This is a genomic window from Sphingomonas faeni, assembly GCF_030817315.1.
In the GTDB taxonomy this organism is placed as follows: Bacteria; Pseudomonadota; Alphaproteobacteria; order Sphingomonadales; family Sphingomonadaceae; genus Sphingomonas; species Sphingomonas faeni_C.
In genome coordinates this window covers 1,717,108-2,635,455 of sequence record NZ_JAUSZF010000001.1, presented here as the reverse complement: position 1 = coordinate 2,635,455, position 918,348 = coordinate 1,717,108, and the positions used below count along the sequence as shown (strand labels likewise).

Genomic DNA, 918,348 nt, shown 5'->3' with positions numbered 1-918,348 from the left:
TAGGCCTTCGCACCAACCGAATCCCGCGCTAGGACAAAATCATGCAACCCGTCCGCATCGCCCCCTCGATCCTCTCCGCCGATTTCGCCAAACTCGGCGAGGAAGTCCGCGCCATCGACGCGGCCGGCGCCGACTGGATCCATATCGACGTGATGGACGGCCATTTCGTCCCCAACATCTCGTTCGGCCCCGCGGTCATGAAGTCGGTCCGCGGCGTCACCACCAAGCCGTTCGACGTCCACCTCATGATCTCCCCCGTCGACGCGTATCTCGACGCGTTCGCGGAGGCCGGCGCCGACTGCATCACCGTGCATTACGAAGCCGGCCCGCACATCCACCGCTCGCTTCAGCACATCAAAGGGCTCGGCAAGCGCGCGGGTGTCGTGATCTGTCCCGGCACCCCGGCAAAGATGCTCGATTACCTGCTCGACATGGTCGACCTCGTCCTCGTGATGAGCGTCAACCCAGGCTTCGGCGGCCAGAGCTTCATCCCCAGCCAGCTCAAGAAGATCTCGGCGATCCGCACGATGATCGAAAAGAGCGGCCGCGCGATCGATCTCGAAGTCGATGGCGGCGTCGACGCGGCATGGGCCAAGCGCTGCATCGAGGCCGGCGCCGACGCGCTGGTCGCGGGCACTTCGGTCTTTCGTGGCGGTCCCGACCACTACGCCGCCAACATCGCCGCGTTACGGGGGTGAATGACACGCCTGATCCCGTGACCGATCCCGCCCCCGACGGGATCGACGAAGGTCGTCGCCTGATCCGTCTCGGCGGCGACAAGGGGCTGTCGCTCGCCGATCGCCTCGCCGAGCGCTTTCACCGGCTGACGTGGCGCACGCCGCTGCACACGCTGCGCCTCAAGGGTCGCTATCCGCTGAAGCTGATCGCGGTTCCCGAAGACCCGATCCTCGGCGACATCCCCCGCGGCACGATGCTGCTGGAGGGCGTCCTCTCGTTCCGCGGCGAAGCGCGCGATATCGAGACGCTCGACCTTTCGAAGCCGCTTCCCAAACCGTTCGCCGAATATTTTCACGGTTTCGCCTGGCTGCGCGACCTGTCGACTGTCGCGACCCGCTCGCGCGGCGCACCGATCGCCGAATATCTCATGGGCCTCTGGCTGACCGCGCACGCCGACACGCAGGGCGGGATCGCGTGGCGCCCCGACATGTGGGGCCGCCGCATCCTCGCCTGGACCGCGCACGCGCCGCTGATCCTGTCGTCGTCCGACCAGATCTACCGCTCCAAGGTATTGAACGCCCTCGCCAAAGGCGCGCTGCACCTCGATCGCACCGCCGACAAGGCCCCCGCCGGCGCGCCCCGCATCGCCGCATGGTGCGGAGTCGTTGCGGCCGGACTGCTGATCCCCGGCGGCGAGCCACGCCAGGCATTTGGTGAGGCAGGCTTGCTCCGCGCGCTCGGCACCGGCCTGTTCGACGATGGCGGCTCGGTCTCGCGCAGCCCGGCAATGCTGCTCGATTCGATCCAACTGCTGACGTTGCTCCAGGAAAGCTACGCCGCCCGCGGCCTCGAACTCCCCGAGACGGTCGCGGTCACGCTCACCCGGATGGTCGCGGCCCTGCTCGGCGTCGCCCACGCCGATCGCGGCCTGTCGAGCTGGCAGGGTGGCGGTCCGGCCAGCGAAACGCAGGTCGCCGCCGTCATCGAAGCAAGCGGCGTCCGTACCCGTCCGCTTCGCCAAGCGCGCGACTGGGGCTATCAACGCCTCGCCGCCAGCACTGCCGTCCTGATCGTCGACGCCGCCCCGCCGCCGATCGCGCGCCTCGTCGAAGGCGGTTGCGCGTCCACGCTCGCGTTCGAATTCTCCGACGGTCCTGCACGCATCGTCGTCAATTGCGGCGGCGCGAGAGCCGGCATCGCCCAACTCCCGCCAGCAATGGTCGAGGGCCTGCGCTCGACTGCCGCGCACTCCACGCTGACGATCGCCGACAGCAATTCCACCGCGATCCACGCCGACGGCACGCTTGGTCGGGGTGTGGCGGAAGTGGAACTCAGCCGCCAGGAGTCGGACGCCGCCAGCCGGATCGAGGCGAGCCACGACGGCTATGTCCGTCGCTGGGGCTTCCTCCACCGCCGCCAGCTGATGCTCACCGGCGACGGCCGCGAACTTCGCGGCGAGGACGCGCTGTTGCCGCATGGCCGCAAGCGCCGTGTCGGCCTGTCGCTGTTCGCGATCCGCTTTCACTTGGGCGAAGGCGTGCAGGTATCCCCCACCGCGGACGGCCTGGGCGCGATCCTTCGCCTCCCCGGCGGCCCCTTGTGGCAATTCCGCTGCCGAGGCGGCGCGCTGGTGGTCGACGACAGCGTCTGGATCGACGCCGACGGCCGTCCGGTCGCGACGCAGCAACTGATGATCACGGGTGAAGCTGCCGCCGGCGGGGCGAGCGTGAGCTGGGCCCTGAAAAAGGCCTGACCTCTTCCCCCCTCCCTGAAAGGGAGGGGCCGGGGGTGGGTAGGCTCGCTCGAGCCCCAACGGTTCGACCACATGGAACCCGACCCACCCCCAACCCCTCCCCCCAGAGAGGGGAGAAGCACACCCCTCTGTTCCCAAACCGCAACCGACGCTAAGGCACCGCCGCACGGTGGCCCCCCGGAACACGAAAGACCCTCATGACCAGCATCCCGATCAAGCGCGCGCTCCTGTCCGTCTCCGACAAGACCGGGATCGTCGATCTCGGCGAGGCGCTCGCGTCGCACGGCGTTGAGCTCGTCTCCACCGGCGGCACCGCCACCGCCCTGCGCGCCGCCGGCCTCGACGTGCGCGACGTCAGCGAACTCACCGGCTTCCCCGAGATGATGGACGGCCGCGTCAAGACGCTCCACCCGATGGTGCATGGCGGCCTGCTCGCGGTGCGCGACGACGCCGGCCATGCCGCCTCGATGGCCGAGCACCAGATCGGCGCGATCGATCTCGTCATCGTCAACCTCTACCCGTTCGAGGCCACCGTCGCGAAGGGCGCCGACCGCGACACCGTGATCGAGAACATCGACATCGGCGGACCCAGCATGGTGCGCTCGGCCGCCAAGAACCACGTTTACGTCGCGATCGTCACCGACCCCGCCGACTACGCGCTCGTCTCGGGCGGCACCACGACGCTCGAAGACCGCAAGAAACTCGCCGCGAAAGCCTTCGCCACCACCGCCGCCTATGACTCCGCCATCGCAACCTGGTTCGGCACGGTAGATCAGGCCGAGGAATTCCCCGCCACGCTGCCGATCACGCTCAAGCGCGGCGATACGCTCCGCTACGGCGAAAACCCGCACCAGTCCGCCGCCTTCTACACCGCGACCGGCAACGTTCGCGGCATCGGCCAGGCGCGCCAGCTCCAGGGCAAGGCGCTCAGCTACAACAACCTCAACGACGCCGACGCGGCGCTCGAACTGATCGCCGAATTCCGCGACGCCGAGCCCTCGGTGGTGATCGTCAAGCACGCCAACCCCTGCGGCGTCGCCACCGGCGCCACGCTCGCCGAAGCCTATGCTGCCGCCTTCGCCTGCGACACCGTCTCGGCATTCGGCGGCATAATCGCCGTAAACCGCACGCTCGACGCCGAGACCGCGCGCGCAATCACCGGCATCTTCACCGAAGTCGTCGTCGCCCCCGACGCCGACGAGGAGGCGATCGCGCTGTTCGCCGCCAAGAAAAACCTCCGCCTGTTGCTGACCGGCGAATTGCCCGACCCCGCCCGCACCGGTCTGACGGCCAAGTCGATCGCCGGCGGGTGGCTCGTCCAGGGCCGCGACAACGGCACGCCGGGTGAGTTGAAGGTCGTCACCAAGCGCCAGCCAACCGAGCAGGAACTGATCGACTGCCGTTTCGCCTGGACCGTCGCCAAGCACACCAAGTCCAACGCGATCGTCTACGCCAAGGACGGCAGCACTGCCGGGATTGGCGCGGGCCAGATGAACCGCCTCGAATCCGCGCGCATTGCCGCGTGGAAGGCGAAGGACGCCGCGGACAAGGCCGGCTGGTCCACCCCCCGCACGATCGGCTCGGCAGTCGCGTCGGATGCGTTCTTCCCGTTCGCCGACGGGTTGCTGGCAGCAGTTGAAGCAGGCGCGACGGCGGTGATCCAGCCCGGCGGCTCGATCCGCGACGCCGACGTGATTGCGGCTGCAGACGAAGCCGGCCTCGCGATGGTCTTCACCGGCATGCGCCACTTCCGGCATTGATAGCCTGACGCTCAGTACGACCGTCATCCCCGCGAAGGCGGGGACCCATACTGGCTGACCTCGGAGAGTATGTCGCCAGCTAGCCAATATGGGTTCCCGCCTCCGCGGGAATGACGAAGGTGGTGAGACTGCCCATAAAACGGGCACCTCCACCGCACTGCACAAGTTTTAACCCACAAACCCCTTTCGCCCGCTCTTCGAGCACTCCTCATCCCTCCACACCGCAATTGGCACGCACATTGCTAGGCATCTTCCGTAACAAGGGGGAAGGGCCGCGATGAAACTCGTCATTGCCATCATCAAGCCGTTCAAGCTCGATGAGGTGCGCGAAGCGCTCACCACGATCGGCGTGGCCGGCATGACGGTCACCGAGGTCAAGGGTTTCGGCCGTCAAAAAGGCCAGACCGAGATCTATCGGGGGGCCGAATACAGCACCAACATGGTGCCGAAGATCAAGATCGAGGTGGTCTGCGCCGCCAGCCTGGCCGACCGTGTGGTCGAGGCTGTCCAGGCGTCGGCGAACACCGGCGCGATCGGCGACGGCAAGATCTTCGTGCTCGACGTCGGCCAGGCGGTCCGCATCCGCACCGGCGAAACCGACGATTCTGCGCTCTGAGGGGGGACATGATGAAGCATGACATGAAGACAGCCGCCTCGGCGGTTCTAGGGTTCGGAGCGGCGATGATCGCCGCCGCACCCGCCTGGGCACAAGAGGTTGCAGCTCCTGCAGTCGCACCCGTCGTGGCTACGGTAAATAAGGGCGACACCGCCTGGATGATGACCTCGACGGTCCTCGTCCTGATGATGATCCTGCCGGGCCTCGCGTTGTTCTACGGCGGCCTTACGCGGTCGAAGAACATGCTGTCGACCATGACCCAGATCGGTGCCGTCGCGGCGCTCGCGATGCTCGTCTGGGTGATGTGGGGCTATACGCTGGCGTTCGGTCCGGACGTGAGCAGCCCGTTGCTCAGCAACTTCATCGGCAGCTTCGACAAGGCGTTCCTGAAGGGCGTCACGCCCGCCTCGCAGGCGGCGACCTTTACGGCGGGTGTCGAGATCCCCGAATATGTCTTCATCTGTTTCCAGATGACCTTCGCCGCGATCACCATCGCGCTGGTACTGGGCTCGGTCGTCGAGCGCATGAAGTTCTCAGCGGTGATGGTGTTCGGCCTGATCTGGCTAACGATCGTCTACTTCCCGATCGCGCACATGGTGTGGGCATCGTCGGGCTATTTCTTCAAGGCGGGCGCACTCGATTTCGCCGGCGGCACCGTGGTCCACATCAACGCCGGCGTCTCGGCGCTGGTCGCGGCGCTGATCCTCGGCAAGCGCATCGGCTACCCGAAGGAGCCGATGGCACCGCACTCGCTGGTCATGACCGGCATCGGCACCGGGCTGCTCTGGGTCGGCTGGTTCGGCTTCAACGCCGGCTCGGCACTCGAGGCGAACGGCTCGGCCGCCCTCGCGATGCTCAACACCTTCGTCGCCACCGCGTCGGCCGGCCTGTTCTGGATGCTTGCCGAGAAGCTCTCGGGTCACAAGGGTTCGGCCTTGGGCTTCTGCTCGGGCATCGTCGCCGGCCTCGTCGCCGTCACGCCCGCTGCGGGCAACTCCGGCCCGTTCGGCGCGATCATCCTGGGCGCGATCGCTTCGATCATCTGCTTCATGGCGGTCTCGAAGCTCAAGCCGATGCTCGGCTATGACGACTCGCTCGACGCCTTCGGGATCCACGGCATCGGCGGCATGGTCGGCGCGATCGGGACCGCGGTGGTCTACGCCCCGTCGCTCGGCGGCCCTGGGGCTGCAGACTATGCGATGGGCGCCAAGCTCTTCGTGCAGCTCCAGGCGGTGATCGTGACGATCATCTGGGCCACGATCGGCACCACGATCGCGATCTACGTCGCCAAGGCCGTCACCGGCCTGCGGGTCTCGCCGGAAGTCGAGCACGAGGGTCTCGACATCGGCGAGCACGGCGAACGCGCTTACAACTGAACACCTGATCGGTAGCGGGCCGCCCGAGCCCGCACCCACGACGTTCCTCCTGCGGACATCCTAAGCCCGGTGCGCAAAACGCATCGGGCCTTTTTTTGTCGGTCGGGAAAGGGCAGTCTACACGACCTCGTACGGAACTGCGCCGCGGCGGTCCGGATCGACCCGGATCCCGCTGGCCGCCGGGGGAAATGCGCGCTGGTCGCAATCCGTGCGCAGGCAGATACGGCATGACGACCCGATCGGCGTCGCGATCCCGCCGGTCCCCAGAGCATCGGCATAGATGAACTCCGACGCGTTCGCCTCCTCGCACCCGAGCGCCACGGCATAGCGGCGCGCCGGCCGCGTGTACGTCTCGGACGGCTTCACCAGACCCTTCGCCATCGAGACGTAGCGGATGCCGTCGGTCGTCTCGATCAGCTGCGTCAGGATCCGGTCGGGGATCGCCACTGCCTCATGGACGATCCACAACGGGCACGCGCCGCCGAACCGCGCGAACTGCAACCGCGTGGCCGAGTGCCGCTTCGTGATGTTCCCCGCCATGTCGACGCGGCAGAAGAAGAACGGAATGCCGAGCGCGCCCGGCCGCTGCAACGTCGAAAGCCGGTGACAGGTCTGTTCGAAGCTCGTCCCGAAGATTCGCCGAAGCCGGTCGATGTCGTGGCGGACAGTGCGCGCCTCGGTTCGGAAGCGGGTGTAGGGCATGACGATCGCCCCGGCCGCGTAATTGGTCAGCCCCGCGGTCAACAGCGCGCGCGCCGTCTCCGATGCCATCTCCGACGCAGCGACGATCCCGCCGATGACGTCGCCGAACTCATGCCGCGCGACCTGATGCGCGAGCGAGAACAGCGTGGTCTCTCCCGGCTGCGAGCCATCGAGCCTCAGGGTCGCGCCGTCATAATCGCGCAACGGTGCGGCGAGCGCGCCCGAGATCGCAATCGAAACACCTTTTGTCGCAAGCCGAGCCTCCAGCGCCGCGATCCGATCCGCCCCCAGCGTTTCGCCAATCTCCTCCGCCCGCCGATCGAGCGCATCGACATAATTGCCCGCCGCGTGAAACCAGTCGCGCACGTCCTCCCAAGGCAGCAATCCCGGCGCCCCAGATCCCGCCACCAGCCGGTCGTCGAGCGCGCGCAACTGCTCCTGCGCGCGGCGGTACGCGTCGTGCATCGCGACCAGCCGCTGCGCCAGCAACGGCTGGTGCTTCACCGCGCGCCGCACCGCGGTCTCGTCGAGCGCAGGCGCCTCGACGCTGGTGTCCGACACCGCCTCCAGCGTCGCGATCAGCAACGCGGTATCGTCCGCCGCGTCGATGCTCCCCCAATCCGCCGGAAACTCGCGGGCGAGCGTGATCAGCACGCCCTCCGTCACCGGCCGGTCGCCATTCTCGATCTGCGAAAGATAGCTCACCGACAGCCCGATCCGCGCGGCCATCGCCGCCTGGCTGATGCCTAGAACGCGGCGCAGGTCGCGCAGGCGGTGTCCGACGAAGAGGCGACGTGCGGGGAGGGTCATGCCTCCACCTAGTTTGCAAACATGCTCCGTGCAACTTTGCAACATTGCATTTGCGCATCGCATCCCGCTCTGTGAAGGCAATCAGCAGGACGGAGAGACGATGTCATCGACGATCGAAGAGCTTGAACGACGCCGCGAAGCCGCAAGAGTGGGCGGGGGTATCAAGCGGATCGCAGCGCAGCACGCCAAGGGTAAGCTCACCGCGAGGGAGCGCCTTGACGTGCTGCTGGACGAGGGGTCGTTCGAGGAGCTCGACATGTATGTCGAGCACAACTGCGTCGATTTCGGCATGCAGGACCAGGTGATCCCCGGCGACGGCGTGGTCACCGGATCGGGCACGATCAACGGCCGCCTCGTCTTCGTCTTCAGCCAGGATTTCACCGTGTTCGGCGGATCGCTCAGCGAACGTCATGCGCAGAAAATCTGCAAGGTGATGGACAGCGCGATGAAGGTCGGTGCGCCGATCATCGGCCTGAACGACAGCGGCGGCGCGCGTATCCAGGAGGGCGTGGCTTCGCTCGGCGGCTATGCCGAAGTGTTCCAGCGCAACGCGCTCGCATCCGGCGTCGTGCCGCAGCTTTCGCTGATCATGGGGCCCTGCGCCGGCGGTGCGGTCTACAGCCCCGCGATGACCGACTTCATCTTCATGGTGAAGGATTCGAGCTACATGTTCGTTACCGGCCCGGACGTGGTCAAGACGGTGACCAACGAGGTCGTGACTCAGGAGGCGCTCGGCGGCGCCGTGACGCACACCACCAAGACGTCGGTAGCCGACAACGCGTTCGAGAACGACATCGAGGCGTTGCTCGCGGCGCGCGATTTCTTCGATTTCCTGCCCGCGTCGAACCGTGACGGCGTTCCCGAACGCCCGACAGCGGACGAGTGGGACCGGATCGAGGAAAGCCTCGACACGCTGATCCCGGCATCGGCTAATCAGCCCTACGACATGCACGAACTGATCCGGAAGACCGTCGACGAGGGCGATTTCTTCGAGACCCAGCCGGCGCATGCGGCCAACATCATCACCGGTTTCGGCCGGATCGAAGGGCGCACGGTCGGTTTCGTCGCGAACCAGCCGATGGTGCTCGCCGGCGTGCTCGACATCAATTCTTCGAAGAAGGCGGCGCGGTTCGTGCGCTTCTGCGATGCGTTCGAGATCCCGATCGTGACCTTCGTCGACGTCCCCGGCTTCCTGCCCGGCACCGCGCAGGAGCATAACGGCATTATCAAGCACGGCGCGAAACTGCTGTTCGCCTATGCCGAGGCGACCGTGCCGAAGATCACCGTCATCACGCGCAAGGCTTACGGCGGCGCGTACGACGTGATGGCGTCGAAGCACCTGCGCGGCGACCTCAACTATGCGTGGCCGACCGCCGAGATCGCGGTGATGGGGGCCAAGGGCGCGGTCGAGATCATCTTCCGCGGCAAGACGCCGGAAGAGATCGCCGAGCGCACCGCGGAATACGAGGCACGGTTCGCCAACCCGTTCGTCGCGGCGAGCAAGGGCTTCATCGACGAAGTTATCCAGCCCCACTCGACCCGCCGCCGCATCGCGCTCGGCCTACGGAAACTCCGCGGCAAAGCGCTGGAGAATCCGTGGAAGAAGCATGATAACATCCCGTTGTGAGCCCGCCCGTCACGCGTTCCGGTCTGCCCTGCGTCACCCCGGCGAACGCTCGGGTCTGACGCGGCAGGCGGCCGGTTTGCTTGCTGAAACGCTAGTATCCTCTGGCGTGACGACGTGGCGGGGGACGGAGGTATAATGCTAGCGTTTCTCCTGCTCCTGCAAGCTGCTGCACCAGCCCCGGCACCAATCTGGAAGCTCGCCGATCGCACCAATCCGGCGGGCGTGCGGAGCATTTCCGCATCGGTCACCGGCAATGACGGGCTTTCGCGGTTTGTCGTAAAGTGCGACGTTGGATCCGAGCCGATCGTGTCGATCCAGTTCATCCAGCCGCAACCGCTCGGGTCGGGCGCGGACAAGCCGGTTGCGGTGCGCTTCGATGGCGGGCCCGCGTTCACCTATAACTGGCAGTTTCCGGGAACCGGCACCTATGTCACCGATCCCGAGGCGATCACCAAGTTGACCAGTTTCCTGGTGAAGTCGAAGACGGTGCGGGTCGAGACAACCAACGGCGCGAACTTCGCGGTGCAGGCAAACTTCGTCGCGCCGACCAGCGATGCGATGGTGCGGCAGGTGCTCGGCGTCTGTGGCTATACGCTCGGCGTCGTCCCCCCGCCGCCCGCTAAACCCGCAGCAGAGCCAGCGGAATGACGCGTTGTATCGCGATCATCCGCACATTATCATGTCATGATAAGGAGTCGTGACATGCAGACCGAACGCGTGACGTTTCTGACCTCGCCCGATCACAAGGCGGCGCTCGATGCGTTTGCCGCCAGCAATGGAAAATCCGTGGGCCACGTACTGCGCGCCGCCTCGACGCGCTATCTCGTCGAAGGCGAAGCGGACGAGGAGGCTGCGCTGGCATTGCTCGTCCGCGAAGTCGAGGCTGCCGTTCCCTTGATGCGCGCCGATATTCGCGACACGATCGCCTCGATTCAGCGCGCCAACGATGCCGTCGACGCGGTCCTCGCCGGTGAGAGACCTCGCGCATGAGCGTGGTTGGCGATGCGTTGAAGGCGATGCGGACAGTCCTGCTGATGCAGGAGGATCTGCGCGTGATGAAGGACGCTATGCACGCGCAGGGCGACCGGCTCGCACGTCTTGCCGAGGCGCATGGCGCATTGCGCGACCGAGTCAGCCGGCTCGAAGGGATCATCGAAGGCGCCGCTATGGCACGCCGCATGCCCGATCAGCCGAGGATTGAAGGATGACCGCCACGCTGGGCCGCCTCAACCATGTCGGGGTCGCGACGCCGTCGATCGCGAAGTCGGTCGAGACGTATCGCCTGTTGCTCGGCGCGACTGCGATTGGCGAGCCGTTCGACCTGCCCGCGCAGGGGGTGAAGGTGTGTTTCATCGATGCGCCGAACACGCAGATCGAACTGATCGAGCCGTATGACGAGAGTTCGCCGATCGCCGGCTTCCTGCGCAAGAATCCGGCGGGCGGTCAGCATCATGTCTGTTTCGAAGTCGCCGACATCTCCGCGGCGGTTGCCGACCTGAAGGCGAAGGGCGCGACCGTGCTCGGCGAGCCCCGCATCGGCGCGCATGGCACGCCGATCGTGTTCGTGCACCCGAAGGACTTTGGCGGCATGCTCGTCGAGTTGATGGAGACGCCGGGCGATACCGGCGCGCACTAGGAGAGATCTGATGGCCGCGTACGAGCATATCCTGAGCGAGCGGCGCGGCGACGTGCTGGTGCTGACGCTCAACCGGCCCGACCGGCTGAACGCAGCGCCGCCAGCGATGTTCGAGGAATTGCGCGCGGCGTTGCGTGATCTGGATGGGGCGCGGGCGGTGCTGATTGCGGGCGCGGGGCGTGCGTTCTGTTCGGGGGCGGATGTTGGGGGCGGAGCGCTTGGTTCGGACAATCCGGGCGAGGCGACGTTCGCGGCGCTGACCGAGAGCTATAATCCGACGATGGCGGCGATCGCCGATCTGTCGGTGCCGGTGGTGAGCGCGGTGCGCGGGCCGGCGGCGGGGATCGGCTGCAGCCTCGCGCTCGCCGCCGATTTCTGCGTCGCGAGCGAGACCGCGTATTTCCTCCAGGCGTTCGTGAATATCGGGCTGGTGCCGGACGGCGGCGCGTCGTGGATGCTGCCGCGGCTGATCGGCAAGGCCCGCGCGACGGAGATGATGATGCTCGGCGAGCGGGTGCCGGCGGCGAAGGCGTTGGACTGGGGCATGGTGCACAAGGTCGTCGCGGACGATGCGCTCGATGCGGAGGCGTTCGCGCTGGCCAAGCGGCTGGCGGCGATGCCGACGGTCGCGCTTGGGTTGATGCGGCGGGCGATTACCGCCGCGTACGAGACGGATTATGCGACCGCGATGCAGGCGGAGGCGGCGAACCAGCGCGATGCGCGGGGCTCGGTGGACTCGATGGAGGGCGGTCGTGCTTTCCTGGAAAAGCGCAAGCCGGTGTTCACGGGGAAATGAACCGCTTCTCTTCTCGTTCCCCGGCGAAGGCCGGGGCCCAGGCTCGATGCGGAGCATCGAACGCGCTCCCGCGCGCGGTGTATTTGAGGGGCTGGGCCCCGGCCTTCGCCGGGGAACTAGGTGCTAGGTAATGACTGACAATCCGAACCCAACGCTCGCCGACTGGCAGGCGCTCGCCGCCAAGGAAGTAAAGGGCGCCGACCTAATCTGGCCGACCCCCGAAGGCATCGACGTCAAGCCGCTCTACACCGCGGACGACGTCACCATCGATCCCGGCCTCCCGGGATTCGCCCCCTTTACCCGCGGCGTCCGCGCGTCGATGTACGCGGGCCGCCCCTGGACGATCCGCCAATACGCCGGCTTCTCCACCGCCGAAGCGTCGAACGCGTTCTACCGCCGCAACCTCGCCGCCGGCCAGAAGGGCCTGTCGGTAGCGTTCGATCTCGCCACGCACCGTGGCTACGACTCCGACCACCCCCGCGTCACAGGCGACGTCGGCAAGGCAGGGGTCGCGATCGATTCGGTCGAGGACATGAAGATCCTCTTCGACGGCATCCCGCTCGACAAGATGTCCGTCTCGATGACGATGAACGGCGCAGTGATCCCGATCCTCGCGTTTTTCATCGTCGCCGGCGAGGAGCAGGGCGTCGACCGCAAACTCCTCGACGGGACCATCCAGAACGACATCCTCAAGGAGTTCATGGTCCGCAACACCTATATCTACCCGCCCGAGCCGAGCATGCGGATCATCTCGGATATCTTCGGCTACACCAGCCGCGAGATGCCCAAGTTCAACAGCATCTCGATCAGCGGCTATCACATGCAGGAAGCGGGAGCGACGCAGCTCCACGAGCTCGCCTTCACGATCGCCGACGGCATGGAATATGTGAAATACGGCGTCGCGAGCGGCCTCGACATCGACAAGTTCGCCGGGCGCCTGTCGTTCTTCTTCGCGATCGGCATGAACTTCTTCATGGAAATCGCCAAGCTGCGCGCCGCGCGCGTGCTCTGGCACCGGGCGATGACGCAGCTCGGCGCGCAGGACGAGCGCTCGAAGATGTTGCGCACGCACTGCCAGACGAGCGGAGTCTCGCTCACCGAGCAGGACCCGTACAACAACGTCATGCGGACGACGATCGAGGCGATGGCGGCGATGCTGGGGGGCACGCAGTCGCTCCACACCAACGCGCTCGACGAGGCGATCGCGCTGCCGACCGACTTCTCCGCGCGCATTGCCCGCAACACGCAGATCGTGATCCAGGAAGAGACGGGGATGACCAAGGTCGTCGATCCCCTGGGTGGCAGCTATTACATCGAGAGCCTGACGCAGTCGTTGGTCGACGGTGCGTGGGCGCTGATCGAGCGGATCCAGTCCGAGGGCGGCATGGCGAAAGCGGTCGCGGCAGGCTGGCCTAAGGCGATGATCGAGGAAGCCGCCGCCGGACGCCAGGCGCGCGTCGACCGCGGCGAGGACGTCATCGTCGGCGTGAACAAGTACAAGCTCGCCGAACAGGACGCGATCGAGATCCTCGACGTGGACAATGTGGCCGTGCGCGCAGGCCAGATCGAACGCATCAACCGGGTAAAGGCCACGCGCGACGAAGCCGCGTGTCGAGCAGCGCTCGATGCCCTCCGCGAAGGCGCCCGGGCCAACTCCAATCCTCCCCCGGCGGGGGAGGTGGCATCGCGCAGCGATGACGGAGGGGTTGCGCCCCATCGACAGGCCGATACCCCTCCGTCAGTCGCCAGCGCGACTGCCACCTCCCCTTCCAGGGGAGGATCGGAAACGAACCTCCTCGCCCTCGCCGTCGAGTGCGCCCGCGCCCGCGCCACGCTAGGCGAAATTTCCTCCGCAATGGAAGACGTATTCGGCCGCTACGGCACGCAACCCACCCCCGTCTCCGGCATCTACGGCGGCGCCTACGAGGACGACGCCCGCTGGACCCGCCTCACCGACGGCGTCGAAGCGACCGAACGCCGGCTGGGTCGCAAACCTCGCATGCTCGTCGCCAAGATGGGCCAGGACGGACACGACCGCGGCGCCAATCTCGTCTCCTCGATGTTCGGCGACCTCGGCTTCGAGATCGTCCCCGGCCCGCTGTTCCAGACTCCCGCCGAAGCCGCCGCGCTCGCGCTCGCCAAGGACGTCGACATCGTCGGCGCCTCGTCGCTCGCCGCCGGCCACAAGACGCTGATCCCCGAGCTGATCGACCACCTGCGCGAGGCGGGCCGCGCCGACATTAAGGTGATCGCGGGTGGCGTTATCCCCGCACAGGACTATCAGGCGCTGCGCGATGCCGGGGTCCAGGCGATCTTTGGCCCCGGCACCAACCTGATCCAGGCCGCCGAGGACGTGTTGAAACTCCTCGGCCACAACATGGCCCCGCAAGAGGAAGCCGCCGAATGACCGATACCCTCCTCCGTACTCTCGTACATGCAGTGGCCCCGAACATAGCGCGCGATGCTCCCGTTTCGCGTACCGACTGGACCCGCCCCGAAATCGCGGCCCTCTTCGACCTCCCGTTCGACGAACTCATGTACCGCGCACAGACGATCCACCGCGCGCACCACGCGATCGGCGAGGTCCAGCTCTGCACGCTGCTCTCGATCAAGACCGGCGGTTGCCCCGAGGATTGCGGCTATTGCTCGCAGTCCGCCTCGTCCGACTCCGGCCTCAAGGCGGAAAAGCTGATGGACGTCGACGCGGTCCTCGCCGACGCCGCCCAAGCCAAGGCCGCAGGTTCGCAGCGCTTCTGCATGGGGGCCGCCTGGCGCAACCCGAAGCCGCGCGACATGCCGAAGGTCGTTGCGATGGTCGAAGGCGTCCGCGCGATGGGGCTAGAGACCTGCATGACGCTCGGCATGCTCGACGCGCAGCAGGCAAAGCAGCTCGCCGACGCGGGCCTCGATTACTACAACCACAACATCGACACCTCGCCGGAGAATTACGGCAACGTCATCACCACGCGCACGTTCGGCGATCGGCTGGAGACGCTGGCGAACGTGCGCGATGCGGGGATCTCGGTCTGCTGCGGCGGGATCGTCGGGATGGGCGAGACGCGCAGCGACCGCGTCGGCTTCGTCCACGCGCTCGCCACGCTGCCGCGTCACCCGGAGAGCGTGCCGGTCAACGCGCTGGTCCCAGTCAAGGGCACGCCGCTTGGCGACATGCTCGCGGGAACGCCGATGGCGCAGATCGACGATATCGAGTTCGTCCGGACGGTCGCGGTCGCGCGCATCACGATGCCGCTCAGCATGGTGCGCCTGTCGGCCGGGCGCGAGAGCATGTCCGAGGCGACGCAGGCGCTCTGCTTCATGGCGGGCGCGAACTCGATCTTCACCGGCGACAAGCTGCTGACCACCGGCAACGCCGGCGACAGCGCCGACGCTACGCTGCTGGCGAAGCTGGGCATGAAGCCGATGGTCGGCCCCGAACCGATGCGGGCCGCGGCGGAGTAAAGACTTAGCTCCCCTCCCGTATGCGGGAGGGGTTGGGGGTGGGCTCGCGCTCACCGCAGACGATACCGTAGCAGGAGGCCGGGCGCCCACCCCCGACCCCTCCCGCATACGGGAGGGGAGTAGATAGTTTGTTCAAGAAAATCCTGGTCGCCAATCGGGGCGAGATCGCGTGTCGGGTCATGCGGACCGCCAAGGCGATGGGCATCAAGACCGTCGCGGTCTATTCCGACGCCGACGCGCGCGCGCCCGCATGTGCTGATGGCCGACGAGTCCGTCCGGCTCGGACCGGCACCCGCCGCCGACAGCTATCTCAAGGCCGAGCTGATCCTGCTCGCGGCCAAGGAAACCGGCGCGGACTGCATCCACCCCGGCTACGGCTTCCTGTCCGAGCGCGAGAGTTTCGCGCTGGCCTGCGCCGAGGCCGGGATCGCATTCGTCGGGCCACCCGCGAATGCCATCGCCGCGATGGGCGACAAGATCGAATCGAAGAAGCTCGCCAAGGCCGCGGGCGTCAACGTCGTCCCGGGCTATCTCGGCGAGATCGACAGCACCGATCACGCGGTCGAGATCGCCGGCGGAATCGGCTATCCGGTGATGATGAAGGCGTCGGCCGGCGGCGGTGGCAAGGGCATGCGGCTCGCCTATAGCGAGCAGGACGTCCGCGAGGGCTTCGAGGCGACCAAGCGCGAGGGGCTGGCCAGCTTCGGCGACGACCGCGTGTTCATCGAGAAGTTCATCGAATCGCCGCGCCATATCGAGATCCAGCTGATCGGCGACCAGCACGGCAACATCGTCTATCTCAACGAGCGCGAATGCTCGATCCAGCGTCGCCACCAGAAGGTCGTCGAGGAGGCGCCGTCGCCGTTCGTGACGCCCAAGATGCGCAAGGCGATGGGCGAGCAGGCGGTCGCACTCGCGCAGGCTGTGGGGTATTATTCGGCGGGCACGGTCGAGCTGATCGTGTCGGGCGCGGACACGACGGGGGAGGGGTTCTACTTCCTCGAGATGAACACCCGGCTCCAGGTCGAGCATCCGGTGACCGAGGAAATCACTGGGCTCGACCTTGTGGAGCTGATGATCCGGGTTGCTGCCGGCGAACCGCTTGGGTTCGGGCAGGACGAGGTTAAGCTGAACGGCTGGTCGATCGAGAACCGCGTATATGCGGAGGACCCCTATCGTGGGTTCCTGCCGAGCATCGGGCGGCTGGTGCGGTACAACCCGCCGATCCCGTTCGCCCTGACCGAAGTCGAAGGGCAGGCCCCAAGCAAAGGTGCTTCGACTTCGCTCAGCACGAACGGTGGAGAGGTGGCAGACGCCGCAGAGCCTCGCGTCCGTGTCGACGACGGCGTCCGCGAGGGCGGCGAGGTCAGCATGTTCTACGACCCGATGATCGCCAAGCTCATCACATGGGCCCCCAACCGCGACGGCGCGCTCGCCGCGCAGATCGCCGCGCTCGACGCGTTCGAACTGGAAGGCCCCGGCAACAATATCGATTTCCTCTCGGCGATCATGCAGCACCCGCGCTTTCAGTCGGGCGCGCTCACCACCGGATTCATCGCCGAGGAATATCCCGAGGGTTTCCACGGTGCACCGGCCGACGCCGAACTGCTGAAGACGCTCGCCGCCGTCGCCGCGTTCGCCGCCACCGCGGAAGCCGACCGCGCCCGCCGCATCGACGGCCAGCTCGGCAAGCGCCTCCGCCCGCCCGCCGACTGGGCCGTGACGATCGACAAGATAGACCACGCGGTGACCGTCTCAACCGAAGGCATCGCGGTGGACGGCGAGGACCTCGACCTCTCGCTCGAATACACGCCGGGCGATCGCATGGTGGTCGCGGACGGCCACGGCGCAGATGGCGAAGACCATCTCACGATCCGCATCGCCAAGGCGCGTGCCGGGTTCAAGCTCACGACCCGCGGCGCAAGCCACGTCGCGCGCGTATTGCCCGCCCGCGTCGCGCCCTACACCGCGCACATGATCGAAAAGGTCGCGCCCGATCTGTCGAAGTTCCTGATCTGCCCGATGCCGGGTCTGCTGGTGCGGCTCGACGTCGCGGCGGGGGACAAGGTCGAGGTAGGGCAGCCGCTCGCGGTGGTCGAGGCGATGAAGATGGAGAACATCCTCCGCGCCGAGAAGACGGGCACGGTGAAGTCGGTCGCCGCGAAGACAGGCGATAGCCTGGCGGTGGATCAGGTGATCCTCGAACTCGACTGAGTTTATGCTCCCCTTGTCTCCCCGCGAAGGCGGGGATCCAGACTGGGCTTCCGCCTTCGCGGGAGAACAAGGGGGCGACGATCGTGTGTGCGGGATAGCGTTCCGATCACACCACCCCGGCGAAGGCCGGGGCCCAATTGGAACGGCCGTCATGACGGAAGCGCGACCTTAATAACCACCGGCCCCAATTGGGCCCCGGCCTTCGCCGGGGTGGTGCCAGCAGGCGCACGTTTCCCCACCCCCTCCCGTTTCCGCCCCCATCGCTGTACAGCACCCCGGATGACTCTCTTCCGCTACCTCGCCGCGTTCCTTCTCCTAGCCTCCGCGCTCCCAGCGATCGCGCAGGACGAGCCCAAGGTCGCAGCCGTCGCCGCCAGCCTCACCCAGGCGTCGACCGAGCTCCAGGCGATCGACGACGCCACCCCCGCCGCGCGCGACGACAAGGCGCGGCAGGCGTTGCGGGATCGCGCGCAGGTCGTGCAGACCACCGCCGCCGATGCGGTCCGCACGCTCACGCCCGAGATGGCGCTGGTCCAGGCGCGTGTCGCGGAACTCGGCGCCGCCACCCCCGGCGTCGTCGAGGCGCCCGAAATTCGCCAGCAACGCAAGCTCCTCGCGCAGAGCCAGTCGGCGATCGATTCCGCCATCAAGCGCGCGCGCCTGATCGGGATCGAGGCCAAGCAGCAGATCGACGACATCGGCGCGGCGGAGGCGGAGGAGCTCGGCCAGCAATTGTCCGAAAACACCGGTTCGCCGCTGTCGCCCGCGCTATGGGCGGCGATCGTCGATCACCTGCCGCGGGACACCGCGCGGCTGATGCGGTTCGCCAATGTCGAGATCCGACAGTTCGGCGCACGGTTCGACATGCGCGCCGGCACCGGTCTGCTCGTCGGGATACTCACCGCGCTGGTGTTGATCGTGCCGTTGCGGCGCTGGCTGCACGGCGTCGGCCGGCGCTACGCGACCGACCACGCGCCCGGCGGGCGGCTGCGGCGCTCGGCCTATGCGCTATGGCTCGTCGTGATCGGCACCGCGCTGCCGGGCCTCGCCGCCTGGGCGATCGTCGCGTCGCTGCGCTGGGCCGGGTTGGTCTCGCCAGCCTGGAGCCGGTTCGGCGCGATCTTCGTCGGGATCTCGTGGTTCTGCGCGTTCGTCTCGTCGCTCGGCGGCGCGCTGCTGTTGCGCGGCCAGTCGACGTGGCGCCTGTTGCCGATCGGCGACCCCGCGTCGCACGCGCTGCGGCCTTACACGTGGATGGCGGCCGGGTTGATCTTCTTCGGCCAGTTGCTGATCGCGACCAACGCGCTGATCGGCATCAGCGCGCCGGCATCGAGCGCCGCCAACGCAGTCGTCGCGCTGCTGCACATCGTCCTGATCGGCGCGGTCCTGGTGACCCTCGGACGCCTGCGCGCCGCCGCGCTGCCCGATCCGACGAAGCCCGCGCGCAATACCTTGCTGGCGATCGTCGCGACGATCGTCTGGCTGGTGCTGCTCGTCACGCTGGTCGCCGGGCTGGTCGGCTATGTGAACTTCGCGCTGAAGGTCGCGACGTGGCTGCTGTGGGGCGCAATCGTCGGTGCGACCTTGTACCTGATGATGACCTTCACCGACGATGCGTGCCGGACGTTGCTGTCGAGCGGCAACCGCCTCGGACGCTCGGCAAACAGCGGCTTCGGCGTCGACAACAAGACCGTCGACCAGATCGGCGTGCTGCTGTCGGCGGTATTGCGGCTGTTGCTGATCATGCTCGCGGTCGGCGCGGTGATGGCGCCGTTCGGGGCAGGCGTCGGCTCGGCGTTCGAGCTGTTCGGAACGGTCGCGAACGGCATCACGATCGGCCAGATCACGATCTCGCCGGGCGCGGTACTGCGCTCGATCGCGGTGCTGTTCGTCGCGCTCGCGATCATGCGCGGTCTGCAGCATTGGCTGGTGAACAGCTACCTCCCGACCACCGCGATGGATGCCGGCGCGCAGAATTCGGTGACGATGGTCGCGCGCTATGCCGGGATCATCGCCGCGGTGCTGTGGTCGCTCGGCGCTCTCGGCATCGGCATGGAGAAGCTGGCCGTGGTGCTCGGCGCGCTGTCGGTCGGCATCGGCTTCGGTCTTCAGGCGATCACGCAGAACTTCGTCTCGGGCCTGATCCTGCTCGCCGAGCGCCCGGTGAAGATCGGCGATCTCGTCCGGATCGGCAACATGGAGGGCGACGTGAAACGGATCAACGTCCGCTCGACCGAGATCCAGGTCGCGGATCGTTCGACGCTGATCGTGCCGAATTCCGAACTGATCACCAAGACGATCCAGAACATGACGCTGGCCGCGCCGATCGGCCGTATCCAGCTGCAATTCTCGGTACCGCTCGAGGAGGATCTGGACGCGGTGCGGACGATGCTGTTCGCGGCGTTCGCCGAGAAGCACGAGGTGCTCGACGATCCCGAGCCCAAGGTGTTCATCGACTCGATCGACGCCGGCCGAGCCAAGTTCAACTGCTTCGCCTACGTCGCGTCCCCCCGCGACGCGTACCCGATCCGCAGCGAACTGCTGTTCACCCTGCTCCGCCAGTTCCGCGAGGCCGGGATCGAGGTCGGCTCCACCGCGACCAAGATGGAACTGGTCGGTTCGCTGCCAGGCTCGCCCGTTGCCGATCCGAACGCCGATCAGAACCCCGATCAGAATAGGGTGTAGGGCAACGACACGCTGAAGCTCGACCCCGCCGCCATCGTCCCGCGGGGGCGGATCCGGACGTTGGTGACGGATCTCGGCGTGGTGGTCGGATCATAGGTCCAGCTGGTGCCGCCGTTCGACGAGAAATCGACGTCGTCGGTGGTGCTCGCAGGCGCGGCATAGGTCACTGCCAGCGACGATGCGGGCGATCCTTCCGCGGTGGTCACGAACGCGGGTGACGCGGTCCCGTCGCCGTCCAAGGCAACGGCCCCTCGCCCGGGGGTGGGCAGTACGACGTTGAGCGAGTTGGCATCGACCGGGATGATGTCGGTATTGGTCAGCGTGATCGTGGTCCGCTGTTTGCTGCCCGGGATCGAGCGCGGATTGTTCGTGGACGATATCGGGTCGTAGGTCGTGCGTGTGGTGATGACGACCGCGACGGGTCTCGACGTCACCACCATCGATACGGAGACGGTGGCGGTCACTGGCGTCGCGCTCTGCGTGTATCCGGTGCACACGACGGCGGAAAGCGACGTGCACAGGTTCCAGTCCCAGGCGAGTTTGAACGATCCCGTATAGGTCCCTGTGGCGAGGGTAGCGGTCGCCGATGGCTTTACGTAAATCTGCACGTTGCGCGTGCTGTTTCCAAGCAACCCGGCGAGGTTGATCAGGCTGCCCCTCAGATAGAAGAACCTGATGCCCGCTGCGATCGGGGTAGTGCCGCCGGCGTCTGCGGCAAGCACGTAGTCGGCGGTGTCGGTGCCGCCGGTCAGTTTCAGTTTGAAGTTGGTGGTGCTGGTCGCGGTCACGCTGAGGGTGTTGTTGCTGAGAAGGGACAACAGCGCATCCTGGCAATCGAATCCGGCGGAAACCCTGGCATAGGCTGCTGCGCTTTTCTGCAAAGCGGGCGAGGAATAGGTGCCAAGCGACGTGTTCGGAGTATCGCTGACGGTGCAGGCTGCCCAAGCGGAGCCCGGCATCACCATCGCCACGACGGCAAAGGCCAGCTTCCTGAATCCGGTCCGCAACGCTTCGCCCCTTTTACGACTGTCACCGTCAGCGGTATTCCCGCATTCGTTAATGCGTTTTGAAGAACCGGAAACGGGTGTTTTCGTTTGTCGAAACGACACGCGTTGGTCTTGCGAAGCCTCGCAAAACGTTCACAACGCGGCGATGACGATCATTCCTTCGCGATACCGCGCCCCATGAGCGCCCACGCCGAAACGACGCGCTCCAGCACGATCCTGATTGCGAGCGTCGCCACCGCCGCGCTCTCGGGCCTGTTGTTCGGTTTCGACACCGCGGTCATCGCGGGCGTCACCGGCGCCTTGAAGGCCAAGTTCGCGCTCAGCGAGGCGTGGCTCGGCTTCACCGTCTCGTCGGCCCTCTGGGGTACGCTGATCGGCGCGCTGTTCGTCGGTATGCCCGGCGATCGCTACGGCAGTCGCAACGTACTGCGGATGCTCGCCTTCCTGTACGTCGTCACAGCGCTCGGCTGCGCGCTGGCGTGGAACTGGCACAGCTTCCTCGGCTTCCGCTTCATCAACGGCATCGCGATCGGCGGCTCGTCGGTGCTCGCGCCTGCCTATATCGCCGAGCTCGCGCCACCGGCTCAGCGCGGCAAGATGGTCGGCGGGTTCCAGTTCGCGGTGATCCTCGGCATCCTGCTCGCCTATGTCTCGAACGCGGTCATCGGTTCGCTCGATCTCGGCGATGTCGAGTGGCGGTGGAAGCTCGGGATCGTCGCGGCGCCGTCGCTGGTGTTCTTCGCGCTGCTGTTCCGTATCCCTAATTCGCCGCGCTGGCTGCTCGCCAAGGGCCGTGACGTCGAGGCGAAGCAGGTGCTCGCGCTCGTCGGCATGAGCCCCGACGTCGCGCGGGCCGAGCTGAATGCGCCCAAGGGCGAGGCGTCGCTCTCCTGGTCGCGCCACCGCAAGCCGATCACGCTCGCCTTCCTGGTCGCGATGTTCAACCAGTTCAGCGGCATCAACGCGTTCCTCTATTACCTCAACGACATCTTCAAGGCGTCGGGCGGCAGCCTCTCGCCCGATCTCCAGGCGGTGATGATCGGTGTCGCCAACATGGTCTTTACGCTGCTCGGCATGCTGCTCATCGACCGGATCGGCCGCCGCACGCTGCTGCTGTGGGGCTCGGCCGGCATGACCGCGGCGCTTACCGTCGGCGGACTCGCGCTGCTGGGCGTATTGCCCAACTGGCTGCTGCTGCCGTCGCTGATCGTCTTCATCATGTTCTTCGCCCCCGGTTCGGGCGCGGTGATCTGGGTCTATATCTCGGAGGTATTCCCGCAGAACGTCCGCGCGCGCGGGTCGAGCATCGGCTCGTCGAGCCACTGGGGCTGGAACGCGGCGATCGCGCAGGTCTTCCCCGTAGCCGCGGCATGGTCCGCAGGCGCGCCGTTCCTGTTCTTCGCGGCAATGATGGCGGTCCAGTTCGTGACCGTGTTCTTCTATTTCCCAGAGACGAAGGGCGTGCCGCTGGAGGACATGGAAGCGCATATGTCGCGATAAGCGGCGGGTGCGACGAAAGCGCCGCGGAACGGGCACAATCCTGCGACAATTGCCGCCTAATCGACACGCTCGATCATCGGGGTGGAATGGGTATGCGTAGTTTGGGTCTGGTTCTGGCAGTGAGCATGCCCGCAATGGTGGCCGCGCAACAGGCACCGTCGTCGCCCGCCGCTACCTCCGCCGCCACTACCTCCGCCGACGCTGCCGCCGCCGACGCTGCCGCCGCCGACGCGCAGGCATCGGAGCAGGACGAGGGCGCCGAATCCGGTGAATCCGAGGAGATCGTCGTCACGGGTTCGCGGAAACTCCCCGGCGCAGTGGTCGGCGACATCCCGCCCGACCAGACGCTGGGCCAGGCCGAGATCCGATCCTACGGCGTCTCCACGGTATCCGACCTGCTTAACGAACTCAGTCCGCAGACCACCAGCGGTCGCGGCAGCGGCGGTGCGCCCGTCGTCCTGCTCAACGGCCGCCGCATCTCCAGCTTCAGCGAAATCCGCGACATCCCGACCGAGGCGATTCAGCGCGTCGAGATCCTGCCCGAGGAGGTCGCGCTCAAATACGGCTATCGCGCCGACCAGAAGGTCGTGAACTTCGTCCTGCGCCGCCGCTTTCGTGCGGTGACCGCAGAGGCCGTCGACGCCCAGGCGACTGATGGTGGCGGCAATACCCCGAAGGGCTCGCTCGACCTGCTCAACATCGCGCGAGATCGCCGCCTGAACCTGCATGCCGAATACACGTCGAGCGAGCCGCTGACCGAATCGCAGCGCGATATCCTCCAGCCGGATCGAACCGCGAACAGCGCGCTCGGCGCGGATGGCAGTGTCGTCGACCAGCGGCCGTTCCGCACGCTCCAGTCCGCGACCAGCACCTTCACCGCGAACAGCGTGTATGCGCGCGACATCTTCGGCAATATCGGCGCGACGATCAACGGCCGCCTCGAATCGACCGACAGCCGCAGCCTCAACGGACTGCCCTTCGTCACACTGAATCAGCCGAACAGCACCCCCATCAACCGCGCGCTCGAGGACGATGGCGTCCTGCCGCTGACCCAGCGTACCTCGTCGATCGCCACGCATCTCGGCACCACGCTCAACGGCGATGTCGGCACGTGGCGCTGGAACGTGACGGGCAATTACGACCGCAGCGACACGCAGACCTTCACCGAGACCGGCCTCGACGCGAGCGACTTCAATGCCCGCATCGGTGCCGGCGATCTGACCGCGAACCCGCTCGGCCGCCTCCGCGCGAGTGACTTCGGCGCGCTGCCGGGCAACCGTGCCTACGCGTCGCAGAGCACCGGCGGAGTCGACGCGGTCGCGAACGGCACCCTGTTCTCGATGCCCGCCGGCGCGGTGTCGACGACGATCAAGCTCGGCGCCGAGACCGCCGACTTCAAAAGCCGCTCGTATCGCACCATCAACCTGGTCGGCGTCGATACGCAGGGCCGGGTCTCGCGCGATACGGTCAACGGACAGGTCAATGTCGACGTGCCGCTGACGAGCCGGTCCAAGGACGTGCTGCCGTTCCTCGGCACGCTGTCCGCGAACTTCAACCTCGCCGAGGATCATCTGTCGGACTTCGGGACGCTGCAGACGCTCGGCTACGGCGCGAACTGGTCGCCGATCGAGGGCGTTCGCGTGATCGCCTCGGTGACCGACACGGACGAGGCGCCGACCGCGCAGCAGCTTGGTAACCCGTCGATCACCACGCCCAACGTCCGCGTGTTCGACTATGTGCGCGGCGAAACCGCGACCGTTACGACGATCAGCGGCGGCAATCCCGGGCTGATCGCGGACAACAAACACGTCAAGAAAGTCGGGCTTACCCTGAAGCCCTGGTCCGCGAAGACCCTGTCGATCACCGCCAACTATGTCGAGAGCCGGGTCGACAACCCGATCGCGGCCTTCCCCGCAGCGACCGCGGCGATCGAGGCGGCGTTCCCCGATCGGTTCCAGCGCGACGCAGGCGGCGCGCTATTGCAGGTCGATCGCCGCCCGATCAATTTCGCCCGCAGCGACCGCTCCGAACTGCGCTGGGGGATCAACTTCTCCGCACCGCTCAAATCGAAGGTCCAGCGCGAGCTGGAGGCATACCGTGCCGGCACCGGCCCCAACCCGTTCGAGGGCTTGCAACCGCCCGGTGGCGCGCGCCGTCCCGGTGGTGCGGGCGCTGATAGGCCGCGTGGCGACGGTGCGCGGGCCGGTGGCGGTCCCGGCGGCGGCAGTCCAGGCGGTGGCGGCGGCGGCGGTCGTGGCTTCGGTGGCGGCGGGCGCGGCGGGCAGGCCGGTGGTCGCGTCCAGTTCGCGGTCTACCACACCTGGCACTTCACCGACCGCGTCCTCGTCGCAGACGGCGGCCCGAGCCTGAACCTGCTCGACGGTGACGCGATCGGCAACAACGGCGGGCAGGCACGGCACGAACTGGAGGCGCAGGCGGGCTACACGAACAACGGCCTCGGCGCGCGAATCTCCGCCAACTACGCGACCGGCACGCGCGTCGACGGCGGCACGATCGCGGCACCCGAGACGCTCAACTTCGGCGGCCTCGCCACCGCCAACTTGCGGCTGTTCGCCGATCTCGGCCAGCGGCTTGAATGGGTAAAGGCGCATCCGTGGCTGCGTGGCACGCGCATCAGCCTGTCGGTGAACAACGTCTTCAACACCCGCCAGCGCGTCACCGACGCGACCGGCGTGGTGCCTAACACCTACCAGCCAGACTATCTCGACCCGCTCGGTCGCACCGTTCGCCTCAGCATCAGGAAGTTGTTCTAGGACGCGGCCGGCGTCCCCCGCGAGCGCCGGCCAGCGCCCCAGTCCACTCGAAATCGATATATCTATCCTGTTGCCCGGCGACGAAGCGCGCTTATGGTGCGACGATATCGTCCGACACCGAGGGTAATGTTCGCCTATGACTTTGAAATTGACCGCGCTTGCCGGCGTCGCTGCAATCGCTCTCGTCTCGCCCGCAGCCGGTCAGGGTCAGCGCCCGGCGGCGACCGCGGCGAAGCCCGCGCCGGTCGCGGATCTGGTCAAGTCGGTCGACATTCCCTACCAGCAGTTCACGCTGAAGAACGGCTTGCGCGTCGTCGTGCACACCGATCGCAAGGCGCCCGTGGTGGCGGTTTCGGTCTGGTACAACGTCGGCTCGAAGTTCGAGCCCAAGGGCAAGACCGGCTTCGCGCATCTGTTCGAGCATCTGATGTTCAACGGCTCCGAGAACGCCCCCGGCGATTTCTTCGAACCCTTGAAACAGGTCGGCGCGACCGACTTCAACGGCACCACCTATTATGATCGCACCAATTATTTCGAGACGGTGCCAACTGCGGCACTCGACCGCGCGCTGTTCCTCGAATCCGACCGCATGGGCTATCTCACCGGCGCGATCACGCAGGGTGTGCTCGACGAGCAACGCGGCGTCGTCCAGAACGAAAAGCGCCAGGGCGACAACCAGCCCTATGGCCTGAAAGAGTACAAGATCACCGAGGGGCTGTTCCCCGCGACGCATCCCTACGGCCACACCACGATCGGCTCGATGGAGGATCTCGATGCGGCGTCGCTCCAGACGGTGAAGGACTGGTTCAAGGATCATTACGGCCCGAACAACGCGGTGCTGGTGCTTGCCGGCGACGTCGACACGGCCACGGCAAAGCGGCTCGCCGAGAAGTATTTCGGCGGCATCCCCAGGGGCGCGGAGAGCATCGTCCCACCCGCACCGATCCCGACGCTGCCGGCACCGGTGAGCGAGACGATCAAGGACCGCGTCGCCGCGGTGATGATCAGCCGCAACTGGGTGGTCCCCGGCCTCAACGACAAGGACGGCACCGCGCTCAGCGTCGCGGCGGGCGTGCTCGGCGGTCTGGCGAGCAGCCGGTTCGACACCGCGCTGGTCAAGAAGGAGAAGCTGGTCACGCGCATTTCCGCCTCGAACAACAGCTTCAGCCAGCTCGGCATGTTCGAGATCCAGGCGATCGTCCGGCAGGGTGTCGATCCGGCGCTGGTGACCAAGCGGATCGACGAGATCCTCGCGGACTTCCTGAAGAACGGCCCGACCGCCGACGAGGTCGGCCGCGTCGCGACGACGACCGCGGCTCGCACGATGGAAGGGCTCGAATCGGTCGGTGGCTTCGGCGGCGAGGCGGTGACGCTGGCCGAGGGTGCGCTCTATTCGAACGATCCCGGCTACTACAAGAAACAGCTGCTGCAACTGGCGGCCGAGACACCCGCGAGCGTGAAGGCCGCCGCGGCGAAGTGGCTCTCGCGTCCCGCCTATTCGCTGACCGTCGTGCCCGGGCCGCGCGATGCCTATGCCAACGCGGTCGTGCCGCCCAAGGTCGACGTCGTGCCCGCACCCGAGGCGCCGCCAAAGGGCACGCGAGGACCGTTGCCCGGCGTCGGCACCGTCGCCGGCCTGAGCTTCCCGACCGTCGAGCGCACGCGCCTCGCGAACGGTATCGAAGTGGTCTACGCACAGCGTACCGCGGTGCCGGTGACGCAGGCGGTATTGAGCTTCGACGCCGGTACCGCGGCCGACGTCGCGGACAAGCTCGGGACGCAGCAGCTGACGCTGGCTATGATGGACGAGGGCACGCCGACCCGCGATTCGGTTGCGCTGGCCGAGGCCAAGGAGCGGCTCGGCGCGGATATCGGCTCGGGGGCGTCGAGCGACCGGACCTTCCTGTCGTTGCAGGTGCCGAGCGCCAACCTCGCGCCGGCGATCGACCTGTTCGCGGACATCGCGCAGAACCCGGCCTTCGCCGATGCCGAGGTCGCCCGCGTGAAGAATCAGCAGCTCGCGCAGATTTCGCAAGAGCTGACCAGCCCGGGTGGGATCTACGCGCGCGTAATGCCGCCGCTGCTCCAGGGGCCGACTTCGCCCTATGCCAAGGCGATCGGCAGCGGCGATCCGAAGGCGGTCGCTTCGCTGACCCGGTCGGACCTGGTCGCGTTCCAGCACGCATGGTTGCGGCCCGACAAGGCGAAGATCTTCGTCGTCAGCGATCGTCCGCTCCCGGAGGTGAAGGCGGCGCTCGACGGTCGGTTCGGCACGTGGACGCCGACCGGCGCGGCTGGCGCGAAGGTGTTCCCGGCGACGGTCACGCCATCGGGGCCGAAGATCGTGCTGGTCGATCGGCCGGACAGCCCGCAATCGGCGATCTTTGCCGGCATCCCGACCGGCCTGAAGGGCACGCAGGACCTGTTGCCGATCGCGACCGCGAACGATGCGCTCGGCGGCAGCTTCCTCGGCCGCGTCAACATGGACCTGCGCGAGACCAAGCATTGGTCCTACGGCGTGTCGGGGCGATTCCAGCAGGTCGAGAACGCCGCGCCCTACATCCTGTCGGCGCCGGTGCAGGCGGATCAGACCGGTCCGTCGATCGCGGCCCTGCGCAGCGATATCGGTGCGTTCCTCGGCAAGGAGCCGATGACGCAGGTCGAGTTCGATCGTGCGATCAACGGCGCGATCCGGTCGCTGTCGGGCAATTTCGAAACGTCCGATGCCGTGTTGAGCGCGATGCAGCAGAACGACCTTCTGAAGCGGCCTGACAATTACTACGCGACGATCACGCAGCGTTACCAAGGGCTTACCCTGCCGCAGCTCAACACGGCGATCCAGCAGGCGATCGATCCGAAGAAGACGATCTGGGTCGTGGTCGGCGATGCGAAGACGGTGCGGCCACAGCTTGACAGCATCGGCCTGCCAGTCGAGGTCATTCCCGCGGCGTCGGTTGCCGACGCCAAATAACTTTCAGAGCCCCGGCGTTCGGGGCGGTAATTCAGGAGAGAAAGCAATGGCAAACGTCGATGGCAGCTGGGATTGCGTAGTCAAATCGCCGCTGGGCGACCAGAAGATGACGCTGACCGTGAACAGCGCCGGCAGCACGTTTACCGGTGCGGTGTCGGGTGCGATGGGCGGCATGGACGTCACCGGTGACGTCGATGGCGACACGATCACCTGGAAGCAGAGCATGACCGTGCCGATGCCGATGACGCTCGACTGCAAGGCGACCGTCGAGGATGACGTCCTCAAGGGCAGCGTCGCGGCGGGTGCGTTCGGCAGCTTCCCGCTGACCGGCACGCGGACAGCCTGACGCTTTCCAGCCGATGACGAATCAGCTCGCCGTTCCGACCGGAACGGCGAGCTTTTTTGTGTCCGTTCCTTTCCGAACTCGAAGCCGTGATCCCCGCGAGAGCCGCAATTTCGTCGATGACTCCTCCCCGTTACCGCGTTGCAATCGCTCGTTAAACTGTAAAAAAACTCTTCATCGACACGGTGTAACTGCTTCTTAGGAGGCTGTACGCCAGGGTCTGCGGCACAACAGACCGGATCGCCGATGATACGCCTCCCCCTGATCGCGCCGAACCCGCCCCGTCTGAGCGAACACCTCGATGCGTTGCGCCGGGTCGAGGCGTCGGGCGTGTTCAGCAACAACGGTCCCGAGGTTCGCGCGTTCGAGGCCGGGGTCACCGCCGGGACGCCGACCTGGTGATCGCGGCGCTCGGCTATCGACCGATCGCAATGCCCATCGCCGACCGCGACGGCGTGCAGATCCCGCTCGCCGCGCATGATGGCGAGCCGATGGTCGACCGTCATTGCCGGATCGTCGACGCCGACGGCACGCCGATCCCGGGCCTTTACGGTCTAGGCCTCGCCGCGGGTTTCGTACCGTGGGCCCCGCTGGGCGGCGAATGTAGTTTTACCGGGCAGGCCAACGGTTTGTGGCTGTGGCAAAACGATGTGGGGCTGATGATCGTGGATCAGGTGATGGCATCGAAAGCCATGGCGGCAGCGTGACGTCGAGCGATGGAACAGCCGATCCCGCCGTCAGCGTCGTGATGGCCCGCGTATAACGGCGCCGGTTTGATCGGAGAGACGCTCGCCAGCCTCCAGGCGCAGACCTTCGCCGATTTCGAGGTGATCGTCGTCGACGACTGCTCGACCGACGATACGCGCGACGTGGTGCGTGCCTGGCCCGATCCGCGCGTCCGACTGGTCAAGGTGGCGAGGAACGGCGGCCCGGTGCTCGCCCGCAATCGCGGGTTCGCCGAGGCGCGCGGGTGCTATATCGCCGCGCTGGATCACGACGACATCTGTCGCCCCGATCGCTTGGCCCGTCAGGTCGCGTATCTCGACGCGCATCCCGGAACCGTGTTGCTGGGCACCGGCGCCGAACTTCTCACCCAAGGCGTCGTCGCCCCGTCGCGCTACGCGCCGACCACGACGCCCGCGCTGGTCGCGTGGCTGACCTGTATCGAGAACCCGCTGGTCTGGTCGTCGACGATGATGCGGACGGAGGTGGCCCGGCGGCTCGATCCGGTGACCCGGCCCGAGCTGCTCTATGCCGAGGATTTCGACCTGTATCAGCGGATCCAGCATTTCGGGGCGATCGCCCGGCTCGACGAGGCGCTGGTGCTGTACCGCGTCCATCCGGGCGGCGTATTGAAGCGCTTCGTCGACACGATGGAGGCCGCCTCGGTCCGCGTCCTGACCGAACGCTATGCCCGGTTGTTCGACGATCGTGCCGAACGGGTCGCGCAGTTGATCGTGCTGCACAACATGGCCAAGCGGCCCGTCCCCGATCGCGCCGCGCTGGCGATGCTCGGCAGTGCATTGAGCGTGATCCAGGCGGACTTTCTCGCGACGCAGGACTGTTCTGCACACGACATCCGCCTGATCCGCTGTGAGACCGCGCGGCGCTGGGGCGACATCGGACGTGCTGGCGGTCCGCCCCGATCATCTCGGGCTCGGCTACGCCGGACTGGAGGCGTTGCTGTGGTCGGGCGTCATCGGCGGCGTAAGGCGCGCGCGCCGCAGGATAGAACAGAGCCGGATGGCCCAGACCGCCGGGTAGACCGCGGTCCGGGCCGGTATCTCAGACCTTCGCGGCGTAGATCATCCGGCCGGCACCGAGGCGTGCGAACACCTGGTCCAGGTCACGTTCGCCGACCGCGAAGCAGCCCTGGCTGCGACCGAGCATGCCATGGCTCTCGATCATGTCCTTGTTGGCGTACCACGCCGAATGCACGACGATCGCACGGTCGAGCGCGTTGTTGTTGGTCGGATCGAGCCCGATCAGGCGCTGCGAGCGACCATGCTTGCCGACGTAATAATCGTCCGTGACGAACGCGCCCTCGGACGAGGCGTTCGAGCCGAAGCGGTTCGAGAAGCGCTCCAGATACCCGGTATGCGCCGGATCCGACCCGCTGCCATGCGCGACCAGCAACGACGTGCTGCGCCCGCTGGCGAGGTCGATGAAGTGGAAGCGCGGCTTGCCCGACGGTGCCGCGAAATCGGCGATCGCGATCCGGTCGTGATGCTGGATGCGGCTGCCGTGGCGGCTGAGCGATGCCATCGCCTGGCGCAGCAGGTCGGGCCGAACCACCTTCGGCGACGTGACCGCGACCGTGGTGCGCGGCAGCGGCGGCTGCGTCATCGGCTTCAGATCGCGTGCCGTCAGTGGCCGCGAGAAGCGAGTCGTTGCGGATACCGCACCTGGCACCGCCAGAGCCCCCGCCAATACCAAACTATTCTTCAGAAGCGCGCGTCGTTCGCGCACAAGACCTTGCTCGTCGTGCATCGATTTTCCCGAAATTGCCCCGTTTCTTGCAACATCGTATAGCTGATTTTTTGTAAATATTCTGCAACCATTTCCACCGGTTGTGGGTCTGTTCCCTCGAACTACCCCGGCTTGGGGTCGGTTCGTCGACTCATCTTCGCTGCGGCATGTTTTAGAGAATCGCGCATTAGGCGAAATTACGGGGATTCGAGGACGGACGTAACGATCAGGATAATCGCGGTCCGTCAGCATCGTGTTACCTCCCGTCATCCTGACGAAAGTCAGGATCCAGAGCCGCGAGTGCTGGCGTTCTTTATTCTGAATCCCGACTTTCGTCAGGATGACGCCTAAGCCGCGATCGGGAGCCCAAGCTCGACCAACCGCGCGCGAAAACTCGCGGCATCCGTGAACAGCACCGATTCGATCCCCAACGCCCGCGCCGCCGCGACGTTCGCCGCATTGTCGTCGACGAACACAGTCTCCTCCGCCGCCAGCCCGAATCGCGCCAGCGCCAGCAGATAGATCGCCGCATCGGGCTTCACCATCTTCTCCTCGCCCGACACGACCACGTCGCGGAACCGGTCGAACAGATGCGCTTCACGCGCGCGGAAGGGTGGCCAGAACTCGTGGCTGAAGTTCGTGATCGCGAACAGCGGTACGCCGGCCGCGTCCAGTTCCTCGACGATCTCGTGCATCCCGGCGATTCGCGCACCGATGCTTTCGTTGAACCGCGGCCCCCAGGCAGCGATCAGGTCGGCATGGTGCGGATGCAACGCCGACAGCTCCGCCGAGGTGTCGGCGAAGTCGCGGCCAGCGTCGTGCTGGAAGTGCCAGTCGATCGTCACGACATCGCGCAGGAACGCGTCGAGCGCCCGATCGTCGTCGATCAGGCGCTCGTACAGGATCCGGGGATCCCAGTCGTAAAGGACACGACCGACGTCGAAAATGACGGCGGTCTTCAGGAGTTTAACCCTGGCGTGCCTTGAAGCGACGGTTGGTCTTGTTGATGACGTAGGTACGGCCACGACGACGGATCACGCGGTTATCGCGGTGACGATCCTTGAGCGACTTCAGGGAATTGCGGATCTTCATGATCGATTCGCTTCTTTTCAAATCTAGGTGTGCGGAAAGACGGGATCGCCTAATGGCGGGGTGTGTCCAAGTCAAGCAACGGACACGCTCTTACCATCCGGGAACCCACTCGGCTGGTCGGAGCGTTACTATAGCGCAACATTCTAAGGAAGTCCCGATGGCGGTACGTTCGATCCTGGTCCTGGCGCTGGCAAGCGCATCCCTCACCGCGTGCGCGACCGGCCCGTCGCTGCCGCCGACCGAGGTGCTGCGCTATCATCTGGGCGAGCCGATCGACCGCGGCACCATCGCGGTCCAGCCGCTGACGGGCGGCGGCCCGGCCAGCATCGAGTTCAAGACCTATGCCGCCGCCGTGCAGGGTCAGTTGCTCCAGGCTGGCTATAGCGTGCCGGCGCCGGGCGCGAAGCCGCTGCTGGTTGCTACCGTCGGCTTCACCCGTACCACGCAGGCGGGGCCGCCCCGGCAGTCGCCGATCAGCATCGGCATTGGTGGCGGCGGCTTCAGCGGTGGCGGCGGTCGTCGCGGCGGCGGTGGCGGCGTCGGGCTCGGCGGTGGCGTCGGCTTCCCGATCGGCGGCGGCGGCAGCACTGCGATCCTCGTCTCCGAGTTGTCGGTGACGATCAAACGGACCGCCGACCAGTCGCCCGTATGGGAAGGCCGCGCGCAGTCGTTCGCCGATGCCCGCAAGGAGGATGCGACGACCGATATCCAGGCCGGCAAGCTCGCCCGCGCGCTGTTCATGGGGTTCCCCGGTGAGTCCGGTCGCACTATTCAGGTGAAATGAACGCCCAAACAATGAGCCCGGTCACCATCAACGCAGCCTTCGATGGCGGCAACATCCGCGTTGTCGCCATCGAAGGAGACCGAATCGACCTGGAGATCGTCACCGATTTCCAGTCCGACTTTTTCCAGTGGTTCTATTTCCGCGTGGCGGGAGCGGCTGGACGGACTCTCACCTACCGCATCCTGAACGCTGGCAAGTCGGCCTACCCGTTCGGCTGGCCGGGCTACAAGGCGCGTGCCAGCACCGATCGCCAGGCGTGGCGGATGATCGAGACGCGGTACGCCGACGGCGTGCTCGAATTCGACTTCACCGCCGATACCGATCTCGCCTGGTTCGCCTATTTCGCGCCGTACACGATGGAGATGCACGAGGCTCTGGTCGCACGCACCGCGTTGCTGCCGGGCGTCGCGCACCGCGAACTCGGCCAGTCGCTCGACGGTCAGGCGATCGACTGCTTCACCATCGGCAGCGGTCCCAAGCAGGTCTGGATCTACGGGCGCCAGCATCCCGGCGAATCGATGACCGAATGGTGGATGGAAGGCGCGCTGGAGCGGCTGACCGATTCGGCCGATCCGGTCACCGCCGCGCTACTGGCGAAAGTTACCTTCAACGTCGTCCCCAACATGAACCCCGACGGTACGCGTCGCGGTCACCTGCGCACCAATGCCGTGGGGGTGAACCTCAATCGCGAATGGCACACGCCGACGCTAGAGAAGAGCCCCGAAGTCCTGTGCGTCCGCAACGCGATGGACCAGACCGGCGTCGACGTCGCGATGGACATCCACGGCGACGAGGCGATCCCCGCGAACTTCATCGCCGGCTTCGAAGGCATCGCCTCCTGGACCGACGCGCACGGCGAGAAATTCTACGAATACGGCCGGCGGCTCGCAGCGCACACGCCCGATTTCCAGACCGAGAAGGGCTATCCCAAGTCCGCGCCGGGCTCGGCGAACCTGTCGATGTCGACCAATCAGGTCGCCGAGCGCTTCGGTGCGGTGTCGATGACGCTGGAAATGCCGTTCAAGGATCACGACGCGAATCCCGATCCCGAGTTCGGCTGGTCGCCCGAGCGCTCGAAACGGCTCGCGCACGCGATGCTTGAGACGCTCGCCGACATGATCGATGAAATCTGAACTGGTTAGCGTGGATCTTGTTGGGCTGGTCATCGAGACATCGGACCGTGCGTTGGCCTAACCCTGCCTAACCTTCTTTTTACAGGAGCCCCGAATGCCGACCCTAGTCCTGATCCGCCACGGCCAGTCCACCTGGAACCTCGAGAACCGCTTCACCGGCTGGTGGGACGTCGACATGACCGAGAAGGGCGAGGCCGAGGCCAAGGCCGCGGGCGAACTGATGGCCGCCAAGGGTCTCGACTTCGACCAGACCTTCGTCAGCCTCCAGACGCGGGCGATCAAGACGCTCAACATCGCGCTCGAGGCGATGGGCCGGCTCTGGCTCCCGGTCGAGAAGGACTGGCGCCTGAACGAGCGGCATTACGGCGGCCTCACCGGGCTCGACAAGGCCGAGACCGCGGCCAAGCATGGCGATGCGCAGGTCCACATCTGGCGCCGCAGCTTCGACGTCCCGCCCCCGGCGCTCGACGACGGTAGCGAATTCGACCTGTCGAAGGACCGGCGCTATGACGGCATCACGATCCCCAAGACCGAGAGCCTCAAGGACACCATCGCCCGCGTGCTTCCATACTGGGACGAGCGCATCGCCCCCGCGCTGAAGGACGGCCAGCGCGTCTTGATCTCCGCCCACGGCAACTCGCTGCGCGCGCTGGTCAAGCACCTCTCCAACATCCCCGACGACGAGATCACCAGCCTCGAGATCCCGACCGGCCAACCGATCGTCTACGAACTCGACGCCGACCTGAAGGCAACGGACCGCTACTACCTCAGCGAGCGGTAAGCCCCTCTGAAGTAGCACCTCCCCGGCGAAGGCCGGGGCCCAGTTGGAAAGGTGGCAATAACGGAGCGTCGTCCCTCGTTAGCAACCTCTCCCAACTGGACCCCGGCCTCCGCCGGGGAGGTGCAGTTTTGCGTGGCAGGTACCATCCACCCACCAACAACATTGCCCTAACCCCCGCCCATCGCTAGGCACGGCGCTCCTTTGATCCGGGGACGGAAATGGCTCTAGTCGGCATCATTATGGGCAGCACCTCCGATTGGGAGACGATGCGCCACGCCGCCGAGACGCTCGACGCGCTCGGTGTCGCCTACGAGACCAAGGTCGTCTCCGCCCACCGCACTCCCCAACGCCTCTACGACTACGCGACCACCGCGGCGGACCGCGGCCTGAAAGTCGTGATCGCAGGCGCAGGCGGCGCGGCGCACCTCCCCGGCATGGCCGCCTCGATGACGCATCTCCCGGTGCTCGGCGTGCCGGTCGAATCAAAGGCGCTCAAGGGCATGGATAGCCTGCTCTCGATCGTCCAGATGCCCGGCGGCATCCCGGTCGGCACGCTCGCGATCGGCAAGCCCGGCGCGATCAACGCTGGGCTGCTGGCGGCTGCGATCCTCGCCACCTCGGACGATGCGCTGGCCGAGCGCCTGAAGGCCTGGCGCGCCGCACAGACCGATGCCGTCGCCACCGACCCCGCCTGAAGGACGCCGAGACATGACGCCGCTTCCCCCCGGATCGACCATCGGCATCCTCGGTGGAGGCCAGCTCGGCCGCATGCTCGCCACCGCCGCGGCGCAGCTCGGCTATCACACCCACGTCCTCGCGCCCGACCAGGAGAGCGTCGCCGCGCAGTCCGCCTCGACGATGACGCGCGCCGACTATTACAACCGCATCGTGCTGGCCGACTTCGCCGACGCCTGCGACGTTGTGACCTACGAGTTCGAGAACATCGCGGTCGAGCCCGTCGAATGGCTCGCCGACCGCGTCCCCGTCCATCCCAGCCCCCGCGCGCTCCGCGTCGCACAGGAGCGGATCGGCGAGAAACGCTTCGTGGAGAGCGTCGGCGGTCGTCCGGCACCGTGGGCCGCGGTCGACAGCTTCGAAAGCCTGCAAGCGGGCCTGGAGGCGATCGGCACCCCCGCCATCCTCAAGACCGCCCGCTTCGGCTATGACGGCAAGGGGCAGGTCAAGCTCGACACACGCGCCGCAGCGCACGCCGCCTGGGACGCGATCGGCGGCCCCGCGGTGCTCGAAGCCTTCGTCCCGTTCGAGCACGAGTTCTCGATCCTCATCGCCCGCGGTCTCGACGGCAGCATCGCCCGCTACGATTCGCCGCTCAACGTCCACCGCGACGCGATCCTCCGCCATTCGACCGTCCCCGCACTCGCCGCAGTGCTGGGCCAGGCCGACGAAGCCGCAGCGTTGGCGCAGCGGATCGCCGCCGAACTCGACTATGTCGGCATGCTGGCCTGCGAGTTCTTCGTCGGCGCCGATGGCCCGGTGTTCAACGAGATGGCCCCGCGCGTGCACAATTCCGGTCACTGGACGATTGAAGGCGCCGAATGCTCGCAATTCGAAAACCACATCCGCGCGATCTGCGGCCTCCCGCTAGGCGCGACGACGCTGACCGGTCGTGAAGCGACGATGGAGAACCTGATCGGCGACGACGCGGACCGCTGGGCAGAGTTGCTGGCCGAGCCCGGCGCGCACCTGCACCTGTACGGCAAGGGCACCGCGCGGGCAGGGCGGAAGATGGGGCACGTCACGCGGATCCGGCGCTAAAGGCCCATCAAGGATACCCCCCAATTCCGTTCGGCCCCCTTCCGTTCGCCCTGAGCGAAGTCGAAGGGTTCGACCCAAGCGAAGGTGATTCGACTTCGCTCAGCACGAACGGAATTTGGGGTCCAAGCTCGCTGCCTTGCGAGTGAACCGACAGCTTAAATCACGTGGTAAGAAAATGGTGCCCGGAGACGGGGTCGAACCGCCGACACTGCGATTTTCAGTCGCATGCTCTACCAACTGAGCTATCCGGGCACGTCCGGTCTGGGACCGGAGAAGCGTCCGACCTTGCGATCGGAAGGGCGCGTTTAGTCGGGGTCTTCGGCGCTGTCCAGCCCCGTTTGCGAGATTGGCCGCCCAGGAATGCGATAGCCTTCGCCGAGCCACTGCAACAGGTCGCGGTCGCGGTGGCGGCTCGAGCAGAACGGCTTGTATTCAGGCACCGCGGGCTGGTCGCAGATCGGGCATTTGACGGTCGGGGTGGTTGGGGCGGTCATGGGCATCAGGCGCTCTCCAGTTCGTGGACGACGCCCGTGCGGCGCGCGACTTCCGCCAGCCACTCGGGACGCGCCATGAGGCGTGAGTGGACGGCGGCGGGCAAGGTGTGGCGGCGCGATGCGGTCGGTGGGGTGCGTTCGAGCGTCCGCAGCGTCGCGCGGGCTGCTGCACCAACTGGATCGGCGCGTAGGATCTCCGGGATCGACACACGCGGACGAGGTCGGACGATCTGGAGGAAGCCGAAGCCGTTCATCGCAGTGCGCTCGAACGGTTGGAGGAGCGATTCGTCGATCGCGGCAGCGACGGCGTTGCGCTGAGCCTTGCCGGCGATGGTCGGGAAATCGATGCCGATCGAGCCGCCGATGCCGTGTCGGCGAATCGCGCTGGCGACGGCATGCGCGGCGGCGATGGCGAGCGTTTCGAGCGGCGGCGCACCGTCGACGTCGAACAACGTCATCGCTGGTGTCGGCGACAGTCGCAGCGCGCCGAGCGGAAAGACGATCTCGCCACTGACAGCCTCGTCGAGCAGTTCGGACCAACCCGCCGCTTCCAGTGCGTCGGGTTCGTGCGCTCGCGGACTGCGGACAGGCAGGCCGGTCGCCACGAGGCGTTCGTACAGCGTCGGTGCGGAGCAGGGGGCCAAGTCGGTCGGGACCGCCTTTGCGAGTTTGGCACGACCGGTCTCTGGCAGGGCTTCACGGACGATCTCGACGGTCAGGCTCGCGCCTTGCGTGATGCCCGTGGGGAGATGATTGATCAGAGCCTCTCCGCCCTCGAGAACGACGCGACCGCGTCGGCCCGGCAATAACTCCACGAGCCTTGCGCGGGCGACGAGGCCGACCTTCAACGCGCTACCGTCGTCGAGTTCGATCGCGGCTTCGATAATCTGATCATCGTGAACCAGCGCGGCGCGCGCTTCGCCGATACCGGCTTCGTAAAGCCACTCAGGCAAGCGCGACGCCAGCGGTCTTCAACAGTGCGCGCGTCTCGAACAGCGGCAGACCGACCACACCCGAATGACTGCCAGACAGGAAGCGGACGAACGCCTCCGCCCGGCCCTGGATCGCGTAGCCGCCGGCCTTGCCGAGCCCCTCGCCGCACGCGAGATAGTCGTCGATCTCGGCTGGGGACAGCGGCTTGAACGCCACGATCGTGTCGGCGATTCGGGTGCGGACCTTGCCGGTCGCGTCGATCACGCAGACCGCGGACAGGCAATGGTGGCGCCGGCCCGACAGCTTGCCGAGCAGGTCGCGCTGGATTTCCAGCGTGTCGGCGGGCGGAAGGATGCGGCTGCCGAGCGCGATCGTCGTATCGCCAGCGAGCACGATCTCGCCCTCCGCGCGCGCAACGGCACTGGCCTTCTCGATGGCGAGGCGCAGAGCATAGGCGCGGGGCGGTTCCGCCTTGCGCGGGCTCTCGTCGATGTCGGGAGATTCCACGCGCGACGGCACGACGCCGAGCCGTGCGAGCAGATCGCGGCGGCGGGGCGAGGAGGAGGCCAGGACCAGCATTGGTGCCTCGATGTTTGGGCTACGCACCGCGCAAACGGCGCGTGGCGCTTATTTGAAGCGGTAGGTGATGCGACCCTTGGTCAGATCGTACGGCGTGAGTTCGCACAGCACCTCGTCGCCGACCAGCACGCGGATGCGGTTCTTGCGCATCTTGCCGGCGGTGTGACCGAGAATCTCGTGGTCGTTTTCGAGCTGAACCCGGAACATCGCGTTGGGGAGGAGTTCCACCACGCGGCCGCGCATCTCGAGCAGTTCTTCCTTGGCCAAATATAATCTCTGAATTGGGGGAATTTCGGGACGAGCGCCCTTACCGCAGGTTCGCGAAAAAGGAAAGCACGGCCGAAGGCGGACACGGACGTTATGCCCGAACCCGCTTGCTTACCTCTCATATCGGCCGTCGGTGGTCATTGAACAAGGGCATGGGTCGGGGACAACGGACGTGCGCCGTCATAGCAAACTCGGTTGGAGCGCGATGGCTTCCCGCGCCGCACGCCGGAATGCGGCGCGGTCGACATTGGGAATGCGTGGCCGCTTGCCCTGGAACAGGTCGGCGAGCGTCAGGATCTGGAGTTTGGGGAATGCCTCGTCGACACCGGCGCGGTAGATCCCGACGGCGGCGGCACGGCGCTCCATCTCGCGGGTCGGCTTGGCGTTCATGATGAGGATACCGATGGGCGCCTTTTCGCGCGCGATCGTCGCGGCGAGCGTCTCGACCATCGCATTGTCGGGATTGAGGCCGCCCTTTACCGACACGATCGCGCGGTGCGTCACCATCTTGCCCGACGCCTGATCATGATCGTTGAAATAGATCAGCCCGTCGATCCCGCCATCCGCGCCTTTCTTCCGGCCGCCGAACGGCAGCGCATCGACCATCGAGACCGCCCACCACTGGAACTGGTATTTGTCGCGCAGCGCGAGGTCATAGGCCGAAGCGAGATCCTTCGGCGTACCCTCGACGGTAAAGGTGACGCCGGGAAACGCATCCTTCATCCGCTTTTCGATCAGCGAAATGGCGAGATGCGTCACGTCGATCCCGATCCATTGCCGCTTGAGCTTTTCCGCCGCGTGCACTGCGGTGCCGCAGCCGCAGAACGGGTCGAGCACGACGTCGCCTTCGTTCGACGACGCGGTGATGATGCGCTCGAGCAGTGCCGAGGGTTTCTGAGTCGGATATCCCAGACGCTCCTTCGACGACGCGTTGATGATCGGAATGTCCCACCAGTCGCCCAGCCTGACGCCGTCAGCCAGATAGATGCGATACGGCTCGGCGCCCTTGCGCTTCTGCCAGCGAAACCAGCGTCCGTCATCGTCCTCGCGGTAATGCGAATCGCGCTTGCCCGATGTCTCGCTATACGGGACGCGGATGTCGTTGAAGCGCCGCTGGTCGGTCTTGCCATAGAAGAGCAGCGTGTCGTGGAGCCGCTGGAACCGGTTGCTGGCTGCGGTATAGCGCCGGTAGCACCAGATGATCTCGTTCGCGATCTGGCGCTTGCCGAAGATCGCGTCGAGCAGCAGCTTCAGGTAATGGCTCGCGGTCGGATCGCAGTGGAGATACAGGCTCCCGGTCGACTTCAACACGCGGTGCAACTCCAGCAGTCGCACCGCCATCATCGCCAGATACGCCATCATGTCGTTGTCGCCGAGGAATCCGCGCATCGCGTTGAGCAGGTCGAACGCCTTGGTGCTACCGCTGCGTTGCACTTGGTCGAAGGCGTCCTCCGCAGTCTCGTTCCAATGCCAGGTATCCTCGAACGCCTCTATCTGCGCATTCGACGACTTGCCGTCGGGTTCCTTGAACAGGATGCCGTAATTGGCGTTCGAATTGAACGGCGGATCTAGATAGATCAGGTCGACGCTCTCGTCGGCGATTTCCTTGCGGAGGACTGCGAGATTGTCGCCGTAGAAGAGGTGATTCTCGGGACGATTGCGCATCGTCGGAAGATGCGGGGATAATCTCACCCGCGTCCAAGCGAGATGCATCCGTAGTCGGCCGATATGCTCCGATGTGGCGCTTTCGACGTGCAGTAACGCCCACGCTACGCCGGATTATACTTTGCCAGGAACGTGCCCATCGCCTTCAGGAATTCGAGCCGGTCCTCGCCGCGCGTGAAATGATGATCGCCGAGCGGTTGTTCGATATACTCGTACGGCTTGCCCGCCTCCTTCAGCGCGGCGGCCATCATCCGCGATTGCTTCACGGGCACGCGCTTGTCCTCTTTGCCGTGCAGCATCAGGATCGGGATCGAGAAGGTCGGTGCGCCGAAACGCGGAGAGACGCTGCGATAGTCCGGCGCCTGTTTCTTAAGCCAGTCGCCGCGGGTCTTTCCGTACAGGAACTTGCCATCGTAGCGCTGCATCGCCTGAAGATCGGACACGCCGGCATAGGAGATCGCGCAACGATACGGCGCCGCGTCGCCGGTCCCGTTCCGCTGCGCCGCGCGCATCGCCGCATAGCCACCATAGGACGCGCCGGCCATGCAGACGCGCTTCGGATCGGCGATGCCGAGCTTGGCCAGATGCGTGATCGCATCATCGAGATCGTCCTGCATCTTCAGGCCCCATTGCCCCTCGCCAAGCTTTGCGAAACTGGTGCCATAGCCGGAGGAGCCGCGGTAATTGGGCTGGACGACGGCATAGCCGGTCTCCGCCAGATACTGCGTCCACCAGTCCCAATCCTCCGAATCGCGCGCGAACGGGCCGCCGTGCGGCAATACGATCAGCGGCAGGGTCTTCGGGCTGTGCCCGCGCGGCAGGGTCAGCAGCGCCTCGATCTCGACGCCGTCGCGTGCCTTGTACCGGATCGTCGATACCGGGGACAACGTCCGCGCCTTCAGGTCGTTGTTCTGCCAGGAATAGCGCTGCATCGATTCGTTCGCAGGATCGTAGAAATACAGCGCCCCCGCCTGCGAAGGCGAGCCGACCTGCACCAGGAATTTGGACCGGGTGCGATCCCAGGAGACGATGCGCGCGCGTCGCTCGCCGACCGCCTTGTCGACCGCGTCCTGGATTTCCTTCAGATTGGGGTTCAGCCAGACGGTATGGCCGAAGCGATCGGTGACGGTGATGCCGTCGATGTCGTCGCCGGTCGCGTTCTCGACCACGCCATCGACGTCGTAGCCGTCGGCACCGTACAGCTTCTTGCCGAGCTTCAGGTTGGGCAGCGAGACCTCGAACACCTCGTCCCGACCGCCTGAATCGTCCGTCGCGATCGCCGTACCGTCGGCGCGGAACGTGACGGGGATGACGATATCCTGCTTGCCGCGGGTCGAGGCGATGACCTTGAACGGATCGCGATTGGCGCTGCGGTACAGAAGCGAGCTCTTGCGGGTGTCGTCGTCGTAGCGATAGCCCATCCGGACGACGCCTGCGCCATCGGCATACCAGTCGAACACGTTCGTCTGGCCGCCGGCGACGGTTTTGGCCTTGCCTGTCGACAAATCGATCTCGGCGACCGCGGGATACCATTGGCTTTCGCTTTCGATCCCGGTCTGGCGCGACAGCAGGACACGCGGTGTGCCGTCGCGTGCCGCCCAAAGGATGTCGTCCGCGCGGACGCCCGAATTCTTCCAGTCGATCCGGTTGATCTTGGTCATGTCGGCTTTGACGCCCAGCGTGCGCGTGACGTAGATTTCCTCGCCATACAGCATGTCCTGCGAACCGATGCCGACCGCCAACCAGTCGTCACCGACCCAGCGCCACCAATTGATGTCGACGGTCGAGCCGACCTTGGCCGCGACGACCTTGCCGCCGGGGAACAGCGGCGCGACGACCAGCACCTGCGCCCCGTCGATCGCCATCTTCGCCGCTATGCGCGTGCCGTCGGGCGACAGTTTGGGATTCGCGATGGTCGGAAGCTTGGCGAAGGTTTCGACCGGCACCCGGTCCGACAGCGTGGCGCTCGTTTTCGGCGTCGAGGCGGGCGGTGGCGCGGTCTGCGCCGCCACGATCGCCGGTATCATTGCGCCGGCCAGCAGGCCCATACGCCACGTCATGAATAGTCTCCCCCCGGCCATTCCCCAACGACCGTTTGGACAGAGTATCGCGTTCGGTAGCCGGTACAAGAGGAGGTCGCAGCGTATCGGCGCAATGCCGATGTCGATCGGACTGGGCGGAAATCGCTCAAGCGGCGCATAGCCTTGGTATCGCGCGGGAATGAACGAGAATATTCAGGTACCGGGCGATAAATGGATCGCCGAGCGGTCAGCGTAACTTGGCCGCGCGGCGATCTCTTTTAGATCAGCCGACCCCGCTGCCGGCCAGTGCTGCGAGCAACAGCAGCGCGACGATGTTGGTGATCTTGATCATCGGGTTCACCGCGGGCCCCGCCGTGTCCTTGTAGGGATCGCCGACCGTGTCACCGGTGATCGCGGCCTTATGCGCCTCGGACCCCTTGCCGCCGTGGTTGCCGTCCTCGATGTATTTCTTGGCATTATCCCACGCACCGCCGCCGCTCGTCATCGAGATCGCGACGAACAGCCCGGAGACGATCACGCCGAGCAGCATCGCACCGAGCGCGGCGAAGCCGGCGGCCTGGCCGGCGACCGCGGTGATGATGAAATACACGGCGAGCGGGGACAGCACCGGCAGCAGCGAGGGCACGATCATCTCGCGGATCGCCGCCTTGGTGACGAGGTCGACGGTGCGCGCATAGTTCGGGCGGCTGGTGCCCAGCATGATGCCGGGGTTGTTGCGGAACTGCTCGCGGACTTCCTCGACGACGGCACCGGCTGCGCGACCGACTGCGGTCATGCCGAATGCGCCGAACAGATACGGGAGCAGCGCGCCCAGGAGCAGCCCAACGATGACGTACGGGTTGGACAGGCTGAAATCGACCGTGACGTCGGGAAAGTAGGTCGCGAGGTCGGTGGTATACGCGCCGAACAACACGAGCGCGGCAAGTCCCGCCGAGCCGATCGCATAGCCCTTGGTCACCGCCTTGGTGGTGTTGCCGACCGCATCGAGCGCATCGGTGCGCTGGCGGACGTCGTCGGGCAGGCCGGCCATCTCGGCGATCCCGCCTGCATTATCGGTGACGGGGCCATAGGCGTCGAGCGCGACGACCATGCCGGCCTGCGCGAGCATCGCGGTCGCGGCAAAGGCGATGCCGATGATCCCGGCGAGCTGGTACGCGACGATTACCGCGACGACGATCACGAGCGTCGGCATAGCGGTCGATTCGAGGCTGATCGCCAGGCCCTGGATGACGTTGGTACCGTGGCCCGTCTCCGACGCCTTGGCGATCGACTGGACCGGGCGGTGGTTGGTGCCGGTGTAATATTCGGTAATCCACACGATCAGCCCGGTCACGACGAGGCCGATCATCATCGACCAGAACAAGTCCATGCCTGTGAAGCTCTGCGTCAGCGACGGTGCGGCCTGCGTCGTCAGGTCGTCGGTGGCCGGATCCAGGAACCCGGCGCCGCCGATCACGCGGTGGAGGTCGCCGAGCACGTGCTGCGTGGCGAGGTAGATCGCCGGGATCGACAGGACCGTCGAGGTGAAGAAGCCCTTATAGAGCGCGCCCATGATCGAGCCCTTGCCGAGCCGGACCATGTACGTGCCGATGATCGAGGTGACGATGCACACCCCGCCGACGAGCAGCGGGAGGGTCATCAGCCGCATCAGCTCGGCGCCGCTCGCCTGGATCAGCAGCGCGATCGAGATCATCGTGACGCCGAGCGTGACGACGTAGGTCTCGAACAGATCGGCCGCCATGCCCGCGCAATCGCCGACATTGTCGCCGACATTGTCCGCGATCACGGCGGGGTTGCGGGGATCGTCCTCGGGAATGCCGGCCTCGACCTTGCCGACCAGATCCGCGCCGACGTCCGCCGCCTTGGTGAAGATGCCGCCGCCCAATCGCGCGAAGATCGAAATCAGCGATGCGCCGAATGCGAGGGCTGTGAGTGCCTCGACGATGATCCGGTCGTTGGGGGCGTGGCCTGCGGGACCGGTGAGGTACCAGAAGAACGCGCTGATCGCGAGTAGGCCGAGACCCGCCACGAGCATGCCGGTGACCGCGCCCGAGCGGAACGCCATCGTCAGCCCGGCTTGCAGCGACGTCCGCGCGGCCTCGGCGGTGCGGACGTTGGCGCGGACCGAGATGTTCATGCCGACATAGCCCGCGACACCCGACAGCACCGCGCCGATGACGAAGCCGATCGTCGAGATATAGCCGAGCGTCACCATGAGGATCACCGCGACGATGACGCCGACGATCGCGATCGTGGTATATTGTCGCCCGAGATACGCCTTCGCGCCCTCTTGGATGGCGGCGGCGATGTCCTGCATCTTCTCGTTGCCGGGGGAGGCGGCGAGCACCTGTCGACTGGTGACGAAACCATATAGGACGGCAATTACGCCGCAGATCATGGCCAAATAGACGATCGTCATACGGCGCTATCCCTCTTTTCAGGTCCTCTCCGGTCCCGACTTTGCCGAGTCCCGATGTAAGGAACCTACCAGTGCAGGGGCATTGCGCAAGTTATCCGCGAGGGGCGTGCTCGTAGCCTAGACTTGAGGGGAGCGGGACGGGCTTTCCCGAGTCGTGGAGCGTGAGCCCGAAGCCGGCTGAGAACGTACCGACGGGGGTTGCGTCGGTGACGAAATCTTGCGGTGCAGCGAACAGGAGTTGGTAGTCGTCGCCGGCGGTCGCTGCGGCGAGGCGGTCGCCCGAGAAGGCGCGGTAGGCAGCCGACAGGGGAATCCGGGCGAGGTCGATCGCGACCGCGACGCCGCTGGCGCGCGCCATGCGGGCGGCATCGATGAGGAGGCCATCGGACACGTCCATCATCGCGTGGACATGGGGGGCGAGGATGCGGCCGTCAGCGAGTCGGGGCTGCGGGCGACGGTAGGCGGCGAGCAGTTCGAGCGAACCATCCTTGCCCAGCGCGATCGCAAGTCCTGCGCCTGCGTCGCCGATCGTACCGGTGACGTAGAGAGCGTCGCCGGCTTTCGCGCCGCCGCGGGCCGGGGCGGCGGCGTCGCTCCCGAATGCGGTGACGGTGAGGATGCGCGGCGCGTTCGGGGGAAGCGTGACGGTGTCGCCGCCGATGATGCGCGTGTTGAATTTGGTCAGGACGTCGGCGAGCCCTTCGAGGAACGCGCGATCCCACGCGTCGTCGCCGAGCGGGTAGTTGAGGAGGATACCCTCGGGGTTCGCGCCCTTGGCGGCGAGATCGGAAAGGTTGGTCGCGACCAGCTTCCATGCGACGTCGTGCGCAGGGTCGGTCGGGAGGAAATGCATGCCCTCGACCAACGTGTCGGTGGTGACGACCAGCGGGCCCGCGTCGAGCAGCGCCGTATCGTCGTCGAGGCCGCGCGCCGCCGGATGCAGCGGGAGCTGGCGGAGAGCGGCAATGAACTCGGCTTCGGTCATTCTCTGCTCCCTCTCCCCTCCGGGGAGAGGGCTGGGGTGAGGGGCCGTTCCAGGTGCCGCACTGCTTGGCAGCCCCTCACCCCGACCCTCTCCCCGGAGGGGAGAGGGAGTTCGTCAGGCTCGCACGTCCTTGGCGATCCCATCGAGCAGCCCGTTCACGAAGCCCGATTCGCGCTTGTCGTAGAACGCATGCGCGACGTCGACATATTCGCTGATCACTGCGGCCACCGGCACGTCCTTGCGCGCGAGCAGTTCATACGTGCCGACGCGAATGATCGCCTTCATAGGCTTGTCGAGCCGCGCGAGCGTCCAGCCTTTGGCGAGCTTGCCCTCGATCAGCACGTCGATCTCGCCGGCGCGGGCGTTGGCGCCAGTGACCAGATCGTCGAAGAAATCGACGTCGGCCTCGGCATATTCAACGTCTTCGATGGTCGCGCCGAGGCGGTGCTGGTGGAATTCGTTGAGCAGGACAGGCATCGCGGTACCCTCCATCTCGTGCTGGTACGTGGCCTGGACGGCGGCGAGGCGAGCGGCGGCACGCGCCTTGGTGCGGGGGGCGGTTCGAGTCATAAGCGGTTGCCTGTAGGCGCGGGGCGGCTTTGTGTCAGCCCTTTGCGTTCCCGTGCGGGTTGGCGAAGAAGGTTTGTTCACGCGGAGGCGCGGAGGCGCGGAGGCGCGGAGATGTTGCGTGCGGCGCAGCCGCTTCTATCTCTTCATCCGCCGATGATCGAAGGGCCGCTACGCGGCAAGGTCGACACCTCCGCGTCTCCGCGTCTCCGCGTGAACCAATCTAACTGTTGAGCCGCAGCCGCAAAGCCACCGATTTTGCATGGGCAGGCAGGCCTTCGGCGTTTGCCAAAGCGACCGTGGCAGGTCCAAGCTCGCGCAAGGCGGCTTCGTCCAACGCTAGGAAACTGGTGCGCTTCATGAAGTCGAGCACCGACAGCCCGCTGGCAAACCGCGCGCGGCGGCCGGTAGGGAGGACGTGGTTGGGGCCGGCGACGTAATCGCCGATCGCTTCCGGAGTGTAGCGTCCGAGGAACACCGAGCCGGCGTGGCGGATGCGGTCAAAGAATCCTTGCGGGTCGGCGATCGCCAGCTGGAGATGCTCGGCGGCTAGACGGTCGACCAGAGGAATCGCATCCGCCAGCGTATCGACCACGACGATCGCGCCATTGGTGTCCCAAGCGACGCGCGCAACGGCTTCGGTAGCGAGGTCGCGCAACTGGCGGTCGACCGCATCTGCCACCTTGTCGGCGAACGCGGCATCGTCGGTGAACAGGATCGACTGCGTGGTCACGTCATGCTCGGCCTGGCTGAGCAGGTCGGCGGCGGTCCACTCGGGGTCGTTGAGCGCATCCGCGACGACGACGATCTCGGACGGACCCGCGACCATGTCGATGCCGACGACGCCGTAGACCTGGCGCTTGGCCTCGGCGACCCAGGCATTGCCGGGGCCGGTGATGACGTCGACCGGTTCGATCCTACCCGCGCCATATGCCAGCGCTGCGACCGCCTGTGCACCGCCGACGCGCCACACTTCGTCGACCCCCGCGAGGTGCGCGGCGGCGAGGACTAGCGGGTTGATCTGGCCGTCCGGGGTCGGTGTGACCATCGCAAGGCGTCCAACGCCGGCCACTTTGGCGGGGATCGCGTTCATCAGCAGCGACGAGGGATAGGCAGCGCGACCACCGGGAACATAGATGCCGGCAGCATCGACGGGCAACCAGCGCGCGCCAAGCCTCACACCAGCCGAGTCGACCGAGTCGCTGTCGAGCGGGCGCTGTTTCTCGTGATAGGCGCGGATGCGGGTGGCAGCGAGTTCGAGCGCCGTGCGGAGGTCCGGATCAAGCGCGTCGAACGCGGCCTTGCAGTCGGCGGCGTCGATCTGCCAGCCCGTAGCTTCCAGATCGTGGCGGTCGTGCTTCTGCGTGAGGTCGCGGACCGCGGTTTCGCCATCGCGGCGGACGGATGCAATGATCGCAGCGACGTCCTGCGTGACGCCAGCGTCGGACTCGCGGCGGTCCTCGACGAGCGCGGTGAAGCGCGTCGCAAAGTCCGCGTCGGATGTAGATAGACGGATCACTTGCCCCCCTCCCGCAAGCGGGAGGGGCTGGGGGTGGGCACGCGCTCGCCGCGGGCATCACGCCGGAGGATAGCGCGAGCCCAACCCCCGATCCCTTCCCCCACGCGGGAAGGGGAGCAGAAGAGCGCGCTCATGCTGCGATCTCCTGCGCTTCGACAGCGCGACGGAACGCCTCGACCAGCGGCACGACCCGAGCACGCGTTTTCATCGCGGCGCGGTTGACGACCAGGCGGCTGGTGACTTCCATGATCGTCTCGACCTCGACCAGGCCGTTCTCCAAAAGCGTGCGGCCCGACGACACGAGATCGACGATCCGCGGCGCCAATCCCAAGGTCGGCGCCAACTCCATCGCACCGTTGAGCTTCACGCACTCCGCCTGCACGCCGCGGCTAGCAAAATGCGCTGCGGTAACATGCGGGTATTTGGTCGCGACGCGGACATGGCTCCAGCCGCGCGGATCGTCCTTCGCCGCCATTTCGGCAGGCTCGGCGACCGACAGGCGGCAATGGCCGATGCCGAGATCGACCGGCGCGTACAGTTCCGAATAGCCGAACTCGGCGATTACGTCCGAGCCGACGATGCCGAGTTGCGCCGCACCGTGCGCGACGAAGGTGGCGACGTCGAACGCGCGCACCCGGATCAGCGAGATCGCCGGATCGTTGGTCGCAAAGCGCAACGCCCGTGAGTTCTCGTCCGAGAACGACGCTTCCGGATGCACCCCGGCGCGCGCGAGCAGCGGCAGGGCCTCGGCGAGGATGCGTCCCTTGGGGACGGCGATGATGATTTGGGGGATGATTTGAGAATCTGGCACGCGCCCGGCTTTACGGTTGGGCCGGAGCGGGTGCAACCGTCGCCAGACGGCTACCGGCCCGGGATCGCTCCCGGGCCGGTGATCGAGATCAATAGAAGAAGCCGTTGTTGACTTGAGCGACGCGGCCGTTGCGCGTGTCGACCAGGACGACGTCGCGGCCGTAGCGGACCCAGCGTTGATAGCCATAGCCCGGACGGGGCAGGCGATACGTCTGGTAGTCGTTGATCCAGTAGTTGCGACCGTAATAGGCCGGCGCGAAGCGATAGCCGACGGTCACGGGGCGATAGCGATAGCCGCGCGGGCCGACATAGGCGGGGCGGCGATAGACATTAGCGTGGGTGCGCCGATAGTCGCGCCAGTCCTCGCGCGCTTCACGACGATCTTCGCGCAGTTCCTGACGGGCTTCGCGGATGTCACCGCGGTCGCCGTAGCGGCGTGCGCGCTGCAGGTCGCGCTGGCTCTCGCGGATTTCGCGCTGGTCGCGGCGGACTTCGCCGTAGCTTTGCGCGGTGGCGAAGGTGGGGACAAGGGTGGCGGCGGCAACGGCCGCGAGGATCATCTTACGCATGACTGCTCTCCTGTATCTGGCGCCGTTCGAAACGGCATGACACGGGTTTTGCTCCCGCGCCGCTGAACGATCGCAGAATGTGGTCGTCAGGATTTAGACAGGTGGCAAAGGTTTGGAATTATATGCGGATATGCAGCGGGATACGCCCCCCCCGGCAAAGGCCGGGGTCCAATTGGAGAGGTTGCAGTAACGTAGCGCTGCCCTGAGTTACGACCGTCCCCAGTTGGGCCCCGGCCTTCGCCGGGGGGTATCGTAGGTGAAGGGTACGTACATCGCTGACCGGCGCTTGGATCAGATCCCCCAGCGGCGCATCGCGGCGATCACCTCGTCGGGTTTTTGCCAAGGCACGAAATGACCCGCATCGATCTTTTCGATCGTGAGATCGGGGACATAGCCGGCGAGGTCGAGCTGGCTTGGGAGCAGCGCGCTGTCCTCCATACCCCAGATCACCAGTACCGGCATCGCGGTCGGGGGAAACGGTGCATCGAGAAAGGCGGGGCGCGGCGGGGTCTCGTCCATTGCGGGGACGACGATCGCGCTGGCGCGGTACCAGTTGAGCATTGCGGTGATCGCGCCGGGCTGGCCCCATTCGTCGAGATAGGCGGCCTTGTCCTCGGCCATCGCGGCGAGATCGGCGTGTTTGGAAAAACTCGTGTCGAAGAAGGTTTCGAGGCCGATAGACTCGATGTGCTTTTCGAGATCGGGGTTGCGGAAGGCGCGGATATACTGGCTGGCGGCGCGCTGTTCGAGGTCGTCGAACATGGTCCGCTGGAAGACGAGCGGGTGGGGGGCGTTGATGATGACGAGCTTCGCGATGCGCTCGGGGTGGCGCAGCGCGGCCATCCAGGCGACCGCGCCGCCCCAGTCGTGACCGACGAGCGTGAACCGTTCAATCTTCAGGTGATCGGCGAGCGCGATCAGGTCTGCGACGATCTTGTCGGGGGTGTAGCTGTCGACGCCCTCCGGTTTGGAGGAGCGCGCGAAGCCGCGTTGATCGGGGGCGATGACGTAATGGTCGCGGGCGAGGTCCGGAGCGATGGCGCGCCAGGTGCGATGGGATTCTGGGAAGCCGTGGAGGAGGATGACGGGCGGGTTGGCCGGGTCGCCGGTGATCGCGACGTCGAGGGTTACGCCAGTGGACAGCGTGATGCGTTGTAAGTCCGACATTATTCCCCTCCCGCTTGCGGGAGGGGTCAGGGGAGGGCCTGCCCGTCGCGCTGCCTGCTGGTCATGCCCTTACTCGACAAAGCCCGCAAGCTGACTAAGCCAAGGGAGCAGGCGCTGGTGCTCCCCTCTCGCTCGCGGGAGGGGCTGAGGTCGCGGTCAGTCGCAAGCGGATCACTCGTTGATGGCGCGTGCCCACCCCCTGCCCCCTCCCGCTTGCGGGAGGGGAGGAGTCACGGATAGCTGACCGTCTTGGGGATCGCGGGGATCTCGATCCATTCCTTTTCGTCGCCGGGCACTTTCGGGAAATTGCCCGCGTTCCAGTCGCGTTTCGCCTGTTCGATGCGGTCGCGGTTCGAGCTGACGAAGTTCCACCAGACATGGCGCGGGGTCGTGAACGCATCGCCGCCGCACAGCATCGCGCGGCCGCCATGCGCCGACCGCAGCGTCGCCGAGATACCAGGCCGGAGCACGTACAGCACCTGCGGCTCGAGCTTTACGCCTTCCAGCGTGGCCTCGCCCATCGCGAGATAGATCGCGCGCTCCTCCGCCGCCGCATCGATCGGCACGCTCGCGCCGGGATCGAGCGCGATGTCGGCGTAGATCGTCCCCGAATAGGTCGTCGTCGGCGCGGTCTGGCCCCAGAGGCTCCCCATGATGATCCGCGAGCGAGCGCCGTGCGCCTCGATCGTCGGCAGCTGTGCCTTGGTGACGTGCTCGAACGCGGGATCGATCTCCTCGACCGCCTCGGGCATCGCCAGCCAGGTCTGGATACCCGACAGGTTCGGCCCTTCGGCACGCTCGTCGCCGGGCGAGCGTTCGGAATGGACGATGCCGTGGCCCGCGGTCATCAGGTTCACCGCGCCCGGCTCGATCCGCGCCTGCGTGCCGAGCGAATCGCGGTGATCGATCGCGCCGTCGAACAAGTATGTGACGGTCGACAGGTTGATATGCGGATGCGGGCGCACGTCGATGCCCTGGCCGATTTCGAGATGCGCGGGGCCCATCTGGTCGAAGAACAGGAACGGACCGACCATCGTCCGTTCCTTGTTCGGCAGCGTGCGGTGGACCTTGAACCCGCCGAGATCGTGCGTCGACGGCAGGATGGTCTGGAGGACGAAATCGTCGAGCATGCGCGTTATCCCTTGGCAGGTTCCGTGGCGTCGAGGAGCTCGACCAGGTCTGCGGGATAGAGCGTTTCGTGAAAGCCCGCGATGTCGTTTCGGGAAAACCAGCGGTGACCGACGAGCAGTTGCTTCTCCTGTTCGGTGAGATTGCCCGCCTTCACCTCGCAGGTGTCGACGTCGATCCGGAAATAGCGTTCGTCCGCGGTCACCTCGACGCCTTCGAAGGTCAGGAAGTCGATGGTGCGTTGCGCGACTTCGGGGCCGCAGTCGATGTCGAGGCCGACTTCTTCCCACAGCTCGCGGCGAGCGGCGGCGGCGTAGCTCTCGCCCGGATCGACCGCGCCGCCGGGCGTGCACCAGAGCGGGGGGCGATCGGCGGGGGTGAAGCGGAACATCAGCACGCGGCCCTCGCGGTCGACGAGCAGAATGCGCGCGGCCGGGCGCAGAGTTCTCATAACCCGATGCACCTCCCCGGCGAAGGACGGGGTCCAGTTGGAAAGGTCGATATGGCGAAGGGCCGTCCATCGTTACCCCTGTCTCCCAACTGGACCCCGGCCTTCGCCGGGGAGGTGCTGGGTGTGGGGATGCTGCCAAAACTCATACGGCGTCGAGCTCGGGATAGGCGCGGAAGATGCCGTCGGTGCTGAAGGCGAGACGCCGATCGCTTCTCAGATACGCCTTGATCCCCGGCAGCTCGGCGACCTGATCGTGGAGGCGGACGAGGTTCGGGTACTCGGACTCGAGCGTCTTCATCCGCTTGGGGAACATGTACCGCAGCCCCTCGACCAGCTGGAACAGCGAGGTGTCGGCATAGCTCCACTTGTGATCGATCAGCCAATCGCCCGGATTGGCCTGCGCCGCATCCTCGAAATGACCGAGATATTTCGGCATCCGCTCTTCGCGGAACTGCTTGGCGGCCCGCGCGGCTTCGGGTTTCTGGTCGTCGTAATAGTCCATCATCGCGACAGGATGGTGGACGTTGTGGACCTCCGCGACGAGGTCGGCGATCGTCAGCTGGAGCTGGTTGAGCCAGAGCCGGTCCGCCATGGCCGACGGCGCGAGGCCGTGGCGCTCGCCGAGATACATCAGGATGTTGGCGACCTGCGCGATCACCAGACCGTCCAGCTCCAGATAGGGCGGCGCGAACGGCGTCCGGCCGGTGCGGTCGTTGAGATCGGCCATCAACCCGTCCTCGCCCACCGCTCGCGCGCAATCCTCATACGCAATCTCCGCGCCTTCGAGCGCGAGGCGGACGAACTCGCCGCGCCCCTGCAGCGAGGGCCAATACCAGAGCTTATACGCCATCAGATTTCCCCGGGCGCGCGGGCCTTGATGGCGAGCGCATGGATCTGCGTGCTCAACAGATCGGCCAGCGCTTGGTTCACCAGCCGCTGGCGGGCCACTCGGTTAAGCCCCTCGAACTTCGGCGTTTCCACCTCGACCCGGAAATGCGTCTCGCCGGTGCCGTCGTCGCCCATATGGCCGGCATGAAGGCCGCTCTCGTTGACGACGGTCAGGTGCGTCGGGGCGAGGGTCGCCGTGAGGCGGGCGGTGATCTGGTCCTGAACGGAGCCGGTGGCGAGGTCTGTCATGGTCCCTATATAGCCCGTTTTGGAAGCGCGGGGAGCCGGTGGCGGACGACGATCGAAAAGAGCGGAAGGAACGCCCCAGCCCACGGTTTCACGGCCGCGTGGAAGGGACGGGCCGCGTCTGCATGTGGCGCGACTGCAAGGAGCCTGGCGAATTTCGCGCGCCACCTTTGGAAGGCCCGAGCGACAGCGGCCCGCCGCAGTTCCGCTGGTTCTGCCTCGAGCATGTCCGTGCGTTCAACTCCGGCTATAATTTCTTCGACGGGATGACCGCTGATGAAATCCACTATGCCCAGCGGCCGATGGCGGGCTGGGAACGTGAGACGCGGGCGTTCGCGCACGGCGGCGGCGACACCCCGCCGAAATGGGCGGACTTCGCCGATCCGATCGATGCCATCGGTGCACGGTTTGGCGAGCGCATGGCGGCGGCGCGCAAGGACGGCCGCGTGCTGTCCGATGGCGAGCGCCGCTCGCTGCGCGTGCTCGGATTGGGTACGGACACCGACCGGACACAGCTCCGCAAACGCTACAGCGAACTCGTCCGGCGCTACCACCCTGACCGCAACGGCGGCGACCGCGCGCATGAATCGGAATTGCAGAAGGTGATCGCGGCCTACCAGCATCTGAAGGGCGCCGCCGCGTTCGCGTAACCACGTCGTCATCCTGGGCTCGACCCAGGATCCAGAGCCAAGCAGGATGTCGATCGTTGCTCTGGATCCCAGCCTTCGCTGGGATGACGGAGAAAGGGGCGACCGATATTACTGTGATCGATAAATCGCTGCTCTCTGCGGGGGAACTCGTCTTCGGCCGGGCGGTTCGTCCAGTTCATCCACGTTACTCATCCGCGCATTCGTACAGCGGGCGGTTGAGTAACAGCCCGCGCTTGGCCTAGAGCTACCGGGAACACGAGGCCAACATGACCGATATCCCGAATACCCAGCCCGACAGCCGCGAGACCACGATCCTCGACGCCCCCGACCGCATGGTGAAGGTGCGCGAGATGTTCGGGATCGATTCCGACATGGAAGTCCCGGCCTTCTCCGAAGCCGACGAGCGCGTGCCCGATCTCGATCCGGCGTACGTCTTCGATGCGGACACGACGCTCGCCGTGCTGGCGGGCTTTGCGCATAATCGCCGCGTGATGGTCCAGGGCTATCACGGCACCGGCAAGTCCACGCATATCGAGCAGGTTGCGGCGCGTCTGAAATGGCCATGCATCCGCATCAACCTCGACGCGCATATCAGCCGTATCGACCTGATCGGCCGCGACGCGATCGTGCTGAAGGACGGCCAGCAGATCACCGAGTTCCGCGAAGGCCTGCTGCCCTGGGCGTTGCAGACCCCGACCGCGCTCGTGTTCGACGAATACGACGCAGGCCGCCCGGACGTGATGTTCGTGATCCAGCGTGTGCTGGAGACCGAGGGCAAGCTGACGCTGCTCGACCAGAACCGCGTGATCCGCCCGAACCCGTGGTTCCGCCTGTTCGCGACCGCCAACACGGTCGGCTTGGGCGATACGAGCGGGCTGTATCATGGCACGCAGCAGATCAACCAGGGCCAGATGGACCGCTGGAACATCGTCGTGACGCTCAACTATCTGCCCGCCAAGGTCGAGGCGCAGATCGTGCTCGCCAAGTCGGGCGAATACGACAAGCCCGACGGCAAGAAGGTCGTCGAGAACATGGTGCGGGTGGCGGACATGACCCGCAAGGGGTTCGTCAACGGCGACATCTCGACCGTGATGAGCCCGCGTACGGTCATCACCTGGGCACAGAACGCGCTGATCTTCGGCGACGTCGGCTTCGCGTTCCGCCTGTCATTCCTCAACAAGTGCGACGAGGCGGAACGGCCACTGGTTGCCGAATATTACCAGCGCGTGTTCGGCAAGGACCTTCCCGAGAGCGTGGTGGGTAAGGCCTGAGCCTTTGGCCAACGAAACCCCTCTCGATCGCTTCAAGGCGGTCCTTGCCGGTACCGCGCGTGCGATCGCGGAGGAGCCGGAGGTCGAGCTCGCCTTCACCGCGGATGCTCCGGCGCAAAGCGGCAAGCACATCAAGGTGCCTATGCCCGCGCGTGCTCTACCGGCCGAGCAGGTGGCGGAAGCGCGCGGCTTTGCCGACGGGTTCGCACTACGATTGAAGCATCACGACATCGCGTTGCACAACCGTGCGGCGCCCGTTGAAGCGGTGGCTCGGGCGGTGTTCGATTCCGTGGAGAACGCCCGCGTCGAGGCGCTCGGCGGACGCGGCTATCTGGGAATTTCGGACAATCTCAACAGTGCGCTCGACGTGCGGCTGCGCGCAGACCCGATCACGCGCGCGCGCAACCGTGACGAAGTGCCGCTGTCGACCGCGCTCGGCCTGATGGTGCGCGAGCGGCTGACCGGGCAGGAATCACCCGCGATCGCCGCGCCCGGCCTCGCGCTGGTCCGCGAGTGGATCGAGAGCAAGACCGACCTAGACGCGTTGGCCTATGCGCTCGACGACCAGAAGGCGTTCCAGGGTCTCGCGCGGAAGATGCTGCAGGAACTGGAGCTGGTCGAGGGCGATCAGGTCCCCGAGGAGAGCGACGAAGGCGGCTCCGAGGACGAGGGCACCGACGAGCAGCAGCAGGACGAGGGCGACGAAGGCGACGACCAGGGCGAGGACGGCCAGGGCGAAGTCGAGGCGCGCGGCGAACAGGCCGAGCAGCAGAACGAGGAAAGCGACGGCCAGGATCAGAGCGACGAGTCGATGGACGACATCGACGGCGAGCCCGGCGACGACGGCGAGGAAGGCATGCAGCCGGTCCGCCCGAACCGTCCCTTCGCGGACATGGGCGGCGCGTTCGACTACAAGCCGTGGACGACCCAGTTCGACGAGGTGATCGCCGCCACCGAGCTGTGCGACGCCGATGAACTCGCGCGCCTACGCGGTTATCTCGACCAGCAGCTGGTGCACCTGCAATCGACCGTGTCGAAGCTCGCCAACCGGCTCCAGCGGCGGCTGATGGCACAACAGTCGCGGTCGTGGGATTTCGACCAGGAGGAGGGCATCCTCGATGCGGCGCGGCTCGCACGCGTGATCGTCAACCCGACTCTGTCGCTAAGCTACAAGGCCGAACGCGAGACCGACTTCCGCGATACGGTCGTGACGCTGCTGATCGACAATTCGGGGTCGATGCGTGGTCGCCCTATCTCGATCGCGGCGATCAGCGCGGACATCCTCGCGCGCACGCTGGAGCGGTGCGGCGTGAAGACCGAGATCCTCGGCTTCACGACGCGTGCGTGGAAGGGCGGGCAGAGTCGCGAGACATGGCTGGCCGCCGGGCGTCCGCCGCAGCCGGGGCGGCTCAACGACATCCGCCACATCGTCTACAAGCGCGCCGACGAGCCGTGGCGCCGCGCGCGCAACTCGCTGGGCCTCATGATGCGCGAGGGGCTGCTGAAGGAGAATATCGACGGCGAGGCGCTGATGTGGGCGCATGCCCGGCTGGTCGCGCGGCCCGAGGAACGCCGCATCCTGATGGTGATCAGCGACGGCGCGCCGGTCGACGATTCGACGCTCAGCGTGAACTCGGGCTCGTATCTCGAACGCCATCTGCGCCAGGTGATCGGCTGGATCGAGAGCAAGTCGCCGGTCGAGCTGGTCGCGATCGGCATAGGCCACGACGTCACCCGCTATTACGCGCGTGCCGTGACGATCATGGACGTCGAACAGCTCGGCGGGACGATCATCGAACAGCTGGCGTCGCTGTTCGACACCGAATGATACGCTGGTGACCGCGGGCGGTGGTGTTACGCCGCCTGCGGGTGGGTTCCACGGACCCGTCAAACGCTCGATCACGATCGCCGGCCACCAGACCTCAATCAGCCTCGAACCGGTCTTCTGGCAAGCGCTAGAGGCCGCTGCGACGCGTCTTTCATTGCCCCTGTCTGCACTCGTCGCGGAGATCGACGCGATCCGCATCGTAGCCGACGATCCGCCCAATCTGGCTAGCGCCTTGAGATCATGGCTATTCTCGAATGCCGCATGAGAATCAGTCGCAATAGCATTGACAGTGAGAACGAGTCTCAATAGCGAACCCGCAACAATAAGGGGTTTCGCATGTCTGGTTTCTCGTCGCGTTCGTCTGCCGCGCCTGCATTTCTCGCGCTGTCCTGCGTAGGATTCATCGCCAGCGCCCCCGCCTACGCGGCCGATAAACCTGCTGATTCCGCGAAGACTTATGCGGTCGACGACCAGGATAAACAGCTCGTTCGCGACGAGATCGTCGTCAACGGCAAAACCGTGCCCGCGACGACGCTGGAGAGCCCGAAGGCCACGCGCAGCCTGCTCGACACCACGCAGACCGTCACGATCATCGGCGACCAGACGATCCGCAAGCAGAACCTTCTGACCTTGCGCGACGTTTTGCAGACGATTCCGGGCATCACCTTCGGCGCGGGCGAAGGTGGCGGCGGCTATGGCGACAGCATCAACCTGCGCGGCTATTCCGCCAACAACGACATCACGATCGACGGCGTCCGCGACAGCGCGCAGTATAGCCGCAGCGAGACGTTCAACCTGCAACAGGTCGAGGTCTATAACGGCGCGAACAGCGTGTTCGGCGGCGGCGGTTCGGTCGGCGGTACGATCAACCTCATCACGAAGCGCCCGCAGGCGGAGACGCTGACGGTCGTGTCGGGCGGCGTCGGCACCGACGATTACTACCGCACGACGCTCGACTCGAACGTCCGTGTCAGTGACTTGGTCGCGGTCCGCCTGAACGCAGTCGCGCACAAGAACGACATTCCCGGCCGCGACGTCGAGAACAACAAGCGTTGGGCGGTTGCCCCGTCGCTGACCGTCGGCATCGAGGGCCCGACGAGCCTGACGCTGCAATATCTGCATCAGGAGGACGAGAACGTCCCCGTCTACGGCGTGCCCTATTTCCGCAATGCGGTGAATAACGGGCCGCTGCCGGGGGCCGACAACTCTGGCTATTACGGCATCCGGAACCTCGACAAGCAGGACATCACCGTCGATCAGGCGACCGCGACGGTCAGCCACAGCTTCTCCGACAAGGTCTCGATCCGCAACCTCAGCCGCTGGCAGCGCGTGCAGCAGGACTCTCTGACGAGCGCGCCGCAGGGGGTGTTCTGCCTGTCGACCGGGTTCCAGCCGCTTCCCTTGACCAACGTCGCGACCACGCCGCTCACATGTGCGGCTGGCCAGGCCACACCCGGTTCCTATTATCCAAGTGGCCCGCGCGGCTTCGTACGGAACCAGGAGAACCAGATCCTCTATAACCAGACCGATCTCCGTTCGGTCTTCGATACTGCCGGGCTGGAGCATACGCTTGTCCTCGGCGCGTCGATCTCGCAGGAAGATTACACGATCGTCACGGGCAACACGCTGCGTACCGCGACCGGTGCGACGGTACCCCAGTCGCCAATTAACCTCGCCAATCCGAACACCGACTACACCGGCCCGTTCAACTTTATCCAGGCCGGCCGTTCGCAAGGCACCACCAGCAACGCCGCCGTCTACGCGTTCGACACGATCAAGGTGATCCCGCAGATCGAGGTCAATTTCGGCCTGCGCTACGAACATGCCAAGGGCCGCTTCCGCGCCGATACCTTCTCGGTCGTACCCGACGCGACGCTTGGCACCTATGCGCGCGGCCTGAACCAGACGAGTGACGAGACGCTGTTCTCGTACCGGGGCGGCATCAACTTCAAGCCGATCGAGACCGTCAGCCTGTACGCATCGTACGGCAACGCCACCACGCCAACGTCTGCGACCGTTCGACTCGGTTGCGGTACGTTGATCAATGCGCCCGCGGGACAGCTCGACCCGTGCGACGTAAAGCCGGAAAAGGCGGTGAACTACGAACTGGGCGCGAAGGCCGACCTGTTCTCGCGCAAGCTGCAACTGACCGCGGCGGTGTTCCGTAACGAGCGCACCAACTACCGCGTCGCCACGAATGACCCGATCGTCACGACGCTCGGCGTCAACGACGGCCGTTCGCGCGTCGACGGAATTGCGCTGGGCGCGAGCGGCAGCATTTCGCATGCCTTCTCGATCTTCGCCAACTACACGTATCTCAAGGCGAAGATCATCCAGAGCGTCTCGAACTTCTGTCTCGCCAATCCGGGTCCGGTGCGTACGACCACGACGACGACCAACGCCTGTGGCAACTCGGCCGCGATCCTCGATACGCAGGCAGGGCAGGCGCTCGCCAATACGCCCAAGCATTCGGGTAGCATGTTCGCGACCTACACGCTGCCGTTTGGCCTGCAGCTGGGCTACGGCCTGACCTATCAGGGTGCGTTCCCGTTGAACCAGAGTGCCTTGGCCACCCCGCTCGCGCCGACGACGGTGGTGACGCCGGTGTTCCATTCGGCGGATTACCTGACGCATCGCGCGTTCCTGTCCTACACCGTCGGCAACGGGCTGACCGCGCAGCTCAACGTGCAGAACTTCACCAACGAGAAATATTACACCGGCATCCGCAACAATGGCTGGGCGACGCCGGGCGAGGCGCGCTCGGTGCGGTTGACGCTGTTCTACAGCCTGTGAGGCTCGGCGGCGGTGCGGGCAGTTTGCCGGTATCGCCGCCGCATTCTAGAGTGATGCCATGTTGATCGCGATCCCCGACGTCCTCGATGCTGCCGGCGTCACCCGTGTCCGCGCGCTGATCGACGCGGCGGACTGGATCGACGGCAATGCCACGTCGGGGCCGCAATCTGCGCTGGCCAAGCGGAACGAGCAATTGCCCGAGGATTCGGCGGCCGCGCAGCAGGCTGGCGGGATAATCCTCGACGCGCTCGGCCGGTCCGCGCTGTTCGTTGCGGCCGCGCTTCCGCTGAAAGTGTTCCCGCCGCTGTTCAACCGGTACGCTGGCGGACAGGATTTCGGGCTTCACATCGACAACGCGATCCGGATGAAGCGCGGCACCGACTTTCGTATCCGCAGCGACCTGTCCGCAACGCTCTTCCTCGCCGATCCCGAGACCTATGACGGCGGCGAACTGGTGATCGAGGATCAGTTCGGGCCGCAGAGCGTCAAGCTGCCTGCGGGGCATATGGTGTTGTATCCGGCGTCGAGCCTGCACCGCGTCACGCCAGTCACTCGAGGAGTCCGCACCGCGTCGTTCTTCTGGCTGCAGTCGATGGTCCGCGACGACGGTGCGCGGCGGATCCTGTTCGATCTGGATCAGGGCGTGCAAGCGGTCGCGGCCACACAAGGCCAGGGCGATCCGGCGACCGTGCGGCTGACAGGGGTGTATCACAACCTCCTGCGCCGCTGGGCCGACGCTTGATCCCTTCTGCTCCCCTCCCTGGAAGGGAGGGGCCGGGGGTGGGTCGGTTTCCGCATGTCCAGACGTCGCGACCAAAGCCGGCCGACCCACCCCCAACCCCTCCCTTCCAGGGAGGGGAGCAGTTGCATGTGGGGCGACGGTTGTGGACTTGCGCCTAGTCCCCATGCCACGCTCCACGCCCTTGGGGAGTAGATAATGAGCAAGCTGGCGATGCGACGGGCGTGGTTCCAGGTCCACAAGTGGATCGGGCTGGCGCTGGCGATCCTGATCATTCCGCTGTCGCTGAGCGGCGCGGCGCTGGTGTGGCACGACGCGCTCGACCGGATCGTCGATCCGGCGCGCTATGCAGTTACCGGAAAGACCGTGGTCGGGCCCGACAGCTATGTCGCGGCGGCGCGCGCGGTGCTAAAACATGGCGAGCGGATCGCGACGCTGACGATGCCCGAAGACGGCGGCCCCGTGATCGTCGCTGCAAGCGCGGTCAGTGCGCCTTCCCGGCCGGGGCCGCCGCAACGAACGATGGTGTATCTCGATCCGCCGACCGCGCGCGTGCTGGAGGTGTCGCCGTCGAACGGCGGGCTCGTCCGGTTCCTCCATGTCCTGCACGGGAGCCTGCAACTGCCCGGCGTCGGCCGCTCGATCGTCGGCTGGATCGGCGTGGCGATGATGGTGTCGTGCTTCACCGGGCTCTGGCTGTGGTGGCCGACGGTCGGCAAATGGACGCGCGGGCTTCGGTTCAGGCGGCACCGCGACGTCGAGACCAACCTGCACCATCTGTTTGGCTTCTGGATCGCGCTACCGCTGTTCGTGCTGTCGCTGACCGGCGCGTGGATTTCGTTTCCGCAGTTCTTCGGGAAGATCACGGGCGAGGCATTGCGGCCGAGAAGCGGGCCCGATCGTGGAGCGATAATGCGGGCGCGGCCCTTGGCGTCGCCCGCGCAGCCGCTGGCGGTGGCGATCGGCAAGGCGCGGGGTATCGTCGATAATGCACCGTTGCGGAGCGTCGCGTGGCCGACCAGCCTCAGCGCCGATTGGACAGTTACGTTTCAGGGTAGGGGCTCGCCGATCGGCGTGAAGGTGGCCGACGACACCGGCGGCGCGACCGCGGCACCCGCGCGACCTCAGGGTGGCGTAGCGCGGTGGATGCGACGGATCCACGATGGCACCGACATGGGCGCGCTGTGGCAGGCGATCATTTTTCTGGGCGGGATCTTGCCGGCCGTGCTGGCGGTGACCGGAGTGATCATGTGGTGGCGTGCGCGTGGGTGGAAGGCGGAACTGGCAGCACGACGCGCGGCATAAGCTTTCCCTCTCCCTTAGGGGAGAGGGAAGGAGGAGCTCTTGCGACGGGAGGGTGAGGGCACGTGCCTTGGCTGGCGTGCCCTCACCCTCTCACGCGCAAGCGCGCGCGGGCCCCTCCCTCTCCCCTGAAGGGAGAAGGGTTTACCGCCCCAACAACACGCGCGCTTGCCCGGCGATCTGCGCCAGCATCGCCGCGTTGGGAACCGCCGCATGACGCGCGCGGTCGATGACTGCCTTGAACTGCGCGACGCGGGTGGCGTTCGCCAGCAGCCAAGCCTCCACCGCACCCTGCGGATCCTGCGCCCCGCGGCGCGCCAGGAACTCCAGCCGCAACTGCTGGAAATCACGCGCGAGACCGGCGATCAGCAACCGCTCCCAAGGATCGGTCGGGCTGATCCGCGCCGCGTTCGCCTGCGCCCAATCCAGCCCCAGCGCCTGCCCGAGATGCGTGAACGCGCGCGTGAGGACCGCCTCGTCGAGCGCCATCCGCTGCCCAAGATCGGCCAGCCCGACCGCGCCATCCATCTCGAACAGGCGGACAACCTTCCGCACAAGATCACCGGGCGCGCCGACCGCTTCGAGCTGGCCCGCGATGCGGCTGCTCTGCGCGCTCGCCTCTTCGAGCAGCAATGCCGCGGTCTGGCTGTCGAGCTGCGTGATCCCCTTTGCCAGCCGTGCGAGCACGTCGCCCGGCGCAGTGCCCGGCGCCGACACGCGCAACAGATCGGCGATCTGCGAGCGGGTCGCGACCGCCACCTCGTCGAACAGCGCGATCCGCGCCGCCTCGGGCATCACCGCCGTCTCGATCTCCGCCCACAAGGCGGGTAGGTCGAACAGGCGTTCGGCGACGACGAACATCGCCGCGATATCGCCCATCGCCGCGCCTTCCTCTTCCGCCAGCTCGAACGGGTAGAGGATCCCCAGCCGGTTGACGATTCGGTTGGCGAGCTTGGTCGCGACGATCTCGGGCCGCAGCCGGTGCTCGTCGATTGCCGTCGCGAAACGCTCGCGCATCGCCGCCGGGAAAGCGGCGTGCAGATCGGGCTTGAGCGCATCGTCCTTGGCGATGTCGCCATGCTCGATCGCATCCTGCAACCCGAGCTTGGCGGTTGCCAGCAGCACGGCGAGTTCGGGACGCGTAAGGCCCAGCCCGTCCTGTCCGCGACGGAGCAGGATGTCGTTCGACGCGAGCCCCTCGACCGCCCGATCGAGCCGGCCCGCGCCCTCGAATATCTCGATCACGCGCACATAGCTCGGCACCGCGACCGCGCCGTCCGCCTCGGCTATCGACAGCGCGAGCGTCTGGAGGCGGTTGTCCTCCAGCACCAGATGCGCGACGTCGTCGGTCATGCTGGCGAGCAGCGTATTGCGGTCCTCGTACCCCAGGCGCCCCTCGATCATCTCGCGGTTGAGCGCGATCTTGATGTTCACCTCGTTATCCGAGCAGTCGACGCCTGCCGAATTGTCGATGAAGTCGGTGTTGATCCGCCCGCCGCGCGCCGAGAACGCGATGCGCGCCGCCTGCGTGACGCCCAGGTTCGCGCCCTCGCCGATCGCGATCACGCGCAAATCCTCGGCATTGACGCGCAACCGGTCGTTGGCCGGATCGCCGACCGCGACGTTCGCCTCGGACGCGGCCTTCACATAGGTGCCGATGCCGCCGAACCAGAGCAGGTCGGCCGGCGCCTTGAGGATCGCAGAGATCAGTGCGCCGGGCTCCATCTCGCTCACGGTCACGCCGAGCGCAGCTTGGACTTCCGGCGAGAGTTTCACGACCTTGTCGGTGCGCGCGAACACGCCGCCGCCCTTCGAGATGAGCGCGGTGTCGTAATCTGCCCAGCTCGACCGCGGCAGCGCGAACATCCGGTTGCGCTCGTCCCAGCTGGTCGCGGGATCGGGATCGGGATCGAGGAAGATGTGGCGGTGATCGAACGCCGCGATGACCTTCAGCGTCTTCGATAGCAGCATGCCGTTGCCGAACACGTCGCCCGACATGTCGCCGCAACCGACGACGGTGATGCTCTCGCTCTGCACGTCGAGGCCGCGTTCGGCGAAGTGCCGCTGCACGCTGAGCCACGCGCCCTTGGCAGTGATCCCCATCGCCTTGTGGTCGTAGCCGACCGAGCCACCGGAGGCGAACGCGTCGCCCAGCCAATAGCCGCGTTCGAGTGCGAGCGCGTTCGCCACGTCGCTGAACGTCGCGGTGCCCTTGTCGGCGGCGACCACGAAATACGGGTCCTCGCCGTCGAGGATCGTCACGCCGTCGGGATGGACCACCTTGCCCTCGACGATGTTGTCGGTGATCGACAGCAAGGTGCGGATGAAGATCCGGTAGCTCTCGGTGCCCTCGGCCAACCATGCATCGCGGTTCGACGGGGCAGGGAGTTGTTTTGGATAGAAGCCACCCTTCGCACCGGTCGGCACGATGACGGCGTTCTTGACGCGCTGCGCCTTCATCAGCCCGAGAATCTCGGTGCGAAAATCGTCGCGACGATCGGACCAGCGCAGGCCGCCACGCGCGACCGGGCCGGCGCGGAGGTGGATGCCTTCGACACGAGGCGAATAGACCCACACTTCGCGCCACGGCACGGGGGCAGGGAGGCCGGGGATCAGATGGCTGTCGAGCTTGAACGCGAGCGCTTCCGACGCGGCAGGCGTGAACGCGTTGGTGCGCAATGTCGCCGCGATCAGGTTGCGATAGGCGCGCAGGATACGGTCGTCGTCGATCGCAGTGACCGCGTCGAGGCCCGCTTCGATCGCCTGGTCCGCCTCGATCGCATTGCCCGGATGATCGGGATGATGGACCGCGGTGAAGCGCGCGATCAGGGCGGCGGCGACCTTTGGTGCACGTCGCAGCGCGTCCACCACGGTGGTCAGCCCGTACGGAAGTCCCGCCTGGCGCAGATACCGGAACCACGCGCGGAACAGCACGATCGCCTCGGGACGCATGCCGAGTTCGACGATCAGCCGGTTGAACGCATCATTCTCGGCCGCGCCCTCCAGCACCGCCGCGATCGCGCCTTCCAGGATGCTCGCGTCGCTCTGCTGCGCGGCGGCGTTCGCCTCCAGCACGAAATCATGCACGAACGGCACGCTGTCGTCGCGCAACCGCGTCGGCAATTCGCCGATCACGCGGAAGCCAAAATTCTCCAGCACCGGGACGGCGTCGGACAGCGGCAACGCGCCGCCGAGCTTGTAGATCTTAAGCTGCGGATCGGCGCCGGCTTCGCTGGGTACGAGACGCACACCACGCGCATCCGGGTCGGTCAGCGCGGCGATCCGCTGGATATCCTCGGCGGCCTCGGCAGGCGTGCTGAGGTTGCGGTAATTCTGGGGGAACGCGGCCGCCCATTTCAGCGCAAGCCGCGCGGCGCGCGGGGGCGGCAACGTCTCGATCAAGGCTGCCTCGACGTCGGACACCCAGCCGCGCACCATCCGCTGCAACCGGAGCGCGAGCGGCGCGGCGTCGGGCATCCGTCCCTCGCCGCGCAGATCGAGCGTGTAGCGGATCATCGCGACCTCGCCGTCCTCCAGCGCGATCGACCAGTTCAGGATGCTCGCATTCGCCGCCTCGGCCAGCATGTCGCCGATCGCGACGCGGCGGCTGGTGGTGACGTCGTCGCGCGGTAGCCAGACGAACCCGAACAAATGACGCCCGAGCGCCGACTGGACCAAGACGAGCGCGGGCCGCGGCCGATCCGCGAGGCTCATCGCGGTCAGCGCGAGGTCTTCCAGCGCATCGGGTGCGAACGCGATCACCAGGTCGTGCGGCAGCGCGGTGAACGCATGCGTCAGCGCCTTGCCCGCATGACCGCGCGGATCGAACCCGAACTTGGCCTTCATCGCGGCGAGGCGCGTGCGCAGCACCGGCACGTCGCGCGGCATAGCGGCCAGCGCGGCGCTGGTCCACAGGCCGCTGTAGATCGACAGCCCGGCAACCGTCGCGCCCTCCATCACCGGCACGACAACGAGGTCGAGCGGCACGGCGCGGTGCACCGTCGAGATCAAATTCGACTTCAGCAGCAACGGCGCATCGTTGCCCGCCTCGAACCACTCGATCGCCAGCGCACGCGAGGCTTCGGCGAGGATCGGCACGCGGTGTTCGTTGCGCGCAATACCGAGCGCCGCGCCGCTGCTGCCGTCGCGATGCCAGACCTGATGGCCGAGCAGCGTAAGATGCCCGTCGAGGAACCACTGCAGCAATGCCGCGCCTTCGCCCTCGGGCAGCTTGGCGATATCGTCGTCGAGCGCGGCCTGCATCGCGCGCCAGTCGGTCACCGCCGCGCGGACGTCGGCCAGCACCGCGGTCAGGTCCTCGATCAGTCCGCGACGGTCGCGTGCGTCGGCGCGCTCCATCTCCAGATAGATCATCGATTCGGGGCGGCCTGCGCCCTGGCCGTCCGCGTCGATCGCGTGCAGCGTGCCATCGGGCGTCCGCGTCGTTCGGACGACGGGGTGGATGATCCGATCGACCGCGATATCCTGCGCGCCGATTGCCGCAGCGATCGAATCGACCAGGAACGGCATGTCGTCGTTGACGATCGCGAGGCGCATGCGCCGCCGCGTGTCGTCCGCACTGATCGGCTCGATCGCGATCGCCGGCGCACCGTCGTCGCGGTGCGCAGCGGTCGCGGCCACGAACGCCGCGGCCTGCGCGACCTCCGCTGCCCCGAAGTCCTTGAGTTCGCCCGGAAGGGCCCGTTCGGTCAACCGGCCCGCAAGGGTTTCGGTGAGCGTTTTCAACGATTGGTTCGCCATAGGTCCGGGCCTATGCGCCCGCTATTCGCCTATCTCAAGGCTTGTGGCAGGTGCGAAGGGATATGCTGCGCCGCACCTAAGCCGCGGCGCGCTCCGCGGTGGCGATCGCGGTCAGGTCGCCATCATAGCCGTCGAGAAAGCTCGGCAGCCCGCCGATCGGCACATGGAGACGCCGGGCATGCCGCAGCACGTCGGTGAACGTCGCGAGTCGGCCCGCATCGAAATTGGCGCCGAAGACGAGTTTGACGATCTGCGCCATCGCCGCAGCCTCGCCCGGCAGGCACGCGGTGGACAGCAGGGCAGCGAGATCGTCGCCTTCATGCTCGGCCGCGACGGCAAAATCATGGGCCCGGCCCAATGCCCGGTGGAGCGCGGCGCGGCTGCGGGCTTCGGCGGCACGGAAATGCGCGGCGTTTTCACGCGCCATCGCCAGTTGCTCGCCCAGCGGTCCGGTCGGCACTGTCCCCGAGGGCAGCGTATCCGAGGGCAGCGTATCCGAGGGCAGCGTATCCGAGGGCAGGGGTTCGTCGAGCACGAGATCCTGCATGACCGGCGCCGCGCTCGCGAAGCCACCGCTCGGTCCATCGGCCCAGACCTGCGCGGCGTCGCCCGAGACCTCCGGCGTCGCGCGGACGGCGGCGTCCAACTCGGCCGACAGCATCGCCTGCAGGTCGGCGTCCGCGAGTTCCTTCCAGTTGATCACGCCGAAGATGAAGTCGATCGTCTCGCCGCCCGATGCGAACGGCATCAGGATCCCACGGTACAGCGTCGTGCGCCCCCGGCTGCTGACGAATTCCGCCTCGAACCCGATAGGCGCGCGATTGGCGATGATCTGGAGGTAATGATCGGTCAGCCGCGACAGCAACGACCGGTTCGGCACGTCGGCGATCGTCGCGATCGGCCCCTCCAGCCCGCATTCCTCGCGCAGGGCGCGACCGAGATACGCGATCTTCGGGTCGCCCATGCCGTGGCTGAAATCGAGCAGCACGCTGTGCGGGCCGAAATCGGTGATCGTCTCGGGCTCGAGGTTCGCGATCGGCGGATAGGGGTGTCCGTCGAGCAGCGACACCCAGTGATTATAAGCACGCACATGCATCCGACGCTCGTCGCCGCCGAGATCGAACATAACGTCGTTGACGCCCGCGTCCGCCGAATCGCGCGCATCGCCATCTACGGTTCCCGCCGTCGCGCCCACAAGCGCAACGCCAGCCACGCCCGCTGTGCGTCCGCCCTCTACGCCGCGTGCCGTCGTCATGCCCAAACATCCCCGTATCGTCGCCACGTTTGTGCATCGCGTCTGGTAAAGACCGAGTAAACTCGCAAACCGCTTGTCAGCCCGCAAAACCGCTGGTAGTTGCCGCCCCCTCGACCGGGTACATCCCCGTCATCGGGCCGCTTTAGCTCAGCTGGTAGAGCATCGCATTCGTAATGCGGGGGTCACAGGTTCGAGTCCTGTAAGCGGCACCACTTCGTTAAGCATTGCGTGTTGTAGCCGATAGGCTGCGCATCAGCGCATGCCGTCGCCAACGCCTCGTCGCGGGACATCGGTCGCGCCACGGGAAAGGTTGCTGGGAACGTTGCACTGGCGGTAGCGCCGGGGGCGGTGCTCTCCAAGGCTGCCGCATTGCACCGATTCCCTATCGCGAAGCCGCGTGTAACCTTTGACCCGCCGCAAATCGGCTGGGTCAAGGAGGCGACCAAGTCAAACAAGCCCTGGAAGTCCTATAACGACTCGGCGCCCGGCGCGCGTGCCGGGCAGGCGCCAACGTTGATGCGGACGATGGCCGACGGTTCGAAGCGGCCGGTGAAGTTTGACGGCATTCAGGGCGATTATATGATCGACCGAAAATGGGCTGTCGTAAACAGGCCTCGCTCGCGGGCTCAGATCTTGCGGCAGTCGGAGGTATTAGCACAACACCGTCTGATCGGGACGTGGGAGGTCCCCACGCCCGTTGAGAAAACCAAGGCACTGAACTGCTCAAGCAGATGAGCATCACCAACATCCACGTAAGGGTTGTGAAGCCATGATCGCTATGCAGGTTGCAGAAATTATCGCGGAGTATGCCGTGTTCCTCGAACTGACCGGCGACGAGGAACTTAACCCTGACACCGCCGTGAAGATGATGGAAGCCTTGGCTGGCCATCTTCAAGAGATGGACAAGAGATTTCTCCGCGAGCTCGTGAACGCGTTCCCGATCATAGCGGAAGAATACAGTGGTGAGGCGCAAGAGGTGGTGCGCAACATATCTTATGGCTACTATCTTGAAGAGTCTCTTGCAGTTGACGACCCGGTCAAGCTGGCGGCATTGGAAGCTTTGCGCGACGCGAGGGGCTGAACGGAAGGATGCCCGCGTCCGAACGACGGAAACATCGAAGCGTCTTGGTAACAACACCCTGTTTAGATCGCGGGCCCAAGCGGATCGTTGCATGGCAGTGTCGCACGCCTGCTGTGTAGGGAGGTGAGTTGGTATCGCGCTTCTTAAGGGCAGGTCGCACAAGCCCGTGCATCCGCTGCCCGATCGAGACCGTTCGATCTAGCCTTCCTTGCATACCCGCGCGACGGCCCCGCCCGCTTAGCGAACGACTTTGGCCCGCCACGTTTCGATGTAGTCGATGTTGCCACGGCATTCGCCCATGTCGGCTTGTCCGGACAGGCGGAAGCGGGTGCCGTCCCAGACGAAGCTCTGGTGCGAGCCACAGTCGCCCAGACCGCGGCCTTTTGCGTAGCTGGTCAGGACGCCGTTCTCGAAGCCGCCATTGATGACGCTTTTCACGCGGGTGCCGGTGTCGGCGCCGGTCGCTTCGAAGCCTGAGGGGGCGTCGATTTGCGCTGCGGCGATCTTGGCGCCGTCGACGATGAAGAGCGCGCCGATCAGATTGTAGGCGCCGGTCGAACAGGGGAGGATGACGAGCGACTTTCCACCGCCCAGTGCGTGCGTTTCGGGGGTGAAGCCTTCGAGGTCGCAGGTGCCGAGTTTGCGCATCGTTGCGATCTGCGCGGGAGTGAGTTTGGCCGGGGAGCCCGTCGGGGCGATCGCGGCGATGATCGGAAGCGGCGGCGTTGGTGCGCGCGACGGGGCGGGGCCCTTGGCGACGATCGCGTCGATGCTGCCCGCACGGCCTTGCTGCGCGTCGACGTAGCGGAGCGCGGCGGCGGCGCCCTTGAGCGATAATGTGGCCAGCGTGCCGCCCTTCGCGTCGAGAATCTCGAGCGATTGAGCATTGGCGATCGCTGCGGCGAGCGCGGCGGCGTCGCGCAGGGCGATGGGTTTGCCGTCGACGGCGAAGCTGGCGGGCGGACGCTTGGTGGCGGCCTGATCGTTGCGGGTTTCCAACGCCAGCGAGATTTTGCCGCCGTCGTTTGCCACGGCGCCAGGCTCGCGCGTCAGGTTGAGCGTGATCATGTCCTCGCCGCCACCCATTTCGGGAAGAAGCGATCCGAGCGTACAGCGGAGCGTGTTGTCGCAACCGACGGTCCAGTCGGCGAAGGTCTTCAGCGTGCCGGGCTTCGGCGTCGCGTGCGAGTCGGTGGCGGGCCTCGCCTGATGTGCTGTCGGCGCGATGGGGGCCGGATCAGTCTTGGGCACCGGCTCGACCTTGGGCCGGGGGGTAGGTTGGCTCGGCGAACAGGCCGCCACCAGGGGCAATACGACGACGGACGCAAGCGCGTAAAAGATCGGTTTGCATAGCATTGCTGCAGCCTAGCGCTCTGGCCGCGCGGGGAAAAGCAGCTAGGGAGGGGCAAACATCTAGGAGAGAGACATGCAGACGATCGGCGTGATTGGTGCGGGGCAGATGGGCGCGGGGATCGCGCAGGTGTCGGCGCAGGCAGGATACCGTGTGCTGTTGGCGGACGTGTCGCTGGACGCTGCGAGCAAGGGCAAGGCGGGGATTGCCAAGGCACTGGCGCGGCTGGTCGAGAAGGAAAAGATCGGCACGGACGCGCGCGATGCGGTGCTGGCGCTGATCGAGCCCGTCGCTAGCGTGGCGGACATGGGCGAGTGTGCGATCGTCGTCGAGGCGGCGACGGAGCGCGAAGCGGTAAAGCGCGCGATCTTCACCGAGGTCGGCAAGGTGCTGGGACCGGACGCGATCCTGGCGTCGAACACGTCGTCGATCCCGATCACGCGGCTGGCGCAGGCGGCGCCCGATCCGGCACGGTTCATGGGCGTGCATTTCTTTAACCCGGTGCCGGTGATGCGGCCGATCGAGTTGATCCGGGGGCTGGCGACGTCGGACGCTACGGTAGCGGCGGTTGAGGCGTTTGCGGAAAAGCTCGGCAAGCAGGTGGTGCATGCGAACGACGCGCCGGGCTTCATCGTCAACCGCGTGCTGATGCCGATGATTAACGAGGCATGCTTCGCGCTGGGCGAAGGCGTGGCGAGCGTGCGCGATATCGACCTGGCGTGCCAGTTGGGGCTGAACCATCCGATGGGGCCGCTGACGCTGGCGGATTTCATCGGGCTCGACACGTGCCTGGAGATCACGCGCGTGCTGTTCGAGGGGACGGGTGATCCGAAGTTCCGGCCGGCGCCGGTGCTGGTGAAGTATGTCGAGGCTGGCTGGTTCGGGCGTAAGACCAAGCGCGGCTTCTATGATTATTCGGGCGCGGAGCCCGTGCCAACTCGGTGAGACATGCGCGCCGCGGCCGGGCGGCGCGTCGATCTTCCGTCGATAGGGTAGGTTAGGCTCGGCGAGGCGCAGCGAACTCGGCGAGTGCGATGCCCCGATCGTTAGCGGGACGGTGCAAAGACCATAAGCGACCTTATATCAGGCGCATGAACCCCATTCGTCATGCCATCCGGGCCCAGGTGCAGTCGGTAATGCGCCCGGGTGGCATGAGCGAGGACCCAGGGTTGATCCGTCCCCCTGGTGACGACGGATTGTTCGGCCCCGGGTCCGCGGTCTGGGTGGTCCATAGCGATTTTACGGCGATGATGATCGGCGGCGTATCGTCGCTGTTGCTGCAGATGTTGCATCCGGCGGCGCTGGCTGGCGTATGGGACCATTCGAATTTTCGGGCCGACATGCATGGTCGGCTGCGACGGACCGCGCGGTTCGTCGGCATCACGACGCGCGGATCGACCGAAGCTGCTGAGGCGGCAATTGCGCGTGTGCGATCGATCCACGACCGGGTGACGGGCGTGTTGCCGGACGGCACGCCCTATGCCGCGAACGATCCAGCGTTACTGACCTGGGTGCACGTCGCGGAGGCGTACAGCTTTCTTGGCGGGTATCTGCGGTACCGGGATCCGAGCTTTCCTGCTGTTCGGCAGGATACGTATCTTGCCGAGATGGCGATGCTGGCCGAGCGGCTCGGCGCGCGCGACGTGCCGGCTACCCGTCGCGACGTGGCGTCGTACCTGCGCGACATGCGTCCTGCGCTGCGGAGCGACGCGCGGACACGCGACGTGGCGCAGACGCTGCTGGGCCAGCCGGCAAACAGCGTATCCGCGATGCCGTTGCAACGCGTACTGCTCGACGCGGGTGTGGAGCTGCTACCGGACTGGGCCCGAACGATGCATGGTTTGCCAATGCCGATGGGGCGGCGGCTGGCGGTACGGGTCGGGGGTGTAGGCGCTGGTCGGATGCTGCGATGGGCGCTCAAATAAGCTGGCATTGCCGACGCCCAGCTGGCGACTCTCGGGAGCTTACGTTCGGGGAGATGCGGACGCTTGCCGACGTCCGCACCTCCAAGCCATCGGCGACTGGATCTAGTCGACCCCCTGCTTCCGTGCGCCGATGATCATCTTGCGGGCGATCTGACGGACGGCTTCGTCGTCCTTCGTGGCGTCGGTTGCCGGATCGCCGAGGTGGTCCAGGCTCTTTTCCATGAAGTCGAGCAGGCCGCTGTGGCGATCCTCGACATATTCCATCAGTTTGAACAGCAGGTGTTCGGTGGCCATCTCACGCTGTCTCGCGTGCGTTGCGGTGTCCGGCGTGGTCACTTCGCCACCTGCTCGGCCGCATCGAACTCGTCGAATGCCGCGCGTACTTCGTCGGCAACGGTCTCGTCGCGTACGTCGACCGTCACAAGGACCCGGCCGTTCAGCACCGCATCGTTCCGAGCCTCGGGGCTCGGTGCGCCTGCTTCGTTGTCGGATCCGGCTTCCTCGATGCCTGCGGAGTTTGCGCTCCCTTCCGGTGTGACGACGACCTTTGCGCGGTCGATGCCGAACTGCTGCACCAGCCGTTCGACGGTCATCTCGGCTTCACGCCGCGTGTCGAATTTTCCGATCAATTTCATGGTGCTAACTCTCCAGCCGATATGGCACGAAGCAAGAACCCCTCAACGCGCGGCCGGTGCCATCCCTTTTACGGCGTTTGGTTTCAAAGCCCGTAGATTGCCCTCGCATCACGCTTGAACGCAGCGCCGCTGTCCTCGCGACTGTAGAACATGTGCCCGCCCGGATAGACGTTCAGCTTCACGCGCTCGGTCGCGCCGAAGCTCGGCATCTGGTCCACGATCAGCCGCGAGGCGAAGAACGGGCAGGACAGGTCGTCCCAGCCGTGCACGATCATCACCGCCATCTTGGGATCGTTGGCGATCGCTTTCCGTAGGTCGGTGACGGGCGTGTCGTCGGGCTTGCCGCGATCCCAGGCCGCGTTCACCTCGTACGACAGCGCATGATAGCGCGCGTCGGTCTTCCAGCCGACCACGCGCGTGACGAAATCGACCATCGCGCTGGTCGTCGGTGCGATCAGCGCGTCGAGGATCGGATCGTTCGACTGGCGCTGCGCCGACCACGGGAAGGGATCGAACGCGGTGACGTTCGAATCATAGACGCTGCCGATCGTGCCGTCTGCCCGGTGGATCTCGCGCAGGAACGTGGCGGAATCGACCCGCCCGCCCATTTTCTGCACCAGCGCCGGATCGAGCCCCGTCAGCCGGCTCACGTTGGTGACGAGCCGCGACACCGCCTGGGGATCGGTCCGCCCGCGCAGCAGGTCGGTCGCGAACGCCCCGCGCGTGTAAGCCTCGACGTCGACCATCGCGGCAGGGGTCAATTGGTGCTGTTGCTCGAGATGCGCCGCCGCCATCGACGGCAGGTCGATCATCCAGGGCAGCGGCGACAATGCGGTCGCGCCGTCGCCCGAGGCGGGATCGAGGTACGGCGAGACCATGACGATCCCGTTGACCCCGACGCCGATCTGGGACTGGAGTTCATACGCGATCCGCGGCGCGCGGTAGCCGCCATAGCTTTCGCCCATCACGTATTTCGGCGAGCGCAGCCGACCGGCCTTCACCAGCCAGTCGTAGACGACCTTCGACAGATACTTGATGTCGGGATCGTTGGCGTAGAACGCCTTCTTGGTCTTGTCCTCGTCGACCAGGCTCCGGCTGAAACCCGTGCCGACCGGATCGATGAAGACGAGATCGGTGAAGTCGAGCCAGCTGTTGGGATTGTCGGTGGTGATCGGCGCGTCGGACGGTGCATTGCCCTGCGCTCCGAACTGGACGCGCTTCGGGCCGACCGCGCCAAGGTTGAGATAAACGGACGATGCACCGGGGCCACCGTTGAAGGCGAACGTCACCGGACGGTTTGTAGCCCCACCTGTCGCTACATAGGACGTGTAGACGACCTGGCCGATCTCCTTGCCTTTGTCGTCGCGTACCGAAATCGTGCCGATGGTGGCGTCGTAGGCGATGCTCCGGCCGCCGATCGTCGCCGACTGACGCACCGTCTTGTCGGCGGGAAGCGGCGGGAACTTGACCTCGTCGTCGATCTTCTTCTCGACGGTCGATGTCTCCTTCTTGTCCTGCGCCGCGATTGGTGAAGCGATCAGGCTGACTGCGGCTACTGCGGTGAGGATACGCGCGATCACTTCGCCGCTCCTCCGCCAGCGGCGATCCAGGCGTCGATCTTGCGTTCGAGCACCGGCATCGGCAGCGATCCGGTATCGAGCACCTGCGCGTGGAAATCGCGCGGATCGAACTTCGCGCCCAGCGCCGCCTGCGCCTTTGCCTTGGTCCGCGAGATCGTCAGCTGGCCGATCTTGTAGGCGAGCGCCTGCCCGGGAATCGCGATGTAGCGCTCGACCTCGGCGGTCGCATCTGTCCGCGCCATCGGCGAATTGGCGAGCATATATTCGATCGCCCGATCGCGCGTCCAACCCTTGGCATGAATGCCGCTGTCGACGACCAGCCGCATCGCGCGCAGCATCTCGTCGTTCAGCCCGCCCATCCGCTGGTACGGATCGGTCTCCATGCCGAGCTCCTTCCACAGGCTTTCCGCGTAGAGCGCCCAGCCCTCGACATAGGCGGTGTTGCCGCCGAACCGCATGAACGCCGGCAGCGCGGTATTCTCCTGCGCGAGGCTGATCTGGAAATGATGCCCCGGCACGCCCTCGTGGAGGAACAGCGTCTCCATTTCCCACATGTAGCGCGAGGGCAGGTCGTAGCTGTTGTAATAGAACACGCCGGGCCGCGATCCGTCCGGGGTGCCGCCTTCGTACGAGCCCCCGGCCTCGGTCTTTTCCTTGAAGGCCGGCACCGGGCGGATCTCGAGCGCGGTCTTCGGCGTCAATGAGAACTGTTCTGGGATGCGCTGGTAGATGCGCTTCTCGATCACCCGATATCCGTCGCTCAGCTGCGCGGTCGAGCTTGGCTGGAACTGCTTGTCGGTCCGCAGGAAGGTGAAGAACGCGGGGAGGTCGCCCTTGAACCCGACCGCCTGCTTCTGCGCCTCCATCCCCTTCAGGATTCGCGCGACCTCCGACAGGCCCAGCTCGTGGACCTGCTCGGCGGTCATGGGCAACGTCGTGCGCTGCTGGATCAGATAAGTGTAATAGGCATCGCCACCGGGCAGCGCGGACAGCCCGACCGTGTCGCGCGCGACCGGCAGGTACGTCTTGGCGAGGAAATCGCGCATCCGCTGGTGCGCGGGCGTGATGACGTCACGGATCTGCGTCGCATACGCCGCCTTCAACCGCGTCTGGTCGGTTGCGGAAATCGTCGCGGGGAAAGTCTTTACGGGACCGTAGAAGGTCGAGCCCTCGACGCCTTCCGCGATAAGGTTGTCGAACTCGTGGATCATGTTCGTCACGACCAGCTTTGGCTGGACGATCCTGTCCTTCATGCCCCGGCGGAACAGCCCGATCGCGCGATCCATCACCGCGGCATATTGCGCGTTGCGCTTCAGGTTGTTCTCATAGTCGACGAGCGTCTTGAACGGCGCCGCGCCCTTGCCCGACGCGAAGTCCGGATAGAAGGTCTGGAACCCCTGGAAATGATCGATCGGCAGGTCGCGCTGGACCTTGAGGATCGCGGGCGTGTAGCCGGCGAGATCGGTCTCGTTGCGGGTCTTGAACACGTCGTAGGCGATCTGGTCGGTCGGGGTCAGCTTCGTCCGATCGATCGTCTTGAGCGCGGCGAGATCATGCTCGATCGCCGCACGCTCGGCCGCCAGATACGCATCGGTCAGATAGTCGCCGAGCCGGTCGGCATAGCGCAGGTCACCGCGAAAAATCGCCTCGACCGGGTTGCGCTTCAGGCTCGCTTCGTCGCTGTCGTAGAACAGTTGCTTCAGCCGTGCGTCGTCCTTGCTCTCGCCGGGTTGCGCGACGGGCGGGGGAAGCGCCTGGGCCGTTGCTGCGGTGGCGAACGTCGTGGATAGGAGAGCGGCGATCACCAGTTTGATAGACAACATGCGTTCCTTCGGATGCGATGAACCGGGCGTAGATTGCGGCATGTTTTCCCGCAAGCGCACACTGTTTTCCGCCTTGGCGCTGTCGCACATCGAAAGATGGGAGGGGGCGATCAAGCTCGTGAAGCGCGCTGCCCCGTGAAACGGAGGGCTCGCCGACCAACGCGTTGCGTACCAGTGAGACGTTCGGCCGAAACACGATCGATGTGTGACCGACAGGCACTTCAGAGGTTAGCCACGAACAGCGATGGAACAGGTAGTTGAATTGATCCGGCGACGGCAAGCTTTAGATCGCAGTCGGTAGTCGATGGCCGTTGATGAAGCTTCATCAACGGCCCGACCTGATCACGCTTCCTGGTAATAGTCGGAATATTGCTTCGAATAATAATAATATGAACCGACCGCCTGCGAACTGGTGTCGACCATCGTGAACATGGAGCCGACGAGGTTCGCGCCGTCCGACTTCAGCCAAGCGGCCGCCGATGTCACGGCGTGCTTCGGCGTGTTGTTCCAGCGGATCACGAGCGCCACCGCATCCGCCAGCGCCGACAGGAAGCGACCGTCCGCCAGACCGACGAGCGGTGGCAGATCGAGGATGATCGTGTCGTAGCGCTCCGAAAGCTGCTCGAGGATCTTCGGCATCAGGTCGTTGCCGAACAGGTTCTCGGACGAGAAGAACGGCTTGTGGATGATGATCTGGTCCAGGCCCTGCAACCCGCTCGGCTCGATCGCTTCGTCGAGCGTGACGTCGCCGTGGAGCAATTCGACCAGACCGACGCCGTCGGGCTTCGTCTGCGTGATCATCCGCAACTGTGCGCGCCGGACGTCGGTATCGATGATGATCGTCTTGTCGCCGTTCATCGCCATGACGCGCGCCAGTGCCAACGCGGTGGTGGTCTTGCCTTCGCCCGGCAGCGCCGAGGTGAGCGCGATGATCTTGGGCCGGGTCTGGCCGCGGACGCCGAGCAGCGATGCACGGGCGTTACGAAGCGCTTCGGCATATTGCGACGTCGGCTTGTCGATCACGATGTCGGCAGGATGGTCCTGCCGGATATTTGGGATCGCCGCGATCAACGGCACGCCCAGCTCGCTTTCGACTTCGTCGATGCTGCGCATGCCGGTTACCAGCATTTCCTGCGTGACGATGACTGCGATGCCGACGCCGAACCCTGCGATTAGCGACAACAGGAACAGCAGCGGGCGGTTCGGCCAGCTGGGCGACTGCGGTGGCTCGGCATTGTCGATGATCTGCGCCTGCGCGATCGAGTTCTGCGCAGCCTGACGCGATTCGAGCGCCATCTGCGAGATCTTCTCGTACGCGTCATGCTTGCTGTCGGCATCACGCTGGAGGCTGGCCGCGATGACCGACGCGCGGGCGTTACCGGCCTGCTTCTGTTCGAGCTGTAGCGGCCATGTCGCGCCAGGTCGCCACGTCGCGCGCCGCGATCGCCTGTTGCGCGAGCCCGATCAGGATCACGAACGCGCCCAACACCGCGACCGCGACCGCCAGGTAATAGCCATGCGCCCAGATCGCCCGCAGCCAGAAGCCATAGATGACCGTGACGACCACGACGATCAGCGCCACCAGGCAGATAGCATCGATGAGGCGACCAATCCGCTTGGGCCACCGCGATTGATTGAGGCCATGGTGAAGAGGGTCGGGCACGTCGCAATCCTGTCAGAGAAGATCCGGATCGGCAACCAACCGGGCGTGCTTCGCTAGCGACGCTTTCGTTACCCGCGTGACGCCCGGACGGATCGTTCAGATTTGTACAGTCGCGGACGATAAGGCGCGGGTTGCGGCGTCTCGCTCGGGCGCGGTCAGCGCCAATGCCGTCGTGGCGCCGGTCTTCGCGGACAGGAACGCCGACTCGACGACCGCCATCACTGCCAGCGCTTCGACGGGTTCGACCGGGTTCTTTGCCGTTCCCCGAACCGCCGCCGCGATGCCGCGGTAATATTGGCGCTGATCGCCGGGTAGCGCGCGCTGTTCGCGTTGCCCGTTGGCGGCATGGATCACGAGCGGATCGAGGTCCTCGCCCCAACCCGCATCACCCGGCCGCATTCCGCCTAGAAGTTGCGTCTCCTGTCGGTCGGCGTAGTGCTTCGTCATGCTGCCCGCGGTGCCGTGCACGGTGAACCGGTCGACGCCGCCCGCCACCAGCATGCTCGCCTGGAGGATCACGCGGCGCTCGCCGTAGGACAGGACGACGTGCGCCCAGTCGTCGGTCATCGCGCCCGGCCGCTGGGTCGCGATCGAGGCCTGCACCGCGTCCGGAAGGCCGAACAGGAGCAGGGCCTGATCGACCAGATGCGGACCCAGATCGTACCAGACGCCGCTGCCGGGCTCGGACCGCTCGCGCCAGCGGTCGCGGACGTCGGGCCTGAACCGATCGAAATGCGACTCGAAATGCGTGACATCGCCGACGATAGCTTCGTCGATCGCGGCGCGAACGGTAAGGAAATCGCTGTCCCATCGCCGATTGTGGAAGACGGACAGCAGCACGCCCCGATCGTCCGCCAGCGCGAGAAGCCCGCGCGCTTCGTCGAGGTCTAGCGTGAACGGCTTGTCGATCACGACGTGCTTCCCGGCCGCGATCACTGCCCGCGCGAGCGGTGCATGCGTCTCGTTCGGCGTCGCGATCACGACGAGGTCGATAGCGTCGGCCGCGATCAGTGCGTGCGGATCGGCGTGGACCGCCATGCCCGGAAAGTCCGCATTCACCTTGCCGGCATCGCTGGACGCCACCGCACAGAGTTCGAGCCCCGCGACGGACCGTATCAGCGGAGCGTGGAAGGTCTTGCCCGAGAACCCGTAGCCGATCAGTCCGATGCGAACGGGGTTGTCTTGTTCGTCGGTCATGCTCATCGCCTCAGTCCATGCCGGCACGGATCGCCGCCGCGGCCAGGAACGGCGCGCCCGCGACCAGCACGAGGCTGACCGCGGCGAGCAACTTGACCGCGCCCGCGCCGCCGGCCGGATCGAGCGAGCCTGCGCCGAAGATGAGCAACGGCACCGCGAGCGGGAGCATCACCAGCCCGGTCACCGCCCCGCCGCCGCGCACCCCGGCTACCAGCGCGCTGGTGGCGACCGCAAGCGCGGCGAGGCCGGGCGTGCCGATCAACAGGCCGATCTCGACGCGGAGCAGCGTGTCGGCCGACAGGTTGAGCAACCCCGCGGCGATCACCGCGGCCAGCATCAGCGGCGGGCCGAAGCTCAGCCAGTGCGCGATCGTCTTCGCCAGCGCGACTAGCGCAAGCGACATCCCGCGGACGACGAACTGGTCGAACACGCCAGCCTCCAGATCGGGGCCGACAAGGCGCTCGACCGGCAACAAAGCTGCGAGCAAGGCCGCGGTCCAGATCACCCCGCCGCCGATCCGCGCGAGCAGCGCGCCGTCGGGGCCGATCGCGAACGGGAATAGCGTCGCGACCAGCAGGAAGAACGCGACCACCAACGTCGCGCCGCCACTCGACACGCTGCGGCGCAGATCGCGACGGATCAGCGCGATCACAACGCGATCTCCTGCGCGTGGGGAATCGCCAGCGGCAGGTGCGTGGCGACCAGCGCGATGCCGCCGGTAGCACGGTGCTCAGCGATCAGCGTCTCCAGTCGAGCGATCGAAACCGTGTCGAGTCCGTTGGCCGGTTCGTCGAGCAGCCAGACCGGCGCCCCGCTGGCGGCAACCCGCGCGATCGACGCGCGGCGGCGTTGCCCGGTCGACAGCAGGCGGACGGGAATGTCCGCCAGCGCGTTCAGATCGAGCGCGGACAGCGCTCGGGCGATCCGGGTATTGGCGACGGGCTTATCGTCCAACGCAGCCCAGAAACGCAGCGCCGCGATCAGCGTGCGGTCGGGGTCGAGCGCACTCGCCTCGGTCAGCAACGCCTGCGCGGTATCGCACGTCACACTACCCTCGAACGGCGCGAGCAGGCTTGCAGCGATGCGGATTAGACTGGACTTCCCCACGCCATTGGGGCCGGTAACGACCGCCGCATCGCCAGACTGCAGGTCGAACGACACGCCCGAGAACAGCATCCGCCCGCCCCGCACGCACGCGACGTCGCGAAACGCGAGACTCACGGTGCCCGATCTTCGGCCGAGTCCTCCAGCGCGTGCATGTCGTCGTCGCTCAGCCCGAAATGATGGCCGATCTCGTGGATCGTCACATGCGCGACGAGGTCGTCGAGGCGCACCCCCGTCTCGATCCATTCCTCGAGAATCGCCCTGCGGTACAGCACGATCCGGTCGGGCATCGTCCCTGAATCCATCGACGATTTCTCGCCGAGCGGGCGGCCGTGATACAGGCCCGACAGGTCTAGCGGATGCTCCAGGCCGAGTGCCGCCAGCGTCTCGTCGTCGGCATACTCCTCGACCGCGAACACGATGTCGCCGAGATGCTCCGCGAACTGCGCGGGCAGCTTGGCGATCGTCGCGCGGCAGATCGCCTCGATCGTGTCGGCGTCGGGTGCTTCGCCCCGGCCCCCCTCGTGCATTGTCGCTTGCCCGCTCATCCTGCCAGCCATACGCGTTGGCAAACGATGGCGGCAAGGGACACGCGAATGATCGAAGCGCTGAACGATACGGAACGGGCCGAGGCACTCGATGGGCTCGACGAGTGGGATTATGACGATGCGCGCGACGCGATCACGCGGACGATCGTGTTCGCCGATTTCGTCGAGGCGTTCGGCTTCATGACTCAGGTCGCTCTGATCGCCGAGCGCGCGAACCACCACCCGGAGTGGAAGAACGTCTGGAACCGCGTCGAAATCCTCCTGACCACGCACGACGCTGGCGGCCTCTCGCCACGCGACATCGAAATGGCCGAAGCGATCGACGCCATAGTCGGCGACACCTAAGCCTTATGTTTTGCCCCTCCCTGAAAGGGAGGGGTTGGGGGTGGGTTGGCCAGCTTGAGCCTTAGGTTCGGGTATGCGAAAGCCGACCCACCCCCTAACCCCTCACTTCCAGGGAAGGGAGTAGTCAGCCCTTCCGCACATCCCGCCGCATACGCTTGCGCAGCGCCCCCGGCATCCACCGCGCGGCGAACGCCATCCGGTGCGCGGTCTTCCCTACGAAGGTATGCACCTTGTCGCCGTGCACCGCCGCCCAGGCCGCCTCGGCCACCTTGTCCACCCCGGTCAGCTCCAGCCCCGCGCCCGTCACCGTCTCGCGGATCGAGCGGTTACTGCCCCCCGCCGCGGAGTCGAGCAGCGGCGTGTCGATGAAGCTCGGCACGATCGACCGCACCTTGATGCCGTCCGCCGCCCATTCGCCGTCGAGCGCCTCGGTGATCGCGCGCACCCCGAACTTGGTCGCCGAATAGGGCGCTAGACCCGCCGAGCCATAGATCGCCGACGCCGACGCGGTGTTGAGCAAACACGATCCCGGCGTCCGCTTCAGATACGCATGGCCGATCCGCGCGCCGTTCAGCGCACCGACCAGGTTGATCGCGATCACCCGGTCGATCTCGGCGAAGTCGGTCTCCGCCAGCGGTCCGCCCGACCCGATCCCGGCATTGTTGAACAGCACGTCGAGCCGGCCGTCGGTGGTCGCGACGAACGCATCGAGCGACGCTACCCACGCATCGCGGTCGCGCACGTCCATCCGATAGGTGCTGACCATGCCCGCAGGCAGTAGCGCGGCGGTCTCGGCAAGTCCCGCGACGTTGACGTCGGCGAGCCCGACCCGCCAGCCTTTCCGCGCGAACAGTATCGCGGTGGCGCGACCGATCCCCGATCCGCCGCCGGTGATGAAAATGCCCTGCTGGCTCATACCCTCTCCATTTGATTTTCCGGTATGTTTCCCGCATCCTGCGCACAGATGCCAGACAATTCCCCAGCGCTCGTTTTCGAACGCGTCACCAAGCGGTACCCCAGTGATGGAGGTGCGACGATCGCCGTCGACGCGGTCTCGCTGGAGATAGCACGCGGCAGTTTCGTCGCGCTCGTCGGCACGTCCGGTTCGGGCAAGTCGACGCTGCTCAAGACGCTCAACCGCCTGGTCGAGCCGAGCGAAGGCCGCGTGACGATCGACGGTACCGACGTCGCCGCAGAGCCCGCCCCCGAACTGCGCCGCCGGATCGGCTACGTCTTCCAGAATATCGGCCTGTTCCCACACATGACGATCGCCGAGAACATCGCGATCGGGCTCCGAATCGCCGGGCGCTCCGACGAGGCGAAAGTGGGCGAACTACTCGATCTCGTCGACCTTCCGCGCGACATCGCGAGCCGTATGCCCGACGCACTCTCGGGTGGTCAGCGCCAGCGCGTCGGCATCGCCCGCGCGCTCGCACCCGGCGCCAAACTGCTGCTGCTCGACGAGGCGTTCGGCGCGCTCGACCCGGTCACGCGCGACGCGCTCGGCACGCGGATCCGCGAACTCCACGACCGGCTCGGTCTTACCACCATCCTCGTCACGCACGACATGGCGGAGGCGCTGCTGCTCGCCGACCGCGTGCTGGTGATGAAAGCCGGACGCATCGTCGCCGACGCCACGCCTGCCGAACTCGTCGCCGGCCAGGGTGGCGACGATGCGCAAGCGCTGGTGCAAGTGCCGCGCGCGCAGGCCGAACGCCTCCAGGCGCTAGTCGCATGAGCGCCTTCCTAGACGCGCTGAGCCGCGTGCCACCGCTGCTCGCCAACCACGTCCTGCTCTCCGCGGCGGCGCTGCTGCTCGGCATCGCGATCAGCCTGCCGCTCGGCATCTGGTCCGCCCGTAACGCGACCGTCGCGCGCGTGTCGCTCGGCTTTGCGAGCCTCGTCCAGACCATCCCCAGCCTCGCGCTGCTCGCCTTGTTCTATCCGCTGTTGCTCAGCCTCTCCGCGCTGGTCGGCGGCGGCATCCCCGCATTGGGCTTCCTCCCGTCCTTGATCGCGCTGACGCTGTACGCGCTCCTCCCGATCATCCGGAACGCGGTGACCGGCCTGCACGGCATCGACCCTGCGGTAATTCAGGCGGCGGATGCGGTCGGCATGACGCCCGCGCAAAAACTACGGCTGGTCGAGGCACCTTTGGTCGCGCCTGTGCTGATCGCCGGCATCCGCACCGCGGCGGTCTGGACGATCGGTGCCGCGACCTTGTCGACGACCGTCGGCCAGCCGAGCCTCGGCGACATGATCTTCGCCGGCCTCCAGACGCAGAACTGGGCGCTGGTCCTCGCCGGCTGCGTCTCGGCAGCCGCGCTCGCACTGGCAGTCGACGCGCTGATCGGGGCGATCGAATACGGCATCCGCTCGCGCCGCCGCTGGCTCTGGATCGCGAGCGCCGCGGTGCTGCTCGTCGGAACCGCAACGGCGACCGCCCCGCTATGGCCGAAGAGTGGCGCGGACCGCACCGTCGTGGTCGGCGCGAAGAACTTCTCCGAGCAATATATCCTCGCGCGGCTGATCGGCGACCGGCTCGAACACGCGGGCTACACCGTCGAATACCGCGACGGCCTCGGCTCGGCGGTCGTCTTCGGCGCGCTCTCCGGCGGCGATATCGACGTCTATGTCGATTATGCCGGGACGATCTGGGCGAACGAGATGAAGCGCAACGACGTCCCCGAACGCCCGGCGATGGTCGCTGCGATCGGCGACTGGGCCAGGCGCGAGCACAATGTCGGCCTGCTCGGTTCGCTCGGGTTCGAGAACGCCTATGCCTTCGCGATGAAGGGCGACGCGGCCAAGTCCAAGCGCATCGCCAGCCTCGACGATCTGGTGAACGCAGCACCCGGCATGACGCTAGGCAGCGATCTCGAATTCCTCGAACGCCCCGAATGGGCCGCGGTGAAGCGCGCCTATCCGCTCCGCTTCGCCAAGACGACGCCGTACAGCCCGACCTTCATGTACCGCGCGCTGCAAAGCGGCAATGTCGACGTCATCTCAGCCTTCTCGTCCGATGGCCGGATCGCGGCGGACGGTCTCACCGTGCTGACCGACCCGCGTCGTGCGATCCCCGGCTACGACGCGATCCTGATGGTCGCGCCGAAGCGGGCAGGGGACGCGAGGTTCCTCACCGCGCTGAAACCGATGGTCGGCCGCATCCCGGTCGAGGCGATGCGCGCCGCGAACTACCGCGTCGACCGCGATACCGACAAGCAGACGCCGGAGGCCGCAGCGAAATGGCTCGCCGCGAAAGTCGGCCTTCAGGAATAGGCGCGCCAGAAGAATACGATCGTCGTCGCGATCGTCACCAGCAGCGTCCACACCCGGATCACCTGCGGGGACAGCAACAGGCCCAGCTTAGCCCCGTAATGCCCGCCGACGATCCCGCCGATCAACATCGGCACGCACAGCGCCCACACCACCATCCCGGTCGCGATGAAGATGATCGTCGCGGCAAGGTTCGCAACCGCCAGCATCAGCGTCCGCGGCGGTGCGAGCGTCGCCGGCGTCGCGCCAGACAGCAGCCCCCACGCCGCCGTCAGCATCAGCCCGACTCCGCCCCCGAAATAGCCGCCATAAATTCCCAGCAACGCCTGCACACCGACCAGCGACTTCGGCCCGATCTCGACCCGCGAGCGCAGCCACAACGACGCCCGCGTCCCGAACGCGATCGCCAGCGTCGCGAACAGCAGCAGCCAAGGTACGATCAGGTCGAACGCGCGCGCGGACGTGGCCACCAGCAACAAGCTGCCGATCAGTCCGCCGACGAAGGTGATTCCCGCCATCGTCTTCATGCTGACGCCTGAGATCGGCTGGAGCCCGTGCCGATACGCCCAGGCGCTGGCCATCGCGCCCGGCTGTAGCGACACGTTGCTGGTCGCGTTGGCGAAGGTCGAGGGCAAGCCAAGCCCGATCAGCGCCGGCATCGTCGCGAAACTGCCGCCGCCCGCCAACGCATTCATCGCCCCGCCGAGAGCGCCTGCCCCTGCCGCCAGCGCAACCGCACTCCACTCAAGCAAAAGCGTCGGACTCGGCAGCAGCCTCGCGATCGAGCTGCGCCCGGCTCTTCTTCTCCGACGCGGTCTTCAACTGGCCACACGCCGCATCGATGTCGCGACCGCGCGGCGTCCGTACCGGTGCCGAAATCCCCGCACCGAACACGATACTGGAGAACGACTTGATCCGCTCCGGCGTCGAACACTCATATGCCGCGCCCGGCCACGGGTTGAACGGAATGAGGTTCACCTTCGCCGGCAGTTCATACTTCCGCAGCAACCGAACGAGTTCGCGCGCGTCGTCGTCGGAGTCGTTCTTGTCCTTCAGCATCACATATTCGAACGTGATCCGCCGCGCATTGTTGGTGCCCGGATAGTCCGCGCACGCCTGCAACAGCTCTTCGATGCCGTACTTCCGGTTCAGCGGCACGATCTCGTCGCGCACTTCCTTGGTCACCGCGTGCAGCGATACCGCGAGGTTCACGCCGATCTCGGCCCCCGCGCGCGCCATCATCGGCACCACGCCCGACGTCGACAACGTGATCCGCCGCCGGCTGAGCGCCAGCCCTGCGCCGTCCATCACCAGCTTCAACGCATCGCGGACGTTCTCGAAATTATACAGCGGCTCGCCCATCCCCATCATCACGATGTTGGTGAGCATCCGCCCCTCGGGCTGGCTCGGCCATTCGCCCAGCGAATCGCGCGCGAGCATCACCTGGCCGACGATCTCGGCGGGCGTCAGGTTGCGCACCAGTCGCATCGTGCCGGTATGGCAGAAGGTGCAGTTCAGCGTGCAGCCGACCTGGCTCGATACGCACAGCGTGCCGCGATCCGCGTCCGGGATGAACACCATCTCGTAATCCTGCGCGTCGTCCGACCGCAGCAACCACTTCCGAGTGCCATCGGTCGACACCTGCGCCTCGACCACGTTCGGCCGGCTGATCACGAAGCGCTGCTCGAGCCAGGGGTGCATCGTCTTCGAGATATCGGTCATCGCCGAGAACTCGGTCGCGCCGCGATTGTAGATCCAGTGCCACAGCTGCTTGGCGCGCAGCTTGGCCTGCTTCTCCTCGAGCTGCGACGTCTCCAGCGCCATCCGCAGATCGGCGAGCGACAGCCCGAGCAGGTCGATCCGCCCATCGCTGCGCGGCACGAAGCTGCGGGGAACGGGCACGGGATCGATGTGCCCCGGAATAGGCATGAGGTTCGCGGCGGTCTGCATGGCGCGGCCCTTAGCGGAATTCTGCTGATTTTTCTACTGGCTGTAGGGACGGGGGTCAGCTGGGAGCAGGGCGGGCGCAGATACGCCGAAATTACAAACCACCACTCGAGAAGAAAACGCCACCCCGGCGAGGGCCGGGGCCCGGTTGGGGGACGACAGTGACGAGGTTCAGCCCTTCGTTACGACCACCTTGCCAACTGGGCCCCGGCCTTCGCCGGGGTGGCGGTTTATAGTATACAGGTGCCCCCTCCCAATTCAGGAGGTCACCCCCCGCTACACCCCAACACAGCCGCATCGATCGCCGTCGCCGCGCCCGACAGCGCATAGACATCGACAAACGGCCGCCCCCCGACGCCGACCGCCTCCACACTCATGCTCCGACCCGACCGCATTGCCGCCACGATCGCATGATCGCTCGGCGCATCGCTCGCCCAGGCATCCAGCCCGTTCGCCACCAACGCGAATCGCCGCTCGCCGACCGTCAGCGTCACCCCCGCCGACCGGTCCCGCTCCCGACTGAGCCGCACATACAGCGACGCCCGCAAACCCCGCTTCGGCCAAGTGGCGATGCTGGCAAAACCAGTCGCCCGCCCACCCGCCATGATCGGCCGCGCGATCGCGTAACACCGGGCGGGCGTAGCGTCCCGGAACGCACCCCAGCCCTTGAAGATACCGATCGTATCACGCGCAGAGACCGGAGCAGCAACCGCAAGCAACCCCATCGCCAACCCCAAACGCCACAGAACCCCCCTCCCTGAAAGGGAGGGGCAGGGGGTGGGTAGGCCCGCTTTAGCCCCAACGATCCGAACATACGGAAGCCGACCCACCCCCAACCCCTCCCTTTCAGGGAGGGGTGCAAAAGTCCGCACCCCCGATAAGTGGCCTTCCACCCAACCAGATCTCACGCCGGAGCAAACCCCGTACCCAGATGCGGCACCGTCGCCCGCCCGTTCTCGACCAGCGTAACCGACCCCTGCGGCAACCCCTTCGCAACCGGCGCGCCAAGCACTGGATCGACCGCCGCCCCGGTCATCACTCCCAGCATCACCCGACTCGAAATTCCGTGCATGACCACCAGCCGATCGCCCGGATCTTCCGAAGTATCAGCAAGCCACCCACCAACCCGAACCGCAATCTCCGCATAGGTCTCGCCATCCGGCGAAGGTTTCAGCGCCCCACCCGGCAGCATCACCGGCCCGACCTCGTCGATCACGTCCGCATAATAGCGCCCGCCCCACGACCCCATGTCGATCTCGACCAGGCGAGCATCGGTCCGCGCACCATGCCAATCCAGCTCCAGATGCTCGCAGATCACTGCCAGCGTCTGCAAGGCTCGCCCCGTCGGCGACGCCCACAACGCCAACGCCGGCTTCACCCCCAGCAACGCCCGCAACGCTCGCCCAAGCTCGTCGGCCTGCGCGAACCCCGCCCGCGTCAAAGGCGTATGCGGCGCATTTCCCTGCAACCGGTGCGCCGCGTTGAACACGGTTTCGCCGTGCCGCGCGACGAAATCGCGACCTTTCCGCGGGGCCGGAATGTCGGTTGATCGGGCGTCCGCTTCACCCTGCCGATGGCTTGGAATCATAGGCCGCGTTTCAACCCCCTGTGGCGCAAAAGCAACGGATTTCCGTGTTTATCTGGGGTTCATGCAACGTCCGCGCGGTTAGTCCATTGGAGCGGTCCACCCCGCGTTTTGGGGTGCCCAGATAGTAAGGAGTAACCCCAATGCGTACGCTTATCGCCGTCTCGCTGCTCGCCACCACCGCAGTCGCAGCACCCGCCCTCGCACAGACCAACCCGACCTTCACCGGCCCTCGCGTAGAGGCCACGCTCGGCTACGACCACACCGGCGCCGGCAGCAGCGTGTCCAACAACAACGGGCGCGACGACCAGAAGATCGACGGCCTGCTGTACGGCGGCGGCATCGGCTACGACATCGCGACATCGGACAACATCGTGCTCGGCGCAGAGGCCGAACTGACCGGCTCGACCGCGAAGAGCGACCGCAACGACTACACGAGCGACTTCGGTTATGGCCGCGTCAAGCAGGGTCGCGACATCTATGTCGGCGCACGCGCAGGCTATGTCGTCGCACCGACGACGATGCTGTACGTCAAGGGCGGCTACACCAACTCGAAGCTCAACGTCCTCGCCGGCAGCACCAGCCAGACCACCGACAACAACTTCAAGCTCGACGGCTGGCGCATCGGTGCCGGTGCCGAGCATGCGGTCGGCCCGAACAGCTATGCCAAGCTCGAATATCGCTATTCGAACTATGAGCGCGGCAACATCGACTATGCGACCGGCGGCACCAGCAGCCGATTCGACGTCGACACGGATCGTCACCAGGTGGTCGCCAGCTACGGCTTCCGCTTCTGATCGAACCGGCGCACGGGTTTAACGCGACGTTTACCGTGATCAAAGAAGGGTCGGGGCGCTTGCTCCGACCCTTTGTTGTTGGGTAAGCCATCTGCGGATTGCCCCCAGCCCCGATTCTGGCTGCGGTGGCGGGGGGAATTACGATGAAGGCGACGATCGAACGCGCAACGCTCCTCAAGGGGCTGAGCCATGTCCAGTCCGTGGTGGAGCGGCGCAACACCATCCCCATCCTGTCGAACGTGCTGATCGAGGCGACTGCCGAGGGCACGCTCAAGCTGATGGCCACCGATCTTGATCTCCAGATCAACGAATCGATCGCGGCGGCAGTCGACCAGCCCGGCGCGACCACCGTGTCCGCGCACACGCTGTTCGACATCGCCCGGAAACTCCCCGAGGGTAGCCAGGTCCAGCTCGCCGCGTCGGAGGGCCGGATGAGCATCGTCGCAGGTCGCGCGCGCTTTTCGCTCGGCACGCTGCCGCGCGACGATTTCCCGGTGATCGCCGAGGGTGAACTGCCGACCCAGTTCGAGCTGCCCGCCGAGACGCTCAAGCAGATCATCGACAAGACGCGATTCGCGATCTCGACCGAAGAGACGCGCTATTATCTGAACGGCATCTTCCTGCACGTGGCCGACGGCGACAGCTCGAACCCGGTATTGAAGGCCGCCGCGACCGACGGCCACCGTCTCGCCCGCGTCACGCTGCCGCGCCCAGAGGGTGCCGAATCGATGCCCGACGTGATCGTGCCGCGCAAATGCATCGGCGAGCTGCGCAAGCTGCTCGACGAGGTCGACGGCTCGGTCGGCGTCTCGCTGTCGCCGACCAAGATCCGCTTCGACCTCGGCCAGGCGATCCTGACCTCGAAGCTGATCGACGGCACCTTCCCCGATTACAGCCGCGTCATCCCGACCGGCAACGACAAGATCCTCAAGATCGACCCCAAGAGCTTCATGGAAGGCGTCGACCGCGTCTCCACGATCGCGACGGAGAAGACCCGCGCCGTGAAGATGGCGCTCGACCGCGACAAGATCACGCTGTCGGTGACCTCGCCCGAGAACGGCACCGCGGCGGAGGAAGTCCCCGGCGATTACGTCGCCCTGCCGTTCGAGATCGGCTTCAACAGCCGCTACCTGATGGACATCCTCGCCCAGATCGACGGCGACATGGTCGAGGTACATTTGGCGGACGCGGCAGCCCCGACCCTGATCCGCGAAAACGACAAGTCGCCCGCGCTCTATGTGTTGATGCCGATGCGTGTGTGAGTTGATTGCCGATCGGCTCGCTCGGGACTAAGTTGGTCATCCAACTGGTCAGGAGCGAGTCGTGGAGGCTTTCAAGCTTGCGGATGCCAAGGCGCATCTGAGCGAACTCGTCAGCCGCGCCGAGGCTGGCGAGACGCTGGAGATCACGCGACGCGGCCGGCCCGTTGCGCGGCTCGTGCCGGTAGAAAAACCGCGTCCGGCCATCGATTGGGACGCCCTCCGCCAAGTTCGCGCCGGGACAGTCGCCGACGATGCTACCACGGTCGAGGAATTGCGCCGACAGAACCTCCTTTGATGATATACTGCGACGCATCGTTGATCGTCGCGCTAATTGTAGAAGAGAGTCGCAGCGATGTTGCCGCCGCCTGGATCGAGCAGCGATCTCAAGACGATCTGGCGGTAAGTGGCTGGGTCATGACCGAAGTCGCTAGTGCGTTGGCGATGAAATTCCGCATGGGCGTGCTTTCGCGGGCGCGTCGTGATGCGGCGGAGGATGTGTGGCGCAGGACTGCGATCGGCATGACGATCGTCGAGGTCGTTGCGGCGGATTTCTATCGCGCCGTGACGTTGGTCGATGCCGGACCGCATGGCTTACGTGCCGGTGACGCACTTCATGTTGCGATCGCGCAGCGACGAGGCTTCAGCCTTGCAACATTCGACAAGGGTATGATCGATGGCGCCCGCGCCGTGAACGTCGCCATCGCGACGATTGATGGTGCTTGACGTCGTACCGACGCGCCATTACTAACAGCAATGTCAGTAAGGAGCCGACTCGATGGCGAAGCTTCCCCCGTTTCCCGGTACGACCGGTCGTCGCGATTGGCGTACGGCGTTCGATGCGATCAAGAAATTGCTCGCGAACGGCGACGACACGACGCAGGTGTTTCGGATCATGCGCGCGTTGAACGTCGGCAATGCACCGATGAACTACGCGCGGCTGATCGCCACCGAGCAAGGCGGGCGAATCGCCTATGACCGCGTCGAGTTGGCGCAACGTTTCTCCGACCCCGCGTTCGTCGCGAGCTTCGCGCCCGGCACCGTCGGGGCGGCGTATCGCAATTTTCTCGAGACGACGGGCTATTCCGCGGACGGCTTGGTCGAAGTCTCGCGGCTCGAGCCGAGCGAGGACGATCTGGCGCATCCCTATGCGTGGTTCGGCCGGCGGGTACGCGACACGCACGACATCTGGCACGTGCTGACCGGCTACAAGGCGGACGAGAGCATGGGCGAGGCGGCACTCGTCGCGTTCAGTTATGCGCAGGTCGGCGGGCTGGGCTGGGCGCTGATCGGCTCGGCGGCGGCGTTGAAGAGCATCCGCGTCACCGGCAGCCGGCTGTTCGCGAAAGCGGTCTGGGAAGGCTATCGCAACGGGCGCAAGGCGAAGTGGATCTCAGGCGAGGATTACCTGTCTCTGCTCCACGAACCGCTGGACGCCGCACGCGCAAGGCTCGGCATCGTCATCCCGGTCGCCTATTTGCGGGCGCAGCGCGAGCTCGGGCCGGCGCTCGCGTCGTATCTCAGCACGCAGAAGGCGGCGACTGCGCCGGCTGCACCCGCGATCGCGCCGGAGCGCATCGCCGCCTGATTGGAGGCTGATACGGCGCGGCAAGCGTCGCTGGCGGGGAGTTGGATCAAACCGCCCCACCTCCGCCGTTCGTGCTGAGCGTAGTCGAAGCACCGTAGCTTGTGCCATGACCTTCGACTTCGCTCTGGCCGAACGGGAAAAGGGCGATGCAATCGGCTGCGAAACTCCTCTAAGGCCGAGGCGATGCTGTCGCGCCTGGTCCTTACCGATTTCCGCAATCATGCCGACCTGACGCTCCAGCCGGGCTCAGGCTTCGTCGTGCTGACCGGCGAGAACGGTGCGGGAAAGACGAATATCCTGGAGGCGGTATCGCTCCTCGCGCCCGGCCGCGGGCTGCGGAGAGCGGCTCTCGGGGAGATGGCGAGGCAGGGCGGCGCAGGCGGCTTCGGCGTCGCGGCCACCTTATCCCCACAACGCGAACGAGAGGTCGTTACCTTATCCCCCTCCCGCTTGCGGGAGGGGTCAGGGGAGGGCGCGACGTACGTACCGGCGCCCGCTCCCGAGGAAAACGCGTCCCTCCCCCAACCCCTCCCGCAAGCGGAAGGGGAGCTAGAAGCGAAACAGGACGCTCCCGCAGCCGGCGAAGTCGACGTCGCCACCGGCACGCTGGCCTCAGCCCCCGAACGCCGCATCGTCCGCATCCAGGGCGCCACCACCACCGCCAACGCGCTCGCCGAGTGGCTCACGATCCTCTGGCTCACCCCCGCGATGGACCGCCTGTTCGTCGCCCCCGCCGGCGAACGTCGAGGCTTCCTCGACCGCCTCACGCTCGCCCTCGCCCCCGCCCACGCGCACCACGCCGCCCGCTACGATGCGGCAATGCGCGCCCGAAACCGCCTGCTCGCCGACGAAGGCCGCCCCGACGGCGACTGGCTCTCAGCACTCGAAGCCCAAATGGCTGAGCACGGCGCCGCGGTCGACGCCGCCCGGCGCGAGACCGTCGCGCTGCTCGGCACGAGGCTCGCGCACCAGGACGACGGCCCGTTTCCCCGCGCTGGCCTCACGCTCGAAGGGTGGGCCGGCGACACCACCCGCCTCCAAGCCGACCTCGCGCAAGGCCGCGCACGCGACGCCGCCGCCGGCCGCACGCTCGTCGGCCCGCACCGCGTCGACCTCGCGGTAACGCATCTCGACAAGGCCCGCGCGGCCTCGCTCGCCTCGACCGGCGAGCAGAAGGCGCTCCTCCTTAGCATCGTCCTTGCGCATGCCGAACTGGTCGCCGAGCGGACCGGTCAGTCGCCGATACTGCTGCTCGACGAGGTCGCCGCCCACCTCGATCCGGCGCGCCGCGCGGCGCTGTTCGAGCGGCTGTCGGGGCGCGGGCAGGTGTGGATGACCGGGACCGAAGACGCGCTGTTCGACGCGATCGGTGGCGGCGCGACGCGCATCGCGGTCGGCCCCGCTCACTAAAAGGACGCGCTACCTACTGAAAGAAACACACAATCTCCGACTGAACACAGGCTGTCGATCGAGGTCACTGCGCGTTCAAGCGACCGCGGGCAGAGCCCGTCGCATCGAAGATCACGGAGAGTTCACGATGGCCCTAAATCTTACCCGCACCGCCCTCGGCATCCTGATGGCGACCGCGACCGTCGCACCCGCGCTGGCGCAGGACCAGGCGCGTTTCGACCCGCGTACTGCACCATGGACGCGCCCGGGCTATCGGCTGGTCGGTGCCGGCGTGCCGATCCTGTTCCCCGAACTCCGCGACAGCCCACGCGGTCGTGCGTTCGTGATGCCGAACTTCGATGCGAACGGCGACGGCCGGATCAACCGCCAGGAAGCCGACGACGCCAACCGCGAATTCGCCCGCATCGCGGGGCCCCGCCGCGACCGGTTCGACTGGGATGCCTATGGACGCGATCCGCGCGGCTATCGCGGCGGCGGCACCACGGTGGTCGAGACGACCACGACCTGGGATCGCGGCGCGATGCGCAACTACGGCTTCCGCCAGACCCCGCGCGGCGCCACGCTGACGCTGCAGGAGGACGTGCTGTTCCGCACCGACAGCGCCGTGCTTCGTCCCGGCGCGATCGAGAAACTGCGCCCGCTCGCCCGCTATCTGCGCGCCAACCCCGGCGTCCGCGTGTCGATCGACGGCTTTACCGATTCGCGCGGCACCGACGCACACAACCAGGACCTGTCCGAACGCCGCGCAGCCAGCGTCCGCCAGGCGTTCGACGACATGGACGTCGTCCGCGCCCGCTTCAGCGTAGTCGGCCACGGCGAGCGCGACCCGGTCGCGACCAATGCGACCGCAGCCGGCATGCGCCTAAACCGCCGCGTAGAGGTAACCCTACTAGGCCAACGCGCCGACCGCTTCTGAGGCAATCCTCCCTCTCCCCGCCGGGGAGAGGGAAGGGGCCCGCCGCCTTTGCGGTGGGAAGGGAGAGGGGAATGAGGCTCGGGAGTGCGCCCCAACTTCCCCTCACCCTCCCGTCGCCTACGGCTCCTCCCTCCAAGTCCCAAAAGGGAGAGGGACAAGGGAAAAGCTGCCCCCCTCCCTGGAAGGGAGGGGCCGGGGGTGGGTCGGTTTCCCCAAAGTCCGACCGGCATGGCTCAAGCCAGCCAACCCACCCCCAACCCCTCCCTTCCAGGGAGGGGGGGCAAGGTGCCACCTTCGAACTGCTGTCCTACACGACCCCACCCTGTCACCCTCCCCGCATGGCGAACCCAACCCCCTCAAATCCAACCCGCCCGACACCCGAACACCACACCCCCGACAAAACGCTCCCAGCGTCTATACTTCCTATACTTCACTCCAGCGCACCCCAGCCCGCCCCGGCCATTTCGCTTCCGTTTCGGCCGTCCGATGCCTATATACTTGTCATGGCATCCAACCCTGAATCCAATAATCCCAACCTCCCGAACATGGGCGATTACGGCGCCGACTCGATCAAGGTCCTCAAGGGCCTCGACGCGGTGCGCAAGCGTCCAGGCATGTACATCGGCGACACCGACGACGGTTCGGGCCTCCACCACATGGTGTTCGAGGTCAGCGACAACGCGATCGACGAAGCGCTCGCCGGGCATTGCGACCGCATCGACATCGTCCTCAACGCCGATGGCTCGGTCAGCGTCACCGACAACGGCCGCGGCATCCCGACCGGCATCCACACCGAGGAAGGCGTCTCCGCAGCCGAGGTCATCATGACTCAGCTCCACGCCGGTGGTAAGTTCGAGAACACCAGCGACGAGAACGCGTACAAGGTCTCGGGCGGCCTGCACGGCGTCGGCGTCTCGGTCGTCAATGCGCTCAGCGAATGGCTCGACCTGACGATCTGGCGCAACGGCGAGGAGCATTACATGCGCTTCGCATTCGGCGATGCGGTCGCGCCGCTCAAGGTCGTCGGCCCCGCTACCGACGGCCAGAAGGGGACGCGGGTCACCTTCTTCCCGTCGCCCGCCACCTTCAAGATCACCGATTTCGACTTCGACAAGCTTGAACATCGCTACCGTGAACTCGCCTTCCTGAACTCGGGCGTCCGCCTGTTCCTCACCGACGCGCGGCACGAGGAACTGAAGACCGTCGAGCTCTATTACGAGGGCGGAATCGCCGCGTTCGTGAAGTATCTCGATCGCGCCAAGGTGCCGTTGATGCCCGAGCCGGTCGCGATCAGCGGTACGCGCGACGACGTCACGATGGACGTCGCGCTCCAGTGGAACGACTCCTACTACGAAAACGTCCTCGCCTTCACGAACAACATCCCGCAGCGCGACGGCGGCACGCACATGGCCGCGTTCCGCGCCGCGCTGACCCGCACGCTCAACAACTACGCCGAGAAATCCGGCATGTTGAAGAAGGAAAAGGTCCAGCTCACCGGCGAGGACATGCGCGAAGGCCTTACCGCGATCGTCTCGGTCAAGCTGCCCGATCCGAAGTTCAGCAGCCAGACCAAGGACAAGCTCGTCTCGTCCGAAGTCCGCCAGCCGCTGGAAAGCCTGATGGCCGACAAGATGGCCGAATGGCTCGAAGAGAACCCGGCGCACGGGAAAGCGATCGTCGCCAAGATCATCGACGCAGCCGCAGCCCGCGAAGCCGCCAAGCGCGCCCGCGAACTGACGCGCCGCAAGGGCGTGATGGACATCGCCTCGCTCCCCGGCAAGCTTGCCGACTGCCAGGAGCGCGATCCCGCCAAGTCCGAACTGTTCCTGGTCGAGGGTGACTCGGCAGGCGGCTCGGCGAAGCAGGGTCGCGATCGCCATTTCCAGGCGATCCTCCCCTTGCGCGGCAAGATTCTGAACACCGAACGCGCGCGCGAAGATCGCATGTTGTCGAGCCGCGAGATCGGCACGCTCATCACCGCGATGGGCACCGGCATCCGCGACGACTTCAACGCGGACAAGCTGCGCTACCACAAGATCGTCATCATGACCGACGCAGACGTCGACGGCGCGCACATCCGCACGCTGCTGCTGACGCTGTTCTACCGCCACATGCCGAAGATCATCGAGGGCGGGTATCTCTACATCGCCCAGCCGCCGCTCTACAAAGCGACCAAGGGCCGGTCCGAGGTGTACCTCAAGGACGACGCGGCGCTCGACGAATATTTGGTCGATGCAGGCGTCAATACGATGGTGCTCGACGGCCCCAGCGGGGGTCGTTCGGGTCGCGACCTCAAGGATCTGGTCGATCACGCGCGCCGCATGCGGACGCTGATGCGCTACGTCCCCAAGCGCTACGACGCCGGGATGATCGAGGCATTGGCTCTCGGCGGCGTGTTCGATCCCGAGGCGTCGGTCGAGGACCGGACCTCGCGTCTGGAGATCGTCACGCGTCGTCTCGAACTCGACGACGGCGATGCACGCTGGACCGCGGTGCTGACCGAAGACGGCGGCATCCACTTCCAGCGCGCGTGGCGCGGCGTCACCGACCACCACATCATCGAGGCCAGCTTCCTGGTGTCGGCCGAGGCACGCAAGCTCCATGCGCTGTCGGGCGAGCACGCCGAGAGCTATGCCCACACCTCGAACCTCGTCCCTGCCAGCAAGGCGTCGCAGGCCGAAGAGCCCGAGGCTGAGGAAGGTGCTGAGGCTGGTGCCGGCGTGATCGGCTCGGTCACCGCGGTCGCCGCACGCGGTTCAACGCAGGTTTCGCGTCCGAGCCATCTGCTCGACGCGATCCTGACGGCAGGGCGCAAGGGCCTCGCAATCCAGCGCTACAAGGGGCTAGGCGAGATGAACGCGGAGCAGCTCTGGGAAACCACGCTCGATCCGTCGGTCCGCTCGATGCTCCGCGTCACCGCGGTCAACGCCGAGAGCGCGAACGAAATCTTCACCCAGCTGATGGGCGAAGTCGTCGAACCCCGCCGCGAGTTCATCCAGGACAACGCGCTCAACGTCGCCAACCTCGACGTCTGAGTGCGGTTTTCGCATAGACCGTCGGAAGGCGGTCTATGCGGAACAGTCGGGGTAGCTGGTGGTCCGAACTGCGCGTGCCAAGCGAGGCAGCGAGTCAGAGGCGCCGCAACTCAAGATAAGCCACGGTAACAGGCCAAAGTTTCTACGACCGGCAAGTTAAGCCACGCGCCTCAAAAACCCCGTCATCCTGACGAAAGTCAGGATCCAGAGCCCAGACGATCGACGCCCGTTACCCTGCATCCTCACTTGCGTCAGGATGACGGGGACTGAATGCGCCAAACGACCGTCGAACGCGAACGACGGTGCCCAGCCAAACGCCCTAGTTGAGCGTCGTCATCTCAACCGGCTTACCCTTGGTGGTCGGGTTCGACGCATTCGCCTTGGGCGCTTTTTCGGCCTTGGGTTTGCGAACTTCCTTGCTCGATTTCTTCTGGCTCTTGGCCATGACCACACCTCACGGGGCGGAAGGCCCCGGGGCGATGCTACACCTTTCGCCAACGATACACCCGTCTTATTGAGGCGTCTTATCGCGGCGTCGACGCAAGCAGGTCCAGCGTCGCCCGGTCGTCTTCGCCACCGAAGAACCGGTCGAGCGCGGCGCGGAACAACGTCGGGTCGTCGGCAACCGCTGCGAACAGCGTCATCGACGACCGCAACTTCACTGCGTCGATGCCGCCAAGGATCGTCTGGGCCGAGCCAGGCGCGGCAGTCACCGCCTGCGTCACCGCCATCAGTCGCGGTCCAAGTACCGGATGCGCGAGATACGCCCGAGCCTCGTCCGCCCCGGCAATCGCATAGGTTCGCGCCATTTCGCTTTGCCCCAGTCCGGCGATCTGCGGGAAAATGAACCACATCCAGTGGCTGCGCTTCGCCCCGCGCTCCAACTCCGCCAGCGCTTGCGGATAGACGCCGTCCTGCGCCGCAACGAAACGATCGAGATCATGCTTCATCCGCCCGACATGGTCGCACCGCATAGCCTCCGCAACCACGCTGCCGGTCGATGCGTTGCAGGAGAGGTTCAGGAGATCAGGCAATGACGACGGTGCGATCATGAGGACGGCAATCGCGGTCGCGCTGCTCGCGGCGCCCCTGCTCGTCGGCGGATGCGGTCGCAACGACGATCCCACCAAGACCGCGTCGCCCAGCGGTTTTGTTCCCCCTGAAACTCGCGCGCCAAAGCCGATCGCAGGGCAGGCGCAGACCACGCCGATCACCGCCTATGTCGGGAAATACCCCCATGATGCGGTCGGCGGCGTCGATTTCTTCGATCGCACCGATGTTGCGACCGGCCTCGTCAACGCAGTCGGCGATGCGAAGCTGCGCGAGATGATCCGCGGTCGCTCCGGGCCAGCGACGCCGGTTTTCAATATGGGTGACCGAGTCGCATCCTGGGGCTGCGAAGAGAATAATTGCGGCAACCACAACTGGACGGTGATCGTCGACCCGAAGCGCGGCAAGACTCAGGTCTGCTACCACGACGCGGCCAAGATGGGCCCGCAGAGCGACTGGTATGATGGTGCGGCGCCTGCGCGTCGAGCCGAAACCTGCCCTTCCGAAGGATAAGCCATGCTCGAACATATCCCCACCTGGCTGGGCCACGCGATGAGCGGCCTGCGCGCCGGTATCGATAAGCTCGCGATCGTCCAGCTCGGCGAAAACTTCGACACACTGAACCTGACCAGCCCGGCGTTTGCGCACGAAGCGCGGTTGCCGCCTCGCTTTACCGCGGACGGAGAAGGCATATCGCCGCCACTCGTGTGGAGCGAACCGCCCGCCGGAACCGAACGCATGGTGCTGATCGTTGAGGATGCCGATGCCCCGACCCCGCAGCCGCTGGTCCACGCGATCATCTGGGGCCTTGAAGCGGACGCGGGTAATCTGGCGGAGGGCGCGATCGCCGCGGACGGTGAGGGCGACGCGAACGGTCACGACGTCGGCCGCAATTCCTATCTGCGCGAAGGCTGGTTGCCGCCCGATCCGCCCAGCGGTCATGGCGAGCACCGCTATGCGTTCCAGGTTTTTGCGATCGGCGCGGGGGCAGGGGAGGTCGGCGCAACGCCCGGGCGTTCGGCGGTGATCGAGGCCATCACCGGCCATGTGCTCGCGGCGGGGCTGTTGATCGGTACCTATTCGCGCGAGGAAGAAGCACCGGTCGGCCCGGTGGGGGTCGGCGCGCCTGCCTGAACCTGTCGCCGGTCGGCGCCTTGGTTTTCAGGCGAGCGCGCCGCCGGTATGCGTGGCGATCAGCAGGACGGTGGTCGAAAAGGCGATCAAGCCTATGAGGATGCTGCGGTTCATGATGTATCTCGATCAGGCGATGGGGATGATCGGGACGGCGGTGCCGACTGCGATGGCTGCAAAGAACAATGCGCCGACGAGCGAGAAGGCGATGCGCTGAGCGGTTTCGAAACGGATCGACATGAAATATTCCTTCGATGGTCGGGCGCCGGACCATCCGGCTGCCGATATCGAATGATTTGCATGGCCCGTGCCAGTTTCTTACTTCGTTGATTTCGTGGGACTTCTCGATTTTATGAAGATCGAGTTGGTAAAACTCACCACCTCTTCGTCGCACATTGCGCCAATTCCCGGGATCACCCCGAGCAAATCCGATCGCGACCATCTTTCTTGGCAGTAATAGAGTAACTGGGCAGCACGCTGGAACGGGGTTTCGGCCGCCATCGCTGACCGATCACGGTCAGCACGCGGTCGCCGACGCCGTGACCGTGCAGGTCGTTGGCGTCAGCATAATGTCACCGGACGGCAGGTATTTGCCGGTCCGGTATCGATCATTACTTGCCCCTGAGCTTCTGGACTGCGGCAAGCGTCGTTGAGACATGCGCCTCGGGGTTCATCTCGTCATGTACGAACGCGATGCGGCCATCCTTGGCGATGACGTAGCTGGTGCGCTTGGTGATGTCGCGCCCTGCCATCTGCTTGCCGAGCGCGACGTCGTAGCCCTTGACCACGTTCGGCCCGGCGCTGGCGACCGCGAACTTGCCCGCGCACTTCTCGGCCGAGAACTTGCTGAGCGTCTCGACATTGTCGGCCGACATGCCGATCACGGTCGCGCCCGCCTTGGTGAAGGCGGGGATCGCCTCGGCGAAGGCATGTGCCTCGGCGTTGCAGCCGCCGGTGTATGCCGCTGGGAAGAAGTAGAGGACGACCGGGCCCTTCTTCAGCTGTTCGGCGAGGTGGACGGTGAACACCTTGCCGGCGATCGCGCCGCGCGTGGTGAAATCCGGAGCCTTGGCACCGGGCGCGAGCGCCGCCAGCGCAGGCGCTGCGACTAGGAGAGCAGCGGCGGTTGCAAGTGTCGAGACGAGGCGCATGGATGATACTCCGGTTGGATCGCAATGACCTACGCCGACACGAACGATCCGTCCATTGCCCGTAACGGCTGCGCTCGATAGGCTGGAAATATGCCAGTAACCCAAGCCGATATCGATCTCGCGCACCGCCTCGCGGATGCTGCGGGCAACGTCATCCGACCCTATTTCCGCCAGGAGCACGGCGTCGAGATCAAGGACGACCAATCCCCCGTCACCCGCGCCGACCGCGAGGCCGAATCGGCAATGCGCCGGCTGCTCGATGCCGAGCGCTCGGGTGACGGCATCGTCGGCGAGGAGTTCGGCGAGAAGCCAGGCGTCACCAACCGCAAATGGGTGCTCGACCCGATCGACGGCACGCGCAGCTTCACCGTGGGGCGCGCGATCTTCGGGACGCTGATTGCACTGGTAGAGGATGGCTGGCCGGTTCTCGGCATCATCGACCAGCCGATCCAACGCGAACGCTGGGTCGGTGTCGCGGGGCGTCCGACCACTTTGAACGGGGTACCGGTCCGGACCCGCACCTGCCGCGAGCTGGCAGGATCGACGATCGCCACCACCAGCCCGCACCTCTTCGACGAGGTCGACGTCCCGCACTACCTCGCACTCGTCGCTGCGATCTCTGGCGGTAACCCGCGCCAGGGGCCTGTGTATGGCGGCGACTGTTATAATTACGGCCTGCTCGCGAGCGGGTATCTGGACGTGGTGTGCGAGTCGGGACTGAAGCTCTACGACTTCGCGGCGCTGGTGCCGGTAGTCGAGGGGGCGGGCGGCCGCATGTGCGACTGGAACGGCGACCCGCTGACGGCTGAGAGCGAAGGCCATGTCCTAGCGATCGGCGACCCGGCGCGGATGGACGAGGTGCTCGAAGCGATGCACCGATTGCAGGATGACGGGCACGCCCATGAAGGACACGACGGCCACGACCACGGATAAGGATTCCCCTCCCGCTTGCGGGAGGGGCTAGGGGAGGGCGCGACGTACGTACCGGCACCCGGCCCGCGATCAGCTCTGCTCAAAACCGCAAGTGGGAGGGGGCACAAAAGCGGTATCGCAAACCGCAACGCCCCACATCATCGCCCCCCACTCGTCATCCCCGCGGACGTCGGGGCTCGCGAACATGGAGCGCTAGCCGTCTACGCGCACCTAACCATGGGCCCCGGCGTCCGCCGGGGTGGCGGGGTTGGTGTGGTCAGCAGTAAGTGCTTCGCAACGACAGCGTCGTAGCCAAGCCGCTATTCAACGCGAACGCCGCGATTCCGCCCGAGCAGCGGATGTGCTTCATATCCATGAGCAACAACTGGCGAGCAACAACTGACCCGCATGTCCACCACCAAACCCCGCTTACGCCCCCATCCGTCATCCCGGCGGACGCCGGGACCCACGGACACGCAACGCTAGCCCTCTGAACGCGCCCAGCCATCGAGCCGGCGCTCGCGTGACGCGAGGAAGAGCAAGGTAGGGAAGGGGGCGTACCGTCCCTCACGCCCTCAGAAGATCCCCAGGAACTTCTTCCGCTGCCCCTTCTTCTCCGCAGAATTCGTCTTCCCATCCTCGGCCTTGGCGGTCGTGCCACGCCCGACGTCATCCCGCGGCTGGCCCTTGGTGGTCCGCTGCGCTGCCGCCGTAGCCCCAGAGAGGACCGGCCCGCACGCGGTAGACTTCGCATCGCCGACATCGACGAACGCGAGGATCCCCGCGACCGGCGTCGCCACCAGCGCAAGTCCAAGCCCACTACCGACCCGCGCAAGCAAATCCTTCGAAATCACGTTCAATTTCGGTGCTGCGAACATCCCTTCGACGCCCACCGGCGATTGCCCGGCAAACAGGCTGAACTTCTTCGAATCCGCACGGAAGGCCAAGTCGACCGCCTCGTTGCGGAAGCTGAACCCGCCGCGGCCGACGATCACGTTCTTGCGCGTGTCGATCAGGATCGGGTCCGCCGCCGCGACCCCGCCGCGCACGGTGAAGCCGATCAGTCCGCAATTGATCTGTACCGGCTCGTCGAGCTTCCCCTGGAACATCCGCTGCGCAAACGTGCCGATATCGAGTTCTGCAAGCTGCACGTTGCGCACCGATAGCGCCCCTGACGGCAGCACGAACGCGATCCGCCCGCGCGACGACGCCAGCGAATCATGGATCGAGTCGCCGCGTCCGTCGAGCTTGATCCGACCCTTGACCGTGCCAGTGGTCCCGGCCTCGGTCAGGCCATAGCCCTTCAGCAGTCGACCAAGTGGCGTCGGCGCGAGGCGGATGTCGTAGGACACCGCGCTCGGCCGCGCGCGCGTATTGAAGATGACGTCCGAGGCCACGTTGCCGCGGGCCATCGAGAAAGTCAGCGGCGACAGCGCCAGCCGACCGCGCTCCAAATCGAGCGTCAGATCGACGTTGGCGATCGGCAGGTTGCGCGACTTGACCATGCCGATCGTCCATTTCAGGTCGGCATCGAAGATCTGCATCGTCGCGACCGGGAGGTTTCCGTCAGGCAACAGCCGTTGCGGAGCGGCGCCCGTCGCGGCGGCAGCGGCCACCGCGCCGCGCGTTTCGACGATGTCGGGATTGAAGCCGATGAACGGGGCCGCGTCGATGATGTCGAGGCTCTTGGTCGTGAGCACCGAATCGAGATGGATGCGCTCGCCGTTGGTAATGGTCAGCTTGCCAGCGAGATCGGTCCGGCCCGCCACACCCCGCAGCCGGGTAAAGGCGTACTCGTCACCCTGTTTGATGAGTTGCGCACGCAGCTTGTATTTCCGCGTGTTTGGGATCGCGACATCGATGATGCCAAGCAGCGTCGACAGGTTGGCGCCACGCGCGGTGACCGCCAGCGGCACGTTCTCGACATCGGCGATGCTCGGCAGCGTACCCGCGACGTCGATCACGTTGCCCGCCGCCCTTGCCCGCGCAACCAGCTTGTTCTGCCCCCGATTGGCGGTCGCATCCGGCGACAGCAGTTGCGCGGTCAGCGTGAACGGCGTCTCGCGCAGCCGGCCTCGGCCTGTCACCCCCACGGCACGCCCGATCGTCGCGTCGACCGATCGAATGTCGGCGATGTTGAGGTCCGCGACGATCCGCATCCGCGGGTCGAGATAGCGCACCGACGTGCCGGTCACCGTCGCGACGTCGATCCGCGGAAACTCGAGCGGCTTGCCCCCCTTCTTCTCGGAGAACGTCCACGTATTCGCGCTGTGCGCCTTGTTCCACTCCAGATCGACGTCACCGTTGACGAGATCGAGCCAGTAGAGCCGCCGCTTGCCGAAGATCAGCGACAGCGGCGCGATCCGCGTATCGAGCTTGTCCGCGCGGAACAGGTTCGGCCGGCTCGCCCAATCGGGGTTCGAGAGCGTGAAGTTCTCCGCGTTCAGCTTGATGCGGAACGGCGCGAAATAGAGCTGGAAATCGCCGCGGACCTTGAGCGTGCGGTGCGTCAGCGATCCGACGACGCGCTCGAACGGATGCTTCAGGAAGCGGCCCTTGGTGATATACAGCACCAGCCAGATCGCCACGAGGACCGCGACGATCCCGAGCAGGATGTTGCGCAGTATCCGCCACTTGCGACGTTTTTGCGTGTCGACGGGTTCGGGCCCCGAAAAGGGGGCGTCGATCGGCTGGGTCGGGCTGGCGTCCATGCAAAGCCTATCGCATGACCCGCCCAGCGGTTCCACCATGAGGTTGCGTCTCGTCGCACACCCGTCTATGCGGCCCGCTTCCTCGAAGGGAACGCGTTCGACGAATCGCCCGGCCAGTGTGGGCTGCCGCGGCGATTTCAGCGTTCCTCTCGTCAACCGAAAGGATAAAAATGCCCAAGCTGAAGACCAAGAGCGGCGTCAAGAAACGCTTCAAGCTCACCGCCACCGGCCTGCTCAAGCACGGCGTCGCCGGCAAGCGTCACCGTCTGGCGCATCACAACGGCAAGTACATCCGTCAGAACCGCGGCACCAAGCTGCTGTCGAAGGCCGATACCGCAGCGGTTAAGGCCTGGGCGCCTTACGGCCTGCGTTGAGCTGAGAAGGAATTAGACAATGGCACGCGTAAAACGGGGTGTTACCACCCGCGCCAAGCACAAGCGTATTTTGGTTCAGGCGAAGGGCTATTATGGCCGTCGCAAGAACACCATCCGCATCGCCCGTCAGGCCGTTGAGAAGGCCGGACAGTACGCATATCGCGACCGCAAGGTTAAGAAGCGCACCTTCCGTGGCCTCTGGATCCAGCGCATCAACGCCGGCGTCCGCGCCGAGGGTCTGACGTATTCGCAGTTCATGCACGGCGTGAAGCTTGCGGGCATTCAGCTCGACCGCAAGGTCCTGGCCGACATCGCCATGCACGAGGGCGCAGCCTTCAGCGCGATCGTCGCTCAGGTGAAGGCGGCACTTCCCCAGGCCGCGTAATTCGCGACTGAGGTGAGTTTCGGGAGGGCGTCGGTGGGAGACCACCGGCGCCTTTTCTGCGTTTGGGGTGGATCGCGGCGCGGCACGCGGATCGCTCGTCTGCCCTTAAATCGTCATTCCCGCGAAGGCGGGAACCCATAAACTCCGAACCATTGTGATCACCCCCGACGTCAGCCAGTATGGGTTCCCGCCTCCGCGGGAATGACGGCGGTGTCGGGAGGGGAAAAACGGATGGACTGGCAGCCCTGCGTCTACATCCTAGCCACCGGCCGCCACGGCACGCTCTACATCGGCGTCACTTCCAATCTGCTCGGCCGCATCCACCAGCACCGCGAAGGCTTGATCAAGGGCTTCACCTCCCGCTACGGCATCTACCGGCTGGTGCACTACGAGATGGCCGACACGATGGAAGCGGCGATCACGCGCGAGAAGCAGCTGAAAAAGTGGAACCGCGACTGGAAGCTTCGGCTGATCGAAGAAAGCAATCTGGACTGGGACGATCTGGCGATAGGGTTGGGCCTCCCGCCTTTCCGTCATTCCCGCGCAGGCGGGAAACCATAACCGCTACGGTGATGACGACCGAACCGGTAGCTCATATGGATCCCCGCCTTCGGGGATGACAAGTAGAGCGATAGAGACGCGCGAAGTTAGGATGGCGAAACAGTGACCGAAGACCTGAACCAGATGCGCGACCACATGCTGACGGCGATCGCCGCCGCATCCGGGCTCGATGCGCTCGACGCGTGCCGGGTCGAGGCGCTCGGCAAGCAGGGCACGATCACGCTGCTGCTGAAGACGCTCGGCAAGATGACGCCCGAAGAGCGCCTCGTCCAAGGCCCGCAGATCCAGGGCCTCCGCGAAGCCGTCGCCAACGGTATCGCCGACCGCAAAGCCACGCTCGAACGCGCCGCACTCGACGCGCGCCTCGCCAGCGAAACGCTCGACATGACGCTCCCCGCGGACGCCACGCCCGCCGGCACGATCCACCCGGTCAGCCAGGTCATGGACGAACTGGCCGAGATCTTCGCCGACCTGGGCTTCGCGGTCGCCACCGGCCCCGAGATCGAGACCGACTGGCACAATTTCACCGCGCTCAACATCCCCGAGACGCACCCCGCGCGGGCGATGCACGATACCTTTTATCTCCAGCAGGGGATCGACGCGAAGGCTGCCGGCACCGCCGACGAGAAGACCACCTTCTCGCTCCTCCGCACGCACACGTCGCCTGTCCAGATCCGCACGATGCTCTCGCAAAAACCGCCGATCCGCATCATCGCCCCCGGCCGCACCTACCGCTCGGATTCCGACGCGACGCACACGCCGATGTTCCACCAGGTCGAGGGCCTCGTGATCGACAAGGGCATCACGCTCGGCCACCTCAAATGGACGCTCGAGACGTTCGTGAAGGCGTTCTTCGAGCGTGACGACATCGTGCTCCGCCTGCGCCCCAGCTACTTCCCGTTCACCGAGCCATCGGTCGAGATCGACGTCGGCTACACCCTCGTGAAGGGCAAGCGCGTCGTCGGTGGCGCCGAGCCCGATGGCTGGCTCGAAATCCTCGGCTCGGGCATGGTCCACCGCAAGGTGATCGAAGCGTGCGGGCTCGACCCCGACGAATGGCAGGGCTTCGCGTTCGGCTGCGGGATCGACCGCCTGGCCATGCTCAAATACGGCATGGACGACCTCCGCCCGTTCTTCGACGGCGATATCCGCTGGCTCAAGCATTACGGCTTTTCGAGCCTCGACGTCCCCACTCTGTCCGGCGGAGTCGGCGCATGAAGTTCACCCTCAGCTGGCTCAAGCAGCACCTCGAAACCACCGCCACGCTAGACCAGATCGTCGAGGCACTGACCCGCATCGGCCTCGAAGTCGAAGGCGTCGAGAACCCCGGCGAAAAGCTCGCCGCGTTCAAGATCGCCAAGGTCCTCAGCGCCGAACGCCACCCGCAGGCCGACAAGTTGCAAATCCTCTCGGTCGACGCCGGTAACGGCCCGCTGCAGGTCGTCTGCGGCGCCCCCAACGCGCGCGCCGGCCTAGTCGGCGTGTTCGGCGCACCCGGCGCCTACGTCCCCGGCCTCGACGTCACGCTTAAGCTCGCCAGCATCCGCGGCGTCGAATCCAACGGCATGATGTGCTCGACGCGTGAGCTCGAACTCGGCGAAGATCATGACGGCATCATCGAACTCCCCGAAGACGCGCCGATCGGCACGCCGTACCCCGACTATGCCGGCCTGACCGACCCGGTCATCGACGTCGCGATCACCCCCAACCGCCAGGACTGCATGGGCGTGCGCGGCATCGCCCGCGATCTTGCCGCAGCCGGGCTCGGCATGCTTACGCCGCTGATCTTCGACCCGATCGCCACGCAAGGCGAAGGCCCGTCCGTCCGCACCGACGACACTGCCGGCTGCCCCGCCTTCTTCGCCCAAACCGTCACCGGCGTGACCAACGGCGAATCCCCCGACTGGATGCGCCGCAGCCTCATCGCGATCGGCCAGAAGCCCATCTCCGCACTCGTCGACATCACCAACTACCTGATGATCGACCTCGGCCGCCCCTTGCACGTCTACGACCGCGCCAAGCTCTCCGGCGGCCTCGTCGCGCGCAAGGCCAAGCCCGGCGAACAGGTCGTCACGCTCAACGGCAAGACCTACACGCTCGACGAAACCATGACCGTCATCGCCGACGACACCGCCGTGCACGACATCGGCGGCATCATGGGCGGCGAACATTCGGGCGTTGCCGCCGACACCACCGACGTGCTGATCGAATGCGCCTATTTCGATCCCGACCACATCGCCCGCACCGGCCAGAAGCTCACCCTCACCTCCGACGCGCGCAGCCGGTTCGAACGCGGCGTCGACCCGGCGTTCCTCGATGACGGCCTCGCGATCGCCACCGCCCTCGTCCTCCACATCTGCGGCGGCACGGCCAGCGAAGTCACGCGCTCGGGCGAACCCCCGCTCGAACCCCGCGTAATCCACTACGACCCACGCCTTAGCGCAGACCTCGGCGGGCTCCACGTCGCCCCCGAACGCCAGGCCCGCACGCTGTTGTCGCTCGGCTTCACGATCGGAGCGATTAAGTCCGCGGATGCGTTCAGCGACGCGTTGTTCTCGACGATCGAAGGCAAATGGCCGGTCACGATCCCGACCTGGCGCCGCGACGTCGACGGCCCCGCCGACCTCGTCGAGGAAGTCGTCCGCATCGAAGGCATCGACAATATCCCCTCGACGCCCCTCCCGCGCATGCCCGGCGTCGCGAAACCGACCGCCACCCCCGAGCAGAAGCTCGAACGTAGAGCGCGTCGCGCTGCCGCAGCCCGAGGCCTCGACGAAGCGGTGACGTGGAGCTTCCTCTCCGACGCCGAGGCAGCCCCCTTCGGCGGCGGCGCCTGGACGCTCGCCAACCCGATCAGCGAAGACCTGAAGGTCATGCGCCCCTCGCTACTCCCCGGCCTGCTCGCGGCGACAGGACGCAACCTTAAGCGCGGGGCACAGACGGTGCGCCTGTTCGAGATCGGCCGCCGCTACCTCGCCGATGCCGAACGCGCGACGCTAGGCGTGGTCCTGGCGGGCGACCGCCGCCCCCGCGGCTGGCGCGAGGGCAAGGCGGCCAGCTTCGATGCGTACGACGCAAAGGCCGAAGCTCTTGCGCTGCTCGCCGCATCGGGTGCGCCGGTCGACAACCTGCAAGTCATGGGTGAAGCGGGCGACGCTTGGCACCCCGGCCAGTCCGGCACGCTCCGCCTCGGCCCCAAGACGGTGCTGGCAAGCTTCGGCATGCTCCACCCTTCTGTCCTGAAAGCGTTCGATCTCGACGGCGCGGTCGCCGCGGTAGAAGTCTACCTCGACGCGATACCGCCCAAGCGTGCGAGCGGCTTCACCCGCTCAGCCTACACGCCCCCGGCCCTCCAAGCCGTCCGCCGCGACTTCGCGTTCCTAGTGCCCGCGGCGCTCGCCACCGACACGCTGGTCCGCGCGGTCAAGGGTGCAGACAAGGCCGCGATCGTCTCCGCCCGCGTGTTCGACGTGTTCACCGGCGCTGGGGTGGAAGACGGCCACAAGTCGGTCGCGGTCGAGATCGTCCTGCAACCAACCGCCAAGAGCTTCACCGACGAGGAACTCAAGGCCATCGCCGACAAGGTGGTAGCCGCGGCAGCAAAACAGGGTGCGAGTTTGCGCGGATAGTAGGCATCGCCCATAGCACCCGTTTCGTCATCCCCGCGAAGGCGGGGACCCATACTGGCTGACCAATCGCTTCTATCGAGAGCGCTGCCACTCTGGGTCCCCGCCTTCGCGGGGATGACATGAAGTGTAATGTACAGAGTGGCCGACCGTACCGGAGTGCAGACATGACCGACCTGATCACCATCGCCAACGACCGCCTCACCGCCCGGATTAACCCCCACGGCGCCGAACTCACGCACCTCAACGACGCCGACGGCCGCGAGCTGATGACCAACGCCGACCCGGCCTTCTGGACCGGCCACGCGCCGATCCTCTTCCCCGTCGTCGGCGTCGTCAACGAAGGCGTGATCCGTCTCGACGGCAAATCCTACCCGATGCAGAAGCACGGCTTCGCCCGCCACTCGACGTTCGACGTCGTCGCGCAAACCGAAACCTCCGCCACCTTCCGCCTCACCGACGGCGAAGAAACGCACTCCGCCTACCCCTTCGCGTTCGCGCTCGACATCGTCTTCACGCTCGACGGCGCGACGCTCGCGATCGAAGCCGTCATCCACAATCGCACCGACGCAGCGATGCCGGCAAGCTTTGGCTTCCACCCCGCCTTCGCTTGGCCGCTTCCTTACGGCGAGCCCCGCGCCGATCATCGCATCACCTTCTCCGCTGACGAGCCCGGCAAGCTGAAGGCGATCAGCCCCGACGGCCAGATCGCCATCGACGAGCGGCCCTCGCCGGTCGAGGGCCGCGTAATTGCCCTTCGCGACGAACTGTTCGCCAAGGACGCGCTGGTCTGGGACCCGATCCATTCCGACGCCGTCACCTACGGCGCGAAGATTGGCCCGCAACTCCACATCACCTTCCCCGACACCCCCAAGCTCGGCATCTGGACCAAGCCCGGCGCGGCCTATGTCTGCGTCGAACCCTGGCACGGCATCGCCGACCCCGAAGGTTATACGGGAGACTATCGCGACAAGCCCGGCGTGTTCGAGGTGGCTGCGGGCGATACGAAGCGCATCACCATGAGCGTGACGCTGGCCGCCGAGCACTGACGAACTCCCCTCCCTGAAAGGGAGGGGCAGGGGGTGGGTAGGTTTCCGCATCATGGCACGGTCGCAGCTCAAGCTGACCGACCCACCCCCAACCCCTCCCTTTCAGGGAGGGGAGAGCGCTAAGGTGCAGGCTAGGGCAGCGTTCCTTTCATAGAGCGAGCAGTTCGCGCCACAATGCGACAGGCATCCCGCTCCAAGCCCCCTCTGTCCTACACGCCCCACATCTGCCAATAGCGGCGCCAAGCCCGCCGCGTTTTCCAACTGCATCCCGCCGCACCGCGCGCGGACTGCATCTTGGCCTAACCCGGCCTAACCTTCTTTTTCCAAGCGAGCCAAAACTCGCGCCCCGGACCACGCCATGACCCAATTCCCCCGCCGCACCTTCGCGATCATCTCGCATCCCGACGCCGGCAAGACCACGCTGACCGAGAAGCTCCTGTATTTCGGCGGCGCGATCCATCTCGCCGGCGAGGTGAAGGCGCGCGGCCAGACGCGTCGCGCGCGCTCCGACTGGATGAAGATCGAGCAGCAGCGCGGGATCTCCGTCACCTCCTCGGTGATGACGTTCGAGCGCCAGGGGATCACCTTCAACCTGCTCGACACGCCGGGCCATGAAGACTTCTCCGAGGACACGTATCGCACGCTGACCGCGGTCGACTCGGCGGTCATGGTGATCGACGCCGCCAAGGGCATCGAGCCGCAGACACGGAAGCTGTTCGAGGTGTGCCGCCTGCGCAACGTGCCGATCATCACCTTCGTCAACAAGGTCGACCGCGAGGGCCGCGATCCGTTCTCGCTGCTCGACGAGGTGGCCGAGATGCTCCAGCTCGACGTCTGCCCGATGAGCTGGCCGGTCGGCATGGGCGGCGAGTTCGAGGGCGTCTACGACCTCTACGCCAACACGCTCAGCCGCCCCGAAGGCGACAGCCGCGAGTTCATGGGCAAGGCGATCCCGTTCACCGGCATCGACGATCCCGAACTCGCCAAGATCCTCAGCCCCGAAGCGATGATCCGCCTGAACGACGAAGCCGAACTCGCGCAGGGCGGCTATTCGAGCTTCGACCCCGAGGCCTATCGCGCGGGCAACCTGACGCCGGTGTATTTCGGCTCCGCGCTGAAGGACTTCGGCGTCGCCGAACTGATCGCGGCACTCGCCGACTACGCCCCGCCACCGCGCGCGCAGCCGGCAGAACCCGCCCCCATCTCGCCCGACGAGCCCGAAGTCACCGGCTTCGTGTTCAAGGTGCAGGCGAACATGGACCCCAACCACCGCGACCGGATCGCGTTCATGCGGCTCTGCTCGGGCGTGTTCAAGCGCGGCATGAAGCTCACCCCCACGGGCCACGGCAAGCCGATCGCGGTCCACTCGCCGATATTGTTCTTCGCGCAGAACCGCGAGCTCGCGGACGAGGCGTTCCCCGGCGACATCATCGGCATCCCCAACCACGGCACGCTCCGGGTCGGCGATACGCTCAGCGAAAAGGCCGCGATCCGTTTCACCGGCCTGCCGAACTTCGCGCCCGAAATCCTGCGCCGCGTGGTGCTGAAGGACTTCACCAAGACCAAGCAGTTGCGCAAAGCGCTCGACGACATGGCCGAGGAGGGGGTGACGCAGGTGTTCTACCCCGACATCGGCTCGAACTGGATCATCGGCGTGGTGGGGCAGCTCCAGCTCGAAGTGCTGCTCTCGCGCCTGGATGCGGAATACAAGGTCGCCGCCGGACTCGAACCCGCGCCGTACGAGACCGCCCGCTGGATCTCCGCGGAAGACCCGCTCGAACTCAAGACCTTCGCCGAGATCAACCGCGGCGCGATGGCCAAGGATCGCGACGGCAACCCGGTCTTCCTCGCGAAAAGCGCGTGGGAAGTGAACTACATCGCCGAACGCTATGCCAAGATCCGCTTCGCCGCCACGCGCGAGCGGTAATATGCCGGACCGACAGACTAAGTCCTGAATTGTTTTTTCGAAGCATTACTCTGTCGGTCGCTACTATAGGATTACAATGTCTGATCGGTCCTGCTCGGCGACCTGTAGCGGCGCTTGTCGATCATGCGACGCGCAGGATTTTCTCGCAACCAGGCCTTTGCCCAATTGTCGTGGCGAATAGCTTTGCGTTGCCGATGTCGGCGCTCGCCATAGCGTTTCGCGCGTGCAAGTTTGCGCCGCCACCGCAGCACCGCTGCAACCGCAGCAGCGAGCATTAAGCTCGCCACTATAACTTTGATATTCATCTAACGACCCCGACTTCTGGCACGACGAATAGCAAAATTACGGTCGTTTTGGGATTATATTTTACATCATAGCCGTTCTATTGGCTAAGCCCTTGGCGTTACTTAGGTAAAACTGGTGGGAATAGACCCGAAGTTATCCGAGCGCAGGGGCCTTTCGCCGTCGAAGCGCACGAGTGCTAATCCCCGGCGCAAGAAATCTCATCCCCAGTTGAGGTCGGACTACTGCCTGTGACTTGAAGCGAGGGAATTGAACCACGCGTTCCAGATACCTCGCCGGGGCTGCGTGCCCCGGCCGTCAGCGCACTTCGTCTATCGGTGCGCTCAGGATCACGCGCAGGCCCGGCATGTTGTCGTCATGCTCGATCGTACCCGACAGTCCGGCAACGATCGCGGTCATCATTCGGCTGCCGAACCCTACTCGGTTGCCCGACTTGCCGACGCCGTGATCCGCGACGATCAGCCGCAACCGGTTGCGATGTTGTTCCAGAATGATCTGGATCGGGCCGGCCTGTCCGCGATACGCATATTTGCTGGCGTTGATGACGAGTTCGGTCAGCACCAGGCCGATGTTCACCGCACGATCGGTGGCAACCAGGACGGGTGCCAGATCGAGCGTCATCTGCGACGCCCAGTCGTCGCCGAGCGAAGTCTTCATGTCCCCCGCCAGTTCTTCGATATAGCGCGACAGGTCGATCGACTCGACCTGATCGTCGCGATATAACCTGCGGTGCACCAGCGCGACGGCAGCCAATCTCGCCTGCGCTTCGGCAAGGTGCTCCTTCACTTGCGCGTTGTCGGACGATTTCGCCTGCAACGACAGGAAGGCTGCAACCAGCTGGAGACTGTTCTGGACGCGGTGATTGACCTCTTTCATCAACACGTCCTTCTGCGCGATCAACGCGTCCTTGTCGGCGAGCGTACGCTGCAGATCGACGTTCAGCGACCGCAGCCGCTGGTTCACGTGCGCGTCGTGGAATGCCCGACGCAGACGGTGTGCAGCCTCGATCTCCTCGCGTGTCCAGCGCCGCGAACGGCCGCTGACCGACTGCGTCCAGGACTCGAACGACGTACGCGGCGTCAGCATCGCATTCGGATCGACGGACACGGCCTTGTGCGGATTGCCCGCCCATTTGACTTCTTCGATATGCTCGGCACGGAACCACAAAAGCATCGCGCCCTCGTCGACCAAGGGCAGCGCGAGAATACCACTCGCCGTAGAAGAATAGGCGCGCGCACGAGGTAAGACCGAGAACAGTTCGTGCGTCGAGAAAGGCTCGATCCCCCCGCGCGTGCGCACCCAGGCAGCCAAATCCAGAATGTCGTCCTTGGACGGACACCGGCCATCGGTATCGACGATGCCGCCCTCGACATAGGCAAACCCGTCGCCGTCGAACATTCGTCGTAGATCGTCTCGCAGCGCGGTAACGATACGGCGCGGGGCTGGTTCGGTCGCCAGCTGGGGGGTTACCATATCCTCCGCAGCGCGTAGCCGCAGCCGTTCGCGGTACGTCTCGGCCTCCTCCTTCGCGCGGATCTGGCGCGCAAGACCACTGGCCAGCGTCGCCGACGCCGCGCGAATGTCCGGGGTCAGGGCCTTGGGTGAGCCGTGATGACAGGCTATTAACCCCCACAACAACCCGTCCTTGACGATCGAGATCGATGCCGACGCCGCTACGCCCATGTTGGACAGATAGCGCAGGTGGATCGGCGACACGCTGCGCAGCGTGACATCGCTCAGATCAAGCGTCTCGAACCCGGCGGGTCGCAACATTGCAGGCGTATACTCGATCTGTGGGATCGTCCGTGTCCGGTTTCTCACGTACAGCGCGCGCGCCTGTTTCGGGATGTCGGAGGCGGGAAAGTGGTGATTGAGAAACGTCCCCAACTCAGGCGCGCGATCCTCCGCCATGACGCGGCCGGCTTCGTCGTCCAGGAAGCGGTAGACCATGACACGATCGAAACCGGTCAGTTGCCGGAATGCGGTCGCAGCCCGTTCGCACAACGCCTGGAGATTACTGGCGCGCTCGAACCCGGTCGCCATCGCGTTTAGCAAGCCGAGCATCTGCGCCGCAGTCGGCGGGACCGCCTCGACAGGTTCGAGTTCTACCAGCAACCGATCGCCGTCGCGGTGGATCGTTACGTCGAGCCGTTCGGTGAGCCCTGTCACCGGTGCCGCCACGATCGTCCCGCTGCGCCCTGTCTGTTCGGCAAGCAACGCACCAACGTCCTGCGCAATCAGGACCGAAAGATCGCCACCGAGCCAGCTGGCCGACAGACGGGCCTCTAGATCGCCCGCGCCCGCAATAATCCTGCCCGAGTCAGCGTCTGCTACCAGCAACAGCCCGTGCGGCTGGATTGCGCCGGGAATATGGATCGGCTCCCGGTCACACGCCGTCAGGTCCAGGCCAATGTCGTTGGGCGCATTCGTCGGCACCATCGTCTCCTAGTCAGAGACGATGCCTTGCCGATACGGGCGGAACAAAGCAAATACCAGTCAGGTCCGGTTATGCTGATCGAAATCAATACTATCGGGCGCGCTCTCGGCATAGCGGCGCGCGATCACGGCGCAGGCGATCAGCTGCAACTGATGGAACAGCATCACGGGCAACAGGATCACGCCGACCTGCGCGGGCGGGAACAGCACGCCGGCCATCGGCACCCCGGATGCGAGGCTCTTCTTGGAGCCGCAGAATTGCAGCACGATCGCATCTTCGCGCGGCAGTTTCATCAGCCGCGCGACCGCGAAGGTGAGCGCGAGGACGAACGCGAGCAGCGCGGCGCACAGCAGGCCGATCAGGATCAGGTCGCCGAGCGACAATTTGGTCCACAGCCCCTCGACCACAGCGGCACCGAACGCGCTGTAGACGACCAGCAGGATCGAGCCGCGATCGACCACGGTGAGCATCGCTTTCTGCCGCGTGACCCACGTGCCGATCCACGGACGCAGCAGATGCCCGGCGACGAACGGCACGAGCAGTTGCAGGACGATTGCCTCGATGCTGTCGATCGAGATCCCGCCGCTGCCCGACGTCTCCATCAGCAGCGCGACCAAAGCGGGGGTAACGAGGATGCCGAGCAGGTTGGAGAACGACGCGCTGCACACCGCCGCCGCGACGTTGCCGCGCGCGATCGCGGTAAAAGCAATAGACGACTGGACGGTCGAGGGGAGCAGCGTCAGGAACAGCAGCCCGGCAGCGAGCGGTCCATTCACGAACGGCAGTGCGCTGAGCCCCAGGCCGAACAGCGGGAACGCAACGAACGTCACCGCCAGCACCGCGAGATGCAGCTTCCAGTTGCGCAGGCCCGACAGGATCGCCTCGCGCGACAGCTTCGCGCCGTGCAAGAAGAACAGCAGGACGATGCCGATATCCGCCGCGTAGCCGACGATCGTCGCCATCTCGCCGCGGGCCGGCAACAGGCTCGCCAGCACGACGGTGCCGAGCAGCATCAGGATGAACGGCTCGAAGACCGCCAGGAAACGTCCGATCATGGATGCGCTTTGACGTATGCATCCAGCGTCGCGAGATGGCCGCTGAGCGCCTCGTCGTCGAGGAAGCTGCCGAGGAAGCTGTTGCGCGCGAGCGTCACCACCTGCTCGCGCGACAGATTCTTGGCGCGCGCGGTCTGGCGGAAATTCTCTCCGATATAGCCGCCGAAATAGGCCGGATCGTCCGAATGGATCGTCGCGCGCAGGCCGAGATCGAGCATCCGGTCGATCGGGTGATTCTCCAGCCGGTCGACGTTGCGCAGCGCGACGTTCGACAGCGGGCACACCGTCAGCGTCATCGCATCGCGGGCGAGGCGGGCGACCAGCGCGGGATCCTCAAGCGCGCGATTGCCGTGGTCGATCCGGTCGACCTGGAGGATGTCGAGCGCCTCGTGGATATACGCGGGCGGGCCCTCCTCGCCGGCATGCGCGCACAGCATCAGCCCGGCATCCGCGGACGCCGCGAATACGCGCGCGAACTTCGACGGCGGATGGCCGACCTCCGACGAATCGAGCCCGACGCCGATAAACTGGTCGAGCCACGGCTCCGCCTGCGCGAAGGTCTTGAACGCGTCTTCCTCGTCGAGATGGCGGAGGAAGCTCATGATCAGCCCGACCGACATGCCGTGCTTCTCCTGCGCTTCGTCGATGCCGGCGAACAGCCCGCGCGCGACGACATCGAAGGGTATGCCGCGATGCGTGTGGGTCTGCGGGTCGAAGAAGATCTCGGCATGGACCACGCCGTCCTGCGCGACGCGGTCGAAATAGGCGACCGCCAGATCGCGGAAATCCTCCTCGGTCTGGAGCACTGCGGCGCCGGCGTAATAGATGTCGAGGAAGGTCTGCAGATTGGTGAAGCTGTACGCCGCGCGGACGTCCTCGACGCTCTTGAACGGGATCGCGACCTTGTTGCGCTCGGCCAGCGCGAACATCAGTTCGGGCTCCAGGCTGCCCTCGATATGGAGGTGGAGTTCGGCCTTGGGCAGGTTCGTGATGAAGTCGTCGTTCGGGGAGGGGAGCATGGCGGATCCTGTCGCTTGGGTCGTCGTGGCCGCAACCATTCCGCCCGCCGTGCACTACCGCAAGTGCGAAAGCCGTTGCATGACAATCCTGTCACGTTACCGAGCGCGTAAACCTACGCTAAGGACAGACTCGATGCCCACAGGACTGGTCGCACTGCTCGACGACATTGCCGGGATCACCAAGCTCGCCGCCGCCAGCCTCGACGATATCGCCGCGACCACCGGCAAGGCGGGCAGCAAGGCGATCGGCGTGGTGGTCGACGATGCCGCGGTGACGCCGCGCTACATGGTCGGGTTCGAGCCGAAGCGCGAACTGCCGATGATCGGCAAGATCGCGCTCGGCTCGTTCCGCAACAAGCTGGTCTTCATTCTTCCCGCGGCGCTCGCGTTGAGCGCGTTCGCACCGTGGCTGCTGACGCCGTTGCTGATGCTCGGCGGCACGTATCTGTGCTTCGAGGGCGCGGAGAAGATCCTCGAGGCGTTCGGCGGCGGTCATGCCGAAGAGGTCGTCGAGGCGCCGGTCGATGCGGCGACGCTCGAAGCGCAAAAGGTCTCGGGCGCGATCCGCACCGACTTCATCCTGTCCGCCGAGATCATGGTAATCGCGTTGTCGGACGTCGCGACCAAGCCGATCTGGGAGCAGGCGATCGTGCTCGCGCTGGTCGGCATCGTCATCACGATCGCGGTGTACGGCGTGGTCGCGCTGATCGTGAAGATGGACGACATCGGCCTGCATCTGGCGCAGCGCAACGGCGCGGCGGTGCAGGCGCTCGGGCGCGGGCTGGTGAAGGGCATGCCGCTGGTGATGTCGGCGCTGTCGGTGATCGGGACCGCGGCGATGGTGTGGGTCGGCGGCCAGATCATCGTCCACGGCGTCGAGGATTTCGGGTTCACCGCCGTGCCGCACTGGATCCACCACACCGCCGAGAGCGCCGCGGCGGCGGTGCCGGTCGCGAAGGGGGCGGTGAACTGGGCGGTGAACGCGTTCTTCTCGGGGATCGTCGGGTTGATCCTGGGCGGCGCGATCGCGCTGGGGTTGCATGCGGTGAAGGGCAAGAAGGCGCACTAAGCGGGAGAACGCCGCCCGCCCTTCCTTGTTCTCCCGCGAAGGCGGGAGCCCAGTCTGGGTCCCCGCCTCCGCGGGGAAACAAATGAGCATAAGAAGCCGGGGACATGGGCTGCCGGGGCAGCCCGAACCTCCCCACTAAGGCACTCCCCCACTAACGCACCTCCCCGGCGAAGGCCGGGGTCCAGTTGGGCAACGTGGCTAACTAAGGGTGCGCTCCGTTACTGCCACCTTCCCAACTGGCCCCCGGCCTTCGCCGGGGAGGTATTCTGTGGGATAGAGGGAGGTATTTTGTGGGAGAAAGCGGCGCTTATTTCGCCGTCCACTTGTCCATCCACCCCAGCACTTCGCCATACCATTGCCGCGAGTTCTTCGGCTTCAGCACCCAGTGGTTCTCCCCCGGATTTACCAGCAGCCGCGACGGAACCCCGCGCCGCTGCAACGCGGTGAACGTCGCCAGCCCCTGCGTGTACGGAATCCGGAAGTCCTTCTCGCCGGTGATCACCAGCATCGGCGTCTTCCACTTCGCCACGTAATTGACCGGGTTCCATTTCTCGAACGCCTGCGGGTCCTCGTAATAGGCCTTCCCGCCATGCTCCCATTCGTCGAACCAGAGCTCTTCGGTCTCGTACGCCATCGCGCGCGCGTCGAACACGCCGTCATGCTGGACGATGCACTTGAAGCGATCCGGCCACTGCCCCTCGAACCAGTTCATCATATAGCCGCCATAGGACGCGCCGAGCGCGCAGGCATTGTCGGCATCGAGCCACGCGAACTTGTCGGTCGCGGCCTTCAGCCCCTTTTGCAGATCCTCAAGCGGCCAGCCGCCCCAATTGTTGCTGATCGCATCGGTGAAGGCCTGGCCGTAGCCGGTCGACCCGTGGAAATCGACCGCGACCAGACCATAGCCCGCGCCCGCGAACACCGCCGGATTCCAGCGATAGGACCAGCTGTTGTTGCTCGATCCCTGCGGTCCGCCGTGCACCATATAGGCGATCGGCACCTTGCCCGCCGAGCCGTACGGCTTCACCGCATAGCCCCAGACGGCGTCAGCGTTCGCGCCCTTGAAATTGAACCGCGTGACGGTCGGCATGTCGATCCCGGCAAGCTTCGTCGCGTTGACCTGCGTCAGCCGCTGCGGTGCGCCGGTGCCGAGACGAAAGAAATCGGCGGGTGCGGTGAGGCTGTCCATCGCCACCACCGGCCCGCGCGGCGTGATCGCGACGGCGCCGACATGGCCCTCTTGCGTGAGCCGCGTGACGGCGCCGCTCGCCGCATCGACGCGGAACAGCGGCGTCTCCTGCGTGTCGTCCGCGGTCACGTAGAGCGACTTCGAATCGGGCGCCCAGGCGATCGAGCCGACCGACCTGTCCCAGCGCTCGGTCAGCGCCACCGTCTTGCCGCTGGCGATATCGCGCAGCGTCAGAACCTGGCGATCCGCCTCGAACCCCGGCCGCCGCATCGCGAAATAGGCGAGCGTGCGGCCATCGGGCGATACCGTCGGGAGGTTGTCGGTCGCCTTGTTCGCGGCGGTGAGGTTGACCGGTGCGGCCGAGCCGTCCGCCGGCACCGAGAAGATGTCGAGATTGGTCGACAGCGCCTCGATCCGGCCGGCCTCGCGCAGTGCGAAATAGACGGTGCGGCCGTCCGGGCTCCACGACACTTCCTCGCCGCCGCCGAACGGCTTGGACGGCGCATCGCCGACCAGCGCGCCGACCAGCGGAACGCCGTTCCCGGTCGCACCCGCAGCAGTCAGCGGCAACACGAACAGCTGCGAGCGCGTGCCGTCCGCCCACGTATCCCAATGCCGCACGAACAGCTGGTCGTAGGTCCGCCCGGCCCCCGCGTTCGGATCCTTCTTTACCATCGCCGGCTCCAGGCTCGGCGCGCCCGGCCGGCGATCCGCCCAGACGAGCAGCTTGTCGCCGGTCGGCGCAACCTTGAAACCGCTGAACCCGCCCTTGAAGCTGGTGACGCGCCGCGGCGTGCCGCCCGTCACGGGCACCGACCAGATCGCATCCTCGCCGCCCTTGTCCGACGTGAAATACACGGTCGAACCGACGATCTGTGGGTCGTTCTCGTTGACTTGCGGATCGGCGAGCAGCTTCACCGGCGTCGCGCCCGGCGTGGTCAGGTCGAGCCGCCAGAGGTCGAAACGGCCCTTGTCCGCTGCGAGATCGGTCTCGCGCTGCGCCCAGACGAGCCAGCGTCCGTCCCGCGACGTGGTCGGCGCACCGACGCGGCTGAGCATCGTCACGTCGTCGATGGTGAGTTGCCGGGCGGCGGCAGGGGCACTCGCAAAGGCGAGCACGGCGAGGCTGGCGGAGAGCAGGATCTTCATGGCGTGCTTGATAGGACGCTTGCGAGATCGCGCGCAATCACCCCGATCGCTTGCATGCCCCGGCTTCGCTTGCATGACAGCATCGGTTCAGATCATGGCAGTATCAGGTCATGATCGCCCAACGCCTCCAGGATCGCCTTGCATGTTGAAGTCTTTGATCCGCGGGACGGCGAGCGCGCTGCTCGCGGTTGCCATGGCGACCGCGTCCGCCGCGCAGGTCGCTCCCCCGCCCGCCGGCGGCGCGGCGCAGGTGCAACTGCCGGTCGATGCGCTGATGCAGGACGCGGGCGAGTATGCGCGGCGGTTCGGTGTGCCGTTCGACGAGGCGTTGCGGCGGCTGCGTGCGCAGGGCGACAGCGTGCCGGCGACCGACGCGCTGCACGAAACCTTCAAGGATCGCTGGGCCGGGATCGCGATCGAGCATCTGCCGACCTACCGGATCGTCGTGCTGCTGACCGGTACCGTTCCCGTGCCCGACCAATCGGTAGTCGCTGGCGGCATGACCGTTCCGATCGTCTTCCGCACCGGCGCCACCGCGACGCGCGACGCGGTGCTCGCCGCGATCACCACCTATCAGGCGAAGATCCGCGACTCCCTGCCGCATCCGCCCGGACTCGGCGTGGACCAGCGGACCGGCGAGCTCGTCGTGATGACCGCCAGCGCCGACGCCGATCTCGACCGGAACGGCGAACTGCGCGCGCGGATCGCGGCGATGACGGGCGTGCCGGTGCGCATCGATGTCGTCGATCGGCCGCCGGTCGACATGCAGGTCGAGGCTGCTCCCGCCGTGAATCAGGTAACCCCTGCACCAATATCAGGCAGCGCGATCGAGGGTGGTGCGCGTGTGGTCGGTACCGTCGATGGCAAGCGCTATGCCTGCACGACCGGCTTCGTCGTGTCCGACGGCGTGCGCAACGGCGTGGTCACCGCAGCGCATTGCCCGGACACGCTCTCCTATGTCGGCAAGCGCCCTTCGGACGGCAGCCGCGAGGAATGGCCGCTGGCGTTCGTCGGGCAATGGGGCTGGGGATATCAGGACGTACAGGTCAACGTCGCGACCGCCCCGGGCATCGCCTACGCGCCGCTGTTCTACGCGGACACCGCCAAGACGCTCGCGCGGCCCGTCGCGACATGGCGCTACCGCACCAGCACGCGCGCGGGCGACTTCGTGTGTCATCGCGGCGAGCGGACCGGGTATAGCTGTGCGGTGGTGGCGATGGTCGATTTCGCGCCCGCGGGCGATCTGTGCGGCGGCGCGTGCCTGCCGACCTGGGTCGCGGTCGAGGGGCCGACGTGCAAGGCGGGCGACAGCGGCGCGCCGGTGTTCGAGGGCACCACCGCGCTCGGTCTCGTCAAGGGCGGGACTTATCGCCGCGACGGCACGTGCCTGTTCTATTATTACATGTCGACGGACTATCTGCCGCAGGGCTGGACGTTGCTGCATCGGTAACAGGGTGCCGGGCGGGTCGATTGTGTCTCTCCGCCAAGCGCTGTACGTCCCGCCGGGAACACGGCGCCGTCGAGCGCCGATCGGCGGCCTATCGACACGGGCGGAACATGGACTCCTCGGGCCTTGAGGCCGTTTTCCTCGCGAACCGCGACACGCTGCTGCGGTTTCTCCGATCGCTCGGTGCGGGCGATGCGGCGGAGGATCTGCTGCACGAGCTGTGGATGCGGATACAATCGGCACCGACCGGGCCGATCGCGTCGCCGCTGTCGTATCTATACCGGATGGCGAACAACCTGATGCTCGACCGCCACCGCGCGGTGCGTCAGGCGGAAAAGCGCGATCGCGAATGGACAGAGGCGACCGGCCGCGCTTCGCTCGATCGGTCCGAGGAGCCGTCCGCCGAGCGCGTCGTGATCGCGCGCGAGCAGGCGGCGTTGGCGGAGGCGGCGTTGCAGTCGGTCGGCGACCGGGCGGCACGGATATTCCGTCGCCACCGGATCGACGGGGTCGAGCAGCGGACGGTCGCGGCGGAGTTCGGCGTGAGTCTCAGCACCGTCGAGGGCGACCTACGAAAGGCCTATCGCGCGATGATCGATGCAAAGCGACGTTATGATGAGGTCTGATACGATCGTCTCCGTCTTCAGCTATAGGAGGCCATGATGGCGGAGCATGACGACATCGAAGGACACGCGCTGGACTGGGTCGTCCGGACCGGCAGCGATGCGTTCGACGACTGGCCGGCGTTCCACGCGTGGCTGGAGGCGGACCCGCGTCATGCGGCGGCGTATCATGCGATGTCGGCGGATATCGAGGAGATGACGGCGTCCGTGCCGGCCGAGGCGGCGGCACCGGTCGTCGTGCCGATGCCGAAGCGGCGTTGGCCGGTCTGGACGGGCGGCGCGATCGCGGCGTCGCTGGCGTTGTTCGTCGGCTATGAGGCGATCGAAACGCGCGCGCACCCTTATGCGGTCGAGACCGCGGCGGGCGCCATGCGGACCGTGCAGCTCGCCGACGGGAGCAGCATCGCGATGGGTGGTGCGACACGCCTGATGCTCGATCGCGACGACCCGCGGGTCGCGAAACTGGAGCGCGGCGAGGCGATGTTCGTGGTCCGGCACGACGACAGCGATCCGTTCGAGGTGAGCGTCGGCGGCGCGCGACTGGTCGATGTCGGGACCGCGTTCGACGTGAAGTTCGCGCGTGGCGAGACCCACGTCGCGGTGTCCGAGGGCGCGGTCGACTATAACCCGGGACGCGACGGCATCCGGCTCGTGAAGGGGCAGGGGTTGGTCGTCCGCGACGGCGAGGCGACCGTGACCAATGTCGACGTCGCCAGCGTCGGGTCGTGGCGCGACAGCGTGCTGGCGTATGAAGGCGCGACGCTGGCGGAAGTCGCAGACGACCTGTCGCGCGCGCTCGGCGTCGACCTGCGCGCCGACCCAGGCGTCGCGAAACGTCCGTTCAGCGGCAGCATCGCCACCGCCAAGCTGGTGGGCGATCCGAGACTCGCCGCGCCGCTGCTGGGGGTGGCGATCCGCAAGCGTGGCGGTCACTGGGTGATGTCCTCCCGCTCGTGAGGATGCGCGGATGTCTGGTCGTCGCGGCGCTCGCCGTCGCCGCTCCCGCGCAGGCGGGGCAGGGGGCGGTCGACCTGCCGGCAGGGCGTCTCGGCGATGCGGTGCTGGCGCTCGGGCGTCAGTCGGGGACGAGCATCGTCGTCGGCGATCCGGGACTTTGGGCGCGGCGTGTGCCGGCGGTGCGCGGGCGGATGAGCGCACGCGAGGCGCTCCACCGGCTCGCAGTCGCGGCAAACGCTGACGTCGCAGCGGCAGGACCGTTGGGATGGCGGCTCGTCGCGCGCGCGCCGCACGTCGCGATAGTCCGGGTGAAACGTCCGAAGATCGTGCCCGTGCCGGCACCGGCGGTCCAAGGCGCGGACATCATCGTCACCGGCAGCAAGCGCGACGTCCGGTTGCGCGATTTCGCGGGGCAGGTGGCGTTGCTCGACGGCGTCGATCTCGCGCTCGGCGGCGCGGGCGGGACCGAGGCGATTCTCGCGCGGCTGGCCAGCGTATCGTCGACGCATCTCGGCGCGGGGCGAAACAAGCTGTTCATCCGGGGCATCGCTGACTCCAGTTTCACCGGGCCGACGCAAACCACGGTGGGGCAATATTTCGGCGACCTGCGGCTGAGCTACAATGCGCCCGATCCCGATCTGCGGCTGTACGATATCGGCTCGGTCGAGGTGCTCGAAGGGCCGCAGGGAACGCTGTACGGCGCAGGCTCGCTCGGCGGGATCATCCGCACCGTGCCGAATGCACCGGAGCTGGGCGCGGTGTCGGCGACGATCGCAGGCGGTCTCTCGGCGACGTGGAACGGCGATCCGGGTGCTGACCTCGGCGCGACGATGAACGTGCCGCTCGGCGAGCGCGTGGCGCTGCGCGCCGTCGGCTACGGCGTGAGCGAGGGCGGGTATATCGACAATCCGGTACTCGATCGCCGCGACGTGAACCGGACGCGGATCGGCGGCGGCCGGGTGGGGCTGCGGCTCGATGCGGGGAATGGCTGGACGGTCGATGTCGGCGGGATCGGGCAATGGACCAAGGGCGACGATAGCCAGTACGCGGACCGCGACGCGCCGCCGCTGACGCGGTCGAGCGCGATCGTGCAGGGCTTCTCCGCGGACTACACGATGGGGCAGGTCGTCGTGTCGGGCTCGATCGGCGGGCTGAAGGTCAAATCGTCGACCGGGATCGTCAGCCAGACGCTGACCGAACGGTACGACGCGACCCTGCCAGCAGTCGATCCGACGCTACCGACTACCAACTGGCCTGCATTCGGCAGCCCCCTGACGTCAGCCCTTGGCAGCCCGCGTGTTTTCGCGCAGCGCAACGCGACCGACATGATCGCGAACGAGACGCGGGTATGGCGGCCTGTGCGGAACGGGTTCGGCTGGGTCGTCGGCGGCAGTTTCACGCATAACCGGACGCGCCTGTCGCGCTCGCTCGGTCCGGTCGATGCGCCCGCGCCAGTCACGGGCGTGACCAACAGCATCGACGAGGCGACGCTGTACGGAGAGGGGAGCGTGCAGTTGGTGCGTGGTTTGACCGCCACCGCCGGCGCGCGGGTCACGCGGGCATCTCTTGCAGGAACCGGAGAGGACGTCGCGCCGGCGCGGCTGGAGACGGTCGCGCTTGCCCGCGCACGCGTAACGGCCGACCGGATCGAGACGAGCGTACTCCCGTCCGCCTCGCTGATCGCTGCGGTGCTGCCGAAGGTGTCGCTGTACGGGCGGTATCAGCAGGGATTCCGCCCGGGCGGACTGGCGATCGAGAGCGATTTCGTGCGGCGGTTCGTGAACGATCGCGTGCGGACGTTGGAAAGCGGCATGCGCTTCGGGCTGGCGGGGGTCGATAGCGCGTATCTGTCGGCGAGCGTGTCGCATACGATCTGGCAGGATATCCAGGCCGACTTCATCGACGCGACGGGTCTGCCTAGCACGGCGAACATCGGCGACGGGCGGATCTGGACGTTCAGCGCGGCGGGTGGGTGGAAGCCGGTCGCCGGCCTGACGCTCGACGCAGGCTTCACCTACAACGACAGCCGCGTGACCGAGCCCAGCCCGGCGCTGTTCGTAGCGCTCGCGCGGATGAGCCAGGTGCCGAACATCGCGCGCTACGCCGGGCGGCTGGGGGCGGATTATCGGCGCGACGTCGGGCGTGACCTGGAACTGCGGGTCTATGGTTGGGCGCGCTATGTCGGCCGGTCGCGGCTCGGCGTCGGGCCGGTACTCGGCGAGGAGCAGGGGGATTATCTCGACACCGCGCTGACCGCACGGGTCGGGCGCCCATCATTGGGCCTGACGCTCGGTATAACGAACCTGACCGACAGCGTCGGCAACCGGTTCGCGCTCGGCACCCCGTTCCAGGTGGGGAGCGGGCAAATCACCCCGCAACGCCCGAGGACGGTGCGGGTCGGACTCGACGCCACCTTCTAACTCCCATCCCTGAAAGGGAGGGGTAGGGGGTGGGTCGGCTTCCACACATTCCAACGGTAGTGGCTCGAACGGGACTACCCACCCCCAGCCCCCCCTTTACGGAGGGAAGCTAGACGACGCCGTCGTTCACCCCTTCGCGTTGACCAACGCCCGCTGATCCGCGGGGAGCAGTGCAAGCGCCGTCTTGTAGCAATCTTCCACATGCGAATTGCCGACCAGCTTCATCGCGCCGAAGCTGATCGTCGCCGCCACCGCGGAACCCGCGAAGGGTACGAACTTCGCCATCGATCCCACCGCCACGCGAGCCCCGACGCGGCGGAGGAGCGCGACGACGATGCGCTTCGTCACCATCCGGCCGATCATGGTGTTCCCCAGGCTCGACGCCATCACCAGCGCCTGCTGCGCGATCTGCGGCTCCAGTTTCTGCACCTGCTCGTGATCGAGACCGAAGCGCTTGCTGATCTCGGGTAGCAGCTTGGTCAGCAGCCCGATGTCCGCGACGATATCCGCGCCGGGGATCGGCACGACCGCCGCGCCTGCCGACATCATCGAGCGCGTCGTGACGAGGCGCTTGCTGTCGTCGCGGATGCGGTCGAGTTCGGCGATGGTGGTGATCATGCTGGCATTTCCCTGAAGATCTCCGCCGCACAACGCGCCGCCTCGGCCATTGTGCCGCACGATAATACAGCACCGTTCAAGGTTCGCGGGCCGCGTCTCCGTCCTCTTCTCGAAAACACATCGAAAAGGGTTCCGTATGCGTCGTCTTCTGCTGACCACCACCTGCCTGTTCGCGGTAACGACGGGCGCCCAGGCACAGACCGTGATCGACACCAAGCGGACCGACACCGTGCGGACCTCGACGATCAAGGCTGGGGCGCCCGACAATATCCGCATCGCCGCCGCCGGTTCGGTAACGCCCACCACCGGCACCGCCGTAACGGTCGACAGCGTCAATTCGGTCGCCAACGAAGGCACGATCCAGGTCACCAACGCCGACGGCTCGACCGGCATTCTCGCCAACGCAGGCACCGGCGGCGGGATTACCAACGCGGCGACCGGCAAGATCATCATCGACGAAAGCTATGTCGCAACCGACACGGACAAGGACGGCGACCTCGACGGCCCGTTCGCGGCCGGCACAGGGCGGACCGGAATCCGTACCGCGGGCGCGTACACGGGCGCGATCGTCAACAGTGGCGCGATCACGGTGAAGGGCAATAATTCCGCGGGCATCTGGCTCGGCGGACCGCTGACCGGCGCGTTCACGCATGACGGCCAGACATCGGTCACCGGCAACGGATCGACCGGCGTGCGGATCGCCGACGTCACCGGCAACGTCCGGCTTGCAGGCACGATCGCCGCGATCGGGCAGGGCGCGGTCGCCGCGCGCGTCGATGGCGACATCACGGGCGCGCTGGTGGTACAGGGCGCGCTCGGTTCGACCGGCTATCGCTATGCGACGGCACCTGCCGACGTATCGAAGCTCGACGCCGACGACCTGTTGCAGGGCGGCTCCGCGCTCGTCGTCGCGGGCAACGTGTCGGGCGGCATCATCTTCGCGATCCCGCCGAAGGACGCGAGCACGACCGATACCGACGAGGACAAGGACGGTCTTCCCGACGCAACCGAAGGCTCCGCGGCGATCACCTCGTTCGGTGCGGCGCCAGCGGTACAGATCGGATCGGCCACGCGTGCCGTTGCAATCGGCGCGGTCGCGGGTACCGGGACCGGCTTCGGCCTGATCGTCGACGGCGGCATCGCGGGCAGCGGCGTCTATGGCGGGGTCGAGGGCAATGGTCTCGCGATCGGTGGTCTCGGCGGTGCCGTGACGATCGCAGGCGGGATCGGCGTCAACGGGACCGTATCGGCAACTGCGAACGGCGCGAGCACGACCGCGCTGAAGCTCGGTGCGGGTGCGTCGACCCCTGAAATCCGCAACGCCGGCACGATCTCCGCGGCAGGCGGCGGCACGGCGGCATCGCGCTCGACTGCAGTCTTGGTCGACGTAGGCGCATCGGTCGGCACGATCCGCAACAGCGGCACGATCAAGGCGACCGCGCAGGCTGCCGACGGCACCGCGATCGGTATCCTCGATCGGTCGGGCACCGTCACGCTGGTCGAGAACAGCGGCGGGATCGGCGCATCCGGCGCGCTGGCGACGTCCGAGCGCAACGTCGCGATCGACCTCTCGGCGAATACGACCGGCACCATCGTCCGCCAGACCGCGGTCGCGACCGGCATCACGGCGCCCGCAATCGTCGGCGACGTGCGCTTCGGCAGCGGCAACGACGTGTTCGACGTCGCAGATGGCACCGTCGCCGGTACCGCGCGCTTCGGCAGCGGCAACAACCGCCTCGCGCTTTCGGGCGATGCCAACTTCACCGGGGGCGCAGTGTTCGGTGCAGGCAACGACGCGCTCACGCTCGCGGGCACGTCGGTGTTCAGCGGCGCGGCGGACTTCGGCGGCGGCAGCGACACGCTGACGCTCGGCGGCACCTCGCGCTTCTCCGGCACGCTCGCCAATTCAGGCGGCCTCGCGGTCGCGGTCAACGGCGGCACGCTCGACATCACCAAGGCCGCCTCGATCGCGTCGCTGTCGGTCGGCGGCGGCGGTATCCTCGCCGTGACGCTCGACAAGACCGGCGGCACCAGCACGGCGATCCAGGTCGCGGGCACGGCTGCGTTCGACAAGGACTCGAAGCTCGCGCTGAAACTCACCAGCGTCGTCGATGCCGAGGGCCGCTACACCGTCCTGCGCGCGGGAACGCTGACGGGTGCCGCAAACCTCACCGCGACCACGACGCTGCTCCCGTTCCTCTACAAGGGCAGCATCGCGACCGGCACGGGCAACGATCTCGCGGTCGATGTCGCACGCAAATCGTCGACCGAACTCGGCCTCAATCGCTCGCAGGCGTCGGCGTATGACGCGATCTACAAGGCGCTCGGAAACGACGCGAAGGTCGGCGGCGCGTTCCTCAACATCACCGAGGCCGACGCGTTCCGCGGCTCGATCCGCCAGATGCTGCCCGACCATGCGGGCGGCACGTTCGAAGCCGTAACGATGGGGTCGCGTGCGACCGCTCGCCTGCTCGCCGACCCGCACGGCCCGTTCAAGGACGAAGGCAAATGGGGCTATTGGGTGACCCAGGTCGCCTGGGGAACGTCGAAGAGCATCGCCGATACCGCGGGCTACGACATAAGCGGCTGGGGCGTCTCGGCAGGCGCCGAGTACAAGACCGGCGTCGGCAATTTCGGTACCTCGTTCGCGTATCTGAACGGACAGGACGCCGATGACGGCACTAACAACGAAGTGCGGTCGAACCAGTATGAGCTTGCCGGATACTGGCGTGGGCATTGGGGCGGTCTGCAGGCAAACGCCCGTGCGTCGGGCGCCAAGATCCAGTTCGCAGGTTCACGTGATTTCAGCGGTGCGATCGGGACCGAGGCGGTTGCGCGCACCGCCAACGGCGACTGGGACGGTACGCTGTACGCGGCGTCCGGCGGCCTGTCGTACGAGGCCGGCACCGGCGTGTTCACCTTCCGCCCGGTCCTTGCGATCGATTACTACAAGCTCAAGGAGGACGGCTATAGCGAGACCGGCGGCGGCAAGGCGATCGACCTGGTCGTTCAGTCGCGCAGCAGCGACGAGCTGGCGGTCACCGGCAGCGGCGCACTCGGGCTGAACTTCGGCGGACCTAAGTTCGAGAATGGCTGGTTCCGCGTCGAAGCCGAAGGCGGCCGTCGCCAGATCGTCGGCGGCGGTCTCGGCGCTACCACCGCATCGTTCGAAGGCGGCCAGTCTTTCACGCTGACCCCCGACAAGCGGACCAGCGGCTGGGTCGGCAAGCTGCGCGGCGTCGGCGGCAACGGCATCTTCCGGATGGGTGGCGAGTTCAACGCCGAGCAGCAACAGGGCCGCGTCGCGCTGTCGCTGCGTGCCAGCCTGCAGATCGGACTGTAAGACGGCGGCACTTTCCGGGGGCGGGGCATGGCTCGATTCCGCCCCTGGACTGTTGTCGGCGCATAGCAGGAGCGAAGATATGGCCGAAGACCGTTTGAACATCGACGTGAAGACTCTCGAGGACAACAGCGACCTGCGCCAGGTCGAGTTCGAGGCCGAAGTGAGCGAAGAACGCTATCAGTTCGCAGTCCAGTACGACGTGCTCGAAGCGCTCAGCACGGTATCGCCCGAAGGCGACGCCGTGACGATCTTCAAACAGCATGCCGAAGAGATCGCCGAACTCGGCGTCGTCGCACTGGCGCGCGATCCCGACCAGGAGATCGTCGTCATCAGCGAAAACGATCTGGACTAGCGCCGGCTTCCGGCCGATCCTGCCTATCGATCCGGCACTGTCGTCGGGAGGGTGGGGAGACGGATGATGAAATCGATCTGGACGAGCGTCGCGGTTGCGATGACGATCGCGGCGGGCACTGTGGCGGGCACGACCGCGGCGCAGGCGCAGAAGGTCAGTCCCGCGGTAACCAGCGCGCTGGCCAACCCTGCACGCGCCGATCAGCAGGGCGACGATGCCCGCCGCAAGGCCGCCGACGTTCTCGCGTTCTCCGGTGTGCGGCCGGGCAACGTCGTCATCGATTACCTGCCAGGCGCGGGATATTGGACCCGGATCTTCACCGGTGTCGTCGGACCCAAGGGGCATGTCTACGCAGTCTGGCCAGCAGCCGGCGCAAAATACGCCGAGAAGACGCTGCCGGCACTTCAGGCGCGTAACCTCGCCAACGTCACCGCCGTTGTCCAGACCACCAACCTGCCGACCTCGCCCCAAGCCGGTCGACCTGTTCTGGACCGTGCAGAATTACCACGACATCGCCAATAACGGTGGCGGCGAGGGCGCGTTGAAGGCATTCGATAAGGCGGTGTTCAACATGCTCAAGCGCGGCGGCATCTACGTCGTTATCGATCATGCGGACGCCCCCGGCAGCGGCCTGAGCGGCACCGAGACGCGGCACCGGATCGATCCGGCCGCGGTGAAGGCGCAGGTCCAGGCGGCAGGGTTCAAGTTCGTTGGCGAGTCGACCGCGCTGCGTAATCCGGCCGACGATCATACCAAGCCGGTGTTCGACCCCGCAATCCGCGGCACGACCGACCAGTTCGTCTACAAGTTCAAAAAGCCGTAAGCGCATCGGCGACTGGTCGACGGCATCCGTGCTCGTCGATCAGTTGCCATCGCAGATAAGCCGCCACCGTCGTTCGGGCGTGGCGTTCGAGACGGGACAGTCCTAAGCGACGTCGATGAACGACAAAATTGCTGCCCCATTGATGCGTCCAGGCGAGTTCGTCGCCTTCATCGCCGCGCTGATGGCGGTCAACGCGCTCGGCGTCGACCTGATGCTGCCGGCGCTCGCCGATATCGGTCACCAGCTCGGCATCGCCACTGCGAACCATCGCCAGTGGATCATCACCGCCTACATGCTCGGTTTCGGCGCAGGGCAGCTCGTCTACGGGCCGCTCGCCGATCGCTACGGCCGTCGCATCATCCTGCTCGTCACGCTCACCGGCTTCGTCGCGGCGAGCATCTTCGCGGCTGGATCGCAGACGTTTGCAGCCTTGTTGGGCGCACGCGTTCTCCAGGGGCTGATGTCGGCATCGACGCGCGTACTCGCGGTCGCGATCGTGCGGGATCGGTATTCGGGTCGCCAGATGGCGCGCACCTTGTCCGTGGCGCAGATGATCTTCTTCCTGGTGCCCATCATGGCGCCCAGCCTCGGGCAGGTGTTGCTCGCATTCGGTCCGTGGCGGTTCATATTCTACGCGCTGGCAGGCTTTGCGGCGTTCGTCCTCGCCTGGTCGGTAACGCGGTTGCGTGAATCGCTGCCGATCGAGCGCCGGTCGCCGCTGTCGCTCGCGTCGCTCCGTCAGGCATACACGCTGACGCTGACCAATCGGTATTCGGCTGGCTATGCGGTCGCGGCGTCGATGACGTTCGGCGGGATCATCGCATTCGTCTCGTCGGCGCAGCAGATCTTCGTCGACGAGTTCCATGCCGGCGAGCGGTTCACGATCCTGTTCGCGGTCTGCGCGTTTTCGATGGGCTGCGCGTCGTTCGCCAACAGTCGGCTGGTCGAGCGGCTCGGCACGCGGCTCATATCGCAGGCTGCGGTGCTCGGGTTGATCGCGCTGTCGGTGATCCACATCGGCGTGATCGCGGCGGGGTCGGAATCGTTGTGGACCTACATGCTGTTCCAGGCGCTGAGCATGACGTGCATCGGCCTGTGCGGCTCCAATTTCGGCGCGATGGCAATGGAGCCGGTCGGGCATATCGCCGGCACCGCGTCCTCGATCCAGGGGTTCATCACCAGCGTCGGCGCGGTGATCGTCGGGTCGCTGATCGGCCAGTCGTACAATGGCACGACCTATCCGCTGGCGATCGGCTATCTTGCGATCGGACTCGGCGTGCTGGCGGTGGTGTACGTGGTCGAAGGCGGCAAGCTGTTCCACGCGCACCACAAAGCCTGATGCGCGTTACGCCCCGACGCCGCGTTCGTGCGCCCAGACGATCGCGGCGCTGCGCCGGTTGACGCCGATCTTGGCATAGAGCCGCGCGACATGGTTTCGGACCGTGTTGCGTGAAAGATCGAGCCGGGTGGCGATCGCGGCATCGTCGAGGTCCTGGCAGATTAGTTCGAGAACCTCGCGCTCGCGCTTGCTGAGTTCGGTGGTCGGGGGCGTGGCGCCAGAGCCAGCGCGCGGATTTCGCAGGGTCGCCAGCTTGTCCATGATCGACCGGCTGAGCCAGTTGGCGTCCTTCATCACCGCGTCGATCGCCCCGACGAGTTCGAGTTCGCCGCGGCGGCGTGCCGATATGTCCTGATACAGCCACAAGACGCAGGGCGTGCCGTCGATGCTGATCCGTTCGGCGGAAACCAGGCAGTCGAGTATTTCGCCGTTCTTGTGGAGCAGGCGGACGTCGTGGCCGCGAATACCGTTCCGCTCGCGGATCTCGGTTTCCAGCTCCACGCGCTGAGCGGCATTGTTCCAAAGCTGGAGATCGTCCGCGATCCGGTCGACGACCGCGTGATCGGTGTAGCCGGTGAGGCTCTTGAACGCGGCGTTCACCTCCACGATGCGGTTCTCGTCACCCTTGGTGATGACCATCGCGACCGGGGCCATCTCGAACACCGACGCGAAATGCCGTTCGCTGGCCTGCAACGCCATTTGTGCGCGACGTCGGGGTTCGAGGTCGGCGAACGTGAACAGCAGGCAATCTTCGTTGGCGAGTTCGATCGGCTGGCCCGCGAGGATGACCAGCGTCTTGTCGCCCCCCGCGAGCGGCAGCTCCGCCTCCAGTTGCGGGACGGTCTTGCCCGCGGCGACGCGTTCCTTGACGAACGGTTTGCGCTCGACCTCGGCGAGGAAGTCGAGATCGAACAGCGTCTTGCCGACGATCTGGTCTCGGTCGTAGCCGGACAGATCGAGGAACCCCTGGTTGACCAGCACATAGCGCTGGTCGGCGACCCGCATGATGAGGGCAGGGGCGGGGTTCGCATGGAACATCGCCTCGAACCGGTCTTCCGCATCGAACCGTTCGGAGACGTCGTTGATGACCATCCCCAGGCAATCGGGATCGCCGCCGTCCTCGTCCATGACGATGTCGCGGACCTGATGCACCCAGCGCGGCTCGTCCGCATTCGGCGACGAGACCTCGACGATCAGGTCGGGAAAGCTTTCGCCGGCTAGCAGCCGCATCAACGGGTATTCGCGGCGTGGCAGCTTGCGACCGTCTCGGTACCGCAACCGGAAGCGCGCCGCGTAATCGTCCGCGGTCTCGCCCAGATCGGCCAACGCCTTGACGCCGTGCATCTTCAGCGCGGCCGGGTTCGCGCTGAGGATCATGCCGGTCGGATCCATCAGGATCACCCCTTCGAGCAACCCGGTCATGAGCTGTTCGAGGTGATGCAGCGTCGGGGCATGAAGCGGCTTGCCGTTGGTCTTGGTCATGCCTGTCCAGCGACCAAAAGGGGGCTCCGGTTCCGCGCCGGCTGCCACATTTGTACCAACGCACCCGGTATGTGAGCACCAATCACAAAACCCGGCATATCGGCCGAAACTGAACGGATCGACGATCCCGACTGTTGAGCCTCCTGTACAATCACCATCCAGGAACCTCACTATGAACCTCATCATCCTCCTAATAGTCGGCGGCCTCATCGGTTGGGTCGCCAGCATGATCATGCGCACCGATGCGCAGCAGGGTATCTTCCTCAACATCGTCGTCGGTATCGTCGGCGCGCTGCTGGCCGGCTTTCTGATCACGCCGCTGATCGGTGGCGCATCTATCATGGACGGCGCGGTCAATATCCAGTCGATCCTGATCTCGCTGGTCGGCGCGGTGATCCTGCTCGCGATCGTCAACATGTTTCGTCGCGGTACGGTTCGCTGATCGGACCGGGAGGCGGCGTGGTCGACATGCCGCCTCCCCCCCGCCAACGCCCCCGTTTCAAAAACCAAAGGCTTAGGAGAGTATCATGGCCGTTCGAGCATCCATGGCATGCGGCGCAATACTGCTGGCCTCCAGCGCCCTCGCCCAGACCGCGACGCACGCCGGCGCACACAACCCCGCCGTCAAGAACAACGATGCCGCCCATGTCGCGGCACCGGCCAAGGGGGCCAATTCCTTCTCTGAGGACCAGGCCCGTGGTCGCCTGACCAAGGCCGGTTATCAGTCGGTCTCGCGCCTGACGAAGGACAAGGACGGCGTCTGGCGCGGCAGCGCGACTAAGGCCGGCAAGAAGGTCAATGTCGGGCTCGACTACAAGGGCAACGTGACCGCGCGCTGATCCATTTTCCCAGGAGAGAAACGATGACCAAGACCCTTACCCGCCTGTTCGACGATTACTCGGATGCCAAGGCCGCGCTGAACGATCTGGAGCGCATCGGCGTATCGCATGACTCGATCAGCATCGTCGCGAACAACGCCGACGGCGCGCACGGCGATCACGACACGTCGCTAGACGACGTCAACGATCGCGGCGACGTCAGCCGCGGTGTCTCGACTGGTGCGGCCGTGGGCGGGGTCGGTGGCCTGCTCGCTGGGCTCGGCCTGCTCGCGATCCCGGGCTTGGGACCGATCGTCGCGGCTGGTTGGCTCGCATCGACCGTGGTCGGTGCCGGCATCGGTGCGGCTGGCGGTGCTGCAACCGGTACGATCGTCGGTGCACTGAAGGACGCGGGTCACACCGATGACGAAGCCCATGTCTATTCGGAAGGCGTCCGTCGCGGCGGTACCTTGCTGAGCGCACGCGTCGACGACAGTCTGGCCAACGAGGCCGAAGCGGTGCTCGATCGCCATCGTTCGGTCGATGCGACCACGCGTGGTGCGGCGTATCGCCAGGATGGCTGGTCGCGCTTCGACGAGGCGGCGCCTGCGTACACGCGCGACGAAGTGGTTGCCGAGCGTGGCCGCTATGGTTCGGTATCGTCGACGAACTCGACGACCTACTGAACGACGCCTTCACCATCCTTGCCGCCAGCGTATCGGGCGGCGGGCGTGACAGCGTCCAAATAGCGAAGGGGTCGGTTTGGGCTCAACCAAACCGACCCCTTCGTCGTTCAACTGCAGGCCGAAAACCCTAGCCGTGCAGCGACCTGCGGAACGTCTCGGGCAGGAATACGAGCCCCACAACCGCCGTCACCGCGCAGGCGAGGATCGGATACCAGAGGCCGTAATAGATGTCCCCGGTCGCCGCGACCATCGCGAACGCCGCCGTGGGCAGGAACCCGCCGAACCAGCCATTGCCGATATGATAGGGCAGCGACATCGACGTGTAGCGGATCCGCGTCGGGAACAGCTCGACCAGCAACGCCGCGATCGGGCCGTAGACCATCGTCACGTAGAGCACGAGCAGGACGAGGATCGCGATGACCATCGGCTTGTTGATCTGCGCCGGGTCCGCCTTTTCAGGGTAGCCGACCGCGGTAAGAGCGGTCTTCACTTCGGTACCAAACGTCTTGATGGCCGCCGCCTTTTCGGGCCCCGAAACCACCGCCGGGTTGACGACTGGGATGGTCGCGCCGCCGATGTTGATCTGCGCGACGGTGCCGGCCGGTGCGATCACGTTGGTGTACGAGATGCCGGCCTTTGCGAGATACGACTTGGCGATGTCGCACGAGCTGCTGTCGAACTTGTTCTTGCCGACCGGATCGAACTGCACCGAACACTCGTCGGGGTTGGCCACAACCGTCACCGGCGAATTCGCCTGTGCTGCATAAAGTGCGGGGTTGGCGGCCTTCGACAGCGCATGGAACAACGGCATGTACGTGAGTGCCGCGAGCGCGCAGCCGGTCAGGATGATCCACTTCCGCCCGATCTTGTCCGACAGCCAGCCGAAGAAGATGAACGCGGGCGTGGCGATCAGCAGTGCGATCGCGATCAGGATGTTGGTGGTCGGCCCGTCGACGCGGAGATTCTTCTCGAGGAAGAACAGCGCATAGAACTGGCTCGTGTAGAACACGACGCCTTGGCCGACGACCGCACCGAATAGCGCGATCAGCACGACCTTGAGGTTGCTCCATTGCCCGAACGCCTCGGTCAGCGGTGCCTTCGACGTCTTGCCCTCGTCCTTCATCTTCTGGAACACCGGGCTCTCTTCGAGCTGCATGCGGATCCACAAGGACACCGCCAGCAACGCGATCGAAACGATGAACGGGATGCGCCAGCCCCATGCCGCGAACGCCTCTTCGCCGACCAGGGTGCGGACGCCGATCACGATCAGCAACGCCGCGAACAGGCCGAGCGACGCGGTGGTCTGGATGAAGCTGGTTGAACAGCCCGCGCTTCTTGTCAGGCGCATGCTCGGCGACATAGGTCGCGGCACCGCCGTACTCGCCGCCGAGCGCGAGGCCCTGCAATAGGCGCAATACCACCAGCGCGATCGGCGCGGCGACGCCGACCGACGCGTAGCTCGGGAGCAGGCCGACCAGGAACGTCGACAGGCCCATGATCGCCATCGTGACGAGGAAGGTATTCTTGCGCCCGACGACATCGCCGATCCGCCCGAACACCAGTGCGCCGAACGGCCGCACCGCGAACCCGGCTGCAAACGCGGCAAGCGCGAAGATGAACCCGGTCGTCTCGTTGACGCCAGAGAAGAACTGCGCGGTGATGATCGTCGCGAGCAGGCCGTAGAGATAGAAATCATACCATTCGAACACCGCACCCAAGGAAGATGCGATGATGATCAACGGCTGGCTCTGCTTCACGTGACCAAGGGGCGATGCGTCCCCGGTTGTCGTTGCCATGGCGGTATCCTCTCAGGTGGAGCGGTGGGGATTCTGGAGCGTTGGGCAATCAGAACCCGTATTTGAATGCGAATTCGAGGCGGTCGAGCGCGCCGGTGTCACCCGAGACGAGCTCACGGACGGCGTGGCGGTACTCCATGCCGATGTCGAAGCCCTTGCCCGGCGACCAGAACAGATTGGCGGCGCCGCCATAGGACTTGGCGTTGGCCAGCCCGGTGACGATCACTCCGGCCGGATAATTGGCCGACTGGTAGCTGCCCATCACCGTCGAGTGGATCGCATCGGTCCAGCCGATCCGCAGCGCCGCGAAACCCGCGAAATTGTCGATCCGCTCGAGCTGGGTCGCGGTGCCGCCGTAGATCGCGTCGGGGACGTATCCCAAACCCAGGTACCGGCCGATGCCTTGCCCATAGGTCGCCATGAAGCGGAGGTCGTGACGCTTGCCGATCGGAATCTTGCCCGACCCGGAAACACCCCAGCCGAAGGCGGTGTCGCCGCTGCCCAGCGTATCGGTACGCAGTTCGCGCGCGATGCCGGCCAGCGCGAAATCGCCGAATGTCGGCTTCCAGTTCACCCGTGCCACCACATCGGGCAGGCGATCGTCGTCCGTGTCGACCAGTGCCGCGTTGGCCGGCAGCGCGGTTTCCGTTTCGGGGTTCTCGGCCGCGATCTGCAACGTCAGCCCGGCCCGCAAGGGTATCGAGTAACGGACCAAGGCTTGACGATTGAACACCGTGCCGTCCAGCGGTCCGACGAAATCGGTCGTCTCCGGCAGCACTGCGATGTTCTGGAAGGTCGACCATTCCTGCCCGACCAAAAGATTGCCATATTCGATGAAGCCACGGCGGAAGGTGGGCGTGTAGGGATTGGTCGCACGCTGCGCCCCAACCGGCGCCGTCGCGAGCGCGAAATCGAACTCCACGAGCGTCTTGATGTCGGTACCGTTCATCGGGGTCGCGGTGCTGAACAACAGGCGGGTCTGGCGGGCGGAGAGGAGCAGATCCTGGCTCGAGAACCCGCCGCCGACCGGAATCTGCTGCGGTAGAAAGAACTCCTTACCCAGCCCCCCGACCGCGGCCTCGCCATCGTTATAGCGGCTGGCAATGACGTTGAGGCGAACGAAGCCGCCCAGCTTGACCGTGGTGTTACCGACGCGAAAACCGTCGGTCGGTGCCGAGTTTGCTGCGACAGGCCTAGCCTGGGCGACATTGGTCGCGCCGGGCGATCTGCCGGGCGACTCGGGTGCCGCGCTCATCGAAGACGCGGTCATGGGATTGGTGGTCATGGGAGACGCGCTCGTCGGAGCAGAGGCAATCGGCGCAGGCGCAGACGTCGCGCGTGCCGCGTTCAACTCGCCGCGCAAATCCTGTACCGCTGCTTCGAGCATCTTCAGTCGTGTCTCGAGCTCGATCTCGCGTGCCGTCTGCGCCTGCGCCATACTCGGTACCAGCGCAGTTCCCGCAAGCAACGCGGTCAAGGCCAGCCTCGTCTTGAATGCCATCGGTGTCATCCCCGTCTCCGCGCCCTCCCACTGGTCTTACGCGTGGGATAAGCGTCGTCATCATGGCGCATTGCGTCCGCCCGTCCATCCCTTACTTTGGTTAGGGATGATCGCCCGAACGCGACCGCGTAGAGCGCGGCAAAAGGAGAGCCAGATGACCGAGGCCAGCTATCCCGTCCCCGCGGAATGGGCGACGGACGCCCTGATCGACGCCGCCGCCTATGACCGGATGTATGCCGAGGCCGCGACAGATCCCAACGCGTTTTGGGCGAACGAAGCCAAGCGGCTCGACTGGATCGTCGCGCCGACCAAGATCAAGGACACCTCGTTCGACGAGAGCGACTTCCACATCCGCTGGTTCGAGGACGGGCAGCTCAACGTCGCTGCGAATTGCGTCGATCGCCACGCCGACGCCCGGCCCGACGCGACCGCGATCCTGTGGGAAGGCGACAACCCCGATGAGTCCCGCAAGATCAGCTATACCGAACTGCGCGACGAAGTGTCCAGGCTCGCCAACTGCCTGAAGGCGCGCGGCGTCCAGAAGGGCGACCGCGTCACGATCTACATGCCGATGATCCCCGAGGCGGCGTTCGCGATGCTCGCCTGCGCGCGGATCGGCGCGATCCATTCGGTGGTGTTCGGCGGCTTCTCGCCCGAGAGCCTGTGCAACCGCATCCACGACTGCGACAGCCGCATCGTCATCACGGCCGACGAAGGCCTGCGCGGCGGCAAGACCGTGCCACTTAAGGCTAACGTCGACGCCGCGCTCGACCACGGCGACCTCGCGGTCGAGGCGGTCATCGTGGTCCGTCGCACCGGCGGCAAGGTGACGATGACCGAGGGTCGCGACTATTGGTATCACGCGTGCGTCGAGGGTCAGTCGACCGACTGCGCCCCCGAGCCGATGAACGCCGAGGACCCGCTGTTCATCCTCTACACCAGCGGCTCGACCGGCCAGCCCAAGGGCGTGCTGCACACCAGCGGCGGCTACTTGGTGTGGGCGTCGATGACGCACGAATACGTCTTCAATTACCGGCCCGGCGAGATCTTCTGGTGCGCCGCGGATGTCGGCTGGGTCACCGGCCACACCTATTCGCTGTACGGCGCACTCGCGAACGGCGCGACCACGGTGATGTTCGAGGGCGTGCCGAACTATCCCGACCACAGCCGCTTCTGGCAGATCGTCGACAAATATAACGTCAACATCCTTTACACCGCGCCGACCGCACTGCGTTCGCTGATGCGCGAGGGCGACGACTGGGTGAAGCGCACCAGTCGCAAGTCGCTGCGCCTGCTCGGCTCGGTCGGTGAACCGATCAACCCGGAAGCGTGGAACTGGTATCACAATGTCGTCGGCGACGGTCGTTGCCCGATCGTCGACACCTGGTGGCAGACCGAAACGGGCGGCCACATGATCTCACCATTGCCCGGTGCCACTGCGCTCAAACCCGGCAGTGCTACCAAGCCATTGTTCGGCGTACTCCCCGAACTGGTCGATGCGGACGGCAAGGTGCTGGAGGGGGCGGTCGAGGGCAACCTCGTCATCGCCGACAGCTGGCCCGGCCAGATGCGGACCGTGTGGAACGACCACGATCGCTTTTTCCAGACCTATTTCTCGACCTATCCCGGCAAGTATTTCACCGGCGACGGCTGCCGCCGCGACGAGGACAGCTATTACTGGATCACTGGCCGGGTCGACGACGTCATCAACGTCAGCGGCCATCGCATGGGCACCGCCGAGGTCGAGAGCGCGCTGGTCGCGCATTCGAAGGTCGCCGAGGCCGCGGTCGTCGGCATGCCGCACGACGTGAAGGGCCAGGGCATTTACGCCTACGTCACCTTGAACGCGAACGCCGAACCGAGCGACGACCTGCGCAAGGAACTCGTCCAATGGGTCCGCCGCGAGATCGGGCCGATCGCGACGCCCGACATCCTCCAGTTCGCCCCCGCGCTCCCGAAGACTCGTTCGGGGAAAATCATGCGCCGCATCCTGCGGAAGATCGCGGAGAACCAGCTCGACCAACTCGGCGACACCTCGACGCTCGCCGATCCTGCGGTGGTCGACGCCCTGATCGCCGGCCGCGAGGAGGCCATCCCCGTACCGACATGACGCGCACGATCCTCATCGCCGACGATCACCCGCTGTTCCGCCAGGCGCTAAAACTGGCGGTCAGCCGCGCCGCGCCCGATGCGGTGGTGGTCGAGGCGGGGCAGCTCTGCGAGGCAGTCGACGCGGTGCGCGGTGCCGAGCGGCTCGACCTGATCCTGCTTGACCTGCGGATGCCGGGCTCGGAAGGCTTTGCCGGTGTCGCGCTGCTCCACGCCGAACGCCCCGACACGCCGATCATGGTCATCTCTTCAGCCGACGAAGCCGAGGCGGCACCGCGTGCAAGGGCCTATGGCGCGATCGGCTTCGTCTCAAAAACCGCCGAACTCGCGACTCTGGAAAACGCGGTCGCCCGCGCGCTGGCCGGTGAACGCGACGCGCCGACCGAAGGCGCCCCCGTCGACGAAATGTCCACTTGCGTCGCCAGCCTCACCCCTACCGAACTCAAAGTCTTGCTAGGTGTCCTCGCCGGCCGCCTCAACAAGCAGGTCGCTTTTGATCTCGGTATCTCGGAAGGCACGGTAAAGGGTCACATGACGGCGATATTGCGTAAACTTGGGGTGCAGAACCGTACGCAGGCGGTGCTGGCGGCCAGGGCGATGGACATCCACTTCGCCGATTAGCCGCGCCGTCTGCCGCACCGTCATGGTGACTTTCGTCAGGATGACGGTGGGGAGCCGCGCCCCCTTGATCCTCCCGCAAGGAAGAGGATCTCGAAGGCTCAATTCCCTCGCGCCGCCGCCGCCGAGGCCTCCTCGATAAACCGCCACAGATCCGCCGGCACCACCGGCTTCGTCAGCACGACAAGCCCCGCACACCGCACATCCTCCACAACCGCCCGATCCGCGGTCACCAGCGCAATCGCCGGCGCCGGCATCATCGCCCGCAACCGCGCGACCACGTCGAGCCCGTCCTCCACCTCGTCCAGATGATAGTCGATCAGCGCCACATCCGGCTCCTCGTCCGCCGCCAGTTCCATCGCCTCGGCGATCGTCGCTGCCAGCAACGGCGCGCACCGCCGCGCGCGCAACGCCGCATCCAGCGCCGCGAGGATCGTCGCGTCGTTATCGAGACACAGCACCCGCAACCCCGGCACCAGCGCGCGCGCCGCCGAGGGCGTCGGCAACGGCACGTCGAACCCCGCGGGCGCAAGCGGCACACGGACCGCAAACGTCGTTCCCTGCCCCGGAGCCGACCGCAACTCCACCGCCACCCCGAGCAACCGCGCGATCCGCCGGACGATCGCCAGCCCCAGCCCAACGCCGCCGCCCGCGCTCCCCTTGCTCTCCAGCCGCTCGAATTCCTCGAAGATCCGCTCGCGGTCGGCAGCCGCGATCCCAGGCCCATTGTCGCGAACCTCGATCAGCACGTCGCCACCCCGCCGTCGCGCGCCGATCCAGATCCGCCCATCCGCCCGAATAGCGCACCGCATTCGACAGAAAATTTTGAAGGATCGACCTGAGCAACGACCGATCCGTCGCCACGCTGAACGCCCCCGGATGCGACGCCAGCACCAGCCCACGCTCGCACGCCAGCGGCGCGAACTGCACCGTCAGTTCCTGGATCAACGCCCCCAGCGCAAACCGCTCGACTTTGGGCACCACTCCCCCCGCATCGAGCCGCGACACGTCGAGCAGCGCACGCAGCAACGTGTCCGCGGACCCGATCGCACCATCGATCGCCCGCAGTAGCTCGCCCTGATGCGGCGCCTTCCCCTCGTCGAGAGCCGCGCAGAACAGCCGCGCCGCGTGCAACGGCTGCAGCAAATCATGGCTCGCCGCGGCCAGAAACCGCGTCTTGTCGCGCGTCGCAGTCTCCGCCACCGCGCGCGCCTCGTCGAGCATATGGTTCGACTGCGCCAGATCCTGCGTCCGCGCGACGACCCGCGCCTCGAGATGGGCCTGCGCCTCCTTCTCCGCGGTAATGTCGGTGAAACTCTGAACGTACCCGCCGCCCGGCATCGGTCGCCCGACCATCTTGATCCAACGCCCAGACGGCCGCTGCCGCTCGAAACTGTGCGGCGTCCCACGCGCGAGGTGCGCCACCCGCCGCCCGACATGCGCCGCGATATCGCCGACCCCCTCGCGCTCGGCATTGTAGCGGATCAGGTCGGCGATCGAGCGCCCGACCACGACATAGCCCTCGGGATAGTCGAACATCTCGACATAGCGCGGATTCCAAGCGACCAGCCTCAGGTCCGCATCGATCACGCTGACCCCCGGATCGATCGTCTCCAGCGTCGCCGACAGCAAGGTGCGCGAGAACCGCAGCGAGCGCCCACGCTGGTCGAGCAGCCGCACCACGTCGCTGACATCGATCGCCGACCCGGCAATACTCGACGCGACGATCTTCCGCGCCGACGGTGCACCGATCACGCCCGCGATCAGCCGCTCGGCAGTGCGTGCGGCGGGGCCATCGATCGGCGCACGCAGATCGGGCGACGCCATACCGATCGCCTCCGCCTCGCCGTCGCCGACGAACCGCGCGACGAGCATCCGCAACTCGCCGAGCGTCGTGACGTGGTCGAGCGCGGCGTTCCCCCGGTGCCGCTCGCGCACGTGCAGCCCGGCCATCAGCGCGACGTTGACACTTAGGCTCCACACCGTGCCGTTGACCAAAGGCGAGCCCATCCGCCAGCCGAGCAACGCATCGGGATCGAGCCAACCGCGTGTGAACTGCGCCAAGGCTGGCCCGACACCTTCGCCGATGGACGGCAGCAACAGGCAGTAGATCCAGACGACCACGCCACCGATCAGCCCAGCGCGCGCCGCTGTGTGATTGGCGAAGTTCCACCCGACCGTCGCGATCAGCGCAGGCGCGAACTGCGCGACGCCCGCGAACGCGATCAACCCGATCGATGCCAGCGGCAGGTCCGCACCGAGACTCCGCCCATACAGCAACGCGACGGCAACGATCGCGGCGATGATGACCCGCCGGACGCGCAGCATCCGCCGGCCGAGCTCACCCTCGCCCGCGTCGCCGTGCCGCCGGAGTAGCAACGGCGCGAGCAAATCGTTGGTCGCCATCGTCGACAGCGCGATCGTCTCGACCACCACCATCGCTGTCGCTGCCGAGAACCCGCCGATGAACGCGATCAGCGCGACGAGGTTCTCGCCCTGCTGCAACGGCACCGCGAGCACGTACAGATCGGGCTCGGCATCACCCGGCAGCAGCGTCATCCCAGCCAGCGCCAGCGGCAGGACGAGCAGCGAGATGACTACCATGTACGCGATGAACGGCCAGCGCGCCCGCGCCACCGCATCGGGGCCGCGCGCCTCGATCACCCCGACATAGAATTGCCGCGGTAGGCACAGGATCGCCAGCGCCGACAACACAGTCCGCACCCAGAAGTCGGAGGTCAGCGCGCCCCATGTGAAGCCTGCCTCGAGCCGCCCCAGTGGTGCCGCCAGCGTCGCCGCCGGGACGTCGCCGAGCAGCGCCACGGTCACCACGCCGAGCACCACGAAGCACAGCAGCTTGATCAGCGACTCCGCCGCAATCGCCGCGACCACGCCGGGATTGCGCCCCGCAACTTCATATCGTCGGGCGCCAAAGACGATCGCGAACACCGCGAGCAGCAGTGCGACGAACGTGCCGACCTCCGCCGAACTCCCGACACCGGCAATCGCACCGAAACTGAGCGTCACCGACCGCAACTGGAGCGCGATATACGGCACCGACGCGAGCAGCGCCGTTCCCGCGACGATCGCCGCAGTCCCCCGACTGCGTCCATAGCGCGCGGAAATAAAGTCCGAGATCGAACTCGATCCCTCCTCGCGCGCCAGCTGCACCAGCCGCGCGAGAAACTTCGGCGCTAGCAGGAACACCAGAGCCGGCCCGAGATAGATGGCGAGGTAATCCCACCCCCGCGTCGCCGCCGTGCCGACCCCGCCGAAGAACGTCCAGCTGCTGCAATACACCGCAAGTGACAGCGGATAGGCGATCCGCTGGAGCCGCGTCGACAGCCCGCGACGGTCGACGATCCAGGCAATCCCGAACAACAGCGCGCCGTAGGTCAGGATCGCGACGATGACACTTGGCCCGACGATGGCAGCGCTCCGGTTCAGGATGGAACCGACGATCTAGCACAGGACACGCGTCCGCCGTCGATAGGTATGTGAGGGGACGCTGTGGCTAGCGGCTTGCACCGGTCATCCGCCCGCGCTATCGCCGCACCGCTCCCGTGTCGGAACACTACCGGGAGCCTGCTTGGAAATTCAACGGTTTCAAGCGCGTGCGGGTATAGTACAATGGTAGTACAGCAGCCTTCCAAGCTGAATACACGGGTTCGATTCCCGTTACCCGCTCCACGCCATCCGTAAAAAGCCGCTGCGTGCCTACGGGTCAGACCCGCAGGTAGCGGTAGTACCAGACCTCATGGTCCTGCCGTCGGGCTTTCCGCTCGTAACGGGTCTCGGGCCAGTCGTCGGGGCGAGTCAGGAAATCGTGTGGCGTCTTCGCCTGCCATTCGAAATCGCGGCGCGCGTTCATGATCATCATCGACCAGCGGCAATAGGTCGGGTCGTCGGTGCCGAGGCGGAACTCCGCGCCGGGTTTCAGCTTGGCGGCGATCGTGTCGAGTGGACCGTGATTGACCATGCGGCGCTTGGCGTGGCGCGCCTTCCGCCACGGATCGGGGTGCAGCAGATACAGCCGGTCGAGGCTCGCGTCGGGCAGGCGCTCGATCACCTCCAGCGCATCGCCCATGTGCAGCCGCACGTTGGTCAGTTCGCCATCGCGGATGTGTGCGAGCGCGCCGACCACGCCGTTGAGGAATGGCTCGCAGCCGATGAAGCCGACGTCGGGGTTCATCGCGGCCTGGCCGGCGAGATGCTCGCCCGCGCCGAAGCCGATCTCGAGGTGGAGCGGAAGGTCTTTGCCGAACAGCGTCATCGCATCGATCGGCCCTTCCTCGGGCACGGACAGGTCGGCAAGCGTTTCCTCGACGAGCGCGGCTTGGCCGAGACGCAGCTTGTGGCCCTGGCGACGGCCATAGAGGCGGCGGATAACAGAAGGATCGTTCATCGCCGCGTGCCCTAGCGGGCGATTGCGTCGGAGCAAAGCACCGCGCAAACCGTTGCACCCTCGTAATGGTCGACAACGCTTCCGATCCGCCCGGCGAAAACGTCGAGGATCTCAAGGCCGCCGATGCGCAGGACCTGCACAAGGCCGTCCGCGAGGCTGGCGAGGATGAGCTCGATCGTTCTATATCCTCGCTGTTCTTTTCCGGGCTCGCTGCGGGCATGGCGATCGCCAGCTCGCTGATCGCGGAGGGGGCGCTCCACGCGGCACTTCCCGATACGCCGTGGCGATCGATCGTCGTGTCGCTCGGCTATCCGATCGGCTTTCTGGTCGTGGTCCTCGGCCGGATGCAGTTGTTCACGGAGAGCACGATCACCGCGATGCTACCGCTGGTGGACCAAGCCGTCGGGCTGGGCATTGCGGCGGACCTTGCGGCTCTGGAGCGTTGTGCTGGGCGCCAACTTGATCGGGACCGCGCTGGCCGGCGGGATGATCGCGGCAGGCCTGCTCGGCGGCAACGAGCTTCGTACTGCGATGATCGAGGTGTCGATGCGGATCACCGAACTCTCGCCGGGTGCGACGTTCGTCAATGCGATCCCGGCCGGATTCATGATCGCGATCCTCGCTTGGTCGCTGCCGAATGCGCGCGAACAGTCGTTCCTCGTGATCTTCGCTATCACCTATGTGGTCGCGATCGGCGCGTTCAGCCACTCGATCGTCGGATCGGTAGAGGCATGGCTGCTGCTGTTCTCGGGCAAGGTCGGCGTCGGCGAAGCGCTCGGCGGCCTCATGCTGCCGGCGATCCTCGGCAACTTGCTGGGCGGTGCAGGGTTGTTTGCGCTGTTGGCGCATGCACAGGTGCGTGGCGAAATGGACGGACAGGGTGAGACGTGATGGGCAAGACCAAGGAAGCTGCAAAAGCCGTCGAGAAGGCGGACCGCAAGGCAACGCACAAGGCCGCCAAACACCGCGACGAGCCCCTGGTCAAGGCGACCGGTTTGCTCGCGGAAATCGGTGACCAGCCGCAGCTCGTCGCTACCTCGATTGGTACGGTCGTGATCGGCGCGATCGCACGCAGGCCGGATGTGATCCGTGGCGGCGTGCGGATGCTGGCGGCACATGCAGCAGCGACCTTCGTCAAGTCCGCGATCAAGGCATCGATAGATCGGACGCGTCCTGAAAAGGCGATTGAGGATGGCAATGCGCGGTTTGAGCCGGGTGAAAGCCGTGACCACGACCAGAACTCGTTTCCTTCCGGCCATACCGCCGGCGCGGTTGCGGTCGCCCGTGCGGTGTCGCGTGACATTAAAGGCGCGGGTGGGCCAGCCGCGTTGATTTCAGGTGCGGTCGCAGCAGCGCAACCGGTGAACGGGAAGCATTATCTGTCCGATCTCGTCGTCGGTGCCGCCGTCGGCTGGATCGCGGAAGCGCTCGTCAGCGCGGTGTTCGACCGGGTTGCTCCATTGGTCGAGACGGCGGTAGCGGACAAGGCGCCCTTGCTGATCGAGCATGCGAAGGCCTGAGCCGCCTTGGGTAGCGCGGTGTGGCTTGTTGACCACAGATGCTGGCGAGAATGAATATTCGTATTGATGCGCAAGGGGATAGCGGAACCGTTACGCGGGCGTGACGGTTGCTGCCGCATCGTAACCAGAACGGACTATCCCTATGAAGAAGATCTCCATCGCAATCACGCTCGCCGCTATGGCCGTCTCGCTTGCAGCCTGCGGCGGGAAGGGCGACGACACGCTCGGCAGCCAAGTCGAGAAGTCCGCCGACAACCGTGCCGACGCTCTCGAAGCGACCGCCGACAACCTCGAAGATCAGGCCGAGGCCGTTCGCGATAACGCCGAGCAACAGTCGGACGCGATCGACGATGCCGACGTGAACGCACAGGCGATGCCGCAGGCGCAGAAGGACGCTCTGGTCAACGGCAGCGAAAAGCTCCGCTGACCTTCTAGGCGCAAACTCGCGCCAGCGTTAGAGCCGCCCTTCGGTACACCGGGGGGCGGTTTTGACGTTTGAGTGGTTGGCTTTGAACGGCCCGGCTCGACGGGTCGATACAAGAGGGACACGGCAATGATCGACAGGCGTCGACTGGAAACGGGGGGCTTCATCACCTTCCTGGTGGCGATCACGATTGCGCTATGCGTGGTCGTATCGTCGTTTGCGGCGGCGCTGCTCTGGAGCGCGCTGGCGGCGATCCTGTTCCAGTCCCTGTATCACTGGCTACTCAAGCGCTGGCCGGAACGCCGCAATCTCGCCGCGGCGCTGACGCTGCTGATCATCTTCGTCGCGGTGATCGTGCCGACCTTGTTCATCGGCAGCCTGGTGATCGACCAGTCCGCCTCGGTCTATGCCAAGCTGCAAAGCGGGCAGATCAACTTTGGCGCGTATTTCCAGCAGATCCACGACGCCCTGCCCAACCGGATCCAGGGCGCGCTCGACAAGGCCGGGCTCAACAGCTTCGAACAGGCGCAGTCGCGCGTGTCGACCATCCTCGGCAATAGCGTCCGCTCGATCGCCGGGCAGGCTCTGTCGATCGGCCGCAATGCCGCTGCGTTCCTGCTGTCGTTCGGTGTCGGGCTGTACGTGACCTTCTTCCTGCTCCGCGACGGCGACAAGGTCGGGCCGGCGATCCGCCGCACGCTGCCGTTCGAGCATTCGGTGGCGGAGAAACTCGTCGACAAGTTCGTCGCGGTGGTGCGTGCGACGATTAAGGGATCAGTGATCGTAGGGCTCGTCCAGGGTGCGCTCGGTGGCCTGACGTTTTGGCTCGTCGGCGTACCGGCAGCTCTGCTATGGGGCCTGCTGATGGCGCTGACCTCGCTGCTGCCAGCGCTGGGCCCCGCGATCGTTTGGGTACCGGTCGCGGTGTACCTGCTGGCGACGGGCGCCATCTGGCAGGGTGTGGTCGTCATCGTCTCGGGCGTGGTGGTGATCGGCCTGGCCGACAACATCCTGCGTCCGATCCTGGTCGGCCGCGACACGGGGATCCCGGATTACGTCGTGCTGGTGACGACGCTCGGCGGGATCGAGCTCGTCGGTCTGAGCGGCATCGTCGTCGGCCCTCTGGTCGCCGCGCTGTTCCTGACCGCGTGGCAGATCCTGACCGAGCAACGGCACGCGCAGCCGATCAAAAGCCTCGAAGAGTGATCAACTCGTTCTCCTGCGAACGCAGCAGCCCAGGATACCAAGCGTAACGATCGTGACCCTGGAATCCTGCGTTCGCAGGAGAACAAACTAAAATGCCTCCCGCGGATCTGTCCGCGGGAGGCATTTTCACAACTGCAAACCCGTCGCTATCAGGCGATGGCAGCCTTCAGCGCATCGACCAGATCGGTCTTCTCCCAGGTGAACGTGTCACCCTGTGGCTCGCGACCGAAGTGACCATAGGCCGCGGTCTTCTTGTAGATCGGCGCGTTGAGCTTCAGATGCTCGCGAATGCCCTTCGGCGTCAGGCGAACGAGCTTCGGCAGGACCGCCTCGAGCTTGGCTTCCTCGACAGTGCCGGTGCCATGGGTGTCGACATAGACCGACAGCGGCTCGGCGATACCGATCGCATAGCTCAGCTGGATCGTGCAACGACGCGCGAGACCGGCCGCAACGACGTTCTTCGCGAGATAGCGTGCGACATAGGCAGCCGAACGATCGACCTTCGTCGGATCCTTGCCCGAGAATGCGCCGCCGCCATGCGGGGCCGCGCCGCCGTAGGTGTCGACGATGATCTTACGACCCGTTACGCCGGCGTCGCCGTCTGGGCCGCCGATCTCGAACTGGCCGGTCGGGTTGATGTAGATCGCAGTCTCGTCGGTAATGAAGCCGTCGGGCAGCACGTCCTTGAACACGCCCATGACATAGTCGCGCAGCACCGCGTACTTGGCGGGATCGGCGTTGTCGCCCTTCTCGCAATAGCCCGGCGCATGCTGCGTCGAGACGACCAGGGCGGTCGCGCCGACCGGCACTTCGTTCTCGTACGACAGCGTCACCTGGCTCTTGGCGTCGGGCTCGAGGAACGGCGCCGCGCCCGAGTGGCGGTCTTCGGCCATCTTTGCGAGGATCTTGTGGCTGTAATACAGCGTCGCAGGCATCAGGCCCGGGGTCTCGTCGGTCGCGTAGCCGAACATGATGCCCTGGTCGCCGGCGCCCTCGTCCTTGTTGCCGCTCTCGTCGACGCCCATCGCGATGTGCGCGGACTGGCCGTGGAGGTTGTTCTCGAAGCGGAACGTCTCCCAGTGGAAGCCGGTCTGTGCGTAACCGATTTCCTTGACGGTGTTGCGGACGGCCGCCTCGATCTCCTCGAGCACGCCGTCGGCCCACTGGTCGTTCTCGTAGATGCCCTTGCCGCGGATTTCACCGGCCAGGACGACGAGCTGCGTGGTCGTCAGCGTCTCGCAGGCGATCCGTGCCTGCGGGTCCTTGGCGAGGAACAGGTCGACGATCGTGTCGCTGATCTGGTCGGCGACCTTGTCGGGATGGCCTTCGGAGACCGATTCGGAAGTGAAGAGGAAAGATTTGCGCATGCGGGCCTCTTTGCCATGCTCTGGAGCGAGCGTCATATAAGGAAAGCTTTATATGACCCTAGCGCTGGCGACGGCGCAGGGCAACCGCGGTGACGAGCATCAGCGCGGCAACGATCGCCGCCATCGCGTTGCCGACGCGCGAGAACAAAGTGGGGGGCATCGCAGACGGCATCGGTTGCTCTATTGCGCCAGCGGTCTCGTGTGGGACGGTCGCTACGAGGCGGCCATCGGCGGCAATGATCGCCGAGATACCGGTCGGGGTCGCGCGGAGGATCGGCAAGCCTTCCTCGATCGCGCGCATCCGGGCTTGCGCGAGATGCTGCGGCGGTCCCCATTTGCCAAACCACGCATCGTTCGACGGATTGAACAGGATACGGGGACGATGCGCGCGGTCGACGACCTCGCCCGAGAAAATTATCTCGTAGCAAATCTGCATCCCGATCGAACCGAAGCCGGGCAGCGTCAGGTTCGCTGGGCCCTTGCCGGAAGTGAAGTCGATATCGCCGGGCACGAGCCGCGCGAGCCCAAGCGGCTTCAACAGCCACGGCATCGGCAGGTATTCGCCGTACGGCACCAAGTGCGCCTTGTCGTACCGCCCGCGCAGCCGGGCCTGTGCGTCGAGCGCGAACACCGAATTGGCCGCGCCGGAAATCTGATCCTTGGCGTCGAACTCAAGCGCCGTGCCGCCGATCAGCAGGATGTCCTCGGGGCCCAGCAGCCGCGCCATCCGGCGGCGGAGGTAGAGCGGGCTCGACCAGCCATAGGCGTAGAACGGATAGCCGTCCTCGACGTAATCGCGCACTACGCCCTCAGGCCAGACGACAAGGCGCGGGATGGCGCCGCCCCGGCCGGACAGCTTCTCCAACGCCGACAGCACCCGCTCACCGTCGGTCTCGCTACGGTCTTCCTGGCCGATGTCGGGCTGGACCACGCGGACCAAAGGCGTGCCGGGCGCTGGCGGCGGCGCGTTGGTCCAGAGGGCGGATAGTGCGGCGATACTGAGTGCAGGGATAGCGATGGCGGAGAGAGTCCAGCGGCGTACTGAGAGCATCAGCAGCGCGCCGGCGGCGAGGACCGTCACGCCGGACAGCGCGTAGGTGCCGATCCACGCGGACAGTCGTGCGACGCCGATCGCGGGAAGCCAGACGACGCCGAGCGGATCCCATGCGTAGCCGGTGAACAGGGTCGCGCGGAGCCACTCGGTCGCGATCCAGGTGGCGGCGAAGACCATTACGAACGTCGCATCGGGCGCGGCGGGCCGTCGCGCGATCCGCCAGGCGACGCCGCCCGCCAGCATCGGGAACAGCGCCAGATACAGCGCGAGGCCGACCGCCGCGAAATACCCGAGCACCGGCGGCATCGCGTCCTGGAAGTCAAACGCGTGCTGGAACCAGTTGTTGTTGACGGTGAAATGCCCAACCCCGAACACCCACCCACGCCACAACACGCTGCGCAGGGTCGGCGCATCGTGGACGAGCTTCATCCACACCGCGAACGCGACGAGGGTGAGTGGCCAGAGGTCGAGCGGGGCGAAGCCGGTCGCGGCGATCGCGCCGAGGACGAGGCAGGCGAGGGCGGGGTAGCGGGTCACGGTCGCGCTATGGCGTGGTGAAGGGGGTGGGGCAACGTCTTCCCTTAGTCCTGCATCAGTCACCGCTCCAACCGCCGACGATTCACCACCCCGGCGAAGGCCGGGGCCCAGTTGGAAAGGTCGCAGTAACGAAGTGCAACACCCCGTTAGCGACGTTTCCCAACTGGGCCCCGGCCTTCGCCGGGGTGGTGCGATCTATGTAGGTCCACCCCCACCAAGAAGGCGCATGCTCGCATGTCCACGTGGAAAATCCCCCACCGAATCCCGCGGGTCGACGAACCCAACCCCACGACCTATCTTCCCCCAATGACCCTACGCCCCTTCCACCTAGCCTTCCCGGTCCACGACCTCACAGCCGCCCGCACCTTCTACGGCGCCACGCTAGGCTGTCGAGAAGGCCGGTCCAGCGACCAGTGGATCGACTTCGACCTGTTCGGCCACCAGATCGTCGCCCACCTCGACCCCTCGGCAAAACCCGTCGCGGTCGAGAATGCAGTCGATGGCCGCGCGGTCCCCGTGCCGCATTTCGGCGTCGTTCTGACGATGGACGACTGGACCACGCTGTCGGAACGCGTCACCGCCGCGGGCGTCAAGTTCGGGATCGCGCCCTATGTCCGCTTCAAGGGCCAGCCCGGCGAGCAGGCGACGATGTTCTTTTGCGATCCCAGCGGCAACGCTCTCGAGTTCAAGGCGTTCGCCAACGACGACATGCTTTTCGCGACTTAAGGACTATTCATGGCCAACCCCATCACCGTCGACGTTCCCCATCAGCTCGGCAAGGCGGCAGTCCGCGCGCGGCTCGATGGCGGGATCGACAAGATCAGCGCCAGCATCCCCGGTGGGTCGGTGACCGACCATCGCTGGGACGGCGACACGCTGCACTTCACCATCCAGGCGATGGGCCAGACGATCGCCAGCGCGGTCACGGTGTTCGAGACCAATGTCCACGCGGTTGTCGACCTGCCCGGTATCCTTGGACTGTTCGCGAGCAAGATCCAGGACATGATCCGCAAGGAAGCGCCGAAGCTCCTGCGCTGATCCGACTAGCCGACATCGACTACTAGCTGACACAGACAGGGCGCCGGGGGCGGATCAGGCCTCCGGCGCGCGCCGATACAGTGCGAACGCAGCCTTGGCGCCTGCGATCGCGTCTGCGATCCAGGCCTCGTCGGCAGGCTGCCGGTCGATCGCGGCCAGCAACGCGCGCCATTCGCCGGACAGGTGTTTGGCGCCGAGATATGCCGACGGCATGTCGTCGGGCACCGATCGCGACAACATGATGCCGCCGAGCCGCGAGCCCTCGACCACGTACATCGCACCCCAGCCGGCCGCTTCGCTCGGCGCCAGGTCGAAGGCCATCGGCGTCGGCATCTCCTCGCCCAGCGCGGCGAGATCGGCGGCAAGCGCCTCACTCCGAGATCGGACCGCGGCAAGACCCGGAATGCCGTCCAGCCAAGCCTCCACGGCCGGCAACGCCCTGGCATGCGCGAGCAGGAACGCGAGGTAATCGTCCGCATCGTTCAGATCATAGCGCCCGAACCCGGCATCGACAGCGTCGTGATCGCTCGCCGTCGCTGCCCGGAGTCGTGCGACGGTCGAAAGCCCGTCCGTCAACAGCAGCGTCCCCCGCCCTTGCTGCCGTACCGCGCCTCCTGCCGATCGCGGAAGAACGCGCGTTCGTCCATCGGCACGTGGTCGGGATGGCGCTCGGCCATGTGCTGGCGGTAGGCGTCATAGGACGGCACGCCGACCATCAGCAGCGCGGTCTCGCGCGCCTTCGCATAGAGCGCGCGGATCATTCCGCGGCCACCAGTTGCGGCGGGACTTCGGTGACCGTCGGCCGGTCGATCTTCAGCGCGGCGAGACACGTGCGGATGCCGAAGAACACGATCGACAGCACCACGGCGAGGAACAGCGCGCACAGCCCCGCGTCGATCCGGTCGTTGAGCACGATCCGCTGCATCTCCGCCATCGTCTTGGCCGGCGCGAGCAACTCACCGCGCGCCGCGGCATCGGCGAATTTCGATGCATGTGCGAGGAAGCCGACCTTCGGATCGCTCGCGAACAGCTTCATCAGCCCGGCGGTGATCGTGCACAGGCACAGCCACGCGGCGGGAAGGATCGTCACCCACGCGTAACGCTGGCGCTTCATCCGGAACAGCACGACCGTGGCCAGCACGAGCGCGACCGCGGCGAGCATCTGGTTCGAGATCCCGAACAGCGGCCACAGCGTATTCACGCCGCCGAGTGGATCGGTGACCCCCTGGTACAGGAAGAAACCCCAGGCGGTCACGCAGAGCGCGGTCGCGATCAGGCCGGGCACGATCGCCGAGGCATTGCGGAACGACGGTACCGCGAGCCCGATCAGGTCCTGCAGCATGAACCGCCCGGCGCGGGTGCCCGCATCGACCGCGGTGAGGATGAACAACGCCTCGAACAGGATCGCGAAATGATACCAGAACGCCTTCATCGCCTGTCCGCCGATCAGGTTGCTGAAGATCTCCGCCATCGCCACCGCGAGCGTCGGCGCGCCGCCTGTCCGGCTGACGATCGTGGTCTCGCCGACGTCCTTCGCGGTCTGCGCGAGGAGTTCGGGCGTGATCGGGAAGCCCATCGCGGTGACCGCGGTCGCGGCGGAGGCGAAGTCGGTCCCGACCACCGCCGCCGGGCTGTTCATCGCGAAATACACGCCGGGATCGAGGATCGACGCACCGACCAGCGCCATGATCGCGACGAAGCTCTCCATCAGCATCGCGCCATAGCCGATGAACTGCGCGTCGCCCTCACTGGCGATCAGCTTCGGCGTGGTGCCGCTCGCGATCAGCGCGTGGAAGCCGGACACCGCACCGCACGCGATCGTGATGAACAGGAACGGGAAGAGCCCGCCCGACCAGACCGGGCCGCTGCCGTCGATGAACGGGGTGAGCGCCGGCATCCGCAGCGGCGGCGCGACGACCGCGATACCGATCGCCAGCGCGACGATCGCGCCGATCTTGAGGAAGGTCGACAGGTAGTCGCGAGGTGCGAGCAGCAGCCACACCGGCAGGACGGAGGCTACCGCGCCGTAGCCGACCATGAGGACGCAGAGCTGGACCGGGGTGAGCGTGAACAGCGGCGCGAGCGTCGGCGAGGCGGCGACCGTGCCGCCATAGACGATCGCGGCGAGCAGCCCGATGACGCCGAGCACGGAGACTTCGCCGACCTTTCCGGGGCGGATCCAGCGGGTGTAGATGCCCATCAGGAAGGCGAGCGGGATCGTCGCGGCGACGGTGAAGAGGCCCCACGGGCTGCCGGCGAGCGCGCGGACGACGATCAGCGCGAGCACGGCAAGGATGATGACCATGATCGCGAACGCGCCGATCAGCGCGATCACGCCGGGGATCGCGCCCATTTCCATGCGGATCAGTTCGCCGAGCGACCGCCCGTCGCGGCGCATCGAGATGAACAGGATCATGAAATCCTGCACCGCGCCCGCGAGGACGACGCCGGCGAGGATCCAGAGCGTGCCGGGGAGGTAGCCCATCTGCGCGGCGAGCACCGGGCCCACGAGCGGGCCGGCACCGGCGATGGCGGCGAAATGGTGGCCGAACAGGACGTTGCGGTCGGTCGCGACATAGTCGAGGCCGTCGGCTCGGCGGAGAGCGGGGGTTGGGCGGCTCGGGTCGAGCTGCATGACGTGGCGGGCGATGTAGCGTGCGTAGAAGCGGTACGCGATCAGCTGGACCGAGACCGCTGCGGTGACGATCCACAACGCGTTGACGTGCTCGCCCCGCTCGAACGCGACGACTGCCAGCGCGCAGGCTGCGAGCAGGGCGAGGGCGCCCCAGCCGATCTTCTCGCGTAGTGTCATTGCGTTCGCCCTCCCTTGCGGTCCGTGCTGGCGACATCGCGTATTCGGGAGGCGAGCGCTAGCCTAGATTGGGTTGGCTCTGGCTGCGAGCCCCGCCCCGGTGGCGAACTCCACCCCGGCGGAGGCCGGGGCCCAATTGGAAAGGTTGCCGCAACGGAGTGGGGAGCGTCGCCATTGCCGTCCCCCAATTGGGCCCCGGCCTTCGCCGGGGTGGTTGCGTTTGTGATCCATACCGAGGCCGTTCCCCCGCGGATGCGGGGGGTCAGTTGAGTACCGTGGTATGCCGCCATCCTGGACCCCCGCCTCCGCGGGGGAACGGTAGATGTTCGGGTTTCCGTTGAGGCGGATGCCCGTTGAGGTGCTTCTACGATTGGGGCTGCCGGCGTGAGGCCTGTTCGAGAGGGGGGCCACCTTTTGTGGTGTCGACCACGAACACCGCCAACCGCCCTTACTTCGCTCCCCTCCCTGGAAGGGAGGGGGTGGGGGTGGGTTGGGTGGTTTGAGCCACTACGGACGGCGTATGTGGAAGCCGACCCACCCCTACCCCTCCCTTTCAGGGAGGGGGAAGCATGGTGCCGCGCCTTGGCCTCGCGGCGGGCGATTACGCTCGCGCCGAACTCAAACCTGCGAGTGATGGCCTTTCAGCTCGTCGCCGACGATGCGGACGACGTGCAGGACGTTGGTCGAGCCGGGCGTGCGGAAGGGTACGCCGGCGAGGACGATGACCCGGTCGCCGGCCTTCGCCATGCCGTGGCGCAGCGCCATCCGCTTCGACTTGGCGACCATGTCCTCGAACGATTCGACGTCGCGCGTGTGGACCGCGTGCGTGCCCCACAGCAGACCGAGGCGGCGCGCGGTTTCCTGGCTGGGGGTCAGTACGAGGAGCGGCACCGATGGGCGCTCGCGTGCGATCCGGCGGGCGGTCGAGCCCGAGGTGGTGAAGCAGATGATCGCCACTGCCGATACGGTCGCGGCGATGTTCTTTGCCGCCTCGGCGAGCGCATCGGCGGTCGTCGGGTCGGGCTTCATCACGGTGAAGTGCATGCGGTCGCCGTGTTCCGGGTCTGCCTCGACCGACACGCCGATCGCATCCATCATCGCGACCGATTCGACCGGCCATGCACCCGCCGCGCTTTCGGCCGACAGCATGATCGCGTCGGCGCCGTCGTATACCGCGGTGGCGACGTCGGACACTTCGGCGCGGGTCGGCGAGGGCGAGGTGATCATCGACTCGAGCATCTGCGTCGCGACCACCACCGGGCGGCCCATCCGGCGCGAGACCTCGACGATGCGCTTTTGCAGCGGCGGCACCTGCTGCGGGGGCAGTTCGACGCCGAGATCGCCGCGCGCGACCATCACGCCGTCGCAGGCCTCGACGATCTCTTCCAGCCGCTCGATCGCGGCGGGCTTCTCGATCTTCGCCATCAGCGCCGCCTTGCCGCCGATCAGCTTGCGCGCTTCCCAGAGGTCTTCCGGGCGCTGGACGAACGACAAGGCGATCCAGTCGACGCCCTGGTCGACCGCGAAATCGAGGTCGCTGCGATCCTTCTCGGTCAACGCGGCCATCGGCAGCACGACGTCGGGGACGTTCAGCCCCTTGCTGTTCGACAGCGCGCCGCCGACCTCGACCCGAGTCGTGATCTCGCGCGGGCTGTGCGACACGACGCGCAGGACCAGCTTGCCGTCGTCGAGCAGCAGGCGTGCGCCCGGCTCGATCGCCGCGAAGATCTCGTCGTGCGGGAGTTCGACGCGCGTCGCGTCGCCCGGCGTCGGGTCGCGATCGAGCAGGAAGGTGGAGCCGGTTTCAAGCACGGTGCGCCCGCCCTCGAACTTGCCGACGCGCAGTTTCGGACCCTGGAGATCGGCGAGGATAGTCGAAGGGCGACCGAATTCCTTTTCGAGCGCGCGAATCGCTTGGATCACGGCGATCTTCGACTGCTGGTCGCCGTGGCTCATGTTGACCCGGAACGCGTCGGCGCCGGTGTGGAAGAGCGTTGCGATCATCTCGGGGGTGCTGCTGGCAGGGCCGAGCGTCGCGAGGATGCGGACTTTCCGCGAACGGGGTGCGATGGCCATGGTCATGCGTTGCGTCTTCCTCGGCGTTTCCTGGGGGAGGTCTTTGCCGCGACGGGCCTTAAACCCTATCTCGGCGGGATCAACCACGGAGCATATGAATGAATCCCGAATCCGACTCGCTCGACACACTCGACGATGCCGTAGCGGCACAGGCCTTCCGCCGCCTGATCCGCCATCTGCGCCACCGCGAGGATGCGCAGAACGTCGACCTGATGGGGCTCGCCGGTTTTTGCCGCAACTGCCTGTCGGACTGGGTCGAGGAGGCGGGCGGCCTGTCCAAGGATGCCGCGCGGGAAACGGTGTACGGGATGCCGTATGCGGAGTGGAAGGCGCATCACCAGGGCGACGCGACGCCCGAGCAGCTCGAACGAATGAAGGCGAGCGTCGCGAAGAACGCGCCCAAAAACGAGGCCGTCTGATTCAGGCGATTGAGCCCAACCCGGTAAACGCCTAGACGCCGGTCCGCACCCAAAGCGGCATGATTCAGGACGTCTCCGGACGGCGATCACCGGTGCGGGCTTGTATCTTGATTGGCTTTTGACCGGCGCGTGGGCGCTGGCGAGTGGGGAATTTTCGATGTCTGACGAACGGCAACACGGCATGGGCGGCGGCGCGGTCGCAGCGGACGAACTGCGCCTGCTGATCGAGCGCGCCGAGCGTCTCGAAGAAGAGAAGAAGGGTATCTCGGACGACATCAAGGACGTGATGGCCGAAGCCAAGGGCCGTGGTTACGACCCCAAGGCGATCCGCAAGATCCTGTCGATCCGGAAGAAGAAGAAGGAAGAATATCAGGAGGAAGAGGCGATCCTCGAGGTGTATCTCCAGGCGTTGGGGATGATCTGAGGAGCACCGGCACGGCGGAACACGTACGTTTGGTGCGTGTAACGAAATTGTCGTCATTGCTGGATTAGTGTTCGGTCATGACCATTCCTGTTTTCGCCATGCTGATAATCGCTTCGATGGCCGCCCCCGCTCAGTCGGGCGAGGGGGCGGCCACCGTCAGCTTCTGCCAGCGGCTCGCCGGCGAGCTAGGCATGAAGCCGGCAAAGCCAGCCGATGGCCATGCAGCGTGGGAGTTGAAGACACTCGGTGGCTTGGGCGTCGCGCTGTTTGGCGGATCGAGCTATGTTTCGATGGGGCTCGGTCCGGCTGAAGACTCGGTCATTACGAACGCACGCCAATATGTCGATGCGTGCGCCAGTATCGCCAACGGGATGACATGCACGGTCACCGGGCCGGCAGAATTTCAGATTGGTGTGAAAGACCACATGGTCAAGATGCGCGCGATTGCAGGCGAGCGTGCACAGGTCAGCATGGTAAAGATGCGCATCCGATGCGAGAATCGTTGACGGTCGTTCTCGCAATGGTCCTTGGCGCGAGAGTCCTTCCGACCCGGCCTGTATCCCGTTCTACGCAGCTTCCGCCGGCAGAGTAGTCCAGCCTAGTCCGGGTATGGTGATCGAGCGTTTGCCGGCGAGATCGGTGCGGCAGACGATCAGTTCGCGGCTCTCTATATAGCCGATCAACCGCTTTACCCGACCCAGTGAGCTTGTCCCGTAGGTCGCCGCGATCCGCGCGTCTGACGGACAGGGTTCGCCTTCGCGCGCCGCACGCGCAACCAGCAGGAACGCGCCGAGCATGTCGTCGGGGAGGCCGCTCGCCACGTCCAGCGCCGCCGTCCAGGCTTCGTCGGTCATGTCGAAGATGCCGGCGCGGGCGCAGCTCAGGCGGCGGACGAAGCCGGGGAGATCGAGCGGTGGCTTGGCGAGGCCGCCCATCCGGCAGCGGACCTGGAAATCCTGGAACAGCACCGACGGCGGGCGCAGCGTCGATTCCGGATCCTCGACGATCGCGCGGAAGACGTCGGCGTAGACTGCCTCGACCTCGTCGTCGGTCTTTTCCGGCGGCGGCGGTGCGGCGGTGCGCGGCTCGGGCGGGCGGGCGATGCCGTCGAGCAGCTCCTCCGCCGGCACGCGACGTGGGCGCGAATCGAACATCAGGCCAAGTTCGGGGGCGTCGACCACCGGCTCGGACAGCAGATCCTGCAGGTCCATCGGCGCGGCGCTGGGGAGGGGGGTGAGCTTGGGGCTGCCGCTGCGCGCGGACGTGGCGACGTCGCCGATCTTCACGGTGATCGGCCGGCGCGAGACTGCGGGGCCGAGCGCCATGAACGTGCCGCGCTGGAGATCGCGAATCGCTTCGGCCTGGCGCCGCTCCATGCCGAGCAGGTCGGCGGCGCGGGCCATGTCGATGTCGAGGAAGGTGCGGCCCATGAGGAAGTTCGACGCCTCCGCGGCGACGTTCTTTGCCAGTTTCGCGAGACGCTGCGTCGCGATCACGCCGGCGAGGCCGCGTTTACGGCCGCGGCACATCAGGTTCGTCATCGCCGCCAAGGACGCGCGGCGCACTTCCTCCGACACCTCGCCGCCAGTGACGGGCGCGAACATCTGGGCCTCGTCGACCACCACCAGTACCGGATACCAATGCTCGCGCGGGGCATCGAACAGCGCGGACAGGAACGACGCGGCGCAGCGCATCTGGCCCTCGACCTCGAGCCCTTCGAGGCTGAGCACGGCGGACGTCCGGTGTTCGCGCAACCGCGTGGCGATGCGGGCGATCTCGCGTTCGCTATAGTCGCCCGCCTCGATCACGACATGCCCGTGGGGGCCGGCGAGCGTCACGAAGTCGCCTTCGGGATCGATCACGATCTGCTGGACATGCCCCGCCGATCGCTCGAGCAGCCGGCGCAGCAGATGCGATTTTCCCGATCCCGAATTGCCCTGCACCAACAGGCGGGTGGCGAGTAGTTCCTCCAGGTCGACGCCGACGGCAGTACCATTGCCGTCGGTGCCCATATTCACGCTAACCGTCATGCCGCGCGTTTGGCAGGTGCGGGCGTGTGGGAGCAAGGAGTCTTTGTCGCTTCCGTCGCAAGTCCGGCTTTGCGCGCTGGCATAATCGCCGATCCCGGTTAGGGCGAAGGGATGGCCACACACTCCCCGCTCGCCGATCTTTCGCAACGGCTGCTCGGCAAGGCGCCGGGCGAGCTCGACGAGGAGGAGCGCCGGGTCCTCGCCGGGATCGAGGCGGGGACGACGGTCAGTCGCGATGCGGCGGACGTGTCGGACGAGCGTGCGACATTCGGCGAGCGGTTGTCGGACCGGGTGGCGAAGATCGGCGGGTCGTGGGGGTTCATCATCGCGTTTACGCTGGTGCTGATCGGCTGGATGCTGCTGAATTCGGACATCCTCGTGCATTTCGGGCGGGCGTTCGATCCGTATCCCTACATCTTCCTCAACCTGCTGCTGTCGACCGTGGCCGCGATCCAGGCGCCGGTGATCATGATGAGCCAGAACCGGCAATCGGCGAAGGATCGCCTCGCCGCGAGCCTCGACTACGAGACCAATTTGCGTGCCGAACTCGACATCCTGCGCGTGCATCACAAGATCGATCACCTGGTGCTGGCCCGCCTCGAAGCGATCGAGGCGAAGATCGACGGTCTGGCGAAATCCGCGCCTGACGCCTAAGAGCGGGCGCATCAGCTAAAGAGGCACCGATGGCAGGCCATTCCAAATACAAGAATATCATGTACCGCAAGGGCGCGCAGGACAAGAAGCGCTCGTCGGCGTTCAGCAAGCTCAGCCGAGAGATCACGGTCGCGGCCAAGATGGGCCTGCCCGATGTCGACATGAACCCGCGCCTGCGCGCGGCAGTCAACGCGGCCAAGGCGGCGTCGCTGCCGAAGGAGAACATCCAGCGCTCGATCGACAAGGCGAGCCGCGGCGATGCGGAGAATTACGAGGAGATCCGCTACGAGGGCTTCGGCCCCGGCGGCGTGTCGCTGATCATCGAGGCGCTGACCGACAACCGCAACCGCACCGCGACCAACGTGCGCGTCGCGGTCGGCAAGAACGGCGGTAATCTGGGCGCGGGCGGTTCGGTCAGCCACGCGTTCGACCGCGTCGGGCTGATCTCGTATCCGGCGAGTGCGGGCGATGCCGACACGGTGTTCGAAGCGGCGCTCGAAGCGGGCGCGGAAGACGTCACGTCGAGCGAGGACGGCCACGAGGTCTGGACCGCGCAAGGCGACCTGCACGAGGTGGCCAAGGCTCTGGAAGCGAAGCTTGGCGAGGCCGAGGGCGCCAAGCTCGCCTGGCGCCCACAGGTCATGGTCGCGGTCGACGCGGACGATGCGGCTACGCTGTTCAAGCTGATCGATGCGCTGGACGAGGACGACGACGTGCAGACCGTCTGGGGGAATTACGAGGTCTCGGACGAGATCATGGAGTCGCTGGGTTGATCCTCTCCCCTCCCGCAAGCGGGAGGGGCCGGGGGTGGGCACGCGCTCACCCCCAGCGATCCGCTGAAGGCTGGGGGCGATCCGCTCGCGGCTGCCGGCGATCCGCTTCCGATAAGCAGCGTTGCGCCTCTGATTGGCCGGGCGCCCACCCCTCGGTCCCCTCCCGCATGCGGGAGGGGATGCAGTGATTATTCTTGGTCTCGGACGAGATCATGGAGTCGTTGGGTTGATCTTCTCCCCTCCCGCAAGCGGGAGGGGCCGGGGGTGGGCACGCGCTCACCTCCAGCGATCCGCTGACGGCTGGGTGCGATCCGTTCGCGGCTGCCGGCGATCCGCTTCCGATAAGCAGCGTTGCGCCTCTGGTTGGCCGGGCGCCCACCCCTCGGTCCCCTCCCGCTCGCGGGAGGGGAGGCAGTGATTATTCTTGGTCTCGATCCCGGCCTCGGCACGACCGGCTGGGGCGTCATCCGCGCGGACGGCAACCGCCTGAGCCATATCGCAAACGGCCAGATCAAGACCGATCCGTCCATGGCGCTGCCCCGTCGCCTGACCGCGCTGTATAACGCGCTGATCGATGTCATCCGCACCGAGCGTCCGGACGGCGCTGCGGTCGAGGAGGTGCTGGGCAACACCAATGCGCAGTCGACGTTGAAGCTAGGCCAGGCGCGCGGCGTCGTGTTGCTCGCCGCGGCGGGGGCGGGGTTGCATATCGGCGAATACCACCCCTCGACCGTCAAGAAGGGCGTGGTCGGCACGGGTGGCGCGGACAAGAAACAGATCCAGGCGATGATGGCGGTCCTGCTGCCGGGCGCGAAGCTGGCCGGCCCCGATGCCGCCGATGCGTTGGCCGTCGCGATCACCCATGCTCACCACGTTGCGAGTGCCGCCGCCCTGGCGCGTCGCAGCGGTATCGGAGCCTGATCTTTTCGATCAGGGCGCCGAAAAACACGTTCCAGACCCGGCTATCGACCAAACTGCCATCTTCGGCGAGCGACCTTCGCGCCGACGTCGTATTCGCTCGGACAAATCCGGTTCATTTTGAACTGAATCGATGGGCGGCCCGTATAATTTCACATCAATCAAGTTTTAATAGCCAAGCCTCTAGCGCTGTGGCAGCGGCGCTCATGAATTTATAATTTGGATTAAGGGCGGCATATGCTTGTCGAACACGTTCGGGGCGGTACGAACAGCATCAATGTTCCGCCCACGGCGTTCGCGATGCCCGCTGGCATGGCGATGCGATACGACCTGCCCGATCCAGCCCTGTCGGACTATTTGACGGGATATGCGATCTACGCGTCGAGCATCCGCGCGCCGATGCTCAACTGGTACCTGCCTGCCCCGGCGATGATCTCCGTGCTGGTCGACGCCGGACCGCTGACGGTGTCGATCGGCAACCACCGGTTCGGGCCGCTCGACCGCGCGAGCTTCTACGGGCCGACCAGCCGCGCCTTTCGGACCGAGACGCATGGCGGGATCGCGGTCGGCATCGGCCTCAGCGCGCTCGGCTGGTCGCGGCTCACCACGCGGTCGGCGGGCGAATTCCACAACCGCGTCGTGTCGCTCGGATCCGCGCTGGGGACGGAACTGTCCGCACGGCTGATCGAAGGGCTCGACGCGCTCGACAGCGACGCGCTCATCAAGCCGTTGCTCGACGAGGTTTTCGGATCGTTGTTCAACCGGCCGCATCCGCGGGACGACCTGATCCGCGCGTTCACGGCGCTGAGCGTCACCGACGGCGTGATCGAGATGAAGGACGTCGCCGACCGCCTCGACATCCCGACGCATGAACTGCGACGCATGGCGACGCGCCATTTCGGCATGCCGCCAAAGCTGTTGCTCAGACGCGCGCGGTTCCTGCGATCGTTCATCAGCCTGATCCGGACGGACGGCATGGCGGACTATTCGAAGATCGACAGCAGCTATTTCGACGCCTCGCACTTCCTGCGCGATGCCGGGACGTTCCTGGGCACGACCCCGCGTCGCTTCATCGCGTCCGACACGGTGTTCCTGAGGGCCAGCCTGCGTGCCCGCGCGATGGTGATCGGTGCGCCCACCCAGGCGCTGCACGAGGCCGCGAAGGCCGCTGCGATCGTCCTGAATCGTCCGACTGGCGAGTGGGATCGTCCGCAGCCAACCGCCTGACGGGCTTCCGGCGAGCGGATCGTCGACGTCGAGCGCCAGCGTGCTTTGACGGGATGACGCCGCGGTGCCGATGTTCTACCGCGTGACCCAATGATCGTGCATCTCAAAGGACGGCTGGACTCGACCGGCATCGACCATGCCGTGATCGACGTCGGCGGCGTCGGCTACCTTGTCGGCGCGTCGGCGCGCACCTTGTCCGCGCTGGGGCCGGTCGGCGAGGCGTGTACCGTCTTTACCGAATTGCTGGTCGGCGAGGATTTCCAGCGACTGGTGGGGTTTTCCAGCGCGGACGAGCGCGACTGGTTCCGGTTGTTGACGGGCGTGCAGGGGGTCGGCGCGCGGGTTGCGCTGGCGATCCTGTCGGCGTTGGAGCCGGTCGATCTGTCACGCGCGATCGCGAGTGGCGACAAGGCGATGGTCGCGCGCGCGAACGGGGTGGGGCCAAAGCTCGCCCAGCGGATCGTGATGGAGTTGAAGGACAAGGTCGGCGGTATTGCGCTCGGGCTCGGGCCGGCGGTGGTCAACGCCGCGCCGGGGGCGTCCGCGGATGCGGTGTCGGCGTTGCTCAATTTGGGGTTCCGGCCGAACGAGGCGAGCGTGGCGGTGGCTGCGGCGGACGAGGAACTGGGGGCGGGGGCCTCGCTCGATGCGCTGGTGCGGTTGGCGTTGCGGAAGGCTTCCAAGTCTTAGGGTTCGGACCGGCTCGGTTCGTTCTTAAGCCTTCGCTCGTTCCCATCCTCCGTTCGTGCTGAGCGAAGTCGAAGCACCTTCACTTGGGGCACACCCTTCGACTTCGCTCAGGGCGAACGGAAAAGGGGGGCGCTTGGTTTCTCAAAGTCCCTGTTTCAGAGTGCAGTCGGCAGCGGTCGTCTGGCAAAATGCGCGTCCAGATTGGCAACGACCAGTGCCGCCATCGCCGCCCGCCCGTCGACGGTCGCGCTGCCTTGGTGTGGTGACAGGACGACCTGATCCATCGTCTTGAGCGTTTCGGGGACGGACGGTTCGTCGGCGAACACGTCGAGTCCCACGCCTGCGATCGTCCCGGCCTGGAGTGCCGTTACCAGCGCCGGTTCGTCAACCAGGCTGCCGCGAGCGATGTTGACGAGGATGCCGTCCTTGCCGAGCGCTGCGAGAACGCCGGCATCGACGATATGATGCGTTGCGTCGCCGCCGGGGGCGGCGATGATCAGTACGTCGCACGCCGCCGCGAGGGACGCGATGTCGGCATGGAACACGCCCGCGAAATCGGGCTTGGCGGAGCGTGCCGTATAATGGAGTTCGCTCGCGAAGGGCGCGGCGCGCCTGGCGATGGCCTTGCCGATCCGGCCAAGCCCGAAGATGCCGATCCGCCGCCCGCTTGCCCGGCGCGCGAGGTCGACCTGCCAGCCGCCATCGCGTACCGCGCGGTCGTTGGCGACGATCCGCCGCTGCACCGCCAGCATCAGCCCGAGCGCGAGGTCCGCGACGTCGTCGGTCAGCACGTCGGGTGTGGTGGTGACCGCGATGCCGCGCGCCCTGGTCGCGGCGAGGTCGATGCCGTCGTAACCGACGCCGTGGATCGCGACGATCTCCAGCGCGGGGAGGCGATCGAGCAACGCCGTGTCGACCACGCTGCTCCCGCCGCCGACGATCGCGCGCGTCGTCGCCGGCGGATTCTGGCGGTGTAGCGTGAAGCGCTCGGCGAGCGCGGCCTCCAGCGCGGGCGAAACTCCGGAGAGCAGATACAGGTCGGGCTGCGCGGTGTCGTTCGTCATCCCGCACCCATAGCCGCCTTGCCCCCTTCGCCGCGAGCGCGCTAACGCAGGGTGTGACCGATACAGACCGCATCCTGACCGCCGCCAAGCGTCCCGAAGACGTCGACGCAGCGCTGCGCCCGAAGACGCTCGACGAATTCGTCGGGCAGAAGGCCGCGCGCGAGAATTTGCGGATTTTCATCCAGGCGGCGAAATCGCGCGGCGATGCGCTGGATCACGTGCTGTTCTTCGGGCCGCCGGGGCTGGGCAAGACGACGCTCGCGCAGATCGTCGCGCGGGAGATGGGGGTGGGGTTTCGCGCCACGTCGGGGCCGGTGATCGCGAAGTCGGGGGATCTCGCGGCGTTGCTCACCAATCTCGAGGATGGCGACGTGCTGTTCATCGACGAGATCCACCGGTTGCAGCCGGCGGTCGAGGAGGTGCTGTATCCGGCGATGGAGGACCGTGCGCTGGACCTGATGATCGGCGAGGGGCCGTCCGCGCGCTCGGTGCGGATCGATTTGCCGCGGTTCACGCTGATCGGCGCGACGACGCGGCAGGGGTTGCTGACGACGCCGCTGCGGGATCGGTTCGGGATTCCGGTGCGATTGCAATTCTACACGGTCGAGGAGCTGGAGCGGGTGGTCACGCGCGCGGCGGGGCTGCTCGGGTTGGGGATCGCGAAGGATGGGGCGATGGAGATCGCCCGGCGCGCTCGGGGGACGCCACGTATTGCTGGGCGATTGCTGCGACGGGTGCGCGATTTCGCCAATGTGGCGGGGCATGACACGGTCGATGCGCGGGCGGCCGATGCGGCGCTGAACCGGCTGGAGGTCGATTCGCTTGGGCTCGACGCGATGGATCGGCGGTATCTGATGATGATCGCGGATATTTATCGCGGGGGGCCTGTGGGGGTGGAGACGCTGGCGGCGGGGTTGAGCGAGCCGCGCGATACGATCGAGGAGGTGATTGAGCCGTATCTGATCCAGCGTGGCCTGATCGCGAGAACGGCGCGGGGGCGGTTTCTGAACGCGGGGGGGTGGAAGCACCTAGGCCTGAACCCACCGACCGGCAGCCAGGACGGCCTGTTCGACGCCTGATTCTTCCCCCTCCCTGGAAGGGAGGGGCAGGGGGTGGGTCGGCTTCCGCATGTCCAGACCGTGGTGGCTCAAGCGGGCCGACCCACCCCCGACCCTTCCCTTACAGGGAGGGGGGAAGCGAGGGAGTGTTCGACGCTATCGATCCTCGCTTGTAAGAATCCCCGCCAACAGATCGATCGAACTTCGCCCCGACACTGCTTTTGTTGCGTGGCACCCAAGCGCTTCATCTGATAGCCAACGCGAATGCCCCTTTCGGCCGCCGCCTCCGCCCGCGAAATTCTCACCAGCCTTCACGACGTGATGGCGTCGCGCACGTCCGCGCAAGCCAAGCTGAACGCCGTAGTCGGCATTATCGCCACCGCGATCGACAGCGAGGTCTGTTCGATCTACCTGTTGCGCGAAGGCGTGCTCGAACTGTTCGCCACCCGCGGCCTCGACCAGGCGGCGGTCCACGTCACCAAGCTTGCGCTGGGCGAGGGGCTTGTCGGCACGATCGCCGAGGACGTCGAGGTGCTCAACCTCGACGAAGCCGCCAGCCACCCCGATTTCGCCTACAAGCCCGAGACCGGCGAGGACCGTTTCCACAGTTTCGCGGGCGTGCCGATCATCCGCCGCGAGCGGTCCGTGGGGGTCCTGGCCGTCCAGCACACCGATCGTCGCAAATATGCGGACGTCGAGATCGAGGCGTTGCAGACCGTCGCGATGGTGCTGTCCGAACTGATCGCCAATGCGGGGCTCATCGACACCACCGGCGGCGGCGCGGATCGCCCGCAGTCGACCGCGGCGATGCGCATCCCCGGGCAAAAGCTGGTCGACGGCATGGGCGCGGGCTTCGCGGTCTATCACCAGCCGCGGATCACCATCGAGCACACCGTCGCCGAGGACACCGACGCCGAGCGTCACCGCGTCTACGCGGCGTTCGACAAGATGCGCGAAGGCATCGACCGGATGACGCGCGAGGCCGAGTTCGGCGTCGGCGGCGAGCATGTCGAAGTGCTCCAGACCTACAAGATGTTCGCGTACGACGAGGGCTGGGCGCGGCGCATCAACGAGGCGATCGACTCCGGCCTCACCGCCGAGGCGGCGATCGAGCGCGTCCAGCAACGCACTCGCCAGCGCATGCGCCAGATCGACGATCCGTTGCTCGCCGACCGGATGCACGATCTGGAGGACCTGTCGAACCGGCTGCTCCGCATCGTCTCCGGGCAGATGGGCACCGCCGCGCAGATGGGCTTGCGCCAGGACACCATTCTCATTGCGCGCAACCTTGGCCCCGCCGAACTGCTCGAATACGACAAGCGGCGTCTGAAGGGCGTGATCCTGGAAGAAGGGTCGCTGACCGCGCACGTCACGATCGTCGCGCGGGCGATGGGCGTACCGGTTCTCGGTCGGGTGCGCGACATCCGCCGCCTCGTGGCGGAGGGCGACATGCTGTTGCTCGACAGCGCCGAGAGCAACGTCTTCGCACGACCCTCCGCGGCGATGGAGGAGGCGTTCGATGCGCGGCTCGCGATGCGGCAGAAGCGCAAGGCTGCGTTCGCGGCTTTGCGCGACGTGCCGCCGATCACCAAGGACGGCCACCGGCTGACGTTGATGGTCAACGCGGGCCTCCGCGACGACGTCGCCGCACTCGACGTTACCGGTGCCGACGGCATCGGCCTGTTCCGCACCGAGTTCCAGTTCCTCGTCTCCGCCACGCTGCCGCAGCGCGAGCGCCAGCAGCGGCTTTACCGCGAAGTGCTCGATGCCGCAGGCGATCGCCCGGTGATTTTCCGCACCGTCGATATCGGTGGTGACAAGGCGCTGCCGTATCTCAACAAGGAAGATTCTGACGAGGAGAACCCGGCGATGGGCTGGCGTGCGCTGCGCCTCGGCCTGGAGCGAGACGGGTTGATGAAGGTGCAGGCGCGGGCGTTGCTGGAGGCGGCTGCGGGCCGCACGCTCAACGTGATGTTCCCGATGGTCAGCGAGCCATGGGAGTTCGACGAGGCGCGGGCGCTGTTCGAGGCGCAGCGGACCTGGCTAGAGGGACGCGGGCGGAAAATGCCGCTGGCGATCCGCTATGGTGCGATGCTGGAGGTGCCGGCGCTCGCCGAGATGCTCGACATCCTGTTGCCGAGGATCGAGTTCCTGTCGATCGGTACCAACGACCTCACGCAGTTCCTGTTCGCCGCCGATCGCGCCAACCCGAAGCTTGCCGAGCGTTACGACTGGCTCAGCCCGTCGATCCTCCGCTTCATCGCGCGGCTGGTCGCACCGGTCCGCGCAGCGGGCGTCGACCTGGCGGTGTGCGGCGAGATGGGCGGGCGTCCGCTGGAGGCGATGGCGCTGATCGGGCTTGGGATCGATAGGTTGTCGATCACTCCTGCGGCCGTCGGTCCGATCAAGGCGATGACGCGTTCGCTCGATCGCGCGGCGCTCACCAAATACATGGCAGGGCTGCTGGCCGATCCGCCGCGCGACATGCGCGGTGCGCTGACCGCCTGGGCGACCGAAAACGGCGTCGAAATCGTCTGATCCGCGGAAAGCTGCGGTTAAGGCGCGCGGTGCGTTGACACGGCTGGGGGCCTCTGAAAGACGGGTGACATGGCGGGCAACGCTACGCGCCCGCGTTCGGAGATAAGAATGGACGAGGTCGAAACCGGCCAGAACGCAGCACCGGCTCAACCAGAGCGTGCTGGCGACATTCTCCGCAAGGCGCGCGAGACGCAGGGATTGACCGTCGCGGACATCGGGACGCGGACCCGTGTACCGTTGCGCCACCTCGAAGCGATCGAGGCGTCCGATTATTCCACGCTGCCGTCCTCGACCTACGCAGTGGGGTTCAGCCGTGCCTATGCGCGCGCGATGGGCATCGACGAGGTACAGATCGCAAACCTCGTCCGTAGCGACGTCGCGAAAATGGGCAGCAAGAAGCCTGAGTACGAACCGTACGAGATGACCGATCCGTCGCGCGTGCCGTCACGCGGGATTGCGATCGTCGCGCTGGGGCTGGCGATCGCGGTGCTCGTGCTGGTCGGCCTCTGGTACGGGACCGACATGTTCCGAGGTTCGAGCAATTCCTCGACCACGACGCCAATCGCCGAAACCGTGCCGAACCCCGCCGCGCAGACCGCGCAACCGGTGCCGGCGCCGGCTACACCTGCCGATGGACAGGTCACGCTGACCGCCTCGGACGAGGTGTGGATGCGGGTCTACGATGCCGACAACAAGACGCTGTACCTCGGCACGATGAAGCCCGGCGAGAAGTTCGACGTGCCGAAGGATGCCAAGGACCCGAAGATCAACATCGGTCGTGCGGACAAGCTGGCGGTGACGCTCAACGGTTCCGCGGCGCCGGCGCTGGGTACCGGCGAGCGTGCGATCAAGGACGTGCGCGTCGGTGCGCCGGCGATCGCCGCGCGGATCGCCGGCACGCCCGAGCCCCAGTACACGCCGTCCGACGTCGAAACCACCTCGACGCGCCCGTCGGATCGCGCGCGCCCGATGCGTCCGCGCACGCAGCGTCCTCGGATGAGCGAAACGCAGCGCGCCAACCTGGACGCGGCCGCCAACCCGCCGTCCGCCGCCACGGCAACGCCCAATCCGTGATTGGAGCAGATATTCGCCGGGGCCTTAAGGCTGGCGACAGGAAGGGTAGCGCAGGTATACCCGGACGATTAACCAATCCACCGGGGGGTGTGGCCCATGCGTAAGTCAATTCTGGTCGGCGTCTGCCTCGCGGCGCTGCTGCCCGCTGCCGTACAGGCACAAAATGTCGAGGGTCGCGTCGGCAAGCTCGAAAGCGAAATGCGCGCGGTTCAGCGGAAGGTCTTCCCGGGTGGTGCCGGCCAGATGCTCCAGCCCGAAGTGCGCGCGCCGCAGAGCGAGCAGGGTCCTGGGCCTGGCTCGCCCGCGACCAGTGCGCTCGCCGACGTGAACCAGCGCGTCACGTCGCTGGAGCAGCAGATGACGTCGCTGACGGAGCAGATCGAGCAGAACCAGAACCGTACGCGCCTGTTGCAGGATGCGTTCGACAATTACCGCCGCTCTAACGACGCGCGGATGAAGACGCTGGAGACCGGCCCCGCGCCGATCGCGACAGGGGCCGGCGGCCCGATCGAGTCCGATGACCAGTCGAGCGACGGTCCTTCGCGCCCGACGACACGCCCCGAGACGGCGTCCCGGCCGACCACTCCGGCACCGACCAAGGTTTCGGTCGAGAAGCCGTCGACCGGCGATCCGGCGGAAGACGAATATATGTACGGCTATCGCCTCTGGGCGGCCAAGCAATACCCGCAGGCGGAGGCGCAACTGAAGAAGGTCGTCGCCGAATACCCGAAGAGCAAGCGCGCCAGCTATGCGCAGAACCTGCTCGGCCGCGCGTATCTCGACGAGGGCAAGCCGAGCCTCGCCTCGATGGCGTTCTACGACAATTACAAGAAGATGCCCGAGGGGGAACGCGCGCCGGACAGCTTGCTGTACCTCGGCCAGGCGCTGACCAAGCTCAACAAGTCGGCGGATGCGTGCAAGGTGTATGACGAGCTGAACGACGTCTATGGCGCCAAGATGGCGTCGGCGATGAAGGGGCAGGTCGCCGCCGGGCGCAGCGCGGCGAAGTGCAAGTAAACTGTGCTTTAGTGCGCGTGGGTCTCCGCCTGTCTGTGACGTCACGTCACACATCAGCACCACCCCGGCGGAGGCCGGGGCCCAATTGGCAAGGTCGTCGTAACGGGGGGCCGCGCTCGGTCATTACCGTCCCCCAATTGGGCCCCGGCCTCCGCCGGGGTGGTGGACTTTCTACGATGACGGCCAACCCCGCATGACCGAAGAAGGCCGCCGCTTCGCCGCCGACTTCGCGCGGATCGCCAGCGACATCGTCAATCCGTTGTTCGCCGTCTCCGGCGGCCCCGACAGCATGGCGATGCTCACCCTCGCGCATGAAGCGCTACCGCCCGGCTTTACGGTCGCGAGCATCGACCACCGCCTCCGCCCCGAAGCGGTGGAGGAGTCCGCGATGGTCGCCGCGCACTGCGCGACGCTCGGCGTTCCCCACGCCACGCTCGCGCCGAGCGAACCGATCACCGGCGCGAGCATCCAGGCGCAGGCGCGCACCACGCGGTACGCCCTGCTCACCGATCACGCCCGCGCGATCGGGGCAGGGGCGCTCGTCACCGGCCACCACGCCGACGATCAGGCCGAGACTTTCCTCATGCGCGCCGCCCGCGGTTCAGGCCTCGCCGGCCTCGCCGGAGTCCGCGCGCGCACCGAAATCCACGGCGTGACGGTCGTCCGTCCGTTGCTCGACTGGCGCCGCGCCGAACTCCGCGCGATCGTTCGCCGCGCCGAAGTGCCGTTCTTCGATGATCCCTCGAACCACGACGATCGTCACGATCGCACGCGTTTCCGCCGGTTGCTTGGCGAGAATGAATGGCTCGGCACGCCCAACCTCGCGCGCGCCGCCGCTGCGCTCGCCGAGACCGATACCGACGTCCGCGCGATGGTCGAGTGGATCTGGGCCGAACGGGCAAAGGTCGGCGGGAGCGAGGTGAAGCTCGCGGTCGAGAAGCTGCCCCGTGAAATCTTGCGCCGCCTCGCCCGCCGCGCGATCGGCACGGTCCGCACCGAGGCGGGCATCGTCGCGCCCGAATGGACCGAGGCGGCCAACATCGAAAGCCTGCTCGACTCGCTGATGGCGGGCAAGCGCACCACGCAGGCCGGAATTATCGCCAGCGTCCGCGGCGACGTGTGGCGCTTCCGCGAGGCGCCCCCTCGTAGAGGTCCCGCGTAGAAGCTTCACGTGACGTGCCCGTCCGTTCACACTGATCAACGCAAGTCGCGCGTTGTTCCATTGCCATTAACCCGCGCACGCTTATCTTGTGCGGTGAAAGGTATCGTGCACCCATGAGCGACAACGACAACCGCGGTCAGAAGCCCCAGGGCCCCGGAAACGGCGGCCCCGGCAATGGCGGTCCCGAAAACGGCGGCGGCAATCCTTGGATGAAAAGCCTGCTGATCTGGGTCGGCATCCTGCTCGCGCTGGCGCTGTTCGTGACCATGTTCGACGGCCGCACGGCCGCGTCGTCCGGTAACACGATCGCCTATTCGGCATTCCTCGACAAGGTCGATGAGGGCACCGTCAAGGACGTCAACATCTCGCGCGATATCATCTCGGGGACGTTGTCTTCGGGCGAGAAGTTCAAATCGTATCCGATCCCCGACTCGACGCTGGTGCCGAAGCTGCGCGACAAGGGCGTTTCGATCAGCGCGAAGCCCGAAGAGGGTCCGTCGATGCTGGCGTTGCTCCTGTATCAGTCGCTGCCGTTCCTGCTGTTCCTCGGCATCGCGTTCTTCGTGCTCAAGCAGATGCAGAAGAACTCGGGCTCGGGCGCGATGGGCTTCGGCAAGAGCCGCGCGAAGATGCTGACGCAGAAGGAGGGTAAAGTCACCTTCCAGGACGTGGCCGGCATCGACGAGGCGCGGGAAGAGCTGGAAGAGATCGTCGAGTTCCTCAAGGATCCGACCAAGTTCGCGCGCCTTGGCGGCAAGATTCCCAAGGGGGCATTGCTGGTCGGTTCGCCGGGTACCGGTAAGACGCTGCTCGCCCGCGCGATCGCGGGTGAAGCCGGCGTGCCGTTCTTCACGATATCGGGTTCGGACTTCGTCGAGATGTTCGTCGGCGTCGGCGCGAGCCGCGTCCGCGACATGTTCGAGCAGGCTAAGAAGTCCGCACCGTGCATCGTCTTCATCGACGAAATCGACGCGGTCGGTCGCCATCGTGGTGCCGGTCTCGGCAACGGCAACGACGAGCGCGAGCAGACGCTGAACCAGCTGCTGGTCGAGATGGATGGCTTCGAGGCCAACGAGGGCATCATCATCATCGCCGCGACCAACCGTCCGGACGTGCTCGACCCTGCGCTGTTGCGTCCGGGCCGTTTCGATCGCCAGGTTACCGTGCCGCGGCCGGATATCGAGGGTCGCATCAAGATCCTCGAAGTGCACATGAAGAAGGTGCCGCTGGCGCCCGACGTCGACGCTCGCGTAATCGCGCGCGGCACGCCTGGGTTCTCGGGTGCGGACCTCGCCAACCTCATCAACGAAGCGGCGCTGCATGCGGCACGCAAGGGCAAGCGCTTGGTGGCGATGGCCGAATTCGAAGAGGCCAAGGACAAGGTCATGATGGGCGCCGAGCGTCGCAGCATGGTCATGACCGACGACGAGAAGCGGATGACCGCGTATCACGAGGCCGGCCATGCCGTCGTCGCGATGCACGAGGCTGCGTCGGATCCGATCCACAAGGCGACGATCATTCCGCGCGGTCGTGCGCTGGGTATGGTGATGCGTCTGCCCGAGCGTGATTCGTACAGCTATCACCGCGACAAGATGTATGCGAACCTCGCGGTATCGATGGGCGGTCGCGTCGCCGAGGAAGTCATCTTTGGGTACGACAAGGTTTCGTCGGGCGCTTCGGGCGACATCCAGTACGCGACGGGTCTGGCACGCGACATGGTCACGCGCTGGGGCATGTCGGACAAGGTCGGGCCGCTGGAATATGGTGAGCCTGAAGGCGAGTCGTTCCTCGGCTACTCGTCGAGCCGTCCGTCGCGCATGTCGAACCAGACCGCGCAGTTGATCGACGACGAGATCAAGCGGATCGTCGAAGGCGGTCTCGACCGCGCCAAGCAGGTGCTGAGCGATCATGTTGACCAGCTCCACACGGTGGCCGGTGCGCTGCTCGAGTTCGAGACGCTGACGGGTGACGAGATCAAGAAGCTGATCGCGGGCGAAGACCTAGATCGTCCGGATCCGGGTGCGAAGGCGTCGACCGTCCCGCGTGCGGGTACGTCGATCCCCAAGACGCGGCGTCCGTCGGGGCCGTTCGGTACGCCGACACCGCTGGGGGCGTGATCCGGTTCACTCGTCAGTCACTTAAGTAACTCTATGGGCGGTCTTTCTTAGGAAAGGTCGCCCATGTCGTATTCGCGTTTGAAGGCTGTAGTCGCAGCATTGCTGATGGTCGGCGTGGCGATGCCGGCGGGCGCGGCGATGACCGTCGGTACGTTTCTGGCCCGCGCCAACGCGCTTCGCGACCAGGGTCCTATGGCACTGATGTCGCCGGATCTTCCTGCGCTGAAGGCCGAAGCCAAGGCCGCGACCAACCAACTCAAAGCGGAACGCGCCGCCCGCGCCGCAGCCGGCAAGCCACCGATCGCCTGCGTTCCGGAGGGCCAATCGGTCGGCATCATGGACATGCTCGACGGCTTGAACGAACTCCCCGCCAGCTACCGGAAACGCCCTCTCAAGGACGGCTACGCGCGTGTTCTGGCGAACCTGTACCCCTGCCGCTAAAAGAGTGCTCCTTTCTCCGTTCGCCCTGAGCGAAGTCGAAGGGCATACCCCGCATGCAGGCGCTTCGACTTCGCTCAGCACGAACGGAGGTTGGGAGAGGCCGCCTTACTGCGCTCAGTCCGTCAAACCGTGCAGCAACAACAGCACGATAAACGCCAACAGGACCGTGAACGCGAACGTCAGCAGCGCGACCGTCCGCCACGCCGCCGAACGCTTGCGCAGTGAATACGCCCCCCGGAGCTGCGCGAACATATGCACCGGCGGCACGCACAGCGCCGCCATTACGATCCAGCCCTCCGCGACGCCGATGACGCCCGCGACGATCAACACGATCGTGAGCAGCATCATGAACGCCAGCGAATAGGTCACGAAGATCGCGTGATCGTAGAGATGATGCCGCCGCCGCCACAGGAACAGTAGCGCCATGAACGGCACAGAGAGCGGAATGAGCCCCCAACTGTATTTATACGCGCTGGTCTGGAGTTTGTAGAGCATCAGCCCCGGATTGCCGTTCGCCTTGGCGATGCCGTGATCGAGCCGTTCCCAACCGGTCTTGAAGTCGCCGAGATCGATGACCGTGCCGTAGGCGGCACCGTCCTGCATATCCGCCGCCACGCCGAGTGCCCGAACGGTGGTGCGTAGCGCGCTTGCCTGCTGGTCGAGGGCGGCGATCGACTCTCCCGAATAGGTCGCACCCGCCTTTACCGCCGCTGCCTTTTGCGCCTCGACCCTGTCGAGCACGACGCGAGCCTTCGCCGCCTCGTGCGCATAATCCGACGTCTTCCCGGAGCGCTTGTCCTGGAGGAAGTCCTTGGTCATTGCGCCGCCGACCGCGCCGATCGTCGCGAACATCAGGAAGACGGTGAACAGGAACAGCGCGAGCGGCGACACGAACCGCGCGCGCTCGCCATTGACGTATCGACGCGTCAGTGTGCCGGGATGCAGGATCAGCAACGGCAACGTCCGCCAGATCTTGCCCTCGAAATGGAAGACCCCGTGCGCGATCTCGTGCCCGATCCCGCCGAGCGAACGGTGGACGTGCGCGGACTGCCCACAGGCGTGGCAATGCTCGCCGATCAACCGAGTCCCGCAGTTGAGACAGAGCGCATCGTCCGGACCATGGCCGGCACGCGCATCATGGGCGCCCCCCGCCTTCGGTTCGAACGCGCGCCCGACCAGGGCACCCGTGGCGATATCCGCCGCTGCTTCGATATCTCCGGTCATGAGCCCCCCTGTAATATCGGTAGCGTAACGAGTTCGCGGCGTTGGCGCGAGGGGTTTCGCATGCTAGCGCGCGGGCCATGGCCGACGTAGAAAATCCGACCCAATTGATCGCCGAAATGGGGCGCCGCGCGCGCTCGGCCGCGCTGGTGCTAACATCGATGCCGTCTGCGCGGAAGGCTGCGGCGCTCGTGTCGGCGGCGGAGTCGATCCGGGCGGCATCGGCGGGAATCGTTGCAGCGAACGCGGAGGACATGACGCGTGCAGCGGACGCCGGTCTGTCGGGCGCGCTGCTGGATCGGTTGCGGCTGGACGAGGCGCGCGTCGCGGCGATGGCGGACGGCGTGGCGGCAGTCTCGGCGCTCGTAGATCCGGTCGGGCAGTTGATCGACGCCAGCGAGCGTCCGAACGGTCTGAAGCTCTCGCGCGTCCGCGTACCGATCGGCGTCATCGGCATCGTCTACGAGAGCCGCCCGAACGTCACCGCCGACGCTGCAGCGTTGTGCGTGATGGCCGGCAACGCAGCGATCCTGCGTGGCGGGTCCGAAGCGGTGAACAGCAATCGCGCGATCCATATGGCGCTGGTCGAGGGACTGAAAGCGGGCGGGGTGCCCGTAGATGCGGTGCAACTCGTGCCGACCACCGATCGCGCGGCCGTCGGTGCCATGCTGAAGGCGGACGGGATGATCGACCTGATCATCCCCCGCGGCGGCAAGAGCCTGGTTGCCCGCGTTCAGGCAGAAGCGCGCGTTCCCGTCCTTGCGCATCTGGACGGCATCAATCACGTCTATGTGGATGCGTCTGCGGACCCTGCGATGGCGGCGGCGATCGTCGTCGATGCTAAGATGCGCCGCACCGGCGTTTGCGGATCGATGGAGACGCTGCTGATCGACCGCGCCTATGCGAACGCACCCGCCTTGATCCGAAGCCTCGCGACGACGGGGTGCGAGGTCCGCGGTGACGCAAGCGCGCGGGCACTCGTTCCCGAGATTGCCGCCGCCGCCGCCATCGACTGGGATACCGAATATCTCGACGCAATCGCGTCGGTTGCGATCGTGGACGGCCTCGACGCAGCGGTAGCGCACATCGCCCGCCACGGCTCGCACCATACCGATGCGATCGTCGCAGAAGATGCCGCCGTTGCCGAACGCTTCCTGACTACGGTCGATAGTGCGATCGTTCTGTGGAACGCCTCCACCCAGTTCGCCGATGGTGGCGAGTTCGGTCTCGGCGCGGAGATCGGCATCGCCACCGGTCGCCTCCACGCCCGCGGCCCGGTCGCGCTCGAAGGCCTCACCACCTACAAATGGATCGGCCGCGGCACCGGCCAGGTGCGCGGTTGATTGTGAGGGGTGGAAAGCGCATGTTCGCGGCATGACGAACGCATCGACCTTGATTATCGCGATCGAGCCAGGCGTTGCCGACAAACTCGCGACACTCGCGCAGCGCCGCGGCGTCGACGCTAGTACTATCGCCGCCGAAGCGATCGCGCGTCGCGTCGACGAAGAACTTGAATTTCTGGACTTCATTCAGGCCGGCGAGGATTCGATCGCGCGAGGCGATTATCTGACTCAGGACGAAATGGAGGCCTGGTTTGCGCAACGGCACAAGACCGCCGACGCTGCATGAGGGGCGTAAGATGGTCGCGCGACGCGCAGGCCGATCTTGCGACGATCGATGACGAGTTCGACAAGATCGATCCGAATACCGCGAGCCGGGTTGGGTCCTCTGCGGTAAACGCGGCTAGATTTCTGATGGATTACCCGGGCGCGGGGCCAGCGGTGCCAAATACCCGACTGCGTAAATGGCGCGTCGCAGGTACGCCTTACATCCTGCTCTATCGGTTGGCGGGCGACGATCTGTTCATCGTCCGCGTCATTCATGTCGCGCGTGACCGGCAGCAGTTCCTATGACCCACGTCGGCATTCTCGGCGGGTCGTTCAATCCCGCGCACCGCGGCCACCGCGGCATCACGCTTGCGGCGATCGATGCGCTCGCGCTCGACGAGGCGTGGTGGCTGGTGTCCCCCGGCAACCCGCTCAAGGACGCCGCGAACGACATGGCGCCGCTCCCCGCGCGTCTCACTTCCGCCAAGCGCATGGCCCGCCGCGCGCCGATCCGAGCGACCGATATCGAGGCGCGGCTCCACACCCGGTACACGCTCGACACGATCCGCAAGCTCAAGCGGCGTTACCCGAAAATCCGGTTCATCTGGCTGATGGGCGCGGATAATCTCGCCGACTTCCACCGCTGGAAGAACTGGCGCGCTATCGCCCGCGAGGTTCCGATTGCGGTAATCGCGCGTCCGGGATATGACGGGCGCGCCCTCGCGGCCCCCGCGATGGGTTGGCTGCGGCGCTTCCAACGGCGCACAGACCATGCGAAGAGCTGGACGACGTGGAGATTGCCGGCCCTCGTGCTGTTGCGCTTCCGACCCGACCCGACCTCCGCAACCGGCCTGCGTGCCAAAAATCCCGACTGGGTTCAGCATGTTGCTGGTCCGGTAGTTTTACCCAGGAGCTGACTTGGCCACTTCCCCTACTGCCCCTCGCGCGACCGACCCCGAAGAGGTTGAGGCGCTGCATCGCCTGATCCTCGCGTCGCTCGACGACGACCAGGCGGTCGAGACCATCTCGATCCCGCTCGCGGGTAAGACCAGCATCGCCGACTACATGGTGATCGCCAGCGGTCGTTCGACCCGCCAGGTTGCCTCGATGGCGCAGAAGCTGGCCGAGCGGATCAAGGCCGAGTTCAAGCGCCCGGTGAAGATCGAAGGCCTGCCGACCGCCGACTGGGTGCTGATCGACGCGACCGACGTCATCGTCCACCTGTTCCGCCCCGAAGTCCGCAGCTTCTACAATCTGGAGCGGATGTGGGCATTCGGCGACGCACCGGCGCCGCCCGTGCCGACCTTCACCGACGAAGATTAAGCCGGTTCCGAGGCGGCCCCAGGTCCGATCATGCTGCTGCACATCGTCGCCCGCGGTCGGATCGGGCGCTCGCCCGAGGCCGACCTCGTCGACCGCTATCTGAAGCGGATCGTCTGGCCGACCAAGGTGTCCGAGCTGCCGGACACCGGCGGCAAGATCCCGCTGGTCGGCGAGCAGACCAAGCGCATCCTGCTCGACGAGAAGGGCGAGACGTTGTCGTCGACGCAGTTCGCGCGACACCTCGAGCGGTGGCGCGACGACGGCGTACGCGAGGCACGGTTCATGATCGGCGCCGCGGATGGCTTCGACGACGCGGCGCGCGACGAGGCCGACCTGCTGTTCTCGTTCGGTCGCGCGACCTGGCCGCATCTGCTCGCGCGCGCGATGCTCGCCGAGCAACTCTTCCGCGCTACCAGCATCCTTGCCAACCACCCCTATCACCGCGAAGGGTGATGGATGAGGATGCGGACGGGGCTCGTCGCGGCACTGCTCGCCGTAGCGGCTGGCGTAACCGCGCAAACTAAAGCGCCGGAGCTATCGGTCGAGCAGCAACGCCTGGTCGCGGCGAAACGCGATGCCGCGATCGCCACTGCCCGTGCCGCGAGGCTCGCCGCTGCTGCCACCCAGGAACGCAATGCCGCCGACAAGGCACGCCGCGAGGAGCAGGCGCTGGCCGCCCGCGTCACCGCCGCCGAGGCGAACCTTGCGACCGCCAGTGCCCGCGTGACACTCGTCGAGCGGCTGCTGACCGACCAGCGTGTCAGGCTGGCGCGCGCGCAAGCCCCGGTTTCCCAACTGATCGCGGCGCTGGAATCGCTGGCTCGGCGCCCGACGATCGTCGCGGTCGCGCAGCCGGGGTCGATCGACGACCTCGTCCACGTCCGCGCGGTGCTGGGCAGCGTGCTCCCCGTCGTCCGCCAGCGTACCGAGGCGGTCCGAATCGAAATCGCCGAAACGCGTCGCCTGCGGGCGAGTGCGACACTCGCTGCCAAGGCGCTCTCGGATGGGCGCGCACGCTTGGAAAACGACCGCATCGCGCTGGCCGAGCTCGAGGCACGCCATCGACAGCGTAGCCAGGCCCTTGGCCGCGGCGCGCTCAGCGAGTCCGACCGCGCTCTGGCGCTCGGCGAACGCGCACGCGATCTCGTAGACGGGATGGCGGCCACCACCGATGCTAAGGCAACCGCGGCAAGCCTGATCGCACTCGCCGGACCGATTCCCCGCCCGATCGCGCCGGGGGTAACGCCTCCGGCGCCACCACGCGGCGTGTACCGCATGCCGGTAGCGGGCAGGCTCGTCACGGGTTTCGACGAACTCTCGGACTCCGGCGTCCGATCGCGCGGGTTGACCTTCGCCACTGCTCCGCGCGCGCGCGTCGTCGCTCCCGCCGCGGGGACGATCCGTTACGCGCGCCGGTTTCGCGATTACGGGGTCATCGTCATCATCGATCATGCCAATGGCTGGACCAGCCTCGTCACGGGCCTCGCCGCAACGTCGGCAAAGACCGGCGACCGCATCGCGATGGGTACGCCGATCGGCACCGCCCCCGGCGAAGAGCCGCGCATCACCGTCGAACTCCGGCGCCGCGGCCGGCCGGTCGATGCGGCATCACTGATAGGACCACGCTGATCGGCCAACCCGGTGGGCAGCTGCTTTTCGATCCTTCCCCTTGGAGGGGGAGGATCGGAAGCCCCCAGTCAGCCCCCATTAACCCCCACCGGTCTTCACTCCGCGCGCGCGTTGCCGCCAGCGTTCCGCTACGCTACGCCGTTACGACTGTACGACACGTTTTTTCTCAGGTTGCAGGACCATCGATGCCCCGTCCTATTCGTGCTCCTATGCTTACCGCGACGGCGATCGTCGGCGCGCTGACGCTGATCCCGCTCGCCACCTCGGCGATGGCGGCGGTCGACACCGACACCTATCGCGAGTTCGACCAGTTCCTCGACGTGTTCAACCGCGTGAAGGCGGAATATGTCGACAAGGTCGATGACAAGACGCTGATCAAGGGCGCGATCCAGGGCATGCTCGCCAGCCTCGATCCGCACAGCTCGTATGTCGACGCGCTCGACTACGAGAACCTCCGGATCATGACCGAGGGCAATTACGGCGGCTTGGGCCTGACGGTGCAGATGGAAGACGGCGCGATCAAGGTCGTGTCGCCACAGGAAGACTCGCCGGCAGCTCGCGCGGGCGTCAAGTCCGGCGACTACATCACGCATATCGACGGCAAGCTGATCTACGGTGACTCGCTCGACGAGGCGGTCGGCAAGATGCGCGGCAAGCCCGGCAGCAAGATCACGCTGGGCCTCGTCCGTCCCGGCCGCGACAAGCCGCTCGACGTGACGATGATGCGCGAGATCATCGTCCAGAAGCCGGTGAAATGGGAAGTCCGCGGCGACGTCGGCTATATCAACATCAATACCTTCAGCGAGAATACCGGCGCCGACACGCGCGCGGCGATCATGGCGATCGACAAGTCGCTCGGCCACCGCCCGCTCGGCTATGTCGTCGACCTGCGCGAGAATGGCGGCGGCCTCCTCACTCAGGCGATCGAAGTCAGCGATGCCTTCCTCGATCACGGCGAGATCGTCTCGCAGCGCGGCCGCGAGAAGACCGATATCGAGCGCTATTACGCGAAGCCCGGCGACGACGCGCATGGCCTGCCGGTCGTGGTCCTCACCGATCCCGGCACCGCCTCCGCATCCGAGATCGTCGCCGGCGCGCTGCAGGATCATCACCGCGCGCTGATCATGGGCGAGCGCAGCTTCGGCAAGGGCTCGGTCCAGACCGTGCTCCCGCTCGGGCCTCAGACGGCGCTTCGCCTCACCACCGCGCGCTATTTCACGCCGTCCGGCCGGTCGGTGCAGGAGGGCGGGATCGAGCCCGACATCAAGGTGCCGCAGCTCACCGATCCCGACTACAAGTCGCGCCCGGTGTTCCGCGAGGCGGATCTGCGCAAGCACCTTATCAACGAGGTGAAGGCCGACAACGCGGTGCTCGAGGAGGATACCAAGACCGATCCGCGCTTCTCGCAGACGCCCGAGCAGTTGAAGAAGCAGGGAATCGACGACTTCCAGCTTTATTACGCGCTGAAGACCGTCGCGCGTCTCGGCGGCCCGGTTCAGGTTGCCGCCGCGACCAAGCCACGCCCGATCAAGCCCGATCCTACCGCCCCCGACGCCACAAAGGCGCCCACCAAGTGAGCGTGCGTCGCGGCCTTGGCATGACCAAGAACGAAGAGATCGCGCGCGCCATCGCGCTGTTGCTGCCGGCGTTCCTGCTGCTCGGTGCGCTCGGCTCGCAATATCTCGGCGGGCTGTACCCGTGCGAGATGTGCCATTGGCAGCGCTGGCCGCATTATTCCGCGGTGCTAATCGCCGGCGCCACGTTCTTCGTGCCGGGCCGTTCGTTGCGCGCATCGCTGGTCATCATCGCCGGGCTGCTGATCGGGCTCAGCGGCTTGATCGGCGTCGCGCATGCCGGTGTCGAATATCATTGGTGGAACGGCTTCACCGCCTGCACGACGACCGTCTCGATGGCCGGCACGACCGCGGCCGAGCGTCTTGCCGCGATCATGAATGCGCCGATGGTACGGTGCGATGCGCCGCAGTGGAAACTGTTCGGAATCTCGCTCGCCGGCTTCAACGCCATCTTTTCCCTCGCCGGTGCGTTCACCATATTCGCACTCATGAGGAAGACGAGATGAGCGGCTGGAAGCCAGGAGACGCCAAGCGGGCGACGGACTCGATGATCCGTGTCGACCAGGCCGGTGAATACGGCGCGATCCGCATCTACGCGGGCCAGTTGGCCGTGCTCGGCGACCGCCACCCGGCGTCGCGATCGATCCACCACATGGCGCAACAGGAGGAGCGCCACCGCGCGTTCTTCGACAAGATGATCGTCGAACGCCGCGTGCGCCCGACGGTGTTGCAGCCGATCTGGAAGGTCGCCGGCTTCGCGCTCGGTGCGGTGACCGCGGCGATCAGTCCGCGCGCGGCGATGGCGTGCACGGCGGCGGTCGAGACCGAGATCGACAAGCATTACGAAGAACAGCTCGTTCAGCTTGGCGCCAGCGACCCTGAGCTATCGGCAGCCATCCTCGATTTCCAGGCCGAGGAACTCGAGCACAAGAATACCGCGATCGCCGCGGGTGCCGAGGAAACGCCGGGCTATCCGGTGCTGAGCGGCCTGATCCGCCTGGGCTGCAAGGTCGCGATCGCTACCGCCAAGCGGATTTGAGATACGGTCGAGAAGAAGACCGGCGGGTAATGAGAATACGGATTGTGGGAGTGATGCGTATGAAGATGCTTTTTGCGGCGGCGTTGATCGTCGCCGGGCCTGCGGTGGCGCAGACGGCCCAGCCGGCGCGTCCTGCACCGCCTACGCTGGCGCAGTTGCCCGCGAAGGCACCGACGCTGGCCCCCGCCTTGCCCGGCGCGACCGGTGACGCAAAGACGATCTCCGCCCCGGGCGAGGTTTCGCGCAGTGCGCCGATCAACGGCGTGCTGACTCTGTTCGGTAACGAACGCTGCCCGACCAACCAGAACGGCGAGGAAATCGTCGTGTGCGTCCGCCGCAGCGCGCAGGAGCAATACCGGGTGCCGAAGGAACTCCGCGAGTTCGTCGTCACTCCCGAGAATGCGAGCTGGGCAACCAAGGCGCAGGGCACGATGGACGCAGGGTCCGGCGTCAACACGATCGGCAGCTGCTCCGCCGTCGGTGCGGGTGGTGCAACCGGCTGCTTCGGCCAGCGCGTTCGTGAGTCGCGCCTGGAGAACAAGACGCGCGCTGCGGAAGTGCCCGTCCTCCCATAAGGCCTTCGCGAAACAGCGCCTTCTTCCCCCCTCCCTGGAAGGGAGGGGCAGGGGGTGGGTCGGCTTCCGCGTGTGCGAACCCGAGCGGCCCAAATTGGCCAACCCACCCCCAACCCCTCCCTTTCAGGGAGGGGAGCATGTTCCGATTCTCTGGTTATCGGTTTGCGCACACCCGCTTGCGCGATCGCAGCGGTATGCGCGGTATGGCGCCGACGCCTTACCTACTCGCCAAGCGCCCACGCGCGCCACGCGGCTGCTCGCCTGACGCCGTCAGCCCCCTGCTGTCCTACATGGACCGAGCATGACAGGATGCGTGAATGCCGTCAGCAGCCACCCCGAGCACGATCGCCGAGACTGCCACCAATCGTGCGTTGGTCGACGACGAGAATGCTGCGCGAGCGTCTATACTTCCTATACTTCACTCGCGCGCGCGCCTTGGCCGATTCTGGATTGGCGTGATTTCCCCGGGCCTTAGGCTGATCGGGGAAGACGTCTCGATTCCCGGCCCCAAGAACCTCTCGCTAGGAATTTCGGCATGACCAAACCCCTGCGCATCGCCTTTCTGCTGTTCCCGAACGTGACGCAGCTCGACCTGACCGGCCCCGCGCAGGTCCTGTCACGGCTCGGCAACGCTCGGCTCGATCTCGTGTGGAAGACGCTCGACCCCGTCCCGACCGACGCCGGTTTTTCGATCCTGCCGACCGCAACCTTCGCCGACGTGCAGCACGCCGACATCCTCTGCGTGCCCGGCGGTTTTGGCACCAACGGCGTGATCGCCGACGACGAAGCGATGGCGTGGGTCCAGGCGATCGGCGCAACCGCGACCTGGGTGACGAGCGTCTGCACCGGCTCGTTGATCCTCGGGGCGGCGGGACTGCTCGATGGTTACCGTGCTGGCTGCCACTGGGCGCAACGCGACATGCTGCCGCTGTTCAATGCGATCCCGGTCGACGCGCGCGTCGTGGTCGATCGCAACCGCGTCACCGGCGGCGGCATCACTGCGGGGATCGACTTCGCGCTGACGCTGACCGCGATGATCCGCGGCGAGGCACATGCGCGAACTGTTCAGCTCGGTCTGGAATATGACCCCGCGCCGCCGTTCGACAGCGGTTCACCCCCCAGCGCCGGTTCGGAAATCGTCGCGGCGTATCAGCGCCGCATGCACTCGCTAGTCCCTACGCGCGACGACGACCTGCGCGCGCTGGCAAAGCGTCGGGGGTATGCCCGGGATATTCAAGGGTGACGCTTCAGCCCGCGTACCCGGTGCCAGATGTAGAAGGCGACCAGCGCGATCAAGACGATGCCGATCAGCAGGTCGGCGCTGTGGAACGCGGCCTTTACGCGCGGGTCGCTGTCCCATTTGTCGCCGAGCTTCATCCCGACCCAGGCGAGTCCGAAGCACCACGGCCACGACCCGATGAAGGTGTAGAGGTGGAACGGCACCAGCTTCATCCGGGCAACGCCGGCGGGGAAGGCGATGAACGAGCGGATCACTGGCAGCAGCCGCCCGATCAGCACCGCCATCGAGCCCCAGCGCGCGAAGAATCGGTCGGCCGCGTCGAGCTCGCCCGGACCGATCAGGACGAACCGGCCCCAGCGTTCGGCCATCGGGCGACCGCCACGCTTGCCGACTTCGTACGCGACGATCGAGCCGAGATTGCACCCGATCGCGCCCGCGGTCGCGGCAAGATACAGGTCGAACCGGCCGGTCGAGACCAGGTAGCCGGCGAACGGCATGATGATCTCGGACGGCAGCGGGATGCACGCGCTCTCGATCGCCATGAGCAGGGCGATGCCGACATAGCCACCGGACGAGATGACGCCGATCGTGAAGGTGGCCAGCACGGCCAGAATCTTTTCGAACATGGTTTTGCGAGTTGCGCGAAGCTGGCTCCGAAGGGAAGCCCTAAAGCGGAACCGGCGCATCGGAACCGGCACGCGCCTCGTTCGCTGGTGTGGCATGACAGATCTCACACTCAACGACGACCGCACGATGCCCCAGCTCGGTATGGGCACGTGGCAGATTCCCGACAGCCAGGTTGCGGCGATCGTTCGCAGCGGGCTCGATATCGGCTTTCGGTTGGTCGACACTGCCGCGATCTACGAGAACGAACGCGGCGTGGGTGATGGCTATAAGGGGTCGGATGCGTTCCTGACGACCAAGCTCTGGAACGACCGGCAGGGCGATGCCGAAGCGGCGATGGACGAGAGTCTCGCGCTACTGGGGGTCGAATCGGTCGATCTGTACCTGATGCACTGGCCGGTGCCGAGCGAGGGCAAATACGTCGACGCGTGGAAGGCGATGATTGCGCTGCGCGACGCGGGGAAGGCCAAGTCGATCGGCGTGTCGAACTTTTTGCCCGAGCATATCGACGCGATCGTTGCCGCGACCGGGGTAACGCCGGCGGTCAACCAGATCGAGCTTCATCCGAACTTCCAGCAACGCGAGCAGCGGAAATATCATGAGGCGCACGGGATCGTGACGCAAAGCTGGAGTCCGTTGGGGCAGGGGAAGACGCTGTTGCAGGACGAGGCCATCGTTCGGATCGCCAATAAGCATGGGCGGAGTGCGGCGCAGGTGATCCTTGCGTGGCATCTGGCGAACGGCTTTTCGGTTATTCCGAAGGCTTCGGATGCGGAGCACCTCGCGGACAATTTCTCGGCGTTGGATCTGACGTTGGATGACGAGGACATGGCTGAGATCGGAGCGCTTGACGATCCGGCGGGTCGTTTGGGACCTGAGCCTAACAGCATGTGATTATTGAAAGGTCTCTCCAACGTCTTCCGTCATCCTGACGAAAGTCAGGACCCAGGGAACGGACGTTGCGCTGTGGCTCTCGATCCTGACTTTCGTCAGGATGACGGAGGGGATTGCTCGTTCGGTGATCAAGCAATCCGGCTGCCGACCGTCCGCAGATCCTCTACGAAACGCGCATATTCCTCTGTTGCTTGCGCCGGATCGGGCAACCGCAGTAGGTAGCTTGGATGCACCGTGATCCAGGCTTCGCCGCCGTCGGGTAGCTGCAACGCACGGCCTCGTTCTCGGCCTATCGTCATTACCTTGCCGAACAGCGATCGGGCTGCCGTGGCGCCCAGCGCCACCGTCACCTTCGGCTTGATCAGCATCTGCTCCTGCTCGATCCACCAGCGGCAGGCGTCGATTTCGCCCGCTCCCGGCTTGGCGTGGATGCGGCGTTTGCCGCATTGTTCGAACTTGAAGTGTTTCACCGCGTTGGTGACGTACGCGCGGGAGCGATCGACGCCTGCCTCCGCCATCGCCTTGTCGAACATCTGGCCGGCGGGGCCAACGAACGGTCGCCCGGCGATGTCCTCCTGGTCGCCGGGTTGTTCGCCGACGAACATCAGCGGCGCGTCGACCGGGCCTTCGCCGAACACGGTCTGGGTCGTGGGCTTGTAGAGCGGGCAGCGAGTGCAGCCGGTGGCCTCGTCACGCAACGCTTCCCACGCGATCAGGCTGTTGCCGCCGATGGTGTCTCTTGCCTTGGCGATCATCCCGCTCTCCCTCGCCTGCGCTGCCGCGAGCAGACCCGGCACCAGCGCGGTTTCGGGCATGTTCTTCCAGTATTTCTTCGGCATCTCCTTCAGCATCGCGCCGATCTTAACGCGGGCCGGGTTGAAGATGCTGGCGTAATAGGTCTTCCAGACCTCTTCGGTCGGATCGCCGTCGGGGGCGTCGGCCTTGCTCGCGCCTGGGCCTTCGCTGAGCGCCTTGCCGTCCCAGTGTATCGAGACTTCGGGTGTGAGGATCGACCAGCGCATGCTGGCGAAGCGGTTGACGAAGAAGGCTGCGTTGGCGCGGACGATGTGGTTGTCGGGTTCGAACCAGGCGACGAAGCGGGTGCCCCCCTCGTCTGAACCGGCGCCATCCTCGACCTCGCGGAAGCGGAGGAAGGCGCGCATCTTGTGGATGTCGCGGCGGACGTCCTTGGCGATGCGGTCGAGCCGGCGGACGAGCGGGTCGGCGCGGTCTTCGATCAGTTTGGGTTCTTGGCGAAGGCGGGTTAGCAGCGTGTAGAGCAGGGCGAAACGCTCGGGGTCTGTGCCGAGGATGGCGCTGCGGGCTAGATCTAGAAATGCGCGGGGAACTGAGATGCCGCCGGGGGTTGGGGTCGGGGCGGGGTCCGCAGCGGTAGCGAACAGGTCTGTGGGCTCGTTGCCGACTTGCCAGACGACGTCATCGGGGGGGACGTTCTCGGCAACGAGGCCGCGGGCTGCGTCGCGCCAGCCGTCAAAATCGTCGGGTTCGGTTAGGGTTACTACGCGCACTTCTACTCCCCTCCCGGGAGGGGAAGGGGCGGGGGTGGGTTGTTTTCGAGGGAATGCTGCGCGTGCCTCTGGCCAACCCACCCCCAACCCCTCCCTTTCAGGGAGGGGAGCAGGTTCCGCGCAGTCTTCACGCGAACATTTCCATTTGTTTGGGTTTGGGGGCGACGAGGGGGCGGAGTTCGGCTCGGTCCGCCAAGGCCACCGGGCGCCAGTCTTCGGCAATGATGAAGGGGCGGAGCTTGGCGACCGAGACCGTCAGGCGGGCAATGTCGGCCAAGTGGAGGCGGCGCCAGCGGCGGCTGGTGAGAATGCCGTTGACCGCTTTCACGCCGAGACCGGGGACGCGGAGGAGCATTTCGCGGGGGGCGCGATTGACGTCGACCGGGAACGATCCGCGGAATTTGAGGGCCCAGGCGAGCTTGGGGTCGATGTCGAGCGGGAGCATGCCGGTGGCGTCGTCGGCGGCGGCCATGACCTCATGCGGCTGGAATTCGTAGAAGCGCATCAGCCAATCCGACTGATAGAGGCGGTGCTCGCGCATTAGGGGCGGGCGTTGCAGGGGCAGAACCGCGCTCGCGTCGGGGATCGGGCTGAACGCGGAATAATAGACGCGGCGCAGGCCGAAACGGTCGTACAGGGTCGAGGCCTTCCGCACGATGTCGCCGTCGGTCGCGGCATCGGCGCCGACGATCATCTGAGTCGACTGGCCGGCGGGGGCGTAGCGGGGCGCGGACTTGTACTTGGCCTTGGCGTCCTTGCCGTCGATAATCGAGGCCTTCACCTCGGCCATTGCGGTTTCGATGCGGACGCCGTCCTTCTCCGGAGCGAGGCGCTTGAGGCCGTTCGCGGTCGGGAGCTCGACGTTGATCGAGACGCGATCCGCATAGAGCCCGGCCTGGTGGACGAGTTCGGGATCGGCGTCGGGGATCGTCTTTAGGTGGATGTAGCCGCGGAAATGATGATCCTCGCGCAGGCTTCGCGCGACCTCGACCATCTGCTCCATCGTGTAGTTGGACGAGGCGATGATGCCCGACGAGAGGAACAGGCCCTCGATATAATTGCGTTTGTAGAAGGCGATGGTGAGATCGACGACTTCCTTCGCCGTGAAGCGGGCGCGGCGGACGTTCGAGCTCTTGCGGTTGATGCAATAATGGCAGTCGAAGATGCAGCTGTTGGTCAGCAGGATCTTCAGCAGAGAGATGCATCGGCCGTCGGGCGCATAGGCGTGACAGATGCCCATGCCTTCGGTCGAGCCAAGCCCCTTGCCGTCTTTCGAATTGCGCTTGGTCGTGCCCGACGAGGCGCAGGACGCATCGTATTTGGCGGCATCGGCCAGGATCTCGAGCTTTTCACGGGTGTCGAGTTGGGCCATTCGTTCGTCTTACGTTCCGCGAAAAGAGGTGTCGAGTGATGGAGATCAACTTGTCGCTATGTCGCTGATACGGGCCGGTTCTCGGTAATGCAGGCAGAGTGAAGTATAGAAAGTATAGACGCTGGGAGAGTTTCGTCGGGGTCGGTTTCGGAGGTATGAATTCCAGCGGTCGAGGCGTCGGGACGCTGGCAGGATCCGCGCGTGTAGGACAGCGATCGATCAGTCGATCAGGTAGCGGATCAGATCGACCATGCCGCCGAGGCTGACGGGCAGGAACAAGAGCAGGAAAAGGTAGACGAAGATCAGGCGGGTCAGCGCCTTCTCATGCCGATACACGGGCTTGCGGGGAGGCAGGTCCTCCTTGCGCGGCCAGATGCTTGATTCGTCCAGGAACATCGTGTTTATATAAAGCGATACGCCGCACGGTTGCGGAAAAAATGCGCGGAAAAATCGATCTGTGTCACTCGGAGGCGATCAGTCCCGTGGCGGCTTGCAGGTCGACCGAAACGAGGCGGCTGACGCCGCGTTCGATCATCGTCACGCCGAACAGGCGGTGCATGCGGCTCATCGTGACGGCGTTGTGCGTGACGACAAGGTAGCGCGTGTCGGTATCGCGCGACATGCGATCGAGCAGGTCGCAGAAACGCTCGATATTGGCGTCGTCGAGCGGCGCGTCGACCTCGTCGAGCACGCAGATCGGCGCGGGATTGGTGAGGAACAGGCCGAAGATCAGCGCGACCGCGGTCAAAGCCTGTTCGCCGCCCGACAGCAGTGTGAGCGACTGGAGGCGTTTGCCGGGCGGTTGCGCCATGATCTCGAGTCCGGCTTCGAGCGGGTCGTCGGAGTCGATCAGTTCGAGGTGGGCGGCGCCGCCGTCGAAGAGGGTGGTGAAGAGGCGTTGAAAGTGGCCGTTCACCGCCTCGAATGCGGCGAGCAGGCGTTGGCGACCTTCGCGGTTGAGCGTGCCGATCGAGCCTCGGAGGCGATTGACCGCCTGGCCGAGTTCGTCGCGCTCCACTGCGTTGCCGCGCGCGGCGTCTTCTAGGGCGGCGAGTTCGGTTTCGGCTACGAGGTTGACCGGGCCGATACGTTCGCGGTCGGTGGTGAGGCGGTCGTGGGTGGCGGACTCCTCGGCTGGGTCGCGGACTTCGGCGACTGCGAAGCCGAGGCGTTCGGGGAGGACGGGGGCGGGGCATTGGAAGCGTTCGCCGGAAAGTTTGCCTAGGTCGAGGCGGCGGGCTTCGTGGTTTTCGACGCGGGCTATCGCGCCGGCGCGGGCTTCGCGCGCTTGGGACAGGGCTTCGGTGGCGGCGCGGTGGGCGTCGTCGGCGGTACGGGCGGCGGTTTCTGTGGCGCGTTCGGTGTTTAGTAGCGCTTCGGCGATTGTGCGCGCTTCTTGGTGTTCACTGTCGAGCGTGGCGATTTCGGTTGCCAGCGTCGCGGGGCGATCGGCGATAGCGGCGAGGTCGACGCCGAGGGTCGCTTCCCGCGTGTCCATAGCGGCGATGCGTTTGGCGGCTTCCCCGGCGCGCGCGCGCCAGCTTCGGGTGTCGGCTTGGGCGGCGGCGAGGCGTTCGCGGTGCGTGGCGATGCTGCGGTCTAGCGTGGTGCGATCGGCGCGGGCCTGTGCGACGGCGGCGCAGGCACGTTCGACGTCGTATTGGAGCGTGGCGACCTGACGCGCGTTGGCGGTGCCGTCGGGGACGGTGGCCATCGCGGCTTCTGCGCGGGTGCGTTCAGCGTGGGCCTCGGCGACGTCGTCGGCGATGCGGTGCGCGCGGACGTCGAGGTCTGCGCGTTGGGTGGCGAGGCGTTCTAGCGCTGATGTGGCGCGGTCTTCGTTGCGGGTGGCGTCGCGCGCGGTGGTTTCCGCGCGTTGCAGGGCGGCGCGGGCGGTTTGCGACTGGCGGCGGGCTTCGGCGATCTGGTGGTCGATCGCGGCGCGGGTTTGTTCGGCGTGTTCGAGCGCCGTGGCTGCGGTGGGGCGTGCGCCTTGAAGCGCGGTGAGGCGGTTACGGCGGACCAGGCGTTCGGCGGCGGCCGCGCCGGTGCCGGTTGCGGTGAACCCGTCCCAGCGGCGGAGTCGGCCGTCCCGGGTGACGATGCGCTGGCCGACGGCGAGGTGTTGGTTGGTGTCGGTGTCGACGACGAAGACCTGTGCGAGCCTGCGGGCGAGCGCGGGGGGGGCCTCGACATGCTTCGCCAGCGGTTCGGCGTCGGCGGGCGCTTTGGGGTCTTCGTCGCGGGGCTCGGCACCGGTCCATGCGTCGAGGCCGGTGTCGAGATCGTCGCCGAGCGCCGCCGCCAGCGCGCGTTCATAGCCTGTGCTGGCCGAGACGTGGTCGAGCAGTCGGTTGCGGCCTGAACTTTGCGTGGCTTTGGTGAGCGCGGCCACTTCGCTGTCGATCGCGGCGAGGTCTGCGCGGGCGGTGGCGCGGGCGGTTTCGGCGGCGTCGCGCGCGTTGGTCGCGGCGGCTTCGTCGGTATCTGCGCGGGCGATGGCCTGGCGGGCGGCCTCGGCATCGGCGGTCGCGGCGCGTCGAGCTTCGGCAGCGGTTTCGCGCTCTGCGGCCAGCGGGGCGGGGTCGCCGAGGGCGCGGAGGGCGGCGGCGATCTGGGCAGCGTCGCGGTCGGCGCGGTCGGCGTGGGTGCGGGCGGCGGCGAGGGCTGCGCTGGCGACGCGGACTTCTGCGGCATCGCGGGCCTGGGTGGCGAGCGCCTGGGCGAGCGAGACTTCGGCGTCACGGGCTTTGCGTTCGGTGTTGGCGAGCGCGGCGTCGAGATCGGGGATCGCGGCGGTGGCGTCAGCGATCGCGGTGTCGAGCGCCTTGGCCTCGTCGGCGAGGCGGGCGAGCGCGGCGGCGGCGTCGCTGGCGAGCGATCCTTCGCGGGCGCGGTCGTCGGCGATGCGGGTGCGCGCGTCGGCGAGGTCGGCGATCCTGCGTTCGACGCCGGCCTTTTCGGTTTTCAGCGCGGTGAGGCGGTGGGCGAGGTCGCCGACGTGGTCGCGGGCGGCGAGGGCGGCGGTGCGGGCGGCGGCGACGGCTTCGACGGCGCGGTGCTGGTCTGCGGCGGCTGCGCGTTCGGCGTCGGTGCCGGCGCGGACGCGGGCTTCGGCGGCGGCGGCTTCGGCCTTGGCGGCGTCGGATGCGGCGGCGGCTTCACGCCAGCGGGCGAAGAGCGTGCGCGCTTCGGCGACGCGGATCTGAGCGGAGATCAGGCGATAGCGTTCGGCGGCGCGGGCCTGGCGTTTCAGCGTGGCGGCGCGTGCGTCCTGGTCGGAGATGATCTCATCGAGCTTGGCGAGGTTGGCTTCGGTGGCGCGGAGTTTGCCCTCGGCGTCTTTGCGGCGGACGTGGAGGCCTGCGATCCCGGCGGCTTCCTCCAGCATCGCGCGGCGGTCGGCGGGCTTGGCGGCGATGACGGCGCCGATCTTGCCTTGGCTGACGAGCGCGGGCGAGTGCGCGCCGGTAGCGGCGTCGGCGAAGAGGAGGCCGACGTCTTTCGCGCGGACGTCTCGGCCGTCGATCCGGTAGGCAGAGCCTGCGCCGCGTTCGATCCGGCGGACGATTTCTCGCTCGTCACCGGCGATTTCGGCGAGGATCGAGACTTCGGCGAAGTCGCGCGGCGGGCGGGTCGCGGTGCCGGCGAAGATGACGTCTTCCATGCCGGCGCCGCGCAGGGATTTGGCGCTGGCCTCGCCCATCGTCCAGCGGAGGGCTTCGAGGAGGTTGGATTTACCGCAGCCGTTGGGGCCGACGACGCCGGTGAGGCCGGGTTCGATGCGGAGGTCGGCGGGGTCTACGAAGCTCTTGAAGCCGGTGATGCGGAGGCGCTTGATCTGCATTTCTTGCGCCCCCCGGCCATAAGCGGTGTTGATCTTATCCCGAACCGTTGCGCCGTTGTATCCCCGCGAAGGCGGGGACCCAGACTGGGCTCCCGCCTTCGCGGGAGAACAAGGAGGCGTGGGCTGCCCAAACCCACTTGCCTCCCCGGCGGAGGCCGGGGCCCAGCTGGAGAGGTGGCATTAACGGAACGCAGCGCTGATCAGCGACGTCCCCCAACTGGGCCCCGGCCTCCGCCGGGGTGGCGCCGTGGGTTAGGTTGCCGTCTATACTCTCCGGAAGCGGGGCTAGCTTACGCGCCAGCCGCCTTCAGCGCCTTCTCCATCTGATCCCAGCTCACGACCTGGTCGAGCTTCTTGTCGTTGATCAGGAACGTCGGCGTGCCCGTCACCGTCCCCGCCTGCATCGCATTCTCGGTAGGCTTGGCCATCACCTCAAGCTGCTTCTGATCCGCGAGGCAGGCGCGCGCCTTGGCTTCCGGGATCCCGCGCTGCTTGACGAAATCGATCGCGCCCATCTGTTCGGCGAGCTTGGTCGCGACGACCGTCGGGGGCTGGTTGGCGAGCGCCTTTTGCTGGTCGGGGGTCATCGTCTGGAGCTTGTCGAGGAAGGCGATCTGGTTGCCGTACATCTGCTCGAGGAGCGGGAAGAACGGCGCGACGCCACCGCACTGGCCGAGCAGCGTCAGCGCCACGTCGGGGGCGCCGTGGACGAGGAAGTCGCGGAATTCGAAGCTGACTTTCCCGGTCGAGACGTACTTCTCGGTCAGCGGCTTGTACGCCTCGCGGGCGAATGAGCCACAGGTCGGGCACGAGCGCGCGCCGTATTCGACGAGCTTGATGGCGGCGTTGGGGTTGCCCATCAGATAGCCCTCGGGGGTCTTCACGACCGTCTCGGTCCAGCTCTGGCCGGCAGGCGCGGCGGCGGCGGCGACGGGGGCCGCGGCAGGCGCGTCGACGTTGCCGGTCGAATCGTTCTTCGAGCAGGCGGCGAGCGCGAGCGGCAGGGCGGCGAGGGCGATTACGAACTTCATGCTGTTACTCCAGTGGATCATTTGCAAACGTTACCGGGCGCCGGCCTTGCGGAGCGCGGGTTCGAGCTGTTCCCAGCCGACATGGGGCACGATCTTGCCGTTGAGGTAGAAGGTCGGGGTGGAATCGATTTCCTTGGGCGCGTCGGCGGTCAGCTTGACGATGCGGTCGATCTCGGGCTGGTTGGCGAAGCAGGCGTTGATCGCCGCATCCGACAACCCGCGAGCCTTGACCATCGCGGTCAGGCCGGAGCCGTCGGCGTTGGCGCGGATCTGCGCGGCGGTTGAATACATCGCGAGGCGCGCGGCGTTGCCCTGCTGATACTCGATTCCGCGCTGTAGCCATTGCGGTTGTGCGGCGAAGATCGCGGACGATGTCGCGGAGAAGCCTTTCGGGCCGGTGCAGCGTGCGAGGATCGCTGCCGACAGGTCGAGGCGGTCGCGGATGAAGTGGCGGAATTCGAGGCTGGTGGAGCCGGATGCGATCATCTGGCGCTTCAGCACAGGTTCGGACTTCACCGAGAAGTCGGCGCAGTGCGAGCAGGTGTAGCTGGCATATTCGACCAGCTTTACGCGGGCCGCGGGGTTGCCGATCAGGTACGCGCCCGAGGGGAGTTGCCGCGCGGTCTGCGACCAGTCGCGCGCAGGGGTCGCGCCGGTGAGCAGGAAGAGGGCGAAGACGGCTAGGAGGACGCGCATCAGTTGATCCTGGGAAGGCCGTGCGTCGAGGCGACGCCGGCGGCGAGGGATTCGAGGACGGCGCGCAGTTCCGGATCGGCGATGCCCTTCAGGCTCGCACCGAGATCGACGGGGACCGGGCGGATCGACGGTGGGGCTTTGCGCGGCACGGGGGCGGCGACTTCGCCCTGGCGGATCGCGACTTTCACGATGGCGGCGTAGCCGAAGAAGCGGTTTACGCGCTCGATGATCTCGGGGGCAATGTGCTGCATCATCGGGGCGTGCGCGCCGCGGACGGTGAGGGTGAGGACGCCGTCCTGCTTCTTGCCGAGCGGGAAGCGGATCGATTCGGGGATGCTCGCGCCCGCCAGTTTCGCGCCGACGATCTCCGGCCAGCGGCTGACGATCGACGACTGGACGAAGCCGAATCGCCGGAACGCCGCGCCGCCGATCGCGGGCAACAGCTCGGCGACCGCGCGCGAGCGATTCTCGCGCGGGGCGTCGGGATCGGTCTTGCCTTTTATGCGCTTCGTCGCCGGCTTGGGCGTCGCAGCTTTGGGCAGGGAAACGGGCGGCTTGCTCATCCGCGAACCCATGCCATAGGCGACGCGTGAACGCCAAGCGCTCTTCGGTCTCCGGGGCCCTGCTCGGATGGTATGACGCGCATCGTCGCGACCTGCCGTGGCGCGCGAAGCCGGGCGAGGCGGTCGATCCGTACCGGGTGTGGCTGTCAGAGGTGATGTTGCAGCAGACTACGGTGGCTGCGGTGACGCCGCGGTTCCTGGCGTGGACGGCGCGGTGGCCGGATTTCGCGAGTCTGGCGGCGGCGGACGATGCCGATGTGATGGCGGCTTGGGCGGGGCTTGGGTATTATGCTCGGGCGCGCAATCTGGTGAAGGCGGCGAAGGCCGTGGTGGCGGAGCATGGCGGCGTGTTTCCGGGTACCGAGGCCGAACTGCGCGAACTGCCGGGGCTGGGCGCGTATACCGCGGCGGCGGTGGCGGCGATCGCGTTCGGGGAACGGGCGGTGGTGGTCGATGCGAATGTCGAGCGGGTGGTCGCTCGGGTGTTTGCGATTCAGACGCCTTTGCCGGGTGCGCGGCCTGCGATTCGGGTGGCGGCGGATTCGATTACGCCCGACCTCCGCGCGGGGGATTTTGCGCAGGCGATGATGGATCTGGGGTCGGGGATTTGCACGACGCGGAGTCCGAAGTGTTTGCTGTGTCCTATCCGTGAATTTTGCGAGGGCTTTGCTCAGGGCGCGCCGGAGCGGCTGCCGGTGAAGGCCAAGAAGGCGGCCAAGCCTCAACGGTACGGGACGATCTTCTGGCTGGAGCGCGACGGTCAGGTGTTGCTGGTGCGACGGCCGGATTCCGGTTTGCTGGGCGGGATGCGGGCGTTTCCGACCGGGGCCTGGGGCGAGGCAACGCCCGGTTTCGAGGATGCGCCGGCGCAGGCGGAGTGGCGGATGCTGGACGAGACCGTCGCGCACGGATTTACGCATTTCGATCTGCAACTGACGCTTGCGGTGGCGACGGTCGAGGCGCATCAACCGCGCGTTCCAACGGCAAGCGAATGGTGGCCGATCGACGACCTGGATACCGCCGGGCTGCCGACCGTTTTCGCCAAGGCCGGGAAAGCCATTCTGAACTGGGCCACACGGAGATCTGCATGAAACTGGTGCACTGGATTTCGACGGGCGGCCTCGCCGCGCTGGCCGCGGCTACGGGCTATGCCCAGCAGGCTCAGCCTTCCCCGCAGGCTCGGCCTGCGCCGCGGATGACGATTCCGGTCAAGGCGCTGCTGCCTGCGACGACCGCGCTGTTCGACGGCTATGTCGCGCAGGACAAGATGCCGGGGATCGTCGGGGCGTTCGGTGTCGGCGACGGTCCGACGCTGTTCCCTTCGGCGGGCAAGATCAGCGACGATCCGAATGCTCCGGCTGCCGGCCCTGACTCGCTGTGGCGCGTCTACTCCATGAGCAAGCCGATTACCGGCATGGCGGCGATGATGCTGATCGAGGACGGCAAGCTCAACCTCGACGATCCGGTCAGCAAATATATCCCGGCGTTCAAGGACATGAAGGTCGCGACCAGCCCCGACACGTCGCTTGCCACGCGGCCGGCGACGCGGCCGATCACGATCCGCAACCTGCTGACGCATACCGCCGGGCTAGGTTACACGATCGTCACCAAGGGGCCGTTGCTCAAGGAGTATGAGCGGCTCGGCATCCTGCCGCTGTCGGTCAGCGCGGCGATGGAAGAGAAGATGCGGCCCGTCCGGCCTGCGTCGCTCGAGGAGTTCGCGAACCGCGTCGCGCTGCCGCTGATCGCGGACCCCGGCACCAAGTGGAGCTATTCGATCGGGCTCGACGTGATGGGCCGCGTGATCGAGGTCGCGAGCGGCATGAGCTTCGAACGGTTCGTGCAGACGCGGCTGTTCGATCCTCTCAAGATGCGGTCGAGTTTCTGGCAGGTGCCGCAGGGCGAAGTCGGGCGGCTGGCGACCAACTATGCGTTCATCGGCGACACGCAGACGCCGCTCGATCCGGCGGCGAACTCGGTGTTCTTGCAGAAGCCCAGCTTTCCGTACGGCGGCGCGGGGCTGGTGATGTCAGCGCGGGATTACGATCGGTTCCTGCACATGATCCAGGACGGCGGCACGCTCGACGGCGTGCGCGTGATGAAGCCCGAGACGATCGCGCTGGCGACGTCGAACCTGCTGCCGACGGGCGTGGTGTTCGGCGGGGTCGGCGGCGGTACCGGGGGGACGCAGGGGAGCAACATGGGCTTTGGTGCGGGCGGTTCCGTCGTACTGGCGGATACGCCGAACGGGCCGGGCAAGGGGACTTACGCCTGGGGTGGTGCTGCGGGGACGATCGCCTGGGTCGATCCGTCGAAGCATTCGCGGGGTAACGTGATGGTCAATTACTTCCCGGCGGACCGGATACCGCTCCGCCAGCAGGTGGTCGCGGCGCTGATGCAGGATGCGGCGAGGTTGCGCCGATGAGCGTGATGGACGCGCCCGGCTTCACGGGTGGGACGCTAGACCGGTCAGATGCGCTGCGTCACGATCCCGAGGGGTTGGCGGCGGCGCAGCGCGACTGGCGTGCGCGGTTGCTGGTGCTCGACGGGTTGCTGCCGAGCACGACCGACGACGGTCGTCTTGCCTGGACGTCGATGGCGGACATGCCCGACGATGCCGATCCAATCCTGCTCGGGCTGGACGAGAGCGGACGGCCGCATTTCGCGGCGTTGCTGAACGGTATGCGGGTCGATAACGCGCCGGCGATGCGGTCGCCTGCACTGATGGCGGTGCTGGCTGCGCTCGCGTCGGGTGAGGCGGCGACCTATGCCGGCGCGCGCAGTGTGATCGACTGGCACGTCCGACATGGGTTCTGCGCGAAGTGCGGGTCGCCGACCGCGGTGTTTCGTGCCGGGTGGGCGCGGAAATGTCCGAACTGCGCGACCGAGCATTTCCCGCGGGTCGATCCGGTGGTCATCATGATCGCCGAGCATGACGGGCGCGCGCTGCTCGGGCGCGGCAAGGGCTGGCCGCCGGGGCGGTATTCGGCGCTCGCGGGTTTCGTGGAGCCCGCGGAGTCGATGGAGGAAGCCGTAGCGCGTGAGATTCTCGAGGAATCGGGCGTGCGGGTCGGCAAGGTACGGTACGTCGCGAGCCAGCCTTGGCCGTTCCCCTCGTCGCTGATGATGGCGTGCGTCGCGGAGGCCGAGGACGATGCGATCACGCTCGACGTGAACGAGTTGGAGGATGCGATGTGGGTGCCGCGCGAGATGGTGCGCGCGGTGCTGCGTGGGGAGGACGGGCCGTTCGTCGCGCCGCCGCCCTATGCGATCGCCTACACGTTGCTGAAGGAATGGGCGGGGGAATAGGCGCGGAGTCAGCTTCGGATGGACGGCGCGGGGTATAGTCTCGTAACGGCGAGCCATGACCCCGCTGACCTTCGATCGCCCGGACGAGCAGACTCGCGCTCGCCCCGATTGCCACCAGGCGATCAGCATTCTCGACCTGTTCACGATCGGGATCGGGCCGTCGAGTTCGCATACCGTCGGGCCGATGCGCGCGGCGTGGTTGTTCGCGGATCTGGTCGCGGACGAGAAGCCGGTGGCTGTGCGCGTCGACCTGTACGGCTCGCTGGCGCTGACCGGGCGGGGGCATGCTACCGACAGCGCGGTGATGCTCGGCTTGAGTGGCGCGCAGCCCGAGACGATCGATCCCGACCTGATCCCGGTGCGGCTGGCGGCGATCCGGTCTAGCGGGCGGCTGATGCTGGCGGAGCGGGTGGAGATCGGGTTCGAGGAGAGCCAGCATCTGCTGTTCCATGCGCAGACGTTTTTGCCGGGGCATCCCAATGCGGTGACGTTCACCGCGTCGTTCGGCGACGGGCGCAGCGTCGAGCGGACCTATTTCTCGATCGGTGGCGGCGCGATCGTCGAGGCTGGGTCGGGCCCGGTGAAGGCGAACATCCTGTTGCCGCGGCCGTTCTCGTCGGGAGCGGAACTGCTCGCGACCGGTGATGCTACGGGGATGACGATTGCCGACATCGTTCGCGAGAACGAGATTGCGTGGCGGCCGGAGAGTGAGACCGATGCGTTCCTCGATGCGGTGCAGGGCGCCATGTTCGCGTCGATCGATCGCGGTTGTCGGCAGGGCGGCATCTTGCCCGGCGGGCTGAAGGTGCCGCGTCGGGCGAAGGCGCTGTTCGAGGGGCTGGAGGCGCGGGATACTGCGGCTGATCCGTCCGCGGTGTTCGAGTGGGTCAGCCTGTATGCGCTGGCGGTGAACGAGGAGAATGCGGCGGGTGGCCGCGTCGTGACCGCGCCGACCAATGGCGCGGCGGGTGTGCTGCCGGCGGTGCTGCGGTTCTACGAGACGTTCACCAAGGAGCCGACGCCGAAGGGCGCGCACGACTTTCTACTGACCGCGGCGGCGATCGGGTTTCTCTACAAGAAGCGCGCGTCGATCTCGGCGGCGGAGATGGGCTGCCAGGGCGAGGTCGGCGTCGCGTGTTCTATGGCCGCTGGCGCGCTGGTCGCGGCGCTCGGCGGGACCAACGCGCAGATCGAGAATGCGGCGGAGATCGGCATGGAGCATAATCTCGGCCTGACCTGCGATCCGATCGGCGGGCTGGTCCAGATCCCGTGCATCGAGCGCAACACGATGGGTGCGATCAAGGCGATCAACGCGGCGTATCTGGCGCTGCGGGGGGACGGTCGCCATATCGTCAGCCTCGATGCGGTGATCGAGACGATGCGCCAGACCGGTGAGGACATGCGCTCGCAATATAAGGAGACGTCGCTTGGTGGCCTGGCCGTCAACGTCGTCGAATGCTGAAGGATCTTTGATGGCTGCCCCGACGAACCCGCTGCTCGATACGCTTTCGCTGCCCCGTTTCGCGGAGCTCTCGCCCGACCAGATCGCGCCGGCACTCGACGAGGCGATCGCGCGGCATGAGGCGATGGTCGAGGCGCTCACGACCGCGCGGCCGACCGATTTCGCGAGCGCGTGGCTGCCATACGAGCGCGCGAATACCGAGATCGGCGCGATATGGTCGGCGGTGTCGCACCTGCACGGCGTCGCGGACACGCCCGAGCTGCGCGCGGCGTATTCGGAGGGGCAGAAGCGGCTCGTCGAGAACGACATGAAGGTGGGGCAGAACCGCGATTTGTACGAGGTGTTCGTGGCGTTGAGCGTGTCGCCTGAGTTTGCCGACTTGGCCGTCGAGGACCGGGTCGCGGTCGAGCAGGCGATCCGTGACTTCACGCTCTCGGGTGTCGCGCTTGAGCCCGAGGCACGTGACCGGTTCAGCGAGATTTCGGTCGAGCTGTCGGGCTTGTCGAACGAGTTCGGCAGCGCGGTGCTCGATGCGACCGATGCATGGTCCGAACTGGTGACGGACGAGGCCGATCTTGCGGGGATTTCGGACGCGGACAAGGCGATGTTCGCGGATGCCGCCAAGGCTAAGGGGCTGGAAGGTTGGCTCGTTACTTTGCAACAGCCGAGTGTGAACGCGGTGCTGACCTTCGCCGAGAACCGCGAGTTGCGCGCACGCATCTACCGCGCGTTCGCGACGCGGGCGTCGGACCAGGGGCCGAATGCAGGCGAGTTCGACAACAGCGCCCGGATCGCGCGTATCCTCGAACTGCGGCACGAGGGCGCGAAGTTGCTCGGGTTCACCGACCCGGTCGCGTGGTCGCTGGAGACCAAGATGGCCCCCAATGGCGCCGAGGTGATTGCGTTTCTGCGCGATCTGGCGCGGCGTGCAAAGCCGGCGGCGGAGCGTGACCTCGCCGAGCTGAAGACGTTTGCGGCCGAGCAACTCGGGATCGCCGATTTCGAGCCCTGGGATGCGGGCTTCGTCTCGAACCGTTTGCGGCAGGATCGCTACGCGGTCGATGCGCAGGTGGTGAAGGCGTATTTCCCCGTCGAGCGCGTGATGGAGGGCTGGCAGACGCTGATGCAGCGGCTGTTCGGGATCAAGCTGGTCGAGCGCGACGACGTGTCGCTGTATCACGAGGACGCGCGGTTCTTCGACGTGGTGGACGAGAGCGGGACGGTGTTCGCGGGGCTGTATCTCGACCTTCATGCGCGCACCGGCAAGCGGGGCGGCGCGTGGATGGCGCAGGCGCGGCCTCGGCTGCACGACGGCAATACCGTGACGGTGCCGGTCGCGTACCTGGTCTGCAACTTCGCGCCGGATGGGGGCGAGACGCCGTCGCTGCTGAGCCATAACGACGTGACGACGCTGCTGCACGAGACCGGGCATTGCATCCATCTGCTCTTCACCAAGGTGAACCGGCCGAGCATCGCAGGGACCAATGGCTTCGAATGGGATGCGATCGAGCTGCCGAGTCAGCTGATGGAGGATTTCGCCTGGGATCAGGGCGTGCTGACCGGCATGTCCGGCCACTACAAGACCGGCGAGACGCTGCCCGCCGACCTGTTCGAGCGGATGGTGAAGGCGCGGCATTTCCAGGCGGGGATGTTCATTCTGCGCCAGGTCGAGTTCGCGCTGTTCGACCTGCTGCTGCATCTCGGCACGATGGGCAGCGATCCGATCGAGGTGATCGAGGCGGTGCGCGACGAGGTGGCGGTGATCCGCCCGCCCGCATGGCACCGCTTCCCGCACGCGTTCAGCCACATTTTCGCTGGGGGCTATGCGTCGGGCTATTACAGCTATCTGCACGCCGAACTGCTGGCGGCGGATGGCTTCGAAGCGTTTGCGGAAGCGGGCCTCGTCGATCGTAAGACCGGCGACCGGTTCCGCGAGGAAGTTCTCGCGCGGGGTGCGACGCGGCCCGCCGCGGAGAGCTTCCGCGCGTTTCGTGGGCGTGATCCCGAGCCAACCGCGATGCTGGTCCGTCACGGGCTGCAATGACGCCTGCAGTGACGGGGAAGCGCGTCGACCGGCGCTGGTTGTCGGAGGCGGTGCGGCGGATCGAGGCGGACTATAACCGGTCCGCCGACACGCATCTGATCCGTGTCGATTTGCCGCGGTATCCCGGCATCGTGCTGTACCTGAAGGACGAGAGTTCGCACCCGACCGGCAGCCTCAAGCACCGGCTCGCGCGCTCGTTGTTCCTGTATGCGCTGTGCAACGAATGGATCGGGCCGGAGACGACGGTGATCGAATCCTCGTCTGGATCGACCGCGGTGTCGGAGGCGTATTTCGCCAGGATGCTGGGGCTGCGCTTCATCGCCGTAGTGCCGGCGACGACCGCCAAGCCGAAGCTCGACGCGATCCGCTTTCACGGCGGCGAGATCCACATGGTCGACGATCCGCGCACCGTCTACGCGGTCTCGCACCGTCTCGCCGCGGAGACCGGCGGGCATTATCTCGACCAGTTCACCTATGCCGAGCGCGCGACCGACTGGCGCGGCAACAACAACATCGCCGAGAGCATCTTCGCACAGATGGGCGAGGAGGAGCATCCGTGCCCGTCCTGGATCGTGTGCGGCGCCGGTACCGGGGGGACGTCGGCGACGATCGGGCGCTTCATCCGCTATTGCCGGCACGACACCAGATTGTGCGTCGCGGACCCGGTGCATTCGGTGTTCCACCGGCATTTCGCGGATCGCTCTGTGGTCGCGTTGCCAGAGGGGTGCGCGTCACGGATCGAGGGGATCGGGCGGCCGCGCGTCGAGCCGAGCTTCGTGCCGAGCGTGATCGACCGGATGATCGCGGTCGAGGATGCGGACAGCATCGGTGCAATGCGCGCGCTGTCCGACCGGCTGGGGCGGCGCGTCGGTGGCTCGACCGGGACCAACCTCTGGGCCTGTGCGCAGATCGTCGAGGAGATGGCGGCGACGGGCGAGACGGGGAGCATCGTCACGCTGTTGTGCGATGGCGGCGACCGCTATGGGTGCACCTATTACGACGATGCATGGCTCGACGACCGCCAGGTGGCGTGGACCGATGCCGCCGCACGGATGACCGCTTTTCTGGGCTGATTGACCGATGACCGCATGGCAGTTCTGGATCGACCGCGGCGGCACGTTCACCGACGTCGTCGCGCGGCAACCGGACGGGCGGATCGTCACCGCCAAGCTGCTGTCGGAAGATCCCGAGCGCTACGGTGACGCGGCGGTCGAGGCGATCCGGCGGCTGACCGACGGCGCCGATGTCCCGCTCGAACTGCGGATCGGCACGACCGTCGCGACCAATGCGCTGCTCGAGCGCAAGGGCGAGCCGACGTGCCTCGTGATCACGCGCGGGTTCGGCGATGCGCTGCTGATCGGGCACCAGGAGCGGTCCAATATTTTCGCGCGCGACGTGAACCGCCCGCCGCCACTGTTCGCGCATGTCGTGGAGATCGACGAGCGGGTTGGCGCGGAAGGCGATGTGCTACGCCCGCTCGACGTCGATGCGGGGCGTGCAGGTTTGAAAGCGGCGTTCGATAGTGGGCTACGCGCGGTCGCGATCGTCTTGATGCACGGCTATCGCTTCACCGCGCACGAGAAAGCACTGGCGGCAATCGCGGCCGAGATCGGCTTCACGCAAATCTCGGTCAGCCACCGCGTCGCGCCGTTGATCAAGCTGATCGGCCGCGGCGATACCACGGTCGTAGATGCGTATTTGTCGCCGGTCGTCGATCGCTATGTCGCGGGGTTAAGCGACGCGCTGGGGCAGGGCGCGCTGTTCATGCAGTCGTCCGGCGGGCTGGTCGACGGCGCAGGCTTTCGCGGCAAGGACGCGATCCTGTCGGGACCGGCAGGCGGGATCGTCGGGATGGCCGCGACCGCGCGCGAGGCCGGGTTCGAGCACGTCATCGGCTTCGACATGGGCGGTACATCGACCGACGTGTCGCACTACGCCGGGACGTACGAGCGCGACACCGAGACGCTGATCGCCGGCGCCCGCATCCGCGCGCCGATGCTGCGAATCCACACCGTCGCGGCGGGCGGCGGCTCGATCTGTCGGTTCGATGGCGAGCGGCTTATCGTCGGTCCGGAGAGCGCAGGCGCTGTACCTGGGCCTGCGTGCTACCGGCGTGGCGGGCCGCTGACCGTCACCGACTGCAACGTGATGCTCGGCAAGGTGCGCCCGGAGTTCTTTCCGGCACTCTTCGGACCGACCGGCGATGCGCCGCTCGATGCGGAGGCGGTGGCGGCGCGGTTCGCGGCGTTGCCGCTCGATCCACAGGTTGCGGCCGAAGGGTTCGTCGCGGTCGCGGTGGCGAACATGGCGAACGCGATCCGCACGATTTCGGTCGCGCGCGGGCATGACGTGACGCGCTACACGCTCGCCTGCTTCGGTGGAGCCGGAGGACAGCATGCGTGCCTCGTCGCCGACGCGCTGGCGATGGACCGCGTGATGATCCACCCGCTGGCCGGCGTGCTGTCCGCCTACGGCATGGGGCTCGCCGATCGACGGGTTCTGCGCGAGGCGACCTCTGGTGCGGCGTTCGCGAATTACGCTGAGATCGTCAAAGCGATGGACGGGCTGGCGGAGGCCGCGCGCGAAGCATTGGTAGCGCAGGGCGTCACGGCGGACGGCGTTCGGATCGAACGCCGCGTGCATCTCCGTCGAGGCCAGACCGACCACACCATCGAACTCGATCTCGACGAACTGCCAGCGATGATCGCCGCGTTCGACGCCGCGCACATCGCGCAGTTCGGCTTTGCCAGCGAAGCACCGCTGATCGCCGACCGGATCGTCGCCGAGGCGATCGCCGAAAGCCCGCCGATTGACGCGGCACTAGTCGCCTTCCCCGACGAGCCAGCCTCACCGCTGGCGGTCGCCCAAGTCTACATGGCCGGCGCATGGCACGACACGCCGGTACTCGCGCGCGAAGGCCTCCCGGCAGGACACGGCGTCGACGGCCCCGCGCTGATCCTCGACAGCGTCTCGACTACCATCGTCGAGCCCGGCTGGCGCGCGCGCGTCGATCCGATCGGCAACCTGATTCTCGACCGCATCGCACCTCGTGTCGGCGCCAGCATCGGCACCGAGTCCGATCCGGTCCGGCTGGCGATTTTCGCCGGGCTGTTCATGAGCATCGCCGAGGAGATGGGGGCGGCGCTCCAGCGCTCCGCTGCCTCGGTCAACATCCGTGAACGGCTCGACTTCAGCTGCGCGCTGTTCGACGCACACGGCAACCTCGTCGCCAATGCGCCGCACATCCCGGTCCATCTGGGCTCGATGGGCGAGAGCATCCGCACGATCATCGACGCACGCGGCGGCGGCGCAGACGGCCGCGGGATCCGCCGCGGCGACGCCTACGCGCTCAACGCCCCCTATCGCGGCGGTACGCATCTGCCCGACATCACCGTCATCATGCCGGTCTTTGCAGGAGACGACGACGCGCCGGCGTTCTTCGTCGCAGCGCGTGGCCATCACGCCGACGTCGGCGGAATCACCCCCGGATCGATGCCGCCCGAAAGCCGCTCGGTCGAGGAAGAGGGCGTGCTGCTCGACGACGTGCTGGTGGTTGACGAAGGGCGGTTCCTCGACGCCGAACTGCGCGCGGTGTTCGCGAGCGGGCTCTATCCCGCGCGCAACATCGACCAGAACATCGCCGATCTCGCCGCGCAGTTGGCGGCCTGCACCCGCGGCGCGACCGGGCTCGCACGGCTGGCGGACGAATACGGCACGGACGTCGTTGCGGCGTATATGGAGCATGTCCAGGCCAATGCCGACGCCGCGGTCCGCCGCCTGATCGCGACACTCGACGACGGCGCGTTCGCGTATGAGATGGACGACGGCGCGGTCGTCCGCGTGGCGGTTCGGGTGGACCGCGAGGCCGCGACGATGGTCGTCGACTTCGCCGGTACCAGCGAGCAGCGCCCGACCAACTTCAACGCCCCCGTCTCGATCGTTCGCGCCGCGGTGCTGTATGTCGTGCGCGCGCTGATCGACGAGCCAGTACCGCTCAACGACGGTTGCCTGCGCGGCGTGACGATCCGCGTGCCCGAAGGCTCGATGTTGAACCCGCGCTATCCGGCCGCAGTCGTCGCCGGCAACGTCGAGACCAGTCAGGTCGTCACCGACGCGCTGTTCGGCGCGCTCGGCGCGATGGCGGCGAGCCAGGGGACGATGAACAACTTCACCTTCGGCAACGAAACGCACCAATATTACGAGACGATCGCCGGGGGTGCGGGTGCTGGCCCCGGCTTCGACGGCGCGTCGGTAATCCAGACGCACATGACCAACAGCCGGCTGACCGACCCGGAAATCTTCGAAACGCGCTTCCCGGTGCTGCTGGAGGAATTCTCGATCCGTCGCGGCTCGGGCGGGGTAGGCGTGCACCACGGCGGCGACGGGGGGACGCGGCGTGTGCGGTTCCTCGACGACATGACCGCCTGCATTCTTGCCAACCGGCGGCGCGTGCCCCCTTTCGGTATGGCCGGCGGCGAGGCGGGCGGGCTGGGATCGGCGGCCGTCGAGCGTGCGGATGGCAGTGTCGAACGGCTTGGCTCTACCGCCAAGATCGACATGCACGCGGGCGACGTGTTCGTGATCGAGACGCCCGGCGGGGGTGGCTTCGGGAAGGCGTGACCGCATCCGCGCCGCGCGGGGGAAGGGTTTTCGGCTGATGGCGGAGGCGCTGGACGTGCAGTGTAGTGCTGCGTCTACTGCTCCCCTCCCTGAAAGGGAGGGGTAGGGGGTGGGTAGGCCGGCTTGGGTCGGCGGCGTTTCATGATCCGGAAACCGACCCACCCCCCAACCCCTCCCTTCAGGGAGGGGAGCCATTTCAGGAAGGGGTGGCCCTATCAGGAAGGGGTGGCCCTTTCAGGGAGGGGGCGTTGCGACGGCTGGTTGCGATACTGCGACGAACGCGGCACACATGCGATAACCGATCAGCCTGAAAGTGAAGTCCATGACCGCATTCCGTTCCCGCGCCCTGTTCATCCGTCTGCTCGCGGGATCGGTGCTGGCGATCGCCGCGCCCGCCGTCGCGCAGACCACCAACAACGCGCCCGGTGCCGCGGCGGCGCGGACCGAGGCTCCCAAGGTGCGGCCTTGGATGAACACCGCGCTGAGTGCCGATGCGCGCGTCGATCTGCTGCTGAAAGAGATGACGCTCGACGAGAAGTTGCAGCTCACCTTCGGCTATTTCGCAACCAATGCCGACTGGCTGAAGACGCCGGTCAAGAACTGGGTCTATCCGAAGGACGGCTTGCCCGCGTCCGCCGGGATCGTGCCTGGCATCCCGCGGCTCGGCATCCCGAACCAGTGGCAGACCGATGCCGGCGTCGGTGTCGCCAGCCAGCGCGGGCCGACGCCGCGCCTGCGCACCTCGCTGCCGTCGGGGATCGCGACCGCGTCGACCTGGAACCCGGAACTGGCGCAGGCCGGTGGTGCGATGATCGGCCGGGAGGCGTTCCTGTCGGGCTTCAACGTGCAGCTCGCTGGCGGGATGAACCTGACGCGCGAGCCGCGTAACGGGCGCAACTTCGAATATGGCGGCGAGGATCCGCTGCTGGCGGGTGTGATCACTGGGCACGAGATCAAGGGAATCCAGTCGCAGCACGTCGTCTCGACGATGAAGCATTACGCGTTCAACGGGCAGGAGACGAACCGCTTCACGATGGATCACCAGATCGGCGAACAGGCGGCGCGCCAGTCCGATCTGCTCGCGTTCGAGATCGCCAACGAAGTCGGGCAGCCCGGCTCGGTGATGTGCTCGTACAACCGCGTGAACGGCCATTATGCGTGCGAGAACGACTGGTTGCTCAACAAAGTCCTGAAGCGCGACTGGGGCTTCAAGGGCTATGTCATGTCCGACTGGGGCGCGGTGCACTCGACCAGCGAGGCGGCCAATGCGGGACTCGACCAGCAATCGGGCTGGGCGTTCGATCGCTCGGCGTATTTCGCAGATGCGCTGCGCGAGGCGGTCAACAACGGCCATGTCAGCGAAGCGCGTGCGACGGACATGGCGCGGCGCGTGCTGTGGGGGATGGTCTCGGTCGGCGCGTTCGACACGGTCGTGGGCGGCGATCAGGCAACCAAGATCGACTATGCCGCGCATGCCGCGGTGACGCGCGCGGATGCGGAGGAGGGCATCGTCCTTCTCAAGAACAGCGCAGGGTTGTTGCCGATCGCCAAGACCGCGAAGTCGATCCTACTGATCGGCGCGCATGCCGATGTCGGCGTGCTGTCGGGCGGCGGCTCGAGCCAGGTCTATTCGCACAACGCGCCGACCAATGGCCTGATCGTGGCAGACGAGTTTCCGAGCGGCTTCCCGGGGCCGAAGACCTATCACGCTTCGTCGCCGATGAAGGCTTTGCAGGCGCGGACCGGGGCGACGGTGACGTATCTCGACGGCAAGGACGTGAAGGCGGCGGCCGCGGCGGCGCGTCGGGCGGATATGGTCGTCGTGTTCGGCGAGCAGTGGACAGGGGAGTCGATCGACGTGCCCGACCTGAACCTGCCGGCTGGCCAGAACGCGCTGATCGAGGCGGTCGCGGGGGCGAACAAGAAGACCGTGGTCGTGCTCGAAACCGGTGGGCCGGTGGTGATGCCGTGGCTGGGGAAAGTCGGCGCGGTGCTGGAGGCGTGGTATCCCGGCACGGCGGGCGGCGAGGCGATCGCGCGCGTGCTGACCGGCGAGGTCAATCCGTCGGGGCACCTGCCCGCGACATTCCCCGCGTCGCTCGCGCAGACGCCGCGGCCGGTGCTGGAGGGCGATCCGAAGCTCGACCGCGACGCCCATCCGATGGGCAATTACGACATCGAGGGGGCCGCGGTCGGCTATAAGTGGTTCGACAAGACCGGCGCTAAGCCGCTGTTCCCGTTTGGCTATGGGCTGTCCTACACGACTTTCGCGATGACCGGGCTGACCGCGGCGCCTGCGGGCAAGGGGATCAAGGCTGGGTTCTCGGTGAAGAACACGGGCGCGGTGCAGGGCAAGGCGGTCGCGCAGGTCTATGTGTCGGGCGCGGGTTGGGAAGCGCCGAAGCGGCTGGGGGCGTTCCGCAAGGTCGACCTCGCGCCGGGGGCCGAGCAGGCTGTTTCGGTGACGGTGGACCCGCGGTTGTTGGCGACGTTCGACGTTGCAAGTGGTGGGTGGAAGATCGCTGGCGGGGACTACAAGGTGATGCTGGCGACGTCTGCGGCGGACGTGGTGCAGACGGTTACGGTGCGGGTGGCGGCGCAGACTTTGGATCGTGGGGGGAAGTAGGGCTCCCTACGCTCCTTCACCCGTTCGCCTCTGGTCCGTTCGTTGGCGTATCGAAGGATAGATTTCCGCGCGCAACCTGTACCTCGATACGAGCCCTCGATACGCAAGGGGGCTACTCGGTACGAACGGGTTTGGGACACGAACGGGTCTGGGGGTAACGGCCACGCAGACGGGGTGAGAGGGTGCGGAAGGTAGCGCCGACGGTGGCGGAGGGAGACGGGACCGCACGGAACCTGCGGTGTCGCCCCCTCCCCCTCCGTCTGGCGAGTGCCAGCCACCCCGCCCTGGCGGGGGAGGATCTGGGCGCTCGGGTTAGCTCCTCGTCTTCATCGCAGCGATGCGCTCGTCGACGCGGCGTTCGAGGATGGTCAGCGGCATTGCGCCTTCCTTCAGGATGTCGTGGAACTGCTTCAGGTCGAAATTGTCGCCGAGTTCAGCCTTCGCCTTCACCCGCGCGCGCGTCCAGGCCATGTGGCCGACCTTGTAGCTGCATGCCTGACCCGCCTGGGTGCAATAGCGCTCCACCTCGCGCTGCGTCCGCGGTCGGGCGAAGCCGGTCGTCGCGACCATGTAGTCGGTTGCCTTTTCGCGGCTCCAGCGCTTCGCGTGGATGCCGGTATCGACCACGAGGCGCGTCGCGCGGAACAGAAACGACTGGAGATAGCCTGCGCGCTCCAGCGGTGAGGCATACGCCCCGAGTTCGTCGGCAAGCTGTTCCGCATACAGCGCCCAGCCCTCCGAATAGGCCGAGAAGAAGCCGATCTTCCGCAGCGTCGGGATGTCCTTGGACTCCTGCGCGAGGCTGATCTGGAGGTGATGCCCCGGCACGCCCTCGTGATAGGTCAGCGAGGGCAGCGTGTATTTCGGCCAGTCGCCGACGTCCTTCAGATTGACGAAGTAGATCGCCGGGCGGCTGCCATCCAGCGAGGCGCGGTTGTAATAGCCGTTCGACGCGCCGTCCTGGATCTCGACCGGCACCGCGCGGATTTCGAGCGGCTGCATCGGCACCTCCGAGAACGCCTGGGGCAGCTTCGCATACATCGCTTTCACGCTGTCGTTGAGCCCCGCGATCAGCTCGGTGCGACCCTCAGCGGTGTTCGCATAGAGCTGGTCCGGCATCACGTTCAGCTTGGCCAGCCGCTCGCCGACCGTGCCCGTCGTCAACCCTTGCGATTTCAGGATCGTGTCGAGCTGCGCGGTGATCTCGGCGACTTGTGCGAGGCCGATGCGGTGGACCTCGTCGGGGCTCATCGTCGTCGTGGTCGCCTGGTTGAGCGCCATCGCGTAGATCGCGTCGCCGTTCGGCACGCGCCAGATCCCGTCGCCGGGCTTGGTGGTCGGCTTGAGGCGTTCCATCAGCGCGATCTGGCGGTCGAGCGCGGGATAGACCTTGTCGTCGACGATCTTCGCGCCGCGCGCCTGCCAGTCGCCGGTCAGGCCCTTGGCCGCGGCGCGCTTGACCAGCGACTGGACGATGCTCGACGTCGCCGCCGGCTGGCCGCGCAGCTTCCGCATCTGGCCCAGCGTCAGGTCGAGCGACCACCCGGGCGCGAGCAGGCCGCGTGCCGCCTCCGCCTGCTGCATCGCGCTTTCCTGATCGAGTACCGTGCCGAACTGGTCGAGCCGCGACAGATATGCCTCGGCATCCGGCGTCGCGTTGATCGTGTGCGCGGTGTTGAGGAAGTCGGGCACCTGGAAATAGGCGCCACCCTGCTGGAAGATCCGGTAGGGGCGGATCGGGCTGTCCATGCCGAACTTCTCGGGCGCAGCGATCTGCGTGTTGAGCGAATAGCGCACCACTTCGAGGTTGAGCTTGGCGGCAGGCGAGAGGCCGGCGCCGTCAAAGCGCGCGAGGCTGGCGAGCGCCGCCTTCGTCTCGGCGACATCGCGGGCGCGCTTGGCGTGGGTGCGCGGCGAGAGCTGGCTTTTCAGGCGGGCGAGCGGCCCCTTGTCGAGACCCAGCGACGTCGCGAGTTCGGGCGACCGCGCGACGCTCGCCTGGAAGATCCGCTCGAAATCCGCGTTGAGCGCGGTGTCGCCGCTCGATTGCGCGAAGGCCGACGACGGCAGCAGCGTGGTGGCGAGCGCGGCGACGCCTCCCGATGCGAGGAACTGGCGACGATCCATGACGAATTCTCCCGTGAACTTTCGCGCATCTAAGCCGATCGTCGCGCGGACCGCCAGCGCTTCCACGATCGGAATTTTGGCGCGTCCGTGGCCGGATCCGGCGCGTAACGGTCATGCGTGGCGAAACCGCCGGAACAAGCGCGGATATCGTCGGTTTGACCTGAGAGCCCGGCGGTGTCCTTACCCCCCCGAAGGATGCCGTCGGGTGTATGCGTAGGTGAGGTAGACGTGCGAAACGAGACATCCAGGCGTGGAGCCGGCGCACGATTGCACGACGTCGGCGAAACGCTGCGCTCGTCCTGGCAGACGCCGACCGATACGATGATAACCGAGGACATCCCGACGCTGCTGACTCGTCTGTCGCAGGTGCCGAAGACTCGCAGGAAACCCTAGTTCGATCGGTCCGGCGCGCGGCCGGACCGATCGCCGAACCGATCCCCACCCCCGATATCAGCTCGTCGGCGCGGCGTCCTTCTCGGCGTTCTTCGCAATGGTCTTCATGGCCTCGATCAGCTTCTTCACTTCCTGGCTGCGACCGCGTGGCATGATCAGCACGTCGTTGCCGCTGGCGACCACGATCAGATCCTCGACGCCGACCAGCGATACGCGGACGCCATCGCTGCGGACGAAGCAGTTCTTCGTATCGATCGCGAGCACGTTGCCGTCGCCGTGGCTGCGATGCGCGTTGCCGTCGCTGTCGGTTTCGCTGATTGCGTGGAGCGCATCCCAGCTGCCGACGTCGTTCCAGCCCATCGCGACCGGCACGACCGCGACCCGGTCAGCCTTTTCCATGACCGCGTAATCGATCGATTCGTCGGGCGAGGCGGCGAACGCGACCGCGTCGGGGTAGATCCGAGCGCCCTCGGTACGGGCCTTGTCCATCGCCTCCTGCGTGGCGGTCAGGATGCCGGGATCGAACTGCGCGAGTGCCTCGAGATAGGCGTCGGCGAGGAACAGGAAGATGCCGCCGTTCCAGGCGTGATCGCCGCTTGCGAGCATCGACTGCGCCTTGTCGAGCGGGGGCTTCTCGACGAACCGTGCGACGCGATTGACGCCGGGCTGGAGCTCGTCGCCGATCTGGATCCAGCCATAGCCGGTTTCGGGTGCGTCCGGCGCGATCCCGAACGTGACGAGCCAGCCCTGCGTGACGAGCGGCATCGCCGCCTCGATCGCGGCATGGAAGGCGGCGACGTCGCCGATGACATGATCGGACGGCATCACCAGCAGCGCGTCGCCGCCGCCGCCCGCGGCGATTGCCGCGAGCGCGATGGCCGGCGCGGTGTTGCGGCCGATCGGCTCCAGGATCAGTGCCTGCGGAGTCGCGCCGGCCTCTGTCAGTTGCTGCTCGACGAGGTCCGCATGACGCGCATTCGCAACCACGATCGGCGCGGCGAAACGATCGCCGAACGCGCGGCCCGCGGTCAGTTGCAACATCGTCTCGTCCGCGGTGAGAGCTAGCATCTGCTTGGGCATCTCGGGCCGCGACATCGGCCAGAGGCGCGTGCCCGAACCGCCTGAAAGAATTACGGGAACGATCTTACGTACGGTCATGGAGCCTCCTGCTGGTGCCGAGCTATAACGCGGCAATTTCGCACGCCAATCGCCGAATGATCGGATTGGCATCCCGTCTTCAGGCTTTTTTCGTGATTTGCTGCAAACGTGACGTCCAGGCGTCGGAAGCGTTTACACTGGCGCGTCGGGATAGCGGACGATGATACGGCTCTTCAAGCATTACGTACCCTATGCCGTCCTGCTGCTCGGCCTGGTCGACGCGGTGTTGCTGATCGCGTCGGCGGAGATCGGCTGGATCGTTCGAGCGCGCCAGATCGGCATGGCCGTCGCGCCAATCCATACCCGGATCGCGCAGTTGGTGACGTTCGCGCTCGCGTTGCAGGTCTCGCTGGTCGCGGTCTCGGGGCGTATGGCGTCGCGTCGTTCCTGTCGCTGCGCTTTGCCGCCGCGCGGCTGGCGGTGGCGCTGTCGCTGGGCGTGATCTTCCTGTCGCTGATCTTCTTCCTCGTGCCGCCGCTCGCGCTGTGGCGATCGAACCTTCTGTACGCGACGGTGATCGCGACGGTCCTTCTGGTCACGGTTCGCGCGCTGCTCGGCAAGACGCTGGGGGGCGAGACGTTCAAGCGGCGCATCATCGTGCTCGGCGCCGGCATGCGCGCTGCCCGGATCGAGGCGCTCGCCGCGCAAAATGAGGGGTATGAGATCGTCGTCGCGCGCGATCGGGCGCGAGCGCTCGACGCGGTGCGCGCGCATGAGCCCGCGGTCGCCACGCTCGACCTCGGCCTGCCGCCCGATCCGGACGCCGTCACCGAAAGGTTCGCCACCTTGTGCGATATCCTGGCGATGAAGCCGGATACCAAGGTGATCGTCGCGTCCGGGCACGCCGCGCGCGACAGGGCGTTGGGGGCGATCTACGGCGTCGCCTTGGCAGCGAGCGGACATATCGACGGTGCGCGCCAACTGCTCGACAAGGCGGTCCGCCTTGCACCGGGGGACCCGGCGATCGCGGGGCACCGCCGCCAGCGTGGCTGAACGACGCGGGTCTTGGCGCTCGAACCCTTGCCTCCAAGGGGGCGTGTCGTCAGAAGCCGCGCATGACCGATCCGCTCGACCGCATCGCCGCCGCACTCGAGCGCCTGTCGCCACCGCCGCCGCCGGCCGCCGATCCGCGCGCGCATCCTGCCTATGTGTGGCGTGGCGGCGTGCTTCAGCCGGCCCGTGGTTTTGCGCCGTTGCCGCTGGATACGCTGATCGGAGTCGATCGGCAGAAGGCGTCGCTGATCGCCAATCTGCGTCACCTCGCGGAGGGTCATGCCGCGCAGGACGTTCTGCTGTGGGGCGCGCGGGGAACCGGCAAGTCGGCCCTCGTCAAAAGCGCCGTGGCAGACGTGCAGCGGACGGGCGGCGATATCGCGCTGGTCGAGGTGACCGAGCTTGATGGGTTGCCGACGCTGTTCGCGGCCCTGACGCAAGTCGATCGGGCGTTCGTCGTATTCGTCGACGATCTGGGATTCGATGTTCCGGCCGAGGCACGTGCGCTACGGTCGATGCTGGAAGGCGGGGCGGAGCCGCGACCTGCCAATGTGCGATTGCTGGTCACTGCCAATCGGCGGCACCTGGCGCCGCGGGACATCGCAGAGCAGGAAAGCGCGATCAATCCGCGCGATTCGGCGGACGATCATCTGGCACTGTCGGATCGCTTCGGCCTAAGCTTGGGCTTCCATGCGCTCGATCAGGAGGGGTATCTGGCGATCGTTGCAGCCTATGCGGCGATACATGATCTGGAGTTCGAACCGGGCGAGGCCATCGGTTGGGCAACACGTCGAGGTAGCCGGTCAGGCCGGGTCGCGTGGCAGTATATAGTCGATCTAGCCGGTCGTGCTGGCAAGGCTTTGTAGAAAACAAAACGGTGGGCCGGCGCCGAAGCACCGGCCCGGCAACATCAGTTGCTGTCCGAATCGTTGTCGTTGTCGTCCTTGACGATCGCGATAACGCCGATCGCTGCAACGCCAGCTGCGATCAGGATTGCGAAGATGCCGCCGCCGCCAGCGAGCTCGTTCTTGCCGGACGTTGCCGAACCGGTGCGTGCGTTCGCAACCGACAGGCTGGCAGGAGCAGCCGACGCTGCAACCGAGGTGGTCATCATTGCAACGGCAAGTGCGCCGCCGGTAAGGGCCTTGAGCTTCATATACATCTCCGCGTAAAACAAACAGAACTGCCGCAACGCAGCAATTGCAAGATGGTTCCCGTATTGACTAAAGACAGGAACGTCCAGCTAAATCTAGTTCAAGACGCGCCTTCGACCATTTCGGCGAGCTCCAGCCAGCGTAGTTCGGCCGCTTCCTTCTCCGCGCGAGCAGTTTCGATCGCCTTCGTCAGTTTCGCGAACGTCGCATTGTCGCGCATATACAGATCCGGTTTGGCGAGCTTGACCGCGTCGGCTGCCATCTGCGCGTCGAGTTCCTCGATCCGCTTGGGTAGCAGTTCATAGTCGCGCTGGTCCTTGTACGTCAGTTTCGCGCGGGGAGCGGCAGCGGCCGGCGCCGTCGCCGAGACCTTCTTCGACGCACGCTTGCCGGTGGTCGTCGAGACGCGACGCTTTTCCCAATCCTCGTAGCCGCCCGCGACGACATCGACTGTTCCCGAGCCGTCGAGCCCGAGCGTGATCGTCACGGTCCGGTCGAGGAAGTCGCGATCGTGGCTGACGATCAGGACGGTGCCGTCATAGTCGCCGATCACTTCCTGCAACAGGTCGAGCGTCTCGAGATCGAGATCGTTGGTCGGCTCGTCGAGCACCAGCAGGTTCGACGGCTTGGCGAACTCGCGCGCGAGCAACAGGCGTGACCGCTCGCCGCCGGACAGCGAGCCGATCTTCGCGTCGACCATGTTCGGGTCGAACAGGAAGTCCTTCAGATACCCGTGGATGTGTTTCCGAACGCCGAGCACGTCGATCCACTCGCCGCCGTCGACGACGACTTCGCGCACCGTCTTCTCGGGCGCCATCAGGCTGCGCTGCTGGTCGATCACGACTGCGTCCAAGGTCTTCGCCAGCTTGATCGTGCCGCTGTCCGGTTCGATCTCACCGGTCAGCAGCTTCAACAGCGTCGACTTGCCCGCGCCGTTGCGGCCGACGATGCCGATGCGGTCGCCGCGCGTTACCCGGAGCGTCAGGTCGCCGATGATCGTGCGGTCGCCGTAAGCCTTGGTGACGTTCTTGGCGTCGATCACGACCTTCGACTTGGTGTCGTCGCTGCTGGTGGTGAGGTTCGCCGAGCCCTGCGGCCCGATCATCGAGGCGCGTTCGGCGCGCATCTCGTGCAGCTTGGTCAGGCGGCCCTGGTTACGCTTGCGCCGACCGGTGACACCGCGGAGCAGCCAATGCTCCTCCAGCTTTAGGCGCGCGTCGAGCTTCTCGGCCTGACGCTGTTCCTCGGCATAGACCTGCTCGGTCCATGCCTCGAACCCGCCGAAACCGATTTCCGCGCGTCGGATCGCGCCGCGATCTAGCCACAGCGTCTGCTTGGTGAGACGTGTTAGGAAGGTGCGGTCATGGCTGATGACGACGAATGCGCCGCGGAAGCGCTTGAGCCAGTCCTCGATCCATTCGATCGCGCCGATGTCGAGATGGTTGGTCGGCTCGTCGAGCAGCAGCACGTCGGGATCCTGCGACAGCGCGCGGACGATCGCCGCGCGACGCCGCTCGCCACCGGAGGCCGAGGCGGCCTCGCGCGACAGGTCGATGCCGAGCTGATCCGCAATCGAATCCGCCTCGTAGTTCACCGGCGCATCGTCGCCTGCCATCACGTAATCGCGCAATGTTGCGAAGCCGCGCAGGTCGGGCTCCTGCTCCAGGATCACGACGCGGGTGCCGGGAACGATCGTCCTGCGCCCCTCGTCGGCGATCACGCTGCCGCCAAGCAGCTTGAGCAAGGTCGTCTTGCCGGCGCCGTTGCGGCCGATCAGCGCGAGCCGGTCGCGCGGTCCGATGTGGATGTCGAGGTTGCGAAAGAGCCATCCCGAGCCCTGGACGAGTCCGAGGCCTTCGAATGCTAAGATTGGTGCTGCCATGTCCGCGCCACGTAGGGGGGCGAAGTGATGCAGGCAAGTTACACTGTGTCGCGACTGTGAGAGCGCCACCATTCACAGGCTGTTCAACGCGTGGCGGCTATGCCACGGCCATGAAGATGTTGCTTTTCCCTGCGACCTTGGCGGCGACCCTGGCTGCTGCGCCGTTCCTGATGGGCGCCGCGCCGATGCTGGCGGGCGGGGATCAACGCCGCAGCGACCAGATGTCGGCGTTGCAGGCGCGCAAGACCGGAGCGCCGTCGTTGCGGGAGATCGAGTCGCGCGTGATCCCGACGATGCGGGGCGCCCAGTATCTCGGGTCGGACTATGATTCGGGCAGCGCCATTTACACGCTGAAATTCCTGCGCGATGGAACCGTCATCTGGGTCGACGTCGATGGCCGCAACGGCCAGATCGTCGGCCGCACGGGTCGCTGAAAACCCCAATCGAGAGGATTATCATGCGCGTTCTGATCGTCGAGGACGAGCCGAATCTCGGCCAGCAATTGAAGAATACCCTGGAAGGGGCCGGCTATGCGATCGATCTCGCGGTCGATGGCGAGGAGGGGCATTTCCTCGGCTCGACCGAGAATTACGACGCGGTCGTGCTCGATCTCGGCCTGCCGGAGATCGACGGGCTGACGGTGCTCGATCGCTGGCGCAAGGAGGGCAAGACGATGCCCGTGCTGGTGCTGACCGCACGCGACAGCTGGTCCGACAAGGTGGCCGGACTCGATGCAGGCGCGGACGATTATGTCGCCAAGCCGTTCCAAAGCGAGGAGCTGATCGCGCGTCTGCGTGCGCTGATCCGTCGTGCATCGGGCAACGCCTCGTCCGAGCTGACCGCGGGCGACATCCGCCTGGATACGCGCAGCGGCAAGGTCACGCGCGCCGGCGAGCCGGTGAAGCTGACCGCTCAGGAATACAAGCTGCTGAGCTACCTGCTGCATCACAAGGGCAAGGTCGTCAGCCGCACCGAGTTGATCGAGCATATCTACGACCAGGATTTCGATCGCGATTCGAACACGATCGAGGTGTTCGTGACGCGCATCCGCAAGAAGCTCGGCCAGGACGTGATCACGACGATCCGCGGCCTCGGCTATAGCCTCGAAGATCCGGACGCCTGATCGGTCCGGTCATGGACAGCGCGCCGACCCTTGCTCCCCTCAACGCGGAGGCGCCACTTCGCGTGCCCGCCGCAGTGAAGGGTTCGCTGTCGCGGCGGATGATCCTGATCGCGGCGGTGTGGATCGTCGTGCTGCTCAGCGGTGGCGGGTTCGCGCTGGACCGGGTGCTGTCGGCGGCGGTGACGCGGAATTTCGACGACCAGCTCGAATATGTGCTGCGGTCGCTGCTCAATTCGTCCGAGATCGGTCCCGATGGCGAGGTGATCTTCTCACGCGAGGCCGCCGCCGACCAACGCTTCGTCGAGCCGTATTCGGGGCTGTATTGGCAGGTGTCGGGCAAGGGGCGGGAGGATTTCCCGTCGCGCTCGCTATGGGATCGCCGGCTCGCGTTCGGCGGCCCGCATGACGACCGCAACGCGCATTTCTATGACAGCACGCAGTTTCCGGACGAGAAGCTGCGCGTCGTCGAGCGTGACGCGGTCATCCCCGGATCGAAGGTGCATTGGCGCTTCCAGGTCGCGCAGAGCCGCGACGGCCTCGACGCGCAGATCACGACGTTGCGCCGCACGCTGGTGCGCAGCTTCGCGCTGCTCGCGCTGGGGTTGATCGTGATGGCGGCGCTCCAAACTTTCTACGGGCTCTGGCCGTTGCGGCGGGTCCGCGAGGAGATCGCCCGGATGCGCGCCGGCCAGTCGAACCGCGTGTCGAGCGCGATGCCGGTCGAGGTCGCGCCGATGGTCGAGGAACTGAACGCGCTGATCGAGCATAACGAGCGTCAGGCCGAGGAAGCGCGGCGTCATGCAGGGAACCTCGCGCATGCGCTCAAGACGCCGCTGACGGTCATCATGAACGCCGCGACGGCGCAGTCGGACGATCTCGCCGACACGGTGATCCGCGAGGCGCGGACGATGCGGCGGCAGGTGGATCACCACCTAGCGCGGGCGCGGGCGGTCGGGCGGCGTGGGTCTGCGCACAGTCGCGCTGACGTTTGGCCGAGCCTCGAATCGGTCGAGCGGGCGGTCGGGCGGCTGTACCGGCATGTCCGGATCGACGTGACCGGGCCGCGCGGGTTGCAGGTCCATGTCGAGCGGCAGGATCTCGATGAGATGCTCGGTAATTTGATCGAGAACGCGGCGAAATATGGTGGCGGCAGCGTGTTCGTGACGGTCGGCGCGCAGTCGGGCTTCGTGGAGTTCCTGGTCGAGGACGACGGCGTGGGGATTCCGGAGGAGGAGCGGGTGCGTATCTTCGATCGCGGCGTGCGGTTGGATACGGGGAAGCCGGGGACCGGGCTGGGGCTCGCGATCGTGCGTGACGTGGCGGAGATTTATGAGGGGACGGTAGCGCTTGAGGAGAGCGAGGACCTGGGCGGGTTGCTGGTGCGGCTGAGGTTGCCCGCGGCGAACTGACCTGCTCCCCTCCCTGAAAGGGAGGGGCAGGGGGTGGGTCGGCCAGCTTTAGCCCCAACGGTCGGGATGTGCGGAACCCGACCCACCCCCAACCCCTCCCTTCCAGGGAGGGGAGAAAGAAGGTCAGCCCCGCGGGCGCGCTTGGCTGTAGGTGCCCAGCACCCGCAGCCATTTGGAATGGAAGCCTAGTTCCTCCAGCGCATGGTCGAGATTCGCGTCGCCCGGCTTTCCGACCACGTCCGCGTAGAATTCCGTCGCGGAGAAGCTGCCGTTGCGTTGGTAGCTTTCCAGCTTGGTGATGTTCACGCCGTTGGTCGCGAAGCCGCCTACCGCCTTGTAGAGCGCGGCCGGCACATTCCGCACTTCGAAGATCAGCGTCGTCATCCACTCGGCCCCGACCGGTTCCTGCGCCGCGGGCGGCTTGCTGCCGCGTGCCAGCACCACGAACCGCGTCGTATTATGGTCCGCGTCGGCGATATCCGTCGCGAGCAGGTCCAGCCCATAGAGCCCGGCCGCGGCAGGCGGCGCGAGCGCGGCGATCGCCGGGTCGCCCAACTCCGCCACCACCGCCGCAGCCCCTGCGGTGTCGGGATAGCTCACCGGTTCGATCCCGTGCGCCTTCAGCCAATGGCGGCATTGGCCGAGTGCCTGCGGGTGGCTCATCGCCTGACGGATACCGTCGCGGGGACCCGGCCCCATCAGCGCATGGCGGATCGGCAGGAAATGTTCGCCGGTGATCACCAGCCCCGATTCGGGCAGAAGGAAATGAATGTCCGCGACGCGGCCATGCAGCGAATTCTCGATTGGAATGATCGCGCAATCGGCGCGGCCGTCCTTCACCGCGTCGATCGCATCGGAGAAATCGAAGCAGGGCAGGGGCAGGCCGTCCGGGAACGCCTCGACCGCAGCGACATGGCTGTTCGCGCCCGGTGCGCCCTGGAACGCGACGGCGCGCGCCGGCTCGGCGGCGGCGGCCTCGGTCATCCTCGCGACAATCGGGCGGGCGGGTGCGGCGAAGTTTTCCATGCCTCCAGCGCCTAAGGCGGGCTGCTTGCCTGTTCAAGCCGCGTGAAGTGCCGGCCACCCCATACACGCGCGCCATAGACGCGCGCCATACAAGCGCGGCTTGCGGTGCGCGTCTGCGTTTTCTATGGCTGTCCCAAACAGAACAGGGCGGATGCGCAAGATGGACAATCGGACCAATACGATCGCCGGCTGGGTGCTCGCAGGCTGTGGTGCGGCACTCGGGCTGTCGATCGTCGGTGGGATGATCTTCCACGGCGAGCGCCCCGAGAAGATGGGCTATGCGATCGAGGGTGTCGCGGCCGAGGGCGCGGAGGGCGGCGCTGCCGAGGTTCCGATCGCTTCGCTGCTGCCGACCGCCGACGCCGCCAAGGGCGCCGAAGTCTTCAAAAAGTGCGCCGCGTGCCACACCATCAACCAGGGTGGCGCGAACGGTATCGGGCCGAACCTGTACGGCACCATCGGCGAGGCTATCGCCAAGGGCAAGAACGGGTTCGCGTTTTCCGCGGCGCTGGCGGGCGTCGGGGGAACCTGGGACTTCGACAAGATGAACGCGTGGCTGACGTCGCCGCGCAAATTCGCACCGGGTACCAAGATGACGTTCGCCGGGCTGGGCAATGCACAGGATCGCGCGAACGTGATCTTGTATCTCAACCAGCAGGGTTCGAACCTGCCGCTGCCGGCGGCACCTGCGGCTGGCGCTGCACCGGCTGCCGGTGCGGACCAGCCCGCAACCGCGAACGCGGCCGAGGCTGCGGTGGAGAACGGCGCGGACACGGCGGACATCGCCAACACCGGTACGCCGGCTTCGGGTGCGCCGTCGGTGGATCCGGAAGCTGCGCGCAAGGGCGCCCTTTCGGAGAAGTAGGGCGACGGACTCCCTCTCCCCTCCGGGGAGAGGGTCGGGGTGAGGGGCTGCCAAGCAGTGCAGCGCCCGGTACTGCCCCTCACCCCAGCCCTCTCCCCGGAAAGGGGAGAGGGAGCAGGAGGTCAGCCCTCCGCGGCTTCCTTCTCGGCGCGCTCGCGGTAGAACGACTGCACTGCGTCCCAGGCCTCGTCGGCCGTCTCGACGTAGCGGAAGATCCCGAGATCCTTCTCGCTGACGACGCCTTCCTCGACCAGCGCATCGAAATTGACGACCCGCTCCCAGAACTGGCGCCCGAACAGCAGCACGGGGATCGGCTGGATCTTGCCGGTCTGTATCAGCGTCAGCAGCTCGAACAGCTCGTCGAACGTCCCGAACCCGCCCGGAAACGCGGCGAGCGCGCGGGCGTGGAGCAGGAAGTGCATCTTGCGCAGCGCGAAATAGTGGAACTGCACCGACAGCGACGGCGTGACATACGGGTTCGGCGCCTGCTCGTGCGGGAGGACGATGTTGAGCCCGATCGACTCGGCACCGACGTCGTCCGCGCCGCGGTTCGCCGCTTCCATGATCGATGGACCGCCCCCTGAGCAGACCACGAACTGCCGCCAGCCACGCTCGTCGCGCGGCAGCACGCTGACCTTCGCCGCGAGTTCACGCGCGACATCGTAATATTTCGACTTCTCGACCAGCCGCTCGGCGATCTTCTTCGACTTCTCGTCGGTCGCGAGTTTCAGCAGCGCCTGAGCCTTGGACGGCTCGGGAATGCGCGCGGAGCCGTAGAACACGAAGGTCGAACCGATCTTCGCCTCGTCGAGGACGAGTTCGGTCTTGAGCAATTCGAGCTGGAACCGCACCGGCCGCAGGTCTTCGCGCAACAGGAAATCCATGTCCTGGAAGGCGAGACGGTAATGCGGGTGCTGCGTCTGCGGGGTGGAAACGGAGTCCTTGGCGGTCTCGGCGTCCTGGCTGGCGTTGGGGAAAACGCGTGTCGGTATACGTGTATCGGTCATTCAGGCGCGATTAGTGGAAACGGGAGGGCAGGGCTAGACTGCGTCACCCAAAGTCCTGTCATTCAAGCAACCGTCATCCCAGCGAAAGCTGGGATCCAGAGTTGCGGACTGCAACGCTTTTGGCTCTGGATCCTGGGTCAAGCCCAGGATGACGGAGTTGTTCGGGCTAGCGGCAAAAGCCAGCGCGATCGTCTTCGAGGTGGAGGTGGTTGCGGTGCGCGGCGTTGTAGTCCGGGCTCAGCACCGTGCCGAACCGCTTGCACGCCGACGCGCGAACCGTCTGGAGAAACTGCCGGACCTGCGGATCGGACGAATTCCAGTCGTTGAGCATGGTGATACGCCGCCCGTCCTTCAGCACGAACCCGCCGACATCGATCGCGTTGGCGATCGCATGCCCCGACCGCCGGCTCGCGTTGCGCGCCGAGCCGACGACGTTGCGGCAGGAATAGCTCCCCATGCTGTCGATTCGCGCCAGTTCGCTGCCGAGCATCTGGTACGCCGCCGGCGCGACCGCGTTGCGGGTCCAGCCGATCAGCGCGCGCGCGGCGCCGCAGCGGACCGCGGTGAGGTTGGCGACCGGCACGCCGATGTCGACCAGCTTGACCGTGCCGGCGAGACCGCAACCGGGACCGGTCTCACGGTCGGGCAGGAGCTGGAACGATACGTGGAGTTGGCGGAGATCGGCGAGGCATTGCGCGGTCTCGCGATTGCTCGGCACCGACAGGTTGGGGCGGGCCTTGGTGGGGGCAGTGGGCCGATCGGCGCGTCCGCAGGCGGCGAGCAGAAGGGTTACGATAAGGGAACAAAATACGCGATACATGGGCGTATAATCCTCGCCTTGGGTATGATTGTCACCCTTTCTCCGTTCGCCCTGAGCGAAGTCGAAGCATCTCGCCGCAGGGACGGGTCGCCGCAGGGACGGGACCCTTCGACTTCGCTCAGGGCGAACGGCAGGGAGAAGAGTTGACACCCCGGCGAACGCCGCTAGGGCCGGCGACGGGCCACGCGGTCCCAACGCCGCGCGTGCTCTCTGTGAGGAGAGATACATTGACGGATACGACCTACGCACCGGCTACAGGTGCGCCTGCACTGCCTGCCACCAAGCCGGCACGTCCCTTTTTCAGCTCCGGTCCCTGCGCGAAACCTCCGGGTTGGTCCGCGGACAAGCTCGCCACCGAATCGCTCGGTCGCTCGCATCGCTCGAAGATCGGCAAGACCCGCCTCCAGTACAGCATCGACCTGATGCGCGAACTGCTGAAGCTCCCCGATACGCACCGCATCGGCATCGTCCCCGGCTCCGACACCGGCGCGTACGAGATGGCGATGTGGACGATGCTCGGCGCGAAGCCGGTGACGGCGCTCGCCTGGGAAAGCTTCGGCGAAGGCTGGGTCACGGATGCCGTGAAGCAGCTCAAGATCGACCCGACCGTCGTGCGCGCCGATTACGGCCAACTGCCCGATCTGAACGCGGTCGACTGGTTGAACGACGTGCTGTTCACCTGGAACGGTACTACCAGCGGCGTGCGCGTCCCCAACGCGGACTGGATCCCCGACGACCGCGAAGGCCTTTCGTTCGCCGATGCGACCTCCGGCGTGTTCGCCTACGACATCGACTGGACGAAGATCGATGTCGCGACCTTCTCGTGGCAGAAGGTGCTCGGCGGCGAGGGCGCGCACGGCGTGCTGATCCTCGGGCCGCGCGCAGTCGAGCGTCTGGAGACCTACACCCCCGCCTGGCCGTTGCCGAAGGTGTTCCGCCTCGTGTCGAAAGGCAAGCTGGCCGAGGGCGTGTTCAAGGGCGAGACCATCAACACGCCGTCGATGCTGGCGGTCGAGGACGCGATCTTCAGCCTCGAATGGGCGAAGTCCCTCGGAGAAGATGGTCTGATCAAGCGCTCGGATGCGAATGCGGCGGCGTTGGACAAGATCGTGGCGGAGCGCGATTGGCTCGGTCATCTGGCGATCGATCCGGCGACGCGGTCGAAGACCAGCGTGTGCCTCACGGTCGAGGGTGCGGACGAGGCGTTGATCAAGGCGATGGCCTCTGCGCTGGAGAAGGCCGGCGCGGCGTATGACGTGGCGGGTTACCGCGACGCGCCTCCGGGCTTGCGGATATGGTGCGGCGCGACCGTCGACACCGCCGATATCGAAGCGCTCGGCCCCTGGCTCGACTGGGCCTACGCGACCGCCAAGGCCGGCTGATCTAAAGTCCTCTCCCCCTCGGGGAGAGGGTTGGGTGAGGGGCTGCCACGCAGCGCTCCGCCCGGAACAGCCCCTCACCCCAGCCCTCTCCCCGACGGGGAGAGGGAGCGATAGCGCCACCTCCCCGTACCACCCCTCACCCCGACCCTCTCTCCGGAGGGGAGAGGGAGAAGAAGGAAATCCCATGCCAAAAGTCCTCATCTCCGACAAAATGGATCCCCGCGCCGCCCAGATTTTCCGCGAGCGCGGCGTCGAGGTCGACGAGATCACCGGCAAGACGCCCGCCGAACTGATCGCGATCATCGGCGAGTATGACGGCCTCGCGATCCGCAGCTCGACCAAGGTGACCAAGGAAATCCTCGAGCACGCGACCAACCTCAAGGTCGTCGGCCGCGCCGGGATCGGCGTCGATAACGTCGACATCCCCGCCGCCTCGGCAAAGGGCGTGGTCGTGATGAACACCCCGTTCGGCAACTCGATCACCACCGCCGAGCACGCGATCGCGCTGATGTTCGCGCTTGCCCGGCAACTCCCGGAAGCTGACGCTTCCACGCAGGCCGGCAAGTGGGAGAAGAATCGTTTCATGGGCGTCGAGCTGACGTCGAAGACGCTCGGCCTGATCGGCGCGGGCAATATCGGTTCGATCGTCGCCGACCGTGCGCGCGGTCTGAAAATGAAGGTCGTCGCGTTCGATCCGTTCCTGACGCCCGAGCGCGCGATCGAGATCGGCGTCGAGAAGGTCACGCTCGATGACCTGCTCGCGCGCGCCGACTTCATCACGCTGCACACGCCGCTGACCGACCAGACGCGCAACATCCTCTCGGCCGAGGCGCTCGCCAAGACCAAGAAGGGCGTGCGGATCATCAACTGCGCCCGCGGCGGCCTGATCGACGAGGTCGCGCTGAAGGCGGCGCTAGACTCGGGGCAGGTCGGTGGCGCCGCGCTCGACGTGTTCGTGGAAGAACCCGCCAAGGCGTCGCCTTTGTTCAACACGCCGAACTTCGTCAGCACGCCGCATCTGGGTGCGTCGACGACCGAGGCGCAGGTCAACGTCGCGATCCAGGTCGCCGAGCAGATGGCCGATTTCCTGATGTCGGGCGGCGTTACGAATGCGCTCAACATGCCGTCGCTGTCGGCCGAGGAAGCGCCGAAGTTGAAGCCGTACATGGCGCTGGCGGAGAAGCTCGGCTCGCTGGTCGGCCAGCTGACCACTGGTGCGGTGTCGCGGATTTCGGTGCATACCGAGGGCGCTGCGGCTGAGCTGAACGCTAAGCCGATCGTGAGCGCGGTGCTCGCCGGCTATCTCCAGACCCAGACCGCAACCGTCAACATGGTCAACGCGCCGGTGCTGGCGCGCGAGCGTGGCCTGGAAGTCCGTGAAGTCCGCACCGAGCGCGAGGCGGACTACCACACGCTGCTCCGCGTTTCGGTGAAGACCGAGGATGGCGAGCGATCGGTGGCCGGCACGCTGTTCGGCGATTCCGCGCCGCGTCTGGTCGAGCTGCTCGGGATCAAGATCGAGGCCGATTTGGCGGGTCCGATGCTGTACGTCGTCAACGAGGATGCGCCTGGGTTCATCGGTCGTCTTGGGACGGCGCTTGGCGAGGCTGGGGTGAATATCGGCACGTTCCATCTCGGGCGGCGTTCGGCCGGTGGCGAGGCAGTGCTTCTCCTCTCGGTCGACGAAGCCGTGACGCCGGACCTCTTGACGAAGGTCCGCGCGCTGCCAGGCGTGAAGACCGCAATGGGCCTCAACTTCTGACAAGACTCCCTCTCCCCTTGGGGAGAGGGTTGGGTGAGGGGCAGTTGGAGAGGACAACGCTTGCGGCGCCCCTCACCCCGACCCTCTCCCCGGAGGGGAGAGGGAGCAGTGAAGGTCGACGACCTACTCTTGGACCGTGCCAAGCGAATGCGGCGCGAGCCCACCCCCGGCGAGGCTAAGCTCTGGCGCCATCTCCGCGACCGTCAGATCGCCAACACCAAATTCACCCGCCAGTTCGTCATCGGCGCCTACATCGCCGACTTCGCCGCGCGCGACGCCAAACTGATCATCGAGGTTGACGGCGATACGCATGTTGACCAAGCGCGCGACGAAAGCCGAACGGATTGGCTGCAAAGACAGGGATATCGCGTGATACGGTTCAGCAACGCCGACATCATGTCCGGGATGGACGGGGTTTGGTGCGTCATATCGGCAGCCCTCTCTGCGGAGCATGCGCAGTGACCGCACTCCTCCCCGAAGGTTTCCGAGATCGCCTCCCCCCGTTCGCCGATTCGGCCGCGGCGCTAGAAGCTCGCGTGCTCGAAGCTGCGCGGCTGCACGGCTACGAGCGCGTCGATCCACCGCTCGCCGAATTTGCCGACGGGCTCGAGATGCGGCTGAAGGCAGGTGGACTCCACGATGCGGTGCGCTTTGTCGATCCGGTGTCGCAGCGCACGCTCGCGATCCGGCCCGACATCACCGCGCAGGTAGCGCGGATCGCGGCCACGCGCATGGGTCATCACCCGCGGCCGGTCCGCCTCAGCTACGCCGGTTCCGTGCTGAAACTCCGCGCCTCGCAACTCGCGCCCGCCCGTGAGACCCGGCAGATCGGGTGCGAGCTGATCGGCCTCGACTCGGTTGCCGCAGCCCAGGAACTCGTCGCTGTCGCGGTCGACATGATCGCCGCCGCGGACGTCACCGGCGCCTCGATCGACTTCACGCTGCCCGATCTGGTGTCGACGCTCGCCGCTGGGCCGCTCCCCGTGGCGCCCGAGCAGATTGCCACCTTGCGCGATCGTCTCGACGCGAAGGATGCAGGCGCCGTAGCCGCACTCGCGCCAGCCTACCTCCCGCTGATCGAAGCCGCCGGGCCGTTCGACCAAGCGATGGACCGCCTCCGGGCCTTCGACACGACTGGTGCGCTGGCGTCGCGCCTCGATGGTCTCGCGCGGATTGCCGCGGCGCTCGACGGGCGCGTGGCGCTCACGCTCGACCCGACTGAGCGGCACGGCTTCGAATACCAGAGCTGGCTCGGCTTCTCGCTCTTCGCCGACGGCAGCGCGCGTGAAGTGGGGCGGGGTGGCACCTACACCGTCGTTCACGAGAACGGCGCCGAGGAAGCCGCGACGGGCTTTTCGCTGTTCGCCGATGCACTCGTCGAGCGAGTCGCCACCGTCGATCGCCGCCGCCTCTTCCTCCCGTTCGGCACCCCCGCCACCGAAGGCGCCCAAATGCGCGCGCAAGGCTGGGTCACCGTTGCGGCACTCGAAGCCGGCGACACCCCCGAAGCACAAGTCTGCACCCATCTATGGGTAGCAGGCGAGCCCCGCGCGCTGTAGGCGCTGCGCGTAATCCTCAGGAGATAGAGTTTGGCCAACGTAGCAGTCATCGGCGCGCAATGGGGCGACGAAGGCAAGGGCAAGATCGTCGACTGGCTCGCCGAGCGTGCCGACATGGTCGTGCGGTTCCAGGGCGGGCATAACGCCGGCCACACTTTGGTCGTCGGCGAAAACGTCTATAAATTGTCGCTGCTGCCGTCCGGCATCGTGCGCGGCACGCCGTCGTTCATCGGCAACGGCGTGGTGCTCGATCCCTGGGCGCTGAAGGACGAGATCGCCCGGCTTGGCGCGCAAGGCGTCACCGCGACGCCGGAAACGCTGCGGATCGCCGATACCTGCGCGTTGATCCTGCCGTTCCACCGCGATCTCGATGGTCTGCGCGAGGACGCCAGCGGCGCCGGCAAGATCGGCACCACGCGTCGCGGCATCGGGCCTGCGTATGAGGACAAGGTCGGTCGCCGTGCGATCCGCGTCTGCGATCTCGCGCATCTCGACGATCTCGGCCCGCAGCTCGATCGCCTCACCGCGCATCACGACGCACTCCGCGCTGGGTTCGGCGAACCGCCGATCGATCGCGAGCGCCTGATCGCCGAACTCCGCGAGATCGCTGGTTTCGTCCTCCCGTTCGCCAAGCCCGTCTGGCGCGACCTCAATGCCGCGCGCTCGGCCGGCAAGCGGATCCTGTTCGAGGGCGCGCAGGGCGTGCTGCTCGACGTCGATCACGGCACCTATCCGTTCGTCACCTCGTCGAACACCATCGCAGGCGCAGCGGCCGGCGGGTCGGGCCTCGGGCCATCCGCGGTCGGCTTCGTGCTTGGTATCGCCAAGGCTTATACGACGCGCGTCGGTTCGGGGCCGTTCCCGACCGAGCTGGAGAACGAGACCGGCGAGCGGCTTGGCGTTCGCGGCCATGAGTTCGGCACCGTCACGGGACGGAAGCGCCGCTGTGGTTGGTTCGACGCGGTTTTGGTGCGTCAGGCGGCGGCGGTCGGTGGCATCACCGGGATCGCGTTGACCAAGATCGACGTGCTCGACGGGTTCGAGACCGTTTCGATCTGTACCGGCTACAAGCTGCGCGGCGAGACGCTCGATTATTTTCCCGCGCACGCGGCTGACCAGGCGCTGGTCGAGCCGATCTACGAGACGATGGAAGGCTGGCAGGAGACGACCGCCGGTGCGCGCAGCTGGGCCGACCTGCCCGCGCAGGCGATCAAGTATATTCGCCGCATCGAAGAGCTGATCCGCTGTCCGGTTACGTTGGTCTCGACCAGCCCGCAGCGTGCCGATACGATCCTCGTCCGCGATCCCTTCTCTGACTGAGACCCACGCCGACACAAAAAAGCCGGGCGATCGCTCGCCCGGCTTTTATCAGTCGAAAGGGGTAGGATCAGCGCGGCGGGGTGGTGCCGGTCGCTCCGCCCGTGGTCGAACCCATGGTCCCGCCGGCGGTCGTCCCACCCATGGTACCACCGGTGGTGCCGCCCATCGTTCCGCCCGTAGTGCCACCCATCGTCCCGGTCGTGGTACCCGTGGTGCCGCCCATCGTGTCGGCACCCATCGTGCTGCCGGTCGTGCCCGACATCGTGCTGCCCGTCGTACCGGTATCGCCTGTCGTGCCACTCATGGTGCCCGACGTCGTACCCGAAGTCGTGCCACGCGTACGGTCACGTGCCTTGGTGCCACGCTGCGTGCGCGTCGTCGTGGTCGACTGTGTGGTCGTCGAAGGATTCGCCTGGTCCATCGTGCCGGTCGACATGCCGCCGGTCGTGCCGCCCATGGTCGAACCGCCGCTCATGGTGCCACCCGTAGTGCCGCCCATCGAGCCACCGGTACCGCCGGTCGTCTGTGCCATTGCCATGCCCGGAATGATAAGGGCTGCTGCTGCGATCGAAGTAAGAATACGCATTTCGCTCTCCTATGTTATTGAAGACAAAGCGCTTCAGTCCTTCATATGTTCCGTCGTCAGCCGCACTGACCCCTATGCAACAACGCCTGGTCGGCGAGAACGAGGGCGACCATCGCCTCTACGACGGGGACTCCGCGGATGCCGACACACGGGTCGTGACGCCCCTTTGTGGCGATCGTAGCGGCCTCGCCGGTTGGGCTGATCGTCTCGACCGGGGTGAGGATCGAACTGGTCGGCTTGAACGCGACGCGCAGCCGGATCGGCTGGCCGGTCGCGATCCCGCCGGCGATTCCGCCAGCATGGTTGGCGAGGAATTCGGGACCATCGACGCCTGGGCGCATCGGATCGGCGTTCGCTTCGCCCGACAGAGCGGCGGCGGCGAACCCGTCGCCGATCTCGATCCCCTTGACCGCGTTTATGCTCATGCACGCGGAGGCGAGTTCGGAATCGAGCTTGGCGTAGAGCGGCGCGCCCCAGCCGGCGGGGACACCGGTCGCCTCACATGCGATCACCGCGCCGAGCGACGAGCCGGACTTCCGCGCGGCGTCGATCAGGGCCTCCCAGCGGACCGCGGCGTCGGCATCGGGGCAGAAGAACGGGTTCTGATCGATCTGCGCATCGTCGAAGTTCGCCGGATCGATCGAGTCGCCGCCGATCGCCTCGACCCACGCGCGGACACGGACCTGCGGGACGACGAGGCGTGCGACCGCGCCGGCTGCTACGCGTGCCGCAGTCTCGCGCGCGGAAGAGCGTCCACCGCCGCGGAAATCGCGGAAGCCGTATTTCGCATCATAGGCATAGTCGGCATGGCCGGGGCGATACGCCTTGGCGACGTCGGAATAGTCCTTCGAGCGCTGGTCGACATTCTCGATCATCAGGCTGATCGGCGTGCCGGTGGTGCGGCCTTCGAACACGCCCGAGAGAATGCGGACGGTATCGGGCTCGCGTCGCTGCGTGGTGAAGCGGGACGTGCCGGGGCGACGCTTGTCGAGCCAGGGCTGGATGTCGGCTTCGGTCAGCGGGATGCCCGGCGGGCACCCGTCGACGACCGCACCGAGAGCGGGACCGTGGGACTCGCCCCAAGTGGTGAAGCGGAACAGCCGCCCGAACGTGTTGAAGCTCAAAACCCTCTCCCCTTGGGGGAGAGGGAGGGGCCCGCCGCAACGCGGTGGGAGGGTGAGGGTTCGTTGGCGACCGCAACAATCGTCGCAGCCACGCCATCGATATTGGTCATCACGTCATCGTTCCCGAAGCGGCATACCCGGTAGCCTTCGGTCTCTATTAGCGCGGTTCGGCGTTTGTCATAGTCCTGTGCTTCGGGTGAGGCGTGCGTGTCGCCATCGACCTCGATGACCAACCGGACTTCGGCACAGAGGAAATCAACGATGTAGGGGCCAAGCCATACTTGTCGTCGAAACTTCAGGCCGCAGACCTGACGGTTGCGCAGGACTTGCCATAGCCGGTATTCGGGTTCGGATGACATCTTGCGCGCACCGCGTTGACGATCGCGCGGGGCGTTGCCGGGTGGCCGTTTCATTCCCTCACCCTCCCATGCTTTGCATGGGCCCCTCCCTCTCCCCGGAGGGGGAGAGGGGTTAGGCCAGTGCGATATCGGGGGCGTCTTCGGCTTTCATGCCGATCACGTTGTAGCCGGCGTCGACGTGGTGCGTCTCGCCCGTGACCCCAGAAGCGAGGTCGCTCAGCAGGTACAGCCCCGCGCCGCCGACGTCGTCGATCGTCACGTTACGCTTCAGCGGCGAGTTCAACTCGTTCCACTTCAGGATCAGGCGAAAATCGCCGATGCCGCTGGCGGCCAGCGTCTTGATCGGACCTGCCGAGATTGCATTCACGCGGATGTTGTCGCGGCCCAGGTCGACCGCCAAGTACTGCACGCTGGTCTCGAGCGCAGCCTTCGCCACGCCCATCACGTTGTAATGCGGGATGACCTTTTCGGCGCCGTAATAGCTGAGCGTCAGCATCGCGCCGCCCTCGGTCATCATCTTGGCCGCGCGCTGCGCCACCGCGACGAACGAATATACCGAGATGTTCATCGTCATCAGGAAGTTGTCGAGGCTGGTATCGACGAACCGCCCGCGCAGCTCGTTCTTGTCCGAAAAGCCGATCGCGTGGACGACGAAGTCGATCGTCGGCCATTCTTCCGCCAGCTTGTCGAAGGTCGCGTCGAGCGCGCCCATGTCCGACACGTCGCAATCGAACAGCCGCGCGACGCCAAGCTGCTCGGCGAGCGGGCGGACGCGCTTTTCCATCGTCTCGCCCTGGTAGCTGAACGCGAGTTCGGCGCCCGCTTCGGACAGCTTCTTGGCGATCCCCCAGGCCAGCGACTTATCGTTCGCCAAGCCCATGATCAGCCCACGCTTGCCCGCCATCAAACCGTTCACGCCATCCCCGCCTATACCTGCATATCCGTAGCGGGTTGCTCTAGCGTTGTTTCGGGTGGTTCCGCCAGTGCCGCGTTCAGATGCGCGCCGAATACCAGCCCGAGCCCGATGACGTAGAAAAACAACAGCATGATGACAACGCCGGCGAGACTGCCATAGGTCAGGTCGTAGCCGCCAAGGCTGGAGAGCACGATCGGCAGCAGCGCGGTGGCGCTGACCCACCAGGCGGTCGTGAACAACGCACCCGGCCATTTGCGGCATTTCGAGTAGCGATAACGCGACGGCGTCACCGAATAGAACAACAGGTACAGCGCCCCGAACATCAGCAGGCCCGGGATCAGGCGCGACAACCCGACCCAGCTCGCGGCGTTCTGCGCGAAGGGGAGGAGACGGTAGATGAACTGCTCGGCGGCGGTCAGGATGCCCTGCACCAGGAACGAGAGCAGTGCGATGATCACCGAACAGACGATCACGAACGACGATCCCAGCCGCGACTTCCAGAACGGTGCGGTCGCCTTGATCCCGTAGGCGCGGTGGAAGATGTCGCGGATCGTCTCGACGAAGCTGCCGACGGTCCACAGCCCGACCAGCGCCCCCAGCCACAGCAGCGACCCGGTCCGCGCAGCGAGCACGTCGGCGATCGGCTTGCGGAGAAGGTCGCCGACATTGGGCGGCAGGACGTTGAGGAAGGACTCGACGGCGCGCACCGTCTCGACGCTCTGCCCGAAGACCGACAGGATCGCGGCGGCGACGATGAAGAACGGGAACACCGTCATCAGCGCGAGATACGCCAGATTGCCCGCGTGGATGAAGCCGTCGTTGAAGACGCCGACCGCCGCGCGCTTGGTCACTTCGAACGCATAACTGCCCGGTCTGACCTTCGCCATGCCGCGATCGAGTCGGTTGCGGGCGGTGCCATGGTGGTGGCTCCGTGCTTCGGGCGTAAGGGTGCTTTCGTTCACGTGGGCTCAGACGCCCATGGCCCCTCGCGGGTTCCCGGCGTCGCGACCGTCCCAGCTTTCGACGAACGCGGTCAGCGCCGCATCGCTGGCGGGAATGTCGATCATCAGCGTGACCAACTGGTCCCCCCGCGTGCCGCCCTTCTTGTGGAAACCCTTGCCCTTGAGGCGCAGCGTCTTGCCCGACGTCGTGCCCTTGGGGATCGTCAACATCACCGGCTTGTCGACCGTCGGCGCCTTGATCGAACCGCCCAGGACGGCCTCGGCCAGCGTGATCGGCAGCTCCAGGCGGACGTCGTCGCCGTCGCGCGTGAAGAATTTGTGTGGCTGGACCTCGATCGTCAGGATCGCGTCGCCCGCGCCGCCCGGACCCTGCTCGCCCTTGCCGGCGAGCTTCATCTGCGTGCCGGTCTCGACGCCGGCGGGGAGCTTCAGGTCGAGCGTCTTGCCGTCCGCGAGCGTCACGCGCTGCGGCTCCAGCGTCGCGGCTTCGACGAACGGGACCTGCAGGCGATACGCGGCATTCTCGCCCTTGGGCTGTGGCCGGCGACCGAACCCGCCGGAGAACCCGCCGCCGCCGCCACGCTGCGCGCCGCCGAACAGCCCTTCGAAGATGTCGCTCATGTCCGGGCTGCCGGCGCCGGTCTCAAAGCCTTCGTTGCGGAAGCCGCCGGGCTGGGGACGTCCGCCGCCACCGCCGAAGCCGAACGGTGCGGCCGGATTGCCGTCACCGTCGATCTCGCCGCGATCGAACCGCGCACGCTTGTCCTTGTCGTTCAGCAGGTCGTACGCGTTGGTGACCGTGCTGAACCTCTCCGACGCTTTCGGATTGTCCTTGTTGCGATCGGGGTGAAGCTCCTTTGCGAGCTTTCGGTACGCCTTCTTGATGTCGGCTTCGGTTGCGTCGCGCGCTACACCCAGAGTCTTGTACGGATCGGCCACTTACGTCCCCATTCTTACTTGCGCGTCTATGTGGGGCGAGCGCCCGCGCAACGCAATTGCGCGTGTGCGTATGACTTGGGCTGGGGCGCTCAGATCGCGACGGCCTCGTCCAGCGGCGCCACGTCCACGCTGACATCCATGTTCTGCGCCCCCGACCCGAGCACCACGCCGTCGACCGGCGCGATCTCGGCATAGTCCCGGCCGACGGCCATGACGATGTGGTCGCTCGCCATCCAGATCCCGTTGGTCGGATCGACGCCGACCCAGCCGCGGACCGGCCCGCACCACAGCAGCACCCAGGCATGCGTCGCATCCGCCCCGACCAGCCGCGGCTGACCTTCGGGCGGGATCGTCCGGATATAGCCCGACGCGTACGCCGCGGGGAGCCCCGCCGCGCGCAGCCCGGTGATCATGATCTGCGCGAAGTCCTGGCACACGCCCTTGCGTTGCAGGAACGCCTCGTGCGGGGGCGTATCGACTAGAGTCGCGTCGGCATCGAACACGAACTCCTCCTGGATCCGCCGGGCGAGCGCGATCCCGGCCTCCAGCGCGCCGCGTGACGGATCGAGATCGACCGCGCAATAGTCCGCGATCGCCTGGTCGAGCGGGATCAGCGGGGATGGGTAGATATAGTTCGCCGGGCTCGCGGCAGAGAGATCGGTGCTCGCGCGCGCCATCGCCGCGACTTCGCCGAGCGTCGGGTCGCTTGTGTCGGGCACGGGTACGAGGCGGTCGACCGTCATCCGTGAACGGCTTTCGATCGTCAGGTGACGAACCGGGCTGTCGACCACCAGCCGCGTGACGTTGGCAAGTCCCGCCTCGGCCCGCGCGGCGCTGGTGCGGCCGGCGGGGTGGACCGACAGCGCATAGGAATCGAGGTGTTGTCCCGGCCAGTCGATCGGTTTCAGCCGCAGGTTGCAGCGCGCGAACTTGACGCTCGCGCCGTAGTCGAACGTCGTTACGTGGCGGATATCGTAGATCATGAACGCAACCTGGTAGTGCACTTAGTCTTCTGGCTCCCTCTCCCCTCCGGGGAGAGGGCTGGGGTGAGGGGCTGTTCCAGGCGCAGCACTGCTTGGCTGCCCCTCACCCCGACCCTCTCCCCGGAGGGGAGAGGGAGTTCGGTCGCCCTCATCGCGACGCTCCTCACGCTAAAGTCAGCCCGCTGGTTCGCAGCGGCTCCGCACCCTGCAGAAAATACCGCCGCGCCAGCGCATCCGACACCGCCCCGAGCCGCCGCTCGATATCCCCCAGCGTCTCCGCATCCAGCTCCGCGGCGGTCGCGGTCATCACGATCGCCTGCAACCCGGTGGCCTGCGCCTGCTGCGGCTCCGCCATCTCGTCGTCGCTTAGCACCGGCAGCTCCGCCAACCGCGCCGCGATCCGCTCTGCCGAAAACGCCAACGAACGCGGGTTGCCCGGATCGAGCGCCACGAGATCCATCACCGGCACGCGTGCGATCCCCGTCGGATAACGCTGCCGATAACTGATCTGGCTGTCGGCCAGGTCGAGCAGCACCGACAGGTCGTCGGGCGACGCCCCCGGCATCCCGAACAACCGGATCGCGCGCGCCATCGCCATCGCCCGCTCCACGCGCCGCCCGAGATCGTGGAACCGCCACGCCGCGGTCCGCCCCATATGCTCCGCCGACAATCCCGCGATCGCGGCATAGCGCCGTTGCAGTGACCCGGCGCGCTCCAGCATCCCGCGGTGGGTCGGGAAGGGCGCTTCGAGCAATCGCACCATGTCCGCCGACAACCGATCGCGCGAGCCTTCGCCGATTTCGCGCGCGTGGCGGTTGAGCGTCAGGATCGACTGCCACGCCCCGTCCTCCATCGCGGTCCGCGCGAACGCGGTCAGGTCGGCGCGGCGCAGCGACGGCGGATGCGGTGCGCTGCCGGTGCCGACGATCAGCCCGACCAGCTTGCCGACGGTGGTGGGGGACAGCACCGCACCGCCATCGACGTCGATCGAGTTGCCGAGCATTACGCGGATCGCGCCGAGCAGAGCCTCGCCCCGCTCCAGATAACGCCCGAGCCAATAGAAATTGTCGGCTACCCGGCTCGGCAACGTCCCCGGATTGCGACGGACGTGGAGCGAGTCTGGCGCGGTCAGCAGCGACACCGGCGCGACAGGCTCGGCGCCGTAGATGCACACGTCGGCGGACCAGATGCCTTCGCCCATCACCGCCGCGCGCGCGTCGGGGTGCTCGCCGATCCGCGCGAACCCGCCGGGGAGGACGGTCCATTCGCCCTCGCCGTTACGCGCCGCGAACACGCGCAGGGTGAAGGGGCGGGGGACCAGCGCATCGCCTACGACCACCGGCATCGTCGAGAGCTGGACCAGCTCCTGCCCGACATAATCCTGCGGCCTGTTCGCCATGTCGGCGAGCAGGCGCGTCCGGTCTTCGCCGGTGATATCGGCGCCGGTGGTCGGGCCGCCGGTCATGCCGAGCGGACGCGCATGGAACGCCGGGCCAATCAGCAGGCGATCGAAATTCGCCTCGACCTGCGCCCGTGCGCCGTCCTGCCCGCACCACCACGTCGCGATGTTGGGGAGGCGCAACTCCTCGCCGAGCATTGACCGCGCCAGCTGCGGCAGGAACGCGGAAAACGCAGGCGCCTCCAGCACCGCCGAGCCCGGCGCGTTCGACAGTACGACGTTGCCGGCGGCATAGGCGTCGATCAGCCCAGGTACGCCGATCTGCGAATGCGTATCGAACGCCAACGGATCGAGCAGCCGCGGATCGAGCCGCCGCCACAGCGCGTCGATCCGCTTGAGCCCACCGATCGTGCGGACATACACCTTGTCCTCCAGTGCGGCGAGATCGGCGCCCTCGACCAGCAACAGCCCGAGATAGCGCGCGAGATGCGCCTGCTCGGGATAGCTTGGGTTGAACCGGCCGGGCGTCAGCAAGCCGATCCTCGGGTCGCTGCGCTTGCACAGCGCCGCGATTCCGGCTCGGAAGGCGGCGAAGAACGGCGCGTGCCGCTGGACGTTCAATCGATCCTGCAACCCGCCAAGGGTACGGCTGACCGCGATCCGGTTCTCCAGCGCGTAGCCGGCGCCGGCGGGTGCGCGCAGATGATCGGCGAGCACGCGCCACTCGCCGGTAGGGCCGCGACCCAAGTCGATCGCGATGAAATCGAGATGGCGGCCGCCGGGCGGGGCGAGCCCGACCATCGGCCGCAGGAAGAACGGACTGCCGGTGACCAGCGCGGCGGGGATGTGGCCGTCGGCGACCAGCGTTCCCTCGCCGTACAGGTCGGCGATCACCGTCTCCATCAGCGTCGCACGCTGGATCACGCCGCGCTCGATGTCCGCCCACTCGCCGGCTTCGATCAGCAAGGGCACGGGAGAGACGGGCCAGGGGCGCTCGTCGGGTTCGTCGGCGATGCGGAAGCCGGTGCCGATGTCGACCGCATGCCGCTGAACGCGTTCGCGCGCGTGGCCGAGGTCGTCGGACGCGACCGTCGCAAGCTCGGCGAACATTGCGGCCCAGGCGGGATCGGCACTGCCGTCCTCGGCCGGGCAGAGCACGTCGGCGCTCGTGCTGCGCGCGCAATAATCGGCGATCCAGCGCTCGGCATGGATCATCGCGTCGAAAAGGGGCGCGGTTTGCGTCGCCGTGTCCAATGCCTCAAGCCCCCGAATACAGGCCGCGGTGTTTCACCTTTCGACGCGGCGGTGCAACATAAATTGTCGTGTGTGCGCCGTGTTACTTCTGTTCCCTCGCGAACGCGGGGGGCACAAATTATGAAGGCTGCGTGTCGTTACCCTGGACCCCCGCGTTCGCGGGGGAACAGTAAGGGTGTTGGACCGCCGCTCCACCACGACGCCACCCCGGCGGAGGCCGGGGCCCAGTTGGAAAGGTGGTCATAACGGAGCGCTGCCCTTCGTTAGCAATGTTCCCCAACTGGGCCCCGGCCTTCGCCGGGGTGGCGGCTTGGGGGGAGGCGAGGCTCACAAATCCGGCAGCACCTGATCCGCCACACCCCATCCCGCCAGCGCCCGCGAACCAGCCCGCGCGATCAACTCGGGGCCATCTTTCACACCCCAGCGCGCGGCAGTCTCGATGTCGCGCAACTCGGTCCACGACACCGGTGCCGCCACCGGCGCCCCCGCTCGCGCCCTCGCCGAATACGGCATCACCGCGGTCGCGCCGCGCTGGTTGCGGAGCCAGTCGATAAAGATCCGCCCCTTGCGCTTGGCCTTCGCCATCGTCGCGACGAAGCGCTCGGGCTCCGCCCCCGCCATCGCCCGCGCGAACCGGTCCGCGAAGTCCTTGACCGCCGGCCATTCGGCGTCAGGCGTGAGCGGCACGACGACATGCACGCCCTTGCCTCCCGACAGCATCGGAAAACTGACCAGCCCCAGTTCGGCCAACTGATTCTTCAGATGCTCGGCGGCCTTCTTGGTGTCGCCGAAGTCGAGCCCCTCGTCGGGATCGAGATCGAACACCAGGCGGTCGGGCTTCTCCAAGGTCGCGTTCGACGAGCCCCATCCGTGGAACTCGATCGTTCCCATCTGCACGCACGCGACCAGTCCGTCCGCGTCGTCGACATACAGATAGTCCTCGGTCGAGCCGTCCTTTTCGCGGATCGGCACCTGGTGGACCGCGTCGCCGAAGCTGCCGGCGTCGTGTTTCTGGAAGAAGCACGCGCGCGAGCGGCCCTGGGGGCAGCGGACGAGGCTGATCGGGCGGTTGGCGGCGAACGGCAGCATGATGCCGGACACCGCGACGTAATAATCGGCGAGATCGCCCTTGGTGACGTCCGACTTGTCGAAGATCACGCGGTCGCGGCTGCTGACCTTTATGCTGGTTTCCGGTGCGGCACTCTCGGCTACGTCCGGCAGCGGGGCGGGGGTTTCGGCGACGACGTCCTTCGCCGCCTTGTCCTCGCGCAGGCCGATGAAACTCGAATGCCGAAGCACGCCGTCGGGGGTGACTTCGGCAAACGCGACCTCGGCGACCAGTTTCGGCGTCACCCACTTCGCGCCGCGCACCGCCGCTTTCGGCGCATCGACCGTCGGCGTTTTGCGGTCGAGCGCGTCAAGCTTGTCGCGGATTTCGTCCATGAGCGCCTGGTCGAACCCGGTGCCGACTTTCCCCGCATACCTGAAGCCTTTGCCCTCGCGGACGCCGAGCAGCAGCGACTTGAACCCGCGCTTCTTGTCGGACGGCAGCCAGCCGACGATCACGAATTCCTGGCGGTGCGTGCATTTGACCTTGAGCCACGCCTTGGTGCGCTTGCCGGCATAGGGCGCGTCGGCGCGTTTCGAGACGATGCCCTCCAGGCCCTCGCGGCACATCGTCTCGAACAGTTGCTCGCCCGCGCCGATGACGTGGTCGGAGTAGCGGAGGCGGTCCTCGTCGTCGGGGATCAGCGGTTGGAGGCGCGCCTTTCGGTCGAGGTTCGACAGGGAGGTCAGGTCTTCGCCGTCGAGTGCGAGCAGGTCGAACGCGAACAGCGTCATGTCGCCGCCGGCGGAGATCGCGTCCTTCAGTGTCGAGAAATCGGGGTGGCCGTCCTTGAACGCTACGATCTCACCGTCGATCAGCGCGGACTTCACCGGGAGCTTGGCGGCGGCTTCGGCAATCGCGGCGAACTTGGTGGTCCAGTCGAGGCCGGTGCGGGTGAAGACCTTTGCCTTGCCGTTGGCGATGGAGATAAGCGCGCGGTAGCCGTCGTATTTTACCTCGTGGAGCCAGGCGGAGCCGGTGGGGACGGCGTCGACGAGGGTGCAGAGTTGGAGGTCCCTGAAATCCTCCCCGGCACGGGGAGGGGGACCGCCGCGTGCTTTCGCGGGGGTGGAGGGGGGGCTGCCCCGAACGTTACGCTTGCCAGTAGCGGTACTCTTGCGGCCCGCCCCCTCCACCAGCTTCGCTGGTCCCCCTCCCCGTGCCGGGGAGAATTTGCCCTCTTCGATCTCTACCATCGTGCGGCCGGTCGAGACGCTGGTGAGGGCTTCCTCGACCAATGTGTCCGTACCGCCCGCCGCGGCATCATCGATCTTGCGCAGGAGCCAGTTTTCGCGCTTCTCCTTCGCGCGGGGCTTAAGGCGGATCAGCAGCCATTCGCCCTTCATCCGCTCGCCATCGAGGACGAAGTGGAGGTGGCCCTTGTCGAGATCCTTCGCCGACTTGCCCTTGATCGGCGACCATGTGCCGCGGTCCCACAGCATCACCGTGCCGCCGCCATATTCTGACGGAGGGATCGTGCCTTCGAAGGTGGCGTAGCTGAGCGGGTGATCCTCGGTGCGGACGGCGAGGCGTTTTTCGTTGGGGTCGAGGCTGGGGCCGCGGGTGACCGCCCAGCTTTTGAGGACGCCGTCGATTTCGAGGCGGAAATCCCAGTGGAGGCGGGTGGCGTCGTGCTTCTGGACCATGAAGCTGTTGCCGTGGCCGGGGGCCAGCGTGCCGGCGGGTTCGGCGGTCTTGGTGAAGTTCCGCTTGGAATTATAGAGGGCTAGGGGATCGTCGACCATCTTTCACCCCTCCCTGGAAGAGAGGGGCCGGGGGTGGGTCGGCCGGTTGGCGGGCGAGACGCTGGTTCGGTGGGCGACCCACCCCCAACCCCTCCCTTCCAGGGAGGGGAGTTCAAGCACGCTTCTTCGCCGGCGCGCGTTTCGCAGGCGCCTTCTTCGCCGGCGTTTTCTCCTCCGCAGCCTTGGCCGGCTCCTTCGCTGCCATCGACTTCTTCAACGCCGCCATCAGGTCGACGACGTTCGAGCCACTCTTACCACCCGTGTCCTTGTCCTCGATGATCTTCTTCCCGTTCGCCTTGCGCTTGCGTTCGATCAGGTCCTTCAGCGCGTCGACGTAGCGATCGTGGAATTCCTGCGGGTGGAAGTCGGCGCTGCGCTTCTCGATCAGGGCCTCGGCGAGTTCGAGCAGTTCCTCGGACGGCTTGTCGTCGGGGATTTCGCGGAAATAGCCTTGCGCCTTGTGCACCTCGTCGGCGTAGCGGAGCGTCTCCAGCACCATGCCGCGCCCGCACGGCTTAAGGCTCACGACATATTCCCGGCCGCGCATCGCGAGCTGGCCGAGGCCCACTTTCTTCGTGCGTTTCAACGCCTCGCGCAGGACGATGAACGCTTCCTCCGCGAGGTCGTCCGCGGGCACCACGAAGTATGGCTTCTCGTAATAGAGCACGTCGATCTCGCTCGCGTCGACGAACTGGGTCAGCTCCAGCGTTTTCTTCGATTCGAGCTTCACTGCGTCGATCTCGTCCTGCTCCAGCAGCACGTATTCGCCCTTCGAGACCTCATAGCCCTTCATGATCTCGTCGGCGTCGACCGGGCCCACGCCGGTGACGACCTTGTCGTAATGGATCGGCTGGCCGGAGGGCTCGTGGATCTGCTTGAACGACACCGCAGCGCCGGACTTGGTCGCGGAATAGATTTCGACCGGGATCGAGACCAAGGCCAGTCGGATCTGTCCCTGCCAATACGCGCGCGCTGCCACCTTGCGTGTTCCTTCGTTGCGGAAACGATTCGATTACCTGGATCAATCCTCGGCGAGGTAGAGTCGTTCCAAAGTTTCGTTCCGGGCCAAATCCGGCTATGGCGCGCGGCATGTCAGACGATCCCTTCACGCTGTTCGATAGCTGGTACGCCGAAGCCAAGGAGTCCGAGCCGAACGACCCGAACGCGGTCGCGCTCGCGACGGCCAATGCCGAGGGGCGGCCTTCGGTTCGGATGGTGTTGCTGAAGGGCCATGGGCCGGACGGTTTCGTGATCTATACCAACCGCGAAAGCCGGAAGGCGGGCGATCTCGGCGCCAACCCGCACGGTGCGCTGCTGTTCCACTGGAAGTCGCTGCGTCGCCAGGTCCGGATCGAGGGGCCGGTGACGCACGCGACGGACGCCGAGTCGGACGCCTATTTCGCCTCGCGCGGTCGTGATTCGCGGATCGGTGCCTGGGCGTCGGAGCAGTCGCGCCCGCTAGACAGTCGCGAGACGTTCGAGCGTCGCGTCGCAGAGATGACCGCGAAGTTCGAGGGGCAGGACGTGCCGCGGCCGCCGCATTGGGGTGGCTACCGGATCGTACCGACCCAAATCGAGTTCTGGCAGGATCGCGCGCATCGTCTGCATGAGCGTCGGCTGTTCACACGCCGGGACGGCGACTGGAGCGAGGGGCTGCTGTTCCCATGACGCAGGACGAACGCCGCAAGTTCATCCCGTTGGCGACGCGCGCGGCGCTCGCCAGCGTTGCGATGGCGTGTTTCCTGCTGTTGCTGAAGGGCTTTGCGGCATGGTCGACGGGGTCGGTGGCGATGCTCGGGTCGCTTGCGGATACCGCGCTCGACCTGCTCGCGTCGCTGGTGACGCTGTACGGCGTGCGGCTGGCGGCGACGCCGGCGGATCACGACCACCGCTTCGGGCACGGCAAGGCGGAGGCACTCGCCGCGCTGTTCCAGGTCATGCTCATCACCGCGTCGGCGGTCGGCATCGCCTGGCGCGCGATCCTGGCGTTCAGCGATCCGCAGCCGACCACCGGCGCGGAGTTCGGCATCGGCGTGTCGATCATCGCGATCGTCGCGACAGTGTTCCTGCTCGCCTATCAGCGCAAGATCATCCGCCAGACAGGATCGGTCGCGATCCTCGCCGACAACGTCCATTACCAGTCCGACGTGCTGCTCAACGGCTCGGTGATCGTCGCGCTGGTGCTCGATCAATATGTCGGGTGGAGCGGGGCGGATCCGATCTTCGGCATCGTCATCGCGCTGTGGCTTGCATGGGGTGCATTCCAGGCATCGTCGAACGCGATCGACCAGTTGATGGACAAGGAATGGCCGGAGGATTTGCGGTCGCAGTTCCTCGACGTCGCGGCGCGCCAGCCCGGCATCCGCGGCATCCATGATTTCCGCACGCGCCGTTCGGGCAGCCACGATTTCGCGCAGTTCCACATGGAGGTCGCGCGCGACCTGACGGTGGCCAACGCGCACGACATCGTCGAGGCGGTCGAGCGAAACTTGCGCACCGCGTTCCCCAAGGTCGAGGTGCTGATCCATCTCGATCCAGAAGGGCATGTCGACACCGACAATCCGCCTGGTCGAGGCGGACGTGACGCCGCATTGGTTTGGGAAACGCATATGAGAATACCGTTCGCGCAGATCGATGCGTTCGCCGACACGCCGTTCGGCGGCAACCAGGCGGCGGTGATGCCGCTGTCGGCGTGGCTCGACGACGCGGTGCTGCTGAACATCGCGCAGGAGAACAACCTGAGCGAGACGGCGTTCATCGTCGCGTCCGATGAGGAAGGCGTGGATTTCGACCTGCGCTGGTTCACGCCGGGGGCGGAGGTTGCGCTGTGCGGCCATGCGACGCTGGCGAGCGGGCATTTCGTGCTGTCGTCGGACACCGCGCTCAACCGGGTGCGGTTCCGGACGCGGCAGGCGGGGATGCTCGAGGTCGCGCGGGCGGACAGCGGGTACACGCTGGAACTGCCGGCGTGGGGTCCGAGCCCGAAGGCGATGCCGGAGATCGTCACGGCGTTGAACATCGCCGAGCCGGTCGAGACATTGTGGCACGAGAAGGGCTATGCGCTCGTGGTCGTCGACGATGAGGCGATTGTCCGGGACCTGAAGCCCGACTTCGTCGCATTGGCGAAATTCCCGATCGTCGCGATCGTCGCGGCGCGCGGGGCGGCTACGGACATCGTGAGCCGGGTGTTCACGCCCTATTATGCGATCGCCGAGGATCCGGTGACGGGGTCGGCGCATGCTGTGATGGTGCCGTATTGGGCGCCGACCCTGGGGAACAGTTTCACGGCGTATCAGGCGAGCGCGCGGGGCGGGAAGCTGACGTGTCGTCTCGAGGGGGATCGAGTCGTGTTGGGCGGCGCGTGCGTGACGACGATCGAGGGCACGTTCCTGCTGCCTTGACGATCAGGTTCTGAGTGAAACTGATCCCGGCTAATATCTTCCCCCATCCCTGGAAGGGAGGGGCCGGGGGTGGGTCGGCCACTTGGCGAGCGTGACACCCGCCCCAAACCAACCCACCCCAACCCCTCCCTTTCAGGGAGGGGGGCTAATACAGCTACCGCTTCCGCCCTTTGGTCATCGGGTCGGGCTTCTTGGGTTTCACCCAGCCCGGCGGCGGGGTCATGCGTTGCTGGCTCGTCCCGAGGCCCATCGCGCCGGGCTGTTGCCGCGTTAGTCCGGCCGTGTCCACGACCTCGCCACCACCTCGCAACACGCTGATCTGATCGCGCAGCCGACCCGCGGTCTCGAAGTCCATCGCGGCGGCGGCGGCTTCCATCTGGCGGCGTAGGTCTTCGATATCCATGCCGCCCCAACGCACCAGACCCGCAAAGGGCGCGCGTCAGGCGGCTACGAGTGCCGCCTCGGTGTCCGCGATCCAGCCACCGCCAAGCACGCGCTCGCCGGCATACAGCACCGCCGCCTGACCCGGCGCCACGCCGTATTCCGGCGCGTCGAACACTACGCGGTCGCCGACCAGACGGGCAGGGACGGGCTTGGCCATCGACCGAACCTTGGCGGTCAGCGGCCCGGCGAAGTCGCCGCCGAGCCAGTTGATATCGGTCATCCGTGCCGCCTCTACTGCGAGCGCGCGGCGGGGACCCACGACGACTCGCTTCGTCTCGGGCTCGACGCGGACGACGTAGAGCGGCTCGGGGCTGCCCCCGATCTCCAGTCCGCGGCGCTGGCCGACGGTGAAGTGGATCAGCCCGCGATGCTCGCCGAGCTTCGCGCCGCCGAGATCGACGATGTCGCCTGCCGTCTCCGCCGCTTCGGGGCGCAGTTTCTTGACGAGCCCTGCATAATCGCCATCGGGGACGAAGCAGATGTCCTGGCTGTCCGGCTTGGCCGCGACGCCGAGCCCCAATTCTGCGGCGATCTCGCGCACGCGAGCCTTGGGCAGGCCACCCAAGGGAAAGCGCAGGTAATCGAGTTGCGCCTGCGTGGTCGCGAACAGGAAATAGCTCTGGTCGCGTGCGGGATCGGCGCCACGGTGGAGTTCGGCACCGTTCGCACCCTCGACCCGACGGACATAATGTCCGGTCGCGAGGCAATCCGCGCCGAGATCGCGCGCGAGCTTCAGCAGGTCGGTGAACTTCGGCCCCATGTTGCACTGGACGCAGGGGATCGGCGTGCGGCCGGCGAGATATTCGTCGGCGAACTTGTCGACGACCTGCTCGCGAAAGCTGGTCTCGTGATCGAACACGTAATGCGCGATCCCGAGTCGGTCGCATACCGCGCGCGCATCGCGGATGTCGCGACCGGCGCAGCACGAGCCTGCGCGGCCGACCGCCTCGCCGTGATCGTAGAGCTGCAACGTCACGCCGATCGTCTCGGCGCCGGTGGCATGCGCGAGCGCGGCGACGACCGAGCTGTCGACTCCGCCCGACATCGCCACGACGATGCGCTTTCCGGCCATGCCTGTACCGGCATTGGCCCCGAGCTGAAAATCGGTCTGATCCATGGGGCGCTACATAAGCGCGGAGGCACCACGTTGCAAAAAGATGCGTCGATTAACCTCGATCAGGCCGAAGCGAGTGAAAAATGCGACCGAGGCAGGCCGGAACATGACAAATCGACCGCTTCGCGCCGGTTGCTTTACCCGGTCTTCATCCCCTTGGCCTAGACAGGGGTTTCCGAGAACGAAGCGAGTATCCCGTTGGACCTGAGTTTTCCCCGTTTCGATCGCGACGCAGAGGTCACCGTTCTGCCGGGGGACCTGGCCGTCCTGATCGTCGGTATCGCTGCCCGACAGGCCGCGAGCCCGACAGCGGCGGTGCAGGCGGGATTCGCGCGCAGCACGATCGATCCGAAGCTGTTCGCGCCGCTCCATGGTGCGTTCAATGGGACGATGGCCGCGACGTTGGCCCGTTGGAAGGAGGAATGAAGATGCTGTTTACCGCAGCGTTTCAGCCGATCTTCAGAACCTGCGATTATGGGTCGAACGCGCATATCGAGAGGGGGCCACCCGCCCCGATCAGAGGTTTCAAATGATCGAGAGCCAGAAAACGCATCCCGGCAAGGTCATCGGGCCCTTGGGCGAACAACTGACGCTGGACAGCCTGCCGCCGCCGAGCACCACGCGCTGGGTCGTGCGGCGCAAGGCCGAAGTGGTCGCCGCGGTGAATGGCGGACTGCTGAGCGTCGACGATGTCTGCGCGCGCTATGGCCTGACGGTCGAGGAATTCGCAAGCTGGCAGCGTGCGATCGATCGGTCGGGCATGCCCGGACTGCGGGTTACGCGGATTCAGCACTACAAGTCGTTGTACGAGCGCCAACAAAAGTATTGATCGGCAAAACTCAAAACGCGAGCGGAACAAAAAACGCCGCTCGCACGTCTTTCCGCCATCGCCCGGATACGGGTTCAACGGAGGGAAAATATCATGGGTCTCATTCTTTGGCTGATCATCGGCGGCGTCATCGGCTGGATCGCTAGCATGATCATGCGCACCGACGCGCAGCAGGGCATCTTCCTGAACATTGTCGTCGGCATCGTCGGCGCGTTCATCGGTGGCCTGATCCTGTCGGGTGGTTCGATCAACAACCAGCCGCTCACGCTGACCTCGTTCATCGTGTCGCTGCTGGGTGCGATCATCCTGCTCGCGATCGTGAACCTCGTGCGTCGCGGTAGCGTTCGCTAAGAGTTCGCTTCGTCACGCGAAGTCGAAGAAGGGCCGTCCGGGCAACCGGGCGGTCCTTTTTTTGTGTGTAGGGTTTGAGCGAACATCGGGGGTCTCCCCTCCCTGGGAGGGAGGGGTCGGGGGTGGGTCGGTTTCATTTGTCGGAACGGTCGCGGCACAAGCGAGCCTACCCACCCCCAGCCCCTCCCTTCCAGGGAGGGGAGCAGTCGGAGGTCAGTTCAGCAGGAAACGTACCGACAGCGTCACCGTCACGTCTTTCTCACCCGGTGCGATCTGGGTGCTGTCCTTCGCCATTGCCCCGCGCGCCATCATGAACATCGGCTGTGGCGAACCGCCCGTATCCTGGCCCGATTCGGTGATCGAGACGATCCGTGACACGCGCAGCCCCGCCGCCTTGGCGTAGAGATCCGCGCGACGCTTCGCCTGTGCGATCGCATCGGTCCGTGCCTCGTCGAGCGCCGCGTCGGGTTTGTCGATCGACAGGTTCGGCCCGTCGATCTGGTTCGCACCCTGCGCCACCAGGGCATCCAGGATCGTCCCCGACTTTGCGACGTCGCGGAAGCGGATCGAGACGGTGTTGGTGGCCTGATAGCCGGTTATTACCGGCGGCTGGTTCTCGGCATAGCGATATTGCGGGGCAAGCTGGACGTTCGAAGTGGCGACGTCGCGCGGTGCGACGCCTGCACGCTTGAGCGCCGCGAGAACCTTCGCCATCCGCTGTGCATTGTCGGAGAGCGCGGCCGCGGCGGTCGGCGACTGCGACACGACACCAGCGCGAATCGTGGCGAGATCCGGAACGCGCGTCGTGCGCCCCTCCGCGGTCACGTCCAGTACGGTCCCGGCGGCGGGCACCATCGGCTCGACGGTCGTCGGCGCGGTCTGGGCGTTGGCAGCGACGGCGGGCAAGCCGATCGCCACGGTGGCGAGGGCGCTCAAGAACGATGCTGTCTTCATTGTTTGTCTCCGGTAGGTCACGGCCTGCCTTTCGTCCTGCACAGGTCAACGCAAGCTGAACGGCATTGCGGATAGATCGGAATCGAAGCATGTCTGCGCGCCGCAATGGCCAAAGGGCTTGAGCGCGGTGACCTATTCATATAACACAGCGTGCGAATGGCGAAGCGGGTCGAGACAAGACCGGTCGGAATTGGGATTGTGACGCGCATGGATTACGAGACGAAGATGATCGGTAGCGAGAGCGAAGACCAGCTGGCGTTGCCGGACTATAGCGCGCCCTCGCATCGCCGCCGCAATATCATCATCCTTATTTTCGTCGTGCTGGCGATCGCGGTGGCGGTCTATGCCTTCAAGTCCGGCAAGAAGGACGTCGCGGCCGCGACGCCCGGCGCGCAATTGCCGACCGTGTCGGTGGTCGTGCCGGGCCGGCAGGCGGTCGACCGGACGATCTCGGCGACGGGCACGCTGGCGGCGCGACGCGAGATGCCGGTCGGCGTCGCGGGCGAGGGCGGGATGATCACGCGCGTGCTGGTCGAACCCGGCACCTGGGTTTCGGCGGGCCAGGTGCTCGCGACGGTCGACCGCTCGGTCCAGAACGAGACGGCGGCGTCGCTTGCCGCTTCGGTCAGCGTCGCGCGCTCTGACGAGACGATCGCGCAGGCCGAACTCGACCGTGCGAAGCAGCTCGTCGATCGCGGCTTCATCTCGAAGGCCGATCTCCAGCGCAAGGCGGCGACCCGCGATGCCGCGGCCGCGCGCGTGAAGGTGGCGCAGGCGACGCTCGGCGAGGCGCGTGCGCGCAACGGGCGGCTCGATATCCGCGCCCCTGCCGCGGGCCTCGTGCTGACCCGCGGCGTCGAGGCCGGCCAGATCGTCGGGCCATCGGCGGGCGTGCTGTTCCGCATGGCGATGGGCGGCCAGATGGAGATGCGCGCACAGTTGAGCGAAGCGGACCTGACCGGGCTGCATGTCGGGGCGCGCGCGACCGTCGTGCCGGTCGGCACCACGCAGGGCTATCCCGGCGAAGTATGGCAGGTCTCGCCCGTGATCGATCCGCAGACCCGCCAAGGCATCGCGCGCATCGCGGTAAAATACGATCCCGCCCTGCGCCCCGGCGGGTTCGCCGCGGCGACTATCGTCGGCGGCGTGACGCAGGCGCCGCTGCTTCCCGATGCCGCGCTGCAGAGCGACGAGAAGGGCAATTACGTCTATATCGTCGGACCGGGCGACAAGATCGTCCGGCGCAACGTGAAGATCGGCCAGGTCTCCGATGCCGGCGTGACGATCATCGGCGGCCTCGACGGTTCGGAGCGGGTCGTACAGTCCGCGGGTGGCTTCCTCGCCCCCGGACAGACGGTAAAGCCGATCACCAAGAAGGCGAGCTGAGCCCATGAACTTCCGCAACATCTCGGCCTGGTCGATCCGCAACCCGGTTCCGCCGATCGTCCTGTTCCTGGCCCTGATGCTTGCGGGCGTCGTCAGCTTCATGCGGATGGACGTCAACCGCGATCCCGACATCGATTTCCCGATCGCGATTGTCGTCGTCAACCAGCCCGGCGCCGCGCCGACCGAGATGGAAACGCAGGTCACGCAGCGCGTTGAGGCGGCGGTGCGCTCGCTCCAGGGCATCGACGAGATCAACTCGACCGTCACCGAAGGCAATTCGGAAACGGTGATCCAGCTCACCATCGGAACCCCGATCGACCGCGCAGTGAACGACGTGCGCGACGCGATCGCACAGATCCGCAGCGACCTGCCCGACGGCATCCTCGAGCCGCAGGTCTACCGCGCGAACACCAGCGGCAACGACGTCGCGAGCTTCGCGGCGATCACCACCGACATGACCGTCGAACAGCTCTCCTGGTACATCGACGACACCGTCACCAAGGAATTGCTGTCGATCCCCGGCATGGCGACGATCAGCCGCAACGGCGGCGTCAGCCGCGAGATTCGCGTGATCCTCGATCCGCTGAAGCTTCAGAGCCAGGGTCTGACCGCAAGCCAGGTCAATTTGCAGCTGCGTCAGGTCAATCTGAACGCGGCGGGCGGTCGTGCCGAGATCGCCGGGTCCGAACAGTCGATCCGCGTGCTCGGCAACGCGCGCAACGCGAGCGATCTCGGCCAGACGCAGATCAACGTGGGCAATGGCCGCACCGTCCGTCTTGCCGACATCGCGCAGGTCCGCGACCTCTATGCCGAGCAGCGCAGCCGTGCGACGGTCGACGGGCGCCAGGCGATCACCTTCGATTTCCAGCGGGCCAAGGGCGCGTCCGACGTCACCGTCTATCATCAGGCCGTCGACAAGCTGCGCGCGCTCGAAAAGCGCAATCCCTCGGTCAAGTTCGTCCAGCGCTACACCACCACCGAATATACCGAAGCGCAGTATGAAAGCGCGATCCATGCGATGATCGAGGGCGCGATCCTCGCCGTCATCGTCGTCTTCATCTTCCTGCGCGACTGGCGTGCGACTGCGATCTCCGCGCTGGCGATCCCGCTGTCGGCGATCCCGGCCTTCTGGTTCATGGACCTGCTCGGCTTCGACCTGAACGGCATGACGCTGCTCGCGCTCAGCCTGGTCGCGGGCGTGCTCGTCGATGATGCGATCGTCGAGATCGAGAACATCGTCCGCCACATGCGAATGGGCAAGTCCGCCTATCAGGCATCGATCGACGCCGCGGACGAGATCGGTCTCGCCGTGCTGGCGACGACGATGGCGATCGTCGCGGTGTTCATGCCGGTCGCGCTGATGCCGGGTATCGCAGGCCAGTTCTTCAAGAATTTCGGCCTGACGGTGGTCGCGGCCGTGCTGATGAGTCTTGCGGTCGCGCGTCTCGTGACGCCGATGATCGCCGCGTATTTCCTCAAGTCGTTCGGCCATGCCAGCCACGGCGAGGGCAAGATCATGGACTGGTACGTCCGCACGCTCCACTGGACGCTCGACAGCCGCAAGGCCGCGGCGTGGCGCGCGCGCGGCGGCATCCGGAAGATGTTCAACCGCGTGATGGATCACCGGATGTGGGCGATCGGCGCGGGCGTGGTCGCCTTCGCGCTGACGCTGTTCATGTTCACCGTCATCCCCTCGCAGTTCCAGCCGACCCGCGACGAGGATGATTCCACCGCCCAGATCGAGATGGTGCCCGGCACCACGCTGGCGCAGACCGATGCGGTGGTCGCGCGGGTCGGCGAGATCCTGAGCCAGCAACCCGAAGTCGCCACCGTCTATGCCCGCACGCGGGTCGGCAGCGGGATCGTGACCGCGAACCTGCGTCCCGATCGCAAGGAGAAGTCGGTCGATTTCGAGCGCCGGCTCGCACCGCAGATGACCGCGATCCCCGATGCACGCGTGTCGTTCCGCTCGCAGTCCGGCTGGGGCGGCAGCGGGCGTGACGTGACGATCGTCCTCGGCGGCAGCGATCCCGCCAAGCTGCAACAGGCGGCGGACAAGATCGTCGCCGAGATGGGGTCGCTGAAATCGCTGACCGCACCGCGCGTGTCGGGCGGCATGCAGCGCCCGGAAATCGTCATCCGCCCGCGCTTCGATCTCGCCGCCAATCTCGGCGTGACCACGCAGGCGCTGTCGTCGGCGATCCGGATCGCGACGCTCGGCGATATTGACCAGAACTCGGCGCGCTTCTCGCTCTCCGATCGCCAGATCCCGATCCGCGTCGCGCTCGACCAGTCGGCGCGGACCAGCCTGTCGACGATCCAGAACCTGCCCGTGTCGACCGCGTCGGGCGGCTCGGTGCCGCTCAATCTCGTCGCGGATATCGGCCTCGGCTCGGGCCCGACCAAGATCGACCGCGTCAACCAGCAGCGCCAGATCACGCTCGGCGCCGATCTTGCGCCCGGCGTCGTGATCTCGAACGCGATGAAGCAGGTTCATGCCCTGCCCGCGATGAAGAACCTGCCGGTCGGCGTCAGCGAACTCACGCTCGGCCAGAGCAAGTGGCAGGCCGAGATGATCACCAACTTCATCACCGCGGTGATCGCGGGCACCTTCCTCGTGTTCGCGGTGCTGGTGCTGCTGTACCGCCGCGTGCTGCCGCCGTTCGTCAACATGGGGTCGTTGCTGCTCGCGCCGCTGGGCGGGTTGCTTGCGCTGTGGGCGACCGGACAGCCGCTGTCGCTGCCGGTGTATATCGGCCTGCTGATGCTGCTCGGCATCGTCGCCAAGAACTCGATCCTGCTGATCGACTTCGCGCTCGACGAGATGAGCAAGGGCGTCGACGCCTTCACCGCGATCATCGATGCCGGGCACAAGCGTGCGCAGCCGATCGTGATGACCACGGTCGCGATGGTCGCCGGCATGGTGCCGACCGCGATGTCGCTCAGCGGCGATTCGTCGTCGCGCGCGCCGATGGGCACGGTCGTGATTGGCGGCCTCGCGCTGTCGACGCTGCTGACCCTGCTGATCATCCCCGCGGCGTTCAGCCTGGCGGTCGGGATCGAGCGCTATGTCGGGCCACGGCTGAGCCGTCGCCTGCTCACCTATCGTCCGGGCGACAATGGCGACGACGTGATCGGTATCGCCGGGCGCAATCCGGGGCCGTTGCTCGGGCCGGCGACCGGCAAGCTCGGGCACGGCGGCGAACGGGGTGACGGCACGCAACCCGCCGAGTGATCGACCTACGACACGCCCCCCTGCACGCGCGCATCCGAACCGCCGCAACGGCGTGAACATTCGGGGCGCCCGGGGATTGTTACGGGTATGACGCTTTTACCCCGTATGCGCCCGGCCGGCGAAGCACCTCCACCGGCGCTCGTCCGCATGCGGATCGTCGCCACCGGCCTGCTCGTGCTCATGGCCGCGACGTTCTTCGCCAGCCGCGCGCTCGTCCCCGTCCACCCGGCGTTCGGGTTCGTCCGCGCCTTTGCCGAGGCGGCGATGGTCGGCGGTCTGGCGGACTGGTTCGCGGTCACCGCGCTGTTCCGGCACCCGCTCGGCCTGCCGATCCCCCACACCGCGATCGTGCCGCGCAACAAGGACCGGATCGGCGATACGCTCGCGCAGTTCCTCCGCGCGAACTTCCTGATCCCGGTCGTCATCGCGCGGCGTACCCGTCGGCTCGACGTGGCGGGGGCGATCGCCCGCTGGCTCACCGATCCTCCGGAGGGGGCAGGGGGCCGCTTCCGGCAGGGCGCGTCGAAGCTGGTCGCGCAGATTCTCGAAGGGCTCGATCCGGCGCGGCTTGGCGGGATGGTCAAGGCCGGGATCGGTGCGCGCCTGCGGGAAACCGAAGTCTCGCCGATCCTGGGTCAGTTGCTCAAGGCGGCGATCGCCGAGCGCCGTCACGCGCCCCTGCTCGAAAGCGCGATCCGCTGGGCGGCCAAGACACTGGCGGCGAACGATCATCTCGTCCGCGCGATGGTTCACGACAAGGCAGGCTCGATCCTGCGCTGGACCGGTCTCGATACGACCGTCGCGGACAAGCTGATCAGCGGCTTCGACAAGCTGCTCGCCGAGATGGCCGAGGACACCGAGCATCCTTTGCGCCTGAAGGCGGAAGAGGGGCTCGATCGCCTCGCCTGGGATCTTCAATACGACCGCCGCATGCGCGAGCGGGTCGAGACGATGAAGAACGACCTGCTCGACAACCCGGCGATGCAGCGCTGGCTGGACGGCCTCTGGGAACAGGCGCGCGGTGCGCTCCTCGCAATCGCCCGCGATCCCGAGCGCGCGATGGCCGGCAAGCTCGGCGACATCCTGCGTCAGCTCGGCGAGACGCTGCAGCACGACCCGCGCATGTCGCGCACGATCAACCGCTTCGTGCGGCGCGCGGCAGTCGGCGCGGCGGCGGATTACGGCGACGGTATCGTCAAGCTGGTGTCCGAAACCGTGCGCAGCTGGGACGCGGACACGATCACCAGCCGCCTGGAAAACGCGGTCGGGCGGGACTTGCAGTATATCCGGGTGAACGGGACGATCGTTGGCGGTCTGGTTGGGCTGGTGATCCACAGCGTGGACGTGCTGCTGTAGGATCGCGGCGGGGGAGACGGTCCCGCCGCTCTCCCTCTCCCCCTCGGGGAGAGGGAAGGATGAGCCGTTAGGCGATGGGAGGGTGAGGGGTGGTTGGAACGGGTGTTCCGTGCCTCACGCCCCTCACCCTCCCACACGCAAGAGCGCGCGGGCCCCTCCCTCTCCCCGGAGGGGCGAGGGCAATATTGGGCGGTTTTGCACGACGATGCCGCCTCAGCGCCGTCCCGTGCGATCCTCGCGTCGCAATTGTCAGGAGCCCCCCGTGAGCTTCTCAGCCAAGCCCTACCGCTCCCAATCCGGCATAGGCCAGCCCTTCGCCGTCGCCAGCAACCGCAGCGGCCCATGCGCATTCACCGCGAACGGTTCGTCCGCCCAATTGAAGGTCGGCGCGTCCGATACATGGTCCGAATAGAAGCGGACATGCGCGTCCTCCCGCGCGATGCCCTCGCGGTCCATCCAGGCCTCGATCATCCGCAGTTTGGCCGGGCCGTAGCAATTCTCGCCTTCGATGCCGGCTAGCAGTACGCCGTCGCCGTCGCGCAGGCTTTCCGTCCCGATCACCGCGTCGAAGTCGAGCCGTCGCGCGATCGCCTCGACGTAGAAGCGGTAGGACGCGGTCGCCATTACGAGGCGGTAGCCGGCCGCGCGGTCTGCTTCGATCTGAGTCCGGGCGCTCGCAAAGACGCCGTCGCGCAGGACTCGGTCGGCAAAGGCGTCGGCTGCGCGCCGTTCGTCGGCGGCGGACATGCGCTTGCCCAGCAACATGCGCTGCATCACGTATTTCAGTCGTCCCCGGCTGATCAGCTTGCCGACATAGCCGAGCGCGGCGACCCCTGCGAACGGTACCAATGCCAGGCGCCACGGGGAACCACCCCGGCGCGCGGTGTGGAGCAGGAACGGCGTCCAGGTCGGCGCGTGCGTGATGGTCTTGTCCATGTCGTAGATCGCGATACGGACGGATGGGGTGGCGGGGGAAGCCGGTGAAGAAAGAGTCATCGTCGTGGCTTACGCCGCATTCATCTTGCCGATCCAGTCACTTTGCCGCAAAGGTGCCCCCGATGAGCGCGATGGCCGATTTCCAGCAGGACGGTGCCGATACCGGCACGCTTCGCTTTACCGGCGATCTGTCGCTCGCAAAGATCGGCAATCTGCCCGATCGGCTCGAGGCGATCGATGCGGCTTCGGTGAAGCGTGTCGACCTGAGTGGCGTCGACCGGATCGACACGATCGGCGCGTGGGTCGTCCACCGGTTCGCGGCGCGCAACGACGCGACGATCGAGGGGCTCGACGAGAACGACCAGGCGCTGTTCGACCAGGTCGTCGCGTCCGATCAGCCGATCGCCGCCAGGCCTGTAAAGGTCGGTGCGCTCTCCCGCGTGGTCGGCGAGATCGGCGATGCGGTCGTGCTGTCGGGCAAGACGATGCTCGGCCTGCTCGGGTTTCTCGGCGCGACGACGATCGCGTTCGGCAGCGTCATCCGCCACCCGCACCGCTTCCGGTTCAACGCCGTGGTCCAGCGGTTCGAGGTGGTCGGCGTGGCTGCGCTCGGCATCGTCGGGCTGATGAGCTTCCTGATCGGCATGGTCATCGCGCAGCAGGGCGCGGTTCAGCTCCGCCAATTCGGCGCAGAGGTGTTCACGATCAATCTGGTCGGCCGCCTGACTATCCGCGAGCTTGGCCTGCTGATGACCGCGATCATGGTCGCCGGCCGTTCGGGTTCGGCGTTCGCGGCGCAACTCGGGACGATGAAGCTCACCGAAGAGATCGACGCGATGCGGACGATCGGCGTCTCTCCGATGGAGGCGCTGGTGTTGCCCCGCGTGCTCGCCGCGATCGTGATGATGCCGCTGCTTGGCTTCTACGCGTCGATCATCGCGATCATCGGTGGCGGGCTGCTGTGCTGGGTCCAGTTGGGTATCCCGCCGGTGACGTTCATCGCGCGTATCCGCGAAGTCGTGCCGATCACCGATCTCTACATCTCGCTGATCAAGGCGCCCGTATTCGGCGCGATCATCGCGATCGCCGGCTGTTTCCAGGGCATGCAGGTCGAATCGGACGCCGAACAGGTCGGCCTGCGCACCACCTCCGCGGTCGTCCAGGGCATCTTCCTGGTGATCGTCCTCGACGCATTTTTCGCGGTGTTCTTCACCTGGCTGGGTTGGGATTGATGGCCCGCACGACGAACAACAAGACGGACGACTTCATCATCTCCGTGAAGGGGCTGAAGAACGCGTTCGGCGATTCGGTGGTGCACGAGGGGCTCGATCTCGACGTGCGGCGCGGCGAGATCCTCGGCGTGGTCGGCGGCTCGGGGACGGGAAAGTCGGTGTTGATGCGCTCGATCATCGGCCTCCAGACTCCGGTCGCGGGCGAGGTTACGGTCTTCGGCGAGCCCAATATCGGCCGTGAAGAAACCGAGGCGACCGAGATCCGCAAGCGCTGGGGCGTGCTGTTCCAGGGAGGTGCGCTGTTCTCGACGCTGACGGTGGCCGAGAACGTCGAAGTGCCGTTGCGTGAGTTCTATCCGGACTTGTCGCCGGCGCTGCTCGCGGAGATCGCATCGTACAAGGTGGTGATGACCGGCCTGCCCGCCGATGCCGCGAACAAGTTTCCGGCCGAGCTGTCGGGCGGCATGAAGAAGCGCGCCGGCCTCGCCCGTGCGCTGGCGCTCGATCCCGAACTGCTGTTCCTCGACGAGCCTACTGCCGGGCTCGATCCGATCGGTGCGGCGGCGTTCGACGGGCTGACCCAGTCGTTGCAGAAGACGCTCGGACTGACGGTGTTTCTGATCACGCACGACCTCGATACACTGTATGCGATCTGCGACCGGGTTGCGGTGCTGGCCGACAAGAAGGTCATCGCGGTCGGTACGATCGACGAGCTGATCGCACTCGATCACCCGTGGATCGAAGAGTATTTCAAGGGGCCACGCGGCCGTGCCGCGGTCGCGACTCAGGAGGCGCACGAGCGCGCCGACGAAGAAGCAGCCCGACACCCTACTGAAGTCCAGTCCAAGCAGTCCGCGCCGGACGACGCCGACGCGACATACGCCGAGAAAGAAGCAAGGACGCGCTGATGGAAACCCGTTCGAACCACGTCCTAGTCGGCGCCGTCGTGCTGATCCTGCTGGCCCTGCTGGCGCTGTTCACCGTGTGGATCGCGCGGATCGGCGGCAAGGAAGAGAAGGAATACGACATCTTCTTCCGGCAGTCGGTCGATGGGCTCGCGCGCGGCTCGGCCGTGGTGTTCTCGGGCGTGCCGTCGGGTCAGGTGAAGACGATTTCGCTGTGGAAGAACGATCCGCAGTTCGTTCGCGTCCGGATCAGCGTCAACGACGAAACGCCGGTGCTGCAGGGTACGACCGCGTCGATTTCGGGCGTTGGTTTCACGGGCGTCAGCCAGATTTCGCTCGATGGCGCACGTAAGGGCGCGCCGGCGATTGGCTGCCCGGAGACGAAGACGCCGACCGAGTGCCCGTACGGCGTGCCGGTGATCCCGACCAAGCTTGGTGGCCTGGGCGCGATCCTGAACTCGGCGCCGCAGTTGCTCGAGCGCTTGTCGACGTTGACCGAGCGCCTGACCGGCTTGCTGACCGATCGTAACCAGGCATCGATCGCGGGTATTCTCGAGAACACCAATCGTTTGACGGATGCACTCGCCGATCGTGGGCCCGAGATTGCCGCGACGCTCGCGCAGACGCGGGTTGCTATCCAGCAGGCGGGCGATGCCGCACAACAGTTCGGCGTACTGGCTCAGACGACCAACGGTGTCCTGTCCGAGGACGTGAAGCCGGCAATGGCGAACCTGAACAAGGCGATCGTGTCGGCGCAGACCAGCGCGGAGACGCTCAACGCCGCGATCGGCGACGCGCGGCCTGGCTTGCAGGCATTCTCCAAGACGACGATCCCCGAGGCCAACCGTCTGGTCCGGGACCTTCGGACGACTGCGGCAGCGCTGTCGTCGGTCGCCGAGAAGGTCGACCAGCAGGGTGCGAGTTCGCTGATCGGGCAGCAGAAGCTCCCGGATTACAAGGGTAAGTGAGGCACGCCATGAAGACACCGCTCATCCTGATCGCGATGCTGCCACTTGCCGGGTGCATCAGCTTCGGCGCGAAACCGCCCCCCACGCTGCTGACGTTGACGAGTGCATCGTCGGTGCCGGTCGGCCAGAACCAGGATTCAGCGACCGCGAAGTCGATCACGATCCAGGTCCCGGTCGTGCCGCAGTCGCTGGCGACCGCGCGCGTGCCGGTGCAGGCGACGCCGACCTCGATCGCGTACGTGACCGACGCGCAGTGGGCCGAGCCCCCGGCGCGGCTGTTCTCGCGGCTGGTGTCGGATACGGTTGCGGCGCGCACCGGGTTGGTGGTGTTGTCGACGGCGCAATCGGTCGGCGATCCGGGTGGGCTGCTCGGCGGCGAACTGCGGTCGTTCGGACTGGATGCGACGACTCGCGAGGCCGTGGTGACGTTCGATGCGTCGCTGACGCGCGTGGGCAAGACGACGGTCGAGAAGCATCGTTTCGAGGCACGCGTGCCGGTTTCGGCGATCGACGCACCGTCGGCTGCGGCTGGGATCAATCAGGCGGCGAATACCGTTGCGACGCAGGTGGCGGACTGGATCGGTCGGTGAACGCTGTCCTGGGTTGAGCGTTGACGCTTTCTGACGAGGAGAGCGACGATGCCACAGGGCGACAAGAGCGCGTATACCGACAAGCAGAAGCGCAAGGCCGCGCATATCGCGGACGGCTATGAGGAGCGCGGCGTTCCTGAGAAGGAAGCCGAGGCGCGGGCTTGGGCTAGCGTGAACAAGGATTCGGGCGGGGGCAACAAGTCCGGCTCGGGTCGCGGCAAGGCCGATACGCATGCGGCATCGCATGAGGGCGGGAAGCGGGCGGCGGGGCGTAGCGATGCTGCGAAGTCGGCGGCTGCGAAGAAGGGTTGGGAGACTCGGCGGAAGAATGCCGGGTAAAGCTGGAGGGCATCGTCCAAGCGATCCGTCATCCTGACGAAAGTCAGGATCCAGGGTTACTATAGCTGAGCTTTGTGGCTCTGGATCCTGACTTTCGTCAGGATGACGGAGCCAATCGGTAGACACGGCTTTTCAGCCGAAGCTGGCCAACGTCGCCTCCGCCTCGGCAAGATGCAGGCGTTCCACCATCTGACCGCCTAACCGGATCGCACCCTTGTCGGCATTCTCGGGCGCGGAAAAGGCGGCGACGATCGTGCGCGCCCAAGCCAACTCGTCTTCGCTCGGTCCGAAACCTTCGTTCGCGGCGTCGATCTGACTGGGGTGGATCAGCGTCTTTCCGTCGAAGCCGAGCATCGCGCCTTGCAAGCACTCGGCGGTGAAGCGGGCCGGGTCGTCGAGGGCGTTGCATACACCGTCTAGCGCCACGATGCCGGCGGCTCGGGCGGCCATGATCGTCGTGGTGAGCGCCGGGATCAGCGGCATGCGGTCGGCGCCGAGGCGGCAGCGCATCTCCTTGGCGAGGTCGTTGGTGCCGGCGACCAGCGCGGTGAGGCGCGTTTCGGCTGCCGCTGCGGAGAGGGCGGGGAAGGCCAGGATCGCGGCGCAGGTCTCGATCATTGCCCAGATTGGCGGGCCATCTTCGCCGAGCGATGCGCAGACTGCGATCAGGTCCGCGACCGACGACACCTTGGGGACGAGCACCGCGTCCACGCCTATTGAGCGGAGCGCGGTGATATCGTCGGCATACCAGGGGGTATCGAGGCCGTTGACCCGTACGACCAGTTCGCGCTCGCCGAACCCACCTTCGCGGACCGCCTTCACCACGCGGTCCCGCGCCGCGGCCTTTTCGTCCGGCGCGACGGCATCCTCGAGGTCGAGGATGACGACGTCGCAATCGAGTGTGCGCGCTTTCACGATCGCACGGGCGTTCGAGGCGGGCATGTAGAGCGCGCTGCGGCGGCGTCTGATCGTCATGCTATCGGCCGTCGCGGATCAGGTGATGACGTCGGGCGCGGTGCGGCCGGTGTGTGCCGCGATTCCCGCAATCGACTCCGCGGCGGCGACGATGCTGGCGAGCATCTCGCCGGTATCGCGGTCGAGATCGCCACCGACGGGTTCGTAGCGTTCGAGATACACGCGGAGTGTCGCGCCGGTGGTGCCGGTGCCCGATAGGCGGAACACCACGCGGCTGCCGCCTTCGAACAGGATGCGGACGCCCTGGTTGCGGCTGATCGAGCCGTCGGTCGGGTCGGTATAGGCGAACTCGTCCGCGGTCTCGACAGTGAGGTCGCCGAACTGCCGGCCGGGGAGGGTAGCAAGGCTCGCGCGCAAGGCCGCCATCAACGCGTCGGCGCGCGGCGTCTCGACGCCCTCGTAATCGTGGCGGGCGTAATAGTTGCGGCCGAACTTCGCCCAGTGATCGCGGGCGATCGTGTCGACGCTTTCACCGCGTACCGCGAGAATGTTGAGCCAAAGGAGCACCGCCCACAGGCCGTCCTTCTCGCGGACATGGTCGGAGCCGGTGCCCGCGCTCTCCTCGCCGCAGATCGTCGCCATGTCGGCGTCGAGCAGATTGCCGAAGAACTTCCAGCCGGTCGGTGTCTCGTAGGCGGGGATGCCGAGCGCTTGCGCGACGCGGTCGGCGGCGGCGCTGGTCGGCATCGAGCGGGCGATGCCCTTCAGGCCGCCTGCGTAGCCGGGCGCGAGGTGTGCGTTGGCGGCCAGCATCGCGAGGCTGTCCGAGGGGGTGACGAAGCGGTGCTTGCCGATGATGAGGTTGCGGTCGCCGTCGCCGTCCGATGCCGCGCCGAAATCGGGCGCGTCGGGCGCCATCATCGTCTCGTACAATGCGTGGGCGTGGACGAGGTTGGGGTCGGGGTGATGGCCGCCGAAATCGGGGAGCGGTTCGCCGTTGCGGACCGTGCCGGGCGCGAAGCCCAGGCGACGTTCGAGGATTTCCTTAGCGTATGGCCCAGTGACCGCGCTCATCGCGTCGAACGCCATCGTGAGCTTGGCCGCACGGATCGCGTCGAAATCGAACAGCGTTTCCATGAGGGCCGCGTAATCTTCGACGGGATCGACGATCTCGACGGGCATGTCGCCAACCGTGACTTCGCCGTCGCTGTCGAGATCGATGTCGTCGGCGTCGACGGTCAGCCAGCGGTCGATCTCGAGCGTCCGCGCGTTGATCGCGTCAGTGACGCCCTCGGGCGCGGGGCCGCCATTGGCGATGTTGTACTTGATCCCGAAATCTTCGTCGGGACCACCAGGGTTGTGGCTTGCCGAGAGGACGAGCCCGCCGATCGCGCCACGCTTGCGGATCATGTGGCTCGCGGCGGGCGTCGAGAGGATGCCACCGCGGCCGACGATCACGCGGCCGAAGCCGTTCGCCGCGGCCATGCGGATCGCGACCTGAATCACTTCGCGGTTGAGGAAGCGGCCGTCACCGCCGATGACCAGCGTCGCGCCTGCCTTGTCCTCCACGACGTCGAACACGCTCTGGACGAAATTCTCGGCATAATTGGCCTGCTGGAAGACCTTCACCTTCTTGCGCAGGCCCGACGTGCCGGGCTTCTGATCGGTGTAGGGCGTGGTCGAAACGGTGCGGATCATGCGGGCTCCAGGAGGCTCGAATAAAGGTTTGCGTAGCGGCGGCCGCTCTCGTCCCACGAGAAGTCCGCGCGCATTGCGTTGCGCTGCAACATGGCCCAGCGATCGGGGCGTGCATAGAGGGCGAGCGTTCGGCGCAGCGCGTGGCTGAGCGCTTCGGGCGTGACGCCGTCGTGCTGGATTCCGGTGGCGACGCCGGCTGCAATCGCGGCTTCGTTGGCGTCGATCACCGTATCGGCGAGACCGCCGGTGCGCGCGACGACGGGGATGCAGCCATAGGCGAGCCCGTAGAGCTGCGTCAGGCCGCAGGGTTCGAACCGCGACGGGATCAGGATCGCGTCGGCGCCGCCTTGGAGCAGGTGCGAGACGGGTTCGTCATAGCCGATGCGGACGCCGATCCTGCCGGGGTGGCGTTCGGCGGCGTCCAGGAACGCGCGCTCGAGGTCCGTGTCGCCTGAGCCGAGCAATGCGAGCCGGCCGCCTAGTGCGACCAGTTCGTCGAGCGCGCCGGCGAGCACGTCCATGCCCTTTTGCCCGGTGAGGCGGCTGACGACGGTGAAGAGCGGACCGTCTTCGGTATCGAGCCCGAACAATGTCTCAATCGCGCGCTTGTTGGTGCGTCGGCGGGCGAGCGTGCGCGCGGTGTAGCGGGCGGGGAGCGCCGCGTCGGTTTCGGGGTTCCAGACGGCGGGGTCGATGCCGTTGACGATACCCGTCACGCGGTTCGCGCGATCGTTGATCAGGCCTTCGAGACCCATGCCGAACTCCGCGCGGCGGATTTCGGCGGCGTAGGTCGGGCTGACGGTGGTGATCGCGTCGGCGGCTTCGAGACCGGCCTTGAGGTAGCCGACACCGCCATAATATTCGACGCCGTCGAGCGCGAAGGCGATGTCGGGCAGCGCGAGGTCGGCGAAGATGTCGTAGCCGTAGCGCCCCTGGAACGCGATGTTGTGGATCGTCACGACGGTTTTGGCGGCGTTGGCAGGACCGGGGGCGTAGCGGAGATAGGCCGGGGCCATCGCCGCCTGCCAGTCGTGCGCGTGGAGGATGTCGAACGCGTAACCGGGGACGGTGCCCGAGGCGAGATCGGCGGCGGCGCGGCTGAACGCGGCGAAACGGCGCCAGTTGTCGGGCCAGTCCGCACCGGTCGCGTCGCCGTAAGGGCCGCCGCCTCGGGCGAAAAGGGCAGGGGCGTCGAGGACGAGGAGCGGGTGGTCGCCGATCTTGGTCTTGAGGATACGGGCTTCGGTGCCGAGCAGGTCGGTATAGCGGTGGACGACTTTCGCGCGCTTGGTGACGGCGGCGAGCGCGGGGTAGCCGGGGAGAAAGGTGGTCAGGGCGACGTTGTGCGGCGCCAGCGCAGCCGGAAGCGCGCCGACGACGTCTGCGAGACCGCCAGTTTTTATGAGGGGATAGGCTTCGGAAGCTACCGAGAGGACGCGCATCATCGAGGCGCTCCGGTTGGTATGAGGCGGCTGCACCCCTCCCTGAAAGGGAGGGGCTGGGGGTGGGTCGGCATCGGGCGGGCGAACCGGTGGCCAATAGGCTGACCCACCCCCAACCCCTCCCTTCCAGGGAGGGGAGCAGGTCTCGGCAAGTTGCTCACGCGATCAGCCGGTCGATCATGGACTTCGTTACCAGCGTCACACCGCTGTCGGTACGGCGAAAGCGTTGAGCGTCCGCCTCCGCATCCTCGCCTACGATAAGGCCGTCGGGAATCTCCACGCCGCGATCGACCACCACCTTTGACAGACGCGCACCGCGGCCGATCACGCAGTGGGGCAGGATTACGGCTTGATCCAGCATCGAATAGCTATGCGCTCGCGTACCGGTGAAGATCAGGCTCCGGTGGATCGACGAGCCCGAGATAATGCAATCGCCCGACACGAGCGACGACACTGCCTCTCCGCGGCGGCCGTCGTCGGCGTGGACGAATTTTGCCGGCGGCGTGACCTCCGAATAAGTCCAGAGCGGCCAGCTACGGTCATAGAGGTCGAGCTTCGGCACGGGGTCAGTGAGGTCGATATTGGCCTCCCAATAGGCATCTACCGTGCCGACGTCGCGCCAATAGGCCTCGACCTCCAGCCCGGAACGGACGCAGCTATCGGAGAAACGGTGCGCGACCGCCTTGCCGTTCTTGACGAGGTACGGAATGATGTCCTTGCCGAAATCGCGCGCGGAACCGGGTGTCGCGGCGTCGCGGCGCAATTCTTCGAACAGCAGCTTGGTCGTGAAGACGTAGATCCCCATCGATGCCAGCGCGATGTCCGGATTGCCGGGTACGGCGGGCGGATCGGCGGGTTTCTCGACGAAATCGGTCACGTTGTCATGCTCATCGACCGCCATCACGCCGAACGCGACCGCCTCCATCCGCGGCACTTCGAGGCAGGCGATGGTGACGTCCGCGCCGGTCTCGCAATGCTGCTGAAGGATCAGCTCGTAATCCATCTTGTAGATGTGATCGCCGGCCAGAATGACCATGTATTCGGGCGCGTGGCTCTCGATGATGTCGATGTTCTGGTAGACCGCGTCGGCGGTGCCTTCATACCATTGGAACTCGCTGATCCGCTGTGACGCGGGCAGGATGTCGAAGCTCTCGTTGCGCTCCGAGCGGAGGAAGTTCCACCCGCTCTGGAGGTGGCGGATCAGCGAATGCGCCTTGTACTGCGTCGCGACCCCGATCCGGCGAATGCCCGAGTTGATCGCGTTCGACAGCGCGAAGTCGATGATGCGCGCCTTGCCGCCGAAATACACCGCGGGTTTCGCGCGCGTATCGGTCAGCTCCATCAGGCGACTGCCGCGGCCGCCGGCCAGCACATACGCCATCGCGTCGCGCGCCAATGGCTGTCCCCGCCGTTCCACCATGTCGTCTCTCCCGCCTTCGTTACCAGTTCGTTAGTACAACGCCTCGTGACCCCGAACCGGTTCCGGTCCTATTGGTCGAGCTTATTCCTCGAACTCCAGCATGATCGTCGCGAGCGGGGGCAAGGTGACCCAAGCCGCGCCATCCTTGGCGACGACGCCGCCGAGATTGCCGAGGCCGCTGCCCCAATATTCATGCGCGTCGCTGTTGATGATCTCGCACCAGCGGCCGTCGAGCGGCAGCGGTATGCGGTAGGGGGCTCGCGCAATCGGCGTCATGTTGGCGATGATCGCGACCGGCTTTGCGCCCGGGGCCTTGCGCAGCCACGCGAATACCGAGTTGGCAGCATCGTCGGCTATCAGCCATTCGAAGCCTTCGCCCTCGCAATCGCGCGCATGCAGCGCCGGCTTCTCGCGGTAGACGGTGTTAAGGTCGCGGACGAGGTTGCGGACGCCCTCATGGCTGCGACTGTTGCGCAGGCACCAGTCGAGCGCGCGCGCTTCCGACCATTCGCGGCGTTGCGCGAATTCCTGCCCCATGAAGAGCAGTTTCTTGCCCGGATAGCCCCACATGAACGCGTAATAGGCGCGCAGATTGGCGAATTGCTGCCAGTCGTCGCCGGGCATCTTGGTCAGCAGCGAACCCTTGCCGTGGACGACCTCGTCATGGCTGAGCGGCAGGACGAAATTCTCGCTGAACGCGTAGACGAGGCCGAAATTGATCTCGCCGTGGTGGTGCTTCCGGTGCAGCGGATCGCGCGCCATGTACTGGAGCGTGTCGTGCATGAAGCCCATGTTCCACTTGAACCCGAAGCCTAAGCCGCCGCTCTTGCCGTCGTCGCTGACGGGCGCCGACACGCCCGGCCACGACGTCGATTCCTCGGCGATCGTGAAGACGCCGGGGTGTTGGCCATAGATCTCGCGGTTCATGTCGCGGAGGAACGCGACGGCTTCCCAATTCTCGCGACCGCCTTGCTCGTTGGGGATCCATTCGCCGGCCTTGCGCGAATAATCGCGGTATAGCATCGAAGCGACCGCATCCACGCGGAGGCCGTCGATGTGATAGCGCTCGGCCCAGAACAGTGCGTTGTTGACGAGAAACGACGCAACTTCGCGCCGCCCGAAATTGTAGATCGCGGTGTTCCAGTCGGGGTGGAAGCCGAGCCGTGGGTCCTCGTGTTCGTACAGCGCGGTGCCGTCGAAATGCGCCAGCCCGAACGCGTCGGTCGGGAAATGCGCGGGCACCCAGTCGAGCAGCACGCCGATCCCGGCGAGATGCGCGCCGTCGACGAACCGCGCGAACCCTTCGACGTCGCCGAACCGCGCGGAGGGCGCGTAGAGGCCGGTGGTCTGGTAGCCCCAACTCGGGTCGTACGGGTGTTCGCTGATCGGCAGGAATTCGATGTGCGTGAAGCCCATCTCGACGACGTACGGGATCAGACGGTCGGCAAGCGCGTCCCAGGTGAGGAACCAGTCGTTCTCGTCACGGTCCCATGAACCGGCGTGGACTTCGTAGATGCTGATCGGCACGCGGCGGGGATCGACCGAGGACCAGTGCTTGCGGTGATCGGTGTCGGCCCAGTCATGCGCTAGCTTGCGCGTGATCGAGGCGTTGGCGGGGCGGAGTTCGGACGCAAACGCGAACGGGTCGGCCTTGAGCGGTTGAAGCTGGCCATCGGGGCCGACGATCTCGAACTTGTACGCGCGATATTCGGCGATGTCGGGGATGAAGATCTCCCACACGCCGACGTCGCCGCGCTTGCGCATCGCGTGGCGGCGGCCGTCCCAGTCGTTGAAGTCGCCGACCACCGACACGCGTTGCGCGTTGGGCGCCCAGAGCGCGAAATGGACGCCGTGCGCGCCTTCGTGCTCGATCAGGTGCGCGCCCATCTTGTCGTGGAGACGTCGGTGCGTGCCCTCGGCCATCAGCAGGTCGTCGATCGGGCCGAGGACGGGGCCGAAGCTGTAGGGGTCGGTGACCCACCACGACGTGTCGCCTGCCTCGGCGTGATATTTCACGGGCTGCGGATCGCCCTCAATGGGCCCCTCGAACAGGCCACGATCGTCCATGCGGGGCAGGGTGCCGAGTGCAGTGCCGTCGAGTGCGTGCGCCTCCGCCTTGTCCGCGCCGGGCAGCCAGACGCGCGCGAACACGCCGGTCGGCCCGTTGTGGACGCCGAGCAACGAGAAGGGATCGTCGTGACGCCCTTCGAGGAGGGCAACAATGGCGCCTTCGGGTGGCTTCACATCACCGTCCAGATTTCGCGCGCATATTCGCGGATCGTGCGGTCGGACGAGAACCAGCCGACGCGCGCCACGTTGCGCACGGTCGAGGCGACCCACGCGTCGCGGTCGTTCCAGCGCGTGTCGACCGCACGTTGGGCGGTGGCATAGCTGTCGAAATCGGCGGCGAGCATGAACCAGTCTCCCTCGTACAGCCCAACCATCAGCCCGGCATAGCGCGTCTTGTCGTCGGGCGAGAACACGCCGGACGCGATCGCCGACACCGCCTGGCGCAGTTCGTTCGAGCCGTCGATCACGCTGCGCGGATCATAGCCGTTGGCGCGCTTCGCCTCGACCTCGTCCGCAGTCATGCCGAAGATGAAGATGTTGTCGTCGCCGACGCGATCCTTGATCTCAATGTTCGCCCCGTCGAGCGTGCCGATCGTCAGCGCGCCGTTCATCGCGAACTTCATGTTGCCGGTGCCCGACGCCTCGAGTCCGGCGGTCGAGATCTGTTCGCTGAGATCGGCGGCGGGAATGATCTTCTCCGCCAGCGACACGTTGTAATTGGGCAGGAACGCGACCTTGAGCAGGCCACCGACCGACGGATCGGCGTTGATCCGGCGCGCGACGTCGTTCGCCAGTTTGATGACGAGTTTCGCGTTGTGATAGCTCGACGCCGCCTTCCCTGCGAACAGCTTCACGCGAGGCGTCCAGTCGCGTTCGGGATGGCTGCGGATCTGGTCATAGAGCGCGACCGTCTCGATGATGTTGAGCAGCTGGCGCTTATATTCGTGGATGCGCTTGATCTGCACGTCGAACATCGCGTCCGGATCGACGCGGAGCCCCATGCTCTCCTTGATGTGATTTGCCAGTGCCACCTTGTTCGAACGCTTCACCCCCGCAAAGCGCTCCCTGAAACCGGAATCCTCGGCGAAAACATCCAGATCGACGAGCTTTTCGGCATCGTCGAGGAAGCCGTCGCCGATCGCATCGCGGATCAGCGCGGTCAGGCCGGGGTTGCACTGCTGGAGCCAGCGGCGCGGGGTGATGCCGTTGGTCTTGTTGTTGATTCGCGTCGGATACAGCTTGTGGAGATCGGCGAAGACCGTCTTCTTCATCAGCTGCGTATGCAGCGCGGCGACGCCGTTGACGCTGTGCGAGCCGGCAAAGGCGAGGTTCGCCATCCGCACGCGCCGCTCCCCACCTTCGTCGATCAGGCTGATCGCGGATATCGCGCGGTCGTCGATACCTTCGACACCGCGCGCTTCCCGCAACAACTTGGCGTTGATCGCATAGACGATCTGCATGTGCCGCGGCAGCAGGCGCTCGAACAGCGGCAATGGCCAACTCTCCAGCGCCTCGGGCAGCAGCGTGTGGTTGGTGTAGCCGAAGGTCGCGCGCGTGATCTTCCACGCTTCGTCGAACGCGAATTCGTGATGGTCGATCAGGAGCCGCATCAGTTCCGCGACCGACACCGCGGGGTGCGTGTCGTTGAGCTGGATCGCAGCCTTGTCGGGCAAGGTGCGGATGTCGCCGAAATACTGGACGTGGCGGCGGACGATGTCCTGGATCGACGCGGAGGAGAAGAAGTACTCCTGGCGCAGGCGGAGTTCCTGCCCGGCGGCGGTGGAGTCGTTGGGGTAGAGGACACGGGTCAGCGTTTCGGCGCGCGTCTGATCGGCGAGGGCGCCCGAGAAATCGCCCGCGTTGAACCGGTCGAGCTTGATCGGATCGAACGCCCGGGCGGTCCAGAGGCGGAGCGTGTTGACGTGCTTGCCGCGCCAGCCGACCACGGGCGTATCGACGGCGGTGGCCTCGACCGCCTCGGACGGACTCCAATGGATCTGGCCGCTGTCGGATGCCGTCACTTCGCCGCCGAAGCTGACGAAATAGGCACTCTCGCGACGTTCGAACTCCCAGGGGTTACCGTGCGCGAGCCAGTTCTCGGGCATCTCGACCTGCCAGCCATCGTCGATCCGCTGGCGGAACATGCCGTTCACGTAGCGGATGCCGTAGCCGTATGCGGGCAGCTCGAGGCTCGCCATGCTCTCCATGAAACACGCCGCCAGCCGCCCCAGACCGCCATTCCCGAGCGCTGCATCGGGCTCGATTTCCTCCAGCTCGGCAAGGTCGACGCCGTGCAGCGCGAGCGCGCGCGTGACTTCGTCGTTGCGCTGCAGATTGGTCACCGCGTCGCGCAGCAACCGGCCGATCAGGAATTCGAGGCTGAGATAATAGACGCGCTTGGCACCCGCCGCATGTGCCGTCTTGGTCGATGCCATCCAGCGCTCGACGATATCGTTGCGGACCGTCAGGATCGTCGCGGCCAGCCAGTCGTGCGGCCGCGCGGCCTGCGCATCCTTGCCAATGCGGTGGACGAGCGTGTCGAGGATCGAGTCGGCGAGATCTTGGGCGGGCTGCTGTACGGCGGTGTCTGAGGTCACGCGGCTTCCGAAATCGTTACGGTCGCCGTGATCCTAACCCTCCGCGAGCCGATGTCACGCGCACTTCCTTCCGGGGGTGGAAGAACTTGCTCTCGAAAGTTTTGGGATCGTGTGCATCACCGCGCTGGGGCGGTGGTGGACAGGGTAGGGTTCGAACCTACGTAGGAGAAACTCCGGCAGATTTACAGTCTGCTGCCTTTAACCACTCGGCCACCTGTCCAGGCCGCTCTTGCGAACGTCGCTCTCTCAAGCGAGGCGGCTCAATGGCGAAGCGCGCCCGGTGTGTCAACGCAGCTTTTGCGAAGTTTCGTGGTTCATAGTTGCCGCGGGAGCCGAATGCCGACAAGGACGCGGCATACATTGACACGATAGAGAGCGAATATGGCACGCAAGGGACACAGGCCGAGCAAGGCACCGGCAGGCCGCCCCCGCTTCTGGGGCAAGCACGCGGTGGGCGCGGCGCTCGCCAATCCGGAGCGCACGGTGCGGAAAATCCTCGGCACGCGCGAGGCACTGGCCGGATTCGACCTGCCTGCCGACGTGCCGGTGACCTATGCCGAGGCCGCCGATCTGGCGCGGCTGGTGCCGGGCGACGCGCCGCACCAGGGCGTGGTGATCGAGGTCGAGCCGCTCGAGGACATGTGGCTCGCCGACCTGCTCGAGCACGGCAAGGACGACAACCGCCCGCTGGTGATCCTCGACGGGGTGACCGACCCGCACAATGTCGGCGCGATCATGCGCTCGGCGGCGGCATTCGACGCACTGGGGATCATCACGCCGGATCGTAATGCGCCGCCGGAGTCGGGGACGATCGCGCGGGCTGCCTCGGGGGCGTTGGAGTCGGTGCCGTGGATCCGTGTCGTGAACCTAGCGCGCGCTCTGGAAGAGATTGCGGCGGCTGGCTTCTGGCGGATCGGGCTCACGGGCCACGCTACGCAGACGCTGTCGGAAGCCATGGGCACGCAGCGCGTCGCGATCGTGCTCGGCGCGGAAGGCGAGGGCATGCGCCAGAATACCGAGCAGCATTGCGACGAACTTGCGAAACTGCCGATCTCGGAAAAGGTCGAGAGCCTGAACGTCTCGAACGCGGCGGCGATCGCGCTCTACGCGATTACGACTAGGTGACCCAAACTCCCTCGCCCCTACGGGGAGAGGGAAGGGGCCCACCGCGCTTGCGGTGGGAAGGGAGAGGGGAGTGAGGCTCGGGACGGTTCACTCCAACGCCCCTCTCCCTTCCGCAGCCAAGTGGCTGCTCCCTCCCTCTCCCCGTAGGGGCGAGGGACTCGATCAGTCAGTCTTCCGCTGCAATCTTTACCTTCAACCCATCCAGCCCGTCGGTCAGTTCGATCTGGCACGACAGGCGCGAAAACTCGTCGCGATCACTCGTCGAATCGAGCAGGTCATCCTCGTCCGGCCCCATCGGCTTTAGTTTGGCCGCAAAGTCCGGGTCGACATGGACGTGGCAGGTGGCGCACGAGCAACAGCCGCCGCACAGCGCCAGGATCTCGTCGATCCCGGCGTCGCGAATGACTTCCATCACCGATAGGCCCGCCTCGCCGATGATCTCGCGTTCTTCCCCTTCGCGCGTCACGACGATAAGCTTGGGCATGTCATTCTCCGAAAAATCTTCTTGCGTTCATGCCGTTGCGCGGGCCCGGGATCAAGCATCATGGAGCCGAGTCTTATGGGCCTGAGCGCAGACCAACTCGAAACCGCGATGGCAGCGTTGTGCGCGATCGAGCCGGCGTTCGCGGTCGCGGTCGGCAATGCCGGCCACCCCGCGCCGCGGATCAGCGAACGCGGCTTCGCGACGCTGCTGCGCACGATCGTAGGCCAACAGGTTAGCGTCGCCTCGGCGGCGGCGGTGTGGAACAAGCTCGACGCGGCGGTGGGCAATGCGGGCGATCCTCTGAAGATCGCCACCGCTAGCGACGAGTTGCTAAAGAGCGCTGGCCTATCGCGCCAGAAACTGGGGTATGCGCGCAGCCTCGCCGAGGAGGTGACGAGCGGCCGGCTCGATCTCACCAACCTGCCCGAAGACGACGAGGAGGCGATCGCCGCGCTGGTCCGCGTCAAGGGCATCGGCCGCTGGTCCGCGGAGATCTACCTGTTGTTCGCGGAAGGGCGAACGGACATCTGGCCGGCGGGCGATCTCGCGATCCAGATCGAGGTCGGGCGTATCCTCGGCCACGAAACCCGCCCGAGCGAGAAATTGACACGCGAAGTGGCGGAAGCGTGGCGTCCACACCGCGGCGCGGCGGCGATCTTCGCATGGCATCATTATCAAGCGGACATGAAAGTGATCTGACGGCCTTCTCCCCTCCCTTTCAGGGAGGGGAGAAGCGTGGCTGCTCTTCTTTCACACCTGCCCACCCGTCATCCAGCGAAAGCCGGGATCTCCACGATCGGGTAGCGATACCTGCCAACCGGGATACCCCAGCTTTCGCTGAGGTGACCGGGTAGGGGGGGAATGCATTTGGCGCCTGACGTGCCAGCCACGCCTTGTCCCACCCCGCCCGTTCCGGCAAAGCACCCCCCGATGTCAGCCCCCAATCTTCCCGCATCCGGCTTCGCCAACTCGCTCGCCGAGAGTCACCGCACCGTCGTCATCCCGGAAGGTGCGTCCTTCTGGCGCCGCCTGTTCGCGTTCGTCGGGCCGGGCTATCTCGTCGCGGTCGGCTATATGGACCCTGGCAACTGGGCGACCGACATCGCCGGTGGCTCGGCATTCGGCTACACGCTGTTGTCGGTCGTGCTGCTGTCGAACCTCATGGCGATGGTCCTGCAAGCCCTCTCCGCCCGCCTCGGCATCGTCGCCGGCCTCGACCTCGCCCAGGCCTGCCGCGCGCAGTATTCGAAGCCAGTCTCGCTCATACTCTGGTTCCTCTGCGAAATCGCGATCATCGCTTGCGACCTCGCCGAAGTGCTCGGCACGGCGATCGCCTTGAAGCTGCTGTTCGGATTGCCGTTGGTCTACGGCGTCGTCCTCACCGCGCTCGACGTGTTCCTGATCCTCGCGCTGCAACGTTTCGGCTTCCGCAAGCTGGAGGCGTTCGTCGTCGCGCTGCTCGTGATCATCGCCGGCTGTTTCATCTTCGAGCTGTTCCTCGCGCAGCCCGAATGGGCAGGTGTGCTCGGTGGGCTGGTGCCGACCACCGAGATCGTGACCAACCCGGCGATGCTCTACATCGCGATCGGCATCCTCGGCGCGACCGTAATGCCGCATAACCTGTATCTCCACTCGTCGATCGTCCAGACCCGCGCGTTCGCCAAAGACAAAGCGGGCAAGCGCGACGCGATCACGATGGCGACGATCGACGGCACCGTGGCGCTGGGCCTCGCCTTCTTCATCAACGCCTCGATCCTGATCCTCGCCGCCGCGACCTTCCATGTCGCCGGCCGCACCGACGTCGCCGAGATCGACCAGGCCTATGAACTGCTGGCCCCGATGCTTGGCATGGGCGCGGCAAGCGTGCTGTTCGCGGTCGCGCTGCTCGCGTCGGGCCAGAACTCGACGGTGACCGGCACGCTCGCCGGCCAGATCGTGATGGAGGGCTTCCTCAACCTGCGCATGCCCGTCTGGGCGCGCCGGCTGGTGACGCGCCTGCTCGCGATCGTCCCCGCCGTGATCGTCGTCGGGGCGACCGGCGATGCGGGGGCGACCAAGCTGCTGGTGCTGAGCCAGGTCGTCCTCAGCCTCCAGCTCCCGTTCGCCGTCGTACCGCTCGTCAAGTTCACCGGTGACCGCACGATCATGGGCGAACTGGTCAGCCCCGCGTGGCTGAAGATCCTCGCCTGGGTGATCGCCGCAGTGATCATCGGCCTGAACGGCACGCTGCTCTACGGCATGCTCTGAATACGAAAGCGGCGGCCGATCGCTCGGCCGCCGCTTCGTCAATCACCTAAGCTTCGGTCGAAGCTCAGCGGCACTTCACGTTGCCGCGGTCGACCGACCGGCCGAGCAGCGCGCCACCACCGGCACCCGCCAACGTCCCGAGCGTACCGCCACCGATCAGGTTTGCCAGCGCGCCGCCGCCGAGCGCACCGATCACCAGACCGGTCGTGCCGTCGTTGCGCTTGCAATATGCGCGGCCATCCTTGCCGCGATAGATCCTATCGTTGCGGCTGAGGCGACGCTCACGATAGTTGCCGTTCTGATAGCTGCGCGACGGATCCCAGTTGCGGTCACTGCCACGCCAGTTGCGATCGTTTCCACGACGATCGTTGTTGAAACGGCGATCGTCTTGGCGCTGTGCCGTTGCTGCGGTGGGCATCATCGTGGGGGCCACGACGGCGACGGACATCAACGCGGCGATAAGATGCTTCTTCATGAACTCACTCCTGATCTATGTTGAGGTAACTTGCATCATGGTGATAAAGTTCATTCCGGTGTGCCGGCATGTGAAGTTGGAGCCTGGGCTTGCGCCGGTCCACGCCGGTCGATAGCCCTCGTCGCATGCAGGTAAAAGGCAGTTACAGCGACAATGGGTTCGCGCATATTCAAGGACTTGTACCGGTCGAGGTGACCGATGCGTTCCTGCGCCGGTTGAAACAGGATCTCGGTTTGGCGAGCGTCGACCTGAGCGGTATCACGCAGCATCCCAATTTGCTGAAACGGGCCGCGTTCGAGGTTTACGGCCGGCAATATCCGCCGATGCTGCAGTTCCTGTGGGGACTGACACCGATCGTCAGCCAACTCGTCGGGCGCGCGCTGTTGCCGACCTATGATTATTTTCGGATCTACCGCGAGGGCGACGTCTGCATGGTGCATTCCGACCGGCTGGCATGCGAGCACAGCCTGTCGCTGACGCTCGATTACAGCGACGATGCACCCTGGGATCTCGAAGTCGGGACGCAGCGGACCGAACCGAGCGCACGCGTTACGAACGACTTCGGCGCCGAGCCGCACGCCGCGATCACGATGGAGGTCGGCGATGCCGTCCTCTACCAGGGCGTTCACCATCGTCACGGACGAATGACACCGAACCCGAACGGCTGGTCGGCGCATCTCTTCCTGCACTGGGTCGACCGCGATGGACCTTATCGCGATCAGGCGTTGGAAGGCGAAACCAGTCGCGCAAAGGCCGATTTCCACTTCATCTGAAGCGCCACGTTGTCCGAAGCGCGTCAGACCTTGTCCGGACTTGCCATCGCGCAGTCATGGTCATTGCCCGTCTCGACCTGCAACGTGGCGTGGCCGATGCCGAATTTCTCGTGAAGCATCGTCCTGGCGTCGCTCAGGAAGCGATCGCCGGGGTGACCGGCGGGCATCACCAGGTGCGCGGTAAGCACTGGCTCGGTGGTGCTCATCGGCCAGATATGGAGATCGTGGATCTCGGTGACGCCGGGCAGACCGCACAATGCGTCATCGACATTGTCGAACTCGATCCCGCGGGGGACCGCCGAAAGCGACATCTCGACGGTTTCGCGGAGCAGGCCCCAGGTCTGCCAGAAGATTAGGACGGCGATGATGATGCTGACCGCGGGGTCGATCCAGGTGAGGCCGGTGCGCCAGATCACGAGGCCGGCGATCACCACGCCGGCCGAGACGAGCGCGTCGGCGGCCATGTGGAGATACGCGCCGCGGATGTTGACGTCGCCTTTGCGCCCGCGTGCGAACATCCACGCGGTGATCGCGTTGACGGCGATGCCGACGCCCGCGACCATCGAGACGGTGAGGCCGGCGGTCGGGGCCGGGTCGGAGAAACGCTGCGACGCCTCCAGCACGATCGCGCCGAGTGCGACCAGCAGGAGCAATGCGTTGGTTAGCGCGGCGAGGATCGTCGAGCCCTTCAGCCCGTAGGTGAAGCGCTTGGTCGGCGCGGTGCGCGCGAGCATCGTGCCGCCCCAGGCGACGACGAGGCCGAGAACGTCGGATAGATTGTGGCCGGCGTCGGCGAGCAACGCGACCGAGTCGATCCGCAGGCCGACGATCGCCTCGACCGCGACGAAGACGATGTTGAGGCCGATCCCGATCGCGAACGCCCGGTCGAACGATGCCGGGGCGTGGTTGTGGCCTGCGTGCGAATGGCCGCCGCCGTGGCCCGCGTGCGCGTGGCCATGTGAATGCCCGTGATGATGTCCGCCCAAAGCCCGCGCTCCGCTAATCCGGCCGCCGCCTAGCATTAGCGTATCGTGAGATACTAGGACGCGAACGCGATTACGAGGACGCAACGGACTCCCCTCCCTGGAAGGGAGGGGCAGGGGGTGGGTCGGCCAGCTTGTGCCACAACGCCGGGGATATGCGGAACCCGACCCACCCCCAACCCCTCCCTTCCAGGGAGGGGAGCGGTCACCCCTCGTTAGCGAGCGCCTTCAACCGGTACAGCGCGTCCAGCGCCTCCCGCGGGCTCATCGCGTCGATATCGAGCTTGGCCAGATCCTCGCGCAGCACGTCGCACGCCACCTCTTCCACCTGCGCAGCCGCCGCGAACAACGGCAGGTCGTCCAGCCCAGCCGCCAACCCGCCAGTCTTCGCCCGCCCAGCCTCGAGCTTCGCCAGCACCGCCTTCGCCCGCGCCACCGTCACCGGCGACATCCCCGCCAGCCGCGCGACCGCCAGCCCGTAGCTCCGATCCGCCGGCCCGTCGGCGAGTTCGTGGAGCAGCACCAGCTCCCCCTTCCACTCTCGCGCGCGGACATGATGCAGCGACAGTGCCTCGCACCGCTCCGCGAGCCGCGTCAGCTCATGATAATGCGTCGCGAACAGGCAGCGGCAGCGATTGTCCTCATGGATCGCCTCGACCACCGCCCACGCGATCGCCAGCCCGTCATAGGTCGACGTGCCGCGGCCGACCTCGTCGAGGATCACGAATGACCGCGGCGTCGCCTGCGCGAGGATCGCCGCGGTCTCGACCATCTCGACCATGAATGTCGACCGACCGCGCGCGAGGTTGTCGGATGCACCGACGCGGCTGAACAGCCGGTCGACCAGCCCGAGGGTGGCCTTGGTTGCGGGCACGTACGACCCGGCTTGCGCGAGGACTGCGATCAGCGCGTTCTGGCGGAGGAAGGTCGACTTACCGCCCATGTTCGGCCCGGTGACGAGCCACAATCGCGAGCTTTCCGACAGGTTGCAGTCGTTGGCGACGAACCGGTCGCCCGACTTCGCGACCGCGGCCTCGACCACCGGATGCCGCCCGCCCTCGATCTCGAAGCAGGCATGATCGACCAGCGACGGCCGCGCCCAGGCACCTTCCGCGGCACGCTCCGCTAGCCCGGCGGCCACGTCCAACCGCGCCAATGCATCCGCCGTCGCCGCAATCGCCTCGCCCCCGGCCAGAGCCTGCGCGGTTAGCTCCTCCAGATGCGCCGCCTCCGCCGCGAGCGCATGTGCGCCGGACTGCGACACCTTCGCCGCGACCTCGTGCAGGGCAGGCGTATTGAACCGCACCACGCCGGCCAGCGTCTGGCGATGCGTGAAGCCGCTCTCGGGCTTCATCAGAGGATCCGCCGCCCGCGCCGGGACCTCGACATGATAGCCGAGCACGCCGTTATGCCGGATCTTCAGCGCGGTGACGCCGGTCGAGGCCCGGAACTCCGCCTCCAGCGCGGCGATCGCGCGTCGCCCACCAGCGCCCGCATCGCGCAGGTCGTCGAGCGCCGCGTCATAGCCCGCCGCGATATATCCGCCGTCCGATGCCTCGATCGGCGGCGACGGCACCAGCGCGCGCTTGAGCAGGTCGATCAGCGCGCCATGGCCACGCAATCTTGGCGCGATCTCCCGCAACAGCACCGGCGGATCGACGATCGCGTCCATCCGCTCGCCAAGGCTCCACGCGCCGTCGAGCCCATCGCGCAACTGCCCCAGATCGCGCGGGCCACCACGCCCCGCCGCCAGTCGCCCGAGCGCGCGGCCGATGTCCGGCAAAGCGCGCAACGTCGACCGCAACTTCTCCCGCGCCGCCTGATCGTCATGGAACAACCGGACCAGATCGAGCCGCGCATCGATCGCAGCCTTATCCATCAACGGCGCGCCGAGATCGGCGCCCAGCAGCCGCGCGCCGGCCCCCGTCACGGTCCGGTCGACCGCATCGAGCAAACTCCCTTTCCGCACGCCACCGGTCGTGCAGGTCAGCTCCAGGCTCTCCCGCGTCGCGGCATCGATCGCCATCGTCTCCGCCGCCCGACCTATCCGCGGCGGGCGGAGGAAGGGCATCGCGCCCTTCGCATTATGCTCCAGATACGCGACCAGCCCGCCCGCCGCGGCCAGCCCCGCGCGCCCGAACTGCCCGAACCCGTCGAGCGTCGCAACGCCGTACACTCGCTTGAGCCGAGCCTCGCCAGCGCCGCTGTCGAAGTCGATCTTCGGCCGCAGCGTGGTAGCGGAATCCTCGAAAGCGCTAGCCTCTGACGCGACAACCTCGGCCGCCCCAAGCCGCGCCAGTTCCGCCTCGACCGCGTCGCCCGCAACCTCGACGATCTCGAACCGTCCGGTCGACACGTCCGCCGCCGCGATCGCCACCGACCCGCCCGCCTCACCGATCGCCACGCACCAATTGTCCGAGCGCGCGTCGAGCAACGCCTCCTCGGTCAGCGTCCCCGCCGTCACCACCCGGACGATCGCGCGTGCGACGAGCGCCTTCGATCCGCCGCGCGCCTTCGCCTCCGCGGGGCTCTCGACCTGCTCGGCGATCGCCACGCGGTGGCCGGCCTTGATCAGTCGCTGCAGATACACCGTCGCCGCATGCACCGGCACGCCGCACATCGGGATCGGCTTGCCCTCATGCTCGCCGCGCGATGTCAGCGCGATGTCGAGCACCGCCGCCGCGATCCGCGCATCGTCCATGAACAATTCGAAGAAATCGCCCATCCGGTAGAACAACAGGCAATCCTGCGCCTCCGCCTTCAGGCCGAGATACTGCGTCATCATGGGGGTAGGGGCGGGATGCAACATCAGCGGCGGGTAGCGAAAAGCCCGGCCTCATAAAACCCCTCTCCCCTCGGGGGAGAGGGAGGGGCCCGCGCGAAGCGTGGGAGGGTGAGGGGAGTGAGGCTCGGGCGCGCACCCCCAACCGCCCCTCATCCGGCGCATGCGCGCCACCTTCTCCCCGAGGGGGAGAAGGACGTTGTCACCACCCCGCACTATCACCACCCCGGCGGAGGTCGGGGCCCAATTGAGGGACGGTAATAACAGAGCGCGGTCCGTCGTTACTTCGGCCTTGCCACTTGGGGCCCGGCCTTCGCCGGGGTGGTGTTGGTAGGCGGCGGCCACCCACTAGGGCGAAGTGTCCGGGGTGACGAACGGCGACCACCTGCTTAGAAGGTCTCCCAGATCCCAACGACCGTGCGAGGCCCCCGCCCATGTCCGACGAAACGCTCCAATTCTCCGAACGCGAAGCCTTGCTCTTCCACTCGGAAGGCCGCCCGGGAAAGATCGAGATCATCGCGTCGAAGCCGATGGCGACGCAGCGCGATCTCGCGCTCGCCTATTCGCCCGGCGTCGCGGTGCCGGTGCAGGCGATCTACGACGATCCCGCCACCGTCTATGATTATACCGCGAAGGGAAACCTCGTCGCGGTCATCTCGAACGGCACCGCGATCCTCGGCATGGGCAATCTCGGACCGCTCGCATCGAAGCCGGTGATGGAAGGCAAGGCGGTGCTCTTCAAGCGCTTCGCCGATGTCGACGCGATCGATATCGAGCTGAAGACCGAGGACGTGAACCGTTTCATCGACGCGGTCGAACTGATGGAGCCCACGTTCGGCGGGATCAATCTCGAGGACATCAAGGCGCCCGAATGCTTCATCATCGAGCAGGCGCTGCGCGAGCGGATGAACATCCCGGTCTTCCATGACGATCAGCACGGCACCGCGATCATCACCGCCGCCGGCCTGATCAACGCGTGTTTGCTGACCGGGCGGAAGCTGTCCGAGGTCAAGATCGTCGTCAATGGCGCCGGCGCCGCGGCGATCGCCTGCACCGAGCTCGTCAAGGCGATGGGCGTGCGCGGCGACAACGTGATCCTGTGCGATCGCAAGGGCGTGATCTACCAGGGCCGCGACGGCGTCGACCAGTGGAAGTCCGCGCATGCCGCGGTCACCGAGACGCGCACGCTGACCGAGGCGCTGGTCGGGGCCGACGTGTTCCTGGGGCTATCCGCAGCGGGCTCGCTGACGCCGGAGATGGTCAAGGACATGGCCCCTGCGCCGATCATCTTCGCGATGGCCAACCCCGAGCCGGAGATCCGCCCCGAACTGGCGATGGCCGCGCGCCCCGATGCGATCGTCGCGACCGGGCGTTCGGATTATCCGAACCAAGTCAACAACGTGCTCGGCTTCCCGTTCATCTTCCGGGGTGCGCTCGATGTGCGCGCGACGGGGATCAACGACGCGATGAAGATCGCCGCCGCCAACGCGATCGCCGAACTCGCCCGCGAACGCGTCCCCGAGGAAGTCGCGGCCGCCTACGGCGTCAGCCACAGCTTCGGCCCCGCTTACATCATCCCGGCGCCGTTCGATCCGCGGCTGATGGAAGTCGTCCCCGTCGCGGTCGCGAAGGCGGCGATGGCCTCGGGCGTCGCGACCAAGCCGATCCTCGATATCGAAGCCTATCGCCACTCGTTGAGGGCCCGCCTCAACCCGACCACCTCGGTCCTCTCGATGGCCTATGAAGGCGCCCGCGCGCACCCGAAGCGCGTGATCTTCGCGGAGGGCGAGGAGGAAGTCGTTCTCCGCGCCGCCATCGCCTTCAAGGAAGGCGGCTACGGCACCCCGGTGCTGGTCGGTCGCGACGACGTGCCCGAGCGGTTGCGCGCGCTGGGAGTCACCGACCCGGAAAGCTTCGAACTCCACAACAGCCGCGTCTCGCCGCTGGTGCCGCGGATGGTCGACTTCCTGTATTCGCGGCTCCAACGTCGCGGATATCTGCGCCGCGATTGCGAGCGGATGGTCAACCAGGACCGCAACATCTTCGGCGCGCTGCTGCTCCAGCTCGGCGAAGGCGACGCGATGATCACCGGTATCACGCGCACCTACGGCGAGACGATGCGCCAGATCCGGCGCGTGATCGATCCGGTCGCGGGGAAGACGCCGTTCGGTATTCATCTGCTGGTCGGGCAGAGCCACACGGTGTTCATCGCCGACACCACGGTCAACGAGCGGCCCACTGCCGAGCAACTGGCTGACTTCGCGGAACAGACCGCGGCGGTTGCGCGGCGGATGGGGCATGAGCCCCGCGTGGCGTTCCTGAGCTATTCGAACTTCGGTAATCCGAAGGGGGAGTGGCTCGACAACATCCGCGATGCAGTGACGGTGCTGGATGGGCGGCAGGTCGGGTTCGAATACGAAGGCGAGATGGCGCCGGACGTCGCGCTGAACCCGAAGCAACTGGCGAACTACCCCTTCGCGCGGCTTTCCGGCCCGGCGAACGTCCTGATCATGCCGGGGCTCCAGTCGGCGCATATCTCGGCCAAGCTGCTCCGCGAACTGGGCGGGGACTCAGTCATCGGCCCAATGCTCATCGGCATGGAAAAGCCCGTCCAGGTCGCCCCGATGAGCAGCACGGCGAGCGAACTGGTTACGCTGGCCGTCCTCGCAGCAGGAGGTATCGCCCGCTAACTCCCTCGCCCCTACGGGAAGAGGGAAGGGGCCCGCGGCGCTTGCCGTGGGAAGGGAGCGGGGAGTGAGACTCGGGACGGTTCATCCCAACGCCCCTATCCCTTCCGTCGCAAGCGCTCCTCCCTCCCTCTCCCCGAAGGGGCGAGGGAAAGAAGATTATGCGTCGATCGATGTCCCCAGCGACGCGTGCACCAGGCCACCATCCACCGTAATCGTCTCGCCGATCACATAATCCCCCGCACGGCTCGCCAGGTAGATGGCGGCGCCCGCCATATCCTCGTCCACCCCGACGCGCTTCGCCGGAATCCCTTGCGCCACCGCATCGCCATGATCCCGCGCGGCCTTGTTCATGTCGCTCGCAAACGCCCCCGGCGCGATCGAGGTCACGTTGATCGAATCGGTCACCAGCCGCGCCGCCATCCGCTTGGTCAGGTAGATCAGCGCCGATTTCGACGCATGATAGCTGTACGTCTCCCACGGGTTCAGCCGCTGCCCGTCGATCGACGTGATGTTGATCACCTTCGCCGGCCGCTCCCGCGATCCCGACGCCTTCAACGCCGCATGGAGCGCCTGCGTCAGGAAGAACGGCGACTTCACGTTGAGGTCCATGACCTTGTCCCAGCCGACTTCCGAAAACTCCTCGAACGGCACGCCCCACGCCGCGCCCGCGTTGTTCACGAGGATATCGAGCTTGCCCTCATGCTCGGCGAACTGCGCGGCCAGCGCCTTGCACCCCGCTACCGTCGAGACGTCCTGCGGCAACGAGATGCAGTTCGGCCCGAGTTCCGCGGCGGCCGCCTCGCAGACATCGGCCTTGCGCGACGAGATATACACCTTCGCCCCCTGCGCGATGAAGCCGGCGGCGATCATCTTGCCGATCCCGCGGCTGCCGCCGGTGATCAGCGCGACGCGGCCGTCAAGCCGGAACAGGTTGGTCGTATCCATCACGCATCCTCCGAATGTTTGGCCGCTTGGTATCGCCGAGCGACGCCCGCTGCAAACCCGTTCTTCTAACCAGCATAGATTGACGGTAGCGAATGCCATACTATGCTCGCAAAAAAGAGCAGGAGAGTGCGTGTGAGGTTTTCAGGCAAGCGTGCCGTCGTGACCGGCGGCGCGTCCGGTATCGGCCGAGCGACCGCGCTCCGACTCGCCGACGAAGGCGCCACCGTCCTGATCGGCGACATCGACGAAGCCGGTGGCCACACGATCGCCGACGCATCCGGCGGCCGCATCATCTTCCAGCGCACCGACGTGCTGCAAGCGGATGACATCGAGGCGCTGATGCAGGCCGCCGACGATGCAGGCGGGCTCGACATCCTGTTCAACAACGCCGGCGCCGGCGGCTCACGCGATCCGATCGGTGAAATTTCCCCCGAGGACTGGGACCGCACCCAAGCGCTCCTGCTCCGCTCGGTCGCACTCGGCATTCGCTACGCAGCGCCACTGATGGCCAAGCGCGGCGGCGGCGCGATCGTCAATACCTCGTCGGTGTCCGCGCTCGGCACAGGCTACGCACCGACCGCCTATGCCACCGCCAAGGCCGGCGTCCTCCACCTCACCAAGCAAGCCGCCGCGGATCTCGCGCAGCACAGAATCCGCGTGAACGCGGTCGTGCCCGGCTTCATCGTCACCAACATCTTCACGCGCACGCTCGATCTCGACGAAGCGAAGACGACCAAAGCCGACGCGATGATCGCGCATATCGCCGCCGACGCACAGCCGATCCGCCGCCCCGGCACCGGCGACGACATCGCCGCCGCGGTCGCATTCCTCGCCAGCGACGATGCGAGCTTCATCACCGGCACGCACATCCTGGTCGACGGGGGCATGACGATCGGCACGCGGCCGAGCTGGGACCCTGCGCAACCCTCGCTGTTCGCAATTCTCGACAAACTGAAATGACCGCCGCGTCATGAGCGCTCAGGGCCGCCGCCTCTCGAACGGCACGATGGCGAGCTACGGCTTCGGCGCGGTAGCTTACGGGGTGAAGGACGCCGGGTTCGGCACGTTCCTGCTGTTGTTCTACAATCAGGTCGTCGGGCTGCCCTCCGCCACCGTCGGCCTCGTCATCATGATGGCGCTGCTGATCGACGCGTTCGTCGACCCGGCGGTCGGCTTCTTCTCCGATCGCACGCGGACGAAGTGGGGCAGGCGGCATCCGTGGATGTACGCATCTGCGCTGCCGATCATGATCGGCTGGCTGCTGCTGTGGAACCCGCCCTCGGTGATGTCGGAGCCGCAGACGCTGATCTGGCTGTTCGTGATGGCGGTGCTCGTGCGCAGCGCGGTGAGTTGCTACGAGGTCCCCTCGGTCGCGCTGACCCCCGAGCTCACCTCCGGCTATGACGAGCGCACGCGGATCATGGCGTATCGTTATCTGTTCGGCTGGGTCGGCGGGTTGCTGATGCTGCTGTCCGCGTACAAATATTTCCTCGCGCCCACCGCCGCGTTCCCCAATGGCCTGCTCAACCGCGCCGGTTACAGCGGCTTCGCGCTCGCGGGCGCGCTGCTCATCGGCGTCGCGATCCTCGTGTCGGCGCTCGGCACGCACCACGAGATCAAGCATCTCCCCAACGCCCCGATCGCCCGCCAGACCCTGCGCGATTCCTTCGCCGAACTGCGCGAAACGGTGAAGAACCGCGCCTTTGCGATCCTCATGGCGGCGGGCGTCTGCGCCTACACGATCCAGGGCATCAGCTACGCGATGTCGAATTACCTCTATATCTACGTATGGGGCTTCAAGGGCCCGACCTTCGTATATCTGACCATCGCGTTGTTTTCGGGCGTCTTTCTCGCATTTCTGGCGGCGCCCCGGCTCGGAAAGTCGGCCAGCAAGCCCAAGGCGGCGATGACCGCGGTGTTATGCGGTGCGGCGCTCAATACCACGCCCTATTGGCTGCGCATGCTCGGCGTGTTTCCGGAGGTCGGCGAGTCCACGCTGTTGCCGATGCTGTTCGGGTTCTTCATCCTCGGCACCGCGTCGAACGTCACCGGGTTCATCCTTGGCGCGTCGATGATGGCGGACGTGGTCGAGGATTCGGAGGCGAAGACGGGCCGGCGGTCCGAAGGCGTGTTCTTCGCGGGCTCGTTCTTCGTCCAGAAATGCACGAGCGGGATCGGGATATTCTTCGCGGGCATGATCCTCGCGGTGGCGGGCTTCCCGGCCAAGGCTACGCCGGGCACGGTGCCGGTCGGGACGATCGACCGCCTCACGCTGATCTACGCGGGGCTCTACATCGCGCTAGCCTGCGTGTCGGCGTTCTTCTTCTCGCGCTTCCCGTTCGGGCGGGTGGAGCACGAAGCAAGGCTGGCAAGGCTGGCAGCGGGTCCGACGACCACGCCCTAACTCTTCACCCCTCCCTGGAAGGGAGGGGCCGGGGGTGGGTCGGCCGCTGGGGAAGCGCTTCGTCAGCCAATAGGCCAACCCACCCCCAACCCCTCCCTTCCAGGGAGGGGAGTACAACGATGACCGCCGCTCTTCCAGTGAGAGTGGCAGGGCGGTAGGACCGACGCTTGGCCTTTCCCTTGGAACGGCACCATCGGAGTTCCCATGCGCATCCCCGCACTAGCCACCGCCCTGACGCTCGTCCTCGCATCGCCCGCAGCCGCCCAGACGATCGCCCCGATCCTCACCACCCCCGACGCACGCGACCCGCACAGCTATGCCCGCCCCACCGAAGCCCGCGTCACGCACGTCGCGCTAGATCTCGCCGCCGACTTCGACACCCACGTCATCCGCGGCATCGCCACCCTCGACATCCTCGCGGCCCCCGGCGCCAAACAGGTCGTGCTCGACGACAACGGCCTCAAGATCGTCAACATCACCGACATGGCCGGCAAGCCGCTGCCCTATGAAGTCGCCGCGGTCGACAAGATCCACGGCGCACCGCTGACCGTCACGCTGAACGGCGCGAAGAAGATCCGCATCGCCTACGCCTCGTCGCCCGACGCGAAAGCGCTGCAATGGCTCACCCCCGCGCAGACCGCGGGCAAGAAACAGCCCTTCCTGTTCAGCCAGGGCGAGGCGATCCTCAACCGCAGCTGGATTCCGACGCAGGACTCCCCCGGCATCCGCCAGACCTGGGAAGCCAAGATCGCCGTCCCCAAGCAGCTGACCGCGGTGATGAGCGGGGACCGTGTCGCCGATGCTGCGGGTAAAACCTGCACCGCAGACCGCTGCACCTTCGCATACAAGATGGACAAGCCCGTCGCGCCGTACCTGATCGCGCTCGCGGTCGGCGACATCGCGTTCAAGTCCACGGGCCCGCGCACCGGCATCTGGGCCGAACCCGCGACGCTCGCCAAGGCCGCGTATGAATTCGGCGAGCTGGAGAAGTTCGTCGCCGCCGCCGAGGGTCTGTACGGCCCGTATCGCTGGGGCCGCTACGACGTGCTGGTCCTGCCGCCGTCGTTCCCGTTCGGCGGCATGGAGAACCCGACGCTCACCTTCGCCACGCCGACCGCGATCGCCGGCGACCGCAGCCTCGTCTCGCTGATCGCGCACGAACTCGCGCACAGCTGGTCCGGCAACCTCGTGACGAACGCGACGTGGGACGATTTCTGGCTCAACGAAGGCTTCACCAGCTATTTCGAGAACCGGATCATGGAGGCACTCTACGGCAAGCGCCGCGCCGACATGGAGGCCGACCTCGCCTGGACCGACATGCTCGCCGCGGTGAAGGAGGCCGGCGGCCCCGCCGCGAAGGACACGCAACTCCACCTCGAGCTAGACGCCTCGCGCGATCCCGACGACGGCATGACGCAGATCGCCTATGACAAGGGCGCGGCCTTCCTCCGTACGATCGAGAAACAGGTCGGCCGCGCGCGGTGGGACGCATACCTCCGCAGCTATTTCGACCGCCACGCCTTCCAGCCGCAGACCAGCGCCGGCTTCCTCGCCGACCTCAAGTCGAAGCTGCTGACCCCCGCGGAGGCGAAGACGATCGGCGTCGACCCCTGGGTCTACCAACCCGGCATCCCGGCGAACGCGGTTCACATAACGTCCGCCGCGTTCCCTGCGGTCGATGCGGCGGCCAAGGCGTACGCAGCGGGTGGACCGGTGTCCGCGGTTCCCGGAAAAGCGACCACGCAGGAGATCACGCGCTTCATCACGCAACTCCCGCGCAAACTCCCGGCCGAGCGGTTGAAGACGCTCGACGACGCGTTCGGCTGGAACACCACCGGCAATTCGGAAATCCGCTTCGCCTGGCTGCAACTCGCACTTGCCAATCACTATGCGCCCGCCGACGCCTCGGCCGAGCAGTTCCTGACCTCGCAGGGGAGGCGCAAGTTCGTCGCGCCGCTGTTCCAGCAGATGATGGACTCGGGCGACTGGGGCCACAAGCTGGCGATGGACATCTACGGCAAGGCGCGGCCGGGCTATCATGCGGTCACGCAGGTCACGGTGGATCGCATAACCGGCTGGAAACTGATGAACTGAGCCTTACGGAGCCATGTTCGGGGCGTTGGTCGGCGCGGTAACACGCTTCGTCGGATATGGTTCCCGACCGGGTTTCAATTAATTCGAACCTCCCGTAGCCAGACTGTGACGAACGGGTTTTGGCCGGGGGGTCTCGATGAATTTCAAGGCGTTAGCAGCGCGTTTTGCGCTGGTGGTATCGTGCGGCCTGATGACGGCCACACCGGCAGCAGCCCAGTTCTGGCAGTGTGTCACGTTCGCCCGCTCGGTGTCCGGCATCGAAATCCGTGGCAACGCAAACACTTGGTGGAGCCAGGCCGAGGGTCGCTACGAGCGCGGCCACACCCCGAAGGCCGGCTCCGTCCTCGCCTTCTCGCCGACCTCGCGGATGCGCGTCGGCCATGTCGCGATGGTCTCGAAGGTCGTCAGCGACCGCGAAGTCCTCCTTACCCACGCCAACTGGTCGCGTCGCGGTGCCGTCGAGACCAACGTCCGCGCGGTCGATGTTTCCGATGCCGGCGACTGGAGCATGGTCAAGGTCTGGTACGGCCCGCAGGGCGGCCTCGGCACCTCGGCTTATCCGACCAAGGGCTTCATCTATTCGGGCCACGCGCCTGCCGGCGACACGCTCGATGCGCAGCCCTCGTATCAGATGGCCAGCGCCACCCGCACCATCACCGCAACGCAGCGCGCCAACGCCGCACAGCTTGCGACGATCCAGCACGGCCCAACCGATCCCCGCGGCATCTTCACGCTGGTGAACGAGGCGAACTGAGGTTTGGGTTTTGCAGGGTGATGCCAGGCTATTCCGACGTCGACGACAAATAGCCATTGGGCCACGCCTGAGCTATCCGGGACAGCCAAGCGCAGCAATCTAACCCGATAAACGCCTCCCCGGCGGAGGCCGGGGCCCAGTTGGAAAGGTCGCTGTAACAGCGCGCCACCCCCGTTAGCGACGTCTCCCAACTGGACCCCGGCCTTCGCCGGGGAGGTGTTGAGGGGAGGGTGGTGTGAGAACTATTTGAGCGAGCTAGCTCCCAATAGCCGCTACGTCCGCCACCTTGTTCTCCCGCGAAGGCGGGAGCCCAGTCTGGACTCCCGCCTTCGCGGGAGAACAAGTCTTACGTGCTTAGTAAGATACGTGGTGGCCACCTCAGGTCGAGCGCCCTCAAGCAGCCCTAAACGTCAGCGCATCGCCATTCATGCAATACCGCTTGCCCGTCGGCTTGGGCCCATCATCGAACACGTGCCCCAAATGCCCCCCGCACCGCCGACAATGCACCTCGGTCCGCGCCATCCCCAGCGTCGAATCCACCCGCGTCCGCACCGCGTTAGGCAACGGCTGCCAGAAGCTCGGCCACCCCGTCCCACTCTCGAACTTGGTCTTCGACGAAAACGCCGGCAACGCACACCCGCCGCACGAGAAGATCCCCGCGCGATGCTCGCCGTTCAGCGGGCTGGAATAGGGCCGCTCGGTGCCCTCCTTGCGCAACGTATTATACGCATCCGGCGACAGCTTCTTCCGCCACTGCGCGTCGGTCAGGTTGACCTCGAACCGCTCGGCCGCCTGCGCAGGCTGCGACGAACATCCCCATAGCGCAAAGCCGGCGACACCCGCCCCGGCAAGCGTGAGGAAAGCGCGGCGATCTGGGGACGTGTTGGTCATGGACATGATATAAGTACGATTCCGTCGGCGAACAGGATGCGACACAGGCCCCGTCATCCTCACGAAAGTCAGGATCCAGAGTATCGGGCGCGCCATGCGTGGCTCTGTATCCTTGGTCGAGCCAGGATGACGGGGTCGGCCGTCAGTATTTGCTGATTTCGACCGGCAGCGTCCGATACCCGTGCACGAAGCACGCGGCGACCCGCGTAGGCTCCGCCAGCACGTTGATCCGCATTCGCCGCGCCGCCATTTCCTCCAGCAAAATCGCGATCTGCATTTCGGCCAGCCGTGCGCCGACGCAGCGGTGGATGCCGTGCCCGAACGCCAGATGCCGTCGCGCGTTCGGCCGATCCACCACGATCACGTCTGCATCGTCGCCGAACACGCTCTCGTCGCGGTTTGCCGAGATGTACCAGAGCGCGAGCTTGTCCCCCGCCCTGATTTGCTGCCCCATCAATTCCGCATCCGCCGTTGCGGTTCGCCGCATATGTGCGAGCGGTGTCTGCCAGCGGAGGATCTCGCTTACCGCGTTGGGGATCAGCGTCGGGTCCGCCTCTAGTTTCGCACGCGATTCCGGAAATTTGTCCAGGCCGTACGCCAGCGCGGACATCGAATTGCGCGTCGTGTCGTTGCCGCCGACGATCAGCAGGATGAGGTTCCCGATGAACTCGTTGTGATCCATGTGGCTCATCGCGTCCGAATGGATCATCATCGATATCAGGTCGGGCGTTGGATCCTTGTCGATCTTCGCGTCCCAGAGGTTTTTGAAATACGAGCCGCATTCGAACATGTGCGCGAGCCGCTGACCGCGCAGTTCCTCGTTCTTCACGATCTCGATATCGCCCGCCCAGTCCGACCACAAAGTCAGTTTCCGCCGGTCCGCCCAAGGGAAGTCGAACAGGATCGCGAGCATCTGTGTGGTCAGTTCGATCGCGACGGTGTCGACCCAGTCGAACGGCGTATTCCACGGCAGGCTGTCGAGCATATCCGCGGTCCGCCGCCGGATATCGCCTGACATCCGGGTCATTTCGCTCGGCGTGAAGGCAGGCGCGACGGTGCGGCGCTGACCCGTATGCACTGGGCGGTCCCGCGCGATGAACATCGGCATGCGGACATCGCGCTCGGCGACGAAATCCGCGATCGTGATTCCACCCGCTTCGGAGGAATAAAGATCGGGGAGCGACTCGACCTCGACGATGCCCTTGTAGGTCGAGACGGACCAGTACGGCCCGTAGTCGGAATGCTCGACATAGTGGACCGGAGACTCGGCCCGCAGCGTCTTGAAAGGCGCCTGCCACACATCGTCGCGGTACAGCTCTGCACGGCTTACATCGAGCGGATCGACCGCATCCTGCGTCACGTCTCTCACCAGAGTCGCCATCGTCTCTCTCCCGTGTTTTGCCATAGGAGAGGCTCTGCTGACACCTATGTCAATAGGGCCACAATTTTCGTTCGTGCTGAGCGAAGTCGAAGCACCTGTGTGCGGGACTTACCCTTCGACTTCGCTCAGGGCGAACGGGAGAGGGAGCGGGGAAGGTTTGCAAAACCTACGCCGCCCCTTTCGCCTTCCGCCGCCAGAACGGCCGCGCACTGCCCGATTGCAGCACCCCGCGCCGGAACAGCCGTGCGCCTACCGTGATGAAGATCGTCACCCACAAGGCCTGCCACGCCAACGCCGCGACATGCGGCCACAGTTCCGGCGCGTTCGCCGCACGCCCGGCCATCGCGAACGGCGACGACAGCGGGAACAGTTCGGCAAACGTTGCGATCCAGCTTCCCGGACGCGAGACCGCGGCGGACGAGAGCCCGAACATCGCCACCTGCAGGATCGTGATCGGCAGCGACAGCATCTGGATCTCGCGCATCGTCGACGCCTGCGCGCCGACGCCGAGGAACACCGACCCCAACAACAGGTACGCCATGCTGAAATAGCCTGCGAACAGCAGCGCGAACATCGGACCCCCGACCGCGGGCGTCAGGTCGCCCAGCGCGACCGCGGCGGCGGCGGGCATCAGCGACGTGATCTGCGTGACGACCGTGCCCCAGAACGCGACGAACAGCACCGCCACGCCGAACATCCCGATCAGCTTGCCAAAGAACACGGACTCCAAGGGTACCGCAGCGGCCAGCACCTCGATCACCTTGTTGTTGCGCTCCTCGGCCATCGTGCCGACGACCTGGCCCGACAGGAACAGCGTCAGGAAGAAGATCCCGAACACCGCGAAGAAGGCGGATTGGTGCTGGCCCCCGACCGACGTGGTCGAACGCGTGATCCGCGTCTTTGTCGCCGCGATCGTCGGCAGCGTGCCGCCGAGCTTCTGCGCGGCCAGCGTCGTCTGCGCGAGCAACCCGAGATAATCCGCCGAGCGCTTCCCTCGCGGACCGTACAGGATCTGCGGCGCGTCGAGCGGGCCGTACAGCACTGCGGACGCATCGATGTCCTTCGTCTCGAATGCCGCGCGCGCTTGCGCTGCCGGATCGGCAGTCGGTGCGACGATCGACAGTTCGGGGGGAGCTTCCTCGTCGCGGAACATGCCGCGCAGCCGGGCGTCGGCCTCGTCGATCGGCCGCGCGGTGGAGGCGGGGACGATCGCGATGATCCGCGTCTTGTCCTGCGCACCGCCGCTGACGCTCGCCGCGCCCAGCCCACCGATCGCGCCGAACGATCCCATGATGACCGGCGCGAACAGGAACAGCAGGAAGATCGGCGTGAAGACGGTAGCGATGAAGTCGCGCCGCGCGATCGTGAAGGTCTGGCGGAGCGTCCGACGGAAGCGCGTCATGCCGCCTGCTCCTGCGCGACGTCGCCATGCTGGCCGACGATCCGGACGAACGCCTCATGCAGCCCGGGCCGTTCGATCGACAGCCCCGAAATCCCGTACCCCGCGTCGATCAACCTCACGAGCAAACTCTCGATCCCCTCGTTCGGCAGTTCGAACCGCCAGCTATCCCCGTCCGCCACGGCATCCGCCGGCAACACGCCGCGGATCGCCTGATCGGGCCGATGCGGCGTATAATGCACACGCTGCGGCAGGATTCCGCGCGCGTCCGCCACGGTCCCCTCGAACCGCCGCTTGCCGCCGGCAATGATCGCCAGCCGGTCGCACAGACGCTCGGCATGGCTCATGATGTGCGTCGAGAACAGGATCGTCGCGCCGCGGTCCCGCTCGGCGAGGATCAGCGCCTCGAGCCGCTCCTGGTTGACCGGATCGAGCCCCGAAAACGGCTCGTCCAGCACGAGCAGATCGGGCTGATGCACCACCGATCCGAGCAGCTGCACCAGCTGCGCCATGCCCTTCGACAATTTCCGGATCTTCTCGTCGACCGCATGGCCAAGGCCAGCGGCCTCCATCAGCACCACCGCACGCTCGCGGCCGGTCTTCCAGTCGAGCCCGCGCAACGCCCCCAGGAACGCGATCGCCTCGCGCGCCTTCATCGCCGGATACAGCCCGCGCTCCTCGGGCAGATAGCCGACCCGGTCGCTCGCCTCGCGCGGATTGTCGTAGCCGAGCAGCGTGCGCGATCCCTCGTCGGGCTCGATGATCCCGAGCAGCATGCGCAGCGTCGTCGTCTTGCCCGCGCCATTGGGCCCGAGCACGCCGTACACCGAGCCGCGCGGCACCATGATATCCACCCCATCGACCACGCGCCGATCGTCGAACCGCTTCACGATCCCGCTCGCAGTGACCGCCCATTCATCGTTCACGCGCAATCTTCCTCCCGAGGGTGACGTCGTGGTAGCGGTCGGACGTGGCGCAAGACAAGCTGGAACACCGACTTAAGGCCAAGGCGGCCGAATTGGGTTTTGCGGCCTGTGGAATCGCGCACGCCGATGCAGCGCCACGTGCCGGCGAACGGCTCCACCAATGGCTCGCGGATGGGCGGCACGGCGACATGATCTGGATGGAGGAGCGCAAGCACCACCGCGAGAGCCCCGCCGGCCTCTGGCCCGAGGTCCGCAGCGTGATCGCGCTCGGCATGAGCTACGCCCCGAAGGACGATCCGCTGCGGCTGGCGGACGAGGGCGGGGTGGGGCGCATCTCGGTCTACGCGCAGGGCCCGGATTATCACGACGTCGTAAAACGCCAATTGAAGGCGCTCGGCCGCTGGTTGGCGCAGGAAGCCGGGCGCGATTTGCCGCCGTTCGACCTGAAAGTGTTCGTCGACACCGCCCCGGTCATGGAGAAGCCACTTGCCGAAGCCGCCGGGCTGGGCTGGCAGGGCAAGCACACCAATCTCGTCAGCCGGGAGCATGGCAGCTGGCTGTTCCTCGGCGCGATCTACACGACGCTCGACCTGGAGCCGGACCGCGGCGGGGTCGACACCTGCGGCAGTTGCGACGCCTGCCAGACCGCCTGTCCCACCGCGGCCTTCCCACGGCCGTACCAGCTCGACGCCCGTCGCTGCATCTCCTACCTCACGATCGAGCATGCCGGCCCGATCCCGCACGAGTTCCGCGCCGCGATCGGCAACCGCATCTACGGCTGCGACGATTGCCTCGCCGTGTGCCCCTGGAACAAGTTCGCCGTTGCCGCCAACGCGAACCTTGCCTTCCACCCCCGCGCGGAACTGGTCGCGCCCGAACTCGCCGACATCCTCGCGCTCGACGACGCTACCTTCCGCACGGTCTTCGCCGGCTCCCCGATCAAGCGCATCGGCCGCACCAAGATGATCCGCAACGCCCTGATCGCGGCGGGTAACAGCGGCGATCCGGCGCTGGTCGCTGCGGTCGCCGCGTTGCTCGACGACCCCGCCCCCTCGATCCGAGGCGCGGCGATATGGGCACTGGCCCGGCTCGACGACCTACGCTGTCGGACCGAGCGCCGCCGCCGTCTACCCCAGGAAGTCGACGACTCCGTCATCGCCGAATGGACCTGCGCGGCGTAGACGCGTGACGATCAAGCGACGTCCGTGATGGAGAGGTTAGCGGAAGAGCTGTTTCGAGAAGGCAGGTGGCAATAACCGACATTGCGGGCCTACCGTTTTGACTGGTATTATTGGGAGCTTGGGAATGGCAGGGTTTGGGCATAACGTTCCCCGCCTGTCGCAACCAATCTCAGTTCTAGTGATTTTAGGACTAGGGTTATTTGATACGGTCCATCTAGGAAGGGCGCTCAAAATGAGGACTCTGATTGGCTTAGCTTTTGTGTTGGTGACAGTCCCGGCTTCCGCACAGATTACGGGCCCCGCCATGAGCATGAACGGTCCTAATTACAGCATGTTGCTTCCTAGCACGACTGGTAGACTTGGTCTTTCAGAGACACCGACTATGCGAGCAAACAAGCTGGAACGTGCTATTGCCTTACGTGCTGAAGCAGACTCCCTGTTAGAACAAGATGGTGGCAAGCTCACCGCTACCCACGAAGCTTATGTGCGTCGAAAGGCTTGCGCTATTCTTGGCGACTCGCGCTTGCCGGCAGGATCACTCGTTCCCGAACGGCGCTGTACCTAACTCGCCTACAGTACGTGCGCTAGATATCCTCTCATTGGCGCAGTTGCCAAGGCAGGCGCGGTAATTAGCTCCCCGACTGGTTGCCTGCTCAGGCCGCCTTCGCAGGCAATTAGCTGCTATCTGAATGAACGACCGCTTGTGAGAATATCCCGAGGCGCTTGAATGTCGGGACTCTGGGCGATGCCTGCCGCTACTTGCCCCCCTCGCGCCTAGTCAGCGCGGCGACACAACTCGCGCGGTCGATCGTGCTGCCGTCGGGTTCGCGGGCGTCGAGGTAGGTGACGCGGGGGGCGTCGGATCCCTTGGGATACAAATACGCGTCGAGCACGCAGATCCCGCTCTGGAACTGGAGTTTTCGTGCCGAGCCCTCACGCACGTCGGCATCGGGTTGGCCGAACAGCTTGGTCAAGCCGGCGGCGTCCTGGCCCAGCACGCGTTCGAGGCCGACGCTCGTATAGGGGATCGCCGGGCGTCCAACGGCGGGCTTGGCGACCGGGGCCGCGCAGCCCGCCAGTCCGCCGCCGAGCGCCACCGCGACGGCTATAGTGGTCAATCGCGTCATGGCCGGCCTTTGCGAGAATATCGGGCGTGGAAGTAATGCGTCGCCATCGCCGCGCCGAGAACCGGCGCGGCGATGTTGAGGACCGGAACCACGAACAGCCCGGTGTTCGCAAGCCCCAGCACGAACCGCCCGCTCTTGGTCGTCGCACGCCAGCCCCGCATCGCCGCCGCATCCATATGCCGTGCCGCCACCATGTCGCCGAGATCGCGCCCGAGCAGCCAGCCATTCACGACGAAGAACGCGGCCGCCGTGCCGACCCCGGTGACAAGCAGCGCGATGTAGACCGGCAGCATCACCAAATTGACGAGAACGACGCGACCCGCCGAGCGGAGCCCCATGGCGAGGCTGCGCGCGAAGGGCACGGGGCGGGCGGTGCGCAGGGCTTCGGGATAATGCCGGGCCTCGACCGCCGCGACCACCTCGTCGGCGAAGATCCCGACTACGGCGATCGCGACCGCGCGGAACAATAGCCACAGCGCCAGGATCGTGACGAACAGCGCGAACGCCGCGGCGAGGCCGTCGGCATGCCAGTTAAGCCACGCGGCCAACGCGGCTTGCGTGCCCCACCACGTACCGACGCCGAGCAGCGCGAAGACGAACAGCGTGGTCAGCATCGACTTCACGAACACGCGCAGAACGGGCGGGTCGGTGAGTTGGCCGAGCGAGAGGGTAAGGGCACGGAGCATCGGCTCTGGATGGCGCTGCGTCGATGGAAGGTCAACGCGGGTTTCCCGATGATGGAGCGCAGCACCTCGCTTACCCGTTCCCCCGCGGACGCGGGGGCCAGCTAAACCACAGACACCGTCCGAGACCCTAGACCCCCGCGTTCGCGAGGGAACAGCAGAGTGCGGTGCTGCAATGCGCGCATGGAGCGACCAATCCCACAACATCGCCGTAACCGCGAGAACCGCGTAACCGCGAGAACAGCCGCGACGGCTAGAACCGATTAGATCGCGGAAACCAGCAACCAAAAACCACCACCCCGGCGAAGGCCGGGGCCCAAATGGGGGACGCCAATGACGTAACGCGGCGCTCCGTTACGACCACCTTTCCAATTGGGCCCCGGCCTCCGCCGGGGTGGTGCTTATCGGGACGGCATCCGCTCCGGCAGCTCCACAGGCCCCGCCTCCGTACGCCCCCTCATCCCCACACCAGTTGCACCAATCCCCCCCGCCATTTACGGCAAGGCTTTCCCGCATCCCCGGAGTTCCCCCTTGAGCACACCCACTTACGACGTCGTCGCGATCGGCAATGCCATCGTCGACATCCTCAGCACCGCCGACGACGCGTTCATCGAAGAGATCGGTGTCGCCAAAGGCTCGATGCAGCTCATGTTCTCGTCGGAGGACGCCGACGCGCTCTACGCCAAGATGGGCCCGGGCATGGAAATCTCCGGTGGCTCCGCCGCCAACACCGTCGCCGGCATTGCCGCGCTCGGCGGTAAATGCGGGTTCATCGGCCAGGTCGCCGACGATCAGCTCGGCCAGGTCTTCGCGCACGACGTCCGCAGCATCGGCATCGAATTCGCCACCCCGGTCCGCGAAGGTGCGCCGACCACCGGCCGCTGCCTGATCTTCGTGACCCCCGACGGCCAGCGCACGATGAACACCTTCCTCGGCGCAGGGCAATTCCTCCCCGCCGCCGCGATCGACACCGCGATGATCGCCGACAGCGCGATCCTGTATCTCGAAGGCTATCTCTGGGATCCCGAAGAGCCACGCGCCGCGATGCGCGCCGCGATCGATTGCGCACGCGGGGCAGGGCGCAAGGTCGCGTTCACGCTCAGCGACGTGTTCTGCATCTCGCGCCATGGCGCCGATTTCCGCCAGCTGCTGAGCGACGGCCTGATCGACATCCTCTTCGCCAACGAGAGCGAACTCGCCGCCCTCGCCGAGACCGACGACTTCGACGCCGCCGTCGCCAAGATCTCGGCCCAGGTCCCCACTTTGGTCGTCACCCGCGGCGAGCACGGCGCCTGCGCGATCCAGAACGGCAATCGCGCCGAAGTGAAGGCCGAGCCGATCGCCAAGGTCGTCGACACCACCGGGGCCGGCGACCTGTTCGCAGCGGGCTTCCTCCACGGCCAGGCGCAGGGCTACGACCTGCACGCATCGCTGAAGCTCGGTGCAGTCTGCGCGGCCGAGATCATCAGCCATGTCGGCGCCCGCCCGATGGTCGACATGAAGGCGCTCGCCGCCAAGCACATCGGCTGACCCAAGCTTGTGTCCCCGCGCAGGCGGGGACCCAGACTAGGCTCCCGCCTTCGCGGGAGAACAAGCTTTGGTGACGAGACACAAAAAAAGGGCCGCGGGAGTTTCCTCCCGCGGCCCTTTTCGCGTCCGGTCTCAGTGCGCGCCGGGCGGCGCCATGTCGATGTCGGTCTCGCCGCCATCGGCCATCCCGCGACCCAGATAGCTCTTCCGGTAGCCGTACAGGAAGTAGATCACGAGCCCGACCGCGCCCCAGATCGGCAGCACCGCCATCGCCTCGTACGGCAGCGAGAAATACAGCCCGATGCAGCCGACGATCGTCAGCGGCGCGACGATCCAGGCGGCCGGCGTGCGGAACGGACGATGCCGGTTCGGCTCGCGCTTGCGCAGGATCAGCAGCGCGATCGCGACCATCATGAACGCGTACAACGTGCCCGCATTGGCGATGTCCGCCAGCTGGCCGACCGGCAGGAACGCCGCGGCGAACGCCACGAACACGCCGGTGATCGCGGTCACGATATAGGGCGTCTTCCACTTCGGATGCACGCGGCTCAGCACTTCCGGCAACAGGCCGTCGCGGCTCATCACGAAGAAGATGCGGGTTTGGCCGAACATCAGGATCAGGATCACCGACGGCAGCGCGAGCCCCGCCGCATAGCCCATCCAGTTGCCGACGTTCGCATAGCCGATCTGGCGCAGCACGTGCGCCAGCGCCTCGTTCGAACACACCAGAGCCTGCGCATTTGCAGGAATAAGGCAGGCGCGCGCCAGTTCGGGCGAGCCCGTCGTGAACGGTACGCCCGCCGCATCGAACAGTGGCTGACCACCGATCGTCCCGATCGCGCCCGCCGCGACCAGCATGTAGAACACGGTGCAGATGCCGAGCGACGCGATCAGGCCGATCGGTACGTTGCGCTGCGGATCCTTGGTCTCTTCCGCGGCGGTCGAAACCGCATCGAAGCCGACATAGGCGAAGAAGATCGTCGCCGCCGCACCGACCACACCGAGGCCGTTGCTGCCGAGGATGCCGGTGGGAAGGAACGGTTCGAAATTACCGCCATGCGTCTTGGGCAGGGTCAGCGCGACGAACGCGGTCAGCGCGACGACCTTGATCGTCACCAGCACCGCGTTCACGCGGGCGCTCTCCGTGGTGCCGATCATCAGCAGCCACGTGACGAGCAGCGAGATGACGACCGCGGGCAGGTTGATGAACCCGCCGGGCACGTACGGCCCCGCTGCCAGCCAGAGCGGCAGGTCTATCCCGAACGTTTCTCGCAGGATCGAGCCCGAGAAATAGCCGGACCACCCGACCGACACGGCGCTGGCGGCGACGGCATATTCGAGGATCAGGGCCCAGCCGACGGTCCAGGCGAGCAGCTCGCCCATCACGGAATAGGTATAGGTGTAGGCGGAGCCGGCGACCGGTGCCATTGCCGCGATCTCGGCATAGCAGAGTGCCGCGACGACGCAGACTGCGCCGGCGACGATGAAGCTCAGGATCATGCCCGGCCCGGCCTTCTGCGCGGCGGCGGACGTCAGCACGAAGATGCCCGTCCCGATCACGCAGCCGATGCCGAGCATGGTAAGCTGGAACGCGCCCAGCGATCGGTGGAGCGATTTCTTCTCCGCCGTCGCCAGGATGGCGTCCAGTGATTTCACGCGACCAAAAATCAATTCGGTACCCCCCGGGGATTACAGGGGCCCGGTCAGAAGGCCCCCTTGCTCAATCCCGCGAGCCTAATGGCAATTTTATTACGTGCAATCCTTTAGTGGCCGAAAGCTGCCCTATCGCGTGAGCATCGGACCCAGAGGACGCCCGCCGAAGACATGAACGTGCAGATGCGGCACCTCCTGGTGCCCGTCCTGGCCGATGTTGGCGAGCAGACGATAGCCCGGCTCGACCAGCCCAGCGGCCCGCGCCACGGCACCGACTGCGCGAATGAACCCGGCGATCTCCACATCGGGCGCCCGCGCGGAGAAATCGTCCCACGACACGTACGCGCCCTTGGGGATCACGAGCAGATGCGTCGGCGCCTGCGGATTGATGTCGTGGAACGCGATCGCGACGTCGTCTTCGTACACCCGCTTCGACGGGATCTCGCCGCGCAGGATCTTCGCGAAGATGTTCTGGTCGTCATAGAGCTGGGTGGCGTCGATCGGCATAGATTCCCTTCCCGCTTGCGGGAGGGGTTTAGGGGAGGGGCTTGGCCCTCCCGATCCCGACGGAGCGTGTGCCTCATGCCCTCCTCCGACCCCTCCCGCAAGCGGCAGGGGAGCGAGTTCGCCGGCCAACCGGCACTCGACCGCCGCCGTCGCCTCAGACTGGTTCGGTGCCATCTTGATCGGACATAAACGCCAACGCGGTCACCACCACGTCCTTGTTCTCCCGCGAAGGCGGGAGCCCAGTCTGGATCCCCGCCTTCGCGGGGAAACAAGGTCTGCAAGTCGGAGGGGAGTAATCGCCCACTCGGTCGGGGACCGTCGTTCCGCAAACTTAGCGCCCAACACTGTGTCGTTCCGTAAGTGCCGAAAGCAGCCCGGCACGAAGGGTTTACCCCGCCCGCCCAGCCTTCTCGACCAGTCCGCCGACACCCTCGCGCCGTTCCAGTTCAGCCCGCACATCGTCAAGACTGAGCCCCGCATCTGCCAGCAACACGGCGAGATGAAACATCAGATCCGCCGCTTCCGGCACGATGCTCGCCTCGTCGCCCGAGCATGCCGCGATCACCGTCTCGACGGCTTCCTCGCCGAGCTTCTGCGCGATCTTCGGGCGGCCCTTGACGAACAGGCTCGCAGTATAGGAGGTGTCGGCGGGCGCATCGCGACGCGCGCGGATGGTCGCCTCGAGGCGGTCGAATACGGGGTCCATACGCTGCGTGCTGACGCAGCGGAGAGGGCGGGTCAATCCTTCGCGGCCGGTTTGCTCTTGGCAAACCGCTTGCGCAACGCCCGCCGCACCAGCCACACGCCGACCGCGGCAAACCCAAAGAGCGCGATGTCCGACAGTTCCGGCCTGGTCCGCGGATGAACGATGCCGCTATGCCCCGACTGCACCGCGAGGACGGGCAGGGCGATCATCGGATCAGGCCGGATGGTACCGTGGAGGGCGAACCGGCGAACGAACCGGGATCCCTGCAGCCGCCAGCGCGGCATGCGCGTCGCCGATCGACGCCTGCCCGAAATGGAAGATCGACGCCGCCAGCACCGCGCTCGCATGCCCGTCGCGGATGCCCGCGACCAGATCGGCGAGCCCGCCGACCCCGCCACTCGCGACCACCGGCACGCCGACGCGGTCCGAAATCGCCCGGATCAGGTCGAGGTCATAGCCACTGCGCGTCCCGTCGCGGTCCATCGAGGTGACGAGCAACTCGCCCGCTCCGAGTTCGGCAAGCTTCAGGGCATGGGCGATCGCGTCGATCCCGGTCGCCCGCCGGCCGCCATGCGTGAACACTTCCCAGCCGTCCCCGGACCGCCGCGCATCGACTGAGGCCACGCAGCACTGGCTACCGAACCGCTCGGCGATATCCGCGACCAGTTCCGGCCGCTCGACCGCCGCGGAATTGACCGCCACCTTGTCCGCCCCCGCCAACAACAGCGCGCGCGCATCGTCCGCCGTCCGCACACCGCCGCCGACGGTCAACGGCATGAAGCACACCGCCGCCGTCCGTCGCACCACGTCGAGGATCGTACCCCGACCTTCATGGCTCGCCCCGATATCGAGGAAGCACAATTCGTCCGCCCCGGCCGCATCATACGCCCGCGCCTGCTCGACCGGATCGCCCGCATCACGCAACTCGACGAAATTCACGCCCTTCACGACACGGCCATCGGCAACATCGAGACACGGAATGACGCGCGCGCGAACCGTCATGCGCCGAGCCGAAGAAATAGTTCACGCGCAGACGCGGAGACGCGGAGACGCGGCAAAGCCGCTAAGAATGATTCACGCGAAGGCGCAAAGGCGCGAAGAGTGAGCAGAAGAGCGGGCCTACTTACCTTCTCACTCTTCGCGCCTTTGCGCCTTCGCGTGAACAAATCTCTGCCTGCGGCGCCAAGCGACACTCCGCGGCTCTGCGCGAAAATACTATCTCCGCGTCTCCGCGTCTCCGCGTGAATCATCCTGCTGCCTTCGCTACACTCAACGCCGCCGCAAGATCGAGCCGGCCGTCATACAACGCCCGCCCGGTGATCACGCCCTCGACGCCATCCCGCACATGCAAAGCCAACACGTGGATCTCCGCAATCCCCTTCACGCCACCACTGGCGATCACCGGAATGTCCACCGCCCGCGCCAGATCGACGGTAGCTTCGACGTTGCACCCCTTCAGCATCCCGTCACGCCCGACATCGGTGAACAGCAAAGACGCCACCCCAGCATCCTCGAACCGCCGCGCCAGATCGACCGCGGTCGTCGTCGAAACATCCGCCCAACCCTTGGTCGCGACCATGCCATCCTTAGCGTCGACCGCGACCACGATCCCGCCCGGAAAATCCTTCGCCACGCCGCGGACGAACTCGGGGTCCTCCAGCGCCGCCGTCCCGATTACGACGCGCGACACACCCAGATCGAACCAGCCCTCTACGCTAGCCCGCGTCCGGATGCCTCCGCCAAGCTGCACATGCCCCGGAAACTGCGAAACGATCGACCGTACCGCATCGCCGTTGACCGAAGCCCCCGCAAATGCGCCGTCGAGATCGACCACGTGCAGATGCTCCGCGCCCGCGTCCGCGAACAGCATCGCCTGCGCGGCGGGATCGTCGCCATAGACGGTCGCCCGGTCCATATCGCCCTCGGCAAGCCGTACGACCTGACCCGCCTTGAGGTCGATCGCGGGGAAAATAATCAGGCTCACGGCCGCCACTCCAGAAATCGTTCGAGCAAGGCCAGGCCGTAGCGCTGGCTCTTCTCGGGATGAAACTGCACGCCGATCATCGTGTCGCGACCGATCGCCGCGGTGACCGCGCCGGCATGCTCGGTCGTCGCAAGCACATCGGTGCCTTCAAAGGCGAAGCTGTGCAGGAAATACGCCTCGCCCGGCTCGATCAACGGATGCGGCGTGGTCGGAACGACGTCGTTCCACCCCATATGCGGAACCTTGGCTTCCATCGTCCCCGGCTCCAGCCGCCGCACGCGTCCCGGCACCCAGCCAAGCCCGGCATGCGTCCCCATCTCTTCGCCCGCATCGGCCATCAACTGCATGCCGACGCAGATCCCGAGAAACGGCGTAGCCTCGTCCCGCACGCGTCTGTTGAGCGCCTCGACCATTCCCGGCACCGCCCGCAACGCCGCAGCACACGCGCCATAAGCCCCAACACCCGGCAACACGATCCGTTCGGCCTTCGCCACCACGTCCGCGTCAGACGTCACGACCAGATCGACACACCCGGCCGTCCGCAACGCGTTCTCGACCGAGTGCAGGTTCCCCGCGCCGTAATCGATGAGCGCTAACATAACCCCCCTCCCTGGAAGGGAGGGGTAGGGGGTGGGTCGGCCAGTTGGCAGGTGATGAGCGTCCCTAGCGGCCGACCCACCCCCGGCCCCTCCCTTCCAGGGAGGGGGGAAGTCACAACATCCCCTTGGTCGAAGGAATCGCGTCCGCCTTCCGAGGATCGATCTCGATCGCTGTCCGCAACGCGCGCGCGACACCCTTGAACGCAGCTTCGGCGATGTGATGGTTGTTCGAGCCGTACAGCGTCTCGACGTGCAGCGTGATGCCGGCCGCCTGCGCGAAGCTGTGGAAGAAATGCTCGAACATCTCGGTATCCATGCCGCCGAGGCGCGTCTGCGAGAACAGGTCCTTCCACACCAGCCAGGGCCGCCCGGAAATATCCAGAGCAACCCGAGTCAGCGTCTCGTCCATCGGCGACAGCGCATCGCCGTACCGCGTGATGCCGCGCTTGTCGCCGAGCGCCTGCGCGAACGCCTGCCCGATCGCGATGCCGGTATCCTCGACGGTATGATGCTCGTCGATGTGCAGGTCGCCCTTGGTCCGCACGCGCAGATCGATCAGCGAATGACGCGAGAGTTGCTCGAGCATGTGGTCGAAGAAACCGACCCCGGTCTCGACGTCGTACACGCCGGTCCCATCGAGGTTCACGGTGACGTCGATCGCCGTCTCGGCGGTAGAGCGGGTAATCGTGGCGGTGCGCATGCCACCTCCCATAACGTGCGCCACGACGCATGCAATCTTGACCGCCAATCGAATGACGCTACCCAAGGGAAATGACCGATGGACTGCCCGATAGCCTGATTCCCTACGACGAGATCGTACAAGAAGCCCTGCGTGCCGTGGTCGGCCGCGTGCTTGGCTCCGTTGCGGACGCCGGCGGGCTTCCCGGCGAGCATCATTTCTACATCACCTTTAAGACGCAGGCGCCCGGCGTCGACATCCCGAAGCGCCTGATCGAGCGCTTCCCGGACGAGATGACGATCGTCATGCAGAACCGCTATTGGGACCTCATCGTCGACGACGAGCGGTTCTCGATCGGGCTGTCGTTCAACCAGGTGCCTTCGAAGCTGGTCATCCCCTATTCGGCGATCACCGCGTTCCAGGATCCCGCGGTAAGCTTCGAACTCCGCTTCCAGGCGCAGGACGGTGCGGACGACGCGCTCGGCGACCATGACGAAGCGGAAAACGACGGCCCCACCGCAGTCCCGATCGAAGACGGCTCGAACGTCGTAGCTGTGGATTTTAAACGGAAGAAGTGACCCTCTAAACTCCCTCTCCCCGCCGGGGAGAGGGAAGGGGCCCGCCGCACTTGCGGTGGGAAGGGTGAGGGGAGTGAGGCTAAGGCCGTTCCTCCCAACGCCCTTCACCCTTCCGTCGCCTGCGGCTCCTCCCTCCCTCTCCCCTGAGAGGCGAGGGATCCAGCACACGCCCCGGAAGGTTCTCCCCCCATGACCCAAACCCGCCCAGAAACCACCCGCACAGAAACCGACACGATCGGCCCGATCGAAGTCCCCGCCGACGCCTATTGGGGCGCCCAAACCGAACGCTCGATCGAAAACTTCCCCTTCGCCTCCCGCGAACGCATGCCGATCGAGATCGTCCACGCGCTCGCCCTCGTCAAACAAGCCGCCGCCCGCGTAAATCGCTCGCATGGACTCGACGAGAAAATCGCCGCCGCGATCGACTCCGCCGCGCAGGAAGTCATCGACGGCAAGCTCGACGACCAGTTCCCCCTCGTCATTTGGCAGACCGGCAGCGGCACGCAGTCGAACATGAACGCGAACGAGGTCATCGCCGGCCGCGCCAACGAGGTCCTCACCGGCGCCCGCGGCGGCAAGTCGCCGGTCCACCCCAACGACCACGTCAACATGAGCCAGTCGTCCAACGACAGCTTCCCAACCGCCCTGCACATCGCCGCCGCCATCGCCACGACCCACCGCCTGATCCCCGCGCTCGACAAGCTCCACGCGGCGCTCGACGCCAAGGCCAACGCTTGGGACGACATCGTCAAGATTGGCCGCACGCACCTGCAGGACGCGACGCCGCTGACGCTCGGGCAGGAATTCTCCGGCTACGCGAACCAGCTCTACCGCTGCCGTCACCGCATCGAGCCCGCGATCAGCCACGGCATGGTCATCCTCGCACAGGGCGGCACCGCGGTCGGCACCGGCCTCAACGCCCCCGCCGGCTTCGGCGACGCGATCGCGGCGGAACTCGCCAAAATAACCGGCCTGCCGTTCGTCAGCGCGCGCAACAAGTTCGAAGCACTCGCGTCGAACGACCCGCTCGTCCACCTCTCGGGCACGCTCAACACGCTCGCGGTCGCGCTGACCAAGATCGCCAACGACATCCGCCTCCTGGGCTCCGGCCCTCGCTGCGGCTTCGGCGAGATCGACCTCCCCGCGAACGAGCCCGGCAGCTCGATCATGCCGGGCAAGGTCAATCCCACCCAGTGCGAGATGCTGACGATGGTCGCCGGGCAGGTGATGGGCAACCACGTCGCGGTCACCGTCGGCGGCATGCAGGGCCATCTCGAATTGAACGTCTTCAAGCCGCTGATCGGCGCCAACGTGCTCCGCTCGATCGACCTGCTCGCCACCGCGATGGAAGGGTTCGCGGAACGCTGCGTCGACGGCATCGAACCCAATCGCGGCCGCATCGCCGAACTGCTCGACCGCTCGCTGATGCTGGTCACCGCGCTCGCCCCGGAGATCGGCTACGATGCTGCCGCCAAGATCGCCAAATACGCGCACGCCGAGGGCCTGACGCTGAAGGAAGCCGGCCTAGCGCTGGGCTTGGTCGACGCCGAAACCTTCGACCGGGTCGTCAAACCCGAGTCGATGCTCGGCCGCTAACGCGCATGCGTACGTCCCAAATCCGTTCGTGCTGAGCGAAGTCGAAGCATCCCTGCTTGGGGCACACCCTTCGACTTCGCTCAGGGCGAACGGAAATTGGAGGGGTGACCGCGCCACTCAGTCGGGAACCCAAACGCCCGTCGCGCGCTAACCCGCCACACGAGCAGGAGAAATTACGTGGGCGCAACGACCATAGGCGCGCTGATCGGCGCAGGGATCGACTCGCTCAGCGGCGACGACGGCAACGCGGACGGCGCGATCATCGGTGCGATCACTGCCAACGTACTCAAGATCGTCGTGCCCATGGCCGTGACCTACGCGATCGGCTGGGCAGTGCTGCGCGGTGCAGCGGAACTCAAGGACCAGGTTTTCGGAGAGGTGAAATCATGATCGGACGTATTATCAGCGCATTGGTTGGCCGCGAAATGGGCCGTCGCGACGGTTCGGGCGGCACCTCGGGTGCGGTCAAGGGCGTGGTCGCAATGAGCGTACTTCGTCGCATGGGTCCGCTCGGCATGGTTCTCGGCGGCGGCTATGCAGCCAAGAAGGCCTATGACCGTAACAAGGCGCGCAAGGCAGGCTATTAATCCGCCTTCGTAATACCTCGCGCGGGCCGCGCATGGGTTGACGCCCATGCGCAGTCCGCGGCAAGGGCGCGCATGCCCCACACACTTCCGTCCGACCCACATGGTTTCCGTCGCCGCGGAGTCCTGTTCGTCCTGTCCTCGCCGTCCGGTGCCGGCAAGTCGACCATCGCGCGCAGATTGCTCGCGGACGAGCACGAGCTGGAGATGTCGGTCTCGGTCACAACGCGGTCGATGCGACCCGGCGAAGTCGACGGCAAGGATTACCATTTCACCGATCTCGAGGGCTTTCGCGACATGGTCGCGAAGGACGAATTCCTCGAATGGGCGCACGTCTTCAACCACCGCTACGGCACGCCGCGCGCGCAGGTCGAGGAGATGCTGGCCGCCGGCAAGGACGTCCTGTTCGACATCGACTGGCAGGGCGCGCAACAGCTGTTCCAGATCGCCGGCGGCGACGTCGTCCGCGTCTTCATCTTCCCGCCATCGATGGAGGAACTCCACCGCCGCCTCACCAGCCGCGGCACCGACTCGACCGAAGTGATCGAAGCCCGCATGTCGCGCGCGGCCAACGAAGTCAGCCACTGGGACGGCTATGATTACGTTCTGGTCAACGACGACGTCGACAGCTGCATCCGCGGCGTGAAGACGATCCTGGCCGCGGAACGCCTGAAGCGCTCGCGCCAGACCGGCCTGATCGGCTTCATCCGCAGACTGACCCGCTAACTTCCCCCCTCCCTGAAAGGGAGGGGCCGGGGGTGGGTCGGCTGCTTGGGAACCGGTGCTTCAGCCAACAGGCCGACCCACCCCCAACCCCTCCCTTCCAGGGAGGGGAGCGAATTACAGCAGCCCCAGAAACTCCACGCCGACCCCGAACTCCTTGCGCTTCAATTCCCGCAACTGAGTCGCCTGCCAGTCCTCGCCCCACATCTCGACCGACCAGTCCTCGTCGATCCCCGCCGCAGCCCACGCCGCATCCGCATCGATCTCGCCCTCGATCAGCGCCAGCCCGATCACCAGCGACCCGGTAAGCGTCACGACCGGCGACAACCCCGCCAGCCGAAAATCGTCATACGCCGCCACCGCCTCATGCAGCCGAGCAGTCGTCGCCGCCGGCTGCGCGACGTGCATCACGCCCGCCGTCACCGCGAACGTCACGTCGTACCGCCCCCGCGCCCACGCCAGCAACGGATCCCAAGATGCTGCCTGCCGCTCGACCAGCAACGGCGGTCCCTCAGCGCGGTAGCAGAGCAGGTCGCTCTCGCCATACGCCGCCAGCCGCGCGGCGAACTGCGCGGGATCGTTCGCGATTGGATCGGTCGCCGCATTGGCCAAGCCCGTCAGCGGCATCGTTCGCGGATCGATAGTCTCGCCGACCGCACGCCATTCCTCCGCCACCGCCTCGGCCAGCGCATCGCTCGGCAATGCCAGCGGTCGCCGCCCGGGCGTCCGCACCGGCTTGCCGTCGAGCGTCACCACCCGGTCGGCATCGATCACCACGTCTTTCCAGAACCGCTTCATGCGCCCATTCCGTTCATTCAGGCGTCCGCCAGCGATGTGCCAGGCTGCGCGGGACGAGTCCGATCATCAGCAGCGCCGAAAATACGATCGCTACCCCTAAGATTTTCGGTGCAAGGTCATGCGCGCGCGCCACCAAAATCAGCCCGAGCAATGCCCCCGCCACGCCGGCCAGTCGTATCCCGACGAGCACCATCCAGCGCCGCTGCGCTACCTTGTCCACCTCGGTCATGGCCGCGCCACCATGCGCAGCAAATCCGGCACGGCGGTCGCGACGACGTCCGCCCCCGCATCCGACAACTCATGCACCGCGTGATACCCCCAAGCGACCCCGACCGCCCGCACCCGTGCCGCCCGCGCCATCGCCATGTCGAAGCTAGTATCGCCGATCATCGCGGTCGTCTCCGCGCTCGCGCCGGCCTCCGCGATCGCCGCCAGCAACATCGCCGGGTCGGGCTTCGACGGATGCCGGTCCGCAGTCTGCAACGTCACGAACCGATCGGTGATCCCGTGCGCGGCAAGGATATGCGCAAGCCCGCGATCCGACTTCCCCGTCGCCACGCCGAGCATCCAGCCGTCGTCGGCCAGCGTCTCGATCACCTCGGCGATCCCCTCGAACAACGGCTCGTCGGCCAGTTCGCCACTCGCCCGCATCGCATGGAACGCGCCCTTATAGTCGCTGGCGAGCGACCGGTGCAGCGCCTCGTCCGCCTCCGGCAGCAAGACCTGCATCGCCTCGACCAGGCTGAGCCCGACGATCCGCCGAATGGACGCTCGAGGCGGCGGGATCAGCCCGGCGCCCTCGAACGCCCGTTCGCACGCGACGCAGATATTCGCCTGGCTGTCGACGAGCGTCCCGTCGCAATCGAACACGGCAAGACGGGTCATGAGATTTTCCAACGCATCCCCGCCCCGTAGATCACGCGTGCACGCGAGGGAACGCCAAACCGGAACGGGCGCGTTTGCGAACGGTTCGTGCTGGATACCTCTGGAGACTGACGATGGCGCACGCACCGATCGACACCCCGAACATCCGGGCCGCCGCTGCTGCCGGCCTGGTCGCCGGCCTCGCCGCGTCGTTGGCGATGGACCTGTTCCAGGCCGGCATCGCCGCGCTGTCCTCATCGGAAAGCGATGCGGAACCCGCGACGCAGAAGGCGGCGGACAAGGTGTCGCAGGTCGTGGTCGGGCATGAGATCCCCGAAGATCGCAAGCCGATCGCCGGACAGGTCGTACATTACGCTCTCGGGGCAGGGCTGGGAGTCGCCTACGCGGTGGTGGCGGAATACCGGCCGACGGTGACGGCGGGGTTCGGGACGGCGTTCGCGGCGGTGACGACGGCTTTGCTCGACGAGACGGCGGTTCCGGCGGCAGGGCTCGGCGATGCGCCGTGGAAGACGTCGCCGACCACGCATCTGTATAGCGCGACGTCGCACATGGTGTTCGGAACGGTGACCGAAGGTGTGCGGCGGTTGCTGCTAGGGTGGCTGAAGTAAGGCGCGATCTACACTAGTTCCCCCGCGCAGGCGGGGGCCCAGGAATCAAGCAGCACTACGATCATGGTCCCTGGACCCCCGCCTTCGCGGGGGAACTAGAGTCGGACGACGTCCAATCATTCAAACCACCCCGGCGAAGGCCGGGGCCCAATTGGGGGACGTCGCTAACGAAGGACAACGCTCCGTTACTCCGACCTTTCCAATTGGGCCCCGGCCTTCGCCGGGGTGGAGTAAGAGGCCGGGCGACCGTCAGCTTCTCAATCCCGTCACTGCCTCCAAGTCTCCCTCTCTCCCCCGGGGGAGAGGGAAGGGGCCCGCGGCCACTCGGCCTTGGGAAGGGTGAGGGCACGCGTCACCCGATAGGCGTCACCGAGCCCCAGGACCAGTCCGAGGCTTCCCAGCCCCACCCGGACGTCCCCGCCCAGTCGGCTTGGCCCCCTCGACCCGAGGCCCGCTCCGAGGCGCGCCGAACTTCGACCCAGCCCCGGTCCGAGGCCCACCCGTCTTAGGCGCCCCCGGCTTGGCAGCCACCTTCTTGTCCTCGACGACCCCGCGCCCACGCCGCTCCCCACGACGCTCCTTCCGCACCGATTTCGCATGCGCCTTGGCCCGCGACTTCACCTGCTCGCGCGTCGGTGCGGTCTTCTCGTCGAGCACCAGCGCATCGCCCAGCGACTCCTCGAAGCCCAATTGCTTCAGGCTCTCCTCGAAATGCGTAGGCAACCCAGCCGTCACGTCGATCGACCCGCCATCCGGATGATCCACCTTGATCCGCCGCGCATGCAGATGCATTTTCCGCGAAATGCCGCCGGTCAGGAACGCCGCCGCGCCGCCATACTTGCCGTCACCGACGATCGGATGCCCGATCGCCGCCATATGCACGCGCAACTGGTGCGTCCGCCCCGTAAACGGCTGCAACTCGACCCACGCCGCGCGGTTGCCCGCACGCTCGATCACGCGGTACCGCGTCCGCGCCGGTGCGCCCTCGGCCTCGTCGATGTGCATCTTCTCGCCACCGGTGCCCGGCTGCTTGGCGATCGGCAGCTCGATCATGCCGTCCTCGATCGACGGCACGTCGACCACCAGCGCCCAATAGACTTTCCGCGCAGTCCGCCCCGAGAACGCCTTGGCAAAAAAGGCCGCAGCCCGCGACGTGCGCGCGACCAGCAGCGCACCCGACGTATCCTTGTCGAGCCGGTGGACCAGCTTCGGCCGACCCTCGTTGTCGTACTGGAGCGCATCCAGCAGCCCGTCGACATGCTGCGTCGTCTTGGTCCCGCCCTGCGTGGCGAGGCCCGGCGGTTTGTTCAGCACGAACGCCTGGAAATCCTTGTGGATGACCATGCCCTGCGCCAGCTCGGTTTCCTCGTCGGACAGGATCACACGTTCGCGGACGCGCTTGGGCTTGTCCGGGTCGGCGGCGGCCTTGTCGGCCTCGGGCGGCGGTACGCGGAGCATCTGGCCCGCCGCGATCCGGTCGCCCGGGGTCGCGCGCGCGCCGTCGACGCGCAGCTGCCCGGTGCGCGCCCACATCGCGACCGTGGTGTAGCTCGTATCGGGCAGATGCCGCTTGAACCACCGGTCCAGCCGGATGCCGTCATCGTCGAACCCGACGTTGAACTCGCGGAAACCCATATCGCTATCGCTTTTGCCCGCAGTCATGCGACGGCCCTTACTGCGGAGAGACCCGCGAACAACGCGGCGACCGAACCGATCACCGACACCAAAACATACCCGAGCGCGACGCCGAATGCGCCTCGCTCGATCATCGTGACGACCTCCAGCGAGAACGCCGAAAAGGTCGTGAATCCCCCAAGCACGCCGACCGCGAGCAACAGGCGCCAGTTGTCCGACGCGCTGTTCCGCGCCAGCACGCCGACGAGCACGCCCATCAGCAACCCGCCGACGATGTTCACCGCCAGCGTCCCGAAGGGATAGTCGGGCCCGAGCAGCGACGTCATCGCACTACCCGTCAGATAGCGCGCGCCGGAACCGACCGCACCACCGACCATGACGTAGAGAAGGGGAAGCATCCCCGCGCCCTAGCGTGAATCGGGCAAAACGGAAAGGTGCGGTTGGAGAGGGGTGCGAACCACCCTCGCGCACTCTCCTTGTTCTCCCGCGAAGGCGGGGACCCAGCCTGGACTCCCGCCTTCGCGGGAGAACAAGGAGAGGGAGGGGGAGTCACCCCCAATCGGCACCACCCCGGCGAAGGCCGAGGCCCAATTGGAAAGGTCGCAGTAACGAAGGACTGCCCTCAGTTAGCGACGTTCCCCAATTGGGCCCCGGCCTCCGCCGGGGTGGTGCGCCTGGATAAACGGGATCTCGCGGAACAACTCACCCCCCAGCGTTGGAAACCAAATCCTCATCGCTCCCACCACCAGCCCGCGCCGTCACATACACCACATAAGCGTCGTTCCCCCGAACCCCGCCCAGCACATGCTGCCTGCCGTCACTGCTATGCCCGTCGAATACCCAGCCGTCGTCGCCTTCGTAAAATACCAGTCGAGCATCTTCTGCATCGGCGCAGCGCTGGCAAAACTCACCACGCGCAGCCGGCACCCGTCCCGATCCGCCCCCGCAGCCTCTGTCAGCCGCGCCGCCGGATACAGCGGCAGGTCCGCCGGCGACCGGTTCGCCCACCTCGCCGAATACCCGATCTTCTGCGCACAGGCCCCCGCGTCCGGCGTCTTCGGCCGTGCCGCCAGCGCCCCCAGCGTCAATGCGTCGTCCGCCGCTTTGCATTCCGGACAGTCGTGCGATGCCGCCGGCGCGCGCTTCAACGTCTTCGCATCGATGGGATCCGCCGCGAGCGCGCTATCGGGGACCGCCCCGCTCTCGGGCGGGGTAGGCGGACGCACCGCATCGGTATTCGACGATTGCGCAAGCCGCGGCAATCCTCCCCCGCCAGGGGGAGGTGGCTGGCCCCTGCCAGAGGGAGGGGGAGGTAAGGGAAACGCCGGTTCCGTGTTCTCCTCTTTCGTAACCTTCCTCCGCCAAGGGAGGATCGTAAGACTCCGCCACATACCCGAAGACTTGTCCCAACCCCTGCAACTCGCCATGTTCACGCCATGCTGAACATCGCCTCGATCCTCATCGGCCTCGTCACTCTGGTGCTCGGCCTCGTCGCCTTCATTCCGCTGCTCGGCTGGATGAACTGGCTCGTCATTCCGATCGGCATCGTCGGTGCAGCCGTCGGCGCGCTCTCGTCGAGCAACGGCGGCCGCAACCTCAACATCGTCCTGATCATCATCTTCGCGATCCGCCTGAGCCTCGGCGGCGGCATAATCTGACGCAGCAAGGGCCCGGCGTTTCCACCGGGCCCGCCCAACTCACGCTAACGGTCGCTCAACGGCAGCGGACGTTGCCGCGGTCGATCGACGATCCGAGCAATGCCCCACCGCTGCCGCCGATCAGCGTGCCAAGCAGGCTGGAACCTCCGCTCGAGATCAAATTGCCGAGGACGCCGCCCGCCAGGCCGCCGATGATCAACCCGGTCGTTCCGTCGCTCCGGCGGCAATAATAGCGCCCGTTACTCCCGCGATAGATCCGGTCGTTCCGGCCCAGGCGTCGCTCCTGATAATAGCGGCCGTCACGGTAATAGCGGTCGGCGAAATAGCCACGCTGGCCGCGCTCGTACCGATTGTAGTCATAGCCGCGATACTGCTGCCAATTCCCGTTGCGGCCCCCATTGCCGACACCGTCGCGGCGGATGTCGCGAATATCCCCGCGTCGATCCTGCCGCACGTCGCGTACCTCGTCGCGGTATTCGCGGCGAGCATCGCGCACAGTCGACTGCGCGGTCGCCGGGATCGTCCCGAACGCGCTGGCGGCCAAAGCTACCGAAAGAATGGCGATACGCGGCATGGGGTCTCCCGGTACTGTAGGTAGAGATCGGCCGGCCGCATGCTACGTCGCATTCAGCCGGCCGACAGGTCGTCAGGCGCTTCTATGCGGCCAGATTGTGCTCCAGCGTGATCTCGGCGTTGAGCACCTTCGACACCGGGCAGTTCGCCTTGGCATCCGCGGCGATCGCCTCGAACTCGTCCTTCGAGATGCCGTCGATCTTCGCGTTCAGCGTCAGCGCCGACTTGGTGATCTTGAACCCGTCGCCATCCTTGTCGAGCGTCACCTTGGCCGACGTTTCCAGCGTGCCCGCCTCATAACCCTTGCCGGCGAGCGCGAAGCTCAGCGCCATCGTGAAGCACGACGCATGCGCGGCCGCGATCAGCTCCTCGGGGTTGGTGCCGGGCCCGTTCTCGAACCGCGTGTTGAAGCCGTAGGGGCTGTCGGACAACACGCCCGACTGGGTCGAGACATGACCCTTGCCGCTCTTGCCAAGGCCTTCATACTTTGCCGAACCGCTGCGTGTGGTCATCGTTTTGATCCTTCTGGACAAGAAAAAAGGCGCCGCGGTTTCCCACGACGCCCTTCCTGAACGCGCAACTACCGAAATAGCGGCGCATTTTCTTTTAGCGGCAACGACGGTTGTTGTTGCTGGTGCCCTTGTCGACCGCGCGACCGGCAAGACCACCGAGTACGGCACCGCCCAGCGTGCCGACAGTACGGTCGCCGCGGGTGTCGACCGTGCGACCGAGCAGTGCACCGCCGACGCCGCCGATGATCGTGCCGGTCGTGCCGTTGTTCTTCTTGCAATAGACCCGGCCGTCGCGACCACGCCATTCGCGACGATCACGCGCGTCCGCGGCCGAAACCGGGATCAGGACGGTCGGCAGGACCATCGCGCTGCAGCCGAGTGCTAGGATGAACTTACGCATGATTAAACTCCCAAGTGATTTGATCTGATGGTGTAACGAGCCTTGTATACGGCCGGTTGCATGAACGAAAAACAACACTTCGTTCATGCTGGCGTTCATGTTCGCTACCGCGTCGAATGCTACCGTAGGGCGATGCAGGGTCATTCGGTGGTCGCGCTTTACGCTGGATAGCCGGCCGGTTACGCCGCCCTGATGTTGCCCGTCCCGCTCCCCGTCGAGATCCTGCCCGTCGCGGCACCCTGGTTCGACCTCGCCGGTCTCGCGGTGTTCGCCGCCTCGGGTGCGCTCGCGGCGGCAAAACGCGGCCAGACCTTCGTCACGCTCGTGTTCTTCGGGCTGATCACCGGGGTCGGCGGCGGCACGGTCCGCGACCTGCTGATCGGCGCGCCGGTGTTCTGGGTCCACGACGCCCGCGCCGCCACCGTATGCCTGGGCATGGCACTGCTGATCTGGGTAACGCCCGAGCGCTGGTGGAAGGGCGAGGCACTCGGCTGGTTCGACGCGGTCGGGCTCGCGGCGTACGCGGTGTACGGCGCTGCCAAGGCTTTGGGCTACGGCGTGCCCCCGGTTCCCGCCGCGCTGATGGGTGTGATGACCGCCTGCGTCGGCGGCATCATCCGCGACGTGCTGGCGGGCGAGCCGTCGATCCTGATGCGGCCGGAACTGTACGTGACCGCTGCGGCACTAGCGGCGGCGAGTTACGTCGGGCTGGTGTTGCTGGGGGTCCCGCTGGCGTGGGCAGCGGTGATCGCCGCGAGCGCGGGGTTCACATTGAGGGCTGCGGCCATCCGCTTCCATCTCGCGCTGCCGGCGTATGGTGGGCGGCGCTAACTCACGCAGCTTGTTATTCTATCACTTGTTTCCCCGCGAAGGCGGGGACCCAGCCTGGGATCCCGCCTTCGCCGGAGAACAAGGAGGGTAGGGCCGCGTTCGGACTTGAACTGCCGGTTCGACCTTACTCGCCCTGATTTTGCGCGCCTAATCTCTACTCGTCGACGGTAGCACCCCCCGACACCACCACCCCGGCGAAGGCCGGGGCCCAATTGGGGGACGTAGCCAACGGCGGACTGAGCTTCGTCACAGCAGCCTCTCCACTTGGGCCCCGGCCTCCGCCGGGGTGGTATCTTTGTCTACGCTGGAACTCACGCGAGCGTCGGATGCAGCCGAGCACGGGCACAAAAGGAATGATAAGGAGCAAACACACCCAACACCCCAAACCGCTCCCCTCCCTTCCAGGGAGGGGCGAAGCAGAAGCCCGCTACTCACCAAGGAGGACCTGCTCGGGCGGGTATGATCAGGGAGAATCAGGCGGGGGCGATCAGGCAGAAACTGCTAAGTCGGGCACCGCCCGCTCCCAAGATCGTATCAAGTTTCCGCAACCGAGAAGCTGGGGACCGGCCTAGCACAACACATCAGACCGCCCGCGCCAAACCAAACACCGACCCAGCCACTACCCCCGCACAACCCCAACATCCGCAAACCGCCGCGGCTCGACCGGCGGCACCGCAGGTTCGTTCAGCTCGCACTGCCAGTGCCCCACGTCGATCCACTGCCCGTTCTTGTACCCGACCTCGCGGTACACCCCCGCGCGACGAAACCCGACCGCCTCATGCAGTTTGATCGACGAGTCGTTCGGCAGCGCGATCGCTCCGATCGCCTGCGTAAACCCTTGAGCCCGCAGCGTATCGATCAGCGCCTCGTACAACAGCCGCCCCGCGCCCTGCCGCTGCGCCGCGTCCGCGACATACACCGTGGTCTCGCACGCGAACCGGTACGCCTCGCGCTTGTGGAACGCCGAGGCATAGGCATAGGCCAGCACGCCGCCCTCGGTTCCGATCGTCGCGACCAGCCAGGGATACAGCCCGTCCGACGCCGCCATCCGCGCGCGCATCTGCCGCGCATCGGGCGCCTCGGTCTCGAACGACACCGTCCCGACCAGCACGTGCGGCGCATAGATCGCCGCGATCGACGTGGCATCCTCGGGCCGCGCGGCCCGGATCACGATCCCGCCCCCGTTGCCAGTTGCGGTCACCACCATCAGAACCCGATCCGCGCCAGCAGCAGGTCGAGCAACTTTGCATCGCCGATGCCCGCCGTCGTCGGCCCCATCCCGCCACATTCCAGGCACCGAGCCTGGATCGAACCCGACGTCGCCAGCCGCTTCATGTCGCCGACCGCCCGCGCGAGCATCTGGCGCCGGTCCGCCGCGACGTGCTCGAACGCGTCGCCGCCGGTCGCTCCATCTGCGGCATCATCCTCGTCGCCACCGAAATCCTGCGCGATCGTCGCGAGGAAGCCCGGCTTCTTCTCCAGATACTCCGCGTGCACCTTCGCCGGATCGAGCTTGGCGCGCTTGGCCGCCTCGTCGATCGCGTCCTTGAGCGTCCCGAACCGGTCGACCAGCCCGATCTGACGCGCGGTGCCGCCATCCCAGACGCGCCCCTGTCCGATCGCGTCGACCCGCGCCGGCGTCATCTTCCGCGACGCGGCGACGCGCGAGACGAACTGTCGATACCCGTTCTCGATCCCCGCCTGTGCAATCGCATCGAACATCGGCGTCGTGCCGCCGGTGATGTCGGGCTGCCCTGACAGCGGCGTGGTCTTCACGCCGTCGCTGGTCACGCCGATCTTGGCGAGCGCGTTCTCGAAGGTCGGGATTACGCCGAAGATGCCGATCGAGCCGGTGATCGTGCCGGGTTCGGCAAAGATCACGTCGGCCGGCGTCGACACCCAGTATCCGCCGCTCGCTGCCAAGCCGCCCATCGACACGACGATCGGCAGCTTCTGCCGCTTGGCCTCCAGGATCGCGAGCCGGATCTGTTCCGACGCCAATACCGAGCCGCCCGGAGAATCGACGCGCACGACCAGCGCCTTCAGCGTCTTCTTGGCGAGCCCGTCGAGCACCGCCTTCTCGATCGTCTTGCCCGCCGCCTTGCCGGGGCCGCTCTCGCCGTCGACGATCTCGCCGGCGATCGTCAGCACGCCGATCGATTCGCCCGCGGTCGGCAGGGGGTTGGCCTTCACCCAGGCGTCGTATTTGATCGTCGTGAAATTGCCTGCCGGTTTGGAATCGTCGCTGCCGGCATATTCCGCCACGCGGCGCCCGAACGCGGTCCGGTCGCCGAGCTTGTCGACGATACCCGCGCGCAAATTCGCTTCGGCGATGTTGCCGTTCGACGCGAGAATCACCTTGTCGGGCGCGCTCATGAACTGCGCGATCTGCGCCTTGGGCCGAGCCTTCGCGACGGCCTCGCGCCACTGCGAGAACAGCGTACCGTACAGCGCGGTGCTGGCGGCGCGCGCGTCGTCGCTCTGGTCCGTCCGCGTGTAGGGCTCGACGAACGACTTGTATCGGCCGACGCGGTAGACGTGCGCGTTAACCCCGAGCTTGTCGATCAGGCCTTTGTAGTAAAGCTGGTTTCCGCCCGGTCCCATGAAGATCGTGCCGCCCAGCGGGTTGACCCAGACCTCGCTCGCATTCGCCGCAAGACGGTAGCCGCTATCGGTGTACGCAGTCGCATAGGCGAGTACCGGCTTGCCGCTCGCCCGCACCCGCGCCAGCGCATCGCCGACTTCGCCCAGGACCGCAGGATACGCACCGCCGAAGCTGTCGAGATCGAGCACCACCACCTTCACGCGCGCATCGGTCCGCGCGGTATCGATCGAGCGGACCACGTCGCGCAGGCGAAACTGCCGCGTCCGGCTCTGCCCCGACAGCGCGGCAAACGCGGCCTGCTCTTCCGGCTGCTCGACGATCGAACCGTTCAGGTCGAGCACCAACGCACCGTCCTTGATCGCCGTGGTGCTCTGCCGCGCATTGAGCGCCGCGAAGATCAGCCCGAAGAACAACAGCATCGCGATCAGGACGAGCGCATCCTTGATCGCCACGAGGAACTTCCACACGCCCCGCACCAGCCGCCATTTCTTCCGCGGCGGCCGGGCTGGATCGACATAGGAGGGGGCATAGGACGGCGCAGCGGTATCGGTCATGACACGAGAGCTAGAGCATGCGCGGACGGAGGTAAATGCCCTGTATTACCGTGCCAATACAGACAGCGTTCTAGCCCGAACAGCGCTCCGAACGCCACAAAGTCCCCCTCCCGCCTGCGGGAGGGGTTAGGGGAGGGGCGTCCCCCAAACGCCCCGCCTTGGAAAAGCCCCTCCCCCGACCCCTCTCGCAAGCGGAAGGGGGGCAGAAGTAAAGGTTCGCCGAGCTTGTTCTACTGCGAACGCAGGAGCCCAGGATCCCAAGCGCCGCCCTCCGTTCCCCCGGGACTCCTGCGTGCGCAGGACAACGGCAGCACTCATCACCACCCCTCAGCCACGACGCCCGAAACCCAAGCTCGCCCGAAAAAATTTCACCCGCGGAACCTTTGACATGAGCTTGGTGCAGGCACATATGCCTTCCGTTGGCACTCGATAACCTCGAGTGCCAGAAATCTGTCACAATCCAAAAGGACATGGACCCCATGAACTTTCGTCCGTTGCATGACCGCGTGCTGGTGAAGCGCCTCGAAGCCGAAGAGAAGACGGCTGGCGGCATCATCATCCCCGACACCGCCAAGGAAAAGCCGCAGGAAGGCGAAGTCGTCGCCATCGGCACCGGCACCCGCGCCGAGAACGGCACGATCACCCCGCTCGACGTCAAGACCGGCGACAAGATCCTGTTCGGCAAATGGTCGGGCACCGAGGTCAAGGTCGACGGCGAAGACCTTCTGATCATGAAGGAATCTGACATTCTCGGGATCGTCGGCTAACCCCGATCGACCTCAGGGATCGGTTTTTCAGACCTGATCTTGGCCTAACCCGGCCTAACCTTCTTTTTCTATATCTCATCTGAAAGGGCAGCTGACATGGCTTCCAAGGACGTGAAATTCGGTCGTGACGCGCGTGAGCGCATCCTCCGCGGCGTCGATATCCTCGCCGACGCGGTCAAGGTGACCTTGGGCCCAAAAGGCCGTAACGTCGTCATCGACAAGAGCTTCGGCGCACCGCGTATCACCAAGGACGGCGTCACCGTCGCCAAGGAGATCGAGCTCAAGGACAAGTTCGAGAACATGGGTGCGCAGATGCTGCGCGAAGTGGCCTCGAAGACCAACGACATCGCCGGCGACGGCACGACCACCGCAACGGTCCTCGCTCAGGCGATCGTCCGCGAAGGCATGAAGTCGGTCGCAGCGGGCATGAACCCGATGGACCTGAAGCGCGGCATCGATCTCGCCGTCATCAAGGTCGTCGAGGACGTCAAGGCACGTTCGAAGCCGGTTTCGGGTTCGAAGGAAGTGGCGCAGGTCGGCATCATCTCGGCAAACGGCGACCGTGAAGTCGGCGAGAAGATCGCCGAAGCCATGGAGAAGGTCGGCAAGGAAGGCGTGATCACCGTCGAGGAAGCGAAGGGTCTCGAATTCGAGCTCGACGTCGTCGAGGGCATGCAGTTCGACCGCGGCTATCTGTCGCCGTACTTCATCACGAACCCCGAGAAGATGACCGTCGAGCTTCAGGATCCCTACATCCTGATCCACGAGAAGAAGCTCTCGAACCTGCAGGCGATGCTCCCGATCCTGGAAGCCGTCGTTCAGTCGGGTCGTCCGCTCCTGATCATCGCCGAGGACATCGAGGGTGAGGCTCTGGCCACGCTCGTCGTCAACAAGCTGCGCGGCGGCCTGAAGGTCGCAGCGGTCAAGGCACCCGGCTTCGGCGATCGTCGCAAGGCGATGCTCGAGGACATCGCGATCCTGACCAAGGGTGAGATGATCTCGGAAGACCTCGGCATCAAGCTCGAGACCGTCACGCTCGGCATGCTCGGCACCGCCAAGCGCGTCACGATCGACAAGGACAACACTGTCATCGTCGACGGTGCCGGTGATCACGACACGATCAAGGGCCGCACCGAAGCGATCCGCCAGCAGATCGAGAACACGACCAGCGACTACGACAAGGAGAAGCTCCAGGAGCGTCTCGCCAAACTTGCCGGCGGCGTTGCCGTGATCAAGGTCGGTGGTTCTTCGGAAGTCGAAGTCAAGGAGCGCAAGGACCGCGTCGACGACGCCCTGCACGCAACCCGTGCAGCCGTCGAAGAAGGCATCGTCCCCGGCGGCGGTACGGCTCTGCTGTACGCAACCAAGGCGCTTGACGGCCTCGAGGGTGCGAACGACGACCAGACGCGCGGCATCGACATCGTCCGCAAGTCGCTGACGGCTCTGGTTCGCCAGATCGCTCAGAACGCAGGTCATGACGGTGCGGTGGTTTCGGGCAAGCTGCTCGACGGCAACGACTCGAACATCGGCTTCAACGCCGCGACCGACACCTACGAGAACCTGGTGGAAGCCGGTGTGATCGATCCGACCAAGGTCGTCCGCACCGCGCTGCAGAACGCAGCATCGGTCGCAGGCCTCCTGATCACGACCGAAGCGGCCGTGAGCGAGATGGCCGAAGACAAGCCCGCCATGCCCATGGGCGGCGGCGGCATGGGCGGCATGGGCGGCATGGGCGGCATGGACTTCTGATTTCGGACGGGGCCAGCGAGAGCTGGTCCCGACACGAAATCAGAACGGCCGGCGGGCTGGCGGCGAAGCCACCAGTCCCGTCCGACGAAAAGGGCCGGCTTTGCCGGTCCTCCGTTCCGAACAGACGACCAAAGCAAAGGGCCAGGGAGCAATCCCCGGCCCTTTGTTTGTCCGCCCAACCAGCGTATGTCCCGGACATGGCGAGCGACCCGCACTATCGGCTGCTGACGGCCGAGGAATTCCTCCAGATCGACTTCGGCTCCGACATGAAGGCCGAACTCGACAACGGCGTCATTCGCATGATGGCCGGTGGCACCCGAGAGCATTCGCGCGTGCAGGTAAACCTGACGGCGTTCGTCCGGTCTGCTCTACGCGGCTCAGGCTGCACACCCTACGGCTCCGACATGGCAGTCCGCACGCGAGACCGGTCGGTACGCTACCCCGACCTCACCATCGACTGTGGTGCGCCCGGCGACCGACCCGACGATCTGACCCTGTCCGATCCCCGCGTTATAATCGAGATTTTGTCCCCCTCGACGCGACACTTCGATCTGACCGTCAAGAAGGACGAATATCGTGCGATCGATTCGGTTGACACGCTCGCCTTCGTAGACGTCGATGCCGAGGCGCTGTCGGTTCATCAGCGGATCGAGTGCGGCTGGATCGAGACGTTATTCTCAACCTCGTTAGATCTCGTCATTCCCTCGCTAGGCCTGACCATTCCGCACACCGAGATCTTCGCCCGGGACTAAAAACCCGCTACCGGCCGCCGCTTGGTGTCCGGCGCTCGCCAAACTACCAGCGCTATGCATCAGCAGCACCGGCACAAGCTGGATCGCCGCAAGATTGTCGAACGCGTCCACTACGGTATCGATCATCTCAACGCAGATACGAGGCTAACCCCCTCTCCCGACCACCAGAACCTCCCTCCGATTCAACGGTTTGTAATTCTGTTTCCTTGATCGCCACGCGAAGGGTGCAACCGTCATAGGTTCACGCTACCATCACGGCATGACCGCAGGACGCATCGATCAGTTGACCGAAGCCCAACGCGCCTGTCTCCGGCTCGTACTGACGCATCACAACTCCAAGGAAATCGCACTGATCGTCGGCGTGTCGCCGTCGGCGATCGACAAGCGGATCGAGCGTGCGATCCAGATCCTCGGCGTCGGCACGCGGTTCGAGGCTGCGCGCCGGTTGCAGGACCATGAGCGTGGCGGGACCGAGCATCAGCGGGGCGGGACCGAGTATGCCACGCCGGTCCGCAATCGCCCGTCATCCGACCCTCGCGCCGCTGCCCACACGCGCGCCGCTACCGACCCTGCGTCGCCCTTCGAACAGGCGTCGACATACGAACGGCTACCATCCGAACCACTCGACATTCCCTTCCCCCTCTCAACGTCTGCAAGCAGTGTTCAGATCGAGCCGTGGGGGTTTGTTCGCCGCTTCCTCGGACTATCCGGTGGCAGCGGATCGGCGGGGGTGGCGCGCAATCGGTTTTCGCTCGGCGACAGAATATTTCGACTGCTCGCACTCATGGGATTGATCGCCGTCACGTCGATGGCGGTCGTCAACATGGCGATGACGTTGACCACGCTGTTACGATCGAACCGAGACCAGAGCGCTCCCGTACACGGCACCGCAACGTCGGTGCCTAGGGGAGGACTTTCGATGTTGAGGGAACGACGCCGCGCTGCCGACAGGGTAGCCAATGACTTTCTTGAGGCAGAGGCCGCGGTCGACAAGGCCGCGATGCTCACCGCTTCCTGCATGGCGACGCTGATGCAACAGCGCGTCGCGGCGAACCTGCCGCTCGGCACCGGCGCCGCCGCGTTGCAGATGGTATCGCAGGCATCGTTCGAGATGGTCGCCGTCCGTCAGCGCTTCATCGAAGCGCACCGCGCACTGGTCGATGTCCGTACCGAGATCGGCCTCGGCCAGTTCTATGGCTATGGCGACACCGCGGAATGCCCGCCGAACGAGGGCGCGATACGGATCGCTACCGGCTTCGACGCCCCCGTCCATCTGGCCCCGATCCACCTGGCTCCGGTCCATCTGGCCGCGGCCGCCTGAACGACCGGCTACGGTCCTGCGGAGGTAAGAGTTGGATCGGGTCTGGGTGTTCTACGCGATACAGTTGACTGCATCCGGCTATGCGCTCCTGCGGGGCGGGGCGCCGGAGCGGTTGACGGGTCTGGCCCTGTTGCTGGCGGCGCTCTCCACCAGCGTCATCCAGCGCGACATCCCGGTGCTGTTCGCCGGGATGGAAGTCGGGGTGATGATCGTCGACCTGATCCTGCTCGTCGTGATGATCGTGATCACGTTGCATGCCGATCGCTTCTGGCCAGCCTGGGTCACTGCGCTCCACGCGTTGGGGACGGGGGCCCATCTGGCCAAGGCGATCAGCCCCGACGTCATCCGCCTCGTCTACGCCGTCCTCTCTGCCGTCTGGAGCTATCCCATCGTCCTGCTTCTCGTGATCGGGACGGTCAGGCATTCGCGACGGATCCAGGCCAAGGGCTGGGATCTCGACTGGAGTCGCCAGGACCAAACTATCCGATAAGCGAATTCGGAAGACGTTTATGACTTACGCACTTGCCGTAACGCCGATCAACATCGCCAAGCGCACGGCGCCGTTCGCCGTACCAGACACTATTCTGGTCGATATGGCGCGGCGGCTGTACGAACTCCGCAAGGTCCGCGATGCCATGCTCGGCGACGCGCTGTTTTCGGAACCTGCCTGGGACATCCTGCTCGACCTGTTCATCTCGGAACACGAGCAACGCCGGCTGAGCGTCTCGGCGGTCTGCATCGGTGCGCGCGCGCCATCGGCCACCGCGCTACGCTATCTGACGATGTTGCAGGACGCCGACCTGGTCGAACGCATCCGCGACGCGCGGGACGGCCGCCGTTCGCACGTCCAGCTGACCGCGCTCGGTCGATTGCGCATGACGAACCTGCTCGGACGCTTGATCGAGGCGTAGCAGAGCGTGAAGGGCAGGTTCGTCCCCGGGAGACCGAACCTGCCCTTCGTCAGCCCTAACGTGCCGCCGCCGCCGGTTGGCGCGGCGCCACGATCTTCACCAGCGTATTGACCGCCTGGCGGGTCGGCAGGGGCCCGGACGCCGTCAATGTCTTCGCCGCATCGTTCCAACGAAGAACAGCGCTAGATCCGCCACCCTTCTTGTAGCCATTGGTCACGCCGTCATCGTCGTACAGCGTGAAGCTCGCGTCGCGGCCCGGATAGACCTTGATCGTCTCGAGCGCCTGCTTCGTAGCCGTGCTCGGCATCTGCACGCCCATCGGCACGATCGACCCGGCACGGACGAACAGCGGAATGCGGTCGATCGGCGCCGCGGCCTCGATCGTCTGGCCGCCGGCATGGCGCTCATCGGTCCAATAATCATACCAGTCCGAACCAGCGGGCAAATAGACCTTGCGGCTGGTGACGCCCTGTTCGGTGACGGGCGCGACCAGGAAGGCCGGGCCGAACATATATTCGTCGCCGATCGTCGCGACCGCCGGATCGTTGGGGAAGTCCATGAACAGCGCGCGCATGAACGGCGCACCGGTCCGATAGGTCTGGTACCCAAGCGAGTAGAGATACGGGATCAGTGCATATCGCAGCTTCAGGAAGCCCGCGAGCACCGGTTCGGCCGCCGCACCATAATCCCATAGCGCCGTCGCCGGGCGCTGGCCGTGGATACGCAGCGTCGGCGTGAAGCTGTTATACGCGAACCAACGCGTGAACAGCTCGGGATAGTCGGTGTAGCTCGGCGACATCGCAGTCGCACCAGCCGGATCGAGCAGTGGTGCATGCTCGGCCTTCGGCCCGTTCGGATACTGCCAGCCGCCCGTGTCGCTGCTCCAATACGCCATGCCGCTCGCGGTAAAGCCGAGCCCGGCGGGAACCTGGCGGTGCAGCGTCTCCCAGTTCGCCTGCACGTCCGACGACCAGAACAGCGCCCCGTTGCGCTGCGTACCCAGATACGCCGCGCGGGCGAGGATCAGGTTTCGGAAGTCCGGCCGATCGCGTGCGGAGCCCTCCGCGACGCCGTTGGTGTGCACCAGCGGATAGAGGTTGTGGTACCGATCGCCCGATCCGATCGAGAAGAAATTGCCGTCCGGCACGAGGTCCGGCTCGGTCTCGTCGAGCCAGAACCAGTCGAAGCCCTGGCTCGCGATATTGTCGCGGACCCGGTCCCAGAACCAGCCGCGCGCATCCGGGTTGGTCGAATCGAGCAGCGCCCCGGCACGGTCCGAACGGATCGGCAGGCCGTCCACGACTTCGCCGTCCTTGTCCTTCAGCAGCCACCCCTTCGTGCCTAGGAAATTGAAATAGCGCGATTCCTTCTCGAACCGAGGCCACACGCTGATGATCGAATGCATCCCCATGCTCTTCAGCGTGTCGTTCATGCCCTTGGGATCGGGGAAATAAGTCCGGTCGATGTCGAGCTGGCCCATGCGCGTCCAGTAGAACCAGTCGAGCACCATCACGTCGAGCGGCAGGCCGCGTTTGCGGTAGCCATTCGCCATGCCGAGCAGTTCGGCCTGCGTCTCATAGCGTGCCTTCGACTGGATCAACCCGAACGCGGCCTTCGGCGGCAATGGCGTCGCGCCGGTCAGCTTGGCATAGCCGGCATAAAGTTCGTCGGTGGTGTTGCCGGTGATGACAAAGAACGACACGCGCTCGCCGACGTTCGACTGCCAATGCGTCGAGTTCGACAGGCCGGGGGATACGGTGGTCGCAGACGGATTGTCCCAGACGATGCCATAGCCCTTGTTGGTGACCATGAACGGCACGCACACCGTCTCGCCGGCGGGCGCATCGTAATTGTGACGGCAATCGATCGTGCGACCCTTGAGATCGAGCACGCCTTCCTGGTTTTGGCCGAGCCCGTAATAATGCTCGTTTGGCTGCACCGCGAAGCTCGCGCCGACGCGGAACGTCTTCTCGCCGTTGACGGTCTGCGGCGACATCTCCCAACCGGTCATCTCGGCGATCGTCGAGCCGTCGGGCTTGCGCACGGCGATCGAAACAGGCGGCAGCGACGGCGCGAAGTAACGCTGCATCTGCGATGGTGCCTTGGGCCAGGGCTGTGCCTTCACGGTCAGCGCCATCGCGCTCGAGGCGAACACGTCGCCGCTCGCATCGGTACGGTGCGTCCAGCCGGTCGAATCGGACTTGGCATTGGGGCCTTCGCCCGGTGGTGCATCCGCCAACGCGCGATCGAGCGAAATCGTGACGCGGACGATGTTCGGCGCATAAGGTTCGATCGCGACGAGGCTTCCGTTCTGGTCGAGCGTCGCGATCGGATCGGCCGTCGCCTGCATCGTGAATGCCGACGTCAGGCAGGTGCCGATCAGCAGAAGGCGCGCAGTGGAGAGAAGGGTCGGCATAGGGTCGGGTTTTCCGTCAGCTAAAGCCTGCACAGACGCGCAAGGTTCGTCTGCGAACATGTTCGGTTTGCGATCGGAATGCCAGCCGTCACGTGGTCGTATAATTAGACCGAACTCTGCCGGTCTGACCGGGCATAGTGCGACGAGCGGGACACGGCGATGTATCACGGGGTAGGCTAGGTGCTGCCGATCAGGCATGGCGTCCGCGTCTAACGAGGTGAGCGAGCAGATGGACGACCGAGCGACGATGCCGCGGATTGCGGGGCCCGAGGATCATGTCGTCGTCGTCGGGGGCGGGTTCTCCGGTGCGTTGTTCGCGGTCAATCTGATCCGGCACGAGGGGCCGCGCGTGACGCTGATCGAGCGACGTGACCGGCAACTCGCACGGGGCGTTGCCTATAGTGCGGCGCATCCTGATCACCTGCTCAACGTCCGCGCCGGGAACATGAGCGCGCTCCCCGACGATCCCGATCATTTCGTTCGCTGGCTGGAGGCGCACGGCAAGGGCGACCGCAAGACTTTCGTCCCGCGTACGACGTACGGCGCATATCTGCGCGAACTGCTCGATAGGGCAATCGCGGAGTCGAACGGGCGGCTGGTTCATGTCGAGGGAGAGGTCTGTGCGATCGATCCGGTGACCGGCGACGGCGACGGCGACGGCGACGGCGTCACGCTAACGATGGCTGACGGGCGGAAAATCACCGCCGACACCGCCGTGCTCGCGCTCGGCAATCTGCCACCACACACGCCGCCGGGCTTGAAGCCGGAGGCCTTGCCCGCGGGCGTGTATTGCGCGGACCCGTGGGCAGCCGATCTCGCCGAAGGTCTAGGCGCCGACGACACGGTGGTGCTGATCGGAACAGGGCTGACCGCGATCGACGCAGCGCTGTTGCTCGATGCGCAGGGATTTGCAGGCCACATCCTCGCCACCTCGCGCCGTGGACTGTCGCCGCGCCGCCATGTCGACGGCGCCCCCGCGCACCGCGGCGTGTCGGACAAGCCGCAGGGCGGGCTGACCGACCTCGTCCGTCATGTCCGTGCGCGGACCGAAGACGGTGGCTGGCGGGCGGCGGTGGACGAACTTCGTCCCGTTACGCAGATGCTGTGGGCGGCAGCGTCGCAAGACTTGCGCAGCCGTTTCCTCCGTCACCTGCGCCCCTATTGGGACGTCCACCGCCACCGCCTCGCGCCTGCCGTCGCCGACCGCGTCGAGGCGCTTGTCGCAACCGGTCGACTGACGTTTGCAGCGGGCAAGATCGTCTCCGCCGAGGCCGACGGGCCGCACGCAAAGCTGACCTGGCGACCCCGCGGCAAAACCGCGACCGTCGTCACGCACGCCGCGCGGATCGTGAACTGCACCGGGCCGCAGGGCGACCTGTTGCGATCGGAGGAGCCGCTCGTGAAGCACCTGCTGGCTACGGGCGCGATCCGGCCCGATCCGCTGCGGCTCGGTGTCGACGTTGACGCGCAATCGCGGGCGATCCGGCGCGATGGCACGCCCGACGACCGGATCCACTGCATCGGTCCGATGACCCGCGGCGGGCTGTGGGAGGTCGTCGCAGTGCCCGACATCCGCGTCCAGAGCTGGGACCTCGCCCGCCGCCTGTCCAACGCACAATGGGTCGGCGGCGAGGGCCTGTAATCGCGGCGGCAAAAGAGGGCCGCGCCACTTAATAATTCCGACAATACTACGCGAAACATATGCTCCGGCCCGGCAATCGATCTCGAATTGCTACGTCGCCGGAGCCTAATTGCCAGTCCTCGCGAACCGCTATCCTTTCGGCGGCGCTCGCATGGGGACCATATGCACATTCTTCGTTTCGTCGCCGCCGCCGGTATCCTGACCGGCCTCGCCACGCCCGCGTTCGCACAGGATACCGCGCCGCCCGCTCCCGTCACCGTCAGCGGGGCGGTCACGCTCGCGACCGACTACCGCCTGCGCGGCGTGTCGCAGTCGGACAAGGACGGCGCGATCCAGGGCGGGCTGACGATCGCGCACCAGAGCGGCGTGTATGTCGGCGCCTGGGGTTCGAACCTGTCGGGTTGGGGCACGTTCGGTGGCTCGAACATGGAGCTCGACCTGATCGGCGGCTACAAGCACAAGCTCGCGGACAACGCGACGATCGACGTCGGCCTGACCTGGTACATGTATCCGGGCGGCGCCTCGAAGACCGACTATGCCGAGCCCTATGTGAAGCTGAGCGGCACGACCGGCCCGGCCACGCTGACCGCCAGCGCCTTTTATGCGCCGAAGCAGCAGGCACTCGGCAAATGGTATCGCACCGGCGCCGATGCGGCCGCGGGCGTCTACACCAATCCCGGCGGCAAGACCGACAATCTCTACCTCACCGGCGACGGCGCGTTCGCGATTGCCGGCACGCCACTGACTGCCAAGGCGCATATCGGCCATAGCTGGGGCAATGACGGCCTCGGCCCCAACGCGACCAGCGTGACGCCGACCGGCGAGTACTGGGACTGGTCGCTCGGCGCGGACGCCACGTACAAAAACCTGACCTTCAACGTCAGCTATGTCGACACCGACATCACGCGTCGTAGCGCAGCGCATCTCCAGCCGAGCTTCTCGCGCGGGCAGGACGGCACCGGATCGATCGCCGACGGCACCGTGGTTGCCTCCCTTACCGCCGCCTTCTGACGAGGAACGACCGATGCAGGATCTACTCTGGATAGCGATTATGGTCGGGCTGGTGGCGGCGACGCTCGCCTATGTCCGTCTGTGCGATAACGCGTGAGGACGCAGCCATGACCCTCGACCTCTGGCTCGCCGCGATCGTCGCGCTCGGGCTGCTGTTTTACCTCGTGGCGGTGCTGATCCGTCCCGAACGCTTTTAGGAGCGCGCTCCCATGACATTCCAGGGATGGATCCTGATCCTCGGCTTCGTCGGCATATTGCTGGCGTTGACCAAGCCCGTCGGCCTGTGGCTGTTCGCGCTGTACGAAGGCCGCCGCACGCCGATCCACGCCGTCCTCGGCCCGGTCGAAACGGGCTTCTACAAGCTCGCCGGGATCGACCCGAACCAAGAGCAGGGCTGGCGCCGCTATGCGCTGCACATGCTCCTGTTCAACGCGACGTTGATGGCGCTGACTTACGCGGTGTTGCGCCTGCAGGGCGTGCTGCCGGGTAACCCGCAAGGCCTCGCAGGACTCGCACCGCACCTCGCGTTCAACACCGCGATCAGCTTCACGACCAACACCAACTGGCAGAGCTATGGTGGCGAATCCACCATGTCGAACTTCAGCCAAATGTTCGGCCTGACGATCCACAACTTCCTGTCGGCCGCGACCGGCATCGCGCTGGCGTTCGCGCTGTTCCGCGGGTTTGCGCGGCGCTCGGCCACGACGATCGGTAACTTCTGGGCGGATGCGACGCGCGTCACATTGTACCTGCTCCTGCCGATTTCGATCGTCTACGCGCTGTTCCTGATCGCCAGCGGCGTGCCGCAGACTCTCGCGGGCGTCGTCGACATCCAGACGCTGGAGGGCGCGAAACAGTCGCTGCTGCTCGGCCCGGTCGCCAGCCAGGAAGCGATCAAGATGCTCGGCACCAATGGTGGCGGCTTCTTCAACGCGAACTCGGCGCATCCGTTCGAGAACCCGACCGCGCTGACCAACCTGATCCAGATGCTGTCGATCTTCGTGATCGGCTTCGGCCTGACCTGGACGTTCGGCAAGGCGGTCGGCAACACGCGCCAGGGCTGGGCGATCCTCTCGGCGATGCTCGTGCTGTTCCTCGCCGGCGTCACCGTAACCTATGCCCAAGAAGCTGCGGGTAACCCGATCCTCCACCAGATCGGCGTCGCAGGCGGCAACATGGAAGGCAAGGAGGTCCGTTTCGGGATCGCCGCGTCCGCGCTGTTCTCGGTCGTCACGACGGCGGCATCGTGCGGTGCGGTCAACGCGATGCACGACAGCTTCACCGCGCTCGGCGGCATGATCCCGCTGCTCAACATGCAGCTCGGCGAAGTCGTCATCGGCGGCGTCGGCGCCGGCATCTACGGCTTCCTGCTGTTCGCCATCCTCGCGGTGTTCGTCGCAGGCCTGATGGTCGGCCGCACGCCCGAATATGTCGGCAAGAAGATCGAGAGCCGCGAAGTGAAGCTCGCGGTGCTGGCGATCGCGATCCTGCCGCTCGTTATCCTGGGCTTCACCGCGCTCAGCGCCGTGCTGCCCGCCGGACTAGCAGGGCCGCTCAATAAGGGGCCGCATGGGTTCACCGAGATCCTCTACGCCTTCACCAGCGGGGTCGGGAACAACGGCTCGGCGTTCGCGGGCCTCACCGCCGCGACGCCCTATTATGACGGCCTGCTCGGGGTCGCGATGTGGCTCGGGCGCTTCTTCATCATCGTGCCGATGCTCGCCATCGCCGGGTCGCTCGCCGCCAAGAAGCACACGCCGGAAAGCACGGGCTCGTTCCCGACGACGGGTGCGCTGTGGGTCGGCCTGCTGGTCGGGATCATCCTGATCGTCGGTGGCCTGACCTTCCTGCCGAGCCTCGCGCTCGGTCCCATCGCCGATCATCTCGCGATGATCAGCGGCAAAACCTTCTGACGGGACAAGCCAAAATGGCACGCACCCCTACCAAGTCGCTGTTCACGGCCGACTTGATCATCCCGGCGATCGGCGACGCTTTCCGGAAACTCGATCCCCGGCAGTTGATCCGCAACCCGGTGATGTTCGTCACTGCCGTCGTCGCCACGCTTTTGACGATCCTCGTCAACGTCGGCGGCGACGGGCTGTCGGTCGGCTTCAAGATCCAGCTGGTGATCTGGCTGTGGCTGACGGTGCTGTTCGGCACCTTCGCCGAAGCGCTCGCCGAAGGCCGCGGCAAGGCGCAGGCCGCGTCGTTGCGCGCGACCAAGGCCGAACTCACCGCCCGCCGCATGAAGGGGGATCAAGTCGAGTCCGTCCCCGCGAGCATGCTTCGCTCGGGCGACATCGTGCTGGTGACGATGGGCGACCTGATCCCGGCGGACGGCGAAGTCGTCTGGGGCGTCGCCTCGGTCAACGAAGCCGCGATCACCGGGGAGAGCGCACCCGTGATCCGCGAGGCTGGCGGCGATCGCTCCGCCGTCACCGCGGGCACGCGCGTCATCTCCGACGAGATTCGTGTGAAAGTCACCGCCAACCCCGGCGAAGGCTTTCTCGACCGCATGATCGCACTCGTCGAGGGCGCCGAGCGGCAGAAGACGCCGAACGAGATCGCGCTGACTTTGCTGCTCGTCGGGCTGACGATCATCTTCCTGATCGCGGTCGGCACGATCCCGGGGTTCGCCAGCTACGCGGGTGGCCGCGTGCCGGTCGCGATCCTCGCGGCGCTGCTGATCACGCTGATCCCGACGACGATCGCCGCACTGCTGTCGGCGATCGGGATTGCGGGAATGGACCGTCTGGTGCGCTTCAACGTGCTGGCGAAGTCTGGCCGTGCGGTCGAGGCGGCGGGCGATATCGACGTCCTGCTGCTCGACAAGACCGGCACGATCACGATCGGCGACCGCCAAGCGAGCGAGTTCCGCAGCGTTGGCGGCACGCGCGACGAGGAACTGGCCGAGGCAGCATTGCTGGCGAGCCTCGCGGACAAGACGCCCGAAGGCCGCTCGATCGTCGTGCTGGCACGAGAAAAGTTCGGCGTCACGACCAATGAACTCCCGAGCGATGCGGAAGTCATCCCCTTCACGGCTCAGACTCGCATCTCGGGCGTGAAGGTGAATGGCTCGCTGATCCAGAAGGGCGCGGTCGACTCGATCCTGAAGGCCAATCCGGGGGCTGGGGCAACCGCCGCCGCAACCGAACTGCGCCGCATCACCGACGAGATCGCCCGTGCTGGCGGCACGCCGTTGGCGGTGGCCCGAGATGGCCGGTTGCTCGGCGCGATCTTCCTCAAGGACGTTGTGAAGGCTGGCATCCGCGAGCGTTTCGGCCAGCTGCGCGCGATGGGCATCCGCACGGTGATGATCACCGGCGACAACCCGCTCACCGCCGCTGCGATCGCTGCCGAAGCAGGGGTCGACGACTTCCTCGCGCAGGCGACGCCGGAGGACAAGCTCGACCTGATCCGCAAGGAACAGCAGGGCGGCAGGCTGGTCGCGATGTGCGGCGACGGCACCAACGACGCGCCGGCACTCGCGCAGGCCGATGTCGGCGTGGCGATGAACACCGGCACGCAGGCGGCGCGCGAGGCCGGCAACATGGTCGACCTCGACAGCGATCCGACCAAGCTGATCGAGATCGTCGGTCTCGGCAAACAGCTGCTGATGACTCGTGGTGCGCTGACGACCTTCTCAGTGGCGAACGACGTCGCGAAGTATTTCGCGATCATCCCGGCGATGTTCGTCGCGCTCTATCCGGGGCTCGGCGTGCTCAACGTGATGCGGCTAGGGTCGCCCGAAAGCGCGATCCTGTCGGCGATCATCTTCAACGCGATCATCATCCCGATGCTGGTGCCCCTCGCGCTGAAGGGCGTCGCGTACAAGCCGATGGCTGCGGGGCCGCTGCTCGCGCGGAACCTCGCGGTGTACGGCCTGGGCGGCCTGATCGCGCCGTTCGTCGGGATCAAGCTCATCGACCTTCTGGTCGGCGCGCTGGGGCTGGCATGATGACCAAGCCTGACCCGTGGCGTGCACATGCATCCTCAGCGCAACCCTTATTACCACCCCGGCGGAGGCCGGGGCCCAGGTGGAAAGGTTGCGGTAACGAAGCGCACCCGTCGTTAGCGACGTCCCCCAACTGGACCCCGGCCTCCGCCGGGGAGGTGCTGAGTGGGTGGCCGCATGCTTCGACGTGTGATCTGACCCCAAAGAATTGTTCACCCGCGAAGGCGGGTGCCCAGACCGTGTCCCCACCTACGCACGGACACATGGAGACGACAGAATGACCTCCGATTTCACCTCCGCCCTCCGCCCGGCGTTCGTCATGACGATCCTGTTCGCGCTCCTGCTCGGGATCGTCTACCCCCTCGCCATGACCGGCATCGGGCAAGCCATCTTCCCAACCCAGGCGAACGGCAGCCTCGTCATGGCCAACGGCAAGGCGATCGGTTCGACCGTCGTCGGCCAGGCCTTCACCACCGATCGCTATTTCCAGACGCGCCCCTCCGCCGCCGGCAAGGGCTATGACGGCCTAGCCTCCTCCGGCTCCAACCTCGGCCCGACCAGCCAGGCACTCGTCGATCGCACCAAGGCCGACGTCGCCAAGCGCCGCGCGGAAGGCGTGACCGGGCCGCTCCCCGCCGATCTCGCCACCGCATCGGGTTCCGGCCTCGACCCCGATCTGTCGCCAGCCTCGGCCTATGCTCAAGTCATCCGCGTCGCGCGTACCCGCGGTCTGGCCGCAGACCGTGTCCGTGCGCTCGTAACCGCCAACGTCGATGGCCCGCTGCTGGGCATCCTCGGCGAGCCGCGTATCAACGTCCTCGCCTTGAACCGCGCGCTGGACGCGACGGGCGCACGTTGAACGACGACGGACGACCATCACCCGAAGCCCTCTTGCGACAGGCGTCGCAGGAGGGTCGCGGCCGTCTGAAGATCTTCCTCGGCGCCGCCCCCGGTGTCGGCAAAACCTATGAAATGCTCTCCGAAGGCGCCGAACGCCGCCGCGCCGGAGTCGATATCGTCATCGGCGTCGTCGAGACGCACGGCCGCGTCGAAACCGAAGCGCTCACCAGAGGCCACGAGATCGTCCCGCGCAAAGCGATCCCCTACGAAGGCCGCACGCTCGACGAAATGGACCTCGACGCCATCCTGGACCGCGCGCCCACGCTGGTCCTTGTCGACGAACTCGCCCACACCAACGCCCCCGGCAGCCGCCACCCGAAACGCTACCAGGACGTCGAGGAACTGCTGACCGCCGGCATCGACGTCTATTCGACGATCAACATCCAGCACATCGAGAGCCTCAACGACGTCGTCGCCTCGTTCACCCGCGTCCGCGTCCGCGAGACCGTCCCCGACAGCATCGTCGAGGCGGCGGAGATCGAGGTCGTCGATATACCGCCCGACGAACTGATCGAGCGGCTCAAGGCGGGCAAAGTCTATCTCCCCCAAGAGGCCACCCGAGCCCTCTCGCATTTCTTTTCCAAGTCGAACCTGTCCGCGCTACGCGAACTCGCGCTGCGTCGCGCCGCGCAAGCCGTCGATGCGCAGATGCTCGAACACGTCCGCGCGCTCGGCGTCGGCGGCACCTGGGCGGGTGGCGAGCGGATCGTCGTCGCAATCAGCGAACTGCCCGGCGCACTCGGCCTCGTCCGCGCCACCAAGCGGATCGCCGACGCGATGCACGCGCCATGGACGGCCGTGTATATCGAGACCCCGCGCGCGCAGACCTTCGGCGAGCCCGAGCACCGTCAGCTTGCCGCCGTCTTCAACTTGGCGACCCAACTCGGCGGCGACGTCGCTACCGTTCCCGCGACGTCGGTGGTCGACGGCTTGAAGACGTTCACCGCCGAGGCGCGCGCGACGCAGCTGGTGGTCGGTAAGTCGACCCGCTCGCGCTGGTTCGAACTCCGCCACGGCTCCGTCGTCGACCAGATGGTCCGCGAGACGCCGGGGATCGCCGTCCACGTTCTGCCGATGGAGGCGGGCACCGCCACCCTCAGCAAGCGCACGCACAGCGGCGGCTGGGGCAGCAAGGCGGGATATGCCTGGACGACAATGATGGTGGCCAGCGTCACCGGCATCGCGAGCGCGCTGTTCCACATCCTCAACCTCGGCAACGTCGCGCTGCTGTATCTGCTTCCGGTGATGGCCGCGGCGAGCCTGTTCGGCCTGCGCACCGGACTGTTCGCGGGGATCGCCTCGTCGATCGCATACAACTTCTTCTTCCTGCCGCCGACCGGCACGCTGACGATCAACAATCCCGAGAACGTGATCTCGATCCTAGTCCTGCTCGGCATCGCCTTCGTCACTAGCCAGCTCACGTCGCGGGTCCGCGCACAGGCCGATATCGCCGCCGCCAGCGCTCGCACCAACGCCTCGCTCGCCGGGTTTTTGCGCCAACTGACCTCGCTCAACGAGCCGGTCGCACTGGCGCGCGCGATCTGCGAGGAAATCGGCCGGTTGTTCGGCGTGCGCGCGGTGATCCTCGTCGCGGAGGATACCGGTCTCGCGGTGCAGGCGGCGAACGGCGCGGATTACCGGCTCGAGACGATAGAGATGGCGGCCGCGCAATGGGCCTATGACAGCGGCGTGCCGGCGGGTCGCGGGTCGGGCACGCTGGCGGCGTCGGAGTGGTTCTTCCAGCCATTGCGCTCGGGCGAGCGGACGCTGGCGGTACTCGGGCTCGCGCGTGAAGCAGGTGGCGATCCGGTACGGTCGGACCAGTTGCCGCTGCTGATGAGCCTGGTCGATCAGGCATCGCTTGTGCTTGAGCGCGCGCGGCTCGAGGTCGAGATGCGCGACGTCGACGCGGTGCGCGAACGCGATCGGTTGCGGCAGGCGTTGCTGTCATCGGTCAGCCACGACCTGCGCACGCCGTTGACGTCGGTGATGGCGGCTGCCGCCGAGCTGCACCGCGGCGTCACCCCCGAACTGATCGCGACGATCGAGAGCGAGGCGGCGCGGCTCAACCGGTTCGTCGGCAATCTGCTCGACATGGCGCGGGTCGAGGCTGGCGCGCTCCGGTTGCGACTGGAGCCGACCGACCTGACCGACGCCGTTGCGGGCGCGGTGCACGATACGAAGCGCGTGCTCGAAGGTCATGCGATCGAGCTCGACGTTGCGCCGAACCTGCCTTTGGTCCGCGTCGATCCGCAATTGCTCCACCATTGCCTGCTCAACCTGCTCGACAATGCCGGCCGCTATGCCGATCCCGGCACGCCGATCATCGTGCGTGCCGAGCACCGCTTCGGCATGCTCCGGCTGTCGGTGATCGACCAGGGGCCGGGCTTGCCGCCCGGCCGCGAGAACGAGGTGTTCGAGACGTTCCGCCGCCTCGAAGGCTCCGACCGCGCGATCGGCGGCACCGGCCTCGGACTTGCGATCGTCAAGGCCTTCGCCGAAGCAATGGAAATGACCGTTGAAGTCACCAACCGCGAAGACCTGACGGGCGCGCAGTTCAGCCTGTGCTTCCCCGTGGCCCTGCTCGTCCGCGACACCGATGGAGCGAATCTATGAGCGCGCAGACGGTCCTGATCGTCGATGACGAGCTGCACATCCGGCGGCTGTTGAAGAACACGCTGGAGCGCGCGGGGTACGGCGTCGAGGAAGCGGTCAACGCGCGCGAGGCTTTGCGGGTTGCGGCGAACCGGCCGTTGACCGCGGTGCTGCTCGACCTGGGGTTGCCGGATCGCGATGGGCTGGAGCTGGTACCGTTGCTGAAGAAGCTCGGCGATCCGATCATTCTCGTCGTGTCCGCGCGCGAGGCGACCGACCAGAAGGTGGCGGCGCTCGATCTCGGCGCGGAGGATTATGTGACCAAGCCGTTCGATACCGAGGAATTGCTCGCACGGTTGCGGGTGGCGTTGCGGGGGCGGGGCGAGGCTACATCGCGGCCGACGGTATTGCGTGCGCATGGGGTGGAGATCGATTTCGAGCACCGGCTCGTCCGGCGGGGGAACGAGGAAGCGCATCTGACGCGCAAGGAGTTCGATGTGCTGTCGGCGCTGGCGGCGCATCCTGGGCGGGTGGTGACGCACCAGCGGATTCTCGAGGCGGCGTGGCCGACCGATCACGACCGGCGGATCGAATATCTCCGCATCGTGGTGCGCAACCTGCGGCAGAAGCTGGAGGGGGCGGGGGGCGTCGGCACGGTCATCGCGAACGAGCTCGGGATTGGGTACCGGCTGCTCGTCGACGCTTAACGTGGCGAAAAAATGCTCAGCCCACCGTATTCGTCATCCCCGCGCAGGCGGGGACCCATATTGGCTGAACCCGCGATTGATTTGCACCCTTTGAGGATCTGGATCCCCGCCTGCGCGGGGATGACTAGAGTTGGACAAGATGACGGGCGCGTGGCGGAGCATCCGCAGCTCGGCGTAAGTACTACGCGAACACTATGGCTCCCCTGCGAAATCGATCTCGAACGCTTATGAGCAAGCGATAGCTCAAGCGTCGCATGACCGACGCTCGCCGCCTTCGCACCGACCTCAGCCTCCGCGCGAGCGGCGTCCTGGCGCTGACGATCGCCGCCACTGCGATCCACACGCTCGTCCGCCTCCACCCACAAACCGGCGCACTCGCATTCCTGCTCGCCGCCATCGGCTTCCTCTGCGCGAGTGCCGGCGCGATGCTGGTGATCGTCGGCAGCCATATCCACGACCGCGTCCAGGTCAGCGCTCGCTGGCAGCGCGCGGCGAGGTAGGGCGCGCCGGGGGCGGGACCTGTCGACGCGCGCGCGCGATGTCCTTATGCTACCGCGTTGCAGCATGATGACGAGGGAGCGCTCTGCATGATCGGTCGACGCGAAGTAATGACCGCGCTGGGTTTGTTGGGTGTCCTCCCGCAGGCCGCCGCGGCGATGCGTGCAGCGCCTGGCAAGGCCGAGCCCTTTTCGTGGGCGGCGCTGCAGCAGCGCGCCGCCACGCTGGCCACCAAGCCGTACCAGGCCCCCGCAAAGGTCGCCGCCGCCGCCGCGATCGATTACGACAAGGTCGGCAGCATCCGCTTCCGCGCCGACAAGACGCTGGCGGGCGGCATCCGCCTGTTTCCGCTCGGCCGCTATGCGCCGATGCCGGTCGCGATCAACGTCGTCGAGAACGGGCAGGCACGCCGCATCGCGTTCTCGCGCGATCTGTTCGAGGCTGAAGAGGGCCATGCCGCCGCGCTCGGCATCGCCGGGTTCCGCGCGATGGCGCCGGGTGGGACCAGCGACTGGATGGCGTTCCAGGGCGCGTCCTATTTCCGTACCGCCGGCTCGCAGGACCAATACGGCCTGTCCGCGCGCGGGCTTGCGATCAACACCGGGCTGCCCGGCCGCGAGGAATTTCCCGACTTCACCGAATTCTGGATCGAGCGGACCGGCACCGACGCCTACACGATCTACGCGCTGATGGACGGCGCCAGCGTTACCGGGGCGTACCGCTTCCAGTCGCGCCACGTCGCGGGCGCGGGGGTCGAGCAGCAGGTCTCGTCGGTCCTGAACATCCGTCGCGACATCGAACGGCTCGGCGTCGCGCCAGCGACCAGCATGTTCTGGTACGGTGAAGGCAACCGCGCCGCCGCGGTCGACTGGCGGCCGGAGATCCACGATTCGGACGGGCTCGCGCTGCTCACCGGCGCGGGCGAGCGCATCTGGCGGCCGCTCAACAACCCGCCGCACGATACGCTGGACAGCTTCGCGGATCAGGCGCCGAAGGGGTTCGGGCTGATCCAGCGCGATCGGAACTTCGATCACTATCAGGACGACGGCGCGTTCTACGATCGCCGGCCCAACCTGTGGATCCAGCCGCAGGGTGACTGGGGCAAGGGCGCGGTGATGCTCTACGCGTTCCCGACCAACAGCGAGACGGTGGATAACGTCGTCTCGTTCTGGACCCCGGCCGCTTCTGCAAAGGCAGGCCAGCGGTTGCAGTTCGATTACACGCTGTCGTGGAAATCGAGCGACCCGACCGCGGTTGCCAGCGCGGCGCATGTCGTCGATTGCTGGCAGGGTGTCGCCGGCCGACCGGGCGCAGAACCGGTCAAGGGCGCGCGAAAGCTCGTGGTCGACTTCATCGGCGACGGTCTTGCCGGGCTCGACCGACAGAGCGGCGTGACCGCTAAGATCGACGTCGTCCGCGGCAAGGTGCTTGCCAACGCGGCGTATCCCGTGGTCGGCCAGAAGAACCGCTGGCGGGTGACCGCCGACGTCGCGCCCGATGCGCAGGGCCCGGCCGACGTCAGGTTGTTCCTCACGCGCGGCGGTCGCGCACTCAGCGAAACCGTGCTGACGCCGATCTTCTGATGCCCGACCTTCCCGCCATGATGCCGAGCGAGTCGCCGATCGAGATGCTCCCGCAGCGCTTCGACGGGCCGCCGCCGCCCTGGTCCGCGCCCGAGCCGGGGCCGGGCATGGTCGTCTCGAACGACGATATGCTCGCGCGCCGGATCATCCTCATCCTGATGACCGGGCTGCTCGCCACCGCGGCATCGTCCGCGGTGCAGGAATCGCTGCTCGCCGACGGGCTGAGCCTGTGGGACGCGGTGTTGCTGGCGCTGTTCTTCCCGTTGTTCGCGTGGATCGCGTTCGGTTTCATGAACGCGGCGATCGGCTTCGTCCTGCTGATGACCGGCGGCCATCCGGGCTTCGTGCCGACGCCGCGCCAGTCCGAACCGCTGGAGGGTCGCACCGCGATCCTGATGCCGGTGCACAACGAGGACATCGACGCGGTGTTCGAGCGGATCGCCTGGATGGCGCGCGCGATCGCGGCTGGTGGCGTCGCCGACCGGTTCGATATCTTCATCCTGAGCGACTCGGGCGAAGCGGCGGAGGCGGCCGAGGTGGCCGCGTGGCAAAGGCTCGCTCCGACGCTCGACTGCGCGCTCTATTATCGGCGCCGGACCGTGAACGTCGGCCGCAAGCCGGGCAATGTCGCCGAGTGGATCCGGCGGTTCGGTGGCGGCTATCGCTACATGCTGATGCTCGACGCGGACAGCCTGATGGGCGGCAACACGATCATCGGCATGGCGCAGGTGCTCGAACGGCGGCCGGCGGTGGCGCTGCTCCAGACCGTGCCCGCGGTGATCAACGGCGTGACGTTCTTCCAGCGCTGGATGCAGTTCGCCAGCCGGCTTTACGGCCCGATCTCGACCGCGGGACTCGTCTGGTGGTCGGGCTCGGAGGCGACGTTCTGGGGGCACAACGCGATGATCCGGATCGAGGCGTTCGCGTCGAGTTGCGGCTTGCCCGATCTGCCGGGCCGCGCGCCGTTCGGCGGCGTCATCATGAGTCACGACATGGTCGAGGCGGCGCTGTTGCGGCGGCGCGGCTGGCGCGTCCACATGCTGATGACCGAAGAGACGTTCGAGGAATATCCGCCGACGCTGATCGACGCGGCGGTGCGCGATCGGCGTTGGGCGCAGGGGAATATCCAGCATCTGAGCTTGCTGACGTCGTCGGGGTTCCACTGGGTCAGTCGGCTGCAATTGCTAATGGGCGCGTCGGCGTTCATCACCTCGCCGGTGTGGCTGCTGATGATCGCGACGAGCGTGGTGCAGGCGCTGATCGGCGAGCGCAACATCGTCGAGGCGCAGACCTCGCTGCAAGTGCTGGTGGTCACGCTGCTGCTGCTGTTCGGGCCGAAGCTGCTGAGCATGATCTGGGCGATCTCGAATGCCGAGCGGCGCGAGGGGTTTGGCGGGCGGCGGGGGATCGTGCGGTCGGTGTTGGTCGACGTGCCGTTCTCGATGCTGTCTGCGCCGGTGATCGCGCTGACGCAGACGATGGATCTCGCGGGGATATTGATGGGGCGCAAGTCGGGCTGGGCACCGCAGAACCGCGACGCGCATGAGTTGTCGCTGGCGGACGTGATGCCGCGCTATCGCTGGCATGTCGGGGTGGGGGTGGCGCTGTTGCTGGTTACGCCGTTCGCGCCGATCACTGCGGCGTGGCTCGCGCCGGTGACCTTGGGGCTGTTGCTCAGCCCGTTCCTGACGATGCTGACGGCGAGCGAGAAGGCGGGGAAGTGGGCGGAGTCGCATGGGATGTTCGTCGAACCCGGCGAGCATGTGTCGGTGCTGTCGCGGCCTTCGCTGCCGGCGCACAGCGGCTGAAGATCCTCCCCTGGCAGGGGAGGTGGCAGTCCGAAGGACTGACGGAGGGGTTTCGCACTATCGAGAGGGTGTCACCCCTCCGTCTGGCAAGCGCCAGCCACCTCCCCTGTTAGGGGAGGATCACCTCGCCCGATGCCCGCTCAGCTCCGCCCCGGCATCCACCGCGAACCGCCGGTTCCAGATCGTCGCCGACGCCGACACCGCGGTCACTACCAGGAACGCCAGCGTGAAGTTCGCCAGCGCCGGCTGCGTTGCACCCGTGCCGAGCACCCCGACGTGCAGCGACGCCGCCCCTACGCAGATCCCTAGCGACAGCATCAGCTGCTGGAACGTCGCGTAGAAGCTGGTGGCGCTGCTCATCCGCGACGACGGTATTTCGTCATAGGCGATCGTGTTGTACGCCGAGAACTGGAACGACATGAAAAACCCCGAGATCATCAGCACGGCGAAGATGACGGGGATCGGCCAGTCGGGGCGGAACAGGCCGGCGACCGCATAGCCCGAGCTCGCGCACAGGCCGCCGACGATCAGGCTGTTGCGGAAGCCGAAGCGGCGCAGCACGCGCGGTGCGAGGCTCTTCATCATCAGCGAGCCGATCGCGCCGGCGATGGTGATCGCGCCGCTTGCCGCTGCGGTCATGCCGAAGCCCAATTGGAGCATCATCGGCAGCAGGAACGGCTGCGCGCCCTGCGTGATGCGAGTCAGCGATCCGCCGATCACCGATAGCCGGAACGTCGGGATACGCATCAGAGACAGATCGAGGATCGGGTCACTGCGATGCTTGGCATGGTGGATGTAGGCGACGCCTGCGACTAGCCCGACCGCAATCAGCACGACGGCCCGCGCGAGTTCGCCGGTGCGGCTCGTCATTTCGAACCCGAACAGCAGGCAGCCGAGCGACACGCCCGACAGGATGAAGCCGGGGACGTCGAAACGCGCCGGTTTGTCCTCGCGGACCTCGCCGATGTAGCGCGTCACCAGCACCACCCCGAGCAGCCCGATCGGTACGTTGAGGTAGAAGATCCAGCGCCAGTCGAGATAGGTGACGATCGCGCCGCCGACCGGTGGGCCCAGGATCGGGCCGATCAGCGCGGGCATGATCAGCCACGACATCGCCTGGACCATGTCCTCCTTGGCGACGCTGCGGAGCAGGACGAGGCGGCCGATCGGGATCATCATCGCGCCGCCGAGCCCTTGCAGGAAGCGGGCAAACATCATGAACGGCAGGCTCGTCGCCTGGCCGCACAGCATCGATCCGCCGACGAAGATCAGGATCGCCGCGCGGAAGATCGTGCGCGAGCCGAACCGGTCCGCGAGGCGACCGCTCGCCGGGATGAAGATCGCCAGCGCCAGCAGATACGAGGTCAGCGCCGAGCTCATGCTGGTCGCCGGCACGCCGAAATCGCGCGCCATCGTCGGCAACGCGGTCGCGAGCACGGTCGAGTCCATCTGCTCCATGAACAGCGCGCAGGCGATGATCAGCGCGGTGACGCGGTAGTTGCTCGGGGTGTGCGGCAGCGCATCCGGGTCCTTCGCCACCCGCGCGATGGTATCGGCGGCGGGCATGATGCCGTCGCGGATTTCGCTGTTGATCGACGCCAGCCCGCGGCGACGCAGCCTCAAGTCTGCCAACCCCCGCCGAGCGCCTTGAAGACGTCGACCTGGCGGTCGACCAGCAACGCATCGGACGCGGCGAGGTTCGCCTGCGCGGTTGTCAGCGCGGCCTGTGCGGTCAGCAGCGAGAGGAAATCGGTGCGGCCGAACCGGTAGAGCGTGCCGGCCTGATCCGCGGCGCGCGCGGCGCTGGACTGCGCACGGCGGAGCGCGGCGTTGCGATCGCCTTCGCGGGCATAGGCGGACAGTGCGGTCTCGGTCTGGCGGAGGGCTTCCAGCGTGGTCGAATCGAACTGGGCGAGCGCCTGGTCGGCGGTCGCGCCGGCCTGCGCGATCTGCGCGCGGACGACGACGCGGTTGGGGAAGCTCCAGCTGATCAACGGCCCGAGCCCGAGATGGAATGCGTTGGTCGAGCCGAGCGACGAGACCGGTCCGGTGAACCCGGCCGATCCGCCGAGGCTGACTTGTGGGTAGAGGTTGGCGGTCGCGATGCCGATCCGCGCGGTCGCGGCGGCGAGCGAGCGCTCGGCACCGCGAATATCGGGGCGGCGGCGGATCAGCGCGCTGCCGTCGCCGATCGGCAGCGGACGGTTCAGCGCGGGCGGCTTTGCGCAGGTGGCGACGTCCTTGGGATAGTCGGCAGGCGCGCGGCCCATCAGCGTGGCGAGCCGGTAGAGCGCGGCAGTGCGCGTCGCGACCTGCGACGGGATCAGCGCCTCGCTCTGGTCGACCGCGGTTCTTGCGCGCGTCACGTCGAACGCGGTGCCGCGGCCGCCGCGTTGCAGGCGCTGGGTGACGTCGAGCGTCTGGCGTTGCAGCGTGAGGATCCGGGTGTTCGCGGCGAGCACCATGTTGGCGGTGCAGGCGGCGGCATAGCTGCGCGCGGTTTCCGCGGCGACGGTGACGCGGACGTTGTCGCGCGCGGCGGCGACGGCCTCCGCATCGCCTTGGGCCGCCTCGATCCCGCGGCGGATGCGGCCGGAGAGGTCGAGCGGGTAGGCGAGCGTGATGCCGAGGTTGTAGTCGAGCGTACCGGGGAGATTGCCGCCGGTCGTATAGGGCCGGTCGAGCGAGGTGTCGCCGCCGAGCATTGTCGACAGCGTGCGGCCAGCGGCGACTTCGGCGACCACCGCATCGGCGCGGCGCAGGTTCGCGTCGGCGGCGCGCAGGTCGGTGTTGGCGGCGAGCGCTTCGGTGACGAAGCCGTCGAGGCGGGGGTCGCCGTAGAGCTGCCACCAGTGATCGGGGAGCGGGGTGTCGACGAACGCCTTTTCGTGGCCGCTGTCGAACTTGCCTCGCGCGGACAGGCGGTTGACGGCAGCGGACTCGGGGAGCGCGTAGTTCGGGCCGGCGGTGGTGCAGGCGGCGAGCGCGAGGGCGCAGGCAGCCGCAACTGCCCCCCTCCCCGGAAGGGAGGGGTTGGGGGTGGGTTGGTCGGCTCGTGGCACCACGGTTCGGATTTGCGGAAGCCGACCCACCCCCGGCCCCTCCCTTTCAGGGAGGGGGGAAGAGGGCGCGCTGCTGAGCGAAGCGTGGCGGGTATGTGCTCGCATCACGCCGTCGTCCCCGCCGCGACCCTTGGTTCGACCGTTACCGTCGCGGTGCGGCCAACGATCAGTTGCACCCCCTTCGGCACTTGCGTCAGCTTCACCCGCACCGGGATGCGCTGCGCCAGGCGCACCCAGTTGAAGGTCGGGTTCACGTTCGGCAGCAGGTTCGTCGTGTTCGTCCGCTCGCTGTCGTTGATCCCCGCGGCGATGCTGTCGACGCGGCCGTGCAGCGCCTGCGGTTCGCCCATCAGGTGGACGATCACCGGGTCTCCGAGATGGATGCTGCCGAGTTTGGTTTCCTCGAAATAGCCCTCGACGCGCAGCGAGTCGGTGTCGACCAACGCCATCGCCTGTGCGCCGGTCGCGATGTAGTCGCCCGGGTGGAGATCGAGGTTGGTGACGATCCCGTGCACCGTCGCGCGCACCGTCGTGCGGGCGAGGTTGAGCGCGGCGGTCGAGCGTGCGCTCTGTGCTTGCGCCAGCGCTGCCGATGCTGTCGCGACACGCGCGACGTTCTGCTCGTGCGTCTCCTTCGCCACCAGATCGCCGAGCGCGAGATCGCGCTGCGCTTCGCGGCGGGCCTGGAGCAGCGTCGCACGGGCGCTCGCGATCGAGGCGTCCGACTGCGCCAGCGTCAGTTCGAAGCGCGGGCGATCGACCACGAACAGTACGTCGCCGGGCTTCACCGCCTGGTTGTCGTGCACCGCGACCCGCGTGACGAGGCCGGCGACGTCGGGCGTCACGCGGACGATGTCGGCGCGGATATGCCCGTCGCGCGTCCACGGATCGGTCTCGTACCGCTTCCACAGCCACAGCGCGACCAGCACCGCGAGCGCGACGATGATAAGCGTAACGGCCGAGCGACCCAGCGGAGCGAACAGCGATTTGAGGCGGGAAGAGGTCATGCGGAAGGTCCGGTCAGCAGGGCGAGCAGCCCGAGGATGAGGATGAACAGCGCGAGGTCGACGAGCGGTCGATACGTGACGGCGCGATAAGCGCCGACGAACGCCAGCAGCCGCGTTGCGATGCCGGTGAGGATGACGGCAGCGACTGCGAGCAGCAGGATACTCGGCAGATATACCCCGCCGATCGAAATTTCGCCGGTCATGCGGCTGCTCCATATGCTGGTGCGGAGTAAGGAGGCGCTTGCGGGAACAGGTTGCGGCGTAGCGAAGTGAGGGCGAGCACGGCCGTGCGGCGGCGATCGGGCATGCTGGTCGCAAAACCGGTCATCGCGGCGTCGATTCCGGCGAGCAGATCGGGTTCGGGTGGCGCGGGTTCATCGGGACGCAACGCACGATAATGGGCGCCGACACCACGCAGGACAGGGGTAATCGCCGCAGCGTCGTCGACCGAGCCGTCTATTCGCAACTGCTTGAGTTCACCAACCGCGACGCCGACGCGCAGGTCGGTCAGCGCGTCGAGCAGGGGCTTGCCGGGATCCTCGCCTTGCAAGGCGAGGCGAGGCGCGAGCAGGCCGATGCGGTCGAGCATCGTCGCAATCCAGCCTGCAGCATCGGGGCGACGCGCCGAATCGCTGCGCGCCGCCAGCTCGCGCCAGCCGGCGCGGATCAGTCGCCGTGCGCTAGTGTCCGCGCCGATCGTCTGGAACAGCCCGACGGTAACCACCGCGAACAACGTGCCGATCAACTGCGCAATCGCGCCGTTTAAGAATGCGTCGAAACTGCCGCCGAACCGGTCGTTGAGGCCGACCGTATTTAGCGCGCCGAGCAAGGCGCCTAGCGTCACGAGCAACGTTGCCGGCCGCGCGAGATACATCCCACCAATCAGCATCGGCGGTGCGAGGACGGCGGCCAGCGTCACGAAATCTGTCACGCGCGGCAGGATCGCGAAGGCATAGACCGCGGACACGACCAGCCCCAGGATCGTGCCGTAGAAGAACGCCTTGATCGCCGGGGCCGGATTGTCACTGTTGCCGAACAGCGCGCAACAGACGCCCGCAATAAGCACTGCGCCGGCTCCGTCCGCCCACCCGGTACCGATCCAGAAGACGCAGCCGAGCAGGATTGTTGCAACGGTGCCGGCTGCGGCGCGAAGTGCGATACCCCGGTCGCGGTGAAGAGGTCGCTTGGCGATCCGGGCAAGCAGTCGTGCGACCGCGGGCGTGACCGGCGCGCGCGACGGCGAGCGCATCTGGTCGCGCAGGTCGCGTGCGTTGCGGTGCGCGTCGACCAGTTCGCCAAGTCGCGCGAGCAGGCTGAGCCGCAACGCATCGCGCCAGATCAGCGTGTCACCCATCACCGGCTCGAGGACGCGGGCGCGTTCAATCAGTGCGTCCGCGGTCGGACCTCGCTCCGCCACGGGCGGCGGATCGCGCAACCATTCGCGGACGTCCTCGATCAGCGCGAGCGCCTCGGGGCGGGGAGCATCGGCACCGCGCTTCAGCTCGACGATCCGGTCGTCGACTGCGCTCGCCAACGGCAGCAGCATCGACAATTCCGCCTGCAGCGCACGAAGCGTCCGCGTGCGGGGAAGCAGGCGCGCGGTGTCGAACGGGAGGTGGATCGACAGCTGGTGAAGCTCGTTGATGTCAAGCGCGAGCCGCCGACGATCGCGGTCGAGTGCGGCATCGGATGCGCCGGCGAGCGAATCGCGGGACCAGCGCTCGGCATCGGCCAGGATCGCGTCAATCCGCGCGAGCAGCGTTGCGGTCACGGTCTGCGGAAAGACGAACCCGTGGATCAGGCTTCCGCAGAGAATGCCTATCGTGATCTCCTGCACGCGCAGGGCGGCGATCGTGAACACCGCGCCGGGCGTCGTGACCGCGGGAAATCCGATGATGCTCGCGGTATAGCCCGCCAGCAGGAACAAATACGCACGCGGTGTTCGGTCGAGCAGCGAGATATATAGGCACAGCCCCAACCACAGCGCGAGGCCGAGCGAGAGAAGCTCCGGTGCGTTGACCAAATTGGGGACCAGCACGACGGCCGCAACTCCGCCGAGGACCGTCCCCGCGACGCGGAACACAGCCTTCGACAGCACCGCACCCGCGAGCGGCTGCGCTACGATGTACGACGTCGTCACCGCCCAATAGGGCCGCGTCAGCCCGATCCGGAGCGCGATATAATAAGCCAGTATCGCAGCAACGAAGCATTTAACGGAGAAGAGCGCTTCCTTCCCACCGAACCGGGTGAAGTTCATCGCCCGCGATCCGCCGAAAACCGCGCACCGAGATGCTCCGCGACGCGTAGCGCGGTGGCAAGGTCTTCGTCGGTAACGCCATCGAGCATATCATGGCGCAGCGTGCCGAACTTTGCCTCGATCGTCGAGACGAGCGTGCGGCCACGCTCGGTCAAACGGATACGGCTGACGCGCGCATCGGCTGTATCGCGGTGGCGCTCGACCAGACTGGCAGCGACCATCTGATCGATCGAGCGGACTAGCGAGGCCTGCGTCACGTCGAGCTTGTTGGCGAGATCGGTCTGGCGCACATCGTCGCCGAGTCGCCCGACCTGGACAAGCGCCCATCCCGTCGATGCGGACACGGACATGTCACTGAGCGCCCGATCACCTGCTTGGCGCCACATGCGGGCGAGCGGCAGGAGGGTGCGTGCGTAGGAAGCTTCGAGGAAGGAACGATAGGAAGTCATTAGCGTGCTAAGTAATGGCGTTTAATTGTGCTGCAATGCGGAATTCGTAGATGAAAAATAAGTTAGGAAAGGCTGGCGACTAACGTAGTGCCGCTCTGTTTGGCTCTGGATCCTGACTTTCGTTAGGATGACGGGATGAGCAGTTGGAACGGATCAGTCGAGCAACGCGAGGATTTCAGCGGCGATCTCGGCGGGCAGTCGCGAACCACCGTCCGCCACGGTCGAAACAGTCGCCCACCGCCCAAGCAGCCCCGCCTGCGCCATCGCCGCGTAGTTCGTCCGCACACGGTCTTGCAGCCCGGTATCCGCCTCATACGCATCAAACGCATCGTCGGTGTACGACCGCTTGCGCTTCTTCAGGATCAGTCCGCGGGCGATGGCGGCAGGCGTATCGAGATACACCGACAGGTCGGGCTTGGGCAGCGCGAAAGACCCCGTCTCCAGGTCGGCGATCCACGCCATCATCGCGTCCGCCTCGTCCGCCGGGACCTGCGCCGCCTGATACGCCATGTTCGAGGCGATGTAGCGATCGAACACCACGATTTCGTTCGCCGCCATCGTCGCCAGCAGGTGATCGCGCGACTCCATCCGGTCGAGCGCGTACAGCACCGCCGCTGCTTTCGGCGACGTGCCGCGCGGGAGCGTCCCCGCCAGCATCGCGCCGAGCGCCCAGCCGCCGACCGTCTCGGTATAGCGCGGGAACGACACGACGTCGGCGGTGCGGCCGGCGGCGCGCAACTGCTCGACGACCAATGCCGAAGCGGTGGCCTTGCCCGCGCCGTCGGCGCCTTCGATTGCCAGGAGGAAGCTCATGGCGTCTGCCCTAGCAAGGCGGGGGCCCCTAGCAAGCCTTACCGGCTCACCAAAGCCTGCAAATCGATCAGCCCGCGCAGAAGCGAGGTGCCGCCCGGAGAGGCGATGTAGCGCGGCGTCCAGTTCGGGCGGAATTTCTCCTTATAGGCGCGCAGGCCGGCAAACCCGTAGAACCGCTCGCCGTGGCGGAACAGGAACGCGGCGACCTTCGACCAAGTCGGCGACAGCCGTCGCGCCTCGATTCCCGACAACGGCGCCATCCCCAGCGAGAAATTGCGATAGCCGTGTTCGTGCCCCCACAGCATCAGCCGCGTGAACAGAAAGTCCATGCCACCCTGCGGCATCGACTCGGCGTGGCGCATCAGGTCGACCGACAGCTCCTGCTTGTTCGGCGTGCCCCAGACATTGGCGAAAGCGACAATGCGGCCATCGATCCGCACCACCGCGCAGTCGAACTTCGCCATATACCCCGGCTCGAACCGGCCGACGCTGAACCGCTTCTCGGCGTGGTTCTTGTCGGCCAGCCACCAGTCGGAGATCGCGTGCAATTCGGGCATGATCGCGGGCATCTCGGCGGCGGGGACGACCGCGAACTCGGCGCCGGCCCGCTCGGCGACGCGGCTCGCCTTGCGCACGCTGCGCATGTCGGGCGTGTCGAGCGTGAAGCCTTCCAGCTCGACGGTGGCTTCCTCGCCGTATTTGACGAGCTTCAACCCCATCTCGATCGCGTTCGGGACGATCCTGAGGCCGATCTGGTACAGCAGCAGCCGACCTTGCGCAGCGTCGGCACGCGCGCGGATCGCCCAGAGGAGTTCGGACCACGCTTCAGCAGGGCCGACCGGATCGCCGATCACGATCCAGCTCGCGCCCTTCACCTGGTACATCAGGAACGCGTCGCCACTGTCCGACACCAGGAACCGCTTGTCGCCGGTGAAGGCCAGCATAGCATCGGTGCGGTCGGCATGCGCGAGCGCCGCGTCGGCGACGTCGCGCGGCAGTTCGTCGTGGACCATCGGCACGGGCGCGGCCGCGAAGAGCCGCCAGATCGCCGCGCCGATCAGCAACAGCCCGACCGCCAGGCTGGTGCGCAGGAAGCGCGAGGGGTTCGCGTCTGTCTCGAACCGCCACCACAGATCACTCGAATAGCCGACATGGCGATAGGCGAAGAAGCCGATCAACACCGACAGGCCGATCGCGGCGCCGACGCCAACCAGCCATTCGGGCGACAGCGGCTCCGCGGTCAGCCGTGTCCGGCGATAGAAGGCCGCCCGCGTCCATTGCAGCGCGGCGGCGGTTAGTACGAGCACGGTCGCCTCCTCGTAATCGAGGCCCTTGGCGATCGACAGCAGCGTCCCCGTGACCAGCAGCAGCCGCGCCGCCCAGAACGCGCCGTCGAGCCGCCGGTACAGCCCGAGCGCGACGAACAGCAGCATGACGCCGACGAGGCTCGCCGCGACATGCGCCATCTCGCTGATCGGCAGCGGCAGGACGCCCGCCAGCACGTCCATCCGGCCCGGCGCGGCGGGCAGCGCGCCCGAGACGAGCAGCATCGCGCCGCACAGGAAGACCAGCACGCCCAGCAGCAACGGCGCCAGCGGCAGCGCGATCGCCAGTGGATCGGTGCCGCGACGCTCCTGTCCGGCGGTGCGGTCGCGACGGCGCCATTGCCGGCCCTCGTGGAACGCGAGCAACACCGCCGCCAGGATCAGCGGCGCGACGTAATAGATGATGCGATAGGCGAGCAGGGCCGCGAGGATGGTCGCGTTGTTCTGCGGCATGGTTGCGATGATCACCGCCTCGAACACGCCGAGCCCGCCCGGCACATGGCTGATCAACGCGACCACGATCGCCACCGCATAGCCGAGGAACAGCACCGGATAGAGATCGGGCGAGGCACCCGGCAACAGCACGAACAGCGCTGCGCTCGCCGCGGCGAGGTCGACCGTCGAGACCAGCACGAGCGCCAGCGCCTGCCGTGCATCGGGCAAGGGCAGGCGCCAGCCGAACAGCCCGATCGCCCCGCCGCGGCGATAGCGCAGGACGATCGCCAGCATCGCCAGCGGGATCGCGATGCCGATCGACCGCTCCAGCAGCGGCGGCATGGTCCAGCGGACGATCGGCAACATGCCCGGATGCAGCGCCATCGACAGGCAGGCGACGGTGATCACGCCCGCCCAGAACGTCACGCCGGCGATCAGGACGACGCGCGCGACGGCGGCTTCGTCGAGGCCCGCGCGACTGTAGACCCGGTAGCGCGCAGAGCCGCCGGTCAGCATCGCGAGGCCGAGATTGTGGCTGATCGTGTAGCTGGTGAACGAGGCGACCGCCGCGGTGCGCCACGGCAGCGGGTGGCCGATCACCCGGAGCGCGATCGTGTCGTAGAAGGTGAGCGCGATGTAGCTGACGACCGTCAGCGCGATCGACGCGGACAATTCGGGCCAGCCGAGCGCCGCGAACGCCGCGAGGACCTCCGACAGGCGGATCTCCGCGGTGAGCTTGTGGATCGCCGCGAAGCCGAGCACCGCGACCACCAGCACCGCGAGCGCGATCAGCGTGCCGCGGCGATGTGCGATCCAGTCGCGGATTCGGGCCCAGTCGCGGATCCTGGTCACGCGCGTCAACCGCGTCGCCACGTCTGCGTCTTGCACAGGAAGCCGCCGATCACGCACCCCTTCACGTCGATCGTGTCCGCGTCGACCAGCGTCAGCGTCGATCCGAAGGTGCGGCCCATGTCGGGCACGAAGATCTGCCCGGACCATCGGTTGCGACCGTTCGGACGGTATTCGCGGAGCAACGCGGTGCCGATCAGCTTCGGGGTGCCGCCATCGCGCGCGTCGGCCTGCGCCTCGTCGTCGGCGCGGACGACCCAGCCACAGAGTTTGCTGCCGCCGGTCTCGTCGGGGCAGGCACCGGTCTTCACCGCCACGCTGTTCTTCGGATTATGCCAGACGCCTTCCAGCGGGAAAGCCGGAGCGGGGGAAGCGGGAGCGGGGCTGCCCGCGGCCATCGCGAGCGCCATCAGTGCAGCAACCATCGGTCGATCCTCAATCCGCGAATACGAACCGCGATAGCACGTCGTAGAGCGCATCGGCGTCGCGGTGAAGCGGGTGTCCGCCGGGCAGGGCGACCCGCCGTGCATTGGCCTGGGTCAGCAACGGACACAGGCTCTCGGCCTCCTCGACGCCCTGCACGCACAGCAGCGGCGTCCAGGTGAGACGGCGTGCGGTCGGCAGCGCATCGGTGGTCGGCGTCCAGTAATCGAACACTTCGTTCGGGGACGCGCGGAACTGGACGGTGTTCTCGGGCACGATCAGCGCCAACTTCGCAATCTTCGCGCGCAATTGGGGGGCGAGGTCGACCAGCCCGACGTGCAGCATGTCCGCGCCGAACGACTGGCCGATCAGCACGACCCGGTCGGTCTGCCCGAACCGCAGCGCCCGTTGTTCGGCGCGCGCGATCAGCGTCGTGATGTCCGCCGGCGTCCGCGTCTTGCGCAGATAGGTGAGCGTGTTGACCGCGACCACCGGCACGCCGTCCGCAGCCAGCCGCCGCGCGATCTGCGGCGCCATGCCGATCTTGTAGCCGAGATCGCCGGTCAGCAGCACCGCGGCGAACGGGCGGCGGGACTTTGCCGGGGTCGTGATGGCGGGGACGTCGGTGAACAGCGGGCCACCGAAATAGCCGAGCCAGGCCATCAAACCGGTCGCGCCGATTGCGAGCACGGCAAAAGCGAGCAACGATCGTCGAAACCACGTCATTCGCAACCGATTGCACGCCTTTGAATGATCGACAAATGGAGCAAGGGTGACGTTTTCGTCATTCTGCTGCTCCCCTCCCTGAAAGGGAGGGGCTGGGGGTGGGTCGGCCAGCTTGTGTTGCAGCGGTCCGATATGCGGAAGCCAACTTACCCCCGAACCTCCCCTCCCTGGCAGAGAAGAGAATCATCTCTCAGGTGGGATCGTGCGCCAGCCGCTCGTGATGCCGGATCACCTCGTCGATGATGAAGCGGAGGAATTTTTCCGAAAACTCCGGGTCGAGCTGCGCCTCCGCCGCCAGATGCCGCAATCGGGCGATCTGGCGTTCCTCGCGGCCGGGATCGGCGGCCGGCAGGCCGTGCGTCGCCTTGTGCCGGCCGACCGCCTGGGTCACCTTGAAGCGCTCGGCGAGCATGTGGATCAGCGCCGCATCGATATTGTCGATGCTCTGGCGGTATCCGGTCAACAGGTCGTCAGCCACCTACCTACCCTTTCCTTGGTTCGGCGCGCCTTTTGCGGGGCCGCGGCCGGATCGGCAAGGTGTCGCACGGCAGACTGGGGCAGGCCGGGGCACGCCGAGGGTCGGCAAGGGTTGCTTTGCAGGGGCATAGGCGGCAGAGGCACGGGCAGATGAGCGCTACCGTCCACCGCCTCGACACCCTTCGTCCCAATCCCGAGTCACAGCCCTCGCTGGACCCGATGGTCAAGCTCGTCACCGGCGATATGGACCAGGTCAACGCGGTGATCCGCGGCCGGATGCAGTCCGAGATACCGCTGATCCCCGAACTCGCCGGTCACCTGATCGCGGGCGGCGGCAAGCGGATGCGGCCGATGCTGACGCTCGCGAGCGCGCAACTGATCGATTACAGCGGTACGCAGCACCACCTGCTCGCCGCCGCGGTCGAATTCATCCACACCGCGACTTTGCTCCACGACGACGTCGTCGACGGATCGGACCTGCGCCGCGGCAAGCGCACCGCCAACATCATCTGGGGCAACCCGGCAAGCGTGCTGGTCGGCGATTTCCTGTTCAGCCGCAGCTTCGAACTGATGGTCGAGGCGGGCAGCCTCAAGGCGCTGAAGATCCTGTCCTCGACCAGCGCTGTGATCGCCGAGGGCGAGGTGAACCAGCTCACCGCCGCGCGCCGCGTCGATCTCGGCGAGGAGCGCTATCTCGATATCATCGGCGCGAAGACCGCCGCGCTGTTCGCCGCGGCCTGCCGGATTTCGGCTGTCGTCGCCGAGCGCCCGGAAGCCGAGGAGGCCGCGCTCGACGCCTATGGCCGCAACCTCGGCATCGCGTTCCAGCTGGTCGACGATGCGATCGACTATGTCTCGGACGCGGACACGATGGGCAAGGACGCGGGTGACGATTTCCGCGAAGGGAAAATGACGCTCCCGGTGATCCTGGCTTACGCACGCGGCTCGGCCGAGGATCGGGCGTTCTGGAAGGATGCGGTCGAAGGACGCCGCGACAGCGACGCCGACCTGCAACACGCGGTCCGCCTGATCCGCTCGACCCGCGCGATCGACGACACGTTCGCGAGGGCCCGCCATTACGGCCAGCGCGCGATCGACTCGATCGGCGGCTTTGCCAATGGCGACGCCAAGGACGCGATGGTCGAGGCCGTCGAGTTCGCGGTAGCGCGCGCTTACTGAGGACCTAGAGGACCGGCGATCCGGTCTGCGGTAGCGCGGGTTCGACGGCTTCCGGCTTCTTGCCGAACAGCGCGCGGTCCGCGGGGCCGAACGCGTATTTCCACAGGATGTAGAGATAGGTCGCGGCGATCGCGGGTTCGCCGATCGCGAGTTCGACCCATTCGTAGCGCTTGGGCAATGCGGTGAACGCGCCGCCGACGACGATCGCGGCGCCGGCTGCCCAGACCAGCGGCCAGCGCCACGGCGAGACCTTCGCACCGAGCAGATGGCCGAGCAGCTTCGCCTTGATGATCGAGGTCACGCCCACCGATAGCATCAGTGCGATCGCCGGGCCTGCCGCCTGGTAATTGACCGGATAGCCGAGCGCGCGGATCGTGAAGATCAGCGCGAAGCTGAGCCCGACCTGGAACGCGAGCATCGCCGCGGAGATCATCAGGTTACGGTGGCGGGCGATGTAGACGAGCGCGGATTCGCTGACCGCGCCGGTCGAGGCGAGCACTTCGGCAGTCAGCAGGAACGCGAGCGCGGCGGTGCCGGCGACGAACTGCGGCCCGACCACGCCCATCACCGCTTCGCCGGGGATCGAGCCCATCAGCGCAAGTCCGCCTTGCGCAGCCATGATCCAGAATGCGACCTGACGCACTTGGTTGGCGATCGCCGCGCGGTCGTTGATCGCGAGGCTGTGGGTGATGACGGGCCCGAGGATCGGGTCGAAGCTGGTCTTGAGCTTCTGCGGCAGGCTCGCGACCTGTTGCGCCATGTAATAGATGCCGACGATCTTGGGCTCGAACATCACGCCGAGGATGAAGCGGTCGACGTTGCGGCTGCCCCATTCGAGGATGTCCGCACCGGCGAGCGGCACGTTGGCGCGGGCGAGCGCATAGAGCGAGCGGAGTTGCGGCGACCAGCCGCGCGGGATGCCATAGCTGCGGAGGAAGGGCACGAGGCTGGCGATCAGCGCCGCGGTCATCGACGCGACGTAGCTGAGCACGAGGCCGTCGCGGATCGTGAAATAGGAGAACGCCCAGGCGGCGATCGAGATCGTCCACGGCTCGACCACCGCGCGGGCGGTGACCGCTGCCTTGACGTTGAGGCGGTATGCGAGCGCGGCGAGGCTGACGTCGGACCAGGCGACCGCGACGATGATCAGCGGCAGGAATCGGTCGAGGCCGGTGATCGCGCTGTTCGGATACATGATCTGCGGGAACGTACAGAGGACCGCACTGGCGATGAGCGACGCCACGAAGGCGACCGCCATCGCGTCCCAGACCACGTTGGCATGGGGGCGGTCGGCGCTGCTGAGCGCCTGGGCGAGGCCGCGTTTCAGGCCGAGCGTCGCCAGCAAGGCCGCGAGTTCGACGACCACGACCGCGATGGCGAACCGGCCGACGAGGTCAGGTCCGTAGATGCGGCCGGCGATGAACAGAAACGGGATGCGCGCGGCTAGGCGGAGGACGAAGCCGGCGATGTTGGTCCGACCGCCCTTGGCGAGCGTGTCGATATCCTGCGTGGCCTCGGTCACGCTTCCCCCCTCCCGGAAAGGGAGGGGTAGGGGGTGGGTCGGCCCGTGAGGTTCGGTTGCGCCTGCCTCAGGCCGACCCACCCCCGGCCCCTCCCTTCCAGGGAGGGGGGAAGGTTTTCGGGCATCGACTGGCTCAATGCGCGGCGCCCCAGCTGAGGCCGGTGCCGATCTCGATGCCGAGGGGTACGTCGAGCGTCACCGCGGGCTGCGCGGCATTGGCCATGACCTGCTCGATCACGGGCTTGGCTGCCTCGACGTCCCCTTCCGGCAACTCGAACACGAGTTCGTCGTGAACCTGGAGGAGCATGCGAACGTTCGGGAGGCCGGCTTCGAGCAACGCGGGGCCCATGCGGACCATCGCGCGCTTGATGATGTCGGCGCTCGTGCCCTGGATCGGGGCGTTTATGGCTGCGCGTTCGGCACCCTGGCGTTCGTGCTGGATCTTCGAACGGATTCTCGGGAAGTGGGTTTTTCGGCCGAACAACGTGGTGGTGTAGCCGGTCGCGCGGACGCTCTCCGTCGTCTCGACGATGTAGGTCGAAATGCCGGGGAAGCGGTCGAAATAGCGGTCGATCATTGCCTGCGCTTCGTCAGCGGACACGTCGAGGCGTCCGGCGAGGCCCCAGCGCGAGATGCCGTAGAGGATCGCGAAGTTGATCGTCTTCGCGCGGCCGCGTGTGTCGCGGTTGACCTCGCCGAACAGTTCCTGCGCGGTGAGGCTGTGGATGTCGTCGCCGTCCGCGAACGCCGCCTTCAGCGCGGGGACATTGGCCATGTGCGCGGCCAAGCGCAGCTCGATCTGCGAGTAATCGGCGGCGAGAATGACATTGCCGGGTTCCGCCACGAACGCGTCGCGGATCTGGCGGCCGATCTCGGTGCGGATCGGGATGTTCTGCAGGTTCGGATCGGTCGACGACAGGCGGCCAGTCTGCGCGCCGGTGAGGCTGTACGACGTGTGGACGCGGCCCGTCGCCGGGTTGATCTGCGCCTGTAAAGCGTCGGTGTAGGTCGATTTCAACTTCGACAGCTGGCGCCAGTCGAGCACTTTTCGCGCGATGACCGCGCCGGGCGAATCCTTGTCGGCGGCGATCCGTTCGAGTTCGTTGACGTCGGTCGAATAGACGCCCGACTTGCCCTTTCGGCCGCCCTTGATGCCCATCTTCTCGAACAGCACGTCGCCAAGCTGCTTGGGGCTGCCGATCGTGAACGGCGCGCCGGCGAGCGCGTGGATTTCGGTTTCCAGGCTCGCCATCTGGCCGGCGAACTCGGTCGAGAGCTTCGACAGTTTCGCGGCGTCGACCTTGATCCCATGCATCTCCATTTGCGCGATGACGGGCACGAGCGGGCGGTCGACCATCTCGTAGACGCGGGTCGAGCCTTCCGCGGGAAGGCGGCGCTTGAAGCGGCGCCACAGGCGAAGCGTCACGTCGGCGTCCTCGGCGGCGTAGCGGGTGGCGGCCTTGAGGTCGATTTCGTCGAAGGTGCGCTGCGTCTTGCCGGTGCCGACGACGTCCTTGAACGCGATGCAGCTGTGCGAGAGGTGTGTTGCCGCGAGTTCGTCCATACCGTGGCCGTGCAGGCCGGCGTCGAGATCGAAGCTCATCACGATCGTGTCGTCGAACGGGTCGATCTGCACGCCGCCGGTGGGCGCGTAGGCGCGGCCGAGGACGATCATGTCGTATTTGAGGTTGTGGCCGATCTTCAGGACGTTCGGATCCTCCAGCAACGGCTTCAGTCTTGCGAGCACGAGCGCGCGATCGAGCTGGACCGGGTTTTCCGCGAGCAAATCCGTGCCGCCATGCGCAATAGGTACGTAACAGGCGAGGTTCGGATGCAGCGCCATGCTGATCCCGACGAGATCCGCGCGGGTCGCGTCGATGCCAGTCGTCTCGGTATCGATGGCGATCCAGCCCTGGTGCTTGGCCACGGTGATCCAGCGATCGAGTGCGGCTTCGTCGACCACGGTCTCGTAGTCGTCGTGCTTGCACGGCTCGTCGTCGTCCATGTCGGCGACGACGGGCGACTCGGCGACCGGCACGTCGGCGACCGCGGAGAGCTTGGCGAGCAGCGACTTGAAGCCGTGATGCTCGAGGAATGCACGCAGCGGCGCGTCTGGAATGCCCTTGAGTTCGAGATCCTCCAGCGGTTCGGGCAGCGCGACATCGCATTTGAGCGAGACCAGCACCTTGGATAGCCGTGCCATCTCGGCATGCTCGATCAGATTGTCGCGGAGCTTGCCTTTCTTCATGCCGTCGGCGGCGGCGAGTACGGCTTCGAGATCGCCGTGTTCGAGGATCAGTTTCGCCGCGGTCTTGGGGCCGACGCCGGGCACGCCGGGGACGTTGTCGACGCTGTCGCCCATCAGCGCGAGCACGTCGCCGAGTTGCGCGGGGGTGACGCCGTGGAATTTCTCCGCGACATGCTCCGCGCCGAGCCGGCGGTTGTTCATTGTGTCGTACATGTCGAGCCCGGGCTCGATGAGCTGCATCAGGTCCTTGTCGGAACTGACGATCGTGACTTCCCAGCCCTGCGCGAGCGCGGCCTTCGAATAGCAGGCGATGATGTCGTCGGCTTCGAGTCCTTCGGTCTCGATGCAGGGGAGGCTGAACGCGCGCGTGGCGTCGCGGATCATCGGGAACTGCGGGACGAGGTCCTCGGGCGGGGGTGGACGCTGCGCCTTGTACTTGTCGTAGAGATCGTTGCGGAAGGTCTTCGACGACTTGTCGAGGATGACCGCCATGTGTGTAGGGCCGTCGGCGGCGTGGACCTCGTCCGCGAGCTTCCACAACATCGTCGTGTAGCCATAGACCGCGCCGACCGGCTCGCCATGCTTGTTGGTGAGCGGCGGCAGCCGGTGATAGGCGCGGAAGATATAGCCGGAGCCGTCGACGAGATAGAGATGGGGCATCGCGCGCGGTCTAGCGGATGCGGGGGCCCGGACCAATGGGCGAAGCGTGGTTGTTGGGTATCAGGTGGAGAGAAAAGCGGTGGGGGGATGGCCCGCGCTCGAACCGCCCTGAGAGATGGCACCACCCCGGCGGAGGCCGGGGCCCAGTTGGGGGACAGTTATAACGAAGCGACGTACGTCGTTACTGCAACCTTTCCAACTGGGCCCCGGCCTTCGCCGGGGTGGTGCAGTGGTCAGGGTGAACGCTACTTTGTTCTCCCGCGAAGGCGGGAGCCCAGTCTGGATCCCCGCCTTCGCGGGGAAACATGCTTCTTTGGTTCGAGAGGAGCGGAGGATTAGGGCGGTTAAACCCGGCTTACTTCTTGATCAGCCCGATCTCGACCAGCCGCTCGTACAGGTAATCATGCGCAGTGATCGGGGTCGGATAGCGGTTCGCGTTGTCCGGCGTGATCGTGCCGGGCAGCGTCTCGATCAGGAAATCGGGTGCCGGGTGGAGGAAGAACGGCATCGAATAGCGCGAGTGGCCGCGGCGTTCGGGGGGCGGGTTGACGACGCGGTGCGTGGTCGAGGGCAGCAATTTGTTGGTCAGGCGCTGGAGCATGTCGCCGACGTTTACGACCATCGCACCTTCGGGCGGCTTGATCGACAGCCAGCGGCCGTTGGCGCGGTCGAGCAGTTCGAGGCCGGCCTCCTCGGCGCCGAGCAGCAGCGTGATGAGGTTGATGTCCTCATGCGCGCCGGCGCGGACGCCCTCTGCATCGGCGGGGATCGGCGGGTAATGCAGCAAACGAAGGATGCTGTTGCCGTCCTTCACCGCCGGATCGAACCAGTCGGGCTTGAGCTTCAGGTGGCGCGCGATCGCGGACAGGAGCTTGTCGCCGGCACGGTCAAATGCGGCGAAGAGTTCGAGGAAGACCGGCTTGAAACCCTCGGGGCGGGTCGGCCAGACGTTCGGCGCCATCGTGTCCGCATAGCGATGACCCTCGGGGAGTTCGCGGCCGACGTGCCAGAATTCCTTGAGGTCGACGACCTTCGCGTCTTTGGCGATCTCGGTCTTGAACGGCGTGTAGCCGCGCGCGCCACCGCCGCCGGGGATGTGATAGCCGCGCTTCTCGTCTTCGGGGAGGTCGAACAGGAGCTTCGTCTCGGCCCAGGCGCGCTCGATCAGGTCGGCGGGGATGCCGTGATCGGCGACGATCGCAAAGCCGTATCGCTCGAACGATTCGCCGAACGCGGCGGCGAAACCATCGGGGTCGGTGTCCTGCGTGGCGAGGCTGAGCGTCGGGACCTGGGCGGCGGGGGTGTCGAGCATGGGGTTCGTGTCCGGATTTGGGGACTGCTGATATAGGGGATCGGCGATGCCGTGCCAAATGCTTGGGTTAGGGTGAGTTGAGATTTACGTATCCCTCTCATCCCCCTTACGCCTTACCCGCTGATGACGATCGTCCCGGTCGCTTGGTCCTTGCCATCCGGAGCCAGTTCGAGGCGGAAGGGTTTGTTTTCGTCGGTCGTGCCGATCAGGTTCGCCCCCTCGGGATGCACCTGATAGCCGACCTTTCCGAGCCGTTGTGCAAACCAGTCGCGCACGACTAGCGGCGTCGCAGGGCTGGCGAAGGCCACGCGGAGACCGCCGCTCTTGTCGTTGCCGACGATGTTGAGAGTCTTGATCGTCGAACCCGGGTAGAGCCGCACGCCGTTGAGATCGAAGTTGCTCGTGTCGATCTTGATCTTCGGCAGCTTCACCGAGCCTTGAAAGCCGGGGACGTCGATCTTCATCTCTCCGGTCTCGCCGTTGATTGCGCCGAGCACATTGCCGCCATCGGCGTTGATCGAGACCGACGCGCCTTCGTTAGAGCGGTCGCACGCGGACATTGCGAGCGCGCCGACGAGACCGACGGTGGTGAGCAGGAGCGGGCGGATCATGGCTATCTCCGAAGTGTGTTGTTCTGGCAATACAGATAGGAGGCATCAGCGCATCGTGCAATCATCGCGGAACCGCGCCGGTTAGCGGGTTCCGTGCGATCGCCCGAGCGGGTAAAGGCGCACGCATCATGCAGACCCAGGATCCCCAATCCGACGCGCTGGCGATGCGTGGCGCGCCGATCGGTTTCGTCGAATTCGTCGCGCTCGTCGCCTCGCTGATGTCGCTCACTGCGCTCGGTATCGATTCGATGCTCCCCGCGCTGCCGGCGATCGGCGACTCGCTTGGCGTCGCGTCGGAGAACGGTCGGCAGTTCGTGGTGACCGCGTTCGTGATCGGCTTCGGCGTCGCGCAGCTCGTCCATGGGCCACTCGCGGATCGTTTCGGGCGGCGGACGGTGCTGTTGTGGTCGCTGGTTCTGTACATCATCGCGAACGTCGCGTGCGCGACCGCGGGCAGCTTCACGCTGCTGCTGGCCGCGCGGGCATTTGGCGGGGCGGTCATTGCCGCGGCGCGGGTCGCGACGATCGCCTTGGTCCGTGATTGCTATCATGGGCGGGCTATGGCGCGGGTCATGTCGATTGCGTTCATGGTGTTCATGATCGTTCCCATTCTCGCGCCGACGTTCGGATGGACGGTGCTGCAGTTCGGCGACTGGCGGGCGATCTTCTGGACGGTCGCGGTGCTGACACTGGGCGTGCTGATCTGGTTCTACCTGCGGATGCCGGAGACGCTGGCGGCCGAGAACGTCCTGCCGATCACACCGGGGCGGATCCTCGGCGACTGGCGCCAGACGCTCGGCGACCGCAATTCGCTTGGCTATACACTCGCCTCGACCGCGTTGCTGGGATCGTTGTACGGCTATCTCAATTCGATCCAGCAGATCATGGCGGACGTGTTCCACAAGCCGTCGCTGCTCGCGCTGATCTTCGCGACGACGTCGGTGACGATGGCAATCTGCAATCTCCTCAACTCGCGGATCGTGATGCGGCTGGGCACCCGCCTGATCAGCCATGGTGCTCTGTCGCTGATGATCCTGGTCTCGCTCGTCCATTTGTTCGCGATCGAGATAGGCTTCGAGACTTTGGTCAGTTTCGCGGTTTTCCAGGCGCTGACGCTGGGCTGTTTCGGGCTGGCGACGTCGAACTTCTCGGCGATGGCGATGGAGAATATGGGGCGGATCGCCGGCACCGCGTCGAGCGTGCAGGGGTTCCTGAGCGTCACCGTCGGCGCAGTGTTCGGCGCGCTGATCGGGCAGGCGTTCGACGGCACCACCGTGCCGCTGGTCGGCGGGTTCCTGATCGCGGGGCTCGCCGCGCTCGTTTCCATCCTGGTCACCGAGCGGGGTCGCCTGTTCCGGCCGGCGTCACCCGCACCCACGCGCGCTTGAAGGAACCACCGCGCACGTCCACCGTTCGCATCCGGTAGGCCCGCAACGTGCGGGCGTCCTGGAACGAGGGAGTGTGACCATGGGCGGACATCAGGTGCCGAGTGCCGGTTCGGGCGACGACGGCTATGACGAAGAAGGCTATGACGAGAGCCAACGCGCCGAGATCCTCGAGGCCACGCGCAACGGGCCGAGCGACGGCATCATCCTGACCGACCTCGAACCCGACCTGGGCGAAGACGACACCGACGACGAGTCGATCGACGAGACCGGGATGGACTCCGAAGAAGTCGGCGAGACGGATTCGTCGGTCACGATGGACGAAGCCGACATGGACGAGGACGACGTCCAGGACGAACTCGACGACGACACCATCGACGACGACGAAGACCTGAAGGACGCCGACGACGTCGCGCTGAAGCCCTGAACGATCCGCGACGCGCCCGTGATGGGCGCGTCGCTCCTAGCCTGCACGTTTCCCGACGGTGCGTTACAGGGCTCTTCGTAGGTCGCCCACAGGATCTCCGCTGCCCGGAACCGAGCCGCCCGGCGGCTGCGGAAAAGGCGGGAAAACTCCATTCATGCTGCACCGCACACAGCAGATCACCAGCATCTAAGCAGATGGCTCCCAAATCCGAGCGAACTGCTTTTTGCCGCTTTTCCGCTGTATTCCTGCCTAGTCTGCCCCAGCGCTGCCATGCTTCGTTCATGTAAATGACAGGAACCGTTGCTGTAACGCAACACAGCCGAACAGTTCCCCGAATGTGACATTTTTTGTGCAACCATGTGCCCGCCGGCCTGTTTCGACTTGCCTGGACCAACCGACGCACCGTGCAGTCGGGGATCCACGCAACACACGGTATAAGGTCAAACTCATGCGTAAGCTTTCCCTGGCAATCGCCCTCGCCGCCGCAACGGTCGCAGTTCCCGCCTTCGCGCAGGACATGTCGGCACCGGCACCCGTCGACAACAGCGCACAGCCCGGCGAAGCAGCAGCTCCCGACGGCTCGAAGGCATTCGGCATCGAGCCGTACTTCGGCGTGATGGGCGGCTGGGAGCAGTTCGACAACGAGCGCGGCCACGGCATCCCGCAGGCGCTGAACGCTGACGGTTCGACCCGTCGCGGCTACAAGCCATCGGGCTCGCTGGTCCAGGGCGTGCTCGGCGTGAACGTGCCGCTTGGCCCGGTCTTCGTCGGCGCAGAAGGCAACGTGATCAAGGGCATCGAAGGCAACATCGACTGGGAATACGGCGCAGCAGGCCGTTTCGGCTTCCGCGCTGGCGACAGCGGCCTGATCTACGGCAAGGTCGGCTACCAGTGGGTCAACTTCGACAAGTTCTCGGCACGGTCGACCAACGGTGGCAACACCAACCGTGACTACAGCGCGATCACCTACGGCATCGGCGCAGAAGTCGGTCCGCAGAGCATCGGCCTGAAGGGCATCACCGGCAACGCAGGCTTCCGCATCCGCGCCGAGGTCAACACTTTCGGCGACGCGCAGAGCTTCCGTCCGATGCTCGGCATCATCACGCACTTCTAAGCCTGTGCCTCGCAAGAGGTTCAAGCTGGACGCGTAACGGGGGCGGGGAGTGGCTAGGGCCATTTCCCGCCCTTCGTGTGTCTAGCGTTTCCAGTGGGTTGGTGAGTGAAGTATAGGAAGTATAGACGCTGGCGTGATGATCGCGGGAGGGGGCGCAGGGCGCACGAAGGGCGGGGGGTGGCAGCACTTTCCCGCCCTTTGTGCGTCCGGCGGCTGCGGGCGTCGGCGAGTGAAGTATAGGAAGTATAGACGCTCGCGTGGTGATCGCGGGAGGGCTCGTAGCGCGCACGAAGGCCGGGGGGTGGCAGCACTTTCCGCCCTTCGTGTGTCTGGCGTTTCCAGTGGGTTGGTGAGTGAAGTATAGGAAGTATAGACGCTGGCGTGGTGATCGCGAGAGGGCGCAGGGCGTCCGAAAGGGCGGGGAGTGGCAGCACTTTCCCGCGCTTCGTGCGTCCGGCGGCTGCGGGCGTCGGGAGTGAAGTATAGGAAGTATAGACGCTCGCACGATGATCGCGGGAGGGCGCAGGCCGGTAGGATCGCGGGGGTGTGTGCTCGTCGCGCTGGGGTGGGGTGAGGGCTGGCACGCGTCGAACTGGGCATGGCGGCCCCGTGTAGGACAGCGAAAACTGGCGCGTTTGCGGGACGGGTGCATTGCCGGTCCGATTCCTCCGAGACGGGACAGGTGCGATGTTCACGATGCGTTCGCCTCGTTTCCGACTCCGCTCGCCGCAAGTCGGGGTTGCGGTGAGGTGACTTCCGCGCGCGCGCGCGCGTAGGCGCGGGCGATGATGGAGTATGTGTTTGATTTCATGCGGTTGCTGGGCGGCAATCGCGCTGGCGCCACGCGTGGGCGCGGGAGTGCCGGACGCGCGGGTGCCGGGCGCGGCGCTAAGCCGGGAGTCCTGCTGCAACTCCGCCTGGTGTTCTACGGCGTGCTGCTCGGGTTGATGTTTCCGGTGATCCGCCAGATCGACTGGTCCCCGTTGCTGCCGCCGGGGTTGAAAGTCGAATGGCCGACCGGGTTCGGCATCGCCTGGCCCGCCGGGCATCTGCGCGTGCCGGGTGGCTGGGGTTGGGGTGGAGACGTGGCCAAGGCGGGGGCGGCGTCCGATGCGGCCGCCGCCGGAACTGCGAGGAATGGCGGTGCCGCCACGAGCGGGGTCACCACAGGGACCTTGGCCACCGCAGCGGGTGTTGCCAGCGCGGCGTCCACCGCCGCTGCCGCCGCATCCGCGCTATCGGGTGGCAAGTCGGTTTCGGCGCGCTTCACGATCTGCGGTCGTGCCAAGCGGATTAACTGCATGGTCGATGGCGACACCTTCTGGATGGCCGGCACCAAGATCCGCATCGCCGACATCGACACCCCGGAAACCCACCCGCCTCGCTGCGCGCGCGAGGCGCGGCTGGGGCGGGCGGCGACGGTGAAGATGCAAGGGATGCTGAACGCCGGTCCGTTCAAGCTGGTCCCGATCAAGCGTGACGTCGATCGCTACGGTCGGAAACTCCGCATCGTCGAGAGGGGCGGGGTGTCATTGGGCGCAGTGCTGGTCAGGCAGGGCCTCGCGCGGAAATATGGCGGGGGCAAGCGCTCGCCTTGGTGTTAGCGGGCATGAGTTGTCGCTGGTCGTGATCGCCATCGAGGTGTATCCCTCAACGATGGCCCGCGAGGATGCCCTGTTCGATACGAGCGATCCCGCTGCGGAGGCCGAGGCCGATGCGCGGGCTGACATGGCCATGCGCAACGGTCGGTTGATCAATCACGACGCGGTCAAACGCTGGCTATCGTCGTGGGGTTCGACCGGACCTTTACCCCGACCGCGGGTTGCAAGCTAACTTTTCACCTTACTTGCCGAAAGTCTTGGAGCGCCGTTAATCTCGATAACTTTTGGCGCATTTCCTGTTGCAGCTATTTGCTTGTCTCTAGCCGCAGTTAGACTTTGCATCTTTTTGCCCATCGAGCCGACGTTTATTACGAGATAGCGGCTGTCGAAGGACTTCTCTGCCGCATTATAAATATCTAACTGTTTTGTATATCCGGTAACTAATTGACCGTTTTTTGAAAGTTTGATTTCAACTAAAATACGGCCATCTAGTGAGTTGGAAAACTTAAAATCAACAGGGCCCCTGCCTGTTTCCGCCTCTGGCGTGATGTCCAGATTATTTGCCTCGCAATATGACAGTGCAACCATATAAAACAGTCTTTGAGCCGCCTTCTCTAAGCGAGGCGTGCCATCGTCTGTGTATAAATCTTTCCACAGATCTCGATCTTCAACTAAATGGCGGAACTGTTCTATAATCTTATCAACAACGTCCAGTGCTGAATTGTGATCTAGCTTTTTAGGCCTTGCAATAGAAAAGGGGTAGTCTCGGATCACCCGATCGTACAGATCTCTCCACACCAATTCGCCAAGTTTATCGCCAGCAAAGTCGTAAGCTTTTCCGTCCATGCCGTGGATCAGATCTAGCAGATCCGCAAAAGAACCTGAACTAGACAACGCCCAAGTCTTTAATTGGCCCTTGCTTTCTAAGCTCTTCCGAGACCATAGCGAGGCTACTGAACCATTCAGGCTATCGCGGAACGCTTTGTTTTCTTCGCTAACTGCCTGAACGCCACGCCAATCGATTGCTACTGGTAGCGCTCGTAGAATGTCGAGCGGCAGAAGTATGATTGGAACGTCATGGCCGTTCGCGGTCGGGTTTTGTGCAAATGATGCTGAGAACGCTGCGCCGCTTTTAAGCGTAATGGAGTAGGATTTCGTGGCGACGGAAAGCTCTCCGTATACCCTCTGATTAAATGCTATTATATTTTTGAAGCATACGTTGGTGAACATGTCGCCAATCAGATCAGGGCCGAAGTCTTCTTCAAACAAGCCCATGGCCATGAACAGATCAGGATCGTCGATGCCGAGCTTGGCAATCTGGTGGCCGGTAATCATTATCTGGTTGGTCATTTTGGGACCAGCTCCTGATCCCGATATTGAGTTGGCGCCATATCCCAAGCAGGTTCCGGGAATCTCCGGAAATAAGAGCATCCTGTAAGCGGACCTCCATGCAATGTGGGCTTTATCACCGTTGCTATGCAGAAGTAGGCGCCGAACTTTTTCGAAGTGTTCGTCGAATATGACTTTCGCGTGTTGCATTTCGGGGTGGCTGCTCGTCTCAAGCAGCATGGGATCTGGGAAAAGCAGCGTATCTACATTTAGGCTGGGGTCAAAAACCCCAGCCTTCGTCATTAATGCCGGTGGGACATTAAAATGACGACTAAATAAATGCGGTTTAACGCTGCTTTTCTTCACTCAGCCGCGACCGAATCGCTGAACATGTCCCGGACCTCGCTCAAGTCCACGTTCGCAGCAGGCCCCTTCTTCGCGGTCTGGCGCTTGTCGAACGAGTCCCAGACGTCGTTCCACTGGCCCTTGGTTGCGGCCTTCGAATACTCCGTTGCGCGCTGTTCGAAGAAGTTGGCGTGCTCGACGCCGTTGAGCATCGGGGCGAGCCAGGGCAGCGGGTGCTCGTCGATCATGTAGATCGGCTTCAGGCCGAGTTGGGTCATGCGCCAGTCGGCGATGAAGCGGATGTACTTCTTGATTTCCTTGGGGGTCATGCCGTTGACCGGGCCCATCTCGAAGGCGAGGTCGATGAAATTGTCCTCGAGGCGGATCGTCGTCTGGCAGACGTCGGCGATGTCGTCCTTGACCGCCTTGGTCAGGCACTGGCGCTCCTGACAGAAGGTGTGGAACATCTTGATGATGCCCTCGCAGTGGAGGCTTTCGTCGCGGATCGACCAGGTGACGATCTGGCCCATGCCCTTCATCTTGTTGAAGCGCGGGAAGTTCATCAGCATCGCGAACGAGGCGAACAGCTGGACGCCCTCGGTGAAGCCGCCGAACATGGCGAGCGTGCGGGCGATGTCCTCGTCGTTGTCGACGGTGAACTTCTGCATGTAATCATGCTTTTCCTTCATCTCGGCATATTCGAGGAAGGCGCCGTACTCGCTCTCGGGCATGCCGATGGTGTCGAGCAGATGGCTGTAGGCGGCGATGTGGACCGTCTCCATGTTGCTGAACGAGGTCAGCATCATCTTGATCTCGGTCGGCTTGAACACGCGGCCGTACTTTTCGTGGTAGCAATCCTGCACCTCGACGTCGGCCTGCGTGAAGAAGCGGAAGATCTGCGTGAGCAGGTTGCGCTCGTGATCGCTGAGCTTCTGCGCCCAATCGCGGCAATCCTCACCCAGGGGCACTTCCTCGGGAAGCCAGTGGAGCTGCTGCTGGCGCTTCCAGAACTCGAACGCCCAGGGGTATTCGAACGGCTTGTACTGCTTGGAGGCGTGAAGGAGGGACATGGGGTAAGCCTTTCGGGGAATGGGTTTTATATCGGAAAACTGGGGAAATCAGGAGGGCGGCGTCATTCGGTGCTCCACTGCCACATCGCGGCGGCGGACATGGCGAGGACGATCGCGCCCGAGGTGAGCATGATGCCGATCATGCGGAACGCGTAGGTCTGTTGCTCGGTGACGCTCGGGCTGCGCAGACGGAGCAGCATCGCGGTGCCGACGATTCCGAGCACGCCCGCGACCACGAACATGATAGCTGAACCATATGTCATGCGGCGAACTCGCATGACATGCGTTGAGATGCCGAGCCCCGTATCGGGGAACCCACCACAGGAGAACGACCATGGTCGATGCAACCCAGATCCAGGAACATGCCGAAGTCATCGGCGCGGACGGCGTCCATGTCGGCACTGTCGACAAGGTCGAAGGCAACCGCATCAAGCTGACCAAGAAGGACTCGGGCCCGCAGGTCGTCGAGGGCAAGGGCCGCCATGAAGGGCATCATCACTTCATCTCGCTCGGGCTGGTTGCGGATATCGAGGACGGCAAGGTCCGCCTGTCCGCCAACGCCGACGTGGCGGTGACGTTCGAAGAAGAGGCCTGAACTCTTAGCGGCGCGTGTCGTACGCGCCGCCGAGACTGCCCGAGCCCCGGTCCGCTTCATGCGGGCCGGGGTTTTTTGCGTCAGGCGCCCCCCGGTCCGTGTTTCACGGGCCGGGGTCACCTTTGGCAGCCGAGGCGCCTTACTGGCAGGCAAGGCACTCATCGTAATCCTTCGACTCGACGTCGATCTGGCGCAGGTCGATCGTGTTGTCCGCCTCGACACCACCGGCGAACCCTGCACGCTGGACCGACTTCGAGCGGAGGTAATAGAGCGACTTGATGCCGAGCTCCCACGCGCGGAAGTGGAGCATCAGCAGGTCCCACTTCTCGACGTCCGCCGGGATGAACAGGTTCAGCGACTGCGCCTGGTCGATGTACGGCGTGCGATCCGCCGCCAGCTCGAGCAGCCAGCGCTGGTCGATCTCGAACGACGTCTTGTAGCAGTCCTTTTCCTCGACCGAGAGGAAGTCGAGATGCTGGACCGAACCACCCTGTTCGAGGATCGAGTTCCAGACCGCGTCCGAGTTCTTCGACTTCTCGCTCAGCATCTTTTCGAGATACGGGTTCTTGATCGAGAAGCTGCCCGAGAGCGTCTTGTGCGTGTAGATGTTCGCGGGGATCGGCTCGATGCACGCGCTGGTGCCGCCGCAGATGATCGAGATCGATGCGGTGGGGGCGATCGCCATCTTGCAGCTGAAACGCTCCATCGCGCCGACGTCGGCGGCATCGGGGCAGGGGCCGCGCTCGATCGCGAGCTGCATCGAGGCTTCGTTCGCCTGGCTGCTGATGTGCTTGAACATGCGGAGATTCCACGACTTCGCCATCGCGCCCTCGAACGGGATGCCGCGCGCCTGGAGGAACGAGTGGAAGCCCATCACGCCGAGCCCGACCGACCGCTCGCGGCCCGCGCTGTAGGCGGCGCGTTCCATGCCGGGTTCGTGGCGGTCGATATAGTCCTGCAGGACGTTGTCGAGGAAGCGCATGACGTCCTCGATCAGGCCCTTCTCGTCCTTCCACTGATCCCACGTCTCGAGGTTCAGCGACGACAGGCAGCATACCGCGGTACGCTCGTTGCCGAGGTGATCCTTGCCGGTCGGCAGCGTGATCTCGGAGCACAGGTTCGAAGTCGAGACCTTGAGGCCGAGTTCGCGGTGATGCTTGGGCATCGCCTTGTTCACGTGATCGGCGAAGACGATGTACGGCTCGCCGGTCTGGAGACGAGTCTCGACGAGCTTCTGGAACAGCGAGCGCGCGTCGACGGTGGCGCGGATCGCCTGATCCTTCGGCGAACGCAGGTGCCATTCGTCGCCGTTGCGGACGGCTTCCATGAAGTCGTCGGTGATCAGCACGCCATGGTGGAGGTTGAGCGCCTTGCGGTTGAAATCGCCCGAGGGTTTGCGGATTTCGAGGAATTCCTCGATCTCGGGGTGCGAGACGTCGAGGTACACGGCGGCCGAGCCACGGCGCAGCGAGCCCTGCGAGATCGCGAGCGTCAGCGAATCCATGACGCGGACGAACGGGATGATGCCGCTGGTCTTGCCGTTGAGGCCGACCGGCTCGCCGATGCCGCGGACGTTGCCCCAATAGGTGCCGATGCCGCCGCCGCGCGAGGCGAGCCAGACATTCTCGTTCCAGGTGTCGACGATGCCGCCGAGGCTGTCGGGGACCGAGTTGAGGTAGCACGAGATCGGCAGGCCGCGCCCGGTGCCGCCGTTCGAGAGAACGGGGGTGGCGGGCATGAACCAGAGCTTCGAGATCGCGTCGTAGAGGCGCTGTGCGTGGCCGGCGTCGTCGGCGTAGGCGGAGGCGACACGGACGAACAGGTCCTGATAGCTTTCGCCCGGGAGCAGGTAGCGATCCTTGAGCGTGTCCTTGCCGAATTCGGTGAGGAGCGCGTCGCGGCTGTGATCGACCTCGACCGGGTAGATCTGCGCGCGCACGGAGTGGCTGTCCTGCGCCTGGCGCGGCGCCTTGGGAGCCTCGGCTTCAGGCGTGGCAGTGGTTTGTTCGATCGTGTCTGTGGTCATGTCGCTATCCCGGCTGCTGTCTCTGAAATCCATCGAAACCGCTCCTAGTGTTCTGTATTCGTTCGAATCGGCGTCATGTCGCCATGCTACCATCGGACGGCCCCTAACGGGAGAACAAAAAGTGACCATCGCGGCGGTGGAAGGCGCGCTTACGGTCATATCGCATATGGCTATGCGAGGGTTGTTCTACCAGCGATTGGGTCCGCCCCCGAACGCAACCCCAAGAGATTGTGCCAAAGCGCCAAGAGACGCAAGGGGGTTGGGGGTGCGATCGGGGCTCGGTTCGTCGCGTTCACGTGCGGGTTGGACGAGCGGGATATTCGCGACGCGTGGAGTTCTGCGGGGTTCGCGAAGCGCAAGGGGGCGAAGGGGGAACGAAAAATTATTTAAGGGCGGGAAGTGGCAAATGTTGCTTTGTGGGAGGGGTACGAGGGGGGCTCGATTTTTTGTTAGGTGCCGTACCTTTCAGTTCTCCCGCGGAGGCGGGGGCCTAAGAGTCACGAACGTCGTCCTGCTTGATTCCTGGGCCCCCGCCTTCGCGGGGGAACGGGATGGGGGGGTCTTTCTCTTTCAAAACGAGAGCACCGGCCCACCCTCGCCAAAGTTCACCACCCCGCCGAAGTCCCACCACCCCGGCGGAGGCCGGGGCCCAGTTGGGGGACATTGCTAACCGAGCGCGGCGTGTTGTTACTGCGACCTCTCCAACTGGGCCCCGGCCTTCGCCGGGGTGGTGGTGGTGATTGGGTGGGGGTGTTCTGCCTCAGCCCCCAATCATCGTCCGGATCTGCGTTGCGAGCGCTTCCATCGCGAACGGTTTGGTGATCATCGACATCCCCGGTTCGAGGAAGCCCGATGCCAGCGCGGCGTTTTCGGCGTATCCCGTCATGAACAGGACGCGGAGGTCGGGGCGGAGTGCGCGGCCGGCGTCGGCGACTTGGCGGCCGTTCAATCCGGGGAGGCCGATGTCGGTGACGAGCAGGTCGATACGGTCCATCGTCTGCAGCTTGTCGAGCCCGGCGGGACCGTCATGCGCCTCGACCGCCTGATAGCCGAGTTCGCCCAGCACCTCGACGATCAGCGACCGGACCACCACGTCGTCCTCGACCACCAGCACGATCTCGCCCGCGTCGGTGACGTGCTCCTGGGTCAGGCCTGGAAGCGCCTCGTCCTGTTCCGCCACGCCGTAGTGGCGCGGCAGATACAGCTTGATCGTCGTACCCTGGCCGACCTCGCTATAGATCCTCGCATAGCCTTCGGACTGGCGCGCGAAGCCGTAGACCATCGACAGGCCAAGCCCGGTGCCCTGGCCGAGCGGCTTGGTCGTGAAGAACGGCTCGAACGCCTTGGCGATGGTATCGGCGGACATGCCCGTGCCGGTGTCGGACACGCAGACGCAGACGTAATGGCCGGGCCGGACATCGCGCTGGCTGGCGGCGAAATGGTCGTCGAGTTGTGCGTTTCGGGTCTCGATGGTCAGCGTGCCGCCGTGCGGCATCGCGTCGCGCGCGTTGATGGCGAGGTTCAGCAGCGAATTCTCGAGCTGGTTGGGATCGCACAGCGTCGTCCAGAGCCCCGTCCCGAGCACCATCTCGAGTTCGATCTGCTCGCCGGTCGTGCGACGGATCAGGTCCTCCAGCGATGCGACCAGCGGATTGACCTTCACCGGGCGCGGATCGAGCGGCTGGCGGCGCGAGAAGGCGAGCAGCCGGTGGGTGAGTGCCGCGGCGCGATTGGCGGCGGCCGTAGCGCCTGAGATGAAGCGATCGAGTTCGCCAACCCGCCCTTGCGCGACGCGGCGCTGGACGATCTCCAGGCTGCCGGTGATGCCTTGCAGCAGATTGTTGAAATCGTGCGCGATGCCGCCGGTGAGCTGTCCGACCGCTTCCATCTTCTGCGCCTGGCGGAGCGCCTCCTGCGCCTCGACCAGTTCCTGGGTCCGATCGCGGACGCGCTGTTCGAGGTCGGCGTTGAGCGATTGCAGGTCGCGTTCGAGCATCTTGCGATCGGTGACGTCCGCGCCCTCGACGAAGATGCCGACGACTGCGCCGTTCGCGTCGCGGATCGGCTGGTAGACGAAATCTAGATAGCGATCATCGACCGAACCGCCCGGTGCGGCCTGTACCGCGTAAAGCATGCCGGACGCGGTAAACGGCTCTCCGGTCGCGTAGACATGGTCGAGCAATTCGAGAAACCCTTGTTCGACCGCGTCGGGCAACGCCTCTGCGACGGTGCGGCCGAGTACCTCGCGGTGGCCGACGAGCTTGCTGTAGCCGGGGTTGGCCAGCTCGAACCGGTGCTCGGGCCCGCGCAGCATCGCCATGAAGGTCGGCGCCTGCGCGAACATCTGGCCCATCCGCTCGCGTTCGTCGCGCAATGCGCGCTCCGCCACGACCCGTTCGGTGCTTTCGTAGGTCGAGCAGAACATGCCCGCGACCGCGCCGCTCTCGTCCCGCACCGGCGAGTAGGAGAAGGTGAACCACGCCTGCTCGTCATAGCCCTTGCGATTGGTGACGAGAGGCAGGTTCTCGAAGAACGAGGCTTCCCCCGCCAACGCCTTGTCGACCAGCGGGCTGATGTCCGCCCACACGTCGCCCCAGATGTCGTTGAACCGTCGGCCCAGCGCATGCGGATGCTTGTCGTGCAGCAGGCGCGCATAGTGATCGTTGTAAAGGAAGCCCAACTCCGGCCCCCAGGCGGCGAACATCGCGAATTCCGACGCGAGCATCAGCGATACGATCGAGCGAAGCGATTGCGGCCATTGCTCGATCGGCCCCAGCGGCGAGGCCGACCAGTCATGCGCGCGGATCATCGCGGCCATCTCGCCGCCGCCGGTCAGGAAATCGGCCTCGGCCGTCTGTGTCGTCATCTCAAGATCCTGCCGGGTCGCACGCCGGTTCGAATTCCACGTCCGTGGTCGGTGGACACGGGGTCGGTCGATACGAGGTCGGTCGATACGAGGTCGGTCGATACGAGGTCGGTGGATACGGGGTGGGGCCGCGCGTTACCATCGGTGCGCGCGGCGGGTCGGCGGGTCATCGGCACAGTTCGTCGGCCAATCGCGTCAGGCTGTCGACGCCGAACTCCCAATCCTGAGCGGCATCCGCATCGGGCGCGGGGCGGCCGCCATATTCGTGCGGGCGATCGACATAGGCGGTCTGGAGACCGGCAGCGCGGGCGGCGGCAAGGTCGCTATGGTGCGCGGCGACGAGGCAGAGCTCGGACGGTTCGATCGCCAGCATCCGCGCGGTGGCGAGGTACGCTTCGGGGAGTGGCTTGTAGACACGGCTGACTTCGGCCCCGAGGATCGCGTCCCAGGGGAGGCCGGCGCGGCGTACCATCTCCAGCATCAGCGCGATGTTGCCGTTGCTCAACGTGACGATCGGGTAGCGGGTCTTGAGGCGGGTGAGACCTTCGACCGAGTCGGGCCAGGGTTCGAGCCGGTGCCAGGCGTGCGTCAGATCGGTTAGCGTCGCCCCATCGAGCGCAGCGGGGTCGATGTTGTGGTGGCGGAGCAGGTCTTCGAGCGCCTCGCGGTGAAGCGTGTCGAGGATCACGAACGGACGCCGGCCGCTCCGCACCTCCTCCAGCGCAGGCTGATAGCGTTTGCGCCAGCCGTCGGCGAACGCGTGCGGGTCGATATCGGTGCGGCCGAGGCGGGCGAGGATCGGGGCGGCATCGCGTGCGATCCCCGAGCGCCAGTCGACCACGGTGCCGAACACGTCGAAGGCGAGGGCTTTGATCGGGGGGCGGTGTACCATGCGGGAAAGACGGTGGGGGGCGGCGGTTGGTTCCCGGGAGCGGGGGGCTTCTGGGTCTTTGTGGAGGCTGGCGGTGAGCGGGGGTTCGGCATTTTATTTACCACCCCGGCGGAGGCCGGGGCCCGATTGGGAAACGTAGATTGGCGAACGCCGTCCTTTGTTACGGCGACCTTTCCAATTGGGCCCCGGCCTTCGCCGGGGTGGTGGGAACTTCCGTTTTCCTCCGAAGGCGGGAGGCCAGGAGTTTCGGACGGTGGCGCTGCTCGGTCTTGGGCCCCGCCTTCGCGGGGGAACCAGGAGCGGACGTCGGCGACGCTTCAGTCCGTTTCCGCTCTTGGTGCGCCGCTCATCGTCACTGGGCGCGGACCGCCTGCCGTAGCCTCGAGCGTCGAATCGCCACCCAGCACCCGGTACAGAGCGACGCGATTGCTGGCCCCGACGAGTTGTGTCGCGACGAGATTGCGCTGCGCGGTGTAGAGCGAGCGCTGCGCATCGAGCGAGGTGAGGAAGGTGTCGATCCCGCCGCGGTAGCGCGCGTCCGACAGGCGGTAGGTGTCGAGGGCCGCCTCGGAGAAGTTTTGGTTCGCCCGGAGCTGCTCGGCGATCGTGCCCTGGCGGGCCAGCGCGTCGGCGGTTTCCTGGAACGCGGTCTGGATCGTGCGCTCGTAGGTCGCGAGCGCGGCATCGCGTTGCGCCTGCGAATAGGCGACCCCGGCGATCCCGGCTCCCGCACGGAAGATCGGGTAGCTGACCGACGGCGCGACCGAATAGTTGAACGCGCCGCCGCTGAACAGCGAGGTCAGCGACGTGCTGGCGAACCCGAGGATACCGGTCAGCGAGATGCGGGGGAACAGTTCCGCACGCGCCGCGCCGATCTCGGCGTTGGTGGCGCGGAGCTGGTACTCCGACTCGACGACGTCCGGACGCCGCAGCAGGATGCTGCTATCGAGTCCGGCCGGCAGCGTTGCGACGGTCGGGAATGCCTGCTCGATCGAGGCGGGCAACAGGCTGGCGTCGACCGGCGCGCCGACGAGCAATTGCAGCGCGTTGACGTCCTGCGCGAGCGCGGTGCGCTGTTGCGCGAGGTCGGACTGCGCGGTGAACAGGATCTGCTGCGCCTGGCGAAGATCGGTGCGCGGAGCGACGCCGCCGCGCAGCCGTGCGTTGGTCAGCGTGACGCTGCGCTGCGAACTGGCGACGGTGTCCTGCGCGATCTTGAGCAGGCTCTGGTCCGACGCGTAGGTGAGCCACGCATCGGCGATGTCGCCGACGAGCGTCAGGCGGGTGGCCCGCGCGGCGGCTTCGGTCGCGAAATAGCGATCGAGCGCGGCGCTGGTGAGCGAACGGATGCGGCCGAACAGGTCGAGCTCGAACGCCGTGGTGCCGAGGTCGACCGAGAAGGCGCTGTTCGAGCTCGACGAACTGACTACCGAGCCGGTGCCGGTGCCGGTGCCCGTCCCGGTGCCGACGCCGGTGCCCGTACCGACGCCGCCCGTGCCGGTACCGGTTCCGGTTCCGGTGTTACCGGTGCCCGTATTGCCGCCCGTTCCGCCGCTCGTAACCGTGTTGCGGGTGCCGTTGCCGCCGCCCGAATAGCTGTAGCGACCGCTGGCATCGACCTGCGGCAACAGGTCGGCGCGCTGGATGCGGTATTGCGCGCGGGTCGCTGCGATGTTGGCGGCGGCGACGCGGAGATCGCGGTTGTTCGCCAGCGCCTGGACGATGATCTGCTGGAGCCGGGGATCGCGGAAGACGTCGCGGTAGGTGATCGCGGGCAGCGTCGCCTCGGACTGGCGAAGGTACGCATCGCCGACCGGAAGGGCCGGCGGCACCGGGAGTTCGGTCCGCGCGTATTTGGGCGCGAGCGAGCAACCGGCGAGCGCGGTTGACGCGGCGAGGATCAGGACTAGCGAGCGCATCATGCGGGCTCCGGCCGGCGAGGGCCCTGTGGTTCGGGCGGGCCCAGATGTTCGTTGTTGTCTCCGTCATGACCGTGGTCGTCGTCATGGCCTTGGAAGCCGGTCGGGCGCCCACGCAGCTTGGCGATGCCGTCGCGCGCGCCGCGGCGGACGAGGACGAAGAACAGGGGGATGTAGAAGATCGCGAGGATCGTCGCGGTCAGCATGCCGCCGACCACCGCGGTGCCGATCGCGATGCGGCTGTTGGCACCCGCACCGGTCGACAGCGCAAGCGGCAACACGCCGAGGATGAACGCGAACGAGGTCATCAGGATCGGGCGCAGACGAATCTTCGCGGCGGACATTGCCGCCTCGATGACGCGCTTGCCCTTCTTCTCCTCCTGCTCGGCGAATTCGATCATCAGGATCGCGTTCTTCGCCGCCAGCCCCATCGTCGTGAGCAGGCCGATCTGAAGATAGACGTCGTTGATGAGGCCACGCAGCGTCACCGCGAGGATCGCTCCGACGAGGCCGAGCGGAATGACGAGCAGCACCGCGATCGGGATCGTCCAGCTCTCGTAGAGCGCGGCTAGGCACAGGAAGACGACGAGCAGCGACAGGCCGTAGAGCAAGGGGGCCTGACCCGAGGACAGGCGTTCCTGATACGACAACCCGGCCCACGCGATCGAGGTGCCCGGGATCTGGCCGGCGAGTTCGGCGATCCTGGTCATCGCGTCGCCCGAGCTGACGCCCGGCGCGCCGGCTCCCTGGATCTCGTAGGACGAGATGCCGTTGAAGCGCGAGAGCGTCGTCGGCGCCTGGCCCCAGCTGGTCTTGGCGAAGGACGAGAACGGCGCCATCTGGCCGTTCGACCCGCGGACGAACCATTGGCTGAGATCGGACGGCTGCGCACGGAACTGCGCATCGCCCTGGACGAACACGCGCTTCACGCGACCGCGGTCGATGAAGTCGTTCACATATTGCCCGCCCCAAGCGGTCGACAGCGTCGAGTTCACGTTGGCCTGCGTCAGCCCCAGCGCGGACAGCTTCTGCTGGTCGGCATCGACGCGCAGGGTTGCGACGTCGGGCAGTTCGGTAAGGCGGATCGCGGTGAGCGACGAGTCGGCGCGGGCGAGCGCGAGCAACTTGTCGCGCGCGGCGTTGAATTGGACCTGCGAGAGGCTGCCGCTGTTCTGCAGCTCCATCGTGAAGCCGTTCGACGAACCAAGGCCGCGGATCGCGGGGGGGACGAGCGAATAGACCTGCGCGTCGCGGAAGCCGGCAAACGCCTGAGAAGCGCGACCGGTGATCGCGTCGGCGGTGTTTTCCTTGCCCTTGCGGTCCTCCCAGGGTGCGAACGAGATGAAGCCCTGGCCGGTGTTCTGGCCGCTTGCGCCACCGCCGCCGCCGCCGCTGACGGTGAACATCGTCCCGACGTTCGCCTTCTCGTTGGTCAGGTAATATTGCTCGATCCGCTTTTGCAGCGCGAAGGTGCGGCCTTGCGTGGCGCCGGCGGGAAGCTGGAACTGAACGATGCCGGTGCCCTGATCCTCGGTCGGCAGGAAGCCCGTCGGAAGGCGCAGGAACAGCACCGCCAGCAAGGCCACGGTTCCCGCGTAGATCAGCAGGAACAGCCATTTCCGGTTGATTACCGATTGCACGCCACGGGTGTATTTCTGCGTGCCCTTCTCGAACGCCGAATTGAACTTGTCGCCGGCGCGCGTGAAGACATGCGCGACCTTCGGGAATTTGCGTTCGCCCCAGCTCTTCTCGTTGTTGCCCTCCGCGTCCTTCTTCTTCTGCTTGAGCAGGGTCGCGGTGAGCGCGGGGCTGAGGATCAGCGCGACGAGCACCGACAGCACCATCGCCGAAACCATCGTCAGCGAGAACTGGCGGTAGATCACGCCGGTCGAGCCGCCGAAGAACGCCATCGGCAGGAACACCGCCGACAGCACGAGCGCGATCGCGACCAGTGCGACGGTGATCTCGTTCATCGACTCGATCGTCGCCTCCCGAGGCGTCATCTCGGGATTCTCTTCCATCAGGCGCTCGACATTCTCGACCACGACGATCGCGTCGTCGACGAGCAGGCCGATCGCGAGCACGAGCCCGAACAGCGTGAGCGTGTTGATCGAGAATCCGGCGAGATAGAAGATGCCGAACGTGCCGAGCAGCACGACCGGCACGGCGATCGTCGGGATGAGCGTCGCGCGCCAGCTTTGCAGGAACACGAACATCACGATGACGACGAGGATGACCGCCTCGATCAGCGTCTCGACGACCTCGTCGATCGACAGCTTGATAAAGTTCGTCGTGTCGTTGGCGTAGGCGTATTTCAGGCCGGGCGGGAAGCTCTTTGCCGCGTCGGCGACATAGGCCTTGACCAGCTCGGCGGTCTTGAGCGCGTCGGCGCCGGGCGCGAGCAGCACCGCGATGCCGGCACCAGGATGCGCGTTGATGCGGCTGCGTGCGTTGTAGTTCTCGGCGCCCAGCTCGATCCGAGCGACGTCACGCAGCTTCACGGTGGCGCCGTCGTTGGTGGTCTTCAGGATGATGTTGGCGAACTGCTCGGGCGTCTGGAGACGCGACTGCGCGGTGACGGTCGCGTTGAGCATCTGCGTGTCGGGCTGGGGCTGGCCGCCGAGTTCGCCGGCGGCGACCTCGGTGTTCTGCGCCTGGATCGCGGTCGTCACGTCGCTCGGGATCAGCTGGAAGCTCGCCAGCTTGTTCGGGTTCAGCCAGATCCGCATCGCGTACTGCGCGCCGAACACGTTGCTGTCGCCGATGCCGGGAATGCGGCCGAGCGGATCCTGCAGGTTCGAAACGAGATAGTCGGACACGTCCTGGTTGGTCAGCTTGTCGGTCTCGTCATAGACGCCGACGATCAGGAGGTTGTCCGGGTTCGACTTGCGGACGACGAGGCCTTGTTGCTGGACCTGTTGTGGCAGGCGCGAGATCGTCTGCTGGACCTGGTTCTGGACCTGGACCTGCGCGATGTCGGGATCGGTGCCCTTTTCGAACGTCACGGTGATCGACACCGAGCCGCGCGACGACGAGGACGAGCTGAAATAGATCAGCCCGTCGATCCCGGTCAGCGATTGCTCGACGACCTGCGTGACGCTGTTCTGAATCGTCTGTGCGTTGGCGCCGGGGAAGCTGGCGCGGATCGAGACCTGCGGCGGCGCGACGTCGGGATATTGCGCGATCGGCAGCGCCATGATCGCACCGATGCCGCCGAGCATCACGATGATCGCGAGCACCCAGGCGAAGATCGGGCGATCGATGAAGACACGGGATAACATAAGGGCTTAGCCGGCCTTTTTCTGGCTGGACTGGCCGCCTGAGGAATCACCCTTGGGCGCTTCGATCTTTTGCTCGGTGTTTTCCGGCACCGGCTTCACGCCCTGGTTCGGGGCGATCTTCGACAGCCCCTGCGTGATGATCCGGTCGCCGGGGTTGAGCCCGCTGGTGACCACCCAGAACGCGCCCTGCGTGCGGTCAGCCTTGATATTCTTCTGCACCGCCTTGTTGTTCGCATCGACGACATAGACCGTCGCGTTGCCCTTGGCATCACGCGAGACGCCCGCCTGCGGCACGAGGAACGCGCGCTGGTTGATCGCCTGCGCGAACTTGGCCTGGACGAACATGCCGGGGAGCAGAAGCCCCTGCGGATTGGGGAAGCGCGCGCGCAGCGTCACGGTGCCGGTCTGGGTGTTGACGAGCGCCTCGGCGAACTGGACGGTGCCGGTCGCGCCATATTCGCTGCCGTCTTCCAGCGTCAGGTGAACCTGGGCCTCGGTCGGGACGATGCCGTTCTGACCGAGCGACCGGCGTAGCGCGAGCAGGTCGCCGGACGATTGCTGGATATCGACGAACATCGGATCGAGTCGCTGGATCTGCGCGAGCGGATCGGTCTGCGTCGCCGAGACGAGCGCGCCGACGGTGAACAGCGAACGGCCGATGCGGCCGGTGATCGGCGCGGGGACGGTCGTGAACTTCAGGTTGATCTGCGCGGTCTCCAGCGCGGCGCGGGTCTGCGCGACCGAGGCGGTAGCCTGGCGCGAGGTCGCGACCGCGTTGGTGTAATCCTGTTTGCTGATCGCCTCCATGTCGGCGAGCGGCTTGTAGCGCTCGGCGAGGATGGTCTGCGCCTGCTGGTTGGCGCGCGCGCTCTGGAGGTTGGCCTGCGCTTCGTTGGCGGCGGCGCGATAGAGGCGCGGGTCGATCTCGTAAAGCGGCTGGCCCTTCTTGACGAGCGTGCCCTCGGTGAAGAAGCGGCGGCGGATGATGCCGGTGACCTGGGGCCGGACGTCCGAGCTTTCGAATGCGGTGGTGCGGCCGCTGAGTTCGGTGGTCATCGCGACGCTGGTCGGCTGGACGACGACATAGCCGACGGTGGGCGTGCCCTGGCCGGGCTGGCCGCCGCGACCGGCCTTGCCTTGTGCCTTATCGTCGCCGCCGCCGGAACAGGCTGCGAGCGCCAGTGCGGGCACCAGCAGGACGGCGCACCGCCGTGCAGAGAATCGTGTGGCTATCAAGTTTGGTATCCGCTCGCGATCGGTGGGGGCAGCTGTTGGTCGGGCTAAACCACGAGGATGTACCAGAAGTGTGTCAGTTGAAAAGCGGGGGTGAGAAATAGGGTAGAAAGAGTAACCTGGTTTGTTTGTGCGAGGGGTGGTTCGTGGGGCTTCCGGCAATCTGCATGAGATTTTTTCCTTGCGAAGGCGGGGGGCGAGACTGGGCTCCCGCCTTCGCGAGAGAACAAGGAAGGGATGCGCTCCCGCAATTAGAAGCGCAGCCCGTGGCCCGCGGCCACCGCCACCCCGGCGGAGGCCGGGGCCCAGTTGGGCGACGTTGCTAATGGAACGCGGTCCGTCGTTACTGTGACCTTTCCAACTGGGCCCCGGCCTTCGCCGGGGTGCTGGCGGTGGCATGGTGATGGTGGTGTGGCGGTGTGGCGGTGTGGCGTTGGCGGGGCTCGGACGGACTTTCGCGCACGCCGTCATCCTGACGAAAGTCAGGATCCAGAGTTGCGAGGGGATCGTTTGTGGCTCTGGGTCCTGACTTTCGTCATGATGACGGATGGTACGTCGAGGTGACGGATGGTTCGTCAGGATGACGGGTGGTTCGTGCGGATGGCGGATGGTTCGTCAGGGTAACGGGTGATTCGTCAGGATGACGGACGGGCTTTTTGGGGCGGCTGCGATGATCGACGATGACAAGAAGGCGGCGGCAGTCGCTGCCGTGCAAGAGGTTCGGGCCGGGATGCTCGTCGGCCTTGGCACCGGTTCGACCGCTGCGTTTGCGATCCGGGCGCTTGGTGAGCGGGTCGCTGATGGCTTGGCGATCCGGGCGGTGGTGACGTCTGACGCCAGCGGCAAACTCGCGCGCGAAGTCGGGATCGATGTCCTCGACTTCGCCGACATCGCCGCGGTCGACCTGACGATCGACGGTGCGGACGAGATCGACTCGCGGTGCTTCGCGATCAAGGGCGCGGGCGGGGCGATGTTGCGGGAGAAGATCGTCGCCGCGTCCTCGGCACGGATGATCGTGATCGCGGATGGGTCGAAGCAGGTCGAACGGATCGGCGCGGTCAAGCTGCCGGTCGAGGTGCTGCCGTTCGCGTTGGCCTATGTGATGCGCGTGCTGACCGACATGGGTGCGGCGCCGGTCATCCGCGACAACTACCGGACGGATCAGGGCAATCTCGTCGTCGACTGCCACTTCGCCACGCTTGAAGACCCCCGCGCAACCGCCGCCACGCTGTCGGCGATCCCTGGTATTCTCGGCCACGGGCTGTTCCTCGACGAGGTCGACGCAGCATATATTGCAACGAATGGCGTTGTTACGCGACTGGAACGGGTGGGTGCATCCGACTAAAGGCGTCCTATGTTGGCAACCAGATCGGATGCGCGGCGTTCGGTCACCGTCTAGAGCGAGGCTTTTCCATGACCGATACCGCAACCGCCGCCCCCAAGGCGGACCCCATGCTGCACGAGGACGGCTCCCCCGAGCGTCTAGCGATCGATACCATCCGCACGCTGTCGATGGACGCGGTGCAGAAGGCGAATTCGGGCCATCCCGGCACGCCTATGGCGCTGGCACCGGTCGGCTACACGCTCTGGTCGAAGTTCCTGCGCTACGATCCCAAGCATGCCGACTGGCCCAACCGCGACCGTTTCGTGCTGTCGGTCGGCCATGCGTCGATGCTGCTCTATGCGCTGATCCACCTCGCCAAGATCGAAGAGATCGGCGCGGACGGCGAGAAGAGCGGCAAGGAAGCCGTCAGCCTCGACGACATCAAGCAGTTCCGCCAGCTTTCGTCCAAGACCCCCGGCCACCCCGAATATCGTCACACCACCGGCGTCGAGACGACGACCGGCCCGCTCGGCCAGGGTTGCGGCAATTCGGTCGGCATGGCGATCGCCGAGCGTTGGCTCGCCGCGCGCTACAACAAGGATGGCTTCACGCTGTTCGACCATGACGTCTACACGATCTGTGGCGACGGCGACATGATGGAGGGCGTTTCGGCCGAGGCGGCGAGCCTTGCCGGTCACCTCAAGCTTAGCAATCTGTGCTGGATCTACGACAGCAACCACATCTCGATCGAGGGCGCGACCGATCTGGCGTTCGACGAGGATGTCGGCCTGCGCTTTGATGCGTATGGCTGGAACGTCATCCATGTCGACGATGCGAACGATACCGCCGCGCTGACCCGTGCGATTGAGACGTTCAAGGCGACCAACGACAAGCCGACCTTCATCGTCGTGCATTCGGTGATCGGTTACGGCAGCCCCAAGGCGGGCAGCGAGAAGGCGCACGGCGAGCCGCTCGGCGAGGAAAATATCCGCCTGACCAAGCAGGCCTATGGCTGGCCCGAGGACAAGTCGTTCTACGTGCCCGACGGCGTGATCGAGCATTTCAACGGTGCGATCGCCGAGCGTGGCGCGAAGCTGCGCGACGAATGGGTCGCGCTGACCGACAAGTATCGTGATGCCTATCCCGAGCTGTCGGCCGAGTTGGACCTGCTGCTCAAGGACGAGCTGCCCGAGGGCTGGGATGCCGACATCCCGACCTTCGAGGCGGATGCCAAGGGCGTCGCCAGCCGTGACTCGGGTGGCAAGGTGCTTAACGCGATTGCCAAGAACGTGCCGTGGCTGATCGGCGGTTCGGCCGATCTCGCGCCGTCGACCAAGACCGACATCAAAGGCCAGCCATCGTTCGAGGGCGACAACTACGCCGGCCGGAACTTCCATTTCGGCATTCGCGAACATGGCATGGGCGCTATCGTCAACGGCATGGCGCTGTCGCACCTGCGCTCCTACGGCTCCACCTTCCTGGTGTTCGTCGATTACATGCGCGCCCCGGTGCGCCTGTCGGCGATCATGGAAGTCGGCGCGATCTGGGTGTTCACGCACGACTCGATCGGCGTCGGCGAGGACGGCCCTACGCACCAGCCGATCGAGCATCTTGCCACGCTGCGCGCGATCCCGGGGCTCGACACGATCCGTCCAAGCGATGCGAACGAAGTCGTCGCGGCGTGGAAGGCGGTCCTGAAGGACGCCAGCACGCCTGCCGCATTGATCATGTCGCGCCAGGCTCTGCCGACGCTCGACCGGACCAAGTATGCGAGCGCGGACGGGCTTGAGAAGGGCGGCTACGTGCTGGCCGACAGTGACGGCACGCCCGACGTGATCCTGATTGCGAGCGGCAGCGAAGTGTCGCTTGCGGTCGACGCGCACGAGAAGCTGAAGGCGGACGGCGTGAAGAGCCGGGTCGTGTCGATGCCGAGCTGGTATCGCTACGAATTGCAGGACGCGGCGTACAAGGAAAGCGTGCTGCCACGTGAAGTGCGGGCGCGCGTTGCGATCGAGATGGCCGGGTCGATCGGTTGGGACCGCTATGTCGGGCTCGACGGCGCGACCGTGACGATGTCGACCTTCGGTGCTTCGGCACCGCTCGCCAAGTTGCAGGACAAGTTCGGGTTCACCGTCGACAATGTCGTCAAGGTCGCCCGCCAAGTGATGGAGACCAAGTGATGGGTGCGCTCAACAATCTCGAAGGCTTCGGCCAGGCGGTATGGCTCGATTTCGTCGATCGGAAGTTCCTGGAGGCCGGCGGTCTCCAGAAGCTGGTCGACGAGGACGGCCTGACGGGTGTCACGTCGAACCCGTCGATCTTCGAAAAGGCGATGGGGCATGGCGACGCCTATGACTCGACGCTGGCGAAGTACGACGAGGAGAACCCCGGCGCGGCAACCATCGACCGCTACGAGCATCTCGCGATCCAGGACATCAAGGCAGCGGCGGAGACGCTGAAGCCGGTGTACGACAAGCTCGACGCGAAGGACGGCTATGTCAGCCTGGAGGTGTCGCCGTACATCTCGGACGATACCGACGCGACGATCGCCGAGGCGAAGAAGCTGTGGGCTGCGGTTGATCGGCCGAACCTGATGATCAAGATCCCGGGAACGCTTGCGGGCGGTCCGGCGATCTCCTCGACGATCGCGAGCGGGATCAACGTCAACGTCACGCTGCTGTTCGCGCTCGACGCGTATATCCGCGTTGCCGAGGCGTATGCGGCGGGTCTCGAGGAGCGCGTCAAGCAGGGGCAGCCGATCGACAAGATCGCCAGCGTCGCCAGCTTCTTCGTCAGCCGTATCGATGCATCGATCGACAAGGAGATCGATGCGCGAGTCGAGAAGGGCGATGCCGAGGCGGAGGCGCTCAAGGCGATCCGCGGCAAGGTCGCGATCGCCAACGCCAAGATGGCCTATCAATGGTATCTCGACTTCCTGAAGTCGGACCGCTGGCAGGCGCTCGTCGCCAAGGGCGCGCAGCCGCAGCGGCTGTTGTGGGCATCGACCGGTGTGAAGGATCCGAGCTATCCGGATACGCTGTATATCGACACGCTGATCGGCAAGGATACGGTCAACACGATGCCGCCGAAGACGATGGACGCGTTCCGCGACCATGGCACTGCGGCGGAGACGATCACGCAGGACGTCGATCAGGCGAAGCATGTGCTGGCGGAAGCCGAGCGGCTGGGGCTCGACCTCAACGGCGTGACCGGCAAGCTGGTCGAAGAGGGCGTCGCATCGTTCGTGAAGGCGTTCGACGATCTGCTCGGCTCGATCGCAAAGAAGCAGCCCGCGACGGCGTAAGTCTTTCTGCACCCTCTCCCCTGCGGGGAGAGGGCCGGGGTGAGGGGCGCCGCGAGCGCTGTCCTCGCCAACTACCCCTCACCCCAACCCTCTCCCCGGAGGGGAGAGGGGGTAAGTAAGGAATTATCCATGAAAATCGGACTGATCGGCCTCGGCCGGATGGGCGGCAATATCGCGCGCCGGTTGATGAAAAACGGCCATGAGGTCGTCGCCTATGACCGCGACGCCGAAGCCGTGAAGACGCTCGCGGCCGATGGCGCGGAAGGCGCGGATTCGCTCGACGACATGCGCGCCAAGCTCGACACGCCGGCGATCTGGTGGGTCATGGTGCCTGCGGGCGAGCCGACCGAGAGCACCGTCCAGGCGATCGCGGCCAAAGCTAACGACGGTGACATCATCATCGACGGCGGTAACAGCTTCTACAAGGACGACGTCCGCCGCGCGAAGGAACTGGCCGAAAAGGGCATCCATTACGTCGACGTCGGCACGTCTGGCGGCGTCTGGGGCCTCGAACGCGGCTATTGCATGATGATCGGCGGCGACAAGGAAACGGTCGATTACCTCGATCCGATCTTCGAGACGCTCGCACCGGGCATGGGCGACATCGTCCGCACGCCGGGCCGCGTCGAGGGTCAGGCCGATCCGCGCGCCGAGAAGGGCTATATTCATGCAGGCCCCTCGGGCGCCGGGCACTTCGTCAAGATGGTCCATAACGGCATCGAATACGGCCTGATGCAGGCCTATGCCGAGGGCTTCGACATCCTCAAGGGCAAGTCCGGCGAGCATGTCGCGGAGGAGGAGCGCTTCGACATCAACCTGACCGACGTCGCCGAAGTCTGGCGTCGGGGCAGCGTGATCTCGTCGTGGCTGCTCGACCTGTCGGCGATCGCGCTGGCGAAGGACGGCACGCTCGAAGGATTCAGCGGCAGCGTCGCGGACTCGGGCGAGGGCCAGTGGACGATCGACGCGGCGATGGAGGAGAAGGTGCCGGCCAACGTGCTGAGCGCGGCGCTGTATGCGCGCTATCGCAGCCGGGTGGACCATACGTTCGGCGACAAGCTGTTGTCGGCGATGCGCTATGGCTTTGGCGGGCATGTCGAGATGCCGCAATGAGCGCCGACATGAGTGGTGCGATCAAGCTGCTGGTTTCCGATGTCGACGGCACGCTCGTCGACAAGGAGAAGAAGGTCGCGCCCGCTACCGTCGATGCGGTCAAGCGACTGAAGGCGGCGGGTCTCGGCTTCACGATCATCAGCGCGCGGCCGCGCTCGGGGATGATGCCGATCGCGGATCTGCTCGGCATCGACGAGCCCATGGGGGCTTTCAATGGCGGGATCGTGTTCAAGCGCGACGGCACCGTGATCGAGCACCACATGATCGACGTCGACGTCGTGCGCGGCGCAATGGAGATCGTTGGCGATGCGCCGGTCGATACGTGGTTCTTCGCGGACGACGTCTGGTATGCGAGCACCGATCAGGGCGGGCATGTCGGCAGCGAGCGGAAAGCGTCGGCGCAGGATCCGGTGATCGTCTCCGACTTTTCCGATCTGCTTGCCAAGGCTGACAAGGTGACGTTCGTCAGCGACGATGAGGACCTGTTGCGCGACCTGCATGCCAAGGTCGCCGCCAAGTTCGATGCGCAGGCGACGATCGTCCAGTCGCAGACCTATTATCTCGACATCACGCCCGTCGCCGGCAACAAGGGCAGCGGAATCGAGGAACTGGCGGACGCGTTCGGCATCAGCTTGACGCAGACCGCGGCGATCGGCGATCAGGCCAACGACATCGCGATGCTCAAGCGCGCCAAGCTGGCGATCGCGATGGGCAATGCGCCGCAGAATGTCCGCGACGTCGCGCACGAGATTACCAGCGCGAACGATGCCGACGGCGTCGCACACGCGATCGACAATTTTATCCTTACTGGAGTTTCCGCATGAAAGAGTTGGTTGCCTTCGACCTCGATGGAACGCTGGCCGAGAGCAAGCAGCCCTTGCAGGAGCCGATGGGCGAGGCGCTGGCGAACCTGCTCGACGTCGCGCATGTCGCGGTGATCTCGGGCGGCGACTGGCCGCAGTTCGAAAAGCAGGTCGCGTCGCGCCTGCCCGAGCGCGCCGATCGCACCAAGCTGTGGCTGATGCCGACCACCGGCACCAAGCTGTACCGGTTCGACGGCGAATGGCGCGCGGTGTATGCCGAGCTGTTCGAGGACGACGAGAAGCAGAAGATTCTCAAGGCGTTCGACGAGTCGTTGGAAGCCACTGGGTTCGTGCCGGAGAAGACTTGGGGCGAGCGGATCGAGGATCGGGGCAGCCAGATCACGTTCTCGGCACTCGGCCAAGAAGCGCCGATCGATGCCAAGCACAGCTGGGATCCGGATTTCGCCAAGCGGAAGGTGATCCAGGCCGATCTGCGCAAGCGCCTGCCGGGGCTGTCGATCAACATGGGCGGCGCGACCTCGATCGACATTACGCGTGAGGGGGTCGACAAGGCTTACGGGTTGAAGAAGCTCAACGAGGCGAGCGGCATTGCGCTCGACAAGATGATGTTCATCGGCGACGCGATCTTCCCGGGCGGGAATGATTATCCGGCGGAGCAGCTTGGGCTGGATGTCGTGAAGGTGAAGAACGTCGACGGGACGCTGGCGGCGATCGCCGGGATCGTCGCGTGCCTGAAGTAAGGTCATGAGCGTCGCGTTTCGTCGCGAGAGTGACGAGGAACATCTCGAACCGAAGTTCGAACAGCCGATCGCGCCGGGGCCTAATCTGGTCACGGCGCGGGGGCTGCGGTTGATCGGTGAGCGGGTGACCGAGATCGAGGCTGCGGTTGCTGCTGAGACGGACGAGGAGGCGCGGAAGCTTCTGCTGCGTGACTTGCGGTACTGGCATACGCGGCAGACGACCGCCGAGATCGCACCGTCGCCCGAAGAGGACGAGGTCGGGATCGGCTCGCGGGTTCGCGTTCGGATGAACGGGGCGGAGCGGGTTATCTTTATCGTCGGTGGTGACGAGGCCGAGCCTGGTGATGATCGGTTGGCGTTCTCGGCACCGTTGGCGCGCGCGCTGATGGGGGCTGCGGTGGGCGAGACGGTCGCGTTTGCGGACAAGGCGGATGCGATCGAGGTGCTGGCGATCGACAAGGATGAGGGCTGATGGCTGAGGCGAAATTCGAGCGGCATCGTCAGGCTTGGACTCAGGACGAGATCCAGAAGCTGCATACGCTTGCCAAGAAGGGCATGGCGCTGAAGGCGATCGCCAAGGCGCTGACCCGGAGCGAGGAGTCGGTGAAGGTTCGGGCGAAGGAGGATTCGCTGAATATCGCTAAGCTGCGGTAGGCTTATGAGGCGAGAAGTCCTCTCCCCTCCGGGGAGAGGGAGCAGAAGGGGGCTGGCGCTCGCTACGCTATGTTCCACGATGCAGTCGAAGGCTGTTGCTCTTTCACACGTCACCATCTCAGTTGCCACCACCCCGGCGAAGGCCGGGGCCCAGTTGGAAAGGTCGCTGTCACGAGGGGCAACCTGCGCCACTGCTGGCCCCCAACTGGGCCCCGGCCTTCGCCGGGGTGGGGCGACTTCCGTGCGCGGCATTTGTGGACGTGCGAGCAGATCACCACCTATGTGGCTGATCTTGAACGCGCTACAGCGGCCACCCCTTCTTGTTCTCCCGCGAAGGCGGGAGCCCAGTCTGGGTCCCCGCCTTCGCGGGGAAACATTCTAATTGGCGGCTGCTGACCTGAGCCGCACGGAGCTACACTTGGCTGAATACGACGCGATCATCCTCGGCGCAGGCGCGGCCGGCCTTATGTGCGCCGCCGTCGCGGGCCAGCGTGGCCGGAAGATCCTGCTCGTCGATCATGCGGAGAAAGCGGGAAAGAAAATCCTCATTTCCGGTGGTGGCCGCTGTAATTTCACCAACGTGCACACCGCCGCCGACCGCTACATCTCCGCCAACCCGCATTTCGCCAAGTCCGCGCTCGGCCGTTACACCGCGCAGGATTTCATCGCGCTCGTCGAGTCCTACGGCATCGCGTGGCACGAGAAGACGCTGGGGCAACTCTTCTGCGACGGTTCCGCGAAGCAGATCGTCGAGATGCTGCTCGACGAATGCGACAAGGGGCGCGTCGACCTGTCGCTCGGCCGCGCGGTTACCGGGGTCGAGCATGCGGACGGGCAGTACCGCGTGTCGCTCGACGGCCGCACCGTCACCGCGCCGGCCTTGGTGATCGCAACCGGCGGCCCTTCCATCCCGAAGATGGGGGCCACCGGGTTCGCCTATGATCTCGCGCGGCAGTTCGGATTGAAGGTCGTCGAGCCACGCCCCGCACTCGTCCCGCTGACGCTGGGCGGCGACGAAATCCTGTTCCGCGAATTGTCCGGAGTCGCTGCCGACGTGGTCGCCACCGCCGGGAAGACCAAGTTCCGCGAGGCGGCGCTTTTCACGCACCGGGGGTTGTCGGGCCCCGCGATCCTCCAGGCGTCGTCCTATTGGCGCCACGGCCAGCCCGTCGGGATCGATTTCCTTCCCGATCGCGAGTCCGGCTGGCTACCCGCCGCCAAGCGTACCACGCCGCGCGCGACTCTGCGGAAACTGCTCGGAAGCACGCTGCCGGACCGACTCGCGGAGACTTTGAGCGAGCGATTGGGCATGACAAACGAAATTTCCACGCTCACCGACCGCAAGCTCCAGGACGCCGAACGTGCGCTAAGTCATTGGCAATTCACGCCAAACGGCTCGGAGGGCTATGCCAAGGCCGAGGTCACCGCTGGCGGAATCAGCACTGCGGACCTATCTTCACAAACAATGCAAGCCAAACGCGTACCAATGTTGTATGCGGTCGGCGAAGCGGTCGATGTCACAGGGTGGCTCGGCGGCTACAACTTCCAATGGGCATGGGCGAGCGGGTGGGCCGCGGGCCAAGTCCTGTAGGGACCACCACGCCAGTGCTTTGCCGTAGCGTCAAGCCGGCCACCAATTAGGACGTACATGCCTTTTACAAATATTCCGTCGCTTCTTTCCGAGGCGCTCGAAGCGCGCGGCTATACCGCGCTCACCCCCGTCCAGGCTCATGTGATCGAGGACAATGCGATCGGTCGCGATCTCGTTGTGTCGGCGCAGACCGGCTCGGGCAAGACCGTCGCGTTCGGTCTCGCGATGGCCGGCGAACTGCTCGGTGAAGCGGGTGAGGACGGCGTCCAGCGCCTGCCCGCGCCGCACAAGCCGCTCGTGCTTTGCATCGCGCCGACTCGCGAGCTTGCGCTCCAGGTCAGCCGCGAGTTGATGTGGCTTTATGCCAAGGCCGGCGCGCGGATTTCGACCTGCGTCGGCGGGATGGACGCCTCGAAGGAGCGTCGTTCGCTCGCCCACGGCGCGCATATCGTCGTCGGCACGCCGGGGCGTCTGCGCGATCACCTCGAGCGTGGCGCGCTCGACCTGTCGGCCTTGAAGGTCGCGGTGCTCGACGAAGCCGACGAGATGCTCGACATGGGCTTCCGCGAAGACCTCGAGCAGATCCTCGACGCATCGCCCGAGCAGCGCCGTACGCTGCTGTTCTCGGCGACGATGCCGCGGCCTATCGTCGCGCTCGCCAAGCGCTACCAGAAGGACGCGCTGCGGATCTCGACCGTCGGCGAAGATCGCGGTCATGGCGATATTTCGTACCAGGCCGTCACGGTCTCGCCGTCCGAGATCGAGCATGCGGTGATCAACCTGCTGCGCTTCCACGAGGCGGAGACGGCGATGCTGTTCTGCGCGACTCGCGACAACGTGCGCCATCTGCATGCGAGCCTTGTCGAGCGTGGCTTTGCCGCCGTCGCCTTGTCGGGCGAGCATTCGCAGAACGAGCGTAACGCGGCGCTTCAGGCGCTGCGCGATCGTCGTGCGCGCGTCTGCGTTGCCACGGACGTTGCGGCTCGCGGGATCGATCTGCCGACGCTCAGCCTCGTCGTGCACGTCGAGCTGCCGCGTGACGCCGAGACGCTCCAGCATCGCTCGGGTCGTACCGGTCGTGCGGGCAAGAAGGGCACGGCTGTCCTGATCGTGCCGTTCCCGCGTCGTCGTCGCGTCGAGATGATGCTCCGCGGGGCGAAGATCAACGCGGAGTGGGTCAACGCCCCGACCGCGGAGGACATCCGCAAGAACGATCACGAGCGACTGATCGGCATGCTGTTGCAGCCTGTCGAGGTCGAGGAGGAGGATCGCGCACTCGCCGTCCGCCTGATGGCCGAGAAGACGCCGGAGGATATCGCCGCGGCACTGGTGCACATGCACCGTTCGACGATGCCGCAGGCCGAGGATCTGATCGACCAGAGCAAGCAGCCGACGCAGGACGAGCGTTCGCAGGGGCCGCGCGCTGGCTTCGAGGACACCGTCTGGTTCCGGATGGACATCGGTCGTCGCCAGAACGCCGATCCGCGCTGGATCCTGCCGCTGATCTGCCGTCGCGGGCACATCACCAAGTCCGAGATCGGGGCGATCCGGATCGGGCCGAACGAGACTGCGTTCGAGATTCCGCGTACGGTTGCGGGGCGCTTCTCGGCGGCGATCCAGCGGACTGCGCAGTCAGGTGAAGAAGAGAGCGGCGTGGCGATCGAGGCTATGCAGGGCGCGCCGGAGAGTGGTGCGCGGCATGATGGCGGTGGCGGTCGCAGCAATGCGAGCGGCCCGCGCTCGACGCTGCACCGTGCGGCACCGCGTGGCGGTCCGGCTCCGACGCGGAAGCCGCCGTATCGTGGGAATCGCGAGCGGAGCTGAGCTACCTGCCATCTTCCGTTTGTGCTGAGCGAAGTCGAAGCACCCCGGATTGGGGCATGCCCTTCGACTTCGCTCAGGGCGAACGGGTGGGGGGTGAGAAGCGCGGAATGCCTCCAGCCTCGTCATCCTGACGAAAGTCAGGATCCAGAGTAACGAACGCCGCCCTGCTCGATCCTGGATCCTGACTTTCGTCAGGATGACGGGAGCGGGTGGGGCGGTTTGGGACGTGTACGATGACGAACGTATCCCCAACCATCCGGATCCTCGTCGACGCCGACGCGTGCCCGGTGAAGGACGAGATCTACAAGGTCGCGTGGCGCCACGAGGTGCCCGTCACGATCGTCGCCAACAGCCATTTTCGCATCCCCGTCCACCCGCTGATTTCCCGCGTCGTCGTCAGCGACGGGTTCGACGCGGCGGACGACTGGATCGCCGAACAGGCCGATGCGAGATCCGTCGTGATCACCGCCGACATTCTGCTCGCCGATCGCTGCGTGAAGGCCGGTGCGACCGTGCTCGCCAATACCGGCAAGCCCTTCACCACCAGCTCGATCGGCGGCGCCATCGCGACGCGTGCGATCATGGCGGACTTGCGTGCGGGCGGCGACATCATCGGCGGTCCGGCACCGTTTTCGAAGGCGGATCGGTCGAGCTTCCTGTCGGCGCTTGATGCTGCGTTGGTGCGGCTGAAGCGACTTTAGGCCGGATCGCCATCGATCTCTCCCCTCCCTGAAAGGGAGGGGCTGGGGGTGGGTAGGTCGGCTTGCGACAACCCGCTTGCCGCTGGCGTTCGATGATGCGGAACCCGACCCACCCTCGACCCTTCCCTTTCAGGGAGGGGAGAAGCGTGGCGCTTATGGCGTGCACGCACGGGGTTGCCATCACGCACCCCGTATCGCCATAGGCGCGCGTTCACGGAGAACATGCGATGCACACGAACGCTGGCGGCCCCGCGCTGGGGCTGGATTTCGGCACGACCAACAGCGTCGTGGCGCTCGGGACCAAAGACGGCACGCCCGAGCTGGTGACCTTCGCGGCGCCAGCCGAGACGAGCCCGGTATTCCGCTCGGCGTTGTGTTTCTGGCAGGACGACAGCGGCAAGGGGCTCGCGTCGGATGCAGGGCCGTGGGCGATCGCCGAATATATGGAGTATCCGCTCGACAGCCGGTTCATCCAGTCGTTCAAGTCGGTCGCGGCGATGAAGACGTTCGAGCAGGCCTCGGTCTTCGACAAGCGCTATCGCTTCGAAGAAATGGGCCAGCTGTTCCTCGAAAAGCTGATCGCGCATGCGGGCGGCAAGCTCGACACGCGGCCGCACCGGATCGTCGTCGGGCGGCCGGTGGAATATGCCGGCGCGCGGCCCGACGAGGCGCTCGCCCGCACGCGTTACGACGCGATGTTCAAGGGCTTTGGGGCGGAGATCCATTACGTCTACGAACCGCTCGGCGCGGCGTACAGCTACGCGACGCGGCTGACCGAGCCGGCGACGATACTCGTGGCGGATTTCGGCGGCGGTACGAGCGATTTTTCGGTGGTCCGCGTTGCCGAACCGGGCGCGGCGCGGCGGTGTACGCCGCTAGGGCATGCGGGCGTCGGGATCGCGGGGGATCGGTTCGATTACCGGATCCTCGACCGGCTCGTGCTGCCGATGCTGGGCAAGGGTGGCGCGTACAAGTCGTTCGGCAAGGAGCTGGAGATTCCGCGCGCGTATTTCGCCGATTTCGCGGACTGGTCCAGGCTCGCGCTGATGCGCAACCGCAAGACGATGACCGAGCTGGAGCGGTTGCAGAAGACCGCGATCGATCCGGACGCGATCGGGCGGATGATCGCGGTGATCGAGAACGAACTTGGCTATCCGCTGTATGATGCGGTCGGGTCGCTCAAGCGCGCGCTGTCGAGTGGCGAGGATGCGGCATTTCCACTTCGCGGGCGCGGGGCTGGAGATCGAGGCGGACGTGACGCGGGCGCAGTTCGAGGGCTGGATTGCCGACGACGTCGTGCGGATCGAGGCGGCGGTCGACCGGGCCTTGGAGGTCGCCAACGTCGGCGGCGGCGAGATCGACCGGGTGTTCCTGACCGGCGGTTCGTCGCTGATCCCGCGCATCCGCCGGATCTTCGTCGAGCGGTTCGGCGAGGCGGCGATCATGAGCGGCGGCGAACTGACCTCGATCGCGCACGGGCTGGCCTTGATCGGCGAGCAGGACGATATCGCGGCGTGGTCCGCATGATCCCTCGCGTGCTTCTCGGTACGGCGCAGGTGCCGGGTGGGGGCGAGCTTCGGTTGCTCCAGCGGGGCGCGGAGTTCTCGATCATGCTCGGTGCGAGCGAGTTGATGAACAGCCGGTTGAGCGGGTCGGAAGAGGCACTGGCGGAGCAGGCGTGTGATCGGATCGGTGCGCGGCCCGGCGTGCGGATGCTGATCGGTGGGCTCGGGATGGGGTTCACCTTGCGGGCAGCACTGGCGCGGCTCGTCGCTGATGCGGAGGTAGTGGTCGCGGAGATCGTGCCGGCGGTGATCGAATGGGCGCGGGGGCCGATGGCGGCGTTGCATGGCGATAGCCTGACCGATCCGCGGACCCGGATTTTCGAGGGCGACGTCGCTGCGGCGATTGCGGAGGGCGATTGGGACGCGATCCTGCTTGATGTCGATAACGGGCCCGACGGGATTTCGCGGCCGGGTAACGATCGGCTTTATGGCGCGCGCGGATTGTCGTTGGCGCGGGCGGCCTTGCGACCCGGTGGCGTACTCGCCGTGTGGTCTTCCGCGCCAAGCAAGCCGTTCGCTACCCGACTTGCCGAAGCGGGGTTCGCGGTCGACGAGGTGATCGCGCGGGCGACGCGGAAGGGCGGGGCGCGGCATATGATCTGGTTCGCTACCAAGGCATGATCTGGCGCTGGGCCGTATTGATCGCGCTGTCGGCGGTGATCGCGGGGGTGCTGGAACTGGTCGGGTTGCCCGCAGGCCTGCTGCTCGGACCGATGGTCGCGGCGGTCGTGCTGGCGGTGCGAGGATGGTCGCTGACCGTTCCCACGTCTGCGTTTCGCGGTGCACAGGCTGCGGTGGGAACGCTGATCGCGGGCTCGATCACGACCGGGATCGTCGCGACGGTGGCGGATCACTGGCCGGTATTCCTGATGGTCAATTTCGTCACGCTCGCGGCGAGCAGCGTACTCGGATATTTGCTGAGCCGGTGGCAGGTGTTGCCGGGCACGGTCGCGGTGTGGGGATCGACGCCCGGCGCGGCGAGCGCGATGGTGTTGATGGCGCAGGCCTACGGCGCGGACTCTCGGCTGGTCGCGGTGATGACCTATACGCGGGTCGTGAGCGTGGCCGTGGTCGCGTCGGTGCTGGCGGCGGTAATGGTCGGTGGTGGGAGTGGGCATCATGTCGCGGGGGCGTGGTTCGCATCTGTAGACCCGCTCGCCGTGCTGCGGACGATCGCGATTGCCGGTGTCGGGGCTGGCGTGGGTGTCGCGTTGAAGCTTCCTGCCGGCGCCCTGCTCGGGTCGCTGGTTGCGGGGGCGGCGCTCAATGTTACCGGTGTTGCGCAGCCGGTGTTGCCGCAGTGGCTGCTCGCTATCAGCTATGCGGTGGTCGGGTGGCGGATCGGACTGTCGTTCACGCGCGATACGCTGCGGGTGGCGGGGAAGGCGATGCCGCGGATCCTGCTGTCGGTGGCGCTGCTGATCGCGTTCTGCGGCGGGATCGCGGCGGCGTTGACGCGGTGGTGGGGGATCGATCCGGTTACCGCGTATCTGGCGACTAGCCCCGGCGGGATGGACTCGGTGGCGATCATCGCGGCGTCTAGCCCGGTGGATGTGCCGTTCGTGATGGCGTTGCAGGTGCTGCGATTTCTGGGCGTGTTGCTGATCGGGCCGCCGCTCGCGAAGTTCGTGGCGACGCGGCAAGGTGGAGTGCCTCCGCCGGTAATCCCGACTTAGCGCTGCTCGGGCCTCGCATACTGCCGTCATCCTGCCGTCATCCTGACGAAAGTCAGGACCCAGAGCCACAACCGCTATCCTCCGTAACCCTGGGTCCTGACTTTCGTCAGGATGACGGGGAAGGTTTGGTCGGGCGGTATGCCTCCACGTCGATGTCGTGGCGCTTGAGTTTGTCGTAGAACGTCTTTCGCGGGATGCCGAGCGCGGCGAGTGCGGATCGCACGTCGCCGCTGACCTGTTGCAAGGTCGCGCGGATCGTGGCTTCCTCGAACTTGTCGACGCGGGCGGGGAGGGGAATTTCGCTGTCCTCGTCGACCGCCTCCTCCGCCTCGACGCGGAGGACGAGGCGTTTGGCGAGGTTGTCGAGTTCGCGGACGTTGCCCGGCCAGTCGTGCTGGGCGAGGTAGGCCAAAGTTGCGGTATCGATGGTCGGGACCTCGCGGCCGAACCGTTCCGCCGCCTGGTGGAGCAGGTGGCCGAACAACAGCGGTATGTCGTCGCGGCGTTCACGCAACGGCGGGATGCGGAGGCGCACTGCGTCGAGGCGGAACAAGAGGTCGGCGCGGAAGCGACCTTCCTCGACCGCGTGGTCAAGGCCGGGTTTGGCGGCGGCGATCACGCGCAGGTCGAGCGCGCGCGGGAGGTCGCCACCGACCGGCATCACCTCGCGTTCCTCCAGCACCCGTAGGAGTTTTGCCTGGAAGGCGGGAAGCGTGCTTTCGATCTCGTCGAGGAACAGCGTGCCACGGTTCGAAGCCTCGATCCGGCCGGTACGGGGCAGGCGGGAGTCGCCGTCATGGCCGAACAGTTCGATCTCGGCGACCGCTTCGGGCAGCGCGGCGCAGTTGACCGCCACGAAGGGCCGCGAGCGGCGGTTACTCCAGCGATGGAGCAGGACCGCGACCAGTTCCTTGCCGGTGCCGGTCTCGCCCTCGACCAGCACGTCGATGTCGGCTTGCGCGATCTGGCGCATCGTTTCGCGGAGGCGGACCATGACCGGGGTTTCGCCGATCAGCGGTTCGGCGCCGATCGTTTCTTCGGCGGCGGCGCGGAGACGGCGGTTGTCGAGGACGAGGCGGCGCATTTCGAGCGCACGCCGGGCGCCCGCGATCAGATGATCGGTCGCGAACGGTTTGGGGATGAAGTCGAACGCGCCGTTCTTCAGCGCGGCGACCGCCATCGCGACATCGCCGTGGCCGGTCATCAGCAGCACCGGGATCTCGTGGTCGATCGCGGCGATCCGGCGGAAGAGTTCGAGGCCGTCCATCTTCGGCATACGGATGTCGGACACCACCGCGCCGTCGAACCCGGCGGTCACGCGGGCGAGCGCGACGGTCGGGTCGCGCTCGGCTATCACAGCGATGCCGGCGAGTTCGAACGATTGTTCGAGTGCACCGCGCAACACGTCGTCGTCGTCGACGAGCAATACCGCTTGCTCGCTCATGCCTTCACCAGGATCATACGGAAGATGGCGCCTTCGGGTGCTGGGACGAGGTCGAGCGTGCCGCCGAACTCGGTCATGATGTCGCGCGCAATGCCGAGGCCGAGCCCGAGGCCGTCCTTCTTGCTCGTCGCGAACGGGGTGAAGAGGTGGTCGGCGATCGCCGCATCGATGCCGGGGCCGTTGTCGGCGACGGTCAGCACGACGTCGCGGCCTTTCCGACCGACGGTGACGCTCACGCGCGCATCGCGGCGATCAGCGACCGCGTCGAGCGCGTTCTGGAGGAGGTTGACGAGGACCTGCTCCAGGCGGACGCGGCCGGCGATGACCGTCAGCCGCGCCTCGGGCCCGGTGGGGAGGTCGAGCGTCACGCCCTTCGCGCGGAAGCGGTCGCCGATCAGCAGGCGTACGCCGTCGATCGCCTCGTCGAGCGCCACGGGGCCGATCGAGCCTGCGCCGCGCCGTGCATAACGCCTGAGCCCAGCGGTGATCGTGCCGATCCGGCTGGTGAGGTCGACGATCGACTGGAGGTTGGTCGCCGCGCGCGCCGGTTCGCCGCGGTCGAGGAAGGCGGCGGCGTTGTCGGCGAAGGTGCGGATCGCGGCGACCGGCTGGTTAATCTCGTGCGCGACGCTGGCGGTGATCGTGCCGATCGAGCCGACCCGGTTGGCGTGCGCCAGCTCCTCGCGCGCCTGGCGGAATCGCTGGTCGGACGCCTCGCGCTGCTCGACCTCGATCTGGAGACGATCGGCCGTAGCACGTAGCTCGGCGGTCCGGCGCGCGACCTCCGCCTCGAGTTCGGCGCGCGCCCCTGCGTTGCGCTTGCGACGTTCATAGAGCCACCACGCCGCCAGCATCGCCGCGATCGTCGCCAGCGCCGCGATCGCGGTCGCCCAGCGCGTTCGGGCGGCGGCAGTGCGCAGCGCGGCGTCGAGCGGCTCCATGTGCACCAGTCGCCAGCCCGCGATCGGCACCGGTAGCGACACCGTCGCCGCCGGCGTTCCGTCCGAAAGACGCGCGCGATCGTCGTCGAGAAGGAGCGGCGCGCGCGCGAGCGGCGAGTTTCCGAACTGGCGGGTGGCGACCAGCGCGGCGCGGCGCGCCGGGGCCAGCGGGCGGGTTGTGCGGAATTGCAGCGCCGGGTCGCTCGAGATCAGGATGATGCCGTCCGCATCGGTGACGAAGGTCGCCATGTGATCCTGGATCCACGCGCGGGCGATCTTCTCGAACTCGACCTTCACCACGACCACGCCGAGCGGCCGTCCGTCACGGTCGATCCGTCGCGAGAGATACAGGCCGGGGCGCCCGCTGACGCTGCCGAGCGCGAAGAACTCGGTCGCACCCGAGGCCATCGCCTTGGTGAAATACTCGCGGAACCGATAGTCGTGGCCGAGGAAGCTGTCGGGCCGCGCGGCGTTCGAGGCGGCGATCGTCATCCCCTGCGTATCGAGCGCGTAGATCACCGGTGCGCCGGTGCGCTCCGCCAGCATCGCCAGCTTTTCGTTGAGCGCCGGGTCGACTCGTCCCGATGCGAGCGCGGCGCGCACCGCGGGATATTCGCCTAGCATGACCGGGAGCAGGCGATAGGTCTGCAACTCGGCTTCGAGCAGGCGGAGGTTGCTCCGCGTCTGCTGCACCGCGCGCATCCGGACGCTCGCGGTGACGTCGGCGACGGCGCGCGGACCATAGATCGAGGCGACTCCGGCGACGATCACGCCGAGCGCGGCGAACGCCAGCAACACCGTCAGCGCGGTGATGAACAGGGGGGATCGGAGCCGCGCCATTTGTGCGGATTATCACACACGAACAGGGTTCGCCATCACCGAAACACGGCATTTTCCACACATCTGAAAACCCGGTATGCCGACAAAGTACGCAAAACCAACGTTTTATGGTGAATGCGGCGTGGTCTTGTAGTCCTCGGTTCGGCCCGGCATTACCGTCGCCATAAACGTCCCGTGGCAGTGGACTAGGTTTTCAGGAGACGATGTTGACCCTACCCACCCAGACATATGGCGTTGCGGAAACGCCGGCGCGGAAGCGCTGGAGCAGTCAGCTCTATATTCAGGTGCTGATCGCGATCGCGCTCGGCGCGGCGCTCGGGCATTTCTATCCGACGTACGGCGCGGCTTTGAAGCCGCTCGGTGATGCGTTCATCAAGCTGGTGAAGATGATCATCGCGCCGGTGATCTTCTTGACGCTCGTCACCGGTATTGCCGGGATGAAGGAACTCGGTTCGGTCGGCCGCGTCGCGGGCAAGGCGTTCGCGTACTTCCTGTTCTTCTCGACGCTGGCGCTGATCGTCGGCCTGATCGTGGCCAACGTCGTCCAGCCGGGCGCGGGGATGAACATCGACGCCGCTACGCTCGATACCAAGGGCATCGCGGACTATACCGTGAAGGCGCACGAGACGACGATCACCGGGTTCCTGATGAGCATCATCCCGGACACGATGGTCAGCGCGTTCACCGACGGTAACATCCTCCAGATCCTGCTGATCGCGATCCTGTTCGGCATCTCGCTGAGCCTGGTCGGCGAGCCTGCCAAGCCAGTGCTGAACTTCCTCGAGCGCCTTAGCCTGATCGTGTTCAAGCTGGTCGGTATCCTGATGCGGGCCGCCCCGCTCGGTGCGTTCGGTGCGATCGCCTTCACGATCGGCAGATACGGGATCGGCAGCCTCGCCAACCTCGGTGCCCTGGTCGCGACCTTCTACCTGACCGCGGCGCTGTTCGTCGTCGTCGTGCTCGGCACCGTCGCCCGGCTGACGGGCTTCTCGATCTTCAAGCTGATCAAGTATCTGAAGGCCGAACTGCTGCTGGTTCTCGGCACCTCGTCGTCGGAAGCGGCATTGCCGAACCTGATCCAGAAGATGGAGGCGGCAGGCTGCGAGAAGTCGGTCGTCGGGTTGGTCGTGCCGACCGGCTATTCGTTCAACCTCGACGGCACCAACATCTACATGACGCTGGCGGCGCTGTTCATCGCGCAGGCGACCAACACGCACCTGACGCTCGGTCAGGAACTGTTGTTGCTCGTCGTGGCGATGGTCTCTTCCAAGGGCGCGGCCGGCGTTACCGGCGCGGGGTTCATCACCTTGGCCGCGACGCTGTCGATCGTGCCGACCGTGCCGATCGCCGGCATGGCGTTGATTCTCGGCGTCGATCGCTTCATGAGCGAGTGCCGCAGCCTGACCAACTTCATCGGCAACGCGGTCGCGACGATCGTTGTGGCCCGCTGGGAAGGTGCCCTCGACCGCGACAAGCTCGACGCCGCCTTGTCGGGCAAGCTGCCCGAACTGCCGCCGGCGCAGACGTCCGCGCCTATGACGGCCCCCACGACGGTCCCCACGACGGCTGGGCCCGCAATCGTCTAAAATGAGGGTGGCTTTCGCCCGGTAGCGGGCAGCCACCCCAGCAGTTCGAGGTGCTTTTATGATCCGTCCGTCCATCGGTGGAGCGCTGTGCGCGCTCGCCTCCTCCTTGCTCGCGTCCACCGCTATCGCCCAGACGGCTATAGCCCAGACGGCGGGAGTTCAGACTGCCCCGGCAACCGATCCCGTGGCGGCAGAGCCCGCGGCCGATCCCGCCCCTCTCTCCGATGGCGTCTCCGCAGGCGCGCCCGCAACGGCCCCGCGCCAGCTGCGGGCGCGACGCAATCCCGTTTCCAAGGACCAGTCGGCCAGCGCTGCGGCGTCGCCGATCGCCGAGAGCTATCCCAACGCCGCGATCGGCGACGGGACGACCGCGGGTGGCTACAATCAGTCGCGCTGGGCTGAGGATTGGTCGAAGCTGCGGGATCCGGCCAAGCGCAAGGACATCGTCGACCAGCTGAAGTTCATCCCGATCGCCGCGGACGGCGAGGTGTATCTGACGCTGTCGGGCGAGGCGCGGTTGCGCGTCAACCAGACCACCAACCCCAATTTGCGCAATGCCGAAGCTCAGCGGCAAGATATTCTGCGCCTGTTCGGCGGTGCCGATCTGCATGTCGGCGAGCATTTCCGGTTCTATGGGGAATTGGCGCACGGCACGCTGGAGGGGCAGAATCTCGGCACCGCATTGCCCAATCTGCGCAACAAGCTGGCGGTGCAGCAGGCGTTCGTCGACGTGACCGGGACGGTCGCCGATGTCGATCTGGGCGTGCGCTATGGTCGCCAGACCTTCGCGGACGGGCCGAACCTGCTGGTCGTGCCGCGCGACAACAACACGTTGTATTTCGGGTTCAACGGCTTCCGCGCCTGGGCGCGGACGGCCGGAGTCCGCGCCGACGTGTTCGATTTCAAGCCGACCGCGTATGGCAATGGCGGAACACAGGACGATAATGCCGAGAGCGATCGGCGGTTCACGGGCATCTCGACCGGCGTCGTCGTGCCCGAATCGCTGTTTGGCGGATCGAAGCTGTACGTCGATCCCTTCCTCTGGCGGCTGCGCGATCGCTCGGCGACGTGGGGCACCGGCACGGCGCGCGAGGTGCGTAACTTCTATGGCCTTCACATCTGGGGCGATGCGGGGCCGGTCAACCTCGACTGGACGATCAACTATCAGGGCGGCAGTTACGACAACCGCTCGATCAAGGCGTGGCTGTTGCTGGCGGGGCAGACCTATCGGCTCGGCAAGGCTAAGAATGCGCCGCGCGTCGGCTTCCATGCGGATTATGCGAGCGGTGGCGGGGCGTATGGCACCGGCACGTTGCGCAACTCGCTCGCGCCGTTCGGCAACAACATCTATTACAGCTATCAGCTGTTCGCGACGCCGACCAATCTGATTGCGGTGGCGCCGAACTTCAGCTTCACCACGCTCGGCAAGCTGCGGCTGACCGCGGAATACCAGCTGTCGTGGCGCGATACGACGAGCGACGCGGTGTACCGTGCGAACGGGTCCGCGTTCGCCGGCACGCAGAATTTCGGGGGCAAGAAGATCGCCGATACGATCCGGTTTCAGGCGGTGTATCCGATCAGCTCGCGGCTGTCGTTCACCGGTCGCTACGAGCATCTGATCGCGGGGCCGGCGCTGACGAACGCGGGGTATAAGAACTCCGACTTCCTGGCGGGCTGGATCAGCTACCGGTTCTGATGTGCTCCCTCCTTGGAGGGGAGGTCTGGCAATTGCTCCCCTCCCTGGAAGGGAGCGGCTGGGGGTGGGTCGGCTTCCGCATAATCGAACTGTGATGGCCCGAGCTGGCCGACCCACCCCCGACCCCTCCCTTTCAGGGAGGGGGGAAGACGTTGGATACCGGGTGGATTAACCTGCGTCGTTCCATCCGGCGTTTTCTGCGATTTTGACCATACCGGTCCTTCAATTCTGCGATCGACTGTGGCACATGGGCTCCAACATCAGGAGCACATGGCCATGGATCTCAGCTTCACGCCCGAGGAAGAATCGTTCCGCGACGAAGTCCGCGCGTTCTTCCGCGACAAACTGCCTGCCCGCCTCTCGACGCTGGTCCGCGAAGGCAAACGCCTGCGCAAATCGGACATGGAGGAGTGGCACGCGATCCTGAACGAACGCGGCTGGCTGGCGAACCACTGGCCCGAGGAGTGGGGCGGTCCAGGCTGGAGCGTGATCCAGCGGTTCATCTTCGACAATGAATCCGCGCTTGCGCACGCGCCTCGCGTGGTCCCGTTCGGCGTCAACATGCTCGGTCCGGTGCTGATCAAATACGGCTCCGAGGAGCAGAAGAAGCATTGGTTGCCGCGTATTCTCGATGGCTCCGACTGGTGGTGCCAGGGCTATTCGGAGCCGGGCGCAGGGTCCGATCTCGCCGGGCTGAAGACGACGGCTGTCCGGAAGGGCGACGTCTATGTCGTCAACGGCCAGAAGACCTGGACGACGCTCGGTCAGCATGCCGACATGATCTTCTGCCTCGTTCGCACCGACCCCGCGGCGAAGAAGCAGGAGGGCATCTCGTTCCTGCTGATCGACATGAAGTCGCCCGGCATCGAGGTCCGCCCAATCACGCTGATCGACGGCGAGCAGGAGGTGAACGAGGTGTTCTTCACCGACGTCGAGGTGCCGGTGGCGAACCTCGTCGGCGAGGAGAATATGGGCTGGACCTACGCCAAGTATCTGCTGACCTACGAGCGGACCAACATCGCCGGCGTCGGCTTCTCGATCGCGTCGTTTGAGCGGCTGAAGGAAGTCGCGCAGATGCAGAAGAAGGGCGGGCGGGCGCTGGCCGACGATCCGTTGTTCGCGGCACGGATGGCGCGGGTCGAGATCGATCTGGCGAACATGCAGACGACCAACCTGCGCGTGCTTGCGGCGGTCGCGGGCGGCGGTGCGCCGGGTGCGGAAAGTTCGATGCTCAAGATCAAGGGCACCGAGATCCGCCAGGAGATCACCTCGCTGACCCGTCGCGCCTACGGGTCGTATGCGGCGCCCTACATACCGGAGGCTCTGGAAGCCGGGTGGAACGGCGAGGATGTCGGGCCGGAGGACGCGGCGATGGCGGCACCGAGCTATTTCAACAACCGCAAACTGTCGATCTTCGGCGGGTCGAACGAGATCCAGAAGAACATCATCTCCAAAGCTATCCTGGGTCTCTGATCACATGAACTTCGAACACTCCGACGACCGCCGCATGCTCGCCGACACGCTCGTTCGGGCGCTGCGTGACGGCTATGCGATCGATACGCGCAATGCCGGCGCGTACAGCGAGGCGGGGTACGACCCGGCGGTCTGGACGCAGTTGAACGAGCTGGGCATCGTCTCGGCCTTGTTCGACGAGGCGGCGGGCGGTTTCGGCGGCAGCGGGTTCGACATCATGGTGGTGTTCGAGGCGCTTGGTCGTGCGCTGGTGGTCGAGCCGTTCCTGGGCGCGCTGATGGCCGGGCGGGCGTTGGCGAAGGCCGGCGGACAGGACGAGATGCTGGCCGGGATCGTGTCGGGCGAGACGATCGCCGCTTTCGCACTCGATGACGGCGCCACGCCGGTGACCGCGGCGAAGAGCGGCGATGGCTGGACGCTCAGCGGGACGAAGGCGGTCGTGCCGCAGGCCGGTGCGGCGTCGGTGTTCGTGGTGGTGGTCGAGCAGGACGGCGATCCGCTGGTGCTGCTCGTGCCCGCGGACACGGCGGGCGTGTCGGTGCGAAGCTACAACACCGTCGAGGGCGGTGCGGCCGGCGACGTGACGTTCGATGGCGTGACGCTAGGGGTTGAGGCGCGGCTTGGCGGCGACGGGCAGGGGCAGGCGATCGTGGACGCGGCGGTAGGGGCGGGCCTGCTTGCGCTGTCGGCCGAAGCGGTGGGCGCGATGGAGTTCGTCAAGGAGGCGACGCTCGGCTATCTCCGCGACCGGAAGCAGTTCGGCGTCCCGATCGGCAAGTTCCAGGCGCTCCAGCACCGCATGGCGACCGTTCTGCTCGAGATCGAACAGGCGCAGTCGGCGGTGATCAACGCTGCGTCGGCATTCGACGGCGACGACGCGAAGGCGCGCGAACGTGCTTTGTCGGCGGCGAAATACACGATCGGGCGGACCGGTGCTCTGGTGGCGGAGGAGTCGATCCAGCTGCACGGCGGGATCGGCATGACGTGGGAATATGCGGTGTCGCATTATGCCAAGCGGCTGGTGATGATCGACCACCAGTTGGGTGATGAGGATTATCATCTGCAACGGTATATTGCGCTTGGCTGAGGTGGGTTGGCTGGCGAAGTTCAAGCCGGACCACACGGTATTTGCGGCTAAGTTCAGCCCAGACCACGACGCGTTCCCCTCCCTGGAAGGGAGGGGCTAGGGGTGGGTAGGCTGCTTGGGATCTTCGGCACTCGCCAACTGGCCGACCCACCCCCAAACCCTCCCTTCCGGGGAGGGGGGCAGGTTAGTGCGCGGTCTCGACCGGCACGCTTTCTCCCGGAACCGCATCCGGCCCGGTCTCCATCGCGTCCGGCTTAACCGTCACCCTCTGCGCGATCATCGGCCGCAACCGCACGCCGAGGCAGATCACCGTCGGCCATAGCAGCGTGTTGATGATATCCAGCGAGGTGTCCTCCCAACGCCACGCCCCGAAGTTCAACCGGTCCATGATCTCGTTGAACGCTTCGCCAGCGGCCACGACGTACCACGGAATGAACGTCCCGAACGACCGCCGCGTCACCAGCCGCGCGAGCATCAGCAGCGCCATGCCGGCATGGATATGCAGGATCGTGTCGGGCAGGCCGGTGCCGTCGCCGATCGCGTCGATCATCTGGTGATAGAGTTTGGGGATCAACACGCTGCTCCGGGCCGGCGATGCTGCCGTGCAACATCGATCTATACGGCGCTCAGTTCGGGGCGGCAATCGGCGCGGAGGGCACGCCCAGCATCAGCGGCTTCAGCTCGCCGATCGTCGTGTCCAGCCAGGCGATGAACCTGTCGATCCGCGCAATCCGGCGAACGTCGCGGTGGACGACGAGCCAGAATGAGCGCTGAATATCGACGGCTTCGGGCAGGACGCGGACCAGTCCCGGTACGCGGGCGCCGATGAAGCAGGGGAGGATTCCGCACCCGGCGCCGGCCGCGATCAGTTCGGCTTGTGCGACGATGCTCGAACTGCGGATCGAGGCATCTAGGCGGCCGTCGATTTCGGCCAGATAGCGGAGTTCGGGGGCATAGATCATGTCCGGGACGTAGCCGATCAGGCGGTGGAGCATCAGGTCTGCGGTGGTGGCGATCGGTCCGGTCCGCGCGAGGTGATCGGGATGCGCATAGAGGCCGAGGTGATAGTCGGTCAGCTTGCGTGCCACCAAGGGTCCGCTTTTCGGTCGTGCGAGCATCACCGCGATATCCGCCTCGCGCCGTGACGGGTTGAGGAAGCCGGTCGATGCGATCAGGTCGACGGCGATGCGCGGATGCTGGTTGGTGAACGACGCGAGGCGTGGCGCTAGGATGCGGCTGCCGAAGCCTTCCGACACGCTCAACCGGATCGGTCCCGCGAGCACGCCGGCATCGTTGCCGACCACTTCCTGGATGCCGAGCGCGGACGCCTCCATCGTCTCGGCATGCGCGAGCAGCGCTGCGCCGCGCTCGGTCAGCGCGTAGCCGGCCACCGTTTGTTCGAACAACGTGGTCTGGAGTCGCCGCTCGAGCCTTTGCAGGCGTCGTGACACCGTGGTCGCGTCCTGCCCGAGCAGTTTTGCCGCTGGCCCAAGTCGGTGCGTGCGCGCCAGCGCGAGGAAATACCGGACGTCGTCCCAATCCATGAACGCCTCACCTTATGCTGCATATCTGCAGAGCGAATCTGCAAACAGCCCCACTTGGCTGCGAAAGCCTTATGGCCGACGGTGCGGATAACTAGAAGAGGATGCCCATGCGGACGATCGAGAATTTCGTGAGCGGTGCGGCCAGCACGGCCGAGCGCTTCGGCGACGTGTTCGACCCGAATTCGGGCGAGGTGCAGGCGCGGGTCCGGCTGTCGGGTGCGGTCGATCTGGAGGCCGCGGTCGCCGCCGCGCAGAAGGCGCAGCCGGCTTGGGCCGCGACCAACCCGCAGCGCCGAGCCCGCGTGATGTTCGAGTTCAAGCGGCTCGTCGAAGCCAACATGGACGAGCTCGCGCGGCTGCTGTCGTCCGAGCACGGCAAGGTGATCGCGGATTCGAAGGGCGATATCCAGCGCGGGCTCGAGGTGATCGAGTTCTGCTGCGGCATCCCGCACATTCTCAAGGGCGAATATACGCAGGGCGCCGGGCCGGGGATCGACGTGTATTCGATGCGCCAGCCGCTTGGCATCGGCGCGGGCATCACGCCGTTCAACTTTCCGGCGATGATCCCGCTGTGGATGTCGGGCGTCGCGATCGCCACGGGCAACGCGTTCATCCTCAAGCCGTCCGAGCGCGATCCGTCGGTGCCGGTGCGGCTTGGCGAGTTGTTCGTCGAGGCGGGGCTGCCCGAGGGCATCTTTCAGGTCGTCCACGGCGACAAGGAGATGGTCGACGCGATCCTCGATCACCCGGCGATCTCGGCGGTGAGCTTCGTCGGATCGTCCGACATCGCGCATTATGTGTACCGTCGCGGCGTCGAGGCGGGGAAGCGCGTCCAGGCGATGGGCGGCGCGAAGAACCACGGTATCGTCATGCCCGACGCGGACCTCGACCAGGTCGTCGCAGACCTGTCGGGCGCGGCTTTCGGCTCGGCGGGCGAGCGTTGCATGGCGCTGCCGGTGGTGGTGCCGGTGGGTGAGAAGACCGCGATCGCGTTGCGCGAGAAGCTGATCCCGGCGATCGCTGCTTTGAGGGTTGGCGTGTCGACCGACAACGATGCGCATTACGGTCCGGTGGTGAACGCGGCGCATCGCACGCGGATCGAGAACTGGATCCAGACCGGTGTCGACGAAGGCGCGGAACTGGTCGTCGATGGGCGCGGGTTTGCGCTTCAGGGGCATGAGAAGGGCTTCTTCATCGGGCCTTCGCTGTTCGATCACGTCACGACCGAGATGTCGGCGTACAAAGAGGAGATCTTCGGACCCGTTCTCCAGATCGTCCGCGCCGCCGATTTCGAGGAGGCGGTGCGCCTGCCGAGCGAGCATCAATACGGCAACGGCGTCGCGATCTTCACGCGCAACGGCCACGCCGCGCGGGAGTTCGCGGCGCGGGTGAACGTCGGGATGGTAGGGATCAACGTGCCGATTCCGGTGCCGGTGGCGTACCACACCTTTGGCGGATGGAAGCGCTCGGCGTTTGGGGACACGAACCAGCATGGGATGGAGGGCGTGAAGTTCTGGACCAAGGTCAAGACGATCACGCAGCGTTGGCCGGATGGGTCTGCATTGCCGGCGATGGCCGAGGATGGCGGTCCGGCGCGGAATAACGACGCTTTCGTTATTCCGACGATGGGGTGAGTGGGGTGGGCGCTCCTTCTCCCGTCATCCTGACGAAAGTCAGGACCCAGAGCCATGAGCGTAGGGGCTCGTGGCTCTGGGTCCCGGGTCAAGCCCGGGATGACGGTTGGGGGAGCGGATCGAAGCCCCAATCCTCTGCCAGATCGCGCCAAGCAGGGTTGCCGGCCTCGATCAATTCGATCTTCCACGCACGGCGCCAGTTCTTCGATTGCTTCTCGCGTCCGATAGCGCCCTCCATCGTGTCGGCCATCTCGAACCAGACAAGCCGTTTGACGCCGTACATTCGGGTAAACCCGCCAAAGGATCCGGCACGATGCTGAACGATCCGCGCCATCAGATCGGACGTCACGCCGATATACAGCGTTCCGTTGCGCCAGCTTGCGAGGATGTAGACAGCCGGTTGCCGATCCACGTCATTTCCCCCAATCGTCATCCTGACGCACGTCAGGACCCAGAGCCACGAACACCGGCGTCGGTGGCCCTGGGTGCCGGGTCAAGCCCGGCATGACGGAGATAGGACCACGATGAACCAGTTCACCTCCAACCAGTTCGACCTTACCGACGACCAGCGCGAAATCCAGGAGTTGGCGCGTCGCTTTACCGCCGACCGGATCACGCCGCACGCGGCCGAGTGGGACGAGAAGCACATCTTCCCGCGCGACACGATCAAGGCGGCGGCCGAGCTCGGTTTCGCGGCAATCTATGTCAGCGAGGAGAGCGGCGGGATCGCGCTCGGGCGGCTCGAGGCAGCGCTGATCATGGAGGCGATGTCCTATGGGTGCCCTTCGACGTCGGCGTTTATCAGCATCCATAATATGGCGGCTTGGATGATCGACCGGTTCGGATCGGCCGCGGTGAAGGACAAGTATCTTCCCGATCTGGTGACTATGGACCGGCTGGCGAGCTATTGCCTGACCGAGCCGGGGTCCGGGTCGGACGCGGCTGCGTTGAAGACGCGCGCGGTACGCGACGGTCACGACTGGATCGTGACCGGCTCAAAGCAGTTCATCTCGGGTGCGGGCGAGAATGAGGTGTACGTGACGATGGTCCGCACCGGTGAGGACGGGCCGAAGGGCATTTCCTGCCTCGTGATCGAGAAGGACATGCCGGGCGTATCGTTCGGCGCGAACGAGAAGAAGCTCGGCTGGCACTCGCAGCCGACGCGACAGGTGATCTTCGACGGCGTCCGCGTGCCGGGTGCGAACATGGTGGGCGGCGAGGGCGAGGGCTTCCGGATCGCGATGATGGGGCTCGACGGCGGGCGGCTGAACATCGGCGCGTGCTCGCTCGGGGGGGCACAGCGGTGTCTCGACGAAGCGATCGCGTACACGAAGGATCGCAAGCAGTTCGGGAAAGCGATCGCCGATTTCCAGAACACGCAGTTCATGCTGGCGGACATGGCGACCGAACTCGAAGCGGCGCGCGCGCTGCTCTACATGGCGGCCGCCAAGGTAACGGCGAATGCGTCCGACAAGACCAAGTTCGCGGCGATGGCGAAGCGGCTTGCGACGGACACCGGTTCGTCCGTCGTGGACCGCGCGTTGCAGCTGCATGGCGGGTATGGGTATCTGCAGGATTACCCCATCGAACGCTTCTGGCGCGATCTGCGCGTGCATTCGATCCTCGAGGGAACGAACCAGGTGATGCGGATGATCGTCGGTCGCGAACTGACGCGACAGTGATGAATATCGTCGTCAAGCGTCAAACAGCAGTCACCCCGGCGAAGGCCGGGGCCCAGTTGGGGGACGCATATCGGCTTGGGGCCGTCCTTCGTTACATCGACCTTTCCAACTGGACCCCGGCCTTCGCCGGGAAGGTGTTTTATGAATGACCTGATCACGACCGTCGGAGGCCCGATCGGCCGTATCCGTTTGAACCGGCCCAAGGCGCTGCATGCGTTGAACCTAGCCATGTGCGAAGATGTGCTCGAAGCGCTCGAAGCTTGGCGGGGCGATGCCGCTGTTGAGGCGATCGTGGTCGATCATGCCGAGGGGCGTGGTTTTTGTGCTGGCGGGGATATCCGCATGTTGGCCGCGTCGGGCGCTACCGATGGTGTCGAGGCGCGGGCGTTCTTTCATGCCGAGTACCGGATGAACCACCGGCTGTTCACCTATGCCAAGTCGATCGTCGCTTTCATGGACGGGATCACGATGGGCGGCGGCGTCGGGCTTGCGCTGCCGTGCCGTTTCCGGGTCGCTACCGAGAACACCAAGTTCGCGATGCCGGAGACGGGGATCGGGCTGTTCCCCGACGTTGGCGGCGGCTGGTATCTGTCGCGACTGCCGGGGCGGATCGGGCACTATCTGGCGCTGACCGGGCATCGGCTCGATGGTGCGGAGTGCCTTGCGCTCGGGCTGGCGACGCATTTTTTGGCTGGCGAGACGCTTGATACCGCCAAGGCGCGGATCGCCGCGACGCCGCAGGAGATCGCCGGCGTACTGGACGCTTTGGCGACTGTGGCTCCCGAGGCGAAGATCCTCGCGCGCAAGGACGACATCGACCGGCTGTTCGCGTCGGACGTGCTGGAGGACATCTACGCTGCGCTCGAAGCCGATGGTGGCGAGTGGGCGACGCAGACGCTCGCGACGCTGAAGACCAAGTCGCCGCAGACGATGAAGGTGTCGTTGCGCTTGCTCCACGAGGGCGCGGGGATGGCGAGTTTCGCGGACGAGATGCGGCAGGAATATGCGGTTGGCGCGCATGTCGTGCAGCGGCACGACTTCATCGAGGGCGTGCGGGCGGTGATCGTAGACAAGGACAATGCGCCGCGTTGGGATCCGGCGGCGCCCGAGGATGTGACCGATCACGTGATCGACCAGATCTTCGCGCCGTTGCCGGAGAACGAGGCTTGGACGCCGGGCTAACTCGTCATCCTGACGAAAGTCAGGATCCAGGGTTACAGGCGGCAGCGTTGCGGGCTCTGGATCCTGGATCGAGTCCAGGATGACGATGTTTTTGGAGAGTAAGATGGCCGATTACGAAACGATCCTCGTCGAGCAGCGCGGTGGCGTTACGCTCGTCACGCTGAACCGGCCTCAAGCGCTGAATGCGCTCAATTCGCAGGTGCTTGCCGACCTGATCGCCGCGTTTGCCGCGTTCGATGCGGATCCGTCGCAGGGCTGCGCGGTGCTGACCGGGAGCGCCAAGGCGTTCGCGGCGGGGGCGGACATCAAGGAGATGCAGTCGCAGGGGTTCGCCGACATGTATGCGAGCAACTTCTTCGCCGGCTGGGAGAATTTCACGCGGACGCGCAAACCCGTGATCGCGGCAGTGGCGGGCTATGCGCTGGGCGGCGGGTGCGAGCTGGCGATGATGTGCGACTTCATCCTCGCGGCCGATACCGCGAAGTTCGGGCAGCCGGAGATCAAGCTGGCGGTGTCGCCGGGGATGGGCGGATCGCAGCGGCTCACGCGCGCGGTCGGCAAGGCCAAGGCGATGGAGATGTGCCTGACCGGGCGGATGATGGATGCCGAGGAAGCGGAGCGCGCGGGGCTGGTCTCGCGGATCGTGCCGGCGGACGAGCTGGTCGAGGAGGCGGTAAAGACCGCCGCGACGATCGCGGCGATGGCGCCGCTGGCGGTGCTGGCGAACAAGGAAATGGTCAACGCTGCGTTCGAGACGGGCCTCGCGATGGGTGTGCAGTTCGAGCGGCGGCTGTTCCACGGGCTGTTCGGGACGGCGGACCAGAGCGAAGGCATGGCGGCGTTTGTCGAGAAGCGCGCCGGGACCTGGACGGGGAAGTAAGCCAATTTCCCCTCCCGCTTGCGGGAGGGGTCAGGGGAGGGGCGTGCCGCGACCACTCGCGACGTATTTGCGGCACTGCCCTCCCCCAACCCCTCCCGTGAACGGGAGGGGAGCAGAATTAGGAGAGAGAACATGGCACGGATCGCATTTATCGGGCTTGGCAACATGGGCGGGGGGATGGCGGCGAACCTCGCCAAGAAGGGCCACGACGTTCGTGCGTTCGACTTGAGCGCGGACGCGCTGGACAAGGCGAAGACCGCCGGCTGCCTCCCCGTCGCGTCCGCTGCCGAGGCTGCGGACGGTGCCGAGGCGATCGTGACGATGCTGCCGGCGGGCAAGCATGTCGCCGAGGTCTATGATGCGCTGTTCGGCGTCGCCCCGGCGTCCGCGATCCTGATCGACTGTTCGACGATCGACGTCGCCACCGCCAAGCAGGTCGCCGAAGCCGCGCAGGCCAAGGGACTTGTCGCGGTCGATGCGCCGGTGTCGGGTGGCATCGGCGCGGCCAATGCGGGCACGCTCACCTTCATGGTCGGCGGTTCGGCCGAGGCGTTCGACCGGGCTCAGCCCATCCTCGCGGACATGGGCAAGGCCGTCATCCACGCGGGCGCGAACGGCGCGGGGCAGGCGGCAAAGATCTGCAACAACATGATCCTCGGCGCGACGATGATCGCGACCTGCGAGGCGTTCGTGCTGGCAGAGAAACTTGGGCTCGATGCGCAGGCATTCTACGACATCGCGAGCGTGTCGTCGGGCCAGAGCTGGTCGATGACCACCTACGCGCCGCTGCCGGGGATCGGTCCCGATACGCCCGCCGATCACGACTATCAGGGCGGCTTCGCGACGGCGCTGATGTTAAAGGACCTGCGGCTCGCGATGGCGGCGGCGAAGGATGTCGGCGCGGATACGCCGATGGGCGCGAAAGCTGCTGAGCGGTACGAGGCGTTCGCCGCAGCTGGGCAGGGCAATCTCGACTTCTCGGCGATTATCCGCACGCTACGCGACTAAAATTGCGACGGGCGCGCTTGATCTTCGAACGCCGCTAGCGCGCTGGCGGTGAAACCTTGATCTGCGGATTGGCAGGCGATTGGCCGGCATCCTGCGCGCGGTGGAACGCGCGGTCGGCGTCGTCGACCGCGCCGAGCAACGCGCCGAAGCAGGGGGCATCGTCAATCGGATAGACGCGCGACAGATCATGCCCGAGCGCGAATACGTCGCGTTGCGTAAGAAGTCCGATCGCGACGATACGGTCTGGGTCGGACATGTTAGGCTCCCGTTATGCAATATATGTTAACGCACCCAACGTGTTATCGGTACCGGCCCGTCGAAAAAACGGGTCCAGCGGAGCGTCAACCTAGGTCGAGACGCTCGCGCGCGTGCCAACGGGCCATCATCAGCACCGATACCACCGCCAAGCCGGTCGCGAGACCCGTCCAGATGCCGACCCCGCCCCAGCCGCGCGCGAACGCGAGCCATGCGCCGACGCCGATGCCGATCCCCCAATAGCCGACCGCCGCGAAGATCATCGGCACCGTGGTATCCCCCAATCCGCGCAACATGCCCGCACCGATCACCTGTGCGCCGTCGACCACCTGAAATATTGCAGCGACCGCGAGCAGCGAGATCGCGAGCGCGACGACGGGTGCGTTCGCAGGCGCATCGACGTCGAGGATGATGCCGATAAGCAGTTGCGGGGCGAGTACGAGCAAAGCGGCGGTCAGCACCATGAACCCCTCGCCGATCGCGAACGCCGCCCAGCCGGCGCGGCCGATGCCGGCGCGGTCGCCGCGACCCGACGCGAGTCCGACGCGGATGGTGGCAGCCTGGGCTATGCCGAGCGGGACCATGAAGGTGACGCTGGCGATCTGGATCGCTATCGCGTGGGCGGCGAGCGGCACGGTGCCGAGCAGCCCCATCAGGAAGACGGCGGCGATGAACACGGTCGACTCGAACCCGAGCGTGATCGCGATCGGCAGGCCGAGTTTCCACACGGCGCGGTATCGTGGCCAGTCGGCGCGCCAGAACCGGCCGAGCAGATGGTAGCGGCGGAACGGTCTTACGTAGACGATGACCGAGGCCATCGCGACGAAGCTGAGGCCGTTGGCGATGCTGCTCGCCATGCCCGAGCCGAGCAAGCCGAGCGCGGGCAATCCTGCGTGGCCGAATATCAGCAGCCAGTTGAGACCGGCGTTGACGACCAACAGCCCGACCATCACCACCAGCGACCAAGCGGGTTTCTCCAGCGCGGCGACGAATGCGCGCAGCACGAGGAAGCAGAGGCTCGGCAACATTCCCCACATGACTGCGCGCACGAACCGCGCCGCCTCGTGCGCGAGCGCCGGGTCCTGGTCGAGCAGGTGGACGAGAATCGCTTCGGCGTTCCACAGGACGGTCCAGGACGGGATGCAGAGCGTGGCGGCGACCCAGATCGTCTGGCGCACGGTCCGCCGGATATCGCGCACCGCGTGCGACCGCGCGCCCGCGCTCGCGCGCGATCATCGGCACAGCGGCGGTGGTGAGGCCCATCCCGAAGATCAGGAAGACGAGGTAGAGGTTCAGCCCGAGCGTCGCTGCCGCCAGCGTGTCCGAGCCAAGCCGCCCGAGCATCGCCACGTCGGTCGCCCCGACCAGCGCCTGCGCGAGGTTGGTCGCGACCAGCGGCCAGGCGAGTTTCAGCGTGGCGGCGAACTCGGTGCGCCAGGGGCGGGGCGGGGTGGACGTCATGGGCTGGCTTTAGTGGGATTGAACTGGTTGTCGATTACCTACCAATGCTTCCCCAGAAGGAGGATTGGCGCGGAGCGGTCGGGCGCGATTGGCTCGCGGATACGGTCAGGACTTCACCACCACCACCCCGTCATCCTGACGAAAGTCAGGACCCAGGGTAACGAACGGTGCCTGTGTGGCTCTGGGTCCTGACTTTCGTCAGGATGACGGTGGGGCGTTTGGCGCGCACTCAACTCCCCACCGTCCGGTATCCTACCGCATCAGTCCAGCAGCGCGGAGGGCGTTTTCGATCGTCGCCTGGATTCCGGTAGGTGCCTCGGCGCGAGGCTTCGGCGCAGACTTTGGCGCGGGTTTCGGCGACACGGGAATCGCGATCTTCGCGACGCGTTCGACCGGCGCCGGCTTGGCCGCAGTCTCCGCCTTTGCCGCCGAAACCAGACCCCAGGACTTCGCGATCACCGTCGTGCTCGAAATTCCGACGTCAAGCATGAAGGGCCCCGCGGCGCCCAGTCGCTCGCCGCGCAACGGATCGATCGGCGTCCCGTGGCCCATGCCCGGCACGGTCCAGTCCTCAACGACGTCGCGCCCTTCCGTGTCGGACCAGATCCGGTGGACCGCGGTTCCTACCCGTTCCGTGCGCACGGCTTTTGCGTCGACGCCGTGGATGCCGCGCCACTGCCGTGCGATCGTGTCCGCGTTCGCGACGCTGACCGTCGCATCCGCGCCGCCGTGCCAGATCGCCAGCGTCGGCCAGCGCCCGTCATGGCCGCGCGCGCCGCTGCGGACCATGTCAACCAGCGCGGTGTCGCTGGTGTCGCCATGCCCGCGCATCCGGTCGAGCGCCTGCGACACGCCGGTCGCGGTTCCGTAGGCTAGCCCACCGATTACCGCGCCGCCGGCGAACAGGTCCGGTCGCGTAACCAGCATCGCCATGGTCATCGCACCGCCTGCCGACAGCCCGGTGACGTAGATTCGGCTGCGGTCGAGGCCGTGGCGCGCGATCATCGTCTCGGTCATCTGCGCGATCGATTCCGCCTCGCCGCCAGCCTGCGCGGTGTCCTCCGACGCGAACCAGTTGAAGCACAGATTGGGGTTGTTCGCGCGCGTCTGCTCGGGGAAGACCAGCGCAAAGCCGGCGCTGTCCGCTAGCTTCGACCAGCCCGAGCCGTGGTCATAGCCTGCCGCTGTCTGCGTGCAACCGTGAAGGACGACGACCAATGGCGCGCCGGATGGCAAGTCCTTGGGCACGTAGCTATGCCCAAGCAGCGCGCCGGGATTGGTCCCGAACTCGATCAGTGGCGTCAGGCGGCTCGGCACGGTGTTGCGGGGCGTCGGCGCTCCGGCGCGCGCCATCCGGGCAATGGTATCGGCGATGTTTCTCACGTAATCGGACCTTTTCGTCGCCAGCGTACTAGGCCGCGATCTTATCTCAACGTCGCACCTACATCATTTGTTGCTGCAGTGCAGCAAGAACGTCTGGATCAGTGTCCGACTGCATCGCAGGCTTCGGCGATCGCAGCGTAGATTTGGTCGAGATCGGCGTCGTCGATGCAATAAGGCGGCATGACGTACACGGTGTTGCCGAGTGGGCGGAGCAGCAGGTCGCGGTCCCGGAAGAAGGCGAGCAGGCGCGGGCCGATCTGCGATAAATAGCCGTCCTCGCCGCGCAGCTCGACCGCGGTGATGGTGCCGATCTGGCGCGCGTTGGCGATGCGGGGGTGCCGGGCGAGTGCCTCCAGCTGCGACGCCTGCCGAGCGGTGAGATCTGCGATCCGCTCGCGCACCGGCTCCTCGCGCCAGATAGCTAGGTTCGCATTGGCGGCGGCGCAGGCGATCGGGTTGGCGGTGTAGCTCGACGAGTGGAAGAACATCCGCGCACGGTCGGTGCCGTAATGCGCCTGGTAGATCGCCTCGGTCGCCATCGTCACCGCGAGTGGAACCGCGCCGCCGGTCAGGCCCTTTGACAAGCACAGGATGTCGGGCACGACGCCCGCCTGTTCGCAGGCGAGCAAGGTGCCGGTGCGGCCCCAGCCGGTCATCACCTCATCGGCGATGAACAGGACGTCGTGCGCTGCGCAGATCCGTCGCATCTCGGCGAGGATATGCGCGGAATAGATGTGCATCCCGCCCGCACCGAGCAGCAACGGCTCGACGATGAACGCGGCGGGGTGCGCGGCGCAGGCCTGCTCCAGTGCGTCGAGCGTCGTCTGCTCGTGGCCGGCGGCGGGAAAGGGGATCGTGCCGACGTCGAACAGCAACGGGGCATAGGCGCGGTTGTAGACGCCGCGTGCGCCGACCGACATCGCGCCGATCGTATCGCCGTGATAGCCGTGTTCGAGCACGAGAATGCGGTGGCGATCCTCGCCGCGGTCGAGCCAATAGCCGAGCGCCATCTTCAGCGCGCACTCGACGCTGGTCGAGCCAGAGTCCGAGAAGAAGACTCGCGTAAGGTCCGGCGGCATGATCGCGGTCAGGGCCCGTGCGAGGTCTTCGGCGGGCTGATGCGTCCAGCCGGCGAAAATGATCTGGTCGAGCTTGCCCGCCTGTTCGGCGATCGCCGCCATGATCCTGGGGTTGGCGTGACCATGCGTGGTGACCCACCAGGACGAGATCGCATCGACGATCCGTCGGCCGTCCGACGTGTAGAGCGCGGCGCCGTCGGCATGCGTGACGAGCGGGATCGGCTCGCGCAGGCCGTGCTGCGTGAAGGGATGCCAGACGGGGGAGTCGCTCACCGGAACGCCTCCAGATCGAAGTTCGCGGCGAACGCCTCGGACAAGGTTGCGGCGTTCAACGGGGCTAGGCGGGGCATGCGGCCGAGCCGACGGACCTTGCCGATCGTCGCGATCGTCGCCTCGCTATCTTCGACCGCGTCGCCGACGAAGGCGATGCCGAGGATCGGTACGCCGCGGCTGCGCAATGCCTCGATCGAGAGCAGGCTGTGGTTGATCGTGCCGAGGCCGGTGCGGGCGACGAGCACGACCGGCTTGCCCCACCGTGCGAACAGGTCGGCGAAGATCAGCTCGCGCGTGACCGGCACCATCACGCCGCCAGCGCCCTCGACGACCAGCGGGCCATCGACCTGCGGTAGCGCGAGCAGGTCGGGATCGATCGTGACCCCGTCGATCTCGGCGGCGAGATGCGGCGAACACGGGGTCGTCAGCCGGTACGCTTCGGGCAGGACGTGGTCCGCGGGCACGCCGAGCGTGACGACCGACGCCGCGTCGCTACCGTCCGCGAGTCCGGCTTGCACCGGCTTCCAGTAGCGCGCGCCGAGTGCCGCGGTGAGTCCGGCGGCGAAGACGGTCTTGCCGATATCGGTGTCCGTTCCGGTGACGACGATCGTCATTGCAGCGCTTCTCCCATGACCGCTCCCAGAGCTTCGATATCCGCGACGGTCGCGTTGAGCGTCAGCGATATCCGCAGCCGCGACCCACCCTCAGGTACGGTCGGTGGCCGTATCCCGCGCACGTCGAACCCCGCCGCCTGGATCGCGCCTGCCACACGCATCGTCCGTGCGGCATCGCCGAGGACGAGCGGCAGGATCTGAGACCCGGTTGCCGCGACGCCGTATGGTGCGAACACGCGTTCCGCCGTGGCGATCGACGTCCAGAGCCTCTCCCGCCGCGTCGGTTCGTCCGCGACGATGCGCAGCGCCTCGCCGACAGCCAGCGCCATGAGCGGCGACGGCGCGGTCGAGAAGATGAACCCGCGCCCGCGATTGACGATGAAGTCGCGCATGACCATCGGTCCGCACAACAGCGCGCCTTCGCATCCCAGTGCCTTGCCACAGGTGCGCAGGGTGATGACGTTTTCGCGACCGTCGAGTCCATCGGCGAGGCCGCGGCCGTCGGTGCCGAACACGCCGGTCGCGTGCGCCTCGTCGATCAGGAGAACGGCGTCGTGCCGGTCGGCGATCTCGGCGAGCGCCGCGAGCGGGGCCTGGTCGCCGTCCATGCTGTAGAGGCTCTCGACCGCGATCCACACGCGGCCCGTGCCGCCCGATGCGCGCCACGCGACGATCACGTCCTCGAACGCGTCGGCATCGTTATGCGCCGCGGCAGCGAAGGTTGCTCGCGTGAGACGCATGCCTTCGTGCGCGCTCGCGTGGATCAGCGCGTCGTGGACGATCAGGTCGCCGCGCTGGGGCAGGGTCGCGAACAGGATCGTGTTGGCGACATAGCCGCTGGCGAAGAACAGCGCCGCCTCGGTCCCGAAGAACCGCGCGGCCTCTGCTTCCAGCGTCTCGTGCTGGGGCGCATTGCCGCGCAGCAACCGCGACCCGCCCGATCCGACGGGCACGCCGCGCTGCAACGCATCGGTCATTGCCGCCCGCAGCCGCTCCGATCCTGCGAGTCCGAGATAGTCGTTCGAGGCGAAGTCCACGCCTTGGCGCGGGCGGAGCGATCGGTACCGGTCGGCAGCGGTCAGTTTGGCGAGGTCTCGTTCCTGGTCGGCGAACATCATCGCGCCGCCCTAAACGTTACGGGTCGCGAAGACGATAGCGCGTGGATCGCGCCGTTACCCCGCGTTCCACGTCTCGATGAACCTGCGCGCCCGTGCACCGACGTCCGCTGCCGTCATGCCGGGTGCGAACAGGGCGGAGCCTAGGCCGAAGCCTGCCGCGCCGGCCTTGCGCCAGTCCGCCATCAGCGCCGGCACGATCCCGCCGACCGGCAGCACGCGTGTGTCCCTGGGGAGGATCGCGCGCATCGCCTTCAGCACCGCGGGGCTGGCGGCTTCGGCGGGGAACAGCTTCAATGCGGCGGCGCCTGCGTCGAGTGCCGCGAATGCCTCGGTAGGCGTGGCGATGCCGGGGAGCGCGACATAGCCCTTGTCCGCTGCCGCAGCGATCACGCGCACGTTTGCGTTCGGGGCGATGATCAGCGTGCCGCCCGCAGCGCCGACCGCCTCGACGTCTTCGATGTGCAACACCGTGCCCGCACCGACGACCGCGCGGCCCTCGAACCGGCGCGCCAGTCGCGCGATGCTGTCGAGCGGATCGGGCGAGTTCATCGGCACTTCGAGGATCGTGAAGCCCGCCTCGACCAGCGCATCGCCGATCGCCTCGACCTCATCCGGCTTCACGCCGCGCAGGATCGCGATCAGCGGGCATTTTACGAAAGCGTCGTCGAACGCCTGGCGATGTGTGGTCATGCTGCAAGATCCTGGATGCGGGTGATGCCGGCCACGAACGCGGCTTGGCTGTCGATATGGTGCGAGGTCCCGCCGAGCGCATCGATCGCGCTGGCGTATAGCGCCCCGAGTGCGGGATCGGCGAGGATGTGGACGGTCGTGCCGGCCTCGATCCGCGCGGCGGTATCGGCACCGATCAGCAGCCCACTCGCGAACGAGGCTGCGTGCGCGTCGTCGACAAGTCCGAGCACGCCGCGCGCGCGGATCACGAACAGGCTGGCGGCGAGATCGCGCTTTGCGCCTTCCGCGACGCCCTCGAGAAAGGCTGCGCCCGGCTCGACCGGATGGCCGAGTTGCCGCGACAGGACGCCGTGCGCGCGGAGCAGCGCGAAGAGTTCGCCGGTCATCGCGGTGGTGAACCGTTCGATCCGGCCACGCTGGACGGTTGCCCATTTGCAATGCGTGCCGGGCTGACAGAGCAGTGCGTCGGCCGGGACGAGTTCGGCGGCGACTGCGCCGAGCAGCTGAACTTCCTCGCCGCGCATCACGTCGGCGTGCAGCCCGTCTCGGTACGACAGGCCGGGCACGATTGCGGTTCGGTCGTCGATCCGGTCGACCGCGGCGGCGATGTCCGGAAGTCCGGCGGGGGCGGCGACATAGGGTACGCTGCGCCAGCCGATGTTCGATCCGACCATCCCGGCAAGCAACATCGGCAGGTCGCCCAGCCGATCACGGATGCCGGCTACTTCCGCCTCGTACTCGCCCGCGCCGACGGTAGCGGCGCCGCGATCGTCCCGCTCGGACGCAACCACGACGCTCTCCTCGATCCGGAACGCGCGGCGGTTGCTGGTGCCCCAGTCGACCGCGATAAAAGCATTCATCGTCATCACCTCGACCCCATCACAGCGTGATTATACGACAAATCGCGGGAGCTGCCATGAAGGATTGGCAATACGGCCTTGAAGGCACGTGACAGCGTGGTTCCGTTGCGCCAGAACCTGCGGCGATGAATATCGACATGACAGATACTGACAGTCTTCCCGTCGTCGGTGCGACGGGGCGCAACCTGACTCACGGCATGCTCGATACGCTGGGACGTGCCATCGTCACCGGACGGTACGAGACGCGTCCATTCCCGACCGAGGCGGAAATCGCCAAGACCCACGGCGTCAGCCGGTCGGTGACGCGCGAGGCGGTCAAGATGCTGACGGCCAAGGGGCTGGTCAGCGCACGCCCGCGGCAGGGCACCGTGGTGCAACCGGCAAGCTCGTGGAACCTGTTCGATACCGACGTGCTGCGCTGGACGCTGGAACGCAAGTTCTCGGTCGAGTTGTTGCGACACTTCAATCAATTGCGGGTCGCGATCGAGCCGGAGGCCGCGGCATTGGCGGCGCGGTTCGGCGATGCCGCCGACGAGGCGGCGATCCGCAACGGACTGGCACAGATGGAGGCGGGTGAGGCGGGAACGACCGATCCGCTCGAAGCCGACATCGCGTTTCACATGGCGATCCTGCGCGCGTCGAAGAATCCGTTCTACGCGCAGTTCCAGTCGGTGGTGTCGACTGCGCTGCGGACGTCGATCCGCTTCACCAACCGGATCAAGGGCCGTTCCGCAAATATCCCCGATCACGCCGCGGTGGCGGACGCGATCATCGCACGTGATCCTGCCGGGGCGCGGATCGCTATGACGCGGATCATCGGCGATGTGCTGACGCTGATCGGCGACGAGTAAGCCCTGTCACGTGATGGCGGACCGAGCGGAAGCGTGCACGCCACCCCTGTTCTAATACGATAACTGAGAGGATTTCGAATGGCGACCGAGGCAATGTCCGCAAAGCCGATCCGGCTGGCGATCGTCGGCGTTGGCAAGATCGCGCGCGACCAGCATCTGCCGGCGATCGCGAACGATCCGCGCTTCGAACTGGTCGCGGCGGTCAGTCGCAATGCGGTGGTCGACGGCGTCGACAATTATCACGACATCGCCGAACTCCTTGCGGCCGGGCATGAGCTGGACGCGGTGTCACTCTGCACGCCGCCGGTGGGGCGGTCCGCGATCGCGATGACGGCGCTCGATGCCGGGCTGGACGTGATGATGGAGAAGCCGCCGGCCGCAACGCTGTCCGAGGTGGCGCGGATCGAGGCGCATGCGGTTGCCGCGGGCCGTTCGCTGTTCGCGACCTGGCATTCGCGTGAGGCGGCCGGCGTCGCACCGGCGCGGGCGTGGCTTGCCGATCGCAAGGTCCAGCGCGTCGCGATCGCGTGGCGCGAGGACATTCGCCGCTGGCACCCCGGGCAGGACTGGATCCTGGAAGCCGGTGGGTTCGGCGTGTTCGATCCCGGCATCAACGCGCTGTCGATCGCGACCGAGATCCTTCCCGGCGATTGGGTCGTGAACAATGCCGACCTGCATGTGCCGGAAGGTCGCATGTCGCCGCTGGCCGCCGATATCGATCTCACCTGCGGCGACATTCCGGTCACGGCGGCGTTCGACTTCCTCCACGAAGGCCCGCAGCAGTGGGACATCGTCGTCGAGACCGACGGCGGTACGCTCAAGCTGAGCATGGGCGGGGCGGTGCTGGACATCGACGGCAAGGTCACCGAGGCGACGGATGCCGAATATCCAGGACTCTACGCCAAGTTCGCGGATCTGGTCGGTTCGCGGTCCAGCGACGTGGATGTGACTCCGCTGCGGCTGGTGGCGGACGCGTTCCTGGTCGGGCGGCGGACGATCGTTCCAGCCTTCGAATGGTGAAATCCGATTTAGCTGATCGAAGATAGGATCGCCGGAACGCGTCTGGCCGGGACCACGTTCATCCTCGAAAGAAGGATGTCTATCGGTGCTTCAGGTCAGTCGGCAGGTCGAAAACGAGAATATTGCGCCGGCGGCAGCGGCGACCGCTGCCGCAGCTCCACCACTGGCGGCTGCGATCGTCGAGCGGTTGTCCGACGGGAACCTCGTCTACGTCGCTGCCGACGATCAGCGTGCGACAGAGATCGCGACGATCGCGGCGGCGTTCGCGCCCGATGCGCTCGTCGTCCACGTGCCGTCGAGCGACGCTCTGCCGGGCGACGATGCCCCGGCATCGCCGGCTAACGTCGGACGTCGGGTTGCTGCGTTGCGACGGCTGCGCGCGGGGTTGGAGAGTCGCGCGGCACCGATCCTGGTCGTCACGACCGCCGAAGCGACTGCTGTACGATATCCGCCGCCACAGATGTTCGACGTTGCTCCACCACGGCTGAAGGTCGGCGATCCGATCGATATCGACGCGTTTGCCGCGATCGCCGAAGAGGTCGGCTATATGACCGACGACCGGATCGACGAACCCGGCGAGATCGCGGTGCGCGGCGGGGTGATCGACGTCTTCCCGGCCGATCGCGAAACTCCGGTGCGGATCGAGTTCGCCGATGGCCACATTACGGGCCTGCGCGATTACGATCCGGTGTCGCAGCTAGGCTTGGGCGACGTCGAGGTCGTGGAGATCGGACGAGCCACGGAGCCGGTCGTCGAAAAGGGCGTGTCGATCCTGGCGCATCTGCCGGACGCTGCGATCGCGTTCGACCGGGACGCGGGGAAGCGGCGTAGTCGCTTCCTCCACATCGCGTCGGATGGGCTGCCCCGGCGTCGTGCCGCTGTCGACCTGGTCCTGGACAAGCCCTGGGCTACTGAGACTGCGGGTCGTGAAACGGTAACGTTCGACGTTGCCGCCGACGTGCCGCCACGGTTTATCGAGCGGCGCGATCCGGCGCGGGCATTTGCGCGGTTCGCAAAGAGTGCGCTCGCCGATGGACGTCTGTTGGTGGTCGGTTCGCCGCGCGATCTGCGGTTCCTCCAGCCAAGGCTAGAGCGCGCGGCTAAGATTAATTTCGTGCAGGTCGATCGTTGGGCGGACGTTGCATCCGCCAAGCCGGGCACGGCAATGCTGCTGGTGGCACCCATCGACCGCGGGTTCGTTGCGAGCGGTACCGACATCGTCGCTAGCGCGGACCTGCTCGGCGGAAGGGCGCGTGGGGACGAAACCGCCGGTGGCGGCGCCGGCAGGTTGCCGGGACTGACCAGTGAGTTGCGGTGCGGCGACGTGATCGTGCACGAGGAGTTCGGGATCGGCGTCGTCCGCGGGCTGGAGATGCTGCCGGGCACCGACGGCGACGCGATCATACTTGAATATGCGAAGGAAGGCCGCCGCCTCGTCCCCGTGCGCGAGGCCGACCGGATCTGGCGATACGGCGCGGAGATCGACGCGGTCACGCTCGATTCACTCGACGGCGCGTCTTGGCAGAAGCGGCGGGGTGCGATCGATGCCGCAATCGCCGAGAGCGCACGAGATCTGGCGGCGATCGCGGCAGAGCGCGATGCCCGGACGACCGATCCGATCGTGCCCGATCGGGCCCGCTACGAGACGTTCGCCGCCGGGTTCGCGTTTACCGAGACGCCCGACCAGGCACGCGCGATCACGACGACGCTGGCCGATCTCGCGAGCGGTAAGCCGATGGACCGGCTGATCATCGGAGACGTCGGCTATGGCAAGACGGAGGTCGCGTTGCGTGCCGCGGCTGCGGTCGCGCTGGCCGGGCGACAGGTCTCGATCGCCGCGCCAACGACGGTGCTGGTTCGCCAGCATATCGAGACGTTTACGAGGCGGTTCGAGGGGACGGGGGTAGTCGTCGCCGGGTTGTCGCGGCTGTCGAGTACCGCAGAGAAGGCGCGGGTTCGGGCGGGTCTTGCGGATGGCTCGATCGGGGTCGTGATCGGCACGGGGGCGATCGCCGGCAAGGGTGTCGAATACAAGGATCTCGCGCTTGTCGTGATCGATGAAGAGCAAAGGTTCGGCGCGGCGGACAAGGCGAAGATGCATGCGCTCGGGGCGGGGCACGTCCTGACGCTGAGCGCGACGCCGATCCCGCGCACGCTGCAATCCGCGATGATCGGGTTGCAGGGCTTGTCGGTGATCGCCACCCCGCCGGCGCGTCGCCAGCCGATCCGTACCTCGGTGGCACGGTTCGACGATGCGATAGTGCGCGCTGCATTGCGTCGCGAGCGAGCGCGGGGCGGACAGAGTTTCGTCGTGGTGCCGCGGATCGACGACATGGCGCCGCTGGCCGAGAAGCTTGCCAAGCTCGTGCCCGAGCTCGGCGTCGTGCAGGCGCATGGGAAAATGCTGGCAGGGGACATCGACGAGGCGATGGTCGCGTTCGCGGCTGGTGACGGAGACGTGCTGCTCGCGACCAACATCATCGAGGCCGGACTCGACGTGCCCCGCGCGAACACGATGATCGTGCATCACGCGGACCGGTTCGGTTTGTCGCAACTGCACCAGTTGCGAGGGCGGGTCGGCCGTAGCGGGCGGCGCGGGCAGGTAATGCTGTTGACCGATGGCGAGGCGACGATCGCGGAGGCGACATTGAAGCGGCTGCGGACGCTTCAGGCATTCGACCGGCTCGGTGCCGGGTTCGCGATCAGTGCGCGCGATCTCGATCTGCGTGGCGCGGGCGATCTGGTCGGCGAAGCGCAGGCCGGTCACATGAAGCTGATCGGGATCGACCTGTACCAGCATCTGTTCGGTCGCGCGTTGCGGCTGGCGAGGATCGACCGAGAGGGCGGTTTGCCAATCGACGACTGGATTCCCGAACTGCACCTGGAATTGGGCGGCAGCCTTCCCGAGGCGTGGATCCCCGAGATGGAGGTGCGGATGTCGCTATATGGACGGCTTGCGCGGCTGGAGGACGTCTCGGCGCTCGACCTGTTCGAGGCGGAGCTCGACGACCGGTTCGGCAAGGCACCCGATGCCGCGCTGCGACTGTTGCAGGTCGCGCGTATCCGCATGATGGCGCGCGAGGCTGGTATTCGCCGGATCGACGCCGGTCCCGCGGCGATCGCGCTTACGCCGCACGACCGCACCGCGGCGAAACCGCTCGACGATCTGGTCGAGAAGAACGGGCGCTGGATCGCCGCAGAAAGCATCGCTGACCCGATCGCGCGGGCAGGACGGATCGAAGAATTGCTGGATGCGCTGATCGGCTAGACGCGTCCGGTTACTCGGCGGCGGCGGCCAGCGGGGCGGACAAGGCCTCGTCGGTGAGCGCCGCCAGTATCGACCGCACCAGGTCGACGACGCGCGCGAAGCCTGCGCCGGGCGCGTGGAGCTTGCGATCGAGATAGAGCGTGCGATCAAGTTCGAACTGCACCGCGTGAATGTTGTCGACGGGCCGCGCATGGCGTTCGAGGATATGCCCGCCTGCATAGGGTGCGTTGATCGCGGTCGAGAAGCCGCGTGCGGTACATTCCGCTTCGATCCGCGCGACGAAGCGTGGCTCTGCGGAATGGCCGAACCGGTCACCGATCACGATTCGCGATCCACCCGGCCCGAGCGGCGGCATCGAATGCACGTCGAGCAGCACCGCGACGCCGAATCGGTCGTGCGCGGCCTTCAACGCCGATGCGAGGGCGGAATGGTAAGGGCGGTGATCGTTGGCGATGCGCGCGGTGACGTCGGCATCGGTGAACCGGCGCGCCCAGAGATCGCCTGAACCCGATGCCCGGCGCGGGACGAGGCCGAGCCCGCTGCGCAGCTTGGCGGATTGCTGGGCGAGCGGCATCGACGGTGCGCCCTCGTCGAGCAGTGGGTCGCGCTCGTCCTCGCGGCGGTTGAGATCGATCCAGGCGCGCGCGCGGGTCTGGACGATGGTCGTCTGGTCGGTCCGTGCCGCCCGTGCCACCGCGTCGACGAGCCGGTCCTCGAGCGGGAGCAGCCCGGCGAGCGGCACACGCAACGCCGTCTTGAGGGCGAGCGGATAGTCCCGACCCGCGTGCGGGACGGACACCACCACCGGGCTGACGGGCGGCATTGCGCCCAGACGCTCGAAGGAAGAAGACTGCATGCCACCACGCTAGGGCCAGCACCGGGCGCGGGCAATCGACCTGGATATGTTAACCACTTTCAGGTTAGGGCAGCCGCAGAATGTACGTGTAAAAACGGGACTTTAGATCGATGTTGCGAATTCTGCTGGCCGAGGACGATCAGGTCATGCGCGAGTATCTGACCCGCGCGCTCGAACGCTCGGGCTATGCCGTGACCGCGGTCGATCGGGGGACGGCGGCGATTCCGTTGCTTGAAACCCAGACGTTCGACCTGTTGCTGACCGATATCGTCATGCCCGAGATGGACGGCATCGAGCTCGCGCAGAAGGCCGGCGAGATGTGTGCGGACCTGCGCGTGATGTTCATTACGGGCTTTGCAGCGGTCACGTTGAAGGCCGGACGGGCGATGCCGCAGGCGCGCGTTCTGTCCAAGCCGTTCCACCTGCGCGACCTGGTCGCCGAGGTCGACCGGCTGTTCGAGACGGATAATGTGACGGGCGTGCATTGAGGGCTTGCACGCCGCGAAGACCGCGGCTAGTGGAGCCCTCCGGCGGGCGTGTAGCTCAGTGGTAGAGCACTGTGTTGACATCGCAGGGGTCGCAAGTTCAATCCTTGCCACGCCCACCATTGAAAACCCCGCTAGTCCCACGGGCTAGCGGGGTTTTTATTTGCCTGGAGCGCAAGCGGGGTTGCCCGGGGAACCCGCAGGTTAGGCCCTCACTGTACCGGAGCGAACGAGAATAGCTGGGTCTGGATCGAGGCCGGTGCACCCGGCTTGAACCAGTTGGTGTCCTGGATGTGGCTGGCGGTCACGTAGATGCGGCCGTCGGGACCTTCCGAGAAGGTGTCGGGCCAGCGCAGGCGGGCGTCGGTCAGCACCGGCTCGACATGATCGCCGACCAGCCGGGTGATGCCGTTGTTCGTCGGCGAGGTCAGGTACAGCGTGCCCGCCTTGCTCATCCACAGGCCGTCGGCGACGTGCGTTTCCGCGACCGTCTTCACGCCCGCCGCACGCGTCGCCTCGCTGACGCCGTCGCGCAGCAGGGCGGTGTCGATCGAGTAGAGCGTCTTGCCGGTGAGCGCCTGGTAATACAGCGTCTTGCCGTCGTTGGAGATCGCGATGCCGTCCGCGGCGAACGCGGGCTGACGACCATCGGGGCGGACGAGCGGCTTGCCGTCGGTCATCACCTTCACGGCCTTGTCGACTTGCGTCGAGCCATGGCCGTCGAGCGCGCGGAAGCCCTTTCCGGTTTCGAGATCGATGACGATGATCGCGCCGCGTGTCCCGGAATCGGTGATGTAGCCGGTCTTGCCGTCGGGCGAGAAGCGGATGTCGTTGAGGTAGGTGCCCTGCAGTGCGACGTCGAGCGGCACCTTGATGACCTTGGTCACGCGGTTGGTGGCGAGGTCGACCTTGACCAGCTTGGGTGCGCCTTCGAGGATCTTCTCGTTACCGGGAGCGCCGGGATCGAGCACCCACAGGTTGCCATGGCCGTCGGGGACGATCGACTGCACGCAGACGAAGTAATCGCCGACCGGCATTTCCGCGGACTTGGCGTTGCGCCAGCTGTTCCACTTGGCGTCCGGATAGGGTTTGAGCGAGCCATCCTTCATCACTTCGGCGACCGAGATCGGCGCGTCGTCGGTCCAGCGCGGGAAATTGACGAAGCGGCGGCCATCGGCCGTTACTGCGACGCCGGTCACCTGATGATCGAACTGCGCGACCTGGGTGAGTGGAAGGCCGCTGGTCTGCGCCGCAGTCTGCGCGCTGGCGACACCGATCGCCGCGGCGGCGAGGACGGCGATCGCGGCAGCGCTGGCGAGTAAGGGCTTGGTCTTGGACATAGTAAGGCTCCGGTCGATGGTGTCGGACAGGTCGGCAGGATTGCCGGTGAATAGCTGGATGAGATGGCGCGCGACCGCGTCGGGGGCTTCGCGCTGGATGAAGTGGCCGACGCCGTTGAGCGTCACGAACGCGAACGGACCGGTGAACTTGGCTGATACCGCCGTGCTTGCCGATGGCGGGTTCACGCCGTCGACCGCGCCCTGGAAATACATCGTCGGTAGGGAGAGCGTTTGGGTCGCCTTCACCTTGTCTTCGAGCCACTGGCTGCGCGGATCGGGTTCGGCTTCGTTCCAGCGTGCGCGGTAGCTGTGCAGCGTGACGTCCGCCCAGTCGGGGTTCTCGAACGAGCGTGCGACACGGGCGAAGGTTGCTTCGTCGAACCAGCCGGGGGGCGACCAATTGACCCAGTGGATGTGCGCGAAGCCCTTGTGGTCGTCGCGCACGGCCTGCGCACCGCGCGCGGTGGCCATGAACCAGTGATACCATTGGCGCTGTGCCTGGTCGAACGGCGGCGTCGGCATGCCGCCGAGACGGGGCGGGGTGGCGAGCATCGCCATCCGCTCGACGCGGTCAGGCCAGCCGACCGCGATCGCCTCCGCGGTGTTCGAGCCCCAGTCGTGCCCGGCGATCATGAACGTCTCGATCCCGAGCCCATCCATCAGCGCGATCATGTCCATCGCCAGGATCGCACTGTTGCCCGTACACGGCGCGTCGCCCACGAACCGCGTTTCGCCAAAGCCGCGCAAGGTCGGGACGATCGTCCGTAATCCGGCGGCGTTAAGCGCGGGAGTGACCTCGTCCCAGGTCGACGCGTCGTCTGGCCAGCCGTGGATCAGCAGTATCGGCTGGCCGTCGCGCGGCCCGGTATCGGCGTAGGCGAGTTCGAGATCGTCGGTTTTCTGGATCGGCATGATGGTCCTCGTCGGATCGCGGCGTCGGACGCGCAGTGGACGGGCCGACACGAACAGTCCTGCTGTCGAAACAGTCTCGGGAGGCTGCTGTTCCGGCGGCTAGGCCAGTGATCCGCAACGACGTTCAGGCGATAAGATTGATAGGCCGGAACCTGATCTGCACGACCACGCGGTGTTCGGGTAGGTCACGACGTTGGGTGCGAAGCTCGCCGCTGGGCGCTGAATGGAGCGCATTTTAGCCGTGACGGTGTACCTGTGTGGCACACCGTCGCGCGGTCAATCAGCCCGCCGCGTCTACCTGTGGCAGGTAAGCGGCGTACCCGTTGGCTTCCATCTCGGCACGCGGGACGAACCGCAGCGACGCCGAGTTGATGCAATAGCGCAAGCCGCCCTTGTCCTGCGGGCCATCCTCGAACACGTGGCCGAGATGGCTGTCGGCGCCTGCCGAACGGATCTCGGTGCGGACCATGCCGTGGCTGCGATCGTGGAGTTCGGCGACGTGCTCGGGCATGATCGGCTTGGTGAAGCTGGGCCAGCCGCAATGCGAATCGAACTTGTCGGCGGACGCGAACAGCGGCTCGCCCGAGACGATGTCGACGTACAGACCGGGCTCGCGCGTGTTGAGATATTCGCCGGTGCCCGGCCGCTCGGTGCCGCTCTGCTGCGTGACGTGGAACTGCTCGGGGGTGAGCTTGACGATCGCCTCGTCGGTCTTCTTGTAGTCGGTCATGGTGATCCTCTCGCGCTCGGGAGAGCGCCGGTTGGCCGTTCGAGGCGGAGGGGCCGCCGTCGACCGGCAGGTTGACCCCGGTTATATAGTGCGCGTCGGCACCAGCCAAAACGCGGTGGCGTCGGCGATGTCCTCAGGCCGTGCGTGAAGTGCCTTTGGCGGACCTTGGATGGCACGGCGCGCGTTGATGCGCTCAAACCTGTTCTCGGAGATCATCATGCTCGCATCCTTCCTGATGGGCCTCGTCGGCGGCCAACGTGCGATGACGCCGCTCGCCGCAGTCGCCATCGCCGCCGCTCGCGACGAACTGCCCGCCGACAATGGCGCGCCAAAGCTGCTGTCGCATCCCGTCGTCGCAGCGGGCGCGCTGGCGCTCGCGATCGGCGAGATGGCGGGGGACAAGCAGAAGACGGCGCCCGACCGGATCGTCGCGATCGGTCTTGCGGCGCGGTTCGTAACCTCGGCGATCGCGGGCGCATCGCTCGTCCCGCGGCGGCAGCGATGGTTGGGTGCGGCGGTCGGCGGATTGACCGCGGTGGCGGCGTCCTATCCCGGCTGGCGTGCGCGGATGGCGGCAATGTCGAAATACGGCCAGACGCCGACCGGGTTCGTCGAGGATGTGGCGGTTCTCGCGGGCGCGGCGGCAATTGCGCGAAACGCCGCGAAACTTGGGGCTGCCTGACGTCGGAGGCGTATTCCGGGCGAGCGGAAAAGCTGCCATGCCGCGGCGATGATACGTATCTCACTCTCTACGCTCGCCTTCGTGTTGATTTCGTCTGGTAGCGCCGTCGCGCAGACGACCGCGACGCCTGCCGACCAATCGGCTGACATCGTCGTTACCGGGCGCGGACTTGCCGATGCGCCCGGTGATCGCGCCTACGACATCGTCACGATCGACCGCGATCGGATCCAGGCGAACGCAAGCAACCGGCTGGAGAGCGTGCTGGCCGACGTCGCGGGGCTCCAGCAATTCCGGCGCTCGGACTCGCGCAGTGCCAACCCGACCAGCCAGGGAATTTCGCTGCGCGGGATCGGCGGCAATGCGTCGAGCCGGGCGCTGCTGATCTTCGACGGTGTACCGCAGGCGGATCCGTTCGGAGGGTGGGTCGCGTTTCCGGCGTATGCGACGGGGCGGCTCGGGCGCATCCGTGTGACGCGTGGCGGCGGGAGCGGGTATCAGGGGCCGGGTGCGCTGGCCGGGTCTGTCGAGCTGGAAAGTGCGGCGCCGGATCAGGCGGCACCGTTCCAGGGCAGCGTTGCGTATGGCAGCCGCGATTCGGTCGATGCGCAGGGCTCTGCGGCGCTGGTGCGGGGCTCGGGGTTTGCGACCTTGTCCGGAGCTTACGCGCGAGGAGATGGCTTCACCCCGACGGTCGATGAGAGCCGCGGGATCGTCGATCGTCCGGCGCCATATGAGCAGGCGTCGGGGGCGCTACGGACGGTGGTCGGTATCGACGCGAAGACCGAACTGCAGATGAATGCGAGTGCGTTCACCGATCGGCGCGACCGGGGGAGCGACTTCACCGACAATAAGAGTGAGGGGGCGGATGCGAGCGTCCGGCTGATCGGGCGCGGGCGCTGGGGGTATTCAGCGCTGGCGTATCTGCAGACGCGGGCGTTCGCGAGCAGCTTCAACAGCATCAATGCCGCGCGGACGACCGCGATCCAGTCGCTCGACCAATATAATACGCCGGCGACCGGGCTCGGCGGGCGGATCGAGGTCCTGCCGCCGCTGGGCGAGAGCATTACGCTTCGCCTCGGGGCGGATGTTCGCGATGTCAGCGGCAAGACGCAGGAGCTTTATACCTTCGTCAACGCGGCGCCGACGCGGCGGCGCGAGGCTGGGGGGAGCACGACGACGACGGGCGTGTTCGCGGATGGGAGCCTGGTGGCGGGCGACTTCACGTTCAGTCTTGGCGGACGGGTCGATTGGTGGTCGATCGATGGCGGCTATCTGTCCGAACGGCCGCTCGTGGGCGGCGCTGCGTTGACCGATCTTCGGTATGCGGATCGAGACGGCAGCGAGACCACCGGCCGGGCGGGCGTGGCGTACCAGCCGGTCGAGGCGATTACGCTGCGGGTTGCCGGGTATCGCGGGTGGCGGTTGCCGACGCTCAATGAGCTGTATCGGCCGTTCCGGGTCGGCAACGACGCGACCGCGGCGAATGCGCTGCTGTCGCCGGAGCGGCTGACCGGCGTCGAGGGCGGGGTCACGCTGACGCCTGCGCCGGGGGTGAGCATCGCCGCGACGTATTTCTACAACCGGCTGAAGGATGCCGTGGCGAACGTCACGACGACCAATCCGGTACAGGTGTTGCCGGGGGTAGCAACCTACCGCGTTCGCCAGAACCTTGATGCGATCCGCGCGCATGGGTTCGAGCTGGATGCGTCATATCGGCCCGGTCCGGTCGGCATGCAGGCGTCGTGGTCGCATACGAACTCGACGGTCGAAGGGTCTGGGATCACCGCCGCGTTGGATGGCTTGCGACCGGCGCAGACGCCGCGCGATCAGGTGTCGGGAACGGTCGACTGGCGGCGCGATGCGGCGGCGGTGTCGCTGACGGTGCGGCATATCGGACAGCAGTTCGACGACGACCAGAATACGCGGGTGCTCGATCCGGCGACCACGCTGGATGCGTATGCGGCTTTGCCGATCATGCGGTCGCTGGTTGCGGAGTTCCGGGCGGAGAATTTCCTGAACGAGCGTGTCGAGGCGGGCATCAGCGGCGCGAACATCGTCGAGCGCGCGACGCCGCGGACGATCTGGGTAGGGTTGCGCTACGGGCTTCGGTAAATTCAACTCGCCCCGCCAATAAAACGAAGGCAGCGTGTTTCCCCGCGAAGGCGGGGACCCAGACTGGGCTCCCGCCTTCGCGGGAGAATAAGGAAGGGAAAGCGACGTCCCGACCAACACGCCACCACCCCGGCGAAGGCCGGGGCCCAATTGGAAAGGTGGCAATAACGAGCCACCGTGCTCCGCTATCGACGTCTCCCAATTGGGCCCCGGCCTTCGCCGGGGTGGTGCGATGGACCGTGAACCTGCTGACCCAGCGCTACCCGCCCTCAGGCGGGGGAGGATGAGTAGGCTCCGCGTTGACCCGTGCATACGCTGCGACTAATGCCACCACCGTGAAGGGTTCCCGGCGACGGGATCAAAAGGGAAGTCGGTGCGCGGATATGTCCGCAAGACCGGCGCTGTACCCGCAACTGTGACCGGATAGCGGCCACCCCGATATGCCACTGGGTTTCGACCTGGGAAGGCGGGGTGGGCGCGGTGACCCGGAAGCCAGGAGACCTGCCTCTCACGGTCGATCCACTGCGCGGGCGGGTGTCCGGCGCGGACGAGTGCTCCGGTCCAGCCGGGTTTCCTCGAGCGAGAGACGTCTGCCGCTCCCGCGAATGGTCGCGGGCGGTTCTGCCAGGACGTGCCCCATGACGAAATTCTTCCTTCTGCTGAGCGCCGCGGCGATTGCAGCGCCTGCTCATTCCCAGACTAGTCCCGATAGCGACGCCCCCGAAGTCGTCGTCACCGCGACCCGCGCCGCGCAACCGCTAAGCGAAATCGGCCAGGCGGTAACGGTCATCGACCGTGCCGAAATCGAGCGTCGGCAGACCACCGTGCTATCCGACCTGCTCGCGACCACGCCCGGCGTCACGGTGACCCGCAACGGCACGGTCGGCGCGCTTACCAGCGTCCGCATCCGCGGCGCCGAGGCGGACCAGACCTTGGTCGTGATCGATGGCGTCCGCGTCAACGATCCGTCGTCGACCGGCGGTGGCTTCAACTTCGGCAATTTGCTGTCGAGCTCGGTCGAGCGGATCGAGGTGTTGCGCGGGCCGAACTCGGTGCCGTGGGGCAGCCAGGCGATCGGCGGCGTCGTCAACATCATCACCGCCGCGCCGACCGAAGGCGTGCAGGCGCGCGCCAACGCCGAATACGGCTATGCCGACAGCGTGTTCGCGAGCGCCGGCGTGTCGGGCAAGTCGGGTCCTGTGTCCGGATCGCTGACCGGCGGATATTTGCGCACCGACGGCATCTCGTCGGCGACTAGCGGCACCGAGCGCGACGGCTATCGCCAATATGGCGCTACCGGGCGGGTCGGCGTCGAGTTCGCGCCGGGCATCGGCCTCGACCTGCGTGGCTATTTCGCGGACAGCCGTGTTGCGATCGACGGATTCCCGGCACCCGATTACGTGTTCGCCGACACCCCCGAATATTCGAAAACGCGCGAGGCGTACGGTTATGCCGGGCTGCACGCGAACCTCGCCGATGGTCGGTTCAACAACCGCGTGGCGTTCACGATCGCCGATATCAACCGCGACAATTACGACCCGAGCTTTGGTAACGATCCGTCGTTCATCGGTCGCGGCCGTAGCGAGCGCTATGAATATCAGGGTGACTTCCGGCCACTCGACCAGGTGCGCGTCGTTGCAGGCGTCGAGCGCGAAGACAGCCGCTTCAACGACGGCTTCACCTTCGCGGATACCGGGATCACCAGCGTGTATGGCCAGCTGATCGTCAAGCCGCTCGACGTCCTTACGATCACCGGCGGCGTCCGCAACGACGATCACGACGATTTCGGCAGCCACACCACGTTCGGCGCGAACGCCGCGCTGGCATTGCGCACCGGCACCACCGTCCGGGCAAGCTACGGCGAAGGCTTCAAGGCACCGACCTTGTACCAGCTCTTCTCCGACTACGGGAATCGCGACCTCGATCCGGAGACCGCGCGCAACTTCGATATCGGCGTCGAACAGGCGTTTCTCGGTAATCGTGCCCGCGTCGGCGTTACCTATTTCAATCGCCGCACGCGCAACCAGATCGACTTCCGGGATTGCAGCCCGAGCGAGCTGACGACGCCCGGTTCGATCTGCGCCAACCGTCCGTTCGGCGTCTACGACAACGTCGCGCGTGCCGAAGCGGACGGCGTCGAATTCACCCTCGCGCTGCGCCCGGTCGATGCGCTGACGCTGACCGCGAACTACAGCTATATCGACACTGAGAACCGCTCGGTCGGCGACGATTTCGGCAATGACCTCGCGCGCCGTCCCAAGCAGACCGCGAGCGTCAATGCCGATTACCGGTTCGCGTTCGGCCTGTCGGTCGGTGGCACCGTGACGGTGGTCGGCGACAGCTTCGACGACGTCGGCAACACCACGCGCCTCGACGGCTATGCACTGGCCGGCGTGCGTGCGGAACTGCCGATCTGCGAGCGGTTCGCGGTCTATGGCCGCGTCGATAACCTGACCGACACGCGGTACGAGACGATCGCGGGCTACGGCAATTACGGCCGCGCGGCCTATGGCGGCGTGCGGTTGCGCCTGAAGTGAGGCACGGGGCGATCCTACTCGCGCTCCTGCTCGGGGGCTGCGCACAGTCCCCCATATCGGGCGGCGGCGGGGGGATCGTCTCGACCAATCCGTGCGTGGACGCGGTGCTGATCCGTATCCTGCCGCCCGCGCAAATCGCTGCGATCAGCCATTATTCGCAAGACCCATCCGCGACCTCGATCCCGATCGCCGTCGCGCGGCGGTTTCGCGGGATCGCCGGGACTGCGGAGGAAGTGATCGCGCTGCACCCCGATCTGGTCATCGCCAGCACCTACACCCCGCCCGCGACCCAGGCGGCGTATGCGCGGGCCGGTCTGAAGACGCTTCTGGTGGGCATCCCGGACTCGATCGCCGAGAGCCAGGCGCAGGTTACCCAGATCTCGGAAGCTGCCGGCGCACCGATGGGCGGCGCGCGGATCAATGCCGAGATCGATCGTGCAGTGACGCGCTGGAGCCGCACGAATGGACCCTCGCCGAACGCTCTGCTCTACATCAGCGGCGATCTTGCGACCGGGGGAAGCACGTTGCTGAACGAGATGATGACCCGCGTCGGCTTCCGTAATGCCGCCGCGAGCTATGGCCTGACGCATACCGGCACGTTGTCTGCCGAGACGATCGTGACTCAGCCGCCCGCCGTCGTGATCGCTCCCGAACGCGTCGGCCGCGGTACCGCGCTGCGCCGCCGTCTGCTGCCGACCACGCCGCAAGCCGTTTTTCCGCGCGTCCTGATCAATTGCGGCGGGCCTACGATCCCGCATGCTCTCGAACGCCTTGCCGCGATAAGGGCGGGGCTGTGATGCGAGCGTTTGAAATTGCGAACGGTTCACCATCCGTGCTCCTCCCCGGCGAAGGCCGGGGCCCAGTTGGCAAGGCTGGAGTAATGGAGCGCTGTCCGCAGTCACGATCGTCTCCCATCTGGGCCCCGGCCTTCGCCGGGGAAGTGGCTATGCGTAGAGCGCACGCAGGTAAGGAGATGTTGGGATGACCCGCACGGTCAAACTCGTCACCCTCGGCCTGCTGGTGATCCTCCTATTCGGCCTCTCGCTCGGCTGCGGGAAAGTCTGGGTACCGCTCGACGCCTGGTTCTCGAGCGACCCGCGCTGGTGGATCATCCTCGAACTGCGCCTGCCGCGTGCGGTGCTGGGGCTCGCGCTCGGCGCGGCGCTTGGCCTCTCGGGGGCGGTGTTGCAGGGCTATCTCCGCAACCCGCTAGCCGACCCCGCAGTCGTCGGTGTGTCGTCGGTCGCAGCGCTAGCAGCGGTTGCGGCGATCGTGTTCGGGTTGGGCTCCGGCCCCGCGATCTTCGCAGCCGCGATGCTGGGTGCAGGCGGCGCGGTCGCGTTGCTCGCCGCGCTGACATGGCGGTCGCCGAGCGCGATCACCTTCATCCTCGCGGGCACGGTGCTGTCGAGTCTCGCCGGCGCGATGACCGCGTTCCTGATCTCGATCGCGCCGAACCCCTATGCGGTCGCGGAGGTGATCGACTGGATCATGGGCGCGCTGACCGATCGCGGCTGGGACGACGTGACGCTCGCGCTGCCGCCGATGGTGGTCGGCGCGGTGTTGCTGTTGCTCACCGGTCGATCGCTCGATGCGCTGGCACTGGGTGAGGCCGCGGCGCGGTCGCTCGGCATACGGATGGGGCGCGTCCGGTTGTTGGTGGTGCTGGGCACAGGGCTCGTCGTCGGTGCAGGCGTCGCGGTGACCGGCGTGATCGGCTTCGTCGGTCTCGTCGTGCCGCATCTGCTGCGACCGATCTTCGGCCACCGCCCGAGCGCATTGTTGTTGCCCTCCGCACTCGGTGGTGCGGCGCTGGTGCTGGCGGCCGACAGCCTCGTCCGGCTCGCGCCCGGCGCTGGCGAAGTCCGGCTCGGTGTCGCGATGGCGATGATCGGCGCGCCGTTCTTCCTCGGGTTGCTTGTCAGGGAACGAGGTCGCGCATGGATCTGATCATCGACGCGCTGAGCGTGAAGCTCGGCAAGCGGACCGTCCTCGATGACGTATCCGCGCATCTCCGCCCGGGCCGCGTAACCGCGATCCTCGGCCCCAACGGTGCCGGCAAGAGCACGCTCGTCAAGGCCGCCGCCGCGCTCGTTGACCGCAGCACCGGCAGCGTCCGGCTCGACACGCAGGACCTGGCGACGATGGATGCGCGCGCCCGCGCCAGAGCGATCGGTTATCTACCGCAGGACGCGACGGTCCACTGGAACATCGTCGCCGGCGATGTCGTCGCGCTGGGCCGCCTGCCGCACCTCGGCGCACATGCCGCCCCGTCGCCCGAAGACCGCGCCGCCGTCGACCGCGCGATGCACGACACGGAGACGTCTCATCTCGCCGATCGCCCGGTCGGAGAACTCTCCGGTGGCGAACGTGCGCGTGTGCTGCTGGCGCGCGTGCTGGCGGGCGAACCGCGCTGGTTGCTGGCGGACGAACCGCTGGCCAGCCTCGACCCGTCGCACCAGATCGACCTGCTCGCCCGCTTGCGCGGCTATGCGCTGGGTGGGGCAGGGGTAGCGATCGTGTTGCACGACCTCGTCCAGGCACAGCGCGCGGCCGACGATGCGCTGCTGATCGCCGACGGGCGCGTCGTCGCGTTCGGTCCGGTCGCCGAGGTGATGACGGCGGACATGATTGCCCGCGTGTTCGACGTCCGCGTCGCGCCCCTCGACGATGGCGATCGCCGCCTGCTCGTGCCAGTCGGACGCATCTACGCGGCATAGACGGTCGACGTGCCCCGCCGGGGGCACTATCCCGCGCCGGTGATCGACATTCCCGCCCCGCTCCGCCTGCGCCTAGACGGCGACGCCCTGGTCCATAACTGGCGGACACTCGACCGCATGAGCGGCACCGCGGCGTGCGGCGCCGCGGTAAAGGCGAACGGCTACGGCCTGGGCGCGATCGAGGTTGCACGGCGGCTCGCCGACGCCGGCTGCCGCGACTTCTTCGTCTCCAACTGGCAGGAAGCCGCCGAACTCGCGCCGCTGGGCCTGACGGTGTCCGTCCTCCACGGCGTTCGCGAAGAGGACATGGCCGCCGCCGTTGTCGGTTTCGCTCGGCCGGTCCTCAATACCCCCACCCAGGTCGCGCGCTGGAAAGCCGCAGGCGGCGGCCCGTGCGACGTGATGGTCGACACCGGGATGAACCGCCTCGGCGTATCGGCGGACGACATCGCAGCAGGCCTGCTCGACGGGCTCGAAATCGAAACGCTGATGAGCCATTTGGCTTGCGCCGACGAGGATGTGCCGATGAACGGGGTTCAGCGCGACCGGTTCGCCGCGATGGCGGGCCGCACGTCGGCGAAGCGGATGAGTCTCGCCAACTCCGCCGGCATCGCCCTCCAGGGCTATGCGTTCGACCTGACGCGGCCTGGGCTGGCGCTTTATGGCGGGGTCCCGCGAGGTGAGTTTAGCGATACGATCCGACAGGTCGTCTGGCCCGAAGCGCAGATACTCCAAGTTCGCAGTGTCACTGCGGGTGCGACTGTAGGCTACAACGCGACCTGGACTGCACCCCGACGCACCCAAGTCGCGATAATCAACCTGGGCTATGCCGACGGATATGGCCGATCATTTTCTGGACGGGGTGTTGCCCGTACGGGGGACATCGACTTGCCGGTGCTGGGTCGTGTGTCGATGGACCTTCTGGTGATCGACGTCGATTCCATCCCCGGTCTGCGAGAGGGTGATTGGATCGGGCTTGATTATGCATTGGTCGTCGCGGCCGATCAGTCGGGGCGATCGCAGTATGAATTGTTGACAGGTCTCGGTGCGCGTTTCGATCGTCATTGGGCTTGAACAAAAAAAGGGGCCGCCTGACAGGCAGCCCCAGGGGTATCTCAAAGCCTAAAGTTCAGAACTTGAATTCCGCACCAGCATAGAAGTACCGACCCGTGTTCGGATAGATCGCGTCGTTGCCAGTTCCGGTCAATTCGTACGGCGGCAATTCGTTGGTGAGGTTGTCGACGCCGAAGAAGAAGCGGTACTTGTCGTTCGCCCGAACGTTGATGCGTGCATTGTGATAGACGATTGGATCGTAATACACGAACGGACGCGCGTCGGGATTAAGCGCGGGGCGGCCCTGCGATGCGAAGAAGGTTTCGTACACCAGACCTGAAACGATCTGCTTCCCGACGTATCGCGCATTGTAGGACAGTTCGATCGGTCCCGAATGAACCGCAGCATTGAAGGCACCCTGCCAACGCGGATCACCCAGCGTGCTGTCCAGACGATCGTACCGCTCCGGCTCGGTGATGTAGGCGTAGTTCAGCCGATCCATGACGTAGCTAACCTGGAACCGGACGTTCACACCCCAGTTTTCGCTAAACTCTCGCGCATAGCTGGCATCGAAATCGATACCCCGCGTCTTCAGCTGCGCAAAGTTGAACGGCTGGTTGATGAAGCCGATGCCGTTGCCCGTGGTCGGGAAGGTGAACTGCGCCTGGTCGATCGTTCGCGACGTCTGGCCGTTGAAGGTCAGGTTGGTTGTGGGATCCCCCGTTGCGCGACGGAAGACTGCGGCGCAGAACGTGTTGTCGATGCCGTTCGTGTCGTCATAGCAGCGGTTGATAATCGCCTGTCCGGTCAGGCCGGAGATAACGTTCTTTACGCGGATGTTATAATATTCGACCTTGAGGCTCAGACCCGGAACCTGATGCGGGGTGTAGATTGTGCCGACTGTAAAGCTGTAGCCGATTTCAGGGGTCAGGCCGAGATTGCCCTGATTGACGCCAGCGACACCCGATGGCGACTGGTTCGTCCAGGGACGAACCAGCTGCGCGCCCGACTGTGGGTCGGCGAACGTGATCGTCGTCGGGATCCCGGCCGCTGCGCAGTTTGCGACGCGGTTGGGATTGGCGGTAATGTTATTGCCGGAGTTGGTGCCGCCGGGCTGATCGCAGGGGTCAGTCAGACCGTTCACGAACGTTGTCGCCGCGGTCGCGTACAGGTTGGACAGATTTGGCGCCCGGACCGACCGCGCCAACGTGCCACGGAATCGCAGGTCGCGGAATGGCGCCCAGATACCGCCCGCGTTCCATGCAACGACCGAACCGGTGTTGCCGCCATAGTCGGAAACGCGTCCGGCGCCCTCGATCGTCAGTTCGTGGATGAACGGAATGTTCGCGAGCAGCGGTACGCGAAGCTCGCCGAACAGTTCCTTGATGTTGACCGATGGGGGATCGAACGTCGAGGCGGGGTTGAGGAAGGTCGCGCCCGATGCCGTAACCGGATCCTGTCCCGAGAACGCGTCCTCGCGGCGATATTCGCCACCGAAGGCGAAGCCGACGGGGCCGCCAGGCAGGCTGAACAAGCCGGACGAGTCGCCGGACAGCGAAGCCGTCACGTCGATTTCCTCGGCCCACTGATCGCGGGTCGACGTGTACAGCGTGTAGCCTAGCGCGCGGCTGTCGTAACGGTTCGCACCGAACAGGTTCAGCGGGACGCAGTTGGCATCGTCGTTAGCTGCGTTGGCATCGGCATTGACGCTGCAAACCACGCGTTGCCCAGCTGCGTTCTGCACGAAGTTGCTACCGGCATAGTTGGCGGGCGCGACGACGGCATTGATGGCGCGCCCGTAATTGGCGAGCAGGACGTTGCCGCCCGTCCGATATCGGTTCTCAGTGCGACCGTAGTTTCCAGCAACTTCGTAGTGCAGGTTACCGGTCTTGCTGATGTCGCCCTCGACCCCGATCACACCACGATAGGTTTCGCGGTTGTGGAACTCCGAGCGCGTGCCGAAATCGTTGTTGAAACGGTTCAGCGTGAAACTGGTCGCGCCCGGTGCCAGGATCGACGTCAGCGTTGCACGGTTCGCTGCGGACAGGAACGGGTTGTTGACGCTGAAGGTGGATGACAACGTGCCCCCGGTGAAGGTCGGCTGGGTCGACTGCTGCTCGACATCCACCTTGACGTACGTCGCTTCGATGAACGGCTTGAAAGCCGGCGAGAAATTGCCGCTCAAATTGATGTTGGCGACATACCTTTCGTTCTTCGGCAGCAGCATCGCATCCTCGACGCCTGTGGCGCCGAAGCCGCCCAGCACGCCACCGCCGATCGAGCGAAGGTCGGTGATGTTGCTGTCACGAGCGAGTGAGCCATCGGGCTGGAAGACATAGGTATAGGCGATCGGACCACCGGTAGGCGACAACTGCCCGGTACAGACATTGGTCCGCTGAGCAAGGTTTGCCGCGGTTGCCGTTGCGGGGCATGACGTGATGACGCTGCCACCGGTCGAGCGATTGCTGAATACGCTGCCACGGGGGACGAACGACGTATTCGGTACACCATCGAAATTGCGATTAGGGGCAGACGTGCTTTGTGTGGTGATGAAGGCCGGGGTTCCACTGAACGCACCGAGATAGTCGCGATCCTTGTAGAAGACGGAGTTTGCGCGGGAATACTCGCCCGAGGCGGTAAGATTGATCTTCCCGTCGAAGAAATTGTGGCCGGCAACGCCGCTGACGAGATAGGTGCCGCGGTCGCCGTACGATGTCACGCCGCCCTGGCCGCGAAGTTTCAGGCCTTCGTAATCCTTGCGCAGGCGGAAGTTAACGACGCCGGCGATCGCATCGGATCCGTAGATTGCCGAGTTGCCACCGGTGACGATATCGACCGATTCCACGAGATCGTAGGGGATCGTGTTGACGTCTGGCGTATAGTTGCCGGGAACCGCTGTCACGACGCGACGTCCGTTGACCAGCGTCAGCGTCCGCGCGGTACCCAGCCCGCGCAGATCGAGCAGGCTGAGACCCGCGGTGCCGATGCTGCCCGTCGAGTTCGCCTGGCTGAACGTCGAGCGAAGCTGCGGCAATTGGTTGAGCGCGTCACCGAGAGAAACGTCGCCTCGCGTACCGAGTAACTGTGCCGCCGTGATCGTCGTCACGGGTACGGCGGCGTCGATCTTGCGGCTGACGCGAATGCGCGACCCGGTGACCGTGATTTCATCGTCGGGAGCCGCTGTCTGGTCCGTGCTGTCAGATGATCCACTCTGGCCCGTCGCAGGCGCGGGTGGAGTCGTAGCGGCACCTGCCTGAGCCGGACCATAGGGTACTTCGACGCTGTTCGGCTGTGTTTGTGCAGCCGCCAGGCCAGGTACGAAAAACAAAGTACCGGCGAGCGCAGTCGCGCTCGCTAAGCGAGAAATCACCATCAATTAACCCCCGTTTACAGGCCTTTATGGCGCTGAACGGGGGCAAGTTGCCGCTAAAGCCAGCGGATGCGCAATGGTTAATGGCTGAATGTTAAATTTTTTTGCCACTTTAGTATATTACTGTCACATTCCCGCAACATAAGGTCAGTTTTCTACCTCTCCAGACACATAGCAATCCCCATGCCACCACCGATGCACAGCGTCGCCAAACCCCTCTTCGCATCACGCTTCTGCATCTCGTAGATCAGCGTCGTCAGGACGCGCGCGCCGCTCGCGCCGATCGGGTGGCCGATCGCGATCGCGCCGCCGTTGACGTTGACCTTGCTCGCATCCCAGCCGAGTTCCTTGCCGACGGACAGGGCCTGCGCGGCGAAGGCTTCGTTGGCTTCGATCAGGTCGAGGTCGGCTAGCGTCCAGCCGGCTTTCTCCAGCGCGCGCTTGGTCGCTGGGACGGGGCCGATGCCCATGATCGACGGGTCGACGCCGGCCGAGGCCCAGCTTTTGATCGTTGCGAGGATCGGCGAGCCGCGGCGTTCGGCTTCGTCGCGGCGCATCATCACGAGTGCGGCGGCGCCGTCGTTGAGGCCGCTCGCGTTCGCAGCGGTGACCGTGCCGTCCTTCTTGAACGCGGGCTTCACGCCCGAAACGCTCTCGATCGTCGCGCCGGCGCGGATGTATTCGTCGTCCGACACCACGGTGTCGCCCTTGCGGCCCTTGATCGTGACGGGGGCGATCTCGTCCTTGAACCTCCCTGAGCCACGTGCGGCCTCGGCCTTGTTCTGCGAGGCGACCGAGAAGGCGTCCTGTTCGGCGCGCGTGACCTGGTATTGCTCGGCGAGGTTCTCGGCGGTGATACCCATGTGATAGCCGTTGAAGACGTCGGTCAGGCCGTCGCTGACCATCGTGTCGACGAGGCTAAGGTTGCCCATCTTCTGGCCGCCGCGGATCGACTGGGCGTGCGCGGACAGCGACATCGACTCCTGGCCGCCCGCAACAACGATGGTCGCGTCGCCGGTCTGGATTGCCTGAGCGGCAAGTGCGACCGCGCGGAGGCCTGAACCGCAGACCTGGTTGACGCCCCAGGCAGGGATCTCCTTCGGGACACCGGCCGCCATCGAGGCCTGGCGGGCGGGGTTCTGGCCCTGCGCGGCGGTGAGGACCTGGCCGAGGATCACTTCGGATACGTCTGCGCCCGTGACGCCCGCCTGTTCGAGCGCGGCTTCAATCGCGATGCGACCGAGTTCGTGGGCCGGGGTGGTCGCGAACGCACCCAGGAAGCTGCCGACGGGCGTGCGCTTGGCGGCGGTGATGACGACGTCGCCGGGGAGAGGGGCGGTTGGACGTGGGTCGGTCATGTCGGGATCCTCTTTGTTTGGATCCCATGTAGGTCAGCCGAGCGCCGTGATCCAGTTGGCTAACGGTTCCCAGAGCTGCGCGCGGGCACGGCGACCGACGACCATCCCGACATGGCCTGCGCCGAGATCGCGGCGGTCGGCCAGGCCGATCGCGGTGGCGGCGGGGACGATACGGTCGGTCAGCGAGACGAATTCGACGGTCGGGCAGGCGAGTGCGAGCGGATCGACCGGTGTGCCGGCGATCATCCATTCACCTTTGCCGGGGAGGTCGTTGGCGATGCAGTCCTCGAACAGCGAGGCGGCGGCGGCGTAGGGGAGGGGGGGGCCTGCGTTTGCCCAATCCTCGAGTCGGACGAACGCGCGCGCCGCGCCGCTGTCGGGGGCAAGGTCGGCGAACATTTCGTATTTCGCGATGGTGCGTGTCGGGTCGAGTTGCCAGAAGCCGGCTTGCAGGACTTCCATCGGCAGCAGTCCGAGCATCGTCGCGGCGGGTTGCACGGCGGCCCAGGTCGCGGCGAGTGTGGGGCGGCCTTCACCGTAGCCCTCGAAATGCCAGGGGGCGGCGATCGTCGCGACTCCGGCGGTCGGCGTGATCGCAGCAGCACCGAGCGCTAGCGTCCCGCCGAGGCAATAGCCGATCAACACCGGCGGCTCGGGCAGCGCCCGCAGCAGCGGGACCAGCAACCGCTCGACATGCGCCGCCAGATCGAGGTCGCGGTCCTCGCTGCCGGGGGATCCCCAGTCGATCAGCCAGGCATGAAACCCCTGCGCGGCGATCCATTGCACCAGCGAAGACGCAGGCGAATGATCGAGGATATCGGGCGGGTTTATCAGCGAGGGGACGAACACGACGGGACGACCTTCGCCGCCGTAATCGCGTAACGAGACGCGGCCGGCACGGTGGATCGCAGGGTTCGGATCGGGGCGTTTCTCTCGCGGTGCGGCCTGATAGGCGCGCAAACCCGCTAGGGCGCGGGCCATCCGTTCGGGCGATGCTGCGGTCTCGCTGCGCAGCACGGATAGGAACAAGGGCAGGGGTCTTGGACCGTGTTGCGGTGCGTCATCAAAGACTGTAGCCTCTGTTTCAAACATAAGACGGGGGATCCATGAAGAAGCAACCGGCTGCCGACGGAATCGTCATCATCAAGAAATACGCCAATCGGCGGCTCTATAACACCGAGTCTTCATCCTACATCACGCTGGATCATCTGGCGACGATGACCCGCGAAGGCCGCGACTTCAAGGTGGTCGATGCGAAGACGGACGAGGACATCACGCATAACGTCCTGACGCAGATCATCATGGAAGAAGAGAGCCGCGGCGAGACGATGATGCCGGTGAATTTCCTTCGCCAGCTGATCTCGATGTACGGTGATTCGATGCAGACGATGGTGCCTGGCTATTTGGAAGCGTCGATGGACAGCTTCCGTCGGAACCACGACCAGTTCAAGTCGGCGGTCGAGGGTGCATTCGCGAACTCGCCGTTTGCCGATATCGCCAAGCGCAACCTTGCGATGTTCGACGTGGCGGCACAGGCGATGACGCCGCCCGCCCCCACACCCGCAGCCGCACCCGCCGCCAGCAAGGACGACGAGATCGCGGCATTGCGCAGCGAACTCGCGAAACTCCAGGAAAAGGTCGAGAAGCTCGGCTGAACGATGAGTCCCGTGTTGTGGAGTGCGAGCGGCGGACTGGCCGCGCTCGCCGTCGTCGCCGGGCTGGGCGAACGCAGACGGCGACGGCGGCGCGATCCGGATTCGGTAGGCTGGGTGGACTGGCCGACCGTCCAGATGCTGGCACTGATCGGGCTGGCGGTCACGGTTGGGCTCGCGTTCAAGACTTGAGGCTTGCTCGTTCTAGCCGATTGACCGGTAGGCTGGGTTAGACCGTGCGCGCCTTACCGGGGCGACTAGCGGTAAAGCTTTCCTCCGCAATGTTGTCTCGTCCAAGATTGGGGGGGGCTTCCCGGTCCGCCCTAGTAAAAGCGCCGGAGCGTCAGCGGCCGTATCGTGCCGTCGCAGAGGCCGAGCGTAACGATACGGCCGGGTTCGCCCGCCGACCAGGACGCGAGCGGACTGGTCGCATAGCTGGTCGTGATACGCGTGCCGTCGATCGTGCAGATCAGGTCGCCGTCCTTCCAGCCGGACGCCGCCGCAGGGCCGCCGCGCATGACATGGAGGACTTTCAGGCGCTCCTTTTCGATACCGACGAGCAATCCGCTGGTCGAGCGAAGCGGCGGCGTATCGGCATCGTTGCTGCGGCTAAACACCATGCGGCGCGCACCAGGATCGAGCAGCACGCGGTAGTTCTGGAGGAAGCCCGACCCGATCCGACCGGCCGCGCCGATCGCTTGCGAGAAGCCGCCCGCGGGTTCGATCCGGACTTCGGTGGAGCGCGCCGTGAGTTCGCCGACGCGAAGCTCGGGAACGATCGCAAGGCCGCTGACCGCCGGTCCGGCGAGCCCGAACGAAATCGCCGTGGTCGATGGGACGGTCAGCGCGGCCGCCTTCCAGCCGGCCGCCGTGACCGTGACCGAGGACCCGTCGCCGGTGTCGACGATCATCGGCGTCAGCCGCCGACGGCCCAGCGTCGCGACGCTTTCGTACACGCTGCGTTCGGTGGAAAGGCGTAGCGGCGCCGTCGCGCCCTTGAACGGAAGGCGGCCTGAGGGGAGCAGGCGAAAACGATGCGCGGCGTAATCTATGTCGAGCGCATGCCCAGCCAACAGGTCCGCGCCGACGAGCAGGTCCACCGCCGAGGCGCTACCGGTGGCGATCGCCGGAAGATCGGTGACGGTGACACCGCCGCCGGTTCGGGCGAGGCCGCCGATCGCGAGCGTCCGCGTCGGCATCCAGCCCAGCTCGACCGACCCGCCGATCGCCCGCGCACTGCCGCCGGCGACAAGCTTGGTGGTGTCGACGGCGGGAGAGGCCTTGGCGAGCAAGGTGTAGCTGACGCCGCTATCGAGGATCGCGGTGACCGCGCGGCCTTCGAGCCGCATCGTGAAGCGCATCTGATTGCCGGGGGTGAGATCGAAGGGCACCCAGTGGGCTTCGGCGTCGTCGGCGAGGTAGTAGACGCCGCGGTCGCGTGCTGCGGGGGAGATGCTGGCGACCGGTTTCGCGGGCTCGCGCGCGGAAACGATGAGGACCGCCAGCAGCGGGACGAGCATGAAGAGGGCGCGGCGCATGTCGGCTTGTCCCTAACGGGTCGGGGGATCGGTACAAGCGGGCGCTTGGTCCAGGCGGGGTCGGGTGAGGGGTGGGATGCAAGACTCGTTGGCAGGACCGGCTCGATTGCGCGCTGCAAGCTTTCTTTCGATGTGACTCTGCTGGCTCGGCTTAACAATCCTTGTTCTCCCGCGAAGGCGGGAGCCCAGGGTCACGGGTGTCGGTGTTCGTGACTCCTGGACCCCCGCGTTCGCGAGGGAACGTTAGACGGGGCGAGCGCTTGCTCCGATCAACATTGCGCGACTTGCGCGACCCATACCAGCCCAGCGAAGATCAACTCAGGATGTGGGCAACGGACGCAAACTACTCCCCGGCGGAGGCCGGGGCCCAGTTGGAAAGGTGGGAGTAACAAAGCGCCGTTCGCAGTTATTACTGTCCCCCACCTGGGCCCCGGCCTCCGCCGGGGTCGAAACCTTAGCCTGTGCCGCCGCAGCAATTTTCATCGGGGAGGTGGGCGCCGATAGCGACGTCCGCTACAGGCACGCCTCCAGATACGCCTGGTCGAACCCGAACTGCTTGGCCTTCTCCAGCGTGTACGGCCGCAATCCCATCGACCGGTATTCGCCCAGAATTTTCCCGTCCGCCGACTCGTCCAGATACTCGAACTTGAACAGTTCCTGCGTGACGATCACCGGGCCCTCCATCCCGATAACCTCGGTGATGTTGGTCACCCGGCGCGAGCCGTCGCGTAGGCGCTTCACCTGGATGATCAGCTCGACCGAGTCGGCAATCTGGCGCGAGATCGCTTCCTTCGGCACCTTGATGTCGGACATCATCACCATGTTCTCCATACGCGCCAGCGCCTCGCGCGGGGAGTTAGCGTGGAGGGTGCACATCGATCCGTCGTGACCCGTGTTCATGGCCGCGAGCATGTCGAAACACTCCGCGCCACGTATCTCGCCGAGGATGATCCGGTCGGGACGCATACGCAGCGCGTTCTTGACGAGGTCGCGGATGCTGATCTCGCCCTGGCCCTCCAGATTGGCCGGGCGGGTTTCGAGCGGGAGCCAGTGCGGCTGTTGCAGGCGAAGCTCGGCGGCGTCCTCGATCGTCAGCACGCGTTCGCCGGGGTCGATCATCTTCGAAAGCGCGTTGAGCATCGTCGTCTTGCCCGAACCGGTACCGCCCGAGATCACGACGTTGAACCGCGATGCGCCCGCGATCTTCAGCGCGGTGGCCATCTTCGGCGACATCGACCCAAAGCCTGCCATCATGTCGAGCGTGATCGGTTTCGCGGAGAACTTACGGATCGAGATCGCCGTGCCGCGCAAGCTCAGCGGCGGGACGATCACGTTGACGCGCGAGCCATCCTTGAGGCGGGCATCGGCAAGCGGGGTAGTCTGGTCGACGCGGCGGCCGACCGAGTTCACGATCCGCTGGGCGATCTGGAACAGATGCTCTTCGTCGCGAAACTGGATCGGTGCGAGTTCGAGCTTGCCTTTGCGCTCGACATAGGTCTGGTCGGGGCCGTTCACCATGATGTCGGTGATGTTCGGATCCGCCAGCAGCTCTTCCAACGGCCCGAGCCCGAGCAGTTCGTCGACCAGCACCTTTTCCAGCGCGAACTGCTCGCGGCGGTTGAGCGTCAGCTTCAGCTCGGCGAGCACTTCGCCGATGATCGGGCGAAATTCCTCGGCCAGCTCGTCCTTGTTGAGCGTCGCCGCCGCCTCCGGATCGACGCGTTCGAGCAGGCGCGGGAGGACCTGTTCCTTGATCTTGTGGATCGACTGTTCGAAGCCCTCGGTCCGGCTGTTGGCGGCCTCGCCGCTTGCATTCTGGCGGTCGGACAGGCGCTGCATCGCGTCGAGTTGGCCGGCGGGCATCGTGCCGGGGTCGAAGCCTTCGGTTTCGCCGGGCATCGGCAACGAATCGATTGGCGGGAATTGTGCGCCGCCTTCGGGTTCGGCGCGCGCCACCGGACTGCCGCCCGGGATGGAGCTTCCCTGCATCGGACGCGCGACGCCGAATGCGGGACGGGCCGACTGCCCCCCGCCGATGCCATTACGACGCCCGAATGCGCTCATGCCTGTGTCCCTGGATGAATGCCCACCGGGTTAGGCGCGAAGACTTGATAATTTGCTAACCAAAACAGGCACGTGAAAGGGCCGGTGTCGTGCGGTGCGATGGTCAGGGTTGATCGCCGCCGCGAACTCCCCGAAGGCAGGCGCATGATCCGCCTGCTGCTCCTTCTCGCGCTCACCTTCGGGTTGGCCAGCTCGGCATCGGCCGACGACATCGCCGCCACCGGGCGCGGCGTGGTGCGCGTCGTCACGATCGCGGTGGTCGACGACCAGGTGGTCGGCTTCGGCCATGGCAGCGGCTTCGCGATCGCCCCCAACCGGATCGTCACCAACGCGCACGTCGTCGACCTTGCCGAGCGCTACCCCGACAACGTCGTCGTCGGCATCGTCCCGACCGAGGGCAGCAAATCCTACCAGGGCAAGGTGATCGCGTATGATTCGCAGCGCGACCTGGCGCTGATCGAGTTCACCGGCGCGCGCTTGCCGCCGAGCGCGCTCTATACCGGGCCGATGAGTGAGGGCGACGCGGTGGTGTCGCTCGGCTTCCCCGGTAACGTCGACTTGGCGACCGCGCGATCGGCGGCCGATTACATCCGGCCGATGACGCCGGTGCGGTCGGAAGGCGTGCTTTCCGGGCGGCGGGTGCTGAGCAACGTCGAGGTTCTGCTGCACACGGCGAGCATCGCGCGTGGTAATTCGGGCGGCCCCTTGCTCGACCGCTGTGGGCGGGTGATCGGCGTGAATTCGGCGATCACCCGCGGCGAAGAGGGCGATTCGACGTTCGGCTTCGCGATCGCGGATACCGAGCTGGCCGGTTTCCTGCGCGATGCGAAACAGCCTTATGCGTCGATCGGGACCGGGTGCACGTCGATCGAGGATCGCCTGCGACAGGACGCCGATGCGGATGCGCGGGCGACGGCCGATGCTGCATCCGCCAAGCGCGATGCGGCGACGCAGGATGCGATGACTCGCGAGATTGCGTTGGAGAAGGCGCGGACCGAGGCGGGACGCGCGCGCGAGAACGTCATGGCGATTGCCGGGCTGCTGCTGGTCGCCGGTGCGCTGGTGATCGGGAGCGCTGGGTTGCTCGAATCGCGTGGCCAGCGGCGGCAGGCGGTGTGGGCGCTGGGTATCGGCGGACTGAGCGTGTTGGTCGCGATCGTCGTGTTCGTGCTGCGGCCTTCGGGCGAAGTCGACGTGCCGCTGTCCGCGCTGCCTAAGACGCGGATATCGACGCCGGATGCTGCGCTCGGCAAGCTGATCTGCACGCTGATCCCGGAACGAAGCCGGATTACGATCTCGTCCAGCGAGGACGTGCCGATCGACTGGGGTGCCAAGGGCTGCATGAACGGCAAGACGCAGTATGTCGGCGCGAACAGCCGCTGGGACCGCGTGTTGGTGCCCGATGCAGAGCAGACCGTATCCGTCCTGTCGTTCGATCCGGCGACACGCATCTATTCGAACACGCGCTATCTGCTGTCGGCGGCGGGGATGGACGCGGCGCGGACCGCGCGGGGTGTCGTGCCGAACGTCTGCAACATGGACGATGCCGCGCTGGCACGGCTCGCCGGGCAGCAGGCGGCGGTCCGCGCGGTGCTGCCGCCTCTACCGAACGAGAAGCTGGTCTACTCCTGCAAGTCGGCGCGCTGAGCTTCCGCCGCCAGCAGCGCGCGCTTGCGGTCCAGCCCGTACGCGTAGCCGCCGAGCGCACCGCCGATGCGTTGTGCACGGTGGCAGGGGATGACGATCGAGACCGGGTTCTGTCCGCACGCGGTGCCGGCAGCGCGGACCGCGGCGGGGCGGCCGGCGAGCGCTGCGAGTTCGCTGTAGGTGCGGGTCTCGCCGATCGGGATGGTGCGCAGGGCTTGCCAGATGGCTTCCTGGAACGCGGTGCCTCTGACGTCGAGCGGGAGGTCGTGGTCGCGTTCGGGGGACTCTACGGCCGCAACGACCTGCGCGGCTAGGTCGGCAAGCGATTTGTCGCCCTGCTCGATATGGGCGTTGGGGAAGCGGCGTCGGAGTACTTCGGCATCCTCATCGAAGGATACGCGGCACAGGCCCTTGTCGGTTGCCGCGACGAACAGTGGGCCTAGGCTCGTGTCGGCGACCGTCCAGCGGATCGTGACGCCTTCGCCGCCGCGCGCCCACGCGCTGGGGGCCATGCCCAGCCGTTTCGCATCCGCCTCGTAGAAGCGGCTCGGGGCGGAATAGCCCGCGTCGTAGATCGCTTCGGTCACGGTCGAATCCTCCGATAGGGCGTCGACCGCGCGGCCGGTGCGCAGTGCGCGGGCATACGCGGCGGGCGTGACGCCGGTGGCGCGCTTGAACAGGCGGTGGAAATGATGCGGCGCGTAGCCGACTTTCGCCGCGATCGCGTCGAGCGAGAGGCGGTCCTCGGCGGCTTCGAGCAGCGCGACGGCGGCGGCGACGGCGATCCGGTCGCGGCCTACCTCGTCCGGGGTGCAGCGCAAACATGCGCGGAAGCCGGCGGCACGTGCGCTTGGCGGATCGGGGTGGAAGGTGACGTTCTCGCGCTTGGGGTGGCGCGCGGGGCAACTCGGCTTGCAGTAGATGCCGGTGGTCTTCACGCCTACGACGAACCGGCCGTCCCACGCGCGGTCGCGGGCTTCGAACGCGGTCCAGGCGGTGTCGTCGTCAGGGGCGGTGCTCATTGGATCGGTATAGCCGGTCGCGACGCGCGCGCATCCCGCGGCTTGCGATCAAAGCGGACCCGAATGGGCGGCCCGGCCGTTCTTCCGTGCATACCCCATAACGAAAGATGTCTCATGGCCTCCGACACGCCCGTCTGGTTCATTTCCGGCTGCTCGACCGGTTTCGGTCGCGAACTCGCCAAGCTCGTGCTCGCGCGCGGTTGGCGGGCGGTGGTTACCGCGCGGGATGCGGGGCGGGTTGCCGACCTTGCAGACGGCGTTGAGGATCGTGCGCTCGCCGTGTCACTCGACGTCACCGATCAGGCTCAGATCGACGATGCAGTCGCGCAGGCCAAGGCCAAATTCGGGCGGATCGACGTGCTCGTGAACAATGCGGGCTATGGTTATCAGGCGTCGATCGAGGAGGGCGACGACGCCGAGATCCGCGCGCAGTTCGATGCGAACGTGTTCGGGCTGTTCGCCCTTACGCGCGCCGTTCTGCCGGTGATGCGGGCGCAGAAGAGCGGGCATGTCATCAACATCACTTCGGTCGCGGGGTTGGTCGGGTTTCCGGGCTCGGGCTACTATGCTGCGTCGAAGCATGCGGTGGAGGGGTTCTCGGATTCGCTGCTCGCGGAGGTTGCGCCGCTGGGGATCGCCGTGACGTGCGTCGAGCCGGGGCCGTTCCGGACGGATTGGGCGGGGCGGTCGCTGAAGCAGACTCCGGTGGCGATTGCGGATTATGCCGAGACGGCGGGCAAGCGGCTCGACAGCACGCGCGAGGTCAGCGGGACGCAGGCCGGCGATCCGGTGCGGGCGGGCGAGGCGATGATCGCACTGACCGAGGATGCGAACCCGCCGCGGCATCTGGTGCTGGGACGCTGGGGGTATGATGCGGTCGTCGAGAAGATGGCCGGGCGGTTGAAGGAGATCGAGGCGCACAAGGCGGCGAGCTTGGGGGCGGATTTCCCGGCGGAGTGAGCGGCGCTTACTGCTCCCCTCCCTGGAAGGGAGGGGGGGCAGAAGTGAGGAGGGGAGCAGAAGAGCGCTCAGCCCCCATTCGCGCGGAACAGCTCCAGCGTGCGCTGCTTCGCCAGGTCCGCACTCGGCTCGTGATAATCCTTCCGGCGGTCCGAGTTGAACCCGTGGCCAGCCTCGTAGACATACACCGTCGCGTTCGGCCAATCCTTGGCGATGACCTGCTCGACGCCTTCCATCGGGATGCCGTGGTCGTGGCGACCGAAGTGCAGGATCACCGGCACCTTGGGTTCCTCGTCCGCCGCGGCCGGAATCATGCTCCCGTAATAGCCGCTCGCCGCCGCGACGCCGGTGAGCTTGGTAGAGGCGAACCACGCGACCGAACCGCCATAGCAATAGCCGACCACGAACACCGGGCCTGCCGGTGCCAGTGTGTCGATGCAGGTCTGGACGTCCTTCAGCGACAGCTCGAACGGGTGAAGCTGGCGGGCGAGTTCGACACCGCGCGCGAGGCCATCACCCGAATAGTCCGCCTCGAAACCGGGATGCTCGCGATCGAACAAGGCCGGTGCCAGCACCTCGTAACCGTCGGCGGCGTATTCGTCGCACAGGTCGCGGATGTGGTCGGTCACGCCGAAAATCTCCTGCACCAGCACGAGGCCACCGCGGCGCTCGCCGGTTGGCTGCGCGTGATAGACCGCAACGCTCGCGCCGTCGGACATCGTCATCGTTTCCATCATGCCGGTCATGCTCTCGTCCTCGTCGTGTGATCCAATTCGTCACCATTATCGTCATTCCCGCGGAGGCGGGAACCCATAGTGGCAGGCCGTGTGGTGAAAGCGCTGGGTCCGGAGGATAGGGATCCCCGCTTGTGCGGTGATGACGGCGAGGGGCAAGGTTGGAGCCTTCCAACCTTCGGCGAATGACAAAACAGTCACAAACCGCTCGCCCCGACCCTCCGGCCGGGTTGCCAATCCGCGAACCCGATGCTACCCGCGCCGCGTCCCATGAGAGGTGCTTTCGCGCCCTCTTCCCCCATGGGGCGGCACTATTTTCGGTTTCAGGCGAGGATTCAAAGGTCCGTGGAGACATCCCCCGGTAATGTCGGCGGCGCTATTCAGGCGAGCTTGGGCGGGCGTTATGCGCTGGCCCTGTTCGAACTGGCACGTGACGCGAAGACGATCGACGCGGTCGAGTCGAGCCTGGCGAACGTGCGCGACGCGCTGACGCAGTCGGAAGACTTCCGTACGCTCACGTCCAGCCCGATGGTGTCGCGTGGCGCCGCCGTGAAGGCAGTCTCCGCGGTCGCCGACGAACTCGGTGTCGATGCGACTACCAAGAGCTTCCTCGGTGTCCTCGCCGAGAACCACCGGCTGGGCGCGCTGCCGAAGATCATCAAGGCATTCCGTACACTTGCCGCGCAGCATCGCGGTGAGATCGCCGCCGAGGTGACGTCCGCGCATCCGCTGACCGACGAGCAGGTGATCGAGCTGAAGCATCAGCTCCGCCAGCGGGTCGGCCGTGAAGTTTCCGTCGACCTCAGCGTCGACCCATCGTTGCTGGGTGGACTCGTCGTCCGCGTCGGCAGCCAGATGATCGATTCGTCGATCAAGACGCGTCTCAACACTCTCGCGCACGCGATGAAGGGCTAAGCTAATGGATATCCGCGCCGCAGAAATCTCGAAGATCATCAAGGATCAGATCGCCAATTTCGGCACCGAGGCCCAGGTCAGCGAGACCGGCCAGGTGCTGAGCGTCGGCGACGGCATCGCGCGCATCTTCGGCCTCGACAACGTCCAGGCCGGCGAGATGGTCGAATTCTCGAACGGCGTGCAGGGCATGGCGCTCAACCTCGAGGCCGATAACGTCGGCGTCGTGATCTTCGGGAGCGATTCCGAGATCAAGGAAGGCGACATCGTCAAGCGCACCGGCACGATCGTCGACGTGCCGATCGGCAAGGAGCTGCTCGGCCGCGTGGTCGATGGCCTCGGTAACCCGATCGACGGCAAGGGCCCGATCCACACCACCGAGCGCAGCCGCGTCGAAGTGAAGGCGCCGGGCATCATCCCGCGCCAGTCGGTCAGCGAGCCGGTCCAGACGGGCCTCAAGGCGATCGACGCCCTCGTCCCCGTCGGCCGCGGCCAGCGCGAACTGATCATCGGCGATCGCCAGACCGGCAAGTCGGCCGTCGCGATCGACGCGTTCATCAACCAGAAGATCGCCAACGCCGGCGACGACGAGTCGAAGAAGCTGTATTGCGTGTATGTCGCGATCGGCCAGAAGCGCTCGACCGTCGCCCAGCTCGTCAAGACGCTCGAAGAGAATGGCGCGATGGAATATACCATCGTCATCGCCGCGACCGCGTCGGACCCCGCACCGCTCCAGTATCTCGCGCCCTACACCGGCGTCGCGATGGGCGAGTATTTCCGCGACCGCGGCATGCACGCGCTGATCTGCTACGACGATCTGTCGAAGCAGGCGGTCGCGTACCGCCAGATGTCGCTGCTGCTGCGTCGTCCTCCGGGCCGTGAGGCATATCCCGGCGACGTGTTCTATCTCCACAGCCGCTCTGCTCGAGCGTGCGGCGAAGATGTCGGACGCGAATGGCGGCGGCTCGCTGACCGCGCTGCCGATTATCGAGACGCAGGCGGGCGACGTTTCGGCGTACATCCCGACCAACGTGATCTCGATCACCGACGGCCAGATCTTCCTCGAGACGGACCTGTTCTTCTCGGGCGTACGTCCGGCGATCAACGTCGGCCTGTCGGTGAGCCGCGTCGGTTCGGCCGCACAGACCAAGGCGATGAAGAAGGTATCGGGCTCGATCAAGCTCGAGCTGGCGCAGTACCGCGAGATGGCGGCGTTCGCGCAGTTCGGGTCGGATCTCGATGCGTCGACGCAGAAGCTGCTCAACCGCGGCGCGCGCCTGACCGAGCTGCTGAAGCAGGCGCAGTTCTCGCCGTTGCCGTTCGAAGAGCAGACCGTGTCGATCTTCGCCGGCACCAGCGGCTATCTCGACAAGGTGCCGGTCGCCGACGTGACCCGCTACGAGCAGGCGCTGCTGGCCGACATGCGCGCGAACCACGCCGACGTGCTGAAGCTGATCCGCGATACCCGCGATTTGGGTAACGAGGCGAAGGACAAGCTGAAGGCAGCGCTCGAAGCGTTCGCGAAGACGTTCGCTTAAGTAAACTCCCTCTCCCCTGCGGGGAGAGGGTCGGGGTGAGGGGCAGTACCGCGAGGTGCCGCCCCTGGCAGCCCCTCACCCCAACCCTCTCCCCGGAGGGGCGAGGGAGCAGGAAGAGACGATGGCATCACTTAAGGCCCTCAAGATCCGCATCGGCTCGGTGAAGTCGACGCAGAAGATCACCAAGGCGATGAAGATGGTCGCCGCTGCGAAGCTGCGCCGGGCGCAGGACGCGGCGGTTGCCGGGCGTCCGTATGCCGAGCGTCTCGAAGCGGTGATGGCGAGCCTCGCGGGGCGTGTCGGCATCGCGCCGGGCGCTTCGCCGCTGCTCGCGGGCACCGGCAAGGACCAGGTCCACCTGATCGTCATCGCGACATCGGAACGCGGCCTGGCCGGTGCGTTCAACACCAACATCGTCCGTGCGGCACGTCGCAAGGCAGAGGAGCTGATCGCGGCCGGCAAGACTGTGAAGTTCTACGTCGCGGGCAAAAAGGGGCGCGTGATCAAGCGCTTCTTCCCGAACGACATCCTCGCCGACCACGAGATGGGCCAGATCAAGCGGCTCGCGTTCAGCGACGCGCAGGAAATCTCCGAAGACCTGATCAAGCGCTTCGGCGAGGGTCAGTTCGACGTCGCCCATCTGTTCTACGCGAAGTTCGTGTCGGCGCTGGTGCAGGTTCCGACCGGCATCCAGATCGTGCCCGTGCCCATTTCGTCCGTCCCGGGTGCAGAAGGCGCAAAGGCAGGCGGGCCCAACGCCCCGGCCGAAGCCGTGACCGAGTATGAGCCCGACGAGGAAGCGATCCTCGCCGATCTCCTGCCGCGCAACGTCGCGATCCAGATTTTCCGTGCGCTGCTCGAAAACGCGGCGTCTGAGCAGGGTTCGCGCATGAACGCGATGGACAACGCCACGCGCAATGCCGGCGACATGATCACGCGCCTCTCGATCCAATACAACCGTACCCGCCAAGCCGCGATCACGACCGAGCTGGTCGAAATCATCTCGGGCGCCGAAGCGCTCAAGTAAGTCCAAGGAAGCAGACAATGGCAACCGCCCCAGAGACCCTCGGAACCACACTCGCCCCCAAGGCCACCAACAACACCGGCCGCATCTCGCAGGTCATCGGTGCGGTCGTCGACGTGCATTTCCCCGACAATTTGCCCGCCATTCTGTCGGCGCTCGAAACCAATAACAACGGCAACCGGCTCGTCCTCGAAGTCGCGCAGCATCTCGGCGAGAACACCGTTCGCACGATCGCGATGGACGCCACCGAGGGTCTGACCCGCGGGCAGACCGTCACCGACACCGGTTCGCAGATCCGCGTTCCGGTCGGCCCGAAGACGCTCGGCCGCATTCTCAACGTCATCGGCGAGCCGATCGACGAGCGCGGCCCGGTCGGCGCAGAGACGACTGCCCCGATCCATGCCTCGGCGCCGCTGTTTGTCGATCAGTCGACCGAGAGCGCGATCCTGGTTACTGGCATCAAGGTCATCGATCTGCTCGCACCCTATGCGAAGGGCGGCAAGATCGGCCTGTTCGGCGGCGCAGGCGTCGGCAAGACCGTGCTGATCCAGGAGCTGATCAACAACATCGCCAAGGGTCACGGCGGCACTTCGGTGTTCGCAGGCGTCGGCGAGCGTACTCGCGAGGGTAACGATCTGTACCACGAGTTCCTCGACGCAGGCGTCATCGCCAAGGATGCCGACGGAAATCCGCAGTCGGAAGGCTCGAAGGTCGCGCTCGTATTTGGCCAGATGAACGAGCCGCCAGGCGCGCGTGCCCGCGTCGCGCTGTCGGGCCTGACGATCGCCGAGTATTTCCGCGACGTCGAAGGCCAGGACGTGCTGTTCTTCGTCGACAACATTTTCCGCTTCACGCAGGCGGGCGCAGAGGTTTCGGCACTGCTCGGCCGCATCCCGTCGGCGGTGGGCTATCAGCCGACGCTGTCGACCGACATGGGCGCGCTGCAGGAGCGCATCACGTCGACCAACAAGGGGTCGATCACCTCGGTGCAGGCGGTGTACGTGCCGGCCGACGATCTTACCGATCCGGCGCCGGCCACGTCGTTCGCGCATCTTGATGCGACGACCAACCTCAACCGTGCGATCTCGGAGCTGGGCATCTATCCGGCAGTCGATCCGCTCGACTCGACTTCGCGTCTGCTCGAGCCACGTGTGGTCGGCCAGGAGCATTACGACACAGCGCGTGCCGTTCAGTCGACGCTGCAGAAGTACAAGTCGCTGCAGGACATCATCGCGATTCTCGGCATGGACGAGCTGTCGGAAGAGGATAAGCTCACCGTCCAGCGTGCGCGTAAGATCCAGAAGTTCCTGAGCCAGCCGTTCCACGTCGCCGAGGTCTTCACCGGCATCAGCGGCAAGTTCGTCCAGCTCGAGGACACGGTCCGGTCGTTCAAGGCGGTGGTCGAGGGCGAGTATGATCACTTGCCAGAGGCGGCGTTCTACATGGTCGGCGGCATCGACGAAGCCGTCGCCAAGGCCGAAAAGATGGCCGCGGAAGCGTAACTTCTACTGCTCCCCCTCCCGCAAGCGGGGAGGGGGCTGGGGGGTGGGCACCCGCCCTCCACGTCGCGCGACGCTGAAGGCGCGAGCCCACCCCCGGCCCCTCCCGCATGCGGGAGGGGAGTGAGACACAGACATGCTGCATTTCGAACTCGTCACGCCAGAAAAGCTCGTCCGCTCGGAGGAGGTCTACATGGTCGTCGTCCCCGGCACCGAAGGCGATTTCGGCGTCCTCGAAGGCCACGCGCCCTTCATGTCGACGGTCCGCGACGGTGGCGTCCAGATCTTCCGCACGGAGAACGGCACCCCCGAGGTCATCGCGATCAAGGGCGGTTTTGCAGAGGTCAACGCCAAGGGCCTGACGGTGCTTGCCGAGCACGCCGGCGAGTAAGCGTACGAACTGACCTTAAGGTTGTGTCCCCGCGAAGGCGGGGACCCAGTCTGGCCACCCGCCTTCGCGGGTTAGCAACCTTAGTTCTCACTTTTCTGCTTCCACCCTGGCGAAGGCCGGGGCCCAATTGGAACGGTCGAAGTAACGAAGCGCGGCGCATATCACCTGCGTCCCCCGATTGGGCCCCGGCCTCCGCCGGGGTGGCATTACCTCGCGGGGGTCGGAGCCCCGCCCTTACAAGAAATTATACGGGTCGACGTCCACCGTCACTCGCACCTTGGACGGCCAGTCCAGCTTCCCCAGCCAATCCCGAATGACGTCCTGCACGTCCAGTGCCCGCCGCGCATGGACCAGCAGCCGATACCGGTGTCGCCCCCGCAACATCGCCAACGGCGCCGGCGCGGGGCCATAGACGTGCATCCCCTCAACCTCGGGCACACTCCGCCCCACCAGCTTGGCCGTCTCGTGCGCGCAGGACTGGTCCTCCGACGACACCACGATCGCGGCATATCTTCCGAACGGCGGCGCGCCCGCGTCCTTCCGTGCGTCCGTCTCCGCGGCATAGAACGCATCCGCGTCGCCGGTGATCAGCGCCTGCATGACCTGCGCGCCCGGACTATGCGTCTGGATGAACACGTGCCCCGGCTTCTCGCCACGCCCCGCGCGCCCCGACACCTGCCGGATCTGCTGGAATGTCCGCTCGGCCGCGCGGAGGTCACCACCGTCTAGCCCGAGGTCGGCATCGACCACGCCGACCAAGGTCAGGTTGGGGAAGTGATACCCCTTGGTAACAAGCTGCGTGCCGACGACGATATCGATGTCGCCCGCCTCCATCCGCCCAACGAACTCCGCCGCCTTGGCCGGCGACCAGATCGTGTCGGACGTCACCACCGCCGTCTTCGCCTCGGGGAACAGCGCCGTCACCTCGTCCGCGATCCGCTCGACCCCCGGCCCGCAGGCGACGAGCGTGTCCTCGCCCTTGCACTCGGGGCAGACGCGAGGCGTCGGTTCGGCATGCCCGCAATGATGGCACGCCAACCGCCGCGTCAGGCGATGCTCGACCATCCAAGCGGTACAGTTCGGGCACTGGAACCGGTGCCCGCATGTCCGGCACAGCGTCAGCGGTGCGTACCCGCGCCGGTTGAGGAACAACAACGACTGCTCGCGCCGCTCCAGCGTCGCCTGCATCGCCTTCACAAGCCGCGGTGCGAGCCAGCGACCACGCTCGGGCGGCTCCTTGATGAGATCGATAGGCTCGATCGTCGGCATCTCTGCCGCCCCGAACCGGCCCGGGAGCTTCAACTCCGCGTACCGCCCCGTCGCGACCTGTTGCCGCGTTTCGATCGCCGGCGTGGCGGAGGCGAGGATGACCGGACAGCCCTCAAATTTGCCGCGCATCACCGCGACGTCGCGCGCATGATAATGCACGCCTTCTTCCTGCTTGAAGCTGGTCTCGTGCGCCTCGTCGACGACGATCAGCCCGAGGTCGCGGTACGGGAGGAACAGGGCCGAGCGTGCGCCTACCGTCACCAACGCCTCACCACTGGCGATCGCCCGCCAAGCCCGCCGCCGCTGGGTCGAGCGCAGTCCCGAATGCCACGCGATCGGCTCGCACCCGAACCGGTCGTGGAATCGCTTGAGGAACGGCTCGGTCAAGGCGATCTCGGGGAGCAGCACCAAAGTCTGGCGCCCGTCGCGGATCGCCTGCGCCACCGCCTCGAAATACACTTCGGTCTTGCCGGACCCGGTGACGCCGTCGAGCAGCGTCGGATGGAACGCATGCTCTGCCACACCCGCCACCAGCGCATCGGCCGCCGCACGCTGGTCTTCGGACAGCGTCGGCTCGTGGTGCTGCGGATCGGGCACGGGGTAGGGGCTGTCGATACTGACCTCGACCGCCGCGATCGCACCGACCTTTGCCAGTCCCCGGATCACCGCGTCGCTGACCTCGGCAAGCGTGGCGAGTTCGCGGATCAGACCCTGGCGATCGCCGATCCGCTCCAGCGCCTGCTCACGCTGCGGTGTGAGGCGTGGCGGAACGACGCCCGTTGCCCGGTACTCCACGGCAGTCCGCGCACCTTCCAATGCCGAAGTCGACGCCAGCGTCATGCGCAACACCGACGCCGCCGGGGCGAGGTAATAATCCGCCGTCCATTCGACCAACCGCCGCAACGGCGCCCCCAGCGGCGGCACGTCGGCGACCGCGAGCAGGTTGCGCAACCGGTTGTCGCCGACCTCCGCATCGGAGGGCATCCGCTCCGCCTCCCACACCACGCCGAGCAACTGCCTTGGCCCCAGCGGTGCGACCACGACCGAGCCCGGCTCGACGCTCATGCCGGCGGGCACGCGGTAATCGAGCGGCCCGAGGGCGGCGTTGAGTATCAGGACACGGGCTCGGGACGACATCATGTCGGTATATGGGGACAGATCGACTCCGCGTGAACCGTCTACGTCGGAGTGGTCGACGCGACGTTACGCAGCGTTCCGGTTCGGCCGCCGGCGTTCGCCTACGCGGGCGCGCTTCGCCTTGTACAGGATCGTGTCGGCGCGGTGGATGAAGTCGCGGACCGAATGGCAATCGCGGTCGAGGGCAGTGATGCCGACCGTGCCTGCGCTGACCATCGCGAGGCCGTTCAGCGCGACCGGAAAGCGCAACGCTTCCTCCAGCCTGCTGCTGATATACTCCGGATTCGCGGTCATCCCGGGATCCTCGATCAGGATCGCGAACTCGTCGCCACCGATGCGTGCGGCAAAGCTGTTCTTCATCCAGGAAGATTTCAAGATCCGGCCGACGCCGCGCAACACGTCGTCGCCCGCCGTATGACCAAGCGTATCGTTGATCGCCTTGAACCCATCGAGATCGACCAGCGCGAGCAACAGCGGTGTACCGTCCGCATGCGACCGCGTCATCGCGGCATCCAGCGCGCGATCGAAGGCAGCGCGGTTGCCTATACCGGTCAGCGAATCCGTATTCGCCGACCGCCGGAGGTTGACCTCTAGCGCGTGGCGTTCGGTCACGTCCTGAAAAACGCCGACCAGCGCAACGGTCTGACCCTCGACGGTTTCGCACTCGCCGAGAACCCGGACGCGGCGCTGTTCACCCTGCGCGGTCTTGAAGTCGACTTCGATATCGAACGGTGCGCCCGTTTCGATCGTTTGCCGAAGCGCCGCGTTCAACTCGTCGCGCGCGTGCGGCGGGTAGAACCCCATCGCGACGGGCATGTCGAGCATGTCGCCGACGGGCAGGCCGTGGATACGGTATACGCCGTCCGACCATTGCAGCTTGTCGTCGGCCAACGTGACTCGCCACGATCCGATCGCCGCCATTCGCTCCGCCTGCCGGAACACACGGTCCTGCCGCGCGAGCGCCGCCGCCTGGCGATCGGCAGTAGTGGCAATCGCGATCGCTTGGCGTGCAGCGGACCGCGCCGCGATCATCGCCTCGGCCAGCGTCGCGAGATGCGTCAGCGCCTTGCGACCGGCGTCGTTCAGCGAACGCGGGACAGTGTCGACGACACAGATCGAACCGATCGCATATTGTTCGCCATGCTCGTCCTTGGCATGAACGGGAGCACCCGCGTAGAATCGTATGCCATCGGGTGGCTGCGTGAAGGGATTGGCGGCAAACCGCATATCGCCCGCCAGATCTTCGATCACCAGCGGCGACTGGCTTTGGATCGTGTAGCTGCACATGCCGACTTCGCGCGAGATTTCCCCGCGTTCCCCGTCGCTTGCGGCTTTTATCCAAAGACGTTCACTATCGACGAGCGTCAGTAGAGCGTTAGGGCAACCGAGCATTTCCGCGGCGAGCGCTACCAGCGCGTCGAATTCGCGTTCGGGCTCGCTATCGAGCAATGCAAGTGCGTGAAGCGCTTCTACGCGTTGTGCTTCATCTGAAAAGTTGTTCGTCATGAGATCGACAGCCGGCATGAGGCTCGAATATAGTGATCGGGTTAATTTTTGTTTGCCTGTTCCGGGTGTTACTGTCGACCTGATGCAGGTTGATACAGATATCGTAACCGAAACGCTGCCCCCGTCGATGCTGTGGGCGACGCATCTCGAGCGTGATCGGCGGCGATCGGTCCATACCGTTCGCGCCTATCGCGCTGCTGCCGAACGGCTGACGGCGTTTCTGAACAGGCATTGGGGTGAGCGCATGGATCGCGCCGCCCTGTCGCGAGTGACCGCGGCGGACCTCCGTGGGTATCTTGCATTTCGGCGCGAGAATGGTCTCGGCAACGCATCGGCGGCGCGCGAATTGTCGGCGGTGCGGGGGTTCCTCGCCTGGGCGAACGAGGCCGCCGAGCAGCCGCGGTTGCGCGGGCCGCGGGTCAAGCGGGGCCTGCCGCGACCGATCTCGCCCGCCGAGGCGGTCGCCTTGGCGGAGGACGTCGCCGACGATGCCAGCGAGCCGTGGATCGGTGCGCGCGACTGGGCGGTGTTGCTGCTGCTGTACGGCGCAGGGTTGCGCATTGGCGAGGCGCTGACGCTGCCGGGTGGCATCCTGCCGCTCGGCGAGACGGTGCGCGTGCTCGGCAAGCGCGCCAAGACGCGAGTCGTGCCGCTGCTGCCGCAGGTGCGGGAGGCGATCGAGGCCTATGCCGCGCAAACCCCGTGGCCGATCGAACGAGACACGCCCCTGTTCCGGGGTGCGAAGGGCGGTCCGCTATCCCCCGTGATGATCCGTCGCGCGGTGCGCATGGCGCGGGCGCGGCTGGGGCTGGGCGAGCGGACTACCCCGCATGCGTTGCGGCACAGCTTCGCGACACATTTGCTGGGGCGGGGGGCGGATCTGCGCGCGCTACAGGAACTGCTTGGTCATGCGAGCCTGAGCTCGACCCAGGTCTATACGCAGGTGGACGCGGCGCATCTGATGGACGTGTATCGGAGCGCGCATCCGCGGGCCTGAGATACTCAGGCCGAGCCCTTGGGCTTCCACGTGACGACGCGCCAGACATAGCCGACGATGATGACGGCGAACGTCGCGACCGCTACCGGCCCGACATAGCGGTCGAGTTCCTCGAAGTGCGAACCGAGCAATATCCCGGCATAGGTCAGCACGGTGTTCCAGATCGCGCTGCCGGCCGCGGTCCAGATCACGAACTGCCAGATCGGCATGCACGTCATGCCCGCGGGAAGCGAGATGATCGTGCGGAAGGTAGGCATGAACCGGAACACGAAGATGACCCAGCCGCCGCGCTTGACGAAAAAACGGTGGATCTTCTCGACGTCGGACCATTCCATCGTCAGCCAGCGGCCGTTGCGCGCGATGAAGGGGCGGAAGCGTTCGTAGCCGATGTTGCGGCCGATATAATACCAGAAGTAATTGCCGACCACCGAGCCTGCTGTGCCCCACGCGATCAGCGGCACGACGCTCATGTTACCCCGCGCGACCGCCATGCCGCCAAGCCCCATGATCACTTCGGAGGGCACGGGCGGCACGATATTCTCGAGCGCCATCAACAGGAAGATACCGAAATATCCGCCCCAGGCGATGAGATCGAGGATGAATTCGGTCATGGGTATGAGATACTGCCGGGACGCCGGATGGGTTCCGCGAGGCGTTCCACCATTGCACTACCCCGGCCCACCATTGCACCACCCCGGCCTTCGCCGGGGTGGTGATCTTCTGATAGTTCGGCGTACCAGCACCACCTCGCGCCGAAATTACCGCGCCGCGACTTTCGCCTCGATCGCATCCCAGATCATGCCGGCGACATCGGTCCCATCGAACTTCTCGATCGCCACGATCCCCGTCGGCGAGGTCACGTTGATCTCGGTCAGCCACGTGCCGCCGATCACGTCGATGCCGACGAACAGCAGCCCGCGCTTCTTCAGCTCCGGCCCGAGCACCGCGCAGATCTCGCGCTCCTTGTCGGTCAGTTCCGACTTCTCCGCCGACCCGCCGACCGCGAGGTTCGAGCGGATCTCGCCTTCGCCCGGCAGGCGGTTGATCGCGCCCGCGACTTCGCCGTCGATCAGCACGATCCGCTTGTCGCCCTTCGCCACGTCGGGGAGGAACGCCTGCACCATGTGCGGCTCTCGCCACGTCATGTTGAAGACCTCCATCAGCGCCGACAGGTTCGCACCGTCCGACTCGACCTTGAAGATCGCCTTGCCGCCATTGCCGTGCAGCGGCTTGATGACGATCGCGCCGTGCTCGGCCAGGAATTTCCGGGCTTCGTCGAGCGAGCGGGTGACCAAAGTCGGCGGCATGAACTGCGGGTAGTCGAGCACGAACACCTTTTCGGGCGCGTTCCGCACCTGCGCGGGATCGTTCACGACGAGCGTCTTGTCGGCGATCCGTTCGAGCAGATGCGTCGCGGTGATATAGCCGAGATCGAACGGGGGATCTTGCCGCATGAGCACGACGTCGGCCTCGTCGCCAAGGTCGAGGTTCACGGGCTCACCGACGCCGAAATGATCGCCGACGACACGCTGCACGGTGACCGGATGCGCCTTCGCCCAGACGCGGCCATCACGGTAGTTCAGGTCCTCGGCCGAGTAATGGAAGAGCGTATGGCCCCGGTCCTGCGCGGACAACATCAGCGCGAACGTCGAGTCGCCGGCGATGTTGATGCTGTCGAGCGGGTCCATCTGGACGGCGACGGTGAGGCTCATGCGTCTTCCTTCTGTTCGGTCGAGCGCATGTAGGCGCGGGCGGGCGCGAAGTCATCGGGTGACGTCGTTTCAATCAGCCCCGTCATCCTGACGAAAGTCAGGACCCAGAGCCATGAAGGATGCCCTCAATTACCCTGGATCCTGACTTTCGTCAGGATGACGGAATGTTGCGGGTTGCTACCCGATCCAGGCATTCTCGATGTGCCGCGGCCGCGTACCGGGTGCGAGCAGGATGACGTCGACGCGGATGTCGTCGCCTGGCCCGGCATAGCGCGGCATCAGATATTCTGCCGCCGCGGCCACCCGCGCGAGGCGGCGTTCGTCGATCGCGAAGTCGAGTTCGGCCGCGGTCGCGCGCGTCTTGACCTCGACGAACGCGATCAGGTTTCCTTTGCGCACGACGAGGTCGACTTCGCCGGCGGGAGTCCTCACGCGACGATCGAGGATGCTCCAGCCCTTCAGCCGCAGCCACCACCCCGCCAGCCGCTCGCCGCGACGCCCGGCAATCTCTGCGGAACGACGGTCACGCATGCCTGCTCCCATCCCTGAAAGGGAGGGGTCGGGGGTGGGTTGGCCGATTGGCTGTTGCTGCGGACCCCAAGCAGCCGACCCACCCCCGTCCCCTCCCTTCCAGGGAGGGGGGAAGAAGGGCGATCACCCTTTTTCCGCCTTCAGTTCCAGCGCCCGCGCGTAGAGAGCCTTCCGGTCGAGCCCGAGCTTCTTCGCGACTTCGCTTGCGGCTTGGCCAGTAGACAGGCGTGTGAGCGCTTCGGTCAACGCCGCATCCCCATCCTCAGCACTAGCAGGCGGAGCCTCGCCCGGCGGTGCCACGACGATCACGATCTCCCCACGAGGCGGCGCGTCCGCATACCGTTCGGCCAGCGTCGAGAGCGTCCCCGTCACGGCCTCCTCGAACTTCTTGCTGATCTCGCGCGTCACCGCCGCCTCGCGGTCGCCGAGCCCTTCCAGCAGCGCCGCCAGACACGCCCCCAACCTTGGCCCCGACTCATACATCACCAGCGTCGCGCGAATGGTGGCCACTTCGGCGATCGCCTCCGCCCGCGCATGCATCTTCGACGGCAGAAACCCCACGAACAGGAACCGGTCGGTCGGCAGCCCCGCCAGCGTCAGCGCCGCCACCGCTGCGCACGGCCCCGGGATCGTCACCACCAGATGCCCCGCCGCGCGCGCATCACGCACCAGCTTGAACCCCGGATCGGAAATCAACGGCGTCCCCGCGTCGGACACCAGCGCCACCGCCTGCGTCGCCATCCGCGCGATCAGCGCCGGGCGCACGCCCTCCGCGCTGTGATCGTGATACGGCACCATCGGCGTCTTCGTGCCGATGTGGCGGAGCAAGCCGGCGGTCACGCGGCTGTCCTCGACCGCGATCACGTCGGCGCGGCGTAGGATGTCGGCGGCGCGCGGCGACAGATCGCCAAGATTGCCGATCGGGGTCGCGACGATGTAGAGGCCGGGATCGAGAAGAGTTTCAGGGTTCATGGGGACGGTCATGGCAGACGCGACGACGATAGGGCAATCCGGCCCGCTTTCGATGGGCACATTCGGGCGATGGGCGACGCTTGCCGCGGCGTGCCTGCTCAGCGCGTGCCAGACGATCGTCCCGCGTGGTCCCGTCGAACCGTCGCAGCAGCGCCCGACCACGCGCCCCGTCGATCGTCCCGACATCGGTGTCGAGACCGGCATCCCGCGCGATGCCGAGCGTAACCGCGTCGCGCTGCTCGTCCCGCTGTCGGGCAGTAACGCGGGCGTCGGCACGTCGATCGCCAACGCGACGATGCTCGCCCTGCTCGACACGCAGAACCAGCGCGTCCGGATCACCAACTACGACACCGCGACCGGTGCCGCCGCCGCCGCCCAGCGCGCGATCGCCGAGGGCGCGCAACTGATCCTCGGGCCGTTGCTCGCCGACGACGTCCGTGCGGTCGCGCCGATCGCACGCGCCGCGAACATCCCGGTGCTGAGCTTCTCCAACGATCTCGGCGTGGCGGGCAATGGCGCGTATCTGATGGGCTATGTCCCGACCCAGTCGATCGCCCGGGTCGTCGATTTCGCCAAGGAGCGCGGCGTCAGCAACTTCGCCGGCCTCGTCCCCAACGGGCTGTACGGCGAACGCGCCTCGACCGCGTTCCTCCGCGCGGTCGAAGGCGCGGGTGGCCAGGTCGTCTCGCTCCAGACCTACGCGCGCGGTCCCGGCGGCGTTTCGGGTGCCGTCACGCGGTTGGCAGCAAAGGCCCCCTATGACGCGGTCCTGATCGCCGACGGTGGCGCCACCGCAGCCTCGGCGGCGGCGATGGTCAAGCGCGGCGTCGGCGCGTCGACGCGCATCCTCGGCACCGAACTCTGGAATTCGGACACTGCGATCGCCGCGAAGCCCGCGCTTTCCGGCGCCTGGTATGCCAGCGTCTCGGACACGCTCTATCGCCAATACGCCGCCAAATACCGCGCACGGTTCGGGGCCGGGCCGTACCGCCTGTCGAGCCTCGGTTACGACTCGGTCCTGCTGACGGTTCGCATCGCCCGCGATTGGAAGCCCGGCACGCCGTTCCCGGTGAACCGCCTGCGCGACGGCGACGGCTTTGCCGGCATCGACGGCGCGTTCCGCTTCGGCAAGGACAACGTCGCCGAGCGTGCGCTCGAGGTAAAGGAAATCCGCGGCGGCACGACGACGGTGGTCTCGCCCGCGCCGGCTGGGTTCGGGAAGTAGCAACTTCGCCCCTCCCTGGAAGGGAGGGGTAGGGGGTGGGTTGGCCGATTGGCTATCGACGCACCCGCCCCATACCGACCCACCCCCGGCCCCTCCCTTTCAGGGTGGGGGGAAGAATAACGCAGCCGCCTAGGCGGTGACGATTTCCGGCAGGATCGCGTCGAGGAGTAGCGCGCCGGCTTCGGTAACTCGCAGCCGTCCCGGCGTATGGGCAATCAGCCCCAGCGCCTCCAGCCGCGCCACCGCCGCCAGATCGACCGGCACGATACCCGCGTTCAGCGCAGTGATCCGGTCCAGATCCACCCCTTCCGCCAACCGCAACCCCATCAGCAAAGCCTCGGTCGCCCGCGTCGAGGGGGTCAGCGGATCCTCGACCTCCATCCCGTGGCCATTCCGTTCGATCGCCGCCAGCCAGTTCTCCGGCTTCTTCCGCCGCACCGTCGCCAACCCGCCGCGCCGCCCATGCGCACCCGGGCCGATCCCGGCATAATCCTGATACCGCCAGTAAGCGAGGTTGTGACGGCTTTCCGACCCCGGGCGTGCGTGGTTCGACGTCTCGTACGCCGGCAACCCCGCCGCGGCGGTATCCGCGCGCGTTGCCTCGAACAGATCGGCGGCGGAATCGCCGTCCGGGATCACAATCCGCCCGGCCAGGGCCTCGGTCGCGAACCGCGTGCCGGCTTCGATGGTCAGCTGATACAGCGAGAGATGTTCCGTCCCCAGGCTCAGCGCGCGCGCGAGTTCCGCACGCCAGTCGTCGAGCCGCTGGCCGGGGAGCGCATAGATTAGGTCGAAACTCACGCGGGGAAACACACTCTGCGCGGTGGCAAGCGCCGCCTGTCCCTCGTTCACGTCATGCGCGCGGCCAAGGAACTTCAGCGCCGTATCGTCGAGCGATTGTAGCCCGAGCGATACCCGGTTCACGCCCGCGCTCGCCAGATCGGCGAACCTTGCCGCCTCGACCGACGACGGGTTCGCCTCCAGCGTGATCTCGATCCCCTCGGCGAACCCCCACGCCTTCTCCGCCGCATTCAGCACCGCCGCTACCGTCGACGGCGGCATCAGCGAAGGTGTGCCACCGCCGAAGAAGATCGACTGCAACTTGCGCCCCGGCAACACCCGCGCCTCATGCGCAAGGTCGACCAGCAGCGCATCCCGCCAAGCCGCCTGGTCCACCTCCTCGCGAACATGGCTGTTGAAATCGCAATACGGGCATTTCGACACGCAGAACGGCCAATGCACGTAGAGCGCGAGGTCGCCTGCGGAATCAGAGCGGGGGCTTGGTGTTTCGAAGACGGGCATTATCTCGCGCATATGGTCGCACGGGGCGGCTGAAGGAAGCGCAATGACGGCACGGATGGGTTTGGCGATTGCCGGGGCGCTGTTGTTGGCGGGTTGCGCGCAGGGCCCCGAGCGTGTCGTCGAGCGTCGCGACACGATGGCGCCGGCCCCGCGTGGGCCGAGCCTGCTCAAGACTGCGATGATGGACGGCCACAACACCGCCCGCGCCGCCGTCGGCGTGGCGCCGCTGACCTGGAGCGACACGCTGGCGACCTCCGCGCGCGCCTACGCCGAGGAACTGGCGCGGACCGGCAAATTCGCGCACGCCCCGCAACCCCAGGGCATGTCGCGCGAAGGCGAGAATTTGTGGACCGGCACGCGCTACGCCTATGCGTATCCCGAGATGATCGGGCATTGGGTGGCGGAAAAGCGCGACTTCATCAACCAGCCGACCCCCGGGTTCAGCCGCACCGGCAAGTTCGAGGACGTCGCGCACTACACGCAGATCGTCTGGCGCGGCTCGACCCAGGTCGGTTGCGCGATGGCGAGCAACAAGACCGATGACTATCTGGTGTGCCGCTACTCGCCTCCCGGCAACGTCTTCGGCGAGCGTGCCTATTGATCCAGGATAAGCTGTTAGTATGATCTCAGTCGTACTTTCTTAAGCGGCGTTCCGCTAGCTTGCCTTGATGATATCAGTAACCAAACCCGATGGTTCTCGGTCCGGTGGCTGCGTCGGATGCCGCGACGGTGCCGGCCTGTCGTTCGCCTTTTCGATGGCGTTCCAGCCGATCGTGGACGTCGAAACCGAGACCGTCTTTGCGTACGAGGCGCTCGTGCGCGGGCCCGAAGGCCAGTCGGCGGCGAGCGTTCTAGGTCAGGTCGATCCGGCGAACCTCTACGCGTTCGACCAGCAATGCCGGGTGCGGGCGATCGAGGCGTCGGTGAAGGCCGGGCTGCTCGATACGTCGGCGCGGCTGTCGATCAATTTTCTCCCGAACGCCGTGTATTCACCCGCCGCGTGCATCCAGTTGACGTTGAAGACTGCGGCTGCGGTCGGGATGCCTATCGACCGGTTGATCTTCGAGTTCACCGAGAACGAGGAGATGCTCGATCCCACGCATGTCGCGAACATCATCGCGACGTATCAGAAGATGGGCTTCGGCACCGCACTCGACGATTTCGGGGCGGGGCATGCCGGGTTGAACCTGCTCGCGCGGTTCCAGCCAGATATCATCAAGCTCGACATGGAGCTGATCCGCGACATCGACACGAGCCTGCCGCGGCGGATGATCGTCGAGGGCATGCTGAAGATGTGCGCCGGGCTGGGGATCGCGGTGATCGCCGAGGGGGTTGAGACCGAAGGCGAATACGATGCCCTGCGCGCGCTGGGCGTGCGGTACATCCAGGGGTATCTGCTGGCGAAACCGGCGTTCGAGGCGTTGCCGGCGGTGAATTGGCCTAAGAAGCAGCTGATCGCCGTTTGAACGGCGCCCACCTCCCGTCATCCTGACAAAAGTCAGGATCCAGAGCCATCAAGGGCAACGCCCGTTACCTTGGGTCCTGACTTTCGTCAGGATGACGGGACGGCGAGGGGGCTCCCCCGCCGGCCGCTCAGAACACCGCAGCTTCCAGCAGCTTGAACGCCTCGTTCCGATGGCTGATCGCGTTCTTCGTCTCGTGCGGCAGCTCCGCATAAGTCTGGTTGTAACCCAGCGGCACGAATACCGGATCGTAGCCGAACCCGACATTCCCGCGCGGCGGCCAAGTCAGCGTACCCTCGGCACGCCCCTCGAACCATTCGACATGACCATCCGGCCACGCCAGCGCCAGCACGCTGACGAAGTGCGCGCCACGCGTGACGTCGGGACCCTTGGCGACAACCGCGTCCTCGACCTTCTGCATCGCCATCATCCAGTCGCGACCGTTCGGCGTTTCCGCCCAGTCGGCGGTGTAGACGCCCGGGTCACCGCCCAGCGCATCGACGCACAGCCCGCTGTCGTCGGCGAGCGCTGGGTAACCCGACAGGTCGGCAGCCGAGCGCGCCTTAAGTTCGGCGTTCGCGAAGAAGGTGGTGCCCGTCTCGATCGGCTCAGGCAGGTCGAGCTCGGCGGCGGAGACGACTTCGAGTCCGCGGCCTTCGAGCAACGCGGCGATCTCGCGAACCTTGCCCTTGTTGTGGCTGGCGATGACCAGCTTGCCGGGTGCAAGCTTGCGGATCGCCTGCGGCTCCTTGCCCTCGCCGCTCACTTGGCGACTGCCTTGGCCTGCGCCGCGAAGATGTCGGTGCAGCCAATTCGCGCGAGACGCAGCAGGCGTAGAAGCGCCTCCTCGTCATAGGTCGCGCCCTCGGCGGTCGCCTGTGCCTCGGCGATGTTGCCGTTCTCGAGCAGCACGAAGTTCGCATCCGCGTCCGCGCCCGAATCCTCGATATAGTCGAGGTCCAGCACCGGATTGCCTTGGTAGATGCCGCAGCTGATCGCCGCGACCTTCTGCGTCAGCGGGTCGGCGGTGAGCTTGCCGCTCGCCAGCAGGCCGTCGATCGCGAGCCGCAGCGCGACCCAGCCGCCCGAGATCGACGCGGTGCGCGTGCCGCCGTCGGCCTGGATCACGTCGCAGTCGATCACGATCTGGCGCTCGCCGAGCAGCTTCAGGTCGACGACCGCGCGAAGGCTGCGACCGATCAGCCGCTGGATTTCCTGCGTGCGGCCCGACTGCTTGCCCTTGGCGGCCTCGCGGTTGTTGCGCGTGTTCGTGGCGCGCGGGAGCATGCCGTATTCGGCCGTCACCCAGCCTTCGCCCTTGCCGCGCATGAACGGCGGCACCTTCTCCTCGACGCTGGCGGTGACCAGCACCTTGGTGTCGCCGAAGCCGATCAGGACGGAGCCCTCGGCATGCTTGGTGAAGCGCGGCTCGATCGTGATCGCACGCATCTGGTCTGGGGCGCGGCCGGATGGGCGCATAGTCGGTGTCCTAACGGAAGTGAGTGGTTGCCCGCTGCCTAGCCTTTCGTTTGGTCGCTCGCCAGCCCAACTACCGCCGTCATCCTGACGAAAGTCAGGACCCAGAGCCACACAGGACGCCGTTCGGTTACTCTGGGTCCCGACTTTCGTCAGGATGACGGGTGGAGAGGGTGCATTCCCCCCTTTGTCCGTCCGTCGATCCGCCCTAGATCAAAGCGATGGCCACGCCCCCCGTCACCGAACTGACCGATCGCGCACGCGACATTTTTCGTGCGGTGGTCGACAGCTATCTCGCCAGCGGCACGCCGGTCGGGTCGAAGACGATCGCGCAGCTGACCGGCCTCAGCCTTTCGCCCGCCTCGATTCGCGGCGTGATGGGTGAGCTGGAGGGGCTGGGGTTGCTCGCCAGCCCGCATACCAGCGCCGGCCGGATGCCGACCGACCGCGGGCTTCGTCTGTTCGTCGACGGCATGATGCAGGCGATGGAGCCCTCGTTCGAGGAGCGTCAGACGATCGAGGCGCGCGCCGGCGTCGGTGGCCCGGTCGAGGAGGCGCTCGCCGCGACCACGCTCGCGCTCTCCGGGCTGTCGGCGTGCGCAGGGCTGGTGATGGTGCCCAAGCGCGAACTCAAACTCCGCCAGATCGCGTTCGTCGCGCTGTCGCCGGAGCAGGCGCTGGCGGTTCTGGTCAGCGAGGATGGTTCGGTCGAGAACCGCGTGATCGCGCTGCCCAAGGGCATGTCGGCGTCCGCGCTGATCGAGGCGGGCAATTACATGTCGGCGACGCTCGGCGGCCTGACGCTGGCCGAAGCGCGCGGCCGGATCGAACGCGAGCTGACGGATGGACAAGCGGCACTCGACGGCGCGGCACGGACTTTGGTCGAGCGCGGCATCGCGGTGTGGAGCGAGGATGCGGATCGCCGCCCGGTGCTGATCGTGCGCGGGCAGGGGCGGTTGATCGATGCCGCCGCCGCGGCCGATCTCGACCGGGTCCGCGACCTGCTCGACGATCTTGAGGGAAAGCAGGAAGTCGCATCGCTTCTAGACAGTGCGCGGGCCGGCGATTCGACACGGATTTTCATCGGCGCGGAGACCAAATTGTTCGCGTTGTCAGGGTCTTCGGTCATCGCGCGACCGTTCCGTGGATTGGACGGCCGGGTAGTCGGCGTGGTCGGTGTGATCGGCCCCACGCGGTTGAACTATGCGCGCGTCGTGCCCATGGTGGATTTCACGGCTGCAACGCTCGCCCGGTTGATGGGTTGAGCCGGCCTCAAACATAGGGAACATCATGTCCGATACCGATCAGAACGCTCCTGCCGACCTGCGCGAAGAGACCGCCGAAGACGCGCCCGAAGTCGCGGCGAACGACCGCGTCGCCGAGCTCGAGAACCAGCTGGCGGAAGCCAAGCAGAACGTCCTGTACGCTCAGGCCGAGATCCAGAACGTCCGCCGCCGCGCCGAGAAGGAAGCGCAGGACGCCCGCGCCTATGCCGCGACGGCGTTCGCACGCGACGTGCTGTCGGTTGCCGACAACCTCGCGCGCGGCCTATCGGCGATCCCCGCGGATCTGCGCGCGGACGACAAGATGAAGGGGCTCGTCACCGGCCTCGAAGCGACCGGTCGCGAGCTGGAGAGCGTGTTCCAGCGCCACGGCATCACCAAGATCGTCTCGGAGGGCCAGATGCTCGACCCGAACAAGCATCAGGCGATGATGGAAATCCCGAGCGACCAGCCTGCGGGCACGATCGTCCAGGAGATGCAGGTCGGCTACATGATCAAGGACCGCCTGCTGCGTCCGGCCATGGTCGGCGTCGCTAAGGCTGGGTAATCCTCCCCGGAACGGGGAGGGGGACCGCCACGCGCTTGCGTGGTGGTGGAGGGGGCTCTCCTCCCAAGTAACATCTGCGGCCGGGCGCGTTTACGTCGAGCGGTACGAACGCGGCACGCCCCCTCCACCAGCTGCGCTGGTCCCCCTCCCCTTGCAGGGGAGGAATTGAGAGATGCACATGAATCAGAACCTCACCGCCGATCGGCAGACCTTCGTCACGCATCTCGAATGCTCGATCACCAGCGAGCGGTATGAGGCGGAGCAGCTTCACGGACTGTCGCGCGCCGGACGTCCTTTGCTCGTCCGCTACGACCTCGACGCGGTCCGATCCACGATCTCGCGCGATACGATCGAAGCTCGCCCGACCGATCTGTGGCGGTGGCGCGAGCTGCTGCCCGTCCGCCACACGTCCAACATCGTCAGCCTCGGCGAGATCGAGACGCCACTCGTGCCGCTGACCAAGTCCGGCGGCCTCAACGTCCTCGTAAAGGACGAAGGCCGCCTCCCGACCGGCTCGTTCAAGGCGCGAGGCCTCGTCATGGCCGTCGCGATGGCGAAGGAGCTCGGCGTCACGAAGATCGCGATGCCGACCAACGGCAATGCGGGCGCGGCGCTGGCGGCCTATGCCACGCGCTGCGGGATCGAGACGATCGTGTTCTGCCCCGACGACACCCCCGAGATCAACGTCCGCGAGATCGCGATGCAGGGCGCGCGCGTCTGGCGCGTCAACGGCTTGATCGACGATTGCGGCGCGATCGTCGGCAAGGGGGCGGCAGAGGGCCGCTGGTTCGATTTCTCGACGTTGAAGGAGCCCTATCGGATCGAGGGCAAGAAGACGATGGGGCTCGAACTCGCTGCGCAGTTCGGCTGGAAGCTGCCGGACGCGATCTTCTACCCAACCGGCGGCGGTACCGGGCTGATCGGGATGTGGAAGGCGTTCGACGAACTCGAAAAGCTCGGCTGGATCGGCTCCGAGCGGCCCAAGATGTTCGCGGTACAGGCAAGCGGCTGCGCACCGATCGTCCGCGCGTTCGAGGCGGGCGAGGAGCATGCCGAGCGCTGGGAGGATGCGAGCACCGTCGCGGCCGGGATTCGCGTGCCGAAGGCGGTCGGCGACTTCCTGATCCTCCGCGCAGTGCGGGAGTCGGGCGGGCAGGCACTCGCGGTCGGCGATCCCGCGATCCTGAAGGCGGTCGACGCCGCGGCGAAGCAGGACGGCTTGCTGCTATGCCCGGAGGGCGGCGCGACGCTGGCGGCGTATCATCAGGCGCTGAACACCGGGCTGGTCGACGAGGACGACAAGGTCGTACTTTTCAACTGCGCGACCGGTTTAAAATATCCGATGCCGGAAACGCCGCAAGCGCTTGATCGGACACGACCTATCGACTTCGACGCGCTGTAAACGACGGATTTCTGCCGATCGGGTGGATTGCGATCGACCAGATCGGTGGTTGAAATTGATCCATGTTGTCTGCAACGGGGCGCCCTTCTTTACAAAAGGGGTCTTCAATGCAGAAAATCGTCCAGGTCGTTTGCGTCGTGCTCATCGCTGCGGCGGTGATGTTCGGCGGGCGTTGGTACATGTACGTCGCGCGCGGTTCGAGCCCGTATGACGAGGTCGGCATCGCGCTGAACGGTTATGCGCCGGGTCCGATGCGCGCCTGGGGCTGCCACAAGATGCAGGCGCGCTTCCCGGGGCAATTGCCGCCTTACGGGTGCGCCGGGCCGGATGGTCGCAGCTGGCTCTGAAGCTACTGCCGTCGTGAAACCACAACCGTCATCCTGACGAAAGTCAGGCCCCAGAGTAACTCAGCGCGCCGATCGTGGCTCTGGGTCCTGACTTTCGTCAGGATGACGGGGTGTGTTGGAATGGTGGGTAGGCGTAAACGGCAGCACCGTCTCGTACTGCTCAAGCGGCGGCGCCCCCGCCACCTTCGCCCCCGCACGCAGCAGGAAAGCATGCCGCACGATTTCACCCTGCTGCTCGATCCCGTAACGATGCAGCGCCACCCCCGGCCGGAACGCATAATCGTACCGGCACCACGGATGCCGCGCCAACGGCAGGAACACGCCCCGCTGATGCTGCCAGATATGCGTCATCTCGTGGATGAACAGCCCCTGCAGCGTCAGGTGTGCGTGCGCGAAGTCGTCGCACCACAGATCGCCCTTGGGATGAAAGTGGATGCAGCCGCGCGGCGCCATCACCGTGTCGCGCGGCTGGAAGAACGCCCATTTACGCCGCGCCAGGCTCACCTGCGTATAGTCGATCGCGCCCCCGAAGACCGACGCCGCAAGCGCAGTCTCGCCCTCGGTCAGCGCACGCTTCACTTCGCCGTCGCAGTCCCCGCTGGAGCGCCCGCCACGACAACGTTCGCATTGCCCAGGATCCGCGTCCCGTCCGCGAACGCGAACGTCAGCATCGCCCGCGCGCCCGGCTTGATCCCCGGGTTCATGTTGAACAGCATCACGTGCCGCCCGCCCGGCGCGAACGCGACGTCCGTGTTCGCTGGGATCTCGACGCGCGCAAGCGGCGCCATCGAGGTCACGCCGTCCTTCGCCCTCGTCTCGTGCATCTCGGCCTTGATCGCGACATCGGTGGTGACCGAGATCAGCGTCGCCGGGGTCGGCCCGCCGTGCACCGTGAAATACGCCGCCGCCGGGCGTCCGGTCACCGCGCCCAGCCGGATATAGGCACCGTCGACCGACAACTCCTTGGGCTGCGAACACGACGCCAGTGCCATCGCGGCAACACCCAGTCCGAAAACGATACGCATAGGTTACTTTTCTCCGGGCGCTGCCTCTTGCGCATCCTATGACCCATACAATCTTGCGGCAAGCGCGAGGCCACCTATATCGCGCCCATCATCAGAAAGGTTCCACTGCCGTAACGGGGTGGAACCGGTTTCGTATTTTCGTTTCAAGTGAGGGGCTAATCAGAACTCATGGCTAAAGTAATCGGTATCGATCTCGGCACGACCAACAGCTGCGTTTCCGTCATGGAAGGCGGCAAGCCCAAGGTCATCGAGAATTCCGAGGGCGCGCGCACCACGCCGTCGATCGTCGCGTTCGCCAAGGATGGCGAGCGACTGGTCGGCCAGCCGGCCAAGCGCCAGGCAGTGACGAACGGCGACAACACCATCTTCGCGGTGAAGCGCCTGATCGGCCGTCGCTTCGACGATCCGATCACCAAGAAGGACACCGAGCTGGTCCCGTACAAGATCTCGCGCGGCCCGAACGGCGACGCCTGGGTCTCGGCCGGCGGCAAGGATTACTCGCCGTCGCAGATCTCGGCGTTCACGCTGCAGAAGATGAAGGAAACCGCCGAGTCGTATCTCGGCGAGACGGTCACGCAGGCGGTCATCACCGTGCCCGCCTACTTCAACGACGCCCAGCGCCAGGCGACCAAGGACGCCGGCCAGATCGCCGGCCTCGAAGTGCTGCGCATCATCAACGAGCCGACCGCGGCAGCGCTGGCCTACGGCCTCGACAAGCAGGACGGCAAGACGATCGCGGTCTACGATCTCGGCGGCGGTACGTTCGACATCTCGGTGCTCGAGATCGGCGACGGCGTGTTCGAGGTGAAGGCCACCAACGGCGACACCTTCCTCGGTGGTGAGGATTTCGACAACAAGATCGTCCAGTACCTGGCCGACGAGTTCAAGAAGGCCGAGGGCATCGACCTCGCCAAGGACAAGCTCGCGCTGCAGCGTCTGAAGGAGGCGGCCGAGAAGGCGAAGATCGAGCTCAGCTCGGCGCAGTCGACCGAGGTCAACCTGCCCTTCATCACCGCGGACCAGAACGGCCCGAAGCATCTGGTGAAGTCGATCACCCGCGCCGACCTGGAGCGGATGGTCGAGGACCTGGTCAAGCGCACGCTCGAGCCTTGCCGCAAGGCGCTCGCCGATGGTGGCCTGAAGCCCGAGGACATCTCGGAAGTCGTCCTGGTCGGCGGCATGACGCGCATGCCGCGCGTCCGTGAAGTCGTGAAGCAGTTCTTCGGCAAGGAGCCGCACACGGGCGTCAACCCGGACGAGGTCGTCGCAATGGGCGCCGCGATCCAGGCAGGCGTGCTGCAGGGCGACGTCAAGGACGTGCTGCTGCTCGACGTGACGCCGCTGTCGCTCGGCATCGAGACGCTGGGTGGCGTGTTCACCCGGATGATCGATCGCAACACGACGATCCCGACCAAGAAGTCGCAGACCTACTCGACCGCCGACGACAACCAGGGCGCGGTCACGATCCGCGTGTTCCAGGGCGAGCGCGAGATGGCGGCCGACAACAAGATGCTCGGCAATTTCGATCTCGTCGGCATCCCGCCCGCACCGCGCGGCGTGCCGCAGATCGAAGTCACGTTCGACATCGACGCGAACGGTCTCGTCAGCGTGTCGGCAAAGGACAAGGGCACCGGCAAGGAGCAGCAGATCCGCATCCAGGCATCGGGTGGCCTGTCCGACAACGACATCGACCAGATGGTCCGCGATGCCGAAACCTTCGCCGAGGAGGACAAGAAGCGTCGTGCGGGCGCCGAGGCGAAGAACAACGCCGAGTCGTTGGTTCACACCACCGAGCGTCAGCTTGCTGACAACGGCGACAAGGTTGACGACGCGCTCAAGGCCGAGATCCAGGCCGCGATCGACGCGACCAAGGCTGCGGTCGAGAGTGGCGATGCGGATGCGATGACCGAGAAGAGCACCGCGCTCGCCCAGGTCGCGATGAAGCTCGGCCAGGCGATCTACGAGAAGCAGGCCCAGGCGGACGCGTCGCCGTCGGCCGACGGTGACGCGGCCAAGAAGGACGACGACGTCGTCGACGCCGAGTTCTCGGAAGTCGACGACAACCCGAAGGCGTAACCGAAACTCCCTCTCCCCTCAGGGGAGAGGGCCGGGGTGAGGGGCAGTTCCGCGCGCTGCCGTGTGGAACGGCCCCTCACCCAACCCTCTCCCCGGAGGGGAGAGGGCTAAGAGGGCCGCTATGAGTACCCAGACAGATTATTATGAACTGCTCGAATGCGAGCGGACCGCGGATGCGGGGACGATCAAGTCGTCCTACCGCAAGCTCGCGATGAAATATCACCCGGACAAGAACGCCGGCTGCAAGGATTCCGAAGCGCAGTTCAAGGCGGTCAGCGAAGCCTATGAATGCCTCAAGGACCCGCAGAAGCGTGCCGCTTATGATCGCTTCGGCCACGCCGCGTTCCAGAACGGCGGCGGCGGCGGTGGCGGCGGCGCGCAGGATTTCGGCGGCTTCAGCGACATCTTCGAGAGCGTCTTCGGCGAGTTCATGGGCGGTGCACAGCGCGGCGGCGGTCGCTCGGCGGCACGACGCGGTGCCGACCTGCGCTACGACATGGAAGTCTCGCTCGACGAAGCGTTCCACGGCAAGGCGACCGAGATCACGGTCGATGTGTCGGCACTCTGCGACACCTGTGACGGCTCGGGCGCCAAGGCCGGGACCCGCGCGAAAACCTGCCAGCATTGCGGCGGCCACGGGAAAGTCCGTGCGCAGCAGGGCTTCTTCGTGGTCGAGCGCGCCTGCCCGGTCTGCAACGGCGCCGGCGAAGTCATCGCCGATCCGTGCCCCGATTGCCGCGGCGAAGGCCGTGTCGACAAGACCAAGACCCTCTCGATCAACGTCCCCCCCGGCGTCGACGAAGGCACGCGGATCCGCATGTCGGGCGAGGGAGAGGCGGGGGCACGCGGCGCACCGGCTGGAGATCTCTACATCTTCCTCCACGTGACCAAGCACAACCTGTTCGAACGCGAGGGCACGACGTTGTTCGCGCGCGCGCCGATCAGCTTCACGGTCGCGTCGCTCGGCGGTTCGCTCTCGATCCCCGGTCTCGACGGTCGCACGCACGAGATCAAGATCCCCGCCGGCATCCAGTCGGGCAAGCAGCTCCGCCAGCGCGGCGCCGGCATGCCGGTGTTGCAAGGCCGCGGCCACGGCGACCTCGTCGTCCAGATCGACGTTGAAACTCCCACGCGTCTCAGCAACCGCCAGAAGGAACTGCTCGAGATGTTCCGCGAGACCGAGACGGGCGACGAATGCCCGGCAAGCCAGGGCTTCTTCGCCAAGCTGAAGGGCGTGTTCGCGGGGGAATAGCGGGTACGATACCGAAAGGGAGGGGGACGCGATGTTGGCATGTCTTTTCACGGCGATTGCCTGTTGGCTGGTCATGGTCGCGGCCCCCGAAACTGCGATCGGCAAGGCCATGCGGCGCATGTTGATCGATCGCCCGGCGGCTCGCCTGACGCGCTTCTCCCGCGGTGACGCTGCCGTGATGTTTCTCCTGATGATGGCGGCCGCGATGGTCACCCTCGTCGGCGAGGGTGATGGCGTCCGCTTGCTCGCCCTGGCCGCGCCCGATGTCGCGATCTGGATTACCACCTTCGAAGTGTCGGCCTATCTCGACATCGTCATGGCGCTGGCCACCACGGTCTCCAGTCTCCGCGTCCGCGGTGTATTGGCGCGGTATCTGGGAGTCTTGGGCCGACGCCCGGCGGCAAAAGCCCGTAAGCGCGCGACTCGCTCTCGGAAAGCGCGTCCCGCCGCGGCTGATAACGACGACGACAGACACCGGCCTGCGATTGCGGCCTGATTTCGGGTGGGGTGAGTTCGAGCTTGCCTGATCCGCGGCTTCCGCCAGAATGATACCGAACATCGAGGAATGACATGCGCGGACAAGTTTTAGGCGTCGATCCCCGGACGGGCGAAGGGATCGTCGCAGGGCAGGACGGACAACGCTACCGGTTCGCACCGGAGGATTGGGCGCATCGCGGTGAACCCGCGATCGGTATCGAGGTCGATTTCGAGGCCGCCAACGACCGCGCTCTCAGCGTCTTCCCGATGCCGACCGCACCGGGCCCGCGTCGTGCGGTGCCGCCCGCGACCGTCGCCCCACCGACCAACGACCGCAACAAATACGTTGCCGCAGTCATGGCGTTCGTGATCGGCACGCTCGGCATCCACCGCTTCTATCTCGGCCGCACCGGCTCCGGGATCATCATGCTGGTTCTCAGCATTACGGTAATCGGCCTCGTCATCAGTGCGCCCTGGGCGTTGATCGACATGATCCGTTACCTGATGATGTCCGACGAGGAGTTCGCGGCACGCTATCCGCGCAAGCGATAGATATCCGAAGGTCTTGAAACTGCCGGCCTAGCCGCGCCCCCTCGTAAGGGGGCGGGCGGGCCGATGGATCAGAAGGCGGTGATGACCACCCCGACCACCAGCGCTTGAGCCGCGATCGCCAGCATGGTGCTGGTCACGGTTTCGAACATGCGCATGGGTAGGTCTCCGGTGCCGGAACAATATCCGGTAAGCGGGATATGGGCTTAGTTGCGCGTTGTCGCAATTTTGTAACACGTAATCGCAATTGCGTTGCGTGCACTTTGGGCATCGCTGGGACACCATTTTTGCCAGAACACGGCGCTCTCCCCTCCCTGGAAGGGAGGGGCAGGGGGTGGGTCGGCTTCCGCGAACTTCAGGCGAAGTGGCGAAAACAAGCCAACCCACCCCCAACCCCTCCCTTTCAGGGAGGGGAGCAACGTTTGCCCAGTCCTCAGGCCGCGCCGAACACCCGGGCGAAGATCGTGTCGACGTGCTTCAGGTGATAGCCGAGGTCGAACTTGTCCTCCAGCTCGGCATCCGACAGCGTCACTTCCGGATCCGCCTTCAGCAGTTCGAGCAGCGACAGCGCGCCGTCCGAATCCCACACCTTCATCGCGTTGCGCTGAACCAGACGATACGCATCCTCACGGCTCACACCCGCCTGAGTCAGTGCCAACAGCACGCGCTGCGAATGGACGAGCCCGCCCATCTTGTTGAGGTTCTTCAACATCCGCTCGGGGTACACGACCAGCTTGTCCATAACGCCCGTCAGCCGCGCCAGCGCGAAGTCGAGCGTGATCGTCGCGTCCGGCCCGATATAGCGCTCGACCGACGAGTGCGAGATGTCGCGCTCATGCCACAGCGCGACGTTCTCCATCGCCGGCGTCACATACCCACGCACCATCCGTGCGAGGCCAGTCAAATTCTCGGTGAGCACCGGGTTGCGCTTGTGCGGCATCGCCGACGAACCCTTCTGGCCGGGCGAGAAGAACTCCTCCGCCTCGAGCACCTCGGTACGCTGGAGATGACGCACTTCCGTCGCGAGCCGCTCGATCGAACTGGCGATCACGCCCAGCGTCGCGAAGAACATCGCATGGCGATCGCGCGGGATGACCTGCGTCGAGACGGGCTCCACCGACAGCCCGAGCTTGCCCGCGACATACTCCTCGACGAACGGATCGATGTTCGCGAACGTGCCGACCGCGCCCGAGATCGCGCAGGTCGCGACGTCCTCGCGCGCCGCCACCAGCCGCGCCCGGTTGCGCGCGAACTCCGCATGCGCCTGCGCAAGCTTCAGCCCGAACGTCACGGGTTCGGCATGGATGCCGTGGCTCCGGCCGATCGTCGGCGTCATCTTGTGCTCGCGCGCGCGGCGTTCGAGCACCACCAGCAACGCATCCAGATCCGCGATCAGGATGTCGCTCGCCTTGGCCAACTGCACGGCCAGGCACGTGTCGAGCACGTCCGACGAGGTCATGCCCTGATGCATGAAGCGCGCTTCCGGCCCGACATGCTCGGCGACGTTGGTCAGGAAGGCGATGACGTCGTGCTTGGTCTCGCGCTCGATCTCGTCGATCCGGTCGACCTCGAACGCGCCCTTTTCCCAGATCGCGGCGGCCGCTTCCTTGGGCACCACGCCCAGCTCGGCAAGCGCGTCGGTGGCGTGCGCCTCGATCTCGAACCAGATCTTGAAGCGCGCCTCGGGCGTCCAGATCGCGACCATGTCGGGGCGGGAATAGCGGGGGACCATGGGGTTTCCTCGGAGCGTGAAGGGTAGGGCGTGTCGCGTGCATAGTGCCCGCGGTTGCACGCGAAACGCGGTAGCAGGACGCAGGGGAAGGTTCAAATACGCGTCGCAAGGTATAAATCCGGCGATGTGAGGCGTACAAAGCGAGTGAGCGGTTCGCGGTGCCGAGTATATCTCAGGCATGATCGCAAAGCTGCTTAGTAGACGCGTAGAACACTACCGGAGAGACGCAATGTTGAAATATGCTATGCTGGCCGGTGCGGCTTTGATTGCTGCGCCCGTATTGGCGCAGACGACCGCGACATCCCCGCAGACTTCTCCGTCCAGCGGCGGTGCTGCCGCGGAAGTGCCGCAGTCCGGTACGCTAACCGATGCCGTACCGATGCAGTCCGCCCCGCGCGAGCAACCGGCATCGAGCAGTCAGGTCGCCCAGGTCGTCGATACCGAATTCCCGACCTATGACAAGAACGGCGACGGCAAGCTCAGCGCGGCGGAATTCGGTGGCTGGATGGTCGCGCTGAAGAGTAAGACCGATCCGTCGACCAAGCCCGACGCACCCGACACCAAGAAGTGGGTCTCCGCGGCCTTCACGCAGGCGGATGCCGACAAGAACAAGTCGCTGACCAAGGCCGAGGTCACCAGTTTCCTGACGCAAGGCTGATCGGTCGCGACTGGTCTCGGACAATAGGGGCCGCTGCGTTCATTCGGCGGCCCTATCCCAGTTACGCCGAAATCGACCCGGTTGCCATCAACGACAGGAACGGGTTGCGGACCGTGTCGGATGCTCCGGTCAGCAGGCGCCGCATGCGGGCATCATACGCATCGACCGGGTCGGTGGCGCGGCGATGCGCCATCGTCCAGCCACCGAACTGGCGTTCGTCGATCGTAACATCGCGTTGTACCAAAAGCCCGTAATGCCGCTGATCATTCAGGATGCGCTCGAAGGTCGAGTCTATGCTCGCGGTCGGCCCTTCGATGACCTGTAGAAACCGCGCACCGTCCGACCACAATAGGCCGGTTATCCCTTCGACCGCGTTGTTATGCCGAGACTGTTCCAATATTGTTACGAGATCGGCCTTGTCGCCGGTAACCGTGCTCGAACTCACATAGAGAATTTGGCGCATCGCGTCTCCGGTCTGTAACTATGCCGGTAGAATACTATGATGCGTCGGATTGCGTCTTGCTGTGGATCAAGGCGCCTTTCGAGCAGCGTCTTCCTCTGCGAGCCGTGCCTCCTCCAATATCTGTCCCTGCGCCTCTGCCGCGCCATCCAGCAAGCGATCGGACGTTTCCGCCGCTGCATCGGGCGTCAGGGCGAGGGCAACCCCACCCGGACCGCTGACCAGAACTTGGCCCTGTTCTGCAGCCACGGTTGAGGCATGGTCGTGTAGTTTATTGTCCACGTTCGAGGACTCCTTCGCGAAGAAAACGAAGATTATCGGGAAAAGCCGCGGCCATGGCCCGTAATCCCAGGCTATATCTTACTGCGCTAGATCAACCCCTGCGCGCGCAGGCTGACATGGCCGCCGGTACCCATCACGATATGGTCGTGCACGGTGATCCCGAGCCGCTTGCCGGCCTCCGCGATCGTCCGGGTGATGTCGATGTCCGCACGGCTGGGGGAGGGGTCGCCGCTCGGGTGATTGTGGACGAGGATGATCGACGCGGAGCCGAGATCGATCGCGCGGCGGATGACTTCGCGGACATAGACTGCGGCCTGGTCGATCGAGCCCTTGCTCATCACCTCGTCGCGGATCAGCATGTTCTTGGTATTGAGGTGGAGCACGCGAAACCGCTCAATCACATGGTGCGCCATGTCCGCGCGGAGATAGTCGAGCAGCGCCTGCCAATTGGCAAGCACCGGGCGGTCGCTGACGTGCGATTGCAGCAACCGGATCGCCGCGGCGTGCGCGATCTTGATCGCCGCGGTCGAGATCTCGCCCATGCCTTTCACTCGGCCGAGCGCCTCGGCGTCCGCGGTAAGGACGCCGCCGATCCCGCCGAACTCGCGCATCAGGGCCTTGGCGAGCGCCTTGGTGTCGCCGCGAGGGATGGCGATCGCGAGCAAATATTCGATCAATTCGTGGTCGAGCAGCGCGTCGCTGCCGCCTTCGAACAGGCGCTTGCGGAGGCGACCCCGATGGCCCTTCAGATCGTCGGTTCCATCGTCCGGTTCGGCCATATCGCGATGCTAGCACATCCACACGCAATTGCATGACGCCCCCGCTCCCGCCTATGCAGAGGCCAGTGCGTGACGGAGTATGCAGGTGAGCGAGACGAGCGAGACGGGGGCCGACCCCGGCCCCCAACCTCGCCGTCGGGCGCCTGTCCGGTGTATCATCCTAATCGTCGCGCTGGTTCTGCTCGCGGCCCTGCTAGCACTATGGTTCGCGCGCAAACCGATCGCGGAAGGGTTCATCGATCGCGAACTTGCCAAGGCCGGGGTGCCCGCGCGGTACGAGATCGCGAACTTGGCGCTCGGCGGCCAGCGGCTGACGAACGTCGTGCTGGGCGATCCGGCGCATCCCGATCTGGTCGCAGACTGGGTCGAGACACGGACTGGAGTCGGGTTGTCGGGCCCGTATCTAGAGGGCGTCCGTGCGGGGAAGGTGCGGCTGCGCGGTCGGTTGGTCGATGGGAAAGTCTCGCTTGGCGCGATCGACAAGCTGCTGCCGGCATCCTCGGGCAAGCCGTTCTCGCTACCTGCACTCGACGTGTCGGTCGCCGATGGTCGAATGCGGCTGGAGACTCCGCAGGGCGTCGTCGGCTTGAAGCTCGGCGGGTCGGGCAAGCTCGACGACGGTTTTCGCGGTACGCTGGCGGCGATCAGCGAGCGGCTCGACATCGGCGGGTGCGTGATCGACCGGCTGGCGGCGACGGTGAAGCTGCGGATCGACGCGGCGAAACCGACGATAACCGGCCCGGTACGCGTGTCGCGGCTCTCCTGCGGCGCAACGCACGCCGATCACATCGTCGCGGACCTCGACGTCGGGCTCTCGGCAGCGCTCGACCGCTGGCAGGGCAAGGCGGCGCTCACGACCGGGACCGCGCGTACACCGGGCGGCACGTTGGCCGGCGCGAGCGGCACGATCGACTTCACCGGAAGCGCGGTGGCGACCACAGGCAAGGCGGACATTGCGGCCGATACCGTTCGCACTACCGAGGGCGGCGCGCGCCGGGTCGCGTTCGCGGGCACATACCGGATCGGCAAGCAGATCGCGTTCGACGGACGTGTCCAGGCGAGCGGGGCCGTGGTGGCGAAGAAGCGACTCGCGGAATTGACCGGGATCGGCGATGCGGCCGCAGGAACTCCGGTAGCACCATTGGCGACCGTAGCGGCGCAGGCGATCCAGAAGGCTGGCCGCGGATTTGCCGCGGACGCCGACCTGCGCGTGCAGATCGATGGCGGACGCGGCAAGGCGGTGCTGTCCCGTCTCGCGCTCGCCTCGGCCAGCGGCGCGCGCGTGGCGCTCGGCGGCGGGAGCGGGATCGCGTTCGACTGGCCTAATGGCGGCGTGCGACTCGACACAATTCTCGCGATGCGCGGCGGCGGCTTGCCTCAGGCGCGTATTTCGCTCGCGCAGGCGAAACCCGGCGCGGCGATCCGCGGCGTTGCCACCATCACTCCCTATGCGGCGGGTGGTGCAAGTCTGGCGCTGACCCCCGTCACCTTCAGTGCGACGCCGGGCGGCGCGACCTCAATCGCGACCCGAGTCACGCTCGCGGGACCGATCGGCGCGGGCGGCTCGGGCAACCGGGTCGACGGCCTGTCGATGCCGGTCGCGGCGCTATGGGACGGTCGCGGGCGGCTGGTCGTCAACACCGATTGCGCGCCGCTGGCCGTCCAGCGCTTCGCGATCTCCGGACTGGTGCTCGATCCGTCGCGGCTGACCCTGTGCCCGATCGATGGCGCGCTGGTGCAGGTCAATGGCGCGCGGATCAGCGGCGGCGCGAAGATCGCTGCGGCAAAGTTGGGTGGACGACTCGGCACAACGCCGATCACGCTCGCGACCGCCGGCGCGACCGTCCGCCTCGCCGATCGCGGCTTTGCGATCGACAACGTGCAAATGCGGATCGGCGCGCCCGAGCGTGTCACGCGACTCGATTTCGGCACCATCACCGGCCGCATGACGGGGCAGGGCGTGGCTGGCGCCTTCACCGACGGCTCGGGCCAGATCGCCAACGTTCCGCTGTTGCTCGGCGAGGCGGCGGGCGACTGGACCCTGGTCGGCGGTGCGCTCAACCTCACCGGCGCGATGGGCGTATCCGATGCCGCGCCGACCCCTCGCTTCAAGCCGCTCGCCGCGCGCACCGTGACGCTCGCGCTCGTGAACGGCACGATCACCGCGGCGGGCACGCTGTTCGAGCCGACCACCAACACCAAGGTCGCCGACGTCACACTGAGCCACGCACTCGCGACGGGGACGGGAAAGGCCGACCTGGACGTGCCCGCGATCGCCTTCGCCAAGGACAGGCTGCAACCCGACGCGCTCACCCCGCTCACCTTCGGCGTGATCGCCGACGTCAACGGATCGGTCAGCGGCGAGGGGCACATCGCCTGGAATGCCAATGGCGTGACCAGCACCGGCGTGTTCCGCACGGCCGGCACCGATCTCGCCGCCGCGTTCGGCCCGGTCACCGGCATCGCGACGGAGATCCGCTTCACCGATCTGCTCAACCTCCAGAGCGCACCGGGGCAGGTTGCGACGATCCGCACGCTCAACCCCGGCATCCCGGTCACCGACGGCACGATCCGCTACCAGACGTTGCCCGGCGCGCGCGTGCAGGTCGAGGGTGGCTCCTGGCCGTTCGCGGGCGGATCGCTGACGCTCGACCCGACTTTGCTCGACTTCTCCGCGCCAAAGGAGCGCCGGATGACGTTCCACATCGCCAACATGGCGGCCGACCAGTTCCTCCAACAGTTCGATTTCAAGAATCTCGATGCGACCGGAATCTTCGACGGCGTCCTGCCGATGATCTTCGACGAGAGCGGCGGCCGGATCGAGGGCGGCGACCTGCGCGTCCGGCCCGGCGGCGGCACGGTCGCCTATGTCGGCGATCTCAGCCAGAAGGATCTCGGCATCTGGGCGAACATCGCGTTCCAGGCGCTGAAGTCGCTCCGCTACCAGTCGCTGCGCGTCGGCATGAACGGGCCGCTCGCGGGCGAGATGGTCACTGACGTCCGCTTCGCCGGGATCAGCCAGGGCGAGGGGGCGAAGGCGAACTTCATCGTCCGCCGGCTCCAGAAACTCCCCTTCATCTTCAATATCCGCATCAAGGCGCCGTTCCGCGGATTGCTCGATTCGGCGCAGAGCTTCTACGATCCGAAGCGGCTGATCGAACGTAATTTGCCCGCGCTGATCCAACAGCAGTCGGGGCCGCCCCCTCCCAAACCTCCCCTCATTCAGCCTCCCGCAAGCAGGATCGTGCCATGACCGAAACAGGATTGAAGAAGCTGGAGCAAAGGCCGATCTTGCAAGTGATGAGGACGATCGCTTTTCTGGTGACGACCGCCGCCGCCCTGCCGGGCTGCATCAACGTGTCGGCGCCCGACAAGCCGATCGAGATCAACCTCAACATCAACGTCACGCAGGAAGTGGTCTATCGTCTCGATGGCGAGGCGAAATCGTTGATCCAGCAGAATCCGGGGATATTCTAAAATGAAGACCAAGGTCCTTATGATGGTTGCCGCAGCGGCGGCTCTCGGCGGCCTGTCTGTTGCGGCAACCGCGCAGCGCGATCCGGCCTATGCCGCGGCGCGCGCGGGTGGCGAAGTCGGCGAGCAGCCCGACGGCTATCTCGGCCTGGTCGGGGCCGCGAGCGGCGACCTGCGCGCGCTGGTCAACAACATCAACATCCAGCGCAAGTCGGCCTACACGCAAAAGGCGCAGGCGAGCGGCGCGACGGTCGAGCAGCTCGCGTTCACCAGCGGCTGCAACCTGATCCTGCAGACCAACCCCGGCGAGAAGTACAAGACCCCGAACGGTGTCTGGAAGACCCGGACGGCCGGCGCCCCCGAACGCGATTCGCGCTGCGTGTGAGGCTACTCAGCTCCCCTCCCTGACAAGGGAGGGGCTGGGGGTGGGTAGGCCGCTTGGGGATCGTGACGCCAGCCAACCGGCCGACCCACCCCCAACCCCTCCCTTCCAGGGAGGGGAGAAGAAGATCCGCCCCCCGGATTAATGACACCCCTGTCACACCGGTTGACTTGCACCCCCCCCTTTTCTAAACGGACCGCGCCTTGGCGGGATCGCTCGTCGCTGCTTGCTTCCTCCCCGATGCGAAATCAGGTGGAGGAACGTGCGTGGCGGAGATCGAACCCGGACAGGACCCCCAGGGTGTTGAAGATCCGCGACTTTCCGCGCTCGATGAGCGATTGAGAGAGGTCAAGGCTCGGGAAACGCTGGCAAAGGGGCAGAAGGGGGCGGATGCCGAGCGGGGTTACTCGCAAGGCAATCGCGTCATTTCCGCTCTGATCGGGAGTCTCGTCGGCAGTGCGCTGATCGGGTGGTTGATTGACCATTGGTTCGGCACTGGCCCTTGGGGGCTGATCGTGCTGCTGTTCTTCGGGATAGCGGTCGCGTTCAGGCAGATCATTCGAATTTCAGGCGAACGCCCGGAGTAACCGGGCGTTTGTCGTATCAAGACGGCAGGGATTCCACGTGGCGGCAGAACAGGGCGGCAAGATCGATCCGATGCACCAGTTCCTGATCGAGCCGGCGTTCGGCTCGCACTGGATCGTAGGTGGCTATGACCTGTCGTTCACCAACTCCGCATTGTGGATGGTGGTGACGCTGGTCGCCCTTTGGGCGTTCATGATCGGTGGCATGAAGCGTGAGCTCGTGCCCGGTCGCTGGCAGATGGCGGTCGAGGGCTTCACCGGCTTCATCTCGGGCATGCTCGAGCAGAATGTCGGCCCCGGCGGCAAGCGCTTCGTGCCCTATGTCTTCTCGCTGTTCATGTTCATCCTGTTCGCGAACATCATCGGCCTGCTGCCGTTCGGCATCGTCCCCGGCGTGCATCCGTTCACCGTGACCAGCCACATGACCGTCACCGGCGTGCTGGCGCTGATCAGCTTCGCGATCGTGCTGCTCGTCGGCTTCGGCAAGCACGGCTTCCACTTCTTCTCGCTGTTCGTGCCGAGCGGCACGCCGGCGCTGATGATCCCGCTGATCTTCGTGGTCGAGCTGATGTCGTTCCTGGTGCGTCCGTTCTCGCTCGGTCTGCGACTGTTCGTGGCGATGACCGCGGGGCACATCCTGCTCAAGGTGCTGGCCGCGTTCGTGATCAACGGTCTGAACCTCGGCGGGATGTATATCGGTCTGGTGACCGCGCCGAGCATGCTGCTGATGATCGGCATCACGCTGCTCGAGCTGCTGGTCGCCGCGATCCAGGCATACGTGTTCGCGTTGCTGACGTCGGTCTATCTGAACGACGCCGTCAACCTGCACTAAGTTTTCTATTTACCAACTGATTTTCAAAGGGAATTTATCATGGACGTCAACGCAGCAAAGATGATCGGTGCCGGCCTCGCAGCGATCGGCATGGGCCTCGCGGCCCTCGGCGTGGGCAATGTGTTCGCACAGTTCCTCGCCGGCGCTCTCCGCAACCCGGGCGCAGCCGACAGCCAGCAGGGCCGTCTGTTCATCGGTTTCGCAGCAGCCGAGCTTCTCGGCCTGCTCGCATTCGTCACCATGATCATCCTGGTGTTCGTCGCCTAACCACTCGGTGATTTGGCCGGGCAACCGCGCCCGGCCGGATTAACGCAGGACAGACCAATGCCCCAGATTGCCCAGATAGCCGCCACCTACGCCTCGCAGATCTTCTGGCTGCTCCTCACCTTCGGCATCCTGTATTTCGGGATCGGCAAGGGAATGGTGCCAAAGATCGTGTCCAACGTGGACTCGCGCGAAGGCCGGATCGCTGGCGATCTGGCGGCGGCGGTCGCTGCTCGTGCGCAGGCCGATACGGTCCAGGCGAACTGGCAGGCCGAAATGGACGCGGCGCGTACCGCGGCGCAGGCCGAGACCGCTGCCGCTGCGAAGCGTGCGGCTATTGCATTCGAGCAGCAGGTTCATGCGGCCGATGCCGAACTCGCCGAGCGTCTGGGTCATCACGATCTGGCGGTAGCCAACGCGAAGGCCGAGGCTCTCGCTAACCTTCAGGGTGTCGCCGCCGAGGCAGCACAGCAATTGGCCGCCAAGGTCGCAGGGCTCCAGGTCAGCCTGGATGCGGCGAGCGACGCGGTACGCAGGACGACGGCGCATGGCTAATCCAGATTCGGCCGCAAAGGTCATCCACGAAGAGGGCATGGCGCCCGAAGGTGCGATCGACAACCAGGGCATCCAGGGTCACACGACTGCACCCGGCGGTGTCGAGCATGTTCCCGATCCGACCGCGCTCGGCCTGACCTCGACCGGTTGGGTCGCGGTGGCGATGATCGTCGTCATCCTGCTGATGATCTGGAAGAAGGTTCCGGGGATGATCGGCAAGATGCTCGACACGCGCATCGCCGGCATCCGCAACCAGCTCGACGAAGCCAAGGCGCTCCGTGCCGAAGCCGAAGCGATCCGCACCGAATACGAGGCAAAGGCCAAGACCGCGCACGTCGAAGCCGAAGCGATGAAGGCTCACGCGCATCACGAAGCTGCGGCGATCATCGCCAAGGCCAAAGCCGGCGCCGAGGACCTCATGACCCGCCGCGCGAAGATGGCCGAAGACAAGATCGCCGCCGCAGAACGCGCCGCAATCGCCGAAGTCCGCGCGCGCGCCGCCGATGCCGCGGCCAAGGCCGCCGGCATCCTGATCGCCGAGCACCACGACGCCGCCGCCGACCGCGCCATGGTCGACCGCTCCATCTCGGGTCTCAGCCGCCTGAACTGATCCTACTCCTCTCCCCTCGGGGGAGAGGAAGGGGCCCGCTGCGAAGCAGTGGGAAGGTGAGGGCACGTGTCCCTCCCGCAACACATCATTATCGACGGCCGTCTCTTCCCGGGTTTCCGGCGGCCGAGTCTCCAATCTGAGCCCGTTGGAGAACACGCATGTCCTGGCTCATCCTCGCCGTCGCCGTCGTAACCGAAATCTGCTGGGCGCTCAGCCTCAAATGGGCGGCCACCGTCGCCACATGGCAGGCCTCCAGCGTCCCGATCATCCTCAGCTTCGTCAACATGGGCCTGCTCGCCCTCGCGATGCGCGGCCTCCCCGCCGGCACCGCCTACGCGATCTGGACCGGCGCAGGCGCGATCGGCGTCATCATCGGCGGCGTCATCCTGTTCGGCGACAAAGTCAGCGGCATCCAGGCCTGCTTCATGGCCCTGACCGTGGTCGGCATCGTCGGCACCAAGATCTTCGCGCAAGCGTGACTCTCTTCGCCCGCAGGGCATGAAGAAACGTGACTCTCTTCGCCCGCAGGGCATGAAGAAAGTTGATTCACGCGAAGGCGCAAAGGCGCGAAGAGAAGCTGGGTTCACGCGGAGACGCGGAGACGCGGAGCTGTTGTGTTCCGGGCTAATGCCCCGAGCAACCGCAAGCGGATATTAGCCTCCGGCGGTTTTAAGCGAAGGTTATCGATCTAAACTTCTCGCCGCGGCTCCGCGTCTCCGCGTGAACCAAAACTGCTCCTTCTCTTCGCGCCATCGCGCCTTCGCGTGAACATCACTGCCTCCCGCTGGCATAACCCCCTCGCACTCCCTAGATTCCGAAGCGATGTCCTCCCCCAATTCCCCCGACCGGTTCAACGAAGACAAATCCACCTTCGCCGTCCGAGGCGGCGGTGAAGCGCCCGATCTCGCGGCCGGCGTGGCGGCGATTCGCAACGTGCTCGAAACTCTGCCGATCCGCCCCGGCGTCTACCGCATGCAGGACGCCCGCGGCGACGTGCTCTACGTCGGCAAGGCGCGCGCGCTCAGGAACCGCGTCGCCAACTACGTCCAGGTAGAGCGCCTCACCAAGCGCCTCCAGCGGATGGTGTCGCAGACCCGGTCGATGACGATCGTCACCACCAACAACGAGGCCGAGGCGCTGCTGCTCGAATCGCAGCTGATCAAGCGGTACCGCCCCGCCTACAACGTGCTGCTGCGCGACGATAAGAGCTTCCCGTTCATCCTCCTGCGCGACGACCACGCCTTCCCGCGCGTCCAGAAGCATCGCGGCGCGCGCCGGGCGAAGGGCAATTACTACGGGCCGTTCGCCAGCGCCGGGTCGGTCAACAACACGCTCAACGCGCTCCAGAAGCTGTTTCTCCTGCGCAGTTGCACCGACAGCTTCTTCAAGACGCGCGACCGGCCGTGCCTGCTCTACCAGATCAAGCGCTGCTCCGCGCCGTGCGTCGGGCGGATCGACGAAGCGGCGTACAAGGAACTGGTCGAGGATGCGAAGGCGTTCCTCGGCGGCAAGTCGACCGGCGTGCAGGCCAAGCTCGGCGCGCAGATGCAGGCCGCCGCGGAGAACATGGACTTCGAACTCGCGGCTTTGCTCCGCGACCGTCTCCGCGCGCTCACCTTCATCCAGGGCACGCAGGCGATCAACGCGGAAGGGGTGGGCGACGCCGACATCTTCGCGATGGCGTGCAAGGACGGCCTGATCGGTATCCAGGCGTTCTTCATCCGCGGCGGTCAGAACTGGGGCCATCGCAGCTTCTTCCCGCAGCACACCAACGACGTCCCCGAGGACGAGGTGCTGACCAGCTTCCTCGGCCAGTTCTACGAGGAGGTCCCGCCGCCCAAGCAGATACTGCTCGACCGCGACCTCCCCGAGGGCGCGCTGCTCGTCGAGGCACTCGGCGAGCGCGCCGGCTACAAGGTCGCGCTGCAGGTGCCACAACGTGGCGACCGCCGCCGCCTGATGGACCAGGCCAAGCGCAACGCGATCGAGGCGATCGAGCGCCGCCAGGCCGAATCGACCACGCAGGCCAAACTCCTGCGCGAGGTCGCCGACCTGTTCGACCTCGCCGAGCCCCCGCAACGCATCGAGATCTACGACAACAGCCACATCCAGGGCACCGCCGCGACCGGCGCGATGGTCGTCGCCGGCCCCGAGGGCTTCCGCAAGGGCCAGTATCGAAAGTTCAACATCAAGAACAAGGATACCGCGCCGGGCGACGATTTCGCGATGATGCGCGAGGTTTTCACGCGGCGGTTCTCGCGCGCGCAGGCCGAAGACCCGGATCGGGATTCGGGCGACTGGCCCGATCTGGTGCTGATCGACGGCGGCAAGGGCCAACTCAACACGGTGAAGGCCGCGCTCGAAGAGATCGGCGTCGAGGACGTGTGCCTCGTCGGGATCGCCAAGGGCCCCGAACATGGCCGTGATGGCCGAGAAGTGTTTCACATGCTCGACGGCCGCGAGTTCCAGCTGCCGGTCAACGCGCCGGTGCTGTTCTACCTCCAGCGCCTCCGCGACGAGGTCCACCGGTTCGCAATCGGCGTCCACCGCGACAAGCGCAGTAAGGCGATCGGCGCCAGCCCGCTCGACGAAGTCCCCGGCATCGGCCCCGCACGCAAGAAGGCGTTGCTGATGCACTTCGGCACCGGCCGCGCGGTCCGCAATGCGAGCCTCCAGGACCTGCAACAGGCGCCCGGGGTATCCGCGGGCGTCGCACAACAAGTCTACGACTTCTACCACTCGCGCTAACGTCCCCGCTCGCGGCGTACCTGAAGCCCGCGCATCCCAAGCCGGAAGCAGAACGGTTGCGTCGGAACGGCCGAGGCTCGAAGGTAGATCATGCACCTCCGCGCAACCGCCATCGTCGTCGCCGTTCGCCAACACGGCGAGCATGGCGCGATCGTGCGTGCGCTCACCCGCGGCGACGGCGTGCAGCCCGGCTATGTCCGTGGTGGTCGCTCGCGCGCGATGCGGCCGGTGCTGCTCCAGGCCAATGTCATCCAGGGCGAATGGCGCGCACGGACGGGCGAACAACTCGCGTCGTTGACCGCCGAGCTGGTTCACAGCCGTGCGACGCTCCACGGCGAGCCGCTCGCAGCCGGTGCGTTGGAATGGGCGACCGCGCTGACCGCCGCCGCCCTGCCGGAGGCGCAACCCTATCCGCATATCCACGATGCGCTCGACGGCGTGCTGAGCGCGATCGAGGGGGCACCGTCCGCCCGCGGCTGGGCGGCGGCGTTGGTTCGCTATGAATTGCTGATGCTGGCGGAACTGGGGTTCGGGCTCGATCTCGATCGGTGCGTGGCTACCGGCGCAATCGACGACCTCGCGTTCGTCTCCCCCCGGAGTGGCGCGGCGGTTTCGCGCGGGGCGGCGTTCGGATACGAGGCAAAATTACTGCGCTTGCCCGACTTCCTGATGGTCGGCGGCGAGGCGGAGTGGACCGATATATTCGATGGCCTGCGTCTCACCGGACATTTCCTGGCGCGGGACATCCTCGTCGATCGCCGCGCCGATCCGCTGGCGGCGCGCGACAGGCTGGTGGATCGCCTCAAAAGGGCGGTTGCGTGAGCGCGCATCGCCCGGCAAGGGCGGCGGCGGAGGAACGCACATGCCCTTGATCGCGATACTGGCCGGTGACGGCATCGGACCCGAAGTCACGTCGGAGGCCCGCCGCGTGCTCGATACGCTCGGCCTCGACCTCACCTACGAAGAGGGTTTCGTCGGCGGCGCGGCCTACAAGGCGGTCGGGCATCCGCTCCCACCCGAAACGCTCGACCTCGCGCGGCGTGCGGATGCGGTGCTGTTCGGTGCGGTCGGCGACCCCGATTGCGACAGTCTGGAGCGTCATCTTCGCCCGGAACAGGCAATCCTCGGCCTCCGCAAGGACCTCGGCCTGTTCGCCAACCTTCGCCCGGCCAAGCTGTTCGCCGGCCTGGAGGACGCGTCCGCGCTCCGCCCGGAGATCGCACGGTCGATCGACATGGTCATCGTCCGCGAACTCACCGGCGACGTGTATTTCGGCGCGAAGGGCATCCGCACCACCGCCGACGGCCTGCGCGAAGGCCATGACGAGATGCGCTACGACGAGAGGGAGATCGCGCGGATCGCCCGCGTTGGCTTCGAGACTGCGCGCACCCGGAAGGGCAAGCTGCTCTCGGTCGACAAGGCCAACGTGCTCGAAACCTCGCAGCTCTGGCGCGACGTCGTGATCGAGGTGTCGGCGGACTATCCCGACGTCGAACTCAGGCACATGTACGTCGACAACGCGGCGATGCAGATGGTGCGCAACCCCGGCCAGTTCGACGTGATCGTCACCGGCAATCTGTTCGGCGACATTCTGTCGGACGAGGCCTCGATGTGCGCGGGCTCGATCGGCATGCTGCCGTCCGCTGCGCTCGATGGCACCGGCCGCGGCATGTACGAACCGATCCACGGCAGCGCGCCCGACATCGCCGGGCAGGGCAAGGCCAACCCGTGCGCCGCGATCCTTTCCGCCGCGATGATGCTGCGCCATTCGCTCGGCCTGCCCGACGCCGCCGACCGGATCGAGGCGGCGGTCGCGGCGGCGATCCTCAGCGGCGCGCGCACGCCCGATCTCGGCGGCACGCTGTCGACCCGCCAGATGGGTGACGTGGTGCTGGCAAACCTCTCCTGAACAGCCGGTGATCGGCGACGCGCTCGAACTCGGGCTCGTCATCCCGACGTTCAACGAAAAGGCCAACGTCGCGACCTTGATCGCCAGGCTCGACCTGGCATTGGCCGGGCGCAACTGGGAGGCGATCTTCGTCGACGACGACAGTCCCGACGATACCGCCGGCGCCGCGCGCGCGATCGCACGACACGATCCGCGGGTTCGCGTGATCCAGCGGATCGGTCGCCGCGGGCTGTCGTCGGCCTGCATCGAGGGCATGTGCGCCACCGCGGCGCCGTTCGTCGCGGTGATCGACGGCGATCTCCAGCACGACGAGACGCTGTTGCCGGCGATGCTCGATCGCCTGCACCACGGCGAGACCGACGTGGTCATCGGCTCGCGCTTCGTCGCCGGCGGTGGCACCGGCGCATGGGACAGCGACCGCGTCGCCAAATCGGCGTTCGCGACCAGGCTGTCGCGCGCGGTGCTGAAGGCCGATCTCAGCGACCCGATGAGCGGCTTCTTCATGATCCGCACCGATATCGTCCGCCGCCTCGCGCCGTCGCTGTCGGCGATCGGTTTCAAGATCCTGCTGGACCTGCTCACCGCCTCGCCACAGCCGCTGCGCTTCGTCGAGCTTCCCTACACCTTCCGCGTCCGCGTTGAGGGTGAGAGCAAACTCGATCACGTCGTCGCGCTGGAATATCTGATCGCGATCTACGACCGGATGTTCGGGCGGTTCGTGCCCGTGCGGTTCGCGATGTTCTCGGCGATCGGGCTGCTCGGCGTCGGCATCCACATGGCCGTGCTGACCGCGTTGTTCATGGGCCTCGGCGCGCAGTTTCTCGCGAGCGAGATCCTCGCGACCTTCGTGGCGCTCACCTTCAACTTCTTCCTCAACAATGCGCTGACCTATCGCGATCGGCGTCTGAAGGGCTGGCGGCAACTGGTCGACGGCTGGGTGTCGTTCGCGGTGATCTGCTCGGTCGGCGCCGTCGCGAACGTCGGCATCGCCGCCTTCCTGTACGAGATGCGCGACGGCGCTTGGGCGGCGTCGGCGCTGGTCGGCGTGCTGGTCGGCGCGGTCTGGAACTACGCGCTGTCCTCGAAATTCACCTGGGGCCGCTACTGAACCTTCTGGCCCCCCTCCCTGAAAGGGAGGGGCTGGGGGGTGGGTAGGCCAGCTTTTGTCGCGACCGTTCCTCGATCCGGAACCCGACCCACCCCCAACCCCTCCCTTCCAGGGAGGGGCGAATGAAGCCACCACCCCCCGCAAGGCTTGTCATCCCGGCTCCCCCCCGGCAAAGCGGCGCGCATGAAGCGCAAGACCGGCCAGGATCGTTCGATCACTCAGAATTGGCGTCCCGCGACGCGCGCCATCCGCGGCGGCACCGCCCGCAGCGAATATGGCGAGACGTCGGAGGCGTTGTTCCTCACCTCGGGCTATTGCTACGACAAGGCCGGCGACGCCGCGGCGCGCTTTGCCGGCGAGCAGGAGGGGATGACCTATTCCCGCCTCCAGAACCCGACCGTCCAGATGCTCGAGGAACGGATCGCGCTGATCGAGGGCGCCGAGGCGTGCCGGACGATGGCGACCGGCATGGCGGCGATGACCGCCGCGCTACTGTGCCAGCTCCAGACCGGCGATCACCTCGTCGGCGGGCGCGCCGCGTTCGGCTCGTGCCGCTGGCTTACGGACACGCTGCTCCCGAAGTTCGGGATCGCCACGACGATCGTCGATGCGCGCGATCCGCAGGCGTTCCTCGACGCGGTCCGCCCGGAGACGAAGGTGTTCTTCTTCGAGACGCCCGCCAACCCGACGATGGACATCGCCGACCTGAAGGCGATCTGCGACATCGCGCGGGAGCGCGGCATCACGACGGTGGTCGACAACGCGTTCGCGACACCGGCCTTGCAGCGGCCGATGGAGTTCGGCGCGGACGTCACCGCCTACAGCGCGACCAAGATGATGGACGGACAGGGCCGCGTGCTCGCCGGCGCGGTCTGCGGGACCGAAGATTTCATCACCAACACGCTGCTGCCCTTCACGCGCAACACCGGCCCGACCCTGTCGCCGTTCAATGCGTGGGTGGTCCTCAAGGGCCTCGAGACGCTCGACCTGCGGATCCACCGCCAGTCCGAAAACGCGATGAAGGTCGGCGAATTCCTCGAAGGCCGCGTACCGCGCGTGCTGCATCCCTTCCTGCCGAGCCACCCGCAGCACGAACTGGCGATGCGCCAGATGGACGCGTGCGGGCCGATCTTCGCATTCGAGGTCGAGGGCCGCGAACAGGCGCACGCACTGCTCGACGCGCTGGAGTTGGTCGACATCTCGAACAACATCGGCGACTCGCGCTCGCTGATGACGCATCCGGCATCGACCACGCACGCCAGCGTCTCCCCCGACAAGCAGATCGAGATGGGCGTGACCGAGGGGCTTCTCCGAATCAACGTCGGCCTCGAAGACGCGCAGGACGTGATCGACGATCTCGACCAGGCGTTGCGTCAGGCAGGCCTATGAAAGCGCTGTTCCCCAACGCGGCGACGACCGATGGGGTGACGGTGCGCGTGTCGGTCAGTTACCTTCCCGAACAGTCCGAGCCCGAGCGCGGCCGCTGGTTCTGGGCGTATCACATCCGCCTCGAGAACGAGGGCGAGGAGAGCGTGCAACTGCTCACCCGCCACTGGGTGATCACCGACGGCCGCGGCGCGCGCCATTCGGTCGAGGGCGAGGGCGTGGTCGGCGAACAGCCCGTGATCGAACCCGGCGCGAGCTTCGACTATGTCTCGGGTTGCCCACTCGCGACGCCGACGGGCGCGATGCAGGGCAGCTACCAGATGGTCCGCGAAGACGGCGCCCTGTTCGCCGTCGAAATCCCCCGCTTTTCGCTGTTCGCGCCCGCGGTGCTGAATTGAGGAATCCGCGATGAAGCGCACGCATCTCCCCCTGAACGGCCTGCGCGTGCTCGACGCGGCTGCGCGGCATCTGTCGTTTACGCGCGCTGCCGACGAACTCGCAGTGACGCCGGCGGCGGTCGGTCAGCAGATCCGTGCGCTTGAGGATACGCTTGGCGTCGTGCTGTTCCGCCGCACCACGCGCGGGCTGGAGCTGACGCCCGAGGCCGAGGCGGGTCTCGGCGCACTCCGCGGTGGCTTCCTCCAGTTCGAGGAAGCCGTGCGCGCGATGCAGGCGGGGCAGTCGTCGAAATCGCTGACTATCGCCGCGCCGCGCGACCTGACCGAGAAGTGGCTGATGCCGCGCCTCGCGCAGATCGCCGAAGCCGATCCCGAACTTCGCTTCGTGCTGATCACCGCCGACGAGAATGTCGACTTCACCGAAGCCAATCTCGATCTCGCGATCCGCTGGGGCGATGGCCCGGGCGAGCATGAGGGCGAGGCGCTTGAGTCGGAGGGCATGGTGACGATCGCCAGGCCCGGCACCGACAGCGAAGCCGCAATCGCATGGTCGGGCCCCAGCGAACCGGGGGACGGCGTCGCGCTGGTCCGCGTCACCGACGCCGGACTAGCGATCGACGCAGCCGCGGCGGGACTTGGCCGCGCGACCGTCCCCGAACTGCTCGCCCGCCGCGATCTGGCGCAGGCGCGTGTGCAGCTGATCGGCGAGTCGCAGCCGTCGAAGGGCGGCTATTGGCTGGTCGCCCCGCTTCCGCAGTGGCGCCAGAAGAAGGTCCGGGCGCTCGTGGACGCGCTCACCGCGTGAGGCAGCCGGGACGCAGACCACGGCGCGCCGGCGTATCGCCGGTACTGAAGACGCGACGGCTGCGGCTGCGTCCGCTCGTCGAGGGCGACGCGACCGCGTTGCACCCGATGCTCGCCGATGCGGAGCTGATGGCGTATTCGGCGGACGGCCCGCTTGGCAGCGTCGACGACGTCCGCATCTACCTCGCCGAGGAGGCCGCGCCGGGCAACCAGCGCACCTGGGCGATCACCCGCACCGGCGACGACCGCGCGATCGGCTGGGTCTCGGGGAGCGAGGCCGACGGGGCAGGGGTGACCGAGATCGGCTTCATCCTCGCGCGCGAGGCCTGGGGGCGCGGGATCGCGCGTGAGGCCGTGTCCGCGGTGATCGACCGTCTGTTCGCGGAAGGCGGCAGCCGCGTATTCGCCGACGCGGATACCGAGAATACCGCATCGATCCTGTTGCTGGAGCGGTTGGGATTTCGCCGCGAACGCCTGCTACGCGACGAATGGGAGACGCATCTGGGGCTGCGCGACAGCCTGATCTTCGGGCTGTGCGCGGATAGCTGGCAGGCCGCCGGGCGGGCCTGAGCTTCATTCATTCTGCTGTTCTCCTGCGAACGCAGGAGCCCAGGATCACGAACGTCACCCTCGGTAACCCTGGACCCCCGCCTGCGCGGGGGAACGACAGGAAGCGTGCGTCGCGTGTTCCAGTCAGCGCTTTGTGCGTACGCGGTACGCCTACCGCCCCGCCAGCAACGCCAAAGCGCGCCCCATCAACCCCGCGAACCGAACCTCGTTCACCGCATCATCCGCCCGGTGCCAGTTCCCGGTAGCCGCATACCAACGCCCGTCCTTCGCCTGCACCAGGTAGTTCAAGCTCAGCACCCCCGGCTCGCCACCACCCTTGAACCCGACATACCCAAACCGCTTGGCGATCGCCGGATCGAGCCCCGCGTTGACGGCGAGGATCGCCCGAGTCGTAGCATCCGCGCCGCGCAACCGATCCAGCACCCCCGCCATCGCCGCCGGGCTCGCAAACCATTCGACGCTGTCGATCGCCACCGGCTTCCCCGCGAACACGGTCGGATCCAGCTTGGCCGTGGCGAACTTCACCGCATTGTCGGCAAGCAACGCCCGCCGCTCGTCCACCGACCCCGCCGCCCACGCCTTGGTCAGCGCCGGATCACCCTTCAGCACGAACATCTCGCGCGTGGTCATGACCGGCACGCGGCCGCCCGCCGCCTCCGCCATCGCATCGACCTTCGCCCGCCCGAGCGTCGTCAGCAGCTTTTCGACGGTCGTCGAGAATTACGCCTTCGGCACCTTCTCGCGGAAACTCGCAGCAAAATCTGCGTCATACGCGCCGCGGCCATCAAGGATCGCGACCAGCGCCTCCGCCTTCGCCCGCAACACCGGGTCCGCCACCGCCAACGCCACGCGCCAAAGCGCGAGGCCTCGCATCAGTTCTTCAGCTTCCACCCGCTCTTCAGCAACCGGTAGCAGAGCGTCGCCAGTACCAGATCGATCACCAGGATCACGATCCCGCCGATCATCACCGGCGAATCGGCAATCCCGAGGAACCCGTAGCGAAAGCCCGAGATGATGTAGAAGAACGGGTTCGCATGGCTGAACGCGCGGAACGCGGGCGCCAGCTTGTCGACCGAATAGAACGTCCCCGACAACAGCGACAGCGGCGCGATCACGAAGTTTGTGACCGCCGCCGCATGATCGAACTTGTCCGCCCAGATCGACGTCAGCACGCCGAGCAGCGCGAGGAACACCGCGCCCAGAAAGCCGAACCAGATGATGGCGAGCGGTGCATGCGGCGTCACGTGCACGCCCGGATACAGCGCCATCGCCGCCCACACGACGATCCCGACGATCACTGCGCGAGTGACTGCACCGCCAACCAGCGCGGCCAGCAATTCACCCGTCGCCAAGGGCGGCTGGAGATAATCCACGATCGTGCCCTGCATCTTGCCGACCAGCAGCGAAAAGCTCGCATTGGCGAACGCCGGGCCCATCATGCCCTGCGCGATGATCAGCCCCGGCGCGATGAAATCGGCGAACGCGACGATCTGGCCATCGACCGGAACCGGGCTTCTCGCGCCCGTCGCGATGGTGAACACGATCAGAAAAAGCAGGGTGGTAATCGCCGGCGCCCACACCGTCTGAAGCTGCACCTTGAAGAACCGGCGCACCTCCTTGATATAGAGGGTTCGCAATCCCTCCCAGTTCACGCTCTTGATGACGGGAACGCCGGGGGCGGAATGTACCGCCGAATGGATTTCACCGATTGGGGGCTGGCTGCTCATGGAGGTTGCGGGTAATCGCTGCCGCTGCTGCCCGCAACCCGGCTGACGTAGACTAAGGAACGAACATGTCCTGGACCGACGAGCGCATCCAGACGCTCAAGACGATGTGGGAGGCCGGCCAGACCGCCAGCCAGATCGCCGAAGCATTGGGTGGCGTTAGCCGCAACGCCGTCATCGGCAAGGCCCACCGCCTCGAGCTACAGGCGCGCCCGTCGCCGGTGAAGCCGAACGATCCCGAAGCCAAGGCGGCGGCTGCGGCCGAAGCAGCAGCGTCGGCATCGGCTGCAGCAACACCGGCTCCCGAGCCGGTCGCCGCACCGGAACCGGGCGAGGTCGAGGCCCCCAAGCCCGCACCGGTCGTACCGCCCGTCGTGGCAGCAGCCAAGCCCGCTGCACCGGTCGAGCCAGAGCCGGTCGCCGAAGAACCCGAGGACGAAGAGGACGAAGACGAGGACGAGGCTGCTCCGGCCGTCGTCGCCCCAGTTCGCGCGCCCCAGCCGATCCTACGCTCGGTCGGCCCCGGCGGCTTCCTCCGCCAGGCCCCCGGCGAGCAGCAGCCGCCAAGCACGCCCGCCCCGCCGCGTCGCCTCGTCCCCGCCAAGCCGTCCGCCGAGATGGCGAACAAGACGAGCCTGCTCGAACTGAACGACCGCATCTGCAAATGGCCGCTCGGCCATCCCGGCGAGCCCGACTTTCACTTCTGCGGCAAGGCAGTAAACCCCGGCTTCCCGTATTGCGTCGATCATTGCGGCCACGCGTATCAGGCACAGTTGCCCCGTCGCGATCGCCGTCCGACTCCGCCACTGCCGTTCGGCGGCCCGCGGCCTCGGTGAGCCTGTTCTGGAGGTGGGCTCCGTAAACCACCTCCGCCGCCTTAACGCGCTCCCGTCATCCTGACGAAAGTCAGGACCCAGGATACCAAGCGGCGACGTATTTGGCTCTGGGTCCTGACTTTCGTCAGGATGACGGAGCGGGTGGGGCACCGCTGACTCACAAACCGCGAGCAAAATGCCGCGTCCTCGTTCGGGGATGCGGCCTTTTTCAAAACTGCTACCACCCCGACTTCAAGAGGCACCACCCCGGCGAAGGCCGGGGCCCAACTGGGAAGGTGTTGGTAATCGTGCGCTTCGCTCTGTTAGCAACGTTCCCCAGTTGGGCCCCGGCCTCCACCGGGGTGGTACGTAGGGAGGAGCATGCTTTCCTTGTTCTCCCGCGAAGGCGGGAGCCCAGTCTGATTCCCCGCCTTCGCGGGGAAACAACCTTTGGCGGGCAACGGTCTCAGTGCCGGAACGTGCTAAGTCGAAGTACGCTGATAAAGTAGGCCACGCCCCCACAACACCCTCCCGTCATCCTGACGAAAGTCAGGACCCAGGATACCGAGCGGCAACGTATCTGGCTCTGCGCCCTGACTTTCGCCAGGATGGCGAAGCGTGTGGATCACCACTTGGAACATCGAACGTGCAAAAGAAAAAGGCCGCGTCCTCACCTGAGGAAGCGGCCTTCTTCACACCTCGCTAGCCATGGGCAAAGCCCATGTCGTCGGACGCGGCGAGCCGCGCCGGCCGGGCTCGGGCGAGTCCGCTGCCAGCGTGGCAGCGGCCGCCCTTCGCCTCAAAACCTAAACGCAGCCGTGGCGCGCAGGCTGTGCCAGCGGAAATCGTCGAAGCTGCGGCGGAAGTCCGTCCCCGACGCATTGCCGCGCGTGAAGGGACCGCCAGCGGGACCGCCCGATGCGCGGACGCGGTAGTCGGTGTCCTGATACTGGTGGTACTGATACTCAAGGCCCACCGAGAAGTTGCGACCCAGCTTCTGCTCGATGCCGCCGCCACCGACGATGCCCCATTCCTTGCTGCCACCGTTGGTGGTGAAGGTGTTCGCCGTGTTGCCGGTCGTGAAGCTGTTGTCGATGTTGGCATAGCCGACGCCGAACGTGCCGTAGAACAGCGTCGTGTTCGCCGCATAGCCCAGGCGGCCGCGTGCCGATGCTTCCCACTTCAGGTCGCGCGTCATCGTGTAGAAGGCAGGCGTGGTGCTGAACGCCGAGACGCTGTCGCTGATCTCGTTCTTGCCGAACTCGCCGACCACGCCGACGACGATGTTGCCGCGCTGGTAATCCGCGCCGACGCGTGCCGAATAGCCGATGCCGTCCTTGTCGCTACGGCAGCCACGGCCACCGACCGCAGGCGCGATGTTGCTGGTCGCACGGCCGTTGCAGAAGCCCGGCGAGAACGCGTTGGCTACGGTCGCAGTCGAGATGGTGTCGCCGAAGACGCCATCCAGATTGCGATCGAATGCGATCGACTCGCCGTCGTCGTTGGGCTGCACGTCATAGCCGAACGAGCCGCCGACATAGACGCCGCTGAACGGCGCGTCGTCGGTCATGTCCTGTGCGGCGGCGGGTGCCGCGAAACCCAAAGCGGCAACGCCTGCAAGCGCCACCATCATCGTCTTGTTCATATTCACTCCCGGAAATTTCATGACAGGTTTTTCATAAACGGCCGATCGCGGGAAAATTATGCAGCTAGATTAACAATCTGCGTCAATGTGGCTTTCCGGCAACAGGGAGAACAAACGGAGCCTGTGGCTTTGTCTCACGCCTCGGGCTACGCTCTCGCCATGGCTGAAGATCTGTTCGCGTCCCCCTCGACGCCCGGCGCCGGCAAGACCGCCGCCAATACCTATGATGCATCCTCGATCGAGGTGCTCGAAGGCCTCGAACCCGTACGCCGCCGCCCCGGCATGTACGTCGGCGGCACCGACGAGCGCGCGCTGCACCACCTCGCCGCCGAAGTGCTCGACAACGCGATGGACGAGGCGGTCGCCGGCCACGCGACGCGGATCGAGGTAACGCTGGAGGCGAACAATCGCCTGACGATCGTCGATAATGGCCGCGGCATCCCGGTCGACCCGCACCCGAAGTTTCCCGACAAGTCCGCGCTGGAGGTGATCCTCTCGACGCTCCACTCGGGCGGCAAGTTCGCGGGCAAGGCCTATGCGACCTCGGGCGGCCTGCACGGTGTCGGCATCAGCGTCGTCAATGCGTTGTCGTCCGACACCGTCGTCGAGGTCGCGCGCGACAAGCAACTCTACCGCCAGCGCTTCGCCAAGGGCCAGACGCTCGGCCCGATCGAGCATCTCGGCCCCACGCCCAACCGGCGCGGCACCAGCGTCGCGTTCACCCCCGATACCGAGATCTTCGGCACCGAACTGAACTTCAAGCCGCAGCGCCTCTACAAGCTCGTCCGCTCGAAGGCGTACCTGTTCGCCGGCGTCGAGATCCGCTGGCACTGCGCCCCCGACCTGATCGGCGACGACACGCCGGCACAAGCCGTGTTCCAGTTCCCCGGCGGCCTAGCCGACCACCTCCGCGATCAGATCGCCGGCCGCGAATGCGCGACCACCGACTTCTTCTCCGGCTCGCAGGATTTCCCGAGCGCGAACGGCGAAACGCAGGGCCGCGTCGAATGGGCGGTCGCGTGGCCGCTCTGGAGCGACGGCTCGTACAGCTGGTATTGCAACACCATCCCGACCCCCGACGGCGGCACGCATGAGCAAGGCCTCCGCCAGGCTCTGGTCCGCGGCCTGCGCGCGTTCGGCGACCTCGTCGGCAACAAGAAAACGAAGGATATCAGCGCGGACGACGTCATGGTCGGCAGCGAACTGATGCTGTCGGTCTTCATCCGCGAGCCGCAATTCCAGAGCCAGACCAAGGATCGCCTCACCAGCCCAGAAGCCGCCGGCCTCGTCGAGAAGGCGGTGCGCGACCATTTCGATCATTTCCTCAGCCACAACATGGAGCGCGGCAAGGCGCTGCTGAACTATGTGCTGGAGCGGATGGACGAACGCCTGCGCCGCAAGCAGGAACGTGACGTCAAGCGCAAGACCGCGACCTCCGCGCGCAAACTGCGCCTGCCGGGCAAGCTCACCGACTGCTCCGCCAACTCGCCCGAAGGCACCGAACTCTTCATCGTCGAAGGCGATTCGGCAGGCGGCTCGGCGAAGCAGGCGCGTGACCGGAAAACGCAGGCGATTCTCCCAATCCGCGGCAAGATTCTCAACGTCGCGTCCGCGACCAGCGCGAAGATCTTCGCCAACCAGGAGATCGCCGACCTGACGCTCGCGCTGGGCTGCGGCACCCGGAAGGACTGCACCCCGGATACGCTGCGCTACGAACGCATCGTCATCATGACCGACGCAGACGTGGATGGGGCTCACATCGCCACGCTGCTGATGACGTTCTTCTTCCAGGAAATGCCTGAACTCGTCCGCCGCGGGCATCTCTACCTCGCCCAACCGCCGCTCTACCGCCTGACGGTCGGCACCAAGAGCGTCTACGCCCGCGACGACGCCCACCGCGCCGAACTCGAACGCACCGTGTTCAAGGGCAAGAAAGTCGACGTCGGCCGCTTCAAGGGTCTCGGCGAGATGAACCCGAGCCAGCTCCGCGAAACGACGATGGACCCCGCCACCCGAGGCATGCTCCGCATCACGCTGCCCCAGGAATATGAAGAGCGCGCGCAGGTAAAGGACCTGGTCGACCGCCTGATGGGCAACAACCCCGCGCACCGCTTCGCCTTCATCCAGGAAAACGCCGGCCGCATGGACGAGGAAGCGATCGACGCGTAGCGTAAATCGTATTGACAATTTGAGCCGGGGGGCTAGATGGAGATCACGTTCGATCCAGATAAGGACGCGGCGAATATCGCCAAGCACGGGCTGTCTCTGGCCGAATTTCGCGGATTTGATACCGATCCGAGTATCTATGTCGATGATCGGCACGATTACGGCGAAACCAGGTTGCTGGCACGCGGCCGGATCGGCGGCCGGGGATATTGCGTCGTCTTCACGGTTGCGAGTGCCGTCGCGCGGGTCATCAGCTTTCGCAGGGCGCATGAGAAGGAGATGAGACGGTATGAGTAAGGGCCCGCCGCCGCCGGATTATGACGACAATCCGATCTGGACCGATGAGATGATCGCCGAAGCCCGGCCAGCTTCCGAAATGCTGCCGCCCGAGGTCGCCGCACTACTGGTCCGGCGCCGCGGCCCGCAAGCCGCGCCCACCAAGAAGACCGTGACCCTGCGCCTCGACCCAGACGTGCTCGACAAGTTTCGCGCGACCGGTCCCGGCTGGCAGTCGCGAATGAACGAAGCGTTGCGGCAAGCTAAAGTCTGACACGATAGCGCGCCCGCCGAGGTTGACGCGTCTCCCCCTGCGTCCGTATTAGGCATTCCGGGCGGCCAGTGGGTCGCCCTTCTCGTTTCGGAAAGGAAGCGCTTGTGACCATCACCCCGCTCATGCCCGTCTACCCGCGGTGTGGCGTGCGTCCGGTCCGAGGCGAGGGCGCGTACCTCTATGGCGAGGACGGCCAGCAATATCTCGATTTCGCCAGCGGCATCGCGGTCAACGCGCTCGGCCATGGCCATCCGCATTTGACCAAGGCGATCACCGAGCAGGCCGCGACGCTGATGCACGTGTCGAACCTGTACGGATCGCCGCAGGGCGAGCATCTCGCGCAGCGCTTGGTCGACAACACATTCGCCGACACCGTGTTCTTCACCAATTCGGGTGCGGAAGCGGTCGAGTGCGCGATCAAGACCGCGCGGCGCTATCATTTCGCCAATGGCAATCCGCAGCGGCACACGCTGATCACGTTCGACACCGCGTTCCACGGGCGCACGCTGGGGACGATCTCGGCCACCAACCAGGCGAAGATGCGCGACGGCTTCGAGCCGTTGCTGCCGGGGTTCGCTTATGCGAACTTCAACGATCTCGAAGGCGCGCTCGCGCTGATCGACGACAACACGGCCGGATTCCTGGTCGAGCCGATCCAGGGCGAGGGCGGCATCCGCCAGGCTAGCCACGAGTTCCTGACCGGTTTGCGGAAAGCGTGCGACGAGCATGGCCTGTTGCTGGTGCTCGACGAGGTCCAGTGCGGCTACGGACGCACCGGCAAGTTCTTCGCGCACGAGCTGTACGGCATTACGCCCGACATCATGGCGGTCGCCAAGGGTATCGGCGGCGGCTTCCCGCTCGGCGCGTGCCTCGCGACCGAGGAAGCGGCCAAGGGCATGGTCGCCGGCACGCACGGCTCCACCTATGGCGGTAACCCGCTCGGGATGGCAGCGGGCGAGGCCGTGCTCGACGTGATGCTCGAGGACGGTTTCCTCGACAACGTCACGGCGATGGGCGACCGGTTGCGGCAGGGGCTCGAACAGATGATCCCGAACCACGATCACCTGTTCGACAGCGTCCGCGGCACCGGGCTGATGCTCGGACTGAAGCTCAAGAGCGACAGCCGCGCGTTCGTCGCGTTCGCGCGCGATCATCACAATCTGCTGCTGGTGTCGGCAGGCGAGAACGTCATCCGCATCCTGCCACCGCTGGTGATCGACGAGAGCCACATCGCCGAGTGCATCGACAAGCTGTCGACCGCCGCGCGAGTGTACGTGCCGGCTGCCGACGATTGATTTAAATCCTCTCCGCACGCGGGGAGGGGGACCATGCGAAGCATGGCGGAGGGGGATCGCCCCGCAGCAAAGCACCGTGGAGGTCCCCCTCCACCACTTGCTTTGCAAGCGGTCCCCCTCCCCATGCCGGGGAGGATATTATGACCCGCCATTTTCTGAATCTCACCGACGCTGGAGCCGACGGCATCGCCGCGATGCTCGCCGACGCGCTCGACCGCAAGGCCGCACGAGCGGGCTTCCCCAAGGGCCGCGCCGACGCCGACGCGCCGCTCGCCGGCCACACGCTCGCGATGGTGTTCGAGAAGAGCTCCACCCGTACGCGCTTTTCGTTCGACATGGCGATCCGCCAGCTCGGCGGCACCTCGATCGTGTCCGACGGCGGCTCGATGCAGCTCGGGCGCGGCGAGTCGATCGCCGACACCGCGCGCATCCTGTCGGGCTATGTCGACGCGATCATGATCCGCACCGACGATCACGCCAAGATCGAGGAGATGGCGCATTACGCGTCGGTCCCGGTCATCAACGGTCTGACCGACGCGTCGCATCCGTGCCAGATCATGGCCGACCTGCTGACGATCATCGAGAGCGGCAAGACGCTCCCCGGCCTCAAGGTCGCGTGGCTCGGCGACGGGAACAACGTGCTCGCCTCGATCGTCGAGGCGGCCGGGCTGATGCAGTTCGATGTCGTCGCGGCGTGCCCGCAGGGGTTCCAGCCCGAGGAAGAAGCGATCGTTCGGGCGTCGGGCAGGGCGCGCGTCGTCTCCGACCCACGCGAAGCGGTCGAGGGGGCGGACATCGTCGTCACCGACACCTGGATCTCGATGGGCCAGGCGCATGCCGAGGCGAAGCTGAAGGCGCTGACGCCGTATCAGGTGGATGCCGCACTGATGGCGATGGCCAAGCCCGACGCGAAGTTCCTCCACTGCCTGCCCGCGCACCGCGAGGAAGAGGTCACGTCGGACGTCATCGACGGTCCGCAGTCGCTGATCTGGCAGGAGGCCGAGAACCGCCTCCACGCGCAGAAGTCGGTGCTGCGCTGGTGCTTCGGGCAGATCGGTTGAGGGGGCGTGTCGGTTGAAGCCACGGGTCTAGCTCCCCATTTTCGTCATTCCCGCGGAGGCGGGAACCCATAAACGCTACCGGCTCGGCTTTCACGGTCGTTTGCCATGATGGATCCCCGCCTGCGCGAGGATGACGAAGGAATGATGGTGAACGACCCCAACATGACCGATCTCGACCGCGCGCTGGCCTTCGCGATCCCCGCGCGTAGTGCCCGTGGCCGGATCGTGCGGCTTGGCACCGCGCTCGATGAAGTGCTCGCCGCGCACGCTTACCCGCCCGCGATCGAGAAGCTACTCGCCGAGGCGCTGACGCTTGCCGCGCTGATCGGCTCGACGCTCAAGGATTCGAGCGGTCAGCTGACGATGCAGACGCGCACCGACAATGGCGTCGTCCAGCTACTGGTCTGCGATTACCGCGGCGGCGAAGTGCGTGGGTACATCGAATACGACGCGGACAAGCTCGCCGAAGCCCCCGCCGAGCCATCGCTGTTCGCGCTGTTCGGTGCCGGCTATCTGGCGATCACGTTCGACATGGCGAGCAGCAACGAACGCTATCAAGGCATCGTGCCGCTCGACGGCGACACGCTGTCGCAGGCCGCGCAGAGCTATTTCACGCAGTCCGAGCAGATCCCGACGATGATCCGCACCGGCATGGCGAAGGGCCCCGACGGTCGCTGTATCTCCGGCGGCCTGTTCCTCCAGCACCTTCCCGAGGGCGAGGATGGCCGCGAGCGGTTGCACACCAAGCTCGACCACCCGGAATGGGAGCATGTCGCCACGCTCGGCTCGACGATGAGCGCGGATGAACTGACGGATGCGACGTTGCCGCTGGAAACGCTGGTGTGGCGGCTGTTCAACGAGGAAGAGGACGTCCGCATCCTCGCGGATATCCCGATAGTCCGCGGGTGCCGCTGCGATCCGGACTATATCAAGGGCGTGATCTCCAAATTCCCGCTGGAAGAACGCCAGTCGATGGCGGATGAAACCGGCTTCATCATCGTCGACTGCGCGTTCTGCGCGAAGAAATTCCCCGTTCCGGTCGACGCCTAATACCCTCGCCCCTCCGGGGAGAGGGAGGGGCCCGCGCGTACTTGCGCGTGGGAGGGTGAGGGGAGTGAGGCTCCGGACGCTAATCCCAACCACCCCTCACCCTTCCGCAGCCAAGCGGCTGCTCCCTCCCTCTCCCCCAGGGGAGAGGGGAAGGCGCGGCGTTAACGTCGTTTTTACGTCTCACCCCTACCTCTACCCACGTGCTCTTATTCAGCACGTTTACTCCCTTAAGGCGCGCATCCCGCGCCAAACTCGGGGCCGCTCCACCGGGCGGCCCTTTCTTTTTTGCGTTCGCTGGCCTAGCGAACACGCATCATGACATCCCCTGCTCCCTTTGCGGTCGCCCTCGTCTCGGGCGGGCTCGACTCGATGGTATCCGCCGCACTCGCGCGCGAAGCCGGCCAGCGCGTGCTCGCGCTGTCGTTCGACTATAATCAGCGTCACCGGATCGAACTCGACGCCGCGCGCCGCGTCGCCAGCGCACTCGGTGCCGAACGCCACATCGTCCTGCCGATGGACCTGTCCGCATTCGGCGGCTCCGCGCTGACCGCCGATATCGACGTGCCGAAGGACGGTGCGGGTACCGAGGACGGCGGCGGCATCCCCGTCACCTACGTTCCCGCGCGCAACACCATCTTCCTCAGCCTCGCGCTCGGCTGGGCCGAGGCGGCGGGCGCGCGTGACATCTATATCGGCGTCAACGCGCTCGACTATTCCGGTTATCCCGATTGCCGACCCGAGTTCATCGCGGCCTTCGAAGGGCTAGCCGAACTCGCCACGAAGGCCGGCGTCGAGGGCGAACCGTTCCGCATCCAGGCGCCGCTCCAGATGATGACCAAGGCGGACATCGTTCGCGAAGGCACGCGCCTCGGGCTCGACCTGGGCTTGAGCTGGTCGTGCTACGATCCGACGCCCGCCGGCGAGCATTGCGGCGAGTGCGACAGCTGCCGCCTGCGCGCGCGTGGTTTCGACGAGGCCGGGATCGCCGACCCGACGCGTTACGCCGTGCCCCCAGCATTTGGGCCGGCCTGACGCCATGAGCTACGCCGTCAAGGAGATGTTCCTCACGCTGCAGGGCGAGGGCGTGAATGCCGGCCGCCGTGCGGTGTTCGTCCGGTTCGCCGGCTGCAACCTGTGGTCGGGCCGCGAACAGGACCGCGCCACCGCGGTATGCAAGTTCTGCGATACCGAGTTCGTCGGCACCGATGGGCTCGGCGGCGGCAAGTTCGCCGACGCGCGGGCCTTGGCCTCGGCGGTCGCGGGCTTTTGGGGAGAGGGCGCGCGCGACCGCTTCGTCGTCCTGACCGGTGGCGAGCCGATGCTGCAGATCGACGACGCGATCGTCGATGCGCTGCACGACGAGGGCTTCCGGATCGCGATGGAGAGCAACGGCACGATCCCGGCGCATTCCGGTATCGACTGGATCTGCATCAGTCCCAAGGCAGGCAGCATCGTCGTCCAGCGCGCCGGGCACGAGCTGAAGCTGGTCTGGCCGCAGCCGGGCAGCGACATCGAAGAGGTCGAGACCTGGGACTTCGCGAATTTCCTGCTCCAGCCGCTCGACGATCCGCGGGCGGATGCGAACCGGGAGGCGTGCGTCGATCTGGTCATGGAACGCCCGCAGTGGCGGCTCTCGCTCCAGACGCACAAGCTGCTCGGCCTGCGCTGAGAGTGTGCCGCGCGATCGTGCGCGAGACCAGGAATACCCCATCCCCTAGTCCGTCACCCCAGCTTTCGCGGGGGTGACGGGATCAGAGAGATCGCCGCGCCCGCACTCAGCGGGTCGCTATCCCGACACCAGCCGGTGGCCAGTTCTGCGCGCCGCACTTCTTCGCGACCCATTCGCCCTTCTTGTTCCAGCAGATCGGATCGAGGCGGATCATCGTCGGGGCCGACCGTTCGCGGCCGATGTACCGCGGAAAGCGCTGCTCGCCCCACGGGATCAGGCTGTTCCGCAACTCGCGCGAGCGGGCCAGCGCGACTTCGGCGAAATGACCGCGCGGTGCGAATACCGCGTCGCGCCCGATCGACCCTGCGGTCTGGCAAAAACCGTACTGCGCCGCGACCGTGGCGAAGCTCGAATAAGTCCGCGTACCGAACTGGTCGAGCGCGGCCTGCCCGGCCCTGACCCCCGCTGCCTTGTTCACGCGCAGGAAGTATTTGGTGAGCGTGTCGAAGGCCCCCTTCAACTCCTCGCCATGGTCCGTCAGGATCGAGTTATAGTTCGGCACCGTCAGCAGGGTCGGTTCGAACTGGCACTGCAACGCCGCGACGTTGAGCGCGGCGCGCATGTGCCACACCAGGGCCGCACGCATTTCCGCCGACGTCGCGCCGGGCAGGGGCTGGCCGAGGTCCGCTTCCTCGCCGGTGACGGGTGCGGCGGAAAAATCGCGCGACTGCAAAAAGAACTGCGCCGACGCCGACTGCGCGACAGCGAGCCCGCTCGACGCCACGCAAAGCGCGAGCGCGGTACGCAACACCTTCATTCCAACCTCCCCAGGGCATTCCAAGCAAACGAATCTAAAGCGTTTCGCAGAAACTCCCAAGCGATTTTAACCTTTTCCCGGGATCAGCCCCGCACGTGCTCGCAAGGAACATTCTACATGGTGCCAAGCGTCGTTCGCCGCATCCGTAACGATCGGCTGAGATGCGAGGTCCGGTCCGTGGGAACCCGAACGACAAAGGGCCGCCCGGTTGCCCGAACGGCCCTTCACGTCACGTAAGTCCTGTCGGAAATCACCCGAATGAACGGGTGGTTTCCTAGGGGATTACATTGCGTTGTTGGTCATCATGGTGTCGTTCGACATCATCGTGTCGTTCGCCATCATGGTGTCGTTGGCCATCATGCCACCGTTCATCGTGCCGTCGACGGCAGTCATGTTGTCGGTCATGGTGTCCATGCCCTCGGTGGCGTTCATGTCGGTGACCATCGTGTTGTCGGTCGTCGTCTCGGTCTTCGGACCGCAAGCCGAAACGGCAAGTGCTGCGCTGGCGATCAGCGAACCGGTCAGGACCTTGGAAATGAGTGCACGCATGTGGAAGCTCCCTAGATAGAGGATTTGGCTGGCTGCTCGCCCTTAATACCCAAATCGTAGTGGACATTAATCCGATAACGCTTTGCCCTCAAGCCTCGTTTTCTCAAGGACAACAAACAGTTTCAAGGAAAGCGCTCGCCGTCAACGCAAGGGCCGCGTCGAAAGTTGCAAGATCGGCAGAAATGCCGAGCGATCGCAGGCTGGTAACGCCGTATTCGGGCAGGCCGCAGGGTACGATACCACCGAAGTGCGACAGGTCCGGGTCGACGTTCACCGAGAAGCCGTGGAGCGTCACCCAGCGCCTGACCCGCACGCCGATCGCGCCGATCTTGGCTTCGACACCCCGGTCGAGTGTCCAGATTCCGACGCGGCCATCCACCGCGAACGCTTCGACGCCCAGTTCGCCGAGTGCTGCGATGACCCATGATTCGAGCGCGTGGACGTAGCATCGCACGTCACGGCCCCGCTTGGTGAGGTCGAGCACGACATAGCCGATCCGCTGCCCCGGCCCGTGATAGGTGTATTTCCCGCCGCGGCCGGTAGGGATCACTGGAAAGCGGGCGTCGATCAGGTCGGCGGCCTCGGCGCTGGTGCCCGCCGTGTAGACCGGCGGATGTTCGAGCATCCACAGCAGCTCGCGCGCATCGCCGGCGCGGACCGCCGCCGCGCGCGCCTCCATCTCCGCCAGCGCGTCGGCATAGGGGGTGAGGCCGGCGCTGGTACGCCATTCGATATCGGAGGGGAGGGGGGTGGTCACCGATCCCACTTGCGCACCCCCGGCGCGACTTGCAACCGCGACGCGCGTTTCAACCATGTGGTCAAGCGCAGGGGCTTGGGCTACCTCGCGCAGGAACGGGAATGGCGGGAGCACGGGCATGGCACAGGCGGACATGGCACAGGCGGGCACAGGCAACGTACGCGTGAAGATGGGCACTGTCTGGGATCGCACGATCGAGGTGCTCAATGGGCGCACCGGCATGATCGCGTCGATCGCGGTGCTCGGCATCCTGCTGCCAACCGTCGTGCGGGACGGATTCGTCGCGTTCTCGTCGCGTGCGAATCCGGTTTCGATGCTGGTCGGGGTTGCCCTGACGATCGTCGCGCTCGTCGCGATGATTTGGGCGCAACTCGCGATCGTCGCGATCGCCACCGATCCGGCGGTCGATGCCGCGTCCGCGCGCCGCCGGGGTGGCGCGCGCGTATTGCCCGCGCTCGGCATCACCGCACTGCTGACGATCGTCGCGCTGCTGCTCGCGGTGCCGCCGATCGTCGTGCTGGTTCAGTCCGGCTTCGACTTCGTCGCCGCCGCCAATGGATCGAGCGCACGGATGACGCCGCCCAGCGTCGGTGCCGCCAGCTTCACCGCGCTCTACGGGCTGGCCTATCTGCTCGTCCTGCTCTGGATCGGCGCGCGACTGGTGCTGCTCAACCCGGTCATTCTCAACGAACGTCTCGGCGTCGGGGCGATCCGTCGCTCGATCCAGCTTACCAAGGGCATGACCTGGCGGATCATCGGCGTCATGATCCTGTTCCTGATCGTCCTGATGGTCGCCACCGGCGCCGCACAGTCCGTCACGGGTATCGTCTTCCGTCTCGTGCTAGGCGCAGACTCCGTCGCGACGGCGGCCTTTCTTGCCGGGGTTGCCGGCTCGGTCGTCACCACGGCCTTCACCGCGCTCGCCGCAGTCTTCACCGCACAGCTCTATGTCGCCACCAGAGAGAAACACGCCGTCTCATGAAGCTCGATTTCGCGACCGTTCTCACCGACGCCTGGACGCTCTTCAAACGCGACCGCGACCTGTTGCTGCGGATCGCCGCACCGTTCCTGTTCCTGCCCGCCTTCGCGCTCGCGCTGGTCGTCCCCGATCCGCCGATGCCCGATGCCGCGGCCGGCAATAACGAGGCGCAGGCGATCGTCTGGGCCGATGCGGTGCAGACCTGGGCGGCGGCGCATGGCGGCTGGTACCTGCTCGCCTATGTGACGAGCTTCTTCGGCACGTCGCTGTTCTACGCGCTGTATCTCGATCGCGAGCATCTCGACCTGCGGCAGGCGCTGACGCGCTGCCTGCGGATCTTCCCGCGCTTCCTGCTGGCGATGGTGATCGTCTCGCTGCCGGCGGGGGCAGGGCTGCTGCTGTACGCGATCCCCGGCCTCTACATTCTCGGCCGGACGATGCTGACCGGCCCCGCGATGTTCGCCGAAGCCCCGCTCGGCGCGCTGGGCGCGATCCGCCGCAGCTTCAGCCTCAGCCGCGGTTCCGGCTTGCCGCTCATGGGGCTCGCTGCGTTCAGCTACATCAGCGGCTGGCTCGTCGGCGCACCGTTCATGATGGCCGACCGCGCCTTGCGTGCCGGCGGGCAGGCCAACCCGGTCGCGCTCGTGATCGTCGACGCCGGTGCCGCAGTGGCGGCGATGGCAGCCGGCATAGCGATGGCCCTGATAGCAATCTCCGCCTACCGCCGCTTGGCGAGGTAGGAGCGGGCCTCAGGAGCCGGCGAGCGAGTAGGACTGTTGCTCCCTCCGCACCGCCTGCGGGGGGCACCACCTCCTGCTCCCTCTCCCCTGCGGGGAGAGGGTCGGGGTGAGGGGTTGGGGCAGTTGCCAGCGTTTCCGCCTAGGGCTGCTTAGCGCGATAGAAGCGAGCAAGCCTGAGGCGCACTCAAGCCGTTAGTGCTGTTCGCTCGGAAAAAGCACCTCCCCGGCGGAGCCCGGGGCCCAATTAGAGAGGTCGCAGTAATCGGCCGCACCGCTCAGTCAGCAACGTCCCCCAATTGGACCGGGCCTCCGCCGGGGAGGTGGACGAGGTCGGCGCATACGACCCCCGGTTGATGAAACGGCTGCGACCTACCCCCGCTCCCCCAAATACGGAATCTGCGGCGCAGTCTCCTCCGGCAGCACCCCCGTCGCCCGAGGATCCGGAAACGTCTCGATAGTCCGCTTCACCGCCACGAACCCCTGCGCCCGATAGAACCCCAGCGCACTAGGATGATCGAGCGTGCAGGTATGCAGCCAGACCCGCTCCACCCCCTTCGCCCAGGCCCGCGCGCAAGCCTCCGCCATCAGCCACCGCCCATGACCTTGCCCCGCCAGCTCCGGGATCAACCCGAAATATGAGATTTCGCACGCGCCCGCCGCACGGAAATCGAGTTCGAGCATCCCCACCTCGATCCCCGTCGGATCGAGCACCGCATACACCGCGATCCCCGGATCATGCACGATCGCCGCCAGCGCATCGTCCGCCATCACCAGCCGAGAGAACCACAGCCACGGGCTCCCCACCCGCCGGAACAGCGCGCGATACTTCTCCAGCGCCGGCCGCTCCCACCGCACCAGCCGCAACCGCGACCCCGGGCTCGGTCGCAACGGCGGCCGCTTGCGCATCTCCAGCGTCGTGACGATCGTCGCGAGGACGTCGTCGGCAACCGGGATCAGCGCCACCGGATCACGACCACGTCGCGCGTGGCGGCAGGCTCATCAGGATCGCGTCGATGTTGCCGCCGGTCTTCAACCCGAACAAGGTGCCCCGATCATAGACGAGGTTGAACTCGGCATAACGCCCCCGCCATTCGAGCATCCGTGCCTCGTCGGCGGCAGTGAACGGCGTATCCATCCGCCGCCGCACGATCCGCGGATACGCATCCAGAAACGCCTCGCCGACATCGCGCGTGAACGCGAAATTGGTCTCGAAATCGCCATCCAGGTGGTCGAAGAAAATTCCGCCCGCGCCGCGACTGACTTTCCGGTGCGGGATGTAGAAATAGGTCTCGGCCCATTCCTTGAAGCGCGGATAATGCGCCGGATCATGCGCGTCGCACGCGGCCTTCATCGTCGCGTGGAAGTCGGCGGTATCCTCCTCGATCGGCAGCGGCGGGTTGAGATCGCCGCCGCCACCGAACCAGCGCTTGGTCGTATTGAGGAAGCGGCAGTTCATGTGCACCGCCGGCATGTGCGGGTTGGCCATGTGCGCGACCAGGCTGATCCCGGTCGCGAAGAACCGCGGGTCTTCGCCGGCGCCGTGGATCGACTTGGCGAACTCGCCCTCGAACGTGCCGCCCACGGTCGAGACGTTGACGCCGACCTTCTCGAACACCCGGCCCTTCATCACCCCCATCACGCCGCCGCCGCCCGGCTCGCCCGACGGATCGGTTCGGTTCCACGGGGTGTATTGGAACGCAGCGTCCGATCCCGCCTCCCGCTCGATCGCCTCGAACTCCGCACAAATGCGATCGCGAAGGGACTCGAACCAGGTTCGGGCGGCGGCTTGCTGGGGGTCGAGTTCGATCATGGGGGCGTCTCTACCGCCAGCAAGCGACGCGTGAAAGACACGACGCGTCTCGCCCCCCTCCCTGGAAGGGAGGGGCTGGGGGTGGGTCGGCTTCCGCACATCCGAACGCTAATGGCCGAAGCGGGCCGACCCACCCCCGACCCCTCCCTTCCAGGGAGGGGAGCAGAAGGGTCAGGCCGGCCACCCCCCGGTCTGCCGCAGCGCCTCCGCCGCAACGATCCCCGTCGCCACCGAAATATTCATCGACCGCAACCCAGGCCGCATCGGGATCAGCACCCGCATATCCGCCCGCGCATGCACCTCCTCCGGCACGCCAGCCCCCTCGCTCCCCATCAACAACACGTCGTCCTCGCGAAACGCGGCCACATCCAGCCGCACGGCGCCCTTCGTCGTCAGCAACACGATCCGCCCGGTCACCTGTCCCAGGAACGCGTCCCAATCGACATGCCGCACCACGTCGACCACGCCGACATAGTCCATGCCGGAGCGCGCGACGGCCTTGTCGCTCCAGGTGAATCCCATCGGTTCGATCAGGTCGACGCCGATTCCCATGCACGCCGCGGTGCGCAAAATCGCGCCGACATTTCCGGCGATATCGGGTTGGTAGAGGGCAATACGCATGCCCGATCCCCTAGCGCAGCGAGGGCGCGGCGGTAACCCAAAGCAAAATGCAGTTGGCAAACCGTCGTCCCGCCGTCTATCAGATCGCAGCCTCCGTGGGGACGGTCGGGCGGAATGGGCATATGGTTTCGCGAAACCGAAAGCCCAGTCGGCCACGAAAAAAATAACGTGCAAGGGCGAGATGAATGGCGACAGTCGACGACATGGTTCCTCCCGGCGAATCGCCAGAGCCGTTTCACGAAGAGGCCCATGACCCTCGCCGCCGTGATTTCATCAATATCGCAGCCGTCTCGTTCGCCGGCGTGGGCGCGGTCGCGATCGTCCTGCCGCTGATCAACCAGATGAACCCCTCGGCCGACGTGCTCGCGCAGTCGACCACCGAGATCGACCTGTCGAAGATCCTCCCCGGCCAGGCGATCAAGACCTCGTTCCGCAAGCAGCCGCTGTTCGTGCGCAACCTGACGCCGAAGGAAATCTCGGAAGCCGACGCGGTCGATATCTCGACACTGCGCGATCCGCAGACGCTCGAGGAGCGCACCAAGGCGGGCAAGAAGAACTGGCTGATCACGCTGGGCGTCTGCACGCATCTCGGCTGCGTCCCGCTCGGCGCAGGCGAGGGTGAGAACAAGGGTCCGTTCGGCGGCTATTTCTGCCCCTGCCACGGTTCGGCTTACGACACCGCCGCGCGCATCCGCAAAGGCCCCGCACCGACCAACCTCCACGTGCCGGACTATGCCTTCAATTCCGACACCGTCGTCACGGTAGGCTGAGGAAAACACCATGAGCTTTCCCTGGGCCAAGCAATACGAACCGAAGCTGCCGCTGACGCGGTGGCTGGATGAGCGGCTTCCCGTTCCCCGGCTCGTCTACAACGCAGTCGGCGCCGGTTATCCGGTCCCGCGCAACCTCAATTACTTCTGGAACTTCGGCGTCCTCGCCGGTGCCGCGCTCGCGATCCAGATCATCACCGGCATCGTGCTCGCAATGCACTACGCCGCCAACGGCGCGGTCGCGTTCGACTCGGTCGAGAGCATCATGCGCGACGTCAACGCGGGCTGGTTCCTGCGCTACGCGCACGCGAACGGCGCCTCGATGTTCTTCATCGTCGTCTACACGCACATCTTCCGCGGGCTCTATTACGGCTCGTACAAGGCGCCGCGCGAGATGGTCTGGCTGCTCGGCGTGGTCATCTTCCTGCTGATGATGGCGACCGCGTTCATGGGCTACGTGCTTCCTTGGGGCCAGATGAGCTTCTGGGGTGCGCAGGTCATCACCGGGTTCTTCTCGGCGATCCCGCTGGTCGGCGACACCATCCGCATCTGGCTGCTGGGCGGATTCGCGCCCGACAACGCCGCGCTCAACCGCTTTTTCTCGCTGCATTACCTGCTGCCGTTCGTGATCGCGGGCGTCATCATCCTGCACATCTGGGCGCTGCACATCCCCGGCTCGAACAACCCGACCGGCGTCGACGTGAAGGGCGAGCAGGACACCGTCCCGTTCCACCCCTACTACACGGCGAAGGACGGCTTCGGGCTCGGCATCTTCCTGCTGATCTTCGCCAGCCTGTTGTTCTTCTTCCCGAATTATCTCGGCCACCCGGACAACTACATCCCGGCGAACCCGCTTTCGACGCCCGCGCACATCGTCCCCGAATGGTATTTCTGGCCGTTCTACGCGATCCTGCGCGCCTTCACCGCGGACTTCATCCTGCCGGCCAAGCTCTGGGGCGTGCTGGCGATGTTCGGCTCGATCCTGCTGCTGTTCTTCCTGCCCTGGCTGGACAGCTCGCCGGTCCGTTCGATGAACTACCGGCCCAAGGCACGGATCGCGTTCTGGGTCCTCGTCGCCGACATCCTGGTGCTCGGCTATTGCGGCGGCGCCCCGGCGAACGCGTTCTACGTGATCCTGAGCCAGATCTGCGCGGCGTACTATTTCGCGCATTTCCTGATCATCCTGCCGCTGATCTCGCGCGCGGAGCGACCGCGGCCGTTGCCCAACTCGATCACCGAGGCCGTCCTGGCCAATCACGGTGGCACGAGCCCGGCCCAGACAGCGCTGTCGACGGCGTCCGCGCCGCACGCCGCGCACTGATACGAACTCGAGGACACACACATGGTTCGTCTCATCGCATCCCTGGTCGGCGCGGCCTTCGTGCTGGTGCTCGGCATCGCGCTCTTCGGCAGCGTGGCGGGGGTCATCACCGACCCAGTCGCGCCGACCGCGGAAAGCGTGGCGCACAAGCATCCGAAGGAGCTGGAGCTCGCCTCCAACGGCGTGTTCGGCAAGTTCGACCGTCGCCAGCTCCAGCGCGGGTTCCAGGTCTACAAGGAAGTCTGCGCCGCCTGCCACTCGCTGCGGCTCGTGTCGTTCCGCGACCTGCAGAAGATCGGCTATTCGGAGCCCGAGGTTAAGGCGATCGCCAGCCAGTGGGTGATCGAGCAGCCCTCGATCAATCCGGAAACCGGCGAAGCGGCAACGCGCAAGAACATCCCGTCGGATCGCTTCCCGTCGCCGTTCGCGAACGAGATCGCCGCCCGCGCCGCGAACAACAACGCGCTGCCGCCCGATCTCTCGCTGATCACCAAGGCACGCGAGGAGGGCACCGCCTACGTCCACTCGCTGCTGACCGGCTACACGACACAGCCAGCCGCGCTGCTGAAGGAATTCCCGGACATCAAGACTCCGTCCGGCCTCCACTACAATCCGTATTTCGCGAACCTCAACATCGCGATGCCGCCGCCGCTGACCTCCAACGGCCAGGTGACCTATGCGGACGGTACCAAGCCGACGATCGACCAGATGTCGACCGACGTCTCCGCGTTCCTGACCTGGACCGCCGAGCCCAATCTGGAGGCACGCCACGCCGCCGGGTTCGCGTCGATCATCTTCATCCTGATCTTCTGCGGCCTTGCCTGGGGCGCGTACCAGAACGTCTGGCGCGACGTTAAGCATTGATGGCGGCCGGGCTCCCGCGGTAAGGGCGCACGGATAGAGGGAGCGGCGGACGGGTGATGAGCCCGATCCGCCGCTTTCGTTTCGGCCGGGGTGCAGCGTCGCGTCTCGGCCCATCCGCCGCCGTCGCGCGGAACGAAGGGAACGATCCATGTCCGATTTCGCCGAGCAGAATGCCGACCTCAAGGCCCTGATCCGCACCATCCCGGACTTCCCCAAGCCCGGCATCCAGTTCCGCGACATCACGACCCTGCTCCTCGACCCGCAGGGCTGGGCGACTGCGATCGAACGCATGGTCGCGGCGGTTTCCGGCCCCGTCGACCTCGTCGCCGGCATCGAAGCCCGCGGCTTCCTCTTCGCCGCAGCGCTCGCCGCGCCGCTCAAGGCCGGCGTCCTGCTGATCCGCAAGGACGGCAAACTCCCCGGCGCCACGATCGCCGAAGACTATGCGCTCGAATATGGCACGGACCGCATCGCCATCCACGCCGACGCCTTCGCCCCCGGCGCACGAGTCCTGCTGGTCGACGACCTGATCGCCACCGGCGGCACCGCCCGCGCTGCGGTCCGCCTGCTCCACAAAGCCGGCGCGATCGTCACCCAGGCCCAGTTCCTGGTCGACCTCCCCGAACTCGGCGGCGCCGACGCGCTCCGCTCGGACGGCATCGAAGCCTCAGCCCTGATCCACTTCCCCGGCCACTGATCGGCTGCCGCGAGCCGGCGGTGCGCCAATCCCCACCGCATGCGTCCCGCCCGTAAGGCAGTCGTACGCCGCCACCTACAGCTCCCCCCCCGGCGAAGGCCGGGGCCCAATTGGGGAACGTCGTCAACGGAGGACGCCCCGCCGTTACCTCAGCCATTCTAATTGGGCCCCGGCCTCTGCCGGGGAGGAAGCAGCCCACCCAAACCGTTCCCCCAAACCGTTCCCCCGCGGACGCGGGGGCCCAGCTAAGTACCGTAGCGCTCCGGTACCCTGGACCCCCGCCTACGCGGGGGAACAGTAAGGAAGGGCGTCCCGTACCTTCAAACTCCCACGGAACCCAAAACCCCATTCCCACCCCCGGTACGAAATCCCGTCAGACCCCGTTCATGGAACTTGCGACATAGTGTCTCCGTTGTGCGACGAATGGCGGCGCGTTGTGTCCGCCCTCCGCGTACGGGAGATTTTCCATGTTTATGAAACGCTTCGGCATTATCGGCCTAGCCCTGGGCCTCGGATTGGGCGTCGCGGGCTGCACCGACGGTTACGGCTATGGCGGCGCTGGCCTCGGCTATGCGAGCGACCCCTATTACGGTGGCGGGTATGGCGGCGGCTATTACGGCGCGGGGTATGGCGGCGGCTATGACGGGTTCGCAGGCTATGGCGGCCTGAATTCGTACTACGGCTGGAACGGCGACTATTATTATCCCGGCTCGGGCGTCTACGTCTATGATCGCAACCGTCGCCCCTATCGTTGGAACGGCAACCAGCAGCGCTATTGGCAGGGTCGTCGCGGCAACTACCGCGGCAACGGCAACTGGGGCAATTTCGCCCGCGGCAACAATCCCGCGGCGCGCGAGTATCGCCAGGATCGTCGCGAAGCCAATCGCGATTTCCGCCAGGACCGCCGTCAGGATCGCGGCCAGCTCCGCAACGGCCAGATCACGCCGGACCAGTTCCGCGGCGAACGTCGCGAAGCGCGCCAGCAGTATCGCGGCGATGCCCGTCAGGATCGGCGCGAATACCGTCAGAATCGCGGAACGCAGGGCCGCAGCTTCGGCGGCAACCGCGGATTTCGTGGCGGCAATCCGGGCGGCGGTCGCACGCCTAGGTAACTAGCGCAGATTGGTTCACGCGAAGGCGCAATGGCGCGAAGAGAAGAAGGTAGGTTTCGCGCGGAGCCGCGGAGCCGCAGAGCCGCGGAGAGTTTTAGACGGGCGAGAGGAGGGTAACCTCCTCTCACTAGCCAAAGCTCACCAAGCAACTCTGCCATCCTAAAATCTCTCCGCGCCTCCGCGCCTCTGCGCGAACAAACCTTCTCCTGTTTTTGCGCCTTTGCGCCTTTGCGTGAACCATGCCGACCTCAACCAGCAGCGAGACCGCATGAGGCGCGCATAGTCAGCCAGCCGGCGCTTCCGTCGGGCGCGTCGCGACAAGCCCATTAGATACGAACGTCATCACCATGACGTCGTCCTGGTTGAACACCCGCATCCGACTCTTGAAGATCCCCATCTCGGGCCGACTCGCCGACACGCGCTTCTCCAGCACCTCGCTCTCGCAGCGTAGAGTATCCCCCGGATACACCGGCTTCACCCACTTCAACTCGTCGATCCCCGGCGACCCGAGCCCCGCCTGCCGGTTCTCCCTCAGATGCGCCACCAGCATCGCCATCGTCATCGCGCACGTATGCCAGCCGCTCGCCGACAACCGCCCGAAATGCGTCTGCGCCGCTGCCTCGTCGGACAGGTGAAACGGCTGCGGATCGTATTTCGCGGCGAACTCGGTCACCTCCGCACGGGTGACGGCATAGGAGCCGAACGACGCGGTCCGACCGACCTCGATATCCTCGAAATACTGCACGCGAACCTCTCCTCTTATCGTTGCATCACCTTCTGGAAGGGCGCCGCGGTGCCGTCCAGCCCTGCCTCCGCCGGCAACCCGATCAGGTCGCGCAGCAAGGGCTCCATCGCGACGTTATCGAAGCTCGGGATCGTCTTGCCGCGAACGAACGCCGGCCCGTTGGCGATGAACAGCGCACGCATCTCCGGCGCCATGTTGTCGTATCCGTGCATCCCGCCGACCGAAGCCCGGGTCGGCGCACTCGCATCCACCCGCCAGCCGACATCGGCGAGACACAGATAGCTCGGCACCCGCGGATTGCGCCCATAATGGAACCGCACCGGAATCTCGCTTTTCCGCCAGCATTGCAGGTGATCGTGCGGCTTCAGCAACCGTGCTTCCAGCGCCGCCTCATGCCCCGGCACCGCGAACAGGGTCGCGTACGGCCCCATCTCGACGGTGCGATAGTCCGCCTTGTCCGCGATCGTATCGAGCGCGACGACGCGCGTGCTGCTCGTCGCCGCCATGCCGTGGTCCGCGACGATCACCAGGTTCGCCGGCTGCCCCAGCGCGGCGAGCCCGTCGACCAGCGCGCCGATGCTGGCATCGACATCCGCCACCGCCTGGGTCACGCCCGTGCTGTCCGGCCCACCCGCATGCCCCGCGCTGTCGACCGTATCGAAATACAGCGTCACCAGCTTCGGTCGGATCTCGGCAGGCCGCCGCATCCAGTCGAGCACGGCGTTGACGCGCTGCGTCCCCGACACCTGCTGGTTGAACTGCTGCCAGTCCTCCGGCCGCGTACCGCCCTCGATCGCACCGTGGCTGTCGGGCTTCACCGTGCCGCCAACCGCGACGTTCGCGCCCGGCCAGAACATCGTCGCGGTCCGGATCCCCGCCTTTTCCGCATCGACCCAGATCGGCGAACTCTCGCTCCACCAGAACGGATCGTCGGTCGCCATCGTGAACGTCTCGCCCGGCCGCGCCGGATCCTCCATCTTGTTGCCCACGATCCCGCTGCGATCGGGGCGCAGCCCCGTCACCAGCGTCCAGTGGTTGGGAAAGGTGACGCTGGGAAACGACGGCCGCATGCTCGCGAACACCCCGCCCGCGCGCAGCCGGTTGAGGTTCGGACTGACACCGCGGTCGAGATAATCCGGCCGAAACCCATCGATCGACACGAGAATCGTAACCGGCGCCCGAGCCTCACCCGGCATCGCAGCTGCTGCGGTCGATGCGGGGGCCGGCTCAGTAATCGGCGCAAGGGCAGGGGGCGTATACGGATACGCACACCCGGCGAGCGCCAGCCCCAGAAATGCGAGCACAGTCGTCTTCATCATAACCGTTCGTCCCGAGCAGGTGCCGAAGTCGCGCGATCCCTACTCGGCACGACCGGCGAACGAAAGCGATCCGTGCGGAGGCGAGCTTACCCTCGCTTGTTTCCCCGCGAAGGCGGGGACCCAGACTGGGCTCCCGCCTTCGCGGGAGAACAAGGAGCGCTGTCAGCTGTTATGCAGCCTACAACCCCACCGCCCACTTGCTGAACAAGGTCCAACTCACCGGCGTCTTTCCATAAGCCGCATCCAGCGCCGCCGGCTTCGCATACGCCGCGACAGTCCCCCCCAGCGCCAACCCCAACGGCCCGAAGATCGGCACCCGGTACGCATACCCGACCTCAGCCTTCGTCACCCGGAACTTCCGATCATGCAGCGGATCGTCGTGATCCGGAAAAAGCTCGTCGTTCGCCACGTTCTCGACCCGCCCAAACACCGCATGCCGCGGCGTCAGCTCATACGTAGCCTCCGCCAGGAACGCGCTCAGCTTCTCCCCCGGCACCCGGTCCTTCAGACTATACGCAAACGTCGTCGCCAGCCCGCCCCGCGCATATTGCACGCTCGCGGTCGAGCGGTTCTCGTCCTCGCCCGGATGCTGCGCCTCGGGCTCCTTCAGCCGCCCATGGCTCACCTGCACAGCCCAGAACGGCGACGGCGTCCACGTCCCGCGCACGCTCCACGAATCGAACCGCGGCGCTTCGATCCCCCAGCGATGCTCGTCCGGCTCACGTCCCTTGAACGCCGAAGCTTCCAGCTGGAACGCGGGCGTCGCATAGCCCGCCGTCACCACGCCGTACGTGATATGCGTCGAGTTCGAACCAGTGATGCGTGATCGGCGACATCGGCTGATACCGCGCCGACCCCCGGTGCATGAACGCGCTCGGCCCCAGCGCCGGTTCGCCGACCGGCCCACCATACAGGAACAGCGTGTTGCCGTTCCCCAGCCGGTAATCGACCTTCGCGGCAAGCTCCATGAACAGGTCGTGCGGATGCTGCCGATCGACCAGCGGCCGGTCGTTCGCCAACTCGCCGGTCGCGAACAGATTGGTATAGCCCCGCGCACCCATCAGCGGCTCGAGGCTGTTCATCGCCCGCAGCTGGATATGCCAACGGTCACCCAGATCGCGATCCGCCATCAGCATCGCCATCGACTGCACGAACGCCTCGCTCTTGCCGCGCGGTCCCCCCTGGTCGGTCGCGACGCCCCACGCATAGCCATGCGCCATCAGCATCCACTCGCCCGCCTGAACCATATACCCACGCATCGGCCCCTCGGCCGCCGGCAGCCGCGACGTCCCGCTACCCTGGCTATAGAAGCCGGCGGACGTCCCCATCGCCATCCCGGCCATTGCCGAACCCGCCGGCATCCTCGCCACCGCCGCATCGGACGCCGCGCGATAGGCCGGGTCCACGATCATCGCGTGCCCCATCGCCCCGTGGTCCATCTGCGCATGATCCATCCCTGGCATGGCGTCCGGCATCGCAGACGGCGCGGCCGGAGCTGGGTGCCCCATCGCCGAATGATCCATCGTCGAATGATCGACAGCCCCCCCAGACTGCGGCGGACGAGCCACCGGCCGCGACTCAACCCTCTCCACCGTCTTCTCGGGAGCCGCATCCGGCATCGTCATGCCCGGCATGGGCATGGAATGTTGCGCCACCGCAGCAACCGGCCACACCGCCCCCACGACACCACCCGCAAGCAGCATCGCCCTCACGGCACCAGCCGCGAGCAACCTCGCCCCCGCGGCATCAGCCGCGAGAAACCTATATCGTTTCATCAGTATATCCTTGGAAAAGCCTGAAAATCGGGGCGCATCAGCACCCGGAGATCAAGCCTCTCGCGGAGGCCGCAAAGCCGGCGCGCCGCCAGCCCCAAGATCCAGCACCGCCACCCGCCCGGTCACCACGGCCGGCTCCCGCAACGCCACGCCCAGAACGCGGGCGCCATTCCAGTTCGAAGGCGGCACGCACCCGATACACCCATGCAGCGCGGTAGCCTTCCGATCGGGCGCCTCGTGATCCGGCCCATGATCCGACATAGCCTCATGCGTCCCGCCCATCGCGGCCATATCCATCACGACGCCAGACCCCCGCGGAGCAGACGCGTCATGACACGCTGCCGGCGCCACCGCAGGAAACGCAAACGCAGCAAGGAGCAAAGCCAGGATCAGGCGCGCGAGCATGCCCCGGTTTACCCCGCCACACGACCCGCCACAACCACGCAGTCTCCACCGACCTCGCCAAAGCCCACACAGCGCCAACCCGCAGCCTTGCCCGCAAGCCGCGAAAGGTTCAGCCTCGACCCATGAAGACCCCAACGCACCCAGAACGCACCAAGACCCCAAGCACCCCCGCCGCCAAAGTCTCGATCCGGATCGGCAAGCGCACCACCTTCGACGCCTCGGTCACCACCGCCGGCCTGCTGTCGGTAGGCGCGCTCGTATCCGGCATCCTCCTGTCCAGCGCCGTCATAGTCGCCGCCGCAGGTCGCAAGGCAGCAAGACGACCACTGGCATTGCCCGATCATACCAAGACCGACGCTTAGCGCCCAATTGCTGCCGTTCGTTCATAGTCGTAGCGAGCCGGAAAGCAGACGCTAGACAGATCACCCTGACCGGCACCCGCATCTTCGGAACAAAGACCGTTCAACCGCCTCTCAGCAGAAGGTTTCTCGTAGATCCTGTCAGTTAATTTTGCTGTACACCTGATTATAGACAATCGGCGTAGAGAACAGCGGGTTGACGATGGTGGTATTCTCGACCAAGTCCTGGCCGACACTATGATATTTTGACGTCCGCTCGCCGTATTCGCCAAGGAATGTTAGAGCGACGGTTCCACCATCAGCTTTTACCGATACATCGAAAACAAGTTCTGGGATGAGCGTCCACTTGATCGGCTCTTCGCCTAACCAAACTACGATAGGTGTTTTGGCATCATACGCGATCCCGACTCGACGTCCTGCGGTGGAAATTCTAATTCTATTTACCGCAATGGACTTGCGGAGCCTCATCCGAATGCGAGGGCGCTTGTCGTCGGGAATGTTGGCGGTAGCGCTGTCGATAACCTTAAAAGCGTTGTCACTCCGCGCGTTGTCCAGTTCATAGATGCCTGAAACCACACCTTGGACAGGGCTCGCGGAGCCTGAGGCAGAACTCAAGACGGCAACTCCAATCGCCGCCGACAAAGTATGACGCATCACACGCTCCTCAAATTTCGCCGCTCGCCGGTCGGGGGTAGCAACGATCCGCGCATAGGTTATGCCTTAAGTGTCGGAGCGGGGACTTTTTCTTATAGCAGACGTCGCGCCTTTGCCTTCCCGGCTCCCAAGCCAGCAACCCACCGATAAGTCTTCGTCAACCACTACGCACATATAACAGCGCCATGGAGCGCTCCTTTATCGCGGTCACGGCGATCGCCTCGACACTGATGTTTGCCGGGGTCTGGAAAGCCACCGAGCCGCAGCCGACTGCAGCCCCGGCGATCGTCGATACCAAGGCGGTGCCCGATACGCCGGTTACCGCGCCGCCGGCACTGCGGCGTCATGTCATCGCGCCCGCCCGACCAGCATCCGAAGCCGAGCCCTACAACGTCGTTCGGTCAGCATATGCATCATCGCCCCCGGCCCGCCATTCAACCAGCGCCCCGTCGGAAAGCGCGGTCTTCTACAGCGGATGTCGCGAAGTACGCGCGGCGGGCGCCGCACCGCTCTCCCGCGGCCAGCCGGGCTACCGCGAAGGCATGGACGGCGACGGCGACGGCATAGCCTGCGAGGACTATCGCTGAGCCGCCGCCGCCAAACCCTCAGCTATGCAGGAAGTGCATCACGTCGCCGTCCTGCACGACGTACGCCTTGCCCTCCGCGCGCAGCTTGCCCGCCTCGCGCGCTTTCGATTCCCCACCCAGCGCGATGAAGTCGTCGAACGCGATCGTCTCGGCGCGGATGAAGCCCTTTTCGAAATCGCCGTGGATCTCGCCCGCCGCCTGCGGTGCGGTCGCGCCCTCGTGGACGGTCCAGGCACGTGCCTCCTTAGGGCCGACCGTGAAGAACGTCAGCAGGTGCAGCAGCTTGTACCCGGCGGTGATGACGCGCGCGAGACCGGTCTCTTCCAGCCCCAGTTCGCCGAGAAACTCGCCGCGATCCTCGGCCGGCATCGTCGCGATTTCCGCCTCGATCGCGGCCGACACCACGACGGCTTCCGCGCCTTCGGCCTTCGCCTTCTCGAACACCCGCGCCGACAACGCATTGCCGTTCGCCGCATCGCCCTCGTCGACGTTGCACACGTACAGGACGGGCTTGGCGGTCAGCAACTGCGCCTGCGCGAACACCCGCGCCTCGTCCTCGTCCTTCGGCACGGTCAGCCGCGCGGGCTTGCCTTCGCGGAGCAATTCGAGCGCCTGGCCGAGCACGGCGGCGCCAATCTTGGCTTCCTTGTCGCCCTGCATGCCCTTCTTGGCGAGGTTCGGCACGCGCTTCTCGAGGCTTTCGAGATCGCTCAGCATCAGCTCGGTGTCGACCGTCTCGGCGTCGGCGATCGGATCGACCTTGTTGTCGACATGCGTCACGTCGCCATTCTCGAAGCAGCGCAGCACATGGACGATCGCGTCGACCTCGCGGATGTTGCCGAGAAACTGGTTGCCGAGCCCTTCGCCCTTCGACGCGCCGCGCACCAGACCGGCGATGTCGACGAAGCCCAATTGCGTCTCGATGATCTTCTGCGATCCGGCGATCTTCGCCAGCGCGTCGAGCCGCTTGTCGGGCACGCCGACGTTACCGACGTTCGGCTCGATCGTGCAGAACGGATAGTTCGCCGCCTGCGCCGCGGCCGTCTCGGTCAGCGCGTTGAAGAGAGTGGACTTGCCGACGTTCGGCAGCCCCACGATGCCGCAGCGAAAACCCATGATATGCCTTTAGTTTGAGATTGGGGTGTAAGAATGTGGCCGCGCTTTAGGGCAGGGCGGGGCGGAAGGCCAGCGGAGGCCGCGCGCAAGGAACGAGTTCATCCTGCCCCCCTCCCTGAAAGGGAGGGGCTGGGGGTGGGTAGGCCAACTTTGGCCGCAATCGTTCCACGATCCGGAAACCGACCCACCCCCGACCCCTCCCTTCCAGGGAGGGGAGAAGCTCAACGCATCACGGAACACACTGCCCCCTAATCGACCCACTCGATTGCCGCAGCGCAGCAAAATAAACATACCGACCGGTAGTTATCATATGGTCGACGCTTATATCCCGAGCCCAGCTTGAGATAGATCAGGAACTTCATGACCACGACCGCTCACGGCTACGCCGCGCAATCCCCCGAAACCCCGCTCGCCCCCTTCAGCTTCGAGCGCCGCGAGCCCGGCAAGACCGACGTCGCGATCGACATCGCTTTCTGCGGCGTCTGCCATTCCGACCTCCACACCGCCAAGGGCGAATGGGAAGGCACGCTCTACCCCTGCGTCCCCGGCCACGAGATCGTCGGCCACGTCACCGCGGTCGGCAGCGACGTCACCAAATTCAAGGTCGGCGACGTCGTCGGCGTCGGCTGCATGGTCGACAGCTGCGGCCACTGCGCATCGTGCAAGGACGGCGAGGAGCAATATTGCGAGACCACCGGTTTCGTCGGCACGTATAACGGCCCCGATCCCGTACTCGGCGGCCACACCTTCGGCGGCTATTCGGACAAGATCGTCGTCGACGAGGGCTTCGTGCTGAAGGTGTCGCATCCCGAAGCCGACCTCGCCGCGGTCGCGCCGCTGCTGTGCGCCGGCATCACCACCTACTCGCCGCTGAAGCATTGGAAGGTCGGCCCCGGCCAGAAGGTCGGCATCGTCGGCTTGGGCGGTCTCGGCCACATGGGCGTCAAGATCGCCAACGCGATGGGCGCCGAGGTCTACGTCTTCTCGACCTCGCCCAACAAGCGCGACGACGCCAAGCGTCTCGGCGCCAAGGACCTGATCGTCTCGAAGGACGAAGCCGCGATGGCCGAGCACGCCAACAGCTTCGACTTCATCCTGAACACCGTCGCGGCGAGCCACAACCTCGACACGTTCACCGCGCTGCTGAAGCGCGACGGCACGATGACGCTGGTCGGCGTCCCCGAGCACGCGCATCCGTCGCCGTCGGTCGGCGCCCTCATCTTCAAGCGCCGCGCGATCGCCGGCTCGCTGATCGGCGGCATCGCCGAGACGCAGGAGATGCTCGATTTCTGTAACGAGCACGGCCTGGTGTCGGACATCGAGATGATCCGCATGGACGAGATCGAACCGTCCTACGAGCGCATGGTGAAGAGCGACGTGAAGTACCGCTTCGTCATCGACATGGCGTCGATGAAGACGGCGTAACCGGGCGGGGGCGGGGCTAACAGACTGCCGCCCCCTTTCGATAGAACGCCGTTCTCCTGCGAACGCAGGAGCCCAGGGTCAGGAACGTCGCACTATGTAACCCTGGGTTCCAGCGTCCGCAGGAAAACACCACCTCGTCATCCTGACGAAAGTCAGGACCCAGAGCCAAAAGCGCGGGGGTTCGTAACCCTGGGTCCTGACTTTCGTCAGGATGACGAGGTAGCGGCGAGCGGCACCCCGCTCACCACCGATAATTAAAACTGATACTGATCCGCTCGCCCTTGGCCGCATTCGGCACGACCTCATGCCTAAGCCAGCTCTCCCACAAAAACACACTCCCCGGCTTAGGCTCGGCATAAACGAACGTCCGCAGATCCTCCGGCGCATCCTCCAGCCGAGTCGGCGCCGCCATCATCATAGGCAACCGCGGATCCTCCAGCTTCAGTGCCCCAGCCCCCTCGGGAATCGCCACGTACATCGTCCCCGACACGACGCTATGCGGATGAATATGCCCGGAATGCGCGCCGCCCGGCTTCAGGACGTTCACCCAGAAGCTGTCGAGCTTCAACTTCCGCCCACCCAGATCGAACGCACAGTCCTTAGCGAACTGCGCGACATGCTTGTTCAGCAATCGCACCAGATCCCCGAACCGCGGATCGCGCAGCGGCAGGTCGTTCAGCGACGCATACGACGTGTACCCGCGATACCCGTGCGCCTTCGACCACGCGACACCCGCGCGATCGGCCTTCGCCAGTTCGAGCGCGGCATCCTCCAGTTCCTCGACCAGATCATCGTCCCCGAGATCGGCCTCGTAGAACCGCGTGGCAAACAAGGATCGGGTGGTCATATCTGCATCCTCAACGCGACATCGTTCATGAAGCGGACGTCGTCGCCCTCCGCCAGCCACTTCGCTTCCGCCGCGACCGCGCCGAGCATGTCGCTCAACGGCTCGATCTCGGCCTTCGCGTAATTGCCGAGCACATAGCCGGTCACGCGATCCTTGTGCCCCGGATGCCCGATCCCCAGCCGCACGCGCCGAAACTCCGGCCCAAGATGCTGGTCGGTCGAGCGCAAGCCATTATGTCCCGCGGTCCCGCCGCCGGTCTTCACCTTCACGCGGAACGGCGCGATGTCGAGTTCGTCGTGGAACACCGTCAGTGCCTCGACGCCCAGCTTGTAGAACCGCAGCGCCTCGCCGATCGCGCGACCGTTCTCGTTCATGAAGGTCGCGGGCTTCAACAGCAGGATCTTGGTCGAGCCGATCCGCCCCTCCTGCGTCCATCCCTGGAACTGCTTCTTGACCGCGCCGAAGCCATGCACCTCGGCGATCGCGTCGGCGACCATGAACCCGACATTGTGCCGGTGCATCGCATATTGCGCCCCCGGATTGCCGAGTCCCGCCCAGATCTGCACGTGGTATTCTCCTGGAAGTGATCGCTGCCCCACGCCCCTAACCGTCATTCCCGCGGAGGCGGGAACCCATACTGGCTAGCCTCGCGCTTCCATAGCTGAAGTCCGAGGGTCTGGTTCCCCGCCTACGCGGGGATGACGGGGGCGGGGCGGCATTGGTCGGACGGATGTGATATAAAACGAAACGGGCGGGAAAGCCCTAGCTTTCCCGCCCGCCAGATCATCCTAAGACGAAGGGCTGAACCCTCAGTCCTTCTTCTGCGGCGTGATCTTGTCGTCGTCGTTGTTATCGTCGTTCGGCTCGACCGGGGTCTCTTCCTCGGCAGCAGCCTCGGCAGCCTGTGCTTCGGCAACCTCGGCCTCGAGCTCTTCGTCCTCGACGGTCGGGACGGTCGGCGGCACGATCGTGGCGATCGCGAAGTCGCGGTCGTCGATCGCGGGCGTCGCGCCCTTGGGCAGCTTGACGTCGCTGATGTGGATCGAATCACCGATCTCCAGACCGGCGAGCGAAATCGTGATCTCGCTCGGGATGTCCGAAGCGTCGACGACCAGTTCGACCTCGTGGCGCGTGATGTTGAGGACGCCCTTGCCCTTCTTGATGCCCGGTGCGTCGTCCTCGTCGGTGAACACGATCGGCACGGCGACCGTCACGGTCGAATGCTCGCCGATGCGCAGGAAGTCGACATGGATCGGGCGATCCGAAACCGGGTGGAACGAGACGTCCTTCGGCAGCGTACGCACGCCGTTGACCATCACGACGGAATTCATGAAGTGGCCGGTCATCAGCGCTTTCATCAGCGCCTTTTCCTCGAGGTGAACCGAGGTGGGTTCCTGATTCAGGCCGTAGATCACGGCAGGCACGCGGCCATCACGACGCAGCGCCCGGGAGGCTCCCTTGCCAACCCGGTCACGCGTCTCGGCTGCGAGCGTCAACTGGTCGCTCATCGATATTCTCCGAAACTCGTTTGTTGTCCTTCCCGCCCACGCCTCCAGGGATGACCATGGACCGGAAGCGCGGGCGCATAGCTGAGATAAGGGGGAAAAGCAATTCTACCCCTCTCCCCTCGGGGGAGAGGGAGGGAGGCGCGCTTGCGCCGGAAGGGTGAGGGCACGTGCTTGTGGCGGACCCGTGCCCTCGCCCTCCCACTGCTTCGCAGCGGGCCCCCCCTCTCCCCGAAGGGAGAGGGGTTCATCACCTCAATACTTCACCCGCTCCGCCTTCACCCCAAGCTTAGCCAACTGCGCCTGCACACTATCGGCCCCAGCCAAATGCCCCGCCCCAACCGCAACAAACACAGTCCCCGGCGACTTCATCCGGTTCGCGACCCACTCGGCCCAGCGCGCATTGCGATCCACCAGCAACACCTTCGCCACCTCCGGCGAGTCCTTCAAACTATCGTTCATCTCGCGCGCCAAAGCCTCGGGATCACCCTTCGCCCATTCATCCACCATAGTCGCCATCGTCGTCTCCAACTTAGGCAACTCGTCGATCGTGCTCCCCAGAAACTGCATCTGCGCGGTCTGCGAAAGCCCCCCGAAATACCCCAGCTGCTGCTCCGCCGTCTCCAGCCCCGTAACCGGCTTCCCCGCAGCCTTCGCCGCCGCCGTAATCACCTGCTCCGGCCCGTTCGCCGCATCATATCCCAGCTTGGACAGCGGCGCGATCGACAGGTTGGTCGCCGCCAGCCACGGCTTGAACCGATCGAACGCATTCGCCGGCAGCCCCAGATCGGTCACCGCCTTCGCATACGCCGCGCGCTTGTCCGCCGGCAGCTGCTCGGTCAGCGTTGGTCCATCCTTAGACACGCCCGTCGCCATCACCAGCGACTGCATCTTGGCCGGATCCGGCATCACCAGTTCCAGCACCACCTGCTGCGACCGATCGAACGCGGTCTTCACCGCCTCGTCGAACCACGTCATGCCGGGCTTCAACACATGGATCGTCCCGAACAGGTAGATCGTCGTGTCCTTGTCCTTCACCACCCACAGTGCCGGATCGGCATCGTTCGCGGTCTGCACGGGCTTTGGCGCAACCTGCGCACAGGCGGGCAGAGCGAACGCCATCGCCAGCGCAGACAAGGCGGATCGGAACGACGCGATCTTCGAGAACAGCTTCAAGGGGAGGGCATCCTTACCGTGAGTTCGCCCCCATGTAGGAGCGCAGACCGCAACGCACCACTTGCCTCCCGCACCCCCATCAGCCAAAGCCCAGCCCGTGACCCAGCCCGTGACCCAGCCCGTGACCCAGCCCGTGAAAAAGCCTCTCAGCTTCCAGCGCATGATCCTCACGCTCCACGATTACTGGAGCGAACACGGGTGCCTGATCCTGCAGCCCTACGACATGGAAATGGGCGCGGGCACCTTCCACACCGCCACGACGCTCCGCGCGCTCGGCCCCAAGCCGTGGAACGCCGCGTTCGTGCAACCGTGCCGCCGCCCGACCGACGGCCGCTACGGCGAGAACCCCAACCGGCTCCAGCATTACTACCAGTATCAGGTCATCCTGAAGCCGAGCCCCGCCAACCTCCAGGAACTCTACCTGGGGTCGCTCGCGGCGATCGGCATCGACATGCTGAAGCACGACATCCGCTTCGTCGAGGACGACTGGGAGTCGCCAACGCTCGGCGCCTGGGGGCTAGGCTGGGAAGTCTGGTGCGACGGCATGGAGGTGACTCAGTTCACCTATTTCCAGCAGATGGGCGGCTTCGACATGAAGCCCGTCGCGGGCGAACTCACCTACGGGCTCGAGCGCCTCGCGATGTACATCCAGGACAAGGACTCGGTGTACGACCTCGCGTTCAACGATGCCGGGGTGACGTACGGCGACGTGTTCCTGGAGAACGAGCAGGAGATGTCGAAGTGGAACTTCGAGATCGCCGACACGGACTCGCTCTTCGACCAGTTCCGCAAGCACGTAGCCGAATGCGAGAACTCGCTAGCCGCCAAGCTCCCGATCCCAGCCTACGAGCAGGCGATCAAAGCCAGCCACATCTTCAACCTGTTGCAAGCCCGAGGCGTAATCTCGGTAGCCGAACGCCAAGCCTATATGGGCCGCGTCCGAGACTTGGCGAAGGGCGCCTGCGCAGCCTGGATGGACAAGCACGGATGGGCGGCATGATGCCTCATCCTTCCTCCCCTCCCGCAAGCGGGAGGGGACCGAGGGGTGGGCACGCGCTCACCACCATCGATACGCCAGCCATGACGCTCCCCACCGCCACGCCACGTTCCACGCAAATGCTGCGCATGTACGGGCCGGGCGCCCACCCCTCGATCCCCTCCCGCTTGCGGGAGGGGAGGTGAAGATATGACCGACTTCCTTCTCGAACTCCGCTCCGAAGAAATCCCCGCCCGGATGCAGTCCAAGGCGCGGGAAGACCTCGCCAGGCTGTTCACCGCCGAGCTCGCCAAAGCCGGCATCGCCACCAGCGCCATCGTCACCTACGCGACCCCGCGCCGCCTGACGCTGATCGCGCGCGACCTGCCGCTAGAGACCGCCGCCGTCTCCGAGGAAACCAAGGGCCCCAAGACCTCCGCTCCCCCCCAGGCTCTCGAAGGCTTCCTCCGCAAGACCGGCCTAACCCGCGAGCAACTGATAGACCGCAACGGCACGCTCTTCGCGGTCACCGAAAAGCCCGGCCGCGCCACCGCCGCCGTGCTCGCCGACGCCATCCCCGCGATCGTCCGCGCGTTCCCGTGGCCCAAGTCGATGCGCTGGGGCGATGCGTCGGCCAGCACCGAATCGCTCCGCTGGGTCCGCCCGCTGCAAGGCATCGTCGCGCTGCTCGGCGAAGAGATCGTGCCGTTCGAGATCGCCGGCATCGCCAGCGGCGCCGCCACGCTCGGCCACCGCTTCCACCACCCGTACCAGATCACGATCGGCGGCGCGCACGACTATGTCGAGAAGCTGCGCGCCTGCCACGTCATCGTCGACCACGACGAACGCGCCACGCTGATCCGCGACCACGCCCGCGAAGCCGCAGCCCAGGCCGGGCTCGAACTGATCGAGGACGAGGGCCTCGTCGCCGAGAATGCCGGCCTGACGGAATGGCCGATTCCCCTGCTCGGCCAGTTCGACCCCGCGTTTCTCGACGTCCCGCCCGAGGTGATTCAGCTCACGGCGCGCGTAAACCAGAAATATTTCGTCTGCCGCGGGTCGGACGGAAAATTGGCGAACGCGTTCGTCTGTACCGCTAACATCGACGCGAAAGACGGCGGCGCGAGCATCGTCGAGGGCAACCGTAAGGTCCTCGCCGCCCGCTTGTCGGACGCGAAGTTCTTCTGGGAAGAAGATCAGTTCGTTTTCGCTGACGCGGCGCGAACTGAAATTCTGCGCAGGAAAAAGCTTGAAGAGTTTTCCCCGAAACTCAGTCAGATCGTCTTCCACGAGAAGCTCGGCACGGTCGCCGACAAGGTAGACCGCGTCGCGAAGCTGGCGCGGTGGCTGATAGAAGAGGGCATCGTAACTTCTGCCCCCCCTCCCGCAAGCGGGAGGGGGCCGGGGGGTGGGCTCGCGCTCCCCACCAACGCCACACGGGCAGGAGAGCGCGAGCCCACCCCCGACCCCTCCCGCGAGCGGGAGGGGAGAGAAGACCTCGCCACCCTTGCATACGAAGCAGCCCGCCTCGCAAAAGCAGACCTCGTCACCGGCATGGTCGGAGAGTTCCCCGAGCTACAAGGCCTGATGGGCGGCTACTACGCCGCCGCGCAGGGCGAGCACCCATCCGTCGCCACCGCCATCCGCGACCACTACAAGCCGGTCGGCCAAGGCGACGACGTCCCCACCGACCCGGTAACGGTCGCGGTGAGCTTGGCGGACAAGCTGGATACGATCGCTGGCTTCTTCGGGATTAACGAGAAGCCGACAGGCTCGAAGGATCCTTTTGCTCTCCGTCGAGCGGCGCTTGGTGTCATTCGCATCATTACTGTCAATCAACTGCGACTTGGCTTCCGTCGCGCTCTGATTCAGGCCCTTACCCAGCACGGTGTGTTTTGGTGGAATCGGTTGCTGGCTGGTGCGCGTCGCGTGGACGAAATCTCGGATGACCGGATGGCAGCGTTCTTTTCCTTGGCATCCCAACACAACATTCAAACGGAAGGTTTGAGGGGAGGGAGTCTAGAGAGCGTTCTGACTGCGCGCCTGTCCGAAGACCAAGTACCCGCAGCAGTGTTCGCCTTCGCGGATATGAAGCAACAAGAGATTGTTCCGTTTTTTGGGGAAAGGCTCTCGGTCCAACAACGCGAAGCCGGCGTCCGTCACGACCTCATCGACGCGGTGTTCGCGCTCGGGGGCGAGGACGATCTCGTCCGCCTGCTCGCGCGCGTCCACGCGCTCCAGGCGTTCGTCACCACCGAGGACGGCACGAACCTGCTCGCGGGCTACAAGCGCGCCGCCAACATCCTGAAGAAGGAAGCCCCTTCTGCTCCCTCTCCCCTCCGGGGAGAGGGTAGGGGTGAGGGGCTGCCAAGCAGTGCAACGCCCGGAACAGCCCCTCACCCCAACCCCTTCCTTCCAGGGAGGGGCGAAGAGAAGATGCTGTCCTACACGCCCGAACCAGCAGAGACCGCGCTGATGACAGCGCTGGACTCCGCCGAACCCCGCGCCACCGCCGCCATCGCGCGCGAGGATTTCGCCGCGGCAATGGCCGCGCTCGCCTCGCTCCGCGCGCCGATCGACGCGTTCTTTGATAGCGTTATCGTCAACGATCCCGATCCCGCCAAGCGCTCCGCCCGCCTCGCGCTACTTGAGCGAGTCCGCGCCGCAGTGCACAACGTCGCAGATTTTTCGAAGATCGAGGGCTGACTGGAGGGGAAGTGGAGACGGCTCCCAGCGTCTATACTTCCTATACTTCACTTTTGCCCTGCTAATGAAAACAGGCACTTAGAGGACCGACCATGACCCAATATGTGTACCGCTTCGGCGGCGGTGTTTCGGATGGCGGCAAGGGCGACAAGAACCTGCTCGGCGGCAAGGGCGCGAACCTCGCCGAGATGGCGTCGATCGGCCTGCCGGTCCCGCCGGGCTTCACCATCTCGACCGATTTCTGCGCGGTCTATTACGACGAGGGCGGCCAGTTCCCGCAAAGCCTGCGCGACGAGGTCGCCACCGGCCTCGCCCACATCGAGGGCGTCACGGGCAAGAAATTCGGCGACCCCGCCGACCCGCTGCTCGTCTCGGTCCGCTCCGGCGCCCGCGCCTCGATGCCAGGAATGATGGACACCGTCCTCAACCTCGGCCTCAACGACCAGACCGTCGAAGGCCTCGCCGCCAAGTCCGAGGACGCGCGCTTCGCCTGGGACAGCTATCGCCGCTTCATCCAGATGTACGCCGACGTCGTCCTCGAACTCGATCACGGCGCGTTCGAGGAAGCGCTGGAGATCGCCAAGGAAGACCAGGGCTTCACGCTCGACACCGAACTCTCGGCCGACGACCTGCGCAAACTCGTCGCGGAATATAAGGGCCTCGTCGAGAAGCTCTGGGGCAAGCCCTTCCCGCAGGACGTCCACGACCAGCTCTGGGGCGCGGTCGGTGCCGTCTTCGGCTCGTGGCAGTCGGAGCGGGCGAAGGTTTATCGCCGGCTCAACGACATCCCCGGCGGCTGGGGTACCGCGGTCAACATCCAGGCGATGGTGTTCGGCAACATGGGCGACACCTCGGCGACCGGCGTCGCGTTCACGCGCGACCCGTCCAAGGGCGACCGCGCCTATTACGGCGAATTCCTGATCAATGCACAGGGCGAGGACGTCGTCGCAGGCATCCGTACCCCGCAATATCTCACCAAGACCGCGCGCGAAGACGCCGGCGCCAAGGCCTCGTCGATGGAAGAGGCGATGCCCGAGGTCTATCACCAGCTCGCCGACGTGTTCGACACGCTCGAAAACCACTACCGCGACATGCAGGACATCGAGTTCACGGTCGAAAAGACGAAGCTCTGGATGCTCCAGACCCGCGCCGGCAAGCGTACCGCCAAGGCCGCGCTGAAGATCGCCGTCGACATGGCGAACGAGGGTCTCATCACCCGCGAGGAGGCGATCCTGCGCGTCGAGCCGATGGCACTCGACCAGCTGCTTCACCCGACGCTCGATCCGAAAGCGCACCGCGACGTCCTGACCAAGGGCCTCCCCGCATCGCCGGGTGCCGCATCGGGCGCGGTCGTGTTCGACGCCGATGCCGCCGAGAAGAAGGCCGCCGATGGCGTCGCCGTGATCCTCGTCCGGACCGAGACCTCGCCCGACGACATCCACGGCATGCACGCGGCGAAGGGCATCCTCACCGCACGCGGCGGGATGACCTCGCACGCCGCCGTCGTCGCCCGCGGCATGGGGCGTCCCTGCGTTTCCGGCGCCGGCACGCTCTCCATCGACGCCAAGGCGAAGATCATGCGCTGCGGCGGCCGCGAGGTGAAGGAGGGCGACCTGCTCACCATCGACGGCACCACCGGCGAAGTGATGATCGGCGCGGTCGCGACCGTGCAGCCCGAGCTGTCGGGCGATTTCGCGACCCTGATGGTGTGGGCCGACGAGGTCCGCCGCCTGAAGGTTCGCGCCAATGCCGAGACGCCGGAAGATTGCCGCGTCGCGCGCGAGTTCGGCGCCGAGGGCGTCGGCCTGTGCCGCACCGAGCACATGTTCTTCGAAAGCAGCCGCATCACCAACGTCCGCCAGATGATCCTGGCGTCGGACGAGAAGGGCCGTCGCGCAGCGCTCGAAAAGCTGCTCCCCGAACAGCGCAAGGACTTCACCGAAATCCTCGAGGTGATGGCGGGGCTCCCGGTGACGATCCGCCTGCTCGATCCGCCGCTCCACGAATTCCTCCCCCACGAGGAATCCGAGTTCGCCGAAGTCGCGACCGCAGCGGGCGTCGATGTCGACACCCTGAAGCGTCGCGCGGCGGAGTTGCACGAGTTCAACCCGATGCTCGGCCATCGAGGCTGCCGTCTCGGCGTGACCTACCCCGAAATCTACGAGATGCAGGCTAGGGCCATCTTCGAGGCGGCGGTTGATGTCGCGGAGAAGTCCGGCGCAGCCCCGATCCCCGAAGTCATGATCCCGCTGGTCGCCACCCGCCGCGAGCTGGAGCTGATGAAGGCGGTCGTCGACAAGGCCGCGCAGGCCGTGTTCGCCGAAAAGGGCCGCACGATCGAGTATCTCGTAGGCACCATGATCGAACTCCCCCGCGCAGCCCTCCGCGCCGGCGAGATCGCGGAAGTCGGCGAGTTCTTCTCGTTCGGCACCAACGACCTGACGCAGACGACTTTGGGCGTCAGCCGCGACGACGCCTCGCGCTTCCTCGGCGCCTATGTCGAGCAGGGCATCTACGCGAAAGACCCGTTCGTCAGCATCGACGTCGAGGGCGTCGGCGAACTGATCGAGATCGCGGCGGAACGTGGTCGCAAGACGCGGGCGGGCATCAAGCTCGGCATCTGCGGCGAGCATGGCGGCGACCCGGCCAGCATCGCGTTCTGCGAGAAGGTCGGCCTCGATTACGTATCGGCCAGCCCCTACCGCGTCCCGATCGCCCGGCTCGCAGCGGCGCAGGCGGCACTCAACGAGAAGTGACGTGAAACCCTTCTCTCCCGATCCGCGGGAGAGAGGGGCGGCAATCAGCTACACAGGCCCGTCGGCGGACCGGCCAGCGCGGGCAGGGCAGGCGGGCCGGCGAGCGACGGCGTCGGTCCCGGCAGCGAAAGGTCGACTGCCGGCGCGTAATAGGGATCGGCTTCGGCGTCGGGCAGCGTCACGAAACGGAACCCCATCTCGCGGTACAGCGCGAGCAGTTTCGGTAACATCCGCGCATCGAACGCCCCGACATGCATCAGCAGGACATAGGGAATATCCCGTCCCACCTGAGCCTTGGCCCGCGCCCGTGCTGCCAACGCAGCAGCCCGTGCATCGCCGAGAAAGCTAGCTTCCAGCCTGGCGATCGCCCCGCCGTCCCGCTTGACCGAGCAGGCGGCATAGACCGGGTTCCAGCTGAAATCGTTGAAACTCATCGTCACCGCCGCAGCCCGGTACCCCCGAGCCCTCAGGTCGGCACGCGCCGCGTCGCGAACCGCTGGCGAACTGCCCTCCGAAAGGAACGGATACCGAAACCAGTGCCAGTCGGTCCCCTTCGCAGCGGCGGCGAGCGGCGCCTCGTTCCGCCCGACATCGGCCGCAAACGCCGCCGCGCCCACCGTATCGAGATTGGCATGCGAATAGGTGTGATTGCCGAGCGGCAGTCCGGCAGCGCGCCAAGCGGCGATCGCCTTCGCAGCATCGTCCGGCGCATCCAGCCCGAAACCCGCATTCAGAAACCCGAACGCCGGCGCCTTCGCCGCGGCCAGCGCCTCGGTAATCGCCCCGATCACATCGACCCGCGTCTGCCCCGGCACGAGCGGACCATGCGCCGGAATATCGTCGAACGTAATCGCGATGGCAGGCCCCTTGTCCCCGCCAGGACCGACCGGCACAGGGGCCGCAACCCCGATCACCGACCGCGACCCAACAGACGTGCGCGAACCGCCGAACATGTTCAACGGTACGGCCTCGCCCATCGCCTTATAGCCAGCCTCCGACGGGTGCAGGTGATCCCCCGAATCATACGCGGGGGACAGCCGATCGGGATGCGCCGGATCCCGCATCACCTTGTCGAAATCGATGACGGCATCGAACACGCCCGAACTGCGGATGTAGCTGTTGACGGCCTGTCGATCCGCCTCGTTCTCCGCCGTGGGGTGATAATAGGTATTGCCGCCGAACGGCATCACGGTCCCGCCGATCACCTTGATCCCGTGAGCATGCGCCCGCGCGACGATCTGCGAGAAGCCGGCAGTGACTTGCGCAACGATCGCGGCATGTTGTGCGGGGGTCGCTGGGGCCTCGCGGGTCAGCACGCCCAGATCGTTCACCCCCTCCAGCACGATCGCCCAGCGCACGCCGCTGCGTGCAACGACGTCGCGGTCGAACCGCGCGACCATATTGGGACCAAGCCCGTCGAGCAGAACGCGGTTGCCGCCGATCCCCGCATTGACCACACCGATCGCGCGCGTCGCCGTCGTTCCACGAAGCCTCTGCGCAAGCACGTCGGTCCAGCGGGTGTTGCGCTCGGGCTTCACGCCGTAGCCGTCGGTGATCGAGTCGCCGATCGCGACGATCGTACCCGCCGTCGGCGCGGCAGCGACCTCGACATCCGCGATCGCATACCAGTGCGTCGTCGGCGTCGCGCCCGCCAGAGTCGCGTCCGTCACTGCGTTGCCGGCCAGCGTGAAACTCGTCGCGCGCGAGCCGGGATGGCCGGTCTGCGGGCTGGCAGCGTCCGGCAAATAGAGGCTGATCGCGAGATCGGCACCCGCCGCGACGGGGAACGCGACCGGGTCGCTATAGATCTCCGCGCCGGCCGGGATCACCGCGTCGCTGCGCCCCGAGAAGGTCAGCCGGGCGCCGCCTTCGATCCGCGGCGTACCGGGAGCGATCGGCCGGGCAAGGTGCGCCCCGCCGATCGCTAGCGGCCGCGTGCCGAACGCGTTGGAGAGCCGGATGCGTACGTGCTCACCGCCGGCCGAAACCCGCACCACCTGCCGCAGCGTGATCGCGCCGGCACGATCGGCGGGGAGCGCATTGTCCCCCTCGGCGATCATCTGCGACGATCCCCATGTCGCGATCCAATGCGCGTCTCGTGCGGGCGCCGTGTCCCGCGTGCCCGCGCCCGTCACGATCAGAGCGCCCAACACCAGCGCTACCGGCCACCGTCTCATCATCGCGTCCTATCCTCTCTCATGGTGTCGGCGCTGTTCCGCGCCGTTCTTATTGCGGGTTGCCGGGCGCGTACGGAAAGCGCTGCGCCTTGTACCATGCCAGGTCATGCGCAGGTGCCGCGGCTCCGGCCGGCAGCGGCAGGCCGTTGACGGACATCCAATAGGCAAGGCTCGCATCGCGCCACCAGCGTGCTTCGCGCTCCTGGACCGCCAGATACGTCGCGGTCTTCGTCCAGCGCTCGGCATCGACCTCGGTCTTCAACCCGTCCCACTGCCGACGCATGCCGGCCACATAGCCGACGCCGGCGTCGTAATCATGGACCATCTCCGCCCACACCGATCGACCCGAGGCCGTCCGGTACGTCCACGGCACATGGTGGAACCACAACAACTCGCGCTCCGGCGTCGTCGCGGGGGCAGCCAGCTTGCGAGCAAGGCCGGGTGCATATTGCGCGACCGCGTTGCTCCCGGTCTTCGTCCGATCGAAGCCGATCCCGCCCTTGTCGGCGCGGTGGTAATAGACCGGGTTCCATTCGGGGCGCTTGAGGTCCGACACCCACGGCGCCGGGCCATAATGATGCCCCGTCGCCATGACGTGCGACAGGCCGAGCGGGGTCATGTAATCCACCACCGCCTCGCGCGATCCCATCATCATAGCGACGACCGGATCTACGATCTTGGCAGAGGGCGCGAAGGTCATCGCGGCCCATTCACGCGCGACCGGCGCGGCGCCCAAAGTCGGATCCCACGCCATTCGACCGAACGCGTACCAGTTCGCCTGGTTGAACGTAGAGCCGGCCCAGTCGCGATCGCGCCCGATATTGGCGACACCCGCCATGCCCGTCAGATTATGACCCTCGACCGACCCGTCGACGACCTTGGCGACGGTCTCGCCGGGCTTCTGCATCGTCTCGCTCGCCAGCGTCTCGGCGAACATCGGCCCGAGATAGGCAAGGTGCGTCGCGAAGCCGAGATACTCCTTGGTGATCTGGAATTCGATCATCAACGGCGTCTTAGGCATCGCCCCGAACAGCGGGTGGAACGGCTCGCGCGGCTGGAAGTCGATCGCGCCGTTCTTGACCTGGACGATGACGTTCTTGGCGAACGTCCCATCGAGCGGCTTGAACTCGGTATAGGCTTGTTTCGCGCGGTCGTCCGGATCGGTCTCGGCATAGACGAACGCGCGCCACATCACGATCCCGCCATGCGGCGCAACCGCGGCGGCGAGCATGTTGGCGCCGTCGGCGTGGCTGCGGTGATAGTCGCGCGGTCCCGGCTGGCCCTCGCTGTTCGCCTTGACCAGGAAGCCCCCGAAGTCCGGAATGCTGCGATAGATCTCGTCGGTCTTCGCCTTCCACCACGCCGCAACCTGCGGGTCGAGCGGGTCGGCGGTCTTCAGGCCACCGATCTCGATCGGGGCCGAGAATCGCGCGGAAAGGTACACCTTGATCCCGTACGGCCGGAACACGTCGGCGAGCGCCGCGGCCTTCGCGATATACGGCGCGGTCAGGCTGTCGGCCTTCGCGTTGACGTTGTTGAGGACCGTGCCGTTGATCCCGAGCGACGCGTTGGCGCGCGCGTAATCGGTGTAGCGCGGGTCGCGGAAATCGGGGAGCGTCCACCAATCCCATAGCGAGACGCCGGCATAGCCGCGCTCGACCACGCCATCCAGATTGTCCCAATGGTTCAGCACGCGCAGTTTCACGCGCGGCGTCGATGTCAGGTCGATGCGGTCGAGGCTGCCACCGGTCTGGAGGTGCCGCAGCAGCGCGAAGCTGCCGTACAGGACACCACGATCGGTGTTCGCGGTGACCAGGAGTGTGCGGCGGCCGCCGATCGTGACTTGTCCGACGCGGTATCCTTCGTCGCCGAGCGCGGCCAGTGGTAAGCGGAGCGCCGCGACGTCGCGATCGCTCGCGGTGGCCAGCACGATGGGCGGCATGCTCGTCCCGAACAGCCCCGCGCCGCGCCGCAGTTCCTCTGCCGCCACGCGGAGCGTAGGCGTATCGCCCCGTGTCTCGACCGTCGGGACACCGCGCGCACTTGCCGTCGCCGGCGCGTGATATCGCAGCCAGAGGTCATAGCCATCCTCGGCGTGCGCCGGTCCGGTCAAACCAATCACTGCTCCGAACAGCAGTGCGAACTTACCGATCCATCGATCGAATTTCGTCATAATCCTCTCCCGCCGTTCCGCGCTACATTGACAGGATCGCGGATGATCAGCCATGTTATCGCTATCACGACGACGGCTTCGACAGCAATGCCGCGTTTCACATTAGGAGACAATCTTGGCCGGTACGAAGACAGCAACGATCGCGCCGACCATCATGCCGACGCGACGCGACCTTTTCGGCTTGCTCGGCTCGGTCTCGATCGCAGGGCTTGTTCCAGGCATCGCGCAGGCCGCGGCGGCGGCACCGATCTACCAAGACGCACGCGCGCCGGTCGATCTTCGTGTCCGCGACCTGATGGCCAGAATGACGCTGGAGGAAAAAGTTGGCCAGACCATTTCACTGTGGGCGACCAAGGCGGATGTGATGACGCCGGGCGGGCTCGATTTCGACCCGGCGCGCGCAACTGCCGCGTATCCGGCGGGCTTCGGGCAGGTCACACGGCCGTCGGACAAGCGCGGCGGTCCATCGATCGCCGCCGTCGCCGGCGGCACCGGAGCGGCGTGGCGCGGAACGGCCTCGACGATCGCCTTCGTCAACGCGGTCCAGCGCTGGGCACGCGGCACCCGCCTCGGCATCCCGGTGATCTTCCACGAGGAATCACTGCACGGCTACATGGCCCCCGACGCGACGATGTTCCCGCAGGCGATCGGCATGGCCGGCGCGTTCGACCGCGACCTGATGCGCCGCGCACAGGTGATCATCGGGCGCGAGGTGCGCGCGCACGGCAGTCACCTCTCCTTGTCGCCGGTCGTCGACATCGCGCGCGACCCGCGCTGGGGCCGGATCGAGGAGACGTTCGGCGAGGATCCCTATCTCTGCGGCGAAATGGGCGTCGCCGCGGTCGAGGGCCTGCAGGGCGACAGCACCACCCTCGCGCCGGGCAAGGTCTTCGCGACTTTGAAGCACATGACCGGCCACGGCCAGCCACAGGCGGGCAACAATATCGGCCCCGCACCGATCGGCGAGCGCGAACTGCGCGAGAGTTTCTTCCCGCCGTTCCGCGCGGTCGTGACGCGCACCGGGATCGGCGCTGTGATGCCGTCCTATAACGAGATCGACGGCGTGCCGAGCCATGCGAACCGCTGGCTGCTCGGCGACGTGCTGCGCGGCGAATGGGGATTTTCGGGCGCGATCGTCAGCGATTACGGCGCGATCGAGGAACTCGACACGATCCATCACATCGCGCGCGACCTGGGCGGGGCGGCGAAACTGGCGCTGGAGGCGGGCGTGGACAGCGCGCTGCCGGACGGGATCGCCTTCCGGACATTGCCCGCGCAAGTACGGGCGGGGACGGTACCGATCGCAGCGGTCGACGCCGCCTGCGCGCGAATGCTGGCGTTGAAGTTCCGTGCAGGTCTGTTCGAGGAATCGGCGGTCGATCCCCGCGCCGCCGCTCGCCTGACCGGCAATGCGGAAGCACGCGGCGTCGCGTTGGAGGCCGCGCGCAAATCGATGTGCCTGCTCACGAACGACGGCACGCTGCCGCTCGCGCCGAAGGGCAAGATCGCGGTGATCGGGCCCAATGCGACGATCGCGCGGCTCGGCGGTTATTCCGCACCGCCCCGCCAGACGGTGTCGCTGCTCGACGGCGTGCGTGCGCTCGTGGGGAACGCAGCGACGATCGTCCATGCGCAGGGCGTGTTCATCACCCAGAGCGAGGACCGGTCGCAGGACGAGGTGCTGCTCGGCGATCCCGTCAAGAACCGCGCGCTGATCGCCGAGGCGGTCGAGGTCGCGCGCGGGGTCGATACGATCATCCTCGCGATCGGCGATACCGAGCAGACCAGCCGCGAGGGCTTCTCGAAGAACCATCTCGGTGATCGCACCACGCTCGATCTGCTGGGCGAGCAGAACGCGCTGTTCGACGCGCTGCATGCGCTGGGTAAGCCGATCGTCATCGCCGCAATCAACGGCCGCCCACCGAGCTGGCCGGGCGTGATCGTGAAGGCGAACGCGGTCCTCGAATGCTGGTATCCGGGGCAGGAGGGTGGCACGGCGATGGCCGAGGCTTTGTTCGGGCGGATCAATCCGGGCGCAAAGCTGCCCGTGACCGTGGTGCGCGAAGTCGGCCAGGTGCCGTTCTATTACAACCGCAAGCCCTCGACCCAGCGCGGCTATCTGTTCGCGGAGACGGCCCCGTTGTTCCCGTTCGGGCACGGCCTCAGCTACACGCGCTTCGAGGTTAGCGCACCGCGGCTGTCGGCGGCGAAGATCGGCATCGCCGGCAGCGTCGGGGTCGAGGTCGACGTTACCAATGTCGGGCAACGCGCCGGCGACGAGGTCGTGCAGCTCTATGTCCGTGACCAGGTGTCGTCGGTGGCGCGGCCGGTGATGGAGCTGAAGGGCTTCGAACGCGTGACGCTCGCACCCGGCGAGCGGCGGACGCTGCGCTTCACGCTCGGCCCCGACGCGTTCGCATTGTGGGACGTCGACATGCGCGAGGTCGTCGAGCCCGGCCTGTTCACCATCATGGCCGGGCCAAGTTCGGCACAGCTCAAAACCGCCATCCTCGAAATCGCCTGAAGGACCTTCGATGCCCAAGATCGTTTCCGCCCGCGTCATCGTCACCTGTCCGGGACGCAATTTCGTCACGTTGAAGATCGAGTGCGACGACGGCACCACCGGGCTCGGCGACGCCACGCTCAACGGCCGTGAACTCAGCGTCGCGAGCTATTTGACCGATCACGTCGTGCCGTGCCTGATCGGCCGCGACGCCCACCGGATCGAGGACGTCTGGCAGTATCTCTACAAGGGCGCGTATTGGCGGCGCGGCCCGGTGACGATGGCGGCGATCGCTGCGGTCGACACCGCGCTCTGGGACATCAAGGGCAAGCTCGCGGGCATGCCGGTGTACCAGTTGCTCGGCGGCGCGGCGCGCGATGCGTGCATGGTCTACGCGCACGCCAACGGCACCACGATCGAGGACACGATCGCCGTCGCGAAGGCCGAACAGGCGAAGGGTTACAAGGCGATCCGGCTGCAATGCGGCGTACCGGGGCTCGCCTCGACCTACGGCGTCGCCAAGCACGGCGCACGATACGAGCCCGCCGATGCCGACCTGCCGAGCGAAAGCGTCTGGTCGACCGAGAAATACCTCCGCGTCGTCCCCGAACTGTTCAAGGCCGCGCGCGAGGCGATGGGCTGGGACGTGCACCTGCTCCACGACATCCACCACCGGCTGACCCCGATCGAGGCGGGGCGGCTCGGCAAGGCGCTCGAGCCGTATAACCTCTTCTGGATCGAGGACCCGACGCCCGCCGAGAACCAGGAGGCGTTCAAGCTGATCCGCCACCACACCACGACGCCGATCGCGGTCGGCGAGGTATTCAACTCGATCTGGGACGCCAAGGACCTGATCCAGAACCAGCTGATCGACTATATTCGCGCGACCGTCGTGCATGCCGGCGGCATCACGCACCTGCGCCGGATCGCCTCGTTCGCCGACCTGTATCAGATTCGTACCGGGTGCCACGGCGCGACCGACCTGTCGCCGGTGGCGATGGCCGCGGCGCTGCACTTCGGGCTGTCGGTGCCCAATTTCGGCGTGCAGGAGCATATGCCGCACACCGACGAGACCGATGCGGTATTCCCGCACGCGTACAGCTTCGACGACGGCATGATGCATCCGGGCGAGGCGCCGGGGCTAGGCGTCGACATCGACGAGGATCTCGCCGCGACCTATGACTACAAGCGCGCCTATCTCCCGGTCGCGCGTCTCGAGGATGGCACGCTGTGCAACTGGTGACCGGGGCCGCTACTCCAGCGACCGAAAAACCGCGCGGCAAAGTGCGGTGGATCGTCTGCGCGCTTTTGTTCGCCGCCGTCGCGCTCAGCTATATCGACCGCCTCGTATTGCCGGTGCTCAAGCCTGAACTCCAGGCACGCTACAACTGGAGCGAGCAGGGTTATGCCGATCTCGCGATCGCGTTCCAGGCCGCGTACGGCATTGCCTATGTGCTGTTCGGCCGGTTCGTCGACCGTGTGGGGGCGAAGATCGGCTATGCGGTCGCGGTGACGTTGTGGACGATCGGTCATGTCGCGCATGCGCTGTTCACCAGCGCCGGGATGATGATCTTCGCGCGCATCCCGCTCGCGATCGGCGAGGCAGGGGCATTCCCCGCCGCACTCGCCGCGGCGAACGAATGGTTTCCGCAACGCGAACGTGCGCTCGCGATCGGCATCTTCAACGCGGGCTCGAACGTCGGCGCTATCCTCACGCCGTTGATCGTGCCGGTCATCGCGGTGACGTTCGGCTGGCGGATGGCATTCATCGCGACCGGCGCGCTGACCGTGCTCTGGCTGGTCGCCTGGCTCGCCTTTTACCGCACGCCGCGCAAGCATCCGCGCGTCACGCCTGAGGAACTGGCCTGGATCGAGGCCGATCCGGTGCCCGCTGCGAAGCCGGTCCGCTGGCGCACGCTGCTGCGCCTGCGACAGACCTGGGCGTACATGCTCGGCCGCTTCCTGATCGATCCGGTGTGGTGGACCTTCCTCTTCTGGCTGCCTGATTTCTTCAATCGGCAATACGGCGTAAAGATGCTCGATTTCGGACCGCCGCTGGTCGCCGTGTACGTGCTCGCCGATGTCGGATCGATCGCAGGCGGCTGGTTCTCGTCGCGGCTGCTGGCGAAGGGGGCGACTCCGAACCGCGCACGAAAGACCGCGTTGTTCGCCTGCGCACTGTTCGCCCTGCCGATCATCTTCGCCGCGCAGGCACCCGGCCTCTGGTGGGCGGTCGCGGCGATCGGCTTGGCGTGCGCCTGCCATCAGGGCTTCTCCGCCAACGTGTACGCGATCCCCGGCGACCTGTTCCCGCGCGGCATGGGCGGGTCGGTGATCGGTCTCGGCGGGCTGGCGGGCGCATTCGGCGGCATGCTGATGGCCAAGTTCGCGGGCACTATCCTCGCCGGCGTCGGCAGCTATGGTCCGATCTTCGTGGTCGCCGGATGCGCCTATTTCGTCGCGTTATTGGTTATCCACCTGCTCGTACCGCATTATACCCCCGTCGATCCGGAACGCCTCGCATGACCCATCCGCTACGCCTTCACCCCGACCGCCTGTTCCCCAGCGACGGCCGTACCCGCGACATCGCCCGCGCACTGCATGCGGGCGTCAAGGACCTGCCGATCGTCAGTCCGCACGGCCATACCGACCCGGCATGGTTCGCGAAGGACGAGGCGTTCAGCAATCCCGCCTCGCTGTTGATCGTCCCCGATCACTACGTCTTCCGGATGCTCTACAGCCAAGGCGTGCCGCTCGACGCGCTCGGGGTGCCGACGGTCGATGGCAGCACCACGGAAGCCGATCCGCGGAAAATCTGGCGCATCTTTGCGGAGAACTACCCCCTGTTCCGCGGCACGCCGTCGCGGATGTGGCTCGACTGGGTGTTCGCCGAGGCATTCGGGATCGACGTCCGCCTCGAACCCGCGACCGCGGACCTGTATTACGACACGATCGACGCCGCGTTGAAGACGCCAGCCTTCCGCCCGCGCGCGCTGTTCGACCGGTTCGGCATCGAACTGATCGCGACCACCGAAAGCCCGCTCGACCCGCTCGAGCACCATGCCGCGATCCGCGCGAGCGACTGGAATGGCCGCGTCGTCACCGCCTATCGCCCCGACCCGGTCGTCGACCCCGAGACGCCGGGCTTCGCCGCCAACGTCCGCCGCTTCGGCGAGACCGCGAACGAGGATGTCGGCAGCTATGCTGGCTATCTCGCCGCGCACCGTTTCCACCGCGCTCGCTTTCGCGATGCCGGTGCCACTTCGACCGATCACGGCCACCCCTCGGCGGCGACCGCGGATCTGACACCCTCCGAAGCGGAAGCACTCTATGCGCGCGTGATGGCCCAACCGACCGCCGCTGAGTCCGAACTCTTCCGCGCACAGATGCTCACAGAGATGGCGGCGATGTCGGTCGAGGACGGCATGGTGATGCAGCTTCACCCTGCCGTCTCCCGCAGCCACAACGCCTCGGTGCTCGCCCGCTTCGGCCGCGACAAGGGCGGCGACATCCCGCTCCCCGGCGAGTTCGTCCGCGCGCTGAAGCCACTGCTCGACCGGTTCGGCAATAACCCCGCGCTCACCCTGATCCTCTTCACCCTAGACGAGGACACCTACTCCCGCGAACTCGCCCCGCTCGCCGGCCATTACCCGTCGCTCCGGCTCGGCCCGCCCTGGTGGTTCCACGACAGCCCGGAGGGCATGCGCCGCTTCCGCGAACGCGCGACCGAGGCCGCCGGCTTCTACAACACGGTCGGCTTCAACGACGACACCCGCGCCTTCCTGTCGATCCCCGCGCGCCACGACGTCGCGCGCCGAATGGACTGCGCGTTCCTCGCCAAGCTCGTCGCCGAACACCGGCTCGAAGAGGACGAAGCGCACGAAGTCGCCCGTGCGCTGGCCTATGACCTGGTCAAGCAGGCGTACCGGCTGTGACAGGGCTAGAAGCATGAGCCTGCCCCCGGAGTCGGCGCAGCCCCACCCGCGGCTGACATTCCCCCCTCCCTGAAGGGGAGGGGCCGGGGGTGGGTAGGCCCGCTTTGGTCGCAAGCGTCTGAAGATACGGAAACCGACCCACCCCCGACCCCTCCCTTTCAGGGAGGGGGGAGATTTTGTCGCTGCCCAACTCCAGGTATCAATTCGCGTCCCAATGAAACGCCGCGCAAACAAAGGGTCTGGACGATATGAACACAAGCATGGCCGGACAGGCCGCGGTTCAACCGACGCATCACGACCCGCGCATCGATCGCCCCACCAATGTTTGAGCATCGCGCAGTCGCCCCCTTCCGGCCGGGACGTCGTGAAGTCCTGTTCGGCGCGGTGGCGATGGCCGCCGCCCCGGCTTTCGGCGCGGGCGTCGCGGCAACGCCGCCCGAGCCGCGCATCCAGAAACTGTCGCCGGCATTCGACCGCATGGTCGTGCCGGGCACGCGGATCGAGACGATCGCGACGGGCATTCGGTGGGCGGAGGGGCCGGTGTGGGTCGAAGCCGGACAGTATCTGCTGTTCTCCGATCCACCGGCCAACATCGTTCGTCGCTGGCGCAAGGGTGGCCTGGCCGTACCGTTCCTCGATCCGTCGGGCGTGGGCGGGACCGATCCGAAGCTGATCCGAGAACCGGGTGCGAACGGACTGACGCTCGATCGAGCGGGCAAGCTGCTGGTCGCCAACAGTGGCGGGCGGTCGATCGATCGCGTCGATCTGGTCACGCGGCGGCGCGAAGTGGTGGTCGACCGCTATCAGGGAAAGCGGTTCAACAGCCCGAACGACATGCATGTCGCGCGCGACGGTACGCTGTATTTCACCGATCCGCCCTACGGCCTGACCGAAGGCGATACGTCGCCGTTGAAGGAACTGGCGGTGAACGGCGTGTATCGACTGCGGCCGGGCGGCACGGTCGAACTGCTCGAGGGAAGCCTGACGCGACCGAACGGCATCGCGCTGTCGCCCGACGAGACGCGGCTCTACGTGTCGGTGTCGGACGAAACCGCGCCGCGGATCATGGTCTACGACCTCGATGCCAAGGGCGTGCGCAATGCCCGGGTCCTGCTCGATGCCAAGGCGATGAAGGCGCGGGGCGGGGCGGGGTTGCCCGACGGCATGAAGGTCGCGCGCGATGGGACACTGATATGCTCGGTGCCCGGCGGCATGATGGTCATGACCCCCGATGCGGAGCCGCTCGCGCTGGTGACGACCGGTGCGCCGATCGCCAACTGCGCGTTCGGGGAGCGCGGGCGGGCGCTGTATATGACCGCCAACGACCGCGTCCTGCGCCTGCCGCTCCGTGCGGGATGGCAAGGCTGAACCCTGCTCTTCCCCGGTAGCGATCGCTACCGGGGGAGCCGCCGATCAGAACCGGGCGCGGACGCCCAGGCGGTAGATACGGCCGAGCGTGTCGTACAGCGCGGGGTTCACGTCGAGGCCGGTATTGGTCTGCGGCGCGGGCGCTGGATCGTGATCGAACAGATTGTCGACCTTGAAGAACATGCTGACCTGCTTGGTGACGTTAACCGATCCCCCGAGGTCGACGTAGAACGCGCCCTTCATCTTGTTGTAGTCGATGGTCGGGTGGTTGGCGGTCGAGACCGGGCAGCCGGTGGTGCAGACCACATATTGGTTGCCGAAGACGCCGTCCGAGAACCAGCGCTCCTGCAGGTTGATGCTGAAGAGCTCGTTGTCGTAGCTTTGCGTCGCCAGCCATTTCCAGTCCGGCGTGTTGCCGTTGTTGGCCCCGGCCTGGTCGACCACGTCGACGTTGGCGATCCCGGCATCGACGAGGAACTCCTTCACATGCGTGCCCAGCACGCGGAGCGTGAAGTTGCCGGGAATGCCGAGCGGCTTCTTCCACTGATAGCTCGCCTCGATGTCGAACCCGCTGGTCTTCCACGACGCGAGATTGAACGGCTGGACGTTGATGAAATTGCCGCCCTGGGTGGGGCTGTTCAGCACGAAGCCGCCGCAGAACGCCTGGTTGCCCTCGAAGCAGAAGCGGACGATCTGGTCGGGCGACAGTGTCGAGACCACTCCGTCGAGCTTGATCTTGTAGTAGTCGAACGACAGGCCGAGACCCGGCGCCCATGAGGGATGCGACAGGACGATGCCGACCTCGGTATTGCGCGCGATTTCCGGCTTCAGATCGGGGTTGCCGACGGTGTTCTGGAACGCCTGCACACCGCTGCCGGAAAAGGGATTGGTGAAGTTCGGCAGCGTGGTGACGGTCGGTGCCGCGAACAGTTCGGACAGGTTCGGCGCACGGACGTCGCGCGACGTGACGGCGCGCAACCGGATGCCGTCCAGCGGCGTGTCCCAGGTACCGCCCGCCTTCCAGGCCCAGACCGTGCCCGACGTGCTGTAATGCGTCACGCGGCCCGCGCCGTTGAGGTTGGCGCGGCCGATCGCCTCGCTGTTGAACAAGGGCAGGTTGAGCTCGAGAAAGCCCTCGTACACCTCGTACTTGCCGCGGCCGTTCTTGTAGTTGCCCGCTGCCCAGTTGCTGCCCAGCGCCGAATTCAACAGCGGATCGGCGGGATAGGCGGCGCTGTTGGGGCTGAGTGCGGTGACGCCCGCACCATAGGGATCGCCGTGGACGCGGTAGAATTCACGACGATATTCGCCACCGAACGCGACCGACAGCGGCCCGGCCCACAGGTTGAGCGGCTCGCCCGAGAAGTTGAGGCTGGCGACGTCCTGCGTCAGCTTGGTGCGCTGGAGCGGCCCATTGGCGGGCGTGACATAGGCAAGCGCCGATGCCGACGGCACCGCGCCGCCGAAGATGTTGATCGGCTGACATCCGGCGGCGCGCGCGACCGGATCGGCGCAGACGATCGCCCCGTTCAGCGTGATCGCGTTGGTCGCGGCGACGTAGCGGTTCTGAAGCACGGTATTCTCGACGTCGATCGCCGCCAGCGTGATGCCGTGTTCGTAATAGGCGTCGTAGGTCCAGGGCGTGCTGCCGATCTCGAACTTGCCCTTCAGCCCGCCGACGAAGCGGTATTGGCGACGGTCCGTCTGGACCAGTGGATCGGGGAAGTTGCCGTTGCTGCTACCGAAGCCGAACTGCGTGATTCCCGGGGTCCCGGTGGCGGGGTTGATCGCCGTCGCGCAGCGATCCCGCACCAGTTGCGGCAGGAAGGGATTGGCGCACTGCACGGTCAGGTTCGGGCGGTTGTATCCCGGGCTCGGCTGGTTGCTGGTCTTCACCTGCGCAAGGTTGACCGTCACATAAGCCTCGTTGTCCGGGGCGAAATCGAAGCCGATCCGCCCGAACCCGTTGAGCCGCTCCAGCGAGGACTTCAGCGATGCGCCCGAACCCGGCGCGCCCGACAGGTCGCCGCCGACGCAGAAGCTGTTGGCGGGGAAGCAATTCGTGACGCCGCCCGTGCCGGTCGGACGACCGTTCGAACCATAGTTGAAATTATATGGCGCGCCGCTCTGGTCGAAGGCGATGCCCTGTAACGGCCCGTTGTTGATCAGGCCGTAGCGCGCATATTGATAGGGTTGGGCATAGTCGCGGTAGTTGAACTGCGGCAGGCCGTTGTTCGTCTGACCGGTGTTGACGAGCGTGGTGGCGCGGTACCAGTCGCGACCCTTGGCGAGGTCGGTGCCGAAATCGCCCGGGCCAACGCCGTCTTCGTCGTCATATTCGCCGCTGACGATCAGGTGCAGGCGGTCGCCGAACAACGACGTGCCGAACGCGGCCTGGACCAGCGCCTGCTTGTCGTCGCCGTAATTGGTGATGCCGCCTTGGATGTTCGCCTTGAACCCCTTGAAGCGCGTGTCGGTGATGAAGTTGACCACGCCGCCGACCGCGTCGGAACCATAGGAGGCCGATGCGCCACCCGTCACAACGTCGACGCGCTTGATCAGCAGCTGTGGGAACATGCTGATGTCGGGCACGCCGGAGACGTTCGCACCGACGACGCGCTGGCCGTCGAGCAGGGTCAGCGTACGGATGGGGCCGAGGCCACGCAGCGAGAAGGAACTGAGCCCCTGCGTGCCGCTCGACGTGCTGAACGTCCCGGTGGAGGCGCCGGTCGATCCCTGCAGCGACGGCAACTGCGCGATCGCGTTGAAGATATTGGGCTGCGCGTTCTTGAGGATCTGGTCCTCGCCGATCACAGTCGTCGGCGTCGGCGCGTTGAAACCGCTCGACGTGATGCGCGAACCCGTGACGACGATGTCCTTCTCCGTCGCGCCCTGGTCGTCGGCGGCGGTCTGCGGCGTCAGCGTCTGCGGGGGCGCTGCCGGATCGGCCGATTGGGTCGAGGCGGGCAGGTCGGACTGCGGGGTTGCGGTTTGGGCTGCGGCAGGTGCGCAGAGCAACGCGGTTGCCAGCACGATCATGCTGGTTGCGTTAACATTGAAAGATCCGACTGATCGCCGACCGCGCGTAACCTTTTGCATCCGTCCGTCCCCTAGTTGCACGTAGCGCGTGCCGTGGAGCGGCTTGGCGACGTGTCATTCTTGCCGTTCTCTACGATATACTGGGCGCGGTATCATCTACGACCATGGTCGCAGGTCCCGGCGGGGAGCCGAAACCCGGCTCGTCAGGGCATCAACCGCTTGCGGCCCTGCGACAGGTGCCAGCGCATCGCCAGCGCCGCGCCGTCGGCATCCTGCGCCCGGATCGCCTCCACGATCGCGTCATGCTCGTCCATCATCGCCTTGATCACGTCGGGTGCGCGCGACCGCGATATGTCGACGCCCGCGCGCAGGATCCGCATCACCGCGTCCCGCAGATGATCGAACACCGGCAGGAACGCCGCATTGGCGGTCGCCTCGGCGATCGCGCGGTGCAGTACCCAGTCCTCGTCATGCGCCGGCGCGTTGGACAGCAAAGCAGTCCGCAGCGCCTCCAGCGCGCGTTCGATCGCGTCCATCTGGTGATGCGACCGGCGCTGTGCCGCCAGCCGCGCCGCCTCCGCTTCCAGCACGAAGCGCACTTCGTAGGTGCCCAAGGTCGCGGCGATGTCCGCCATCGGCATGTGCGACCCGAGCCGCTCCGACGGACGCCGTTTGACATAGGACCCGGCCCCACGCCGCGCCTGCGTGATCCCGTCCGACGCGAGCCGCGCCAGCGCCTCGCGCACGATCGTCCGCGACATGCCGAACATCGTCGCCAGCTTGTCCTCCGCGGGCAGCCGGTCGCCGACCGCGAGCTGCTCGTCGAGGATGATCTGGACGATCCCGGTATAGGCCCGGTCCGCCAGCCGCACGGTCACGACCGGCTTCTCATGAGAGACTGCGGCATCGTCAGACGACATAGCTCAGTGCCATCACCAGCGCGAGGCCGACCACCGATATCGCCGTCTCCAGCATCGACCACGTACGGAACGTGTCCGCAGTGCTGGTGCCGACATAGCTTTTGACGAGCCAGAATCCCGGATCGTTGACGTGGCTGAAGAACACCGATCCCGCGCCGATCGCCAGCACGACCAGCTCCGGCGACACGCCCGAGCTTGCGACCACGCCCGGCATGATCCCGACCGCGGTGATCGTCGCCACGGTCGCGGAGCCGGCGGCGAGGCGTATGCCGACCGCGACCAGCCAGCCGAGCAACAGCGGCGAGATCGAATACATGAGCACGGTGCGCGCCAGCAGGTCGGACAGGCCTGCGGTCACCAGCACCTGCTTCAACGCACCGCCCGCGCCGATCGCCAGCAGGATCGCACCCGCGGCGCCCATCGTCTCGTGCCAAACCGCGGTCTGGATCGCGGCATCGCGCAGCCGCCGGCCAAACAGCAGCGGCAGGGCGATCAGGTTGGTCAGCAACAGCGCGACCACCGGGTTGCTCGCCGCGACCAGCCAGGCGGCGCCCTTCATCCCCGGGATCATCTGCCCCAGTTCGCCGGTCGCGATCATCAGCACCGGCAGCAGCACGATCAACAGCGACAACAGCCGCGCCGGCGGTGCGATCGCGAGCGCGTGATCGTGCAACACCGGCGCCTCCAGCCGCACGCCGCGCGTCGTGAACTTCGCCAACAAAGGCCCGGATATGATCGCCGTCGGGATGGCGATCGCGATCCCGTAGAGCATCGTCTTGCCCAGGCTGGCGCCGAGCGCCTCTACTGCGAGCAAGGGTCCCGGATGCGGCGGCACCAGCGCGTGGACCACGCCCAGCCCGGCCAGCGCCGGCATGATCAGCCTCAGCTTGGCGGCGTCGCGTTCCGGGCCGTCCTTGCCGGTCATCTCCTCGGCCGCCGCGACGACGATCGGCAGCAACAGGACGAGGCCCGTCTCGAAGAACAGCGGCAGCCCGACGACGATCGCGATGCCCAGCGTGGCCCAGGGCGCGGCCTGAACGCCGGTCATTCGCAGCGCTGCCTTGGCCAGCGACGCCGCAGCGCCCGACAGATGGAGCATCGCGCCCAGCGACAGCCCCAGCGCCACGACCAGCCCGGTGCCGCCGATGATATCGCCGACGCCCTTCTGCACTGCCTTCGCCACCTCGGGCAGGGGCAGGCCGGCGAGCAGCCCGACGGTGAACGCGCCGCACAACAGGCCGATAAAGGGGTGGAGCCGCCCGCGGACGATCATCACCACGGCGAGCCCGATGCCGGCCAACGCGGCGATCACCAGCCTCATGTCCGCACCGATCATCGGCCTGCCGTCCGCGTTAGAGCGTGCGCATCCGTTGCGGTCCGTGCACGCGTGTCCGGTGCTTGTGGCATCAGGCCCCTCCCGTCGCTCAGCGGCGCCTTCGCCTGCTGGTGATTGTTGATATCTGTACGACAGGTCTTTTCGGTCTGACAACAGAAAAGGCTTGATTGCGCGCAAATCCGTGGCCCATAGTCAAAACCTGTCTAACCGAATCCGTATAAGCGGATCGCTGGATCAACGGCGCAAACCTGCCGCGACCTCGAACCGTCGTGGCACAGGCTGAAGCTCAGGGAGGATGACCATGGAACGGACCGGCCACGACATCGGGCATCCCCCGGCAGCAAAAGCGACGGAAAAAGTGGCGGCACCAGCGCCGGCGACCCACGCGGCGCTGACACCGACCCAGATCAGAGTACTCCGCGGCGTCCATTCGGGCCTGCTCAACAAACAGATCGCGTTCGATCTCGGCATCGCCGAGGCCACCGTGAAGGTCCACATGACCGCCCTGATGCGCAAGCTCAACGTCCGCAACCGGACACAAGCGGCGATCGTCGCGCAGACGCTGGCGATCTAACCCCACCCCTCGTTTTTATCCTCCCCCGCCAGGGGGAGGTGGCTGGCGCTTGCCAGACGGAGGGGGAGGTAAGGAGGGACCGTTCCGTGTCCTCCCCCTCCGTCGCCTACGGCGCCACCTCCCCCTGGCGGGGGAGGATCAGAAGGCCCCCCCCAAAGATACGACCTTCGTCGCAGATGAAGCGCACCCCCACGAACGGTAGGACTACTGTCCTGATAACGGGAGACGGACGATGGTTGCGAAATGGCTGCTCTGCGGAACGGCGCTCCTGATCGCCGCGCCGGCGTTCGCGAAATCCGCCCCGTCTTCGAAACTTGGCGCTCCCGCCAAGTCCGTCTCGGTCTATCTCACCCAGCCCGACGACCCGACCGCGATCACCGTCAAGGGCGTCGGCGACGGTCGAGCCGACGACAGCGTCGCGCTCCAGCAGGCGATCGACGCGGCCGCGGCGGGCGGCCATGGCGGCGTCGTTTTCCTCCCCTCCGGGCGCTACCGGATAACCCGCACCATCTTCGTCCGCTCCGCGGTCCGCATCTTCGGCATCGGTCCGACCCGCCCGGAGATCGTGCTCGGCGACAACAGCGCCGGCTACGCCTCGGGCGTCGCGGCGATGGTCAGCTTCACCGGCGAGGATCAGTACCGCGTCGGCAAGGCGCCGGTGCCGCCGCGTACCAGCGTCCCGTTCGACCCGGCGATATTCGACGCGACCTCCAGCACTTTCTATTCGGCGCTGTCGAACGTCGATTTCCGGATCGGCGAAGGCAATGCCGGCGCGGTCGCGGTCCGCTTCCGCGTCGCGCAGCACGGCTATCTGCGCCACGTCGATTTCCACATCGGCTCCGGTCTCGCCGGCGTCTACCAGGCGGGCAACGAGTTCGAGAATCTGCGCTTCTTCGGCGGTCGCTACGGCATCATGTCCGAAAAGACCTCGCCCGCATGGCAGTTCACGCTCATCGACTCCGAATTCCAGGGCCAGCGCGACGCCGCGATCCGCGAGCATGAGGTCGACCTGACGCTCGTCAACGTCGCGATCCGCGACACGCCGGTGGGGATCGAGATCGACCGCGGCTATTCCGACTCGCTCTGGGGCAAGGACGTCCGGTTCGAGAACGTGTCGCAGGCGGGCGTGATCGTCTCCGCCGAGAACAGCGTCTTCACGCAGATCGGCTTCGACAGTGCGCTGGCGTCGAACACGCCGACCTTCGTCCGCTTCCGCGACAGCGGCAAGACCGTGGCGGGCGCTGGGCCGCGCTACCGGGTCAGCGACTTCTCCTACGGCCTGAAGCTCGCCGGGCTGGGCGCGATCGGCGACTATGCGACCGACATCCAGATGGCACCGCTCGCGCGGATGCCCGCCCGGCGGACCCCGGCGATCCGCGCGATGCCACCGGTTCGCGACTGGGCGAACGTCCATGATCTCGGCGTGAAGGGCGACGACACGACCGACGACACCGCGGCATTGCAGCGCGCGATCGACACGCACCGCGTGCTGTACCTTCCGGTCGGTCGCTACCGAGTCACCGATACGATCAGACTGCGCCCCGACAGCGTCCTGATCTCACTACACCCCAGCCTCACGCACCTCTATCTCCCCGACGAGACGCCCGCCTATATGGGCGTCGGCGGTCCGAAGGCGCTGTTGCAGAGCGCGAAGGGCGGCAACGCGATCGTCTCCGGCCTCGGCCTGTGGACCGGCGGCGTCAATCCGCGCGCGACCGCACTTCTCTGGAAGGCCGGCGAGGCGTCGATGGTCAACGACGTCAAGATCCAGGGCGGCGGCGGCACCGTGCTGACCAAGGGGAGCCCGATCGGCTTCGGCGATCCGCGCGCGCGTTTCGACGGGCAGCATCCGAGCATCTGGGTGACGGACGGCGGCGGCGGCACCTTCGCGGCGATCTGGTCGCCGAACACCTTGGCGTCGGCCGGCTTCCAGGTCTCGAACACCAAGACCCCCGGCCACGTCTACGAACTGTCGGCCGAACACCATTATCGGGCCGAGATCGTCCTCGATAACGTCGAGAACTGGGAGTTCCTCGCGCCGCAGACCGAGCAGGAGGTGCGCGACGGCGTCGACGCCATCTCGACCGAGATCCGCAATTCGCGCAACATCCTGTTCGCGAACTACCACGGCTACCGCGTGACGCGCACGATCAAGCCGATGGACGCCGCGGTAAAGCTCTACAATTCGGGCGATATCCGTTTCCGTAACGTCCACGTGAACGCCGAGAGCGGCTTTGCGAGCTGCGATACGAAGGGCTGCGGCACCTATCTGCGCGCAAGCAAATTCCCGTTCGAGAACGCGATCAAGGACATGACGCGCGGCCAGGAAGTTCGCGAACTCGAATTCGCCAAGCTCGACGTGCCGGCAGCATCGGCGACGGCAGTGCGAACCCCGATACCGCTCACGCCCGGCGTCGAGAAGCTGGCCGACGGTTTCTATTCGATCGCCGGCGGTGCGGTCGACGCGCAGGGCAAGCTGTACTTCATCGATCGCCGCTTCCAGCGGATCCATGGCTGGTCGAAGGGCGAAGGCCTGTCGATCGTGGCGGAGGCGCCGCTCGACGCGGTGAACCTCGCGGTCGCTAAATCCGGTGATCTGATGGTGCTGTCGTCGGCCGGGCGAGACGGTACCGTCTACAGCATCGATCCGACCAAGCCGGCCGACGTCAAGGTGATCGCACCGACACCCGCCAAGGTCCGACGCTCCGCGGCGACGATGCTCCCCGTCAACGTCTGGGCGAACGGCGAATTCGCCGATCGGATCGATCCGACGACGTATCAATATCCACCGCTCGCCGATTTCTTCACCGGAAAGATGGGCGAAGCGAAGTCGCAGGAATATGTCTCGCCCGACGGGTCGCTGGTCTTGCCGGCGTTCCGCGTGTGGAACCAGGGGCCTGACGATCACCAGGGCTGGCGCTGGTCCGACACGCTTGATTCGTATGGCTTCGTCACGGCGCTCCCCGGCGAGCGGGTGGTGCTGACCAACGGATCGCAGAACCGCACGTATAGCGGTCTGGTCGGTGACAATGGCCGGGTAACCGACCTCAAGATCGCAGCACCGCGGGGCGGCGAGAGTGCGACGCGCGACGCGGCCGGCAACCTCTACGTCGCCAATGGACAGGTGTTCGTCTACCGGCCCGACGGCACGCTGTTACGCCGTATCGACGTACCCGAACGTCCGCTGCAACTCGTCATCGGTGGCCCAGATCGTCGCACCTTGTTCATCCTGGCCCACCACGCGCTATACTCCATCGGACTGTAAAGGGCGGTCGGGCGATCGGTCAGATCGCCCGCCCCCTCCGCCGCCGCCGCCGCGTCAGGCTGGCGACCTGGATGATCGTCGCCAACGCGGTCAGCACGATGCCGAGCACGACCACGCCGAACCAGCCCGCTGCGGCCCAGGCCTGTGTCGCCGCGGCGGACCCGACCGCGCCGCCCAGGAACATGCCGCCCATGAAGATGGTGTTGAGCCGCGCCCGCGCTTCGGGGCGCAGCGCGTAGACGATGTGCTGGTTGGAGACGAGCGCACTCTGGACGGCGAAGTCGAGCACGATGACGCCGACGACCATGCCCGCGATCGACGTCCACACGCCGAACATTATCCAGGATACGAGCGTCAGCGCGGCGCCGAGCGCGATCACCAGATGCGGGCCCTTTCGATCCGCGTAGCGCCCGGCGATCGGCGCGGCGAAGATGCCGACCGCGCCGACGACGCCGAACAGCCCCGCCACGTCGGCCCCCATCGCATAGCCCGGCTCCTGGAGCCGGAGCGCCAGGATCGTCCAGAACGCGGTGAACGCTGCGAAGATCAGCGATTGGGTGACGGTCGCCAGCCGCAATGCGTCGAACTCACGCCACAGCCCGACGAGCGAGCGGAGCAGGCCGCCATAGGACAACGTGGCGACCGGCTGGCTGCGGGGCAGCTTGATCGCCATCCAGGCGCCGACCGCGAGCGCCATCGGCACGCCGAGCCAGAACATCTCGCGCCACCCGGCATGCGTGGCGACGAAGCCGGCCAGCGTTCGGCTCAGCAATATGCCGCACAACAACCCCGACATGACTGTGCCGACGGTCGCGCCGCGCCGCTCCGGGGCGGCGAGGTTGGCGGCCAAGGGCACGATCTGCTGCGCGACGGTCGAGGCGACGCCGACCAGCAGCGACGCAGCCACGACCAGGCCCGCGGTGGGCGCGACTGCGGCGGCGACCAGCGCGGCGGCCAGGACCGCGAACTGGATCACGATCAGCCGCTTGCGCTCGATCAGGTCGCCGAGCGGTACGAGGAAGAACAGCCCTGCGGCATAGCCTAGCTGTGTCGCAGTGGGGATCAGCGTGGACAGCTTGCCGGGCAGATCCTTCTCGATCACGCCGAGCATCGGCTGGTTGTAATAGATGTTGGCGACCGCGACGCCGGCCGCCGCGGCCATCGCGAACGTCACGCTGCTGGTCAGGACATAGCCCGTCGTACGAGGTTCCGGGCGGTCTTGCGCGGTCGATGTCATGGTCAATTCCGATGTACGACGCTGCGCCGGGTGGGCGCGCCGTGCGTGCAGGGTGGACTGGGTCGGGCGGTCGTCAGCGCGCATCGCAATGCACGCTCGGGTTAGATGGGCAGTTCGCCCGAGAGGTAAAGTCCGGACGGGAGGCTCGACGGCAGCGTCGGTTCGCGCGCGGTACGCGTCGCGGCGTCGCGAAGCCACTCGGGGCCACCGTCGCGGTGTCGCGTCGATCCATCCGACCGCGTCGGCACCTTGCCATAGATCGGCGGACCGTCCCGGCCGGGCGATCCCGCGCCGAACGACGCCGCGATGTTGCCGTATGTCGACGGGTCGCGCCCATCCAGGCTGAGCCGATCGTTCAGGTAACAGGCGGTCGCCCACGCGGTCTCCGGATCGGGGGTCAGCGCGATGATCCGCTTGGCCCAGTACATGCGCAAATTGTTGTGCATCCAGCCATCGATCAGGAACTGGCGCTGGCACGCATTCCAAGTCTCATCCCGCGTGGTCCCGTTGAGCAAGTCGGCGAGCGTTTCCACCTCGGGACGCGGATCGGTGGCATGCGCAGCGAGCGTTTCACGCGCCCATTCCGAGACCCGGTCGTAGCGCTCGGGCGAGGGGAGCGCGCGAGCCTGGTAATGAAACCACTCGCGCCAGGTCAGAAGTTCGTCGGCAAATTTGGCTTTCGCGGCGGCAGGCGCATCGGTGGCGTCGACGGTGGCCATGACTTCGCGGGGGCCGATCACGCCGAAGTGCAGATAAGGCGAGAACATGCTGGCGCCGACCGGCTTGGTCGCGTCGTTGCGGGTCGTCCCATAGGTCCGCAGCACGATGTCCATCAGCCGTTCGAGCTTCGTCAGCGCGCCGTCGCGGCCAGCTGGAAAGTCGGGACTGAGCGCAAGCGAATGGTCGATCGCCGCGCTCTCGACGAGGCTGTCCAGGTCCGCATCGCTACAGGCTTCGAGTCGATCGGACGTGAAGGGCAGGGGGCCGTCATACGCGGCGACGGCGGCGGGGAGATCGGCGATCGCCAACCAGTCCGCACGAACCGCCTCGTGCTTGCGTCGGAACGCGGTGGTCGATCCGATCCCGTCCCCCAGCAGCGCGGGCGGCACCACGCATGCTGCGTTGACCGCGAACATCGCGACTTCGGTACGGTCGGCGACCCGCTCCGACTGCCAGCGCGCGACGAAGGTCGGCTGGTCCTCGACGAACATCGCAGCGCTGTCGGCGGCCAGACGGTAGACCAGGCCCTTCTCGCGGGCGTCGGCGCGATCGACATGCTGGGCGCAGGCAAGGCCGCGCTGGCGACAATCCAGCGCCAGGTCGCGGCTCGCACCCAGAATGAACCGGTGAAGGCGGTCCGACGCATAGGGGTAATCCTCGCGCAGCCCGTGATAGACGAGAACCGGCAGCCCGAGATCGTTGCCGAGGCGGATCGATGCGTCGATCACCGGATTGTCCCGCGCCCGCAGCGCTTGTTGCAACCAGCAGAGGACGTACCGTCCGTCCGCTCGGATGTCGGCCGTGTTCATGCTCCGGACGCGAGGGGCTTCCGACCATGTGTCCAGCGATCGTATGTTCAGCGGTGGCGAAAATTGCGTTACCATTGCCACCCAACACTCGGGGCAGCAGGCCGATCCCTTTTATGAAGGAGCGTGGCTGGCCATCGCGTCGAGCGCCTCGGAGATCAATGCGGCGACGACCGTCTGGCCAAGCGCATCGGCCTCCGCCAGAGCATCCTCGAGATGCTCGCGAAGCCGCTGATCGGGATTGAGCATCCGTTGGGGCATTTCCGAGATGTATCACCGGCAACGTTTGACATCACGAATGGATGTCGCCGTTTACCTCAAAAAAAAACCACACAGTCCGTCGTGAATTATAGGTCCCGGTAATAGAAGATCTCAGCCTCGTCGGCGGGACGCAATCCCATGATCTTTCCGGCCGGCTGCCAGTTCGTCAGCGTCAGCAGACCGACCGCCGCGACATTGTCGGCGCCGGTCGAGATGAAAATTCTACCGTCCAAAACCGAATGCAGCGCCGCGATGAGCGACTGCGCGATGCCGTGGCGGCGATAATCGGGATCGACGACCAGCTTGTTCACGTAATCCTTGCCGATGCAGCCGCCGGTCTGCCACGCGACATAGCCGGCGATGACGCCGTCCACTTCGGCCACCAGCATCCGGCGGTCGACGATCTCCACGATCCGGTCTCCGGGGAAGGAATCGAACGCCATCAACCGGGACAGGTCGTAAGGCTCGGCGGCTCGGATCGCGGTCATGGTCTCTCCTTGCTGCAACCGATCGCTAGATCAAGGTCGGCAGCTCGAAGGGCAGAACGGCCATTCCGGCCGGAAGTCGCACGAGTTGCTGTAGATCATACAAATTCCCGGTCGGGCGCCTCTACCGTGCGCGAACGAGTTGCCTCGACGCAGTTCGCGCGGATAAGCTGCCGTCATGGAAAACACCGCACCGCAACTCGACCTGTTCACCCGCCTCGAAATCGCGATCGAGGAACGCAACGAAGCCGCCGAAGCCTTCGACGTCTTCAAGCAGGATGCCGTGATGGCCCACGCTCCGGCCGCTGGCGAAGAGCCGGCCGTGACGAGCGAGGACGCCGCCGATGCCGCCGCGGGCGAAGTCGACGACTTCAACGCGGAGGTGAACGGGCTGCTCCAGGATGCAACGGACGCGGAGCTTGCGGCCGCGTACGAACAGTCCGGCGGCGAGGTCGGCAACCCGGTCGCGGAGGCGCTGTTGGGCGAGATCAAGCGCCGCGAAGGTCGCGCCTGACCGCATCGAACGTCGCTCCACCAGCGCTGAATCCACCAGCGCTGAATCCAAATCCGGCACCGCAACGTATCTGTGACATCGCTGCGGCGTCGGCGTTCCCTCGCCGACCCCGGCGGTGCTCGTCGATCGAGCTGCCGAGGCGGTCGGCCTACCTTGTTTTCACAGCATGTTTTCGAGGTAGGCCGGCCGCTGCGCGCCGTTCTTCGCGCCGTTCTCAGCGAGCGTCTCGAGGCCCCCAAGTGCGCAGCGCGAGGCACACCAGCCAGATCAATGCGATAGCGCTTTCCACCGCTCGCCCGACCGCCTAAGCCGCGCGCATCCCCGGGGGGCCGCTCATGCGCGGCTGAGAGGTGGGCAGCAGCCCATGACCCGCTGAACCTGATCCGGCTTATACCGGCGTAGGGAGGGTCTGCGGCTGGCCCGTCGTCCCTCCGATTGGAGTGGACGTGACGTTTTTCAGTGCTGGTTTTCGTGTAATGTCCGCCGCGCGCGAGCGCAGGCTTTTGGGCCTGGTCGTAACAACCCTCGCCGCATCGTCGGCAGGCGCGCAGGTGGCCGACCCGGTCGAACCCGCAGAAATCCGCGTGGTCGGCAAGCAGGACCCAGCCGGCTTGCTCCCCGACCAGAAGGTTCCGCGCGCGCAAAGTGCGATCTCCGCCGACTTCATCGTCAAGCAGGCACCGACGCTCAACGCGTTCCAGCTCGTCACGCTGCTGCCCGGCGCGAACGTCGCATCGAGCGACCCGTACGGCCTGTCGACCAGCTCCAGCCTGACGCTGCGCGGTCTCGGCCAGGACGAGATCGGCGTGCTGATGGAAGGCGCGCCGCAGAACGACATCGGCTATTATTACGCCTACCCGTCGCAGTTCGCCGACCCCGAGAACCTCAAGCGCATCTCGCTCGCCCAAGGCTCGGTCGATATCGACTCCCCCACGCTCGGCGGGGCTGGCGGGCTGTTATCGCTCGCGCTCGACGATCCGAAGGCGCGTCCCGGCGCGCTGGTCGACTTGTCGCTCGGCAGCTACGCGGCGCGGCGCGGGTTCGTCCGGATCGATAGCGGGACGATCGGCAATACCGGGTTGAAGGCCTTCCTTTCCTATTCGAACACGCGCGCTGACAATTGGCGGGGTGCCGGTTTCGACACGCGCCAGCACATCGACGCCAAGATCCTCAACGAATGGGGCGCCGGCAACCGCGCCAGCCTCGCGCTCTCCTACAACGACGCGAACTCGTCGAGCTACCCAAGCCCGACGCTCGCCGAGTGGAACGCGCAGGGCCGCGATTTCAATTTCGACGAGCGCTACACGGCGGGGAACACCAACTATTGGCGCCTGTACCGCGCGCCGTTCCGCAACCTCTACGCCTCCGCGCCGGTCCATCTGGCGCTGACCGATCGGCTTGCACTCGACACCACCACCTATCTCCAGTTCGGCTATGGCAACTCGCCCTACGGCACACAGCTGACCACCGAAGGAAACTTCCTCGGCACCGAAGAACTGGCCCAGCCGATCGCGCTGCCCGGCGCAGTCGACGGCGTCGCGACCGTGCTTGGCAATTACACCGGCGACCAGATGCGGACCGGCAACGTCAGCAAGCTCACGTTCAAGACAGGCGTGCACACGCTCACCGCCGGACTCTGGTTCGACTACGGCACCGATCGCGTCACGCAATCCTACACGTCGATCGACGCCGAGGGGCAGCCGGTCGATCGCTGGGGTTACCGCGCAAAGGCGATCCGCACCGCCGATGGCCGCCTGCTCGCCTATGAGAACCAGCGCACCGTCACCGTGACGAAGGGCTTCTTCCTCGCCGACAGGATCGCGCTGACGCCGCGGCTGACGATCGACGCCGGGTTCAAGGGCGTGAACGTGCTGCGCAACGGCCGCACCTATTTGCCCGGACCACAGGACAAGGTGCGCAACGACAGCTTCGCCGCATTGCCGCGCGCCGCGATCCACTACCGGCTCGACGATCGCCAACAGCTGTTCGCCAACATCACCACCAACTTCCGCACGCCCAACGAGTTCACGCTCTACAACAGCTATTACGGCGGCGAAGTCGTCGTACGGGGCACCGACGCGCTCAAGAACGAATATTCTGTCTCGCAGGAGATCGGCTATCGCTTCATCGGCGAACAGCTCTCCGCCTCGGTGACCGGCTTCCACTACAAGTTCCGCAACCGCCAGTTGGCGACCGTGCTCGACCAGGGCGGCGCGCAGGTGAACGCGACGATCAACGCCGGTGGCCAATCCTCGTACGGCGTCGATGCGGAGATCGACTACCGCCCGGTCGCAGGGGTCAGCCTGTACCTCTCGGGCGAATATCTGCGCGCGCGGATCGACGCCGACCTGCCCGTCGGCGCGGACTTCCTGCCGACCCGCGGCAAGCATGCGGTATCCAGTCCCACCGTCCAGTTCGGTGCGGGCGGGATCTACGACGACGGCCGCTTCTTCGGCAGCGTCGCGTCGAAATATATCGGCCGGCAATATGCGAGCTTCATGAACGACGAGCGCATCAAGGGCTATGCGACGCTCGATCTGTCGGTCGGCATGCACCTCGCCGACTGGCTCGACGGCAAGCGCACCGATCTGCGCGTCAACGCGATCAACGTCACCGATCCGCACGTCCTTGCCGGCGTCCAGTCGGTCAGCACCAACGCGCAGGACACGATCGGCCGCAACGGGACCGTCATCGCCGGCTCGCCGCCCGCCTATTATGTCGGCAGCGGCGCAGCGGTCATGGCGACGATCTCTCGGGCGTTCTGAGGTGGCATCGCAGCTGAAGCATCTCGTCCACGGCATGGGCACGACGCTGGAGGCGCCGACCTGGCCCGCCATCGCTGCAGACGAGGCCAAGGCCGTGCTCGCGCATTTTTCGGCGGCGGGGCGGATGACCGGGCTGCACTGGCATTCCCCGCGACCGTTCTCCGCCGCCACGCTGGTACACACGACGAACGGCGCGTTCCTGTTGAAGCGCCACCATCACCTTGTCCGCACGGTCGAGGGGTTAGCCGAGGAACACGGATTCATCGCGCATCTCGCCGGCGCAGGCGTGTCGGTGCCCGATGTGATGGCTACCGATGAGGGCGCGACCGCCGTCGCGATCGGTCCGTGGTCGTACGAACTGCACCGTCAGGCTGCGGGCGACGACCTGTACCGCGACCGGCTGTCGTGGACGCCGTTCCTGTCGCTCGACCACGCCCATGCCGCCGGCGTGGCGCTGGCGAAACTGCACGTCGCCGCGCGCGGGTTCGATGCGCCAGCGCGGCGCCAACAACCCCTGGTCTCGAGTTTCGCGATACTCCCCGCCGCCGATCCCCTGACGGCCGCGAGCGCATACGTTACCGCCCGCCCGGCGCTGGCTGCGTTCCTCGCGGACCGGCCGTGGCAGGCGCAAGTCGCCCGGCTGTTCGGGCAAGCCGATCACGACCTGTCGTCGCTCCTCGCAGACCAAGCGCCTTTGTGGACACATAACGACTGGCACCCGTCCAACCTGCTGTGGACGCGAGAGGGCGCAGTGCGGACCGTGTTCGACTTCGGCTTGGCCGATCGCACGACTGCCGTTCACGATATCGCGACGGCGATCGAGCGGACGGCGGTGCGGTGGCTGGACCTGGGGCAGGGGGCGGACGATGCGATCGCCGATTCCGAGACGGCGCTGGCGCTGGTGGCAGGCTATGCCACCGTCCTGCCGCTGAACCCTGCGGAGATCGCTGCGATCGTGTCCCTGTTGCCGCTGGTCCATGTCGAATTCGCGCTGTCGGAGGCCGACTACTTTACCGCCGTCGTGGCGGATACCGCGTCCGCCGCCATGGCCTGGGACGGGTATCTGATCGACCATGCCGCGTGGTTCTTCTCAGCCCCGGGTCAGGATTTCCTGCGTCGGATCGCGCGGTCATGACACCGTTCGAGATCGTCGCGGTCGTCGTCAGTTTTGCCGGGATATGGCTGACCGCCAAGCGCAACATGCTGTGCTGGCCGATCAATTTCGTCGCGTGTGCGCTCTATTTCAAGCTGTTCCTCGACGTGCGGTTGTACGCGGACATGGTGCTTCAGGCGTTCTTCGCGATCGCCATCGTCTACGGCTGGCTGGCCTGGGCGCGGGGCAAGGACGATAGCGGCGATGTCGTCGTCGAGCCGTTGCGGCCATCGCGCGCGCTCGCCGGTCTCGGCGCGGGTGCGGTCGGGGCGTTCGCGATCGGCTGGTTCATGAGCCACTATACCGACGCTGCCTTGCCATGGGCCGACGCGACGCTCAGCAGTTTCAGCCTCGTCGCGCAATATTGGGTCGCGCGGCGGCATGCGGCGAACTGGTTGCTGTGGATCGTGGTCGACGTCCTGTATGTCGGGATGTTCGCGTACAAGGGACTGGTGCTCACCGCCGGTCTTTACGCGGCGATGGTCGTGCTGGCCGTGATCGGATATCGGCGCTGGCAGGCGCGCACTCCCGGATAGTGCGCGCGAGACGGAGAGCGAGCGTTGGCGGAAAAGGCAAAGGCAAAGGCAGAGGCAAAGGACTGGGACGGCGACGCGGTCCGCAAATGGCTAGACGCGCGCGTCGTCGCCGCACGATCCGAGCAGGTCGTCGCCGAGCGTGGCGGTCGGGAACTACAGGATGACTGCGACAAGGCCTCCGCCGAGGAGATGGTCTGTTCGCTGATGAACCGGAAGGGGGTGGCGGACACCCAGGCCGCGTTTGCCGCCGCACTTGCCGCCATATTGGAGCGCGACGAATATATCTGGCGTGGCGTCTACAACGACACGCGCTTCGACCGCCACGTGCGCTCCTACGCCAGGAAGCTGGTCAAGATGGCGAAGACGAACACGGGGTTCGAGAACGTCGCCCACTATCAATAGGCAGCGACATCAATAGGCCCGACAGGGCGGCTCGCTCGATGGTGAGCGGGCCGCCCTTTGGAGATTAGCGACGGTCGAAGTCGAACCAGCCGCGCTTCGTGCCATCGTTATTATAGGCCGGACGCGCCGACGATGCCGCGACCGGGCGCGTGCTGGGCGTCGTGAAGATCGATCGGTCCTCGACCGGCGCGCGGGTCGTGGTCACGCGCGCGACCGGCGTCACCGGAGCGGCGACCGGCGCCACCGGGGTCGCCTTCACGAGGCGTGCATTCTCATGCTCGGCTTCGACAGCGCGCTTTTCCGCGGCGGTGGCGCGGATGTCGGCATCCTTCTTGGCGGCCGCGTGTGCGTCACGTTCGGCGAGATAGCGCGCCTTCCACTTCTTGCCGCCGGGATGGCTCGCCAATCCGAACAGCCAACCGGCGATGAAGATCAGCGCGAGCGCGGCGAACTGCGTGGGCGTGGAAAACAACGGCATCTGGAAACCCTCCTGTTACGGGGGCTCAACGATCCGGTCGCGTTGCGGTTGCCTTAGCTCTTCACCAGGGCGTCAGCTCTTTAGCAGTGCGTAGGAGAGCGCCTTGACGCGCTTGGCCATCGGATCGCGGACCGTGGTCGTCGCATAGATCGCGATCATCACGGCGAACGCGGCGACGCCCGACAGGATCGTCGCGACCCAGAGTATGTCGATCCCGAGCAGGGTAGGTCCGGCGGTCTCGCCCATCGTCAGTCCCTCAGATTTCGAAGCTGATCATCTTCGACATGATGAAGGCGCCGATCGCCATCCACACCATGGCGCCCATGCCGATCAGGATCAGGCGCTCGTCGACGAAGAACCGCTGCATGTAGGAGCCGTTGATGAACCAGATCAGCGCGAACACGAGGAACGGCAGCGCGCCGATGATGTAGGCGGACGCCTTCATCTGGCCGCGCATGCGCAGCACGTCGGCGAGGTTCGCCAGCGTCTCGCGCTGGATCGCGATGGTGATGACGAAGAACTGGAATTCGGGGACGTCGAGCCGGTCCGCGGTTTCTTGGAGCGCCGCGTCCATCGTCTGGCGGATCTTCATCTTGTCGCTGACCGATCGGAACTCCTCGCCGACCGGGCCGTCGAGTTCCTGGCCGACGACGGCGATCGTCTCGCTGATCGGCAAACCGGACCGCAACCCCCGCACACCTTCCTTGCCGCGCATCAGATCGTTGGGGTTGGCGATCATCGCCGCAAGATTGCTGTTGATCGCGCAGCCGAAGTCGGATGACGTGTGGGCTTCGAAAACGTTGGTCGAATTAAGCGACCAGTCCGGGCGGCGGGGCATCTGCGCTCGCGTCCGGCTGACTACCACGCGCATCGATCCGGGCGTGACGGCGGCGGGTGTGACCGGCGCGTCGTCGCTCAGCAATAGGCCGTAGGTTGCGACCACCGCGGCGACGTCGCCGTGCGCTTTAGGGCCTTCGCCCGCGGGGTCGTCGATCGCGACGCGGTCGCCATAGCCGAGCCACATCGCGTTCATCCAACCGGCAAGGCGTTGCTGTTCACCCGCTGCCAGCGCTCCGCCCGACACGCCGAGATCGATTGCATAGCCGGATCGGCTGACGACCGGTTGATGGACCGATTGAAGTCCGCGGTTCCCGATGCCCATGCCGCCACCGAGCAACAGCGCGGGCATGAGGGACGCTAACAGAATCGACTTGGTGATCATCGGAATTCCTTGATGCGTTGTTCGCGAACGGCAGGGCAGGGCCCGACTCAATTCGATAAACCTGGCGCGGGGATGGCGCCCTTCCTTGTCTTGGCGCCTTCACCGGTAGTCGGGGCTGCGGCCGTATCGTCCTCGTTGCGACGCGTATTGCCATGCAGCATTGGCATGACGGGGGCGGTGGCACCGATCGACGGCGAGACATGGGACGGCCGTGCGATCGTCGGCACCGGTCGCTTGCCGCCGCCGCTGGCGCTCAGCGTGACCAGCAGCACGCGGTCGATATCGGTCGGCGCCCGTGCACCGTCGTCTCGGCGCGGCGCGTCGTAAGGCCGGGCACGCGCGTACCACTGAGCGTGATCGCGTTGGCGTAACCGAGTTGCGACACTTCGGGACGTACCCGAGGGGAATTGCAGCCATCCGACAATACCCTCGGCGGGTAGGCAAGGCTGATGCCGTATTGCTTGTACTCGACCGATATCGTGCCGAGCGCCTGCGTCAGCGGAATCGGAATTTCGCCGCGTGCGAGGAAGGTGCCCGTCTTGCCCGACAGCGCGGTAAGATTCGGATTGGCGAGTGTCGTCACCTGACCGAGTGTTTCGCCAAGACCGATCGCGCCGAGCACGTCCATGCCCAGCAGACGCCCTGCTAGACCAACGGTCAAGCCGATCGCCGCTTTGGCAGGAAAGCCGAAGAGAGTGTTGCCGGGGAATGCGCCGTTGGCATCTACCGGGGCATTGGGGGCATTGATGACGCGGGCACGATCGTGATGGTGCCCTGGCGACCCTGCGCGATGTTGAAGAGGAAGTTGCCCGAACTCCGCCTTGTCAGGTTCACCCCGATGTTCTTGACAAAGTTTCGCGTGACCTCGGCGACGCGCACTTGGAGGTTCACCTGCAGAGGTGTCGCCGTCTTAGTCGCGACACAACCTTGGTCGAATCGCCGACGAACGCCTGCACCAGCCGCTCGGCTTCGGCGGCGTCCTCGGGCGCGGCGACCGTGCCGGTGAGTAGGGTCAGCCCGTTCATCGGCGTTGCGACGACCTGCGCTTCGGGCATTGCGAGCCCGAGCATCTGCTGCACAGAGTCGAGGTTGCTGCCGACGCGGATGGTCGAGGCGTAGATGACTGCGCCGCCCTTTGCCGTCGCAGAGATTGTCGTCTCGCCGGTCTTTTTGCCGAATACGTAGAGTTGCGTCGGTGAGCGGACCTAGACGTCGGCGATCGTGTGTCAGCGACGAACAGGTCGCTAATCGGCCTCGCCAGCGTCACGAGACGGCAGCGACCGGTGTTGACCTGTACAACGGGCAGTCCTGAGGGAGCGGCCTGGGTGCAGGACCGGGCGAGTGCGGGGACGGAAGGGGCGGCGGTGGCTGCAGCAAGGGCGACCGCGAGCGGCCAACCGATTGGGCGCGTCGTGGAGATACGCATCCCAGTTCTTCCCCCGACCGGAACCATGGTCACAGCATTGCCGCGCGCGACGCGTGCGGCCGGCCTCTGCACCACGCGGGCGCCCCGCCGCCCGGCTGCGGCGCGCCCATCATCTGCATCAGACGATCATCTTGGTTGCTCGATGCTTTGCCGGGCACCGTGCTGCGCTGGTACCGCGAGATGTCCGCGCCGGTCTGATAGCTGGATCCGCCGGAGATCGGCTGGCTGGCAACGCGTACCAACATCGCCTTCTCCGCTTTCGGATCGGTGCCGTCGGGCAGCTTCACCGCGCCCGACGCGATCGCCTCTTCGAGTTCGGCCGAGTTGTCCGCGATAGACCGCAGCGACAGCGACAGCGAGCCGCGTGTCTGCGCAAGTGCGACTTGTTCAGCCATCTTTGGCGTCGCTTCGATCGTCACGTTGGAGAACGTCTTGACCTCGGTCTTGCCGTCCGATCCGACCAGATTGTCGGTCCGCTGATCGGTCGCCAGCACGCGCATGTTGCGCATGATCGTCTCCGACACTTTCAGCGGATCGCCGTCGCCGCCGCCCCTTACCTCCTGCGTCAGGACAAGGTCGATGCGGTTGCCGGGAAACACGAATCCGGCGAATGCGCCCTGCGCCGACACGGGACCGTTACCGCGCGCATGCCGGGTCCGAGCGCGGCGGCAAGGAACCCACGATCGCCGGGCTTCACCAGTCCACCCTGCGTTACCGACTGTCCTGCTGTGATGATGCTGCGCACAACCGTGCCCTGAAGCGACTTCAGGTCGGTTTTGTCGCGGAAGTAATAGGCGTTGTCTACCAGCTCCTTTGGCCAGGGTTGGAATTTCAGCGCCGTCGCGTCGAGAATCGTGCCGACCGGTAGCGAACGGGTCGCGACCAGCACTTCGGGGCCGTCGACGACAGGGGCGGCGATAACGACCGCGCCCGCCTGCGGTGTGGAGCTGCCAGCGATCAGCGTTCTGGCAAAGAGCGCCGTAACGGCCGCTACAATAAGCGCTCCGAACAGCAAAATGATCTTGCGTGTATCCATGACTAGATCGTGCCTTTCAGGCGCCAAGAATGTATCTTACCGTTAATCATCACTGAACCTGGTTAAGGAGCGGTTCTCGGAGCGCGAGAAGGCCGTCGATTGCTATCGCGACGCCGTAGGGAACCTCGATTTTGCCTTCGTTAAGCTTGACGCGCAAAGACGACGAGCGCCACACCGATCTGAAGAGCCATGTCCGGCCATCGATCTAGCGCGCTCGCATACCACCAGACCGGCGCCAGCAGCGCGACCGCCGCAGTCTTGCAGTTTGCGATCTCGCGCGTCCGTGCGTCCTAAATGCCCGCTGAGAGCAGTAGGCTGCCGAGCACCAGAATCAAAATTGGAAGCAATGTTCCATCCCATCGGCTAGGTCCTAACGGACATGGCTTTCGAAAAAGTAACCGTCCCTGGAGAATTTCGAATGGTAGCAAGGGCTTGCGCATGACGGGCGACACAGCCTCGGTACGGCGAACGATCCCGGACGACGCGCCCATCGGCTATTGGATCGCCCCCGACGGCTGGAAGCTGCGGCGATTCGACTGGCCGGCATGGGCGCCGCGTGGTCGGATACTGTTCCAGACGGGGCGTGGCGATATCTTCGAGAAATATCTTGAGACGTTCGCGCACCTGCATACGGAGGGCTGGTCGGTAACCGCGTTCGACTGGCGCGGCCAGGGCGGCTCTGGGCGCTTGTCGAGCGATCCGCACGTCGGCCATGCGAGCGACTATGGCGTTTTCGATGCCGACCTCGCCGCTTTCTGGGCAGACTGGAGCGCGGAGGCGGAGGCCGGAGGGGTACCACGCGTGGTGCTCGGCCATTCGATGGGCGGGATGATGGTAATGCGCGCGCTTGCCGCTCGCGTGATCGCCCCCGATGCGGCGATCCTCGTCGCGCCAATGATCGGATTCAAAGCACCGTTCGGGCCAGCGTTCAGCGCCCGGATCGCGCGGTGGATTGCGGGTCGCGGCGACCCTGCGCGGGCGGCATGGCGCAGCAACGAGCGGCCGGGATCGGTCGCCTCGCGCCAGTCGCTGCTGACGCATGACGCCGATCGCTACAGCGACGAGGGATGGTGGCAGGCGACGTATCCCGAACTCGTGCTGGGGCCGCCGAGCTGGGCATGGCTTGCCGAGGGGTTCGCGGGCGCAGCGGCGCTCGCCAACGATCCGCGGGTGGAGTCAGTCGAGACGCCCCGTGCTGATGCTGATCGCGGAGGCCGACAAGCTGGTCGATCCGCGTGCGGCGCTGCGGCTCGCGGCGCGGATGCCCGCTGCGCAGGTCGTCCGCTTTGGTCCGGAGTCCGCGCATGAGATCCTGCGCGAGGCCGATGGAGTACGAAATCGCGCGCTGTCGGCGATCGACTCGTTCCTGACTGCGCGCAGAGGCGCACGATGACGCGCGTGTACGACGTCGCGATCGTTGGCGCGGGGATGGCGGGGGCGAGCCTTGCTGCGGCGATCGGGTCGCGGGTGCGTGTGCTCGTTCTCGAAGCGGAAGATGCACCGGGCTATCACGCGACGGGGCGCTCGGCCGCCTTCTGGTCGGAGACCTATGGCGGGCCGGATATTCAGCCGCTGACCACGGCATCCGGGCCGTTGTTGCGCGCAGGCGGGCATCTCGCGCCACTCGGTTCGCTGCACATCGGCCGCACGGAGGACGAAGCGGCGATGGACCTGTTCCTCTCCGAGTTTGCCGATAGCGAGGTCCGTCTGGACCGAGTCGATCCCGCCGCTTTCGTGCCCGGACTGCGTTCCGAATGGACGCTCGGCGTACAAGAGGCAAGCTGCGCCTATATCGACGTCGCGGCGCTCCATGCCGAAAGCATCGCTATCGCGCGGCGTAGCGGTGCGGTCTTCGTCACCGATGCCGCGTTTGCGGGGGCGGGACGGGCCGACGGGGTGTGGACGATCGAGACGAAGGCGGGCGCATTCCGGGCGCGTACGATCGTCAATGCGGCTGGCGCGTGGGCGGACGCGGTCGCGGCGCGGGTCGGCGTGCGTCCGCTCGGGTTGCAAGCGTATCGCCGGACGATGGCGCAACTCCGCACTGATCCCGGCGCGCCCGAGGGCATGCCGCATATCGCCGACCTCGGCGGGCGCTTCTATTTTAAGCCCGAGCCCGGCGGTCGACTGTGGCTGAGCCCGCATGACGAAACGCCGACAGAGCCGTGCGACGCCGCACCCGAGGAAATCGACGTCGCCATCGCGATCGCTCGGTTCGAGCAGGTCGTCGACTGGCGAGTCGCTGCCGTCGAGCGACGCTGGGCTGGATTGCGCACGTTCGCGTCCGATCGCCTGCCGATCTATGGTTTCGATCGGGACGTGCCCGGCTTCTTCTGGTGTGCGGGGCAGGGCGGCTTCGGCATCCAGACCGCCCCCGCGGCTGCGTTGCTAGCCACCAGCCTGCTCCTCGGCATCAATCCCGACCCTTCGGTCGCAGCGATCGACGTCGCACGCTATTCGCCCGCGCGGTTCTAGGCTTACTTACGTCCGGCAGCGACTGCGGCATCGCTTGCCAACTTGTCCGCCCGCTCGTTCTCCGGGTGGCCGGCGTGTCCCTTGACCCATTGCCATTCGATCTTGTGCCGCGCCACCGCGGCCAGCAGCGCGTGCCACAGTTCGGCGTTCTTCACCGGCTTCTTGTCGGCGGTCTTCCAGCCGTTGCGCTGCCACCCCTTCACCCACTTGGTCAGGCCTTCCATCACGTATTTGCTGTCGGTATAAAGTGTCACCGCGCAGGGCCGGGTCAGCGCGTTAAGCGCCTCGATCGCGGCAGTCATTTCCATCCGGTTGTTGGTCGTCGGGGTCTCGCCGCCCGACAATTCCTTCTCGTGCGTGCCCATGCGGATCACTACGCCCCAGCCGCCGGGGCCGGGATTGCCCTTGCACGCGCCGTCGGTGAAGATCTCGACCTTAGTGATGGAAACGTCAGTGTCGTCAGTCATGCAAACAAATCGTCCTTGCGATACGCCTCGAACCGCCGCCAATAGGCCAAGGGATCCTTGCGCGTCACCAGCGCATCGGCCGGCGTATTAAGCCAATCCCACGCGCGCGTCGCTAGGAAGCGGAGGCACGCGCCCTGCGCCAGCACCGGCAGCGCGGAACGTTCGGCCCGAGATAGCGGATGGCGATCAACATAGCCCCCAACCAGGGCCTTGCCGACCGCCGCGTCATAGCGTTCGCCCTGCGCATCGAACGCCCAGGCGCTGTGCATGATTGCAAGGTCATAGGCGCGGACGTCGGTGCAGGCGAAGTAGAAGTCGATCAGCCCGGTCACCCGGTCGCCGAGCATCAGCACGTTGTCGGGAAATAAGTCGGCATGGATGACGCTGCGCGGCAGGTCTGCAGGCCAAGCGGCGACCACCGCATCCGCGGCTGTGCCGATGGTATCAAACAATCCCGGCTCGATCGCATCCAGATCGCGGCCGCACTTATCGAGCAACGCGCGCCAACCGTCGGGCCCCAGCGTGTTCGCCCGCTCCTGCGAAAATCGCGCGAGACTCAAGTGCATCGACCCCATCGCCGCACCGGCCGCACGTGCCTGCGCTTCGGTCGGATGCGACACCGACACCCCCGTAAGGAACTCGATCAGGCACGCCGGCCGCCCGCAAAGCTCGTGAATCAGCGCACCGCTGCGATCGGGCAGCGCGCGTGGCACCGGGTTGCCGTCGATCGCGAGATGGTCGAGCATCGCCATGAAGAACGGCAGATCGTCCGCGGACACGCGCTTTTCGTACAACGTCAGGATGAACCGCCCGGTCGTCGTATCGACCAAGTAATTGCTGTTCTCGACCCCCTCGGCGATGCCCTTGGCCGAGACCAGTTCACCGTGATCGAACTTGGCGAGGAACGCGCTCAGCGCCTCCGCCGACACCTGCGTGTAAACCGCCATGCTAGGCGGCCGCCTCCAGTCCGCGCGGCAGCTTGAACGCGATCGTCTCGCGGTTCGTCTCGACCTCGCGCTCCGTCACAGTGAAGCGTTCGGACAGCCGATCGACGAGTTCGCGGACCAGCAGTTCGGGTGCCGACGCGCCGGCCGTGATCCCGAGCGTGCCAACGCCCGCGAGGAAGTCCCAGTCGAGTTCGCTCGCGCGCTGAATCAGCATCGCCGGCGTACCCGCACGCTCGGCCACCTCGACCAGTCGCACCGAGTTCGACGAGTTGGGTGCACCGATCACCAGCACCGCATCGACGCTGTGCGCGATCGCCTTCACCGCGGTCTGGCGGTTCGAGGTCGCGTAGCAGATGTCCTCGCCACGCGGCGGCAGCATCTGAGGGAAGCGGCGCTGCAACGTCGCCACCACGGCGGCGGTATCGTCCACCGACAACGTCGTCTGCGTCAGGAAGGCAAGGTTCGACGGATCGGCGGGTGCGAACACCTCGGCATCCTCGACCGTCTCGATCAGCGACATCGCACCCTCGGGCACCTGTCCGAACGTGCCGATCACCTCGGGGTGCCCGGCATGGCCGATGAACACGATGTGGCGGCCCTGCGCGACCAGCCGCTCGGCCTGGCGATGCACCTTCGATACCAGCGGGCACGTCGCATCGAGATATTCAAGCCCGCGATTCTGCGCGTCGAGCGGCACCGACTTCGGCACGCCGTGCGCGGAGAATACGACCGGCGCACCATCGGGCACCTCGTCGAGCTCTTCGACGAAGATCGCGCCCTGCGCCTTCAGCGTGTCGACGACGAACTTGTTATGGACGATCTCGTGGCGGACATAGACCGGGGCGCCATGCTTCTCGATCGCCAGTTCGACGATCCGGATGGCGCGGTCGACGCCGGCGCAAAAACCTCGGGGCGCTGCGATCAACAGTTCGAGCGGCGGCTTGTCGATTGGGCTCATGATGCGTCAGCCTCTACGCGATTGCTTGCCTGGACGATAGCCGGTTCCTATGGTGCGCCGCGACAGGGGCCGCTTGCGAGATGCGGTGGCCCTTTCGCTCGTTCGAGAAGGTAAGCGTCGCCGTGAAAGCCCCTATCCTAGCCGTTTCGGCGTGTGCGATCCTCCTGACCGGATGCGCCGGCAAGGGCGAAGTCGATGCGACCGGCGGCATTTCCGCGGTCCGCTCGGTCTGCCCGCCTGTCGCGATCCCTGCTGCAACCGGCGACATCACGCTGTTCAATCCCGCCACCAGCCGTGACCAGTCGGCGATCGACGTCGCCGCCTTCATGACCAACGTCCGCTCGACCTGTGCCGATGCAACGGATCAGGTCGTCACCAACGTCACGTTCGACATTCGTGCCCGCCGCACGCGTACCGAGGCCGCGCGCGACGTGACATTGCCGTATTTCATCACCGTCGTGCGTGGGGGCAGCGCGGTCGTGGCTAAGCGCGTCGGCCGGGTGGTATTGCACTTCGCAGCGGGACAGGCGCTGGCGTCGGCGTCGGCCGCCACCACTGCAACCGTATCGCGCGCTGCGGCGACTTTGCCGGAAGACGTTCGGGAGAAGCTGACCCGTCGGCGCAAGGCGGGTGACCAGGACGCTGCGGTCGACCCGCTGAGCACCCCGGAAGTTCGGCAGGCGGTGCTGCGTGCGAGCTTCGAAGCTCTGGTCGGCTTCCAGCTCACCGACGATCAGTTGAAGTACAACGCTACGCGATAAATGCGATGGACGGCTGACGCCAACGCGGTTTTTCGGATGAAATGCGGCCTCCTCTTTGTAGTGAAGAGAAGGCCGTAATTTTACTTGTCGCTGCGGACCAGTTCGGTCGCGGCAAGGTGTTCCGCCAGGAACCAAACCTGCGGCTCGTGTGTGCGGATGATGTTGCTCACCAGCAAGTCGTTCGTGCCGTCGTCGCCTGACTCGTCGGCGGCTTCCGCGCCCTCATGTGCCTGACGCAGGATTATCTCGTGGGCTTCGAGCAGACGGGCGAGCTGCGTCGGAACGTCCTCGCGGCCCTTTGGCGGACGGGGAATCGTCGTCATCTCGGCGACATCCGGCGCCATCGCGATGCTGATACCGCCGAGCGCCATGATCCGTTCTGCCACGAGATCGACGAGCGCGGCCTGTTCCTCGTAATGCTTGTCGAGCAGTAGATGCAGTTGATAGAAAGTCGCACCCGACATCTGCCAGTGATGCTTCTTGTACATGTCACGGATCGTCATCGTGTCCGCGAGCACTTGGTTCAGCGTTGCCACGCTCTGCGCGCGCGCATTGTCTTCGAGGGCGATCGGTAAGCTCTTCAGTGTGCCGTAGGGCTGGATCTCGCGATACTCGACCTTGTACTGGGGCTGTGCCTCGGTCGAGACGCCAGTGTCCGCCTTGATCAACTTTGCGGGTTTCTTCGCCATTGGGGATTCCTGTCTGTTCGGGTGAACTCGATTGGCATAACGCATGACCGGACGGATCGACAGCAGATCAAATCATCGTTCAGCATGATCGCAATAACCGGCCTGCACTTGACTGGACGGCGTCGGCAAAGGAAGCGGGCCGCATTCACGTGTTGGGAGTTGAGGATGACGGAAGCACCCCTGGTCGCAGGTATCGAACTTGGTGGCACTAAATGCATCTGCATTCTTGCGCGAGGACCCGACCAGATCGAGGAAACCGTGCGGATCCCGACGACCCGTCCCGAGGAAACGCTGGCCGCGATCGAAGCTGTACTCGATCGCTGGAGCGGGTTCGTGGCGATCGGTATCGCGAGTTTCGGGCCGGTGTCGATCGATCGTCATTCGGGCGATTACGGTCATATCACCTCCACGCCGAAGCCGGGCTGGGCAGGGACCGACATCGCGGGACGGTTGAGCCGACGCTATGGGGTGCCAACCGGCTTTCATAGCGACGTAGTCGGTGCAGCGCTGGCTGAGGCGTTCTGGGGCGCGGCGAAGGGCCTGCCGGACATTGCTTATGTCACGGTCGGCACTGGTGTCGGCGCCGGCATGATCGCGGGTAACCGTCCGGTCGACGGGCTGACGCATTCCGAGCTCGGGCATATCCGCCCTGCACGATTCCACGGGGACGACTGGATCGGCAACTGCCCGTTCCACGGCGCGTGCGTCGAAGGCTTGGTAGCCGGCCCGGCGATCGCCGCACGGATTGGCTTCCCCGCAGACGAAGCGCCGGCCGAGCATTCCGTTTGGGACAGTGTTGCCGATGCACTCGGACAACTCTGCCATACGCTGGTCCTTACGGGCATCCCTCGGCGGATCGTCATGGGCGGCGGCGTGATGGGTGCATCGCATCTGTTTCCGCGCGTACGGGCGGCGATGACGCGCAGTCTTGGCGGCTACATCACGCTGCCAGAGGTCGCGTTGGTCGATACGTTCATCGTGCCGCCCGCCCTCGGCAACAACGCGGGGCCGCTTGGTGCAATCGTGCTGGGTGCTCAAGCGCTTGGACATAAGTTACAAAATTCTTTCGCAGGCGATTAACTGCTTTAGGTTACTATCCTTCGTAACAATGAAGGCACTTGGCGAACCGCGCCGGACAGATGCGGTGGTCGGTGAAGGACGGTAACCATGCGCATTCTGATCGTGGACGACGAGCCAGCGATGCACGACAGCTACCGGCGCAGCTTTGCCGGGCAACGCTCGGAAGGTGGGGTCGCGCTCGGGACGATGGCAGCGGACCTGTTCGGCGGGACCGTGGGCGAGGTTCAGGGGGAGCAAAGCGCCGACTTCGCGCTGGCGCATGTGGATCAAGGATTGGATGCCGTGGCAGCAGTCGAGCGGGCGCTGGCGGACGGCAAACCGTTCGCGGTCGCGTTCATCGACGTGCGCATGCCGCCCGGCATTGACGGTCGCGAGACCGCGCAACGCATCCGAGCGCTCGACCCGGAGATCAACCTCGTCATCGTTACCGGCTTCTCCGATTTCTCGCCGATCGAGATCAGCAAGGTTGCGGGGCCCACGGACAAAATCTTTTACATCGCCAAGCCGTTCGAGGTCGCCGAGGTAACGCAGACTGCAACGGCGCTAGCTAAACGGTGGGAGATCGACCGCGAACTGAAGGCCGCGCGCATCACGCTGGCGGCGCAGGTGGTTCAACTTGAGGGGCAAAGCGCAGAGCTCGCCGCGAACGAAAGTCGGGCGGTTCACATGGCAACGCATGATTCGCTGACCGACGCACCGAACCGGCTCGCGTTTCTGCGCGCGCTGGCAGACCGGACGCGGGCTGAGGGGTTGTTTGCGACGGTCATGGTCGATCTGGATCGCTTCAAGCTGGTCAACGATACGCTTGGGCATCTTGCGGGCGACGCGTTGATCCGCGAAGTCTGCATGATCCTGCAACGATCGGCGCCGGAGGATGCGCTGGTCGCTCGGCTGGGCGGCGACGAGTTCGGCATCCTTTTCGAGACGTCGGATGAAGCGGCAGGCATCACGGCGTGCGAGCGGCTCGTCGCTGCGTGCTCGGTCAGCCTCCAGGTATTCGGCAATTCGGTGCAGGGTGGCGCGTCGGCGGGCGTGGTCGTCAGTGAGGGTGGGCAGGGTCACGATCCGGTCGACGTCATGCGCCGCTCGGATCTGGCGCTCAACGACGCCAAGCGTAGTGGGCGCGGGATCGTTCGCCTGTTCGACGAGAGCATGGACGAAGGCATCCGTTTTCGCAGGCGGGTCGAGGGTGGGTTGAGCCAGGCGATCGCAAAAGGCGAGTTAAGCCTCGTCTATCAACCGATCGTGTCGCGCGACGCGGTCGAGGTGGTCGGTTTCGAGGCGCTCATCCGCTGGAGCACCGACGAGTACGGCGCAATGAGCCCGAGCACGTTCATTCCCATCGCCGAGGAATCGAACCTGATCCACGAACTGGGCGACTGGGTGCTGCGCGAAGCGCTCCCCGTCCTGAAACAATGGCCCGACCAATATGTCTCGGTCAATTTCTCGCCCCGCCAGTTTCGCCGCCACGATTTCGTCGGGCACATCATGGATAGCGTCGAGCGTGCCGGGGTCGAGCCCGCGCGGTTGCAGATCGAGATCACGGAGACCGCGATCTTCGACGATGCCGAACGTGCCGCGGAGACGCTCTACAAGCTACGCCAGATGGGGTTCCGGATAGCGCTCGACGACTTCGGCACGGGCTATTCGAGCCTTTATAACATCCGCAAGTTCGCGCTCGATTGCCTGAAGATCGACCGCTCGTTCATCGATGGCATGAGTCGCGAACGTGAAAGCGCGGCGATCGTGCATTCGATCATCCATCTCGGCCGCGCGTTGGGACTGGGCGTCATCGCCGAGGGCGTTGAGACCGAAGCGCAGGTCCAGGCGCTGAAACTGGCCGGGGCAAGCCATTTCCAAGGCTATTTCTTCTCGCGTCCGGTTGGCGCGGATGTGGCACTCGGCATGGCGGGCGCGCGCTATCTTGGCGGCCAGGATGATGTCGCAGGCGATGGACCGCCGCCGCCGCGGCAACTAGGCAACGGAATGCTGAACTAATGCCGACCGTCGGGATGGGTCGTGTTCCGGCAACGCTAGGGCGGCAATTCGGGAGGATGAGGCGGCCGACGTCGCTTGGCGCGAAGCTCGTGCTGACTATGACGGTCGTTGCCCTGTGCGGGACGGTAGCGATCACCGTGTTGTTGGCGTCAATCATCACGCCAAGCTTTACCACGCTGCAAGACGTGGTGATCGCCAGGCAGGTCGAACGGACGCACACTATGTTGTCCAGATACGCAGCTCAGGCGCAGGCCGAAGCGCGTGCGTACCGCGATTCAGCAGAGCTATCGGGAGCCCAGCATGCGCCGGCTAGTCTTGCTACGCCAGCGAAGCGATCGCTCTCTGCGGATGGTTTTGCCAAAATTGGCGCGGACGGTCGCGTCGTCCGCGCCAAATGGAACGAACCCGCTGGTTCGAGCCTGCAGGAACAATGGGCCGCGCTGCTCGGTCGCACGGATTTTGCGCATGCCGTTGGCGGTCGGCGGTCGACCCGCTTCTATGCGCGGTTGGGGAACGGTGTCGCAGCGATCGGCGTCGCGCGAACGGAAGTTTGGGGCGATGCCGATACCGTCCAAAGCTATGTCGTGATCGCCCGCGTAATAACCGCTACGCAGATTTCCCGGGCGTTGGGCGCCGATGCGACAATCGATCTCGGGTCGGACCATGCGGGGGCGACGACTTCCCGCGGGGCGAGAGCGATCATCATCGTGCCGATGATCGGTGCCGATGGGCGCGCCGTCGCAACTACCCGGTTCGACCTGCCGGGCGATGTATCGAGGCTCGGCCGGCGCATGTTGGCGTTTGCGGTTGCCGGATCGATCCTGCTCCTGCTGTTCGTGCTCATCGTGTTGCGGCGCCTGATCTCGCAACTCGTGCTGCGTCCGTTGCTGCGTATCGAGAATCATATGCGCCGAGTCCGCGCGTCGGGCTCGCTGGCTCTGCTCGAAGAAGATGAACGACGCGATGAAATCGGTTCGCTGGGACGCAATTTCAACGCCATGCTGCGGCAGTTGAGGGATTTGCGCGAACAGATCGGCGTGCAGTCGTTTGATCTCGGGCGCGCCGAAAGCGCGGTGGCGGTGATGCATAACGTCCGCAACGCGCTGAACCCGATCAGCACAATCCTTAGCCGCGAGATCGCACAGGCGCCCCCGATCGACCGCGCCACGCTTGATAGGGCAATCGACGAACTCGCGCGCGGCGACGTTTCGGACGAGCGCCGTCAGAAACTCGCGACATTCGTCGCGGCCGCGATCGACACCGAAGCTGCCAATCGCGAATCGACTCGCAACGAACTAAGTATCGGCCGCGAGGCGATGGGGCATGTGTTGGAGATCATCGGCCAGCAGCAGCAGGCGGCACATGAACGCCCCGCGTTGGAGATCTGCGACGTGACGACGATCATTGCGCGCAACGCGACGATCGTGCGCTATCTGGACGGGGCATCGATCGCGTTCGGGTTTCCGGCGGGTCCCAGCCTGGTGATGGCGAACCGGCTTATCCTGAGCCAGGTGATCGGCAATCTGTTCGCCAACGCGGCCGAATCGATCGTCGCGCGCGGGACCGGCAGCGGATCGATCGTCGCGGCGACCGAGCAGGCTGAGGGTCGCGTGACGATCGAGATTCGCGACGATGGCGAAGGGATCACGCCCGAGGTAGCGGCAACGCTGTTCCACCGCGGCTTCTCTACGCGCGCGCGCAAGTCGGGCGGGCTCGGGCTGCACTGGTGTGCCAATTCGGTGAATGCGATGCAGGGTTCGCTGCGTCTCGAGAGCGAAGGGCCGGGGCAGGGCGCCGTTGCGGTCCTGACGCTGTTGGCGCCGGACAGTGGCGGCGCAGACGCTGACTGAACCTCTGGACAAGGTTCTGACCAACTACAACAAGCTTGGCTGAGCCTCGTCGGCTTCGCCCATGATGCCCGACAACGTTAGCCCGAGCAGGCGCACGCCGTCCGGTACGGGCAGTTGCGCCATAAGCAGGTCGAGCCCCGCCGCGAGAAATGCAGCCTTGTCGGTCATGGGCGCCTGAGACGATCGTGCGCGCGTGATCGTGCGGAAGTCCGCATGCCGCAGCTTAAGTGTGATCGTGCGGGCGCGGGTGCCCTGCCGTTCGATCCGCGCCCATGCTGCATCCGCCACCCGGTGCAGCGCCGCGCGCAGATCCCCCGCGGTCGTCAGGTTTGTCTCGAACGTTCGTTCCGCGCCGACCGACTTGGCGGCGCGGTTGATGCGCACGAGGCGGTGATCGATGCCGCGTGCTGCGCCGTAGAGATAGTCCGCATAGCTACCGAAATGCGCCTGCAGGAACGCGAGGGTCTGGCCGTAAGAGGTCTGCGCCCGTGAGAATGCCAAGCCGCTCCATCTTCTGCCCGGTCACTGGCCCTACACCATGGAAGCGTTTGACCGGCAGCGACTGGACGAACGCCGCGCCACGCCTGTGCGTAATGATGCAGATGCCGTCGGGCTTGTTCTGGTCCGACGCGAGTTTGGCGATGAACTTGTTGTAGCTGACGCCGGAGGATGCGGTGAGCCCGGTATCCGCCTTGATCCGTGAGCGGATTTCCTCCGCGATGGCGGCCGCCGTACCGAGCCCCCGGATATCCTCGGTCACGTCGAGATACGCTTCGTCGAGCGACAGCGGCTCGATCAAGTCGGTGTAGTCAGCGAAGATCGCGCGGATCCGGTCCGAGACTTCGCGGTACACATCGAACCGTGTCGGAACGAACACCAAGTCGGGACATTTGCGGATTGCGGTGACCGAATGCATCGCGCTGCGGACGCCGAACGCGCGTGCTTCATAACTTGCGGCTGCCACCACACCCCGCGCACGCGATCTGCCGACCGCGACGCCCCTGAGCAAGGGATCATCGCGCTGTTCGACCGACGCATAGAGGCATCCATGTCGACGTGGATCACCTTGCGCTATGCCGGCGGCTGGGTAGGAGGAGCGGCCATCGTCCCTCCAGATTGGGCGGCGGCGCGCGGCTATACAGGGCGTTCACGAAACCAAACGGCGGGCGGCATATATCATCCGGCAGCGGGCGAAGGGATGCCGAGGCAGGTTGGGACGGAGCGCTGGCGGATCGAACGCGCCGAGCGGATGGCGGTGATCGTCGATGCGGCGGACTATTTCCAAACGGCACGCGTTGCGATGCTCGGTGCGAGGCGGCGCATCCTGCTGATCGGCAAGGCCTTCGATGCGCGCATGTCGCTGGAGCCGGGCGTCGACCGGCCGGGCGAACCCAGCACCCTTGGAGCATTCATGCATTCTGGTCGAACGCGATCCCGAATTCGAGATTTTCGTGCTGCGCTGGGAATACCGGTGCGTTCAAGTCGCTGTTTCGCGGGTCGATGCTGTTCACGATGATCAAGTGGATGCGGCACAAGCGGATTCATACCAAGCTCGACGGGCATCATCCGACCGCGGCGTCGCATCACCAGAAGATCGTCATCCTCGACGATGCGCTGGCGTTGATGGAGGCAATGCACCGGCGCGACACGCACCGGCGGCTGATGTATCATCCCGAGGGCGCCCTTCTATACCCTGGGTCCTGACTTTCGTCAGGATGACGGAGACGGAGCGGGCATCCTGTAAAACTTCGTGGTCCCGGGAAACTGGGGCGTTACGCGACTTGCGATTCGAGCGCTTCGTCGGGTTCGCGCAGCACGTAGCCGCGGCCCCAGACGGTCTCGATGTAATTCTCGCCATCGCAGGCGAGGCTGAGCTTTTTCCGCAGCTTGCAGATGAACACGTCGATGATCTTCAACTCCGGCTCGTCCATCCCGCCGTAAAGGTGGTTGAGGAACATTTCCTTGGTCAAGGTCGTGCCCTTGCGGAGCGAGAGCAGCTCCAGCATCGCATATTCCTTGCCGGTCAGGTGGACGCGGCTGCCGCCGACTTCGACCGTCTTCGCGTCGAGATTGACCGCGAGCTTGCCGGTGCGGATGACCGACTGGCTGTGTCCCTTCGAGCGGCGGACGACGGCGTGGATGCGCGCGATCAATTCCTCGCGGTGGAACGGCTTGGTGACATAGTCGTCGGCACCGAAACCGAAGCTGCGCACCTTCGAGTCCATCTCGTTGACTCCCGACAGGATCAGCACCGGGGTCGCGACGCGGGCGACGCGCAGGCGCTTGAGCACGTCGTAGCCGTGCATGTCCGGCAAGTTCAGGTCGAGCAGGATGATGTCGTAATCATACAGCTTGCCGAGATCGAGGCCTTCTTCCCCGAGATCGGTGATGTAGACGTTGAACCCTTCGGTCGTCAGCATCAGCTCGATAGCCTTGGCCGTGGTCGGCTCGTCCTCGATCAGCAGCACGCGCATGCGTCGTCCCCTCTAAGCGAAACCGCCCGACACCCCATGCCAGCCGCTCGACTTCTATTCATTAACCACACAACGTCTGAAGGCAAAAGGTTAATTTGAAACTAAGGTTGACGCGCCCGAAAGCACGGATCTCCGCCGAGCAGTTGAATTCCTTACAAATAATCGGCCAGAGGTCTGGGCGTCAGGTTGGGCCCGAGCATCGTCCGGTCGATAGTCTTTGCGATGTCCCCGCCAGGCAACACGCGCAGATGCATGCTGCGGACTGAATGCGATCGAATGGAGCGCGAATCGTCTGCTTCGGGGGCCAGGCGGTTCATGCTGGTGCGGGCCGCGTGAGGGGTGCCGTACGAGGCAAAACCGAGTGAAGTATAGGAAGTATAGACGCTGGGAGAGTTTTCGCAGGTCGCGTTCGATCGCTGGATGCGGGCGTTTTGTGGCCAGTTTGGCGTTGCAGGGGTTGGACGGTTGGATCGCTCATTGGTCGATCGTGGCAGATGGTCGTGATGTAGGACAGGAGTGTTCCTGGGTGTTGGTCGACGTGGCTTAAGTTGCTGTCGGGGTGTGGGGCCGTGGCTGGTACTCTGGGTCCTGACTTTCGTCAGGATGACGGTGTTATCCTGACTTTCGTCAGAGTGACGGCGTGGCGGGGTGGAAAAGAGTCAGCCAAACGTAGCTGGTGCTCGTGCCCTCACCCTTCGCCGCCTTTGGCGTCTCTCCCTCTCCCCGATGGGAGAGGGGACGGGGAAGGCTCGCGCCTTTTACAGCGCGAGGTCGGGGCTGCGGTCTGGCTTTACGCGCATTGCCGCGGGGCGCTGTGTGGTTGCGACGCTTACTGTTGGCGAGGGGATCGCGAGTTGCAGCGTGTCGGCGGTCGAGGCCCAATGCTCGGCGAGGACGTCCGGTGTCTCGTTCAGCATGACGCCGTAGGTCGGCACGATCTCGCGGATCTTGGCCTGCCACCCGGCGGTGGCGAGGTGGTTCGGGAACACCTTTTTCAGCAGGTTGAGCATGATCGACGGCGCGGTCGAGGCACCCGGCGAGGCGCCGAGGAGTGCGGCGATCGAGCCGTCCTTCGACGCGACGATCTCGGTGCCGAGCCGCAGCACGCCGCCCTTCTCAGGATCGCGCTTAATGATCTGGACGCGCTGGCCCGCCTGCCACAGGCGCCAGTCGCCGTCCTTCGCGCCCGGGAAATACTCGCGCAGGGCGTCCATCCGGTCGCTGTCCGACATGATGAGCTGGCCCGCGAGATATTCGACGAGGTCGAAATCGTCCCAGCCGACCGCGAGCATCGGCCGGAAATTGTCGAGCGTGACGGACGCCGGAAGATCGAAATACGAGCCTTCCTTGAGGAACTTGGTCGAGAAGGTCGCGAACGGGCCGAACAACAGCGCCTGCTTGCCGTCGAGGAACCGCGTGTCGAGATGCGGCACCGACATCGGCGGCGAACCGACCGCGGCCTTGCCGTAGACCTTGGCGAGGTGGCGGTGGGTGATCTCGGGCTTGTCCGCGACGAGGAACGAGCCACCGACCGGGAAGCCGGCATAGTCGTCGGCTTCGGGGATGCCGGACTTCTGCAGGATCGGCAGCGCGCCGCCGCCGGCGCCTGCGAACACGAAGCGCGCCTTGATGATCTGCTTCTCGTCGGTCTTCATGTCGCGCGCGGTGACGCGCCAGCGCGCCTTCTTGCCGCCGATCGTCTCGCGTTCGAGCGAGCGGACTTCGTGGCCGGTGGTCAGCGTGAAATTGTCCTGCTTGTTGAGCGACGCGATGTACTGGCGCGTGACTTCGCCCCAGTCGCAATCGGTGCCGAGCGGCGAGCGCGTCGCGGCGAGCTTCGTGCCGGGCGCGCGGCCCTCCATCATCACAGGCACCCACTGCGAAATCTGCTTCGGGTCGGTCGTGTATTCCATGCCGGAGAACAGCGGGCTCGCCTGGAGCGCGGCGTGGCGCTTTTGCAGGAAGGCGACGTTGGCATCGCCCCACACCAGGTTCATGTGCGGCGTCGAATTGATGAACGAGCGCGGGTTGGCGAGAATGCCGGTATCGACCTGGTGGCTGAGGAACTGGCGCGTGACCTGGAACTGCTCGTTAATCTCGACCGCCTTGGCGATTTCGACCTTGCCGTCAGCCTTGTTGACGGGCGTGTAGTTGAGTTCGCACAGCGCGGAGTGGCCGGTGCCGGCGTTGTTCCAGCCGTTGGAGCTTTCATCGGCAACTTTGTCTAGGCGTTCGACCATCTCGATCGTCCAGGTGGGCTCGAGTTCGCGGAGCAGGACGGCGAGCGTCGCGCTCATGATGCCGCCGCCGATCAGCAGGACGTCGACAGTCCGTTCGGTGGTCGCGGCGTCGGCGTGCGCGATCGGCAACGCCGCCGCACCGCCGGCGACGATCGCCGAGCCGAGCAGGTTGCGCCGGGTCACGCCGGTCTGGGGTGCTGGAGAAATCGTGTCGTTAGCGTCTGGCCGCATGGTCATGCCTTTTCGTTTCGGCATGGTCCGCTGTCCCGACACAGGCCGAAGACGACGAAAATCCATGACCGGATTATCGGGTCAGCCACGCGGAAATCACGGAATCGATACAGATATTACCGACTGAGCGCGGCCGCTGCTCAAAGTCCTCATCCCGGTATCGGGTGTCGTTGGGATTGCGCTGGGTTGCAAACTCGAGCGTCTATCCAGCACGTTACATGGCATCTGGCCCGGTTTTACGCAAGGTTGCCGCTTTGCGCTTGCCCCGCGTGCGGATCGCGGAGCCGTGCCGCGAGAAAGTCGATCAACGCCTCGACGCGCGCCGGACGAAGCGGGCTCGGCGGGGTGAGAAGGTGGAGGCCGATCTTGGCTGGCGCCCAGTCCACGAGGATCGTGACGAGTGCGCCCGAGGCGAGATGGCGGTCGATGATGAAGTCGGGCAGGCGGGCGATGCCGAGGCCGGCGATCAGCGCGGGGACGATCGCCTCGCCGCTGTTGGCGGTGAGCTGGCCTTGCAGCCGCACCGAGACGTCGGCGCCGCCGGGGCCGTGGAAGCGCCACGGGCCGACGACGTTCGAATAGCCGACCAGCTGATGCTCGCCGAGCTGTGCCGGGTGCGTCGGGGTGCCGTGCTTCGCGAGGTAGCTGGGTGCGGCGACGGTGTGCGCCTGGATGCTGCAGAGGCGGCGGGCGCGGAGCGAACTGTCGGGCAGCTCGGCGATCCGCAGCGCGACGTCGAAGCCTTCGGCGACGATGTCGACGCGGGCATCGGAGAGGTGGAAGTCGACCTCGATCCCCGGGTGCGCGACGAGGAATTCGGCGAGGATCGGGGCGACGTTGGTGACGCCGAAGCTCATGGGGGCGGCGAGGCGGACGCGGCCGGTATGCGCGCTGGCGGCGTCGTGCGCGGACTCCTCGGCGGCGCGGGCTTCGGCGAGGATGCGTGCGGCGTGTTCGGCGAGGGGCTTGCCGGCTTCGGTCAGCGCGAGCCGACGCGAGGTGCGGTGGAAGAGCGACTGGCCGAGATGCGCTTCGAGGCGGGTGATCGCCTTCGACACGGTCGCCTTGCTGAGCCCTACCGCGTCCGCGGCAGCGCTGAACGAGCGGTGCTCGACGACGCTGGCGAAGATCGCCCAGGCTTCGAGATCGGGCAGGCGCATGGGGGACTCCAGATCTTCCACCCTCCCTGGAAGGGAGGGCTGGGGGTGGGCCGCTATCGAGGGAATGCTGCGTCCGCCAAGCGGCCGACCCACCCCCGACCCCTCCCTTCCAGGGAGGGGAGCAAGAGTAGGAACATTACCCACCGAAACGATCGGTTTCCAGCGTTTCTATTTACGGCGTGATCGCAGCGCTTATCTTGAGTTCAACCAGTGGAGACCTATCATGACGACCACGACCCTTTCCAAAGTTGATCGCCGCAGCTTCGACAGCCTTGGCCATGCCGATCATGGCTGGCTGAACGCGCGGCATCATTTCTCGTTTGCGAGCTACTACGATCCCGCCCGGATGGGCTGGGGTGCGATCCGGGTTTGGAACGACGACCAGATCGCCGCGAACTCCGGGTTCCCGCCGCATCCGCATCAGGACATGGAGATCATCACCTATGTCCGCAGCGGGGCGATCACGCACCAGGATTCGCTCGGCAACAAAGGGCGTACCGAGGCGGGCGACGTCCAGGTGATGAGTGCTGGCACCGGCGTGCGGCATGCCGAGTATAATCTCGAGCCCGAGACGACGACGATCTTCCAGATCTGGATCGAGCCTTCCCGCAAGGGTGGCGCGCCGAGCTGGGGTGCGAAGCCGTTTCCGAAGGGCGAGCGCTCGGGGCAGTTCGTGACGCTTGCCAGCGGGTTCGAGGATGACGGCGATGCACTGCCGATCCGGGCGAATGCGCGGGTGCTGGCGGCGACCCTGAAGGCCGGCAATAGCGTCGACTATGCGGTCGGCGAGGGGCGTCACGTGTATCTGGTGCCGGCGACCGGCGCGATCACGATCGGCGACGAAGCCTTTGGTGCGCGCGACGGAGCGGCGCTGCTGGGCGGCCAGACGGTGACGATCACGGCTCAAGAGGACGCGGAGATCGTTCTGGTGGACTCGGAGTAAGCTTTTCCCTTCCCGCTTGCGGGAGGGGGCAGGGGGTGGGCTCGCGCTCACCTCCGCCTTGACCGTCGTTGTAGATACGCACTTCGATCCGGCTTGCTTGCCGCAGCCGGGTGCCCACCCCCCAGCCCCCTCCCGCTTGCGGGAGGGGGAGCCTAAGAAGGAAATGCCCATGACCAAGGTTCTTGTGCTTTATTACTCGTCCTACGGCCATATCGAGCAGATGGCGGACGCCGTCGCCGAGGGCGCGCGCGCCGGTGGGGCGGAGGTCGACATCCGCCGCGTCGCCGAGACCGCGCCGCAGTCGGTGGTCGAGGCCGCGCACTTCAAGACCGACACCGCGCATGCCGAGATCGAAGGCCCCGCCGCGCTGGAGCAGTATGACGCGATCATCGTCGGTGCGCCGACCCGCTTCGGCCGGATGCCTGCGCAGATGGCGCAGTTCTGGGATACGACCGGCGGCCAGTGGTTCTCGGGCGCGCTGATCGGCAAGGTCGGTGGTGCGTTCACCTCGACCGCGAGCCAGCATGGCGGCCAGGAAACGACCCTGTTCTCGATCATCACCAACCTGCTGCATCACGGCCTGACGATCGTCGGGCTCGATTACGGCTTCCAGGCGCAGATGGGCGTGGACGTGGTCAAGGGCGGATCGCCTTACGGCGCGACGACGATCTCGGACGGTGACGGTAGCCGCCAGCCGAGCAAGGAAGAGCTCGACGGCGCGCGCTATCAGGGCAAGCGAATCGCCGAGACGGCGGCCAAGCTGAAGGGCTGAACCCGAGAAACTTCGGTGGCTGGAGAGACGAAACTTACCCCGCGGTAAGGGCGTTTCCCCACCACCGGAGCATTTCGCTTCGCGTGCACCAGCTCTGCGAGGATATGATCATGGGCCTGTTTTCCAAGGACATCGCGACGTTCGAAGACCTGTTCCTGCACCAGTTGCAGGACGTGTATTACGCCGAACACCAGATCACCAAGGCGCTGCCGAAGATGACCGAGAAGGCGACCGCGCCGGGTCTCAAAAAGGGTTTCGAAACGCATCTGCGCGAGACCGAAGGCCAGATCGTTCGCCTGGAGCGGATCTTCGAACTGCTCGGCGAGAAGGCCAAGGCAGTGACCTGCCCGGCGATCGACGGGATCATCAAGGAAGCCAACGAGGTCGCGGGCGAGATCGCCGACAAGGCAGTGCTCGACGCGGCGCTGATCGCGTCGGCGCAGGCGGTCGAGCATTACGAGATCACGCGCTACGGCACGCTGATCGCGTGGGCGAACCAGCTTGGTCGCAGCGAGATCGCGGCGATCCTGAAGGAGACGCTCGACGAGGAATATGCGACCGACGACAAGCTGACCGCGATGGCGACGTCGAAGATCAACGCGAAGGCGGAGGCGGTTACCGCCTGAGCCTTTCGTGACTTGGTAAGAAAACGGGCCGGCGATCATGCGATCGCCGGCCCGTTTTTCGTTCAGGCCTTCTTGCGGGCGCGCTTGGGAGCGGCGGCGGCGGCGACGTCCTCTTCCTCGTCGGGTGCGTCTTCACCGGCTTCGGTCAGTGCTTCGCCCAGTGCCTTCAGCTTGTCCTGCGACTTGTCGGCCTTGTCGGCGATCTTGGTGGTCGCGGTGCCGAGGCGGTGGAGCAGCGCGTGAACTCGGTCGGCGTCGGGTTCGTCACGCTCCAACTGCTTCCGCAGCGAACCGAGGTCGCGAAGGATGCCCTTGGCGCCGGAGACTTCGGTATCGGCGAGCGCGGCCTCCCAATCCTCGACCATGTCGGCGCCCTTGGTGGGCTTGGTCGCGTCGAGCCCGCGGTTGATCGCGTTCATCGTTCCTGCAAATTTAACGGCCATGTGATCTCTCTCCGCTTGCCTTTGTGGCGACCGTCAACGCGACGTGGCGGCGGAAATGTCCTCTCGATCGTATCGACTTAGATCAGTATCGAAGCCCGAATTAACGCAGGATATCGGGCGCTTGCGCCCGCCGGATGACGTCGGCGAGCGCGGCGTTCGGTACGCGGTCGGCGGTGTCCGGCGAGCAGGCGAGCAGGCCGTTGGGGCAGTAGCGATCGTCGTCCCAGCCGGGGTGATCGAGGATCGGGTAGAGGCATATTCCCTCGACCGGGACGCCGAGCGACTGGGCGATCTTCACCTCGCGCAGGATCATGCGGAGCCACGCGGGGCGGGCGCTGCCCTCGATGCCGGTTTCGGCGATGAAGATCGGGCGGCCGTAGCGGGCGTAGGCGTCGGCGAGGATCGCGTGGAGCGGGCGGCTTAAGGGGTGGTCGTACGACAACGGTGGGCCGCCGTGGATCCACTGGTTGTTGTGGTAGAAATTGACGCCGACGATATCGAGCAACGCCGGGCGGCCACCGATCTGAGGCCAGGCTTTTCCGGCGATCATGTCCCAGGCCTGATATTGCGCGAGGCGGTGGCCTTCGGCGGCGGGGGCGTCGTTGGGGCGGGCGGGGTCGGTGATGACGTTGATGACGGGGTCGGCGTGGACGAACCTTGCGGCGGGGTCGACCGCGAGGATCGCTTCCATCGCTGCGATCGAAGCGCGGGCGAGTTGGACTTTGAGTTCGTAGCCGCGCCCGCGGGCGAACGGGTTGAGATAGGCTGCGTCGCCGCCGCCCCAGGCGAAGAACGAGATCTCGTTGACCGGGGCGTAGAAGCGGGTCTCGCCGAGTGCGGCCGGGCCGATGTGGCGCGCGGCGGCGGCGGCGAACGCAGCGAAGCGGGTGACGAAGGCGGGCGTCCAGACGTCGATGTCGTCGGGCCAGCCGTAGTGGAGCAGGTCCCAGATGACTTCGGTGCCGGTCGCCTTGGCGGCTTCCAACTGGCGGTCGAGGCTGGACCAGTCGTAGCGACCGGGTTCGCGTTCAATCAGATGCCAGCGCAGGCCGTCGCGGACGGTGAGGATGCCGAGCTTGGCGAGTTCGCTGTAATCGTGCGCGGCGAGGGTGTCGTGATGGCTGTCGGCTATGACGTCGACGCGCTTGCGGTCGTGCGCGCGGCGGTGGGTGGAGGATTCGAAGCCGCCTTGGAGGACGCTTTGGAAGAGGCCGGTCGGACGCGGGAGTGGCGGCCGGTCGGACAGGACTTCGGCGAACAGGCTTTCCCAGCGGGGGACCACGGCGGCGACTGCGTAGTCGGAGTCTACCTTGGCGCGGAGGGCGGTGCCGAGGCGGGTTCGAAGTGTCGGGTCTTGGAGCAGTTTGCCGATCGCGGCGGCAACTGCAGGCGGGTCTTCGTGAGGCACAAACAAACCGCTCACGCCGTCGACGATCTGTTGTTCGGAGCCGTTGTCTCGTGTCGCTATGACGGGGAGGCGTGCGGCGCCGGCTTCGGCGATGACGTGCGGCATGCCTTCACCGCGCGAAAGCCAGACGAATATGTCGAGCGCGGCGAGCAGGTCGGGCACGTCCGCCGCGGTCGCCGAGGAAGGTCAGCGCGCCGTCCAGGCCGAGAGCGCGCGCGCGGTTGCGGAGCGCGACGGCGTATTCGGGGATGAACGCGTCCGGTCCGCCTATGACGACGAAGCGGGCGCGGGGGTGGCGGGCGTGGACGAGCGCGGCGGCCTCGATAAAGTCCTCGACGCGCTTCTTCGGGTCGAGCCGGCCTAGCCAGCCGATCAGCGGCACGCCTTCGGCGATGCCTAGCGCCGCGCGGACGGGGACTCGTCGGGTCGGATCGAACGCGCGCGTGTCGACCATCGACGGGATCTCGATCGCGTGCTGTTCGCGGCCGGGCATCCTGCTGGCGGCGGCGTCGCGGATCGACGCGCAGACGCCGACATAGCGCGCGGTGAAATGCTTGGGGCCGGCGAGCGCTTCGGAGACGAGCCCGCCATGCTCGATCAGCGGCGGGCGGAGGTGCATGCGTTCGAGCGCGGGATATATGTCGGCGACGTTCTGGCACGAGACGACGACGTCGTATGCGGGCAGCTTGCTCGCGAGATAGGCGACGGTCTCGTCGAAGCCGAGCGCGTAGGGCGTGCGGTCGACGGGGACACCGATCGCTTCCAATTGCGCGTGGGTCTGCTCGGGCATGCCGTCCTTCCGGAAGCAGGCGACGACCTCGATCCGGTAGCGGGTGGGATCGAGCGCCTGGGCGAGCAGGCGTACCTCCGTCTCCTCGCCGCCGACGACGAGCCAGGCGAAGACGAACAGGATGCGGATCGGTCGGGCGTCGGCGGTAGGTGCGGTGCTCAATCGCCGACCTTGAAGACGATCTGGAGGAATTCGGGCCGTTCGCCGACCAGTTTTGCGATGAACTTGGGGGCGTCGTCATAGGGGACGACGTGCGTGATGAGCTGCGCGCGGATCTCGGGGCCGCGGGCGAGCAGCAGCTTGACCGTTTCGTTGGCGAGGCGGCGGCGGTCCCATTGGAAGCCGAGGCCGCGGGGGACGCGGTTGATCTGGGCGCAGCGGAGGTTCAGGCCGTTGTGGTGGAATTCCTCGCCGAGCCGGAGCCGGTCGGCGCCGCCCTGGTAGAAAGCGAGGTCGATCACCGTGCCTTGCGGTCTCAGCGCGCGCATCGCGGCGTGGAGGCTGGCGGCGTCGGCGCGGGTCTGGAACACGACGTCGGCCCCGCGATCGTCGCCGCCGTGGAGCCAGCGTGCCTTGGCATAGGCCCAGGCCTGATCCTCGGTCATCGCGGTGATGCCGAGGCATTCAGCGCGCAGGCGGCGAAAGGGGGAAGGGTCGGCGATCACCACTTCACTGGCGCCAGCGGCCTGTGCGAACAGGGCGGTCAGCATGCCGACGATGCCTGCGCCGATCACCAAAGCGGGGCGGCCGCGGATGCCGTCGCCGAGGTTGACGACGTTGGGTCCGAGCAGTTCGGCATCTGCGTGGAGAATGCCGTTGGCGGCGATCGGACCCATCTGGCCGATATAGATGCCGAGGATCGGATCAAGCTCGGGGGGGAGCTTGGTCAGCAGGTCGTTGAACGGATCCGCGGTGTGGCCGGTCTTGTGGCCGAAGACGGTGCCGACGACGTCGCCGTTCGCGAAATCCTCGACCCGGCTGTCGCTGACGCGCGCGCATTCCATGTAGCCGAGGAACGGCACGGGATAGTGCGCGCTCGGTTCGCCGGGGACGAACACGCCGCGCCCTGCGTCCCAGCGCGAGTGGAGATACGGGTTGCTGTTCTTGACGAAGGTGAGTTCGGTCCCGGCGGAGAAGCCGGTGTAGAGGAGGTCGAGGCGGACCTGGCCGTCGCCCGGAGGCGCTTCGTCATAGCCGAAGAAATACGCCTGGCCGGGACGTTCGACGCCGAGCGAGCGGACGTGGCGCCACTCAGACATGCGCCACCTCGCGCTCGCGGACGTCGATCGCGCGGCCTTCGACCGCGGAGCGTTCGATCGCCAGCGCGAGGCGGAGTGTTTCGAGCGCGGCGGGGTAGGGGCAGCGGATACGGTTCTCGCTCCCACGGACCGCGTCGATAAAGTCGCGATCCTCCAGTACGACCGGGTCGCTGCCGGTGCCGCGGACCGGGCGGCCGCGGCCGATGTCGATCATCACGTCTCGGTCGGTTAGTTCGATCGCCAAACCTTCGCCGAACAGGTGCAGGCCGACGCGGTGGTTCCAGTTCAGCAAGCAGGTCGAGGCGAAGTTGGCGATCGCGCCGCTGGCGAAGGTGAGCATCGCGGTGCTGGTTGTCGCGACGTCGAGGCCGGGGAAGGCGGCGCGGTCGATATGGCCCGACTGGCCGTAGACGCGGACGACGTCGCCGACGAGGTAGCGCGCGAGATCGACCAAGTGGGTCGTCTGTTCGAGCATCTGGCCGCCCGATGCGTCCTTCTTCCACCACCAGCGCGGCGGCGGGGTGGAATCGAGCCAATAGCCGGACAGGAGGCGCGCCGGCGTCGCGGAGAGCAGCGCCTTCACCTCGTCCACGGTGTCGAGATAGCGCCAGTGATAGCCGACCGCGGTGACGAGGCCGAGCCGGTCGACCGACGCCGCGACGTCCTCCGCGGTGCCAAGATCGAGCGCGACGGGCTTTTCGACGAAGAATGGCAGCTTGTGGTCGATCGCGAGGCGTTCGGGTTCGCCGTGCGCGAACGGCGGCACGCAGATGTAGAGCGCGTCGAGGTCGACCGCGGCCAGCATCGCGGAGGCATCGTCGAATGCGCGCGCGCCGAAGCGGGCGGCGGCCTCGGTCGCGCGGGCCATGTCGACGTCGGCCACCGCGACGATCGCGACGTCGTCGAACTGCTCCAGCACGCCGAAATGGCGATTGGCGATGCCGCCTGCGCCGATGAACCCGATCCGTGTCCGCTCCACGCCGTCTCCCTTTGTGTGTTTGGTCTGGTCTTGCACGGCGTCGTAGACCGCGCGCGTATCGGCGATCATGCGATCGGCCGAGAACAGGTCTTGCTGACGTTCGATCGACGCGCTCACCATCGCCTCGAGGCTATCGCGATCGGCTAGCAACGTGACGATCGCATCGGCGAAACTCGCCGGGTCCGGGGCGGTCAGGCGGCCAGTGACGCCGTCCTCGATCGCTTCGGCATTGCCAGGCGCGACCGTGGCGACGACGGGGAGCCCGGCGGCCATCGCTTCGAGCGCGACCAGCGGCAGGCCCTCGAACGCGGAGGGAAGGACGAGCAGGTCGGCGAGCGTCATAAGGTCGGCGACGTCGCTGCGAGTCCCGAGCATGCGGACGGTGCCGGCTAGGCCCTTGGCGGCGATGGCGCGCGCGGTCTGGGTGATGAGGGGACCTTCGCCGGCGAGCAGTACGATCACGTCCGGGTGCGCGGCGCGGATTGCGGGCAGCGCGTCGAGCAGGAGCGCGTGACCCTTTTGCTCGGCAAGGCGCGCGACCATCAGCAATACCGGCGCGTCACCGACGCCCCATTCGCCGCGCAGTGCCGCTCGCGACCGTGACGGCCGGTGCGGCCCGACGCCGTTGTGGATCGTCTCGACCAGCGCAGGATCGACGCCGGCCGCGCGGTAGCTGTCGCCGACCGCATCGGAAACGCAGATCAGTCGTGCGAGCGCGGTCGAGGTATTACGGTGCTCGTCGCACTGCGCCGCGTCGGTCAGCAGATAGGGAAGATGTTCGGTGCGGACGACGGGCACGCCCGCGGCCTGCGCGGCACGGACCGCGGCATGGCCCTCCCAACCGATTCCGGCATGGACGTGGACGATATCCGGTGCCGACCGCTGCATCCAGCGCGTCATCGCCGCGTCGTCGTCGAGCATCTTGACCGCAAAGCCCTTGGCGGCGGCGCGTTCGAGCAACCCGGTGGCCGGACGTCCTGCAAAGACGATTTCGTCGCCGGCAAGGCCTTCCGCGAGCATCATCATGTGTGCGCCGACGCCGGACGGGGCCAGGCTGTCGGTCAGCAGGCAGATACGGGTCATTCTGCTGCCGACAATATAGGGGCCTGCGACGTGGGTGATTCCGTGGTCATCTTGGCGGCCATGCGGCGATAGGTGGCGAGCGCTTGTCCCACGACCTGGTCCATATTGTAGTAGCGATAGGTCGCGAGACGACCGACGAAGGTCACGCCTTCCTCCGCATCGGCGAGCGCTTCGTAGCGTTTGAACAGCGCCTGGTTTTCGGGGCGGGGGATCGGATAATAGGGGTCGCCCTCCGCGCTCGGGAATTCGTAGCTGATGCTGGTCTTCGCGTGGAGCTGGCCGGTCAGATGCTTGTATTCGGTGATGCGGGTCTGCGGCACGGTCTCGTCGGGATAGTTGACGACGGCGACCGGCTGGAACTGCGCAACGTCGTGCGTCTCGTGGCGGAACTGGAGGCTGCGATAAGGCAGCTTGCCGAAACGGAAGTCGAAATACTCGTCGATCGGACCGGTGAAGACGATGTGGTCGACGTCGATGCGGTCGATCACGTCGCGGTATTCGACGCCGAGATCGAGCGTGATGCCGGGGTGGTCGAGCATCGCCTCGAACATCCGCGTGTAGCCGTTCGCCGGCATCGCCTGGAATGTATCGGTGAAATAGCGGTCGTCGGTCGAGGTGCGGGTCGGCACGCGCGCGGTGACGGCGCGGTCGAGTTCGGACGGATCGAGGCCCCATTGCTTGCGCGTGTAGCCGCGGAAGAACGTCTCGTAGAGATCGCGGCCGACCGCGGCGACGACGACGTCCTCGGAGGTGCGGATGTCCTCAACCGATTCCGCGCGGCTGGCGAGGAAGGCGGCGGCTTCCGCGTCGTTCTCGAGCGACAGGCCGTAGAGTTCGTTCAATGTGGTGCGGTTGATCGGCATCGGCACGAGCTTGTCGTCGACGCTGGCGAGGACGCGGTGCTCGTACGGGCGCCACTCGGTGAAGCGCGAGAGATAGTCGAACACGTCGGGGGAATTGGTGTGGAAGATGTGCGGGCCGTAGCGGTGGATCAGCACGCCCGCCGCGTCATGCTCGTCATACGCGTTGCCGCCGATGTGTGGGCGGCGGTCTACGACGAGGACGCGCTGGCCGCTGTCGCTCGCGAGCCGTTCCGCAAGGACGGCACCGGCGAACCCTGCGCCGACGATCAGCGTGTCGTAGCGTTCGCGTTCCGGGGCGGGGCGGAAGGTGCGTTTCGCGCGAAGAACGCGGTCGATCTCGGTTGCCATGGCTGTTTGGGTCCGGTCCCAGGATTGTGTGGCGAGCAGGCGATCGGCTTCGTCGCGCCACGCGCCTTCGCGGGGGAGGGCGAGGGCGGCCTCGCAGGCGGCGACGAACGCGGTCGCGTCGGCGGCGATCGCCACGGCGGCCGCGTCTCCGTAATGGCGGATCACGTCGACGATCGGGGTCGAGACGACGGGCAGGCCGCCGGCGAGATATTCGGGGGTCTTGGTCGGGCTGATGAAGCGGGTCGCGGCGTTGATCGCGAACGGCATCAGCGCGACATCCCAGCCGGAGAGATAGGCGGGGAGTTCGTCGTACCCACGTCCGCCAAGCCAGTGGATATTGGCGCGGCGGGGCAGGTGCGCGGAGTCGATCTTCACGACCGGGCCGATCATCACGAACGACCAGTCGGGACGTGCAGCGGCGACGGCGTCGATGAGTGCAAGGTCGATGCGTTCGTCGATGACGCCGAAGAAACCGAGCTTGGGGCCGGGGATGTGGCGCTGGTCATCGGGTTCGGTGTTGCCGGTACGCGCTCGTGCGAAATGCGCGACGTCGACTGCCGAGGGGAAGGCGTGGACGTCGCGGTGGCGGTCGCGCTTGGCTTCGTACAGGCTGTAGCCGCCGGTAAAGACGAGGTCGGCGCGCGCGAGCAGCCGCGCTTCGCGGTCGAGCAGAGCGGGGTCGGCGAAACGGAACGCGGACAGTTCGTCCATGCAGTCGTAGATCACGGCGGCGGCGTCGAGATGCTCGGCGAACGGGAGCATCATCGGCGTGTAGAACCAGAGTACGGGCTTGGCGCGAATGCTCGTCGCGACCAGCATGTCGAGCAGTTGCCGCAAGCCCGTCTCGACCTGTTCGGCGCTCCACCAATGCGGCAGGCGGGGGCGTAGCGCGATCACGTTGTCGGCGGGGAAGGGGTGGTGTTCGAGGAAGGGCAGAGGGTGGTCGCAGGGGATGTGTTCTTCCCAGACGAACACGCTCTGGTTCCGCGCGAACCGCTTCATCAGATGCTGCGGGCGCTGGGTGACGAAATCCCAGCGGAGATGCGAGAAACAGATCAGCGGCGGAGCGTTTGCATCATCGGACATCGGGAGGCTGGGGGTGGGTCCGATACCGTGCACGCTCTTCCAATCCGCGAATCCGCGGTCATCCGCGTTGTTGCTCGAACCTAAAACCATGTTCCGGCCAAGTCATCACGGCCGGTCAGGTATTTGTCATTGCTTTGCATCATGTATTCGCTCGATGATCTGCGCCAATCGGGCCACGCTATGCGTCCACGTCCAACGGTCCAGAACGGCCTGGCGGGGCCGAAAGTCGTCGGCGGTTTCGCGCATTGTAAGGATCGCATCGGCAAACCCGTTCGCCGAAGCGGTCATGCCGGTCTCGGGCAGAATGAACTGCAATCCGCAGCGCAGATCGGCATTGGCGAGCACGGGCAGCCCGGCGAGCATGTATTCGGCGAGGATCGCCGGCGCGCCGTCGTCGACACCGCAGACGACGCCGAACCTGGCGCGGTTCATCAGGCGATTGACCTCGTCGATCGGCACGCCCGGCGGCCCGACGAACTCGATCGACAGGTCCTGGTCGCGGGCGCGTTGGCGGAGCGCGTCAGCGTCCTCGCCGTAGCCGAACACGCAGAGCGCGCGCACGTCGCGCGGCAGTTCCGCGAGTGCGTCGAAGAGGATGTCGTGGCGCTTATAGGGTTGCGCTGCGGCGACATAGATCAGGTCGATGTCCTTGACCGTGTCGAGCGGACGGAATTGATCGGTCGCGGCGAATTCGGGTCCGATCGGCATGATCGCGGTTCGCATGCCGGGGTGGCGCGCCTCGACCTCGTCCGACTGCCACTGCTCCCCGGTGATGACGAGGTCGAAATGCGCGCTGACCTCGGGCGGCACGCGCAGCGACGGCGCGTCGATCGAATTGTAGAGGATGATGCTGTCGGCGCAGGCTTCGAGCAGGTCCGGCGCGACGCCGAGGCCGAGCACGACGAGGATATGCGGCGCGCCGAAGGTTCGCACGAAGTCGATCATCTCGGTGGAGGCGAACGGAGCGTGGTCGTGATCGAGACGGAACGCGCGTCGCGCGAGCACCGGATTGTCGCGGTGGAACGGCGGTTCGGCATCGCCGCGCCAGTGATGCCAGATCTCCGCCTGTTCGACGACGCCCGCCGCGACGAGGGCTAGCGGCAGTCGTTCCAGATATCCCCCCGCAACCGGTTCGCGGTGCGTGGCGGCACCCCTCCAGGGTTGGCTGTCGGGATCGAGCGATCGCCATGCCGCCTGGTCACGGTGGCTCGATGCCGCGGGCTCCACCGGGGGCCAGCCATCGACCCAGTCGCTGATGACGACGACCGATCGCCGTTCGCTCAGTGCGACCACGGATGCGTGCCCTTCATCGTACCTCCCGCCGGTTTCGCTGCCCTGTCGTTGCAGGGCAGGCGCTTAACGGGCGAAATCGCGGATCGGGATCACGCGGCGCAAATTTAGTCGGCGCGCGCGTTCGCCGTCATTTCCTGGTGCGGAGGCCCCATAGCATCGTGCCGATGAGCGCGATGCCGGCCGCGGTGCCGCCGACGGCGACTGCGGCCATGACGGGCGAGATGCTGCCGTCGGCGCGGTGGAGATGCGGGCGCAGATTCTTGAGCAGCGGCTTGCGGCCCGACAGCCCCTCGAACATCTCGCCCGGACCCTCGGGATCGAGGATCTTGTTGTCGGCCAGCCATTCGCGCACCGAGTCGAGTTCGGGGACCTCGTACGGGCGGAGCGAGCGACCGTCGCCGCGCAGCCGTTCGATCGTCTCGATCAGCGAGCCGGTTTCCGCGATCGACGCCTCGATCGTTACGACGTCGGTGTCGAGATGCTCGGCGAGCAGGCCGTTGCGGATGCTGGCGATCGTGCCGCGCTCGTTCGCATTGCGAGCCCGGGCGGCGTCGATGACGACGTCGCATTCGCTGTCGAGCCGCAGAGATCGGTTGTTGAAGTTGGACGAGCCGACGCGGAGGACCTCGTCGTCGACCACCGTCACCTTCGCGTGGACGTAGATCGGCTGGCCACCGGCGGTGAACGGGTGATAGAGGCGCAGCCGGTTGTGCGGGTCGTGTTCGTGCAACGCCTCGACCAGGCGCGCGCGCGCCGAGTCCATCGCGATCGGTTCGAGCCAGCCCTCCGCGGTGGTCGGGTGGACGATCACGAACTCCGGACCATCGGGTTCGCTCAGCCGCTTGCCGATCGCTTCGGCGACCTTGCGCGAGGCGAAATACTGGCTTTCGGCGTAGAAGAAGCGTTTCGTGCGCGCGATCAGGTCGACGTACAGCGCCTCGATCTCGTGGCGGGGCTCCTGCTCGGCCATTTCGGGAATCGTGAGCGCGATGCCGACCTCGATGTCGGTGAACTCGGCCGTCACATGCTCGGGCCAGCAGTCGGCGCCGTCGGTCACCGGCTCCAGCGCGCCACCGCCGGACACTTCCCAGCGACCGCGGCACATGTCGCCGAGCGCGCGGGCGACGGGGCCCTGCAGGATCGTGGTCGCGTCGTGCCACGGACCGTAGGGCGAGCCATCGGGCTCGATCCGGCGCGGTTCGTCGTCGGCATGCGCGCGCGTGTCCCAGCGGTCGACGGTCATGTCGATCCCGCCGCAGAACGCGACGTCGTCGTCGATCACGACCACTTTCTGGTGATGCGAACCGGCGGGGGGATGATGGCCGTCGAGGCGAAGATGGACCTGCGGGTCCTTGATCCACTTGGCGATGCGCAACAGCGTCTGGCCGTGGAACAGCGTCTTGATCGCACCGGTATCCCAGCGGAGGATGTGGATGTTGAGCCCCGGCGTGCGGCGTGCGAGCCAGCTGACGAACTCGCCGACGCGCTCGGGACCGCCGTCGTCGGCGTCACCGCCACCGAAGCGGATGCGCGCATCGAAATCCCAGCCGACGAGCAGGATCTGCTTCTTGGCCTTCATCATCACCGCGCGGGCGGCTTTGAAATAATCGTCGGCATCGACGATGACGGTAGCCTGCGTTGCGGGTTCGATCCGCCAGCAGTTGCGACCGGGCTCGAGCAGGGTTCCGTGGGAATTCATGGCACTGCTTTCGCAGGCTTGGCGCGATCAGCCAACCCACCGGCGCGAGTTTTGCGTCTCGACAGGCACGGCGCGGAGGCGTTCACTATAAAATGTCGATGGGGCGCGTGCGTCATGGATATTATTCGGGCGGTGCGTGCTCTGCGGCGTCGAGCGCCTGTGCCAACAGGGCCGCGACGAGATGATCGTCCAGGGCATCGGCGAGCTGCAGCGCGCGGACGATGGCCATGCGAAGCGAACGACGATCCTCTGGCGACGTAGTCATCTCGGTACCTTTTATCTCTGTCGGGACCTCGCCGCACCGCGTTACCGGGTCGGCAGCGACGAGGGAAACCCGTTCGTCGAATGGGATGCCGTCCAGTTACGCGGACGGCATCCGTTACACGAACCGATCGGCCGTATCAGACGGCGTCGGTGTAGACGCGGCGGCGGGCGGCGGTGGTCGCACCGAAGCCTGCTGCGGCGGCGCCGATGAGCAGCGCGATGACAATCATGAACGACGTGCCCGCGGCTGCACCGGCGGCGGTGTCGGTAGCCGACTTCGCGGTCTCGACCGTCTTGTTCTTGGTCTGCACGAACTGAGCCTTGGCGCGCGTCACCTGGGCCTGAGCCTCCGGACGGCTGATCTTGCGCTGGGCGGCGACGATGTCGACGATGCGGCTTTCGGCCTGTGCGCCGTCCTGGCCACCCTTTGCGAGCGCGGGAAGCTCCTTGGCGATTTCCTTCTGCGCCTGCTCAGGCGTCATCTGCGCCGGGTCCGACGGTGCGTCCGACAGATACTGTGCGGCTTCCTCGCGAACGTCGGTGACGTCGACATTGGCGACGTCGGCAACCTTGGGAGCTGCTGCGCCGATGCCGGTGCCGGCTGCCGATGCGACCGAACCGACGGTGCGGAAGGCGCCGCCGATGATGCCGCCGACTGCCGAGGTGAGCAGGTACATGGTGAGGATCAGGGTGACGCCCCAGACGACCAGGCCGTGGATCAGGCCGTCGAACCGGTCATGCACGCCGGCGCCGCGAGCCGCGGCATAGCCGCCGGCGCCGAGTGCGATGATCGTCGTGATGATCCAGTAGATCCCCGCGCCGATGCCGAAGCCGGTCGCGCCGGGGGTCGTGCCCTCGACCGGATCGACCAGGCTGAGGCCGATGCCGGTGCCGAGAATGCCGAGCACGAGCTGGATCGCGATCGCGATCACGACGCCGGCGAAGATTGCGCCCCACGAGATGCGGGTCGGGGTCTTCACGCGACGAAAGTCGTCCGCCGGCAGAACGCCGGGGTTCACATGGTTAGCCATTATTCACTCCTGTTATTCTTGAATTCCGGGGACGGCGTCAGTCCTTGCCGTCCCTATCGATGGGGGTGTCGATCTGTGTGTCGGCCTTGGCCGGGGAGGGGCGTTCAGCCTTGGTCGACTGGTCGGCCTTGGCTTGTCGCGCGCCGGCCTCGCTCTCCTGCGAGCCGCGCCGTTCGATCGCGGCGTTGCCGATGATCTTGCCGATCGCTTCCTGGACGGAGCCTTTCGCCTGGCGGGCGCGGGCTTCGTCCCGGTTCGCCGTATCCTTGTCGCGTGTCATGCCGCGAGTTCCTTCGATGGCGCCTTGACGTGCAGCGCGTGGGGCATTGAATCGCCGTCGAAGCCGCGCGCGCGGGCCCAGGCGGCAGCGGCGTTGCGACGGTTGACGCCGATCTTCGAATAGATCCGCGCGACGTGGTTGCGCACGGTGTTGCTCGAGACGTCGAGCGTGCGTGCGATCGACTTGTCGTCGAGCCCGCGACAGATCAGCGCCAGCACCTCGCGTTCGCGGTGCGTCAGTTCGTCGAGCCCGACGCCGACCGGTTCGGTGTTCGGCGTGCGGATGCGTGCGAGCTTTTCCATGATCGAGCGGCTGAGCCAGCTCGTGTCCTTCATCACCGCTTCGATCGCGTTGACGAGTTCACGCTCTGACGCTTTACGCGTGCTGATATCGCGCATTGCCCACAGCACGCAGGCCTCGTCGTCGAGATGGATCGGCTCGGTCGAGACGATGCAGTCGATGACGTCACCGTCCTTGCCGCGGATCCGGACTTCGCGGTCGCGGATCGCCAGTCCGGCGTCGATGTCGGTTTCGATCGCGTGGCGAAGCTCGGGCGTCTCCCACAGGTCGACGTCGCCAAGCGGACGCCCGATGATCTCGGCCGACGGATAGCCGGTGAGGCTGGTGAAGGCCTCGTTGACGTCGCACAGGCGGTGACCGTCGCGCGCGCCGATCGCGAGCGCGACGGGCGCGAGCGAGAAGGTCCGCATGAAGCGTTCCTCGCTGTGGCGCAGTTGCGTCTCGGCCTTGCGGCGCGGTTCGAGGTCGGCGAAGGTGAACAGCATGCAGGGCTGATCGCCCATGTCGATCGGCTGGCCTGCGACGATCACGAGCTTGGTCTCGCCGCCCGGCAGGCTCAATTCCGCTTCCATCTGCGGAATGGTGCGGCCCTCGGCGAGGCGCTCCTTGCCCAGATCGCGCTTTTCGGCACGTTCGAGGACGTCGATGTCATAGACCGTACGCGACAGGATCGTGTCGCGGTCGTGCCCGGTCATGTCGATGAAGCCTTGGTTGACCTTCACGAAGCGAAGATCGCACAGGCGACAGATGACCGCGGGCGCGGGGTTCGCGTTGAACGATTGTTCGAAGCGATCCTCGGCCTCGAACCGTGCGGACACGTCCTGGATGATCATGACGAGGCATTCGGGCTCGTCCGCGTCGTTGGTGAGGACGAGGCTGCGCACCTGATGCACCCAGCGGGGCTCGTCCTCGCCGGCGACCGCGACTTCGACCACGACCTCCGAAAACGCCTCGCCCGAGACGACGCGTTCGATCGGGTAATCGGCGTCGTCGAGCTTGTGGTTGTTGCGGTAGCGCAGCTGGAAACGCTGGCGATAATCGTCGACCGTGGCGCCGAGATCCTCGACCGAATCGACCCCGTGCATCCCGAGTGCGGCAGTGTTGGCCCACAGGATGTCCTGATCGGGATCGACGAGGATGACGCCTTCGTTCAGCCCCGCGATGATCTGGCGCAGATGGCGCAGGTCGGCGGAGTCACGAAGCGACTTGAGGGGCGGTGCCACGGTCACGCGATCAGTCGCGCTGGCCGTGGACGAACCAGGCGATGCCGTAGCCGATCGCGGCGGCGCCGAGAGCCCAGAGGACGGGCGCGTCCTTGGCCGACGCCTGCGCGATCGAGGCGGCACGGCGGGCGGCGTCGGCGGCGCGGTCGCCGGCTTCGCGTGCTTCGCTGCCGATCTTGTCGGCGAGTTCGGGAGCGCCGTCGACGGCGTCCTCGATCGCCGACTTCGCGCGACCGTAGAGGTTCTGCGCACCGCCCGCGACCTGATCGACGACGCCGTCGACCTGCCAGTCGCGGCTGCTCACGGTGTCGCCAACGGCCTTCTCGACCTTGCCGCCGACATAGCGTGCGCCGCCCTGGAATTCGTCCTTGTTCATGTCGGGTCCTTGAGTTTGAAGTTCGGGAAAGACGATTGCGTTACGGCAGCACGCCACAGCCCGCCGCGGCCTTGCCGACTTCGAGCGCGATCTTGGGATCGCGGAGTTCAGAGGCGACACGGATGAGATCGGACGGAGTGAGTACGCCGGGCGTGGTGTCGCCCTGGCGATAGGCCGCGGCGGCCTTGCCGAGACGCTGCAACTGGCCGAGAGACAGGTTCGCCTGAAGGCGCTCGCCGACGCAATCGGAGCGCGACGGATCGAGCCCGTAACGCTGGAGCCCGGTCGAGATGCGGGTCGCGGGTGCGGCGCAACCGGCAATGGACGCCAGCAGGGCCAAAGCCCCGGTGGCGGCAGTTATGCGCTTCATGTGAGCTGCTCCAGTATATGGCCGACCGCGGTATCGCGACGGGGACTGGACGCATAACCTACCGGTAACTGCTTGGTTCCTGGTAGTTTTGTGTAGAAATACTAGGTCTATTGTACCATCTCAGGACATCGCACGCGCCGCATAAAGGCGCGCGAACCGCAGATGGAGCGACCGCGTGCTCGAGTCCTCGGCAACCTTCGCGCGGCCTTCATGCCACTCGGCTCGACGCTGAAAATAGGTCGAATCGTCGTTGTCTTCGGTGGGAAAGCGGCTGTCGTCTTGAACCGTCGTCATAGCATTGCCCTTGGTAACCTTCGACATTGAATACGAAATCGCAGGCGGGCGCGCGTGATCCGAAACGACTAGGCGAGGCAGTACTCTAATCAGTCTGGTGGGAGGGAGATGTGTCGCGGGGAAGCTGGCGAAGCGCCGCCGCGGCCACGTTGGCCGGGCGGCGACGCTGTCCTTATTTCGGCCGAGGATCCCGCGAATTATTTAGCCATTGCCGCGGATTGATCGAGCGGGACGACCGGCAGCCAGACCGCGCTTGCCGATGCGCCGCCGCGGACGATGGTGACCGTTGCCGGCTTATAGTCCGCTTTCTTCGCGAGAAAGATGTTGGGGACGAAGGTCTGCGGGTTGCGGTCGTAGAGCGGGAACAGGCTCGACTGGACCTGGATCATGATCTTGTGGCCCGGCTGGAACACGTGGTTCACGGTCGGCAGGCGGAACTTGTATTCCTGCACCTTGCCCGCCGGGATCGCAGTGGGCTTGGCGAAGCTCTGGCGATAGCGGCCGCGGAAGATGTCGAGGCTGATCGGCAGTTCATAGCCGCCCATCTTCGGATCGGTCGCGTTCTCAGCCGGATAGACGTCGATCACCTTGACGACGAAATCGCCGTCGGTGCCCGTCGTTTTCGCGAAGATGTCCGCGATGGGTGCGCCCGACACGCGCACCGGCGCAGTCAGCGCCTCGGTGGTGTAGGTCATCACGTCGGGACGGCCATCGACGCCGCGCTGGTCGCTGACGAGCCAGTCGCCCCAGCGGCCGTCGCCGAAATTCACCGGGCGCGGCAGATGCGGTACGGGCTTGGACGGATCGGAGACATAGCTGTCACCGCCGGTCGCCGCCTTGCCGAACCCTAGCGCGCCGCCCTCCTGCAGGTAGATCGGCTTCAGCGGCGTGGCGCATCCGGTCTCGCACGCGAGCGGCCAGGTCGCGAATTTGTCCCAGTGGTTCTCGCCGGTGTTGTAGATCGCGGCGGCGGGCAGCGTGACGGCGGGGCCGTCCTTCAGATACTGGTTGAAATAGGGGAGCAGCATGTCCTCGCGGAATTGCTGTGCGGTGTCGCCATTCCACTGGAACGGCCCGAGGCTGCGGCCTTCGCGGTTGATCTGGCTATGCCGCCATGGGCCCATGACGAGGTGGTTGTTGCCGAGCTTCCCCTTGGCCTTCAACGCCTCCCACGCGGTGATCGCGCCGTACATGTCCTCCTGGTCCCACAGGCCCTGTTCCCAGATCGTCGGCACGTTCGACGGGTTGGCGGCGAGCAGCTTGTCGAGCGCCTGGCCCTGCCAGAAACCGTCATAGGCGGGGTGCGACACCATCCGCTGCCAATAGGGCAATTGGTCGTAGCCGGACTTCTTCGCCCAATCGCCCGCCGAGCCGACCTCGCGGAAATTCTCGTAATCGTCGTAGCCGCCGGTGGGTGGGGCCTTGCCCGCGCCCTTGTAGCCGGTCTGGCTGCCGAGCCACGCGATGTTGGCGAGGCGGAACGCGCCGTAGTGGAACCAGTCGTCGCCCATCCAGCCGTCGATCATCGGGCTCTCGGGTGCTGCGACCTTCAACGCAGGATGGGGGGCAAGCAGCGCCATCGCAACGGTGAAGCCCTCGTAGGACGAGCCGATCATGCCGACCCGGCCGTTCGACTCCGGCAGGTTCGCCTTGTTCACCAGCCAGTCGATCGTGTCGTAGGCGTCGGTGACGTGATCGACCTTGGTCGGGTTGAGCGGCCCGATGACGGGACGCGTGACGACGTAATCGCCCTCCGACCCGTATTTGCCGCGGATGTCCTGATAGACGCGGATATACCCTGCCTTCACGAACATCTCGTCGGCGAGCGGCAGCGTGGCGAGGATGCTCGCACTGTCCGAACGGTTCGCGCGACCCTTCGCGTTGTAGGGCGTGCGGGTGAGGACGATCGGCGCGTTGGTGACGCCCTTGGGATAGACGATGACGGTGTAGAGCTTGGTCCCGTCGCGCATCGGCATCATCACCTCGCGCTTCACGTAATCCTGCGCGGCGGTCGGCGGCACGAACTTGGCGGGAATGTCGCCGCCGACGGGTGCGGTCTTGTCCTGTGCCGCGGCGGTGGCGGCGAGGGCGATCGAGGCGAGCAGGACGAATTTGACGGTCATGGTGACGGGCTCCGGAAGCGTTGGGGCGAAGCTAGGCGCAACCGGGGCGCCGGAGCAATCGCGCTGACGGCCTTTAATTGCGCACTTTAGTTGCGCGGAGGAATCGAAGCGGCGGTCGAGGACGAGAACGGCCGCGTCTTAGTGCCCTTGCCCCAGAGCTTGTTCGGTTTCGCGGCCATCACGAAGCGGAGTTCGCCGCCCTGGCGGATCTCGTCATCGCGCAGATAGCTGCGGGTGAGGGGTTTGCCGTTCAGGATGACCGATCGGATGTACGGGTTGGCGTCCGACAGATTGTCCGTGCGGATCGCGAACTGCTTGCCGCCGGGCAGCGCGAGCGTCGCCTGCGACAGGAACGGGCGACCGATGACATATTCGTTCGACCCCGGCGCGACCGGGTAGAAGCCGAGCGCTGTGAAGACGAGCCATGCGGACATCTGGCCGAGATCGTCGTTGCCGCTCAGCCCCTCGGGCTTGGCGCCGTATTGGCTCTGCACGATTTGGCCGAGCCGCTCCTGCGTCCGCCACGGTGCGCCGGCGTAATTGTAGAGATAGGCAACGTGATGGCTCGGTTCGTTGCCGTGGATATACTGGCCGATCAGCCCGGCGATATCCTCGGCGTGGCTGTAATCGACCTTCGAATTGTCGAAGTCGAACATCGCGTCGAGTTTCTTCACGGTCTTCGCATCGCCGCCGAGCAACCGGAACAACCCCGCCTGATCCTGCGGCACGAACCAGCTATATTGCCACGCATTGCCCTCGGTATAATCGGAGCCGTAGTTGATCGCGGTCGGATCGAAGGGGGTGCGGAAGGTCCCGTTCACGAGCCTTGCGCGCAGCCAGCCGGACTTCGCGTCGAAGCTGTTGCGCCAGTTGCCCGCGCGCTTCTCGAACCGCTCGGCGATGTCGGTCTTGCCCATGCGGCGTGCCATTCGCGCGATCGTCCAGTCGTCATAGGCATATTCGACCGTCTTCGATGCGGCCTCCGGCTCCTTGTCGATCGGGACGTAGCCGCGCTGGATATACTCGCCGAGTCCGCCATAGGAGGCGCGATCAGCGCTCGCGACCATCGCCTGCAACGCGGCGTCCGCGTCGAAGCCGCCGATGCCCTTCATATACGCGTCGGCGATAACGGGCACGGCGTGATAGCCGATCATCGTCCACGTCTCGCGCCCGGCGAATTGCCAGACCGGCAGGATGCCGTCGGGGCTGTGCCGTTGGCTGGCGATCAGCGAGCGGACGATGTCGGAGTTGGTCTTCTCCGGCTGGATCAGCGTCAGCAACGGGTGTTCGGCGCGGAACGTGTCCCAGAGGGAAAAGGTCGAGCGGACCGTGAAGCCGTCGGCTTGGTGCACCTGATCGTCGGGGCCGCGGTAGCGTCCGTCGCTGTCACTCCACACGCTCGGGGCGAGCAGGCTGTGGTAGAGCGCGGTCGCGAAGATGCGGCGCATCGGTGGGGCGGCCTCGAACTTGACGGCGCCGAGTGCGGTATCCCAGTCGCTTCCAGTCTTTGCACGGACCGCGTCGAAGCCGCCGGGTTCGCTATCGAGATTGGCGAGCGCGCCAGCCTCGTCGACGCCGGAAATCCCGACCTTCACCTCGAGCGGCGCGTCGAGCGGGCCGAAATCGAGCCGTGCTTCCAGTGCCTGGCCAAGCTTCTCCGCCAGTGCATCGCTGCCGCGGCCTGGGCCCTGGAAGCCCTTGTACGGGATATCCTTCTCGCGGTTGACCAGTGCGTGGCCGACCAGTGGGGCGGAGAACCGCATCGCGAAGTAGAGCTTGCGGCCGGGCGCCCAACCGCGGGTTTCGCGGAAGCCGGTGAGCACGCCGTCGTCGCGCAGGTGCAGCCCCGACCACAGGATCTTGCCGGGGTAATTGTAGAGCGACGAGCGGAGGTCGACGACGAGATGCGCGGCCTTGCCCTTGGGGAAGGCGTAGCGATGTACGCCGATGCGGGTGCCCGCGGTCATTTCCGCGCGCACGCCGGGCCCGTCGAGGGTGACCGCGTAATAGCCGGGCTTGGCGACTTCGGTGGCGTGCGAAAAGCGCGAGCGATAGCCGGGCGCGGCTGGCGTGCCGGGGTCCATCGGCACAGTGTCGCCCGATACCGGCATGACGAGGATGTCGCCAAGATCGGAATGTCCCGCGCCCGAGAAATGCGTGTGGCTGAACCCCTCGATCGTCGGGTCGTCGTAGCGATAGCCGGCGGCGTGGCCGTAGCAGGTGCGGATCACGCAGGACGTATCGGTATCCGGCGACAACTGGACCATGCCGAACGGTGCGACTGCGCCGGGAAAGGTGTGGCCTTCGCCGCCGGTGCCGATGAACGGATCGACCGCATCGATCGGTTTGGCGCCATCCTGCGCGAAGGCGGGGCCGGCGAGGATCGTGGTGAACAGCGCACCCATGAGGCACGATCGCGTGAAGATGGACATCGAGGTCACCCGTTCGGAGGGAAATAGGCAGGGGAGCTTGCCGGGTGCCAGATGAACCATGTCGCGCACATCCCCTCTATTCGTTCGGTCGCCAGACTGGCTTCATCGCCAGCTCTTGCGCAACCGCAGAAGTGGATTAGAACATCAAATTGGATAATTCAAACGAACAGTTTGGAAGCGGGGGGATGCAGAACATGGTCTTCGGATCGGGGCGATATGCCGCGTATTCACCGGATGTGAATAGTGCGCGCTTGCCAAGCCTTCGCAATCGCGGGATCACTTCGCCGCCAGCATCGAAGTCGCGACGTCGCGACGGACGGCGGCTTCGTCTTCTGTTCTCCAGCATGGATGATCGGTCCGCATGACTCTTCAAACGCCGCCGCGTCTGTCGGGGACCAACCTCGAGCGTGCCGCCGATCACAACCAGCGCGTGACGCTGCATGCCATTCGCCTCGGCGGGTCGCTGACGCGGATCGACCTCGCGCGGATCACCGGGCTGACCGGGCCGGCGATCGCCAACATCACGCGGCGGCTGTTGCAGGAAGGAATGATCGAGGAAGCCGGCCAGCGCCGCGGTGGACGCGGCCAGCCGCCGACCAAACTCGTCGTCCGGGCCGACGCGTGCTACTCGATCGGCGTCAATATCGACCGCGACCATATTACTATCGTGCTGGTCGATTTCCTCGCGCAGATCCTCGCGCGCAAGTCGATCGAGATCAGCTTCGCGCTCCCCGACGACGTTCGCGATCTTTTCCGGCGCTCGGTGCGCCAGATGCTGAAAACCGCGAAGGTCGATCCCGCCAAGCTGGTCGGCATCGGCGTCGCGCGGCCGGATGATCTTGCGCTGGTCGCGATGCCGGGCCGCCCCGCAGCCTATGCCGCATGGGACGGGATCGACATGGCGGCGCTGTTCGAAAAGCCGTTGTCGCTGCCCGTGTTCGTCGAGAACGATGCAGCAGCCGCTGCGATGGGCGAGATGCAGCTCGGCTTCGGACAGAATTACAGCAGTTTCTTCTACATCCTCGTGTCGTCGGGACTCGGCGGCGGTTTCGTCGCGGATGGCGCGTATGTTCGCGGCACGCACGGGCGCAGCGGCGAGCTCGGGTTCATGGCGGCCGGGGGCGGCAAGCGGGGGCGCGAAACCGTGCAGAAACTCGTCTCGCTGTCCGGGCTTGCCGAGCATCTGGCGAGTTCGGGGTTCGAGATCGGGCAGGTGCTGCATCAGTCCGAGTGGGCACCCGACGTCGAAATTTGCCTTGAGGAATGGGTGGAGCGGGCGGCGCACACGCTGTGTACGCCGCTCGACGCGATAAACTGCCTGATCGACCCGGCGGTGATCCTGATCGGCGGGCGCCTGCCGAGCCGGTTGGTGGAGCGGGTCGCGGAGCGCGTGAATCTGCTGATCCGGGACGTGACCGATGCGCCCGCGATCGCGCCGGTTCGTCGTGCCGCCTTGTCGGAGGACGCGCCGGCGGTCGGTGCGGCGATCCTGCCGTTCAGCCACTTCCTGCTGCCCAAGGCCGCTGCGCTCTGGAAGGATTCGGGCGCACCGGCGGACTGACGCGGGTCGCCGATTTCGCCACTGCTAACGTCGACTGATCGAACCCTGCGCTTGGCGTTGGGATAAGGCCGGCTGGGCGTTGGTGGCGCGCGACTATGCGAGAGCGACGGTGAGTCCTCTCGATATCTTCACTCAGACTAACGACGCGCCGAAGGGTATTCGTCGAGTTACGTCCGCAACGGGCCAAAACTAGTGCAACAATCTATTTGACAATTTGCTTTTACAATTGGCAAATAGCGGCGTCGAGACTGCACGCCGACAGGATCCGATTCAACCGGACAGCCTAACCGAAAACGGTGGGCAGGCGCGCTATTCGCAGGGGTAAGTGAGGGGGCGCAGGCATCCTCACGAGGAAGAGGAAAGTCTGATGACCGTAAGCATAGAATCGTGCTCGATCGTGACGCATCGCCGTCGTCCGTTGTCGTTCCTGTTGGCGACGGTCAGTCTTACTGCGGCGTTGGCCGGTGCCGCGCAGGCTCAACAGGCCGCGCCTTCCACGACGCCAGCACCAAGCGCTACGCCGTCCGACCAGGCGCAGCCCGCCTCGACCGCTACGGCACCGTCCGGCCAGACCGCCGGCACGACGCAACCCGATGGATCGGCGCAGGATGCCGCCCCGGATGCAGGACAAGACATCGTCGTCACCGGCTACCGTCGCTCGATCGAGAAAAGCCTTACCCAGAAGCGTGAAGCCAACGCCTTCGTCGACGTCATCACCGCCGAGGACGTCGGCAAGTTCCCCGACAAGAACGTTGCCGACGCGTTGCAGCGCGTTCCGGGCGTCGTCATCACCCGCGACGGCGGCGAGGGCAGCCGGGTCAGCATCCGCGGCCTTCAGGCGGGCCTGACGCTCACCTTGCTCAACGGCAATTTTCTCGCCGGCGCCGACAGTGGCGAGCCGCAGCGGTCGTTCAACTACGTCCTGCTGCCGTCGACCTTCATCGCCAGCACCGAAGTCTATAAATCGCCCGAAGCGCGCCTGGAGGAAGGCGGCGTCGGCGGCACGATCATCCTCAACACGCGGCGGCCGTTCGACGTGCCGGCCTGGTCGGGGTTCGTCTCCGCTGAAGGGACGTATTCGGATACAACGGAGAAATACGAACCGCAGCTCGGCGGGCAGGTTTCGTGGAAGAACAAGGAGGAGACGTTCGGCCTGCTGGTCGGCGGTGTCTGGCAGAAGCGCACCAACCGCGAGTTGCGGAGTGCATCCGAGAGCTGGCTGTGGTGGAGCGATCGCGACGCGCAGGGCAATGTCCGGACGCCCGCGACCGACGTCAACGGCAAGGCGTTCGCGAACGACGATGCGATCTCGTACTGGCCGGGCCAGGGTACGACCGCGCGCGATGGCACGCATTATTCGGGCTATTGGGCACCGCAGTCGGTCAACGCAGAAGTCTTCGACCAAGAACGCGAGCGGTACGGTGTCCAGGCGACTGCGCAGTTCAGGCCGTTCGACGCGGTCACGGTTACCGCGAATTATTTCCGGTTCGGCTATTCCAGCAACTTCACATCGAACACGTTGAAGATCCCCGAATGGGGTTACGACAATTTCTTCACCGGCGCGACGCTCGACAAGAGCGGGACGATCTTCCAGTCGGCGAACTTCGCGGTGCCGGCGCCGGGTACGGGCTGCCTTGCACGCGCGACCCCGTGCACGATGGAAACGCCGCAGATCGCCGGCACGTACAGCCGCGAGAAACAGGTTTCGAACACGTTCGAAACCGAAGTCAAATATAGCCAGGATCGATTCGATGCTGTCCTGAAACTTGGCAAGACCAAGTCGAGCGGTGGCCCGTCGGTGCGGTTCAGCGCCGCCGCCAAGCCGCGCCTGACGACGCCGGGACAGGAGCAGAACGGCAATCTGGTCAGCAACTGGGACATCTCGGACGGGATCGCCAATTTCGAGTTCTCGCCCGAAATCCAGAACAACATCCGCAACGGCATCGCGCAGATCGACGTCGGCTCGACCAACTCGAGCTTCGTCAACAGCGACCTCGGCCAGCGTTATGTGCAGCTCGACCTGACGCGGCGCTTCGATGGTTTCCTGAAGTCGGTGCAGATCGGCGGCAAATGGCGTGACCTGAGGATCGGCCGCGAGACGGGTCGCAACGACTGGTATGCCGATCCGGCGACGTTGCTCCGCTATCAGGATACCGCAGCCGGCGCCGTTGCGCGTCCCGAATTCTTCTACGCAAACCAGATCGGCAACATCAACGGCGGCTTCAACGCCAATGTCGTGCCGGGCATCAATTTCGACGAATATCTGAAGTATCTGAACTCGACCTACGGCCAGGCCGTGCGCGTGTACGAGCCCGATTTCGTCTATTCCCTGGGGGAGCGGGTCTTTGCCGGGTACGCCCAGCTGAACTTCGGAACGGGCGGTCTTCGCGGGAACGTGGGTCTGCGCATGGCCAACACGAAACAGTCGGGCAACACCTCTGATCGCCTGCAATATCTCAACGACTATTGCGTCAACGGACCCGGTGGCGCGAGCGATCCCAACCGTCCGCTTGGGCCCGACGGCAATTGCCAGGTCCTGCCGCTCAGCGTGCGCGAGACGATCGTCAACACGCGCGCCGATCAGTCGAAGACCTACACGGACTGGCTGCCGAGCTTCAACGTGTCGTACGAAGTCACGCCCGACCTGCTGGTTCGCGGCGCGGTCGCCAAGGTCATCGCCCGGCCGTCCTTCGCGGATCTCGGCTCACAGCGCTCGCTCACCTTCCGCTCGGATGCCTATGCGTTCGATCGCGGCCAGTTCGGCGAGTTCGCCGGCTGGTCGGGCAGCGGCGGTAACTCGGATCTGAATCCGTTCTCGGCGTGGCAATATGATCTCGGCATCGAATGGTATTTCCATCGCGGTTCGGTGCTCGGAGCAACCTTCTTCCGCAAGGACGTCTCCGATTTCGTCGTCCCGCTGGTGTTGAACGTCACCCGCGACGTCAATGGAACGCAACAGCTGATCCAGCCTTACTCGACGGTCGCGAACGGTTCGAACGCGCGCTCGCAGGGTGTCGAGCTGTACGCGCAGCACACGCTGCCCTTCGGTCTCGGCGCGCAGGTCAACTTCACCTATAACGACACGTCGGTGGCGGACGTCACGCTCGACGGCCAGAAGGTCGGTTCGTCCGCGTTGGTCGGCAGCGCCAAGACCCAGGTCAACGCCTCGGTCTTCTACGAACACGACAAGGTGCTGCTGCGGGCATCGTACAACCGGCGCGGCGAGGTCGTCGGCGGGTTGCAGTCGGGCCTGAACGAATACACCGACCCCTATGCGCAGGTCGATCTCAACGCGGCGTATGCGCTGACCGACCGGCTGAACCTCACCGCCTCGGTGATCAACCTCACCAAGGCCGAGGAAAGCCGCCATCTCGGCAACGATACGAAGGACCGTTTCACCTACCGGAATTACTTCGGTCGCCGGGCCTATGTGGGCGTGTCGTTCAACTTCTGATGGCCTGGTTTGATCGACTCTTGTCTCGGGTGGCGCCTTCGCGGCGCTACCCTCCCTTTTTCTCGCGGCGCCACGTCGAAGGGCGTGGGTGAAACGCGCGGGCGGCGTGGGGTTCGGATCGCGCTGACCGTGTCCGCGCTGCTGATGTGCGGTCTGGCCAGCGCGTCGAACCCGATCGTTCCCGGCTGGTATGCCGACCCCGAAATCCGTGTGTTCGCCGGGCGCTACTGGATCTATCCGACCTATTCGGATCACTACGGCAAACCCGACGTCACCAGCCGCTTCTCGGCCGCGCAAAAGCTCGCCCGGCAGCGCAAGACGGTGCGCCCGTCCTACGGGATGCAGACCTTCTTCAATGCGTTCTCGTCACCCGATCTGGTGCACTGGACCAAGCACGACCACGTGTTCGACGTGCGGAACGCAGGGTGGGCGGCCTATGCGATCTGGGCGCCGTCGGTGATCCAGGCGAATGGCCGCTATTATATGTTCTTCAGCGCCAACGATATCCAGAGCGATGCGGAGCTTGGCGGGATCGGCCTCGCGGTCAGCGATCGGCCCGGCGGTCCGTTCAAGGACGCGATCGGCAAGCCGCTGGTCGGCGCCTTCCACAACGGTGCGCAACCGATCGACCCGTTCGCGTTTCGCGACCGGGACGGCCAGGTCTATCTGTTCTACGGCGGCTGGAAGCATTGCAACGTCGTCCGTCTCAGCGCGGACCTGAAACGCATCCTGCCGTTCGCGGACGGTTCGAAATACAAGGAAGTGACGCCGCCCGGCTATGTCGAGGGCTCGTTCATGATCGAGCGCACGGGCGTCTATTATCTGATGTGGTCGGAGGGCGGCTGGACCGGCCCGGACTATAGCGTCGCCTATGCGACCGGGCCGGGACCGACCGGACCGTTCACGCCGCGCGGCAAGATCCTGTCGCAGGACCTCCGCATCGCGCGCGGGGCGGGGCATCATTCGGTCGTCAATGTCCCCGGCACCGACGACTGGTACATCGCCTATCACCGCCGCCCGCTCGACACCGATCGCGGCGAACACCGGCAGATCGCGATCGACAGGATGGTCTTTGCCGCCGATGGTCGGATCGAGCCGGTGGTGATGACCAATGCGGGCGTCAAGCCGCGACCGATCGGCGTGCAGAAGCCGACACAATCTTCAGGGAGAGCGATGTGAGAAACAGGGTGATCGCCAATTTGCGCGGCACGGTAGCGACGGTCGCGTCGCTCGCCCTCGTCGCGCCCGCGCCGATACTGGCCCAGACCAAGGCCAGCGCGGCGGCCGCTTCAGCCACCGGAGCGATGCAGCCGCAGGACCAGCCTTCGGTCGATCTGGTCAACCCGCTGATGGGGACCGATTCCGACTACACCTTGTCCTATGGCAACACCTATCCCGCGGTGGCGGTGCCGTGGGGGATGAACTTCTGGACGCCGGTCACCGGCAAGACCAACAGCGGCTGGGGCTACACCTACGACGCGAACAAGATCAACGGCATCAAGCAGACCCACCAGCCCAGTCCGTGGATGAACGATTACGCCGCGTTCTCGCTGATGGCGACGACCGGCGCGCTGAAGGTGAAGGAGGACGAACGCGCGTCCTGGTACAGCCACAAGGCGGAGGACAGCCGGCCGTACAGCTACAAGGTCTATCTCGCCGATTACGACGTGACGGCGGAGGTCGCGCCGACCAACCGCGCCGCGCAGTTCCGCTTCACCTTCCCGCAGAGCAACGACGCGCACATCATCCTCGACGGCTATGCCGGCGGCTCGATGGTCTCGATCGACAAGGCCAAGCGCCGCATCACCGGCTATGTCCGCAACAACCACGGCGGCGTGCCCGATAATTTCCACAATTACTTCGTCGCCGAATTCGACCATGACTTCATCGTCAGCCAGACCTGGGACGGGAAGGGGCAGGTCACCGCGACGCCGACGCGCCAGGGCGATCATGTCGGCGCGGTCGTCAGCTTCAAGACGCGCAAGGGCGAGCAGGTCGGCGTCAAGGTGGCGTCGTCGTTCATCAGCCTCGAACAGGCCGAGCGAAACTTGCGCGGCGAGATCGGTGGCGACGGGTTCGAGCAGACCAAGACGAAGGCCAAGGCGATCTGGCAGCGCGAGTTCGACCGCGTCCAGGTCACCGATCCCAATCTCGACAACCGCCGCATCTTCTACTCGGCGCTGTACCGCATGCTGCAGTTCCCGCGCATGTTCCACGAGGTCGATGGCAAGGGCCAGACCGTCCATTACAGCCCGTACGACGGCAAGGTGCACCCGGGCTTCCTCTATACCGACAACGGTTTCTGGGACACGTGGCGCGCGGTCTTCCCGTTCTTCGCGCTGATGTATCCCGAGCGCGACAGCGAGATCATGCAGGGGCTGGTCAACACCTACAAAGAGTCCGGCTGGCTGCCCGAATGGGCGAGCCCCGGCCACCGCGACGTGATGATCGGATCGAACTCCGCCAACCTGATCGCCGACGCCTATCTGAACGGCGTACGCGGGTTCGACGTCGAGACGCTGTACGAGGCGATGGTCAAGAACGCGACGACCTCGCAAGGGCGTCCGGTCGACAAGAAGGGCAAGGTCGTCGGCGCGGTCGGGCGCGAGGGCGTCGAATATTACAACCGCCTCGGCTATGTGCCCTATGACGTCGGCATCAACGAGAATGCCGCGCGCTCGCTCGAATATGCGACGGCGGACTTCTCGATCTCGCGGCTCGCGGCGGCACTCGGCAAGACCGAGGATGCGAAGCTCTATGCCACGCGGGCGCAGAATTACCGCAAGCTCTATGATGCGCAGAGCGGCTGGATGCGCGGTCGCAACAAGGACGGGAGCTGGTCGACGCCGTTCAGCCCGTACAAATGGGGCGATGCCTTCACCGAGGGCAATGCGCTGCATTACAGCTGGTCGGTGATGCAGGACGTGCAGGGTCTCGCCGACCTGATGGGTGGGCGCGAGGCGTTCGTGAAGCGGCTCGATTCGATCTTCACCACGCCGCCGATCTTCGACGACAGCTATTACGGGCAGACCATCCACGAGATCCGCGAGATGCAGATCGTCGACATGGGACAATATGCGCACGGCAACCAGCCGATCCAGCACATGACCTATCTCTACGACTGGGCGGGCGCACCGTGGAAGACGCAATATCACGTGCGCGACGTGATGAAGAAGCTCTACTCGCCTGCGCCCGACGGCTATCCCGGCGACGAGGACAATGGCCAGACCTCGGCGTGGTACGTGTTCTCGGCGCTGGGTTTCTACCCGGTGACGCCTGCGGTCGGGCAATATGCGATCGGCAGCCCGCTGTTCCAGACCGTGAAGCTGACGATGCCGGGCGGCAAGACGCTGACGATCGAGGCGGCGAACAACGGCCCCGGCAACGTCTACATCCAGTCGGCGAGCTTCAACGGTACCCCGCACGACAAGCCCTGGCTGACTCGCGCGGCGCTGCAGCAGGGCGGCACGCTGCGGTTCGTGATGGGCCCGACGCCGAACACCGCCTGGGGTGCGGCAAAGGCGGATGCGCCGTTCTCGATGAGCGCACCGGTGGCGGGACGTTGACCATGGAGACCGGAATGCGCTTTCGTCGTCGCGACGTCATGACGGGGGCCGCGGCGCTGGCCGTCACCGCCAGCCTCCCGCGCACCGCCTCCGCTGCCGCGCCCCTCTTGAGCAAGCGACCGCCGCGCGCGCAACGTCGCTTCGTCAGCCCCGCGGTCGAGGCCGAGATCGCCCGCGTGAAGGCGAAGATCGCCGACCCCGAACTCGCCTGGCTGTTCGAGAATTGCTACCCCAACACGCTCGACACCACCGTCAAGGTCGGCACGGTTGATGGCAAACCCGGGGGCAAGCCCGATGCGTTCGTCATCACCGGCGATATTGAGGCGCTGTGGCTGCGCGACAGTTCGGCGCAGATGCAGACCTATGTGCACCTCGCGCCGAAGGATGCCGGCTTGCGCCGTGTCTTCGTCGGGCTGATCGCACGGCAGGCGCGGTGCATCCTGATCGACCCGTACGCCAATGCGTTCATGGAGGATCCGACCGCCAAGTCGAACCTCGGCGCGCGGACCGACCAGACCGACATGAAGCCGGGCGTCGCCGAGCGGAAATGGGAGATCGACTCGCTCTGCTACCCGATGCGGCTCGCGCATGGCTATTGGACCGCGACGCGCGACAAGACGCCGTTCGACGATCTCTGGGCGAAGGCGATGCGCCGCGCGGTCGCCACCTTCCGCGAACAGCAGCGCAAGGACGGCAAGGGCCCGTATCGTTTCCAGCGCCTGAACGTCTCGCCGACCGAAACGCTCATGTTCGAAGGCTACGGCGCGCCGACGCGGAAGGTCGGCCTGATCCATTCGATGTTCCGCCCGTCCGACGATGCGTGCCTCTATCCGTTCCTGATCCCGTCGAACCTGTTCGCGGTGTCGGCGTTGCGCATGCTGGCGACGGTCCAGCGCGAGGCGCGCGGCGATATGGCGGGCGCCACCGACAGCGAAGCACTGGCGACCGAGGTCGAGGCGGCGCTCCGCGCGCATGGCCGGATGCCGGACGGGCAGGGCGGCGAGGTCTGGGCGTATGAGGTCGACGGCTTCGGCAACGCGATCTTCATGGACGACGCCAACGTGCCGAGCCTGTCGGGCCTGCCGCTGCTCGGCGCGGCGGATCGCACCGACCCGCTGTTCCGCCGCACCGCCGCGCTCGCCTGGAGCGACCGCAACCCGTATTTCTTCACCGGCACCGCCGCGCGCGGGATCGGCGGGCCGCATATCGGGCTCGACATGATCTGGCCGATGTCGATCGTCACGCACGCGATGAACAGCGACGACGACGCCGTGATCCGCCAGTGCCTGACGTGGCTGAAGACGACGCATGGCGGCACCGGCTTCATGCACGAATCCTTCCACAAGGACGATCCGGCCAAGTTCACGCGGCACTGGTTCGCCTGGGCCAACGGCCTTTTCGGCGAGCTGATCCTCGACCTCGAGCGCCGCAAGCCCGCCTTGCTCGCCGCGCGCTACTGACCCCCCGCTACTGACATCGACTCCGGGAGATACACATGACCACCGCCAACCGCCGCCAGGTGCTCGCCACCACCGGGCTCGCCGGCCTCGCGGGCGTCCTGCCCGCCGCATCGCAGGCGCAGGGCCAGCGCCCGGTCGCGGGCAAGCCCGACCTGTTCGTCGGCACCGGTGGCCACGGCCATACCTATCCGGGTCCGTCGCTGCCGTTCGGGATGGTCCAGCTCGGTCCCGATACCGACAACAGCCGCTGGGATGCGTGCTCGGGCTATCACCAGGACGACGGCTCGATCATGGGCTTCAGCCACACGCATCTGTCGGGCACCGGGATCGGCGACATGCTCGACGTCCTCGTGGTGCCGACGCGCGGACCGTTGCAGCTGAAACCCGGCGCGCTCGGCAAACCCGAAGAGGGCTATCGCCAGCGCTTCACCGACGAACTCGCCGAGCCCGGCTATTACCGCGTGAAGCTCGAATCCGGCGTGCTCGCCGAACTGACCGTGACCGAGCGGACCGGTCACCACCGCTACAGCTTCCCGCAGGGCCCCGGCCACATCCTGGTCGACTTCGCACACATGATCCTCGACGTCTGGGACAAGGGCACGTTGATCGACGAGGCCTCGCTGGCGCTCTCCCCCGACGGGATGCTGACGGGCAGCCGCCGCGTCCACCGCTGGGCGAAGGGACGGCGTATCCATTTCGCGATGCAGCTGTCGCGCAAGCCCGACCGCGTCCAGTTCTTCGGCGACGACGACACGCCGGCACCGGCGGGTGCGAAGGGCGTTACCGGCAACCGCCTGAAGGTCGCGTTCTTCTTCGATCAGGCGGGCGGCGCGCCGATCCTGATCAAGACCGGCATCTCCGCGGTCGACGTCGCCGGCGCCAAGGCCGCGCTCCAGGGCGAAGCGGCAGGCTGGCAGTTCGATGCGGTCCGGCGCTCGGCAGCGCGTATCTGGCAAACCGAACTCGACCGCGTCCGCGTCGATGGCGGTACGCCCGAACAGCGCACGATCATGGCGAGCGCGCTGTATCACGCGTTCCTCTCGCCGACGCTCTTCACCGACCGCGACGGCCGCTATGTCGGGCTCGACCGCAAGGTACACCAGACGACCGCCGCCGAGCCCGCGTTCAGCACCTATTCGATGTGGGACACCTATCGCGCGCTGCATCCGCTGCTCACGCTCGTCCAGCCCGACAAGGCGGCGCAGTTCACCCGCGATCTCGTCCGCCAGACCGTGCAGAGCCCGACCGGATCACCGGTCTGGCCGCTGCAGGGCGTCGAGACCGCGTGCATGATCGGCTGGCATTCGGTGTCGGTACTCGCCGAAGCCTGCGCCAAGGGAATCGAGGCGGATTACGCCGCCGCGTGGCCGCAGATCCGCAGGCGCGCGTTCGACCGCACCTTTCCGGACATCGACAGCACGCTCGGCCGCGGCTTCTATTACGACCTCGGTTTCGTGCCCGCGGACAAGACGTGGGAGTCGGTCAGCCGCACGCAGGAATATGCCTATGACGACTGGGCGATGGCGGTGCTCGCCGAGGCGGCTGGCGCCAAGGCCGACGCCGCTGTGCTGCGCAAGCGCAGCCTCAACTATCGCAACGTCATCGATCCCAAGATCGGATTTGCCCGGCCGCGCTTCGCCGATGGCAGCTGGTGGGTCGATTACGACCCGATCCAGCTGGGCCACAACCCCGAGAAGCAGCGCGATTATACCGAGGCGAACGGGTGGCAGGCGACGTTCCTCAACCAGCACGACGCCTATGGCCTGATCGCGCTGTTCGGCGGCGATGCGGGGTTCGTGAAGAAGCTCGACGCGCTGTTCACCGCGCCGTCGACGCTCCCCAAGAATGCGCCGCCCGACATCACCGGGCTGGTCGGCCAGTATGCGCACGGCAACGAGCCCGATCAGCACGCCGCCTATCTCTACGCCTATGCGGGCGCGCCGTGGAAGACGCAGGCGATGGTGCGTCGCCTGCTGACCGAGATGTACAAGGCCGATCCCGACGGCGTCATCGGCAACGACGATTGCGGCCAGATGAGCGCGTGGTTCATCCTGTCGGCGCTCGGCTTCTATCCGGTCGATCCGGTCAGCGGCGTCTATGTCTTCGGCTCGCCGCTGTTCGACGCGGCACAGGTCGATCTCGGCGCGGGACGAACTTTACGCGTCGTCGCCAAGGGCAATGCGCCGGCCAGCCCCTATGTCCAGTCGGTCCGCTGGAACGGCAAGCCCTGGACCCGGAACTGGATCGCGCACGCCGACCTCGCGCGCGGTGGCGAGCTGGAGTTCACGATGGGACCGAAGCCGTCGTCGTTCGGCACGGCCAAGGCCGACCGCCCGCCCTCGTTCGAACCGCCATCGTTCGAAGCTAAGCGGCGATAGATAAAAAGACGCCTCGGGAACGACGTTCCCGAGGCGCTGAACCGTTCGCCGGCAAGGGGGGAGCCGACGAACTCCCCTCGCTATGACGCGGGCGGGGACAAGGACGGGGGCGCATCCGCAACGGCGCTCCCCCAATTCGGATTGGGTCTGGCTCCCATGATCAGCTCCAGCCGGGCGCCATCCTTGACGTCGGCATGGCTGAACCAGGACTTCGTCCACGGCTTGCCGTTCAGCGTCGCCGACTGGATGTAGATATTGGTCGGCGAGTTGCCGCGCGCGACGATCTCCAGCGTCCGGCCGTTGCCGAGCCGGATCGCCGCCTCGTCGAACACCGGACTGCCCAGCACATAGACGTCGCTCGACGGATCGACCGGATAGAAACCCATCGCGCTCAGCGCATACCAGGACGACGTCGCGCCCTGATCGTCCATCCCGGGATAGCCGTAGCCGGACGCATCGCTGCCATAGAGCGTGTCGAGGATGCGCCGCGTCAGCGCCTGCGTCTTCCACGGCTGGCCGCTCCACGCATAGAGATACGCGGCGTGCTGGTCGGGCTGGTTGCCCTGCACGTACTGCCCGATCAATCCCGTGCAATCGCGGCAGATGCCCGTTGGCGTATAGGGGGTCGCAAAGAACCGATCGAGCTTGGCATTGAACGTCGCGCGTCCGCCGAGCGCGGTGGCGAGCCCCTGCACGTCGTGCGGGACGAGCCACAAGGTCGACCAGCCCGACGCCTCTTTCATCATGTAGTTGTAATAGGGCTCCTGCGGATCGAACGGCGCGATCCATTTGCCATCGGCAGTGCGGCCCCGGATGAACCCGATGGAGGGATCGAACACGTTGCGCCAGTTGGACGCGCGCGCGCTGAACAGCTTTGCGTCGTCGGTCTTGCCGAGCCGCTCGGCGAAGTCTGCCATCGCATGGTCGTCCCACGCATATTCCAGCGTCGTCGCCGCGCCGGCCTTGCCGCCGGCATAGGGTGGGCTGGGATTGCCCGGTGGGATCTCGTCCGCGATCCAGCCATTGCGCTGATATTCCGCCAGATAGCCGCGCGGGCCTTTCGGATCGACGGCGTTGCGGCGGAGGAACTCGTACGCGGCGGCATAGTCGAACGCGATGCCGCGCTTCCACGCGCCGAGATACAGGAACACCGCGTTGTCGCCGTGGAACGAGGTGTTCATGTACCCCCGCTCGCGCGCCATATCGAGTTCGGAGCGCATCACGTTCTGGACCAGCTCGGGCTCCATCAGCTCCAGCAGCACGATCTGGTTGCGCCCGGTATCCCAGAACGGCACCGGCCCGTACCGGTCATAGGTCGCGGTCCGGGTCTTGCCGTTGGTGTCGGTGAAGCGCTCGCCCTTGTGCGCCAGCAAACGCGGGCTGGCAAAGGACTGGAACAGCGTCGAATAGAACAGCATCCGCTGCTTGGCCGTGCCGCCCTTCACCCGGACGCGGTTCAGCAACGTCGCCCATGTGTTCGTCGCCGCCTGGCGGACTCCCTCGAAATTCCACCCGGGCTGTTCGCGTCGCAGGCGTCGTTCGGCGTCGGCGAAGCTCTGGCCGTGCGCGATCTTCACCAGCACCGTCTCGTCCTGCCGGGTGGTGAAGTTCAGGTAGGTGCCGGCGAAGCTGCCGGTGATCGTGCGCGATGCGGGGACGACGTCCTTGTCGCCGATGCCGTAGCCGCGGCTGTTGCCAGGCGACTTGCGGAAGGTGCCATAGCCGCTGAACGGCTTGGAGAATTGTGCGACGAAATAGCGGCCGTCACGCGCATCGTCGTCGCCCCGTTCCGCCGCGATGCCACGCACCTGGTCGTTGCCGACCACCTCGACCTCGCCGCCGCGGCCGGGCAGGTTGAGGATCAGGTGCGATCGCTGGCTGGCCGGAAAGGTGAACCGCATCAGGCTGGTCCACTGCGTCGCGGTCAGTTCGGCGCGCGTCCGAAACGTGTCGAGATAGACCGAATAATAGCCCGGCCGCGCGACCTCCTTCGCCTTGTCGTAATAGGCCTGGGTATAGGCCGGCGGCACCGTCCAGTCGCCCACCACCGGCATGATGATCGGTTGCGCGCGCGCGCCATAGGACGGCCCGCCGCCGCCGGTGAAGCCGATCATCGTCAGGCTCGGATAATGATAGGGTGTCGCCACCCCGGTCGGATAGGTCGCCTCGACGTTGACGTTGACCGGCGCCGCCGCGACCGAGCTGTTGGGCAGTCGCGCACCGGGCGAGGTGATCCCCGAATAGACCGGCTCGCCCGGCGGCGGCGCGTTGCCGATCAGTTCGGGGCGATCGAGCGGCGCGGTGCCGACGAGCGGGTTGGCTTCCTCGACCGGCGATTTGTCCGACCCGGGGGAATGCTGGCCGTTCACCGCACCGAAGGGCGTCAGCATCAGGATCGCAGCGACCGCCGTGGTTCGCCGCGCGATCGATAGGCTGCTGGCGACGCGGGGGCGCGGCGACGGGGGCGGGCCAGGGCGTGTTGTATCGGTCACGGGGCAATCCTCCTCCGCCGCCGGGTTTCTATGCGAACCGCGTGCTGCACCCCGATACTTTATTAAACTAATTTGATTGTCAATAAGGACAGGAGTCCTGCTGTAAGTCGGGGTCGGGCCGAGAAGGGATGGCGACCGACTTTGCTCGTAGCGTCAGCTCAGCGGCGGCGCGTTCCGGGCGCGGCGGTGCTGCCACGGACGATCAGTTCGTGATCCAGCGTGACCTGCCGCGACGGGCTGTCGACGCCGCGGAGGATATCGACGAGCAACTCGACGGTGCGGCAGCCGATCATCGACTTGGGCTGGGCGATCGTCGTCAGCGGCGGCTGGAAATAGCGTGCTAGCGGAAGGTCGTCGAAGCCGATGACCGAGACGTCCTTCGGGCATGACAGCCCCGCGTCGCCGATCGCGCTGAGCGCGCCCATCGCCATTTCGTCGCTGAAGCAGAAGATCGCGGTCACGTCCTGCGCGATCAGGTCGCGGGTATGGTCGATGGCCGAGCCGGCGGAATAGTCGCCGATGCGGATGTGGAGGTTCTCGCGGAGGCCGGCGCGGGTCATAGCGTCGATCGCGCCGGCGAGACGGTCGCGGCTGATCGGGCTGATCTCGGGGCCGGTGACGACACCGATCCTGCGGTGGCCGAGGCCAATGAGATGCTCTATCGCGTCGGCGCTGGCCGCGGCGTTGTCGATATGGACGCTGGGGACGCCCAGGTCGGGACTGTATTCGCAGCCGTTGACGATTGGCGCCGAGGCCCCCTTGCGCGACAGCAGGGGAGCGAGGCTGGCGGGCAGGCGGTGGCCGAGGAAGATCAGCCCGTCGACTTCGCGGCGCGAGAGCATGTCGGCATATTGGTCCTCGACCTCAGGATCGTGCCGCGTGTCGCCGACCACGACCGAGTAACCCGCGTCCCTCGCGGCCTCTTCCGCACCGCGGATGACGCTGGCGAAGAACGCGTTGGAGATGTCGGGGACGGTCAGCAGGATCTTGGCGGCGCGCAACGTGCGCAGGCTGCGCGCGGCTACGTTGGGCGTGTAGCCGGAGGACCGGACCACCGCGAGCACCCGCAGGCGCGTTTCCTCCGACACCTGTTCGGGGCGGCTCAGTACGCGCGAAACGGTGGCGGTGGAGACGCCCGCGAGTGCGGCCACTTCGATGATCGTCGGCATGGCGTCGTCATGTATCCGGTCGGAGGCAGTGTCGATATATATCCGATGTAATCCTTTACATCCGTTTCATGGATCCGTAGCTTCCTGTCAGACAAGCAGTAAAACTGCGATCGGAGAGGTTGGCGAATGGCCGTTGCAGACACTGCACAATATTCAACAGGCGTAGCTCCGTCGGGTGGTCTTTTGACCGGCCGCCTGAGCGCGATGATGTTCATGCAGTTCTTCGTCTGGGGCGCGTGGACCGTCACGCTCGGACTCGTCATGCAGACGGTCGGGATCGGCAACCTCATCGGCAACGCCTTCTCGGTCGGGCCGATCGCGTCGATCGTCGGGTCGTTCCTGCTCGGCATGGCGGCAGCTCGGTACGTCAGCCCGCGGATGCTGATGGTGATCCTGCATCTTGTCGGCGGCGTGCTGTTGTTCGTGCTGCCATCGCTGGTGACGCCGGAGAACGGCCGGACCTTCGTCTGGCTGCTGCTCTGCTACATGATCCTCTACATGCCGACGGTCGGCCTCGCGAACACGATCGCGCTGAAGAGCTTCGGCGAGCGGACCGACAAGTTCCCGTTCGTCCGCGCGTTCGGCACGCTCGGCTGGATCACCGCCGGCCTGATCATCGGCTGGGCGGGGCTGTCGGCGAGCCCGGAGATCTTCCGCGTTGCGGCGGTCGTCTCGATCGCGCTCGGTCTTTACAGCTTCACCCTGCCGAACGTCACCGCGGATGCGCCGCGCGACGAGAGCGTGCTTCGCCAGGTGTTCTGCGTCGAGGCGTTCGGTCTGCTCCGACAGCGCTCGTTCCTGATCTTCATGACCTGCGCGACGCTGATCTCGATCCCGCTGGCGATGTATTATGCCTATGCCTCGCCCTATGTCGGCGCGACCGGCATCAGCAACGTCGGCGGCACGCTCGCGATCGGGCAGATGTCCGAACTCGTGTTCATGTTCTCGATGCCGTGGCTGTATCGCCGGTTCGGCGTGAAGCCGCTGCTGCTGGTCGGCATGGCCGCATGGGCGTTGCGCTACGCCTTGTTCGCGCTCGGCGATGGCGGTTCGTCGATCTGGGCGGTGTATCTCGGCGTCGCGCTGCACGGCGTGTGCTATGATTTCTTCTTCGTCGCCGGCGCGATCTACACCGGCACGATCGCCACGCCCAAGGGCGTCAACGCGCAGGCGCAGGGCATGCTGACGCTGTTCACCTACGGCGTCGGCATGCTGCTCGGATCGCAGATCGGCGCGCTGCTTTACGCGCAGCTGCCCGCATCGCCGACCATCGCCGACTGGCAGCATATGTGGTGGTATCCCGCGATCGCCGCGGCCGTGATCGCGCTGCTGTTCCAGTTCACCTTCCGCGACGATACCAGAAAGAGTGCAGCATGACCGGCATGAAGGGCCCCGGGATTTTCCTCGCCCAGTTCCTCGGCGACGAGGCTCCGTTCGATACGCTCGACGCGCTGGCCGAGTGGGCGGCTGGACTCGGCTATGTCGGCGTCCAGATCCCCTGCAACGCGCAGTTGATCGACCTGAAGCTCGCCGCCGAGAGCAAGACCTATTGCGACGATCTGCGCGGCAGGCTGGCTAACCACGGCATCGAGGTCACCGAGCTGTCGACGCATCTGCAAGGCCAGCTCGTCGCCGTCCACCCGGCGTACGACACGCTGTTCGACGGCTTCGCGCCCCCCGAACTCCACGGCAAGCCGGCCGAGCGCCAGCTATGGGCGGTCGAGCAGGTCAAGCTCGCCGCACGCGCCAGCGCCAATCTTGGCCTGTCCGCGCACGCCACCTTCTCGGGCGCGCTGGCATGGCCGTACGTCTACCCCTGGCCGCAACGCCCCGCCGGGTTGATCGAGGAGGCCTTTGCCGAACTCGCCCGCCGCTGGACCCCGATCCTCGACGTGTTCGAGCAATCCGGCGTCGATTGCGCGTTCGAAGTCCATCCCGGCGAAGACATTCATGACGGCGCGACCTGGGAACGCTTCCTCGCCGCGGTCGACAACCATCCGCGCGCGCGCCTGCTGTTCGATCCGTCGCATTTCGTGTTGCAGCAGCTCGACTATCTCGACTTCATCGATCGCTATCACGACCGGATTTCGTGCTTCCACGTCAAGGATGCCGAGTTCAACCCGACCGGCCGAACCGGCGTGTACGGGGGTTACGAGAACTGGGTCGACCGCGCCGGCCGTTTCCGCTCGCTCGGCGACGGGCAGGTCGATTTCTCCGCGATCTTTAGCAAGATGGCGCAATATGGCTATGACGGCTGGGCGGTGCTCGAATGGGAGTGCGCGCTGAAACGGTCCGATGATGGCGCGCGCGAAGGCGCACCGTTCATTCGCGACCACATGATCCGCCTGACCGAACGCCCGTTCGACGACTTCGCCGCCAGCGGCATCGACCGCGCCGCCATCCGCAAGTTGCTTGGGCTGTCGGAGGAGCAGGCATGAGCCGTCTTCGTCTCGGCATGGTCGGCGGCGGGGAAGGAGCCTTTATCGGCGCCGTCCACCGGATGGCAGCCGCGCTCGACGGCGATTGGGACCTCGTTGCAGGCGCGTTCAGCACCGACGCCGGGCGCAACACGCGCACCGGTACCCTGCTCAACCTCGATCCACAGCGCGTCTATCCGTCGATCGACGCGATAATCGCAAACGAGCGAAACCTACCCGCAGACCAGCGCATTGACGCGCTCGCGGTCGTCACGCCGAACCATCTCCACGCCCCGATGGCGATCGCCGCGCTGAACGCCGGCTTCCACGTCTTCTGCGAAAAGCCGATGGCGATGAGCGTGGTCGAGGCCGAGGCGATCGCCGCCGCCGCCAAGGCCAGCGGCCGCCACTTCGCACTGGCCTTCACGTACAGCGGCTATCCGCTGATCGAAGAGGCGCGCGCGCGCGTCGAACGCGGCGATTTCGGCGCGATCCGCCTGGTCCAGGTCGAATATCTGCAAGGCTGGCTCAGCCAGCCGATCGACACCGACGGCAACAAGCAGGCGGAGTGGCGCACCGATCCCGCCCGCGCCGGTCTTGGCGGCTGCCTCGGCGACATCGGCACGCATGCGTTCCAGCTCGCCGAGCATGTCTCCGGCCTGTCGGTACACTCGGTTTCCGCAGACCTGACGACGCATGTCGAGGGCCGCCGGCTCGACGACGACGTCAGCGCGCTGCTCCGGTTCGAGGGCGGTGCACGCGGCGTGCTCAAGGCGACGCAGGTCGCGGCGGGCGAGGAGAACGGGCTTCGGCTGCGCATTCACGGCGAACGCGGCGGCTTGGACTGGTCGCAGATGGAACCCAACACGCTGACGCTCCGCTGGCTCGACCGCCCCGCCGAGATCGTGCGGACCGGTGGCCCCGGCATGCTCGACGCGACCGCCTCGCTGGCGCGTACACCTGCCGGTCATCCCGAGGGCTATATCGAGGCTTTCGGCAATCTTTACCGCGCGTTCGCCTCGGCGATCCGCGGCGATCAAGACGGCCGCTGGTTTCCGGGCGTGACCGATGGCCTACGCACGATGCGCTTCATCGAGGCGGTGATCGCCAACGCCGGCGCAGACCAGAAATGGACTTTAGTAAATCCGGGAGAGAATGGATGAAGCTGCTCATGGCTCTGGTCGCGGGAAGTATCGCGGCAGTTGCAACAGTCACGGTCTCAGCACCGACCACCGCGCAATCCACCGCTGCTGCACCGCCGGCCTTCGCCGCGTGCCGCGCGTGCCACACCGTCGTGAAGGGCGGCAAGAACGGCATCGGCCCGAACCTGTACGGCGTGGTCGGCCGTGCCGCCGCCGCGACGCCCGGCTTCAACTACTCGCCCGCGATGAAGGCATCGAAGCTGCGCTGGGACGAGAAGACGCTCAACGAGTATCTCGCCGCACCGCAGAAGAAGGTGCCGGGCACGCGCATGCCGATCGCGACGCCCGATGCCGCCAAGCGCGCGACGATCATCGCCTACCTCAAGGCCGAGGGCTCGAAATGACGGTAATGGTCGCATGACGCTCTCCCGCCGAAACCTGCTCGGGGCCGGGCTCGCGGCAGGCGCTGCCGCGTCGCTGGTGCCGGGCATGGCCGGGGGGCAACGCCGCAGCTCGAACGCCGCGCGCTTCTCGCTCGGCTACGCGCCGCACGAGGGCAGCTTCGCCAGCCGCGGCGGGCGAATCGAACAGATCGCCTTCGCCGCCGATCAGGGCTTCACCGCCTGGGAGGACAACGAGGCGGCGACGCGGTCGGTGGCCGAGCAGGAGCAGATGGCCAAGGCGCTCGCGCAGCGCGGCATGACGATGGGCGTGTTCGTCGCCAGCATGCCCAAATGGTCGAAGTCCAGGCCATTGCTCGGCGCGACCGACGGCGCCGAGCGCGAGGCGTTCCTCGCCGATATCCGCGCCTCGCTCGACGTCGCCAAGCGACTGAATGCGAAGCGGATGACCGTCGTCACCGGCTTCATGGACCCGAAGGTTCCGGTGGATATCCAGACCGCGCGCGTGATCGACGTGATGCGCCGCGCCGGCGATATCGTCGCGCCATCGGGGGCGGCGATGGTGATGGAGCCGCTCAACACGCGGACCAACCATCCGGGCGTCTATATGCAGACGATCTCGCAGGGCTATGCGGTGGCGCGCGGTGCCAACAGCCCGGCGGTCAAGGTGCTCGCCGATCTGTATCACGAGCAGATCCAGTCGGGGAACCTGATCCCGACGCTCGACACCTGTTGGAACGAGATCGGCTATATCCAGTTCGGCGACAATCCGGGCCGCAACGAACCATCGACCGGCGAGATCAATTACGCCTCGATCGTGAAGTGGCTGCGGGCAAAACGCTATTCGGGCGTGATCGGCATGGAACACGGCAATTCGATCGCCGGGCGTGCGGGCGAGGATCGCCTGATCGCCGCTTACCGCGAGATCGATGCAGCATGAGGGGGACGGGGATGAGGGGAAGACGCATGAACACCTTTTTGATGGCGAGCGTCGCCGCGGCGATGACGTTGATGGCGACGGGGTCTGTCGCGGCTCAGGAGAAGCCCGGCTTCAAGGACACGCCGATGCTGCCCGGCGGGCAGTGGCGCGTTCATGACGCCGACCGCCCTGCGCCGGTCGTCGTCGCGCCGGCCGCGACCCCCGGTGGTCCACCCGCCGATGCGGTCGTGCTGTTCGACGGGCGTTCGCTCGATGCATGGAAGCCCGATCGGATCGCATGGCCGATCGCGGACGGTGCGCTGACGATCCCGTCGCGTGCGAAGAGCGGCGGCGAGAACAACCTCGTCTCGAAACAGAGCTTCGGCGACGTGCAGATGCATCTCGAATTCCGCTCGCCAAACCCGCCGACCAAGACCTCGCAGGACCGCGGCAACAGCGGCATCTGGTTCATGCAGCGCTACGAACTGCAGATCCTCGATGGCTCGCAGAACCCGACCTATGCCGATGGCACGGTCGGCGCGGTCTATGGCTGGAAGCCGCCACTGGTGAACGCCGCGCGTCGCCCCGGCGAATGGCAGACCTACGATATCGTGTTCGAGCGACCCCGCTTCGCCGCCGACGGCAGCCTGCTGCGCCCGGCCTACGTCACCGCGCTGCTCAATGGCGTGCTGGTCCAGAACCACCAAGCGATGCTCGGCACGACCAACTGGCGCCACGTCGCTGCTTACACGGCGCACGCCGATGCCGCACCGATCCAGCTCCAGGATCACGATTCACCGGTGTCGTTCCGCAATATCTGGGTCCGTCCGCTAACCGAGGCGGCGATCGCACAGGACCTGAAGAAGGACGGTAAATGATCGATCGCAGAACTGCACTCGCAGGCGTCGTCGCCATGTTCGGCACGGCCCTGTATGCGCCGATCGCGCGCGCGGCCGGTGTCGCGCAGGCGCCCGGCGCGGCCGCCGGCATCCCCGTCATCAGCGAGGGCCCGCCCAGCGTCGCGGTCTTCACAGCCCCCCAGCGCGCGCTGATGACCGCGCTCAGCGAACGCGTGCTGCCTACCACCGATACACCGGGCGCGATCGCCGCCGGTGTCCCGGCCTATATCGAGAAGCTGCTCGCCGACTGGGCCGCTCCGGCCGACCGCGCGCCGATCCTCGCCGGGCTCGACGCGATCGAGGCGCGCAGCCTCAAGGACTATAAGGTCGCCGGTGCAAAGGCGACGGCGACGCAGCAGGATGCGCTGCTCACGCTCGCGATGAACGACCAGATCCCGTCGGGCGGCGTCTTTTTCGAGGCATTCCGGCAGCTCGTCGTCACCGGCTATTACACCTCCGAAATCGGCATGACGCAGGAGCGGGAGTATTTGCCGGTGCCTGGTGAGTATAATGGTGAATTTCCCTATTCTCAGGTCAACAAGGTGTATTCCGCATGATGCTCAGCCGTAGACACCTGCTTGCGGGCTCGGGCGCGGTGGCCGCGCTTGCGTTCGTGCCGGCCGCGTCGGCGGCGCAGTTGAGGGCGATCGGCCTGCAGCTCTACACGATCCGCGACATCTTTTCGAAGGACCCGGTCGGCACACTCGGCAAGGTCGCGCAGATCGGTTACCGCGAGATCGAGTTCGGCGGTGGCGGCTATGACGGCATGGACCATGCGATGCTGCGCCGGACGATGGACAAGCTGGGCCTGACCGCACCGTCCGTGCATATCGGCTACGACGCGCTGCTCAAGCAGTTCGACCAGTCGGTGACGATGGCCAAGACGCTCGGCGCGACCACGGTCGTGCTGCCGTACATGACCGCCGAGCATCGCAACGAGGCGGGCTGGAACGCGGCGCTGCCGAACTTCAACCGGTTCGCGACCGAACTGAAGAAGGCCGGGCTGGGCTTTGCCTATCACAACCACGATTTCGAGTTCACGACCAAGCCGGGCGGGGTCAGCCTGTACGACCGGTTGCTGAAGGAGACCGACCCCGCGCTCGTGAAGGTGGAACTCGATCTCTATTGGGCGCTGCATGCCGGCGAAAACCTGTCGACCCTGATCGAGCGCTTGGCGCCGCGCCTCTACGCCTATCACGTCAAGGACATGCGCCCCGACCGGAGCATGACCGCGGTCGGGCAGGGCACGATCGATTTCGGCGCGCTGTTCAAGCTGAAGGGCAGCGCCGGCGTGCGGCATTTCTACGTCGAGAACGACGAGGCTCCCGCGCCTTATCTGCCCGACATCACCACGAGTTTCCGGACACTGCGCGCGCTTCGTTTTTAAATGGGGGCGCTTCTGACGGGGCGTGTTTTCCGAGTTTTAGGAGAGAGAGATCATGGCTGAGACCAACAGGTTCGACGCGATCGTTATTGGATCGGGCGTAAGCGGTGGCTTCGCTGCGAAGGAACTGACCGAAAAGGGCCTCCGTGTCCTGATGCTGGACCGCGGCAAGATGGTCGAGCACGGCGAAGGCTACACTTATGACGGCAAGCCCGCCTATGAGGTGCCGGCGCGCAACATCATGCCCAAGCCGCTGCTCGACAGCGATTATTTCATCGGCAAGCACGGCTATGTCCAACCCAGCAACCGCGAGTTCCACAATGACGACCGGCTGAACCCGTACGCCTATGACGAGGGCAGCAAATTCTACTGGATCCGACCCGGCGCGGTCGGTGGCAAGTCGCTGATCTGGGGTCGCTGGTGCTTCCGCTGGAGCCCTGCGGATTTCGAGGCGAACAAGCGCGACGGCATCGATGGCGACTGGCCGATCCGCTATGACGACGTCGCGCCGTGGTACAGCTATGTCGAGAAATACATCGGCGTCTCGGGCTCGCGCGAGAATCTCGACTATCTGCCCGACAGCGAGTTTCAGCCGCCGATGCCGATGAACGTCGCGGAGAAGTGGCTGAAACAGGGTCTCGAGTCCAAGTTTCCCGGTCGCAAACTGATCAACACCCGGCTGTCGAACATGACCGAGGATAAGCCCGACCAGAACCGCACGAAATGCCAGTTCCGCAACCAGTGCGGCAATGGTTGCTCGTTCGGCGCGTATTTTTCGACCCAGGCCGTCACCTTGCCGGCCGCTCGCGCAACCGGTCGCTTGACGCTCAGGTCGGACTCGGTCGTCACCAACCTGGTGTACGACGCGGCGCGCAAGAAAGTGACCGGCGTCCGTTATATCGACGCGAAGACCGGCCAGGCGGAAACGGTGCAGGCCGATCTCGTCTTCCTCTGCGCCTCGGCGATCGCCTCGACGCAGATCATGCTGAACTCGCGCGCACCGGGCGGCGACCGGAGCTATTTCGACGATAGCGGCACGCTCGGGCGTTACGTGATGGACCATATCTTCCGCGTCGGCGTCGAGGGCGACATTCCGGGCATGGAGGAGTTTATCGAGTTCGGCCGTCGTCCGGGCGGCGTCTACGTGCCCCGCTTCCGCAATATCGGCGGCGACGAGGGTGTCGGCTTCAAGCGCGGCTATGGCTATCAGGGCAGCGCCTATCGCAACCCCGCGGCGCCGGTCGGGTTCGGCGCGTCGATGAAGCAGGGCATGCGCAAATACGCACCGTGGCGGTTCAGCATGGGCGCGTTCGGCGAATGCCTGCCCTATGCCGACAACAAGGTTTCGCTTCACCAGTCGAAGGTCGACCGGTTCGGGGTGCCGCTGATGCGCTTCGACGTCCGCTTCCGCGACAACGAGTTGAAGATGATGACCGACGCGCGGACGCAGGGCGAGGCGATGCTGAAAGGGGCGGGCCTCACCAACGTCAGGAGCACGGAAGGCGAGCACGTTCCCGGCGACGCGATCCACGAAATGGGTGGCGCGCGCATGGGTCGCGATCCGCGTACGTCGGTGCTCAACGAGTGGAGCCAGGCGCATGCCGCGTCGAACCTGTACGTGACCGACGGCGCGCAGATGGCGTCGATCTCGTGCGTGAACCCGTCGCTCACCTTCATGGCACTGACCGCCCGCGCCGCCGATCACGCGGTGCGCCAGATGAAGAAGGCCTAGGCTGGGGAAGGACGTTCGGGCGGACGTCGGCTGGGGCGCGTTTGGTCGCGCCAGCCGGCGGTCCGGCCGGGCGTCGGACCGGGCGTCCTGTCCCCGAGACCAGGCACCGGCAGGCGCCGCGCGGGATACGAAGCCGCCGTCGATCGGTCGGTGAACGGTTCCTTTCTTCCGATTTCGTGCGAGTGCCGATGAGATTGCGGTGCTTGTGACGTAGCGCCAGCCCCGGTAGGTCGCGAGCATCATGTCCAGCGCTCAGCGTCCTCCCAACCTCCGATCCGACGGCGACGTGCTGCGCTCCAATGGGAATGTGCTGCGCTCGATCGGACATAATCTCGGTTGGCTGGTGGGTAGCCGGGGCGTCGTTGCGATACTGTCCCTGCTATATCTCGGCATAGCGGCGCGCACGCTGGGCGTGACCGGATTTGGCCGATTTTCGCTGATTACCGGAGCGGCGCAGGCGCTCGCTACGCTGGTGGCGTTCCAGAGTTGGCAGGTGATCGTCCAGTTCGGGGTCGGTCTCTCGCGTGGCGAAGACGAACCGAGGCTGGCACGTCTGTTTCGCGGAACCGCGGCGCTCGATCTCATCAGCGCCTTGAGCGGGGCGGCGCTCGCGGTCGCCATTCTCGAACTCTGGAGCGATGCCTTCGGTATCGGTGCAACGCTCAAACGTGCCGCGCTGATTTTCACCGTGGTCCAGCTCGTGACGATCCGGTCCGCCGCCGTTGGCATCCTGCGCCTGAGGGACAAGTTCCGGCTTGCGGCGATCGCGGACAGCATAACGCCGATCGCGCGGGCGGTCGGGGCCGTGCTCGTCATGATCTTCCATCCCACGGTCCAGGCGTTCCTGGCGGTATGGGCGATCGCCGAAGTGCTGACGTCGGCCACCTATTGGGGGATGGTCGCGCATATCGGCGACCTGAAGCTTTTATGGGGCGGGGCCGGCTTCAAGCGGATGGTGCGGGAGAATGACGGGATCCTGAATTTTGCGCTGAGCACGAACGCCAGTTCGACATTGGCGCTCGCCAGCAAGCAGTTGCCGTTGCTGGCGGTCGGCAACGAGCTGGGCGTCGCTGCGGCCGGAACGTTCCGGCTGGCCGCGCAACTCGCGCAGTCGCTCGGAAAGATAGGCCAGCTGATATCGCGGGCGGCGTTTCCCGAAATCGTACGCGCCGTTCAGGAAGCCAAAGACGAAACCGTCCGGCGACTGGTCCTGCGAACCGTCCTGATGAGTACCGTGGCGGGCGCGGTGATCATGCTGATCGCGGTCGTGTTCGGGAAGTCGGTACTCAAGCTGGTGGGCGGGCATGTCTTCGGTCAGGGAAACGTCGTCCTGATCTGGATGGCGGCGGCCGGTGCGATCGACCTGGTCGCGGTCGGGCTGGATACCGTATTGACGGCGCGCGGCTATGCCGGGCGCATTTTCCTGATCCGGATCGTCAGCGTCGCCATCATGCTGGCCACGGCGCTGGTCACGCTGCCCCTATGGGGTGAGGTCGGGATGGCCGTCGCGGTCGTCGCGGGATCTGCCGCCGTCACCAGTCTGCTATTCGTCATCACCTATACGAAGAAGCCCGAACCCGCCTGAAGTTGAGCTGTCGGGGATGTGGGATCGCTCAGCGATATGCGTAGGTCCGCCACGCGTCCTTTACCCATCCCCTGACATCTGGGCCGAGCAGGCTGGTCGGCAAACGCGTGGTAAAGGCCCTGATCGCCTGGGCGCGTCCGATCTTCGGTGCCATCGCGCGGCAAGCAAGAAGCCAGAAATAGTCGCTCGCGGTATCGAGCGCGCCGGGATCGAACACGTGCGTAGCGTCGTTCGCCCGTCGCAACCGGGACAGCCAGTCGCGGGCCCAGGGCAGGAATTGCGTATCGACATCGGCATCCCGCAAGTCGGCAAATCCGAGCAGGACATGCCGTTCGACGTCGGTCCTCGTCGCGTCGATCCGCAGGGCCGCCAGCGTCGGCGCAATCAACGTCTCCCGGCTCGTCAGGATCTCGCTGCGAAATTGGCGAACGGTCTGGTCGGGGTGCATGCGACGATCGATCAGGATTTCCGGCAGGTTCGCGAGACGATGGTCGTGCTGTAGGCGTACGAACATGTCGACGTCTTCGCAGACCCGGTATCGCGGATCGTATCGATACGACTTCAGTATCTCGGCACGTCCCATGATGGAAGATTGCTGAAACGCCGATCGGAACAACAGCCACGCGGCAATCATCGGCGGACTGAGCGGCGGCATGCGGGTCCCTTTCTTCGGGGTGCCGTCCGCGTTCATCTTGCCGGCAGCCGAACCGACCATTGCGATAGTCGGATTGTCGCGCAGGAAGTCGACCTGTTTGCGTATCCGAGTCGGGCGAGCGATGTCGTCGCTGTCCAGCCAGGCGATATACTGGCCCCGCGCGGCAGCCAAAGCGGTGTTGCGGGTCTCCGGGATGCCGCGGTTGATCTCATGGCGTACAAGTCGCAGTCTCGGATCGTCGAACGCAGCGATGATCTCGGGCGTTCGATCGGACGATCCGTCGTCGACGACGATCACTTCGGTGTCGGTCAGCGTTTGTTGGAGCGCACTGGCGATCGCGTCGCCGACGTAATGCGCGCGATTGAACGTCGGGATGAGGATCGAGACCGTCGGAATGTGCATGCGAGGTGCTTAAGCGCGCCACGAGCGAACGCCAACATCATCGGCGAGGGTATGATGGGCCTCCGAGCGTGACCTATTGCGGGAGCAGGCGCGGAAACTCGGCGGGGACGTCGCGGGCGAGAAAGCCGATCGGGCCTCGCGTGGTTGCGACACGTCGTCCGCTCTGTCCGTGCAACCAGACGCCCCAGCCGGCCGCGATGATAGGGGACGCGCCGCGGGACAGCAGGCCGCCGATCGCACCGGCCAGGACATCTCCCGATCCGCCGGTAGCGAGTCCGGTGCCGCCGCCGCCATAATGCAAGGTCGTTCCGTCGGGTGCGGCGATGACGGTATCGCTGCCCTTGAGGACGACGACAGCGCCGTATTGCGCGGCGACGTCCCGCGCGATCTTGTCCGGGGACTGCGCGATCGCGTCTTCCTCGATACCCGTCAGCATCGCCATTTCGCCGTGATGCGGCGTGAACACCATGCGACCGTCGAATGCCGCGAGCGCTTCGCGCTGACCTCGCGCGGACCCGATGGCCATGGCATCGACGACCAACGTCACCTCGTCGCAAGGCTGTGTCAGGATCAGGCGGAGTAGCGCCTCGGCGGCATCGGCGGACCCCATGCCGGGCCCGACGACCAGCGTATCGCAGCTGTTCAGCGACTTTTCGAGCAGGGGACCGGCTGCGCCGTCGATCTCTCCGACGTCGTCTTGCGGGAGTGCGAGGACACCGGCCTCAGGGACGAGCAGGCCGAGGCCGATCGCCGCGGATTCGATCGTGGCCATCTGGAGCTTGCCCGCGCCGACCCGAAGCGCTGCCTCGCCCGTCAGGCGAAGCGCGCCCGGCACCATCGCCGAACCGCCGATCGCCAACACGCGTCCCCGACTGTTCTTCGTGGTTCCGATGCCATGAACGGGGGGCGGGTTGGCAGCGATCCAGCTGCTGTCGAGCGGAATGGTATCGGTCATCCTCGTACTCCGGTGGTACGGTCCGGCTCGGCGGTGACCGGGGCGGACCCTTGGTGGTCGACGACGGCGTTGTAGCGAACGAGCGTGAGCGCGCCGTCCTGCGGGCCGTCGGGGTCGAAGCGATATTCGGTGACCGAGCAGTTCGCGACGTCGCCTTGGTGGTCGATCGCCAGGATCTCGTCCTCGGTCAGGTTCTCGATGACATAGCGCAGGCAAAGGACGACGACCTGATGCGCGACGATCATCACGCGGCGGCCGGCATAGTGCAATGCGATCGTATCCATCAGCGATCGCAGGCGGAAGATGACGTCGCACCAGCTCTCCCCGCCGGGCGGCCGGTGATAGAATTTGCCGAGGATGCGGCGGAACTCGGCCTGGTCCGGATATACCGATGCGACACCGCTGGTGGTCAGGCCGTCGAGAATGCCGAACTCCTTTTCGCGCAGGCGTTCGTCGATCCCGATCGGCTCGTCGCCGGCCGCACCGCCCTGTTCACGGAAGAGGTTTAGGGTCTGGCGCGCGCGGACATAGGGCGAGACCAGCAGAATATCGGGGCGGTCGTCGGGATCCGCGTGCGCGAACCATGCGCCGAGCGCGCGGGCCTGCTCCTCGCCCAGCGGGGACAACGGAATGTCGACGTCGCGGTGCGACAGGTCGATCCGTTCGGCGCCGGCGGCGTGTGCTGCATCGCGCGCCACGTTTCCCGCACTTTCGCCATGACGGACGATCCAGAGGCGAGACGGCCAACGTGCAGGGGTCATGGAATCCCGTCCAAAAGAGTTGCTACGGATCGCTCAACGCCGTCGGCACGGGATGGCTGCATGTCTCTTCGGCGAAGTCTCCGGAGGCGTGATGTGGAGGGGCGGGCGACTGATCGGCAGGGCATGAAAAAGGGCGCCGACATTGCTGCCGACGCCCTCTCTCCAGCTCCTGAACCGACGGTCAGTCGAGCAGGTCGTAGCGATCCGCGTTCATCACCTTGGTCCATGCCGTCACGAACTCCGCGACGAACATCTCCTCCGCATCGGCGCAGGCATAGACTTCGGACAGTGCACGCAGTTGCGAGTTCGAGCCGAATACCAGGTCGGTACGCGATGCAGTCCACTTGTGATCGTGCGTGCCGCGGGTCGTGCCGACATATTCCTGGTCGCTTTCCTCGCTGACCTGCTTCCATGCGGTCTTCATGTCGAGCAGGTTGACGAAGAAGTCGTTCGTCAGCTGGCCCGGGCGATCGGTGAACACGCCGTGCGCCTTCGCGTTGGAATGGTTCGCACCCAGCACGCGCAGGCCGCCGATCAGCACCGCCATTTCGGGGGCCGACAGGCCCAGCAGCTGTGCCTTGTCGACCATCAGCTCCTCCGTCGGCACGGTGAAGCGCGTCTGGAGATAGTTGCGGAACGCATCGGCCTTGGGCTCGAGCACCTTGAAGCTCTCGGCGTCGGTCTGCGCTTCGGTCGCGTCGGTGCGACCAATCGTGAACGGCACTTCGATGTCATGGCCGGCTGCCTTGGCGGCGGCTTCGATGCCGACCGAACCGCCGAGCACGATCAGGTCCGCGATCGAGACGCGCTTGGCACCCTCGCTCGGATCCTTTGCGTCGAACTCGGCCTTGATGCCGTCATAAACCGCCAGAACGCGAGCAAGCTGAGCGGGCTCGTTGACGTCCCAGTCCTTCTGCGGCGCGAACCGGATTCGCGCCCCGTTGGCGCCGCCGCGGTGGTCCGACCGACGATAGGTCGAGGCCGAAGCCCAGGCGGTGGTGACGAGTTCGGCAATCTCCAGACCCGAATTGGCGATCGCCTTCTTCAGGTCGGCGACGTCGAACGAGTCGATCGGCTTATAGTCGGCCTTCGGGATCGGGTCCTGCCAGATCAGTTCCTCGGTCGGCACTTCGGGGCCGAGGTAGCGCTGCTTGGGTCCCATGTCGCGGTGGGTCAGCTTGAACCACGCACGCGCCCAGGCATCGGCGAAGTATTCCGGGTCCGCCCGGAACTTCTCCATCACCGCGCGGTAGCTCGGGTCCACCTTCAATGCCATGTCGGCGGACGTCATCATCGTCGGCACGCGCTTGTCGGGCGAATGAGCGCCGGGCGCCAGCGTCTCTTCCGGGTTGCCGACCGGCTGATACTGATGCGCGCCCGCCGGGCTGCGGACCAGTTCGTATTCATGGTCGAGCAGCATGTCGAAATACGTCATGTCCCACGTGATCGGCGTCGGCGTCCAGGCGCCTTCGATCCCGCTGGTGATCGTGTCGTCGCCCATGCCGGTGCCATGAGTCGACGTCCAGCCGAGACCCTGCGACGCGATGTCCGAGCCTTCGGGCTCCTTGCCGACCTTTGACGCGTCGCCGTTGCCGTGCGCCTTGCCGAAGGTGTGGCCACCCGCGGTCAGCGCCGCGGTCTCGACGTCGTCCATACCCATCCGGGCGAACGTCTCGCGCATGTCGCGTGCCGAGCCCATCGGGTTCGGGCAACCGCCGGGACCTTCGGGATTGACGTAGATGAGGCCGTGCTGGATCGCCGCGAGCGGCTCCTCCAGCGCCATGCCGGCTTCCTCGTCGATCCGGGTCTGGCCGAGCCACTCTTCTTCAGTGCCCCAGTAGATGTCCTTCAACGGCTCGAACACGTCGGCGCGGCCACCGGAGAAGCCGAAGGTCGGTCCGCCCATCGACTCGATCGCGACGTTGCCGGTCAGGATGAATAGATCGGCCCAGCTCAGCGCGCGGCCGTATTTCTGCTTGATCGGCCAGAGCAGGCGGCGTGCCTTGTCGAGGTTGCCGTTGTCCGGCCACGAGTTGAGTGGTGCGAACCGCTGTGCGCCCGACGACGACCCACCGCGACCGTCGCCGGTGCGATAGGTGCCGGCCGAATGCCATGCCATGCGGATGAAGAAGGGGCCGTAATGCCCGTAATCCGCCGGCCACCAGGGCTGGCTGTCGGTCATCAAGGCAACGAGGTCGGCCTTGACCGCGGCATAGTCGAGCGCCTTGAAGGCCGCGCGATAATCGAAGTCGTCGCCCAGCGGGTTCACCGCGAGGCCGGGGCCCTGCAGGATTTCCAGCGGCAACGTATCGGGCCACCAGTCACGGGCGGTGCGACCCAGCAGCGCGCGCTTGGCGGCCGGCTGCTTGCCCGGATCGTTGATCGGGCTACCTTCGGTGATCGCGTCCATGTCTCTCTCCTAATGGCAACTTGTGTGCCTTCTTAAATACCCGTTTACCTCGGATTACGGCAACGATTTGCTGAGATAACTATGATCGAACAACTCGATCGTAGGCCGCAGGTATTTATGTTTCGATTCTGACTTTTGGCCAGTCCGGTAGAAAAGGCGAGTCCTACTTCTAGCCGTCAAGGCAAGCAGTATGCGTCGGATGGCCGTAGTCGGGCGACCGGAATTCCGGAACGTCGAGTCCGGGTTCCGGTCGCTACGCTTACCTTGACGTGACCTAGTTACCGGGAAGCGGTGCTGCGGAGTCGACGAGCCCGGCGTGACGGAGGTCGTGCCAGAACTCGCCGGGTATGATCTCCGTCAGCGCGGCCCGATCCTCGGCTATCCGGCTTGGCCGGCTGGCGCCGGGAATGACGGCCGCGACCGCCGGGTTCGCCAGGGAGAATTGCAGACCGGCGGCCTTCATGCTGACACCGTGACGATCCGCGATTGCCTTGATCCGGGCGACCTTGTCGAGGATCGCGGGCGAGGCCGGGGCGTATTCGAAATTGGGTCCACCGACGAGTACGCCCGAACTATAGGGACCGCCGACGACCACGCCGAGACCGCGTTCGGCGACCAGCGGCATGACGCGTTGCAGCGCGCGGGAATGGTCGAGCAGGGTGTAGCGTCCCGCGAGCAGGAAGGCGTCCGGTCGCGGCTCTTGAAGGTCGAGCAACGTCTCGATCGGCTCACACAGGTTTACGCCGAGACCCCAGGCCTTGATGACGCCTTCGTCGCGGAGGCGGTCGAGCGCGCGGAACGCTCCGGTACGGGCTTCCTCGAACCGGCCGATCCATTCGTCGCCCCAGAAATCGCGGGCGAGATCGTGGACGAAGGCGATTTCGATATGGTCGGTGCGCAGGCGTTCGAGACTGCCCTCGATCGAGCGCAACGTCGCATCGTAGGAATAGTCGTTGACCACGGTGTTGGCGCGACCGTGCGCGAAGACGCCGGCCTTCTCGCCCTGTTGACGGGCGCTGACGTCCTCGAGTTCATCCAGGATGACGCGGCCGACCTTAGTGCTGATGACATAGGCATCGCGCGGCTTGTCGGCGAGCGCCTCACCCATTCTCAGTTCGGCGAGCCCGGCGCCGTAGAACGGAGCGTTGTCGTAATAGCGGATGCCGTCGTCCCACGCCGCTTGGACCGTCGCCAGCGCTTCATCCTGCGGGATGTCGCGGAACATGTTGCCGAGTGGGGCGGCACCGAAGCCGAGCTTGTCGGCAAGAACGTCCTTGAGAGCCATGATCGGTGTCCTTTGCGGGGGAAAGAAGGGGCGGGGGCTCGGCGCGTATCATGCGCGTCCGGGTCCGAGCCCGGTCGTGCCGATGTATGCGCGATGCGGGCATCCGCAACCACGGGACTTCGCCATCGAGGCCATCGTCGTCCTGGTATCGAGCTCCGCCTTGGCCGAGCGCGGGGTGGCGGGCAGGTCGTCGAGCGACCCCGAGTGACCGTTGATCCTCGGGTTCGGAACGATGCTGGCCGACCCCGCTGCAGGCGTGCCGCTCGGTGTCCCTGCGCGCACCGTCGCACAGGGAATCGAGTTTCGGATATGGCCCGGTCCGGTAGGAACCGGCCCGTTGCTCAGGATGCTATGGCGTAGCTGACGAAGACCTAGGCCCTGGTCTCGATCGGTGTCGGTTTCAGGTCGATCGTGACTGGCGATACCCTTGGCGCCGGCGGCGCGGCAGGAGCATTCGCACCACGCAACGCTCCCGTGACCGTTATGTCGTAGCTCGCCTGATCACGCACGGCGATGATCGGACCCAGGCGAAGACCTGCGCCGCTTGCCAACGCTGCGGCACGCTTCGCGGCATCGGCGATCGCTGCCATGTTCGCCCTGGCTCGCGCGGCTTCGGGATCGGACAACGCGAACCCCTGCACGCGGGCGTCACTGGCGCCTAGCCGGGAGGCCAATCCAGCGGCGGTCGCGGCCTTCTCGACCGCGCGCGTGCGCACACTCGTCTGCATCGTCGCGATGAAGCCCGACACGGCACAATCGCCGGTGCTGAGGCGTGGTCGACTGCCATATCCCTGCCCGTCGGCGCACGCGCCGCTCCGTGCTTCGATGATAGTGACGTTGCTGGCGGTAAGCTCGCTGTTCGACCCCAACAGGCCGACCAGCGCCTCGTTAACCGCCTTCTGCTTCGCCGCGATCATCGTCGTGGCCGCGTCTGGAGTAGGCCCCTCGCCACGAATATATATGGTGAGCAACGCAATATCGGGGGCCGTTTGAATGGTCCCGGTGCCCGTCACCTGGACGGTGCGCTCGGGCGGGACTTGAGCGAGGACAGCCTGGGGGATGAGTACGGCAACTGCTGTAACCAAATACCTCATGATTCTATCCTCCCATATTGTCCCGCCAGCATCCTCCGCGCGGCACGCGACGGCAAGGGCTCACCGACGTTCGTAAAGGATATCCCAGTGGAGACGGGGCGGTCGTCTCGATGAGCGCTCCGTTTGGGAGGGAGCGGGCTATGCGGGTAGGGCGACCGTGATACGGGAAGACCTCAATCGATCCTCACCACCGCGATCGATTTCGCCGGCATGTCGAAAACGATGTGGTCCGCTTCGACGCGACCGGCGAATGGCACCGGCTTGACCGTGTCCGGCGCATCGAAGCTGTTGTGGCTGTCGATCTGCGGGGCGGTCAGCAACCGGCCCCGAGCGGTCCCGGTCAGGTTCGTACGGACATGCGCCGCCTTGTTCGGGCTCACATTGACCAGCGAGAGATAGAGCTTCCCGTCCTTGCCCCGTGCCGCCGATGCGTCGATCGTCGACATGCTGACCTTGCCCTTGGTGTAGGTCGGGCTCGCGACCAGCGCGGGGAACGGGGTCGCGTCCATGAACGGCTGGTACATGTCGAACACGTGATAGGTCGGCGTCAGCAGCATCTTCTGCTTGTCGGTCAGGATCATCGACTGCAGCACGTTCACCATCTGCGCGATGTTGGCCATCCGCACGCGGGCGGTGTGGCGGTGGAAGATATCGAGCGTGAGCGCGGCCACCATCGCATCGCGCAAAGAGTTCTGCTGGTAATGCGCGCCCTCGGGAGCCTCGGGCGGCTGGGTGTACCAACTGCCCCATTCGTCGACGAAGAGCGCGATCTTCCGCTCGGGATCGGTGCGGTCCATGATCGCCTCGGTCCGCGACACGAGCGGTTCCATCCGCAAGGCGAGCGAGAGTTCGTTCGCCCAGCCGTCCTCGTCGAAGCCGACCGCGGGGCCCTTCGCGCCGTCGGGCATCGCGTAATAATGAAAGCTGAGAGCCTGCGTCGCGCCCATGTGCGCCATCATCGCGGTGGTGAACGCCTCGAAGTCGCCGCCGCCCTGGACGCTGGCGCCGCTCGCCACCTTGACCATCGGATAGCCGCTCGGCGCACGCGCGAAGATCGCATAGCGCGCGTTGACGTCGGCCGCGTAATCGGGACGCATCTCGCCGCCGCAGCCCCAGGTCTCGTTGCCGATGCCGAAGAACGGCACGCGCCACGCCTTGTCGCGTCCGTTGGACTTGCGCTGTTGCACCAGCGTCGATTCCGGCTGGTCGGACGTCATGTATTCGATCCACTGCGCCATATCGCGCGGCGTCATCGATCCGACATTCCCCGAGACATAGGCGTCCGCGCCGATCAGTTCGGCGAAATCGAGAAACTCGTGCGTGCCGAACTGGTTGGTGTCGATCGTGTTCGGCCAGTTCATCGTCACGCGGGTCGGCCGCTTCGCGCGCGGCCCGATCCCGTCGCGCCAGTCGTAGATTTCGCTGAAGCAGCCGCCGGGCCAGCGGATCACGGGGACGTGGATATGGCGCAATGCCTCGACCACGTCGCGACGATAGCCGCGGATGTTTGGGATCGTGCTCTTTTCGCCGACCCAGATGCCTTCGTAGATGCCGCGTCCGAGATGCTCGGCGAACTGGCCGTAGATGTGCTTGGCGATGACCGGGCCGGGTGCGTCGAGGTTGACGACCACGTCCGCCGAAACGGCCGCAGCGTTATCCTGTGCCGCCGCGCGCCCGTTGGGTGCAGGCAACGCCGCGGCGATCAGGATACCGATAAGAGCCAGGCATGTACGCATCGCGATCTCGTCAAATTCAGGAGGACTGGGGCATCAAGACCGAACGATCGCCCAGGGCGATACCGGTCGGCCAAGTTTCGCAGGGCGCGTGTCGAGTATCGGTGGTCCGAAATACGACGCCTTGGGATCGTCGTTCGCAATCGCGATGGCCTGCACCACCATCGTCGGATCGATCATCGCGACGGTCAGGACGTGACGGCCAGGGCGATCGGCGTCGATCGTGAACCGCATCGTCCGCGCGTTGTCGGCGGTGTTGACGGCGTGCTTGGCGCCGAGAAAGTCCTGGGACGGACCGTCTTCGGGTGTGAAGACCGTACCGATCTCGGGCTGCTGGCCGTCGAGCCAGACCGCGACCCTCAGTTTCCGCCCGGGGATGACTTCCAGCGTCGGGCCGGTGACCAGATCGACGCGGTACTTGCCCGCTGCCGCCAGGAAGATCGGGTACTCCAGGCGCGGTGCGCGCGTCGGGTCCGGGAAGGAGGGCGCATCGACCGGGAAGATCGACATCGCCGTCTCGACCCGACCGAAATCGGGGATCGTGTCCCAGCGCACGTTGCCGACGGGGATCGACCGCGTAAACTCGGCAACCGGCACCGCGAAGCCGCCGGCGAGCCCACCGAACGCATCGCGCGCGTCCTTCTCCTGCTGCGGCGTCGCGCGAACCGCATCCAGCCGGACGGTGATCGTCGTGTCGCCCTTGACCGTGATCGTCGCCTTTGCCTTGCCTACCGGTGCCTTTGCCCAGTCGACATCGATCCAGAACCGCTTGTCACGCGACGATGCGCTGAACGCCTTGCCTTCGCGGATCTTCACCCAGGGCTGATCCACGGTGACCGTCACCGGGGCTTCGGCCAGCCCGCGCGGGAACACGTCGAGATAGGTCGGCAGCCGGGTGATGCTGTCGAGCGTCGGCAACGTGGGGGGCAGGTAATAGCCGGGCCATGCGCGTGCGCTGCCGTCTACGCTAACGCCGAAGCCCGTCGCGCCGTCGAGGTCGAGATCGGCGACCGCGGGCATGATGTCGGACTCGGGCGGATACCAGTCGAAATAGCCGATATGCGTCTGGTCCATCATGTGGTTCCATTTGCCGCCGGCCAGCACGTGATTGTAGGTGTCGCGGAGTTCGTGATCGTATTTGAAACGCCGTCGCACCTCGTCCGCCTCGGCCTTGGTGCTGGCGCGTGTCTGCTCGGCGAACCGGGCGTTGCGCGCGGCGGCGGCGTACATCAGCATCAAGTTGGCGCAGGCGCGGACCGGGTAGAGCACGAGTTGGTAGAACGCATCGCGTTGGTCGGGACGCAGCGCCGCGTTTACCGCATCGGCGCGGCGGACGAGGTCGGTCCAGGCCTCGCACATCCGCTCTGCCTCGTGGTAATGTTCCAGGCTGAACGTCGTGGGCTTGAGCTGCTCGGGTTTGCGCATGCCGTTGTATTTTGCGTAGCGCGCCGCGAGGAACGCGATCTCGGTCGCATGCTCGGGCCCGAACTGGCGCTCCGCCCAGGCGCGGGTCCAGTCGGCGATCTTGTCCTTGGCGACGTCGGCGGGGTTCCATGCCATCGCCAGGAAGAATTCGATCGGCAGTTCGAGCGGCTTCAGGTCGCCGACATTGGCGATCCACATCTCGTTCGCGCCGTATTGGTTGGCAAGGTTCATCTGCTCCCAGATTTTGGGCAGCGGGTTCGAATTGACCCACTGATAGGCGAACGGCCCGCCGTGCATGTCCATGTGGAAATACACGCCGAAGCCACCCTTGCGGCTACGCTCGGCAGGAGTCGGCAGGCGACGCAGATTGCCGACATTGTCGTCGGCCAGCATCAGCGTCACGTCGTCGGGGATCTTCAGCCCGGCGTCGTAATATTTATAGACTTCGGTGAAGAGGACCCAGACCTGCGGCACTTGTTCGGCGGGTTTGCCCATGCCCGACGCGATGATCCGGCGCTGGTCGGTGATGATGCCTTCGAGCAATTTGACGTCAGACTGGATACCGCCGGTGCTCTCCAGCGCGACATCGCCGTCGCCGCGCATTCCGATCGTAACGATGACTTCATTGTCGTGGTTGCGGACGATCCCCTCGCGGAAGAATTTGGCGACCGCCGGCCCGTTGGTCGCATAGTTCCACGCGCCGTTGCCATAGTCCTTGCGGTTGTCGGTCCATTCCTTGTGCGCGCGCATCATCGGCTCGTGATGCGACGTGCCCATTACGATGCCGAACTCCTCCGCAAGCGGCGCATTGGCCGGGTCGTCGATCGCGAACGCGTTGTTCCACATCGCCGGCCATAGGTAATTGGCGCGCAGCCGCAGCAACAGTTCGAACAGCTTGCCGTAGAACTGGGCGTTCATCCCGCCGAACTTTTCGGTGGTCCAGCCCGACAGGCACGGTGCCTCGTCGTTGAGGAAGATGCCGCGATACTTCACCGCGGGCGATCCCTGCACGTAACGGCCGTTCGCGACGCTCAGGTGCGTTTGGCGGACGACGGGCACGTCCGCCCACCAATACCAGGGCGACACGCCGATCATCCGCGACAGGTCGTACGCGCCATAGATCGCGCCGCGCTTGTCGCTGCCGACGATCACCAGCGCTTCGGTAACGCCGGGCAGCGGGTTGGCGATCGTCTCGACGACGAACGACTCCCATTTGCCGCGAATGCCGGCAACGTCGAGTTTGCCGCTGGCGATCAACCGGTCGATCAGCGGGCTGTGGCCGATCGAGCCGACCAGAATGATACGCGCCGGCAGACGCGCGCGGTCGCCGACGACCTGTGCCGCGGTGCCGGTCACGCGACCGATATCGGCGGCCAGATCGCTGGCGGCACGACGGACGCCGGGGAAGTCGTCCGCGTCGACGAACACGGGCACCACGCCGCCGCCGGCTAGCGTGATGTCGAACCCGCGCTTGCGCCGGTCGAACCGCACTGCGGCAGCCAACGGCGATGCCATGAGCCCTGCAGCCACCGCGCCGCCCATCATCTTACGGCGCGTGATCATCGTTCCGTCTCCGCATTCTTTGGGGGCCGCAGCATCGTATCGGTAAAGTTGGCGACGTTAGCCGGTGGCGGCGCCGCTATCGGCCGCATCGATCGTGCCTGGGGTCTGAGGCGCCAAAATCATCCAATTCCCGATCAAGCCTGTCTGACGCTGGCGATTGATAGCGTTACCTTACGCTGGCTGGTCTTCATGTCAAGCTTTCGGCCTGGCCAATTATGGAGATCGGTTGGCCACTCCGCTCAAACTGGACGGACAGAAGCGTTTCCTGATTTACCAATTACTGATCTGCTGCTGGTTCCGAGCCGTCAAGGCCTGTCCGTATTCCTGGCAACTTCGTGCAGCCATTTTCTCATTGATGATGCCGGCAACGGCAGGTCGATAGGCCATATTTCACAGTCGATAATAACCTGTGTAATATTGATTAGAACAGATCGATTATAAGGTTTCCCATCAAATAAAATCAAAATGGATGTTTCCATAATTGAGCTTTGGATTAGGCCTTTAAAGGAATTTAAACCAAGGATTCGATAATGTTCGATCCCATGGCTCTTTCTGAAATCAACAGGGTTGAAAGCGGCAGCGATACTGTCAGTATTTTGCTGCATCTTCAGAACGTCATCTTACGAATGATTGCCAGAGGTGCGGGGCTCGGGCCGACGTGCAGCACGCTTTGTCAGGAAGTCGAGAATATCCTCCCAGGGGTAACGTGTTCGGTTCTGACGGTCGATTTGGCGGGCCTGCTTCATCCGCTAGCCGGGCCTAGCCTCCCGGAAGCGTATTCCCAGGCGTTGGACGGCGTTTCGGTTGGCCCGTTAGCAGGCTCCTGCGGGACCGCGGCCTATCTGAAAACAGATGTCGTCGTGACGGATATCGAAAGCGACGTCCGCTGGCAGGCATTCAAGCATCTCGCACTTCCGCATGGGCTGCGTGCCTGCTGGTCCAGTCCGATATGCGATGCGGAGGGTCATGCGATCGCGACATTTGCGTTTTACTATCGCGAGGTCCGGGGGCCGACGGCCTTCGAATACGAAGTCGTGGCCAACTGCGTTCATCTTACGCAAATAGCGATAGACCGGCACGAGCGTGTTCTCGAACATCAGCGTCGAGCATTTACCGACTCGTTGACCGGGTGTCCCAATCGCGCCGCCTATCATGCGGCGCTTTCCAAGCTCGAAAATGCTCCGGTCGGCAGCTGGGCGCTGTTCGTTCTGGATCTGGATAATCTGAAAGTGGTCAACGATACGTTTGGCCATCATGCGGGCGACACGCTTCTTCAGGTGGCCGGCGAAAGGATTTCCAAAGCGGTAAGTCCAGGTCGGACGTTCCGTGTGGGGGGTGACGAGTTCGCGGTCATCCTGCAGGCGGCCGACGACCTGCGGGATCTAGAGGCGACCGCGGAGAACATCCTGCGCGCACTTTCGCTGTCTACGGACTGCGGCGGGCACATCATAGTCCCGCGCGCTACTATCGGAGGCGCGCCTTTCTCGCAGGACGATGCCGGTGTTGAGAGCGTTCGCCAGAATGCCGACTTCGCGCTCTACCATGCCAAGGAAACGGGCCGGGGCGGGTTCGTGCGATACTGGGCAGGGCTCCGTTCGAGCATGACGCGGCGCATGGGCGCAATCAGGGAATTGAGCGCTGCCTTGCGGGAGGACCGGGTCGAGCCGTTCTATCAGCCGATCTTTCGACTGGACACGAGGGAGATCGTCGGGCTGGAAGCGCTTTGCCGCATGCGTATCGGCGACAACATAGTGTCCGCCGCCGCTTTCCACGAAGCGACCGCCGACGCACAGGTCGCGACGTCGCTGACTGAGCGGATGATGACCCTTGTCGCCGCCGACCTGCGGCGGTGGCTGGATCTGGGCATTCCGTTCCAGCATGTGGGTATCAACGTCTCTTCTGCGGACCTGAGCGGCGGCGCCGTCGGACAGGTCTTGAACGCAGCGCTCGAACGCGAAGGGGTCCCTATCGATCATGTCATTCTCGAGGTGACCGAGACGGTGTACATGGGGCGTGGAGACCAGGCGATCCAGGAAGCGATCAAGGCGCTACGCGCTGACGGCATACGTATCGCGCTGGACGATTTCGGGACGGGTTTCGCATCGCTGACTCATCTGCTCACGGTTCCGGTCGACATCATCAAGATCGATAAATTGTTCGTCGACCACCTCGAACCCGATGGGGTGAGCGTTACGATCGTCGAGGGCCTTATCCGTACCGCGAAAAAGATGGGCATCCGGATCGTGGCCGAGGGGATCGAGACCGAAGAACAGGTCGACCAGCTTCGTGAGATCGGTTGCGAGCTGGGGCAGGGGTATATCTTTTCGCCGGCGGTCGATCGCGATGCCGCGACGGCCCTTCTGCTGGAACACGGCCAGGGTATCTCGCAAGCCTCGGCCATGCCTGCGAAGAAGAGCATAGAGCGGATTGCGCAGCCGGGCGATTTCGCAGCTTAGTCGGACCGTCTTCGATCGGCGTTCGGGATGGTTGGAAACTATGTCGCCGACCAATCTATGATGGGGCGGGCGGCAAGCGCATCGTACATAGCCGCCCGCGTAGGGCAGCTCGACCCTAGGCGAAAATGCTGGCCAGCATTTCAAGATGGGGAAACGAGAGTGGAGCCGGCGTTAGGAGAGCCCGAACCCGCAACGCGGCAGGTTCACATTCTGGTCGTCGAGGACGAACTGTTCATTCGGATGTTCGTCTCCGATGCCCTCAGGGATCAAGGCTATACCGTCATCGAAGCGATCAACGCCGATGAAGCCGTCGATATTCTGATGGCCGGCAAGTCGATCGACCTCGTCTTCAGCGACGTCCGGATGCCTGGCTCGCTAGACGGGTTGGGCTTGCTAGGGGTTGTGAAAGGCCTGTTTCCGGAGGTTCCGGTCATACTGGCCTCGGGTCATCTGGGCTCCGAAGAGGCGCTGGCCAAAGGAGCGAGCCACATTTTGTCGAAGCCCTATCAGATCGACGCAGTTCTGGAGTGCGTGGCGAAAGAACTGGCCAGCACGGTATGACGGAGTCGATCAGTCCGACGACCGCTACCGGCGCCGTCGTTATCGTCGACGGCGATATCCTTTCGCGTCACGCGATCGCCGACTACCTCCGGCACTGCGGTTACGATGTCGTGGAGGCGGCCAGCACCGATGAAGCCGTGATTGCCGTCAAAGATCCGTCGTTTGCCGTCGATATCGTGCTCTGCGACATTCAAGCCGTCGGTACCAGGTCAGGGTTCGAACTAGCCACCTGGATACGCGGGAATCACTCTGAAGTTGACGTCAAATTGGCGGGCAATCTCACTGGTATCGTTAATACGGCGACGGACCTTTGTGAAGAAAGCCCGCATTTCGCCAGACCCTATGAGCCCCAAGCCGTAGTCGACTATATCAAGCAGCTTCGCGCTACCCGCGACCGAACCGCGCGTTCGTTTTCTCGACCATGACACGCGTTCGTGACGTGCCTGTCCAACGACGTTTGTTTCTCGATCGGCCATATCTTAACGATGATATGCTGAAACATGGTATCGATCGGTAGAGGGCGCATGCGACTGATCGAGCGTCGGGGGGGCGACGTGGGATGACTATAGGCACCATTTCGATCGACAGCATCGACGCAAGCTCGAACGAACGCTTTGTCAGGCTCGTCACCGACAGCCCGATACCCTCGGTGATCAGCGACCCACGCCTGCCCGACAATCCCATTATCGCCTGCAACCAGCCATTCTGCGATCTGACGGGCTATTCGACGGACGAGGTCGTGGGGCGCAATTGCCGGTTCCTGTCGGGACCGGCGACCGAACCGTGGTTGTCCGAAGAGATCCGACGCGGCGTGCGGGAGCACAAGCCGGTGCTGGTCGAGATCCTGAACTACAAGCGCAACGGCCTGCCGTTCCGAAACGCCGTATTGGTTGCGCCGCTGTATGACGAGGAGGACCGTCTCCTGTATTTCCTCGGCTCGCAGGTCGAGATCGATACCAATGCGGCGACACCGACCAGCATGCGCCGGATCAGGGCCGCGGAGATGGTCAAGGCGCTGTCGCCGCGGCAGGGTCAGGTGCTCAAATTCGTTGCACAGGGCCTGCTCAACAAACAGATCGCCGCCGAACTCGGCCTCGCCGAGAAGACGGTCAAGATGCACCGAGCCATCCTGATGGACCGACTGGGCCTGAACACTACCGCCGATCTGATCCGGCTTGCTGTCGAGGCGGGCCTCTGAAGCGCTAGCTGGTCGTCGCGGTACTTCCGCGCCGGATATGGCCCAAGGTCCGTATCGCCCGCTGCCCGGCCCCGGCGTATCCCGTGCTTGGTCGTCACAGCGGCTGGGTCGCGGACCGTATTAGCCATCGGTTCCGCAACTTGGGTGGGACTCCCTCCGTTGCCCTTCAAGTCGCTGTGGCGCCATCTCCGGGTGGACGACAACCGATCTCTCCATCGGCCTTCGCTCTCCCGCAACAAGGCTCGTTCGCCACCGTAGCGGGCGCGGCACAGCAAGGTGATGGAGACCTTCATGGACAGCATAACCCCGTTCCAGTTCTCGCTGGTATATAACGCGTTTTCATTCACGTTCGCGACGATGGCCGCGACGACCGCCTTCCTGTGGCTGTGCCGATCGCAGGTTGCGCCGGCATACCGTACCGCCGTCACCATCTCGGGGCTGGTTACCGCGATCGCGGCGTATCACTATCTGCGGATATTCGAGAGCTGGAACGAGTCCTATTCGCTAAAGGACGGGATCATCGCGGGCACCGGCTTCGCGTTCAACGACGCCTATCGCTATGTCGACTGGCTGCTGACCGTGCCGCTGCTGCTGATCGAGCTGGTGCTGGTGATGCGGTTGTCGCCCGAAGAGACGTCGTCCAAGACCGTCCGTCTCGGCTCGGCCGCGGCGCTGATGATCGTCCTGGGGTATCCCGGCGAAATCGCGACCGACATCCCGACCCGCGCCCTGTGGGGCACGCTGTCGTCGATCCCGTTCGTCTATATCGTCTGGGAGCTGTTCCGCGGGCTCGGCGAGTCGATCGAGCAGCAGCCTGCCGTTGCGCGCGGCCTGGTGCGGAAGGCGCGCCTACTGACCTTCGCCTCGTGGGGTTTCTACCCGATCGTCTACATGGCACCCTATGCGGGGATCAGCGGCGCGACCGCGACGACCGTCATCCAACTCGGCTACACGATCGCGGACATCGTCGCGAAGGCCGGGCTCGGCGTGCTGATCTACATGATCTCCGTTCGCAAGTCGCAGGTCGAGGCGGGTGGTGTCGCTCTTCACACCCATTGATCCGAACACCTCCGTCCGTGTCGCGGCACAGATTGCCGTGACCAGTCTCGACCGCCGCGCCTTATCGGGGCGCGGCGGCGTCGTGTTTCCCGGCTTCTGGCTCGCCGTGGTCTATCTGACCGCCGCGCTGGTCGCAGGCGTGCCGCTCGGAGGCCCCGTCGCGACGCTGATCGCGACGGTGGTTTTCATCGGCGGCGGGATGCCACACGGCGCCTACGACATATCGTTGCTGGCGCGCGCAACGCGTCTCGGGCGTCGTGGTCTGGCTTTGGCAGTGGGCGGCTATGTCGGTATCGCGGTCGCGATGGCGGTGATGTGGATCATCAGTCCGCTGGTCGCACTGGTCCTCTTCATCACGGCCGCCTCGGTGCATTTCGGCGAGGACTGGGCGATGCTCGACGAGCCGTTGCTCAAGGTCGCGGCCGGTACCGCGATCATCGCCGCACCCGCGATAGGCCCACCCCGCCGACGTCGCACGGCTGTTCGTCGCGATGGTCGGCAACCCCAGCGGCGAGATCGTGGCAAAGGTTCTGATCGCAGTCGCACCAGTTGCGCTGCTGGTGACGATCGTCGGCATCGTCGATGCCTGGCACGGCGGCGCGCGGGAGTGGGCGGCGGCGACCGGGGCCGCCATTCTCGGCCTGATGATCGCGCCGCCGGTGGTCGGGTTCGCCCTGTTCTTCGTGTTCCTCCATTCGCCGCGCCATCTGGCCGATGCACGAATCACGCTGGGCAAGGTTTCGCATCGTTGGTGGCTTGCGACCGGCGCGATCTTGTCGCTGACGGCGATCGGGGGGTGGGCGATCTTTGCCACGAGTTTGGCGCAGCGCCTTCCGGCCGACCTTACCGCGCAGGCGTTCCAGCTGCTCGCAACCGTCGCGGTGCCGCATCTGGTGTTTTCGAAGTGGATCGAGCGGCGACTGACGCGTGGCGCTGGTCAATTCGACATGGCCTGATGCACAGGCCGTCGCACGGCCTTAAATGCGTTCGAGCATCTGCTCGGCGAGATGGCGGCCGGACACCCAGGCACTCTCGATCCGCGGTGCCAGCAGCCAGTCGCCCGTCGCGCCGATCCGCTCGCCGGCATTCCACAGCGATCCGAGGTCGGCCCCCGACGCCCGCGCGTAGCGCCAGCGATGCCCCGTACGAATGATCGGCGTCGGCAATCCGGTCGGGCTGTGTGTCGCCAAGGCCGCCAGTAATCGATCGACGACGGTCTCGACGGAATCCTCCAGATGGTCGCGCGACCAGTCCGGTGTGGCCTGAACGACCCAGCTTTCCGGATCACGGCGTCCGGGCTTCGCGCTGTTCCGCGCGGCCCAGCCGATTATGCCGGCATCTTTCAGGACATCGGACGGGATCGCGAGCCGCGCGTCGAACGCGAACATCGCCGTCCAGCATGGCGCCGATCGACAGGCGAGCGCCTCGCTCGCCATGGCCGGTTCATGCGGGGCGAGCAACGGCGCGGCCTGTTCCGCCGGGGTCGCGATGACGACGGCGTCGAAGAGGGTGCCAGTCGCATCCGGATCGATTGTCCAACCTGCTGCCGTCCTGCGGACTTCATCGACACGGCAATTCCAACGGACCTCCGCCCGAGCGGCCAGATGCTTGACTATGGCATTCATTCCCGGCGTGCCGACCCATGCATCGGGGCCGGCGGCGGGCCAGCGCGCAACGACACCGGCAGCCTCCCAAGCGTGCATAGCGGCGACGAAGTCGGGATCGCGCATCGTCAGATACTGCGCGCCGTGATCGAAGGAGGCTTCGTCCCCGGCCATGTCGATGCGTCGCGTCGCCATGCGACCGCCTGCGCCCCGTCCCTTGTCGAACAGCGTCACCGCACAGCCGCCGTGCTGGAGATGTACGGCGCACGATAGTCCGGCGATACCCGCACCCACAATCGCAACCTTCACGCGCGTCTCCGTTTCAGTGATACCGGGGCGGGAAGCCCCGGTATCGGTTATACGAACGGGTTAATCGGTTGGCAGCAATACCGTGTCGATCGCGTGAATTACGCCATTGGTGCATGTGATGTCGGCGGTCACGACACGGGCGCCGTTGACCGTGAGGCCGTCCGTGCCGTCGACATGCACCGTCGCGCCGCCCACCGTGGCGGGGTCGAGCACCTTGCCCGTTACATCGTCCGCACGGACTGCGCCGGGCAGGACGTGCAGGAGCAGGATCGCGGTCAGCTTGTCCTTGTTCTCCGGCTTGACGAGGTCGTCGACGGTCCCCGCCGGCAGCGCCGCAAAAGCCGTGTCGGTGGGGGCAAATACGGTAAACGGACCCTCACCCTTGAGTGTATCGGCGAGACCTGCCGCGCCAACGGCTGCTACCAGTGTTGTGAACGACCCTGCGGCAACCGCGGTGTCGACGATGTCGTGCTTCGTATCGGTCATTGTTTATCCTGGAATAGGAGGCGATGCCGGTGTCCGGCCCGCGTCATTCCCACCAAGCCAATCCAGGTGCGATATGACCTTTCGGTCGTATGGAAGTCGTTGGAATGCTCGGTCGGGATTTCGAGGACGCTGTTCAAGACGGACAAAGCGCTCGGTGAACCGGGTGTCTAGGAGCGGCGTCGTTCGGATCGAGTCTCGGGTGCTGCTTCCCATCCGTTCCAGCGGCGTTTGACCCGTTGCTCCAACGCTGCGTTGGCTTGGAGGAGCAGAGTGCCGGCTTCGGTAGCGGTCATCATACCGGGCGAAACCTTCAGCAGCGACTTGCAGGCACGTCAATTCGGCAACCGCCGTACCCGCAACGATCAAGGAATAATCTAACCCAACGCTTCTGTCGCGAAGGTGAAGGCTGGTGACCCCTACGAGAATCGAACTCGTGCTTACGCCGTGAGAGGGCGTCGTCCTAACCGCTAGACGAAGGGGCCGTTAGCAGATGCGGGCGTCTACGGAATGGGGTGGCGGCCGTCAAGACGGTTGCCGCAGTTTCCTAGACGCCCGCGCATTTTGTCTGGCGCTCGTTTTCTCAGGCAGCGACTTTCTTGCGCTCTGCCATTTCCTCGTTGAGCATCTCGGCTAGGAGGAAGGCGAGTTCGAGGCTCTGGCTGGCGTTGAGGCGCGGGTCGCAGTGGGTGTGGTAGCGGTCCGCCAGCGACTGCTCAGTCACGTCGACCGCGCCGCCGGTGCACTCCGTTACGTTCTGCCCAGTCATCTCGGCGTGGATGCCGCCGGCGTGCGTGCCTTCCGCGCGGTGGACCGCGAAGAAGCCGCGGACTTCGGCGAGGATGCGGTCGAACGGCCGCGTCTTGTAGCCGTTGGCGGCCTTGACGACGTTGCCGTGCATCGGGTCGCAGCTCCAGACCACCGGATGGCCCTCGCGCGTGACGGCGCGGACGAGGCGGGGCAGGTTCGCCTCGATCTTGTCATAGCCATAGCGCGTGATCAGCGTCATCCGGCCGGGCACGCGACCGGGGTTGAGCGTGTCGAGCATGCGGAGCAGCGCGTCGGGCTCGAGGCTAGGCCCGCACTTGATGCCGATCGGATTGCCGATGCCGCGGAGGTATTCGACGTGGCTGGAGCCTTCGAAGCGGGTGCGGTCGCCGATCCACAGGAAATGCGCGCTGGTGTCGTACCAGTCGCCGGTCAGTGAATCCTGCCGGGTCAGCGCCTGCTCGTACTGGAGCAGAAGCGCCTCGTGGCTGGTGTAGAAATGCGTTTGCGCGAGCTGTGGCACGGTCTCGGGATCGATCCCGCAGGCGGCCATGAACTCGAGTGCCTCGCCGATGCGGTCCGCGGTCTCGGCGTATTTCTTCGACCACGGGCTGCGGCCCATGAAGTCGTGCGTCCAGCGGTGGACCTGGTGCAGGTTCGCGTACCCGCCCTGTGCGAACGCGCGCAGCAGGTTGAGCGTGGCGGCCGACTGTGAATAGGCGCGGATCATGCGCTGGGGGTCGGGCGCGCGGGCTTCGGCGGTGAAGGCGATGTCGTTGACGTTGTCGCCGCGGTACGAGGGCAGCTCGATGCCGCCGATCGTCTCGGTGTCGGTCGAGCGCGGCTTGGCGAACTGCCCCGCCATGCGGCCGAGCTTCACGACCGGGAGCTTCGATGCGAAAGTCAGGACGACGGCCATCTGGAGGATGACGCGGAAGGTGTCGCGGATGTTGTTCGCGCTATGCTCGGCGAAGGATTCGGCGCAGTCGCCGCCCTGGAGCAGGAATGCCTTGCCGGCTGCGACCTCGGCGAGCGACGCGGTCAGGTTGCGGGCTTCGCCGGCGAAGACCAGCGGTGGGAAGGTCGCGAGCTGATTGGTCGCGGCGGTCAGCGCTGCGGCGTCGGGATAGGTCGGGAGCTGTCGTGCTTCGTAACGAGTCCAGCTGTCGGGGGCCCAGTTCGCGGCCATATCATGTCGTCCGATTGGTGAATTGTGATGCGAGCCATGCGGGAAAACGCCATTTTGCGCAACGAAGTAAAGCTTGGGAGTGGGCGGCGAAACGCTGCGTGGGCGGGGTCGATCGGCTAAAGAGCTTAACTTCATTCATATTAGATTAAAATATATATGGCGCCTGCGCTGTCCAATTGGCATGGTCCCCGCATGGACATGCCAATGCGTATCATCATCGCGCTCTCTATCATCGGCGGGGGAGTCTTGGTCGGCGTACCGATCCTGATCATGTACTCGCGTCGCCGCCGCGCCGACAAACTGCGGCGCCGCGGAATCAAGAGCTACAATCGCGGCCGGCGCGAGGCGCCGGTCGGCACGACCCAGATCGGTCAGTAACCCGCGTCGAGATCAGCGACGTTCTTCATCGGGCGACCGGCGAGGAACGCGGCGAGGTTGTCGAGGAACAGCGCCGCGCCACGTGCGAACATCGTCGTCTGACTGCGGCCCGACAGGTGCATCGTGACGATCGCATTGGGCGCGGACCAGAGCGGGTGATCCTCGGGCAGGGGCTCCGGGTTGGTCGGATCGAGCACGGCACCCGCAATCGTCCCGTCCGTCAGCGCCGCGATCAGCGCGTCGTCGTCGATCATGTCGCCACGCGCGATGTTGATCAGCCAGGCCGACGGCTTCATCCGCTGTAGCTCTTCGTGACCGATCATCGCCTGTGTCGCGTCGGTCGAGGGCGCGGCCAGGATCACCCAGTCGAACGCATCGAGCCGATCGCGCCAAGCATCAGGCGTGATCGTGCCATCCCGACCGGTGCGCGTCACCCCGGTGACTTCGACCCCGAACGCCTCCAATCGGTCGCCGATCATTTGGCCGATCGTACCATAGCCGATAACCAATGCCCTGGTGCCAGCCAGTTCGATTTTGCCGGGCGCGTCCTTCAGCCAGTCGTGGCGGTCCTGCGCGCGCAAGACGGTGTCGAAGCGCTTGGCAGCGACGAGCACGCCCATCACCGCATATTCCGCGACCGCGACGGCGTTGATGCCGGCGCCGTTGGTCAGCGTAACGCCGTTGTCGCGCAGGAGGTCGAGCGGGAACGCGTCGAGCCCGGCGTAGATCGTCGAAACCCATTTGAGGATCGGCCCGGCGTGGCGGATCGCGTCGGCGACGAGCTCGGTCGGCTGCATGTCGACCCAGGCGATGTCCGCGTCGGCGATCATCGCGTTGGCTTCCGAGGGCTTGGCGAACCAGGCGATTTCGAGGTCCGCGGGTAGATGCGATTCGAGGAGCGGGCGGGCGGCGGCTGGGAGGACGGCTTTCATGTGCGGAGCATCGGCGTGCGGCGGGGCATGTCAAGGTGTGCCGGGTTCGTCATGCCGCACTTGCTCCGCTCGCGGTCTGCGGGACGGCGGACACCGGATCTGGTCGGCCTTTATTCTTGAAAGCCCTTATTCTGAGACAAGGGTAGCTTGTTTCCCCACTAAGGCGGGGACCCAGACTGGGCTCCCGCCTTCGCGGGAGAACGAGCAGGACCCGCGACCGCATTCCTACTTCACCGCGATAGTTCGCGAACAGGCCAAGGGGTGACGACGCGATCCGGGCATTGTTCTGGTCCCCGATGAAGCACGCGCTCCGGGAAAAGGCGGTTAGAGCGCGATCTTCCAGTCCCAGCCGAGCGAGTCGCCGTCCATCACCTCGACACCTGCGGCGGCGAGTTCGTCGCGGATCGCATCGGACCGCTCGAAATCCTTTGCGGCGCGGGCGTCGCGGCGCTCCGCCAGGCGCGCGGCGATCGTCTCCTCGTCGATCGTCGCCGATACCGGACGGATGCGGAGGTCCTCGCGGCGGATCGTTGCGAGGTCCAGCCCCAGCACCGCGTCGAAATCGTCGAGTGCTGCTATCCGATCGGCTGGTGCAACGCGCTTGTCCGCGAGCAGTTCGTCGAGGATCGGCAGCGCACGCGGCGTCGCGAGATCGTCCGAGACCGCCTCTTCCAGCCGGTCGGCATAGTGCATCGCGCTGCCCGAGGGGCCGCCCGGCGGACGAGCGCGCAAAGTCTCGACCGCCTGCACCATGCGCTTGAGACGGATCGCCGCCGCCGCGAGGTTCTCCCACGAGAATTCCAGCTCGCTGCGATAATGCGCCTGGAGGCACATCAGGCGGTAGGCGAGGGGGTGGAAGCCGCGGTCGACGATCGTCTGCATCGTCGTGAACTGGCCGGTCGACTTCGACATCTTGCCGGCGCGCTCGACCAGGAAGTTGTTGTGCATCCAGACGCTCGCGCCGGTATCCGCGCAATCGCAGTGCGCCTGGTTCTGCGCGATCTCGTTGGGATGGTGGATCTCGCGGTGGTCGATTCCGCCAGTGTGGATATCGAAATGCGCGCCGAGATAGTGTTTGCTCATCACCGAGCATTCGAGGTGCCAGCCCGGCGCCCCGCGACCCCAAGGCGAATCCCATTCCATCTGGCGGTTCTCGCCCGGCGTCGAGGTGCGCCAGATCGCGAAATCTTGCGGGTTGCGCTTGCCGGCGACGGGCTCGATCCGGCTTTCGATGTCGTCGTTGCCGGCACGCGCGAGGCGGCCATAGTCGGGGACGGTCGACACGTCGAAATACAGCCCGCTGTCGAGCGCGTAGCAATGCTTCGGCGCGATCTGTTCGGCGAACGCGATCATTTCGGCGATATGATCCGTCGCGACCGCCCAACGCGCGGGCGGCACGATGTTGAGCCGCGCGACGTCGCGTTTGAACACGTCGGTATAATAGGCCGCGATCTCCCAAATCGAACGCCCTTGCGCCGCCGCCGCCTTCTCCATCTTGTCGTCGCCGACATCGGCGTCGGAGGTCAGGTGCCCGACATCGGTGATGTTGATGATGTGGGTCGTCGGCCACCCCTTCCAGCGAAGCACGCGGCCGAGCGTGTCGGCGAACAGGAAGGCGCGCATGTTGCCGATGTGCTGGTAATTATAGACGGTCGGCCCGCAGGTGTAGAGCCCGACATCGGTCGGATCGATCGGCTGGAAGGTCTCGAGCTGGCGCGAAAGGCTGTTATACAGTGTCAGGGGGATGCGGGTCATGGGCTGCTCTTAGCGTTGCATGTGCCCTCCGGCAAAGGCGCTCGCGTCTTGTACGGACTCGCCGAAAAAGCTGTTTGGCTTGAAACGATGGCGCTGCGCTGATAGGGGGCCCCGTTCATGCGGCGCGGACCTGTTCGCGACTGCAAAAATCTATTCGACCGGAGCTTAACGGGTTTATGCAGATCATCGTACGCGACAATAATGTCGACCAAGCCCTTCGCGCGCTGAAGAAGAAGCTGCAGCGCGAGGGCGTGTACCGCGAGATGAAGCTGCGCCGGCACTACGAAAAGCCGTCCGAGAAGCGCGCACGCGAGCGTGCAGCAGCGATCCGTCGCTCGCGCAAGCTCGACCGCAAGCGCGCCGAGCGCGACGGCGCACGGTAAGATTTGATTGGCCGTACCCGGCGAGCGGGTGGGCCGATATTCGGGGGTGTCGTGATCGGCACCCCAATCGCTTTCCAACGGCACGCGCGGCGCTCCGGCGTGACCAGATGACCGGGGCCTGATCCGATGTCGACCGTCACCGCAGTGCCGCTGCAGCCAACCAAGCGCAGCTATCTCGTCTATCTCTGGGTTGGTATCGCGCTTGCGCTGATCGCCGCAGTTGCGCTCGCGCGTCAGGGTGATGATCCCCTGGCACGCAATGCGCGCGCGCGGGGCGTGGTCGTTACCGCATCCGGGCTGCAGTACAAGGTGATCGCCCCCGGCAAGCCCGGTGCGGCCAAGCCGACCGACGCCGACGTGGCGCTGGTGAACTACGAGGGTAAGCTGCTCAACGGCACGACCTTCGACAAGTCGCAGCAGCCGACGCCGATGCCGGTCACCGGCGTGGTCCCCGGCTTCTCCGAGGCGCTAAAGCTGATGCCGAAGGGGTCGAAGTATCGCTTCTGGCTGAAGCCTGCACTTGGGTACGGCGACAAGGCCACTGGCCCGATCCCGGCGAATTCGACGCTGGTGTTCGACGTTGAACTGCTCGACTTCCTGCCGCAGAGCGTGGTGCAGCAGATGCAGGCACAGGCCCAGATGGGTCGCGGTGCTCCCGGTGGTATGCCGGGCGGCGCGCCGGGTGGCATGCCGGATGGTGCTCAGACGCCGCCTGCGCAGTAAGCGAGGCGGCGGTATGGGGCTGAACCCGTACCGCATCGTTGGAATCGAAACGCGCCTCGCTTGATTGCGGGGCGCGTTTTGCGTTTCACGCGGGCGATGTCTGCAAATGATGCGCGAACCGTAAGCCTGATCTCCTTGGCGGACCGGCAGCCGGAGCGCGAGGCTACTGCTGGGGAGGTCGTCTCGGAATGTCTTCGGACTGACAGCTATCATGCAGGGAAGAGCTTAGGATCCAGCAGCGTTGTCCAGCAACGTGCGCGGCCGGGGCGCTCGTCCTGTCGGGGCGGCACTGTGAGGCTCTAGTACCAACTGGCCGTACGCATGCGGCAATCGGGACCGAGCAGCCCGGAAACGCCGATATTCACGTGATGATTTGCGCTTCGGCACGCGCTGGCCTGCCAATCCTCAGAACGGCAGGCAAAAAAATAGCGGCCCGAAGACCGCTATTTCTCGAACTAAAGTCGTAAGACTTAGTTGCTGTCCGAATCGTCGTCGTTGTCTGCAACGATAACGATACCGGCGATAACTGCAGCTGCTGCGAGAACCGCAACGATGATGCCGCCGCCAGCGAGTTCGTTCTTGTCAGCCGAAACCGAACCCGAACGGACCGAATGTGCAACCGACAGATTTGCCGGTGCTGCCATGGCCGGAGCAACTGCCATCGTGGCTGCTGCTGCGGTCAGGAGATACTTCCCAAGACGCATGATGAACTCCCTTTGTGCTCGTCGCGGCAGGCAATGGCATGAAAGCTTACCCAACGCAACTAAGACCCTTTGTAACAATGCGAAGAGGATCGCACTGTTGCGGCAGTGCAACACACACGTCCGCTCTCTCTCTATAGCGGAGGCGCGCGACGAAGAAAGCGTTGGCGCGCAAACTGCCCAATAATCGCGGTGAGATGCACGGCAATGTGCGCGGCGAGACGCGTCAGTTCGTCTTAGGTCCTACGGCGGTGCCGGTCTGGAGCGACCATGTCTCGGAACCTTCCATGCCGAGCGCGGTCAGCCGGCCGGACGCATAGGCGCCGGTGTCGATACCGATTCGGTGCCCGCGACGCTCGATCTCGTCGGTCATCGTGTGGCCGTGGACGATCGTCTTTTCCAAGCTCGAGCGATGATCGAGGAAGGGATCGCGGATCCACCGCAAGTCCGACGTGGTTTGCAGGTCGAGTGGGGTATCGGGACGCACGCCCGCATGGACGAACGCGTAATCGCCGATCACGATCATGTCCTCGAACTTGCGCAGAAAGTCGCGGTGCTCGTCGGGCACGAGGATTTCAAGGCGTTTCACCAACTCTTCATAGTCGAGCCGCTCGTATTCCGCGGCTTCCATGCCGTAGCTGAGCACGGTCTCGCGCCCACCGATGCGGCAGAACAGCCGCAATGCCTTGGGTTCGCCGTCGAGCGCACCGAGGAAGATCTCCTCGTGATTTCCCAGCAGGAAACGAACGTCGGGGCGTGCCTGCGCCAGCCCGCGCAACCGATCGATCACCGCCGCCGACGTGGGCCCCCGGTCGACGATGTCGCCGAGGAAGATCAAGGTCGTTTCCGCTGCACCGCGGCCGCGTTCGTCCGCCTCGATCAGGCCGATCAGCTCGTCGAGGAGGTCGGCACGGCCGTGAATGTCGCCGACCGCATAGACGCGGCGACCGGGGGGAACCTGCGGCTGAGTCGACTTGGCAACGCTACGGGACTTGAAAAGCTTTGAAATCATGCTGCAATCGATGTGGTGAGGAAGATGTATGGGACCTGATCGAACGCGTCATTCGATCGCGCGGGCGCATGGCGTCGCATAGAATGTTCCGGCAGGCGTCGCAACGCATCGCCGCGAAGGGGCGCGACGTATCGTCGCGAAGGGGGGGGCGGCCGTGCGGTCATGCAGCATGACGGGCGGGCGCGCGGCGGCTAAAGGAGCGCGATGTCGATGATCTCCCGCTTCGCGCCGTTCCTGATGCTGACGGCCGCCGTTCCCGCGGCTTTGCCTGCCGCACCGATGCCCGTGGCGGATGCGGCGCCTTCAGCCGCGTTCTTCGACACGTTGCGTGCCGCCGATCTCCGGCTGGCGACGATCGCCTATCGACTGACCACCGCGAACGCAGCGTTGTGCGACCGGCTCCAGCCGCAAATTGGCATGCCGATCCATGCGCTGACGCAATATGGCCCAGGCGCGCGCAAGGCCGCGGCGGCGACGTTCGGGTTCGAGTCGACGATCGGTGTCGAGGCGGTCGTCGCCGGCGGTCCCGCGGATCGGGCGGGGGTTCGTCCCAACGATTCGATTGTGGCGATCGACGATCGGCCGCAACCGGGTTTGCCGTCCGCCGATGCGCCGGAAAGTGCGGCGGCCCGCGACGCGGCTGAGGCGATCATCGCCGATGCGCCCACGGGAAAGCCGTTGCGGCTGACGGTACTCCGCGACGGCAAGCGCCTGCCGATCACGATTGCTCCGGTGACCGGCTGTCGATCGCGGTTCGAAATCTTGCTGGGCAGCGGCCTGGATGCGAGCGCTGACGGGGCGATCGTGCAGCTCGGCGAGCGGTTTTTCGAAGGCTATACCGACGAGGAGATCGCTGTCGTCGTGGCGCACGAGCTATCGCACAACATCCTGCGACACCGTGCGCGACTCGATGCGGCGAAGATCAATCGCGGCCTGCTGGCGGAGCTCGGCCGCAACGGGCGCCTGATTCGTGAGACCGAGGATCAGGCCGATCTGCTCGGCATCTATCTGCTGGCGAACGCAGGGTACGATCCGATGTCGGCACCGAAATTCTGGCGTCAGAAGGGGGGCGCGATCGATGGCGGGCTGTTCCGTAGCCGAACCCACGCATCGTCCAAGGCGCGGGCCGAAGCACTCGAAGCCGCCGCACGCGACATCGCGGCGACCGCGACGCGGCCGATCATCCCGCCAGTCGTTGCGACTCGAAACGTGCCGTTGCGCTGAGCGGGGGCGAGGACGCGCGCGGCTGGTCCGGCCAGATGCCGCGGGTGTCGAGCAGGGTGAAGATGTCGGAAACGATGCGGTCCTCGTCGGTGCCGATCAGCTTGGCGGTGCCGGCGGCCACACCTTCCGGCCGCTCGGTAGTCTCGCGCATGACGAGTACGGGCTTGCCGAGCGCGGGCGCCTCCTCCTGCACGCCGCCCGAATCGGTCAGGACGATGTCCGCCATGCCGAGCGCACGGACGAAGTGCGGGTAATCGAGCGGCTCGATCCGCGCGACATTGGCGCGGTCGCCGAGGATCGCGTTCATAACCGATACGACGTTCGGGTTCGGATGGACCGGGAACAGCACCGCAACGTCGTCGCGCTCCGCGATCCGGCCGATCGCCCGCGCGATCGCCGCCATGCCGTCACCGAAATTCTCGCGGCGATGTGTCGTGACGAGGATGATCCGCTTGCCGGCAAAGCGTGAGGCGATCGCGTCGAGCCCGGCCGCGAGCGACGGGTCCGCCGCGACGCGCGCCGCGGTCCAGTGCAGCGCGTCGATCACCGTGTTGCCGGTGACGTGGATCGTGTCCTCCGCGATCGTCTCGCGCCGCAACGCCTCCGCGGCGGTGTCGGTCGGCGCGAAATGCAACGCGGCGATCGGCGCGACGATGCGCCGGTTCACCTCCTCGGGCCAGGGATGGTAGATGTCGCCCGAGCGCAGCCCTGCCTCGACATGCGCAACCGGCACCTTGTGGTAATAGGCGGCGAGCGCACCCGTCATCGCGGTCGCGGTGTCGCCCTGAACGATGACGAGGTCGGGCTTCTCGACATCCATGACGTCGCCGAGCCCGACCAGCAGCCGCGCGGTGAGCCGATCGAGCGTCTGTCCTGGCTCCATCAGGTCGAGATCGATGTCGGGCACGAGATCGGCGATCGCGAGCACCTGATCGAGCAACCCGCGGTGCTGCGCGGTGACGCAGGTGCGGACGGTCAGGCCGGGGATCGCAGCCAGCGCGCGGATCACCGGGAAAAGTTTGATCGCTTCTGGTCGCGTGCCGAAGATGACGAGAACTTTGGGCATGATGCATCCCTAGGGCAACGTCTTTAACGGCGCTAATTCACTGTGACGATTTGCGCGCGGGCGTACCGACCGGTAGACGATCCCACGAGATCAAAGGGAGTATCGAATGACCATAAAGCCGTTGCGCAAGGCCGTATTTCCGGTCGCTGGACTGGGTACGCGCTTTCTTCCGGCCACCAAGGCCATGCCGAAGGAAATGCTCACCGTCGTCGACAAGCCGCTGATCCAATATGCGGTCGAAGAAGCGCTGGAGGCGGGGATCGAGCAGATCATCTTCGTGACCGGCCGCAACAAGGGCGCGCTCGAGGATCATTTCGATATCTCGTACGAGCTCGAGGATACGATGCGGTCGCGCGGCAAGTCGCTGGACGCGATCAGCAATATTCGGATGAAGCCCGGCTCGCCGGTCTATGTCCGCCAGCAGGAGCCGCTCGGCCTGGGCCATGCGGTCTGGTGCGCGCGCGAGATCGTCGGCGACGAGCCGTTCGCGGTGTTGCTCCCCGACGAGCTGATGGTCGGCAAGCCCGGCTTCATGAAGCAGATGGTCGAGGCCTATAATCAGGTCGGCGGCAACGTGATCGGTGCGCTCGAAGTGCCCGATTCGGAAACCGACAAATACGGCATCATCTCGCCGGGCGCGATCGACGGTCGACTGACCGAAGTGACCGCGCTCGTCGAAAAGCCCAAGCGCGGCACCGCGCCGTCGAACCTGATGATTCCGGGCCGCTATATCCTCCAGCCCGAGGTGATGCGGATCTTGGAGACGCAGGAAAAGGGCGCCGGCGGCGAGATCCAGCTGACCGACGCGATGGCGCAGTTGATCGGCAACCAGCCGTTCCACGGCTTCACGTTCGACGGCCAGCGCTATGATTGCGGCGACAAGGCCGGGTACGTCCAGGCCAATCTGGCGATCGCGATGGCCCGCGACGACATCGGACCGGTGGTTCGCGAGTTCGCGAAGGGCCTGCTGGCGCGCTAAGCTATCGGCACGCGCACCGGAACGTCAGAAGGCGTTCCGGTGCGCGTGCCGAGGAAGGTCGAAGCAAAATCCGATGTTGCGTCAGAATTTCCGTTCGTCCCTGTTCGAGTTCGTAATCCGGATCGGCATCATGCGCCGATGAACATGCGACTGTAACGCCCCATCACTTTCTTCGCGATCGTGACGGTGACGATCGAGGGCACGAGCACCGCTATAACCGTGACCGAATACGCGATAAAGCTTCCGGAGAAAAAGCCGTTCAGGACGGATTTGGCCGCTATGTTCAGTATTGCAACGATGTAATAGTGGACGAAGTATATGCCGAAGCTGATGTTTCCAAGATAATTCACCCAACTAGGTATATTCCTGGAAAATTTCGCGCAAAGGCCGGTTAGGCCCAAGCAGAACAGAATTTTAGTGATGAACTCGACATTGTCGAGCCATGGGTCGAGAGCTATTGCGACTAGTGGAAGTATGATCGCGAGTAGCAGTACGGGAAAATAACGCGACAGTTGCGGTATAACTTGTTCGCGATAGTGGCTGACTGCCATGCCAATCACGTAAACCGGTACGTAAAACAGGAAGTTTTTCATCGGATTCGCGTCGTGGGCCGAGCGTCCGACCAGGATCGATATCAGCAGCAAAGGTGCGATAGCCAAGTATCCCCACGGCGTTCGATCCATTCGAACTAATATCGGGGATGCGATATAGACGATTGCCATCATCGGGATGAACCAGAAGGGCGCCAGGTGCGTGCCTGTCGCGAGCATGAACAAGACTAATTTTGGGGCGGAGTCGAACCAGATTGGTGCGTCAAAGCCGTTCAGAGATTTTATGCCGATCAAGTAGGCGGCAATGGCTGGAATCGACCAGGCAAGGTAAGGAACAATGACGTTTATCAACTTCGTGTGAAGGTATCTGTAGTAGGTAAACCGTCCCAGTAAGAACTGAAATAGAAAACCTGAGATATATATGAATACAACGTTGATATGGCGAAACAGAACGCCAGCTTCGTCCGACCTGATAAAGGTATTTTCGAGAAAAGGGTCGCGACAATGCGTGGCAACGACAATGATTATTGCCGTGGCGCGCATCGCTTGGATATAATGAAGGCGTTCACGCCTCTCCGCATTGATCGAAGTCGGCAGTGACGCAGGCGGGGATGTGGTCGATGACGTTGCACCAGCGATGTCCATGGAGGTACCTCAATTCTTAAGAAGCCCTTTACCGTCTTCGCAGGCCTCGTCGATAACAATCGCCTGATCGCGCCTGTCAGTAGAGCGAGGCCGATGAATGATTGGTGATCATCCGATTGGTGAAGCGCTCGCCAAATGTATCGCAGCCTCGCCGACGCTGTTCAGCGGTCACCAGCTTCATTGAGCTTCCGTAATGAACATTGGAATGATGGACCAAGCCTTCTCAATACGCCAGGCGAGGGCGTCGGTGCCGGCAAAAGCGTGCGCTCACTGCCGCTGGCGGGTCTGATGAAGGCGCTTGCCAAGGTCGAACGAGAAGGCGCGCCGCGCAAGCGAATGTGTTTCTCCTGCCGTCCCGCTCTGCCGGAAGCCCATCCGAAAACCAGGGTACCTTCACATGCGAATTCGTCGTGTGCGGTCCAATTTTCGTTAACTGTCTTGGGGTAAGTGCCTGGTCTCGGCTCAAGAGGTGACCAGATTATGGGTAAGTTTCAGAGCGCATGTACGATGATGGTTCTGCTTCTGCTCTGCGCGTGTGGCGGCGATGGCGAGGCCGAAGCCATAGCCACGGTGCCAGCTCCAATTGCGGTGGCGCCCCCCGTAGCGAGCCCAACCCCGGTTCCGGTCGCGCCCCCTCTCGCTGTCGTACCGAACACGATGGCGCTTGGCGCTGCTACGGCGTTCTCCCAGCAGGGCTGGAACTTCTCGATTCTCGACACGGCTCGTTCGATGGGCGCTACTACCCTGCGCGACGGGGTGTCCTGGCGTGATATCGAGAAGGCTCCCGGTACCTATCAGTTCACTTCGGCTAATGTGACGTATCTCGATACGCTGATCGCCAAAGGCTTTGGGGTTACCTTGTTGATGAGCGACAGTAACCCGCTCTACGATAACGGCTATACGGTCTATACCGATGCCGGTCGTGCCGCTTATGCCAAATATATAGTCGCGACGCTCGATCGGTTCCCAGGGATAAAGGCAATCGAGATCGGTAACGAATATAATGCATTCAACTTCGTTACTGGTCCCGTACTCTCCGAGGGCTACGGTCCACGCCAAAAATATTATTTCGATATGCTTCGTACCGTCTACACCGCGGTCAAGGCGAGCCATCCTACCGTGAAAATACTAGGGGGTGCCGCTATCGACATCCCGGTAGGCTATTTCAAGCCGTTGTTTGAGCTGGGTGCTCTCAGTTATATGGATGGCCTTACAATCCACCCTTATGATACCGACCCCGAACAGCTGGAAAAGCAACTCGCGATCCTACGCAGTGCGATGGGTGCGAATGCGCGGCCAATTTACATTACGGAATTCGCCAAGGAGATGGATAGCATCCCTGATACCGCCAGCTATCTAGTCAAGGCTATCGCGGTAATGGCGACGTCGGGTGTCGCCGAGGCTGATTGGTACGCGCTGCGCCAGCAAGGTTCCGCCAGCGATATCTGGTATAAGAATGTGGCCCTGAGCTCGTTCAGCGGTGAGATGCTTGCTCCCGGTCAAGCGTACCAGGTGATGAGTCAGCAGGTCCTGGCCAAGGGCGCGGGGGTGCGCATCGCGATCGACGACTTCACCTATGCCTATGAGTTCGGTCGTAACGCGATGGTGATCTGGGGCGAGCCGCGCAGCCTAACCGTGACCGCCTCTGCCAAATTCTACAACTCTCAAGGCGCGCAGATCGCACAGCCGACGGCCATCACGGCTGGTTCACCCATCATCATCGTCAGCGATACGCCACTGGTTTATGGGGGCAACGTCACCTTGGGCGCAACGCAGCTAGTCGCCGACAGCTATGACCAGTTCGACTTCTCCTATGACGTGTCCGGCCCCGCTACATATCAAGGCCCCTGGGCCTATTATGCCTATGGCACTCGCCGTCAGACCTTCGATGTGCTGTACACGCAGGGCGGCGGCGAGATCAGCAGTTCTGATTGGATGCCCTACATCGGTAGCGATTCGCTTCGGCCGCTGAACATCAACGCCAATAATTTAAATCCCGTCGATTTCGGCACGGCGAGTTCACCAGATATCTTCAAGCCGGTACTGCGCTACACCTCGCCTCATAGCGGTACCTTTACAGTCAAGGGCTCCTGGGATGTTACGAGCCGTTCCTCCGACGGCATCGATCTTACGGTCCAAGTTAATGCAAAGACCGTATTCTCGACAGCCTTCAATGGCCATTACGATATGGAAGTGAAGGATCTGAGTCTCAGCCGGGGGGACGTGGTCAACATCATCGTCGGTACCAACAAGAACGTCACCGGAAGTGATAATACCCGTTATCGGATCAAGATTTACCGCAATAGCTGAGTAACGGTATGAGGGGGGGGCTTACTGGCGGCGTGAACCTTGCAACGCTGGTTGCCCCTCACGGCAACCAGCCACCTCGGCTCAATAGCCGAGCCATGATATCGACGCGTCGGTTCGTCATTTCATTTCTGTTCGGCAGTCATGTTGGCTGCCGTCCAGCAGAAGCCTCTGTGCAGCTTGGCAAGGCTACCTCTTTGGACGTGCCCGAACGGCGCCGTCATCGAGTTTGCGTTCCCAGGCAAGCGCGTCTCGCACGATGCCGTCGAGGTCTGCGTGGCGGGGCGTCCAGTCGAGTTGCGCCAGGATCGCGCTGTTGTCGGAGAGCAGCATCGCCGGATCGCCCTAGCGACGCCCTTCTAGCCAACGTTCGATCGTCATGTTCGTAACCTTGTCGACCGCGTCGAGAACCTCGATCACCGAGAAGCCCTTGCCGTACCCTGCGTTGAGCGTGTGACTCTTGGCAGGGTCGGCGACCAAAACCTCCAGCGGCGACCTGCGCGGCGGCGACGTCGGTCACGTGAATGTAATCGCGCACGTCGGTGCCGTCGGGCGTGTCGAAGTCGGTGCCGTAGACGCCGACATGGCTGCGCTTGCCGGTCGCTGTCTCGACCGCGATCTTGATCAGGTGAGTCGCGCCGACCGTAGACTGGCCGCTCCGCCCCTTAGGATCGGCACCCGCGACGTTGAAGTAGCGCAGCGCCGCATAGTTCATCGGGTGCGCCGCCGCGACGTCGCGCAGCATCGCCTCGGTCATCAGCTTCGACATGCCATACGGATTGATCGGCAAGGTCGGATCGCCTTCCGCGATCGGCACCTTCTCGGGCGTGCCGTACGTCGCGGCCGTCGACGAGAAGATGAAGTGCGGCACGCCCTCGACGATCGCGCTTTCGATCAGCGCGCGGCTGGCGGCGGTGTTGTTGCGGTAATATTTGAGCGGGTCGCAGTATGGAGTTTGCCATCGCGAGGGCGGCTTGCAGAGGCGCCCGGACGTTAAGCTGAACGGCGTCTCATACGTATGGGGACGATGTCTCAGCGTACGAGCAACGACACAACGGGCAAACTCAACGCATTTTGTCGCAGCCGGTAGGCTGTCATCAGAGAGTCAGTTTGCGAGGCTAAGATCACAAACGGTCTGGTGAAACCCCTCAGCAGATGGCGGCGGCGGGGGGCACGCAGGGCCAACATCGACCAGAATCGGTCGCTGCACGAGAATCCTTCACTTAGGGTAGAGTTATGATCATTCATCGTTAAAGGGATGGCATTGGCTCTTGCCACGCCAGGATGGCAGTGCGAATTGTCGCCTGGTTGCCAGTTGAAAGATTGTCAGTGGGCGTGGTCTCTCCTCGGCCGTTCCTGATTCGTTATCGCCACCGGGAGGGGATTAATGTCACCAAGTGATCGCCTGCTGGTTGCTTGCATTTTGTTCGGCGTTTGTGCGGCCATCCTGCTGGGAAGCGTGGGACTGTGGTGGCGTCGTCGTCGCCGCCGTCAGCGGCGCTCCGGTATGCGCAACTACTTTCAGGAGTAGGACAGGCCCGCCTTGTCCGTGGCTGGAGTCTGGTATCGACTTGGAAGCGGGTCTTAATCATCCGGTATCGGACCGCGTCGGTGTATCCAGCGGCAGGGTGCTTCGAAGCGATGGTTTGACGATCTCCGCAGGGCATTGTGCCCTGGCGGCAGGCCCCAAAGGAGCCTCCAGGCCGTAAGGAGGAACGCCGGTTCAGCGATGAATCTGCACTATCCGGCTTGAAGGTTGTTGCAAACCGTCGCCGCGTTAACCATTTATCTCTCCAGAGCCATAAAGGCGTAGTGGAGAGGAAAGATGGCATCACACATAGCTGGTTTCGCATCGGCGTCCGGTCGCAACGTGCCGAAAACCCGTAATTGGCACCCGTATGGTGCCCATGGCGTGTTGCTGGCATTGCCGATGAGTTTAGCGCTTTGGGCGGTCATCGGCGTGGTTGTCTTGTAGTTCCCGGACCCTCGTCATGAGGCCCATCTGTCAAAATCGGCCATCGCCAATGAGCGGATCTCACGTTGGCGGTTGACGATAAAACGTTAGGGCCGCCTGAGATCGAAGCGGACCGGTTTGCCATAGTCTACGCGTCGATCCCGTCCGGGGGAGCGTTGTCCAGAGGACAACGTTCCACACGTGTTCGCAGAGCTTGTTGGAGTATGTTCTGACCTTCCCGGCCCTCGAACGATCCCATAGCTGCGGCTAGCTTGGTTACCCTATCGCGCGGTTCCCAGCGGTAGCTCGTCGGAGTTGAAGTGCTCCCGCGATATTGGGCTGGTACTTTGATGTCGTTACGGTACCGTACCGTGCTGGATATAGAGTTAGTGTCGTACGAACAGCGGGGCTTGGCATGCCACTGATCTAAGCGTCTGAATTGTCGACGCATCTGTCTCCTAGAAACGATTTTAGACATTGTCTCAGTCGCCTTGTCGGTTACAGGCGTGGTGCAATTACCAGCGCCGCCTGACGAGGTACGTTATGACTGACGACATGTTTTTGGACGGACCGGCAACCAAACCGTCCGTCAGCATTGCCTATATCGTTCTAGCTCACGGCGACCCGCAACTGTTCGGCCGACTGATGCATCGGTTGAGCCACCCAGACGCAGCAGCCTTTGTTCACCTCGATAAGAGGTCGCCACTGGCCCAGTTCGAGGAGCAGGTCCGGACCCTGCCGAACGTCCATTTTGTCGCTGACCGAATCCATGTGAAATGGGCTGGCTTCAGCCAGTGCAGATCCACCCTGTTGACGTTCAAGGCGGCGCTTGCCGCTACGGACGAGCGCTGTACCCATTTCGTGGTAATCTCGGGCGCGGATTACCCATTGGCATCAAACCGCGAAATCCTCGATTTTTTCCAGAAACGACCGAGGCAGCAATTCATCCGTCGGTTTGACCTGATGTCGTCGAATGACAGCCATCAGACATGGCGAATCCGTGGTCGCTTCTTTCGCGAATGGGCTGACCGATTCACTTGGAAACGTCGTCCTTTGTTCGTACTTGAGCGGATGTTGAGGCTGTTACCCCGCCGTCTGCCGAAAGGCGTTCGGTTTGCCGCGGGTTCCAATTGGGTAGCGCTTACGCGCGAGTGCGCTGCGTATTGCGTGGAAAAGGCGGACAACGATCGTCGCCTTACCGACTTCCTTCGCCCAGCGTTCGGTCCTGACGAAATCTTTCTGCATACGTTGGTGGAAAACTCGCCCTATGTCGATCAGGCTTCACCAATCGAACCGTATGTGGATATTTCGAAGATTGGCGGCCCGTTCGCCTATAGCAATGTTCATGTCCTGACGCCCAAGGTGCCGATCACCACCTCCGAGGATGCGACAGCGATCCTCGCCTCGCGAGGGGAAAAGCTGTTTACCCGTAAGTTGTCATCAAGTCGTTCTGAGGCGGCGCTGGAGGTCTTCGATAAGGCGGCGTTGTCGGATTAAGCCTATCCATCGGCCTTCACCGTCCGGCGACGAAAGCCCGCAGAGTTAGACTTGGATACTCGATCTACTTTCAGCGGTTTCGGTGTCCTGCCGAACGTATGTGAGCCAGCGACGAGAAGAGGAATGTTTCACCCCCGTCCGGTGATCCCGCGGCCTTCCACAATATACCCAATGAGCTGAGGTAAATGACGCCTCCTACCAGGCCAATCCCTGCCATTATCGCCAGCGTCAACGGGAGCCCGGAACTCGTGAACAGGTGAGTCACCGGCCAGAAAAGTAGCGCGGTCATGATGCCCGTGCCCAGTGCCGGACGTGCCATCGCTTGCAACTGGGTCCTGATGGGAATGGCAGTGATCTTGCGGGCGGCAAACAGGCTGGCAATGCCGATAACCGTGGTGGCGATGCCGCGCGCCATGCAGGCGCCGATCAACCCGAAAGTGAGGATGAGGCCGATCGCAGCAGGGACCTTGACGATAAAATCGAACACTTGGCGACTGAAAATCAGCCATGAGCGCTTGGTCGCTAGCGCCAGCGTATTGAAGGGCGTCCACATCAAGCCGGGGATGGCCGCCAACGCCAGCCACCGCAGGATCTCTCCCGCGTTGCCCCACGCAGGGCCGAGCGCGACGCGGACGAACGGGTCGGCAAGCAGGGCAAGTCCCGTCAACGCAGGAAAGCCAACCATCGCGACAATGCTCATCAGCTTCAGATAGGCACGTTGAAGCCGCTGTTCGTCGTCGCGGACCTGACTGAGCGATACCGACAATGGCCCGACCACAGGGTTCAATAGAATCTGGGTGGGGAGCGCCGACAGGTTGTCCGCGATGGTGAAGCGCCCGACCTCAGGCTTGCTCATCGCCCAACCGAGTACCAAGCGGTCGACCTGCCAGGTCAGCGCGGAGAATATCTGACCGGCGCTCAGCCAGCCGAGAAAGCCGCTGAAGAGCCGCCATTCTACCAGCGTAAGACGGGGCCGATACGGCACCAGTGCGAATGACATCATCAACGAGAGCAACGGCGTCAGGACGGTACCGCCTGCCAGCGCCCAATAGCTGCGCGTGAAATAGGCGAGTAGGCCGGAAAGCAGGCAAGAAACGACCTTGCTGGTTACGTCGATTGAAATTTGGCGTTTAAAATCGAGCGCGCGGTCATACACGATCATGTTCGGGTTCTGGATACCGCGCGCGGCGGGCGCCAAAGCCAGAGCGCAAATGAGCGGCAACAGGCGGGGATCCTGGTAAAAGATCGAAAATGGCCAAGCGACTGCTCCGACCAGCATGGCCAGCACTACCCCGCGGAGAATGCTCAGGGTGAAAGCCGTATCGAGTAAGCCCCGGTTGACCGACTTCTCGACCAGTAGAACCTGCCCGACCGGCAGTTCAAATACTGCCTCCACGATCAGGATAAGACTCATCGCGACGGCGACGACGCCAAAATCCGCGGGAGTCAGCAGCCGTGCGAGGATCAACAGGGACACAAAATCTATGCCGCGACTGACCAATCGCGCGCCTATCAGAGAGACAGACGCTAACGCGGTGCGCTGCGTGGCAGGCACCGTTCCCGTAACACCGGTGGGATTTCCTTCTAAAGTTTCAGGTCCGGTAGGGGGTACACTCGACATGCCGGAAATCCGTTAGGGCGCAGTTCGCACCTGGAACGGCTCAGTGCACGAGCAACCGTGCGAGACCATCATTGGATACGGTAGCTGAAGGAAAACAAGCTCATACTGATGAACAGGGCCATTAGCCAAGCCGATTCGATGACGTAAGGCGCGCTGATCGGTGCGGCCATGGCCAATCCGTGCTGCTAACTGATCAACCCAGCGGGCGACCGTCCCGGTTGCGCCAACACGGTTGAGTTCCACCGCCTCGGCCCGACGGTCGTCGGCGCGCAACTCGGACCTTGGACGCAACATAATGCGCTTCGTCGCGCCATCGCAGTTGTCGCCTTTGATCAAGCCTTTCGGTTGCATTTCAACGCACTCCGTTTGCCGACGATGTCAGTGGCATGCTTCTAGACAGGAAAGCTCGCAAGACCCTTTAGTGGATCGCGGCCCAAGATATTCGCTGGCAAGGCTTCTCGGTGTTCCTGTGAGGCTTGCCACGGCAGCTTCAGCATAGGGCTGTGGTCGTAGTTGCCCGTTTACTCTGCCACGGGCGCCATCAGGATCTTTGCATCCGGCGCCCTCGTGTTGCCAGTCGCTGGGACCTGAGTCCGTAGCGAGGCGATCGTGGCTGCGCAGCCCGTGCCCGGGCGTCGCCAAGCAGTTTTGGCGCCGCAGCCATTACTGCAAAAAACAGCGCATTGAAGATGCCGAAGTCTACCAACGTGCCCGCGACGGCAGCAGGGATCAGCACGATTAAAAACGCGTAGCGTGCTCCAATGGCGGAAAAGCGGATCACCAGGTCGGTACGGGGCAGGTACGCGAAAAATCCCCGTGCAAGGAAGGCCAGCAGCAGCAGCGCACCGAGCACCCCGGTGCTGCTCAACACCGCCACGACCCAGCTCGAGGTACGGGTAGAGCCGACCCCAACGCCGTAGCCGCCGGTAGCGGTGAAGCCTTGCAGACTGATGCGATTCCAAGAGGAGCGCTCATCGGCGGAATCACTGCCGCCCTTTTCCAGTAGCGTGTTGTTAACGATGGCTATCGGACCATCGAGGATAGCGGGACGTGCTGCGACATACGCACATCCGAGCAATACCGCCATGATCAGCGCCACGAGCGACGACGTCGATTGACGCCGATCAAGACCCGTTCGTGGCGTGACCAGCAAGAGAGCGAGGCGAAGCAGGTACATCAGGAATAGGGTGATCAAGCCCAAATAAGCGGAGGAACTCGTCGAGAGGACCGTCATCAGGAGCAAGGCGCCGATCAAACCCCTCTGCATCCAGGACGGCTTACTACTCGCCCATGACGCTGGTGACATGAAGATCAGGATGGCGGCGAAGGACAGGACCATGGCCCCGAAAGTCGACGCCTCGGTATTGAAGCCGATTACGCGCCGACTGTTGACGACTTCCGCCCCTTCCATGATGGCGTATGACGCGGTGCGCAGAGGCGCCAGAAGTGCGGTGCCTGCCGTCGCCATGTCCAAGAGCCCCGACGCCACCGCCATTGTTGCGCCAGCGAGCAGCGCGGACGAAAGCATCGCGGGGCCGGTTGGGGACAAGAACAAAATGTACAGGGCAACGCACAACACGAATGACATCGTCAGGTACAAGGGCTGGGTGATGTTGCCCGAGGTGAACGCGAGCGGCGCCGGGCGTGCTGTAGTAAGTTCCATAACCGGCGCGCCGTGGAAGAGATACGGTGCCGAATAGGTAATGATCAGTCCGACAATGACGAAGGCGGTGAGAAAACCAAGCCTCTTCCAGTTGAACAGGCCGTCCCACAGGTTGGTCAGATTACGTGTAGTCAGGAGGACCTTGACAACTACGAGCGGAGACAGGGCGGCATACGGCAGGATCGTGATCGATCCAGGTACTACGGTCATCGAGCCGAACGGCAACGACACGAACAGAAGCGTGAGGCTCCACCGCAGCGGCATGATGGCGGCGAGGGCGAACAAAAGCCAGAACACGCTCAGCACTATCATTGCGGGACCATCATCATGCTAAACCGATCTCAACGGGTTGAATTTTTCACATAGCGGACCTTGTACCGACAGGCGAGATGTACCGGCTCCCTAGGGATGCGCCGGCTGGCCGGAAAACCGGAACGACCCAGGTCGATGTCCCATATTTGGACTGAAACAGGGTTAGGCGGAGCACCGCGAAACAGATACTAGCGCCGCCGGAGGTTCTCAGGTGAGATTGTCGCAGGCGCAGAAATCGGTGGTATGGGTCCTACTAGTGGTCCTTATGCTGGGGGCGGCAGCCCTGGCGCTGACGATGATCGCCCAAGAAGGGCCTGGTGTAACGCGCACGATGGACGGCACGATCGAAGGCCGCGCGGGGTCGGCGCTGCCGGCCGATGCACAAGACGCTGACCCGAGTGCCGATCTGCCGATCGAACGATTTTTGCCTAGCGAGGTTCTAAAACTCGATGCCCAAGACGCGATGGCGCGCAACCTCGCGTTGCCCGTCAGCACCGGGCCAAACCCCGTTGCGCCCATATTCGTCGCGCAATGGTTGGGGCCGGAGCTCGCCAGTGCGACCAAGTGCCTAGCCACAGCGGTTTACTACGAGGCGGCCGGCGAGCCGATCGCGGGTCAGCGCGCGGTTGCCCAGGTCGTGCTCAATCGGCTGCGCAACCCGCGCTACCCCAAGACCATCTGCGAGGTCGTATACCAGGGTGCCGAGCGGCCGACAGGGTGCCAGTTCAGCTTCGCGTGCGACGGCTCGACTCGCCGAGTGCCGGGCGCGGCGGGCTTGGCGGTAGCCACGGCTGTGGCCACCTCGGTGCTCAACGGCGTGACATCGGCAGAGGTCGGGCAGGCAACGCACTATCATACGCTGGCAGTGTTCCCTGCCTGGGCGCCGCAACTCGCCAAGATAGGCATCATTGGCCATCACGTTTTCTACCGCCCGCCCGGGCGTACCACCTATAGCTATGATGTGATCCCCAAGGTGCCCCCATTGGAGCCGTTGCCGGCAACGGTTGCCGATGTCGCACCCCTGCCAGACCCGGTGCAGCTGCCGTCTAAGCCAAGCAATGCGTCCGCTGCGACGGTGGCGTCCGACGCTGCTTCAGCCGGCGGGTTAATATCGGGCCAGGCTGGTTTGGAGACGGTCAGGGGCGGCGATCTCCGTCAGTCGGGCGGTTCGGCCAACGATCAATCCGCTGCCGTCCCGCCCGCTGATAAGTCACCGCGCTCGATGTTTCCGGTACGACGGAACCGTACTCCGAACCTGCCGCTTGTCTCGGGGCAATGATGTTGAAATTCGCAAAACCTGGGAAACATCGCTTCGGCGAAGTGTCTAAATTCAGGAAATGTATATCTTTATGGGGCTATCCGCGCCTGTCGGTTATGGTATCCGACGGGCGGCGTCGCAACGCGGCATCGATCAAGATGGCTAATGAAGAAAAAGGGCTTGTATGACGACTGTGCAGCCCTCTGTGTCATTCGTACCAAATTCTGCCGTCGACGATCGTAGCAGCAGGCGCGAGCCTGTGCTGCGTCTACTCGATCTGACGATCGGTATCGTGGCGATCCTTATTTTCGGTCCTTTGATGATCGCGCTGGCGATCATAATTTATGCGTCGAACCCGGGACCTATATTTTTCGTGCAACAGCGGATCGGCCTGAACGGCAAGAGCTTCGCGTGCTTCAAGTTTCGGACCATGGTCGTGGACGCACAAGAGCGGCTCGCTCGCTTGCTCGAGGAGGATCCTGCTGCCCGCCTCGAATGGGCGCGCGACCATAAACTGCGGAGCGATCCGCGCATTACTTCGGTAGGCCGTTTCTTGCGCAAGAGTAGCTTTGACGAGCTGCCTCAGTTCTTCAACCTGATCAACGGCACGATGAGTGCGGTCGGCCCGCGGCCGATCGTGCATGCGGAGATCGCCCGCTATGGGCGTTGGTTCGGCGATTATTGCCGTGTGAAGCCGGGCATCACCGGTCTGTGGCAGGTCAGCGGCCGCAGCGATACGACCTACCGACGGCGGGTCGCGCTCGACGTCGCGTATTCGCGTCATCGTTCGATCGGACTGAATTTCAAGATTATGCTTATGACTATTCCGGCGGTGTTGGCCGCGCGCGGTTCGCGATGACCGTACAGATGTCCGACAGTGTTGCGGCGCATCCTGCCGCTGTGCCGCGCGTTGCGATCATCCATTATTGGCTGGTCACCATGCGGGGGGGCGAGCGGGTGCTCGAGCGCATATGCGAGCTCTATCCGGACGCGGATATCTTTACCCATGTCGTCGACCATGACGCTCTGTCGCAAGTGCTGAAAAGGCACCGTATCTTTACGACGAGCATTGCCAAGCTTCCGGGTGCGCGGAAACATTACCAGAAATATCTGGCGCTGATGCCACGTGCGCTCGAGGAGCTGGATCTTAGCGCCTATGATCTTGTTATCAGTTGTGAAGCAGGGCCCGCCAAGGGTGTGATTACCCGCCCCGATGCGGTGCACGTCACCTACTGTCACTCGCCCATGCGCTACATCTGGGACCAGTATCACGCATATGTCGGTGCGGGTGGGCGCGGGGCCAAGCTGTTTTTGTCCAAGGTCGCGCCGCGGCTGCGGATCTGGGACCACGCAAGCGCCAGTCGTCCCGACCTGATCATGGCGAATAGCCATTTCGTACGTCGTCGCATCCGCAAATTCTGGGGGCGTGAGGCGACGGTGGTCTACCCGCCGGTCGATGTCGAGCAATTCCATCAGAGTGATGCGGTATCCGACGAGTTCATCTGGGTCGGGCAGCTCGTGCCGTATAAGCGCCCGGACATCGCCGTGGACGCATTCACCCGATCCGGGCGCAAGCTCCATGTCATCGGCGACGGATCGATGCTCGCGGACCTCAAGAAACGCGGCGGACCGAATATCCGGTTCACGACGCGGATGAAATTCGATCAGTTGCGCGAAGCCTACGCGACCGCGCGCGCTCTGGTGTTCACTGCCGAGGAGGATTTCGGGATCATTCCCGTCGAGTCCCAGGCGGCGGGGCGTCCGGTGCTGGTTTATGGCCGTGGAGGCGGGACCGAGACGGTCGTCGATGGCGTTACGGGTTTGTACATCCCCGAGCAGACAGCCGAGGCGGTGATGGAAACGCTGGATCGGTTCGACATCTGGTTGCCCGGATTCGATCCAGCCGCGGCGATCCTTCAGGCGCAAAATTTCACGAGAGCGCGGTTCGTCGAGGGCTTCTCGGCGGCGGTAAAGGTGGCCACCCGTCGGGTGTTCGGCGACGGCGCTGGGAGCAATGCCGCTGACTAGTCGAGCCAGGTGGCGTGATCGACGAGTAGTTTGTCCGAGATCGTCGTAGGGCCGGTTGATCGGTAAGCTATCCCTGCTGACTGCATGGGATCCACATGACACCTGAGCGGGTGTCCTTTAGGGGTGGAAATATGAAAGTTGCTGTCATCATCGCCACTGTTGGTCGCCCCGTCGAGGCCGGGCGGTGGGTGCAGCATTGTGCCGACCAGACGCTTACCCCGAGCGAGTTGGTGTATTCAATTGCCCGGGCAAGCGATTTGCCCGATGACTTTGCCGATCCATCTGCTCGTGTGATTACAGGCCGTGGAGGTCTTACGACCCAGCGCAATGCAGGCATGGCGGCTTTGACCACGAACCCAGATATTATTGCGTTCTTCGACGACGACTATGTGCCTTCGCGGTATTGCTTGGAGGGTATCGTCCGTGCGTTTACCGAGCAGCCAGATCTGGTCGCCGTGAGCGGCCTGTTGCTTGCGGACGGGATTAACTCGGCGGGCATCTCCTATGCCGACGCACGGAAGATGGTTGACGATTTCGACCAACGGCACCGCTGGCAGACGCCCAGTTTCGAGCCTCTGGCTGGCGCTTACGGATGCAACATGGCTTATCGAGCATCGGCCCTTTCGGGCGAGCAGTTTGATGAGAGGTTGCCGCTCTATGGCTGGCAAGAGGACGTCGATTTCTCGCGCAGGGTCGCTCGGCCTGAGCAAATTATGACGAGCAACTTGTTCACCGGCGTGCATCAAGGCGCGAAAGGCGGACGCACCTCGGGTAGAAAACTGGGATATTCCCAAGTTGCCAATATTGCATATCTGATGCGGAAGGGGAGCATGCCTGTAGGCAAGGGGTTGCTGAACCTGACCCGCAACATGCTGGCCAACCACCTAAAGGCGTTGCGGCCCGAGCCGTGGGTAGATCGGAAGGGGCGAGTAGAGGGTAATTGGTTGGCTATTGCCGACGTCTTGAAAAGAAAAGATAAGCCCGAACGCATACTCGAGATGTAAATGCGTGGGCGTTGATCGCCAAGCCAAATGTGCCAGCGTAACCTTTTCTATATCTAGACAAATTCCAATTTGTGAAGCGATCAAATGATAATAGTACATTACTTGAATCATACGCTTCAGGCAAATGGACATGTTGCCGTAGCGGTCGATCTGGCCTGTGCACAGGCGGCTTTGGGTCACCAAGTATATTTGGTATCGGGGCGCGGCGACTTTGACGATGTGTTGGTCCGCAACGGTGTAACCAAGATCGACGTTCCCGACGCCCGCGGACTTTTCCCCTTGCGTATGCTTACCATGGCAAGGTCGCTGCTCCCGGTAATGCGACGTATCCGCCCCGATATCGTCAATGCCCACATGGTTACTGCCGCTATCGCAGCGCGGTTGGTCGCGTGGACGTCGGGCTACAAGTTGGTCACGACCGTTCACAATTCATTCGATCGGCAAGCGCCGCTCATGCGGGTCGGCGACCGCGTCATCGCGGTCAGCAAGTCGGTGTATGATGAAATGCGAGGGTTCGGGGTCGCGGCGAGCAAGCTGAGGATCGTGCACAACGGCACGATCGGTGGCGCGAGGCGCCCGGCAGTGCCGGTGCAACGCACCACCCTGTCTCGTCCGGCAATCGCCACTGTGTGTGGTCTGCACCCTCGGAAGGGAGTCGATCATCTCATTGACGCGTTCGCCATCGTGCATCGTCAATGCCCTGCTGCTCATCTGTATATCGTCGGCGACGGACCGTTTCGCACGGCCTACGAACAGCGGGCGGCCGACAGCGGGGCGGGGGCCTCGATCCATTTCACCGGGCATGTAGGGGACCCACGGGAGGTGCTGGCCGAGGTGGATATCTTCGCATTGGCATCTTTGCGCGAGCCGTTTGGCCTTGTGGTGTCCGAGGCTCGTGAAATGGGTTGCGCGCTGGTCACGACGGACGTCGATGGGTTGCCGGAGGCCGTGGGGGGGGCTGACCATGGGATATTGGTCCCGCCGGCCGATCCGGCTGCCATGGCTGCTGCGCTATTGTCGTTGATCAACGATCCGGCTCTGCTCGCACGCTATCGTGCCGCTTCGAGCGCCGATACAGAAGGCCTTACGGTTGCAGTTATGGCGAAATCGACGCTGGACGTGTATGATGAAATCATCAGCTAGAGTAGCGATCCGAGCCGATACAGCATCGTCATGGAGAGAAGAGTGCTGTGACCCCGAGCGTATCCACGGCAAGATCGATTGGGTACGTTCCATGGATATCGGTAATGTTCTTCGGCGACTAGTTGCCGTAGCTTCCTGGAATATGCACTATGCCAATTTTGAACCTGAAATGCTGAACTGCCTACCAACGGCGCCGATCCGTTCCACGGCCGGGTGGCGCTGAGGCTATGCGCTCTTATCATAGCCTCCTGATCAATGGTCGCTTCTTGGCGGCAAAACAAACCGGCGTTCAACGCGTAGCGCGAGAGTTACTGCATCAGGTTGAAAAACACGCCGATCAGCTCGATCATTTGTTCGACAAGGGCATCAGGGTGCGCTGCCCCGGTGATAGCACAAAGGACTATGATGGCGGCCTGCCGTTGGAGAGCGGTGCTCGGCTTCGAGGGCAGGCATGGGAGCAGTTCGAACTGCCGCTCTACGCCAAGGGAAGCTTGCTGCTGAACCTGTGCAACATGGCCCCGATCACGTCAAAGCACGCGATCACCATGATCCATGACGCGCAGGTCTACAGCATGCCGTCATCTTATTCGCGCGCCTTTCGCCAATGGTATCGATTTGTTCTGCCGCGCCTCGGGAGACGCCACCTTCAGATTTTAACCGTGTCCGAATTTTCGGCACGACAACTCGTCGAGTTTGGTGTCGCGCCGGCCGATCGGATTACGGTGATCTACAACGGCGTCGATCATGTTCGTGGTTTCACGCCCGATCTCACGGTCAATGAAGCGCATGGTCTGGTCCCCCGGGGATACGTACTCGCGCTGGCGAACACGCAGCACCACAAGAATATCCAGGTGCTGCTGCGTGCGTTCGGTCGAGGTGGGCTGGGTCACACTCGGCTGGTACTCATCGGGGGTGCGGACGCAGATGAGTTTGCCGCACAAGGGCTTGCGGTACCTCCGGGCACGATCTTTGCCGGCAAGGTCAGCGACGGGCAAATGCGTGCGCTGATGGAAGATGCATTGTGCTTCGCCATGCCGTCGCTGACCGAAGGCTTCGGTCTTCCTCCTCTAGAGGCGATGATGCTCGGCTGCCCGGCGCTACTTGCTCCCTGCGGCGCGTTGCCCGAAGTATGCGAGGATGCCGCATTGTACGCCAATCCGCACGATCCCGATGCTTGGAAGGGCGCCATCCTCCGCATACGTGACGAGCCGGGCCTGCGCGAACGATTGGTCGAGGCTGGCCGCCTGCAAAGCGACCAGTTCACGTGGGACGCGGCAGGGCGGCGCATAGTGGAGACAATCAAGCGGTTTGCCGCGCCCCGTACAGCTTAACGCCATGGCTCAGACCGCTATCGCCCTGTATTGGCGAGGCATGCGTTGGGCACCCCCTCTGCTCGCCGCGACGATCACGCTTGAGGTAGCAGCGGGGGGCAGCAATGATTGGGCAACGCGCCCCGCCGCGGCGTTGGTCAATGTGCTGGTCGCCGGGATGATCCTACTGGCTGTCGAGCCCTCGTCGCGCATCTGGGTGCGGATGCGAGCGCCGCTGATACTCTTTTGCGCCGCGTTGTTGTGGGCGGGAATTCCTCGGCTGATGCCGATCGGGGTCGCAACTGCGCTAGATGTCCCGCCCAACCCTGCGCCGGACCGGCTGATGCCAGCGTTGGCCGAAGCGATCAGCCAAGTATCTCTTGTCATGGCCGCCTGCGCCGTAACCTACCGTCTTCGCAACGTCCGACCTTTGCTGGTGTGGTTGGCTGCTGCTGGTGGATGTTATGCTGTTTCCGTAATCCTCACCCCGCTACCCTGGCAGTTCCTCGCTGGCACAGGGCAGGGGCGGTTTGCCGCTACCATCGGGAATTGGAACGCGGCGGGCACCTATTTCGGGATGACCGCCACACTGTGCTTGGCAGTGATACGGGGTCGAACCGAGGTCCACCGGGGGTGGCTGACACGGCTGTTCTGGGTGCCGTTGATCGCGGCGCTGGTGTTATGCATGGCGACGCAATCACGGTCTGCGTTCACACTCACGCTCGCGGCAATGATCGTGATGATCGCAGTGATCTGGCAACGTCGTGCTGCGTCGCATTTAGGCCGCACGCGACAGGCTGCGGAGTTGGCCCTGCCGCTGGGATTGGTGATCATCGGGGTAGCGTATGTCGGCGGTGAAGCACTGTTCCCGCGCTACCGGGCGCTGCCGATCGATAGCCTGTCGCGCTGGGATATCATCACGACGTATTGGAGTTACTCGATGGATGCGCCGCTGTGGGGGTGGGGACCCGGCAGTTTCTTCGAGCTCAATCAAGCACGCCTTGCCCCTGCGACGGCGTTACGTTTCTGGAGCTTCGGCGCCGCGCATAACGCACCTCTTCAAATTGCGCTGGAGGCGGGGTGGCCAGCTTTACTCATGCTGAGTGCCGGCGTCGCCGTCATAGGCGTGAACGTTGCACGACGTGCGTGGCGGGTGGACGACATCGGGCTGATCGGCGCTCTAGGCATTGCAGCGGGCGCATCCATGGTCGACGTCGCATGGAATGTGCCGGCGATCGGCGCCTTGAGTTGTGTGCTGTTGGGCGTGCTGTGGGGAGGGAGACCGGCTCGCTCGCCCGACGTCAGCTGATCAGGCGAAACGCGACTGGCAGCGCGAGGGGGGTGCCGGCCACCAGTTGCTCGACCGCGATACGCTGTCGCCCGTCGACACGAGCCAGCCACACGGCCTCGTTCACTGCAGCCGTACGAGTCCTGTCCGGTAAAGCGCGCCAGTAAATGGCCGCAAAGGCGAGGCGCCACATCCCCTCATCGCGGAGGAAGCCGGCGTGGTCGTAGCTCCGCGCGAATGCAACGATCGTTGATCGTCCCGGCTGCCCGTACCGCACCAGGTCGGCGCGGACCTTGAGCAACGAGGCGCCTGGTGCTTGCGGCCTGTCGTGCTGCACTTCTGCGAGCAGAGTGTCGGCATATGCGAGCGCCCCGTTTCTGGAGCGGCGGTGGCGAGGCTGCCGCCTGATCGATCCACAACGCCGCCAGCGCGAGAGCTTCCGGCGGCGTAGCTGCAGCCAACATCGTTTGCTCATTTCCGCGGTGACGTTCCCAGTCGGCGAGCAACTGATCGCGCCCCATCCGCGACGGGCTGGCGAATACCGCACGGACCGCCTCCACCCGCCGCCCCCGGATCATATCGAGCGTAGATACGGCAGCGGTGACGGTCATGACTGCCAAACTGGCATATTTGAACCGGCCGATCACCTGCCGAGCTCGCGTTTAGTTCTGGTAATACGCAGAGTAGTGAGCGGAGTAGTAATGAGCGCCCATTGCTTCGGAATTCGGGTCGACCATGGTCAGGGCTGCGCCGATCACCGCCGCGCCGTCTTGCTCCAAACCCGCCAGCGCCGCGTCGATTACCGGAATCGGCGTCGAATTCCACTTGATTAGTAGCAATACGCCATCGACCTTGGTCGCGAGCGTTCGTGCGTCGGCGATGCCTAGCATGGGGGGGGTGTCGAGGAGTACATAGTCAAATTCACCCTTCAACTTGGCCAACAGTTCGTCGATGGCGCCGCCGCCGAACAGGTCCTCGGCCGAGAACGTAGGCTGGCGAACCGGGAGCAGTTTCAGGCCAGGCACCTGATCGTCGACGATCGCATCGTCGAGCGTCGCGGTGCCGGCCAGCACTTCGACCAGCCCGGCCGATGTGTTGAGCTGTAGCGCGCGCGCGAGGCCGGCACGGCGGACGTCCATGTCGACCAGCAACACCTTGTCGCCGCTCAGCGCCATCACCCTGGCCAGCGACAACGAGCTGGTCGTCTTGCCCTCGCCCGGCAGGGTCGAGGCGAGTGCGATCACCCGCAGCGGCGCGCGCTGGCCGTTGCCGACGATATGGCCCCGTATCGTACGGAATGCCTCGGCATAGATCGTCATCGGGTTCGACAGCAACGTACCCGCCGGGTTGACGGCCTTGCGCGAGAAGAAGCGCCCCTTCTTCCGCAACAGCGGCACGGCCGTTATGAACGGTACCCCGAGCAGAACCTCGACGTCCTCCGGTTTACGGATGCTCGACTGCATGCCCTCGGCCAGCAATACGCCGCCGATGCCCAGGGCCAGGCCGAGCAACAACCCCGATGCGCCAGCAGCCTTGATGTTGGGGAAGCTGGGGCGGAGCGGAATCGTCGCATTTTCGACGATGTCAGCCTGCGGCTGCGACAGGCGTGCGGCCTGACTGTTCTGCTGAGCAGCCTGGGCAAGACGCGTGTAGGCGGTCCGCTTGGCTTCGGCATTGCGCTCGAGGCTGCTGGCAGAAACCGAAGCCCGGTCATCACGAGCTATCGCGCCCTTCAGAACACTAAGCTGGCCACGCAAGCTGTCGGCACGAGCCCGCGCCGCAGCCGCCTCGCTGCGAAGCCCGCCGATGATGCGCTGGGCCTCCTGGCGTATCTGGCTGTCGAGCGAGTCGATCTGCTTGCTGACCTGCAGCACCAGCGGGAATCGCAGGCCGTATTTGGCGCTCAGTTCGGCGCTACGCTTCTCGGCCTCGGCGCGTTGGCGACGCAGGTCGGCGATCACCGTCGACGATAGCACTGCCGACACTGCCTCCGTACCGCCCGTGGCGATCTGGCGTTCGGCGACCGACACATTGGACTGAGCGGCAGCGGCTTCCGAATCCGCCGTAGCAAGCTGCGAGGAAAGCGGACCGATCTGCTGATCGGTAATGGTGCCGCCGGCGCCGCCCTTCGAAATGCCGCTCTGGATGCGATACTGAGCGAGCTGACGATCGGCGGTCTCTACCTCCGACCCCAGCTCACGCAGACGGCCCTCGATCGAAGCGGACTGGCGAGAAGCGTTGTCGGCGAGCGCGTCGGCGGTGCCGGCGACATACGTCTCCGCAATGGCGTTGGCGATTCGCGCAGCCTTGACCGGATCCGGTGAGCGGAAGCCGATCGTGACCACATAGCTTTTTTCGTTTCGGCCGATGTTGAGCGTGTTGATCACGCTGGTCGTCGCCGCGTCGATAGCCTCGTCGCGTGATGGCGCGACGGTACCGTCCTTGACGGGCGCGAACTCCGGGTCGCGGTAGAGACCAAGGTCGGTAACGACCTTGCGTGCGACGTTGCGCGAGCCGATCACCGTAACCTCGGTGTTCACGGCGGTCGTGTCGAGCGGCCGGTCGCTACCCTCGGTGCCCAGCGCGGGCTGACCGTTGGGGATGATCCGCACCTTGGTAAAGGCGTCATACTTGGGCGTCAGCAGCAGGCTGGTCGCGATCGCAAGGATGAATAGCGTGATCGCACTAGCCGCGACCACCCACCAGCGCCGCCGAATCGCATCGCCCAGCGAACCCAACGTGACGGGACGTCGTTCCATGTGCCGCGACTGATCGAAGCGGCTGACCGGCGCGGTATCACCGCCCACAGGCTGTACGTTCATGAGTTAGAAACGCCCTCGGCAAAAATTATCGTTGAACGATGACAGAAATCAATGCCCGCGTCTCGTTGAACGTGTTGGTCGCGATGTCGCCGGTTCCGGAACGCTTGTCGTGGCCGATGACGAAGCCGAAGCCGAACCTGCGGCTGAGCAGATACCGGCCACCGCCACTCACGCGGAAAATCTTGATGGAGCCGGCATTCTCCGTGAAATCGTCGACCTCGTAGGCGACCTGCGCGTTCAGCAACAGGTTGCGCAGCAATTCGTGATCGACGCGGACTGCGCCAGCGGTGGCGAAATAGCCGCTGGAGTTAAAGAAATAGCTGTCCTGTACCGTCCGACGGACGGTGACGCCGAGGGTCGTGAGTTGTGACGGAAAATACTCGATCTTCGCTTCGGTCGCGAAACCCGACAGATCCCTGTAGATCGGCGCATTATAGCGTCGATCGACATAGCCCACGCCGACGGCCCCGCGGATCAGCGCCGACAGATCGAAGGTCGCCCCGCCCAGAAGGTTGATTTCCTTCGAATCACGGTTGGGGACGCGGAAGGCAAGTGGCTGATCATATTGCGTGTCGGTATGGCCCACCTGCGCGAACAACGAAGTATCAGGCGAGATCGCGAACTCGCCGCGGCCAGTGACCCGCAATACCGTCTGGTCACGATTATTCTGATCGAGGGTACCGCCCGCGAAGGTGCGAACGTCGTCGAACGACAGTCTGTCAAAGTTCGCGTTTACCTGGCCCCGGACTTTTGCGCCGCTGAACGTGGCGCCGATTCCCCCGCTGGTCTGCCGGTACTGCACGGCTTCTGCCGCATCTTGCGGCGAGGCAGCCGAAGCACGGGGTTCCGTGTTGCGCGCCGTGCGCAGCTGCGTATCCAGGGTAAAGCTGCGAGTAACATCGAGTCGGCCATTGGCGCCGACGCTGTAATTATCCTCGTTACGCGGAGTTTCGCTGAAGAACCGCTTGGCGCGATACGTCGCGTCCAGGGTGAGCTGGTTGACCGCCCAGTTACTGCTCGCAGTTACCGAGGGCGAGATCGTCACAAAGCCATCACTGACCGATCCGCCGCTGATCTGGTAAGCGTTGTCCGTATAGCCGATGCCGGCTTCCACTCTGGGGTAGAACGTAAAGTTCAACAGCCGGACGCCGACCGCCTGATATTCAGGCCGCTCACGCTGAAGCACGCCGACATTGCGACCGCGATCGAACTCCAGTGGAAGGTTGGGCGTGATGAGATTTTCATCGACCGTCTGGGCCTCGGACGTTCCCGACCCTAACCCCGTAAACAGTCCCGCCAGAAGTGCCCCTGCGGCCCATGTCGCGTTGCGCTTCATGATATTTTATTCCCCATTAGAACCAATAGTTACGGCCGCATCAGCTTCCGTAATTGGAACTACCGCCCCCGAAGCCCGTACCAGGTCCGGCGCCGAGTCGCAGGCCTGCCGGGCCGCCGTCGATTTGCGCGATGCCGTTGACGTCACACCGGGCAGCCGCGGTGATGACATCACGCAGGGCGCCATATGTCGGCCGGGCAAAACCCGGCTGACGCGATGCCATGTCGAGCGCCGCCAGCGTAGTCGGGCAATCGAGCAGCGCCTGATCCAGCGCGTAGGCGATCTGGGCCTGATATTGCGTACGCTTGCCGGTTTGCGCAGGCACCGAGGCGATCGCAGCGAGGATCACCTCATAGCCACGGCGAACTTCGGGATTCTCCAGACCGTAGGACTTGGCCTTGGACGCATCGCCGGCCGTAGCCGTACGAGTTTGTGGCTGCGGCGCCGCGTCTGCAACGACCGAAAGCGAACTTGCGCAAAGGGCAACCAGGCTGATCGCCCAAAAACGGTTAGTGCTCATATCAGGGTTCCCCTCTTTTGCCGGCTCTATTGCACGCGCTAAGAACCCAGGCAATGCAGGAGGTTGGCCGGAAATCGGGTGTCCGAAAATGGTACGGTTTCGTTTTCCGCCGCGTCTTATCCCGAGGCGTTAGCCCTGCACTGCCTCGGGAGACGAATTAAAATAGGCGCTCCTGGATGCGAATCGTGTCGCCGGGCCGAACCTGAAGGTTTGGCGTAAGCTTTTGCTTGGTTTCCTCGGTTTCGCCGGCGTGCTTGATCACGACCTTCTTCTTGTTCGCGCGGTAGGTGAAGCCCTCTGCGGTGGCGACGGCGTTGAACACCGTCAGCCCGCTGGAATAGCGGTATTCGCCAGGCTTGTTGACCTCTCCCAGGATATAGAACGGGCGGAAGGTCAGGATATCGATACTGACTTGGGGATCCTTGAGAAACCCGTCGGCCAGAAGCTTACGAATGGACTCTGTGACGACCGAGGCGGTCAGGCCTGCCACGGGTACGTCGCCGATAAGCGGCATCGAGAGGCTGCCATTGGCATTGACGAGGAACTCGCCCGACAATGTCGGCTCGTCGAACACGATAATGCGCACTTTGTCGGCAACGCCGAGTCGATAGTCGCTGTCGACCTTGGACAGCCCCGCGACCGGCAAGGCCGTGGCCGACTGCGGCGCACCGGTGATCGTTCCCGGCGATGCGGGTACCATCTGTGCCGTCGCCCCGGTCGACACCGGAGCAAGAGCCAAGCAGAGGAAAGGCAGCAGGAAGGTCTTCAAGGTTTGGCCTCTGGTTGTTTGGATCGTCTTACAGAACAGCGTATCACGCGGCAATGCTCGATCATGGCGATAGGTCATCATCCCTTTGGCCTAACAGGGAATTGATGATCAGACGCTGAACCAAGTTTCCGGACGGATCGCCGACTGCATCGCGATCCAGGTATAGGGCGCGTTCGACCAGGGCGTGATCGACGAGGAGCGGCTGTCGAGCACGACGTCGCCACGATCGGTACGTGCGATCAGGACGAGGTGGAGTCCGACACCGCCTCTTCCATAGGCCACCGCCAGGAACAGGCGATCGGCCGGCGCCCCAGCAGCGATCAACAACCTGCGTTTCTCGAGGGCTATATCCTCGCAATCGCCAACGGCGCCGCGAGCGATGCCGCTGGCGCGCCACAGATCGCGTTGACCAAAGCGCGTCACGTCCGACACCTGCCGGACGTGACGATTAACGCGGCGGTTTACGCGGCGGAGAAGGGTTTCCCAGCGATCCGCGGTCGCTGTCGACGCGCCCGCCACGTCGCTGCAGGCATCGGCTTGCGTGCGGCACATGACGACGAAGCCGTTGGGTGCTGCGATTTGCTGCCGGGGCGTGAGAAAGGGATCGATCGCCGCCGCTGCGGGTAGGGGCGCCATCAGGGCCGCCACGCCAATCAGCCGAATACTTGTCCACCGCATATCGCACTCCGCCTTGCCACGGAATCGAGCTTTGCAGACAAAGTCTTGAGAAATGCTAAATCGCGCTTCCGAAAAGCGCGGGACCGCTTGGAAACTTACTGGCGATCGCGATTAACCTACAGGCCGTTATGGACTTTGAGGCTGGCCTGGTTCGTCCAGTATTGGACGAGTATTTGTCGCAGGCCGCATTCGTCCAATGCCGACGCCTGGGAATGGTCGCTGGACTCGTAGGATTTTAAATCGTCGCGTTCACTGCCTCATGACGGAGCAGGCCGTGGCCTTCGCTGCGAACATGACGGCCTCTAGTCACGAAGCAGATAGTCAGCTCGCCCAGTAGATACCGGCAATGACCGCCCATAGTGTAGCGGGCATGACGATCGCCAGCGCCAGCTTGGTCTTGGGAGAATAGCCCTCGACATAAGGCTCGGGCGCATCGGCCAGCCAGGTCTTGCTCGGCGTCTTCGGGAACATGATCGGCTCGACGGGCGTCGCGTTGAGCGCGGTGGACAGCTCGGACGCGCTCAAGGGCTGATGCAACTCGCAGGCGTAACTGCCTTCATCATGCCGCACCAGTCGCGCGGACCGCACCCCGATGCCGGCAAAGCCGATCGACACCGTCGAGCCTATTTCCATATGTGGGCCGCCGACCATGCGAAAGCCGGTCGCGGAAAGATCCTCGATCACCACATCGGAGGGCAGCTCTGCCGCGTTGCGCACGGTGGCATCCAGTTCCACCGGGAAGCGCTCGGCGGTGCGGACGTCATTGATGAGTTTTGCGTTTATTGCCATGGTATCACCTGAAGCCGTTAACGCTATTCACCATGCTAGAATGAAGATTGCGTAAATGCTAGCGGCGAAAACAGGGAAGGCGATGTAGGCCCTGGATCTCATACGCGTCGCCCGTTGTCGCTCCGCTTGGAGTGCAGCGAGCTGGCGCCCCATCGCGGTGGCCCTGGGGGCCGAAAACGACCACCCGGAATGCGATTTTGGGGCGGGTGGTGCGCGACGTGATCATGCGGAACGACGTGGATGTGGTTATCATTAATGCTTAACGCTTTTGGACTATGGCGGCGGGATGACGATACTTAGACGAGCATTCGAAATCGCGCAGAGCGGTATGGCGACCAGCATTTACGAGGTCCTCGTGCTGCTGCGACAGGAGGGGCTCGACACAGGCTACGGTCTATTCAGTGACGTTTCGATACGGACCGAGTTGCGGGCCTTGCTCGGCTAAAATCTGGTTATCTTAGCGCAAGACGTCACGTGATCTGTTGCAGGCGTCCAGTCCGTCAGCCGACAGGTTGCTACAGCCTCCCCAAAACCGCGTGGGTAGCCCGTGCAAGGGATTCAGAATGACAGAACGATCGTTCAAACTCGCCGCTCCGGGATGGACGGGACAAGATCAGCGAAGCTCGATCCGTATCGTGGTGGATTGGGAGGCCTCCGTCGCGGCCGATCAACTCGAGTCGCGCTCGGTAAAGATAACGGATTGCACCGATCGCGGCTGCCGTATCGAAACCAGCCTTGGCGTTGCGGTCGGAACATTCGTTCAAATAGCGATACCGAATTTCACGGACGTGCAGGGTTGGGTCGCGTGGACTAGCCCGACGGCGATAGGCATCGACTTCGCGCATCCATTACCCAGCAGGGTTCTCGAGTATATTATCGAGAAGAACGGTTCGGATTGATCACGATGTGATGGTGCGATTCTGAGCTGAGAAACCGAGCCCGCCGTCACCTCTCCCCAACGAGGATAGAGCGCGATTGCGGTCGACAGGCAGTTCCATTCCGGGACACCAGCGGCGTGATGCCCTCTTGGCAGCGGAAGCTTGTCGTACATAACCGGGGCATGAACGGCCAGCCTAAGTCAGACCATCCGATGCGTGCCTCGCGATACTTCATCGAAGGAGAAGACATCGCCCTCGAGGGAGGGTCTATGTCCGATTGTCGATACATTCAAGGTTCGATAGCGTTCGCGGAGTGGATGGCAGGGTTCCAGGAGGGGCGTATCGAAGAGTCGGTCCCGATTGCGGCTAAAAATCCATACTATGGCCGCAAGCGGATCCTCATACCGTCTATCTTCAACCGTGGCGTTACACGGGGATGATTTTCCGTGACCACAAGATGTTCAAACCCGACCGGTCATCTACTGATGCGCGACGGGCAAAGCGAACGCCGATTTGCTTACCGGTCTTCGTAATCGCGCCGGATGGAGAGCCGTATTCAGCCCTGGCGGTCGATGTCGCCACTCACGGTTTTCGCATCAGATCGGGATACCCCGCAACGCTGGGGCGCTTCCTCGTCATCGATGTTCCGGCGTTCGTGAGGTACTCGGGTTGGGTCGCATGGGCGAGCACGACGGAGTTCGGCTTCGACGTGGCGCATCCGATGCCAGCCGACGTGGTCAACCACCTCATCAGCTTGGCGCGCGAGGATTAGACGCTTCGTTCCAGCATTGGTCGCGCGTCGCGGAAAGCCGGTCAGCCCCGTCGGTTACCCTCCTCACGCTGTTGGGCGGCTCGCTCGGTCAATGTCTTCAGCGTCTCGTCGAACCGTCCCTCGCGCTCGGCCTGACGCAGAAACTGCACCTCGTCGACCAGGATTTCGCGTGGCGTCGGTTGCTCCGCGAACTGCGCGGCAACGGCGTCTGCGAACGCCTCGAGCGGCATATAGCCCGGGCGGTTCGCCTGTCCCGGCGTGAGATCGGTCTGCACGCCTGGAGGCGCAACCTCGATCACCTCGATCTTCCCGGCCAACTGGGTCCGCAGCGAGACCGTATAGGAGTGGATCGCCGCCTTGCTCGCCGAATAGGTCGGCGCGGCGACCAGCGGCACATAGGCAAGGCCCGACGTAACCGTGACGATCGCGGCGTCGGGCTGGCCCGCCAGATGGTCGATCAGGGCGTTTGTCAGCCAGATTGGGCCGAGTACGTTAATCGCCAGCGTCGCTTCGGCATCGGCTAGGTCGCGCCGCTTCGTCAGATCCTCGAACTTCATGATGCCGGCATTGTTGAACAGCACATTCAGGGCCGGGAAGTCGGCCACGACCTGCTTGGCGAACGCGTCCACGGCCGCGGCGTCCTCAACGTCGAGCGTCATCGTGTGGATGCGATCACGCCCCTCCGCCGCCCGAACGAGCGTCTCTTGGCGTCGCCCGGCTATGATGACCGTGTCACCACGATCGTGGAACCGGTGAGCCAGTGCCTCACCGATGCCGCTACCGCCGCCCGTCATCAGGATCGTGTTGCCACTGGTCTTCATGGTCGATCGCTCCGCATCGAAGAAAGGTTACCTTCTCCGAATGATCGCCGCGCCGGATCGTTCACCGATACCTGGCCGGAGCGACGACAAAAACGAATTTGCGACCGGTTTCGGTAGGTCCCCATGCCATTGCAGCGCGCGCAGCTAATCGGATGGGGGCTCATTGCGATGTCGGGGACAACCGCTTCAACCACACTCACCAAACACGGCTGATTCTACCGTTGGTGACCCCTACGGGAGCCAAAACATAAGTCTGCTCATAAGAGCATTAAGGACAAGCCGTTGCGCTGCCATGACTTTCTGTCATCGACCGTGAGACAACGGTGCGAGACAGCGCACCCTCATGGAGGTAATTTTGGCGGCGCAGGTACGGTACGTTCGAACGCGGGACGGGGTCTATCAATACGAGCGGCGAGTGCCGGCACGCGTCCAACGCGATGCCCGTCGTTTTGCAGATGCGTTTGGCTCCAAGGTCCTATTTCGTCGTTCCCTTCATACGAAACGAGCAGGCGAAATGTTCGCGGCTGCACAGGCTGTTCATGAGGAATTTGAGCGCCTGATAGCCGATCCCAATTTCATCAAGGTCAGGACGCTCGCCCCTGTTCACCAGCCTCTACGAGCGGTGACGGCTGCAGACCTTACAGCAATCGCGGATCGGTATAGTCGGCTCGTTGCAGAGCCAATCGAACGTATGCAGCGGTTTGCTAACGTGAACCCTGCCGCAGCAACCGAGTTCGATCGGCTGGTCTACGAATTGGAAACCGATGCCGAGGATATAAAGCGGACTCTCCGGTCCAACCATGACGAGACCGATGGGCCGATTATCAAGCCTGCCGATGCTGCGCGCCGGATCGTTATAGATCAAGGGTTCGACGCCGCGGATAATACCGAGGCGCTAGGAGCCGTCATTGGAGCAGTTCGGGCGGGCATGGAACGGGGTTATCAGCGCGTCGGGTCGATCATGGCTGGGGATTCTGTGCCTTCGTTGCCAATCACGCGCAGTGTGGAAGCCACTACGGCGAACCTGACATTGGCCGATGCGGTAGGCCGCTATCTACAGGATCGCGCGCCTGCACCGAAGACCATATCGGAAACCCGCCTTGCCTTGCGTCAATTCGAGCAAGTTGTCGGAAGAAAATCGCTCGCTTCCATAGATCGCGCCGATGCACGTCTCTTCGTCCATCACCTTTCCAAGCAACAGGTGGGCGGCAAGACTGCGGGTAGCATCAAGCGCAACCTATCCGAACAAAGCATCAAAAAACGACTGCGGATGTTGAGTTCGGCTATCTTCCATGCGCGAGATATTGATTTATTTAAAGGTGATAACCCTCTTTCGAACATGCGGCTAAGCAACCTTATTCGACCTACCGATAGATCGATAATGCCGGATAAGCGACGCCTCCAAATTAGCGAACTGAATGCCATCTTCGCTCATCCTTGGTTTACAGGCTGTCAATCTGCGACGGAGACACACTTGCCAGGCAGCCACCGGCTAACAGGGGCAGAGTATTGGGTGCCGATTGTTGCAGTTCTTACCGGATGCAGGGCAGGGGAGTTGGGTGGCATAAAGCTATCCGAGGTCCGATTAGACGGCGGGCTTGCTCATCTTCTTATTCGGAGCAATGAGCATCGGCGGACAAAGAACGGACGCAGTCGCTGCGTTCCAATACTTGATGCCCTGATTGAGCTTGGCTTTCCAGCTTATGTGGATGGTATCCGCCGAAGGGGTGAAACGCGCCTGTTTCCTGACTGGACCGCGATCAAGCCAGCGGGGAGTGGGGAAGACGCATATCCGGCGTGGTCGAACAGTCGGGTAATCCGGGCTTTTAATCGCACCGTTATACCTGCCATGCTGGCGGACAAGCTTGCCCCTGACGCTCGAAGGGAGGTCACATTCCATTCGTTGCGCGGCGCGTTCAAAGCGATGATCGGTACAACGAATAACATACCTATGAACGTCGTTCATGAGGTTGTCGGGCACGCAAAGAGTGACCTGGATGCCAGGTATATCGGTGAAGTCACTATTGAAGAAACGTACCCACTCATAAGGTCATTATTCTATGAAGGATTACTACTGCCTAAACCGCTGTCGTAAGCGCTTTACGAAAATAACGATAAGAGCGTAATAGAGTCGTATTGTACTAGAGGTTTACTTGCCCGTTCCGAACGTTAGAGGTTGGGGCTGCGGGGCGTGCGATGCTCTGCCGCCTTCAACGGAGTAAGTAAAATGAATCAGTTACAACTAAGTGCCAGCCCTATTCTACGTCAACCAATACCGAGTCAGAATACAATCGATCGCTACCTGCGTGCCATATTTACCCATCCTGATTTGGACAAGATGAGCCCAGTAGTTCGAAATGTACGTCATATAGACAAATACGCTTCGCGGGACATAGTGTTGACGGAGGCACAGAGGCTGGGGTGGAATGTCTTCGTCATGGGTGATGACTGGATAATAGTGCCGAAGAACAAGCGGATATCGCAGTTCAAGTGGGGATTGTCGGCTCTGCAATAGGGTCGATGTATGTGCGGTGGCGGGTGGGCGGTCCTTAGCGAAGCCAGCCCGTCACGCCGCCTTCCTTTAGCTCGATGGACAATAGGTTGCTGGTTATGACGGCGCATAAGTAGCTTAGGACGGCGGCTGCGCGTCGAGGCATAGCTTTCCTTCATCTGCCGCAAAGGTCCTTCTACGAGCCTGTAACACCGCTCAATAGGGTTCAGGGTGAGGATCGCGGTGAGAGTATGTGGGAGGATTAAGCTTCTCCAAACTAAACTGATCGCATCCAGCCTAACCAACCACACCGAACGTTTCGTCTACGCCCTTATGATCGCGGTGCCTGACGAAGTCGTTTGTTGATTTAGCATCAATTTAAACACCGACCGTCGTTCGAATTAACGACCGAATCATCGAAGCGTTAAATATATCTGTAACTTATCTTAACTTGGTAGAAAACGTAACACCTATGGGACCCCTCCCTCCCCTCCCTCTCTCTATTTTAATAACAATACTAGTAATGAAATATTATACGAACTAGAAGGAATATTACGAACTAATGTTAATAGAAGAAATAGGACTATCAAAATCAAATAATGGAATAAGTAATTTAGAAGATCGGTATATGAGCCTATCATATATAGTCGAGACAAATGAGGCGTCGAATTTAGTTGAATACATAGCTGATTGTATCCATTCAACTTTGGATAAGTCGTATGGAGTAACAAACAAGCTAAGACAGGCTGTCGCTGCGATCCTAGCGGACCTGCTATCAATAGCAGGCCAGCCCGATAATCGGCTTCTATACCGACCGCGAGGCGTGGCAGATTTCAAAGGCCAGCGGGTTGGCTACCGGCCTTGTATCGACGCCCTTAACGGCTTGGTGACGTTGGGCCTACTTCATCATAAACCCGGCATCTGGCTAGGCTCCCATAGACAGGGAGAGGGGGACACGACTCGCTACCGCGCAAAGCCGGCCCTTCTAGAGTTAGCCCTTCGCCACGGCATCACCCCCGGTAACTGGCGGTCCCATTTCACCCCTGCTCCACGACCTGAAACGATGCCACACCCTGTCATCGTCCGGGGCAAGCGGCAGTTCTGGGATAAGGAAGACAAGGGAAAGAAGCTCCCCATCATCAAGACCGATCCGGCATACCTCGCCGCCGCCGATCAGGTGAATCGTATCAATGCCTACATGGCGCCGCAGCAAATTACCGGCTGCAAGCATGACGGGTTCATTCGCATCTTCAACCACGGGGACCAACCCGGCTTTGCCTACAACATGGGCGGTCGCCTGTATTCCAAGGCATCCGGGGTTAGCTATCAGAATATGGAGAAGCATCACCGCAATGATATGCGGATCAATGGGGAACCTGTAGTCGAACTCGACCTACGCGCGAGCTTTCTAACGATCCTATATGCCCAACGTGGGATAGCGCCTGATCCATTGATTGACCCCTATACCTTCGGACCGATCCCAAGGGAGGTTATCAAGGCGTGGATCGCTATGACATTGGGGTATGATCGCTTTCATTCGAACTGGTCGGACGAGACGGTCGCGAAGTTGTTGGAGGATGAGGGCATCAACCTCCGCGAGAAATACCCTATTGATACGGTCCGCGCAGCAGTTATTGACGAACACCCCATCTTGCAAGGCTGGCCTAACTCGACAGTCAGATGGCAGAACCTTCAATACCTAGAAAGCTCTGCCATTATTGACGCGGTCGAGGCATTAGGATCACGCCGCGGCATCACTGCACTTCCGCTTCACGATGCGTTGCTTGTTCAGCGCTCCAACATCGATATGGCGAGCGAGGTTCTAGCTAGTACCTTCCGCGAGCGGATGGGTGTATCGCCAGTTTTCAAAATTAAAGACCGGTGGCCGAAGAAGCGTCGGTAGCATCCGATTTAGAGGGTCAGCCGGGTACCAGCCGACGCCGATAGGGGCGGAAGGTAGGGAAGCCTACCTATCTCGCCCCTTGCGGCTGTACGCGGCTAAGATCGCGCAAGGCAATCGAAAGCCATCCGAATTGTTTGCGAGGGATGACCATCTAAAAACCTGTGAGCTTACGAATAATTCGGGCATCAGCCTGTGAATGGACAGGTGCGGCGGCAACGACGTATTTCTAGGACTTCACTTATACCGCCACCGGTTTTGCATACTAATAATTAATAACCTACGGTCGTAGGTTCGCAGCGAGCAAAAGCAGAATATGAACACAGCCCTTATCGTAGCAGTCGTTTCAGGCATCATCGCCGTAATCTCGGCAAGCGTGACTGTTTGGGGATCGCTTTTTAGTGCAAGCAGAACACTGAAATTTGAGGCAGCTAAAGATAGGGCACGAGTCGAGCAAGAGGTCGGTCGCTACCAAGAACCATTCGCGACCGCAATTTACGACTTACAGAGTCGCATTTACAATCTGGTGCAAGGTGGTTTTGGCCCCCGGTTTATGGCGCAGGGGTCGATGCGCGAGAGGAACTATGCAGTCGAAAATACAACGTTTGTTTTCGCGCAGTATTTCTGCTGTGCCGAACTACTAAGACGAGGTATCCACAGTTCTGGTCATGGCGTAAGCTTGATAAATCATGATGCTGTGCATACGCAGGACCTAGTCAGTAATACTCTGGCAACTGACCGATTTGGCAAGAGGTTCTTGATATTTGCCGGCGAACAAAGGGCGATAGGAGAGGCTCTTATCCAGGCGACTCCTGCACGGACAGAATGCATGGGCTACAGGCAATTTCTCGAGGAAAAATCGCATGGTAATGATACAATGCTTGATACGTTGCGGGATGAGATCAGGGCAGAGCTTGAAGCCACGGATGAAAACCATTGCCGCCTAAGAGAGCTGCATTATCTACTTATATTACTTTTGTTCTATATTGATCCGCTTTTTCGGCGTTTTCCAAAGAAACATCGAAATTTTCTGAACGGTGAAACTCGCGAGCTACCAAAAATAGATAAGGGCCGATTGATCGGTGGGTGATCGCCGGCGAGCGATGCTGTTGCCGGCGCACGCGAAGGTCAACGCGCCTCACTAAATGGTGACGTTTCGTGTCCCCGGCCTGACGCATCAGCGAAGCGCTTTTCCACTCGCTGGATGGCGGCCCGGGACACGCTGTAGCGCTTTGCTAGCTCGCCCAAGGACACGCCAGACGCCCTAGCAGCACGAATGTCGTTTTGCTGTGGGATCGAGAGCGAGTGTGGGCGTCCGAGGGCCTTGCCAGCGGCCTTTGCCCGGCTAAGCCCCGCCTGTGTACGTTCAATCAACAAATCGCGCTCAAACTCGGCAACAGCGGCGATAACTCCCATTGTCATCCGACCCGCAGCGCTGGTTAGATCAACGCCACCAAGCGCTAGACAGTGAACCCGCACCCCATCAGCAGATAGACGATCCACCGTAGCACGTACGTCCATTGCGTTTCTGCCTAGTCGATCAAGCTTGGTGACGATCAGCACGTCATCGGCTTCCAACCTATCCACCAGCCTTGCAAAGCCTGTGCGTTCCATAGCCGTCACCGAACCCGATACCGTCTCTGCCACGATCCGCTTCGCATCGACGTTGAAGCCAGCGCTTTCAATCTCGCGTACCTGATTGTCGGTCGTCTGATCTGCGGTGCTGACACGGCAATAAGCGAAGGTACGTGGCATGGACGCGGCTCCTGTAATGAATATGTGTATCGATATGCAGGCATGTATCGAAATGGTCAATGGCTAATATAAGCTACAGGTCGCGGTAGGGGCTCGAAACCGACCGTTTGCGAGCCGGCAGGCAAAATGTATTGGCTCTTTTCAGGTAACGACCGCTCGACACGCGTATCGTCGTGAACGCCGCAACACGCTCTTCGTTAGCCATTGGCCAAGAATGGGACGCTTTAAAGAACACTCTGCAAGTTGTTAGCTCGCAATTCCGCATGCACGAACTATATCGTTACAGGGCGATTAAGAGATGCGCTATGGTTTTACTGGGTGGTGACGATTGCCATATTGAGTTCGTTCCGCAACCACGAGGTGGGCGGAGCAAGTTTTGGTGCTTTGCACATGAGGCGTCGGCGACTGCTCGTTACGGGGGGCGACTTCCCCGCTGTGAGGGCGCATACCGTTCAATCGCTAATTATAAGCGGTTCGTTCTCGATCCTGACCGGTACGCTGGCGGCGTTGCCCTTTGGGGCGCGGTGGAGCCCGTATACAATTCGACGTCCATGGACGCAGAGCGAGGCATCCATGTTCATGCTCGTCGCGCCAACGTAGGGCCGAAGGAAATCGATCAAACGTTCGATGCCGTCGAGCTCACCGTTCGCAAGGACCTGTTGGAGGAAGAGACCGTAGTAATAACGAGAGATACTGCGGTCGCGTATTACCTTAGTCGATTCTTGAATAACAGAATGAGAGCCCTGTTCTGTCACCACTGCGGAACACCACATCTTGACTCGGACTGGTTTGCCGTAAAGCCACACCGGACCCACCTGTGCCACGGGTGCAACAAGTTGTTTAGAGAGCCCGATCGATCAATTTCAAACCCGCTAGAAGCGGTAAGAATGCAGCTCGGGCATCGCGACCCCGCCGCAGTTCCGAAACGGGCGAAGCAGTCGCTTCTTATTCGACAAGCGGACTATCCCGGAGGACTCCAGATTTGGGCGTCTAACCCAGCGCTGCTATGGACCGCGAATAAGTCCGAAGAAGAAGGTATCCATGTTCATGGCTGGAAGGGTCGGAGGGCCGCGCCCGAATTGGATGGAACCTTCGATCGCGTCGTTATCGACGACATCAACCTGAACGAAGAGTATCTCCGGCACTTTATGGCCCAAAACGCGCTAGCGTATATGCGCGGGAAGATCACTAGCATACAGTGCCCGCAGTGCGGCGAGGACCAGTTCGACAGCGGACTTACCGGCTTCCGACCAACGAGAGAGCGCACTTGCCAGAAGTGCCAGGAGCCTATCATCGTAGCAGGAAGGCGGAGGCTTCTCGTTGCCAACCCGTTCGTCGATACGCTAAAAGCACTTAACCAAGCGCGCCGCGCCAAGGGGGCACCATGGCAATGAAGGGTTACATCTACATTACCGGCACCGGCACTGATCCGGGCCTTAAGAATAACCTGAATGATCCAGTATTCGAAGACGTCCCGAGCCTTGGCGCTTGCATGCCTAACATTCGCCGGCTCGTGAAGGGCGGCGATTACATCTTCGTAGTTTCGGGTATGGCGACTGGCGTCCAGCAATATGTAGTTGGAGGGATGCAGGTCGCGGAGCAGATTAGCGCCCTTGAGGCTTACAAACGGTTTCCGCAGCATCGTCTCAAGATTGGCAGCGACGGCTTATTAAAGGGAAACATCATAGTAGACTCAAGCGGTAGGCAGCATGCACTGGACAAGCACGCCTCTGAAACCTTTGAAAGTAGAGTAAAGAATTTTGTCGTCGGGGCGAATGCTGTTGCACTTAGTTCGCCACGTGAAGTCGAAATTGGTCGCCAACAGTCCCTAACGAAGCTTGGAGATATCTTCGGCAAGCGCGGTAATCGGGCTGTCGACATATTTGGCAGGTGGTCAAAACTGGACGCAGCACAAGTTAACGATGTTGTAGGTTGGCTTGAGGGCATCAAGCGCGCTGCAGCGGCGTGAGACGGTGACCGGCATATCGAAAGCGTTGGCATCGTTCCGGCTGTCAGCGGAAGAAATTTCAAAGCGTAGCAAGCTTCCCGTTGAACGGGTGCGGTCACTGATGGCGGGGGAAAATCCCCGCCTTTCGGACGTCCAAGCCTTGAGTGTGGGCTTACGGGTTCCTCGCAGGGTTCTGAGCGGAAGAAAGCGGGCGAGCGAAGCTGACACCTTGGGAATGGCCTTCCGTGCTATGCCGGGTCTGGACACCCGAAACGATGTAACGCTTGAGCGGGTGTCTGCGATTGTCGAGGCGTCGTTCCGCATTCTTCCATTGCGAGACGCGCCCAGTCCGCTCTCAATAATTGAGCGCCCGAACAAGCCTGACTACGGCAACGCTCATCAGCTTGCTTATCAGTTCCGGCATAGGTTCTTGGAATCAGATTTGGTATCTCCGATATTAAATCTGCCGCGTATCGTCGGTGAGATTCCGGGCGTAATCTTGTCGTTGCTCAAGGAGTCGCGCATTGAGGGCGCCTCCTTGTCAAAGGGCAACTATGTCTTCATATTCGTTTCACCGCGCTTCAACGCCAGAATGCTTTTCACTCTCGCTCATGAAGTTGGACATGTTCTAGCTGGTCATATTGATGGAGGCGCCGTTGTTGCCGAGGGCGCTTCTAGTATTGGCGCATCAAGCAAGGGTGGACAACGCGAGCACTTTGTGAACGCTTTCGCGTCGTGTTTACTAATGCCCGACGAGGGCGTTATTGGCTTCCTTCGCATTTTGAGAGAACAACTCAAGGTCCCTATAGCCTCGCCGCTAGGTGATATTGAGATTCTATACCTAGCGAGGTTCTTCGGTGTCAGCTTTGAGGTTGCTGCTCATAGATGTGAAGACCTGCACCTTCTACCAGCCGGCGGCGGATCGTCCATATCGCAGCACCTGCGACTGAATCATCGCTCGCCAGAGCGGCGCGCCGTAGAGGTAGGAATCCCTGCTCGCCAAGATATCGACTTTCCCGCGCTGTCAGGTGACTTAGCCCGGTCTTTGATAAACAAGGTGGCAAGCGGCGACATTTCTGCTGGTTGGGCTTCGGAGATGCTAGGCATCTCGATAACTGATATAGTCAGGCAAAATAAAAGAGAGCCCTCGATATGAGGGTTCTGATGGATGCATGCTCCATCATCAACCTAGATAATGCTGGTGCCTTGGGTATGGTATCGTCGTTGCCTTGCTGCGACTTATTCTTATCGCCGATCGTCGTCGGTGAGTGTAACGCTACCGCTGCCGCTTCCATAGTGCTTGCTCATTCAACCGGACAGCTAAGCCTTATCGATGATCACGATGTCCCTGCTGATCGCTTCTTTGATTTTTTAGATCAGTTCGAGCTAGGGGATGGAGAGACGGAGTGTATTGCGCTCGCTGAAAACTCTGATTTCGTTATTTGCTGTGACGACAGGAAAGCGAGGCGCGCCGCCGCTGAAGTCATAGGCGCCGAACGGGTGATTGGCAGCCTAAGGTTGCTACAATGGGCGGTCGTAAATCAAAGCATCACACCTGACGAGGCGATAGCAATAGTTTTAACAATGAAGGAGTGTGGCGCATTCCTGCCCGACCTTCCACATAACTTCTTCTCGTAAAACCGCCCGTAGGGCCTCTACGACGCCACTAACCCAGCCGCCCGCTTATTGAGCTGGTTGCTTCGGATGTGATTCCGCAAGAGCGCAGTATCTACCCGCTCAAACTCCGATAAGGCCGCATGCTGCAGATCAATGTCCGACTTTTGACACAGCGCAGCTAGTGTAATCATTACGCCCCCGACCTCTTGAACGGGCTCGCCAGCCGGTCTGCTACAAACGTAGTCACACACCCGTTCTACATCTTGTCGTTTTACGCCAATCGCTTGCGCAAGTTCGATCGCTTCTTCGAGGAAACGAAGTGCGCGCTCCTTAGGATCGGTAGCCCCATCTTCACCAAATACGGCATCCATCCAGCCGCACACTTTCGTCTGAAAGGCTGCGATGGATGGCGCCGCGCCTTTCGAATTAGCCCGCATGTGTCATACCATAATCGTGTCACTTGAGAGTACTAGTGCCTCCCAGCGATCGCTGGCGAGGTGCGCTATGGCAGACCAACGTCGTCGGGCATCATTGCGTGGTTGGGTTAGGTTTGCCTCAGAAGGGCAGGTGGGCGCGATACGACTGCAACTACGACATATACCCGCGCTATAGCCTCAAGGCATTGTGAAGGCATCAGGATCGACTTCCGTCGGCAACTGCCACAGCAGCGATCGATGACATGCCTAGCCCAGGGTCTTCATTCATCGACCAATCCGGTCCCGACCGCTCGACCACACGTCCAACACTCCTGCAATCAACCGCTACCTACTGCGAGATAAAACTGCGAGACTTTTGTCCCCTCCACCATCGTAAGTCATTGAAAAACTTAAAATGGTGACCCCTACGGGAATCGAACCCGTGCTTCAGCCGTGAAAGGGCCGCGTCCTAACCGCTAGACGAAGGGGCCTGCGTGGTGGAGGCCGACTAAGGGGAAGGGGGCGGGGCGTCAAGCGTTTCGGTGCAACAATTTAGTCCGCCCATGCTGCATCCTCGACATGAAGCTCGGCCGACGGGCGCGAGGACCAGTCGTCGATCTTCGCACGACCGGCCAGCCAGAGTTTGCGGTGGGGCGCAGCGCCCAGCAGCGCCTGGCCAAGCGCGCTCTCGGCCGAGCGGAAGGCCATCGCCTTGATGCTGCGACCGTCGTCGCCGGCGACGATCGTGCGTACGTGGCCGTTGCCGACGACGTCCGCCTTGATGATGCGGACCGGACCCATCGCCACTCTCGGTGCGGGCCAGCCCATGCCGTAGGGGCCACCGGCTTCCATCGATTCGACGAGGCCGGGGTTGACGCCGCCGGCCGCGAGGACCGCGTCGAGCAGGAGCGCGCGGTCGCCGTTCGAGCGCTCGACCGCGGCGGCGAGGCGTTCCTCGAGGAAGTCGGTGAAGGCGGGGATCGCGGCCTCGCTGATCGTCAGGCCGGCGGCCATCGCATGGCCTCCGCCCGCGACGAGAAGGCCGTGTTCGCGGGCGGCCATCACCGCGGCTCCGAGGTCCACGCCGGGGATCGAACGGCCGGAACCCTTACCGATGCCGTGCTCGTCGATCGCGATGACTATCGCGGGGCGGCCGAGCTTTTCTTTCAGACGGCCGGCGACGATGCCGATCACACCGGGGTGCCAGCCGTGTCCGGCGACGACCGCGACGGCGCGGTCCCGGCTGGAGAGGAGGTCGGCGGCCTCCTGGACGGCGGTTTCGATCGCGCGGCGTTCTTCGTTGAGACGGTCGAGTTCGGTGGCGATTGCGCGCGCTTCGTCGGGGTCTTGCGTGGTGAGCAGGCGGACGCCGAGATCGGCGCGACCGACGCGGCCACCGGCGTTGATGCGCGGCCCGAGCGCGAAGCCGAGGTCGGTGCAGGTCGGGTTGCGGGTCAGGCGCGAGGCCTCGATCAGCGCGGCGACGCCGATGTTCTTGCGCGCGCCCATGACTTTCAGGCCTTGCGACACGAACGCGCGGTTGAGGCCACGGAGTTGCGCGACGTCGGCGACGGTGCCGAGCGCGACTATGTCGAGCAGGTCGATCAGCTTGGGCTCGGCGCGCTCGGCGAAGAAGCCCCGTGCGCGGAGTGTGCGGACGAGCGCGGCGGCGGCGAGGAAGCACATGCCGACCGCGGCGAGGTGGCCGTGCGCGGCGCCTTCGGTCTCGTCGAGGCGGTTTGGATTTACGAGCGCGAGCGCGTGCGGGAGCGCGGTCGAGCATTTGTGGTGATCGATGACGATCACGTCGACCTTCGCGTCGCGGGCGGCGTCGAGTGCGTCGAACGCCTGCGCGCCGCAGTCTACCGTGACGATCAGCGTGGCGCCCTCTCCGGCGAGGCGGACCAGCGCTTCGCCCGACGGGCCGTAACCTTCGAGCAGGCGGTCGGGAATGTACGGACGCGCCTCGATGCCGAGATCGCGCAGGACCAGGACCATGAGCGCTGCGGAGGTGGCGCCGTCGACGTCGTAATCGCCGAAGATCGCGACCTGTTCCTGCGCCTGGACGGCGTCGGCGAGGCGTTCGGCGGCGCGGTCCATGTCGCGGAAGATCGACGGGTCGGGCATGAATGCGCGGATCGAGGGGGTGCGGTGTGCGTCGAGGCCGTCGCGGGGGCAGCCTCGGGCGAGGAGGAGCTGGGTGACGAGGTCGTCGCCCGAGCCGTTGATCCCAAAGCCGTCCCGGCCGTCCGCGGCGAGCGCGCGCCAGCGCCAGGGTTGGCCGAGGATGGACGAGGTTACGCCGAGAACTGTCATGGGGTCGGAGTTAGTGGTTGTGGAGGGATTGTCGAGCTTGGACGGGCGTCGTGGTTGCGATCTTCGCTCTAAGGCCTGGTGCGCCCGCGTCTTGTTCTCCCGCGAAGGCGGGAGTCCAGTCTGGGTCCCCGCCTTCGCGGGGAAACAAGTTTATGGGTGACGAACTTTAATCCGACCCGTTCGTGCTGAGTAGCGACCGAGTGACTGCACCAGCAGCGTATCGAGGGCGCGTATCGAAGCATGGGTTCGGTGCGCCAACCTGTCCTTCGATACGCCGTCTCGATACGCTGCGTTGCAGCTACTCGATGGCTACTCAGGACGAACGGGGAGAGGGTTGTCATCCAGCGACGGAGCAAGCGGAGCGACCGCCGGGCATCCCCGTCATCCCCGCGCGAGCGGGGATACATACCCCATTTGCGTTGCGGTCAAATTACCGGAGCTGGCCAGTATGGGTTCCCGCCTTCGCGGGAATGACGGGGGCTGTGAGGCGCCATGCTCATCAGGCTCTCGAGCATCCGAGGCCCCCTCACTTGATCCAGGGCCGTTCGCGGAACCACTTCGTCACGATATACTTCACGCCCTCCATCACCGGCATGCCCTCGTGCAGCGTCAGCCCGTTCGGCGTCCCATCCGGGTTCATGTTGTTCCACGCTAGCAGCATGCCGCGCTTCGGGGCGATCTTGATGCCTGCCTGCGGGAACCACGTCGCGCCACCCTCGGGCACGTCGTTTAGGAACACCATCGCGGTCCAGGTGCGCTGGCCGCCCTGCTCCTGCATCTTTTGCCAGTAGCTCTCGGACTCGTGGAAATAATCGTGGTGCGCGCGGAATTGCTGGCCGGGGGCGTAGCGCTGGCCCTGCATCGTCTCGCCGTGGAGCAGGTCGATCCCGAGCAAGGTCGCGATCGCCTCGTCGGTCGGCTGCACGTCGGGGGACCAGCGATCCATGTCGCAGCTCTCGCTGGTCCGGAAATTGCTGTTCGGGCGATCGGACAGCAGCGTCGACGGCCGCCGCTTCGAATCGATCATCGCGATCAGGCGCTTGCAGGTCGCGGGATCGAGGAACTTGTCCTGATAATAGAATTGCACCGTATCCATGGCGATGCGCTGCACCGCGGGATTGGCGTCGAGGCGCGCTGCGACCTGCGATCCGAAGGCCTGGCGGAGGGCCATGGCCGGATCGACCTTCTTGGCTTTTGAAAAGATACCCACGCCGCAGGATTTGGCGAAGCGCCTTCAAAACGCAAGAGCCCCACGGTGATCCGACCACCGCGGAGCTCTCCCCTGTTTCTGCGTGAGGGTAGGAGCCAGCTTACCAGAAGATGTCGTACACCGTGTCGACCACGCGGCCGCTGTCGAGATCGACCAACAACGCGTCGTTGTAATAGCGCACCCAGCGATACGGGCCGTACGCGTCGGGCAGGCGGTAGGTGTACGGGTCCTGGATCCAGTAATTCTGGTTGTAGAGAATGCTGTTCAGCGAGAAGCCGACACCGAAGCGGCGATAGCCCGAACCCCAGCCGCTCGGTGCGTAATAGCGCGGGAGGCGGTAGGCGCCGCGGTTGGACGCGCGGTAATTGCTCCAGGCATAGCGGTTGTCGTTGCGCCAGCCGCGATTCCAGGCGCCGCCTTGATTGTAGCGACCCTGGTCATAGCCGCCGCGGTTGCCCTGGAAATTGCCATAGGCGCGGTTGGGCTGACGGTTCTGGTAGCCGTTACGACCGCCGTTTGGGCCACCGTTGCGATCACCGCGCCAGTCGCCCCGGTTGTCGTTTCGCCCATCGATGCGGCTATCGCCGCGTCCGCCGTTGCGATCGAACTGGCCGCGATCCGCCTGTTGGTTGCCGCGATCGAAGCCGGGGCGACCTTGTTCGCGATTCCAGTCGGGACGGTTCTGGCCGACTTGCGCGTTTGGACGGGTTTGGCCGTTCCAACCCTGGCCATTGCCGCGCTGCCCGTTCCAGTCGGGGCGGTCGCCGCGGACTTGCGCCTGCGTGCCGAGATCGGCGCGTTGCGGCCGCGGGCCTCGATCGGGCACAGCGGGGCGGTCGGGACGCTGTTGCTGGAAGGCCTGGCCGCCCGGGCGCTGGCCTCGATCACCGCGATCGGGGCGCTGGCCACGGTCTTGGCGGGGTCCCCGGTCGCCACGGTCCTGGTCGGCCTGTTGGGCAGCGGCGGCCGTCGCGATCCCGGTTGCCGGCACCAAGGCGGATGCCGCCATCAAGAGTTTGAGTAACTTGCCCGTCATCGCCGTCGTCCTCGACTGCCGGCGCACGAGCCGGCTCCTATGATGGGTTGGGTCTAGACGCGGAGCAGTGTGGAGAGGCTGAATGGGTTCGTCAGCGATTAGACAGGTTTAGGTGGGGGGCGTCACTTGCGAGAATGTATCCACTCCTGCGAAGGCCGGGGTCCAATTAGGGATGATCAGTAACGAAGCGCGCGACTTGTTACTTCAGACGTTCCAATTGGGCCCCGGCCTTCGCCGGGTGGTGCACGGTGGGCGCGCCGGTTACGCTGACAGCAGTCCCGTAAGCGGCAGAACCAACCGCGCCAGATCCCCCTCCTTGTTCTCCCGCGAAGGCGGGAGCCCAGTCTGGACTCCCGCCTTCGCGGGAGAACAAGGTTCGTGGGATAACAGCTCTGTTGTGCCTAGGGGGAGCTACCGCGCCGGCGGCGGCACCAGCGCCGGCACCAATCTGGCCGAGTCCGCCGGATCGATCCCCGGCCGCGGGCCCGCGGGAATGACCTCTTCCCCGCGCATCGCCCGCCCGGCGCGCTGGACCGCCTCGACCACCCGCGGATACACCCCGCACCGGCACAGGTTCGTGATCTGCTCGCGGACCAGCGCTTCGCTCGGATCCGCATTGCGCTTCAGCAGCGCCGCCGCGGCCATGATCATGCCCGGGATGCAAAAGCCGCACTGCGGGACGGCCTCGGCAATAAATGCCAGTTGCACCGGATGATTGCGTTCGCGCGACAAGCCCTCGATCGTCGTGACGTACGCGCCCTCGATCGAGCCGATCGGCACCTGGCAACTCCGCGCCGCGCGCGCCCGTCGATATCGACCGTGCACGCACCGCAATGCCCGGTGCCGCAGCCATATTTGGTCCCCGTCAGGTTCGAAGCGTCGCGCAACGCCCACAGCAACGGGGTGTCGGCGTCGAGCTTGTATTCGATCGGCTCGTTGTTGACGGTGAAGCGGGTCATGGGCGGCGTCGTAGCTTGCCGGGACGGATCGCACCACGCGGCATTGCCACGCGCCGTCGCCCCGGCTTATGTCGCGCGGATAATACCGCGAGGGGGCGCAATCCAGATGCACGTCGATACCAAATCCACACCACGTCAGGATGGGGCGGCCGGCGGCGATGCCAGCCACGGCTACGACGCACCCGACCTGCGCGTGTTCGTGTTCGCGCTGTTCTTCATCTTCGGCGGCATCACCTCGCTGAACGACATCATCATCCCCAAGATGAAAGAGTTGTTCACGCTCGACCACGCGACCGCGATGCTGGTCCAGTCGGCGTTCTTCCTCGCCTATGCGCTGTTCTCGATCCCCGCCGCGGCGATCGTGCGCAAGGCCGGCTATATGCGGACCGCGTCGATCGGCCTCGTGACGATGACCGCGGGCTGCCTGTTGTTCATCCCCGCCGCAGGGCAGGCGAGCTTCGGCATGTTCCTGTTCGCGCTGTTCGTGCTGGGCGCTGGCATCACCGTGGTGCAGGTCGTCGCCAACCCGCTGATCTCGGCGCTCGGCCATCCCAAGTCGGCGTCGAGCCGGCTGACGTTCGCGCAGGCGTTCAACTCGCTCGGCACCACAATCTTCCCGTATGTCGGCTCCGCGCTGATCCTCGGTGGGCTGGCCACGGTCGACTCGTCGACGCTCACCGGCGCCGCGCTCGACGCGTATCGGACGGAGTCGTCGCGGACGGTCGTGCACACCTATATCGGCCTTGCGATCGCGCTGTTGATCGTCGCCGCGGTCGTGTGGACCCGCCGCAACCGGCTTAACGAGGAGCAGGATCAGACCGGCAGCATTTTCCACGCCTTCACGCTGCTGAAGCGGCCGCGCTTCGCGATGGGGACGGCGTGTATCTTCCTGTACGTCGGCGCCGAAGTCGCGGTCGGCTCGCTGATCGTCAATTACCTGATGCAGCCGAGCGTGATGGGCCTGAGCGACGTCGCGGCGGGCAAGCACGTGCCGTTCTACTGGGGCGGCGCGCTGGTCGGTCGGTTCATCGGTGCGTACGTGCTGAACAAGGTGTCGCCGGGCAAGGTGCTCGCGGGCGTCGCGACGGGCACGCTGGCGCTGATCCTTATCTCGGCGAACACCGAGGGCGCGGTGTCGGGCTGGGCGTTGCTCGCGATCGGCCTGATGAACGCGGTGATGTTCCCGACGATCTTCTCGCTGGCGTCCGAGGGTCTCGGCAAGCGTGCGGCGGAGGGGTCGGGCGTGATCGCTACTGCGATCGTCGGCGGGGCGATCATCCCGTATCTGACGGGGATGCTGGCGGACAAGTCGGGCAGCCTGCACTTCGCGCTGCTGCTCCCGGCGATCTGCTATGCGCTGATTTTGGCGTACGGGCTGTATGCCCGGAAGCCGGCGGTCGAAGCGGTCGCTGTCTGAACGCGGTGGCCTTTGCAAACATCCCTGTGCGTGATTTCGTCATCCCCGCGGAGGCGGGGACCCATAAACTCAAACGCTGGCGATCCTGCCGATAGGCTTGCCAGTATGGGTTCCCGCCTGCGCGGGAATGACGATTACGTGTATGGTGTCGGCTCTACTCAAGTGAACCCAGCATCGGTGCCGCCCGCCCGGTCGCCAAGTCGGCGTCCGAAAACCGGATCGGCGTACGCAACCCCGGCACCGTCGACCCATCCGGCCGCGCGGCGCTGATCTGCATCCCCCGCGCGATTACCTGCGGATCCTCGAATGCTTGAGCGACCGTGTTGATCGGTCCAGCCGGTACCCCGACCGCCTCCAGACGCGCGAGCAGTTCCAGTTTTGGTACCAGCGAGGTGGCCGCCTCGATCCCCGCAAACAGCAATTCCTTGAACGCCAGCCGTCCGGCATTGGTCGCGAACCGCGGATCGTCGCGTATCTCGGGCAAGACCATCGCGTCGCAGAACCGCCGGAACTGGCCGTCATTCCCGACCGCGAGGATAAACCAGCCGTCGCTGGTCGGGAAAACCGCATAGGGGCACACGTTCATATGTGAATTGCCCACCCGCGTCGGCGACACGCCGCTGGCGAACCAGTTCATCGCCTGGTTCGCGAGCACCCCGGTCATCGTATCGAGCAGCGCCATGTCGATTTGCTGACCCCGGCCGGTGCGCTCGCGCATCGCCAGCGCCGCCTGGATCGCGATTACCGCATACAGCCCGGTCATGATGTCGGCGAACGCGACGCCGATCTTCTGCGGCGCGCCGTCGGGTTCGCCGGTCAGGTCCATGATCCCGCTCATGCCCTGGACGATGAAGTCGTAGCCGGCGCGGGGTGCGTAGGGGCCGTCCTGGCCGAAGCCGGTGATCGAGCAGTACACCAGCCGTGGGTTGATCGTGGCGAGCGTCGCGTAGTCGAGCCCGTATTTCGTGAGCCCGCCGACCTTGAAGTTCTCGATCACGACGTCGGCGTCAGCGATCAGGTCGCGGACGATGGCCTGTCCCTCGGGGGTGGTGAAGTCGGCAACGATCGAGCGCTTGCCGCGGTTGGCGGCGTGAAAATAGGCGGCGTCGCGTGTGCCGTCGGGGTTGTCGATGAATGGCGGACCCCAGGTGCGGGTGTCGTCACCAGCGGGGCTCTCGATCTTGACGACGTCGGCGCCGAGATCGGCGAGGACCTGGCCAGCCCAGGGCCCGGCGAGGATTCGCGCGAGTTCGACTACCTTGAGGCCGGTCAGGGGGGGCGGTTTGCGCTCCACGATCACAGCACCACCCCGGCGGAGGCCGGGGCCCAATTGGGAAGGTTGAAGTAACGACATGCAGCCTCAGCCAATACGCGTCCCCCAATTGGGCCCCGGCCTTCGCCGGGGTGGTAGGACGTGGGGGCTGAACTCAAAACGCAGCGATACCCGTGATCGCCCGCCCAAGGATCAGCGCATGCACGTCATGCGCGCCCTCGTACGTGTTCACAGTCTCAAGGTTCATCAGGTGACGCATCACCTGATACTCCCCCGAAATCCCGTTGCCGCCATGCATGTCCCGGCTCATCCGCGCGATATCGAGCGCCTTGCCGACATTGTTGCGCTTGACGATCGAGACCATTTCCGGCGCGAACCGGCCCTCGTCCATCAACCGCCCGACGCGCAAGCTCGCCTGCAATCCCAGCGCGATCTCGGTTTCCATGTCCGCCAGCTTCTTCTGGAAAAGCTGCCGGCCCGCCAAAGGCGTCCCGAACTGGTTCCGGTCCAGCCCGTACTGCCGCGCGGCATGGAAACAGAACTCCGCTGCGCCCAGCGCTCCCCACGAAATCCCGTACCGCGCTCGGTTGAGGCACCCGAACGGCCCCTTCAGCCCCTGCACGTCGGGGAGCAGCGCATCCTCGCCGACCTCGACCTCGTCCATCATCACCATCCCGGTGATCGACGCACGCAGCGAAAGCTTGCCCTCGATCTTGGGCGTCTCCAGCCCCTTCATCCCGCGCTCCAGGATGAAGCCGCGGATGCCGCCGTCATGCTCGTCGGACTTTGCCCAGATGACGAACACGTCGGCGATCGGCGAGTTGGAAATCCACGTCTTCGCGCCCGAGATCACATAGCCATTAGCCGTTTTCTTCGCCCGCGTCGTCATCCCGCCCGGATCGGAGCCGGCAGCGGGTTCGGTCAGGCCGAAACAGCCGATCCATTCGCCGGTCGCGAGCTTGGGCAGGTATTTCCGCTTCTGCTCTTCGGACCCGAACGCGTTGATCGGGTACATCACGAGGCTCGACTGCACCGACATCATCGAGCGATACCCCGAGTCGATCCGCTCCACCTCGCGCGCGACCAGGCCGTAGGAGACATAGGACGCGCCGACGCCGCCATATTCTTCCGGGATGGTCGGCCCGAGCAGCCCCAGCTCGCCCATCTCGCGGAAAATCGCGGGATCGGTATGCTCGTGCTGAAACGCGTCGATGATCCGCGGCGCGAGCTTGTCGTCGGCATATGCCTTCGCGGTGTCGCGGATCATCCGTTCGTCCTCGCTCAACTGATCGTCGAGCAGGAACGGATCCGCCCAGTCGAACTTGCCCATCCCGGCCATCTGCATCTCCTTCGTTGACCGCCGACTTCGTGCGTCGGCCAGCGAAAGTCCACCCCCAACGAACGCTTTACGCGTCGATCAGCGTCAGCACCGCGATGGTCACATGCTCGCGGTCGCCGATCGTCTCGACGCGGTCGACCGATAGATCGGCGACGATATGCCCGCGCATTGCGAACTGCACTTCAGGCAGCTCGTCGATCCAGTCTCGAAGACCGGGTACGGGCACCGCCGCCATCGTCAGTCGGTGCAGCGTGCCGACGAAGGTCGCGCTGGCCCAAGGCGTGCATGCGATCGACTCGACGTGCATCGTCAGGTTTGCCGCATCCGCGTGGCCGCGAAGCGCGCGGATCAGCAGCGTGCCCGCGTCGGGGCCACGAATCGCGTCCATCCTCACGACTTGTGCCGATCAATGCCATACTGAACGATGCCATACTGATCGATAAACGTCTCGATCCGCGCCACCATCGGCGCGCGCGGCTGGCGGCCGAGTCGGAGATCGTGGACCAGTCGCGGATCGCCCACCGACAAGCGGCCGAACTTGGTCATCGGCATGCCGGTTTGCCGCAGATATCGGTCGATCTTGATGAGAACGGACATGGTCGCTCCTTCCTGTTCTTGCCCCGAGTCCCTGGCCCGGGTCTCTACGTGTGTTCTTGATCTGTTCCGGCAAATCCTACTTGTCTAGGAAAATTCCTACGCTAGGGTCTGGAGGTGGCTAGAACCGTGTCCGATCCCGATCCAAGAACTGCGCTGGCCACGCTGGCGGCAGCGCGTGGCGACAGTCTGGCGGCGCTGTCGGCGATGCTCGGGCGCAACGCGGCGTATCTCCAGCAATATGTCCGCCGCGGTTCGCCTCGGGTGCTGGGCGAACGCGACCGGCGGCTGCTGTCGGAATATCTCGGGGTGAGTGAAGCGACGCTCGGCGCGCCCCCCGACCGGCCGTCGGGGTTCCGTATCCGCAAGCTCGACGTCGCGGCATCGGCCGGACCGGGGGCGCTGGTCGACGGCGAGATCGTGCTGGGCACGGATACCCTCGATCCAGGGCTAGCGCGCAAGCTCGGGCTTAAGGACGGGCAGGCGGCGATCATCCGCGTGCGGGGCAGTTCGATGGAGCCTGGCTTGTTCGACGGCGATCACATCGTGGTCGACACCGCGGACCGTACGCCGCGCGCGAAAGGCGGGGTGTACGTCATCCGGATCGACGACGCGGTGATGGTGAAGCGCGTGGCGCTGGTGCGGGGGGCACTAATGGCGACGAGCGACAACCCGGATGCAGAGCCGGTGCCGGAAGGGGCGATCGCGGTGATCGGAAGGGTAGTCTGGCAAATGCGCGAACCGCGATAAGAACAAGCTCCGCTCTGTCCGAGGCGATACTGTTCTCCCGCGAAAGCGGGAGCCCAGGGTTACAGGCGACAACGTCCGTGGTCCTGGGCCCCCGCTTTCGCGGGGGAACGGTAGGGCATTTTCCCCCTAGATGGGGTCAAGCGGTTACCGCCCCTGCAGCTTGCTCAGGATAGTCATCGACTGTTCCGAGCCCGACTGCGGGACGATCTCGCCCGCGCGGTCGATGATCGCGTCCCAATTCGCCGCGACACCCTCGACCGACAGATCGTCGCCCGTCAGCAGCTTGCCCTGCGTCAGCGTCACATACGCCGCCTGGAACACCCCGGCACCCGCACCGACGATCATGTTGGTCGGCGCGTCCTCCGACACGAGGAACACGGCGGCAGGCGCGACCTTGTCCGGCGAGAAGGCCTTGAACGCTTCCTCGGGGAAGATGTCCTGCGTCATCCGCGTGCCCGCGGTGGGAGCGATCGTGTTGACCTTGATGTTGTTCTTCGCGCCCTCGATCGCGAGCGTCTTGGTCAACCGCGCGAGGCCGAGCTTCGCGGCACCGTAATTAGCCTGGCCGAAATTGCCGTACAGGCCCGTCGACGACGCGGTCATCAGGATGCGGCCGTAATTCTGGCCGCGCATCATGTCCCACACCGCCTTGGTGGCGTTCGCCGAGCCGTTGAGGTGGACGTCGACGACGAACTTGAAGTCGGCGGGTTCCATCTTGGCGAAGCTCTTGTCGCGCAGCACGCCGGCATTGTTGATGAGAATGTGGACGCCGCCCCATTTCTCGGAAGCGCGGGCGACCATTTCGACCATCTGGTCGTAATCGGTGACGCTGCCGCCGTTCGACATCGCCTCGCCGCCGGCCGCTTCGATTTCCTCGACGACCTTCAGTGCGGCGTCGGAATGGCCGGTGCCGTCGCGCGACGCGCCGAGATCGTTGACGACGACCTTCGCGCCGCGGCGAGCGAGTTCGAGCGCATATTCACGGCCCAGGCCACCGCCTGCTCCAGTCACGATCGCAACGCGGCCCTCGAAGCGAATAGACCCAAGGTTCTCAGACATGGAAAAGGCGCCCCTCTCTTATAGTTGGAGCGCCTTTCCTAGAACGTAAAGCCGTCTACGCAAGCGGCAGGATCACTGCCGCCTGCGCGAAGGGCTTACTTGCCGCCGCGGTTGCGGCAGCCGTCCTTGACCGTCTTCGAGCACACCGGATATTCGGCAGGTGCCGGCGTCGGCGGGGTCACGGTCGGCTGACCGAACGTCACGGCGCCGGTCGGGGCGGCAGGCGACATCGGTGCGGCGGGTGCCATCGGTGCGGCTGCTGCTGCCGGATCGGCAGGGGCCGCCATCGCGGGATCGGCTGGTGCGGCCGGATCTGCCGGGGCCGTCTGCATTGCGGGATCGGCCGGTGCGGTCTGAGCGGCGGGGTCTGCCGGCGGCGTCGTCTGTGCGATCACGGGCGACGCGATAAGAGCGGCAGCGGCGAAGAGAATGGACTTCATACGAATCTCCTAAATGGATGCACCATTTTGGTAGCGCGACGTCTGAACGCACTAAGTCGCGCTTGGGTCCTTCGTTTCGCATCCGATTCCATTCGCCCCACCGCGGGACAGAGTCGTTATCCGCCCGTATCGAGCGAATAGCCGGCCGAACGGACGGTGCGGATGATGTCCGGACGCTCGCCGACGTTGATCGCTTTCCGCAGTCGCCGGATGTGCACGTCGACCGTCCGGCTCTCGATATCCGAGTCGTGCCCCCACACCGCATCGAGCAGCCGCTCGCGCGAGAACACCCAGCCCGGATGCTCGAGGAAATGCTTGAGCAGCCGGAACTCGGTCGGTCCGAGCGAAACGACTTCGCCCGAGCGGCGGACCTTGTGGCCGACCGTGTCCATCTCGATGTCGGCATAGCTGAGCGCTTCGCCCGCGAGGGCAGGGCGGACGCGGCGCAGTACCGCGCCGACACGTGCGACCAGTTCGCGCGGCGAGAACGGCTTGGTCACATAATCGTCGGCACCGGTCTCCAGCCCGCGCACGCGATCCTCTTCCTCACCGCGCGCGGTCAGCATGATGATCGGCACGTTCTGCGTTTCGGGCGCACGACGCAGGCGACGGCATACCTCGATCCCCGACAGGCCCTCGACCATCCAGTCGAGCAGGACGATATCGGGTACCTTCTCCTTGGCGAGCAGCAAGGCTTCCTCGCCGTCGGGGGTATGCGCGATCTCGAAATCCTCGCGCTTGAAATGCCAGACCAGCAATTCGGCGAGGGCGGCATCGTCCTCGACCAGCAGCATCCGTGCCCGCGCCATTATGCCTGCTCCTTCTTGATGCCGCGCTCGCGATCGACCATCTGCGTGCCGGTCGCGGCGAAATAGACCATCTCGGCGACGTTGGTGGCGTGGTCGCCGATCCGCTCGAGGTTCTTGGCGACGAACAGCAGGTGTGCGACCTGGCCGATCGTCCGCGGGTTCTCGACCATGTAGGTGACGAGCGTGCGGAAGATGCTGTCGTAGAAATCGTCGAGCGCGTTGTCGCTTTCGACCACCCGCACCGCTTCCTCGGCGTCGCGCGCGGCGAATGCGTCGAGCACGTCGTGGACCATCTCGCTCGCCATCCGGCCCATCGCGGGCAGGATCGAGATCGGTTCGATGCGGTGCTCGCTCTCGATCATCGGCACGCGTTTGGCGATGTTCTTGGCGTAATCGCCGATCCGCTCGACGACGCCCGCGATCTTGAGGGCGGCGACGACCTCGCGGAGATCGACCGCCATCGGCGCGCGCAGGGCGATGATCCTCACGGCGAGGCGCTCGACCTCCGCCTCGATCACGTCGATCTGCTTGTCGGCGAGGCGCACCTGTTCGGCGAGCGCGAGGTCGTTGCGTTGCAGCGCCTGCATCGCCTTGTCGATCGCGTCCTCGGCGAGCCCGCCCATCTGCGAGATCAACCCGCGAAGCTCGCCGATGTCGTTGTCGAAGGCCTTGACCGTATGCGTGTTCATGGTCGTTTCCCGACTCAGCCGTAACGGCCGGTGATGTAATCCTTGGTCCGCTCTTCGCGGGGATTGGTGAAGATGTCCGAGGTGTTGCCGTATTCGACCAGCGATCCCAGGTGAAAGAACGCGGTCTTCTGGCTGACGCGCGCGGCCTGCTGCATGTTGTGCGTGACGATCACCATCGCGTAGCGGCCGCGTAGTTCGTGGATCAGCTCCTCGATCTTGGCGGTCGCGATCGGATCGAGTGCCGAGCACGGCTCGTCCATCAGGATGACCTCGGGATCGACCGCGATCGCGCGCGCGATACAGAGCCGCTGCTGCTGGCCGCCCGACAGCGCGGTGCCGCTATCGCTCAGCCGATCCTTGACCTCGTCCCACAGGCCGGCACGGCGCAGCGACTTCTCAACGATCCGGTCGAGATCCGCCTTCGCACCCGCCAGACCGTGGATGCGCGGGCCGTAGGCGACGTTCTCGTAGATCGATTTCGGGAACGGGTTGGGCTTCTGGAACACCATGCCGACGCGGGCGCGGAGCTGCACCACGTCCATGTCGGGCGAATAGATATCCTGGCCATCGAGCTTGATCTCGCCAGTGACGCGCGCGCTGGCGACGGTGTCGTTCATGCGGTTCAAGGTGCGCAGGAAGGTCGACTTGCCGCAGCCCGACGGGCCGATGAACGCGACGACCTCGTCCTGGTCGACGTCGATCGAGACGTTGTCGATCGCCAGCTTGCTGCCGTACGCGACGGATACGTTGCGCGCGGTCATTTTCAGGACCGGCGTCTTCGATTTGGAGTTCATCACCAGCGTGTCTCGAATCGGTTGCGGAGGTAGATCGCGACGCCGTTCATCGCGAGCAGGAACACGAGCAGGACGATGATCGCGGCGGAGGTCTTTTCGACGAAGCCGCGGCTGACCTGATCGGACCAGAGGAAGATCTGGACGGGCAGCACGGTCGCGGGATCGTTGAGGCCGGAGGGCGGCGCGGCGATAAATGCTCGCATGCCGATCATCAGCAGCGGCGCTGTCTCGCCCAGCGCGCGCGCCATGCCGATGATCGTGCCGGTGAGGATGCCAGGCAAAGCGAGCGGCAGGACGTGGTGGAACACGACCTGCACCGGCGACGCGCCGATGCCGAGTGACGCGTCGCGGATCGAGGGCGGCACGCTCTTGATCGCGTTGCGGCCGGCGATGACGATGACCGGCATCGTCATCAGCGCGAGCGTCAGGCCGCCGACGATCGGCGCCGAACGCGGCATGCCGAACGTGCCGAGGAACACGGCCAGCCCGAGCAACCCGAAGATGATCGAGGGGACCGCGGCAAGGTTGTTGATCGAAACCTCGATCAGGTCGGTCCAGCGGTTCTTCGGGGCGTATTCTTCTAGATACAGCGCGGACAGCACACCGATCGGGAACGCCAGCAGCAGCGTGACGACCATCGTCAGCAGCGATCCCTTGAACGCACCCCAGATGCCGACGCGGGTCGCATCGGTGGAGTCCGCCGAGGTGAGGAAGCCAGCGTTGAACCCGCGGGTCAGCGCGCCGCTCGCCTTCAGCCGCGCGACGACCGCTTCGGCATCGCGCGTGCCGTTGCCCTTGGCAGCGACGTCGATCGGGCTCGAGACGGGGACCTCGAACACGGTCCTGCGCTGAAGCAGCGACGGATCGGCCTTGATCGCATCGCGCACCACCGCCCAGGCGCCGTCGGACAACAGATTCGCGCCGTCCGTGCCGTATTTGCTGCTCGCCGCGGCCAGGACGGTGCCTTCGAGACCCGCGCCGGCGAGTGCGAGATCGGCACCGCGGCCGACCAAGCGGGCGGGGTCGATCGGCAGCGCGGCGGCGGCGAGATCGACCGGGAGTGCCACGCGCGTCTCGACGAAGCCGCTCGCGCCCTGCATCACCATCGTGATCAGCAGATAGGCGAGGAACGCGGCGGACATCCACACCGCGGCGAGCCCGGCGAAGCGGAAGCGGCGTTCGGACGCGTACCGGCGGCGGATGCGCGATTGCATCGCCTGAGTCGTCCAGTCGGTCGGGACGCGACGCGCGGGCTCGGCGTTCGTCGTCGGGATCTGGGGCACGAGCGTGTCACTCATAGGCTTCGCGGTACCGTTTCACGACGCGCAGCGCGACGATGTTGAGGAGAAGCGTGACCACGAACAGCGTCAGGCCGAGCGCGAACGCGGCGAGCGTCTTCGGGCTGTCGAACTCGGCCTCGCCGGTCAGCAGGTCGACGATCTGCTTGGTGACGGTGGTGGTGCTGGCGAACGGGTTGAGCGTCAGCGTGGCGACACCGGAGGCCGCCATGACGACGATCATCGTCTCGCCGATCGCGCGCGACACGGCCAGCAACACGCCGCCGACGACGCCGGGGAGGGCGGCCGGGAGCAGCACGCGACGGATCGTCTCCGACGACGTCGCACCCATCGCCAGGCTGCCGTCGCGCATCGACGAGGGGACCGCTGCGATCGAGTCGTCCGCCATCGACGACACGAACGGGATGATCATGATGCCCATCACGAGGCCCGCGGCGAGCGCGCTCTCGGACGACGCCCAACTGATCCCGATCGAGACGGCGAAGTCGCGCACCGCCGGCGCAACGGTCAGCGCGGCGAAATAGCCGTAGACGACGGTCGGCACGCCCGCGAGCATCTCGAGGATCGGCTTCATCCATTTGCGCGTGGTCGGCGCGGCATATTGCGTGAGGTAGATCGCGCTCATCAGGCCGAACGGGATCGCGACGATCATCGCGATCACCGCGCCGATGAAGAACGTTCCCCAGAACAACGGCACCGCGCCGAGCGACGCGCCGGGATCGCGGCCGTCGATCACCTGCGGGCTCCAATGCGTCCCGAACAGGAAATCGGTGATCGGCACGACCGAGAAGAACCGTGCGGACTCGTACAGCAGCGAGGCGACGATGCCGACCGTGGTCAGGATCGCGATCAAGGATGCGCCGAGCAACATCAGCATCACCACTCGCTCGACCTGAGTCCGCGCGCCGAACCCGGGCTTCACGCGGGTGAACGCGAACGCACCGCCGGCGAAGGCGAGCAGCAGTGCCAGCGCGGTCGCGATCCAGTCGTAGCGCGTCTGCGCGGCGGCATAGGACGGCGCCAGTGTGCGAGCGAGCCCGTGGAACGCGCCGAAGCTGCGCCCCTCGGCGAGGCTCCGTGCTTCGGACAGGATCGATGCGCGATCGAAGCCGGGCGGGGGAAGCTGCATCGCGGCGGGCGTCGCGAGCACGGTGTCCGTGACGAGTGCGGGCGCGGTCATCGACCACACCACGAGGAATATGAGCGGCGGGATCGCGGTCCATAACGCGACGAACCAGCCATGGTGTCCGGGGAGCGAGCTGAACCGCACGGTGCTGCCAGCGCGGAACCGCGTGGCGCGGACTCGTGCGGTGAGCCAGCCTATGAGGCCCAGGCCGAGGACGAGGAAGAGGAGGGCGATGGCGGACATCAGGTGCGCCCTCCCTGATGCACGATCCCACTAGCCGCCACCCCGGCGGAGGCCGGGGCCCAGTTGGAAAGGTCGAGGTAACGATGCGCAGCGTCAACCAATGCGACGGTGCCCAACTGGGCCCCGGCCTTCGCCGGGGTGTCGGCTCGCGCTACCGTGGTTGCGTTCTGCTGCGATGCTAACACCGCCAAACCCCCGTTCCCCCGCGGACGCGGGGGCCCAGCTAAGCCAAGACAGCGCGCTTGGCTCCTGGGCCCCCGCGTTCGCGGGGGAACTAGGGAGGGGGTGCGGCTGGACAAGAAACACATCACGACAACACCGCCGGATCCAACACAGTCTCGTTCGCGATAATCGCTGCCGACCGCGCCTGAATCTCCGCCGGAGACGCAATCAGCCCCCGCTTCACCAGCGGCCCCGTCGCACCCCAGTTCGCCGCATACAGCTTCAGCAGATTCCGCAGCCCCGGGATCGCGGTCAGATGCGCCTTCTTCACATAGATATACAGCGGCCGGGACCCCGGATACGCATTGTCCGCGATCGTCGCATAGGTCGGCGCGACGCCCGAGATGGACACCCCGTTCACGTCGTCCTTGTTCTCTTCGAGATAGCTGTAGCCGAACACGCCGATCGCATTCGGGTTCGACTGAAGTTTCTGGACGATCAGGTTGTCGTTCTCACCCGCGTCCACATACACGCCGTCCTCGCGCACCCGCGTGCACAGCGCCTTGTGCGCCTCCGCATCGGACTTCGCGAGCGCCTTGGCAGTCGGATCGCTGTCCTCGCACCCCTTGGTCAGGATCAGTTCGGCCAGCGCATCGCGCGTGCCACTAGTGGCCGGCGGGCCGTAAACCTGGATCGGCACCGCGGGCAGCGCGGGGTTCACGTCGCGCCACACCCGCGCCGTGTTCACCTTGCCCCCCGGATTGGCGGCCAGTGCCTTGTAGAGATCGGTCGGCGTCAGCTGCATCTTCGGGCCGTTCTTCGCCTCGGCAAAGGCGATGCCGTCGATCCCGACCTGGATCTCGATCACGTCGTGCACGCCGTTCTTCGCGCAGGCCGCATATTCGCTCGCCTTCATCCGGCGCGAGGCGTCCTCGATATCGGGATGCGCCGCGCCGATCCCTGCGCAGAACAGCTTCATGCCCGCGCCCGTGCCGGTCGATTCGATCACCGGCGCCTTCGCGTCGGGATCGTTCGCCACCAACTGTTCGGCGATCATCGTCGTGAACGGATAGACCGTCGACGATCCGACCGCGGTGATCTGGTCACGCGAGCCTGCGCCGCCGCCGTTCGCCTGATCGACGCACGCGGCCAGAGCCCCCAACACTCCAAGAAGAACGAACCGCTGCACCAGAATTCCCGTCATGCACCGGCCTTAGCGGTACTTAAGGCGATCCTGTGTGACAGTTGAGTTACCCTTTTATGACACCGCCTTTGGCCGTCGCACCGTTCGGGGGCAGGATGACCGAAACGACGGTCCCGACGCCGACCTGGCTCGCGATATCGAGCCGCCCGCGATGCCGCTCGACGATGTGCTTGACGATCGCGAGCCCAAGACCCGTACCGCCCAGCGACCGGCTGCGTCCGGCGTCCGCACGATAGAAGCGCTCGGTCAGCCGCGGGATGTGGACCGCCGCGATCCCGTCGCCCTCGTCGCGGATCGACAGGCGGATCATCCCGGCATCGTCACGCTTCAATTCGATCGTCACCGGCGTCCCTGCGCGCCCGTATTTCATCGCGTTGCCGATGAGGTTGTGGAGCATCTGAGACAGCTGCACCCGGTCACCCGACACCGAGGACAGGTTCGGATCGATCGTCGCGACGAGATCATGCCCACGATCGCCCGCGGCATCGGCCAGTTCCTCGCGCGTGTCCTCGACCAGCTGCGCGAAATCGACCGCCTGGTCGGGCAGTCGAAACTTCTCCGCCTCGATCCGCGACAACGAGATCAGATCCTCGACCAGCCGCTGCATCCGCCGCGCCTCGTCGTCCATCACCTTCAGGAAGCGCGCGCGGACCTCGGCATCCTCGCCAGCCTCTTCGCGCAACGTCTCGATGAAGCCCAGGATCGACGCCAGCGGCGTGCGCAGTTCGTGGCTGGCATTGGCGACGAAATCGATCCGCATCCGCTCGGCGGCGTAGTTGCCGGTCTGGTCGACGAGGTGGACGATCCGCTGACCCTCCGAAGTCTCGCTCAGCAGCATCTCCCAACGCTGGTCGCGGGTGCCGAGCCCGACCAGTTCGATCGGCCGCTCGCCATCGATCGGTCCCGGCGTCCCCAGCCGCTCGGCGGCGGCGGGATGGCGGATCGCGACGCGCGCGTCCTCGCCGAGGATATGCGTGCCGAGCAACGTCCGGGCGGCACGATTGGCGACCACCACGCGGCCGTCCTCCACCAGCATCACCGGCGCGACGATCGCATCGAGGACGTCGTCGAGCACCGACGGCGACACGCCGGTCGCGTCGTCGGGGGCCGGCGCCTCGTCCCCGGTACCCGCCGCGACCAGCGCCGCGGCGATCCCGCCGACCAGCGCGACGATCGCGCCCTGCACGTCGCGCGTGATCGCGAACACCGCGATCGCAGCGACGACGACGACGATGATCGCCCAAAACGTACGCAGGCCAAATCCGGAAAGCATTGCGGTCTCCTGGGACGGAATCGACGTCCACGCACCGCGCCATACAGCGGTGGCGCGCAAACCGGTATCGTCCGTTGGCCCGCCGACGTGAGCGACGGCAGTATCGAGCCGTGCCCGAACCGATCTTTCGCGCACCGCCCTTGGGCGCCCCGCTGATCGCGCCGCTCGACGGGTCCCCGACGCACGAGCGATCGCGGCGATGGATATGCCCGCCACGCCTGCGGCGTTGCTGTTCCCCCGGTTCGGGTTCGAGGCGGAGACACGACCCGTACCGCCCGCCGAGGCGTTCGTGCGGATGACGCAGGCCTCGGCCAACTACGCCGCGCTCGGCGAGGGCGGCTTTCGGGCACTGACGGGCTTGATCGCGGACGTTCCTTCGGTCGCGATCGATTACCCGGACGGGGCGAGCGCGATCGAGCAGGTCGAGGCCCTATGCTCGTCGCTGTGAACGATGCCCGCCGTCTTGCACATGCGCTCGCCGATCCGGCCAGCGTCGTCGGGCTCGATGCGGATGGCTGGACCGCGCTAATGGCGATGGCGCGCGCGGAGCAGTTGATCGGCACGCTGGCGATGCGGGTCGACGGCTTGCCGATGCCGCCTGCGGTGAAGGCGATCCTCGTCGATGCACGCGCGGCCGCCGAGCACGGCCGCCGTGCCGCTTTATGGGAGGCGGAGATGGCGCGGCGCGCGCTGGCCTCGGTCGATTGTCCGATCGTGCTGCTCAAGGGTACGGCGTTCGTAGCGGCCGGTTTGACGGCAAGGTGAGCAGCACCGATCGCCTCTATTTCCGCCGCGTCACCGCCCGCGACGGCTGGGGCAGGCCGAGCCGACCGGTCACCCGGTTAGTCTTCTACGTCCGTTCCCACTGGCTCCGCATGCCGCCGGCGATGCTCGCCCGGCACCTCTGGACGAAGTGGCGCAAGGCCTAGTTGAGCCGAGCGCCGCGTCCCCGCCGCGCAAACCACACCACCAGCAGCACGACCGTGATCGCCAGCGTATCGGCGATCCAGTCGTGGATGTCGCAATCGCGGTGGAGCGACGGGATCGATTGCAGCACCTCGATCATCGCGCCGAGGAACGACAGCCGCTCGCCGATCCGAAACAGTTTTGCGGTCGGGAAGGACAGCGCCGCCAGCAGCGCGATCGTCGCGAAGGCAAGCATGTGCCCGGCCTTGTCGCCGAACTGGTCGATCGGCATGTGCGGCGGCTTGGGCAGCAGCGCCATCGTCACCGCGAACATGATGGCCACGATCAGCGCGACGCGCGTGAGCATCGTCCGGCTCATGCGCCGAGCCTTTCCAGCGTCGGGATCAGTTCATCGAAACCGTCGATGACGGCGTCGGCGCCGAGTTCCTCGACCGGCTGCATCAGGAAGCCGAAGCTGCACGCGATCGTCGGCAAGCCCGCCGCTTGCCCCGCCTGGATATCGAAGATCGAGTCGCCTACGAACGCCGCGCGTCCTTCTCCGCCCCCGGATTTTCGACATAGCCGGACCATTTCGTGGATCGGCATCGGCGAGGGCTTCGACTCTGCCATGGTATCGCCGCCGAGAATGCAGGCGAACCGGTCGGCCAGCCCCAACTCGCCGAGCACGGTTCGCGCGAACCGTTCGATCTTGTTGGTGACGATGCCGAGCGTGACCCCCTTTGCCGTCAGCGCGTCCAGCGCGTCTATCACTCCGGGGTAAGGCTTGGTCAGCACGCAGATATTCGCCTCGTAATAGGCGAGCAGGTCCGCATGGAGCGTGTCGAGCATCGCCTCGTCATAGCCGCCGGTCGCGGTCAGGCCCTGCTTGAGCATGTGTCGTGCGCCGCCGCCGATCATCGGCTTGACCTGCTCGACGGTAAGGGGTGGGCGATCGACCGACGCCAGCGCGTGGTTGACCGCGGCCGCGAGGTCGCCGCTAGTGTCGAGCAAGGTGCCGTCGAGGTCGAACCCGACGATATTGAATGAAAATTGCGTCATTGCACCGGTGCCTGCCAGTGGCGCTATGGAATTGGCAAGGCTTTCGTGGCAGCGACCCTTCCATGACGACGCTTTCCATCGACCAACCGATTCCGATCCACCCCATCGCAGTCGTGATCCTCGCCGCCGGCAAGGGTACGCGGATGAAGTCGGACCTGCACAAAGTGCTCCACCCGATTGCCGGACGACCCATGCTGCTCCACCTCGTGGCGAGTGCAGCGGCGTTGCACCCGGCAAAGACCGTCGTCGTGACGGGGGCAGGGCGTGAGCAGGTCGAGGCCGCGGTCGCGCCGCTCGGCATCGCCACCGCGCTCCAGGCGGAGCAACTCGGCACCGGCCATGCCGTCGCACAGGCGCGCGCGGCGCTGTCGGGTTTCGAGGGCGACGTCCTGATCCTGTATGGCGACGTGCCTCTGGTCACGGCGACGACGATGCAGCGGATGATCGACCGGTTGCACGGCGACGACACGCCGGCCGTCGTCGTGCTCGGCTTTCGTCCCGCAGATCCCGGCGCCTATGGTCGCGTCATTGCGGACGCCGCGGGCCGGATGGACCGGATCGTCGAGTATAAGGACGCTTCGGAGGCGGAACGCGCGGTGACGCTGTGCAATTCCGGGCTGATGGCGGTACGCTCGACTGATCTGTTCGCGCTGCTCGACCGGCTCGGCAACGACAATGCGGCAGGCGAATATTACCTGACCGATATCGTCGAGCTTGCGGCTGCCGCCGGCCGCTCGTCCGCCGTCATCGAAACCGGCGCGGACGAAGTCGCCGGCGTCAACAGTCGCGGCGAACTCGCCGGCGTCGAGCGTGCATGGCAGGCTACCCGCCGCGCGCAGGCGATGGCCGACGGCGTCACGTTGATCGCCCCCGACACGGTCTGGTTCGCGCACGATACGCAGCTCGGCCGTGACGTCGTGATCGAGCCCAATGTCGTCTTCGGCCCCGGCGCCCGCATCGAGGATGGCGCGACGATCCACGCGTTCAGCCACATTGAGGGTGCGTCGGTCGGCAGGGGTGCGAACGTCGGCCCGTTCGCCCGCCTTCGCCCCGGCGCGGACCTGCGCGCGGACGCCAAGGTCGGCAATTTCGTCGAGATCAAGAAGGCGATCATCGGCGAAGGCGCGAAGGTCAGCCACCTCACCTATATCGGCGACGCGGACATCGGCGCAGGCGCGAACATAGGCGCCGGCACGATCACCTGCAATTATGATGGCTATTTCAAATACCGCACCGTCGTCGGCGAAGGTGCGTTCATCGGCTCGAACTCGGCCTTGGTCGCACCCGTCACGATCGGCGCAGGTGCGATCGTCGCCGCGGGATCGGTCGTGACGCAGGATGTCGAGGCCGACGCGCTGGCGCTGGTCCGTCCACCGCAAATTGCGCGGCTCGGCTGGGCCGCGCGCTTTCGCGAAAAGATGTTGGCGCGTAAGGCGACCAAGTAAGTTTCCACGGAGTAAGATCTAAATGTGCGGCATCGTTGGAATTTTGAGCGGCGAAGACGTTGCCGGCCGTTTGCTCGACGGGCTGAAGAGGCTCGAATATCGCGGGTATGATTCGGCGGGGATCGCCACCGACCATGACGACGCGATCGAGCGGCGTCGGGCGTCGGGCAAGCTCGTCAACCTCGCTAACGAACTCGCCGCGCACCCGCTGCCCGGCAAGACCGGCATCGCGCATACCCGTTGGGCGACCCACGGCGGGCCGACCACCAACAACGCGCATCCGCACGCGACCGGCGAAGTCGCGGTGGTCCACAACGGCATCATCGAGAACTTCAAGCCGCTACGCGACGAGCTGATCGCGCGTGGCCGGACGTTCACCAGCGAGACCGATACCGAAGTCGTCGCGCATCTGGTCAGCGAGAAGATCGAGGCGGGGATGGACCCGGTCTCCGCCGTCCGCGACGTGCTGCCGCGGCTGCACGGTGCGTTCGCGCTCGCGATCCTGTTCCGCCAGCATCCCGATCTGCTGATCGGTGCGCGGCTTGGCTCGCCGCTGGTCGTAGGGCACGGCGAGGGCGAGATGTATCTGGGCTCCGACGCGCTAGCGCTCGCGCCGCTGACGCAGCGGATCGCGTATCTCGACGAGGGCGACTGGGTCGTGCTCACTCGCGATGGTGCGCAGGTCTACGATCGCGAGAACAATCCCGTCGAGCGTGCGATCACGCTGTCGGGGATCACCGGCGAGGTGATCTCGAAGGGCAACCACAAGCATTACATGCTCAAGGAGATCTACGAGCAGCCGATCGTCGTCGCGCAGACCCTCCGCTCGTACCTCAAGCGGATGGAAGGCGAGGTCTCGCTGCCGATCCCCGAGTTCGACTTGTCCACGATCAAGCGTGTGACGATCGTCGCGTGCGGGACGAGCTTCTATGCGGGCATGGTCGCCAAATACTGGTTCGAACAGTTCGCGCGCGTGCCGGTCGACCTCGATGTCGCGTCCGAGTTCCGCTACCGCGCGCCGGTGATGGAAGATGGCGGCCTCGCGCTGTTCATCTCGCAGTCGGGCGAGACCGCGGACACGCTGGCGGCGCTGCGGCACGCCAAGGCCGAGGGGCAGAAGATCGCGGTTGTGGTCAACGTCCCGACCAGTTCGATGGCGCGCGAGGCGGACCTGCTGCTGCCAACGCATGCCGGTCCCGAGATCGGCGTAGCCTCGACCAAGGCATTCACCTGCCAGCTCGCCGTGCTCGCCGCACTCGCCGCAAACCTCGCGCGCGCGAAGGGCTTGCTGACGCGTGATGAGGAGCGCGAGATCGTCCGCCACCTCGCCGAAGCCCCCGCCGCGCTCAACGGCGCGCTTGCGTATGACGAGGCGATCGAGGCGATGGCGCACAACATCGCCGGCGCGCGCGACGTGCTGTATTTGGGTCGCGGGACGGATTACCCGCTCGCGCTCGAAGGCGCGCTGAAGCTGAAGGAAATCAGCTACATCCACGCAGAGGGCTATGCCGCCGGCGAGATGAAGCACGGCCCGATCGCGCTGATCGACGAGCATGTCCCCGTCATCGTCATTGCGCCGTCGGGCCCGCTGTTCGACAAGACCGTGAGCAACATGCAGGAAGTCATGGCACGCGGCGGCAAGGTCGTGCTGATCTCGGATTACGACGGCATCCAGGCGGCGGGCGAGGGCTGCATGGCGACGATCACCATGCCGAAGGTGCATCCGCTGATCGCGCCGTTGGTGTATGCGGTGCCGGTGCAGTTGCTGGCGTATCATGTGGCGGTGCTGAAGGGCACGGATGTCGACCAGCCGCGTAACCTCGCGAAGAGCGTGACGGTCGAATAACGCGCCCGTACCTCTACCCATTGCACCACCCCGGCGAAGGCCGGGGCCCAATTGGGGGACGGAGGTAACTTAGGCGCAGTCCTCCGTTACGACGACCTTTCCAATTGGGCCCCGGCCTTCGCCGGGGTGGTTCTAATGGCGAGGTATCCACGGATTTCTTTCCGCGCGCCCAAACCCTCGATTGACTAAGATTATGCGCCGCGTCACAACTCGCGACGTCGATGTCGGGCAACCGGCATGGTACCGCGCGGGAGAGCGTTTCCTGGTCCTTTGAGGTCCGATGGAACCGCCGAAGGAGCAACCACCCCGGAATCTCTCAGGCACCAGAGACCGCGCGAGGCTGATCGACACTCTGGAAAGCGTCCTGGCGTTCGCGCCGAGGGCCACCGAAGGGGTAAGCGCTGGACTTTGTTCGCGCGAAAGCTCTCAGGTCCCGTGACAGAGGGGGTTCGGATCGCAGCACCACCGGGTGCCGCGCGCCCCTTCGACGGAGACGAGCATGAGCGATCCCACTTTGCGCGATTACGCCAGCATCATCGATCAGGCCGACGATTACGTCGAGCCCGAGATCCTGCCACTGCCGCTCGACGCGTGGCACCGGGCGCAGGGCGCGCGGATGATCGAGTTCGCCGGTTACGAGATGCCGATCCAGTATGAAGGCATCATGGCCGAACACGCCTGGACGCGCGACTCGGCGGGCTTGTTCGACGTCAGCCACATGGGCCAGCTCGTCTTCTCCGGCGAAGGCGTCGCGCACGCGCTCGAAACCGTCCTGCCGGGCGACATCGCAGGGCTCGGCGAGGGCAAGATGCGCTATTCGCTGCTACTCGCGCAGGATGGCGGCATCCTCGACGATTTGATGGCCACGCGCCTCCCCGACGATCAGCCGTCGCCCTTCTCGGCGCAGGACGTCGAGCCTGAAGCGTACGACCCGCTTCACCCGTCGCCGACCGCCAGCGGCAGCTTCTACGTCGTCGTCAACGGCGCGACCAAGTACGACGACGTCAGCTACCTGATCGAGCACCTGCCCGACGACGTCACGATCAACATCCTCGAAGACCAGGCATTGCTCGCGGTGCAGGGGCCCAAGGCGGTCGAAGCGGTTGCGCGGATCGTCCCCGGTATCGACGGCCTCGTGTTCATGACCGCCGGCGCGTTCCACTGGAACGACGTGCCGCTGTGGATCAGCCGCTCAGGCTATACCGGCGAGGACGGCGTCGAGATCTCGCTCCCCGCCGAACATGCCGTCGCGTTCGCCGACGCGCTGCTGGCGCTTCCCGAGATCAAGCCGATCGGCCTCGGCGCGCGCGATTCGCTGCGTCTCGAAGCCGGCCTTCCGCTCTACGGCCACGACCTCGATCCCGAGATCACGCCGGTCATGGCCGATCTCGGCTTCGCGCTCTCGAAGCGCCGCCGCGAAGCCGCCGACTTCCCCGGTGCCGAGCGGATCCTCACCGAGCGCGAGCACGGTCCCGCCACCAAGCGCGTCGGCCTGATCGTCGAGGGCCGCCAGCCCGCCCGCGAAGGTGCCGAAGTGATCGACGACACCGGCGCGACGATCGGCCGCCTCACCAGCGGCGGCTTCGCACCCACCCTCGGGAAGCCGATCGCGATGGCCTATGTGCCGCTCGCGCTCGCCGCACCCGGCACCCGCATCGAAATCGCGCAACGCGGTAAGGTCCACACCGCCACCGTCACCGCGATGCCCTTCATTCCCCACCGCTACGTCCGCGCAGGAGCCAAGTGATATGAGCCGTTTCTTCACGAAAGATCACGAATGGGTCGATGTCGACGGTGATATCGGCACGGTCGGTATTTCGGAATACGCGCAGAGCCAGCTTGGCGACGTCGTGTTCGTCGACGTACCCGAAGCCGGGAAGACGCTGAGCAAGGGCGACGAAGCAGCGGTCGTCGAGTCGGTCAAGGCCGCGTCGGACGTCTATTCGCCGGTCTCGGGCACCGTCACCGAGGGCAATGCGGCTTTGACCGACGACTCGAGCCTGGTGAACTCGGACGCCGAAGCGGCCGGCTGGTTCTTCAAACTCACGCTCAGCGACCCGAGCGAACTCGACAGCCTGATGGACGAAGCCGCCTACGCGACATTCGTCGAAGGGCTCTGAGCTAACTGCTAACCCCCTCCCGCTAGCGGGAGGGGGCAGGGGGTGGGCGCGCGCTCTCCTCCAGCGTTCCGCCCGTTTGAAGCCGGGCGCCCACCCCCGACCCCTCCCGCATGCGGGAGGGGGGAGTCGATGCCGATGCGCTACCTTCCCCTGACCCAGCCCGACCGCGAGGCGATGCTCGCCGTCATCGGCGCCGCGACGATCGACGACCTCTTCGTCGACGTCCCCGAAGCCGCCCGTCTCGACGGCCCGGTCCGCGACCTGCCGATGCACGCCTCCGAAATGGCGGTCGAACGCCACATGTCGGCGCTCGCGAAAAAGAACCTTACCGCCGGCGAAGCGCCGTTCTTCCTCGGCTGCGGCGCGTACAAGCATCACGTTCCTGCCAGCGTCGATCACCTGATCCAGCGCGGCGAGTTCCTCACCGCCTACACGCCGTACCAGCCGGAAATCGCGCAGGGCACGCTGCAGATGCTGTTCGAGTTCCAGACGCAGGTCGCGCGGCTGCTCGGCACCGACGTCGCCAATGCCTCGATGTACGACGGCTCGACCGCGTGCTGGGAAGCGATCGTGATGGCGCGGCGCATCACCAAGCGTGGCAAGGCGATCCTGTCCTCGGGCCTCCACCCGCATTACGTCTCGGTCTCGAAGACGATGGCCAAGTTCACCGGCGACGTGCTCGACACCGCCGCGCCCGAGCTGGCGGCGGACATGGACCTCGACCAGTTGATCGCCAAGATCGACGACGATACGTCGTGCGTCGTCGTCCAGTACCCCGACATCCTCGGCCGCATCGCCGACCTGCGCCCGCTCGCGGACGCGTGCCACGCGAAGAAGGCGCTGCTGATCGCGGTCGTCACCGAGCCGGTTGCCTTGGGCGCGATCACCTCGCCCGGCGAGATGGACGCGGACATCGTCGTCGGCGAAGGCCAGTCGCTCGGCGTCGGCCTCCAGTTCGGCGGACCTTATGTCGGGCTCTTTGGTTGCAAGGACAAATACGTCCGCCAGATGCCCGGTCGCCTGTGTGGCGAGACCGTCGACGCGGACGGCCGCCGCGGCTTCGTGCTGACGCTGTCGACCCGCGAGCAGCACATCCGCCGCGAAAAGGCGACGTCGAACATCTGCACCAACTCCGGCCTCTGCGCGCTGGCCTTCTCGATCCACATGACGCTGCTCGGCGAAGCCGGCCTGCGCCAGTTGGCGGAGATCAACCACGCGGGGGCGGTTTCTGCTGCCGAACGCCTGTCGCAGATCCCCGGCGTCGAGCTCGTCAACGACAGCTTCTTTAACGAGTTCACGCTGAAGCTCCCGACCGAGGCCCGCCCCGTCGTCCGCACGCTCGCCGACCGCGGTATCCTAGCCGGCGTGTCGCTCGGGCGGCTTTACCCCGGCGAAGACGCGCTCGCGAACGGCCTCGTCGTCGCCGTGACGGAAACGACTACCGCGGAGGACGTCGAAACGCTTGCGTCCGCACTCCAGGAGATACTGGCATGAGCATCAACCAGAGCGGCTGGCGCCCGACCTCGCCCGAGGCGAACGCGGGTAACGTCCCAGCATCGGTAACCGGCAACAAGGCGCTGATGCTGGAAGAGGCGCTGATCTTCGAGATCGGCGACAACCACACCACCGGCGTCGATTTTGCGTCTCCCTCTCCCCTCCGGGGAGAGGGTCGGGGTGAGGGGCAGCCCAGCAATGCTGCGCCCGGAACAGCCCCTCACCCAACCCTCTCCCCGGAGGGGAGAGGGTTAAGCCGCTTGGCCGGTCTCGCCCGCAACAACCCAATCGGCCTCCCAGGTCTCTCCGAACCAGAAACAGTCCGCCACTACACCCGCCTCTCGCGCCAGAACTACGGCATCGACCTCGGCTTCTTCCCGCTCGGCTCGTGCACCATGAAGCACAACCCGCGCCTCAACGAGAAGATGGCGCGGCTGCCCGGTTTCTCCGACGTCCACCCGCTCCAGCCGGTCGACACCGTCCAGGGCGCATTGGAAGTCATCCACCAACTCGCGCATTGGCTCGTCACGCTCACCGGCATGACCTCGGTCGCGATGAGCCCCAAGGCGGGCGCGCACGGCGAACTCTGCGGCATCCTCGCGATCCGCGCGGCACTCGAAGCCAAGGGCGAGGGCGCGCGGAAGATCATCCTCGTCCCTGAGAGCGCCCACGGCACCAACCCCGCCACCGCCGCGTTCGCGGGTTATAGCGTCGAGGACATCCCCGCCACCGCCGAAGGCCGCGTCGACACCGCCGCGCTGAAGGCCCGGCTCGGCCCCGACGTCGCCGGCGTGATGATCACCAACCCCAACACCTGCGGCCTGTTCGAGCGCGACATGCGCGAGATCTCCGACGCGGTGCACGCGGCGGGCGGCTTCGTCTATTGCGACGGCGCGAACTTCAACGCGATCGTCGGCCGCGTCCGGCCGGGCGATCTCGGCATCGACGCGATGCACATCAACCTCCACAAGACCTTCTCGACGCCCCACGGCGGCGGTGGTCCGGGCTCGGGCCCGGTGGTGTTCTCGGAGGCTTTGACTCCCTACGCACCGCTCCCGTTCGTCGAGAAGCAGGGCGACCAATTCGTCCTCGTCGAAGAGGAAAATGCCGACGAACACCACGCAGGCAGCTTCGGGCGTATGGTCGCGTTCCACGGCCAGATGGGGATGTTCACGCGCGCGCTGACCTACATCCTGAGCCATGGCGCCGACGGCCTGCGCCAGGTGTCCGAGGACGCGGTGCTCAACGCGAACTACATCCTGCGCAGCCTCGACGACACGCTCGACGCACCGTTCGGGCCATCGGGTCCGTGCATGCACGAGGCGTTGTTCTCGGATTCGGGCCTCGCCGCCGGCTTCTCGACGATCGACATCGCCAAGGGCCTGATCGACGAGGGTTTCCACCCGATGACGATGTATTTCCCGCTCGTCGTCCACGGCGCGATGCTGGTCGAACCGACCGAGACCGAATCGAAGGCAGCGCTCGACCAGTTCATCGCCGCGCTCCGCTCGGTCGCCGAACGCGCGAAAGCCGGTGACCCCAGCCTCAAGACCGCCCCCCACTTCGCCCCCCGCGCGCGCCTCGACGAGACGCTCGCGGCGCGGAAGCCGGTGCTGGTCTGGAAGGAGCCGTCTCCGCTGGCGCAGGCGGCGGAGTAAATCGCGGCTCCGTTCTCCTGCGAACGCAGGAGCCCAGGGTTACGAATGCCGCCGCCCGTAGCCCTGGATTCCTGCGTCCGCAGGAAAACGGATTGCCCAGGGCACCGCAACCGATCTAGCCTCCGCCCCAACGGGGTGGGGGCCAAGATCAATGCAGGCGCAAGACGCACAAGGCTGGATCAGCTACGCGGTCACCGCCGTCATCATCGGCATCGTCTTCGCAGTCCGCTGGCGCCGGATGAGCGTGGTAAAACCGCTCAAGCTCGAACGCCTCTGGGTCTTCCCCGCGCTCTACGCCGCCGTCGCGCTGTACATGTTCACGATGTACCCGCCGCACGGCTTCGCCTGGCTATTCTGCGCGATCGCACTCGTCATGGGCGCGGCGCTTGGCTGGCAGCGCGGCAAGATGATGCGGATCACGATCGACCCCGACACCCATGCGCTCAACACGACCTCGTCGCCCGCCGCGGTCCTCTTCATCGTCGCGATCGTCGCGTTCCGCACAGGCGCCCGCGCGGTCATCGGCGACGGCCACACGCTAAACCTCGATGCGTTCGCGATCACCGACATGCTGATCGCGCTGGCGCTAGGCCTGTTCACCACCCAACGCATCGAAATGTACCTTCGTGCGAAGCGGATGCTGGAGACGGCACGAGTCCGCTAACCCGAACCGTCATCCCCGCGAAGGCGGGGACCCATACTGGCAACCGTCGGTAATCCAGACGAGAGGGCGGCCAGTCTGGGTTCCCGCCTCCGCGGGAATGACGGCGGTTGTCGACGTTCCCTTTACGGCCTCAAGCAATCGCCTGCTCAGTCTCTTCCCGCCGCCGGACATGCTCGCGCCAGACGATATACAACCCGCTCGCGACGATAACCGGCGCCCCGAACCACGTCGCCTCCGCCGGCAACGTGTCGAACACCAGCCACCCCAGCAACGTCGCCCAGAGCAAACTCGAATAATCCATCGGCACCACCACCGACACGGGCCCGAGCCGCAACGACGTCGTCATCGCGATCTGCGCCAGCCCACCGAATATCCCGACGCTCGCCAGACACACCCACGCGACCAGATCATGCGACTGCGCCGCCTGCGCATAGAACAGCGACAACGGGATCAACGACAGCGCCGAGAACCAGAACACCGTGGTCAGGGCGCTCTCGGTCTTGCCGATCTGCCGCAACAGGATCGACACGCTCGCCGTCCCGAACGCCCCCGCCAGCGCACACCCCGCACCCCATAACGGAAAGTGATCGCCGCTCCCCGGTTGCGCCACGATCAGCACACCCGCGAACCCGGCTGCGACTGCACCCCAGCGGTGCCACCCGGTCGGCTCGCGCAATACCAGCGCGCCGAGAATGGTCGCGAAGATCGGCACCGTGAACCCGATGGTCGTCGCCTCGGCCAGCGGCAAAGCAACGATACCGTTGAACGTGAACGCCATCGCTGACAGCCCGACCACCGCGCGCACGACATGCGCCGGCAACCGCTTGGTCGCCACAGAAGGCAGGCCCGGACCGGCGGCGATCACCCCCGACACCAGCAAACATGCGCCGAACTGCCGAAAGAACAGGATCTCCGACACGCTCGCGCCGTACCGCTCGGCCAGCTTGATCGCGGTGTTCATCAGCGCGAAGATCACGACCGACAGCAGCCGCATGCCGATGGCGGGAAGGATGCGGTCGGTTGGCATGCCTAGTCCCTAGCGAGGGGAGGGCGGGCATCCCACCCCAAACGTCCGCGAAACCCCCGTCATCCAGTCACAAACCTCCCGTCATCCTGACGAAAGTCAGGACCCAGGATACCACCCACACCGCCCGTGGCTCTGGGTCCTGACTTTCGTCAGGATGACGGGAAGGAGATGACGAACCCCCGCGCACCCGCTATCCGCACCCCATGATAAAGCGCGCACTCCCCGTCACCCGCGAGGCGGATTTCTCCGCCTGGTACCAGGCCGTCATCTCGGAAGCCGATCTCGCCGAGGAATCCGGCGTCCGCGGCTGCATGGTCATCCGCCCCTGGGGCTATGGCATCTGGGAGCGCATCCAGCGCCTGCTCGACGACCGGATCAAGGCGACCGGCCACGAGAACTGCTATTTCCCGCTCTTCATCCCGCTCTCCTACTTCGAGAAGGAGGCCGAGCACGTCGACGGGTTCGCCAAGGAAATGGCCGTGGTCACGCACCACCGGCTTAAGGCCGACGGGTACGGCCGGCTGATCCCCGATCCCGAGGCCAAGCTCGAGGAGCCCCTCGTCGTCCGCCCGACCTCCGAGATGGTCATCGGCGCGGCGTTCGCGCGCTGGGTCCAGTCGTGGCGCGACCTGCCCGTGCTCATCAACCAATGGGCGAACGTCGTCCGCTGGGAAATGCGCACCCGCATGTTCCTGCGCACCAGCGAGTTCCTCTGGCAGGAAGGCCACACCGCGCACGCCACCGCGGACGAGGCGCGCGACGAGACGCTCAAGATGCTCGAAGTCTATCGCGACTTCGCGGAGGAATGCCTCGGTGTCCACGTCATCGCCGGTGAGAAGCCCGAGAACGAGCGCTTCCCCGGCGCCGTCGCGACCTATTCGATCGAGGCGATGATGCAGGACGGCAAGGCGCTCCAGGCCGGCACCTCGCACTTCCTCGGCACCAACTTCGCGTCCGCGCAGAACATCCGCTTCCAGAATGCGGGCGGCGAGTTCGAGCTGTGCAACACCACCAGCTGGGGCGTGTCGACGCGGATGATCGGCGCGGTCATCATGGTCCACGGCGACGACGACGGGCTGCGCGTGCCGCCGATGATCGCACCGTGGCAGGTCGTGATCGTCCCCATGCTGCGCGACGTCCCCGAGGACGCGGCGATCGTTGACTATTGCAAGTCGCTCCAGGCCGAGCTCGCCAAGCAGTCCGCGCTCGGCGAACCGGTCCGCGCGCTGCTCGATCTCAAGCCCGCCAAGGCCGCGACCAAGCGCTGGGGCTGGGTCAAGAAGGGCGCCCCGATCGTGATCGAGGTCGGCGGCCGCGACGTGGCCGGCGGCAACGTCACGGTCATCCGCCGCGACCGTCTCTACCGCGAGGACGGCAAGCTCGACAGCAACGCCGTCGCGCGCGACACGTTCGTCGAGGAGGTCTCGGGCATGCTGCACGACGTGCAGGCGACGCTCCACGTCGAATCGATGAACCGGGTGAAGGGCAACATCGTCCCCGCCAGCGACTTCGCCGCGGTCGAAGCGCATTTCGCGGACGGCGTGAAGAACCCCGGCTGGGTCGACGTGCGCTGGTCGAAGCCTACCGGGCCTGCGCTCGACAAGGTCGTGGAGCGGTTGAAGGCGCTGAAACTCACCATCCGCAATGCGCCGATGGGCCAGACCGGGTGTGATGACGGCGCGTGCGTCTTCACGGGCGAACCCGCGGTCGAACGCATCCTGATCGGCCGCGCCTACTAGGCGCGCCGGTCGGCTGTGGCCGGCGGCTTTGGCGGCCGCGCGGGGGGCGGAAGCGTCCGAAGCCCGCCGCCAAGAAGCAGCCGAAACGGTCCGGTCTGTCGGCCACGTTGCAGTGCTGGTCTGGTATCGTCGCATCGGCTTGAGCTAAGCGACGTTGGAGGCAGGCATGGGCGTGACCGGAGTCGGCGGCCTCTTGACCCGGAGGTGATACGCGCCTGGTATGTCGAGCATCTCGGCGTCGGCTCGATGCCCTATGGATCGTGGGAGACGCAGGCCGGACCGAGCGTCTTCGCGCCGTTCGCGGTCGATGCCGATTATTTTCCCGCGGATCGGGCGTGGATGCTCAATCTGCGTGTCGACGACCTCGATGGCCTGATCGCGACGCTCCGCGCGGCCGGCATCGTGGTGATCACCGATCCCGAAAGGGACATGCCCGGTTTCGGCCGCTTTGCGCGCATCCAACATCCGGAAGGCAGCCCGATCGAGCTCTGGCAGTCCAAGGATGTTTCGTGACGACGCGGACTTAATTTGGTCCAATGAGCAGCGGCGGTGCGTGGAAGGGTGTCCGGAGTCTCGCCACTCCCGACGGCAGAACTTCACCCCTCCCTGGAAGGGAGGGGCAGGGGGTGGGTTGGCCTGATTGAGCCACGACGGTTCGGATGCGCGGAAGCCGACCCACCCCCAACCCCTCCCTTCCAGGGAGGGGAGCAGAACGGCGGGTCTGATCCGTATCAGCAGGTTCCAAGGGGGTCGCCGGCCGCGCCATCCGCCGCGCCACGTGCCACGCGCCACCCGGCACGCCCCTTAAAACAACTCCCCCTGAGGTCCCCTCGGCGCCCGGAACAGGTCGCTCCGCAACGCGACCCGCTCGCGGTTCAACCCATGCTTCGCGCACGCAATCCGAAACCGCGTCCCCAGCAAGTCCGCCCAAGGCCCTTGCCCCTGCATCCGCGTGAAGAAGTTCGGATCGTTATCCTTGCCCCCGCGCAGCGAAGCGATCGTCGCCATCACCTTCCCCGCGCGGTCCGGAAAATGCTCGTCGAGCCAGGCGCGGAACAGCGGCGCCACCTCGTGCGGCAACCTGACCGGGATAAAGAACGCCCGCGTCGCCCCAGCCTCCGCCGCGCGCGCGATCAGATGTTCGATCTCGTGGTCGGTGATCGCCGGGATCACCGGCGCAATCGACACGTACACCGGCACCCCCGCATCGGCGAGCTTCCGCACCGCCGCCAGCCGCCGCTCGGGATGCGGCGCGCGCGGCTCGACTGTCGATGCGACCTTGGGATCGAGCGACGTGATCGACATCGCCACCGCCGCCAGTCCCTTTGCCGCCATCGGCGCCAGCAGGTCGAGATCGCGCACCACCCGGTCCGACTTGGTCGTGATCGTCAGCGGATGATCCGTCTCGCTGAGCACCTCGATGATCCCGCGCGTGATCCGCCAGTCGCTCTCGATCGGCTGATACGGATCGGTGTTCGTCCCCAGTGCCATCGGCGCGACCGCATAGCCCGGCTTCGACAGTTCGGCGCGCAACAGCGCCGCGGCGGAGGGCTTTGCGAACAGCTTGCTCTCGAAATCCAGCCCCGGCGACAGGTCGTGAAACGCATGGCTCGGCCGCGCGAAGCAATAGATGCAGCCATGCTCGCATCCCCGGTACGGATTGATCGAGCGTTCGAACGGCACGTCGGGCGACGCGTTGCGGCTGATGATCGTCCGCGGAGTCTCGACCGTCACCGTCGTCCGCAGTTTCGGCGCGATCCCGTCGATCCCCTCGCGCATGTCGAGCCAGTCGCCATCCGCCTCGGTCTGCGGCAGGTTAAACCGTCGGCTCTCGCCGTTGAGCGTCGCACCACGAACCGGACGGGCCTGTTTCATCGACTAAAACTAGATGCTGGCTGAGAACATAGCAAGAACGAAATCAGCTCGGTAATGACCGATCGTAACCGCTCCGCGCCCGATCGAGGACCGTCGCGGTGCGCTGCGATTCCGGTCCCATCTACCGAGTTGAAACGCCCGAATTACGTCCGGTTATGGGACGATCGCGACGGGTGCGAATGATCGCTCGCCGCGCCTCGGGATAGCGCCTAGGGCGAAACGATGACGGAACAGCTTACCACCGTGGAACGCGCCTTCGAACTGGCGCGATCCGGCGCCTGCAGCTCGGTCAACGACCTGCGCCAGCGGTTGCGACGCGAGGGATATGATGCGGTGCATCTCCATCTGCACGGCGCATCGATCAACAAGCAGCTCGTCGACCTGATCCACGCGGCCAAGGGCTGACCGGCACGCTGCTACGCCGCGACGCGGCCCGCCACCACGGCGAGCCGCGCAACGCCGGTCACTTCTGCGCGAGCAAAGTCGCCTTCGGCATGTTAAGTCCCAGGGCGGCCCATTGCTTCGCCGTCTGGCACGTCGTCCGGCCGATATGGCTTCCGGTCACGGCGGCGTCGGTCAGGCAATATTTCTGCGTCTTCGCATCGTATTTCAGCACCGTCGTCTGCGGCGAAGTAATCGGTCCCGCAAACGCAGGCGCACTGGCGACGAGAACGGTAGCAAGCGCGAAGCTCTTCAGGATGATCGAGGTCATTGTGGCGTCCTTCACTGGTGTAGGCGCGCCCGGATGGGCGGTACCCAGACCAATGCATCGTGCGTGCCAGTTGTGTAATACAGTGCCACACTGGCAAGAAGGTGTTCAGATCGAACGACTTTCCGCCCACAGAATTCCGCAAGGCCTAATTTTGAATGTCGCGCATCACACCATTATCTGGTGATAACCGCATAAGGTTGGGAAGCGCGGGTCGCCTTACCCTCTTACTGGAGCGGGCAGGGGGGTATTCCGTCCTAACCCATAACGCCATCAACGCCGGCGCTGAAAATCAGCGCTCCAGCAGCCGCGGCATCAGCTCGACGAAGTTGCAGGGCCGGTGGCGGCTATCGAGCTGGTCGCGCAAGATGCCGTCCCAACCGTCCTTCACCGCCCCCGTCGAGCCGGGCAACGCGAAGATATACGTGCCCTTCGATACGCAGGCGCACGCCCGCGACTGGACGGTCGACGTGCCGATCGTCTGGTAGCTCAGCATGCGGAAGAGTTCGCCGAAACCGGGGATCATCTTCTCGGCGACCTGCTCGATTGCCTCGGGGGTCACGTCGCGCCCGGTCACGCCGGTGCCGCCGGTGGTGATGATGCAATCCACCTCGGGATCGCCGATCCAGGCGTGCAGCCGCGAGACGATCGTCTCGACGTCGTCCTTCTCGATCCGGCGATCGGCGAGGACGTGCCCCGCCTCGGTCAACCGCGCGACCAAAGTATCGCCCGAGCGATCCTCGGCGAGACCACGCGTGTCCGACACGGTCAGAACGGCAATCCGCACCGGCAGGAACGTCCGGCTTTCGTCGATCGGCATGAAACTCAGTCCGCGCGCGTGATGGTGGTGGACTGCGGTCCGACGCTGGCGTTGACCGCGACGGTAGCGTTCGAGGGCGCCGTGCTGGCACGGTATTGCGTATAGGGCTTGGCAGCCATCCGCACTGCGCTCGCGCCGGGCAGCCCCGGGAAGCGCGGCCACATGCCCTGCGCGAGTGCGTTGCGGCTGACCGAAGCCTTCTTGCCGCCCTGCGCCTCGTACATCCAGTAATTGCGCAGCACGGTGGTCACATAGCCACGCGTCTCCCAATACGGAATGCTCTCGATATACAGCAGCGGATCGCCGTTATCGCGGACGATCGCGTTCCAGTCGCCGACCGGACGCGGCCCTGCATTATACGCCGCGATCACCTTTGGCAGCAGCCCGCCGGTGACGCCCGCCATGTCGCGCAGCCGCTCCAGATGACGCTGGCCGACATCCATGTTGGTGCTCGGCTTAGTCAGCGCCTTGACGTCGATCGACGTGCCGCGCTCGCGCGCGAAGTCGGTCGCGGCGGCAGGCATGATCTGCATGAGGCCATATGCGCCGGCCGGGCTCTTCACGGTATTGCGGAACCGCGATTCCTCGAGCGTGTGCGCGTAGACCAGCGCCTTGTCGATGTGCCAGCCACTGTCCGGCGTCCAGTTCGGCGTCGGATAGCGCGCTTCCGCAGTCGAGGTGATCCCCTGCGGGCAATTATGTGCGAGCCACACCGTCGTCGCCGGCAGGCTCAGCGCCTCGGCAACACGGACCAGATTGCCGAACTCGCGCGGGTCGCCGATCTTCGCCTGCTGGCGGATGACGGTATCGGCCAGGTCGGTCTCGCCGACTTCGACCAATGCCGCGGCAACGCGGACGTTCGGACGCTTGCCGACCACCTTCCAGTCGCTCGCGACCAGCCCGCCGACCGACGTGCCCTTGTCCTTCATCGCCAGTTGCTGGCGTGCAAGCTGGCCGTAGAAGCTCTCGCCGAACTGCGCCGCCGCCTTCAGCCGGCCCTCGATCTTGTCGGGGCGCGAGCACACCATGTCCGCGCGCGACGCCCAATACAAAGCCGCCGCGCGAAGATCGACATCGCCCGCGCGCGCCGCAACGCCCTCGAACCCGGTCTCCGCATTCGCGCAATCATTCTGTCGCCACGCCGCCAGCGCGCCGACCCAGCGACCCTGCACGGCCCAGTCGCCGACGCCGTCCTGCGCCTTCGCCGCCATCACGCGCGCGTTCACGTCGTCGCCCTGCAGGAAATAGATCCACGCAATCTTCTGCTGCCACTCGGTCAGCGCTTCGGGTGTAAGCCCCGGCGTGCTGTCGAGCAGCGACTGCGCCTCGCGGCCCATGTCCGCCTTGACGTACGGCTGCATCTTCAAGGCCAGATCGGCGGCGATCATGTCGCCCTGCAAGCTCTTGGCGCGGACGCGACGCGGCGCGCCGTCCTGCCAGATCAGGCGCTGCGCCGTGGGCAGGGGGGGCAGGTCGACCGCACCGCGTACCGTTGCCAACCGCGAGATCTGCGCCGCTTCAGGCAGTTCCGGCGCTTCGTTGAGCAGAGCGACCAGCGGCTCCATCTCGACCTTGGGCGAACCCTTCGCCGTGTACATCTCCGCGCGCGCGATCGCGTGCAGCGGACCGGGCTTCATCGTGTCGAGCCCGATCTGCGCGTCGGTCCACTTGCCGTCCCGGATCGCCGCGAACACCGTCTTGTAGGCCTCGCGCTGGTCGGCATCGAGCTGATCCGGGATCTGTTCCAACGTCGGTGCGCCGATCAACTGCGTCTTGCCGAGCCGCGCATCGCCGCTCGGCTCACCAGCGACGGTCGCTGCGAGCGCCGGGAGGGGGAGGGCACCCAAACCCAACGCGATAGCCCCTAACGAGACCGATCGAATTCGAATCATTGTCCACCCTCTTGCGAAGACTGTCCGCGCATCAGCATCTGCAAATCCTTCCAGGCCTCGGCCTTGGCCGCGGGCTTCTCGATGAGAAACCGCGGGTGAAAGCTCGCGACCACGCTCGTCATATCCGACGCGTCACCGGCCTTCGTTTGTGCGATCTTATGGTTAAATTCGTGTAACCGCCCACGCGCCGCCTGTAATTCCATCCCGAGAATGGCACGGCTTGCCGCATTGCCGAGCAACAGCAACCGCTTCGGCGCGACCAACCCGATGTGATGCTTGGCAATTTCCGCGAGCCGGTCCTCGACCTCGCTCTGGATCCGTCCCGCCGTCGGCCGCTTCGCGCATACCGCGGCGAGGTGCACCTCGTCGCGCGTCAGCCCGATCGCCGCGAGCATCTTGTCGAGCAATCGCCCCGACGCCCCGCTCAGCAAAGCGCCCGCATCTCCGTCATCCCGGTCGGGGCAATCGACAAGCACCATGACCGTAGCGTCAGCCGGGCCGATCGCGGCCAGCGAAATGCCGCTCCAGTCCGCCTCGGGAACCTCCGCACCGCTCCGCCAGTTGAGAAAATCAGCCAGCGAAAGTGGCATCGCGGACGGTGTGGCGACCGGCATGGCAGGCGGCACGGCAGGTGCGGCGGCGGGCACGACGAGTGGTTCAGGCGCCGCGAACCAGTCGCGCGGGACGTCGTCGACCAGCGTGTCTACGCCAGCCTCGTGCCACCAATCGAGCGCGTTCGCGGCGGCATTTCGCCAATCGATGGTTTGGTCCGCCCCCACGAAGCAACCTATGCTGCACGGTTGACGTGGCGGTCAACTCGGGCAATCGCCATATTGGACAAGATGGTGCCGGCCCGAGCCCGAACGAAGGGTGGGGCATGAAGCTGAGGCAATAGGGGACATCCCCCGGGAGACGATGATGACGACACGTGAATCGATGCCGTACGACGTGGTGATCGTCGGCGCAGGCCCGGCCGGTCTCTCGGCAGCGATCCGCCTGAAACAGCTCGCGGCCGAGAAGGACGCCGAGATCAGCGTCTGCGTGCTCGAAAAGGGCTCCGAAGTCGGCGCGCACATCCTTTCCGGCGCGGTCATCGATCCGAAGAGCTTGGACGAGCTCCTGCCGAACTGGCGCGAGGACGGCTGCCCGCTCGCCGAGGTGCCGGTCACCGAGAACCATCACTGGATCCTGAGCAAGACGAAGAAGAGCGAGATGCCGCACTTCGTCACGCCCTCGTTCATGCACAACAAGGGCACCTACACCGGCTCGCTCGGCAACCTCTGCCGCTGGCTCGCAGGCAAGGCGGAAGAACTCGGCGTCGAGATCTTCCCCGGCTTCGCCGCGGCGGAGATCCTGTTCAACGACGACGGCTCGGTGAAGGGCGTCGCCACCGGTGACATGGGCGTCGCGCGCGACGGCACGCACAAGGGCGACTACACCCCCGGCCTCGAGCTCCACGCGAAATACACCTTCTTCTCCGAAGGTTGCCGCGGGCACCTGACCAAGCAGCTGATCGCCAAGTTCGCGCTCGACAAGGACAGCGATCCGCAGGTCTACGGCCTCGGTATCAAGGAACTGTGGGACATCGATCCCGAGCTTCACGTCCCCGGCCGCGTCATCCACACGCAGGGCTGGCCATTGTCCGAAACCGAAGGTTCGAACGGCGGCGGCTGGATCTATCACCAGGCGAACGGCCAGGTCTCGATCGGCTTCGTCACGTGGCTGAACTACACCAACCCGCATCTCTCGCCGTTCCACGAGATGCAGCGCTGGAAGACCCACCCCGAGATCGCCGCGCTGCTCAAGGGCGCCAAGCGCGTCAGCTACGGCGCGCGCGCGATCAGCGACGGCGGGCTGCAGTCGATCCCCAAGCTCGTCATGCCCGGCGCCGCGCTGATCGGCGACAGCGCCGGTTTCCTCAACGTGCCGCGGATCAAGGGCACGCATACCGCGATGAAGTCCGGCATGATGGCCGCCGAGGCCGCGGTCGAGGCGATCGTCTCGCAGCGCGGTCACGACGAGCTCGCCGCTTATCCCGAGGCGTTCGAGAAGTCGTGGGTGAAGAAGGAGCTGTCGGTCGTCCGCAACGTCGTGCCGCTGGTCAAGAAGTTCGGCGATCTGGTCGGTTCGGGGCTCGCCGGCATCACGATGTGGCTCGAGCATCTGGGGATCAAGGTCCCCTTCACGATGCACCACCATCCGGACCATGAGAGCCTGTGGCGCAAGGACCTCGTCAAGCCGATCGCCTATCCCAAGGCCGACGGCGTCCTGACGTTCGATCGCCTCTCGTCGGTGTTCATCTCGAACACCAACCACGAGGAGGATCAGCCGGTCCACCTGACGCTCAAGGACCCGGCGGTGCCGATCGCCTACAACCTGCCGATGTACGACGAGCCCGCGCAACGCTATTGCCCGGCCGGCGTTTACGAGGTGGTTGGCGAGGAAACCGGCGACCCGAAGTTCGTCATCAACGCGCAGAACTGCGTCCACTGCAAGACCTGCGACATCAAGGACCCCACCCAGAACATCAACTGGGTCGTACCCGAGGGCGGCGGAGGCCCCAATTATCCCAACATGTAAGCTCGCATTCTTCGCACTCGGTCTCGTCCTAGCAGCGCCTGCCACGGCCGAGACCGGTGATCTCTCCGCTTATCTGAAGGCCCGCGCCGCCGACGCCGCCGGCGAGACGGACGTTGCCGCCGCCAGCTATGCCAAGGTGCTGGCGGCATCGCACGCCGACCCCGTCGTCGCGATCCGCGCCTACCGCAAGGCGCTGGAGGCCGGCGACATGCCGCTAGCCACCCGCGCCGCCGCCATATTGAACAGGGCCGGCGTAGCCCCGGCCGATGCCGCGCTTCTGCCGCTCGCCGATGCCGCACGACGGAACGACGCGAAGGCTGCCAGCGCCGCGATCGCGACGCTCTCGACCGGGCCGCTCGTGGTCCTCGCCCCCTCGCTCTACGCCTGGGTCGCGCACGCCGAGGGCCGCGATCCCGAACCCTCGCTCGCCACCGCCGCGAGGGACCCCGTCGCAAACCGCTTCGCCACCGAAACGCGGACGTTGATCGCCGCCACACCGCGCAAGCAACCGCTCGCGATCGGTGTCTCGCGCCTGCTCGCCCGCCTCGCGGGCGACCTCAGCGCGGGCGAACCCTCGCCGCTATCGATCGCGCTGACCCAGGCCGCCCTGCGCGCCGACCCGAGTTTTGACGCCGCCCGTGTCCTCCTTGCCGACGCGCTCGCCCGCAACACGATCGTCGACCGCGCGCTCGCCGTTCTCGACGAGATCGACCCGAAAAGCCCGTCCGCATCGGCTGCCGCCGCCGAACGCATCGACATCCTGTCGAACGCCGACCGCGACGGCGAAGCGCTCGCCGCCGCCAAGAACCGCGTCGACCAGAGGGACGCCGGGCCCGCCGACTGGCAACGCTATGCCGACCTGCTGCTGACCACCGGCAACCCCGCCGAAGCCGCAACCTGGTATCAGCGCATCATCGCCGCGGACGATGCAAAGGGCGGCAATTGGGGCAATTGGCTGCAATATGGCGGCGCGCTCGACCAAGCCGGTCGCTGGCCCGAAGCGCGCGACGCGCTCGAAAAAGCCGTCGCCCGCGGCCCGGCCCAACCGCTCGCGCTCAATTACCTCGGCTTCGCGCAAGTCGAGCACGGCGACGACATTCCCGCCTCGATCCGCCTGCTCGAACGCGCCAGCCGCCTCGACCCGACCAACCCCTCGATCACCGACTCGCTGGGCTGGGCCTACCACCTCTCCGGCGACACGGCCCGCGCGCTTCCCCTGCTCGAACGCGCCGCGCAGGGCGAACCGGCCAACACCGAGATCGGCGACCATCTCGGCGACGCCTATTGGAGCATCGGCCGAAACTACGAAGCCCGCTACGCCTGGCGGGCCGCGCTCCTCACCGCCGAACCAACCGAAATCGCCCGCATAACCGCCAAGATCGCCAACGGCCTCCCGCCAAAAGCTCGCCGCTAGTCCCCTCATCAACCGGGAAGAGGAAAGGGACCCGCACCGCACACGGGGTGAGGGTGAGGCCGTTGCGAACCGATGGCCCTCTAAGACCGACCAGTTTCAACCGCGGATATTGGCGTTTCAATAAGAAAGGCGTCCGGTCCCCCGCCGTCATCCTGACGAAAGTCAGGACCCAGAGCCAAGGACGGCACGATCGTTACCCTGGATCCTGACTTTCGTCAGGATGACGAACGCAGGAGAATACACCTCCAAAGTTGCCAGCGCCCCGCCGTCAGCTAAGCCAAGCCAAAATCCGCTGAACCTCGAGACCCAAAATGCCCGCCATCACCGAACCCGCCCCCGCAAAGGTCAACCTGGCCCTCCACGTCCGCCGCCGCCGCCCCGACGGCTATCACGATCTGGAAACCCTATTCGCCTTCGCCACGGACGGTGACATGATCACGGTGGAACCCGCCCAAACCAACAGTTTCACCATAACCGGCCCCTTCGCCGCAGCACTCCTCTCACCCCCCAACACCCCCCCGGCGAAGGCCGGGGCCCAATCGGGAGAGGACCGTGAAAACGCACCCCACGCGCCCAACGCCCCCCCAGGCGCCGCCCCCTGGCAAGGCAATTTGGTAACCGCCGCCGCCGACGCCTTCACCACCGCCTTCGCCCCCGACGCCCACCACGCGCTAACCCTCGAAAAACACCTCCCCATCGCCTCGGGCATAGGCGGGGGCTCGGCCGACGCCGCCGCCACCCTCCGAGCGCTGGCCCGCCTCCACGGGATACCGACGACCGACCCCCGCCTCCACGAAATCGCCGCAAAGCTCGGCGCAGACGTCCCCGCCTGCCTCGCCAACCGCACCACGCTCGGCACCGGCAAAGGCGACACCCTCACGAACCTCGAAGGCCTGTCCGGCACGCCGCTCCTGCTCGTGAACCCGGGCGTCGCCGTTTCGACCGCGGCAGTCTTCAAGACCTGGGACGCCCAGGACCGAGGCCCGATCCCCGAAGGCGACCTCCTCGACCGCGCAAAAGCCGGCCGCAACGACCTGGAACCCCCCGCGCTGGTGCTAGCCCCCGAAATCGCCCAGGTCCGAGCCCTCCTGGACGCAGCCCAAAGCGTCCTCCTGTCCAGAATGTCCGGCTCCGGCGCTACCTGTTTCGCCCTGTTCCAAACCCCCGACGCCCGAGACACCGCCACAATCGCCGCTCGCGCTCACGGCTGGTGGACCCTCGCAACGACTTTGGCCTGAACGAAACGGCACAAACAATAGTCGCCCACCCCGGGACCCCGCGACCCCGCGGCCCGCGATGCGGCGACTGCGCGATGGCGCGGCCACACCACCACCCCATTTCCGTCATCCTGACGAAAGTCAGGATCCAAAGCCACAAATCAAACCGCCAGCCAGGACCCGTATCGAAACCGCCGACGAATCGACCAGCACGAGCCCACGCCCAAACAACCCGAACCGATCTCGACCTAACCGCGCAACGCGCTGGCCCGTAACCCCGCGCATTGTCGGTACGCGACCCACCCACAGGCACCACCCCGGCGAAGGCGGGGGCCCAATCGGGAAACGTCGCTGACAACCGCCGCACTTCGTTACGCCAACCTGTCCGCCGAGACCCCCGCACCGCCGGTGGGGGACCTGTCCAATTCAGAGAGCCACCAACTCGCCGCAAGCCATTGCCCCACGAACACGCGCGAAACCCAGCCACCGCAAAATTCCCTCCAAACCCACGTTCCCTACTTGTTCCATAAGAACAAATAGAATACATGGTGTTTGACGCGTTGAATGGCACGCGCGCTTGCTTTAGCGATGGGAGCTTATCAATGGCCGCTAATCTGAAAGTGATCGACACCGGCATGGCAACCGCAACCAACGACCGCCAGAAGGCGCTCGACGCCGCGCTCGCGCAGATCGACCGCGCATTCGGCAAGGGCTCGGCGATGCGCCTGGGCTCGAAGGAAACCATGCAGGTCGAGGTCATCTCGACCGGCTCGCTCGGGCTCGACATCGCACTCGGCGTCGGCGGCCTGCCGCGCGGCCGCGTGATCGAGATCTACGGTCCGGAAAGCTCGGGCAAGACCACGCTCGCGCTCCACGTGATCGCCGAAGCTCAGAAGGGCGGCGGCACCGCTGCGTTCGTCGACGCCGAGCATGCGCTCGACCCGGTCTACGCCAAGAAGCTCGGCGTCAACATCGACGAGCTGATCGTGTCGCAGCCCGACACCGGCGAGCAGGCGCTCGAGATCGTCGACACGCTTGTCCGCTCGAACGCGATCGACGTGCTCGTGGTCGACTCGGTCGCAGCCCTCGTGCCGCGCGCCGAAATCGAAGGCGAGATGGGCGACAGCCATGTCGGCCTCCAGGCGCGTCTTATGTCGCAGAGCTTGCGGAAACTCACCGGCTCGATCAGCCGCTCACGCTGCATGGTGATCTTCATCAACCAGCTCCGCATGAAGATCGGCGTCATGTACGGCAACCCCGAGACGACGACGGGCGGCAACGCGCTGAAGTTCTACGCCTCGGTCCGCCTCGACATCCGCCGCATCGGTGCGATCAAGGCCGGCGAAGAGGTCACCGGCAACCAGACGCGCGTGAAGGTCGTCAAGAACAAGGTCGCTCCGCCGTTCAAGCAGGTCGAGTTCGACATCATGTACGGGCAGGGCGTCTCGAAGCTCGGCGAGATCCTCGATCTCGGCGTGAAGGCCGGCCTCGTCGAGAAGTCCGGCGCCTGGTTCAGCTACGACAGCGTCCGCCTCGGTCAGGGCCGTGAGAACTCGAAGACGTTCCTCAAGGACAACCCCGAAACCGCCGACCGCCTCGAAAAGCAGATCCGCGCGCGCACCGACAAGGTCGCCGAAGAAATGATGGCCGGCCCCGACGCCGAAGACGACGTATAATCCCCTAAACCCCTCTCCCTAAGGGGAGAGGGAGGGGCCCATTGCCCTCGCAATGGGAGGGTGAGGGCACGCGGTTGATCGTGCAGGCGGCGTGGTGGCATCGGGCTTGCATCGGCCTCATCCTCGACTTTGCGCCGGCGTCAGATTTACTTCGTAGGTACCGCACTGCACCGCCGCCCCCCCAGTACTCCACCCCGGCGAAGGCCGGGGCCCAGTCGGAAAGGCGGCAATAACGAAGCGCGATCTTTCGTTACAATCGGCTCCCAACTGGGCCCCGGCCTGCGCCGGGGCAGCGGTTCCTACCGAATGCGGCACCTGTCCCCCTTGTTCTCCCGCGAAGGCGGGAGCCCAGTCTGGATCCCCGCCTTCGCGGAAAAACAACGAAGCGAAGACAACCGCGAAAGCAACACAACAGGCCCCGCGACGTCGCAAAATCACCCGACACCAAACCCACGCCAGCGTCTATACTTCCTATACTTCACTCCAAACCACTGCCCCCAAACCGCATCCGTAAAGCACCCCAACCCATGACCACAGCCTATGACTGGACCGGCAGAATAGGCGACGTCTGGGCCGAAGAATGGCGCCGAACCGACCGCAGTTTCACCAACCTGACCCCGCATTTGAACGCAGCGATCCTCGCCGCTGCCACTCCCCGAACCCGCAAGATCATCGACATAGGCTGCGGCGCCGGAGCAACCACCTTAGCCACCGCGCAAGGCCTCCCGAACGCGACCGTAACCGGCATAGATCTCTCGCCAAACCTGATTGAGATCGCCAGATACCGCGCCGCAACCCAAGCGAATGCCAGCTTCGAATGCGCCGACATCACTATCGCGGCCCCGAACCACGCCCCGACAGATCTCTACGTCTCGCGCCACGGCGTCATGTTCTTCGCAGACCCCGTCGCAGCCTTTACCACGCTCGTCGAAGCCGCCGCACCCGGCGCAACGCTGGTCTTTTCCTGTTTCGCCGAACGCACCGCCAACCGCTGGGCCACCGAAACCATCACCGCAACCGGCGGCGATGCGGGCCCCCGGGCAAGCACCGCACCAGGTCCCTTCGCGTCCGCCGATCCAACCCATGTCGCGACGATCCTCGAAAACGCGGGCTGGCAGGCCGCCCCGCCCAAGCGTATCGACTTCGCCTACCGGGCAGGTGAGGGCATCGACCCCGTAGCCGACGCCGTCGATTATTTCCGCCGCATCGGCCCCGCCGCCTCGGCCATTCGCGACGCCGCCCCAGAGGAACGCGAGCGCCACATCGCGCGTCTCACCCAGGTCTGCGAACGTCACGGCAACGGCACCACGGTGGAATTCCCCGCCGCCGCCTGGATCTGGACTGCGCGCAAATCGGCCGAATAATCGACAGGGGAGCCAGCATGATAACCGTCCACCACCTCGAAAACTCGCGATCGCAGCGTATCCTGTGGATGCTCGAGGAACTCGGCCTCCCCTACGAGATCAAGCGCTACGAGCGGAACAAGCAGACCATGCTCGCCCCGCCAGAGCTCAAGAAAATCCACCCGCTAGGCAAGTCGCCGGTGATCGAGGATGCCGATGTTCAAGGTGGCCAAGTCGTCGCCGAAACCGGCGCGATCGTCGAATATCTCGTAGACAAGGCGGACGGCAGACTAGGCGCCCCCGCCAAACGTGCCGACGCGCTACGCTACCGCTTCTGGCTCCATTATGCGGAAGGCTCGATGATGCCACCGCTGCTTCTGAAGCTCGTCCTCGCGCGCATCCCGATTATGGGCAAGGTCGCGGTCAGAAAGATCCAGCCGATGATCGACGTCCACCTCGACTATGTCGAATCGGAACTGTCGCAACGCCCCTGGTTTGCCGGCGCGGAGATGACCGCCGCCGACATCATGATGAGCTTCCCCCTCGAAGCCGCCCGCAGCCGCGGCGGCCTGAACGAGTCCCGCCCCGCAACGATCGCCTGGCTGGCCAAGGTCCACGCGCGGCCGGCGTATCAGGCTGGACTCAAGAAGGGTGGGCCATACGCCTACGCGTGAGGGGCTCGATGGGGAGACGTGATCACTCTTCATGATCTCCCAATCACTCCGTCATCCTGGGCTCGACCCAGGATCCAGAGCCGCAGACGCAACCGCTCGTGGCTCTGGATCCCAGCGTCCGCTGGGATGACGGGCGAGATTGCCCTTCTGGTCAAACCTGCCCCGGCCCGATCTTCTCGTAGCTGTCCACATTCACCTTCGGCCCATGCCCGGTCGGTGCCACCGGCGGATCACGGTCGGCCGGCTCGCGCTCGTCGAGCCCGCCCTCCCATTTCGCCACCACGGTCGCCGCCACCGCATTGCCGATGACGTTCGTCGCCGACCGCCCCATGTCCAGGAAATGATCCACCGCCAGGATCAGCAAAATCCCCGCCTCCGGGATCTTGAACATCGACAGCGTCCCCGCGATCACGACCAGCGAAGCCCGCGGAACGCCCGCAATCCCCTTCGACGTCACCATCAGCACCAGCAGCATCGCGATCTGCTGCCCGATCGGCATGTCGATGCCGTAGGCCTGGGCGATGAACAGCGACGCGAACGTCATGTACATCATCGACCCGTCGAGATTGAACGAATAGCCCAGCGGCAGCACGAAGCTCGCGATCCGCGGTGGCACGCCGAACCGGTCGAGCGCCTCCAGCGTCCGCGGGTACGCCGCCTCCGACGACGCTGCCGAGAAGGCGAGAATGAGCGGATCGCGGATATACCGCACGAGCAGCCGCGTCCGCGGCCCGATCAGCACGAACGCGATCCCGATCAGCATCGCCCACAGCAGCGCAAGGCCGATATAGAAGGTCAGCATGAAATAGCCGAGCTGGCCGAGGATGGTCGGCCCCCGCTCGGCGAGCGTCGCTGTCACCGCCGCGAACACCGCGAACGGCGCGAACCGCATCACGTAATTGGTGATCTGCAGCATGACCGCGACCAGCGCCTCGATCGCCTTGACCAGCGGCGCGGCCTTCTCGCCGACCGCGGTGATCGCGACCCCGACGAAAACCGAGAACACGACGATCTGGAGGATCTCGTTGCTCGCCATCGCCGCGATCATCGAATCGGGCACGATATGCGAGATGAACTTGGCGAGGTCGAACGCTGCGGCATCCACCCCGCTCGACGCGGTCGCGGGCGGGATCGCGAGTTCGAGCCCGACGCCCGGCTGCAATACGTTGACCAGGATCATGCCCAGAGTGAGTGACAACAGGCTCGCGCAGATGAACCACCCCAGGCTGCGCAGTCCGACCCGACCCAGCGCGCCGGTGTCGCCCATATGCGCGATCCCGACGACCAGCGTCGAGAAGACCAGCGGCGCGATGATCATCTTGATCAGCCGCAGGAACAGAGACGTCACGATCGAGAAATAGCCGGCGATGTCCTTCAGCCGCGCGGCGGACTCGGGCGTGCCGTTGTCGATCGTCGCGTTCAGAACCCAGCCGACGACCATCCCCGCGACGAGGCCGAACAAGATGTAATAGGTTAGCCGCTTGGCCATTAATCGCTCCCGAGAAGTGCGGATAGGGAAGGGGATTGCGGCGCCCGGGTCAAGGACCCTATCGTCCGGCGATGTCGACCACACCCCGTAAATCCGCCTTCAGCCCCTCGCGTCGGGACCTGCTGAGCCTCGCGATCGCGGCCCCGCTGCTGTCGACCACCGCTATCCTCCGCGCGGCCGAACCCGATCTTTCCGCGCTGTCCGACATCACCGGCGCGACCAAGCCGATCGATGCCGCCGAACGCGCCGCGAGGCTGGTGCGCGCGCAGTCGCTGATGAAGGCGGCGGGCATCGGTGCGGTGCTGATCGAGCCGGGATCGTCGATGATCTACTTCACCGGCGTCCGCTGGCACACGAGCGAGCGGCTGACGCTGGCGATCCTGCCGGTCGAGGGCGAACCCTGCATCGTCACGCCGTTCTTCGAGGAACCGTCGGTCCGCGAGACGCTCGCCGTCCCCGCCGAGGTGCGCGTCTGGCAGGAGGACGAGAACCCGCTCGCGATCGTCGCCGGGTTCCTGCGCGACCGGAAACTGGCCACGCGGCCGATCGGGCTGGAGGCGGAGGTGCGCTACTTCGCCTATGCCGGCGTCCAGCGCGTGCTGCCCGAGGCGAAGATCGTGTCCGCCGACCCGGTCGTCCGCGCCTGCCGGATGATCAAGACTCCCGCCGAGATCGCACTGATGCAGGCGGCGACCGAGGTCACGCTCGCCGCCTATCGCTGGACCTATGCGCGGGTAGAGAAGGGCATGACCGGCCCGGAGATCGGCGCGCTGATGAACGCCGCGACCCGCAAGCTTGGCGGCGCACCCGAGTTCGCGCTCGCCCTGATCGGCGAAGCGTCTGCCTATCCGCACGGCAGCCGCGAGATCCACCGCGTCGGCGAGGGGCAGGTCGTGCTGATGGACTGCGGGTGTACCGTGCAGGGCTATCAGTCCGACATCTCTCGCACCTGGGTGCACGGCGCCGCGACTGCCGACCAACGCAAGACCTGGGACCAAGTCGCCCGAGGCCAGCAGATCGCGTTCGCCGCGGCGAAAATCGGCGCGACGGCGGGTAGCGTCGATGACGCTGTCCGGCGGCAGTACGAAACGCTCGGCTACGGCCCCGGCTACAAGCTCCCCGGCCTGTCGCATCGTACCGGGCACGGGATCGGCATGGATGGCCACGAACCCGTCAACCTCGTTCGGGGAGAAGCCACGAGGCTGGCGGCGGGCATGTGCTTCTCCGACGAACCAGGCATCTACATTCCAGGCAGGTACGGCGTGCGGATCGAGGATTGCTTCCACATGACCGCCGCCGGGCCGAAATGGTTCAGCGAACCGCCCAAGTCGCTCGATGCGCCGTTGGGGTAGTGGACGCCTAAGGAACGCCACCACCCCCCACCAACGCCACCACCCCGGCGAAGGCCGGGGCCCAATTGGAAAGGCAGAAATAATGGAGCTTAGCGCTTCGTTATCGCCGTCCCCCAATTGGGCCCCGGCCTTCGCCGGGGTGGTGGCGGTGCGCGGTGGTCACTCTTAACGAGCGGCAGCGCTTACCAACCTCGTTTTCCCGCGAAGGCGGGAGCCCAGACTGGATCCCCGCCTTAGCGGGGAAACAAGCTTGCTTCGTTTCAATTGGATACCTTCGACGAGCGCTCAGGCCGATACCCATCGCAACGCGGCGCTCGGAACCCGGCTCACCCTCACACACCTCCACTTGAGCGAACCGTCCCGCTCGCCTAAGTCCCCGCGCATGACATCGACGAACGACATCCGCCGCGGCTTCCTCGACTATTTCGGATCGCAGGGGCACCAGATCGTGCCCAGCGCGCCGCTCGTGCCGCAGAACGACCCGACGCTGATGTTCGTCAATGCCGGCATGGTGCCGTTCAAGAACGTCTTTACCGGCCTCGAATCGCGCCCCTACACGACCGCGACCTCGTCGCAGAAATGTGTCCGCGCAGGCGGCAAGCACAACGATCTCGACAATGTCGGCTACACCGCGCGGCACCATACGTTCTTCGAAATGCTCGGCAATTTCTCGTTCGGCGATTATTTCAAGGAGCAGGCGATCGTCCACGCCTGGACGCTGCTCACGCGCGAGTGGGGCCTGTCGCCGGACAAATTGACCGCCACCGTCTACCACACCGACGACGAGGCGTTCGATCTCTGGAAGAAGGTCGCCGGCCTCCCCGATCACCGCATCATTCGCATCCCGACCAAGGACAATTTCTGGTCGATGGGCGACAACGGGCCGTGCGGGCCGTGCTCGGAAATCTTCTACGACCACGGCGACCACATCCCCGGCGGCCCTCCCGGCAGCCCCGACGAGGACGGCGATCGTTTCGTCGAGATCTGGAACCTCGTGTTCATGCAGTATGAGCAGGAGAATGCCGAGATCGTCGGTAACCTGCCGAAACCCTCGATCGACACCGGCATGGGGCTCGAGCGCATCGCCGCGGTGATGCAGGGCGTCACCGACAATTACGACACCGACACGTTCAAAGCGCTGATCGCGGCCTCGGGCGCGCTGACGCACACCGCGACCGACGGCGCCAACACGGCGAGCCACCGCGTGATCGCCGACCACCTGCGCACCGCCGGCTTCCTGATCGCCGACGGTGTGCTGCCCGCGAGCGAGGGTCGCGGCTACGTCCTGCGCCGGATCATGCGCCGCGCGATGCGCCATGCGCATATCCTCGGCGCCAAGCAGCCGCTGATGCACCGGCTCGTCCCCGCGCTCGTCACCGAGATGGGCGCGGCGTACCCCGAACTGTCGCGCGCCCGTCCGCTGATCGAGGCGACGTTGCAGCAGGAGGAAACGCGCTTCCGCCAGACGCTCGACAAGGGGCTGAAGCTGCTCGACGAGGCGACCGCGGACATGACCGACGGCACGCTGGCCGGCGAGGTCGCGTTCAAGCTCTACGACACCTACGGCTTCCCGTACGACCTGACCGAGGACGCGCTGCGCGAACGCAACATCGCGGTCGACCGCGCCGGCTTCGACACCGCGATGGCCGAGCAGAAGCGCGCCGCCCGCGCCGCCTGGAAGGGCTCGGGCGCGAAGGCCTCCGATGACATCTGGTTCGATATCGTCGAGCAGACCGGCGGCACGGAGTTTCTCGGCTACGCGTCGGATACCGGCGAGGGTGAAGTCGTCGCACTGGTCAAGGACGGCGCGCGCGTCGACCACGCCACCACCGGCGATACGGTCGCGATCGTCGTCAACCAGACGCCCTTCTATGGCGAGAGCGGCGGACAGGTCGGTGACGCCGGTCACATCTCGAACGACACCGGCCTCCGCGCGAACGTCACCGAGACGTCGAAGCAGCTCGGCCGCGTGTTCGTCCATCATGCGATCGTCGATTCCGGCGAGATCAAGGTCGGCGACCCGGTCAAGCTCCAGATCGACGTCGCGCGTCGCGCCCAGATCCGCGCCAACCACTCGGCGACGCACCTGCTGCACGAGGCTCTGCGCGAGCGTCTCGGCACGCACGTCGCGCAGAAGGGCAGCCTCGTCGCGCCAGACCGCCTGCGCTTCGACTTCTCGCAGCCGGTCGCGATGACCCCCGCCGACATCGCGCAGGTCGAGTCCGACGTGAACGCGCAGGTCCGCGGCAACGGCGCGGTCACGACGCTGCTGATGACCCCAGACGATGCGATCGCGATGGGCGCGATGGCGCTGTTCGGCGAGAAATACGGCGATGAGGTGCGCGTCGTATCGATGGGCTCAACCGAGGACGGGACCTACTCGATCGAGCTGTGTGGCGGCACGCACGTCAACGCGCTCGGCGACATCGGCCTGTTCAAGGTCGTCGGCGAAGGCGCGGTCTCGAGCGGCATCCGCCGTGTCGAAGCCCTCACCGGCGAAGCGGCCCGCGCATATCTGACCAGCCGCGACGATCGCCTCCGCGAAACGGCGGCTGTGTTGAAGTCGACGCCCGATGAGGTCCCGGCGCGCGTCGCGTCCCTGCTCGAAGACCGCCGCCGCCTCGAACGCGAACTCGCCGATGCGAAGAAGGCGCTGGCCTTAGGCGGCGGTGGTTCGGGCGAAGCGGCCGGGCCCGAACAGGTCGGCGGCGTGGCGTTCATCGGCCAGGTCCTCAACGACTTCGAAGCGAAGGGCCTTCGAGGCGCTGTCGACGAAGCCAAGCAACGCCTTGGCTCGGGCATCGCCGTGATGGTAGCCATCAACGACGGTCGCGCGTCGGTCGCGGTCGGCGTGACGGCAGATCTGGTCGCGAGCCACAACGCGGTCGATCTGCTCAAGATCGCGGTGGCGACGCTGGGCGGGCAGGGCGGCGGCGGCCGTCCCGACATGGCGCAGGGCGGTGGTCCTGATGGCGACAAGGCTGCGGAAGCGGTGGCGGCGGTGCGGGCAAAGCTCGAGGCGGCAGGCGGCTGAACTCGCCGCCGTCGTACGCTAACCCCAAGTAGTGCTCCCCCGCGGACGCGGGGGCCCAGCTAAGTACCGCTGAATGCTTTGGCTCCTGGACCCCCGCTTTCGCGGGGGAACAGTGGCTGCGCTGATGAAATCACCCCCAACAACTACTTCCACCCCGGCGGGGGCCGGGGTCCAATTGGCAAGGCCGATGTACTGAAGGCTCGTCCCTCGTTATCGCCGTCCCCCAATTGGGCCCCGGCCTCCGCCGGGGTGGTGCTTATATGGAGCGCTGAGCTTCATTTCAGAAAGCCAGTCAGCCCCCACGCACCTTCGCCAACATAGTCCCAGCAGTAATCGCCTCGATATCCGTCACCAAATGCAGCAACCGCACGCCGGACCGAGACATCGCCCGGTCCAACGCTCCCGCGAAATCCTCGGTCTGCGCAACAGTCTCGGCCCAACACCCATAAGCCCGCCCAAGCGCCGCAAAGTCCGGGTTTCGCAACCCGGTCCCCGAAATCCGCCCAGGATACTCTCGCTCCTGGTGCATGCGGATAGTCCCGTACCCGCTATTATCGACGACCAGCACCAGCATGTCCGCCCCGTGCGCAACCGCGGTCGCAAGTTCCTGTCCGTTCATCAGGAAACACCCGTCCCCTGCGAGCGCCACGACAGTCCGCTCCGGATGGCGCAAAGACGCGGCAACGGCCGCCGGCACGCCGTACCCCATAGCCCCGGCAGTCGGCGCAAGCTGCGTGCCCGGCCCGGCATACGCCCAGTACCGATGCCACCACCCCGAATAATTCCCCGCGCCGTTGCAGAGGATCGCATCCGCCGGCAGCCGCTCGCGCATTGCCGCCACGCAAGGCCCGAGGTCCATCACGAGATCCCGCGGCGCCGGCATAGACCAATCCAGCCACTCCGCATGCGCCTCCGCCCCAGCCGACCGCGGCGGCAGGTCGACCGCCAGTAACGCCTCGGCAAACTCCTCCATCCCCGCACACACCGCCACATCCGCGCGGTACGCCCGGTGCAGCTCATTCGGATCGGGATGCACATGGATCAGCCGCTGCCCCGGATGATCGGGCGTTACCAGCGCATAGCCATCGGTCGTCGCCTCCCCCAGCCGAGGCCCGACGACCAGCAGCAGATCCGCCGCCTTCACCCGCTCGACCAGCTTCGGATTGGGCCCATACCCAAGGTTCCCAGCCCACACCGGACAGTCGTTCGGAATAGCATCCTGCCGCCGAAACGCCGCCGCGACCGGAATCCCGTTACGATCCGCCCAGGTCGAGAACGCCCCCGACGCGGCGACATCCCAGCCCGCACCGCCAACAATCGCCACCGGCCGCTCCGCGGTCGTCAGCAGATCGGCGAGCAAATCCATCGTATCGGCGTCGCATCCCTGAGCCACCCGCTCGACCCGCGGCCGATCGACCGCGTCAACTACGTCCAGGAGCATGTCCTCGGGTAACGCCAGCACCACCGGCCCCGGCCGCCCCGACATCGCGGTTGCATAGGCCCGCGCGACATATTCCGGGATCCGCCGCGCATCGTCGATCCGCGCCGCCCACTTGGCGATGGGCGCGAACATCGCCTGGAAATCGATCTCCTGGAACGCCTCGCGGTCGCGCGTGCCGCGGTCGATATCGCCCACGAACAGGATCATCGGCTGCGAATCCTGCATCGCGACGTGGACCCCGATCGACGCGTTGGTCGCTCCCGGCCCTCGCGTGACGAACGCCACCCCCGGCCGGTGCGTCAGCGTCCCGTCCGCGCACGCCATGAACCCCACGCCGCCCTCCTGCCGACACACGACGAGGTCGATCGCCGGCGTGTCGTGCAGCGCGTCGAGAGCCGCGAGGAAGCTCTCCCCCGGCACGGTGAAAATCCGGTCGCAGCCCTGTGCGACGAGTTGGTCGACCAGGATACGGCCGCCGGTGCGTGGTGTGATCATGGCAGCATCCTGCCGTTCGTTGTGCGCGAAGTCGAGAAACGGTTACGCTGGCGTCGAAGCCGGCGCCAACCCGACTCGCCCGGAGAGGTTCATGACCGAATTCACCACCGTCGCCAGTGGCTTGCGCTTCCCCGAGGGCCCGGTCGCGATGCCCGACGGCAGCGTCATCCTCGTCGAAATCGAAGCCGGCCGCATCACCCGCATCGCGCCCGACGGTATCAAGTCGACGGTCGCCGAACCCGGCGGCGGCCCTAACGGCCTTGCGCTCGGCCCCGACGGCAAGCTCTATTGCTGCAACAATGGCGGCTTCGCATGGCGCGAGACCAACGGCTTCCTCACCCCGCATGGCCAGCCGCACGACTATTCCGGCGGCCGCATCGAGCGGATCGACATCGCCACGGGCACGGTCGAGATCCTCTACAAGGACGGCGATTTCGGCTGCTCGCTGCGAGGACCCAACGACATCGTCTTCGATTCGCACGGCGGCTTCTGGTTCACCGATCACGGCAAGTCGCGCGACCGCGAACGCGACATCACCGGCATCTTCTACGCAAAAGCCGACGGCAGCCATCTCGAAGAAGTGATCTTCCCTAGCGAAAACCCCAACGGCATCGGCCTATCCCCCGATGGCAAGCGACTCTACGCGGCGGAGACGTTCACGTGCCGCCTGATGGCGTTCGACATCGTCGCGCCCGGCAAGGTCGGCAGCGCTTCGGGCACGCCGCTCTACCGCCCCGCCGGCTACAAGTTCTTCGATTCTCTCGGTGTCGAGGCGTGCGGCAACATCTGCGTCGCGACGATCGGCGAATGCGGGATCAGCGTGATCTCGCCCGCCGGGGAGCTGGTCGAGTTCGTCGCGACGGACGACGTGTTCACCACCAACATCTGCTGGGGCGGTGCGGACGGCATGGACGCCTACATCACCTGCTCGGGCAGCGGTCGCCTGGTGAAGACCCGGTGGAAGCGCCCCGGCCTGAAGCTGGCGTTTTGAAGGCGTCGGGAAAAGGGCCCGGTACTTTCGCCCCGGCCGTCATTCCAACCCTAACCGTCATTCCCGCGGAGGCGGGAACCCATACTGGCTGACTTCGCCTTATGACCGCGAGCCCTTGAGGATATGGATCCCCGCCTTCGCGGGGATGACGGAGAGATGCGGCGTATCACTCGACGTACGTTGCCGACCGACCGCCAGCGCCTTATGCGAGGCGAAAGACCAGAGGAGGATGCATGGCGAACAAGCGCTACACCGATGCGGCGACGGCACTCGAAGGCGTGCTGTTCGACGGCATGACGATCTGCGCGGGCGGATTCGGGCTGTGCGGCATCCCCGAACGGCTGATCGACGCGATCGAGGCATCGGGCGTGAAGGACTTGACGATCGCCAGCAACAACGCCGGAATCGACGGGCAGGGGCTCGGCAAGCTGCTCCGCTCGCGCCAGGTCAGGAAAATGATCTCGTCCTATGTCGGCGAAAACAAGGAATTCGAGCGGCAGTATCTGAGCGGTGAGTTGGAGGTGGAATTCTGTCCGCAGGGCACGCTAGCCGAACGCTGCCGGGCAGGGGGGGCAGGCATCCCCGGCTTCTACACCAAGACCGGCGTTGGGACGCAGGTCGCCGAGGGCAAGGAAACGAAGGTCTTCGACGGCCAGGAGTATATCCTCGAACGCGGCATCCGCGCCGACCTCGCGATCATCAAGGGCTGGAAGGCGGACGAAAGCGGCAACCTCATCTTCCGCAAGACCGCGCGTAACTTCAACCAGCCGATGGCGACCGCGGGGAAGATCTGCGTCGCCGAGGTGGAGGAGATCGTCCCCGTGGGGAGCCTCGACCCCGACACGATCCACCTGCCGGGGATCTACGTGAAGCGGATGATCGTGGGCGCGCCCTACGACAAGCAGATCGAATTCCGCACCGTCCGCGAGCGCGCAACGGCATGATGCCAAGCGCACCGGTGTATCGCAAGCACAGCCCGTTCTCCTGCGCACGCAGGAGCCCAGGGTCACGGGCCTTGCAGATGGTAACCTGGACCCCTGCGTTTGCAGGGGCACTGGTGCTCCAAGGCTGCGTCAGCGTCTCCGCGCCGACCTCGATCGCGTCCTCGCCAAGCATCGCCACCCCCGTCACCGTCGACGGCGTCCCCGCGGGCATGCAGTATCTCTACGCCTCGGGCGAAGCCGCAGCGGTCAGCATCCAGGCCTGGAACGCGCTCGTCGGCTATGTCGGCGCGCAACGCACACCAACTTCCGTCGTCCTAGCGCAAGGCACCACGCTGGCGGCCCCGGCCTTCACCACCTGCGGCACCAAACCCAAAGCCGCCATATTCGACGTCGACGAGACCGTCCTGCTCAACCTCGGCTTCGAATACGACGCGTCCTCCGGCCAACCCTGGTCCGACCCCCGCTGGCAGGATTGGGAGCGCACCGGCGTCAAGCAGGTCGCCCCCGTTCCCGGTGCCCTTGCCGCACTAACCGCTCTCCGCGCGATGGGTGTCACGGTAATCTTTAACAGCAACCGCTCCGCTGCCAACGCCGCACAAACCCAGGCGGCGATCGAAGCCGCAGGCCTTGGCCCAGCCCGCCACGGCAATACGCTGTTCCTCGCTGGCGACGACGCGATGGGCTCGAAGAAGGACGGCCGCCGCGCGACGATCGCCGCGAAATACTGCGTCGTCGCGATGGGCGGCGACCAGCTCGGCGACTTCAGCGACCTCTTCAACGCCGGCCAAACCCCCGCCACGCGGCGCGCCACGGTCCAGTCGCCAGCGATCGCGGCGAAATGGGGGGCAGGGTGGTTCGTGCTACCCAACCCCGTCTACGGCACCGCGCTCAAAGGCAATCGCGACGAGGTATTCCCGCCAGCAGTCCGCTGGGCCCCGACAGGAGGCGTACGCTAATGGCCGATCACCCTAATTCGATCGCGCTCGACAAAGGCGCGAAACTAACGAGCGAATCGGTCGAGGTCGCCCGCATCTGGATCACCAACGGCGCCGGCAGCAACGTCCTGATCGACGCGGGCATACTCGAGGACCCGACCGTGTTCGGCTACCTCATCGCCGACACGATCCGCCACGCCGCGCGCGCCTATGCGGGCACCTGGGGCATCGACGAAGACACCGCGTTGCAGGCGATCGTCGACGGCGTCGGCACCGAACTCCGCGAACAGTTCACGACCATCACCACCATCCAGGAAGGAACGATCAACTGATGCCCTGGGACCGTAATCAGATGGCCGCGCGTGCAGCGCAGGAACTCAAGGACGGATACTACGTCAATCTCGGCATCGGCATCCCGACGCTGGTCGCGAACAACATCCCCGAGGGCATGACGGTCACGCTCCAGTCCGAGAACGGCATGCTAGGAATCGGCCCGTTCCCGTACGCGGGCGAGGAGGACGCCGACCTGATCAACGCCGGCAAGCAGACGATCAGCGAGCTCCCATCGTCGGCCTATTTCAGCTCATCGGACAGTTTCGCGATGATCCGCGGCGGGCATATCGACCTCACGGTATTGGGCGCGATGGAGGTTAGCGAAGGCGGCGACATCGCCAACTGGATGATCCCCGGCAAGATGATCAAGGGCATGGGCGGTGCGATGGACCTCGTCGCGGGCGTCAAGCAGATCATTGTCGTGATGGATCACACCGCCAAGGACGGCACGCCGAAGTTCATCCCGTCCTGCACGCTGCCGCTGACCGGCAAGAACGTCGTCGACATGATCGTCACCGATCTGGCGGTGTTCCAGCGCGCCGATCACGACAGCCCGTTCAAGCTGGTCGAGATGGCACCGGGCGTGACTGCGGATGAGATCGCCGCGAAGACCACGGCGCGCTACACCGCCTGATGGGCTACACCCTCGTCACCGCAAATCGCAATTACTCGAGCTGGTCGCTGCGTCCGTGGGTCTTGATGAAGGCGCTCGGCATCGCGTTCGAAGACCGGGTTGAGCCGTTCCTGGCGCCCGTCAATTACGAAGCGTTCCGCGCGTTCTCGCCGACAGGACAAGTGCCGGTGTTGATCGATGGCGCGCGGACGGTGTGGGACTCGCTCGGTATCGTCCTCTACCTCGCCGAGCGCCACGACGGCGTCTGGCCGACCGACGAAGAGGCGCGGGCATGGGCGATCTGCGCGACGGCAGAGATGCACGGCGGGTTCTCCGCGCTGCGCAACGAGCGGACGATGAACGTCGGTGTCCGCGTCGATGCCACCTCTGGCAGCGCCGCGCTCGGCCGCGACGTCGCGCGCATTACCGAACTGTGGAGCGAAGGCCTCGACCGGTTCGGCGGACCTTGGCTCGCCGGTGCCGCCTTCACTGCGGTCGATGCCTTCTACGCTCCGGTCGCGTTTCGCGTGCGGACCTACGGGATAGACGTCGGTCCGGCCGGGCTCGCTTGGGTCGAGCGGATCATCGCGCATCCGGCAATGCGCGAATGGGAAGCGACTGCGCTCGCCGAAACATGGCGCGAGGAGAGCCACGAGGCTGAGCTAAACGCGTGCGGGTCGATCACAGCTGATTTCCGCCACTGATGCGCCGCGCCGCGATCGTCATAGCGCTGATCGTCATCCTGATCGCAGGCACGGCGTTCACCGCCGGCCCGGGCACACTGAGCGTCCTCGACGGCATCATGGGCGGCGGTCGTGGCACCGCCCGCGTCCGCGAAGGCGTCCCGTTCGGCACGCACGGCCAGAAGCTCGACGTCTGGCGCCCATCCGGCGGCGTGAAGACCGGCCTGCCGGTGCTGATCTTCTGGTACGGCGGCGGCTGGGTCCACGGTTCGCGCAGCGCCTATGCGTTCGCGGCGCGCGCGTATGCGAAGGCGGGTTACGTCGTCGTGATGCCCGACTACCGCAAAGTCCCCGACGTCCGCTTCCCTGCCTTCCTGCAAGACGGCGCCGAAGCGGTGAAATGGACCCGCGACCACATCGCACAGTCGGGCGGCGACCCCGACCGGATCGCCGTCGCCGGCCATTCCGCGGGCGCCTACACCGTAGCGATGCTGACGCTCGACCAACGCTGGCTGAAAGCGGAAGGCGTCGACCCGCACATCATCAAGGCCGCGGTCGGCTTGTGCGGCCCCTATGACTTCTATCCCTTTACCGCCAAGCGCGCGATCGACGCGATGCAGGGTGCGGCCGACCCCGTGATGACCCAGCCGATCCACTTCGCGCGGGCTGACGCGCCGCCGATGCTGCTGATAACCGCTGGCGACGACACGCAGGTAAAGCCGCACAACGCGATCAACCTAACCGCGCGGTTGAAGGCGCTCGGCGCACCGGTGACGCACATCGACTATCCAGGCCTCAGCCACGAGAACGTCGCGATGGCGCTATCGAAGCCGTTCCGCGGCAAGGCGCCGGTGGTGGCCGACAGCGTGGCATTCATTGATCGCGCGATGCCGAAGTCGGATTGAGTCTCGACTACGTTCAGTTCGGATCAGTTCGATGAGTATCAATATGAATCAGGGATGGACTGGGAACTATAGCGCTGGAATGCCCGGAAAACCAAACCAAGCAAGTCTATCCGAAACTATTACTGATCAACAGTAGAACTATAACCGAGCAGCTTTCCTGAACTTATGGCTTCGCGCTGATGTATTGGATCATCAGGCGACCGGGGGCCGTAGTCCTGACGCTTCCGCAGACACTGGAACACCAGAGCGGACCATTTGCGGCGATGTGCAGGAGGGTAGCATGGCAGGTACACCGACCGTCTTCATTCAGATATGGGTGGACATCAACGCCGTTCAAAACGGGTCGACCACAGGCGTCTACATGGTCGACAATCGCGTCGCCAACGGCAGCCAGAACGAGGGGTCGGCAGGGTTGTCGACACAGGTTACCAACGGCTCGACGATCCAGTGGAACATCTACAACATCGACGCGAACAGCGCGGCAGTGCTGTCGATCGCTGACATCGGCAATTGCAATGTGTGGGGTGCTGGTGGCCAACCGGAGACGGTCGGCAGCGGCGTGTTCGTTGGTCAGGCGCAGGTCACCGGCGGCGCAAACTACGCCATCAACATCAACGTCCAGAAGCAGGTCGGCAGCGCCGGGATCACGATCAATCTGAACCCGAGTATCACCGCAAAATAGCACTGGTCCTGCCGGGCTCGCGCCAACGGCGGAGCCGCAACCGGCCTTCGATTTGGAAATCGTCGTCATGAGAATGCAAGAATCAATGCTGGTCGTCGCGTACCAGTCCGTCATCATCCCCCAGGCGTTCATCACGATCGCGGTGGATACCGCGTATGTCGCCTCGCAGCAGGGCCAGAATATCGGCACCGGGGTCTACATGATGGACAACGAGCTGAGCAACGGCAGTTCGGGGGAGGGGCAGCTCGAACTCTCGACCGTCGTCCCGGTCGGATCGTTGATCGGCTTCAACAGCCGATCAATCCCTCCAGCGGCGATCAGGTGATCATCACCGGTTTCACCGTCTCGCAAGGGTCGGTATTCGGTGGTGCGGGCTATCCGCAACAGCAGCCGTCGATCGGTACCCAGCCGACAGGATCCTATTGGATCGGTCAGGCGATGAATGCCGGCCACCAGACCTATCAGATCCAGATCATGGTGACCGTCGGGACGCTGCGGCCAGTGTCCTATTACGTGAACTGGGATCCGTTCATCACTGCAAAGTAATGGCTGATCGACCGTCGTTTTAGGTGCGAAACAGACAGATAGTTGCGTCGGGGCTTTGCTCCGGCGCAGCTTTCGGTTAACGCGCGCCCATCATGGCTAATCCGCAAACGCTGTACGAAAAGATCTGGGCGGCGCACGTCGTCGAACGCCGTGACGACGGCACCTGCCTGATCTATATCGATCGCCACCTCGTCCACGAAGTCACCAGCCCGCAGGCGTTCGAAGGTCTCCGCGTCGCAGGGCGTAAGGTCCGCCGTCCCGATTTGACGCTCGCCGTGCCCGATCACAACCTGCCGACGACCGCTCGCAAGGACGCCGCCGGCCGCGTCCTGCCGATCGCCGACCCCGAAAGCGCGCAGCAGCTCGACGCACTCCGCCGCAACACGTCCGAGTTCGGCATCGACTATATCGACGCGACCGCCGTCGAGCAGGGCATCGTCCATGTCGTCGGCCCCGAACAGGGCTTCACGCTGCCCGGCACGACGCTCGTCTGCGGCGACAGCCACACGTCCGCGCACGGTGCGCTCGGCGCGCTCGCGTTCGGCATCGGCACCAGCGAGGTCGAGCACGTCCTCGCCACGCAGACGTTGCTGCTGTCGCAGGCGAAGACGATGGAAGTCCGCGTCGAGGGCGAACTTGGCTTCGGCGTCAGTCCAAAGGACGTCATCCTCGCGATCATCGGCAAGATCGGTGCGGCGGGCGGGACCGGCCACGTCATCGAATTCACCGGCAGCGTCATCCGCAACATGTCGATCGAAGGCCGCCTGACGATCGCCAACATGTCGATCGAGGCGGGCGCGCGCGCCGGCCTGATCGCACCCGACGACACGACCTTCGCCTATCTGAAAGGTCGCCCGATGGCGCCGACCGGCGAGCATTGGGATCGCGCGGTTATGTGGTGGCGCAGTCTCGCGACCGATCCCGGCGCGCGCTACGACAAGTCTGTCGTGCTCGACGCCGCCGACATCGCCCCCGGTCTCACCTGGGGCACCAGCCCCGAAGACGTCGTCCCGATCACCGGCGTCGTCCCCGAACCGTCAAGCTTCGCCGATCCCGCCAAGCAGGCGGCCGCGCAAAAGTCGCTCGACTACATGGGCCTTACCGCCGGCACCGCGATGCGCGACGTGCCGATCCAGCACGTCTTCATCGGCAGTTGCACTAACAGCCGTATCGAAGATCTCCGCGCCGCCGCGGCGATCGCCGATGGTCGCCATGTCGCGACCGGTGTCCGCGCACTCGTCGTCCCCGGTTCGGGCCTCGTCAAGCGGCAGGCGGAAGCGGAAGGGCTCGATCGAATCTTCATCACCGCCGGTTTCGAATGGCGCGAACCGGGCTGTTCGATGTGTCTTGCGATGAACCCGGACAAAGTCCCTGCGGGGGAGCGTTGCGCTTCCACGTCGAACCGTAATTTCGTCGGCAGACAGGGTCCCGGTGCGCGCACGCATCTGGTATCACCTGCGATGGCGGCGGCGGCGGCGGTGACCGGCAAGCTGAGCGACGTCCGAGAGTTGATGGGGGAAAGAGCATGAAGAAGGTTTTCGTATTGCTGGCGGCTGGTGCAATGCTCAGCGGCGTCGCGGCCTATGTCGCTTCTGCGCGTGTGGTTCCGGAGCGCACGGAACAGCGATGAACCCCGTCACGACCGTCTCGGGCCGCGCCTATCCGTGGGGCGCGAAGAACGTCGACACCGACGTCATCATACCGGCACACTGGCTGAAGACGATCACGCGCACCGGTCTCGGCCGCGGCGCCTTCGAGACGGTCCGCGCGCAGCCCGGCAACATTTTCGACGACCCACGCTACGCTGGCTCGCCGATCCTGATCGCGGGCGATAATTTCGGCTGCGGCTCCAGTCGCGAGCATGCCGCCTGGGCGCTCGCCGACATGGGCATCACCGCGGTCATCGCGCCGAGCTTCTCCGACATCTTCTCAGGGAACGCGTTCAAGAATGGCATCGTCCCCGTCGTCCTCCCGCAAGAGGCGATCGACCGCCTGATCGAGGTCGCCAAGGATCAGGTCGTGACCGTCGATCTCGAGACGATGACCGTCACCACCCCGTTCCAGGATCGCTTCACCTTCGAACTCGACGCATTCCGCCGCCAATGCCTGATGGAAGGGCTGGACGAAGTCGGCCTGACGCTGGCAAGAGATACCCAGATTTCAAATTTCGAGGAGGCGGTCGCATCGAATCGCCCCTGGATGACGGTGGAGAGCGGGTATGCGAGCATTGGTGTCGAAGGCGATCGGCGGACCTGAAACTCTGGAAATGGTCGAGCTGCCTGATCTGGCAGCCGGCCCCGGACAGGTCGTCGTTGCGGTCAAGGCCTGCGCGATCAACTTCCCCGACGTCCTGATCATCGAGGACAAATACCAGTTCAAGCCGCAGCGCCCGTTCGCACCGGGCGGTGAGATCGCCGGCACGATCGACTCGATCGGCGAGGGCGTCACCGGCTGGAATGTAGGCGACCGCGTCATCGCGATGCTTGGCCACGGCGGCCTGTGCGAGAAGGTGATCGCCGACCCCGCGAAGCTGTACCGCCTCCCCGAAGGTCGCAGCTTCGCGGAGGGCGCATCACTGATCCTCACCTACGGCACGACGATTCACGCCCTGCTCGACCGCGGCCACATCAAGGCGGGGCAGACGCTGCTCGTGCTCGGTGCGGCCGGCGGGGTAGGGCTGGCTGCGGTCGAACTGGGCAAGGCGTTCGGCGCGAAGGTCGTCGCAGCCGTGTCGTCCGAGGAAAAAGCTGCCGCAGCAAAATCGGCTGGCGCCGACGAAACGCTGATCTACGCCCGCGCCCCGTTCGACAAGGACCAGTCGAAGGCGCTTGCCGAGCAATTCAAGGCGGCAGTCGGTCGCGACGGCGCGCACGTGATCTACGATCCGGTCGGCGGCGACTATGCCGAGCCGGCGCTGCGATCGATCGCGTGGGAGGGCAAGTATCTCGTCGTCGGCTTCCCCGCCGGCATCCCCAAACTCCCGCTCAACCTGACGCTGCTCAAGAGCTGCGACGTTTGCGGCGTATTCTGGGGCGCGTTCGCGGCACGCAATCCGAAGGCGAACCAGGCGCACATCGAAACGCTGTTCGAGCTGTGGGAAGCGGGCAAGATCGCGCCGCGGGTCACGGAAACATTCGCGTTCGAGGACGGCGGCAAAGCCATCGCGAAAATGGCGGCACGCGGCGCTATCGGCAAACTCGTCGTAGAGGTGGGCTGATCGCAGCCACCTCTACCCAGGGGCTCAGATCATTTTATACGCGATGGCAGCGATCGCGCCCCACATCGCCATCGACGCGAAGATTCCGTAGGCCAGGCCGTGCATGACCGGCGGCATTGCGCGCGTTTTGGCCAGGGAAACCGATGGTCGCTGGGATAGCGTCGACATATCACTCTCCTATCCGTGCGCTGTGTCACGTGATCGACTTATATATCGTTACAACCGCACCAGAGTTCCAGTGGTTTTTGTACGTTTTCGTCGATTGTTGCGCGGGGGCCCTGTGCGACCTATCTCGGGGCCGAAGACGAGACTGAACGGGGACCCGCGCAATGACCACTTTCGACGACCGCGAACGCGCCAGCGAGGCGCATTTCGCGCGTGAGGAGGAGTTGGCGTTCCGGATAACGGCGCGCCGCAATCGCCTCCTCGGTGGTTGGGCAGCGCACGAAATGCAGCTGACACCGGAAGAGACGGATGCCTATGCGACGGCGCTGGTGCATGCCGACATGGAAGGCGGCGGCGACGACGACGTCGTCCGCAAACTGGTCGGCGACCTGACCGCCGCCGGTCTGGATCACGACGAAGCCACGGTCCGCCGCGCGCTCGCGCAGCAGATGATCGAAGCGCGTCGCCAATTGCTGGAGTCGCATTGATATGCCGATGGCTGCCGACGATATCGCCACCATGATCAAGGACGCGATCCCCGATGCCCAGGTCGAGATCACCGATCTCGCGGGCGACGGCGATCATTATGCGGCCAAGGTCACCGCCGCCAGCTTTGCCGGGATGAGCCGGGTGAAGCAGCACCAGGCCGTCTACGCCGCGCTTGGTGGCCGCATGGGCGGCGTCCTGCACGCATTACAGCTTACGACCGCAATTTCCTGAGGACCGAATACATGACCGACGATACCAACGCCCGCATCGACGCCGTGGTCAAAGCCAGCCCGGTAGTCCTGTTCATGAAGGGCAGCCCGCTGTTCCCGCAATGCGGCTTCTCCAGCCGCGCGATCGCGATCCTCAACCATCTCGAGGTCGAGTTCGAGAGCGTCGACGTGTTGCAGGATCAGGGCATCCGCCAAGGCATCAAGGCCTATTCGGACTGGCCGACCATCCCGCAGCTCTATGTCGGGGGCGAATTCGTCGGCGGTTCGGATATCATGATGGAAATGTACGAGAGCGGCGAACTGGCACAATTGTTCGAGACGCAGAAGGCCAACTGAGGCTCGCGTAGAGGCGTTCGACCAAAGTCGAGCGTCCCAGACGCCTCCTCCGTCATCCTGACGAAAGTCAGGATCCAGAGCCGAGCACCACCGTCTTGGGTTACCCTGGATCCTGGCTTTCGACAGCATGATTGTAATCGCGACAGAACGGTTGTTTCGCCGCTTTGGATCGGCACCGGGGAGGGTGGACCGATGCGGATTTGCATGACGCTCGAAGGTTAACGCGGCTTCGATGCGGCCCCGACCTGTAAAGTACGTCGACAGCCTCCGCGACCAACGAGGTCTTGCCATCGCCGCGCCTAGCCGCCATTTCGCATCCATGGCTGAGCATCCGACCGGTATCCCGATCCAGCTCGAGCCGCTCGTCGTTCGCGTGCTCGCGCCCAACGCTTCTCCCTACACCTATACGGGTACGCAGACGCATATCGTCGGCACGACCGATCTTGCCGTCATCGATCCCGGTCCGGATGATCCCGCCCACATCGACGCGCTAATGCGTGCGATCGACGGTCGCAAAGTGACGGCGATCGTCATCACGCATCATCACCGGGACCACAGTCCGGCAACGCGCCCGCTCCAGGCGATCACCCACGCACCGATCGTCGGTGCCGCGCCGTTCGACCTTACAGACACCGGAGCCAGGGCAGACGCGTCGTTCGACGCCGCCTATGCGCCCGATCGCGTTCTTGCTGAGGGCGATACCGTCCAGGGCGAGGGCTGGACGCTGGAGGCGATCGCAACCCCCGGCCACACCTCGAACCATCTCGCCTTCGCGCTTCCCGAGACGAAGGCGCTGTTCTCCGGCGATCACGTGATGGGCTGGTCGACGACGATCGTCTCGCCGCCCGACGGCAACATGACGGCGTACATGGCAAGCCTCGAAAAGCTGATGAGCCGCGACGACCGCGTCTATTACCCTGGCCACGGCGAGGCGATCGACAAGCCGCAACGCCTCGTCCGCGGCATGCTGGGGCACCGCAAACAGCGCGAGGGGCAAATCCTCCGCCTGCTTCGCGAAGGCGCGCAGCCGATCCCGGCGATGGTCGAACGCATGTATGTCGGTCTCGGCCCTCAGCTCGTGCCGGCGGCCGAGCGTTCGGTGCTGGCGCATCTCTACGATCTGAAAGCGCGCGGACTGGTAACCGAGGAAGGCGACACATGGCGAACGACGTGAACGAACCCGCCCGCAAGAGCGGTGTGGCCCCGTTCCTGGCCCAGGCCGTCGGTGTGGTCATGATCCTCGTTCTCGCGGGTCTGCTCGTGCTCTGGGGTGTGCAGCGATACGTCAGCGACCGGCTCACGCCCGATCCGACCACGATCGCCAGCGCCAGCCTCGAAGGTTTGCGCGAGCAGAATCGCCTGTCGGCTTTCGCTGCGCGCTATGTCGCCGTCGTAACTTCGAAACAGTCGCAACTCGGCTTCACGACCGAAAAGACGTTGATCATGCCCGGCATGGTCCGGTACGAGGTCGACATGGGCAAGCTCACCCAGTCGGATGTCGCGTGGGACGGCAACTCGAAGACGCTGTCGGTGCGCCTTCCCGCAGTCGAGGCCGATGGCCCGCAGGTCGATCTCAACGCGGTCCGCGAATATGGCTCGGGCGGCGTGCTGACGACGTTCACCGACGCCGAGAAGCGCCTCGACGCCGCCAACCGCCGCGCCGGCCAGATCGAGCTGATCCGCCAGGCGCGCGAACCGGCGATGATAAAGCTCGCGCGCGATGCCACCCGCCGCGCAGTCGAACGCAGTTTCGCGATGCCGCTGCGCGCCGCCGGGATCGACGCGAGCGTCGCGGTGCGTTTCGCCGACGAGCCGGTCGCAAATACCGAACGCTGGGACACCTCGCGCTCGCTGCAGGACGTGCTAGGGAATGCACGTTAAACTCGGGATACGACCATGGAATTGAACCAGAACTTTGCCGGCATCGACATCCGTGCCGAGATCGAGCGGCTCCGCAAGGAGAAGAATGCCGTCATTCTCGCGCATTATTACCAGAAGCCCGAGCTCCAGGATCTGGCGGATTTCGTCGGCGACAGCCTCGATCTCTCGCGCAAGGCGGCTGCGACCGATGCCGATGTCATCGCGTTCTGCGGCGTGCGGTTCATGGCCGAGACCGCCAAGATCCTGTCGCCCGACAAGATCGTCGTGCTGCCCGACATGGACGCCGGGTGCAGCCTGGAGGACAGCTGCCCACCCGAGCAGTTCGCCGCCTTCCGCGCAAAGCATCCCGATCACATCGCGCTGACCTACATCAACTGCTCGACCGAGGTGAAGGCGCTGTCCGACATCATCGTGACGTCGTCCTCGGCGGACACGATCCTCGCGCAGATCCCGCTCGACCAGAAAATCATCTTCGGCCCGGACCGCAACCTCGGCGGCTATCTCGCGCGGAAGACCGGTCGCGACATGCTGCTCTGGCCGGGTGTCTGCATCGTCCACGAGGCGTTCAGCGAAACCGAGCTGATGAAGCTGAAGGCGCAGCATCCCGGTGCGCCCGTCGTCGCGCATCCCGAATGCCCGCCGATCATCCTCGATCACGCGGATTATGTCGGATCGACACGCGGGATCCTCGATTACGCGCTTGCGATGCCGGGCGACACGCTGATCGTCGCGACCGAGCCGCACATCATCCACCAGATGGAAAAGGCTCTGCCGAACAAGCGCTTTATTGGAGCGCCGGGGGCGGACGGCAACTGCAACTGCAACATATGCCCGTACATGGCGCTCAACACGCTGGAGAAGCTGTACGTGGCACTGCGCGATCTGGCGCCGCGGATCGAGATCGAGGAGGGGCTTCGGCTACAGGCGAAGAAGAGCCTCGACCGTATGCTGTCGATGGCATCGAATACCGTTGGGAAGGGTGATCTCGGGCCTAAGTAAGGGCCCGCTTAATCGTCGCTCGGGCTGAGGGATCTCAGCCCGACACGTTCATATTACGACGCGTTCAGAGGGCAGGGACGTCTGCCGTGCTCAACTGGGCAAGCGCCTGATCGATATGGATGGCGGCGAGCGGAAGCTGGAGCGTGTCGGCCAGTACCAACGCCTCGTCCAGCAGCGCATGCAGGCGTGCGGTATCGGCCATCGTCGTGGTAGTCATCAGAATATCCTTGTCTCCGGGCAACCCACGAACCCCCGAGTGGTTCCAATGGCGCGAAATTAAATTCGTGCCCGAACGATTCGCGAAGTCGCTTTTACGCGCACCGATTTTTTGGCACCGCGCCCCGAGCATAGTTTGACGAACAATCCGGAGCATACAGGTGAAGACAGCATTGCCTGAGTCGTTCGATATCGACGCCTTCGTCGCGGCGATCCTTGCCGAGGATCTCGGCACGATCGGTGACATCACGTCCGCCGCCGTCATCCCCGCCGACGCACGGTTCACCGGCGTGATGGACAGCCGCGATCCGATCGTCGTTGCCGGTCTCGATCTCGCCGAAGCGTTCTTCCGCGCATTGGACCCGGACGTGCGGATCGAACGCCTTGTCCTCGACGGCCAGCAGGTGACGGCCGGCACCGAACTCATGCGGCTCGAAGGGGCAGGGCGCGCGATGCTGACGGCCGAGCGGTCCGCGCTCAACACCGTCCAGCACCTGTCGGGCATCGCGACGATGACGCGCGCGTATGTCGATGCCATCGCCGGGACCGGCGCGATCCTGCTCGACACGCGCAAGACGATCCCCGGACTCCGCGTGCTGGAGAAATACGCGACCCGGATGGGTGGCGCGCAGAACCACCGGATGGGGCTGTGGGATGCGGCGATGATCAAGGACAATCACGTCGCGGTCGCCGGTGGCGTCGCCGAGGCGGTCCGTCGTGCCAAGGTCGCGGGGATCGCGCAGATCATCGTCGAGGTCGACCGCATCGATCAGATCGAGCCCGCGCTCGCGGCGGGCGCGACGCACCTGCTGCTCGACAACATGCCGCCGGCGATGTTGCGCGAGGCTGTGGCGCTCGTCGCCGGCCGCGTCCCGACCGAAGCATCGGGCGGCGTCAACCTGGACACGATCCGCGCCATCGCAGAGAGCGGCGTGACCTATGTGTCGGTCGGCCGCTTGACGCAGTCGGCGCCCGCAGCAGATATAGGGTTGGACTTCGCGACCGCCGAATAGCTCCGCCAGATCCGGCGCGGGCCTTTGGCTGGCCAGGTCAGGGAGTAGGACCATGATCAGGCCGGTTGCCATCGTTCGCTACGAACGGCTCTATTGGGCGGCGTTCATCCTGGATTCGGTCGTTACCGCGATGACCTGGACGGAGCGCGAGGCGATCGTCACCGCCAATCCGATCCTCGCCAAGGCGACGTGGATATTGCCGACGTTCCAGGCCATCGGGATCGCGGTGACGGTGCTGCTCTGGTACTTCACCGCCCGCGCGCCCAGCGTTGTCGCGAAGTGGGTGGTCGTCATCCTTGCCGCCTTGTCCGCGTTCGCCGCGGTCCAGTCGCTGGGTGCGCTCGCCACCGGAGGCGTCACTCTCGGCACCGCATCGGTCCTCGCGCTGATCGCGAACGCGCTCTACGTCACGGCGGCCGTCCACCTTTTCCAGCCTGCCAGCAAAGCCTGGTTCGGGCAGGACTCCGACGACGATCTCGACACCGATACCGACCAGGGAAACCTAGCATGATCTCCAGACTGACCCTGGCCGCCGTCGCGGTGGTCCTGCCGAGTGTCGTGCAGGCGCAGGCCTATCAATGCTCGACCCCCGCGTCGGTCGAGCGTGTCCGCCCGGATTTGCCGTCGGCAAGCCAGCCGAAGCGCGACATCCCGATCGGCAGCTACACGCTCGCGATCACCTGGGCGCCGCAATATTGCCGTGAGAATGGCGACCGCACCGGCTCGACCTTTCAGTGCGGTTCGGGCAACCGGTTCGGCTTCACGCTGCACGGCCTCTGGCCCGACGGCGTTGGCAAGGAGTGGCCGCAATATTGCCGCGCCGCGGGCTTCGTTCCGCCGCCGGTCATCCGCGCGCACATATGCACCACGCCGTCCGCGCAATTGCTCCAGCACGAATGGGCCAAGCACGGCACCTGCATGCCCGGCTACCGTCCCGCCAAGTATTTCAACCAGTCCGCCGGGCTGTACGGCAAGCTTCGCTATCCCGACATGAACGCACTGTCGCGGACACCGTTGACCGCGGGCCGGTTCGCGGCGGCGATGGCGGGCGCGAACCCCGGACTGAAGCCAGACATGATGCGTGTCACCGCCACCAGGCAAGGCTGGCTCGACGAGGTCTGGATCTGCCTCGACCGCCGCTTCCGCTACCGCCGCTGCCCCGTCCACCAGGGCGGCCTGAACCCAAGCGCGCCGCTCCAGATCTGGCGCGGGAGCCGATAACGCGCGGGAGCCGGTAATAGGTAGGAAGTAGGTGCGGTACTAACGCAACACGACTCGCCACCCCAAATCCCGTTCGTGCCGAGTAGCGACCGAGTAGCTCCGGGAACGTCGGAGCTACCGCCGGTCCCGCACCCAAACCAGAACCGCCGCCAGCACGCCAACCCCGGTCCCGACCAGAAACCCCGGCGTCGCCTGCCCGATCGCAAAGCCGACCCCCGCGCCGCCCAGCATGCCCAGCGCGACGAGGAACCCACCCGCGGCGCTAGGGTCCTTGTGGGGGGGAAGGGGTTCGCGGAAAGTCGGATCGGTCATCGCCCTGTCCTGCCACGCGCCGCCGCCGGATGCCACCCACACGCCAAGCCCGGTCCCGCCCGCGGACGAAACGTGGCGAAAATACGGCGTTAGATACTGTTCCGCAACGACAAGCCCGGCTAGGAGCCGGACATGGTGTTCCGCGTCGGGCGAGCCGGGCCGGCCGCCGCCTTTTTCGTTCTGACGACAGCGGGTGCCGTACACTGTGCGGGCATACCCGCCGCGAACGCGCAAACCGCGCCTGTGCCCGCGCAAACTCCGACGAGCCCGACCGCCGACACCCCGATATCGCTCGACCCGAATTCGCCCCTTGCCCCGCTCCCCGATATCGGAGTCGGCTGGCCCGACCTCGCGGCCTCGCCGATGGACCCGGCGGCGACCGTCGCCGCGGTCGATGCGAATACCGAGAGCCGCTACGCCTGGCGGATCGACGGCATCGACGCGCTCGACACGACGCTACTCCGCCAACGATTCGCCGCACTCTCGACGCTCGACGCGAACGATCACCAGCCCGCGAACGCCGCGCAACTCGATCGCCGCGCCCGCGAAGACGCCGACCTGCTCAACAGCCTCCTCCGCGCGCAAGGCTATTACGACGCCAACGTCGTCACCCGCGTGGAGCCCGGCGTGAAACCGATGGTCGTGCTCTCGGCGACTCCTGGCACGCTCTATACGTTCAAGGGCGTGACGATCGACGGCATCGCCGCGGCGGGGGACAAGGCGCCGGAGCTGACGACTGCGTTCGGCGTGAAGCCAGAAGACCCGGTGAACTCGGATGCGATCGTCGCGGGGCAGGCGAACCTCACGACCAGGATCGGCCGCGAGGGCTTTCCGTTCGCCGTGGTGGGCGACCCGGCGATCGTCGTCGACCACGCCACCCGCACCGCGACGCTCGACCTGTCCGTACAACCCGGCGGTGCGCGCAAGTTCGGCCAGGTCGTCGCACTTCCCGGCAACCGCGTGTTCGGCGCAGACCATGTCGCGGAGATTGCGCGCTTTTCTCCCGGCGACGTCTACGACGCGGCAAAGCTCGACGACCTCCGCCGCGCACTGATCCAGACCAGCCTCGTGTCCTCCGTCGACCTCAAGCCCGTACAGGGCGCCGCGGCCGATACCGTCGACATCGCGGTAAAGCTCGACCGCGCACCGCCGCACACGATTGCCGGCGAACTCGGCTACGGCACCGGCGAGGGCGCCCGCTCGGAACTTAGCTGGACGCACCGCAACCTGTTCCCGCCCGAAGGTGCGCTGACGCTGCGCGGCGTGCTCGGTACGCAGGAACAGCTCGGCTCGGTCGTCTTCCGCCGCAACAATTTCAAGGCGCGCGACCGGGTGCTGACGCTCCAGGCGTCCGCCGCGCATACCAACCGCAACGCTTATGACGCGAAGACCTACTCGCTGGCCGGCACGCTGGAGCGCCAGACCAACATCTTCTTCCAGAAGACCTGGACCTGGTCGCTCGGCGCCGAGCTCGCCGCGTCGGACGAGCGCGACGTGATCCTCTCGACCGGTGATCCGCGCCGTCGCACCTTCTTCATCGGCGCCATCCCGACCAGCCTCAATTACGACGGCTCGGACGACCTGCTCAACCCGACCAAGGGCTTCCGCCTCGGCGGACGGCTCAGCCCCGAAGTCTCGTTGCAGGGCTCCGTGTTCGGCTATGCGCGCACCCAGTTCGACGGCAGCGTCTACCAACCGTTCGGTGATCGGGTGGTTCTCGCCGCACGCACCCGGCTCGGCACGATCGCCGGCGCACCGCGCGACCAGGTCGCGCCGTCACGACGCTTCTATGCAGGCGGCGGCGCATCGGTGCGTGGCTATGGCTACCAATCGATCGGCCCGCGCGATCCCAACAACGACCCGATCGGCGGGCGCAGCCTCACCGAATTCTCGATCGAGGCCCGCGTGCGCGCCTTCGGCAATTTCGGGGTCGTGCCGTTCCTCGACGCGGGCAACATCTACACGTCGCCGCTGCCGAAGTTCACCGGACTGCAATACGGCACGGGCATTGGCGTGCGCTATTATTCGAACTTCGGCCCGATCCGCCTCGACGTCGGCACGCCGATCAACCCGCAGCCCGGCGACAGCCGCATCGCCGTGTACGTCTCGCTGGGGCAGGCGTTTTGAGCGAAGATACGCCCGCCCCGAAGCGTAGCATCCGCTGGTGGCGCTGGATTGTCGGCGCGCTTGCCGGCCTGCTCGCGATCCTCGGCGCGGCGCTGCTGATCGTCGACACCGATATCGGCCACCGCTTCGTCGCCGACCGGATCGCCGCGATCAAGACCGCCAACGGCCTGCGCTTCACGGTCGGTCGGATCGACGGCTCGCTATACGGCGATACCCGCATCACCGATCTCCGCGTGTACGATCTCGAAGGGCTGGTCTTCCAGGCGCCTAACGTCACGCTCGACTGGTCGCCGTTCGACTGGTTCTCGAACCGGCTCGAGATCCGCCGGCTGATCGTCGATCGCGCGATCCTGACGCACACCCCGCGCACCCGGCCCTCGAAGACACGCGGCCCGATCCTGCCGGACTTCGACATCCACATCGGCAAGCTGTCGGTCGGTCGGCTGACATTGGCGAAGCGCGTACTTGGGACCGAGCGGATCGGGACCCTCGAAGGGCGCGCCGATATCCGGTCGGGCAGGGCGCTGGTCGACCTGAAGGCGCGCGTTGCCGGTAGCGACGATCTGAAGCTCCGGATCGACGCCGAGCCCGCGCGCGACCGCTTCGACATCGACGTCGCGGCAAAGGGGGCTGCAGGCGGCGTACTCGCACGCATGGTTCAGGCGAAGGGGCCGGTCGCGCTGGCGGTCACCGGCGACGGCAGCTGGGCGACGTGGAGCGGCCGCGCGAACGGCATGATCGGCACGACGCGCGTCGTCGATCTCGCGCTCGCGCAGGTTGCCGGCCGCTACACCCTGTCGGGCACGCTCGCGCCTTCGTCGCTGCTGAAGGGCCGCCTGCAAAAGCTGACCGCGCCGCGCATCCTGGTCAACGGCAGTGCCGGGTTCGCCAACCGTCGGTTGGAGGGGCAACTCTCGCTGCGCACGCCCGCGCTGGCGGTCGACACGACCGGCATCATCGATCTCGCTGCCAATGCCTATCGCGACGTGCATATCAAGGCGCGACTGCTGCGGCCGCCAGCTTTGTTCGACAACATGACCGGCAACATGGTCGAGCTTCGTGCAATCCTCGATGGCCCGTTCGCGACCGCGGCGTTCGACTACCGCCTCGACGCCAGCCGCTTCGCGTTCGACCAGACCGGGTTCGAGAACGCCCACGCGTCCGGCAAGGGCCGCCTGTCCGCCGCGCCCGTTACCGTGCCGATCCGCTTCACCGCCGCGCGCGTCACCGGCGTTGGCACCGTCGCCGGCGGCATCCTGCGCAATCTGTCGGTCGACGGCCTGCTCCGTGTCACCCCGACGCTGCTCACCGGCGACGCGCTCAAGCTCCGCTCGGACAAGCTCACCGGCAGCATCAATCTGGCGGTCGACCTCCGCAACGGCCAGTTCGAAGTCGGCATCAACGGCGGCCTCGGCCGTTACCTCATTCCCGGCCTCGGCATCGTCGACGTGAAGTCCACGCTGCGAGTGGTCCCCGGCCCGAACCGCCACGGCACGCGTGTGATCGGCCAGGGCAGCGCCCAGATGGTGCGGCTAGACAACGCCTTTTTCCGCAGCCTCGCGGGCGGGTTGCCGCGCATCACCACCAACCTCGAACGCACTACCGACGGCGTGCTGCACTTCACCAACCTCGTGCTGACCGCGCCGCAGATCCGGCTTACCGGGAACGGCTATCGCCGGCGCGACGGCACCTTCCACTTCGAGGGCGGCGGGCGCCAGCAGACCTATGGTCCGGTCACGCTGAACCTCGACGGTCAAATCGAGAAGCCGACGCTCGACCTCGTCTTCGCCAGCCCCAATGCGACGCTCGGCCTGTCGAACGTCCGCGCGCATCTCGACCCGACGCCACAGGGGTTCGCGTTTACCGCGGCGGGTGGATCGCGGCTGGGGCCGTTCACCAGCAACGGCGCGATCCTGTTGCCGCCGGGCAGGGATGCGACGCTCGCCATCGCCGCGCTGAACGTCGCAGGCACCAAGGCGACCGGCAACATCGCAGTCGTCGATGGCGGTTTCGCCGGCGCACTTGCAGTCGCGGGCGGCGGTATTTCGGGCGAACTCCTGTTCCGCCCGGTCGGCCAGATCCAGCGCATCGAAGGGCATCTTGCCGCCAGGGCCGCGACGCTCGACACCGTGGCGCTGCGTCAGGGCAAGCTCGATTTCGTCACGTTGCTCGATCCCGCTGGCACCTCGATCGAGGCGACCGCAACCGGCCTCGGCCTGCGTCGCGGCGCACTCAGCCTCGCCCGGTTCAACGGTTCCGCGTCGCTTCGCGGTGGCGTTGGCACGATCAAGGCGTCGATCGCCGGCTCTCGCGGTCGCGCGTTCGACATTCAGACCGTCACCCAGGTCACTGCCGACAGCTACGCCATCTCCGCCCAAGGCACGCTCGACAGGCGACCGCTCAAACTTCTCACGCCCGCGGTCCTGACCCAGGCTGAAGACGGCTGGCACCTCGCGCCGACCAAGCTCAGCTTCGGCGGCGGCGAAGCGCAGGTCGGCGGTCGCTTCACCGCCGCCAGCACTGCGATCGACGCGAGCCTGACACGCATGCCGCTCGCCCTGCTCGACATCGCCTATCCCGGCCTTGGCCTCAGCGGCAGTGCGTCGGGCAGCTTCACGATCGCGACCGCGAATGGTGCCGCGCCTACCGGGAAGGCGAACGTCACGATCCGCGGCCTTAGCCGCGCCGGCCTCGTCCTCTCGTCACGCCCGATCGACGTCGGCGTGGCGGCGGTGCTGTCCCCCGATAAACTCGGCCTGCGCGCGGTCATCGCCTCGGCCGGCAGGACGATCGGGCGCGCCCAGGCACAACTCGCGCCGCTGGGGCAGGGGGACTTGGCGTCCCGCATCAGCAACGCCCGCCTGTTCGGGCAACTCCGCTACAGCGGCCCCGCGGACACGCTCTGGCGCCTTACCGGGGTCGAGCTGTTCGACCTGTCCGGCCCCGTCGCGATCGGCGCGGACGTCGTCGGCACGCTCGCCAACCCGACCTTGCGCGGCGTCGTCCAGGCGAACGGCGCGCGGATCGAAAGCGCGACCACCGGCACCGTCCTCACCAACGTCCAGGCGACCGCGCGTTTCGGCGGTTCGCGACTCGTGATCGACCGGTTCGGCGCCGACGCGGGCAAGGGCGGGCGCGTCACCGGCACCGGCCAGTTCGAATTCGCCGCCGCCGCCGGCATCGGCCTCGACCTCAATCTACAGGCCGACAAGGCGGTGATGATCGCCCGCGACGACATCGGCGCCACCGTCACCGGCCCGCTCACGTTCAAGTCGAACGGCTCGGGCGGGACGATCGCCGGCGACGTGGTTCTGGACAAGAGCCGCTACCGTCTCGGCCAGGCGACCGCCGCCAGCGCGGTGCCGCAGCTCAACATCCGCGAGATCAACCTGCCCGACGGCGGCGAGGAAGTCGCGACACCGACCAAGCCCTGGACGCTCGCGATCAAGGCCCGCGCGCCGAACCAGGTCATGGTCAGCGGCCTCGGCCTCACCAGCGAATGGTCAGCCAACCTCCAGATCGCCGGCCAGCCCGCAAACCCGGCGATCACCGGCCGCGCGACGCTGATCCGCGGCGATTACGAGTTCGCCGGCCGCCAGTTCGAACTGGCGCGGGGCGTGATCCGATTCGACGGCGGGGTGCCCGCTAACCCGGCGCTGGATATCGAGGCGAACGCCGATTCGACGGGGCTCAGCGCGTCGATCCGCGTCACCGGCTACGCGCTGAAACCCGAGATCGGCTTCACCAGCACGCCCGCGCTGCCCGAGGACGAGCTGCTCTCGCGGCTATTGTTCGGCACCTCGATCACCAATCTGTCCGCGCCCGAAGCCCTTCAACTGGCGGCGGCGGTGGCGGCGCTACAGGGCGGCGGCAGCGGGCTCAACCCGATCAACGCGGTGCGTCGCGCCGCCGGGCTCGACCGCCTCCGCATCCTCCCCGCCGATCCGCAGACCGGGCAGGGCACCTCGATCGCGGCGGGCAAATACGTCACGCGTCGCCTGTATGCGGAGATCGTGACCGACGGTCAGGGCTATTCCGCGACGCAGGTCGAGTTCCAGGTCACCCGCTGGCTGTCGCTGCTATCGAGCATCTCGACGCTCGGCCGCCAGAGCGCCAACGTCCGCGTGTCGAAGGATTATTGACGGATGATCGCGCGCGCCGGTTTCGCTAGGAAGTATGCATGAAGCCCGTCATCTTCGGCCTGTCCGGCCCCGTCCTCACCCCCGCCGAACGCGCGTTCTTCGCCGAATGCGAACCTGCCGGCTACATCCTGTTCAAGCGCAACATCGTGGACCGCGCTCAGGTCCGAGCCCTGACGGACTCGCTTCGCGAACTCGCCGGACGCGATAACCTCGCGATCCTGATCGACCAGGAAGGCGGTCGCGTCGCCCGGATGGGCCCACCGGAATGGCCGGCATTCCCGGCAGGCCCGGTATTCGATGCAGCGTACGAACGCGCACCGATGACCGCGATCCAGGCCGCGCGCGCCAACGCGCAGGCGCTCGGCGTGATGCTCAGCGAGGTCGGTATCACCGTCGACTGCCTCCCGCTGCTCGACGTGTCGCAGCCCGACACCACGGAAGCGGTGGCGTGCCGCACGTTTGGCTCCGACCCGATGCGCGTCGCAGCGCTCGGCAGGGCGACGCTGGAAGGACTAGCCGAGGGCGGCGTGGTCGGCGTGGTAAAGCACATGCCCGGCCACGGCCGAGCGCGCGTGGACACCCACCATCACCTCCCGACCGTCACCGCGACCGACGCAGAACTCGAGATCGACCTCGAACCCTTCCGCACGCTCAACCAGGCGCCGATGGGCATGACCTCGCACATCGTCTTCGAAGCCTGGGACACCGACCGCCCCGCGACGCTCTCCCCGATCGTGATCGACCAGATCATCCGTCAGCGCATCGGCTTCGACGGCCTCCTGATGACCGACGATATCGACATGAAGGCCCTATCCGGCACCGCCGGCGACAAGGCGGCCGGCGCGATTGCCGCAGGCTGCGACCTCGTACTCGACTGCTGGGCCCGCATGGACGAGATGGTCGAAATCGCCGGCCGCCTGGGCGAAATCTCGGAAGCGTCGCGCACGAGACTCGATCGGGCGATGGCCTCGGTCGGAGCCGCCAAGGGCGACTGCGCGGAACTGATCGCAACGCGCGACGCGCTACTCGCCAGCGCCTAACTTACGCTCGTCACCCCGCAACGTCAGCACCTCGACGCCGTCCTCCGTCACCGCCACCGTATGCTCGAACTGCGCCGAGAGCTTTCCGTCGTCGGTGACCACCGTCCAGCCGTCGTCCTCGGTCGACACTTTCCGCGTTCCCTGGTTGATCATCGGCTCGATCGTGAAGACCATCCCCTCGCGCAACGTCATGCCGGTCCCGGCGCGCCCGAAATTGAGCACCTGCGGTTCCTCGTGCATCTCGCGGCCGATGCCGTGGCCGCAATAATCGCGCACCACCGCATAGCCGTTCTTCTTCGCATGCCGCTCGATCGCAAAGCCGATGTCGCCGAGATGCGCACCCGGCCGCACCTGCCGGATGCCCTGCCACATCGCCTCCTGCGCCGACCCGCACCAGCCGCTTCGCAGCAGGTGGCGCGGTGCCGACCAGATACGTCTTGCTCGAATCGGCGATGAACCCGTTCTTCTCTAGCGTGATGTCGAGATTGACGATGTCGCCGTCGCGGATGACGTCGCTCGCGCTGGGCACGCCGTGGCAGACGACATGGTTGATCGAGCTGTTCAGGACGAACTCGAAGCCATATTGCCCCTTGCTCGCGGGCCGGGCGCGGAGGTCGTCGGTGATATAACGATCGACCAAGTCGTTGACCTGCAACGTCGACAGCCCCGCCAGATTCTGCCCGTCGAGCATCTCGAACACCGAAGCCAGCAACGCGCCCGACACGCGCATCAGCGCCAGTTCCGCCGCCGTCTTGACCATCTCAGGCAACTTTGTCGCCAACGCGGACCGAGGCGGCGGCGAGTTGCGCGGTGACGATATCGTTGAACGACAGCGTCGGATTGGCCTCGGCGAGCATCCCGATCTTCATCCAGAACTCGGCCTGCGCATTGATCGACCGGCACAGCACTTGGCTAGCCCGCCGAGCATCCTCGTGCAGCGCGTCATCGATCTTCACGATACCCATCCAAACCTCACTACCATCCAGACTATACGAAACGTTTATGCTTCGTATGGTGGAGCGTCAACGTGAAGGCTGGATGCCCGCCGATGCGCGCTGTAGCGTCCGGCGATGGACGATGCGCAACTGACCCTGGATCTCGACGGATGGGAGGGACCGCTCGATCTGCTGCTGTCGCTCGCGCGCGGGCAGAAGGTCGATCTGCGGAAAATCTCGATCCTGGCGCTGGTCGAGCAGTATCTCGCCTATGTCGACTCCGCGCGGGCGCTGAAACTTGAACTGGCCGCGGACTATCTCGTGATGGCGGCGTGGCTTGCCTATCTGAAGTCCGCACTGCTGTTGCCGCGTGATCCGCTCGCCGAGCCAGACCCCGAAGAACTCGCGCTCCGGCTGCAACTCCGGCTCGAGCGCTTAAGTGCTATGCGCGAGGCCGGCGCCCGGCTGATGGCGCGCGATCGGACCGGGCGCGACGTGTTCCTGCGCGGCGCGCCCGAGGGGCTGCGGACGGTGCGCAAGGCCGCATGGCAGGCTGAGATCTTCGACCTGATCGCCGCCTATGGCCGCATTTCCGCGCGGACCCGACCGGTGATGCACGTCGTCGTCGACCGCGAGGTGATGACGCTGGAGGCGGCACTGGAACGCGTGTCGATGCTGGTCGGCGAGCGGATCGACTGGAGCGTGATCGAAAGCTTCCTCCCCGAGGCGGGAGAGCGCCTACGCCGATCCGCGCTCGCGTCCAGCTTCGTCGCCGCACTCGAACTCGCGCGACAGGGCAAGATCGAACTGCGCCAGGCCTCGCCGTTCGCACCGCTCTATCTCAGAGCCCGCGCGTGACCCCGCCCGACGATATCACCCGCGCCGTCGAGGCGGTGCTGTTCGCCGCCGAAGTGCCGCTGACGATCGAGGTGATTCGCGCGCATGTCGGCACCGGCGACGTCCGCGCCGCGCTCGACCGACTGACCGCCGACTATGCCGGCCGCGGTATCCACATCGTAAGGCGCGGCGACCGCTGGCAGTTCCAGACCGCACCCGACATGGCGCACATGCTCCGCCGCGACCGCGAAGAACCACGCCGTCTCAGCCGCGCCGGCATCGAGACGCTGGCGATCATCGCGTACCATGAGCCCGTGACCCGCGCGGAAATCGAGGCGATTCGCGGTGTACAGATCTCGAAGGGGACGCTCGATGTGTTGATGGAGGCCGGCTGGGTGAAGCCGGCCGGACGGCGCGAGGTGCCGGGGCGGCCGCTGATGTTCGCGACGACCCCTGCATTCCTCGTCCATTTCGGGCTCCAGAGCCGCCGCGACCTCCCCGGTATCGACGATCTGCGCGCCGCAGGGCTGCTCGATCCGGTCGATCTCGCCTTCGATCGCCTCGATGATGGTGCCGAGGATGGCGAGATGGCTGGCAAAGAGCCGAGATGACGCTTAGATAGGGTCAAGTTTCCAGGAGAATTGCCATGGGCGGTTTTAGCCCGATTCACTTGCTCGTTCTCGCGGTCGTCGCGATCCTCCTTCTCGGCGGCGGCCGATTCTCCAGCCTGATGGGCGACGTCGCCAAGGGCGTGAAGAACTTCAAGAAGGGCATGTCGGAGAACGACGACGAGACGCCCGCCAAGCCATCGGCGCGTATCGAAGCGCAGAAGACCGCCGATCCCGCGTTCGATCGCGACGGCAACCGCGTCCGCGACGACCGTCCTGCTTGAAGCCGTTGTGCTTGAAGCTGGTAGACTTGACGACCCTAGATAGGCGCGGCTGAATGTTCGATATCGCGCCCTCCGAGTTTCTGCTCGTGGCTTTCGTCGCGCTCGTCGTGATCGGTCCCAAGGACCTGCCCAAGGCGATGCGCGTGGTCGGCTATTGGGTCGGCAAGGCACGCGGCGTCGCCCGGCAGTTCCGCTCGGGTTTCGATTCGATGGTCCGCGAGGCCGAACTCGAAGAGATGGAAAAGCGCTGGGCGTCGGAGAACGAACGCATCATGCGCGAGCATCCTCAGACGGGGACGGACGCGACGGCCGATACCGCGCAGGTGGTACATTCGCCCGAGACCGAAGAGTATCGGCGTGATTATCGGTCCACCGACCAAGCGGACGATCATACGAGCGAGCCGGTGATGGTCGAGAAACCGGTCGTAGCGGCCGCTTCGGTTCACGCTTCTCCGGCGTTGCCCGAGCCGGATCACAAACCGCAGGATCACAGACCGATAGCGGATCGTGGCCCGGACCTGTTCGATGGTCCGCTGGACACCCCGACCCCGACCCATTCCGACGACAAGACCGGTAAGTCCGACGTAGCGCCATCATGAACAAGCCGGGCATGAGCGCAACGGCCGTGATCGCCTCCAAAGCCGAAAGCCAGACATGAGCGAGATCGACGAAAGCCGGGCGCCGCTGCTCGACCATTTGATCGAGCTGCGGCGGCGGTTGCTCTACTGTATCGCCGCGTTGATCGTGACGTTCGCCGTCGCCATGTATTTCGCCGAGGATATTTTCGGCTTCCTCGTTCACCCGCTGCTCGCGGCCGGTCAGAACAAGGTCATCTATACCGAGATTTTCGAGGCGTTTTTCGTCCAGATCAAGGTGGCGTTCTTCGCGGCGATGATGTTGTCGTTCCCGGTGATCGCAAACCAGGTGTGGCAGTTCGTCGCGCCCGGTCTGTACAAGAAGGAACGCGGCGCGCTGCTGCCCTTCATCCTCGCGACGCCGGTCCTGTTCCTGACCGGCGCGGCGATGGCCTATTACATTGCAATCCCGATGGCGTTGCACTTCCTGCTCGGCTTCGACGGCATGGTCGGCGGCATCCACCGCGAGGCGCTGCCGGCGATCGGCAATTATCTGTCGTTCACGATGCAGTTCCTGTTCGGCTTCGGAATTTCGTTCCTGCTGCCGGTCCTGCTCATGCTACTGGAGCGCGCAGGGATCGTGACGCGCAAACAGCTCATCAGCGCGCGGCGCTACGCGATCGTCGCGGCGTTCGCGATCGCCGCGGTACTGACCCCGCCGGACATCGGCTCGCAGCTGTTGCTCGCGATCCCGCTGGTCATCCTGTACGAACTCGCGCTGATCGGCATCTGGTTCACCGAGCGCAGCCGGGCGAAAGCCAAGGCGCTCGAAGGCGACGCAACCGACATCGTCGAGAGCTGAGCAGGGCGAAGCCCGATACGAATACGGATGGCCGATACGAAAACGGGGCCTGGTGCATCTGCACAGGGCCCCGTTTCTTTACCATAAGCGCAAAAGGCTTACTTGGCGCCGTCTGCGGTCTTAGCGACGGTCTTGCCCGCCGAGCTCACGTCCTTGCCCGCGCCTTCGATCGTGTTGCATGCCGAAACCATGAGCGCGCCTGCGACGACTGCCAATCCGACCAACTTACGCATGATACTTCCTCCTAGAAGGGCTTGAATGCCACCGTGGAGGAATGTTCGGGAACCGCATTCGTTCCGTCTGCGGAACCAAGTCACGCAGCGATACCGATTAAATGAATGGAGGCCCGGCAACTTCACCAAGGGGGGGAGGGTGAAGCTACCGGGCCTGTGTTCTGGATAGCGAGAGCGGGGGGGCATAAAGTCGCTATCCGAAGTGTAGAACGGCAACGGCGATAGTCGGTTCCCGCTTTTTTTATCTATGGCGAATTAAAAGCGTCGGTTGCCGGCATTCGGCCGAATTGCTGGACTATTCAGCGCTTCAGTCTCGCCCGGTGATCGCAAAAGCGATTTCATACGCCCCTACCAACGGGTCGTGGTGCAGTGGCGACCGCAACTGGCGCGACAGGCCTTCCATGACGCGACCGTACCGCGACAGCGCTTCTCTGAACGCATCGCTCTCGACCAGCGCACGCGAAACGACGCGGAGCACCGCGCGGTCGGGTTTATCGGCTACCTTGTCGGCAGGCTTCACGACGATCCGGATCTGCGCGGCGGGATCGCAACTGATCGCCAACTCGATCGTCTCGGTCGCCAGGAACGCCAGCGCGACCGCGACATCCTGGTTCACCAGATAAGGATCGACGTCGAGAGTGATCCCCAGGCCGTGCGATCGGTCGGACGTGGTGGCGCGGATATTGGCCGAGAGCTCACCGATCATGGTCCGCAAGTTCAGCCCGCGGTTTTCCTCCAGCTCGGCGAAATGGTTGCGATGGACCACAGCCAGAGCATCCACGCGCCGCTGGATCGATGCATAGGCCGCCGTCGCGTCGGCGCTCGGCGCACTGCGCGCGTGGAAGTTGATCAGGCTGGATATCACCTGCAGGTTGTTCTTTACCCGGTGATGCACCTCACGGGTCAGCTTGGTCTGTCGGACCAGCCCCTCCGCGAGTCCCGCTTCGTGCAGCGCGACCGTGCGGCTGATCGACTGGAACGTCTCGCCGAGCTCACGGATTTCCTGTGCCGGCAAGGTATGGACTGTGCCGAAGTCGAGTTCCTCGCCAGGTGTGAACGCGGCCACGGCGGCGCGCAGACGCCGCAGCGGACGAATGAGCAACCGATCGACGACGAACCACGCGATGCTCGCGGCGGCTATCCACATCAGTAGGGGAAGGAGCATCGCGACAATCAGCGACGACGTTACCGGTGCGCTGCGAATGCTCGTCCGCAAGGCCAGCCCCGCGACGCCGAGTTCGGTCCGCATCGTTTCCATGCGGTCGAGCGGCCGCTCGTCTGGGATCGTCTCCAGGTGCAGCGCATCCTCATCGAGGACGATGGCGCTGTTGAAGGCCGACGCGCGTGTCGAAGGCCGCCCGATCTTTTCCAGGAACGCCCGCGGGAAATAGGCGCGGGCGGACGTATCGCCGCCGGGACCGGATATCGCCAGGATCAGCCCGTTGTCGGGAACGATAGCTGCCGCGACCGGCATGTCCTCGCGGCGGATGGTGACGGGGTTCGGCAGGGGGACGCCGCACAGCACGCGACCGGCACGATCGGTGATGATGAACCGCGTGCCTGCGGACGATTGTTGCGCGAACACACCCTGTGCTCGTGCGCAACTCGGCGAATCGGCGGGGTCCGTGCCCAGCGCGTTCACCGCGACACGCAAGGCGGTCATGTCGCCGACCAGTTCGATGGCGATCGCCCGCGCGCTCTCGTCGGCGGTGACGCGCAACCGTGCGCGTGCTTCCGCGTCGGCCAGCCGCGTGGTCTGCAATGTCGCGAAAACGGCGATCAACGCGAGCGGCAGGAGCGCGGCGCTGATGATCAGGAAAAGCTTTGCCCCGGTCGGCCACCGTCCGATTGCCGCCGACACGCGGCCCTGGCTCGTGGGTCCAGGCTCCGAAGATTTTATGTCGGCAGTGGAAGCGGGGGTAAGGGGCGTGGGCGCGGGGCCCACCATCAGTCCAATTTGCCGAGAAGGTCGAGCAAATCGTCCGGGATCGTTTCATCAACGGTCTTCTGATAGACCGAGCGCAGTGCCGAACCCATTTGTTGGTCTTTATCAAGGACCTTGGCGGGCTTCGTGGCAGGCACTGTCTTCTCCGTGTCGTGGCCCAAACTCAAAACTTCCCCCTGCACGACGCAAACCAATCATGTGATGGCGAGCACAACTGTACCCTCAGGCACCGGACTACACACTCGCGAAAGATGTTCGTGAAACCAAATAGCATCTGGATGGTTCCATGACCGAGCGAAAAATACGCATCTCCGCTCGGTCGTGCCCGATAACTGGCGACGATGGGGCGGACACGGGGCATTTTCGACCGACACCATTGCAATGACGCGAGCCACCCGACACATGAGGGGCCGCGTAGGATCAGGGAGTATACGTTACCCATGTCTCTTGGACAGCAACTTGCACCGCACCTTCCCTTTTTGCGGCGCTACGGCCGGGCCCTGACCGGCAGCCAGATGCACGGCGACAAATATGTGCGCGCCACGCTCGAGGCGATCGTCGCCGCGCCGGAGGAATTTCCGCGCGACGTGGATCCCCGTCTCGGCCTGTACCGGATGTTCCAGGCGATCTGGAATTCGGCGAACTTCGACGAGGTCGGCGACGAGAGTGCAAGCGAGGCCGAAGGTCACGAAGCCGTTGCCCGCGCGCGTCTCGCCCGGATGACGCCGCTGTCGCGCCAGGCGCTTCTGCTGACAGCGATGGAAGGCTTCACGCCCGAGGACGCCGCGTACCTGATCGAGGTCGACACCAGCGAGGTCGACGATCTGGTCGCCGATGCGCTGTCCGAGATCGAGAACCAGACCCGTGCGAAGGTCCTTATCATCGAGGACGAGCCGATCATCGCGATGGATATCGAGACGATCGTGCGCGATCTCGGCCACGACGTCACCGGCGTCGCCGTGACGCGTGACGAGGCGGTCGCGCTGGCGATGGAAACCCGTCCCGGCCTCGTGCTCGCGGATATCCAGTTGGCCGACGACAGCTCGGGCATCGACGCGGTCAAGGACATCCTCGCCGAGTTCGAAGTCCCGGTGATTTTCATCACCGCGTTCCCTGAGCGGTTGCTGACCGGCGAACGTCCCGAGCCGACGTTCCTGATCACCAAGCCGTTCCAGCGTTCGACCGTGAAGGCCGCGATCAGCCAGGCGCTGTTCTTCGATCAGGCGACCGTCCCGACCGCTTAAGGTCGACGGCACTTATCCGGGTCCGTGGCTGTAAGACAGTTACGGACCCAAAACGTCTTTCGCGAGTTTGTTGGTGATGGCTGATCCAAACGAACCAATTCACATCGATACCGAAGATGCACGAGCAGGTGCCACGCCACACATGACCCGGTACATCCTGGCGATCTCGCTAGTGTTGGTCATTGTTATATTTGGCTTTATAATTCTTCGCTAAGCGGGATCGCGTGCGCGTCGCTGGTATTTCCTGCGGCGTACGCCTATGTCTGTCGCGTTCGCACGGCAGTGTTTTATCGGGATTGATCGGATTACCATGACCCAGCCTGCTTTGCCCGTGGATGACGAAAACGATGACGTTGTCGCGCCGGTCGAGCATGTCTCGCTGTCGGATGCCGAGTTCAAGGTTCAACTCGCGCAGGTGATCCCGCATCTACGTGCGTTCGGTCGGTCCTTGTCGGGAAGCCGCGATCTCGCGGACGATCTGGTCCAGGAGACTTTGCTGAAAGCCTGGGCCGCACGTCTCCGCTTCCAGGCGGGTACGAACATGCGAGCATGGACCTTCATCATCCTCCGCAACTTGTATCTCTCGCAGATGCGACGCGCCCGCTTCAAAGGCGAGTGGGACGATCTTGTCGCGGATCGCATCCTCGCAGCACCCGCAAGTCAGGATCGCCACGTCGAGCTCGGCGACATGCAGCGCGCGTTGATGCATCTGCCGCAACCCCAGCGTGAAGCCCTCATTCTCGTGGGCGCTGGTGGCTTCGCCTATGAAGAAGCCGCAGAAATCTGCAGTGTCGCTGTCGGGACAATCAAGAGCCGGGTAGCTCGCGGACGTGTTGCGCTGGAGACGATCTTAACGGACGGCTCGCTTCCGTCGCGTCGCGACCATGAAACCGATACGTCCAAGACGGCGCTTGATTCGATCATGGGTGACGTTGAAGAGCTCAGCCGGGGACGCTGATCTCCGCACTGGTTCAGTTGATGCAGTGCGGCGTGCGGTCTAGACGCCGCAGCATCGATGCCATGTCCTCTGGTACCAAGCATGCATTGTCGAACGCATTCCGTAGTGACTGACCGATCGCGTCAGTGGCACGCGGTGATCGTACGACGTGATGGCCATTATCGTCTCGGCCTGTGATGCAAGATGCGTAAGTCATGCCCGCTACAACGGGCAACTTTCGATTTCGTTGCTTTGTCGTGACACTGTGCAGCAGTCGATATAGCGACGACTGATGTCTTTAGTCTCCCATGAAGTGGCGATAAACGACGCCATCGCGCGCGCGCGACTTTTGTCGCCGTTTCTTTCGCTTATACTCGACCGCGAACCTGTTCTGGCAAAGTCGCTTGCAACGGGCCGGCTCGATCTGTCGTGGTCGAGCGTCGAGCCCGGTATGCCGGTTGCCAAGCGGTTGCGCATCGAACGGCGTGCGATGGCGCTCAACGTTGCGATCGGCGATCTCGCGGGCATATTGGACCTTACCGCCGTAACCGGCGCGCTGACCGATTTCGCCGACTACGCGCTCGACACCGCGATCCGTACCGCGATCGAAGAGCGTACGCCCGGTGCCGAACCCATCGGCTTCACCGCGATCGCGCTCGGCAAGCAGGGAAGCGGCGAACTCAACTATTCCTCGGATATCGACCCTATTCTGCTGTTCGATCCCGAGACGTTGCCCCGTCGACCGCGCGAAGAGCCGGAGCAGGCGGCGGTCAGGATCGGCAAGCGCGTCGTCGAACTGCTCCAGGCACGCGACGGCGACGGCTACGTTCTGCGCGTCGACCTCCGCCTGCGGCCCTCGCCCGAGATCACGCCGATCGCATTGCCGGTCGATGCCGCGATCGGCTATTACGAAGCACAAGCGCTGCCATGGGAACGCGCCGCCTTCATTCGTGCGCGCGCGGCGGCAGGGGACATCGCGCTGGGCCAGCGGTTTCTCGAAGCGATCAGGCCGTTCGTGTGGCGCCGCGCACTCGACTTCGGCGCTATCGGCGAAATCCGCGGTATCTCCGCCCGTATCCGCGATCACCATTCGCAAGGCCAGGCGTTCGGCCCCGGCTACGACTTGAAGCGCGGACGCGGCGGCATCCGGGAAGCCGAGTTCTTCGCGCAGATCCACCAGTTGATTCACGGCGGGCGTGATCGATCGGTGCGGGTACCCGCAACGCGCGACGCGCTCGCTCGGTTGGCCGAGGCTGGATGGATCCGCAGCGACGAATCGCAGGCGCTGATCGCTGGCTACACGTTGCTCCGAACGATAGAGCACCGGGTGCAGATGATCGACGATCGCCAGACGCACGCATTGCCGACCGGTGATGCGCTCGACCGCGTGGCGAAACTGCACGGGCTCGACGATGCGGGCGCGCTGTTGGCGCTGCTCGAACCGCGCGTTACCGCGACCGGCCGGATATACGACGCGCTCGACGATACCGTACGTCCCGCATTCTCGCGCGACGTCGTGACGCTGGAAGCGGATCTCGTCGAGGCGGGCTTCGACGATCCCGAATCGGCACGGCGACGGATCGAAGCGTGGCGGGGCGGCGCCTATCCCGCGCTCCGCAGTCCGGCCGCGCGTGAGGCGCTGGAGGCGGTATTGCCGACACTCGTTCCGGCGTTCGCGGCCGCGCCGGTCCCCCAGGCGGCGCTGCTCCGCCTGGACGCGTTGCTCGAACGCCTGCCGAGCGCGATCAACATCTTCCGCTTGTTGGAGGCGCGGCCGGGCTTGGCCACGTTGCTTGCCGCCATCCTCAGCCACGCGCCGACGCTCGCAGACGATCTGGGACGCCGCCCAGATTTGCTCGACGGCCTGATCGACGCGACCGCGTTCGAACCGGTCGGCGACGTTGCCGCACTCGAGGTCATCATGCGCGCGGGTGAGACGGGCGGCGATTATCAGTCTCGACTAGACCATGTCCGCCGGGTGGTCGGCGAACTGCGTTTCGCGCTCGGGGCACAGATCGTCGCCGGCGCGTCCGATCCGCTCGACGTCGCGGCAGGGTATGCGCGGGTCGCCGAGGCCGCGATCGGCGTCCTTGCAAGTGCGACGATCGAGGAATTCGCGAAGGTCCACGGCCGCGTACCGGACAGCGAACTCGTCGTGCTCGCGCTAGGCCGAATGGGCGGCGCGATGCTCACGCACGCGTCCGACCTCGATCTCATCTATCTGTTTACGGGCGATTTCGCTGCCGAGTCCGACGGGCCAAAACCGCTCGGTGCAACGCTTTACTATAATCGTCTGGCACAGCGACTGACCGGGGCGCTGTCGGTCGCGACGGCGGCGGGCCCGCTGTACCAGATCGACACCCGGTTGCGGCCGTCGGGCGGGCAGGGGCCACTGGTCGTCACGTTCGACAGCTTCGCCCGCTACCAGCGCGAGGATGCCTGGACCTGGGAGCACATGGCGCTCACGCGTGCTCGCCCGGTGTTCGGATCTGTCGCCGCTCGGGATGCCGTTGCGTTGATTGTCCGCGACGTGCTCGAAGGCGACCGACCAGCGCGCGACGTGATCGCCGACGCCCGCACGATGCGTAGCGACATGGCCGCGCACAAGCCGCCCAAGGGCGCGCTCGATGCCAAGCTGCTCCCCGGTGGCCTCGTCGATCTCGAATTCGCAACGCATGTCGTTCAGCTCGTGAACAGGACCGGGTTCGACCCAAATCTCGGCGGTGCGATCGATGCGTTGATTCGCGAAGGCCTCGTCCCGCCGACGCTCCGCCCGGCGCATGATGTCCTCACGCGTCTGCTGGTAACGCTGCGGCTCGTCGCCCCCGATGCCGCGCCGCCGGGGCACGCGACCGAGGACCTCATCGCCCGCGCGATCGGCGTGACGGACTGGGCGGCGGTGGTTGCCACGCTCGAATCGACCCGGCAGGAGGTTCGCCAGTTCTGGGCGAAGGTGACGGGAGAGCAGGATGGATGAAGGTTCGAAGATTCCCGAAATACCGGTGACGATCGACGACGCGGTGGTTTCGCTGGCGAGTCTCGGCGCGCCGCTGGTGGTGTATTTCTACCCAAAGGACGATACGGCCGGCTGCACCACCGAAGCGAAGGACTTTTCCGCGCTTTCCGACGCGTTCGCAGCGGCGGGCGTAACCGTGATCGGCGTATCGAAGGACACTGCCGCGTCGCACGCGAAGTTTACCGCAAAACATGGACTTGCGGTCCGGCTTGCGAGCGATGTCGAGGGTGCAGCCTGCGAGGCTTTCGGGGTGTGGGTCGAGAAGGCTATGTACGGCCGGAAGTATATGGGGATCGAGCGCGCGACGTTCCTGTTCGACGCCGACGGCACGCTGGCGAAGGCTTGGCGCAAGGTCCACGTTGCCGGGCATGCCGAGGCGGTCCTGGCTGCCGCGAAGGCCCTCTGAACAGCCTTCGGTAAGGGCCGGAGATTCGCTCACATTTTGGGCCCGATGTCGTCGTTCGCTTCGTGTTCCATGACGATCGTCTCGATTTGCATCAACTCGCCGCATCAACCTCCCGCTCCGCCGCGCTGATGATGCCGCGCTCTTGCTCGGGACGGCGGTATCCGGCCTAACCACACTTGTCTGAAGCGCGGAGGGGCTGCGAGTCAGGACAAGTTTCGGAGCCGTCCGCCTTGAAGCGAACGGCCCCGCATTTTTGTGTCGGGGACCAATGGTCGATTTTACCGCAGCAGCCATCGTGACGCGCCTCAAGGCCATGTCCGTGGTATATACGTCGTTCACGTTTCGCCGCCTCGCGATCGCCGCTTCGGTGATAGGCATGACCGCTTCCGGCGCCATCGCCGAGGCGCAGGTTGCTCCTTCGGCCACCAGCGCAAAGCGCGTGCATCACGTCGCTGCCTCCGGTGGTCCGATGATCGCTGCGAACGCCGAGGAGGCTACTGCCGATCTTCGCGCCGATGCGCAGTTCCGCACGCTGTTCCAGACCTGGAAAAAGCTCGATGCGACTCAGCAGGGCGTGATCGCGATCCCGTCGGTACAGCCGGTCCACTCGCTCTCGTTCACCAGCAATTTCGGGATCCGCTCGGATCCGTTCCGCGGCACTGCGGCGATGCATGCCGGCGTCGACATTCCCGGCCCGCTCGGTACGCCGATCTATGCCACCGCCGACGGCATCATCGCCCATGCCGGCCGCCAGGGCGGCTACGGCAACATGGTCGAGATCAGCCACGGCAAGGGTATCGCGACCCGCTACGGCCATCTGTCGAAGATCCTCGTCGGGGACAACGCCCGCGTCGTTCGCGGCCAGTTGATCGCGCTGATGGGCTCGACCGGCCGCTCGACCGGCTCGCATCTCCATTACGAAGTCCGCATCGACGGTCACGCCGTCAACCCGGTACCCTTCCTGACGACCGCCGATTACCTTCTCGCCGCACAGGACCGTTCGGTAAAATCGATCCCGGTCTCCACCGGTGGCCCCGCCGCCCAAGACTGAACGCCCTCTAGCTCCCCTCCCTGAAAGGGAGGGGCTGGGGGTGGGTAGGCCAGTTTGCGCCACTGCCCTCGCCATACGCGGAAGCCGACCCACTCCCGCTCGCCGTTTCAGGGAGCAAGAAGAGGCGCCGGCACACGCGCGGCACTGGACTAGGCCCGCAAACCCCAAGGTTGCCGCCGCTACCCCAACCCCCTATCTCCAAGCCATGGCAACGCTGGTTCAAGACATCATCCTCACCCCCTCCGCCGCGGCGCGCGTCGCGGCGATCGCCGCCAAGCAGGGGAAGCCGGCGATCCTGCGTCTCTCGGTCGACGGCGGCGGCTGTTCCGGCTTCCAGTATAAATTCGGGTTCGCCGACTCGGTCGAGCCCGACGACGTGATCGCCGAACATGACGGCGTGAAGCTGGTCGTCGACAGCGTCAGCATCGACCTCGTCCGGGGGTGCGCGGTCGATTACGTCGAATCGCTCGCAGGCGCCGCGTTCAAGGTCGAGAACCCCAACGCCGCATCGGGTTGCGGCTGCGGCTCCAGCTTCTCGGTCTGATCGCCCCATGAAAATCGTCACGTACAACGTCAACGGCATCAAGGCGCGGTTGCCGCGGTTGATCGAGTATCTCACCGAAGACCAGCCCGACATCGTCTGCCTCCAGGAACTGAAGTCGAGCGACGATACCTTCCCGATCGCCGACATCGAGGCCGCGGGCTACGGCGCAGTCTGGCACGGTCAGAAGGCCTGGAACGGCGTCGCGATCCTCGCGAAAAGCGGCACGCCCGTCGTGCGCCAGCGCGGTCTCGATGGCGAGCCCGAGGACGAGCACAGCCGCTACATCGAGGCGGAAATCGACGGCCTGATCGTCGCCGCGCTTTATCTTCCCAACGGCAACCCTCAGCCCGGCCCGAAATTCGACTATAAACTGCGCTGGATGGACCGCCTCGCCGCCCGCGCACGCGTCCTGCTGGCGGAGGAAAAGCCGGCCATCCTCGCAGGCGACTACAACGTGATCGCCAATGACGACGACACCTTCTCCGTCCGCGCGATGCAGGACGACGCCTTGATGCAACCCGAAAGCCGCGAGCATTACCGTGCGCTCGTTGCGCAGGGCTGGACCGACGCGCTGCGCACGCAATTCCCGAAAGGCGGCGTCTGGACGTTCTGGGATTACCAGGCCGGCGCATGGCAGCGCGACGCCGGGTTCCGGATCGACCACCTGTTGCTAAGCCCTCAGGCGGCGGACCGGATGATCGATGCCGGCGTCGACAAGGCGTACCGTGGCCGCGAAAAGGCGAGCGATCACGCGCCGACCTGGGTGCGGCTACGGTGAAAGCTCTTGCGATCGCGCTGGTATCGCTGGCGGCGCTTCACGCGGCAGGTGCGAGCGCGCAGGAACGTGAATATTGTCCTGAGCGACCGGGTATAGACACGCCGGCCTGCACGATGGCGAAGGGGCGCGTGTCGGTCGAAACGTCGATCGCCGACTGGACGCGCGATGATCAGCCTGGCTCGCGCGGCGATAATATCCTGTTCGGCGACACGCTTGTCCGCGTCGGCGTCAGCGACACGATCGAGGCGCGGGTCGGCTGGACGCCGTTCGGACACGACCGGATGCGCGACCAGACCGGCATCGACACCGTGAACGGGATCGGCGACGTGTCGCTCGGCATGAAGGCGAATTTGCGCGACCCTGATGGTTCCGGCCTGTCGATCGCCGTGCTTCCCTATGTCACGCTGCCGGTCGGGCGATCGGGGATCGGCGCTGGCGACTGGGGGACCGGCTTGCTGGTGCCCGTTACCTATGAACTCTCCGACACCGTCTCGCTGGATTTAACGCCGGAGATCGACGCGGCGGTCGACGAGGATGGGAACGGCCGCCATCTGGCATACAGCACGGCAGCGGGGCTATCGGTGAAGCTCGACAAGGCCTTCACGCTGACCGGCGAGGTCCAGGCGCTGCGCGACGATGATCCCGAAGAGCATGCGACACAGGCGCTGGCCGCGCTCTCGTTGGCGTGGTCGGCGAACGACGATCTTCAGTTCGACGTATTCGGTGCCGCGGGTTTGAACCATCACACGCCTGATGCGCGGCTATACGCAGGGGTCTCGCGGAGGTTCTAGATGCTGGTCGGTCTGTTCCTGCTCCAGGCGGCGGCAGGCCCGCCACTTCCGCCGGAACTGCGCAAACGCGCGCCAAGATCGACGATGCCGTGCCCGGTCCAGTCCGATCCCGACGGCGAGATCGTCGTCTGCGCGCGTCCGACAGATCAGCGCCTCGCAACGCTGCCCCAGCCGATTGCCCCGCCGCCCGGAGACCCAATGACGTTTCGCTTGCCCGGCGGCGGCACGGGCAACGTCCACGCGATCCGCACGGAGCTTCCGGGCGCGATCGGGCGGGGGGTGGCGGTGACGCTCAAGATACCGTTCGGCAAGGGCAAGAGGGAGTAGGCCGCAACCCCTTCGTCAGGGTGACGAATAAGAAGCCCCCCTCTACAGCACCCGCTCGTACACCTGATAAACCTTGTTCACCCGGCTCTCGATCGTCTCGGCGATCGAGCGCATCCCCTGGTTGTCGTCGAGGATCCAGCCGATCTCCGCGCGCTTCGCATCATAATGCTGGACCGAGGCGCGGCGGATATATTCGATCATCATGAAGGCCAGCTGGCTCGCCATCCGCGACGCTTGGAGTTCCTTGACCACGCCCATCAACGGCACGCGTACCGTCCGCACTTTCGGCTTGCGCAGCCACCACAACAGCTTGGCCCAGCCGAACGGGAACAGGTTGCCGTTGAGCGGCTTGATCGCCTCGTTCAGGTCGGGGAGGGTAATCATGAACGCGACCGGCCTGCCGTCCAGTTCGGCGATGCGGATCAAGTCGTTGAACACGATCGGCTTAAGCTTGACGCCGACATCCTTGATCTCCGGCGGGGTCAGCGGCACGAACCCCCAATTGTCGCGCCACGCGTCGTTGAGGATCGACAGGATGATCGCCGCCTCCTCCTCGAACTTGGTCTTGTCGACGTTGCGGACGCTAATCCGCGGGTTCTTCTCACCCGACTTGATGATCCGCTGGACGATCGGCGGGAACTGCTTGGTGACATCGACTTCATAGGTCATCAGCTGCTTGATCGGGCGATACTGCGCCCATTCGATCCAGCCACGATATTCGCGCTTGGCGTGGCCCATCATGATCGTCGGCGGATGATCATAGCCGTCGATCAACAGGCCCGGCTCTTCCCAGATCGACATGCTAATCGGCCCCAGCGCCCGCGTCATGCCCTGTTCGCGCAGCCAATCCTCGGCGCGCGCCAGCAGCGCCTGGAACACGTCCTGCCGCTCCGCTTCCATCAGCCCCCATTGGCCGACGCCGGGCCCGAACCCCTGCTCGGGCGGCATCGTCAGCGCCAGCGTATCGATATGCGCCGAGATGCGTCCGACCACCCGGCCATCTTCCTCGGCAAGGAATAGCTGCGCCTTGGCATGGCTGAACCAGCCGTTCTTCTCCGGCGTGATCAGCCCGAGCGCCTCCGACTTCAGCGGCGGCACCCAATGGGGATCGTCGGCATAGAGACGGAACGGCAGATCGATGAAGATCTTGCGGTCCTTCTTGGTCTCGACCGGTCGAATGATGAGCTTGGCCATGTCGTGTCCCCAGAATAGTCGCGCGTATCTAGCCAGCACCGACGGCAAAGGCGAGTGACACGTTCGTCATCGCTTCGACCGCTTACGGTGATCGCGTTTACTCGACGGCCGACAGGGCGCCGCAACCTGTAAATGCCACGCTACCGCCACTATCTTCTTGCAATGGACATGCCCATGGATACCTCGCTCAGCCTCGCTCGCGGCACGGCCGCTACAGCCTCCATCCCCGTGAGCGCGCCGCGCACCGGCGGCGGTATGGAGCGCGTTGCCGACGACAAGGCGATGCTGCGCGCGGCCGCCGACCTGACGCGCGATCTGGTGAAGCCGCGACCGGCAATCTACTGGGCCGACCTGATCGCATCGATGGTCGTCGGCTACGGCGCGCTCGCCGTTGCGGCCACGTCGACCTCGACTCCGGTGGCGATCGTCGCGGGCGTGGTGGCGATGCTGGGCCTGTATCGCGGCCTGAGCTTCATCCACGAAGTCAGCCACATGAAGCACGCATCCGTCCCGAACTTCCGCCTCGGGTGGAATGTGCTCGTCGGCGTGCCGCTGCTGACCCCCTCGTTCATGTATGAGGGCGTTCACAACCTCCACCACGCCAAGACGCGGTACGGCACGGTCGAGGACCCCGAATACCTGCCGCTCGCACTGATGAAGCCATGGACGCTTCCGCTGTTCATCGTGGTATCCGCCCTCGCGCCGATCGCGCTGCTGATCCGGTTCGCGATCCTGTCGCCGATCTCGCTGCTGTCCCCGCAGCTGCGGACGATGATCGTCGAGCGCTACTCCGCCTTGGCGATCAACCCCCAGTTCCGACGCCGCGCCCCCGAGGGCGAAGCGAAGGCCTATTGGGATCGCCTGGAAATCGCCGCGAGCCTGTGGGCGATCACGCTGATCGCGATCACGGTCACCGGCGTGCTGCCGCTACGCGCGTTCGTGACGATCTTCGCCGTCGCATCCGCGTTCGCGGTGCTCAACCAGGTCCGCACGCTGGTCGCGCACCTGTGGGAGAATGACGGCGAGCCGATGACGGTGACCGCGCAGTACCTCGACACGGTCAACGTGCCGCCGCCAGCCCTGCTGCCCGCGCTCTGGGCGCCGGTCGGTCTGCGCTACCACGCGCTCCATCACCTGCTGCCGGGACTGCCCTATCACGCACTGGGCGAGGCGCATCGCCGCATCACCGCCGAACTCGATGCACTCTCGCCGTATCACAAGGCAAGCTATCCCGGATTGCCAGGCCTCGTCAGCAAGATCGCGCGAAGCACGATGGTTCGCCGCTGACAGGGCCATTGACGGGAATGTCGGGCTGGTCGCAAACGACTAGCTCGTCACTTTGCGTTATTTTGCCGCGTCGAACTGCTTGAGTGCCGTAGCCGCGTTCCGACCGACATCACTAGTCGGTGCCAGTCGGGCGGCAGTGCTCCACGCTTCCCGCGCAGCCGCCTCGTCGCCAGCCGACGCCGCGATGTTCCCCGCCTCCAATTGAACCGATGCATCGTCGGCCGATCGCTTCAGCGCCTGGGCGATATCCGACTTTGCGCGCGGCAAATCGCCCATTCGTCGTGCGAGTGTCGCGGACAACAGCCATGCCAGCGGATCGTCGCCCGCCGTCGTCAGCGCAAGATCTAGATCGCTCCGTGCCGCACCCAGTTCGCCGGCTACGACCAGCGCGCGCGCATGGTCGAGTTGCGCCTCGCCCAGCGGCAGTCCGGTCAGCGATCCCGCGGCAAGCGCCGAATCGAGTGCAACGCGCGCCTTCGCGGGCTGTCCGGATGCGAGCCAGGCATTGCCTGCCTGCGCCCAATAGTTCGCTGCTCGCGTATCCCTCGCGACCTGCGCCTCCCGCGCGGCCTCCTCGAACTCCAGGGCCGCCGATGGCCAGTTCTTCTCGGCGGCGAACGCAAGCCCAGCGCATTGCCGCGCGAAATACCGTCCCCCGCTGATCCGCCAGCGACCCGCTTCTGCGCGTGCCGCCGCGGGATCGCTCTGCGTCAGGGCAACGCACCGGGAGAACCGATCGCCCTGCGCATCGACGGGACCGGCGGCAGGACCGGCGGCGGGGGCCTGCGACGCGGCAAGCAACAGTGTCAGGATCATAAGGCGGCGATCACATCCTCCACCGCCCGGATGATGAGGGAAATGTCGCTGTCGCGCGACAGGCGGTGGTCGCCGTCCTTGACCAGCCATGTCTGCACATCGGCTGAACGCAACAACTCGGCGAGCCGCGCGGTCCGCTGCCACGGCACGTCCGGATCGCGCTGGCCCTGGACCAGCCGTACCGGGCCGTCGAATGCGATCTCGCCGAACATCAATCGGTTGGCCTCGCCCGAAGACCAGAAGCGGCGCGTATAGACCGTCGGCTCGGGCCCGTAGGGGTTCTTGCGCTCGATTCGCCCGTTGCTCAGCAGCGCCATCTTCTCGTCGGTGGTAAAGCCCCAGTCGGTAAAGTCCGGCGCAGGCGCGACCCCGACCAGCCCCTTGACCAGATCGGGCCGCATCTTCGCCGCCAGCAGCATCAGCCAGCCGCCCAGCGACGACCCGACGAGGATCGCGGAGTCTTCGACAAGCGCGTCGATCATCGCCAGCACGTCGTCGCGCCAGTCGACCAGGGTCTGGTCCTCGAACGCCCCCTCGCTCTGCCCGCACCCGCCATAATCGAACCGCAGGAATGCCCGTCCCTCGGACTTCGCCCACGCCTCCAACGTCACCGCCTTGGTGCCCGTCATGTCCGAAGCGTACCCCGACAGGAACACGATCGTCGGGCCGGTACCGGGCGTGTGGTGATAGGCGAGGCGAGGACGCTCCTTGACGGGAGGTGTGTTTGCGAGGGGCGGGGCGGCGGCGGGAGCGATATCGGTCATGCCACCAGCTTTAGACTGTCTTCGAGGGGCTGGTGAAGATGTCTTCGATCGCCAGTTCGAACAGTTCGGCGATCTTGAACGCCAGCGGCAGCGATGGATCGTAGCGCCCCGTCTCGATCGCATTGACACTCTGCCGCGACACTTCGAGCCGCTCGGCCAAGTCGCCCTGACTCCAGTCGCGCTCGGCGCGCAGCACCTTGAGGCGGTTCTTCATGCCGCGTGGCCGGCGATCCGGTCGCGCGCCCACAGCCAGACCTGACCGACCAGCAAGCCGGCGCACCACAAGGGAAAGGCGAGGTGGACGGGCTTGTGCGGCACCGCACCGGTATCTTCGAGGAAGCTCCACACCGTCATGACCGACAGCATCAAGGCGGTCGCGATGAGCATGGCGTGGATCAATTTGGCCCGCACATATTCATCCGGCTGTTCGACGATCGCCATCCCCATCGCCCAGATGACCGCAATGATCGGCAGCGCCGGCAGAATCGCGAGCGCGGTAAGCGGGGCCCCGGTCGGCTCGTAGGCCGCCTCGACCATGTTCGATCCCACCAGGAACACCGCGTAGCAGGTCATGCTGGGTATGAAGCGATTGAGATAGCGGCGGTTGGCTTGTCGCATGGTGAGCACGGAAGGTCTCCCTGATTAAGGACAAGCGTGCTTTACATGGCGGCAAGCTGACCTGTCAACCAAGCTTTACAAAATGCCAAGCGTGCATGTCGACAAGACACGCGACGCCGCAGCCCAACGAACCCGTTCTTGGCCTAACCCTGCCTAACCTTCTTTTTTGGACCGGGCGCTTTCGTGCGCCGTAAGATGCGGATTAGATGATGAATTCGACCGTCTTCATCTGCGTCTGATCAGCCGCGACCGCGCCGCGCTTCTCGACCATCTGGCGGTGCAGTTCGGCCACCGTCTCGCTTCCCCGCGTCTTGCACAGCGCAGGCACGAAGGCATGGACCAATGCGCCCAGCCCGCCCTTGATCATCGTCACGCCGAAGCGTCCGGCGACCCCGAAATGCTTGGCATAGCTTTCGCCGACGGTGGCGGGATGGTCGAGGAACAGGCGGCGAAACATCGGCAGTCTCCTGCTTCTCTTTATATCAGCGCGCGGCCAAGGCGTCGACCATCCCCGCGGCCAGCAGGCTCAGAGTGTCGTCACGAGCGCCCATCACCACGATACGGTCGCCCGGCCGAGCTTCCGCGATCAGCGCGGCTGTGGCGTCCGCACGGTCGGCTATATGCCGCGCGTCTCGCCCGCCCTCGATGATCTGCGCGACGATATCGGCACTAGTGACCTCCCGCGTGACCGTCCCGCCGTAATAGGCTGGGTCTGGCAGGACGAGCACATCGTCCTCCGCCATCCGCTCGACGAAGGTCGCGACCAGCGCGCGCCCCATGACCTTCAACGGGCCATAGCCATGCGGCTGGAAGAACAGGAGCAGCCGCCCGGGGAAGGCGTGGAGCGTGTCGAGCGTGGCGGCAATCTTGTCCGGGTTGTGCCCGAAGTCATCGATCACCGCGACCCCGCCCGCCTCTCCGACCAGGTCGAAACGCCGACGCAGACCCATGAACCCCGCGATCGCCTTGACCGCATCGCCGAGCGATACGTCCGCCGCCATCGCCGCCCCGATCGCGGCGAGTGCGTTCGACACGTTATGCCGCCCCGGTACGGCAAGCTTCACAGGTGTCCGCACACCGCGCGAGACAATGTCGAAGCGGATGGCGAACGGCTCCGGCTTCAGGTTCTCGGCGCGCAGGTCGGCCGAGGCGTCGATCGCGAACGTCGTCACCTGACCGCGCGGCAACCGCGCCGCGAGCGCTGCGGCATCGGGGTCGTTGGCGTTCACCACCGCCGTCTCGGCCTTCGCGATGAAGTCCCCGAACAGCACGCGCAGTTCCTCCAGTGATTTGTGATCGAGGCTGACATTGTTGAGCACCGCGATCTTCGGCGCATAGCCCGCGATAGAGCCGTCGCTTTCGTCGACCTCGCTGACGAACGCCTCTCCCCCTCCGACCAAAGCGCTCGCGAACGGCGCGTCGGGGGTGGCGAAGTTCTTCATCACCGCGCCGTTCATCACCGTCGGATCGCGCCCGACCGCGTGCAGGATCCAGCCGATCATGCCCGTAACGGTCGACTTGCCGCTCGTCCCCGCGACCCCGATCGGCAACCGGCTGTCGTTGAACAGCGACGCCAGCATCGCCGCGCGGGTCGAGCGGGTACAGCCAAGCGCCTCCGCCGCGATCATGTCCGGCACGCTCGCCTCGATCGCCGCTGAGGCGATCACCAACTGGTCCGCCGAGACGATCCCGCTGCCGTCCTGCGGGAACAGCGCGACGCCCTTGGCGGCAAGGTCTTCGAACTTGGCGGGCACCCGGCCTTGGTCGAGGTTGCGGTCCGATCCGGCGACGCTCGCGCCACGCCCCGCGAGGATCATCGCGAGCGGCATCATGCCCGAGCCACCGATGCCGACGAAGAAACAGGGTTTGCTGATATCCATCGGCCCGCGATATGGGCGGTTTGGTAACGGGGCAAGGTCGGGAACACGAACAATGCGCATCGGTGTCCTCGCCGCGTCAAGCCGGACCAATCCCGCGGCGATCGCCAAGATCACCGCCTACGCGGCGACTGCGTTCCCTGAGACCGAGCTGGTCTTCCACCCGCAATGCCTGGAGACCGACGGCCATTTTGCCAGCTCGGACTTTCGTCGCGCGGCAGCGTTTCTCGAATACGCCAACGATCCTGCGTTCGACGCGATCTGGTTCCTGCGCGGCGGCTACGGTTCGAACCGCATCCTCGCGATGGTTATGCCCGAACTCGGCCGCGCGGCACGCCACAAGACATATCTAGGCTATTCCGACGTCGGCTTCCTGCTCGGTGCGCTCTACGCCCGGCGGATCGGCCGACCGGTGCACGGCCCGATGGTCAGCGACATCAATCGGCACGACGGCGAAGCGACGGTCGCGCGCTCGCTCGGCTGGATGGTACGCGGCGATCGGGCTGGGCTGGAACCGGGGCTGGACGGGCGGCCGTCGGCGGCGTTCAACCTCAGCATCCTGACCTCGCTGATCGGCACCCCGTGGCTGCCCGACCTGACTGACCACGTCCTGATCGTCGAGGAGGTGTCCGAGCCTATGTACGCGATCGACCGCATGCTCTTCAAAGTCGCCAACGCCACGCAGTTGAAGGGCATCGCCGGCCTCCGCCTCGGCGCGGTCACCGCGGTCCAAGAGAACGATCCGCCTTGGGGCGAGACGCTCGACTACATGATGATCCGCTGGTCGCGCGACATGGGCGTGCCGTATCTCGGGCGGGCGGAGATCGGGCATACTCAGGCAAACCGCGTGGTGCCGTTCGGCGTGGTTTGAAGCGCGCCGACCCAATCCAACCCAACCCAACCCAACCCAACCCAACCCGACCCGACCCGACCCCCCAACCCCGACCGTCACCCTAGCGAAAGCTGGGGTATCCTCGTTGGCGGATGCTGCGACCGGAATGGGGGAGATCCCAGCGTTCGCTAGGATGACGGACAAACGAGGAGGGTGGTGGCAGGCGAACGGCAGCAGGCGGCGGTGCAATAGGGCAACGCCCAACCACCGTCCGAACCCCCACACCATGGCTCCAGCGAAGCGGGTTGCCTATATACCCTACGCAACGGCATAAGCCGCGCTCTTCCAACACGAGAAAGTCCCTCATGTCCGCCATGTTCCGCATTACGCTGCCCGACGGTTCCGTCCGCGAGGTTGCGCCCGGGACTACCCCCGCGGATGTCGCCGCCGCGATCGGACCCGGCCTCGCCAAGGCCGCGCTTGCCGCGCGCATCGATGGTCAGGTCCGCGATCTCAACCGGCCGTTCGAAGGGGACACCCAGCTTGCCCTCGTCACCGCGCGCGACGAAGCGGATGCGCTCGAACTCGTCCGCCACGATCTCGCGCACGTCATGGCGGAAGCGGTCCAGCATCTCTTCCCCGGTACTCAGATCACTTTCGGCCCAGCGACCGACGACGGCTTCTATTACGACTTCGCGCCGAAGGACCGCCCGTTCACCGACGAGGACCTGCCCGCGATCGAAGCGGAAATGCGCGCGATAATCGCCCGGAATGAGCCGTTCCAGCGCGAGGTCTGGTCACGCCAGCAGCTGATCGATCGCTGGACGCAGCAGGGCGAGAGCTTCAAGGCCGAATGGGCGGCCGAACTCCCCGAGGGGGAGGAACTGACGATCTACCGCCAGGGCGAGTGGCTCGACATGTGCCGCGGGCCGCACATGGCGTCGACCGGCAACCTCGACCCCGCCGCCTTCAAGCTCACGCGCGTGTCGGGCGCGTATTGGCGCGGCGACCAGAAGAACGCGATGCTCAGCCGCATCTATGGCACCGGCTGGCTCAACAAGAAGCAGCTCGACCAGCACCTGTTCCGTCTCGAGGAAGCCGCGAAGCGCGATCATCGGAAAATCGGCGCGGAGATGGACTTGTTCCACCTCCAGTCCGAGGCGCAGGGGTCGGTGTTCTGGCATCCCAAGGGCTTCGTGCTGTGGCGCCAGATGGAGGCGTATATGCGTCGCCGCCTCGATGCCGCCGACTATGCCGAGGTGAAGACCCCGCAGCTGATGGACGCCAAGCAGTGGGAGCAGTCGGGCCACTGGGGCAAGTACCGCGAGAACATGTTCGTCGTCCCCGACGAGATCCCGAACGTCGAGGACGAGGGTGCGATCCTGTCGGGGGAGGGCGACCTGATGGCGCTGAAACCGATGAACTGTCCGGCGCACGTCCTGATCTTCAAGCAGGGGATCAAGTCGTACCGCGACCTGCCGATCCGGATGGCCGAGTTCGGCTGCTGCCACCGCAACGAGCCGCACGGCGCGCTGCACGGCATCATGCGCGTCCGCCAGTTCACGCAGGACGACGCGCATATCTTCGTCCGCGAGGACCAGCTCGTCGAGGAAGTGCGCAAGTTCTGCGAGCTGCTCGACAGCGTCTACAAGGATCTCGGCTTCGAGGATTACGCGGTGAAGCTCGCGTTGCGCCCCGAGAAGCGGTTCGGCGATGACGCGATGTGGGACAAGGCCGAGGCGGAACTGCGCGAGGCCGTGATGCAGTCGGGCCTGAGCGACACGATCAAGGCGAACTTCGAGGAACTGCCGGGCGAGGGGGCGTTCTATGCGCCGAAGCTCGAATTCCACCTGACCGACGCGATCGGCCGGACGTGGCAGGTCGGCACGATCCAGTCGGACCGCGTGCTGCCCGAGCGACTCGACGCGTCCTATGTCGGCGCGGACGGCGAGCGGCATCGGCCGGTGATGCTTCACCGCGCGATCCTCGGCACGTTCGAGCGATTCATCGGCATCCTGATCGAGCATCATGCGGGCCGCTTCCCGCTCTGGCTCGCGCCGGTGCAGGTGGTGGTCGCGACGATTGTGTCCGACGCCGACGACTATGCGCACCAGGTCGCCGCGACATTGCGCAAGGCGGGCCTTCGCGTCGAGACCGACCTTCGCAACGAGAAGATCAACTACAAGGTGCGCGAGCATTCGCTGGCGAAGGTGCCGCTGTTGTTCGTGGTCGGCAAGCGCGAGGCGGACGAGGGTACCGTCGCGATCCGGCGTCTCGGCAGTCAGGGCCAGGAGATGATGGCGCTCGCCGATGCGACCGCGCGGGTTGCGATCCAGGCGCGCGCACCCGATATGTAAGTTAAGGGCCGGCTGTTCTAGCGCGTGTTTCTGCGCTATAGGCCGGCCCAAATATTGTCAGAAACTTCAGGAGCAACCCCCATACGTCCTCCCACGATACGCCGGCCGATGCAGACGCCCGCGATGAACGGTCCGCGATTCAACGAATTCATCCAGAGCCAGAAGGTCCGCGTGATCGATCACGAGGGCGAGAATCTGGGGGTGATGTTCACGCGCGAAGCGATCGAGCAGGCCGCCGAACATGGTCTGGACCTGGTCGAGGTGTCGCCTAACGCCGATCCGCCCGTCGCCAAGTTCCTCGATGTCGGCAAGTTCAAGTACGAGGCGCAGAAGAAGGCGAACCTCGCACGCAAGTCGCAGAAGACGCAGGAGATCAAGGAGATCAAGATGCGTCCGAACATCGACGACCATGACTACGACACGAAGATGAAGAAGGTGAACGACTTCATCGGCGAGGGCGATAAGGTCAAGATCACGCTGCGCTTTCGCGGTCGCGAGCTTAGCCACGGCCAGCTCGGCATGAACCTGTTGAAGCGCGTGCAGGACGACGTCGCGGAGATTGCCAAGATCGAGGCGTATCCCCGCATGGAAGGTCGCCAGATGCTGATGGTGCTCGCACCGAAGTAAGGGCGTAGCGACTTTGGTCGCTATTGTTAGATAGTGAAGGCTGGTTGGTCCCAAGGGGCTGGCCGGCCTTTTTCGCGTCTGGCAGTCGCGGGCTTGGGTTGCGCATGGTGGAACTCAAGGCACGAACGGGCGCTTACACCTTGCCCAACTCCGAAAGGGCCCGGGGGTAGGCCAGCCCGTCTTGTTCCCGCGTCTGAACATGTGGAGGCCGACCCGCCCCCGACTCAGTCTTCAGGAACAGGCCAGAACTTCGAGTGAGCACATGCGGGGAGCCTCAGCGGCCCAAGTGCATACCAAGTCCCGCCTTCCATCGACGCCGCACTGCCTTATCGAACTTCAACTCAAAACCGTTGCGTTTTGAAACTAGGGTTTGCTGCGGGGCGCTATGTGGCGATTTGGAGACACGTTATTCAAAAATACGTTTCCGTATGCGGAAATTGCTAGACGCGGAGGCCTGTCCGCCTCTACCTAACGTCCAAACCATAAGTTCGAAAACATTCGAACACTCAGGGAGAGAATGCCGATGCGTATGATCGCATATCTGTTGTCCGCTGCAGCGACCACGGCGCTGGTAACGCCGGCATTTGCGCAGGACGTGCCGACTACGCAGCCCGAAGCTCAAACCGCCACGACCACGTCGGGCACGGCCGCAGGCTCTGTTGACGCGGGTCAGGCGCCGGTTGCAACGCAGCAAGTTTATTCGGGCAATGCCAGCGACATCGTCATCACGGCTACGCGCCGTTCCGAGCGTCTTTCCAACGTGCCTATCGCTGTATCTGCGGTCGGTTCTGCCGCGTTAGAAAATACCGGGGCCAACGACATCCGCCAGGCGACGCAGCTCGTTCCCTCGCTGTTGATTTCCTCTACCGGGAGCGAGGCCAACGCGTCCGCCCGCGTCCGCGGCATCGGCACCGTCGGCGACAATCCCGGCCTTGAAAGCTCGGTCGCGGTGTTCATCGACGGGGTCTATCGCAGTCGCACCGGTTCGGGCCTGAATGATCTCGGCGAAGTCGACCGTATCGAGGTGTTGCGTGGCCCACAGGGGACGCTGTCGGGCCGTAACGCGACCGCGGGCTCGATCAACATCCTGACAAAGCTGCCTTCCTACAACTTCGGAGGCTATGCCGAAGCAACGTACGGCAACTATAACAATGTACGCATTGCAGGTGGGCTTACCGGCCCGATCATCAAGGACAAGTTGGCGTTCCGCCTCGACGGCGTGTTCGGCAAGCGCGACGGCTTCTATTACGATGCCATCAATCAGACCGATTACAACGACCGCAACCGCTATTTCGTCCGGGGCCAGCTGCTGTTCGAGCCATCGTCGGACGTCACCGTCCGCCTGATCGGCGACTATACGCATCGCGACGAGAAATGCTGCGGCGCGGTCTACATCAACACGCAGGAAAAGATCGATCCGACCCCCGGCGTTGCTGGCGATTTCGCGATCAACCCGGCCGGCAACCGCATCGTCCAGGTCATGCAGAGCATGGGCGCCGTGTTCCCGAGCGCGGGTGATCCGTATAACCGCCGCATCGCGAATACACTCGGCCGCGCGTACTCGAACGTGACGACGGATTACGGTGGCTCGGGCCAGATCGACGTCAATCTCGGAGGGGCGTCGCTCACTTCGATCACGGCATACCGGGAATACAAATCTGGTGGTGCCGCCGACATCGACTACGGCAACCTCGACATCGGTTACCGTGCGGACGACGGGAACAGCTACCGTCAGTTTCACACATTCAGCCAGGAAGTCCGCCTGAACGGCTCGCTGTTCGACGACCGGTTGAACTGGCTGGTCGGCGGCTATTACTCGAAGGAAGACCTGGTCGTTGCCGACAACCTCAAGTTCGGCACGCAATATGGGGCATTCGCCGCCTGCCGTATCGTCGCGACGGCCAATCCGCTGGCGGCATTGCGCAACCCGAACAACCCGGGCTGCCTGAGCACGACTCCGCAGGCTGCGCTAGGCGGCGCTAACGGACGACAGGCGCTTGGTGCAGGGTTCGGCGCTCTTGGACCAACGATCCTCGCCGGTCTCGATCGCCTCAGCACGCTCAACAACCTGGGCGATCAACGCTCGACCTATTACCAGGACAGCGAAAACTACGCGTTCTTCACGCACAATATCTTCAAGCTGACCGACAAGCTCTCGATCACCGGCGGTCTGCGCTACACGCACGAGGCGAAGGATTTCCACGCCGATTTCAATAACAACAATACGGTCTGCCCGGTTCAGCAGGCCAACCTCAGCCCGCTTCTCGCCAGCCCAGTGGTTCCCGCCGCGCTCAAGACCCTCGTCGGTGGTATCGTCACGCTTACCTGCACGGGTAACTCGACATCTGCGCTCAACGGCCTCGACCTGAACAACGGCTTCAAGGAAGGCGAGTTCACCGGCACAGGCGTCATCTCGTACAAGCCACGTACCGATACTCTACTGTATGCGAGCTACTCGCGTGGCTACAAGGCAGGCGGTTACAATCTCGATCGATCTGATCTGACCGCGAACGTGTTCGCGTCGCCGACCAACGCAAGCGTAGCCAATCTCCGCTTCGATCCCGAAACCGTTAACTCGTACGAAGTCGGCCTGAAGTTCACCTCGAAGGACTTTACGTTTAACGTTGCGGGTTTCCGTCAGGAGTTCAAGAACTTCCAGCTTAACACCTTCAACGGCACGAACTTCATCGTTCAGAACATCAGTACGTGCGGCGACGACCTGAATGGCGCAGATCGGGACGCTAGCGCGACGACCGGTGCGTGTACGGGCGACGTAAAGTACGGCGTCGTATCGCAGGGTCTCGAGTTGGAGGCCGGTCTATTCCCGGCCCCGAACTATTCGGTCAACCTGGGCTATACCTACACGAACACGCGTTTCCGGAACAATCTGGTCGGCAGCGAGGATGGCCAGCCGCTCGATCCCGCGCTGTTCCTGTTGTCCGGCAGCAACCTGTCGAACGCGCCGAAGCATACTGTGACCGCGTCAACCGCGTGGACGCCCGATATCGGCTCGTCGGGCCTTACCGCGCTGTTCTACGTCGATGGCCGCATGACCAGCGACTACAACACCGGTTCCGATCTGTTCCCCGAGAAGGCACAGGACGGCTTCTTCCTGGTGAACGCGCGCGTCGGCATCCGTGGACCGCAGCAAAAATGGGCGCTGGAAGTTTGGGCGCAGAACCTGCTCGACACCAACTATCAGCAGGTTGCCTTCAACGCGCCGTTCCAGGGAGCAGGCAGCCAGGCGCAGACCCAGGCATTCGGGTCGACCGCCAACCAGATCTTCTCGTCGTATCTGGGCGAACCACGCACCTACGGCCTGACGCTGCGTTCGCGCTTCTGATAGAGGCGTCAGGGTAAGAAAAAGCCGGTCCGCACCCAGGTGCGGCCGGCTTTTTATTGTCCGCCTTCATCATTCCCGCGGAGGCAAGAACCCATACGGGCTGACCCTACGACAGGCTCGCGAACGCTTGAAGGATATGGATTCCCGCCTTCGCGAGGATGGACGAAGAGGGGGCGTTCACTAGGTCCGTCATCGGCATGACGGCAGCTCTAAGCCGCCAGATCGATCTCTTCCCCTGCCGCCGCTGCCAGCAACCTTCGTTCCAGCGTCTTCAACCGCGCAGGCTGGGTGATCCGGTCCCCCGTGAGGTCGGTAATGTAGAACGTATCCACCGCCCGCTCGCCATAGGTGGCGACGTGTGCGGAGTGGATCGTCACCTTCGACTGGAACAGCGCGTTGGCGAGTTGGTTAAGCAGCGCCGGCCGATCGCGCGCGTTGACCTCGACCACCGTGAACCGGTTCGACGCCTTGTTGTCGACCAGCGCATTCGGAACGATGTCGAAGGCTTCCGCGCGTGTCCGGGGCAGGGGCTTTGCCACCAGTCGATCGGCCAGCTTGCCACGGTTGGCGAGCGCATCTTCGATCGCGGTCTTCAGCCTCGATAGCTGCCCGGATTCGTCGAACGGACGCCCGAACGGGTCCTGAACGAGGAAATTGTCGATCGCCATCCCGTCGCGTGTAGTGTGGATCCGCGCATCGATGATGTTGCCGCCCGCCACGTGAATGGCGCCGGCTATACGGTAGAACAGCCCCGGATGATCTGCCGCGTAGATCGTAACAAGCGTCGCACCGCGCCCCGGATAGACATGCGCGTCGATCGCGAGCTGCGCGTCGCCGGTGTTCGCAAGGAAGCGCGCATTGTGCGCCAGCACGTCCTCGGGCTCGGCAATCCAATAGGCTTCTGGCAGCCGGTGGACGAGCGTCGCAAACGTCGCCTCGTCCCAGCCGAGCGCGTCACGGAGATGCTCCTGTTTGGCCGCGATCCGTTCGGCACGCCCTTTCTGCTTGTGACCGAGGCGGAGCACCTCCTCGGCGGACTCATACAGATCGCCGAGCAACTGACGCTTCCAGCCGTTCCACACGCCCGGTCCGACCGCACGGATGTCGACGATCGTCAGCGTCAGCAGGAGCCGCAGACGCTCCGGGCTCTGCACCACGTCGCAGAAATCGAGGATTGTCTTGAAGTCGCTCAGATCGCGCTTGAACGCGGTGGCCGACATCAGCAAATGCCAGCGGACCAGCCACGCGACCGTTTCCGTCTCCGCCGGGGTCAGCCCGAAGCGCGGGCAAAGACGCTGCGCCACTTCCGCACCCAAGATCGAATGATCGCCGCCACGCCCCTTTGCGATGTCGTGGAGCAGTACGGCCACATACAGCGCACGCCGCGACACGATCTGTTCGAAGATGGCGCTGGCAAGCGGATGTTCTTCCTTCAGTGCGCCGCTCTCGATCCGCGCGAGCAGGCCGATCGCGCGAATGGTGTGCTCGTCGACCGTGTAGTGATGGTACATGTCGAACTGCATCTGCGCGACCACGCGCGCGAAATCGGGCACGAAGCGGCCGAAAACACCCGCCTCATTCATCCAGCGCAGCACCAGTTCGGGATCGCGAGGCGAGGTCAGGACGTCGAGGAACAGCGCGTTCGCGGTTGGGCTGGTGCGGACGTCGTCGACTAGCTTAGCGTCGCGGGCGGCGGCTCGCATGGCCAGGGGGTGGATCTCGACGCCGTGCTTGTCCGCCAGTTGGAAGATCTCGATCAGGCGCTCGGGATCGGCCTGGAAGAAGTCGTCGCTCGGCAATGCCAGCCGACCGCGATCGAGCACGAAGCCGTTGAGCTTTCGCGGTGAGCGGCGGATCGTCGGCAGCCCGAAACGCCGTCCCCGCGCCGCGAATTTCTCGTCGAGATGCGCGAGGAACACGCCGCTGAGGGTGCCGACGGTCTTCGCCTGCAGGAAATAGAACTGCATGAACCGCTCGACCTTCGACTTGCCCGGCCGGTCCGAGAACCGCATCCGGTCGGCGATCTCACGTTGCAGGTCGAACGTCAGGCGATCCTCGGCGCGGCCGGTGATGCTGTGCAGATGGCACCGCACCGCCTGGAAGAAATTGTCGGCGCGGTGGAACAGGCGGTACTCGGCCTTGGTGAACAACCCGACCTCGACCAGTTCGGCGGCGCGCTGGACGTCGTAGATGTATTTGCCGATCCAAAACAATGCGTGAAGATCGCGCAGGCCGCCCTTGCCCTCCTTGATGTTGGGTTCGACGACGTAGCGCGTGTCGCCCATCTTACGGTGACGCGCGTCGCGTTCGGCGAGCTTGTCGGCGATGAAGGTGCGCGCGGTGTCCGCCTGGACCTCGGTCTTGAACCGGTGCGACGCCTGTTCGTACAGCTCGGTGTCGCCGCAGACGTAGCGCGCCTCGAGCAGTGCGGTGCGGACGGTGACGTCGCTCTTGGCCTGGCGGACCATCTCGTCGAGCGAGCGACTGGACTGGCCGAGCTTCAGCCCGAGATCCCACAATGCGTACAGCATCGATTCGATCACGCGCTCGGCCCAGGGCGTCTGCTTGCCGGGCGTAAGAAAGCCGATATCGACGTCCGAATGCGGTGCCATTTCCGCGCGGCCATAACCGCCGACAGCGATCACCGTCAGGCGCTCGCCGATCGTCGGGTTGGGCAGGGGGTAGAGCCGCTGCGTCGTGAAATCGAACAGGATGCGGAGCAGCGCGTCGATCAGATAGGCCTGCGCACTCGACGCTTCCAACCCGCGCGACGGATGTTCGACGAGGCGACGTTCGACTTCGATTCGGCCCTTCTCCAGCGCGGCCTTCAGTAACGCGGTCGCGTCGCGGCGGAGCGCAGTGGGGTCGACGCCTTCCAACGCAGCAATGGTTTCGGCGACGGCGCGGCGATCGATGATCGTGCGACGGTTGGGGAGGTGATCGAAGCGGCCGGACATAACGCCCAGATAGGGGCACCGGGCACGTGCGTCATCAGGATTGCGCAAAACGTCTGTGAAACGTAACCGGACGCGCGAGTGGAGGACGAAAATGAGCGAACCATTGCGCGTAGCCCTGGCCGGGCTGGGGACTGTAGGCGGCGGGGTGATCCGGCTGCTCGATGCGAACCGCGAGTTGATTGCGCGGCGGGCCGGGCGCGAGATCGAGATCGTTGCGGTTTCGGCGCGTGATCGGGGCAAGGATCGCGGCGTCGATCTGTCGCGGTTCGCGTGGGTCGACGACACCACCGCACTGGCGAAGCAGCCGGGGGCGGATGTCGTGGTCGAGCTGATCGGTGGTTCCGATGGTCCGGCGTTGACGTTGGCGCGAAGCACGCTGGGCGCGGGGCGGAGTTTCGTCACCGCGAACAAGGCGATGATCGCGCATCACGGGCTCGAACTCGCGCAGGCAGCTGAAGGGGCGGGCGTCGCGCTGAAGTTCGAGGCGGCGGTTGCGGGCGGCATCCCGGTAATCAAGGGGCTTCGCGAGGGTGCAGCGGCGAACGAGATCGCCCGCGTCTATGGTATCCTCAACGGCACCTGCAATTTCATCCTGTCGAAGATGGAGTCGGAAGGTCGCGACTTTGCCGAGGTGCTGGCCGAGGCGCAGGCGCTCGGGTTTGCGGAATCCGATCCGAGCTTCGACATCGACGGCGTCGATGCGGCGCACAAGTTGTCGATCCTGGCCGCGGTCGCGTTTGGGACGCAGCCGGCGTTCGGCGACGTCGCGATCGGCGGTATTCGCCATCTGCTGGGCGCGGACATCGCCGAAGCGGCGGCGCTGGGGTATCGCGTGCGGCTGCTCGGGTTGGCGGAAGCGGGGGCGGACGGGCTGTTCCAGCGCGTGCATCCGCATCTCGTGCCGATCGATCATCCGCTGGCGCACGTCACCGGATCGCTCAACGCGGTCGTGGCAGAGGGCAATTTCGTCGGCCGCCTGCTGTTCCAGGGTGCCGGTGCCGGCGATGGACCGACGGCAAGCGCCGTGGTGGCCGACCTGATCGACATCGCGCGGGGCGAGTTCGGGCCGCCGTTCGCGATGCCGGTGGTGTCGCTCACGGCGGCGCCGAAGGCGGACAGCGGCGAGCGGCGTGGTCGCGCGTATTTGCGCTTTACCGTTGCGGACCGGGTCGGGGTGCTGGCGGAGATCGCGGCGGCGATGCGTGACGCGGGCGTCTCGATCGAGAGCCTGATCCAGCGGGGGGCGATTGCGGATGGCAGCGTGCTGGTGGCGATCGTCACGCATGAAAGCCCGGAGCGGTCGATTGCGCAGGCGCTGGAGAAGCTGCGTGGGTCGCAGAGTCTGGTGGGGCAGCCGATGTGGATGCATATTCTGGATTGAGGATGGCAACCTTGGTGTCAACCACCCCGGCGAAGGCCGGGGTCCAATTGGAGAGGTCGCAGTAACGCTGCGCGCCCTTCATCAGCCCTGTCCTCCAATTGGGCCCCGGCCTTCGCCGGGGGGGGGGATCCTTGCTAGCGTGGCGATCCTTGCCCGGGTGGCGGCGATCGTCTGGATTGAGGGTCTTCTGCTCCCCTCCCTGGAAGGGAGGGGCTGGGGGTGGGTTGGCTTGTGGTTGAAGGTTGGCCTTCCCAAGCGGCCTACCCACCCCCGACCCCTCCCTTCCAGGGAGGGGGGAATTTCCCGTAGAGGCGGTCGGTCGTACCGATTGCTGCTCGACCATCTCCCTCTTGTTCTCACGCGAAGGCGGGAGTCCAGTCTGGGTACCCGGCTTCGCGGGGAAACATCCTGCCTTGGTCAGCGGAGGCGCGTCTACCTCACTGGTTCATCCAGCACGATCGGCATGCGGTTCGACGTATCCGGCTTCTTCCGGAACTTGCCGGCCACGTCTCGCGCCAGCGCCATCGGATCCTTTCCCTCGCCATTTTCGCAGCAGCTATGCGGATCGATCAGCGCGCCGACGCCGCGGATCAGGACGACCGGGACCGTCAGCAAATTCACCCTGGTGCAGCCACCCGGCGGGCAGGGGCGCCCGGCATTGTCGAGCGCAGCGCGCGGATCGCCGGTCGGCTGGCGTTGGCGGTCCTGCGGCGGGCGTTCGCCGGGCAGGGGGAGACGCTGCTCCGACGACCCGTTGCTGCCGCAGACGACGATCTCGGTCGGGCTCGAACCGGGGCAGGCGGGGGGATTCAGGATCGACCAGCTTTGCGGCGGGGGTACGACAATCGGCGTCGTCGGCGCGGTGCCTTGCAGCAGGATCGACAGCAAGATCACAGCGCCTTCAAAGTCCTAGTTCACCGTACCGACGGGACCATCGAGGTCGATCGACACGCGGCCCCGCTTGTCGGGTTTCTTCGCCAGCGCGCTCTTGATCAGCCCGACCGCCGCCTTGGCGATCGGGGCTATCGGCGGGCCAAAGCCGACCTGGCATCCCCCCTGTCGAGCGGCGCAGGGTGTATCCGACAAGTCCAGCGCGCGGACGGCGCTGAGGTTGGGATTCGATGCTACCGCGTGGTCGGGCGGGCCGCGCTCGTCCGGCATTGGCAGGCGTGGGGTGTTCGCTTCGGGGCCACCGCAGACGACGATCTCGTTGCCATCCTTCGAAGTGGCCGCGCACGGATCGACCAGGATCGAAAATCGCTCCGGCGCCGCGTTCGGAGACGGTGTGGCGACCTGCATCAGCACGGAGAGGATGGCGGCGAACATCGGATAACCCCTTACGGTGCGGGCTTGCGGAACGACGTGCCGCCTTCGCCGCCGACGGTCATCGTTACGCCCGCCATGCCGCCGCCGACCTGGAACGGACTGAGATCGGCGAGCGGCGAGGTGCGGCGGAGCAGACGCGTGCGTTCGTTGCGAACGCTCTCATGCGCCGGATCGCCGGGATCATGGACGACGAACGGGACGCGAAACCGGTCTGCCGTTCGCATACCGCACACGGTGATGTCGGTCTCGTCGGCGCTCTGGATACAGGGTTGCTCGGCGGCCATGCGTGCTTTCGCGGTTGCCATTAGCGGGTCTTCGATCGTCATCGACAACAGCATCGCGAGCATCGGCGCCTCCCGAACAGACACGCAGACTGGCCGCGATCACCGAGCAGGGCAAGCGTCATTGCTCGATCTTGGCGACCCCGAGCCTGGGGATGTCGATGGCGGGGCACCGGTCCATGACGACCTTCAGCCCCGCAGCCTCTGCGCGCGCCGCTGCTTCGTCGTTAACGACGCCCAACTGCATCCAGACGGCCTTCGCGCCCGCTGCGATTGCCTGATCGACGGCTTCGCCGGCCGCAGCCGAGTTGCGGAAGACATCGACGATGTCGATCGGGTCGCCGAGCTGCGACAAGTCGCGGAACACGAACTCGCCGTGGATATGCTCGCCGGTGATCTGCGGATTGACCGGGATCACGCGGTAGCCGTGTGCCTGAAGCTTGGCCATCACGCCGTAGGAAGGGCGGTCCGGGCGATCGGACGCGCCAATCATCGCGATCGTCCGTGCGCCTTCGAGCAAGTCTTTGATGTCGGCATCGGCGGTCAACGGCATCGATGCCTCCTGTCGGGGGAAATCTGGTCCGCTCGTACCGCAACTCTACGCGTCGGGTACGACCGGTAATCAGACAACGTAGATCAGGCTCGCGGGTTTCAAAGTTTTCCGAGCCATGCGACGACCTGAGCCGCAATCGGCATGAACACAGTATCGTCGGGGTTCGAAGCCGGCGGCGTCCCCGCATCGGACGCGGTGCGGATCGAGATCGTCAGCGGTACGCGACCGAGGAACGGGATGCCGAGTTCGCGCGCCGCCGCCTCCGCACCGCCATTGCCGAACGGGTCCGACGCCTCGCCGCAATGCGGACAGATATAGCCGGCCATGTTCTCGACGAGCCCGATGATCGGGATGCCGGCCTTCTCGAACAGGTCGATCGCCCGTCGCGCGTCGATTAGCGCGAGATCCTGCGGAGTCGAGACGATCACCGCGCCCGCCGGGCGATATTTCTGGACCATCGTCAGCTGGACGTCGCCAGTCCCGGGCGGCAGGTCGAGTACGAGCGTATCGGTCAGGCCCCAGTCCGCCTCGACCAGCTGGCCGAGCGCACCCGCCGCCATCGGCCCGCGCCAGGCGATCGCCTTGCCGGGCTCGACGAGCTGGCCCATCGACAGAAGCGGTACGCCGTACGGGGTCGGGACGGGGTCGAGCACTTTGTCCTTCGCGGTCGGGCGGGTGCCCTCGACGTTCATCAGGCGTGGCTGGGACGGGCCATAGATGTCGGCGTCGACCAGCCCGACGCGGCGACCGGCGCGCGACATCGCGATGGCGAGATTGGCGGCGAGCGTCGATTTGCCGACGCCGCCCTTGCCGCTGGCGACCGCGATCAGGCGGCGGGTCGAGCGTTCGGCGGTCACCGCGATCCGCACTTCGGTCACGCCGGGCTGCGTCGCGGCCATCCGCACGGTTGCCTCCAGCGCATCGCGCGCCTGCAGGTCGAGCCCGGTCGCATCGATGATGATGCCGGCCCGTGTTCCCTCCAGCCGGACGGTTGCCCGCTTGCCCGCCACTGCGGCAACCGCCGCCTTTACCGCTTCGATATCGATCATCGTGGCCAGATAGGGCCGCTAAGGGCGCTTGGCACTGTTTTTCCGCCGCCGCACACCTATAAAGGTTGGTATGACGATCTTCTCGCGCTGGTTCCGGCGCCCCGATATCCTCGCCACCGAAACACCGAAAGGCCCTTGGGGCGGCTCGGGCGACGACGGTAACCCTGGTCCGCGCAATCCCTGGGCCCTGCCGCCCGGTGGTCGCAAACCTGCGGCCAAGCCGACTGCGCTCGATGAGTTTCTGCGGAAAGCGCGTGGCTCGGGCGGCGGGGGCGGCGGCAATGGCGGCTTCGGTGGGCTGCCGTCGGGCGCCAATGCCCGTGCGCTCTGGGCGATCGGCGTCGCTATCATCGCGGTCGTCTGGATCCTGTTCACTTCGGTCCACCAGATCGGCCCACAGCAACGCGGCGTCGTCACTTATTTCGGTAAATATGCCGGTACGCTCGATCCAGGCGTTCGCCTCACGATGCCTGCGCCGATCGCCGACGTGACGGTGGTCGACGTGCAGAAGATCCGTACCGACAACTTCCCCGTCGGCGAAGGCGAGAACCTGACGCTGACCGGCGACCAGAACATCATCGACCTTGCCTATTCGGTGCGCTGGGACATCGCCGATCCGCGCGATTACGTGTTCCAGCTCGCTGAGCCGAACGCGACCGTCCGCGCCGCTGCCGAGAGCGCGATGCGTGCGGTGGTTGCGACGACGACGCTCGACCAGGCGATCGGCACGGGGCGCACGGTGATCGAACAGCGCGTCGCGGAGATGACGCAGCAGATTCTCAACGACTACAAGTCGGGCGTCCGTATCCAGGGCGTCGCGATCAAGCAGGCGGCTGCGCCCGCGCGGATCGTCGAGGACTTCAACGCCGTGACCGCCGCGCAGCAGGAGGCGATCGCCAACCTCAACCAGTCGCGCTCCTATGCGCAGCAAGTCGTGGCCCGTGCGCAGGGTGAGGCCGCGTCGTTCGACAAGGTCTACGAGCAGTATCGCCTCGCGCCTGAAGTGACGCGCCGCCGTATGTATTACGAGACGATGGAGGCGGTGCTCGCCAAGAGCGACAAGACGATCGTCGAGACGCCGGGCGGGGTGGTGCCGTACCTGCCATTGTCGAACGCCAAGCGCTTGCCGAACCCGGAGGCTGTGCAGTCGACGCCAGCGCCTGCCGCGGCGGCGGCTGCCCCCCAGTCTGGAGCTGCCCAGTGAACGCCGTGAGTTTCCGTAACCCGATCTTCGCCGGGATCGTCGCGCTGCTGCTGGTGATCCTCGCTGCAGCGACGTTTTCGATCGTGCCTGAGACGAAGCAGGCGGTGATCCTGCGCTTCGGCCAGCCGATCCGTACCGTCAACGCTTGGCAGCCCAACACCGCGTTCGGCCAGACCGGCGCCGGCCTGATCGCGCGCATCCCGTTCGTCGACCGGATCGTCTGGATCGACAAGCGCGTGCAGGATCTGGAACTCGACAACACGTTGGTGCTGTCGACCGATCAGCTCCGTCTCGAAGTCGATGCGTATGCGCGCTACCGGATCGTCGATCCGCGGAAGATGCGGAATGCGGTCGGCAGCGAGGACCGTATCCCCGATCAGCTTCGCCCGATCCTTGGCTCGGCGCTGCGTAACGAGCTCGGCAAGCGGCGCTTCGTCGAACTGCTGAGCCCCGAGCGGTCCGAACTGATGGACAACATCCAGAAGGGGCTTCAGCGCGTCGCCAGCCAGTACGGCGTCGAGATCGTGGACGTTCGGATCAAGCAGGCGAACCTGCCCGTCGGCCTGCCGCTCGAGAGCGCGCTCAAGCGCATGTCGAGCGCACGCCAGCAGGAAGCGATCACGATCCGTGCCGAGGGGCAGAAGCAGGCGCAGATCGTTCGTGCGCAGGCCGATGCGGATTCGGCGAAGATCTATGCCGAGAGCTTCGGCAAGGACGCCGATTTCTACGACTTCTACCGTGCGATGCAGTCGTATCGGCACACGTTCGGCGCGGATGGCGGTCCGGCTCCGGAAGGATCGACTTCGATCATTCTTTCGCCGAACAACAGTTATCTGAGGGAATTTGAGGGCCGCGGGCGTTGAGCCTGCGGAACCTTTGAATGCCGTTCATATTCAAGCATCATTCAGGACGGTGTGCCTAACAGGCATTTGTTTCGATTGATGAAACGAGAGGACAACATCTAGTGCGTTACGCCTACGCCATTACCAGTGCTCTTCTCCTCGGCGGCGCGACCGCGACGCTCGCGCTCCAGCCGAGCGGCGCGCAGGTCGCCCAGAACGAACCCGGTGCGATCCAGGCCGTCTCGCCGAAACCCGGCGCGCCGATGAGCTTCGCCGACATGGTCGCGCGGCTCCAGCCCGCGGTCGTCAACATCTCGACCAAGCAGACGATCGTCCAGAAGCAGCAGGCCAATCCGTTCGCGGGCACGCCGTTCGGCGACCTGTTCGGCGGCATGGGTGGCGGCGGCGCGCCGGGTGCCCCCCCGGTGAAGCGCGAAGGCGCTTCGCTCGGCTCGGGCTTCCTGATTTCGCCGGACGGCTATGTCGTTACGAACAACCACGTGATCTCGCCGGGCGCGCAGGGCGCGACGGTGGATTCGATCACGGTGACGCTCAGCGACAAGAAGGAATATGTCGCCAAGGTCATCGGCAAGGATCAGGAATCCGATCTCGCATTGCTGAAGATCGATGCGGCGAACCTGCCGTTCGTGAAGTTCGGCGATTCGAACGGCGCGCGCGTCGGCGACTGGGTCGTCGCGATCGGCGAGCCGTTCGGCCTCGGCGGCACCGTCACCGCAGGCATCGTCTCGGCGATCAACCGCGTCACAGGCCAGGGCGGCGCGTATGACCGCTTCATCCAGACCGACGCATCGATCAATCAGGGCAATTCGGGTGGACCGATGTTCGATCTGAACGGCAACGTGATCGGCGTGAACTCGCAGATCTTCAGCCAGTCGGGCGGCAATATCGGCATCGGCTTCGCGATCCCCGCGGCCGTTGCCAAGCCGATTATCGCCACCTTCATGAAGGGTGGCACGATCGAGCGGGGCTATATCGGCGTCCAGCTGCAGCCGGGCGGCACGATCAACGAAGATACCGCCGCGGCACTTGGTATCGCCAAGAACCAGGGCGAACTGATCAACGACGTGACGGCCGGCGGCCCGGCGGCAAAGGCCGGCGTGCGGGCTGGCGACGTCGTTACCAAGGTCAACGGCCAGGTCGTGACCGTCGACCAGTCGCTGTCCTACCTCGTCTCGAACGTGAAGCCCGGTCAGACGGCGCGTCTCGACATCCTGCGCAACGGCAAGCCGGTGGTTGCGAACGTGGTCGTCGTACCGCGTCCGAGCGCCGACAAGCTCGCCGCGACGTTGGGTGGCGATGCGCAGGGATTCGGTACCGACGACGGCGATGACGGTGATGATTCCGCAACGCCGGCCGCACCGACGGCAGGCGCAGCGCTCGGGATCGGCGTCCAGCCGCTGACCCCGGCGATCGCCCAGGCGGTCGGCGTCGAGCCGAGCACTCAGGGCGTGGTCATCGCCGTGGTCGCGCAGACCAGCGATGCGTTCGGTAAGCTGAAGCGTGGCGACGTCGTCATCTCGGTCAACGGCACGCCCGTTCGTACTGCGGTCGACGTTCAGAATGCGGTCAATGTCGCGAAGTCTGCCGGTCGCCCGCAGGTCCTGTTGCAGGTCAAGCGCGGACGTGGCCCGGCGCAGTTCCTGCCGGTCAAGATCAAGTAATTCACGACCGACACGATCGATCAAAGGGACCGTCGCTCACCCGAGCGGCGGTCCTTTTTCTTTGCGGGGCGCGGGGTTAGGGTCGGCGCCGGATACAGAGGACGAGAACCATGAGCGACGGCATCTTCATCGGCGCGAGCGTGGACGGCACGCCGCAGACGCTCGAACTGAAGCGCGCCAACCGCCACGGCCTGATCGCGGGCGCGACCGGTACCGGCAAGACGGTGACGTTGCAGGGGATCATCGAGGGCTTCTCCGCGAACGGCGTGCCGTGCTTCGTCGCCGACGTGAAGGGCGACCTGTCGGGGCTCGCAATGGCCGGCTCGCCGACCGCGAAGACGCATGCGACGTTTGCCGAGCGGGCCAAGGCGATCGGTGACGACAGCTGGGCCTATGCCGACAACCCCGTGCAGTTCTGGGACCTGTTCGGGGAGCAGGGCCATCCCATCCGCACCACGATCAGCGAAATGGGGCCCCTGCTGCTGGCGCGGCTGATGGACCTGAACGAGGTACAGGAGGGCGTGCTGACGATCGCCTTCCACGTGGCCGACAAGGAAGGGCTGCTGCTGATCGATCTCGACGATCTCCAGGCGATGCTGACCGAGTGCGCGGGGCGGGCGGACGAGCTGACGGTGACGTACGGCAACGTCTCGAAGCAGTCGATCGGTGCGATCCAGCGCTCGCTGCTCCAGTTGCGCACGCAGGGCGCGGAGAATTTCTTCGGCGAGCCCGCGCTGGAGATGAACGATTTCATCGGCGTGGATGATAAGGGACGGGGGATCGTCAACATCCTCGCCGCCGACAGGTTGATGGCCTTGCCGAAGCTGTATGCGACGTTCCTGCTGTGGCTGATGAGCGAGCTGTTCGAGCATCTCCCCGAGGTCGGCGATCTCGACAAGCCGGTGCTGTGCTTCTTTTTCGACGAGGCGCATCTGCTGTTCGACGAGGCGCCGAAAGCGCTGCTGGAGAAGATCGAACAGGTCGTCCGCCTGATCCGCTCGAAGGGGGTGGGTGTGTATTTCATCACGCAGAACCCGATCGACGTTCCCGACACGGTGGCGGGGCAGCTCGGCAACCGCGTCCAGCATGCGCTGCGTGCGTTCACGCCGCGTGATCAGGCGGCGGTGCGATCTGCGGCGGAGACGTTTCGCGCGAACCCCGGCGTCGACGTTGCGACGATCATCACCGAGCTTAAGGTGGGCGAGGCGCTGGTGTCGCTGCTTCAGGCGGACGGCGCACCGACCCCGGTCGAGCGCACGCTGATCAAGCCGCCAGCCTCGCGCGTGGGGCCGATCACGTCGGCCGAGCGGAAGGTGATGATCGAGACCGATGCGATCGGCGCGAAATACGACACGCTGGTCGATCGCGAGTCGGCGGAGGAGTTGCTCGCGGCTAAGACGCAGGAAGCTAGCGCGGCTGCGGCCGAGGCGAAGGCGACGACCGAGGCGGAGAAGGTTGCGGCGGCGCAGGCTAAGGCTGATGCGAAGGCGGCGAAAGAGGCGGAACGCGCTCGGGTTGCGGATCGGCGCGAGGCGGATCGCCAACAGCGTGAAGCCGACCGCGAGGCGGCGAACTCGCCCTGGACCAAGATGGCATCGTCAGCGACACGCGCCGCCAGCTCGTCGATCGGCCGGCAGGTGGCGAACGAGATCGGCAAGCAGGTGTTCGGCACTAAGGCGCGGCGGTCGTCGTCGAGCGGTGGCTTGGTGGGCACAGTCCTGCGCGGGGTTTTAGGCGGCCTCTTCCGGGGTTAGACTGCCTCCATGATCGGGGGCGAGCTGCCCTCTACACAAACACCACCCCGGCGGAGGCCGGGGCCCAGTTGGCAAGGTCGATGTAACGGAGCGTCATCCCACGTTACCTCTGTTCCCCAACTGGGCCCCGGCCTCCGCCGGGGTGGGGCTCAAATGCTAGACAGGAGTTCCTCATGTCCCTCGATTTCGAATCCACCACCGACTGGGCCCCGACCGACTGGACTGCCGTCGGCGAAGACAGTCTTGACGACGCGATCACGCTCCGCCGCGCGATCCACGCCGATCCCGAAGTCGGTCTCCACTGCCCCCGCACCTCCGACAAGGTGAAAGCCGCCCTCGCCGGCCTTCCGCTGGAGATCCGCGAAGGCACCTCCACCACCGGCTTCGTCGCGATCCTGCGTGGCGGGCGCGGCGGCACTGCTGGGGGTAACGGGCGCACGGTATTGTTGCGCGGCGACATGGACGCGCTTCCGATGCAGGAGGAAACCGGCTTGCCGTTCGCGTCCAAAATCGACGGCGCGATGCACGCCTGCGGTCATGACTCGCACACGGCGATGCTGGTCGGCGCGGCCAAGGCACTGTGTGCGCGCCGCGACGAACTGCCCGGCACGGTCGTCTTCATGTTCCAGCCCGGCGAGGAGGGGCATCACGGCGCGCGCCACATGATCGCCGACGGCCTGCTCGACTCGCCGCTGCCCGAGGCTGGGTTCGCGCTTCACATCTCGCCCAACATGCCGATGGGTCATGTCGTCAGCCGTGCGGGCACGCTGATGGCTTCGACCGACACGTTGCGGGCGACGATCACCGGGCGCGGCGGCCACGCCGCAATGCCGCACGACTGCCTCGATCCGCTGCCGATCGCCTGCGAGATCGTTACCGCCTTGCAGACCTATGTCGCTCGGCAGGTGGCGGTGACCGACCCTGCGGTGCTGTCGATCACGAAGCTCCACGCAGGTTCGGTGCACAACGTCATTCCGTCGACCGTCGAGATGCTCGGCACGATGCGGACGCTTTCGGAGCGCACGCGGGAGCAAGTCCGTGCGGCGTTCATTCGCATGGTCGAGGGCATCGCCGCCGCGCATGGCGCGGTCGGGACGCCGACGATCGAGGAGGGCTATCCGGTGACGGTCAACGACGAGCGTGCCACCGACCTGATGAAGGCGTGCGCGACCGCGATCGGCGGCGAGGGTGCCTATCAGGTGATGCCGCCGATGATGGGCGCGGAGGACTTCTCGTACGTGCTTCAGAAGCTGCCGGGTGCGATGGCGTTTATCGGCGCGGCGCCCGAGGGCAGCGATCCGCGAACCAATCCGCCGCTCCACAATACGAAGATGACGATCGACGAGCGCGTGATGGCGCACGGTATCGCGATGCACTGCGCGGTGGCGGAGCGGTTTCTAGCGAATGGGTTCGACTGAGGGCGTCTTCTCACCCCTCCCTGACAGGGAGGGGCAGGGGGTGGGTCGGCTTCCGCATATTTCAGACGGCGGTGGATCAAACTGGCCGACCCACCCCCAACCCCTCCCTGTCAGGGAGGGCAGCAGGAACGGATCTCAGCTTATCGGCCGCGTTTTGCCCGCGTAGTTCGCGACCGCCGCCGCTGCTGCCTGGATCAGCCGCTGGCGTTCGGGCATGGGGCGGATGGTATCCCCGATCATCACCGCGATCGCGTAGCGGCGACCGTCCGGTGCGGTGAGGAGGCCCACGTCGTTGAAGCCGGCGTTGCGGCGGCCGAGGTCCTGGCCGGTGCCGGTCTTGTGCGCGATCTGCCAGCCGCCGGGAAGCGAGGCGCGCAGGCGGGCGCGGCCGGTGACCGAACGGCCCATCGTATCGAGCAGGATCTTGGTCGAGGTTTCCGACAAGAGATCGCCCTTCGCCAGCCGCGAAATTGCGTCGGCGATCGCGATCGGCGCCGCGCCGTCGGGCGGATTGCGAACATACGCGTTCAGAGCAGCCTCGCGCACGGCCGGCGACAGTCGATTGCGGGCCGTCATGAATCCGCCATTGACGGCATAGGACGGCTGCCAGACCAGCCCCGCCGTGCCGCTCTGCAACATCCGCTCGCCAGGGCCGAACCGGATCGCGCCCAACTGCTTGCGCGTGATCATCGACCGTACCGCGGACGGCCCGCCGACGCGCGTTAGCAGCCGGTCGTTCGCGGTATTGTCGCTATGCGTCAGCGCGCGGGTCAGCAATTCACCTATGGTAGTGCGATACCCGTCGCCCTTGACCAGCATCGCGATCGGCTGATGAAACAGCGTCAGATCCTGAGGACGCACGACGATCGGTTCGTCTAGGCGGATCTTGCCCTGATCGCGCAGGTCCATCACCGTAAGCGCGACCCAGAGCTTGCTGACCGACTGTTGCGGAAGCAACTGACGCCCACCGGCCTCGACCGTCCAGCCATCGTCGACCGCGCGCACCGCAATCCCAGCCTTGCCCTGGAACCCGCTCTGCAATTCGGAGATCGCGTTGACCAGGCTGGCTGGTGCAGGTCGAGGCGTCCGCGGTAACGGCGGCGGTACCGGGATCGAGAGGAAACCCTCGGCCTGGTGCATCGGCGCGACCGCAGGCGGGCTCGGTCGCGACGCCGATCCGCAGCCGGCAAGCACCACGCCGAACAGCGTAGTTGCCAGAAGACGCTTGAACGCACTCGCCGATGTCATGATGGATTGATGCCCTGCACTGGAGCACCGACCCTTATCCGTTGATCGGCCCGGCGAAACAGCATGCGCGGCCTGCTGCGACGAAGCGCGCCGAGGGTGCGCCGAGTCGCGGTGGCTTCAGGGAACGAGAACCGTATCGACCGCGTCGGGCAGCGTATCGGGATAATCGAGCGTGAAATGCAGCCCGCGGCTTTCATGCCGGTGCAACGCGGACCGGACGATCAGCTCGGCGGTCTGGAGCAGGTTGCGGAGCTCGATCAGGTCGGGCGTGACGCGGAAATGCTGGTAATATTCCGCGACTTCGTCGTTAAGCAATTCGATGCGGTGCTTGGCGCGTTCGAGCCGCTTGGTGGTGCGGACGATGCCGACGTAATTCCACATGAAGCGTCGGATTTCGGTCCAGGTCTGTTTGATCACGACCTCTTCGTCCGAATCGGTGACACGACTTTCGTCCCAGGGGCGGATTGGCGGGGGCGGGGGAAGCTTGTCCCAGTTCGCGGCGATGTTGTCCGCCGCCGCTTCGCCGAACACGAAGCATTCGAGCAGCGAGTTGGACGCGAGGCGGTTGGCGCCGTGCAGGCCGGATTCGGTGCACTCGCCCGCCGCGTACAGGCCGGGGAGGTCGGTCTTGCCGTGTTCGTCGATGACGATGCCGCCGCACGTGTAATGCTGCGCGGGGACGACTGGAATCGGCTGGGTCGTCATGTCGATGCCGACCGTCAGCAGCTTTTCGTGGATGTTCGGGAAGTGGTGGCGGATGAACTCGGCGGGCATGTGGCTGATGTCGAGATGGACGTAATCGAGGCCGTAGCGCTTGATCTCGGCATCGATCGCGCGCGCGACGATATCGCGCGGCGCGAGCTCCATACGAGCGGGGTCGTAATAGGTCATGAAGCGCTTGCCGGTCGATGGGTTGATCAATCGCCCGCCTTCTCCGCGCACCGCCTCTGTGATCAGGAAATTCTTGACCTCGAGATTGTAGAGGCAGGTCGGGTGGAACTGCATCATCTCCATGTTGGAGACCCGGGCGCCGGCGCGCCACGCCATCGCGATGCCGTCACCGGTCGCGCCGCGCGGTGCGGTCGAGAACAGATAGGTGCGGCCGGCGCCGCCGGTCGCGAGGATCGTCGCTCGCGCGGTGTAGAGGGCCACGCGCTCGGTCTTGCGGTCGACCGCGTAGACCCCCCAGACGTTGCCGGCACCCGAATAGCGTTCCTCGTGACGGCCGGTGGCGAGGTCGATCGCGATCTGGTCGGGAACCAGCGTGATATTCGGGTGCGCTTCCGCGGCCTTCTGCAACGCTTCCTGTACAGCCCAGCCGGTCGCGTCGGCGACGTGGACAATGCGGCGATGACTGTGGCCACCTTCGCGGGTCAGGTGCAGCGCGTTGCCTTCGGTCTCGAAGGGCACGCCCAGATGTGTCAGGCGCTCGATCGCGGCGGGGGCGCCCTCGACAACCATCTCGACGACCGCGCGGTCGTTGAGACCGGCACCGGCGACCATCGTGTCCTCGACATGGTTCTCGAACGTGTCGCCGGGTTCGAGAACGGCGGCGATCCCGCCCTGCGCCCAGGCGGTCGAGCCTTCGTTGAGCGCGCCCTTCGCTAGCACCGTGACCTTGAAGCGGTCGGCGAGGTTGAGCGCCGCGGTCAGCCCTGCAGCGCCCGAGCCGACGATCAGGATGTCGCTCGTCATGCGTTGGCGGCGCGGGTCAGGCTGAGGAAGACGTCTTCCAGGTCGGGCTCCTTGGTCGAGACGTCGACGATGCCGAAGCCGCCGGACTGGATCGCGGCCAGGACTTCGCCGGCGTTCACGCGGTCCTTTTTATAGGTGATTTCCAGCGTACGATTGCCTTTGAGCGTGATCTTCTGGAAGCAGGCGTTGGCGGGGATATCGGTCACGTCGCGGTCGACGGTGACGGCGACGATCTTTTCCTGCGCCTTGCCGACCAGTTCTCGCGTCGGCTCGTTGGCGATCAGGCGGCCGTTGTTGATGATCGCGATCCGGTCGCAGAGTTCTTCGGCTTCCTCGAGATAATGCGTGGTGAGGACCACTGTTACGCCGGCTTGGTTGAGGCTGCGGACATAGGTCCATAGCTGCTGGCGGAGTTCGATGTCGACGCCAGCGGTCGGCTCGTCGAGGACGAGGACGGGAGGGGAGTGGACCATGGCCTTTGCCACCATCAGGCGGCGCTTCATGCCGCCCGACAGCGTACGTGCATAAGCATGCGCCTTGTCCTCCAGATGCACCGCGCTGAGCAGTTCCATCGTCCGGCGTTTCGCCTTGGGGACGCCGTAGAGCCCGGCCTGGATCTCCAGCGTCTCGAACGGCGAGAAGAAGGGGTCGAACAGGATCTCCTGGTTGACGATACCGATCGACGCCTTCGCGTTGCGCGGGTGCTCGTCGATGTCGAAGCCCCAGATCGCGGCGCTGCCGTCGGTCTTGTTGACCAGGCCGGCAAGGATGTTGATCAGCGTCGACTTGCCTGCGCCATTGGGTCCGAGCAGGCCGAAGATCTGGCCGCGGGGCACGTCGAACGTGATGCCGTCCAGCGCGCGCTTGCCGCCCGCATAGGTTTTGCAAAGATTCGAGATGGCGATCGCAGCTTCGGTCATGGCTGCGGCATAGCGGGGCGGGCGGGGCTGGTCATCCCCTCAGGCGTTGCAAAGAAGATTTGTTCGCGCGGAGACGCGGAGGTGTCGCATCCAGCCTGCCGGTCGGGAGACATCACTATCTGTTTCGCCGAAGGTGATTGGGAAGTCGCTCCGCGACAAGCGTAACACCTCCGCGTCTCCGCGTTTCCGCGTCTCCGCGTCTCCGCGTCTCCGCGTGAACCCATTCTTCCTTCTGGATCGCGGGAAGAACCAATTGCCCGGCCCGCCAGCCCTTGCTATCGACCCCGCATGCATCCGCCGCTCGAAACCACCCGCGTCACCCACGCCCGCGTCGCCTGTGACGGCGCCACCGACATTCCCGGCGGTGCGGCACTCGGCCACCCACGCGTCTGGTTGCAGATCAACGAGACCGGCTATGTCGATTGCGGCTATTGCGACCGGCGATTCATCCTCGTCGGCGGTCCTGCCGACGGCGCGGACCAGTCCACATTGCGCGATCACGGGGATGGCGCGGGGCGCTAAGCCCCTTATATCTATCGGATGACGATAGCAGCAGACCCCCGTTCGTTCCTCTACCGCGATACCCTGGACCCCGAACAGGCGCAGGCGCTGACCGCCAAGGCGCTCGGCAAGGCCGATGACGGCGAGCTGTATCTCCAGTATCGGAAGGCCGAGGCGTTCGGGTTCGACGACGGCCGGCTGAAGACCGCGTCCTACGATACGAGCTCGGGCTTTGGCCTGCGCGCGGTATCGGGAGAGATGACCGCATTCGCGCATTCGAACGAGATGACGCCCGCCGCGATCCGTCGCGCCGCCGAGACCATGGCGTTGATCGAGCCGGGCGTGGCCGCGAAGGCCGGTCCGCCGCAGGGCACTAACCAGCGCCGCTATACCGCTGCCGATCCGCTCGATCTCGTGCCGTTCGCAGACAAGGTTAATCTATGCCAGACGATAGACGCTGCTGCGCGCGCCCGCGATCCGCGGGTTGCGCAGGTGTCGGTCAGCTTGTCGGGAACATGGTCCGTCGTCGAGATCGTCCGCGCGGATGGTTTCGTCGCGACTGACGTTCGGCCCCTGGTTCGGCTCAACGTTTCGATAGTCGCCGAGCAGAACGGTCGGCGCGAGACCGGCAGCTACGGGATCGGCGGGCGCTATCTCTATAACGACCTTTTCGAGCCGGCCACATACAACCGGGCAATCGACGAGGCTCTGTCGCAGGCATTGGTGAATCTGGACTCGATCGCCGCGCCGGCGGGCGAGATGACCGTGCTGCTCGGCAATGGCTGGCCGGGCATCCTGCTGCACGAGGCGATCGGTCATGGGCTCGAGGGCGATTTCAACCGCAAGGGCACGTCGGCGTTCTCCGGGAGAATCGGCGAGCGGGTCGCGGCCGAGGGCGTGACCGTGGCCGACGATGGCTCGCTGCAGGATCGCCGCGGGTCGCTGACGATCGACGACGAGGGCACGCCGACGCGCGAAACCGTCCTGATCGAGAACGGCATTCTCAAGGGCTATATGCAGGATCGCCTGAACGCACGCCTTATGGGCGTGGAGGCGACCGGCAATGGCCGTCGCGAGAGCTACGCGCATGCGCCGATGCCGCGAATGACCAACACCTTCATGAAGGCCGGCAATGACGATCCCGCGGAACTTTTGTCGCGCGTCAAGAAGGGCATCTTCGCCAAGGCTTTCGGCGGCGGGCAGGTCGACATCGTGTCGGGCAAGTTCGTGTTCAGCTGCACCGAGGCGTATCTTATCGAGGACGGCAAGCTCGGCGCGCCGATCAAGGGCGCGACGCTGATCGGCGACGGCCCAAGTTCGCTGACCAAAGTGCGCGGGATCGGCAACGATTTCGCGCTCGACGAGGGTATCGGGATCTGCGGCAAGGGCGGGCAGTCGGTGCCGGCAGGCGTTGGGCAGCCGACGTTGCTGGTCGACGGGCTTACGGTCGGGGGGACGGCGGCTTAGCCTTCAGTAACTCCCCGTGAGCATGTCGATCGCGCTGCCAATACGGTATTCATGGTCGACAAGTGACGTGGTTGGCTCTGACAGCAGTTTTACCGAGATCGCGGCTGCTAGGTGCGTCTGCATGACGTATTCGGTGCCGTGAATTGCGAAGACCGGGTTTAACCGTCGATCTCCACCGGGTGCCTCAGCATACAATCGGAGAGGCACGATGAAACGACTGTTCAGGTCCGACAGCAAGTTGGACTGGCAGTCGAGCCAATACCCTCCGTCGGGGGCAGCGTAAACGTCGAAGCGCGCCATCAAGCCAATCGATATCGATCGAGCGGCAGGCCATTCTCCTCGATCCAGGAGTTGTTCGCCGCGATCCAGTCCCGATGCTCGTCGCGCCATTTCTCTTCCTGCACGCGCTTTGCAGCGGCGCGGATCGCGACTTCACTGACCTGCGACAGATTAATCCCCGCTTCGCGCGCCGCTGCAACGATACCGGTATCGAGCGACAGATTGACTGATTTGCGCTTGCCGGTGGCGATGGGATCATGTCTCATGCGCACAGAGTATGCGCGTACATGTCGCGCGTCAATTCGGAGCCGAACGATGGACTTCTTCCCCGCGCTTACCGACGATCACCGCGCGTTCGTCGCGCGGCAGCCGGTGTTCTTCGTCGCGACGGCCGCCGAGGGCGCGCGGATCAATCTCAGTCCCAAGGGCATGGACAGTTTCCGCGTGCTCGATGCGAAGACGGTCGCGTATCTCGACGTCGGCGGTTCCGGGAACGAGACCAACGCGCATCTGGGCGCGGACGGACGCATCACGATCATGTTCTGCGCGTTCGACCAGCCGGCGCTGATTTTCCGGATCTATGGCAGGGGTCGCGCGGTGTTGCCGCAGGATGCCGAGTGGGCGGACCTGTACGCGCAGTTCACCCCGTTGCCGGGGACGCGACAGATCTTCGTGATCGCGGTAGACGAGGTGCAGACGAGTTGCGGGTGGGGGGTGCCGTTCATGACGCTGGAACGCGAGCGGCAGACCTTGTCGAAATACCATGCGAGGCAGACCGAGGCCGAGCGGGTCGAGGAACTGGCCGGGCCGACCGAGAGCATCGACGGATTGCCGGTGCGGCTTGCGACCGTCCTGCCGCAGGGGGCCGGCGAATGGGCCTAGTCGAATTGGGGCGGTATGACCGGAACGCCGCCTACATCGTCGTCGGCCGGCTGGAGAGCGAAGGCATACCCGCGGTTGCTTTCGATGGCGGCATGTCGATCGGCGATGGTAGCGCGTTGCTGATTCCGGTGCGGGTCATGGTTCATGAGGACGATCTGGCCACCGCGCGCGCGATCCTACCAGACAACTGATCCTGCCCTTTCGGGGAAGGGGTTGGGGCTTCCTACAGACGCTGCGCTTCGTGGATGCGCCCACCCCAACCCCTCCCCTGAAGGGGAGGGGTCTCTTGGGCTGAGTTATTGCGCCGCGCTGACCCGCCAGATCACGTTGCCGACATCGTCCGCGACCAGCAGCCCGCCGGTCTTGTCGGTGATGACGCCGACGGGGCGGCCTTGTGCGTCGCCGTCCTTGTTCAGGAACCCGGCCAGCACGTCCACTGGCTTTGCGTTGGCAGCCGGGAAGCCGGTGTCGCCGAACGGGATGTAGGCGACCTTGTAGCCGGAGACCGGTTTGCGGTTCCATGAGCCGTGCTCGCCAACGAACGCACCGTTTCCAAAGCGCGTGCCAAGCTTCGCATCGGCCGAGAAGGTCAGGCCGAGCGCGGCGACGTGCGGTCCGAGCGCGTAGTCGGGGCGTTTCGAATATTGCTGGAGCGCGGGGTTCTTCGGCTCGACTCGCGTGTCGGGATAGCCGCCCCAATAATACCAGGGCCAGCCGAAGTGATCGCCGAACTCGACCTGGGTCAGGTAGTCGGGTGCGAGATCGGAGCCGAGCTGGTCGCGCTCGTTGACGACCGTCCACAGGCCGCCCGACCTGGGGTTGATCGCCATGCCGTTCGGGTTGCGCAGGCCAGCGGCGTAGATCCGCCAGTTCTTGTCCTTCGGCCAGACCTGCAGGATGTTGGCGCGGTATTTCTCCGCGTCCATGCCGTTCTCGGCGATGTTCGACGACGATCCGACGCCGACGTACAGCGTCTTGCCGTCTGCGGCCGTGATGACGTTGCGGGCCCAGTGGTTGCCGGCGGGGTTGAGTTTAATGACAAGTTCGGGCTTGGCGGCGATCTTGGTTGCGCCGTCGGTGTAGGGGACGCGGACGAGCGCGTCGGTGTTGCCGATATAGAGCTGGCCGTCGAGCAGGGTCATGCCGAACGGCGAGTTCAGCCCGGTCATGAACACCGACTTCGTCTCCGCGACGCCGTCGCCGTTCGCGTCGCGCAGCAGCGTGATGCGGTTCGCCGAGGGCACGCCCGCACCGGCGCGGCCCATCAGCACCTTCATCACCCAGCCAGTGATCCCGCCGCCTTCGCGCGGGGGCGAATTGGTCTCGGCAACGAGCACGTCGCCATTGGGCAGGCGGTAAATCCAGCGCGGATGGTCGAGCCCGGTCGCGAATGGCTGGACCCTCAGCCCGGCGGCAGGCGTCGGCATCGCGCCGTTTTGCCACCCGACGACCTTCGCGACCTTGACGGTCGGGATCGTCTGGATGCGGGGATCGGTGATCTTGGGCAGCTTGCCCGCGACCTGGTCGACCGACAATTCGGCGGTGTCAGGCCACGCGACATAGGTGACGCCCGCCGCGATCACGAGCAGGATCAGTCCGAGGACGATGAGGATGTGTTTGCGCATGACGCGAAGTTAGAGCGGAGGCCGGGCCGGGGCAATGGAAATGGATCATCGATCAGAGCCCGACAATCCATTACCCGGCCATTACCCAGCTATTACCGAGCCATCACCGGGGCGGCGTCAGTCGTCCTCCTCGATCGGAACCACCGGAGGGTGCAGGCGAAGGCGGTTGATGCGCCGTTCGTCGGCCTCGGTGATCTCGAACCTCCAGCCGCTGGGGTGATCGACGCATTCGCCGATCTGCGGCACGTGCCCGGCGAGCAACGCCGCGAGCCCACCGAGCGTGTCGACATCGCCGTCCGCTTCCGCGAGACGCGCGTCGATCAGTTGCGCGACGTCTTCCAACTCCGCGCGCGCGTCGGCGTCCCATGCGCCGCCGTCGATCGGCACGAGCAACGCTTCCGGTGCGTCGTCATGCTCGTCCTCGATATCGCCGACGATTTCCTCGATCAGGTCCTCGATCGTGACGAGCCCTTCGGTACCGAAATATTCGTCGAGGACGACCGCGAGATGGACGCGCTTCTGACGCATGTCGGCCAGCAGATCGAGCGCGCCTCGCGACATGGGGACGTAGAGCGGCTCGCGGATCAGGTCGGCGATCGACGCAGGGTGTTCCGCACCCGTGGCGAGGATGTTGAAGACGTCCTTGATGTGGACCATGCCGATGATCGTATCGAGCTTTTCGCGGTACACCGGCAGGCGGCTGTGACCGGCCTCCGCGAAGAGCTGGACCAAGTTGGCGAAGCTGGTGTCTTCCTCGACCGCGACGATATCGGCGCGCGGCACACCGACGTCGCCGGCATCGCGTTCGCCGAAATGCAGCAGGTTGCGGACCATCTGACGTTCGAGCGGGGTGAGATCGCCGACCGCATCGGGAGCGGGATCGCCCTCGTGCCGGTCGATCGCGTCCTCCAACTGATCCCGCAGCGATTCGTCGGGGGTACCGAAGATCAGGCCTTTCAGCCCGCGCCAGATACTGTCGGTACTATCGCCGTTTCCGGCATTGGGGCCATCGGCCATCGTGGTCGTCAGTCCTCTGTTATCAAATAGGGGTCGTGTAGGCCGAGTGCAGCGAGCGCGTCGCGTTCGATCTGCTCCATGCCATCGGCTTCGTCGTCGTCGATGTGATCATAGCCTAGCAGATGCAGCGTGCCGTGCACCATCAGATGCATCGCATGATCCTCGACCGAGATATTGCGTTCGGCGGCCTCGGCCACGCAGACGCCGTGCGCGAGGATGATGTCGCCGAGCAGGACCTCGCCGTCGTCCGAATTCTGGCTGATCGTGGCGAGCAGGTCGGACTGGACCATCGGGAAGGACAGGACGTTGGTCGGTTTGTCCTTCTGGCGATACTGGTTGTTGAGCGTGTGGACCTCATCGTCAGACGCGAGCCGGATCGAGATCTCGACGGTCGCAGCACCGGTCAGCAGTTCGCCGTGGGGGGTCCGCTCGATCGCCGCCGTCGCGGCGCGCAGGGCTAGCGAGTCCCAGTCATGGTCAGGCCAGGGCGATTCTTGGGAAAGCTCGACTACAATCATAGTTCGCCTCGGGCATATGTTGGACCGAATTGGTAACGCGCACGCGATCTCGAAGGATCACGTGCGCTTTACCGATCTCGGGGACGATAGCTTATTGCCGCGTCAAATCCCGAGCATCAAGCATCGGTGCCTTCGTAGGCCGCGACGACGCGGCCGACGATCGGATGGCGGACGACGTCGCCGACGGTGAAGCGGCACATGGAGATGCTCTCCACCCCCTCCAGCCGCGTGACGGCATCCGCGAGACCGGAAGCGGCGACGCCGCCGGGGATGTCGACCTGCTTCGGATCGCCGCAGATCACCATGCGGCTGTTCTGGCCGAAGCGGGTGAGGAACATCTTCATCTGCGCAGGCGTGGTGTTCTGCGCCTCGTCGAGGATCACGAACGCATCGGCGAGCGTACGGCCGCGCATGAAGGCGATCGGTGCGACCTCGATCTCGCCTGATGCGATACGGCGTTCGACCTGCTCGGCGGGGAGGCAGTCGTAGAGCGCGTCGTAGAGCGGGCGGAGGTAGGGATCGACCTTCTCCTTCATGTCGCCGGGGAGGAAGCCGAGACGTTCGCCCGCCTCGACTGCAGGGCGTGACAGGATGAGGCGCTGGACGCTGCCGGTGATGAGCTGCTGCACCGCCTGCGCAACCGCTACATAGGTCTTGCCCGTACCTGCCGGCCCGAGTGCGAAGATCATGTCGTTGTTGGCGAGCTCGCGCATGTAGTGCGCCTGCGCGGGGGTACGCGGGACGATCGTCTTCTTACGCGTCCGGATCATGATCGGAGGGGCGCCGCCGCCGCCGGCATCGGCGCGGATGATGCCTTCGAGCACGGGCTCGTCGGCCATCGCGATCGACGCGTCGACCAGGCCGGTGTCAACGTCTTCGCCGCGCTGGATGCGGGCGTAGAGGTCGTGGAGCACGTCGCGGGCCTTGGCGACCTGTTCGGCGGTCCCCTCCAGGCCGATCTTGTTCCCTCGTGCGGTGATGTAGACGCCGAGGCGATTCTCGAGCGCTACCAGGTTCTGGTCGTACTGGCCGAAGAGCCGGACGAGCAATTGGGGCTTGTCGAACAGCAGCTCGACACGGGCGCGGTCACCGGACTGGGCGGGAACGGGTTTACGGCTCATACGGTCCTTTCGAGGTGTCAAAGGTTACGCCTAGAAGCGTCGAACCGTAACCTTTGAAAGGAAGATGAGGAGCGGGGCGGCGACCTTCAACCCGCGTCGCGACGGCGGGTCGGAAGAGCATCGGATCGCGCGGGCGCAACTGCATCGCCGGCGAGTGTGGCAGGGGATTGGGGTGGGGGACAGGGGGAATCGTCTAGGACGGCTAAGTTGCTTTGTTATTTGCACCCGCGAGCATCTCTTGGACGCGCGCACGATTCAATTCCCGATCTCGCTCATCGCTTGCAACGCGATTGCGCAGCGTTTCGTAGAACGGATGTCGAGGTTCGTACCGAGGAAGGCCGTAGGCGTTTCGCACAGCTTCTGCCGTCTGCCACGATTGCCAACCGAGAATGGCAGCTTGCCGAGCACATTCGAACGGAGCGGAAGTTGCCCCACAATACATCATATCGTCAGTGACGGCGCCTTGAGAGGCGTTGCGATCTACGTGGACGGACATAACCCGATGGGCAAGTGTCGAGTCCATCGCGCGCCAACCGAGATCGTCTTTGGGGAACTCTTGGAGTTCCGGTATTTTCGTCGGCAACGATTCTGGGTTATGACTGAGTTGGGCGCCCGTGTCGATTTCTGATACCAAGTTAATGCAATCACCAGCGAAGCGTTCAAGAATAATCGCTACTTGCAGTCCTAGATAACGGGCCTGTCTTTGGCTTGTCCATTTTTCGCGTCGTCCTGCCAAATAATGCGTTAAAGATCCGCTGATCAACCCCGCCGGGCCAGCAATAGTTATGAAATCTGAAGCCCAACTCATGCCGCCTCGCGCACCCGCTCCACACCGGTCAGCGAATTAGGGCCCGCTGCGGCGAGCGTCACTTCGACCAGATCGCCGATCGCGTGGTTGCCGAGCAGGTGGACCGATTGCAGCCAGGGGGACTTGCCGATCAGCTGGCCGGGGAGTTTGCCTGCGCGTTCGAGCAGGACCGTGCAGGTGCGGCCGACGGTGGCGGCGTTGAAGGCGTGCTGGTCGCGGTTGAGCGCGGCCTGGAGGCGCTGGAGGCGTTCGTCCATGACCGATTCCGGAACCTGTTCGACGATCGACGCCGCGGGGGTGCCGGGGCGGGGGCTGTATTTGAAGCTGTACGCCTGCGCGTAGCCGACCGCGTCGACCAGGCTCAGCGTGTCCTCGAACTCGGCATCGGTCTCGCCGGGGAAGCCGACGATGAAGTCTCCCGACAGCGCGATGTCGGGGCGGACGGCGCGGACGCGGTCGAGCAGGCGGAGGTAGGAGTCGCGGGTGTGGCTGCGGTTCATCGCTTTCAGCACGCGGTCGCTGCCGGCCTGCACGGGGAGATGGAGGAACGGCATCAGGCTCTCGATGTCGCGGTGTGCGTCGATCAGGCCTTGCGTCATGTCGTTGGGGTGGCTGGTGGTGTAGCGGATGCGCGCGAGGCCGGGGATGCGGTCGAGGTCGCGGATCAGGTCGTGTAGGCCGCGCCCTTCTGGAGTATTGGCATTCTCGGACCAGGCGTTGACGTTCTGGCCGAGCAGCGTGATTTCGCGCGCGCCGGCATCGACTAGCGCCTTCGCCTCGTCGACGATCGCCGCGAACGGGCGGCTGATTTCGGCGCCACGCGTGTAGGGGACGACGCAGTAGGTGCAGAATTTGTCGCAACCTTCCTGCACGGTGAGGAACGCCGACGGGGCGACCTTCCGGCGGGCGGGGAGTGCGCCGAACTTCGACAGCAGCGGCATGTCGGTGTCGAGCGAGGGCGTGCCGGCGGCCGCCTTTGCGACGAGGTCGGGGAGGTTGTGATAGGCTTGCGGGCCGACGACGATATCGACCTTGGCGCGGGTGAAGATCTCCTCACCCTCGGCCTGCGCGACGCAGCCGGCGACCGCGATCATCGGCGTCTTGCCTGACTTGCGGCGCTGGTCCTTCCGGAGGCGGCCGATGTCGGAATAGACCTTTTCGGTGGCGCGTTCGCGGATGTGACAGGTGTTGAGGACGACGACGTCGGCGTCGACCGCGTCGGCTTGCGTGAGGCCCTGGGCGGCCATCAGTTCCGCCATGCGCTCGCCGTCATAGACGTTCATCTGGCAGCCGAAGGATTTTACATGGAAGGTTTTGGGAGGGGACATGGGCGGGCCGTACCAAATTTCGGCGCGTGGGGGGAGGGGGCGTTGTTTGTTGGTAAAGCGTCGAAGGGCCGCTTGGCGATTTGCACCTCCCCGGCGGAGGCCGGGGCCCAGTTGGGGGACGTTGCTAACTGAGATCCACGCTTCGTTACGACGGCCTTTCCAACTGGGCCCCGGCCTTCGCCGGGGTGGGGTTTTCTGGTGGGGATGGGGGGAGCTTCCCTTCCTTGTTCTCCCGCGAAGGCGGGAGTCCAGTATGGGTCCCCGCCTTCGCGGGGAAACAAGTTAGGCCAGCGCTTCCATGCGGCGGCGGGCTTCGGCGGCTATGGCTTTTCGGTCGCCGTATTCCGCTGGGTCGAAGGGTTCGGCGAAGTGCAGCGTTGCTACGAAGCTGCCTTTGCGCTTCAGGACGCGGGCGGCGTGGTGTTGGCCGGGTTCGTCGCCGACCCAGGCGAGTTCGCTCGTCGCCGTGCCATAGTCGATGCGGACGGGTTGGACTTTCACGCCCGGCGGGGGCGGGTCGAGCGCGGCCAGCAGCGCGGCCTTGAAGGGGAGCAGGGTAACGCCGTCTCCCGTCGTGCCTTCGGGGAAGAGGGTGACGGGCCAGTCTGCCGCCAGCGCGTCGCGGATCTGGGCGATCTGGGCGGTTACGGCCATGCGGTCGGCGCGGCTGACGAAGATGGTGTGGTTGAGCGTGCAGAGCCAGCCGACCAGCGGGGCGTCACGAAGTTCGGATTTTGCGACGAACGCGCTCCCGGTCGCGCCGGAGAGGAGCAGGATGTCGATCCAGCTCAGATGGTTCGAGACGAAGACGACGTCGTGGCGGAGCGGGGTGCCCTCGACGCGCGCCCGAGCGCCGACGATCCGCGCGACCAACCCCAGGAAGCGTGGTGGCCATGGCGACTTCCGCCCGAACAGTCGCCACGCTCCATGCAACGGCAGCGCCAGAACCAGAGCCAGCACTAGCGCAGCCAGGCGCGCGCCGAGGCGGATTCGGCCGATGCGTCAGTCCTTGCGGGTGAGGGCGACGCCGTAGAGTTCCATGCGGTGATCGACCAGGCGGAAGCCCAGCTTCTCCGCGATCGCCTTCTGCAACTGCTCGAGTTCGGGATCGACGAATTCGATGACCTTGCCGCTCTCGACGTCGATCAGGTGATCGTGATGCGCTTCGGGCGCGGGCTCGTAGCGCGCGCGGCCGTCGCCGAAATCGTGGCGGTCAAGGATGCCGGCTTCCTCGAACAGGCGGACGGTGCGGTAGACCGTCGCGATCGAGATGCCGGGGTCGATCTGCGAGGCGCGCTCATAGACCTTCTCGACGTCGGGATGGTCGTCCGCCTCGGACAGCACGCGTGCGATGACGCGGCGCTGCTCGGTGATGCGCAGGCCCTTCTCGTTGCAGAGTGCTTCCAGATCGATCTTGCGCGGCATGTGTCATTCCCTCGTTCAGTGCCATGTAGGGCGTTCGCGCTGTTGCGAAAAGGGATAGTGACTCGCAATAAGCCTTAACCGTTGATAACTCGCGAATATGTATGTGCGTCATACGCGACGCCGGTCTTGCCGCGGTAATAGGCGCGGCGCTCGCCGACCTTGGTGAAGCCATGCGCGCCGTAAATCTTGACCGCATCGTTGCCCGCGCGGACTTCGAGGTGGAGTTTCGCGATGGCGCCGACCGAGCATTCGGCGATTGCCGCGCGGATAAGGGCCGTGCCGACGCCGCGGCGGCGATAGTCGGGGGCTACCGCGATCAGCAGAAGCTCGGCTTCGTCGGCGACCGTGCGGGTCATCGTGAAACCGGCGGGGACATCGTCTACGAAGGCGAGCGTGAGGTGGACGCCGGTGAGCGCGAGTACGCCGAGGCACTGGCTGCGCGTCCACGCCTCGCCGTAGCGCGGGTCGAACGCCTCGGTCATCAACGTGTCGACGATCGCGAGATCGCGCGCGTCGCCGGTGCGGAGGGAGACGGCGCGGGTCGCGACTTGGCGGGTGGCCATTATTTCGGGACCGAGGGTTTGGCGTCGGGCGCGCGGCCGTAGATCGGGCTTGGTGCGAGCGTGGTCAGTTCTGGCGGGAGCAGGATCGCGGAGGCTGCGTCCGGGAGCGCTTCGGTCAGGTCGATCGTGTCGTCGAGTGCGGCGAGCCAGCGGACGCCGTTGCCGACTGCGCGCCGTCCTGCCAGCGCGGCGAGCGCGGCGGCGGGCTTCAGCGATACCATGTCGGATCGCGGCGACAGATCGGCGGCAAAGGCTTGCATGAAGACCTCGCCATGGCCCCCTTCCATCACGACCGCAATATCGTCGGTTAATCGGTTGGCGAAACCGGCGGCGGCGATGAGGGGGAGGGAGGAGAAACCGGCAATCTCCGCACTCCAGCCGAGCGCGAGCCCGCGGGCGGCGGCGATGCCGACGCGGACGCCGGTGAAGCTGCCGGGGCCGCAATCGACGATGATGCGGTCGGCTCGGCCACCGTTGGGGAGCTCGGCGATCATCGGGATTAGGCGCTCGGCATGGCCGCGGCCGACGACTTCGTGCGCGCGGGCGATCATGGCGCCGTCTTGGAGGAGGGCTACCGAGCAGGCGGTGGTGGATGTTTCGATGACTAAAGTGCGCACTTCGTATTCCCTCTCCCCTTTGGGGAGAGGGTTAGGGTGAGGGGCGCCGCGAGCGCCGTCCTTCCCAACGGCCCCTCACCCCGACCCTCTCCCCGCAGGGGAGAGGGAGCAGGTCCCGCTTCAGGCTATCGTGTTGAACTTCGTGAAGTCGGGGCGCGGCGAGCGGGCGTAGATCGTCGCGGGATCGCCGTGGCCGAGCGTCGAGATGAAATTCGTCCGCACCGCCGGCGTGTCGTGAAAGAACGCCGCGTCGACCTTGCCCGCGTCGAAGCCTGACATCGGCCCGGTATCGAGCCCGAGCATCCGCGCGGCGATGATGAAATACGCACCCTGCAACGACGAGTTGCGGAACGCCGACGCCTCGCGCAGTTCGGCATTGCCGTCGAACCAAGACTTGGCGTCGGCGTGCGGGAACAGCTCGGGCAGGTGTTCGTGGAAATTGGTGTCCATGCCGATGATCACCGATACGGGGGCGTTCAGGATCTTCGGCTGGTTCTGCGCGCTGCACGCCTCGGCAAGCTTCTGCTTGGCCTCGTCGCTGACCACCCAGATCAGGCGCGCGGGGAGCTGGTTGGCGGACGTCGGGCCCCACTTCATGAGGTCCCAGATCGCGTGCAGCTCGCTCTCGGCGACGGGCTCGTCGGTGAAGCCGTTATAGGTGCGGGCGTCGCGGAAGACGGTGTCGAGGACGCTATCGTCGAGTTTCTGGCGCATCAGACGGCTCGCACTTCGGTGACTTCGGGGACGTAGTATTTGAGGAGCTGCTCGATGCCGTTCTTAAGCGTCGCGCTCGACGACGGGCAGCCGGCGCAGGCGCCCTGGAGCTGGAGGAACACCTTGCCCTTGTCGAAGCCGCGATAGACGATGTCGCCGCCGTCGTTCGCCACCGCCGGGCGGACGCGCGTGTCGATGAGTTCGCGGATCTGCGCGACGATGTCGGCATCAGCGGGATCGTCCGACAGCGCGGGCTCGTCCGACGGGACCGAGAAACCGGCGCGGGCGGGCTTGAACAGCGGCATCGCGGCGGAGAAGTGATCGAGCAGGATCGCGAGCACGTCGGGCTTGAGGTCCGACCAGGCGACGCCCGGCGCGGCGGTCACCGATACGAAATCGCGGCCGAAGAACACGCCGGTCACGTCGCCGAGATTGAAGATCGCCTCAGCCAGCGGACTGGTCTCGGCCTCCTCGGGGGTGGCGAAGTCGCGCGTGCCGGCGTCCATGACGGCGCGTCCCGGCAGGAACTTCAACGTCGAGGGGTTCGGGGTGGATTCCGTTTCGATCAGCATGCACCGCATGTGGCCCGGCGGGGGCGAGGGATCAAGCGGGGAACGGGAAACGGTTTCTTTCGGGGGGTGTGGGGCTACCTCGCCTCTACTGCTCCCCTCCCTTGTGAAGGGAGGGGGTGGGGGTGGGTGGGTTCGTGACGGTCGTCCCGCTCGCCAAGCGGCCGACCCACCCCCAGCCCCTCCCTGCCAGGGAGGGGAGCAAGAAGGGTCAGACGTCCATCGCCTTCACCGCGGCGTTCCAGCTGCCGATGTTTCGCACTGCGTCCTGGACGAAGGCGGAGCGGCGGACGATGCCGAGGAACAGGTCGGCGATCCACTTGCCGGGGTTGCGCAGGGGGCGCTCGAACTGGATCAGCAGGACGACGCGCGTGCCGTTCGTGTCGTTCCAGACCTCGTGGTTGTAGGTGTCGTCGAACACCAAGGTTTCGCCTTCCGCCCAGCGCACGACGCGGTCGTGGACACGCATGCGGACGTCGCCGTCGCGCGGCACGATCAGGCCGAGGTGGCAGGTGATGAGCCCCTTGGTCACGCCGCGGTGCTCGGGAATGTGCGTGCCGGGCGCGAGGATCGAGAAGAACGCGCTGTTGAGACCAGGGATGCGCGCGACTGCCGCCGCCGTATGAGGGCAGCGGGCGAGGCTTTCCTCAATCGGATAGCCATAGCCGTAGAGGAAGAAGGACCGCCATTTGTCGATCTCGGCGATCGAGCGGTGATCGGGCGAGATCGTCGCGAGGCTGGGGGACGCCTCGCCTTGCAGCGCGACATGGACCGCTTCGTCGCGGATCGCTGCCCAATTCTCGCGCAGCCCAGCGGTCCAGGCGAAATCGCGGACGTCGAGGACGGGATCGTTGGCGACCAGCGAGGACGAGGCGATCATGCGGTCGAACACGCCGCGGAGGTGCTTGCCGACGCGGATGATCAGCGGGCGGTTGGCTTCGGCGACCATGGGAGCGCCGGGTTTGGGTGCGCCCGAGATCACGTTCAGGTCGGGCACGTGGGCGCTGCGGCGTACTGCCGGCCCGCCCGATTCCCGCCACAATGAAGGCTGCCCCAGTTCGTGGCCCAGTTCGTGCCCCAGTTCGGCTTCGACCGTCATCTCTACCCTGTATCCCGGCGCACTAAGACACCGATCCCCTTGTTTGGACACGATATACCGCCGGTGTTGGACGAAATGATGGCAGGCGTGACCACCTTCCATGGTGCGGCGCTGGCGATGCGCGCGCGGGGACGCTACAGATGCGCTATGGTATTCTTATCGCGCCTGTATCGCGCTCCCGTCCTGCTCCCGGTCATCCTTGGCCTCGCTATCCCGGCGAGCGGCCAGATGGCGACGCAGCAGGCCGCTTCCACGCCTGCTAAAGAAGCGCCGACGCTTCCCGAACTGCCGGGGATCGACACGACCGCGTGGCTCTACAAGGGCAGCGATCTCACCCGCGATCCGGAGTGGAAGTTCGGGACGCTGCCCAACGGCATGCGGTTCGCGGTGCGCAAGAACGGCGTTCCGCCCGGCCAGGTGTCGGTGCGGGTGCGGATCGACGCGGGCTCGCTGAACGAGACCGACAGCGAGCGCGGCTTTGCGCATTTTATCGAGCATCTCTCGTTCCGCGGGTCCGAATACGTGCCGGACGGCGAGGCGAAGCGCGTGTGGCAGCGGTTCGGGGCGACCTTCGGGTCGGATACCAACGCGCAGACCACGCCGACCTCGACCACGTTCAAGCTCGATCTTCCCTCGGCGACCGAAGCCGGGCTCGACGAGAGCCTGAAGATCATGGCCGGGATGATGGAAAAGCCGACGATCACCGACGCGTCGGTCGCCGCCGAGCGCCCGATCGTGCTCGCCGAACAGCGCGAGCAGCCGGGGCCGCAGGTGCGGTTCGGCGATGCGATCCGCGCGACGTTCTTCGCCGGACAGCCGCTCGCGGATCGCTCGCCGATCGGCAACATCAAGACGCTGGAGGCCGCGACCGGCGCCACGGTGAAGGCGTTCCACGATCGCTGGTATCGGCCGGAGAATACTGTCGTCATCATCTCGGGCGACATGGATCCGGCGCTGTTCGGCCGGCTGATCGTCAAGAACTTCGCCGACTGGAAGAAGGTCGGCCCGGTCACGCCCGCGCCCGATTTCGGCAAGCCCGATCCGAAGGCACCAGTCTCCGCGACGATCGCCGAGCCGGCAATCCCTGCGGTGGTGACGCTCGGCGTGGTGCGGCCTTGGGAGTATAAGGACGACACCGCGATCATGAACCAGAAGCGGCTTGTCGACGTGCTCGCGACGCGGCTTATCAGTCGGCGTCTGGAGACGCGCGCGCGGGCAGGCGGTAGTTTCCTCCAGGCCGGCGTGTCGATCGACGACGTGTCGCGCTCGGCGAACCTGACCAGCGTCAACATCGTGCCGATCGGCACCGACTGGGAAGCGGCGTTGAAGGACGTGCGCGCGGTGATCGCCGATGCGCAGACCAACGCGCCAAGCCAGGCCGAAGTCGACCGGGAATATGCCGATTTCGATACGATCATGCGGACCAGCGTCGAAACCGCGCGGGTCGAGGCGGGATCGAAGCAGGCGGACGACATGGTCGGCGCGCTCGATATTCGCGAGACGGTGGCGGGGCCCGAGACGTCGTACAAGATTTTACAGGACGCCAAGGCGAAGGGCATGTTCACGCCCGCCACGCTGCTCGCGTCGAGCAAGGCGATCTTCGAGGGAACGGCCACGCGGGCACTCGTGAATACGCAGACGCCCGATGCCGGCGCGGCGAACAAGCTGGCGACCGCCTTGAAGGCGGACGTCTCGGGGCTAGCGGGCAAGCGTCGCGCGCAGGCGTCGGTCGATTTTTCGAAGCTGCCGTCGCTCGGCAAGCCGGGGACGGTCGCGAGCCGCGAAAAGATCACCGCGTTCGACATGGAGCAGGTGAACTTCGCGAACGGGACGCGCGTGCTGCTGTTCCCGAACGCGGGTGAGACCGGGCGCGTCTACGTGCGCGTGCGGTTCGGTGGCGGCTATACTGCGATCCCGTCGAACCGGCCGACGCCGGCCTGGGCTGGCGATCTCGCGTTGGTCGCTGGCGGTATCGGCAAGCTCGACCAGGGTGATCTCGACCAGCTTACCGCAGGCCGGCGGATCGGGCTCGACTTCGGGATCGACGACGATGCGTTCACGCTGGGCGCGATCACCTCGCCGGCGGATTATTCGGATCAGTTGCGGCTGATGGCGTCGAAGCTGGCGTTCCCGGCCTGGGATCCGGCGCCGGTAGCGCGTGCCCGAGTGGCGGCGCTGGCCGGGTTTGCCGGATATGATTCGTCGCCCGACGGCGTGCTGTCGCGCGATCTTGAAGGTTTGCTCCGTGCGGGCGATCCGCGCTGGGGGACGCCGTCGAAGCCGACCGTCGAGGCGCTGAATGCTAAGGACTTCCGCGCGTTCTGGGAGCCGATCCTGAAGACCGGACCGATCGAGGTCTCGATCTTCGGCGACGTGAAGACCGAGGAGGCGATCGCCGCCGTGGCGAAGTCGTTCGGAGCGATGAAGCCGCGCACGGCGGTGTCGACGGTCGGGGCGCCGGTCGGCTTCCCCGCGCACAACGCGACGCCGGTGATGCGCGCGCATACCGGGCCTGAGAACCAGGCGGCGGCGGTGATCGCCTGGCCGACGGGTGGCGGGATCGACAATATCGTCGAGGCGCGGCGTCTGGATGTGCTGGCGCAGGTGTTCAGCGATCGGCTGTTCGAGCGGCTGCGGCAGGCGGCAGGCGCGAGCTACAGCCCCAACGTGTCGAGCCAGTGGCCGGTCGGGATGAATACTGGCGGGCGGATGGTCGCGATCGGACAGGTGGCGCCGGACAAAGTGTCGTTCTTCTTCCAGATCGCGCGGCAGATTGCGGCGGAACTGGTGTCGACGCCGATCGCGCCGGACGAGCTGGACCGGATCAAGAAGCCGATGGGGCAGTATATCCTGCGCGCTTCGACCGGGAACCAGTTCTGGTTGCAGCAGCTTGGCGGGGCGACGTTCGATCCGCGGCGGATCGCGGCGACGCAGCGGATTGCTTCGGACTTGGTGGCTACCACGCCGGTCGAGTTGCAGGCGACGGCGGCGAAGTATCTGCGGCCGGAGAAGGACTGGACGATGGCCGTGGTGCCGGCTGCGGCGAAGAAGTGAGGTTTGCCCCCTCTCCCTGCAGGGGAGAGGGAAGGAGGAGCCGCTTGGCGACGGGAGGGTGAGGGCACGTGCTTTGGTGGGCGTGCCCTCACCCTCCCACCCGGCTTCGCCGTGCGGGCCCCTCCCTCTCCCCTGAAGGGAGAGGGGCTTGTTGCTCGGTTCGTCGTGCGGTTGTTGAAAATTGAGCCGAGGGCGTGACCTGCACCATTCCCTCTCCCCGATGGGGAGAGGGAGGGAGGAGCCGGTTGGCGACGGAAGGGTGAGGGGTTTTGGGATGACCGTCCGAGCCTCACGCCCCTCACCCTCCCACCCGCAAGAGCGTGCGGGCCCCTCCCTCTCCCCTAAAGGGAGAGGGGGTTAGGTTTTAGGGCTTATACAAGCCGTCCAACCTTTCGCCGTAAACCTGCCTCAACACATGGCGGCGGATCTTCAAACTCGGGGTCAGTTGCTCGTTCTCGATCGTGAACGGACCGTCCGCTAGCACGAACCTTCGGATGCGCTCCGTCACCGTGAGATCCTTGTTCACCCGCTCGATCGCGTGGCCGATCGCGGTGCGGAACTCGCTGTTTTCGGCCAGCCGGGCGAAGCTGCAGGCATCGCCGTTGCCCGCGCACCATTCCTGTGTCCACTCCGGATCGGGGACGACCAGCGCGACCATGTATGGGCGCTTGTCGCCGGCGATCATCGCCTGCGCGATCTCGGGCTGGAGCGTCAGCATGCCCTCGACCTTTTGCGGGGCGACGTTCTCGCCCTTGTCGTTGATGATCAGGTCCTTCTTGCGGTCGGTGATGCGGATACGGCCGCGGTCGTCGATCTCGCCGATGTCGCCGGTGTGGAGCCAGCCGTCCTTGAGGACCTTCGCGGTCTCGGCGTCGTTGCGCCAATAGCCGTGCATGACGAGTTCGCCGCGGACCAGGATCTCGCCGTCCTCGGCGATCCGGACTTCGGTGTCCTTGAGCGCCGGGCCGACCGAGTCCATGCGGACGCCGGCCTGGGGGCGGTTGCAGGAGATGACGGGGGCCGCTTCGGTCTGGCCATAGCCCTGCAGGAACGTCAGCCCGAGCGACTCGAAGAACAGGCCGACTTCGGGGTTGAGGGGGGCGCCGCCGGAGATCATCGCCTTCAGCCGGCCGCCGAACTTCTTCGAGATCTTGGGTTTGAAGAGCGTGGCGACGGCGGCCTGCATCGGGCGGTCGATCAGGCGGAGGCGACCGGCGTAGCGCTTGCCGCCGATGTCGAGCGCTTGGCGCAGCAGGTACGCCGAGGCGCCGCCCTGTTTCTCGATCGTCTTCGAAATGCGCGTGCGGAGGACTTCGAACAGGCGGGGGACGACGAACATGATCGTCGGGCGCGTCTCCTCGATGTTGGCGGCGAGCTTTTCGAGGCCTTCCGCGTAATAGATCTGGCCGCCGAGCGAGATCGGGAAATGCTGGCCGCCGGTGTGTTCGTAGGCGTGGCTCAAGGGCAGGAACGAGAGGAAGACCTCGTCGTCCCAGCCGAAATCCTCCGAGATCACGCTCGCGCAGCCGGCGCAATTGTGGAGGATCGCGCCGTGGTGCTGCATGACGCCCCGCGGCGCGCCGCCGGTGCCCGAGGTGTAGATGATGCAGGCGAGGTCTTCGCGGGCGAAGTCGGCGCGGGCGGCGGCGGTTTCGGGCGCGGTCTGGTGCGCGGCGATCAGGGCGTGCCAGTTGTGGAAGTCGATGGAGGCAGGGACCTTCATGTCCTCGAGCCCGATGACGGTCTGCGCCTGGTTCGACCGGATCACCGCGGGGAGTACCGTCTTGGCGAGCTTCGCGGTCGAGACGATGATTGCGCAGGCGCCCGCATTCTCGATGATGTGGAGGTGATCGCGCTCGGTGTTGGTGACGTAGGTCGGCACCGTGATGCACCCCGCCGCCATGATCGCGAGGTCGCTGAGGCACCATTCGGGGCGGTTCTCGCTGACCAGCATGACGCGGTCGCCGCGTTTCAGGCCGATCGCGGTGAGGGCGGTGGCGAGGCTGGCGACTTGTCGCGCGGCTTCGGCCCAACTCGTGGCGACCCACGTGCCGCTCGTCTTGGTCCAGAGGAACGGCGCATCACCTCTCTCCGCGGCGCGCGTGAAGAACATCGTGACGAGGTTCGGGAATCGTTCGAGCTGGCGGGCCATTGTCTCTCCTGACGTGCTCTTGCAGCTCGATGTTTTGATGGGTCGGCTTGCTTCAGTGCAAAGGCAGTATAGCAACACTCGTCATCCCAGCGAAAGCTGGGATCCAGAGCCATATACGGTATCGCTCCTGGCTCTGGATCCTGGGTCGAGCCCAGGATGACGAAGGGTTAGGTAGGTGTCATTCGGGCGCGCGCTGGAGGGCGCCGACGCGCTGGATCCGGGTGACGGTGCCGTCCTGGCTCATCGCGACGCCTTCGCTGCGGGGGTCTGCCGCGCCGACCCATTTGCCGGCGACGCGCTCAATCGCGTTTGCTTTCAGGCCGAGTGAGGCAACCTGGACCGTTTCGCCGAGCGCCTGCAACGCGGGGACCATCGCCTCGCGGGCGGTACCCTTTTCCGCCGCGGCGACGTGGCCGGGGGCGTAGAGCAGCCCGAGCGCGATCGAGTCCTGTGCGGACAGTTTCCAGTCGACCACGCCGATGATCGCCTTGGCCACCTGCGCGATGATCGTCGAGCCGCCTGCCGCGCCGACCGCGAGGCGAACCTTGCCGTCGGGGCCGTAGACGATCGTCGGCGCCATCGAGCTGCGCGGACGTTTGCCGCCTTCGACGCGGTTGGCGACGAGCGCGCCGTCCTTCTCGGGGACGATGTCGAAGTCGGTGAGCTGATTGTTGAGGACGGTGCCGTCGACCGTGATGCCAGAGCCGAAATAGCCCTCGACGGTGGTGGTCACCTGGACGACGTTACCGCGAGCGTCGGCCGTGGCGATGTCGGTGGTGCCGGCGACTTCGCTGACCGGGGCGCGGGTGCGGGCGGGGGCGCCGGGGGGGGTGCCCGGAGCGACGGTCGCCATCGTCGTGGTGGGGGAGATGAGTGCCGAGCGCGACGCGAGATACTTGGTATCGAGCATGCCCTGCACCGGGACGCGGACGAAATCGGGATCGCCGACGTAGAGGTCGCGGTCGGCATAGGCGAGGCGCGAGGATTCGGCGAACAGGTGCCAAGCCTGGGGGTTGTCCTTGCCGAGCTTTGCCATGTCGAAGCGTTCGAGTTGCTTCAGGATCATCAGCACGGTGACCCCGCCGGACGAGGGCGGGCCCATGCCGCAGACGCGGTAGACGCGGTATTTGACGCAGACGGGCGGGCGGTTCTTGGCGTCGTAGCTGGCGAGATCGCCGAGCGTCATCTTCGACGGATTGCGCGCGGCGGTGTTGACCGCGGTGACGATTTTCTGCGCCTCGGGGCCGACGTAGAAGCTGTCGGGGCCTTGGGTGGCGATGCGCTGGAGGAACGCGGCTTGCTGCGGGTTCTTGATCGTCGCGCCGATCGCGATTGGCGAGCCGTCGGGGGCGGAGAAGAGCGCGCGGGTCTCGGGCGTGACGTGGTCGCCGTAGGACTTCATGCCGTTGACGAGGCGGGGGGTGGCCTGGAAGCCGTTGGTCGCGAGCCGGATCGCGGGTGCGAAGAGCTGCGCCCAGGGGAGCTTGCCCGAGGCGCGGTGTGCGAGCGCCATGCCGCGGAGCGCGCCGGGGATGCCGACGCTGCGGCCGCCGGGAACCGCTTCCCTATGGCTCAGCGGTTGGCCGTCGGGGGCGTAGAACCAGCGCGCGTCGGCGGCGGCGGGGGCTTCTTCGCGCGCGTCGATCGTGCTGAGTGTGCCGCCGGCCGCGTGGCTGACCCAGAAGCTGCCGCCGCCGATGCCGGAGCTTTGCGGCTCGACGACGTTGAGCGCGAGCATCGTGGCGATCGCGGCGTCGGTGGCGCTGCCGCCCGCGCGGAGGATCTCGACGCCGGCGGCGGCTGCGCGGGGGTCGGCGGCGCTGACCATGCCTTGGTCTTTGGCCGGGGCGGGGGTGGGTTGGCGCGCCTCTGCGGTGGCGGTGGGGACGAGGAGGGCGAGCGCTAAAAGGGAGGTCTTCATCGCGGGGGAGCGTAGCGCGGTTGGGGTATGAGGCAAGCCGTTAGCCCCAAATGTCCGTCATCCTGGACTCGACCGAGGATCCAGAGTCACACAGGGCGACATCCGTGGCTCTAGATCCCAGCGTTCGCTGGGATGACGGGGGTGGGGTTAGCGGGCGTCGAAACCCACCGCGTCGGCGACGGAGGTAAAGCCGTCGCGGGTCAGTAGCGCGTCGACGTCGCGGAGGATGCGGGCGGGGAGGCCGGGGCCTTCGTACACCAAAGCGGTGTAGAGCTGGACGAGGCTCGCGCCGGCGCGGAGGCGGGCATAGGCTTCGCCGCCGCTGTCGATGCCGCCGACCGAGATCAGCGGGATTGCTGCGCCCGTTGCCTTGCGGAAGTCCGCCAGGCGTTGGCGGGCTAGCGGGGCGAGGGGCGCACCGGACAGGCCGCCGGTTTCCTTCGCGTTGGCCGAGCGTAGGCCTGGGCGGGAGACCGTCGTGTTGTTGACGACCAGTGCATCGATGCGGTTGTCGAGGGCTGCTCGGGCGATGTCGTCGATGTCGGCGGGGTCGAGATCGGGGGCGACTTTCAGGAAGATCGGCGTGGTGCCCTTTGCCGCGGTGCACGCGGCGAGGAGATCGCGCAACGCTGCGCCGTGCTGGAGATCGCGCAGGCCGGGGGTGTTGGGGGAGCTGATGTTTATGGTGATGTAGTCGGCGTGCGGCGCGGCGCGGGTGACGCCGTGGACATAGTCGGCGGTGCGATCGGTCGCGTCCTTGTTCGCGCCGACGTTGATGCCGAGGATGCCGTTGCGCTTTGCGCTCTGTGCACGGGGAAGCGCGCCATCGAGGCCGCCGTTGTTGAAGCCCAGGCGGTTAATGACGGCGCGGTCTTCGGGGAGGCGGAAGATGCGGGGCTTCGGGTTGCCCGGTTGCACGAGCGGGGTGAGCGTGCCGATCTCGACGCTGCCTAGGCCGAGGCCGAAGAAGCCGTCGATCGCGCGACCGTCCTTGTCGACGCCTGCCGCGAGGCCAACGGGATTGGGGAAGGCGATCCCCGCAACCGTCGTCGCGAGCCTTGGTACGTTCGGGGCGAGCGGCGTGCCGGCCTTCCCCCACGTGGCGAGCGCGGCGATGGTCAGGCTATGCGCGCGCTCGGCGTCGAGGCGGAACAGGATCGGGTGGTAGAAGGCCATTGCTCATCCTTGCTCCCCTCCCTGGAGGGGCTGGGGGTCGGTTGGTCCGTTGGTTGGCGTGCCCTCGCATCAGTAGCCGACCCACCCCCGACCCCTCCCTTCCAGGGAGGGGGGAAGTCAAGCTTTCGGGTCGTGCGCAGGCACAAAACCCGCTTCCAGTTGCGAGTCGTTAGCACGGGTGCGCGGGTTGACGATGCACTGCACAAAGCCCATTTGATCAATCGGATCATATCGGTCCGATTGGACTCTGAAGCCACCATGCGTCTCTCCAGCTTAGCCGACTATGCGGTCGTAATGATGAGCGCCGCGGCGCGTCATTGTGGCGGGATCGCGCGGCTGAACGCGACGCTGCTCAGCGAGGAGACCGGCGTGCCGTTGCCGACCGTGCAGAAGCTGGTCAGCCGGCTGTCGGCTGCGGGGCTGATCGAGAGTACGCGCGGCACCGGCGGCGGTTTCCGCCTGTCGCGGCCGCCCGCGATGATCTCGCTCGCCGACATCATCGAGGCGGTCGAGGGGCCGATCGCGCTGACTGCGTGCGTCGACGGCGCATCGCAGGATTGCTGCATCGACCAGAGCTGCCGCGTGAAGCCGCATTGGAACGCGGTCAACGGCGCGGTCCGCGGTGCGCTCGCCGGCGTGTCGCTTGCCAGCCTTTCGCAAGCCCCCCTTTCGCAAGCCCCCCTTTCGCAGGTGCCCGCATGACGCGCGCAGCGCCCTATTCCTTCCTTCGCGCCTTTGCGCCTTCGCGTGAGAAGATTCTGTTCACGCAAAGGCGCAAAGGCGCGAAGATTTTAGAGAGCCGCTTTGCGGCCGAGGACAGATGATGGCTACCCGGAACGCAGAGGCCTATGCCGCCGCGAACAAGACGTACGAGTGGGGTTTCTCCTCGGACATCGAACAGGAATTCGCGCCCAAGGGTCTGTCGGAAGACACGGTGCGCTTCATTTCCGCCAAGAAGGGCGAGCCGCAGTGGATGCTCGACTGGCGGCTGAAGGCGTTCGCATTGTGGCAGACGATGGAGGCGCCCGATTGGTCGAAGCTCAACGTCCCCCCGATCGACTACCAGGACGCGTATTATTACGCGGAGCCCAAGGCGAAGCCGAAGCTCGGGTCGCTCGACGAAGTCGATCCCGAGATCCTGCGCGTCTACGAGAAGCTCGGCATTCCGATCAGCGAGCAGAAGATGCTGGCTGGCGTGGTCGAGGATCCGCTGAACGAGGACGGCACGCCGAAGCGCCGCGTCGCGGTCGATGCGGTGTTCGACAGCGTCTCGGTCGCGACCACGTTCCGCAAGGAGTTGGAGGCTGCGGGCGTGATCTTCCGCTCGATCTCCGAGGCGATCAAGGAATATCCCGATCTCGTCCGGAAATGGCTCGGCAAGGTCGTGCCGCAGCGCGATAACTATTTCGCGACGCTCAATTCGGCGGTCTTCTCAGACGGGACGTTCGTCTACATTCCCGAGGGCGTGCGCTGCCCGATGGAGCTGTCGACGTACTTCCGGATCAACGCGGAGAATACCGGGCAGTTCGAGCGCACGCTGATCGTGGCGGACAAGGGTTCGTACGTCTCGTATCTCGAGGGCTGCACCGCGCCGATGCGCGACGAGAACCAGTTGCATGCCGCCGTGGTCGAACTGGTCGTGCTCGACGATGCCGAGATCAAATATTCGACCGTGCAGAACTGGTATCCGGGCGACGAGAACGGCGTCGGCGGGATCTACAACTTCGTCACCAAGCGTGCGTTGTGCCAGGGCAAGAACTCGAAGGTCAGCTGGACTCAGGTCGAGACCGGCAGCGCGATTACGTGGAAATATCCGTCGTGCGTGCTGCTTGGCGATGGCTCGGTCGGCGAGTTCTATTCGGTCGCGGTGACGAACAATCGCCAGCAGGCCGATACCGGCACGAAGATGATCCACCTCGGCAAGAACACGCGATCGACGATCGTGTCGAAGGGGATTTCGGCCGGGCGTTCGGACAACACGTACCGAGGCTTGGTGCGCGTCGCGCCGACTGCCGAGGGTGTGCGGAACTTCACCCAGTGCGACAGCCTGCTGCTGGGCGACCAGTGCGGCGCGCATACCGTGCCGTATATCGAGGTCCGCAACCCGTCCGCGCAGATCGAGCATGAGGCGACGACGTCGAAGATCTCCGAGGACCAACTGTTCTACGCGATGTCGCGCGGGCTGGACCAGGAGGCGGCAGTGGCGCTGATCGTGAATGGCTTTGCGCGGGAAGTGTTGCAACAGCTCCCGATGGAGTTCGCGGTCGAAGCGCAGAAGCTGTTGGGGATTTCGTTGGAAGGCTCCGTGGGGTGACCAGCAGGTTGGTTCGCACCATTGTCCTAGCGAGCGTTTTAGTAGCCCGCCCTGGCCTTGCTTCGGATCAACCGTCGCCTGCCGCTGCAACATACCTCGATTGTTTATACGGTAAAGATCGTGCGCTCCGAGGGGAGATGAAGCAATTACCGCTCCGAGCAAGATCGCGCGTCGCAGACATTCGGAAAAGTCGCTGCCGAAGTCTACGGGTTGCCGCCGAAAAAGGTGGTTCGTGGCCGAAATACGAGATTGGCCTAATTGATAACGCTTTCGATGAGTTCGTAAATAATGCTGAAAATTGAAAACCTTCACGCCGAGATCGACGGCAAGGAAATCCTCAAGGGCCTGTCGCTCGAAGTGAACGCGGGCGAGGTGCACGCGATCATGGGGCCGAACGGGGCAGGCAAGTCGACGCTGGGCTATGTGCTCGGCGGGCGGCCCGGCTATGAGGTGACGGCGGGTTCGGTGACGTTCGACGGCGTCGACCTGCTCGAGCTGGAGGCGCACGAGCGCGCCGCGGCGGGCGTGTTCCTCGGCTTCCAGTATCCGGTCGAGATCCCCGGCGTGTCGAACGTCCAGTTCCTGCGCGAGGCGCTCAATGCCCAGCGCGCGACGCGGGACGAGAAGCCGCTGTCGGGGGGTGAGTTCCTGAAGCTTGCGCGCGGGCAGGCGGATCTGCTCGGCATGGATTACGACATGCTCAAGCGGCCGGTGAACGTCGGCTTTTCGGGCGGCGAGAAGAAGCGCAACGAGATGGTCCAGATGGGTATCGTCAACCCGAAGTTCGCGATCCTCGACGAGACCGATTCGGGCCTAGATATCGATGCGCTGCGCGTCGTCGGCGACGGCATCAACCGCATCATGCGCGCGCCCGACAAGGCTGTGCTGCTGATCACGCATTACCAGCGGTTGCTCGATTACGTGGAGCCGGACTTCGTGCACGTGCTGGCCGATGGGCGGATCGTCCGCTCGGGCGGCAAGGAATTGGCGCAGCAGCTCGAGAGCGAAGGCTATGTGGGGATCGCCGCATGAGTCATCTTCGCGCCGCAGGCATTTATAGAAGAAAATTGGTTCACGCGGAGACGCGGAGACGCGGAGGTGTCGTCGCATCGGCAACGCTCCCGCGTCCTATCGTCGATCGTGGTTTTGGAGCCCTTACGGGTACTTTTCTTCTTTTCCTCCGCGTCTCCGCGTCTCCGCGTGAACCCCTCTTCTGCGCAGTGGGTGCACGATGAGCGCGGTTATGGAACTTCCCTCGACGCGTGAGGAATCGTGGCGCTGGGGTGATCCGGCGGCGATTGTTGCGGCGGCTGAACTGCCCCGTGGCGTTGCGTCAGATGCTGGCGAGTGGTTTTTGGACTTGCCGGGTGCGCGGGCGGTGTTCGTCGATGGGGTGCTTGACGAGGTTCGGAGCGATCTGCGGCATGTCGCGATCGCGCACGTCGATGGCGGCGCGCATGTGCTTGGGCGTCGTACGACCGGGACCGGCTGGTCGATCCGGGTCGAGGCGAACGCTGCGGCGGAGCTTCTCCAGATCGTCCACATCGCGACCGGCGGCGAGAACCAGCTTCCCGCTGAGATACTGCTCGCCGATGGCGCGAGCGCGTCGGTGGTCGAGACGTATGTCGGGGCCGGCTGGTCGAACCGGTCGACGCGGATGACGCTCGGCAAGGGTGCCAAGCTGACGCGGGCGGTGCGGTTGTTGCAGGGCGATGGCTTCGTGTCGTTGCGCGACGAGGTGGACATCCATGCGGGTGCCAGCCTGATCGCGACGGTGCTCGGCGCCGGCGATGCGGGCACGCGGATCGACGGGTCGATCATCGTCTCGGGCGACGATGCGTTCGCCGAATATGGCGGCGCGTTGCTGACTCGGAACGACCAGCGGCAGGAGTGCGCGGTGTCGGTGCGGCATGCGGCGCTGAACGGGCAGAGCAAGCAGATCTGGCGCGCGGTGGCGGCGGACAAGTCGACGGCGAGCCTCGCGGCGCGGGTCGAGGTGGCGCGCGATGCCCAGAAGACCGACGGGGTGCAGTCGTTGCGCGGGCTGCTTTTGCAGCGGACCGCCACGGTGAACCTGAAGCCCGAGCTGGAGATCTTCGCGGACGATGTGAAGTGTGCGCACGGCGCGACGGTCGGCGAACTCGACCAGCGCGCACTGTTCTACATGCAGAGCCGCGGGATTCCGCATGCCAAGGCGCAGGCGCTGCTCACGCGCGCGTTCGTCGGCGATGCGTTCGCGCAGATCGCGGACGAGACGGTGCGGGAGGCTTTCGTGGCGGATGCGGATGCTTGGCTGGAGCGGGCGTTGTGAGCGGGCGGAACGCGCTCCCCTCCCTGGAAGGGAGGGGCTGGGGGTGGGTCGGCTCGTTGGCTGACGTGACCGAGTCTCAGCGGCCGACCCACCCCCGACCCCTCCCTTTCAGGGAGGGGGGAAGATGAGTTTGCTGACCGAAACGCGCCCTCTGGATCGCCTGTCGGATTTCCCCGCGATCCCCGAGGGCTGGGCGTATCTCGACACCGCCGCCACCGCGCAGAAGCCGCAGGTCGTGGTCGACGCGATCACGCGTGCGTATGGCGAGACTTACGCGACCGTGCACCGCGGCGTGTACCAGCGTTCGGCGGACATGACGGTCGCCTATGAGGCGGCACGTAAGGCTGTGGCGCGGTTTATCGGTGCGGGTTCGGCGGATGAGATCGTGTTCGTGCGCGGGGCTACCGAGGCGATCAATCTGGTCGCGCAATGCTGGGCCGGCGCGCAGTTGAAGGCGGGCGACCGCATCATGCTGTCGATGCTGGAGCATCATTCGAACATCGTGCCTTGGCAGATGGTCGCCGAACGTGTGGGCGCGGCGATCGACGTTCTGCCGCTGACGCCGGACCATCGCATCGACCTCGACGCGATGGAGCGGATGATTACGCCGGCGCACAAGCTGGTCGCGCTCGGGCATGTCTCGAACGTGCTTGGGTCGGTGCTCGACGCCAAGCGCGCGACGGAAATCGCGCATTCGGTCGGGGCGAAGATCCTGCTCGACGGGTGCCAGTCGGTGCCGCGGATTGCGGTCGACGTGAAGGCGATCGGCTGCGATTTCTACGTGTTCTCCGGGCACAAGCTGTACGGTCCGACCGGGATCGGCGTGCTGTGGGCCAAGCCGGAACTGCTTGACGCGATGCCGCCGTATCAGGGCGGCGGATCGATGATCGACAAGGTGTCGTTCGCGAAGACCACCTACGCGCCGCCGCCGGGTCGGTTCGAGGCGGGGACGCCGCATATCGTCGGCGCGCTCGGGCTGCATGCCGCGATCGAGTATGTCGAGAGCATCGGTCTGGACGCGATCCACGCGCATGAGACGGCGCTGGTGACCGCCACGCGTGAAGCGTTGTCGTCGATCAACTCCGTACGCCTGTATGGCCCGGCGGACTCGGCGGGGATCGTGAGCTTCACGATCGAGGGGGTTCATCCGCACGACATCGGCACCATATTGGACGAGGAGCGCGTCGCGATCCGTGCCGGCCATCACTGCGCACAGCCGCTTATGGAGGCGCTGGGGGTCGAAGCGACGGCACGCGCGAGCTTCGGCGTGTATAACGGGCCCGCGGACGTCGAGGCGCTGGTGCGCGGTATCGAGCGAGTAACGAGGATTTTTGGATGAGCGATCGGTTCGAGATCGAGGAAGTGGATGCCGTCGCATCGCCGCCTAAGGCGCGCGTCGTCATGGAGACGGACTCCGACGCGGAGCGTAAGCGGGATTATCTTGCCGGTTTTCTCGCCCAGAAGCCGCAGGTGGATTTGCCCGGCGAGCCCGGTGGCGCGGTGTATGATGCGATCATCGATGCGCTGAAGGAGATCTACGATCCCGAGATCCCGGTGAACATTTACGACCTAGGGCTGATTTACGGTGTCGAGGTGACCGAGGACGGGCATGCGGTGGTGGCGATGACGCTGACCACGCCGAACTGTCCGGTCGCGGAGTCGATGCCGGCGGAGGTCGAGATGCGCGTTGGGTCGGTGCCTGGGGTCGGGTTTGCGGAGGTGAACCTCGTTTGGGATCCGCCTTGGGATCCGCAGAAGATGTCGGACGAGGCGAAGTTAGAGCTGGGTATGCTCTGACTTCTGCTTCCCCTCCCGCAGGCGGGAGGGGGCAGGGGGTGGGCGCGCGCTCACCTTGCGAACGACGATTATGAGTGGCTGGCCGGGAGCCCACCCCCGGCCCTTCCCGCTTGCGGGAGGGGGGAAGGAAGGACGATCATGGCGATGACATTGCGAGCACGGCCGGCGGCGCTGAACCTCACGGCGACGGCGCATGCGCGGATCGCGGATTTGATGGCGCGCGCGCCGGCTGACGCTATCGGCGTGAAGCTGTCGACCCCCAAGCGGGGGTGTTCGGGGCTGGCTTACTCTGTGGATTATGTCACCGAGGCCAAGCCGTTCGATGAGCGGATCGATACGCCGGGGGGGACCTTGTTCGTTGATGGCGGGTCGATCCTGTATCTGATCGGGTCGACGATGGATTGGGTCGAGGACGACTTTACCGCTGGGTTCGTGTTTCAGAATCCAAACGCCAAGGGTGCGTGCGGGTGTGGTGAGAGCTTTACCGTTTAAGACGCCTCCGAATTCACGGTAAGGCGGATCGATTTTCTCCCCTCCCTGGAAGGGAGGGGGCGGGGGTGGGTCGGGTTCCGTATCATCGAACGTCGGCGGCATAAGCGGGCCGACCCACCCCCAGCCCCTCCCTTTCAGGGAGGGGAGCAAGAGGGGGCGGCGTCCTTTCGATTGCGTAATCTTTCCCGTCCGGATCATTCCGGCAATGCGCTTGCTGCAAAGGCGGGAAAAGCCGCTGGCCTTGCCCGTTGCGCCCCTCCTGTGCCACTCCCCGCGGCAACAAAGGGGATATAAGTGGCCAGTCTGTTTCGCCGAAAAATCGTCATCGAGCAGCCGCCCGAGCATCAGCTCGCGCGGACCCTGTCGTGGCCGCATCTGGTCGCGATGGGCGTCGGCGGGATCGTCGGTACCGGCATCCTGACGCTGATCGGCGTGGGTGCGGGGCTCGCCGGGCCCGCCGTGATCCTGTCGTTCATCATCGCCGGCGGGATCTGTGCCTGCGCGGCGCTTGCCTATGCCGAGATGGCGACGATGATCCCCGCCTCAGGCAGTGCGTACACCTATAGCTATGTTGTGCTGGGTGAGCTGATCGCGTGGGTGATCGGCTGGTCGCTGATCCTCGAATATTCGTTGGTGGTGTCGACCGTTGCGGTCGGCTGGTCGGGGTACGCGGCGCCATTGCTGCGCGGTGCGTTCGGCTTTCCCGAGGCGCTGACGCTTAGCCCCGAGCTTGGCGGTATCCTCAACGTGCCGGCGATCTTCATCATCGCGGTCGTGGCTGGCGTGCTGTCCTTCGGCACGCGCGAGAGTGCGACGCTGAACGCGGTGCTGGTCGGCGTGAAGATGATCGCGCTGACCGTGTTCGTGTTCATCGCGCTTAAGTATTTCAACGCTGCCAACCTGCATCCGTTCATGCCCTACGGCTTCCCCAAGGCGGTCGCGCCCGACGGTGCCGAGCGCGGGGTGATGGCGGCGGCGGCAATCATCTTCTTCGCGTTCTATGGCTTCGATGCGATCTCGACCGCGGCGGAGGAAACGAAGAACCCGGGACGCGATCTGGCGATCGGTATCGTCGGGTCGATGGTCGTCTGCATCGCCATCTACATCCTCGTAGCGGTCGCTGCGGTCGGCGCGTTGTCCTACACCCGGTTTGCGGGGAGCGCAGAGCCGCTCGCGCTGATCCTGCGTGAGATCGGCCGGCCGGGGTTCGCAACGTTTCTTGGCGCGTCGGCGGTGATAGCGTTGCCGACGGTGCTGCTCGCGTTCCTGTTCGGGCAGAGCCGCATCTTTTTCACGATGGCGCGCGACGGGTTGCTCCCGTTGAGCCTCGCCAAGGTCTCGAAGCGGGGCGCGCCCGTCCGCATCACGTGGATTACGGCGGCGATTGTTGCGGTGATCGCAGGCCTGTTGCCGCTCGCCGAGATCGCTGCATTGGCCAACGCTGGCACGCTTGCGGCGTTCGTCGCGGTCTGTGCGTGCATGCTGGTGATGCGCCGTCGTGCGCCCGACGCGATCCGGACGTTCCGCGCTCCGGCTGCGACGTTGGTAGGTACGATCGGTATTCTTGGGTGCCTGTATCTGTTCTTCAGCCTGCCTTCGAAGACTCAGCTGTATTTCGGGTTGTGGAACTTGCTCGGGCTGGTGATCTACTTCGTTTACGCGCGGCCGAGGGCGCTTGCCGAGTGAGGGGGGCAGAGTGACCGGCTGGACCATCGGCATCATCGGCGGTTCGGGACTGTACGCGGTCGGCGGGATCGAGGATGGGCGCTGGCAAACCGTCGAGACGCCGTGGGGCGAACCGTCGGATGCGATCTATACCGGGCGGGTTGGGCACGTTGGGGTGGCGTTCCTGCCGCGACATGGGCGGGGTCACCGGATTTCCCCCTCCGACCTCAACGCGCGCGCGAACATCGACGCGTTGAAGCGGCTTGGCGTGACCGACGTGCTGGCGGTGTCGTCGGTCGGGTCGCTGGTCGAGCAGCGGCCGCCGGGGAGTTTCACTGTCGTCGACCAATTCATCGATCGGACCAAGGGGCGGCCCTCGAGCTTTTTCGGCACCGGCTTGGTTGCGCATGTGTCTATGGCGGACCCGGTTTGCCCGCGACTCTCGCGCTATGCGGTCGACGCTGCGCGGGAGGCGGGGGCGCAGGTGGATGATCGTGGGACCTATCTGGCGATGGAAGGCCCGCAGTTCTCGACGCGCGCGGAAAGCCGCCTCTACCGGCAATGGGGTTGCGACGTGATCGGGATGACGGCGATGCCCGAGGCCAAGCTTGCGCGCGAGGCGGAGCTTCCGTACGCGCTGGTCGGCATGGTGACGGATTATGATTGCTGGCGTGAGGACGAGGCCGGTGTCGACGTCGCGCAGGTCGTGGCGCAGCTTGGTGCGAATGCTGCGAAGGCTCGGGCGATGGTGATGGCGTTGCTGTGCGCGTTGCCGGCGGAGCGGGAGGCTTCGCCGATCGATACGTGCCTGGATAGTGCGATCATTACGGCGCGGGAGGCTCGCGATCCGGCGTTGGTGGCGAAGCTGGATGCGGTGGCGGGGCGGACGTTTTCTAGACGCTAAGGCTTGGCCTTGCCCTTACCACCGGCAAGAGCCGGCGTGCCCTTTCCGCTCCCGATGGGTGAAGGCGGCGATGGTGGGAGCACGGGGGGCGTTATCGTCGGTGCTTGGAACCCTGGGCTCCCGCTTTCGCGGGAGAACGAGGTAGGCAGCGTTTGGTGAAAAGTTCGTCATTCTTCGCGTTCGACACATCACTGCAACATATCGCGACGAAGGAGGGTGCGTCGCCGCTCCCTCTCCCCCTGTGGACGGCGACTTGATCGGGTCTCCCCTGTCCCGGTCTTCTCCCTGAACTACGGGGCGGTCCTTGCGATCGCCCCGCCTTTTTTATCCGGCGGCGCTGGTTTCCAGGCTGCGCGGCTCTTCATACTCCACAAAAAAACCGCCCCTCGGCGTTAGCCGAGGCGACGGTGTTTCGAGCGGTACCGCCACCCCGGAAGGCTCCGGGATGGCGTCTTCATGTCTTACGCGGCCAGCTTGCGCAGGACGTAGTGGAGGATGCCGCCGTTGAGGAAATATTCCAGCTCGTTGACGGTATCGATCCGGCACTTGGTCTGGAACGTTTCGCTGGTGCCGTCGGCGCGGGTCATCTTCACGGTCACGTCCTGACGCGGGCGGATGCTCGCGACGTCGAGGATCGTGAACGTTTCCGAACCGTCGAGGCCGAGCGTCTTACGATCGGTGCCTTCGGCGAACTGCAACGGCAGTACGCCCATGCCGACCAGGTTCGAGCGGTGGATGCGCTCGAAGCTCTCGGTGATGACGGCGCGGACGCCGAGCAGGTTGGTGCCCTTCGCCGCCCAGTCGCGCGACGAGCCGGTGCCGTATTCCTTGCCGGCGACGATGACGAGCGGCGTGCCGTCCTGCTTGAAGCGCATCGCTGCGTCGTAGATCGCCATGACTTCGCCGTCGTACTTCGACATGCCGCCTTCGACGCCGGGGACCATCTCGTTCTTGATGCGGATGTTGGCGAAGGTGCCGCGCATCATCACGTCATGGTTGCCGCGGCGTGCGCCATAGCTGTTGAAGTCGGCCTTGCTGACCTGATGCTCCTGCAGGAAGCGCCCGGCCGGGCTGTCCGCCTTGATCGAACCGGCCGGCGAGATGTGATCGGTGGTGATCGAATCGCCGAGGATCGCGAGCGGCTTGGCGTCGATGATGTCCTGCACCGGCGACGGCGTCATGCTGAGACCCTCGAAATAGGGCGGGTTGGCGACATAGGTCGACCCTGCGCGCCATGCGTAGGTGTCCGAGCCGGTGACGTCGATCTCGCGCCACTTGGCGTCGCCCGCATAGACGTCGCCGTAGCGCGCACCGAACATGCCGGCGTCGATGTTGGCGTCCATCGTCGTGCGGACTTCCTCGTTGGTCGGCCAGATGTCGCGCAGATACACGTCCTGGCCATCCGACCCCTGGCCCAGCGGCGTCTCGATCATGTCGGTCGTGACGGTGCCCTTGATCGCATAGGCGACCACCAGCGGCGGCGAGGCGAGGAAGTTGGCGCGGACGTCGGGCGACACGCGGCCTTCGAAGTTGCGGTTGCCCGACAGCACCGACGCGGCGACGAGATCGTTCTCGTTGATCGCGGCCGAGATCGCCGGCGCGAGCGGCCCCGAGTTGCCGATGCAGGTCGTGCAGCCATAACCGACGAGGTTGAAGCCGAGCGCGTTCAGGTCGGCGGTGAGACCGGCCTTGTCGAGATAGTCGGTGACGACCTGCGAACCTGGGGCCAGCGACGTCTTGACCCAAGGCTTCGACTTCAGGCCGAGTGCATTCGCCTTGCGGGCGACGAGACCGGCGGCGACCAGCACCGACGGGTTCGAGGTGTTGGTGCAGCTGGTGATCGCGGCAATTACGACGTCGCCGTCGCCGATGTCATGCTCGCGGCCTTCCACGGCAACGCGCGCGGGCTGCTCCTTGTGGTACAGCTTGTGGAGGTCGCTGTTGAACACCTCGTCGACCTTGTTGAGGCTGACGCGGTCCTGCGGGCGCTTCGGGCCGGCGAGCGATGCGACGACGGTACCCATGTCGAGTTCGAGCGTGTCGGTGAAGACGGGGTCCTCGGCGTTCTCGTCGCGCCAGAAGCCGTTGGCCTTTGCGTATGCTTCAACCAGCTCGACATTCTCGTCCGAGCGTGCCGTGAGGCGCATGTAATCGAGCGTCTTGTCGTCGATCGGGAAGAAGCCGCAGGTCGCGCCGTATTCGGGCGCCATGTTGGCGATCGTCGCGCGATCGGCGAGCGTCATCGACGACAGGCCTGGGCCGAAGAACTCGACGAAGCGGCCGACCACGCCCTTGGCGCGCAGCATCTGCGTGACGGTCAGCACGAGATCGGTGGCGGTGATGCCCTCGTTCAGCGCGCCGGTCAGCTTGAAGCCGACGACCTCGGGGATCAGCATCGACACGGGCTGGCCGAGCATCGCGGCCTCGGCCTCGATCCCGCCGACGCCCCAGCCGAGCACGCCGAGACCGTTGATCATCGTCGTGTGGCTGTCGGTACCGACCAGCGTGTCCGGATACGCGATCATCGTGCCGTCGCCGTGGTCGCCCGAGCTAGCCGACGACCAGACGGCCTGGCCGATATATTCGAGGTTCACCTGGTGGCAGATGCCGGTGCCGGGGGGGACGACCTGGAAATTGTCGAGCGCCTTGCTGCCCCACTTGAGGAACTCGTAGCGCTCGATGTTGCGCTCATATTCGAGGTCGACGTTGTCATGGAAAGCCTGCGGGGTGCCGAACTCGTCGACCATCACCGAGTGATCGATGACGAGGTGGACGGGAACCTGCGGGTTGATCTTCTCGGGATTGCCGCCGAGCTTGGTCATCGCGTCGCGCATCGCGGCGAGATCGACCACGCAGGGCACGCCGGTGAAGTCCTGCATCAGCACGCGCGCAGGGCGATACTGGATCTCGCGGTCGCTGCGGCGTTCCTTCTGCCAGTCGACGATCGCCTGGATGTCCTCGCGCGTGACCGTCACGCCGTCCTCGAAGCGGAGCAGGTTCTCCAGAAGGACCTTCATCGAGAAGGGCAGGCGGCTGATGTCGCCGAGCTGTTCCGACGCCTTGGCGAGGCTGTAATAGTCGTACGACTTGCCGCCGGTCGACAGGCTGGTGCGGGTCTTGAGGGTATCCTGGCCAATGGCAGTCATAGGGGTCCTTCCCGTGGGCGTCGGGCCACCGGGCGCCGAGGGGAAAGCAGCCTTATAGGCCACGCGGGCGCGTCGGGGACCGAGCAAAAATGCTGTTACCGGGAGGGCCTTAGCAAGGGTGAGCGGATCGGGGAAGGGCGCGGTGACGCAGCAGGCCGTTATTCCGTAAACTCGCAAACCTCGTCAGGCGCCCCCGGGTGAACCGCGCATACGAAGAACCGCGGAGACGGACGCGTCAGGCCGGATCATCGCTCCGATGCACGCCGGCCGCGCGTCGCAGGAACGCATTAAGACGATCGACCGCGGGGCGCGTCAGCGAGATCGCACCGCCGTCGGCATAGGGCTCGATCTGCGCATCCGCGACGAGGTGCGCGAGCCAGCGCTGCCCTACGGCCGGGGGCGTCTCGGTCAGCGTTATCAGGTCGGTCGCCGATACTTGTTCGTCGCGAGCCTCCACGACGTACAGCCGAAGCATCATGTTCCAGGCATGCTCGTCGAATATTTCGCTCGGGAAGATGTCGCCGCGCATGCCGCGGACCTTCAGAAGGTTCTCGGCAGTGCGTGCCGATTCTGGATCGATTGCCATGCCTCAACATACGCGTACTTTACCGAAGCGCTCCAGTCGAAATCTGGCGTCCAAAGCCAACATGCATCAGGATGGTTTGCCATAACCTGACTTATTGCGGGAGGTCGTGGTAGCGCCGAACAGGGGCCATGGCGACCGAGAATGACAATATCGATCTGCTGCGCGCCGCCATCGAACGCGCTTTGGCAATTGCCGACGAACAGCAGCGCTATCTCACCGCCGCCTTGCTGGCGCATTGCCTCGACGAACTGCCCGATGGGGCACCACGCGACGCATGAGTTTTGGCCGCCGTCATGGTTCTGGCGACGGTGGCCGGGGAGCATGGCACTGACGCCCAGGAGCCGCTCGGTGACAATTTTGCAACAATTATGACAGAATGTTACAGCGAAGTAATTCCCGCGTAGTCATTGATTGCGTTCGCTAAATGTCCTGGCATACCCTCTTGCGATAGGCGTACGTCCCAAAACAGGCGGCGCGAACAAGGGGATCAATGTTGACGACTATCGCCACCTCGCGCTTGCGCGGCGCACGTTCCGGTTCGGGTCACGCACGCGCAGGCCTGCTGACTTCGACGGCATTGCTTCTCGCAGCGGCGCTGCCATCCATCGCCGCCGCGCAGGACCGCCTGCCTCGCGCCGAATCGATCGCGTATGGGAGTTCGCTGAACCCAGTCGATGTCGTCTCCGAACCGAACATCGTGATCTCGGCGCCGGGAACGCCGACCAGCGCGCAAGACGTAGCAGGCGGAGTCAACGGCGTCGGCCAGATGACGGTCTCGTCGGGTGGCGGCAGCATCGGCCTGTGCACGGGAACGCTGATCAATCCGCGTACGGTGATCTTCGCCGCGCATTGCGTCAACGAGAACAGCGCCGGCACCGGTGCGCAGAACCCATGGGAATACGGCGCACAGGGCGGCGGTATTCCGATCGCATTCGGGTTCGCACAGAATAATCGTCCGGCGCTGCTCGACTGGTTCCTGCCGACCACTGCGACGGGGGCGGTCAACACGCAGCAGTACAAGACCAACACCGCCAACTTCCTCTATAACGTCAACCAGGTCGTCTATAACGCCGACTCGCTGAAGCTCGGATTGGCGCAGAACTTCATCCAGGCCGACGTCGCGATCGCGACGCTGGATACGCCCGCCGCGAACGTGCCGACCTGGGCACTGCTGCTCTCCGCATTGCCGGCTCCGGCTGCGATCAGCGAGACGACCGGCACCGGCTATCACGTGACGCTCACCGGCTATGGCCGCAACGGGCAGGGCGGGACGCTGACCGGCGACACCAACGGCATCGATTACCGCCGCCGCATCGCCGAGAACACGATCGGCATTCTCGGCTCGTTCGATGACCGTGACGCCTTCCTGTTCGGATCGACCGACGGCCTTCCGCAGAACCTGTACCAGCTCGATTTCGACGATCCCCGTCGCGGCACCGGAGCGGCTAGCCCGTACGACTTCAACCTGTTCAAGGACAACGCGCTCCCGAACGAAGGTACGACCGCAGGCGGCGATTCGGGTGGTCCGCTGATCCTCGATCGCACCTTTGCCAAGCAGGTGGTGATCGGCGTCCTCTCGGGCGGCAACCGCTTCTATGGCGCACAGCCGTTCAGTGCCTATGGCACGGCGAGCTTCTACCAGCCGCTGTACCTGTTCTCCGACTATATCGCCGCGAACAATCCGTATCGTTACGCGCAGGCCAAGGCCGGCGACGGGCTGTGGACCGATGCGTCGCACTGGACCACCGCGCTCGACCCGAACTACCAGATCATCGTCGACGGCCAGCTGGTGAACGGCATGCCCACGACGACCGGCGCCGGCATCGCCGGGGACGGCAACAAGTTCGGGCAGGTCTGCTTCCAAAGCGAGTGCGTCGACGTCAAGACGGGCGTCCAGTCGATCAACGGCGTTCCGGTAACGACGACCGTCGATACCCCGGCCGCGGCCGCCGTCGTCACCAAGGTCGCCGCGCCGGGTGCGGTTGGCGAGGGCCTGATCCTCGAAACCGTCGCGCATTCGGGCAAGGCCAGCACGGCTATGTTGGCAGGCGCAGAGGCCGTCGCCCAGGCGGGGACGATCGCGGCTGTCGGCGATGCCTCGGCGTTGGCGGTGCTGTCGCCGTCGCTCGCCAACGGCCTGCCGGGTGCGACCAACTTCGTGCCGAACAACATCGATCCTGACCGCACGACGCAGCGTAGCGCACGCTATTACGACGTCACGCTGTCGGCGGCGGGCACGACCACGCTCGGCTTGGCGGTGACGGTCGACAAGTTCACCGTCGCGGGCAGCATGGCGAAGCTCGCGGTGACGTCGGCGGGGTCGCTCACCAGCCTGATGACCATCAACCAGGTCACGGGCACCGTCCAGAACGACGGCGTCATCTCGACACCGGGCGATTACTTCATGCTGGCCGGGCTGCTGACCGGATCGGGCCGGATCAACACGCCGTTCTTCACCAGCGTCGCGGGGATGATCGCGCCCGGCACGACGGGAACGATCGGCACGATGACGATCGGCGGCAACGGCGTGCTCGCCTCGGGCACCAACCTGCTGATCGACCTCGGGCCGAACGGCACGTCCGACAAGCTCGCCTTTGCCGCGACGACGTTCAACGCGGCAGGCGTGGCGACCAACGGCATCGCCAACCTTGGCGGTCGGGTAGGCTTCGCGCCGGTCGCAGGCCAGACGATCCGGTACAACGACCTCTATACGATCGTCACCGCGCAGGGTGGGATCACCGGTTCGTTCGCCGCCGCGACGCCGCTCAGCGCCATCCTGACGCCGAGCTATGTCTACAGCGCCAACGCGGTGCAGGTGCGTATCCTCGCCGGGCAATATCGCAACGTCGTTGCGGGAACGCCGGTGCAGTCCGCCTATGCCGGCCTGCTCGACCAGAACCGCTCGAACTATGCGGCGTTGAGCAACGTGTACGGCTCGCTCGACCTGCAGGATGCGGCAACGATCCGCTCGACGCTGGAGGGCCTCGCCCCGCGCGCCGAAACGCTCAAGTCGAGCCTCGGCATCGCGTCGATCGACACGATGTCGCGCTTCTACCGCGATCGCATCGCGCAGATCGATACGCGTGGCACGCTCGGCGGCACGCTCGCGCTGATCGGCAAGCCGGTCCAGGTCGCCTCGCTGATGGCGAGCGACTTGCCGGGCGGGCAGGATATGATGAGCGACTCGAGCGGCACCGTGTTGCAGCCGGGCCGTCTGCCCGACGACATGAGCGGCTTCATCGCGGGCGGGTATATCGACGGCAAGAGCCGGTCGATGCCGGGGACGAACCCGTTTGGTGGGCGTGACAAGTTCGATGGTTATTTCGCGGCTGCCGGCCTGGAGAAGCAGGCGGGCGAGGGTGGCGTGTTCGGCTTCTCGTTCTCGTACACCAACACCGACGGCACCACCGCCGGGATCGCACAGCGCGCCACGGGCGAACTGTTCCAGGGCACGCTGTACGGCAAGCTGGAGACCGCATCGGGGATCATCCTCGATACGCAGTTCAGCGCGGGTGCGTTCGTCGCGAAGACCGATCGCAATATCGGCTTCGTCGGCACCAGCTATCGCCTGCGCGGCACCGACAATGCGTTGACCGTCGTCAGCGAGGTCGGGCTCGGCAAGGCGTTCGACCTGTCGATGCTCAAGGTCGGCCCGCGCGTGTCGATGCGCGCCAGCCATATCGGCTTCGGCAAGTCGATCGAGAATGGCGGCGGACCGGCCCTGTTCGTCGATCGCAACAGCTTCGACAGCCTGCAGGGTCGCGCCGGACTCACGCTCAGCGGCGGCGCGTCGATCCGGCCGTATGCCGCGGCGAACTACGTCCACGACTTCCAGTCGACGCCGGGCGTGTTCGGCGCGAACTTCGTCGGCGGGATCGGCCCGAATGCGCTGTTCGCGCTGGCCGGGCAGGACAAGAACTGGGGCGAGATCAGCGCCGGGCTGACTCTGGTCGGCGACAGCGTGGACATCTCGGTGGGTGCGGACACCACGGTGGAGCGCAAGGACGTCTCGAACCAGGCGTATAAGGGCTCGATAACGATCCGCTTCTGAGCGGGGACGCTCCCGATCGTTGGAATGCCGAGAGGGTCATCCGCATGCGCGGGTGGCCCTTTTTCGTATCTGAGACCAAGCGTGCTTGAGATGGGGGGCGAGTGCTTCCGAGGCGCGACTATCCTCTGCTCCGTCATCCTGACGAAAGTCAGGATCCAGAGCCGTGGAGGGCGGTCCTTGGTTACCCTGGATCCTGACTTTCGTCAGGATGACGGAGGGTGTGGAGGGGCGTCATCGACCAGCCATCATGCGGTCGCGGATCAGCATGTCGTAAGCGTCCCGAGAGTACGCGTCTTCGTCACCTCAGCATGCAAAACGTGCAATTGACTGCCTGAGCAATGGTTGCCAAGGCAACTAAATGGCGTTTTATACCAAGACAGGGTTCGGCCCGGACTGTTCACTCGGCTACCTTGCGCGGCGGATCCATCAGATCGGGCAGAGCCTGATCGAGCCGGTCTTCGTGGCGGAAGGCTTGTCGGGCACGCAGTGGTCCGCGCTCATGTCGATGATGGCGGGCCGCGCGGCGACGTGTGCCGACCTCGCGCGCGATCTTTCGCACGACAAGGGCGCGACCACGCGGCTGGTCGATGCGATGGAGCAGAACGGCTGGGTCACGCGGTCGCGGGCGAGCGACGATCGGCGGGTGCTCAATCTCGAACTGACGCCCGACGGCGAGGCGGTCGCGATCCGGTGTCGCGACAGGATCATCGAATATTGGAATACCCTGCTGACGGGCTGGGACCGCACCGAGATCGAGACGCTGATCGAACTGATGCAGAAACTCCGCACGACGCTAGACGACGCTCTGACCGAAGGACGCCGAGCATGAAGACGGGCTTTACCCTTGCCTCGATCACGGTGGCGGGGTTGCTGGCGGGGTGCGCGATCCCGGTGTCGAAGACGGTCGTGGAGCCGGTATCTGCTACCGCGCTCGGGCTGGCTCCGGAGACTGCGCCGGTGATTGCCGCCGACTGGTGGCGCTCGTTCGGCGATTCTCAGCTCGATCGGCTGGTGCGCGATTCGGTCGCGGGCAGCCCGTCGCTCGATGCGGCGCTGGCACGGGTCGCGCAGGCGCAGGCGGTGCTGTCGACGCGCCGGGCGGACAATGGCCCCGACGTGACGCTCGACGCGCAGGAGCAGCTCGCGCGACTGAGCGGTCGCTACACGATCCCGCCGCCCTATGCCGGGACGACGCGGTTCGTCGGGTCGACCGCGGCGAACCTCAACTGGAACCTCGATCTGTTCGGGCGCCAGAAAGCGGCGATCGAGGGCGCGCGGGCGTCGGTGCGCGCGGCCGCACTCGACGTGGCGGCGGCGCGGATGGCGCTGTCGGGGGCGGTGGTGCAGACCTATATCGACCTCGAACGTGCCGAGGCGCAGGCTGGCATCGCGCAGCGGACGATCGCGACGCGGCAGAATTCGCTGCGGCTGGTGAACGTGCGGATCCGCAACAACCTGGCGAGCAAGCTCGACGCGCAGGCCGCGACGACGCTGCTGGCGCAGGCGCGGCAGGCGTTGCTGCGTGCGCAGGCGGCGCAGGTGCTCGCGAAGAATGCGCTGGCGGCGCTCGCGGGGCGCGGCGCGGATTATCCGGCGACGATCGGTGCTACGGCGTTGCGGCTAGACGCGGCGTTGCCGTTGCCCAAGACCGTGCCCGCCGACCTGCTTGCTAGACGTGCCGATATCGCGGCGGCGCAGGCGCGGATCGAGGCAGCGGCGGCTGGGCGTCAGGTCGCGCGGAAGGCGTTCTATCCGAACGTCAATCTGGCGGCGCTCGCGGGGTTCCAGGCGGTCGGGCTCGGCAATCTGTTCTCGCTCGATGCGGGCACGGTCGGCGTCGGGCCGGCGGTCCACCTGCCGATCTTCGACAATGGGCGGTTGAAGGCGGATCTGGCGGGTGCGACCGCCGTGCTCGATCTGGCGACCGCGGATTACAACGATCGGGTGATCGGCGCGGTGCGCGAGGCGGGCGATGCAGTCGCGCGGATCGGGGCGCTCGACGCGGATCGGCAGCGACAGCGCGAGGTGGTGCGTGGCTATGCCGAGACCGGGCGGCTGAACGCGATCCGCGTGTCGAGCGGCCTCGATAGCCGGCTCGATCTGGTCGACAACGACGTCCGCACGCTGGCCGCCGAACAGGCCGATGCCGACCTCGCCGCCGATGCCGCGCAACAGCGGGTGCAGCTCGTGCTGGCGCTGGGTGGTGGTTACGATTTTCAGGGGATGACGCGATGACCGATACGCAAACGCCGGCACCCGCCGCTGCTCCGGCCGGCAACCCGCGTGCACGCAAGCGCGCGTTGACGATCCTGGGCGTGGTCGTCGTGATCGGCGCGATCGTGTGGGCGGTGTTCCACTTCCTGCTCGCCGCGCCCGAACAGGAGACCGACGACGCCTATGTCGCGGGGGACGTGGTGGCGATCACCGCGCGCGATCCGGGGCAGGTGACTGCGATCCACGCCGACAACACGCAGGTCGTGAAGGCGGGCCAGCCGCTAATCGACCTAGACGCCGCGACTGCGGATGTCGGCCTCGCCTCGGCGGAAGCTGAGTTGGCGCGCGCCGTACGTGCGACGCGGTCGGACTTCTCGAAGGTGAACGAGACCGGGGCCGCGGTCGTGCAGGCGGAGGCCGAACTGGCGCGGGCGCGGAACGATCTCGCGCGTCGTCGCGGGGCGGCCGCGGAAGGCGCGATCTCGGGCGAGGAACTGAGCCATGCCGCGGATCAGGTGAAGGTCGCGAGCGCGACGCTGCAACTGGCGCGCAGCCAACAGGCGCAGTCGCGTAACGGCGTGGTCGGCACCACGGTTTCGAACAACCCGGCGGTGCTGGCGGCGATCGCGGCCTATCGTCGTGCAGCGATCACGCGAAGCCACATGCACGTGGTCGCGCCGATCGACGGCGTAGTGGCGCAGCGGACGGTTCAGCTCGGGCAGCAGGTTTCGGCGGGGATGCCGCTGATGGCGGTGGTACCGCTCGACCGGGTGTGGGTCGACGCGAACTTCCGCGAGACGCAGTTGCGCGATCTGCGGATCGGGCAGGCGGCTACGGTTACGGCCGATATGTATGGCGATGACCTGATCTATCACGGGCGTATCGTCGGGCTTGGCGCGGGTAGCGGCAATGCGTTCGCGCTGTTGCCGCCGCAGAACGCGAGCGGGAATTGGATCAAGATCACGCAGCGGGTGCCGGTTCGGATTGCGCTCGACAAGGGTGAGCTGCGGCGGAACCCGTTGCGCGTCGGGCTGTCGGTGAACGCGATCGTCGATACGGCGGACAAGTCTGGGACGATGGTCGGGCGGCCGGCGGTGGCGGCGTATAAGGGGCTGGCGACCGGGCAGGGGGATGCTGCGGTCGACGCGAAGATCCGCCAGATCATTGCGGCTAACCGGTGATGATTGCGCGGGTGATCCACGCTGACGTCTGCCATCGTCTTGTTCTCCCGCGAAGGCGGGAGTCCAGTCTGGGTCCCCGCCTTCGCGGGGAAACAAGTAGCGGGCGGTTCGCTGTGTTGGGCGCACCACCCCGGCGGGGGCCGGGGCCCAGTTGGAAAGGTGGTCGTAACGGCGTGCCGTCTTTCGTCAGCAGCGTTCCCCAATTGGGCCCCGGCCTTCGCCGGGGTGGTGGCTTGGTTGGGGTTTTCCCTCCTCAGCGGAGCGACGCATAATGGCAGCACCTTCCGGCGCCGGTCCCGCCCCTCTCGTCGGCGGCTCGCTCGCGCTAACCGCATTCGCGCTCGCGCTTGGCACGTTCATGCAGGTGCTCGACACCACGATCGCCAACGTCTCGCTCCCCACCATCGCGGGCAATCTCGGCGTTTCCAGTGACAACTCCACTTGGATCGTGACCGCGTTCGCCGTCGCCAACGGCGTGGCGGTGCCGCTGACCGGCTGGCTGATGGGCCGTTTCGGCGTGGTGCGGACGTTCTGCGTGTCGGTCTTCCTGTTCACGATCGCGTCGTTTCTTTGCGGGATCGCGTGGGATCTGCCGTCGCTGATCGGCTTCCGCATTCTCCAGGGCGCGGTGTCGGGGCCGATGATTCCGGGCAGCCAGGCGCTGCTGATCGCGATCTTCCCCGTCCATAAACGCTCCACTGCGCTCGGCATCTGGTCGATGACGACACTGGTCGCGCCGATCATGGGGCCGATCCTCGGCGGCTACATCTCCGATAACTATCACTGGAGCTGGATTTTCCTCATCAACGTGCCGTTCGGAATGTTCTGCGCGTTCGTGTGCTGGAACAAGCTCGGCAAGCGCGACACGCCGACGCGGAAATTGCCGATCGACCAGGTCGGGCTGATCCTGCTGGTGGTGTGGGTCGGTGCGCTGCAGATCGTGCTCGATCTCGGCAAGAACGACGACTGGTTCGCCGCCGACCGGATCGTCATCGCCGCGGTCGTCGCCGCGATCGGTTTCATCGGCTGGATCATCTGGGAACTGACCGACGCCAACCCGGCTGTGAACCTGTCGCTGTTCAAGAGCCGCAACTTCACGATCGGCACGATCGCGTTCTGTCTCGGCTATGCGGTGTTCTTCGCCAACACGCTGCTGCTGCCGCTGTGGTTGCAGACGCAGCTCGGCTACACCGCGACGTGGGCGGGGCTGGTCGCCGCACCATCGGGCGCGGTCGCGGTTATCCTGACGCCGTTCGTGGCGCGGTTGAGCGGCAAGATCGATGCGCGCATCCTCGCCACTGTGGCGTTCGCGTCGTTCGGCTACTCCTATTACCTGCGCTCGGGCTACACGACGGGGGCGAGCTTCTATGACCTGATGCTGCCGCTGATGGTGCAGGGTATCGCGATGAGCACGTTCTTCCTCGCGATGCTGACGATCTCGCTCGACCGTATCCCGGCCGAGCGGCTGCCGTCGGCGACGGGCATTTCGAACTTCGCGCGGATCACCTCGGGCAGCTTCGCCGCGTCGATTATCACGACGGCGTGGGATCGTCGCGAGACGCTGCACCAGAGCCGGTTGTCGGAGGCGATCGGGACCGGTTCGCCCTACCAGATGGCGCAGGGTGCGCTGACGCGGATGGGGCTGACCGACGTGCAGGCGGCGGGTGCGATCACGCGGCAGATGGTGGCGCAGGCGTACCTGCTCGCGTCGACCGACCTGTTCCGTATCTCGGCTTGGCTATGCTTGGCGATGGTGATCATCGTCTGGTTCACGCGGCGCGCGAGCCCTCCACAAGGGCCGATCGCGGCGGATTGACCGGGCTCCAGGTGTCGCTGCCGATCGCCAGCGTCAGCTAGGCGATGAAGGCGAACGCGGCGCCGGGTACGTGCACCGCGTAGTCGGTCGGGGCGAGCGTCCCGTCCGGCAGGATATCGAGCATCGTCACGCGCTGATCGCGTTCGTGGATGACGATCATCCGATGTTCCTCTTCCACCATTACGAAGAAGCGCGGCGATGCGCCTCCGCTGGCGATATGCTGGAGGAGGGTCGGGTCGCCGCCTTCGTCTAGAGCGAACACGGCGATGCTGTCGTGGCCGCGGTTGGAGACGTACAGACGATCGCCCGCGGCGTTGGCGCCGATATGCGCGACGATGTTCGCGCCGTGCCATTCTGCGGGCAGGGTCGATAGTGACGCGCGACGCTTCAGATCGGCTTCGTCGACGTCGAGCGCGACGAGGGTGCTGTCGAGTTCGCAGGCTAGATACACCGAGCGCGGGTGTTGCTCGTGGAACAGCAGGTGTCGTGGTCCCGATCCGGGAGCGGCCTTGAAGGCGGTGTGTGGTTCGCCGAGCGCACCCCGTTCCGTATCGACCGCAAAGGCGAGCACCTCGTCGGTCCCCAAATCCGCGACATACAGGAACCGGTTGTCGAGACCGAAGCCGACCCAGTGCGCGTGCGGCGATTGCTGGCGTTCGGGATTGGGGCCGCTGCCGTCATTGGCGTGCACCATCGGCTGGCCGATCGGCAGTCCGCTCGCCGGGTCCAGGCGGAATAGCGAGACGCTGCCGCTCGCGTAGTTCGCGGTCGCGATGCAGGACTGGGTGCGGTCCAGCGCGACGTGGCACGGCGCGGCTCCATCGACCGGGACATGTGCCAGCCGAACCCAACCGGAGATCGTGTGACGATACACGCCGAGTGCGCCGTCGTTTCGCTCGTCGACCAGGTAATGGAGGTCGAACCGCGACGAATATGTACCGAACGATGCGTTGCGTGCGTCGGTGTAAGGCGCACCGAGCGTGCCGGTCTCGCTAAGCGGATAGACGCCCGCACCGCCACCGCAGGCATAGGTACCGATCCAGAGCGATTGCGCGGTTTCGGCGTCGGGGCGGGGGTCGGGAAGCGTCATGCGATGGCTTCTAGCCGCAGTCGGCCCCCCGTCGCATCCCAATTCAGGTCAGCGCTCGATCACGGAACGGTGCGGGAGGAAATCGTCACTACAGTGCCGCGCCGACGATAGTGTAGCCGGATTTGATACTGCGGTTAGTGTCGATATCCGCCCCAACGCGCAGATGTTTCGGCAAAATTTCCAGAGGCTGGTATTGGCGTCGGCGTTGCCGTACCGCGGCGTCATGGGCGATCTGGATAGACTGGTACCTTCGGGGATCATCGAGCAATGGGTCTATCACCTGCGACGGCAACGGTCGCGGGCGAGCGATGCGATCTGGTTGATCGATCAAGGCTTTACCCTGCATGATGGTCAGGACGGCGTGCCGTCGCACGATGCCACCGCGCGCTGGCGTGCCGAGCAGGAGACCGTGGTCGAGGAAGTGACCGCGTTGCTCGCGCTCTACGACGAGATCAATCTCGGCAAGGCCGACATCGCCTGACATTGCCCGGTCGGATGGGCGGCTATTCGACGTCGCCGTAACTCTTGCGGATCAGTTCGCCGGTCTGCTCGAGCGACGAGCTTTGCGATGGTTCGGCATCCGGCATTCCCGCGACCAGTCCGGCTGTCGCCGCAAGTTGAAGATGGCGTTCGCCCAATACCCGATGCGCGATATAGGCCGCGTCCGAGCGCGCGGAAACGGCAAGTACCCGTTCCTGCGCAGCCCGATCCTCGTGATACGCGGCCCGATCACGCCACGCTGCGGCATTCGTATCCGTTTGCTCGCTGTCGTCGGTCATATCGCGGTCCGTTCGTCGTCAGACTTAATCTGCTTTAATCGCCTCATACAGTATCAAGTTAGTTAACGCATCGGGTGTGATCGCATCTACCTCATGCGGCCGGGCGACTTGGCGCCTGCCAGCCACCGCCCAGCGCACGGAACAGGTCGACTTGCGCACCCGCGATGCGCGCGTCGGCGGCGGCGAGGTCGGTATCGGTATCGGCCAGCGTCCGTTCGGCGTCGAGGACGTCGAGGAAGTCGATCTGGCCTTCGCGTTGGCGGGCGCGAGTGATGCGAGCGGCGGTGGCGGCGTTGTCGTGCGCGGACTGGAGTTGCGTGCGGCGATCGAGTTCGCGGGCGTAGTTGGACAGCGCGGTCTCGGTTTCCTCCAATGCGGTGAGGACGCTGCCGTCGAAATTGGCGAGTGCGCCGCGGGTGTCCGCCTCGGCGCCGGCGATGCGCGCGCGCGCCGCGGACTGGTTGAGCGACCAGTTCAGGAGCGGGCCGAGCAGCCAGCGGATCGGGCCGCCGGTGAAGATGTCGCCGACGCTGAGCGCGGTCGAGCCGATCGAGCCGCCGAGCGAGATCTGCGGATAGAGTTGCGAGGTCTGGACGCCGATCCGCGCGGTGGCCGCGGCGAGGCGACGTTCGGCGGCGTGGACGTCGGGGCGGCGGGCGAGCAGCGTGGCGCCGTCACCGATCGGGATGGGCTGGTCTAGCCGCGGCGTGGTGGTGCGGGCACCGGCGGTTGCGGGGAGGTCCTGCGGGGTGCGGCCGGTGAGCGTGGCGAGGCGGAAGAGCGCGGCTTGGCGCTCGGCTTCGATCTGCGGGATGTTGGCGGCGCGCTGGTCGCGGAGTGCGGCGATACGGACCTGATCGAGACGAGCAGCGCGGCCGGCGTCGACGCGCTTGCCGGTCAGCGTGTTCGATTTGTCGAGTAGGTCGACGATCCGCTTGGCAACCACGAGGCGTTCGGCGGACGAGGCCGCGTCGACATAGGCGCGCGTGGTGGCGGCGACGATCGAGACACGGACGGCGTCCGCATCGGCTTGTGCCGCACCGACGTCGCCGCGTGCGGCTTCGACGTTGCGGCGGACCCGGCCGGCGAGATCGACTTCGTAGCTGACGTCGAGGCCGACATCGTAGGTGGCGCGTTCGCGGTCGAAACCGGGGAGGTTCTGGAGTTGCGAGGTGCGGGAGTAATTGCCGCTCGCGCCGGCGTTCACCTGTGGCTCGCGGTCGGTCTTCGCGCCGCGCAATGATGCGCGCGCGCTGTCGAGCCGTGCGACCGCGACGCGCAGGTCGGTGTTCGCTGCGAGCGCATCCGCGACGAGGCCGTCGAGGACCGGGTCGCGGTACATCCGCCACCAGTCGTTGTCGGGCGCGGTCGTGACGGTTGCGGCGTTGGCGGTCACGAACGACGCCGCCGCCTTGGGTGGGGTGATCGGCGCGACATAGTCGGGGCCAGCGGCGCACGCGGCGAGCGTCAGCGCCGAGAGGCTCGCGAGGAGGGCGGACTTCATGTTGCTGGTCCTATTCGGCTAGCTGAAGGGTCGCGGCGGGGGCGGGACGGCGGCGTTCGAACCGCAGCGCCAGCGCCCGTGCGACGACATAGAAGGTGGGGGTGAAGAGTAGCCCGAACCCGGTCACGCCAATCATCCCGAAGAACACGGCCGTCCCGAGCGCCTGGCGGAGTTCCGCGCCGGCACCGGTCGCGATCACCAGCGGCACGGCGCCGAGGATGAACGCGAAGCTCGTCATCAGGATCGGTCGCAACCGGTCCTTCGCCGCGCGGACCGCGGCCTCGACCGGGGTGAGACCGTCCTGTTCCTCGGCCTGCTTGGCGAACTCGACCACGAGGATCGCGTTCTTCGCCGCCAAGGCAATCAGCACGACCAGGCCGATCTGGGTGAGGACGTTGTTGTCCATGCCTCGCAGGTTTACGCCGGTCATCGCGGCCAAAAGGCACATCGGTACGATCAGGATGATCGCGAGCGGCAACGTCAGGCTCTCGTACTGCGCGGCGAGGACGAGGAAGACGAACACCACCGCCATGCCGAAGACGAGCGCGGCGGTGCTGCCGGCGGCCTTCTGCTGGTAGGCGATGCCGGTCCATTCATGCGCGTAGCCGGCAGGCAGCGACGCATCGGCGAGCTTCTCCATCGCGACCAGCGACTGGCCGGACGAATAGCCCTTGGCGGTGTCGCCATCGACCTCGACCGCGGGGAAGAGGTTGTAGCGGACGACGCGGTACGGGCCGGTCTTGTCCTTGAAGGTCGAGACCGAGCCGACCGGGACCATCCGGCCCGAATTGGAGCGCGTCTTGAGGTTGGCGATGTCCGCGGTGGTGTTGCGGAACGGTGCGTCGGCCTGTGCCGTGACGCGGTAGGTGCGGCCGAGCAGGTTGAAGTCGTTGACGAAGGCCGAGCCGAGATAGACTTGCAACGCCTCGAACACGCGCTCCGGGGGGACGCCCAAGAGGTTGGCCTTGGCGCGGTCGACGTCGGCGAAGATGCGCGGGGTGGCGGTGTCGAAGAAGGTGTAGACCTGGGCGAGACCCTTGGTCTGGTTCGCCTGGCCGATCAGCGCGTAGCTCGTCTTGCCGAGGTCGGCGTAACCGTGGCCGCCCTGGTCCTGCACCATCAGGCGATAGCCGCCGGCCGAGCCGATGCCCTGGATCAACGGTGGCGGGACGATCAGCAGGCGCGCTTCGGTGATGTCGCCGGTCGCCTTCTGCGATTCCGCCATGATGCTGGCCAGCGTGACGCCGAGCTTCTTGCGTTCCTCGAAGCTCTTGAGCGGGATGTACGCGGCGGCCGAGTTGGGGGCGAGCGTCTGCGAGGGGCCGTCGAAGCCTGCGAGCATGACCGCGCCCTTGACGCCGGCGAGCGGCAGGATGCGTTTCGCGACCTTCTGCATGACGGCATCGGTGCGCTCGACCGAGGAGCCGGGCGGAAGCTGGATGACGGTCAGGAAGTAGCCCTGATCCTGCGCGGGGACGAAGCCCGACGGGGTGACCATGAACACGCCGACCGTGACTGCGATCAGCGCGGCATAGGCGACCATCATCCGGCGCGGCGCGGTGACGAGGCGCGCGGTGAGGCGGGCATAGCTGTCGCTCATCCGCTCGAACCCGCGGTTGAAGGCGTCGCCGGCGCGCCGCAGCGTGCGGGTCACGCGGTTGCCGGAGTCCGCAGGCGCGGTCGGCTTGAGCAGCATCGCGGCGAGCGCTGGCGACAGCGTCAGCGAGATCAGCAGCGAGATGATCGTCGCGGTCGAGATCGTCACCGCGAACTGGCGGTAGAACGCGCCCGACAGCCCGGTGAGGAACACGGTCGGGATGAACACCGCGCACAGCACGAGCACGATCGCGACGAGCGCGCCCGAGACTTCGTCCATCGACGTACGCGCTGCCTCCAACGGGGAGAGCCCGTGCTCGAGGTTGCGCTCGACATTCTCGACCACGACGATCGCGTCATCGACGACGATGCCGATCGCGAGGACGAGCCCGAACAGCGAGAGGTTGTTGAGGCTGTACCCGGCGGCGGCGAGCACCGCGAAGGTGCCGATCAGCGAGACCGGGATGGCCACGATCGGAATGATCGCCGCGCGCCACTTTTGCAGGAAGACGAGGATCACCAGTACGACGAGGATCATAGCCTCGAAGAGCGTGTGCTTCACCGCGTCGATCGACTGCGCGATGAACTCGGTCGGGTTGTAGATGACCTTGTATTCGAGGCCCTTGGGGAAGCGCTTCGACATGCTTTCCATCTCGGCGGTGACGGCCTGCGCCGCGCCGAGCGCGTTCGAGCCGGGACGCTGGAAGACCGCGGCGATGACCGTGGGCTTGCCGCTGAGATAGGTGTTGGCGCCGTAATCCTGCGCACCGAGCTCGACGCGGGCGACGTCCGAGACGCGGACCTGGCGGCCTTGTGCGTCGGTGCGAATGACGACGTCCGCGAACTGCTTCGGATCGGTCAGGCGGCCCTGCGTCTCGACGTTGAGCTGGAAGGCGCTGTTACCCTTGTCATAGGGCGGCTGGCCGAGCGTGCCGGCGGCGACCTGGACGTTCTGTGCGCGCAACGCGGCGACGATCTCGCCGGCGGTGAGGTCTAGCGCGGCGGCGCGGCCGGGGTCGATCCAGACGCGCATCGAATAGTCGCGCGCGCCGAACAGCTGCACGTCGCCGACGCCGTCGATGCGGCTGAGGCGATCGCGGACCTGCGTCAGCGCGTAGTTGGAGATGTAGCCGCGATCGAGCGAGTTGTCGGGCGAGACGAGGTTCACCACCATCAGGAAGTCCGGCGACGTCTTCCGCGTCACCACGCCGAGGCGCTGGACGTCTTCGGGCAGGCGCGGGACGGCGACCGCGACGCGGTTCTGGACGAGCACCTGCGCGGCATCGAGGTCGGTGCCGATCTTGAAGGTGACGGTGATTGTGACCTTGCCGTCGCCGGTCGATTGCGACGACTGGTACAGCATGTTGTCGACGCCGTTGATCTCCTGCTCGATCGGCGCGGCGACTGTCTCTGCGACCGTCTCGGCGGAGGCGCCGGGATAGGTCGCGCTGACGGTGACGGTGGGGGGGACGATGTCGGGATATTGCGACACCGGCAGCGTCATATAGGCGATCGCGCCGACGATCGTGATGATCACCGCGATCACGCCCGCGAAGATCGGCCGGGTGATGAAGAAGCGCGAGAAGCGCATTGGGAATTTCCTCGGTAGAGGGGCGCGCGGGCCCGCGGACGAGACGCGCAACACCAGCCGTTCCCCGGCAGAGGCCGGGGTCCAGTTGGGCGAACGGCATTGATTAAGTGGAAAGCTGTCCCACCTGGGCCCCGGCCTTCGCCGGGGAACGGTGGTGGTTACTTGGCGAGGGTAGCCTCACCTGAGATGGGCTGGACCGACGCTGGCGCAGTCGTACCCGAGGCCACCAATATCCGGCCGGCCTTCGGCGCAACCGTGGCGCCCGGCATCGCCATCTGCGTGCCCTGGATGATGATCCGGTCGTTCGGCCCGATCCCCGAGCGCACGATCCGCAGGCCATCGACCACCGGCCCAAGCTCGACCGGCTTCTGGCTCACGACGTTCTTCGCATCGATGGTCAGCAGAACCTTCCGCGCCTGGTCGGTCTGCACCGCATCGTCGGGCACCAGCAGAGCCTGCCGCGTGCCCGCACTTGCGAGCCGCATGTTGCCGAACATCCCAGGTGTCAGGAAATACCCCGGGTTGGCGAGCACCGCGCGACCGCGGATCGTGCCCGATCGCTGATCGAGCCCGTTGTCGGTGAAGTCGAGTTTGCCCTTCCAGCGATGCTCGGTCTCGTCCTGCAACTGGATCTCGACCGCCGCCGGTGCCGCACCCGGCTGACGCGCACGCTGCGTCTTGAGGTACAGCGCTTCTGACCCGTCAAAGGTGAAGTAGATCGGGTCGAGCGCGTTGATCGTGGTCAGCACCGTGCCGCTGGTGCCTTCGCCGCCCGCGACCTGGTTGCCCGCATCGACGCGGCGATCCGAGATGCGACCGCCGATCGGTGCGCGAACCTGGGTGAAACCGACGTCCAGAGCGCGGGCGCGTTCGCGTGCCTGCGCTGCGGCGAGTGCGGCTTGGGCTGCTTCGAGCCTGCCGCGAAGGGCATCAACTTCGCCGGCCGAGACCGCTTCGTCGGCGACCAGCCGCTGCGCGCGACCGAGGTCGGTCCGCGCTAGCGACAAAGCGCTCTTCGCGCTCGCAACGTTGGCATGCGCCTCAGCCAGAGCCGCGGCGAACGGGCGGGAATCGATCGTGAAGAGCAACTGGCCCTTGCTGACGATCTCGCCGTCGCGGAAGTGGATGCCGGTGACTTCGCCGGCAACGCGCGGACGGATCTCGACCGTCCGGCTAGGTGCGAACCGGCCGACGTAATCGTCCCATTCGCTGACCTGCCGCACTAGCGGCGACGCGACCGTGACCGAGGCGGGCGGGGGTGCCGCCATCGCCGCGTCGGGGTGATCGAACATCTTCACGCCGACTGCGCCGAGCAACGCGATCGGCACGAGCACCATCGCGCCGCGCTGCCATGCCGGCCGTCGATGACGGTCCGTGGGCGGCGACGATACGACGTCGGCGTCGTTCGCGGCCGTGATCGTGGTAAGTTGGTTCACGCTGCGATGCTCCGCTTCTGCTGGGCGCCGACGCGCATGCCGGTCACGCTCTCGACGAGCGTTTCGATCTGAGCCTCGGCAAAGCCGGCCGCGAGGAAGTTCTGGATCTCGGCCATCGGCAACGCGAAGCCGCGGCGCCAGGCGTACACCGCCATCCGCCGCAACGCCTCCAGCCGGGGGTCGGCGAGCCGCGATGCGGTGCTGAGCCCGAACAGGCTGCCCATCGCTCGCGACATGCGGCTGGGGCCGGACAGGCTGCGCAACGTGTCGCGCTTGGCGAGGGCGATGACGCTCCATTCCAGCGCGGAAAAACCGGTCGGGGCAGGGGCTGCGGCGGGCTGCGGGCGGCTGGTGACGGGCGAAGCGAACATGTTGTCGAGGTCGAGATAAGCCATGGGATTGTCCCCCTTTGATTATTGGGCAAGCGCTGGCCTTCGTCGGTGGACGGTCCACCGACGTCAGCTGGTCGCAAGGCGTGCGCGGTCGTTGCCGGCACATCCTCGTGCCGCGCTTGCCCGCTTGAAATGTCATGAGTCCGGGCGGCCGAGGCCATCCGTTCTTGGTTAGGTTGTAACCGTGGTCATGGGTTTGTGTCCCCGGTTGCCCCCTCCGAAGTAGGAGAGAGCTTCGATACCAGTCGGTATATAAACCTGGGGTTCATCTAGTCAACAGACTTTTGTACCGGCCGGTATTTTTTATCGCGACCGTAACGAAGCGTGACTTTTATGTCGGCGGTACCGACGCGTTTACTTGGTCGGCCACACCGACAGGCTGGTCTCGACGAGCTGATTGAGCTCGGTGCAGGTCGCGCCCGAGCCGGCCTGGATCGACAGGCCCTGCATGATGGCGAACAGATACCGCATCAGTGCGTGCGACTCGAGACCGTCGGGGAACTCGCCCGCAGCCTTGGCCTCGTCGAAGCGCTTCATCAACGCGGCTTCGGACGACGCGCGGCGCTTGGCAACCTCGGCCTTGATCGGCTCGGCCTCGGCGCTGCAAGCAACGCTGCTGATGACGCTCAGGCACCCCTTGGGATCGCAGGTGCTCATCTGCATCTGCAACGCCCCAAGGAGAAGCCTTTCCGCTACGGCGCGCGCGGTCGGTGCATCGAGTGCGGAGGTCATATAGGCCAGCTTTTCGCGCTCGTAGAGGTCGAGCGCCTTGTGGAATAGCGCCTCCTTGTTGCCGAACGCTGCGTAGAGACTGGGCTTGGTGATCCCCATCTCCGCGGTCAGTTCGGCCATCGACGCGCCTTCGTAGCCGTTGCGCCAGAACACGCGCAACGCACCGGCCAGCGCTTCGTCGAGATCGAACTCGCGGGGGCGGCCCTTGGGGGCGGTGAGCGTGCAAAGCCTATTCATACCGTTCGGTATATAGTGAGAATGCGCAAAAGGTCCAGTGACTGGAATATGTTGGTGGGCACACTCACCGACCGACCGCCGTATAGGTGAAGCCAGCCTGTTCGACGTCGGTGCGCTGGTAGACGTTGCGCAGGTCGACCATCACCGGCCTGGCCATCACGCGCTTCAATCGTGCGAGGTCGAGCGCGCGGTACGCATCCCATTCGGTCACGATCACGACCGCATCGGCGCCCTCGGCTGCGTCATAGGCATCGGTGCAATAGACGAGGTCGGGCATCATCGTCTTTGCCGGCGCCATGCCTTCGGGATCGTGCGTGCGGACCGTCACGCCGGCGTCCGCTAGTGCAGTCGCGATCGCGAGGCTGGGGGCGTCGCGCATGTCGTCGGTGTTCGGCTTGAACGTCAGCCCGAGCAGCGCGACCGTCTTGCCGCGCGGATTGTCGCCGAGCGCGTGCAGGACTTTGCGCCCCATTGCGCGCTTGCGACTGTCGTTCACCTTCACGACGGCTTCGACGATGTGGACCGGCGTCTGGTAATCCTCCGCGGTCTTGAGCAGCGCGAGCGTGTCCTTGGGGAAGCATGAGCCGCCATAGCCCGGCCCGGCATGCAGGAATTTCTTGCCGATCCGGTTGTCGAGCCCGATCCCGCGCGACACGTCCTGCACGTCGGCGCCGACCGCCTCGCACAGGTCGGCGATCTCGTTGATGAAGGTGATCTTGGTCGCGAGGAACGCGTTCGCCGCGTATTTAATCAGCTCAGAGGTGCGGCGGCTTACGAACAGGATCGGCGATTCGTTTAGGTAGAGCGGACGATACACGTCGCGCATTACCTGCTTGGCGCGGTCGTCCTCGGTGCCGATGACGATGCGGTCGGGACGCTTGAAGTCGCCGATCGCGGCGCCTTCGCGCAGGAATTCGGGGTTGGAGACGACCGCGACGTCGATGTCCGGACGCTTCTCGCGCAGGATCGCCTCGACGCGGTCGCCGGTGCCGACGGGGACGGTCGACTTGGTCACGACCACGGTCGGGCCAGTGACGGCGGCGGCGATTTCCTCGGTTGCGGCAAACACATAGCTTAGATCGGCATGGCCGTCGCCGCGCCGCGACGGCGTACCGACCGCGATGAAGATCGCGTCGGCACCGGCGACTGCGCTGGCGAGATTCGTGGTGAAGGTGAGGCGGCCCGCGGCGACATTGGACGCGACGAGCTGGTCGAGGCCGGGCTCGAAGATCGGCATGCGACCGGCGTGCAGCGCGTCGATCTTCGACTGATCCTTGTCGACGCAGATCACGTCATGCCCGAAATCCGAGAAACAGGCGCCGGACACCAGGCCGACATAGCCAGAACCGATCATCGTGATGCGCATGGACGTTCCCCGTAAAACCCGCGCGACCTATCGAGACTAAAGCGGCTGGGTGCAAGCTGGCGGGCGCAACCAAAGCGGAGCATACCGGTTGAAACTTCGACCAAAGGGCAACGCAACACAGGAGCGAGACGATGGCGGACGACTTCAAACAGGCGGTCGATGACGGCGCGAATGCGAGCAAGGCGGCAACCGACCGCGCGGCAGACGCGGCCAGGGGCGCCGCGGACACGATGCGCGAGAATGCCGAGAAGGCGCGCGATGCGTTCTCCGAGAAGGTCGTCGATCCGGCGCGGCGCGCGGGCGAGGCGATGAAGGAGTCCGGTGGCAAGATCGCCGAGGGCGGCGCGACGATCGGAAAGGCGATGATCGACCAGGCCGAACAGAATGCGCGCGAGGCGTTCGCAGCGATGCGCGAGGCGGCCAGCGCGAAGGACCTCACCCAGGTGATGAAGATCCAGGGCGATTACCTGCGCGAGCAAAGCCAGCGCAGCATGGGCCAGGCGCGCGAGATCGGCGAGATGATCATGAAGTTCGGCAAGGATGCGGTCGCGCCGTTACGCGGCGAAGGCCCAAAGTAAGGGGGACGGTGCAACCGGGGTGGAGCGGCGTACGGACGAGCAAGAACGCCGCCGCTCCGTCGATATGACGGAGACGGCGGCGGGTAGCCTTGAGGATTTCGTGGCTTAGACGAACAGTCCGACGAGCAGGTACGTCCCTGCGCCGATCAGCCCCGCCGCGGGCAGCGTGAGCGTCCAGGCGACGACGATGTTGCTGGCGACATTCCAGCGGACGGCGGACAGGCGCCGCGCGGCGCCGACGCCGACGATCGAGCCGGTGATGGTGTGCGTCGACGACACCGGGATGCCCCAGAAGGTCGCGGCGAACAGCGTGATCGCGCCGCCGGTCTCCGCACAGAACCCTTGGGCAGGCGTCAGGCGCGTGATCTTCGAGCCCATCGTGTGGACGATCCGCCAGCCACCCGACAGCGTGCCGAGCGCCATCGCGGCCTGACAGGACAGTACGACCCATAGCGGCACGTGGAATTCGCCGCCGAGCAGGCCCTGAGAATAGAGCAGCACGGCGATGATCCCCATCGTCTTCTGCGCATCGTTGCCGCCGTGGCCGAGGGAGTAGAGCGCGGCGGAGATCAGCTGGAGTTTGCGGAAGCGCTTGTCGACGCCGAGCGGGGTCAGCTTTAAGCTGGTCCAGGCGACCGCGAGGACCAGTACCAGCGCGAGCATCAGGCCGATGGCGGGCGAGGCGAAGATCGCGACGACGGTCTTGATCACGCCGCTCCAGACGATCGCGCCGAAGCCGATCTTGGCGATGCCCGCGCCCAGCAGGCCGCCGATCAGCGCGTGGCTGCTGCTCGACGGGATGCCCAGCACCCAGGTGATGACGTTCCACGCGATCGCACCCATCAGCGCGGCGAAGATCACCTGCGCGTCGATGACGTTCGCTTGGACGATCCCGGTGCCGACGGTCTGCGCGACGTGGAGCCCGAAGACGGCGAACGCGATGAAGTTGAAGAACGCGGCCCAGAGCACGGCGTATTGGGGCTTCAGGACGCGCGTGGATACGACGGTGGCGATTGAGTTCGCCGCGTCGTGGAGGCCGTTCAGGAAGTCGAACAGCAACGCTATGCCGATTAGGCCGACGAGGAGGGGTAGGGAGAGGATCATGCCGCCGCTCCGGACGCCGTCGGGCTCCCCTCCCTTCCAGGGAGGGGCAGGGGGTGGGTTGGTTTGGGGCGGGTGTCGCGCTCTATATCGGGCCGACCCACCCCCAACCCCTCCCTTCCAGGGAGGGGAGCAAGTGCGGTCGCTCGCCCATAGGCGCCACCCCGGCGAAGGCCGGGGCCCAAGTGGAGAGGTCGCAGTAACGGCGTGCGATGCTCAGTTATTTCCGTCCCCCAATTGGGCCCCGGCCTTCGCCGGGGGGGAGCGCCGTCGAAGGTCGCGGACTCAAGCGACATCTCAAGCATGGTCGATGACCAGCCCCTGGATCTCGTTCGCGACGTCTTCGAAGCGGTCGACGATCTTCTCGAGGCTGCTGTAGATTTCGCGGTTGATGATGAAGGTCATCGGGTCCGCGCTGATCTTCGACGCCTGGAAGAGCGCGCGCAGGCCGGTGTCGTGGATGTCGTCGGCATGACCCTCGATCTGGATCAGGCGCGCGGTCAGGTCGTGCAGCCGGCCCGAATTGGTGCCGAGCGAGCGGAGCAGCGGGATCGCCTCCGCGGTGATCCGCGCGGCCTCGACGATGATGCCGGCCATGTCGCGCATCTCGGCCGAGAATTCGGTCACCTCGTACAGCGCGATCGCGTTCGCGGTGCCGTTCATCTGGTCGATCGCATCGTCCATCACCCCGATCAGGTCGGTGATCGCGCTGCGGTCGAACGGCGTCACGAACACGCGGCGGACGTCCTGGAGGACCTCGCGGGTGATATCGTCGGCCTCGTGCTCGCGCTTGACGATCTCGGCGATCTGACCTTCGATCGAGCCTTCGCCGTGGAGCAGCCGTGCGAGCGCATCGGCGCCGGCGACCAGGGTCGCGGCATGCGCGTCGAATAGTTCGAAGAACCGTCCCTGCTTCGGCATCAGCGACTGGAACCAGCCCAGCATCGGAATTCTCCTTTTCGCACTCGTGCGTACGACGGGTAAGATACGTTGCGCGAACGACGCCGGGATCGGCGGCTCGCGGAAAGCAGCGATCAGCGCCTTCAGGCCGGGCTCATTGACAGCGTCTGCGGCGCGATCAAGCGTAAACCAGCGTGTGTCGCGCTGATGCCGCTCGGGCCAGTCGTCCAACTGCTCGACGAACGCTAGGGGAAACACGGTGACGACCATGTCGCGGTACCGGCCGGTGCGGCGGCGCTTGCGGTAGGCGAACTGCCCGACCGGCGAGGGGCAGGGGATGCCGCGGATGCCGGCCTCCTCATACGCCTCCTGCGCGGCAGCCTCGTGGCTCGCGAGCCCGACGATCGGATTGCCCTTGGGGATCACCCAGCGCCCGGTATCGCGCGAGGTGATCAGCATCACTTTCGCATGGCCGGATTCGTCGATTACATAGGGAAGCGCGCCGATCTGCTGGATTGTCAGGGTCCTCTGGCACCGCAGAATCGCGGGCGATGACCGCAGCTTATACGCGGTTCCTGCGCAAGGACAGTGGTTCGGCGGGGGCACTGCTCACCGCTATCGGCGTCCCATTGCCGGAAGCCGTCGGCTTAGCGACTTTTGACTCTTGCCGGTCAGGCCGTGGACGACGATCACGACATAAAGCTGTTTTTCCTCAGCTTCTCGGCGTTCTTCACCTGCTTCTACAGCTTCATTTTCTAAGGCCTGCGCCCCCTTTTTTCCGGTCGTGCTGAGCGCAGCCGAAGCACCTGCTTTTGGTACTCACCCTTCGACTTCGCTCAGGGCGAACGGATTTAGGTGCGAGGCTACTCCCTTAGCGCAGGCAAACAACCGGTCGCATCGGCGTCGCAAGCCCGGTGCAGCTTCTGAGCCAGCCACGCCGAGACGAGACACATCGCCGCCACGAGGAACAGCATGTCCTCCGGCGATACCCCCATCGCGGTAATGCCGATGACGAGGATCGAGCCGATCGTCATAGCACCCGAATTGACGACGTTATTCGCCGCCACGGTGCGCGCCGTCTGGTCCTTCTCGACGGTCGTCGTCAGGAACGCATAGAGCGGCACGACGAACATGCCCCCGGTGATCGCGATCGCCAGCAACGTCCCCAGTACGGGAATCGCACCCGGCTGACGAATGAACCCCGCCCAGTCGTAATAATGTCCCGCCGGTGCCGCGGTCCAGTTGCGCGCGAGGAACGAGAACAGCACGACGAACCCGCCCATCGCGATCACCGAAGCCGGCGAGAACTTCGCGGAAATCCGGCCCTTCAGCATCGTGTTGATGACCACCGACCCAATCGCCACGCCGACCGAAAACACCGCGATCACGAAGCTGGCCACGCGTTCGTCGGCGGTCAGCACGTTCTTCACCAGTGGCGGGAAGACGATGATCAGCACCGCGCCGATCGTCCAGAAGAAGCTGATCGCGACGATTGCCAGGAACAGGCGCGGGATGTGCAGCGTCGCGCTGATCAGTCGCCACGACGCGGTGAACGGGTTGTAGTCGAGCTTCAGCGGCGGCCCTTCGCGCGGTGCGGGGGGCACCTGACGGCCGGAGAACCAGCCGATCACCGCGACGATCAGCACGCTGGCGGCAGCGCCTTCGATCGGGATCCAGCCCGCGGTCACCGTGCCGAGCAGGATCGCGAGATACGTCCCCGCCTCGACCAGCCCGGTGCCGCCGAGCACGTCGCAGGGCTTCAGATGCTGCGGCAGGATCGCGTATTTGATCGGCCCGAAGAACGTCGAATGCACGCCGAGGCACAGCACGGCACCGAGCATCAGCCCGATCCCCAGCGAGGGGTGGCCGGCACGCGCGACCATCAGGCCGGTCGCGCCGAGCAGCATGATGCCGATCTCGACCGTCTTCACGATCCGGATGATCCGCGCCTTGTCGTGGCTGTCCGCCAATTGCCCCGCGAGCGCGGACAGCAGGAAGAACGGCAGGATGCCGAGTCCCGTCGCCAACGCGTTGAAGTTCGCCTCCATCTTCGGATCGTTGAAGACGGCATAGGTGGCGAACAGGACCATCGAGGTCTTGAACAGGTTATCGTTGAACGCACCGAGAAATTGCGTCGTGAACAGGGGTAGGAAGCGACGTTGCTTCAGCAACCCAAGGGCATTGAGCATGACGAGAAATAGCCCTGATCGTTGCGAAGATATGGCAAACCCTTAGCCCAGCACCCTGCCGACGCCAACGTTTAAACCGGTTTCGCCCCGCGACCGACCGGTATAGAGGTGGTGGGTGCTGAGCTTGCCTAACCTCCTGACATTGTCGCGGATCGTCGCGGTGCCCCTGCTGGTCTGGTTCCTGTGGTGGCCCGACTGGGAGGCAGGCTATGGCATCGCCTTCGTGCTGTATTGCCTGATGGGCATCACCGATTACTTCGACGGCTATCTCGCGCGGTCGAGCGGCGCCGTGTCGCGGCTGGGGATCTTCCTCGATCCGATCGCGGACAAGATCATGGTCGCGGCGGTGATCCTGATCCTGGTCGGCACGCGCGATATTCCCGGCGTCCACGTCATCGCCGCGCTGGTGATCCTGCTGCGCGAGATCGCCGTGTCGGGGCTGCGTGAATTCCTGGCGCAGGTACAGGTCTCCGTGCCCGTGTCGCAACTCGCCAAGTGGAAGACGACGCTGCAACTCGTGTCGCTGGGCGGCATTATCCTAGGCGGCGCGGTGCCCGACATGATCTGGGTCCACACGGTCGGCATCGTCGCCTTGTGGGGTGCTGCCGTCCTCACCTTGCTGACCGGATGGGATTACCTCCGCGTCGGCCTGAAGCACATGGACTGAAGATGACGATACGGATGGTGTATTTCGCCTGGGTGCGGGAGAGAATCGGCACGGGCGAGGAATCGGTCGAGCCTCCCGCTAGCGTCGTGACGGTGGCGGATCTGGTCGACTGGCTTGCAGGGACGAGTTCCGGACATGCCGAAGCATTCGAGAACCGCTCGCGGTTGCGCGCGGCGGTCGACCAGGATTTCGTCCCGCTCGACACGCCGATCGGGACGGCGCGCGAGATCGCGATCTTTCCCCCGGTGACCGGCGGATGATCCATATCTCCGTCCAGCAGTCGCCGATCGATATCGGTGCGGAAATGACTCGTGCGGAGGTGGCGGGGGCGGGTGCGGTTGCGACCTTCACGGGGCTGGTTCGCGCGGACGACGGGGTCGGCACGCTTGAACTCGAACATTATCCCGGCGCTACCGAGGCTTCGTTGCTCAAGGTTGCGCAGGGCGCGGTCGAACGATGGTCTTTGAGCGCCGCAATCATCGTGCATCGGGTTGGGCCGATGTATCCTGGCGAGCGGATCGTTTTCGTCGCGGCGACCGCGGCACACCGCAGCGCGGCGCTGGAGGCCTGTGCGTATTTGATTGACCGGTTGAAGACCGATGCACCGTTCTGGAAGCGCGAAACGCGCGGTGTCGAAGCTAGCTGGGTTGAAGCGCGCGATGGCGATCATGTCGCTGCTGCTCGGTGGGATAAGCCGAAGGTCTGAACCAAGACTTGTTCTCCCACGACGGCGGGAGCCCAGGCTGGATCCCCGCCTTCGCGGGGAAACAATATGATACGGGCCGCGCTTCCCAAAGGAACCGCGGCCCGTAATCCTCTAGTCGAGCTTCGGAACGCTCATGCCGTTGGTGAGATGAACGACGCCGTTCGTCTCCTTGATGTCCGCCGTGTCGACATAGGCCTTGATCCCGGCCGTATCGGTCAGCTCGATGTTCCCGTTCGGGCCAAGTGACGCGATGAGCGGCTGCCCTGCGAGCGTGGTCAGCGTTGCCTTGCCACCGCCAGCAGTGATCTGCGCCTTAAGCTGATCCGCGGTCAGCGCGCCGGCCACGACGTGATACTTGATGATCTTCGCCAGCGTCGGCGCCGATTCAGGCTTCTGCAGCGTGTCGAGTGCGCCAGCCGGAAGTCGCGTGAACGCCTCGTCGCTGGGCGCGAACAGCGTGTACGGCCCCGGCCCTGCGAGCGTCGTCTGCAGCTTGGCCGCGGTCACCAGCTTCGCGAGCGTCGCACGGTTCTGCAAGGTCGGCAGCGCAGCAGCGATCGTCGTCGTCGCGGCGGCCGTCGATGCAGCCGGTGCACCGGCCGCCTGCGGGGCAGTCGCTACGCCGGGCGCGGTTGCGGTCGTAGGAGCGGTGGGCGCCCCGGTCTGCGGCGCAGCGGGCACAGCCGTCGGGGGTGCGGTAGGTGCGGCGGTCTGCGCCGTGGCGCCGGTCGCGAGAAGCAGGCTCGATGCTGCGGCAATCATAAGGTTTGTCTTAACAGTCATCTGCAACTCCAGAGATTGTGAAAGGGACGAATTAAACTCGAACGATGGAAGTTGGGTAGATTTCGGCCGATCTCAACGATTTCGCTGACAGGCCGTAGCATAGGCACGATGAACCGAGCCTTTCCATACGTCGATCAGCTCAGTTTCGGCACGATTACGCCGTTGACCACATGGATGACGCCGTTCGACTGACGAACATCCGCCGTCTCGACGTAACTCTTGTTGCCGTTGACGTCGGTCAGCGCGATCACGGCGCCGACCAGGGTCGCGGTGATCGGGTCGCCCTCAACCGTGGTCAGCGTGGCGGTACCGCCGCCGGCCGCGATGCGCTGGCGCAGATCCTCGGCGGTGATGGCGCCGGGTACGACGTGATAGGTTAGCACTTTCGTCAACGAGGCCTTGTTCTCGGGCTTCAGCAACGTGTCGACCATGCCCGGCGCGAGCCGCCCGAAGGCGTCATTAGTGGGTGCAAACACTGTGAGGGGGCCTGGACCCGACAGAGTGGGGACCAGCCCAGCGGCATTCACCGCGGCAACCAGCGTCGACAGGTTCGGCGCGGCCGATGCATTGTCGACGATCGTGCGGGTCGCCATCATCGGCACGCCGCCGACGGTCGGGTTGGCGACCGCAGGCGGACCGTTCGGCACGGCCAGCGCAGTATCCGCGGGCGTAGTCGAGGCACTCGCCACGTCGTCCTTCGATTTGCCGCTGCACGCGGCGAGCGCCAGCGCGCTGGTCATCAGCAGCAGTGGAAGCGTCTTCGACATCGTTCGATCTCCAGCGGGAACTGCGAAACATACGATCGAGGCCCGAGTTGGTTGCGCACCCGTGCCAATCTCGGGCCGAGGTGATGACGCAACGCTTTGATGTTCAAAGCGAAACAGGTCGGGGCCTAGAGCGAAACAGGCTCCCATCCCTGAAAGGGAGGGGCAGGGGGTGGGTAGGCCTGCTCGTGTCGCAACCGTCTAGACCCATGGAACCCGACCCACCCCAACCCCTCCCTTCCAGGGAGGGGCGAAGTAGAAGAACCCCGTTTACTGCACGTCCGCCAGCGCCTTCGCCATCAGCCGGAAATCCTTCTCCCTCGGGCTCGCCCGGCGCCACACCAGCGCGATTCGCCGCACCGCGTTCTTCTCATCGAGCGGTCGCGCGGTGATATTGGTGTTGTCCAGGATCCCCGCCTTGATTGCCATTTCGGGCAGCATCGTGATGCCGAGCCCATTGTCGACCATCTGCACGATCGTATGCAGCGACGTACCCAGCATCGTCGCCTCCGCGCGCAACTCCGGCCGGTTGCAGGCGCCCAGCGCGTGATCCTTCAGGCAATGCCCGTCCTCGAGCAGCAACAACCGCGTCTCGTCGATCGCCGACGCCGGGATCGCAGGACGGGCCGACGGCACCTCGCCGGAGGGATACGCAACGAACAACCGGTCCTCGAACAGCGTCTCGGACGTGACCTCACCGCAGGCATAGGGGAGGGCGAGCAGAACGCAGTCGGTCCGGCCGTTGTGCAGACCCTCGCATGCCGGGCCGCTCGGTTCCTCGCGCAGGAACAGTTTCAGGTCCGGATAATCCTTGCGCAATCGCGGCAGGATCCTCGGCAGCATGAACGGCGCGATCGTCGGGATCACGCTCATCCGCATGTCGCCCGACAGTGGCTGGCCAGCGGCCCGCGCCATGTCACCCAGTTCCTCCGCCTCGCGCAGCACGCGCCGCGCCTTGTCAGCGATCCCGTCGCCCAGCGGCGTGAACCGCACCACGCGCCGGGTGCGCTCGACCAGCACCACGCCGATCAGCGTCTCCAGTTCGCGCAAGCCCGCGGACAAGGTCGACTGCGTGACGTAGCACGCCTCCGCCGCACGACCGAAATGTCCGTGTTCCTTCAGCGCAACCAGATACTGCAACTGCTTCAACGTGGGTAGGTAGGTGGCTGCCATTAATCGCCTCTATCGATCATCCGACACTAGATAGAGTGCGGAGTCGATAACACCAGTCCTTCCATGCCGCAGCGCACAACGTCCCGCCCCAATGTCGGGCGGTTCATGGCCAGATCCTCAGTGCCAGATGGCGCGGTAGAGGCCGAACAGGCTGGTGATCGTGAGAATCACGCCGACCAGCACCATCAGCGTTTTCGCCGGCACGCGCTTTGCCAGGATCGCGCCGAACGGTGCCGCGAGAACGCCGCCGATCAGCAACCCTACCGTAGCCTGCGTAAACGCCGCCCAACCGAGTTGTGTGATGAACGTCGCCGATATCGTCGCGGTCAGGAAGAACTCGGCGGTATTGACCGTGCCGATCGTGGTCCGCGGTGCCGCACCCTGCACCAGCAGGTTCGACGTCACCACCGGCCCCCAGCCGCCACCACCCGCCGCATCCAGGAACCCGCCGACAAGCCCGAGCGGCTCGACGATCTTCGGCTCCTTCTGCTTGGGCGGATAGCGAAGCCCGCGGTAGAGTAGATACACGCCGATCGACGTCAAATAGGCGAGGATGAACGGCTTGGCCGTGCTCGCGTCGATGTTCGACAGCACGTACGCACCCAGCACGCCGCCGATCACGCCCGGGATCATCAGCCGCAGGAACAGCGTCCAGTTGACGTTCTTGTGCAGGACATGGCTGATTCCCGACACCGCGGTCGTGAACGTCTCGACGGTATGCACCCCCGCAGAGGCAGCAGCCGGGGGCACGCCGACCCACAGCAACAGCGTGTTCGAGATTACGCCGAACGCCATCCCCAGCGCGCCATCGACGACCTGCGCGGCGAACCCCACGAGGATGAACGGCAGCAGCGTCTCGAAGCTCAAGGTCGTCAGGTCGAACATCGGCATCCCCTCAATATCGGCCCAAACTGCAACGCGCCGGCTTATCCCACAACAAAGATAGGCTTTACCCCGATCCCAACGATGGGAAGCACCCTCCGATCCCCTCGTGCGTGCGGTTCTGGAAATCGGCGGTTCGATACCCTAGATACTGAAATCGCTAAGGGGACTGCGGATGTCGAGCGGATTACTGGCCTATCTGGATTCGATCCGCGCCCGCGACCCCGCCCCGCATTCGCGCGCCGAAATCATGCTGTACCCAGGTGTCTGGGCGCTCGGCTATCACCGCATCGCGCATCGGCTGTACAAGGCGAAACTCTATTTCCTTGCACGCTGCGTCAACCACTGGTCGCGCTTCACGACCGCGATCGACATCCATCCCGGCGCGACGATCGGTCGTAATTTCTTCATTGACCACGGCTTTGTCGTAATCGGCGAGACCGCGCAGATCGGCGACGACGTCACGATCTACCAGTGCGTTACTTTGGGCGGCACCAGCCCCGATAACGGCGTGCAGGGCAAGCGCCACCCGACCATCTCCGACGGCGCCATCATCGGCTCGGGTGCGCAGGTGCTCGGACCGATCACGCTCGGCAAGCGCTCGCGCGTTGGTGCCAACGCGGTCGTCACGCGTGACGTGCCGGCTGGAACGACGGTGGTCGGCATTCCGGCTCGCGCGACCACGATAGAGGGCGGCAACGCACCCGAACTGCCGCGCTTCGTGCCCTATGGTACGCCGTGCAGCGAGGCGTTCGATCCGGCGACGCAGAAGATGGAGCTGATGCGCTGCGAACTCGAGACGATGCGCAAGCGGCTCGACGCTCTGCTCGCCGATGGCCGCGTGGATGAGCGTCCAGAGGACCGCCGCGACCGCGCATGATGGGTGACAATTGATGGGCGTCGTACCCTTCCCGACACCGTCCAAGGCGACGCAGGTCGGCTTCGAACGCCTCGAACTGAATCGGATCCTCGACCTCTACGGCCGGATGGTCGCGGCGGGACACTGGCGCGACTACGCGATCGATCTCGGCAAGGACGCCGCGGTCTTCGCCGCCTTTCGCCGTGCCGCCGAACGGCCTGAGTTCAGGATCGAGAAACGCCCGTCGCTGCGTAACAAGCAGGGCATGTGGGCGCTTATCGGCGAGGGCGGCGCGGTGGTGAAGCGCGGGCATGAACTCGGGCCGGTGCTGGCACCGGTAGAGCGTCGTTTCATGAAACTCGTCGAGGACTAAGCCGCGGTTTTCTCCCCTCCCTGAAAGGGAGGGGCTGGGGGTGGGTAGGCCGGCTCGTGCCGCAACGTTGCCTTTTACGGAAACCCACCCACCCCCGACCCCTCCCTTCCAGGGAGGGGAGCAGAACTGGGCCTGTGGTGTCTTCTCCCTCCGTCGCCGTTTGGCATCACCTCCCCCGTGCCGGGGGAGGATCGATTAGCCAGGTCACGCGCAACGAGCGGACCGGCACCCCGTCAGATCAAAGCCCCCACGACAGTCGGATATACCCGAACTGCCCCGGCACGTCGTACGTGGTTGGATCATAGTTCGGCCCGGTGCAGCTGAAGCAGGCCGGTGGGTCCTGGTTGAAAACGTTGTTCACGCCGATCGTCAGTCCCAGCCGGTTCTCCAGCCAGCCCGGCGCCAGCGTGACCTGCACGTCGCCATAGAAGGTGTTGTCGAGCGTCTTGCCGTCCGCTTCCTTCACGCTCTTGATGTAGCGGCCGGTAAACGACGCACGCGCCATGCCGACGTCCCAGTCGACCACCGCATTGCCCTTGAACTTCGGATAGGACTGCTCGGGCGAGCCGCGCGTCGTTCCCTGGTAGTTGGTGGTGGTGAAGCCGACCGTCGCCGGGAAGCTCTCGGCGTATTTCAGCAGGACGTTGCCGTTGAGCGACAGCCCGAACGTCCCGGCCGAGGTCTGTGGCGAGCGATAGACCGCGGTTACGTCGACGCCGCGGGTGCGGATGCCACCGATGTTCTGCAACTGCGCGTTGATCCGCGAGATGATCCCGTTGGGCGTCCGGGAGATCGCCGCGCAGCTGAGCGCGTCCGCCGCCTGCGAACAGCGGCTCAGCGTCAGCGTCGCGTCGGTCGCCGCGATCGCGTCGTCGACCTTGATGTCGTAGTAATTGCCCTCGATGCTCAGTTGGCTGGCGATCCCGCTGGTTCGCGCCCAGCTCGGCGCATACACCGCGCCGAACAGCCATGTCCGCGAAGTTTCGGGCTTCAACGCCTCATTGCCGCCGGTCAGCACGCTCAGCTGTCCGCCATTCGGTTCCTGATAGCTGCCGTTCGCCGGCACGCCGTTGGCGATGCAGTTGGCGCGGACGGTTGCCGACGATTGGAACGGCGATCCGGCGACGTTGGTGCAGGGATCGTCGATCGCAGCGTCAGACCGCGATTCCGCGCCGAACAATTCGCCGATGCTCGGGGCCCGGAAGCCTTGCGCATAGGAGGCACGCAACAGCAGGTCGCTGAACGGCTTCCAAAGGGCGCTGCCGGTGTAGGTCGTGTTGCTGCCGCTGATCGAATAGTTCGAATGCCGCACCGCGCCACCGATCTCGAGCGACTGGATGAGCGGGGTGTTGTGGATCAACGGCACGCGCAACTCGGCATAGACTTCGTCCGAGTTGAAATTCCCGCGCGCCGGTTGCGCCGGGATATCCGCGCCGAGCCCCGCGGTGATCAGGGGATCGGGCGTGAAGCTGCCATATTGGACGCGGTGCTCATAGCCGGCAGCGAGACCCACGGCGCCGGCGGGAAGGTCGAACAGGTCGCCCGAGATATTGGCGGTATAGTCCTCCAGGCTCTGCGAACTGCGCGCACGTTCGTCGAACGCGATGTAGCCGAGCATCGCAGGCGTGACCGATCCTGCGCCACCGAAGATGTTGAACGGTACGCATGCCCCGGTGCAGTTCGCGACGGGCCCAAGCGCCTGGGCAAGATTGGCCGCGTTGATGTTGCCCGTGAACAGCTGCTTGGCATCATTGAAGCCGAGGACCGCGTTGACGTCCCAGTAGAATTTGTGGCTGCCGACGTTGAACGAGCCATCGAGCGTCGCGGTCGCCGACATCGTGTCGACGGTCTGCGAATAGGTCCGCTGGCCAGCCTCGACGAGGCGACGACGCACCGTCGAATAGTTCGCCGGACCATTGCCAGCGCCGCCCGCCGACAGCGTGTAGCCGAACGGGTTGTAGGGGTTGGTCGCATCGACCGAGATCGTGTCGAGCAGGTTGCCGTTGCCCGCATCCGGCCCGATCACCAGCGGCAGGAACGCCGCCTGGTTCTGCGAATTACGCCGCGTGTAGTTCAATTTGACGCGCAGGTTCACGTTATCGGTGAGCTCCTGCTTGGCGCTGACGAAGAAGCCGTAGCGCTCGGAGGGGGTCAGGAAATAGTTGAACGGCGAGAAGTTGAAGCGGTCGGCGGAGGTGAACTCCTTGAAATCGCTGTTCGGGCCGGTCGGGTTGGCGGCGTCGTATCGTGGCCGCCCGAGGATAGGGGCCGACTTTAGCGTGAGGTTCCGGCCGCCGACCTGGAAGAATCCGTTGGGGGTTGCGCCCGAACAGCCACCAATCTCGTCCGAACAACTCGTCTGGCCGGGATTGGGAAACTGGGAAATCTTACGATCGCGCGTGCTGACCGATTCCTGCTTCACATAGCTGCCGCCGAACACCACGCTCGTCCGCGGCGCCTGGATGCCGTAGCTGACGTTATAGTCCTGCGTGTGGCCGTCGCCCTGGCGGAACGTGCCGAACTGCGCGGAGGCCTTCAGGCCCTTTTGCTGCGACTTTGTGATGATGTTGACGACACCAGCGAGCGCATCCGAGCCATAGAGTGGCGACTGGCCCGACTGGAGGATCTCGATCCGCTCGATCGAGCCGACCTGGATCGTGTTCAGATCGACCGTCGAGGGAATGCCGCTCGCCGATGCGCCGTTGACGAAGCGAAGCCCATCGACGAGCACCAGCGTCCGCTTGGCGGTGAGATAGCGCAGGTCGATTTCGGCCGACCCTGCACCGACGCCGCCACCGTCGGGCGGATTGCCGATGTTACCCGAATTGTTGACCTTCGAATTGAGCCCGCCGGCTGCGCTCGGCAACCGCTGAAGGACGTCGGCGACCGACGACAGACCTGTGCGCTGGATCGATTCCGCATCGACGGTGACGACCGGCGATGGCTGGTCGAGCGGACTGCGACGAATGCGCGATCCGGTCACGACGATCTCGTCCCCGCCGGGTTGGTCGCCCGATTGACCAACGGTCGGGTCGGCAGCCTGCACGCCTTCGGCGGCCGGTGTCGTCACCGCTTGTGCGAAGGCCGGCATCGCCGCGAGCATCGCTGCCAGTGCCAACCCGCTGGCGCCGGCATATCTGCTCGCGCCCGTGAACGTCTTGAACCCACGCTTCAACATTTTTCCCCTTGTCCGCGCCCCAGCAACCATCCGCTCTCTTATCTTATGTGTGCGGATGATGGCTCAGGAGCGTAACGAAGCAAGGAAAGATTGCGCTATGCGATAACTTTATTACGAAACGTGTCGTGTGTGTTGCGCGTGGGACACGCTTGTGATCATACCAGAACAGGAGCCGCTGCACGGTCCGCTTCGCCGAATACCCGGAGGTATCGAGCGATCTCCGCGGGTTCGCCGGTCGCCTTGGCGGGATTGTCCGACAGTTTCACCGCCGGACGGCCGTTTGCCGCGATCACCTTGCAGACCAGCGAGATCGGCTCCAGCGCTGCCGCGCCGTCGGGATCGCAGCCGCGGAAGTCGTTGGTGAGGTTGGTGCCCCAGCCGAAACTCATCCGCACGCGACCGTGGAAATGGCGATAGGTCTGCTCGATCGTGTCGATGTCCATGCCGTCGGAGAAGATCAGCAGCTTGGTCTTGGGATCGACGCCCTGTTCCTCCCACCAGCGGATGATCTGCTCGCCACCCGCGATCGGCGGTGCGCTGTCGGGACGGAAGCCGGTCCATTCCGCCAGCCAGTGCGGCGCGTTGCGCAGGAACTCGGTGGTACCGAACGCATCGGGGAGGGCGATCAGCAAATTGCCGTTATAATGTTGCCGCCAATGCTCGAGCACGCGGTACGGTGCCTCGGCCAGTTCGGCGTCGCTGTTCGCGAGCGCGGCGGTCACCATTGGCAGTTCGTGCGCGTTCGTGCCGATCGCCTCGAGGTCGGCGTCCATCGCCAGCAGCACGTTCGAGGTGCCGATGAACCGGTCGCCAAGCCCTTCCTTCAGCGCCTCGACGCACCAGCGCTGCCACAGGAACCCGTGGCGCCGTCGCGTGCCGAAGTCCGAGAGCACCAGGTCGGGCAATTCGCGCAGCCGCTCGACCTTCTCCCACAGCTTCGCCTTGGCGCGCGCGTAGACGATGTCGAGCGCGAACCGGCCGCGGTCTCGCAGCGCGGCGCGCGACTTCAGTTCGTTGATGATCGTCAGTGCGGGGATTTCCCACATCGTCGTGTGGCTCCAAGGCCCTTCGAAATGCAATTCATACTGCCCATCGACCTTGCGCAGGTCGTAGGCAGGCAGTTGAAACTCCGCGAGCCAGGCGAGGAACTCGGGCCCGAACATCTTCTGTTTCCCGTAGAAGCTGTTGCCCGCGAGCCAGATCAGCTCCTTCTTCGCGAACCGCAGCGTCCGTGCGTGATCGAGCTGCGCGCGCAGTTCGTCCTCGTCGACGATTTCCGCCAACCGCACCGTCTTCGTCCGGTTGATGAGCGCGAAGGTGGCATTGACGTCCGGGTACGTCTGCCGGATCATCTGCAACATCAACAGCTTGTAGAAATCCGTATCGAGCAAGCTGCGCACGATCGGATCGAGCCGGAAATTGTGATTGTACGTCCGGGTGGCGATATCGGTCACGGCCATGCGCGCGGGCTCCTGCGTTGCGTGGGGCTGCGGGTGTCCGAGAAGACGCGTTTGTGTCAAGCAGCGGGCAAAGGAGACGGGCGATGGCGCGGTTCGTGGTCGTGGTGGATACGCAGTGGGATTTCATGGCGGGCGAGGGCGCGCTGAGCGTCGCGGGCGCCGAGGTGCTGGTACGGCAGATGCAGGCTTGGCTGTCCGCGTTGCAACCGGGCGAAACCGCCGGCGTCCTGTTCACCTTCGACACGCATTTCACCGAAACCTACGCCGCGTCGCCCGAAGCGCAGATGTTCCCGATCCACTGCGTTCGCGGCACGCGAGGGTGGGGCAACATGCTCGACGTCGCGCTGGTCGACCCTGCGATTCCCACTTGGCGGATCGAGAAGGGGGTGTTCGATATGTGGGCCGAGCCGGGTCTCGCGATCGAGGACGCGCGCGACGCAAGCAAGCCGACGATCCTGCGCGAAGACTTCTTCGCCACACTGGCCGCGAGCGGCGTCACCGACGTCACGGTGATCGGCGTCGCCGCGGATTACTGCGTTCGCTGGGCCATCGACGGGCTACTCGCGCATGGCTTCGCGGTGACCGTGCCAGCGGGTCTCACGCGCGGTATCGAGCGACAGATCGAGGCCGTTGCGGCCGACGATTTCGCCGGAACGGGGCTGATCGTCGAACGCGCAAGTACGCCAAATTCAGCGTAGATTGTTCTGCCGCGGGGGCGGGAGCTCAGTCTGGGGCCCCGCCTTCGCGGGGAGACATGCTAGTACCGACTGCCGATCGGCTTCCCTCACGCCATCGCTGCAAGCAACCGACTGACATCCACGGTCGCGAACGAGGCGAAGTTATCCGCCACCCCGAACGGCAGCAACAGCGTGCGATCATGGACGATTCCGCCGCAGCTATAGACGACGTTCGGGACATAGCCGTCGCGCTCGGCCGGGCTTGGCACGATCAGCGGATCGGTAATCCGTGCGAGCAATTTGGTCGGGTCGGCCTTGTCCAGCAGGCACGCGCCGATGCAGTAATTGCGGACGCTGCCGACGCCGTGGGTCAGCACCAGCCAGCCCTCGTCGATCTCGATCGGGGATCCGCAATTGCCCATCTGGATGAATTCCCAAGGCCATTTGGGCTCGACGATCCTGGTGCCGCCGTCCCAGGTCAGCAGGTCGTCCGAGGTCAGGTACCAGATGTTCTCGTTGTCCTGCCGACCGAGCATCGCGTAGCGCCCGTCGATCTTGCGCGGGAACAGCGCCATGCCCTTGGTCGCCGCGACCGCGCCGCGCATCGGCTGCATCTCGAACGTCTTGAAGTCCTGCCCGCGGAGCAGTTCGCAACGCGCTTCCGACCCGCTGAACGCGGTATAGGTGCCGAGATATTGAACTTCGCCTTCGTCCTCGAAACGCACGAGGCGAAGGTCCTCGATCCCCTGGTGCTGGCTCGGCAGGATCGGGAAGATCACGGTTTCCGACAGCTCGCGACTGCCCCCGCATTCCAGGCGGGTGGGACCACCATCGGTCGCGCCCTCGTCGGTCGGCGTCACGCGCGGCGGCACCGCGGTCTGGCTCGCCGGGTCGATCGTGAAGCCGTCATCGGGCGACCAGGTGCCAGTGCGGAACGTGATCGACGAGACATGGCCTTCGCCGATCCCGCGTAGCGACAGGATGAAGCGCAGGCCGCCGGCCGGAGCGCGGCTCTGGTCCGGATCGAGGACCATGCTGGGGTTGAACAACGCCGCTGCCTCGAACGAATATTCGCCGCTGAGATAGGCACCGATCAACAGTTTCTGATTGATATCGAAGTCGCGCGGATCCTTCAGCACCGCCATGACCTCTCCGAACCGGTGCAGGAGGAGTTCGTCGACGTCGCGGTGACGTTCGTCGAGCGACTCCATCACGCGGAGGCGCTCGGTGCGGAGTTCGTTGGACGACAGCGACAGCACGCGGTCGATCACGTGGACGACGCGCGGGTGGCCGTCGACCCTGAACGCGCCGGGATATTCGATGTTGAACGGCCGGATGACAGTCCGCGAAGGGTCGGGCCGCAACTGGATATCGGAATAGGCAACGAGTTCGGCTTCGGCCATGATCGGCTCCAAGTGACGCGGTGCCGCCGCTCCGGGACGGACGCGCGGCACTGCGATGGTTGCCGGGCACTGAACGCTGAAACCAGCGCGTTGGCTACATGAAATCACCGTCACGCGGCTGCCGGGTTACCGTTGCAACGCTGCCGAAACACCGCGGAAAACTTCGCCTGCCAAAGCCACCACCTCGATCATTCGACGACCAGCGCACGAGGGAAGCGGCATGCAGGCTCGACCATCACGACCCGGCGGCTGTGCGATCGGCCGCCATCTCCCGCGATCGCGGCATCGCGACGTCGAGGACGAGCCGATCCAGCGCTCCGCCTGCCGGTGCTGCGGCGCGGCGATCGTCAAGTCCGCGGTCAGTCGCCGCTGGATCGTGTCGGGCATGCTCGGCTGATCCGGTCGTCGCGACCGTAGCTTCAGGGTTCGTCGCGTTCCCGTGGCGGAGCGGCCGGTTCGTCCGAGCCGTTCCGCCACGTCTCGCCGCCCGCGCGTGGCAGTTCACCGCGGGTCAGCGCGCCGTCACGGTTCCGGTCGAGCGCGGCGAAGCGCGTTGCCGCCGCCTTTGAGAACTCGCCTGCGTCGATACCGCGGTTAAGGTTTGCGTCGGCCGAGATCACCGGCTCGGGCAGATCGAAGAAGCCGAAGCGCCCAGCGCCGATGCGTTCGTGAACGATGGCCGCGCTCTTCTTGGCGTCGCCGTTGCCGAACTGCATGCCCTGACCGCCGGAGCCGCCGCCGGGGCCACCGCCGCGTCCGCCACGACCTCGCTCGCCACCGCCGGACTTAGGTCCACGGCCGCCGGACGCCACGCGGATTTCGGGAACCAGGACGTTCTCGTAATAGGCGATGTCCTCGGGATCGATCTCGCCGTCCTTGCCGCGATCGAGCACCGCGAAGAAGCGCGCCGCGTCATGCTGGAATTCAGCCAGCGTCATGCGCCCGTCGCCATCGGTATCGGCGCCCGCGAACCACAGGTCCCGCGCCGCGCCCGGCTTAAGCGACGCGCGAAACGGTTCGCCCATCGGGCTGATGAACAACTGCCCCCGGCCATGTGCGGGACCATGTCCGTCATGTGGTCGCGGGGTCTGTGCAGAACATCCCGCCAGCGCGGCGACGATGCCGATATAAAGTATACGCATGCAATCTCCCGAAATGCGGTAATTTACGTCTGGCACGGCGTTCGTTGCCGCGATGTTTCGCCTGTCCGCGAGCGCTCAGATCGGCAATGTCACGCGCGCGAGCAGCCCAACGCCTGGCCGGTTCTCGATCGTCGCGTCGCCGCCGTGCGCGCGCGCCACTGCCCGGACGCTGGCCAGGCCAAGCCCGCTGCCCCCGGTATCGCGGTTGCGCGATTGCTCGGCGCGGAAAAACGGTTCGAACGCGCGCGCCAAATCCGCCGGTGCCATGCCCGGCCCCGAATCGGACACCTCGACGATCGCGACCCCATTTTCGCGGCGCACCTCGACTTCGGCATGGCCCGCATATTTTACCGCATTGCCGACCAGATTGGCGAGCAGCGCCTTCAACGACGGCGCATCGCCCTCCAGCGCGAGCGGTTCGCCCGGATGCAACGCCACCGCATCGCCGCGATCGGCAAAGTCGTCCGCGACGCTCTCGGCCAACGACCGCAGATCGAGCCTTTGCCGGCGGACGTGCCGGGTCATGTCGCGGACGAACGCCATCGCCGACCCGATCCGCTGGCTCATCTCCTGGATGTCGCCCTCGCTCGCCGCGCGGATATCCTCGGGCGCCTTTTCCAGCCGCAGGGACAACCGCATCAACGGCGTCCGCAGGTCGTGCGCCACCGCTGCGATCAGCGTGGTCCGATCTTCGACATAGCGGTTCAGCCGCTCCTGCATCAGGTTGAACGCGGTCGCCGCCTCGGCGATCTCGGGAGGGCCGACGATCGGCAGCGGTTCGGCGCGCGGATCGCGGCCGAGACGCTCGGCAGCGGCGGCGAACAGCCCGATCGGCCTGACGACACGGCGCGCCATCACCCACGCCACCGCCGCGGCAACCACCATCGCGACGAGGAACCACAGCACGATCCGCATCCGCCAGGGACCGATCGTGGTGTGCGTCGGCCGGATCACGCGCCACCGGCCGTTCGGCATCTCGATCGACACGACGAACGGGCCGAACAGCGCGTTGTCGAACGATTGCGGCACATGGCCCGAACGGCCCATCCCCAGCGGCAGCGGCGGCCGAAGCGGGCCTGCGAACAGCGGCATCGCCGACCGCTCGGTCTCGACGGTCACCTTGGTTCGCGGCAGTCCGAGATCGGCGGCGATCGATTCGGCGAGACGGCCGTCGCGCGGATTGTCGGTCGGCTGGGGCGGGCCCGTCGCTATTTCGACCTTCAGCTGCCCGGCCGGATCGCGTCCCGTACGCGCGACCGCCGCGACGCGGTTGGCGGTGAAGATCTGCGGCCGGGGCGGGGGCATCAGCAACACGATCGCGAAGTTCAGGATCTGGACGAGCAGCACGGTCGTCAGCCCCAACACGAAGATGCGCAGGAACATCGGCCATGACCGCTGCGGGCTGCGCCGCATCGGCAGGCCGATCTTGCCGGCTGTGCCCTTCTCGTCGCGCATCACAGGCGCACCACGCGGGGAACGAAGAAATAGCCTTCGTTACGGATCGTCCGGATAATCTCGTCGTCGCGCGAGCGCAGCTTGCGGCGCAACCGGCTGACCTGAACGTCGATCGCGCGGTCGAACGCGTCGGTGTCCGGGCCCCGCGCTGCCTCCAGCAGTGCATCGCGCGCCAGCACCCGCCGTGGTCGCTCGACGAACGCGCGCAACACCGCGAACTCGCCATCGGTCAGGTCGATCAGCGTACCGTCGGGATCGAACAGTTCGTGCGCCGCGAAGTCGACTCGCCAGCCGAGGAACCCGAAGGCGCGGCTGTCGCCCGCATCCTGCATCTCGCGCGCCCGCAGCGCCGCACGCACCGTCGCCAGGATCTCGCGCGGGCTGCACGGCTTGGAAAGATAATGGCTCGCACCGATCTCCAGCCCCAGGATCCGATCGGGCTCATCGCCCAGCGCGCTCAGCATCACCACCGGCGGCGCACCCGTCCGCGCCAGCCGGCGACACACCGACAGGCCGTCTTCGCCCGGCATCATCACGTCGAGCAGGATCAGCGACACCGCGCACCGCGCGAGCACGCCGTCCATCTCCTGCGCATTGGTCGCGGTCTCGACCTGATAGCCGTGCATGCCGAGACTCTCGGCCAGCAGCGTGCGGATCATGTGGTCATCGTCAACCACCAGCAGCACGGGTTTCGCAGGGTCGGGCACGGGACGTGGTATCATTCGCCGGTCCTGCCGCACGAGTGTGTTCGACATATTTCTGCGGACGACCGGAAGCGGGTCATGTCTCCACGCGCCGGGCTGCCACAAAGTCGATGAACGCGCGCAGCGGTGCCGGGAGGTATCGCCGTCCCGAGTAATAGAGGAACGGACCGGAGAAGCGCTGCCACCACGGCTCCAGCACCGGCACCAGTGCACCGCTGTCGAGATGCGGCTGCAGCCAGTCCTCGAACAGGTGAATGATTCCGGTCCCCGCCAGCGCCGCATCGACCGCGAGATCGGTGGCCGCGCCGATCCGGACGATCAGCGGTCCGCTCGTCGCGACCTTGACGATCTCGCCGCCGCGTTCGAACTCCCAATCGTCCATCGCACCGCTCGCGAACTGGCCCCGGATGCACGCGTGATCGAGTAGGTCACGGGGATGTACGGGCGTACCGCGACGCGCGAGATAGTCGGGTGACGCCGCCGTCGCGAACCGTTGCTCGCGCGGACCGATCGGTATCGCGATCATGTCCATTTCGAGCCGCTCGTCATAGCGGATGCCGGCGTCGCACCCTGCGGCGAGCATGTCGACGAAGCTGTCCTCCGCGATCACTTCCAGCCGGATATCTGGATAGGCGGCAAGGAACGCCGGCACGATCGCGGGCAGGACCAGCCGCGCGGCACTCACCGGCACGTTCAGCCGCAACGGGCCCGCCGGCAGGTCGCGATAGCCGTTGACGACGTCCAGCGCCGCGTCGACTTCGGCAAGCGCTGGTCCCAGCCGATCGAGCAGGCGCGCACCGGCTTCGGTCGGCGCCACGCTCCGCGTCGTCCGGTTGAGCAACCGCACGCCGAGCTTCGCCTCCAGCCGCCGCACCGCCTCGCTCAGTCCCGACGCACTGCCACCGCTGATCCGCGCGCCGTCACGAAATCCGCCGGCACGCGCGACCGTCACGAACGCGGAGAGATCGCCTGCATCCACTGCCATTGTGCGTGCTCCCGTACAGCCCGTGCCGATACTGCCGCGTTATCGTAACAGCCGACGCGGTCCATATGAAGGTCACACTTCGAAAGGACCGGATCATGACCACGCACGGCATCGCCACCACCGCCCCGCTTGCAGGCCGCACCGTCAACCGTCTCGGCTACGGTGCGATGCAACTCGCCGGGCCCGGCGTGTTCGGGCCGCCCAAGGATCACGACGCGGCACTCGCGGTGCTGCGCGCGGCGGTCGAGGCAGGCGTGAACCATATCGACACGAGCGACTTCTACGGCCCGCACGTCACCAACCGCCTGATCCGCGAGGCGCTGCATCCGTATTCCGACGACCTTGTGATCGTCACGAAGATCGGAGCGCGGCGGGGACCCGATGGCTCATGGCAGCCCGCTTTCTCGGCTGCGGACCTGACCAGCGCGGTCCACGACAATCTGCGCAACCTCGGGCTGGAGACGCTCGACATCGTCAATTTGCGCGCGATGTTCGACACGCATGGACCTGCCGAGGGCTCGATCGCCGAGCCCCTCGCAACGCTAGTCGATCTCCAGCGCCAGGGTCTGGTCCGCCATATCGGGCTCAGCAACGTCACGCCGACACAAGTCGCGGAAGGGCGCGCGATGACGACCATCGCCTGCGTGCAGAACCAGTATAATCTCGCGCACCGCGACGACGACGCGCTGGTCGACGACCTCGCAGAGGCGGGGATCGCGTACGTCCCGTTCTTCCCGCTCGGCGGGTTCTCGCCGTTGCAGTCGACCGCGCTGTCCGACGTCGCGCGCGATCTGGACGCGACGCCGATGCAGGTCGCGCTCGCCTGGCTGTTGCAGCGTTCGCCGAACATCTTGCTGATCCCCGGCACGTCGTCGCTCGGTCATCTGCGCGAGAACCTTGCGGCGGGGGACATCGTGCTGCCTGCCGACGCGATCGCCACGCTCGATCGGATCGGGAAGGATGCCGCCAGCGACTAAACATTTCCGCCGAACGCGCGGGCGGCTAACGGCAGCGTCATGGCCAAGAAACGCTACCTCACCGCGATGCTGCCCGACGGCTATGTGAAGACGATCGGCCCGACCGCGACGCCGTTCACGCATTACTGGCGGATCGTCGCGGTGCTGGCCAACGGCAAGACCGAGATATTCTGGGGCCACACCAAGTCGCTTGCCGAGGCAAAGAAGAAGCGCAACGCACTCGCCGAGGCGGCGGCGCAACGCGGCTGGCAGCGCTACGACTTCGAGTTCGTCGAGCTTGTGGCGTCCGACGGCTGATACCGTCCGCCGTTCAGGCGGGCGGCAACGCCTTTACCAGCTCGAGCACCTGCGCGGCGAGTTCCATCCGACAGATCAGCAGGTCGGGCAGATACGGATCGGCGCAATTATAGACGAGCGGCGATCCGTCGACGCGGCTGACGTGCAGCCCGGCCGCCTGCGCGACCGCGATCGGCGCGCAATTGTCCCACTCATATTGCCCGCCGGTGTGCAGGTAGATGTCGGCCTGGCCGCGCACCACCGCCATCGCCTTCGCGCCTGCCGAGCCCATCGGGACGAGCGTCGCCCCCATCGTCTCGGCCACCGCGACCGCTTCCCGCGCGGGCCGCGTCCGGCTGACGAGCATCCGCAACGGATCGCCTGCGGGCTCAAGCGGCTTCGGAGAACCCGAGGTCAGCGTCAGCCCGAGCGCCGGTAGCGCGACCGCACCGACTGTCGCCACGCCGTCGATCGCTAGCGCGACGTGCACCGCCCAGTCGGTCCGCCCCTCGCCATATTCGCGCGTGCCGTCGAGCGGATCGACGATCCACGCGCGCCGCACCGAACACCGCTCGCCATTGTCCTTCTCTTCCTCGGACAGGATCGCGTCGTCGGGCCGCGCCGCACGCAATTTGCGCATCAAGTAGGCGTTGGCCTGCTCGTCGCCCGCCTTGCCGAGGTCCTTGCCGGTCAGCCCGCTGCTTTTCTGCAACGCGAGTAAGATCTCGCCCGCCTCGGTTGCCAAGCGTTCGGCGAGGCGGACGTCGCTTTCTATGACCGTCACTTGAGCGGCATGATCTGGCGGACGATGAACGCGGCGGCTTCGACCGGTGTCATCTCGACCGTGTTGACGCGGATCTCCGCATCGAGCGGCGCCTCGTAAGGGCTGTCGATCCCGGTAAAATTCTTCAAATCCCCCGCTCGCGCCTTTTTGTAGAGACCCTTCACGTCGCGACCTTCCGCCACATCGAGTGGCGTGTCGACGAAGATCTCGATGAACTCGCCCGCCGGCAGCATCGACCGCACCATGTCCCGCTCGGCACGGAACGGCGAGATGAACGCGGTGAGGACGATCAGCCCCGCGTCCGCCATCAGTTTCGCCACCTC

818 protein-coding genes, 7 tRNA genes, 22 pseudogenes and 4 riboswitches (1 of these 851 only partly in view) are annotated in these 918,348 nt (G+C 65.7%); of the genes and pseudogenes, 457 read left to right on the top strand and 390 right to left on the bottom strand.

The genetic code is table 11. The features are described 5' to 3' along the window. Positions 1 to 41 precede the first annotated feature (41 nt). The 5 genes from rpe to QFZ54_RS12165 all read left to right on the top strand — a co-directional run bounded on the left by rpe (position 42) and on the right by QFZ54_RS12165 (position 6,183). Entirely contained in the window at positions 42 to 698 is a 657-nt protein-coding gene (rpe, locus tag QFZ54_RS12185) for a ribulose-phosphate 3-epimerase (RefSeq protein ID WP_307087434.1), read from the top strand. Positions 699 to 715: 17 nt separating this feature from the next. Further along, positions 716 to 2,431, top strand: a complete 1,716-nt coding sequence (locus QFZ54_RS12180; RefSeq protein WP_307087432.1) for a heparinase II/III family protein — start codon at positions 716 to 718, stop codon at positions 2,429 to 2,431. 197 nt (positions 2,432 to 2,628) lie between these two features. Continuing rightward, the gene (gene purH / locus QFZ54_RS12175) at positions 2,629 to 4,191 is read left to right on the top strand and encodes a bifunctional phosphoribosylaminoimidazolecarboxamide formyltransferase/IMP cyclohydrolase (RefSeq protein ID WP_307087429.1); all 1,563 of its coding nucleotides are present in this window, start codon (positions 2,629 to 2,631) and stop codon (positions 4,189 to 4,191) included. A 277-nt stretch (positions 4,192 to 4,468) separates the two neighbouring features. Continuing rightward, positions 4,469 to 4,807 (top strand): P-II family nitrogen regulator, encoded by a 339-nt coding sequence (locus QFZ54_RS12170; RefSeq protein WP_307087427.1) that lies wholly within the window; start codon positions 4,469 to 4,471, stop codon positions 4,805 to 4,807. Positions 4,808 to 4,830: 23 nt separating this feature from the next. After that, complete coding sequence (locus QFZ54_RS12165; protein ID WP_307087426.1) at positions 4,831 to 6,183, top strand: ammonium transporter; 1,353 nt, start codon at positions 4,831 to 4,833, stop codon at positions 6,181 to 6,183. 117 nt (positions 6,184 to 6,300) lie between these two features. Here QFZ54_RS12165 and QFZ54_RS12160 read toward each other — a convergent pair whose 3' ends face one another. Then, the gene (locus QFZ54_RS12160; RefSeq protein ID WP_248524533.1) at positions 6,301 to 7,695 is read right to left on the bottom strand and encodes a helix-turn-helix domain-containing protein; all 1,395 of its coding nucleotides are present in this window, start codon (positions 7,693 to 7,695) and stop codon (positions 6,301 to 6,303) included. 100 nt (positions 7,696 to 7,795) lie between these two features. Between QFZ54_RS12160 and QFZ54_RS12155 the strand changes: the two genes are divergently transcribed. The 10 genes and pseudogenes from QFZ54_RS12155 to QFZ54_RS12110 all read left to right on the top strand — a co-directional run bounded on the left by QFZ54_RS12155 (position 7,796) and on the right by QFZ54_RS12110 (position 20,112). Further along, the gene (locus QFZ54_RS12155) at positions 7,796 to 9,322 is read left to right on the top strand and encodes an acyl-CoA carboxylase subunit beta (protein WP_307087423.1); all 1,527 of its coding nucleotides are present in this window, start codon (positions 7,796 to 7,798) and stop codon (positions 9,320 to 9,322) included. 135 nt (positions 9,323 to 9,457) lie between these two features. After that, positions 9,458 to 9,970 carry a hypothetical protein gene (locus QFZ54_RS12150; RefSeq protein WP_307087422.1) on the top strand — a complete coding sequence of 171 codons (513 nt, stop codon included), beginning with the start codon at positions 9,458 to 9,460 and terminating at the stop codon, positions 9,968 to 9,970. A gap of 54 nt (positions 9,971 to 10,024) precedes the next feature. Further along, positions 10,025 to 10,312 (top strand): hypothetical protein, encoded by a 288-nt coding sequence (locus QFZ54_RS12145; RefSeq protein WP_307087420.1) that lies wholly within the window; start codon positions 10,025 to 10,027, stop codon positions 10,310 to 10,312. Then, positions 10,309 to 10,530 (top strand): hypothetical protein, encoded by a 222-nt coding sequence (locus QFZ54_RS12140; protein ID WP_307087418.1) that lies wholly within the window; start codon positions 10,309 to 10,311, stop codon positions 10,528 to 10,530. Before QFZ54_RS12145 ends, QFZ54_RS12140 begins: the two co-directional genes overlap by 4 nt. After that, positions 10,527 to 10,958 carry a methylmalonyl-CoA epimerase gene (mce, locus tag QFZ54_RS12135; protein ID WP_307087416.1) on the top strand — a complete coding sequence of 144 codons (432 nt, stop codon included), beginning with the start codon at positions 10,527 to 10,529 and terminating at the stop codon, positions 10,956 to 10,958. Before QFZ54_RS12140 ends, mce begins: the two co-directional genes overlap by 4 nt. Before the next feature lie 10 nt (positions 10,959 to 10,968). Next, positions 10,969 to 11,754 (top strand): enoyl-CoA hydratase-related protein, encoded by a 786-nt coding sequence (locus QFZ54_RS12130; RefSeq protein ID WP_307087415.1) that lies wholly within the window; start codon positions 10,969 to 10,971, stop codon positions 11,752 to 11,754. 130 nt (positions 11,755 to 11,884) lie between these two features. After that, positions 11,885 to 14,161, top strand: a complete 2,277-nt coding sequence (gene scpA / locus QFZ54_RS12125; RefSeq protein ID WP_307087413.1) for a methylmalonyl-CoA mutase — start codon at positions 11,885 to 11,887, stop codon at positions 14,159 to 14,161. Continuing rightward, complete coding sequence (gene bioB / locus QFZ54_RS12120) at positions 14,158 to 15,213, top strand: biotin synthase BioB (RefSeq protein WP_307087411.1); 1,056 nt, start codon at positions 14,158 to 14,160, stop codon at positions 15,211 to 15,213. Before scpA ends, bioB begins: the two co-directional genes overlap by 4 nt. 128 nt (positions 15,214 to 15,341) lie before the next feature. Next, positions 15,342 to 17,427, top strand: a pseudogene (locus tag QFZ54_RS12115) (ATP-binding protein). A 279-nt stretch (positions 17,428 to 17,706) separates the two neighbouring features. After that, a complete protein-coding gene (locus QFZ54_RS12110; protein WP_307087409.1) occupies positions 17,707 to 20,112 on the top strand; it encodes a DUF3772 domain-containing protein in 2,406 nt (801 codons plus the stop codon). Here the strand turns inward: QFZ54_RS12110 and QFZ54_RS12105 are convergent. Continuing rightward, positions 20,097 to 21,119, bottom strand: coding sequence for a spore coat protein U domain-containing protein (locus QFZ54_RS12105; RefSeq protein ID WP_307087406.1), 1,023 nt, complete (start codon positions 21,117 to 21,119; stop codon positions 20,097 to 20,099). The two genes, QFZ54_RS12110 and QFZ54_RS12105, sit on opposite strands and share 16 nt — an antisense overlap. A gap of 177 nt (positions 21,120 to 21,296) precedes the next feature. Between QFZ54_RS12105 and QFZ54_RS12100 the strand changes: the two genes are divergently transcribed. The 8 genes and pseudogenes from QFZ54_RS12100 (at position 21,297) to QFZ54_RS12065 (ending at position 30,471) form a co-directional block, all read left to right on the top strand. Continuing rightward, positions 21,297 to 22,619, top strand: coding sequence for a sugar porter family MFS transporter (locus QFZ54_RS12100; protein ID WP_307087404.1), 1,323 nt, complete (start codon positions 21,297 to 21,299; stop codon positions 22,617 to 22,619). A gap of 92 nt (positions 22,620 to 22,711) precedes the next feature. Beyond that, positions 22,712 to 25,393 carry a TonB-dependent receptor gene (locus QFZ54_RS12095; RefSeq protein WP_307087402.1) on the top strand — a complete coding sequence of 894 codons (2,682 nt, stop codon included), beginning with the start codon at positions 22,712 to 22,714 and terminating at the stop codon, positions 25,391 to 25,393. 136 nt (positions 25,394 to 25,529) lie between these two features. Further along, positions 25,530 to 28,364, top strand: coding sequence for a M16 family metallopeptidase (locus tag QFZ54_RS12090; protein ID WP_307087400.1), 2,835 nt, complete (start codon positions 25,530 to 25,532; stop codon positions 28,362 to 28,364). A 46-nt stretch (positions 28,365 to 28,410) separates the two neighbouring features. Beyond that, on the top strand, positions 28,411 to 28,710 hold the full coding sequence (locus QFZ54_RS12085) for a hypothetical protein (RefSeq protein WP_060525867.1): 300 nt from the start codon (positions 28,411 to 28,413) through the stop codon (positions 28,708 to 28,710). Positions 28,711 to 28,953: 243 nt separating this feature from the next. Then, positions 28,954 to 29,109, top strand: coding sequence for a hypothetical protein (locus tag QFZ54_RS12080; protein ID WP_307087398.1), 156 nt, complete (start codon positions 28,954 to 28,956; stop codon positions 29,107 to 29,109). Next, positions 29,106 to 29,414, top strand: a complete 309-nt coding sequence (locus QFZ54_RS12075; protein ID WP_373458511.1) for a hypothetical protein — start codon at positions 29,106 to 29,108, stop codon at positions 29,412 to 29,414. Before QFZ54_RS12080 ends, QFZ54_RS12075 begins: the two co-directional genes overlap by 4 nt. 66 nt (positions 29,415 to 29,480) lie before the next feature. Then, positions 29,481 to 29,921: pseudogene (locus QFZ54_RS12070) on the top strand (glycosyltransferase family 2 protein); the annotation flags it as partial. 379 nt (positions 29,922 to 30,300) lie between these two features. Beyond that, entirely contained in the window at positions 30,301 to 30,471 is a 171-nt protein-coding gene (locus QFZ54_RS12065; RefSeq protein ID WP_307089546.1) for a hypothetical protein, read from the top strand. 21 nt (positions 30,472 to 30,492) lie between these two features. Here QFZ54_RS12065 and QFZ54_RS12060 read toward each other — a convergent pair whose 3' ends face one another. The 3 genes from QFZ54_RS12060 to ykgO all read right to left on the bottom strand — a co-directional run bounded on the left by QFZ54_RS12060 (position 30,493) and on the right by ykgO (position 32,268). Next, positions 30,493 to 31,197, bottom strand: coding sequence for a murein L,D-transpeptidase catalytic domain family protein (locus QFZ54_RS12060; RefSeq protein ID WP_307087396.1), 705 nt, complete (start codon positions 31,195 to 31,197; stop codon positions 30,493 to 30,495). A gap of 326 nt (positions 31,198 to 31,523) precedes the next feature. Continuing rightward, complete coding sequence (locus tag QFZ54_RS12055; protein ID WP_307089430.1) at positions 31,524 to 32,138, bottom strand: HAD-IA family hydrolase; 615 nt, start codon at positions 32,136 to 32,138, stop codon at positions 31,524 to 31,526. A gap of 4 nt (positions 32,139 to 32,142) precedes the next feature. Further along, the gene (gene ykgO / locus QFZ54_RS12050) at positions 32,143 to 32,268 is read right to left on the bottom strand and encodes a type B 50S ribosomal protein L36 (RefSeq protein WP_003046794.1); all 126 of its coding nucleotides are present in this window, start codon (positions 32,266 to 32,268) and stop codon (positions 32,143 to 32,145) included. A 157-nt stretch (positions 32,269 to 32,425) separates the two neighbouring features. Here ykgO and QFZ54_RS12045 point away from each other — a divergent pair, with 157 nt between their 5' ends. From QFZ54_RS12045 to QFZ54_RS12025, 5 genes are all read left to right on the top strand, one after another. Further along, on the top strand, positions 32,426 to 33,052 hold the full coding sequence (locus QFZ54_RS12045) for a DUF4136 domain-containing protein (RefSeq protein ID WP_307087394.1): 627 nt from the start codon (positions 32,426 to 32,428) through the stop codon (positions 33,050 to 33,052). 11 nt (positions 33,053 to 33,063) lie between these two features. After that, entirely contained in the window at positions 33,064 to 34,185 is a 1,122-nt protein-coding gene (locus QFZ54_RS12040) for a M14 family metallopeptidase (RefSeq protein WP_307087392.1), read from the top strand. 94 nt (positions 34,186 to 34,279) lie between these two features. Continuing rightward, positions 34,280 to 34,966, top strand: coding sequence for a 2,3-diphosphoglycerate-dependent phosphoglycerate mutase (gene gpmA / locus QFZ54_RS12035; RefSeq protein WP_307087390.1), 687 nt, complete (start codon positions 34,280 to 34,282; stop codon positions 34,964 to 34,966). A gap of 218 nt (positions 34,967 to 35,184) precedes the next feature. Further along, the gene (purE, locus tag QFZ54_RS12030) at positions 35,185 to 35,661 is read left to right on the top strand and encodes a 5-(carboxyamino)imidazole ribonucleotide mutase (RefSeq protein ID WP_307087388.1); all 477 of its coding nucleotides are present in this window, start codon (positions 35,185 to 35,187) and stop codon (positions 35,659 to 35,661) included. A 13-nt stretch (positions 35,662 to 35,674) separates the two neighbouring features. Next, the gene (locus QFZ54_RS12025; RefSeq protein WP_307087386.1) at positions 35,675 to 36,742 is read left to right on the top strand and encodes a 5-(carboxyamino)imidazole ribonucleotide synthase; all 1,068 of its coding nucleotides are present in this window, start codon (positions 35,675 to 35,677) and stop codon (positions 36,740 to 36,742) included. A 176-nt stretch (positions 36,743 to 36,918) separates the two neighbouring features. Here QFZ54_RS12025 and QFZ54_RS12020 read toward each other — a convergent pair. From QFZ54_RS12020 to QFZ54_RS11935, 18 genes are all read right to left on the bottom strand, one after another. Continuing rightward, positions 36,919 to 36,994 (bottom strand) — tRNA-Phe (locus QFZ54_RS12020). A gap of 53 nt (positions 36,995 to 37,047) precedes the next feature. Further along, positions 37,048 to 37,236: a DNA gyrase inhibitor YacG gene (locus tag QFZ54_RS12015; RefSeq protein ID WP_307089428.1), complete on the bottom strand. Its 189-nt coding sequence runs from the start codon at positions 37,234 to 37,236 to the stop codon at positions 37,048 to 37,050. A 5-nt stretch (positions 37,237 to 37,241) separates the two neighbouring features. Then, positions 37,242 to 38,189: a ribonuclease gene (locus QFZ54_RS12010; RefSeq protein ID WP_307087384.1), complete on the bottom strand. Its 948-nt coding sequence runs from the start codon at positions 38,187 to 38,189 to the stop codon at positions 37,242 to 37,244. Beyond that, positions 38,182 to 38,748 (bottom strand): Maf family protein, encoded by a 567-nt coding sequence (locus QFZ54_RS12005; RefSeq protein WP_056063873.1) that lies wholly within the window; start codon positions 38,746 to 38,748, stop codon positions 38,182 to 38,184. The genes QFZ54_RS12010 and QFZ54_RS12005 overlap by 8 nt, the downstream gene beginning before the upstream one ends. Positions 38,749 to 38,796: 48 nt before the next feature. Then, positions 38,797 to 39,015, bottom strand: a complete 219-nt coding sequence (gene infA, locus QFZ54_RS12000) for a translation initiation factor IF-1 (protein WP_031441079.1) — start codon at positions 39,013 to 39,015, stop codon at positions 38,797 to 38,799. Positions 39,016 to 39,195: 180 nt separating this feature from the next. Next, a complete protein-coding gene (locus tag QFZ54_RS11995; RefSeq protein WP_307087378.1) occupies positions 39,196 to 40,680 on the bottom strand; it encodes a DNA methyltransferase in 1,485 nt (494 codons plus the stop codon). 104 nt (positions 40,681 to 40,784) lie between these two features. Beyond that, a complete protein-coding gene (locus tag QFZ54_RS11990; RefSeq protein ID WP_307087376.1) occupies positions 40,785 to 42,740 on the bottom strand; it encodes an alpha/beta hydrolase family protein in 1,956 nt (651 codons plus the stop codon). A 244-nt stretch (positions 42,741 to 42,984) separates the two neighbouring features. Next, complete coding sequence (locus QFZ54_RS11985; protein WP_307087372.1) at positions 42,985 to 45,141, bottom strand: sodium-translocating pyrophosphatase; 2,157 nt, start codon at positions 45,139 to 45,141, stop codon at positions 42,985 to 42,987. Between the two features lie 91 nt (positions 45,142 to 45,232). Then, the gene (thiL, locus tag QFZ54_RS11980) at positions 45,233 to 46,126 is read right to left on the bottom strand and encodes a thiamine-phosphate kinase (protein WP_307087369.1); all 894 of its coding nucleotides are present in this window, start codon (positions 46,124 to 46,126) and stop codon (positions 45,233 to 45,235) included. Between the two features lie 114 nt (positions 46,127 to 46,240). After that, positions 46,241 to 46,696: a transcription antitermination factor NusB gene (gene nusB / locus QFZ54_RS11975; protein ID WP_307087367.1), complete on the bottom strand. Its 456-nt coding sequence runs from the start codon at positions 46,694 to 46,696 to the stop codon at positions 46,241 to 46,243. A gap of 220 nt (positions 46,697 to 46,916) precedes the next feature. Then, on the bottom strand, positions 46,917 to 48,212 hold the full coding sequence (gene hisD / locus QFZ54_RS11970) for a histidinol dehydrogenase (protein ID WP_307087365.1): 1,296 nt from the start codon (positions 48,210 to 48,212) through the stop codon (positions 46,917 to 46,919). 130 nt (positions 48,213 to 48,342) lie between these two features. Continuing rightward, positions 48,343 to 49,008, bottom strand: coding sequence for an ATP phosphoribosyltransferase (gene hisG, locus QFZ54_RS11965; RefSeq protein ID WP_307089425.1), 666 nt, complete (start codon positions 49,006 to 49,008; stop codon positions 48,343 to 48,345). Between the two features lie 103 nt (positions 49,009 to 49,111). Continuing rightward, positions 49,112 to 49,591: an RcnB family protein gene (locus QFZ54_RS11960; RefSeq protein WP_307087363.1), complete on the bottom strand. Its 480-nt coding sequence runs from the start codon at positions 49,589 to 49,591 to the stop codon at positions 49,112 to 49,114. 291 nt (positions 49,592 to 49,882) lie between these two features. After that, positions 49,883 to 50,758 carry an alpha/beta fold hydrolase gene (locus QFZ54_RS11955; protein ID WP_307087361.1) on the bottom strand — a complete coding sequence of 292 codons (876 nt, stop codon included), beginning with the start codon at positions 50,756 to 50,758 and terminating at the stop codon, positions 49,883 to 49,885. Positions 50,759 to 50,988: 230 nt separating this feature from the next. Continuing rightward, on the bottom strand, positions 50,989 to 51,888 hold the full coding sequence (locus QFZ54_RS11950; RefSeq protein ID WP_307087359.1) for a pirin family protein: 900 nt from the start codon (positions 51,886 to 51,888) through the stop codon (positions 50,989 to 50,991). A 5-nt stretch (positions 51,889 to 51,893) separates the two neighbouring features. Continuing rightward, the gene (locus QFZ54_RS11945; RefSeq protein ID WP_307087358.1) at positions 51,894 to 52,337 is read right to left on the bottom strand and encodes an NUDIX hydrolase; all 444 of its coding nucleotides are present in this window, start codon (positions 52,335 to 52,337) and stop codon (positions 51,894 to 51,896) included. 142 nt (positions 52,338 to 52,479) lie between these two features. After that, a complete protein-coding gene (locus tag QFZ54_RS11940; protein WP_307087356.1) occupies positions 52,480 to 53,187 on the bottom strand; it encodes a glutathione S-transferase in 708 nt (235 codons plus the stop codon). After that, positions 53,187 to 53,474: a BolA family protein gene (locus QFZ54_RS11935; protein ID WP_307087354.1), complete on the bottom strand. Its 288-nt coding sequence runs from the start codon at positions 53,472 to 53,474 to the stop codon at positions 53,187 to 53,189. Before QFZ54_RS11935 ends, QFZ54_RS11940 begins: the two co-directional genes overlap by 1 nt. 122 nt (positions 53,475 to 53,596) lie before the next feature. On the opposite strand from QFZ54_RS11935, the gene QFZ54_RS11930 reads away from it, so the two are divergent. From QFZ54_RS11930 to QFZ54_RS11900, 7 genes are all read left to right on the top strand, one after another. Then, complete coding sequence (locus QFZ54_RS11930; RefSeq protein ID WP_307089424.1) at positions 53,597 to 54,121, top strand: J domain-containing protein; 525 nt, start codon at positions 53,597 to 53,599, stop codon at positions 54,119 to 54,121. 266 nt (positions 54,122 to 54,387) lie between these two features. Then, positions 54,388 to 55,392, top strand: coding sequence for a cobaltochelatase subunit CobS (gene cobS, locus QFZ54_RS11925; RefSeq protein ID WP_055874633.1), 1,005 nt, complete (start codon positions 54,388 to 54,390; stop codon positions 55,390 to 55,392). Between the two features lie 4 nt (positions 55,393 to 55,396). Beyond that, positions 55,397 to 57,220 (top strand): cobaltochelatase subunit CobT, encoded by a 1,824-nt coding sequence (gene cobT / locus QFZ54_RS11920; RefSeq protein ID WP_307087348.1) that lies wholly within the window; start codon positions 55,397 to 55,399, stop codon positions 57,218 to 57,220. A gap of 7 nt (positions 57,221 to 57,227) precedes the next feature. Further along, positions 57,228 to 57,485 (top strand): ribbon-helix-helix domain-containing protein, encoded by a 258-nt coding sequence (locus tag QFZ54_RS11915; protein WP_307087347.1) that lies wholly within the window; start codon positions 57,228 to 57,230, stop codon positions 57,483 to 57,485. Between the two features lie 71 nt (positions 57,486 to 57,556). Beyond that, positions 57,557 to 60,013, top strand: a complete 2,457-nt coding sequence (locus tag QFZ54_RS11910) for a TonB-dependent receptor (RefSeq protein ID WP_307087345.1) — start codon at positions 57,557 to 57,559, stop codon at positions 60,011 to 60,013. 58 nt (positions 60,014 to 60,071) lie between these two features. Continuing rightward, positions 60,072 to 60,755, top strand: coding sequence for a Fe2+-dependent dioxygenase (locus QFZ54_RS11905; protein WP_307087342.1), 684 nt, complete (start codon positions 60,072 to 60,074; stop codon positions 60,753 to 60,755). A 195-nt stretch (positions 60,756 to 60,950) separates the two neighbouring features. Further along, positions 60,951 to 62,057: a PepSY-associated TM helix domain-containing protein gene (locus tag QFZ54_RS11900; RefSeq protein ID WP_307087340.1), complete on the top strand. Its 1,107-nt coding sequence runs from the start codon at positions 60,951 to 60,953 to the stop codon at positions 62,055 to 62,057. Between the two features lie 141 nt (positions 62,058 to 62,198). On the opposite strand, the gene QFZ54_RS11895 is transcribed toward QFZ54_RS11900, so the two are convergent. Together QFZ54_RS11895 and QFZ54_RS11890 are read right to left on the bottom strand one after the other, a co-directional pair. Continuing rightward, positions 62,199 to 66,815, bottom strand: a complete 4,617-nt coding sequence (locus QFZ54_RS11895; protein WP_307087337.1) for an NAD-glutamate dehydrogenase — start codon at positions 66,813 to 66,815, stop codon at positions 62,199 to 62,201. A 76-nt stretch (positions 66,816 to 66,891) separates the two neighbouring features. Beyond that, positions 66,892 to 68,070 (bottom strand): PAS domain-containing protein, encoded by a 1,179-nt coding sequence (locus QFZ54_RS11890; RefSeq protein WP_307087335.1) that lies wholly within the window; start codon positions 68,068 to 68,070, stop codon positions 66,892 to 66,894. Between the two features lie 136 nt (positions 68,071 to 68,206). On the opposite strand from QFZ54_RS11890, the gene QFZ54_RS11885 reads away from it, so the two are divergent. Together QFZ54_RS11885 and QFZ54_RS11880 are read left to right on the top strand one after the other, a co-directional pair. Beyond that, positions 68,207 to 68,282: transfer RNA gene (locus tag QFZ54_RS11885), tRNA-Thr, on the top strand. Positions 68,283 to 68,839: 557 nt separating this feature from the next. Continuing rightward, positions 68,840 to 69,151, top strand: a complete 312-nt coding sequence (locus tag QFZ54_RS11880; protein ID WP_307087333.1) for a hypothetical protein — start codon at positions 68,840 to 68,842, stop codon at positions 69,149 to 69,151. A 237-nt stretch (positions 69,152 to 69,388) separates the two neighbouring features. Here QFZ54_RS11880 and QFZ54_RS11875 read toward each other — a convergent pair whose 3' ends face one another. Beyond that, complete coding sequence (locus QFZ54_RS11875; RefSeq protein ID WP_307087332.1) at positions 69,389 to 70,402, bottom strand: DUF1176 domain-containing protein; 1,014 nt, start codon at positions 70,400 to 70,402, stop codon at positions 69,389 to 69,391. A gap of 175 nt (positions 70,403 to 70,577) precedes the next feature. Between QFZ54_RS11875 and QFZ54_RS11870 the strand changes: the two genes are divergently transcribed. Beyond that, entirely contained in the window at positions 70,578 to 71,447 is an 870-nt protein-coding gene (locus tag QFZ54_RS11870) for a 3-hydroxyacyl-CoA dehydrogenase NAD-binding domain-containing protein (protein WP_307087330.1), read from the top strand. Positions 71,448 to 71,671: 224 nt separating this feature from the next. Then, the gene (locus QFZ54_RS11865; RefSeq protein ID WP_307087328.1) at positions 71,672 to 72,427 is read left to right on the top strand and encodes an oxygenase MpaB family protein; all 756 of its coding nucleotides are present in this window, start codon (positions 71,672 to 71,674) and stop codon (positions 72,425 to 72,427) included. 102 nt (positions 72,428 to 72,529) lie between these two features. Here the strand turns inward: QFZ54_RS11865 and QFZ54_RS11860 are convergent, their stop codons facing one another. From QFZ54_RS11860 to QFZ54_RS11815, 10 genes are all read right to left on the bottom strand, one after another. Next, positions 72,530 to 72,721: a hypothetical protein gene (locus tag QFZ54_RS11860; RefSeq protein WP_307087326.1), complete on the bottom strand. Its 192-nt coding sequence runs from the start codon at positions 72,719 to 72,721 to the stop codon at positions 72,530 to 72,532. Between the two features lie 38 nt (positions 72,722 to 72,759). Further along, positions 72,760 to 73,062: a hypothetical protein gene (locus tag QFZ54_RS11855; protein ID WP_307087324.1), complete on the bottom strand. Its 303-nt coding sequence runs from the start codon at positions 73,060 to 73,062 to the stop codon at positions 72,760 to 72,762. An 83-nt stretch (positions 73,063 to 73,145) separates the two neighbouring features. Beyond that, positions 73,146 to 74,639, bottom strand: coding sequence for a S10 family peptidase (locus tag QFZ54_RS11850; RefSeq protein ID WP_373458597.1), 1,494 nt, complete (start codon positions 74,637 to 74,639; stop codon positions 73,146 to 73,148). Next, entirely contained in the window at positions 74,639 to 76,465 is a 1,827-nt protein-coding gene (locus tag QFZ54_RS11845) for a DUF885 domain-containing protein (protein ID WP_307087320.1), read from the bottom strand. The genes QFZ54_RS11850 and QFZ54_RS11845 overlap by 1 nt, the downstream gene beginning before the upstream one ends. 342 nt (positions 76,466 to 76,807) lie before the next feature. Beyond that, on the bottom strand, positions 76,808 to 77,824 hold the full coding sequence (locus QFZ54_RS11840) for a polysaccharide biosynthesis tyrosine autokinase (protein WP_307089422.1): 1,017 nt from the start codon (positions 77,822 to 77,824) through the stop codon (positions 76,808 to 76,810). A gap of 16 nt (positions 77,825 to 77,840) precedes the next feature. After that, positions 77,841 to 78,128 carry a hypothetical protein gene (locus QFZ54_RS11835; RefSeq protein ID WP_307087318.1) on the bottom strand — a complete coding sequence of 96 codons (288 nt, stop codon included), beginning with the start codon at positions 78,126 to 78,128 and terminating at the stop codon, positions 77,841 to 77,843. Positions 78,129 to 78,224: 96 nt separating this feature from the next. After that, complete coding sequence (locus QFZ54_RS11830; RefSeq protein ID WP_307087316.1) at positions 78,225 to 79,325, bottom strand: oxidoreductase; 1,101 nt, start codon at positions 79,323 to 79,325, stop codon at positions 78,225 to 78,227. A 10-nt stretch (positions 79,326 to 79,335) separates the two neighbouring features. Continuing rightward, complete coding sequence (locus QFZ54_RS11825; RefSeq protein ID WP_307087314.1) at positions 79,336 to 79,977, bottom strand: heme exporter protein CcmB; 642 nt, start codon at positions 79,975 to 79,977, stop codon at positions 79,336 to 79,338. Beyond that, complete coding sequence (ccmA, locus tag QFZ54_RS11820) at positions 79,974 to 80,501, bottom strand: heme ABC exporter ATP-binding protein CcmA (RefSeq protein WP_307089419.1); 528 nt, start codon at positions 80,499 to 80,501, stop codon at positions 79,974 to 79,976. The genes QFZ54_RS11825 and ccmA overlap by 4 nt, the downstream gene beginning before the upstream one ends. Positions 80,502 to 80,542: 41 nt before the next feature. Next, a complete protein-coding gene (locus QFZ54_RS11815) occupies positions 80,543 to 80,977 on the bottom strand; it encodes a metallopeptidase family protein (RefSeq protein ID WP_307087312.1) in 435 nt (144 codons plus the stop codon). Positions 80,978 to 81,025: 48 nt separating this feature from the next. Here QFZ54_RS11815 and QFZ54_RS11810 point away from each other — a divergent pair, with 48 nt between their 5' ends. Further along, positions 81,026 to 81,322, top strand: coding sequence for a 4a-hydroxytetrahydrobiopterin dehydratase (locus QFZ54_RS11810; protein WP_307087310.1), 297 nt, complete (start codon positions 81,026 to 81,028; stop codon positions 81,320 to 81,322). Between the two features lie 124 nt (positions 81,323 to 81,446). Here the strand turns inward: QFZ54_RS11810 and QFZ54_RS11805 are convergent, their stop codons facing one another. Next, a complete protein-coding gene (locus tag QFZ54_RS11805; protein ID WP_307087309.1) occupies positions 81,447 to 82,238 on the bottom strand; it encodes an SDR family oxidoreductase in 792 nt (263 codons plus the stop codon). A gap of 48 nt (positions 82,239 to 82,286) precedes the next feature. Between QFZ54_RS11805 and QFZ54_RS11800 the strand changes: the two genes are divergently transcribed. Continuing rightward, complete coding sequence (locus QFZ54_RS11800) at positions 82,287 to 83,060, top strand: ATP-binding cassette domain-containing protein (RefSeq protein WP_307087307.1); 774 nt, start codon at positions 82,287 to 82,289, stop codon at positions 83,058 to 83,060. Further along, positions 83,057 to 84,601: an ABC transporter permease/substrate-binding protein gene (locus QFZ54_RS11795; protein ID WP_307087305.1), complete on the top strand. Its 1,545-nt coding sequence runs from the start codon at positions 83,057 to 83,059 to the stop codon at positions 84,599 to 84,601. The genes QFZ54_RS11800 and QFZ54_RS11795 overlap by 4 nt, the downstream gene beginning before the upstream one ends. Here QFZ54_RS11795 and QFZ54_RS11790 read toward each other — a convergent pair. From QFZ54_RS11790 to QFZ54_RS11775, 4 genes are all read right to left on the bottom strand, one after another. After that, positions 84,592 to 85,350 carry a sulfite exporter TauE/SafE family protein gene (locus tag QFZ54_RS11790; protein WP_307087303.1) on the bottom strand — a complete coding sequence of 253 codons (759 nt, stop codon included), beginning with the start codon at positions 85,348 to 85,350 and terminating at the stop codon, positions 84,592 to 84,594. The genes QFZ54_RS11795 and QFZ54_RS11790 overlap by 10 nt on opposite strands. Next, entirely contained in the window at positions 85,343 to 86,548 is a 1,206-nt protein-coding gene (gene rlmN, locus QFZ54_RS11785; RefSeq protein ID WP_307087300.1) for a 23S rRNA (adenine(2503)-C(2))-methyltransferase RlmN, read from the bottom strand. Before rlmN ends, QFZ54_RS11790 begins: the two co-directional genes overlap by 8 nt. 263 nt (positions 86,549 to 86,811) lie before the next feature. Then, positions 86,812 to 87,270 carry an invasion associated locus B family protein gene (locus tag QFZ54_RS11780; RefSeq protein ID WP_307087298.1) on the bottom strand — a complete coding sequence of 153 codons (459 nt, stop codon included), beginning with the start codon at positions 87,268 to 87,270 and terminating at the stop codon, positions 86,812 to 86,814. Between the two features lie 179 nt (positions 87,271 to 87,449). After that, positions 87,450 to 88,133, bottom strand: a complete 684-nt coding sequence (locus QFZ54_RS11775) for a histidine phosphatase family protein (RefSeq protein WP_307087295.1) — start codon at positions 88,131 to 88,133, stop codon at positions 87,450 to 87,452. A gap of 140 nt (positions 88,134 to 88,273) precedes the next feature. On the opposite strand from QFZ54_RS11775, the gene QFZ54_RS11770 reads away from it, so the two are divergent. From QFZ54_RS11770 to gyrB, 8 genes are all read left to right on the top strand, one after another. Then, complete coding sequence (locus QFZ54_RS11770; protein WP_307087293.1) at positions 88,274 to 88,927, top strand: outer membrane protein; 654 nt, start codon at positions 88,274 to 88,276, stop codon at positions 88,925 to 88,927. Between the two features lie 143 nt (positions 88,928 to 89,070). Beyond that, a complete protein-coding gene (dnaN, locus tag QFZ54_RS11765; protein ID WP_056017955.1) occupies positions 89,071 to 90,189 on the top strand; it encodes a DNA polymerase III subunit beta in 1,119 nt (372 codons plus the stop codon). A gap of 61 nt (positions 90,190 to 90,250) precedes the next feature. Further along, on the top strand, positions 90,251 to 90,484 hold the full coding sequence (locus QFZ54_RS11760; protein WP_307087289.1) for a type II toxin-antitoxin system Phd/YefM family antitoxin: 234 nt from the start codon (positions 90,251 to 90,253) through the stop codon (positions 90,482 to 90,484). Beyond that, complete coding sequence (locus tag QFZ54_RS11755; RefSeq protein ID WP_307089417.1) at positions 90,484 to 90,912, top strand: type II toxin-antitoxin system VapC family toxin; 429 nt, start codon at positions 90,484 to 90,486, stop codon at positions 90,910 to 90,912. The genes QFZ54_RS11760 and QFZ54_RS11755 overlap by 1 nt, the downstream gene beginning before the upstream one ends. 52 nt (positions 90,913 to 90,964) lie before the next feature. Next, positions 90,965 to 91,774 (top strand): Coq4 family protein, encoded by an 810-nt coding sequence (locus QFZ54_RS11750; protein WP_307087287.1) that lies wholly within the window; start codon positions 90,965 to 90,967, stop codon positions 91,772 to 91,774. A gap of 183 nt (positions 91,775 to 91,957) precedes the next feature. After that, positions 91,958 to 93,184: a DNA replication/repair protein RecF gene (locus QFZ54_RS11745; protein WP_307087285.1), complete on the top strand. Its 1,227-nt coding sequence runs from the start codon at positions 91,958 to 91,960 to the stop codon at positions 93,182 to 93,184. 127 nt (positions 93,185 to 93,311) lie between these two features. Further along, entirely contained in the window at positions 93,312 to 94,100 is a 789-nt protein-coding gene (locus tag QFZ54_RS11740; RefSeq protein ID WP_307087282.1) for an OmpA family protein, read from the top strand. Positions 94,101 to 94,603: 503 nt separating this feature from the next. Continuing rightward, the gene (gyrB, locus tag QFZ54_RS11735; protein WP_307087280.1) at positions 94,604 to 97,135 is read left to right on the top strand and encodes a DNA topoisomerase (ATP-hydrolyzing) subunit B; all 2,532 of its coding nucleotides are present in this window, start codon (positions 94,604 to 94,606) and stop codon (positions 97,133 to 97,135) included. 319 nt (positions 97,136 to 97,454) lie between these two features. On the opposite strand, the gene QFZ54_RS11730 is transcribed toward gyrB, so the two are convergent. Further along, the gene (locus QFZ54_RS11730) at positions 97,455 to 97,580 is read right to left on the bottom strand and encodes a hypothetical protein (protein ID WP_259457500.1); all 126 of its coding nucleotides are present in this window, start codon (positions 97,578 to 97,580) and stop codon (positions 97,455 to 97,457) included. A gap of 79 nt (positions 97,581 to 97,659) precedes the next feature. After that, positions 97,660 to 98,085 (bottom strand): DUF1810 domain-containing protein, encoded by a 426-nt coding sequence (locus tag QFZ54_RS11725; RefSeq protein ID WP_307089415.1) that lies wholly within the window; start codon positions 98,083 to 98,085, stop codon positions 97,660 to 97,662. 100 nt (positions 98,086 to 98,185) lie between these two features. On the opposite strand from QFZ54_RS11725, the gene QFZ54_RS11720 reads away from it, so the two are divergent. Beyond that, positions 98,186 to 98,698, top strand: a complete 513-nt coding sequence (locus QFZ54_RS11720) for a hypothetical protein (protein ID WP_307087278.1) — start codon at positions 98,186 to 98,188, stop codon at positions 98,696 to 98,698. 3 nt (positions 98,699 to 98,701) lie between these two features. Continuing rightward, positions 98,702 to 99,319 carry a YbhB/YbcL family Raf kinase inhibitor-like protein gene (locus QFZ54_RS11715; RefSeq protein WP_307087276.1) on the top strand — a complete coding sequence of 206 codons (618 nt, stop codon included), beginning with the start codon at positions 98,702 to 98,704 and terminating at the stop codon, positions 99,317 to 99,319. 608 nt (positions 99,320 to 99,927) lie between these two features. Here the strand turns inward: QFZ54_RS11715 and QFZ54_RS11710 are convergent. Beyond that, positions 99,928 to 100,467 (bottom strand): peroxiredoxin, encoded by a 540-nt coding sequence (locus QFZ54_RS11710; RefSeq protein WP_307087275.1) that lies wholly within the window; start codon positions 100,465 to 100,467, stop codon positions 99,928 to 99,930. A gap of 90 nt (positions 100,468 to 100,557) precedes the next feature. Here QFZ54_RS11710 and QFZ54_RS11705 point away from each other — a divergent pair, with 90 nt between their 5' ends. Further along, complete coding sequence (locus QFZ54_RS11705; RefSeq protein WP_307087273.1) at positions 100,558 to 101,400, top strand: inositol monophosphatase family protein; 843 nt, start codon at positions 100,558 to 100,560, stop codon at positions 101,398 to 101,400. Between the two features lie 554 nt (positions 101,401 to 101,954). On the opposite strand, the gene QFZ54_RS11700 is transcribed toward QFZ54_RS11705, so the two are convergent. After that, a complete protein-coding gene (locus QFZ54_RS11700; RefSeq protein WP_307087271.1) occupies positions 101,955 to 104,090 on the bottom strand; it encodes an AsmA family protein in 2,136 nt (711 codons plus the stop codon). A gap of 170 nt (positions 104,091 to 104,260) precedes the next feature. Here QFZ54_RS11700 and rpmI point away from each other — a divergent pair, with 170 nt between their 5' ends. The 7 genes from rpmI (at position 104,261) to QFZ54_RS11665 (ending at position 112,012) form a co-directional block, all read left to right on the top strand. Then, positions 104,261 to 104,464, top strand: a complete 204-nt coding sequence (gene rpmI / locus QFZ54_RS11695; protein ID WP_031395289.1) for a 50S ribosomal protein L35 — start codon at positions 104,261 to 104,263, stop codon at positions 104,462 to 104,464. A gap of 19 nt (positions 104,465 to 104,483) precedes the next feature. Then, complete coding sequence (gene rplT / locus QFZ54_RS11690) at positions 104,484 to 104,849, top strand: 50S ribosomal protein L20 (protein ID WP_307087254.1); 366 nt, start codon at positions 104,484 to 104,486, stop codon at positions 104,847 to 104,849. A gap of 231 nt (positions 104,850 to 105,080) precedes the next feature. Then, positions 105,081 to 105,410, top strand: a complete 330-nt coding sequence (locus QFZ54_RS11685) for a GIY-YIG nuclease family protein (protein WP_307087252.1) — start codon at positions 105,081 to 105,083, stop codon at positions 105,408 to 105,410. A gap of 123 nt (positions 105,411 to 105,533) precedes the next feature. Continuing rightward, positions 105,534 to 106,628: a phenylalanine--tRNA ligase subunit alpha gene (gene pheS, locus QFZ54_RS11680; RefSeq protein WP_307089414.1), complete on the top strand. Its 1,095-nt coding sequence runs from the start codon at positions 105,534 to 105,536 to the stop codon at positions 106,626 to 106,628. Next, positions 106,625 to 109,039: a phenylalanine--tRNA ligase subunit beta gene (gene pheT / locus QFZ54_RS11675; RefSeq protein ID WP_307087249.1), complete on the top strand. Its 2,415-nt coding sequence runs from the start codon at positions 106,625 to 106,627 to the stop codon at positions 109,037 to 109,039. The genes pheS and pheT overlap by 4 nt, the downstream gene beginning before the upstream one ends. A 164-nt stretch (positions 109,040 to 109,203) precedes the next feature. After that, positions 109,204 to 110,085, top strand: coding sequence for an aldose 1-epimerase family protein (locus tag QFZ54_RS11670; RefSeq protein WP_307087248.1), 882 nt, complete (start codon positions 109,204 to 109,206; stop codon positions 110,083 to 110,085). 358 nt (positions 110,086 to 110,443) lie between these two features. Beyond that, positions 110,444 to 112,012, top strand: coding sequence for a peptide chain release factor 3 (locus tag QFZ54_RS11665; protein ID WP_056061393.1), 1,569 nt, complete (start codon positions 110,444 to 110,446; stop codon positions 112,010 to 112,012). Between the two features lie 71 nt (positions 112,013 to 112,083). Here QFZ54_RS11665 and QFZ54_RS11660 read toward each other — a convergent pair whose 3' ends face one another. From QFZ54_RS11660 to QFZ54_RS11645, 4 genes are all read right to left on the bottom strand, one after another. Beyond that, complete coding sequence (locus tag QFZ54_RS11660; RefSeq protein WP_307087245.1) at positions 112,084 to 112,317, bottom strand: hypothetical protein; 234 nt, start codon at positions 112,315 to 112,317, stop codon at positions 112,084 to 112,086. A 295-nt stretch (positions 112,318 to 112,612) separates the two neighbouring features. Further along, entirely contained in the window at positions 112,613 to 114,754 is a 2,142-nt protein-coding gene (locus tag QFZ54_RS11655; RefSeq protein WP_307087243.1) for a histidine kinase dimerization/phosphoacceptor domain -containing protein, read from the bottom strand. A 57-nt stretch (positions 114,755 to 114,811) separates the two neighbouring features. Next, positions 114,812 to 115,807, bottom strand: a complete 996-nt coding sequence (locus tag QFZ54_RS11650; RefSeq protein WP_307087241.1) for a bile acid:sodium symporter family protein — start codon at positions 115,805 to 115,807, stop codon at positions 114,812 to 114,814. Continuing rightward, positions 115,804 to 116,826 (bottom strand): adenosine deaminase, encoded by a 1,023-nt coding sequence (locus QFZ54_RS11645; protein ID WP_307087239.1) that lies wholly within the window; start codon positions 116,824 to 116,826, stop codon positions 115,804 to 115,806. Before QFZ54_RS11645 ends, QFZ54_RS11650 begins: the two co-directional genes overlap by 4 nt. A 133-nt stretch (positions 116,827 to 116,959) precedes the next feature. Between QFZ54_RS11645 and QFZ54_RS11640 the strand changes: the two genes are divergently transcribed. After that, a complete protein-coding gene (locus tag QFZ54_RS11640) occupies positions 116,960 to 117,895 on the top strand; it encodes a DUF808 domain-containing protein (RefSeq protein WP_307087237.1) in 936 nt (311 codons plus the stop codon). A gap of 307 nt (positions 117,896 to 118,202) precedes the next feature. Here QFZ54_RS11640 and QFZ54_RS11635 read toward each other — a convergent pair whose 3' ends face one another. Next, positions 118,203 to 120,233, bottom strand: coding sequence for a S9 family peptidase (locus tag QFZ54_RS11635; protein ID WP_307087235.1), 2,031 nt, complete (start codon positions 120,231 to 120,233; stop codon positions 118,203 to 118,205). A gap of 142 nt (positions 120,234 to 120,375) precedes the next feature. On the opposite strand from QFZ54_RS11635, the gene QFZ54_RS11630 reads away from it, so the two are divergent. The 4 genes from QFZ54_RS11630 (at position 120,376) to QFZ54_RS11615 (ending at position 125,680) form a co-directional block, all read left to right on the top strand. After that, entirely contained in the window at positions 120,376 to 121,683 is a 1,308-nt protein-coding gene (locus QFZ54_RS11630; RefSeq protein ID WP_307087233.1) for a hypothetical protein, read from the top strand. A gap of 107 nt (positions 121,684 to 121,790) precedes the next feature. Then, complete coding sequence (locus tag QFZ54_RS11625; RefSeq protein ID WP_307087231.1) at positions 121,791 to 122,306, top strand: sigma-70 family RNA polymerase sigma factor; 516 nt, start codon at positions 121,791 to 121,793, stop codon at positions 122,304 to 122,306. A 36-nt stretch (positions 122,307 to 122,342) separates the two neighbouring features. Continuing rightward, positions 122,343 to 123,260: a FecR family protein gene (locus QFZ54_RS11620; protein WP_307087229.1), complete on the top strand. Its 918-nt coding sequence runs from the start codon at positions 122,343 to 122,345 to the stop codon at positions 123,258 to 123,260. Positions 123,261 to 123,262: 2 nt separating this feature from the next. After that, positions 123,263 to 125,680 (top strand): TonB-dependent receptor, encoded by a 2,418-nt coding sequence (locus QFZ54_RS11615; protein WP_307087226.1) that lies wholly within the window; start codon positions 123,263 to 123,265, stop codon positions 125,678 to 125,680. A gap of 126 nt (positions 125,681 to 125,806) precedes the next feature. On the opposite strand, the gene QFZ54_RS11610 is transcribed toward QFZ54_RS11615, so the two are convergent. Beyond that, a complete protein-coding gene (locus QFZ54_RS11610; RefSeq protein ID WP_307087225.1) occupies positions 125,807 to 126,298 on the bottom strand; it encodes a hypothetical protein in 492 nt (163 codons plus the stop codon). A gap of 136 nt (positions 126,299 to 126,434) precedes the next feature. Between QFZ54_RS11610 and QFZ54_RS11605 the strand changes: the two genes are divergently transcribed. The 5 genes from QFZ54_RS11605 to QFZ54_RS11585 all read left to right on the top strand — a co-directional run bounded on the left by QFZ54_RS11605 (position 126,435) and on the right by QFZ54_RS11585 (position 132,155). Further along, a complete protein-coding gene (locus tag QFZ54_RS11605) occupies positions 126,435 to 129,641 on the top strand; it encodes an autotransporter outer membrane beta-barrel domain-containing protein (RefSeq protein WP_307087223.1) in 3,207 nt (1,068 codons plus the stop codon). Positions 129,642 to 129,720: 79 nt separating this feature from the next. Next, positions 129,721 to 129,993, top strand: coding sequence for a DUF1488 family protein (locus QFZ54_RS11600; RefSeq protein WP_307087222.1), 273 nt, complete (start codon positions 129,721 to 129,723; stop codon positions 129,991 to 129,993). Between the two features lie 66 nt (positions 129,994 to 130,059). Further along, a complete protein-coding gene (locus QFZ54_RS11595) occupies positions 130,060 to 130,515 on the top strand; it encodes a hypothetical protein (protein WP_307087221.1) in 456 nt (151 codons plus the stop codon). Next, entirely contained in the window at positions 130,487 to 130,816 is a 330-nt protein-coding gene (locus QFZ54_RS11590; RefSeq protein ID WP_307087219.1) for a hypothetical protein, read from the top strand. Before QFZ54_RS11595 ends, QFZ54_RS11590 begins: the two co-directional genes overlap by 29 nt. Before the next feature lie 142 nt (positions 130,817 to 130,958). Then, a complete protein-coding gene (locus tag QFZ54_RS11585; RefSeq protein ID WP_307089411.1) occupies positions 130,959 to 132,155 on the top strand; it encodes a multidrug effflux MFS transporter in 1,197 nt (398 codons plus the stop codon). A 6-nt stretch (positions 132,156 to 132,161) separates the two neighbouring features. Here QFZ54_RS11585 and QFZ54_RS11580 read toward each other — a convergent pair whose 3' ends face one another. Continuing rightward, on the bottom strand, positions 132,162 to 133,637 hold the full coding sequence (locus QFZ54_RS11580) for a helix-turn-helix transcriptional regulator (protein ID WP_307087216.1): 1,476 nt from the start codon (positions 133,635 to 133,637) through the stop codon (positions 132,162 to 132,164). A 172-nt stretch (positions 133,638 to 133,809) separates the two neighbouring features. Between QFZ54_RS11580 and QFZ54_RS11575 the strand changes: the two genes are divergently transcribed. The 3 genes from QFZ54_RS11575 (at position 133,810) to QFZ54_RS11565 (ending at position 135,141) form a co-directional block, all read left to right on the top strand. Continuing rightward, the gene (locus tag QFZ54_RS11575) at positions 133,810 to 134,079 is read left to right on the top strand and encodes a GlsB/YeaQ/YmgE family stress response membrane protein (protein WP_307087214.1); all 270 of its coding nucleotides are present in this window, start codon (positions 133,810 to 133,812) and stop codon (positions 134,077 to 134,079) included. 85 nt (positions 134,080 to 134,164) lie between these two features. Then, positions 134,165 to 134,476: a hypothetical protein gene (locus tag QFZ54_RS11570; RefSeq protein ID WP_307087213.1), complete on the top strand. Its 312-nt coding sequence runs from the start codon at positions 134,165 to 134,167 to the stop codon at positions 134,474 to 134,476. A 23-nt stretch (positions 134,477 to 134,499) separates the two neighbouring features. Beyond that, positions 134,500 to 135,141: a hypothetical protein gene (locus QFZ54_RS11565; RefSeq protein ID WP_307087211.1), complete on the top strand. Its 642-nt coding sequence runs from the start codon at positions 134,500 to 134,502 to the stop codon at positions 135,139 to 135,141. 127 nt (positions 135,142 to 135,268) lie between these two features. Here QFZ54_RS11565 and QFZ54_RS20395 read toward each other — a convergent pair. Continuing rightward, a pseudogene (locus QFZ54_RS20395) lies at positions 135,269 to 136,937 on the bottom strand (MFS transporter). A gap of 49 nt (positions 136,938 to 136,986) precedes the next feature. Further along, positions 136,987 to 138,438: a DcaP family trimeric outer membrane transporter gene (locus QFZ54_RS11550; protein WP_307087209.1), complete on the bottom strand. Its 1,452-nt coding sequence runs from the start codon at positions 138,436 to 138,438 to the stop codon at positions 136,987 to 136,989. Between the two features lie 154 nt (positions 138,439 to 138,592). Here QFZ54_RS11550 and acs point away from each other — a divergent pair, with 154 nt between their 5' ends. Together acs and QFZ54_RS11540 are read left to right on the top strand one after the other, a co-directional pair. After that, the gene (acs, locus tag QFZ54_RS11545; RefSeq protein WP_307087207.1) at positions 138,593 to 140,548 is read left to right on the top strand and encodes an acetate--CoA ligase; all 1,956 of its coding nucleotides are present in this window, start codon (positions 138,593 to 138,595) and stop codon (positions 140,546 to 140,548) included. Further along, complete coding sequence (locus QFZ54_RS11540) at positions 140,545 to 141,168, top strand: response regulator transcription factor (RefSeq protein WP_307087206.1); 624 nt, start codon at positions 140,545 to 140,547, stop codon at positions 141,166 to 141,168. Before acs ends, QFZ54_RS11540 begins: the two co-directional genes overlap by 4 nt. Before the next feature lie 98 nt (positions 141,169 to 141,266). Here QFZ54_RS11540 and QFZ54_RS11535 read toward each other — a convergent pair whose 3' ends face one another. The 3 genes and pseudogenes from QFZ54_RS11535 to QFZ54_RS11525 all read right to left on the bottom strand — a co-directional run. Next, positions 141,267 to 141,671: a response regulator gene (locus QFZ54_RS11535; protein ID WP_307089407.1), complete on the bottom strand. Its 405-nt coding sequence runs from the start codon at positions 141,669 to 141,671 to the stop codon at positions 141,267 to 141,269. A gap of 81 nt (positions 141,672 to 141,752) precedes the next feature. Continuing rightward, a pseudogene (locus QFZ54_RS11530) lies at positions 141,753 to 141,977 on the bottom strand (ATP-binding protein); the annotation flags it as partial. 235 nt (positions 141,978 to 142,212) lie between these two features. Beyond that, positions 142,213 to 142,992: pseudogene (locus tag QFZ54_RS11525) on the bottom strand (PAS-domain containing protein); the annotation flags it as partial. A 1,789-nt stretch (positions 142,993 to 144,781) separates the two neighbouring features. Here QFZ54_RS11525 and QFZ54_RS11520 point away from each other — a divergent pair. Then, positions 144,782 to 144,855 (top strand) — tRNA-Gly (locus QFZ54_RS11520). Between the two features lie 34 nt (positions 144,856 to 144,889). Here the strand turns inward: QFZ54_RS11520 and trmB are convergent. Then, positions 144,890 to 145,570 carry a tRNA (guanine(46)-N(7))-methyltransferase TrmB gene (gene trmB / locus QFZ54_RS11515; protein ID WP_307087205.1) on the bottom strand — a complete coding sequence of 227 codons (681 nt, stop codon included), beginning with the start codon at positions 145,568 to 145,570 and terminating at the stop codon, positions 144,890 to 144,892. 11 nt (positions 145,571 to 145,581) lie between these two features. Beyond that, positions 145,582 to 145,830: a hypothetical protein gene (locus QFZ54_RS11510; RefSeq protein ID WP_307087204.1), complete on the bottom strand. Its 249-nt coding sequence runs from the start codon at positions 145,828 to 145,830 to the stop codon at positions 145,582 to 145,584. Here QFZ54_RS11510 and QFZ54_RS11505 point away from each other — a divergent pair. From QFZ54_RS11505 to QFZ54_RS11485, 5 genes and pseudogenes are all read left to right on the top strand, one after another. Next, positions 145,753 to 145,923: pseudogene (locus QFZ54_RS11505) on the top strand (formate/nitrite transporter family protein); the annotation flags it as partial. The gene QFZ54_RS11510 and the pseudogene QFZ54_RS11505 overlap by 78 nt on opposite strands. Positions 145,924 to 146,014: 91 nt before the next feature. Then, positions 146,015 to 146,461 (top strand): formate/nitrite transporter family protein, encoded by a 447-nt coding sequence (locus QFZ54_RS11500; RefSeq protein ID WP_307087202.1) that lies wholly within the window; start codon positions 146,015 to 146,017, stop codon positions 146,459 to 146,461. Next, on the top strand, positions 146,461 to 147,090 hold the full coding sequence (locus tag QFZ54_RS11495; protein WP_307087201.1) for a phosphatase PAP2 family protein: 630 nt from the start codon (positions 146,461 to 146,463) through the stop codon (positions 147,088 to 147,090). Before QFZ54_RS11500 ends, QFZ54_RS11495 begins: the two co-directional genes overlap by 1 nt. 142 nt (positions 147,091 to 147,232) lie before the next feature. Then, positions 147,233 to 147,517 (top strand): LptM family lipoprotein, encoded by a 285-nt coding sequence (locus QFZ54_RS11490; RefSeq protein ID WP_307087199.1) that lies wholly within the window; start codon positions 147,233 to 147,235, stop codon positions 147,515 to 147,517. 126 nt (positions 147,518 to 147,643) lie between these two features. Continuing rightward, entirely contained in the window at positions 147,644 to 148,720 is a 1,077-nt protein-coding gene (locus tag QFZ54_RS11485) for an AI-2E family transporter (protein ID WP_307087197.1), read from the top strand. A 149-nt stretch (positions 148,721 to 148,869) separates the two neighbouring features. On the opposite strand, the gene metK is transcribed toward QFZ54_RS11485, so the two are convergent. Both metK and lnt read right to left on the bottom strand, forming a co-directional pair. Then, a complete protein-coding gene (gene metK / locus QFZ54_RS11480; RefSeq protein WP_307087195.1) occupies positions 148,870 to 150,087 on the bottom strand; it encodes a methionine adenosyltransferase in 1,218 nt (405 codons plus the stop codon). 58 nt (positions 150,088 to 150,145) lie between these two features. Then, positions 150,146 to 151,678: an apolipoprotein N-acyltransferase gene (gene lnt / locus QFZ54_RS11475; protein ID WP_307087193.1), complete on the bottom strand. Its 1,533-nt coding sequence runs from the start codon at positions 151,676 to 151,678 to the stop codon at positions 150,146 to 150,148. Positions 151,679 to 151,984: 306 nt separating this feature from the next. Here lnt and QFZ54_RS11470 point away from each other — a divergent pair, with 306 nt between their 5' ends. Further along, positions 151,985 to 152,404: a VOC family protein gene (locus QFZ54_RS11470; protein WP_307087191.1), complete on the top strand. Its 420-nt coding sequence runs from the start codon at positions 151,985 to 151,987 to the stop codon at positions 152,402 to 152,404. Positions 152,405 to 152,413: 9 nt separating this feature from the next. Beyond that, the gene (locus tag QFZ54_RS11465) at positions 152,414 to 152,716 is read left to right on the top strand and encodes a polyhydroxyalkanoic acid system family protein (protein ID WP_056411856.1); all 303 of its coding nucleotides are present in this window, start codon (positions 152,414 to 152,416) and stop codon (positions 152,714 to 152,716) included. 54 nt (positions 152,717 to 152,770) lie between these two features. On the opposite strand, the gene QFZ54_RS11460 is transcribed toward QFZ54_RS11465, so the two are convergent. The 4 genes from QFZ54_RS11460 to pyk form a co-directional block, all read right to left on the bottom strand. Continuing rightward, the gene (locus QFZ54_RS11460; RefSeq protein ID WP_307087189.1) at positions 152,771 to 153,292 is read right to left on the bottom strand and encodes a biliverdin-producing heme oxygenase; all 522 of its coding nucleotides are present in this window, start codon (positions 153,290 to 153,292) and stop codon (positions 152,771 to 152,773) included. After that, positions 153,289 to 153,477, bottom strand: a complete 189-nt coding sequence (locus tag QFZ54_RS11455; RefSeq protein WP_307087187.1) for a YbdD/YjiX family protein — start codon at positions 153,475 to 153,477, stop codon at positions 153,289 to 153,291. The genes QFZ54_RS11460 and QFZ54_RS11455 overlap by 4 nt, the downstream gene beginning before the upstream one ends. After that, the gene (locus QFZ54_RS11450; protein ID WP_307087186.1) at positions 153,474 to 155,528 is read right to left on the bottom strand and encodes a carbon starvation CstA family protein; all 2,055 of its coding nucleotides are present in this window, start codon (positions 155,526 to 155,528) and stop codon (positions 153,474 to 153,476) included. Before QFZ54_RS11450 ends, QFZ54_RS11455 begins: the two co-directional genes overlap by 4 nt. A 618-nt stretch (positions 155,529 to 156,146) precedes the next feature. Next, on the bottom strand, positions 156,147 to 157,610 hold the full coding sequence (pyk, locus tag QFZ54_RS11445; protein WP_307087183.1) for a pyruvate kinase: 1,464 nt from the start codon (positions 157,608 to 157,610) through the stop codon (positions 156,147 to 156,149). Positions 157,611 to 157,702: 92 nt separating this feature from the next. Between pyk and QFZ54_RS11440 the strand changes: the two genes are divergently transcribed. From QFZ54_RS11440 to QFZ54_RS11430, 3 genes are all read left to right on the top strand, one after another. Then, entirely contained in the window at positions 157,703 to 158,023 is a 321-nt protein-coding gene (locus tag QFZ54_RS11440; RefSeq protein WP_307087181.1) for a DUF1244 domain-containing protein, read from the top strand. 181 nt (positions 158,024 to 158,204) lie between these two features. Then, positions 158,205 to 158,447, top strand: coding sequence for a DUF2312 domain-containing protein (locus QFZ54_RS11435; protein WP_197942503.1), 243 nt, complete (start codon positions 158,205 to 158,207; stop codon positions 158,445 to 158,447). A gap of 77 nt (positions 158,448 to 158,524) precedes the next feature. Continuing rightward, positions 158,525 to 158,953: a hypothetical protein gene (locus QFZ54_RS11430; protein ID WP_307087180.1), complete on the top strand. Its 429-nt coding sequence runs from the start codon at positions 158,525 to 158,527 to the stop codon at positions 158,951 to 158,953. Between the two features lie 60 nt (positions 158,954 to 159,013). Here the strand turns inward: QFZ54_RS11430 and QFZ54_RS11425 are convergent, their stop codons facing one another. Further along, positions 159,014 to 160,477: an ATP-binding protein gene (locus tag QFZ54_RS11425; RefSeq protein ID WP_056061281.1), complete on the bottom strand. Its 1,464-nt coding sequence runs from the start codon at positions 160,475 to 160,477 to the stop codon at positions 159,014 to 159,016. A gap of 111 nt (positions 160,478 to 160,588) precedes the next feature. On the opposite strand from QFZ54_RS11425, the gene QFZ54_RS11420 reads away from it, so the two are divergent. From QFZ54_RS11420 to ruvA, 5 genes are all read left to right on the top strand, one after another. Continuing rightward, positions 160,589 to 161,131 (top strand): DUF1003 domain-containing protein, encoded by a 543-nt coding sequence (locus QFZ54_RS11420; protein ID WP_307087178.1) that lies wholly within the window; start codon positions 160,589 to 160,591, stop codon positions 161,129 to 161,131. 29 nt (positions 161,132 to 161,160) lie between these two features. Next, the gene (locus QFZ54_RS11415; protein ID WP_307087176.1) at positions 161,161 to 161,904 is read left to right on the top strand and encodes a YebC/PmpR family DNA-binding transcriptional regulator; all 744 of its coding nucleotides are present in this window, start codon (positions 161,161 to 161,163) and stop codon (positions 161,902 to 161,904) included. 414 nt (positions 161,905 to 162,318) lie between these two features. Further along, positions 162,319 to 162,825, top strand: coding sequence for a crossover junction endodeoxyribonuclease RuvC (ruvC, locus tag QFZ54_RS11410; RefSeq protein WP_056061275.1), 507 nt, complete (start codon positions 162,319 to 162,321; stop codon positions 162,823 to 162,825). A 297-nt stretch (positions 162,826 to 163,122) separates the two neighbouring features. Further along, on the top strand, positions 163,123 to 164,049 hold the full coding sequence (locus QFZ54_RS11405) for a hypothetical protein (RefSeq protein ID WP_307087173.1): 927 nt from the start codon (positions 163,123 to 163,125) through the stop codon (positions 164,047 to 164,049). 90 nt (positions 164,050 to 164,139) lie between these two features. Beyond that, a complete protein-coding gene (ruvA, locus tag QFZ54_RS11400; protein WP_307087171.1) occupies positions 164,140 to 164,739 on the top strand; it encodes a Holliday junction branch migration protein RuvA in 600 nt (199 codons plus the stop codon). 155 nt (positions 164,740 to 164,894) lie between these two features. On the opposite strand, the gene QFZ54_RS11395 is transcribed toward ruvA, so the two are convergent. Further along, the gene (locus QFZ54_RS11395; protein ID WP_307087169.1) at positions 164,895 to 165,803 is read right to left on the bottom strand and encodes a 2-hydroxyacid dehydrogenase; all 909 of its coding nucleotides are present in this window, start codon (positions 165,801 to 165,803) and stop codon (positions 164,895 to 164,897) included. A 53-nt stretch (positions 165,804 to 165,856) separates the two neighbouring features. Here QFZ54_RS11395 and ruvB point away from each other — a divergent pair, with 53 nt between their 5' ends. The 7 genes from ruvB to QFZ54_RS11360 all read left to right on the top strand — a co-directional run bounded on the left by ruvB (position 165,857) and on the right by QFZ54_RS11360 (position 175,210). Next, positions 165,857 to 166,882: a Holliday junction branch migration DNA helicase RuvB gene (gene ruvB / locus QFZ54_RS11390; RefSeq protein WP_307087167.1), complete on the top strand. Its 1,026-nt coding sequence runs from the start codon at positions 165,857 to 165,859 to the stop codon at positions 166,880 to 166,882. Positions 166,883 to 167,125: 243 nt separating this feature from the next. Continuing rightward, positions 167,126 to 169,399 carry a phosphoenolpyruvate--protein phosphotransferase gene (gene ptsP, locus QFZ54_RS11385; protein WP_307087165.1) on the top strand — a complete coding sequence of 758 codons (2,274 nt, stop codon included), beginning with the start codon at positions 167,126 to 167,128 and terminating at the stop codon, positions 169,397 to 169,399. A 108-nt stretch (positions 169,400 to 169,507) separates the two neighbouring features. Next, a complete protein-coding gene (locus QFZ54_RS11380) occupies positions 169,508 to 170,473 on the top strand; it encodes a helix-turn-helix domain-containing protein (protein WP_307087163.1) in 966 nt (321 codons plus the stop codon). Positions 170,474 to 170,569: 96 nt separating this feature from the next. Next, positions 170,570 to 171,490 carry a tetratricopeptide repeat protein gene (locus QFZ54_RS11375; protein WP_307087161.1) on the top strand — a complete coding sequence of 307 codons (921 nt, stop codon included), beginning with the start codon at positions 170,570 to 170,572 and terminating at the stop codon, positions 171,488 to 171,490. Between the two features lie 193 nt (positions 171,491 to 171,683). After that, positions 171,684 to 172,652 (top strand): tRNA lysidine(34) synthetase TilS, encoded by a 969-nt coding sequence (gene tilS / locus QFZ54_RS11370; protein ID WP_307087159.1) that lies wholly within the window; start codon positions 171,684 to 171,686, stop codon positions 172,650 to 172,652. A gap of 209 nt (positions 172,653 to 172,861) precedes the next feature. Beyond that, positions 172,862 to 174,769 carry an ATP-dependent zinc metalloprotease FtsH gene (gene ftsH, locus QFZ54_RS11365; RefSeq protein ID WP_373458596.1) on the top strand — a complete coding sequence of 636 codons (1,908 nt, stop codon included), beginning with the start codon at positions 172,862 to 172,864 and terminating at the stop codon, positions 174,767 to 174,769. A gap of 63 nt (positions 174,770 to 174,832) precedes the next feature. Then, positions 174,833 to 175,210: a hypothetical protein gene (locus QFZ54_RS11360; RefSeq protein WP_307087155.1), complete on the top strand. Its 378-nt coding sequence runs from the start codon at positions 174,833 to 174,835 to the stop codon at positions 175,208 to 175,210. A gap of 114 nt (positions 175,211 to 175,324) precedes the next feature. On the opposite strand, the gene QFZ54_RS11355 is transcribed toward QFZ54_RS11360, so the two are convergent. Beyond that, positions 175,325 to 176,434, bottom strand: coding sequence for a DUF3667 domain-containing protein (locus QFZ54_RS11355; RefSeq protein ID WP_307087153.1), 1,110 nt, complete (start codon positions 176,432 to 176,434; stop codon positions 175,325 to 175,327). Positions 176,435 to 176,511: 77 nt separating this feature from the next. On the opposite strand from QFZ54_RS11355, the gene QFZ54_RS11350 reads away from it, so the two are divergent. The 12 genes from QFZ54_RS11350 (at position 176,512) to QFZ54_RS11295 (ending at position 185,421) form a co-directional block, all read left to right on the top strand. Continuing rightward, positions 176,512 to 177,774, top strand: a complete 1,263-nt coding sequence (locus QFZ54_RS11350; RefSeq protein WP_307087151.1) for a glutamate-5-semialdehyde dehydrogenase — start codon at positions 176,512 to 176,514, stop codon at positions 177,772 to 177,774. Positions 177,775 to 177,805: 31 nt separating this feature from the next. Further along, positions 177,806 to 178,060 (top strand): hypothetical protein, encoded by a 255-nt coding sequence (locus QFZ54_RS11345; RefSeq protein WP_307087149.1) that lies wholly within the window; start codon positions 177,806 to 177,808, stop codon positions 178,058 to 178,060. Then, positions 178,057 to 178,344 (top strand): type II toxin-antitoxin system RelE/ParE family toxin, encoded by a 288-nt coding sequence (locus tag QFZ54_RS11340; protein ID WP_307087147.1) that lies wholly within the window; start codon positions 178,057 to 178,059, stop codon positions 178,342 to 178,344. The genes QFZ54_RS11345 and QFZ54_RS11340 overlap by 4 nt, the downstream gene beginning before the upstream one ends. Continuing rightward, positions 178,341 to 178,955: a nicotinate-nucleotide adenylyltransferase gene (locus tag QFZ54_RS11335; RefSeq protein ID WP_307087145.1), complete on the top strand. Its 615-nt coding sequence runs from the start codon at positions 178,341 to 178,343 to the stop codon at positions 178,953 to 178,955. Before QFZ54_RS11340 ends, QFZ54_RS11335 begins: the two co-directional genes overlap by 4 nt. Before the next feature lies 1 nt (position 178,956). Further along, positions 178,957 to 179,361: a ribosome silencing factor gene (gene rsfS, locus QFZ54_RS11330; RefSeq protein ID WP_307087143.1), complete on the top strand. Its 405-nt coding sequence runs from the start codon at positions 178,957 to 178,959 to the stop codon at positions 179,359 to 179,361. A gap of 30 nt (positions 179,362 to 179,391) precedes the next feature. Next, positions 179,392 to 179,814, top strand: a complete 423-nt coding sequence (locus QFZ54_RS11325; protein ID WP_132895442.1) for a 23S rRNA (pseudouridine(1915)-N(3))-methyltransferase RlmH — start codon at positions 179,392 to 179,394, stop codon at positions 179,812 to 179,814. Positions 179,815 to 179,817: 3 nt separating this feature from the next. Then, a complete protein-coding gene (locus QFZ54_RS11320) occupies positions 179,818 to 180,990 on the top strand; it encodes a murein hydrolase activator EnvC family protein (RefSeq protein WP_307087141.1) in 1,173 nt (390 codons plus the stop codon). A gap of 185 nt (positions 180,991 to 181,175) precedes the next feature. After that, entirely contained in the window at positions 181,176 to 182,567 is a 1,392-nt protein-coding gene (locus QFZ54_RS11315) for a S41 family peptidase (protein ID WP_307087138.1), read from the top strand. 20 nt (positions 182,568 to 182,587) lie between these two features. Next, a complete protein-coding gene (locus QFZ54_RS11310; protein WP_307089400.1) occupies positions 182,588 to 183,070 on the top strand; it encodes a disulfide bond formation protein B in 483 nt (160 codons plus the stop codon). Next, the gene (locus QFZ54_RS11305; protein WP_307087136.1) at positions 183,067 to 183,603 is read left to right on the top strand and encodes a demethoxyubiquinone hydroxylase family protein; all 537 of its coding nucleotides are present in this window, start codon (positions 183,067 to 183,069) and stop codon (positions 183,601 to 183,603) included. Before QFZ54_RS11310 ends, QFZ54_RS11305 begins: the two co-directional genes overlap by 4 nt. A gap of 59 nt (positions 183,604 to 183,662) precedes the next feature. Next, positions 183,663 to 184,178 carry a hypothetical protein gene (locus tag QFZ54_RS11300; protein ID WP_307087134.1) on the top strand — a complete coding sequence of 172 codons (516 nt, stop codon included), beginning with the start codon at positions 183,663 to 183,665 and terminating at the stop codon, positions 184,176 to 184,178. A gap of 535 nt (positions 184,179 to 184,713) precedes the next feature. Next, complete coding sequence (locus tag QFZ54_RS11295; RefSeq protein ID WP_307087132.1) at positions 184,714 to 185,421, top strand: DJ-1/PfpI family protein; 708 nt, start codon at positions 184,714 to 184,716, stop codon at positions 185,419 to 185,421. Here QFZ54_RS11295 and QFZ54_RS11290 read toward each other — a convergent pair. Continuing rightward, positions 185,412 to 186,044: a DedA family protein gene (locus QFZ54_RS11290; RefSeq protein ID WP_307087130.1), complete on the bottom strand. Its 633-nt coding sequence runs from the start codon at positions 186,042 to 186,044 to the stop codon at positions 185,412 to 185,414. The genes QFZ54_RS11295 and QFZ54_RS11290 overlap by 10 nt on opposite strands. Positions 186,045 to 186,138: 94 nt before the next feature. Between QFZ54_RS11290 and QFZ54_RS11285 the strand changes: the two genes are divergently transcribed. Next, the gene (locus tag QFZ54_RS11285) at positions 186,139 to 186,936 is read left to right on the top strand and encodes an aldo/keto reductase (protein WP_307087128.1); all 798 of its coding nucleotides are present in this window, start codon (positions 186,139 to 186,141) and stop codon (positions 186,934 to 186,936) included. 128 nt (positions 186,937 to 187,064) lie between these two features. Here QFZ54_RS11285 and QFZ54_RS11280 read toward each other — a convergent pair whose 3' ends face one another. From QFZ54_RS11280 to QFZ54_RS11250, 7 genes are all read right to left on the bottom strand, one after another. After that, positions 187,065 to 188,465, bottom strand: coding sequence for a UdgX family uracil-DNA binding protein (locus QFZ54_RS11280; protein ID WP_307087126.1), 1,401 nt, complete (start codon positions 188,463 to 188,465; stop codon positions 187,065 to 187,067). 127 nt (positions 188,466 to 188,592) lie between these two features. Beyond that, positions 188,593 to 189,837, bottom strand: coding sequence for a putative DNA modification/repair radical SAM protein (locus QFZ54_RS11275; protein ID WP_307087124.1), 1,245 nt, complete (start codon positions 189,835 to 189,837; stop codon positions 188,593 to 188,595). Positions 189,838 to 190,056: 219 nt separating this feature from the next. Beyond that, positions 190,057 to 190,233, bottom strand: coding sequence for a hypothetical protein (locus QFZ54_RS11270; protein WP_307087120.1), 177 nt, complete (start codon positions 190,231 to 190,233; stop codon positions 190,057 to 190,059). Between the two features lie 64 nt (positions 190,234 to 190,297). Continuing rightward, entirely contained in the window at positions 190,298 to 193,684 is a 3,387-nt protein-coding gene (locus tag QFZ54_RS11265; RefSeq protein ID WP_307087118.1) for a chromosome segregation SMC family protein, read from the bottom strand. Between the two features lie 290 nt (positions 193,685 to 193,974). Further along, the gene (locus tag QFZ54_RS11260) at positions 193,975 to 194,715 is read right to left on the bottom strand and encodes a thioredoxin domain-containing protein (protein WP_307087116.1); all 741 of its coding nucleotides are present in this window, start codon (positions 194,713 to 194,715) and stop codon (positions 193,975 to 193,977) included. 30 nt (positions 194,716 to 194,745) lie between these two features. Further along, on the bottom strand, positions 194,746 to 195,411 hold the full coding sequence (locus QFZ54_RS11255; RefSeq protein ID WP_307087114.1) for a thioredoxin domain-containing protein: 666 nt from the start codon (positions 195,409 to 195,411) through the stop codon (positions 194,746 to 194,748). Continuing rightward, positions 195,411 to 195,974 (bottom strand): DUF721 domain-containing protein, encoded by a 564-nt coding sequence (locus QFZ54_RS11250; RefSeq protein WP_307087112.1) that lies wholly within the window; start codon positions 195,972 to 195,974, stop codon positions 195,411 to 195,413. Before QFZ54_RS11250 ends, QFZ54_RS11255 begins: the two co-directional genes overlap by 1 nt. A 26-nt stretch (positions 195,975 to 196,000) precedes the next feature. On the opposite strand from QFZ54_RS11250, the gene QFZ54_RS11245 reads away from it, so the two are divergent. The 8 genes from QFZ54_RS11245 (at position 196,001) to QFZ54_RS11210 (ending at position 210,035) form a co-directional block, all read left to right on the top strand. Next, entirely contained in the window at positions 196,001 to 197,065 is a 1,065-nt protein-coding gene (locus tag QFZ54_RS11245) for an A/G-specific adenine glycosylase (RefSeq protein ID WP_307087110.1), read from the top strand. Further along, positions 197,062 to 198,399, top strand: a complete 1,338-nt coding sequence (locus QFZ54_RS11240) for a serine hydrolase domain-containing protein (protein ID WP_307087108.1) — start codon at positions 197,062 to 197,064, stop codon at positions 198,397 to 198,399. Before QFZ54_RS11245 ends, QFZ54_RS11240 begins: the two co-directional genes overlap by 4 nt. A gap of 5 nt (positions 198,400 to 198,404) precedes the next feature. After that, positions 198,405 to 199,283 (top strand): NAD(+) diphosphatase, encoded by an 879-nt coding sequence (gene nudC / locus QFZ54_RS11235; protein WP_307089399.1) that lies wholly within the window; start codon positions 198,405 to 198,407, stop codon positions 199,281 to 199,283. 55 nt (positions 199,284 to 199,338) lie between these two features. Next, entirely contained in the window at positions 199,339 to 200,745 is a 1,407-nt protein-coding gene (locus QFZ54_RS11230; protein WP_307087106.1) for an L-serine ammonia-lyase, read from the top strand. Positions 200,746 to 200,755: 10 nt separating this feature from the next. Then, on the top strand, positions 200,756 to 202,789 hold the full coding sequence (locus QFZ54_RS11225) for a M3 family metallopeptidase (RefSeq protein WP_307087104.1): 2,034 nt from the start codon (positions 200,756 to 200,758) through the stop codon (positions 202,787 to 202,789). Beyond that, positions 202,786 to 203,862 (top strand): PLP-dependent cysteine synthase family protein, encoded by a 1,077-nt coding sequence (locus tag QFZ54_RS11220; RefSeq protein ID WP_307087102.1) that lies wholly within the window; start codon positions 202,786 to 202,788, stop codon positions 203,860 to 203,862. The genes QFZ54_RS11225 and QFZ54_RS11220 overlap by 4 nt, the downstream gene beginning before the upstream one ends. Before the next feature lie 7 nt (positions 203,863 to 203,869). Continuing rightward, positions 203,870 to 207,409 carry a hydantoinase B/oxoprolinase family protein gene (locus QFZ54_RS11215; RefSeq protein ID WP_307087100.1) on the top strand — a complete coding sequence of 1,180 codons (3,540 nt, stop codon included), beginning with the start codon at positions 203,870 to 203,872 and terminating at the stop codon, positions 207,407 to 207,409. Positions 207,410 to 207,731: 322 nt separating this feature from the next. Then, positions 207,732 to 210,035 (top strand): glycoside hydrolase family 3 C-terminal domain-containing protein, encoded by a 2,304-nt coding sequence (locus QFZ54_RS11210; RefSeq protein WP_307087098.1) that lies wholly within the window; start codon positions 207,732 to 207,734, stop codon positions 210,033 to 210,035. A 312-nt stretch (positions 210,036 to 210,347) separates the two neighbouring features. Here QFZ54_RS11210 and QFZ54_RS11205 read toward each other — a convergent pair whose 3' ends face one another. Together QFZ54_RS11205 and QFZ54_RS11200 are read right to left on the bottom strand one after the other, a co-directional pair. After that, the gene (locus QFZ54_RS11205) at positions 210,348 to 212,162 is read right to left on the bottom strand and encodes a DUF885 domain-containing protein (protein WP_307087096.1); all 1,815 of its coding nucleotides are present in this window, start codon (positions 212,160 to 212,162) and stop codon (positions 210,348 to 210,350) included. Between the two features lie 450 nt (positions 212,163 to 212,612). Continuing rightward, positions 212,613 to 213,713 carry a mannose-1-phosphate guanylyltransferase/mannose-6-phosphate isomerase gene (locus QFZ54_RS11200; protein ID WP_307087093.1) on the bottom strand — a complete coding sequence of 367 codons (1,101 nt, stop codon included), beginning with the start codon at positions 213,711 to 213,713 and terminating at the stop codon, positions 212,613 to 212,615. A 160-nt stretch (positions 213,714 to 213,873) separates the two neighbouring features. Between QFZ54_RS11200 and QFZ54_RS11195 the strand changes: the two genes are divergently transcribed. The 3 genes and pseudogenes from QFZ54_RS11195 (at position 213,874) to QFZ54_RS11185 (ending at position 215,572) form a co-directional block, all read left to right on the top strand. Further along, positions 213,874 to 214,155, top strand: a complete 282-nt coding sequence (locus tag QFZ54_RS11195) for a hypothetical protein (protein WP_307087090.1) — start codon at positions 213,874 to 213,876, stop codon at positions 214,153 to 214,155. Between the two features lie 209 nt (positions 214,156 to 214,364). Further along, positions 214,365 to 214,586: pseudogene (locus QFZ54_RS11190) on the top strand (AAA family ATPase); the annotation flags it as partial. A 182-nt stretch (positions 214,587 to 214,768) separates the two neighbouring features. Then, positions 214,769 to 215,572 carry a DUF815 domain-containing protein gene (locus QFZ54_RS11185; protein ID WP_307087088.1) on the top strand — a complete coding sequence of 268 codons (804 nt, stop codon included), beginning with the start codon at positions 214,769 to 214,771 and terminating at the stop codon, positions 215,570 to 215,572. Positions 215,573 to 215,616: 44 nt separating this feature from the next. Here the strand turns inward: QFZ54_RS11185 and QFZ54_RS11180 are convergent, their stop codons facing one another. Together QFZ54_RS11180 and QFZ54_RS11175 are read right to left on the bottom strand one after the other, a co-directional pair. Next, complete coding sequence (locus QFZ54_RS11180; protein ID WP_307087086.1) at positions 215,617 to 215,862, bottom strand: hypothetical protein; 246 nt, start codon at positions 215,860 to 215,862, stop codon at positions 215,617 to 215,619. 98 nt (positions 215,863 to 215,960) lie between these two features. Then, a complete protein-coding gene (locus QFZ54_RS11175; RefSeq protein WP_307087085.1) occupies positions 215,961 to 217,742 on the bottom strand; it encodes an ABC-F family ATP-binding cassette domain-containing protein in 1,782 nt (593 codons plus the stop codon). Between the two features lie 110 nt (positions 217,743 to 217,852). Here QFZ54_RS11175 and QFZ54_RS11170 point away from each other — a divergent pair, with 110 nt between their 5' ends. From QFZ54_RS11170 to QFZ54_RS11160, 3 genes are all read left to right on the top strand, one after another. After that, positions 217,853 to 218,176 carry a hypothetical protein gene (locus tag QFZ54_RS11170; protein WP_307087083.1) on the top strand — a complete coding sequence of 108 codons (324 nt, stop codon included), beginning with the start codon at positions 217,853 to 217,855 and terminating at the stop codon, positions 218,174 to 218,176. Positions 218,177 to 218,199: 23 nt separating this feature from the next. Further along, positions 218,200 to 218,865 (top strand): response regulator transcription factor, encoded by a 666-nt coding sequence (locus QFZ54_RS11165; RefSeq protein WP_056061146.1) that lies wholly within the window; start codon positions 218,200 to 218,202, stop codon positions 218,863 to 218,865. A gap of 98 nt (positions 218,866 to 218,963) precedes the next feature. Beyond that, a complete protein-coding gene (locus QFZ54_RS11160) occupies positions 218,964 to 220,274 on the top strand; it encodes a sensor histidine kinase (protein WP_307089397.1) in 1,311 nt (436 codons plus the stop codon). Between the two features lie 123 nt (positions 220,275 to 220,397). Here QFZ54_RS11160 and QFZ54_RS11155 read toward each other — a convergent pair whose 3' ends face one another. Beyond that, entirely contained in the window at positions 220,398 to 221,300 is a 903-nt protein-coding gene (locus QFZ54_RS11155) for a prephenate dehydratase (protein ID WP_307087076.1), read from the bottom strand. 160 nt (positions 221,301 to 221,460) lie between these two features. Between QFZ54_RS11155 and QFZ54_RS11150 the strand changes: the two genes are divergently transcribed. Further along, a complete protein-coding gene (locus tag QFZ54_RS11150; RefSeq protein ID WP_307087074.1) occupies positions 221,461 to 222,165 on the top strand; it encodes a c-type cytochrome in 705 nt (234 codons plus the stop codon). A 122-nt stretch (positions 222,166 to 222,287) separates the two neighbouring features. Here the strand turns inward: QFZ54_RS11150 and QFZ54_RS11145 are convergent, their stop codons facing one another. Continuing rightward, positions 222,288 to 223,172 carry an LOG family protein gene (locus tag QFZ54_RS11145; RefSeq protein WP_307087072.1) on the bottom strand — a complete coding sequence of 295 codons (885 nt, stop codon included), beginning with the start codon at positions 223,170 to 223,172 and terminating at the stop codon, positions 222,288 to 222,290. Positions 223,173 to 223,338: 166 nt separating this feature from the next. After that, positions 223,339 to 223,992, bottom strand: coding sequence for an extensin family protein (locus QFZ54_RS11140; RefSeq protein WP_307087070.1), 654 nt, complete (start codon positions 223,990 to 223,992; stop codon positions 223,339 to 223,341). 227 nt (positions 223,993 to 224,219) lie between these two features. Between QFZ54_RS11140 and QFZ54_RS11135 the strand changes: the two genes are divergently transcribed. From QFZ54_RS11135 to QFZ54_RS11115, 5 genes are all read left to right on the top strand, one after another. Then, complete coding sequence (locus QFZ54_RS11135; protein ID WP_307087068.1) at positions 224,220 to 225,374, top strand: phosphoserine transaminase; 1,155 nt, start codon at positions 224,220 to 224,222, stop codon at positions 225,372 to 225,374. A gap of 184 nt (positions 225,375 to 225,558) precedes the next feature. After that, the gene (serA, locus tag QFZ54_RS11130; RefSeq protein WP_307087066.1) at positions 225,559 to 227,136 is read left to right on the top strand and encodes a phosphoglycerate dehydrogenase; all 1,578 of its coding nucleotides are present in this window, start codon (positions 225,559 to 225,561) and stop codon (positions 227,134 to 227,136) included. A gap of 108 nt (positions 227,137 to 227,244) precedes the next feature. Next, entirely contained in the window at positions 227,245 to 227,598 is a 354-nt protein-coding gene (locus QFZ54_RS11125) for an endonuclease domain-containing protein (RefSeq protein ID WP_307087064.1), read from the top strand. Next, positions 227,595 to 228,695, top strand: coding sequence for an ATP phosphoribosyltransferase regulatory subunit (locus tag QFZ54_RS11120; protein ID WP_307087062.1), 1,101 nt, complete (start codon positions 227,595 to 227,597; stop codon positions 228,693 to 228,695). Before QFZ54_RS11125 ends, QFZ54_RS11120 begins: the two co-directional genes overlap by 4 nt. Before the next feature lie 30 nt (positions 228,696 to 228,725). Beyond that, positions 228,726 to 230,015: an adenylosuccinate synthase gene (locus tag QFZ54_RS11115; protein WP_307087059.1), complete on the top strand. Its 1,290-nt coding sequence runs from the start codon at positions 228,726 to 228,728 to the stop codon at positions 230,013 to 230,015. 67 nt (positions 230,016 to 230,082) lie between these two features. On the opposite strand, the gene QFZ54_RS11110 is transcribed toward QFZ54_RS11115, so the two are convergent. From QFZ54_RS11110 to ku, 10 genes are all read right to left on the bottom strand, one after another. Beyond that, entirely contained in the window at positions 230,083 to 230,601 is a 519-nt protein-coding gene (locus tag QFZ54_RS11110) for a hypothetical protein (RefSeq protein ID WP_307087058.1), read from the bottom strand. A gap of 56 nt (positions 230,602 to 230,657) precedes the next feature. Further along, the gene (gene aroC, locus QFZ54_RS11105; RefSeq protein ID WP_307087056.1) at positions 230,658 to 231,725 is read right to left on the bottom strand and encodes a chorismate synthase; all 1,068 of its coding nucleotides are present in this window, start codon (positions 231,723 to 231,725) and stop codon (positions 230,658 to 230,660) included. Next, a complete protein-coding gene (locus tag QFZ54_RS11100; RefSeq protein WP_307087054.1) occupies positions 231,722 to 232,084 on the bottom strand; it encodes an endonuclease domain-containing protein in 363 nt (120 codons plus the stop codon). Before QFZ54_RS11100 ends, aroC begins: the two co-directional genes overlap by 4 nt. A gap of 112 nt (positions 232,085 to 232,196) precedes the next feature. Then, positions 232,197 to 233,000, bottom strand: coding sequence for an enoyl-ACP reductase FabI (gene fabI, locus QFZ54_RS11095; protein ID WP_107964572.1), 804 nt, complete (start codon positions 232,998 to 233,000; stop codon positions 232,197 to 232,199). Between the two features lie 11 nt (positions 233,001 to 233,011). Next, the gene (locus QFZ54_RS11090; RefSeq protein WP_307089396.1) at positions 233,012 to 233,887 is read right to left on the bottom strand and encodes a YihY/virulence factor BrkB family protein; all 876 of its coding nucleotides are present in this window, start codon (positions 233,885 to 233,887) and stop codon (positions 233,012 to 233,014) included. A gap of 81 nt (positions 233,888 to 233,968) precedes the next feature. Then, on the bottom strand, positions 233,969 to 234,901 hold the full coding sequence (locus QFZ54_RS11085) for a DnaJ C-terminal domain-containing protein (RefSeq protein WP_307087052.1): 933 nt from the start codon (positions 234,899 to 234,901) through the stop codon (positions 233,969 to 233,971). Positions 234,902 to 234,990: 89 nt separating this feature from the next. Continuing rightward, positions 234,991 to 235,884 carry a transglutaminase family protein gene (locus tag QFZ54_RS11080; RefSeq protein WP_307087051.1) on the bottom strand — a complete coding sequence of 298 codons (894 nt, stop codon included), beginning with the start codon at positions 235,882 to 235,884 and terminating at the stop codon, positions 234,991 to 234,993. Positions 235,885 to 236,047: 163 nt separating this feature from the next. Further along, on the bottom strand, positions 236,048 to 238,498 hold the full coding sequence (locus QFZ54_RS11075; protein WP_307089393.1) for a circularly permuted type 2 ATP-grasp protein: 2,451 nt from the start codon (positions 238,496 to 238,498) through the stop codon (positions 236,048 to 236,050). A gap of 366 nt (positions 238,499 to 238,864) precedes the next feature. After that, positions 238,865 to 241,390, bottom strand: coding sequence for a DNA ligase D (gene ligD / locus QFZ54_RS11070; protein WP_307087050.1), 2,526 nt, complete (start codon positions 241,388 to 241,390; stop codon positions 238,865 to 238,867). Between the two features lie 112 nt (positions 241,391 to 241,502). Next, positions 241,503 to 242,369 carry a non-homologous end joining protein Ku gene (gene ku / locus QFZ54_RS11065; RefSeq protein ID WP_307087049.1) on the bottom strand — a complete coding sequence of 289 codons (867 nt, stop codon included), beginning with the start codon at positions 242,367 to 242,369 and terminating at the stop codon, positions 241,503 to 241,505. A gap of 110 nt (positions 242,370 to 242,479) precedes the next feature. On the opposite strand from ku, the gene pdxH reads away from it, so the two are divergent. From pdxH to QFZ54_RS11050, 3 genes and pseudogenes are all read left to right on the top strand, one after another. Then, positions 242,480 to 243,058 carry a pyridoxamine 5'-phosphate oxidase gene (pdxH, locus tag QFZ54_RS11060; protein WP_307087048.1) on the top strand — a complete coding sequence of 193 codons (579 nt, stop codon included), beginning with the start codon at positions 242,480 to 242,482 and terminating at the stop codon, positions 243,056 to 243,058. Further along, positions 243,055 to 244,003: pseudogene (locus tag QFZ54_RS11055) on the top strand (cation diffusion facilitator family transporter). The gene pdxH and the pseudogene QFZ54_RS11055 overlap by 4 nt, the downstream one beginning before the upstream one ends. Beyond that, positions 244,000 to 244,791, top strand: coding sequence for a PhzF family phenazine biosynthesis protein (locus tag QFZ54_RS11050; RefSeq protein ID WP_307087047.1), 792 nt, complete (start codon positions 244,000 to 244,002; stop codon positions 244,789 to 244,791). The pseudogene QFZ54_RS11055 and the gene QFZ54_RS11050 overlap by 4 nt, the downstream one beginning before the upstream one ends. A gap of 154 nt (positions 244,792 to 244,945) precedes the next feature. On the opposite strand, the gene QFZ54_RS11045 is transcribed toward QFZ54_RS11050, so the two are convergent. Both QFZ54_RS11045 and mnmA read right to left on the bottom strand, forming a co-directional pair. Further along, a complete protein-coding gene (locus QFZ54_RS11045) occupies positions 244,946 to 245,194 on the bottom strand; it encodes a UvrB/UvrC motif-containing protein (RefSeq protein ID WP_307087046.1) in 249 nt (82 codons plus the stop codon). A gap of 36 nt (positions 245,195 to 245,230) precedes the next feature. Beyond that, complete coding sequence (gene mnmA / locus QFZ54_RS11040; RefSeq protein ID WP_307087045.1) at positions 245,231 to 246,352, bottom strand: tRNA 2-thiouridine(34) synthase MnmA; 1,122 nt, start codon at positions 246,350 to 246,352, stop codon at positions 245,231 to 245,233. A gap of 195 nt (positions 246,353 to 246,547) precedes the next feature. Between mnmA and QFZ54_RS11035 the strand changes: the two genes are divergently transcribed. The 3 genes from QFZ54_RS11035 (at position 246,548) to QFZ54_RS11025 (ending at position 247,529) form a co-directional block, all read left to right on the top strand. Then, a complete protein-coding gene (locus QFZ54_RS11035) occupies positions 246,548 to 246,775 on the top strand; it encodes a hypothetical protein (protein ID WP_307087044.1) in 228 nt (75 codons plus the stop codon). Between the two features lie 103 nt (positions 246,776 to 246,878). After that, positions 246,879 to 247,178: a CtrA inhibitor SciP gene (sciP, locus tag QFZ54_RS11030; protein ID WP_307087043.1), complete on the top strand. Its 300-nt coding sequence runs from the start codon at positions 246,879 to 246,881 to the stop codon at positions 247,176 to 247,178. 93 nt (positions 247,179 to 247,271) lie between these two features. Next, positions 247,272 to 247,529 carry a GlsB/YeaQ/YmgE family stress response membrane protein gene (locus QFZ54_RS11025; RefSeq protein ID WP_307087042.1) on the top strand — a complete coding sequence of 86 codons (258 nt, stop codon included), beginning with the start codon at positions 247,272 to 247,274 and terminating at the stop codon, positions 247,527 to 247,529. A 213-nt stretch (positions 247,530 to 247,742) separates the two neighbouring features. Here QFZ54_RS11025 and QFZ54_RS11020 read toward each other — a convergent pair whose 3' ends face one another. Next, positions 247,743 to 248,483, bottom strand: a complete 741-nt coding sequence (locus QFZ54_RS11020) for an SIMPL domain-containing protein (protein ID WP_307087041.1) — start codon at positions 248,481 to 248,483, stop codon at positions 247,743 to 247,745. 207 nt (positions 248,484 to 248,690) lie between these two features. Here QFZ54_RS11020 and QFZ54_RS11015 point away from each other — a divergent pair, with 207 nt between their 5' ends. The 3 genes from QFZ54_RS11015 to QFZ54_RS11005 all read left to right on the top strand — a co-directional run bounded on the left by QFZ54_RS11015 (position 248,691) and on the right by QFZ54_RS11005 (position 254,460). Further along, positions 248,691 to 249,869 carry an efflux RND transporter periplasmic adaptor subunit gene (locus QFZ54_RS11015; RefSeq protein ID WP_307087040.1) on the top strand — a complete coding sequence of 393 codons (1,179 nt, stop codon included), beginning with the start codon at positions 248,691 to 248,693 and terminating at the stop codon, positions 249,867 to 249,869. Between the two features lie 4 nt (positions 249,870 to 249,873). After that, entirely contained in the window at positions 249,874 to 253,104 is a 3,231-nt protein-coding gene (locus tag QFZ54_RS11010) for an efflux RND transporter permease subunit (RefSeq protein ID WP_307087039.1), read from the top strand. Positions 253,105 to 253,191: 87 nt separating this feature from the next. Next, positions 253,192 to 254,460 (top strand): DUF445 domain-containing protein, encoded by a 1,269-nt coding sequence (locus tag QFZ54_RS11005; RefSeq protein ID WP_307087038.1) that lies wholly within the window; start codon positions 253,192 to 253,194, stop codon positions 254,458 to 254,460. A 282-nt stretch (positions 254,461 to 254,742) separates the two neighbouring features. On the opposite strand, the gene QFZ54_RS11000 is transcribed toward QFZ54_RS11005, so the two are convergent. Then, entirely contained in the window at positions 254,743 to 255,456 is a 714-nt protein-coding gene (locus tag QFZ54_RS11000) for an HAD family hydrolase (RefSeq protein ID WP_307087037.1), read from the bottom strand. 62 nt (positions 255,457 to 255,518) lie between these two features. Between QFZ54_RS11000 and QFZ54_RS10995 the strand changes: the two genes are divergently transcribed. From QFZ54_RS10995 to QFZ54_RS10975, 5 genes are read left to right on the top strand one after another with little or no spacing between them, the layout of a single operon-like run. Then, the gene (locus tag QFZ54_RS10995; RefSeq protein ID WP_307087036.1) at positions 255,519 to 256,628 is read left to right on the top strand and encodes an ABC transporter permease; all 1,110 of its coding nucleotides are present in this window, start codon (positions 255,519 to 255,521) and stop codon (positions 256,626 to 256,628) included. Further along, positions 256,628 to 257,536: an ABC transporter ATP-binding protein gene (locus QFZ54_RS10990; protein ID WP_307087035.1), complete on the top strand. Its 909-nt coding sequence runs from the start codon at positions 256,628 to 256,630 to the stop codon at positions 257,534 to 257,536. Before QFZ54_RS10995 ends, QFZ54_RS10990 begins: the two co-directional genes overlap by 1 nt. Next, positions 257,536 to 258,501 (top strand): MlaD family protein, encoded by a 966-nt coding sequence (locus tag QFZ54_RS10985; protein ID WP_307087034.1) that lies wholly within the window; start codon positions 257,536 to 257,538, stop codon positions 258,499 to 258,501. Before QFZ54_RS10990 ends, QFZ54_RS10985 begins: the two co-directional genes overlap by 1 nt. Positions 258,502 to 258,509: 8 nt before the next feature. Next, positions 258,510 to 259,091 (top strand): ABC-type transport auxiliary lipoprotein family protein, encoded by a 582-nt coding sequence (locus tag QFZ54_RS10980; RefSeq protein WP_307087033.1) that lies wholly within the window; start codon positions 258,510 to 258,512, stop codon positions 259,089 to 259,091. Positions 259,092 to 259,139: 48 nt separating this feature from the next. Then, entirely contained in the window at positions 259,140 to 259,430 is a 291-nt protein-coding gene (locus QFZ54_RS10975; RefSeq protein WP_307087032.1) for a plasmid stabilization protein, read from the top strand. Between the two features lie 132 nt (positions 259,431 to 259,562). On the opposite strand, the gene QFZ54_RS10970 is transcribed toward QFZ54_RS10975, so the two are convergent. The 7 genes from QFZ54_RS10970 to QFZ54_RS10940 all read right to left on the bottom strand — a co-directional run bounded on the left by QFZ54_RS10970 (position 259,563) and on the right by QFZ54_RS10940 (position 269,792). Further along, complete coding sequence (locus tag QFZ54_RS10970; protein ID WP_307087031.1) at positions 259,563 to 260,405, bottom strand: HpcH/HpaI aldolase/citrate lyase family protein; 843 nt, start codon at positions 260,403 to 260,405, stop codon at positions 259,563 to 259,565. 18 nt (positions 260,406 to 260,423) lie between these two features. Further along, a complete protein-coding gene (locus tag QFZ54_RS10965; protein ID WP_307087030.1) occupies positions 260,424 to 262,043 on the bottom strand; it encodes an alpha-D-glucose phosphate-specific phosphoglucomutase in 1,620 nt (539 codons plus the stop codon). Further along, positions 262,040 to 263,488, bottom strand: a complete 1,449-nt coding sequence (glgA, locus tag QFZ54_RS10960) for a glycogen synthase GlgA (protein WP_307087029.1) — start codon at positions 263,486 to 263,488, stop codon at positions 262,040 to 262,042. The genes QFZ54_RS10965 and glgA overlap by 4 nt, the downstream gene beginning before the upstream one ends. Positions 263,489 to 263,642: 154 nt before the next feature. Beyond that, the gene (glgC, locus tag QFZ54_RS10955) at positions 263,643 to 264,902 is read right to left on the bottom strand and encodes a glucose-1-phosphate adenylyltransferase (protein WP_373458595.1); all 1,260 of its coding nucleotides are present in this window, start codon (positions 264,900 to 264,902) and stop codon (positions 263,643 to 263,645) included. Between the two features lie 84 nt (positions 264,903 to 264,986). Next, the gene (glgB, locus tag QFZ54_RS10950) at positions 264,987 to 267,149 is read right to left on the bottom strand and encodes a 1,4-alpha-glucan branching protein GlgB (protein WP_307087027.1); all 2,163 of its coding nucleotides are present in this window, start codon (positions 267,147 to 267,149) and stop codon (positions 264,987 to 264,989) included. Beyond that, the gene (locus tag QFZ54_RS10945) at positions 267,146 to 269,572 is read right to left on the bottom strand and encodes a glycogen/starch/alpha-glucan phosphorylase (protein WP_307087026.1); all 2,427 of its coding nucleotides are present in this window, start codon (positions 269,570 to 269,572) and stop codon (positions 267,146 to 267,148) included. The genes glgB and QFZ54_RS10945 overlap by 4 nt, the downstream gene beginning before the upstream one ends. A 133-nt stretch (positions 269,573 to 269,705) precedes the next feature. After that, positions 269,706 to 269,792 (bottom strand) — tRNA-Tyr (locus QFZ54_RS10940). A gap of 161 nt (positions 269,793 to 269,953) precedes the next feature. Here QFZ54_RS10940 and rlmB point away from each other — a divergent pair. Continuing rightward, positions 269,954 to 270,697, top strand: coding sequence for a 23S rRNA (guanosine(2251)-2'-O)-methyltransferase RlmB (rlmB, locus tag QFZ54_RS10935; RefSeq protein WP_307087025.1), 744 nt, complete (start codon positions 269,954 to 269,956; stop codon positions 270,695 to 270,697). A gap of 166 nt (positions 270,698 to 270,863) precedes the next feature. Here the strand turns inward: rlmB and QFZ54_RS10930 are convergent, their stop codons facing one another. Continuing rightward, positions 270,864 to 271,181, bottom strand: a complete 318-nt coding sequence (locus tag QFZ54_RS10930) for a 2Fe-2S iron-sulfur cluster-binding protein (RefSeq protein WP_107963842.1) — start codon at positions 271,179 to 271,181, stop codon at positions 270,864 to 270,866. Positions 271,182 to 271,256: 75 nt separating this feature from the next. Here QFZ54_RS10930 and QFZ54_RS10925 point away from each other — a divergent pair, with 75 nt between their 5' ends. Beyond that, the gene (locus QFZ54_RS10925; protein WP_307089392.1) at positions 271,257 to 271,880 is read left to right on the top strand and encodes a DNA-3-methyladenine glycosylase family protein; all 624 of its coding nucleotides are present in this window, start codon (positions 271,257 to 271,259) and stop codon (positions 271,878 to 271,880) included. Between the two features lie 231 nt (positions 271,881 to 272,111). Next, positions 272,112 to 273,428 (top strand): Nramp family divalent metal transporter, encoded by a 1,317-nt coding sequence (locus QFZ54_RS10920; RefSeq protein ID WP_307087024.1) that lies wholly within the window; start codon positions 272,112 to 272,114, stop codon positions 273,426 to 273,428. A 64-nt stretch (positions 273,429 to 273,492) separates the two neighbouring features. Here the strand turns inward: QFZ54_RS10920 and QFZ54_RS10915 are convergent, their stop codons facing one another. Beyond that, positions 273,493 to 273,903, bottom strand: coding sequence for a glycine zipper 2TM domain-containing protein (locus QFZ54_RS10915; RefSeq protein ID WP_307087023.1), 411 nt, complete (start codon positions 273,901 to 273,903; stop codon positions 273,493 to 273,495). 89 nt (positions 273,904 to 273,992) lie between these two features. Here QFZ54_RS10915 and QFZ54_RS10910 point away from each other — a divergent pair, with 89 nt between their 5' ends. Further along, the gene (locus QFZ54_RS10910; RefSeq protein ID WP_307087022.1) at positions 273,993 to 274,676 is read left to right on the top strand and encodes a hypothetical protein; all 684 of its coding nucleotides are present in this window, start codon (positions 273,993 to 273,995) and stop codon (positions 274,674 to 274,676) included. Between the two features lie 23 nt (positions 274,677 to 274,699). Here QFZ54_RS10910 and QFZ54_RS10905 read toward each other — a convergent pair whose 3' ends face one another. Further along, positions 274,700 to 275,698, bottom strand: coding sequence for a cation diffusion facilitator family transporter (locus tag QFZ54_RS10905; RefSeq protein ID WP_373458507.1), 999 nt, complete (start codon positions 275,696 to 275,698; stop codon positions 274,700 to 274,702). Between the two features lie 166 nt (positions 275,699 to 275,864). Next, positions 275,865 to 278,444 carry a DNA mismatch repair protein MutS gene (gene mutS / locus QFZ54_RS10900; protein WP_307089389.1) on the bottom strand — a complete coding sequence of 860 codons (2,580 nt, stop codon included), beginning with the start codon at positions 278,442 to 278,444 and terminating at the stop codon, positions 275,865 to 275,867. Positions 278,445 to 278,875: 431 nt separating this feature from the next. On the opposite strand from mutS, the gene QFZ54_RS10895 reads away from it, so the two are divergent. After that, a complete protein-coding gene (locus QFZ54_RS10895) occupies positions 278,876 to 281,131 on the top strand; it encodes an NADP-dependent malic enzyme (protein WP_307087020.1) in 2,256 nt (751 codons plus the stop codon). Between the two features lie 156 nt (positions 281,132 to 281,287). Here QFZ54_RS10895 and QFZ54_RS10890 read toward each other — a convergent pair whose 3' ends face one another. Continuing rightward, positions 281,288 to 282,076 (bottom strand): SDR family oxidoreductase, encoded by a 789-nt coding sequence (locus tag QFZ54_RS10890; RefSeq protein ID WP_307087019.1) that lies wholly within the window; start codon positions 282,074 to 282,076, stop codon positions 281,288 to 281,290. A 132-nt stretch (positions 282,077 to 282,208) separates the two neighbouring features. On the opposite strand from QFZ54_RS10890, the gene QFZ54_RS10885 reads away from it, so the two are divergent. The 4 genes from QFZ54_RS10885 to QFZ54_RS10870 all read left to right on the top strand — a co-directional run bounded on the left by QFZ54_RS10885 (position 282,209) and on the right by QFZ54_RS10870 (position 287,328). After that, entirely contained in the window at positions 282,209 to 283,036 is an 828-nt protein-coding gene (locus QFZ54_RS10885) for an SDR family NAD(P)-dependent oxidoreductase (RefSeq protein ID WP_307087018.1), read from the top strand. A gap of 10 nt (positions 283,037 to 283,046) precedes the next feature. Further along, positions 283,047 to 284,480, top strand: a complete 1,434-nt coding sequence (locus QFZ54_RS10880; protein WP_307087017.1) for an MFS transporter — start codon at positions 283,047 to 283,049, stop codon at positions 284,478 to 284,480. A gap of 204 nt (positions 284,481 to 284,684) precedes the next feature. Further along, complete coding sequence (locus QFZ54_RS10875; RefSeq protein WP_307087016.1) at positions 284,685 to 286,574, top strand: M1 family metallopeptidase; 1,890 nt, start codon at positions 284,685 to 284,687, stop codon at positions 286,572 to 286,574. A gap of 136 nt (positions 286,575 to 286,710) precedes the next feature. Next, positions 286,711 to 287,328, top strand: a complete 618-nt coding sequence (locus QFZ54_RS10870) for a CHAP domain-containing protein (protein ID WP_307087015.1) — start codon at positions 286,711 to 286,713, stop codon at positions 287,326 to 287,328. 393 nt (positions 287,329 to 287,721) lie between these two features. Here QFZ54_RS10870 and msrB (QFZ54_RS10865) read toward each other — a convergent pair whose 3' ends face one another. From msrB (QFZ54_RS10865) to QFZ54_RS10850, 4 genes are all read right to left on the bottom strand, one after another. Next, positions 287,722 to 288,219: a peptide-methionine (R)-S-oxide reductase MsrB gene (msrB, locus tag QFZ54_RS10865; protein ID WP_373458506.1), complete on the bottom strand. Its 498-nt coding sequence runs from the start codon at positions 288,217 to 288,219 to the stop codon at positions 287,722 to 287,724. Positions 288,220 to 288,361: 142 nt separating this feature from the next. After that, positions 288,362 to 289,600, bottom strand: a complete 1,239-nt coding sequence (locus QFZ54_RS10860) for a cytochrome P450 (RefSeq protein WP_307087013.1) — start codon at positions 289,598 to 289,600, stop codon at positions 288,362 to 288,364. A 166-nt stretch (positions 289,601 to 289,766) separates the two neighbouring features. After that, positions 289,767 to 291,002 (bottom strand): ABC transporter permease, encoded by a 1,236-nt coding sequence (locus QFZ54_RS10855; RefSeq protein ID WP_307087012.1) that lies wholly within the window; start codon positions 291,000 to 291,002, stop codon positions 289,767 to 289,769. Further along, positions 290,999 to 291,925, bottom strand: coding sequence for an ABC transporter ATP-binding protein (locus tag QFZ54_RS10850; protein WP_307087011.1), 927 nt, complete (start codon positions 291,923 to 291,925; stop codon positions 290,999 to 291,001). The genes QFZ54_RS10855 and QFZ54_RS10850 overlap by 4 nt, the downstream gene beginning before the upstream one ends. Positions 291,926 to 291,969: 44 nt before the next feature. Here QFZ54_RS10850 and queG point away from each other — a divergent pair, with 44 nt between their 5' ends. Beyond that, a complete protein-coding gene (gene queG / locus QFZ54_RS10845; protein ID WP_307087010.1) occupies positions 291,970 to 293,106 on the top strand; it encodes a tRNA epoxyqueuosine(34) reductase QueG in 1,137 nt (378 codons plus the stop codon). Positions 293,107 to 293,861: 755 nt separating this feature from the next. Here the strand turns inward: queG and QFZ54_RS10840 are convergent. Next, positions 293,862 to 294,233 carry a hypothetical protein gene (locus QFZ54_RS10840; protein WP_307087009.1) on the bottom strand — a complete coding sequence of 124 codons (372 nt, stop codon included), beginning with the start codon at positions 294,231 to 294,233 and terminating at the stop codon, positions 293,862 to 293,864. Next, positions 294,230 to 294,919 carry an EI24 domain-containing protein gene (locus QFZ54_RS10835; RefSeq protein WP_307087008.1) on the bottom strand — a complete coding sequence of 230 codons (690 nt, stop codon included), beginning with the start codon at positions 294,917 to 294,919 and terminating at the stop codon, positions 294,230 to 294,232. Before QFZ54_RS10835 ends, QFZ54_RS10840 begins: the two co-directional genes overlap by 4 nt. A 528-nt stretch (positions 294,920 to 295,447) precedes the next feature. On the opposite strand from QFZ54_RS10835, the gene QFZ54_RS10830 reads away from it, so the two are divergent. Next, the gene (locus tag QFZ54_RS10830) at positions 295,448 to 296,446 is read left to right on the top strand and encodes an adenosine kinase (RefSeq protein WP_307087007.1); all 999 of its coding nucleotides are present in this window, start codon (positions 295,448 to 295,450) and stop codon (positions 296,444 to 296,446) included. Between the two features lie 132 nt (positions 296,447 to 296,578). Here QFZ54_RS10830 and QFZ54_RS10825 read toward each other — a convergent pair whose 3' ends face one another. From QFZ54_RS10825 to hisB, 8 genes are all read right to left on the bottom strand, one after another. Beyond that, complete coding sequence (locus tag QFZ54_RS10825; protein WP_307087006.1) at positions 296,579 to 298,117, bottom strand: amino acid permease; 1,539 nt, start codon at positions 298,115 to 298,117, stop codon at positions 296,579 to 296,581. 111 nt (positions 298,118 to 298,228) lie between these two features. Beyond that, entirely contained in the window at positions 298,229 to 298,606 is a 378-nt protein-coding gene (locus tag QFZ54_RS10820; protein ID WP_307087005.1) for an HIT domain-containing protein, read from the bottom strand. 388 nt (positions 298,607 to 298,994) lie between these two features. After that, positions 298,995 to 299,312, bottom strand: coding sequence for a phosphoribosyl-ATP diphosphatase (locus QFZ54_RS10815; protein ID WP_307087004.1), 318 nt, complete (start codon positions 299,310 to 299,312; stop codon positions 298,995 to 298,997). A 32-nt stretch (positions 299,313 to 299,344) separates the two neighbouring features. Beyond that, positions 299,345 to 299,521, bottom strand: a complete 177-nt coding sequence (locus QFZ54_RS10810; protein WP_307087003.1) for a hypothetical protein — start codon at positions 299,519 to 299,521, stop codon at positions 299,345 to 299,347. Between the two features lie 4 nt (positions 299,522 to 299,525). After that, positions 299,526 to 300,314, bottom strand: coding sequence for an imidazole glycerol phosphate synthase subunit HisF (hisF, locus tag QFZ54_RS10805; RefSeq protein ID WP_307087002.1), 789 nt, complete (start codon positions 300,312 to 300,314; stop codon positions 299,526 to 299,528). A gap of 244 nt (positions 300,315 to 300,558) precedes the next feature. After that, the gene (gene hisA / locus QFZ54_RS10800) at positions 300,559 to 301,296 is read right to left on the bottom strand and encodes a 1-(5-phosphoribosyl)-5-[(5-phosphoribosylamino)methylideneamino]imidazole-4-carboxamide isomerase (protein ID WP_307087001.1); all 738 of its coding nucleotides are present in this window, start codon (positions 301,294 to 301,296) and stop codon (positions 300,559 to 300,561) included. After that, complete coding sequence (hisH, locus tag QFZ54_RS10795; RefSeq protein ID WP_307087000.1) at positions 301,293 to 301,895, bottom strand: imidazole glycerol phosphate synthase subunit HisH; 603 nt, start codon at positions 301,893 to 301,895, stop codon at positions 301,293 to 301,295. The genes hisA and hisH overlap by 4 nt, the downstream gene beginning before the upstream one ends. Positions 301,896 to 302,007: 112 nt before the next feature. After that, complete coding sequence (hisB, locus tag QFZ54_RS10790) at positions 302,008 to 302,595, bottom strand: imidazoleglycerol-phosphate dehydratase HisB (protein WP_307086999.1); 588 nt, start codon at positions 302,593 to 302,595, stop codon at positions 302,008 to 302,010. A 71-nt stretch (positions 302,596 to 302,666) separates the two neighbouring features. Between hisB and QFZ54_RS10785 the strand changes: the two genes are divergently transcribed. The 5 genes from QFZ54_RS10785 to gmk all read left to right on the top strand — a co-directional run bounded on the left by QFZ54_RS10785 (position 302,667) and on the right by gmk (position 306,058). Then, positions 302,667 to 303,152 carry an SspB family protein gene (locus tag QFZ54_RS10785; protein ID WP_307086998.1) on the top strand — a complete coding sequence of 162 codons (486 nt, stop codon included), beginning with the start codon at positions 302,667 to 302,669 and terminating at the stop codon, positions 303,150 to 303,152. A 189-nt stretch (positions 303,153 to 303,341) separates the two neighbouring features. Continuing rightward, positions 303,342 to 304,748 (top strand): class II fumarate hydratase, encoded by a 1,407-nt coding sequence (gene fumC, locus QFZ54_RS10780; RefSeq protein ID WP_307086997.1) that lies wholly within the window; start codon positions 303,342 to 303,344, stop codon positions 304,746 to 304,748. Positions 304,749 to 304,925: 177 nt separating this feature from the next. Next, positions 304,926 to 305,138 carry a hypothetical protein gene (locus QFZ54_RS10775; protein ID WP_248522625.1) on the top strand — a complete coding sequence of 71 codons (213 nt, stop codon included), beginning with the start codon at positions 304,926 to 304,928 and terminating at the stop codon, positions 305,136 to 305,138. Beyond that, the gene (locus tag QFZ54_RS10770) at positions 305,135 to 305,335 is read left to right on the top strand and encodes a hypothetical protein (RefSeq protein ID WP_307086996.1); all 201 of its coding nucleotides are present in this window, start codon (positions 305,135 to 305,137) and stop codon (positions 305,333 to 305,335) included. The genes QFZ54_RS10775 and QFZ54_RS10770 overlap by 4 nt, the downstream gene beginning before the upstream one ends. A gap of 72 nt (positions 305,336 to 305,407) precedes the next feature. After that, positions 305,408 to 306,058: a guanylate kinase gene (gmk, locus tag QFZ54_RS10765; RefSeq protein WP_248522626.1), complete on the top strand. Its 651-nt coding sequence runs from the start codon at positions 305,408 to 305,410 to the stop codon at positions 306,056 to 306,058. A 114-nt stretch (positions 306,059 to 306,172) separates the two neighbouring features. Here the strand turns inward: gmk and QFZ54_RS10760 are convergent, their stop codons facing one another. Genes QFZ54_RS10760 through QFZ54_RS10750 form a run of 3 tightly spaced genes read right to left on the bottom strand, consistent with a single transcriptional unit; the run spans position 306,173 to position 307,738 of the window. Continuing rightward, positions 306,173 to 306,853, bottom strand: a complete 681-nt coding sequence (locus QFZ54_RS10760; RefSeq protein WP_307086995.1) for an ATP12 family chaperone protein — start codon at positions 306,851 to 306,853, stop codon at positions 306,173 to 306,175. A 13-nt stretch (positions 306,854 to 306,866) separates the two neighbouring features. Next, positions 306,867 to 307,082, bottom strand: coding sequence for a hypothetical protein (locus tag QFZ54_RS10755; protein WP_307086994.1), 216 nt, complete (start codon positions 307,080 to 307,082; stop codon positions 306,867 to 306,869). Further along, entirely contained in the window at positions 307,079 to 307,738 is a 660-nt protein-coding gene (locus QFZ54_RS10750) for an HAD-IA family hydrolase (protein ID WP_307086993.1), read from the bottom strand. Before QFZ54_RS10750 ends, QFZ54_RS10755 begins: the two co-directional genes overlap by 4 nt. Positions 307,739 to 307,851: 113 nt before the next feature. Here QFZ54_RS10750 and QFZ54_RS10745 point away from each other — a divergent pair, with 113 nt between their 5' ends. Next, positions 307,852 to 308,346 (top strand): DUF1440 domain-containing protein, encoded by a 495-nt coding sequence (locus QFZ54_RS10745; protein ID WP_307086992.1) that lies wholly within the window; start codon positions 307,852 to 307,854, stop codon positions 308,344 to 308,346. A 366-nt stretch (positions 308,347 to 308,712) separates the two neighbouring features. Here the strand turns inward: QFZ54_RS10745 and QFZ54_RS10740 are convergent, their stop codons facing one another. The 3 genes from QFZ54_RS10740 to QFZ54_RS10730 all read right to left on the bottom strand — a co-directional run bounded on the left by QFZ54_RS10740 (position 308,713) and on the right by QFZ54_RS10730 (position 311,243). Beyond that, positions 308,713 to 310,008: an RluA family pseudouridine synthase gene (locus tag QFZ54_RS10740; RefSeq protein ID WP_307086991.1), complete on the bottom strand. Its 1,296-nt coding sequence runs from the start codon at positions 310,006 to 310,008 to the stop codon at positions 308,713 to 308,715. Then, positions 310,005 to 310,379, bottom strand: a complete 375-nt coding sequence (crcB, locus tag QFZ54_RS10735; protein WP_307086990.1) for a fluoride efflux transporter CrcB — start codon at positions 310,377 to 310,379, stop codon at positions 310,005 to 310,007. The genes QFZ54_RS10740 and crcB overlap by 4 nt, the downstream gene beginning before the upstream one ends. 360 nt (positions 310,380 to 310,739) lie before the next feature. Next, positions 310,740 to 311,243: a hypothetical protein gene (locus QFZ54_RS10730; protein WP_307086989.1), complete on the bottom strand. Its 504-nt coding sequence runs from the start codon at positions 311,241 to 311,243 to the stop codon at positions 310,740 to 310,742. Between the two features lie 174 nt (positions 311,244 to 311,417). On the opposite strand from QFZ54_RS10730, the gene QFZ54_RS10725 reads away from it, so the two are divergent. Continuing rightward, the gene (locus QFZ54_RS10725; RefSeq protein WP_307086988.1) at positions 311,418 to 311,639 is read left to right on the top strand and encodes a hypothetical protein; all 222 of its coding nucleotides are present in this window, start codon (positions 311,418 to 311,420) and stop codon (positions 311,637 to 311,639) included. 55 nt (positions 311,640 to 311,694) lie between these two features. On the opposite strand, the gene QFZ54_RS10720 is transcribed toward QFZ54_RS10725, so the two are convergent. The 3 genes from QFZ54_RS10720 to QFZ54_RS10710 all read right to left on the bottom strand — a co-directional run bounded on the left by QFZ54_RS10720 (position 311,695) and on the right by QFZ54_RS10710 (position 313,124). Then, complete coding sequence (locus QFZ54_RS10720) at positions 311,695 to 312,213, bottom strand: glycine zipper 2TM domain-containing protein (protein ID WP_307086987.1); 519 nt, start codon at positions 312,211 to 312,213, stop codon at positions 311,695 to 311,697. 82 nt (positions 312,214 to 312,295) lie between these two features. Next, a complete protein-coding gene (locus QFZ54_RS10715; RefSeq protein WP_307086986.1) occupies positions 312,296 to 312,724 on the bottom strand; it encodes an OsmC family protein in 429 nt (142 codons plus the stop codon). 94 nt (positions 312,725 to 312,818) lie between these two features. Further along, complete coding sequence (locus QFZ54_RS10710) at positions 312,819 to 313,124, bottom strand: glycine zipper 2TM domain-containing protein (protein ID WP_307086985.1); 306 nt, start codon at positions 313,122 to 313,124, stop codon at positions 312,819 to 312,821. Positions 313,125 to 313,316: 192 nt separating this feature from the next. Here QFZ54_RS10710 and QFZ54_RS10705 point away from each other — a divergent pair, with 192 nt between their 5' ends. After that, complete coding sequence (locus QFZ54_RS10705) at positions 313,317 to 313,955, top strand: trimeric intracellular cation channel family protein (RefSeq protein WP_307086984.1); 639 nt, start codon at positions 313,317 to 313,319, stop codon at positions 313,953 to 313,955. Between the two features lie 619 nt (positions 313,956 to 314,574). Here QFZ54_RS10705 and QFZ54_RS10700 read toward each other — a convergent pair. Both QFZ54_RS10700 and sppA read right to left on the bottom strand, forming a co-directional pair. Next, complete coding sequence (locus QFZ54_RS10700) at positions 314,575 to 315,162, bottom strand: GNAT family N-acetyltransferase (RefSeq protein WP_307086983.1); 588 nt, start codon at positions 315,160 to 315,162, stop codon at positions 314,575 to 314,577. Further along, the gene (gene sppA, locus QFZ54_RS10695) at positions 315,162 to 317,114 is read right to left on the bottom strand and encodes a signal peptide peptidase SppA (protein WP_307086982.1); all 1,953 of its coding nucleotides are present in this window, start codon (positions 317,112 to 317,114) and stop codon (positions 315,162 to 315,164) included. The genes QFZ54_RS10700 and sppA overlap by 1 nt, the downstream gene beginning before the upstream one ends. Before the next feature lie 479 nt (positions 317,115 to 317,593). Here sppA and groES point away from each other — a divergent pair, with 479 nt between their 5' ends. The 6 genes from groES to QFZ54_RS10665 all read left to right on the top strand — a co-directional run bounded on the left by groES (position 317,594) and on the right by QFZ54_RS10665 (position 322,614). After that, complete coding sequence (gene groES / locus QFZ54_RS10690; RefSeq protein WP_056052039.1) at positions 317,594 to 317,881, top strand: co-chaperone GroES; 288 nt, start codon at positions 317,594 to 317,596, stop codon at positions 317,879 to 317,881. Positions 317,882 to 317,977: 96 nt separating this feature from the next. Then, on the top strand, positions 317,978 to 319,630 hold the full coding sequence (groL, locus tag QFZ54_RS10685; RefSeq protein ID WP_307086981.1) for a chaperonin GroEL: 1,653 nt from the start codon (positions 317,978 to 317,980) through the stop codon (positions 319,628 to 319,630). Between the two features lie 167 nt (positions 319,631 to 319,797). Then, the gene (locus QFZ54_RS10680) at positions 319,798 to 320,382 is read left to right on the top strand and encodes a Uma2 family endonuclease (protein ID WP_307086980.1); all 585 of its coding nucleotides are present in this window, start codon (positions 319,798 to 319,800) and stop codon (positions 320,380 to 320,382) included. Between the two features lie 259 nt (positions 320,383 to 320,641). Continuing rightward, on the top strand, positions 320,642 to 321,703 hold the full coding sequence (locus QFZ54_RS10675; protein ID WP_307086979.1) for a sigma factor-like helix-turn-helix DNA-binding protein: 1,062 nt from the start codon (positions 320,642 to 320,644) through the stop codon (positions 321,701 to 321,703). A 31-nt stretch (positions 321,704 to 321,734) separates the two neighbouring features. Then, complete coding sequence (locus QFZ54_RS10670) at positions 321,735 to 322,193, top strand: hypothetical protein (protein ID WP_307086978.1); 459 nt, start codon at positions 321,735 to 321,737, stop codon at positions 322,191 to 322,193. 19 nt (positions 322,194 to 322,212) lie between these two features. Next, a complete protein-coding gene (locus QFZ54_RS10665) occupies positions 322,213 to 322,614 on the top strand; it encodes a winged helix DNA-binding protein (RefSeq protein WP_307086977.1) in 402 nt (133 codons plus the stop codon). Positions 322,615 to 322,669: 55 nt separating this feature from the next. On the opposite strand, the gene QFZ54_RS10660 is transcribed toward QFZ54_RS10665, so the two are convergent. Further along, complete coding sequence (locus QFZ54_RS10660) at positions 322,670 to 324,964, bottom strand: glycoside hydrolase family 31 protein (protein ID WP_307089387.1); 2,295 nt, start codon at positions 324,962 to 324,964, stop codon at positions 322,670 to 322,672. A 295-nt stretch (positions 324,965 to 325,259) separates the two neighbouring features. Here QFZ54_RS10660 and QFZ54_RS10655 point away from each other — a divergent pair, with 295 nt between their 5' ends. From QFZ54_RS10655 to mdoH, 11 genes are all read left to right on the top strand, one after another. Beyond that, on the top strand, positions 325,260 to 326,672 hold the full coding sequence (locus QFZ54_RS10655) for an FAD/NAD(P)-binding protein (protein WP_307089385.1): 1,413 nt from the start codon (positions 325,260 to 325,262) through the stop codon (positions 326,670 to 326,672). Positions 326,673 to 326,834: 162 nt separating this feature from the next. Next, a complete protein-coding gene (locus QFZ54_RS10650; RefSeq protein WP_307086976.1) occupies positions 326,835 to 327,683 on the top strand; it encodes a TorF family putative porin in 849 nt (282 codons plus the stop codon). A gap of 107 nt (positions 327,684 to 327,790) precedes the next feature. After that, positions 327,791 to 327,880, top strand: coding sequence for a K(+)-transporting ATPase subunit F (gene kdpF, locus QFZ54_RS10645; RefSeq protein WP_055875324.1), 90 nt, complete (start codon positions 327,791 to 327,793; stop codon positions 327,878 to 327,880). Positions 327,881 to 327,892: 12 nt separating this feature from the next. Beyond that, positions 327,893 to 329,596, top strand: a complete 1,704-nt coding sequence (gene kdpA, locus QFZ54_RS10640) for a potassium-transporting ATPase subunit KdpA (RefSeq protein WP_307086975.1) — start codon at positions 327,893 to 327,895, stop codon at positions 329,594 to 329,596. Between the two features lie 14 nt (positions 329,597 to 329,610). Next, on the top strand, positions 329,611 to 331,641 hold the full coding sequence (gene kdpB / locus QFZ54_RS10635) for a potassium-transporting ATPase subunit KdpB (RefSeq protein ID WP_307086974.1): 2,031 nt from the start codon (positions 329,611 to 329,613) through the stop codon (positions 331,639 to 331,641). A 274-nt stretch (positions 331,642 to 331,915) separates the two neighbouring features. Next, entirely contained in the window at positions 331,916 to 332,497 is a 582-nt protein-coding gene (gene kdpC / locus QFZ54_RS10630; protein WP_307086973.1) for a potassium-transporting ATPase subunit KdpC, read from the top strand. Continuing rightward, the gene (locus QFZ54_RS10625) at positions 332,494 to 335,154 is read left to right on the top strand and encodes a sensor histidine kinase (protein WP_307086972.1); all 2,661 of its coding nucleotides are present in this window, start codon (positions 332,494 to 332,496) and stop codon (positions 335,152 to 335,154) included. The genes kdpC and QFZ54_RS10625 overlap by 4 nt, the downstream gene beginning before the upstream one ends. Then, positions 335,151 to 335,840, top strand: a complete 690-nt coding sequence (locus QFZ54_RS10620) for a response regulator transcription factor (protein WP_307086971.1) — start codon at positions 335,151 to 335,153, stop codon at positions 335,838 to 335,840. Before QFZ54_RS10625 ends, QFZ54_RS10620 begins: the two co-directional genes overlap by 4 nt. Positions 335,841 to 336,094: 254 nt before the next feature. Further along, the gene (locus QFZ54_RS10615) at positions 336,095 to 336,340 is read left to right on the top strand and encodes a hypothetical protein (RefSeq protein WP_307086970.1); all 246 of its coding nucleotides are present in this window, start codon (positions 336,095 to 336,097) and stop codon (positions 336,338 to 336,340) included. 87 nt (positions 336,341 to 336,427) lie between these two features. Further along, a complete protein-coding gene (locus QFZ54_RS10610; protein WP_307086969.1) occupies positions 336,428 to 337,921 on the top strand; it encodes a glucan biosynthesis protein in 1,494 nt (497 codons plus the stop codon). Beyond that, entirely contained in the window at positions 337,921 to 339,729 is a 1,809-nt protein-coding gene (gene mdoH, locus QFZ54_RS10605) for a glucans biosynthesis glucosyltransferase MdoH (protein ID WP_307086968.1), read from the top strand. Before QFZ54_RS10610 ends, mdoH begins: the two co-directional genes overlap by 1 nt. Before the next feature lie 120 nt (positions 339,730 to 339,849). Here the strand turns inward: mdoH and QFZ54_RS10600 are convergent, their stop codons facing one another. From QFZ54_RS10600 to QFZ54_RS10550, 11 genes are all read right to left on the bottom strand, one after another. Further along, positions 339,850 to 341,352: a DHA2 family efflux MFS transporter permease subunit gene (locus QFZ54_RS10600; RefSeq protein WP_307086967.1), complete on the bottom strand. Its 1,503-nt coding sequence runs from the start codon at positions 341,350 to 341,352 to the stop codon at positions 339,850 to 339,852. Continuing rightward, positions 341,349 to 342,791, bottom strand: coding sequence for an efflux transporter outer membrane subunit (locus QFZ54_RS10595; RefSeq protein ID WP_307086966.1), 1,443 nt, complete (start codon positions 342,789 to 342,791; stop codon positions 341,349 to 341,351). Before QFZ54_RS10595 ends, QFZ54_RS10600 begins: the two co-directional genes overlap by 4 nt. A gap of 104 nt (positions 342,792 to 342,895) precedes the next feature. Continuing rightward, positions 342,896 to 343,798 (bottom strand): efflux RND transporter periplasmic adaptor subunit, encoded by a 903-nt coding sequence (locus QFZ54_RS10590; protein WP_307086965.1) that lies wholly within the window; start codon positions 343,796 to 343,798, stop codon positions 342,896 to 342,898. After that, positions 343,795 to 344,001 (bottom strand): DUF1656 domain-containing protein, encoded by a 207-nt coding sequence (locus tag QFZ54_RS10585; protein ID WP_307086964.1) that lies wholly within the window; start codon positions 343,999 to 344,001, stop codon positions 343,795 to 343,797. Before QFZ54_RS10585 ends, QFZ54_RS10590 begins: the two co-directional genes overlap by 4 nt. After that, positions 343,998 to 346,055, bottom strand: a complete 2,058-nt coding sequence (locus tag QFZ54_RS10580; protein ID WP_307086963.1) for an FUSC family protein — start codon at positions 346,053 to 346,055, stop codon at positions 343,998 to 344,000. Before QFZ54_RS10580 ends, QFZ54_RS10585 begins: the two co-directional genes overlap by 4 nt. Beyond that, entirely contained in the window at positions 346,052 to 346,405 is a 354-nt protein-coding gene (locus QFZ54_RS10575; protein ID WP_307086962.1) for a MarR family winged helix-turn-helix transcriptional regulator, read from the bottom strand. The genes QFZ54_RS10580 and QFZ54_RS10575 overlap by 4 nt, the downstream gene beginning before the upstream one ends. A 252-nt stretch (positions 346,406 to 346,657) precedes the next feature. After that, a complete protein-coding gene (locus tag QFZ54_RS10570) occupies positions 346,658 to 347,317 on the bottom strand; it encodes a thymidylate kinase (RefSeq protein WP_307086961.1) in 660 nt (219 codons plus the stop codon). Between the two features lie 38 nt (positions 347,318 to 347,355). After that, on the bottom strand, positions 347,356 to 349,950 hold the full coding sequence (mprF, locus tag QFZ54_RS10565; protein WP_307086960.1) for a bifunctional lysylphosphatidylglycerol flippase/synthetase MprF: 2,595 nt from the start codon (positions 349,948 to 349,950) through the stop codon (positions 347,356 to 347,358). Then, on the bottom strand, positions 349,935 to 350,351 hold the full coding sequence (locus tag QFZ54_RS10560; protein ID WP_307086959.1) for a DUF2147 domain-containing protein: 417 nt from the start codon (positions 350,349 to 350,351) through the stop codon (positions 349,935 to 349,937). The genes mprF and QFZ54_RS10560 overlap by 16 nt, the downstream gene beginning before the upstream one ends. Before the next feature lie 10 nt (positions 350,352 to 350,361). Further along, complete coding sequence (locus QFZ54_RS10555; RefSeq protein ID WP_307086958.1) at positions 350,362 to 351,054, bottom strand: AcvB/VirJ family lysyl-phosphatidylglycerol hydrolase; 693 nt, start codon at positions 351,052 to 351,054, stop codon at positions 350,362 to 350,364. Between the two features lie 211 nt (positions 351,055 to 351,265). Then, positions 351,266 to 351,553 (bottom strand): chorismate mutase, encoded by a 288-nt coding sequence (locus tag QFZ54_RS10550; RefSeq protein WP_307086957.1) that lies wholly within the window; start codon positions 351,551 to 351,553, stop codon positions 351,266 to 351,268. 149 nt (positions 351,554 to 351,702) lie between these two features. Between QFZ54_RS10550 and QFZ54_RS10545 the strand changes: the two genes are divergently transcribed. Then, the gene (locus tag QFZ54_RS10545) at positions 351,703 to 352,731 is read left to right on the top strand and encodes a polyprenyl synthetase family protein (protein ID WP_307086956.1); all 1,029 of its coding nucleotides are present in this window, start codon (positions 351,703 to 351,705) and stop codon (positions 352,729 to 352,731) included. A 4-nt stretch (positions 352,732 to 352,735) separates the two neighbouring features. On the opposite strand, the gene QFZ54_RS10540 is transcribed toward QFZ54_RS10545, so the two are convergent. The 4 genes from QFZ54_RS10540 to QFZ54_RS10525 form a co-directional block, all read right to left on the bottom strand. Then, positions 352,736 to 354,253, bottom strand: coding sequence for a lipopolysaccharide biosynthesis protein (locus QFZ54_RS10540; RefSeq protein ID WP_307086955.1), 1,518 nt, complete (start codon positions 354,251 to 354,253; stop codon positions 352,736 to 352,738). 133 nt (positions 354,254 to 354,386) lie between these two features. Next, positions 354,387 to 357,161: a DNA polymerase I gene (gene polA / locus QFZ54_RS10535; protein WP_307086954.1), complete on the bottom strand. Its 2,775-nt coding sequence runs from the start codon at positions 357,159 to 357,161 to the stop codon at positions 354,387 to 354,389. Positions 357,162 to 357,516: 355 nt separating this feature from the next. Then, on the bottom strand, positions 357,517 to 358,473 hold the full coding sequence (locus QFZ54_RS10530; RefSeq protein ID WP_307086953.1) for an isopenicillin N synthase family dioxygenase: 957 nt from the start codon (positions 358,471 to 358,473) through the stop codon (positions 357,517 to 357,519). Positions 358,474 to 358,586: 113 nt separating this feature from the next. Next, a complete protein-coding gene (locus QFZ54_RS10525) occupies positions 358,587 to 359,084 on the bottom strand; it encodes a hypothetical protein (RefSeq protein ID WP_307086952.1) in 498 nt (165 codons plus the stop codon). Between the two features lie 128 nt (positions 359,085 to 359,212). On the opposite strand from QFZ54_RS10525, the gene QFZ54_RS10520 reads away from it, so the two are divergent. From QFZ54_RS10520 to QFZ54_RS10500, 5 genes are all read left to right on the top strand, one after another. Beyond that, positions 359,213 to 360,472: a multidrug effflux MFS transporter gene (locus QFZ54_RS10520; protein ID WP_307086951.1), complete on the top strand. Its 1,260-nt coding sequence runs from the start codon at positions 359,213 to 359,215 to the stop codon at positions 360,470 to 360,472. A gap of 79 nt (positions 360,473 to 360,551) precedes the next feature. After that, the gene (locus tag QFZ54_RS10515) at positions 360,552 to 360,896 is read left to right on the top strand and encodes a DNA primase (protein WP_307086950.1); all 345 of its coding nucleotides are present in this window, start codon (positions 360,552 to 360,554) and stop codon (positions 360,894 to 360,896) included. Positions 360,897 to 361,344: 448 nt separating this feature from the next. Then, the gene (locus tag QFZ54_RS10510; RefSeq protein WP_307086949.1) at positions 361,345 to 362,010 is read left to right on the top strand and encodes an outer membrane protein; all 666 of its coding nucleotides are present in this window, start codon (positions 361,345 to 361,347) and stop codon (positions 362,008 to 362,010) included. Between the two features lie 785 nt (positions 362,011 to 362,795). Next, the gene (locus tag QFZ54_RS10505) at positions 362,796 to 363,614 is read left to right on the top strand and encodes a thermonuclease family protein (RefSeq protein ID WP_307086948.1); all 819 of its coding nucleotides are present in this window, start codon (positions 362,796 to 362,798) and stop codon (positions 363,612 to 363,614) included. A gap of 10 nt (positions 363,615 to 363,624) precedes the next feature. Further along, a complete protein-coding gene (locus QFZ54_RS10500) occupies positions 363,625 to 363,843 on the top strand; it encodes a hypothetical protein (protein WP_307086947.1) in 219 nt (72 codons plus the stop codon). Here the strand turns inward: QFZ54_RS10500 and QFZ54_RS10495 are convergent. The 3 genes from QFZ54_RS10495 to QFZ54_RS10485 all read right to left on the bottom strand — a co-directional run bounded on the left by QFZ54_RS10495 (position 363,840) and on the right by QFZ54_RS10485 (position 366,618). Beyond that, entirely contained in the window at positions 363,840 to 365,306 is a 1,467-nt protein-coding gene (locus QFZ54_RS10495; RefSeq protein WP_307086946.1) for a hypothetical protein, read from the bottom strand. The genes QFZ54_RS10500 and QFZ54_RS10495 overlap by 4 nt on opposite strands. Then, the gene (locus tag QFZ54_RS10490; protein ID WP_187502158.1) at positions 365,303 to 366,355 is read right to left on the bottom strand and encodes a ribonucleotide-diphosphate reductase subunit beta; all 1,053 of its coding nucleotides are present in this window, start codon (positions 366,353 to 366,355) and stop codon (positions 365,303 to 365,305) included. The genes QFZ54_RS10495 and QFZ54_RS10490 overlap by 4 nt, the downstream gene beginning before the upstream one ends. A 62-nt stretch (positions 366,356 to 366,417) precedes the next feature. Beyond that, on the bottom strand, positions 366,418 to 366,618 hold the full coding sequence (locus tag QFZ54_RS10485; protein WP_307086945.1) for a hypothetical protein: 201 nt from the start codon (positions 366,616 to 366,618) through the stop codon (positions 366,418 to 366,420). 71 nt (positions 366,619 to 366,689) lie between these two features. On the opposite strand from QFZ54_RS10485, the gene QFZ54_RS10480 reads away from it, so the two are divergent. Beyond that, complete coding sequence (locus tag QFZ54_RS10480) at positions 366,690 to 366,950, top strand: DUF2171 domain-containing protein (protein WP_307086944.1); 261 nt, start codon at positions 366,690 to 366,692, stop codon at positions 366,948 to 366,950. 139 nt (positions 366,951 to 367,089) lie between these two features. On the opposite strand, the gene QFZ54_RS10475 is transcribed toward QFZ54_RS10480, so the two are convergent. The 6 genes from QFZ54_RS10475 to QFZ54_RS10450 form a co-directional block, all read right to left on the bottom strand. Then, the gene (locus QFZ54_RS10475; RefSeq protein WP_373458502.1) at positions 367,090 to 368,976 is read right to left on the bottom strand and encodes a ribonucleoside-diphosphate reductase subunit alpha; all 1,887 of its coding nucleotides are present in this window, start codon (positions 368,974 to 368,976) and stop codon (positions 367,090 to 367,092) included. Positions 368,977 to 369,736: 760 nt separating this feature from the next. Then, on the bottom strand, positions 369,737 to 371,842 hold the full coding sequence (locus QFZ54_RS10470) for a hybrid sensor histidine kinase/response regulator (RefSeq protein ID WP_307086942.1): 2,106 nt from the start codon (positions 371,840 to 371,842) through the stop codon (positions 369,737 to 369,739). 166 nt (positions 371,843 to 372,008) lie between these two features. Continuing rightward, positions 372,009 to 372,734, bottom strand: a complete 726-nt coding sequence (locus tag QFZ54_RS10465; protein WP_307086941.1) for a haloacid dehalogenase type II — start codon at positions 372,732 to 372,734, stop codon at positions 372,009 to 372,011. 317 nt (positions 372,735 to 373,051) lie between these two features. After that, a complete protein-coding gene (locus QFZ54_RS10460; RefSeq protein ID WP_307086940.1) occupies positions 373,052 to 374,656 on the bottom strand; it encodes an efflux transporter outer membrane subunit in 1,605 nt (534 codons plus the stop codon). Continuing rightward, a complete protein-coding gene (locus tag QFZ54_RS10455; RefSeq protein WP_307086939.1) occupies positions 374,653 to 377,934 on the bottom strand; it encodes a multidrug efflux RND transporter permease subunit in 3,282 nt (1,093 codons plus the stop codon). The genes QFZ54_RS10460 and QFZ54_RS10455 overlap by 4 nt, the downstream gene beginning before the upstream one ends. A 6-nt stretch (positions 377,935 to 377,940) precedes the next feature. Further along, entirely contained in the window at positions 377,941 to 379,167 is a 1,227-nt protein-coding gene (locus QFZ54_RS10450) for an efflux RND transporter periplasmic adaptor subunit (RefSeq protein WP_307089384.1), read from the bottom strand. Between the two features lie 670 nt (positions 379,168 to 379,837). Here QFZ54_RS10450 and rpiA point away from each other — a divergent pair. From rpiA to QFZ54_RS10380, 14 genes and pseudogenes are all read left to right on the top strand, one after another. Next, positions 379,838 to 380,512 carry a ribose-5-phosphate isomerase RpiA gene (gene rpiA / locus QFZ54_RS10445; RefSeq protein WP_307086938.1) on the top strand — a complete coding sequence of 225 codons (675 nt, stop codon included), beginning with the start codon at positions 379,838 to 379,840 and terminating at the stop codon, positions 380,510 to 380,512. Positions 380,513 to 380,580: 68 nt separating this feature from the next. After that, on the top strand, positions 380,581 to 382,671 hold the full coding sequence (gene tkt, locus QFZ54_RS10440; protein WP_307086937.1) for a transketolase: 2,091 nt from the start codon (positions 380,581 to 380,583) through the stop codon (positions 382,669 to 382,671). Next, positions 382,671 to 383,795, top strand: a complete 1,125-nt coding sequence (tal, locus tag QFZ54_RS10435) for a transaldolase (RefSeq protein WP_307086936.1) — start codon at positions 382,671 to 382,673, stop codon at positions 383,793 to 383,795. The genes tkt and tal overlap by 1 nt, the downstream gene beginning before the upstream one ends. 129 nt (positions 383,796 to 383,924) lie before the next feature. Next, positions 383,925 to 384,908, top strand: a complete 984-nt coding sequence (gene gnd / locus QFZ54_RS10430; RefSeq protein ID WP_307086935.1) for a phosphogluconate dehydrogenase (NAD(+)-dependent, decarboxylating) — start codon at positions 383,925 to 383,927, stop codon at positions 384,906 to 384,908. Continuing rightward, positions 384,905 to 385,732, top strand: a complete 828-nt coding sequence (locus QFZ54_RS10425) for a Cof-type HAD-IIB family hydrolase (protein ID WP_307086934.1) — start codon at positions 384,905 to 384,907, stop codon at positions 385,730 to 385,732. Before gnd ends, QFZ54_RS10425 begins: the two co-directional genes overlap by 4 nt. Next, the gene (locus tag QFZ54_RS10420) at positions 385,729 to 386,472 is read left to right on the top strand and encodes an HAD-IIB family hydrolase (protein ID WP_307086933.1); all 744 of its coding nucleotides are present in this window, start codon (positions 385,729 to 385,731) and stop codon (positions 386,470 to 386,472) included. The genes QFZ54_RS10425 and QFZ54_RS10420 overlap by 4 nt, the downstream gene beginning before the upstream one ends. A gap of 4 nt (positions 386,473 to 386,476) precedes the next feature. Then, entirely contained in the window at positions 386,477 to 386,944 is a 468-nt protein-coding gene (locus tag QFZ54_RS10415; protein ID WP_307086932.1) for a GreA/GreB family elongation factor, read from the top strand. Continuing rightward, positions 386,944 to 387,126: a hypothetical protein gene (locus tag QFZ54_RS10410; RefSeq protein ID WP_055881387.1), complete on the top strand. Its 183-nt coding sequence runs from the start codon at positions 386,944 to 386,946 to the stop codon at positions 387,124 to 387,126. Before QFZ54_RS10415 ends, QFZ54_RS10410 begins: the two co-directional genes overlap by 1 nt. A gap of 418 nt (positions 387,127 to 387,544) precedes the next feature. Next, complete coding sequence (locus QFZ54_RS10405; protein ID WP_307086931.1) at positions 387,545 to 388,717, top strand: NAD(P)/FAD-dependent oxidoreductase; 1,173 nt, start codon at positions 387,545 to 387,547, stop codon at positions 388,715 to 388,717. A 57-nt stretch (positions 388,718 to 388,774) separates the two neighbouring features. Beyond that, the gene (locus QFZ54_RS10400) at positions 388,775 to 390,541 is read left to right on the top strand and encodes a DEAD/DEAH box helicase (protein WP_307086930.1); all 1,767 of its coding nucleotides are present in this window, start codon (positions 388,775 to 388,777) and stop codon (positions 390,539 to 390,541) included. 233 nt (positions 390,542 to 390,774) lie between these two features. After that, positions 390,775 to 391,242, top strand: a complete 468-nt coding sequence (locus QFZ54_RS10395) for a YaiI/YqxD family protein (protein WP_307086929.1) — start codon at positions 390,775 to 390,777, stop codon at positions 391,240 to 391,242. Positions 391,243 to 391,469: 227 nt separating this feature from the next. After that, positions 391,470 to 392,769: pseudogene (locus tag QFZ54_RS10390) on the top strand (Hsp70 family protein). Next, on the top strand, positions 392,766 to 393,428 hold the full coding sequence (locus QFZ54_RS10385) for a spermidine synthase (RefSeq protein WP_307089383.1): 663 nt from the start codon (positions 392,766 to 392,768) through the stop codon (positions 393,426 to 393,428). Before QFZ54_RS10390 ends, QFZ54_RS10385 begins: the two are co-directional and overlap by 4 nt. Beyond that, positions 393,425 to 394,483, top strand: coding sequence for an AbrB family transcriptional regulator (locus QFZ54_RS10380; protein WP_307086928.1), 1,059 nt, complete (start codon positions 393,425 to 393,427; stop codon positions 394,481 to 394,483). The genes QFZ54_RS10385 and QFZ54_RS10380 overlap by 4 nt, the downstream gene beginning before the upstream one ends. A 106-nt stretch (positions 394,484 to 394,589) precedes the next feature. On the opposite strand, the gene QFZ54_RS10375 is transcribed toward QFZ54_RS10380, so the two are convergent. Both QFZ54_RS10375 and QFZ54_RS10370 read right to left on the bottom strand, forming a co-directional pair. Beyond that, entirely contained in the window at positions 394,590 to 395,927 is a 1,338-nt protein-coding gene (locus tag QFZ54_RS10375; protein ID WP_307086927.1) for a sigma-54-dependent transcriptional regulator, read from the bottom strand. After that, entirely contained in the window at positions 395,924 to 397,708 is a 1,785-nt protein-coding gene (locus tag QFZ54_RS10370) for a sensor histidine kinase (RefSeq protein WP_307086926.1), read from the bottom strand. Before QFZ54_RS10370 ends, QFZ54_RS10375 begins: the two co-directional genes overlap by 4 nt. A 206-nt stretch (positions 397,709 to 397,914) precedes the next feature. Between QFZ54_RS10370 and QFZ54_RS10365 the strand changes: the two genes are divergently transcribed. The 4 genes from QFZ54_RS10365 (at position 397,915) to QFZ54_RS10350 (ending at position 403,550) form a co-directional block, all read left to right on the top strand. Beyond that, entirely contained in the window at positions 397,915 to 399,294 is a 1,380-nt protein-coding gene (locus QFZ54_RS10365) for a dicarboxylate/amino acid:cation symporter (RefSeq protein WP_307086925.1), read from the top strand. A gap of 58 nt (positions 399,295 to 399,352) precedes the next feature. Further along, positions 399,353 to 400,990, top strand: a complete 1,638-nt coding sequence (locus QFZ54_RS10360) for an alginate export family protein (RefSeq protein WP_307086924.1) — start codon at positions 399,353 to 399,355, stop codon at positions 400,988 to 400,990. 276 nt (positions 400,991 to 401,266) lie between these two features. Next, positions 401,267 to 402,463 carry an acyl-CoA dehydrogenase family protein gene (locus tag QFZ54_RS10355; RefSeq protein WP_307089381.1) on the top strand — a complete coding sequence of 399 codons (1,197 nt, stop codon included), beginning with the start codon at positions 401,267 to 401,269 and terminating at the stop codon, positions 402,461 to 402,463. Between the two features lie 4 nt (positions 402,464 to 402,467). After that, positions 402,468 to 403,550 carry an acyl-CoA dehydrogenase family protein gene (locus QFZ54_RS10350; RefSeq protein WP_307086923.1) on the top strand — a complete coding sequence of 361 codons (1,083 nt, stop codon included), beginning with the start codon at positions 402,468 to 402,470 and terminating at the stop codon, positions 403,548 to 403,550. 184 nt (positions 403,551 to 403,734) lie between these two features. Here the strand turns inward: QFZ54_RS10350 and QFZ54_RS10345 are convergent, their stop codons facing one another. Further along, complete coding sequence (locus tag QFZ54_RS10345; protein ID WP_373458500.1) at positions 403,735 to 404,124, bottom strand: hypothetical protein; 390 nt, start codon at positions 404,122 to 404,124, stop codon at positions 403,735 to 403,737. A gap of 52 nt (positions 404,125 to 404,176) precedes the next feature. Next, positions 404,177 to 405,094: a LysR family transcriptional regulator gene (locus QFZ54_RS10340; protein WP_307086921.1), complete on the bottom strand. Its 918-nt coding sequence runs from the start codon at positions 405,092 to 405,094 to the stop codon at positions 404,177 to 404,179. Between the two features lie 107 nt (positions 405,095 to 405,201). On the opposite strand from QFZ54_RS10340, the gene QFZ54_RS10335 reads away from it, so the two are divergent. Further along, a complete protein-coding gene (locus QFZ54_RS10335; RefSeq protein ID WP_307086920.1) occupies positions 405,202 to 406,728 on the top strand; it encodes a CoA-acylating methylmalonate-semialdehyde dehydrogenase in 1,527 nt (508 codons plus the stop codon). An 88-nt stretch (positions 406,729 to 406,816) separates the two neighbouring features. Here the strand turns inward: QFZ54_RS10335 and QFZ54_RS10330 are convergent, their stop codons facing one another. Next, positions 406,817 to 407,140 (bottom strand): GIY-YIG nuclease family protein, encoded by a 324-nt coding sequence (locus QFZ54_RS10330; protein ID WP_307086919.1) that lies wholly within the window; start codon positions 407,138 to 407,140, stop codon positions 406,817 to 406,819. A 112-nt stretch (positions 407,141 to 407,252) separates the two neighbouring features. On the opposite strand from QFZ54_RS10330, the gene QFZ54_RS10325 reads away from it, so the two are divergent. The 5 genes from QFZ54_RS10325 to mmsB all read left to right on the top strand — a co-directional run bounded on the left by QFZ54_RS10325 (position 407,253) and on the right by mmsB (position 411,480). Beyond that, positions 407,253 to 408,410, top strand: coding sequence for an acyl-CoA dehydrogenase family protein (locus QFZ54_RS10325; RefSeq protein WP_307086918.1), 1,158 nt, complete (start codon positions 407,253 to 407,255; stop codon positions 408,408 to 408,410). Beyond that, entirely contained in the window at positions 408,410 to 408,559 is a 150-nt protein-coding gene (locus QFZ54_RS10320; RefSeq protein ID WP_307086917.1) for a hypothetical protein, read from the top strand. The genes QFZ54_RS10325 and QFZ54_RS10320 overlap by 1 nt, the downstream gene beginning before the upstream one ends. Beyond that, entirely contained in the window at positions 408,552 to 409,592 is a 1,041-nt protein-coding gene (locus QFZ54_RS10315; protein ID WP_307086916.1) for an enoyl-CoA hydratase/isomerase family protein, read from the top strand. Before QFZ54_RS10320 ends, QFZ54_RS10315 begins: the two co-directional genes overlap by 8 nt. Positions 409,593 to 409,695: 103 nt before the next feature. Then, complete coding sequence (locus QFZ54_RS10310; RefSeq protein ID WP_307086915.1) at positions 409,696 to 410,472, top strand: enoyl-CoA hydratase; 777 nt, start codon at positions 409,696 to 409,698, stop codon at positions 410,470 to 410,472. A 132-nt stretch (positions 410,473 to 410,604) separates the two neighbouring features. Further along, positions 410,605 to 411,480 (top strand): 3-hydroxyisobutyrate dehydrogenase, encoded by an 876-nt coding sequence (gene mmsB / locus QFZ54_RS10305; protein WP_307086914.1) that lies wholly within the window; start codon positions 410,605 to 410,607, stop codon positions 411,478 to 411,480. A gap of 34 nt (positions 411,481 to 411,514) precedes the next feature. Here the strand turns inward: mmsB and QFZ54_RS10300 are convergent, their stop codons facing one another. From QFZ54_RS10300 to QFZ54_RS10265, 8 genes and pseudogenes are all read right to left on the bottom strand, one after another. Beyond that, positions 411,515 to 411,736 carry a hypothetical protein gene (locus QFZ54_RS10300; protein WP_307086913.1) on the bottom strand — a complete coding sequence of 74 codons (222 nt, stop codon included), beginning with the start codon at positions 411,734 to 411,736 and terminating at the stop codon, positions 411,515 to 411,517. 85 nt (positions 411,737 to 411,821) lie between these two features. Beyond that, a pseudogene (locus QFZ54_RS10295) lies at positions 411,822 to 413,196 on the bottom strand (MATE family efflux transporter). Between the two features lie 252 nt (positions 413,197 to 413,448). After that, positions 413,449 to 414,579 carry an extracellular catalytic domain type 1 short-chain-length polyhydroxyalkanoate depolymerase gene (locus tag QFZ54_RS10290; RefSeq protein WP_307086912.1) on the bottom strand — a complete coding sequence of 377 codons (1,131 nt, stop codon included), beginning with the start codon at positions 414,577 to 414,579 and terminating at the stop codon, positions 413,449 to 413,451. 98 nt (positions 414,580 to 414,677) lie between these two features. Further along, positions 414,678 to 415,931, bottom strand: coding sequence for an adenosylmethionine--8-amino-7-oxononanoate transaminase (locus QFZ54_RS10285; protein ID WP_307086911.1), 1,254 nt, complete (start codon positions 415,929 to 415,931; stop codon positions 414,678 to 414,680). After that, positions 415,928 to 416,545, bottom strand: coding sequence for a dethiobiotin synthase (bioD, locus tag QFZ54_RS10280; protein ID WP_307086910.1), 618 nt, complete (start codon positions 416,543 to 416,545; stop codon positions 415,928 to 415,930). Before bioD ends, QFZ54_RS10285 begins: the two co-directional genes overlap by 4 nt. Beyond that, a complete protein-coding gene (locus QFZ54_RS10275) occupies positions 416,542 to 417,663 on the bottom strand; it encodes an 8-amino-7-oxononanoate synthase (protein WP_307086909.1) in 1,122 nt (373 codons plus the stop codon). The genes bioD and QFZ54_RS10275 overlap by 4 nt, the downstream gene beginning before the upstream one ends. 54 nt (positions 417,664 to 417,717) lie before the next feature. Next, positions 417,718 to 418,353, bottom strand: coding sequence for a 2-dehydro-3-deoxy-6-phosphogalactonate aldolase (locus QFZ54_RS10270; RefSeq protein WP_307086908.1), 636 nt, complete (start codon positions 418,351 to 418,353; stop codon positions 417,718 to 417,720). Further along, positions 418,350 to 419,219, bottom strand: a complete 870-nt coding sequence (locus tag QFZ54_RS10265) for a 2-dehydro-3-deoxygalactonokinase (RefSeq protein ID WP_373458499.1) — start codon at positions 419,217 to 419,219, stop codon at positions 418,350 to 418,352. Before QFZ54_RS10265 ends, QFZ54_RS10270 begins: the two co-directional genes overlap by 4 nt. 131 nt (positions 419,220 to 419,350) lie before the next feature. On the opposite strand from QFZ54_RS10265, the gene QFZ54_RS10260 reads away from it, so the two are divergent. From QFZ54_RS10260 to QFZ54_RS10250, 3 genes are all read left to right on the top strand, one after another. Further along, positions 419,351 to 420,064: a FadR/GntR family transcriptional regulator gene (locus QFZ54_RS10260; protein ID WP_307086906.1), complete on the top strand. Its 714-nt coding sequence runs from the start codon at positions 419,351 to 419,353 to the stop codon at positions 420,062 to 420,064. Between the two features lie 78 nt (positions 420,065 to 420,142). Next, entirely contained in the window at positions 420,143 to 421,084 is a 942-nt protein-coding gene (locus QFZ54_RS10255) for a Gfo/Idh/MocA family protein (RefSeq protein ID WP_307086905.1), read from the top strand. Between the two features lie 85 nt (positions 421,085 to 421,169). Then, on the top strand, positions 421,170 to 424,352 hold the full coding sequence (locus QFZ54_RS10250) for a TRCF domain-containing protein (protein ID WP_307086904.1): 3,183 nt from the start codon (positions 421,170 to 421,172) through the stop codon (positions 424,350 to 424,352). 10 nt (positions 424,353 to 424,362) lie between these two features. Here the strand turns inward: QFZ54_RS10250 and QFZ54_RS10245 are convergent, their stop codons facing one another. Further along, positions 424,363 to 425,208, bottom strand: coding sequence for an N-formylglutamate amidohydrolase (locus QFZ54_RS10245; RefSeq protein ID WP_307086903.1), 846 nt, complete (start codon positions 425,206 to 425,208; stop codon positions 424,363 to 424,365). 110 nt (positions 425,209 to 425,318) lie between these two features. Between QFZ54_RS10245 and cpdR the strand changes: the two genes are divergently transcribed. Further along, entirely contained in the window at positions 425,319 to 425,696 is a 378-nt protein-coding gene (gene cpdR / locus QFZ54_RS10240; RefSeq protein ID WP_307086902.1) for a cell cycle two-component system response regulator CpdR, read from the top strand. Positions 425,697 to 425,740: 44 nt separating this feature from the next. Continuing rightward, a tRNA-Val gene (locus QFZ54_RS10235) sits at positions 425,741 to 425,815 on the top strand. Positions 425,816 to 425,905: 90 nt separating this feature from the next. Here the strand turns inward: QFZ54_RS10235 and QFZ54_RS10230 are convergent. The 3 genes and pseudogenes from QFZ54_RS10230 to QFZ54_RS20600 all read right to left on the bottom strand — a co-directional run. Further along, positions 425,906 to 427,945 (bottom strand): L-dopachrome tautomerase-related protein, encoded by a 2,040-nt coding sequence (locus QFZ54_RS10230; RefSeq protein WP_307086901.1) that lies wholly within the window; start codon positions 427,943 to 427,945, stop codon positions 425,906 to 425,908. Positions 427,946 to 428,225: 280 nt separating this feature from the next. Next, the gene (msrB, locus tag QFZ54_RS10225; protein ID WP_307086900.1) at positions 428,226 to 428,675 is read right to left on the bottom strand and encodes a peptide-methionine (R)-S-oxide reductase MsrB; all 450 of its coding nucleotides are present in this window, start codon (positions 428,673 to 428,675) and stop codon (positions 428,226 to 428,228) included. 19 nt (positions 428,676 to 428,694) lie between these two features. Further along, a pseudogene (locus QFZ54_RS20600) lies at positions 428,695 to 428,819 on the bottom strand (3-oxoacyl-ACP reductase); the annotation flags it as partial. A gap of 73 nt (positions 428,820 to 428,892) precedes the next feature. Between QFZ54_RS20600 and QFZ54_RS10215 the strand changes: the two are divergent. From QFZ54_RS10215 to QFZ54_RS10185, 7 genes are all read left to right on the top strand, one after another. Beyond that, positions 428,893 to 429,357 carry a DUF4126 family protein gene (locus QFZ54_RS10215; RefSeq protein WP_307089379.1) on the top strand — a complete coding sequence of 155 codons (465 nt, stop codon included), beginning with the start codon at positions 428,893 to 428,895 and terminating at the stop codon, positions 429,355 to 429,357. A gap of 48 nt (positions 429,358 to 429,405) precedes the next feature. Then, a complete protein-coding gene (locus QFZ54_RS10210) occupies positions 429,406 to 431,469 on the top strand; it encodes a TonB-dependent receptor (RefSeq protein WP_307086899.1) in 2,064 nt (687 codons plus the stop codon). A gap of 323 nt (positions 431,470 to 431,792) precedes the next feature. After that, a riboswitch (cobalamin riboswitch) is annotated at positions 431,793 to 431,992 on the top strand. Positions 431,993 to 432,107: 115 nt separating this feature from the next. Further along, positions 432,108 to 434,006 (top strand): TonB-dependent receptor plug domain-containing protein, encoded by a 1,899-nt coding sequence (locus tag QFZ54_RS10205; RefSeq protein ID WP_307086898.1) that lies wholly within the window; start codon positions 432,108 to 432,110, stop codon positions 434,004 to 434,006. Next, a complete protein-coding gene (locus QFZ54_RS10200; protein ID WP_307086897.1) occupies positions 434,003 to 434,803 on the top strand; it encodes an ABC transporter substrate-binding protein in 801 nt (266 codons plus the stop codon). The genes QFZ54_RS10205 and QFZ54_RS10200 overlap by 4 nt, the downstream gene beginning before the upstream one ends. A gap of 184 nt (positions 434,804 to 434,987) precedes the next feature. Beyond that, positions 434,988 to 435,956, top strand: coding sequence for a FecCD family ABC transporter permease (locus QFZ54_RS10195; protein ID WP_307086896.1), 969 nt, complete (start codon positions 434,988 to 434,990; stop codon positions 435,954 to 435,956). Further along, positions 435,947 to 436,726 (top strand): ABC transporter ATP-binding protein, encoded by a 780-nt coding sequence (locus tag QFZ54_RS10190; RefSeq protein WP_307086894.1) that lies wholly within the window; start codon positions 435,947 to 435,949, stop codon positions 436,724 to 436,726. The genes QFZ54_RS10195 and QFZ54_RS10190 overlap by 10 nt, the downstream gene beginning before the upstream one ends. A gap of 48 nt (positions 436,727 to 436,774) precedes the next feature. Then, on the top strand, positions 436,775 to 437,800 hold the full coding sequence (locus QFZ54_RS10185) for an alanine racemase (RefSeq protein WP_307089377.1): 1,026 nt from the start codon (positions 436,775 to 436,777) through the stop codon (positions 437,798 to 437,800). Between the two features lie 55 nt (positions 437,801 to 437,855). On the opposite strand, the gene QFZ54_RS10180 is transcribed toward QFZ54_RS10185, so the two are convergent. The 3 genes from QFZ54_RS10180 to QFZ54_RS10170 all read right to left on the bottom strand — a co-directional run bounded on the left by QFZ54_RS10180 (position 437,856) and on the right by QFZ54_RS10170 (position 443,536). Next, the gene (locus QFZ54_RS10180) at positions 437,856 to 441,152 is read right to left on the bottom strand and encodes a TonB-dependent receptor domain-containing protein (protein ID WP_307089375.1); all 3,297 of its coding nucleotides are present in this window, start codon (positions 441,150 to 441,152) and stop codon (positions 437,856 to 437,858) included. A gap of 152 nt (positions 441,153 to 441,304) precedes the next feature. Continuing rightward, positions 441,305 to 442,507 (bottom strand): acetyl-CoA C-acetyltransferase, encoded by a 1,203-nt coding sequence (locus QFZ54_RS10175; protein ID WP_307086892.1) that lies wholly within the window; start codon positions 442,505 to 442,507, stop codon positions 441,305 to 441,307. A 33-nt stretch (positions 442,508 to 442,540) separates the two neighbouring features. After that, on the bottom strand, positions 442,541 to 443,536 hold the full coding sequence (locus QFZ54_RS10170) for an alpha/beta fold hydrolase (RefSeq protein ID WP_307086890.1): 996 nt from the start codon (positions 443,534 to 443,536) through the stop codon (positions 442,541 to 442,543). Positions 443,537 to 443,613: 77 nt separating this feature from the next. Here QFZ54_RS10170 and phaR point away from each other — a divergent pair, with 77 nt between their 5' ends. Both phaR and QFZ54_RS10160 read left to right on the top strand, forming a co-directional pair. Beyond that, positions 443,614 to 444,162 (top strand): polyhydroxyalkanoate synthesis repressor PhaR, encoded by a 549-nt coding sequence (gene phaR, locus QFZ54_RS10165; RefSeq protein ID WP_307086887.1) that lies wholly within the window; start codon positions 443,614 to 443,616, stop codon positions 444,160 to 444,162. A gap of 3 nt (positions 444,163 to 444,165) precedes the next feature. Then, positions 444,166 to 444,351, top strand: a complete 186-nt coding sequence (locus QFZ54_RS10160) for a hypothetical protein (RefSeq protein ID WP_307086885.1) — start codon at positions 444,166 to 444,168, stop codon at positions 444,349 to 444,351. 131 nt (positions 444,352 to 444,482) lie between these two features. Here QFZ54_RS10160 and QFZ54_RS10155 read toward each other — a convergent pair whose 3' ends face one another. Beyond that, on the bottom strand, positions 444,483 to 445,697 hold the full coding sequence (locus tag QFZ54_RS10155; RefSeq protein ID WP_307086883.1) for a PDZ domain-containing protein: 1,215 nt from the start codon (positions 445,695 to 445,697) through the stop codon (positions 444,483 to 444,485). A 513-nt stretch (positions 445,698 to 446,210) separates the two neighbouring features. After that, positions 446,211 to 447,761, bottom strand: coding sequence for a CpaF family protein (locus tag QFZ54_RS10150; RefSeq protein ID WP_307086881.1), 1,551 nt, complete (start codon positions 447,759 to 447,761; stop codon positions 446,211 to 446,213). A gap of 144 nt (positions 447,762 to 447,905) precedes the next feature. Here QFZ54_RS10150 and QFZ54_RS10145 point away from each other — a divergent pair, with 144 nt between their 5' ends. Continuing rightward, positions 447,906 to 449,408: a S1C family serine protease gene (locus tag QFZ54_RS10145; protein ID WP_307086879.1), complete on the top strand. Its 1,503-nt coding sequence runs from the start codon at positions 447,906 to 447,908 to the stop codon at positions 449,406 to 449,408. Here QFZ54_RS10145 and ada read toward each other — a convergent pair. After that, positions 449,384 to 450,430, bottom strand: coding sequence for a bifunctional DNA-binding transcriptional regulator/O6-methylguanine-DNA methyltransferase Ada (gene ada, locus QFZ54_RS10140; RefSeq protein ID WP_307086878.1), 1,047 nt, complete (start codon positions 450,428 to 450,430; stop codon positions 449,384 to 449,386). The genes QFZ54_RS10145 and ada overlap by 25 nt on opposite strands. A gap of 114 nt (positions 450,431 to 450,544) precedes the next feature. On the opposite strand from ada, the gene QFZ54_RS10135 reads away from it, so the two are divergent. Continuing rightward, complete coding sequence (locus QFZ54_RS10135) at positions 450,545 to 451,390, top strand: oxidoreductase (RefSeq protein ID WP_307086876.1); 846 nt, start codon at positions 450,545 to 450,547, stop codon at positions 451,388 to 451,390. A gap of 68 nt (positions 451,391 to 451,458) precedes the next feature. Here QFZ54_RS10135 and QFZ54_RS10130 read toward each other — a convergent pair whose 3' ends face one another. After that, complete coding sequence (locus QFZ54_RS10130; protein ID WP_307086874.1) at positions 451,459 to 452,136, bottom strand: dienelactone hydrolase family protein; 678 nt, start codon at positions 452,134 to 452,136, stop codon at positions 451,459 to 451,461. A 333-nt stretch (positions 452,137 to 452,469) separates the two neighbouring features. Here QFZ54_RS10130 and QFZ54_RS10125 point away from each other — a divergent pair, with 333 nt between their 5' ends. The 5 genes and pseudogenes from QFZ54_RS10125 (at position 452,470) to QFZ54_RS10105 (ending at position 457,488) form a co-directional block, all read left to right on the top strand. Beyond that, the gene (locus QFZ54_RS10125; protein WP_307086872.1) at positions 452,470 to 453,039 is read left to right on the top strand and encodes a F0F1 ATP synthase subunit delta; all 570 of its coding nucleotides are present in this window, start codon (positions 452,470 to 452,472) and stop codon (positions 453,037 to 453,039) included. A 4-nt stretch (positions 453,040 to 453,043) separates the two neighbouring features. Then, a pseudogene (gene atpA / locus QFZ54_RS10120) lies at positions 453,044 to 454,574 on the top strand (F0F1 ATP synthase subunit alpha). 121 nt (positions 454,575 to 454,695) lie between these two features. Beyond that, positions 454,696 to 455,601 carry a F0F1 ATP synthase subunit gamma gene (locus tag QFZ54_RS10115; protein WP_307086870.1) on the top strand — a complete coding sequence of 302 codons (906 nt, stop codon included), beginning with the start codon at positions 454,696 to 454,698 and terminating at the stop codon, positions 455,599 to 455,601. 17 nt (positions 455,602 to 455,618) lie between these two features. Then, the gene (gene atpD / locus QFZ54_RS10110) at positions 455,619 to 457,100 is read left to right on the top strand and encodes a F0F1 ATP synthase subunit beta (RefSeq protein WP_307086868.1); all 1,482 of its coding nucleotides are present in this window, start codon (positions 455,619 to 455,621) and stop codon (positions 457,098 to 457,100) included. Positions 457,101 to 457,233: 133 nt separating this feature from the next. Continuing rightward, complete coding sequence (locus QFZ54_RS10105) at positions 457,234 to 457,488, top strand: ATP synthase F1 subunit epsilon (protein ID WP_307086866.1); 255 nt, start codon at positions 457,234 to 457,236, stop codon at positions 457,486 to 457,488. Positions 457,489 to 457,722: 234 nt separating this feature from the next. Here QFZ54_RS10105 and QFZ54_RS10100 read toward each other — a convergent pair whose 3' ends face one another. Both QFZ54_RS10100 and QFZ54_RS10095 read right to left on the bottom strand, forming a co-directional pair. Then, complete coding sequence (locus QFZ54_RS10100; protein ID WP_307089373.1) at positions 457,723 to 459,894, bottom strand: primosomal protein N'; 2,172 nt, start codon at positions 459,892 to 459,894, stop codon at positions 457,723 to 457,725. Positions 459,895 to 459,960: 66 nt separating this feature from the next. Next, positions 459,961 to 461,400 carry a diguanylate cyclase domain-containing protein gene (locus QFZ54_RS10095; RefSeq protein ID WP_307086864.1) on the bottom strand — a complete coding sequence of 480 codons (1,440 nt, stop codon included), beginning with the start codon at positions 461,398 to 461,400 and terminating at the stop codon, positions 459,961 to 459,963. Between the two features lie 127 nt (positions 461,401 to 461,527). Between QFZ54_RS10095 and QFZ54_RS10090 the strand changes: the two genes are divergently transcribed. After that, on the top strand, positions 461,528 to 462,397 hold the full coding sequence (locus tag QFZ54_RS10090) for a tyrosine recombinase XerC (RefSeq protein ID WP_373458594.1): 870 nt from the start codon (positions 461,528 to 461,530) through the stop codon (positions 462,395 to 462,397). 5 nt (positions 462,398 to 462,402) lie between these two features. Here the strand turns inward: QFZ54_RS10090 and QFZ54_RS10085 are convergent, their stop codons facing one another. From QFZ54_RS10085 to rsmI, 4 genes are all read right to left on the bottom strand, one after another. Then, complete coding sequence (locus QFZ54_RS10085) at positions 462,403 to 463,008, bottom strand: DedA family protein (RefSeq protein ID WP_307086861.1); 606 nt, start codon at positions 463,006 to 463,008, stop codon at positions 462,403 to 462,405. 147 nt (positions 463,009 to 463,155) lie between these two features. Beyond that, the gene (gene gshB, locus QFZ54_RS10080) at positions 463,156 to 464,109 is read right to left on the bottom strand and encodes a glutathione synthase (RefSeq protein WP_307086859.1); all 954 of its coding nucleotides are present in this window, start codon (positions 464,107 to 464,109) and stop codon (positions 463,156 to 463,158) included. A 177-nt stretch (positions 464,110 to 464,286) separates the two neighbouring features. Next, positions 464,287 to 464,640, bottom strand: a complete 354-nt coding sequence (locus QFZ54_RS10075; RefSeq protein ID WP_307086857.1) for a YraN family protein — start codon at positions 464,638 to 464,640, stop codon at positions 464,287 to 464,289. Between the two features lie 123 nt (positions 464,641 to 464,763). Continuing rightward, positions 464,764 to 465,624, bottom strand: a complete 861-nt coding sequence (gene rsmI, locus QFZ54_RS10070) for a 16S rRNA (cytidine(1402)-2'-O)-methyltransferase (protein ID WP_307086855.1) — start codon at positions 465,622 to 465,624, stop codon at positions 464,764 to 464,766. On the opposite strand from rsmI, the gene QFZ54_RS10065 reads away from it, so the two are divergent. Then, positions 465,623 to 466,837, top strand: a complete 1,215-nt coding sequence (locus tag QFZ54_RS10065; protein WP_307086853.1) for a penicillin-binding protein activator — start codon at positions 465,623 to 465,625, stop codon at positions 466,835 to 466,837. The genes rsmI and QFZ54_RS10065 overlap by 2 nt on opposite strands. 129 nt (positions 466,838 to 466,966) lie before the next feature. Here QFZ54_RS10065 and hemW read toward each other — a convergent pair whose 3' ends face one another. Next, entirely contained in the window at positions 466,967 to 468,139 is a 1,173-nt protein-coding gene (gene hemW / locus QFZ54_RS10060) for a radical SAM family heme chaperone HemW (protein WP_307086851.1), read from the bottom strand. A 43-nt stretch (positions 468,140 to 468,182) separates the two neighbouring features. On the opposite strand from hemW, the gene QFZ54_RS10055 reads away from it, so the two are divergent. Continuing rightward, the gene (locus QFZ54_RS10055) at positions 468,183 to 468,740 is read left to right on the top strand and encodes a CAP domain-containing protein (RefSeq protein ID WP_307086849.1); all 558 of its coding nucleotides are present in this window, start codon (positions 468,183 to 468,185) and stop codon (positions 468,738 to 468,740) included. A 67-nt stretch (positions 468,741 to 468,807) separates the two neighbouring features. Further along, the gene (locus QFZ54_RS10050; RefSeq protein WP_444965517.1) at positions 468,808 to 469,605 is read left to right on the top strand and encodes an EAL domain-containing protein; all 798 of its coding nucleotides are present in this window, start codon (positions 468,808 to 468,810) and stop codon (positions 469,603 to 469,605) included. Between the two features lie 127 nt (positions 469,606 to 469,732). On the opposite strand, the gene rdgB is transcribed toward QFZ54_RS10050, so the two are convergent. Together rdgB and rph are read right to left on the bottom strand one after the other, a co-directional pair. Continuing rightward, complete coding sequence (gene rdgB, locus QFZ54_RS10045; protein WP_307086847.1) at positions 469,733 to 470,368, bottom strand: RdgB/HAM1 family non-canonical purine NTP pyrophosphatase; 636 nt, start codon at positions 470,366 to 470,368, stop codon at positions 469,733 to 469,735. Continuing rightward, positions 470,365 to 471,081, bottom strand: coding sequence for a ribonuclease PH (gene rph, locus QFZ54_RS10040; protein ID WP_056055360.1), 717 nt, complete (start codon positions 471,079 to 471,081; stop codon positions 470,365 to 470,367). Before rph ends, rdgB begins: the two co-directional genes overlap by 4 nt. 218 nt (positions 471,082 to 471,299) lie before the next feature. Between rph and hrcA the strand changes: the two genes are divergently transcribed. The 4 genes from hrcA (at position 471,300) to QFZ54_RS10020 (ending at position 474,657) form a co-directional block, all read left to right on the top strand. After that, positions 471,300 to 472,343 (top strand): heat-inducible transcriptional repressor HrcA, encoded by a 1,044-nt coding sequence (gene hrcA, locus QFZ54_RS10035; RefSeq protein ID WP_307086840.1) that lies wholly within the window; start codon positions 471,300 to 471,302, stop codon positions 472,341 to 472,343. Between the two features lie 25 nt (positions 472,344 to 472,368). Next, positions 472,369 to 472,908 carry a nucleotide exchange factor GrpE gene (grpE, locus tag QFZ54_RS10030; RefSeq protein WP_307086838.1) on the top strand — a complete coding sequence of 180 codons (540 nt, stop codon included), beginning with the start codon at positions 472,369 to 472,371 and terminating at the stop codon, positions 472,906 to 472,908. A 178-nt stretch (positions 472,909 to 473,086) separates the two neighbouring features. After that, on the top strand, positions 473,087 to 474,310 hold the full coding sequence (locus QFZ54_RS10025) for a threonine synthase (protein ID WP_307089370.1): 1,224 nt from the start codon (positions 473,087 to 473,089) through the stop codon (positions 474,308 to 474,310). 107 nt (positions 474,311 to 474,417) lie between these two features. Further along, complete coding sequence (locus QFZ54_RS10020) at positions 474,418 to 474,657, top strand: hypothetical protein (RefSeq protein ID WP_056065145.1); 240 nt, start codon at positions 474,418 to 474,420, stop codon at positions 474,655 to 474,657. A gap of 60 nt (positions 474,658 to 474,717) precedes the next feature. Here QFZ54_RS10020 and QFZ54_RS10015 read toward each other — a convergent pair whose 3' ends face one another. Together QFZ54_RS10015 and QFZ54_RS10010 are read right to left on the bottom strand one after the other, a co-directional pair. Further along, the gene (locus QFZ54_RS10015; RefSeq protein WP_307086833.1) at positions 474,718 to 475,236 is read right to left on the bottom strand and encodes a vgr related protein; all 519 of its coding nucleotides are present in this window, start codon (positions 475,234 to 475,236) and stop codon (positions 474,718 to 474,720) included. Then, on the bottom strand, positions 475,233 to 475,682 hold the full coding sequence (locus QFZ54_RS10010; protein ID WP_307086831.1) for a copper chaperone PCu(A)C: 450 nt from the start codon (positions 475,680 to 475,682) through the stop codon (positions 475,233 to 475,235). The genes QFZ54_RS10015 and QFZ54_RS10010 overlap by 4 nt, the downstream gene beginning before the upstream one ends. A gap of 168 nt (positions 475,683 to 475,850) precedes the next feature. Between QFZ54_RS10010 and dnaK the strand changes: the two genes are divergently transcribed. The 4 genes from dnaK to QFZ54_RS09990 all read left to right on the top strand — a co-directional run bounded on the left by dnaK (position 475,851) and on the right by QFZ54_RS09990 (position 480,039). Continuing rightward, entirely contained in the window at positions 475,851 to 477,758 is a 1,908-nt protein-coding gene (gene dnaK / locus QFZ54_RS10005; protein WP_307086829.1) for a molecular chaperone DnaK, read from the top strand. Positions 477,759 to 477,879: 121 nt separating this feature from the next. Continuing rightward, the gene (dnaJ, locus tag QFZ54_RS10000) at positions 477,880 to 479,010 is read left to right on the top strand and encodes a molecular chaperone DnaJ (RefSeq protein WP_307086826.1); all 1,131 of its coding nucleotides are present in this window, start codon (positions 477,880 to 477,882) and stop codon (positions 479,008 to 479,010) included. Positions 479,011 to 479,041: 31 nt separating this feature from the next. Then, positions 479,042 to 479,506: a hypothetical protein gene (locus QFZ54_RS09995; RefSeq protein ID WP_307086823.1), complete on the top strand. Its 465-nt coding sequence runs from the start codon at positions 479,042 to 479,044 to the stop codon at positions 479,504 to 479,506. Positions 479,507 to 479,580: 74 nt separating this feature from the next. Next, positions 479,581 to 480,039, top strand: a complete 459-nt coding sequence (locus QFZ54_RS09990) for a TM2 domain-containing protein (RefSeq protein WP_307086821.1) — start codon at positions 479,581 to 479,583, stop codon at positions 480,037 to 480,039. A gap of 430 nt (positions 480,040 to 480,469) precedes the next feature. Here QFZ54_RS09990 and purB read toward each other — a convergent pair whose 3' ends face one another. After that, on the bottom strand, positions 480,470 to 481,768 hold the full coding sequence (gene purB / locus QFZ54_RS09985; RefSeq protein ID WP_107954426.1) for an adenylosuccinate lyase: 1,299 nt from the start codon (positions 481,766 to 481,768) through the stop codon (positions 480,470 to 480,472). 229 nt (positions 481,769 to 481,997) lie between these two features. Between purB and QFZ54_RS09980 the strand changes: the two genes are divergently transcribed. Then, entirely contained in the window at positions 481,998 to 482,426 is a 429-nt protein-coding gene (locus QFZ54_RS09980; protein WP_307086819.1) for an EF-hand domain-containing protein, read from the top strand. Positions 482,427 to 482,487: 61 nt separating this feature from the next. On the opposite strand, the gene QFZ54_RS09975 is transcribed toward QFZ54_RS09980, so the two are convergent. The 3 genes from QFZ54_RS09975 to radC form a co-directional block, all read right to left on the bottom strand. Beyond that, positions 482,488 to 482,889, bottom strand: coding sequence for a BLUF domain-containing protein (locus QFZ54_RS09975; RefSeq protein WP_307086818.1), 402 nt, complete (start codon positions 482,887 to 482,889; stop codon positions 482,488 to 482,490). A 66-nt stretch (positions 482,890 to 482,955) separates the two neighbouring features. Next, entirely contained in the window at positions 482,956 to 483,168 is a 213-nt protein-coding gene (locus QFZ54_RS09970) for a hypothetical protein (RefSeq protein ID WP_307086816.1), read from the bottom strand. A gap of 86 nt (positions 483,169 to 483,254) precedes the next feature. Continuing rightward, positions 483,255 to 483,947, bottom strand: coding sequence for a RadC family protein (gene radC / locus QFZ54_RS09965; RefSeq protein ID WP_307086814.1), 693 nt, complete (start codon positions 483,945 to 483,947; stop codon positions 483,255 to 483,257). Between the two features lie 79 nt (positions 483,948 to 484,026). On the opposite strand from radC, the gene QFZ54_RS09960 reads away from it, so the two are divergent. From QFZ54_RS09960 to QFZ54_RS09880, 17 genes are all read left to right on the top strand, one after another. Beyond that, positions 484,027 to 487,200: a YdbH domain-containing protein gene (locus QFZ54_RS09960; RefSeq protein ID WP_373458494.1), complete on the top strand. Its 3,174-nt coding sequence runs from the start codon at positions 484,027 to 484,029 to the stop codon at positions 487,198 to 487,200. Positions 487,201 to 487,247: 47 nt separating this feature from the next. After that, positions 487,248 to 487,424, top strand: a complete 177-nt coding sequence (locus tag QFZ54_RS09955) for a YnbE family lipoprotein (RefSeq protein WP_373458593.1) — start codon at positions 487,248 to 487,250, stop codon at positions 487,422 to 487,424. A gap of 1 nt (position 487,425) precedes the next feature. Next, a complete protein-coding gene (locus QFZ54_RS09950) occupies positions 487,426 to 487,806 on the top strand; it encodes a YdbL family protein (protein WP_056065119.1) in 381 nt (126 codons plus the stop codon). Between the two features lie 263 nt (positions 487,807 to 488,069). Next, positions 488,070 to 488,390, top strand: a complete 321-nt coding sequence (locus tag QFZ54_RS09945; RefSeq protein WP_307086806.1) for an AtpZ/AtpI family protein — start codon at positions 488,070 to 488,072, stop codon at positions 488,388 to 488,390. Positions 488,391 to 488,460: 70 nt separating this feature from the next. Next, the gene (locus tag QFZ54_RS09940; RefSeq protein WP_060527334.1) at positions 488,461 to 489,219 is read left to right on the top strand and encodes a F0F1 ATP synthase subunit A; all 759 of its coding nucleotides are present in this window, start codon (positions 488,461 to 488,463) and stop codon (positions 489,217 to 489,219) included. A 39-nt stretch (positions 489,220 to 489,258) separates the two neighbouring features. Continuing rightward, positions 489,259 to 489,486, top strand: a complete 228-nt coding sequence (locus QFZ54_RS09935; RefSeq protein WP_031394300.1) for a F0F1 ATP synthase subunit C — start codon at positions 489,259 to 489,261, stop codon at positions 489,484 to 489,486. Between the two features lie 57 nt (positions 489,487 to 489,543). Next, positions 489,544 to 490,038 (top strand): F0F1 ATP synthase subunit B family protein, encoded by a 495-nt coding sequence (locus tag QFZ54_RS09930; RefSeq protein WP_307086799.1) that lies wholly within the window; start codon positions 489,544 to 489,546, stop codon positions 490,036 to 490,038. 37 nt (positions 490,039 to 490,075) lie between these two features. Beyond that, complete coding sequence (locus QFZ54_RS09925) at positions 490,076 to 490,648, top strand: F0F1 ATP synthase subunit B family protein (RefSeq protein WP_373458592.1); 573 nt, start codon at positions 490,076 to 490,078, stop codon at positions 490,646 to 490,648. A 158-nt stretch (positions 490,649 to 490,806) separates the two neighbouring features. After that, entirely contained in the window at positions 490,807 to 491,127 is a 321-nt protein-coding gene (locus tag QFZ54_RS09920) for a DMT family transporter (protein WP_307086796.1), read from the top strand. 343 nt (positions 491,128 to 491,470) lie between these two features. Continuing rightward, positions 491,471 to 493,396, top strand: coding sequence for an excinuclease ABC subunit UvrC (gene uvrC, locus QFZ54_RS09915; protein ID WP_307086794.1), 1,926 nt, complete (start codon positions 491,471 to 491,473; stop codon positions 493,394 to 493,396). 90 nt (positions 493,397 to 493,486) lie between these two features. Then, complete coding sequence (gene recO / locus QFZ54_RS09910) at positions 493,487 to 494,218, top strand: DNA repair protein RecO (protein ID WP_307086792.1); 732 nt, start codon at positions 493,487 to 493,489, stop codon at positions 494,216 to 494,218. A 40-nt stretch (positions 494,219 to 494,258) separates the two neighbouring features. Then, on the top strand, positions 494,259 to 495,305 hold the full coding sequence (gene leuB, locus QFZ54_RS09905; RefSeq protein WP_307086789.1) for a 3-isopropylmalate dehydrogenase: 1,047 nt from the start codon (positions 494,259 to 494,261) through the stop codon (positions 495,303 to 495,305). A gap of 10 nt (positions 495,306 to 495,315) precedes the next feature. Beyond that, the gene (locus QFZ54_RS09900; RefSeq protein ID WP_307089368.1) at positions 495,316 to 496,413 is read left to right on the top strand and encodes a glycosyltransferase family 2 protein; all 1,098 of its coding nucleotides are present in this window, start codon (positions 495,316 to 495,318) and stop codon (positions 496,411 to 496,413) included. A 183-nt stretch (positions 496,414 to 496,596) separates the two neighbouring features. Then, on the top strand, positions 496,597 to 497,802 hold the full coding sequence (locus tag QFZ54_RS09895; RefSeq protein ID WP_307086787.1) for a trans-sulfuration enzyme family protein: 1,206 nt from the start codon (positions 496,597 to 496,599) through the stop codon (positions 497,800 to 497,802). After that, positions 497,799 to 498,197, top strand: coding sequence for a Co2+/Mg2+ efflux protein ApaG (gene apaG / locus QFZ54_RS09890; protein WP_307086785.1), 399 nt, complete (start codon positions 497,799 to 497,801; stop codon positions 498,195 to 498,197). The genes QFZ54_RS09895 and apaG overlap by 4 nt, the downstream gene beginning before the upstream one ends. A 10-nt stretch (positions 498,198 to 498,207) precedes the next feature. After that, positions 498,208 to 499,002 carry a LysR family transcriptional regulator gene (locus tag QFZ54_RS09885; RefSeq protein WP_307086783.1) on the top strand — a complete coding sequence of 265 codons (795 nt, stop codon included), beginning with the start codon at positions 498,208 to 498,210 and terminating at the stop codon, positions 499,000 to 499,002. Beyond that, positions 498,999 to 499,571: a GNAT family N-acetyltransferase gene (locus tag QFZ54_RS09880; protein ID WP_307086781.1), complete on the top strand. Its 573-nt coding sequence runs from the start codon at positions 498,999 to 499,001 to the stop codon at positions 499,569 to 499,571. The genes QFZ54_RS09885 and QFZ54_RS09880 overlap by 4 nt, the downstream gene beginning before the upstream one ends. Positions 499,572 to 499,721: 150 nt before the next feature. Here QFZ54_RS09880 and QFZ54_RS09875 read toward each other — a convergent pair whose 3' ends face one another. Genes QFZ54_RS09875 through QFZ54_RS09865 form a run of 3 tightly spaced genes read right to left on the bottom strand, consistent with a single transcriptional unit; the run spans position 499,722 to position 501,298 of the window. After that, positions 499,722 to 500,234 carry a hypothetical protein gene (locus QFZ54_RS09875; RefSeq protein ID WP_307086779.1) on the bottom strand — a complete coding sequence of 171 codons (513 nt, stop codon included), beginning with the start codon at positions 500,232 to 500,234 and terminating at the stop codon, positions 499,722 to 499,724. 57 nt (positions 500,235 to 500,291) lie between these two features. Continuing rightward, positions 500,292 to 500,444, bottom strand: a complete 153-nt coding sequence (locus QFZ54_RS09870; RefSeq protein WP_307086777.1) for a hypothetical protein — start codon at positions 500,442 to 500,444, stop codon at positions 500,292 to 500,294. Beyond that, entirely contained in the window at positions 500,444 to 501,298 is an 855-nt protein-coding gene (locus tag QFZ54_RS09865; protein WP_307086774.1) for an ABC transporter permease, read from the bottom strand. The genes QFZ54_RS09870 and QFZ54_RS09865 overlap by 1 nt, the downstream gene beginning before the upstream one ends. Before the next feature lie 65 nt (positions 501,299 to 501,363). Between QFZ54_RS09865 and QFZ54_RS09860 the strand changes: the two genes are divergently transcribed. Further along, complete coding sequence (locus tag QFZ54_RS09860) at positions 501,364 to 502,131, top strand: GcrA family cell cycle regulator (protein WP_307086772.1); 768 nt, start codon at positions 501,364 to 501,366, stop codon at positions 502,129 to 502,131. 778 nt (positions 502,132 to 502,909) lie between these two features. Here the strand turns inward: QFZ54_RS09860 and QFZ54_RS09855 are convergent. After that, positions 502,910 to 503,755, bottom strand: coding sequence for an outer membrane protein (locus QFZ54_RS09855; RefSeq protein ID WP_307086770.1), 846 nt, complete (start codon positions 503,753 to 503,755; stop codon positions 502,910 to 502,912). Positions 503,756 to 503,914: 159 nt separating this feature from the next. Between QFZ54_RS09855 and parE the strand changes: the two genes are divergently transcribed. The 8 genes from parE (at position 503,915) to queE (ending at position 511,546) form a co-directional block, all read left to right on the top strand. Then, positions 503,915 to 505,924 (top strand): DNA topoisomerase IV subunit B, encoded by a 2,010-nt coding sequence (parE, locus tag QFZ54_RS09850; RefSeq protein WP_307086768.1) that lies wholly within the window; start codon positions 503,915 to 503,917, stop codon positions 505,922 to 505,924. Positions 505,925 to 505,960: 36 nt separating this feature from the next. Next, on the top strand, positions 505,961 to 506,218 hold the full coding sequence (locus tag QFZ54_RS09845) for a BrnT family toxin (protein WP_307086766.1): 258 nt from the start codon (positions 505,961 to 505,963) through the stop codon (positions 506,216 to 506,218). Beyond that, entirely contained in the window at positions 506,211 to 506,471 is a 261-nt protein-coding gene (locus QFZ54_RS09840) for a BrnA antitoxin family protein (protein ID WP_307086764.1), read from the top strand. The genes QFZ54_RS09845 and QFZ54_RS09840 overlap by 8 nt, the downstream gene beginning before the upstream one ends. Before the next feature lie 104 nt (positions 506,472 to 506,575). Further along, complete coding sequence (locus QFZ54_RS09835) at positions 506,576 to 507,766, top strand: aspartate aminotransferase family protein (protein ID WP_307086762.1); 1,191 nt, start codon at positions 506,576 to 506,578, stop codon at positions 507,764 to 507,766. 140 nt (positions 507,767 to 507,906) lie between these two features. After that, complete coding sequence (gene argF, locus QFZ54_RS09830; RefSeq protein ID WP_307086760.1) at positions 507,907 to 508,827, top strand: ornithine carbamoyltransferase; 921 nt, start codon at positions 507,907 to 507,909, stop codon at positions 508,825 to 508,827. Positions 508,828 to 508,935: 108 nt separating this feature from the next. Further along, positions 508,936 to 509,877: an Hsp33 family molecular chaperone HslO gene (gene hslO, locus QFZ54_RS09825; protein WP_307089366.1), complete on the top strand. Its 942-nt coding sequence runs from the start codon at positions 508,936 to 508,938 to the stop codon at positions 509,875 to 509,877. Between the two features lie 315 nt (positions 509,878 to 510,192). After that, a complete protein-coding gene (gene queC / locus QFZ54_RS09820; RefSeq protein ID WP_307086758.1) occupies positions 510,193 to 510,909 on the top strand; it encodes a 7-cyano-7-deazaguanine synthase QueC in 717 nt (238 codons plus the stop codon). 4 nt (positions 510,910 to 510,913) lie between these two features. Beyond that, a complete protein-coding gene (gene queE, locus QFZ54_RS09815) occupies positions 510,914 to 511,546 on the top strand; it encodes a 7-carboxy-7-deazaguanine synthase (protein ID WP_307086756.1) in 633 nt (210 codons plus the stop codon). Positions 511,547 to 511,652: 106 nt separating this feature from the next. On the opposite strand, the gene QFZ54_RS09810 is transcribed toward queE, so the two are convergent. From QFZ54_RS09810 to lipB, 3 genes are all read right to left on the bottom strand, one after another. Next, positions 511,653 to 512,363 carry a hypothetical protein gene (locus QFZ54_RS09810; RefSeq protein ID WP_307086753.1) on the bottom strand — a complete coding sequence of 237 codons (711 nt, stop codon included), beginning with the start codon at positions 512,361 to 512,363 and terminating at the stop codon, positions 511,653 to 511,655. Between the two features lie 282 nt (positions 512,364 to 512,645). Beyond that, on the bottom strand, positions 512,646 to 512,912 hold the full coding sequence (locus tag QFZ54_RS09805; RefSeq protein ID WP_128455324.1) for a hypothetical protein: 267 nt from the start codon (positions 512,910 to 512,912) through the stop codon (positions 512,646 to 512,648). A gap of 103 nt (positions 512,913 to 513,015) precedes the next feature. Then, positions 513,016 to 513,669 (bottom strand): lipoyl(octanoyl) transferase LipB, encoded by a 654-nt coding sequence (lipB, locus tag QFZ54_RS09800; RefSeq protein WP_307086751.1) that lies wholly within the window; start codon positions 513,667 to 513,669, stop codon positions 513,016 to 513,018. 118 nt (positions 513,670 to 513,787) lie between these two features. Here lipB and QFZ54_RS09795 point away from each other — a divergent pair, with 118 nt between their 5' ends. Next, a complete protein-coding gene (locus QFZ54_RS09795; RefSeq protein WP_307086750.1) occupies positions 513,788 to 514,651 on the top strand; it encodes a hypothetical protein in 864 nt (287 codons plus the stop codon). After that, positions 514,648 to 515,388: a hypothetical protein gene (locus tag QFZ54_RS09790; RefSeq protein ID WP_307086749.1), complete on the top strand. Its 741-nt coding sequence runs from the start codon at positions 514,648 to 514,650 to the stop codon at positions 515,386 to 515,388. The genes QFZ54_RS09795 and QFZ54_RS09790 overlap by 4 nt, the downstream gene beginning before the upstream one ends. Positions 515,389 to 515,757: 369 nt before the next feature. Here the strand turns inward: QFZ54_RS09790 and QFZ54_RS09785 are convergent, their stop codons facing one another. The 3 genes from QFZ54_RS09785 to QFZ54_RS09775 form a co-directional block, all read right to left on the bottom strand. Further along, positions 515,758 to 516,351, bottom strand: a complete 594-nt coding sequence (locus QFZ54_RS09785; RefSeq protein ID WP_307086748.1) for a GNAT family N-acetyltransferase — start codon at positions 516,349 to 516,351, stop codon at positions 515,758 to 515,760. Positions 516,352 to 516,355: 4 nt separating this feature from the next. Next, entirely contained in the window at positions 516,356 to 517,198 is an 843-nt protein-coding gene (hemF, locus tag QFZ54_RS09780) for an oxygen-dependent coproporphyrinogen oxidase (RefSeq protein ID WP_307086747.1), read from the bottom strand. Positions 517,199 to 517,369: 171 nt separating this feature from the next. After that, positions 517,370 to 517,819 carry a tRNA (cytidine(34)-2'-O)-methyltransferase gene (locus QFZ54_RS09775; RefSeq protein ID WP_307086743.1) on the bottom strand — a complete coding sequence of 150 codons (450 nt, stop codon included), beginning with the start codon at positions 517,817 to 517,819 and terminating at the stop codon, positions 517,370 to 517,372. A gap of 203 nt (positions 517,820 to 518,022) precedes the next feature. Here QFZ54_RS09775 and petA point away from each other — a divergent pair, with 203 nt between their 5' ends. The 5 genes from petA to QFZ54_RS09750 all read left to right on the top strand — a co-directional run bounded on the left by petA (position 518,023) and on the right by QFZ54_RS09750 (position 522,583). After that, entirely contained in the window at positions 518,023 to 518,589 is a 567-nt protein-coding gene (gene petA / locus QFZ54_RS09770) for a ubiquinol-cytochrome c reductase iron-sulfur subunit (RefSeq protein ID WP_131584587.1), read from the top strand. 10 nt (positions 518,590 to 518,599) lie between these two features. Then, positions 518,600 to 519,910, top strand: a complete 1,311-nt coding sequence (locus tag QFZ54_RS09765; RefSeq protein ID WP_307086740.1) for a cytochrome b — start codon at positions 518,600 to 518,602, stop codon at positions 519,908 to 519,910. Between the two features lie 21 nt (positions 519,911 to 519,931). Then, positions 519,932 to 520,774, top strand: coding sequence for a cytochrome c1 (locus QFZ54_RS09760; protein ID WP_307086738.1), 843 nt, complete (start codon positions 519,932 to 519,934; stop codon positions 520,772 to 520,774). 148 nt (positions 520,775 to 520,922) lie between these two features. Next, positions 520,923 to 521,471 (top strand): adenine phosphoribosyltransferase, encoded by a 549-nt coding sequence (locus QFZ54_RS09755; RefSeq protein ID WP_307086737.1) that lies wholly within the window; start codon positions 520,923 to 520,925, stop codon positions 521,469 to 521,471. A gap of 467 nt (positions 521,472 to 521,938) precedes the next feature. Then, complete coding sequence (locus tag QFZ54_RS09750) at positions 521,939 to 522,583, top strand: hypothetical protein (protein WP_307086735.1); 645 nt, start codon at positions 521,939 to 521,941, stop codon at positions 522,581 to 522,583. A gap of 283 nt (positions 522,584 to 522,866) precedes the next feature. Here the strand turns inward: QFZ54_RS09750 and QFZ54_RS09745 are convergent, their stop codons facing one another. The 5 genes from QFZ54_RS09745 to QFZ54_RS09725 all read right to left on the bottom strand — a co-directional run bounded on the left by QFZ54_RS09745 (position 522,867) and on the right by QFZ54_RS09725 (position 526,719). Next, the gene (locus QFZ54_RS09745) at positions 522,867 to 523,328 is read right to left on the bottom strand and encodes a MaoC family dehydratase (RefSeq protein ID WP_307086733.1); all 462 of its coding nucleotides are present in this window, start codon (positions 523,326 to 523,328) and stop codon (positions 522,867 to 522,869) included. Positions 523,329 to 523,342: 14 nt separating this feature from the next. After that, positions 523,343 to 524,647 (bottom strand): alkaline phosphatase family protein, encoded by a 1,305-nt coding sequence (locus QFZ54_RS09740; RefSeq protein ID WP_307086732.1) that lies wholly within the window; start codon positions 524,645 to 524,647, stop codon positions 523,343 to 523,345. A 178-nt stretch (positions 524,648 to 524,825) separates the two neighbouring features. Further along, positions 524,826 to 525,428 carry a hypothetical protein gene (locus QFZ54_RS09735; RefSeq protein WP_307086730.1) on the bottom strand — a complete coding sequence of 201 codons (603 nt, stop codon included), beginning with the start codon at positions 525,426 to 525,428 and terminating at the stop codon, positions 524,826 to 524,828. Next, complete coding sequence (locus QFZ54_RS09730) at positions 525,367 to 526,422, bottom strand: hypothetical protein (protein ID WP_307086727.1); 1,056 nt, start codon at positions 526,420 to 526,422, stop codon at positions 525,367 to 525,369. Before QFZ54_RS09730 ends, QFZ54_RS09735 begins: the two co-directional genes overlap by 62 nt. A gap of 51 nt (positions 526,423 to 526,473) precedes the next feature. Next, positions 526,474 to 526,719, bottom strand: a complete 246-nt coding sequence (locus QFZ54_RS09725) for a hypothetical protein (protein ID WP_307086725.1) — start codon at positions 526,717 to 526,719, stop codon at positions 526,474 to 526,476. A gap of 230 nt (positions 526,720 to 526,949) precedes the next feature. Between QFZ54_RS09725 and QFZ54_RS09720 the strand changes: the two genes are divergently transcribed. Continuing rightward, positions 526,950 to 527,189, top strand: coding sequence for a hypothetical protein (locus tag QFZ54_RS09720; protein ID WP_307086723.1), 240 nt, complete (start codon positions 526,950 to 526,952; stop codon positions 527,187 to 527,189). 138 nt (positions 527,190 to 527,327) lie between these two features. On the opposite strand, the gene QFZ54_RS09715 is transcribed toward QFZ54_RS09720, so the two are convergent. Continuing rightward, positions 527,328 to 527,840, bottom strand: coding sequence for a hypothetical protein (locus QFZ54_RS09715; RefSeq protein WP_307086721.1), 513 nt, complete (start codon positions 527,838 to 527,840; stop codon positions 527,328 to 527,330). 185 nt (positions 527,841 to 528,025) lie between these two features. Between QFZ54_RS09715 and QFZ54_RS09710 the strand changes: the two genes are divergently transcribed. After that, complete coding sequence (locus tag QFZ54_RS09710) at positions 528,026 to 528,427, top strand: excalibur calcium-binding domain-containing protein (RefSeq protein ID WP_307086719.1); 402 nt, start codon at positions 528,026 to 528,028, stop codon at positions 528,425 to 528,427. An 18-nt stretch (positions 528,428 to 528,445) separates the two neighbouring features. On the opposite strand, the gene ychF is transcribed toward QFZ54_RS09710, so the two are convergent. Beyond that, positions 528,446 to 529,543 carry a redox-regulated ATPase YchF gene (gene ychF, locus QFZ54_RS09705; protein WP_187505160.1) on the bottom strand — a complete coding sequence of 366 codons (1,098 nt, stop codon included), beginning with the start codon at positions 529,541 to 529,543 and terminating at the stop codon, positions 528,446 to 528,448. A 360-nt stretch (positions 529,544 to 529,903) separates the two neighbouring features. On the opposite strand from ychF, the gene QFZ54_RS09700 reads away from it, so the two are divergent. Beyond that, positions 529,904 to 530,968, top strand: a complete 1,065-nt coding sequence (locus tag QFZ54_RS09700; protein ID WP_307086716.1) for an NAD(P)-dependent alcohol dehydrogenase — start codon at positions 529,904 to 529,906, stop codon at positions 530,966 to 530,968. 241 nt (positions 530,969 to 531,209) lie between these two features. Here QFZ54_RS09700 and QFZ54_RS09695 read toward each other — a convergent pair whose 3' ends face one another. The 4 genes from QFZ54_RS09695 to QFZ54_RS09680 form a co-directional block, all read right to left on the bottom strand. After that, positions 531,210 to 531,815 (bottom strand): TIGR02466 family protein, encoded by a 606-nt coding sequence (locus QFZ54_RS09695; protein WP_307086714.1) that lies wholly within the window; start codon positions 531,813 to 531,815, stop codon positions 531,210 to 531,212. Beyond that, entirely contained in the window at positions 531,812 to 532,381 is a 570-nt protein-coding gene (gene pth / locus QFZ54_RS09690; RefSeq protein WP_307086712.1) for an aminoacyl-tRNA hydrolase, read from the bottom strand. The genes QFZ54_RS09695 and pth overlap by 4 nt, the downstream gene beginning before the upstream one ends. Positions 532,382 to 532,624: 243 nt before the next feature. Then, complete coding sequence (locus tag QFZ54_RS09685; RefSeq protein ID WP_307086710.1) at positions 532,625 to 533,323, bottom strand: 50S ribosomal protein L25/general stress protein Ctc; 699 nt, start codon at positions 533,321 to 533,323, stop codon at positions 532,625 to 532,627. A gap of 252 nt (positions 533,324 to 533,575) precedes the next feature. Next, positions 533,576 to 534,442, bottom strand: a complete 867-nt coding sequence (locus QFZ54_RS09680; protein WP_307089362.1) for a TraB/GumN family protein — start codon at positions 534,440 to 534,442, stop codon at positions 533,576 to 533,578. A gap of 214 nt (positions 534,443 to 534,656) precedes the next feature. Here QFZ54_RS09680 and QFZ54_RS09675 point away from each other — a divergent pair, with 214 nt between their 5' ends. The 3 genes from QFZ54_RS09675 (at position 534,657) to ppdK (ending at position 540,934) form a co-directional block, all read left to right on the top strand. Beyond that, positions 534,657 to 535,496 (top strand): glycine--tRNA ligase subunit alpha, encoded by an 840-nt coding sequence (locus tag QFZ54_RS09675; RefSeq protein WP_093398883.1) that lies wholly within the window; start codon positions 534,657 to 534,659, stop codon positions 535,494 to 535,496. Between the two features lie 186 nt (positions 535,497 to 535,682). Beyond that, positions 535,683 to 538,178, top strand: coding sequence for a glycine--tRNA ligase subunit beta (gene glyS, locus QFZ54_RS09670; RefSeq protein ID WP_307086708.1), 2,496 nt, complete (start codon positions 535,683 to 535,685; stop codon positions 538,176 to 538,178). 92 nt (positions 538,179 to 538,270) lie between these two features. Further along, positions 538,271 to 540,934: a pyruvate, phosphate dikinase gene (gene ppdK, locus QFZ54_RS09665; protein ID WP_307086706.1), complete on the top strand. Its 2,664-nt coding sequence runs from the start codon at positions 538,271 to 538,273 to the stop codon at positions 540,932 to 540,934. A 44-nt stretch (positions 540,935 to 540,978) separates the two neighbouring features. Here ppdK and QFZ54_RS09660 read toward each other — a convergent pair whose 3' ends face one another. Together QFZ54_RS09660 and QFZ54_RS09655 are read right to left on the bottom strand one after the other, a co-directional pair. Next, the gene (locus tag QFZ54_RS09660; RefSeq protein ID WP_307086705.1) at positions 540,979 to 543,114 is read right to left on the bottom strand and encodes a GDSL-type esterase/lipase family protein; all 2,136 of its coding nucleotides are present in this window, start codon (positions 543,112 to 543,114) and stop codon (positions 540,979 to 540,981) included. 46 nt (positions 543,115 to 543,160) lie between these two features. Continuing rightward, on the bottom strand, positions 543,161 to 545,284 hold the full coding sequence (locus tag QFZ54_RS09655; protein WP_307086703.1) for an alpha-glucuronidase family glycosyl hydrolase: 2,124 nt from the start codon (positions 545,282 to 545,284) through the stop codon (positions 543,161 to 543,163). 154 nt (positions 545,285 to 545,438) lie between these two features. On the opposite strand from QFZ54_RS09655, the gene QFZ54_RS09650 reads away from it, so the two are divergent. The 5 genes from QFZ54_RS09650 (at position 545,439) to QFZ54_RS09630 (ending at position 553,090) form a co-directional block, all read left to right on the top strand. After that, positions 545,439 to 547,808, top strand: coding sequence for a glycoside hydrolase family 3 N-terminal domain-containing protein (locus QFZ54_RS09650; protein WP_307089360.1), 2,370 nt, complete (start codon positions 545,439 to 545,441; stop codon positions 547,806 to 547,808). 10 nt (positions 547,809 to 547,818) lie between these two features. Continuing rightward, on the top strand, positions 547,819 to 549,030 hold the full coding sequence (manD, locus tag QFZ54_RS09645) for a D-mannonate dehydratase ManD (RefSeq protein ID WP_307086701.1): 1,212 nt from the start codon (positions 547,819 to 547,821) through the stop codon (positions 549,028 to 549,030). Continuing rightward, on the top strand, positions 549,024 to 550,313 hold the full coding sequence (locus tag QFZ54_RS09640) for an MFS transporter (protein WP_307089358.1): 1,290 nt from the start codon (positions 549,024 to 549,026) through the stop codon (positions 550,311 to 550,313). The genes manD and QFZ54_RS09640 overlap by 7 nt, the downstream gene beginning before the upstream one ends. Next, complete coding sequence (gene uxaC / locus QFZ54_RS09635) at positions 550,310 to 551,722, top strand: glucuronate isomerase (RefSeq protein ID WP_307086698.1); 1,413 nt, start codon at positions 550,310 to 550,312, stop codon at positions 551,720 to 551,722. The genes QFZ54_RS09640 and uxaC overlap by 4 nt, the downstream gene beginning before the upstream one ends. 321 nt (positions 551,723 to 552,043) lie before the next feature. After that, a complete protein-coding gene (locus tag QFZ54_RS09630; RefSeq protein WP_307086697.1) occupies positions 552,044 to 553,090 on the top strand; it encodes an SMP-30/gluconolactonase/LRE family protein in 1,047 nt (348 codons plus the stop codon). Positions 553,091 to 553,135: 45 nt separating this feature from the next. On the opposite strand, the gene QFZ54_RS09625 is transcribed toward QFZ54_RS09630, so the two are convergent. From QFZ54_RS09625 to QFZ54_RS09615, 3 genes are all read right to left on the bottom strand, one after another. After that, on the bottom strand, positions 553,136 to 556,129 hold the full coding sequence (locus tag QFZ54_RS09625; RefSeq protein WP_307086695.1) for a TonB-dependent receptor plug domain-containing protein: 2,994 nt from the start codon (positions 556,127 to 556,129) through the stop codon (positions 553,136 to 553,138). A 203-nt stretch (positions 556,130 to 556,332) separates the two neighbouring features. Beyond that, positions 556,333 to 557,049 carry a FadR/GntR family transcriptional regulator gene (locus QFZ54_RS09620; protein WP_307086693.1) on the bottom strand — a complete coding sequence of 239 codons (717 nt, stop codon included), beginning with the start codon at positions 557,047 to 557,049 and terminating at the stop codon, positions 556,333 to 556,335. Further along, positions 557,039 to 558,385, bottom strand: a complete 1,347-nt coding sequence (locus QFZ54_RS09615) for a GntT/GntP/DsdX family permease (protein ID WP_307086692.1) — start codon at positions 558,383 to 558,385, stop codon at positions 557,039 to 557,041. The genes QFZ54_RS09620 and QFZ54_RS09615 overlap by 11 nt, the downstream gene beginning before the upstream one ends. Positions 558,386 to 558,686: 301 nt before the next feature. On the opposite strand from QFZ54_RS09615, the gene QFZ54_RS09610 reads away from it, so the two are divergent. The 3 genes and pseudogenes from QFZ54_RS09610 to QFZ54_RS20380 all read left to right on the top strand — a co-directional run bounded on the left by QFZ54_RS09610 (position 558,687) and on the right by QFZ54_RS20380 (position 562,224). Beyond that, on the top strand, positions 558,687 to 558,959 hold the full coding sequence (locus tag QFZ54_RS09610) for a helix-turn-helix domain-containing protein (protein WP_307086690.1): 273 nt from the start codon (positions 558,687 to 558,689) through the stop codon (positions 558,957 to 558,959). A gap of 232 nt (positions 558,960 to 559,191) precedes the next feature. After that, positions 559,192 to 560,493, top strand: a pseudogene (locus QFZ54_RS20385) (glycosyl hydrolase family 28-related protein); the annotation flags it as partial. A 213-nt stretch (positions 560,494 to 560,706) separates the two neighbouring features. Beyond that, the gene (locus tag QFZ54_RS20380) at positions 560,707 to 562,224 is read left to right on the top strand and encodes an SMP-30/gluconolactonase/LRE family protein (RefSeq protein WP_373458590.1); all 1,518 of its coding nucleotides are present in this window, start codon (positions 560,707 to 560,709) and stop codon (positions 562,222 to 562,224) included. 19 nt (positions 562,225 to 562,243) lie between these two features. On the opposite strand, the gene QFZ54_RS09600 is transcribed toward QFZ54_RS20380, so the two are convergent. From QFZ54_RS09600 to QFZ54_RS09585, 4 genes are all read right to left on the bottom strand, one after another. Further along, positions 562,244 to 563,461 carry an MFS transporter gene (locus tag QFZ54_RS09600; RefSeq protein WP_307086686.1) on the bottom strand — a complete coding sequence of 406 codons (1,218 nt, stop codon included), beginning with the start codon at positions 563,459 to 563,461 and terminating at the stop codon, positions 562,244 to 562,246. Positions 563,462 to 563,562: 101 nt separating this feature from the next. Continuing rightward, positions 563,563 to 564,990: a deoxyribodipyrimidine photo-lyase gene (locus tag QFZ54_RS09595; protein WP_307086684.1), complete on the bottom strand. Its 1,428-nt coding sequence runs from the start codon at positions 564,988 to 564,990 to the stop codon at positions 563,563 to 563,565. A gap of 111 nt (positions 564,991 to 565,101) precedes the next feature. After that, positions 565,102 to 565,236, bottom strand: a complete 135-nt coding sequence (locus tag QFZ54_RS09590; protein ID WP_307086682.1) for a hypothetical protein — start codon at positions 565,234 to 565,236, stop codon at positions 565,102 to 565,104. A 98-nt stretch (positions 565,237 to 565,334) separates the two neighbouring features. Next, positions 565,335 to 565,736 (bottom strand): GNAT family N-acetyltransferase, encoded by a 402-nt coding sequence (locus QFZ54_RS09585; RefSeq protein ID WP_307086680.1) that lies wholly within the window; start codon positions 565,734 to 565,736, stop codon positions 565,335 to 565,337. 175 nt (positions 565,737 to 565,911) lie between these two features. On the opposite strand from QFZ54_RS09585, the gene QFZ54_RS09580 reads away from it, so the two are divergent. The 5 genes from QFZ54_RS09580 (at position 565,912) to QFZ54_RS09560 (ending at position 571,103) form a co-directional block, all read left to right on the top strand. Further along, complete coding sequence (locus QFZ54_RS09580) at positions 565,912 to 566,247, top strand: hypothetical protein (RefSeq protein ID WP_307086679.1); 336 nt, start codon at positions 565,912 to 565,914, stop codon at positions 566,245 to 566,247. Positions 566,248 to 566,559: 312 nt separating this feature from the next. Next, positions 566,560 to 566,669, top strand: a riboswitch (TPP riboswitch). A gap of 54 nt (positions 566,670 to 566,723) precedes the next feature. Then, the gene (locus QFZ54_RS09575; RefSeq protein ID WP_307089357.1) at positions 566,724 to 569,012 is read left to right on the top strand and encodes a TonB-dependent receptor; all 2,289 of its coding nucleotides are present in this window, start codon (positions 566,724 to 566,726) and stop codon (positions 569,010 to 569,012) included. 1 nt (position 569,013) lies between these two features. Then, positions 569,014 to 570,147 carry a phosphotransferase enzyme family protein gene (locus QFZ54_RS09570; RefSeq protein WP_307086676.1) on the top strand — a complete coding sequence of 378 codons (1,134 nt, stop codon included), beginning with the start codon at positions 569,014 to 569,016 and terminating at the stop codon, positions 570,145 to 570,147. Continuing rightward, positions 570,144 to 570,701, top strand: coding sequence for a nicotinamide riboside transporter PnuC (gene pnuC, locus QFZ54_RS09565; RefSeq protein ID WP_307086673.1), 558 nt, complete (start codon positions 570,144 to 570,146; stop codon positions 570,699 to 570,701). The genes QFZ54_RS09570 and pnuC overlap by 4 nt, the downstream gene beginning before the upstream one ends. A gap of 24 nt (positions 570,702 to 570,725) precedes the next feature. Next, entirely contained in the window at positions 570,726 to 571,103 is a 378-nt protein-coding gene (locus QFZ54_RS09560; RefSeq protein WP_307086671.1) for a hypothetical protein, read from the top strand. 64 nt (positions 571,104 to 571,167) lie between these two features. On the opposite strand, the gene QFZ54_RS09555 is transcribed toward QFZ54_RS09560, so the two are convergent. The 7 genes and pseudogenes from QFZ54_RS09555 to cpaB all read right to left on the bottom strand — a co-directional run. Continuing rightward, positions 571,168 to 571,581 (bottom strand): hypothetical protein, encoded by a 414-nt coding sequence (locus tag QFZ54_RS09555; RefSeq protein WP_307086669.1) that lies wholly within the window; start codon positions 571,579 to 571,581, stop codon positions 571,168 to 571,170. Positions 571,582 to 571,674: 93 nt separating this feature from the next. Next, positions 571,675 to 571,827 (bottom strand): annotated as a pseudogene (locus QFZ54_RS09550) (type II secretion system F family protein); the annotation flags it as partial. 10 nt (positions 571,828 to 571,837) lie between these two features. After that, on the bottom strand, positions 571,838 to 572,803 hold the full coding sequence (locus QFZ54_RS09545) for a CpaD family pilus assembly lipoprotein (protein WP_307086668.1): 966 nt from the start codon (positions 572,801 to 572,803) through the stop codon (positions 571,838 to 571,840). Between the two features lie 47 nt (positions 572,804 to 572,850). Further along, positions 572,851 to 573,075: a hypothetical protein gene (locus QFZ54_RS09540; protein WP_307086666.1), complete on the bottom strand. Its 225-nt coding sequence runs from the start codon at positions 573,073 to 573,075 to the stop codon at positions 572,851 to 572,853. Next, on the bottom strand, positions 573,057 to 573,464 hold the full coding sequence (locus QFZ54_RS09535; protein WP_307086663.1) for a hypothetical protein: 408 nt from the start codon (positions 573,462 to 573,464) through the stop codon (positions 573,057 to 573,059). The genes QFZ54_RS09540 and QFZ54_RS09535 overlap by 19 nt, the downstream gene beginning before the upstream one ends. Before the next feature lie 226 nt (positions 573,465 to 573,690). Beyond that, complete coding sequence (locus tag QFZ54_RS09530; protein WP_307089545.1) at positions 573,691 to 573,873, bottom strand: hypothetical protein; 183 nt, start codon at positions 573,871 to 573,873, stop codon at positions 573,691 to 573,693. Positions 573,874 to 574,235: 362 nt separating this feature from the next. Further along, positions 574,236 to 575,265, bottom strand: a pseudogene (gene cpaB / locus QFZ54_RS09525) (Flp pilus assembly protein CpaB); the annotation flags it as partial. A gap of 438 nt (positions 575,266 to 575,703) precedes the next feature. Between cpaB and QFZ54_RS09520 the strand changes: the two are divergent. Together QFZ54_RS09520 and QFZ54_RS09515 are read left to right on the top strand one after the other, a co-directional pair. Then, positions 575,704 to 576,573, top strand: coding sequence for an alpha/beta fold hydrolase (locus QFZ54_RS09520; protein WP_307086661.1), 870 nt, complete (start codon positions 575,704 to 575,706; stop codon positions 576,571 to 576,573). 81 nt (positions 576,574 to 576,654) lie between these two features. After that, the gene (locus QFZ54_RS09515; RefSeq protein WP_307086659.1) at positions 576,655 to 577,740 is read left to right on the top strand and encodes an NAD(P)/FAD-dependent oxidoreductase; all 1,086 of its coding nucleotides are present in this window, start codon (positions 576,655 to 576,657) and stop codon (positions 577,738 to 577,740) included. Between the two features lie 2 nt (positions 577,741 to 577,742). On the opposite strand, the gene rnhA is transcribed toward QFZ54_RS09515, so the two are convergent. From rnhA to ispH, 3 genes are read right to left on the bottom strand one after another with little or no spacing between them, the layout of a single operon-like run. Next, on the bottom strand, positions 577,743 to 578,207 hold the full coding sequence (gene rnhA, locus QFZ54_RS09510; protein ID WP_307086657.1) for a ribonuclease HI: 465 nt from the start codon (positions 578,205 to 578,207) through the stop codon (positions 577,743 to 577,745). Beyond that, complete coding sequence (thrB, locus tag QFZ54_RS09505; protein ID WP_307086654.1) at positions 578,204 to 579,154, bottom strand: homoserine kinase; 951 nt, start codon at positions 579,152 to 579,154, stop codon at positions 578,204 to 578,206. Before thrB ends, rnhA begins: the two co-directional genes overlap by 4 nt. A gap of 1 nt (position 579,155) precedes the next feature. Beyond that, a complete protein-coding gene (gene ispH / locus QFZ54_RS09500; protein ID WP_307086652.1) occupies positions 579,156 to 580,112 on the bottom strand; it encodes a 4-hydroxy-3-methylbut-2-enyl diphosphate reductase in 957 nt (318 codons plus the stop codon). Between the two features lie 158 nt (positions 580,113 to 580,270). Here ispH and QFZ54_RS09495 point away from each other — a divergent pair, with 158 nt between their 5' ends. Next, positions 580,271 to 580,873, top strand: a complete 603-nt coding sequence (locus QFZ54_RS09495; protein ID WP_373458589.1) for a hypothetical protein — start codon at positions 580,271 to 580,273, stop codon at positions 580,871 to 580,873. 80 nt (positions 580,874 to 580,953) lie between these two features. Here QFZ54_RS09495 and QFZ54_RS09490 read toward each other — a convergent pair whose 3' ends face one another. Continuing rightward, entirely contained in the window at positions 580,954 to 581,562 is a 609-nt protein-coding gene (locus QFZ54_RS09490; RefSeq protein ID WP_307086648.1) for a Dps family protein, read from the bottom strand. A gap of 165 nt (positions 581,563 to 581,727) precedes the next feature. On the opposite strand from QFZ54_RS09490, the gene QFZ54_RS09485 reads away from it, so the two are divergent. The 3 genes from QFZ54_RS09485 (at position 581,728) to QFZ54_RS09475 (ending at position 586,490) form a co-directional block, all read left to right on the top strand. Further along, positions 581,728 to 582,642, top strand: coding sequence for an ROK family protein (locus QFZ54_RS09485; protein WP_307086646.1), 915 nt, complete (start codon positions 581,728 to 581,730; stop codon positions 582,640 to 582,642). A gap of 87 nt (positions 582,643 to 582,729) precedes the next feature. Continuing rightward, positions 582,730 to 584,640, top strand: a complete 1,911-nt coding sequence (locus tag QFZ54_RS09480; RefSeq protein WP_307086644.1) for a putative bifunctional diguanylate cyclase/phosphodiesterase — start codon at positions 582,730 to 582,732, stop codon at positions 584,638 to 584,640. Positions 584,641 to 584,696: 56 nt separating this feature from the next. Then, on the top strand, positions 584,697 to 586,490 hold the full coding sequence (locus tag QFZ54_RS09475) for a sensor histidine kinase (RefSeq protein WP_307086642.1): 1,794 nt from the start codon (positions 584,697 to 584,699) through the stop codon (positions 586,488 to 586,490). Positions 586,491 to 586,514: 24 nt separating this feature from the next. Here QFZ54_RS09475 and dinB read toward each other — a convergent pair. Beyond that, positions 586,515 to 587,540, bottom strand: a pseudogene (gene dinB, locus QFZ54_RS09470) (DNA polymerase IV). On the opposite strand from dinB, the gene QFZ54_RS09465 reads away from it, so the two are divergent. Both QFZ54_RS09465 and QFZ54_RS09460 read left to right on the top strand, forming a co-directional pair. Then, complete coding sequence (locus QFZ54_RS09465) at positions 587,539 to 588,006, top strand: hypothetical protein (RefSeq protein WP_307086640.1); 468 nt, start codon at positions 587,539 to 587,541, stop codon at positions 588,004 to 588,006. The pseudogene dinB and the gene QFZ54_RS09465 overlap by 2 nt on opposite strands. Further along, positions 587,991 to 588,194, top strand: coding sequence for a hypothetical protein (locus QFZ54_RS09460; protein ID WP_307086638.1), 204 nt, complete (start codon positions 587,991 to 587,993; stop codon positions 588,192 to 588,194). The genes QFZ54_RS09465 and QFZ54_RS09460 overlap by 16 nt, the downstream gene beginning before the upstream one ends. Positions 588,195 to 588,262: 68 nt before the next feature. Here QFZ54_RS09460 and ctrA read toward each other — a convergent pair whose 3' ends face one another. The 3 genes from ctrA to QFZ54_RS09445 all read right to left on the bottom strand — a co-directional run bounded on the left by ctrA (position 588,263) and on the right by QFZ54_RS09445 (position 592,595). Continuing rightward, positions 588,263 to 588,964: a response regulator transcription factor CtrA gene (gene ctrA, locus QFZ54_RS09455; protein WP_307086637.1), complete on the bottom strand. Its 702-nt coding sequence runs from the start codon at positions 588,962 to 588,964 to the stop codon at positions 588,263 to 588,265. A gap of 758 nt (positions 588,965 to 589,722) precedes the next feature. Continuing rightward, entirely contained in the window at positions 589,723 to 591,441 is a 1,719-nt protein-coding gene (gene mqo, locus QFZ54_RS09450; RefSeq protein WP_307086635.1) for a malate dehydrogenase (quinone), read from the bottom strand. A gap of 230 nt (positions 591,442 to 591,671) precedes the next feature. Then, positions 591,672 to 592,595, bottom strand: a complete 924-nt coding sequence (locus tag QFZ54_RS09445; protein WP_307086633.1) for a LysR family transcriptional regulator — start codon at positions 592,593 to 592,595, stop codon at positions 591,672 to 591,674. A 223-nt stretch (positions 592,596 to 592,818) separates the two neighbouring features. Between QFZ54_RS09445 and QFZ54_RS09440 the strand changes: the two genes are divergently transcribed. The 3 genes from QFZ54_RS09440 to QFZ54_RS09430 all read left to right on the top strand — a co-directional run bounded on the left by QFZ54_RS09440 (position 592,819) and on the right by QFZ54_RS09430 (position 594,936). Further along, on the top strand, positions 592,819 to 593,538 hold the full coding sequence (locus QFZ54_RS09440) for a pirin family protein (protein WP_307086631.1): 720 nt from the start codon (positions 592,819 to 592,821) through the stop codon (positions 593,536 to 593,538). A 169-nt stretch (positions 593,539 to 593,707) separates the two neighbouring features. Then, entirely contained in the window at positions 593,708 to 594,310 is a 603-nt protein-coding gene (gene wrbA, locus QFZ54_RS09435) for an NAD(P)H:quinone oxidoreductase (protein WP_307086629.1), read from the top strand. 110 nt (positions 594,311 to 594,420) lie between these two features. Then, positions 594,421 to 594,936 (top strand): YciE/YciF ferroxidase family protein, encoded by a 516-nt coding sequence (locus tag QFZ54_RS09430; RefSeq protein WP_307086627.1) that lies wholly within the window; start codon positions 594,421 to 594,423, stop codon positions 594,934 to 594,936. Positions 594,937 to 594,998: 62 nt separating this feature from the next. On the opposite strand, the gene QFZ54_RS09425 is transcribed toward QFZ54_RS09430, so the two are convergent. From QFZ54_RS09425 to QFZ54_RS09345, 17 genes are all read right to left on the bottom strand, one after another. After that, the gene (locus QFZ54_RS09425; RefSeq protein WP_307086625.1) at positions 594,999 to 595,379 is read right to left on the bottom strand and encodes a hypothetical protein; all 381 of its coding nucleotides are present in this window, start codon (positions 595,377 to 595,379) and stop codon (positions 594,999 to 595,001) included. A gap of 100 nt (positions 595,380 to 595,479) precedes the next feature. Then, complete coding sequence (locus QFZ54_RS09420) at positions 595,480 to 596,949, bottom strand: glycosyltransferase (protein ID WP_307086623.1); 1,470 nt, start codon at positions 596,947 to 596,949, stop codon at positions 595,480 to 595,482. After that, positions 596,897 to 597,739 carry a glycosyltransferase family 4 protein gene (locus QFZ54_RS09415; RefSeq protein ID WP_307086621.1) on the bottom strand — a complete coding sequence of 281 codons (843 nt, stop codon included), beginning with the start codon at positions 597,737 to 597,739 and terminating at the stop codon, positions 596,897 to 596,899. The genes QFZ54_RS09420 and QFZ54_RS09415 overlap by 53 nt, the downstream gene beginning before the upstream one ends. Next, on the bottom strand, positions 597,736 to 598,836 hold the full coding sequence (locus QFZ54_RS09410; protein WP_307086619.1) for a zinc-dependent alcohol dehydrogenase: 1,101 nt from the start codon (positions 598,834 to 598,836) through the stop codon (positions 597,736 to 597,738). The genes QFZ54_RS09415 and QFZ54_RS09410 overlap by 4 nt, the downstream gene beginning before the upstream one ends. Next, the gene (locus tag QFZ54_RS09405; protein ID WP_307086617.1) at positions 598,829 to 600,898 is read right to left on the bottom strand and encodes a glycosyltransferase; all 2,070 of its coding nucleotides are present in this window, start codon (positions 600,896 to 600,898) and stop codon (positions 598,829 to 598,831) included. Before QFZ54_RS09405 ends, QFZ54_RS09410 begins: the two co-directional genes overlap by 8 nt. Continuing rightward, positions 600,895 to 603,111, bottom strand: coding sequence for a UDP-galactopyranose mutase (glf, locus tag QFZ54_RS09400; protein WP_373458588.1), 2,217 nt, complete (start codon positions 603,109 to 603,111; stop codon positions 600,895 to 600,897). Before glf ends, QFZ54_RS09405 begins: the two co-directional genes overlap by 4 nt. 210 nt (positions 603,112 to 603,321) lie before the next feature. Continuing rightward, the gene (locus tag QFZ54_RS09395) at positions 603,322 to 604,488 is read right to left on the bottom strand and encodes a glycosyltransferase family 4 protein (RefSeq protein WP_307086613.1); all 1,167 of its coding nucleotides are present in this window, start codon (positions 604,486 to 604,488) and stop codon (positions 603,322 to 603,324) included. A 127-nt stretch (positions 604,489 to 604,615) separates the two neighbouring features. Continuing rightward, complete coding sequence (locus QFZ54_RS09390; protein ID WP_307086611.1) at positions 604,616 to 606,187, bottom strand: phospholipase D-like domain-containing protein; 1,572 nt, start codon at positions 606,185 to 606,187, stop codon at positions 604,616 to 604,618. A 121-nt stretch (positions 606,188 to 606,308) separates the two neighbouring features. Further along, complete coding sequence (locus QFZ54_RS09385; protein ID WP_307086608.1) at positions 606,309 to 606,452, bottom strand: hypothetical protein; 144 nt, start codon at positions 606,450 to 606,452, stop codon at positions 606,309 to 606,311. 136 nt (positions 606,453 to 606,588) lie between these two features. Then, positions 606,589 to 607,482, bottom strand: coding sequence for a hypothetical protein (locus QFZ54_RS09380; protein WP_307086606.1), 894 nt, complete (start codon positions 607,480 to 607,482; stop codon positions 606,589 to 606,591). Positions 607,483 to 607,519: 37 nt separating this feature from the next. Continuing rightward, positions 607,520 to 607,762 carry a hypothetical protein gene (locus tag QFZ54_RS09375; protein WP_307086603.1) on the bottom strand — a complete coding sequence of 81 codons (243 nt, stop codon included), beginning with the start codon at positions 607,760 to 607,762 and terminating at the stop codon, positions 607,520 to 607,522. Then, entirely contained in the window at positions 607,759 to 609,285 is a 1,527-nt protein-coding gene (locus QFZ54_RS09370; RefSeq protein WP_307086602.1) for a PAS domain S-box protein, read from the bottom strand. Before QFZ54_RS09370 ends, QFZ54_RS09375 begins: the two co-directional genes overlap by 4 nt. Before the next feature lie 10 nt (positions 609,286 to 609,295). After that, a complete protein-coding gene (locus QFZ54_RS09365) occupies positions 609,296 to 609,661 on the bottom strand; it encodes a CsbD family protein (RefSeq protein ID WP_307086600.1) in 366 nt (121 codons plus the stop codon). 40 nt (positions 609,662 to 609,701) lie between these two features. Next, positions 609,702 to 610,031: a hypothetical protein gene (locus QFZ54_RS09360; RefSeq protein ID WP_307086598.1), complete on the bottom strand. Its 330-nt coding sequence runs from the start codon at positions 610,029 to 610,031 to the stop codon at positions 609,702 to 609,704. A gap of 120 nt (positions 610,032 to 610,151) precedes the next feature. Beyond that, positions 610,152 to 610,325, bottom strand: coding sequence for a hypothetical protein (locus QFZ54_RS09355; protein ID WP_307086596.1), 174 nt, complete (start codon positions 610,323 to 610,325; stop codon positions 610,152 to 610,154). Between the two features lie 197 nt (positions 610,326 to 610,522). Further along, complete coding sequence (locus QFZ54_RS09350) at positions 610,523 to 612,448, bottom strand: CocE/NonD family hydrolase (RefSeq protein ID WP_307086594.1); 1,926 nt, start codon at positions 612,446 to 612,448, stop codon at positions 610,523 to 610,525. 86 nt (positions 612,449 to 612,534) lie between these two features. Then, positions 612,535 to 614,880: a GH92 family glycosyl hydrolase gene (locus QFZ54_RS09345; protein WP_307086592.1), complete on the bottom strand. Its 2,346-nt coding sequence runs from the start codon at positions 614,878 to 614,880 to the stop codon at positions 612,535 to 612,537. 361 nt (positions 614,881 to 615,241) lie between these two features. Between QFZ54_RS09345 and QFZ54_RS09340 the strand changes: the two genes are divergently transcribed. From QFZ54_RS09340 to QFZ54_RS09315, 6 genes are all read left to right on the top strand, one after another. Continuing rightward, on the top strand, positions 615,242 to 616,441 hold the full coding sequence (locus QFZ54_RS09340; RefSeq protein ID WP_307086589.1) for an ROK family transcriptional regulator: 1,200 nt from the start codon (positions 615,242 to 615,244) through the stop codon (positions 616,439 to 616,441). A gap of 367 nt (positions 616,442 to 616,808) precedes the next feature. Next, positions 616,809 to 619,895 (top strand): TonB-dependent receptor, encoded by a 3,087-nt coding sequence (locus tag QFZ54_RS09335; RefSeq protein WP_307086586.1) that lies wholly within the window; start codon positions 616,809 to 616,811, stop codon positions 619,893 to 619,895. An 84-nt stretch (positions 619,896 to 619,979) separates the two neighbouring features. After that, a complete protein-coding gene (locus QFZ54_RS09330) occupies positions 619,980 to 621,074 on the top strand; it encodes a glycoside hydrolase family 43 protein (RefSeq protein ID WP_307086584.1) in 1,095 nt (364 codons plus the stop codon). Between the two features lie 125 nt (positions 621,075 to 621,199). Next, positions 621,200 to 623,461: a GH92 family glycosyl hydrolase gene (locus QFZ54_RS09325; RefSeq protein WP_307089355.1), complete on the top strand. Its 2,262-nt coding sequence runs from the start codon at positions 621,200 to 621,202 to the stop codon at positions 623,459 to 623,461. Between the two features lie 14 nt (positions 623,462 to 623,475). Then, positions 623,476 to 624,921 carry a glycoside hydrolase family 125 protein gene (locus QFZ54_RS09320; RefSeq protein ID WP_307086582.1) on the top strand — a complete coding sequence of 482 codons (1,446 nt, stop codon included), beginning with the start codon at positions 623,476 to 623,478 and terminating at the stop codon, positions 624,919 to 624,921. A gap of 35 nt (positions 624,922 to 624,956) precedes the next feature. Beyond that, entirely contained in the window at positions 624,957 to 627,299 is a 2,343-nt protein-coding gene (locus QFZ54_RS09315) for a GH92 family glycosyl hydrolase (protein ID WP_307086580.1), read from the top strand. A gap of 80 nt (positions 627,300 to 627,379) precedes the next feature. Here the strand turns inward: QFZ54_RS09315 and QFZ54_RS09310 are convergent, their stop codons facing one another. Both QFZ54_RS09310 and QFZ54_RS09305 read right to left on the bottom strand, forming a co-directional pair. After that, positions 627,380 to 629,791 (bottom strand): GH92 family glycosyl hydrolase, encoded by a 2,412-nt coding sequence (locus tag QFZ54_RS09310; protein WP_307086577.1) that lies wholly within the window; start codon positions 629,789 to 629,791, stop codon positions 627,380 to 627,382. A gap of 158 nt (positions 629,792 to 629,949) precedes the next feature. Beyond that, complete coding sequence (locus QFZ54_RS09305) at positions 629,950 to 630,960, bottom strand: LacI family DNA-binding transcriptional regulator (protein ID WP_307086575.1); 1,011 nt, start codon at positions 630,958 to 630,960, stop codon at positions 629,950 to 629,952. A gap of 126 nt (positions 630,961 to 631,086) precedes the next feature. Between QFZ54_RS09305 and QFZ54_RS09300 the strand changes: the two genes are divergently transcribed. The 10 genes from QFZ54_RS09300 (at position 631,087) to QFZ54_RS09255 (ending at position 641,439) form a co-directional block, all read left to right on the top strand. Beyond that, a complete protein-coding gene (locus tag QFZ54_RS09300; RefSeq protein ID WP_307086573.1) occupies positions 631,087 to 632,337 on the top strand; it encodes an MFS transporter in 1,251 nt (416 codons plus the stop codon). Continuing rightward, on the top strand, positions 632,334 to 633,398 hold the full coding sequence (locus QFZ54_RS09295) for a sugar phosphate isomerase/epimerase family protein (protein ID WP_307086571.1): 1,065 nt from the start codon (positions 632,334 to 632,336) through the stop codon (positions 633,396 to 633,398). Before QFZ54_RS09300 ends, QFZ54_RS09295 begins: the two co-directional genes overlap by 4 nt. Next, the gene (locus QFZ54_RS09290) at positions 633,395 to 634,540 is read left to right on the top strand and encodes a Gfo/Idh/MocA family protein (protein WP_307086569.1); all 1,146 of its coding nucleotides are present in this window, start codon (positions 633,395 to 633,397) and stop codon (positions 634,538 to 634,540) included. Before QFZ54_RS09295 ends, QFZ54_RS09290 begins: the two co-directional genes overlap by 4 nt. Continuing rightward, a complete protein-coding gene (locus tag QFZ54_RS09285; RefSeq protein WP_307086567.1) occupies positions 634,537 to 634,923 on the top strand; it encodes a c-type cytochrome in 387 nt (128 codons plus the stop codon). Before QFZ54_RS09290 ends, QFZ54_RS09285 begins: the two co-directional genes overlap by 4 nt. Before the next feature lie 13 nt (positions 634,924 to 634,936). Beyond that, entirely contained in the window at positions 634,937 to 635,860 is a 924-nt protein-coding gene (locus QFZ54_RS09280; RefSeq protein WP_307086565.1) for a hydroxypyruvate isomerase family protein, read from the top strand. A gap of 41 nt (positions 635,861 to 635,901) precedes the next feature. Then, positions 635,902 to 636,717: a 3-keto-disaccharide hydrolase gene (locus QFZ54_RS09275; RefSeq protein ID WP_373458587.1), complete on the top strand. Its 816-nt coding sequence runs from the start codon at positions 635,902 to 635,904 to the stop codon at positions 636,715 to 636,717. Further along, positions 636,714 to 637,295, top strand: a complete 582-nt coding sequence (locus tag QFZ54_RS09270) for a gluconate 2-dehydrogenase subunit 3 family protein (RefSeq protein WP_307086559.1) — start codon at positions 636,714 to 636,716, stop codon at positions 637,293 to 637,295. Before QFZ54_RS09275 ends, QFZ54_RS09270 begins: the two co-directional genes overlap by 4 nt. Beyond that, complete coding sequence (locus QFZ54_RS09265; RefSeq protein ID WP_307086557.1) at positions 637,292 to 638,125, top strand: TIM barrel protein; 834 nt, start codon at positions 637,292 to 637,294, stop codon at positions 638,123 to 638,125. Before QFZ54_RS09270 ends, QFZ54_RS09265 begins: the two co-directional genes overlap by 4 nt. A 52-nt stretch (positions 638,126 to 638,177) precedes the next feature. Then, positions 638,178 to 639,854, top strand: coding sequence for a GMC family oxidoreductase (locus tag QFZ54_RS09260; RefSeq protein ID WP_307086555.1), 1,677 nt, complete (start codon positions 638,178 to 638,180; stop codon positions 639,852 to 639,854). 286 nt (positions 639,855 to 640,140) lie between these two features. Continuing rightward, a complete protein-coding gene (locus QFZ54_RS09255; protein WP_307086553.1) occupies positions 640,141 to 641,439 on the top strand; it encodes a lipopolysaccharide biosynthesis protein in 1,299 nt (432 codons plus the stop codon). Positions 641,440 to 641,467: 28 nt separating this feature from the next. On the opposite strand, the gene QFZ54_RS09250 is transcribed toward QFZ54_RS09255, so the two are convergent. From QFZ54_RS09250 to QFZ54_RS09215, 8 genes are all read right to left on the bottom strand, one after another. Continuing rightward, positions 641,468 to 642,496, bottom strand: coding sequence for a glycosyltransferase family 2 protein (locus QFZ54_RS09250; protein ID WP_307086551.1), 1,029 nt, complete (start codon positions 642,494 to 642,496; stop codon positions 641,468 to 641,470). A gap of 73 nt (positions 642,497 to 642,569) precedes the next feature. Next, a complete protein-coding gene (locus QFZ54_RS09245; protein WP_307086549.1) occupies positions 642,570 to 643,451 on the bottom strand; it encodes an NAD(P)H-hydrate dehydratase in 882 nt (293 codons plus the stop codon). Next, positions 643,448 to 644,212, bottom strand: coding sequence for a histidine phosphatase family protein (locus tag QFZ54_RS09240; protein WP_307086547.1), 765 nt, complete (start codon positions 644,210 to 644,212; stop codon positions 643,448 to 643,450). The genes QFZ54_RS09245 and QFZ54_RS09240 overlap by 4 nt, the downstream gene beginning before the upstream one ends. Before the next feature lie 181 nt (positions 644,213 to 644,393). After that, positions 644,394 to 646,622: a catalase/peroxidase HPI gene (gene katG, locus QFZ54_RS09235; RefSeq protein ID WP_307086545.1), complete on the bottom strand. Its 2,229-nt coding sequence runs from the start codon at positions 646,620 to 646,622 to the stop codon at positions 644,394 to 644,396. 274 nt (positions 646,623 to 646,896) lie between these two features. Beyond that, positions 646,897 to 647,907, bottom strand: coding sequence for an aldo/keto reductase (locus QFZ54_RS09230; protein WP_307086543.1), 1,011 nt, complete (start codon positions 647,905 to 647,907; stop codon positions 646,897 to 646,899). Positions 647,908 to 648,278: 371 nt separating this feature from the next. Beyond that, positions 648,279 to 649,001 (bottom strand): SIMPL domain-containing protein, encoded by a 723-nt coding sequence (locus QFZ54_RS09225; RefSeq protein ID WP_307086541.1) that lies wholly within the window; start codon positions 648,999 to 649,001, stop codon positions 648,279 to 648,281. Between the two features lie 173 nt (positions 649,002 to 649,174). Then, entirely contained in the window at positions 649,175 to 650,737 is a 1,563-nt protein-coding gene (locus tag QFZ54_RS09220) for an alpha-N-arabinofuranosidase (RefSeq protein ID WP_307086539.1), read from the bottom strand. Positions 650,738 to 650,770: 33 nt separating this feature from the next. Next, on the bottom strand, positions 650,771 to 653,722 hold the full coding sequence (locus QFZ54_RS09215; protein WP_307086537.1) for a glycosyl hydrolase 115 family protein: 2,952 nt from the start codon (positions 653,720 to 653,722) through the stop codon (positions 650,771 to 650,773). A 530-nt stretch (positions 653,723 to 654,252) separates the two neighbouring features. Here QFZ54_RS09215 and QFZ54_RS09210 point away from each other — a divergent pair. The 7 genes and pseudogenes from QFZ54_RS09210 to QFZ54_RS09180 all read left to right on the top strand — a co-directional run bounded on the left by QFZ54_RS09210 (position 654,253) and on the right by QFZ54_RS09180 (position 659,952). Further along, positions 654,253 to 656,178, top strand: a complete 1,926-nt coding sequence (locus QFZ54_RS09210; protein ID WP_307086535.1) for a sensor domain-containing phosphodiesterase — start codon at positions 654,253 to 654,255, stop codon at positions 656,176 to 656,178. A gap of 159 nt (positions 656,179 to 656,337) precedes the next feature. Beyond that, positions 656,338 to 656,739, top strand: a complete 402-nt coding sequence (locus QFZ54_RS09205) for a response regulator (protein WP_307086534.1) — start codon at positions 656,338 to 656,340, stop codon at positions 656,737 to 656,739. Continuing rightward, the gene (locus QFZ54_RS09200) at positions 656,736 to 657,164 is read left to right on the top strand and encodes a response regulator (RefSeq protein WP_307086532.1); all 429 of its coding nucleotides are present in this window, start codon (positions 656,736 to 656,738) and stop codon (positions 657,162 to 657,164) included. The genes QFZ54_RS09205 and QFZ54_RS09200 overlap by 4 nt, the downstream gene beginning before the upstream one ends. A 134-nt stretch (positions 657,165 to 657,298) precedes the next feature. After that, complete coding sequence (locus tag QFZ54_RS09195; RefSeq protein WP_307086530.1) at positions 657,299 to 657,937, top strand: LuxR C-terminal-related transcriptional regulator; 639 nt, start codon at positions 657,299 to 657,301, stop codon at positions 657,935 to 657,937. A gap of 291 nt (positions 657,938 to 658,228) precedes the next feature. Next, positions 658,229 to 658,996, top strand: coding sequence for a bacteriorhodopsin-like (locus QFZ54_RS09190; protein ID WP_307086528.1), 768 nt, complete (start codon positions 658,229 to 658,231; stop codon positions 658,994 to 658,996). Between the two features lie 199 nt (positions 658,997 to 659,195). Beyond that, a pseudogene (locus QFZ54_RS09185) lies at positions 659,196 to 659,402 on the top strand (Brp/Blh family beta-carotene 15,15'-dioxygenase); the annotation flags it as partial. 85 nt (positions 659,403 to 659,487) lie between these two features. Further along, entirely contained in the window at positions 659,488 to 659,952 is a 465-nt protein-coding gene (locus tag QFZ54_RS09180) for a Brp/Blh family beta-carotene 15,15'-dioxygenase (RefSeq protein WP_307086526.1), read from the top strand. 21 nt (positions 659,953 to 659,973) lie between these two features. Here the strand turns inward: QFZ54_RS09180 and QFZ54_RS09175 are convergent, their stop codons facing one another. The 4 genes from QFZ54_RS09175 to QFZ54_RS09160 all read right to left on the bottom strand — a co-directional run bounded on the left by QFZ54_RS09175 (position 659,974) and on the right by QFZ54_RS09160 (position 663,349). After that, positions 659,974 to 660,909 (bottom strand): NAD(P)/FAD-dependent oxidoreductase, encoded by a 936-nt coding sequence (locus tag QFZ54_RS09175; RefSeq protein ID WP_307086523.1) that lies wholly within the window; start codon positions 660,907 to 660,909, stop codon positions 659,974 to 659,976. Positions 660,910 to 660,969: 60 nt separating this feature from the next. After that, positions 660,970 to 661,395, bottom strand: coding sequence for a fasciclin domain-containing protein (locus QFZ54_RS09170; protein WP_307086521.1), 426 nt, complete (start codon positions 661,393 to 661,395; stop codon positions 660,970 to 660,972). A 407-nt stretch (positions 661,396 to 661,802) separates the two neighbouring features. Then, positions 661,803 to 661,877, bottom strand: a tRNA-Glu gene (locus QFZ54_RS09165). A 98-nt stretch (positions 661,878 to 661,975) separates the two neighbouring features. Continuing rightward, positions 661,976 to 663,349 carry a class II 3-deoxy-7-phosphoheptulonate synthase gene (locus tag QFZ54_RS09160; protein ID WP_307086519.1) on the bottom strand — a complete coding sequence of 458 codons (1,374 nt, stop codon included), beginning with the start codon at positions 663,347 to 663,349 and terminating at the stop codon, positions 661,976 to 661,978. A gap of 204 nt (positions 663,350 to 663,553) precedes the next feature. Here QFZ54_RS09160 and QFZ54_RS09155 point away from each other — a divergent pair, with 204 nt between their 5' ends. Then, positions 663,554 to 663,727: a hypothetical protein gene (locus QFZ54_RS09155; protein WP_307086517.1), complete on the top strand. Its 174-nt coding sequence runs from the start codon at positions 663,554 to 663,556 to the stop codon at positions 663,725 to 663,727. Here QFZ54_RS09155 and QFZ54_RS09150 read toward each other — a convergent pair. Beyond that, the gene (locus tag QFZ54_RS09150) at positions 663,721 to 664,659 is read right to left on the bottom strand and encodes a D-2-hydroxyacid dehydrogenase (protein ID WP_307086515.1); all 939 of its coding nucleotides are present in this window, start codon (positions 664,657 to 664,659) and stop codon (positions 663,721 to 663,723) included. The genes QFZ54_RS09155 and QFZ54_RS09150 overlap by 7 nt on opposite strands. A gap of 324 nt (positions 664,660 to 664,983) precedes the next feature. After that, on the bottom strand, positions 664,984 to 666,414 hold the full coding sequence (gene cysS, locus QFZ54_RS09145; RefSeq protein ID WP_307086513.1) for a cysteine--tRNA ligase: 1,431 nt from the start codon (positions 666,412 to 666,414) through the stop codon (positions 664,984 to 664,986). A 176-nt stretch (positions 666,415 to 666,590) separates the two neighbouring features. Here cysS and rpsU point away from each other — a divergent pair, with 176 nt between their 5' ends. After that, positions 666,591 to 666,797, top strand: a complete 207-nt coding sequence (gene rpsU / locus QFZ54_RS09140; RefSeq protein ID WP_055878578.1) for a 30S ribosomal protein S21 — start codon at positions 666,591 to 666,593, stop codon at positions 666,795 to 666,797. A 126-nt stretch (positions 666,798 to 666,923) separates the two neighbouring features. Beyond that, positions 666,924 to 667,520: an FKBP-type peptidyl-prolyl cis-trans isomerase gene (locus QFZ54_RS09135; protein ID WP_307086511.1), complete on the top strand. Its 597-nt coding sequence runs from the start codon at positions 666,924 to 666,926 to the stop codon at positions 667,518 to 667,520. A gap of 470 nt (positions 667,521 to 667,990) precedes the next feature. On the opposite strand, the gene QFZ54_RS09130 is transcribed toward QFZ54_RS09135, so the two are convergent. After that, positions 667,991 to 668,224, bottom strand: coding sequence for a hypothetical protein (locus QFZ54_RS09130; protein WP_176501462.1), 234 nt, complete (start codon positions 668,222 to 668,224; stop codon positions 667,991 to 667,993). A 223-nt stretch (positions 668,225 to 668,447) separates the two neighbouring features. Then, entirely contained in the window at positions 668,448 to 669,233 is a 786-nt protein-coding gene (locus QFZ54_RS09125; RefSeq protein ID WP_307086509.1) for a metallophosphoesterase family protein, read from the bottom strand. A gap of 204 nt (positions 669,234 to 669,437) precedes the next feature. Between QFZ54_RS09125 and QFZ54_RS09120 the strand changes: the two genes are divergently transcribed. Next, positions 669,438 to 670,457 carry a M48 family metallopeptidase gene (locus QFZ54_RS09120; protein ID WP_307086507.1) on the top strand — a complete coding sequence of 340 codons (1,020 nt, stop codon included), beginning with the start codon at positions 669,438 to 669,440 and terminating at the stop codon, positions 670,455 to 670,457. Here the strand turns inward: QFZ54_RS09120 and wecB are convergent. Further along, the gene (wecB, locus tag QFZ54_RS09115; protein WP_307086505.1) at positions 670,414 to 671,523 is read right to left on the bottom strand and encodes a non-hydrolyzing UDP-N-acetylglucosamine 2-epimerase; all 1,110 of its coding nucleotides are present in this window, start codon (positions 671,521 to 671,523) and stop codon (positions 670,414 to 670,416) included. The two genes, QFZ54_RS09120 and wecB, sit on opposite strands and share 44 nt — an antisense overlap. Positions 671,524 to 671,629: 106 nt before the next feature. On the opposite strand from wecB, the gene galU reads away from it, so the two are divergent. After that, positions 671,630 to 672,502, top strand: a complete 873-nt coding sequence (gene galU, locus QFZ54_RS09110) for a UTP--glucose-1-phosphate uridylyltransferase GalU (protein WP_307086503.1) — start codon at positions 671,630 to 671,632, stop codon at positions 672,500 to 672,502. A 128-nt stretch (positions 672,503 to 672,630) separates the two neighbouring features. On the opposite strand, the gene QFZ54_RS09105 is transcribed toward galU, so the two are convergent. Beyond that, entirely contained in the window at positions 672,631 to 673,698 is a 1,068-nt protein-coding gene (locus QFZ54_RS09105) for an acyltransferase family protein (RefSeq protein WP_307086501.1), read from the bottom strand. Positions 673,699 to 674,205: 507 nt separating this feature from the next. Here QFZ54_RS09105 and QFZ54_RS09100 point away from each other — a divergent pair. Beyond that, entirely contained in the window at positions 674,206 to 676,008 is a 1,803-nt protein-coding gene (locus QFZ54_RS09100; protein ID WP_307086499.1) for a glycosyl hydrolase, read from the top strand. A gap of 186 nt (positions 676,009 to 676,194) precedes the next feature. Here the strand turns inward: QFZ54_RS09100 and galE are convergent. After that, a pseudogene (gene galE, locus QFZ54_RS09095) lies at positions 676,195 to 676,948 on the bottom strand (UDP-glucose 4-epimerase GalE); the annotation flags it as partial. 1,554 nt (positions 676,949 to 678,502) lie between these two features. On the opposite strand from galE, the gene QFZ54_RS09090 reads away from it, so the two are divergent. Next, on the top strand, positions 678,503 to 679,456 hold the full coding sequence (locus QFZ54_RS09090) for a beta-1,6-N-acetylglucosaminyltransferase (protein WP_307086497.1): 954 nt from the start codon (positions 678,503 to 678,505) through the stop codon (positions 679,454 to 679,456). A gap of 70 nt (positions 679,457 to 679,526) precedes the next feature. On the opposite strand, the gene QFZ54_RS09085 is transcribed toward QFZ54_RS09090, so the two are convergent. Continuing rightward, positions 679,527 to 681,077 carry a lipopolysaccharide biosynthesis protein gene (locus QFZ54_RS09085; RefSeq protein WP_307086495.1) on the bottom strand — a complete coding sequence of 517 codons (1,551 nt, stop codon included), beginning with the start codon at positions 681,075 to 681,077 and terminating at the stop codon, positions 679,527 to 679,529. A 541-nt stretch (positions 681,078 to 681,618) separates the two neighbouring features. Beyond that, positions 681,619 to 683,052: a hypothetical protein gene (locus QFZ54_RS09080; RefSeq protein WP_307086493.1), complete on the bottom strand. Its 1,434-nt coding sequence runs from the start codon at positions 683,050 to 683,052 to the stop codon at positions 681,619 to 681,621. A gap of 331 nt (positions 683,053 to 683,383) precedes the next feature. Here QFZ54_RS09080 and QFZ54_RS09075 point away from each other — a divergent pair, with 331 nt between their 5' ends. From QFZ54_RS09075 to QFZ54_RS09045, 7 genes are all read left to right on the top strand, one after another. Further along, complete coding sequence (locus QFZ54_RS09075) at positions 683,384 to 684,331, top strand: cell wall hydrolase (RefSeq protein ID WP_307086492.1); 948 nt, start codon at positions 683,384 to 683,386, stop codon at positions 684,329 to 684,331. Positions 684,332 to 684,569: 238 nt separating this feature from the next. Further along, entirely contained in the window at positions 684,570 to 685,169 is a 600-nt protein-coding gene (locus QFZ54_RS09070) for a sugar transferase (protein WP_307086490.1), read from the top strand. An 8-nt stretch (positions 685,170 to 685,177) separates the two neighbouring features. Further along, positions 685,178 to 686,338, top strand: coding sequence for a glycosyltransferase (locus QFZ54_RS09065; RefSeq protein WP_307086488.1), 1,161 nt, complete (start codon positions 685,178 to 685,180; stop codon positions 686,336 to 686,338). A 131-nt stretch (positions 686,339 to 686,469) separates the two neighbouring features. After that, on the top strand, positions 686,470 to 687,342 hold the full coding sequence (locus tag QFZ54_RS09060; protein WP_307086486.1) for a glycosyltransferase family 2 protein: 873 nt from the start codon (positions 686,470 to 686,472) through the stop codon (positions 687,340 to 687,342). Between the two features lie 84 nt (positions 687,343 to 687,426). After that, the gene (locus QFZ54_RS09055; RefSeq protein WP_307086484.1) at positions 687,427 to 688,485 is read left to right on the top strand and encodes a glycosyltransferase; all 1,059 of its coding nucleotides are present in this window, start codon (positions 687,427 to 687,429) and stop codon (positions 688,483 to 688,485) included. Positions 688,486 to 688,712: 227 nt separating this feature from the next. Next, on the top strand, positions 688,713 to 689,816 hold the full coding sequence (locus QFZ54_RS09050; RefSeq protein WP_307086481.1) for a glycosyltransferase family 4 protein: 1,104 nt from the start codon (positions 688,713 to 688,715) through the stop codon (positions 689,814 to 689,816). Positions 689,817 to 689,856: 40 nt separating this feature from the next. After that, a complete protein-coding gene (locus QFZ54_RS09045; protein ID WP_307086479.1) occupies positions 689,857 to 691,104 on the top strand; it encodes an O-antigen ligase family protein in 1,248 nt (415 codons plus the stop codon). On the opposite strand, the gene QFZ54_RS09040 is transcribed toward QFZ54_RS09045, so the two are convergent. From QFZ54_RS09040 to QFZ54_RS09010, 7 genes are all read right to left on the bottom strand, one after another. Then, positions 691,097 to 691,384: a hypothetical protein gene (locus QFZ54_RS09040; protein WP_307086477.1), complete on the bottom strand. Its 288-nt coding sequence runs from the start codon at positions 691,382 to 691,384 to the stop codon at positions 691,097 to 691,099. The genes QFZ54_RS09045 and QFZ54_RS09040 overlap by 8 nt on opposite strands. Before the next feature lie 361 nt (positions 691,385 to 691,745). Next, on the bottom strand, positions 691,746 to 693,905 hold the full coding sequence (locus QFZ54_RS09035) for a GumC family protein (RefSeq protein ID WP_307086475.1): 2,160 nt from the start codon (positions 693,903 to 693,905) through the stop codon (positions 691,746 to 691,748). A 25-nt stretch (positions 693,906 to 693,930) separates the two neighbouring features. Then, positions 693,931 to 695,241, bottom strand: a complete 1,311-nt coding sequence (locus tag QFZ54_RS09030) for an outer membrane beta-barrel protein (protein ID WP_307086473.1) — start codon at positions 695,239 to 695,241, stop codon at positions 693,931 to 693,933. 40 nt (positions 695,242 to 695,281) lie between these two features. Next, a complete protein-coding gene (locus QFZ54_RS09025) occupies positions 695,282 to 695,761 on the bottom strand; it encodes a hypothetical protein (RefSeq protein ID WP_307086471.1) in 480 nt (159 codons plus the stop codon). Between the two features lie 157 nt (positions 695,762 to 695,918). After that, positions 695,919 to 696,611, bottom strand: a complete 693-nt coding sequence (locus tag QFZ54_RS09020; protein WP_307086469.1) for a polysaccharide biosynthesis/export family protein — start codon at positions 696,609 to 696,611, stop codon at positions 695,919 to 695,921. 27 nt (positions 696,612 to 696,638) lie between these two features. Beyond that, on the bottom strand, positions 696,639 to 697,166 hold the full coding sequence (locus QFZ54_RS09015; protein WP_307086467.1) for a transglutaminase-like cysteine peptidase: 528 nt from the start codon (positions 697,164 to 697,166) through the stop codon (positions 696,639 to 696,641). A 363-nt stretch (positions 697,167 to 697,529) separates the two neighbouring features. Then, entirely contained in the window at positions 697,530 to 697,997 is a 468-nt protein-coding gene (locus QFZ54_RS09010; protein ID WP_307086465.1) for a PilZ domain-containing protein, read from the bottom strand. A 563-nt stretch (positions 697,998 to 698,560) separates the two neighbouring features. Here QFZ54_RS09010 and QFZ54_RS09005 point away from each other — a divergent pair. Together QFZ54_RS09005 and QFZ54_RS09000 are read left to right on the top strand one after the other, a co-directional pair. Further along, on the top strand, positions 698,561 to 698,896 hold the full coding sequence (locus QFZ54_RS09005) for a hypothetical protein (protein WP_307086463.1): 336 nt from the start codon (positions 698,561 to 698,563) through the stop codon (positions 698,894 to 698,896). Positions 698,897 to 699,332: 436 nt separating this feature from the next. Further along, positions 699,333 to 699,647, top strand: coding sequence for a PilZ domain-containing protein (locus tag QFZ54_RS09000; protein WP_307086461.1), 315 nt, complete (start codon positions 699,333 to 699,335; stop codon positions 699,645 to 699,647). Between the two features lie 41 nt (positions 699,648 to 699,688). Here the strand turns inward: QFZ54_RS09000 and QFZ54_RS08995 are convergent, their stop codons facing one another. Further along, positions 699,689 to 700,468 (bottom strand): SDR family oxidoreductase, encoded by a 780-nt coding sequence (locus tag QFZ54_RS08995; RefSeq protein ID WP_307086459.1) that lies wholly within the window; start codon positions 700,466 to 700,468, stop codon positions 699,689 to 699,691. Between the two features lie 514 nt (positions 700,469 to 700,982). Between QFZ54_RS08995 and QFZ54_RS08990 the strand changes: the two genes are divergently transcribed. From QFZ54_RS08990 to QFZ54_RS08980, 3 genes are all read left to right on the top strand, one after another. Beyond that, on the top strand, positions 700,983 to 702,563 hold the full coding sequence (locus QFZ54_RS08990) for a tyrosine-type recombinase/integrase (RefSeq protein WP_307086457.1): 1,581 nt from the start codon (positions 700,983 to 700,985) through the stop codon (positions 702,561 to 702,563). Between the two features lie 1,459 nt (positions 702,564 to 704,022). Then, positions 704,023 to 704,862, top strand: coding sequence for a hypothetical protein (locus tag QFZ54_RS08985; protein WP_307086455.1), 840 nt, complete (start codon positions 704,023 to 704,025; stop codon positions 704,860 to 704,862). Positions 704,863 to 705,175: 313 nt separating this feature from the next. Continuing rightward, a complete protein-coding gene (locus QFZ54_RS08980; protein WP_307086454.1) occupies positions 705,176 to 705,949 on the top strand; it encodes a hypothetical protein in 774 nt (257 codons plus the stop codon). A gap of 38 nt (positions 705,950 to 705,987) precedes the next feature. On the opposite strand, the gene QFZ54_RS08975 is transcribed toward QFZ54_RS08980, so the two are convergent. Beyond that, positions 705,988 to 706,614, bottom strand: coding sequence for a recombinase family protein (locus QFZ54_RS08975; protein ID WP_307086452.1), 627 nt, complete (start codon positions 706,612 to 706,614; stop codon positions 705,988 to 705,990). A 1,384-nt stretch (positions 706,615 to 707,998) separates the two neighbouring features. Between QFZ54_RS08975 and QFZ54_RS08970 the strand changes: the two genes are divergently transcribed. Genes QFZ54_RS08970 through QFZ54_RS08960 form a run of 3 tightly spaced genes read left to right on the top strand, consistent with a single transcriptional unit; the run spans position 707,999 to position 710,200 of the window. Next, entirely contained in the window at positions 707,999 to 708,583 is a 585-nt protein-coding gene (locus QFZ54_RS08970) for a hypothetical protein (RefSeq protein WP_307086450.1), read from the top strand. Between the two features lie 4 nt (positions 708,584 to 708,587). Beyond that, the gene (locus QFZ54_RS08965) at positions 708,588 to 709,718 is read left to right on the top strand and encodes an ImmA/IrrE family metallo-endopeptidase (RefSeq protein ID WP_307086448.1); all 1,131 of its coding nucleotides are present in this window, start codon (positions 708,588 to 708,590) and stop codon (positions 709,716 to 709,718) included. Continuing rightward, entirely contained in the window at positions 709,715 to 710,200 is a 486-nt protein-coding gene (locus QFZ54_RS08960; RefSeq protein ID WP_307086445.1) for a hypothetical protein, read from the top strand. The genes QFZ54_RS08965 and QFZ54_RS08960 overlap by 4 nt, the downstream gene beginning before the upstream one ends. 17 nt (positions 710,201 to 710,217) lie before the next feature. Here the strand turns inward: QFZ54_RS08960 and QFZ54_RS08955 are convergent, their stop codons facing one another. The 7 genes and pseudogenes from QFZ54_RS08955 to QFZ54_RS20375 form a co-directional block, all read right to left on the bottom strand. Next, positions 710,218 to 710,616, bottom strand: coding sequence for a hypothetical protein (locus QFZ54_RS08955; protein ID WP_307086443.1), 399 nt, complete (start codon positions 710,614 to 710,616; stop codon positions 710,218 to 710,220). 395 nt (positions 710,617 to 711,011) lie between these two features. Next, positions 711,012 to 711,086: transfer RNA gene (locus QFZ54_RS08950), tRNA-Glu, on the bottom strand. A 61-nt stretch (positions 711,087 to 711,147) separates the two neighbouring features. Then, complete coding sequence (gene recJ / locus QFZ54_RS08945) at positions 711,148 to 712,911, bottom strand: single-stranded-DNA-specific exonuclease RecJ (RefSeq protein ID WP_307086442.1); 1,764 nt, start codon at positions 712,909 to 712,911, stop codon at positions 711,148 to 711,150. 526 nt (positions 712,912 to 713,437) lie between these two features. After that, the gene (locus QFZ54_RS08940) at positions 713,438 to 714,121 is read right to left on the bottom strand and encodes a prolyl hydroxylase family protein (protein ID WP_373458486.1); all 684 of its coding nucleotides are present in this window, start codon (positions 714,119 to 714,121) and stop codon (positions 713,438 to 713,440) included. A gap of 100 nt (positions 714,122 to 714,221) precedes the next feature. After that, positions 714,222 to 715,157 (bottom strand): RcnB family protein, encoded by a 936-nt coding sequence (locus QFZ54_RS08935; RefSeq protein ID WP_307086440.1) that lies wholly within the window; start codon positions 715,155 to 715,157, stop codon positions 714,222 to 714,224. Positions 715,158 to 715,568: 411 nt separating this feature from the next. Further along, positions 715,569 to 715,937, bottom strand: coding sequence for a (2Fe-2S)-binding protein (locus QFZ54_RS08930; RefSeq protein WP_373458485.1), 369 nt, complete (start codon positions 715,935 to 715,937; stop codon positions 715,569 to 715,571). A 2-nt stretch (positions 715,938 to 715,939) separates the two neighbouring features. Beyond that, a pseudogene (locus QFZ54_RS20375) lies at positions 715,940 to 716,116 on the bottom strand (2Fe-2S iron-sulfur cluster-binding protein); the annotation flags it as partial. 106 nt (positions 716,117 to 716,222) lie between these two features. On the opposite strand from QFZ54_RS20375, the gene QFZ54_RS08925 reads away from it, so the two are divergent. Next, a complete protein-coding gene (locus QFZ54_RS08925) occupies positions 716,223 to 717,533 on the top strand; it encodes a sugar MFS transporter (protein WP_307086438.1) in 1,311 nt (436 codons plus the stop codon). A 154-nt stretch (positions 717,534 to 717,687) separates the two neighbouring features. Here the strand turns inward: QFZ54_RS08925 and QFZ54_RS08920 are convergent, their stop codons facing one another. The 4 genes from QFZ54_RS08920 to QFZ54_RS08905 form a co-directional block, all read right to left on the bottom strand. After that, the gene (locus QFZ54_RS08920) at positions 717,688 to 718,827 is read right to left on the bottom strand and encodes a CaiB/BaiF CoA transferase family protein (RefSeq protein ID WP_307086436.1); all 1,140 of its coding nucleotides are present in this window, start codon (positions 718,825 to 718,827) and stop codon (positions 717,688 to 717,690) included. A gap of 133 nt (positions 718,828 to 718,960) precedes the next feature. Continuing rightward, entirely contained in the window at positions 718,961 to 720,145 is a 1,185-nt protein-coding gene (locus QFZ54_RS08915) for an acyl-CoA dehydrogenase (RefSeq protein ID WP_307086435.1), read from the bottom strand. A gap of 67 nt (positions 720,146 to 720,212) precedes the next feature. Continuing rightward, a complete protein-coding gene (locus QFZ54_RS08910) occupies positions 720,213 to 720,533 on the bottom strand; it encodes a hypothetical protein (protein WP_307086434.1) in 321 nt (106 codons plus the stop codon). Positions 720,534 to 720,535: 2 nt separating this feature from the next. Next, entirely contained in the window at positions 720,536 to 720,742 is a 207-nt protein-coding gene (locus QFZ54_RS08905; RefSeq protein WP_307086432.1) for a hypothetical protein, read from the bottom strand. A 114-nt stretch (positions 720,743 to 720,856) separates the two neighbouring features. Here QFZ54_RS08905 and QFZ54_RS08900 point away from each other — a divergent pair, with 114 nt between their 5' ends. Further along, positions 720,857 to 721,489: a S24 family peptidase gene (locus tag QFZ54_RS08900; protein ID WP_307086430.1), complete on the top strand. Its 633-nt coding sequence runs from the start codon at positions 720,857 to 720,859 to the stop codon at positions 721,487 to 721,489. A gap of 144 nt (positions 721,490 to 721,633) precedes the next feature. On the opposite strand, the gene QFZ54_RS08895 is transcribed toward QFZ54_RS08900, so the two are convergent. The 9 genes from QFZ54_RS08895 to QFZ54_RS08855 all read right to left on the bottom strand — a co-directional run bounded on the left by QFZ54_RS08895 (position 721,634) and on the right by QFZ54_RS08855 (position 730,586). Further along, positions 721,634 to 722,548, bottom strand: coding sequence for an SDR family NAD(P)-dependent oxidoreductase (locus tag QFZ54_RS08895; RefSeq protein ID WP_307086428.1), 915 nt, complete (start codon positions 722,546 to 722,548; stop codon positions 721,634 to 721,636). A 95-nt stretch (positions 722,549 to 722,643) separates the two neighbouring features. Continuing rightward, entirely contained in the window at positions 722,644 to 722,988 is a 345-nt protein-coding gene (locus QFZ54_RS08890; protein WP_307086427.1) for a hypothetical protein, read from the bottom strand. 116 nt (positions 722,989 to 723,104) lie between these two features. Next, positions 723,105 to 723,797 carry a phosphate regulon transcriptional regulator PhoB gene (gene phoB / locus QFZ54_RS08885; protein ID WP_307086425.1) on the bottom strand — a complete coding sequence of 231 codons (693 nt, stop codon included), beginning with the start codon at positions 723,795 to 723,797 and terminating at the stop codon, positions 723,105 to 723,107. Then, on the bottom strand, positions 723,797 to 724,486 hold the full coding sequence (gene phoU, locus QFZ54_RS08880) for a phosphate signaling complex protein PhoU (RefSeq protein WP_307086423.1): 690 nt from the start codon (positions 724,484 to 724,486) through the stop codon (positions 723,797 to 723,799). The genes phoB and phoU overlap by 1 nt, the downstream gene beginning before the upstream one ends. A 14-nt stretch (positions 724,487 to 724,500) precedes the next feature. Beyond that, positions 724,501 to 725,280, bottom strand: coding sequence for a phosphate ABC transporter ATP-binding protein PstB (gene pstB / locus QFZ54_RS08875; protein ID WP_307089352.1), 780 nt, complete (start codon positions 725,278 to 725,280; stop codon positions 724,501 to 724,503). Further along, a complete protein-coding gene (gene pstA, locus QFZ54_RS08870) occupies positions 725,280 to 726,578 on the bottom strand; it encodes a phosphate ABC transporter permease PstA (RefSeq protein WP_307086421.1) in 1,299 nt (432 codons plus the stop codon). Before pstA ends, pstB begins: the two co-directional genes overlap by 1 nt. Next, entirely contained in the window at positions 726,571 to 727,947 is a 1,377-nt protein-coding gene (pstC, locus tag QFZ54_RS08865; RefSeq protein WP_307086419.1) for a phosphate ABC transporter permease subunit PstC, read from the bottom strand. The genes pstA and pstC overlap by 8 nt, the downstream gene beginning before the upstream one ends. Positions 727,948 to 728,254: 307 nt before the next feature. After that, positions 728,255 to 729,313 (bottom strand): substrate-binding domain-containing protein, encoded by a 1,059-nt coding sequence (locus QFZ54_RS08860; RefSeq protein ID WP_307086418.1) that lies wholly within the window; start codon positions 729,311 to 729,313, stop codon positions 728,255 to 728,257. Positions 729,314 to 729,359: 46 nt separating this feature from the next. Further along, entirely contained in the window at positions 729,360 to 730,586 is a 1,227-nt protein-coding gene (locus QFZ54_RS08855; RefSeq protein WP_307086415.1) for an ATP-binding protein, read from the bottom strand. Positions 730,587 to 730,785: 199 nt separating this feature from the next. Between QFZ54_RS08855 and QFZ54_RS08850 the strand changes: the two genes are divergently transcribed. Both QFZ54_RS08850 and QFZ54_RS08845 read left to right on the top strand, forming a co-directional pair. Next, positions 730,786 to 731,034 (top strand): hypothetical protein, encoded by a 249-nt coding sequence (locus QFZ54_RS08850; RefSeq protein ID WP_307086412.1) that lies wholly within the window; start codon positions 730,786 to 730,788, stop codon positions 731,032 to 731,034. Further along, positions 731,019 to 731,515 (top strand): annotated as a pseudogene (locus tag QFZ54_RS08845) (nucleotidyltransferase family protein). Before QFZ54_RS08850 ends, QFZ54_RS08845 begins: the two are co-directional and overlap by 16 nt. On the opposite strand, the gene QFZ54_RS08840 reads toward QFZ54_RS08845, so the two are convergent. Then, positions 731,512 to 731,871 carry a hypothetical protein gene (locus tag QFZ54_RS08840; RefSeq protein WP_307086410.1) on the bottom strand — a complete coding sequence of 120 codons (360 nt, stop codon included), beginning with the start codon at positions 731,869 to 731,871 and terminating at the stop codon, positions 731,512 to 731,514. The pseudogene QFZ54_RS08845 and the gene QFZ54_RS08840 overlap by 4 nt on opposite strands. Then, a complete protein-coding gene (locus QFZ54_RS08835) occupies positions 731,868 to 732,551 on the bottom strand; it encodes an HAD family hydrolase (RefSeq protein WP_307086407.1) in 684 nt (227 codons plus the stop codon). The genes QFZ54_RS08840 and QFZ54_RS08835 overlap by 4 nt, the downstream gene beginning before the upstream one ends. A 62-nt stretch (positions 732,552 to 732,613) precedes the next feature. On the opposite strand from QFZ54_RS08835, the gene glmU reads away from it, so the two are divergent. From glmU to QFZ54_RS08800, 7 genes are all read left to right on the top strand, one after another. Beyond that, the gene (glmU, locus tag QFZ54_RS08830) at positions 732,614 to 733,996 is read left to right on the top strand and encodes a bifunctional UDP-N-acetylglucosamine diphosphorylase/glucosamine-1-phosphate N-acetyltransferase GlmU (protein WP_307086405.1); all 1,383 of its coding nucleotides are present in this window, start codon (positions 732,614 to 732,616) and stop codon (positions 733,994 to 733,996) included. Positions 733,997 to 734,018: 22 nt separating this feature from the next. Continuing rightward, positions 734,019 to 735,842 carry a glutamine--fructose-6-phosphate transaminase (isomerizing) gene (gene glmS, locus QFZ54_RS08825; RefSeq protein WP_307086404.1) on the top strand — a complete coding sequence of 608 codons (1,824 nt, stop codon included), beginning with the start codon at positions 734,019 to 734,021 and terminating at the stop codon, positions 735,840 to 735,842. Positions 735,843 to 736,080: 238 nt separating this feature from the next. Then, positions 736,081 to 736,185, top strand: a riboswitch (glycine riboswitch). Further along, positions 736,186 to 736,294, top strand: a riboswitch (glycine riboswitch). It begins immediately after the preceding riboswitch. A 47-nt stretch (positions 736,295 to 736,341) separates the two neighbouring features. Next, complete coding sequence (gene gcvT, locus QFZ54_RS08820; RefSeq protein ID WP_307086402.1) at positions 736,342 to 737,589, top strand: glycine cleavage system aminomethyltransferase GcvT; 1,248 nt, start codon at positions 736,342 to 736,344, stop codon at positions 737,587 to 737,589. A 1-nt stretch (position 737,590) separates the two neighbouring features. After that, positions 737,591 to 737,962 carry a glycine cleavage system protein GcvH gene (gcvH, locus tag QFZ54_RS08815; RefSeq protein WP_307086400.1) on the top strand — a complete coding sequence of 124 codons (372 nt, stop codon included), beginning with the start codon at positions 737,591 to 737,593 and terminating at the stop codon, positions 737,960 to 737,962. Positions 737,963 to 738,097: 135 nt separating this feature from the next. Beyond that, entirely contained in the window at positions 738,098 to 739,456 is a 1,359-nt protein-coding gene (gcvPA, locus tag QFZ54_RS08810) for an aminomethyl-transferring glycine dehydrogenase subunit GcvPA (protein WP_307086398.1), read from the top strand. Continuing rightward, positions 739,453 to 741,114, top strand: coding sequence for an aminomethyl-transferring glycine dehydrogenase subunit GcvPB (gene gcvPB, locus QFZ54_RS08805; RefSeq protein WP_307086396.1), 1,662 nt, complete (start codon positions 739,453 to 739,455; stop codon positions 741,112 to 741,114). Before gcvPA ends, gcvPB begins: the two co-directional genes overlap by 4 nt. 151 nt (positions 741,115 to 741,265) lie before the next feature. Continuing rightward, a complete protein-coding gene (locus QFZ54_RS08800) occupies positions 741,266 to 741,778 on the top strand; it encodes a CcdC protein domain-containing protein (protein WP_307086394.1) in 513 nt (170 codons plus the stop codon). A gap of 130 nt (positions 741,779 to 741,908) precedes the next feature. Here QFZ54_RS08800 and QFZ54_RS08795 read toward each other — a convergent pair whose 3' ends face one another. Further along, entirely contained in the window at positions 741,909 to 742,805 is an 897-nt protein-coding gene (locus QFZ54_RS08795) for a DMT family transporter (protein ID WP_307086392.1), read from the bottom strand. Positions 742,806 to 743,008: 203 nt separating this feature from the next. On the opposite strand from QFZ54_RS08795, the gene QFZ54_RS08790 reads away from it, so the two are divergent. Together QFZ54_RS08790 and QFZ54_RS08785 are read left to right on the top strand one after the other, a co-directional pair. Continuing rightward, positions 743,009 to 744,544, top strand: coding sequence for an aminoacyl--tRNA ligase-related protein (locus tag QFZ54_RS08790; protein WP_307086389.1), 1,536 nt, complete (start codon positions 743,009 to 743,011; stop codon positions 744,542 to 744,544). A 204-nt stretch (positions 744,545 to 744,748) separates the two neighbouring features. Further along, positions 744,749 to 745,057, top strand: coding sequence for a VOC family protein (locus QFZ54_RS08785; RefSeq protein WP_307086387.1), 309 nt, complete (start codon positions 744,749 to 744,751; stop codon positions 745,055 to 745,057). A 291-nt stretch (positions 745,058 to 745,348) separates the two neighbouring features. Here QFZ54_RS08785 and QFZ54_RS08780 read toward each other — a convergent pair whose 3' ends face one another. After that, complete coding sequence (locus tag QFZ54_RS08780; protein ID WP_307086385.1) at positions 745,349 to 746,419, bottom strand: PA0069 family radical SAM protein; 1,071 nt, start codon at positions 746,417 to 746,419, stop codon at positions 745,349 to 745,351. Positions 746,420 to 746,641: 222 nt separating this feature from the next. Here QFZ54_RS08780 and QFZ54_RS08775 point away from each other — a divergent pair, with 222 nt between their 5' ends. After that, the gene (locus QFZ54_RS08775) at positions 746,642 to 746,824 is read left to right on the top strand and encodes a hypothetical protein (protein ID WP_307086383.1); all 183 of its coding nucleotides are present in this window, start codon (positions 746,642 to 746,644) and stop codon (positions 746,822 to 746,824) included. Between the two features lie 58 nt (positions 746,825 to 746,882). On the opposite strand, the gene QFZ54_RS08770 is transcribed toward QFZ54_RS08775, so the two are convergent. From QFZ54_RS08770 to QFZ54_RS08755, 4 genes are all read right to left on the bottom strand, one after another. Continuing rightward, positions 746,883 to 747,131 (bottom strand): hypothetical protein, encoded by a 249-nt coding sequence (locus QFZ54_RS08770; protein ID WP_307086382.1) that lies wholly within the window; start codon positions 747,129 to 747,131, stop codon positions 746,883 to 746,885. 289 nt (positions 747,132 to 747,420) lie between these two features. Then, positions 747,421 to 747,948, bottom strand: a complete 528-nt coding sequence (gene moaB / locus QFZ54_RS08765; protein ID WP_307086380.1) for a molybdenum cofactor biosynthesis protein B — start codon at positions 747,946 to 747,948, stop codon at positions 747,421 to 747,423. 5 nt (positions 747,949 to 747,953) lie between these two features. Continuing rightward, positions 747,954 to 749,840, bottom strand: a complete 1,887-nt coding sequence (locus QFZ54_RS08760; RefSeq protein WP_307086378.1) for a lytic transglycosylase domain-containing protein — start codon at positions 749,838 to 749,840, stop codon at positions 747,954 to 747,956. Beyond that, positions 749,837 to 750,619, bottom strand: a complete 783-nt coding sequence (locus QFZ54_RS08755) for a uracil-DNA glycosylase (protein WP_307086376.1) — start codon at positions 750,617 to 750,619, stop codon at positions 749,837 to 749,839. The genes QFZ54_RS08760 and QFZ54_RS08755 overlap by 4 nt, the downstream gene beginning before the upstream one ends. A 139-nt stretch (positions 750,620 to 750,758) precedes the next feature. Here QFZ54_RS08755 and QFZ54_RS08750 point away from each other — a divergent pair, with 139 nt between their 5' ends. The 6 genes from QFZ54_RS08750 (at position 750,759) to QFZ54_RS08725 (ending at position 758,744) form a co-directional block, all read left to right on the top strand. Then, entirely contained in the window at positions 750,759 to 752,420 is a 1,662-nt protein-coding gene (locus QFZ54_RS08750) for an electron transfer flavoprotein-ubiquinone oxidoreductase (RefSeq protein ID WP_307086375.1), read from the top strand. A 136-nt stretch (positions 752,421 to 752,556) separates the two neighbouring features. Beyond that, positions 752,557 to 753,834, top strand: a complete 1,278-nt coding sequence (locus QFZ54_RS08745) for a tetratricopeptide repeat protein (RefSeq protein ID WP_307086373.1) — start codon at positions 752,557 to 752,559, stop codon at positions 753,832 to 753,834. Positions 753,835 to 754,145: 311 nt separating this feature from the next. Next, positions 754,146 to 755,072, top strand: a complete 927-nt coding sequence (locus tag QFZ54_RS08740; protein ID WP_307086371.1) for a 4-(cytidine 5'-diphospho)-2-C-methyl-D-erythritol kinase — start codon at positions 754,146 to 754,148, stop codon at positions 755,070 to 755,072. Positions 755,073 to 755,653: 581 nt separating this feature from the next. Beyond that, entirely contained in the window at positions 755,654 to 756,727 is a 1,074-nt protein-coding gene (recA, locus tag QFZ54_RS08735; protein WP_132739051.1) for a recombinase RecA, read from the top strand. Positions 756,728 to 757,254: 527 nt separating this feature from the next. Then, positions 757,255 to 758,091 (top strand): class I SAM-dependent methyltransferase, encoded by an 837-nt coding sequence (locus tag QFZ54_RS08730; RefSeq protein WP_307086367.1) that lies wholly within the window; start codon positions 757,255 to 757,257, stop codon positions 758,089 to 758,091. Positions 758,092 to 758,108: 17 nt separating this feature from the next. Further along, positions 758,109 to 758,744, top strand: a complete 636-nt coding sequence (locus QFZ54_RS08725; protein WP_307086365.1) for a glutathione S-transferase family protein — start codon at positions 758,109 to 758,111, stop codon at positions 758,742 to 758,744. A gap of 151 nt (positions 758,745 to 758,895) precedes the next feature. Here QFZ54_RS08725 and QFZ54_RS08720 read toward each other — a convergent pair whose 3' ends face one another. Further along, positions 758,896 to 760,233, bottom strand: coding sequence for a dicarboxylate/amino acid:cation symporter (locus tag QFZ54_RS08720; RefSeq protein ID WP_307086363.1), 1,338 nt, complete (start codon positions 760,231 to 760,233; stop codon positions 758,896 to 758,898). A gap of 71 nt (positions 760,234 to 760,304) precedes the next feature. Here QFZ54_RS08720 and QFZ54_RS08715 point away from each other — a divergent pair, with 71 nt between their 5' ends. Both QFZ54_RS08715 and alaS read left to right on the top strand, forming a co-directional pair. Further along, positions 760,305 to 761,585 carry a M24 family metallopeptidase gene (locus tag QFZ54_RS08715; RefSeq protein WP_307086361.1) on the top strand — a complete coding sequence of 427 codons (1,281 nt, stop codon included), beginning with the start codon at positions 760,305 to 760,307 and terminating at the stop codon, positions 761,583 to 761,585. Between the two features lie 382 nt (positions 761,586 to 761,967). Then, a complete protein-coding gene (gene alaS, locus QFZ54_RS08710; protein ID WP_307086360.1) occupies positions 761,968 to 764,619 on the top strand; it encodes an alanine--tRNA ligase in 2,652 nt (883 codons plus the stop codon). 292 nt (positions 764,620 to 764,911) lie between these two features. Here the strand turns inward: alaS and QFZ54_RS08705 are convergent, their stop codons facing one another. Beyond that, complete coding sequence (locus QFZ54_RS08705) at positions 764,912 to 766,555, bottom strand: thiamine pyrophosphate-binding protein (protein ID WP_307086358.1); 1,644 nt, start codon at positions 766,553 to 766,555, stop codon at positions 764,912 to 764,914. A 91-nt stretch (positions 766,556 to 766,646) separates the two neighbouring features. Between QFZ54_RS08705 and QFZ54_RS08700 the strand changes: the two genes are divergently transcribed. The 13 genes from QFZ54_RS08700 to QFZ54_RS08640 all read left to right on the top strand — a co-directional run bounded on the left by QFZ54_RS08700 (position 766,647) and on the right by QFZ54_RS08640 (position 776,404). Continuing rightward, entirely contained in the window at positions 766,647 to 767,546 is a 900-nt protein-coding gene (locus tag QFZ54_RS08700) for an SMP-30/gluconolactonase/LRE family protein (RefSeq protein WP_307086356.1), read from the top strand. Between the two features lie 233 nt (positions 767,547 to 767,779). Continuing rightward, positions 767,780 to 768,490 carry a CoA transferase subunit A gene (locus tag QFZ54_RS08695; protein ID WP_307086354.1) on the top strand — a complete coding sequence of 237 codons (711 nt, stop codon included), beginning with the start codon at positions 767,780 to 767,782 and terminating at the stop codon, positions 768,488 to 768,490. 77 nt (positions 768,491 to 768,567) lie between these two features. Next, the gene (locus QFZ54_RS08690) at positions 768,568 to 769,446 is read left to right on the top strand and encodes an HAD family acid phosphatase (protein ID WP_307086352.1); all 879 of its coding nucleotides are present in this window, start codon (positions 768,568 to 768,570) and stop codon (positions 769,444 to 769,446) included. Beyond that, the gene (locus tag QFZ54_RS08685) at positions 769,446 to 769,757 is read left to right on the top strand and encodes a DUF5076 domain-containing protein (protein ID WP_307086350.1); all 312 of its coding nucleotides are present in this window, start codon (positions 769,446 to 769,448) and stop codon (positions 769,755 to 769,757) included. Before QFZ54_RS08690 ends, QFZ54_RS08685 begins: the two co-directional genes overlap by 1 nt. Continuing rightward, positions 769,757 to 770,392 (top strand): 3-oxoacid CoA-transferase subunit B, encoded by a 636-nt coding sequence (locus QFZ54_RS08680; RefSeq protein ID WP_307086348.1) that lies wholly within the window; start codon positions 769,757 to 769,759, stop codon positions 770,390 to 770,392. The genes QFZ54_RS08685 and QFZ54_RS08680 overlap by 1 nt, the downstream gene beginning before the upstream one ends. After that, positions 770,392 to 771,075 carry a glutathione S-transferase family protein gene (locus QFZ54_RS08675; protein WP_307086346.1) on the top strand — a complete coding sequence of 228 codons (684 nt, stop codon included), beginning with the start codon at positions 770,392 to 770,394 and terminating at the stop codon, positions 771,073 to 771,075. The genes QFZ54_RS08680 and QFZ54_RS08675 overlap by 1 nt, the downstream gene beginning before the upstream one ends. Beyond that, positions 771,075 to 771,959, top strand: a complete 885-nt coding sequence (locus QFZ54_RS08670; protein ID WP_307086344.1) for an alpha/beta hydrolase — start codon at positions 771,075 to 771,077, stop codon at positions 771,957 to 771,959. The genes QFZ54_RS08675 and QFZ54_RS08670 overlap by 1 nt, the downstream gene beginning before the upstream one ends. A 280-nt stretch (positions 771,960 to 772,239) precedes the next feature. Beyond that, positions 772,240 to 772,641: a hypothetical protein gene (locus QFZ54_RS08665; RefSeq protein WP_307086342.1), complete on the top strand. Its 402-nt coding sequence runs from the start codon at positions 772,240 to 772,242 to the stop codon at positions 772,639 to 772,641. Positions 772,642 to 772,726: 85 nt separating this feature from the next. Further along, positions 772,727 to 772,966, top strand: coding sequence for a hypothetical protein (locus QFZ54_RS08660; RefSeq protein WP_307086340.1), 240 nt, complete (start codon positions 772,727 to 772,729; stop codon positions 772,964 to 772,966). After that, entirely contained in the window at positions 772,963 to 773,187 is a 225-nt protein-coding gene (locus QFZ54_RS08655) for a hypothetical protein (RefSeq protein WP_307086338.1), read from the top strand. Before QFZ54_RS08660 ends, QFZ54_RS08655 begins: the two co-directional genes overlap by 4 nt. 92 nt (positions 773,188 to 773,279) lie before the next feature. Continuing rightward, the gene (gene leuC, locus QFZ54_RS08650) at positions 773,280 to 774,716 is read left to right on the top strand and encodes a 3-isopropylmalate dehydratase large subunit (RefSeq protein ID WP_373458481.1); all 1,437 of its coding nucleotides are present in this window, start codon (positions 773,280 to 773,282) and stop codon (positions 774,714 to 774,716) included. Positions 774,717 to 774,813: 97 nt separating this feature from the next. Next, positions 774,814 to 775,443 (top strand): 3-isopropylmalate dehydratase small subunit, encoded by a 630-nt coding sequence (gene leuD, locus QFZ54_RS08645; protein ID WP_307086336.1) that lies wholly within the window; start codon positions 774,814 to 774,816, stop codon positions 775,441 to 775,443. Beyond that, complete coding sequence (locus QFZ54_RS08640; protein ID WP_307086334.1) at positions 775,406 to 776,404, top strand: NADPH:quinone oxidoreductase family protein; 999 nt, start codon at positions 775,406 to 775,408, stop codon at positions 776,402 to 776,404. The genes leuD and QFZ54_RS08640 overlap by 38 nt, the downstream gene beginning before the upstream one ends. Positions 776,405 to 776,428: 24 nt before the next feature. On the opposite strand, the gene QFZ54_RS08635 is transcribed toward QFZ54_RS08640, so the two are convergent. Continuing rightward, a complete protein-coding gene (locus QFZ54_RS08635; RefSeq protein ID WP_307086332.1) occupies positions 776,429 to 776,572 on the bottom strand; it encodes a hypothetical protein in 144 nt (47 codons plus the stop codon). Between the two features lie 161 nt (positions 776,573 to 776,733). Between QFZ54_RS08635 and QFZ54_RS08630 the strand changes: the two genes are divergently transcribed. From QFZ54_RS08630 to nadA, 6 genes are all read left to right on the top strand, one after another. After that, positions 776,734 to 777,057: a DUF1476 domain-containing protein gene (locus tag QFZ54_RS08630; protein WP_307086331.1), complete on the top strand. Its 324-nt coding sequence runs from the start codon at positions 776,734 to 776,736 to the stop codon at positions 777,055 to 777,057. A 1-nt stretch (position 777,058) separates the two neighbouring features. Continuing rightward, complete coding sequence (locus tag QFZ54_RS08625; protein ID WP_056057430.1) at positions 777,059 to 777,289, top strand: BolA/IbaG family iron-sulfur metabolism protein; 231 nt, start codon at positions 777,059 to 777,061, stop codon at positions 777,287 to 777,289. 11 nt (positions 777,290 to 777,300) lie between these two features. Then, a complete protein-coding gene (gene grxD / locus QFZ54_RS08620; protein WP_307086328.1) occupies positions 777,301 to 777,624 on the top strand; it encodes a Grx4 family monothiol glutaredoxin in 324 nt (107 codons plus the stop codon). Positions 777,625 to 777,943: 319 nt separating this feature from the next. Beyond that, positions 777,944 to 778,798 carry an MBL fold metallo-hydrolase gene (locus QFZ54_RS08615; protein ID WP_307089349.1) on the top strand — a complete coding sequence of 285 codons (855 nt, stop codon included), beginning with the start codon at positions 777,944 to 777,946 and terminating at the stop codon, positions 778,796 to 778,798. Further along, positions 778,783 to 779,505 carry a DUF4230 domain-containing protein gene (locus QFZ54_RS08610; RefSeq protein WP_307086326.1) on the top strand — a complete coding sequence of 241 codons (723 nt, stop codon included), beginning with the start codon at positions 778,783 to 778,785 and terminating at the stop codon, positions 779,503 to 779,505. Before QFZ54_RS08615 ends, QFZ54_RS08610 begins: the two co-directional genes overlap by 16 nt. Positions 779,506 to 779,520: 15 nt before the next feature. Continuing rightward, positions 779,521 to 780,504: a quinolinate synthase NadA gene (gene nadA / locus QFZ54_RS08605; protein WP_307086324.1), complete on the top strand. Its 984-nt coding sequence runs from the start codon at positions 779,521 to 779,523 to the stop codon at positions 780,502 to 780,504. Positions 780,505 to 780,568: 64 nt separating this feature from the next. On the opposite strand, the gene QFZ54_RS08600 is transcribed toward nadA, so the two are convergent. Continuing rightward, positions 780,569 to 780,721 carry a hypothetical protein gene (locus QFZ54_RS08600; protein ID WP_307086322.1) on the bottom strand — a complete coding sequence of 51 codons (153 nt, stop codon included), beginning with the start codon at positions 780,719 to 780,721 and terminating at the stop codon, positions 780,569 to 780,571. 160 nt (positions 780,722 to 780,881) lie between these two features. Between QFZ54_RS08600 and nadC the strand changes: the two genes are divergently transcribed. From nadC to QFZ54_RS08585, 3 genes are read left to right on the top strand one after another with little or no spacing between them, the layout of a single operon-like run. Continuing rightward, entirely contained in the window at positions 780,882 to 781,733 is an 852-nt protein-coding gene (nadC, locus tag QFZ54_RS08595) for a carboxylating nicotinate-nucleotide diphosphorylase (protein ID WP_307086320.1), read from the top strand. Positions 781,734 to 781,785: 52 nt separating this feature from the next. After that, positions 781,786 to 782,244 (top strand): hypothetical protein, encoded by a 459-nt coding sequence (locus QFZ54_RS08590; protein ID WP_307086318.1) that lies wholly within the window; start codon positions 781,786 to 781,788, stop codon positions 782,242 to 782,244. Further along, positions 782,241 to 782,954, top strand: a complete 714-nt coding sequence (locus QFZ54_RS08585; protein ID WP_307086317.1) for a ribonuclease T2 family protein — start codon at positions 782,241 to 782,243, stop codon at positions 782,952 to 782,954. The genes QFZ54_RS08590 and QFZ54_RS08585 overlap by 4 nt, the downstream gene beginning before the upstream one ends. A gap of 114 nt (positions 782,955 to 783,068) precedes the next feature. Here QFZ54_RS08585 and QFZ54_RS08580 read toward each other — a convergent pair whose 3' ends face one another. Further along, a complete protein-coding gene (locus tag QFZ54_RS08580) occupies positions 783,069 to 783,266 on the bottom strand; it encodes a hypothetical protein (RefSeq protein ID WP_307086315.1) in 198 nt (65 codons plus the stop codon). Between the two features lie 132 nt (positions 783,267 to 783,398). Between QFZ54_RS08580 and QFZ54_RS08575 the strand changes: the two genes are divergently transcribed. The 3 genes from QFZ54_RS08575 to QFZ54_RS08565 are packed head-to-tail and all read left to right on the top strand — an operon-like array spanning position 783,399 to position 790,575. Next, a complete protein-coding gene (locus QFZ54_RS08575; RefSeq protein ID WP_307086313.1) occupies positions 783,399 to 785,393 on the top strand; it encodes an autotransporter assembly complex protein TamA in 1,995 nt (664 codons plus the stop codon). Then, the gene (locus QFZ54_RS08570) at positions 785,390 to 789,535 is read left to right on the top strand and encodes a translocation/assembly module TamB domain-containing protein (RefSeq protein WP_307086311.1); all 4,146 of its coding nucleotides are present in this window, start codon (positions 785,390 to 785,392) and stop codon (positions 789,533 to 789,535) included. Before QFZ54_RS08575 ends, QFZ54_RS08570 begins: the two co-directional genes overlap by 4 nt. Before the next feature lie 38 nt (positions 789,536 to 789,573). After that, complete coding sequence (locus QFZ54_RS08565) at positions 789,574 to 790,575, top strand: glycoside hydrolase family 3 N-terminal domain-containing protein (RefSeq protein WP_307086309.1); 1,002 nt, start codon at positions 789,574 to 789,576, stop codon at positions 790,573 to 790,575. Here QFZ54_RS08565 and map read toward each other — a convergent pair. Both map and QFZ54_RS08555 read right to left on the bottom strand, forming a co-directional pair. Beyond that, positions 790,558 to 791,335, bottom strand: a pseudogene (gene map / locus QFZ54_RS08560) (type I methionyl aminopeptidase). The gene QFZ54_RS08565 and the pseudogene map sit on opposite strands and share 18 nt — an antisense overlap. Position 791,336: 1 nt before the next feature. Then, positions 791,337 to 791,540 carry a ParD-like family protein gene (locus QFZ54_RS08555; protein ID WP_307086308.1) on the bottom strand — a complete coding sequence of 68 codons (204 nt, stop codon included), beginning with the start codon at positions 791,538 to 791,540 and terminating at the stop codon, positions 791,337 to 791,339. A 105-nt stretch (positions 791,541 to 791,645) separates the two neighbouring features. Here QFZ54_RS08555 and QFZ54_RS08550 point away from each other — a divergent pair, with 105 nt between their 5' ends. The 5 genes from QFZ54_RS08550 to tatC are packed head-to-tail and all read left to right on the top strand — an operon-like array spanning position 791,646 to position 794,676. Then, positions 791,646 to 792,368: a segregation and condensation protein A gene (locus tag QFZ54_RS08550; protein ID WP_307086306.1), complete on the top strand. Its 723-nt coding sequence runs from the start codon at positions 791,646 to 791,648 to the stop codon at positions 792,366 to 792,368. Further along, positions 792,365 to 792,958, top strand: coding sequence for an SMC-Scp complex subunit ScpB (scpB, locus tag QFZ54_RS08545; RefSeq protein ID WP_307086305.1), 594 nt, complete (start codon positions 792,365 to 792,367; stop codon positions 792,956 to 792,958). Before QFZ54_RS08550 ends, scpB begins: the two co-directional genes overlap by 4 nt. A 35-nt stretch (positions 792,959 to 792,993) precedes the next feature. Continuing rightward, on the top strand, positions 792,994 to 793,239 hold the full coding sequence (locus tag QFZ54_RS08540; RefSeq protein ID WP_056057475.1) for a Sec-independent protein translocase subunit TatA: 246 nt from the start codon (positions 792,994 to 792,996) through the stop codon (positions 793,237 to 793,239). Between the two features lie 53 nt (positions 793,240 to 793,292). Further along, entirely contained in the window at positions 793,293 to 793,838 is a 546-nt protein-coding gene (tatB, locus tag QFZ54_RS08535; RefSeq protein ID WP_307086300.1) for a Sec-independent protein translocase protein TatB, read from the top strand. Positions 793,839 to 793,893: 55 nt separating this feature from the next. Then, a complete protein-coding gene (tatC, locus tag QFZ54_RS08530) occupies positions 793,894 to 794,676 on the top strand; it encodes a twin-arginine translocase subunit TatC (protein WP_307086298.1) in 783 nt (260 codons plus the stop codon). A 98-nt stretch (positions 794,677 to 794,774) separates the two neighbouring features. On the opposite strand, the gene QFZ54_RS08525 is transcribed toward tatC, so the two are convergent. The 3 genes from QFZ54_RS08525 to QFZ54_RS08515 all read right to left on the bottom strand — a co-directional run bounded on the left by QFZ54_RS08525 (position 794,775) and on the right by QFZ54_RS08515 (position 796,991). Then, positions 794,775 to 794,909 carry an entericidin A/B family lipoprotein gene (locus tag QFZ54_RS08525; RefSeq protein WP_307086296.1) on the bottom strand — a complete coding sequence of 45 codons (135 nt, stop codon included), beginning with the start codon at positions 794,907 to 794,909 and terminating at the stop codon, positions 794,775 to 794,777. 307 nt (positions 794,910 to 795,216) lie between these two features. Beyond that, positions 795,217 to 796,857: a sensor histidine kinase gene (locus QFZ54_RS08520; RefSeq protein WP_373458478.1), complete on the bottom strand. Its 1,641-nt coding sequence runs from the start codon at positions 796,855 to 796,857 to the stop codon at positions 795,217 to 795,219. Continuing rightward, positions 796,857 to 796,991, bottom strand: a complete 135-nt coding sequence (locus QFZ54_RS08515) for a NepR family anti-sigma factor (protein WP_307086292.1) — start codon at positions 796,989 to 796,991, stop codon at positions 796,857 to 796,859. The genes QFZ54_RS08520 and QFZ54_RS08515 overlap by 1 nt, the downstream gene beginning before the upstream one ends. Before the next feature lie 303 nt (positions 796,992 to 797,294). Between QFZ54_RS08515 and QFZ54_RS08510 the strand changes: the two genes are divergently transcribed. From QFZ54_RS08510 to QFZ54_RS08470, 9 genes and pseudogenes are all read left to right on the top strand, one after another. Beyond that, positions 797,295 to 798,098 carry a response regulator gene (locus QFZ54_RS08510; protein WP_307086290.1) on the top strand — a complete coding sequence of 268 codons (804 nt, stop codon included), beginning with the start codon at positions 797,295 to 797,297 and terminating at the stop codon, positions 798,096 to 798,098. Between the two features lie 310 nt (positions 798,099 to 798,408). Continuing rightward, positions 798,409 to 799,056, top strand: coding sequence for a sigma-70 family RNA polymerase sigma factor (locus QFZ54_RS08505; RefSeq protein ID WP_307089347.1), 648 nt, complete (start codon positions 798,409 to 798,411; stop codon positions 799,054 to 799,056). A 271-nt stretch (positions 799,057 to 799,327) separates the two neighbouring features. Next, entirely contained in the window at positions 799,328 to 802,012 is a 2,685-nt protein-coding gene (locus tag QFZ54_RS08500) for a bifunctional [glutamine synthetase] adenylyltransferase/[glutamine synthetase]-adenylyl-L-tyrosine phosphorylase (RefSeq protein ID WP_307086288.1), read from the top strand. After that, complete coding sequence (locus QFZ54_RS08495; RefSeq protein WP_307086286.1) at positions 802,005 to 802,457, top strand: peroxiredoxin; 453 nt, start codon at positions 802,005 to 802,007, stop codon at positions 802,455 to 802,457. The genes QFZ54_RS08500 and QFZ54_RS08495 overlap by 8 nt, the downstream gene beginning before the upstream one ends. A 454-nt stretch (positions 802,458 to 802,911) precedes the next feature. Next, positions 802,912 to 803,508, top strand: a pseudogene (locus QFZ54_RS08490) (M23 family metallopeptidase); the annotation flags it as partial. 205 nt (positions 803,509 to 803,713) lie between these two features. Next, a complete protein-coding gene (erpA, locus tag QFZ54_RS08485) occupies positions 803,714 to 804,052 on the top strand; it encodes an iron-sulfur cluster insertion protein ErpA (protein WP_307086283.1) in 339 nt (112 codons plus the stop codon). 7 nt (positions 804,053 to 804,059) lie between these two features. Next, the gene (xth, locus tag QFZ54_RS08480; RefSeq protein WP_307086281.1) at positions 804,060 to 804,830 is read left to right on the top strand and encodes an exodeoxyribonuclease III; all 771 of its coding nucleotides are present in this window, start codon (positions 804,060 to 804,062) and stop codon (positions 804,828 to 804,830) included. Then, on the top strand, positions 804,827 to 805,621 hold the full coding sequence (locus tag QFZ54_RS08475; RefSeq protein WP_307086279.1) for a transporter: 795 nt from the start codon (positions 804,827 to 804,829) through the stop codon (positions 805,619 to 805,621). The genes xth and QFZ54_RS08475 overlap by 4 nt, the downstream gene beginning before the upstream one ends. Beyond that, positions 805,622 to 805,948, top strand: a complete 327-nt coding sequence (locus QFZ54_RS08470) for a hypothetical protein (RefSeq protein WP_307086278.1) — start codon at positions 805,622 to 805,624, stop codon at positions 805,946 to 805,948. It begins immediately after the preceding gene. 42 nt (positions 805,949 to 805,990) lie between these two features. Here the strand turns inward: QFZ54_RS08470 and QFZ54_RS08465 are convergent, their stop codons facing one another. Beyond that, positions 805,991 to 807,142: an N-acetyltransferase gene (locus tag QFZ54_RS08465; RefSeq protein ID WP_307086276.1), complete on the bottom strand. Its 1,152-nt coding sequence runs from the start codon at positions 807,140 to 807,142 to the stop codon at positions 805,991 to 805,993. Positions 807,143 to 807,316: 174 nt separating this feature from the next. Here QFZ54_RS08465 and QFZ54_RS08460 point away from each other — a divergent pair, with 174 nt between their 5' ends. Next, entirely contained in the window at positions 807,317 to 808,429 is a 1,113-nt protein-coding gene (locus tag QFZ54_RS08460; RefSeq protein WP_307086274.1) for a fatty acid desaturase family protein, read from the top strand. A 57-nt stretch (positions 808,430 to 808,486) separates the two neighbouring features. Here the strand turns inward: QFZ54_RS08460 and QFZ54_RS08455 are convergent, their stop codons facing one another. The 6 genes from QFZ54_RS08455 to QFZ54_RS08430 form a co-directional block, all read right to left on the bottom strand. After that, complete coding sequence (locus tag QFZ54_RS08455; RefSeq protein ID WP_307086273.1) at positions 808,487 to 809,245, bottom strand: hypothetical protein; 759 nt, start codon at positions 809,243 to 809,245, stop codon at positions 808,487 to 808,489. Beyond that, positions 809,242 to 810,009, bottom strand: coding sequence for an alpha/beta fold hydrolase (locus QFZ54_RS08450; RefSeq protein ID WP_307086270.1), 768 nt, complete (start codon positions 810,007 to 810,009; stop codon positions 809,242 to 809,244). Before QFZ54_RS08450 ends, QFZ54_RS08455 begins: the two co-directional genes overlap by 4 nt. 10 nt (positions 810,010 to 810,019) lie before the next feature. After that, positions 810,020 to 810,223: a helix-turn-helix transcriptional regulator gene (locus QFZ54_RS08445; RefSeq protein WP_187504005.1), complete on the bottom strand. Its 204-nt coding sequence runs from the start codon at positions 810,221 to 810,223 to the stop codon at positions 810,020 to 810,022. Beyond that, on the bottom strand, positions 810,220 to 810,636 hold the full coding sequence (locus QFZ54_RS08440) for a hypothetical protein (RefSeq protein WP_307086268.1): 417 nt from the start codon (positions 810,634 to 810,636) through the stop codon (positions 810,220 to 810,222). Before QFZ54_RS08440 ends, QFZ54_RS08445 begins: the two co-directional genes overlap by 4 nt. 193 nt (positions 810,637 to 810,829) lie before the next feature. Next, positions 810,830 to 811,084 (bottom strand): DUF6356 family protein, encoded by a 255-nt coding sequence (locus QFZ54_RS08435; protein ID WP_307086267.1) that lies wholly within the window; start codon positions 811,082 to 811,084, stop codon positions 810,830 to 810,832. Between the two features lie 25 nt (positions 811,085 to 811,109). Continuing rightward, a complete protein-coding gene (locus tag QFZ54_RS08430) occupies positions 811,110 to 812,507 on the bottom strand; it encodes a glutamate ligase domain-containing protein (RefSeq protein WP_307086264.1) in 1,398 nt (465 codons plus the stop codon). Between the two features lie 52 nt (positions 812,508 to 812,559). Between QFZ54_RS08430 and QFZ54_RS08425 the strand changes: the two genes are divergently transcribed. The 4 genes from QFZ54_RS08425 (at position 812,560) to QFZ54_RS08410 (ending at position 819,663) form a co-directional block, all read left to right on the top strand. Further along, the gene (locus QFZ54_RS08425; RefSeq protein WP_307086261.1) at positions 812,560 to 813,375 is read left to right on the top strand and encodes an LD-carboxypeptidase; all 816 of its coding nucleotides are present in this window, start codon (positions 812,560 to 812,562) and stop codon (positions 813,373 to 813,375) included. A 326-nt stretch (positions 813,376 to 813,701) separates the two neighbouring features. Then, complete coding sequence (gene thrS, locus QFZ54_RS08420; RefSeq protein WP_307086259.1) at positions 813,702 to 815,693, top strand: threonine--tRNA ligase; 1,992 nt, start codon at positions 813,702 to 813,704, stop codon at positions 815,691 to 815,693. 108 nt (positions 815,694 to 815,801) lie between these two features. Continuing rightward, positions 815,802 to 816,320 (top strand): translation initiation factor IF-3, encoded by a 519-nt coding sequence (gene infC, locus QFZ54_RS08415; RefSeq protein ID WP_307086256.1) that lies wholly within the window; start codon positions 815,802 to 815,804, stop codon positions 816,318 to 816,320. A gap of 523 nt (positions 816,321 to 816,843) precedes the next feature. Then, complete coding sequence (locus tag QFZ54_RS08410; RefSeq protein WP_307086254.1) at positions 816,844 to 819,663, top strand: TonB-dependent receptor; 2,820 nt, start codon at positions 816,844 to 816,846, stop codon at positions 819,661 to 819,663. Positions 819,664 to 819,872: 209 nt separating this feature from the next. Here the strand turns inward: QFZ54_RS08410 and QFZ54_RS08405 are convergent, their stop codons facing one another. Then, positions 819,873 to 822,620 carry a [protein-PII] uridylyltransferase gene (locus tag QFZ54_RS08405; protein ID WP_307086252.1) on the bottom strand — a complete coding sequence of 916 codons (2,748 nt, stop codon included), beginning with the start codon at positions 822,618 to 822,620 and terminating at the stop codon, positions 819,873 to 819,875. Between the two features lie 91 nt (positions 822,621 to 822,711). Between QFZ54_RS08405 and QFZ54_RS08400 the strand changes: the two genes are divergently transcribed. Continuing rightward, positions 822,712 to 824,001, top strand: a complete 1,290-nt coding sequence (locus tag QFZ54_RS08400; RefSeq protein ID WP_307086250.1) for a homoserine dehydrogenase — start codon at positions 822,712 to 822,714, stop codon at positions 823,999 to 824,001. A 432-nt stretch (positions 824,002 to 824,433) separates the two neighbouring features. On the opposite strand, the gene QFZ54_RS08395 is transcribed toward QFZ54_RS08400, so the two are convergent. The 5 genes from QFZ54_RS08395 to QFZ54_RS08375 all read right to left on the bottom strand — a co-directional run bounded on the left by QFZ54_RS08395 (position 824,434) and on the right by QFZ54_RS08375 (position 827,210). Continuing rightward, on the bottom strand, positions 824,434 to 824,889 hold the full coding sequence (locus QFZ54_RS08395; RefSeq protein ID WP_307086248.1) for a hypothetical protein: 456 nt from the start codon (positions 824,887 to 824,889) through the stop codon (positions 824,434 to 824,436). Between the two features lie 21 nt (positions 824,890 to 824,910). Continuing rightward, a complete protein-coding gene (locus QFZ54_RS08390) occupies positions 824,911 to 825,327 on the bottom strand; it encodes a hypothetical protein (protein ID WP_307086246.1) in 417 nt (138 codons plus the stop codon). An 11-nt stretch (positions 825,328 to 825,338) separates the two neighbouring features. After that, the gene (locus tag QFZ54_RS08385; RefSeq protein WP_307086244.1) at positions 825,339 to 825,674 is read right to left on the bottom strand and encodes a hypothetical protein; all 336 of its coding nucleotides are present in this window, start codon (positions 825,672 to 825,674) and stop codon (positions 825,339 to 825,341) included. Positions 825,675 to 825,729: 55 nt separating this feature from the next. Next, on the bottom strand, positions 825,730 to 826,161 hold the full coding sequence (locus tag QFZ54_RS08380) for a CoA-binding protein (protein WP_307086242.1): 432 nt from the start codon (positions 826,159 to 826,161) through the stop codon (positions 825,730 to 825,732). 98 nt (positions 826,162 to 826,259) lie between these two features. Continuing rightward, a complete protein-coding gene (locus QFZ54_RS08375; RefSeq protein WP_307086240.1) occupies positions 826,260 to 827,210 on the bottom strand; it encodes an Mrp/NBP35 family ATP-binding protein in 951 nt (316 codons plus the stop codon). Between the two features lie 70 nt (positions 827,211 to 827,280). Here QFZ54_RS08375 and hflK point away from each other — a divergent pair, with 70 nt between their 5' ends. From hflK to QFZ54_RS08350, 5 genes are all read left to right on the top strand, one after another. Next, the gene (gene hflK, locus QFZ54_RS08370) at positions 827,281 to 828,414 is read left to right on the top strand and encodes a protease modulator HflK (protein ID WP_307086238.1); all 1,134 of its coding nucleotides are present in this window, start codon (positions 827,281 to 827,283) and stop codon (positions 828,412 to 828,414) included. Further along, positions 828,411 to 829,277, top strand: coding sequence for a protease modulator HflC (gene hflC, locus QFZ54_RS08365; protein ID WP_307086236.1), 867 nt, complete (start codon positions 828,411 to 828,413; stop codon positions 829,275 to 829,277). The genes hflK and hflC overlap by 4 nt, the downstream gene beginning before the upstream one ends. 101 nt (positions 829,278 to 829,378) lie before the next feature. Then, entirely contained in the window at positions 829,379 to 830,938 is a 1,560-nt protein-coding gene (locus tag QFZ54_RS08360; RefSeq protein WP_307086234.1) for a Do family serine endopeptidase, read from the top strand. 110 nt (positions 830,939 to 831,048) lie between these two features. Further along, entirely contained in the window at positions 831,049 to 832,692 is a 1,644-nt protein-coding gene (locus tag QFZ54_RS08355; RefSeq protein ID WP_307086230.1) for a helicase HerA-like domain-containing protein, read from the top strand. A 173-nt stretch (positions 832,693 to 832,865) separates the two neighbouring features. Beyond that, complete coding sequence (locus tag QFZ54_RS08350; RefSeq protein ID WP_307086228.1) at positions 832,866 to 834,110, top strand: M20 metallopeptidase family protein; 1,245 nt, start codon at positions 832,866 to 832,868, stop codon at positions 834,108 to 834,110. Between the two features lie 135 nt (positions 834,111 to 834,245). Here QFZ54_RS08350 and QFZ54_RS08345 read toward each other — a convergent pair whose 3' ends face one another. The 3 genes from QFZ54_RS08345 to QFZ54_RS08335 form a co-directional block, all read right to left on the bottom strand. After that, complete coding sequence (locus QFZ54_RS08345) at positions 834,246 to 835,358, bottom strand: serine hydrolase (protein ID WP_307086226.1); 1,113 nt, start codon at positions 835,356 to 835,358, stop codon at positions 834,246 to 834,248. A 117-nt stretch (positions 835,359 to 835,475) separates the two neighbouring features. Beyond that, a complete protein-coding gene (gene nadB, locus QFZ54_RS08340) occupies positions 835,476 to 837,053 on the bottom strand; it encodes an L-aspartate oxidase (protein WP_307086224.1) in 1,578 nt (525 codons plus the stop codon). Then, positions 837,050 to 837,973, bottom strand: coding sequence for an ABC transporter ATP-binding protein (locus tag QFZ54_RS08335; protein WP_307086222.1), 924 nt, complete (start codon positions 837,971 to 837,973; stop codon positions 837,050 to 837,052). The genes nadB and QFZ54_RS08335 overlap by 4 nt, the downstream gene beginning before the upstream one ends. Positions 837,974 to 838,261: 288 nt before the next feature. Here QFZ54_RS08335 and QFZ54_RS08330 point away from each other — a divergent pair, with 288 nt between their 5' ends. After that, entirely contained in the window at positions 838,262 to 838,495 is a 234-nt protein-coding gene (locus QFZ54_RS08330; protein WP_307086220.1) for a zinc-finger domain-containing protein, read from the top strand. A gap of 18 nt (positions 838,496 to 838,513) precedes the next feature. Then, positions 838,514 to 839,941 carry a metalloprotease TldD gene (gene tldD / locus QFZ54_RS08325; RefSeq protein ID WP_307086219.1) on the top strand — a complete coding sequence of 476 codons (1,428 nt, stop codon included), beginning with the start codon at positions 838,514 to 838,516 and terminating at the stop codon, positions 839,939 to 839,941. Positions 839,942 to 839,944: 3 nt separating this feature from the next. Here tldD and QFZ54_RS08320 read toward each other — a convergent pair whose 3' ends face one another. Both QFZ54_RS08320 and QFZ54_RS08315 read right to left on the bottom strand, forming a co-directional pair. Beyond that, positions 839,945 to 840,241, bottom strand: coding sequence for a CcdB family protein (locus QFZ54_RS08320; RefSeq protein WP_307086217.1), 297 nt, complete (start codon positions 840,239 to 840,241; stop codon positions 839,945 to 839,947). After that, the gene (locus tag QFZ54_RS08315) at positions 840,241 to 840,486 is read right to left on the bottom strand and encodes a type II toxin-antitoxin system CcdA family antitoxin (RefSeq protein ID WP_307086215.1); all 246 of its coding nucleotides are present in this window, start codon (positions 840,484 to 840,486) and stop codon (positions 840,241 to 840,243) included. Before QFZ54_RS08315 ends, QFZ54_RS08320 begins: the two co-directional genes overlap by 1 nt. A 49-nt stretch (positions 840,487 to 840,535) precedes the next feature. Between QFZ54_RS08315 and QFZ54_RS08310 the strand changes: the two genes are divergently transcribed. After that, a complete protein-coding gene (locus QFZ54_RS08310) occupies positions 840,536 to 841,102 on the top strand; it encodes a pyridoxamine 5'-phosphate oxidase family protein (RefSeq protein ID WP_307086213.1) in 567 nt (188 codons plus the stop codon). Continuing rightward, a complete protein-coding gene (locus tag QFZ54_RS08305) occupies positions 841,093 to 841,293 on the top strand; it encodes a putative signal transducing protein (RefSeq protein ID WP_307086211.1) in 201 nt (66 codons plus the stop codon). The genes QFZ54_RS08310 and QFZ54_RS08305 overlap by 10 nt, the downstream gene beginning before the upstream one ends. A gap of 105 nt (positions 841,294 to 841,398) precedes the next feature. Here the strand turns inward: QFZ54_RS08305 and QFZ54_RS08300 are convergent, their stop codons facing one another. The 13 genes from QFZ54_RS08300 to QFZ54_RS08240 all read right to left on the bottom strand — a co-directional run bounded on the left by QFZ54_RS08300 (position 841,399) and on the right by QFZ54_RS08240 (position 852,506). Continuing rightward, entirely contained in the window at positions 841,399 to 842,727 is a 1,329-nt protein-coding gene (locus QFZ54_RS08300; RefSeq protein WP_307086209.1) for a PQQ-dependent sugar dehydrogenase, read from the bottom strand. Positions 842,728 to 842,844: 117 nt separating this feature from the next. Next, positions 842,845 to 843,744, bottom strand: a complete 900-nt coding sequence (locus tag QFZ54_RS08295; RefSeq protein ID WP_307086207.1) for a hemolysin family protein — start codon at positions 843,742 to 843,744, stop codon at positions 842,845 to 842,847. Between the two features lie 8 nt (positions 843,745 to 843,752). Then, positions 843,753 to 844,262 carry an rRNA maturation RNase YbeY gene (ybeY, locus tag QFZ54_RS08290; RefSeq protein ID WP_307086206.1) on the bottom strand — a complete coding sequence of 170 codons (510 nt, stop codon included), beginning with the start codon at positions 844,260 to 844,262 and terminating at the stop codon, positions 843,753 to 843,755. 116 nt (positions 844,263 to 844,378) lie between these two features. Continuing rightward, a complete protein-coding gene (locus QFZ54_RS08285; protein WP_132737677.1) occupies positions 844,379 to 845,383 on the bottom strand; it encodes a PhoH family protein in 1,005 nt (334 codons plus the stop codon). Between the two features lie 202 nt (positions 845,384 to 845,585). Further along, complete coding sequence (locus tag QFZ54_RS08280) at positions 845,586 to 846,191, bottom strand: hypothetical protein (RefSeq protein ID WP_307086203.1); 606 nt, start codon at positions 846,189 to 846,191, stop codon at positions 845,586 to 845,588. Continuing rightward, positions 846,188 to 847,519: a tRNA (N6-isopentenyl adenosine(37)-C2)-methylthiotransferase MiaB gene (gene miaB / locus QFZ54_RS08275; protein ID WP_307086201.1), complete on the bottom strand. Its 1,332-nt coding sequence runs from the start codon at positions 847,517 to 847,519 to the stop codon at positions 846,188 to 846,190. Before miaB ends, QFZ54_RS08280 begins: the two co-directional genes overlap by 4 nt. Positions 847,520 to 847,801: 282 nt before the next feature. Further along, positions 847,802 to 848,479 carry a lysophospholipid acyltransferase family protein gene (locus tag QFZ54_RS08270; protein WP_307086199.1) on the bottom strand — a complete coding sequence of 226 codons (678 nt, stop codon included), beginning with the start codon at positions 848,477 to 848,479 and terminating at the stop codon, positions 847,802 to 847,804. A 42-nt stretch (positions 848,480 to 848,521) separates the two neighbouring features. Further along, positions 848,522 to 848,944 carry a Fur family transcriptional regulator gene (locus QFZ54_RS08265; protein WP_056047123.1) on the bottom strand — a complete coding sequence of 141 codons (423 nt, stop codon included), beginning with the start codon at positions 848,942 to 848,944 and terminating at the stop codon, positions 848,522 to 848,524. Between the two features lie 74 nt (positions 848,945 to 849,018). Next, positions 849,019 to 849,507, bottom strand: a complete 489-nt coding sequence (locus QFZ54_RS08260) for a GNAT family N-acetyltransferase (RefSeq protein ID WP_307086192.1) — start codon at positions 849,505 to 849,507, stop codon at positions 849,019 to 849,021. Beyond that, positions 849,507 to 850,124, bottom strand: a complete 618-nt coding sequence (gene tsaB / locus QFZ54_RS08255) for a tRNA (adenosine(37)-N6)-threonylcarbamoyltransferase complex dimerization subunit type 1 TsaB (RefSeq protein WP_307086190.1) — start codon at positions 850,122 to 850,124, stop codon at positions 849,507 to 849,509. The genes QFZ54_RS08260 and tsaB overlap by 1 nt, the downstream gene beginning before the upstream one ends. 120 nt (positions 850,125 to 850,244) lie before the next feature. Beyond that, the gene (locus QFZ54_RS08250; protein ID WP_307086188.1) at positions 850,245 to 850,838 is read right to left on the bottom strand and encodes a malonic semialdehyde reductase; all 594 of its coding nucleotides are present in this window, start codon (positions 850,836 to 850,838) and stop codon (positions 850,245 to 850,247) included. Beyond that, on the bottom strand, positions 850,838 to 851,410 hold the full coding sequence (locus QFZ54_RS08245) for a NifU family protein (RefSeq protein WP_187504735.1): 573 nt from the start codon (positions 851,408 to 851,410) through the stop codon (positions 850,838 to 850,840). The genes QFZ54_RS08250 and QFZ54_RS08245 overlap by 1 nt, the downstream gene beginning before the upstream one ends. A 208-nt stretch (positions 851,411 to 851,618) precedes the next feature. Further along, positions 851,619 to 852,506: an aspartyl/asparaginyl beta-hydroxylase domain-containing protein gene (locus QFZ54_RS08240; protein ID WP_307086186.1), complete on the bottom strand. Its 888-nt coding sequence runs from the start codon at positions 852,504 to 852,506 to the stop codon at positions 851,619 to 851,621. A gap of 147 nt (positions 852,507 to 852,653) precedes the next feature. On the opposite strand from QFZ54_RS08240, the gene QFZ54_RS08235 reads away from it, so the two are divergent. Next, on the top strand, positions 852,654 to 855,560 hold the full coding sequence (locus QFZ54_RS08235) for a M16 family metallopeptidase (RefSeq protein WP_307086184.1): 2,907 nt from the start codon (positions 852,654 to 852,656) through the stop codon (positions 855,558 to 855,560). A 364-nt stretch (positions 855,561 to 855,924) separates the two neighbouring features. Here the strand turns inward: QFZ54_RS08235 and QFZ54_RS08230 are convergent, their stop codons facing one another. The 3 genes from QFZ54_RS08230 to QFZ54_RS08220 all read right to left on the bottom strand — a co-directional run bounded on the left by QFZ54_RS08230 (position 855,925) and on the right by QFZ54_RS08220 (position 860,809). Beyond that, the gene (locus QFZ54_RS08230) at positions 855,925 to 857,712 is read right to left on the bottom strand and encodes an AMP-dependent synthetase/ligase (RefSeq protein ID WP_307086182.1); all 1,788 of its coding nucleotides are present in this window, start codon (positions 857,710 to 857,712) and stop codon (positions 855,925 to 855,927) included. Between the two features lie 178 nt (positions 857,713 to 857,890). Beyond that, positions 857,891 to 859,633, bottom strand: a complete 1,743-nt coding sequence (gene ggt, locus QFZ54_RS08225; protein WP_307086180.1) for a gamma-glutamyltransferase — start codon at positions 859,631 to 859,633, stop codon at positions 857,891 to 857,893. A 147-nt stretch (positions 859,634 to 859,780) separates the two neighbouring features. Then, the gene (locus QFZ54_RS08220) at positions 859,781 to 860,809 is read right to left on the bottom strand and encodes a quinone-dependent dihydroorotate dehydrogenase (protein ID WP_307086177.1); all 1,029 of its coding nucleotides are present in this window, start codon (positions 860,807 to 860,809) and stop codon (positions 859,781 to 859,783) included. 258 nt (positions 860,810 to 861,067) lie between these two features. Here QFZ54_RS08220 and QFZ54_RS08215 point away from each other — a divergent pair, with 258 nt between their 5' ends. The 9 genes from QFZ54_RS08215 to QFZ54_RS08175 all read left to right on the top strand — a co-directional run bounded on the left by QFZ54_RS08215 (position 861,068) and on the right by QFZ54_RS08175 (position 870,292). Then, a complete protein-coding gene (locus QFZ54_RS08215; protein ID WP_307086175.1) occupies positions 861,068 to 861,511 on the top strand; it encodes an SUF system Fe-S cluster assembly regulator in 444 nt (147 codons plus the stop codon). A gap of 121 nt (positions 861,512 to 861,632) precedes the next feature. Next, positions 861,633 to 863,123 (top strand): Fe-S cluster assembly protein SufB, encoded by a 1,491-nt coding sequence (gene sufB, locus QFZ54_RS08210; protein ID WP_307086173.1) that lies wholly within the window; start codon positions 861,633 to 861,635, stop codon positions 863,121 to 863,123. Between the two features lie 288 nt (positions 863,124 to 863,411). Next, complete coding sequence (sufC, locus tag QFZ54_RS08205; RefSeq protein ID WP_307086172.1) at positions 863,412 to 864,155, top strand: Fe-S cluster assembly ATPase SufC; 744 nt, start codon at positions 863,412 to 863,414, stop codon at positions 864,153 to 864,155. Positions 864,156 to 864,354: 199 nt separating this feature from the next. After that, complete coding sequence (locus QFZ54_RS08200) at positions 864,355 to 865,434, top strand: SufB/SufD family protein (RefSeq protein WP_307086170.1); 1,080 nt, start codon at positions 864,355 to 864,357, stop codon at positions 865,432 to 865,434. Between the two features lie 124 nt (positions 865,435 to 865,558). Then, positions 865,559 to 866,773, top strand: a complete 1,215-nt coding sequence (locus QFZ54_RS08195; protein ID WP_307086167.1) for a cysteine desulfurase — start codon at positions 865,559 to 865,561, stop codon at positions 866,771 to 866,773. Further along, a complete protein-coding gene (locus tag QFZ54_RS08190; RefSeq protein WP_307086165.1) occupies positions 866,770 to 867,231 on the top strand; it encodes an SUF system Fe-S cluster assembly protein in 462 nt (153 codons plus the stop codon). Before QFZ54_RS08195 ends, QFZ54_RS08190 begins: the two co-directional genes overlap by 4 nt. Before the next feature lie 138 nt (positions 867,232 to 867,369). After that, on the top strand, positions 867,370 to 867,723 hold the full coding sequence (locus tag QFZ54_RS08185) for a HesB/IscA family protein (protein ID WP_307086164.1): 354 nt from the start codon (positions 867,370 to 867,372) through the stop codon (positions 867,721 to 867,723). A gap of 294 nt (positions 867,724 to 868,017) precedes the next feature. Further along, positions 868,018 to 869,409 carry an amino acid permease gene (locus tag QFZ54_RS08180; RefSeq protein ID WP_307086162.1) on the top strand — a complete coding sequence of 464 codons (1,392 nt, stop codon included), beginning with the start codon at positions 868,018 to 868,020 and terminating at the stop codon, positions 869,407 to 869,409. A 10-nt stretch (positions 869,410 to 869,419) separates the two neighbouring features. Further along, on the top strand, positions 869,420 to 870,292 hold the full coding sequence (locus QFZ54_RS08175) for an S-methyl-5'-thioadenosine phosphorylase (RefSeq protein ID WP_307086160.1): 873 nt from the start codon (positions 869,420 to 869,422) through the stop codon (positions 870,290 to 870,292). 461 nt (positions 870,293 to 870,753) lie between these two features. Here the strand turns inward: QFZ54_RS08175 and acnA are convergent, their stop codons facing one another. Both acnA and QFZ54_RS08165 read right to left on the bottom strand, forming a co-directional pair. Further along, a complete protein-coding gene (acnA, locus tag QFZ54_RS08170) occupies positions 870,754 to 873,438 on the bottom strand; it encodes an aconitate hydratase AcnA (RefSeq protein WP_307086158.1) in 2,685 nt (894 codons plus the stop codon). Between the two features lie 235 nt (positions 873,439 to 873,673). After that, positions 873,674 to 874,024: a hypothetical protein gene (locus QFZ54_RS08165; RefSeq protein WP_307086155.1), complete on the bottom strand. Its 351-nt coding sequence runs from the start codon at positions 874,022 to 874,024 to the stop codon at positions 873,674 to 873,676. A 128-nt stretch (positions 874,025 to 874,152) separates the two neighbouring features. On the opposite strand from QFZ54_RS08165, the gene QFZ54_RS08160 reads away from it, so the two are divergent. The 6 genes from QFZ54_RS08160 to QFZ54_RS08135 all read left to right on the top strand — a co-directional run bounded on the left by QFZ54_RS08160 (position 874,153) and on the right by QFZ54_RS08135 (position 883,286). Beyond that, positions 874,153 to 874,302: a hypothetical protein gene (locus QFZ54_RS08160; RefSeq protein ID WP_307086153.1), complete on the top strand. Its 150-nt coding sequence runs from the start codon at positions 874,153 to 874,155 to the stop codon at positions 874,300 to 874,302. A gap of 212 nt (positions 874,303 to 874,514) precedes the next feature. Next, a complete protein-coding gene (locus QFZ54_RS08155; RefSeq protein WP_307086151.1) occupies positions 874,515 to 878,075 on the top strand; it encodes an autotransporter outer membrane beta-barrel domain-containing protein in 3,561 nt (1,186 codons plus the stop codon). Positions 878,076 to 878,433: 358 nt separating this feature from the next. Continuing rightward, on the top strand, positions 878,434 to 878,904 hold the full coding sequence (locus QFZ54_RS08150; protein ID WP_307086149.1) for a MarR family winged helix-turn-helix transcriptional regulator: 471 nt from the start codon (positions 878,434 to 878,436) through the stop codon (positions 878,902 to 878,904). Further along, positions 878,901 to 880,310: an efflux transporter outer membrane subunit gene (locus tag QFZ54_RS08145; RefSeq protein ID WP_307086147.1), complete on the top strand. Its 1,410-nt coding sequence runs from the start codon at positions 878,901 to 878,903 to the stop codon at positions 880,308 to 880,310. Before QFZ54_RS08150 ends, QFZ54_RS08145 begins: the two co-directional genes overlap by 4 nt. After that, entirely contained in the window at positions 880,307 to 881,470 is a 1,164-nt protein-coding gene (locus tag QFZ54_RS08140; protein WP_307086145.1) for an efflux RND transporter periplasmic adaptor subunit, read from the top strand. The genes QFZ54_RS08145 and QFZ54_RS08140 overlap by 4 nt, the downstream gene beginning before the upstream one ends. A 271-nt stretch (positions 881,471 to 881,741) precedes the next feature. Further along, entirely contained in the window at positions 881,742 to 883,286 is a 1,545-nt protein-coding gene (locus tag QFZ54_RS08135) for a DHA2 family efflux MFS transporter permease subunit (RefSeq protein WP_307086143.1), read from the top strand. 37 nt (positions 883,287 to 883,323) lie between these two features. On the opposite strand, the gene QFZ54_RS08130 is transcribed toward QFZ54_RS08135, so the two are convergent. Further along, the gene (locus tag QFZ54_RS08130; protein ID WP_307086142.1) at positions 883,324 to 884,376 is read right to left on the bottom strand and encodes a lactonase family protein; all 1,053 of its coding nucleotides are present in this window, start codon (positions 884,374 to 884,376) and stop codon (positions 883,324 to 883,326) included. Between the two features lie 163 nt (positions 884,377 to 884,539). On the opposite strand from QFZ54_RS08130, the gene QFZ54_RS08125 reads away from it, so the two are divergent. Further along, the gene (locus QFZ54_RS08125; protein WP_307086140.1) at positions 884,540 to 884,857 is read left to right on the top strand and encodes a hypothetical protein; all 318 of its coding nucleotides are present in this window, start codon (positions 884,540 to 884,542) and stop codon (positions 884,855 to 884,857) included. Positions 884,858 to 884,879: 22 nt separating this feature from the next. On the opposite strand, the gene QFZ54_RS08120 is transcribed toward QFZ54_RS08125, so the two are convergent. The 7 genes from QFZ54_RS08120 to QFZ54_RS08090 form a co-directional block, all read right to left on the bottom strand. Beyond that, entirely contained in the window at positions 884,880 to 885,155 is a 276-nt protein-coding gene (locus QFZ54_RS08120; RefSeq protein WP_307086138.1) for a hypothetical protein, read from the bottom strand. A gap of 91 nt (positions 885,156 to 885,246) precedes the next feature. Beyond that, positions 885,247 to 886,659 carry an efflux transporter outer membrane subunit gene (locus QFZ54_RS08115; protein ID WP_307086136.1) on the bottom strand — a complete coding sequence of 471 codons (1,413 nt, stop codon included), beginning with the start codon at positions 886,657 to 886,659 and terminating at the stop codon, positions 885,247 to 885,249. Positions 886,660 to 886,669: 10 nt separating this feature from the next. Further along, positions 886,670 to 889,846, bottom strand: coding sequence for an efflux RND transporter permease subunit (locus tag QFZ54_RS08110; RefSeq protein ID WP_307086134.1), 3,177 nt, complete (start codon positions 889,844 to 889,846; stop codon positions 886,670 to 886,672). Between the two features lie 158 nt (positions 889,847 to 890,004). Beyond that, positions 890,005 to 891,282 (bottom strand): efflux RND transporter periplasmic adaptor subunit, encoded by a 1,278-nt coding sequence (locus tag QFZ54_RS08105; protein WP_373458476.1) that lies wholly within the window; start codon positions 891,280 to 891,282, stop codon positions 890,005 to 890,007. Beyond that, entirely contained in the window at positions 891,279 to 891,677 is a 399-nt protein-coding gene (locus tag QFZ54_RS08100; RefSeq protein ID WP_307086132.1) for a hypothetical protein, read from the bottom strand. Before QFZ54_RS08100 ends, QFZ54_RS08105 begins: the two co-directional genes overlap by 4 nt. A 351-nt stretch (positions 891,678 to 892,028) precedes the next feature. After that, entirely contained in the window at positions 892,029 to 892,643 is a 615-nt protein-coding gene (locus QFZ54_RS08095) for a TetR/AcrR family transcriptional regulator (protein ID WP_307086130.1), read from the bottom strand. Positions 892,644 to 892,707: 64 nt separating this feature from the next. Next, positions 892,708 to 894,009, bottom strand: coding sequence for a UDP-glucose dehydrogenase family protein (locus QFZ54_RS08090; protein WP_307086129.1), 1,302 nt, complete (start codon positions 894,007 to 894,009; stop codon positions 892,708 to 892,710). Positions 894,010 to 894,140: 131 nt separating this feature from the next. On the opposite strand from QFZ54_RS08090, the gene QFZ54_RS08085 reads away from it, so the two are divergent. After that, on the top strand, positions 894,141 to 894,587 hold the full coding sequence (locus QFZ54_RS08085) for a phasin family protein (protein WP_307086127.1): 447 nt from the start codon (positions 894,141 to 894,143) through the stop codon (positions 894,585 to 894,587). Between the two features lie 105 nt (positions 894,588 to 894,692). On the opposite strand, the gene QFZ54_RS08080 is transcribed toward QFZ54_RS08085, so the two are convergent. From QFZ54_RS08080 to QFZ54_RS08070, 3 genes are all read right to left on the bottom strand, one after another. Further along, the gene (locus tag QFZ54_RS08080) at positions 894,693 to 895,691 is read right to left on the bottom strand and encodes an inorganic phosphate transporter (RefSeq protein WP_307086125.1); all 999 of its coding nucleotides are present in this window, start codon (positions 895,689 to 895,691) and stop codon (positions 894,693 to 894,695) included. Between the two features lie 294 nt (positions 895,692 to 895,985). Then, positions 895,986 to 897,104 (bottom strand): DUF47 family protein, encoded by a 1,119-nt coding sequence (locus QFZ54_RS08075; protein WP_307089342.1) that lies wholly within the window; start codon positions 897,102 to 897,104, stop codon positions 895,986 to 895,988. A gap of 347 nt (positions 897,105 to 897,451) precedes the next feature. Then, positions 897,452 to 898,777 carry an MFS transporter gene (locus QFZ54_RS08070; protein WP_307086123.1) on the bottom strand — a complete coding sequence of 442 codons (1,326 nt, stop codon included), beginning with the start codon at positions 898,775 to 898,777 and terminating at the stop codon, positions 897,452 to 897,454. Positions 898,778 to 898,892: 115 nt separating this feature from the next. Between QFZ54_RS08070 and pgsA the strand changes: the two genes are divergently transcribed. The 3 genes from pgsA to QFZ54_RS08055 are packed head-to-tail and all read left to right on the top strand — an operon-like array spanning position 898,893 to position 900,150. Beyond that, positions 898,893 to 899,444 (top strand): CDP-diacylglycerol--glycerol-3-phosphate 3-phosphatidyltransferase, encoded by a 552-nt coding sequence (pgsA, locus tag QFZ54_RS08065; RefSeq protein WP_307086121.1) that lies wholly within the window; start codon positions 898,893 to 898,895, stop codon positions 899,442 to 899,444. 2 nt (positions 899,445 to 899,446) lie between these two features. Continuing rightward, positions 899,447 to 899,704 (top strand): molybdopterin converting factor subunit 1, encoded by a 258-nt coding sequence (gene moaD / locus QFZ54_RS08060; RefSeq protein ID WP_307086119.1) that lies wholly within the window; start codon positions 899,447 to 899,449, stop codon positions 899,702 to 899,704. After that, positions 899,701 to 900,150, top strand: a complete 450-nt coding sequence (locus QFZ54_RS08055; protein WP_307086117.1) for a molybdenum cofactor biosynthesis protein MoaE — start codon at positions 899,701 to 899,703, stop codon at positions 900,148 to 900,150. Before moaD ends, QFZ54_RS08055 begins: the two co-directional genes overlap by 4 nt. A 111-nt stretch (positions 900,151 to 900,261) precedes the next feature. Here QFZ54_RS08055 and QFZ54_RS08050 read toward each other — a convergent pair whose 3' ends face one another. The 4 genes from QFZ54_RS08050 to QFZ54_RS08035 all read right to left on the bottom strand — a co-directional run bounded on the left by QFZ54_RS08050 (position 900,262) and on the right by QFZ54_RS08035 (position 903,755). After that, positions 900,262 to 900,933: a fasciclin domain-containing protein gene (locus QFZ54_RS08050; RefSeq protein WP_307086115.1), complete on the bottom strand. Its 672-nt coding sequence runs from the start codon at positions 900,931 to 900,933 to the stop codon at positions 900,262 to 900,264. Between the two features lie 134 nt (positions 900,934 to 901,067). Continuing rightward, the gene (locus QFZ54_RS08045) at positions 901,068 to 901,700 is read right to left on the bottom strand and encodes a fasciclin domain-containing protein (RefSeq protein ID WP_307086113.1); all 633 of its coding nucleotides are present in this window, start codon (positions 901,698 to 901,700) and stop codon (positions 901,068 to 901,070) included. Between the two features lie 267 nt (positions 901,701 to 901,967). Then, on the bottom strand, positions 901,968 to 902,870 hold the full coding sequence (locus QFZ54_RS08040) for a hydrogen peroxide-inducible genes activator (RefSeq protein ID WP_307086111.1): 903 nt from the start codon (positions 902,868 to 902,870) through the stop codon (positions 901,968 to 901,970). 117 nt (positions 902,871 to 902,987) lie between these two features. Beyond that, entirely contained in the window at positions 902,988 to 903,755 is a 768-nt protein-coding gene (locus QFZ54_RS08035; RefSeq protein WP_373458474.1) for a sulfite exporter TauE/SafE family protein, read from the bottom strand. A gap of 172 nt (positions 903,756 to 903,927) precedes the next feature. Between QFZ54_RS08035 and epsC the strand changes: the two genes are divergently transcribed. Both epsC and QFZ54_RS08025 read left to right on the top strand, forming a co-directional pair. Then, complete coding sequence (gene epsC, locus QFZ54_RS08030) at positions 903,928 to 904,632, top strand: serine O-acetyltransferase EpsC (protein ID WP_307086106.1); 705 nt, start codon at positions 903,928 to 903,930, stop codon at positions 904,630 to 904,632. A 13-nt stretch (positions 904,633 to 904,645) separates the two neighbouring features. Continuing rightward, entirely contained in the window at positions 904,646 to 904,984 is a 339-nt protein-coding gene (locus QFZ54_RS08025) for a DUF2794 domain-containing protein (RefSeq protein WP_107953883.1), read from the top strand. Positions 904,985 to 905,222: 238 nt separating this feature from the next. Here QFZ54_RS08025 and QFZ54_RS08020 read toward each other — a convergent pair whose 3' ends face one another. Both QFZ54_RS08020 and pncB read right to left on the bottom strand, forming a co-directional pair. Beyond that, positions 905,223 to 908,159, bottom strand: coding sequence for a TonB-dependent receptor plug domain-containing protein (locus QFZ54_RS08020; protein WP_307086102.1), 2,937 nt, complete (start codon positions 908,157 to 908,159; stop codon positions 905,223 to 905,225). Between the two features lie 158 nt (positions 908,160 to 908,317). Then, positions 908,318 to 909,622, bottom strand: coding sequence for a nicotinate phosphoribosyltransferase (gene pncB, locus QFZ54_RS08015; RefSeq protein ID WP_307086100.1), 1,305 nt, complete (start codon positions 909,620 to 909,622; stop codon positions 908,318 to 908,320). Positions 909,623 to 909,705: 83 nt separating this feature from the next. On the opposite strand from pncB, the gene QFZ54_RS08010 reads away from it, so the two are divergent. Further along, positions 909,706 to 910,320 (top strand): isochorismatase family protein, encoded by a 615-nt coding sequence (locus tag QFZ54_RS08010; RefSeq protein WP_307086098.1) that lies wholly within the window; start codon positions 909,706 to 909,708, stop codon positions 910,318 to 910,320. Between the two features lie 86 nt (positions 910,321 to 910,406). Here QFZ54_RS08010 and QFZ54_RS08005 read toward each other — a convergent pair whose 3' ends face one another. Further along, on the bottom strand, positions 910,407 to 911,702 hold the full coding sequence (locus QFZ54_RS08005; protein ID WP_307086096.1) for a glycoside hydrolase family 130 protein: 1,296 nt from the start codon (positions 911,700 to 911,702) through the stop codon (positions 910,407 to 910,409). A gap of 220 nt (positions 911,703 to 911,922) precedes the next feature. Here QFZ54_RS08005 and QFZ54_RS08000 point away from each other — a divergent pair, with 220 nt between their 5' ends. Then, positions 911,923 to 912,099 carry a hypothetical protein gene (locus tag QFZ54_RS08000; protein ID WP_307086094.1) on the top strand — a complete coding sequence of 59 codons (177 nt, stop codon included), beginning with the start codon at positions 911,923 to 911,925 and terminating at the stop codon, positions 912,097 to 912,099. 22 nt (positions 912,100 to 912,121) lie between these two features. Here QFZ54_RS08000 and QFZ54_RS07995 read toward each other — a convergent pair whose 3' ends face one another. The 4 genes from QFZ54_RS07995 to QFZ54_RS07980 all read right to left on the bottom strand — a co-directional run bounded on the left by QFZ54_RS07995 (position 912,122) and on the right by QFZ54_RS07980 (position 915,988). Further along, positions 912,122 to 912,844, bottom strand: coding sequence for an EF-hand domain-containing protein (locus QFZ54_RS07995; RefSeq protein WP_307086092.1), 723 nt, complete (start codon positions 912,842 to 912,844; stop codon positions 912,122 to 912,124). 75 nt (positions 912,845 to 912,919) lie between these two features. Further along, entirely contained in the window at positions 912,920 to 914,299 is a 1,380-nt protein-coding gene (locus tag QFZ54_RS07990) for a sensor histidine kinase (RefSeq protein ID WP_307086090.1), read from the bottom strand. Further along, positions 914,299 to 915,021: a response regulator gene (locus tag QFZ54_RS07985; protein ID WP_307086088.1), complete on the bottom strand. Its 723-nt coding sequence runs from the start codon at positions 915,019 to 915,021 to the stop codon at positions 914,299 to 914,301. Before QFZ54_RS07985 ends, QFZ54_RS07990 begins: the two co-directional genes overlap by 1 nt. Before the next feature lie 58 nt (positions 915,022 to 915,079). Beyond that, on the bottom strand, positions 915,080 to 915,988 hold the full coding sequence (locus QFZ54_RS07980) for a LysR family transcriptional regulator (RefSeq protein WP_307086086.1): 909 nt from the start codon (positions 915,986 to 915,988) through the stop codon (positions 915,080 to 915,082). A 95-nt stretch (positions 915,989 to 916,083) separates the two neighbouring features. Between QFZ54_RS07980 and QFZ54_RS07975 the strand changes: the two genes are divergently transcribed. Both QFZ54_RS07975 and QFZ54_RS07970 read left to right on the top strand, forming a co-directional pair. Then, positions 916,084 to 916,965 (top strand): aldo/keto reductase family oxidoreductase, encoded by an 882-nt coding sequence (locus QFZ54_RS07975; RefSeq protein ID WP_307086085.1) that lies wholly within the window; start codon positions 916,084 to 916,086, stop codon positions 916,963 to 916,965. A gap of 39 nt (positions 916,966 to 917,004) precedes the next feature. Next, a complete protein-coding gene (locus tag QFZ54_RS07970) occupies positions 917,005 to 917,262 on the top strand; it encodes a hypothetical protein (RefSeq protein WP_307086083.1) in 258 nt (85 codons plus the stop codon). A 13-nt stretch (positions 917,263 to 917,275) separates the two neighbouring features. Here the strand turns inward: QFZ54_RS07970 and QFZ54_RS07965 are convergent, their stop codons facing one another. Continuing rightward, positions 917,276 to 918,025 carry a 3'(2'),5'-bisphosphate nucleotidase CysQ gene (locus QFZ54_RS07965; protein WP_307086081.1) on the bottom strand — a complete coding sequence of 250 codons (750 nt, stop codon included), beginning with the start codon at positions 918,023 to 918,025 and terminating at the stop codon, positions 917,276 to 917,278. Next, positions 918,022 to 918,348: the 3' portion of a sulfate adenylyltransferase subunit CysN gene (cysN, locus tag QFZ54_RS07960; RefSeq protein ID WP_307086079.1), read on the bottom strand. Its footprint extends 1,611 nt past the window's final position; the window shows 327 of its 1,938 coding nt (coding positions 1,612-1,938); its start codon lies beyond the right edge, outside the window; its stop codon occupies positions 918,022 to 918,024. Before cysN ends, QFZ54_RS07965 begins: the two co-directional genes overlap by 4 nt.

Coding starts and splice junctions, on each gene's coding strand:
- QFZ54_RS08025 (WP_107953883.1), top strand. CDS start 904,646: ATGGGCGTCGTACCCTTCCCGACACCGTCCAAGGCGACGCAGGTCGGC.
- QFZ54_RS09430 (WP_307086627.1), top strand. CDS start 594,421: ATGGGCCTGTTTTCCAAGGACATCGCGACGTTCGAAGACCTGTTCCTG.
- QFZ54_RS08740 (WP_307086371.1), top strand. CDS start 754,146: ATGCCCGCCATCACCGAACCCGCCCCCGCAAAGGTCAACCTGGCCCTC.
- QFZ54_RS08610 (WP_307086326.1), top strand. CDS start 778,783: ATGGCGAACGACGTGAACGAACCCGCCCGCAAGAGCGGTGTGGCCCCG.
- QFZ54_RS08580 (WP_307086315.1), bottom strand. CDS start 783,266: ATGACCGATCCGACTTTCCGCGAACCCCTTCCCCCCCACAAGGACCCT.
- QFZ54_RS08350 (WP_307086228.1), top strand. CDS start 832,866: ATGTCCCTCGATTTCGAATCCACCACCGACTGGGCCCCGACCGACTGG.
- QFZ54_RS10810 (WP_307087003.1), bottom strand. CDS start 299,521: ATGATCGCCCTGCCCGTCCTCGCGGTGCAGTCGGGGCATAGCGGCATC.
- QFZ54_RS10245 (WP_307086903.1), bottom strand. CDS start 425,208: ATGCAGTCTTCTTCCTTCGAGCGTCTGGGCGCAATGCCGCCCGTCAGC.
- QFZ54_RS10610 (WP_307086969.1), top strand. CDS start 336,428: ATGATCGGTCGACGCGAAGTAATGACCGCGCTGGGTTTGTTGGGTGTC.
- QFZ54_RS08040 (WP_307086111.1), bottom strand. CDS start 902,870: ATGGCAGCCACCTACCTACCCACGTTGAAGCAGTTGCAGTATCTGGTT.
- gcvPB (WP_307086396.1), top strand. CDS start 739,453: ATGAGCATCAACCAGAGCGGCTGGCGCCCGACCTCGCCCGAGGCGAAC.
- QFZ54_RS09490 (WP_307086648.1), bottom strand. CDS start 581,562: ATGGCGAAGAAACCCGCAAAGTTGATCAAGGCGGACACTGGCGTCTCG.
- QFZ54_RS11810 (WP_307087310.1), top strand. CDS start 81,026: ATGATCGAAGCGCTGAACGATACGGAACGGGCCGAGGCACTCGATGGG.
- QFZ54_RS11160 (WP_307089397.1), top strand. CDS start 218,964: ATGATCCTGATCGCGGCGGTGTGGATCGTCGTGCTGCTCAGCGGTGGC.
- QFZ54_RS08280 (WP_307086203.1), bottom strand. CDS start 846,191: ATGAGTTGGGCTTCAGATTTCATAACTATTGCTGGCCCGGCGGGGTTG.
- QFZ54_RS08240 (WP_307086186.1), bottom strand. CDS start 852,506: ATGACGGTCGAAGCCGAACTGGGGCACGAACTGGGCCACGAACTGGGG.
- QFZ54_RS09740 (WP_307086732.1), bottom strand. CDS start 524,647: ATGATGAAGACGACTGTGCTCGCATTTCTGGGGCTGGCGCTCGCCGGG.
- QFZ54_RS09300 (WP_307086573.1), top strand. CDS start 631,087: ATGGCCGTTGCAGACACTGCACAATATTCAACAGGCGTAGCTCCGTCG.
- rpmI (WP_031395289.1), top strand. CDS start 104,261: ATGCCCAAGCTGAAGACCAAGAGCGGCGTCAAGAAACGCTTCAAGCTC.
- QFZ54_RS11215 (WP_307087100.1), top strand. CDS start 203,870: ATGACCGCATGGCAGTTCTGGATCGACCGCGGCGGCACGTTCACCGAC.
- QFZ54_RS11010 (WP_307087039.1), top strand. CDS start 249,874: ATGAACTTCCGCAACATCTCGGCCTGGTCGATCCGCAACCCGGTTCCG.
- QFZ54_RS12025 (WP_307087386.1), top strand. CDS start 35,675: ATGACGCCGCTTCCCCCCGGATCGACCATCGGCATCCTCGGTGGAGGC.
- QFZ54_RS08720 (WP_307086363.1), bottom strand. CDS start 760,233: ATGGCCAAGCGGCTAACCTATTACATCTTGTTCGGCCTCGTCGCGGGG.
- QFZ54_RS10750 (WP_307086993.1), bottom strand. CDS start 307,738: ATGACCCGTCTTGCCGTGTTCGATTGCGACGGGACGCTCGTCGACAGC.
- QFZ54_RS09615 (WP_307086692.1), bottom strand. CDS start 558,385: ATGATCGGTGCGGACATGAGGCTGGTGATCGCCGCGTTGGCCGGCATC.
- QFZ54_RS09990 (WP_307086821.1), top strand. CDS start 479,581: ATGCGCGGACAAGTTTTAGGCGTCGATCCCCGGACGGGCGAAGGGATC.
- QFZ54_RS08090 (WP_307086129.1), bottom strand. CDS start 894,009: ATGCGCATCACGATGATCGGTTCTGGCTATGTCGGCCTGGTGTCCGGC.
- QFZ54_RS08550 (WP_307086306.1), top strand. CDS start 791,646: ATGGACGATGCGCAACTGACCCTGGATCTCGACGGATGGGAGGGACCG.
- QFZ54_RS08910 (WP_307086434.1), bottom strand. CDS start 720,533: ATGGACGCGATTCGTGGCCCCGACGCGGGCACGCTGCTGATCCGCGCG.
- pnuC (WP_307086673.1), top strand. CDS start 570,144: ATGACACCGTTCGAGATCGTCGCGGTCGTCGTCAGTTTTGCCGGGATA.
- QFZ54_RS10485 (WP_307086945.1), bottom strand. CDS start 366,618: ATGACATATGGTTCAGCTATCATGTTCGTGGTCGCGGGCGTGCTCGGA.
- QFZ54_RS09015 (WP_307086467.1), bottom strand. CDS start 697,166: ATGGCGCCCCTACCCGCAGCGGCGGCGATCGATCCCTTTCTCACGCCC.
- QFZ54_RS09045 (WP_307086479.1), top strand. CDS start 689,857: ATGCGTTGGGCACCCCCTCTGCTCGCCGCGACGATCACGCTTGAGGTA.
- QFZ54_RS09240 (WP_307086547.1), bottom strand. CDS start 644,212: ATGACCCCTGCACGTTGGCCGTCTCGCCTCTGGATCGTCCGTCATGGC.
- QFZ54_RS09380 (WP_307086606.1), bottom strand. CDS start 607,482: ATGGCTAACCATGTGAACCCCGGCGTTCTGCCGGCGGACGACTTTCGT.
- QFZ54_RS10965 (WP_307087030.1), bottom strand. CDS start 262,043: ATGATCCGCACCGTTTCGACCACGCCCTACACCGATCAGAAGCCCGGC.
- mmsB (WP_307086914.1), top strand. CDS start 410,605: ATGGCACGGATCGCATTTATCGGGCTTGGCAACATGGGCGGGGGGATG.
- QFZ54_RS08035 (WP_373458474.1), bottom strand. CDS start 903,755: ATGTTCGACCTGACGACCTTGAGCTTCGAGACGCTGCTGCCGTTCATC.
- QFZ54_RS11005 (WP_307087038.1), top strand. CDS start 253,192: ATGACGCTTTTACCCCGTATGCGCCCGGCCGGCGAAGCACCTCCACCG.
- QFZ54_RS11495 (WP_307087201.1), top strand. CDS start 146,461: ATGGGCAAGACCAAGGAAGCTGCAAAAGCCGTCGAGAAGGCGGACCGC.
- QFZ54_RS09530 (WP_307089545.1), bottom strand. CDS start 573,873: ATGCTCGGGCTCGCAATGCCCGAAGCGCAGGTCGTCGCAACGCCGATG.
- QFZ54_RS12005 (WP_056063873.1), bottom strand. CDS start 38,748: ATGCTGGTCCTGGCCTCCTCCTCGCCCCGCCGCCGCGATCTGCTCGCA.
- ada (WP_307086878.1), bottom strand. CDS start 450,430: ATGAGCACCGCCCCTGACGACGACACCGCCTGGACCGCGTTCGAAGCC.
- QFZ54_RS11470 (WP_307087191.1), top strand. CDS start 151,985: ATGACCCTACGCCCCTTCCACCTAGCCTTCCCGGTCCACGACCTCACA.
- QFZ54_RS08380 (WP_307086242.1), bottom strand. CDS start 826,161: ATGCCGTTGACCGCCGATGCCGACATCAAAGACTTGCTCGAAGGCGCA.
- QFZ54_RS10370 (WP_307086926.1), bottom strand. CDS start 397,708: ATGGCGCGGCTCCGATCCCCCCTGTTCATCACCGCGCTGACGGTGTTG.
- QFZ54_RS08730 (WP_307086367.1), top strand. CDS start 757,255: ATGACCACAGCCTATGACTGGACCGGCAGAATAGGCGACGTCTGGGCC.
- QFZ54_RS11650 (WP_307087241.1), bottom strand. CDS start 115,807: ATGATCGGACGTTTCCTGGCGGTCTTCGAGCCGTTCATCCTGATGCTG.
- QFZ54_RS08095 (WP_307086130.1), bottom strand. CDS start 892,643: ATGAATAGGCTTTGCACGCTCACCGCCCCCAAGGGCCGCCCCCGCGAG.
- QFZ54_RS11175 (WP_307087085.1), bottom strand. CDS start 217,742: ATGGCAGCACCAATCTTAGCATTCGAAGGCCTCGGACTCGTCCAGGGC.
- QFZ54_RS11260 (WP_307087116.1), bottom strand. CDS start 194,715: ATGAAGTTCGTAATCGCCCTCGCCGCCCTGCCGCTCGCGCTCGCCGCC.
- QFZ54_RS10920 (WP_307087024.1), top strand. CDS start 272,112: ATGTCAGCCCCCAATCTTCCCGCATCCGGCTTCGCCAACTCGCTCGCC.
- QFZ54_RS10055 (WP_307086849.1), top strand. CDS start 468,183: ATGACGGCACGGATGGGTTTGGCGATTGCCGGGGCGCTGTTGTTGGCG.
- QFZ54_RS08890 (WP_307086427.1), bottom strand. CDS start 722,988: ATGAAGTCCATTCTCTTCGCCGCTGCCGCTCTTATCGCGTCGCCCGTG.
- QFZ54_RS11250 (WP_307087112.1), bottom strand. CDS start 195,974: ATGAGCAAGCCGCCCGTTTCCCTGCCCAAAGCTGCGACGCCCAAGCCG.
- QFZ54_RS08195 (WP_307086167.1), top strand. CDS start 865,559: ATGAGTTTGCTGACCGAAACGCGCCCTCTGGATCGCCTGTCGGATTTC.
- QFZ54_RS12150 (WP_307087422.1), top strand. CDS start 9,458: ATGCTAGCGTTTCTCCTGCTCCTGCAAGCTGCTGCACCAGCCCCGGCA.
- QFZ54_RS08235 (WP_307086184.1), top strand. CDS start 852,654: ATGGTATTCTTATCGCGCCTGTATCGCGCTCCCGTCCTGCTCCCGGTC.
- QFZ54_RS11170 (WP_307087083.1), top strand. CDS start 217,853: ATGAAGATGTTGCTTTTCCCTGCGACCTTGGCGGCGACCCTGGCTGCT.
- QFZ54_RS08640 (WP_307086334.1), top strand. CDS start 775,406: ATGCGAGCATTGGTGTCGAAGGCGATCGGCGGACCTGAAACTCTGGAA.
- QFZ54_RS11335 (WP_307087145.1), top strand. CDS start 178,341: ATGACCCACGTCGGCATTCTCGGCGGGTCGTTCAATCCCGCGCACCGC.
- QFZ54_RS08220 (WP_307086177.1), bottom strand. CDS start 860,809: ATGGCCTTCTACCACCCGATCCTGTTCCGCCTCGACGCCGAGCGCGCG.
- phoB (WP_307086425.1), bottom strand. CDS start 723,797: ATGGCGCGGGCACGGATGCTGCTGGTCGAGGACGATGCCGCCCTCGCC.
- QFZ54_RS10995 (WP_307087036.1), top strand. CDS start 255,519: ATGAGCGCGATGGCCGATTTCCAGCAGGACGGTGCCGATACCGGCACG.
- QFZ54_RS08600 (WP_307086322.1), bottom strand. CDS start 780,721: ATGACTACCACGACGATGGCCGATACCGCACGCCTGCATGCGCTGCTG.
- QFZ54_RS08425 (WP_307086261.1), top strand. CDS start 812,560: ATGCGCATCGGTGTCCTCGCCGCGTCAAGCCGGACCAATCCCGCGGCG.
- QFZ54_RS10130 (WP_307086874.1), bottom strand. CDS start 452,136: ATGACCGGCATGATGGAAACGATGACGATGTCCGACGGCGCGAGCGTT.
- QFZ54_RS09630 (WP_307086697.1), top strand. CDS start 552,044: ATGTTTGAGCATCGCGCAGTCGCCCCCTTCCGGCCGGGACGTCGTGAA.
- QFZ54_RS08285 (WP_132737677.1), bottom strand. CDS start 845,383: ATGAGCCGTAAACCCGTTCCCGCCCAGTCCGGTGACCGCGCCCGTGTC.
- QFZ54_RS10515 (WP_307086950.1), top strand. CDS start 360,552: ATGGGCGGACATCAGGTGCCGAGTGCCGGTTCGGGCGACGACGGCTAT.
- QFZ54_RS08130 (WP_307086142.1), bottom strand. CDS start 884,376: ATGACGCTTCCCGACCCCCGCCCCGACGCCGAAACCGCGCAATCGCTC.
- QFZ54_RS11000 (WP_307087037.1), bottom strand. CDS start 255,456: ATGACTCTTTCTTCACCGGCTTCCCCCGCCACCCCATCCGTCCGTATC.
- tilS (WP_307087159.1), top strand. CDS start 171,684: ATGACCGAAGAAGGCCGCCGCTTCGCCGCCGACTTCGCGCGGATCGCC.
- QFZ54_RS11020 (WP_307087041.1), bottom strand. CDS start 248,483: ATGAAGACAGCATCGTTCTTGAGCGCCCTCGCCACCGTGGCGATCGGC.
- QFZ54_RS08110 (WP_307086134.1), bottom strand. CDS start 889,846: ATGCGCTTCTCGCGCTTCTTCATCACCCGGCCGATCTTCGCGGGCGTG.
- QFZ54_RS09320 (WP_307086582.1), top strand. CDS start 623,476: ATGCGCTTTCGTCGTCGCGACGTCATGACGGGGGCCGCGGCGCTGGCC.
- QFZ54_RS10460 (WP_307086940.1), bottom strand. CDS start 374,656: ATGATGCGCTCGCTAGTCCTGATCCTCGCCGCGTCAACCGCGCTCGCC.
- bioD (WP_307086910.1), bottom strand. CDS start 416,545: ATGACGATCGTCGTCACCGGAACGGACACCGATATCGGCAAGACCGTC.
- ppdK (WP_307086706.1), top strand. CDS start 538,271: ATGACCCAATATGTGTACCGCTTCGGCGGCGGTGTTTCGGATGGCGGC.
- QFZ54_RS08470 (WP_307086278.1), top strand. CDS start 805,622: ATGCTGGTCGGTCTGTTCCTGCTCCAGGCGGCGGCAGGCCCGCCACTT.
- infC (WP_307086256.1), top strand. CDS start 815,802: ATGCAGACGCCCGCGATGAACGGTCCGCGATTCAACGAATTCATCCAG.
- QFZ54_RS11660 (WP_307087245.1), bottom strand. CDS start 112,317: ATGAATATCAAAGTTATAGTGGCGAGCTTAATGCTCGCTGCTGCGGTT.
- QFZ54_RS08185 (WP_307086164.1), top strand. CDS start 867,370: ATGGCGATGACATTGCGAGCACGGCCGGCGGCGCTGAACCTCACGGCG.
- QFZ54_RS11610 (WP_307087225.1), bottom strand. CDS start 126,298: ATGATCACCACCATCGCCGAACTCGACCGCATCCGCGACGACAGCAAG.
- QFZ54_RS11310 (WP_307089400.1), top strand. CDS start 182,588: ATGACCAAGAACGAAGAGATCGCGCGCGCCATCGCGCTGTTGCTGCCG.
- gcvT (WP_307086402.1), top strand. CDS start 736,342: ATGAGCGATCCCACTTTGCGCGATTACGCCAGCATCATCGATCAGGCC.
- QFZ54_RS08770 (WP_307086382.1), bottom strand. CDS start 747,131: ATGACCTCGATCATCCTGAAGAGCTTCGCGCTTGCTACCGTTCTCGTC.
- QFZ54_RS08630 (WP_307086331.1), top strand. CDS start 776,734: ATGACCACTTTCGACGACCGCGAACGCGCCAGCGAGGCGCATTTCGCG.
- QFZ54_RS09410 (WP_307086619.1), bottom strand. CDS start 598,836: ATGTCTGAGTGGCGCCACGTCCGCTCGCTCGGCGTCGAACGTCCCGGC.
- QFZ54_RS08715 (WP_307086361.1), top strand. CDS start 760,305: ATGTCGACCACACCCCGTAAATCCGCCTTCAGCCCCTCGCGTCGGGAC.
- QFZ54_RS11585 (WP_307089411.1), top strand. CDS start 130,959: ATGCGTCCAGGCGAGTTCGTCGCCTTCATCGCCGCGCTGATGGCGGTC.
- QFZ54_RS08985 (WP_307086455.1), top strand. CDS start 704,023: ATGCCACACCCTGTCATCGTCCGGGGCAAGCGGCAGTTCTGGGATAAG.
- QFZ54_RS08150 (WP_307086149.1), top strand. CDS start 878,434: ATGGCGTTTTATACCAAGACAGGGTTCGGCCCGGACTGTTCACTCGGC.
- QFZ54_RS08450 (WP_307086270.1), bottom strand. CDS start 810,009: ATGACCGATATCGCTCCCGCCGCCGCCCCGCCCCTCGCAAACACACCT.
- QFZ54_RS09805 (WP_128455324.1), bottom strand. CDS start 512,912: ATGCGTGCACTCATTTCCAAGGTCCTGACCGGTTCGCTGATCGCCAGC.
- QFZ54_RS09755 (WP_307086737.1), top strand. CDS start 520,923: ATGTCCGATTTCGCCGAGCAGAATGCCGACCTCAAGGCCCTGATCCGC.
- QFZ54_RS11890 (WP_307087335.1), bottom strand. CDS start 68,070: ATGACGACGGCACGCGGCGTAGAGGGCGGACGCACAGCGGGCGTGGCT.
- QFZ54_RS08915 (WP_307086435.1), bottom strand. CDS start 720,145: ATGGCCGGGATGGGCAAGTTCGACTGGGCGGATCCGTTCCTGCTCGAC.
- QFZ54_RS11605 (WP_307087223.1), top strand. CDS start 126,435: ATGCGTCGTCTTCTGCTGACCACCACCTGCCTGTTCGCGGTAACGACG.
- QFZ54_RS10310 (WP_307086915.1), top strand. CDS start 409,696: ATGGCCGATTACGAAACGATCCTCGTCGAGCAGCGCGGTGGCGTTACG.
- QFZ54_RS08795 (WP_307086392.1), bottom strand. CDS start 742,805: ATGCCAACCGACCGCATCCTTCCCGCCATCGGCATGCGGCTGCTGTCG.
- QFZ54_RS11375 (WP_307087161.1), top strand. CDS start 170,570: ATGCGTAAGTCAATTCTGGTCGGCGTCTGCCTCGCGGCGCTGCTGCCC.
- QFZ54_RS11300 (WP_307087134.1), top strand. CDS start 183,663: ATGAAGATGCTTTTTGCGGCGGCGTTGATCGTCGCCGGGCCTGCGGTG.
- QFZ54_RS07995 (WP_307086092.1), bottom strand. CDS start 912,844: ATGCGTATACTTTATATCGGCATCGTCGCCGCGCTGGCGGGATGTTCT.
- QFZ54_RS09980 (WP_307086819.1), top strand. CDS start 481,998: ATGTTGAAATATGCTATGCTGGCCGGTGCGGCTTTGATTGCTGCGCCC.
- hisH (WP_307087000.1), bottom strand. CDS start 301,895: ATGTTAGCGCTCATCGATTACGGCGCGGGGAACCTGCACTCGGTCGAG.
- QFZ54_RS09720 (WP_307086723.1), top strand. CDS start 526,950: ATGAAGACCCCAACGCACCCAGAACGCACCAAGACCCCAAGCACCCCC.
- QFZ54_RS12155 (WP_307087423.1), top strand. CDS start 7,796: ATGTCATCGACGATCGAAGAGCTTGAACGACGCCGCGAAGCCGCAAGA.
- QFZ54_RS08680 (WP_307086348.1), top strand. CDS start 769,757: ATGCCCTGGGACCGTAATCAGATGGCCGCGCGTGCAGCGCAGGAACTC.
- miaB (WP_307086201.1), bottom strand. CDS start 847,519: ATGTCCCCTCCCAAAACCTTCCATGTAAAATCCTTCGGCTGCCAGATG.
- QFZ54_RS09680 (WP_307089362.1), bottom strand. CDS start 534,442: ATGGCGTTCGCTCTGCCCGCCTGTGCGCAGGTTGCGCCAAAGCCCGTG.
- QFZ54_RS10065 (WP_307086853.1), top strand. CDS start 465,623: ATGGCAGACGCGACGACGATAGGGCAATCCGGCCCGCTTTCGATGGGC.
- queE (WP_307086756.1), top strand. CDS start 510,914: ATGAGCTACGCCGTCAAGGAGATGTTCCTCACGCTGCAGGGCGAGGGC.
- QFZ54_RS10650 (WP_307086976.1), top strand. CDS start 326,835: ATGCACATTCTTCGTTTCGTCGCCGCCGCCGGTATCCTGACCGGCCTC.
- QFZ54_RS08300 (WP_307086209.1), bottom strand. CDS start 842,727: ATGCGCAAACACATCCTCATCGTCCTCGGACTGATCCTGCTCGTGATC.
- QFZ54_RS09950 (WP_056065119.1), top strand. CDS start 487,426: ATGAAGACCAAGGTCCTTATGATGGTTGCCGCAGCGGCGGCTCTCGGC.
- pheS (WP_307089414.1), top strand. CDS start 105,534: ATGCGCGACCACATGCTGACGGCGATCGCCGCCGCATCCGGGCTCGAT.
- QFZ54_RS08615 (WP_307089349.1), top strand. CDS start 777,944: ATGGCTGAGCATCCGACCGGTATCCCGATCCAGCTCGAGCCGCTCGTC.
- QFZ54_RS08585 (WP_307086317.1), top strand. CDS start 782,241: ATGATCTCCAGACTGACCCTGGCCGCCGTCGCGGTGGTCCTGCCGAGT.
- nadA (WP_307086324.1), top strand. CDS start 779,521: ATGGAATTGAACCAGAACTTTGCCGGCATCGACATCCGTGCCGAGATC.
- recJ (WP_307086442.1), bottom strand. CDS start 712,911: ATGACAGTTCTCGGCGTAACCTCGTCCATCCTCGGCCAACCCTGGCGC.
- QFZ54_RS11960 (WP_307087363.1), bottom strand. CDS start 49,591: ATGCGTAAGATGATCCTCGCGGCCGTTGCCGCCGCCACCCTTGTCCCC.
- QFZ54_RS10580 (WP_307086963.1), bottom strand. CDS start 346,055: ATGAACTTCACCCGGTTCGGTGGGAAGGAAGCGCTCTTCTCCGTTAAA.
- QFZ54_RS11665 (WP_056061393.1), top strand. CDS start 110,444: ATGACCCAATTCCCCCGCCGCACCTTCGCGATCATCTCGCATCCCGAC.
- QFZ54_RS09065 (WP_307086488.1), top strand. CDS start 685,178: ATGTCCGACAGTGTTGCGGCGCATCCTGCCGCTGTGCCGCGCGTTGCG.
- QFZ54_RS10820 (WP_307087005.1), bottom strand. CDS start 298,606: ATGCCGATCGACGCCACCCAGCTCTATGACGACCAGAACATCTTCGCG.
- rlmB (WP_307087025.1), top strand. CDS start 269,954: ATGGCACGCAAGGGACACAGGCCGAGCAAGGCACCGGCAGGCCGCCCC.
- QFZ54_RS10380 (WP_307086928.1), top strand. CDS start 393,425: ATGATCTGGCGCTGGGCCGTATTGATCGCGCTGTCGGCGGTGATCGCG.
- QFZ54_RS08565 (WP_307086309.1), top strand. CDS start 789,574: ATGAAGCCCGTCATCTTCGGCCTGTCCGGCCCCGTCCTCACCCCCGCC.
- QFZ54_RS11050 (WP_307087047.1), top strand. CDS start 244,000: ATGAGAATACCGTTCGCGCAGATCGATGCGTTCGCCGACACGCCGTTC.
- dnaJ (WP_307086826.1), top strand. CDS start 477,880: ATGAGTACCCAGACAGATTATTATGAACTGCTCGAATGCGAGCGGACC.
- crcB (WP_307086990.1), bottom strand. CDS start 310,379: ATGCTTCCCCTTCTCTACGTCATGGTCGGTGGTGCGGTCGGTTCCGGC.
- QFZ54_RS08705 (WP_307086358.1), bottom strand. CDS start 766,555: ATGATCACACCACGCACCGGCGGCCGTATCCTGGTCGACCAACTCGTC.
- QFZ54_RS08495 (WP_307086286.1), top strand. CDS start 802,005: ATGGATGAAGGTTCGAAGATTCCCGAAATACCGGTGACGATCGACGAC.
- QFZ54_RS10655 (WP_307089385.1), top strand. CDS start 325,260: ATGGACGACCGAGCGACGATGCCGCGGATTGCGGGGCCCGAGGATCAT.
- nudC (WP_307089399.1), top strand. CDS start 198,405: ATGGACGCGCCCGGCTTCACGGGTGGGACGCTAGACCGGTCAGATGCG.
- QFZ54_RS09940 (WP_060527334.1), top strand. CDS start 488,461: ATGCACCAGTTCCTGATCGAGCCGGCGTTCGGCTCGCACTGGATCGTA.
- QFZ54_RS10020 (WP_056065145.1), top strand. CDS start 474,418: ATGCAGAAAATCGTCCAGGTCGTTTGCGTCGTGCTCATCGCTGCGGCG.
- QFZ54_RS11225 (WP_307087104.1), top strand. CDS start 200,756: ATGGCTGCCCCGACGAACCCGCTGCTCGATACGCTTTCGCTGCCCCGT.
- QFZ54_RS08505 (WP_307089347.1), top strand. CDS start 798,409: ATGACCCAGCCTGCTTTGCCCGTGGATGACGAAAACGATGACGTTGTC.
- QFZ54_RS10270 (WP_307086908.1), bottom strand. CDS start 418,353: ATGACCACACATCGCCAGGCGTTCGACGACGCTTTCGTAAAATGCCCG.
- QFZ54_RS11795 (WP_307087305.1), top strand. CDS start 83,057: ATGAGCGCCTTCCTAGACGCGCTGAGCCGCGTGCCACCGCTGCTCGCC.
- QFZ54_RS09875 (WP_307086779.1), bottom strand. CDS start 500,234: ATGGCGGAGGCGGCGGGCGGCCGCGTGCCGGTCATGACCACGCGCGAG.
- QFZ54_RS09080 (WP_307086493.1), bottom strand. CDS start 683,052: ATGATAGTGCTGAGCGTGTTCTGGCTTTTGTTCGCCCTCGCCGCCATC.
- atpD (WP_307086868.1), top strand. CDS start 455,619: ATGGCAACCGCCCCAGAGACCCTCGGAACCACACTCGCCCCCAAGGCC.
- bioB (WP_307087411.1), top strand. CDS start 14,158: ATGACCGATACCCTCCTCCGTACTCTCGTACATGCAGTGGCCCCGAAC.
- QFZ54_RS08575 (WP_307086313.1), top strand. CDS start 783,399: ATGGTGTTCCGCGTCGGGCGAGCCGGGCCGGCCGCCGCCTTTTTCGTT.
- QFZ54_RS09260 (WP_307086555.1), top strand. CDS start 638,178: ATGGCTGAGACCAACAGGTTCGACGCGATCGTTATTGGATCGGGCGTA.
- QFZ54_RS10915 (WP_307087023.1), bottom strand. CDS start 273,903: ATGAAGAAGCATCTTATCGCCGCGTTGATGTCCGTCGCCGTCGTGGCC.
- QFZ54_RS11580 (WP_307087216.1), bottom strand. CDS start 133,637: ATGACCAAGACCAACGGCAAGCCGCTTCATGCCCCGACGCTGCATCAC.
- QFZ54_RS09225 (WP_307086541.1), bottom strand. CDS start 649,001: ATGAGGTATTTGGTTACAGCAGTTGCCGTACTCATCCCCCAGGCTGTC.
- petA (WP_131584587.1), top strand. CDS start 518,023: ATGGTTCCTCCCGGCGAATCGCCAGAGCCGTTTCACGAAGAGGCCCAT.
- QFZ54_RS11615 (WP_307087226.1), top strand. CDS start 123,263: ATGCGCGGATGTCTGGTCGTCGCGGCGCTCGCCGTCGCCGCTCCCGCG.
- QFZ54_RS09090 (WP_307086497.1), top strand. CDS start 678,503: ATGACTGACGACATGTTTTTGGACGGACCGGCAACCAAACCGTCCGTC.
- QFZ54_RS10355 (WP_307089381.1), top strand. CDS start 401,267: ATGGATCTCAGCTTCACGCCCGAGGAAGAATCGTTCCGCGACGAAGTC.
- pheT (WP_307087249.1), top strand. CDS start 106,625: ATGAAGTTCACCCTCAGCTGGCTCAAGCAGCACCTCGAAACCACCGCC.
- QFZ54_RS10875 (WP_307087016.1), top strand. CDS start 284,685: ATGCGCATCCCCGCACTAGCCACCGCCCTGACGCTCGTCCTCGCATCG.
- QFZ54_RS08695 (WP_307086354.1), top strand. CDS start 767,780: ATGGCGAACAAGCGCTACACCGATGCGGCGACGGCACTCGAAGGCGTG.
- QFZ54_RS11540 (WP_307087206.1), top strand. CDS start 140,545: ATGACGCGCACGATCCTCATCGCCGACGATCACCCGCTGTTCCGCCAG.
- QFZ54_RS11220 (WP_307087102.1), top strand. CDS start 202,786: ATGACGCCTGCAGTGACGGGGAAGCGCGTCGACCGGCGCTGGTTGTCG.
- QFZ54_RS10620 (WP_307086971.1), top strand. CDS start 335,151: ATGAGCGCGCAGACGGTCCTGATCGTCGATGACGAGCTGCACATCCGG.
- QFZ54_RS09655 (WP_307086703.1), bottom strand. CDS start 545,284: ATGACGAAATTCGATCGATGGATCGGTAAGTTCGCACTGCTGTTCGGA.
- QFZ54_RS10985 (WP_307087034.1), top strand. CDS start 257,536: ATGGAAACCCGTTCGAACCACGTCCTAGTCGGCGCCGTCGTGCTGATC.
- QFZ54_RS10585 (WP_307086964.1), bottom strand. CDS start 344,001: ATGACCGGCGAAATTTCGATCGGCGGGGTATATCTGCCGAGTATCCTG.
- QFZ54_RS10590 (WP_307086965.1), bottom strand. CDS start 343,798: ATGACCTCTTCCCGCCTCAAATCGCTGTTCGCTCCGCTGGGTCGCTCG.
- QFZ54_RS10155 (WP_307086883.1), bottom strand. CDS start 445,697: ATGCGCCGCGCCCTCTTCATGCTCGTCCCGCTGCTGGCGGTCCTCATC.
- QFZ54_RS09580 (WP_307086679.1), top strand. CDS start 565,912: ATGGAAAACACCGCACCGCAACTCGACCTGTTCACCCGCCTCGAAATC.
- QFZ54_RS09280 (WP_307086565.1), top strand. CDS start 634,937: ATGACGCTCTCCCGCCGAAACCTGCTCGGGGCCGGGCTCGCGGCAGGC.
- rplT (WP_307087254.1), top strand. CDS start 104,484: ATGGCACGCGTAAAACGGGGTGTTACCACCCGCGCCAAGCACAAGCGT.
- gmk (WP_248522626.1), top strand. CDS start 305,408: ATGCCCCACACACTTCCGTCCGACCCACATGGTTTCCGTCGCCGCGGA.
- hemF (WP_307086747.1), bottom strand. CDS start 517,198: ATGATCGAACTCGACCCCCAGCAAGCCGCCGCCCGAACCTGGTTCGAG.
- QFZ54_RS09975 (WP_307086818.1), bottom strand. CDS start 482,889: ATGCGCCAAATTCTCTATGTGAGTTCGAGCACGGTTACCGGCGACAAG.
- QFZ54_RS08500 (WP_307086288.1), top strand. CDS start 799,328: ATGTCTTTAGTCTCCCATGAAGTGGCGATAAACGACGCCATCGCGCGC.
- QFZ54_RS10770 (WP_307086996.1), top strand. CDS start 305,135: ATGATCGGACGTATTATCAGCGCATTGGTTGGCCGCGAAATGGGCCGT.
- argF (WP_307086760.1), top strand. CDS start 507,907: ATGACCCGCCATTTTCTGAATCTCACCGACGCTGGAGCCGACGGCATC.
- QFZ54_RS11955 (WP_307087361.1), bottom strand. CDS start 50,758: ATGTCGGACTTACAACGCATCACGCTGTCCACTGGCGTAACCCTCGAC.
- QFZ54_RS09195 (WP_307086530.1), top strand. CDS start 657,299: ATGACTATAGGCACCATTTCGATCGACAGCATCGACGCAAGCTCGAAC.
- sufB (WP_307086173.1), top strand. CDS start 861,633: ATGGCTACCCGGAACGCAGAGGCCTATGCCGCCGCGAACAAGACGTAC.
- QFZ54_RS09265 (WP_307086557.1), top strand. CDS start 637,292: ATGATGCTCAGCCGTAGACACCTGCTTGCGGGCTCGGGCGCGGTGGCC.
- QFZ54_RS07985 (WP_307086088.1), bottom strand. CDS start 915,021: ATGATACCACGTCCCGTGCCCGACCCTGCGAAACCCGTGCTGCTGGTG.
- QFZ54_RS10970 (WP_307087031.1), bottom strand. CDS start 260,405: ATGACGATCAGACGCCGCCGCAGCGCGCTCTACATGCCCGCCTCGAAC.
- QFZ54_RS09130 (WP_176501462.1), bottom strand. CDS start 668,224: ATGCGTCTTGGGAAGTATCTCCTGACCGCAGCAGCAGCCACGATGGCA.
- QFZ54_RS08330 (WP_307086220.1), top strand. CDS start 838,262: ATGCATCCGCCGCTCGAAACCACCCGCGTCACCCACGCCCGCGTCGCC.
- QFZ54_RS11805 (WP_307087309.1), bottom strand. CDS start 82,238: ATGAGCCAGCAGGGCATTTTCATCACCGGCGGCGGATCGGGGATCGGT.
- QFZ54_RS12145 (WP_307087420.1), top strand. CDS start 10,025: ATGCAGACCGAACGCGTGACGTTTCTGACCTCGCCCGATCACAAGGCG.
- ybeY (WP_307086206.1), bottom strand. CDS start 844,262: ATGATTGTAGTCGAGCTTTCCCAAGAATCGCCCTGGCCTGACCATGAC.
- QFZ54_RS09795 (WP_307086750.1), top strand. CDS start 513,788: ATGGCACAGGCGGACATGGCACAGGCGGGCACAGGCAACGTACGCGTG.
- QFZ54_RS11730 (WP_259457500.1), bottom strand. CDS start 97,580: ATGGCCAAGAGCCAGAAGAAATCGAGCAAGGAAGTTCGCAAACCCAAG.
- QFZ54_RS11405 (WP_307087173.1), top strand. CDS start 163,123: ATGCCCGCTGGCATGGCGATGCGATACGACCTGCCCGATCCAGCCCTG.
- QFZ54_RS09325 (WP_307089355.1), top strand. CDS start 621,200: ATGCAGCCGCAGGACCAGCCTTCGGTCGATCTGGTCAACCCGCTGATG.
- QFZ54_RS09035 (WP_307086475.1), bottom strand. CDS start 693,905: ATGAACGTACAGCCTGTGGGCGGTGATACCGCGCCGGTCAGCCGCTTC.
- QFZ54_RS09335 (WP_307086586.1), top strand. CDS start 616,809: ATGACCGTAAGCATAGAATCGTGCTCGATCGTGACGCATCGCCGTCGT.
- purH (WP_307087429.1), top strand. CDS start 2,629: ATGACCAGCATCCCGATCAAGCGCGCGCTCCTGTCCGTCTCCGACAAG.
- QFZ54_RS11630 (WP_307087233.1), top strand. CDS start 120,376: ATGTTGAAGTCTTTGATCCGCGGGACGGCGAGCGCGCTGCTCGCGGTT.
- tatB (WP_307086300.1), top strand. CDS start 793,293: ATGTTCGATATCGCGCCCTCCGAGTTTCTGCTCGTGGCTTTCGTCGCG.
- QFZ54_RS09480 (WP_307086644.1), top strand. CDS start 582,730: ATGCGCATTCTGATCGTGGACGACGAGCCAGCGATGCACGACAGCTAC.
- thrS (WP_307086259.1), top strand. CDS start 813,702: ATGTCCGCCATGTTCCGCATTACGCTGCCCGACGGTTCCGTCCGCGAG.
- mnmA (WP_307087045.1), bottom strand. CDS start 246,352: ATGGATCAGACCGATTTTCAGCTCGGGGCCAATGCCGGTACAGGCATG.
- QFZ54_RS09520 (WP_307086661.1), top strand. CDS start 575,704: ATGACGGGCGACACAGCCTCGGTACGGCGAACGATCCCGGACGACGCG.
- QFZ54_RS10860 (WP_307087013.1), bottom strand. CDS start 289,600: ATGGCGACTCTGGTGAGAGACGTGACGCAGGATGCGGTCGATCCGCTC.
- QFZ54_RS09620 (WP_307086693.1), bottom strand. CDS start 557,049: ATGTCGTCTGACGATGCCGCAGTCTCTCATGAGAAGCCGGTCGTGACC.
- hemW (WP_307086851.1), bottom strand. CDS start 468,139: ATGCCCGTCTTCGAAACACCAAGCCCCCGCTCTGATTCCGCAGGCGAC.
- QFZ54_RS10090 (WP_373458594.1), top strand. CDS start 461,528: ATGCTGTGGGCGACGCATCTCGAGCGTGATCGGCGGCGATCGGTCCAT.
- purB (WP_107954426.1), bottom strand. CDS start 481,768: ATGGTCCCCCGCTATTCCCGCCCCGACATGGTCGCGATCTGGACGCCC.
- QFZ54_RS10075 (WP_307086857.1), bottom strand. CDS start 464,640: ATGCGTGACCGTCGTTCCGCAGAGATTGCCGGGCGTCGCGGCGAGCGG.
- QFZ54_RS08250 (WP_307086188.1), bottom strand. CDS start 850,838: ATGCGCCAGAAACTCGACGATAGCGTCCTCGACACCGTCTTCCGCGAC.
- QFZ54_RS08990 (WP_307086457.1), top strand. CDS start 700,983: ATGTTCGCGGCTGCACAGGCTGTTCATGAGGAATTTGAGCGCCTGATA.
- acs (WP_307087207.1), top strand. CDS start 138,593: ATGACCGAGGCCAGCTATCCCGTCCCCGCGGAATGGGCGACGGACGCC.
- QFZ54_RS10375 (WP_307086927.1), bottom strand. CDS start 395,927: ATGAGCGAGCAAGCGGTATTGCTCGTCGACGACGACGACGTGTTGCGC.
- QFZ54_RS08115 (WP_307086136.1), bottom strand. CDS start 886,659: ATGAAGTCCGCCCTCCTCGCGAGCCTCTCGGCGCTGACGCTCGCCGCG.
- alaS (WP_307086360.1), top strand. CDS start 761,968: ATGACATCGACGAACGACATCCGCCGCGGCTTCCTCGACTATTTCGGA.
- QFZ54_RS08080 (WP_307086125.1), bottom strand. CDS start 895,691: ATGATCCTCTCCCTACCCCTCCTCGTCGGCCTAATCGGCATAGCGTTG.
- QFZ54_RS09475 (WP_307086642.1), top strand. CDS start 584,697: ATGAGGCGGCCGACGTCGCTTGGCGCGAAGCTCGTGCTGACTATGACG.
- QFZ54_RS08160 (WP_307086153.1), top strand. CDS start 874,153: ATGGCGACCGAGAATGACAATATCGATCTGCTGCGCGCCGCCATCGAA.
- QFZ54_RS09790 (WP_307086749.1), top strand. CDS start 514,648: ATGAAGCTCGATTTCGCGACCGTTCTCACCGACGCCTGGACGCTCTTC.
- scpA (WP_307087413.1), top strand. CDS start 11,885: ATGACTGACAATCCGAACCCAACGCTCGCCGACTGGCAGGCGCTCGCC.
- QFZ54_RS09585 (WP_307086680.1), bottom strand. CDS start 565,736: ATGACCGCGATCCGAGCCGCCGAGCCTTACGACCTGTCCCGGTTGATG.
- QFZ54_RS09870 (WP_307086777.1), bottom strand. CDS start 500,444: ATGCGAGGCCTCGCGCTTTGGCGCGTGGCGTTGGCGGTGGCGGACCCG.
- QFZ54_RS11240 (WP_307087108.1), top strand. CDS start 197,062: ATGAAACTGGTGCACTGGATTTCGACGGGCGGCCTCGCCGCGCTGGCC.
- QFZ54_RS09440 (WP_307086631.1), top strand. CDS start 592,819: ATGACGACCACGACCCTTTCCAAAGTTGATCGCCGCAGCTTCGACAGC.
- QFZ54_RS11490 (WP_307087199.1), top strand. CDS start 147,233: ATGAAGAAGATCTCCATCGCAATCACGCTCGCCGCTATGGCCGTCTCG.
- QFZ54_RS09000 (WP_307086461.1), top strand. CDS start 699,333: ATGTTCAAACCCGACCGGTCATCTACTGATGCGCGACGGGCAAAGCGA.
- gyrB (WP_307087280.1), top strand. CDS start 94,604: ATGGCATCCAACCCTGAATCCAATAATCCCAACCTCCCGAACATGGGC.
- QFZ54_RS11455 (WP_307087187.1), bottom strand. CDS start 153,477: ATGATCCGCGCGCTCTATGCGAAGGCGCGCGAGACCGCGCTGCTGATG.
- QFZ54_RS08400 (WP_307086250.1), top strand. CDS start 822,712: ATGAGCGAACCATTGCGCGTAGCCCTGGCCGGGCTGGGGACTGTAGGC.
- QFZ54_RS10905 (WP_373458507.1), bottom strand. CDS start 275,698: ATGCTAGGCGGCGGCCGGATTAGCGGAGCGCGGGCTTTGGGCGGACAT.
- QFZ54_RS09595 (WP_307086684.1), bottom strand. CDS start 564,990: ATGAACACGGCCGACATCCGAGCGGACGGACGGTACGTCCTCTGCTGG.
- QFZ54_RS10260 (WP_307086906.1), top strand. CDS start 419,351: ATGACAGATACTGACAGTCTTCCCGTCGTCGGTGCGACGGGGCGCAAC.
- QFZ54_RS09190 (WP_307086528.1), top strand. CDS start 658,229: ATGGACAGCATAACCCCGTTCCAGTTCTCGCTGGTATATAACGCGTTT.
- QFZ54_RS12040 (WP_307087392.1), top strand. CDS start 33,064: ATGAGCCCGGTCACCATCAACGCAGCCTTCGATGGCGGCAACATCCGC.
- QFZ54_RS08260 (WP_307086192.1), bottom strand. CDS start 849,507: ATGGCCACCCGCCAAGTCGCGACCCGCGCCGTCTCCCTCCGCACCGGC.
- QFZ54_RS08555 (WP_307086308.1), bottom strand. CDS start 791,540: ATGGGTATCGTGAAGATCGATGACGCGCTGCACGAGGATGCTCGGCGG.
- QFZ54_RS09930 (WP_307086799.1), top strand. CDS start 489,544: ATGCCCCAGATTGCCCAGATAGCCGCCACCTACGCCTCGCAGATCTTC.
- QFZ54_RS10085 (WP_307086861.1), bottom strand. CDS start 463,008: ATGACCGAATTCATCCTCGATCTCATCGCCTGGGGCGGATATTTCGGT.
- QFZ54_RS12170 (WP_307087427.1), top strand. CDS start 4,469: ATGAAACTCGTCATTGCCATCATCAAGCCGTTCAAGCTCGATGAGGTG.
- QFZ54_RS08100 (WP_307086132.1), bottom strand. CDS start 891,677: ATGGCTTATCTCGACCTCGACAACATGTTCGCTTCGCCCGTCACCAGC.
- cobS (WP_055874633.1), top strand. CDS start 54,388: ATGACCGATATCCCGAATACCCAGCCCGACAGCCGCGAGACCACGATC.
- QFZ54_RS10520 (WP_307086951.1), top strand. CDS start 359,213: ATGCAGACCCAGGATCCCCAATCCGACGCGCTGGCGATGCGTGGCGCG.
- glmS (WP_307086404.1), top strand. CDS start 734,019: ATGTGCGGCATCGTTGGAATTTTGAGCGGCGAAGACGTTGCCGGCCGT.
- QFZ54_RS10425 (WP_307086934.1), top strand. CDS start 384,905: ATGAGCGCCGACATGAGTGGTGCGATCAAGCTGCTGGTTTCCGATGTC.
- QFZ54_RS09350 (WP_307086594.1), bottom strand. CDS start 612,448: ATGACCGTCAAATTCGTCCTGCTCGCCTCGATCGCCCTCGCCGCCACC.
- QFZ54_RS10025 (WP_307089370.1), top strand. CDS start 473,087: ATGAATCAGAACCTCACCGCCGATCGGCAGACCTTCGTCACGCATCTC.
- QFZ54_RS09715 (WP_307086721.1), bottom strand. CDS start 527,840: ATGCGTCATACTTTGTCGGCGGCGATTGGAGTTGCCGTCTTGAGTTCT.
- epsC (WP_307086106.1), top strand. CDS start 903,928: ATGTCGAGCGGATTACTGGCCTATCTGGATTCGATCCGCGCCCGCGAC.
- QFZ54_RS11320 (WP_307087141.1), top strand. CDS start 179,818: ATGAGGATGCGGACGGGGCTCGTCGCGGCACTGCTCGCCGTAGCGGCT.
- QFZ54_RS09030 (WP_307086473.1), bottom strand. CDS start 695,241: ATGAAGCGCAACGCGACATGGGCCGCAGGGGCACTTCTGGCGGGACTG.
- QFZ54_RS08780 (WP_307086385.1), bottom strand. CDS start 746,419: ATGAAACAGGCCCGTCCGGTTCGTGGTGCGACGCTCAACGGCGAGAGC.
- QFZ54_RS09360 (WP_307086598.1), bottom strand. CDS start 610,031: ATGAAGCGCATAACTGCCGCCACCGGGGCTTTGGCCCTGCTGGCGTCC.
- QFZ54_RS10470 (WP_307086942.1), bottom strand. CDS start 371,842: ATGACGACACAGACGGCCGAGGCCGATTTCCTGACCGGCGGCGGCGAG.
- QFZ54_RS11710 (WP_307087275.1), bottom strand. CDS start 100,467: ATGCGCCTCGTCTCGACACTTGCAACCGCCGCTGCTCTCCTAGTCGCA.
- QFZ54_RS10480 (WP_307086944.1), top strand. CDS start 366,690: ATGGTCGATGCAACCCAGATCCAGGAACATGCCGAAGTCATCGGCGCG.
- QFZ54_RS11165 (WP_056061146.1), top strand. CDS start 218,200: ATGCGCGTTCTGATCGTCGAGGACGAGCCGAATCTCGGCCAGCAATTG.
- QFZ54_RS09275 (WP_373458587.1), top strand. CDS start 635,902: ATGGCGAGCGTCGCCGCGGCGATGACGTTGATGGCGACGGGGTCTGTC.
- QFZ54_RS10505 (WP_307086948.1), top strand. CDS start 362,796: ATGATGGAGTATGTGTTTGATTTCATGCGGTTGCTGGGCGGCAATCGC.
- rpsU (WP_055878578.1), top strand. CDS start 666,591: ATGCAGATCATCGTACGCGACAATAATGTCGACCAAGCCCTTCGCGCG.
- QFZ54_RS09230 (WP_307086543.1), bottom strand. CDS start 647,907: ATGGCTCTCAAGGACGTTCTTGCCGACAAGCTCGGCTTCGGTGCCGCC.
- QFZ54_RS10525 (WP_307086952.1), bottom strand. CDS start 359,084: ATGATCCGCCCGCTCCTGCTCACCACCGTCGGTCTCGTCGGCGCGCTC.
- thrB (WP_307086654.1), bottom strand. CDS start 579,154: ATGGCGGTTTACACGCAGGTGTCGGCGGAGGCGCTGAGCGCGTTCCTC.
- QFZ54_RS10510 (WP_307086949.1), top strand. CDS start 361,345: ATGCGTAAGCTTTCCCTGGCAATCGCCCTCGCCGCCGCAACGGTCGCA.
- QFZ54_RS09105 (WP_307086501.1), bottom strand. CDS start 673,698: ATGGACATCGCTGGTGCAACGTCATCGACCACATCCCCGCCTGCGTCA.
- QFZ54_RS10710 (WP_307086985.1), bottom strand. CDS start 313,124: ATGCGTAAGTTCATCCTAGCACTCGGCTGCAGCGCGATGGTCCTGCCG.
- QFZ54_RS11185 (WP_307087088.1), top strand. CDS start 214,769: ATGACCGATCCGCTCGACCGCATCGCCGCCGCACTCGAGCGCCTGTCG.
- QFZ54_RS10180 (WP_307089375.1), bottom strand. CDS start 441,152: ATGGTGATTTCTCGCTTAGCGAGCGCGACTGCGCTCGCCGGTACTTTG.
- QFZ54_RS09100 (WP_307086499.1), top strand. CDS start 674,206: ATGATGGTTCTGCTTCTGCTCTGCGCGTGTGGCGGCGATGGCGAGGCC.
- cpdR (WP_307086902.1), top strand. CDS start 425,319: ATGTTGCGAATTCTGCTGGCCGAGGACGATCAGGTCATGCGCGAGTAT.
- QFZ54_RS10210 (WP_307086899.1), top strand. CDS start 429,406: ATGATACGTATCTCACTCTCTACGCTCGCCTTCGTGTTGATTTCGTCT.
- QFZ54_RS11900 (WP_307087340.1), top strand. CDS start 60,951: ATGAGCAAGCTGGCGATGCGACGGGCGTGGTTCCAGGTCCACAAGTGG.
- QFZ54_RS09675 (WP_093398883.1), top strand. CDS start 534,657: ATGATCCTCACGCTCCACGATTACTGGAGCGAACACGGGTGCCTGATC.
- QFZ54_RS09220 (WP_307086539.1), bottom strand. CDS start 650,737: ATGCGTACATGCCTGGCTCTTATCGGTATCCTGATCGCCGCGGCGTTG.
- QFZ54_RS09305 (WP_307086575.1), bottom strand. CDS start 630,960: ATGCCGACGATCATCGAAGTGGCCGCACTCGCGGGCGTCTCCACCGCC.
- QFZ54_RS10760 (WP_307086995.1), bottom strand. CDS start 306,853: ATGAAGCGGTTCTGGAAAGACGTGGTGATCGATGCCGACCGGGTGGTG.
- QFZ54_RS11830 (WP_307087316.1), bottom strand. CDS start 79,325: ATGACCGACGAACAAGACAACCCCGTTCGCATCGGACTGATCGGCTAC.
- wecB (WP_307086505.1), bottom strand. CDS start 671,523: ATGCCCAAAGTTCTCGTCATCTTCGGCACGCGACCAGAAGCGATCAAA.
- QFZ54_RS10930 (WP_107963842.1), bottom strand. CDS start 271,181: ATGCCCAAGCTTATCGTCGTGACGCGCGAAGGGGAAGAACGCGAGATC.
- groES (WP_056052039.1), top strand. CDS start 317,594: ATGAACTTTCGTCCGTTGCATGACCGCGTGCTGGTGAAGCGCCTCGAA.
- QFZ54_RS10615 (WP_307086970.1), top strand. CDS start 336,095: ATGACCGACGCTCGCCGCCTTCGCACCGACCTCAGCCTCCGCGCGAGC.
- QFZ54_RS11265 (WP_307087118.1), bottom strand. CDS start 193,684: ATGCAGATCAAGCGCCTCCGCATCACCGGCTTCAAGAGCTTCGTAGAC.
- tldD (WP_307086219.1), top strand. CDS start 838,514: ATGACGATAGCAGCAGACCCCCGTTCGTTCCTCTACCGCGATACCCTG.
- tatC (WP_307086298.1), top strand. CDS start 793,894: ATGAGCGAGATCGACGAAAGCCGGGCGCCGCTGCTCGACCATTTGATC.
- QFZ54_RS10135 (WP_307086876.1), top strand. CDS start 450,545: ATGGCCTCCGACACGCCCGTCTGGTTCATTTCCGGCTGCTCGACCGGT.
- QFZ54_RS08980 (WP_307086454.1), top strand. CDS start 705,176: ATGAACACAGCCCTTATCGTAGCAGTCGTTTCAGGCATCATCGCCGTA.
- QFZ54_RS09270 (WP_307086559.1), top strand. CDS start 636,714: ATGATCGATCGCAGAACTGCACTCGCAGGCGTCGTCGCCATGTTCGGC.
- QFZ54_RS09885 (WP_307086783.1), top strand. CDS start 498,208: ATGAAGCGCACGCATCTCCCCCTGAACGGCCTGCGCGTGCTCGACGCG.
- QFZ54_RS09005 (WP_307086463.1), top strand. CDS start 698,561: ATGACAGAACGATCGTTCAAACTCGCCGCTCCGGGATGGACGGGACAA.
- QFZ54_RS08520 (WP_373458478.1), bottom strand. CDS start 796,857: ATGGTGGGCCCCGCGCCCACGCCCCTTACCCCCGCTTCCACTGCCGAC.
- mce (WP_307087416.1), top strand. CDS start 10,527: ATGACCGCCACGCTGGGCCGCCTCAACCATGTCGGGGTCGCGACGCCG.
- QFZ54_RS08840 (WP_307086410.1), bottom strand. CDS start 731,871: ATGAGCCGGACGATGCTCACGCGCGTCGCGCTGATCGTGGCCATCATG.
- QFZ54_RS11550 (WP_307087209.1), bottom strand. CDS start 138,438: ATGGCATTCAAGACGAGGCTGGCCTTGACCGCGTTGCTTGCGGGAACT.
- rnhA (WP_307086657.1), bottom strand. CDS start 578,207: ATGACTGACGACACTGACGTTTCCATCACTAAGGTCGAGATCTTCACC.
- QFZ54_RS09460 (WP_307086638.1), top strand. CDS start 587,991: ATGCTGTTCACGATGATCAAGTGGATGCGGCACAAGCGGATTCATACC.
- mdoH (WP_307086968.1), top strand. CDS start 337,921: ATGCCCGACCTTCCCGCCATGATGCCGAGCGAGTCGCCGATCGAGATG.
- ychF (WP_187505160.1), bottom strand. CDS start 529,543: ATGGGTTTTCGCTGCGGCATCGTGGGGCTGCCGAACGTCGGCAAGTCC.
- QFZ54_RS10575 (WP_307086962.1), bottom strand. CDS start 346,405: ATGTCCGTGTCCGCATCGACGGGATGGGCGCTTGTCCAGGTCGGGCGA.
- QFZ54_RS11940 (WP_307087356.1), bottom strand. CDS start 53,187: ATGGCGTATAAGCTCTGGTATTGGCCCTCGCTGCAGGGGCGCGGCGAG.
- QFZ54_RS10050 (WP_444965517.1), top strand. CDS start 468,808: ATGATATCAGTAACCAAACCCGATGGTTCTCGGTCCGGTGGCTGCGTC.
- QFZ54_RS08125 (WP_307086140.1), top strand. CDS start 884,540: ATGTTTCGGCAAAATTTCCAGAGGCTGGTATTGGCGTCGGCGTTGCCG.
- sppA (WP_307086982.1), bottom strand. CDS start 317,114: ATGACCGATACCGCTGCGCCGTCCTATGCCCCCTCCTATGTCGATCCA.
- QFZ54_RS09245 (WP_307086549.1), bottom strand. CDS start 643,451: ATGACCGATACCATTCCGCTCGACAGCAGCTGGATCGCTGCCAACCCG.
- leuD (WP_307086336.1), top strand. CDS start 774,814: ATGAACCCCGTCACGACCGTCTCGGGCCGCGCCTATCCGTGGGGCGCG.
- radC (WP_307086814.1), bottom strand. CDS start 483,947: ATGGCCGAACCGGACGATGGAACCGACGATCTGAAGGGCCATCGGGGT.
- QFZ54_RS09700 (WP_307086716.1), top strand. CDS start 529,904: ATGACCACGACCGCTCACGGCTACGCCGCGCAATCCCCCGAAACCCCG.
- grpE (WP_307086838.1), top strand. CDS start 472,369: ATGTCCGATACCGATCAGAACGCTCCTGCCGACCTGCGCGAAGAGACC.
- QFZ54_RS10720 (WP_307086987.1), bottom strand. CDS start 312,213: ATGCCGCGTATCGCCATTCTTTCGGTAGCTTTGGCCGCCAGCGCGTTC.
- QFZ54_RS09935 (WP_031394300.1), top strand. CDS start 489,259: ATGGACGTCAACGCAGCAAAGATGATCGGTGCCGGCCTCGCAGCGATC.
- QFZ54_RS09545 (WP_307086668.1), bottom strand. CDS start 572,803: ATGATCACCAAGTCGATTCTGTTAGCGTCCCTCATGCCCGCGCTGTTG.
- QFZ54_RS09200 (WP_307086532.1), top strand. CDS start 656,736: ATGACGGAGTCGATCAGTCCGACGACCGCTACCGGCGCCGTCGTTATC.
- ctrA (WP_307086637.1), bottom strand. CDS start 588,964: ATGCGCGTGCTGCTGATCGAGGACGAGCCGACCACGGCCAAGGCTATC.
- QFZ54_RS10145 (WP_307086879.1), top strand. CDS start 447,906: ATGATCCGCCTGCTGCTCCTTCTCGCGCTCACCTTCGGGTTGGCCAGC.
- QFZ54_RS10105 (WP_307086866.1), top strand. CDS start 457,234: ATGCTGCATTTCGAACTCGTCACGCCAGAAAAGCTCGTCCGCTCGGAG.
- QFZ54_RS08590 (WP_307086318.1), top strand. CDS start 781,786: ATGATCAGGCCGGTTGCCATCGTTCGCTACGAACGGCTCTATTGGGCG.
- glyS (WP_307086708.1), top strand. CDS start 535,683: ATGACCGACTTCCTTCTCGAACTCCGCTCCGAAGAAATCCCCGCCCGG.
- QFZ54_RS11770 (WP_307087293.1), top strand. CDS start 88,274: ATGCGTACGCTTATCGCCGTCTCGCTGCTCGCCACCACCGCAGTCGCA.
- uxaC (WP_307086698.1), top strand. CDS start 550,310: ATGACCCATCCGCTACGCCTTCACCCCGACCGCCTGTTCCCCAGCGAC.
- trmB (WP_307087205.1), bottom strand. CDS start 145,570: ATGAACGATCCTTCTGTTATCCGCCGCCTCTATGGCCGTCGCCAGGGC.
- QFZ54_RS08200 (WP_307086170.1), top strand. CDS start 864,355: ATGAGCGCGGTTATGGAACTTCCCTCGACGCGTGAGGAATCGTGGCGC.
- QFZ54_RS09710 (WP_307086719.1), top strand. CDS start 528,026: ATGGAGCGCTCCTTTATCGCGGTCACGGCGATCGCCTCGACACTGATG.
- sciP (WP_307087043.1), top strand. CDS start 246,879: ATGATCGAGAGCCAGAAAACGCATCCCGGCAAGGTCATCGGGCCCTTG.
- QFZ54_RS08960 (WP_307086445.1), top strand. CDS start 709,715: ATGAGGGTTCTGATGGATGCATGCTCCATCATCAACCTAGATAATGCT.
- QFZ54_RS09845 (WP_307086766.1), top strand. CDS start 505,961: ATGGAGATCACGTTCGATCCAGATAAGGACGCGGCGAATATCGCCAAG.
- QFZ54_RS10190 (WP_307086894.1), top strand. CDS start 435,947: ATGGATCTGATCATCGACGCGCTGAGCGTGAAGCTCGGCAAGCGGACC.
- QFZ54_RS11145 (WP_307087072.1), bottom strand. CDS start 223,172: ATGACCGATACACGTATACCGACACGCGTTTTCCCCAACGCCAGCCAG.
- QFZ54_RS11420 (WP_307087178.1), top strand. CDS start 160,589: ATGGCCACACACTCCCCGCTCGCCGATCTTTCGCAACGGCTGCTCGGC.
- QFZ54_RS11150 (WP_307087074.1), top strand. CDS start 221,461: ATGGACAATCGGACCAATACGATCGCCGGCTGGGTGCTCGCAGGCTGT.
- QFZ54_RS09960 (WP_373458494.1), top strand. CDS start 484,027: ATGCAGGTGAGCGAGACGAGCGAGACGGGGGCCGACCCCGGCCCCCAA.
- QFZ54_RS08445 (WP_187504005.1), bottom strand. CDS start 810,223: ATGAAGAACCGCCTCAAGGTGCTGCGCGCCGAGCGCGACTGGAGTCAG.
- QFZ54_RS08625 (WP_056057430.1), top strand. CDS start 777,059: ATGCCGATGGCTGCCGACGATATCGCCACCATGATCAAGGACGCGATC.
- QFZ54_RS11180 (WP_307087086.1), bottom strand. CDS start 215,862: ATGAAGCTCAAGGCCCTTACCGGCGGCGCACTTGCCGTTGCAATGATG.
- QFZ54_RS11910 (WP_307087345.1), top strand. CDS start 57,557: ATGTCTGGTTTCTCGTCGCGTTCGTCTGCCGCGCCTGCATTTCTCGCG.
- QFZ54_RS11990 (WP_307087376.1), bottom strand. CDS start 42,740: ATGACGTGGCGTATGGGCCTGCTGGCCGGCGCAATGATACCGGCGATC.
- QFZ54_RS11575 (WP_307087214.1), top strand. CDS start 133,810: ATGAACCTCATCATCCTCCTAATAGTCGGCGGCCTCATCGGTTGGGTC.
- moaD (WP_307086119.1), top strand. CDS start 899,447: ATGACGATACGGATGGTGTATTTCGCCTGGGTGCGGGAGAGAATCGGC.
- purE (WP_307087388.1), top strand. CDS start 35,185: ATGGCTCTAGTCGGCATCATTATGGGCAGCACCTCCGATTGGGAGACG.
- QFZ54_RS08995 (WP_307086459.1), bottom strand. CDS start 700,468: ATGAAGACCAGTGGCAACACGATCCTGATGACGGGCGGCGGTAGCGGC.
- QFZ54_RS11295 (WP_307087132.1), top strand. CDS start 184,714: ATGACCAAACCCCTGCGCATCGCCTTTCTGCTGTTCCCGAACGTGACG.
- QFZ54_RS10410 (WP_055881387.1), top strand. CDS start 386,944: ATGGCTGAGGCGAAATTCGAGCGGCATCGTCAGGCTTGGACTCAGGAC.
- QFZ54_RS10350 (WP_307086923.1), top strand. CDS start 402,468: ATGAACTTCGAACACTCCGACGACCGCCGCATGCTCGCCGACACGCTC.
- QFZ54_RS09515 (WP_307086659.1), top strand. CDS start 576,655: ATGACGCGCGTGTACGACGTCGCGATCGTTGGCGCGGGGATGGCGGGG.
- QFZ54_RS08860 (WP_307086418.1), bottom strand. CDS start 729,313: ATGACGGGAATTCTGGTGCAGCGGTTCGTTCTTCTTGGAGTGTTGGGG.
- QFZ54_RS10925 (WP_307089392.1), top strand. CDS start 271,257: ATGGGCCTGAGCGCAGACCAACTCGAAACCGCGATGGCAGCGTTGTGC.
- QFZ54_RS11845 (WP_307087320.1), bottom strand. CDS start 76,465: ATGTTGTCTATCAAACTGGTGATCGCCGCTCTCCTATCCACGACGTTC.
- QFZ54_RS09160 (WP_307086519.1), bottom strand. CDS start 663,349: ATGGCCGCGAACTGGGCCCCCGACAGCTGGACTCGTTACGAAGCACGA.
- QFZ54_RS10100 (WP_307089373.1), bottom strand. CDS start 459,894: ATGTCGTCCCGAGCCCGTGTCCTGATACTCAACGCCGCCCTCGGGCCG.
- QFZ54_RS08465 (WP_307086276.1), bottom strand. CDS start 807,142: ATGGCCAAGCTCATCATTCGACCGGTCGAGACCAAGAAGGACCGCAAG.
- QFZ54_RS11080 (WP_307087051.1), bottom strand. CDS start 235,884: ATGATCTACGATATCCGCCACGTAACGACGTTCGACTACGGCGCGAGC.
- thiL (WP_307087369.1), bottom strand. CDS start 46,126: ATGACCGAAGCCGAGTTCATTGCCGCTCTCCGCCAGCTCCCGCTGCAT.
- QFZ54_RS08675 (WP_307086346.1), top strand. CDS start 770,392: ATGGGCTACACCCTCGTCACCGCAAATCGCAATTACTCGAGCTGGTCG.
- QFZ54_RS09085 (WP_307086495.1), bottom strand. CDS start 681,077: ATGTCGAGTGTACCCCCTACCGGACCTGAAACTTTAGAAGGAAATCCC.
- QFZ54_RS08800 (WP_307086394.1), top strand. CDS start 741,266: ATGCAGGCGCAAGACGCACAAGGCTGGATCAGCTACGCGGTCACCGCC.
- QFZ54_RS09660 (WP_307086705.1), bottom strand. CDS start 543,114: ATGATGAGACGGTGGCCGGTAGCGCTGGTGTTGGGCGCTCTGATCGTG.
- QFZ54_RS11395 (WP_307087169.1), bottom strand. CDS start 165,803: ATGACGAACGACACCGCGCAGCCCGACCTGTATCTGCTCTCCGGAGTT.
- ptsP (WP_307087165.1), top strand. CDS start 167,126: ATGCCCCTTTCGGCCGCCGCCTCCGCCCGCGAAATTCTCACCAGCCTT.
- QFZ54_RS09135 (WP_307086511.1), top strand. CDS start 666,924: ATGTCGACCGTCACCGCAGTGCCGCTGCAGCCAACCAAGCGCAGCTAT.
- glmU (WP_307086405.1), top strand. CDS start 732,614: ATGACGACGCTTTCCATCGACCAACCGATTCCGATCCACCCCATCGCA.
- QFZ54_RS11340 (WP_307087147.1), top strand. CDS start 178,057: ATGAGGGGCGTAAGATGGTCGCGCGACGCGCAGGCCGATCTTGCGACG.
- QFZ54_RS09285 (WP_307086567.1), top strand. CDS start 634,537: ATGAAGCTGCTCATGGCTCTGGTCGCGGGAAGTATCGCGGCAGTTGCA.
- QFZ54_RS08430 (WP_307086264.1), bottom strand. CDS start 812,507: ATGGATATCAGCAAACCCTGTTTCTTCGTCGGCATCGGTGGCTCGGGC.
- QFZ54_RS08155 (WP_307086151.1), top strand. CDS start 874,515: ATGTTGACGACTATCGCCACCTCGCGCTTGCGCGGCGCACGTTCCGGT.
- QFZ54_RS07970 (WP_307086083.1), top strand. CDS start 917,005: ATGGCCAAGAAACGCTACCTCACCGCGATGCTGCCCGACGGCTATGTG.
- QFZ54_RS12015 (WP_307089428.1), bottom strand. CDS start 37,236: ATGACCGCCCCAACCACCCCGACCGTCAAATGCCCGATCTGCGACCAG.
- QFZ54_RS09600 (WP_307086686.1), bottom strand. CDS start 563,461: ATGACATCGACCGCGCAAGACCGCCCGGAACCTCGTACGACGGGCTAT.
- QFZ54_RS10740 (WP_307086991.1), bottom strand. CDS start 310,008: ATGACTGCGGGCAAAAGCGATAGCGATATGGGTTTCCGCGAGTTCAAC.
- QFZ54_RS09855 (WP_307086770.1), bottom strand. CDS start 503,755: ATGAACAAGACGATGATGGTGGCGCTTGCAGGCGTTGCCGCTTTGGGT.
- QFZ54_RS10660 (WP_307089387.1), bottom strand. CDS start 324,964: ATGCAGGCGACGGCCGATCCGATCGCGACGCTCGACCAGAACGGAAGC.
- QFZ54_RS11855 (WP_307087324.1), bottom strand. CDS start 73,062: ATGAAATTGATCGGAAAATTCGACACGCGGCGTGAAGCCGAGATGACC.
- QFZ54_RS08140 (WP_307086145.1), top strand. CDS start 880,307: ATGACCGATACGCAAACGCCGGCACCCGCCGCTGCTCCGGCCGGCAAC.
- QFZ54_RS08310 (WP_307086213.1), top strand. CDS start 840,536: ATGGACTTCTTCCCCGCGCTTACCGACGATCACCGCGCGTTCGTCGCG.
- pstB (WP_307089352.1), bottom strand. CDS start 725,280: ATGAACTCCAAATCGAAGACGCCGGTCCTGAAAATGACCGCGCGCAAC.
- QFZ54_RS09210 (WP_307086535.1), top strand. CDS start 654,253: ATGTTCGATCCCATGGCTCTTTCTGAAATCAACAGGGTTGAAAGCGGC.
- QFZ54_RS08045 (WP_307086113.1), bottom strand. CDS start 901,700: ATGTCGAAGACGCTTCCACTGCTGCTGATGACCAGCGCGCTGGCGCTC.
- leuB (WP_307086789.1), top strand. CDS start 494,259: ATGCCCTTGATCGCGATACTGGCCGGTGACGGCATCGGACCCGAAGTC.
- QFZ54_RS10835 (WP_307087008.1), bottom strand. CDS start 294,919: ATGCTCCGTGCCCTTACCCTCTCGCTCGGCCAACTCACCGACCCGCCC.
- hslO (WP_307089366.1), top strand. CDS start 508,936: ATGGATCCCCGCCTGCGCGAGGATGACGAAGGAATGATGGTGAACGAC.
- QFZ54_RS09150 (WP_307086515.1), bottom strand. CDS start 664,659: ATGAAAGCCGTCCTCCCAGCCGCCGCCCGCCCGCTCCTCGAATCGCAT.
- QFZ54_RS11705 (WP_307087273.1), top strand. CDS start 100,558: ATGCCAGTAACCCAAGCCGATATCGATCTCGCGCACCGCCTCGCGGAT.
- QFZ54_RS11205 (WP_307087096.1), bottom strand. CDS start 212,162: ATGGATCGTCGCCAGTTCCTCGCATCGGGAGGCGTCGCCGCGCTCGCC.
- QFZ54_RS07990 (WP_307086090.1), bottom strand. CDS start 914,299: ATGCGCGACGAGAAGGGCACAGCCGGCAAGATCGGCCTGCCGATGCGG.
- QFZ54_RS09445 (WP_307086633.1), bottom strand. CDS start 592,595: ATGCGCCTGCCCGATCTCGAAGCCTGGGCGATCTTCGCCAGCGTCGTC.
- QFZ54_RS08320 (WP_307086217.1), bottom strand. CDS start 840,241: ATGGCGCGCTTCGACGTTTACGCTGCCCCCGACGGAGGGTATTGGCTC.
- nadB (WP_307086224.1), bottom strand. CDS start 837,053: ATGACGAGCGACATCCTGATCGTCGGCTCGGGCGCTGCAGGGCTGACC.
- QFZ54_RS12080 (WP_307087398.1), top strand. CDS start 28,954: ATGATACGCCTCCCCCTGATCGCGCCGAACCCGCCCCGTCTGAGCGAA.
- QFZ54_RS08055 (WP_307086117.1), top strand. CDS start 899,701: ATGATCCATATCTCCGTCCAGCAGTCGCCGATCGATATCGGTGCGGAA.
- QFZ54_RS09860 (WP_307086772.1), top strand. CDS start 501,364: ATGTCCTGGACCGACGAGCGCATCCAGACGCTCAAGACGATGTGGGAG.
- QFZ54_RS11645 (WP_307087239.1), bottom strand. CDS start 116,826: ATGCTCCCCTCCCCGAACGACGACTTCATCACGAACCTGCCCAAGGCC.
- QFZ54_RS12110 (WP_307087409.1), top strand. CDS start 17,707: ATGACTCTCTTCCGCTACCTCGCCGCGTTCCTTCTCCTAGCCTCCGCG.
- QFZ54_RS11345 (WP_307087149.1), top strand. CDS start 177,806: ATGACGAACGCATCGACCTTGATTATCGCGATCGAGCCAGGCGTTGCC.
- QFZ54_RS09775 (WP_307086743.1), bottom strand. CDS start 517,819: ATGCGTATTGCCCTCTACCAACCCGATATCGCCGGAAATGTCGGCGCG.
- QFZ54_RS11090 (WP_307089396.1), bottom strand. CDS start 233,887: ATGGCGAAGGTCAGACCGGGCAGTTATGCGTTCGAAGTGACCAAGCGC.
- QFZ54_RS11440 (WP_307087181.1), top strand. CDS start 157,703: ATGAATCCCGAATCCGACTCGCTCGACACACTCGACGATGCCGTAGCG.
- gshB (WP_307086859.1), bottom strand. CDS start 464,109: ATGAGCCTCACCGTCGCCGTCCAGATGGACCCGCTCGACAGCATCAAC.
- grxD (WP_307086328.1), top strand. CDS start 777,301: ATGACCGACGATACCAACGCCCGCATCGACGCCGTGGTCAAAGCCAGC.
- QFZ54_RS11325 (WP_132895442.1), top strand. CDS start 179,392: ATGCTGCTGCACATCGTCGCCCGCGGTCGGATCGGGCGCTCGCCCGAG.
- QFZ54_RS10360 (WP_307086924.1), top strand. CDS start 399,353: ATGATCCGTCCGTCCATCGGTGGAGCGCTGTGCGCGCTCGCCTCCTCC.
- QFZ54_RS08355 (WP_307086230.1), top strand. CDS start 831,049: ATGAGCGACGGCATCTTCATCGGCGCGAGCGTGGACGGCACGCCGCAG.
- QFZ54_RS09590 (WP_307086682.1), bottom strand. CDS start 565,236: ATGCTCAATCCCGATCAGCGGCTTCGCGAGCATCTCGAGGATGCTCTG.
- QFZ54_RS08165 (WP_307086155.1), bottom strand. CDS start 874,024: ATGGCAATCGATCCAGAATCGGCACGCACTGCCGAGAACCTTCTGAAG.
- QFZ54_RS09155 (WP_307086517.1), top strand. CDS start 663,554: ATGCGTATCATCATCGCGCTCTCTATCATCGGCGGGGGAGTCTTGGTC.
- serA (WP_307087066.1), top strand. CDS start 225,559: ATGCCAAAAGTCCTCATCTCCGACAAAATGGATCCCCGCGCCGCCCAG.
- QFZ54_RS10705 (WP_307086984.1), top strand. CDS start 313,317: ATGTTGCCCGTCCCGCTCCCCGTCGAGATCCTGCCCGTCGCGGCACCC.
- kdpB (WP_307086974.1), top strand. CDS start 329,611: ATGGCACGCACCCCTACCAAGTCGCTGTTCACGGCCGACTTGATCATC.
- ykgO (WP_003046794.1), bottom strand. CDS start 32,268: ATGAAGATCCGCAATTCCCTGAAGTCGCTCAAGGATCGTCACCGCGAT.
- QFZ54_RS09610 (WP_307086690.1), top strand. CDS start 558,687: ATGGAACGGACCGGCCACGACATCGGGCATCCCCCGGCAGCAAAAGCG.
- QFZ54_RS09250 (WP_307086551.1), bottom strand. CDS start 642,496: ATGCACATTCCGACGGTCTCGATCCTCATCCCGACGTTCAATCGCGCG.
- QFZ54_RS08070 (WP_307086123.1), bottom strand. CDS start 898,777: ATGCTCAATGCCCTTGGGTTGCTGAAGCAACGTCGCTTCCTACCCCTG.
- QFZ54_RS09290 (WP_307086569.1), top strand. CDS start 633,395: ATGAGCCGTCTTCGTCTCGGCATGGTCGGCGGCGGGGAAGGAGCCTTT.
- QFZ54_RS11860 (WP_307087326.1), bottom strand. CDS start 72,721: ATGGCCACCGAACACCTGCTGTTCAAACTGATGGAATATGTCGAGGAT.
- QFZ54_RS08460 (WP_307086274.1), top strand. CDS start 807,317: ATGGATACCTCGCTCAGCCTCGCTCGCGGCACGGCCGCTACAGCCTCC.
- QFZ54_RS12165 (WP_307087426.1), top strand. CDS start 4,831: ATGAAGACAGCCGCCTCGGCGGTTCTAGGGTTCGGAGCGGCGATGATC.
- QFZ54_RS10230 (WP_307086901.1), bottom strand. CDS start 427,945: ATGCCGATCCAGAAAACCGACGATCTCGAACTCGCCTACGCCGATACC.
- QFZ54_RS11315 (WP_307087138.1), top strand. CDS start 181,176: ATGCCCCGTCCTATTCGTGCTCCTATGCTTACCGCGACGGCGATCGTC.
- QFZ54_RS10335 (WP_307086920.1), top strand. CDS start 405,202: ATGCGGACGATCGAGAATTTCGTGAGCGGTGCGGCCAGCACGGCCGAG.
- QFZ54_RS08970 (WP_307086450.1), top strand. CDS start 707,999: ATGGCAATGAAGGGTTACATCTACATTACCGGCACCGGCACTGATCCG.
- QFZ54_RS11780 (WP_307087298.1), bottom strand. CDS start 87,270: ATGGGGTTGCTTGCGGTTGCTGCTCCGGTCTCTGCGCGTGATACGATC.
- QFZ54_RS09120 (WP_307086507.1), top strand. CDS start 669,438: ATGTCGATGATCTCCCGCTTCGCGCCGTTCCTGATGCTGACGGCCGCC.
- QFZ54_RS12160 (WP_248524533.1), bottom strand. CDS start 7,695: ATGACCCTCCCCGCACGTCGCCTCTTCGTCGGACACCGCCTGCGCGAC.
- QFZ54_RS10315 (WP_307086916.1), top strand. CDS start 408,552: ATGAATGACCTGATCACGACCGTCGGAGGCCCGATCGGCCGTATCCGT.
- QFZ54_RS11075 (WP_307089393.1), bottom strand. CDS start 238,498: ATGATCCATGCCGAGCGCTGGATCGCCGATTATTGCGCGCGCAGCACG.
- QFZ54_RS07975 (WP_307086085.1), top strand. CDS start 916,084: ATGACCACGCACGGCATCGCCACCACCGCCCCGCTTGCAGGCCGCACC.
- QFZ54_RS09725 (WP_307086725.1), bottom strand. CDS start 526,719: ATGGATATGGCCGCGATGGGCGGGACGCATGAGGCTATGTCGGATCAT.
- QFZ54_RS08230 (WP_307086182.1), bottom strand. CDS start 857,712: ATGGCCCGCCAGCTCGAACGATTCCCGAACCTCGTCACGATGTTCTTC.
- QFZ54_RS10880 (WP_307087017.1), top strand. CDS start 283,047: ATGAGCGCTCAGGGCCGCCGCCTCTCGAACGGCACGATGGCGAGCTAC.
- QFZ54_RS11700 (WP_307087271.1), bottom strand. CDS start 104,090: ATGGACGCCAGCCCGACCCAGCCGATCGACGCCCCCTTTTCGGGGCCC.
- QFZ54_RS11750 (WP_307087287.1), top strand. CDS start 90,965: ATGGCGAAGCTTCCCCCGTTTCCCGGTACGACCGGTCGTCGCGATTGG.
- QFZ54_RS10855 (WP_307087012.1), bottom strand. CDS start 291,002: ATGACGCGCTTCCGTCGGACGCTCCGCCAGACCTTCACGATCGCGCGG.
- QFZ54_RS11995 (WP_307087378.1), bottom strand. CDS start 40,680: ATGCGCAATCGTCCCGAGAATCACCTCTTCTACGGCGACAATCTCGCA.
- QFZ54_RS08345 (WP_307086226.1), bottom strand. CDS start 835,358: ATGACATCGGCGAGTGCGTTCAAGCGTCTTCTGGCAACTACGCTGTTC.
- hrcA (WP_307086840.1), top strand. CDS start 471,300: ATGGCCACGCCCCCCGTCACCGAACTGACCGATCGCGCACGCGACATT.
- ccmA (WP_307089419.1), bottom strand. CDS start 80,501: ATGCTGTTCTCGGGCGTGTCGTTCGACCTGCAGTCTGGCGATGCGGCG.
- QFZ54_RS08000 (WP_307086094.1), top strand. CDS start 911,923: ATGCAGGCTCGACCATCACGACCCGGCGGCTGTGCGATCGGCCGCCAT.
- fumC (WP_307086997.1), top strand. CDS start 303,342: ATGACCCAAACCCGCCCAGAAACCACCCGCACAGAAACCGACACGATC.
- QFZ54_RS08245 (WP_187504735.1), bottom strand. CDS start 851,410: ATGCTGATCGAAACGGAATCCACCCCGAACCCCTCGACGTTGAAGTTC.
- QFZ54_RS11285 (WP_307087128.1), top strand. CDS start 186,139: ATGACAGATCTCACACTCAACGACGACCGCACGATGCCCCAGCTCGGT.
- QFZ54_RS09760 (WP_307086738.1), top strand. CDS start 519,932: ATGGTTCGTCTCATCGCATCCCTGGTCGGCGCGGCCTTCGTGCTGGTG.
- rph (WP_056055360.1), bottom strand. CDS start 471,081: ATGCGCCCATCCGGCCGCGCCCCAGACCAGATGCGTGCGATCACGATC.
- QFZ54_RS11600 (WP_307087222.1), top strand. CDS start 129,721: ATGGCCGAAGACCGTTTGAACATCGACGTGAAGACTCTCGAGGACAAC.
- QFZ54_RS08050 (WP_307086115.1), bottom strand. CDS start 900,933: ATGACTGTTAAGACAAACCTTATGATTGCCGCAGCATCGAGCCTGCTT.
- erpA (WP_307086283.1), top strand. CDS start 803,714: ATGGCAACGCTGGTTCAAGACATCATCCTCACCCCCTCCGCCGCGGCG.
- QFZ54_RS11655 (WP_307087243.1), bottom strand. CDS start 114,754: ATGGTGCCGACGAATGCGCCCAACGACATTGGCCTGGACCTGACGGCG.
- QFZ54_RS10300 (WP_307086913.1), bottom strand. CDS start 411,736: ATGTCCGACCCAGACCGTATCGTCGCGATCGGACTTCTTACGCAACGC.
- QFZ54_RS09355 (WP_307086596.1), bottom strand. CDS start 610,325: ATGACGACGGTTCAAGACGACAGCCGCTTTCCCACCGAAGACAACGAC.
- QFZ54_RS09020 (WP_307086469.1), bottom strand. CDS start 696,611: ATGATGACCTATCGCCATGATCGAGCATTGCCGCGTGATACGCTGTTC.
- msrB (WP_373458506.1), bottom strand. CDS start 288,219: ATGACCAACACGTCCCCAGATCGCCGCGCTTTCCTCACGCTTGCCGGG.
- hisF (WP_307087002.1), bottom strand. CDS start 300,314: ATGACGGTTCGCGCGCGCGTCATTCCGTGTCTCGATGTTGCCGATGGC.
- QFZ54_RS08215 (WP_307086175.1), top strand. CDS start 861,068: ATGCGTCTCTCCAGCTTAGCCGACTATGCGGTCGTAATGATGAGCGCC.
- QFZ54_RS11670 (WP_307087248.1), top strand. CDS start 109,204: ATGACCGACCTGATCACCATCGCCAACGACCGCCTCACCGCCCGGATT.
- acnA (WP_307086158.1), bottom strand. CDS start 873,438: ATGACTGCCATTGGCCAGGATACCCTCAAGACCCGCACCAGCCTGTCG.
- pstA (WP_307086421.1), bottom strand. CDS start 726,578: ATGAGTGACACGCTCGTGCCCCAGATCCCGACGACGAACGCCGAGCCC.
- dnaK (WP_307086829.1), top strand. CDS start 475,851: ATGGCTAAAGTAATCGGTATCGATCTCGGCACGACCAACAGCTGCGTT.
- QFZ54_RS08725 (WP_307086365.1), top strand. CDS start 758,109: ATGATAACCGTCCACCACCTCGAAAACTCGCGATCGCAGCGTATCCTG.
- gcvPA (WP_307086398.1), top strand. CDS start 738,098: ATGCGCTACCTTCCCCTGACCCAGCCCGACCGCGAGGCGATGCTCGCC.
- QFZ54_RS10195 (WP_307086896.1), top strand. CDS start 434,988: ATGACCCGCACGGTCAAACTCGTCACCCTCGGCCTGCTGGTGATCCTC.
- QFZ54_RS09895 (WP_307086787.1), top strand. CDS start 496,597: ATGAAGCGCAAGACCGGCCAGGATCGTTCGATCACTCAGAATTGGCGT.
- phaR (WP_307086887.1), top strand. CDS start 443,614: ATGAAGAAGCAACCGGCTGCCGACGGAATCGTCATCATCAAGAAATAC.
- QFZ54_RS10980 (WP_307087033.1), top strand. CDS start 258,510: ATGAAGACACCGCTCATCCTGATCGCGATGCTGCCACTTGCCGGGTGC.
- QFZ54_RS11945 (WP_307087358.1), bottom strand. CDS start 52,337: ATGAGAACTCTGCGCCCGGCCGCGCGCATTCTGCTCGTCGACCGCGAG.
- QFZ54_RS11015 (WP_307087040.1), top strand. CDS start 248,691: ATGGATTACGAGACGAAGATGATCGGTAGCGAGAGCGAAGACCAGCTG.
- QFZ54_RS10325 (WP_307086918.1), top strand. CDS start 407,253: ATGAACCAGTTCACCTCCAACCAGTTCGACCTTACCGACGACCAGCGC.
- queC (WP_307086758.1), top strand. CDS start 510,193: ATGACATCCCCTGCTCCCTTTGCGGTCGCCCTCGTCTCGGGCGGGCTC.
- QFZ54_RS11725 (WP_307089415.1), bottom strand. CDS start 98,085: ATGAAGCATGATCTCGATCGTTTCGTTGCGGCGCAGGACGGCGTCTAT.
- QFZ54_RS10870 (WP_307087015.1), top strand. CDS start 286,711: ATGAATTTCAAGGCGTTAGCAGCGCGTTTTGCGCTGGTGGTATCGTGC.
- QFZ54_RS10545 (WP_307086956.1), top strand. CDS start 351,703: ATGAGCGCTACCGTCCACCGCCTCGACACCCTTCGTCCCAATCCCGAG.
- pstC (WP_307086419.1), bottom strand. CDS start 727,947: ATGTCCGCCATCGCCCTCCTCTTCCTCGTCCTCGGCCTGGGCCTCATA.
- hisB (WP_307086999.1), bottom strand. CDS start 302,595: ATGCGCACCGCCACGATTACCCGCTCTACCGCCGAGACGGCGATCGAC.
- QFZ54_RS08190 (WP_307086165.1), top strand. CDS start 866,770: ATGAGCGATCGGTTCGAGATCGAGGAAGTGGATGCCGTCGCATCGCCG.
- QFZ54_RS10990 (WP_307087035.1), top strand. CDS start 256,628: ATGGCCCGCACGACGAACAACAAGACGGACGACTTCATCATCTCCGTG.
- QFZ54_RS11895 (WP_307087337.1), bottom strand. CDS start 66,815: ATGGCGAACCAATCGTTGAAAACGCTCACCGAAACCCTTGCGGGCCGG.
- QFZ54_RS09055 (WP_307086484.1), top strand. CDS start 687,427: ATGATAATAGTACATTACTTGAATCATACGCTTCAGGCAAATGGACAT.
- QFZ54_RS09840 (WP_307086764.1), top strand. CDS start 506,211: ATGAGTAAGGGCCCGCCGCCGCCGGATTATGACGACAATCCGATCTGG.
- QFZ54_RS09180 (WP_307086526.1), top strand. CDS start 659,488: ATGGTCGGCAACCCCAGCGGCGAGATCGTGGCAAAGGTTCTGATCGCA.
- QFZ54_RS09215 (WP_307086537.1), bottom strand. CDS start 653,722: ATGATCACGCGCCGTAAGATGATGGGCGGCGCGGTGGCTGCAGGGCTC.
- QFZ54_RS11100 (WP_307087054.1), bottom strand. CDS start 232,084: ATGTCATCCGAACCCGAATACCGGCTATGGCAAGTCCTGCGCAACCGT.
- QFZ54_RS09920 (WP_307086796.1), top strand. CDS start 490,807: ATGTCCTGGCTCATCCTCGCCGTCGCCGTCGTAACCGAAATCTGCTGG.
- QFZ54_RS10465 (WP_307086941.1), bottom strand. CDS start 372,734: ATGGTACACCGCCCCCCGATCAAAGCCCTCGCCTTCGACGTGTTCGGC.
- QFZ54_RS12060 (WP_307087396.1), bottom strand. CDS start 31,197: ATGCACGACGAGCAAGGTCTTGTGCGCGAACGACGCGCGCTTCTGAAG.
- QFZ54_RS11155 (WP_307087076.1), bottom strand. CDS start 221,300: ATGGAAAACTTCGCCGCACCCGCCCGCCCGATTGTCGCGAGGATGACC.
- QFZ54_RS08635 (WP_307086332.1), bottom strand. CDS start 776,572: ATGTCGACGCTATCCCAGCGACCATCGGTTTCCCTGGCCAAAACGCGC.
- QFZ54_RS09625 (WP_307086695.1), bottom strand. CDS start 556,129: ATGATCGTGCTGGCAACCGCGTTGCTCTGCGCACCTGCCGCAGCCCAA.
- QFZ54_RS10755 (WP_307086994.1), bottom strand. CDS start 307,082: ATGACCGAGGTGGACAAGGTAGCGCAGCGGCGCTGGATGGTGCTCGTC.
- QFZ54_RS08390 (WP_307086246.1), bottom strand. CDS start 825,327: ATGTTCGCCGCCATCCTCTCCGTGCTGATGCAGGTCGCCACACCGTCT.
- QFZ54_RS11880 (WP_307087333.1), top strand. CDS start 68,840: ATGATCGCTATGCAGGTTGCAGAAATTATCGCGGAGTATGCCGTGTTC.
- QFZ54_RS11620 (WP_307087229.1), top strand. CDS start 122,343: ATGGCGGAGCATGACGACATCGAAGGACACGCGCTGGACTGGGTCGTC.
- QFZ54_RS10265 (WP_373458499.1), bottom strand. CDS start 419,219: ATGACGATGAATGCTTTTATCGCGGTCGACTGGGGCACCAGCAACCGC.
- QFZ54_RS11815 (WP_307087312.1), bottom strand. CDS start 80,977: ATGAGCGGGCAAGCGACAATGCACGAGGGGGGCCGGGGCGAAGCACCC.
- mqo (WP_307086635.1), bottom strand. CDS start 591,441: ATGACCATGCGGCCAGACGCTAACGACACGATTTCTCCAGCACCCCAG.
- QFZ54_RS07980 (WP_307086086.1), bottom strand. CDS start 915,988: ATGGCAGTGGATGCAGGCGATCTCTCCGCGTTCGTGACGGTCGCGCGT.
- QFZ54_RS08775 (WP_307086383.1), top strand. CDS start 746,642: ATGACGGAACAGCTTACCACCGTGGAACGCGCCTTCGAACTGGCGCGA.
- QFZ54_RS10975 (WP_307087032.1), top strand. CDS start 259,140: ATGCCACAGGGCGACAAGAGCGCGTATACCGACAAGCAGAAGCGCAAG.
- QFZ54_RS10385 (WP_307089383.1), top strand. CDS start 392,766: ATGATCCCTCGCGTGCTTCTCGGTACGGCGCAGGTGCCGGGTGGGGGC.
- QFZ54_RS08700 (WP_307086356.1), top strand. CDS start 766,647: ATGACCGAATTCACCACCGTCGCCAGTGGCTTGCGCTTCCCCGAGGGC.
- QFZ54_RS08085 (WP_307086127.1), top strand. CDS start 894,141: ATGGCGGACGACTTCAAACAGGCGGTCGATGACGGCGCGAATGCGAGC.
- wrbA (WP_307086629.1), top strand. CDS start 593,708: ATGACCAAGGTTCTTGTGCTTTATTACTCGTCCTACGGCCATATCGAG.
- QFZ54_RS09865 (WP_307086774.1), bottom strand. CDS start 501,298: ATGAGCAGCCAGCCCCCAATCGGTGAAATCCATTCGGCGGTACATTCC.
- QFZ54_RS11625 (WP_307087231.1), top strand. CDS start 121,791: ATGGACTCCTCGGGCCTTGAGGCCGTTTTCCTCGCGAACCGCGACACG.
- QFZ54_RS10175 (WP_307086892.1), bottom strand. CDS start 442,507: ATGACCGACCCACGTCCAACCGCCCCTCTCCCCGGCGACGTCGTCATC.
- QFZ54_RS10255 (WP_307086905.1), top strand. CDS start 420,143: ATGGCGACCGAGGCAATGTCCGCAAAGCCGATCCGGCTGGCGATCGTC.
- QFZ54_RS10320 (WP_307086917.1), top strand. CDS start 408,410: ATGAATATCGTCGTCAAGCGTCAAACAGCAGTCACCCCGGCGAAGGCC.
- QFZ54_RS08835 (WP_307086407.1), bottom strand. CDS start 732,551: ATGACGCAATTTTCATTCAATATCGTCGGGTTCGACCTCGACGGCACC.
- QFZ54_RS09485 (WP_307086646.1), top strand. CDS start 581,728: ATGACGGAAGCACCCCTGGTCGCAGGTATCGAACTTGGTGGCACTAAA.
- QFZ54_RS10815 (WP_307087004.1), bottom strand. CDS start 299,312: ATGGACCCCGTATTCGACCGCCTCGAGGCGACCATCCGCGCGCGTCGC.
- groL (WP_307086981.1), top strand. CDS start 317,978: ATGGCTTCCAAGGACGTGAAATTCGGTCGTGACGCGCGTGAGCGCATC.
- phoU (WP_307086423.1), bottom strand. CDS start 724,486: ATGAACACGCATACGGTCAAGGCCTTCGACAACGACATCGGCGAGCTT.
- galU (WP_307086503.1), top strand. CDS start 671,630: ATGACCATAAAGCCGTTGCGCAAGGCCGTATTTCCGGTCGCTGGACTG.
- QFZ54_RS11755 (WP_307089417.1), top strand. CDS start 90,484: ATGATATACTGCGACGCATCGTTGATCGTCGCGCTAATTGTAGAAGAG.
- QFZ54_RS10095 (WP_307086864.1), bottom strand. CDS start 461,400: ATGACGAACAACTTTTCAGATGAAGCACAACGCGTAGAAGCGCTTCAC.
- QFZ54_RS11870 (WP_307087330.1), top strand. CDS start 70,578: ATGCAGACGATCGGCGTGATTGGTGCGGGGCAGATGGGCGCGGGGATC.
- QFZ54_RS09125 (WP_307086509.1), bottom strand. CDS start 669,233: ATGATTTCAAAGCTTTTCAAGTCCCGTAGCGTTGCCAAGTCGACTCAG.
- polA (WP_307086954.1), bottom strand. CDS start 357,161: ATGCCCCATCTCTATCTCGTCGACGGCTCCGGCTATATCTTCCGCGCC.
- QFZ54_RS10785 (WP_307086998.1), top strand. CDS start 302,667: ATGACCGATGGACTGCCCGATAGCCTGATTCCCTACGACGAGATCGTA.
- QFZ54_RS10115 (WP_307086870.1), top strand. CDS start 454,696: ATGGCATCACTTAAGGCCCTCAAGATCCGCATCGGCTCGGTGAAGTCG.
- QFZ54_RS09575 (WP_307089357.1), top strand. CDS start 566,724: ATGTCCGCCGCGCGCGAGCGCAGGCTTTTGGGCCTGGTCGTAACAACC.
- QFZ54_RS10340 (WP_307086921.1), bottom strand. CDS start 405,094: ATGGATTGGGACGACGTCCGGTATTTCCTCGCGCTGGCGCGCACGCAC.
- QFZ54_RS11025 (WP_307087042.1), top strand. CDS start 247,272: ATGGGTCTCATTCTTTGGCTGATCATCGGCGGCGTCATCGGCTGGATC.
- QFZ54_RS11640 (WP_307087237.1), top strand. CDS start 116,960: ATGCCCACAGGACTGGTCGCACTGCTCGACGACATTGCCGGGATCACC.
- QFZ54_RS11230 (WP_307087106.1), top strand. CDS start 199,339: ATGACCCCGCTGACCTTCGATCGCCCGGACGAGCAGACTCGCGCTCGC.
- pdxH (WP_307087048.1), top strand. CDS start 242,480: ATGTCAGACGATCCCTTCACGCTGTTCGATAGCTGGTACGCCGAAGCC.
- QFZ54_RS11360 (WP_307087155.1), top strand. CDS start 174,833: ATGTCGTATTCGCGTTTGAAGGCTGTAGTCGCAGCATTGCTGATGGTC.
- QFZ54_RS10400 (WP_307086930.1), top strand. CDS start 388,775: ATGCCTTTTACAAATATTCCGTCGCTTCTTTCCGAGGCGCTCGAAGCG.
- QFZ54_RS08685 (WP_307086350.1), top strand. CDS start 769,446: ATGGCCGATCACCCTAATTCGATCGCGCTCGACAAAGGCGCGAAACTA.
- rpiA (WP_307086938.1), top strand. CDS start 379,838: ATGATCGACGATGACAAGAAGGCGGCGGCAGTCGCTGCCGTGCAAGAG.
- QFZ54_RS08905 (WP_307086432.1), bottom strand. CDS start 720,742: ATGTCCGTTCTCATCAAGATCGACCGATATCTGCGGCAAACCGGCATG.
- QFZ54_RS10415 (WP_307086932.1), top strand. CDS start 386,477: ATGAGCGTCGCGTTTCGTCGCGAGAGTGACGAGGAACATCTCGAACCG.
- cysS (WP_307086513.1), bottom strand. CDS start 666,414: ATGACCCGCATCCCCCTGACACTGTATAACAGCCTTTCGCGCCAGCTC.
- QFZ54_RS11570 (WP_307087213.1), top strand. CDS start 134,165: ATGGCCGTTCGAGCATCCATGGCATGCGGCGCAATACTGCTGGCCTCC.
- QFZ54_RS08975 (WP_307086452.1), bottom strand. CDS start 706,614: ATGCCACGTACCTTCGCTTATTGCCGTGTCAGCACCGCAGATCAGACG.
- manD (WP_307086701.1), top strand. CDS start 547,819: ATGCCCAAGATCGTTTCCGCCCGCGTCATCGTCACCTGTCCGGGACGC.
- QFZ54_RS11715 (WP_307087276.1), top strand. CDS start 98,702: ATGCTCGAACATATCCCCACCTGGCTGGGCCACGCGATGAGCGGCCTG.
- gcvH (WP_307086400.1), top strand. CDS start 737,591: ATGAGCCGTTTCTTCACGAAAGATCACGAATGGGTCGATGTCGACGGT.
- QFZ54_RS08135 (WP_307086143.1), top strand. CDS start 881,742: ATGGCAGCACCTTCCGGCGCCGGTCCCGCCCCTCTCGTCGGCGGCTCG.
- tal (WP_307086936.1), top strand. CDS start 382,671: ATGGGTGCGCTCAACAATCTCGAAGGCTTCGGCCAGGCGGTATGGCTC.
- QFZ54_RS12045 (WP_307087394.1), top strand. CDS start 32,426: ATGGCGGTACGTTCGATCCTGGTCCTGGCGCTGGCAAGCGCATCCCTC.
- QFZ54_RS08305 (WP_307086211.1), top strand. CDS start 841,093: ATGGGCCTAGTCGAATTGGGGCGGTATGACCGGAACGCCGCCTACATC.
- QFZ54_RS12085 (WP_060525867.1), top strand. CDS start 28,411: ATGGCAAACGTCGATGGCAGCTGGGATTGCGTAGTCAAATCGCCGCTG.
- QFZ54_RS09425 (WP_307086625.1), bottom strand. CDS start 595,379: ATGGCCGTTAAATTTGCAGGAACGATGAACGCGATCAACCGCGGGCTC.
- QFZ54_RS11355 (WP_307087153.1), bottom strand. CDS start 176,434: ATGACCGGAGATATCGAAGCAGCGGCGGATATCGCCACGGGTGCCCTG.
- QFZ54_RS09925 (WP_373458592.1), top strand. CDS start 490,076: ATGGCGCCCGAAGGTGCGATCGACAACCAGGGCATCCAGGGTCACACG.
- QFZ54_RS10420 (WP_307086933.1), top strand. CDS start 385,729: ATGAAAGAGTTGGTTGCCTTCGACCTCGATGGAACGCTGGCCGAGAGC.
- QFZ54_RS10725 (WP_307086988.1), top strand. CDS start 311,418: ATGCTGAACATCGCCTCGATCCTCATCGGCCTCGTCACTCTGGTGCTC.
- rlmN (WP_307087300.1), bottom strand. CDS start 86,548: ATGCAGACCGCCGCGAACCTCATGCCTATTCCGGGGCACATCGATCCC.
- QFZ54_RS11305 (WP_307087136.1), top strand. CDS start 183,067: ATGAGCGGCTGGAAGCCAGGAGACGCCAAGCGGGCGACGGACTCGATG.
- kdpA (WP_307086975.1), top strand. CDS start 327,893: ATGACATTCCAGGGATGGATCCTGATCCTCGGCTTCGTCGGCATATTG.
- rsmI (WP_307086855.1), bottom strand. CDS start 465,624: ATGACCGTCCCCATGAACCCTGAAACTCTTCTCGATCCCGGCCTCTAC.
- QFZ54_RS10570 (WP_307086961.1), bottom strand. CDS start 347,317: ATGAGCTTCCTCCTGGCAATCGAAGGCGCCGACGGCGCGGGCAAGGCC.
- apaG (WP_307086785.1), top strand. CDS start 497,799: ATGAAAGCGCTGTTCCCCAACGCGGCGACGACCGATGGGGTGACGGTG.
- parE (WP_307086768.1), top strand. CDS start 503,915: ATGGCTGAAGATCTGTTCGCGTCCCCCTCGACGCCCGGCGCCGGCAAG.
- QFZ54_RS10715 (WP_307086986.1), bottom strand. CDS start 312,724: ATGACCACACGCAGCGGTTCGGCAAAGTATGAAGGCCTTGGCAAGAGC.
- QFZ54_RS11380 (WP_307087163.1), top strand. CDS start 169,508: ATGGACGAGGTCGAAACCGGCCAGAACGCAGCACCGGCTCAACCAGAG.
- QFZ54_RS09650 (WP_307089360.1), top strand. CDS start 545,439: ATGCCGACGCGACGCGACCTTTTCGGCTTGCTCGGCTCGGTCTCGATC.
- QFZ54_RS09315 (WP_307086580.1), top strand. CDS start 624,957: ATGACCACCGCCAACCGCCGCCAGGTGCTCGCCACCACCGGGCTCGCC.
- pncB (WP_307086100.1), bottom strand. CDS start 909,622: ATGGCCGTGACCGATATCGCCACCCGGACGTACAATCACAATTTCCGG.
- QFZ54_RS11905 (WP_307087342.1), top strand. CDS start 60,072: ATGTTGATCGCGATCCCCGACGTCCTCGATGCTGCCGGCGTCACCCGT.
- QFZ54_RS11270 (WP_307087120.1), bottom strand. CDS start 190,233: ATGTTCCTGGACGAATCAAGCATCTGGCCGCGCAAGGAGGACCTGCCT.
- QFZ54_RS11950 (WP_307087359.1), bottom strand. CDS start 51,888: ATGCTCGACGATTTCGTCCTCCAGACCATCCTGCCGTCGACGCACGAT.
- QFZ54_RS12130 (WP_307087415.1), top strand. CDS start 10,969: ATGGCCGCGTACGAGCATATCCTGAGCGAGCGGCGCGGCGACGTGCTG.
- QFZ54_RS08955 (WP_307086443.1), bottom strand. CDS start 710,616: ATGCGGGCTAATTCGAAAGGCGCGGCGCCATCCATCGCAGCCTTTCAG.
- QFZ54_RS08410 (WP_307086254.1), top strand. CDS start 816,844: ATGCGTATGATCGCATATCTGTTGTCCGCTGCAGCGACCACGGCGCTG.
- QFZ54_RS11595 (WP_307087221.1), top strand. CDS start 130,060: ATGAAATCGATCTGGACGAGCGTCGCGGTTGCGATGACGATCGCGGCG.
- hflK (WP_307086238.1), top strand. CDS start 827,281: ATGACGATCTTCTCGCGCTGGTTCCGGCGCCCCGATATCCTCGCCACC.
- QFZ54_RS09050 (WP_307086481.1), top strand. CDS start 688,713: ATGCGCTCTTATCATAGCCTCCTGATCAATGGTCGCTTCTTGGCGGCA.
- QFZ54_RS11635 (WP_307087235.1), bottom strand. CDS start 120,233: ATGAAGATCCTGCTCTCCGCCAGCCTCGCCGTGCTCGCCTTTGCGAGT.
- QFZ54_RS10745 (WP_307086992.1), top strand. CDS start 307,852: ATGGCGCACGCACCGATCGACACCCCGAACATCCGGGCCGCCGCTGCT.
- QFZ54_RS09765 (WP_307086740.1), top strand. CDS start 518,600: ATGAGCTTTCCCTGGGCCAAGCAATACGAACCGAAGCTGCCGCTGACG.
- QFZ54_RS11435 (WP_197942503.1), top strand. CDS start 158,205: ATGGGCGGCGGCGCGGTCGCAGCGGACGAACTGCGCCTGCTGATCGAG.
- QFZ54_RS11430 (WP_307087180.1), top strand. CDS start 158,525: ATGACCATTCCTGTTTTCGCCATGCTGATAATCGCTTCGATGGCCGCC.
- ligD (WP_307087050.1), bottom strand. CDS start 241,390: ATGGTCGACGATCCCCTAGCCCTCTATAATTCCAAGCGGAACTTCACC.
- QFZ54_RS08405 (WP_307086252.1), bottom strand. CDS start 822,620: ATGTCCGGCCGCTTCGATCACCTCCCCAACCGTCGCACGATCATCGAT.
- QFZ54_RS11255 (WP_307087114.1), bottom strand. CDS start 195,411: ATGCGCGTCCTCCTAGCCGTCTTCGCCCTCTTCCTGCTCACCGGCGCG.
- QFZ54_RS09750 (WP_307086735.1), top strand. CDS start 521,939: ATGTTTATGAAACGCTTCGGCATTATCGGCCTAGCCCTGGGCCTCGGA.
- QFZ54_RS11425 (WP_056061281.1), bottom strand. CDS start 160,477: ATGACGGTTAGCGTGAATATGGGCACCGACGGCAATGGTACTGCCGTC.
- QFZ54_RS08455 (WP_307086273.1), bottom strand. CDS start 809,245: ATGATCCTGACACTGTTGCTTGCCGCGTCGCAGGCCCCCGCCGCCGGT.
- xth (WP_307086281.1), top strand. CDS start 804,060: ATGAAAATCGTCACGTACAACGTCAACGGCATCAAGGCGCGGTTGCCG.
- QFZ54_RS08335 (WP_307086222.1), bottom strand. CDS start 837,973: ATGACCGAAGCTGCGATCGCCATCTCGAATCTTTGCAAAACCTATGCG.
- QFZ54_RS11350 (WP_307087151.1), top strand. CDS start 176,512: ATGGCCGACGTAGAAAATCCGACCCAATTGATCGCCGAAATGGGGCGC.
- QFZ54_RS08435 (WP_307086267.1), bottom strand. CDS start 811,084: ATGTTTCGCCGCCTGTTCCTCGACCATCCCGCCACCGTCGGCGAAAGC.
- QFZ54_RS10665 (WP_307086977.1), top strand. CDS start 322,213: ATGACTTACGCACTTGCCGTAACGCCGATCAACATCGCCAAGCGCACG.
- QFZ54_RS11720 (WP_307087278.1), top strand. CDS start 98,186: ATGAGGACGGCAATCGCGGTCGCGCTGCTCGCGGCGCCCCTGCTCGTC.
- QFZ54_RS09810 (WP_307086753.1), bottom strand. CDS start 512,363: ATGAAGGTGTTGCGTACCGCGCTCGCGCTTTGCGTGGCGTCGAGCGGG.
- QFZ54_RS09295 (WP_307086571.1), top strand. CDS start 632,334: ATGACCGGCATGAAGGGCCCCGGGATTTTCCTCGCCCAGTTCCTCGGC.
- QFZ54_RS08850 (WP_307086412.1), top strand. CDS start 730,786: ATGGATATGCCCGCCACGCCTGCGGCGTTGCTGTTCCCCCGGTTCGGG.
- QFZ54_RS09365 (WP_307086600.1), bottom strand. CDS start 609,661: ATGAACAAGGACGAATTCCAGGGCGGCGCACGCTATGTCGGCGGCAAG.
- QFZ54_RS09345 (WP_307086592.1), bottom strand. CDS start 614,880: ATGTCCATCTTCACGCGATCGTGCCTCATGGGTGCGCTGTTCACCACG.
- kdpC (WP_307086973.1), top strand. CDS start 331,916: ATGACCTCCGATTTCACCTCCGCCCTCCGCCCGGCGTTCGTCATGACG.
- QFZ54_RS08005 (WP_307086096.1), bottom strand. CDS start 911,702: ATGGCCGAAGCCGAACTCGTTGCCTATTCCGATATCCAGTTGCGGCCC.
- QFZ54_RS09955 (WP_373458593.1), top strand. CDS start 487,248: ATGAGGACGATCGCTTTTCTGGTGACGACCGCCGCCGCCCTGCCGGGC.
- QFZ54_RS11110 (WP_307087058.1), bottom strand. CDS start 230,601: ATGCGTATTCTTACTTCGATCGCAGCAGCAGCCCTTATCATTCCGGGC.
- QFZ54_RS09695 (WP_307086714.1), bottom strand. CDS start 531,815: ATGACCACCCGATCCTTGTTTGCCACGCGGTTCTACGAGGCCGATCTC.
- rpe (WP_307087434.1), top strand. CDS start 42: ATGCAACCCGTCCGCATCGCCCCCTCGATCCTCTCCGCCGATTTCGCC.
- QFZ54_RS12100 (WP_307087404.1), top strand. CDS start 21,297: ATGAGCGCCCACGCCGAAACGACGCGCTCCAGCACGATCCTGATTGCG.
- QFZ54_RS09465 (WP_307086640.1), top strand. CDS start 587,539: ATGTCGACGTGGATCACCTTGCGCTATGCCGGCGGCTGGGTAGGAGGA.
- QFZ54_RS10840 (WP_307087009.1), bottom strand. CDS start 294,233: ATGACGCGATTGACCACTATAGCCGTCGCGGTGGCGCTCGGCGGCGGA.
- QFZ54_RS08295 (WP_307086207.1), bottom strand. CDS start 843,744: ATGGCCGATGGCCCCAATGCCGGAAACGGCGATAGTACCGACAGTATC.
- QFZ54_RS11200 (WP_307087093.1), bottom strand. CDS start 213,713: ATGACCGTACGTAAGATCGTTCCCGTAATTCTTTCAGGCGGTTCGGGC.
- QFZ54_RS11210 (WP_307087098.1), top strand. CDS start 207,732: ATGACCGCATTCCGTTCCCGCGCCCTGTTCATCCGTCTGCTCGCGGGA.
- QFZ54_RS11415 (WP_307087176.1), top strand. CDS start 161,161: ATGGCAGGCCATTCCAAATACAAGAATATCATGTACCGCAAGGGCGCG.
- QFZ54_RS08690 (WP_307086352.1), top strand. CDS start 768,568: ATGGTAACCTGGACCCCTGCGTTTGCAGGGGCACTGGTGCTCCAAGGC.
- QFZ54_RS08385 (WP_307086244.1), bottom strand. CDS start 825,674: ATGCTCGCGATGCTGTTGTCGATGACGATCGAAGACCCGCTAATGGCA.
- msrB (WP_307086900.1), bottom strand. CDS start 428,675: ATGACCGACTACAAGAAGACCGACGAGGCGATCGTCAAGCTCACCCCC.
- QFZ54_RS11450 (WP_307087186.1), bottom strand. CDS start 155,528: ATGACACTACGCGAGAAGATCGGCTGGGGCGCCCTCGCCCTGCTCGCA.
- QFZ54_RS08750 (WP_307086375.1), top strand. CDS start 750,759: ATGACGACACGTGAATCGATGCCGTACGACGTGGTGATCGTCGGCGCA.
- QFZ54_RS11140 (WP_307087070.1), bottom strand. CDS start 223,992: ATGTATCGCGTATTTTGTTCCCTTATCGTAACCCTTCTGCTCGCCGCC.
- QFZ54_RS09075 (WP_307086492.1), top strand. CDS start 683,384: ATGGACGGCACGATCGAAGGCCGCGCGGGGTCGGCGCTGCCGGCCGAT.
- QFZ54_RS12090 (WP_307087400.1), top strand. CDS start 25,530: ATGACTTTGAAATTGACCGCGCTTGCCGGCGTCGCTGCAATCGCTCTC.
- QFZ54_RS09060 (WP_307086486.1), top strand. CDS start 686,470: ATGAAAGTTGCTGTCATCATCGCCACTGTTGGTCGCCCCGTCGAGGCC.
- QFZ54_RS08660 (WP_307086340.1), top strand. CDS start 772,727: ATGCTGGTCGTCGCGTACCAGTCCGTCATCATCCCCCAGGCGTTCATC.
- QFZ54_RS10275 (WP_307086909.1), bottom strand. CDS start 417,663: ATGATGTTCGCCGACCAGGAACGAGACCTCGCCAAACTGACCGCTGCC.
- QFZ54_RS09385 (WP_307086608.1), bottom strand. CDS start 606,452: ATGACTACGTCGCCAGAGGATCGTCGTTCGCTTCGCATGGCCATCGTC.
- QFZ54_RS09025 (WP_307086471.1), bottom strand. CDS start 695,761: ATGAGCACTAACCGTTTTTGGGCGATCAGCCTGGTTGCCCTTTGCGCA.
- QFZ54_RS09390 (WP_307086611.1), bottom strand. CDS start 606,187: ATGAATTCCCACGGAACCCTGCTCGAGCCCGGTCGCAACTGCTGGCGG.
- QFZ54_RS08540 (WP_056057475.1), top strand. CDS start 792,994: ATGGGCGGTTTTAGCCCGATTCACTTGCTCGTTCTCGCGGTCGTCGCG.
- mutS (WP_307089389.1), bottom strand. CDS start 278,444: ATGATGACGCAGTATCTCGGCCTGAAGGCGGAGGCGCAGGATTGCCTG.
- QFZ54_RS10475 (WP_373458502.1), bottom strand. CDS start 368,976: ATGACCACAGACACGATCGAACAAACCACTGCCACGCCTGAAGCCGAG.
- QFZ54_RS08665 (WP_307086342.1), top strand. CDS start 772,240: ATGGCAGGTACACCGACCGTCTTCATTCAGATATGGGTGGACATCAAC.
- QFZ54_RS09340 (WP_307086589.1), top strand. CDS start 615,242: ATGACTCTTCAAACGCCGCCGCGTCTGTCGGGGACCAACCTCGAGCGT.
- QFZ54_RS08925 (WP_307086438.1), top strand. CDS start 716,223: ATGCACGTCGATACCAAATCCACACCACGTCAGGATGGGGCGGCCGGC.
- pyk (WP_307087183.1), bottom strand. CDS start 157,610: ATGACCATGGCCATCGCACCCCGTTCGCGGAAAGTCCGCATCCTCGCG.
- QFZ54_RS11800 (WP_307087307.1), top strand. CDS start 82,287: ATGCCAGACAATTCCCCAGCGCTCGTTTTCGAACGCGTCACCAAGCGG.
- ggt (WP_307086180.1), bottom strand. CDS start 859,633: ATGAAGACCTCCCTTTTAGCGCTCGCCCTCCTCGTCCCCACCGCCACC.
- QFZ54_RS09170 (WP_307086521.1), bottom strand. CDS start 661,395: ATGACCGATACGAAGCACGACATCGTCGACACCGCGGTTGCCGCAGGG.
- moaB (WP_307086380.1), bottom strand. CDS start 747,948: ATGCCGATCGACGAAAGCCGGACGTTCCTGCCGGTGCGGATTGCCGTT.
- QFZ54_RS11195 (WP_307087090.1), top strand. CDS start 213,874: ATGATACGGCTCTTCAAGCATTACGTACCCTATGCCGTCCTGCTGCTC.
- QFZ54_RS09730 (WP_307086727.1), bottom strand. CDS start 526,422: ATGAAACGATATAGGTTTCTCGCGGCTGATGCCGCGGGGGCGAGGTTG.
- nusB (WP_307087367.1), bottom strand. CDS start 46,696: ATGACTCGAACCGCCCCCCGCACCAAGGCGCGTGCCGCCGCTCGCCTC.
- QFZ54_RS12095 (WP_307087402.1), top strand. CDS start 22,712: ATGCGTAGTTTGGGTCTGGTTCTGGCAGTGAGCATGCCCGCAATGGTG.
- QFZ54_RS11745 (WP_307087285.1), top strand. CDS start 91,958: ATGCTGTCGCGCCTGGTCCTTACCGATTTCCGCAATCATGCCGACCTG.
- QFZ54_RS10890 (WP_307087019.1), bottom strand. CDS start 282,076: ATGGATACGACCAACCTGTTCCGGCTTGACGGCCGCGTCGCGCTGATC.
- QFZ54_RS08375 (WP_307086240.1), bottom strand. CDS start 827,210: ATGATCGATATCGAAGCGGTAAAGGCGGCGGTTGCCGCAGTGGCGGGC.
- recA (WP_132739051.1), top strand. CDS start 755,654: ATGGCCGCTAATCTGAAAGTGATCGACACCGGCATGGCAACCGCAACC.
- ruvA (WP_307087171.1), top strand. CDS start 164,140: ATGATCGTGCATCTCAAAGGACGGCTGGACTCGACCGGCATCGACCAT.
- dnaN (WP_056017955.1), top strand. CDS start 89,071: ATGAAGGCGACGATCGAACGCGCAACGCTCCTCAAGGGGCTGAGCCAT.
- QFZ54_RS10160 (WP_307086885.1), top strand. CDS start 444,166: ATGAGTCCCGTGTTGTGGAGTGCGAGCGGCGGACTGGCCGCGCTCGCC.
- QFZ54_RS08120 (WP_307086138.1), bottom strand. CDS start 885,155: ATGACCGACGACAGCGAGCAAACGGATACGAATGCCGCAGCGTGGCGT.
- QFZ54_RS08760 (WP_307086378.1), bottom strand. CDS start 749,840: ATGATTCGAATTCGATCGGTCTCGTTAGGGGCTATCGCGTTGGGTTTG.
- QFZ54_RS08855 (WP_307086415.1), bottom strand. CDS start 730,586: ATGCTTTCCGGATTTGGCCTGCGTACGTTTTGGGCGATCATCGTCGTC.
- QFZ54_RS11930 (WP_307089424.1), top strand. CDS start 53,597: ATGTGGCGCGACTGCAAGGAGCCTGGCGAATTTCGCGCGCCACCTTTG.
- QFZ54_RS10150 (WP_307086881.1), bottom strand. CDS start 447,761: ATGAGCGCATTCGGGCGTCGTAATGGCATCGGCGGGGGGCAGTCGGCC.
- QFZ54_RS11775 (WP_307087295.1), bottom strand. CDS start 88,133: ATGATTCCAAGCCATCGGCAGGGTGAAGCGGACGCCCGATCAACCGAC.
- sufC (WP_307086172.1), top strand. CDS start 863,412: ATGCTGAAAATTGAAAACCTTCACGCCGAGATCGACGGCAAGGAAATC.
- QFZ54_RS11985 (WP_307087372.1), bottom strand. CDS start 45,141: ATGACGATCGTCTATTTGGCCATGATCTGCGGCGTAATTGCCGTCCTA.
- QFZ54_RS20380 (WP_373458590.1), top strand. CDS start 560,707: ATGGTCAACGACGTCAAGATCCAGGGCGGCGGCGGCACCGTGCTGACC.
- QFZ54_RS11045 (WP_307087046.1), bottom strand. CDS start 245,194: ATGGATATCGAAGACCTACGCCGCCAGATGGAAGCCGCCGCCGCCGCG.
- QFZ54_RS08895 (WP_307086428.1), bottom strand. CDS start 722,548: ATGTCTGAGAACCTTGGGTCTATTCGCTTCGAGGGCCGCGTTGCGATC.
- gnd (WP_307086935.1), top strand. CDS start 383,925: ATGAAAATCGGACTGATCGGCCTCGGCCGGATGGGCGGCAATATCGCG.
- QFZ54_RS09375 (WP_307086603.1), bottom strand. CDS start 607,762: ATGACACGCGACAAGGATACGGCGAACCGGGACGAAGCCCGCGCCCGC.
- QFZ54_RS08935 (WP_307086440.1), bottom strand. CDS start 715,157: ATGACGGGCAAGTTACTCAAACTCTTGATGGCGGCATCCGCCTTGGTG.
- QFZ54_RS10455 (WP_307086939.1), bottom strand. CDS start 377,934: ATGTTATCCCGTGTCTTCATCGATCGCCCGATCTTCGCCTGGGTGCTC.
- QFZ54_RS12140 (WP_307087418.1), top strand. CDS start 10,309: ATGAGCGTGGTTGGCGATGCGTTGAAGGCGATGCGGACAGTCCTGCTG.
- QFZ54_RS11290 (WP_307087130.1), bottom strand. CDS start 186,044: ATGTTCGAAAAGATTCTGGCCGTGCTGGCCACCTTCACGATCGGCGTC.
- QFZ54_RS11740 (WP_307087282.1), top strand. CDS start 93,312: ATGGCCCTAAATCTTACCCGCACCGCCCTCGGCATCCTGATGGCGACC.
- QFZ54_RS10675 (WP_307086979.1), top strand. CDS start 320,642: ATGACCGCAGGACGCATCGATCAGTTGACCGAAGCCCAACGCGCCTGT.
- QFZ54_RS10395 (WP_307086929.1), top strand. CDS start 390,775: ATGACGAACGTATCCCCAACCATCCGGATCCTCGTCGACGCCGACGCG.
- QFZ54_RS10700 (WP_307086983.1), bottom strand. CDS start 315,162: ATGGTGGTGACCGCAACTGGCAACGGGGGCGGGATCGTGATCCGGGCC.
- QFZ54_RS11685 (WP_307087252.1), top strand. CDS start 105,081: ATGGACTGGCAGCCCTGCGTCTACATCCTAGCCACCGGCCGCCACGGC.
- metK (WP_307087195.1), bottom strand. CDS start 150,087: ATGCGCAAATCTTTCCTCTTCACTTCCGAATCGGTCTCCGAAGGCCAT.
- ispH (WP_307086652.1), bottom strand. CDS start 580,112: ATGAGCCCAATCGACAAGCCGCCGCTCGAACTGTTGATCGCAGCGCCC.
- QFZ54_RS11565 (WP_307087211.1), top strand. CDS start 134,500: ATGACCAAGACCCTTACCCGCCTGTTCGACGATTACTCGGATGCCAAG.
- QFZ54_RS09010 (WP_307086465.1), bottom strand. CDS start 697,997: ATGGCAATAAACGCAAAACTCATCAATGACGTCCGCACCGCCGAGCGC.
- QFZ54_RS11935 (WP_307087354.1), bottom strand. CDS start 53,474: ATGACAGACCTCGCCACCGGCTCCGTTCAGGACCAGATCACCGCCCGC.
- QFZ54_RS08525 (WP_307086296.1), bottom strand. CDS start 794,909: ATGCGTAAGTTGGTCGGATTGGCAGTCGTCGCAGGCGCGCTCATGGTT.
- QFZ54_RS08510 (WP_307086290.1), top strand. CDS start 797,295: ATGTCTCTTGGACAGCAACTTGCACCGCACCTTCCCTTTTTGCGGCGC.
- QFZ54_RS08315 (WP_307086215.1), bottom strand. CDS start 840,486: ATGAGACATGATCCCATCGCCACCGGCAAGCGCAAATCAGTCAATCTG.
- uvrC (WP_307086794.1), top strand. CDS start 491,471: ATGTCCTCCCCCAATTCCCCCGACCGGTTCAACGAAGACAAATCCACC.
- QFZ54_RS10010 (WP_307086831.1), bottom strand. CDS start 475,682: ATGCGTATCGTTTTCGGACTGGGTGTTGCCGCGATGGCACTGGCGTCG.
- QFZ54_RS09995 (WP_307086823.1), top strand. CDS start 479,042: ATGTTGGCATGTCTTTTCACGGCGATTGCCTGTTGGCTGGTCATGGTC.
- ftsH (WP_373458596.1), top strand. CDS start 172,862: ATGAAAAGCCTGCTGATCTGGGTCGGCATCCTGCTCGCGCTGGCGCTG.
- QFZ54_RS10205 (WP_307086898.1), top strand. CDS start 432,108: ATGACGAAATTCTTCCTTCTGCTGAGCGCCGCGGCGATTGCAGCGCCT.
- QFZ54_RS08010 (WP_307086098.1), top strand. CDS start 909,706: ATGGCGCGGTTCGTGGTCGTGGTGGATACGCAGTGGGATTTCATGGCG.
- recO (WP_307086792.1), top strand. CDS start 493,487: ATGCACCTCCGCGCAACCGCCATCGTCGTCGCCGTTCGCCAACACGGC.
- leuC (WP_373458481.1), top strand. CDS start 773,280: ATGGCTAATCCGCAAACGCTGTACGAAAAGATCTGGGCGGCGCACGTC.
- QFZ54_RS09555 (WP_307086669.1), bottom strand. CDS start 571,581: ATGCCGTTGTTTTCCACGCCCACGCAGTTCGCCGCGCTCGCGCTGATC.
- QFZ54_RS11485 (WP_307087197.1), top strand. CDS start 147,644: ATGATCGACAGGCGTCGACTGGAAACGGGGGGCTTCATCACCTTCCTG.
- katG (WP_307086545.1), bottom strand. CDS start 646,622: ATGGACGCGATCACCGAAGGTAGCCCGATCAACGATCCGGGCAAGCAG.
- QFZ54_RS10215 (WP_307089379.1), top strand. CDS start 428,893: ATGCTCGCATCCTTCCTGATGGGCCTCGTCGGCGGCCAACGTGCGATG.
- gpmA (WP_307087390.1), top strand. CDS start 34,280: ATGCCGACCCTAGTCCTGATCCGCCACGGCCAGTCCACCTGGAACCTC.
- tkt (WP_307086937.1), top strand. CDS start 380,581: ATGACCGATACCGCAACCGCCGCCCCCAAGGCGGACCCCATGCTGCAC.
- glf (WP_373458588.1), bottom strand. CDS start 603,111: ATGAAGCGGTTCGCGCGGAACCAGAGCGTGTTCGTCTGGGAAGAACAC.
- QFZ54_RS08670 (WP_307086344.1), top strand. CDS start 771,075: ATGCGCCGCGCCGCGATCGTCATAGCGCTGATCGTCATCCTGATCGCA.
- QFZ54_RS10560 (WP_307086959.1), bottom strand. CDS start 350,351: ATGGTTGCTGCACTGATGGCGCTCGCGATGGCCGCGGGCAGCCCCGCT.
- kdpF (WP_055875324.1), top strand. CDS start 327,791: ATGACCCTCGACCTCTGGCTCGCCGCGATCGTCGCGCTCGGGCTGCTG.
- QFZ54_RS08265 (WP_056047123.1), bottom strand. CDS start 848,944: ATGCCGCGCAAGATCGATCTGGAAGCACTCTGCAACGAGAAGGGCCTG.
- QFZ54_RS09685 (WP_307086710.1), bottom strand. CDS start 533,323: ATGAGCGACCAGTTGACGCTCGCAGCCGAGACGCGTGACCGGGTTGGC.
- QFZ54_RS11465 (WP_056411856.1), top strand. CDS start 152,414: ATGGCCAACCCCATCACCGTCGACGTTCCCCATCAGCTCGGCAAGGCG.
- QFZ54_RS11275 (WP_307087124.1), bottom strand. CDS start 189,837: ATGGCCCAACTCGACACCCGTGAAAAGCTCGAGATCCTGGCCGATGCC.
- QFZ54_RS08145 (WP_307086147.1), top strand. CDS start 878,901: ATGAAGACGGGCTTTACCCTTGCCTCGATCACGGTGGCGGGGTTGCTG.
- glgA (WP_307087029.1), bottom strand. CDS start 263,488: ATGATGCGCGTCCTCTCGGTAGCTTCCGAAGCCTATCCCCTCATAAAA.
- QFZ54_RS09405 (WP_307086617.1), bottom strand. CDS start 600,898: ATGACCCGTATCTGCCTGCTGACCGACAGCCTGGCCCCGTCCGGCGTC.
- QFZ54_RS10490 (WP_187502158.1), bottom strand. CDS start 366,355: ATGTCCCTCCTTCACGCCTCCAAGCAGTACAAGCCGTTCGAATACCCC.
- QFZ54_RS08790 (WP_307086389.1), top strand. CDS start 743,009: ATGATAAAGCGCGCACTCCCCGTCACCCGCGAGGCGGATTTCTCCGCC.
- QFZ54_RS10530 (WP_307086953.1), bottom strand. CDS start 358,473: ATGCTCGACACCCCCGCCGCCCAGGTCCCGACGCTCAGCCTCGCCACG.
- QFZ54_RS10895 (WP_307087020.1), top strand. CDS start 278,876: ATGTCCGACGAAACGCTCCAATTCTCCGAACGCGAAGCCTTGCTCTTC.